Below are 785885 nucleotides of genomic sequence, written 5' to 3'. Positions count from 1 at the left end.
GAGCAGCTAGGTAGCTCGTCGGGCTCATAACCCGAAGGTCGTAGGTTCAAATCCTGCTCCCGCAATAGTTGGCTCGGTAGCTCAGTTGGTAGAGCAATGGATTGAAGCTCCATGTGTCGGCGGTTCGATTCCGTCTCGCGCCATAATTTTATAATCGGAAGGGTAGCGAAGAGGCTAAACGCGGCGGACTGTAAATCCGCTCCTTCGGGTTCGGGGGTTCGAATCCCTCCCCTTCCATAACCTTTACGGGCATAGTTTAAAGGTAGAACTAAGGTCTCCAAAACCTTCAGTGTGGGTTCAATTCCTACTGCCCGTGTTTAAATATGGCGGGTGTGGTGAAGTGGTTAACACACCAGATTGTGGCTCTGGCATGCGTGGGTTCGATCCCCATCACTCGCCTATTTAATATTATTGGGGTATAGCCAAGCGGTAAGGCAAGGGACTTTGACTCCCTCATGCGTTGGTTCGAATCCAGCTACCCCAGTTAAAAACTTGAGCCGGCGTGGCGGAATTGGCAGACGCGCTGGACTCAAAATCCAGTGTCCTCACGGACGTGCCGGTTCGACCCCGGCCGCCGGTATAGCTTAAGTTTAGCGAAGTATTTTACTTCGTTTTTTTGTTTTCTCTTTAGTAATTATTTGCAAGCTAAGGCGGAAAGTTGAATCGTGATTTTGCTTGTAAATTTACACTCAACTAGTGTAAGAGATATGGAAGAATTTCACCATTAAATGGCTTATAAGATCTAGAATGCTAATACGAGGCAGCTTGGTTTGTTCCTTTTATTCTCTGATTGAGTTTTATTTAGGGCTTAAGAATCTAATTGTATAATTAAATATTTTTTGTGAAAAGCAACCTGCTTTTACTGAAAATTCTTGACTCTTTTCTGTTTTGTGGTATAATTAACCAGTAAAGCTTTAACCGGTTAAGAGAAGGAGGGAAGGAATGACTCATTTAGCGCAGAAGATCGATCAATTTTTAAATGAAGTTATTTTGAAAGCAGAAAATCAGCATGAGATTCTGATTGGTTCTTGCACGAGCGATGTGCCTTTAACCAATACGCAGGAGCATATTTTGATGCTTTTGTCTGAGGAATCTTTGACAAATTCTGATTTGGCAAAAAAATTGAATGTGAGTCAAGCTGCTGTGACTAAGGCTGTGAAATCTTTGGTTCGGCAAGAGATGCTGCAAGCTTTTAAAGATAAGAGAGATGCACGGGTTACCTTTTACCGTTTGACTGAGTTAGCTCAGCCGATTGCAAAGGAACACCAGCATCATCACGCACATACTTTGGAGACGTATCAAAAATTGGCAGAGCAGTTTTCCGCTAGTGAACAGGCGACAATTGCGAAGTTTTTGGAAGCCTTAGTGGGAGAGATCGGCAAATGAGATATATCACAGTGGATAATCTTTCCTTTTACTATGACAAGGAGCCTGTGCTGGAGCATATTCATTATTTTCTAGACAGCGGTGAGTTTGTAACTTTGACGGGGGAGAATGGAGCTGCTAAGACGACGCTTGTCAAGGCTAGTTTGGGTATTTTGCAGCCCAAGCATGGGGAAGTGAAGATTTCCAAGACTAATGTGCGAGGCAAGAAACTGCGGATTGCGTATCTACCTCAGCAGATCGCTAGTTTTAATGCTGGTTTTCCTAGTACGGTGTATGAGTTTGTCAAGTCGGGACGTTATCCGCGCAAGGGTTGGTTTCGTCATTTGAATGAGCATGATGAGGAGCATATCAAGGTGAGTCTGGAGTCGGTTGGAATGTGGGAACATCGAGATAAGCGAATTGGTTCTCTCTCTGGCGGGCAAAAGCAGAGGGCTGTGATTGCTCGGATGTTTGCTTCGGATCCGGATATTTTTGTCCTTGATGAGCCGACAACAGGGATGGATGCAGGCAGCAAGGATGAATTTTACAAGCTCATGCACCATAGTGCTCATCAGCATGGGAAAGCTGTCTTGATGATTACACACGATCCGGAAGAAGTTCGTAAATATGCTGACCGCAACATTCATCTGGTCCGTAATCAGGACTCACCTTGGCGCTGTTTCAATGTGCATGAAAGCGACAATGGACAGGAGGTGAGCCATGCTTAATCTATTTTCCTATGATTTTATGCAGCGAGCCTTCTTGGCAGTTATTGCCATGAGCCTCTTCTCACCGATTCTGGGGACCTTCCTGATTTTACGTCGGCAGAGCCTTATGAGTGACACCCTCAGTCACGTTTCACTGGCAGGTGTGGCTTTTGGTTTGGTTCTTGGACTATCACCCACTCTCACAACGGTGCTTGTCGTCATTGTCGCAGCAGTCTTCTTAGAGTACCTGCGGACGATCTATAAGAATTTCATGGAAATCGGTACAGCCATTCTCATGTCAACCGGCTTAGCTATTTCCTTGATTGTTATGAGTAAGGGCAAGAGTTCTAGCTCGATGAGTCTGGACCAGTATCTATTTGGCTCCATTGTGACTATCAGTAGGGAGCAGGTGATTTCTCTCTTTGTCATTGCTGCTGTGGTGCTTGTCTTGACCTTCCTCTTCATTCGCCCCATGTATATTTTGACCTTTGATGAGGATACGGCCTTTGTGGATGGGCTGCCTGTGCGAACCATGTCTATTCTCTTTAATATCGTGACGGGTGTTGCGATTGCCCTCATGATTCCAGCTGCGGGAGCCTTGCTTGTTTCGACCATCATGGTCTTGCCGGCTAGTATTGCTCTACGGATTGGGAAAAATTTCAAGTCGGTCATTTTGCTGGCAAATGCCATCGGCTTCTTTGGTATGATTGCTGGACTTTATATTTCTTACTATGCAGAGACGCCAGCTAGTGCCAGCATTACGATTATTTTCGTCAGCTTGTTCTTGCTGGTCAATCTGGTCAAAAAATTTACGAAATAGGAGCAGAAAATGAAAAAAATTAGCTTACTATTAGCAGGTTTACTGAGTATTTTCTTAGTAGCTTGTTCCAATCAAAAAAATGCAGATGGCAAGCTCAATATTGTCACAACTTTTTATCCGGTTTATGAGTTTACCAAGCAGGTGGCTGGAGATGAGGCCAATGTTGAACTTTTAATCGGGGCTGGTACAGAGCCTCATGATTATGAGCCTTCAGCTAAGGCAGTTGCGACTATTCAGGATGCAGATGCCTTTGTCTATGAAAATGAAAACATGGAGACTTGGGTTCCTGAACTGTTAAAAACTTTGAAAAATAAGGAGGAAACGGTTATTAAAGCAACAGGAGACATGCTCTTGCTGCCTGGTGGTGAAGAGGAAGAAGACCACGACCATGGTGAAGAGGGACATCATCATGCCTATGATCCCCATGTTTGGCTATCTCCGAAGCGGGCTATTAAAATGGTGGAGCACATCCGTGATAGCCTGAGCAAGTCTTATCCTGACAAGAAAGCTGCTTTTGAGAAAAATGCAGCGGCTTATATCAAGAAGCTGGAAGCCTTGGATAAGGAATATGAAGATGGGTTGGCAAATGCCAAGCAAAAAAGCTTTGTCACTCAGCACGCAGCCTTTAACTATCTGGCATTGGACTATGGCTTGAAGCAGGTGCCAATTTCTGGACTTTCACCAGATAGCGAGCCATCCGCTTCACGCTTGGCTGAATTGACTGAGTATATCAAGAAAAATAAAATCAAGTATATCTACTTTGAAGAGAATGCCTCTCAGGCTCTGGCTTCTACTCTGGCTAAGGAAACAGGAGTAGAACTTGATGTCTTGAATCCGCTGGAAAGCTTGACCGAAGAGCAGACCAAGGATGGGGCAGACTATATTTCTATCATGCAGGCCAATCTAAAGGCTCTCAAGAAGACAACTGACCAAGAGGGAGCGGAGATTGCAGCCGAGAAAGAAGAAGACGATAAGACAGTCCAAAACGGCTACTTTGAAGACAGTGCTGTCAAGGATCGGACCTTGTCTGACTATGCTGGCGAGTGGCAGTCTGTTTACCCTTATCTGAAAGACGGTACCTTGGACCAAGTCTTTGACTACAAGGCTAAGCTGACTGGAAAAATGACAGCAGCTGAATACAAGGACTACTATGACAAGGGCTACAAGACAGATGTTTCCAATATCAATATCACAGACAATACTATGGAATTTGTGGTAGATGGAAAATCCAAGAAATATACGTATAAATACGTTGGCAAGCATACTCTGACTTACTCTAAGGGAAATCGTGGAGTTCGCTTTATGTTCGAAGCGACAGACGAGGATGCTGGTGAGTACAAGTATGTTCAGTTTAGCGATCACAACATTGCACCGACCAAGGCAGCTCATTTCCACATCTTCTATGGCGGCGAAAGCCAGGAAGCACTCTTTGACGAGCTGGAAAACTGGCCAACCTACTACCCAAGTAAATTGACTGGTCAAGAAATTGCCCAAGAGATGTTGGCGCATTAATATAAATAAAGTAAGAAGACGGGACCATCCCGCCTTCTTTTTTACATTTTGAAAAGTAGCGATAAAAATACTTGACAAATTACGATTACAAATGTAAACTAATAAAGAGTTAGATTACAAATGTAAATGATAAAGGAGTATTAAATAATGGAACAGCAAAATATTAGCCAAGCAGAATGGCAAGTGATGCGTGTGCTATGGGCTTATCCACATAGTCGCAGTACAGAGATTATAGAGCGGATGGAAGCCGATTTTTCCTGGAAACCGGCAACCATTAAGACCCTTTTGAATCGTCTGAAGACAAAAGAATTTATAGCTATGGAAAAAATCGAGGGCAAGTTTTACTACGATGCTCGGATTTTAGAAGCGGATCATCTGGAAAGTACTTGGCAGGCTCTTTTTGACAATATCTGTAATACTAAACACGGAGACCTTTTGATTTCAATGATTGAGAGAAGTCAGTTCAGTCAAGGGGACTTGGAGCGACTCAGCCAGGTCATTGATAAGAAAAGAGTGTCGGCACCATTGGAAATCAAATGCGACTGCCCGCAAGGTCAGTGTCGTTGTGGGCACAGATAAGGAGATTATGATGGAAAAAAAGAATACAAGCTCTCAGGAATGACCTGTGCATCTTGTGCTATGACAGTTGAGATGGCGGTCAAGGACTTAGAAACGGTCGAGAACGTCAGTGTCAATCTGGCGACAGAACGTCTCAGTTTGCTGCCTAAGGAGGGATTTGACAGTCAGCAAGTGCTGGATGCTGTAGCCGAGGCTGGTTATCAGGCAGAAGAAAAAGGAAAAGACCGACCGTCCCATATAAATGAAGAGGCTGCGATGAAAGCGCAGGAATTGCGAAGGAAAAAGCAAGAATTACTAATTCTTTTGGTTACAGCTCTGCCCTTACTTTATATCTCTATGGGCAGTATGGTCGGTCTTCCTCTGCCCAGCTTCTTGGACCATATGGCGCATCCCTTGGTCTTCGTTCTGTCACAACTTCTTTTGACTCTGCCTGCTGTGTGGATTGGGCGCGGCTTCTATCAGAGAGGATTTCGCAATCTTATCAAGAGGCATCCTAATATGGATAGTTTGATTGCGGTGGGAACCAGCGCAGCATTTTTTTACAGCCTCTACTCGGTCGGTCAGGTTTTTCTAGGCTATCATGCCTTCGTTCATCAGCTCTATTTTGAGTCGGTTGCAGTGATTATTGCCTTGGTTCTTCTGGGTAAATATCTGGAAAGTTCGGCTAAGGGCAGAACGTCTCAGGCAATTCAGTCTCTGCTTGAGCTAGTGCCTAGTCAGGCGACAGTGATTCGCTATGGAGAGGCTGTGACCATTGATACGGAGGATATCCGAGTTGGAGATATTATCCGTATCAAGCCAGGGGAGCGTATGCCGGTGGATGGCCTTGTGACGGAGGGCCAGACCTTTGTAGATGAGTCTATGATGACTGGTGAAAGCATCCCGATTGAAAAGAAGGTCGGCGACACTATCACCAGTGCAACAATTAATCAAAATGGTAGTATTGACTACCAAGCAACTAGGGTGGGTTCGGATACGACCTTAGCTCAGATTGTTAGATTGGTGGAGGAAGCGCAAGGGTCTAAGGCACCGATAGCGGCTTTAGCCGATAAGATTTCGCTTTATTTTGTTCCAATCGTGCTGAGCTTGGCTACTTTATCCGCGATGGGCTGGTATTTTCTGGCTGGTGAGCGTCTTAGCTTTTCTCTGTCAATCTTTATCGCAGTTCTGGTCATTGCCTGCCCTTGTGCGCTGGGATTAGCCACTCCAACAGCCATCATGGTTGGGACTGGTAAAGGGGCTGAAAATGGGATTCTGATTAAGTCTGGACAAGCTTTGGAAGCAGCTTATCAACTGGATACTATTGTTCTTGATAAGACGGGGACGATTACGGTTGGTAAGCCTAGTCTGACAGACCTGCTGTCCTTGGGTGATTTGAATCGCTCTGACTTGTTGCAGCTCATAGCTAGTGCTGAGCAGCATTCTGAGCACCCTTTGGCTCAGGCCATTTTGGCAGCTGCTGAAGGGGAGGAGCTTGACTTACTGCCTGTCAGTCATTTTGAGGCCATAGTTGGACGAGGATTGGCTGCTCAGGTTGAAGGTAAGCAGCTTCTGGTGGGAAATGAGTCTTTGATGAAAGAAAATAACATTGACAGCAGTGCCTTTCAAGAGCAGATGTTAGAGCTTTCCCAAGAAGGAAAGACAGCCATGTTTGTCGCAGTAGATGGACAGCTGGCTGGTATTTTAGGGGTAGCAGATGAAATGAAATCCAGCAGCCTGTCGGCTGTGCAGGAACTTCAGTCTATGGGGCTGGAAGTCATTATGCTGACAGGGGATCGTGAAGAAACAGCGACAGCTATTGCCCAGAAAGCTGGAATCCAAAAAGTCATCGCAGGTGTATTGCCAGATGGTAAGGCCACTGCTATCAAGAAATTACAGGAAGCTGGGAAAAAACTGGCTATGGTAGGAGACGGTATCAATGACGCACCTGCTCTGGTCCAGGCAGATGTAGGAATTGCTATCGGTTCAGGCGCAGATGTAGCTATTGAATCGGCAGATGTAGTGCTCATGCATAGTGATTTGCAGGATGTAGTTAAGGCTATCAAACTCAGCCAGGCGACTATCAGAAATATCAAGGAAAATCTCTTCTGGGCTTTTGCCTACAATACCCTGGGAATCCCAATTGCTATGGGGTTATTGCATCTTTTCGGTGGTCCCTTGCTCAATCCGATGCTGGCTGGTCTAGCCATGAGCTTGAGCTCGGTGTCAGTTGTCGTCAATGCTCTGCGTCTAGGACGCTTTAAAATGAACTAAATATACGGAGGAATGAATCTATGAAACAAACAGTCCAATTAGAAAACTTATCTTGTCAAAATTGTGTCAAACACGTCACCCAGCACTTCCTGTCTATGGAGGGAGTGTCAGATGTGGCGGTAGACCTAGAAAAGCAGACAGCACAAGTCACGACTGCTAAGCCTTATGGTACAGCTGATTATGAAGCAGCTCTGGCAAAGACAATCTACAGGGTTCTGGATGTGGCAGAAGCTGAATGAATAAAGTCAGTAGCTTTGCACCTGACCAGCTGCTAGAATTCTTCTTGTAAAAAGCGATAAAATAATCTATAATGTTACTAATCACATGATTTATCTTACCGTGAGAAAGAGGAGAAAAATGAAGAAAAAAGCTTTACCTTTTTTACTAGCAGGAGCTGCTTTATTAGCTATGACAGCTTGCTCAAAGGGCAGTGCTACGAATCAATCAGAGACGCCTACTAGCAGTACTGGATCGGTAACAAGTTCTGTGGAGCAGGTATCCAGTCAATCAACTGCAGCAGCATCTTCAGAGGCTAGCAGTACTAGCTCAGAGAGTACGAGCACAGAAAAAACTAAGGAAAAGAAAGAAGCGATGGACATTTCAGCACTTGCAAATGGCAATTATGCCAGCGTTAAAGGAACCTGGCAGGATGCTTCTGGCAACCAGCTTGTTTTTGATGACAAGGGCTTGGTTTCAAGTGTTTATGAATTGTATGGAGCTTCTCTGACAGACTATGGCACTGCTGCTGGTGGTGTCTACGGCGGAGAAAGCGGAGGTTTTCTGATTGAGTTTCTTCCTAAGGGAGTTAAGGTCGCAGACAAGGAAAACTTTACAGACAACTCTGATGCTGGCCAAGATAGAATCTGGACAGGGGTTGGCCTGAATAGCTTTGACGAACAAGGCAGCTTCTATTATCGAGTAGATTAAATGAAGCTTGGCTTTTAGTTTTATAGCTTATATATTGATTAGAGCAGAAAAACATCTGCTCTTTTTTCTTTTGTAAAGTAAGAAATTTTACCGACAAAAAAGCCCGCCTAAATTAGGCAGGTTTTATAGCTTTTAGTTGAATTAGGACTCTTTCTGAGAAATTACAAACTGTTCCATAGGCGTTGAAATTACATTCAGGAAGAGCTTGGCGAAATCCTCTGCAGGCATAGGGTCTTCTTTGATGATCCAAATCTCAATGAGGGAATTAATCCATCTAACGACAATTTCAGTAGCCATCTCTTTTGAGATCCCCAATTTTTTAGAGTCAATTTCTAAATTTTGTACGACCCACTGAGTGAAGAAGGTAGATAGATAGTCACTCCAGAAAGGATCGATAGCTGTAGTGTAGAGCACCCTCATCCATTTCCTATGTTCATAGAGGGTAGGAATCATATGCTTGGCAAAGAAGCAGAATGGATTTTCTCCATTTCCTTCTTCGTAGCTTTCATACAGGGGCAAAAACGGAGTCATAATTGTCTGGCGGATGTATTGGATAATGTCTTCAACATTACTAAAATGCTTTTTATAGATAGCCTGGCGCGATAGACCGGCTTGTTTAGCAATCTCTGAAAAAGTAAAATAAGACTTTTCAGGATTTTGCTCTGCCAGCTCAATTAAGGCGTTGACGACTTTGTCTCGAGTATCTTGGGGCATAAGTACCTTCCTTCTTTTTTATTAAGTTCTTGCTGGTATGTCTAAAAGAATAGAGCAGACTCCAACAAAGCAGTTTACCGTTTGTCAACTAAAATGATAACACTTTATAGTGGAAATGTCCAATTATTTTTAAAATTTAATATAAAAAACCAGTCTTCCCTAACAAGGACCGGTTCTGTCATCTCTCTGTTTTTCTTCTAGTTGGTTATGCGATAACAATTTTGTTTGAAGGACCAGCTGGACTATCATAGGCAGCAAAGCTGGTTAGGGGTGAAGATACAAGGTTGAGAAATGTCTTAGAAAACTGCTTGCAAGGAACGGGGTCATCCTGAGTGATCCAATTCTCGATAAGAGAACTAATCCAGCCGGCCAGCAGTTGATTGGCCAGGTCTTCAGGAATACCTAATTTTTGGTGGTCAAGATTTAGATTCTGCTCGATCCAGTCCTTGTAACTGGCAGTAATAAAATCGCTCCACAGGGGATCGACAGAACTAGTATATAATATTTTAATACGTTGGCGTTGCTCATAAATAGCGGGAAGAATCGTTTGAGCCAAAAAGGCGAAAGGATCTAAGCCCGCTTCAGAATTGTTGCTATTCCAGTTGGGAGCAAAAGCTTGCTTCACCATATCTTGGCGAATGTATTCGATAATTTCAGTAGTGTTATTAAAGTGTCGTTTGTAAATGGCCTGTCTTGACAAACCGGCTTCTTTAGCGATTTCTGTAAAGGTAAAACGCAGCCTGTCTGGCTGTTTATCTGCTAATTCAAAAAATGCATCCAAAATCCTATCTCGTGTATTAAGAGCCATAATTTTATCCCTCCTATACCATTTTACTTTTTCTGTCTGAAATAAGCTAGAAAATAGCCCAGAATTTTTACTAAAAAAGTTTACACATTGTTAAATGGAAAAATTTCAGTTATATTTCTGGACATCCTGTCTATTTAAAAATAGACAATCTTATAAAAATTGTACATATATCAAGCCGGTAATTATTTTATTTCAACAAATTAATATGTTAAAATAATAAAAAGAAAATCTTATCAGAAGTCAAATAGAAAGTGTAGTTTAAAAATAACCAAATCTGAAAGATTTATGGGAGATTTGACTGGACTTTTTATTCAGGATTAATGATCAGGATAATAAAATATGTTCAGAGGAGAAAAAAATGAAAAGAACAGAAAAAGTTTTGCGATATTCTATTCGGAAGTCCGTTTTAGGTGTTGGGTCAGTCCTTATTTGTGCTCTGTTTTTGGGTCACAGTTTGGTGGCGGCGGATGAGGAGCAACCAGTGGCAAATGCAGTAGAGAGCCCAGTTGCTGCATCGCCAGTAAATCAGGATTTGACAACGGTTAGGGAGGCTGCTAACACGGAAGTAGGCACATTTCTGGCTGAGAAAGTGACAGATCTTGGGAATAATCCAAATTTGTCAGATGAGGAGCTTGCAGCAGCTAAGGACGAAGTCAATCAAACAGCTGCAAAGGCTCAGAATGAAATTGCCGCAGCTGAGGATAAAGAAAGGATTGATCAAGCTAAAGAAGATGGATTGGCAGACATCAAATCTATCAATCCAGTCGGCAAAGATTTACTTCTAGATGAAATCCAAAATGGGAAAGCAGAGTTTGACAAACTTGTAGATAGTAGCGATTTGCTGCCTGAGGAGCAAAAGAAAAGCTTTCAAGAGTCTGTAAGGAGGAAGGCTGCAGAAGCAGAAGATGCAATTCAGAAATTAGATGTTAATGCAGCAACAGCAGAGCAGGCGGAAGTGATTCAAGAGCAAGCAGTAACCGAGGAAGATAAGTTTTTCAAATTTATAGCAAGTTCAACCGTAGATTTCACTCTAGTAGCTAAGTTAGCTGACTTGGAAGCAAATCCTAATCTTTCAGAAGCAGAAAAGAAAGCAGTTAGAGGCGAGATAGAGCAGGTGGTGGAAGCGGCCAAGAAGGCTATTGAAGGAGCAGATTCTCAGGAAGTTTATGACCAGGCAAAAGAAACGGCTATAGCCCGCTTAGCCAAGATTCACCCTATTGGCAAGGAGCAGTTTTTAAAAGAAATTCAGGAAGAAAAAACAGCTACTATCGAGGCTGTTGAGAAGAGTCAAAGTCTTTCTGCTGAGGAAAAAACAGCTGCTAAAAAGAAAATTGAAGATGCAGCAGCCATAGCTCAAAAAGCAATTGCAGCTTATAATGCTTGGGTTGAAAGTCCTGATGATGCTGAAAAAATTCAAGAACAAGTAGCGGCAGAGAAGCAAGGTTTGCTGAAAGTTACAACTGGACTGAAACTAGATCTTGCTCTGTCTGATAAGCTAGCAGACTTACGGAGTAACCCGAATCTGTCAGAAGCAGAACAGGCTACGGCTAAAGCTGAAGCGGAAGCAACTCTAGCCGATGCGAAAACGGCGCTTGGAAAGGCTGATACCGAAGAGGAACTGGAGAGAATTGAGGCAGCTGGAATCGCTAGTTTGGACACGATTCATCCAGTTGGCAAAGATTTGGTTTTAGATGAGCTTGAAGAAGAAGCTGACAAACAGCTTGAAGCAATTGAACGTCATCAAACACTTTCAGAACTCGATAAAAAGCAAGCTAAAGAAAAGATTCGAGCAGTATTAAAGGCGGTGACAGATACGATTGCTCAGCTAGATGATAGTGTAGACAGTGCAGAAAAAGCAGAAAAGCTGCAGGAACAGATTGCTGCTGAGCAGACAAAAGCTCTTGCAACTCTCGAAGCAATTGTCAATAGTGCTGCTAAAGCTGAGAGGACTTCTTCTATTCCAAGTGATTCACCAAAGAAAGCTACACCAGAATTTAGTGGAGGGGTCAGCGATTCTGAACCAGCAACGGCAACGGCGTCGGAATATGATTTGTCTAGTCATGTGGTTGGAACTCATCCTGACACAGCTCCTCAGTCTTCTGTACAACCGGAATTTAGCGGAGGGGTCAGCGACTCTGAGCCGACAACAGCGATAGCGTCAGAGTATGATTTGTCTAACCATGAAGTTGGAACTCATCCCGATACTGCTCCACAGGCGTCTACACAACCAGAATTCAGTGGAAATGTTAATGATTCAGAAGCAGCAACAGCAACTCGGCCTGAATTTACTGGCGGTGTCAATGCCACTGACGCGGCTGTGGCTGAAGCTTTACCAGCTTACCAAGTGACGACCAGTATTTTATCAACAGTTGATGCTTCCAAATCAGTACAAGAGCAGCCTTCATCAGCTATGATTACCCAGCTAGTTCAGCCTAAAAACAAGGAAAGTAAGAGTGGTGTGTCAGTCTTGCCGCATACGGGGCAAGCTTCTAATGCTCTTCTTACAGTTACAGGAGTTATCAGCATTTTAAGCGCAGCTGGATTGACACTCCGTAGTAGAAAAAAAGAAGAATAAATTTTAAAGAGGCCACTGGGCCTCTTTTTTGATGGAGAAAATTTTTTAAAATTATGCAAACGTTTTACTAAAAGTGCTTGAAAAAGTAAAAAAAAAACGATATAATGGACAATGTGAAAGCGCTTTGCAAACGAGAGCTTAAAAGAAAATATTTTTAATCAAAAGAAGGGGCTTATTATGGTCGAATTAAATCTGAAAAATATCTATAAAAAATATCCCAACAGCGACCACTACTCAGTGGAAGACTTCAATCTAGATATCAAGGACAAGGAATTTATCGTCTTTGTTGGTCCGTCTGGTTGCGGAAAATCAACTACGCTGCGTATGATTGCGGGTCTTGAAGACATCACAGAAGGAACTGCCTCTATTGACGGTACAGTGGTTAATGATGTGGCGCCAAAAGACCGTGACATCGCCATGGTCTTCCAGAACTATGCCCTTTATCCGCATATGACTGTCTACGACAACATGGCCTTTGGTCTTAAGCTGCGCAAGTACAGCAAGGAAGATATTGACAAACGGGTCAAGGAAGCAGCAGAAATCCTAGGCTTGAAGGAATTCTTGCAGCGCAAGCCAGCTGATTTGTCTGGTGGTCAGCGTCAGCGGGTAGCTATGGGACGCGCAATCGTTCGGGATGCAAAGGTTTTCCTTATGGATGAGCCTCTGTCTAACTTGGATGCTAAGCTGCGTGTTTCTATGCGGGCAGAGATTGCTAAAATTCACCGCCGTATCGGTGCAACAACTATTTATGTTACCCACGACCAGACTGAAGCTATGACCTTGGCGGATCGTATCGTTATCATGTCAGCGACCAAGAATCCTGCTGGAACTGGAACGATTGGACGGGTGGAGCAGATTGGTACTCCTCAGGAAGTCTATAACAACCCAGTTAATAAGTTCGTTGCCGGCTTCATCGGCAGCCCAGCTATGAACTTCATCCCAGTTAAGCTTGAAGGGAATGAGATTTTAGCAGAAGGTCTGCGCTTGACAGTTCCAGAAGGAGCTCTCAAGGTTCTGCGGGAGAAAGGTTACGAGGGAAAGGAGCTGATCTTCGGTATTCGTCCAGAGGATGTTAATGCAGAAGCTGCTTTCTTGGAGACTTTCCCGAATTCAGTTGTGCATGCTAAGATTTCTGTTTCTGAATTGCTGGGAGCAGAGTCTCATCTCTACTGTCAAGTGGGTTCTAGTGAGTTTGTAGCGCGTGTGGATTCACGGGATTACCTAGAAACTGGTGCAGGTATTGACTTAGGCTTCGACCTCAATAAAGCGCACTTCTTTGATCCAGAGACAGAGAAGACAGTCTATTAATCAGTTGATAAACAAAGAGAGAGTGGGACAGAAATCGGTAATTCGTTAGAATTCGATTTCGTCGTCCCACCTCCGCACAGTTGAGTAGGGCTGTAAAAGCTGATGAAATCAGCGTAGTAGAGCCCACTCAACCACTGCGTCTTGCTCGACAATCCAAAGACAATTGAGAGGCTAGGACTTTTGTCCCAGCCTCTTTTAAAATGGCTGCTATAACTTCATTTTTTACTGAAAAGTGCTCAGATTTTTGCTTGTTTTAGTTTTCCGACAAGAATCTCAGCTGAAATGGTGGCATGTGTAAGCTGCTCCCAATTGATTAGATTTTTTTCAACATGAAAGAGTAATGGAGTCATCTGCAGCAAGGCAGTTTTCTCTTCAGAATGCAGAGCACGAGTTGATTCTACAGTCTTTCTAGATAGGATCGTAAAGTGTTTCTGGAAGTGCTGGATGATATGTTGGTTAGAATAATCTTTCTTGTCCAGATACTGAGCAGCTTTTTGTCTAATTTCTTTCAGATGATTCTCTGTTGGGATGACTTTAATGATAAGCCCCTCTTTTTTCAATACTCGCTGAAATTCATGATAGTTAGCTGGTGAGAAGATGTCCAGCAAGACATCCATGCTTTGATCCTGAACGGGCAAGTGTGCCAAATCACCTACGAACCATTTTACAGCAAGGCTCTGATCGCTTTTAGCAGCTAACTGGATAGAATCTTTGGATAAATCAAAAGCGTAAATTTCTTTGTTGGGAAATTCTTCCTGAATTTTTCGAGCATAGTAGCCCTCTCCGCAAGCGACGTCTAGAATGATCTGTTCTTCAGGCAGGGTCTGCAGCAGATCCTGCAACTTGTCTAGGATATGCTGGTAAAAGCCGGCTTCCAAGATGACTTGCCTATTTTGAAAACTTGTTTTGTCATAGTCTTTAGCTTGTTTGGCCTGGGGAGCTAGATTGACATAACCGAATTTGGCGATGTCGTAGGAATGGCGATTGGGGCACTTGAGGCTGTTTTCTTCCATAGCTAAGCTTTGCTGGCAGAGTGGACAGGCCAGGGCTGAAGCTTGGGCAAAGCGGGCGAGTTTTGGTTTCATAGGCTCTCTCTTTCTATTGTTTTTATAGAGCTGAATGACTTCTTCTTGGTAAGACATAGAAAAATCCGATTCAGGTAATCGGATTTTTATCTTTAGTAGGTCAGGACAAAGTATTTCTTCTTACCGCGGCGGATAACTGTCAGCTCGCCTTCCAGTTTATCTGAGGCGCTGAGGACATAGTCTAAATCTTGGATGCGTTCACCATTGAGGTAGATAGCACCGTTTTGGACGTCCTCGCGAGCTTGACGTTTTGAGTTGACCACGCCAGCTGTCACAAGCAGTTCTACAATATTGAGGTTATCTTCTGCTTGAGCCTGATAGTTAGGTACACCGCGCAGACCTTGTTTGAGTTCCTTGACGGACAAATTTTTGACATTTCCAGCAAAGAGCTGCTCAGTGATGTTGAGGGCTTCCTGATATGCTTCTTGACCGTGAACCAGACTGACCACTTCGCGAGCTAGGACTTTCTGCGCTAAGCGTTCGTGGGGTGCCGCTTCAAACTGTTGGCGAATCTCTTCAATCTCATCCAAGGACAGGAAGGTAAAAATTTTCAGGAAGCGGATAGCGTCTGCGTCCATGACATTCATCCAGAATTGGTACATTTCGTAAGGGGAAGTCTTGTCAGGATTGAGCCAGACAGCATTACCTTCTGACTTGCCGAATTTTTTGCCAGTAGCGTCGGTAATGAGCGGAACGGTCATCACATGACCAATCTTGTCGGCCTTGCGGCGCAGGAGCTCTGTACCAGCTGTCATATTGCCCCACTGGTCGGAACCACCGATTTGCAGGGTTACGCCGTGGTTTTGATTGAGGACGTAGAAGTCATATCCTTGCATGATCTGGTAGGCGAATTCTGTATAGGAAATCCCTGTCTCAATCCGGCTCTTGACGGAATCTTTACTCATCATGTAGTTGACAGTGAAGTATTTGCCGACGTCACGCAGGAAGTCGATAAAGCTGATGCTGCTAAACCAATCATAATTGTTGACCATTTCAGCCTTATTATCGCCCTTTTCAAAGTCCAGAAAACGAGAAAGCTGATTTTGGATAGATTTCACCCAGCCTTCCACGGTTTCCTTGGTTTGGAGACTGCGCTCTACATCCTTAAAAGATGGATCGCCAATCAATCCAGTCGCTCCTCCGACCAGAGCGTAGGGTTTATGGCCAGCTAGTTGCAGGCGGCGGCTTGTCAGAATGGCTACCAAGTGGCCTAAGTGCAGGCTGTCAGCGGTTGGGTCGTATCCGGTATAATAAGAGACTTGTCCTTCTTCTAAGGCCTTGCGTAAAGCTGCTTCATCAGTGGTTTGGAATACCAAGCCACGTTCTTTTAGCTCATCAAAAATGTGCATCATGTCTCTCCTATTCTAAAAGCCAAGAAATTGGCTTATCTATATTTTAAATTTATGTTACTCTATTGTATCATAAAGCTTTTAAATAGCAATGATTCCTTGAAATAAATCATAGATATTTGGTATAATGGGAGGACAAAAAGGAGAATCAAACTTGGAACAATTAATAGAAAAATTAAAAGAGTTCTGGGGAAAAGCCCAGCAGTTTATCAAAAAAATACATCTTCCAGAATGGGGTAAGAAAACCGTTGGCAGCAAGAATGGCTGGTCTATCGGTGATGTTTTTGCTGTTTTCTTGCGGACTTTTAAACTTCTGATGAATATGGCTTTTGTGTTTATCTTCTTCGGTGCCGTAATCGGTGCCGGGATTGGGATAGGCTATGCAGCTAGTCTTTTCAGTAAGGTGGAAGTGCCCGAGCAGGAAGAGCTAGTCAAGCAAGTGAATAATATCTCTGGTATTTCTAAGCTTACCTATGCCGATGGTAGCTTGATTGCAGAAGTGGACAATGATTTGCTCCGCATCCCAGTTAAGAGTGACGCCATCTCTGAAAATGTTAAAAAAGCCGTTATCGCTACAGAGGATGAGAATTTTGAGACCCACAATGGAGTGGTGCCCAAGGCTGTGCTTCGGGCTACGCTCGGATCTGTTGTCGGAGTTGGCTCGTCCAGCGGGGGGTCAACCATTACCCAGCAGTTAATCAAGCAGCAGGTAGTGGGCGATGCGCCAACCTTCAAGCGGAAAGCGACCGAGATTGTCGATGCGCTGGCTTTGGAGCGCTACATGTCCAAGGATGATATTCTGACGACCTATTTGAACGTTTCGCCTTTCGGGCGTAACAATAAGGGGCAGAATATCGCTGGTGTGGAAGAGGCTGCTCAAGGGATTTTTGGTGTCTCTGCCAAGGATTTGACAGTGCCCCAGTCTGCTTTTATTGCCGGCTTGCCACAGAGTCCGATTGTTTATTCGCCTTATGCAGCGGATGGCAGTCTCAAGAGTGAAGGGGATATGGCTCTGGGCTTGGAACGTGCCAAGGATGTGCTCTATAATATGTATAGGACTGGCCATCTAAGCGAGAAAGAGTACAAGGAGTACAAGGACTACGACTTGACCAAGGATTTCAAGCCTTCTGAAAGCTCGGAAAAATCTTCGCATGGCTACCTTTATTACACAGCTATCGAAGAAGCCCAGCAGACTATGTATGAGTACTTGATCCAGCGGGACAATGTTTCCCAGCAAGAGCTGAAAAACAACGATACTGTCAAGGCCTACAAGGAATTAGCTGCTAAAGAACTAAGCGATGGCGGCTATACTGTCACCACCACGATTAACAAGAACATCCATACCGCTATGCAAAATGCAGTAGCCAACTATGGCGGCGTCTTGGATGACGGAACTGGTGAAGTTGAAGTGGGAAATGTCCTCTTGGATAATAAAACCGGTGCTGTAATTGGCTTTGTCGGAGGCAGAGACTATGCTTCCAATCAGAATAATCACGCCTTTGATACGGAACGGTCACCAGGTTCAACTATTAAGCCAATTTTGGCTTATGGGATTGCTATTGACCAAGGTCTGATGGGCAGCGCCAGCGTTCTTTCTAATTATCCGACTAACTTTTCAAGCGGTGACCCAATTATGCACGTGGACAGCCGTGGTACAGCCATGATGGACCTGCAAGAAGCTCTCAATACTTCTTGGAATATCCCGGCTTATTGGACTTACCGTGGATTACGCGAAAAAGGGGTCAATGTCCGTGGCTATATGGAAAAAATGGGCTATTACATCGATGACTACAGCATTGAGAGTCTCCCGATGGGCGGCGGAATCGAAGTATCTGTAGCTCAGCACACCAATGGTTTCCAAACCTTAGCTAATAATGGGACCTACCAGAAAAAATACATGGTTGAAAAAATTACTGACCGAGATGGCAAGGTGATATACCAGCATAAGGCCAATCCTGTTCAGATTTACAGCCAGCAGCGGCTACGATTATGCAGGAGCTCATGCGGGGAGTGATCAATTCTGGGGCTACTACGACCTACAAATCCAGAATCAGTCAGGTCAACGGAACCTTGGCTGGAGCCGACTGGATTGGTAAGACTGGAACAACCAACAGCAACGGTGATATGTGGCTGATGCTTTCTACTCCAAAGATGACTTTGGGAGGCTGGATTGGTCATGATGATAATAGCTCTATGGCGGCGTTGACTGGTTATAACAATAACGCCTCCTACATGGCCTATATGGTAGATGCCATCTATCAAGCAGATCCAAATGCTTGGGGCGTTGGTGATAAGTTCACTCTTGATCCGAGTGTGATTAAGTCTGATGTACTCAAGTCCACAGGGGAAAAACCAGGTACAGTAACGGTCAACGGCCGTTCTGTTAATCTCAGTGGTCCGACAGTGCCTAGCTATTGGGCTAAAAACGGCGCTCCGACCACGACCTACCGCTTTGGTATCGGGGCATCAGATGCGGATTATCAGAAGGCTTGGTCAGCTATTCTGGGCGGTTCTACCTCCAATTCTAATTCAAGTTCCAATTCCAACAATAACCGGCAGGGGAACTAGCGCATCAAGAACAGTTTTAACTTTTCAGAAAGCGGATGGAATCCTTGCAATTTCTAGCTAAATAAGGTATAATGATAACAATAATTTGTCGTGTGCTTTATTTGAAATATTGTCCAAATAGAAGCTTACAGCAGTTAAATCAAACTTGAATAAGTCAGATTTAGCTGCTCTTTTTGTGCCTATTTTTAGGAAAAAGGAATTATGTAACCATAATTTAATTTTTCTGAAAATTAAACAAAAGGGACTGATTGTGGCTGTTTTGCAGCATTGTAAATGACAGAGGATTTTCCTCTGAAAACATTTCACAGAACTCGCCCTCAAAGCGTTGAGAAAAAGATACCTTTCTTCTCGCTTTATCAAGGGCTCAGTATCTTATCATAAAGGAGTAAAAACTTGGCAGGACATGAAGTTCGATACGGTAAACACCGTACCCGTCGTAGTTTCTCAAGAATTAAGGAAGTTCTTGATTTACCAAATTTGATTGAAATCCAAACGGATTCGTTCCAAGATTTCTTGGATCATGGTCTGAAGGAAGTCTTTGAAGATGTACTTCCTATTTCAAACTTTACCAACACCATGGAATTGGAATTTGTCGGCTATGAAATCCGTGAGCCTAAATATACGCTGGAAGAAGCACGCATTCACGATGCCAGCTATTCAGCGCCAATCTTTGTGACTTTCCGTCTGATTAACAAGGAAACTGGTGAAATCAAGACTCAGGAAGTCTTCTTTGGTGATTTCCCAATCATGACTGAAATGGGAACCTTCATCATCAATGGTGGTGAGCGGATTATCGTATCCCAGTTGGTGCGTTCTCCAGGGGTTTACTTTAACGATAAAGTTGACAAAAATGGAAAAGTTGGCTACGGTTCAACGGTTATTCCTAACCGCGGAGCTTGGTTAGAGTTGGAAACAGACTCAAAAGACATTGCCTACACTCGTATCGACCGGACACGGAAGATTCCATTTACCACGTTGGTGCGTGCGCTTGGTTTCTCAGGTGATGATGAGATCTTGGATATCTTTGGCGATAGCGACTTGGTGCGCAATACTATTGAAAAAGATATCCACAAGAATCCAATGGACTCTCGTACAGATGAAGCCCTGAAAGAAATCTATGAGCGTCTTCGTCCAGGTGAGCCTAAGACGGCTGAAAGCTCTCGCTCTCTCCTTGAGGCGCGTTTCTTTGATCCGCATCGTTATGACTTGGCAGCAGTTGGTCGTTACAAGATCAATAAGAAACTCAGCGTCAAGACACGCTTGCTGAACCAAATCATTGCAGAGCCATTGGTAGATGCTGAAACAGGAGAAATCTTGGTTGAAGCTGGTACAGTTATGACCCGCAGTGTGATTGACAGCATTGCAGAGCAGCTGGACAATGGTTTGAACAAAATCACTTATATTCCAAATGACTCAGCTGTCTTGACAGCTCCTGTTGATTTGCAGAAGTTCAAGGTTGTGGCACCTACTGATCCAGATCGTGTTGTGACCATCATCGGTAACGCAAATCCATCTGACAAGGTTCGGATTGTGACACCAGCTGATATCTTGGCTGAGATGAGCTACTTCCTCAACTTGGCTGAAGGTATCGGGCGTGTAGATGATATTGACCACTTAGGGAACCGTCGTATTCGTGCAGTTGGTGAGCTTTTGGCCAACCAAGTTCGTCTGGGACTTTCTCGGATGGAGCGTAATGTTCGTGAACGGATGAGTGTACAAGACAATGAAGTACTGACTCCACAGCAAATCATTAACATCCGTCCAGTAACTGCAGCTATTAAAGAATTCTTTGGTTCTTCTCAGTTGTCTCAGTTCATGGACCAACACAATCCTCTGTCTGAGCTTTCTCACAAGCGCCGTCTTTCTGCCTTAGGACCTGGTGGTTTGACACGTGACCGTGCTGGCTATGAAGTACGGGACGTGCACTATACTCACTATGGTCGTATGTGTCCGATTGAAACGCCTGAAGGACCAAACATTGGTTTGATCAATAACTTGTCTTCTTATGGACACCTTAACAAATACGGATTTATTCAAACGCCTTACCGTAAGGTAGACCGTGAAGCTGGTGTAGTAACTAACGAAATCGTTTGGCTGACCGCTGATGAGGAAGATGAATTTATCGTAGCGCAGGCCAACTCTAAGCTTAATGAAAAAGGCGGCTTTGCGGAGCCTATCGTTATGGGACGCCACCAAGGTAATAACCAAGAATTCCCATCGGACCAAGTAGATTACATGGATGTATCGCCTAAGCAGGTAGTTGCCGTAGCGACAGCATGTATTCCTTTCTTGGAAAATGACGACTCCAACCGTGCCCTCATGGGTGCCAACATGCAGCGTCAGGCTGTGCCTTTGATTGATCCAAAAGCGCCTTATGTCGGTACTGGTATGGAATACCAAGCTGCCCACGACTCTGGTGCAGCAGTCATTGCCCAGCATGATGGTAAGGTTACCTATGCGGATGCCGACAAGGTTGAAGTCCGCCGCGAAGATGGGTCACTTGATGTTTACCAAATTCAAAAATTCCGCCGTTCTAACTCAGGAACTGCTTACAACCAACGTACCTTGGTGAAAGTTGGCGATGTCGTTGAAAAAGGCGACTTTATCGCTGACGGACCTTCTATGGAAAAGGGAGAAATGGCCCTGGGACAAAACCCAATCGTTGCCTACATGACATGGGAAGGTTACAACTTTGAGGATGCGGTTATCATGAGTGAGCGTCTGGTGAAAGACGATGTCTACACCTCTGTTCACTTGGAAGAATACGAATCAGAAACTCGCGACACCAAGCTTGGCCCTGAAGAAATTACCCGCGAAATTCCAAACGTAGGGGAAGATGCCCTGCGCAATCTGGACGAAATGGGTATTATCCGCATCGGGGCGGAAGTCAAAGAAGGCGACATCCTAGTCGGGAAAGTCACTCCAAAGGGTGAAAAAGACCTTTCTGCTGAAGAGCGTCTGCTTCATGCCATCTTTGGTGACAAATCTCGTGAAGTTCGTGATACCTCTCTGCGTGTGCCACACGGTGCCGATGGTGTCGTTCGTGATGTGAAGATCTTTACCCGTGCTAATGGTGATGAGCTGCAATCTGGCGTTAATATGCTGGTTCGCGTTTACATCGCTCAAAAACGCAAGATCAAGGTCGGAGATAAGATGGCCGGTCGTCACGGAAACAAGGGGGTTGTATCCCGTATCGTTCCTGTGGAAGACATGCCTTACCTGCCAGACGGAACACCAGTTGATATTATGTTGAACCCACTCGGGGTACCATCTCGTATGAACATCGGTCAGGTTATGGAGCTTCACCTTGGTATGGCAGCTCGTAACTTGGGCATCCATATTGCAACACCAGTCTTTGATGGAGCAAGCTCAGAAGACCTCTGGGATACAGTACGCGAAGCTGGTATGGACAGCGATGCCAAGACTATTCTTTATGACGGACGTACCGGTGAGCCGTTTGACAACCGTGTATCTGTCGGTGTCATGTACATGATTAAGCTCCACCACATGGTAGATGACAAACTCCATGCCCGCTCAGTAGGTCCTTACTCAATGGTTACCCAACAGCCGCTCGGAGGTAAAGCTCAATTTGGTGGACAACGTTTTGGTGAGATGGAAGTTTGGGCCTTGGAAGCTTACGGTGCTTCTAACGTTCTGCAAGAAATCTTGACTTACAAGTCAGATGATGTCAACGGACGTTTGAAGGCTTATGAAGCTATTACCAAAGGGAAACCAATTCCAAAACCAGGTGTGCCAGAATCCTTCCGTGTGCTTGTCAAAGAATTGCAATCTCTTGGTCTGGACATGCGAGTTCTCGATGAAGATGACAATGAAGTGGAACTGCGTGACCTAGACGAAGGTGAAGATGATGATGTGATTCACGTTGACGATCTTGAAAAAGCGCGTGAAAAAGCAGCTCAAGAAGCGAAAGCAGCTTTTGAGGCTGAAGGAAAAGAATAAGAATACACACTGATTAGAAAATGAAGAAAGGTAAGAAATAGTGGTTGATGTAAATCGTTTTAAAAGTATGCAAATCACCCTAGCTTCTCCCAATAAGGTCCGTTCATGGTCTTATGGGGAAGTGAAGAAACCTGAAACAATCAATTACCGAACCCTGAAACCAGAACGCGAAGGCCTTTTTGACGAAGTGATCTTCGGTCCAACCAAGGACTGGGAATGTGCCTGTGGTAAGTACAAACGGATTCGTTACAAAGGAATCGTCTGTGACCGCTGTGGTGTTGAAGTAACCCGCGCCAAGGTTCGCCGTGAGCGTATGGGCCATATCGAATTGAAGGCACCTGTTTCACATATTTGGTACTTTAAAGGAATTCCAAGCCGCATGGGGCTCACTTTGGATATGAGCCCACGTGCCCTGGAAGAAGTCATTTATTTTGCGGCTTATGTGGTGATTGATCCAAAGGATACACCGCTAGAGCACAAGTCAATCATGACGGAACGTGAGTATCGTGAACGTTTACGCGAGTACGGTGCAGGCTCATTTGTAGCCAAAATGGGAGCAGAAGCTATTCAAGACCTCTTGAAACAAGTGGACTTGGAAGCTGAAATTGCTGTCCTCAAAGAAGAATTGAAAACTGCTTCAGGTCAAAAACGGATTAAGGCTGTCCGTCGCTTGGATGTATTGGATGCCTTCTACAAGTCTGGCAATAAGCCAGAATGGATGGTCCTCAATATCCTGCCGGTTATTCCGCCAGATTTGCGCCCGATGGTTCAGCTGGATGGTGGTCGTTTTGCGGCTTCTGACCTCAATGATCTCTACCGCCGTGTTATCAACCGGAACAACCGTTTGGCTCGTTTGCTGGAACTCAATGCCCCTGGTATCATCGTTCAAAATGAGAAGCGGATGCTTCAAGAAGCGGTTGATGCTTTGATTGATAATGGTCGTCGTGGCCGTCCAATTACTGGGCCAGGCAGCCGTCCGCTTAAGTCTTTGAGTCACATGCTCAAAGGGAAACAAGGACGTTTCCGTCAAAACTTGCTGGGTAAACGGGTTGACTTCTCAGGTCGTTCCGTTATCGCCGTTGGTCCTACATTGAAAATGTATCAATGTGGGGTGCCGCGTGAAATGGCGATTGAGCTCTTCAAGCCGTTTGTCATGCGGGAAATCGTTGCCCGTGATATTGTGCAGAACGTGAAAGCTGCCAAACGCTTGGTAGAACGTGGAGATGAGCGTATCTGGGATATTCTGGAAGAAGTGATCAAGGAGCACCCAGTGCTTCTTAACCGCGCACCGACCCTTCACCGTTTGGGAATTCAAGCTTTCGAGCCAGTTCTGATTGATGGTAAAGCTCTTCGTTTGCATCCACTGGTCTGTGAAGCCTACAATGCCGACTTTGACGGTGACCAAATGGCTATCCACGTACCATTGTCAGAGGAAGCGCAAGCTGAAGCACGTATCCTCATGCTGGCTGCTGAGCACATCTTGAATCCCAAAGACGGTAAGCCAGTTGTAACACCATCTCAGGATATGGTCTTGGGGAACTACTACTTGACCATGGAAGAGGCTGGCCGCGAAGGCGAAGGCATGATTTTCAAAGATATGGATGAGGCGGTTATGGCTTTCCGCAACGGCTATGTTCACTTGCATACTCGTGTTGGTATCGCAACAGACAGTCTTAATAAGCCTTGGACAGAAGACCAGAAGCATAAGATTTTGATTACTACTGTTGGTAAAATTCTCTTTAACGCGATTATGCCAGAGGAATTGCCTTATCTGCAAGAGCCAACTAATGCTAACTTAACAGAAGGTGTGCCAGCTAAGTACTTATTGGAGTCAGGGCAAGATATCAAGGAAGTTATTGAACAGCTTGAGATCAATGTTCCGTTTAAGAAGAAGAATCTTGGAAATATCATTGCGGAAATCTTTAAACGCTTCCGTACAACAGAAACATCTGCTCTTCTTGACCGCTTGAAGAACTTGGGTTACCATCATTCTACTTTGGCTGGTCTGACAGTGGGTATCGCTGATATTCCAGTTGTTGAAGACAAGGCTGAGATTATTGAAGAATCCCACAAGCGCGTGGACCAAATTACTAAACAATTCCGTCGCGGTATGATTACTGATGACGAACGCTACAATGCAGTTACTGCTGAGTGGCGGGCAGCTCGTGAGAAATTGGAAAAACGTCTGGTTGCCAACCAGGATCCGAAGAACCCTATCGTTATGATGATGGACTCTGGAGCCCGTGGTAATATCTCCAACTTCTCTCAATTGGCTGGTATGCGTGGTCTGATGGCTGCGCCAAATGGACGTATCATGGAATTGCCAATCTTGTCTAACTTCCGTGAAGGTCTGTCCGTTCTGGAAATGTTCTTCTCAACCCACGGTGCTCGTAAGGGTATGACCGATACGGCCCTTAAGACTGCCGATTCAGGTTACCTGACTCGTCGTCTGGTTGACGTTGCCCAAGATGTGATTATCCGTGAAGACGACTGTGGTACAGACCGCGGCTTGCTCATCACTTCTATCACAGAAGGTAAGGAAATGATCGAGTCTCTGGAAGAGCGTCTCAATGGTCGTTACACTAAGAAGACGGTTAAACATCCAGAAACTGGTGCTGTCATTATTGGTCCAAATGAATTGATCACAGAAGACAAGGCGCGCGAGATTGTCAATGCTGGTGTTGAAGAAGTGACGATTCGCTCCGTCTTTACATGTAACACCCGCCACGGTGTCTGCCGTCATTGTTACGGTATTAACTTGGCAACTGGCGATGCAGTTGAAGTCGGTGAAGCAGTCGGAACCATCGCTGCCCAGTCTATCGGGGAGCCTGGTACACAGCTGACCATGCGGACCTTCCACACGGGTGGTGTTGCCTCTAATACCGATATCACGCAAGGTCTTCCTCGTGTCCAAGAAATCTTTGAAGCTCGCAATCCGAAAGGGGAAGCGGTTATCACTGAAGTCAAGGGTGAAGTTACTGCCATCGAAGAAGATGCATCTACTCGTACCAAGAAGGTCTTTGTTACAGGTGCAACTGGAGAAGGTGAATACGTGGTGCCATTTACAGCTCGCATGAAGGTTGAAGTGGGAGACCAAGTCTCTCGCGGTGCTGCCTTGACTGAAGGTTCTATCCAGCCGAAGCACTTGCTGGCTGTCCGCGATGTCTTGTCTGTTGAAACTTATCTGCTTGCTGAAGTACAAAAAGTTTACCGTAGCCAAGGGGTAGAAATCGGCGACAAACACATCGAGGTAATGGTTCGCCAGATGATTCGCAAGGTGCGCGTCATGGATCCAGGAGATACAGATCTTCTCATGGGAACTCTCATGGATATTACAGACTTTACAGATGCTAACCGTGATGTGGTTATCTCAGGCGGAGTGCCTGCGACAGCCCGTCCAGTCCTCATGGGAATCACCAAGGCTTCCCTTGAGACAAATAGCTTCCTGTCTGCAGCTTCCTTCCAGGAAACAACTCGTGTCCTGACAGATGCTGCTATCCGTGGTAAGAAAGACCATCTGCTCGGACTCAAAGAAAATGTTATCATCGGTAAGATTATTCCAGCTGGTACTGGCATGGCTCGCTACCGCAATCTGGAACCTCAGGCTGTCAATGAAGTTGAAATTATCAACGAAGTGACAGAACTGCCAGATGGATTTGAAACTGAAGAAAATATTGTTCTTAAATAAAGAACTTCCCCTCCCGATTTTCGGGAGGGATTTTTTGTTGCAGCCGATAATTTCTTGCCCGCCACTAAATATTATCCTATAATATAATTAGGAGCGGTGCTTTTTAAGCTCCACTTTATGATTGAACGATTATAGAAGAATCACGCAAGATTTCGTGTTTCAGCTTTTTTAGGATAGGAGATGCCACGTCTATTTTTAATCAGAAAGATCAATGGTTTCTTGTGGTATGATAGCGCTAGGTTATACTATTTTAAAATTCCTAAAATAGTAGGAGGGGGAGGTTTGACTTTTTTAAAAAGAGGAGGTTGGTTTTAATGGTAGTGGTCGGAGATTGTAAAGAGCGATAGCTGGAATTTATCTAGCTGTTTCATTCATGAAGGGAGGTTTTTGAAAGATAAAGAATAGAAAACAATTAGATTACAAATAGGATAGTATTTTATTACAATGAATAAAAATTAAAAAATACAGGTAAAAAACACAAAATTCTGCATAAAATATAGATTGAAGCCCATAAATTCTTTCCTTTTTATTTATTATTTTGGGAAAACCGAAAAATCTCAGCAATTTTAAGTTACAGTTAAGTTAAGAAAATTAAAATAATCTTAAATAAGTTACCAATGTGTAAATTACTATTAAGAAAGTATAAAATAATAGTTCATGCTTTGATTATTGAAACGCTTGATGGTAAAATAACTAAGGTTGCTTAAAACAAACATTTTTTAGTAAAAAGTTAATATAACAATGTTGATTTTTGGTGAGGAAAAATGAAGAAAATTAAGGTGATGGTTGTTTTTGGAACTCGTCCAGAAGCAATTAAGATGGCTCCGCTGGTTATTGAACTGAAGGAGCAGGCAGACCTGTTTGAAACAACAACAGTTGTGACTGCTCAGCATCGTCAGATGCTGGATCAGGTGCTTGAAACTTTTAAGATTGAGCCTGATTATGATTTGGACATTATGGGGAAGAATCAAACCCTGACAGATATTACTGTCAAGATCCTGCATAAGCTGGATGATATCTTAAAGGAAAACAAGCCAGATATCATGCTGGTGCACGGTGATACGACAACGACTTTTGCGGCTAGTCTTGCAGCATTTTATAATCAAGTTCGTATCGGCCACGTGGAAGCTGGTTTGCGGACTTGGAATAAATACTCTCCTTTCCCAGAAGAGATGAATCGTCAGATGACCGACTCATTAACGGACTTGTATTTTGCACCAACAGATCAGAGCAAGGCTAACTTGCTCAAGGAAAACCATCCAGCAGAAACAGTTTTTGTGACAGGAAATACAGCTATCGACGCTCTCAAGCTGACAGTCCAAGCTGATTATCAGCACGAAGTGCTTGATTGTATTGATCCAGCTCGCAAGATGATTTTGGTGACGATGCATCGTCGGGAAAATCAAGGCGAGCCGATGAGAAGGGTCTTTCGAACTCTACGGCAGATTGTAGATGCCCATGATGATGTGGAAATTGTCTATCCCGTTCACTTGAGTCCAGCGGTTCAGGAGGCGGCCAGAGAAATTCTGAGTGACAATGAGAAGATTCATCTGATTGAGCCTTTGGATGTGTTGGATTTCCACAATATCGCAGCTAAAAGCTACTTTATCATGTCAGATTCAGGTGGAGTACAGGAAGAAGCGCCTTCCTTAGGTAAGCCTGTACTGGTACTTCGTGATACAACAGAGAGACCAGAAGGAGTTGAAGCCGGCACATTGAAGCTGGTTGGTACAGAAACTCAAGCAGTAGCAGAGGCGATGGAAGCCCTATTGACAGATGAGTCACTCTATCAAGAGATGGCTCAAGCCAGCAATCCATATGGTGACGGTCAGGCTTCGGAGCGGATTGCTCAAGCAATAGCTCACTATTTTAAGCAGACGGCTAGGCCAGAAGAATTTAAGACAGGAGTAAAGAATGTTTAGGAAAAAAGGACTAGAAAAATCATTAGCAGTCTTTGTACTGGCAATTGGACTAATTCTTTTCTACAGCTGGAATTTTGCAGCTAACATATTTTATATCGGAATCGCGCTGATTTTATTAGGTATTTTTAGTGTCTTTGTCCTATCCGATCTCTTGGTGACCTGGGCTATGATTTTAAGTGTAGTTATTGCAACCTTGGTCTTGCTCTTTGATGTAACATATCTGCCGGATAATCAAGTTTTCTTCTTGCTTTCCGTCTTCCCTGTCAGCGCTTGGCTTACCAGCCGAGTGAATTTCTATCTTCATCAGCGCTTGGGATTAGTACAGGATGACAGTGAAGATGCTGCTGAGGCCTATGATGAGCTAGTTAAGAAAGTGCATCTGGAAGAAGTTCCAGCCTTTCAGGCCTTGTTGGTCCATTGGGCACACAATCATCATTTTTATCAAATTCACTCTCGGGAGTACAAGCGGATGCTCAAGAGAATTTTACGACTGATCAACTGGGACTTCCAGAATGTAGAAACGGTTTACTATGTATCTAATGGTAACTTTCTCGTTCTGGTAGAAGATCTGGATCAGGAAGTCAAGGAATATTTCCAAGAGAAAGTGCGTGCCGATTTGACGACAATGCGCTTTGAAAATAAGAAAACTGACCAAGAAATTCAGTTTCAGTCTGGTAGCTTAAAACTGAACGCTCAAAATATTGATAAATTCCATAATTTTGATGACGCTTTAAGCAATCTGGAGCGTCAGCTTGAAACCGACATTATCGTAGAATATTAGGAGGTAAACACATGTCTTTAACTGAAGTATTTTTTATCATCTCTATAGTGCTAAGTATCTTTTTTGCTATTAGTTTTTTTGTCCTCTTCATCTATTATCTGGTTATTTACAATCGGGTTAATAAAAATTTTAGGGCGGTGACTCGTCATGATTAGTCAGCTTATTATGATTATCGCCCTGTTCTCCATCTGGATGTCTCTGGCTTGGGCTTTGGTTATTCTATGCTCTTCCGTGCATTTCTGGATGAAGCGCAGTGACTTCAATGTGGATACCAGTCCCTTGGAGCATTATCCTATGGTTACGGTCGTTGTCCCAGCCCACAATGAAGATGTGGTTATCGCTCAGACGACCAAGGCCATTCTGGACTTGGATTATCCTCATGACCGAGTGGAAGTTCTGCTCTTTGCGGACAATTGCTCGGATGATACCTATCAGGAAATGCTGAAAGTACAGGCTATGCCTGAGTATGCTGGACGCAATGTTACAATTACAGACCGTACAGGTACGGGAGGTAAGGCAGGGGTGCTGAATGATGCCCTGAAGATGGCTAAGGGCGAATATATCTGTGTCTACGATGCGGATGCTATGCCTGAAAAGAATGCCCTCTACTTCCTAGTCAAGAAAGTCTTAGAAGATCCAGAACGTCACGTTGCTTCTTTCGGACGCAATAAGACCCGTAATGCCAACCAGAACTTCCTGACACGCTGTATCAACCAAGAAATCGTTGTAACTCAGCGTGTTTACCACGTAGGTATGTGGCATCTCTTCAAGATTGGACGGATTCCAGGTACAAACTTCTTGATTAACACTGAGTTTGTTAAGAGTATTGGTGGTTGGAAAAACGGTGCCTTGACAGAGGACACGGAAATTTCCTTTAAGATTATGCAGAGCGGCAAGCTAATTGCCTTGGCTTATAACTCTGAGGCTTTCCAGCAAGAACCTGAGACCCTCAAGTCCTACTACTTGCAGCGTAAGCGCTGGGCCAAGGGGAATTACGAGGTGGTTATTGACAACTTCAAGCATCTCTTTAGCGGCGGTAATTGGCGAGTGAAACTGGAAGTATTTAATTATTCTTGTATCTTCTTCTGGTTCAATCTGGCGATTGTCCTATCTAACTTGGTTTTCTTTGCCAATGTAGCGGCGATGATTACCCAGCTCTTTATACCGAATGTGCGGATTCCTTTCGCTTTTGATGCTCAGAATATCTATATCGTCCAGCTGATGCTCTTTAACTGGCTTCTGATGATTTTGCTTTATCTTTTGCAGATCAATATTGCCCTGGCTTCTCAGTTTGGACAGGCGACTACCAAACAGATTTGGCTGGCCCTTGTGTCCTATTTTACTTACTCTCAGCTCTTTATCGTGGTCTCTTTAGATGCAGTAGGATCTGTTATCTTGGACAAGATTTTGAAGCGGAAAGAAACCAAGTGGGTTAAAACAAAACGATTTGCAGGTTAGGAGAAAGTGTGAAAAGAACAAGATTAAGATTTATTTGGTTTGTGATAATTCTGGCTGTCTTGGCTAGTATCCTCTTGTACACCCGTATGGGCAGTACTCCTAATATCAAAAAGAAGATATACAGCCAATGGTCTAAAGAATATGTCGTAACCAAGGACAAATTGTCTTATATCAGGACGACAAACAGTAAGACTGAAGATGTTGTGCTGTCTGAGGCTCAGGGATATGGCATGGTGATTGCTGTGGATGCAGCTAAGCAAGGTGATGCCAGTTCGGCTGATTTTGAAAAGCTCTACCAATATTATCTAGCTCATCGTCTGAAAGATACCCAACTCATGTCTTGGAAACAGACGATTAAGGACGGAAAGAGCAATCATGAAGACGAAAACAATGCTACAGACGGCGATCTCTACATTGCCTATGCTTTGATTCAGGCGGCTAAACAGTGGCCGGACAAGGCTAAAGAATACCAAGAACAGGCTCAGGCTATTCTGAAAGATGTCTTGGCTTATAACTATAATGAAAGCAATGGTGTTTTGACAGTTGGGAACTGGGCAAATGCAGAATCGAAATTTTATAATCTCATGCGGACTTCTGATACATTGCCGCAGCAGTTCCAAGCTTTCTATGAGTTGACCAAAGATAAGCAGTGGCTGACAATCCGAGATAACATGCTCAGCAAACTTGAAGCAATTAGCGCTGATAACAAGACTGGTTTGTTACCAGACTTTATCTGGGTTGACGGTGACAAAGTTCGGGCTGCTGAGCCTGATACAGTAGAATCTGCTAATGATGGTTATTATTCGTATAATGCTTGCCGCCTCCCTTACAACCTGGCTCAAAGCAAGGATGAAAAAAGTCAAAAAATGCTGAAGAAGATGTTGAACTTCTTCCTCAATCAAGAAAAGATTTATACGGGCTACAACCTGAAAGGCAAGGCTCTCAATAGCAATCAGGCTGGCAGCTTTACCGCTCCAGTATTCTATGCGGCTAATAACAATATAGAATTCCGCAAATTAGTACAGCAGAATAAATATCTCTTCATCCAAGGCTTGCCGTCAGATAATTACTATGACGCGGCTGTGACAACGATGGTTGCTTTAGAAACTTTATAATGCAGAAACAAGCAAGATGAAAATTCTGCTTAAGATCATGCAGACAATAGGGTGGGACAAAACGGTGTTTGTCCCACTTTTTTGGAGAAAAACCTTGAGATTTTTTTCACAAACTGTTAAAATAAAATGGAAAACATTCATCATAACATAACAATAGAAAGGATAGCCTATGAAAGCTTATACTTATGTTAAGCCGGGACTTGCCCAGTTTGTAGATGTTGATAAACCTGTCGTACGCAAGCCAACAGACGCTATTGTCCGTATGGTTAAGACTACTATCTGCGGGACTGATCTTCATATTATTAAAGGAGACGTACCTGCTTGCAAGAGCGGTACTATTCTGGGACATGAAGGCATCGGTATTGTTGAAGAAGTTGGTGACAGTGTAACCAATTTCAAGAAGGGCGATAAGGTTCTGATTTCCTGTGTTTGTGCCTGTGGCAAGTGCTACTATTGCAAGAAGGGCATTTACGCCCATTGTGAAGATGAAGGTGGATGGATTTTCGGGCATTTGATTGACGGAACTCAAGCTGAGTATCTGCGTGTGCCCCATGCGGATAATACTCTCTATCATACACCGTCTGATTTATCCGATGAAGCCTTAGTCATGCTGTCAGACATCTTGCCAACAGCTTATGAAATAGGAGTTTTAAAAGGCAAAGTAGAGCCTGGATGTACAGTAGCTATCGTTGGCTCTGGGCCAATTGGTCTCGCGTCTCTGCTGACAGCTCAGTTTTATTCTCCGTCAAAGATTATCATGGTTGACATCGATGAGAATCGTTTAGATACGGCCATGGCCTTTGGGGCAACAGATAAGGTAAATTCAGCGGATGCTGAAAAAGCTGTGCAGGCTATCTTTGACTTGACAGATGGACGTGGAGTTGATGTAGCCATTGAAGCAGTAGGGATTCCAGCCAGTTTTGATCTTTGTCAGAAAGTTATTGCTATTGATGGAACCATTGCTAACTGTGGAGTTCATGGCAAACCTGTCGAGTTTGAGTTAGACCGGCTCTGGATTCGAAATATCAATGTGACGACGGGGCTGGTATCTACCAATACTACTCCACAGCTGTTAAAGGCTCTGGAAAGTCATAAGATTGAGCCAGAAAAGCTAGTGACTCATTACTTTAAGTTGAGTGAAATTGAAGAAGCTTTCAAGGTCTTTGGCCAAGCTGCTGACCATCATGCTATTAAGGTTATTATAGAAAATGACCTCTCCCCAGTCCAATAAAATTCTTAAGTTGTCTTTTGCCTATCCCTTTTAATCTTTGGTTAAAAGGGGTTTTATATTGTTTTCTAATTTTGAGCAAAATAGTTTTGTTATCAAAGGAATTTATATATAATATACGGTACAAAGAGAGGACGAGTATGTATTGCGTAATTGAGATGTACGGGGACTATGAACCGTGGTGGTTCCTGGATGGCTGGGAAGAAGATGTCATTGCAAAGAAGCACTTCGATGATTATTATCAAGCCCTTAAGTATTATAAAAACCGCTGGTTGCAAATGGCAGACCAGTCACCTCTGTATAAGAGCCGCAGTGATTTAATGACTATTTTTTGGGATCCGGAGGATCAGCGCTGGTGCGAGGAGTGCGATGAGAATGTTCAGCAGTATCACTCGCTGTTTTTGCTGGAGAATGACTGCCAGATTCCTAAGAGCAAGTACCGGCCAGGCTATACTAAGCAGAACGGCCTTGAAAAGCACCGAGCTTGCTCAGCTAAACTAAAATCCGCTAAGCCTCTTTAAATCGACAGAATATATTTTGCAAATCTGATAATAGAGCAGCAGAAGAGACCTAACTTCTTAGAAGTTAAGTTTCTTCCGCTGTTTTTTCTTTTTTTGAATTTTTTGCGAATAGTAAGGTGAGGAGGATGTATGGTTCAAGAAATTGCAAAAGAAATGATCAGGCAGGCTCGGCAAGAAGGGGCGCAGGATATTTACCTCATTCCTAAGACTACTTGCTATGAGCTTTATATGAGAATTGGTGATGAACGTCGCTTTATCAAGACTTATGATTTTGAGCTTCTGTCAGCCGTTATCAGCCACTTTAAGTTTGTCGCAGGTATGAATGTTGGAGAGAAGCGCCGCAGTCAACTTGGGTCTTGCGATTATGATTGTGAGGAAGCCAAGGTTTCAATCCGGCTGTCGACAGTTGGTGATTATCGTGGTTTTGAAAGTCTGGTTATCCGGCTCCTGCATGATGAAGACAGGGAGCTGCGCTTTTGGTTTGAGCAATTGCCGGAGCTGCGCAAGAAAATTCAGGCTCGCGGCCTCTATCTATTCTCAGGCCCAGTCGGCAGTGGCAAGACGACCTTGATGTACCATTTGGCTCAGCTTAAATTTTCTGGTCAGCAGGTTATGTCGATTGAAGATCCGGTTGAGATTAAGCAAGAGGCTATGCTGCAGCTGCAGCTGAACGAAACCATTGGCATGACTTATGATAGTCTGATTAAGCTGTCTCTGCGACATCGGCCGGATCTCTTGATTATTGGGGAAATCCGTGATCGAGAGACAGCTAGAGCAGTGGTTCGGGCAAGTTTGACTGGAGCTACGGTCTTTTCAACGATTCATGCTAAGAGTGTTCGAGGTGTCTATGAGCGGCTTTTGGAATTGGGTGTTAGCGAGGATGAGCTAAAAATGGTGCTGCAAGGTGTGTGTTACCAGCGTTTAATTGGGGGAGGAGGTGTCGTTGATTTTGTCAGTCAAAACTATCAAGAGCACGAAGCCGCAGTCTGGAATCAGCAGATTGATCAGCTTTTTGCAGAAGGACATATCAGTGCTGAGCAAAGGCAGACCGAAAAAATTGTCTACGCCTAAGCAGAAAAAGATTATTGAGCTCTTTCATAATCTCTTCAGCAGCGGTTTTCACCTAGCAGAGATTGTAGACTTTCTGAGGCGAAGTGCCTTGCTGGAGGAGGCTTATGTGGCAGAAATGCGGGGAGGCTTGTCAGCTGGTCAGTCTTTTTCAGAGATTGTCAGTCGACTGGGATTTTCCGACAGCGTGGTAACCCAGCTGTCCTTATCCGAGCTGCATGGCAATCTGACTCTAAGTCTGGGCAAAATTGAGGCCTATCTGGAAAATCTATCCAAGGTTAAGAAAAAATTGATAGAGGTAGGAACCTATCCTCTCATGCTGCTGGGCTTTTTGGTCCTTATCATGGTGGGATTGCGCAACTATCTTCTGCCTCAATTGGACAGCCAGAATCTAGCTACTCGGCTGATTAATCACCTGCCTCAGATCTTTTTGTGGAGCAGCCTTGCTTTAGCTGTCTTGGTTTCAGTGGCTCTCTTTTACTATCGAAAGTCATCCAAGATTCGTTTTTTCAGCAAACTAGCAGCTCTGCCTTTTATTGGACATTTGGTACAGGCTTACTTGACCGCTTATTATGCTCGTGAATGGGGAAATATGATTGGTCAGGGCTTGGAACTGAGTCAGATTTTTGCGATTATGCAGGAGCAGCCTTCCCAGCTCTTTCAGGAAATTGGAGCAGATATGGCTGTTGCTTTGCAAGGAGGTCAAGGCTATGCGGACAAGGTGGCAAGCTACCCTTTCTTTAAGAAAGAATTGTCCTTGATGATCGAGTACGGTGAGGTCAAATCCAAGCTAGGTAGTGAGCTGGAAGTCTATGCTGAAAAGACTTGGGAGGAATTTTTCCTACGTATCAACCGAGCCATGAATTTCATTCAGCCCCTAGTATTTATTTTTGTTGCCTTAGTGATTGTTTTACTTTATGCGGCAATGCTCTTGCCCATTTATCAGAATATGGAGGTTCATTTGTAATGAAAAAACTTAATACCTTAAAAGTTCAAGCATTCACCCTTGTGGAAATGCTGATTGTTTTGCTGGTTATCAGCGTGCTCTTGCTGCTCTTTGTGCCTAATCTGACCAAGCAAAAAGATGCTGTTTCAGATACAGGAACGGCAGCGGTGGTCAAGGTGGTAGAAAGCCAGGCGGAGCTCTATGAACTGAAGAATACCAATGAAAAGGCTAGCCTAAGCAAGCTGGTCAGCGCAGGAAATATCAGTCAGAAACAGGCAGATTCTTATAAGGCTTACTATGGAAAACACAGTGGCGAAACTCAAGCGGTTGCCAATTAAGGCTTTTACACTGCTGGAAAGTCTACTCGTTCTTTTTGTTGTTAGTTTTCTACTATTAGGCTTATCTGGCTCGGTGAGGGCTGGGTTCAATCAGGTTCAAGAGCAACTCTTCTTTTTAGAATTTGAGAGACTCTATCAGGAGACGCAGAGGCTGAGCTTAGCCGGGCATGAGAAGCTTTCTCTGGAGATTTCAGGACGGCAGGTTTCCAATGGCTATCAAGAGCTGGATTTTCCGCAAACTTTGCAGGAACATGAGCAGCAGGTCATTCAGTTTGACCGGGCTGGCGGGAACTCATCGCTCAGCAAGATTATTTTTCAGACGGAGGACAGGACAGTTGTTTACCAGCTTTATATGGGCAATGGCAAGTTTAAAAAGACGACATCTTCAAGCTAGCATTCTGCTGGAAGCTCTGGTGGCCATGGCAGTTTTTGCTGCTATTGCCAGTTTGCTTTTGGGACAGATTAGTCAGTCTCGTAAGGAGCAGCGGGTCCTTCTGCAGCAGGAAGAGGTGCTTCGAGTAGCTCGCATGGCTCTGCAGACAGGACAAGAAGAGCTTCATATCAACGGAATTACTGTACGTCAGCTTAAGACAGATAAGCAGCTGCTAGTCTATCACGAAGGGGAGGTAGTCATCCGTGTCCAAAAACCTTAAAGTCAAGGCTTTTACTCTTTTGGAAACCTTGGTTGCCCTGTTAGTCCTTAGTGGTGGAATACTGGTCTTTCAGGCTATGACCCAGCTCTTATCTTCAGAACTGCATCAGCAGGAGAATAATCAACAGCAAGAGTGGCTTTTGTTTGCCGACCAACTGGAGACGGAGCTTTCGCGAAGTCAATTTGATAAGGTTGAAGACAATAAAATCTACATCAGACAAGATGGCAGAGACCTAGCCTTGGGGAAATCCAAGGGAGATGATTTCCGTAAAACAGATAAGAGTGGTCGCGGCTACCAGCCGATGATTTATGGTTTAGAAGCAGCTGACGTGCGTCAGGAGGGTAAGCTTGTCCATCTTCATTTTCGCTTTGAAAAAGGTTTAGAGAGGGAGTTCGTCTATCGTGTGGAAGAAGAAAGTTGAGGCTGGTATTTTACTGTATGCGCTGCTGATGGCCGCTGTCTTTAGCCTGCTCCTGCAGTTTTATCTCAACCGTCAAGTCAGCAGTCAGCGTCTGCAGCTTTTCAACAGGGAAAGGACGGAAGCCTATGCAATGGCAGTTCTGACAAAAGCTGGGGCCAAGGAGGATAGAGGGGAGATGATGTTTGAACAGGGCAAAGCATCCTACAGAAAGCAAGGGAAGAATCTTGAAATCAGCAGTCAGCTCAGCAGCGGTCATTCCTATTCCTTTACTTTTAGTACTTCTAAGAAAGATGAGGATAAAGCAAAGGAAGACAAGAAAGCAACTGACAAAAAGGAGAAAGCGATTTCGGACGAAGCTGGTAAGCCGGACTAATATAACTGTAAAATCTTTGTAATTTTATATATCTTGGAATGGGGCCTTATTTTTGGTATGATAGGATAAACGGAGGATTCCATGAATTTTGAAAAGATAGAACAAGCTTATACTCTGATTCTCGAAAACGTCCAGAATATTCAAAACGCTCTGGCGACCAATTTTTACGATGCTCTGATTGAGCAGAACGGTATTTACCTAGATGGAGATACGGACTTACAAGAAGTTCTGACTAACGATGAAAAAATCCGCGCTCTGCATTTGAACAAGGAAGAGTGGCGGAGAGCCTATCAGTTTATCCTGATGAAGGCTGCCCAGACGGAGCCCATGCAGGTCAACCACCAGTTCACACCTGATACAATTGGTTTTCTGATTACTTTCTTATTGGACCAGCTAGCTCACGGAGAGGAAGCTGATGTATTAGAAATCGGCAGTGGGACTGGGAATTTGGCTGAGACTATTCTCAATCATACCCAGAAGAAAATAGACTACCTAGGTTTGGAGCTAGATGATTTATTAATTGACCTTTCTGCCAGCATTGCAGAGGTTATGAACTCTAAGGCTCACTTCGCTCAGGGGGATGCGGTTCGGCCTCAGGTTCTGAAAGAGAGTGATATCATTATCAGTGATTTACCGGTCGGTTATTATCCGGACGACAGTATCGCCTCCCGCTATGAAGTGGCTAGTCCGGATGAGCACACTTATGCTCATCATCTTCTAATGGAGCAGTCGCTCAAATATCTGAAGCCGGGAGGCTATGCTATATTTCTGGCGCCGAATGACCTCTTGACCAGCGCTCAGGCTCCTCTGCTGAAAAAATGGCTCTTAGCCAAGGCTCAGTTTATTGCGATGATAACCTTGCCAGAGTCTATTTTCTCAAGCAGCAAGCATGCCAAGACTCTATTTGTCCTTAGGAAGCAAGAAGCGAATAACGTTCAGCCTTTTATCTATCCTCTGCGGAATTTGCAGGATCATGATGAGATGTTTAAATTCCGTCAAAGTTTTCAAAACTGGTACAAAGATAGTGAAATTCAAACAAAATTTTGATATAATGATTTTGAAAACGCTTAAAGAGGTGAAGAAATGTCGAAAACAATTTCTATTAATGCAGGAAGCTCAAGCTTAAAATGGCAACTCTATTTGATGCCAGAAGAAAAGGTCTTGGCTAAGGGCTTGCTGGAACGGATTGGTCTCAAGGATTCTATTTCAACAGTGAAGTTTGACGGTCGGTCAGAGAAGCAGGTTATTGATATTGAAGATCACACGCAGGCCGTAAAAATTTTGCTGGATGATTTGAAACGCTTTAATATCATTGAATCTTATGATGAGATTACCGGTGTGGGCCATCGTGTTGTGGCTGGCGGTGAATACTTTAAGGATTCAGCGCTCGTTGATGAAGAAGTGATTCAAAAGGTAGAGGAGTTGTCTCTTCTGGCTCCATTGCATAATCCAGCCAATGCTGCAGGCATCCGTGCTTTTAGAGAAATTTTGCCAGACATCACCAGTGTGGTAGTCTTTGACACCTCTTTCCATACAACTATGCCGGAAAAGGCTTATCGCTATCCGATTCCGACTAAATATTACACTGAAAACAAGGTTCGCAAGTACGGGGCTCATGGTACTAGCCATGAGTATGTAGCCAAGGAAGCTGCGAAAGTTTTGGGACGTCCGATTGAAGAACTCAAGCTTATCACTTGCCATATCGGTAACGGAGCTTCCATCACAGCAGTTGACAAGGGCGTTTCTGTAGATACTTCTATGGGATTCACACCACTTGGCGGTGTCATGATGGGAACGCGTACAGGGGATATTGATCCAGCTATTATTCCTTACTTGATGCAATACACGGATGACTTTAATACTCCAGAAGATATTAGTCGCGTCTTGAACCGTGAATCTGGCTTGCTAGGCGTTTCTGAGAAGTCTAGTGATATGCGCGATATTCATGAAGCGATGCGGGCAGGTGATGCCAAGGCTCAATTAGCTAACGACATTTTTGTAGACCGGATTCAGAAATATATTGGTCAGTATCTTGCTGTCTTAAATGGAGCTGATGCTATCATCTTTACCGCAGGAATCGGTGAAAATTCTGTGACCATTCGTAGATTGGTTGTTGAAGGTATCTCATGGTTTGGCTGTGACGTGGATCCAGAAAAGAATGTGCATGGTGCAGAAGGGGTGATTTCCAGTCCTGATGCCAAGATTAAAGTCTTGGTTATCCCGACTGACGAAGAGTTGGTCATTGCGCGTGATGTTGAGCGTTTCAAAAATCAATAAATTAAGAAAATCCAAAAGCTCAGTTTGACTGGGCTTTTTGTATGCTTTAAGAAAGTATTTTCTTGGTTGTTGGCCTTGAAAACATTGAGCTATTCTATCTCATAGCCACTATCAGTATTAGTTCCCGACCCGTGATATACAAGATGCTTGCAGTTAAGAATTGGCTATACAAAAAGAGAAAATTGAGCTATACTAGGAAGGAAAAGGAGGAAGATATGAAAGCAATTCTAAAAAAATTAGAGTACATCCTACTGACTTTGTTTGTCTTATTTCTCAGCCAGCTACCATTTATATTTATCCGACAGATGACTGCTTCTGAGAAGAGTTTTTCAGCTGAACAGACTATCTTTGTGCTGGTGGTATATCTTTTGATTATCTTTTTTGTTCTGAGAATGGCAAAGCAAGAAGAACTGCTGAGCCTTGACTTTAGCTTCTTCAAATGGTCTTCGTTTGGCTGGTTAGCCGTTTCTAATGTTGTCATGATTGGTGTCAACATGTTGGGAGCAATTATCATGTTGCTGGAAGGTCAAGCTATATCCACTGCCAATCAGGATGCCTTGAATGCTTTATTTCAGCATGTACCCAAAATTTTATTAGTGGTAGGAGCTGTAATTCAGGCCCCTATCTTGGAGGAAGTGGTCTTTCGCGGATTGATTCCTCAGAAGATTTTTACCAAGCATTATGTTTTGGGATTGGTTGTAGGAGTCATTCTTTTTGGTCTTTTTCATAGTCCGACCAACATCGGCAGTTTTGTTATATATGCAGGTATGGGTGCTGTTTTAGCCGCAGTTGCTTATATATTTAAGCGTTTGGAAATGTCTATTTTGGCACACATGCTGAGAAATGGAGTTGCAGTACTCATCATGATACTGACAGGTTTGGTGAACAAGTAGGAAAGCAGAGAATATCTGCTTTTTTTGTCATTTGAGGCACAAATTAGGACATTTGAGGGGATTTCTCCCAGCTTGCTCTTACTTCTTCTATAATGATAAGAGAAGAATGGAGAGAATATGCTGAAATTAGAAAAAATCATTCAATTGTTACTAATGGCTATGTTGACTCAGACGGGACTGCTGCTCATGATCCATCCAATACCTCATCGCTTGGTCTTTAGTCATGCTAATCTGCTTTTTATGGTGGGCTTGCTGGGGTTGCTTTTTTGTTGCGCCTTTTATTTTTCCAGGGAATTGCAGGAAATCAAAGGTTCTCTGCGTCAGTCAAGCAACTATCGACACCTGCTTTTCTTGTATTTTTTGATGATTTTGGTCAATGCTGTGGGGGTTCTTCTGCTGTGTGGCAAGGAGGTACAGTCAGGACAGGCGGTGGAGCAGATGCTGACGGAGAGTTTTCTATCATCTTCTCTTTTGCTTCTGGGGATTGACATCGCCGTTTTATCTCCTGCGGCACCGAAATTTGTTGGTAGGGACTTCCCTCTTCGCTATCGGAAGAGCTGGGGGATTGCACTAGGTTTGCTCTGCTTTTCTCTTGCGAAAAATCCTCAGGAAACTCTGTGTTTTCTCTCCTATCTAGTTTTGGGACTAGTCTTTGCCCATCTCCTCAGGCCTTATTTTCAGCGTTTGGAGCTGTCTATGCTGGCCCATGTTCTCCGAAATATGATTATTCTCAGCCTTTTGCCCTTTTGCTTTTAGAAAGTGTTTTGTCAAATAGAAGAATTATGGTAAAATGGTAAATGAAACAAGGGACTAGATAAGGTCTTCTTGTGAAGTCGAGTGCAGTTCATAGGACTGGATGCTGCATCTGCTGAGAGCTTTGCGGTACACTAGATGAGTGTGCCTTTTTTGTTGAAGAGCAGGGCAGTCGATAGAAATGAGATGAAAGTCAAATGGTGAATCTAAAAGCAATTGCTCCAGATGGCCGAACGGGCCTCTGTGGCATTATCAATGCGACGCCGGATTCCTTTTCAGATGGTGGGCGCTACAATACGGTTGAGACGGCATTGGCTCAGGCTAGAAAGCTGATTGCTGAGGGAGCTCACATGCTGGATATTGGTGGTGAGTCTACTCGGCCAGGCAGTCATTTTGTGGCTATTCAAGAAGAGATAGAGCGGGTGGTGCCAGTCATTGAAGCTATTCGTAGGGAAAGTGATATTGTAATTTCTGTGGACACTTGGAAGTCGGAAGTGGCTGCAGCGGCATTGGCTGCGGGTGCAGATATCATCAACGATATTACTGGTCTCTTGGGCGATGAAAAGATGGCAGAGATAGCTGCGGAATATGGCGCGCCAGTCATTGTCATGTTTAATCCGGTGATGGCTCGTCCTCAACATGCCAGCTCAAGGATTTTCCCAGAATTTGGCTTTGGTTCAGCCTTCACAAAGGAAGAGTTATCTCTTTTTACAGAGCTGCCGATTGCAGAACTAATGTGGAAGTGTTTTGAGAAATCTTTGAAGGTGGCCGAAAATGCTGGTCTTTCGCGTGATAATATCATGCTGGATCCAGGGATTGGTTTCGGTTTAACCAAGCGGGAGAATCTTCTCATTTTGCAGGAGCTGGGTAGTCTCCATCAGGCTGGTTTCCCTATTTTTCTTGGGGTTTCTCGTAAGCGGTTTCTCGTTAGTATCTTAGAAGAAAACGGCTTTGAGGTCAATCCTGAGACTCAGGAAGGCTTTGAAAACCGTGATATAGCTTCAGCCCATCTGACTAGCCTTGCGGCCAGCAGAGGTGTTGAAGTTGTCAGAGTACACGAAGTTGCTAAGCACCGGATGGCTGCTGCCGTTGGCGATGCGATTCGTCTAGCGCAGCAGACAGAAGATCTCAATCTAGGTCAGTATAAGTAAGATGAAAAAACAAGAGTTACCTGATTTAAGCTGGCTGGAAGCCTATCGGACAGCCAGTCCCAATTTTGGTTTGGAGCGGATGGAGCGTTTGCTGGAGCTGCGGGGGAATCCGCATTTGCAGCTACCAGCCATTCATATTGCAGGGACGAATGGCAAGGGCTCAACCATTGCCCATTTGCGCCAACTTTTGGGAGTGCGAGACCTGCGTGTTGGCACCTTTACCTCTCCCTACCTAGTCAACTACAATGAGCAGATTGCCATTAATGGCAATGCGATCTCCGACCAAGACCTTCAGTCCTTGCTGCGTCTTTATCAAGAACTCTTAGCCCAGCATGCGACAGACTCTTGCTTGCAGGGGGTGACTGAGTTTGAGATTGTAACTGCTCTGGCTTATGATTATTTTGTCCAGCAGCAGGTGGATGTGGCTATTATCGAGGTCGGCATGGGTGGGCTTTTGGACAGTACCAATGTCTGTCAGCCCTTGCTGACTGCTATCACGACAGTCGGTCTGGATCATGTGGCCTTGCTGGGTGACAGTCTAGAGGCTATTGCCCAGCAAAAAGCAGGCATTATCAAGCCTGGAGTTCCCCTTGTGACAGGTAGGTTGGAGCTGGAGGCTCTGGCAGTAGTCGAGCAAAAGGCTGCTGAAAAAGATGCTCCGCTCTTTGCTTGGTCTCAAGCTTATCAAGTGGAACATCAAGAGTCAGAGAAGGGGGAGTGCTTTTCCTTTTCGAATGCCTATCGGGCCAAAGATTCGTATCAAACAGCTCTGATGGGCCTGCATCAGGCGGACAATGCTGGATTGGCTCTGCACTTGTGTGACCTATACTGCCAGTTGCAGTCGCTGCCCTTGTTGACAAAAGAAGAGGTTGAGAGGGCCTTGCTTGCTGCTGTATGGCCAGGGCGTTTGGAAAGAATATCGGATCAGCCGCTCATCCTTCTGGATGGAGCCCATAATCCCCATGCCCTGCGGTCGCTAGCTGCGACACTGGATCAGCATTATCAGACGTATAAGAAGCACATTTTATTTGCTTGTATCCAAACCAAAGCCTTGGATGATATGGTGGGGCTGCTACAAAAGATTCCCAAAGCAGATATAAACTTGACAGCCTTTGCTGATCCGCGGAGTTTTTCTAAAGAGAGCATGCAAGCCTTGGCTGAGCAGCAAGGTCTGTCTTACAAAGAATGGTCGGATTATTTAGCAGATTATTTAGCAGTAGAGCATGAGTCAGATGAGCTTTTGCTGATTACGGGCTCTCTATATTTTCTGGCTCAAGTCAGAAAAGTAATCCTTGAAAATAGCAAGTTAGACTTTGCTGAGCGTCCTTCTCAGTCAAGTCAATTATCAAAAAACAAAAATGAACATAGGAGCATATATGGACACGAAGAAAATTGAAGCAGCTGTAGCCCAGATTATTGAGGCGGTTGGAGAAGACGGAAGCCGAGAAGGCTTGCAGGAGACGCCACAGCGCATTGCTAAAATGTACCAGGAAATCTTTGCTGGGCTGGGTGAGACTGCTGAGGAGCATCTGGCCAAGTCTTTTGAAATCATTGACAATAATATGGTGGTGGAGAAGGATATTTTCTTTCATTCCATGTGTGAGCACCACTTCCTGCCATTTTATGGGAAGGTTCATATCGCCTATGTTCCTAATGGTCGGGTAGCAGGCTTGTCCAAGCTGGCCCGAACGGTAGAGGTCTATGCCAAGAAACCGCAGATTCAAGAGCGATTGACCGTAGAGATTGCTGAAGCCTTGATGGACTATCTTGGTGCTCAGGGAGCCTTGGTCTGGGTGGAAGCTGAGCATATGTGTATGAATATGCGCGGAGTCAGAAAGCCTGGCACTGCAACGGTTACAACAGCAGCTCGCGGTGTTTTAGCGACGGACAAGGACCTAAAAAATGAAGCTTACAAGCTGATGGGACATTGATCTTATCAGAGGTGGAGCGTGTCCGGAAAGGTTAGATAGTTTTATCAAGGATGAAATGCAGAAACTTGAATCAGAAAGGATAAGGGAATGGATCAGCTGCGCATAAAGGATTTGGAAGTATATGCTTATCACGGTCTGTTTGGAGCAGAGAAGGAATTAGGCCAGCGTTTTGTGCTGGATCTGATTTTGGACTATGATATGACTCGGGCTGCCAAAACAGGCGACCTGACGGCTTCTATCCACTATGGAGAATTGGCTCAAGATTTGACCCGCTGGTGTCAGGAAAGCAAGGAAGACTTGATTGAGACGCTGGCTTACAAGCTGATTGATCGGATTTTTCTGACTCACCCTTTGGTACAGAAGGTCAGCTTGGAAGTCAAGAAGCCTTGGGCACCAGTGCCTCTGCCTTTAGAGACCTGCTCAGTCAAGCTAGTGCGTCAAAAGCGGAAGGCCTTTATTGCTCTGGGTAGCAATCAAGGCAGCCTAGCTGCCAATCTGGATGTTGCTTTGGAAAAAATGGCAGAGCAAAATATAAGAATTTTGCAGGCATCAAGCCGTATCGAGACAGAGCCTTGGGGTGGCGTTGAGCAGGATCCGTTTCTCAATCAAGTTGTTGAAGTTGAGACTTGGCTCAATCCTGAGGAGTTAATGCAGACGCTCTTGGCCATCGAAGCTGATTTAGGGCGTGTGCGGGAGATCAAATGGGGACCGCGTGTGATTGATCTGGATATCCTTTACATAGGGCAAGAGGAGATATACAGTCCAAATTTGATAGTTCCTCATCCTTATGTGGCTGAGCGGGCTTTTGTCTTGCAATCTCTGGTGGAAATCGCCCCACACTTTGTCGATCCCGTGCAGAAAAAAAGTATCCGCCAGCTCTGGGATGCAGTCGAAAAATGAGATAAGAACTTGTTGTAAGACTTTTTAATGTAAAGGAATTATTTCAAGTTAATTGTAATCATATTGTTAGTGATAAAAGTAAGAAAGAAATTAGTTTTCAGGGTGTATATGACGGACTGCTGAGTTTATCTAAGATAGAAAGTTTCTCTTATGCAGATTGGCAAACGACGGATTCTAAGTATTTTTCAAATTTAGTAGGCTCTAATACAACGTTTTGATATAAAGGGGTGAGACGATGAGATATAGATATTGGATTGGGATGATTGTAACAATTTCTTTCATAGTTCTTGGAGTCGTTTATTTTTATCATCAGCGCTCTTCAGAAAAAGAATCTGAACCCAAAATTATTAAATCAGTAAATGAATTGGATATAAATAAAATCAAAGTGTTAGGGGATGAAAAGAAATATATTCTTTCTGGTGCTGATACAGTGTTAGTTGGAGGGCGGTATCTTTTTGGCAGAAGCTACAAGGAAATAAGATTGAAAGATTCTAAGAGCACAAATACAGAATTTATTAGTTTTTCGTACTATGATTTAGATACTCAAAAAGGCTCTACAGTCAATGTGTTAGAAAAAGTTCGTAAAGAGAATAAAAAAAATGAAGTTATACGTATTGGCCTTCCTACATTTGGAGGACCAGCCTATAAGGACACTATTTATATTGAGGTACTAGAAGCTGGGAAACCCATCTCTGAAGTGGAAAAGCTTTACTATAATCTAGGAAAGGGAGACTATTATAGTCCAACTGATTCAGATAAAATTCCTAGCACAAAAGAATTAGATATTATTTCACTTTCCATGACAAATTTAAGTGATCGTATTTCTGACATAGGTTACTACTATGCAACTGATTATAGAAGTATTACTAGCGCTAGTAATGGGAAACCTGATTCTAACATCAACTTGTTCAGTATGTTTCCTAATATAGAAAAGGGAATAATTAATGGAGATGAAAAGTTATCCATGCGCTATGATCAAATGGGGAATGCCGAGGTCTTCGACACACTTCTTCATTGGTTTGCGCCTAAGGGGCAGGAGACTTTGTCTGGAGTTAAAATCAAAGCTGACTATTCTGTAGATGGTCAAGAACATGAGATTCACTCCTATGATGAATTAAAAAATTACTATAATGGTAAAAGAGGTGAACTAAGTGAGTAAGTCAAGAAAAGAAATTCATATTGAGAAAACTGAAAGTATAGAAAAGAAACTTGTCGCAAGGCAAGTTTCTTTTCTTGTCTGAACTTTCTCTGAACTTGCCCCTATATACTAAAGAAAAATCAAAAGGAGTTCAATATGGAACATATAGTAAAAATAGAAGGAATCTGCAAAAAGCATGGCAGCAAGCAGATTTTAGAAGATATTTCTTTTACAGCTAGAAGCGGGCGGATTACAGCCTTTCTGGGCCCAAATGGTGCAGGGAAAAGTTCGACCTTGAGGATTCTCTTGGGATTAGATCGGGCGACAGCAGGAACGGCGACTTTTGATGGGCAGACCTACCAGTCGATGACTTATCCGCTCAGAACGGTAGGTGCAGCCTTTGACGGCATTGGAGGTCTGCCAAATCGAAAGGTCTATGACCACTTGAGAATTATTGCGGCGAGTAATGCTATTCCCAAGTCTCGGATCGATGAGGTTTTGGAGATGACTGGAATCGCTCATAAGAGGAAGGACCTCTTGTCAAGCCTGTCTCTGGGGGAAGGTCAGCGGTTGGGTTTAGCAGCAGCTTTGCTGGGTGATCCTCAGTTTCTTATATTAGATGAACCGACCAATGGACTGGATCCAAGTGGGATTAAGTGGTTTAGAAAGTTCATCCGTCAGCAGGCTGATTTAGGGAAAACGGTACTTCTATCCTCCCACATCCTGTCAGAGGTGCAAATGGTGACTGATGATGTAGTCTTGATTCATCATGGGCGAATTATTGAGCAGGGACGATTGGAAGAGGTGCTGCAAGATTCAAATAGTCTAGAAGATCTCTTCTTTGATTTGACAGAGGAGGTTTAAGATGAAAGAAACGATGTCTTTATTGCATTCAGAATGGTTGAAAATTCGCTTAACCAAGGCTTTCAAAGTGAGTCTGGCCTTTATGTTGCTATTGGTGCCTGTCGTATCCTGGCTGGAGGGCCGACAGTATTTGTCTATTGGCTTGGATGCTACGCCTGAGACGGTTCCTAATCTGATAAACGCCATTGATCCGCTGGAATATCTAGGTCTCAACGGGGCTTCTATGGCGGTCATGGTTTTGGTCATTTTAGCTGGAATTTTGGGAGCTATGGAATTTCAGTCTCATAGCTTGAGAACCAGTCTCTTGACTTGTAATAACCGCCTGAAGTTGCTTGTGGGGAAACTCATGACCTTTACTTGCTTTTCTCTTGCCACTAGCTTTTTATCAATCTACTTTAGTTATATGGTCATGCATCTCGCTTTAGGAAAGGAAGGACTTGATCCGATTCTGCTCAATCAGGCAGCTTGGAGTTTGATTTTGTGGAAAACCTTATCTCTGACCTTATTGGGAATCCTTTCGTTTTTGTTAGGTTTGTTGGCTCGGACCATGCTAGTACCTCTGCTTTTTCTCGTACCCCAAATCTATAATCTGGGAAACTACCTGGCAGCTCACACGAGTTGGGGAGCTTATCTGCCACAGCCAGCAGGAGAGTTGTTTGCTGCAACGCCAACTTCCCAATATGTCAACAATCCCTTGCAAGGGCTCTTGATACTTGGTGCATGGTTACTAGTCATCGGCGGTATGACCTCTCTGCGCTTTTTGAAGACGGATTTAGGAGGGCGCTACTGATGATCAAAGCTCTGCTTAAAAGTGAATGGATTAAGTTCCGTTCTCACTATCTCGCTCTTGGTGCCGCCTTGGTGGTTCTGGTAGTCGTTCCATTTTTTCTGATGAATCTTGACTACAGTCAGACAGCAGTTGGTCAGACAAAGGCTCTGAGTGAGGCTTTGCATGCCCTCTATCTGGCGCAGCCTGTCATCGTCATCTTTACTTCGCTCTATTTTGCCCAGGAGTTTGTCAAGTCTGGGATGCGAACGAATTTTCTAACCGTATCAAATAGAACGGCTTGGTTGGCTGGGAAATCCTTTTTTCTGGTCTTGCTGCTCTTGGTCCTCTACAGTATCATGATAGGCAGCTGTTTCCTTGTTATGCTGGCTCGTTTTGGCCTAGACTTTAGCTGGTCCTTACTGGGGAAATTTCTCTATTACAGCTCTTTTGGTCTTCTCAGCAATTTTTTTCTGGCTTTTTTAACTGCCGGCCTCGCTTTGTTATTTCAATCTTGGTTGTGCCGGTGTCGGTGCTCTTTCCTCTCTTGATTGGCCTCAGCCGTTTATTGGCAACCTTCATCAAAGAAGCAAAGTACCTGCCCGATCTGGCTACGCTAAATCTTTTTGAGTATGAAGGACTTCAGCATTCAATAGATCTATCAGGGCTAGGAATACAGCTGTTATGGTTAGCTTTGGTTTGGAGCTCTGCTATATTCTTAACCTTGAAACGAGATGTTCGCTAGAGGTATGCTATAATGGAAATCATGAGACAGTATCGTATTTTGGTGGTTGATGACGACCGGAGCATTTTGAAGCTGGTGAAAAACGTCCTAGAGCTCGATGCTTATGATGTGAAGACGCTTGATCGGATAGAAGACATAGAGCTGACGCATTTTGTCGGATATGACTTGATTCTGCTGGATGTGATGATGGAGCCTGTTAATGGTTTTGAGCTGTGTTCCTACATTCGTCCACATCTTTCGTGTCCAATCATCTTTCTGACGGCTAAGGAGTTGGAGGCAGACAAGGTGGAAGGGCTCTTTCGCGGAGCAGATGACTATATTGTCAAGCCTTTTGGAACTAAAGAATTGCTGGCGCGTGTCAGGGCTCATCTTAGGCGGGAGGAAAGACGTGAGGAGCGATATTCTGAAATTGCTTCTTGTCAATTTTATCCAGAGCGCTATGAAGTTGCCTGTTTTGGTAAAGTCTTGAAATTTTCAGAGCGAGAGTTTAAGTTACTGCATTTACTAGCTAGCAATCCCAAGCAGACCTTTTCAGCTGAACGTCTTCATACCTTGCTTTACCCGGAAAGTTCAGAAACACAGCTTCGCTCCATCTCAGAATACGTATATCAGATTCGTCAAAAATGCAAACAAGAAGGGTTGCAAGCAATCGCAACCGTGAGAGGAGTAGGCTATAGATGGCAATTAGAACACGAAATTTCAAAAGCCTAGTCTGGACAACCAGTTTAAAAATCGTCTTTTTCCATGTTTTGATTTTTGTGCTTATAGGCTATGAATTTACGCAAGGAAGTGATTATGCCCTTTTCACCTTATTCTTTTGGGCAGGAAGCTTGCTGCTGATTACTTTTTATCATATTTTGAAATTGCTCCGAAAAATCGACAGGGAAATAAAAATGCTAAAGAGCAAGAAGCTTTTAGAAGAAAATCAAGGCCAGCTTTTTCGGATTGAGGAAATGCTAGAAGTCTATAGCGATTTACGGAGCAGCCACCAAGAAAATGCTCGTCTTCTAGAAAAAGAGCAGCAGCATAATCAGGAGTTGATTTTACAGCTATCAGCGACATCGCACGATTTAAAAACGCCCCTAACTGTGATTAAGGGGAATGCTGAGCTCTTGGAATTGGCGCAGTTGGGCCAGCCACAGGCAGACTATGCTGCTGAGATTTTGCAGGCTAGTCACAAGATGGAAGAATATTGTGGCTCTCTTATTGATTACGCTAAGACTTTTCAGATTGATTCTAATCAGTTCAGTCAGCTTTCCTTAGAGGACTTTTTGGCTTATCTCCAGGACGATTGGGCACTGTTCAGTAAACAGGATAGCTATCGTTTTTATCTCCAAGAATATTGTGATCTTAGTCTGATTTTGTCGATTCATTTGGACTATCTCAAGCGGGCTTTGCTCAATATTTTACTGAATGCGCTTGAACATGCAGACCAGGATCAAAAGGAAGTCAAGCTAAGGGTATCAGTGCAGCAGGACCAGTTGGTTTTTGCTATCTGGAACAACGGCCCTGCATTTTCAGAGGAGATGCTGCTGGGAGCGGAACGGCTCTTTTACCAGAGTGACCAAAGCCGCAATTCAGCTAATCCCCATCATGGTATCGGCTTAGCCTTTTCTAAGCAGGTAGCTCTCTTGCACGGTGGTCGTCTGACCCTGCTCAATCCAGACCAAGGAGGAGCCTGTGTCGAGTTGACTGTAGCTTTAAAAGGCAAATAACAAAGGAAATCAATCAAGATGCTAAAAGAGAGTGGGACAGAAATCGGTAATTCGTTAGAATTCGATTTCGTCGTCCCACCTCCGCACAGTTGAGTAGGGCTGTAAAAGCTGATGAAATCAGCGTAATAGAGCCCACTCAACCACTGCGTCTTGCTCGACAATCCAAAGACAATTGAGAGGCTAGGACTTTTGTCCCAGCCTCTTTTTTGCCGCTTTCTTCTTGACAAAAGATGTAAAGGGAGCTATACTATATCTGAAAAGTAAAGTTAGTTTTACATTACGGGAAGGAGGCAGCCTTGGAAAATCGAATTCAAGAATTGCGAAAAAGAAAAAAGCTCAGCCAGGAGGAGCTGGCTGAGAAGCTAGAGGTCACGAGACAAACGATTATTTCTTTGGAAAAAGGCCGCTACAATGCCTCGCTCCTTTTGGCTCATAAAATTGCATCCTTTTTCAATTTAAGGATTGAAGAAGTTTTTCTCTTTGAGGAGGATGAATCATGAAATGGACTTATTTGTGTAAATGGCTATTGGCTATTTTGGTGGTGGTTGGCTTATATTATCTCCATTTGCAAGCCAATTTTATCCCTAAGGAAATCCTGCCTTTTGTGGGAATATTCCTGATTGTGGTGATGTTAAAAATTTTTCAAGCGTATGAAAAATAGGAGGCTGACATGGAAACATTAACGAAACAAGAATTTCGGAAAAAACTTCAAAGGAAAGTTATGGTGGGGCGTATCTTAATCTTTATCATCTTGGTAGGACTGGCCTGGAGCCATTTTCATTCTCTGGATGATCAGCAGGAAGGAGTCATGGTCGGCATACTGCTGGGGCTTTCTTTACTGACCATTCGGTATAATATGGCCCTAAGACGGGAGGAAAATTTTGAGAAGCTCTACATTCAGGTGACTGATGAGCGCAATCGCATGATTGACGAAAAGACTCGCACTCTGCTTTTTAATATCCTTTTGCTGCTGGCAGCGTGCTTGAGCGTTTTGTCTATGGTTTTCCCAATCATCTTAAGTCTCAATCAGTTTCTGACCGTGACCATTATCCTGGTTTTGGGACTTTACTATCTCTTGCGTTTTCTCCTATCTAAGCGTTATTGATGATTGCAAAGCCGGCAGGGTCTGTGTAGAGCTGCCAATTGACAGCTAGAATGTTAAGACAAAGAAGGGGATTGTTCTCCTTTTTTTGATAAATTGTTTCAGAAAGTTAATCATGTAAGGAGTATTTCACGTATGATTTTTATTCGGTTTCTTATCAAAGATATACCCATTTGCGGCTGATGAAGCAGCCGTCTGTTTCGGCCTCTATCTACAGCCTCAAAGCAGTGCTTTGATTTTTAGCTTGATGCTTTTTATTGAGTCCAATAGATGGATATAAGAAGAAATGATGAGTGAGAATGTTGGTGAAGAATTTTTATTTATATATATGGATCTAGGATAAAAGTACTATTATGAAACAGTATTGTTACATTAGTATCAAAAGAAATGTAATATTTTTGATGTAAAATAACCATGAATTCAATGACAATTCAATGCTCTTGCATAATTTGTAATATGGATATTGTACTATAAAATTCGTACGAGAATTCTCGGGAAAAGTTCGAAAATTAGTGCTAAAATAGCCTTATAAAGATGAAGGAGCGATGGTTGTCTTTTATAAGAGGTAGACTATGAATGACTTTGCATCGTTTAATAAAGCTTTAGAATACATTGATAATCATTTAGATTCTAATATTGAATCATCAGAAATTTATCGAATAACTTCCTATTCGTATGATGTTTTTGCCAGAATTTTTTCGATTATAAGTGGCATTTCTTTAGGAGAATATATTCGGTTTCGAAAGCTGAGTAAAGCAGCTGAGGATCTACAGGAAGGACGGGGGAACATTGCTGAAGTGGCTATGACTTATGGATATAGTTCTCCTGATTCATTTTCCTATGCATTTAAAAAGTTTCATGGGATATCTCCATCTGACGTAAAGTCAGGACAAAGCTTTCATATAGCTCAGCCGTTAAGGTTTTCAGTAACAATTAGTGGAGGAGAGTTCGATGCGAGTATTAAAGAAAAAGAGTCTTTTAAATTAGTGGGAATAAGCCAGAGTTTGAGTCCTGACGAGATGTCAATAGAAGTTTGGCAGAATTTAGGTCAAAAATTACAAGAAAAGATAGGATATATTAAACCCGAAAGCATAGAAATGTATGGTCTTTATTTTCAAACGGAGGAGAATACTGAGATCCAATATATGATTGCTTATCATCTGTCTGACAATGTTATTGAAAAGCAAGCGATTCAAATGGGCCTTACTGTTATTGAGATTCCAGCAATGAAATATGCAGTCCTAGGTTTAGAAGGTGAGGTTCCTGCAAATATTCATAGCGCTTGGAATTATTTGGTTGGTGTATTCTTACCTCAAGAAGGTTATAAATATGCAGATAGTTATGAACTGGAATTATACCATGGAAACAATGTTAAATCTTCTGATTTTTACATTGAATTGTGGGTGCCGATAAAAAAAGTGTGAATGAAGGAGTTTGATGATGGTAAATGCTGTTGAGATTCATAATTTAACAATTTCTTACTCTAATGATAAGATTCTTGATAATATTGATTTATTCTTGGAAAAAGGGAAAGTGTACGGACTTGTAGGGGAAAATGGATCTGGAAAATCTACACTTATTAATTGTATACTGGGTCTGATTCCTTGGGAAAAGGGAGAAATAACAATATTTAACAAACCTGTATATTTTAATAAAACCAGACGATATATTTTCTCAATATGCAGCGCTGTTTTGCAAGATGTATCGCTGCCTAAAAGGCTCACAGTTAAAGAATGTCTACAATTGTTTGCAATATTAGGAAGGGGAAATACAGAAAAGATTGAAGAAGTCATACATCTTCTCCAACTAGATGAACAAGAAGGAGTTGCTTATGATGAACTATCTTTTGGTCAAAAACAAAGAGTTATTATTGGTACTGCTCTCCTGCAAAAATTTGATATTTTATTTTTAGATGAACCGACGAATGGCCTTGATACAGAAACAAGGCATACCCTGTTTTCTGTTATGAGTTCGCTGAGACAAGAAGGAAAAACGATTGTATTCATTTCACATCGAGAGGAGGAAATTTCTGCAGTTTGTGACGATATTCTTTTTATTGGTGATAAAAAAGTGACGGTTAGAAAGGGGAGCTTATCATGAGAAACTTAAAGGCTATGATTGTATGTGAACTTAAAACCTTTATTAGAGAACCGATGGGGGCCACGTTTATTATTGTATTTCCGTTGATTATGTTTATCAGTACGATTGTTTTACAAGGCAAAAGTGTTATACAAAGTACGCTTCCAGGTAATATAGGTATGACGATTGCTGCCGCTGGATTACTGGGAGTTACAATTAATCTAGCCATGAATCGTGAGAATAAAGTATTGAAAAGACTTCAAACAACAGGACTTTCATCTTTAACATTGATTTGTGCAGATTATGTTGTGTTGTGTGTATTTTCCGTTTTAGGGATTTTAGCTCAGCTAATTATAGCTTTGATAATTAATGGTGTATTTTCCACTAATTATACCCTGTTTATTATTGATTTAATTATTTCATCAATTTACTTTTTTGCATTAGCATTCTTTATTGGTTCTTATGTAAAAGAAGTTAAATCTGTTCATGCGATAACGTCTACTTTATTTACTGTGATGCTGATTTTTAGTGGGACTACTTTCCCACTGGATAATATGCCAACTCTAACCAAAGCGATTTCCAGCATTTTACCGTTGACACAGGTAAATTTATTACTCCAAAGTGATTTGATTGGAACAGATTATAAATTTCGTATAGCTTCTTATGTTTATATCTTTATAAGTACCATTGTTTTTTTATCAATCGGGAAAAAGACATTCAAGTGGGGGTAAAATTATATGGAAGTTCAAAAAAATTATTTGAATCAAGGGAATTCTTTGTTTAGATATTTTACCAACGAAGAAGATGCTAAGTCAACATTAGATTTGACTACTTTCTTCTCACCATACGGTCCATTTAAACGAAATTATTCGTATTTTGGTCCGGGTGGAATTTTGCAGATGTATGCTAGTTTCACTGAAAATTATGACGTTGACTATATTTTGAATAAGCTTTTAGGATTATCTGACTTAAACACTGATTTTGATAAGAGTTTAAATGTAGGTGGAAAAGGAATATACTTACATCAAGCATTTATTTCTAGTATTTCTGAAATGGCAGAAAGAATGTTTGGTTCTTTAGCATATCTGGAGGTTAAAGACAGTATAATTTATTCTACTTACAAAGATTTAGTAAAAAGAGGGGAAAACGTAATTAGTCCAGATTCTTTGCAACTTTTTGCCAAAGAACAATATGAATCTAGTGATTTTCAATATGAAGTTTTTACTGAAGATTCATACATTGGGTGGATTGAGGGTGAGCGTCTATTTTCAAAGGAAAAAATATTGGTTCCAGCCCAGCTCATATTGTTATTTTATATGCTTAAGCCTAATGAAACTTGTATAGGATATTCAACTAGTGGCGGATTAGCAAGCAACATAAACTTTGAAGAGACGGTCTATCGTGGAATTACAGAATTAATAGAACGTGATGCGGTAAACTTAAGATGGACATGTAATATCTCTCCTGATCCTATTGTGTTGGATGAAAAGTTATCTAAAGATGAATTTAATAATTATAAAGAAAAATCGGAATTATTGGGAGGAGAGATTAATTATTATCTACATACATTAGATTTTGATGTACCAGTGGTAAGTGCTGTACAGATAAATCCAAATTTTAATCGCTATGCTTTTATTGCAGGAGGAGGTGTGGATGTAGATATTGAAAAAGCTATTTTAAGTGCATTCAAAGAATACGGGCAGTCACTGGAACCAATATTATTCTCACTTATGTCTCCTGATACATCTTATTCGCAAGGGATGCGTAAGATGTTAGAAGTAGATAGAGATGCAGATATTAGTAATATTGATCATTTCTTTAAGATTATGTCATTTTATGGGTATAGAAATAATCTTGAAAAACTAAAAGATTATTTTGGAGGAAGTAATTTTACTAAATTCAGTGATTTACAGAAAAAATATCCAAATAGGGAAAATAAATTGGAATATTTATATAATTTCCTAAATTGTCAAATTAAGTTAGACTTTTCAAGTAACTCAGAAAAACTTGGTATGGTGTTTGATAATTTAAAGATTTCCTAGGAATTCTATTTCTTTTATCAGCGATAGCTGATAAATAATTTTGAGAAATAGCAGTAAAATCCATTTGTTTCGGTAATCCATTTCGTCTTAATAAGCCATTAGAATGTTCATTGAGGCCTCTTTGACCAGGACAGCCTGGATCCGCAAAGAAAATATCAATGTCATGCGCATTCGAAATAGACTTCCAATTAGAAAATTCTTTCCCACAATCAAAAGTTATCGACTTAAAAAGATGGCTGGGAACTTGAGACAACCATTGATTGATGGAAACCTCAATATCACTTGCTTTCCGTCCATTAGTTTTCAGTGTGATGATGGCTTTTGAGAGGCGTTCTACCAAAGTAATAACCGCACTTTTGTGTTTCTCGCCAACAATGGTATCCCCTTCTAGATGACCAAATTCTGTCTTAAAATTAGGATAAATGGCTGCTCTCTCACGTAAATCTCTGCGAAACGCTTGTTTTCCTCGTTTTTCGCTATGACCATTTGGTTTTCTTTTGCCTTTCCAAGGGAGATCCTCTTTCTTTAAAATACCACGGTCTGCTAGTCGATAGAGAGTTCTCATAGAACAAGAAACCCTATCTGGATAAGTTCCTTTAATGACATCAAGGCTCCAATTTTGTTCCAAATGAGTTTGGATAAAATCTTTTTCTGCTTGCGTAAGCCTTGTTTTATTCCTGCCACAGCGTTTCTTATTGATTTTATATCGGTTATAGTAATCATAAGCAGAGTGCCCCTCTTTCAGATAGTTGATGACATTGTAGATGGTCTGTTTTGATCTTCCAAGAGCTTTTAGAATATCTGTAACTTTTATACCTTCTTTGTAGTAAGCCTCTATCATTACAAGCTCGTTTGTGGTAAGATGTGTATAGGTCATTTATGTTAGTTCCTTTCAGACAAATGTGGTGTTTATCTGAGCCTAACATAGATGGCTTTTTCTGTCTAGCTTAATTTTACAAATTGGGTTTATTAAAGAAGAAGGGGATTGACCCAATTTATTTTGATTTTACACCGATGCAGATGAAACATAATAAAATAATTAAAATTTTTATCCCAGAACTATGCCCACCTTATTTGCATTCTAAGCCATTCTATGGGCATAGTAGATACTATGAATTACCAAAAGAAATGGGGTATTCTAATAGAAGATTAACTTTTGAAGAGCTCAATAAAAATCCTGTCCCTTATCCATAAGTTCATCAGCATTTTGTAAATTAATATATAAAATCGGAGGTAAATTATGTTAATTAAAATTTCTGACCGTTCATTCGATAAACTGTCATCAAGAATTGATGATATTAAACCAGCAGCTGGTTGCTGTACTTGTACTTGTTGGTGTAGTATTGTAGCTACAACTGAAAGTGAAAGTAGTGAAATTTAATACACTTTATTGATCCTATTTAATTTTGGTTAATATTTGGGTAAGGGATAGAATTTTTAAATTATATTAATTTATAAAATGCGTTTTTATATTAAAAAGGAGAATTGGACATGAATAATACATTAGATGAAGAAATTTTGGTTAATCCTTATATTAGAGTTATCCCGATTAACTCTAACGAGGTTTTGATTAAACACTCTGGTCAAAGTGGCTATTCTAAATTATTTGAAGATGAAAACAAATCCGGTTTAATGGGGAAAGTTTTTAAATTTTTTAAAAAGCCAGCGACAATCAATAATTTTTTGAGTCTTTATGATATTGAAGAGGCAGATGATGTTATTGGTTTCATTCAAGAGTGTAAGACTGAACATATTATCCTTAAGAAAACAGATGATATTTTAAATTCGTATTATAAGTTACTATTCAATTATAAAATTGATGAATTAGCAGATCTTACCATTGGTATTGTTGGTTTAGGAATTTTAGGCAGTCGTGTACTTAGTATGCTTACAAATTTAGGATTGCAAAACTTTATTCTGATTGATGATAGAGAGGTTCAAAATTCTAAAATAGAGGAAAAATATTTACATTATCGTGAAGTTCCTTTAGGTAAGAAATATGTTAAAATTGCAAAAGATGAGTATTCTAATGTTTTAGAAATTTATGATGCTTTTAGCACAGAATACATTGAAGCATTTGTAAAAGAATCTGATTTTATTATTTATTCACAAGATATGTTGCGCTCTAATCTACTTCATAAATTGAACTCTGCATGTATAGAACACAATCGAGTGTGGTTATTGTCATATATTGATGGAAGTGAATGTTATGCTGGGCCAATTTTTATTCCAGGCTCTACAGCTTGTTTTAATGAGGTTGAAATCCAGTTAGATGCTTCTTATCCTACTTATGCGAGAAACGATTATTCATTATACAGAGAGTATGTAGATGATATTGCTTCAGAGGATATGATTTTAACTCTACCACATTATGCTGATACTCTTTCAGGTATTGTATGTAACGAAGTATTTAAATATTTGAACTCTAGTAATACTTCTTTATCAAACTCAGTTGTTAAAATTGATATGGAAAACATGGAGTTTGACTACATTAATATTTTGAAATATCCTAGATGTCCAGCTTGTAAGAAGAATAGTGGATTTAAAAATATGTTTTTGTGAGAATCTTAGGGGGAAATCATATGGATAAATATGAACAAGAGCTGTTCCCTACAGAGAACAGTAAAGTCCTTAGAGGGAGTTTTGAAAATGACTATATGAGACGCTTATCTAAAATAGATAATATAGCAGAAGTATATCATGAGAACTCAAAGATTTACTATGAAATTAAGAATAAAATTATTAATGGATTAGACGAGATGCACCGGGTTAATATGTGGGCGAAGTCAAAATTTAATGATCCTTTACAAGAAGACTTGATGCAAGAACAGCAAATTATAAAAAACATTAATGATTTAAAATCTGAAAATTCTTCTATAGGTCAACTGTCTAATTTATTTAAAAACTCAAAATTTAAAGAGGTAGACGATGGTATTAATTTCATGGTATATGTAAATGGCAGAGTTTATATATTAAATAGAAATAGTGATTTGTTTATTAAACAAATTAACAGTATCTCAGCTGACGATATAGGTAGTATTTTTTTGACTAAACAATCTGATGCAGTTAACAATATATATATTTTTGTGATTGGAAAACCATGGCGATATATGAGATTTATTGGAGCTAGTGGTTATCGACAATGTTTGCTGGATGCGGGCGAGGCAATCAAAATTTTACAAGACAATTTAAATAATGTTAATATAACGAAAATATTTTACGATGATGCAGTTCATAGCATACTTAATTTAGATGGAATTGAGAATATATGTTTAGGAATCGCATCATATCATTAAGATATTAAATTTAGGGGTAGTATCATGGATATAAATATTGACGGGATGAAAACAACAGAAAGCAATTATGATGTTCAAATTTTAGACTTTATTAATATTGCAAAGCGACATGCTAGTAAGAGGGAACAGAGTCATTTGTCTCTAATTACAAATTATTTAAAATATGATCAAGACGACATTGATGAATCAATTTTTTTGAATCCAGGGTCTGTACATTCTCCTAGTTTGGTAAAAGATTATGGCTTGAATACAAAAATTTACAAACTAGAAAATCGAAGTAATGAAAAGAATGGTGGTATGCCCATTTATGATTTAATGAGAATCCGAGCTTCTAGGCGAGATTATTCATACCAAGAGATCCCTTTTGAGGTTTTAAGTGATATTATCTATTTTTCTTATGGTAAAAGAGGAACTATGAGAGCTTATAATAAGGAGGATTTCAGTCTCAGATATGCTCCATCAGCTGGTGGGCTACAATCAAATGATTTATACGTTGTTGCAAATAGAGTAAAAGGAATTGAGAGAGGATTATATTATTATGATTTTTTGTCTAATTCGTTGATGCTTATTGAAGAAGGATATATGAAGGAGCGCTTAAAAGATTGTTGTGTGAATCAAGAATTTATGAAGGATGCTAGTGCAGTAGTGATTCTTGTCGGTAATGTTGCAAGAATAAAGTGGAAATATGGCAAAAAATCTTATAGATTTGTACATGTTGATACAGGAATTGTATCAGAAAATATACACTTGATGTCTACTGCAAATAAAATACGTTCATGTATGATTGCCGGTTTTGATGATGATAAGATTAATGAATTTCTGAATTTGGATGGTGAAGATGAATTTGTTAGTTTGTTGGTAACTTTAGGAACTGCCCCATGGAATCTTAAGGAGAGTTAATTATGGTTCAAAACGATATCAAAGCATATACAGGTAGTTCCTTCTCATGGAGGATTGTGATTTTATTTGTACTTTTGGGGACTATTCTTTCTCAATTTTTATCGTTTATTGCTATTAAAAGTGGTATTCTATTTACTTCTTTTCTTGAAACTTATCATATAGATCAAGTGAATGCTTTCTTGTCTATTTATTGTATATCCTCTTTTTTATCTGGGATACTAGTTTTACTATATTGTAGATCAAAAAAGATTTCTTTGAAAGAAATAGGCTTACAAGGTAAGATAACATTTCAAATGTGTCTATCAAGCTTGTTTTTTGTAGTAGTGGGAGTGCTATTATATAGTTTTTTTGAAGATGTTCTACATATGCAGATGTATTGGAGTGCCAATCAGTCCTATTCTGTAATTCCTTCATCTGTCACAGATATCATATTATTGGTGTTTTGTACAGGTATATTGGTTCCAATTGGCGAAGATATAGTTTTTAGAGGGCTTCTCTTATCAAAATTAAATTCTAGATATAGTGAAATATCCTCTTTATTTATTGCTTCGTTTATTTTTGCAATTGTTCATCTTCCTTTTTATGGTCCAGGTTTAACATTATATATGTTTTTTTGGACATGTATAAGTTGTACATTATTTTTTAAATATCAAAGTTTATACCCATGTATGTTATTCCATATTTTAAATAATATATTAGCTTATATAATTTTACCATTACTTTTTTGAATTTTATGATAGTACTGTTTACATTTTTAATCCCATTAGTTAATTTCATTTTTAACATTTTTTTGATTAAATTTAATAAAGATAATGATTTTGAATGGTATAATCAGCTGTTTTTCTTTTGTAGTTTGGTGATTTGTATATTACTCTCTTTAAAAATTTTATTAGAAAATAATGTTTCAGCAATATTATATGGGTTCTCATTAATAGTCTTATCAGCAATTTTAGTAATTAGTAAATATAAGTTGTTGCCTAGTTATATACAAAAAAACATAAAAATAATTCTATTTATGCCAATTATTGAGGAAATCATTTTTAGATTCATTCTTATAAGCTATTTAATTAATTATTATGAAGTCAATAAATTATATTCATTGGTTATATCTGCATTAAGTTTTGGTATATTTCATTATTTTGGAGGAATGAAGGAAGTTTTCATAAAATCTATAATTGGAGTCTTCATTGGGGGATTATATTTATTGAGTAATAATTTATTACTGTGTTTAATGTTGCATATGTCTTTTAACTATTGCGTTTTAAAGCGAAATGGAGGGAGGAGCTAATGGAAACAAGTATATTTTGTAAAAAATGTTTGATGGATTAAAAATATATGAAAATGTATGTGTTGTAATAGATGGGAAATTTATAAAGGAGATTAGATATATAGGCGACGAGGATTTTATTGATACCAATTATGCTAAAAAAAATATAATAACGTGTAATTTTCTTATGCCTGGTCTCATTGATGCCCATGTTCATATAACTGGATATAGTGAACGTTTTCTAGGAGTTAATCCATATTTGCCTATTGAAAATTTTTTAAATTTGCTTGTTTCAAGAGGAATTACTTCTGTTAGAGATACAGGAAATAGTGTTGAGGCTATTCAATATGCACGAAAATGGTGTGAAAGAAATTTCAATATTAAAATTTCTTTTTCTGGTCCGATATTGGATTGTTGGCCAATTACTTGGCAGTTCAGTAGACTAATTGATACTGAGGAAGAGGCAAAAGAAAATATAAAATCTTTAAAATCAGAAGGAGTAGACTTTATTAAAGTCTATAAAAATATTGATGAACGGTTATTAAGAAATATTGTAAAAATATCTAATGAAGAAAATCTTTATGTGGCAATTGATAACCCTAATATTACAACTGAAAAGCAACTTAAAGCAGGTGTGAAAACTATTGAACATATATCTAATGTATTAAATGTTGATAATTCTTGTTCAGCAAATCTTTATCAAAAACTTGAAAATGTGACTGATAAGCAGCTGGAAGTTATTATAGAATTATTTAAAAAGAACAAGGCTTATTTATGTCCGACTATCCTAACTGTAAGTAGATTATTGGATCCTGATAGAATGATAAAGGAGCCTAATTTGAAATTTATGAGCACGGTGATGCCTTACCATAAATATTTAGAACAAATGAAATCTAAAGTAGGCTATTTATTTGGAAAGAAATACATGCAGGAATCCTTAAAGCTTGATTTAAATAGTGTTAGCAAGGGAAGGGTCAAAGAAGCGATAAATAAATTAAATTGTATACTTAAAAAAATGAGTGATTCAGGAGTTAAGTTACTTATGGGAACGGATACTCCAAATCCTTCAATTGTACCGGGATTTAGTCTTCATGATGAAATGGTTTATTGGGAAGAAATTGGGATAGATAGAGTTGATATCCTTAAGACTGTAACTTTCTTTAATTCTAATTTGATTAGCGATAATATTGGGAAGATACAGGTGGGCATGAAAGCTGATTTATTGCTTCTCAATCAAAATCCTTTGGACAGTATGGAAAATATCAAGGATATTAAATGTGTAATAGTTGAAGGAAAATTTGTGGATCAAGTTAATTTAAAGGACTTAGATGATGATTAGGGGGAAATTAATTATTAAGCTTATAACCTTAGTTTAACAGACTTGTTCGGAAACCATATATTGAGTCAGTCCACTTTAAGTGGTTGGCACAAAAGCAAGCGACTTCGTCGTTTCATTGCTAAAAGAAAGGCTCTAGGTCTTTTCGTTTACCTCATAAGGTTAGCTGTGTTTGGTTAATAAAATCGCTTGCTCTAAGGAACTAGGAGGAAGATTTATGACTTATAAAACAAGCAATGCTGAAGGTCCGGTGGATTTTATTGATACTCATGATCTGGAGCGTATGGCCCAGAGGGTTATTCCAAAAGCAGCTTTTGGCTATATTGCTAGCGGTGCTGAGGATACATTTACCCTCAGAGAGAATATCCGGGCTTTTAACCACAAGCTAATCGTGCCTCACATCCTGCGCAATGTGGAAAATCCCAGCACCGAAATCGAATTTGACGGGGACAAGCTGTCCTCACCAATTATCATGGCACCGGTTGCAGCCCACAAGTTAGCCAATGAGCAGGGAGAAGTTGCAACAGCCAAAGGAGTACATGAATTTGGTTCCCTCTATACCATCAGCTCTTACTCGACGGTTGACCTGCCTGAGGTGACTGAGGCCTTGCAGGGGACTCCGCATTGGTTCCAATTTTACTTTAGCAAGGATGATGGCATTAACCGCCATATCATGGACCGAGTCAAGGCTCTGGGCTACAAAGCTATCGTCCTGACTGCTGATGCCACTGTCGGTGGCAATCGGGAAGTTGACAAGCGCAATGGCTTTGTCTTTCCCGTTGGCATGCCGATTGTTGAGGAATACCTGCCAGAAGGAGCCGGCAAGACCATGGACTTTGTCTATAATTCAGCCAAGCAAAAACTATCACCTCGCGATGTGGAATTTATTGCAGCCTACTCCGGTCTGCCTGTTTACGTCAAGGGATCGCAATGCCGAGAGGATGTGGAGCGCTCTCTGGATGCTGGGGCATCCGGTATCTGGGTGAGTAACCACGGCGGCCGTCAGATTGATGGCGGACCTGCTACCTTTGACTCCCTGCAAGAAGTGGCTGAAACGGTTGATAAGCGCGTGCCTATTGTCTTTGACTCTGGCGTCCGCCGCGGCCAGCATATCTTTAAGGCTTTGGCTTCCGGAGCTGACTTAGTTGCCATTGGCCGGCCGGTCATCTACGGACTGGCCCTAGGCGGTAGTGTCGGTGTTCGTCAGGTCTTTGAACACCTTAATGACGAGCTCAAAATCGTCATGCAGCTGTCCGGAACCCAGACCATTGAAGATATCAAACACTTCAAACTACGCCATAACCCTTACGGTCCTACCTTTGCAGCGGATCCGCATGAGTTGAAGCTTTACTGAAGTAATTACGACCAGCCTCATTGAACTGGTTTTTATCTATCTTAAGTATAGGAGAGATAGATAACCGTTTTTTTGTTTACGTACAACCATTAAACCTATTCAATATTCCAAAAGAACCCAAGCAAAAATTATTCTGATAAAAAGAAAAGGCGTATCTTAATGATACAAATGAACTTTAATTTAGAGAAAAATAAGACAGTTTCTTGTGTTGCTAGATGTTAAAGAATCCTAAATTGTAGGGCAAAAGAGTCTGTTCAATCGCCAATTGCAATCCTGCTAAAGCCCGAGCAAGCGGATGCTTAATGTCGAACTTTGCATTTAGGACAAAGATTCGAGTTTCAAGAGTTCTTTAGATGGCTAAATTGCAGGATTATTGTGCTCAACAGCGCCTTCCAGGTTCTTACGAAGCGGGCGTACAGATATGAATCCCCTTTGCTTGCATCCAGGCGTTCTTTCATCTCTTTACCTAGGTATCCCAAGTCAGCCAAAACAGTAGAATAAGGAATCATATCCAGCAATTCTTCTGCTGCCTGAATATCATGGATTGAGGCAGGGGTGACCGGATAATCCAAAATATAGCCCGACTCTGTTACTGCCAATATACTTTCAAACCATAGTAGTACATGTTTTTAGAAGCGCAGTAGCCGATGTTGGGCACCTTATTCAAGAAGTTAGCCTGATAATTTCTGCTTGAAACAGCATCAAGGTCAAAACAGAAACATCTGAAACCTTGCATTGTTCTACATTCTTGCGGTGAACCAGCTCATTAGGTGCAACTTTTTGATATAAGTCACGGCAGATTTTACAAAGCCGTGGGCATACTGAGTTGAAGACGATGATTCGGTGTATAATGGAAAGTATCCATCTGGTGTACCTCTCTGCTTTTTTATTCACTTGCAGTGTACACAAAATGGGCTTTTTTGTTAAATAAAATCAACTAACAACAGGGGTGGTATTTATTGGTGTGACATTGCTGTATAAACTTCGACAGCTTATCCACAGACTTAAAAAACTTCCCAATCTGTTGAAGCAAGGCGAGCTAACGGTGTAGCAACGGTTAATGTTCAGTGAAAATCAAAAACAGACTAGGTAACGAGCTACAGGTAGCACGGGCGTACAGCAAAGCGAGTTAACGAAGCATGCTTTTGATTTTCGAAGAGTATAAATTAAATGACTATATAAGCAAGCCCTTGGAATATGTTTCCAGGACTTGTTTTTTTTATTTCCTATACAGCCGGTCATACTGGTAAACGGGGTCCATGGTTACATGGATGCCTAACTTACGCAGGACGTTTTTGTCTTCATCAGTCAGAGTGACGGTGGAGTGGGCCTCGCTGCCCTTGAGATTACCGAGTTGCTGCATGGCATTTGCCGCATCTTGATTTTCCATGGCTGTGATTGCCAGAGCCATCAAGATTTCGTTTGAGTGGAGGCGAGGATTGCGGCTGCCCAGATGATTGATTTTCAGGCCTTGGATTGGCTTGACATACTCAGGCTCAATCAGCTTGGTCTCTTTGGCAATATTGGCTAATTTCTTAATAGCATTAATCAATACAGCTGCCGTAGGACCAAAGAGTTCAGAGGTCTTACCAGTTACGATGTCACCGTTTGGCAATTCCAAGGCCAGAGCTGGCTCACCAGTGCTTTCAGCCTTAGCACGCGCAGCAACTGTTACCTTACGGTCCAGCGGTGTGATACCCAGATCGTTCATCAAGAGTTCGATTTTCTTGACAGCAGATTCAGAAACGCGCTCTGCCTTGAAGTCCAGAATAGTCTGGTAGTAGCGACGGATGATTTCCTGTTGAGATGCCTCGATAGCTGCCTCATTATCTACAATGGCAAAGCCGACCATGTTGACGCCCATATCCGTTGGGGATGCATAAGGTGATTTTCCAAGGATGCGCTCTAGCATACGCTTGAGGACTGGGAAAATTTCAATATCACGGTTGTAGTTGACTGTAGTCTTGCCATAAGTTTGCAGATGGAAAGGATCAATCATGTTGACATCGTCCAAGTCGGCTGTCGCTGCCTCATAAGCTAAATTGACCGGATGGTGCAGGGGCAGATTCCAAACTGGGAAGGTTTCAAACTTGGCATAGCCTGATTTGATGCCATTGATTTGGTCGTGGTACATGTTGGACAAGCAAGTAGCTAACTTCCCAGAACCAGGACCAGGTGCGGTAACAACGACTAGATTACGGCTGGTTTTGATGTAGTCGTTTTTCCCCATACCTTCAGGTGAGATGATATGGTCCATGTCGGTCGGATAGCCCTTGATAGGATAGTGGATGTAGGAGTCGATGCCATTTTTTTCCAACTGGCTGCGGAAGAGGTCAGCTGCCGGCTGGCCAGAATACTGGGTGATAACCACTGAGCCTACATAAATATCCAGCTCGTTAAAGGTATCGATTAGTCGCAACACTTCCTGGTCATAGGAAATGCCCAAATCCCCACGCGCCTTAGAATGCTCAATGTTGTTGGCATTGATAGCAATGACAATCTCTACTTGGTCCTTGAGCTCTTTGAGCAATCTGATTTTATTGTCCGGTTCATAGCCTGGCAGGACGCGGGCAGCATGGAAGTCTTCCAGCATTTTACCGCCGAATTCCATGTAAAGTTTGCCCTCAAATTGATTAATGCGCTCCAAGATATGGTCGCGCTGCAGGTTTAAGTATTTCTCAGAATCAAAAGCAATTTTTTTCATGTATATTTTCACCTCTGCTAAGCATTATAACAAAAAAGAGACATTTTTGGGAGCAAAAGTAGTATTTGAAGATAAATAAAAACAAGCAATCAGAAGAAGAATTTTAAAATAGAACAATAAAAAAACCCAAGGCTTTTCAGCCAAGGTTCTTAATAGAAAAGAAAGGAAAAGTGGGAGTTTTAGAAAGGAAGTTCCTCTTCTTCCAAGACTAGATCAGCTAAATCAGCCCCAGAATTATTTTCACGAATAGCCCGCTGGGCACGACTTTCAAGAAGTTGGAAACCATGACCAAGCACTTCTGTGACATAGTGAGTTACGCCATCTTTCTCATAACGACGGGTCCGTAATTCGCCGTCCAGAGAAATTAAGCTTCCTTTGCTGGCATAACTAGCTAGAGTCTCAGCTGATTTGCCCCAAAGGACGATATTAATGAAGTCTGCTTCGCGCTCACCATTTTGATCCTTGTAACGGCGATTGACCGCAATCGTTGCGCGTGTGACAGATTTTTCATTGCTTGTTTTGTGCAATTCTGGTGTGGCCGTCAAGCGACCGATAATAATGACTTTATTGTACATGTAATTTCCTCCTACTATTACATTCGTAAAAGGAAGAAGAAAATGTTAAATAAATTGAAAAATTTCTTGTAAAGAGTTAATAACGGCATCCGCTTGACTTTGATCAAGTATAGTGACTTGGCGTAAGGCAAGCGTATATAATTCTGCCTGTTTTGCTGCCAGTATGCCTATCGGAGAGTCTTCAATCGCCAAATACTCCCCACCTCCGAGAATTTTTTTAGTAACTAAATAAATTTCAGGATTAGGTTTGCTTTTTTTAAATTCTTCTCCGCTAATAATATAGTCAATATACGGACGAAGGCCAGTTGAGTTGACCATTCGTTCAATCTCTTGTTTGGGAGATGAAGAAGCAATAGCAATTTTTTTATCTCGTTTTTTTAGTTCTTCAAAGACTTCTTTAACATCGGGGTTCAGAATCTTTAGGTAATTGATTGGATTTCCTGTTGATATTTTTTGTATTCATTTTTCAGCCAAGGGGTATTTAAATCATCTGGAATTAGTTTACGCCAAATATTTGTATTAGTCTCACCAATGAAATCCTCAAGTTCTGTATGTTTTGGGGCAATATGATAAGCTTTACAAAAATGAATTCGTCTTTCAAGATAAGCCGGTTCACTATCTATTAGCACGCCATCCATATCAAAAATCACACCATTTATCATAGACTATCTCTTTATTAGTATTCTAATTTCCACATATAACGGCGTTTTGTCAGAGGATGCTCTCTAGCAGTAGCTAATTGCTCTGCATAGACACGGAAAACGGCCGTGATAACAAATGGATTAAAATAGTCTACAACCGTTGATTTAATAACGGAAGACAGGCCATGATCTAAGGCATCAACAGTTGTGACTTTCGCATCAAAACGTTGGAGGAAAGTCAAGGCACGCGCATCAATTGGACGAGTGCTTCCTTCATTCATTAATAAAATAAATGGAACATCTTTATCAACGATTTCAAATGGGCCGTGGAAAAATTCGCCTGAATGGAAAGTGCCTGAATGAATCCACTGCATTTCCATCATCAAACAAATAGATGTAGAATAAGCTACTTCCGTTGTTGCTCCGCTACTCATGACATAGATAACAGGGTCGTCTTTGTACCGATTGGCAAATGTTTGAGCATCTTTTAAAACAGTTGTTGCAGCTTGATTACATAGATCATAGATATGTTTAAAACCTTCTACCATATCATCATAATACTCATACCCTTCAATTTGCTGGAGTAATTCAACCGCAAGTTCAAGGGCGTAGCCTGTTTTTTGCAATTTTGCAGCATAGCTTTCAGAAAAACCGTGAATGATGACATAATCGGCCTCTTTAGTCAAAGGGGAATTCGTTGAGCGTGTTAAACTCACCACATGAGCCCCGTGTTCTTTTGCGACATGATTGGCCTCTACAGTTTCAGGAGTGGTTCCTCCAAGTGATGCGGATATAACAATTGTTTGTGGCCCAAGGTTAGCTGGGGTTGCGTAATTAAATTCATTAGCAGTATAATGACTAATTTGTAGCTTTTTAGCATTTCGTTCTAGAAAATATTTAGCAGGGAACAGGTCTGACTTGGAGGCACCACAGCCTACAAATATAACGGAATGGATATCATGTTTACTTAAAACATCTTGTACAATTTCTTTTGGGTTCATTGAAAAATTCTCCTTTATTTATTGTTTTTAATTTAAGCTAAAATACCTAGAATACTTAACAAAATACCACCAACAATTGAAATGGTCAGCATCCATCCAATACCAACCTTTTTCTTTAACAATCCATACATTAGGAAAGTTAAGGCTAGTGGCAGCATTTGTGGCATAATTCCATCTAAAATATTTTGTAAAACAAATGTTTTACCCGTTGAAATAGGGGTTGTAATACCAATCATACTTGCAATCATTGATCCGATTACCATCAAACCAACAATAGAACAAACATACATGACCTTGTCCATTAATCCTTCCTTATAAAGTTTGGTTAGATATTTCTGCCCCATTTCATAACCAAATTTTCCACCATAGTAGGTCACTAAATAAGATGGAACAAAAGAGATTAACATGGCTAAAATTGGTCCAAGGATACTTCCTTGTTGCGCTAGATTTATTCCCAAACCAAATGCTAAAACCCGAACAGTTCCTTGAAAGAAGGAGTCTCCTACACCAGATAAAGGCCCCATTAAACTCGTTTTCATAGCGTTGATTGTATCAGGATTGAACTCTGCGGGATTCGCAGCGTATTGCTCCTCCATGGACGCAGATAGTCCCAACGCAAATGCACTTGTTTGAGGAGTACAATTATAATAAGCCATATGCCGCTGGTAAGCTTCTTTCTTTCGTTGATCATCTTTAGGGTCTGGATAAAGTCGTTCTAGTGTTGGAGCAATTCCATATAAAAATCCCATATTCATCTGACGCTCGTAATTCCAAGAAGCTTGAATCGCCCAAGAGCGCCAAAAGAATTGTCTAAATTTCTTTTTATTCTCTTTACTAGTTTTTGTCATAATGGACCTCCCTATAAATCATCGCTTATGGTATCAGAAGCAGCAGTTCTTTTAAATTTCAAATCTGCCATAAAGTAAGCGACTAAGCAAGCAAAAAGAGCTACTCCTGTTACTCCTAAACCAGAATAAGCAGTGATTAAGAATCCTAATAGTAAAAATGGCACTAATTTTGTTGTTAACATAGTTTGTAATAATAAAGCAAAACCAAAAGCTGGTAATATCTTAGCGGCTAAACTTAATCCATTGGTTAACCAACTTGGAATTAAAGAAACAATTTGACTTACTACATCTGTTCCAAAGTATACTGCTAGAAAGATAGGCAAGAAATACATGATAGAATATAATAAGGTTCCCCAGACAATATGTATATTTCGAGCCTTTTGATATTCCCCCTTTTCGATTAATCTATCAGCTACGTGTGTCAAATTTGACAAAATTGTTCTCATTAATATTCCTAATAACTGTCCTAATACTGAAATAGGCACAGCAATCGTGAGAGCAGTTTCAGCGTTTGCTTTTGAAAGAATTGAAAAAGCTGTGGCAATAATGGCTGCCATATTCATATCTGGTGGAGCTGCTGCACCAATATTAACTAAACCCAAGGCCATTAACTCAAGCGAAGCTCCAATCATCAAACCCTGACTGACATTGCCTAAGGCTAATCCAACAAAAGTACTAACAATTAAAGGTCTTTCGAAATTTAAACGCCCTAACAAACGAGAATCTAATATACAAAAGACTCCTATCAATCCTAATAATATAGATGTCCCTAACATTTCTGCCTCCTCCTAAATCCTATCATTTAACACTTCCTTTTTAGAAGCCGGAACTTGTTGCATAAATAATTCAATTCCCATGTTTTTTAATTTAATAGAGTCCTCCAATTCTTGGTTATTTAGATAGATGGCTTGACTATATTGTTTTGATCCCTCCTTTTTCGTAATCACACCATAATTAATCTCCGAAATAGCAGAATATTGCTGGCAAAAACTTAAAACGGAACTGGTATTTCCGAAGATCATCATGATATTTTCAGGTAATTGTTCTATTTTAGGCATTTTTCCAACGTTTCTTTAACTGAAAAAATATTTAATTTAGTTCCCGTAGGTTTTGATAAGTTGAGAGATACCTTTTGGAACTCGTCACCGGCAGTAGTATCATCAACGACAATAATACGCTCAATATTTAACTGCTTGCACCATGAAAAGACAACTTGTCCATGCAATAAGCGATGATCGATTCTTACTAATTTAATCATAAGTCATCCTCCTTTATTTGATGATGTAATAGTTCATTAACTAATACGATAGACTTTCTTGCGTCATCTAATGTTTGATACAAATCTAGATGAGAGATTGTTAATAGCTCAATCAGTAAAGGCAAATTCATGCCTGAGTATACTGTTATATCAGGGAATTCATTTAATAAAGATAGAACTTCCGTATTGACACTTCCTCCTAGAATATCAGTTAAAATATAAATCGACTCATTTTCATTAGCGACTAAAATTTTTTGACGAATCAGTTCTTTAACAGAGTCTACTCCATTACAATAAGCTGAGAATGCAAATAAATTCTTTTGCTCCCCCATAATCAGTTCAGCTGTTTGCTTCAGTCCCTCAGCGAACTGTCCGTGGCTGGCTAAAATAATCATATTTCCTCCTTTTCAAATACGTATTATAACGTATTGTTTTAAGTTAAAAGTAATTTCAATATGGTTTACATATCGAATTTATAATAATCTGCAAGATAGTATTGGTGCCCAACATGAATGGGCTTATTATTCTGATCTAATATTACAACATCAAGGAAAAAAAATGGTGTTCCGATTGGTAAGGACATAATATGTGAAATTTCATCATTAGCCAATGCTAATTCTAATGTCCTTGTTCCTGAATGTTCTGGTCGAATTCCTCTTTTTTCTAAAATTTCATAAAGGGAGTCGTTGAGGTTTTCCTCCATCAAAAAATGATAATCTTTATAAGCAAAATAATTATTCTCAAGGAAAATAGGCACACCATCAGCTAATCGCTTTCGACGGATGTAGATGACTTTGTCATTTACTGATACTTCTAGTTTTTTGGCAATTTCTTCAGTAGGGAAAATGATTTTTTTATCTAAAACAACACTGGATGGTGTTAAGCCATTTGTCAAACAGCTTTTAGAGTAACCCATAACATAAGACATTTTCCTTTTAACTGTTTTATGATTAACAAATGTCCCTTTGCCTTGTTGTTTTACCAAATAACCCTCTGCCACTAATTCTTTGATAGCTTTTCTTACAGTCACACGACTAACGCTATATTGTGCTTCTAATTCAGTTTCAGTCGGAATTTTAGTACCTATGGGATACTCTTTGCTGGTAATCTTCTCTTTGATACTATTCTTAATTTGAATATAAAGGGGAATTTGGCTATTTGTAATTGTCATTTCATCTACTCTGTAATACGTTATAATACGTTTTTTCTATATATTACTCTTAAAAAATAAAATTGTCAATAGCTTTTTAGAATTTTTTGATAAAAAAAGGAACTGTTTTTATTAGTTTCTTTCATTTTATTTTTATCCCTGCCAATGTTTTGCTGGATCAAACGCAGTTCCGACAACTTCAGAGTCAGCTAATTCGATAATACCCCGTTTTTGGGGAGCGTTTGGCAGTTGCAACTCACGTGGACTGCACATCATACCAAAACTTTTCTCACCCCGTAGTTCGCCAGGGAAAATAAGGTTTCCCTTAGGCATCATAGCACCAGGGAGAGCAACGATAGTTTTGAGACCTAATCGAGCATTTGGGGCACCAGCTACGATTTGAAGAGTCTTATCTGCTGCGACCTGTACTTGACAGATGTTGAGGTGGTCGCTATCTGGATGAGCAATCATTTCGATGATTTCTCCGACGACAAATTTCGGTTGGAGATCATTGATCAGAGTTTCAGAGAAGCCTTCTTTAGCCAACTCTTGGTTGAGCAGGGCAACCTCTTCGTCATTAAGAAAGATCTGGCCACTTTTTTGGATGTCTACAATATCAGATACTTGGAAAATGTTCCAAGCGACGGTTTCGGCTGTATCTTGTCGGAAAATACGAGCAACATTTCCTTTGCGTTCAACAGAAAGTTTTGCATCTTCGTTGTTGGCAACAATCACCATCAAAACATCGCCAACAAATTCTTTGTTATAAGTAAAAATCATTCTTTTCTCCATTTGATTAGTTTAATGACGCTAAAAAATCATTGATTTCAGACTTGGTTTTTCGATTACGATTGACCAACCGACCTATTTCGTGTCCCTTTTCCAGTACAACCAAACTAGGAATCCCATAGACATCCCAGCGTTTAGCAAGATCGAGATAGGCATCGCGGTCTACTTGGATGAAGGTGAAATTTAGATTTCTTGCCTCAATCTCTGGTAGGGAGGGCTGGATGAAACGACAGTCTCCACACCAGTCTGCTGTGAAAAAGAAGACAGTCCTCCCCTCTGACTGAACGTAAGTTGCCAATTTTTCTATATTTTCAGGAATAATCATCATTCTTCCTCATAAGTTAGCTGGCCGTTTTCGTAGACAAAGGTAAAGTGGCGGTCATCTTCAAGGACTACTCCACCAACCAGTGTATCTTCGCTGGACTCATAGAGTTGCACATAGACCGTAGCAATCTGTCCTTGACTAGCAAAGAAGCTACGGACCAGTTGAATAATCTCTTCTCTCTTTTTGGCTAGCTGTTGTTCTTTGACGACTTTTCGCGCGCCCAAGGCAAGACTTCCTGCTCCAAGAAGAGCAGCTGTTGTTAAAATGATTTTTTTAGCTTTCATGACAATATTTTAACACAAAAAAGAAGGGGGAACAATGGCCAAGATAGAAAAGGAGAAATTGACAGGCGAGAGGACTTGACTGAAAATTTTTTACTTGGATATTTCTCCTGTAGAGAGTTAGGCTTTTGCTACCTATCTTTCCCAAAAAGTGATAAAATAGGGGCAGAAAGAAGGTAAATATGACAGACTTATTTTCAAAAATCAAAGAAGTAACTGAGATTTCTGCAATCTCAGCTCATGAAGGTCCTGTAAGGACTTATTTGCGGGAGAAAATGACTCCGCATGTGGATGAAATGGTGACGGATGGCTTGGGTGGCCTCTTTGGTATCAAACATTCGAATGTAGCAGATGCGCCTCGAGTTTTAGTGGCCTCTCATATGGATGAAGTTGGTTTCTTGGTCAGTGAGATTAAAGCAGACGGTACTTTTCGTGTAGTTGAAATCGGTGGCTGGAATCCTCTTGTGGTCAGCAGTCAGCGCTTCAAATTGTTTACTCGAGAAGGTCGGGAGATTCCAGTGATTTCTGGCTCTGTTCCACCTCACTTCCTACGTGGAGCTGGTGGGACACCAACCCTGCCACAAGTGAGCGATATTGTCTTTGACGGTGGATTTGCCAATAAGGAAGAAGCAGAAAGTTTCGGAATTCGTCCAGGAGATGCTATTGTACCTGATAGCTCAGCGATCTTAACAGCTAATGGTAAAAATGTTATTTCCAAATCTTGGGATAACCGTTACGGCGTTCTCATGGTCAGCGAATTGGCTCAGGCTCTATCAGGTCAAGCTTTAGGTAATGAACTATATGTCGGCGCTAACGTCCAAGAAGAAGTTGGTTTGCGTGGAGCTCACGCCTCAACAACTAAATTTGAGCCTGAATTGTTCTTTGCTGTAGACTGTTCTCCAGCTGGTGATGTATATGGCGGTCAAGGTGCTATTGGTGACGGAACGCTGATTCGTTTCTTCGATCCTGGTCATCTCATGCTACCTAATATGAAAGACTTCCTGCTTACTACGGCTGAAGAAGCTGGTATTAAGTACCAATACTATTGTGCAAAAGGTGGAACAGACGCTGGTGCAGCCCATCTCCAAAACGGTGGTGTTCCATCTACAACTATCGGAGTTTGCGCTCGTTATATCCACTCCCATCAAACACTCTATGCAATGGATGACTTCTTACAAGCTCAGGCATTCTTGCAAGCAATTGTCAAGAAGTTAGATCGTTCAACAGTCGATTTGATTAAAAATTACTAAACTGATAATTGTCTTTTGTGATACTGCAATCAGTAAATAAAACCACTCCGCAGTTACCTGAAGCTCCATGATTCTATTTGGTCATGGGGCTCTTTTAGTGGGGAAGACTAGATTGGAAGTATAGAAAAATTTTGATTTTAGCGATGAAAGGATAGTTGGCTTTTTAGAGCAGATTTTGATTTTTTCTCGCTTTGTAATATAATAATTCTGTATATAAGTGTAGCCTACTAGATAGATTGGGGGTATAAATAGTAGTGAAAACAGAAAAGCAAAGAAGTCATATTCATTTTAAAAATACTTTGTGGCCCCTCTTAGCTCTACTTGTACTGGCTTTATCTTTTGTGTATTTTAAGGGGATTCTTCCGGATCCAAAACAGGTCAAGATTGGGGTGACCTACATGACCATGAACAATGACTTTTACAAGACCTTAAATGCGGAGCTGGAGAAGAAAACCAACCAGCAGGGCAGCCGACTTTACGTTCGGGATCCTGAGCTGGATGAGGGCAAGCAGAGCCAGCAGATCGACTTTTTTGTCCGAGAAAAGGTTGATGTCATTGTTATCAATCCAGTGAAAAGCAATAGTCCAAGTATCATTTCCTCTCTTCAAAAGGCCAAGAAAGCTGGGATTAAAATCATCGTAGTGGATGCGCCTATCAGTCAGGATGTAAAAGTGGATACGACCATTGTGTCTGATAACTACCAAGCAGGCGTCCTGATTGCCCAGGACATGATGAAGCGTCTGCCTTCTGCTAATATTCTCCTTTTAGAGCACCGCAATGCCGTCTCTGCCATGGACCGGATTCAGGGATTTATTGATACGATTGAAAAACAGCCTAGCTACAAGATTATTTCCCAGAAAGAAACACTAGGCCAGACGGAGGAAACTATGCCACAGGTCAAAGGGGCTCTAGACGAAGGTTTGGACTTTAATGTAGTTATGGCACTCAATGATCGAGCAGCCATCGGGGCCTTGGCTGCTATTAAAAATCAAGGTCTTGATAAGAAAATCTCAATCTATGGCGTGGATGGTTCACCAGATATCAAAAACTTTCTGGCTACGACTAGTGATATAGAGGGAACCGTGGCCCAATCTCCCATTCAGATGGGCCGCAAGGTGGCACAGGTAATTGAGCTGATGCAGGAGGGGAAATCCTACGACAGCCAATACCTGATTCCAGTTCATCTGGTTAATAGGGATAATATCAGTCAATACACAGTTACAGGGTGGCAATAATGAGACCTCAAAAAAGTATATTTTACAGCAAAATAGCCCTGATGGTCATCAATCTGGTTGCCATTGTCTATAATGCGTCCATCTATCTCTTTGCGACCAACTATGTAGCGGCTAAGGGCTTCAGTCACTCGCTTTTGGAGCGTTTGGATGCTATTCCCGGCTCTCCCAGCTTGATTTTCTGGGTATCAATTAGCCTCTATGGCAGTTTGCTTTTGGTCATGTACTATCGCGAGCGCCACCCCAATCAGCTGTCCGTCTATGACAAGGCGACCATTATTGAAATCCTGCTCATGCTGGTCATCTTTTCTGTCCTGCATTCGTCCTACAATGGATTGATTCTCTTGGTGTTTGCGGATATTTTCTATGGCTCTAAGGAGTTCAATGCTTCCAAGGACAAGAAGTATTGGTTTTCTTTCATTATTTTGAGCTTTGGCATGCTGCTCTTGTCCAACTATGACCTCATGTCGCTATTTATCAAGCTGCCTTCGCTGGATACTTATATTCGTTTTTACCCAGAGTCCGTTCGGCTTTTACTGCTTTTTGGTAAGAATTTCCTCTATTCTTTAAATATCGTCGTTTTTATGATTTCCTTGCTCTTCTATATCTTGTCGGCTATTACGGAGCGTCATCGGATTGAGGAAGAGCTGCGCATGGCTTCTCAGGCCAATCGCGAGTTGAACTCTTATCTGGCCTTGTCTGAGAAAATAGCAGAAGACCGAGAGCGGAAGCGGATTGCCAGAGAGATTCACGATACATTGGGCCATGCCCTGACAGGAATTTCAGCGGGTATTGATGCGGTCAAGGTCTTGGTTGATATTGATACCAATCGGGCTAAGGAGCAGCTCAATAATGTCTCTGTCGTCGTTCGAGATGGTATCCGTGATGTTCGCGGATCGCTCAATAAGATGCGGCCGGGAGCTCTGGAAAATAACACTTTGAAGGAAGCTCTGATTAAGATTATCCGTGAGTATGAGGCCATCTCTAATTTGGAGATTCATCTCCGCTACGAATGGGATAATATTGACTTGGATATCGCCAAGGAAGACATTGTATTCCGGGTGATTCAGGAGTCTATTACCAACTCTGTCCGCCATGGGCATGCCAAGACTATCTGGATTGAGCTGCTGGAGGAAGAGTCCTATGTAATGACCATTCAGGATGATGGTGTTGGCTTTGATGAACTCCACTATGGCTATGGCCTCAAGCAGATGCAGGAGCGCCTAATGATTATTGGTGGAAGCGTCCGCTTTGAAAATCGGGACGGTTTTTACACGCATATCGAAATCCCAAAAATAGGAGGAAGACATGATTAAGGTTTTAATAGCAGACGATCAGGCCTTGATTCGCGAGTCTCTGCAAATCATTCTGTCTGCCCACGCAGATATTGAGGTAGTCGGGACAGTCGGAGACGGCAAGGAAGTGCTGGAAAAGCTTCATCGGGTACGCCCAGATGTGATTTTGATGGATATTCGCATGCCAGTCATGGACGGTGTTCTCTGTACCAAGGCTGTCAAAGAGCAGTATCCAGATGTTAAGATTATCATTCTGACGACCTTTGATGACGATGAATTTATCTTCTCTGCTCTCAAATACGGTGCGTCTGGTTATATTCTCAAAGGGGTTTCGACAGAAGAGCTTCACGAAGCCATTCAGACAGTCTATCGAGGCGGAGCTATGATCAATCCCAATATTGCCACCAAGGTCTTCAAAATCTTTTCACAGATGGCCCAGTCCAACTTTGCTATCACAGTGACGGAGGAAAATATAGAGGACATGAGCCGGACGGAGTGGAAGATTATCCAGCAGATTGGCTTTGGGATTTCTAATAAAGAAATTGCAGCCAAGCTCTTTCTATCAGAAGGGACAGTCCGAAATTACCTGTCAGGTATCCTAGCCAAGCTCAACTTGCGCGACCGAACCCAGCTGGCTATCTGGGCTGTGCAGACCGGAGTCACCCAGAGAGATTTTAGTAAGGAAAGCGACAAATGAAGTGGAGACTAAGACATTTGGCCCTGCTGGTTGTCCTGATCATATCTGTTGCTCTGGCTTTTGTATTTTGGGCTTCAGCTCAGGAAAAAGTCCTTCGTATAGGTGTCTATGCTGGCTCTAGCTGGGATGTGCCTAACAGCCGCGAAAACAAGGTCTTGGACAGCCTGATTAAAAAATTTGAAAAGACCCATCCACATGTCAAGGTTGTTTATGAAAGCGGTATTCCCAAGGATGATTATGCTGACTGGCTGGCAGAGCAAGTCTTGAAAGGCGAGCAGCCGGATCTCTTTATGGTACCGGAAAACGACTTTAGCATGTTGGCTTCAACTGGCGCGCTTAAATCCTTGGATACCCTCCTAACGGATGATGAACGGACAGCCTTTTATCCGGTGGCTTATGAAGCTGGGCAATATCAGGGAGTCAGCTATGCCCTTCCAGTTGAGAGCAATCCCATCATGATGTGTGTCAATAAAGACCTGCTTGAAAAAGAAGGAATTAGCATTCCTGAGTCAGGTTGGACCTTAGCGGATTTCTATGAGATTTGCAAGAAAGTAACCAAGGATACCAATGGCGATGGTGTGGTGGATCAGTACGGTATTACGGATTACACTTGGCAGCAGGCTCTGGTAGCTTACGGCGGCCATCTTACCGATAAATCCGGTATCAATGTAGACAGCTCAGAGATGCACCAAGCCTTGGCCTTTATGAGCAAGCTAGATATGCTCAGCCAGCACTATAAGGTGACTTCTAATGACTTTGATGAGGGACGGGTGGCCTTCTATCCTATGAGTCTGGCTCAGTATCGGACCTACAAGCCCTACCCTTACCATGTTGCCAAGTATTCTAGCTTTTCTTGGACCTGTATCCCGATGCCAACAGCCAATAGCCAGGTGATGGGAACACAGGTCAAGACCTCGCTCTTTGCCATGTCTTCCAATACCAAGCAAGAGAAGCTGGCTTGGGAATTTATGCTCTTGCTGTCACAGGATAAAGAAAGCCAGCAGGCCTTGTTTGAAAAATCACAGGGGACCTCAGTCTTACCATCTGTGGTGAAAAGTCAACAGGCTAGAGAAATCTTACAGGCAGATGATTTTGGCTTGGATTCCTTGACTTCTGAGAGGTTAGACCACATGATGAATCGCTCTATCATTGACATCAGCCTGGAAGTAGACCGTCATACAATGGACCGGATGGACTATCTGATTCAAAATGCTATGCAGAATCAAGAGATTGACAGTGCCTTGCCGAGCATTCAAAGAGAAATAGAAAGCGGAAAATAATCTGCTTTCTTTTTTATTGCCAATTAAGTCAGAAAAAAGTACAGCTGCCTAGACCAATATGACAAATGTCATATTTTTCCTAACAAATGTCATCTGGGCAAAGTGACATTTGACAATATGAAATCGGTTTCAAAATTTGTAAAATAAAATCATCAATAAATCCTTCGTCATCTAAAGCCTGACTGGGCTAAGAGCTAGAAGGATAAAGGAGGCAGGAAAGATGAAATACCTTGTACTGGTCAGCCATGGGGGACTGGCTGCAGGCGTGCAGAGTTCCTTGAAGATGTTTGCTGGAGACAAGACGGATCAGGTGATTGCGGTTGGTCTTCAGGAAGGCAAGTCAGTTGATGATTTTGCAGTTGATTTTACTCAGGCCTTGGCTGGCTTAAGCGCTGATGACAGTGTTTTAGTTCTGGCTGATATTGTAGGAGGCAGTCCTCTGACGACAGCAGCTAGCGTCTTAGCTGGTATGGGTAAGCTCGACTCAGCAGTTATCTTGGGAGGTTTGAACCTGACCATGGGACTGACTGGCTTGGTTATGAAAGACATCTTGGACGGAAAAGAGCTGGCTCAGGCTATCCTTTCCGAAGCCACAGCTGCTTTGCAGGAATTTGAAGTCGTAAGTGATGCAGCTGACGAAGATGAAGACGATATTTAGTGCTTCCACCATACATTATAAAAGATAAAAGGAGATTTTAAAGATGACAGTATCATTTGTACGGATTGACGACCGCATGATCCACGGTCAAACAGTCACTCGCTGGGCTAAGGAATACCCTTGTGATGGCTTGATTGCAGTTAATAATGCAGCAGCAGGAAACAAGGTTTTGATTCAGGCCTACAAGGGAGCTTCTGATAAGAAGACTTTTGTTTGGACCAAGGAAGCTTTCAAGGAAAAATCAAGCAAGGTCACAGAGTCAGACAGCCGCTATTTCCTCATTACAAAAAATCCTGTGGACATGAAGGAAATCCTAGTGGACCAAGGTTTTGTACCTGGGGATGTTAAGGAAATCATCGTCGGTCCTGCTAATGACCGTCCGGGAGCTATTAAACTTGGGAATAACCAGTCCATCACCCAGGAAGAGGCTGAAGCGATTGAGGCAATCGAAAAAGCTGGCTACAAAGTCAAATTCCAGCTCTTGCCTGATGTTTCAATCGGTTACTGGAGCGATTTCAAGTCTAAATTTGGTTTTTAATTACAATAATGAAAAGGAGAGTCTATTATGACAATTTCTTGGCTGCAAGCCGCTTTACTGGGTCTTTTTGCTAGTTTAGCTTCTATGCCTGGTATGGGTGGTTCTAGTATTGGTAACTACACTCTGGGACGTCCACTGGTCGGAGGTTTGATTAGCGGCTTGATTCTTGGAGATCTAAAAACAGGGATTATGGTTGGGGTAGCCCTTCAGGTCCTCTACATCGCTCTGGTAACACCAGGTGGAACAGTTTCCGCTGACGTGCGGGCGATCTCTTACATTGGGATTCCTCTCGCAATCTTGTTTGTTCACTCTAAAGGAATCACGTCTGAATCTGCTATCGCTGCAGCAGCTGCACCAATCGGAGCAGCAGTTGGTACTATCGGTACAGTTCTCTTCTATGGAACAGCAACTACAAACTTGCTTTGGCAGCACATTGGCTGGAAAGCCGTTGAAAAAGGCGAATTCAAAAAGCTTTACGCTGTTGACTGGGTCTATCCTTGGATTTCCCACTTTGTCTTCTCTTTCCTTCCAACCATGATCATCACGAAGTTTGGTCCGAATATGGTTGAACTGATGAAAACCCACCTGCCAATGGATGGCTTCATCATGAAATCCCTCTTTACAGTCGGAGCTCTTCTCCCATGTGTCGGTATTGCCATTCTCTTGAAACAAATCGTTACCAAGGCTGCTGACTTTATCCCATTCTTTGTGGGCTTCACCTTGGCTAAGTCACTTGGTCTTAATTTGGTTGCCAGTGCAGTTGTTTCATTGATTTTTGCAGTAATTTACTATGAATTGGAAGTAATCAAATCAGCTCGTGTAACCGCGCCGGCTGGTGGGGCTGACTTTGATGACGATGAGGAGGATATCTAGGATGGCTGAAAGAAAGAAAATAACTAAAAAGACTTTAGCGAAATCATTCCACCATTGGTACTATGGTCATTTGACTTGCTTCTCTCAAGAGCACATGCAGACTTTCGGCTACTTGACCTCTATGCTGCCAATCGTGGAAGAACTCTACAAAGACAAAGCAGAGCAGAAAGAAGCTATGCAGACCTATACGGCTTTCTTCAATACAGAACCTCAGCTCGGAGCTTTGGTAGTGGGGATTACAGCTGGTTTGGAAGAAGCGCGTGCCAATGGTGACGCTGTTGATGGAGAAACTATCAATGGTATGCGTGCCGGTCTCATGGGACCTATCGCAGGTATCGGTGACTCTTTAGTAGTTGGAACTTTGATTCCAGTTCTGTTGGGGATTGCCCTTGGCCTCTCGAAAGGCGGAAATCCTATCGGGGCTCTCTTCTACATCCTTGTCTGGAATGTTCTCATTTATGGCGGTATGCGCTTTGCCTATTTCAAAGGCTATGAATTAGGAGACAAGGCGGTAGAATTCCTTGTAGGGCCTAAAGGACAGGCCCTTCGTAAGGCAATCAGTGTCATTGGTGGTATGGTTATCGGGGCAGTTGCTGCAACTTGGGTATCTGTAACGACTTCATTAGAGCTGAAAAATGCTGATGGCGAATCCTTCCTGAAGCTACAAGAAAGAATTGACGGTGTTTATCCAGGTCTCTTAACAGCTGGCTTTATTACCCTTTGCTGGTGGCTGATGGCTAAGAAAAAAATGTCACCAAACCTCGTTATGCTCCTCTTGGTTGTCATTGCTTTGATTGGTGTAGCGCTTGGCATCTTTGACCCTCAACTGAAATATTAATTCGTACACAAGTTTCAGACTGGCAGTAAGTCCGATATGCTGCCAGTCTAGTATCAAGTTGTTTGACTAAAATAAAGAACGGAGAAGATCATGACAGAACAAGAATTGATTCAAGGCTATGAAACAGAAATACACTACCAGAAGCATATGATTGAAAATCTAGGACGCTGGTTCAGTCTCTTCTTTGCCATTGCCAGCATTGGTCTTGTTCTGATTTATCTCTTTCATGAGACAAATCTCCTAGCACTGATTGCAGGAATTGTCCTAGCTCTACTTGGTATCTTAGCCATGCTTTTGTTTGGCTATGGTATCTATAGAGGACGCCTAAATCTGCAAAAAGTGATTGATGATTTTGAAGCAAAACTAAAACTTGCAAGATAGACATCCCCCCCTAAAGACAAGTCTGAGAGGATTTTAGCTCGGACTTGTTTTTTCATTGACTTTAGGAGGCAGTGAAGAAAAAAATAAAATTTTTCTTTCATCTAGCCGGTTTTTTTCTTGACTATTTCTGACCAAGTGATAAAATAATAACTATAGATTAGCACTCGATAGCTTAGAGTGCTAAAAATTCAATCTTTGGAGGAAAGCTATGTTAAAACCATTAGGAGACCGTGTGGTCTTGAAAGTAGAAGAAAAAGAGCAGAAAGTTGGCGGATTTGTCATTGCAGGCAACGGCCAAGCAGCGACTAAGACTGCAGAAGTTGTCGCAGTCGGTCAAGGCATTCGTACTTTGAACGGTGAGCTGGTAGCCCTGAGCGTTAAGGAAGGGGACAAGGTTCTCGTAGAAAATCACGCAGGCGTAGAAGTTAAGGACGGAGATGAAGCTTATCTCTTAGTCAGTGAAGCCAATATTCTAGCAGTTGTCGAGTAAGATTAGAAGAGAGGGATAATAAAATGGCAAAAGATATTAAATTTTCAGCAGATGCAAGAAGCAGTATGGTTCGTGGTGTTGACATCTTAGCAAATACTGTCAAGGTGACTTTGGGTCCTAAAGGCCGCAATGTCGTTTTGGAAAAATCCTTTGGCTCACCCCTCATCACCAATGACGGTGTAACCATTGCCAAGGAAATCGAACTGGAAGACCATTTTGAAAACATGGGCGCTAAGCTGGTTTCAGAAGTTGCTTCAAAGACCAACGATATCGCTGGTGATGGAACAACGACAGCAACTGTTTTGACACAGGCTATCGTCCGCGAGGGGATTAAAAATGTTACAGCTGGAGCTAATCCAATTGGTATCCGTCGCGGGATTGAAGCAGCCGTTGCAACAGCTGTTGAAGCCCTGAGGTCTAACTCAGTACCAGTTTCTAACAAGGAAGCTATTGCTCAGGTTGCTGCCGTATCTTCTCGCAGCGAGAAAGTCGGTGAGTATATCTCTGAAGCCATGGAAAAAGTTGGCAACGACGGTGTCATTACTATTGAAGAGTCCAAAGGGATGGAAACGGAGCTGGATGTAGTTGAAGGAATGCAGTTTGACCGCGGCTACTTGTCTCAGTACATGGTAACCGACAATGAAAAAATGGTAGCCGAACTGGACAATCCTTACATCCTGATTACAGATAAGAAAATCTCTAACATTCAGGAAATCCTGCCATTACTGGAAAACATTTTGAAAACCAACCGTCCGCTCTTGATCGTTGCAGATGATGTGGACGGAGAAGCTCTGCCAACGCTGGTTCTTAACAAGATTCGCGGAACCTTTAATGTCGTAGCTGTCAAGGCACCAGGCTTTGGCGATCGTCGTAAGGCTATGTTGGAAGACATTGCTATCTTGACAGGCGGTACAGTGATTACAGATGACCTTGGTCTAGAGCTCAAAGACGCAACGATTGAAGCGCTTGGACAAGCTTCTAAAGTCACTGTTGATAAGGATAGCACTGTGATTGTGGAAGGCTCCGGCAATCCAGAAGCCATTGCTAACCGTGTGGCTGTTATCAAATCTCAAATTGAAAGCAGCACTTCTGAGTTTGACCGTGAAAAACTGCAAGAGCGCCTAGCTAAATTGTCCGGTGGTGTAGCTGTGATTAAGGTTGGAGCTGCAACCGAAACAGAACTCAAAGAAATGAAACTCCGCATCGAAGATGCCCTTAATGCAACTCGTGCAGCGGTAGAAGAAGGAATCGTATCCGGTGGTGGTACGGCCTATATCAACGTACTGGACGCTGTCGCAGGTCTGGAATTAGCTGGTGATGAAGCGACTGGTCGTAACATCGTTCTCCGCGCCTTGGAAGAGCCTGTTCGTCAAATCGCTTTGAATGCAGGCTTTGAAGGCTCAATCGTCATTGATCGTCTGAAAAACTCTGAAGCTGGTACAGGCTTTAATGCCGCGACTGGTGAATGGGTTAACATGATTGAGGCTGGAATCATTGACCCAGTTAAGGTGACCCGTTCAGCCTTGCAAAATGCCGCTTCTGTTGCCAGTCTTATCTTGACAACCGAAGCAGTAGTGGCTAATCAACCAGAACCAGCTAGCCCAGCTCCAGCTATGGATCCAGGCATGATGGGCGGTATGATGTAGACCACAGTCACAAAACGCTAAATGATAAAAATAGAAAATTGCCCCAGTCTGATGGCGACCGGGGCAATTTTTTGTTAATCTTTCTACATCGGCTAAATACGTTTGAAGGATTTGCTCTTAGCTTTTTAAATTATCTTTATAAATATACTTTAAAATTCCAGCAAAACCCGGAAATAATTGTAGTTTTCATATATAAAAACAGGCAAAAACTTAAATATATTAGAAGAAGTTGACAATTTGTATACTAATTCCGAACTTTGTACAAAAATACGGTCTAATATTTGACTTATATAAAATCCTATGATAGGCTAATATATGTAGTACACCAGAAAAGTAAGCTGGATTTAATCTAATTTCAACATTTTTGGTAAAAAAGTAATATTGGAGGGATTATTTATGAAAAAAATATCTCATACTATTGCACGCTTTTTCTCAGTAGCCTTTGTGCTCCTCTTTAGCCTGTTTTCTAGCAGTCAATCTGCCAGAGCTAACACGGTAGATGATGTTATCACATCAATCAATGTCTACAATCAGAAGGGTGAAGAACTGACTGACGGCCTTTCCCCTTGGGAAAAATTTCAAATTGACGCAAACTTTGCCTTCAATTACGGCAAGGTTCAGCCAGGAGATACTACTACCATTGGACTTCCTGTTGAGTTTGCCTTGGAGGGAGCTGATTTTGAAGTCAAAGATGATGATGGCAATCTCGTAGCTACAGCTGTAGTTGATGCAAACTCTAAGCAGCTTACACTGACTTATACAGACTATGTCTTGACTCGCTCTCGGATTGAAGGAAAGGTTCATCTTTTAGCTCGTGTTGACCATAATGTGGTTCGAGAAAAAGGCTCAATTCCTCTGAAACTTATCGTTGGCAAGAAGATCATTGAGTATGGGAAAATCGACTACAAAGGTCTTCCTGGCCAAGCAACTCCTTATACTTTCGTAAAATACGGCTGGAATAATGCGGATAATATCAAGAGCATTACTTACAGCCTGAATATTAACCAACAAAATCAGGAACTGGATAATGTTGTTATTTCAGATACTCTGGGCTTTAATACCGGAGAAATAGATCTCAACAGCTTCCAAATCCTTAAAGGCTCATGGGTTGTTGACCCAGCTGATAACTCTTACCGACTAAGTCAGCAGCGCGAGGATGTGACAGGAAACTACACGATTAATCTTGCGGCTGACAAGCGCTCCTTTACCATTAACATGGGACATATCGGTGCTAATGAAGGCTTCTATGTCCGCTACCGTGTTAACTTCCCAACAATCCCGGCTGACGGAACTGTCTTCCCGAATGATGCTATCTTGCGAGCAGATAATATTGAAGAGCAAAAATCTTCGGTTGCTGTCCGCTACCAACGTGCAAACGGCTATGCACATGGGGAGGTCTATGGTGTACAGGTGACTAAGAAAGATGAAGCTGGTAAACCTTTGGCAGGTGCTGAATTTACATTGTACGATGAGGACGGTGTAACAATTGTTCAAAAAGCAACTAGCGATGCTAATGGGATTGCTTCTTTCAGCAACTTGATTAAAGAGCATTATCTGATTAAGGAAACCAAGGCACCAGCAGGCTACCAACTGTCAGATGAAGAGATTCAGGTCAATGCCGCTCAGCTCAAGAATTATGGTTCTGGTATTATTTACAAAGACTTTACCAACCGTCAGGCCTTGATTACCGCTTCAGGTACCAAGACTTGGAATGACGACAATGATAAAGATGGCAAACGTCCAGACAAGATTACGGTTCGTCTCTATGCTAACGGTGTTGAAGTCGCTTCTAAGGAGGTCGGCCCAAATGCGCAGGGCGAGTGGAAGTATGACTTTACTGACTTGCCAGCGACCGGCGCAGATGGAAAAGATATTGTCTACTCAGTTACTGAAGACCGTGTTTATGGTTATACATCTACTGTTGATGGTATGAACATTATCAATACACCAGTTCCAGGAGTTCCAAGACCACCGAAACCTGGCTCAGACAATAGCTCTAAGTCTAGCAGCAGCAGTAGTAGTAGTTCTTCTAGCTCAAGTAGCAGCAGCACGACTTATAGCTCAAGCAGCAGTACAGGTGGCACCGTTATTATCAGCGACTCAGACAATGGTAGTGGCGGAGGAAATGCTTCTGATGCTGGAACCAAGAAAGTTCTCCCTAAGACTGGTGAGAATGCTAGCTGGATTATGATTGCGGCTGGAGTAGCTCTGGTAGGCTTGGTAGGCTTCATTGCCTTCCGTGCGAAGAAGAAATAAATTTTGAGAGTGGGACAGAAATCGATAATTCGTTAGAATTCGATTTCGTCGTCCCACCTCCGCACAGTTGAGTAGGGCTGTAAAAGCTGATGAAATCAGCGTAACAGAGTCCACTCAACCACTGCGTCTTGCTTGACAATCCAAAGACAATTGAGGAGGCTGGGACAAAAGTCCGACCTCAAATATAAAAAGCGAACAAAACTAGTTTTTTGGCAATCAGAATTCTAATTTGTTCGCTTTTCGCATTTAATTATAGATTTGAAGGGCTAAATAATTAAGATTTTTAAAAATTGAAATCTTTTTGTCCCAAACTCCTTTTTATCGGCAAAATCTAGACCAACAATAGTTTTTTTAGAAAGTAGGAACAAACAAGCTTTGTTTTACAATCGGTCATTATCTTGTATTCTTTTATTAATCAATACTATGATATTCCGTAATATAGTTGTTTTAAAATAAAAAGCAACTAAGATGTTTCCTAGAACAGATTAGTTGCTCAGAACTACGGGGAAAGCTGCTTGGATATGCAAGCGTGAGGCACATCAAAACTTGATATATATAATCTTTCTTAATTCCTAAACCAAAAAATTTATAAGACATCCTTAGGAATATGCTCGGTGTGTGATCATCTTTATCAAGTTTTCGTCAAACTTATTTTACTTCAGTCTTCTCTCGTAGTTTTTGCTATGCAATGCCCCCTCCTTTCTTGTGTCAAAAGGAAGGGGATTTTTTTGTGTGGAAATGATATAGAGGATTATATGTATGCGTTTTCATTTATCTTCTTTTCTGTTATACTTGTACTAGAAACCTGAGGAAAAGATTCACTCAATTTGAGGAACAATCATTTGGAATAAGGAGATATAAAAAATGTCAGAGGAGCTATTGAAAGAGACTGTTATTGAACTAAGTATTGCGGATAATTGGGAAGAGGCAAAAATGGAGTGGACAAAAGCAGAACTTGTAAAAATTGATGCTGATAGAAAGCAAAGTTGTTTATGCGGTCATAAAAGCCTCAAGAAAGTATTTTCTATTACTAGGAATGATGGCTCTGGGATAGAGCTTTCTCCAATCGGTTCTTCCTGTATTGAAAAGTTTGAAAATGAAGAACTAACTAAAAGTATAAAGAGGGCAGAAAAAACTTATAAATTAAAGAAGAATCTAAAGTTTGAAGATCTTCGTGAAGTGATGGATGAAGAGATGTTGGAAGATTTTTATAGTAGGGGGTATTTTAAAGAGGATAAAGAAAATGAGTTTAATCCATGGAACGATTATATTCTTTTTAAAATGGCTTTAAGCAGAAAAAATGAGGAACGTCAGTTGGCTTATAATAAGATTGAGCGTATCATTTATGTCATAAATGATTATCTTCATCCAGAACTCAATGAAATATTTGATATTGAAAGTTACAAAGAAAAATTGAAACAGTGGAGAGAGGAGGCGAAACAAGAGGAGCGGGAGGCTGAAAAGAGGGATAGAATTGCTAAACAAAAAGAAGAAGAGAGGGATAGAATTGCTAAACAAAAAGAAGAAGAGAGGCTTGCTCGGTTGCGGGAAAAAGAGGAAATTGAACGGCAAAATAAGTTAGAAGAGGAGAGGAAATTAGAGGAGGAGCGGCTCCAAAGAGAAGAGGAGCTAAAACAGCAAAAACGGAAGAACCTTTATGAAAGCTATGAAGAATTAAAAAAATGGCTACAACAACAAGGGAACAGTATAAGAAGCGAATATGAAGAAAAGCTAAGTAATTTAACAGATCTTGCTGAAAAAGTAAAGGTATTAAATGATCTAAAACAAACGCAATTGAAGCAGTTCAAAGAAGAAGCAAAGAAAGATGAAGAGCTGGTATTAGAGGTATTAGAAATGAGAAAAAAGGTAAAGGCTCTATATTCAGTCACTCCCAGAGCTAGGAGATGCTTGGAATATCTAGATGCTAATGTACATACAAATAAAGGACACTTGATCTATATGACAAGGTTTTTAAAAGAGATAGAGGAAGGGAAACTGTGATGTACATTTTAAAATCGAGAAAGATTCAAATAAACAATAAAAGTACAAGCAAAAAAGCCTTTTAAATCAAGGGCTTTTTTCTCTATATTTCTATGCCCCCTGCATGGATTTGTAAGAACTTTTCATATTGAAAATAAACAAAAATGTTGAAATATAGCTGATTTTAGGGAAATACTTTTAGGTGTTTTCAATGTCAGGATTTAAAAATGGGGCAAAAGTGGGGCAAAAACGAATGACTCGTATTTTGTTTGAAAACCTATAATACCTAATGATTATGCTATTCTAGATATATAGTTTTGTTATAAATAAATGTCAGTGCGAGATCAAATTGGAGGATAAAATGGAAAAACAAATTAATGAAAAAAAAGCCTTGGTTCCCAAGGCTTCAGATTGAAGACAAAGTCCTAAGAACAGAAGTTTCTAAGGGCTTTTCTTTTTGTAAAGTCGTATAATAGAGGTAAGAACAGTTGTGAGGTGCTCCCTATGTTTCACAAAGAAAAATCTGATTATAATCGCTGCCAATATGGCTTCTATACGATAGACGAATTGGTCCCAGAAGATCACTTTCTTCGCCAATTGGAAGCGGAGGTTGATTTTGACTTTATCTATGACTTGGTTGAAGAAACCTATAGCCCAGATCAGGGTCGTCCCAGTCTAGATCCCGTCATGTTGGTCAAAATTCCTTTGATTCAATGTTTTTATGGCATTCGCTCCATGCGCCAAACCATTAAAGACATAGAAGTAAACGTAGCTTATCGTTGGTTTCTTGGACTAAGCTTGGATGACAAGGTGCCTCATTTTACCACATATGGAAAGAATTACAGCCGTCGTTTTCAAGATAAAGCACTGATTACTGAGATATTTTCACACGTACTCCATCAAGCTTTATGTGCTGGTTTGATTGATCCTTCTGAGATATTTGTGGATGGAACCCATATTAAAGCGGCAGCCAACAGCCACAAGTATCATAAGGAAATGGTTGCCCAACAAGCTACATTTATGAGTGAGCAATTGGAAGTTGAGATTGATTTAGATAGGAGAAAACACGAAAAAAAGCCCTTAAAGCCCGCAAAAGAAAGCGAGGCTAAGGAAAAGAAAATCTCAAGGACAGATCCTGAGAGTGGTTGGTTCCACAAGGGGGAACACAAGGAAGTCTTTGCCTATTCTGCCCAAGTAGCGTGTGATAAGCATGGTTGGGCCTTGGCTTATACGGTTGAAGCAGGAAATGTTCATGATAGTCAGGCTTTCCCTGCCCTTTTTGCCAAGATTGAGCCTTTTCATCCAACCTATCTCATCGCAGATGCAGGTTATAAAACCCCAAGTATTGCAAAATTTTTGTTAGACAGAGAGATTACCCCTGTCTTCCCTTATACCCGCCCCAAGGGTGTAAAAGGGAACTTAAGGCCCAATGATTTTGTTTATGATTCCTATTATGACTGTTACCTCTGTCCAGAGAACCAAGTGTTAACCTATCGCACGACGACCCGAGCAGGCTACCGTGAGTATAAGAGTGATTCAACAGTATGTGTCGCCTGTCCCCTATTATCTGTTTGTACCCAGAGCCAGAATCAGCAGAAAGTCATCACAAGACATGTATGGAAAGATGCGCTTGAATGTTGTGAAGAGATTCGACACCAAAGAGGGATGAAGGAGCTCTATAAGAAGCGCAAAGAAACCATTGAGCGGCTCTTTGGGACAGCTAAAGAATACCACAACCTCCGTTATACAAGAGAGAAAGGCAAGTCCAAGATGGAAGATAAGGTTGGGCTTACTTTGGCGTGTTTGAATCTCAAAAAACTAGTAAAAATGAGGGTGGGGAAGCCTTTTTATTTTGTTCAAATGACCATTATGCTATCAAAAGATGAAATCAAAAGATGAAATTTTAGCCTGACAAACAGAAAAAGACAAACACTATTTGGAATGTTTGTCTACGGTCTGAAGCCTTGGTTCCCAAGGCTTTTTAATGTTATAAACTCATTAAAATAATCCCCAGTTAGATTTGGAATATTTTTTATTCTGTGTCATATAAAAATAAATAAAATGAATGGCTATAGCTAGAGCTAAAATGGTTGTTATACTCACTACTATTATAGGATTAGAAGCAAAGATTAAAGAGAGAATCAAGGCAGCCAGATAGAGTGTCGCTTGGACACAGTAGTAACTTTTCGAATAGCGAAGATAGTGTTTGTTATGGGGCCCATTTACTAGGACAGCAGCTTGAAAGAGGCCAAATCCGATATAAGAGAAGCTGGTTGCAAAGAGACGATTAGCTTCAGGATTCTGAAGAAAGCCCATCGATACAGTCATCATCATAAGTCCAATGAAAATAGGATAGTGACTGTAAATTAGAAATAGCCCCTTTTGATTAGATTTTTGATCAATAGCATGGTCGAATTGACCAAAATAAAACAAGAACAGAGAAATCATAATAATGAAATAAAGAACCGAATAAATCGAGAAATTCTCGATTGTAAAGAGGTTAGCTAGCTCCGTAATCATCTCTCCAAACGTAATAATGACAAGAAGGGAGATGCGCTCGATTAAATGGGGGAGATTTACCTGGTAATGCTTACCTTTATTAAGCAAGATACTTGGCATAATAAATGTTAGCAGAATACTAGCAAATAAGATATAGACTCTAACGTAAATAGGAAGAAGAGCTGCTAGGTAGACTCCTAAACTTCCTAGACCTGTTATCCATAGAAAACCTTTGATACTTTCCCGATTAACATCATCGGTTGATTTTCTAAAAAATTCAACCAAATATTGAAAAAATAAGGTAAGGGTTAATGTACCAATAGCCCAACAGAGATAATGAAAATATTGTTGCCAATCAGGTCCAATCATATTGGCTATAAAGAGTAAAATTCCCATTTTGATAAACATGATTACTATGTTAAATAAAGAGTTCTTTCCATAGCGATTGGTATAATCGGTTTGAATCATCCAGGAATCGATGAGAACCAAAGTAGCAATGAAAAAATCAAGGAAAGAATTCCAAGTCAAAATACCGTTATGAAGATGGTCAATTAAAGTAGTTACTTTTGAAATTGCAAAAACAAAAACTAAGTCATAAAAAAGTTCTGAAAATTCTACACGTTTATGTTTAATAAGAGTTGTCATCTTAAGACCTTTCTATTTTAGAAGTACAATTTATTATAACAGAAAATGGTAATGAGAGAAAAGGAGATGCTTAAATAACTTTATGTGGCGCGAATTGTAAAAACCTTGGACACATTTACCTCATGTACCAACTTACAGGCGGAGTGTTTGATGATTGGTAATAAAGAATGGGTGTTGAAACATTCAAGTTATTATCATACTGAGAAAGATGGAACAACAAAACGAGTTGAGTTCAATGCAACTAAGCAACCGGAAGAACTGAAGAATAAGATTATACAATAGAAAAAGCGAGCCTAAAACTCGCTTTTTTTATTTAATCTAATAGCTCCTTATTTTCAATTAAGAGTTCTAGTGGAGATTTATCTCTTGCTTCAATAAAACCAGGTTCATATTGGGTATGAAGTGTTCTTTTCTGAGAAGTTGGATCAATATACAACTCTTTTCCATCTTCTGTGTATAGTTGGTTGCCTCTTGTTAGGTAAAGTAAATCCTCTAAGTACTGTCCATCAGTATGTAGGAAATGCTCGATGTATTTAACAGCTTTTAAGATTTCACTTACTTTATCAGAGTATTCATTCGATTCAAGAACACTCTTTTCTAACTCAATCTCTTTACTCGTTCCAAAGAGTTGGGTTGGAGTTGCATTAAAATATTCTGCTATCTTATCCAAATTTGCAAAGGTAGGATAGCTTTTTTGTTTTTCGTAATCAGAGATGGACTGTTTACCGATTCCTAAATCTTCAGCTAGTTGAGTTTGGCTTACTCCTTTTTCTATGCGTAGTCGTGCCAAATTGGGTCCAAAATTTTGAATAATAAAGGTCATGGGAAACTCCTATTTTTATTTTTAACTTATTTTATCACCTATAAACTTACAAATCAAGTTTTTAGTTGACTAATTAAAATATTTTTTATAAAATATATTTATAACTTATAAATAAGTTATAAATAATACAAAATAGCTCGTAAGTTTAGGATTGGTGAGTGGGGAGGAAGTTGAGGACGAGACTATGACTTATGACTATTCGAAGCCTTGGAGCTAGAAATTGTGTGGACAAGGACAAGGGACGAGCCTGACGGGAAGTCAGGCGAAGTCCTGCAGACTGCCGTCCAGACAATTTCTAGCCAAGCAAAAGCTGGCTATTCTAACAGCCAGCAAAAAGGTACACTTAGGGCAACGCCCAAAGAACGACGGAACGAGCAAACGTTGATTTGACGGTGTTTCTGAGGCCTAAAAAATCTAAAAGAAGGGGGGACAATTTTGTTGGTTTCTATACAAGATTTAAGAAGCATTCAAGAACGATGTGATGTGGGAGAATTAGTACAGCGGTTCGATGTCAGTATTGATAGATTAACGGTTATCTGGGATACAGACACTGGTTCCCTAAGACGAATTTTCAAAAATCTGAAACAGGCAATAAGTGCAAAAGTTGACTCATTTGAAATACATGATAACGTACGAGATGATGTCTTTACTTTAGCTAAATATTTTAATGAGTATGATTCAATCAATATTATATTTTTCCAATTAGCCATTTATGGAGGTGAACAATTGATTCGAATTGATTTCAATCCTAATACTTTAAAAGAATTTGATGGAATGAAAGTATGGAGGCAATTAATGTACTTTGCCAGATTGAATTCATTGACGGTACGTTTGTCTCGTTTTGATTTGGCATTTGACATTTTCAACAGGCCTGAGATCGTTAATTTGCAACATATTAAAGGTGGTGTTACCCATAAGGTCTTCTATGGTCGAGGGGGCGAATTAGAGACGAAATATTGGGGTTCTAGCGGTAGTAATGTACAAGTTAGGTTATATGATAAGAATAAAGAAATCATTGCTCACAAGCGAGAAGAGAAGCTAGATTTGGATGTAAATCCGTTTTGGTGGAGACTGGAGTTCCAACTCAGAACCAAAGCGATTGGTGAGGAGATGGTCCAAGATATTATGAATCGACTTGATAATTTCGGATTTTATAAGCTAGAACATATTCGAGTGGATCAAAGAGCATTTACAATTATCTTTCTCAACAATCCTGAACTGTTATCATTGGCTTTTCCAAATTTAAAATCAGACAGCATCAAAAAGAAAAAAACAAGAGTCCGCAAACTATTGAGAGAAGAAACGAACCAATTTGCGGAAGAATTAAAAGAAGTATTAATACAGAATCTCCCTAAATTAAATGCAGAATTACAACTACTTATAGGCGAGTTTCTGAATTTAGAAAATAAATAAGGAGGATAACTATGGATCATAATTTAATTAGTAACAAAGAATTAATTGAAATGGGCTATCGCCCTCATACAGCGAATGATATCATTCATCAGGCAAGAGAATTACTTGTATCACGAGGCTATACATTTTATAATCGCAAACGTTTGATGGTTGTTCCAAAAAGTGTTGTAAATGAGATTCTAGGAACAGAGGTGGCGTAATATGGCAAGTGTTCGTTATCGAAAGCGAGGAGATAGTAATTTATGGACCTATGAAATTCGTAGCGAGGGAAAAACTGTTGCTCATAATAGTGGTTTTAAAACAAAAAAACTTGCAGAGTCAGAAGCTGAACCGATTCTGCAAGAACTTCGTTTAGGGAAAAGAATTTCTAGAGATATTTCTCTTGTAGATCTGTATCAAGAATGGCTTGAACTAAAAATTCTACCGAGTAGTAGATCGGAAGAGACAAAGAAAAAATATCTTCTCCGTAAAAACACAATTGAAAGATTATTTGGAAATAAAAAAGTCACTCAAATTCGTGCGAGTGAATACCAAAGAATTATGAATAAGTATGGACAAACAGTTGGTAGAAATTTTCTTGGTAGATTGAATACTGGGATTCATCAGAGCATCCAAATGGCAATTGCCGACAAAGTTCTAATAGATGATTTTACACAACATGTCGAGTTATTTTCATCCAAAGAACAACAGATGACAGAAGAGAAATATTTACATACAGAAAAGGACTATCTGGATTTACTTTTAGCAGTAAAGAGAAAATTTGATTACCAACGTTCAATTGTTCCTTATATCGTCTATTTTCTATTAAAAACAGGCATGAGGTTTGGAGAGTGAATAGCGTTAACTTGGAATGAAGTTGATTTTGACAGAGGACTGCTAAAAACATATAGGAGGTTTAATACCCTTTCTCATAAATTTGTCCCTCCCAAAAATAAAACGTCTATTCGGATGGTACCGATAGACGAAGAATGTATTAAGATATTTCAATTCCTAAAAATTGAACAAGAGAAAGCTAATAAAGAGCTAGGAATCAAGAATAGGTATAAAATGATTTTTCAGCATTATGGATATATTCACTTGGTACCAGACATTGCAAGTGTCAATAAAGCTTTGAGTGTTCTTTTAAATGAATTAGATATTTATCCAATTATCACGACAAAAGGAGCACGTCATACCTATGGAAGTTACCTCTGGCACAAAGGTTTTGACCTTGGAGTTATTGCAAAAATTCTAGGGCATAGAGATATTTCAATGTTAGTAGAAGTATATGGACACACTTTAGAGGAGAAAATTTTTGAGGAATTTAATCAAATCAGAGATGTCTGGAAAGATTGCTCATAAAAAAATGTGGGGCAAATGATGGGGCAAATCAGTTATAGACAAGCAAAAAAGCCTTGTAAACCAAGGCTTCTTCCTGTTGATTTAGATGCCCCCTGCAGGGATCGAACCTGCGACCCACGGATTAAGAGTCCGCTGCTCTGCCAGCTGAGCTAAGGAGGCAATAGAAAAAGCTGTATTGGTGCCGGACCTTCACGATTTGTATTGAACCCGCGCAATTAAGCAGGTGGGCAACTCGCTCTAACTGAAGCTGCTTCCGCGTGACACGGCTTGCATGCTGTTAGAAGTCTTTTGTTTCCCTAATAATACAAAAAATAGTCGGTCAACACTTAAGTGTGAAGTCGTACACCACAGCGTTTCTATAATTATGATACCATAAATTTTGAAAAATTCAAGAGAAAAATGTGATTTTTTGCAAACGATGTCATCATTTTTTTAAGTCATCAATCTTATCCTTGGTCATTCCAAGGGCTCGCTCGTATTTGCCATTCTCATTAGGAGTGAAATAATTGGCGTCTTTTATCTTGTCGGGCAGATAGTCCTGCTTGACCCAATTGCCAGGATAGGAGTGAGGGTAGAGATAGTCCTGTGCGTTGCCTAATTCCTTGCTGCCGGCATAGTGGCCATCTCGTAAGTGTCGGGGATGGGCAGATTTCCATTCTTTCGTAAGTCAGCTAAGGCCTTGTCCATGGCCAGATAGGCTGAGTTGGACTTGGGAGATAGGGCCAGATCGATAACAATATTGGCAATGAGGATACGGGCTTCAGGAAAACCGATCCGCTGAGCTGCTTCCAGAGCTGTAACGGTATGAACTTGAGCATCTGGATTTGCCAGACCAATATCCTCGTAAGCGATAACGGTCAAGCGTCGAGCTAGGCTAGGAAGATCTCCTGCCTCAACGAGCCGAGCTGCGTAGTGGAGGCTAGCATTGACATCGGAGCCACGGATGGACTTCTGCAGGGCAGAGAGGACATCGTAATGGCCATCCCCGTCCTTATCCATGGTGATGTAGCTCTTTTGCAGGCTGTTTTCCATGACATCAAGCGTGATGTGGCGGATGCCCTTGTCATCTTCTGGAGTAGAGAGTACGGCTAAATCCAGCGAGTTATAGGCAGAGCGCAGGTCTCCGTTGGTAGAGATAGCAATGAAATCCAGAGCCTCATCGTCTAGCTCCACTGGAAAATCAAATCCTCGTTCCTTATCCGTCAAGGCTAGCTGGATGGCTGTCCGGATGTCGTCGTTGCTGAGGGGCTCAAGCTCAAATATCTGAACCCGGCTTCGAATAGCGGGAGTGACAGAAAAGAAAGGATTTTCTGTCGTCGCTCCAATCATGATGACCAGACCGCTTTCTAATAGCGGCAGTAGGAAGTCTTGTTTTGTTTTATCTAAGCGGTGAATCTCATCCAGCAGGAGAACCAGACCGCCGGAAAATTTAGCCTCCTCAGCGATTTCTTGCAGGCGCTTCTTGCTATCTACGGTGGCGTTAAAGGTCCGAAAGGCATATTTAGTTGTGCCGGCAATAGCCGAGGCAATAGAGGTCTTGCCGATGCCGGGTGGTCCGTAGAGAATCATCGAGGACAGGCGGTTGGCTTCAACCATGCGCCGGATGATTTTCCCGGGTCCGACCAGATGTTGCTGGCCGATGATCTGATCAATGTCAGTAGGCCGCATGCTCAGGGCTAGGTTTTCTGGCATAAGATTTCCTTTCTGCAAGTGTTTTTCTTGGATTTTTGTGTTACTATTGTAGATAGTAATATTTTATCACAATGAAAAGAGGAAATCATGGCTAAGTACGGTTTTTTGGAGATATTGGACGAGGAAATGGGGAAGAACTTTCCTTTTGACTATGAGATAAACTGGGACAAGAAGAATCACGCAGTGGAAGTGGACTTTTTACTTGAGGTGCAAAATCCGGGCGGGGTTGAAACTGTTGATGCTGAGGGCAATGCCTCGGCTGAAGATATTTACTTTGAGGAAGCCGTGCTTTTCTATAATCCAATCAAGTCTCGTTTTGAGGCTGAGGACTATCTGGCAGCCCTACCCTATGAGCCTAAAAAAGGGCTGTCACGGGAGTTTCTGGCTTATTTCGTGGATTTCCTAACCCAAACAGCTGAGTCTGGTCTCGATGCACTCATGGACTTTTTAGCAGACCCAGAGGCAGCAGAGTTTGAGCTGGCTTGGAATGCTGAGGCTTTTGAAAATGGCAGAGCGGACTTGGCTGAGACGGACTTTTATCCTTATCCGAGGTATTAGGAGGCGCTTATGGCAAATGCAGAAGGACTAGATTTACTGCACAAACAGATGGAATTTTCTGGCTGCAAGATTGCCTTGATCTGTGCTGACAAGCTGCTGACCATCTTGCGAGATGATATTTCAACCATTCCTTGGCCAAATATGTGGGAGCTGCCGGGCGGTGGCCGCGAGGGTGAGGAGACTCCTTTTGAATGCGTCCAACGAGAGGTTTTTGAAGAGCTAGGTTTGAAGCTTGAAGAAGCGGATATTGTCTGGGCTAAGGAATATCAAGGAATGCTTAATCCAGACAAAACCTCTATTTTTATGGTGGGAACCATCACTCAGGAAGAATTTGCCAGCATCGTTTTTGGTGATGAGGGCCAGACTTATCAGCTGATGGATGTGAGCCAATTTTTAGCAGATGAAAAGGTTGTTCCACAGTTGCAGGACAGGTTGAGAGATTATTTGGAGGTGCGAGCATGATTTATATTGAACGGGCGGGAGCTGAGGATTTAGAGACCATTATTGCCATTCAGCGAGCGAGTTTTAAGGCCGTTTATGAGAAATATCAGGATCAATACGACCCCTATCTGGAGGAGCGAGAGCGGATTCGCTGGAAGCTGGTTGAGCGGCCCAATAGTTTTTATTATTTTGTCAAAGACGACGAGAAGATTCTTGGCTTTATTCGCTTGAATACAAATGACGAACAGACAGCAGGCTGGATTGGAACAGTAGCGATTTTGCCAGAGTACCAGAATAAAGGATATGGTTCTGAGGGGCTTGGTCTGATAGAGGAGAAATTCTCCACCGTTATGCAATGGGATTTGTGCACGGTTTTTCAAGATAAAGGCATGGTAGCTTTTTATGAGAAAAACGGCTATCATCAGACCCATACTGAGCCCGAAAAAGAGGGCATGGATATGGTTTACATGACAAAGACAATGAAATAAACAAAGAAAGGATTGTTCAGTTAAATTTCCAAACTGAACACGCCCTAAAAACTGTGGCAAAAAGATAAAGTTCTCTTAGACGCAAACGTCGTCAGAGAATTTCCTATTTTGGCTTTGTGTTTTACGGGCTTGGTATTTTAATGATGGATACTTGGCAGGAATTAACGATTGAAGTGAAGCGTGAGGCGGAGGAAGCAGCCTCGAATATTCTGATTGAGCTGGGCAGTCAGGGTGTGGCTATTGATGACAGCGCAGATTATCTGGGGCAGGTTGACCAGTATGGTGAGCTTTTTCCAGAAGTTGAGCAGAGCAATCGGGTCCGGATTACTGGCTACTACCCGGATTCGGTGGATATAGAGGCCATTGCAGCCCGGGCCAATAAGCGACTGGCTGAGCTGGATGGCTTCGGCTTGGAGACGGGAGATATTCAGCTGACTCGGCAGGAACTGGCTGAGGAAGACTGGGCGGACAATTGGAAGAAGTACTTTGAGCCAGCTCGTATTACCCATGACTTGACTATTGTGCCGTCATGGACTGAGTATGAGGCGACAGCTGGTGAGAAGATCATCAAGCTGGATCCTGGCATGGCCTTTGGGACAGGTACTCACCCAACGACCAAGATGAGTCTTTTTGCGCTGGAGCAGGTCTTGCGGGGCGGAGAAACAGTGCTGGATGTAGGTACAGGCAGCGGTGTCCTCTCCATTGCCAGCTCTCTCTTGGGAGCCAAGGCCATCTACGCCTATGATTTAGACGAGGTAGCTGTTCGCGTGGCGCAGGAAAATATTGAGCTCAATCCAGGTATGGAGAACATTCATGTAGCGCCAGGCAATCTTCTCCGAGGCGTAGAAATCGAGGCGGATGTTATTGTTGCCAATATCTTGGCCGATATTCTCATCCATCTGACTGAGGATGCCTATCGTCTGGTCAAGGATGAGGGCTATCTGATTATGAGTGGAATTATTTCTGAGAAGTGGGAAATGGTGCGCGAGTCAGCAGAAGCAGCAGGATTTTTCCTGGAAACGCATATGATTCAGGGCGAATGGAATGCCTGTGTCTTTAAGAAAACGCAGGACATTTCAGGAGTGATAGGTGGTTAGATGCAGCAGTATTTTATAAAAGGAAATCCTCAGTCCCCTCTGGTGGTCACGGATAAGGACACGGCCAAACACATGTTTTCAGTCATGCGGCTCAAAGATGGCGAACAAGTCACGCTGGTCTTTGATGATGGCGTGAAACGGCTGGCGCAGGTATTGGACCCCAGCCAGCAGAGCTTGGAAATCTTGGAGGAGCTAGCAGACAATACTGAGCTGCCGGTTCAAGTGACCATTGCTTCGGGTTTTCCCAAGGGGGATAAGTTGGAATTTATCACTCAAAAGGCAACGGAGCTAGGATCCAGTGCTATCTGGGCTTTCCCAGCTGACTGGTCAGTTGCCAAGTGGGATGGCAAAAAGCTGGCTAAAAAGAGTGAAAAGCTGGAGAAAATTGCTCAGGGAGCAGCAGAGCAAAGCAAACGCAATCTGATTCCAGAAGTTCGGCTCTTTGATAAAAAGGCAGCCTTTCTGGCGGCCTTGGCAGACTTTGACCGTATCATCGTGGCCTATGAAGAATCGGCTAAAGAAGGAGAAACTGCAGCTCTAGTTCGGGCTCTGTCAGGCTTGGAATCCGGCTCAAAAGTACTCTTTATCTTTGGACCGGAGGGCGGTCTATCGCCAGAGGAAATAGCAGCCTTTGGCCAAGCAGGGGCTGTCTCCGCTGGTCTGGGTCCACGTATCCTGCGGGCTGAAACAGCTCCCCTTTATGCCTTGACGGCAGTCAGTGTTTTGTTGGAATTGAGCAAGGACAGTCTTTAAAAAGCAAAATCAGCAGCCGTTTTGGCTGCTGATTTTTTAATCATTATTGTCTTTCTCGTTTTTTGAAGGCGAAGATTCCTGCAAGTCCGGTCATGACAAGTCCCAAGAGTCCGAGTGAGGACGTCTTTTCTCCAGTTGCTGGGAGGCTTTCTGCTCCTGCTTGTCTGTGGGACGCTTGCTTGTTTGTACTAGGGTCAAGAGCAGTCAAGACAGGGAAGTCTACTTTGCTATGCTGCAGATTGGCTGCTTCGACTGCGATAGTCGGAGAGCTTGGCTGTTCAATAGGAACCGGTTCAGTTTTCGGTGCGACGTAGACGAACTTGTATTCGCCGAATCCTTCTTGGGCAGATGCCGCTAGATAGATGATGTCTCCGTCAGTACCAATCAAGTTCTTGGCCTTATCAGCTGTCAGGAAGCGCAGGTCCAGTCCCTTGATGGTATCAGCGAAATGCCAGTTCTGATCTGCACTTGGATTGATATTTTTGACAGCCAAGATATAGTTGATGATGGCTTGGCGGTTTTCCAGATTGAGCAGACGGTTGAGGCTGGCTTCTCGAACACCAGGGAAGTTACCGTTAGACCGGTAGTTGTTGGTCACGACGATAAATTCCTGATTGGGGTCAATCTCCTTGCCTTGGTATTTCAGATTACGGACCCGGCTGGCATTTGGGTTTGCCAGTTTGCCTTCGCGGTCGTATTTGTTCGGCTGGGTAATGTCAAACTCATAGGTAACACCGTCGATAACATCAAAGTTATAAGTCCGGTAGTTAGTATTGACCAGATTTTGCGGTTGGCTATTGTTTGGGTCAATGGTATTGAATTGGCCAGCTGACATTTCCAACCATTCTTTGAGCTGGGCACCGTTGACCTTGAGGATTGCTGTGACATTATCGTAGAGATAGAGATCTGCTACGTTCTTGATGGCAATAGGACCAGCTGGAATGTCTGTGTAAGCCGTTGCATCCCCACGAGTTCCTGCCTTGAAAGGCGCTGCTGCAGACAGAATAGGAAGGTTGGCTTCAGGCGTGCCAGCCAGCTCTTGCTTAGCATACCAAAGCTGGGCATTGTTGACGATCTGAACGGATGGATCGTCCTTGACCAGAGCGAAGTAGCTGGTAATGGGTGCAGAGGTGGTCCCGACTTGCTGGCGGACGTAGTTGATAGTACCTTCGTGAGATTCTTTGGCAATGTCAATGACGCGCTGATCTGCTACATTAGACTTGGTATCCACCTTGCGGATGGAGCCCTTGCTGTCAGTGACCTTCCATTTACCGTCGGTGTAAGTCAGCTTGAGGTCAATGACGCCCAGATGGTCGCCGTATTTTCCAGCCATAGTTACTGGAGTGCCGTTGATTTTACCGTTGACACCGTCTACGCCAGGGTATTTTTCATAGAAGCCAGTTCCGTTTCCGCTTGGAAATTCTGCGTGGGAGTGGCCGGTTACAACAGCATCCACACCTGGCAGACTGGCGATTTGATAGCCTTCATTTTCCTCGCCTTTTTCATACTTGTCATCTCCGATACCAGAGTGAGAAAGCACCAAAGTGATGTCTGCACCAGCCTTGCGCATCTCAGGAATAATATCTCTAATAGCCTCGACAGAATCGCGAACGACCACTTTTCCTTCTAGGTTTGCCTTATCCCAGTTGAGGATTTGCGGCGGTACAATCCCAGTCACACCAATCTTGACAGTCGTCAAGCGGCCCTGAGTATCCGTAAAGGTTTTTTCGATGATTTTGTAAGGCTGATAAATGAATTTACCAGTCGCTGGATCCAGCACATTGGCATTGACAAGAGGCATGCCTGCTGTCTCGATTACGCGGTTCAGATAGTCCAGACCGTAGTTGAACTCATGGTTGCCTAGCGTACCAGCTTCAAAGCCCAGAGCTTGCAGGGCAGCGTACATAGGGTGCTGCTCGCCTTTCTCCACAGGATCCACAATGGCCTTGTAAGTTCCAAGCGGCGTTCCTTGGATGGTGTCGCCATTATCTACCAAGAGGACGTTTGGATTTTCTTTCTTGGCCTTTTCAATCAGAACTGCTGTTTTAGCCAGTCCCAAGGTCTCCACTGGCTTGTCCTGATAGTAGTCGTAGTTGACCAAGTTGGTATGGAGGTCGGTCGTTGCCAAGATACGAACATCGACAGTCTGTCCCTCCACTGGCTTAGTATCCTCAGTAACCGCTACATTGCGAGCCATAGCCATCAGAGCATCAGTATTTCCACTGGCATTTTCTGGGGAAATAGCAGAGCTAGGATCCGTGCTCTCTGGTGTCGCAGTAGCTTCGGTAGGACTTGCAGCAGTCGTTGGTTTTGCTTCCGCTGCGCTACTTTCTACTGGAGCAGGATTAGCAGTGACAGCTGGAGTATTCTCATCAGCCTGAACAGCATTTACAGCTGCCGCAAGAGCCGCTGCGCTCAAAATCACAACCGTTTTTTGAAGGGATGATTTGGACATAATATCTCCTTTGTTAAAATGAATTTCAGACTTATATTATACTATATTGAAACGCTTTCATCAAGAGAAGAACATAAATAAAAACTTATAGAATTGACTGGAAGCTTTATAAGTTGAAAATATGAGAATATAAACTAAAACAGAATGCTCTATGATTTACCACTGTTGTATCCGCTTTCGTATTTTGGTATAATAGTGATGAGCTCACTTAGGTAAGCCGGAAAGGAAAATAAAACGGAAAAAATCAGACTGCCTAAGCTGGGAAGCGTATTTGCATTCTTTGCCTGATAAGGAGAGGAGGTTCGCCATGACTATGTCTGCCTTATTTGAGTTGTTTGTCGCCCTTTTAGGTGTGGCATCTACTTGCTACCTTGTCTACGCTTATTATCAATTTATCAAGGAAGAAGTTCATCACTTTCTTCACCACAACCCGCCCGTTTAAGGCGGGTTTTTGCTTTTAGTAAAATAGTTTATATTATATAATGAAACTGACAAAGCTTGAGGAGTGTTTATATGTCAAAGAGAAGAAATAGAATTATGGGGCTTATTGGCCTAAATGTATTGATATTGCTGGGAGTAGGTCTCTATCTAGCTCACAAAAATCAAGAATTTCAGAATGAAATGACAAGAATTGTCCACAGTAAGGAAGTAAAGAAATTGATTGTGGAAGAATTAAAAGCAATTGATCCAAATGCTTTAACGGAGAAAGGGAAAATCCGTTCTTATAAAATAGATGATAGAAGCATTCGTCATAATCCAATGGGAGGCATTATGTTTCATGTTGTCATTAATGATAGTATAAGCATGGTTGGGAAAATGGGAATTCAAAAAGATGGCGGAAGTGGGCAATTAAGTTCAGTTGGTATGAGTGAATCGGCAGGTTTGCAAGCTTTGGTAGGGGAGTGATTGCCAGATAGTCAAGTCGCTTAACTGCTAGGAGCATGAGTCCACGCTAAATAATAACCTTGCCCCATGAGAATGCTCTTCCCTTTTGAAAGTAAATTTGATATGATTTTTATTAAAAGGAGCGGTATCATTTTGAAACAAACGATTTTTAATGCTTCACTAGAAGAAAGCATGAACCTAGTAACGGACAAGTATATCAAAACTTCGCTAGAAGATTTTAATGAAAAAGGTTATGGGAAAAAGATTTTGGGATTTTTTACAGTCTATATTTTAATGTTTTTAATTGTACTACTAGCTTTTACCTTTGATGAGAAAAATGTCACTTTATTTTTTATAAACATATCTTTTATTGAAATAATAATATTTATCCCTGGTTTCTTTGTTATTGCATATTATTTAAATAATGTAAGAAAAATAAAAGAACAGCAAATCTTATCTTATTATTACTTTAACCAGAGTATGTTTTTTATGATCTTGCTCTTTATTATACAATTTATTGTATTCTGCTTAGCAAGTTCGGACATTGTCTCTAGTGATTTTCTATTATCTCTTGTATATGTCGCACTCTATGTGTTATTTATAGTGAAGAGAGTTCACCAATTTAGACAAAAGACATTTGAGGTATTATATGTCCGGCGACAGCATTCTAATCCTCTTGTAAATATTCTTAATCAATTTGTTTCCTTTTCACAAAAATATGCTTGGTTGATTATTATATTGCTATTCTTTTTAAGAATGTTTTTCCCTAGTGAATATATGATTCGTCAAAATAGTTTGCTTAACTCTATGATTGATTTGTTTATACCACTTTTGGGCATCCCATTCTTATTATTTTCAATAGCTTTAGGGACTGACAATTTCCAAGGTTACTATCTTCAAAAATACTTAGAAGATTACCGACAACTATCAGGATACTCTGTTGAAGAATGGTATGGTAAAGATTCTCAGAGATATAAGGAATCGCTAAATCAGGAAGAGTAGCTTCTTCATTTTTTACAGAAAAGCTTTCGCTGGACAGTTTAATATTTTACAACTCCCGCCCGTTTAAGGCGGGTTTTTATATGAACCGTCTTCTAGGTTTTCATATTGGGCTAAAAGTGATAAAATAGTAGGCAGGAATTGGAGAGACGAGATGCCAAAAGAAGTGAATTTGACGGGCGATCAGGTATTGGCCCTTACGAGAAAATATCTGGCTGCGGAGGATGTGGCCTTTATACAGAAAGCTTTGATCTATGCGATTGATTGTCACAGTGGGCAGTTTCGCAGGTCAGGTGAGCCTTATATCGTGCATCCTATTCAGGTGGCAGGGATTTTGGCCACGCTCAAGCTGGACGCAGTAACGGTCGCCTGCGGCTTTCTGCATGATGTGGTCGAGGATACTCGTGCGACGCTGGATGATTTGGAAAGAGAGTTTGGGACTGATGTGCGCGTGATTGTGGATGGGGTTACCAAGCTGGGTAAGGTCAAGTACAAATCCCATGAGGAGCAGCTGGCAGAAAATCACCGTAAGATGCTGATGGCCATGTCAGAGGATATCCGGGTTATTTTGGTTAAGCTGGCAGACCGTCTCCACAATATGCGGACGCTCAAGCACCTGCGCAAGGATAAGCAGGAGCGGATTTCCCGAGAAACAATGGAAATCTACGCCCCCTTGGCTCACCGCCTGGGGATTTCCAGTGTCAAGTGGGAGCTGGAGGATTTATCTTTCCGTTATCTCAATGAAGTGGAGTTTTACAAAATTTCCCACATGATGAAGGAGAAGCGTCGGGAGCGTGAAGCTCTGGTAGAAGAGGTAGTTCAGAAGATTGAGACCTATGCTGGCGAGCGCAATCTGCACGGTAAGATTTATGGCCGGCCCAAGCATATCTACTCGATTTATCGCAAGATGCAGGACAAGAAGAAGCGTTTTGATGAGATTTATGATCTGATTGCTATTCGCTGTATCTTGGATACTCAAAGTGATGTTTATGCCATGCTGGGCTACATTCATGAGCTTTGGCGGCCGATGCCGGGGCGGTTCAAGGATTACATCGCCAACCGCAAGGCCAATGGTTACCAGTCTATCCATACGACCGTTTATGGACCCAAAGGTCCGATTGAGTTTCAGATTCGGACCAAGGAAATGCATGAGGTCGCTGAGTATGGGGTTGCGGCCCACTGGGCTTATAAGAAAGGCGTCAAGGGACAGGTAGACAGCAGAGAATCAGCCATCGGGATGAACTGGATCAAGGAGCTGATGGAGCTTCAGGATCAATCCAATGATGCCAAGGACTTCGTTGACTCGGTCAAGGAGAGCTATCTGGCTGAGGAAATTTACGTTTTCACACCAGATGGGGCAGTGCGCTCTCTGCCTAAGGACTCGGGCCCCATTGACTTTGCCTATGAGATTCATACCAAGGTCGGTGAGAAAGCCACGGGAGCCAAGGTCAATGGCCGCATGGTGCCTCTGACAACCAAGCTTAGGACAGGGGATCAGGTGGAAATCATCACCAATGCTAACTCCTTCGGACCGAGCCGCGATTGGCTTAATATTGTCAAGACCAGCAAGGCCAGAAATAAAATCCGTCAGTTCTTTAAAAATCAAGACAAGGAGCTGTCTATCTCCAAAGGGCGGGAGCTCTTGCAGGATCAATTCCAGGAGCATGGCTATGTAGCCAATAAGTACATGGACAAGAAGCACATGGAAGAAGTGCTGCAGAAGACTAGCTATAAGACTGAGGAAGCGCTTTTTGCGGCGATTGGCTTCGGTGAGATTGGTGCCATTAGCATTTTCAACCGCCTGACAGAAAAAGAGCGCCGTGAGGAAGAACGGGCCAAGGCTAGAGCAGAAGCGGAGGAATTGGTCAAGGGTGGCGAAGTTAAGGTCGAAAACAAAAAAGACACCCTCAAGGTCAAGCACGAAGGCGGTGTGGTTATTCAGGGGGCGTCTGGTCTCCTCATCCGGATTGCTAAGTGCTGTAATCCTGTACCGGGTGATGATATTGTCGGCTATATTACCAAAGGACGAGGTGTAGCCATTCATCGGCAGGACTGCATGAATCTCAAGGCCCAGGAAAATTACGAGCAGCGGCTGATTGATGTGGAATGGGAAGATAACAATACTACCAAAGAGTACACGGCTCACATTGATATTTACGGTCTCAACCGCTCTGGCCTCCTCAACGATGTGTTGCAGGTTCTGTCCAATACCACCAAAAATATTTCAACAGTCAATGCTCAGCCAACCAAGGATATGAAATTTGCTAATATCCACGTTTCTTTTGGCATTGCTAATCTGTCCATGCTGACGACGGTGGTGGATAAGATTAAGAGCGTGCCGGAGGCCTACTCGGTCAAGCGGACTAATGGCTGATCTATTTCGGAAATCATTATCTAGCTATAAGTTACCGTTAAATCAAAGGAAAAGATATGAAAATAGTGATTCAGCGCGTAAAACGTGCTCAGGTCAGCATTGACCAGCGGCTGCACAGCGGTATTGGACAAGGTCTCCTGCTCCTAGTAGGCGTAGGGCCTGACGATAGTCAGGAGGATATGGATTATGCAGTCAGGAAGATTGTCAATATGCGGATTTTTTCTGATGCTGAGGGCAAGATGAACCTGTCTATCAAGGACATTGCTGGAGAGATTTTGTCAATTTCCCAGTTCACTCTGCATGCAGATACCAAAAAGGGTAATAGGCCAGCCTTTGTTAAGGCTGCTCCGCCAGAGATGGCTAGCAATTTTTATGATGCCTTCAATCTTGCCTTGCAGCAGGAGGTGCCGACTCGGACGGGAATTTTTGGGGCAGACATGCAGGTAGAGCTAGTCAATGATGGCCCAGTGACCATTATCTTGGATACGAAGAATCGCTGAGAAGAGAAGAAGCATGAAAAGGAGCTTGAAAAGAGGCTGGGACAAAAGTCCTAGCCTCTCAATTGTCTTTGGATTGTCGAGCAAGACGCAGTAGTTGAGTGGGCTCTACTACGCTGATTTCATCAGCTTTTACAGCCCTACTCAACTATGCGGAGGTGGGACGACGAAATCGAATTCTAACGAATTACCGATTTCTGTCCCGCTCTCTAATTTTTTTAGCTTCTGCAGCAATGAATGTATAGTTTCCGACAAGATTTCTAAAAACTATCAATAATTTCTTGAGGAATGACTTGTTTGATGGTCGTCACTAGCTGATTAATAAGCTTTATCGCTTCAGAGGGCTCAGTGTAAAGCTTTTGAAAATAGTTGTGTACATTTTCTTCAAAATGTTGAGGTAATAGCATGCAGTTGGTTTTTGCAAACTCTAGCATTCTCTTTTCTCCAGGGTGAGTCTGTTCGTTTAAGGCGAAGAGCAAGTCAAAATAGGAAGCAAAAAACTCACTGCTACGGTGATTGATACTGAGCAAGTCCTGACGCTTAAGCGCTTTTTCTATTTGTTTGGAGAAAGCTGGCATGGCTTGATCGAGTAGGAGGAGCTGCTTCTTAATAATATTCTTTTTCAGCTCAGCTGGATAAGGTCGTCTGTACTTGTTCTGAAGTGCCTCATAGCGACCGTTTCGGTCGTAGATGATTTTGCTGTGGAGCAGATTGTGCCACATACAGGTGGTATAGGCATTCTGGGCTTGGTGGTCTAGGACTACAGTCTGCAGGTCCTTATCAAAGCCATCCAGTGTACGGTAAATGAGCTCAATTTCGATCTTGCTCTTCAGCACACAGTCATCCTCTAGTTCCCAAAACTGATTGCCGATTTCCATGTAGGAGCAGTACTTGCTGAGGATATCTCGTCGAGTCGTGGGAGCAATGGAATCTGTCAAGTAGATATAAACATCATAGTCCGAGTCTTTGTCAAAATGCTGTCCAGCACGAGAGCCACCGAGAACAATAGCTTCCACTTGATCTAGCTGGGCAAATTCTTTAAAAAGTTGTTGTGGCATAATTTTTCCTTACTGATTTTTGACATCATTGTAGCAAAATGTAAGCGGGTTGGCAAGAAGGAAAAAAGCTTTTGGCATGGTTCCGAGCCTGTAAGATTGAGACCCCGAGGGGTAGGAAGTGGATGAGCAGGAGCTGGAAGTATTTGACTAAAAAGAAAATTATCTAGGATAGATAGGCTGAAAATTTGACTTTGTGTGATAAAATTTTAGGACTTTTTTCTTTCTTTAACTCATTGTCACTTTTCTATTTTTTAAACTCATCGCCTTATTCTTATCTGCAACTTTTCTTGGATTTTGAGATAAGTTTTTAACGATTTTTTGACATCATTTAGTCCAAAAATGAGAAGCATAGTAGGCAAGTGGAAGTGGCGATAATCCTTGATTTGTTTATGTTTATGATTCCTATCATTCTTTAGAAATATTTTAGAATTACTTTATAAATTCTTGAAGTTTGTCTTGTATAATCATATTAAAGAAAAGAAAGGAGTCTCTTATCATGGACAATCTAGTTCAACAGATGCTGAATGCTCTGATTCAAATTGCTTTGTTTGCTTTTCTTCCTTTTGTTTGGTGGTTGATAAATGCTAGAAGAAAAAGTCCATTTTTAGAATGGCTTGGCTTAAAACCACTAAAAGATGCTGGCAGCCGAAAGATCTGGCTGTGGATTTTGTTGGGTTCGCTATCTTTCTTGCTTCTTTCGTTTTTGCTAGTATATCCTGCTGTAAAAAATCTGGATACAGCGACTTCGAATTTCTCAGGCCTAGGCTTCCAAGCCTTGCCAGCTGTTCTGATTTATGGTATTTTTCAAACTTCTCTGTCGGAAGAACTGCTATTCAGAGGTTTTCTTTTAAAGAGATTGGCTAGTCGCTTATCCTTTGTGGTAGCCAACACCATACAAGCTGCTCTTTTTGGTCTGCTCCATGGCTTAATGTTTATAACAGGGCTCTCTTGGCAGCAAACCCTGCTCATCATTTTGTGTACGGGTGGCATCGCGGCTTATATGGGCTTTGTCAATGAAAAGAAATCTGATGGCTCCATTTTAGCTAGCTGGATTATACATGCTTTAGTAAATGTGATTACGAGTAGTTTATTTGCTTTTATGCTGATTTAATAAATTGAGATTTTTACTGCAAATCAAAAAGTTCCGTTTTTCCTTGAGAATCGGAACTTTAGATTTGATGACAGGTGGGCAAAGAGTTCGGTGTAAGTCAAACAAAGCTGCTTTTACTGATTTGCGGGGCTGTCTAGTTTCATTTGCTCAAAAACATAAAGGAAGAAGTCTTTCGAAACTTCGAAATGTCCGTATCTTATCTGAGAAGCATACTGGCGCCACTGAGGATGCTGTCGGACTTGTTCAATGGGGCAGTCTTTGACAGGTTGGTAGTAGCTGACATCTCGCCGAAATGGAACAAAGCCTTCAAACATCTCTACTTGGTAGGCAGTGTCATCTAGAATCTTGCCAACTGCTGTAAAGGCCTGCAATTTTTCCTGACAGCTCAGCTGATACTTGGGGCTGTAGTAGAGAAGATAGTCCCCCTTTTTCATTCGGTTTAGCGGTGCTTTCTTTCCATGGCAGACTTGGCAAAATCCACCTTCTACACCTCTTAGTACATGTTCTTTTGATACGACACCAATCCAAAATCTAGTCATTTTCTGCCTCCAGTTTGATTAAGAGTTGATTTAATATTTCTGTATTATTTCCTAATTTTCCAAAGAACGCCTGATCAATACCTTCTACTAGAGGAAGGGCTTGGTTGACCTTTTGCAGCCCCGTATCCGTTAGAAGTATGATGTTGGCGCGGCTGTCCTTGGGATGGACTTCCCGCATTATCAACCCTTTATTGACCAAGAGGCGGATGATTTGGGATATGGTCATAACATCCATGTCAGAAAATCGGGCAATATCGGTCTGACTCACCCATTCTTGCTGACGCAGAAGCGCTGCAAGAGTGGTCAGAACGACAAACTGGGGATGGGTCAAATCAATCGTTCTCAGTTTGTTTTTTATCAACCCATGCCACTTGTGGTAGGCACGGATAAAGAGCAGACCAGTTGATTTTTTGTATTCATCCTTGTAGATGGAGTTAAACTGCGATTTTTTCATTAGTTTTCCCTCTAGATATTTTATAAGTATACTTATTATAATCTGCCATCTTATTTTTGTCAATAAAAACCCAGTTTAGACTAAAAAGTCCGAACTGGGTTCTGTTTATAGTTTTTCCACATAAATCTGTTGGGCAATCATAGGATTGATTTGGATTTCTTGGGTTTCTGTCTCAAGAAGATAAGCCTGAGCGAAAGAATCATATTGGATGAAGGTGATAGTTTGGCCGATTTGTAGGTTGTATTTTTCCAAGTATTTGAGCAAGTCAAAGTCGTCGTGTACGCGTTTGATGATATAGTCGCCAGGGCAGAAGCCTCTTCCAGAGTCAGTTGGTTTTCTTCGTCCAGAAGCTCCCCCTTGGCTGGGATGGTGCCTCCGTGAGGACAGACCTTGGGGTACTGGAGCATGGCATCCAGACGCTCAACGAAGCGCTCAGAAACAGTGTGCTCTAGGACTTCGGCTTCTTCATGGATTTCATCAGTCGAGTAGCCGAGATGATTGACCAGAAATACTTCAATCAGCCGGTGCTTACGGTAGAGGTCAGAAACTAGCTTTAGCCCCAAATCAGTCAGCAGGTAGCCGGCTTTTTTATCCTTGACCAGAAGTTCTTCCGCCAGCATTTTTTTCATCATTTCCGTCACAGCCGGAGGTGAAACCTGCATGAGCTGGGCGATTTCTTTATTGGTGATTTTTTTGTGGTGGCTGCCAATCTCATAGATACACTTGAGATAGTCTTCTTTATTTGGGGTCATCTTGCATCCTCGCTGAACTTTCTACCATTAGTATAACAAAAATCTCTGCAAGAATACAGTGTCTAAGCCGTTCTTTGATGTTTAGATTTTCTTCATTCGTTTGTAATCGTTTTGCGATTATTATATAATCAAAGCTTGCAACTTAAAAAATAAAAAGTAAAAATTCTTTAGCTGGTTTGCAGAATATTTGGCTTGTTTTTTACTTTTTTGCAAAAGGAGAATCCTATTATGAAAAAAAGACGAATGATGGCGTCTCGAGCAGAGAAGTTTACTCGTTTTGGCATTCGCAAATGCAGTCTGGGAGCAGTCTCGGTAGCGATTGCGACTGGTCTGGCCTTTCTTGGAAGTGGAGCAGTGCAGGCAGAACAGCTGGCGCCTAGTCAGACAGCTGACAGTGTCGCTGTCAGCCAGGCTGTGGAGGACCAAGCTAGCACAGCTGCAACTCCGACTGTGACAGAAACCAGTCTGTCAAGCATGGATAAGGCTGCACCAGCACCGGAGGCTGTTAGTCCTGACGCTAGTCAGATACCTGCGTCTTCTGATACCAGTGCTCAGTCTACTTCTTCAGATCCTGTAGAAAATGCCCGGCCGAAAAGCGATGTTATAGCTCCGACAGAGAATCAACCTGCTGTAGCTGAGAACTCAGAAAAAAGTGATGCTTCTAATCAGCTGACGCAACCAGCTTCTGCTACAGAGCGCCCCTTGGCAACAGTAGAAGTCAAAAAGCCTCAAGGTAAGATTGCCATTCAGAACAACAATCCGCAGACAGGCGAATTTGATATAGTCGTTTCTGATATTGTTGCCCCAGATGGCCTGAAGGCGGTCTATCTGCCAACATGGTCAGCTGCTAACGACCAAGACGACGTGCAGTGGTACACCGCTGAAAGACGAGCTGATGGAACCTATTTCAAACATGTCAGCTACCGCAATCATAAGAACTCTCTTGGTGAGTATAATGTTCACCTCTATTTTGTGAATGATGCAGGCCAACTGCAGGGTGCAGGCTCAGCTAAGACGGTGGTTACTCGCGCCCAGCCACAAGGCAAGATTACCATTCAGAACAACAATCCACAGACAGGTGAATTTGATATAGTTGTGTCCGATATTGTCGCCCCAGATGGTCTAAAAGCCGTTTACTTGCCGACTTGGTCAGCTGCTAACGACCAGGATGATGTGCAGTGGTACACTGCTGAAAGACGCGCTGATGGGACCTATTTCAAACATGTCAGCTACCGGAACCACAAGAACTCTCTTGGTGAGTATAATGTACACCTCTATTTTGTGAATGATGCAGGCCAGCTGCAGGGTGCAGGTTCAGCTAAGACAGTGGTTACTCGCGCCCAGCCACAGGGAAAAATCACCATTCATAATAACAATCCGCAGACAGGTGAATTTGATATTGTCGTGTCCGACATTGTTACCCCAGATGGTCTGAAGGCGGTCTACCTACCGACTTGGTCCAGCAAGGATGACCAAGACGATGTGCAGTGGTATATCGCTGAGCGCCAAGCTGACGGTACCTATAAAAAGCATGTCCGAGCTCAGGATCATAAGTTTTCAGTAGGTGAGTACAAGGTTCATCTTTACTATCTGAACGAGGATGGCCAGATGCAAGGTGCAGGTGGCGAGAAGTTGATGGTTTCTGTAGCACCTGAAAACATCCGTGCGACTGGAAAAATCAATATCCAAAACAATAATGCTCGAACAGGAACTTTTGATGTGGTTATGACAAATGTCTCCAATCCAGACGGAATTCAAGCAGTCTATCTGCCAACTTGGTCCACAGATAAGGATCAGGATGATGTCAAGTGGTATTTAGCTCAAAAGCAGGCGAATGGCACCTATAAGATCACAGTCCGAGCTAGTGACCATAAGCTTTCTACCGGCGAGTACAAGATTCATCTTTACTATAAGCAGGACAATGGTCAGCTCATCGCTGTTGATGCTACTACGACCCAGGTCCCCAAAGCAGTTTACAATACTCCATATTACTCACAGCGTGATGGTCGCTGGGGCGGCAGGAAGTATGGTCCTTACAGCATGGATGCGACAGGATGCGTGCCGACAACGCTAGCCATGGTTATTTCTGGTATTACTGGTGCAGAAGTGCTTCCAACAACCGTTGCGGATTACCTATATAACTATACCAATGAATTTAATAAAGATGGATTTGGTACCAGCAGCCGTGGTATTGTCCGAGCTGCCCAGCACTGGGATTTGACGACGGAGACCTTGTTTACAGCTTCTGCAGTCAAAGAAGTGCTTTCGCAAGGGCATCATGTCCTAGGTGCCGTTGGTACTAGCATCTTTGCCCATTATCCAGTGACTCATGAGCTGGTTCTCAAAGGCTATGACAATGGAAAAACCTATGTCCGTGACCCTTATAATGCAGCTAACAATGGCTGGTATCCAGTAGACTATCTCTTTGGAGTCAAGAGTGTCGATCCGACGGATAATACAGAAGGATCACCCTTTATTGCCATCAAAGGATAAGAAATTCGTGAATAAGAAGACCGCTCGTTGCTTGACGGGCGGTTTTCTATGTGGGTATAATAGAAAAAAGAAAGGGGGGAGTCATGTATCCTAAAGTGGAGAAAGAGCAGCTCTTTCAGCAATTGCAATCAATCGGTTGGTATCAAACAGCGCTGGAACAAGTTTTTGAAGAGATTGGTGAGCAAGGAAAAACAGTGTCAGAAGAAGGAAATTACCTGCAGGAGGCTCAGCTTTTTGGCAGCCCCTTCTTTCAAAAGCTTTGGCTGGCTGAGGAGGTTCAGAACAGCAGATTAGGAGCTCAGGAGCTGCTGGTTCTGGCTATGAGTCTTGTTAATATGCCTGAGGAGTTGAGCGGAGATAAGAGAGAGACGAATCTTCTACTGGCTCGAATTGCTCCAGACCTAACACCGCATGATTGCTTTTGGAAAATTTTCTCAAAGACCTTGCGCCAGGCTTTTCCGGCAGATGATTTTAGCCAAAAGGATGGCAATCAAAAGCTCAAAAGGCAGCTGCATCAGTTTCGCTATGTCATTTCCTGCCAGCAGGCCCAGTGGGTTCGGGACCATTTCAGAGAGGTGGGGATGACGGATGCGGAGGCCTTGGCGGCTTATTTCAAGGCCTACCCCGGACTTCCCTACAGTTTCAAGGAATCCTCTCGGTTGCACAATAAAGCCTATATTGATAAGATGTCAGAGCAAGCTATCTATCCGGATGGTCAAGCTAGTCAAGCCAATATAAAAATCCTGATTGATTTTCATACAGAGTTTATTCTGGATCAGACAGGCCGTTTTCTCAATATTATCGATCCAGAGGGGGCTAGCCAAAATGGTGTTGTGAATGGCGCCAGCTTTAACTACGGTGAGCGCAATCGTCCGGTCAATCAGGCTTCTCATACCCGCTATGACGTCAAAACACCTGCAGTCTGGGATCCTCGCTTTCGCAGGCTTGCCATTGAAAATGGCGGTCGCAAGTTCAAGTCACCTCAGAATAATCGTGGTCCGCTGGGCTATCGTTCGGCTAAGAGCCCTTATGCTCGAAAGGGGCGGAGTGCTTATAAACAGGTAAAGGCAGAGATTGCTCGATTCAAGAAATTGCTAGATCGACCATCCTTTCTCTTGCGTTGCTGGGCTTGCTTCCGTCAGTTTTGGCAGAAGTTTTTCGCACAAAAAAGAGGCTGGGACAAAAAGATTTTGATTTTAGGAATTCTTTATTATAAATTTTTAAAATCGATAGATTAGACAAAAAAAGCGAACAAGACAGAATTCTGAGTGTCAGATAGCTCGTTTTGTTCGCTTTTTATATTTAAGGCTGGACTTTTGTCCCAGACTCTTTTATCTTTTACAAACTCTTAACTGCGGCGATAGCAGCTTCGAAGTCAGGCTCGGTGTTGATATTGTCAACATATTCAGCGTAGGTCACAGTGTTGTTTTCGTCCAAGACAAGAACTGCGCGGGCCAAAAGGTGCCATTCATTGATGAGGACAGCATAGTCACGGCCGAAAGAATGGTCGAAGTAGTCGGAGAGCATGACAGCATTCTCAATGCCTTCAGCAGCACACCACTTGCCTTGAGCAAAAGGCAAATCAACTGAAACCGTGATAACAACGGTATTATCCAAGTCAGAGAGTTCTTGATTGAAACGGCGAGTCTGAGTCGAGCAGACACCAGTATCGATAGATGGGATGATGCTCAGGACTTTATTTTTGCCAGCAAAATCAGCCAGAGTTTTCTTTGAAAGGTCAGTGGCTATCAGGCTAAAATCGTGGGCGGTGTCGCCGACTTGCAGTTGCTTTCCAGTAAAGGTTACAGGATTTCCGAGAAAAGTTGTCATAAGGAGTCTCCATTCATGTTTGATAGCTTCATTGTACAGCGAATAGTGATTTTTTTCGAATAATTTGACCGGAAATTTGAGCTCTACTCCATCTGAAGCTCCTTCTCCACAAATAAAGAGGTTAGGATTTTATCTTCCTAACCTTTTATCATTATTTGGCCAATCCTTCAGAAATTTTATCCAGATTGTATTTCATCATGCTGTAGTAGCTGTCGCCTTCTTCTCCTTGGTCAGCGATTGAGTCTGTGAAGATTTTAGCGTGGATTGGGATGTTAGTGTCTTTAGAAACAGTCTTCATCGGACGGTCGTCCACACTTGATTCGACAAAGAGAGATGGCACTTTAGTCTTGCGTAGTTTTTCAACTAAGCTTTTGATTTGGTCTGGAGTTCCTTCTTCTTCGGTGTTGATTTCCCAGATGTAGGCAGATGGCACATTGTAGGCTTTAGAGAAGTACTTGAAGCAGCCTTCACTGGTCACAATCATTTTCTTTTCTTCTGGGATATTGTTGAATTTCTCTTTGGCTTCCTTGTCCAAAGCAGTTAGCTTTTCCACATAAGATTTGAGATTTTTCTCGTAAGTGGCCTTATTGTCAGGGTCTTTTTCAATCAAATGTTTGGCAATGTTTTGCGCATAGATAATACCGTTTTCCAAATTTAGCCAAGCATGAGGGTCTTCTTTGCCCTTTTCACTTTGTCCTTCAAGGTAAATGACGTCAACGCCATCGCTGACAGCGTAGTAGTCCTTGTTTTCTTTCTTATTGGCATTTTTGACCAACTTGGTGAACCAAGCATTGCCGCCAGTTTCCAGGTTGATACCATTGTAGAAGATGAGGTCTGCTTGAGAAGTCTTTTTGACATCTTCGGGCAGGGGCTCGTATTCGTGGGGGTCTTTGCCGACTGGTACAATGCTGTGCAGGTCAATCTTATCGCCAGCTATATTCTTCGTGATATCAGCGATAATGGAGTTGGTCGCAACAACCTTGAGCTTGGACGAGTCACTGGACGCCTTCTTCTGACCGGAGCAGGCAAAGAGAGTGCAGACTGCTAGCAAAAGCAGGGATAAAAAACCTAATTTTTTCATGGGATTCCTCCATTGATTTTTATTTTAGTTTAGGTCGGTTTTTAAGTTTTAAATAGCGTTGCTTAGGGGCAATAAAGAAAGAGATGAGAAAGATGAGGGCTGAGGTCAGGACAATGCTGGATCCTGCAGCAACATTAAAACTATAGCCAATAAAGAGTCCCAGCACAGAAGCCAGAGCTCCCAAACCCGAGGACAGCAGAATCATAGTTTTCAGACTGTTGGCATAGAGGTAGGCCGTTGCTGCTGGCGTTATCAAGAGAGCGACAATCAGAATGGTTCCCACGCTCTGCATAGCTGTCACAGAGACCAAGGTCAAGAGAATCATCAGCAGATAGTGGTAGAAGCTGACCGGCATGCCCATTGCTTGAGCCAGCAAGGGGTCAAAGGAAGTAATCAATAGCTGTTTGAAAAAGAGGGTGATGATTAAGAGCACAGCTATTCCGACTCCAATACTAATCCACATATCAATATCCTGCACGGCCAAAATATTCCCAAAGAGAATATGAAAGAGGTCGGTGGAGCTATTGGCTACGCCAATCAGGATCACACCCAGAGCTAGGAAGGAAGAAAAGGTAATCCCAATGGCTGTATCGCTTTTGATAATGGAATTGCCCTTGATGTAGGTGATAATAATCGAGGCCAAAAGTCCGAAGGTGATTGCTCCGATAAAGAAATTAACCCCTAAAATATAGGAGAGAGCCACACCGGGCAGAACCGCATGAGAGATAGCGTCCCCCATGAGCGACATGCCGCGCAGAATGATAAAGCAGCCGACAGCCCCAGCAACAATCCCAATGACGATTGCTGTGATGAGGGCATTTTGCAGAAAGTGAAAGTCCCGCAGCCCTTGGAAAAATTCTAAAATCATTCTAGGCACCTCCATTCATAAAGAGCTGGGAGCCGTAAGTCTTTTTCATATTGTCCTTGGTAAAGCTGGCCTCAGTAGGACCGAAGGCAATTAGCTTACGATTGAGCAAGATAACTTGGTCGAAATAATCAACAACCTTGCTCAAGTCATGATGGACAATCAGGATAATCTTGCCTGCGGCTTTGAGACTGCGCAGTGTAGACATGATAATCTCTTCGCTGACAGAGTCAATACCGACGAAGGGCTCGTCCAAAAAGATACAATCCGCCTCTTGAACCAAGCAGCGAGCAATCAAGACACGCTGGAATTGCCCGCCTGACAGCTGGCTAATCTGACGCTCTGCCAAGTCTTCTAAACCGACAATTTTCAATGCCTCAGCCACCTTGTCCCAATGGGAACTCTTCAGTCCCTGAAAAAGTTTAAGCTGAGGGTAAAGTCCCAAAGAGACACATTCTTTGACCTTGATAGGAAAATGATAATCAATATTGATCTTTTGCTCTACATAGGCAACCCGTTGGAGAGAATTTTGCAGCGGCTTTTGATCCAGCAGAGTCTGGCCTTGGTGGTCAATAATCCCTAGCATGCCCTTGAGCAGGGTGGATTTTCCGGCTCCGTTAGGACCAATAATCCCAGTAATGGTTGGCTCCTTAATGGTTAATGAAAGGGGCTCAAGAGCCAGCGTATCTTGATAGCTGACAGTCAAATCTTTAATCGTAATCATCTCATACACCTCTATAATTTTAATATACATTAAAATAAAAATTAAGTCAAGTTAATTTTTAATAAATCTCTAAAATTAATATAAGAAATGTTTGAAAAAACAAGTAGATTTTGATAAGGTTATATCAAAAGCATGAAAGTGAGAAGAAAATGACACGACTACAAGATGATTTCTATGATGCGGTTAATGGCGAGTGGGCTAAGACGGCGGTCATTCCTGATGATAAGCCAGTGACGGGCGGCTTCATGGATCTGGCAGATGAGATTGAAGATCTTATGCTCGCCACGACCGACAAATGGCTGGCTGGAGATGGAGTGCCAGAAGATGCCATTCTGAAGAACTTTGTTGCTTACCATCGCTTGGCAGCGGATTATGACAAGCGGAAAGCGGCAGGGATTGAGCCTGCGCGTGCTTACATTGATGAAATTCGCAATCTAACATCTTTTGAAGACTATGCTTCTAAGATTGCTGATTTTGAACTGGCTGGTAAGCCGACTTATTTCCCCTTTGGTGTGGCGCCTGACTTTATGGACGCCCGTATCAATGTCCTCTGGGCAGACGGACCGGGAACGATTTTGCCTGATACGACCTACTACGCGGAGGACCATCCGCAGAAGGATGACCTGCTTGAAAAATGGCGCAAGGCTCAGGAAGATTTGCTGGCAAAATTTGACTTTACGGAAGAGGAAATCAAGGATCTTTTGGATAAGGTCTTGGAGCTGGATGCTGTTTTTGCTCAGTATGTTCTGTCTAGTGAAGAAAGCTCCGAGTATGCGAAACTCTACCATCCTTATCATTGGGAAGATTTCAAGGCCTTGGTACCAGAGTTGCCTATGGCGGATATTTTTACCAAGTTGATCGGTCAAGAACCCGACCAAGTCATTGTGCCAGAAGAGCGTTTTTGGCAGGCAGCTAAGGATATTTATACAGCAGCTAACTGGGATAAACTCCATGCTCTGCTGATTCTCTCTGCGGTCCGCAATACAACACCTTACCTAACGGATGACATCCGTGTCTTGGCAGGAGCTTATCATCGTGCTCTATCAGGGACTCCTCAGGCTCAAGACAAGAAAAAAGCAGCCTTTTATCTGGCCCAAGGTCCCTTTAATCAAGCTGTTGGTCTCTGGTATGCCGGTCAGAAGTTCTCGCCAGAAGCTAAGGCTGATGTGGAGCAAAAAGTGGCGACGATGATTGAAGTTTATAAAAATCGCCTGGCCCAGAATGACTGGCTGACACCAGAAACTCGGGACAAGGCTATTGTCAAACTCAATGTCATCAAGCCTTATATTGGCTATCCTGACGAGCTGCCTGAGCGCTATTCCCGCAAGGTCGTGGATGAAAAGCTGACTCTCTTTGAAAATGCTCAGAAGCTGAGCCAGATTGATATTGCTTATAGCTGGAGCAAGTGGAATCAACCAGTGGATTACAAGGAATGGGGAATGCCAGCCCATATGGTCAATGCCTACTATAATCCGCAGAAGAATCTAATCGTCTTTCCAGCGGCTATCCTGCAGGCGCCTTTCTATGACCTGCACCAGTCCTCATCAGCCAATTACGGTGGTATCGGAGCGGTCATCGCCCATGAGATTTCTCATGCTTTCGATACTAACGGAGCTTCCTTTGATGAAAATGGCAGTCTTAATAATTGGTGGACGGAGCACGACTACCAAGCCTTTACCGAACGGACTCAAAAGGTCATTGACCAGTTCGAAGGTCAAGATTCTTATGGTGCTAAGGTCAATGGCAAGCTGACTGTTTCAGAAAATGTGGCAGATCTGGGCGGTATTGCAGCAGCTCTAGAAGCAGCCAAGAAAGAAGCGGATTTCTCTGCTGAGGAATTCTTTACCAACTTTGCCCGCATTTGGCGAATGAAGGGACGCGAAGAGTATATGAAGCTATTGGCAAGCGTTGATGTCCATGCTCCAGCCAAGCTTCGGACCAATGTGCAGCTGCCTAACTTTGACGACTTCTTTACGACCTTTGATGTCCAAGAGGGAGACGGCATGTGGCGGAGTCCAGAAGAGCGAGTAGTCATCTGGTGATGCAGAGATAAGACGCTTATTGAATCTTGCTCAAATCAAAAATAATCGAGTTCATTTCAATAGTCTGCTTTTGTTTGTGAAAGCAGACTATTTTGTTACAGATAAAGCGTTTACATTTATCTAACCTTGTGCTATACTGTAGTTGATAACAAAAAATAAGCAAAATATCCAAATAGAATAGATTTCAAAGTGTTTATTAATGAATAATAAAGAAAAGAGATATTCTTATGGTAAAACGATTCATTAGTTCAAATGCTTCAGAAATTTTAAGTATGACTGCGCCGGAGCTGAAACAGAGCATCAAGGCCAGTGAGGGCCGCGTTATCCTGTCTGAAAACGTAGCTTTTAAAGAATCTTATATCGGTGATGTGACCAATGCAGAGATTGCTCGGTCTTTTGGTGCTGACTTGATTCTGCTGAATGGGATTGATATCTTCCAGCCTTTTGTAGCTGGTCTGGACGCTAAAGAGGATTTTGTTGAGGAGCTGCACCGCTTGGTGGGCCGTCCTATCGGTATCAATCTAGAGCCGGTGGATAGCCAGGCTCAGATGGCGGGAGAACGCCTGATCATCGATGAGGGGCGTCAGGCTAGTTTAGCGACCATTCAGCGAGCAGAAGAGCTGGGCGTTGACTTTATCTGCCTGACGGGTAATCCAGGGACTGGTGTCACCAATCAAGCCATTATTGACACCATTCGAGTAGTCAAGGAGAATTTTTCAGGCCTCCTGATTGCAGGTAAAATGCATGCTTCAGGTGTGGATGAGCCGGTAGCAGACCTAGAAGCAATCGCTCAATTTATCGAAGCAGGTGTTGATATTGTCCTAGCACCGGCAGTTGGCAGTGTGCCTGGCTTTGACGAGCAGGACTTGAAGCAGATTGTCGGACTGGCCCATCAAAAGGGGGCTCTGGTTATGAGCGCTATCGGTACCAGCCAGGAGAGTGCTGATGAGGATATTGTCAAGCAAATGGCTATCCGCAACAAAATCTGCGGTGTAGATATCCAGCATATCGGAGATTCTGGTTACGGCTGTCTGGCCCCGGTTGAAAATATCTTTGCCATGAGTAAGGCTCTCAGAGGGCAGCGCCACACCATTTCCATGATTTCACGTTCGATTAATCGATAGTAAAATGGGACAGACTTTTAGGGGGATAAGCTCCTAGAAGGCCTGTCTCTATTTTTTTATAAAAGAAAGACCGAGATTCTTGTCTCGGCCTTTATAGGTTTCCTTTTTTATCTAAAAATTCATGATAAACACAGAGGCTGACTGCAGAGCGGGCAATGCTGTATTTAGAGTAGGGGATAATGACAATCTCTGCTTGTTTTTGTTTTGGAAAGAGAGGGACTTCCTGCTCTAACTGAGCCAGGACCTGTTCGGCAATCACCGGATAGGAGAATATTTGGCCGTCCAGATAAATCCTTTCGCTATCAATAAGCTGGCAGAGGTTGGAAATGGAAATTGCCAGATAGCGGCAGGCAGTATGAATCAACTCAATGCTACCCAAGTCTCCTAAGCGATAGGCGGTCATCAAACTTGTCAAATCAATATCATTAGCATCCTCTACAAGGGTCTTTAAGAGCGAGGTCTGGGAAGCCCGATACAGGATAGCTGCTTTATCAATCAGAGCGCTCTCGCTGGCATAAACCTGCAGGCAGCCCTGCTTACCGCAAGGACAGCGCTCGCCTTCAGGATTGATGACGGTATGCCCCACCTCCCCGATAAGATAATTATCCTGGCTGTAAATGCTGCCCTTGTACATGTAAGAGCAATGAATACCTCGGGCGACATGATAGACGATAAAATTGCTGTCTGTCGGATGATAGCTAAAGAGGCGTTCAGCCAGTGTCAGGCAGTGGGACTTATTGGCAAAGTAGACAGGGAGGTCAAAAGCCTCTTGAATAGTCCGCAGGTTAATCTGTCCCCAGTGGGGGTTTTTAGAAATGATAAAATCACTCTCAGAGAGATTCACATGCCCCGGCAACCCGAGGGCAATCGCTGAGATGGAGTATTGGCTGTTCTTTTTTAGAAAATCTTGAATCAGCTGGATAATTTCCTGGTCAGACGGGCCGCCTGTCACCTCGACTTGATAAGTCCGAATGCTGCTTTCTGCAATCTCACCGGTATTGTCAGCGATGACGATGGCCAGCTGTTTTTCAGAAATCTCAAAGCCTAGATAGTAGCGGCTACGGGGCGCAATATCTAGCAGGGTTTTCTTGCGGCCTACGCTCTCGTCATTGAGCTCGCCCAGCTCCAGTACCAAGCCTTCCTTGATCAGCTCATTGATGATGCTGCCGGTCGTGGCTGGTGTAATTTGAGTTTCTTTTGAAATATCAATCCGGGAAATCGGTCGTTTGGCATAGAGCCGATCCAGGACAGTTGCCCTTAGCTCGTTTTGTTTTCTAGTTCGTGTCATCTTGTTTCCTCTGCTGCTATACTATCAAAAAAAGCTAGAAATCTCAAATGTAAGCGTTGACATAGTACAGAAAAATAGTTATAATGTTTATAGAATGTTAATAACATAGTGAAAAATATTCTATTTTTGGATTTTTGTTTATATATTAAAAATAAATAACAAGCGTCGTTGCAGGCTAGGTCAGATTCATAAAGGAGGATGCCGATGGAAACAAAACAGATTATGTTAGTCTGTGCAGCTGGGATGAGCACCAGTCTCATGGTCAATAAAATGCAGAAAGCTGCAGAGGAGCGAGGTTTAGCTGCGACGATATTTGCGGTGCCAGTGTCAGAAGCAGAAGACTATCTGAGCGAGAAAAAGGTTGATGTCCTTTTGCTGGGGCCTCAGGTCCGCTATCTACTGGAGGATTTACAGGAAAAACTAGCTTCAAAAGGCATTCCGGTGGATGTTATCCCTATGACGGATTACGGAATGATGAAGGGGGATAAGGTCCTGGATCTGGCAGAGTCGCTCATGAAGTAGGTGCTCCTATGGAAAATAAAGATTCCTTAGAGGTCGCTATGACCCTCATTATGTATGGCGGAGAGGCTAAATCTTGTGCTATCGAAGCCATTGCAGCAGCTAAAAAGCAGGATTTTGACCGAGCTCAGGAGAGGTTGAGTCAGGCTCAGAAGGCCCTGCTGCAAGCCCATCACGCTCAGGCTGAAATGCTGAGCAAGGAGGCACAAGGAGAGAAAACAGAACTTAGTTTATTTATGGTGCATGGGCAGGATCATCTCATGACCAGTATCGCCTTTGTTGATTTGGCAAAGGAGATTGTTGATTTGCATAAAAAATTTGATGAATAGGAGAAATGCAGATGAGTAGTTTGGTTGATAAATGGCAAGCGCGTCTCATGCCTATTGCCAATAAAATCGGCAACCAAAAATTTCTGGTTGCCCTACGGGATTCCTTTATCGGGACCATGCCTGTGATTATGACGGGCTCTTTCGCCCTCATGGTCAACGCCTTTCTATCTGACTTGCCAGGACAGTTCGGCTGGACCTGGATTTCCTCTACCTTCCAGTGGCTGATTGATATTAACTGGCTGGTATTTAAGGGCAGTATCCCTATCGTTACCCTCTTGTTTCTCTTTACCTTCGGGGTCAATATCGCTAAGATTTATAATACTGATAAGGTGTCTGCCGGTCTGGTAGCTGTTGCCTCCTACATCATTACCATTGGTGGCTCTGTTACTAAAACCTTTGAGTTGGCTGGCAAAACACCAGGACTGAGCAAGGCAATTTCAAAACTTCCAGAGCTAAAACTTGACGGCAGTAACCTGTCTGTGACGATTAACAGTGTCATTCCAGGTGACCAGATCAGTGCGCGTGGTTATTTTACTGCCATTCTGATTGGTTTTGTGTCCGTCATTATCTTCTGTAAGGTTATGAATCGTAACTGGACTATCAAGCTTCCGGATTCTGTTCCGCCAGCTATCATGAAGCCGTTCCTGTCTATCATTCCAGCTGCGATTGCCATGTATGTCGTGGGAATTGCGACCTATCTCTTTAATCTGGTGACAGGCGAGCTGTTGATTGACTGGATTTACAAGATTCTTCAGGCGCCGCTTCTCAGCTTGTCTCAAAGCTTCTGGGCTGTGCTGCTCATTGTCTTTCTCAATAAGATTTTTTGGTTCTTTGGACTGCACGGTGGTAATGTGCTGGCGCCAGTTATGGCCAGTCTCTTTGGTGTGACCATGCTGGCCAATCTGGAAGCTTATCAGGCTGGGCATGCGATTCCTTACATGTGGACGGATAATTCTTTTGGTGCTTTTGTCTGGTTTGATGCGATTGGGGTTGCCATTGCCATTCTCTGGCAATCTCGGAACAAGCACTATCGCGAAGTGGCCAAGTTGGGAATTTTCCCAATGGTCTTCAACATCGGTGAGCCGGTCATGTATGGTCTGCCAATCGTTTTGAATCCAATTATGTTTATTCCATATGTCCTGACGCCAATGGTCATGGTGACAGTAGCCTACTTTGCAACCTCTATGGGCTTGGTTGCGCCGGTTACTCAAAACGTTACCTGGGTAATGCCGCCGATTCTCTACGGTTTCTTTGCGACAGCATTCGACTGGCGGGCAATTATTCTTTCGCTTGTTAATATCGCTATTTCGACCGCTATATATTTGCCCTTTGTCAAGATGGCAGATAAACAGGAGGAGCTTGGATAGATGGCAAAATTTGAAATTAAAGAAGAATTTTACCTGGATGGCAAACCTTTTAAGATTTTATCAGGAGCTATTCAGTATTTCCGGCTTCATCCGGACCAGTGGCGAGATACCCTTTACAATCTTAAAGCTTTAGGCTTTAATACGGTAGAAACCTATATTCCTTGGGCGTTGCATGAGCCTCAGGAAGGTCAGTTTCAGGCAGAGGGCATGCTGGATTTTGAAGCGTACTTCAAGTTGGTTGAGGAGATGGGGCTTTATCTCATTGTCCGGCCGACGCCCTACATCTGTGCAGAGTTTGACTTTGGCGGCCTGCCGGCTTGGCTCTTGAGATATCCTTCAATGCGCCTGCGGGTCAATCATCCGCTTTTTTTGGAGAAGGTCAGTCATTTCTATGACTGGCTCTTTCCCAAGCTTCTGCCCTATCAGAGTGATCAAGGCGGACCTATCCTCATGATGCAGGTGGAAAATGAATACGGTTCTTACGCCGAAGACAAGGCCTACATGCGCAGTATTGCGCAGATGATGAAGGTGCGTGGAGTTACGGTTCCCCTCTTTACCTCTGATGGGACATGGATAGAGGCTTTGGAGTCTGGAACCTTGATTGAGGATGATATTTTTGTGACAGGGAATTTTGGCTCCCAGCCCAAGGAAAATACAGACAATCTGCGAGCTTTCATGGAGCGGTACGGCAAGAAATGGCCGCTTATGTGTACGGAGTTCTGGGATGGCTGGTTCAGCCGCTGGAGCGAGGAAATCGTTCGGCGTGAAGCCGAAGATTTGGCTCAGGATGTCAAAGAAATGCTGCAGCTGGGCAGCATGAACCTTTTCCTACTGAGAGGTGGGACCAATTTTGGTTTTATCAGCGGCTGTTCTGCCCGCAAGACCAAGGATTTGCCACAGATTACCTCCTATGACTTTGATGCTCCTATTACTGAGTGGGGGCAGCCGACCGAGAAATACTACGCTGTTCAGCGGGTGACCCACGAGGTCTTTCCAGAGCTTGAGCAGATGGAGCCGATTAGCCGACAGGACAAGGCCTATGGCAGTTTTCCGCTGCTTGGGACTGCAAATCTGCTGGATGTGGCAGCGGATATCACTGAAGAAATTCTGCTGGATTATCCGCAGCCTATGGAGCAGATTGGGCAGAATCATGGCTATATCCTCTACCGTTCCGATATCAAAAATCAATACCATGAGGAAAGGCTCAAGGCCTTGGAGACTCATGACCGCTGTCATTTCTATATCAATCAGGAGCACCTAGCTACCCAGTATCGGGAAGAAATCGGTGATGAGATGCTCTTCTCAGCTGATACCGAGCGGATTCAGATTGATGTGCTGGTGGAAAATATGGGGCGGGTCAACTATGGTTACAAGCTGGGCGCACCCAGTCAATCTAAGGGAGTCAAGGGTGGTATCATGATTAACCACCAGTTCCGCAAGGGCTGGAAGCATTATGCGCTCAAGTTTGACCAGAAAATGCTGGCCAAGCTAGACTGCTACTCAGCTCCACCGGAAAGAGTCAAAGCACCGACCTTCTATCGCTTTGAAGCGAAGTTGGATGATATTGCTGATACCTTCATCGACTGCTCTAAGTATGGTAAGGGCTGTATTTCGGTCAACGGCTTCAACCTTGGCCGCTACTGGAATGAAGGGCCGATTCACTATCTCTATGTGCCGTCTGGCTTGCTTAAGGAAAAGAATGAATTTATCGTCTTTGAAACTGAAAATGTCAAGATTGAAGAGTTGACCTTGCTTGATCATCCGGTCTATAAGAAATGAGGTGTTGCGATGAAATATATGACAGTCGGGAATGAACTGGAAGGAGCCAGCCAGCTGGTTTTGGGCTGCATGCGACTGGCGGAGCATGATCCCAAAGAGGTCGTTTCCGTTCTTGAAACAGCGGTAGAAGTGGGAATTAATTTCTTTGACCACTCAGATGTTTATGCTGGTGGGCAATCTGAAGCCAAGTTTGCGCAGGCTCTTCGCTCGGCTAAGATCCCCCGGGACCGAGTTCTCATCCAGTCCAAGTGCGGACTGCGGGATGTTCACACCAACTACCATTTTGACTTTTCTAAGGATTATATTATTCGTTCGGTTGAAGCCAGCTTGGAGCGTTTGCAGACAGACTATCTGGATGTGCTCCTCCTGCACCGGCCAGATGCTCTTATGGAGCCGGAAGAGGTGGCTGAAGCTTTCTCACAGCTGCACCAAGCTGGGAAGGTCCGCTATTTCGGAGTCAGCAATCAAAATCCTTATCAGATCGAGCTGCTGCAGAAAAGTGTGGAGCAACCCTTGATTGCTAACCAATTGCAGTTTGGTCCTGCCCATACTCCGATGCTGGATGCTGGGCTCAATGCCAATATGCTCAATCCGTTAGCAATCGTTCGGGATGGTAGTGTATTGGACTATTGTCGATTGCATCATATCACGATTCAGCCTTGGTCACCATTTCAGGTCGACTTGAACCAGGGACTTTTTATGGAGCATCCTAAATATGCTCAGCTTACAGAAACTCTGCATGCCTTTGCGTCAGACTATCAAGTTTCCTTTGAAGCCTTAGTTCTCGCTTGGATTTTGCGTCATCCGGCTCAGATGCAGCCGATTGTTGGCTCCATGAATCCGCAGAGAATTCGCTCAATGGTAGCTGCTTTTGATATTGAGCTCTCTCGGGCTGACTGGTATAAGATATACAAGAGCGCAGGGAATCCTCTGCCCTAAGCTTTTTTTGCAGGGAGATTATTTGTTATTCAGAATCAATGAATGCTAAGAGCAGTGAATCAGTCTGCATACTTCATTGATTAACCTCGAATCTGCACCTTATGAAAGGAGAATGATATGAATAATAAGTTTTCTTGGTAAGGGCTAGCAAAATCTGCTTCTGCTGCCAAGTATGGAAGCGGCTTGCTGCTATGTGCTTCCCTCTTGTCCTTAGCAGCTTTGACGTGCGTATCAAGAGTTGAAGCAGAAGATGTTGCGCCTGCCTCTGCCGCAGTAGCCGAAACGCCTACTTCTCCAGCAGCCCAAGCAAGTCCTGAGGCTGAAAATCCAGCTGTGGCTGAACCCCAAGCAGCTCCTGCAAGTCAGGCCGAATCAGCTGCTAGCGAGTTGCCAGCCAGTCAGGTCATGTCCGATGAGCAGAAGCAGCGCGCCATTGCTCAGATGGGGGCCAATCAAGGGGATGTCTGGGTTTGGTCGGAGGAAAATGTCGTTGAAGAAAATGGGGAGCGTCAAAAGCGTGGTCCTAATGGCGGCCCCGGCCAATTTAATGGCGGAGCCGTTGTGTTAGGCGGTCGTCCGACTTATGACCCAGCGGCTGATTGGTACTACCTAGCTTATAAAGGCGAAGGGATGACCGACGAAGAAGCGCAGGCTGTCTTTGACAAGGAACGCGGCAAATGGATGAATGAATTTGATCCTTGGGGTGTTGTGATGGAAATGACGGACAATAAGGCCAGCAATGCTTGGGCAGATGTTCGTAACATGCAGGCTTTCGTCCTTCGGAAGGACTCCAATGTCTGGGAGAAAATTGTGGATCACCCTCAAGGGGTTCAATGGGTTGCTCAGTTCAAGGGGAATATGTCCAGCTACGTAGGAGATGCGCGGCAGGAAGCCTTGGCTGGCGGGGAACAGCTATTGAGGTATTACCTAAGCAGGATAGGGTTGCCCACTGGGGTTCTGATCAGGCTCGTGATATTCCAAATCCTCAAACCATTCGGGCTGTTTTAGTTTCCGTAGAAGCTCGTATTTCTGAAAAATCTGACCCAGATGCCAAGCTTGGTATCCAAGTTGGCGGTGACTGGAAATTTGCTGAAGAAGTGAGTAAGCCGCTCTGGTATCCAGGAGCTGGTTTGGCTGGTATTCAGCGACTGACCAAGGATTGGGCTCGTTACTATTTTGTAAGCCTCACTGGTATTCAAGATGCAGTCGAAGAAAGGGCCATTTCACAAGATGAGTTTATGAAGAGTATCGTGCCGCTGGCCGATATGGAGCAGGCTCCCCAAAATCAAGCCCAGCAGCCAAACCCTGCAAGACCTGATCCAAAGGGGAGCCAGGTGGAAAATCTGACCTACAAAGCAAGCGGCCAGACGGACCCTCAAGCAGCGTCTCAACAGCCAACTCTTGAGCAAGCTTCTTCAAAACAACTGCCTAAGACCGGCAGCCAAAGCAGTCTATTGACCAATCTGCTTGGATTCGGGCTCTTAGGACTGGGTGCTGGCTTCCTTGGCCTGAAGAAAAAATCTTAGGTTTTGCAAGCTAGAGGGAAAAATAATCTACAAAAAAGCAACAGCAGATTCTAGCTGTTGCTTTGTGTTTGATTTAGGTTTTGCACGACAGGCTGTTCAAAATTAGGTACTTGCGCAACCTGCTCGGCAAGCGGACTGCAGACAGGGTCTTGGTATTTTTTAGTAAAGCGGCATCTTGGGAAATTGGAGCAGCCCCAAAATTGCTGACCGGCCCTAGAACCTTTGGATGCTGTACGGAGTACCAATCCATGCTGGCAGCGAGGGCAGATCTTTTCTGCTTCTCTACGCTGTTTATTCTGAGTAATGCTGTTAATATGGCGCTCTTTGATGACCTGCTTTCGCTTGGTCAAGGGCAGGAGCATACGATAGAGGTCGTCAATCTGCTCGGGCGACAGGTAGACTTGACATTGGCAGGCCTGCCGGTCAATTGCCCCTATCACTTGCCAGGTCTGAATAACCTTATGCCTGTCACTGTTTAGATGGATTTCCTTAAGCTGACAGTCATTGCCAAAGACGATATAGGAGTACAGATTGGGCGTGTATTGGTTGAGATAGTAGCTGATCCATTTGAGATGGACTTTATTTTGAATAATGGGATTGAAAAAAGAATGCTTGTAAGATTTTCCGCGTCCTATGGAAAGAACCTGAGTCCAGTATTGCTGATTTTCTGAGCCGAAGATCCAGCCCTTGTAGTTTTTTGACTCAAAAATATAAATCCCAGACGGGTGAATCAGCAGGGCATCAATCTCAGTGGTAGTGCCATCTTCTTTGAAGATGTAGAGATTATACAAAATCTTTTTATAGCCATAGAGCTGGTTCAAGACCTGACCAAGCTGGTACTCTCCCTGTTTTCCCTTGTTGTATTTGAGTTCCCAAGGGGCAGTCTGGGTTTGCTGGAAATAGTCAGGCTCTGGGCTTTGGCTGGACGACCAATCCGAGTCCGTATCTTCCCTGTCTTCAAGTAGCTTATAACTGATAAAAAAGACGATGCCAAAGACAGCCACAAATGCGACGAAAAAGAATCCAAACATTTCCTAATCTCCCTTAAAATCCCTATTTCGAGTATAGCACAAAATAAAGGACGGAAGATTTTTATAAGTGTAAAAACACAGCAATTGAACAATGGATTAAAGTATGTCTAAAAATAAAAAGCTATCCTTTAAAAACTTATTTTCCAAAAACACCTCACAAACCTAAAAAATCATGTATAATAAAAAGACAGGAAAAGAATAGGAGTTATTATGTCTCAGGAATTAATCAGTGTTATCATCCCTGTTTACAATGTTGAGCAGTATTTAGCAGAATGTGTGAACAGCGTCTGTCGTCAGACCTATCAAAATCTGGAAATTATTCTAGTCAATGATGGTTCAACAGATGCTTCTGGCCAGATTTGCCAAGAACTGGCTGACCAGGATGCGAGGATTCGTCTCATTCATCAGGACAATCAAGGCTTGTCCGGTGCCCGCAACACAGGGATTGAGCACTCTAGTGCAGACTATTTGATTTTTGTTGATTCAGATGACTGGCTGCCTGAGCAGCATGTTGCCCGTCTTTATGAAAAGCTGAAAGAGTATGACGCGGACATTGCTATTGGTCACCACTGTAGCTTTCGTGCAGAGGATTCAGCCTTCCTCTACTATTCGACAGAGCATTTTGAAACCCTCTATACGCGAGAAGAGATAATCGAGGAGTACCCTAAACGACGCATAGTAGACGGTGTCTTTCTCTGTGCCTGGGCCAAGCTCTATAAGCGCAAGCTCTTTGATACAGTGCGCTATCCAGTCGGCCGAGTGGCCGAAGATGCCTTCACGACTTATAAGCTGTACCTTCAGTCAGAAAAGATCATCTATCTCAATGAACCGCTCTATTACTATCGCTTGCGGCCAAATAGCATCTCCATGACTTGGAATGAGCAGTGGTTTCGAGACTTGATTGTAGGTTTTGAGGAGCAGCTAGCCATTCTAGGCAAGCTGGGCTATGACCTGAGCTTCTACTACAAGTATTACACCTTCTTGCTCCAGTATTGTCGCGACAGCGCTGCAGCCGTCGGTATGCAATCCAGCTTGGTCTATCAGGAAATTGAAAGTAAACTCAAACTATTTGGAGAATAAATAAAACAAGCTACCTTTCAACCATAGGGCTGAAAGCGTGGCTTGTTTTTTAGTGTTTGAAAAATTAAAGACTAAAAATAACAATTAATGTCATGCTTCAAAAAGACATCTTGGTATTCAAATAAGTCTTCGGGGTGCAAGGCCTTGACATCCTCCATGGCATACTTTCGGCCGAGTAATTTGTATTTGTTTTCGCCAAATTGATGGAAAGGCAGCAGCTGGACTTGATCGACGGATAGTTCATTGAACAAAGTCGCAAACCGCTCTGCATCTTCTAAGGAGTCGTTAAAATCTGGAATGACAGGAATGCGGAGAACAATCGTCTTTTGATGAGAAAAGGCGTAGTGGATATTCTGAACAATCAATTCGTTTTTTACTCCAGTCACCTTGCGGTGGTGGACAGAGTTATAATGCTTCAGGTCGGTATAAATAAAATCAACGTACTGGATGAGATCCACGAATTTTTCGTGTTCTACAAAGGCAGTTGTTTCGATAGCGGTATGAATCCCTTTTTCCTTAGCGGCTTTGAGAATGGCCTTGGCAAATTCAAACTGAGCGAAAATCTCTCCGCCAGATAAGGTCAGCCCGCCGCCAGATTCTTCATAAAAATCTCTGTCCTTTAGGACTTCGTCGATAATCTCCTCGACGCTTCTTTCTTCCCCCATAGTGATGCTTTTTTTGGTAGTAGCATCCAGCATAGGCTCGGGTCTGTGTTGCTGTGATTCTGGATTAGAGCACCAAGGGCAGCGTAGAGGACAGCCCTTGAGGAAAACCGTTGTACGAATCCCTGGTCCATCATGAATACTGAAATGTTGGATGTTGAAAATAATTCCTTTTGTTGTTTCCATACTCAGGCCTCCTTTGGATACAATCATTATAACTTATTTTAGAAAGAAAAACAATTACGAATGAAAGTTATTTTTATTTTATTTTTAAGACGTCTTTTGTTACAATAATAGCAGAGGTGATAGAATGGAACGTTTAGATGAAATTGTTAAATTAGTATCTGAATTTGAACGAATCGATGTCAATACTTTGTCTGACCGCTTAAAAGTGTCCAAAGTAACGATTCGCAAAGACTTGGATAAGCTGGAAACCAAAGGTCTGTTGCGCAGAGAGCATGGCTATGCTGTTTTAAATAGCGGCGATGATCTGAATGTCAGGCTTTCCTTTCATTATGATACCAAGCGCCGGATTGCTCAGGAAGCAGCAAAAATCGTTCAGGATAATGAAACCATTATGATCGAATCAGGCTCGACCTGTGCCTTACTAGCTGAGGAAATCTGCCGAACGAAGAAGAATGTCAAGATTATTACCAATTCTTATTTTATTGCGGATTATATAAAGCAAGCTGATTCTTGTAAAATTATCTTGCTGGGTGGAGAATTTCAGAAAGATTCGCAGGTGACAGTGGGGCCTCTTCTCAAGGAAATGATCCGCTTTTTTCACGTAGAACATGCTTTTGTCGGAACAGATGGCTATGATGAAAATCTAGGCTTTACAGGCAAGGATCTGATGCGGAGTGAGGTTGTGCAGTATATGTCAGAGGCATCTGACCAGATGATTGTCTTGACGGACTCAAGCAAGTTTACCAGAAAAGGAATAGTTAAGAGATTCGGCTTCAAGCAGATTGCCCAAGTGGTGACTGACAAGGCGATTCCTAAAGAGGCTGTTGAGCGCTTGAAAGCTGCCGATATCAAGCTGACTCTGATCTAGCAGAGAAGGAGATAAGATGAAAAATGAAAGAAAAAAACTATTGGCAAAAATTGCTTATCTCTACTATATAGAAGAAAGAAGCCAGTCTGACATTGCGGCTGAGACAGGGATTTATCGCACCACCATCAGTCGAATGCTGGCAGAAGCGAAAAAAGAGGGCATTGTAAAGATTGAGATTGAAGACTTTGATACTCGCTTGTTCCACTTGGAAAACTATGTAAAAGAAAAATACGGGCTCAAGGGAATCGAAATTGTCAGTAATTTAGTGGATGAATCTCCAGCAGACCTAGAAGAAAGGCTGGCTCAAGCTGCTGCAGGTATGCTGCGAGGCCTGATTAAAGACAATGATAAAGTCGGATTTTCTTGGGGAAAGAGCTTGAGTCTTTTGGTAGAGCACTCCAGCAGCAAGCATTTGACAAATGTCCATTTCTTTCCTTTGGCGGGTGGCCCCAGTCATATCCATGCACGTTACCATGTGAACACCCTCATCTATAGCATGGCTGGGAAATATCATGGGGACTGCCGTTTTATAAATTCCACGATTATTCAGGAAGATGAGCAGCTGACAAATGGAATTTTAGCTTCTAAATATTTTGAAGATCTAAAAAGCAGCTGGCAGGAGCTGGATGTGGCTGTGGTTGGTATTGGCGGGCAGGTTGACACGAGAAATCGTCAATGGCTGGACATGCTGACCTCAGAGGATTTTCTTGCACTAGAGAGCCATGCTGCTGTCGGAGAAATCTGCTGCCGCTTCTTTAATAAAAAAGGGGACATAGTCTACCAGCATTTGCAAAATCGAACGATTGCCATCTCTTTGGAAAATTTGAAAAAAGTGCCGCTTAGTCTAGCCTTTGCTTATGGCAGTCAAAAGTCTGCTGCTATATTAGCTGTGTTGCGAGCTGGATATGTCAATCACTTGGTCACAGATGAAGCGACTATTTTGAAAATGCTAGACTTGGACGGAGATAGGAGTTTCTTCACTTCTTGATGGCAGTAGAATCTCAGGTGAAATAAGACTTCCAAAACTAAATTCAGGAATCCTATTTTTTAATAGTGGATTAGCAGCTATGTATGGAGGTGGATTGTTGATTTGAAAAAGATTATGAAACAAAAATTGACTAGTTTAGCCACAGGAGAGTTAGTCGCTGTGCTAGTATTTTGGATGAATTTTTTCCTGCTCAAAAAATGGATTCTTACTACTGGAGCTTTGATTTCTATTTCATTCTCCTTGTTTGTACTCAGTTTTATTCTGATACAGGGCTCTGTTTTCTGGTGGATTTTGATAAAAAGGATTTCCAATCCAGGATTTGCTGAAAGATACACAGGCAAGATTTACAGGATACTAAAGCTCTTAGACCTTATTTTACTGGGTGTGGGAGCCCTGATAATTATTTTAAATTACAGTGAATTTTCCACAGGCATAATATCTTTAGCAATTTGTTTTTTTGCTGTCATCGAGTGGATTAATTATTTTAAATTGCAATTATCCTACAGTCTGAATCCTGCTATTTTATTGAAATACATCTTCCAGAGGAAATTGCGGAAAATTAAAATAGCAAAGGAAATTGAGAAAGCCGTTTAAAAGATAAGTTTCGGTTTCTTAAAATAGCATATATGAGGAAGTAGAAGCGAATAGCTGCTGCTTCTTTTTTTGTGTCGAATCTGCTTATCGTTCGTATCTAATAGAGTGCCTTTGATTCGCAGATGAATACAGCTGTATAGCAGTTGTTTTTTGTGGAGGAGCCTTTTCGTTTGCACAAATGTGCGAAAAAATTTAAATTAGCTATTTTGTTCTATAATGTATTGACGGACTGAGCTAAAGGTGATACATTCTAGTTACAAACAAAAATAAATCACTTTCAAACAAAAGAACAGTTTTTGTTAATCATAAAGATAGGAGCGATTGTAACATATGGAAATGATTGTAGCAGATCAAATTATCATGGGCCTTATCTTAGACGCTGGTGATGCCAAGCAGCATATTTATCAAGCTTTATCACTAGCTAAAGATGGTAAGTTTTCAGAATGCGATGAGCAGATTGAGCTTGCAGATAAGGCGCTGTTAGAGGCCCATAACTTGCAGACCAAGTTCCTAGCTCAGGAAGCTGGAGGAACGAAAACAGAGATCACAGCGCTGTTTGTTCATTCTCAGGATCATTTGATGACCAGCATTACAGAGATTAATCTCATCAAGGAAATCATCGACTTGAGAAGAGAATTACAAGGGAAAAAATAAATCATCAGGAGGATGAAAAGATGGTTAAGATTGGTTTGTTCTGCGCGGCAGGTTTTTCAACAGGAATGTTGGTCAATAACATGAAGATAGCTGCAGCTGAAAAAGGGCTGGAAGCTGAGATTGAAGCCTACTCTCAGGCTAAGCTGGCTGATTATGCAGCGGATCTAGATGTCGCTTTACTGGGCCCTCAGGTAGCCTATACACTAGACAAATCTACAGCTATTTGCGACAGCTGCCATACTCCGATTGCAGTTATTCCGATGGCTGATTACGGTATGCTAGATGGTAAAAAAGTGCTAAACCTCGCTTTGAGTTTGTTGGATAAACATTAAAATCAAGGAGCTTCGTTATGTCTAAAGTGGATACTCAAAAAATCATTGCGCCGATTATGAAGTTTGTCAATATGCGCGGGATTATCGCCTTAAAAGACGGTATGTTGGCAATTTTGCCCCTTACAGTTGTGGGAAGTTTATTCTTGATTGTAGGGCAATTGCCGTTTGAAGGTCTAAATCAAGCCATTGCTGGTGTGTTTGGGGCAGACTGGACAGAACCGTTTATGCAGGTTTATTCAGGGACCTTTGCCATTATGGGGCTGATTTCTTGTTTTTCAATCGGCTATTCTTATGCCAAGAACAGCGGTGTAGAGCCTCTGCCGGCAGGGGTGCTGTCTCTTTCTTCCTTCTTTATCCTTTTGAAATCCTCCTACATACCAGAAAAGGGTGAGGCGATTGGAGATGCAATTGCCAAGGTCTGGTTTGGCGGTCAAGGAATCATTGGAGCCATTCTCATTGGTTTGGCAGTTGGCAGTATCTATACGATTTTCATTCAAAAGCATATTGTTATCAAAATGCCAGAGCAGGTTCCTCAAGCGATTGCCAAGCAGTTTGAAGCCATGATTCCAGCTTTCGTTATTTTCTTGCTGTCAATGCTTGTTTATATTATTGCCAAGATAGCGACTGGTGGCGGTACCTTTATTGAGATGATTTACGATGTCATTCAGGTGCCTCTGCAAGGTCTGACGGGCTCTCTGTATGGAGCTATCGGTATTGCTTTCTTCATTTCTTTCCTGTGGTGGTTCGGCGTCCACGGCCAGTCTGTTGTCAATGGTGTCGTAACAGCCTTGCTGCTGTCAAATCTGGATGCTAATAAGGCCCTGCTTGCTGCAGATAAGCTGTCTGTCAGTCAAGGTGCTCATATTGTGACCCAGCAATTTTTGGATAGCTTCCTTATCTTGTCGGGCTCCGGTATTACTTTCGGAGTGGTCGTAGCCATGCTCTTTGCCGCCAAGTCCAAGCAGTATAAGGCTCTGGGGAAAGTTGCTGCTTTTCCGGCAATCTTTAATGTCAATGAGCCAGTTGTCTTTGGCTTTCCGATTGTGATGAATCCGGTCATGTTCCTGCCCTTTGTTTTGGTTCCGGTTCTGGCTGCTTTGATTGTCTACATGGCGATTGCGGTTGGCTTTATGCAGCCATTCGCAGGTGTGACTTTGCCTTGGAGTACACCGGCTATCATTTCTGGCTTTATGGTTGCTGGCTGGCAAGGGGCAGTCATTCAAATTGTCATCCTAGCCATGTCCGCCTTTGTCTATTTCCCATTTGTGAAGTTTCAGGATAAGATTGCCTACAATAACGAATTGGAAAATGAAGAATAATCTGATTTTGTTGGATGAAAACACAAAAGTTTCTTGGTTCAGATGGCACAAATGTGCAAAAAATCTTTAATTTAGTAATCGCCTATAAATGATTGAATTCTAGAATTTTGCGTGTTACAATAGTTACGAAAGAAATAAATTAAATTTCATAAGAAAGGTCGTAGTCAAATGATCCAAGTAAAAGAAGTAGAAAGAACAACAATAAAAACAGACTATTTTGGCAGCTTAACAGAGCGGATGAATAAGTATCGGGAAGATGTTTTGAATAAAAAGCCCTATATTGACGCAGAGCGCGCTGTCTTAGCTACCAAGGCCTATGATAAGCATAAGGAAAAACCAAATGTGTTGAAACGTGCTTACATGCTCAAAGAGATTTTGGAAAATATGACGCTTTATATCGAAGATGAAACGATGATTGTCGGTAATCAGGCTTCATCTAATAAAGACGCGCCTATTTTCCCAGAGTATACCTTAGAGTTTGTACTCAATGAACTAGATCTTTTTGAGAAGCGGGACGGAGATGTCTTCTACATTACAGAAGAAACCAAAGAGCAGCTCCGCAGTATCGCTCCTTTCTGGGAAAACAATAACCTCCGTGCTCGAGCAGGGGCTCTACTTCCAGAAGAAGTTCAGGTTTATATGGAAACTGGCTTCTTTGGTATGGAAGGAAAGATGAACTCTGGGGACGCCCACTTGGCGGTCAACTATCAAAAACTCTTGGCTTATGGACTGAAAGGCTTTGAAGAAAAAGCTCGTGCAGCTAAGGAAGCTTTGGATTTGACCGATCCGGCTAGTATTGACAAATACCACTTCTATGATTCCATTTTCATCGTTGTGGATGCTGTGAAAGCTTATGCGGAGCGTTTTGTTGCTTTGGCCAATCAGCTGGCTGAAAAAGCAGAGCCTAAGCGCCGTCAGGAGCTCTTAGAAATCGCTAGAATTTGTTCTAAAGTACCGTACGAGCCAGCATCAACCTTTGCTGAAGCTGTTCAGTCTGTTTGGTTTATCCAGTGTATCCTTCAGATTGAGTCCAACGGACACTCGCTCTCTTATGGCCGCTTTGACCAGTACATGTATCCTTATGTCAAGGCAGATTTGGAAGCTGGACGTGAGACAGAGGCTAGCATTGTAGAACGCTTAACCAATCTCTGGATTAAAACGATTACCATTAATAAAGTGCGCAGTCAGGCCCACACATTCTCATCTGCGGGCAGTCCCCTTTATCAAAATGTGACAATCGGTGGCCAAACGAGAGATAAGAGAGATGCAGTCAACCCACTTTCCTACCTTGTCTTGAAATCTGTAGCTCAAACTCATCTTCCTCAGCCGAATCTGACCGTTCGCTATCATGCAGGCCTAGATGCTCGCTTTATGAATGAGTGTATTGAAGTCATGAAGCTAGGTTTCGGTATGCCGGCCTTCAATAATGATGAAATCATCATTCCGTCCTTTATTGCTAAAGGCGTTTTGGAAGAAGATGCATACGACTATAGTGCTATCGGCTGTGTGGAAACTGCTGTGCCTGGTAAATGGGGCTACCGTTGTACAGGCATGAGCTACATGAACTTCCCTAAGGTGCTTCTGATTACTATGAACGATGGAATTGATCCAGCATCTGGCAAGCGCTTTGCACCAAGCTTCGGTCATTTTAAAGATATGAAGAGCTTTGCAGAGCTGCAAACGGCTTGGGACAAGACCTTGCGCCACTTGACCCGCATGAGTGTCATCGTGGAAAATTCTATCGACCTGTCTCTCGAAAGAGAAGTACCGGATATCCTCTGCTCAGCTTTGACAGATGATTGTATCGGGCGTGGTAAGCATTTGAAAGAGGGTGGAGCTGTCTATGACTATATTTCTGGTCTTCAAGTCGGTATTGCCAATCTATCAGACTCATTGGCGGCCGTCAAGAAGCTAGTCTTTGAAGAAGGCAGGCTGACTCCGGCTGAACTCTGGCATGCACTTGAAACAGACTATGCAGATGAGCGTGGTAAAGAAATTCAAGAGATGCTGATTCATGATGCACCAAAATATGGTAATGATGATGATTACGCAGATAAGCTAGTGACAGATGCTTATGATATTTATGTGGATGAAATCGCTAAATATCCAAATACCCGTTATGGCCGTGGTCCAATTGGCGGTATCCGCTACTCTGGAACATCTTCTATTTCAGCCAATGTCGGTCAAGGTCGCGGTACCTTGGCGACACCAGATGGCCGCAATGCCGGAACACCGCTTGCTGAAGGCTGCTCTCCATCCCACAATATGGACAAGAACGGCCCGACCTCTGTATTAAAATCTGTTTCCAAATTGCCGACAGATGAAATCGTAGGAGGCGTTCTGCTCAATCAAAAAGTGAATCCTCAGACCCTGTCTAAGGAAGAAGATAAAGTGAAACTTATTGCCTTGCTTCGTACATTCTTTAACCGTCTGCATGGCTATCATATCCAATACAATGTCGTTTCTCGGGAAACCTTGATTGATGCTCAGAAGCATCCTGAAAAACACCGCGATTTGATTGTTCGCGTTGCAGGCTACTCTGCTTTCTTCAATGTACTTTCCAAGGCGACGCAAGATGATATTATCGGACGTACGGAGCACACGTTGTAAAAGAGGTCCAATTTATGGAATTCATGCTTGATACCTTAAATTTAGAGGAGATAAAAAAATGGTCGGAAGTCCTCCCCTTGGCGGGAGTGACTTCCAATCCGACCATCGCAAAAAAAGAAGGAAGAATAGATTTCTTCGAACGGATTCGCGCCGTTCGGGAAATCATAGGAGAAGGTCCATCTATCCATGTGCAGGTTGTTGCCAAGGATTATGAGGGAATCTTGAAAGATGCTGCTGAAATTCGAAAAAAATGCGGTGATGCTGTCTACATTAAAGTTCCGGTCACACCGGCTGGGCTGGCAGCTATCAAAACTCTCAAAGCAGAAGGCTACAAGATCACAGCGACAGCCATTTATACAACCTTTCAAGGTCTATTAGCTATTGAAGCGGGGGCTGACTATCTTGCTCCTTACTATAACCGCATGGAAAATCTCAATATTGATTCAGATGCTGTAATTAGACAACTGGCTAAGGCGATTGAGCGGGATCATTCCGCCAGCAAAATATTGGCAGCTTCCTTTAAGAATGTTAACCAAATCAATCGTGCTTTTGCTGATGGGGCCCAAGCCATTACAGCAGGACCAGATATCTTTGCAGCAGCTTTTGCCATGCCGTCTATCGCTAAGGCAGTAGATGACTTTGCCGCAGACTGGTCAGCAATTCACAATCAGGAATACATTTAAAAGGCATGTATAATGCTCTATCTATAAAAGGGAAAGAGGTGCTCTATGAAAATTTTTGCAAGTCCGTCTCGTTATATTCAGGGAGAAAATGCTCTGTTTGAAAATGCAAAACAGATTCTTCAGTTAGGCAACCATCCAGTCTTGCTTTGTGATGATGTGGTTTACCAGATTGTTGGGGAAAAATTCAATGACTACCTTACTCGTTATGGCTTTCATGTGCTGCATGTCGCTTTTAACGGAGAAGCTTCTGACGCTGAAATAGATCGGGTCGTTACTTTGGCTGAAAAAGACGGAGCAGACTTAGTTATTGGTCTAGGCGGTGGGAAAACGATTGACAGTGCGAAGGCGATTGCAGACATACTAGGACGCCCTGTGGTCATTGCGCCAACCATTGCCTCTACAGATGCCCCAACTTCAGCACTTTCTGTTATCTATACAGAAGATGGAGCCTTTGAAAAGTATATTTTCTATAGTAAAAACCCTGAACTCGTCTTGGTGGATACGAAAGTAATTGCTGGAGCGCCAAAACGGCTTCTGGCTTCTGGGATTGCAGATGGTTTAGCGACTTGGGTAGAGGCGCGGGCTGTCCAGCAGAAAAATGGCACTACCATGTTGGGACAAAGACAGAGTTTGGCTGGTGTAGCGATTGCGAAGAAGTGTGAAGAAATACTGTTTGCAGATGGCCTGCAGGCTATCGCAGCCTGTGAAGCGAAAGTCGTGACTGCAGCTCTGGAAAATATCATTGAAGCCAATACCCTTCTCAGCGGTGTGGGATTTGAGAGCGGCGGTTTAGCGGCAGCCCATGCTATCCACAACGGCTTTACAGCTCTCACAGGCGATATTCATCACCTGACCCACGGTGAAAAAGTTGCCTATGGAACCTTGACCCAACTCTTCTTAGAAAACCGACCTAAAGAAGAATTGGAAAAATATATTCGCTTCTATCAAAAGATAGGTATGCCAACAACTTTGAAAGAAATGCATTTGGAAAATGCCAGCTATGAAGATTTGCTCAAAGTTGGTCAGCAAGCGACAATTGAGGGCGAAACCATTCATCAGATGCCATTTGAGATTTCAGCTTCTGACATTGCAGGTGCCATCCTAGCAGTCGACCAATATGTCAGGGAATTGGATAAATAAAAGCAAAATATAAAACAAGCCACCTTTCAACCTTAGGGCTGACAATGTGGCTTGTTTTTTTGTGGAGGGCTTCCTTGTCTGATGTGTCTAGCAGTCATGAAATTCCGTCTTTCAAAATCCCTTGAAAATGGTATAATAGAAACAGTACAAAAAATGGAGAAAAGAATGGCTTATTATAATCACAAAGAAATTGAGCCCAAGTGGCAGAAATATTGGGCGGAGCACCATACATTTAAGACAGGTACGGATAAGGACAAGCCCAACTTTTATGCGCTGGACATGTTTCCTTACCCATCAGGAGCGGGGCTCCATGTAGGGCATCCGGAGGGCTACACGGCGACAGATATCCTCAGCCGCTACAAGCGGGCTCAGGGCTATAACGTCCTGCATCCTATGGGCTGGGATGCCTTCGGTCTGCCGGCTGAGCAATACGCCATGGATACAGGCAATGACCCAGCTGACTTTACAGCAGAAAACATCGCCAACTTTAAGCGTCAAATCAACGCTCTTGGCTTTTCCTATGACTGGGACCGGGAGATCAATACAACTGACCCCAACTACTACAAGTGGACCCAGTGGATTTTCACTAAGCTCTACGAAAAAGGCCTGGCTTATGAAGCTGAAGTGCCAGTAAACTGGGTGGAAGAGCTGGGAACGGCTATTGCCAATGAGGAAGTTCTGCCAGATGGCACATCTGAGCGCGGTGGCTATCCAGTTGTCCGCAAGCCTATGCGACAGTGGATGCTGAAAATCACAGCCTATGCAGAACGTTTACTCAATGACTTGGAGGAGCTGGACTGGCCAGAGTCTATCAAGGATATGCAGCGCAATTGGATCGGCAAGTCAACTGGTGCCAATGTAACCTTCAAGATTAAGGACACAGACAAGGACTTCACCGTCTTTACGACTCGTCCGGACACTCTTTTTGGTGCGACCTATGCTGTTTTGGCTCCGGAGCATGCACTTGTCGATGCCATTACAAGTGCAGAACAAGCCCAAGCAGTAGCAGATTACAAACATGCAGCCAGCCTCAAATCTGATCTGGCTCGGACTGATTTGGCTAAGGAGAAGACTGGTGTCTGGACAGGAGCTTATGCCATCAATCCTGTCAATGGCAAGGAAATCCCAATCTGGATTGCCGACTATGTGCTTGCAAGCTACGGAACAGGGGCTATCATGGCCGTTCCTGCGCACGATGAGCGCGACTGGGAGTTTGCTAAGCAGTTTGATTTAGAGATTATTCCGGTTCTAGAGGGTGGCAATGTTGCTGATGCTGCTTACACAGAAGACGGTCCGCATATTAACTCTGGCTTCCTAGATGGCTTAGACAAGGCTGCCGCTATTGACAAGATGGTTTCTTGGCTGGAAGCAGAAGGTGTCGGAAACGAAAAAGTCACCTATCGCCTGCGCGACTGGCTCTTTAGCCGTCAGCGCTACTGGGGTGAGCCAATTCCCATCATTCATTGGGAAGATGGTACTTCAACTGCTGTCCCTGAAAATGAATTGCCGCTAGTCTTGCCTGTAACCAAGGATATCCGTCCTTCTGGTACCGGTGAAAGCCCTCTGGCCAATCTGACTGACTGGCTGGAAGTGACTCGGGAAGATGGTGTCAAAGGACGCCGCGAAACCAACACCATGCCTCAATGGGCTGGTTCTAGCTGGTATTACCTGCGTTACATTGACCCCCACAACAATGAGAAATTAGCAGACGAAGAGCTGCTCAAGGCTTGGCTTCCAGTTGACATTTACATCGGTGGTGCAGAGCACGCTGTGCTTCATCTCCTCTATGCCCGCTTCTGGCACAAATTCCTCTATGATATCGGAGTGGTTCCGACCAAAGAGCCTTTCCAAAAACTCTTTAACCAAGGAATGATTCTGGGGACTAGCTACCGTGACAGCCGTGGTGCTCTTGTGGCGACAGACAAGGTCGAAAAACGCGACGGTTCTTTCTTCAATATCGAAACGGGAGAAGAGCTGGAGCAGGCGCCTGCCAAGATGTCTAAATCTCTGAAGAATGTGGTCAATCCAGACGATGTAGTGGAGCAATATGGTGCTGATACACTGCGTGTCTATGAAATGTTCATGGGGCCACTGGATGCATCCATCGCTTGGAGCGAGGAAGGTCTGGAAGGCAGCCGCAAGTTCTTGGATCGTGTCTACCGTTTGATGACAAGCAAAGAAATCGTTACAGATAACAATGGTGCTCTTGACAAGGTTTATAACGAAACTGTTAAATCTGTCACAGAGCAAATCGAGTCTATGAAATTCAATACAGACATTGCCCAGCTCATGATCTTTGTCAATGCAGCCAACAAGGAAGAAAAACTCTATGTCGAATATGCTAAAGGTTTCATTCAATTGCTTGCGCCTTTTGCACCGCACTTGGCTGAAGAACTCTGGCAGGCAGTAGCTCAAACTGGCAAGAGCATTTCCTACGTAGCTTGGCCAACTTATGATGAAAGCAAGCTGGTTGAGGCAGAGGTCGAAATCGTAGTGCAAATCAAGGGTAAAGTCCGTGCTAAGCTAATCGTAGCTAAGGACCTGAGCCGTGAGGAACTGCAGGAACTCGCCTTGGCAGATGAGAAAATTAAATCTGAAATTGCTGGCAAAGAAGTTGTAAAGGTCATTAGCGTGCCAAATAAATTGGTTAATATTGTGGTGAAATAATTAGTTTGTTACAGCATTATAGTGATTATAAAGAAAGGAGTCGTTTAAAACGGCTCTTTTTTCAATGCCTTTCTTCTCTTAAATAGTAGAACTTTTCTCATTTTTCGATTTTCTCTTGTATTAGCTCTGGATTTTATTTATAATCATTATAAATAAAAAGAAAGAGAAAATTTAAATAGTGGAAGAACATAAAATTGATACGAACTTTAGTGGTCGGTTGAATATATTGCGGGCTGGGGTTTTAGGAGCTAATGACGGCATTATTTCCATAGCAGGTGTGGTTATTGGGGTGGCTAGTGCGACGGACGATGTCTGGATTATCTTTCTGTCTGGTTTGGCGGCAGTCTTTGCGGGTGCCTTTTCTATGGCTGGTGGAGAGTATGTTTCTGTTTCTACTCAAAAGGATACAGAAGAAGCTGCTGTTGCCAGAGAGCGGGAGCTTTTAGAGAAAAATCCAGATATCGCTAGGCAGTCTCTCTATGCTGCCTATGTTCAAAATGGCGAGTGTGAGACTTCTGCCCAGCTCATGACTAATCGGGCTTTTCTCCAGGATCCGTTGGAGGCTTTGGTACAGGAAAAATATGGAATCGAGATTGAGGAGTTCACTAATCCCTGGCATGCTGCCGTATCAAGCTTTTTAGCCTTTGCTGTTGGTGCGCTTTTTCCTATGATTACGATTATCCTGCTTCCAGCTACTATCCGTATCTGGGCAACCGTTCTAATCGTGGCCTTGGCCCTCTTGGGAACAGGTTATACCAGCGCTAGATTAGGCAAAGCACCACTCAAAAATGCTATGATTCGCAACCTCGTGATCGGTCTTTTAACTATGGCGGTCACCTATGCAGTAGGACAGGTGTTTGCAATTTAACAATGGAAAGCATTGAAGTCGGTAGTTTTACTGGCTTTTTGAGTTGTCGAATCTAGAGAAAAAATCCAGCTTTAACTATTGTCTGAATGAGTTTAGCGGCCTTTTTCCTATTCTCTAATTCCAAAGTTCGAGAGAAAGAAGTGTCATGCACTTCTTTTTTGTGAAAATTTTCCTTATATCAAGAAAACTTTTGGAAAATATGATATAATAGTTGCGTATAAAATATGAAAAGGAGTTTTTGTAACATGGCAAAACTTACTGTTAAAGACGTTGATTTAAAAGGTAAAAAAGTCCTCGTTCGTGTAGACTTTAACGTACCATTGAAAGACGGAGTGATTACAAATGACAACCGTATCACTGCCGCTCTTCCAACTATTAAATACATTATTGAGCAAGGCGGTCGTGCAATTCTCTTCTCTCACCTTGGACGTGTCAAAGAAGAAGCAGACAAAGAAGGCAAATCACTTGCTCCACTAGCTGCAGACTTGGCTGCTAAATTGGGTCAAGATGTTGTTTTCCCAGGTGTCACTCGTGGTGCTGAATTGGAAGCAGCTATCAATGCTCTTGAAGATGGACAAGTTCTTTTGGTCGAAAACACTCGTTTTGAAGATGTTGACGGCAAGAAAGAATCTAAAAACAATCCAGAACTTGGTAAATACTGGGCATCTCTTGGAGATGGTATCTTCGTAAATGATGCATTCGGTACAGCTCACCGTGCACACGCATCTAACGTTGGTATCTCAGCAAACGTTGAAAAAGCTGTTGCTGGTTTCCTTCTTGAAAATGAAATTGCCTACATCCAAGAAGCTGTTGAAACTCCAGAACGTCCATTCGTAGCTATTCTTGGTGGTTCAAAAGTATCTGACAAGATCGGTGTTATCGAAAACTTGCTTAAAAAAGCTGATAAAGTCCTTATCGGTGGTGGTATGACTTACACATTCTACAAAGCACAAGGTATCGAAATCGGTAACTCACTTGTAGAAGAAGACAAATTGGATGTTGCGAAAGCTCTTCTTGAAAAAGCAAACGGTAAATTGATCTTGCCAGTTGACTCTAAAGAAGCAAATGCTTTTGCGGACTATACTGAAGTGAAAGATACTGAAGGTGAAGCAGTGGATCCAGGCTTCCTTGGTTTGGACATCGGTCCAAAATCTATCGCTAAATTTGATGAAGCCTTGACTGGTGCGAAAACTGTTGTCTGGAATGGTCCTATGGGTGTGTTTGAAAACCCTGACTTCCAAGCTGGTACAATCGGTGTCATGGACGCTATCGTGAAACAACCTGGCGTAAAATCAATCATTGGTGGTGGTGACTCAGCTGCTGCAGCCATTAACCTTGGCCGTGCAGACAAGTTCTCATGGATTTCTACTGGTGGTGGTGCATCAATGGAACTCCTTGAAGGTAAAGTATTACCAGGACTTGCAGCATTGACTGAGAAATAAGTAGTCGGCTTAGAAACTTTGATTTTGTAGATAATAAGTACAAAATTGTAATAAGGAAAGACTAGCGAAAGCTGGTCTTTTTCTTGTATTCCCATTGTCAAGCTGTAGGGAAAAGGCATACAATAAAAATACGTTTTCCCTTGGATGTCTAAATCTGCATAAAGGTAAATAAAACGAGCATAAAATGCTTGCAAAACTGAGAAAAACTTGTTAGGATTAAGATATATATATTTATTCTGATGCTTAAAGAGGGTCAAAATGAAAAAGAAACTTCCGATTGGTGGTTTCCTTTACTTTTTGATTTTCTGAAGGCATGAGAAAACTGCAGACTGTAAAAGTTAGCAGAGGGAGGAGAAAAATGAAGAAAAAAGAAGTTTTTGGTTTTCGGAAAAACAAGGCTGTTAAAACTTTATGCGGTGCTGTTCTAGGTGCGGCTTTTTTAACGTCAACGATGCAAGTAAGAGCAGATGAAGTGGTATCTGATACCAATAGCCCTGTCAATACTGAAATGGTGGGCACTGGAAATGCAGCGACCAATCTGCCTCAAGCTCAAGGACCAGCCAGTCAGGCATCTAAAGAGAGTCAGGCGCGAGCAGGTCAGGCAGATGGCGGTGTGACAGTGACTGTTCCAACAGCTGCTTTAGATGAAAGCGTCAAAAAGGCTCAAGAAGCTGGACTGACAGTGGTCAAAGACCCAGCTGTTGACAAAGGAGTAGCTCAGACTACTCAAGAAACTGCAGATAAAAAAGCGGAGATTGCAGCAGATTATCAAGCGCAGGTAACCGAGATTGATACCAAGGTCAAGGAGTACAAAGACAAAGTATCAGCCTACGAGGCAGAAGTAGCTCGGATTACAGCAGAAAACAAAGCGACTGCAGACCAATACGCTAAAGATTTGGCTGCCCATCAGGCAGAAGTAGCTCGGATTACAGCAGAAAATGCTCAGCTGAAAGCAGATTATGAAGCAGCACTGAGCAAGTACAAAACTGATTTAGCAGCGGTTCAAAAGACGAATGCGGATAATGCGGCAGCCTATCAAGCAGCTAAAGCGGCCTATGATGCAGAATTAGCTCGTGTTCAAAAACTAAATGCGGAAACAAAGGCTAATTATGATGCGGCTCTGGCGGCTTATGCAAGTGAGCTTGATCGTGTTCAGAAGGCGAATGCGGCGGCTAAGGCACGGTATGAAAAAGCTTTAGCGGATACTCAAGCTGCAAATGCTAAGATTGCTGCTGATAATGAAGCTATTAAACAGAGGAATGCGGCTGCAAAAGCGGCCTACGAGGCAGCACTTGCCCAATATCAAACAGATTTAGCAACTGTCCGAAAGACCAATGCTGATAATGAAGCGGCATATCAAGCGGCTCAGGCGAACTATCAGGCAGAATTGGCCCGTATCCAAAAGGAAAATCAAGATAAAAAAGCTCAATATGAAGCAGATTTAGCAGCTTATGAAGCTAAAAAGAGTCAAATTGAAGCTGAAAATGCAGCAGCTCAAAAAGAATATGAGCAAAAGCTAGCAGAGAACCAAGCCAAGAATGCTACTATAGCAGCTGAAAACGAAGAAATTAAGAAGCGTAATGCCCAAGCCCAAGCAAACTATCAAGCTCAGTTGGCTCAGTATAATGCAGATTTGGCTGTCTATAACACAAAATTAGCCAAGTATCAGCAAGATAAGGCTAAATATGATGCTGAACAGGCCAAGATTAAGGCTGGTCTGGCTCTTGCAGAAACAAAAAAGACTGAAGACGGGCATTTGAGCCGTCCAATTGCGCAAAGCTTGGTGTTTAAATCAGAACCTAATGCTGATCTGTCACTGACTACAACTGGTGAGTTTGTCAGCTATGCTGGCATGGAAGCCGCTGTGAAGAATACTACTGAATTTGCCAATAAACTCTTCCAGCTGGACAACTTCAAAGTAACAGATATTCAAAATGCTAACTATCAGACCAACCAGCAGGAAAGTTTTGGTACGGTTGGCAAGTATGCAGGCTATAGTTCTAACGTAACAAGTGGTAAAGGGCCGACTGAATGGTCTTCTGTTTTGTTGAGTCGCGGACAGTCTGCAACAGCAACCTATACAAATCTTCAGGGAACTTATTATCGAGGGAAAAAAGTTTCTAAAATCGTCTATACTTATACTCTTGATCCAAGTTCCCAATTTAAGCACGATAAGGCTTGGTTAGGTATTTTTAAAGACCCGACCATGGGAGTTTTTGCTTCAGCTTATACAGGGAATCTTGAAGATGCTACCTCTCTCTTTGTGAAGACGGAATTTGTCTTTTATGATGACAAAGGCCAACCTATTAATTTTGACCAGGCCTTGATGTCCGTGGCTTCCCTCAACCGTGAAGCTAACTCTATCGAAATGGCCAAAGATTATACCGGAACTTTCAACAAGATTTCGGGTTCCTCTATTGGTGAAAAGAACGGCCAAATCTATGCGACTGAGTCTGAAAACTTCAAAAAAGGAGTTGGCGGTTCTCGCTTTACCATGTATAAGAATGCTCAGCCGGACTCAGGCTGGGACACTACAGATGCTCCTAACTCATGGTATGGGGCAGGAGCGGTGGAAATTTCTGGTACAACCAACAGCATGACGATTGGAACAATTTCCTCTTCTGAAGTGTTAGGCCAGCCAGAGGCTACTGATCCACGTAGAGCTGACAAACTAGCTCCTAAGAAACCAAATATTTGGTTTGCGATTAATGGTGATGTTCGAGCGAATGATCTGCCAATCATCACAGTAGAAGAACCGGAAGCGCCAGTAGCTCCTACAGCTCCTGCAGTGCCAACTGAAGAAGCGCTTAAGCCTTTGGATCCAGCTCCAACTGCACCAACACCGAAGGCTCTTCCAACTCCTCCGACGGCACCGGCTTATGAAAAAGAGCCAACCCCACCGACGCGTACACCGGAAACACCAGAGCCTAGTAAGCCATCTGAGCCAAGCTATGAAGTAGAAAAAGCTGTCCGGCCAGCAGTGGTAGAACCGACCTATGAAAAGGAGCCAACACCTCCGGCAGCACCGACTTATGAGAAGGAGCCGGAAGCGCCAACACCTACACCAGATACACCAGAGCCTAATAAGCCGGTAGAACCAACTTATAGCCCGCTTCCAACTAGACCAGCGGAACCTGTTTATCAAAAAGAGCCAGCAGCGCCCGTAGCTCCGACTGTGCACTATCATTATGCTCTTTTACAATCTCAGCCGCTGATCAATAAAGAGATTCAAAATGACCAAGGCACCAATATTGACAAGACCTTGGTGGCTAAGCAGTCCGTCGTTCAGTTTGCCTTAAAGACAGAAGACCTTCCAGCTGGACGCAGTGAGACGACTTCTTTTGTCATTGCTGATCCGTTGCCAAGTGGTTATGAATTTGACTTAGAAGCAACAAAAGCTGCTAGCGCAGGTTTTGACGTCAGCTATGATAAGGCTAGTCACACAGTGACATTTAAAGCAACTGCAGCAACGCTAGCTACTTATAACGCTGATACGACCAAAGAAGTTGCTACGCTCTTTCCAACAGTAGTCGGCCGAGTGCTCAACGATGGCGCAACCTATACTAATAATTTCACCCTGACAATCAATGATGCCTATGGTGTCCGCTCAAATGTCGTACGTGTCACCACTCCAGGCAAGCCTGATGATTCAGATAATCCTAGCAATAATTACATCAAGCCAACCAAGGTCAATAAAAATAAGGCAGGATTGGTGATTGATGGTAAGGAAGTCTTGGCTGGTTCGACCAATTACTACGAGCTGACTTGGGATTTGGATCAGTATAAGGGTGACAAGTCATCTAAGAGCACGATTCAAAAAGGTTTCTACTATGTAGATGACTATCCGGAAGAAGCACTTGAACTTCGTCCGGAATTAGTCAAGCTAGTAGATGCGGATGGCAAAGCTGTGGCAGGTGTGACAGTGACCCACTACGAGAGCCTTGAAAAAGCCCCTGCAGCAGTTCGAGAGCTCCTTCAAAAGGCCAATATCACTGTTAAAGGTTCTTTCCAACTCTTTGCAGCAGACGATGCCCAAGCCTTTTATGACCAATATGTCGTAACAGGTAAGTCTTTGACGATAACAAGCCCTATGGCTGTCAAAGAAGGAATGGGCCGCACAGGCGGCAAATTCGAGAATCGGGCTTATCAAATTGACTTTGGAAATGGTTATGCGACAGACGTAGTCGTGAACAATGTTCCTAAAATCAGTCCTGAAAAAGATATTACATTGAGTCTTGATCCAACAAGTTCAGAGAACTTGGATGGTAAGGAACTGACTTTGGGACGGCACTTTAACTACCGTCTCATCGGCGGCTTGATCCCTGCTAACCACTCTGAAGATTTGACAGACTATAGCTTTGTGGATGATTATGATCAACGAGGTGATGAGTACACGGGTGCTTACAAAACCTTTGCCAAAGTAGACATCACGCTCAAAGATGGTCAGGTGATAAAGGCTGGTACAGATTTGACTGAGTATACAGCTGCGAATATTGATCTTGAGAAAGGCTTGATTTCTATTCGTTTCAAGGAAGAATTCTTAGAGACTATTTCTCTGGATTCAGCTTTTCAGGCTGAAACCTATCTACAGATGAAGCGGATTGCTGCGGGTACTTTTGAAAATACCTACATCAATACCGTCAATCGTGTAGTCTATGCTTCAAATACAGTTACAACAGTCACTCCTAAGTCACAGCATCTGCTTGTTTCGGATGTAAACGATCCAAGAAGAGCCAATCCAACTCCAGTGGCTAAAAAGATTCCTGTTTCTCTTCTGCCAGAAACGGGAGCCAAAGATGCAGTCTATCTGCCATATCTAGGTTTAGTAGCCATTATTGGTGCTTTAGGTCTAGGAAAATTGAAAGGTAAAGAAGACTGATAATAGATGAGAGGCTGGGACAAAAGTCCTAGCCTCTCAATTGTCTTTGGATTGTCGAGCAAGACGCAGTGGTTGAGTGGGCTCTACTACGCTGATTTCATCAGCTTTTACAGCCCTACTCAACTGTGCGGAGGTGGGACGACGAAATCGAATTCTAACGAATTACCGATTTCTGTCCCACTCTCTTTTATCTTTAAAAATACTGCTAAATCTCATGTAGCAAAAGTCTAAATCATTTGTAACATGACAAAAACATAACTCTAAAAAAACTGACATGTAAATGAGGTATGATTTTCTTATCAACAAATTATACGGAGAAAAACAGTTATGAAAAAAGCATTTGCTAAAGCAACTCTTGGTTTAACTTCTACAGCTTTTTTGGCGACAATCGGCGCTCAAGCTGCCAATGCAGATTCTTACGTTGTCCAGCAAGGGGACTCTTTTTTTGCCATTGCTAGCGCCAATGGGATGAATCCTTACGAACTGGCTGCCAATAATGGAAAATCAATTTTTGATACGATTAACCCAGGAGACGTGCTGCAAGTAAATGGTACAGCTTTGGCACAGACTTACAATCCATACAGTGCTCCTGCTTATGAAGCGACAAGCGATGCTGCTTTGGTATCTGATACTGAAGATGTTGTCTTAAATACACCAACTGACTATGGCAATTCTTACCCAATCGGTCAATGTACTTGGGGTGTGAAAGAAATGGCTCCTTGGGCCAGCAACTGGTGGGGCAATGCTAATACTTGGGCGATCAATGCTGGTGCTCAGGGTTATGCAACAGGAAATGTCCCAGTAGCAGGGGCTATTGCAGTTTGGGATGGCGGTGAATACGGACATGTTGCTTATGTGACAGATGTGCAAAGCGACAGCTCTATCCAAGTCTTGGAAGCGAACTACAATCACCAAAAGCAGATTAACAACTATCGTGGCTACTTTAACCCGAATGAATTTATGGGTGGAGTTACCTACATTTATCCAAACTAAAGATAATAAAAATGAGGCTGGGACAGATAATGTCTCAGCTTTTAAATAATCAATAGCTCTTGATGCGGTAGCTGATAGGGCTTTTTCTTTGTGCGGGAAAAGTCCTGAGCAGAAAGAGTTTTTTGAGGCGAAATATGTTAAAATGAAGAGAGGGAGGATTTCCTGGAAGGAGACTAATGAGTTATTTCAATAAGTACAAGTTTGATAAATCGAAATTTCGCCTGGGCATGCGTACCTTTAAGACCGGTCTGGCTGTCTTCATCATCCTACTGCTCTTTGGGCTTTTTGGTTGGAAAGGCCTGCAAATCGGTGCTTTGACGGCAGTCTTTAGTCTTCGTGAGGATTTTGATAAGAGTGTCCACTTCGGGACATCGCGAATCTTGGGAAACAGCATCGGTGGTTTTTACGCTCTGCTATTTTTCATCGCCAATAGTGTTTTTAAGGAGCAGTATTGGGTCACCCTTCTTTTGGTGCCGGTCTGTACCATGCTGACAATCATGACCAATGTCGCCATGAACAACAAGGCGGGAGTCATTGGCGGGGTATCTGCCATGCTGATCATTACCCTGTCCATTCGGCCGGAAGATACCATCCTGTATGTCTTTGCTAGAATCTTTGAAACCTTCATGGGAGTCTTTGTTGCGATTCTGGTAAATTCTGATATAGATCGGCTGCGAGCCATCTTTGAAAAGAAAAAATAAAATCCGTGTAAGAAAATCTGACATTATTTCTTGACATAAGATTTATTTCGTCCTATAATAGTGCGTAGAGAGGAATTTGAATGAAGGAAAAAGAGTTTCGCCGAAACATGGCAGTCTTTCCCATCGGCAGTGTTATGAAACTGACGGACCTATCTGCTCGTCAGATCCGTTATTATGAAGACCAGAATCTAATTACCCCTGCTCGGAATGAGGGGAATCGTCGGATGTATTCTTTGAATGATATGGACCGCCTTTTAGAAATTAAGGATTATATTTCAGAAGGTTATAATATCGCTGCGATTAAGAGGAAATATGCTGAGCGTGAAGCCAAGTCCCGCAAGACTATTAGTGACAAAGATGTCCGCCGTGCCCTGCATCATGACATCTTGCAGCAAGGCCGTTTTGCTTCTTCTCTGCCAACCTTTGGTCAGATGCGTCGACCATAGCTATTTTGTTTGAATTACAAGGAGAAATTTAATGTCTATTACAGCAGCTGATATCCGTCGCGAAGTAAAAGAGAAAAATGTTACCTTTATTCGTCTTATGTTCTCTGATATTTTAGGGACTATGAAGAATGTGGAAATTCCTGCCACGGATGAACAGCTTGACAAGGTCTTATCCAATAAAGCCATGTTTGATGGTTCTTCCATTGAAGGTTTTGTCCGTATCAATGAATCAGATATGTATCTTTATCCTGATTTGGATACTTGGACAGTCTTTCCTTGGGGAGATGAAAACGGCAGTGTAGCGGGTCTGATTTGTGATGTTTATACGACTGAGCATGTACCATTTCTAGGGGATCCTCGGAGCAACCTCAAGCGTGCCCTCAAGCATATGGAAGAGCTGGGCTTCAAATCCTTTAACCTCGGACCAGAGCCAGAGTTTTTCCTATTTAAGCTGGATGAAAATGGCGATCCGACGCTGGAAGTAAATGACAAGGGCGGTTATTTTGACTTGGCGCCGACAGATTTGGCAGACAATACTCGTCGGGAAATCGTCAATGTCCTAACTAAGATGGGCTTTGAAGTAGAAGCTAGTCACCATGAGGTAGCAGTCGGCCAGCACGAGATTGACTTTAAGTATGACGAAGTGCTTCGGGCTTGTGACAAGATTCAGATTTTCAAGCTGGTTGTGAAAACTATTGCTCGTAAGCACGGTTTGTATGCAACCTTTATGGCTAAGCCTAAGTTTGGCATTGCAGGATCTGGTATGCACTGTAATATGTCTCTCTTTGATCAAGACGGCAATAATGCCTTCTTCGATCCAGAAGATCCAAAAGGTATGCAACTGTCAGAAACAGCCTACCATTTCTTGGGTGGTCTGATTAACCATGCTTATAACTACACAGCTATCATGAATCCAACGGTCAACTCATACAAACGTTTGGTTCCTGGCTATGAAGCGCCAGTTTATATTGCTTGGGCAGGACGTAATCGTTCACCATTGGTGCGCGTGCCAGCCTCTCGTGGTATGGGGACTCGCTTGGAGCTGCGTTCGGTTGATCCGATGGCCAATCCATATATTGCTATGGCAGTTCTCTTGGAAGTTGGCCTGCATGGTGTTGAGAATAAAATCGAAGCTCCAGCACCAATCGAAGAAAACATCTATATCATGACTCCAGAGGAGCGTAAGGAAGCTGGAATTACAGACCTGCCATCAACTCTTCACAATGCCTTGAAGGCCTTGACAGAAGACGAAGTCGTTAAAGCGGCTCTTGGCGAGCATATCTATACGAGCTTCTTAGAAGCTAAGCGTATCGAGTGGGCTAGCTATGCAACCTTTGTCTCCCAATGGGAAGTGGATAATTATCTGGATTTATACTAAACTTAGAGCAGGAGGATTGGCATATCCCCTGCTTTTTCGTGGAGGAGGAGAAAGATGGAAAAATTTCATGATTTTATTAAGCGGGTTTTCGATGAGCAATATGAAGCCTATTTTGGTCCAGATATGCTTGAAAAACTTGAATCTCAAGATTATTATTTAAGGCGGGAGGAAGATGGCCAGTTAATTGCCTTGCTTCATGCCCAACAGGTGTTGAAAAATATTCATGTCAAGGCTTTGGTGGTGGATAAAGAACATCAGAAAAAAGGTTTGGGAGCTAGTCTGCTGGCAGAATTAGAAGAAAAGGTTGCAGAAGCTGGAGTAACTAGCATTACCTTGTCCACTAAATCTTATCAAGCCAAGGATTTTTACATCAAACAAGGCTATGAAATCTACGCCAGTCTAACAGATGTTCCGCAAAAGGGCATTACCAAATATCATTTTATCAAGCGATTTAAGTGAGCCATTCTCAAATAAATGGAAGCCAATTTGGTTTCTGTTTTTTTGTGCTATAATAATGCTAATGACTGTTAAAAGGAATAAGAAATGAAAAGGCAGAAAACAATAGCTATAGCTTTAGTAACTATAGGAATCATCGGTGGAGCTTTTTTCCTTGGAAATCAGGAGAGCTTAAATAAAATTATAACCAGAAAGCCAGATTTGCAAAAGATAAAGGAAAAGCAGTTGGATGAATTGAAAAAGCATGAGGAAGAAATCAAAGATTTTGTCAAGTCACAAAATCCTAAGATTGAATCTGTTCAGCTGGATTGGAACCAGACAAACTGGGAAGAAGTAGGCAATGGTACTCCGTGGGGAGGAGGAGAAGTGATAAGAATTTTTGGAGGATTTAACCATATCGAAGACTCGAGTTGGAGTATTTTAGTTGATGTAAAAGATGGGAAAGTAGATATTGATTCTATCATGCAAGGTAGTCCGCTACGAGCAGGAGGAGACATTTTTGAGTGATAGCAGTTCAAATCCTTTGATAATTTCTATACAGATCTAACGCGCCTTTTCATGTAATTCGGTGTTATAATATGTAACTTCTATTGTCTAGGAGGAAGAAATTGAGGAAACATAAAATCATTTGGTTGGCATTAATTGCCCTTGTTGTTGGCATAGGAAGTCTACATATGTTAAAACAGAGTAATTTGTTTTCAGATGGCAAAGCTAATTTGCGTTCCACAAAAGATAAACAGCTAGATTATTTAAAGTCGCAAGAGGAAGAGATTAAAAAATTTGTGAAGTCGCAAAATCCTAAAATAGAGTCAGTAGAGATTAATTGGGAGGAAACGCATTGGGAAGAAATTGGCAATGGAACACCGTGGGGTGCTGGAGAAATTGTTAATGTATATGGGAGATTCAATCATATTGAGGATTCTTCTTGGAATGTCACTTTTTTAGTAAAAGATAATGAGGTAGTTCCAAATTCAATATCTTTAGCCAATGATTTATATGTAGGAGGCAGGATTTTTGAGTAATGGTAATTTGAAACCTTTTGATAATTTCTATGTAGATTTGGCAGATTCCTCTAAGTAATCATGCATTACAGCATATGTAATTTCTAAAGGCTAGGAGGAGTAAATGAAAAAACATTTTACAATAATAGCGATAATTGTGGCCGTAATAACTATCGGGGCAAGCATCTATATAATCAATAAGGATGATAGTTTTAATAAAGCTTTCGATAGTAAAGCTGGTTTGCGAATCACAAAAGAAAAGCAGCTGCATTATTTGAAGAAGCATCAAGATGAAATAAAAAATTTTATCAAGTCGCAAAATTCGAAAATTGAATCAGTACAAATTGATTGGGAAGAAACGCAATGGAATCAAGTCGGAAATGGTACTCCCAAAGGCGGGGAGATATTATTGATGTTTATGGAAGGTTCAATAATATTGAAAATTCTGGTTGGCATGTCATGATAGATATACCTGAGGGAGAATTCAATATAGGTGCCATGACATTGGTAAATTATTTAAGTGTTGATGGCGATGAATTTGAGTAATTCTTTCTTTCATTTGAGAGAACAATTAGACATTTTATCTAAAGAAGGGAAACTTATCTCTATTGATCTGGATATGGCAGCTCATATGATTTCAGGTGCCTTGAACGAGTTGTCTCTTTTTCTGGCTGAGAAAGAGGAAGAAGCGGAAGTCAGAGAAGCAGTGAGAAGTCTGTTAAGGGGATTTAGAAATTATGGCGAAAAAGGTTAAAGATTATTATGATTTGGTTTATGCGGAGGATTTGAGCCGTCGCTTGCAAGAAGACACAGATAAATTTGATGCTCAGCATTTTATGTCTCTAGTTGAAAGCGACTTAGAGTCTTTGGAATTTACTCAGCGTCAAGAGCTGCTGGCAAGGAGTATCAAAGAATGCTTGCCGCTTTCTTATGCGGATTCTCTTAAGGTTTTTAAGCAGATACTTGGTCCAGAGTTAGAGGGCGGCTTGGGGATGTTTTCAGAAGGATACTGGTTGTGGCCGATTGGCAAATACGTGGAACTTTACGGAGGTCAGGAATTCGAGTTGAGTGCAGCCTTTAGTAAGGAATTAACCAAGCGATTTACTGGAGAATTTTCCATGCGGCCCTTGCTGGCTAATTATCCTAAAGCTACCATGGATTTACTGCTAGAGTGGAGCCAAGATGAGAATATGCGCGTCCGCAGATTAGCCAGCGAGTGTATGCGTATCCGACTGCCTTGGGCTAAGAAGCAGACTGTGGTTTTAGATTATTTTGATGAATTTACCGCTATTTTAAGGAATCTAAAGGATGACACGGATAAATCAATCCAAAAAAGTGTCGCTAATAATCTGAATGATTTATATAAAGAAGATCCTGAAAAATTTGAGAGGGTGATTGGGACTTGGCAAGAGGAAAAACTGAGTCCGAGTTGCGCTTGGATTATCAAGCATGCTTCACGAACAAAAAATAAAGCAGTAAAATAGAGTTTGGGACAAAAAGATTTCAATTTTTAACAATCTTAATTATTAAGCCCTTCAAATCTATAATTAAATGCGAAAAGAGTCTGGGACAAAAAGATTTCAATTTTTAAAAATCTTAATTATCAAGCCCTTCAAATCTATAATTAAATGCGAAAAGCGAACAAAGCAGAATTCTGATTATCAGAAAACTAGTTTTGTTCGCTTTTTATATTTGAGGTTGGACTTTTGTCCCAGCCTCTATTTTTTAGTTATCTTCGTCTGGTGTAAGCACCATCGGAATGATAATCGGTTCGCGCTCGGTGCTTTCGTAGAGGAAAGGACGCAAGGCGTTGACGATAGCGCCGCTGACAGATTGGACGCTGGCATCTTTATTCTTAAGGGCAATGCGAATGGCATTGAAGAGGATGCGCTGGCTTTGGCGAATGAGGTCGCCTGATTCGCGCATGTAGATAAAGCCACGGCTGAGAATATCTGGACCGGCTAAAATCATCTTGGACTCAAAGTCAACCGTCGCAACAGCCAGGACAACGCCGTCCTCTGATAGGTCTTTACGGTCACGAAGGACAGCAGCTCCGATTTCACCAATGCGGTTCCCATCGACATAAATATCCTGAGCGTTGAAGCTACCGGCAATACGTGCTGAGTCAGCTGTCAGAGCCAGCACATCACCATTGCTCATAATGAAGATATTATCTTTTGGGACTCCAGTATCAACGGCTAGGCCTGCATGGACTTTCTGCATACGGTATTCACCATGGACTGGCATGAAATATTTAGGCTTGATCAAGCGGAGCATGAGTTTCTGCTCTTGTTGGCCACCGTGTCCAGAGGTGTGGATATTGTTAATCTTACCGTGAATCACTTCTACACCGGCCTCGGAAATAATGTTAATCAGCTTGTTAACGCTGGTCGTATTACCAGGGATAGGGCTGGATGAGAAGATGACCGTATCTCCAGGCTGCAACTGAACCTGACGGTGGGTACCATTGGCAATCCGAGACAGGGCTGCCATAGGTTCACCCTGACTTCCGGTACACATAATCAGCACTTCGCCAGCTGGATAGTCCTTGAGTTCATTTGGCTCGATGAAGGTATCTTTGGGAACCTTGATATAGCCCAGCTCAATCCCGTTGACAATAGCCTTTTCCATGGAGCGGCCAAAGACCGCAATCTTACGGCCGGTCTTGACAGCAGCATCTGCTGCCTGCTGTAGCCGGAAGATGTTTGAGGCAAAGGAAGCGAAAATAATCCGTCCATTAATGCCTTCAATGATCTTCATAATAGACTGTCCGACCACTTTTTCGGAATTGGTAAAGGTCGGAACTTCAGCATTGGTCGAGTCAGACAGGAGGCAGAGAACGCCTTCTTCACCCAGAGCTGCCATGCGGTGCAAGTCTGCCGGCTCACCGACTGGTGTAAAGTCAAACTTGAAGTCACCGGTACAGACAATCTTACCCTGCGGCGTATGGATGACAATTCCCAAAGGCTCTGGAATAGAGTGGGTTGTCCGGAAGAAAGTAGCTTTCAGATGCTTGAACTGCAGTTCTGTGTTTTGATTGATTTCATAGAGCTTGGCATCGCGCAAAAGTCCATGCTCTTCTAGCTTGCCGCGAATGAGTGCCAGCGCCAAAGGACCAGCATAGATAGGAACATTGGCTTGCTTGAGCAAGAAAGGAATACCACCGATATGGTCCTCGTGCCCGTGGGTGATGAGGACAGCTTTTACGCGGTCAATATTTTCTACGATATAAGAGTAGTCGGGAATGACATAGTCAATCCCTAACAGGTCGTCTTCTGGGAACTTGATACCGGCATCCACGATGATAACTTCATTTTGGTATTCAATCCCGTAGGTGTTTTTACCGATTTCGCCTAACCCACCAATCGCAAAAACGCCAACTTCTTTGGGTTTTAAGGTATATGCCATGGGTTAGAACTCCGTCAATTCAAAAGTGCCTGACTCTTTTTCGTATTCGAGGTGTTTGTCAGACAAGAGCTCAATAAATTCAATATTGTAAGGGGTATTTTCTTCGACTAACTTACGAGCCTGAATGCGGCCTTCCAATTCATTAGCTGCTTCGATATCTAAATAAAGGGCACGTGTCTTTTCACGGCGCGGACTGCGCTCTTTTGTTTCCTGATAAAAAACTTTGTAAATCATTACATTTCCTTTCATATTTTCATGATTAACCTGCAGAAAACAACAGCTGATTAGCTGTTTTCTTTTATTCAATTTTGAGTAGTAGATTAATCCTGATTCGTTACAATTATAATGATTATAACATAAAATAGGGGAATAGTAAAAGGTGCAAGTCAGAAAAATCTTGAAAGCTTTTTCTGGAATTTCTTGACTTATCTAGGCAGTTTTCTGGCCTGAGTCTATGCTTGTGGCTGCTTTTATAGTATAATAAGAGGCAAACAATCGAGTAAGGAAAAGAATGATGAACATTTTAGCGATGGATACATCCAATAAAGCCTTGTCTTTGGCTCTTTTGCAGGATAAGGAGCTCTTGGGGCAGGTGACGCTCAATATCAAGAAAAATCATAGCATTACCCTTATGCCAGCTATTGATTTTCTGATGAATAGTCTGGATATGAAGCCAAAAGATTTGGATCGTATCGTGGTAGCTCAGGGGCCGGGCAGCTACACAGGTCTGAGAATTGCGGTGGCGACAGCCAAGACCCTGGCTCATACCCTCAAGATTGAGCTGGTCGGTGTGTCTAGTCTGCTGGCTTTAGTACCAGAGCAGGTGGAGGGCTTGGTTATTCCAGTCATGGATGCCCGCCGCAATAATGTCTATGCTGGCTTTTACCAGTCTGGTCAGGCTGTAAGGCCGGAAGCTCATCTGCCTTTGGCAGAGGTTTTGGAAATAGCTGGCGCTGCTAACCAATCAATCACCTTTGTCGGAGAAACGACAGCTTTTACGGAGCAGATTGAAGCGGCTCTTCCTAAGGCTGCCATTCAGCAGACCTTGCCAGACGCGGGAGCTATTGGTCGTCTCGGTTTAGACCTGCCAGCCCAGTCCATTCATGACTTTGTCCCTAACTATCTCAAGCGAGTAGAAGCTGAGGAAAATTGGCTCAAGACCCATCAGGAATCCAGCGATTCTTACATTCAGCGCCTATGATTAAGTTGAGAAAATGGAGCGACAGCTCGGATGTGGACGCGGTACTTCTCGCAGAAGAGCTGGAACAGCTCTTACTTGCAGTCTATGAGGTCAGCCCTTGGACAACTAGCCAAGTGGCAGAGGTTCTGTGTTCGGATGTGAACAGTTGTGCACTAGCAGCAGATGAGAGTCAGCTTGTCGGTTTTTTAGTCTGGCAGGAGACAGACTTTGAAGCAGAAGTCCTGCAGATTGCTGTATTGCCTAGCTATCAGGGGCGGAAAATCGCGACAGCCTTATTTGACTTTTTACCAGCAGACAAAGAAATTTTCCTCGAAGTGAGGGAGTCCAACAAGCCAGCTCTGCTATTTTACAAAAAGAAAAATTTGAAGAAATCGCGCGGCGGAAGGCCTACTATCATGCGCCGGTGGAAGATGCGATTGTCATGAAAAGAGAGATCCATGAAAGATAGATATATTTTAGCTTTTGAGACGTCTTGTGACGAGACTAGTGTGGCGGTTTTGAAGAATGAGACGGAGCTTTTGAGCAATGTCATTGCCAGCCAGATTGAGAGCCACAAGCGTTTTGGCGGAGTGGTGCCTGAAGTGGCCAGCCGTCACCATGTGGAGGTCATTACGGTTTGCATTGAGGAGGCATTGGCAGAAGCAGGGATTACTGAGGAGCAAGTCACAGCTGTGGCCGTCACCTACGGTCCTGGTCTGGTTGGGGCGCTTTTGGTCGGCTTGGCAGCAGCCAAGTCTTTTGCCTGGGCTCATGATATTCCCCTGATTCCGGTTAATCACATGGCTGGGCATTTGATGGCAGCCCAGAGCGTGGAGCCCTTGGAGTTTCCCTTGCTGGCTCTCTTGGTCAGCGGCGGTCATACTGAGCTGGTCTATGTTAGTCAGGCTGGTGACTATAAGATTGTGGGGGAGACCCGTGATGATGCGGTCGGTGAAGCCTATGACAAAGTCGGTCGCGTTATGGGCCTGACCTATCCAGCAGGCCGGGAGATTGATCAGCTGGCTCATGAGGGACAGGATATTTATGATTTTCCGCGGGCCATGATCAAGGAAGACAATCTGGAATTTTCTTTTTCCGGTCTCAAGTCGGCCTTTATCAACCTGCACCACAATGCCCAGCAAAAAGGAGAAGTCTTGTCTAATCAAGACCTGTCAGCAAGCTTTCAGGCAGCGGTCATGGATATTCTCATGGCCAAGACTAAGAAAGCGCTGGAAAAATATCCAGTCAAGACTCTGGTCGTGGCGGGCGGTGTTGCAGCCAATCAAGGCCTGAGAGAACGCTTGGCAGCTGAGATTCAGGATGTGAAGGTGATCATTCCGCCATTGCGCCTTTGCGGTGACAATGCTGGTATGATTGCCTATGCCAGTGTCAGCGAGTGGAACAAGGGGAATTTTGCCAGTTTGGACCTCAATGCCAGGCCGAGTCTGGCTTTTGAAACTATGGAGTAAAGGAGAAGAATGCGCGGACAGACATTTAAACAGGGTGCAAAAGCAGCAGTGCCAACGGCTCTGGGTTATATCGGGATTGGCTTAGCCTGCGGCATCATGGCGGCACCCTATATGAATCCCTTGGAGATGGGGCTGATGAGTATTCTGGTTTATGCGGGCAGTGCTCAGTTTGCCATGATTGGTTTATTTGCTCAGCAGGCGCCGGTCTTGGCCATCGCACTGACTGTTTTTTTAATTAATATCCGGCATCTTTTGCTCTGTCTGCATGCATCAACTCTTTTTCGTAAGTCTAGCTTGATGCAGAATATTGTCATTGGCTCTTTTTTGACGGATGAATCTTATGGAGTCTTGATGGGAGAGCGGGCACATACAGAAGAAATTGCTGCTGCTTGGATGATGGGCAATAATTTCATGAGTTACGCTTCCTGGATTTTGGGTACTGTTTTGGGAACAGCCCTCGGTGCCCTTCTGCCCAATCCTGAGAGCTTTGGCCTGGACTTTGCCTTGGTCGCTATGTTTATCGGCATTTTTTCTTCTCAGTTTACAATTATGCTACGACGGGTCAAGATAAAGAAGCTCTTTTTCGTCTTGGGCGTGGTGGGCCTTGCATACTTGCTTCTGACCATGCTGCTTCAAAATTCGCTGGCGGTACTGTTTGCAACCTTGCTAGGCTGTACAGTGGGGGTAATTTTGGATGATAAGTAAGTATATTTTGCTGGCTATTCTTTTGTCAGCCCTAGTCACTTGGATTCCGCGGGTTTTGCCCTTTATCCTAGTCAAGTACAAGGGGCTTCCGCCCATGGCAGAGCGTTTCCTCAAATACCTGCCAGTTTCCATTATCTTTGCCCTTATCCTGTCTAGTGTCACCAATGCTAAAACAGGTCAGCTGCCGAGTTTTAAATGGCTGGATTTAATGGTCGTTTTTCCGACTAGTTATGTGGCATTTAAGTATAAAAACTTAATTGCAACTGTTGTGTTTGGTGTAGTCTTGGTGGCCTTGCTGCGCTATCTAGCTGGATTTCTTGGCTTGTAAAGAGAGTACAAGACAGATTGAATCGGTCGATTCGGTCTGTTTTTTGCTAAATTCTAAGAATTATCTGAAAATATAATATTTTATGCTATAATGGAACCAATCAAAATCATGGAGGTTCGAAAATGGCAGAAGCAGGTCATAAATTTTTAGCAAAATTAGGAAAGAAACGTCTTCGTCCCGGTGGCAAGCTGGCAACAGACTGGCTGATTGAGCAGGGGCAGTTTTCCAGCGAAAAGAAGGTTCTAGAAGTTGCCTGCAATATGGGAACCACAACGATTGAGCTGGCTAAAACATATGGCTGCCAGATTACTGCAGTTGATTTGGATAAGGCTGCGCTAAATCAGGCGCGGCTTAATGGAGACAAGGCTGGTGTTGGTGAGCTAGTTACATTTGAGCAGGCTAATGCCATGAAGCTGCCTTATGATGACAATTCTTTTGATATCCTTATTAATGAAGCCATGCTGACCATGCAGACGGATAAGGGGAAGGCCAAATGTATGGATGAGTACTACCGGGTGCTGAAGCCAGGCGGAGTGCTCCTTACCCACGACGTCATGCTCAAACAAAGAGATGAGAATGTCCGGGAAGAGCTATCGCGTGCGATTAACGTTAATGTTGGTCCTCTAACCGAAGGCTCTTGGATTCAGCTGGCGCGTTCTCACGCTTTTGATCGTGTAGACACCTTTGTCGGCGAAATGACCTTGATGAGTCTTCGAGGTATGATTTATGACGAAGGACTGGGCGGCACACTGAAAATCTGCTTCAATGCCCTCAAGAAAGAAAACTATAGTCAATTTATGAAGATGTTCAAGATGTTTCAAAAAAATCAGGAAAAACTGGGCTTTATTGCTATGGTTTCTCGTAAATAACTGCTAGCCGCTTTGGAAACTCTAAGGCGGTTTAAAAAAATTCTAAAAAAGCTTGACTCTGACCTTTGGTCAGGCCTTATACTATAGTGGTAAGGAGGTCTATCATGTACCATATCAAAGAAGCTGCGCAGCTTTCGGGAGTTTCTGTCAAAACCCTGCATCATTATGACAAAATCGGACTTTTAGTACCGGACAAATCAGAAAATGGCTATCGGACGTACAGTCAAGCTGATTTGGAGCGGCTGCAGGTCATCCTTTACTATAAGTATCTGGGCTTTTCCTTAGAGAAGATAGCAGAGCTGCTGAGTCAGGACGAACAGGCCTTGTTGCCGCATCTGGTTAGGCAGTTAGAGTATTTGCAGCAGGAAAGAGACCGCCTGGATACCTTGATTTCTACTTTACAAAAAACCATCCAAGAAGAAAAAGGAGAAAGAAAGATGACAATGAAAGAAAAATTCGCAGGCTTTACCTACGAAGATAATCACAAATACCATCAAGAAGCTGTCGAAGAATACGGTCAAGAAGTCATGGCAGAAGCATTGACTCGTCAAAATGGACGGGAAGAAGAAGCTGCCGCAGCCTTCAATCAAGTTTTTCAAAGTCTGGCAGAGAACGTGCAGCAAGGCTTGCCAGTTGAAGCATCAGAAAATCAAGAGCAGGCAGCGAGTCTCTTACAAGCCATTCGCACTTACGGCTTTGACTGCTCGCTGCAAGTCTTTGCTTACATCGGTCAGGGCTATGTCCACAATCCAGAGTTTAAGAAGAACATTGACAAGTTCGGACCAGGCACTGCCCAGTACACAGCAGATGTGATTGCTGCTTACGTCCGGACAAATGCAGAATAAATGAGAGTGGGACAGAAATCGGTAATTCGTTAGAATTCGATTTCGTCGTCCCACCTCCGCACAGTTGAGTAGGGTTGTAAAAACTGATGAAATCAGCGTGTTAGAGCCCACTCAACCACTGCGTCTTGCTCGACAATCCAAAGACAATTGAGAGGCTAGGACTTTTGTCCCACTCTCATTTTTTACTTCAAGTCATAAAGCCAGTCGTCGCCGTCTTTATAGTAAAAGAATTCACTTAAATCGTCTTCTAAAAAAACACGCAGCATATCAGACATGTCCTCAGTTGCAAGTTTCAGACGAGACAGATTTTGCAACTCTTCCCACCAAACCTTTCCTTCATCTGAGGATTGTAGGACACCAGAATAGTGCTTTGTCTTATAGAGCAAGACGACATAACGAAAATCTTTATCATCATACCAATCCTTTATGCCGCATAGTTGAGGCTTGAATATGGTTAATCCAGTTTCTTCTTTTACTTCTCTGATAACTGCATCGGTAAAAGATTCTCCTCGCTCTACATGCCCGCCAGGAAAAGTGATGCCGGGCCAGTCAGACTTCACTCGTTCTTGGACAAGAACTTTTTCTCCGTCATAAATCATGCACATGTTGACGAATTCGACTGTTTCGCGTCTGTTCATCTTGTTCTCCTATTTTGTTAGTAATTTTTCTACTACGTTTAACTTTCTCATGGTCAGATCCACGCCAAAAAGTTTTTCAAGATAGTTGGTATTGAGCTTTTTTCGTTTTGCAGTTCTAGGGAGATAGAGGTAGAGACAGTGATCGCCTAGACAAATTTCTTCCTCGCCATAGTCAGCTTTCAATTTTTCTAGTGGCAGACTTTGGATAAATCCCTGATAAAGAATCACATGTACACGATCATGAAGATAGCCTTCTCTAAACGGGTTTTCGTGAATAATCTTTTCAAAATCGTTCTTATTCTTGATAACCATTTTTAAGTCGGCCCCAATTTTTTCCTTTATCAGAGTATGAACGCGTTCTCGTATTTCTTCTAAATCTGAGTCACTCTCAAGAATGATATTCCCGCTTTGAATATAGGTTCGAACGTGTTGAAACCCAGCTTCTGTTAAAATATCCACCAAATAAGACATTTTAGGGATAGCATTTTTTCCATTAGGAGTAACACCTCTTAGTAAAATAATATGTTCCAAAGGACTTCCTTTCTTATTTGGTACTTATTGGATTTGAGCCTGCCACCCAGCCGGTGCAGAGGGCAGAGGTGATATTGAAGCCGCCCGTATGGGCATTGATGTCTAGGACCTCTCCAGCAAAGTGGAGACCGGGAACGAGCTTGCTTTCCAGAGTTTTAGGATTGATTTCCTTGAGACTAACGCCACCCTTAGTGACAAAGGATTTAGCCAGAGACATTTTGCCAGTGACTGGGATAGGCAGTTCCTTGATTCGTTTGATAAGGGCTTCTTTTTCATTGACATGGACTTGCTTGACTTTTTCAGGAAATGGCTGGGCAAAAAAGTCTGCTAGGCGCTCGGGCAGGAGGATTTTCAGGCAGTTCTTCAGAGACTTTTCTCGGTTTTCCTCTAAGAAATGAGCCAAATCTTCTTCACTCATCTGAGGAAGGATATCTAGATAAATGGTTTCGCCGCCCTTGACAAAGCTAGACAAGCGCAGGGCTGCCGGACCTGACAGACCAAAGTGGGTAAAGAGCAGGTCGTGGGTGATGATATGCTTGCCGTAGCTTAGGGTCACATCGTCCAGCGAAATCCCCTGAAGCGCTTTGTGAGGAAAGTCAGTCAGAAGAGGACTTTCAGCGGCTTCCAGGTCAGTCACCGTGTGCTTAAAGTGTCGGGCGATATCGTGACCGAAGCCTGTCGAGCCTGTTGAAGGGTAGGACTTGCCTCCAGTCGTCACAATCAATTTCTGGCAGGTCCAAGTCTGGTCGCTGGATCTGACAGTGAAAAGATCATCAGTTTTTTTGACAGAGACAATTTCGGTATTGGTGATGACAGTGCCGCCCAGCTCTGCAATTTTCTTTTCCAAAGCTTCGATAATGGTGCGGGACTTGTCTGTCACTGGGAAAACACGGCCGTGGTCCTCAACCTTGAGTTTGACGCCGTTCTCTGTAAAGAAGTTGATGATGTCATGGTTGTCAAACTGAGAAAAGACGCTGTAAAGAAAGCGACCGTTACCGGGAATGCCGGCCATGAGGTCATCTAGATTTCCATTATTGGTCACATTGCAGCGCCCGCCGCCTGTACCAGCTAGTTTCTTTCCCAATCGTTTATTTTTCTCAAGGAGCAAGGTCTTCTGCCCGTAGAAAGAACTGGAAATGGCAGCCATCATGCCAGCCGGTCCTCCACCGATAATGATTGTGTCGAAATGGTTCATTGTTTTTTTCCTTTCGTAGGGAGTGGTTTCTATCAGTTAGTCAGAAATCTTGTGCTTCCTTGGTGAGTAGGATTTGCTATCTTGTAGACGTTCTTGGAAGGCTGTAGCTGAACATCTCTAGGCTTCTCAATTCATTCGATTTTTTCATTTCTTTTACTAGACTAATCTGTCTCATTGTATCATAAAAAAGGGCTAAAAAGATAGGAGCCAGGCTCAAAAAATCTTGTGAAATTTGACAGTTAAGGCTTGATATGATAAGATTTAGGTATCTACAAACTAGAAAAAGTTTTTGAGGAAATTATGGCAATTGAAAAGACAGTCAGCGAGTTAGCCGAGATTCTTGGAGTTAGCCGCCAGGCGATTAACAATCGTGTCAAGGCACTGCCGCCAGAAGATACGGAAAAGAATGAAAAAGGAGTCACGGTGGTGACCCGCAGCGGCTTGATTAAGCTGGAAGAGATTTATAAGAAAACTATTTTTGAAGATGAACCTGTCAGCGAAGATGTGAAGCAACGCGAGCTGATGGAAATCTTGGTAGACGAAAAAAATGCTGAGATTGTGCGGCTTTATGAGCAGCTTAAGGCTAAGGACAGCCAGCTAGCTAAGAAAGATGAGCAGCTACGCATTAAGGATGTCCAGATTGCTGAAAAGGACAAGCAGCTGGACCAGCAGCAGCAGCTAACAGCTAAGGCTATGAATGAGCGTGAAACCTTGCTGTTGGAGTTGGATGAAGCCAAGGAAAAGGTTCAGGAGCAGGAAAGCAAGGGCTTCTGGGCACGTTTATTTGGAAAATAAAAATAAGGTTGGGACATTTGTCTCAGCCTTGTTTTAAATAAGAATCGCTTTTTAGCAAGTTTTGTATTGTTCACAACATAAAGGAGGAAAATGAAATCACAAAGACTGGGACTTTTACGTCTCTATCGCAATCTTGATAAAATTTTGTTGCTCTTTTTCACAGTCTTTATGCTCATGGAGCTGGCCTGGGTGCCTTTCAACTCCTTTGCAGCAGAGACTCTGCTCAAGCAGACAGGCTACCTCTTCTTATCTTATACGAATGCCTTGAAGGTTCTGACTTCAAATGTCTGGGTTGGCTTGGCCTTTCTAGTGCTTTTTGCGGCCAATCTCTTTGTCGCTTATTTTCAGATTGGGCTGATATTTATGGGGCTCCGCAATCTTCTGGACGAGGAAGAAAGAAGCGCCTTTCAGTTTATCAAGAAAAGTTTCAAAGACAGCGGATTGCTGATTCGCTACGCCCGGCCCAGCAAGGTCCTCTTTATTGCACTGTATATGGGCTTTATCTTTCCCTTTCTGCGGCAAATTCTCAAAATATACTACTTGAATAAAATTCTGATTCCAGAATTTATCGTGACCTATCTCAAGACGGCCTTATGGATGAGATTATCAATCTATGCTTTAGGTTTTCTGCTTTTTTTGATAGCTGTCCGCCTGATGTTTGCCCTGCCCAAGCTCTTTTTTGAGCATTTCCGCCTACGAGACGCGATTAGGTATAGTTTGGAGAAGACCAAGGGGCACCTGATTCGCTATACTTGGCAGCTCTTTTGGATACTGGCTAAGAGCTTTCTCTTCTTTCTTTTAAGCAGCATTCTGATTTTAGTGTTGCAGCAGTATGCGGATGGCCAGTCCAATCAGATAGCCTTGACAGCAGCGGTTGTCAATTACTGCCTCATCAAGCTGGCTTATTACTTTATTGTAGCCTACTTTCTGATTAAGTTTGTGGCTTTTCTGACAGACAGTAAGCTGTCTGAATACCGCTACAGGAAAGGCCTGCCTCTCATGCGCTGGTTTATCCTTCTGGTCACCAGCTCTGCCTTTGTCCTTGAAGGCTTTGCCTATCTCAATCTGCCCTTGGAAAACGTCCCTCTAACCATCTCTCACCGTGGAGTTTCGCAGGGAAATGGTGTCCAGAATACGGTTGAGTCGCTAGAGAAAACCGCCCTGCTCAAGCCAGATTATATCGAAATGGATGTACAGGAGACCAAGGACGGACAGTTTGTCATGATGCACGATGCCAATCTAAAAGCCTTGGCTGGCGTTGATGCTAAACCGCAAGAGTTGACTCTGCAAGAGCTGACGGCTTTAGATATTTCGGAAAATGGACACACTGCCAAAATTTCCAGCTTTGATGCTTATCTCAAACGAGCCAATCAAATGGGCCAGCGGCTCTTGATAGAAATCAAGACCAGCAGCTTGGATTCAACAGATATGATGGACCGATTCCTGAGCCAATACGGAGCCAACATCAAGGTTTATGGCCACCAGATTCAGTCATTGGACTATCAGGTTATTGACAAGACAGTCCAGTATGATGAGAGCATACCGACCTTCTTTATCCTGCCCTACAATACTATTTTCCCGCGAACACAGGCTTCCGGCTATACGATGGAGTACTCGACCCTCGATGAAAACTTTGTCGATAAGCTATGGACGACGGATAAGCAGCTCTATGACTGGACCATCAATGATGCAGACAGCATTGGCAAATCCTTCCGTCTGGGTGTTGACGGCATGATTACCGATGATTTAGAGCTGGTTCAGAGCTCTATCAAGGAGCTACAGAATAATCCTGACTATGCTCTGCTTTTGATGAGTAAGGCAGCGGATTTGCTTAATTTTGTGTAGTGGACTAGTGAGGAAACGACTATAAATCAAAAGAGGCTGGGACAAAAGTCCAACCTCAAATATAAAAAGCGAACAAAACTAGTTTTCTGGTAATCAGAATTCTGCTTTGTTCGCTTTTCGCATTTAATTATTTAATTATAGATTTGAAGGGCTTAATAATTAAGATTTTTAAAATTGAAATCTTTTTGTCCCAAACTCTTTTTGCTGGTTCGAGTATCTCTTGACTTATGTTTAGTCAAGAGGTAAGGTTATTTATCTTGCTTAAAAAGGCAATTTGCCTGCGAAAGCGCCCATTTTCTTCTGAGTGGCCTCATCAATTTGAGCCAGCGCGTGATTCAGGGCCTGCGCTGTCATCTCTGACAGAGTTTCCAAATCTTCAGAATCCACAACGGCTGGATTGAAGTCAATGCTGACTACTTTTTTATCGCCAGTCAGTTTAGCAACGACTAAATCTTGGGCTGATTTCCCAGTGAATTCTGTTGCAGCCAGTTCTGCTTGGCCTTTTTCCATTTGCTTTTGAAGCTTTTGTGCTTGCTTCATCATGCTTTGCATGTTCATCATAAGATTTTCTTTCCTTTCTCTAGCAAGGGCTAAGCCCTCGGTAATCTTCACTCTTCAAATTATATCATTTTTTGGAAAAGTGGCAAGAAGCAGAGCCAGAGTTTTTCCATAATGAAAAGCAGGATATGCTCTTATAAGAGGAATGTGTATCGTATTGAGAATTTTTGATGAAACCTAGTTGATGCGAGTCGTGCTCTTTTAATCGCTTGTCTCATCCAAATCTTCGTTCATATTAAAGTTCATGGTCGGCAAATCCAGACTAGATTGCTCCAAATCTACCGTCAGCTGATAGTCGGTCTTATCACGAACGGTATGCTCAAAGTCCGTTGTATAGAGGACGAGGCGCAGTTGGTCGCCTTTTTTCATTTTATAGATGGTTGGTTGCAGTTCAAAGGAAAATTCCAGCCATTGGTCAGGAGCAACTTCTTCAACCGTTAGTAGGTTGGTCCGGTTTTGCAGGTTGATGAAGCCTTTGGTGATGACGCGATGAGGCGTTTCAGTATGGGGGAGTTCAACCAGATTGTCCAGCATATAGTAGCGGCCGTTATCCATGACTCTAGGCTCAATAGGAGTAGGAATCGGTGTGAGGCGTTTAGCTGGTCCGAAGTCCAGCAATTGAGCAGAAATCAGTCCTTTATCAGTGCTGGATTTGAGGCGAAGATTGAGCTGGCTCGCTCCGTTGAGAAAGAGGTCCTTTTCCAAGGTCCAGTCCAGAGTAATCTGGTTGACCTTATCTTCAAAAAGCTCAGTCTTGAAGCTTTGGTAGTTTTTAGCAAAACGATTATAGTCTTCTTCTGGATATTGATTTTGGATAGCTTGGCAGTCTTGGCCTAGTTGGAGATGAAGATTCTGCTCTTGCCCGCCGAAGTCTTCCAAGGTCAGCCAACTTTGAGCTTGGCTGTTGTCCTGCCAAATGACTGCTGGAAGTTCAAAGTCTGATTCATATCCCAGCAGTTTCTTGCACAGCAGAGCATTGATAGACTCGCGGAAGTCGATGGATTGCCAGTTGTTCATGTAAACATGGGCGCCGTTATGGAAGAAGAGATGTTTTTTGATGTGGTGTGGTAAGGCTCGAAGCATATTATAGACATGGAGGGGCTTGACATTCCAGTCTTGAGAGCCATGGGTGAAGACAACTTCGGCCTTGACCTTATCTGCGTGGAGCAGGTAGTTGCGGTCATGCCAAAATTGATTGTAATCCCCAGTTTGCCGGTCTAGGCCTTTGCGCTGCTGCTCTAGGCTTTGCTGATAAGCGTCGTTGTTGCGCAGGTAGTCGCCAGCCCTCAGGTTGCGGGAGTAGGTCAGTTCGGTCAGGGATTCAAAATCCTCTCCTGGATAGCCGCCAGGACTAGTGACAAGTCCGTTTTCGCGGTAGTAATTATACCAAGAAGAAATCCCAGCTTCAGCGATGATGACTTCCAGACCATCTACGCCAGTCGTTGCCAGCCCGTTGGACATGGTACCCAGATAGGAGATACCGGTCGTAGTCACTTTTCCGTTGGACCAAGTAGCCTTGATTTCCCGCTGGCGGGTGTGGTCGGTGAAGGCTCGGCAGCGGCCATTGAGCCAGTCAATAACGTTCTTATAAGCCTCGATCTGCTGATAGTCGCCGCTAGTCATCAGGCCTTCAGAATCTTTGGTCCCACGCCAGACACATAGAGATTGGCAAAGCCGCGGGGCAACAAGTAATCATTGAGCGTGTAGGTGCCGATATGCCCCAGTTTTTCCTCGGCTTCAGAGACTTCTTGGGCAGAATCCGGTGAATCCAGCTGGAGCAATTTGAGCTCAGGATCTTGTACTGTGATTTGATGAGGCTCTTTTTTTACTAAGTCCACATTCATATCATGGAGAGCCTTGTCGCTGGCGGGGTCATTGGTTCCTTGATGATAAGGAGAAGCGGTCATGACAGCAGGGACTTGTCCTTGATAGCGGGGCCGGATAATGCTGACCTTGATGAGGTCCGGACGGCCGTCTCGATCAGTATCCACGCGTGATTCCACATAAACCACCTCACGGATAGCATCATGGCTAGAAAAGGTTGCCAAGCTCTTGCCATTGAAGTAGTGGTGGGTGTTGTCCTCAGGAATCAAACCCTCACTGACTAGCTTATCAACTAAGAGGTTGCCATTTTTTGTCCGAGTGTTGAGCAGCTGGTAGAGATTTTCCAATAAGTCTCCAAATGTAATGGGAAAGCCTGTTTCTTTGCGAAAGGCCTCAACATCTGTAAAATCAATGAAGGGCGAGAAGTCAAGCAGCTGAAAGGCCACAGTGTAAAAGACAGACGCCGTCAGTTCTCTGTCAGACTGGAAAAAGCTCAGCAGGTCGGTTTGGCTGTCAGCAGCCCAGGACTTCAAGGGATAATCTGTATTTTTATAAGTGAAAAAGCTGGTGCGGAGAAAATCTTCAAGATTTTCCTTATCAGAGCGATTGCTGTCATAAAAAAAGCCTAATTCAGCTAATTCTATCAACATATTTTCCCGTTTCGTTCTTGCATAACTATACTGATTAAAACGCATATTCTTCCCTCTTTTTCTTATTTTTATTAAAAATGACCTTTACATTATCCATTATACTTGATAAAATAGACTTTGTCTAAAAAATATTTAAGGAGTAACATTAAATGGATTTCGAATGGGTCGTTAAATACGCCACAGAATTTTTAGGAACAGCTATCCTCATTGTCTTGGGGAACGGAGCTGTTGCCAACGTTGAATTAAAAGGAACTAAGGGACATCAGAGCGGTTGGTTAGTCATCGCTGTCGGTTACGGTATGGGGGTTATGATTCCAGCTTTGATGTTTGGTAATGTGTCTGGTGACCATATCAATCCTGCCTTTACTTTGGGACTTGCTGTCAGCGGATATTTCCCTTGGGAACAGGTTGCGCCATATATTGCAGCGCAGATTTTGGGTGCCATCTTTGGACAAGCCTTGGTCGTTGCGACCCACCGTCCTTACTATCTGAAAACAGAAAATCCTAACAATATCTTAGGTACTTTCTCTACCATCTCTAGTCTAGACCATGGCACGCCTGAATCACGTAAAGCAGCCTTGTTCAATGGTTTTATCAATGAATTTGTTGGTTCTTTTATTCTTTTCTTTGGTGCTCTAGGCTTGACTAAGAACTTCTTTGGAGCAGAATTGTTGAGCAAAGCTGAGGCAACTATCAATTCGCAAGCTGCTCAGATGGCAGCACAAGGGACTTCAGTTCCTAAAGAACAGATTGCTGCTGCAATATCTCAGGCTAAAGATCAAGTTGCACCATTCCAAGTTGGTAGCCTTTCAGTCGCTCACTTGGCAGTTGGTTTCTTGGTAATGGCTTTGGTAACCTCTCTAGGAGGTCCTACTGGACCTGGACTGAACCCAGCTCGTGACCTCGGACCTCGTATCCTCCACTTCATCCTGCCAGAATCTGTTTTGGGCAAACACAAGGGTGATTCAAAATGGTGGTATTCTTGGGTTCCAGTTGTGGCGCCGATTCTAGCAGGTATCACAGCAGTCCTCTTGTTTAAAACAATCTACGGATAAGCACATACAATCAGAGTTGGGGGATTTCCCCAGCTCTTTTTTCGAACGATAGAGGAGGCAAAGATGGAGATGCAAGTGTCAAAATTTCATAAGATCAGTGGCCGTAGAACCTTACTCTTTGGTCTTTTAGCCCTTGTTTTCGGCCTGATTATCATTGTCAACGGCTTCAGTTTTACCCAGCTGGGCTTCGATTTTATTTCGCTTTATCTGACGGTTGTTGGCTTGGTAAATATTGTTCTTCATGTTTTTACGCGCAAGAAAGAAGGGACTGTCTGGCCTAGTCTGCTTCAGATTACAGTCGCTATGGGTATCAGCTGGCTCAACCGAATCAGTGATGTGCCTGTCAATATTGTGATTATCAGTTTGGGTAGCTACCAGCTCTTGACTGCCGGTATTTACGGAGTGACCTATCTCCTTTATCAGCAAAATCATGTCAAGGGCGGCTTGCGCTATCTATTTGATACCGTTCTCTATGGTGGAATTGGGCTGACCAGTATTCTTTCGCCTGCGACTGACGGACACTTGCAGTTTTTGATTTTGGGAATCTATTTGATGATGCTGGGAATGTCCAATATTCGGGATGGCCTCTTTTTTGATAATGACCGGGAAAAACATCGGCTGCGTAGGCAAATTCGTATTAACCTACCGATTATTTTTGCAGCCTTTATTCCGGTAGAAAATCTGGAGCGCTTTAATCGACTGATTCAGGGAGAAGCAGCTTCTGATCGTAAAAATGTTTATAGTATTGTTAAGAATGGAGAGAAAAAGACGGACTTAGAGGTCTTGGTTCATACTTCAAAGACAAGTTTATTAGGAGCCATTGGTCATGTAGATATTTGCTATCAGGGACAAGTGATTTCTTATGGTAGCTATGATGTTTTTTCTGAGCGATGCAAGGGTATGATTGGAGACGGTGTTCTCTTCAAGGTTCCTAAAGACGCCTATATTGAGCTCTGCAAAAAAGAAAGTAAGAAAACACTCTTTGGTTATTCTTTGGCTTTGACGGATAAGGAGAAGGAGTCGGTTGAAAAGCGCTTGGCTGAAATCGATCAGCTGTTGGTGGAATGGGAGCCGCCAGCAGAACTGAAAAATGGTCAGCCAACATACTCCTACAAGTTGAAGCATGAACTAGGAGCGCAGCTATATAAGTTTAAAACCAGTCGTTTCAAGACTTATTTTGTCCTGTCGACCAACTGTTGCCTGCTAGCAGATTCGATTATTGGGCAGGCTGGGACAGATATTCTGGATATTCGCGGGATTATTGCGCCCGGTACCTACCAGTCCTATCTGCAGTACGAGTTTGAGTCCGCTAGAGATTTGGTCATTGCTCAGACTGTTTACCAATAAATCCAAGGCTTTCTTGTTTTAAAAATTGTTTATTTGCGCATAATTTCTTGTCAAAAAGATGAAAATCCATTACAATAAAATGGTTTGGAGGAATTATGAGCGCGAATCATATTATTAGAATTATCCCTGTATTAAAGATAAATAATCGTCATTTAAATCAAGAATTTTTTGTAAATCAGCTGGGCATGAAGGCCCTTTTAGAGGAAGCTGCTTTTCTGTCCTTGGGAGATCAGACCAAGACTGAGAAACTGCAGCTGGAAGAATCACCCAGTATGCGGTCTCGGCGAGTAAAAGGTCCTAAAAAATTAGCCAGAATCGTTGTCAAGGTTGCAGATGCTAAAGAAATCGAGTCTCTATTGGCTCAAAAGCCTGCTTGGACAAAGCTGTATCAAGGAGAGAAAGGCTATGCTTTTGAAGCCCTGTCGCCAGAAGGCGACCTAGTTCTCCTGCATGCAGAAGAGAATAGAGCAAGTCTGCAAGAAGTGGCGGAGGTTCCTGACTTTGAAAAGCAAGAGGACTTCATCGGTCTTAGTCAATTTGAGATAGAGACAGTAGAAATTCGTGTGCCTGATGCCAATGCAGCCCAAGAATTTTACAGCAAGATTGAAAATGCGCTGGATTTCCTGACATTTACAGAAGCAGAGGGTCAAGACTTGCAGACAGACAATGCCCTAACTTGGGACTTGACCATGCTCAAAGCTCAGGTCAATCATTTAGAAACCGCTGTCCTGCGTCCTATCTTTGAAGGACGCGAGGTCTTTGTACCCAAGTCAGATAAATTCCTGCTGAGTCAGGATTCTAGCAAGATTGAATTGTGGTTTGAAGCATGACTCTAGAAAAAATCATCAGTAAAATCCAAGAACAGCTGAAAGACGGCATCTATCCCGGTGCTAGTCTGGCCTTGTATCAAGCTGGCCAGTGGCAGGAATTCTACTTTGGTCTAGCTGATCCGCAAGAAAAAAAGGCAACTCAAGCGGGTTTGGTCTATGACTTGGCTAGCGTCAGCAAGGTGGTCGGAGTTGGCACTCTGGCAGCCTTTTTGTATGAGCAGGGCAAGCTGGAGCTGGATTTGCCCTTGCAGCATTATTATTCGGCCTTTCATCGAGAAGATGTTACCTTGCGTCAGCTTTTGACCCACACATCTGGGCTGGATCCCTTTATTCCCAATCGTGACCAGCTGACAGCTCCTGAGTTGAAAGAAGCACTCAATCATTTGACGGTTCTTGAAGATAAGACCTTCCGCTATACAGATGTGAATTTTCTGCTCTTGGGCTTTATGTTGGAAGAAATCTACGGTCAGTCCTTGAATCAGATTTTTCAAAGTCAAATTTTCCAGCCTTGGGGTTTGGCTGAGACTGGTTTTGGTCCAGTTCCAGGAGCTGTGCCGACCGTTCGCGGTGTCCAGGATGGTCAGGTTCATGACCCTAAGGGACGTGTACTGGGACGACATGCTGGCAGTGCAGGCTTATTTTCCACTCTCAGGGATTTGGAAATATTTCTGGAACATTATCTGCAGGATGACTTTGCGGCCAATCTGACCCAGAATTTTTCTAAAGAGCCGGGTAAAAGGCGCAGTCTAGCCTGGAATCTAGAAGGCAGCTGGCTGGACCACACTGGCTACACGGGAACCTTTATCATGTATAATCGCGAGGAGCAAAAGGCGGCTATTTTTCTGTCCAACCGAACCTATGAAAAAGACGAGCGTGCTCAATGGATCTTAGATCGGAACCAGCTGATGGATCTGATAAGAATAGAACTTTAAAAGACTCCGGCTGCAAGCCCCGGAGTTTTATCATGTCTGCCTATATAAATATCGGTCTCAAGCCCCAGTGATTTCCTCTTAATAAAAATCGCTTTTTTTGCCAAAGTATATTAAAATAAGATAGAGAGAATCTACAGATAAGAGAAGACTATGACAAAAAAAATCGGTGTCGGCAAGGCACACAGTAAAATTATTTTAATGGGAGAGCATTCAGTGGTTTACGGCTATCCGGCCATTTCCCTGCCTCTTAATCGTATCGAAGTGACCTGTCAGGTCTTTCCGTCTGAGCGGGCCTGGACCCTCTACGCTGAGGATACGCTGTCCATGGCTGTTTTTGCCTGTCTAGAACATCTCGGTCGGCAAGGGGCTAAGATTCGCTGTCAGGTGGAGTCCATGGTCCCTGAAAAGAGGGGGATGGGCTCTTCAGCCGCAGTTAGTATTGCGGCTATTCGGGCGGTCTTCGACTACTTTGAGGAAGAATTGGATGACCAAACACTGGAGATTCTAGCCAATCGGGCAGAGATGATTGCCCATATGAATCCCAGCGGGCTTGATGCCAAGACCTGCCTCAGTGATGTAGCTATTAAGTTCATTCGCAACTTTGGTTTCAGTGAAATTGAGCTGGGTCTGGATGCTTTTTTAGTGATTGCAGATACGGGCATTCACGGTCATACCCGCGAAGCCATCCGTGCTGTAGAAAGTCAGGGTCAAAAGGCTCTGCCTTTGCTGCAGGAATTGGGTAATTTAACGAAAATCCTTGAGAAGGCCATTTCTATCAAGGACCTGATGACTATGGGTCAAGCTATGACCAAGGCTCATGAGAAGCTAGCCAAGCTAGGAGTTTCCTGCCAGAAAGCAGATGAGCTGGTAGCGGCAGCTCTTGAAAATGGAGCTTTGGGTGCTAAAATGAGCGGCGGCGGTCTGGGCGGCTGTGTCATTGCTCTTGTAGGAGAAAAAAGTCAGGCGGAGGCCTTAGCCGCCTTATTGAGAGAGAAAGGGGCCATTAATACATGGATCGAAAGCCTGTAAGTGTCAAATCCTATGCCAATATTGCAATTGTCAAATATTGGGGGAAGAAAAATGCAGAAAAGATGATTCCGTCTACCAGCAGTATCTCACTGACACTGGAAAATATGTATACCGAGACCCAGCTGAGTCCTTTGCCGGATACAGCGACTGGAGATGAGTTTTATATTGACGGTCAGCTGCAAAGCCCGGCAGAACATGCCAAAATCAGTAAGATTATTGACCGTTTTCGCTCTCCAGAAGATGGTTTTGTCCGAGTTGATACCAGTAACAATATGCCAACAGCAGCGGGTCTGTCTTCCAGCTCCAGCGGTCTGTCAGCCCTAGTCAAGGCCTGCAATGCCTATTTTCAGACGGGCTATCAGACGGAAGAACTGGCTCAGCTGGCCAAGTTTGCTTCAGGGTCCTCTGCTCGCTCTTTCTTTGGTCCGCTAGCGGCCTGGGATAAGGACAGTGGGGCCATCTATCCAGTCAAGACGGATTTAAAGCTAGCCATGATTATGCTGGTTCTGCACGATGAGAAAAAGCCCATTTCCAGCCGCGACGGTATGGAGCTCTGTGCTAAAACTTCCACGATTTTCCCAGATTGGATTGCCCAGTCTGCCTTGGATTATCAGGCCATGCTAGGCTATTTGCAGGACAATGATTTTGCCAAGGTTGGTCAGCTGACGGAAGAAAATGCGCTTAGGATGCATGCTACAACAGAAAAAGCTTATCCTCCCTTTTCTTATCTGACAGAGGAGTCTTACCAAGCTATGAATGCTGTCAGAAAGCTGCGGGAGCAGGGCGAGCGTTGCTACTTTACCATGGACGCAGGGCCCAATGTCAAGGTGCTCTGCTTGGAGGAAGACCTAGACCATCTGGTGGCTATTTTTGAGAAGGACTACCGGCTTATCGTCTCCAAAACAAAGGACTTGTCAGATGAAAGCTAGTGCAAGAGTCCAAACCTGCGGCAAGCTTTATCTGGCGGGTGAATATGCAGTGCTGACGGCCGGTCAGCCAGCCATTATCAAGGCCATCCCTATCTATATGACGGGAGAAATCCAGACAGCCTCTGCCTATCGCTTGACATCAGATATGTTTGGTCATAGTGCTAACCTAGAGCCAGATCCTGATTATGCCTTGATTCAGGAGACGGTAGCAGTTATGAACGCTTATTTGCTGACCTTAGGCTACCAACTTCAGCCTTTTTCTCTGAAGATTAGCGGCAAGATGGAAAAAGATGGCAAGAAGTTCGGGATTGGCTCCAGCGGTAGTGTTGTTGTTCTAACTCTCAAGGCTATGGCAGCACTTTACGAGCTGGACCTAGAGCTAGAGCTACTCTTTAAGCTGGCTTCCTACGTCCTCCTCAAGTGCGGAGACAATGGCTCCATGGGAGATTTGGCCTGTATTGCTTATGAAGATCTGATTTACTACCGGTCTTTTGATAGAGAGCTGGTCCGCAAGCGTATGGACAAGGTTGATTTACAGCAATTACTAGCAGAGGATTGGGGTTTTGCAATTCGCAGTATTAAGCCTTGCTTAGCCATGGATTTTCTAGTTGGCTGGACCAAGCAGCCGGCGATTTCTAAGGACTTAGTCAATCAGGTCAAGTCAGCTATTTCAGAGTCTTTTTTGACAGGAAGTAGGACGCAGGTTGATGCTTTGGAGAGAGCTTTATTAGCAGGAGAGAAGTTCGCTATTCAGTCTAGTCTGGAAAAGGCTAGCCAGCTCTTAGAAAGGCTCAGCCCAGCTATTTATACAGACAGGCTGAAAGTCTTAAAAGAAGCGGCAGAGGGACTGAACTGTGTGGCTAAGAGCAGTGGTGCCGGTGGTGGCGACTGCGGGATTGCTCTCAGCTTTGATGCCGCATCTAGCAACCAACTGATTCAAGCCTGGCAAGAAGCTGGCATTGAGCTATTATACAGAGAAAGGATGGGCCATGATGAGCCAGAATCGTAAGGACGACCATATCAAATATGCTTTAGAGCAGCGTCCGGGTTATAACAGTTTTGATGAAATGGAACTGGTTCACCGCTCTTTGCCCAAGTACGATTTGGCAGAGATTGACCTATCTACTCACTTTGCTGGCCGTGACTGGGAGTTTCCCTTTTACATCAATGCCATGACTGGCGGCAGTCAAAAGGGCGGTCAAATCAATGAAAAGCTGGCTCAAGTAGCTGAAAGTTGTGGCCTTCTTTTTGTAACTGGCTCTTACAGCGCAGCCTTGAAAAATCCTTCTGATCCTTCCTATCGGGTGGCGGCTGGTCGGCCTAATTTATTGCTGGCTACCAATATCGGCTTGGACAAGCCTTATCAAGCCGCCCAGCAGGCAGTAGCTGATTTGCAACCACTTTTTCTGCAGGTCCATGTCAATCTCATGCAGGAATTGCTGATGCCAGAGGGCGAACGGGAGTTTCGTTCTTGGCGCCAGCACTTGACTGATTATAGTCAGTTGCTGGACCTTCCCCTAATTCTTAAAGAAGTTGGCTTTGGAATGGATCGATCTACTGTCGAAGAAGCGCGCTCCTTGGGAATTCAGACTTTTGATATTTCCGGCCGGGGCGGCACTAGCTTTGCCTATATTGAGAATCAGCGGGGTGGCAATCGTGACTACCTCAATGATTGGGGACAATCTACTCTGCAGAGCCTATTGGCGCTTCAACCATTGCGCGATGAGGTCGAACTCTTGGCTAGTGGAGGTGTCCGCCATCCTTTGGATATAATCAAAGCCTTGGTCTTAGGAGCCAAGGCGGTCGGCCTTTCTCGTACCATGCTAGACTTGGTAGAAAATCACTCAGTGGAAGAGGTTATTGATATTGTAGGAGGCTGGAAATCGGATCTGCGCCTCATCATGTGCGCCCTGTCTTGCCGAAACTTGCAAGAACTAAAGAGTGTTCCCTATTTACTCTACGGTCGGCTAAAAGAAGCTCAGGAACAGATTCAATAAATAGCATAAAGACATACAAGAGTCTGGGACAAAAGTCCAGCCTTAAATATAAAAAGCGAACAAAACTAGTTTTCTGGTAATCAGAATTCTGCTTTGTTCGCTTTTCGCATTTAATTATAGATTTGAAGGGCTTAATAATTAATATTCCTAAATTGTCAAATTAAGTTAGACTTTTCAAGTAACTCAGAAAAACTTGGTATGGTGTTTGATAATTTAAAGATTTCCTAGGAATTCTATTTCTTTTATCAGCGATAGCTGATAAATAATTTTGAGAAATAGCAGTAAAATCCATTTGTTTCGGTAATCCATTTCGTCTTAATAAGCCATTAGAATGTTCATTGAGGCCTCTTTGACCAGGACAGCCTGGATCCGCAAAGAAAATATCAATGTCATGCGCATTCGAAATAGACTTCCAATTAGAAAATTCTTTCCCACAATCAAAAGTTATCGACTTAAAAAGATGGCTGGGAACTTGAGACAACCATTGATTGATGGAAACCTCAATATCACTTGCTTTCCGTCCATTAGTTTTCAGTGTGATGATGGCTTTTGAGAGGCGTTCTACCAAGGTAATAACCGCACTTTTGTGTTTCTCGCCAACAATGGTATCCCCTTCTAGATGACCAAATTCTGTCTTAAAATTAGGATAAATGGCTGCTCTCTCACGTAAATCTCTGCGAAACGCTTGTTTTCCTCGTTTTTCGCTATGACCATTTGGTTTTCTTTTGCCTTTCCAAGGGAGATCCTCTTTCTTTAGAATACCACGGTCTGCTAGTCGATAGAGAGTTCTCATAGAACAAGAAACCCTATCTGGATAAGTTCCTTTAATGACATCAAGGCTCCAATTTTGTTCCAAATGAGTTTGGATAAAATTTTTTTCTGATTGTATAAGCCTTGTTTTATTCCGACCACATCGTTTCTTATTGACTTTATACCGTTCATAGTAGTCATAGGCAGAGTGCCCTTCTTTCAGATAGTTGATGACATTGTAGATGGTCTGTTTTGATCTTCCAAGAGCTTTTATAATATCTGTAACTTTTATACCTTCTTTGTAGTAAGCCTCTATCATTACAAGCTCGTTTGTGGTAAGATGAGTATAGATCATTTATGTTAGTTCCTTTCAGACAAATGTGGTGTTTATCTGAGCCTAACATAGATGGCTTTTTCTGTCTAGCTTAATTTTACAAATTGGGATTTTTAAAAATTGAAATCTTTTTGTCCCAAACTCTACTTGTCCTGTTTTCGTAAGTCAGCTAGTATTTCCTGAGCAGCAGCGAGGTTGAAAGTCTTCTTGGCTGTTAAACGACTGACGACAGCAGTAATTTCTTCGTCTTGGGCTCCAGCCTGCAATGCTAAAGATTTAGCTTGCAATTTCATGTGTCCGGCTTGGATGCCAGTGCTGACCAGGGCTTTGAGAGCAGCGAAGTTTTGTGCCAATCCGACTGAAACGATGAGGGAAGCTAAGTCCTTGGCCTGAGGCTGCCCTAGCAAGTCAAAACTGGCTGCCACTGTGGGATTGAGGCCAATGGACCCTCCCTTAGTCGCAATGGGCATGGGCAGGGTCATCTGACCACGAAGCTGGCGTGTGACTGGGTCTGCCGTCCAAGTAGAGAGGCCGCGGTAGCTTCCTTCTCGGCTGGCATAGGCATGCGCACCGGCTTCCAGAGCCCTCCAGTCATTTCCAGTAGCCAATACCAAAGCATCAATACCATTAAAGATGCCTTTATTGTGGGTAGCTGCTCGGTAAGGGTCGACCTGGGCTAGCTTGCTAGCTAGCTGCATCTTATCGGCAAGTAGCTCCGCTTCAGCCTTATCTCGGCTGAGAAAGCGATAGTCAATGACACAGCGGGCCGTTACCAGGCTATCTGTTGCATAGTTTGATAGGATAGCCATCAGACTCTTACCGCCAGTCAGCTCTTCCAGAGAAAGGGTGAGGGTCTCCAGCATAGTGTTGAGCATATTGGCTCCCATGGCTTCCTGCGTATCCACAGATAGATAGAAAATGAGGAAGTCTTCCTTTTGCTCCAGCCAGAAATCTCTAGCTCCACCACCACGGGCCACAATTGATGGATAGGCTTGGTTGGCCTGTTCCAGCAACTCTTTCTTTTTTTTGAGAACATCTTTGATGGCTTGGTCAACTTTTTCAACCTGATGGAGGGCAATCTGCCCAATCATCTGGCGTTTGTGGACCTTTGTCTCAAATCCGCCTGAACGTTTGATAATCTTAGCGGCAAAGCTAGCCGCTGCTACCACAGATGGCTCTTCTGTCACAAAAGGAACTTGATAGGTCTTACCATCCACCAGAAAGTCTGGCACCAGAGAGTAGGGCAGGGCCAGAGTGGCCAGTACATTTTCACTCATCTGGTTGGCTGTTTCCAAAGGCAAAGTCTGCTGACTGTCTAGCCGCTGCCAATGTTCATCTTGTAAAAGTTCCTTTTCTCTCAACATCTGCAGCCGTTCAGCAGGAGTTTTTTTAGAAAATCCAGTCCAGTTTACTTTCATGATGATTTCTCAACTTTGATATACTTACGCTGGTGCTCTGCAATTTCCGCCAGAGCAAAGCTTTGGTTTTCATAGCCAGAGAAGCTGGCATTGCCTTCCGCATCCAGCTCAGCTTCTTCAAAAAAGATGCGCTCGTAATCCGGGATGGAAAGAGCCTGACGCTGGTCTAATTCCTCTAGGCGTGTCTTGGATAGATGCTTTTCATAGCCCTCTACCAAATTGGCACTAAAGATTTCAGAGACAGCTCCGCTGCCATAGCCGAAAAGGGCAATCCGATCGCCAGCCTTGAGGTTGTCAGAGTTTTCTAAAAGAGATAGGAGGCCTAGGAAGAGGGAGCCTGTATAGATATTTCCAACTTTTTGGCTGTAGAGAATAGAGGCTTCAAAGTTCTCTCTAAGCTGGTCTTGCTGCTCTTGGGGCAGGCTTTTATCCATGATTTTATTGAGGCCTTTAAGGGCCAATTTTGGATAAGGCAGGTGGAAGCAGTAGGCCGCAAAATCTTTGAGAGCCAGCTTGTGGCGTTTTTGGTACTCCGTCCAAGTTGTCTTTAAGCTATCCAGATACTGCTGGGTTGAATAGAGCCCGTTGACATAAGGTGTTGTCGAGTAATTTGGGCGCCAAAAATCCATGACATCGCGGGTCTGAGCTACATTATCATCATTGAAAGCGAGGATACGAGGATTGCTACTAATCAGCATAGAAATAGCTCCCGCTCCCTGCGTTGGCTCTCCCGGTGTGTTAATGCCATACTTGGCAATATCACTAGCTAACACCAAAACTTTGCTGTCTGGATGTTTTTCGATATGGAGCTTGGCATAGTCCAGTGCAGCAGTTGCTCCATAGCAGGCTTCCTTGATTTCAAAGCTGCGGGCAAAGGGCTGGATGCCTAAAAGACCGTGGACAAAAACGGCCGCCGCCTTGCTCTGGTCAATTCCTGATTCAGTAGCCACGATGACCATATCAATCTTTTCTTTGTCCTCTGCTGTCAGAATGGGCTCTGCTGCCGCTGCTCCCAAGGTAACAATATCCTCAGTCAGAGGAGCAATGCTGAGTTCCTTGAGCAAGAGACCCTTGCTAAGCTTTTCTGGGTCAGTATCTCGTGCTATTGCTAAATCATTTAATTTTAAAACATAATTACTGGTTGCAAAACCGATTTTGTCGATTCCGATTGTCATTATAAGACCTCTTTAAATCCTTTTATTCTAGTATATTCCGAAGACTATTTTACCATACTTAGGAATAAAACTCTTACAAAAACATCTAATCACAGTTAAATCAGGCTTAAGATGTATTTTGCCAAAAGAAAAAACAGCAGATGGTCCTACTGTTTGTTTGCTGTGAGTTTGGTTTGACGTTTTTTTAAGTAGTGGTAGAGCTTGAGTACGACGGTGCCGCTGGCCATGCCGATCGAGATGACCAAGGCCAGAATGACCACCAGAGTGGCGTGAATCATAGCCTGGCTGTAGTCACCAGTGACAAGGAAGGCAGTCGTCCGATAGGAAATGTAGCCTGGAACCAGAGGCGCAAGAATGGCCAGGATAAAGACGACTGCAGGCGTTTTGTAGATAATACTGAGGATTTGGCTGACGCAGGAACCAATGATAGCAGCCACAAAGGTTGCTATGATGACGTTAGTCGGTCCTTTGAGCAGGAGATAGAGTAGCCAAATAGCCATTCCCAGCACTCCGCCGGGAATCAGCATACTGCGCTGAACATTTAGAACGATTAAAAAGGTAATGATGGCCAGTAGGCTGGCAACTGCTTGCAGTAAGAAAGTCAAGATTGTCATAGGCTTATTTCATAATAAGGAGGGCGACAGAGGTACCTGCACCGAGAGCAAGAGTGATGAGGAGCGATTCAAAGAGCTTGCTCATCCCAGAGTTGATATGGTTGGTCATGATGTCACGCACAGAGTTGGTCAGAGCAATGCCAGGCACAAAAGGCATGACAGAACCCGCAATAATCAAATCATCTGTGGAGTTAAAACCAGAATAGCGTGTCCAGATATGAGCCAGCAGTCCAAAGACGAAGGCTCCAGCAAAAGCTGTCACAAAAGGGATACGGATATATTTGTCAACATACAAAGAGAAGGCAAAGCCAAAGAAGGTAGCAATGGCAGCCCCCAAAGCATCGTAGAAGTTTCCGCCAAACATGATGGAGAAGAAGGGAGCACTGAGCGTTGCGGCAGCGATTAGCTGCTTGTTGTTATAGGGCAGCTCCTTAACTTTGAGGCGATTCAGCTCATCAAAAGCCTCTTGAAGGCTGATTTCTCCTGTTACCAACTGACGGGAGACCTGATTGACATCGCAGACCTTCTCGATATTGTAGTTGGTCTTGAGATTGCGCTTCATCCGTGAAACATTTGTATTTTCAATCGAAAAGAAAATAGCCACTGGCATTGCTAAGGCATTGCAGTCAATAATCCCTTGCGAATGAGCGATACGAATCATGGTGTCTTCCACCCGATAAGTCTCGGATCCGCTCTGTAGCAGTAGTGTTCCAGCCAGCATGATAACATCTACCGCCAGATTGAAATCTTTGGCTTTTTCCCTGATACCTTTCTCTGTCATTTCCCCAGTCCTTTTCCTAGTATAGCAATAGAACCATTATACCATAAAGACTCGTGAAAAAATCATCAAGTTGGCAGTCACTTGAAGTCTGAAATATAAAAAAGAAGATTGGAGATGTCCAATCTTCTTTCAAATGGTTTGTAAGTCGTTTATTAACTCAAAGCATCGTCCATAGAGAGTACTTCGTGGAAGACACGTTGGGTCAATTCAGTCTTTTGCTCTGGAGTTAAGTACTTAGTATTTACACAGTAACCTGAGATACGAACGATAACATCTTCGCCAGACATAATCTTGTCGTAAACATCCTTCAAGTCCATAACGTTCAAGTTAACGTGCTGACCACCGTTTTCGAAGTAGCCATCCAGGATAGTAACCAAGTTGTCTACTTGTTCGTCGTGAGTCTTACCAAGCGCACGAGGTGAAACTTGAGTTGTCAATGAGATGCCGTCAGCTGCGTAACTGAAGTCCAAGCTAGCAAGTGAGTTCAAGTTTTGCAACCAGCCACCTTTTGCCTTGTTAGATGGGTTCGCACCTGGTGAGAAGAATTCCAATTTAGACAAGTTCACGCTGCCGTCTTCGTTGAGGTAAACTCCTTTGTGGACTGGTGAGTTACCAGTTTGTTTAGAGTAAGCAACGTTAGATGTGATAGTCAGAAGAGACACAGTAGCTTCTGCATTCTTATACAGTTTGTGGCTGCGCAGACGAGTTGTGTAAGCTTCAACCAACCATTCAGCCAATTCGTTTGAGCGAGGATCATCTTCGCCCCAACGTGGGTATTCTCCGATTGTTTCATAGTCGTAGATATAGCCATTTTCGTCGCGGATTGGCTTAACAGTAGCGTACTTGATAGCAGACAAGGTATCAACAGTGTTGGCAAATCCACAGATACCGAATCCCATGTTAGCGCGTTGGTAAGTTGGTAAGAAGGCCATTTGAACAGCTTCGTAGTTGTACTTGTCAGTCATGTAGTGGATGATGTTCAAGGCATCTACATAAGTGTCAGTCAACCAGTCCAGAGATTTTTCAAAGTTCGCTTTAACTGATTCGAAGTCGAGAACTTCGTCACGGATAGGCTCGATGTCAAATACCTTGTAGTCTTTATGAACATCGTCGTAACCGCCATTGAGACCTGTCAGAAGGGCTTTCAGAACGTTTACACGAGCACCGAAGTATTGGATGTTGTGGCGTTGTTCTTCATTTTCAGGATCAAGCGGAGACACACAGCAAGAGATACAGCTCATTTCACCGTAGCCGTCTTTAGCCATTGTTGTTACACCTTCGTATTGGATAGAAGAGTGCTTGTGGCTCATGTGCATACAGTAGCGACGGAATGAGTATGGAAGTTTGTCAGTCCAGAGAACGGTCAAGTTTGGTTCTGGAGAGTTACCAATGTTGTCAAGTGTGTTAAGGAAACGGTAGTCCATCTTTGTAACACGGTGACGGCCATCGTTACCCATACCTGCCATAGAAGTAGTGATGAAGGTTGGGTCACCAGAGTAAAGTTGGTCGTAAGCTTTAGTACGAGCAAACTTCACTGTACGAAGTTTCATAACGAAATCATCAACAAATTCTTGGATTTCTGATTCAGTGTAAGTACCGCGAGCCAAGTCACGTTCTGCGTAGATGTCAAGAACGATAGGCACACGTCCAAGAGAAGTAGCAGCACCGTTGATAACACGGCAGACAGCCATGAAGGCGATGTTAGTCCATTGGATAGCTTCTTTAATGTCAAAGGCAGGACGGCGAACATCTACTCCGTAAAGGTCACCAAGTTTTACAACTTCACCGAGTGCTTGGTATTGCAGGTTGATTTCTTCGCGCAGACGGATTGTTTCTTCGTCAATCTCAGTCAAACCGTTCCAGTCACGAACTTTTTCAGCCATGAGGTAGTCAGCTCCATAAAGAGCAAGACGTGCGTAAACCCCGATGATACGTCCGCGTGAGTAAGCATCTGGGAGACCAGTTACAGTGTGGGCGTGGCGAGCACGGCGGATGTTAGAAGTGTAAGCACGGAAGATACCGTCATTTACTGTAGTAACATATTTAGTAAAGATTTCATGAACAGCAGGATCTGGTTCGTATCCATTTTCTTTCAAAGTAGTTTCAGCCATGCGGATACCGCCTTTTGGCATGAAGTTCAATTTGAAGAGTTCGTCGTTTTGGATACCGTAAATCAGTTCGTTGTCCTTGTCAATGTAACCAGCGTCAATACCAGCGATAGATGCTGGACGAGTGTCCATTGGGAAACGAGTTTCTTCGTAGTGAGCTTTCGTTTCTTCTACGATTTTCTTGATGTGGAGTGAGCGCTCAGTAGGACCTGCCAAAAAGCTTTCATCTCCATCATAAGGTGTGTAGTTAGCTTGAACGAAGCGAGAAACACTTGCTTTCTCTTTCCAGTCTTCACCTTTGAAGCCTTCCCAAGCTTTGTCAAAAATATCTTGAGCTTCAACAACTGTTTTTACAACCATTTGATTTTCCTCTTTATTCTAGCAACAATAAACTGTTACATTTATAAGTAAAGTATACCATACGGTAATCGGTTTCACAAACCATTTTCGACAGAAAGAAAGACTTTCTTTTATAATACAGAAAGTAAAAAGTCGCAGATGTGTACTATAGATTTGAAAAACATAAATCTTTTCAAATATTTTGGAAAAATGGGTAAAAAAGTTATAATAAAAGTAATTAAAATGTCATATAAAAATTACTGCCGAAGAATCTTACTTTTAAAATACTTTTTACAAGAATGAAAAACTGTTTCAGATTTATTTGAGCAAAAAGGACTGACTTTGTGAAAGCCTGTAAGCTGAAATTGATGGCAGGAGAAAGGAGGAGGACATGCTGATTTTTCCACTGATTAACGATACATCTCGGAAGATTATCCACATTGATATGGATGCTTTTTTCGCTTCGGTGGAAGAGCGGGATAATCCTAAGTTAAAGGGGCATCCGGTCATCATCGGCAGCGACCCACGATTGACTGGCGGTCGTGGTGTCGTCTCCACTTGTAATTATGAGGCTAGAAAGTTCGGAGTTCATTCGGCTATGAGCTCTAAGGAAGCTTATGAACGTTGCCCCCAGGGCATCTTTATCTCGGGGAATTACGAAAAATATCAGGCGGTCGGCTTGCAGATCCGAGAGATTTTCAAACGTTATACGGACTTGATTGAGCCCATGAGCATCGACGAGGCTTATCTGGATGTAACGGAAAACAAGCTTGGGATTAAATCTGCAGTCAAAATAGCCAAGCTGATTCAGCACGATATCTGGAATGAACTCCATCTGACAGCTTCGGCAGGCGTTTCTTATAATAAGTTTCTGGCTAAGATTGCTAGCGACTATGAGAAGCCTCATGGTCTGACTGTTATTCTACCCGAAGAGGCAGAGGCCTTTCTGGCGCCAATGGATATCGCTAAGTTTCATGGAGTTGGTAAGAAGAGCGTTGAAAAACTGCATGAAATGGGAGTTTATACTAGTGCAGATCTGCTCAAGATACCGGAAATGACTTTAATTGATAAGTTTGGCCGCTTTGGTTTTGATCTCTACCGGAAAGCGCGTGGTATCAGTAATAGTCCGGTCAAATCCAATCGTATTCGTAAGTCGATCGGGAAGGAGCGCACCTATGCCAAACTGCTCTATAGTGAGGAGGATATCAAGAAAGAGCTGACCCTGCTGGCACAGAAGGTAGAAAATAGCCTGACTAAGCATGATAAGAAAGGACGAACCGTCGTTCTGAAAATCCGCTATGCCGATTTCTCCACCTTGACTAAAAGGAAAAGTTTGGCTCTAGCCACTCAAGACAAGGAGCAAATCGAGCGAACGGCTCATGAGATATACGATAGCTTGGAAGAGCAACCACGAGGCATTCGTCTGCTAGGACTGACAATGACGGGGTTTGAATAAAGATAAAAGCTTGGTTCGTTACCGGGCTTTTTTAGATATAGATTTTAGTATGAGAGAGTTGCTTGTGACTAGCTTCTAAGTTGTCTGATGATTTTCATTGACTAAAAATAATCTTTTTTGAAAAAAATACTGGACAAAGTTTTCTGTGTCTGTTATACTGGGTCTATAAAATAAAAAACCGCCTGGTCGGTTTTTAAAAAGAAAGGAGGAGAAATGAAGAAATCTGTAGTAGAAAAAACAAGCGAGCACATCCTCAAGTTGAATCAGGAGCTGGATCGGCAGCGGGAAGGTCAGAAAGAGTTTTTGCAGCAGCAGGCAGAAAAACGTAAGGTACAGCTGGAAAAGATGACACAGGGTGAGAATGGCATACGCTATTCTAAGTGGGGAGTCAAAGCTGGATATGCTGTCCTTGCTGGTGGCTTGCTGACTTCTGTCTTTAGCCCATGGCGAGGATTGGGTATTATGGCAGTAGGCGGTCTGAGTCTTGCCTCCAATCTCTGGCATATCCGGCGATTGCAAAATCAGGAAAGGAGCAAGTAGCAGAGAAATGGCCTGTCTTAAGCATCAGAGTCAGGACAACTTAGAAACTAAAAGCAGCAGGCAGTTGCTAAACGGTGCTGACATAGCTTTTAGCATTATTTAGTCTATCTTTGCTTTTTATTTTAAGCAAGGACTAAAAGACTATGTTTTCTATTTGGCGCAGATCTTTTTTTTTATAATAAAACAAACCGAATGGTCGGATTTTAAAAATATGCGTTTCAAAACAGGTAATCATCTGAAAGACTGAGAGTAAAGGATGCCTTTGTCCAGTTTTCGGATGACTTTTCGCTATTCTACATTTGATAAGGAGTTATCGTATGAACACACAAACACATGTACGGCCAGAACCCAAGCATATTTGGCCTTACTTAGCTTGGACCTTTGGTATTAGCTGGGGTTCCTGGCTGATTCTGTATATTTTAGCCACCCTGAAGCTGACCAGCGGGTCTGAGCCTTTGGGCTATGCTCTCTTTTTCATCGGTGGCTCCGGACCGACCTTGGGAACTTTTATCAGCCTCAAAATTTCTCATCCTAAGAAGATGCTGGACTTTATTTTTTCTCATGCTAAGGGCTGGTGGATTTATATGCTGGCCTTCTGTCTGGTTCGGGTTTTGACCCTTTTTATCGCCAATCCTGTATTACCGCCGCTCAATGCCGTTCTGATGTTTCCTCTGGGCTGGATCTTTGTCACCTTTTTTGGAGGCGGGAACGAAGAGCTGGGCTGGCGGGGCCTCCTGCAGCCGGCTCTGGAGAAAAAATTCTCCTTCCCTCTGGCAACTGTCATCACGGCTCTGGTCTGGGTGGCCTGGCATCTGCCCCTCTGGCTGATTCCGGGAACGAGTCAAAGTCAGCTTTCTTTGCCCTTCTATCTCTCCTTTGGTATCTTGCTCAGTTTCTGTCTGGCGGCTCTCTACAAGCAGACGGCCTCTGTATTTGCCTGCATGGTCTTTCACGGCTGCATTAACTTTGCTCAGGTGACGATTGTCGGCAGTGCTGCAAATGGCGGAAGGTATCTCAGCTTCCAGGCTGCTAATCTGCTCATGACCGCCCTGCTGGTCGGCTGGTGGTATTGGAAGGGCAACCGGAAAGGAGTTCAGAAAGATGCAGGCTAATAACCTTGGAAATCGCTCTTCTGTCAAAGAAATCGGAGTCTTTCTGCTCTGGACTTTTGGCATTAGCTGGTCTGCCTGGCTGATCTCCACTTTCCTGAGGATTCCCGTTATTTCCCAGCTTCTAAGTATCGCTGGTACTTTTGGCCCGGCTGTGGGGGCCAAAGTTGTTTTAAGAAAATCTTTCAGGGAGCTCTTTTCTTTTATCCGCTTTGCCCGAAAAGGGACCTGGGGCTATCTCTTGATTTTTACAATTCTTTATACCCTTTCTCTGGTCTTTTGGAGCCCGCTCCTGCCTGGTTTTAGCCCCCTCAGGATTGCTCTGCTTTTTCTCATGACGACTTTTCTGACAGGCGGCAATGAAGAGATTGGCTGGCAGGGCTTCCTGCAGCCGACTCTGGAAAAGCTTCTGCCCTTTCCCTTAGCAACTGTAGCAACTGGGTTAATCTGGGCTGTCTGGCATCTGCCCCTCTTCTTTACCCCCGGCAGCAGTCAGGCAGGGACTTCTTTTCTAGTCTTTACTGCCGCCTGCCTGCTCGCCCGTTTCTGGCTGGCAGCTCTTTACAAGGTCAGTCAGTCTGTCCTCTATTGTGTCCTCTTTCATGGGCTCATTAATACCATTGGCGAAGCCATCTTTGTAGGCAAGGGAACGGAAAATCCCCTCTTTTTCCTAGGCTATATCTTGATGGCGGCTTACAGTATCTATCTTTGGTATCAAAGGGATCAGCAAGACAAGGCTTAAAGATATTTTTATGATTTTGTATTTCTCCGGCTTTTTTGGTAGAATAAAGCTATATTAGAAACAAAGGGGAACAGAATGGCGCAGCGAAAAGACAAATCCCAGGCCATGAGAGAAAAAATTTTAAATACAGCAACCCAGCTCTTTATCCAAAAGGGGTCCGAAAAGACCAGTATGCAGGATATTGCTCAGACGGCAGGCATTTCCAAGGGGGCTATCTACCATCATTTCAAGTCAAAAGATGAGATTGTCCTGGCGGTGATGAGGAGTCGGCAGGAGCTGATGGAAGAAGAGATGAAGCAGTGGCTCAAGGCTACGGAAAATCTGACCGGCAGGGAGCAGCTGCAAACCATCCTCAAGTCCAATCTGGAAAGTCAGACAGCCCGGGCCATGGACGGCATTGTGGATGAGTACGAGCAGGATGCAGGTTTTATTTTGACCATGATGCGGGACAATCTGCGGATAGGCGCCCCTCTGGTCAGTGACATTATCAAAAAAGGGATGGCAGATGGCTCCCTTCAGACCCAGTATCCGGAAGAGGCTGCAGAAGTTTTTCTGCTGCTGGTGAATTTTTGGATGCATGAGACCGTTTTTGAAAGTGATCCTGAAAAACTGCCAGAACGTTTCCATTTTCTGCAGTTTATGATGACCTCGGTCGGCATGGATATCTTTACTGACGAGCTCCTGCAGCTTTTTAGCCAGAAAAATAAGGCATAAAAAAAGGCGATAGGACAGAACTAAAAAATTTAATTCTGTCCCAGCCTTTTTATTTATGTGCTGAATATACTGTGGATATCTTCCTCGGTCAGGCCGATTAGGGGGTCGATTTTCAGGAAATTTTCCTTAGTCAGGACATGGTTTTCCACAGGTGCTTTCATTTTATCCACAGGATTGTGGATATTAGTTTCAGCTTGCGGGAGGTCGCCAAAGCGCTCGATTAGATAAGTTTTTCGGGCGGTTCCAGTATTTTTGGCGGCATAGTCAAAGGCTGCTTTTTCCCCAAGTAGGATCAACTTGCTCTTGGCGCGGGTGATAGCGGTGTAGATGAGATTGCGCTGCAGCATTCGATGACTGCTCTTGGTGATGGGCAAGATGACCACCGGAAATTCACTGCCCTGAGACTTGTGAATGCTCATGGCGTAGGCTAGGCGAATCTTGTACCACTCGCTACGCTGATAAACAAGTTCATTGCCATCAAAGTCAATGGTTAGCTCGTCCTGCTTGGAGTCGGTGAACTTAGCAGGCAGTAGGTCGCTGATATAGCCTAAGTCACCGTTGAAGACATTGCTTTCAGCGTCATTGACCAAGTGGATAACCCTATCTCCTTGGCGATACTGACAGTCGGGAGCTTCAAAGGTCAGCTCGTCTTTCTCTACAGGATTGATGAGATTTTGCATAAGATTGTTAATCTGGTCAATGCCGGCTGGCCCCCGATACATAGGTGCCAATACCTGAACATCTTGAGCTGGGATACCGCTGCGAATGGCTGCGCTAGCGATTTTCTCAATCATAGGCGGAATATGCTCATTTCTAGCTTCAAAATATGAGCGATCCGCTTTTTTCTCTGTAAAGTCTGCTGGTAAAATGCCCTTCTGAATCTGGCTGGCCAGTGTGACGATTGTAGACTCTTCGCTCTGCCGATAGATGGTTTCCAGCTTGGTCTGTGGGATAGTCGGTATCTGCAGCAAGTCCGCCAGTACCTGACCTGGACTGACAGAGGGCAGCTGGTCCGCATCTCCGACAATCAAGAGCTTGGTTTGAGAGGAGATATTGCTGAGGAGCTGATTAGCCAGCCAAGTATCCACCATGGAAAATTCATCCACGATGATAAAATCAGCATCCAGATAATCATCCAAATGACTGGTATCATCATCTCCAGTCATTCCCAAATGGCGGTGGATAGTGGCGCTAGGAAGACCAGTCAATTCGTTCATGCGCCGAGCAGCACGTCCAGTGGGAGCCGCCAGCAGAATAGGCAGATCATTGACCTTTCGCAGATCCAAACCGCGAAGCTGGGCGTAGACTGCGATGATACAGTTGATAACGGTCGTTTTTCCAGTGCCCGGTCCGCCGGTTAGGATAAAGACCTTCTGATTGATAGCCTGACGGATGGCTTCTTTTTGGATACTGTCATAGGAGATGCCGGAGTTCTCCTCCACTTGCTGGATAGCCGCAGTAATCTTATCTGGATCGAAAGAATCTTGCTTGCCTTTTTCCAGTAGACGGATCAGATTATTTTTTATTCCTTCTTCAGCAAAGAAGAGGCTGTTTTCAAAGATTTTAGTATCGACATTCTGGACCTTATCTTCCTCAATCAGATGAGCCAGCTCATCAGCGACTAGACTAGGGTCCAGCTCCACTTGGCGTGAACTTTCTAGGAGTTCGATGGTATGCTCCAGTAAATCACGAGCTTCAACATAGGTATCTCCCCGCTCCATAGACTGGGTCAGCAAGGTGTGGACAAGGCCAGCCCGAAAACGCTCAGGGGCATCACTTTGGATGCCCAGTTCTTCTGCCAGATGGTCAGCGATTTTAAAGCCAATCCCCTGAATATCCTCTACCAGCTGATAGGGATATTTTTCGACAATATCCAGCGTTTCTTCCTTGTAGGTATCCTGGATTTGAAAAGCCAGCTTATTGGGAATGCCGTAGGCTGCCAGCTTGGCTAGTACCATCTCTGTCCCGTAGTTGAGTCTGAGCTTGGAGACAAAGGCCTCGCGGTTCTTAGCTGCTAAGCCGTTTATCTGAGTCAGCTTTTCCGGCTCTGCTAAAATCTTGTCAATGGTATCCTCGGTATCTTCTCCGTAGAGTTGGACGATTTTTTGAGCAGTCTTGACCCCGATGCCCTTGAAATGGTCGCTGGAGAAGTATTTTACTAGGCCTTTACTGCTGGGTTTGGCTCGCTCATAGCGAGAAATTTTCAGCTGCTGGCCATATTTGGGGTGCTGGACAAGACTGCCCCAGAAGGTGTAATCTTCGCCTTCCATGACATCTGCCATAGAGCCGGTGACAATGATTTCAAAATCTTCAAAATCCTCGGCATCTGTATCTTCAATATCTAAGAGCAGGATGCGGAAAAAGTTGCTGGGATTTTCAAAAATAATCCGTTCAATCGTTCCTGAAAAGTAAAATTCCATAGTTTATAGGTTCTTCTTTTAAAACGAACTCAGCTGAAGTTCAACTGAGTTCGGTATGCTTAATAGGTCTTAAAGGGCAGCAGCGGCCAGAAGCGGAATTTGGCTTCGCCCTGAATTTGTTCTTTTTGGAAGGTACCGACTTGGCGACTATCCTTGGAAACAATCCGATCGTCACCTAGAAGCAGATATTCATCATCCAGAAGCTTGACGGTGAAGACAGGGCTGCCTTCACTATCAACAGTGAAGGCTTGAGCCTGAGCTGCGAGTTTCCTGAAAAACTCACCATTATCATCATAATCGTCCCCAGTGTAAGTTGATTGGAGCTTGTCTTCTTTAAATTTCTTGATGTAGTCCGTCAGGTAAGGCTCATCTGTTTTTTTACCGTTGATGTAAAGAGTATCATTTTCATACTGAATAGTGTCACCTGGCATACCGATGACCCGCTTGACAATCTCCTTGGTCGTTCCGTCATCGTCTGTCTCAGTAGCGACGACGATATCAAAGCGGTCAATAGACTGATGTTTGAGGACAAGCAGGTATTCCCCATTAGCCAGCGTAGGGTCCATAGAGTGGCCGTCTACCTTTACAGGGGACCAGAGAAAGAGCCGTGACAGGATAATGACAGAGATGAAGAAGAGAAAGAGGCCCCATTCTTTGAGAATGACAACAGCAGTATTTGATTTTTTCATAGGTTACCTTTCTAGAAGTTTTTGTGCTTTTTCAGTATTTTTAAAGTGGAGTTTAGCAGAATGCTGCAGACCGGCCATTCCATAGGATTGAAGAATCTGGCTGGCAACTTTGTCGCTCTTGCTTCCGGCTCCGCTAGGCAGGGTATAGCCTAACTCTTGACTGAGATTTTCTAGATTTTCCAGAAAGAGGTCACGAGCGATAATAGAGCTGACCGCAACAGCTAGAAACTTTCCTTCAGCCTTTTCAATCAGACTTACCGGATTTGGAAAATGATTTTTTTCCTGCTTTAGATATTTATTGTAGTTTTGCTGGCTGGTAAAGGCATCGATGACGATTTTTTCGGGATTGATGCTTTTTTGCAGCAGTAGGTAAATAGCTTGATTGTGCAGGGCTACCTTGACAGAGACGGCGTTGTAGCCAGAAGCGATGACTTCGTTGTACTTCTCTGGCGATAGGAGCAGAGCTTGGTGGGCAATCTTTTCTTTCAAGACAGGTGCCAGTTGGCGAATCTTGCTATCGTTCAAGGTTTTAGAATCACCAACGCCCAGTTTTCTCAGAAAGTCGTGCTGGTCTGGAGTGACGAAAGAAGCTACGACGGCTAGACCTCCAAAGTAGGAGCCGTTTCCGACCTCATCCGTCCCAATGAGGGCAAAATTCTGAGAAGCAAGACTAGAACTGGTCTTGGTCGCTTGATGGCCAAAAAAGCCAGCGTAGTGAGCAGCTTTTGCCCCTTGAAAGAGAACTTTTCCGGAGCTAAAGACACTGACCGTCGCCTGATCCAGCCGAAAGAAATATTGAATATGTGGGTTCTTGCTGGGAGCCAGCTGGCTCTGATATTTCTTAACAAAAGCCTGAATTTCTTGCTGTTTGGGACTGAGGGTGATACTTTCCATACCCCCTATTGTACCATAAAAAGGAAAAGTCGAAAGTCATAAGATTGAAAAACCTACAAAAATTTTGTAGGAGAACACCGCTGTTTACAATGTCAAAAAAGATGAAAAAGAAAGTCCCAGTCTAGTTCCAAGTGTTTTAATAACTGACAAAGGGCTTCTTTTTTGATATAATACAATGAGGTGATTTTATGGCAAATTTGAATCGATATAAATTTACATTTGGAAACAAGACCTTAACTCTAACAACAGAACACGATAATCTCTTTATGGAAGAAGTAGAACGGGTAGCAAAGGAAAAATACAAGGCTATCAAAGAGCAGATGCCTGCGGCAGATGATGAAGTCCTGGCGATTTTGCTGGCGGTCAATAGCCTATCTACCCAGCTCAGTCGCGAGATTGAGTTTGACGACAAGGAAAAAGAACTAGAAGATTTTCGTCACAAAATGCTCAGTGAGCTGAGAGAAAAGTCAGGTAAATAGAGGAGAAATAATGTTTTCTATTGTTATTTTACTAATATTGGCCTGGAGCTTTTATATTGGCTACTCGCGTGGTATTGTTCTGCAGGGCTATTATGCTGCTGCAACTATGGTTTCTATGCTGGTGGCTGGAGCTTTTTATAAGAGCTTGGCTAAGTTTATCAGCCTTTGGGTGCCTTATGCCAGTGCGACTCAGGGCTCTTCGACCTATTTTTTCCCTAGCTCCCAGCTCTTTCAGTTGGACCAGGTTTTTTATGCTGGTTTGGCCTATCTCATTATTTTTACGGCTGTCTACATCCTTGGGCGCTTTTTTGGGATTTTTGCCAATCTGATTCCCTACCCCAATAAGCTGGATACCAAATGGTACAATGTGACCAGCGGAGCCATTGCTGTTTGCATCTCTATTTTTGTTTTGGGAATGTGCCTGACTATTTTAGCGACGGTGCCGATGGAGATGGTTCAGGAGCGACTCAACAGCAGCTTCATGATTCGCTTTATTGTCAAGTATACCCCTATCACATCCAATATCCTCAAAGATCTCTGGGTGAATCAAGTTATCGGATAAAAGACGACTCAGTTGGCCTGCTAGCTGGGTTCTTTTTTACTAGAAAAGAAAATTATGAACACAAAGATTTTAGAAACCTTAGAATTTAGCAAGATTAAAGAACTTTTTGCTCCCTATCTTTTGACCGAGCAGGGGCAGCTGGAGCTGGGCCTGCTTTTGCCGACTAGCAAGAAGGAGACGGTGGCCTCGGCTTTTCTGGAAATGACAGATATGCAGCAGATTTTTGTGCAGCATCCGCACTTTAGTCTGGCCGCGACTCAGGATATTACTGCCTTGACCAAGCGCTTGGAGCTGGAGAGCGACTTGAATATTGAGGAGTTTTTGGCACTCAAGCGCGTCTTGGCTGTGACTCAGGAGCTCAAGTCCTTTTATGAGGACTTGGAAAATGTGCACTTGGAAAAGCTAGACCGTCTGTTTGATAATCTAGCTGTGTTCCCTAAGCTGCAAGGAAGTCTGCAAGCTGTTAATGATGGCGGCTTTATTGAAAGCTTTGCCAGCGAGAGTTTGAGCAGTATCCGCCGAAAAATTCAAGAAAATGAAAACCAGGTGCGGGAAATCCTCCAAGAGATTCTCAAAACCAAGGGAGAGATGCTGGCGGATCAGGTAGTGGCCAGCCGGAATGGCCGCAATGTGCTGCCTGTGAAAAATACCTATCGTAACCGCATTTCTGGTGTGGTTCACGATATTTCAGCCAGCGGCAATACCGTCTATATCGAGCCTAGAGCAGTTGTCAATCTCAACGAAGAAATTGCCAGCAGTCGGGCGGACGAACGTTATGAAATTCAGCGGATTTTGCAGGAATTATCAGACCTCTTCCGTCCCCATGCAGCTGAAATTGCCAACAATGCTTGGATTATCGGACATCTGGACCTGGTGCGTGCCAAGGTCCGCTTCATGCAAGAGACGGGAGCGGTGGTGCCAGACCTGTCGGAGGAGCAGGATATCCAACTGCTCAGTGTCCGTCATCCCCTGATTGAAAATGCAGTGGCTAATGACTTGCATTTTGGGTCAGACTTGACAGAGATTGTCATTACCGGTCCTAATACGGGTGGTAAGACCATCATGCTGAAGACCTTGGGGTTGGCTCAGATCATGGCCCAGTCAGGCCTGCCGATTCTGGCGGACAAGGGGAGCCGCGTCGGGATTTTCAGTCAGATTTTTGCAGACATTGGTGATGAGCAGTCCATTGAGCAAAGCCTGTCGACTTTCTCCAGTCACATGACCAATATCGTCTCTATTTTAGAGCAGGTTGATAGCGAGAGTTTGGTTCTGTTGGATGAGCTGGGAGCCGGGACTGACCCGCAGGAGGGTGCAGCTCTGGCTATTGCTATCTTGGAAGATTTGCGGCTAAGACAGATTAAAACCATGGCGACGACCCACTATCCTGAGCTCAAAGCCTATGGGATTGAGACGGACTGGGTAGAAAATGCCAGCATGGAATTTGATACAGATAGTTTAAGGCCGACCTATCGCTTTATGCAGGGAGTGCCTGGCCGCTCCAATGCTTTTGAAATCGCTCGACGTTTGGGCTTGGCAGAAGTTATCGTCCGTCATGCCCAAGAGCAGACTGACACAGACAGTGATGTCAATCGAATCATTGAGCGCCTAGAGGAGCAGACGCTGGAAAGCCGCAAGCGCTTGGATAATATCCGTGAGGTTGAGCAGGAAAATCTCAAATTTAACCGAGCCCTCAAAAAACTTTACAATGAGTTTAACCGAGAAAAGGAAACCGAGCTCAATAAGGCGCGCTTGGAAGCCCAGGAAATCGTTGATTTGGCTTTGTCAGAGAGTGAGAGCATTCTCAAAAATCTCCATGATAAGTCCAGTCTCAAACCGCATGAGATTATCGAGGCCAAGGCTCAGCTCAAAAAGCTGGCTCCTGAAACGGTTGATTTATCAAAAAATAAGGTGCTCAAGCAGGCCAAGAAAAATCGGGCACCCAAGGTGGGAGATGATATCCTAGTCACCAGCTATGGTCAGCGAGGAACCTTGGTCAAGCAGCTCAAAGACGGCCGTTGGGAAGCTCAGATCGGTCTGATCAAGATGACTCTAGAAGAGCAGGAGTTTAACTTGCTCAAGGCTGAAAAGGAGCAGCAGCCTAAGCGCAAGCAGGTTAATGTGGTCAAGCGGGCCAATACTGCTGGACCCAAAGCTAGACTTGATCTGCGCGGCAAACGCTATGAAGAGGCCATGGAAGAGCTGGATGCCTTTATCGATCAGGCCCTCCTCAATAACATGGCTCAGGTGGATATTATCCACGGTATTGGGACCGGCGTCATCCGTGAAGGGGTGACAAAATACCTCCGCCGCAACAAGCACGTCAAGTCCTTTGGCTATGCCCCGCAAAATGCTGGCGGCAGCGGCGCGACGATTGTGATCTTTAAGTAAGAGGCCATATATGAAAATACAAACCTATGACTCGACTTATGAGAGAAGTTGGGTTTATACAAAAGCTTTGAGTTATCTCTTTTCGCCTTTCTTTGATGATATGAGCCGTAGCAAGGATGAGTTTACTGAAGAGCCTTACCAAGATTCGATTGAGCTCATAGCAGTTGAAGATGATCAGGTTGTAGGGCTCCTAGATATTGGGGTATATACCGAAGAAGCAAGTCGTTCTTATGCATATTATCCAGGAGAAAAGATAGCCTACTTCGCTAATCTGGCTGTCCATCCTGATTTTCAGAATCAAGGGATAGCCGGCCACCTCTTTCAAACTGCTCGAGAGAAACTGCAAGAAAAGAATGTTGAGGCCTTGATCATCTTTACCAGAGACGGAGAACAAGCAAATCACCTCTATCAGAAGTGGGGCGGCAAGCTGATTTGTCAAGATTATTTAGTTGTCGGACGCCCCAAAGATCAAACACCGTTTTCTTTCAGCGTTGATAGGAAGCAGCGGACAATCTGTCTGACAGACAAGTCGGGAAATTCCTTAGGCTATTATCAAAGAGAAGGGCATTATATTGTCTCAAGGGAAGAAGATTTGGAGCATTTTGAGATTGATGAACTGTACAAAGAGCATACCTATGTCTTGAAAATCGAATAAGGCATTGGAAGTTTCAGCGAAGAGATAGCAGCAGGTTCTTTTATGAGGGCCTGCTTTTTGCTATAATGTAAGCAGCATAAAGTGTTTCGGAGGGAAAATAATGAGAATAAAGCATGCATCAGATTCCTGCACGACTATTTTGGTTGGAAAGAAAGCCAGTTACGACGGTTCAACCATTGTAGCTCGTACAGAGGATTCACAAAATGGGGTCTTTACACCCAAGAAATTTGTCGTAGTGGAGCCACAAGATCAGCCCCGCCATTATCAGTCTGTTTTGACCTCTTTTGAGATGGATTTACCGGACAATCCAGTCCGCTATACGGCAGTGCCAGATGCAGTTCCCAAGGATGGGATTTGGGGAGCAGCTGGAATTAACAGCTACAATGTTGCTGTCAGCGCAACGGAAACGATTACGACTAATAGCCGCGTGCTGGGAGCTGATCCTTTGGTAGAGTCAGGTATCAGCGAGGAAGATATCCTTACGCTGGTTCTCCCCTATATCAAGACGGCACGAGAAGGAGTTCTTCGTCTAGGGAAAATCTTAGAAGAATACGGTACTTATGAGTCTAATGGGATTGCTATTTCAGATGTTAATGAGATCTGGTGGCTGGAGACCATTGGCGGCCACCATTGGATGGCGCGGCGCGTGCCAGATGATGCCTACGTGACCAACCCCAATCAGCTGGGCAGTGATTATTTTGAATTTGACAATCCTGATCACTTCCTCTGTCATCCAAATCTCAAAAACTTTATCAAGGAAAACTATCTCAATCTGAATTACTCGGACAAGGGCTTCAATCCCCGCTATGCTTTTGGCAGCCAGAAGGATAAGGACCGTCATTACAATACACCGCGTGCTTGGGACATCCAGCGTTTTCTCAATCCAGAAGTGGAACAAGATCCAAGGAGTTTCTTCATTCCTTGGTGCCGCAAGCCTTATCGCAAGATTACCATTGAAGATGTCAAGTATGTCCTGAGCAGTCACTATCAGGATTCGCCTTATGATCCTTACGGAGCAGAGGGCGACCGCCACAGCAGACGGGCTTTTCGGACCATTGGAATCAATCGAACCAGTCAGACAGCTATCTTGCAGCTGCGCCCTAATCAACCGCAGGCAACGACGGGTATCCAGTGGTTATCTTACGGCTCTATGCCTTACAATACAGCTGTTCCTTTCTTTACTCAAGTCTCGACAACGCCAGACTACTTTGCCAACACAACGGACAAGGTTTCGACAGATTCCTTCTACTGGGCTAATCGCTTGATTGCTGGTCTGGCTGATGCTCATTTTAGCAGTCATGTCGGTGATTTGGATGATTACCAAGAGAAGACGATGGCCTGGGGTCATGAAATGATTGGTCGGGTAGACCAAGCTCTGGCCAAGGGCGAGGATGTGGACTTTGAAGCTGAAAATCAAGCCATGAGCGATAAGGTGCAAGAAGCGACAGACCAGCTCTTGGAGAAAGTTCTCTTGGATGCCAGCAATCTCATGACCAACCATTTCTCACTGAGTGACTAAGGTACTACCCGTAGCAAATATTTTTCTTTCTGATGTTTTTGGTGTAAAATGTTATCAAAAGTAAGCTATTCAAAGGAGAAGATTTATGGTAGCAGCAGTTACAGATGCAACATTCGCAGAAGAAACAAAAGAGGGATTGGTTTTGATTGACTTTTGGGCAACTTGGTGCGGTCCGTGCCGTATGCAGGCACCTATCTTGGAGCAGTTGGCAGGAGAAGTTCATGAGGATGAATTGAAAATCCTTAAAATGGATGTGGATGAAAATCCAAATACTGCCCGTGAATTTGGCATTATGTCCATTCCGACCCTTTTGTTCAAGAAAGATGGTCAAGTCGTTAAGCAAGTCGCAGGTGTTCACACCAAAGACCAGCTCAAGGCAATTATCGCTGAATTAAGCTAAGCAAGAAGCCTGAGGGCTTCTTTTTTGTATCAAAAAACGTTTACATGCTCAAAAATTTTCATAAAATATTGACAAAAGGCGAATGTTCTTTTAGAATAATAGAAAATTAATAATCAACACCGAACGAAGTTTTTCAGAAAGAGGCAGGCACCTCTGACTGTGAAATGGACGGAACTCTGGAGAGACCATGAATGGCACCGAAGGGGCAAGGCGGTATAGAACCGCTCAAACTCTCAGGTAAAAGGACAGAGCGAAGAGGCAGGGATTTCCCTACTCCAGCGCATCCAGAGTACATGTTTTGCATGTGCTCTTTCTTTTTCTCGGTGTGAAAAGGAGCTTATATCATGTTGGAAATATTGAATCGGTTGGATTCTTTGGTTTGGGGACCACCCCTGCTCATTTTGCTGGTTGGTACCGGTATCTATCTCAGTCTGCGTCTGGGCTTGCTGCAGATTTTTCGACTTCCGCGTGCCTTTCGGCTAATTTTTGTATCAGACGAGGAGCATCAGGGCGATGTCTCTAGCTTTGCGGCTCTTTGTACGGCTCTAGCCGCGACTGTGGGAACAGGAAATATCATCGGAGTGGCAACGGCCATTAAAACCGGTGGACCGGGTGCCCTCTTCTGGATGTGGGTAGCTGCTTTCTTTGGGATGGCGACCAAGTATGCCGAAGGCCTATTGGCTATCAAGTACCGGCGCAAGGATGCTCATGGTGCTATGGCGGGCGGTCCCATGCACTATATCTTACTAGGGATGGGCGAGAAGTGGCGCCCGCTGGCTATCTTTTTTGCGATAGCTGGTATCTTGGTGGCTCTTTTGGGGATTGGGACCTTTACGCAGGTCAATTCCATCACAGAGGCCATGCAGAATACCATTCAGCTGCCTCCAGCTGTGACAGCTTCTATCTTGGCTATTTTAGTAGCTCTGGTTATTTTCAGCGGCATCCAGTCTATTGCTCGAGTATCGACCAAGGTTGTGCCCTTTATGGCAGCGATTTATATCTTGGGGACTGTGACTGTCCTAGCGGTCAATCTAGATCGATTACTGCCGACTCTCCAGCTGGTCTTTAGTTCAGCCTTTAGTCAGACAGCAGCTGTCAGTGGCTTTGCCGGTGCGACCATCCAGATGGCCATTCAAAACGGGGTTGCGCGTGGAGTTTTCTCCAATGAATCTGGCTTGGGATCAGCGCCCATTGCAGCGGCGGCAGCTCGGACTAAGGAACCGGTAGAACAGGGCTTGATTTCCATGACCGGAACCTTTATCGATACCTTGATTATCTGTAGTCTGACAGGCTTGACGATTTTAATCACAGGGGTCTGGGATGGCAATCTCAACGGTGTGTCCCTGACTCAGGCAGCCTTTGCGACTGTTTTTGATAATTTTGGTCCAGTTCTGCTTTCAGTCTTTCTAGTTCTGTTTGCCTTTACGACTATCTTGGGTTGGAACTACTATGGTGAGCGCTGTTTTGAATTTCTCTTTGGGGTGCGCTATATCCGCGTTTATCGTCTGATATTTGTCCTTATGATCATTCTCGGTGGCTTTGTGGGTCTAGAGGCGGTCTGGATTATTGCAGATATTGTCAATGCCCTCATGGCCTTGCCAAACTTGATTGCCTTATTAGTTTTGTCTCCTATTGTCATCAGTGAGACGAAGAGATATTTTGCCAAGCATCGAAAGAACTAACTTTCACACATAAAAAAGCCTCTAGCTTTCCGCAATGATGGAAGTCTAGAGGTTTTTTGTCGAAATTAATAGCGTTTTTCTTTTGGCCAGTCGCTCATCTCGGCCACAGCTGTAAAGAGAACGTCAGTAGAAGAGTTGAGGGCTGTCTCGCAAGAGTCCTGAATGACACCGATAACGAAACCGACGCTGACTACCTGCATGGCCAAATCATTGGAAATCCCAAAGAGGCTGCAGGCGACCGGAATGAGCAGAAGCGAACCGCCAGCTACGCCGGAAGCCCCGCAGGCAGAAATTGCCGCTACAATACTGAGAACTAGAGCCGTGCCAAAGTCAACCCTGATACCCAGCGCATTGACAGCAGCCAAGGTCAGGGTATTGATAGTAATAGCAGCCCCTGCCATGTTGATAGTGGCTCCCAGAGGAATAGAGACCGAGTAGGTCTCTGGATTGAGCCCCAGATCCCGACAGAGTTTCATATTGACGGGGATGTTAGCCGCAGAGCTGCGCGTGAAAAAGGCAGTCACGCCACTGACTCGCAGACAGCGCCAGACCAAGGGATAAGGATTTTTCCGCAGCATGATAAAGGTAATCAAAGGATTGATAATCAGAACGACAATCAGCATGCTGGCTATCAAGGCCAACAGCAGGATACCATAGCTTTTTAGAGCCTGGAAACCTTTGCCGGAAATGGTCGTGTAGACCAAGCCTAGAATACCAAGAGGGGCTAGATTGATAATCCACTCGACAATCTTAGAAGTGATATCTGCCAAGGTCTGCAACAGTTCCTTGCTGTGGTGGCTGGCTTCCCGCATGGCAATTCCAAAGATGACAGCCCAGGACAGGATGCCAATGTAGTTAGCGGTGATGAGGGCGTTGACGGGATTGTCCACCAGCTGAAGCAGAAGATTGCTGAGAACTTGTCCGATTCCATCTGGCGGAGAAACTTCTTGGGAGGACGAAGCCAACTCTATGCTAATTGGAAAGAAGAAGTTGACTAGTACTGCGACTAGGGCAGCCGCAAAGGTTCCTAGAAGATAGAGCAAGATGACTCTTTTCATATTGCTCTTTTGCCCTTTTTGCTGCTGCGACAGGGCATTTGCCACCAGAGCGAAGACTAGGAGCGGAGCGATGGCCTTGAGGCCGCCAACGAAGATTTGGCCCAGAAGTCCGATGGCTTGTGCTTGGGGAAAGATGACAGCCAGTAGGACACCAATGCCAATACCGATGGAAATCCGCTTGATTAGATTGGTTTTATTCCAAATGGTGATGAAACGATGGAGCATGTAAGTTCCTCTCTTGTCTTAGATACTTATTTTATTATACGATAGAAAGGGAGTGAAAGCAATGCTAGGTCGAGTTAACCATTCTATGTCCGCGCTGATTGGTCTTTGTGGTATAATGGTAGTAATCTTTTTGGAGGTAGCCTATGTCTAAGATCGGAAATGTCTTTTCCCACTATATCCAGCAGTTTGACTGGAGCAAGATTGCAGATGACCTTTTTTCCAAGCTGGTCTCTTTACTTCTGCTTTTTATCTTATTTTACATCGTTAAGAAAATCCTGCATTTGTCAGTGGCCAAGATCATTGCCCCCTCTCTCAAGCTATCCAAGCAAGATGTAGCCAGACAGAAAACTATCACTCGTCTGATTGAGAATCTGCTTAATTATGTCTTGTATTTTCTCTTGATTTACTGGGGTTTATCCATCTTGGGACTGCCGGTTTCCAGCCTTTTAGCTGGTGCCGGAATTGCTGGGGTGGCGATTGGGATGGGAGCTCAGGGCTTCCTGTCGGATTTGGTCAATGGCTTCTTTATTCTTCTTGAGCGACAGTTAGATGTCGGTGACGATGTCCACCTGACTAACGGTCTTATCAACATCGCTGGAACAGTAATCAGTGTTGGGATTCGGACGACGCAGGTACGGGACGCGGACGGAACGCTGCATTTTGTTCCAAACCGCAATATCTTGGTTGTCAGTAATCTGTCTCGAGGCGATATGCGTGTTCTGATTGACATTCCCATTTATGCCCAGACGGATTTGGACGAGATTTACCATATCATTTCTAAGGTCAATGAAGAAGCAGTGCCAGAACATCCAGAGATTCTCAAGGAACCGAATATTTTGGGGCCGCAGATGGCTTCAAATGGCCAGTTCAACTTCCGTATCAGTATGATAGTGCAGGGAGGTATGCAGATTTCTATTTACCATATCTTCTACCGTCTGTACCATGAGGCGCTTTTACGAGAGGGGATTGAGCTTCCGACGCTTGGACCTCTTTCAAAAGGCAAGTAATTATTGATTAGAAAGGTCCATATGAATCAGCGAATTCAGCAGGAGATTGTCAGTGAGGACAATCTTGTTTACCGTTTAAAACGTCCTCTCCACAAGCAGGGTCTCTTTTGGGCAGCTCTGGTGTCTGGTATTATCATCTTTCTTCTGGCCTTGCTCAGTATAATCCTCGTCATTACTACGATTGGCCTTATGGAGGAAAATGACCATCTCAAGTCCCTCACAGGCTACCATAACTCGCCTTTAGAGACCTATTCCAGCCACGCTTTTGAGAAAACAGTTGAATTTTCCAGCGGACTCAAGGTGACAGTTCATTCGGCAGTGGAAGATAGCAAGAGAGTCATGAGCGATGAGTCAACAGGAGTAGCTGTCGTTGCAACCATCACGGTTGAAAATACTTCTAAAAAGCCCATTTTGGTCAGTCCTTATGACTTTGGACTTTATGACAAGAAGGAAAATGTCTATATTTTGGACGGCTCAACCTTTGACAATACACAAATCGGCACCAATCTGGCGCCAGGCAAGTCTATCCGCTTTGACTTGGTTTTTGATGGGGAAGGCGGCGATGAGGATACCTATACCGTGACCTATGAAAATGCTAAGTGGCAAAAGGAGAAAAGCAAGCTAAAGCAAGAGAAAAAGAAGGAGCAGTAGGGAAAATTATCCTATTACTCTAATACCTTTGCTACTTTCCGCACCCAGATTTGAAAGTGGAGGCAGCAAATGTTATAGATGAAAGAGGATTTGAGACAAAAGTTTCAAATCTTTTTCTTGACTATGACCTTAGAGGAGGGTGTATACTGGTGAAAATTAGAAAAGGAGATTACCATGAAAATCAATATGATTCGTTCAGATAAGGTTTATCAAGAGCTGCTTGAACTTCCATTTGATAAAAGGGAGGGCTGTTTTCGAGCGAAAATACTCGCTCCATTTGCTCCTAAATACCAAACTCAGCACATTCCTTTAAAAGCGAAGTATCCTGGAGGATTTGATGCTCTATTTCTACTTGGCTTTATGAATCAGCTGCCTGGAACTCTGTCGGAAAAGGATAGACCAGCTATCGACTCTCTGAGCTCTGATCAACTCTGGCAAGACTGCCAGGATACCATCAAAAGGAGTATTGGTCTTTTTGAACAGGCTGGCTATGATTTAGAGGTTGAGGATTACCATTTTACTATATTATTGGGCAATCCAGACAAGCCTATGCTACAGCTCAATAAGGGTTACAGCGGAGATGGAGGAATTCCAGGCTACCTCATGCTTAGTCTACTACCAAATGACTATACTTTGCCACGTGTGCAGGCGGCATTAGCCCACGAGTGCAATCACAATGTCCGCTTCCAATTTATCAAATGGAATCAGCAGACGACACTAGCAGACTGGGTAGTTAGTGAAGGATTGGCAGAGTCTTTTGCTGCTGAGCTCTATGGTAAAGAACTCATTGGACCTTGGGTCACTTCAACCAGTCCAGAGCAATTAGAGGAGATTAAGCCCATCATCTCAAGTCAGCTTCAGCTAACGGGGATGGCGGAAATGGCTCCATATCTCTACGGTGATGAAATTGCAGAGATACAGGGTCAGATACCAGTTGGAATGCCTTATGCTGCGGGCTATGCTTATGGCTATCATTTGATACAAGCCTATCTGAAAAAGACTGGCAAGAGCATTATTGAAGCGACAGTAACATCGACAGAAGAGATTTTAGAGGCGACGAAAGACTTTTGGCAATGACACATTTCTGCTTGAAAATCTGCCTGAACCTGATATAATGTAGGTAATTTCTGGAGGTGACTATATGCACTATAAAAGAGTTGAATTGAAAGTTACAAATCAAGGTATCCATGAGCGCAAGATTTTTCAAGGTGTCAAGATTTTCAATCGTAGCAAGCTGTCCAAAGATCAGAAAAGCATTCTAACACAGAAGCTTTACCTGACACCGAAGCAAAACATCGTTTACTATCAGCGAACAGATGTCAATTATGACCAGAACTGGCATCATAATAAGGACTATTACGAACTAGCTTATGACCAGTTGGACAGAGAAACTGTCTTTAAGGTTTGTCAAGATTTTGACGAACTAAGTCCTTTTCTGGAGAATGAGCTGCTGGAGAAGCTAAAAGAAAAGCAGTCAGCAGGCAAGTTTTTTGAAAAATTAGATATATAAAAATCCGACCGCTTTTATAAGCAGTCGGATTTCTTTGAGTTCTAGTTTTATAATCTTTTATAAGTAAATATAGAGCTATTAAGCCAGCAGTATTTTTTTATTTACCAAGATACTGAAATTCGATCCATTTTTATTATGAACATCTAACTTAGTTAGAAGTTGTGGGAACAGTATAGTTGACATCTTTGAAGAATAAGCGTATAATCAAAAAAATGATTGAGTACTCACTCAATACGTGAGGGGTAAAGGAGTTTATAAAATGGTTGTTCAAGCAATACAATATAGTCGTTTCGGTAATGAAGAAGTGTTAAATTTGGTGAATATTAAATCTGATTCTTTAGAAGCGAATCAAGTTAGGGTAGAAGTTCATGCTGTTGGTTTAAATCCTATTGATTATAAGACTTTTGAGGGTGCAAAGCCACTTAGATTTTTATCTTTTATGGCGAAACTAAGGAATCCCAGTCGTTGGTTTGAGTCGAAATCATCTCTTTTTCCAAGAGGTGTTGGTAGGGATTTTGCTGGAGTTATCACAGAAATTGGTGAAGGAGTGAATACGTTTTCAGTAGGGGATAAGGTTTTTGGATCAATGATCAGTGACCCTGGATTGGGGACCAAGAGGGGAACTTTGGCAACAGAAATTTGTGTCAATGTATCGGAAATTGTATTAAAACCAAAGCTGATTGATATGAACCACGCAGCTACTATGGGTGTAGCCTCTCTAACTGTGGGTGGTGCATTTAGAAAGATTGAGTTAAATTCTAAAGATGTTGTAGTTATTTCAGCAGCGACTGGTGGTATTGGAAGTATTGCAGTACAGTATGCAGTTGCTAAGGGTGCAACGGTTATCGGAATTGCAAGTAAGAAGAATTCAGAATATCTGAAGTCCTTAGGTGCCATACCAGTAGCTTACGAAGAGAATATCCAAAATGCTCTTCTATCAGCAACCCCAAAGCCGATTACAAAGTTCTTGGATTGCTATGGAAGTGATTACGTTAAGTTAGCTTTTAGTCTAGGTTTGAAGGGGAGTGAGATCGGAACTCTAGTACCTTCTCCATATGTTATAATAAGAGGAGCTCAGTTCACGGGTCCGAGACACTCTACATATGATGATTTTAAGGCTCTAGCGGAGATGGTCTCAGATGGGAAGGTTCAGCTAAATATTGATCAAGTATATGACTTTTCTCTAAAGTCAGTTAGAGAAGCATATCGTAGTCTGAAATTGGGACACACTCGAGGTAAGAAAGTCGTAAAAGTAAGAGAGGAGCAGGGAGGTGCTAGTGGTGGAAAGTTTAGAACAAAAGTATGCCCAGACATTAGAAAATAGCAATTTGAGTTTAAAACAACGTCAAGTGCTGTTATCAAGTCTAAAGTTATTTTCAGAAATTGGTTTTGAAAACACAACAGCAAGTCTTATCGCCAAGGAAGCTGGAGTTTCAGAAGGGACGGTTTTTAGTTACTTTAAGACCAAGGAAGGCATCTTAGAAGCAATTTTATCGACTTTTCTTGATCAAGTTATTCCAGATGTGATTGCTGATTTTTCTAAGAAGAAATTTACAGCAAACCAAGAGACTTTTTCAGTGTTTTTGAGAAGTATTGTTCGTGATAGACTAGTTTTTATTCAGGAGAATCAAATGCAAGTTAAAATTCTCTTGAGTCGTTCTTTTATTGATAATACTATTTCTAACCAGTTAGGGAATGTTATTGTTCACTCTATCATTAGGCCAATTAGTCCAGTTCTGAATCAGTTTAAAGAAAAGGGCCTCATCAGAAATTGGTCAAACGAAAGAATCGTTCGCTATATTTTAGCTTTGAGTCTTTCTTATGTTCTTCCAATGATGTTGAATGATAATGAGGACCTAGATATAGATGAGATAGTAAATGAAATAGTTGAATGCCTGTCTTTTGCATTAGTAGAAGTAAAATAAATCTTGATTTTAAGCTTACTATTTTAAATAGTGAGCTTTTTTGAAGCCAACATAAAAATCCCCAATCATAATGATTGAGGATTGAGCAAATGAATCTTAGACAATACCTTGGGCAATCATAGCGTTTGCTACGTTTTCGAAAGCAGCAATGTTAGCACCAGCCAGGTAGTTTTTGCCAAGTCTGTAAGTTTCAGCGGTAGTTTTAGCTGTGTTGAGGATGTTGGTCATGATGTTCTTGAGACAGCCAGGGTATACCGACATCTATTCATCTGATAAGAGAGATTTTATCATCCAGATATTCATAGCTGGGTGGCCGGCAGCGTTAGAAATTGGTTGTTGCAGTGATGTAAAACCATAGTGTTGATAGACGGCCACGGCCGTAGCTAGTTCAGTAGTGGTTTCTAGATAAAGCTGTTCATAATCTGCTAGGCGGGCTTCTTGGAATATCTGCTTTATCAGCCGACTGGAATAACCTTTGCCACGACTGTTTTTAGTGACATACAGTTTTTGTAATTCAGCAATTTTATCAGACACAGGTGCAAAGCCACCGCAGCCAACGAGATGACCTTCATCTTCCAGAACAAAGTAAGCTGCCCTCTCTTGATGTTGATAATAGTCGGCCAAATGATCTAGATGAGAATCAAAGTAGACAGTTCCTGGTTTGTCAAGCCCGAATTCTTCTAGACTGGCTCGAATGAGCTGCGCTACAGCTGGATTGTCTCTCACTTCCATTGGCCGTAAGTTCATGATTTGTCCTCCGATAGGATGTATCGACTAGTTAAACAATACCTTGGGCGATCATAGCGTTGGCTACGTTTTCGAAAGCAGCAATGTTAGCACCAGCCAGGTAATCTTTGCCAAGTCCGTAAGTTTCAGCGGTAGTCTTAGCTGTGTTGAAGATGTTTGTCATGATGTCCTTGAGGCGGCCGTCAACTTCTTCGCGAGTCCATGACAGACGAAGACTGTTTTGGCTCATTTCCAGAGCGGATACAGCTACACCACCAGCATTGGCAGCTTTGGCAGGTCCGTAGAAGATACCATTTTCTTTGTAAACAGCGATAGCATCCAGGTCGCTAGGCATGTTGGCACCTTCAGATACACAGATAACACCTTGAGAAACCAAGCGTTTAGCTGCGTCGCCGTTGATTTCGTTTTGAGTCGCACATGGCAGAGCAATATCATAGTTACCAGCGTAAGTCCATACAGAACCTTCATGGTATGTAGCAGTTGGTTTCTCAGCTGCATATTCAGTCAAACGAGCACGGCGTTTTTCTTTAACATCAACCAAAAGATCAAAGTCAATACCATTTTCATCGATGACATAACCGTTTGAGTCAGATACAGAGATAACAGTTGCACCGAGTTCAGTAGCTTTTTGGAGAGCATATTGGGCTACGTTACCAGAACCGGAAATAACCACCTTCTTGCCAGCAAAGCTTTGGCCGTTAGCCTTGAGCATTTCTTCGGTGTAGTAAACCAAGCCGTAACCAGTTGCTTCTGGACGGATCAAGCTGCCGCCAAATCCAAGGGGTTTACCAGTCAAGACACCAGCGTCGAATTGATTGAGGCGTTTGTATTGGCCGTAGAGGTAGCCGATTTCACGTCCGCCGACACCGATATCACCAGCTGGAACGTCAAGAGATGGGCCGATGTGTTTTTGCAATTCAGTCATGAAGCTTTGGCAGAAGCGCATCACTTCAGCATCTGTCTTGCCTTTTGGATTAAAGTCAGATCCACCTTTACCACCACCGATTGGCAGGCCAGTCAAGACGTTTTTAAAGATTTGTTCGAATCCGAGGAATTTCAAGATCCCTTGATTTACAGTCGGGTGGAAACGAAGACCGCCTTTATAAGGGCCAACTGCTGAGTTAAATTGTACGCGGTAACCACGGTTAACTTGTACTTTACCTTCGCGGTCAACCCAAGGAACACGGAAGCTGATAACGCGCTCAGGCTCAGTAATACGCGCTAGGATGTTTTCTTCAATGTATTCTGGGTGTTTTTCAAAAACGGGCTCCAGGGTATTGAGAAACTCTTCAACAGCTTGGAGGAATTCTGCCTCGTGTCCGTTGCGTGCTTTTACGGTCTCGAAAGTGCTTTGGATATATTCTTTAGCAGTTGTCATCTGTCATTCTCCTTTAAATAAAATAGTAAACCATCCTGTCGGAAGCTGCTTGCAGCTTGTATGACGAGGATGTGTTTAAAACTTTAAAACAGACATCTTTTAAATGTCATATTTTATTACATGGAACATTATAGCAGACTTTTTTTCCCTTGTAAAGAAAAAAGTTGAATTTTCTAAAAATTTCCACAATTTGTTTTCTGAAATATTTCAGAAAGAGGGTCAATCGAACTGGATATTTTCCGAACGTTAGTCAGGAATTGCTGGTTTAAAAAACGAAAAAGCGGGTTTTGGTGATATAATAGAGGAAATGAGCTAAAGGCACTCGCCTTCAGAAGAAAAAGGAGCGTTTTACTATGGTTTCGACATCGACACAGATTGCTGGTTTTAATTTTGATAACTGCCTGATGAATGCAGCTGGGGTTGCCTGCATGACAAAAGAGGAACTGGCAGAAGTCAAAGATTCTGCTGCGGGAACCTTTGTGACCAAGACGGCGACGCTGGAATTTCGCCCGGGAAACCCAGAACCGCGCTATCAGGATGTTCCGCTGGGGTCTATCAACTCCATGGGACTGCCCAACAATGGTTTAGACTACTATCTTGACTACCTGCTGGAACTCCAGGAAAGCGAACCAAATCGTACTTTCTTCCTCTCTTTGGTCGGTATGTCGCCAGAAGAAACCCACACCATTCTTCAGAAAGTGCAGGCAAGTGACTTTAAAGGCATTACTGAGCTCAATCTCTCTTGCCCCAATGTCCCTGGCAAGCCACAGATTGCCTATGATTTTGAAGCGACTGAAACGATTTTGTCAGAAGTTTTTGCTTATTTCACCAAGCCGTTGGGCATCAAGCTGCCTCCTTATTTTGACATCGTGCATTTTGACCAGGCTGCGGCGATTTTTAACAACTATCCGCTCAAGTTTGTCAATTGTATAAACTCTATCGGAAACGGTCTTTATATAGAAGATGAGTCAGTGGTCATTCGTCCGAAAAATGGTTTTGGCGGTATCGGAGGACAGTACATCAAACCGATCGCTTTAGCCAATGTCCATGCATTTTACCAACGCCTTAAACCAGAAATCCAAATCATCGGAACAGGAGGTGTCCTGACTGGCCGCGATGCTTTTGAGCATATCCTCTGTGGAGCCAGTATGGTGCAGGTAGGAACAACCCTTCATAAAGAAGGAGTGGCAGCCTTCGAGCGAATCACTGCAGAACTCAAGGCTATTATGGAAGAAAAAGGCTATGAAAGTCTGGAAGATTTCCGAGGAAAATTGAAGTATATTGAGGGGTAATTAAAATACGACTGTCTAAGATTGAAGAAAGCTCCATATTTGAAGACTTTCTTCAATCTTTTTTTAGAGCGATGGAAATATCTGGGAACTACTAACCTCCACATTTTAAATGATATCCTAGAACTGTGCGATACTATAAGTAAAATAAATTGATAAGATAGTGTGAAAGGGAAATTATGATGAATAAAAAATTCTTATGGAGTGTACTCAGTATTCTAGTGCTTATGGGACTGGTTATCATAGGATTTAGTATGCACCAACACCAGAAGAAACAGGAAATGATACGCATTGCGACTAGTAAAGAAGCAAGAAAGATTTATGAAGAACATATGAGAGCGAATGATCCTAATGCTCTAACAAGAGAAGGAGTTATTCAATCTTATGAAATTGATACTGAGACATTAGAATATAATCCGATGGGGGGGCTGATGGTTCGATTGTATTTTAATAACAATAAAGAGTTGGACTTTCATTTTGGATTGATAAAAAATGACAATGGAGAGTATGAAACATATGGCTATACCGTATCACCTAAATTATCAGCTTTGTTAAAGGAAAACGTTAAAAGAGCAAAAAATATGTGAATGATCAAAATCTTCAGACGGCTATGACTGAAGATAACGACAATTCTCTTAATCGTGAAGTAAAAGATCAATATGATAGAAGTGTTGGCACAGTCACTCAAGTTTACGATAATACTGGTCACGCTGTTCTTCCACCTTATTTACGAATTGCTCTAGTTTGGTTAATCAGACTCGTATAATCTTCTACGATAATTTTATTGTAATATAGAGTCATTCCCTATTAAATCATTTTATAGTATAAAGAGGTAAAGGAGGGGATGTAGAAATGAAGAAATTACTATCTATTTTGGGAGTTTTTGGAATTATTATTTTTATGGGCGGCTGTAGTATGAATAAGCAAATGCAAGAAGATAAGCAAAGGGAAGAGATGCTTAAAGTTGTAAGAAGTGAAGAAGTAAAACAATTAATTGAAGAAGGGATAAAGAATTTAGATAGTCAGTATTTAACTGAAACGGGTATTATAAAGTCATATAAAATTGATTATAATTCCGCAGAACTTCATCCAATGGGTGGTATTGTGATTACTACATATATTAACAATAACAAAGATTTGTATATTAAAGATACTATCAATGAAGATTATGCATCAAAAAAATTAGAAATTGGTGGTAGCATTGTATCAAAAAAACTAAGTGATTTACTAAAGGGTGAATAATTATGGTGTATTTTACTGATAGACAAAGACAACATATTTCTAAACAACAATATGTTGACGCTGAAATTGATGGATAAGTCTGGGTTGATGTTGATTGCAACCCAGTTTTTCATATCATTCTGAAGAAAGTTCTAATCAAATCGCTATAATTTCCTTTCCTTTTATGAGAAAATAGACGCAAAGAAATGAGGTGTTTTTATGGCAGAAATTTATCTAGCAGGCGGATGCTTCTGGGGATTGGAAGAGTACTTTTCCCGCATTGAGGGTGTGGAGGAAACGACAGTGGGATATGCCAATGGACAGGTAGAATCAACTAACTACCAGCTGATTCACCAGACGGACCATGCAGAGACGGTTCATCTGGTCTACGATGAAAAGCAGATTAGCCTGCGGGAAATCCTGCTCTATTATTTCCGAGTCATTGATCCTCTGTCGGTCAATAAGCAGGGAAATGATGTAGGACGTCAGTATCGGACGGGCGTTTACTATACCAATCAAGCCGATAAGACAGTCATTGAGCAAGTCTTTGCTGAACAGGAAAAGCAGCTGGGGAGAAAGATTGCTGTTGAGCTAGAGCCTTTGCGTCACTATGTCCTAGCTGAGGATTATCATCAGGATTATCTCAAGAAAAATCCCAGCGGCTACTGCCATATCAATGTCAATGATGCCTATCAGCCCTTGGTCGATCCAGGCCAGTATGAGAAGCCTACAGATGCGGAACTAAAAGAGCAGCTGACGGAAGAACAGTACCAGGTGACACAGCTTAGTGCAACAGAGCGTCCTTTCCATAATAGCTATAATGCCATTTTTGAAGAAGGGATTTATGTAGATGTGACGACTGGAGAGCCCCTCTTTTTTGCTGGTGACAAGTTTGAATCTGGCTGCGGCTGGCCTAGCTTTAGCCGGCCTATCGCCAGAGAAGTTCTGCGATATTATGAAGACAAGAGCCATGGCATGGAGCGGATCGAAGTGCGCAGCCGTTCTGGCAATGCCCATCTGGGGCATGTCTTTACTGACGGCCCAGAATCAGCAGGCGGTCTACGTTACTGTATCAACTCAGCAGCTCTGCGATTTATCCCAAAAGAAAAAATGGAAGCAGAAGGATACGGCTATCTGCTGACCTTCATGCAGTAAAAGGGCATAAAATCAACTCAAATGCTTCAATCAGTCATATAAATTTTTTATCACGGCGATAAATTATTTATATAAGCCAAGTCTCCTTGAACATGGTAAAATGAGAAGTAATCTTATAAAATAGAAGATTTAGAATTTTATCCATTAAAGGAGAAAAAATGATGAATTTGAAAAAAATCTTTTCAGTAGGCCTAGTAGGGCTTGCAGCCTTGGGTTTGGCAGCTTGCGGCGGCTCTTCTAGTAAGGAGAGCAAATCAGAAGACGGAACTGTAACGGTTAAGGTCGGGGTGATGAGCCTGAGTGATACAGAAGAAGCGCGCTGGAACAAGGTTCAAGAGATTCTTGACAAAGAAAATGCAGGCGTTAAATTAGAATATACGCAGTTTACCGACTACTCTCAGCCGAACCAAGCTCTGCTTGACGGTGATGTGGATATCAACGCTTTCCAACATTACAACTTCCTTGAAAACTGGAACAAAGAGAAGGGAGCAGACCTTGTGTCTGTTGCGGATACCTATATCGCTCCTATTCGTCTCTACTCTGGTACAAAGGACGGCAAAAATAAATATACAGATGTGAAAGACATCCCAGAAAATGGTACGATTGCCGTTCCAAATGATGCAACAAATGAGAGCCGCGCTCTTTATCTTCTTGAATCAGCTGGCTTGATCAAGCTTGATGTTAAAGGAAACGAGCTTGCGACTGTTGCCAACATCAAAGAAAACAAGAAGAATCTGACAATTTCTGAGTTGGATGCCTCTCAAACACCAGCTTCTCTGACTTCAGCAGATGCTGCAGTTGTCAATAATACTTTCGTTCGCGAAGCAGGCATTGACTACAAGAAGGCTCTCTTCAAAGAAGAAGCCAATGAAAACTCAAAACAATGGTATAATCTGATTGCAGCGAAAGCAGATTGGAAGAAATCAGACAAGGCTGACGCGATTGAAAAAATTATCAAGGCTTACCACACTGATGAAGTGAAAAAAGTTATCGAAGAATCATCAGATGGTATGGATCAGCCAGTGTGGTAATTTTTACTAGTAGAAAGTCATTGTATTGAATAAATGAAATGATTAAGAAGGGCGGAGATTAGCTTCTCCAGCCCTTTATCTGCTATTATGGTCATTTAGTTTAATCATTATCTGGCTTTGGGTTAGGTCGGTAAAGATTGCGGCTTGTGGTAGCACATTTCCCTAGTCAAGCGACAAGCGGAAAGCAAATTAAAAGGCTATAGTGGCTAAATCTCATATTGGACAAATCAAGGAGTGAATCGGAAATTATGGGCAAAGAAATTATCAAATTGGATCACATTGATGTCGTTTTTAATCAAAAGAAGCAAGACATTAGGGCCGTAGAAGATGTGACCATTCATATTAATCAGGGAGATATTTATGGAATTGTAGGCTATTCTGGTGCCGGCAAGTCTACCCTGGTTCGTGTCATTAACTTGCTGCAGGTGCCGTCTGCTGGCAAGATTACGGTGGATGATACGGTTTTCTATGATCATCATCAGGTTCAGCTTACTGCGGCTGAGCTACGCCAAAAGCGTAAGGATATTGGGATGATTTTCCAGCATTTTAACCTCATGGCTCAGATGACAGCCAAGGAAAATGTTGCCTTTGCGCTCAAGCATTCTCCTTTATCAGCTGCTGAAAAAGACAAGAAAGTTCATACGCTTTTAGACTTGGTAGGCTTAGCGGATCGGGCGGACAATTATCCTGCCCAGCTGTCTGGCGGTCAGAAGCAGCGGGTGGCCATTGCGCGGGCCTTGGCCAATGATCCCAAAATCCTCATCTCGGACGAGTCCACATCCGCTCTGGATCCTAAGACCACCAAGCAGATTCTTGCTCTATTGCAGGATTTGAATCAAAAATTGGGTCTGACAATTGTCCTCATTACCCACGAAATGCAGATTGTCAAGGACATTGCCAACCGGGTAGCAGTCATGCAAAATGGTCGGCTGATTGAGGAAGGCTCAGTTCTGGATATTTTCTCTAATCCCAAGAATGAGCTGACCCAAGATTTCATTACGACCGCAACGGGTATCAATGAGGCTATGATCAAAATCAACCAGCAGAGGATTGTGCAAAACCTGCCGGAAAATTCCATTCTGGCCCATCTGAAATACTCAGGTGTGGTGACGGACACAGCCATTATAAACGACATTTACAAGCAGTATCACATATCGGCCAATATTCTTCACGCTAATATTGAGATTTTAGACCATGTACCAGTCGGAGAAATGGTCGTTATCTTATCTGGAGAGACCAAGCAACTGGCGGCGGTGCAGGAAAGTCTGCGCGAAACAGGAGTAGAGCTGCATGTTCTGAAAGAAGGGAGTAACTAATGCTACAGCTGATTCAACAATTTATGCCCAATGTTTATAGAATGGGCTGGTCTGGGCAGGCTGGCTGGGGAACAGCTATTTACCTGACCCTGTATATGACTATCATTCCTTTCTTTATCGGAGGGATTCTAGGCTTTATCGCTGGTCTCTTGCTCGTCTTGACAGGGCCGAGAGGTATTTTGGAAAATAGACTTGTCTTTTTCGTCCTAGACAAGGTTACCTCAATCTTCCGAGCGATTCCTTTCATCATTCTCTTGGCCCTCATCAATCCTTTTACTCGGATTATTGTAGGAACTGGGATTGGACCGACTGCGGCCTTGGTGCCTCTTTCACTGGCTGTTTTTCCTTTCTTTGCCCGTCAGGTTCAGGTGGTCTTATCCGAACTAGACCGAGGAGTCATTGAAGCAGCGCAGGCTAGTGGAGCAACCTTCTGGGACATTGTCGGTGTTTACTTGCGGGAAGGTCTGCCGGACTTGATTCGTGTGGTGACTGTTACACTGATCTCTTTGGTTGGGGAGACTGCTATGGCTGGAGCGATTGGTGCCGGTGGACTGGGAAATGTTGCCCTGACTTATGGTTATCAGCGTTTCAACCATGATGTGACCATTCTTGCGACGATTCTTATTTTACTGCTTATCTTCTTTATTCAGTTTGTTGGGGATTTCCTGACACGGAAGATTAGTCATAGATAATGACTGACAACTAGGGCCTCAGCCGGGGGCTCTTTTTTTATGCTATAATTTTATAAAAGACTTGCACAATTAGATTAGGCTTGTTATAATAGCTAAAATCTCTTGAAACCAAGTGTTGGGAAAGTGAGGATATGGCGGATGAAAGCTTATACAAATGTCAATCTGGTGACCTGTGACAGCGAATTTCATGTTTACCGGGACGGGCTGCTAGTGATTGAAGACGACCGCATTGCCTACTGTGGTCCCTATGATGAAAAATGGCTAGGGAAATGCAGTGAAACAGTGGATTATGAAGGTGCTTGGATCATGCCAGGGCTGGTCAACTGTCATACTCACTCGGCCATGACCTTGCTGCGCGGGATTCGTGATGACAGCAATCTGCATGAATGGCTGGAGGACTATATCTGGCCAGCAGAAAGTCAATTCACAGCGGATCTAACGACCCAGGCTGTCCAGCTGGCTCTAGCTGAAATGCTGCAGTCAGGAACAACGACTTTTAACGACATGTATAATCCTCAGGGAGTGGATGTTGACCGGATTTATCAGACTATGCGGCAGTCTGGTATGCGCTGCTATTTCTCACCAACCCTCTTTAGCTCAGGGGCGGAAACGGCAGAAGAGACTCTGGCACGTACTCGGACCATTATTGAGAAAATTCTTTCCTATGATGATGAAGATTTTCAGGTTATGGTGGCGCCTCATTCGCCTTATGCCTGTGACGAAGATCTGCTCAAGGCCAGTCTTGAGTTAGCGCGTGAGCTGGATTTGAAGCTTCATATCCATGTGGCAGAGACCCAGGAAGAAAATAAAATCATCTTGGAGCGCTATGGTAAACGGCCTCTGGCTTTCTTAAAAGGCCTAGGCTACTTGGAGCAGCCAGCCATTTTTGCTCACGGGGTTGAGCTGAATCCGTCAGAGATTGCGGATTTAGCGGCTTCACCAGTCAGCATCGCCCACAATCCTATCAGCAACCTCAAGCTGGCTTCCGGTGTAGCTCCGGTGACGGACTTATTAGCCGCTGGGGTGACCGTTGGTCTAGCAACAGACTCTGTCGCTTCCAATAATAATCTGGATATGTTTGAAGAGGGGCGGACAGCTGCCCTCCTTCAGAAGATGCGGGCTGGAGATGCGACTCAGTTTACAATTGAGCAGGCTTTGAAAGCTTTGACTATTGAAGGAGCCAAAGCACTGGGCTTAGAGAAGAAAATCGGCAGTCTGGAGACGGGCAAACAAGCCGATTTCATTGTCATTCAGCCTAAGGGACGACTTCACCTCTTTCCTTTGGAAAATATGTTGTCGCACCTAGTGTACGCAGTCAAAGGCAGTGATGTTCAGGATGTCTACATTGCAGGTCAGCAGGTTGTCCGAGATGGCCAAGTGATGACCGTTGATGTAGGAAGTTTTGGGTAAGAATGAAAGCCGATTTTCAGCTCGTTGATTAGCTCCTAGAATTGAAAAAATAGAAAATGAAGCAGGAGAATGGGAGAGATTGCCGCAATTTGAAGATTGTAGCATGCTTCTCCCTCTCCTGCTTTTTGCTTTTCTTTCCTTTTAGTGATAAAAATAGTACAATATAGTAAAGATTGATGCGCTATTATCAAGCAAGAAAAAGCGGAGAGATGCGATGGATAAAAAAATTCTTTGGGAGAAGATTCAGACTTTTTTTCAGGAACTTTGGAAAAAGATATCGGGTTTTGCTGCGGAGCATACTCTCCTGACAGATGCCTACCAAGCTTGGCGGGATTGGATTAAGAAGTTGCCGCTTCCTCGTCCTAAGTTCTTTCAAAAACAGCTTAGCAATCGGCAGTTTGTCGGAGTGCTTTTGACAGTTGTTGGGCTGTCGGCTGGCTTAATTCTGCTGTCAGAGCATTTACCTGACTTCAGCTTTTCCTTCTCTGCAAAGAAAGAGCAGCAGTCGGATCCCTCTCGGAATCAAACGGTTCGTATCATGGCGACTGGGGATTTGCTTTATCATGACGGCCTTTATCTGAGTGCTCAGAAAGAAGATGGCTCTTACGATTTTTCTGAGAATTTCCACTATGCCAAAGAATGGCTTCGGCAGGGAGACTTGGTCTTAGGGGACTTTGAAGGCACGATTCGGCCGGATTATCCATTGAATGGCTATCCGCTCTTTAATGCTCCGGAAGCCGTAGTTCCAGCAATCAAGGATGCCGGCTATCAGGTGATGGACCTGGCTCATAACCACATTTTAGACTCTGGCTTGGAGGGAGTTTTTACTACAGCTCAGGCTTTTGAAAAAGAGGGAATCACTCCTATCGGTATTTATCCGCATGAAAAACGCAGTCAGGCACCGCTCTTGATAAAGGAAGTCAAAGGCATTAAGATTGCGCTGCTGGCTTACTCCTATGGTTACAACGGTATGGAGGGGCTTCTCAGTCAGGAAGATTATGATGATCGCCTGTCCGATCTGGATGAAGAAAAGATGCGAGCCGAGATTGAACGGGCAGAAAAGGAAGCTGACATCACAGTCGTCATGCCTCAGATGGGGATAGAGTACCAGTTGGAGCCAACAGAGGAGCAGATGACCCTCTACCATAAAATGGTTGACTGGGGAGCAGATATCGTCTTTGGAGGGCATCCGCATGTGGTTCAGCCGGCGGAGATTTTAGAGAAAGACGGCCAGAAGAAGCTGATTATGTATTCTATGGGGAATTTTATTTCCAATCAGCGTATCGAAACCATGGAGGAAATTGAAAATGCTCATTGGACTGAGCGCGGAGTGCTGATGGATGTTACCATTGAAAAGACACCAAAGGGCACGCACATAAAAAGCGCCCAGGCCCATCCCAGCTGGGTCAGCCGAGTTGAAAAGGGCGCTACTTCAGCAGACGGTCTTCCTTTATACACTTATCAGACCTGGATTTTGGACGACTTTGTCGAAGGTGGCAAGTATCGAGACAAACTGGATCAAGAAACCAGAGCACGGATTGATACCGCTTATCAGGAAATGAATTCTCATGTTGGCCTGAACTGGCCGGGGTAATAAATTACTTGAATATGAGTTTAGCCAGATTGGATTTTCCAATCTGGTTTTTGCTGTTTTAAAATCGAGGACTTTGTTATAATTAAAAAGGATTATAGAACTGTTAATGAATGAAACTGACTGCTTTCGAGCTCGTCTATTATTTTGATTTATTTTATTAGAAAGAAAATGAAATGTATCTTGGTTTGTGGCTGCTTTTGTATGTTATACCCATGTTTATCTTGTTTTTGTTGCTAGTGTGCTCCTTGGTCTTGATGATTTTCTGCCTGTTTCTGCGGAGAAATTTCTTCAAGGAAAAGCAAGGGCGCTATTTGTTGCTAGCTATCTTTTGGCTAGGGCTCTTCAATCTTCTGCTGAACTTGCTAGTATAGAAACGATGAGGTCGTAAGGAGAACAATCGAAATGAAATGACAGGGACTGGCTTTATCCTTGTAGGTTAAAACTAAATATTGATTGAAAATTAAAGAAAGGCGAAATATGGATTTTTTTGAACAACTTTTTCTTTTAATGGACTTTTTAATTCACTTTTTACCACTCTTGTTTATCTTTGTTATTTTTATCGTTTCATGGATAGTTTATATCTGTATAAAGAAACCTTTCTACAAAAGCATTTATGGGAAAGTGGTTAGTCTGCTTTTTTTGGGAACTTTGATTTGGAATTTGATTTATTTTGGCGGAGAAGATCGGGGCGGCTCTTACCAATTAGTAAAATTAAAGCCGGGCGAAGCTGTTTATGTAAAGATTAAAAAGCCTAATTTTGAGCTAATACAGGGTTCAGGAGTCAGTGTTTTAAAATTTAAAGATAAAACAGATGGGAAAATTAGAATATACGATTCTTATTTGAGAGAGCAGATAGGTGAAAATGAGTATATCTATGATGCAGAAAAAAAGTCTGTTCACTACTATAATGAAAAGGATGGGGGGATAACAATCCCAAACGAACAGGCTTTATCCGATTTAGGTATTGAGTTTAACGAAAACTATAGCATTGATGTCAACTTTACCCAAAATAGAGCGTTTGTTTTTAGCGTAAGCGATAGTGATCAAGATATCACTGTCCAAAACGAATCAGATAAACCCATATCTTTTTATGTCAAAGCCTATCACAGAGTCTATGGCTCAGAAGGTAGGGATCCGGATTTAGAATAATATATTACAAATCACGTTGCTATTTCTGTCTTTCTTTGAAATCAGCATAAAAAACGAATACCTCAAAGTTCACTTAGCTTAGTAGGTATTCGTTTTTTATTTTCTATTTAGAGCTTCATTTCTTCCGATACTGGCTTGGTGTCATTTGGTAGTATTTTTTAAACTGGCGGTTGAAGTTGGACAGGTTATTAAAGCCAGCTTGGCTGGAGATTTCCAGTACAGAGAGGTTAGAGTGTTGCAGGAGTTCGGCTGCTTTGCGCAGGCGGAATTGAATCAGGTACTCAATGCAGGAAACGCCCAGATGCTTCTTGAAGAAGTTCATGAAATGGGTGGAGCTGTAGCCACAGATGCCAGCCAGTTGGTCAATATTCAGGTCTTCTTGGTAGTGGGCATTGATGTAGTCAATGATGGAGCGAATCTTTTCTTCTTTGCGATATCCTTCTGGTGACAGGTCTTTGGAAATGACATAGCCATTCTCAAAGAGCAGGTAGAAGAGCTGGTTGAGCTGGGCTTTGAGCTGAAACTCGTAGTGAGCTTTGCGGAAATAACCTGTTTCCATAGCTGCTAAGAGGCACTGGCGAATCTCCACATAGGCTCTATCATTGGGCTTGATCACATGAGTCAAGTCCAGCTGACCATTGTAGAGGGGCTGCAGGTAGTTGATGCTGGCTTGGTCCATGGCAGAGTAGCCCATCAAATCCAGATGAAAATTAATGGCGTCCATATAATGGCGCTCGTTGTTGATGGGGTGGATGGAGTGCAGGGCATTGGGGCGAATCAGGATAATATCACCTTTTTCGCTGTTAAAGTAGTCGTCGTCAATATGAAATTGTGCTTTTCCTTCGTGGACATAAATCATTTCAACATCGGTATGCCAGTGGAAAAGAATATCTGGATGACCATTCTCAGTGATGGTGCGGGTCAGAGAATAAGGGGTTCCTTGGTTTTTAAAAACGGTATTTTTATGTAGTTGGCCTAAATCAATCATGGGGACACTCTTTCATAGAATAGTACAATTTATTAAGATAATTGTGTTAGAAAATATGTTTGACAACTATTATAATATAAATATAAAAAAACGAAAGCGAGAAAATGCAAATGGGTAAATTTCCGCAGAATTTCCTCTGGGGCGGTGCAACTGCAGCCAACCAGTATGAAGGCGCCTATAATCTGGATGGAAAAGGCCTGTCTGTTCAGGATGTGACTCCAAAAGGCGGAGTGCCAGCCAAGCCAGGTGATCGCAATCCTTTGATTACTGAGGGGCCGACGCCGGATAATCTCAAGCTGGAAGGGATTGATTTCTATCATCGTTATAAGGAGGACATTGCCCTCTTTGCAGAGATGGGCTTCAAGGTCTATCGGACTTCCATTGCCTGGTCTCGGATTTTCCCAAATGGGGACGAGCTGGAGCCCAATGAAGCTGGTCTGCAATTCTATGACAATCTCTTTGATGAACTAGCCAAATATGGCATTGAGCCGCTGATTACCCTGTCTCACTATGAAACACCCCTGCATTTGGCTCGTCAGTACAATGGTTGGGCCAACCGCGATTTGATTGGCTTCTACGAGCGCTATGTCCGCACGGTCTTTACCCGCTACAAGGATAAGGTCAAGTATTGGCTGACCTTTAATGAAATCAACTCTGTTCTCCATGCGCCCTTTATGAGCGGAGGCATTGCCACGCCAGCTGAAGAACTATCCAAGCAGGACCTCTACCAAGCGGTCCATCATGAGCTAGTGGCTTCTGCCTTGGCAACGAAGATCGGTCATGAGATCAATCCTGACTTTAAGATTGGCTGTATGGTTCTCGCCATGCCGGCTTATCCCATGACACCTAAGCCTGAAGATATGCTGGCAGCTCGGGAATTTGAAAATCAAAATTACCTCTTCTCTGATATCCATGCGCGTGGAAAATATCCAGCCTATATCAATCGTTTCTTCAAGGAGAATGGGATTGAGATTCAGTTTGCGCCGGGCGACAAAGAGCTTTTGGCTGAAAATACTGTAGACTTTATTTCCTTCTCCTACTACATGAGTGTGGTTGCGGCTCATGATCCAGAGAATTATTCTTCCAGCCGAGGCAATCTTTTAGGTGGCATCCTAAATCCTCATTTGGCTAGCTCAGAATGGGGTTGGCAGATTGACCCAATTGGTCTGCGCTTGGTGTTAAATAGCTTTTATGACCGCTATCAGCTGCCTCTATTCATCGTGGAGAATGGTCTCGGTGCCAAGGATGTCTTGGTGGATGGTCCAAATGGCCCAACGGTTGAAGATGACTACCGCATTGATTATCTCAAACAGCACTTGCAGCAGGTAGGAGAAGCGCTGGAAGATGGCGTAGAATTGCTAGGTTACACGACTTGGGGCTGTATTGACCTGGTCTCAGCCAGCACGGCAGAACTCAGCAAGCGCTACGGCTTTATCTACGTTGACCGCAACGATAACGGTAGTGGAACTCTAGCCCGTTACAAGAAAAAATCTTTTGATTGGTACAAAGAAGTCATTGCGACGAATGGAGACAGTCTCTATCAGGATTGAATGACTTAAACAAAATAGAATGGCTCCTTATAAAATAAAGGATGAATCTTTTGATTCATCCCTTTTTTCTATACTTTTATTTCTTCCAGCTTTCGACTTCTTTCTGGTGGTTTTTAATCCACTCTTTGGCTGCAGCTTCTGGTGAGCTGCCTTCGTTAATCTTAAGCATGACTTCTTCCATGTCCTTTTGAGTCCAGTTGAAGTTGTCTAGAACCTTGTTGACTTCTGGTAAGTCCTTGTCTAGATTTTTTCGAGTAATAGTGTGGATAGCTTCCTTGCCGCCCATGGTTCCCTTAGGATCCTTGAGGTATTTGAGATCGTACTTGGAGAACATCCAGTGAGGTGACCAGCCAGTTACGATGATATCTTCTTTATTCTTAATAGCCTGATCCAGAGCAGTGGTCATGGCTCCTGTTGAGGAAGAAGAAAGATTCCAGCCACTGAGATTGCTGTATTCTTGCATAGTCTTCTCAGTCGCAGTCATGATACCAGCGCCGGGCTCAATACCTGTGATGGTTTTCTTGGCTTGGTCTGACAGGTCTTCAATAGAGTCGGCGTCCATATAGCTTGGTACGACTAGCCCTGTCTTAACGCCCTCAAGGTTTGGCCCCAAGTCCACTAGCTTGTCCTTGTACTCCTCATAAAGAGCAGCGTGGGTGGTCGGCAACCAGGCAGAAACCATGGCATCTGCTTCGCCATTAGCAACGGACTTCCACATAACGGCATTGTCCAGCGGTGTGATGGTGACATCGTAGCCCATTTCTTTGAGTGCTTCCGCTACGACATTGGTTGAGGCAACTTCAGAGTCCCATTCGACATAGGCAAGGTTGACCTTTTCTTTTTTGCTTTGCTGGAGCTTGGTCACTTGATTTCCGACAAAGGCTGTCAGGATGACAGCAGCCAGAGCAGACCAGAGCATAATCTTGTTGCGTTTTTCCTTGGCAGTGACCGGTGATTTTTTAGCCAGAGGCTGATTGAGCTTCTGGGTCAGACGGTCAATGATAATGGCCAAGATAACCAGAGATACCCCATTGACAAAGCCGGAACCGATGTCGGCATGCTGCAGGGCAGAGAGGACGCCGCGGCCCAGTCCTGGTGCTCCAATCATAGAGGCAGTAACGACCATAGACAGAGCCAGCATGATGGTCTGATTAACCCCAGCTAGGATGGTATTTTTAGCCAGAGGCAGCTCGACTTTGAAGAGCTTCTGCTTGCCAGTGCCCCCGAAGGAGTCTGACGCTTCGATTAGCTCGGTTGGAATCTGACGAATGGCTAGATTGGTAAAGCGGACAGTCGGTGGCAGGGCAAAGATGACAGAGGCAAAGACCCCAGGCACCATACCAATACCGAAGAAGGCCACGGCTGGTATCAGGTAGACAAAGGCTGGCATGGTCTGCATAAAGTCCAGCAAGGGCTTGATAACGGCTTCGACACGGTTGCTCTTAGCCATCCAAATCCCCAGTGGAATACCAATGATAATGGAAATGGCACTGGAGACGATAACCAAGGTCACAGTGTTCATGAGATTTTCCCAGAGGCCTTGGTTGTAAACAAAGAGCAGGCCTAGGAAGGTGAGTAGGGGCAGCCCCAGCTTACGCTTGGAAATCAAATAGGTAAAGATAGTGATGACTGCGATAAAGAGCAGGGGCGGAATGAAGAGCAGGGTGTCTGTCATTCCATTCATAATGGCATTTCCGATAGCCTGAAGGACCGAGAAAAGTCCGGAGAAGGTATTGGTTACCCAGTTAGTAAAGGCCTCAACCCATTGAGAAACGGGGATTGGCTGTTGTAAAATATTCAAAATGCGAACCTCCCTTATTCTTCAGATTCAGTAGTATTGGCCAAGGCTTCGATGACTCGACCTTTGATAATAACGCCGACTAATTTGTCCTTATCATCTACAACGGCCAGAGGCGCTGGTGAATCGTAAATCAGTGGGAAAATATCAGTAATCAGAGTTTCCTGAGTGACCTTGCGGACGTTCTTATCAATCACTTCAGCCAGTGCTTGATGCTCCTTACGGGCATCGCGGGCGGATTCGGCAGTCAGACTGCCCTTGAGGCGCCGCTTCCTATCCACAGCTAGCAGCATACTGACCTCTTCTTTTTTCATCCGATTGAGAGCAACGGTTGGTCCGTCGATGTCAATGTTGGTGGTCAGTGGCGTTGTCATGATATTCTGGGCGGTCAGGACCTTAGAGCGGTCCACATCCTCAACGAACTCTCGAACGAAGTCGTTGGCTGGGTTGGTCAGGATTTCCTCACCAGTTCCAATCTGCATAATCTGACCGTCAGCCATGATGGCAATGCGGTCACCGATACGCAGGGCCTCATTGAGATCGTGGGTGATAAAGATAATGGTACGCTCATGCTCTGCCTGCAGATCCAGCAGTTCATCCTGCATTTCTCGTCGGATGAGGGGGTCTAGAGCTGAGAAGGCCTCGTCCATGAGCAGAATATCAGGATTGTTGGCTAGGGCTCTAGCCAGGCCGACCCGCTGCTGCATCCCACCGGAGAGCTGATCGGGGTATTGATCCTTGAAGGACAGGAGACCGGCATTGTCCAGAGCTTGTTCAGCTAGGCGCGTGCGCTCCTCTTTATCAACACCTCGGACTTCCAAGCCGAACTCAGTATTTTCTAGAATAGTCCGATGCGGGAAGAGTCCGAAGTTCTGGAAGACCATGTTGAGCTTGTGGCGCCGAACCTCACGCAGCTCCTCTTCGTTCATCTTAGCCACATCTTGGCCGTCGATGTAAATGTCGCCTGATGTCGGGTCAATCAATCGGTTGAGCAGGCGGATAAGGGTTGACTTCCCACTACCGGACAGTCCCATGATGACAAAAATTTCTCCGGTCTGAACCTCAAAGTTTACATCATAAACTCCGACAGTAGCACCGGTTTTTTCTAAAATTTCCGTTTTGCTTTTGGCTTGCTGGACCATTTCCAGTGCCTGCTTTTGCCTTTTACCGAAAATTTTAGTCAAATGTTTTACTTCTAGTTTATTCAACGTATTTCTCCTTTTGCACAAGTGACTACATGTTTATTTTGATAAGTTGTCACTTAAAAGACCATCACAGTATAACATCGTGTGGTCACTTTGTCAAACCCAAAAGGCCGTCAGACCGGCCTTTTTCGGCTATTATAAAAAAGGAGGATGATTTTCTAGAATATTTCTGAAAGTAGCAAAAAGCTTGTCAGACAGCGGATTCGCCTGTCTATTCTGTTTTTTTGGCAAAGAAAAAACAAGCGCTGTTTCACTTGTTTGTTTCAATTTCATTAAAAAATAAATTATGCATCAAACCGACTGATAATTCGTTGCCAACAAAGTAGATGGTATTGCCGGCTTCCAGCTTGGTATAAGGACCAGGCGAGATTAGGAGTTGGTCGCCCTGCTGGACTGCGACAATGGTAGCGCCAGTCGAGTGCCAGATATTGAGTTCATTGATAGATTTTCCTAGGTTGATGGCGTCTTCTGAGAGCTGGAGCTCGTAGGGATTGAAAGGAAAGCGCTGCTGGACATCTTTAGTTCGGCTGAGAAGCTGATTAAGCAACTGGGAAAAGTTGGCAAATTCTTCCTCTTGGCGCTGGATGCTCTGATGGAGCTTGCTTTTGAGGTCCTGCAGAGAGTTGACATCTTTATAGGTCTCGAGAAACTGCTGGGCTTTTTCCTTGGAGGAGATGAAGGCTCCACTGCCATGGCGGACTTCCATGATTTCCAGATCTACCAGCACATTGATAGCCTTGCGGGCTGTCTCAGGGGAGACATTGAAGTTGCTGGCTAGGGTAGAGCGGGCATAGATTTTGCTGCCGATGGGATATTTGCCGTCAACGATTCGCTCGGCAATAGCGACAGCTATCTGCTGGTAGCGTGGGAATGCGACTTCTTTTTTGCTCATAAGGACCTCCAATATTACGACAGGAATATAGCTATGATTATAATATAAAACTGGAGGATTGAAAAGTGCCCTTTGTAAAATCGACCGTCTTATCCGCCTCTTCTTGCCTTTCTTTTTACTTTTTTAAGTAGTATAATATGTCTAAAAGTCAGAGGTTTTCTGGAAGGGGTGAGGACATTTATGTCACAATTTATCTTGGTACTACTGGGCTTTTTGGCGGTACTAGTGCTTGTCATAGCCTCTGCTATTCGGAGAAAGATTCGCTTTAAGAAGCGTTTAACTGCTGCTTGGGGAAGTCGTGAGCGGGTGGATTGCCGGCCAGACAGTGAGTCCAGTCTATATGAGTCTTTTTTGCTAGACGAAGAAGATGGAACCTATGATAGTCTGGTAGACGACCAGACTTGGGGAGATTTGGACTTTTTTGATATTTTTCAGGATATTGATACAGCAGCCCAATCCAGTCTAGGCTCAGAGTACCTTTACAGCAAACTTCGCCTGCTACATTTCGAGGCAGATCAGGACTTTGATGATTTGCAGTCCTATTTGGCCCAGCATCCAGAGGTGCGCATTCAGCTGCAGTTGCTTTTTTCTGAGATTGGCAAGAAAAATCACAATCAAGCCAAAAAACTAATCTATAAACCAGCTCAGGCTAATCACAGGGGAAGTTTTTACCTGTTTTTGGCTTCGATTCCGCTACTTTCTCCTTTCCTCTATTTTATCAATCCTAGTCTGGGATACATAGTTCCTATCATCAGCATGGGCTTTAATATCGTTTACTCCATGGCCACGCGCTGGTCTCTCGAGATGAAGTTGGACAGCATGAGCTATCTGGTACGGATCTTCTATATTGGTAAAAAGATCTCCCGCCTGCCCTTACCCCAGCAAGCTGCCCTGAAAGAAGCGTTGGCTTCTTTCAGCCGAATAAAGCTTTTTGGAGAAGTCTTTCGGCCCCAGTCGGGTGCCTCTGAGCTGGAGATTTTCTATCTCTATATCAACTCCGTCTTGCTGATACCACAGTTGGCTCAGGCCTATATCTCCAATCGTCTGGTCAAGGCCAATCAACAGGCTAGGCAAGTGCTGGAGATTCTAGGTCGCTTAGAGGCGGCGATTGCTGTACTTAACTACAAGGAAATCCTGCCAATTTATGCGAAACCTAGCTTTAAAAGCTCAACTGGGATGAAGGGAAAGGGTCTCTACCACCCACTCTTGGAACGACCTGTCAGCAATGATTTGGACTTTTCTAAGAATATGATGATTAGTGGCGACAATGCTTCTGGAAAATCGACTTACCTGAGAATAGCAGCTATCAATGCTATCTTGGCTCAGGGCTTAGGCTTTGCCTGCGCAGAGAAGATGACCTTGCAGCATGGTCATGTCTTGAGCTCAATGGATGTGACCGATGACATCGGCTCTGGGGATAGCTACTTTATCGCTGAGAGCAGGGCTATTGAGCGCATGATAGATTCCTTGGAAGAAGAGGGCTTGCACTACTTTTTCATCGATGAGCTTTTTAAAGGAACCAATACTGTTGAGCGGATAGGTGCAGGGCTGGCAATCATTGATTGGCTAGCTCAGAACCCCTGCCTTTATATGATTTCGAGCCATGATGTGGAGTTGGTAGCAGCCTCTGGTCAGCTCAATGCTCAATATCATTTTGACAGTCAATATATAGCAGGAGAGATTGTCTTTGACTATAAGATTAAGCAAGGCAGCGCTTTGACCAAGAATGCGGTTAATACACTAGAGAGCCTGAACTATCCAGAAGAGATTACGGATACAGCTAGGGAGATAATCACCGCCTACGAAACCAGTGGTTCTTGGAACTTGCTGGAAAAGAGGCAATCCAAATTGGATGATAAAGATAGAAATGGATAAAAAGATGACTATAAAGATGATAGCGACAGACATGGATGGAACCTTGCTGGACGGACAGGGACAGCTGGATTTGCCGCGTCTGGCTACTATTTTAGATGAGCTGGATAAGAGAGACATTCGCTTTGTGGTGGCTACTGGCAATGAAATTCCACGAATGCGCCTGCTATTGGGAGATTTGGTAGAACGAATGACCTTGGTAGTCGCCAACGGAGCTAGGATTTTTGAAAAGAATCGGCTAAGCATGAGCAGCTTTTGGGAAGCCGGATTGATTAGGGATGCGCTGGATTACTTTGCGGGTCGTGAAAGGGAGCTTCAGCTGGTTGTGACCTCTGAAAGAGGCGGCTTTGTCCAGGAGGGGACAGAGTTTCCCTTGATTGAAAAAGTCATGACTAAGGAAATGGCCCAGCTTTTCTATAAGCGGATGAATTTTGTGCCTAGCCTTCAGAATTATCCCTTTGACAAGGTCTTGAAAATGAGTATGATGGTGGAAGAAGCTGCAGCAGTAGAGCATGCTCGTCTGATTAATCAGCATTTTGCTGGCCGATTGAGCGCGGTTGCCAGTGGTTATGGAGCCATTGACATCCTCCAAGATGGGATGCACAAGGCCTGGGGCTTACAACAGCTGATGGCTAAGTGGCAGATTCAAAGCTCGGAAATCATGGCCTTTGGCGATAGTGAAAATGACATAGAAATGCTTGAATTAGCAGGTATTTCTTACGCCATGGAAAATGGCGATGAGCGGGTCAAAGGGGTGGCAGATTACCTAGCGCCAGCCAATACAGAAGCAGGCGTTCTACAGGTGCTTGAGCAATACTTAGAAGAGGAAAAAGGATAATGGCAGTACAATTACTAGAAGAATGGCTTCTCAAGGAGCAGGCAAAATTGCAGCAAAACTACAGAGAACTCAATCAACTCTCAGTCAAGGAGCCAGACATCATCTTTATCGGAGACTCCATTGTAGAATACTATCCACTCCAGGAACTCTTACAGACGGATAAAAGACTGATCAACCGTGGCATTCGGGGCTATAAGACTGATTTGCTATTAGAAAACTTAGATGCCCATCTCTTTGGGCAGGCACTGGATAAGGTCTTTATCCTGATAGGTACCAACGACATTGGCAAGGAAATGGCTCAGACAGAAACGCTGGCTAATTTGGAAGCCGTTATTCAGGAGATTTCTCGTGATTATCCTCTGGCTCAGATCCAGTTGCTGTCGGTCCTTCCCGTCAATGAAGCTCCAGCCTACAAGAGTACGGTCTATGTCCGCAGCAATGAAAAGATTCAGGCCCTCAATCAAGCCTATCGCCAGCTGGCTAACGCCTACATGAATGTCCAATTTATCGATCTCTACGATGCTTTTCTGAACGAGGAAGGTCAGCTGCGCCCAGACTACACAACTGACGGCCTCCATCTGACCATTGCTGGCTATGGAGCCTTGTCCAAGGTTTTGCAGGAATATTTGTAGTTTCTTCAAAAAAATACAGCTCTGTTTTGCCGGAACAGAGCTTTTTTATTATTGACTTTCAGTCTGTCTCGCTCCGCTAGGTGCGAGACAAATAAACCACCCGCTATGCGGGTGCGCATCGAAGGTTATACCAAAAAAACTCCAAACGCGATACAATAAAGGTGTTCAAGCCCATTGTGAAGCGAAAGGAGAAAAATATGGCGCAAAAGGCACATAGTTTATCACACACAAAGTGGATGTGTAAATATCACATTGTGTTTACACCTAAGTATAGACGAAAAGTTATCTATAATCAATATCGAAACAGTTTGGGTGAAATATTTCACCGATTATGTAGTTATAAAGGTGTTGAAATTATCGAGGGTCACTTAATGCCAGATCATGTCCATATGTTGGTAAGTATTCCACCGAGGATAAGTGTTTCTAGTTTTATGGGGTATTTAAAAGGCAAAAGTGCTCTCATGATGTTTGACAAACACGCCAACCTAAAGTACAAGTTTGGGAACCGACATTTTTGGGCGGAAGGTTATTACGTGAGTACAGTAGGGCTTAATGAAGCCACCATTAAGAAATATATCCAAGAGCAGGAAAAGCATGATATAGCGTTGGATAAATTGAGTGTAAAAGAATATGAGGATCCCTTTAGGGATAGTGGTAAGTGATGCAAACACCTCTTTGAGAGGTTTGTGACGAGTCAAAAGCAATGAGGCTTGAACAAAGTGAAAGCCAGCGTCTTTAGGCGCTGGCTGGTGATGTGGGCTTATAGCCCTGGGACAAACCACCCGTTAGACGGGTGGTTATGATTTTCTTAAACTTACAAAAGTTTTCTGTGAATGATGCTTGATTTCAAAGGGGTTATGAAAATTATTATAAAACACATTGGACTTTGTGAAAAAAATCAGAGCATTGTGTTATGTAATAGTTCTATATCATCTTTGAGCATATTCTTATACAAGAGCGAAAAAACATGATAAATTGATAGAGTAAAGTTTCTTGAAGCGTTTTCATTCACAAATGGAAATATTTTCAACAACTGAAAATTTAATTTATTGAAGGAGAGTTATTCTTATGACTCAAGGAAAAATTACTGCATCTGCAGCAATGCTCAACGTATTGAAAACATGGGGCGTAGATACCATCTACGGTATCCCATCAGGAACACTCAGCTCATTGATGGACGCTTTGGCTGAAGACAAAGATATCCGCTTTTTGCAAGTTCGCCACGAAGAAACTGGTGCTCTTGCAGCGGTGATGCAAGCTAAATTCGGCGGCTCAATCGGGGTTGCAGTTGGTTCAGGTGGTCCAGGTGCGACTCACTTGATTAACGGTGTTTACGATGCAGCTATGGACAACACTCCATTCCTTGCTATCCTTGGTTCTCGTCCAGTCAACGAACTCAACATGGATGCCTTCCAAGAGCTCAACCAAAACCCAATGTACCATGGTATCGCAGTTTACAACAAACGTGTAGCTTACGCTGAGCAATTGCCAAAAGTGATTGACGAAGCTTGCCGTGCTGCAGTATCTAAAAAAGGTCCAGCTGTTGTTGAAATCCCTGTAAACTTCGGTTTCCAAGAAATCGACGAAAACTCATACTACGGTTCAGGTTCTTACGAGCGTTCATTCATCGCTCCTGCTTTGAACGAAGCTGAAATCGACAAAGCTGTTGAAATCTTGAACAAGGCTGAGCGCCCAGTTATCTATGCTGGATTTGGTGGCGTTAAAGCGGGTGAAGTGATTACTGAATTGTCACGTAAAATCAAAGCACCAATCATCACAACTGGTAAAAACTTTGAAGCTTTCGAATGGAACTATGAAGGTTTGACAGGTTCTGCTTACCGTGTTGGTTGGAAACCAGCCAACGAAGTTGTCTTTGAAGCAGACACTGTTCTTTTCCTTGGTTCAAACTTCCCATTTGCTGAAGTATACGAAGCCTTCAAGAATACTGAAAAATTCATCCAAGTGGACATTGACCCTTACAAACTTGGTAAACGCCATGCCCTTGACGCTTCTATCCTTGGTGATGCAGGTCAGGCAGCTAAAGCGATTCTTGATAAGGTAGACGCAGTTGAGTCTACTCCATGGTGGCGTGCAAACGTGAAGAATAACCAAAACTGGCGCGATTACATGAACAAACTCGAAGGTAAAACTGAGGGTGAATTGCAATTGTACCAAGTTTACAATGCAGTTAACAAATACGCTGACCAAGACGCTATCTACTCAATCGACGTAGGTAACACAACTCAAACATCTACTCGTCACCTTCACATGACTCCTAAGAACATGTGGCGTACATCTCCACTCTTTGCGACAATGGGTATCGCCCTTCCTGGTGGTATTGCTGCTAAGAAAGACAACCCAGACCGCCAAGTATGGAACATCATGGGTGACGGAGCATTCAACATGTGCTACCCAGACGTCATTACAAACGTTCAATATGACCTTCCAGTTATCAACCTTGTCTTCTCAAATGCTGAGTACGGCTTTATCAAGAACAAATACGAAGACACAAACAAACACTTGTTTGGTGTAGACTTCACAAACGCTGATTACGCGAAAATCGCTGAAGCTCAAGGCGCTGTTGGATTTACAGTAGACCGCATCGAAGACATCGACGCAGTCGTTGCAGAAGCTGTGAAACTCAACAAAGAAGGCAAGACAGTTGTCATCGATGCCCGCATCACGCAACATCGTCCACTTCCAGTAGAAGTACTTGAACTCGATCCAAAACTTCACTCAGAAGAAGCAATCAAAGCCTTCAAGGAAAAATACGAAGCAGAAGAACTCGTACCATTCCGCCTCTTCTTGGAAGAAGAAGGGTTGCAATCACGCGCAATCAAATAATTCCTCTCGTCGAAAATCAAATTTTAAATTTGTAGACCTCATTCGGAGGTTTACTTCCGACGATTCCATCATTGAAACCTTAATTTTCAATGATGGAATCTAGTGCGGAGCCTAGAAAAAGTCCCAAAGGATTTTTCGTAGTTTGATGAGCAAAGATTTGCCATCAAACTTGGTTACGACTTGTTTATTCTTTGATTTTCTTAGAGCAGAAGTTAAAAAGATTGGAGCAATCCAGTCTTTTTGTGGAGGATAACAAATGAATTTAAATCAATTAGATATTATCGTTTCAAATGTTCCCCAAGTCTGTGCTGACTTGGAGCGTATTTTGGATAAAAAGGCAGACTATGTTGATGACAGTTTTGCACAGTTCACGATTGGCAGTCACTGTCTCATGTTGTCAGAGAATCATTTGATTCCTTTGGGAAATTTTCAGTCAGGAATCATTCTTCACATCGAGGTTGAGGATGTAGACCAGAATTACCAACGATTGAAAGAGCTTGGTTCCGAGATTTTACACGGTCCTGCTGTAACCGATTGGGGAACGGTGTCCCTGCTAGTTAAAGGGCCTGCTGGTCTGGTGATTGATTTTTATCGAATGAAATAGGACGCTTAGTCATTAGAGTTTAAACTTAATTATTCTTAAAACAGAATGTGAGAATATGAACAATTGAAGATCGGAGCCATCCGGTCTTTTTTCGGTAAACCTAATAGTGACTTCTGAGATTGACTATCGTGAGGTAACGGATTAAAACAGTCTCGTGATAGACCGTTTTAAGTATGACGCTGGACATAAGAATCGTCAGAGGAAGGAATAGCGAGATTGTGTCTCCTACGAACAGAAATGTGATAGTAAGGCATGTATAGTAGTAGATAAGGAGATTTGAAATTAGTTTGTACTTGATTGAAAATTATTAAAATATAGAACCTTTCTAATTTTCTGACTTTTGCTTGGATTATCATTTTAATAGGTATATAATGTATTTAAAGAAATCAAAGAATAAAGAGGTGGTAATATGAAATTATCACGATATGTCTTAAGGTATGATACTGAAGATGGTAGTGTATATTTTAATACCAATCAAATTGCAAGAATAATCATTAATAATTGTATGAAGCTATTTTAGATGTGGACTAGAGAGGGGTAAGCAAAAATGTCTATCAAGAAAAACAAAAAGGTTGTAAAAAAAATGAAGTTGTAAGCAATAATTGTAATATTTGTTAAGTTTATATAATAAAAATGGAGAGGAGTGCTAGCCTCTCTCTTTTTCTAGGAGGGCATTATGAATAAAATATTTCACTATCTGGATAAGAAAACGAAGTTTTATACTATCATCGGTGCACTGGCAAATGGAGGTTTAGCTCTTGCTCAACCCTTAGTCGTATCACAAGCATTGTCCTTAAATCAAGGAGAACTGACTTATTCTAAAATCATACAGTTTGCTATTTTTGGCTTTACAGTATACTTCGTCTTGTATAGCTTAATGCTCTTTTGTAATCATACACATAATGTTTTTCGACGTGAAATTCAAATGAATATGAGGGCAGATTTATTTGACAAGCTGATGATAAAAAAAGATTTTAACGAAGATGAAAAAATCACCATGCTCACACAAGATATGGAGTATTTGGGGGATAATTACTTAGAAAAATACGTCAATATCATTTGCTGGAGCTTTGTAGCAATACTAACAGCGATTTATATTATTTCGCAAAATTTGTTACTAGGGAGTATTTTTGTCTTTTTCACTATTTTACGTCCTATTCCTCAGTTCTTGATGAGTAAAAGACTCAAACATACTGGTGATGACATGGCTCAAGGCAGAGTAGAAGTGCATAATCAAGTATCTGATAGTATCCGAGGAGCACATACTCTACTCATGAACCAAGCAATTTCTGAAAATCAGAACAGATTTTGGAAGATTAATCGACATTATCAACTAGCCATTCAAAAATTTTGCTTTACCCATAATATAATTTTCTTTTGCAACGGTTTCATGGTCTTTTTAAGCCAAGTTTTACCACTTGTTTTAGGTTTTTACTTTGCTATGGCTGGGCAGAAAGTGTCAGTGGCAAGTCTTGTTGCCATGTACATCGCAGCAGGTCAGCTAGTGAGCCCTATTCAGACTATTATGTATGATGCTGTAGATATACAAGGGGCAAAAACGACAGCAGATAAGATTTTTGGAGTATTAGAAATTGGAGATGTAAAACAGATAGATAAAAAAGATGCGCAAGAATTGAATGCTCTACACATTAAAAATTTAAGTAAATCCTATGGTGACAGACAACTTTTTACTCATCTAAATTTGGATGTTCAAGCAGGTCAGAAAGTTTTAATCAAAGGACCGAGTGGTTGTGGTAAGTCAACCTTGTTTCGACTCATTACTGGAGAAGAAATAGCAGATGAGGGAGAAATTATCGGCGTTACAACTGTTAATGAATGTACATCAAGTTTTGTATCCAGTATAGGAATTATTAGTCAACATCCATTTCTCTTTAATGATACAGTGCGTTATAATTTGACCTTAGGACAAGAATTTTCTGAGGAAGAGTTGCTTGCTGTTTTGAAACAAGTCAAACTAGATTTTGAATTGACGGGTGGGATGGATTTTATTATCAAAAATAACGGGGAGAATATTTCTGGGGGACAAAGAGTAAGGATTGAATTGGCACGTTTTCTTCTTCGTAGAAAAAATCTGTTATTGGCTGATGAAGTGACCGCAACCCTAGATAAAGAAAACGCCCTCATGGTACATGAACTACTATTTTCTCTTCCTGTTATGATGTTAGAAATTGCCCATCATATTGATGATGAAAGTAGATATCAACAAGTTGTAGATTTAGGAAAATATTGAATCTGGCTTAAAAGTCAGTTTTATCAGAAAATAAAGTAAATATTTCAGCAATAAAACACCCAGTATCAAGATTTTTCAATGCATAGTAATATGCGTTTTTCTGATTATATATACTTTTTCTAACCTCACTCTTCTTTCTTATCACAAGATTGTGATAGTTTACATTTTTATAACAAAATTATTATCCCTTTGCTTGCTTTTAATGAGTGAAAAGGCAACACTTTTCTATACAAAATTTATAAAGTGTTTTTTGTTAAGTGCTGATTCGCTTAGCGATTGGGGTTTGATAGTTAAGACTGCTGTGAATGCGATGATGATTCCACCAGTAAACGTAGTCCTTTGTTTTAAGGGTTAGTTCTTTCAGCGAATGGAAGGTTTCTTGGTTGACAAACTCGAGTTTGAAGGCACGGTAAGTACTCTCAGAAACGGCGTTGTCATAGGGACAAGCTGCTTGACTTAGAGACCGAGCGATGCCAAATGCCTCTAGCATCTCATCAATCAGCTGGTTATCAAACTCCTTACCACGGTCAGAATGGAACAGCTTGACTTTGGTAAGCGCGTAAGGAATGCTTTGAATGGCTTGTTTGACGAGCTCTGCAGTCTTATGCCACCCAACTGACAGACCAATAATTTCACGGTTGAAGAGGTCAATGATCAAACAAACATAAGCCCAACGATTTCCAACACGGACGTAGGTCAAATCTGTTACAATTGCTTCAAGTGGCTTTTCTTGGTCAAATTGTCGAGCCAATAGGTTTGGAATAGGTGCTTCATTTTTCCCTTTAGAATTCGATTTGAAGGCAGCCTTCTGGTAGACGGATACGAGATTCAATCGCTTCATGATGCGACGAATCCGCCGACGAGACAAGATAATCCCTTCGTTTTCCAGACATTTCTTGAGTTTTCTAGCACCATATCTAGACTTGCTCTCACGGAAAATGGTTTTAATCATTTCTTCAAGCTCTGCCTCAGACTTTGGTTCTATGGCTTTGTAGTAATAGCTAGCACGAGGGATGTTCAAGCAACGACACATGGCTGAAATGCAATATTTATCCTTATTAGCAGTGATTACTTCCCTTTTTGTGCCATAATCACTGCCGCTTGCTTTAAGATATCTAATTGCATTTCAAGCTCTTTATTTCGCTTCCTAAGAGCAATGAGCTCACGTTGTTCATCAGTGAGATTATAAAGTAGAAAGCATAAAATAATGAAAGAGGTTTTGAAAACATCTGAATAAAATGAAAGTTTTGAGTTGGGTAGCGACCTTCATGTCTGTTATGGTGTATGTGTCTTACTTCCCACAAATTATGAGCAATCTGGCTGGTCAAAAAGAACCCTTGGTCGCAACCATCAACTGTAGTCTATGGGGTTACTACGGTCTTTTCAAAAAAAGAAAGAGATATTTCCAATGAATGCACCTGGGATTGTTTTTGACCTAGTAAAGGCTATCACAGCTTTGACTTAACATAGATTAAAGAGGAAGGGAATTAGTCATTCCTATTAATACTAGAGTCAACTTTATCTCGTATAATACACCAGAGATAAAGTGAGGTTAGATATTCGTAAAAGTCGTTCTAATAAAATGTGTCCAAAATATTGACAGAATTCCATTGACCTGCTTTGATGTGCCTCCACATGAGCTGAAGAGTATCGGGAACGCCGAACCTCACAGACACCTTAGAGATTGGAATAGTACCAGTTTTCCGTAGGATGCTAGAAGTTTATTTGCTGATTGTTTATTATAATATAAGAAAACACTTGATTTACAAGGAGGCAAAAAGATGACTGAGAAACTAACTTTTCCTGATGGTTTCTTGTGGGGCGGAGCGACAGCTGCCAACCAGTGTGAGGGAGCTTATGATGCAGATGGCCGTGGGTTGGCTAATGTAGATTTGGTGCCGATTGGTGAGGATCGTCTGGCCATCATCACGGGTAAGAAAAAGATGTTTGACTTTGAGGAAGGCTATTTCTACCCAGCCAAGGAAGCTATTGATATGTACCATCGCTTCAAGGAGGACATTGCCCTCTTTGGTGAGATGGGTTTTAAGACCTATCGTCTGTCCATTGCTTGGAGCAGGATTTTTCCTAAGGGGGATGAGCTGGAGCCCAATGAAGCTGGCTTGAAATTTTACGAAGACCTCTTTAAGGAATGCCACAAGTACGGCATCGAGCCCTTGGTGACCATTACTCACTTTGACTGTCCCATGCACTTGATTGAGCAATATGGTGGTTGGCGAAATCGTCTCATGCTGGAATTTTACGAGCGTCTCTGCCGCACTCTCTTTACCCGCTACAAGGGCTTGGTCAGGTACTGGCTGACCTTTAATGAGATTAACATGATTCTCCATGCACCATTTATGGGGGCGGGGCTCTGCTTTGAAGAAGGTGAAAATGAAGAGCAGGTCAAATACCAAGCGGCTCATCATGAGCTGGTCGCGTCAGCCATTGCTACTAAGCTGGCTCATGAGATTGACCCGGAAAATAAGGTTGGCTGTATGCTGGCAGCGGGCCAAAATTATCCTAACACCTGTCATCCACGCGATGTATGGGCTGGTATGGAGGAAGATAGGAAAAACTATTTCTTCATCGACGTGCAGGCGCGTGGCGAATATCCCAACTATGCCAAGAAAGCTTGGGAGCGTGAGGGCATCACTGTTGAAATGACAGAAGAAGACCTGCGGCTTCTCAAGGAGCATACGGTGGACTTCATTTCCTTCTCATACTACTCTAGCCGGGTGGCTTCGGGCGACCCTAAGGTCAACGAGCTGACTGAAGGCAATATCTTTGCTTCTCTCAAGAACCCTTATTTGGAAGCTTCTGAGTGGGGCTGGCAGATTGATCCTCTGGGCCTGCGCATTACGCTTAATACCATCTGGGATCGCTATCAAAAGCCCATGTTTATCGTGGAGAATGGTCTGGGTGCAGTGGATAGTCCGGATGAAAATGGCTATGTGGCTGATGATTACCGGATTGACTACCTGGCAGCCCATGTCAAGGATATGCGGGAAGCCATCAATGAAGACGGCGTAGTTCTGTGGGGCTACACGACCTGGGGCTGTATCGACCTGGTATCAGCCGGTACTGGCGAGATGAAGAAGCGCTACGGCTTTATCTATGTGGATCGGGACAATGAAGGTAAGGGAACACTCAAGCGCTCCAAGAAGAAATCCTTTGACTGGTACAAGGAAGTCATCGCGACTAACGGAGCATCTGTGAAATAGGAAAAAGGCTGAGATATGAATGTCTCAGCCTTTTTCCTTAGCCCTCAAGTGCGAAAGTAATACTTTTAAAAACGATTTTGCAAAAAATTTTAAACATATTGAGCCTCCTTTTTATTGCACATACATTTCTTATTTCTTTCTATTTTAAAGTCCGATTCTCAAATATCCTTCAAGTAATTCTAAAATATTTCTAAAGTTTTTCGAATGGTCCATCTTTTATTGACTTAGCCTCTTATCCTTGCTACACTAGTTTTATCAAGCTATTGGAGAATGATGATGGCCAATCTTTTACTAATTGAAGACAACAATGATATACATGAAATTTTAAAAAATCTCTTTACGAAAGAGCATGTCGTGTTTTCAGCTTATTCTGGGACCGAGGGACTGCGGATTTTTGCGGAAGAAGAGATTCATCTAGTCCTGCTGGATATTATGATGCCGGGCAAAAATGGCGACGAGGTGCTGAGGGAAATTCGCAAGACCAGTCAGGTGCCGGTAGTCATGCTGACAGCTCTGAGCGAAAAGAGTCTCGTGAGCCAGTATCTGCTGGACGGTGCGAATGATTACATTGTCAAGCCTTTTAATCTAGACGAAGTGGTGGCGCGTGTCACTGTCCAACTGCGAGGCAGTCAGCAGTCCCAGTCTAAGCCTGCTGGGGAGACATTGATCAAAAACATTCGCCTTCTGCCAGACACCTTTGAAATTGCTTCTGGGGATCAGTCCATGCGGCTGGGGAAAAAGGAATTTCAGATCTTCCAGGTCTTGCTGGCTCATCCTAAAAAGATTTTTACCAAGGAGGAGCTGTATGATTTGGTCTGGGAGGAGACCTATCTGCCAGGCGATAATACGCTCAATGCCCATCTCAGCAATCTTCGTAAGAAATTAGCCCAGCTGGATAGTTCGACAGACTATATCGAGACCATTTGGGGTCTGGGCGTTCGTCTCAAGGAGGATTAGCTATGTGGTTGATTATAGCCTTCGTGCTCATACTCTTCTTGTCAATCATGCTGGTTCGCTATCATCTGACGATTCGTAGTCTGACCAGCCAGATCCGTGACAAACGTCGTACAGGAAGTCAGGTTCGCTTAACCTTGAGAGATCAATCTCCGAGTCTGATGGCTCTGACTGACGAGGTGGAGCAGCTTTTTCAGGAAATTGATAAGATGTCCTTTGTGACCCAGCAGGAAAAGAAAACCTTGGACATGGCCATCAGCAATATTGCCCATGATATCCGAACGCCACTGACCATTGCTAGTGGCTATACCCAACAGCTACTCAAAGACGCTGATAAGGAGCAAATGGATCAACAGCTGCAAAAGATTGCAGATAATCTAAGTATAGTATCCAGACGCTTGGAGGCTCTGATGGAATACCGTCGCTTGATGGAAGGAGCGATTCGACCGAAGTTGCAACGAGTAGATCTATCCCAGCTGGTCACCCAGCAACTCTTTGCCTACTATGATGCCTTTCAACGCGTAGGGATTGATTTAGATGTGGATTTGTCTGAAAATCTGCTTCTGGAAACGGACAGTGATATCTTTGATCGAATCGTCCAGAACATGCTCAGCAATGTCCTCAAACATGGCCGAGAAACAGCCAGCATCAGTCTGAAAAATGAAGGGCAAAAGGTTATTTTTCAGGTCAAAAATAAGCTTCAGAAGCCTATTTTACATCTGGATAAACTAACCAATCGTTTTTATTCTGAAAACCTCTCCAGCAGTGAGGAATCGTCTGGACTGGGCCTTTATATCACCCAGCAGCTGGTCGAAATCTTAGGTGGTGATTTGACCATTCAAGCAGAGGACGATTGGTTTGAATTGATTGTGGCTTTATAAAAAAGAATCAGCTAGTCAGAAGATTAGCTGATTGTTTGGTTTTAGAGATCTTTTTTCTTGAAAATGAGGAGGCTGTTGCCTAGGAAGAAGACTGCTATGCCAATCGCGACTAAACTAGCTTGCAAAACAACGGCAGGATCCGCAGCCATCTCTATTCCAAATCGTAAGGTTAAATAGCGGAACAATTCTATATGAGGATAGAGCAAGACTGGAAAGGCGAGCAGGGCGCTTCCGACAAAATAGGTAATAAAGACCGCAGCAATAGAATGGCTGATATAAAGGACGAAGGACACGATACCAATCCAAGCGATGGTCACAATGAGCTGGACGAGAATGGTTAGTAAAAATTGGCCAAAGAAACCTGCCGGAGCTGTTCCAATTCCGTTGATAGCGCTAGCGATGATGAAGGATAGCCCTAGCAAGAGGATGAATTGGAAGATGGCGACAACAAAGGAGACCAAAGTTTTAGATAAGAAGAACTCTGTCCGTGAAATACCATGAGCGAGGCTGTTTTTATAAAGCTTACGGGACAAGTCCACACCTAATAAGAGGCAGACGACAATGAGAGTGAAAAATATAACACTGTCAGAATTTCCAGAGAAATGGGCAAGAGCATTGATACCCGTCATTTTTTCTGGTACTTGCTGAGCGACGTTTTGTCCATCTATCTCAATGGATGTTCCAAATCTGCTGGTAACCTTATAGAGGACGCCAATCAGGATATTGGCTAGTAAAACGAACTCGGTAATCCAAAAGCCCTTGGAGTGGAAGAGGCGGTAAAAGTCAGCGCGAATGGTTTGAATCATGATAGACCTCCCTGGTTTTGATCAAGTAAATCTGTAAAGAAATTTTCGAGATTTTGCCGTGCATAGTAGATTTCTTGAATGACTAAGTCAGCTGTGGCTAACTCTTTTACGATATGGTTGATATTGTGTGAGTGGGTAAAGACATGGATTTCATTTTGTGCATTAACCACCTTGATGCGGTAGCCTAATTGGTCTTGGAGCAGCTGGCTGGCTTCCTCCAAATGATCCGTTTTCAAGACGATATAATCTTCGCTTTGCTCTTCAAATTCAGCCTTGGAGATTTCCTTGATCATATGACCTTGGTCAATGATACCAAAGCGCGTAGCGACTAGATAGAGCTCGGATAGGATATGACTAGAAATAACAAAGGTCATGCCCAGCTCTTCATTGAGCTTTTGGACAAGCTGGCGAAATTCCTTGATGCCGACAGGATCTAGTCCGTTGATAGGCTCATCCAGTATCATCAGGTCAGGTCTGGTAAGAAGCGCGATAGCCAGACCCAGCCGTTGTTTCATCCCGAGGGAGAAGTCGCGGAATTTCTTCTTGCCCGTATCTGTCAAGTCCACGTATTCCAAGGTTTCACGGATGACCTTGTCCGCATGGGGAATATGGCGGAGCTTGCAGTAGTAGCTGAGATTTTCATAGGCTGTCAGGTGGTTGTGAGCGACCGGTGTTTCGATGACCGAACCGACCCGTTTGAGGCTCTGCGTCCATTCTTGATAGGTCTGAGAGCCAAAGAGGGAGACATTGCCACTGCTTGCTTCCAAGAGCTGGGTGATGACCTTGATCAGAGTGGTCTTTCCGGCCCCGTTCTTGCCAATCAAACCGTAAATATCTCCTTTTTTTATCGTCAGACTCACATCGGTCAGAGCGTACTGCCGGCCAAATTTCTTGCTGACTTGCTGTAAAACCAAAACATTTTCCATGATCAATTCTCCTTTTCATGATGTTAGGAGAGAAAACTCCTCTTCTTATTAATTAGTATAGCGCCAAACTTTCAAATATTTCTAAAGAATTTCTCAAATATTTCTAAAGTTTTTGATTGATCATTATAAAAGAGTCAGAATTCATGTAGGAGTTTCTCAATTATTTGAGCAAATGTTTCTGGCTCTTGGCTATTCAGAGTATGGCCGCCCTTTTCTATGATGTGAAGCTGAGAACCTTTCAGCAGCTTGTTAAGCTCATAGGCAGCTTTTAGATTGGGCTTGTCTTTGCTACCGCAAACAAGCAGGCTGGGAAGCTTGATTGTTTTAATTTTATCAGTGAGATTTACCTTACGTAGCTCGGTCAAAATCCGCAGCATCTGTTCCTTATCGGCTCCTTGCTTGGAGAAGACGCTTTTGGGAATCAGTTTAAAGACGAGAATCTGCAGTCTGTAGAGAAAATTATCTGCTAAATTGTATTGAGTTCCGGATAAAATCAAGCCCTTTAGATGAGGAAGAGTCTGGTCAGCTAGGTCCAGTGCCAGCAAGCCACCGAGTGACAAACCGACTAAGATGAAAGGCTGTTTTTGGGCCTGAAGGTGCTGGAGGGTTGCTTGTCGAATTTCTTGGTAGCTTTCATTTCCCCTTGGAAAAAGAGCCAGCGACTCCGTTGGGACATCTGTTAGAGCTTCTTGAACTTTCTTCCAAGAACGCTCATCTTGCCCTAGTCCGTGCAGAAAGATAACTTTCATATCAGAGTTCTCCTTTATCAATCTCTAGCTCGTATACCCCCCTGACTGCATTGCAGGCATAGATTTTCTCCGCTTGAGCCAGATCAGCCAGCGTTAAAACTTTTTCAGTAGCTTGCCCCTTATCCAGTAGCTGCTGGCGATAGGTGCCCTTGAGCAGGCCTAGTTCAGCTGGAGGCGTGTAGAGCTTGCCGTCTAGCTCCAGCAGTAGATTTCCGATAGAGGTTTCCAGCAGTTGGCCTTGAGTATTGTAGTAAATCTGTTCTTGCTGCTCCAAGGTCAGATGAGGCCGATGGCTGGTCTTGAAATAGGTAAAAGGCTGGGCTAGATTGGCTGTTTGCTCAACCAGTTTTGCCTTTCTGAAAGTCTCCGTCAGTGGCAGTAGAGGAGCAGTTTCTAGCTCAATACTGCCGTCTTTTTTAAGAGCTATACGCAGCCTGTAATCCTGCCCTTTATCCAGCTGAGCGCAGGTTTCTTCTAGCTCTTGCTTCAGTTTGTCTTGCTCAAAAGGATAGGCGAAGTAGCTAGCTGCTTCTGTCAGTCTTTGCAGGTGTTGGTCTTGCAAGGTCAGCTTCCCATCCGTCATTTTTCCAGTGGAAATCAGGTCAAATCGCGGATTTTTCCGATAGAGGACGGCTGATTTTTGCTGGGTTTCGATGTATTCGGATTTCCACGTGCTGTCCCAAGTGATTCCCCCGCCAACACCATAGACGGCCTTGCCAGCCTGTAGCTGGATGGTGCGGATGGCCACGTTGAAAATCCGTCTCTGGTCTGGCAGGCAAATGCCGACTGTACCGCAGTAGACACCGCGGGCAGCTTTTTCTGTCGCCTTGATGATAGCCATGGTCGAGATTTTAGGCGCACCTGTGATAGATCCGCAAGGAAAGAGTGCCTTGAAAAGTTCTGCTAGTCCGATTCCCTCATGCAGCTGGCTTTTGATGGTAGAGGTCATCTGCCAGACTGTAGAGTATTGTTCGACGCTGCAGAGCCGCTCAATGTGCTCGCTGCCCGTCTGAGAAATACGGTTCATGTCATTGCGCAGCAAATCGACAATCATCATATTTTCTGCTCGGTTTTTGGCATCCTGGGCCAACCATGCAGCCTGCTCTCTATCCTGCTCTAAGGTCAGTCCCCGATTGGTGGTTCCTTTCATAGGACGAGTGGTCAGTTGACCTCGCTGCTCCTCGAAAAAGAGTTCAGGACTGATGGACAAGATGGCAGTCTCGTCATGCTCTACATAGGCATTGTAGGCCGCATTTTGCTCGACAACCAGCCTGTTGTAAATAGCCAAGCTATCCTCAGGATTGAGCTCCGCGCACAGCTGTACCGTGTAGTTGACCTGATAAGTATCGCCTTGGCGGATATGATGGTGAATAGTTTCGATGGCCTTTTCATACTCTTGCTCAGAAGTCAGCCCTCGCCAAGCCGCTGGCATTTCCACTTCCTCATAGGTCAAGGGAATGGCAGCCTGCTCGGCCGTATCGTGGATAGTAAAGTAGAGGAGGTATTCTTTCTGGAGCGGATCCTGATGAACCTGAAACTTTTCCTCAAAGGCTGGAGCTGCTTCATAGCTGACATAACCGACAGCATAGTATCCTTTCTCCTGCCAGCTCTCAATCTCTGTCAAAAGTTCCTTTACTTGGTCAAGACGACGAGTCTTTAGCTCCTTGATGGGATTCGTAAAAATCAGGCGTTGGCCCAACTGCTTAAAATCAATAATCGTTTTCTTGTGCATAAAGCTATTTTATCATAAGATAATTCGAATGAAAACGGATTTATCGGATGAGACAGCCATTCTTTGATAATGGTTGACAGATTAGAAAGTGGCTAGGTATACTATTTGTAAAAAAGAAAGAATGAGATTTATATGAAGTCGAATAAATTGTTATTGGTAAATGGGATTGCGAGTATTATAGCGGGAATTCTGATCATTTATTTGTCTTTACAAAGATCAAGTTTTGAGTTTGTTGATTTGATTCTCAGCTTCATTGAAAATTACATCTGGGGAGTTCTGATTGTGCTAATTAATCTTTTCTTGTTGATGCTTTCCTTAGCTGGTATGTCTCATTATGCTGGGGACTCAAGGGTCAATAAGATGAATCATCAGATGCTGCTTTTTGCATCCATCATGGGATTTATTCCTTTTCTAGCTATCTTTGCAGGCCTTCTATCCATAGGAGCTGGGGTTCTCTATCTTCAAGATTTGCAAAATTTTTAAGATCAATGAAAAAGCTGACTGACCCTTGCTTTCTCCTGCTCGAAAGTCCTCGAAAATTATGATAAAATAAGGAAATGACAAAACCTTAAAAGGAAGCCTTATGAAAAAAATAAATGAATCCTATAAACTCATCGTCTTTGCGGCGCTCGCTATGGCTCTGGTTCTCTATATCGGGAATATCTGGTCTGGCCTGCAGAGTCTGACTTCGGTTTTTTCGCCTATTATACTGGGTGGAGTCCTAGCCTTTATCTTTAATGTCCCGATGAAAAAGCTGGAAGACCTTCTAGAAAAATGCCGAGTCCCTCAGAAGTTGCAGCGCGGTTTGGCCTTGGTTTTAGAGGTGCTGATTTTAGCTCTCATTATGACGGGGATTGTTTCCATCGTCGTACCGACCCTGACCACAGCGGTCAATCAGCTGAGCGCAACAATCGGCAAGGTAGCGCCTCAGGTAGCCAAGTGGCTGCAGCAGTCTGGCTTGCTTTCCTCTAGTCAGTTGCAAGATTTAACCAAGCAACTGCAAAACAGTGACATTGTCAACCGAGCCATCTCTCTTCTGGGCAGTCTGACGGGCAATATCTCTGCTATTTTTGGCAATTTCTTTTCTATCATCATGTCTATTTTTCTCATGTTTGCTTTTTTGAGCAGCAAAGAGCATTTGCAGACAATCACTAGCCGTCTCCTGCAGGTACTGCTTCCTGAGAAGGCTGTGAAACGCCTATCCTATGTCGGTTCTGTCATTGTTGAGACCTATGATAAGTTTCTGATGGGGCAGATGATCGAGGCCGTCATTGTCGGTGTTTTGGTCTTTGTCGCCTACTCTCTGACAGGCCTGCCTTATGCAGCCCTAACAGGGGTTTTGGCCGGAGTGCTCTCTTTTATTCCCTACATTGGTCCCTTCTCAGCTTGTGCTCTGGGAGCTATCTTTATCTTCACTGACAGCCCTTGGAAAGCTCTTCTTTCAATCGCAGTATTTCAGGGAGTGCAGCTGATTGAGGGCAATGTTATCTATCCGCGCGTGGTAGGCCAGTCAGTCGGTCTCCCAACACTCTTTACCCTAGCCGCAGCCTTGATCGGAGGTAATCTCTTCGGTTTGGTCGGTATGATCTTCTTTATTCCGATATTCGCAGTTATCTACCGCTTGGTTAGAGAGTTTGTTGTGGAGAAGGAGGAGAAAAAAGCACTAGTAAAAGAATGAAAAGAAGAGGCTGGGACAAAAGTCCAACCTCAAATATAAAAAGCGAACAAAACTAGTTTTCTGGTAATCAGAATTCTGCTTTGTTCGCTTTTCTCATTTAATTATAGATTTGAAGGGCTTAATAATTAAGATTTTTAAAAATTGAAATCTTTTTGTCCCAAACTCTTTTCTTTTTCCAAGGTCATAACTTCTACCTATAGCAAACAATAATTACAGTCAATGGTGCTTCTAAAATGGGGATTTTGGACTGGTTGACGAGAGGGGTTATAGTTTTAGACTATATCAAACTCTGAAAAATTCCAATTATACAGAGGGGGGATTTTCTGATAAGATAAAATCAAGAAAAATTTTGGAGGACGTTTATGTCAACGACTATCATTGGTTTCCCACGTTTGGGCGAATTCCGCGAATTGAAATTTACAACTGAAAAATACTTTAGACATGAAATCTCAGCAGAAGAGCTTCTGGCTGCGGCCAAAGAGCTGCGCGCTAAGCACTGGAATATTGTTAAGGAAAAGGAGATTTCAGAGATTCCGTCCAATGACTTTTCTCATTATGACAATGTGCTGGATGCGGCTTTTCTCTTTAATGTGGTGCCATCATCTGTGCAAGGCTTGGAGTTGACTGACTTGGAGCGGTATTTTGCCTTGGCTCGTGGCTATCAGGGCGAAAAAGGGGATGTCCGTGCCCTTCCGATGAAGAAATGGTTCAACACAAACTACCACTATATCGTTCCTAAATTTGAAAAAGAAACCCAAGTCAAGCTGGCTGGGCATAAGATTTTTGATGAATTTGCAGAAGCGAAAGAGTTGGGCTTGGTAACCCGTCCAGTTGTGGTTGGTCCATTCACTCTCCTGCAAGTATCTGATTTTGAAGATGGTGTGGCGGCAGCGGACTTTGTAGATGCCCTGGCTGCAGCTTATCAAGAAGTTTTTGCCAAATTAGCAGCACTGGGCGCAGAGCGTATCCAGCTGGATGAACCAAGTCTGGTCAAAGACCTATCAGCAGAAGAAAAAGCTCTCTTCTTGGATCTTTATAAGAAGCTTTTGGCAGACAAGAAAGGCTTGGAAGTCTTGGTTCAAACCTATTTTGGTGACGTTCGTGACATCTATGCAGACCTTGTAGAGTTACCAGTAGATGCGATTGGTCTGGACTTTGTAGAAGGTAAGAAAACTCTTGACCTTGTCAAAGGTGGTTTCCCAGCTGATAAGACACTTTATGCGGGGATTGTCAATGGTAAAAATATCTGGCGCAACAACTATGAAAAGAGCTTGGCAGTGCTTGAGCAAATCCCAGCTGAAAATCTTGTTTTGACAAGCTCATGCTCACTTCTCCATGTGCCATTTACGACTGCTAACGAAGAATTTGAACCAGCAATCTTGAACCACTTTGCCTTTGCGGTGGAAAAATTGGATGAAATCCGTGACTTAGATGCTATCCGAAATGGCGGTGGTGCAGAAGCACTTGCTGCTAACAAAGCTCTCTTTGCAGCAGAGCGTGTTGGGCAAAATGCAGAGCTGGCTGCTCGGATCGCTGGCTTGACGGATGCGGACTATACTCGCCTGCCGGTCTTTGCAGAGCGTGAGGAAATTCAGCACAAGGCGCTCAATCTACCACCATTGCCAACTACGACAATTGGTTCCTTCCCTCAAACTAAGGAAGTTCGTGCCAAACGCTTGGCTTTCCGCAAGGGCGAGCTGTCAGCAGAAGACTATGATAAGTTCTTGGCTGAGCAGATTGATGAATGGATCAAATGGCAAGAAGAAGTTGGCTTTGACGTGCTGGTGCATGGTGAGTTCGAGCGTAATGACATGGTTGAGTACTTCGGTCAAAACCTGTCAGGTTACCTCTTCTCTAAGAATGGTTGGGTACAATCATACGGTATGCGTGGGGTGAAACCACCAATCATCTGGGGGGATGTGACTCGCCTTAACCCAATCACTGTTAAATGGTCTAGCTATGCTCAAAGCCGTACAGACAAACCTGTTAAGGGCATGCTGACTGGACCTGTAACAATCCTTAACTGGTCCTTCCCACGTGAAGACATCTCTATCAAGGATTCTACCCTTCAAATCGCCTTGGCAATCAAGGACGAAGTGCTTGACCTTGAAGCTGCAGGCGTTAAGATTATCCAAATCGACGAGGCTGCTCTTCGTGAGAAATTGCCACTCCGTCGCAGCGACTGGTATGAAGACTACCTTGACTGGGCAATTCCAGCCTTCCGCTTGGTACACTCAACAGTAGCGCCAGATACACAAATCCACACTCACATGTGTTACTCAGAATTTACAGACATCATCCCTGCTATCGACAACATGGATGCGGACGTGATTTCCTTTGAAGCTAGCCGCTCTAACTTGGAAATCCTGGACGAGCTCAAGGCTAAGAACTTCCAGACAGAAGTGGGGCCTGGAGTTTACGATATCCACTCACCGCGCGTGCCAAATGAAGGGGAAATTGACCATACGATCGAAGCTATCTTGGCTAAGGTGCCAAGCAGCAAGGTCTGGATCAACCCTGACTGTGGTCTTAAAACTCGTGGTATCCCAGAAACCAAGGCTAGCTTGGTGCGCTTAGTAGAAGCAGCCAAAGCAGCTAGACAACATTTGCAATAATCCTCCTGGAACTTCAAAAGTTGATCTTGATGGAGGATACCCCAAAAATTGAAGCAGAGCTGACAATCCTGCAGAAGCTGTTCTTCTAGGATTGTCCTCGGCTATCGCTACCATCATTGAAAGGAACTTTTTGTTATATGGTTCGTCGTCACACACCTAGTCTCTCATTTGAAGTATTTCCTCCCAATCCGGCAGTAGGCAATGATAAGATTTTTCAGGCATTGAGAGAGATGCAAGATCTGGCTCCTCACTTTATTAGTGTGACAGCCAGCAATAATAAGTTTGATATTGAGGAGACGACGGTTCGTTTGACGGAGTTCATCGCCAATGATCTCAAGATTCCGACGATTGCTCACCTGCCTGCGGTCTATCTGACCAAGGAAATGGTGTCCAATATCTTGCAGTCTTTGGATCGGGTTGGTGTCCATCAGATTCTGGCTTTGCGAGGGGATATTTTTCCAGATGTAGCGCCTAAGGATGATTTTACCTATGCGACTGACTTGATCGAGTACATCAAGACAGAAGCGCCGCACTTTAACATCATCGGAGCCTGCTATCCAGAGGGCCATCCAGATTCGCCAAATCAGATTTCGGATATTCAAAATCTCAAGAAAAAGGTGGATGCTGGCTGTTCTAGTCTGGTGACCCAGCTTTTCTTTGACAATGAGCGCTTTTATGATTTTCAGGACAAGTGTATTTTAGCGGGTGTTGAAGTGCCCATCCATGCTGGGATTATGCCGATTCTCAATCGCAATCAGGCTCTGCGCTTGCTCAAGACATGTGAGAATATTAAGCTGCCGAGAAAATTCCGGGCTATTCTGGATAAGTACGAACATGACCCAGAGTCTCTGAGAGCAGCTGGTCTGGCTTATGCTGTGGATCAGATTGTTGACTTGGTGACCCAGGACGTGGCGGGCATACACCTTTACACTATGAATAACGCTGCAACAGCCTACCATATCTATAAGGCTACCCATGCTCTCTTTAATCATCACCCATCGGTCCAATCTTTTTAAGATGAATGAAGAAACCACTAATCAGATTCAGTTGCTGTTTAGTGGTTTTTGTTTTATAATAAGGATAAAAGTTTTATCCAAATCTAAGGAGGAGCTGATGGAACATTCGCTGACCTTGGTTAAGTCTATGCAGTTTGGCCAAGAAGATTGTTTTTTTGCCTTCTGTGGTTATTCAAAAACGGAAGCCCATCATAGCTTTGGGCCGGCTGTTCGGGATGTTTATGTCATTCATATCGTATTGGCGGGACAAGGGACTTACTCCGTTGGTAATCAACGCTATGATTTACAGGAAGGGCAGGGCTTTGTGGTGCCACCGGGTCAGTCGGTCTTTTATCAGGCTGATGGAGAAGAGCCATGGTCTTATGTCTGGATGGGACTGGGTGGGCACCTCTTGACTCGTTATCTGCAGGATCTGGGCTTACAGTCAGGCCAATTGTCTTTTGAGCTGACTTCTTTGCAGGAATTTAAGGCCTTGGTTTTTGAAAGTCTGGCCTATGAGGGCAGCGGAATAACAGCTGAACTAGCTTTGCAAAGGCAAGTTTATCGCTTTCTAGAGCTCTTGTCCCAACGTCTTAAGCAGACATCTTTAATTACGGAAAGCCGTCGGGTCAATCCTTATGTCCAGCAGGTCTTGGAACTGCTGAGCAGCCATCTGCCAGAAAGTTTATCTGTACAGGACTTGGCGCAGAAATTGGCGCTGCATCCTTCCTACCTATCTCGGCTTTTCAAGGATGAAGTAGGCAAGGGCATCAAGGAGTACAGTAATGATTTGCGGCTCAATATGGCAGCTGATTTGCTGACGAGCAGCCAGCTTTCGGTGGAAGAGATTGCCAGTAAGACAGGCTTTGCCGGAACACAGAGCTTTTCAAAAGCCTTCAAGAAGGCGCGTGGTCAGTCGCCCTTGAATTTTCGCAAGGCTAGCTCTCATCTGGGACAGGAGTTGTAAAAAGTCACATTTGGATAAATAATACTAGAAAGAAAGGCTTACCAAAAGGGGGAGCCTTTTTTATAATGAAAGGAGAAGCATGATTGCGGACTGCGAAAGGAGAAGGTCATGAATAAGGCGAGTATTTTGTTTAAGGAAGAGTGCAGGCAATTTCATCTGACTAATGGTGAGATTTCTTATATCTTTCGGGTTTCTGAGGATGGTAAACTCTTGCAGCTATACTACGGCGCGGCGGTACCGGAGCGGGATTATTCTTATCTGGTGGAGCTGCAGCATCGGCCCATGACGACCTATCGGAAAGAAGGGGATTTACGCTATTCTTTGGAGCATGTGCGGCAGGAATTTCCAGAATACGGCACGACAGACTTTCGCCATCCCGCTATCTGTCTGCGACAGGGAAATGGCTCGCGCATTACTGACTTTGTCTATGTCAGTCATCAGATGGTAGATGGTAAGCCAGCTTTAGAGGGGCTGCCAGCTACCTATACTGAGACTCAAACGGAGGCGAAGACTCTTATTCTAACCCTGCGAGATGAGTTGACAGAAGTGGAAGTTCAGCTGTTTTATACGATTTTTGCGGATTGGCCGGTTATCGCTCGTTCCAGCAAAGTGATTAATCAAGGCAGGGAAACTTGCTACTTGGAATCCCTAGCTAGTCTGTCGCTGGATCTGCCAGATGCTGACTATGACTGGCTGCAGCTATCAGGAGCATGGGCCCGGGAACGCCATATTAAGGAGCGACCGCTTCAGCAGGGAATTCAGTCCATTGAGTCAACCCGCGGCATTTCCAGTCCCCACCACAATCCCTTTGTAGCTCTTAAACGCTCGGAAACGACTGAGTTTTCAGGTCCAGTGTTAGGAGCGGCCTTGGTGTATTCAGGTAATTTTCTCATTCAGGCTGAGGTGGACACCTATGATGTGACACGACTGCAGCTAGGCATCAATCCTTTCGGTTTTGAGTGGAAGCTGGCTGCGGGCAAGTCCTTTACCAGTCCAGAAGCTCTGCTGGTTTACTCTGAGCAGGGCATCAACGGCATGAGTCAAGTCTTTCATCAGCTCTTTCGTCAGCGTCTAGCCAGAGGCTATTGGCGCGAGCGAGCTCGTCCTATTCTCATCAATAACTGGGAAGCTACCTATTTTGACTTTAGTGAGAATCAGCTGCTGGAACTTGCTGAAAAGGCTCAGGAAGTAGGGGTGGAGCTCTTTGTGCTAGATGACGGCTGGTTTGGTCAGCGGACTAACGATCACGCTGGGCTGGGTGATTGGTTTGTCAATCCAGAAAGGTTGCCGCAGGGGCTAGGCTCTTTAGCAGAGCGAATTCACGGTTTGGGCATGAAGTTTGGCCTTTGGTTTGAGCCGGAAATGGTCAATAAGGACAGCCAACTCTACCGAACTCATCCTGACTGGCTGCTTGCAGTGCCAGATAGACAGCCCCACCATGGTCGGAACCAGTTCGTTTTGGACTATTCTCGGCCGGAAGTAGTGGATGAGATTTTTGAACGTCTGTCGGCGGTTATCGAGGAAGTGCAGCTGGATTATATCAAATGGGATATGAATCGCCCTCTGACAGATGTCTTTTCGGCTGCCTGGCCAGCCGATCAACAAGGAGAGATTTTTCACCGCTATGTCTTGGGTGTTTATGATTTATATGAGCGTTTAATCAGTTGGTATCCAAGCTTGTTATTTGAGGCCTGCTCTTCAGGTGGAGGCCGCTTTGATCCAGGTATGCTCTACTATGCTCCTCAAGCTTGGACCAGCGATGACTCGGATGCCATCGAGCGTTTGAAAATCCAGTATGGAACCAGTCTTCTCTACCCTCTTTCGTCCATGGGAGCCCATGTCTCCATCGTGCCCAATCACCAGACCAATCGTCTGACTCCGTTGAAGACGCGGGGCAATGTAGCCTTTTTCGGTTCCTTTGGCTATGAGCTGGATCTTAATCAGCTAAGCCCAGAAGAATTGGCTGAAGTCAGGGAACAGATAGCTTTTTACAAGCGCCATCGAGAGCTGATTCATAATGGAACTTTTTATCGACTTCAGTCGCCGTTTAAGGGAGATGGGCAGACAGCTTGGATGGTTGTCAGTCAGGATCAGAACATGGCACTTTTAGGCACTTTCAAGGTCCTCAATCAAGTCAATCGCTCTCATCAGCGCTTGCAACTGAAAGGACTGGCTTTGGATAAGGTCTATCGGCTAGAGGGGCGTGCCTATACTGGGGCTGAGCTTATGCGAGTTGGGCTGGTGACCACGGACGCTTCCAGCGGTCAGCTTTTAAAGGATTCTGAGCAAAAGCCGAGCTATGACTTTGATTCCAAACTCTGGCTATTTGAAGCAGAAGATGAGTAGATAAGATGGGAAATAAAAAGATCAGAAGGAACAAGCTGATTAAAAGCTGTCCTTCTTCTTTTTTTCTCTGAGAAAAAAGGATAGTACCATTATCTCTGATAATTCTATAGGAAAAGGCTTTCAAAAAGGTATATAATAGGATAGAGAGTTCGTAAAATAATATTGGCCAAAAGTGAGAGAATTTGTAAAAATGAAGAAAGCATTTGACAGATTGGATTATTAGTAGAAAGCATTCGGCAAATGCGAGGAAGAACATGAGGAAGAGGAAGTTTTATGACGAGAAAAATCATCTTTCTGGATGTGGATGGTACCATCATCGACTATGATAATCATATACCGGAGTCTGCTGTGGTTGCCATTCGCAAGGCACGGGAAAAGGGCCATTTGGTTTATGTCTGCACAGGTCGCAGCAAGGCTGAGATGCCGTCGGAAATTTGGGATATTGGCTTTGATGGTATGATTGGTGGCAACGGCTCCTATGTGGAGCATGAAGGGGAGGTTGTTCTGCACCAGCTGATTCCGCGAGAAATCGCGAAAAGGCTAGTCGACTGGCTTCAAGAGCGGGGGCTAGAGTTTTACCTAGAGAGTAATAACGGTCTCTTTGCAAGCAAAGGCTTCCGCGAAGCAGCGCGACCAGTGCTTCGGACCTACGTCCTTGGAAAAGGTGCTAAACCTGAAGAAGTCGTAAATATGGAGGCAGAGGAAGCTCTTCACGGCCTAGTTTATGGTGGGGAGCTCTATCGGGACGACCTGAACAAAGTCAGCTTTATCCTCAAGAGTTACCAAGACCATCTGGATTCTAAGGCAGCTTTTCCTGAACTCAAGGCAGGTACTTGGGGAGGCAAGGGCGAGCATGCTCTCTTTGGTGACTTGGGCGTCAAAGACATTACCAAGGCGCATGCCATTGAGGTTCTTCTGAAGCATCTTCATGCTGACAGGGCAGATACTCTGGCTTTCGGTGATGCCAAGGTTGATATTCCTATGCTGGACTATTGTCAGGTCGGAGTTGCTATGGGAAATGGCGGAGCGGAAATCAAGGCTATGGCCGATCTGGTGACAGACTCGGTCAGCCAAGACGGTCTCTACAAGGCCTTTGAAAAGTTAGAACTCATCTAAAGGAGATGTGAATGATGGCAAAAACTCTTTATCTGATGCGGCATGGCCAGACGCTTTTCAACCTACGCCACAAGGTACAAGGCTGGTGTGATGCTCCTCTGACCGATTTTGGCATCTATCAGGCCAAGGTGGCAGGGAAATATTTTAAGGATGCCGGAATTACTTTTGACGATGCTTATAGCTCAACTCAAGAGCGGGCTTGTGATACCTTGGAATTGGTAACAGACGGTAAGATTCCTTATAAGCGTGTCAAGGGGCTCAAGGAGTGGAACTTTGGCACCTTTGAAGGGGAAAGCGAAGACCTCAATCCACCCCTGCCTTATAAAGATTTCTTTGTGACCTATGGCGGTGAATCACAGGATCAGGTGCAGGAGCGTATGGCGTCGACCATTCTCCAGCTCATGCAAGAGACGGATGGTCAGTCCGTGCTCATGGTCTCCCATGGCGGAGCTATGGCCAATTTTGCCAGAGCTTGGCAGAAAAACTGGCGTCTGGATGATTTGGGCCACATGACCAACTGCGGGATTTTGAAGTTTACTTTTGAACAGGACCAATTTTACCTAGAAGAAGTGATTGGTCACGATTTTAGTAGCTGGGAGGAGGCATAAATGAAAGATTTATACTTGATGCGGCATGGCCAGACTTTTTTCAACCAAGAAGGTTTGGTGCAGGGAGCTTGTGACTCCCCTCTGACTGAACTGGGGCAGGAACAGGCCCGGCAGGCAGGAGCTTATTTGCAAGAGCGGGGCATTCGTTTTGGCCAGCTCTACTCGTCCACCCAGGAGCGGGCTTCTGATACTCTGGAACTTATTTCTGGCCGGACCGACTATACCCGTCTAAAAGGCATTAAAGAATGGAATTTTGGTCTTTTTGAGGCTCAGCCTGAACGCCTGCAGCCGAAATTTCGACCAGGAGCCACCTCTTTTGAGGACCTCTTCGTCCCTTATGGCGGAGAAGGCGTGGACCAAGTCGGTGAGCGCATGCTGGTCACTCTGACTGAGGTCATGGAGCAGGCAGGAGCAGAGCCGATCTTGGCTGTTAGCCACGGAGGTGCCATGTGGGCCTTCTATCTCAAGATTGCAGCCCAAGCTCTGGATCCCAAGGTGCGCTTTGGTAATTGTGCCATCTGTCATTACAATTATGAGCAGGGACACTTTAAGCTGGTAGAAGTCATTGACCCGCTGACAGGTGATGTGTATGGGTGTGAATGAAAAAGACTGGGACAAAAGTCCAACATCAAATATAAAAAGCAAACAAAACTAGTTTTCTGGTAATCAGAATTCTGCTTTGTTCGCTTTTCGCATTTAATTATAGATTTGAAGGGCTTAATAATTAAGATTTTTAAAAATTGAAATCTTTTTGTCCCAGACTCTTTTTGGTTTATACTTGGCTGTAGGTTTCACGGCGACTTAGTTTTGCGACTTCTTTTTTGCTGGGTATTGGTTGGTTTTGCTCTTCCGCCTTCCACACACTGCGAGTAAAGACCATGGAGAGTAGTGCCAGAGCCGCAAAGGCTGTTCCTACGTACCAGTAAGGCATATCCAATGTCGTGGAGCGACCAGATAGGTTGACGATGCCACGGAAGAGCATGCCGGCTGTCATAATGGCTACAGCTGAGTTCCAGAGGTTGAGGCTGAGCCGAGAGAGGTTAGGGATGACCTTCATAAAGAGCAGGAGTAGGATGCCACCCACTAGAGGAATGGCAAATAGATAGTGCATGTGGCTAGATGTTTCGCCGAAACTGAAGGATTCATAGATTCTGCTGAAAGCAAAGAAGAAAATAGTTAATAGTGCGTAGATAAGGGCTGTTTTTCTAAAACGTTTTTTGCTGGGATTAGTAACCGATGTAGACAATATCACTCACCGACCTTTCTGAGATAGTATTTCCGTTGGTTGTAGGTTTGTTAATGACCTGACCGTTAAAGTAAAGTGTAGAGGAGCCGCCGCCATCAAGGTTGTAGGCGGTCTTGACACCGTAAGATTTCATGATTTCTGCCATCTGGTAGAGGGAAAGTCCCTCGCTTTCTGAGGTGCGTCCGTCTGAAACGATGATGATGTAGTGGTTTTCATCAATGATACCGATAGCTGTCCGTGGATTGGAAGACATGGACTGGCCGACTTCAGAGTTGGTATCAACGACAATCTCACCATTTTCTACAAGAGCTGGGCCGAAGGCCAAGAGATTGACCACACCGTCTTTGACCAGTTGATCGGCAGAGACTTGGTCTTCATAGATAATCTTGAAGGAGCCGTCTTTGTAAATAGCCAAATCACCATTGCTGGAGTCTTCTCGGACGGTATCGCGGTAGACGACGCCATTGCGGATGACATAACCAGTTGTATTGGCTCCGTAGTAGTCGCCGTTAACCGCTAGGATAGCATTGTTGTTGGCAGCTGTTTCCGAGGTTTTGGCAGTGACATTGTTTCCGTAGGTGTTTTGGGCAAAGGCCGTTTTCAGGTATTCTGATGAGCTGACGGTCACGTCAGCGATGTAGACTTGGGTGTTGCTGACGGTCTTTTCAGTCAGTGTGACCGAGATGTTGTCGTCTGAATAGCTGGTATCTGTCACAGTCGCTGTTTCCGCAGCCTTGCTGGCAGCCTCGACATTGGACGACGAACTTGCGCTTGAAACCGTGGAAATGGTCTCTGCGATGACGAAGGTTTTCAGCATGGAGTAGCTGAAAGAAGCTGTCAGAAGTAGCCCGAAAATGGAGGCATAGGCATAGCGTTTCTTTAAAAATTTCATGATGCGGTGTGTGTCCTTTCCTTAAAAATAAATCTCTTTTGCACCATCCAGGAGACGGTAAAGAGTAAGATGCCGACGATGATTTTGACAATTAGAAGATTGAGACCAAAGACAGCATAGAAGAGGCGAATCAGCAGTGTATCTAAGATAAAGAGCACCACAGCTAAGCTGAAATAGCCAGTTCCTGTCTTGAGTATACTGTCGTCATTCTTAAAGACCAGCTTTTTATTGGTCGAGTAATTAAAGATTGAGCTGGTCACGCGGGCAATCCCGTTAGCTAAAAGAATTCTCAGGCTGGTCGGCACGGCAGCTAAAAACAAGAGAGCCAGTGCATAGACGATGTAGTCGACGACGAAACTGCTGAGAGAAGTCAGGGCGAATTTAAAAATATTTTTATAAATCATGAGCCCATCCCGAATTGGTCGGAAGTGGGAGCCTTGATTATCATTGATATAGACCGTCTCAATGGGCACTTCCAAAATGTGATATTCCTTGCTGGTTTCTAAGAGCATGTTCATTTCATACTCATAGCGCTGCCCCTCTACCTTTAGCATAAATGGAATCATGTTGGTCGTAAAGGCTCGTAAGCCTGTCTGAGTATCGGAGACACCCACGCCAGTTTGGGCTTTGAAGAGAGCCCGAGTCAGACTGTTGCCGAAGCGGCTGCGCAGAGGCACCTTGCCAGTAAAGGCGCGTGCTCCCAGAATCAGCTGATTGGGATTTTCAGAAGCCTTGGCCGCTACGCGGAAAATATCCCAGACCTTGTGCTGGCCATCCGCATCTGCTGTTACCACCGTTCCATAGATTTTCAGTGCTTGGATAAAGGTAAAAGCAGTTTTCAGGGCTTGCCCCTTGCCTTGATTGACCTGATGACGGAGCACGGTCGCGTACTGCTCTGCCTGCTCAAAGACTATCTGGCATTTGGAAGAGCTGCCGTCGTCGATAATAATGATATGAAAATCACTCTTATGGTGAATTTTTTTTATCAGCTTAATAAGATTATAATCAGGCTCATAGGCCGGAATCACTAGATAATCCATATCCATACCTCTTTCTTAGATGATTTGTAGAAAGTATACAGACTGCGGCTTAAAACTTCCTGATATAAGTTAGTTTTAAGAAAATGTTAACATTTCTTTAAGGAAAGAGCATGGAAAGAAGAGGATAAAAAAGGCTAGTAGGGAGAGGATTAGAGAGGCTTTGCGAAATGAATTCTAGAGTATGACAAAGGGCTTATGTGGATACTTCTAAAAATAGGTCATTACGATTTTCGCGATCAATTGGTATGTCTTAAATGTAGAATGTTAAGAAAGCATATTCTTGTAATACCAAAGAGAGTGGGACAGAAATCGGGAATTCGTTAGAATTCGATTTCGTCGTCCCACCTCCGCACAGTTGAGTAGGGCTGTAAAAGCTGATGAAATCAGCGTAATAGAGCCCACTCAACCACTGCGTCTTGCTCGACAATCCAAAGACAATTGAGAGGCTAGGACTTTTGTCCCAGCCTCTTTGGGTATTATTCCCCTCCCAATTCTTCTTGGTCAATTTTATAGGCTGTTCGGTAGGCTTGGTAAAAGATAAAGACAGCCAGAGCAGTCATGGCCGGTACGATGATTGGGATATCCGTTTCGATAGCAGTCAGCGGTGAGTTCCAGAAGAAGTGGAGGACGAAGGCTGCTAGGAAGTAGAAGAGGCCAGCTCGGAAGTAGTTTTTCTGAGTATTGGCATAGCGCAGCATGAGTGCCAGACCGAGGGTGGTTAGGGCGGTGTAGAGCCAGTGAGAGGCGACGCCGCCAGTGATACGACCTAGGATACCAGAGATAGTGAAGGAGAAGCCTTCGGGCAGGTCAGAGAGGATATAGGAGAAGTCCTCGCTAATCTGAAAGCCCATGCCAGCCGTAATACCCAGCAGCAAAAAGGATTTGAGCTTCTTGACGGGGACTAGGTAGACAGCGAAGGCAACTGCCAACAGCTTAAGGGGTTCTTCAACCAGCGGAGCTGCGATGGCATTTTCTAGGTCACTGAGCAGCGTGTTGGGGAAGCTGGTGCTGACCCACTCATGGATATAGGTGTTTGCTAGGCCAGAAGTCCAGCCCGAGATGAAAAGGCCACCTAGCAGAGCTACCCCAAGGCTAAGTACAGGCGTCTGCCATTTTTTACCCAGTTGGCGAATCAAGAGCAGGGCAGGGACGATATAGAGCAGGGCCAAGAGGGCTGATAGTCCGATTATCCCATAGGAAGTACCTGACATACTGCCAGTAGTATAGGCTTGTGTCTCGTATTCTAAGCCAATCGCGCTCAGAAGGAGAAAAATGAAAAGAACAATATTTTTCTTCATAAGTAACTTTCTAAAATTTTATTTTCATCCTAGTATAAAAAAAAATCCTAAATAAAACCAATTTAAAAACTGGAAATTAAGGGCTAGTATAATACTTTACTTGCCAAACTGTCTCTTTTTGTTTATATTAGTTTTATAAGGTTTCTTGGAGGCGTTTGCATGTCGAAAAATCTGTTGAGGTTGAAATTGCTGGGAAGTCCGAGTGTCTTTCTCAATCAAGAGGAAGTCTTTTTTCCTTTTGCCAAAATCAATGCTCTGCTTTACTATCTCCACATCAATGGTGCAGTCAATCGGGAGGAGATTGCAGGAATTCTATGGGAAAACAAGGACAATCAGACCGCCAAAAAGAATCTGCGCAACACCATTTATCAAGCTAACAAGCTACTAGGTGGGGAGTGGATTGTCGCTCCCAATCGGACTGTGCTGTCGCTTAATCCCGAGTGTGCGATTCAAAGTGATGTAGAACTTTTTACGGACCATCCGGCAGAGCATCTATCCCTCTATCAGGGGGATTTTCTGCAGGGATTCTATCTCAAGGATAGTGAAGCTTTTGATTATTGGGTGTCTAAGATGCGGACGCGATATGAGCAGCTTTATATCCAAGCCTGTTACCAGCAGTTGGAAGCGGAAAAAGACCAGCTGGATTTGGAAGAGGCTGAGCGGAATTTGCGCCGCTTGATCAGCATTGATGAGTTTGATGAGAAGAACTACCATCTGCTCATGAAGCTCTATCAGGATAATGATCGGCCTGGCAAGGTGATAGAGACCTATTACAAATTGGTCAATATTTTAGATAAGGAACTGGGCATTAGCCCTACGGAACCAATCCAGCAACTATATCATGAGGTGCTTGCCAAGGACCGTAGCGAGCGCAAGACCAAGCAGTTTCTACGCAATACGGATCACTTTTTCGGGCGGGTTGATGAAATCAAGCGTTTGGAATCTTATTTCTCTAAGGTGATAGAGGCTCAGGAGGCGCGTGCTCTGGTTCTAGTCGGTGGTACTGGTATCGGCAAGCGGACAGTGACTCGTCAAGTACTGGCCAACCAGACCAAGTATTTCCAGATTGTCATGGCGGAGTGCTTCAAGGAAGAGATGAAGGCAGAGCTGCAGCCTTGGCGTGGTTTGCTGGACGGCCTGGGGGACTTGGTTATTCAGCACCAGATTCTCTCTATCAGTCAGTGGCAGGTCATTTTGGAGAGTTATTTTCCCATTTTGACAGGCGGTACTTCTAGTCTTCAGTTGGATGCGGACAAGCTGGCTCAGTTTGTGGTGGATATTCTGCAGAAGATTTCTAAGAAAAAAGCTTTGATAATCTTGATTGAGGACTGTCACTGGATGGATAAGTCCAGCGTTGCTGTCTTGGAGCAAGTTATGAATCATTTGACTGGCTATCCTGTGGCCTTTGTGCTGACCAAGCATCTGAGCACCCCTTCTTATTTGGAACATTTTTTCAATCACCTGTTGGTACGCAATAAGCTAGGCTTTATCGAGCTGCAGCCGATGAATTTTAAGGATAGTGCGGCTTACTTGCAAGCCCAGACAGGTCAGCTAACCATATCTGAAGAACTCCTTGAAGATATTTATCGGGTCAGTCAAGGCATCCCTTTCTTCCTGTCGGAATATGCTGAGCAGCTCCTGCGGGGAGAGAAGTTTCATCCGCTGACTCCGGCTATTAAGGCTAAGCTGTCTCTGAAGCTGGATTACCTGAGCAGTCAAGAGGAAGAGTTGGTGGACTATCTGGCTTGTTTTAGGGCTCCTGCGTCGGTTTCGCTCTTAGCTAGGCTATTAGGCCTGCCGATGGAAGAAGTGGTCGAAATCACTGAGGAGTTTGGGCAGAAGCAGCTGTTGATTGAGGAGGAGCAGGCTGAGGAATTAGTCCTGCGATTCAGTCAGGAGCTTTTGAGACTCTACGCCTATGAGCGCTTGTCACTTGCCAAGAAGCGAATGCTGCATCATCAGATTGCCCAAGGCATGGAAGACCAGCTGGGAGACTCTCTCTATCATGCTCAGCTGCTCAATGAAATCGCCTATCACTACAAGATGTCCAAGCAATTGATTAAGTCTCTGGAGTACGAGTTGCATTATCTCGAGGCTACTCTGCAGTTTCATCACGAGCTATTTCCAATTTATTCGCGGGAGTTTGGATTCATTGAAAAGACTGAGGACAATAATCAGTCGGCTGTTTTGGAGCAATTTGATCGCATCCGTCAGGCAATAGAGGAGCTGAAAAGCAAACACCAAAATCAAAGGGATTTCCAGCTCCTGCTTCTTCGTTTCCTCTATCTAGAAGGGCGCTATGCTATCCGGACGGGGAATTACCAGCAGGGAATGGACAATATTCAACAGGTGATTGCTTCGGCCAAGGAGCTGCAGCAGATGGATTTTCTCCTAGAAGGCTATCGGCAGATGATTTATTACTGCATCCAGACGGAGAATATCTCTGAGATGCGCTACTATACGGAGCTGGCTCTGGATGCTTCGGTCCAGGACAATAATCACGAGGCCATTGCTATCAACCTCCGGCTCAAGGGGCTCTATCATCTCATGATTGGGGATGAGGAGCAGGCACTTCATCATCTCTACCAATCTATTGACTGTTTTAGTCTGACAGCTTCTCTTCGTTCCAAGTACTCGATTCAGATTGCGGCGGCTCTAGACTATCTGGCAGAGATTGAGCAGATTCGCGGGAATTTCACGACAGCGCTGGCCCATCAGAAGGAAGCCATTGAGCTGACAGAAAATAAAACAGCGGAGCCTTCGATTTTTGCTTTCTACATCGGCTTGGGTATGACCTATTATCAGCTGAAAGATTATGAGCAGGCGGAGCGGATTTTCCTCAAAGCGAAAACAGCTTTGGAGTCCCTCAGCTTCCCTTGGAAAGAGACTCAACTGGAAGTCTATCTGGCCTTGATTAGCTGTGAAAGGGGAGACTACCAGCCGGTGCTAGCACTCTTGCGAAAGAAGGACGATCTAATCAAACGATATGGGAATCCAAGGGATAAGGGCTTAATTTACTATCTGATTGCAGTTATCAAGCATCGACTGTTGACCGATCGCCTAAAGGATCCTGCTTGTGCTGAGCTTTTGTCCCAAGACTTTGATTCTTACTATGATATAGCTAAAAGTCATCTTAATTTCTACCGAGACCGCCATCAGCTCAAGGAATTAGAAAATTTACGTCAGAACTTGTCTCAGGCATTAAACAAAAAATAAAAGAGTTTGGGACAAAAAGATTTCAATTTTTAAAAACCTAAATTGTCAAATTAAGTTAGACTTTTCAAGTAACTCAGAAAAACTTGGTATGGTGTTTGATAATTTAAAGATTTCCTAGGAATTCTATTTCTTTTATCAGCGATAGCTGATAAATAATTTTGAGAAATAGCAGTAAAATCCATTTGTTTCGGTAATCCATTTCGTCTTAATAAGCCATTAGAATGTTCATTGAGGCCTCTTTGACCAGGACAGCCTGGATCCGCAAAGAAAATATCAATGTCATGCGCATTCGAAATAGACTTCCAATTAGAAAATTCTTTCCCACAATCAAAAGTTATCGACTTAAAGAGATGGCTGGGGACTTGAGACAACCATTGATTGATGGAAACCTCAATATCACTTGCTTTCCGTCCATTAGTTTTCAGTGTGATGATGGCTTTTGAGAGGCGTTCTACCAAAGTAATAACCGCACTTTTGTGTTTCTCGCCAACAATGGTATCCCCTTCTAGATGACCAAATTCTGTCTTAAAATTAGGATAAATGGCTGCTCTCTCACGTAAATCTCTGCGAAACGCTTGTTTTCCTCGTTTTTCGCTATGACCATTTGGTTTTCTTTTGCCTTTCCAAGGGAGATCCTCTTTCTTTAGAATACCACGGTCTGCTAGTCGATAGAGAGTTCTCATAGAACAAGAAATCCTATCTGGATAAGCTCCCTTAATGACATCAAGGCTCCAGCTTAGATTTAAATGAGTTTGGATAAAATCTTTTTCTGCTTGTGTAAGCCTTGTTTTATTCCTGCCACAGCGTTTCTTATTGATTTTATATCGGTTATAGTAATCATAAGCAGAGTGCCCCTCTTTCAGATAGTTGATGACATTGTAGATGGTCTGTTTTGATCTTCCAAGAGCTTTTAGAATATCTGTAACTTTTATACCTTCTTTGTAGTAAGCCTCTATCATTACAAGCTCGTTTGTGGTAAGATGTGTATAGGTCATTTATGTTAGTTCCTTTCAGACAAATGTGGTGTTTATCTGAGCCTAACATAGATGGCTTTTTCTGTCTAGCTTAATTTTACAAATTGGGAAATCTTAATTATTAAGCCCTTCAAATCTATAATTAAATGCGAAAAGCGAACAAAGCAGAATTCTGATTACCAGAAAACTAGTTTTGTTCGCTTTTTATATTTGAGGTTGGACTTTTGTCCCAGACTCTTTTGATGTTTGTAATGAAATTTTTAAATGTCCATCAATCATGTGCTTGCGCCCAGACTTGGGTCAGGTAAAAGACAAAGCTGGCAGCCAGATTAGCCGTATGGTTGTCTATATCGTGAGGCGGAGAGACTTCGACGATGTCAAAGCCGATCAACTTACCTGAGGCAGCGATGTGCTGGAAGACCAAAACAGCTAGATTGGGATCCACACCGAGCGACTGAATGGCACTGACACCAGGAGCAGCACCAGCTGCAAAGCAGTCAATATCAATGGTCAAATAGACCTGCTCCTTGCCGGCTAGAAAGTCATCAACTGCTTTACAGACTTCCTTGTAACCCATTTGGTAAATATCCATTCCAGTCAGAAACTGGATAGCCTTGGATTTTGCCACAAAGTCAAAGAGAAAGAGATTGTTATTGTGCTCCTGAATCCCTAGGATAAGGTAGTTAAAGGCCTGCTTCTGAGCCAGAGTGTCATCAAACATCTGGCGAAAACCGGTACCAGAGTTGGGACCAGTCTGGTCATAGGGACGCAAATCAAAATGGGCGTCCATATTGATGACGGCCAAGTCTTGGTCAGGAGCTAGTGACGACTTAAGTCCCAGATAGTGGCCGTAGGCTGTTTCGTGGCCGCCCCCTAGGACAATAGGCCGGAGATTGAGCTCTCGCAGGCGTTTGACTGCTCGAGCCAAGCTTTGCTGCAGCTGCTCCAGAGAGCGGTTAGGGCCGTCAATATCACCAACATCAAAGACGCGGACGTTTCTGCCCAGATGCCAAGGAAGTTTGGCCAGCTGGGTTCGGATAGCTTGTGGCCCTTCGACAGCCCCCACTCGGCCGTGGTTGATATAAACCCCTTTGTCACTCTTGAAGCCAATCAAGGCAAAGTTGACCCCGTCAAAGGGTCTTAAGTTAGGGGCATTTAAGTCCAAAAACTCAATAACCATCCCCCACTTGGCAGCATATAAATCATCATCCAGTCTCTTATGATAGTAGCTGTTATCTAGCTGATAGTAATCTTCTAACATGATTTTGTCCTTTTCCATAACGATACTTGCGACTTTATTATAAGAGTTTCCACCAAGCCTGTCAATGGCTTTTGGCGGGAAAAGAAGCCCAGCTGAACGAGAGCGGGCTTCTTAGGTTAGCTTTTTTCAGGGGCATCAGCTTTAAAACTGAATGCTCAAGTCTACAGCCTTTTCAACGGCTGCTAGGAATTCTTCGTTTTCAATCAGCTCAGAAGCCTTGTTGAGTTCTTCGTAGATTTCGATGTCTTTATCAAACTCGATAAAGCGGACATGCTGACGGAAGAGGTTGTAGGCCGGCTTGGTTCCTTTACCAAGTTCATGGTTTTCTGGTTTCAGATCCAGAGCTTGGCAGGCTGCCATGATTTCTGTTGCTACGATGCGGCGAGAATTCTTGAGAATTTCAGCTGCCTTGCGTGCTGCAGTAGTTCCCATGCTGACAAAGTCCTCTTGGTTTTCACAAGATGGGATAGAGTCTACGCTGGCTGGATGAGACAGAACCTTGTTCTCAGAAGCAAGTGAAGCACAAGCATACTGGGTAATCATAAAGCCAGAGTTGAGTCCTGGGTGTTTGACCAAGAAGGATGGCAGCTTGCTCAGTTGGCTGTTGACCAGACGTTCCACACGACGCTCGGATACATTACCGATTTCAGAAATAGCGATACCGAGGAAGTCGAATGGCTGAGCCATTGGTTCACCGTGGAAGTTACCGCCTGAGATGACATGACCTTCCTTGGTGATGATAGGGTTGTCTGTAACGGAGTTGATTTCAATCTCAACCTTGGTCTTGACATAAGCGATAGAGTCCTTGCTGGCACCATGAATCTGAGGAATACAACGCAGGGTATATGGGTCTTGGACCCGTTGTTGAGTGGCTACGGTTGTATTTCCACTGCCTTCTAGAAGGTTGCGGATATTGCGGGCTGTAGCTAGCTGTCCGCTCTGAGGTCGAATGGTGTGTAACTCTTCTTCGAAAGGACTGGTAATACCATTGTGGACTTCCATGGAAAGAGCGCCAGCGACATCTGATAATTTAAGCAGCTGGATGGCATCATAGGTAGCCAGAGCTCCGATACCTGTCAGGACAGTCGTACCGTTAATCAGTGCCAGCCCTTCCTTAGCTGCTAGAGCAATTTTCTCGATACCGGCTTTGTCCAAAGCTTCTTGTCCAGAGAGCAGTTCACCTTGATAGTAAGCACGGCCAAGTCCTAGCATAGGCAGAACCATGTGAGCCAGCGGTGCTAAGTCACCAGAGGCACCCAAAGAGCCTTTTTCCGGAATGTAAGGGACAACACCTTTATTGAGCAATTCCAGAAGCTTTTCGACAGTGGACAAGCGGATGCCAGAATAGCCCTTGACCAAGGAATTAATCCGAATTAACATAATCGCGCGGACTGCATCTTCTGGCAGGGGATCGCCGTAGCCTGAGGAGTGCGTACGGATTAGGTTTTCTTGCAGCTGAGTCGTATCTTCTGGTGAGATGCTGACATTGCAGAGAGAGCCAAATCCAGTTGTAACACCATAGACTACCCGCTTTTCACGGACGATGTCATCTACGATTTTACGGGAAGCTTCTACAGCTTTTTTAGCTTCTTCATTGATTTCGCAGGTGGCTCCATGTCGGGCTACTGCGATGACGTCTTCTAAAGTAAGGTGTTCGCCATCCAAATTGATTACATGTGACATAAGATTTATTCTCCTTCTTGTTCAGGAACTTTATTTTTACAAATCAGTACTATATAGATAAAGTATACTGCACTGGCGATAAGGACACCGATAAGGCCGTAAACATAGTTCATTGGATTTTCACCCCAAATCATGACGAGGCTGACTAGAACCGCCAAAATTGGAATTACAGGACCAAATGGAACTCGGAAGACCACTTTCTTATCTGGATATTTCTTTCTTAATACTAGTACAGCTAGAGCAGTTGGGATGTATTGGAAGAAGCGGAAGACCACGCTAAGAGCTGCCAATTCTTCAAATTTACCAGAGAAGAGCAGGACGATGGCCAGGATTCCTGAAATAATAATGGCAACTATAGGGGCATTTTTAGAGTTGGTTTCTGCTATTTTCTTAGGCAGCAAGCCTTCTTCTGCGATGGCCGCCCCAAAACGCGGGACCATGACAGATTCACCGATATTAAGACCAGTGATAGAGATAAGAGCTCCGATAGAAATAATCCAAGCTCCAGCAGGACCGATCATCTCTACAAAGGCATCTTGTACAGAAGCATCTGTTTGCAAGATACGGCTACCCAGCATGGCGATGGTTCCAGCAATGATGAGCATATAGAGTACAGAAACAATACTAATGGAGCCTAAGATAGCCCGAGGTACGTTCTTTTCTGGGTTGCGCATTTCACCAGCAACGATAGACATGGTTTCAAATCCGATAAATCCGTAGAAGATATAAATGGCTGTGCTAGAGATAGCCTTCATGATATCTACGCCAGGTTCTAGCTGAAGAAATGGAGTGAAGTTTCCTTTTGCTATTCCGTCTTTGATAAAGAAAATAGCACATAGACTAAAGGCAATGATCGGAATGAGCTTAGCTACAGTAGCAGTTAGGGTGAATATTTTTGAAGTCTTAAGACCAGAGATATTCATCAAACTGAGTAGGATAATCAGGCTCACACTGAGAATCAGCTCATAAGGTTCAAAGGCTTTAAAAGTAATAACAAAAAGTCTTGCAAATGCTGCTGCCATAGCAGCCCAAGCGATAATGGTTACGACCCAGCCCAGAAAACCTACATTAAAGCCCACAAAGTTTCCAAAGGCCGCTTTGGAATATTGGAAAGCTCCACCGTTTTTATTAAAATAACCAGCAGTTTCTGCCAAGCAGACGGCTAGTAGAATAACGAGGAGGGCTGTTCCAAGCATGACAGCTAGAGAGGCAGGACCAAGTCCTTTATAAATCTTTTGCGGTAGGAGGAAAATCCCTGAACCGATAACGGCGTTGATACCGTAGAGAGTTGCACCGGAAAAGCTAAATTTGGCTTTTTCCTGTTCTTGTTCTTGTGCAGTGAGTTTAGTTGCATCCATAATAATGTTTCTCCTTTAGAGATATGGGATCCTTTCCAAGTAAAGATAGAATGGTGACAAGGCATCATGGTATCTTTACTTAGTAGGGATGTGGGTCAAACCAGCCCATATAGCAAGGGGAGCGCCCTTTGGCTGGTTACTCGAAAACATTATTTGCAGCTCAGTTTCCTGAGTCTCTTTTTCCACTATCAGAAGCTGCTCTGCCTCTAGATTAAGTGCTGGCAGGTCTGTTCCCGTCACCGTCAGATTACTCAAGGCATAGATAAATTGAATTTCGTCATCTCGGCTAAGCTCTTGCTCATTCAAGATGGCAATCATCTGTCCCTGATAATGGTCGCTGTAGATTAAGTTAAAGTCGGTACAAGTCCCCCGACTTGTTATAGAATCACTCCCTTCAAAGACATAGGGAGTAAAGGGAGCTAGAACCGTTTCCTCCTGCCGACTAGCATTGTGGAGATGAAGTGTGTGGTCCAGGCTCATGAGAATGCGGTGAAAGCCGCTGAGGTCAGAAAACTGACTTTCAGCCAACTCCACAGTCGCTGTTGAGAGGCGATAGTCAAAGTCCCGCTTGCCATAGTGGCCAGTTGGCGGGGAAAGATAAAGCTGTTTTGTCTTTCCCCCCGACCAATCGGAAACTTGAAAATCATTTACTTTTAGAAGGGTTATCATTTTTGGTATTTATTAGAACAAACCGCTGATATTGCCGTCTTTGTCAACATCAATCTTTTCGCTGGCTGGCACTTTAGGCAGCCCTGGCATGGTCATGATCGCCCCAGTCAGAGCAACGATGAAGCCTGCACCAGCAGAAACTTTGAGCTGGCTGATAGTCACAACAAAGTCTTTAGGTGCGCCCAGCTTTTTAGCATCATCTGAGAAAGAGTACTGGGTCTTAGCCATACAGATAGGATAGTTGGAGAAGCCCAGTTCTTCCAGTTGTTTGAGCTCACGTTTAGCAGCAGGAGTCAGGCGAACGCCCTTGCCTCCATAGACCTTAGTAACAATTTTGTTGAGCTTGGTCTCAATGGAGTCCTCTTCATTATATACAAATTGGAAGTGATTGTCTCCTTCGGCCAATTCAACGACTTTTTCAGCCAATTCTTTACCGCCAGCTCCGCCATTAGCCCAGACGTCAGAAATCACTACGTCAACTCCGCGTTTTTGGCAGGCGTCATAAACTGCTTGCAGTTCTGCTTCGGTGTCCAGCGGGAATTTATTGATAGCAACGACTGCTGGCAGGCCATAAACATCTTGAATATTTTCCAGATGTTTTTCTAAGTTTGGCAGTCCGTCTACAACAGCTTGGACATTTTCTTCAGCCAAATCACTCTTAGCCACACCACCGTGCATCTTGAGAGCGCGGATAGTAGCAACCAGAACTACAGCCGATGGACGAAGACCAGATGTACGACACTTGATATCAATGAATTTTTCAGCACCGAGGTCAGCACCAAAACCAGCTTCTGTGACTGTATAGTCGGCATACTTGAGAGCTAGCTTGGTAGCTAGGACACTGTTACAGCCATGAGCAATGTTGGCGAAAGGTCCGCCGTGAATCAAGGCTGGTGTGTGTTCCAGAGTTTGAACCAAGTTTGGATGGATGGCGTCTTTGAGGACAGCCGCCATAGCGCCACCAGCTTTTAGATCCTTGGCAGTTACTGGCTTACCGTCAAAGCTGTAGCCAATGATAATCTTTTCCAAACGGTTCTTGAGGTCAGTAATATTTTCTGACAGACAGAGAATAGCCATAACCTCAGAAGCAACTGTGATGTCAAAACCATCTTCACGTGGAACACCGTTGACCTTACCTTGCAAGCCATTTACGATGTGGCGCAGTTGCCGGTCATTCATATCCACTGCCCGCTTCCAAGTGATGCGGCGAGAGTCGATGCCTAAGGCATTGCCATGGTGGATGTGGTTATCGATGAGGGCTGCCAGCAAGTTGTTGGCAACACCGATGGCATGAAAGTCACCAGTGAAGTGGAGGTTGATGTCCTCCATAGGCACAACTTGAGCGTGACCACCGCCAGCAGCTCCGCCCTTGATACCAAAGACAGGTCCGAGTGAAGGCTCCCGCAGAGCGATAACGGCTTTCTTACCGATAGCAGCTAGAGCATCGACCAATCCGACAGAAGTCGTTGTCTTACCTTCTCCAGCTGGTGTCGGGGAAATAGCTGTCACGAGAATCAGTTTGCCGTCTGGCTTGTCTTTTAAGGCTTCCAGTTGGCCGGCACTGATTTTTGCCTTGTGATTTCCATAAAGAGACAGGGCATCTTCAGCAATTCCTAGCTTTTCTGCTACCTCTTTGATGGGCTTCATTTGAACCGAATTCGCAATTTCAATATCTGATAAAACCATATTGTTACCTCTTGAGAAAAGGAAGTCCATTCATGGGAAAAAATAGACTTCTCTTCCGTTTATCTATTAGACAACTTTCAAAATTTCTTGATAAATTTCATCGGCTAGAGCGCAGCCTTTTTGCAGTAGGTCTTCACCCTTGCTGCGGTAGTCTGCGACGAATGCTTCATCCTTGACGCCTGACAAGTTGATGAGGACATTGAGCCAAGCCCCTTGCAGGCCAGCCTTAAGGTTGAGAGCTGCTACTCCCAGGTCGCTGGCAGCATTGGTATTGGATTTACCGACAGCCTTTTGAGTTGTTTGCAGGGCATCCAAGATGTCTTCCATCATGCCATAAGGTGACTTGGTCGCTTCCTTGAGAGCTTGTTGCATCGCTTCCCGACGGGCAGCCTTGTCTTCGTCAGTCTCCTTAGGCATATCAAAGACGGCGGAGACCAGATTAAATGCTTCAGTGTCCTTGTCAATAGCTGCGAGCAGGCTTTCTTGGAGGCGGGCACTTTCTGCGTGCACTTGAGCAATTTCTGCTTCAAATTCTGCGTATTTTTTCTTGCCAAGGGTTAATTCGCAAACCATCTTGGTCAGGGAAATACCGTTCGCTGCGGATAGAGCAGCGGCAGACCCACCTCCTGGTGCAGGAGCATCTGAGCCTAGGACTTGGGCAAATTCTGTCAAGCTTAAATCTACTAATTTCATGGATTTCTGTCCTCCTAGCCCAGCAAATGGTTTTCCAGAACTTGCTTGCCGTAGTCAAAGTCTTCGATTTGCAGATAGTATTCTGCTGCATCAATCAAAGCCTTAGCTGGCGCCAAACCGATGACTTCTGAGCCGAGGATTCCAACTCCGTAGCGTTTGGCTTCAAAGCGAACTGTTTCAAAGACACGATAGAGCGGGAATTTTTCCAGATTGACCATGTTGATGGAAACCTGGGCAATGTTGCGGTCTTCCAGCATAACGCCGATAGCTTTACAGTACTTGTAGCCACCGCTTGATCCACGGATAATTTTGGCAATATTGTTGGCAATTTCCAGATTGTCTGTATCCAAGTTAATGTTGTAGGCGATGAGCGGCATTCTAGCACCAACAGCAGTAACACCTGCAGTTGGGTGAATCTTTCTTTCACCATAGTCAGGCGCCCAGTCAGGTTCCAAGAGTTTTTCAGGCATGCCTTCAAATTGTCCCTTACGAACCTTAGCCAAATTTTTACGCTCTGGACGAGTCGCTGCATCTTCATAGAGGAAGATAGGAATACCGAGCTCACGATTGATTCGCTCAGATACTGTCTTCGCAATTTCTACGCATTCCTCACTTGTGATGTCCTTAATCGGTACAAAAGGCAGGACATCAGTTGCGCCCATACGAGGGTGTTCACCTTGGTGCTTGGTCAAGTCAATGTTTTCAGAAGCGTATTTAACCAAACGGAAGGCAACTTCCTGAATATTTTGATCATCACCGACCAAGGTAAAGACGCTGCGGTTGTGGCTGGCATCAGAAGAGTGGTCCAGAAGTGTTACACCTGGCACGCTCTTAGCTGTTTCCACTAGACCGTTAATGACCGCTTGGTTGCGGCCTTCAGAAAAGTTAGGAATACATTCAACAATTTTTGCCATAAGATATTACCTCGTGATATCAATAATTTTAATTTATAATATGAAATTAATGAAGCAGAACCTCCTCCTGAGCCAGATTGATACCCAGCTCAGGTCGGAAGTTGGGGGACAAGTTTTTTCTATTCGAACAACTTTTTAACAGATTCTTTGACCAAATCTTCGTCAGTTAAGTACGGAATGGTGATGTGGTCTGTTCCTTGGTGGAGACGGTTGTACTCGATAGCTGTCTCGATGGCATGCTCATTGCGAGCCCAGTTACGACGTGCAACTCCGCCGATCGTATCCCAAGCGATAGCAGATTTGATGATTTCATCGATACGTTCGCTGCCGTCCAGTACCAAGCCAAATCCACCGTTGATAGATTTACCGATACCAGTTCCGCCACCGTTGTGGAGAGCTACCAAACTCATACCGCGGGCTGCGTTACCAGCGTAACATTGTACGGCCATGTCACAAGTGACATTAGATCCGTCCTTGATATTAGAAGTTTCACGGAATGGTGAGTCGGTACCAGATACGTCGTGGTGATCACGGCCAATCATGACAGGACCAATCTTGCCTTCGCGGACTAATTCATTGAACTTGAGGGCGATGTTGACACGTCCCATACAGTCTTGGTAGAGAATCCGAGCCTGCGTTCCAACAACCAACTGGTTCTTTTCAGCATCGCGAATCCAGTTATAGTTGTCGCGGTCTTGGTAGCGGCGGTTAGGGTCAATCACTTCCATAGCTGCATGGTCAGTAGCGACTAGGTCTTCGTGCTTACCGCTCAGACATACCCAACGGAAAGGACCATAACCATAGTCAAAGAGCATTGGGCCCATGATATCTTCTACATAAGATGGCCAGATGAAGCCGTCTTTGTCGTCAAAGCCATTCTTAGAAATTTCCTTGATGCCAGAGTCATAGACTGCCTTCATAAAGGCATTACCATAGTCAAAGAAGTAGGTGCCGTTATTAGTCAAGGTCTTGATTGCCTTAAAGTGACGTTCCAAGGTTTGGTCAACCAGCTTAGCAAAACTTTCCTTATCTTCAGCCAAGAGGCGAGTCCGTTCTTCAAAGCTGATTCCAGCTGGACAGTAGCCACCGTCATAGACATTGTGGCAAGAAGTTTGGTCAGACAGCAAATCTACATGGATATTGTTCTCGTTGACATATTCCAAGAGGTCTACGATGTTACCATGATAGGCGATAGAAGTGGATTCGCCAGCTTCCAGAGCTTTCTGTGCTAGCTCGATTGCTTCTTTTGGACTTTCAGCCAATTGGCTAATCCAGCCTTGAGAGTGACGAGTTTCAATACGAGATTGGTCTACTTCTGCCACGATTGCTACAGCTTTAGCAATTTCGGCTGCTTTCCCTTGAGCTCCACTCATGCCGCCCAGACCAGAAGAGATGAAGAGTTTGCTTGTCAGGTCGCCATCATCAGCTACACCTAGTTTCAAACGTCCAGCATTGAGGAGAGTGTTGAAAGTACCATGGACGATACCTTGAGGGCCGATGTACATCCAGCCGCCGGCTGTCATTTGACCATAGTTGGTCACGCCCATTTCTTCTGCAATTTCCCAGTCCTTCATGTTGTCGTACTCACCGACCAAGAGGCCGTTGGTGATGATAACACGAGGAGCTTCTGGTTTGGACTTGAAGAGTCCAAGAGGATGGCCAGATTCTACGACCAAGGTTTGATGGTCGGTCATGATTTCCAAGTATTTCATGATGAGGTTGTACTGCATCCAGTTAGCGCAGACTGATCCTGTTTCACCATAAGTAACCAATTCATAAGGATAAAGAGCGATTTCAAAGCTCAGGTTGTTGTCAATCATGACCTGCATAGCCTTGGCTGCGGTACAGTTCCCTTTATACTCATCAATTGGTTTGCCGTAGATGCGTTCTTTTGGCCGCCAGCGGTAGCCATAAATCCGTCCGCGAGTTTTCAGTTCTTCCAGAAATTCTGGAATCACTTCCTCATGGAATCTCTTTGGAATATAGCGAAGGGCATTTTTAAGAGCAATTTCGGTTTGAGCTTGCGTCAAACGGAAGCCCCGGTCAGGTGCTCGACGGATGCCTTCTTGGAAAACTGTTTTTTCAGGCAGTACATCGTCTAATTTGACGGTCATTGCTGCTGCAATTTCATTTTCGCTAAAGTATGACATGAAAAATCCTCCTTTTAGTCAAGTGTAAAATATCTTTCTCCTACATTCTATAAGACTCCCGTCCATAAAGAGTCAAGAAAATGACAAAAACAGTAAAAAAAGTGGGGCTCCTATCTTTTACAAGCTTTTGACTATAATTTGACGATAGTGTATTATGATGAAAAGCAAATATGTCGGAAAATGAAATGGAGGAACAAGCATGACTGCTGATTTACTATTAACTCACTTTAATCAAGTCTTCTGTCCCAAGGACCTCGGCCATCCCCTTTTTGGCGAGGAGATGAAGGAAGCTCAGGTCTTGGAGGACGGCTACATTGCAGTCAAAGACGGCAAAATCCTAGCAGTTGGCAGTGGAGATCCGGACGCCAGTCTGATTGGAACAGATACTAAGATTCAGTCTTATGAGGGCAAGATTGCTACGCCTGGTTTGATCGACTGCCATACTCACTTGGTCTACGGTGGCAGCCGGGAGCATGAATTTGCCAAGAAATTAGCCGGTGTCCCTTATCTGGAAATTCTTGCCCAAGGCGGCGGTATTCTCAGTACGGTCCGGGCGACGCGAGAAGCTTCTTTTGACACTCTCTATGATAAGTCTAAGAGACTGCTGGACTACATGCTCCTGCATGGGGTGACGACTGTTGAGGCCAAGAGTGGCTATGGTCTGGACTGGGAAACGGAGAAGCGTCAGCTGGATGTCGTTGGAGCTCTGGACCGTGACCACGAGATTGACCTCGTTTCTACCTTTATGGCTGCCCACGCCGTTCCACCAGAATACAAAGGACGCTCTCAGGAATATCTGGAGCTTATCGTTGAGGAAATGCTGCCTCGAGTAAAGGCAGAAAATCTAGCTGAGTTCTGTGATATTTTCTGTGAAAAAGGCGTCTTTACAGCTGACGAGTCACGCTACTTGCTTTCTAAGGCTAAGGAAATGGGCTTCAAGCTTCGAATCCATGCTGATGAAATCGAGTCTATCGGTGGAGTAGATGTCGCAGCTGAGCTAGGGGCAACTAGTGCAGAGCACTTGATGGTGGCGACTGATGAAGGTATTCGCAAGATGGCAGAAGCCAAGGTTATTGGAAATCTCCTGCCGGCAACTACCTTCAGTCTGATGGAAGATACCTATGCACCAGCGCGCAAGATGCTGGAAGCTGGTATGGCCATCACTTTGACTACCGACAGCAATCCAGGCTCTTGTCCAACAGCTAATCTACAGTTCGTCATGCAGCTGGGCTGCTTTATGATGCGACTGACGCCAGTAGAAGTTCTTAACGCTGTAACCATCAATGCGGCCTACTCAGTTAACCGCCAAGATAAGATTGGCAGCTTTAACACGGGCAAGCAGGCTGACATAACCATCCTAGACGCTAAGAATATCGACTATCCACTTTATTTCTTTGCGACCAACCTGACCCATCAGGTTTACAAGGCTGGAAAACTGGTCGTCGATCAAGGTAGAATCGTCTAGCCTCTCTCAAAACGAATCGTATTTTTCGGACTCTCTCTGGTGACAGGGAGAGTTTTCTTTATATCAAAACTTTCCCTTGCCATTCTGCTGGAAGTCTGCTATAATAGTTATTTGTGAGCAAACCTCACTTACCCCTTGCAAAGTCTCGGGGTCATTAGACCAAAAGGAGGAAAAATCAATGGCTAAATACGAAATTCTTTATATTATTCGTCCAAACATTGAAGAAGAAGCTAAAAACGCTTTGGTAGCACGCTTTGACTCTATCTTGACTGACAATGGTGCAACTGTTGTTGAATCAAAAGACTGGGAAAAACGTCGTCTTGCATACGAAATCCAAGATTTCCGTGAAGGACTTTACCACATCGTTAACGTTGAAGCAAACGACGATGTAGCTCTTAAAGAGTTTGACCGTCTTTCAAAAATCAACGCTGACATTCTTCGTCACATGATCGTCAAACTTGACGCTTAAGAAGGTAGACTATGATTAATAACGTTGTACTGGTGGGTCGCATGACCCGTGATGCCGAGCTTCGCTATACTCCGCAGAACCAAGCGGTCGCAACATTTACTCTGGCTGTCAATCGTAACTTTAAAAATCAAAGTGGCGAGCGAGAAGCAGACTTTATCAATGTTGTTATCTGGCGTCAGCAGGCAGAAAATCTTGCAAACTGGGCTAAAAAAGGAGCCCTGATCGGAATTACAGGCCGTATTCAAACGCGTAACTACGAGAATCAGCAAGGCCAGCGTGTCTATGTCACAGAAGTTGTTGCGGACAATTTCCAACTTTTGGAAAGCCGCTCTAATCGTGAAGGTCAGTCATCTGGCGGATACGGTGGGAACAGCTTCGGCGGCAGCTCTGCTCCAAGTTATGGCAGTGCAGACTCGTCTAACCAAGTACCGAACTTTTCTCGTGATGAGAGCCCATTTGGCAATTCTAACCCAATGGATATCTCAGACGACGATCTACCTTTCTAAGGATCGAATCTAACTATAATATAAAGGAGAAAACACATGGCTCAACAACGTCGTGGCGGATTCAAACGCCGTAAAAAAGTTGATTACATCGCAGCGAACAAAATTGAATATGTTGATTACAAAGATACTGAGCTTCTTAGCCGTTTCGTTTCAGAACGTGGGAAAATCCTTCCTCGTCGCGTAACAGGAACTTCAGCTAAAAACCAACGTAAAGTAACAACAGCTATCAAACGCGCTCGCGTAATGGCTTTGATGCCTTTCGTAAATGAAGACTAATTAAATTGACAGCAGGCTCTAGCTTGCTGTTTTTTTTATTTTATCATTGACAAAATGTCAGTGGAGTGCTATACTGACCACTAGGAGGCAGAAATCATGCGTGATGTCAAGGAAGTAGAGGTACGGCGGGCGGAGATTATGTCTGCAGCCTTGCAGCTCTTTGCCCAAAAAGGCTATCTAAAGACAAGAACTCAAGACATTATTGATAAGCTTGGAATTTCTCGAGGTCTGCTCTATTATCATTTTAAGGATAAGGAAGATATTCTCTATTGTTTGATTGAAAAGAACTCTGAGCCCTTGCTGAGAAAGCTCGAAAAAATCAGCTATCAGCCAAATGTCGGAGCCAAGGAAAAAATCAGAGCCTTTATTGAGGCGACTCTTATCCCAGAGGAAAGCAGAACACGGGAAAATCAAGTCTTGCAGGAAACAGTCAATTTAGAAACAAATCGCTATGTTTTGGATCGCTTTTATCATAGACTCTGTGAGCGGATGATTGTTTTCTTTACTCATATCTTGGAGGAAGGTCAGAAATCCGGAGATTTTCATTTGAAATATCCGCATGAGACGGCTTCTTTTCTCATGACTGCCTACGTCTTTGTGTCCAATGATATCAAGATGAGTCAGGAAAAACCAGAGACTTTGCAGGATTATCTCACCAGCTTCCAGGCAATCCTAGAAAGAAGCTTAGGATTAGAAGAATCTATTTTTTAGAATAATCGGCAGTTTTCTGCCTTTTATTTAGAAACAGAACTGACAAAATGTCAGTTCGGAACTTCAATCTCTTAATCTTGATATTTAAAAAATTTTACACCAATACTGACAAGATGTCAGTTTAAATAAAAGGAGAAATTCATGTTAAAAATAGAACATTTAACAAAAGTATATAGCAACGGTAAAAAGGCAGTGGATGATCTTAGTCTGATGGTGGAGCCTGGGGATATTTATGGCTTCATCGGCGCTAATGGAGCAGGTAAGACATCCACCATTAAGTCCATTGTGGGGATTCATGATTTTGATAAAGGAGAGATTTATATCTGTGGGCACTCTATCAGGAAGGAGCCCTTGCTTTGTAAGAAAAGATGGCATTTCTGCCGGATAACCCAGACCTTTATAAAAATCTGACAGCAAGGCAGTTTTTGGACTTTGTAGCAGACATTTATAGAGTCTCTTTGGAAAAAAGGCAAGCGGCTATAAAAAAGTATTCTAAAATGTTTGAGCTGGATACTTCTTTGGATCAGTTGATATCAGCTTATTCGCATGGGATGAAGCAGCGATTGGCGCTAATTGCTGCCCTCTTGCATGATCCAGAACTATTGATTTTAGATGAACCTTTTGTCGGTTTAGATCCGAAAGGCGCATATTATTTTAAGCAGATCATGAGAGAGCTAGCCAGTCAAGGGCATGCGATTTTCTTTTCTACCCATGTTTTAGAGGTTGCGGAAGAACTCTGCAATAAGGTGGCAATTCTGCAAAAGGGACGTTTGGTGGCTAATGGAAGGACCTCTGAAGTTAAGGGGACATCCAGTTTGGAACAAGTATTTATGGAGTTACAGGATGATGACTAATATTCTTCTGCTTTTAAAAGTACAATTATACAGCACATTTTCGCTCAATAATTTAAGGAAAGGACGAGGGTTGGGCAGGTATTTTAAGCTTGGTCTACTTTTTTTGCTTGTTTTGTTATTTTCAGGCTACAACCTTTTAACGGCTTTGAGTTTGGTCAGGTTTGGGCAGGCAAATTTGATTCCAGCCTATATGATTGCCTTGGTTAGTTTTATTATTTTCTTTTTCAGTCTGATGCAGTCAAATGGCATCTTGTTTGACCAAGAGGAACTTGAGAGGCTCATCGTATTGCCGCTCAGTATTAGAGAAATCGTCTATGAGAAATACGCTTTTCTTTATCTTTTGAACAGTGTGTTTGCCATCCTTCTCATGCTGCCAGCAGGCCTCGTTTGGTTTGGCTATGGTGCGTCCTTCTTGGAGTTGCTTCTTTATCTGCTTTTAATGGGATTTATTCCTCTTTTACCTCTCTCTTTAGCCTCTTTACTCGGCTTATGCGTTGCCTACATTGCCTCAAAGGCCCCTCATAAAAATCTAGCTGCCTTTCTTTTTTCTCTCCTCTTGCTTTTGGGGCTGGCAACAGGCAGTATGTGGGCTATGAGAGCCGGAATGTCAGCTGAAAATCTTGGTCTCTTGCTTACCAAGCAGCTGACTTCTCTCTATCCTCCGGCAAGCTTGTTTTTTAATCGTCATCATTTTTGGTGGGCTAGCCTTCTGTTGATACTTATATCTTTTGCGCTGACAGGACTTTTTCTAAGGTATTTAAGTAGAAATTATATAAAAATGAATCAGATGATAACAGATGTGAGGTCAGAAAGAAAAGGCTATAGAAGCTGGCAGAAGTCTCCATTTATGGCCCTTTATAGGAGAGAAATTGCGAATTTTGTGTGTTCCTATCTTTATATGCTCAATAGTGGACTGGGAATCATTTTAATCATCGTTTTAGCCATCTCGCTTTGTTTTATGAGTCCTGATGCCCTCTTTTCTTCGATTGGACTCAGTAATAGCCGAGAGTTTTTACCTCTATTACTGGCTGGATGTCTCAGTATTTCCAATCCTGCAGCTGTCAGTATTTCCTTGGAGGGTGAAGAGATTTGGTTGCTTCAGACGCTCCCAGTATCTATGAGGCAGATAATGATGGCGAAGCTGGCCTTGACGGTGTCTTTACACGTCACGGCCTTGCTGCTGGGCTTGCCTGTTCTGGTTTGGCGTTTCTCGCTAGGAGGCTTGCAAGTAGTGGATTTGGTCCTTATTTCACTGGCTTACTCACTGTTTACAGCTCTTCAGGGACTTGTGGTCAATTTTCATTATCCTAAGTTCATCTGGGACAATGAAATGATTGTTATTAAACAAAGTTTTGCGGCTATCTTGTCTGGAGGAATAGGCATCTTGGTTCTTGTGTTCCCTCTTTGCTTATCCTTGCTATTTAGTATGGACTTGGAGATGTCGCTGCGAATCTCAGCGCTTGGACTTTTGCTTTTGGCAGCCGTCCTTTATAGGCATTTAATAAAACAAGGATATTTTAAGGAGGTTCATGGCTAATGAAAAAGAAAGATTTAGTCGTTTTGTTTCTCTTAGCAGTAATCATATTTTTGCTTATCTGCCTGCTACCAGAGCAGGTTCCCATTCATTTTAACAGCGCAGGAAAGGCGGACCTTGTTGTCAATCGCTTTTGGTTGATTCTCAGTTTGCCCATTCCCTACTCTCTTTATTGGAAATATTTTCGAAGCAAATCAAAAAGAGGTTAGTGAACCTCTTTTTATGTAGATATTAATATCTCGTCGGTCCCATAGTCGCGCTCTTGATGTTGAAGCGTTTTTTGAGATAGAAGCGCAGGGCTAGGGTAATAGCGCCGACAATAGCAACTACGATATTGGACAGGCGGGGATTGAGGAATTCAGGCAGGAGACTAGTCAGGACGATGGACATGCTCCAGAGGAGAATAGCAGCTGCCATAGTGAGGATGGATTTGAGCAGCTTAGGGCGCTGGCTGCGGTCCTTGTCTGGTCCGTAGAAACGGTAGATAAAGTGGTAGAGAGCATAGAAAGAAAGCCCGCCGACGATGCTTCCGAGTACGAGAGTCGTCAGTCCATAGACAGATGGCTGAGAGGAAGCTAGATTGACGATTGAGGTCAGGAGGGTAAAGAAACCAAAGATAAAGAGGACGGAGTCCAGCATCATCCATTTAGGATCGTCATTTTCTTTTGGATGTTCGGCATCATAGCGCTCTTTTGCAGTCAGAGAAGCCGCCCAAGTAGTTGGGGCTCCGTAGAGGCCGCGGGCAGTGATTCCTTTGGTTTGATTTTCCAGGATTTCCGGCAGAATGCCTTCTAAGATAGTCTGGATTTCCTGATCGGATTTGCCGTCTTGTAAGAGCTGGTTAGTCGCGATATGGATAAATTCTTTGTTTTTCTTACTGAGTTTGTCGAGGGATACTTGTGACATAGGTCTTCTTTCTAAAGGTTAAAATAGTTTTTTGTGCATGAGATAGGCCATGACCGAAGCACTCATGGCAAAGGCGATGAACATGATAATCCAGAAGGCATGTGGTTCACCGTTGAGAGGCAGTTCGTTATTTTTGAAGTTCATCCCATAGGCCGAGAAAATCATGGTCGGGATAGACATGACGATGGTCACCAGAGCCAAGGCTTTCATGATATTGTTCTGGTTATTAGAAATGATAGAGGCAAAGGTCTCTGTCATACTGTGGAGGATGTTGCCGTAGATATCAGCCATCTCAATGGCCTGTTGGGTCTCAATCAAGGTGTCTTCCAGCAAGTCCTCGTCTTCTAGGTATTTCTTGATATTGCTGGTAGAGCTGGTCAGCTTCTTAATCACTCGCTCATTTGTCTTAAGAGAGGCCTTGAAATAGACGATGGTCTTTTCCAACTCCATAAGCTCAATCAGTTCTTCATTTCGCGTGGACTTGTGCAGTTGGCTTTCAATCTGCTCACTCTTGCGGTCAATGGAGCGCAGGGCTGTCAGATATAGCTCAGCATTGCGGTAGAGAATCTGAAAGATAAAACGTGACTTCATAAAAGTATAGAAGTTGCGCAAGCGCCGGTGAATGAAGATATCTAGCAGAGGCAATTTCTCCAAACAAGTGGTGATAATCGCTTCTTCTGTGATGATAATACCAAGCGGGATAGTGACGTAGTAAATCTTATTATTCCGCTCCTCAGTGATGGGCACGTCAACGATGATCAGCGTGTACTCATCCTCGATAGTAACCCGGGACATTTCTTCCGCATCGAGGGGGGCTCGCAGGTCAGCGATGTCAATACCAAAGGCGTTGGCGATTTCGATTGATTCACTCTGGGAAGGGTTGACAAGATTAATCCAGGTGCCCGATTCGAGCGAATCAATCTCTTTGAATTCTGTCGTAGTTGATAAAAAGACTTGCTTCATAATCATTTTCCTTTCCAGAGTGTTTTTTGCATACCGTACTATTATACTACAAATTCGGGTTTTTGGGGCAAAAGTTTGCAGAAAAATTTGTTATAATGGAGAGGGTTTATAAGTGAAACGAGGTCAAGATGCAAGATAAAATTGTGATTCATGGAGCGCGAGCTCATAATTTAAAAAATATTGATGTAGAAATTCCGCGGGACAAGTTGGTCGTGGTGACCGGTCTGTCCGGTTCGGGCAAGTCCAGTCTGGCTTTTGACACCCTCTATGCTGAGGGGCAGCGCCGCTATGTGGAGAGTCTGTCGGCCTATGCTCGGCAGTTTTTGGGCAATATGGAAAAGCCGGATGTGGACTCGATTGATGGTCTCAGCCCGGCTATTTCCATCGACCAGAAGACAACCAGCAAAAATCCCCGCTCAACAGTGGGAACTGCAACCGAAATCAATGACTATCTGCGCCTGCTCTATGCTCGTGTTGGAACGCCATACTGTATTAACGGTCATGGAGCTATTACGGCTTCGTCTGTCGAGCAGATTGTTGACAAGGTTTTGGAATTGCCGGAGCGTCAGCGGTTGCAGATTTTAGCGCCGGTCATCCGCAAGAAAAAGGGTCAGCATAAGACCGTTTTTGATAAGATTCAAAAGGACGGTTATGTGCGTGTGCGCGTGGATGGCGATATTTACGATGTGACGGAAGTGCCAGAGCTTTCTAAGAGCAAGCAGCATGATATTGAGGTTGTAGTAGACAGAATTGTCATCAAGGAAGGGGTGCGCAGCCGCCTCTTTGACTCGGTCGAAGCAGCTTTGCGGATTGCTGAGGGGTATGTGGTGATTGACACCATGGACGGCGAGGAGTTGCTCTTTTCTGAGCACTATGCTTGTCCAGTCTGTGGCTTTACAGTCCCAGAACTGGAGCCACGCCTCTTCTCTTTCAATGCGCCTTTTGGCTCCTGTCCGGACTGTGATGGTCTGGGGGTTAAGCTGGAGGTAGATTTAGATGTGGTTGTGCCTGAAGCTGGCAAGACCTTGCGCGAAGGAGCGCTAGCGCCTTGGAATCCCATCTCCTCCAACTACTATCCGCAGATGCTGGAGCAGGCCATGGCAGCCTTTGGTATTGATATGGACAAGCCTTTTGAGGAACTGACTGAGGAAGAAAAACAGCTGATTTTCTTTGGTTCAGATGGTCGGGAGTTCCATTTCCACTATGAAAATGAGTTTGGCGGTGTGCGCGATATTGATATTCCTTTTGAGGGGGTTGTCACTAATATCAACCGTCGCTACCATGAAACCAATAGTGATTTTACTCGGACACAGATGCGGGCTTATATGAATGAGCTTACCTGTGTAGCTTGTCATGGTTATCGACTCAGTCCCCAGGCCTTGTCTGTCAAGGTTGGCGGCGAAGATGGCTTGCACATCGGTGAGATTTCAGACTTGTCCATTGCAGATCATTTGGAACAGTTGGAGAAGTTAAGTCTGACTGACAATGAAGACACGATTGCGCGGCCTATTCTCAAAGAAATTCATGATCGCCTGACCTTCCTTAATAATGTTGGTCTTAATTACCTGACTTTGTCTCGCTCGGCTGGGACTCTATCAGGAGGTGAGAGTCAGCGGATTCGCTTGGCGACTCAGATCGGCTCGAACTTGAGTGGTGTCCTCTATATCCTGGACGAGCCCTCTATTGGCTTGCACCAGCGTGACAATGACCGCCTGATTGCCAGCCTCAAGAAGATGCGCGACCTGGGCAATACCCTCATCGTAGTTGAGCACGATGAGGATACCATGCGGGAGGCGGACTGGCTGATTGATGTGGGACCAGGAGCCGGTGTTTTCGGCGGTGAAATCGTAGCAGCCGGCACTCCTGCGCAAGTAGCCAAGAGCAAGAAATCTATCACAGGCCAATACTTGTCAGGTAAGCGCGAGATTCCAGTACCATTGGAACGCCGCGTAGGCAACGGTCGCTTTATCGAAGTGACTGGTGCTCAGGAAAATAACCTGCAGAACATCACGGCTAGATTCCCCTTGGGCAAATTCATCGCTGTGACCGGAGTTTCTGGATCCGGTAAGTCAACGCTGGTCAATTCTATCCTTAAAAAGGCCATCGCCCAAAAACTCAACCGCAATTCTGCCAAGCCAGGTAAGTTCAAGAAAATCAGCGGCATTGAGCATGTGGATCGACTGATTGATATTGATCAAAGTCCGATTGGCCGGACACCGCGCTCTAATCCGGCTACCTATACTGGAGTCTTTGACGATATTCGCGATCTGTTTGCCAAGACCAATGAAGCCAAGATTCGCGGCTACAAGAAGGGCCGTTTCAGCTTTAATGTCAAAGGCGGTCGCTGTGAGGCCTGCTCGGGTGATGGGATTATCAAGATTGAGATGCACTTCCTGCCTGACGTCTATGTGGCCTGCGAGGTCTGTCACGGCACCCGCTATAATAGCGAGACTCTAGAGGTTCACTATAAGGAAAAGAATATTGCTCAGGTTCTGGACATGACGGTTAATGATGCGGTAGAATTCTTCCAGCACATTCCCAAGATTGCCCGCAAACTCCAGACTATCAAGGATGTGGGACTAGGCTATGTGACTCTAGGGCAGCCAGCCACGACCTTGTCAGGTGGTGAAGCTCAGCGGATGAAGCTGGCCAGCGAACTTCACAAGCGCTCGACTGGTAAGTCTTTCTATATCTTGGATGAGCCGACAACGGGTCTGCATTCCGAAGACATTGCCAAGCTCCTTCATGTGTTATCACGCTTTGTGGACGATGGCAATACAGTACTCGTTATCGAGCACAATCTGGATGTTATCAAGACAGCTGACCATATCATCGACTTAGGACCGGAAGGCGGTGTCGGTGGTGGTACAATCATTGCGACAGGGACACCGGAAGAAGTCGCTGCTAATCCAGCCAGCTATACCGGCCAGTACTTGAAAGGCAAGCTGCACGTGAAATGATTCATCAAATCCCTGTTTGATATTAAAAACAGGGATTTTTCGTGTCGGAGAATGCTCGTTGGATTCTAAGCCCTAGATAAGGTTTGTCAAAAAATGTCCTATTTGACTTGTTTTTTGATATAATAAGCTTAGTTATTTCACGGAGGTGCCTCATGTTATCAAGAGTTGAAAAGTTTGAAGCAGCATTGGCTCAGACAGAATGCGATGCTGTTTTAGTAACCAATCTGAAAAATATTTACTATCTGACTGGTTTCAGCGGGACAGAAGCGACGGTTTTCATCAGCAAAACACGCCGAATTTTCCTGACAGATGCGCGCTATACGCTGATTGCCAAGGGAGTTGTCCAAGGTTTTGATATTGTAGAAACGCGCGACGCGATTGGAGAGATTGTCAAGATTATTGCGGATGACAAGCTGCAAAAAATCGGTTTTGAGGATGAAATTTCCTATGCCTACTTCAAGATGCTGGAAAGTGTCTTCTCAGCCTACCAGCTGCTTCCCATGACAGGCTTTATTGAAAATTTGCGCATGATTAAAGATGAGCAAGAAATCGCGACAATTCGTGAGGCCTGTCAGATTTCGGATCAAGCCTTCCTAGATGTACTGGATTTTATCAAGCCTGGTGAGACGACAGAGCTGGCTGTTATGAACTTTTTAGATGCCCGTATGCGGCAGCTAGGTGCTTCAGGTGCCTCTTTTGACTTCATCATCGCTTCGGGCTACCGCTCTGCTATGCCACATGGCGTGGCTAGTGACAAGGTCATTCAAAAAGGGGAAACCTTGACCATGGACTTTGGCTGCTACTACAATCACTATGTCAGTGATATGACGCGGACTGTTCATGTGGGACATGTGACAGATGAGGAGCGGGAGATTTATGATATTGTTCTGCGTAGCAATCAAGCCCTGATAGAAGCAGCCAAGTCTGGGCTTAGCCGAATTGATTTTGACCGGATTCCGCGCCAGATTATTAACGATGCTGGCTATGGCCCTTACTTTAGCCATGGGATTGGTCACGGTATCGGCCTGGACATCCATGAGGTTCCTTACTTTGGCAAGTCAGAAGAGCTGATTGAGGCGGGCATGGTCCTGACTGATGAGCCGGGTATTTATCTGGATGGCAAATACGGCGTCCGCATCGAAGACGATCTCCTCATCACAGAAACAGGCTGCGAAGTCCTAACTCTTGCGCCGAAAGAGTTGATTGTTATTTGAGAATTATCAGGCTTTATGATAGAATAAGTAGAAATATAATTTTAAAAAGAGGTAATATAGAATGATTGAAGCAAGTAAGCTGAAAGCTGGAATGACCTTCGAAACAGCTGATGGAAAACTCATCCGCGTTTTGGAAGCGAGCCACCACAAACCAGGTAAAGGAAATACGATTATGCGTATGAAGCTGCGCGATGTTCGTACTGGCTCTACCTTTGATACCAGCTACCGTCCAGAAGAAAAATTTGAACAAGCCATTATTGAAACTGTTCCAGCTCAATACTTGTACCAAATGGATGACACTGCTTATTTCATGAATACTGAGACTTACGATCAATATGAAATTCCAGTAGTCAATGTAGAAGAAGAATTGAAATTCATCCTTGAAAACTCTGATGTGAAAATCCAGTTCTACGGAACAGAAGTGATTGGTGTGACTGTACCAACAACAGTTGAATTGGTCGTGACAGATACTCAGCCATCTATCAAGGGAGCTACTGTTACCGGATCTGGTAAGCCCGCTACACTTGAGACAGGTCTTGTTGTCAACGTACCAGACTTCATCGAAGTTGGACAAAAATTAATCATCAACACTGCAGAAGGAACTTACGTTTCTCGCGCATAATATAGAAGAGGTAATAACTATGGCAGCTGAACAATTAGGTGAAATCGTCATTGCGCCACGTGTTTTGGAAAAAATTATTGCTATTGCAACGGCAAAGGTAGAAGGCGTTTATTCCTTCGCAAATAAGAGTATGTCAGACAGTCTTTCTATGCGTTCACTCGGTCGTGGAGTATCGCTCCATACAGATGAGACAGGAGATGTGACTGTAGACATCTACCTGTATTTGGAATACGGTGTCAGCGTTCCGACTGTTGCAGTAGCAATCCAGAAGGCTGTAAAAAGTGCTGTTTTTGATATGGCTGAGGTAGAGCTGTCTGCTGTCAATATCCATGTGGCAGGTATTGTTCCAGAAAAGGCACCGAAGCCAGACTTGAAAGATCTATTTGATGAGGACTTCCTCAATGACTGATATACTGTTGGAATCCAGAAGAGGTCTGCGCCAGCGGGCTTTTCAGGCCCTGATGAGCCTAGAGTATGAAGGGGATCTTGTGGAGGCTTGCAGATTTGCCTATTCGTATGATAAGGACGAAGAGGCAGACAAAGCGGCGGAAGCTGATATTCCAGCCTTCTTGCTCAATCTGGTCTCTGGTGTGATTCAGTCCAAGGATGACTTGGATAAGAAAATTGCCCAGCACCTCAAAAAGGGCTGGACAGTGGATCGTCTGACGCTAGTAGAGAAAAATATCCTGCGTCTGGGGATCTTTGAAATTACAGAGTTTGACACTCCACAGCTGGTAGCAGTCAATGAAGCCATTGAGCTTTCCAAGCAATTCTCTGACGAAAAGTCCAGTAAGTTCATTAATGGGATTTTGAGTCAATTTATCGTTGAATAAAATAAAGGTCGAGACAAGTGTCTTGGCTTTTTTGCTTGTCAAATGTCGTTTGAATCATCAAAATCCACACAGAGAGCATGAAGTATCTGAGTGAAAAAAACTCTTCTTGAAAGCCTTTACAAGTTCAAAAAGAATAGGTATAATAAATACAGAAAACGTTTGCATAGATGTTCTCTATAAGAAATAATAAAGGAGTTTTCTGTTTATGAAAAATAACTATCACCTACAGTCTAGGAAGAGCGAAAAGCGTCATTATTTCGGCATCCGTCGCTTAAAAGTAGGAGTAGCCTCTGTTGTCATTGCCTCAGGATTCCTACTGGGAAATGCCCAATTAGTCCAAGCGGATGAAGCGAGTACAACTACCAGCCCTGCAACAGAAGCAGTCTCTGATGCAAATGCGGCAGCCCTACCTAAGTCAGCAGATGAAGAAAAAGCTGGAGAGGCAGATAGTTCAGGAGCGGGGGCTTCAGAGCAGGCTACTCCAACTGGTGTAGTGGCAGAGCAAGCTCCAGCTAGTGCAGGTTCGGAAGCAGCTGGTCAAGAGGCTGCAAATCCAAGTGAAAAAGACAAGCAAGAACCAGTAGGTCAGCCGCAAGCTTCGGCGAAAGATGCTATTGAAGAAGGCAATATTCGCTTTCATTTCAAAACCTTGCCCTCACAAAATCTAGACAGCTTGGGCCTGTGGACTTGGGATGATGTCGAGACGCCTTCTAGTCAAAAGGGTGGTTGGCCGACTGGAGCAACTAGCTTTGCGACTGCTAAAGAAGACGACTACGGCTATTATCTTGATGTTAAAATGGCTGAGAAAAGAAGCAAAATCAGCCTTCTAATCAATAATACAGCAGGTCAGAATATTACAGGTGATAAGACAGTTGAACTGCTCAGCCCGCAAATGAATGAGGTTTGGTTTGATACAGACTATCAGCCTCATACTTATGAGCCTTTGAAAAAAGGGATGGTTCGAATCAACTACTATCGTACAGATGGCCAGTATGATAAGAAGTCGCTCTGGCTCTGGGGAGATGTCCAAAATCCAAGCAAGAATTGGCCTGACGGAGTGGACTTTGAAAATACTGGGAAATATGGTCGCTATGTAGATGTTCCCTTGAAAGATGCTGCTAAGATGATTGGCTTTTTGCTTCTAGACGAAAGCAAATCAGGAGATGATGTGAAGATTCAAAATCAGGATTATAATTTCGCTAATTTGGAGAAAAACAGCCAAATTTTCTTGCGTGATGCGGATCCGACAGTTTATACCAACCCTTATTTTGTCAATGATATTCGTATGACGGGTGCCCAGCATATAGGCTTGACCGAGATTGAAGCCAGCTTTTCTACCTTAGAAAATGCCAAAAAAGAGGACATTTTAAAGAACTTAAAGATTACGGACAAAGATGGCGGAGAAGTTGCTGTTAAAGATGTGATTCTGGATCCTAAGAATAAAAGTGCCAAATTGATTGGTGATTTTAACCAAGCTCAGTCACCTTATCTTATCAAATACGGCAATGATCAATTCAAAACCAGCATGAACTGGCAGCTGAAGGATAGTCTTTACAAGTATGATGGTGATTTGGGAGCTCGTGTTTCTCAAGCGGGCAAACAAGTGGACCTAACTTTCTGGTCACCGAGTGCGGACCAAGTCGATTTGGTGGTCTATGACAAAGAAGATCAGAATAAGGTTGTTGGTCGCATGGCTATGCAGAAAGGTGAGTCTGGCACATGGATCAGCAGCTTGACGCCTGAGAGCGGTCTAGGAATTTCTGACTATCGTGGTTATTTCTATCATTATGAAATTACTCGTGGCGGCAAAAAGGTTCTTGTGCTGGACCCTTATGCCAAGTCTTTAGCTGCTTGGAACAGTGAAGATGCGGACAAGGGGGATGCCTACAAGATTGCCAAGGCAGCCTTTGTAGATCCAAGTGAATATGGACCGAAAGACCTGACCTATGCTACTATTCCGAACTTCAAGAAGCGGGAAGATGCCTTGATTTATGAGGCGCACGTTCGTGACTTTACCTCTGATCCAGCTATCTCAAAGGATTTGAAATCTCAATTTGGAACTTTCTCAGCTTTCATTGAGAAATTGGATTATTTGAAAGACTTGGGAGTGACCCACGTTCAGCTCCTGCCAGTTCTAAGTTATTACTATGTAAATGAGCTGAAAAATGCTGAGCGCATGGACAAGTACGCCTCCAGCAACAGCAACTATAACTGGGGCTATGATCCGCAAAACTACTTCTCGCTGACAGGTATGTACTCCAGCGCGCCGACAGATCCAGCCAAACGCATTGAGGAATTCAAAAATCTTGTCAACGAAATTCATAAGCGTGGAATGGGCGTTATCCTGGATGTGGTCTATAATCATACGGCTAAGACCTCTATCTTTGAAGATTTGGAGCCCAATTACTACCACTTTATGGATGCGGATGGTACACCGAGATCAAGCTTTGGTGGCGGCCGCTTGGGTACTACTCACTATATGAGCAGACGGGTCTTGGTAGATTCGATCAAGTACCTGACAGAGCAGTACAAGGTAGATGGTTTCCGCTTTGATATGATGGGGGATCACGATGCTGAGTCCATCCAAAAAGCCTTTGAAGAAGCTAAAAAGCTCAATCCAAACCTCATTATGCTGGGTGAGGGCTGGAAGACTTATGTAGGTGATGAAAATAAAGCTGTCCAGCCTGCTGACCAATCTTGGATGAAGTCAACAGACACGGTAGCGGTCTTCTCAGATGATATTCGGAATACCTTGAAATCGGGGTATCCAAATGAGGGAACACCAGCCTTTATCACTGGTGGCAAGCGTAGTGTGGAAAATGTCTTCAAAAACATCAAGGCGCAGCCAACCAATTTTGAGGCAGATAGTCCAGGGGATGTGATCCAATACATCGCAGCCCATGATAATCTGACGCTCTTTGATATCATTGCCCAGTCGATCAAGAAAGATCCGGCAGTGGCAGCCAACTATCAAGAGATTCATCGCCGCCTACGTCTGGGAAATCTGATGATTCTGACTTCGCAAGGGACACCATTTATCCACTCTGGTCAAGAGTACGGCCGGACCAAGCAATTCCGTGATCCCGACTATAAATATCCTGTCTCAGAAGACAAGGTTCCAAACAAAGCGCATTTGTTGACCAATGAGGACGGCACTCCCTTTGACTATCCGTATTTCATTCATGATTCTTATGATTCGAGCGACGCGGTCAACCACTTTGACTGGACCAAGGCGACTGATTCGGAGAAATTCCCTGAAAATGCCAAGAGTCGTGCCTATATGAAAGGCTTGATTGCTCTGCGTAAATCAACGGATGCCTTTACCCGCAGCTCCAAAGATGAAGTGGAGCAAAATGTAACCCTCATTACCCAGCCTGGCAAGGATGGTGTTGAGAAAGAAGATCTGGTCCTTGGCTACCAAGTGGTTGCCTCTAATGGCGATATTTATGCAGTCTTTGTCAATGCAGACACCAAGGAACGACAATTCAACTTTGGTGAAGCTTACAAGCATCTAGCAGGTGCAGAGGTTGTGGCAGATGGCAATACGGCAGGAGTGACGGCCATTGCTGATCCAGCAGGTGTCACCAGAAACAGCAATGGTTTAGCCCTAGCTCCGCTAACAGCGACTATTTTGCGACTTCGAAAAGCGAACCCCGCTCAGGAAGAAAAATCCCAAGATCCAACAGCTCAAGAAGAGCAGCTGTCTGCCTCTTCTGTAGCCAAGGCTCAGCCTCAGGCTTTATCCTTGGATGGGCAAAACAATCAGGATTCAGCAGTAAAAGAAGCGGCTAGCCAAACAGAAAAAGCCTTGCCAAAAACGGGAACAAGCACTTCTCTGCTGGCACTTTTAGGTGGCTTCCTTGCTTTCCTGGCCGGTCTGCTAACCTTTAGAAAGAAAGAGTAATAATTTGATGAATGCCCTGTGAGAAATTTTTAGACTATGGCTAAATAAAGACGACTTCCAATAATGGAGGTCAGCTGAGATTTTTATCTCGGCTTTTTTGGTGTAAGGAATCTAAAAAGAATGCAGATGAAGCTAGGAGTGAAGTAAGACAAAAGGCCGAGAGCCTTAAGGAAGTTAATCCTTCAAAAAAATAGCGGATTATTAGATGCTCAGATAAGGGTTTTTCTTGACAATCATTATGAAAGCGTTATAATTTAATTAGAATAATATTAGGAGGATGTTTTTTTTTATGAAAGCAACGAAAGCTACCGTAACTATTTTTTCTGCATTGGCATCAGTTATTATTCTGACGAGCTGTGCTTCGAAACCAACAGAAAATAAGACAACAGAGAGCAGTACATCGGATAATAAGATTTCGATGACCTATGATCAGCTTCGTTCAAGAGAAAATACCATGTCTACTCTTTGGTATCAAAAGGCGGCTGAAACCAAGGCTTTGTATTTCCAAGGTTATAACGTTGCAACGAATCGTCTGAAAGAATTATTAAAAACACCGACAGAAAAACCTTATTCCATCGTATTAGACTTGGATGAGACTGTACTGGATAACAGCCCCTATCAAGTGAAAAATGTAAAGGATGGCACAGCATTTACACCTGAAAATTGGGATGTTTGGGTCCAAAAGGCGGAGGCTAAAGCCGTTCCAGGAGCAAAAGAATTCCTCCAGTTTGCCAATGAAAATGGTGTACAAATTTACTATATTTCTGACCGTGCGGCTAGTCAGGTAGATGCAACCATTAAGAACCTAGAAAAAGAAGGCATTCCTGTTCAGGGGCGTGACCATTTGATGCTCTTGGAAGAAGGCGTCAATTCAAAAGAAGGACGTCGTCAAAAAGTTCAAGAAACGACAAATCTAGTTATGCTTTTTGGGGATAATTTAGTTGACTTTGCAGACTTCTCTAAAAAGTCTTCCGAAGAGCGTGACAAGAAATTGGACGAACTTCAAGAAGAATTTGGTGAAAAATTCATCATCTTCCCTAATCCAATGTATGGATCATGGGAATCCACAGTTTACAAGGGCGAAAAATTAGACGCCAAAGGCCAAGTTGAAGAACGTGAAAAAGCTTTAGAAAGCTTTGATAAATAGTATGAGAGCTTTTGAAAGATTAGACATAAAAAGAGGCTGGGACAAAAAGATTTTGATTTTAGGAATTCTTTATTATAAATTTTTAAAATCGATAGATTAGACAAAAAAGCGAACAAGACAGAATTCTGAGTGTCAGATAACTCGTTTTGTTCGCTTTTTATATTTAAGGCCGGACTTTTGTTCCAGACTCTTTTTGGGATAAAAATTAGATGCTCTTACCAGGTAAGAGACTGACTGGCAGGAAATAGCCAGTTGTTTGGACTTCTTGGCCAGCAATTTTTTTGAGGAGCAGGTCCACAGAGAGGCAGGCAATATCTTTCAGCGGCTGCTTGATCGTTGCCAGCTGTGGGTAGTAGTTCTCCACAAAGTAGGTGCCGTCATAGCCGATGATTTTCAAATCTTTGGGAATCTGGATGTCTAGCTCCTGAGCGATTTTCATAATTAAGATGGCTGTCAAATCATCTGAAGCAAAAATAGCATCGGGCTTAGTTTGACTCAGGATTTGCTTGATTTCCATTTCCTTTCGGACGGGAGAAAAGTCACTGGATACATTGATAATCGGTGCGTTCGGCAGGACGGAAGCAAAGCCGGCATGGCGCAGGCTGGTCGGTGAGTTGGAATTGTCATTGCCAGTAATCATGATGATGTTTTGCGCTCCAGCCTTGACCAAGGTCTGAGCCGCCAGCACTCCGCCACCAAAGTTGTCTGAGGAAACAACTGGGATATCCGGCGAAAGATTGCGGTCAAAGGCAATGATTGGTGCAGTCACGCGATTGTAGTCCTCGATGCCTAGATTGTGGCTGCCAGAAATGATGCCGTCCACCTGATTAGCTTCCAGCATCTCAAGGTATTCGCGCTCCTTGTCAGAGTCATGCTCACTATTGCAGATGATGGTTTTATAGCCTTGTTTAAAGAGCTCATGCTCCAGCTTGTCAATCAATTCTGCATAAAAGACATTGCTGATATTAGGGAAAATAAGTCCAATTAGCTTGGCTGATTTTCCTTGGAGGCTACGCGCCAGATTGTTGGGCTTGTAGGCCAATTCTCGCATGGCTGCCTCAACCTTCGAAATCGTTTTGTCAGACAAGTAGCCTTTTCTGTTGATGACGCGGGAAACAGTTGTGGGGCTGACTCCTGCAAGTTTTGCTACATCAGTTAGCTTTGCGACCATAATCTAATTCATAGTAAGTACCGGTTGGATTGCCCTTAGTAATAGCAATACCTGTCTGGTCTTCTCTCGGGAAGACACGGCCGGAAAATACTTTCTCTCCTTTATTGATGAAAATTTCAAAAATTGATTTATCGATGAAGATAGAAGCACTCGTTGCTTCTTTGTCAATATTACAGCTTCGGCTGGTTCCAAAGTCCAGGGCGAATGGCTCACCCGCTTGACTGCGGTCAACGGTCACTTGACCTTCCTTAAGATCAAAATTGATGCGTAACCCCTTGCCATCCTTGTCTGCAAAGAGGACGATTTCGTGTTCGGTGTCTGCAGCGAGATTCAGTTCTAGTTCGTAGCTATTCTTGCTTTCTGCCAAAGCAGCGAAAGGCTGTTCTTCTGCTCGCAAATTCTTGATAGCAGGCACTGGGTACTGGTAGAGCTTGCCGTCTTTCAGGGTTAATTCCTTGACGAGGGAGAAGGCCCCTTGATGATCGAAGCGGTCAGATGGGTATTCCACATCAGGCAAGCCTAGCCAGCTGACAGCCAGTGCACGACCGTCAGGTGCATTAAAGGCTTGGGTGGCGTAGCAGTCGAAGCCGTAGTCCAGATTTTGGATAGGGCTAGGATCAATCATAGCAGCTTTGCTTGTGTCAAACGATTGACCTATTTTATACATATTCGGATAAATGTTGTCATAATCCAGTACGTCCTTAGACAAACCTTGAGGGCAATAGAGCAGGACTGGTTGGTCATTGATAAAGACTAGATTAGGACATTCCATCATATAGGCTGTCTTGTCATTGGCGAAGCCTAAATCACCGACGGCTTCCCAGTTGGTATAGTCATTATCGACTGCCTTGTAAAGCTTGACATAGCCTTGCTTGTCTAGGTTTTGCCCACCGACAATGGCATAGAACTGTCCTTTGTAGTTGAAAATCTGCGGATCACGGAAGTGGTCGGTCGCTTCAGCAGGCTGCTCAATCAAGATTTTGTCAATTTTTTCGAGCTTGCCTGATTTATCTAACAAGGCACCAATCTGATAAGGATGGCGCACCCAATTCTCATCACGGACATTGCCAGTGTAGAAGAGAAAGAGCTTGTCGTCAAACTGCATGGCAGAGCCAGAGTAGGCGCCGTGGCTGTCCAGAGGAGTATCTGGCAGCACCCGAAGACCAGTTTCTGTGAAGTGAACTAGGTCATCGCTTTCCATCTGGACCCAGCACTTGAGGCCGTGAGCTGCTCCGAAAGGAAAGTTTTGGTAGAAAACCACCCACTTGCCGTCAAAATAAGAAAAGCCGTTGGGGTCATTGAGCAGACCTGTCTGAGGCTCTACATGGTAGTTAGCCCGCCAAGGAGATTTAGCAATGTTTTCTTTGATCTGCTGTAGCTCTTCCTGCGTCCAGTCTTCATAGCGTTTGTAGCGTTTTTCAGTCGTCCAAGCCAATCTTTTGTCCTCCGAATCATATTATTTCTTATTACTATAGTAAACGTTTTCTGCCGAAAAATCAACATTTAACAGTAAAAAAAAATTTTTTCTGCAAAACGCTTGACATATTTTTGAATCATGGTAAAATAATATTCGTAAAGGTGATAAAATCGCTTTCAAAAAGTTAAAAATATTTATAAGGAGATTTTTGCAAATGAATAATACTGAAATTGCAAAAAAAGTCATCGAAGCCCTTGGCGGACGTGAGAATGTCAACAGTGTGGCTCACTGTGCGACTCGCTTGCGCGTGATGGTAAAAGATGAAGGTAAAATCGATAAAAAGACTGTCGAAAATCTGGAAAAAGTTCAGGGTGCCTTCTTTAACTCAGGCCAGTACCAGATTATCTTTGGTACCGGTACGGTTAATAAAATCTATGACGAAGTTGTAGCCTTAGGATTGCCAACTTCATCAAAAGATGACATGAAAGCAGAAGCTGCCAAGCAAGGAAATTGGTTCCAACGTGCCATCCGTACTTTGGGTGATGTATTTGTACCACTTTTACCTGCTATTGTTGCAACAGGTTTGTTTATGGGTATCCGTGGTGCGATTGCGCAAGACCAAGTACTATCTTTGTTCGGCACAACTGCAGATGCTTTTAAAGCAACAAACTTCTATACCTATACAGTCGTACTAACAGATACAGCTTTTGCATACTTTCCAGCCTTGATTTGTTGGTCAGCCTTCCGTGTTTTCGGTGGTAATCCATTGATTGGTTTGGTTCTAGGATTGATGATGGTTAACTCTGCTTTACCAAATGCTTGGGATGTAGCTTCTGGAGATGCTAAGCCATTAATCTTCTTCGGATTTATTAAAGTTGTCGGTTATCAAAACTCAGTTTTACCAGCGTTTTTCGTTGGTTTGATTGGTGCAAAACTTGAAAAGTGGCTCCATAAGCGTATTCCTGATGTATTAGATTTACTAGTTGTACCATTTTTGACCTTCCTAGTGATGTCTATTTTAGCTTTGTTTGTCATTGGGCCTGTTTTTCACGATATTGAATCATATGTTAAAGTCGCTACAACTTGGTTACTTAGCCTACCATTTGGCTTGGGTGGTTTAGTTCTTGGTGGAGTTCACCAAGTTATTGTTGTGACAGGTGTCCATCATATTTTCAATCTACTTGAGTCTAACTTGGTAACTTCTACAGGAGAAAATCCACTAAATGCTATTATTACGGCAGCTATGACTGCTCAACTTGGAGCAACACTTGCGGTTGGTGTTAAAACGAAGAATCCAAAACTCAAAGCTCTTGCCTTCCCAGCAGCTCTTTCTGCGGGACTTGGCATCACTGAACCTGCTATTTTTGGGGTTAACCTTCGTTATGGGAAACCATTTATCATGGGCCTGCTTGCTGGTGCTGCTGGTGGTTGGTTCGCAAACATTTTAGGTTTAGCTGGAACTAGCTTTGGTATCACCATTATTCCGGGTACTCTTCTTTATCTAAATGGCCAAATTCTTCAATACATTTTGATGGTATTAATAACTACTGGTCTTGGTTTTGGATTGACTTATGCTTTTGGATATAAAGACGAAGAAGAAGTAGCTACTGAAGTAGAGACAGAGCGCTTGGTCGAAGAAGAAAAGACTGGTAATGTGCCAGCACCCCTCCAAGACGAAACGATTATTTCTCCAATTGTTGGTCAGGCAGTGGCTTTGAGCGATGTGAATGATCCTGTTTTCTCTAGCGGAGCGATGGGACAAGGAATTGCCATCAAACCTAGTGAGGGTGTCGTGTATGCACCAGCTGATGCTGAAGTGACGATTGCTTTTGCAACAGGTCACGCTTATGGTTTGAAGACAGCTAATGGTGCTGAAATTTTGATTCACGTCGGAATCGACACAGTGTCTATGGGCGGCGAAGGTTTTGACCAAAAGGTTGCTCAAGGCGACAAGGTCAAAGCTGGTGATGTTCTGGGAACATTTGAAGCTGAGAAAATTGCAGCCGCTGGTCTGGATGATACGACTATGGTCATCGTTACCAACACAGCTGACTACGATTCTGTGACTCCAGTAGCAGAAGGAGCTCTTGCTAAAGGCGACGCAGTTATTGAAGTGAAAGCTTAATGGAATTTAGAAAACGAACAAAAGTTGATTTGTTCGTTTTTTATGTCATAAGTACAGTCTTGTTGAAAAAGCTTTAAAAAGACTATTTTTAGCAAGAAGTCTGCAAGAGATATGCTATAATGAATAGAGTAGAAATCAAATATTAAAAGAGGATTTATAATGACAAAATTGTATGGAAGTTTGGAAGCGGGAGGCACTAAGTTTGTCTGTGCTGTAGGCGATGAGCGGTTTGAAGTTATTGAAAAGACACAGTTTCCAACGACCACGCCTATCGAAACACTAGACAAGACGATCGAGTTCTTTTCTCGTTTCGACAATTTAGCTGGTTTGGCTGTTGGATCTTTCGGGCCGATTGATATTGACCCTAACTCAAAGACTTACGGCTTTATCACGACTACGCCTAAGCTGCATTGGGCTAATGTGGATATTGTCGGCGCTCTGCGCCGGGCCCTCAATGTGCCTATTTACTTTACAACGGATGTCAATAGCTCGGCTTATGGTGAAGTGGTAGCCCGTAACAATGCTGGCGGCCGTATTGAAAATCTGGTCTATTATACGATTGGGACAGGAATCGGTGCGGGTGCTATCCAGCGAGGCGAATTTATAGGGGGGACAGGTCACCCAGAGATGGGGCATTATTATGTAGCTAAGCACCCTATGGATGTAGAGAAAGAGTTCAATGGTGTTTGTCCTTTCCACAATGGCTGTTTGGAAGGATTGGCGGCTGGGCCAAGTTTAGAGGCGCGAACTGGAGTTCGTGGAGAGAATATTAAACTCAATAGTTCCGTCTGGGATATTCAAGCTTACTACATCGCTCAGGCGGCTATTCAGGCGACAGTGACTTTCCGTCCAGATGTCATCGTCTTTGGTGGCGGTGTTATGGCGCAGCAGCACATGCTGGATCGGGTTCGTGAGAAATTCACAGTTCTTCTGAATGGCTATTTGCCAGTTCCCGATGTTCGTGACTATATCGTGACACCGGCTGTAGCTGGAAATGGCTCCGCAACGCTGGGCAACTTTGTACTGGCCAAAGAAGTTAGTGAGCGCCACGCAAAATAAGCTTATAGGGTCTGATTTATCAGGCCCTTCTCTATGAGGAAAAGTAATGGAAAAAGCAATTGTCAAAGATATTTTCTTCCTACAGCAGCCATCAGAGCAGGCTAGTAGAGAAGACCTTTATCTGGCTCAAGACTTGCAGGATACTCTGCAGGCCAATCGAGAAAATTGTATAGGGCTCGCAGCCAATATGATTGGCGTCCGTAAGCGAGTCATTATCTTTCTATATGGCTTGGTGCCGGTAGTCATGTTTAATCCGGTGCTGCGCTCTAAATCAGGGTCTTATCAGACAGAAGAGGGTTGCCTGTCCTTGGTTGGAAGCCGTCCTACCCAACGTTATCAGGAAATCACAATCGATTATCTGGATAAACATTGGCAGCAGCAGACTATGACTTTGAAAGGCCTGCCTGCCCAAATCTGCCAGCATGAATTGGACCATTTGGAAGGAATCTTGATTTAAGGAAATCATTCAGCCTGAGAAGGGCTGAATTTTTTATCGAAAAAATAGTTCTCATAGAAACTTTTTTCTTGACATTTTTCTTCCATGTGTTAAAATAGTTCTCATGAAAACTAATTAGTTCTCACGAGAACCAATCTAGGAAGGAAGTTTTGATGGAAAAGCCTTTATTAGAAATGAAGCGTTTTGGACGAAAGATTCATCTCATAGTGGAAAAACTTGCCAAGGAGCAAGGGATTGAGTCCATGGCTGGGCCGCAGGGACAGGTCTTGCATATTGTCGCCTATCGTATGGAAGAGGGGAAGGACACTCTTATCAAGGATATTGAGCAGGAGTTGGATATTTCCAAATCGGTGGCCTCTAACTTAATGAAAAGGATGGAGAAGAATGGATTTATCCAGCTGGAAACGAGCAAGACAGACAAGCGGGCTAAATATATCCGTCTCACTCCGCAGTCGCAGGAAAGAATGAAAAAAATCCGTGATTTTTTTGATGAAATGGATCGTTCTATTTTGAATGGTGTTTCTGAGCAGGAACTGCTGATTTTTTCTCAAGTCATGGCCAAGTTTTATCAGAATATCGAAAGTTTAGAAAATGGAGGGAAAGATGTTTAAGTTATTTAAACGGCTGACGGCAAGGGAAGTGAGCATGATTGTTCTCAGTGTGCTCTTCACCTTCCTAACAGTATATTTGGAATTAGAAGTTCCGACCTATATTTCGACGATTACAGAGCTATTGCAAACACCGGGGACTGGTTTGGCGGATTTGTGGGAGCCAGGTCTGAAAATGATCGGCCTGTCTTTTGCTAGTTTGCTGTCAGCTGTTGTGGTTGGCTTTTTTGCCGCTCGTGTAGCAGCCAGCTTTACCCAGAGTTTGCGGAGCGATATTTTCAACCGTGTGCTAGACTATTCGCAGACGGAGATTAAGAAATTTTCAATCCCTAGTCTGCTGACTCGGACGACGAATGATATTACCCAGGTACAGACCTTAATTACCATGGGGCTGCAGGTGGTGACCAGGGGACCGATTATGGCGATTTGGGCTATGACTAAGATTATCGGCAAGTCAGAAAGTTGGCTGATGGCGGTTCTCATTGCTGTTATAGTCAATATCCTGATGACAGCAGTTTTGATGACCTTGGCCTTTCCCAAACAGTCAGTTGCGCAGCGTTTGGTCGATAAACTAAACAGCGTCACTAGAGAGAGTCTGACTGGGATTCGCGTGGTCCGGGCTTACAATGCTGAGGATTATCAGGATGAGAAATTTGCGGCAGCCAATGATGAAGTAACCCGGCTCAATCTTTTTATCGGTCGTCTGATGGCTATGATAAATCCAGTTATGATGGGGATTTCCAGCGGTTTGACACTGGCTATTTACTGGATTGGTGCTTATTTGATTCAGGAAGCTGGACTGCAGGAGCGTCTCCCGCTCTTCAGTGATATGGTCGTCTTTATGTCCTATGCTATGCAGATTGTGATTGGGTTCTTGCTCATGGGGGCTCTCTTCATCGTCCTGCCTCGGACCATTGTATCCGCTGGCCGGATTAATGAAGTGCTGGACCTGCATTCTTCTATCACCAGTCCAGAACAGCCTAAGGCAGCAGCGGATAGCAAGGGAGAAGTGGTCTTTCGAGATGTGTCCTTCCGCTATTCCAAGAATTCAGAAGCAGTCATTGAGCATGTTAGCTTTACAGCGCAGGCTGGTGATACCGTGGCCTTTATCGGTTCAACCGGTTCAGGAAAATCCACGCTAGTCAATCTCATTCCTCGTTTCTATGATGTGACTGAAGGAGAGATTCTGGTAGATGGTGTCAATGTTCAGGATTACCAGCTGGAAGACTTGCATAATAAGGTCGGCTACATCCCTCAAAAGGCGGTGCTTTTCTCTGGCGATGTTGAGAGCAATCTGGACTTCGGCCAAAGCAAAGAAAGCCCGCTGGATGAGCAGAAAATGTGGGAGGCTCTTGACCTAGCACAGGCTAAACCCTTTGTCCAAGAGAAGGAAAAGGGGCTGAAAGCAGAAGTGGCTCAAAGCGGGACCAACTTCTCTGGTGGTCAGCGTCAGCGTTTGGCTATTGCCAGAGCATTAGCTCGTAAGCCAGAAATCCTCATCTTTGATGATTCTTTCTCAGCGCTGGACTATAAGACAGACCGTATTTTGCGCAAGGAATTGGCTGAGCGGACGCAGGATATGACCAAACTAATCGTGGCGCAGCGGATTTCTACTATCATGGATGCGGATCAAATCTTGGTCTTGGATGCTGGTAAGGTGGTTGGTCAAGGTACCCACCGAGAGCTTTTGGCCAGCAACGAAGTCTATCAAGAAATTGCCTACTCACAACTATCCAAGGAGGAATTAGAAAATGGAAAATAAGAAGCCTTCATTATTTAGCCAGATACGACCTTATCTCAAAGGCTTCCAGCTTCCTCTTGCTTTGGCATTTGTGGGAGCTGTCTTGTCAAACATTATCACGGTCTATGGGCCAAATAAACTAAAAGAAATTACCAATCTCATCTCTGAAGGTTTGGCTACCAATATTGATTTAAAAGCCGTGTCTCAGATTGCCCTTCTGCTGACCGTGCTCTATGCAGTTGGAGCCCTGCTCAACTACGGGCAGTCTTTTATCATCAGTACGGTTATCCAGTATTTCTCTAAGCGGCTGCGGACGGCCATTGCAGAGAAGATTAACAAGCTGCCGCTGGGCTATTTCGATGGTCATTCTCAGGGGGATACTCTGTCGCGCGTGACTAATGACGTAGATACGGTCGGCCAATCCCTCAATCAGAGTCTGGGAAATGTTATCTCTTCCATCCTGCTCTTGGTGGCTGTGGTTTTGACTATGTTCTTCATGAACTGGATCTTGGCCTTGGTAACCATCTTGGCTACTGTAGTCGGCTTTGTCTTTGTCGGTCTCATCATGGGCAAGTCTCAGGGCTATTTCACCGCCCAGCAAAACGATCTGGCTGCGGTAAACGGTTATGTGGAGGAGATGTACTCCGGCCATAATGTCGTTACCAGCTATAATGCCATTGAGCAGTCAAAGGAGCACTTTGCAGTTCTCAATCACAATCTCTATAACAGTATTTGGAAGTCTCAATTTATCTCTAGCATGATGATGCCGCTCATGTTCTTTACGGGGAATTTTTCTTATGTGCTGGTTATTTTGGTCGGTGCTGCTCTGGCGATTAATGGCTCTATTAGTATCGGAATTATTGTCGCCTTTATGGTTTATGTGCGGACCTTCTCTCAGCCTTTGTCACAGATTGCCCAAGGTATCGCCGTCTTGCAGCAGGCTGGTGCAGCACTGGTTCGTGTCTTTGAATTTCTGGCTGAGCCTGATATGGAAGACGACCAGCATAAAGAGCAGCAGCTTACTGCTGTCAAGGGAAATGTTGCCTTTGAAGAAGTCTTCTTTGGCTACAAGCCAGACCAGACCATCATTCATGATTTCTCAGCCCAGGCCAAAGCCGGACAGAAGATTGCCATTGTCGGCCCAACAGGTGCTGGTAAGACGACTATCGTTAATCTCCTTATGAAGTTCTATGAAATTGATAAAGGACGTATCAGCATTGATGGTATAGATATTAAGGATATGAAACGCTCCGAGGTTCACGATGCTTTTTCAATGGTCTTGCAGGATACCTGGCTCTTTGAGGGGACTATCCGTGAGAACTTGATTTATAATCAGGAGCATGTGACAGATGAAGCGGTTATCGCTGCAGCGAAGGCGGTTGGTGTTCATCACTTTATCATGACTCTGCCGCAAGGTTATGATACAGTGCTGGATGACACAGTCAACTTGTCGGTCGGTCAGAAGCAGCTGCTGACGATCGCTCGTGCTCTGCTGAAAGATGCACCGCTCTTGATCTTGGATGAGGCAACTTCGTCAGTCGATACGCGGACGGAGGAGCTGATTCAAAAGGCTATGGACAAACTCATGGAAGGACGGACTTCCTTTGTCATTGCCCACCGCCTGTCTACTATCCGTAATGCGGATCTTATCTTGGTCATGCGCGATGGAAATATCATCGAGCAGGGTAACCACGATGAACTCATGGATCAGAATGGCTTCTATGCGGACCTCTATAATAGTCAGTTTGTAGAGGAAGATGCAGGTTGATGCTCAAATAAAACATCAGGAATGTTCCTTTTCCTGATGTTTTTTTAGTTTTCTATCACAAGCTTTTCTTCTAGGCCAAGTTTCTCTAGGAAACGGCCTTGCTCTTCTTGGATTTGCGGTGTCGGATTTTTGATGCCCATGACTAGTTCTATCATTTCTGGATGGACTTCCCGCACCAGCTGACTCAGAGCCCAGATAGCTGTAGCGACATGAATCGGATTTTGCCCCTTGTCGATAATTTCCAGTATTTTGGGAATGGCAGAGCGATCATTAGCATTTGCCAGAGCGATAATGGCATTGCGCTGCAGAATGTTTTTCCCCCGCCAGCTGCCGGCCACATGGCCGAATTTCTCCTTAAACTGACCGTTGGAAAGCTCCAAGAAAGGCAGGAGCTCTGGATGAGAGAGTTCAGGGTCAATTTCTGTCGCCAGAGGATTGTCCAAACCTTTATTGTAAGGACAGCAGATTTGGCAGATATCGCAGCCATAGATGACAGTCTTAATCTTCTTACGAAATTCCAAATCCATGACGCCCTTGTCCTGAGTCTGAAAGGACAGACAGCGCTTGGCATTCATGCTGCCATCGCCAATCAAGCAAGAAGTAGGGCAGGCTGTCACACAGCGGTTGCAGTCTCCGCAGCCGTAGTCGACGGGCTGATCAGGCTCGATGTCCAGATTGGTGATTAGCTCTCCCAAAAACATATAGGAGCCAAATTCCTTGGAGATGACCAAGCCGTTCTTGCCGATAAAGCCGATTCCTGCTCTTTGGGCTACGGCGGTATCGACCAAGGCGCCCGTGTCCACCATGCCCTTGTATTCAAAGTCAGCGGTCAGTTCTTCGATTCCCTTGGCCAGCCGGTCCAGCTTGTCCTGCAGGACATAGTGGTAGTCCAGTCCCCAGCTGTTAGGGGTGAATTTCCCCCGCTTGTAGGCCGTTTTCTGAGGCTGCTGCTTGAGCTTGTGGGGGTAGGCGACTGCGATAGAGATAATGGTCTTGGCTGAGGCTAGACTCAGCTTAGGCTTGATCCGCTCCTCAATATTCTTATGCTCAAATCCTGAATTTCGTCCCTCTTCGACAGACAAGCGCAGCGACTTCTCCAGATAGTCAAAATCGTCCGCTGTCGTAAAGCCAATCTTAGAAATCCCAATGTCTTTTGCTAAGTTAATAATTTCTTCTTTGATGTTCATCCTTACTATTATAGCGGAAAAATGCCAACTTGGCGAATGATTGAGAAAGGGTTGCCTCCTATATAGATATACCAATATTTTATAAGACTTCCTAATCCTGTAGCCTATATGATATAATGAAATGTGGAATTTTTTTATAGAAAGTTCCGCAAAGTTTAGGGAATTTTTTTAATAAATGGGAGTTATAATATGAAAAAGAGATATTATGAGTTTTTGAATGTCCTTGTTACGGATTGTAATCCAATCAGAAACTTAGATTTTTATAAGGCTGGTTTAATTGAGTTATTTTTTATCTCACTGGTATCTATCGTTTCGATTTTCTTGCGTGGTGAGATGCATCACCTGAGCATGATGGTCATGAATTTTACTATCGTTCACGCGCTTATCTTGTTCCTGGCCTTTTTACTCTTCCAAAAGTTTTTTGATACCAAAGCCTTGCAGCTCATTCCGACCAGCTCTTACCTATTTCTTCATTTTGAATTGCTTTTTTGGGGTTCCATCTTTTTTGGTGAGAACTACTTAGCATTTTTTATGATTTTTATCATACTCAGCTTGTCTTATCAGCTGATCAATTTGCTCTATCAGATGGTGATCGTTTCAAAATTGAGATATTTTGAACAGAAACAAAAGATCAACATTTTGCAGATTCATGCCATTGTCCTGTGTTGCCTGTCAGCAGGAGTAGCAGTCATCACTCGCCTGTTTATGCTGTCAGGAATCTATATGATTATTGCATTGGTAGGCTTGAGCATCGCATTGACGCCCTTGTATCTATTGGGCTATGCACAAGTTTTCACAGGCTGGAGAAATCAAGTGCCTGAAAAATGGTAGAATTGAAGGGGGATTATCGAAGAGATAACTTCCTCTTTTTTCATTAGGAGGGAAGAAGTAAATGCTAATAATTAGCCACTATAACTGGATTGTTTATTAAGAATGAATTAAAATAGATAATAATTATACTGAGATATTTAGAAGAAACAAAAATATCAATACAGGAGCTGCGAAATGAAGAAAAAATATTACGATTTTTTGAATGTGATTATTATAGATGTCTATATTTCAATTTCTGACTCACTGACAATTGCTTTAATATGAGTTGATAATCTTAATAAAAGTATTGCAGACGTTGGAAAATCCTTTGATTCAGGTATCAAATCGGTTCAGAAAGTGTTTGGGTGGTAATTTGGAATTAAAATTTAAATATTCGAATATAGCGGTGTTCCGTATTGTTAACTTTGAAAATAAACAATATATCTTAGATCCTACTTCTATAAGAGGCAAGTCATATTTTTTTGGACTGCTTCCTAAAGAAGTTACAGTAGATATGAGTGAGTTATCTTCATCCAATGAGAGTTTTAAAATAAAATCTAAGGCACCATTAGGAATTTCTACTATAGCCATCTTGGTTCAGCCACTTGTGGGTATCTCTTATAGACTCATGAAAGAGGCATTTATTGGTTGGGGTATAAGTCAACAACTTTCTTTGAAATTAGGTATCTTTGCTTTCTCTATGATTTTGTCATATCTTATGGCTATCTGTTATGAAAAAGTTGCAATACGAAAGTATAAATCAAGAATCCCTAAAAATAGCAGACGTTATAGGCTCGTTTTTGAACCAAAAGGCAAACGAATAATTGATTGGTATTTCATATTTGTAATTAATATTATTTGTTTAGCTTTTTTTATGGGAACTGATAATGGCTCAGAAGGAGCCTCGTTAGTTATAAATGGCATAATATCTTGGTTCTACTTTGTAATGATGAGAATGCCACAAGTGCCCTCGTATTATAAGACGCTATTATTAAATAAAATTGAAGAGTTGTAATAGCAGTATACAGTAGGGAGAAGAATATATAAAGACGTAGGGAAAGATTTTGATTCAGTAATTGAGTTAATCCAGAAAGTTTTTGGGTGGTAAATGTGAAAATTAATTTTAGAGGATTAGATGTTGCTTATTTTGATGTGTTAGAGATAGGAGGAAAAAAGTATGTTTTAGATTCCAATTCCACGACACCAAAAAATTATTATTGGGGACTTTCCCCTGAAAATCTTGAAGTTGATTTGATAGAACTTGATAGTCATGATAAAAATTTTGATAAAAAAATTAAGATGGGTCCTTCAGGAATGCGTATGGTAGCTATTGTTTTTAGCCTTCTTCTGTATAGAGTAGTAACATCAATTTTTAGATATTATAATATTAGTCATTATCTGTATTTAAAAGTATCTTTATTTCCCATATCTATTTTGGTAGCTTATATTGCCTATCAAAGTATTTTAATGAAATCGAGGAAGGAGATTTCAAGTCGTTTATCGCAGGAAAAGAAGAGGTTTAAAATAGTCTTTCAGAATAATAAGAAAAAAAAGCAATTCCATGCCTATCTATTTCTCATTTTACATGCAATTGCTTTCTCTATTTATATGGGACTAGATGATGGAACAGAAGGTGCAATTCTAGTGTTGAATGGTTTGTTGGCTTATCTATTTATTTGGATTGAATCTGGCGTTATTCCATTGACTTATGCTTATCAAAAGAAATACCTAGAATTTAAAGAACTTAAAAAGGTATAAAGTAACTTATAATAAAATTCAAAAAGTGTTTGGGTGGTGATCATGGAACTAAAATTTAAAGAAACAAATAAAACTTTTCATAAAATTGTGGAAGTAGAGGGCGAAAAATATCTTTTGGATATGACGACCGTTAGTCCTAAAACTTATTTCTGGGGCGCTCTTCCTAATGAAATCACTGCAAAAATGCTAAAGTTAGATAAAAGAGATACGAGTTTTGAGGGGTTGTCTCCAACTATGAGTAAAACGCTTGGTATAGCAATAGGAGTTGTAATAGGTGGAGCTGGTTATAGACTCGTGACTAATTCTTTTATAAGTTATGACATTAGTCATAATTTTCCCTTTAAATTAGGATTATTTGTCCTATTTATCGTTTTAGCTTATGTTATTTTTTGGTTCATTGTTTTAGGGGGGCGTTATAGGGTTTATCAAAAGCTTTCAAATAAAGAATCAAAGTATCAAATAACATTCAAACGCTCAAGGTCACAGCGTCAGTTAAAACTGTACAGACTTCTCCCTTTTGTTTTCGCTGTGTTTTTAGGATGTTTTGGATTTTATACATTCATTGATAATGGAACAGAGGGTTCCATTCTAATCATTAGCTGTCTCTTGTTATTGGGCTTCTTTTCGTTGATTTTAGGTATGTTACCGCTCAGAGAAAGTTACGAAAAGCAAGATATTATTTTTGAAAAAATAGAAAAATTATAAACCGAAAGGTAATAAATGTCTATGTCTTTGAAAGAATTTCGGAAATTAAATGAATTCCTTGATTCATACATTAAATTACTTCAGAAAGTGTTTGTTTGGTTGGTTTAGTTAATGGTGAAGGTGAATATGAAAGATAAAGCAAAGATTACTAGTATAGAAAGAGAAAGATACCATGGTCCTTTGATTACACATGGTGTCAGTTTAGGATACATTAAATTATTTCCATGGATAAATTTACCATTTTGCTCATTTTTCTTTTACTGGGCACTTATAGGTGAAACAGGAAGTCGTCAGGGATGGATTAAAGTTCTATTTTTGACTTGCATCATTCTTAATGTGGTAAGTATGTTATTTGCTTTTTCTAAGTTTCTAATCAATCGATTTAAATTTTTAACCTATATTCTGATTGCTTTGCTTACTTGGAGCGCATTAGTTTGGATCAATTTTATCGGAATGTTGATGTTTGCAATAGTAGGAGATTCAAAAAGTATAGAGGGAATATATCAATCCCCCCTTACTCCATTTTATGTAATATTGATGATGTTCCTTTTTATACTTGCTTGTGGCCTCTATGCTTGGTACTATCTCCCAAAGAATCAAGGAAAAGTCTGGGCTTTTAATCAAGTGAAAAAGGGAGATAGAAAGAAAACATGGTGGAATAATTTTGCCGTAGCTTTTGCGGGGCAACAATCATTCCCTCCCTCCTAACGGGCTATATTCAGATTGCCTTTGGTATTTTAGTGGGAATTTTGTTAACCTTAACGTTGCCAGCTGTTATGGTAGATGCGGTTTATGCAGCTATTTATGTAAAGAAGCATCCGAAAAGTGATGAGTTGATTTGAGTTCTTTTAGTAGCTGATAAAAAGTTGAGGGGTGTACCAAATATACCCAATATAGTTAAACAATGATAAAAAATATACTTTAAAAGGAAAATGAATGAAGAAATATTCTAATTTAGTAAACTTAGGCTGGTATCAGGGTAAGGCCCTTTATTATGATTTAGAGAAGGAACAATTAAAACTATCTAACGTTTTACAAAATACTGAGAAAATTCAGACCTATACCCCTGCCTTTATACTGATAGTTGGTCCATTGTTAAGGATGATAGCAAAGAAACTTGTAGTAGATTCTTTTAACATTCGATTAATAATACTAATTTTAACCATCTTTCTTACTGGGATTATTACTAGAATGGCAATGGTTTCTATGAAAAAGAAAACCACTTTTTCTATAGTAAATTTAGAAGGTTCTGAGGGAAAGGAGTTTATAGAAAAAGCAAAAAAACATTATAAAGTAATTAGAATAACACAATTACTTGGTACCCCATGTGTGGTACTACTTTCCATATTGTATTTAAAAGATGGTGATATGATGATGATGATACTCGGTAGTATTTTAAGTTATGCGCTTATTATGATTCATTATGACTACCAAATGTCTAAACGTAAGAAAATCTTGCAACATTTAGAAGAAAAGTTTGCTAAGAGGCTGGGACAAAAGTCCAACCTCAAATATAAAAAGCGAACAAAACTAGTTTTCTGGTAATCAGAATTCTGCTTTGTTCGCTTTTCGCATTTAATTATAGATTTGAAGGGCTTAATAATTAAGATTTTTAAAAATTGAAATCTTTTTGTCCCAAACTCTTATGACTGTGAAAATAAAGACATTACTTGCGAGAGAGTCCATCAAATTTCTTTTTCAGCATGTCAGTCAGCAAATCGATGATAGTCTAGACTTGTCTCTTTAATTGCCTGAATGTAACCTCTGCTCTTTAAGTTTTTTACAAGTTATTTTTAAGTTTTGTAAAGGAAAACTAGGGTTTAATAAGGATATGCTCAGGAAAGGAATAGATAACTATGAAACAACTATTTTTCTCTCATAATGATAAACAAGAACGCTACGGTCTCAAAAAATCTTCTAAGTGGAAGAGTGCCGGATCTGTCTTACTAGCAACTCTCGCTTTGGGGGCAGCCATCCTAGTCGGAGGACAGACCGTTTCAGCGGATGAAAATACTAACGCTGATGCCGCAGTGACGACCACTTCTGATCCAACTACAGCAAATTCTGACTCTACAGAAACTGATACGGGATCAGCATTAGAGAATGCTAGTGCTGATGCGGTTGCTAGCACTTCAGATAATTCAGCTAGCAAGGATGCAAATAACAATAGTTCAGCTGACTCAGAAACTACAGCTACAGAGACATCAGCAGTTTCCACAGATACGACTGCTAGTACAAGTGAAAATAAAGAGACTACCACCTCTGCTAATACGTCTGCTAGTGATGGAACTATTTCCTTTGATGGGAGTTCAGTCAGCAGCACTGCCAGCGGTGTTATCATAGATGGTACGACTGTAACCATTACTTCTGCGGGGACCTATACTCTGACAGGAAATGGTGTTAACTATACGATTACAGTAGCGGCCAGCGTTACAGATCCAGTAACGCTCAATTTAGATAGCCTAACTCTGACGGATTCGAGCATTAAATCAGAATCTAGTGCAGACCTCACAATAAATGTGGTGTCTGACAGCTCGGTCAGCTCTACTACTGACAATGCAGTAGAGACATCGGGTGCCTTAAGCATTAGCAGTTCTACAGGAAGTAGTCTAGCCCTTGCTAGTAGTGAGCAGAATGCTATTTCTGCTGACAGTTTGACAGTTGACAATGCCACGCTGAATTTGACTTCGGATGCCAAGGATGGGATTCATGTGGCCAAAAGTGTAGTCTTAAACAAAGCCAATCTAACTATTACAGCAGCTGATGACGGCATTCAAGCTGAAGATGAAACGGATGTCAATAGCGGGGATGTGACCATCAAAGATTCTACAGTAACTATTAATGCTTCGGACAAGGGGATAACTGTGACGGATGAGATAGCAGTCAGCGGCTCTTCAACGGTTAATGTCACGGCAGGAGACGAAGGAATTGAGGGCCGCTATATCAATCTGACAGGCGGTTCTGTTACGGTCAATGCTGGAGACGATGGTCTTAATGCGACAGAATGGACAAGTAAGACCAATGCTGATACAAGCAGTTTGGCCAATACAATAGCTGATTTGGAGAACTCGGTGGCTATCAATATTGACGGAGCTAATGTTATCGTCGTAGCAGGTGGTGACGGTATAGACAGTAATGGCAATGTCACTGTCAAGAGCGGCAGTCTTTATGTGACCCAGACCAGTGCTGATAATGCTGCTATCGATTATGATGGGACAGGGATTATTTCTGGTGGAACGGTTTGGGCAATAGGGAATCAAGGAATGGCTCAAGCTTTCACTACAGGATCCAGTCAGTCCTATATTATAGCCAATGTCAGTGGTAATGCTGGAGATACAGTCACGGTGACAGACAGCAGTGGCAATGTTGTTGCCCAGACTGTTGCAGCATCTTCCTTTGGCAATGTAGTCTTCAGTACAGAAGCTTTGGTCGAGGGTGAAAGCTATACAATTACAACTTCTAGTGGTAACTCAGCTACAGCAACTGCTACCGAAGAAGGCAGTAATAAAGAATTTGGAATGGGTGGTCCTATGGGAAATCCAAGTGCTATGGGACAGTTTGCTCCAGGAATGAACTCTACCGATGGTAGCCAGCCAACTCCTCCAAACTGGGATGGTACTGGAACGCCACCAACACCACCTACAGGAATAACAAGATTTTCTCCGACCAATACTGCTGACGGAGTTCAGTTTGCAGTACAAGCTGCTGCAGTTGATACATCTTTAGCTGATACCATTAGTAAGTCGGATTCAGATTCATCAAATGGGGATCCGGAATTCCAAAGTCAAGTCTTATATGACACAAGTTCGCTTCCAGACTTAGAAATAGAAGCAGCTGCAACTCAAACGAGCCAGTCTCTTCAATCTGACCAATCACCGCAAGCTGAGACAGCTAGCAGGGGAACGCAGTTTTCTGTAAAATCCAAGCCCCAAACTCTATCCGCCATAAAGAGTAAATCTTCAGGCAATACAGTTTCTCAAAATGTATCTAACACAGCATCAGAAAAATCTACCAAAACTTCAAGCTTGTCAAGTCTGCCCGATACTGGCGAGAAAGCTCAGTTTGGTCTAACATCTTTGGGCGGCATTGCTATCTTATCAGGAACAGGTCTCTTTATCAAAAAGAAAAAAGAGGACTAGTTTATCCTTGTAACATTCGTATTTGAAAGGACAGAGCAAGACCTCTGCCTTTTCTTTTTTAGCTTAGATATCTTGCTATCTTCCAGTTCTGTAAGCACAGTCTGATAGAGCTTTTTTGCTTTTTTCATTCTTGAAAGATATAGGAAAACATGCTATAATGAAAAGAACATTCTAAAAATCGGAAAGATTATTATATAGTAAGGAAAAAAATGGCAAATATTTTAAAGACTATCATTGAAAATGATAAAGGTGAATTAAGAAAATTAGAAAAAATGGCTGACAAGGTCTTGGCTTATGAAGACGAAATGGCAGCTTTGTCTGATGAAGAACTTCAGGCAAAAACAGAAGAATTCAAGAAACGCTATGCTGATGGCGAAACTTTAGATCAGCTCTTATTTGAAGCTTTTGCGGTTGTCCGTGAAGGAGCTAAGCGAGTGTTGGGCCTTTTCCCTTATAAGGTTCAGGTTATGGGGGAATTGTTCTCCATCATGGTGACGTTCCAGAGATGCGTACCGGTGAAGGAAAAACCTTGACTGCGACGATGCCAGTTTACTTAAATGCCCTTGCAGGCAAAGGTGTGCACGTTGTCACAGTCAATGAATACCTGACTGAGCGTGACGCGACCGAAATGGGTGAACTTTACTCTTGGCTGGGCCTTTCTGTCGGTATCAATCTGGCCGCTAAGTCTCCATCTGAGAAGAAAGAAGCATACGCTTGCGACATTACCTATTCAACCAATGCTGAGATCGGCTTTGACTACCTGCGTGATAACATGGTAGTCCGCGCTGAAAACATGGTGCAGCGTCCACTCAACTATGCCTTGGTCGATGAGGTGGACTCAATCCTGATTGACGAAGCTCGGACACCATTGATTGTATCTGGACCAGTTTCTTCAGATACCAACCAGCTTTATCATATGGCTGACCACTATGTCAAATCTCTGGATAAGGACGACTACATCATTGATGTTCAGTCTAAGACGATTGGTCTGTCTGACTCAGGGATTGACAAGGCAGAAAGCTACTTCAAGCTGGACAATCTCTACGATATTGAAAATGTTGCTCTGACTCACTTTATCGACAATGCTCTGCGAGCTAACTACATCATGCTCCTTGACATTGACTATGTGGTCAGTGAAGATCAGGAAATTCTGATTGTTGATCAGTTTACTGGTCGGACTATGGAAGGCCGCCGTTACTCTGACGGTCTCCACCAAGCGATTGAAGCCAAAGAAGGCGTGCCGATTCAGGAAGAAACAAAGACTTCTGCTTCTATTACTTATCAGAACCTCTTCCGTATGTATAAGAAGCTGTCCGGTATGACAGGTACAGCTAAGACGGAGGAAGAAGAGTTCCGCGAAACATACAACATTCGTGTTATTCCGATTCCAACCAACCGTCCGGTAGCACGTATTGACCATTCTGACCTGCTCTACCCAAGTATTGATTCTAAGTTCAAGGCAGTTGTTCAGGATGTTAAAGAGCGTCATGAAAAAGGCCAGCCAGTTCTGGTCGGTACCGTTGCGGTTGAAACCAGTGATTATATTTCTAAGAAATTGGTAGAAGCTGGGGTTCCTCACGAAGTTCTTAATGCGAAAAACCACTATAAAGAGGCACAAATTATCATGAACGCTGGTCAACGTGGGGCAGTTACTATTGCGACCAATATGGCCGGACGGGGAACCGATATCAAGTTGGGTGAAGGTGTTCGCGAACTGGGCGGTCTCTGCGTGATCGGTACAGAGCGCCATGAAAGCCGCCGGATTGACAATCAGCTGCGCGGACGTTCAGGCCGTCAGGGTGATCCAGGTGAGTCACAGTTCTACCTCTCACTGGAAGATGAGCTTATGCGCCGCTTTGGGTCAGAGCGCATTAAAGCTCTCTTGGATCGAATGAACCTTAGTGACGAAGATTCTGTTATCAAATCTGGCATGCTGACCCGTCAGGTAGAGGCAGCTCAGAAGCGTGTCGAAGGAAATAACTACGATACGCGGAAACAAGTCTTGCAGTATGACGATGTGATGCGTGAGCAACGGGAAATTATCTATGCCGAGCGCCACGATGTCATTACTGCTGACCGTGACCTCAGTCCCGAAATCCAGGCTATGATTAAGCGGACTATCAACCGTATCGTTGATGGCAGCAGCCACTCTGATCAGGATGATAAGATTGAAGCGATTTTAAACTTTGCTAAGTATAACTTGGTTTCAGAAGATTCTATTTCAGATAGCGATTTGGAAGGCAAGTCTGACCAAGAAATCAAAGATTATCTGTTTGAACGTGCGTTGGAAGTCTACGACAGTCAAATTGCTAAGCTGCGAGATGAAGAAGCAGTGCGTGAATTCCAGAAGGTCTTGATTCTGCGCGTAGTGGACAGCAAGTGGACTGATCATATTGATGCCCTTGACCAGCTGCGCAATGCTGTTGGACTGCGTGGTTATGCACAAAATAACCCAGTTGTCGAATACCAAGCAGAGAGTTTCCGTATGTTCAATGACATGATTGGCTCCATCGAGTTTGATGTGACTCGTCTGATGATGAAAGCGCAGATTCATGAGCAAGAGCGTCCGCGGACAGAGCGTGCTATCAGTACGACTGCTACCCGCAATATCTCTGCTAAGGCGCCAAATATGCCTGAGAATGCAGACCTGTCTAACGTAAAGAGAAACGACCCTTGTCCATGTGGCTCTGGCAAGAAGTTCAAGAACTGTCACGGCCGTAGAAAGTAAGCATAAAAGAAGGAGAATAGATGACCTTTAAAGCAACCAGTCAACCCATTGATGTGGCAGAAGTTCGCCAACTTGCTAAGCTAGAAGGCGACATGCTCGCTCGCAAGGAAAAGCGTGACCGAGAGTTAGAAGCAATTCTGCGTGGTCAGGATGACCGCATTCTCTTGGTCATTGGTCCCTGCTCTTCAGATAATGAAGAAGCGGTGCTGGAGTATGCCAAGCGTCTATCTGCTCTCCAAGAAGAAGTAAAAGACCGTATTTTCATGGTCATGCGTGTTTATACTGCCAAGCCTCGGACGAACGGAGATGGCTACAAAGGGCTTATTCACCAGCCTAATGCGACGGCCGCTCCAAGTCTGATTAACGGCATCAAGGCAGTCCGCAATCTGCACTATCGGGTTATTTCCGAGACAGGCATGACGACGGCTGATGAGATGCTCTATCCAGAAAATCTGCCTCTGGTAGATGATTTGATTTCTTACATGGCTGTCGGAGCTCGCTCAGTCGAAGACCAGCAGCACCGCTTTGTTGCCAGTGGAGCAGACCTGCCAACGGGCTTGAAGAATCCAACCTCTGGCAATCTCAATGTCATGTTTAACGGCATCTATGCAGCTCAGAACAAGCAGAGTTTCCTCTTTTCAGGTAAGGAAGTCGAAACATCTGGCAATCCCTTGGCGCATGCCATTTTGCGCGGTGCTCTGAATGAGTACGGTAAGAATATTCCCAATTACTATTATGATAACCTGCTGGACACCATTGCCCAGTATGAAAAAATGGGCTTAGAAAATCCCTTTATCATCATTGACACCAATCATGATAACTCTGGTAAGCAGTATCTGGAGCAGGTTCGTATCGTTCGCCAGACTCTGATTAACCGGGACTGGAATGAAAAGATTAAGGCTACAGTACGTGGCTTTATGATTGAGTCTTATCTGGAAGACGGTCGTCAGGACGAACCAGAAGTCTTTGGCAAGTCCATTACTGATCCTTGTCTGGGCTGGGCCAATACAGAACAGCTGGTTCGTGAAATTTATGATACATTAGGAAAATAGTATGGCATTTATAGAAAAAGGTCAGAAGATTGACATTGAGCAGATTAAGTCCAGAACCAGATTGACTGGTCAGGCCTTGGCTCATAAAAACAAGCGAGACCAAGAACTAGCTGAGATTCTCAGTGGTGAAGACGAGCGTATTCTCTTGGTGATTGGCCCTTGTTCATCGGACAATGAAGAGGCTGTGCTGGAGTATGCCCGCCGTTTGTCAGAGCTGCAGAAGAAGGTCGCGGATAAGATTTTTATCGTAATGCGGGTCTATACTGCTAAGCCGCGGACCAATGGGGATGGCTATAAGGGCTTAGTTCACCAGCCGGATACTTCTAAAGCACCTAGCCTTATCAATGGTTTGCAGGCAGTTCGTCAGCTGCACTACCGCGTCATTACAGAGACTGGTCTGACGACGGCTGATGAGATGCTCTATCCGTCCAATCTTGTGCTGGTAGATGACTTGGTTAGCTATCATGCTGTGGGTGCCCGCTCAGTTGAAGATCAGGAGCACCGTTTTGTGGCGTCAGGTATTGACGCTCCGGTCGGCATGAAAAATCCAACTTCTGGCAATCTGGGTGTTATGTTTAACGCTGTCTATGCGGCACAAAATAAGCAGACTTTCCTTTTTCATGGTCAGGAAGTAGAAACCTCTGGGAATTCTTTGGCTCACGTTATTCTGCGTGGGGCTACCAATGAATATGGTAAAAATATTCCAAATTTCTACTATGAGAATATGCTGGATGCCATTTCCTACTATGAAAAGATGGGCTTGGAGAATCCTTTCATCGTCATTGATACCAATCACGATAACTCAGGCAAGCAGTATCTGGAACAGATTAGGATTGTGCGTCAGACCTTGCTTAATCGGGATTGGAACGAAAAGATTAAGAGATCGGTTCGTGGTTTTATGATTGAGTCTTATCTGGAAGACGGTCGGCAAAATGAGCCGGAAGTCTTTGGTAAATCCATCACCGACCCTTGCCTGGGCTGGGACAATACTGTTCAGCTCATTGAAGAAATTTACAACACTTTAGATAAATAAGGAAAATTGAAAGGGACAGTCTTGACCTGTAAAGAGGACTAACTGTCGGGTGAAGATGAACTCAGCTGGCGGCCCAGCTGAGTTTTGTCGCCTTTCCAGAGAATGATATGATAAAAGGACACGGAATTGACATAGAAGAGTTGACTGCCATTGAGCGAGCCTATCTGAAAAATGCCCACTTTGCAAAGAAGGTGCTGACCGAGGCGGAGCTTTCTCGTTTTGAGGAGTTATCCGGCAAGCGGAAAATCGAATTTCTGGCTGGCCGTTGGGCTGCCAAGGAGGCTTTTTCTAAAGCTTGGGGAACCGGTATCGGTAAACTCAGGTTTCAGGACTTGGAGATTTTAAATGATCGCCAGGGAGCGCCTTATTTCAGCCGGTCACCTTTTACTGGGAAGGTTTGGATTTCGCTCAGCCACGCTGCTGGCTTAGTTACAGCCAGCGTAATTTTGGAGGAAAATGATGAAAGCTAGTCTGCATAGACCCAGCAAGGCAGTGATTGATTTAGCTGCCATTGCTTTTAATATTAGACAACTGAGTGCCCATCTGCCTCAGACGACAGAGAAGTGGGCTGTCGTCAAGGCCAATGCTTATGGTCACGGATCTATTGAGGTTTCTAAGCACATTGAGCCACTCGTAGATGGATTTTGTGTGTCTAATATTGATGAAGCCTTGGAGCTTCGCTCAGCTGGCATTAGCAAAAAAATTCTGGTGTTAGGAGTATCAGATCCGGCTGCGCTTCCGCTGGCTAGAAAGGGAAAGGTGTCTCTGACCGTAGCCAGTCTGGAGTGGTTGGATTTAGCTTTAGCTGCGGAAAAAGACTTAACAGGATTGAATTTTCATATCAAGATTGACTCTGGTATGGGGCGGATTGGTTTTCGAGATAGTCAGGAATCTCAGGAGGCAATCCATCGCTTGCAGGCTGCTGGGGCTGTCGCGGAGGGAATTTTTACCCACTTTGCAACAGCAGATGAAGCGGAGCCCCATAAGTTTGAAGCCCAGCTGACTCGTTTTCATCAGATCTTATCTGAGCTGGACAGTGTGCCTCCTCTCGTTCACGCTAGTAATTCCGCCACCTCTCTCTGGCACAGCGAGACCGTTCTAAATGCCGTCCGGCTAGGTGACATCATCTATGGTCTCAACCCTAGCGGAACTGTTTTAGAACTTCCTTATGAATTCAAGCCGGCCTTATCTCTGGTCTCAGAATTGGTACATATCAAGGAAGTTGAGGCTGGAGCAGATATTGGCTATGGAGCCACCTACACCAGCGAGTCTCAAGAGTGGATTGGTACCATTCCTTTGGGCTATGCGGATGGCTGGACACGGGATATGCAGGGCTTTGATGTCTTGATTGATGGTCAGCGTTGCCCGCTTGTTGGCCGCGTTTCCATGGACCAGATTACAGTGCGCCTGCCTCAGGCTTATCCCCTTGGCACGCCGGTTGTGTTGATTGGAAATAGCGGAGCAGAGACCATTACGGCGACAGATGTGGCAGAAAAGCGTGGCACCATTAACTATGAGGTGGTTTGTTTGATTAGCGACCGTGTACCGAGGGTCTATAAAGACTAAGAAGACTAATGCAGGGCACAGCTTGAAGTATTTGATAATGTTCTAGCTTGGCCCCCTATCTGCTATATTAGCACCGCAGCAGTATCAGAACTGAAGGAGGAATTATGAATTTACACCAACCTTTGACGGTTCTGCCTGGTGTGGGACCGAAATCAGCAGAAAAATTTACCAAGCTAGGTCTAGAGACCTTGCAGGATTTACTGCTTTATTTTCCTTTTCGTTATGAGGATTTTAAGAGCAAGAATGTCTTGGACTTGGAGGATGGAGAAAAGGCAGTTATTTCTGGTCAGGTCGTGACCCCAGCCAATGTCCAGTATTATGGCTACAAACGCAATCGCCTGCGCTTCACCATCAAGCAAGGGGAAGTCGCTCTGGCAGTTAATTTCTTTAACCGGCCTTATCTAGCGGACAAGATTGAAGTGGGGGCTAATATAGCCGTCTTTGGAAAGTGGGACAAAGCCAAGGCCAGTCTGACTGGAATGAAACTGCTGGCTCAGGTAGAGGACGACTTGCAGCCTGTCTATCGGCTGGCTCAGGGAATTAGTCAGGCCAGTTTGGTCAAGCTGATTAAGACTGCCTTTGACCAAGGATTGGACTTGCTCTTAGAGGAAAATCTACCCCAGTCTCTGTTGGAACGCTACCAGCTAGTGAGCAGAGTGGAGGCTGTGCGGGCCATGCATTTTCCAAAGGACTTTGCGGATTACAAGCAGGCTCTTCGGCGGGTTAAATTTGAAGAACTTTTTTATTTCCAGATGCAGCTGCAGGTCTTGAAGAGAGAAACCAAGGCTGTCAGCAATGGATTGAAGATTGATTGGCAGTCGGGTGCTGTGGCCGTGAAAAAGAAGAGCTTACCTTTTGAGCTGACTTCGGCTCAGGAGCGCAGTCTGACAGAGATTTTGCAGGATTTGCGGTCGCCTGGGCACATGAATCGCCTGCTGCAGGGCGATGTGGGAAGCGGAAAGACAGTGGTCGCTGGTCTGGCTATGTATGCTGTTTATACAGCAGGCTTTCAATCAGCTCTGATGGTTCCAACAGAAATTTTGGCTGAGCAGCATTTTGACAGCCTAGCTCAGCTATTTCCAGAATTGAAGCTAGCCCTACTTACTGGGGAATGAAAGCAGCTGAACGCCGGGAAACCTTGGCAGTGATTGAAAAGGGTCAGGTGGACATGATTGTCGGAACCCATGCCTTGATTCAGGAAGGAGTCCGTTACCATGCATTGGGCTTGGTCATCATTGACGAGCAGCATCGCTTTGGGGTGGAGCAACGCCGGATTTTACGGGAAAAGGGAGACAATCCTGATGTTCTCATGATGACGGCGACGCCTATTCCCAGAACCCTTGCTATTACAGCTTTTGGTGATATGGATGTGTCCATTATTGACCAGATGCCGGCGGGACGCAAACCTATCATCACTCGCTGGGTCAAGCATGAGCAGTTGGAAGTCGTCCTCGACTGGCTGAAAAAAGAGCTCCACAAGGGCGCTCAGGTCTACTTTATTTCTCCCTTGATTGAGGAATCTGAGGCGTTGGATCTTAAGAATGCCATTGCCTTAGAAGAAGAACTGACAGCCTATTTTGGTCGTCAGGCCCAAGTGGTTCTGCTTCATGGCAAGATGAAGAGCGAGGAAAAAGAGGCGATTATGCAGGACTTCAAGGAAGGACGGACTGATATTCTGGTCTCTACCACGGTCATTGAGGTCGGAGTCAACGTCCCCAATGCTACGGTGATGATCATCATGGATGCGGACCGCTTTGGACTCAGCCAGCTTCATCAGCTGAGAGGTCGTGTCGGCCGAGGGAACAAGCAGTCTTATGCCGTCCTTGTTGCCAATCCTAAGACGGAGTCGGGCAAGCGCCGCATGAAAATCATGACTGAGACGACCGATGGTTTCCTGCTGGCTGAGGAGGATCTGAAAATGCGAGGCTCTGGAGAAATCTTTGGCACTCGGCAGTCTGGTATTCCTGAGTTTCAAGTGGCAGACATCGTAGAAGATTATCCGATTTTAGAAGAAGCCAGAAAGGTTGCCAGCCAGATTACAGCTGATCCGAACTGGCGGACAGATCCTAGTTGGCGCTTGATTGCTCTTCATTTGGACAAGCGAGATTACCTAGATTAAGAGTTCTTTGGATTAAGTTTCCTGCAAGTTATTTATAAGTAGGCTTTAAGGTTGAGGGATTATACTATTGTCAAATCAAAGAAAGAGGTAGGACCAATGACAATATAAACATCCCTTAAAATCCCGTAACCAAAGCTTGAAGACTAGAAGACCTACGAGGTATGAGCCACTCAAAGAATAAGAATAATTTAGAATTTTTTCATCATAAATTTCCTAACAAATCACAAGCTTCACTCGATCGGTGAAGTTTTTTTGTATTTAATTGAAAATACTTGTTCATTTCAAATAGTAGATAAGGATTGCTGTCGGACTTCTTTGACTATAAGCTTTCCCTAAGAAATCTATAAGAGATTCTTAAGTTTAGGGCTGTATCCTTATATCCAAGTAAGAACAAAAAGATTAACTGCCAAACTTGAGGTCAAACGCCCCAAGAGTTTCGTTTTTGCTCTTAAAGAATGAATGATAAGCGAGGTAAAAGCTATGAAAGTTGCAATCAAAGTCCACTATCCCAAGACATTTAAGCCAGCTCAGAAAATGGAGGTGACTTATGGTAAATGATTATATTTTTGAAATTCTAGAATCTCTGTTTGAGGTTATCTTCTAAGTCCAGCGATTCAATGAAGTTTTTCCAGTGTTAGAATATGAAAGAGTCAAAAAAGAGGCTGGGACAAAAGTCCTAGCCTCTCAATTGTCTTTGGATTGTCGAGCAAGACGCAGTGGTTGAGTGGGCTCTATTACGCTGATTTCATCAGCTTTTACAGCCCTACTCAACTGTGCGGAGGTGGGACGACGAAATCGAATTCTAACGAATTACCGATTTCTGTCCCACTCTCTTTTTGATTTAAAGAAAATAAATAGGGACTTTTTCTCTCAGCCTTCCATATAATCTCGGAGTTCTTGGCCTTTTAGTCCAGCATTCAGGGCGATGAGCAGTTTGATTCTGGCCTTTTGGGCATTGAGCTCTTTGACAAAGAAGATACCAGCCTGGTGCAGCTGAACGCCGCCTCCTTCATAAGCATAGACTGGCTCAGCGATCCCGTTAAAGCAGCGAGAGACCAGAGCGATTGGCAGTCCGGCTGCTATCATATCAGCCAGCTTGTCAGCTACTTCCTTGGGGAGGTTGCCAGCACCGAATGCCTCTATGATGAGGCCGTCTATCTTGTCTAAATCCAGCATGTCCAGAAGCTCTGTCTTCATACCAGCATAAGCTGGAATGATGGGCACCAGACCAGAGATGCTGTTTAAGTCAAAGCGGACCCGAGGTTCCGCTGTCTTAAAATAGAGAATTTCCTGCTTCATAATCAAGCCAAGTGGTCCGTGAGTCGGTGTCTGGAAGGTGCTGACATTGGTCGTGTGGGTTTTGGTTACATACTTGGCAGCATGTGCCTCGTCATTCATAACGACAAGCACGCCTTTATCACTGGCTTTTTCATCACTAGCCACCCGCAGGGCTGTCAGGTAGTTATAGACTCCGTCGCTCCCCAGCTCATTGGAACTGCGCATAGCTCCGGTCAGAACTACTGGAATCTTCGGCAGCTGCATAGTATCCAGAAAGTAAGCCGTCTCTTCTAAAGTGTCCGTCCCATGAGTAATAACTACTCCGTCAAATTGGTCAGCACTGGCTTTGATTTTTTGGTAAAGTTTGAGCATGTGCTGGGGCGTGATATGAGGACTGGGAATATTAAAAAAGTCAATGACTTCCGTCTCAATCCCCTTTAGCGGAACTGTCACATGGTTCATAGGGTTATCAGCATTGGTAACGACAGCCCCAGAGCCGTCAGCCTGCATGGAAATGGTTCCTCCTGTGTGCAGGACCAAGATTTTCTTTGTCATAAATCCTTTTTCTCCTTGTAGTCATGATGCAGATTCAAAAACTTACATTCTGTTTTCATAGAGTTTTCAATCCTGTTGCATAGATATTACTCCAGCTTTTCTTTTCTGCAATTCATGTGATTGTATGTCATTTTTGTGTTATAATTTATTGTATCATAAAAGGAAAGAATGAGAAAATCAATGGAAGTAAAGGCCGTCTTTTTTGATATTGATGGGACACTGGTCAATGACAGTCGAACGGTTTTGAAATCTACAGAAAAGGCTATTCAGAGTTTAAAGGAGCAAGGAATATTGGTTGGTTTGGCAACAGGCCGTGGTCCTTTCTTTGTCAAACCTTTTATGGAGCAATTGGACTTAGACTTTGCTGTGACCTACAATGGCCAGTATATTTTTTCAAGAGACAGGGTAATTTCTGCCAGTCCTATTGACAAGCAGAGTTTGCGGGATTTAATCGCCTATGCTAAGAAGCATCGGAAAGAAATTTCCTTGGGGACGGCTGAGGCTATGCTGGGCTCCAAGATTATGTCCTTCGGCATGAGCCCGTTCTCCCAGTGGACTAGCCGCTTCATCCCTAAGCGAATGGCGCGAACAGTCAGTCATGGATTTAATAAGGTCATCAGCAAGGCCCTGCCCCAGCATGAAAAGGATCTCCTGCAGCTGATTCAGGAGCCGATTTATCAAGCTTTGATTTTGGCCAGTCCAGAAGAAAGCCGTAAGATTGAAGCAGACTTTCCTGACTTGAAATTTACCCGCAGCAGCCCCTATGCGGTCGATATTATCAATAAAGACACGTCTAAGCTAGAAGGGATTCGCCGAGTTGGCAAGGAATATGGCTTTGACATTCATCAGGTCATGGCCTTCGGCGACTCTGACAATGACTTGGAAATGCTATCGGGAGTTGGACTGTCCATTGCTATGGGAAATGGAACTAGCTCGGTCAAGGAAGTGGCCAAGCACACAACCACCAGCAATAGTCAGGATGGGATTCACAAGGCTCTGGAGCATTTTGGTATCCTAGCGAGGGAAAAGGTCTTTACCAGCAGCGACCATCACTTTAATAAGGTTAAAGAGTTCCATAGTGTCATGGATGAAAGTACTCAGGAAGAGCCTATTGCCTGGACGCCTCAGGACGCTCGCTATCGGGCAGGCTTCAAACTGGAAGAGCTGGTCGAGTTTCTGCGAGCGGCTAGTAAGTCAGAGGAAGACTTTGACAGCTCTATAGCCTATCTCCATCAGGCGCTGGATCAGGCTGCCGATAAGGTTCGCTCCAAGAGTCAGGCTGAGGTTTCTCTGGTCGGTCAGGTAGATGCCTTGATTGATACTCTTTACTTTACTTATGGCAGTTTTGTCCTGATGGGAGTGGATCCAGAGCAGCTGTTCGATATTGTCCATCGGGCTAATATGGGCAAAATTTTCCCAGACGGGAAGGCTCACTTCGACCCCGTCACCCATAAAATCCTCAAACCAGATGACTGGGAAGAAAAATACGCTCCCGAAGGAGCTATCAAAGAAGAACTGGAACGACAGATTCAAGCTTACCAGCGTAGCATCGAGCAGAAAGAAGAAAACAAAGAATAAATACTTCAAGAGCAGACTATTTCTTGGAAATTTTTTGCTCTTTTTTTATTTTATGGTACAATAAGAAAAAAATGTAGAGGAGAGGACGGATGGATCAATACCAAGTTAAGAGCGACCTATCAACAGCAGCCCGTCATGCAACAGCAATCGGGGATGCAAATTTCCTGCAGATGATGGCTATTACTCGAGATTCGCAGACAACTGTTGCTGGAAATTCTAATGCAAATGCAGGGATTTCACATGTTGAAAGCTTACAAGGGCAGCTCGGGGCACACATTACAAGTATTATTCAGAATGTTCATAGTGTAGCAGCAGAGTTTGAGGATAAGGATGCTATGATTCGTCAAAGTCTGACTACTAACTATTTACCGCCTAAAAAGGAACCGACAGTCACTAAAAAAGATTTAGGTCTGAATACCTTGACTGCTTTGGAGGAATAATCAATGCAGGAAGATAAGCGATGGGCTGACTTGTTGGCCAAGGAGCGGAGACTTGCTGATCATGAATGGGAACTCTATCAAAAGTTGGGGCAGGCAAAAGCTCAAGAAGAAGATGTATTATGTCAGTTGGATTCTATGGGGACGTGGTTTCATGATCTGTCTTATGATTTCGAAGGAAGCCGATATTACAGTAAGATAGCCGATTGTCAGCTAGATTTTTCTCATCAAAGCAGACAACTAAAGATTGATATAGAGGATCAGATACAAAAACTGCGGAAAGAACATCAAAATGCAGAAAATCAGCTAGAGGAAGTATACCAAGAGAAGCGTGTCTTAGCTGTCGAGGAGTAAAGATGAGTATTGATATGTATTTAGAAGCTGCTCGAACGCAGGCAGAAAGCCTTGGGCGAGCGGTTGAACAATGTTTGGGGCAGAATCTCAAATTAATAAGCGTTTTATCAGCTTTTCATAATGAGGATGAACTAACAGGTAAAGCCTATGATTCTGCCAAAAATCATGTTGTTGGAACTGTTATCCCGATTGTTCAGGGAGTCATTCTCTATCAGGAAGCGATAGCCTTAGCTTGTCAAAATTTTGTTAGTAACTACACAGCAGAAGTAGATGGTAAGAGCTGGCGCCAATCAGAACTGGAAGAGAAAATTCGTTTTGCGGAACAGCAACTGGCAGAGTTGGAACGCAAATCTCAACTCTATTCAAATAATAAGGGTATGTCTATTGTGGACTTCAGCGCTTCCATCGCTGTAGCAGAAAGTGCTAAGCAAGTCTTCCAAGAAATTTTGGATAATTTGCTTGCCTTCAATGATAGTTCACCAACTATCTTCGCGGAGGCTGAGTCTTACTTGGCAGCCGCATCTACGGGGCTATCTCAGGCAGGTCAGAGCTGGGATGCGTCGACTCAGACTTATCTCCCTCCTCGCCGAGATGCTGATCTCAGCTGGAAAGCTACCATCAATTCTGGATGGACTAAGCGGCAGGAGATGATTGAGGAAGTGAAGAGGCAAAATGCCAAGAAGACAGAGTTTGATAGAATCGCAGAGATGGATTATGATGATTTGCTTCATAATTATTCTGAAATTATTTCAGCAAAAGAGAGTGGCGATTTAAACAGTCCACTCTATAAGCCAAATAAGACTCAATATAGGCTTAGACTTGAAAAAGCTGTTGTTAAGAGGTACGAAGAAGTAAAAGACTTACCTCGGAAAAACAATGTTAGTAAGTATACTTTGCAGAAAGTGGATCCCTTTTTCAAAGCAAAGATTGACCGAATGAACCAGAAGGAGCTGGAAGAATATTATCCTGGATTAAAATTTAGTCCTATAGCTCCGATTCTAGATCATAACTATTATTCATCCGAAACAGATGAGGCGAATGATATATATCTGGCTGCTCGCTATCAAGAATTGGATAGCCAAAATCCTATCAGTAAACATGATCCCAACTTTGAGCAAAAACGTTTTGAGTATATCGCTGAAACGGGACTTGATCCAGCCACAGGTAAAGAGGCTGATAAGGAACTCCTGAATTATGCCACAAACTATGCCAAGTATGCACCGAGTATAAAAGCGGGTTATGACTTCCTCATGGTAGGGACAGCAGCTTGGAGTACTCGGGCTTATAATAAGGATATACAAACACAAAGGGCTGATGCCCAGATTAATGAGTATTATCAGATTAAGGATGCGGTGAGGACTCAGAACGCGGGGAGTCAGTCGGTGGTTGGCCCTCAACTTCCATCAAAGAATTGGACTCCGGAATTGCCAGAAATTACCCCTGTTTATGGTCCCAATATAGTTTCTGAGGGCTGGAGACCTAAAATGCCAATATTGACTGAAGGAAACACTGACATCCCGAAACCAACTTTCAAACCAAGTATGGAAATTCCTGTTAATGAAAGAGGTTATACTAAATCAAGTTTAAAACTTGGTAGAGAAGTTCATAAAGAGTATAAAGCTTCAGAAATAAATGGAAGTACTCGGAGGAAAGAATTTGTACTACCAAGTGGGAGGAGAGTTGACTTTATTGATTTTGAAAACCAGACTGTTTATGAATTGAAGCCAAATAATCCTAAACAGATTAAATTAGGCGTGAAGCAACTTCAAGGATATATTGAGGAAATAAATGCTGAATTCGGAGGAAATTGGAAGGGTGTCTTAGATACTTACTAATAAAGAGGTAAATTATGAACAAAACAGAATTTAAAAAGATTGTTGGTGAAACTTTGAAATCACAAGGTTTTGCTTATGAAAATAAATATTATACATTTGAAAATACTGATTTAAAGGTATTTATTGGCTTTCAAAAATCTAACTTTGAGAACTCTTTCTATATCAATTACGGCTTTTTGATCAAAGGTATTTATGATGGGAAATTACCTCTATATAAACAGGGTTTGGAAGACTTTGGTGGTAGATTTGTTTATCAGGACCTAGATAGCTATAATCTAGAGAAGATAACCTCAGAAAGTTTAGTGGCTTCTATTAATAGTAATATCAAAATGTTGATTCAGCCTGCCTTTGATGATGGACTAGCAAACTATTTTGAGTTGTACCCTCACTTCAAGTTTCTTTGTAAAAAACGTGTGAAAGAATATCTGGGCTTCTAATTTTTAATGAATAATACAGAATTCAAAAAAATTGTTGGCGAAACTTTGAAATCACAAGGTTTTGCTTATGAAAATAAATATTATACATTTGAGAATGCTGATTTAAAGGTATTTATTGGCTTTCAAAAATCTAACTTTGAGAACTCTTTCTATATCAATTACGGCTTTTTTATAAAAAAGCTTCATGAAAAATTAGAGAGGTTAAGTCACGGTTTTGGAGATTTTAGAGGTCGCTTTGTTTACAATGATAACGACAAAATGATTGGAGATTACAAATTATCTGATTTGACGAAGGAAAGTCTTTCAGAGAGTATTTTAGAGAATACAGAGAAGTTTATTAAACTAGCCTTTGAGAGAGGGATTGATGACTATTTGGAAATGTATCCTCACTTAAAACGAAGACTTCCTTTGACAGTAAAGGAATATTTAGATTCCACCTACAAATGAACAAAGCAGAATTCAACAAGATTGTTGGAGAAACTTTGAAATCACAAGATTTTGCTTATGAAAATAAATGGAAGAAAAAATGGACAGAGGGGAAGATATTTTTCCCGTAATCTTAGAAGATTGAACTAGTATAAAGAAATTGGGGTAAGAGTGATTTCCTTGCCCTTTTCGCATCATAAATTTGTTAAGCAAACACGATCCTAACTTCGAGCAAAAACGTTTTGACTATATCGCTGAAACGGGCCTTGATCCAGTCACAGGCAAAAAGGCTGATGAGGAACTCCTGAATTATGCCACAAACTATACCAAGTATGCACCGAGTATAAAAGCGGGTTATGACTTCCTAATGGTAGGGGCAGCAGCTTGGAGTACTCGGGCTTATAATAAGGATTTACAAACACAAAGGGCTGACACCCAGATTAATAAGTATTATCAGATTAAGGATGCGGTGAGGAATAATGTTGTAAAAGATATCCCTATAAAAATCGGGATGCCAGATAACGCTAATTATGCCCAAAAGACATATAGCAATTCATTTAGTGAAATGGGCAGAGAAAAATATTCTGAGTTGGCTGGGGAACCAATTAACACAATTGATGATTTAGTTGATTCTATAAATACTAAAAAAATATCAATAAGCGAGTTACCGGTTGAATATATCGAAAGGGATGGACATACCTTGATATTGAATACCAGAACTTCTCAAGCACTAACCCAAGCAGGTATCCCAAGGAGTGAATGGTTTACAATTAATAGAACAGGAAATTCTTTATATGAATCTTTACTTGATGGGCAATTAAAGCGTAATAAACTAACTTCTGAAGGTATATCAGAAGTTAGACCTAGCACACGAAAAGGAGATTAAAATGAATATCACAGAAAAATATATCTTACCAATGTTTTCTTCAAATTTAGTAAATGATCCAATTATTGAAATCAAAGGTATGCAAGTTTCTATTACAATATCAGGTTATGATGACGATGAGAATTTAAGCGAAGTTAAATTTAAATTCTATTCGGTAATTGAGTTTACTAAAACTTCCCCTGTTTTTGGAATTATTAATGGTTCTTATGATACACTCGTAGAGGTGCAAAGTTCTGAAAGATTGATTGAGTTAGAAACAATTAATAATCATGAATACTCATTTTGGTCCCCTAAGCACTATGCTCTTTATTTGGATGGATATGGATTTTTCCAAATATTTGCTAAAAAATTTGAGGTAGAGAGACTTGTTTGATTATCAAAAACTGAGCAGAGAAATTTCATATATTTTAAGACATAATCCTCAAAAATACAATTTAACGTTGGATAAAGAGGGGTGGGCAGACATTAATGATTTATTACAAAAATTAAATGCTAGATCTGAATGGAATGGTCTTTCTAAGAAAGACTTAGAGAAAATGATTGCTTCTTCTGATAAAAAAAGACATGAAATTCAGTCTGACAAGATTCGAGCCTTTTATGGTCATTCACTAAAAGAAAAGGTACAAAAAAATCCTTGCCAGCCACCTAATGTTTTATATCATGGAACTGTTGAAAAATTTGTAGATTCTATTCTCGAAAAAGGACTGATTACAAAGGAACGACAGTATGTACATCTATCTACAACTCCTGAAACAGCTAAAAAGGTTGCCTTAAGACGAGATAAAAAGGCAATTATTTTAAAAATTGATGCACATAAGGCCTGGGATTCAGGAATAAAATTTTATCTTGGAAACGAAGATATTTGGCTTTCAGAACCTATTGCTAGTAAATTTATATCTGTTTTAGAATAAATATTGAGATTAGGACATACTATTTCAATAAAAAGGGAAAATGTATGTGCATCTAGCCATACTTAATAATGAGAGGGATTTATTAATAATATAATTACACAGCTTGTGTCTGTTCAGGTTCTGTAATTATTCAATTAAACTTTTAAGGAATTCCTAAATCTTAAGCTGCACCAATCTTTTGGCGATGGATTAGCAAACTATTTTGAGTTACACCCTCATTTTAAGTTTCTTTGCAAAAACATGTGAAAGAATATCTGGGGTTCTAATTTTTAATGAATAATACAGAATTCAAAAAAATTGTTGGCGAAACTTTGAAATCACAAGGTTTTGCTTATGAAAATAAATGGAAGATAAAATGAACAGAGGGAAAGATATTTTTCCCGTGGTCTTAGAAGATTAATCAAGTATAAAGAATTTAGGGTAGGATGGTTTCCTTGCCCTTTTCGTATCATAGATTTGTTAAGCAACACAGTCCTAATTTCCTCGTGGTAGGGACAGCAGCTTGGAGTACTCGGGCTTATAATAAGGATATACAAACACAAAGGGCTGATGCCCAGATAAATGAGCATTATCATATTAAGGATGCGGTGAGGAATTCGAGTGTGGGGAGTCGGCCGATTGTCGGTCCTCAACTCCCATCAAAGAATTGGACACTAGAATTGCCGAAAGTTGAAACTAAGACAATCGTGGGAAGTCAGTCGATGGTGTCGGAGATTAATACAGGAGGGAATACTGATGCTCCTGCTATAAACACTGGAGGCGTAGAAGTTTCCAATAATTTGAACTTTAATTTGAATGATATAGATAGCTTTGATAACGCGAATATTAAAAGTGTTGAGGCTTTTTTAGACAATGAACTTCAAGGTTATAGGAAAGCGCCTTTGAAAAGGGGCGATGGAGTGAGATATTATGATGGTAAAGGAAATTCATGGCAATTAAATTATGGATATGAGAATGCGACAGATTATATACATGGAAAGCCATATTTGAAGACTACCTATAATGGGGAAATTGTTAGAATTCCATTACAAAAATAAAGGAAATTAAGATGGATAAAATAGATTTAATTGAATTACTACAATCATTTTTAGAAGAAGATGCAATAGTGAGTAGAATATTTTCATACTTTTGCCTACAAAAAAATTATAATATTGCTTTATTGGATAATATTATCTCAATTGGATTGAGAGAGAATATACTTATTATTATTAATTCTAGCGATGAGGACATTGAATACGACCGTATTGAATGGAAAAAAGATAATACTTATCAGGAAGTGATTTTTAGAAATCCAGAAAAATATGTTCCAGTTTTGTTTTCAGACGCTATTTTAATTCCTGAGCCTTTCTCGCAATTTTTAAAGTCTTGCTAAGTGAATTGTATAAAAGCGGGTTATGACTTCCTAATAGTAGGGACAGCAGCTTGGAGTACTCGGGCTTATAATAAGGATATACAAACACAAAGGGCTGATGCCCAGATTAATGAGTATTATCAGATTAAGGATGCGGTGAACAGGGTCAATGCAAATCCATCTGTGAATCAAAATGCATCATTTAGTAAATTAAATACAGAAATTTAGACTATTGATTTACAAGATGGAACTTGGCAAAAAGGAAATTCGGAACGTGGATTTTACATTGATGAAAATTTGAATGGAGGAAATAATGTGGGCAAAAATTATCCGGTAATAGATCGCTATGACCCCGTTACAGAAACAGCTACTAGCGTTAAAAGCCGAGATTTAAATGCTAAGACTTATCAAAACGGATCCAAACTTAAGAGCGTTGTCAAACAAGACATAAACAAATTAAAAGATTTTGAATTAGTTAATTGGAAAGGGATAGAATTGGAGGGCGAAACAATTACAAAAAGAAATTTGGATATAGTCGTTCCGAATACAAAATTAAGTCAAAGTCAGATAGATGGATTAAATGAAGCTATAGCATACGGGAAAGAGAATGGTGTTACAGTAAATATTTATGTTGGAGGAAAATAATGCAAAAAGTAGTAACCTTATATTTTAAACAAGAATTTGGTCTAATTGCCAGCGTTCGAACCATTAACAAAGTTAATAACTTACCAACCCAGTTAGATCCAGTTAGAATTGTTCGAGGAAAAGTAACTAAACTAGACTATAAAAAGCTCATTTTGGAAGGTTTTAAATTAGCTGAGAAATTTCCATATATTGAAAGACATCAGGAATATCGTTTTTGGGAAGTAGATGGAATTAAATCATATAAAACTTTTAATAAGCAGTTTTCTTGTATCAGAATTAGAGAAAAAGATGGTGTATGTTTGGTTCAGAAACTGAAGCGTATTGCTGATGGTGGCTACGGATTGGATAAAGGGTATGATTTTGAGTTTTCTATTTCTGATTTAGAAGCTAATATTCCCCATATTCAGCAACTTCTGACAGATTATGATGTTGACAGAAGCGAGAAACTTAATTTTAAATCGTTGGAGGATAATCTAATTTCCTACCAAGAATTACCTGACGGTTATGAAGATTTTGGAGATGGACATACAGATGCTTATCAAATGTACGCGGACAGTGAGAATTCTAAAAACATACTTGCTTTCATGATAGATAATGGCTATGATTCTTTTGAGTCCAAAGATATAGAATCCAAATTTATCCAGTTTTGGGGCCGCTTGAAGCTTATGAATATACATTTGTGGATGATGAGCAACTTTATGCTAGGGTATATGCTTTAAGTACTCAATATGAAATTTATTCTTATATTTTCAAAGATGGTGACTCTTATTTGGAAATTCAATATCAATTGGACCGCATTCATACTTCCACAGAGCAGAGAAAAAAGATTCAAGCAGATTTTGAAGAATTAATCCAGTCAGTAAAGGTTGAGAAAACCTAGTAGAAGAAGTAGTAGTGTATCCAAAAGTTAGAGTTGGCTGCTCTCTATTATTTTAATATAATATATTATATTGCCTGACAAACAAGACCTCAACTAAAAAAACGTTTTTACTATATCGCTGAAACGGGCCTTGATCTAGTCACAGGCAAAGAGGCTGATGAGGAACTCCTGAATTATGCCACAAACTATACCAAGTATGCACCGAGTATAAAAGCGGGTTATGACTTCCTAATGGTAGGAACAGCAGCTTGGAGTACTCGGGCTTATAATAAGGATATACAAACACAAAGGGCTGATGCCCAGATTAATGAGTATTATCAGATTAAGGATGCGGTGAGGAATCAGCCGGTGGTGCCAGCTGCTGAAGTGAATACTGGAATTCCTAAATTAAATTACTCTAGTTTACCTGATAATGCACAAAATTCTTACAATGAGTATACAAAGGTGGGTTGGGAAGGTAATTTTAAAGGTCAGACAGAAGGAACAGCAGCAGGGAAAAAATTCAGAAATGCTGATAATGTTTTGCCGGCTACTGATCAGCACAACACTCCAATCACTTATAAAGAATTTGATGTCAATAATAAACTCCCATCCCAAGGAAGAGATGGTGAGAGGTTTGTAAGGGGAAGTGATGGCAGTGTCTATTACACGGAAGACCATTATAAAACATTTAAAAAAATAGAATAGAGGTTTGAAATCGTGAAAAACAAAATTCATTACATTACAAAGCTTGAATTGAAAGACCTATTGCCTTTCAGCGGCTTTGTAGCAATTTTTGATGGGAAGCAGATCCAAAACAAAGAAGAGCTATTCCGTTTTCTTGAAAAAACTGCCGGCCTTCCTGATGCGAATAATTGGTCATCTATTACAGATTGGCTGACAGACTTATCATGGTTAAAAGCTGAAGAATACACTTTTATTTTTGAAAATTATGATGGTTTCTTAAACGATGACTTATCTTCTAAAGACTTATTTTTAGAAATTTTGGAAGAAGATGTTCTTCCTTGGTGGGAAAGTGATGTTGAAAAACATGTTGTTGGCGGTAAGGTCAAGAGTTTTCAAGTTTACATAGTGGAAAATTAAAAAATGGGAAACATTTTTATGGAGTTGCCTTAAGGTAACAAATTTGATGATTCATATAGCGGTATATTCATGTCAGAGACGGAGAGGGCTAATCGCAGCTATGTAATTGACCGTTACTTTCTGATGGACAGTCAGAAATTGCTTAGCTGGCGTAATCCTAATTACATGGTTAAGTTCAATCATTACATTCTTGAAGAAGGGATCAATCCGATTACATTTGAGCCAGCAACGGCACGGAAAGCCGGAGGAAAGCCAATATTTTAAAAATTTGAGTGAATTTGAAGAAAAAGCTAAATTGGGCGAAAATCTACTATCAGAAGTTAAGGATTTTATAGAGTGAAAAGATATCTCGCATAAACAAAAAACTAGAGCAGTCACTGAACTGCTCTAGTTTTTATAAAGTCTTTTCTGGGTCTCTGACCACCAGCAAGTCAACCTTGGCGTGGCGCAGGATATATTCAGATGAAGAACCGACTAGCAGCCGTTCAAAGGCATTGAGGCCGGTAGCACCGACCATGATCAGATCTACCTTGTGCTCTTCTGGGATATCTGTAGCCAAGAGAGTCTTGGGATTGCCCATCTCAATGACAATGTCAACATACTTGATACCGGATTTTTGAGCCTTTTCTTTTAGCTCTGCTGTCAGTTTTTTGGCATCTTCCTGCAAGTCCTCATAGACATCTGCATCAAAGGTTGAGACACTTTGCAAAGCCCGGGTATCAATGACGTGGGTGATGGTGAGACGAGAGCCGTTTCGGAGCGCCACGTTAACGCCCTTTTCAAAGGCTAGTTCGGATTCATGAGAACCATCCACAGCAACCATAATGTTTTCATATTTCTGAGTCATAGAGCTACCTCCTCTAAAATGGTCGGCAAAGGACGTCGCATCATTCACAGAATGATTGGGCTGACCAAAAATCAATCAGTCCATAACGTCCGAGTGATTTGCAACTATTTTCTTGTTTCTATTGTAACCCTTTTCAGAAAAAAAGTAAAGATAAAATGGAAATGCTGTCAGAAAATTGCAAGCTGAGAAAGAATCCGTTACTTTGAGGAATTAGAAGAATGGCGCTTTGTATCCTATAATTCTCTTTTTAATTACATGGAAAGCGAGTTTATTTTTTGTTGTCAATCGCTTTTTCTGGTGGTATAATGATAACATTCTGATGAATAGAGGAAAAATAAGAATGAAAGAATTTGACAAGTCCAGCAAGCTGGAACATGTTGCCTATGATATTCGCGGTCCGGTTTTGGATGAAGCTATGCGCATGCGGGCCAATGGCGAAAAGATTCTCCGCCTCAATACAGGGAATCCGGCAGAATTTGGTTTTACCGCTCCGGATGAGGTCATTCATGATTTGATTATGAATGCGCGTGACAGTGAAGGTTACTCTGACTCCAAGGGAATTTTTTCAGCCCGCAAGGCTATCATGCAGTACTGCCAGCTTAAGAATTTCCCTAATGTAGATATTGATGACATTTATCTGGGAAATGGCGTCAGCGAGCTGATTGTCATGTCCATGCAGGGATTGCTGGATGACGGAGATGAGGTGCTGGTGCCAATGCCAGACTACCCACTCTGGACGGCTGCAGTCAGTCTGGCTGGTGGGAATGCTGTTCACTATGTCTGTGATGAGCAGGCAGAATGGTATCCAGATATTGACGATATCAAGTCAAAAATCACATCTAATACCAAGGCTATCATTATCATCAACCCTAACAATCCAACGGGAGCACTTTATCCTAAGGAACTGCTGCTGGAAATTGTGGAAATTGCTCGCCAGAACAATCTCATTATCTTTGCGGATGAAATCTATGACCGCCTGGTGATGGACGGCAATCTCCACACCTCTGTAGCTAGTCTAGCACCCGACCTTTTCTGTGTCAGCATGAATGGTCTTTCTAAGTCGCACCGTATTGCAGGCTTCCGGGTTGGCTGGATGGTGCTATCTGGGCCTAAGCATCATGTTAAGGGCTATATTGAAGGGTTGAACATGCTCTCCAACATGCGCCTGTGCTCCAATGTCTTGGCTCAACAGGTCGTTCAAACGTCACTTGGCGGTCATCAATCTGTGGATGAACTGCTCTTGCCAGGTGGCCGTATCTATGAGCAGCGTAATTTCATCTATCAGGCTATTCAGGATATCCCGGGGCTATCAGCTGTAAAACCTAAAGCAGGTCTCTATATTTTCCCGAAAATTGACCGGAACATGTATCGCATCGACGATGATGAGCAGTTTGTGCTCAATTTCCTCAAGCAGGAGAAAGTCCTTCTCGTCCATGGACGAGGCTTTAACTGGCAGGAACCAAATCATTTCCGAATCGTTTATCTGCCTCGAGTAGATGAACTAGCTCAAATCCAAGAAAAAATGACGCGCTTCTTGCGCCAATATCGCCGTTAATAAGCGGATGTTGCAAAAAGGCTGGAAAATATTCCGGTCTTTTTCTTATGCCTCTTACATATTTTTTAGTTTAATAGCTGTCTTTGAATTGCAAAAATAAAAAAATTAAGATGCTCTGGAAATCGAATTTCAGGTCGATTGGTAAAAATTATAGGCGGATTTACCGACATTTTTTAGGATTTTGTCCAACATTTTTTATGTATCTGTCCAAAAATGCTTAAAAAAATGTGTTAGCGTCTTCCTTCCAGAAGACAAACATGGTAGAATGTGTTTGTCAATGTTTTTAACAATGATGAAAAAGTGGAGGAGATTATATTGACAATGAAAAAGACACTTAGTGCTTTTTCTGTCAGTGCAGCGGCATTGTCTTTGGTGCTCGCAGAAGGAGTTCAGGCTGATCAATTAGTTGATAATCAGTCTTATTCTGATGCGCCCGTTAGTCAAAGCCAACCACAGGCAGAAAACACACAGAAGGATGAATCTGTTTCGAAAGAACAGGTAGACGCTGCTCAGGCTCTTGTACAAGAAGCCGACAGCAATGTTGCACAAGGGAAAGCTGATTTGGCTCAAGCTCAGGCAAATACTGCAGCAGCTCAAAGTCAGGTCGAGCAAGCACAAGCTGAAGCGAACCGGGCACAGGAGGCAGCTGATAAAGCTGGTCCGGAAGCTATTGAAACAGCTAAGCAAGAAGAGAGCAATCAAAAAGCTCAAGTGGACAGCAACAAGTCAGAATTGGCTAAAGCTGACCAAGCAACCAAGACGGCTGAAGCTGAGCGCGATGCTCAGGCAGCCAAGACTAAAGAAGCTCAAGAGCAAGCGAAAACTCAAGAAGGACGCCTTGCTAAAGCTCAAAATGACGTGAAGGAAGCTCAGGCTAACCTAAGCGGTGAAGCTACAGCTAAGGCAGAAAAGAATGTGAAAGCAGCCCAAGATAAGGTGGCGGCTGACCAGTCTGCTGTTGAAACAGCTCAAGCAAAAGTAGCTACAGCTCGTCAGACTGACAGTCAGAAGCAGGCTGAAGTTACAAAAGCTCAGACCAACCAGACTCAGGCTAAGACGGCTCGTGATGCTTCTCAGAAGAACTTGCAGGATAAAACTGCTGCAGCTGAGAAGACCCAGTCAGACTTGAATCAAGCTCAACAGGCTTTAAAAAAGGCTCAAGCTGGAACGATTACTACTGAAGCTTCTAGCAATAAAAACCGTGTGTCAATGACTCCGGAATACATTGCAGCCTTGAGAGAGCTAATTGCACCGAATTTATCAGAGCAAAAAACTAATGAGATTCAAAAGAGACTGGCTGCACTTAATGCCAGTGCTAAGGCTCTCAACCGTTATGTAGCTGATCCTACAGATAGCAAAGCTTTGATTGATACCAACAATATTCCAAAGAATGTTCGTCAGGAACTTTCACAGTTTGCTTCAGAACTCATCAACCAGCTGCGTGCTCAGATGGGAACAGGCGAAGTAGTTGTGACACCATCTTCAATTGATTTCGCTGATAAAGTGGCAACAGAATACCGCAAAGACAACTGGAACTGGGATTTGATGGAGGAATACCATCACGATGCTAGAGGAATTAACCGCGTAGCGCGTGAATATGGTTTGATGACCACAAGTGCTGAGCAGGAGAGTAAAGGTCTCCAGTACTATGAAAACGCTTATATCTGGCGAGAAAATGCTAGTCAAATGAGTGTAGCTGAAATGAAGAGACGAATCTATGATTCCGTTGTTGAATTCATGTTCAATGGCTATGAATGGCTGCATGCTACATCAATCTCTGGTCTCAATACTGGTCGCCAGAAAAACTATCTGGGAGTTGATTTCTCAATGGAAGGCGACATCACTATGGCTCATTTCACCATGGTGTCAGAAGATCAAGTCAAGTATGCTAGCAAAAAGAACTTCAATGCCAGCCCGATTACAGGAAAAGCTCCAACAGCAAAAGTAGATCCGCAGGAAGTAGCTAAGGCTCAAACTGCCTATGATGCTGCTTTCAAGGCCAATCAACTGGCTCTGGCATCTAAGGGAGTTGCCCAGTCTACTTATAATCGGAGAGCTGCAGCTTTAGAGCAGACCAACCAGCAACTGGCTCAGGCGCAAGCTCAAGCAGGTGAGTCAGCAACTGCTCAGGCTCAAGCAGCTCTTGCAGCAGCTCAAGAGAAGTTGGCAGCTGATCAAGCAGCTTTGGCAGCAGCACAAGCGGCTCTGCAAAACTCAAACTTGGATGACAAGACTAAAGCGGAAAAATTAACTCAGGCCCAAGAAGCTCTGACTGCTGTTCAAGCAACAGTTGCCGCAGCACAGCAAGCTCTAAAAACTGAATCAGATAAGTTGGCTCAGCTAGAAGCAACTTTGAATGCAGCAAAAGAAAGAAAGACTAGCCTTGAAAAAGCTCTTACAGATGCTGAAGCAGCCTTGCAAACAGCTAAAGAGTCATTGTCAAATCTTGAAAATGCAGAAGAAAACTTGGAACAAGCTAAAAGCAAGCTAGCCGCAGCACAGTCTGCTTACCAAGCGGCTCTTACAGCTCAAACAGATCAAGAAGCAAAAGTAGCAGTTTTAACTGCAGTTCAAGCACAAGCTAAGGCGACATACGACTTGCTAGCTCAAACTTATGCAGAACAAAATAAGGAAGAAGATATTCGCTATTACCAATCTGTTTTGGCTCATACAGAGGAGCGCTTCGCTCGCTCATCGCATACTGGACAAGCCGTAGCTTCCCAGCATACAGCTCTTGGAACGACTGGAACTGCTGGAACGACTGGAACTGTTGGAAGTGCTAGCCCTGTAAACCATAAACAGGCGGCTGCTTCAGGTCATGTCTTACCTAAGACAGGAGAAAACTCTTCTTGGCTTCTTCTGGCAGGCCAAATGCTTCTGCTCATGGCTATGAAATTATTCTACAAGAAACGTTCTCTTGATTAGAAAGAACAAAATCAATCAAAAACAGTCAAAAATTTGACTGTTTTTTGTTTAATATGGCTTGATATATCAAGTCATATACTTGAAAAATTCTTTATTTTATCGAATTGTATGTAATTGTTTTTCAATAAAAAATTTTCAGATAATTATTGAAATTTCACTGCTTTTATGTTACAATTAAGCTAATAAATATGAGGTAAAAACATGGCCAATTTACTAGAAAAAACACGAAAAATTACGTCTATTTTGAAGCGCTCGGAGGAGCAGATGCAGGAAGAACTGCCCTACAATGCTATTACGCGTCAGTTGGCTGATATTATCCACTGCAATGCCTGCATTATCAACAGCAAGGGCCGTCTTCTAGGCTATTTCATGCGCTATAAGACCAATAATGACCGTGTGGAAGCTTTTTTCCAGGATAAGAATTTCCCAGAGGAATACGTTCACGAAGCCAATCTGGTCTATGAAACAGAGGCTAATCTCCCAGTTGCACATGATTTGACGATTTTCCCAGTGGAGACCAAGGATGAGTTTCCGGACGGGCTGACTACCATTGCACCCATTCATGTGTCAGGGATTCGTCTGGGCTCACTGATTATCTGGCGGAATGACAAGGAATTTGCGGACGATGATCTGATTTTGATTGAGATTGCCAGCACAGTGGTTGGTATCCAGCTGCTTAACTTCCAGAGGGAAGAGGATGAGAAAAATATCCGCCGCCGGACAGCAGTGACCATGGCAGTCAATACCCTGTCTTACTCAGAACTGAGGGCTGTTTCAGCTATTTTGGGCGAGCTCAATGGCAATGAAGGCCAGCTGACAGCGTCTGTCATCGCTGATCGCATTGGGATTACCCGTTCAGTGATTGTCAATGCCTTGCGTAAGCTGGAAAGTGCTGGGATTATTGAAAGCCGTTCGCTGGGGATGAAAGGAACTTATCTGAAAGTGCTGATTCCGGATGTCTTTGATGAAATTAAAAAGAGGGACTACTAATGCCAAAAGCACTGATTTCCATTGATTATACAGTTGATTTTGTCGCAGATGAGGGCAAGTTGACAGCAGGAGCGCCAGCTCAGGCAATTTCTGAAGCCATTGCTCAAGTGACGGAGGCAGCTTTTGACCGAGGAGATTATATCTTCTTTGCTATTGATGCCCATGATGAGAATGATGCCTTTCACCCTGAAAGCAAGCTGTTTCCGCCTCATAATATCAAAGGGACTAGCGGTCGCAATCTTTATGGCCCTTTGGCTGATTTTTATGAGAATCATCAAGCAGACTCGCGGGTATTTTGGATGGATAAGCGTCATTATTCTGCTTTTTCCGGCACGGATTTAGATATCCGTCTGCGGGAAAGAAAGGTAGATACGGTCATTTTGACAGGAGTCTTGACGGATATTTGCGTCTTGCATACAGCGATTGATGCCTATAATCTTGGTTATCAGATTCAGGTGGTAGAGCCCGCAGTGGCTTCTCTGTCAGAGGAAAATCACAAATTTGCCTTAAACCACTTGCAAAATGTTCTGGGTTCGACTATAATAGATACAATTTAAGAGTAAATGAGAAACAGAGTAGGCTTGCTGACTTGTACAGAGAGTGCTGATAGCTGAGACCAGCACCAAGAAAGCAAAAACCGAAGAACATGTTTCGTAATCTTTTGTGTGATCAAGCACAAACGTCGCTCACGTTACGAGCTCAGAGGCTGCCTTTTAGGGCAGCGAATAACAGTGGTACCACGGCTTTCGTCTGTTTTAGAGACGGAAGCTTTTTATTTTGCGGTAGGTCAGGTGAAGACGATGAGGGAATGTTGCTAATATCCTGAACAACAGGGCGGAGCTACAAATTGATTTGAGAGGGAAAGAACATGAAAGAAATTTTTATCGGAAACTATGGTTTAGAGCAGGTCGGACAGATTATGACAGCACAAGGTTGGGTGGCAAATATCCGCAATCATGGTAAGCTGGCCTTTATTGAATTGCGGGACCGCGAAGGCTTGCTTCAGGTCTTCGTCGGCGGTGAGATTGAAGATTTTGCTAAACTGGAAGACATTGGCAAAGAGGATGTCATTGCAGTGACAGGGCAAGTAGTTCAGCGAGAAGAACGCTTTGTCAACAAGGCTATTAAGTCCGGTCAAGTTGAGTTGAGGGCTGAAAAGATTGAGCTTATTGCTAGCAGCAAGGCCCTGCCTTTTGAGCTGGATCAGCATGCCCATACAGGAGAAGACCTGCGTCAGAAATATCGCTATCTAGACTTGCGCCGTGAGAAGATGACACATAACCTCAAACTACGTCACCAGATCACCTCAACCATTCGGGAATATTTAAACGGTTTGGACTTTTTGGAAGTGGAGACGCCATATCTGACCAAGTCGACACCTGAAGGGGCTAGGGATTTTCTGGTGCCTAGTCGGGTCTTTAAAAATCAGTTCTACGCCTTGCCGCAGAGCCCACAGATGCTCAAGCAGTTGCTTATGGGAGCTGGCCTTGAGCGCTATTATCAGATTGTTCGTTGTTTCCGTGACGAAGACTTGCGAGGCGATCGTCAGCCAGAGTTTACCCAGGTGGACTTAGAGCTGAGTTTTGCCAGCGAGGAAGAAATCCGAGATCTGGTTGAAGCTATGCTCAAGGCTGTTGTCAAGAAAACTCATGGTTTAGAGCTGACGGAAGCTTTTCCGACTATCAGCTATGAAGAGGCTATGAGTCGATTTGGTTCTGATAAGCCAGACACTCGCTTTGGTTTAGAGCTAAAGAGTTTGACAGATTTGTGTCAGTCCAATGATTCGCTTCTCATCAAGAAAGCTCTGGATAACCAAGAGGAAGTGATGGGAATCTGTGTGCCAGATGCGGCTAGTGCTTTTAGCAAGAAACAGCTGAGTCACTACTATCAGGAAATGAAGGAATTTGGCTGCAGTCGTTTTGCCAGTCTAAAGGTTGAAAATGGCCAGTTAGTTGGTGATTTGGCTAGTACCTTTGAGGCTGAAAGTCAGGATTTGCAGGTACGTTTTGAGGCCAAGGATGGAGACCTCATCCTGCTAGTCATGGCTAAGAAGCGCCGGGCTCAGGAAGCTTTGGGACATTTGCGTATAGAAGTCGCAAAAGCTTTGGATTTGATTGACCCGAGTCTGCTTCATTTCCTTTGGGTTGTGGATTGGCCGCTGCTGGAATGGAATGAAGACCAAAACCGCTATCAAGCCATGCACCATCCTTTCACACAGGGAATCTTTGAAGATGGACAAGAGCCAGACCAATTCCGCAGCCACGCTTACGACATCGTCTTAAACGGCTATGAGATTGGCGGAGGGAGTCTGCGGATTCATGATCGGAAGGCTCAGGAAGCGATGTTTGAACTGTTGGGCATGAGCCGAGAAGATTATGAGCGGGACTTTGGTTTCTTCCTAGAAGCCTTAGAATACGGCTTCCCACCGCACGGCGGCTTGGCTCTAGGCTTAGATCGCTTGGTTATGATTTTAGCTGGGGAAGAAAATATCCGCCAAGTCATCGCTTTTCCGAAAAATGGTACTGGCTTTGATCCTATGCTGGAAAGCCCAAGTTTGGTGGACCAAAGACAGCTCAAAGAACTGCATTTGGAATTGAAGAATTAGCCTGAAATATGGTAAAATGAAATGATGCGAATTCCTGAAGAATGGCAGGAAGAAGCTGAAGAAAAGAGCTAGTGGATGGCAAATAAATCAGCGTCCCTGGCTTGTCAAAGTAAAGGTGAGCTGAAGCTTGGAAATAAAGATGTCATCTAGAAATTCTTATTTCCAGTCGCTAAAGCTCACATATCTTATGAAAGGAATCAGAGATGAAGATTACTCAAGAAGAAGTAAGTCACGTAGCTAAGCTGTCAAAACTGGCTTTCTCACCAGAAGAAACTGCTGAGTTTGCGACGACCTTAACCAAGATTGTCGACATGGTCGAATTGCTCAATGAAGTGGACACGGAGGGTGTGCCTTTCACTTCTAATGTAGCTGCCAATATCAACTATATGCGAAAAGATGTGGCTCAGCCAGGCTGGAGCCGGGAAGAGCTTTTCCAAAATGTACCTGAAAAAGAGCGGGGCTACATCAAAGTGCCTGCCATCCTAGATGACGGAGGAGATGCCTAATGACTTTTAATCACAAGACCATTGAAGAACTGCACGACTTGCTGGTCAAGAAAGAAATTTCTGCGGTAGAGTTAACTCAGGCAACTTTGGCAGACATCAAAGAACGTGAAGGAGCTGTGGACAGCTTCATTACTGTCAGTGAAGAGGAAGCTTTGGCTCAGGCCGCGGCTCTGGATGCTAAGGGCATTGACGCCGATAATCTTATGAGTGGGATTCCGCTGGCGGTTAAGGACAATATCTCAACCAAGGGAATCTTGACGACAGCTGCCTCTAAAATCCTCTACAACTACAAGCCTATTTTCGATGCGACCAGCGTGGAGAAGCTTTATGGTGAGGACATGATTATCGTCGGGAAGACCAACATGGACGAGTTTGCCATGGGTGGATCCAGTGAAAACTCTTACTTTAAGACGACTAAGAATGCTTGGGACAGCAGCAAGGTTCCAGGTGGATCATCTGGTGGATCAGCGACAGCTGTTGCCTCTGGTCAGGTTCGTCTGTCACTGGGGTCAGATACGGGTGGTTCTATTCGTCAGCCGGCTTCCTTTAACGGTGTAGTCGGCCTCAAGCCAACCTACGGACGGGTTTCTCGTTTTGGTCTCATTGCTTTTGGATCTTCTTTAGACCAGATTGGGCCTTTCTCTCAAACGGTTAAGGAAAATGCACAGCTTCTGAATGTTATTTCTGGTAATGATCCTAAGGATTCTACATCATCACAAGAGGCAGTGCCAGACTTTACCAGCAAGATTGGCCAAGACATCAAGGGCATGAAGATTGCCCTGCCTAAGGAATACATGGGTGAGGGAATTGACAGCAAGGTCAAGGAAACGATTCTGGCAGCAGCGAAGCACTTGGAAAGTCTAGGAGCTATCGTTGAAGAAGTTAGTCTGCCTCACAGCAAGTACGGCGTGGCTGTTTACTATATCATTGCTTCTTCTGAAGCTAGCTCTAACCTGCAGCGTTTTGATGGTATTCGCTATGGCTACCGTGCAGAAGGAATTGAAAATCTAGAAGATGTCTATGTCAAATCTCGCAGCGAAGGCTTTGGTGAAGAAGTGAAACGCCGCATCATGCTTGGAACTTTCAGTCTGTCATCTGGTTACTATGATGCTTACTTCAAGAAAGCTGGTCAGGTTCGGACTCTGATTATGCAAGATTTTGCTAAGGTTTTTGAAAAATATGATTTGATCTTAGGTCCAACTGCACCGACTGTTGCTTATGACTTAGGCAGTCAAAACCAGGATCCAGTGGCCATGTATCTGGCTGACCTTTTGACCATTCCAGTTAATCTGGCTGGTCTGCCGGGCATTTCAATCCCAGCTGGCTTTGCAGATGGTCTTCCAGTCGGCTTGCAGCTGATCGGTAACCACTTTGATGAAGCGACCATCTATCAGGCAGCCGCAGCATTTGAAGCGACGACTGACTACCACAAACAGCAGCCAGTTATCTTTGGAGGTGAAAAATAATGAACTTTGAAACAGTTATCGGACTGGAAGTCCATGTTGAATTGAAGACCAATTCAAAAATTTTCTCACCGGCTCCAGCTCACTTTGGTGAAGATCCAAATGCCAACACCAATATCATCGATTGGTCCTTCCCAGGTGTGCTGCCTGTTATGAATAAAGGTGTTATTGACTATGGTATCAAAGCTGCTCTGGCTTTGAACATGGATATTCACCAGAAGATGCACTTTGACCGCAAGAATTACTTCTATCCGGACAATCCCAAAGCCTATCAAATTTCTCAGTTTGATGAGCCGATTGGCTACAATGGCTGGATTGAGATTGAGCTAGAAGATGGCACGACCAAGAAAATCCGTATCGAGCGGGCCCACTTGGAAGAAGATGCCGGAAAGAATACCCACGGCAGCGATGGCTACTCTTATGTGGATCTCAACCGCCAAGGGGTGCCATTGATTGAGATTGTATCGGAAGCAGATATGCGCAGTCCAGAAGAAGCTTATGCCTATCTGACTGCTCTCAAGGAAATCATCCAGTACACGGGTATTTCGGATGTCAAGATGGAAGAGGGCTCCATGCGGGTCGATGCCAATATTTCCATCCGTCCTTACGGACAGGAAGAGTTTGGTACTAAGACTGAGCTGAAAAACCTTAACTCCTTCAACTTTGTCCGTAAGGGTCTGGCATTTGAGGAAAAACGCCAAGCAGAAATCCTACGTAGCGGTGGTCAAATCCGTCAGGAAACCCGTCGTTATGATGAAGCGACTGGCGAAACCCTGCTCATGCGGGTTAAGGAAGGTTCAGCGGACTACCGTTACTTCCCAGAGCCTGATCTGCCAATCTTTGAGATTGAAGATACTTGGATTGAGCAAGTTCGCAGCAGCTTGCCAGCCTTTCCAAAAGAACGCCGTGCCAAGTATGTGGGCGACTACGGTCTGTCTGACTACGATGCCAAGCAGCTGACAGCGACGAAGGCTGTGTCAGACTTCTTTGAAGCAGCTCTTGCAGCAGGCGGTGACGCTAAGGCTGTCTCTAACTGGCTCCAAGGAGAAGTGGCTCAATATCTCAATGCCGAAGGAAAGACCATCTCTGAGATTGAGCTGACACCTGAGAACCTGACTGAGATGATTGCTCTGATTGCAGACGGAACGATTTCCTCTAAGATTGCTAAGAAGGTCTTTGTCCATCTAGCTAAAAATGGTGGTTCTGCCAAGGAATATGTGCAGAAAGCAGGTCTGATTCAAATCTCAGACCCTGCCCAACTTCTGCCAATTATCCAAGAAGTATTTGCCAACAACGAAAAAGCGATCAATGACTATAAGGGGGCAATAAGAATGCGGCCAAGTCACTAATTGGTCAGCTTATGAAGGCCACTAAGGGTCAAGCCAACCCACAAGTAGCACAAAAACTGCTCAATGAAGAGTTGGAGAAATTGTAGAAATAAGTAGAAAACCAGTCAAGAGGCTGGTTTTTGTTGTGGAGAAATCTAAAAAAATCAACTGTATAAAACGTTGACCAAGTGACAACTTTGGATTATAATTAAGGAGGAAACACAAATAAAATTGTTTTTAAGGGAGGTAGATTATGGAAGGAAAAATTTTGTTGAAGGATATCTTTCAATTTGATGACTTGTTGGCTAGACCAGAGTTTAAAGGGCGTCGGATAAAGCTACGCTTTAATAAAAATTGGGGAGATTATAATTTTGTAGTAGATTATATTAATCAATCTGATGATTTTCTGCCTTGGATTTTGAGTGATGGTAGCGAGAAGAAAAGTAGAAATAGAAATGACGATATTCAATTTCAGTTTATTGAAGTAGAATATCATAAATGGCTTTTTGTTGGTGCTTATCTTATAAAGGAAAAAGATAGTCAAGTAAAGAAAGTGGCTTATGGCAACCGTGATGTGAAATATGCTCTAGCGGAAAGAATTGAAGATTACGATAAATATATAGAAAAATTAGTTGTCGACCATACAAATACAGGGCAATCTTGGTTTTATGTTGACCGTAGGCGTACTGATTTTGTTGAAGTTGCTGAGATAGCGAATCGTTCTTATTTTGAAAAAACAATAGATTTTCCCGGTTATGAAAATTTGTCTATGACTTACGAAAAGTTGAAGACACATTGGAATAATAGAACTTGGAGAGAGCATCTTTCAACTGTTTATGGCGTTTATCTTATTACTGATACAAAAACAGGAAAACTTTATGTAGGCTCTGCTTATGGGGAAAATGGAGTTTATGGACGTTGGTCAGCTTACTTGAACGATGGATATGATAGATTAGAGCTGGAAGATAATAAATATCCCAATAAGAGATTGAAAGAGATTGTGGATAAAAAAGGAATCGATTATATAAAAAAACATTTTCAGTATTCTATTTTAGAAATATTTTCTAAGAATGAATTGGGAAAACAAAAAGCGCTTAATCGTGAAAAGTATTGGAAAAAGGTGCTACAGTCAAGAGAATTTGGCTATAATGCGAATTAGGATAAAAATAAAACGGGGGATAATATGGAAGATTGGGAAAAGAAAAGACTGATTGATGAATCAAATAGTAAAATTGATGAGCATAACCGACTAATAGATGAAGGGAATAAAGCAAAAGAAGAACATTATCGTAAAATAGAGGCTCAGTATGAAGAACTTTTACGTTTAGAAGAAAAGAGAATAATAGAAGTAGCAGACAGAGAGCAAGAAAAAGAATACAAAGATAAAATTCTAGAATTAAAAAAGCGATGGGCTGAATCGAATGATACTAGTCAACAACAGCGGTATCAAATTTTAATTGCCGAAGCTGAGCAGGAATATAATGATTATTTAGAAGATAAAGAAAGAATAAGACAAATTGAAGAAGAGAAGAGACAGCAATTCTTAAAACAATATGAACAAAAACTTCAGAGAATTGAAAAAGAAAAGCAACAAACAGTTAAAATAGAACGCAGAAAAAGTTTCATTAAGCGAGTTATCATAGGAAGTGTTTTTCTTATATTTCTTGTAATAGCCTTAACTGCTTGGATGTCAAATAAATTAAGTAGCAAGAGTGTACGTGATCAAACTTCATCGATTAGTTCTAATGCTAGTTCTTCATCAAAGAAGGATTCAAAAATAGACAAGACAAAAAATAATAGTGCTGCAAGTGAAGCTAATCAAAAAACATTTACTATGGAGAACTATGTTGGTCAAGCAAAATCAGCAGTGGTTGAGGATCTGAAAACGAATCATAAGATTTCTGGGAAATTGATTAAAATTGTTGAGGAGGAGTCGAACGAGTACGAGACTGGTCAGGTGATTCGCCAGTCTCCGACTGCTGGTTCTACTTATGATTTGACTTCTAATCGTCAGATTGTGCTGACAGTAGCGAAAGAAGTGTCTAGTGTGGCCATGCCTGACTTTGGCAGCATGCAGTACACCTACGCTAATGCACGTTCTTACTTGATTCAAATGGGAATTTCATCGTCTCGAATTGAGCGAGTTGTTGACCGTTCGGTCACTTCGACTCAGGCAGACTTGGTAACTTCCCAGTCACCAGCGGCAGGTCAGACAATTGACCTCAAGTCTAATGAAAAAATCACTCTTTACGTGACAGAAGCAACGACACCATCGTCAACAAGCTCGTCATCATCTTCTAGCGGCTTTAAAAACAGTTCATCATCTGATGATGAAAACCATTCTAGTAGCTCTAGTTCTTCTGAGCATTGATTATAAATATCAGTTAACGAATGGAATTGTTAATTTGTAATATGCATGCTATTGATATTTTGCTGTTTTATAATTCCCCTATTTGTAGTCTCAAGTTTTCTATGTTAAAATAATTAAAAAACAAAGGAGTCTTTTATGTCGGAAATCAAAGTGAAACGCGGGACAGGTTTTGTAGGGATTATTGGAAAGTTTCCAATCTTTATCAATGATCAGAAAGTTGGCGCAATTAAGAATGGTGACGAGGCTATTTTTCCTATTGAGGGAGAAGAAGCTGTTGTTCGTGTAGGAGCAGCTCCTATGAAAACCAAGCCAGTGACAGTTAAAGCAGGGCAAACCTTGCTGATTGAAACAAATTTTACTAATTTTTCTATTTGTTTGGGAACTTTAGTAGTTGCTTTTCTATTTGGTGGATTACTTCGTGCGATTCTCTTGATTCTTTATATTGTTTTAATGTTCCTTCTTCCTTTCTACTCTGCTAGAATTGTAGAATAAGTCTATGACCAGCTGATGCTGGTTTTTTGTATGTTATTTTTTGAAAAAGTAGCTAATCTTTTGACAAGATTTCTGAAAGGGTTTACAATAAAACTAACAAATTATAAAGCGAGGTATGTTTATGGCAAAAATGAATGCTGCACGTTGGTATGGCGCTAAAGATGTTCGTATTGAAGAAGTGGATGTACCGGAAGTCAAACCGCATCAGGTTAAAATTGCGGTCAAGTTCACAGGAATCTGTGGAACTGACTTGCATGAATACTTGGACGGACCGATTTTTATTCCGACAGAAACAGAGCATATCTACTCTGGGCAGAAAGCGCCTGTAACCTTGGGACATGAGTTTGCTGGGGAGATTGTTGAGGTCGGCAGTGCTGTGACACGGGTCAAAGTTGGCGACCGGGTGACAGTTGAGCCCATTTTGGCTAAACATAATCTTGTCGGTGATTACAATCTGGACCCCAATCTAAACTTTGTCGGTCTGGCGGCAGACGGTGGTTTTGCCAAGTACTGTGTTTTGGATGGAGACATTGTTCACAAAGTTCCAGACAGTCTTAGCTATGAGCAGGCAGCCTTGACAGAACCTGCTGCTGTGGCAGTTTACGCGGTCCGTCAGTCAGCTCTTAAGACGGGCGATACTGCGGTGGTCTTCGGTTTGGGACCAATTGGACTCTTGATTGTAGAGGCTTTGCGAGCGGCAGGCGCTTCTAAGATTTATGGTGTTGAGTTATCTCCGGAACGTCAAGCCAAGGCTGAGGAGCTTGGGGCCATCATTGTGCGTCCAGAAGAAGGCGAAGACGTGGTAGCTGCTATTCATCGTTTAACTGGTGGCGGGGCAGATGTGTCTTATGAAGTGACCGGGGTGCCGGTTGTGCTGAGGCAGGCTTTGGCTGCTGTTCACAAGGCTGGAGAATGTATGGTGGTTTCTATCTGGGAACGAGAAGCTAGCATTAATCCAAATGAATTTGCTATTCAAGAAAAATCACTCAAGGGCATTATCGCCTATCGGCATATATTTCCTAAGGTGCTGGAGCTGATGGAGCAGGGCTACTTCTCTGCGGATAAGCTTGTGACCAAGAAGATTAAGCTGGAGGATATTGTACAAGAAGGATTTATTGAGCTGACTCAGGACAAGGCGCAGATCAAGATTTTGGTATCGCCGGAATAAATCTTTGCTTAACCATGAGATGAAAATCAGTCAAAACTGGCTGATTTTTCTTTATGCTTTGTGCTATAATAAGCAAAGATATAGAAAAGGGTTTAGGATGTCAAAAGTTTTGAAAGGAACAATTTACACATTAGCTGCTGGAATTGCTTGGGGATTTTCTGGTACTAGCGGCCAATATCTGCTAGGGCATGGTTTTTCTGCGTTAGCGCTGACCAATCTCCGCTTGCTGCTTTCAGGCCTTGCCTTGATGGGTGTGGCCTATTTGGCAAATCGGGACCATTTTCGGAATCTCTTAAAAGATAAGTCTTCCTTGTTTTCTATTTTTATTTTTGCCCTCTTTGCCATATTTCTCAACCAATTTGCCTACTTGGAGGCCATTCGAGAAACCAATGCAGGTACAGCGACGGTCTTGCAATACCTCTGCCCAATAGGGATTTTGGCCTATGTCTGTATCAAGGATCGGGTTGCGCCTACAGTATCGGAGCTTTGTTCTATGCTGTTAGCGATTGGAGGCACCTTTTTGATTGCGACCCACGGTCAGCTGAATCAGTTAGCCATTACTCCTAAAGGTTTATTGGTTGGTCTTTTTTCAGCTTTTACACATGGGCTTTACATCTTGCTCTCTATTGACTTGATTAAGAATGGGGCAGTATACTGGTGATTGGCATTGGAATGACCATGGCAGGGCTTCTCTTACTTCCCATTAGCGGTCTAGCTCAGCACCAGTGGGATCTCAGTCCTAATATTCTGTTAGCCTTGGTGGGAATCGTAGTAGTTGGGACCATCTTTTCCTGCACGGTCTTTTTAAAGGGTACTTCCCTGATAGGCCCTGTCAAATCCAGTCTTCTAGCTTCCGCTGAGCCTATTTCAGCGGTCTTCTTTGCCTTTTTTCTGATGAATGAGCGTTTTTATGTCCTTGATCTGGTAGGGATTGCTATGATTTTAATAGCTGTTTCGCTCATTTCCCTTAAAGATTTATGGCTGCAAAAGAAGAAAAAGTCTTGCAACCTCTCCTAGTTGAACCATTATATATGGGAGACAAAAAGGATAAATAAAAAAGGAGTTGAGTTGATCCAACTTCTTTTTATTTGGAGGCCATTTTCCAGAAAAAATCAATGATATAGGTCAGTCCGTAGGTATAGATGACGAGAGTTATGGGTTTGCAGAGAAGGATAATCAGCATGTACTTTTTGAAAGTCATCTTAGTCAAGGCGGCCAGCATGCAGAGAAAGTCGGCTGGACTGATGGGCCAAATCATCATGAAGATAAAGAAGCGCTCAAAGCGATTCCCCTTATCCAGCCAGCCGATATATTTATCATAGGTGCGCTTGCTGACGACAGACTGGACAAAAGCCGGACCATAGGTGCGCGCCAGATAAAATATCAGGGCGCAGCCAATGACAATGCCGATATAGTTATAAATGGTGCCGACGATATGGCCGTAGATGAAAACACCAGCGACTGAGGTCAGGGCGCCAGGGATAATGGGCACGACCGTCTGTAGAATCTGCAGCAAGATAAAGAGAGGTGGACCCCAGATGCCTGCCTGCTGGATGAAGGCTGAGAGAGTTTCCTTGGATTGGAGGACGCCAGCGAAATAGGCCCAAAGACAAAAGGCCACCGTTCCTAGAGCGCCAATAGTGGACGACCAGTTGATAATCTTTTGCAAAAGAGGGGAAACAGCCTGCATCTGCCTGTTTTTTTCTGTCATACAATCCTCCAGGACATTTATACTATCACCACTATAATATCATTTTTTGTCCTTTTTGTAACCTTTGAGACTGAAGGTGCCAAAAAGCCCATTTTATGCTATAATAATGAGAATACGAATTTTTGGAGAGAGATGTGGCGATTGAAGATTATATGCCGGACTTTGTGGTCGAGGCAGTTTACGATTTGACAGTAGAGAGTTTGAAAAGACAGGGGATCAAAGCGGTTTTGGTGGATTTGGATAACACCTTGATTGCTTGGAATAATCCTGACGGAACCCCAGAGATGAAGAAGTGGCTCCATGATTTGCGGGATGCTGGCATTCGGATTATCGTGGTGTCCAATAACAATCAAAAACGGGTCAAGCGGGCCGTTGAAAAGTTTGAAATTGACTATGTCTACGGGGCTATGAAACCCTTCACTTGGGGAATTGACCGAGCGCTCAAGCTTTTTCATTTTAAAAAAAATGAAGTGGTCATGGTAGGCGACCAGCTTATGACGGATATTCGGGCAGCTCATCGGGCCGGGATTCGTTCCATTTTGGTCAAACCGCTGGTTGAACACGACTCTATCAAGACCCAAATCAATCGGGCGCGTGAACGCCGTGTGCTCAAAAAAATAACTGAAAAATACGGCCCAATTCAATACAAAAAAGGAATTTAAGCATGGAAGAACTTCTCTGTATCGGCTGCGGAGCCACTATTCAGACAGAAGATAAGGGTAAGCTAGGCTACACGCCCCAATCAGCTCTAGAAAAAGGCTTGGAGACAGGTGAACTCTATTGTCAGCGCTGTTTCCGCCTGCGCCATTATAATGAAATCAGCGATGTCCAGCTGACGGATGATGACTTTCTGCGGCTTCTGCATGAGGTTGGAGATAGCGACGCCTTGGTCGTCAATGTTGTCGATATTTTTGACTTTAATGGCTCGGTCATTCCTGGTCTGCCTCGCTTTGTCGCAGGAAATGATGTTCTCTTGGTCGGGAATAAAAAAGATATTTTGCCTAAATCGGTCAAGGACAGCAAGGTGACCCAATGGCTGACGGAGCGGGCTCACGAAGAAGGCCTACGTCCAGTTGATGTGGTCTTGACTTCTGCTCAGAACAAGCAGGCCATCAAGGACTTGATTGACAAGATTGAGCATTGCCGTAAGGGACGTGATGTTTATGTGGTCGGCGTGACCAATGTGGGCAAGTCCACTTTGATTAACGCCATTATTCAGGAAATCACGGGTGATAAGGATATTATTACGACTTCGCGTTTCCCGGGTACAACTCTGGACAAAATCGAGATTCCTTTAGCAGACGGCAGTCATATCTATGATACACCGGGCATTATCCATCGTCACCAGATGGCTCACTATCTTTCTGCTAAGAATCTCAAATACATCAGTCCTAAAAAGGAAATCAAACCCAAAACCTACCAGCTTAATCCAGAGCAAACCCTCTTTTTGGGTGGTTTAGGCCGTTTCGACTTTGTGGCAGGTGACAAGCAGGGCTTCACGGCTTATTTTGACAATGAGCTCAAGCTCCACCGGACTAAGTTGCAAGGTGCCAGCGGCTTTTATGACAAGCATGTTGGCAGTCTCTTGGTGCCGCCAGTTGGTAAGGAAAAGGAAGAATTTCCAGCCTTGGTCAAGCATGAATTTACTATCAAGGACAAGACAGATATCGTCTTCTCTGGTCTGGGTTGGATTCGCGTCAGTGGTCCTGCTCGAGTAGCTGGCTGGGCGCCAGAGGGTGTGGCGGTTGTCACTCGGAAAGCTATTATATAATACTCAAGACACCAAGGGGAATAAATCTCCTTAAAATAAGGAAGGAAAAGGCTATGAACAGTAGGGGAAAAGCAGGTCCCAACTGGCTCAAGCCTTATAGAAGAACATGACACTAACATCAAAACAACGCGCCTTTCTCAACAGTCAGGCACATAGTCTCAAACCTATCATTCAGATAGGGAAAAATGGGCTCAACGACCAAATCAAAACCAGCGTCCGTCAGGCACTGGATGCGCGAGAGCTGATCAAGGTTACGCTCTTGCAGAATACAGATGAGAATATCCATGAAGTTGCTGAGATTTTGGAAGAAGAAATCGGAGTGGATACGGTGCAGAAGATTGGCCGGATCTTGATTCTCTACAAGCAGTCCAGCAAGAAGGAAAATCGTAAACTCTCTGTCAAAGTCAAGCAAATTTAAGGAAAAATTTCTGTGGAGATGTCAGCCTATGGCTATTGAATTACTGACCCCCTTTACCAAGGTGGAATTAGAACCAGAAGTTAAAGATAAAAAACGCAAGCAGATTGGCATTTTAGGTGGGAATTTCAACCCTGTCCACCATGCTCATTTGGTCGTGGCGGATCAGGTCCGCCAACAGTTAGGCTTGGATCAGGTCCTGCTCATGCCAGAGTACGAGCCGCCGCATGTGGATAAGAAAGAGACCATCGATGAACAGCATCGGCTGAAAATGCTGGAGCTGGCTATCGAGGGCATTGCAGGATTAGGGATTGAGCCTATTGAGTTAGAACGCAAGGGAATCAGTTACAGCTACGACACCATGAAGCTGCTGACAGAGCAACATCCAGATACGGACTATTACTTTATCATCGGTGCGGATATGGTGGACTATCTGCCCAAGTGGTACCGCATTGATGAGCTGGTTGAGCTGGTTCAGTTTGTCGGTGTTCAGCGGCCGCGCTACAAGGCTGGGACTTCTTACTCTGTCATCTGGGTGGATGTACCGCTTATGGATATTTCCTCCAGTATGGTGCGGGATTTTCTGGCTCAGGGACGGACTCCTAATTTCCTGCTACCTCAGCCAGTCTTAGACTATATTGAGAAAGAAGGGCTTTATCTATGACCTATGAAAGCTATATCAGTATGGGCCGTGAGGCCTTGCTGGCTAAGATGGAAACCGTTATGTCAGAGAAGCGCCTGCGGCATTGTCTAGGTGTGGAAAAGGCTGCCCGTGAATTAGCGGAGCGCTTCGGTCTTGATGTCGAAAAAGCGGGTCTAGCAGGACTCCTGCACGACTATGCTAAAAAGGTCTCGGATGAGGATTTCCTATCCTTGATTGACAAATACCAGCTGGATCCTGACCTGAAAAACTGGGGCAATAATGTCTGGCATGGCATGGTGGGCATTTACAAGATTCAGGAAGACTTAGGCATCGAAGATGCCGAGATTCTGCGAGCTATCGAGATTCATACAGTGGGTAGTGGCACCATGTCTGAGCTAGACAAGGTCGTCTATGTGGCCGATTACATTGAGCATAACCGAGACTTTCCGGGAGTAGACAAGGCTAGAGACTTGGCTCAGCGGTCGCTCAATCTAGCTGTGGCTTATGAAACAGCAAGGACAGTGGAGCATTTGGCTCACAAAGGAATCCCTATCTACCCGCAGACCTTGGAGACCTACAATGCCTTTGTAGGGTATTTGAAGGAAATAGAAGAAAATTAAAGAGGAACTATGAAAGAACAAGAATTATTGGAACTGGTCGTGAAGGCGGCCGATGAAAAGCGTGCAGAAGATATTGTGGCTTTGGACTTGCAAGGTCTGACTACTGTGACAGACTACTTTGTCATCGTCAGCTCTATGAACAGCCGTCAGCTAGATGCAGTCGCTGAAAATATCTGTGAGAAAGCTGCTGCGGCAGGTGTTTCTGCTGGCCATGTTGAGGGAGACGCAGCTGGTGGTTGGGTTCTCTTGGACCTGGGTGGTGTAGTCGTCCATGTCTTTTCTGAGGAAATGCGGGCGCATTACAATCTGGAAAAACTCTGGCACGAAGCAACTGGTGTGGACGTTGCAGCCTTATTGGAAGAAAAAAACAAGTGATTTTTTGCCCTTGGACAGAAAGTAGAATTCGGCTCAGTCAGCCTGCTGGCTGGGCTATTTTTGAAAGGAAAAGTATGGCAACTTATGAAACCTTCGCGTCGGTTTACGATGCGATTATGGATGATTCTTTGTATGAGAAATGGACGGATTTCAGCCTGCGGCATTTTCCCAAGGATAAGAAAAAGCTGCTGGAGCTGGCCTGTGGAACAGGCATTCAGTCTATTTATTTTAAGCAGGCTGGTTTTGATGTGACGGGGTTGGACCTGAGTCAGGAAATGCTGGATTTGGCAGAGAAGCGCAGCAGAGAGGCCGGTTTTGACATTCCCTTTATACAAGGTAATATGCTGGATTTGAGTTGCGTCGGTCAGTTTGATTTGGTGACTTGTTATTCGGACTCGATTTGCTATATGGAGGATGAAGTTGATGTCGGTCAGGTTTTCACTCAAGTCTACCAGCATCTAAATGAGGGCGGTCGCTTTATCTTTGATGTGCACTCAATTTACCAGATTGATGAGGTTTTTCCAGGCTATTCTTATCATGAAAATGCTGAAACTTTTGCCATGGTGTGGGATTCTTATGCGGACGAACCGCCTCATTCTATCGTGCATGAGTTGACCTTCTTTGTCCAAGATGAGGATGGGCGTTTCACGCGCCATGATGAGGTGCATGAGGAGCGGACCTATGAGATTCTGACCTATGATATCTTGCTGGAGCAGGCTGGCTTTAAGAATGTCAAGGTCTACGCGGACTTTGAGGACAAGGAGCCAACTGACAAGAGCGCTCGCTGGTTCTTTGTGGCGGAGAAATGAGATGACAGTTACCGGTATTATCGCAGAGTTTAATCCTTTTCATAATGGGCACAAATATCTGCTGGAGCAGGCTTCTGGTCTGAAAATCATTGCTATGAGCGGTAATTTTGTTCAGCGAGGGGAGCCGGCTATCGTGGATAAGTGGACTCGGGCACAGATGGCTTTGGAAGCTGGAGCCGATCTGGTCCTTGAGCTGCCTTTCTTGGTCAGCGTTCAGGCGGCAGATTTTTTCGCTAAGGGAGCAGTAGACCTCTTAGAGAGACTGGGTATCGAACAGCTGACTTTTGGGACCGAGGAAGTGTTGGACTATGAGAGCATTTCGAGGGTCTATGGTCAAAAGGCAGAGCAGATGGAGGCTTATCTGGCTGGCCTGCCTGATTCCCTATCCTATCCCCAGAAGACTCAGGCCATGTGGCAGGAATTTGCAGGGCTCAATTTTTCAGGCTCTACTCCCAATCATATCTTGGGCTTGGCTTATGCCAAGGCTGTGGCGGGAAAGGATATCAAGCTGTGTCCCATTCAACGTCAGGGGGCTGGCTATCATTCCTTGTCAGCTAATCAGGAATTTGCCTCAGCGACAGCCCTTCGTCAGAATCTGGATCAGCCAGACTTTCTCAAAAAATTCACCCCAGCTCATCACTTGCTTGAAATTGCCCCCAAGGTGACCTGGTCGGACCTTTTTCCTTATCTCCGTTACCAGATAGTGACCTGTCCGGATTTGACGGACTTTTATCAGGTCAATCAGGAGTTGGCCGTTAGGATTAGAGAGGCCTTGAAAAGCAGTGAGACTATAGAAGAGCTGGTCGAGCAGGTGGCGACCAAGCGCTATACCAAGGCTCGGGTTCGGCGTCTGCTGACCTATATCCTGGTCGGAGCTAGACAAGAAGAGCTTCCATCAGCAATCCATATCTTGGGTTTCTCCGAGCAGGGACGCCAGCATCTGGCCAGATTCAAGGGAAAAGTGGAACTGGTCAGCCGTATCGGCAAGGTGCCATGGGACAGTGTGACCCAGCAGGCTGATAAGATCTATCAGCTAGGCAATCCTGCACTTAAGGAACAGAACTTTGGACGGGTTCCGATTATGAAAGACAAGCAAGGCTGAATCTTCAGTCTTTTTGCTTTATTTGTGATAGTACAGAAAAAATGGTATAATAAATGAATAAACTTGTTTTCACTAAGGAGCATGATTTGCTTTTTAGTGGCTTGACTGTAGGTATGAAAGCTAATATTCGGTCAATAAAACTTTGCTGAGCTTGATTGAATGATTATCTTTCATATCCATGTCTCAAAGGAGGAAGACTCATGAAAATTCAAAAGATTACCTTTATGGCCCTTACAGCTTTACTGACGCTTAGTTTAGGGGCTTGTAGCTTGATTGGGCAGAAGCATTCTCAAAAGAATCAGGGTGTGACTGAGAATAGTTCCCGTGAGAGCCAAAAGAATACTTCTTCTGACGATATTGAAGAACTCTTGGAGAAAGCAGAAACTGCGAATGAAGATCTAACTTCAATGAAAATGAAGGTAAAACTATCTATCACTGTAGATGGTTCCAATAAAACTCAAACGATGAGCGGAGACCTTCTCTATGATAAAAGCACTGATGAATTGGCCAAGGGACATTTAGTAATAGATGGAAAAGAGAGCGGCCAGGAGAGTTATCAAGAAGCGATTATGCCGGGCGGACAGGATAAACTTTTGTATACTCGTTCTTCTAAAAATGGAACATGGTCTAAGCAAGAAATGGGAAGCGGGGCAGATTATTATGTTCAGCCCGATTATTTCAAACTCATGGATGGCTTTTATCAAATGGCTGATGATGTCACTGTAAAGGAAAGCGGTGATGAATATGTCTTTAAATTAAGCAGTAAAAATGCTGATTTGCTAGGGCTTTTTGGTGAAGAATTCAAACTAGAGCTGTCAGGTGTTACTCAGGCAGATATGGATAAGAAGTTAGAGGTACGCTTGGATAAAAAGACCTTATTCTTAAAAGACTTTAAGCTAGGTTTATCTTATAAAGGTGAAAAAGGTAGTATGGATGTTCAAACAGATACTCATTATTCTGACTGGAACACTATAGATGAAGATGAGTTTAAGGCGCCTCAGTAAAGCATTGACAGAATAGCTTCTAAACTATTAGCTGAGAAAGAAAGGAAAAGTCATGCCTTTATTGTTTGCTTTTCGCTACCGTAGAGGACTCTATTTGACCATAGTAATCTTGGCATCTGTCTTCTTAGTATCAGGCATCATTTTCGGTGCTTTAGCTTGCCTGCTCTTGTTTTCAATTGATAAAGCTATGCCTGGAGCAGGAATTATTTCATTCGGTTTGCCTTCTTTTCTTACCTTTCTGTTAGTCTGTCTACTTGAAATTTTTATAATAATCCATGCGGGACGCAAGCTGAGTAAAAAGTGCTTTGTTCTTGCGGGAACAGAATGGGGCTTGACCGTGCGAGGAGCTTTTTTGAAAGAGCATAGCTTTGCTTGGAATCAGCTGGAAAGTGTCTTTTACCGGCCGGCTTGGGGAAGAACTTCTGATGGGCAGGCTTCTTTTCGACTGGGAGTCAAGTACTATCGGAGAGACTACCTATATGTCAAGCCTTATCATGGCAAGTCGGTTCGAGTAGATGTCACTTTTTTAGATGGCAGAATAGAGGATGTTTTTGCCTGCTTAAGCAGGTGCAAACCGGATTTGACTATTGTGAAAAATTATCAGTAATATTTTTGATGGATTTCGGTAAAGGTCCGCTATGACAGACCTGCCGGATTCGGGAAATAGAATTTATCGTCCAGTTGCTCTTTGAGCGACTGGATTTTTTATGGAATTGAAAACTGAAATCAATTTTGTCTCGATTTCAGCCCAGCAGAAGTTGAAGAATACAACCAGAATCTTCTAGAAGCTATCATTTTTTCTTAGTGATTTTTCTGATTCCCTGTGTTATAATAAGAAAGATTAAAAATGTAATTTATCAAAAGGAGAATCTCCAATGGGACGTAAATGGGCCAATATTGTGGCAAAGAAAACGGCCAAAGATGGCGCGAACTCAAAAGTATATGCTAAGTTTGGTGTGGAAATCTATGTAGCTGCTAAAAAGGGTGATCCAGATCCAGAGTCTAACACAGCTTTGAAATTCGTTATCGACCGAGCTAAGCAGGCTCAAGTGCCGAAGCATGTCATTGACAAGGCCATTGATAAGGCAAAAGGAAACACTGACGAAACCTTTACTGAAGGCCGCTATGAAGGATTTGGGCCAAGCGGTTCTATGCTGATTGTCGATACACTGACTTCAAATGTCAATCGGACTGCAGCCAATGTCCGTGCTGCTTTTGGTAAAAATGGCGGTAATATGGGAGCTAGTGGCTCAGTTGCCTATTTGTTTGATAATAAAGGCGTGATTGTCTTTGCGGGTGACGACGCTGACAGCGTCTTTGAGCAGCTGCTGGAAGCGGATGTGGATGTTGATGATGTTGAAGCAGAAGAAGGAAGCATCACTGTCTATACAGCGCCAACCGACCTTCACAAGGCCATCGTGGCTCTGCGTGAATCTGGTATTCAGGAATTCCAAGTAACTGAGCTTGAAATGATTCCTCAGTCTGAAGTAGAGTTGACCGGTGAAGACCTCGAAACCTTTGAAAAACTATATAGCGTTTTAGAAGATGACGAAGATGTCCAAAAAATCTATACGAATGTAGATGGATTCTAAAGAAACTTGACCTGTAGTTGGAGCTACAGGTTTTTCTGTAATGAGAAATATCAAACTGTATTTACCAGTGCAGCTAAGTATGGTAAAGTACAAAAGTCATAGTATTAACTTATTAAAGAGATGAGCTTGACGGCCTGTGCTTTGCTCCAAACCCCAGAACGAGATTATCAGTTGAAATTTGTAAAGACAGATGGCAAGTGGGTCTTGGAGCATGATTTTTCTTATGAATCTATTGTCATCTCTTTTGAAGGTGATATATCATAATTCTAAAATTGGAGAGCTAATGATTGATGATTGGCTCTCTATTTTTGTTTCCGCGTTCAGCTTTGTGCTATACTGGATGGTAGATAGGTGTATTCGAGTAAAGGAGTCTGCCATGAAAAAATTTTATGATAAACTAATGCGAACGCGACATTATCTTCATCAGCATCCAGAGCTGTCTGGGCAGGAATTTGAAACGACAGCTTTTCTAAAAGGCTATTTAGAAGATTTGGAGATTAGGATTTTAGAAACCGGTCTGAAAACTGGCCTAGTTGCCGAGATTGGCTCTGGCAGGCCGGTTATTGCCCTGAGAGCAGATATCGATGCTCTGCCCATTTTGGAGCGGACAGGTCTGCCCTATGCCAGTCAGAAATCAGGCGTCATGCACGCTTGCGGCCATGATTTTCATCAGACCAGCCTTTTGGGGGCAGCGGAGCTGCTCAAGGCTATGGAAAGTGATTTGAGAGGGACAGTTCGTCTGATCTTCCAGCCGGCTGAGGAAACTTCTCAGGGAGCCAGCCAGGTTCTTGCTACTGGCCTATTGGACGATGTGTCTGCTATTATCGGCTTTCACAATATGCCTCAGCTTAAGCCGGGACAGCTGGCACTTAAAGCGGGAGCCATGATGGCTGGAGTTGAGAAGTTCAAGGTGGAGGTAGAAGGAGTCAGCAGCCATGCGGCTAGACCAGATTTGGGTGTTGATACAGTATTGACCTTAACCAGTATGATTCAAAACCTGCAGGCTCTAGTGGCCCGCACAGTGTCTCCTTTTGAAGCGGCTGTCTTGTCTGTAACTCATATAGAAGCGGGGGCAACTTGGAATGTACTGCCGCAGTCGGGCTTTTTTGAAGGAACGATTCGCAGCTTCAATCCGACCTTGCAGCAGCGTCTCAAGGAAGACTTTATCCGAATTGTAGAGAATACAGCTGAGAATTTTGGAGCTCAGGTCAGGATTTCTTGGGACCATACTCCGCCAGTGACCTATAATGACCCCGAATTGGCTGAGCTGCTTTATGAGCACTCACAGAATCTGGCAGAGGTCCTGCCTGCCAGCCCATCCTCGGCTGGAGAAGATTTTGCCTTTTATCAGGAGAAGCTTCCAGGCGTCTTTGCCTTTATCGGCTCAAATGGTGCGGAAAATGCTCCTGATCTCCATCATGACAGCATGGTTATTGACGACGAAGCCTTCAAAATTTCCGTTCCTTACTATGTCGAAAGTGCCCTCTTTCTCCTGCAGCACTACAGGCAGAAAGTCTAGTAAATGACTGCCTCAGAGCTGATAAAGAAAAGCTATCACCTCCATAAAAAATATATAATGGTCAAGCTTCTTCTTATTTGATATGATAAAGAAAGACTTTTTAGGAGGAATTCGAAATATGAACCTGAAGAAAACCTTGAAATACTTCTCTCTGGCAGCCGTCAGTGTCTTGGCCCTTGGTGCTTTGGTGGCTTGCTCATCATCAAGTGAGAAGAAAACAGAGAAAACAAAGGTAGAAGTCGGAACAGTGGGAACGACCAAACCATTTTCATACGAGGATAAAGACGGCAATCTGACTGGCTATGAGATCGAAGTCCTTCGTGCTATCTTTAAGGACTCAGACAAGTATGAAGTCAATTTCAATAAGACCAAGTGGGCATCTATTTTCTCAGGTCTGGACAGCGACCGCTACCAGATCGGTGCTAATAATATCAGCTATTCTGAAGAACGGGCTGACAAATATCTCTATGCTAGTCCCTATGCGAAAAATCCAACAGTTTTAGTTGTCCGTAAGGGTGAGGGAATCAAATCGCTGGATGACATTGGCGGCAAGTCTACTGAGGTTGTTCAGGGGACTTCAACAGCTCAGCAGCTAGAGGACTACAACAAGGAACATAGCGATAATCCGACAAAAATCAATTATACGGATGGAACCATTCAGCAAATCTTGGCCAATCTGAATGACGGCCGTACGGACTATAAGATTTTTGAGCGCATAACTGTAGACTCTATTATCAAAGATCAAGGCTTGGATAATCTGGAAGTGATTGAACTTCCAAGCGACCAGCAGCCTTATGTTTATCCGATTATTGCAAGCGGTCAGGAAGACTTGCAAAAATTTGTCAACAAGCGAATCAAAGAACTCTATGAGGATGGTACGCTTGAAAAACTATCACAAGAATTCTTTGGCGGCTCTTACCTGCCAGATGCAAAAGACATCAAGTAAGAAATCCCATCAAGTTCGGTCTGCATTTGGCCGACTAGACTTTGATACAAGAAATACGATAAGGGCGGGGAAGCTTATTTCCCCAGCCCTTTATCTGCTGTTAATAGGAGTAACGCATGCCTTTCTCAACTGAGACTGAACAAATCAAGAAATTTGAAAACGACGAGGTAGCCCAGCACTATTTTGAAGTGCTGCGGACCTTGATCTCTAAAAAATCAATCTTTGCCCAGCAGGTTGGCCTGCAGGAAGTAGCCAACTATTTGGGAGAGATTTTTACAGCTGCTGGAGCCAAGGTCATGATTGACGACAGCTATACTGCTCCCTTTATTTTGGCGGAGTTTCTTTCTTCAAATCCTGCTGCTAAGACCATTATTTTCTACAACCACTACGATACAGTGCCAGCAGATGATGATCAGCCCTGGACCAATAATCCTTTTACATTGTCAGTTCATTACGGAGTTATGTATGGGCGAGGAGTGGATGATGACAAGGGACACATTACCGCTCGTCTGACAGCCGTTCGCAAGTATATTCGAGAGCACGGTGATTTGCCAGTCAATATCATCTTTATGATGGAAGGGGCAGAAGAGTCCGCTTCGACAGACTTAGATAAATATCTGGCCAAGCATCGCAAACGCCTGCGAGGAGCAGATTTGCTGGTCTGGGAGCAAGGCAGCCGCAACAATCTAGGGCAGCTAGAAATCTCGGGCGGTAACAAGGGGATTGTTACCTTTGATATGACAGTCAAAAGTGCAGATGTAGATATTCATTCCAGCTTCGGTGGCGTTATCAATTCAGCTTCTTGGTATTTGCTCAATGCTCTATCTAGCTTGCGCAGTCCAGACGGCCGCATCTTAGTTGAAGGAATCTATGAGCAAGTTCAAGAGCCTAATGAGCGGGAACTAGCCTTGATTGAGGAATATGCCCTGCGGACTCCTGCAGAACTGAGTCAGGTCTATGGCTTAAAATTACCGGTTTTGCTGGACGAACGTAAGGAATTTCTCCGTCGCTTTTACTTTGAACCTTCGCTGAATATTGAAGGCTTCGGATCAGGCTATCAAGGCCAAGGGGTTAAAACCATTTTACCTTCAGATGCCCAGGCTAAGATGGAGGTTCGTCTGGTGCCAGGTCTGGAGCCACAAGATGTTTTGGACAAGATTCGTCAGCAACTAGATAAAAATGGCTATCCAGCGGTTGAGCTGACCTATACCTTAGGAGAGATGAGTTATCGCAGCGACATGAGTGCGCCTTCCATTCTCAATCTTATTGAGCTGGCTAAAGATTACTACCAAGAGGGCATCTCTGTTCTGCCGACCTCAGCTGGAACTGGTCCGATGCACACGGTCTATGAAGCCTTGGAGGTTCCTATGGCGGCTTTCGGACTTGGAAATGCCAACAGCCGAGACCATGGCGGAGATGAGAATGTGAAAATTGCTGATTATTATACGCATATTGAGCTCATTCAGGAGTTGATTGGCAGTTACAGTAAAGCTGACTAGCGGGAAAGGAAGTCTTATGCTATACTCTATAAGAAAAGACAAACTGAAGCAGGCTGGCTTCTTTTACCTCTTTTATTTCCTAGCCATGATCTTAGGCGTCTTGGTTGGGCTTCTATTTGACCGCTCAGGCAATATGTTTTACGCTCCAGCTTTTACAGCTTTCTTTGGTGGAGTTCTGTTTATCTTCTATACTGAGAAAATAAAGACCTTCGGTCTAATCAGCGGCTTAGGCTGTCTGCTAGGTCTCTTCTTTCTGCTTAGTCGACATGGCTTTGGAGCCTTTCTACCAGGTTTGATTTGCGGTGTTTTAGCGGATCTTATAGCTCGGTCAGGCGGCTATCAAAAGACTGTTAGAAGCTTGCTGTCTTTTATGGTTTTCAGCTTTAGCACAGCGGGGCCTATTTTCCTAATGTGGCTGGCGCCCAAGCAGTATGAAGCTAGTCTTCTTGCCAGAGGAAAGACTCAGGCTTACATCGAGCAAGTCATGCTTAAGCCGGAACCCAGCTTAGTCCTCTGGTTTGTAGCCAGCATTTTACTGGGGGCTTTACTAGGCGCCCTATTAGGAAGAAAAATCCTTAAAGTTAGACATTCCAAGTCAGCTTCAGTCTAACTATCATTGTAAATATAAGTAAGGAGAAAATATGAACAATTTACTCGTACTCCAGTCGGACTTTGGTCTGGTAGATGGAGCTGTGTCAGCCATGATCGGAGTGGCGCTAGAAGAGTCTCCCACTCTGAAAATTCACCATCTGACTCACGATATCACCCCTTACAATATCTTTGAGGGAAGCTATCGTCTCTTTCAGACAGTTAATTACTGGCCGGCAGGAACGACCTTTGTGTCAGTAGTGGATCCGGGTGTGGGCTCCAAGCGTAAGAGTGTGGTAGCCAAGACTAAAAAAGGTCAGTACATCGTTACGCCTGATAACGGCACCCTGTCTTTCATCAAGAAGCATGTCGGCATTGAGGCCATTCGGGAAATTTCTGAAGTGGAAAACCGTCGTAAGAATACTGAACATTCCTATACTTTCCATGGTCGTGATGTCTATGCCTATACGGGTGCTAAGCTAGCCAGCGGTCACATCAGCTTTGAAGAGGTTGGACCAGAGCTTAAAGTTGAAGACATTGTCGAAATTCAGGTAGTCGAAACTACGATTGCGGATAATTATGTCAGCGGAGCTATTGATATTCTGGATGTCCGCTTCGGCTCTCTTTGGACCTCTATCACCCGCGAAGAATTCTGCACCTTAAAACCAGAATTTGGCGACCGCTTCGAGGTTACCATCTACAACAATGACATGCTGGTTTATCAAAACCAAGTAACCTATGGCAAGTCCTTTGCGGATGTCCGCATCGGTCAGCCTATCCTCTATATCAACTCCCTCTATCGGGTCGGCTTAGCGATTAACCAAGGTTCCTTTGCTAAGGCCTACAATGTTGGTGTCGGTGCCCAATGGCATATTGAAATCAAGAGAATTGAAAATTAAGGAAGAAGAACATGAAAAATAATACAATCAGAAACGTAGTCGCAACAGGAATTGGAGCAGCCCTATTCGTAGTCCTCGGAATGATCAATATTCCAACGCCTGTACCCAATACCAGCATCCAGCTCCAATACCCTCTGCAAGCTCTTTTTAGCGTCATCTTTGGACCAATCGTCGGTTTCCTTATGGGCTTCATTGGCCACGCCATTAAAGACGCTATGAGCGGTGGCGGACTCTGGTGGTTCTGGATTGCTGGCAGCGGAGTCTTCGGTCTATTAGTTGGCTTCTTTAGAAAATTCTTCCAAGTGGAAGAAGGAAAATTTGAAGTCAAGGACATTATCCGCTTTAACTTGATTCAGATTGGAGCCAATGCAATCGCTTGGCTAATAGGCCCGATTGGTGACGTGATTGTGTCTGGTGAGCCGGTCAATAAGGTTATTGCTCAAAGTATTGTAGCAATTCTGGTGAATTCTGCGACAGTAGCTGTCATCGGAACTGTCTTGCTGACTGCTTACGCTCGCACCCGCACCCGCGCAGGAAGCCTCAAAAAAGATTAATCATAGTAGTTTCTATCAAAGAATAGCTGCCTATACGACTGGGCGGCTTTTTTGCTAGTGGTGAATCATACAGTTGTCCATCAGGAACTGGACAATTTAAACAATTTACGACTTCTTGCAGATTTGCGCACGATTATTGATATTTATGATTTTAAAGCTGAAATCATTGCAGCTAGTATTCGTAATTCAGCACATGTTGAAGCTGTTGCAAAACTTGGTGTTCACATTGCGACCATTCCGGATAATTTATTTGAAAAAATGACGCAGCATCCACTGACTACCGATGGAATAGCCCAATTTATGAAGGATTGGGAAGCGTTTAAACAATAAGTTTTAGGGTAGGTATGGGAAATAGAAGTCTCTGCCTCTGACTATATTTTAAGCAGGCCATAGCGACTTAGAAGACTTTGACTCTTTGTCAACAGATCTAGGTTGCGGATAAGATTTGGAGAAGATCAAACTGGTCTTCTCTTTTTGATGTTTAAATCTGTGGAAATTACTTCTGAAATAATGTAAAAAATAAAAGATAAAATGTAAATTATATATTGCATTATTTAAAATATATTGTATAATAGACTTATAATGATGAAAGGAGCGATAGCATGAATAGGAAAATAAATCATCTGCTTATTCCTCTTGCTTGGCTAGTATTAGCTGTTGTGTTTATAATTCTAGGGATAATTCAGAAAAATCAAATGTTGCTTATTTTTGGTTTTGCTGATATCACTTTTGCTTGTGCTTTCTATGTTATATTCGGGCAAAGAAAGACGATAAGGACGATGGCCATGGCAAAAAATCTTAGACTAAAAATGGCACGAGCTGAGCATGATATGACCCAAGGGGACTTGGCAGATGCTATCGGAGTGACCCGCCAGACCATTGGCTTGATTGAGGCAGGTAAGTACAATCCCAGCCTCAGCTTATGCTTAGCGATTTGCAAATGTCTCAATAAGACTCTGGATCAGTTGTTTTGGGAAGAATAGGAAGAAAGTGAGAAAGAAAATGAAAGACAAACCACAAAAAGTCTATACAGACGAGCGGACTCTACAACTTGAGCGAAAATTAGGAAATGAAGTTGCTTTTTTTGCGATTATTTTGCTCGTTATTTCTATTTTTATCAAAATCATGATTTGGCATGTGCCAGTAGAAGGCTACTTACCAGAAATTCTAGTTATTTTGGGTATGGAAATGTATGCTGGAATTCGTAGCTGGCAATTGGGACTTGATATCAGACGCTACAAGCCATCTATCGGGCTTAAGAGTTTCAGAAGTCGTTTGGCTAACGGAGCTAACCTAGCGATTGTAATTATGGCTGTTCTGATGTGGAGTGGAAATTCAGCTCTTCGACTATTTTTTCAACATTACCCAATTTTGCAATTTATTTTTATTTTAGCTTTGATAACCGCCTTTTCCAGTATGATTGATAAGGCAGTCAACCATTTTTATCAAAAGAGGCAGGCACTATTAGATCAAGAACTAGAAAATGATGAGAATTAGCATCAATGAATCTTCAACTTATAAATAAGAAAGCGAGAAAGAGAATGAAGAAGCAACCTGTTATAAAAGATGAACGAACAGAGAAATTGGACGGTAAAGTTGCGGGAGAACTAGTGCTAGGAATGTTCCTCTTCTTAGCTATCTCTGTATTTTGCAAAGCCTATGTCTTCCATCTGAGCTTGCTGGCCTATCTGCCAGAAGGTATTCTGCTTACCCTAGTAGGTCTATATGCCTTGCTTCGTCGCGTAAGCTTAGGTATTGATGTTGGTGATATGGTGAGAGAGGAAAAATGGGCAGAGCGTTTTGGCGGTGGCATTGTCTTTGTTCTCATTGTTATTGGCATTGATTTCTTTGGTCAGCGAGAAAATCTGGCTGGCATGTTGAGCATTTTGTATCTGCTCAAGTTGGCTCTTGCAATGGTACTGTTTATGCTTGGAAGCCTGAACATGGACAAAATCAGTCTTTACCTAAACGGCAAAGGTCAGGCAAAGCTCGATCAGGAATTGGAGGACGAAGAATGACTTGGTGGAAACGATTGATCTGGGTTGGCTGCGCTTTTTTAGCCTTAGCCTTGTATATGCTCCCTATGCTGTTTCAGCAGCTAGCAATAACTTATCAATTTCCCAAACAATGGACTATTGGTCTTGGGCTTTCGATGATTTTTCTAGTTTTGCTGGTCTTTGTCGTGGTAGCAAAGAAAACTGGAATCTTATCCCAGTCTGGAAAAATCTTTCAAAAAGGAGACGGGAAGCGAATTGCTCTAGGTCTCTTAGGCATGTTGCTCACATCTGTCCTTGGGAGGGTATTACTCCGTTGGCTACATGGAGAAGTGACAACGGCTAATCAGGCATCTTTGATGGAGGAGTTCCGAAGGGGAAATGCGATGTTGTTGGCCATCATGCTTGGTGTTTTAGCGCCTATCGCAGAAGAAATTATTTTCCGTGGTATCATCCCTCTAAAAATCTTTAAAGGCTATGAAAGCTGGGGCTATATCATAGGCGGACTGCTCTTTGCGCTTTTTCATGGCCCAACCAATATCATGTCTTTTGTGATTTATGGTGGTGCCTCTGTGATTTTGACCTTGCTGGCTTATCGAACTCGGCGCTTGGAAGTCAGTATCGCAGTTCACATGATAAATAACGGACTTCCTGCCATTCTTATGTTGTTAATCCCTATTTTGGGAGTAGAAGTATAGGAGCTTGAAATGAAAATTAAACTTATTAAACGTCAGATCTTGGACGAGCGGGAAGAGCAGCTTGTCAACAAGGCCGGTATGGAAGCTTTTAGTTTCTTCTTGTACAGTAGTTTAGCCTTATATGCTGGTTCCGTAGTTATGAATGCTGGAGCCATTCACTATCAACCTTTTTTGGTTTTGATTATCATTGCTTCTCTTTATTTCATATGTCGAGCTCAGCATCTGGGAGCTAATTATTACAATAGTTTCAGTCTGACTATCTGGGGCGTTCTAGTTTCGACAGGCTTTCTGACTTTCTTGATTGCTTGCCAGAATTTCCAACTGAATCACGCTATTTATCATAATAGTGTTTTTCACCCCATGTTTCTATTTGTTATTTTAATTACTTTTATCATTCACTTTCCCTTTATGCTGCTGGTCAATATTTTCTTGGAGTATATAAACAAATGGCAGAAAAAGCGCTTTGAGAAGTATTTGGATCAATTGGAAGAAGAGCGATAACTTGTCCTTTTCATTTAAACTTTCCAGCTCTGCTATTTTTCAAACAAATTTTTTGCCCAGCTTTTCTTCTCGGGTTATAATAAATAGATGAATTAAAAAATTCAGAAAATTTTATAGAGAAAAGAGAGTTGAAATCTTATGGCAAAAGATATTCGCGTCCTACTTTACTACAAATATGTTCCGATTGAGAATGCTGAGAAATTTGCAGCTGATCATCTGGCCTTCTGTAAATCTATCGGTCTTAAAGGCCGTATCTTGGTAGCAGATGAGGGAATCAATGGAACGGTTTCTGGTGATTATGAAACCACTCAAAAATACATGGATTATGTGCACAGCCTTCCGGGCATGGAAGACCTTTGGTTCAAGATTGACGAAGAAAACGAACAAGCTTTCAAGAAAATGTTTGTTCGCTACAAGAAAGAAATCGTGCACTTGGGCTTGGAAGACAATGATTTTGATAATGACATCAACCCGCTGGAGACGACAGGAGCTTACTTGTCACCTAAGGAATTTAAGGAAGCGCTCTTGGACGAAGACACTGTTGTCCTAGATACTCGTAACGACTATGAGTACGATTTGGGTCACTTCCGTGGGGCCATTCGTCCAGACATCCGTAACTTCCGCGAATTGCCGCAATGGGTCCGTGATAACAAAGAGAAGTTCATGGACAAGCGCGTGGTTGTTTACTGTACCGGTGGTGTTCGTTGTGAGAAATTCTCAGGCTGGATGGTGCGTGAAGGCTACAAGGATGTCGGCCAGCTTCATGGCGGTATCGCGACTTACGGCAAGGATCCAGAAGTTCAAGGTGAGCTTTGGGACGGCAAGATGTATGTCTTTGATGAGCGTATCTCCGTTGATATCAACCATGTTGATCCAGTCGTGATTGGGAAAGACTGGTTTGACGGGACTCCTTGCGAGCGCTATGTCAACTGTGGCAATCCAGAGTGTAACCGCCGCATCTTGACTTCAGAAGAAAATGAAGACAAGTACCTCCGTGGCTGTTCTCACGAATGCCGCATTCATCCTCGCAACCGCTATGTGGCTGAAAACGACCTGAGTCAAGCAGAAGTGGTGGAGCGTTTGGCTGCGATTGGAGAAAGCTTGGAAACACTAGTGGCTCAGTAATTTAATCGTGAAGAGTTTGGGACAAAAAGATTTCAATTTTTAAAAATCTTAATTATTAAGCCCTTCAAATCTATAATTAAATGCGAAAAGCGAACAAAGCAGAATTCTGATTACCAGAAAACTCGTTTTGTTCGCTTTTTATATTTGAGGTTGGACTTTTGTCCCAGACTCATTTATTTACAGGTAAAAGGCTTGTTGGACAGAGATTTGGAAAAGCAGACTATTTCCTCATGTTCTTGGGACATCTCGCGGAGTATCACTTACTTTCTGGTTTTCTTTCTGCGGTTTTGATTTTTTGTCCTTTCTTTTTGATATGATATAATGAGCTTAAATAAATGGGAAAGGAGCAAGTCTATGTCTAAAGCTATTATGGAAGAAGTGGCAGCCTATCTGCGTCAGCATGCAGATGAAGAGCTGAGTCTGACTGATTTGGCTCAGTATTTCCATTATAGTCCTTCCCATCTATCCAGAACTTTCAAGAAAAAGATGGGCTTTTCTATCAAGCAATATATGGAAGCTCTTAAGATGGAAAAGGGGATTCAGGAAATTGTGGAAGGACGGCAAAATGTGACCGAGACCTCTATGGAAGCTGGTTATGATAGTCTAGGCAGTTTTTCCAATACTTTTAAGCGACATACTGGACTTTCACCCAAAAAATATTATCAGGAATCAACCAAAGCTTATGATTTTATGGTAAAACAGCTGGATGAGAAGGGAGCTTTGTTGCATCAGGATCCCGACTGTAAAAGTGACAATCGGTTGACTGTGGCGCTATCTTATCCTGAGGGGTATGAACCACGCATTAGCTGTGTCGGGCTTTTTAAGACCCGCATACCCAAAGAAGAGCCGGTTATCGGAGTAGCACTGAGTCAGGAGAGACGGTTTACTTTTGAAAATGTACCGGATGGTCACTACTATCTTTTGGCCTGTGAATTGCTGGAGGATTTACGCCTAACTAAAAACTATGTCTTGAAACACAACTTTCGCTGAGGCAGCGATGAACCTCTCACTTTTTCAGGCGATAGCATCTATCAAGAGGAAATCAGCATGCGCAGGCCCTTGCCCAGTGATCCACCTATTACAGTTAATCTTCCAGTTTTAATCATGCGTTCCCTAGCCAAACAAGCGCAATTGAGAATAAGAAAATTTTTATCCTAATTGATAAACTGATACTAGAGATCTATTCTCAGATATAAAAAATTGGAGGAACAATAATGAAATTAGACGTGTTTTTAAGTTTTAATGGTCAGGCCGAAGAAGCTTTTCGTTTTTATGCGGACCTTTTTCAGACAGAGATAAAGGGACTTGTTAGAGCTAGTGATATGATGGATCCAGCTAACCTTCCTGCAGAAAAACGAGATAAGGTTGCCTGGATTGCCTTAGATACGGAAAACTTAACCCTGAATGGTGAGGAGATGTAGGCATTTTTAACAACCTATCTATTCCTAGCAATCATCAGCCCAATCAATGGTTGGTTCTGAGCCCAGACAGTAGAGAAGAAGCCGATGAGCTTTTTGCCAAGCTTGCTGAAGGTGGACAAATTCTCTATCCTTTAGAGGAACAAGCTTTCGCAGAGTTTTATGGCCGCTTGATTGACCGTTTTGGTATCGGCTGGGATGTGATGAAATGAGGTAGAAGGATGGCTTATAGTGAATCCTTAGCCCAGCAAGTCCGTGCCATTTTAGCTACTGAACTTCCTCCTCATGTTTTTGAAGAAGAGGTAGAAGAGAAGAAGATGTTTGGTGGTTTGGCTTTTATGGTCCGAGGTAAGATGACCGTTACTGTGAGTTCGAGAAGTCAAGAGCTTGTCATGGTACGCATCGGTAAGGAAATGGAAAAGCAGGTCCTGCCCAAAAATGGTGCTAGTGTGACGTTAATGAAGGGCAGGCTTTATCATGGCTATATTGATTTAGATGCCGAAGGACAAAAAGAACTGTCTTACTGGATCAAGCTAGCCTTGTCCTACAATCAGGAGATGACGCAGCAGGATAAAAAGTAAGAAGAGCTCAGAATGAGTTTGGCACATTTAGAAACCAGGCCCAGTTTGTCCCTTGTTCTTTTATGAAGTTCAGATATCTTGTGACAACCTGTATTAATGAAGTTTTCAGCCGGAACGTCTCTTCATGGATACAGGTTTTTTCGTCTTTTCCTTCCAAAAATGTTATACTAATACCAGAGTCCGTTTTGCGAATGGAGTTTATCCCTAAAAGCCTTGGAAAAAAGCGAGTTTGTACCAGTATTGAGTGTTGATTTTGCATTTTCTCGCTTTCAGAAAGGCTTTTGTCGTTAGAAAGGAGCATGGTATGAGTATTTCTTTTTACATTCAGAATCGAAAGGGCTTGTTTAGCTATAAGGCGGTCGAAACACCCTTGTCTTTGGTTTCCTTGGTAGAAGGGCTTGAGGTTGTAGGCCTCGAGGGCGATAAGGCTTATCAATCCTTGGGACAGGTCGGAACTTTTCTGGCTGTCTATTGGGAAGGGGCAGGCCGAGGGTTTGAAGTTTATTATCTGCCAGACCGAGAAACCTATCAGATCCGCGTCTTGACACCATCGACTGTGGGTGACTGGAAAGGGGCCATTCTCTTTATGAGTCGTTTGGCTCAAAAGATGAAGCAGGATATTGTCGATGAATACGGCACCACTTATACTGCTGACGGGATTTTTAATATTGATTTTGAAGCGGATATTCTCTATGGCCTGAACGATGCCAGAGTGGCAGCTGCGCCTATGCATGTTTTCGAAGGCTATGCTCATGATTTGTACATGTCGCAGGAAAAGCTTCTGGAACTATTCAAGGCTGAAGATCCTGTGGAGGAGTTTGGCAGGCAGATGGCTGAGATGCAGCAGGTTCAGAGTCAATTTTCTACTCCTAAGTATTATAAGGATCAGGGTGGGAAATACCTGGGTTCTTATGTTCTGGCAGAAGGAGTGGATACAGTCCTTCCTACTCAGCCCATGCCCAAGGGCTACCTGGTTAAAGAGATGATTGAGAGCGGTGCTAGTCAAGACATGGAATGGCATCTCCATATCCTGATAGAGGATGCCAGCAGTCCGCAGGGCTATAAATATCTGACAACAAAGGATTTAAAAGATTTTTTGGAGAAGATTCCAGACACTCACCGCACTTATCTGGATTCCAGTCAGATTCGGATTCAGCCACTCAATCGGCTGGAACTGGAAGCTATTTTGGCTCAACTTCCCGATGGAGAACCGAAGTTTTAGCGCTAGGAAAATTTACTTTTTGAATCTTAACAGAGCTGCCAAAAGGCGGCTTTTTTAGGTCTGTCAGCAGTTCTCACAATTTTGTGACTCTTTTCTTTTTGATAACATTATTGAAAATATCTTGAAAATTTCAAAAAGAAGCTATAGAATAGAGGTCAGTTTTATAAAAAGGAGAACGAAATGAAAGAAAAACACATGCTAATCTTGGGCTGGGTGGCCACTTTTATGTCTGTTATGATGTATGTTTCCTATATCCCACAGATTATGAATAATCTAGCTGGCAACAAGGGTGACTTTATCCAGCCTTCAGTAGCTGCTCTAAACTGTACTCTCTGGGTCATTTATGGTCTATTTAAAGAGAAGCGGGACATTCCTTTGGCAGCGGCTAATATGCCGGGTATTGTATTTGGCTTGATTACTGCTGCAACAGCCCTTATGTAAGATGAGATTGGGATTTATGCCCAGTCTTTTTTGTTGGAAAATCATTGGACAAAGTATTCACCTCATTTGTAGCTATAGAGTCTGCCTATGGCTTTGGCTATGTAGAAAATATGCAGGCAGCGTTCAGCAGACCGCCTTTTTATGATACAATGGTAAGATGAAGTCAGCAGAGAACTGCTGCCTGTTTCATCAGGAAGAAAGGGATAAGAAAGCAAGCCTATGATACTTGAAGAATTTGACCAAAGTCGCAAGGCCATCATCAACCCAAAAGACTTGAATGAATCCATAGAGGGTTTTCCAGAGACGGCTGTTTCCTGTTTTGCCAGAGAGACTTTTGCGCGGATGCTAGCGGATTTTGAGCATGAACTGATTACGACGACCAGCATGGCTAATATTGAAATTCCTATCTATCGTATTTTCGCGGATGGACGGGAACTGGCTCTCTTCAATGCACCGGTTGGAGCTTCGGCCTGTGTGGCTATTCTGGAAGACCTGATTGCTTTTGGCATGAAGAAGCTGGTGCTTTTCGGTACTTGCGGTATCTTGGATGAGGAGATTAAGGAAACGTCTGTCATTATCCCGACGGAGGCCCTGCGTGATGAGGGGACTAGCTATCACTACCAGCCAGCTAGCCGTGAGCAGGAAGTCAATCTTGGCTTGAAAGATTTTTTGACGGCTTTTCTGGATGAGCGCGGGATTTCCCATAGCAAGGGCAAGGTCTGGACGACAGACGGCATTTACCGTGAGACACCAGCTAAACTCCGTCAGAGAAAGGCTGAGGGAGCTATCTGTGTGGATATGGAATGCTCAGCTGTAGCGGCCTTAGCAGCTTTTCGAGAGATAATCGTCTGCCAGTTCTTTTATGCAGCCGACCACTTGTCTGAGGAAGCTTGGGATATGCGCAACTTAGCCAATCATGCAGACTTAGACGAAAAAGATAAGATTGCCAATCTCGCGATTCAAATCGCTCTGGCACTATAGAGAAATAAGATGAAAAAACCAATTATCCAATTTGAAGACTTTAGCTTTCAATATCAGGCCCAGTCTGAGCCGACCCTGAAGCAGATCAATCTGACTATTTACGAGGGGAGAAGGTTCTGATTGTCGGGCCGTCTGGCTCTGGGAAGTCAACGCTGGGCCAGTGCCTTAATGGAATTATACCTAACATTTATAAAGGAGAGGCCAGCGGTCAGCTCTTGATTAAGGGGCAGCCAGCCTTTGAATCCAGCATTTATGATAAGTCCAATCTTGTCAGCACGGTCTTGCAGGACACGGATGGCCAGTTTATCGGGCTTAGCGTAGCAGAAGATCTGGCCTTTGCGTTGGAAAATGACGTGATGGAGCTGTCGCTTATGCGCGAAAAAGTTAAAACCTGGTCAGAGAAGCTGGATTTAGCTGAGCTTTTACAGCATCGGCCCCAGGATCTATCAGGTGGTCAAAAGCAGCGCGTCAGTCTGGCTGGGGTTTTGATTGACGAGAGTCCTATTCTGCTTTTTGACGAGCCCTTGGCCAATCTGGATCCCAAGTCGGGTCAGGATACCATTGATTTGATTGACCAGCTTCATCGGGAGACGGAAACGACGACTCTGATTATCGAGCATCGCTTGGAAGATGTTCTTTACAGACCGGTAGACAGACTAGTGCTTGTCAATGACGGACGCATTCTCTTTGACGGACAGCCGGATGACCTGCTCAGGACCCAGCTGCTAGCTGAAAATGGCATCCGCGAACCGCTCTACATTACCACTCTACGCCAGTTGGGTGTTGATGTGGAAAATACTGAAAGATTGTCCCGTTTGGATCAGCTACAGCTGGCAGATGTGACCTTTGAGGGCAGAGACTGGTCTGACTCTGATAAAGAGCCTCAGGAGCCCTTATTGGAACTAGAACATGTTTCCTTTGCTTACCAGAGCAGCGGCAAGCCTATTTTGCAGGATATCAGCCTGAAGATTTTCAAGGGTGAGCGGATAGCCATCGTTGGTAAAAATGGAGCTGGTAAGTCAACTCTGGCCAAGGCTCTCTGTCAGTTTATTGAGACTGAAGGAAGCTATAGCTGGAAAGGTCAGAACATCAAAGGAGACTCTATCAAGGAGCGAGCTGAGCGGATTGGCTATGTCCTGCAGAATCCCAATCAGATGATTTCGGCAGCCATGATTTTTGATGAAGTGGCTCTAGGTTTGCGCTTGCGCGGACTGGCAGAAGCGGAAATCGAAGAGCGGGTCCATGCGGCTCTCAAGACCTGTGGCCTTTATGAATTTCGTAGTTGGCCGATTTCGGCCCTGTCTTTCGGCCAGAAGAAGCGGGTGACTATTGCGTCTATCTTGGTGCTGAATCCGGAGATTATCCTCTTGGATGAACCGACAGCTGGTCAGGACCAGCGCCATTATACCGAGATGATGGACTTTCTAGACGAGCTCAATCAGCAGGGACATACGATTATCATGATTACGCACGATATGCAGCTGATGCTGGATTACTCAGATCGGGCAGTGGTTGTGGTGGATGGTCAGATTTTAGCCGATAAGGCGCCTGCTCAGGTGCTGACAGATCAAGAGTTGATTACGGCGGCTCATCTAAAGGAAACGTCTATCTTTGCTCTGGCTGAGAAGATTGGTGCCGACCCTCTGGCTTTGACCGAGTTTTATATGCGAAAAAAGGAGGATAAGCATGCTTAATCAGCGAAAATTAATCGGCTACCATGCAGGCGAGACGTTTCTTCATGGTCTGTCCGGTGCCAGCAAGATGCTGTTCTTCGTTCTGGTATCAGTAGCAGCCATGATCAGCTTTGATACTCGCTTTTTGCTGGTGCTAGCCCTGCTGTCCCTCTGCCTCTTTCGGCTGTCCCACATCCGCATCCGAGACATTTCATTTGTTTTAGTCTTTGCGGCATCCTTTGCTGCTCTTAACTTAGTGATGGTCTATCTTTTCGCGCCTCAGTATGGTGTCGATATCTACGGAGCCAAAGATGTCCTCTGGACTGGCTGGGGAGCTTATAATCTAACAGCTCAGGAGCTGTTCTACCTCTTTAATCTCCTGCTCAAGTATGTTTCGGCCATACCTCTGGCAGTGATTTTCCTCATGACAACCCATCCCAGTCAGTTTGCTTCCAGCCTACATCAGCTTGGTATTTCCTATAAAATTGCTTACGCGGTCAGTCTGACGCTTCGCTATATTCCAGATTTGCAGGAAGAGTTCTTCCTGATTCGAATGTCCCAGGAAGCGCGTGGGCAGGAATTATCCAAGAAAGCCAAACTGACTCAGCGCGTGAAAGGAAATCTGCAGATTATCATTCCGTTGATTTTCAGCTCGCTAGAGCGCATCAATACCATTGCCACGGCCATGGAGCTGCGCCGTTTCGGAAAAAATAAAAAACGGACCTGGTATACCTATCAGGCTCTAAGCAGACGAGATATGCTGGTGCTGACACTGGCAGTCGCTTTTCTATTGCTTTGCTTTGCTCTCTTCGCAGTTAATAACGGCCGCTTTTACAATCCGTGGAGGTAGGAAAGGGGAATAAGAAAGTATGAAAATAAAGAGAATTAAAGACCAATATGTCCGACAGATTCAAATTGTTTTGATTATTTATTTGGTTTGCTGTATTCTGCGGATTGCAGACTACATGATTTTGAGGACGGATCAGACATTCTGGGGAGAATCTTTTGTCCACAAACTCCTAGGGCTTGTACTACTGGTCCCAGCTTTGCGTTTTTACGGCCTGAATTTCAAACAAATTGGCTTGGGGACAAAAAACTTGTTCCGTCGAGTTAGTCTAGGTCTAGTCTGGGGGAGTTTATTTTTTGCTTTAGCTTATCTGATAGAAATCGCTGTGTTGCTGAGTCAAGGAAATTTTCTGGGGCTTGATTTCTATGTGTCTGCTTATTCGGTCAACGGCAATATCGGCCAGCAAAGGGGCCTTCTTTTTCTATTGATCTGTCTGGCAGGCAATCTCATCAATGTCCTCATGGAAGAAGGAATCTTTCGTGGACTCTTTCAAAAAGTTTTTGAAAGAAAATACAGCTTTATAAAAGCAGCTCTTTTTTCGAGTCTCCTTTTTGGTTTCTGGCATATCATGGCACCCTTCAGAAGTTTGCTTGATGGGGAAATGAGCTTGACAGGCTTCTGTATTAATAGTTTGATTTTAGTTCTCACTAGTTTTCTGATTGGTCTTCAGTTTGCTCTTATGGCTAAGATGACGGGAAGTCTCTATATGGGTATGGCTGTTCAGTTTGTTAATAACACGGTGGTTAATCTGCTTCATGTCCTATCAAAAAACGGAACGGATCAGCTACTTAGTCTTCGAATTACCGTGGCTCAGACCTTGTCATTTTTAGTGCTTTTAATCTACTATCAAACACGAAAGCGGTCGCGTAACGAAGTTCTTTAGTACATCGGATTTTTTTCAACTAATCTAAACGAGGCATTTAAAAGAGGCTGGGACAAAAAGATTTCAATTTTTAAAAATCTTAATTATTAAGCCCTTCAAATCTATAATTAAATACGAAAAGCGAACAAAGCAGAATTCTGATTACCAGAAAACTAGTTTTGTTCGCTTTTTATATTTGAGGTTGGACTTTTGTCCCAGACTCTTGCTTTTTATAATGGTCTTTTGTTTGGCATGCCTGCTTTGCGGGGGTATTTATTGGGGGTTTCTTTCTTCTTTTCCACCACTGTGATAAAGCGAGGGTCACCGTTTGGTAGGGCATAGCTGAGGTTGTCTTGGAACTTGCTAAAGAGCAGGTTCAGGGCATTTTTGGCTTCATATAGTTCCTCGGGGGCATTGGACGCCTTGAGGGCCAGAAGCTTGCCACCAACCTTGAGGTAGGGAATAGTCAGCTCAGACAGAACCTGCATCCGAGCGACTGCACGAGCAGTGACCAGGTCAAATTGAGCCCGAAAGGCCTTGTCCTGAGCAAGGTCTTCTGCGCGGCCGTGGTAGAAGTGAACCTTGTCCAGCTCCAGCTCCTCTGCCAGCAGTTTGAGGAAATTGATTCGTTTGTTGAGGGAGTCAATGATGGTCACATCCAGCTGAGGACAGATGATTTTCATAGGGAGGCTAGGAAAGCCGGCACCAGCTCCGATGTCCAGCAGCTTAAGCTCTTGATTATCAATCAGGCCTTGCAAAACGGGTGCAATTGAATCATAGAAATGTTTGAGATAGACTTCATTTTTCTCGGTGATAGCTGTCAGATTGATTTTTTCATTCCATTCGACCAAGAGTTCAAAATAACGCTCAAACTGGTCTTTCTGGCGGTCGGTCAGCTCGATTCCCTGCTGGGCTAAGAGCTGGTAAAATTCTTGCGGTGTCATAGTTTCATCCTTGTTTGTCAGTATTCATCCTATTATATCATAAAAAGGAGACCCCGGCATTCTGCCAAAGGGCTTCTTTTTTCATATGCCAATCTGATTGAGCTCCGCCAAGAGCAGCTGACGTCGCTCATCTTGATGGGCAGCTGGGTCAAAGAGAACTTCTTTTTTGATCTTGCCATCTAAAATGAGCAGTACCTTGTCGGCATAGGTAGCCACGCTGGCATCGTGGGTTACCAGAAGGATACTTGCACCCTGCTGGTGGAAGTGCTGCATGAGCTCCATAGCCTGACGGCCGGCTTGAGAGTTGAGCGCCCCAGTAGGTTCGTCAGCAAAAATGATTCGAGGCTGGTTCATGAGAGCCCGGCAGATGCCGGCTCGCTGGAGTTGGCCGCCCGATACCTGATGGATAGTGCGGTGAGCAATGTCCTTAATCCCGGTCAGAGCCATTAAGTCCTTGGCTCGCTCATAGGCTGCCTTTCGCTCGCTGCCTTTCTTACCGATAATACTCGGTAGGCAGATATTGTCTAGGATATTGAGATTTTTCAGGAAGGTTGCCTGCTGGAAGACAAAGCCGAAAGCCTCTCTTCGAAGACGGTCCAAGTCCTTGTCTTTCATAGCCAGCAAGTCCTGTTCCTCGTAAAGAATCTGTCCTTGATCAGGTTTGTCAATAGTGGACAGAAGATTGAGAAGAGTGGATTTCCCGCAGCCAGAAGGTCCCATGATGGCGATGAATTGGCCGCTTCCAATCTCCAGCGACAAATCACGGAGAATGGGCTCCTGATTTTCCTGATAGCTTTTGCTGAGGTTATGTGCTTCTAATAACATAGTCTTCTCCTCGGATGCAAAATAAATGCTAAGCGCTCGGAAGCTATCTGCTTAAGGTCAATGTTCCTTGAGATAACGTCCAATTTCTAGATTGTTCAGCGCTCGGAGACTTATGTGTGCTGCTGTGAGTCCACTAAGAAGCAGAGCCAGCGGTGTCCATAGAAAAGTAAAGGACTTATTGATGATGAGCTGGAGCTTGCTGATACCGAAGCTGCTGAGTAGCAAACTGCAAACTTCTTGCCCCAGACTAAGGAGCAGCAGGTTGGCTATTGCCAGAGCCAGCATCAAGATAAAGCAGATAGCTAGCAGGTAGTGACTCCTGAGTCGTTCACTGCCAAATCCCAGCATCCGATAAAGTGCCAAATCGGATTGGTCCTTGGTGAAAATCATATAGACAAAGAGAGTCATAAGGATGAAGATGATGGCCAGTCCTGTCCAGAAAACGCTGGTCTGAATCAGGCGGAGCATGGCTAGAGTGTCATCAAAAGTCTGATGGAAAAAGTCTTCTACATCGGTTAATTTATAGTTGGAATATCGTTTCTTCCACTCGTTGATTTTTTTAGCTTTGTTGCTAGGATTTTTAAGTCGGATGGTCGTCAGACTATTGAGCGTTTGGGCTTGCTTTGTCACAAAGACAGCCTTGGCGGTCTTGCCACCGTAGGTCAGGTCTGAGTAGATACCGACTATTTTTAGTTTTCTTGCTTGACCGTCTACCGTCAAGGTCAAGCTGTCTCCTACTTTTAGCTTGAGCTCTTCTGCCTGCAGCTTGGAGAGGGCAATTTCATGCTCGTTTTTAGGATAGCGGCCTTGGCTGTATTTGACTGGAAATCCTGCATGGTTTTCCAGAGTTACCCGCAACTGCTGGGTTTGACCTTGCTGGTCTTGATAGGAGAAATTCTGGCTTTGGTACTGATTAATCTCTGCGATATCCTTGTCTGCTTGCAGTTCTTTCAGAAGCTGGGCTGTCTTGATATTGATATCATCAGTCTGAGAAATATCAACCAACACATCTGCCTGACCAGCTCCTAGATACTGGATGAAGTTTTTGTCCATCACAGTGCTATAGAGACTGGCTGGCAGCAGGATAAGCAGGCTAATCAGACTGACAATGAACAATATAGTCAAATAGAGTTTTTTATGATTTAGAATCGTTTTCAGAGCGAAATAGGCTCTGTCTAAAAAGGGAATAGGCGGTAAGCCCATTTTGGGAGTAGAACGAGTCTCGGTCAGACTGTTGGAAGAAGCTAATCTTAAAGCTTGGCCGGGCGTCATTTTCTTAAAGGAGCTGAGAGGCCGGGCAGTCAGCCAGAAGACTAAGAGACAGAGCAACAGAGCCACTAGCATTTCCAAAAGATAGCTATAGAAGGGCGTCGGGCTTTGCCCCATAGACAATACCATCTGTTTTTTAAAAGGAGCACTCAGAAGAAAGGACAGTCCCCATCCTATGATGGTTGCCAGAGCCAGACAGAAATAATACTTGGTCAGGTAGACCCTGCTGATAAAGCTTTGGGGCAGTCAGTCCCATCACCTTCATAAGGGCAATCTGCTGCAGTTCTTCTTGAATCTTGGTCAAGAGGGCAAAGCGCATGCAGAGAAAGGTGATACCAATAATGGCCACAACCAGCAGTCCCATGACCAGGATGACTAGAGCATCATTGAAGCCATCGATTATTTTGATGGTCGGATAGGTAATCATAGGCGGTCCATTGGACTCAAGCTCTGCATTTTTATAGGCTTGCTCAATGGTTGAGATCTGGCTAAACTTATGTACTCGAAAAGCAATCAGCTTCTCATTAGATGCAAATGCTTCTTTTTTCAGAGTCTGCAAATCAGCCTGCGAGATGAGGAAGCGCTTGGAGGAGACCAGACCAGCATTCATCTGGGCATCTCGGATAAAGCCCTGGACAGTTAGCTGCAGTTTGCCGACCCTTATTTGGTCACCGATTTTGATTTTTCCGCTGTTGTAGTAGTAGAGCGGGATATATAGTTGCCCCGGCCGAGGCTGGGCTGGCTGGTTATTCTGATCTAGCAGAAAGTCAAAGTTTTGGTTCTGACTGGAAAAGCCATTATCCTGCGAGCTGTCCTGAAGCGAGTCTTTCTCATTGATGTGGATGGCTGATCCTTCTACATTGACAAAGTCTGTCAGCTGCCAAGAGGCAATTTCTGGATGCTGCTGGACAAAGTTTTGCAGTCGTTCTCGGTTAATGCTTCCGCTGTGCATTTGTAAGAGATGAGGGCTTTTGGCTGTTTCTACAAAGCGCTCAATCGAGTTGCTAAGACTGACGGTCAAGCGCGTGGCTGCAAAGCTTAGGGTCAGCGTCAGAAGCAGGAAAAGCCCGATGACCAGCATACTGACTTTGTTTTCTTTTAAATCATTTTTTATCAAGCGTTGAAATATATTCCAGCTCCTTTACTGAACGTGCTCGGGAGAGCAGGTAAGCACCGATGCTGATAGAGATACCGGATAGGATAAAGAGCAGACCGTATCCTCTGCCTCCGCCAACACCGATGATTTTTCCGACAGAATTTGCCAGCCAGCCAAAGTAAGTCAGTGAGGGCTTGAAAAGAGTATCCGCGACCCAACCCATGCCAGCATAAGCTAGCACATAGCCCAGCTGAGAAATAATCCCAATGGTTCCCCAGACCTTGCCCTGATCCGCTTTATTGATATTGATGCGGACCAGATAGTCAATGGCAGTATTGGCAAAAGGCAGAGCAGCAAAGAGGAGAAAGCCAAAGCTGCAAATCCAGATGAAGTTTTCCTTCATGCCCAGCCCAAGCATGAAGAGTCCCAGTAGAAATAGAGATAGGCAGAGCATACGATGGAAGTGTTTTTTGATAGCAAATATCCCCAGAACCAAGCCTCCAATCAGCATACCACTGCTAGAGATGGTCATCACCCAGCCGGTTGTTTTGGCGTCTGAGAAAGCCAGCACCAAGGGAGAAAGCAGGATTTGGACTGTTCCCAAAAAGAAGGAAAAGCCTGTTCCAGCTAGGACTAAAATCCAGATGCCTTTTTTTCCATAGACGATTTGAAAACCTTTAAGGAAATCAGCCCAGAAACGACTATCACTGCTATAAACTTGCGAATGAATGGCTCTACGAGCGAGCAAGGTGCAGGCTACTGTCACGAAAATAGTTGAAAAGTCCAGCAACAGAATCGTGCTGATATGTCCACTCGCTAAAATCATTCCAGCCAAGGCTGGTGAAATCAGATAGCGGGCAATGCCATTAATCTGGGACAAACCAGTTGCTTTTGATAACTGGTCCTCAGGCAGCAAGTCGGAAATCGTAGCTCGAAAGGCCGGATTGACCAAGGCTGAAAAGAGTGAGCTAATGGCAGCTCCGATACAGATAAAAATCAAAGCAGGATTCTTCAGACTAAAGTAAATCCAGAGAACTCCTAAGCCTGACAGGCCATCTCCCAGAGCCATCAGCAATCTTCGGTCATAGCGATCTGCTAGAATTCCAGCCAGAGGGGTGACCAAAAGACCGGGCAGGAAAGCACAAAGAGTAACAAAAGAAGAAACAGAAACCAAACCGGTCAGCTGGAAGATATAAACTCCTAAAGCGAAAGAAGTCATACCAGAGCCGATTTCTGAAATGAGGCTTCCTATCCAAATCAATAAAAAGAGTCTAAAGCCTGATTGTTTCATAGTTGCCTCCTAATCTTGTGACGTCAAGTAAGTGTAAATAGTGAATCTAGTGCTTATTTTTTTAGCTGCTTTGAGTCTGAATCAAGTCTAGAAAGGGATTGAAGTAGCCTTGCCGGCTGTGAAAAAGAGTTTCTAAAAGATAGAGAAAAGCTTGCAGTTTTTGCTGCTGTTTTTCTGGGGGTAGAGCCTGAAAACTGCTGCCAAAAGCTTGTAGTGAATAAGTAAGAATCATTTCCAGGCTTTCGTAGGGATAGTCGGTCTTCATGTCTCCAGCGGCGATGCCGTCTTGGATGATGGGGAGTAAAATTTGAGGTGCCCGTTCAAGAAGAATTTGATTGGTTTTTTCGTGCAGGAGCGCATTTTGTGGCTGATTGAGATGCAGCAGCACTTCCTCTCCCTCTTGGTGATTGAGATTCAGTGCAGCCATGCTGCCAGCCAAGCGCTCCAGAACAGTCAGTTCACGATTATCAGCAAAGGCTTGGGAAGCTGTAAATGCTCTTTCAATGGTTCGCTCAATGATGGCATCCATTATCTCTTCCTTAGAAGAAAAGTAATAGTAGAGAGTACCACGGGCGATTTGAGTCGCTTCTAAAATCTGGGAGATAGAGGTCTGGTCAAAGCCTTGCTCCATAAAAAGCTCCTGAGCGGTATCTAAGATAAAGTCTTTTTTATTGGCCATGTTTGTATCCTTTTCGGTAGTAAAATTTTATTCGACCGACAGTCGGTATATTCTTTCCTTTATCATACATCTTTTCTAAATCCATGTCAAGAATAAAGACAGTTCTACTATTTTTTGATATAATAAGTCTAATCAAAATTGAAGGAGTATATCATGACTTTTATTATTGTTCTTATTATTGTCGCGGTTTTAGCATTCTTTGTCGTTGGTGCGTACAATACCTTAGTTAAAAGCCGCATGCAGACTCAGGAAGCTTGGAGCCAGATTGATGTGCAGCTCAAACGCCGTAATGACCTGATTCCTAACCTCTTGGAAACGGTCAAAGGCTATGGCAAGTACGAGCAGGCAACCTTGGAAAAGGTAACACAACTGCGCAACCAGGTAGCTTCAGCTGCTTCACCTGCCGAAGCCATGCAAGCCAGTGACGCCCTTTCTCGTCAGATTTCTGGAATCTTTGCAGTAGCTGAAAGCTATCCAGATCTGAAAGCTAACACCAACTACCTGAAGTTGCAGGAAGAGCTGACCAATACAGAAAATAAAATTGCTTATTCTCGTCAGCTTTATAATTCAGTAACTAGCAACTACAATGTCAAGCTGGAAACTTTCCCAAGCAATATTGTTGCAGGAATGTTTGGCTTTAAAGCTGCAGACTTCCTCAAGACACCAGAAGAAGAAAAGGCTGTACCAAAAGTTGACTTTGGCAGCACTGGACTAGGTGACTAAGATGCTATTTGATCAAATTGCCAGCAATAAAAGGAGGACTTGGCTCCTCCTTATCGCTTTTTTCGGCCTCTTAGCTCTTGTTGGAGCAGCTATAGGCTATCTCTGGCTGCGGTCTGCTGTAGGTGGTGTCTTGCTAGCCTTGATTATCGGAGCTATTTATGCCGGAGTGATGATTTTCCAGTCTACAGAGGTTGTCATGGCTATGAATGGAGCCCGTGAGGTCTCTGAGCAGGAAGCGCCTGAGCTTTATCATATCGTACAAGATATGGCCATGGTCGCTCAGATTCCTATGCCTCGGGTCTATATCGTAGAGGATCCTTCTCCCAATGCTTTTGCGACCGGTTCTAAGCCTGAAAATGCAGCTGTGGCAGCAACGACAGGTATCTTGCAAATCATGAATCGTGAGGAGCTTGAGGGAGTGATTGGCCATGAAGTCAGTCATATTCGCAATTACGATATCCGAATTTCAACGATTGCTGTGGCTTTGGCCAGTGCTATTACCATGTTGTCTAGCCTGGCTGGCCGGATGATGTGGTTTGGTGGTGGACGGCGCAGTAGTAATGATCGAGATAATGATAGTGGTTTGGGAATTATTCTCCTTATCGTATCATTGATTGCTATCGTTTTAGCTCCTCTGGCAGCTACCTTGGTGCAGTTGGCCATTTCTCGTCAGCGGGAGTTTCTGGCTGATGCTTCCAGTGTAGAGCTGACCCGCAATCCGCAAGGGATGATCAACGCCCTGCTCAAGCTGGATCGCAGTGAGCCTATGGAGCATCATGTTGATGATGCAAGCGCAGCTCTCTATATCAGCGACCCTAAGAAAGAAGGTGGACTGAAGAAACTCTTCTATACACACCCTCCTATCTCAGAGCGGGTGGAGCGCTTGAGACAGATGTAAAAACTGGGAAAATTCTCAGTTTTTTTATTGTTTATGCTATAATGATAGATGAATAATATAGTAATTAGGAAATGTAATGAAAAAACTAAAAGCCTCTAAAGATTTATTTACAATTTTTTATATTGTTAATTGGATTCTGTCTATAATAATAGCCCCTTTGGGTGGCTATGCAGTAATAGTTCTACTGCTATCTACTATAGAATTTCTGAGTTCAGGCAAGACAAGCATATTAATGCAGTTTATGATATTTAGTATGATTTTTAAGTTTGTTGTTCTGATCTATCTGTTTATTTATCTGATTTTGAGCTTTCGTTCGCTGATTCAGAGTATAAAGACAAGCAAGGATTCGCTTTATCTGGCTCCAATCAGTTTAATTCTGACTCTCTTACTTCAGCTATTTCCATTCATCTCTGCTTTGAAAGATACGCGAACCATAGAACCTTATCGCTGGTTGATTGAGGTTGTGCCACTATGCTCGATTTTGCCTTTCCTCAGCTATCTTTACGGTCGGTATGGACTCAAAGGACAAAGAAAGAAGGCACTGCTCTGGGCAGGGCATGTGGTTAATGGCGTGCTAACTTTGCTCATGATTGTAGCTTTTTTTCAGCCTGTCATTCCCCAACTAACACGAACAGAGCGGGTTCTGAGCAGTTTGGAGCAGGAATATAAAAAGCGTGGTATGGATGCCAAGGTGGAGACTGTACCAAGTGGTTATGGGGAAGATGATTCGAATAATCCAGACTTTAATGATATATACCCAATCGGGAAATTTAAAGTAACTATTGGCAAGCATTCTTTCTATGAAGAAGTTCGAGTCAATAAGGCGGGAAGCATTGAAGAAGCTGCGTTTATTGATCCGAAAACAACACCTTCTCCCATTCTGCGAGTTATTCTCCAAAAGGAAAATAGTCAAGAAAATCTAATCAAAACGAAAGAAAATGTAGAAAAAAGTCTAGATAATATAGATGAGAGTGTTAATATCATTCCTCATTATGGGAATACAGAGGTTTCTGTAGAGTACATAACTAATCCTAAGCGCTCAAAACCCAAGAGCTTTGAGGAAAAAGATTTCAAGTTAAATTCTCTCTTTGATCTTACTGATGAGAAATTGCTAGAAAAAGAAGATGTTTGGATCAGTATTAGAATTGAGCTGAATCTGAAGCAAAGACTCTTTGATTCAGATTCAGGAGAAAAATTCTTCCATGATATGGACTATTCCCTCTTTCAGACAGGAAACTATGTCTTTGAGATAGAAGAGAGAGACAAGGATAATGTTACTAGCAAAAAGCAATTTTTTGCTAAAGTTAAGGACGGAAAGTTAGTCCAGTTAAATAAGAACGACAGTGACCAAGACTTGACTGAAGGGTCAGTATCGTTGTTAGAATACTCTTATCGTGGTAGTATAGGCTATTCCATAGACGAAGGGTATGACCACATGGCTGATTGGCCTAATTGATACGGAAGGGAATAGAAGAGGGGGAATTTTATGATTCTATTCCCTCTTTTTTTTAGTCAAATCTATTTTAGTTCATTAGGTGGATTCATTTTCCTTCCTTTAAGTCATGTCTAAAAGGATGTTCTCTCAGATTGTGTTACAATTTTATTTCAAGTTTCTAGAAAAACTTAGATAATCCAATTTTATTTTTGTATTAGTTAAAGACTTAGATTAGAAAAAGTCAGTGTTTTCAAGTTGTCAGGTTGAGCCCTTCTTGCTTTCTTATAAAATAAGCATTTTCTTGAAAACCAGAAAAATTTCAGAAAAAGTCACTATATTGAGTTGTTCTATCAGTCAAATTAATCTATTTGTATTATTTGGAAACACAAAGTAATTTTTCTGTAATAAAAAAGAAATATATTACGAGTATATTAAACTTAGTAGGAATTTTTTATTGCATATATGAAACCGGGGGTTCGGTATGTTGAAAACATTTGGAAAAATTTTCAAAGTCATTAGAGAATCAAAAAACATGTCCCTTAAAGAAGCGGCAGCCGGAGATATTTCAGTGGCTCAGCTGTCTCGTTTTGAGCGGGGAGTCAGTGGCATCACGCTTGATTCTTTCTATTGCTGCTTGAAGAATATGGCTGTTTCTCTAGACGAGTTCCAGTATGTTTATCATAACTACATTGAGGCAGATGATGCGCTCTTCTCAAAAAAAGTAGCTGATGCTTATCAGGAAAACAATGTTGTCAAGCTCCAAAGTATTTTAGCTAGTTCGGAAGCCTTGGTTGAAAAATTTCCTGAGAAAAAGAATTACAGGCTCAATACGATTGTCGTCAGAGCAGTTCTGTCTTCCTGCAATCCAGATTTTCAGATTAGCAAGAAAGATATAGAATTTCTGACCGATCACCTTTTTTCAGTCGAGGAGTGGGGACGCTACGAGCTTTGGCTCTTTACTAATAGTGTGGATCTCTTGACCTTGGAAACACTGGAAACCTTTGCCAGCGAGATGATCAATCGGACCCAGTTTTATAATGACCTACCGGAGAATCGCCGGCGTATTATCAAGATGCTGCTCAATGTTATCAGCGTTTGTATAGAGGGAAATCATCTACAGATTGCTATGAAGTTCCTCAATTATATTGACCATTCAAAAATCCCTGAAACAGATCTCTATGATCGGATGCTGATTAAGTATCATAAGGCGCTTTATTCCTATAAGGTTGGGAATAGCCATGCTCTGAGTGATATTGAGCAATGCCTATCTCTTTTGGAATTTTTAGATTCCTTCGGTGTTGCTCAGAAGCTCAAAGCCCAGTTTGAAAGAATTTGCCTTTCGCAGTTGCAGATGTGCAAATAAAATAGGCCCTCCTCTGAAAAAGGATAAAATAAAGGTAAAACTTTATACCAAATTCAGAAGGAGGTTTTATGATGGAGAAAAAAATTCATTATAAGATGCATAAAGTTAAGAAGAATTGGGTAGCCATCGGTGTGACTACCTTAGCACTTATTGTAGCACCAAAAGTACTTGGTCTAGAAGCAGGTCTTGTCCATGCCGATGATGTTAAGCAGGTGGCAGTTCAAGAGTCAACTACAGTCCAGACTGGTAGCCCGGATCAAGCTGCCCAAGCACAAGCTAGCTCAGCTTCTCAACTAGAAGCAGAAAAAGCAACTTCTGCAGACAAGGGGACTGATGCTGCTGTAGCTAGTGAAAAGACTGCTGAGAGTGCAGGAAATACAGAGGCAGCTGCTAAAACTGATACTCAAGAGCCAGCTAAGCCGGCAGTAGCAGAAGCAGCAGCTACAGAAAAGGCAGCCGTTGTTGAAGAAGCAAAAGCAGCTAACACAGCATCAGAAACTGCTAAAACGGAAGCAGCTAATCAGGATAGACAAGCAAGTCCAGCAACTGTTCAAAAGCAGGCTGTTGACAAACAAGCAAAAAAGACTGTTTCAGACAAGATTGTTGCAAATCCAAAAGTTGCAAAGAAAGACCGTTTACCAGAACCTGCTCAAAGACAGGGAGCAATAGCTGAAAAAATGGTGGCTGCTCAAGCTCAAGATGCGCCTGTGAATACTGAGCATGATGATGATGTGTTGGCTCACATCAAGACCATTGATGGCAAGAAATACTATGTTCAGGACGACGGTACAGTTAAAAAGAATTTTGCAGTTGAACTCAATGGAAAAATTCTTTATTTCGATGCAGAGACCGGAGCATTGATTGATTCAGCTGAGTATCAATTCCAGCAAGGTACTAGCAGCCTCAACAATGAATTTACCAGAATGAATGCCTTCCATGGTACAACGGATAAGGACATCGAAACAGTAGATGGCTATTTGACAGCAGATAGCTGGTACCGTCCAAAAGCTATCCTCAAGGATGGAAAAACATGGACAGCATCAACAGAAACAGACCTACGTCCCCTTTTAATGGCTTGGTGGCCTGATAAGCAAACGCAGGTTAGCTATCTCAACTATATGAACCAGCAAGGCCTGGGAGCAGGAGCTTTTGAAAACAAAGTGGAACAAGCTATCCTGACAGGTGCTTCTCAGCAGGTTCAGCGCAAAATTGAAGAAAGAATCGGTAAAGAAGGCGATACTAAATGGCTGAGAACACTGATGGGCGCATTTGTCAAAACTCAGCCAAACTGGAACATCAAGACGGAGTCTGAAACAACCGGTACTAATAAGGATCACTTGCAAGGCGGAGCTCTGCTTTATACTAATAGTGAGAAGACTTCTCATGCTAATTCTAAGTACCGCATCCTGAACCGCACACCAACCAACCAAACTGGTACACCTAAGTACTTCATTGACAAGTCAACCGGTGGTTATGAGTTCCTGCTAGCTAACGACTTTGACAACTCTAATCCAGCTGTTCAGGCTGAGCAACTCAACTGGCTGCACTTTATGATGAACTTCGGAAGCATCGTAGCCAATGATCCGACTGCTAACTTTGACGGGGTTCGTGTCGATGCGGTAGACAACGTCAATGCGGACTTGCTCCAAATTGCCTCTGACTACTTCAAGTCTCGCTACAAGGTTGGAGAAAGTGAAGAGCAGGCTATTAAGCACCTGTCTATTTTAGAAGCTTGGTCTGACAACGACCCTGACTATAATAAAGACACCAAGGGTGCTCAATTAGCGATTGACAACAAACTTCGTCTGTCCTTGCTTTATTCCTTCATGCGTAAGCTTTCTGTCCGTAGCGGAGTAGAGCCAACGATTACTAATAGTCTGAATGACCGTTCTACTGAAAAGAAAAATGGCGAGCGGATGGCCAACTATATCTTTGTTCGGGCTCATGACAGTGAAGTGCAAACCGTTATTGCCGACATCATTCGGGAAAATATCAATCCAAATACTGATGGTTTGACCTTTACCATGGATGAGCTCAAGCAAGCCTTCAAGATCTACAACGAAGATATGCGCAAGGCGGACAAGAAGTATACGCAGTTCAATATCCCAACTGCTCATGCTCTCATGCTCTCCAATAAAGACTCTGTCACTCGGGTCTACTATGGTGATCTCTATACAGATGACGGCCAATATATGGAGAAGAAATCTCCTTACTATGACGCTATCGATGCCTTGTTACGGGCTCGTATTAAGTATGTAGCTGGCGGTCAGGACATGAAAGTCACCTATATGGGTGTGCCTCGTGAGGCGGATAAATGGTCTTACAATGGAATTTTGACTTCTGTTCGTTATGGTACTGGTGCCAACGAAGCAACGGATGAAGGAACAGAAGAGACCCGTACCCAAGGGATGGCAGTTATTGCTTCTAATAACCCGAATCTCAAGCTGAACGAGTGGGATAAACTGCAAGTCAATATGGGAGCAGCCCATAAGAATCAATACTACCGTCCTGTACTCTTGACGACTAAAGATGGCATTTCCCGCTATCTAACTGACGAAGAAGTGCCGCAATCGCTCTGGAAGAAGACAGATGCCAATGGTATTTTGACCTTTGATATGAATGATATCGCAGGCTACAGCAATGTCCAAGTTTCTGGTTATCTGGCTGTTTGGGTACCAGTTGGTGCTAAGGCAGATCAGGATGCACGTGTAACAGCCAGCAAGAAGAAAAATGCCAGCGGTCAGGTTTACGAATCTAGCGCAGCCCTTGATTCTCAGCTGATTTACGAAGGTTTCTCTAACTTCCAAGACTTTGCAACCCGTGATGACCAGTATACTAATAAAGTCATTGCTAAAAATGTCAACCTCTTCAAGGAATGGGGAGTGACTTCGTTTGAGCTGCCACCTCAGTATGTATCTAGCCAAGACGGTACTTTCCTAGACTCTATCATCCAGAATGGTTATGCCTTTGAAGACCGCTATGATATGGCAATGAGCAAGAACAATAAATATGGTTCTTTAAATGACTTGCTCAATGCTCTCCGTGCTCTTCATAGTGTCAATATCCAAGCCATTGCAGACTGGGTTCCAGACCAAATCTACAATCTGCCAGGCAAGGAAGTAGTAACAGCAACTCGTGTCAATAACTACGGAACCTACCGTGAAGGCGCAGAAATCAAGGAAAAACTTTACGTTGCCAATACTAGAACGAATGGTACAGACTATCAAGGCAAGTATGGTGGAGCCTTCTTGGATGAACTCAAAGCTAAATACCCGGAAATCTTTGAACGAGTACAAATTTCCAACGGTCAAAAGATGACGACTGATGAGAAGATTACCAAGTGGTCAGCCAAATACTTCAACGGTACCAATATCTTGGGTCGTGGTGCTTACTATGTTCTTAAAGACTGGGCTAGCAACGAATATCTCAACAACAAGAATGGTGAGATGGTACTGCCTAAGCAACTGGTCAATAAGAAAGCTTATACAGGATTTGTCAAAGATACTACTGGGTTCAAGTACTATTCAACTAGTGGCTATCAAGCTAGAAATTCCTTTATCCAAGATGAAAATGGAAATTGGTATTACTTCGATAACCGCGGCTATCTGGTGACAGGCGCGCAAGAAATTGATGGCAAGCAAGTTTATTTCCTCAAGAATGGTATTCAGCTGCGAGACTCTCTCCGTGAAGATGAAAATGGCAATCAGTACTACTACGATAAGACTGGTGCTAAAATCGTTAATCGCTACTACACTACTGATGGCCAAAACTGGCGTTACTTTGATGCCAAGGGTGTCATGGCTAGAGGTTTGGTAACTCTGGGTGGCAATCAGCAATTCTTCGACCAAAACGGCTACCAAGTCAAGGGCAAGATTGCGCGTGCCAAGGATGGTAAACTTCGTTACTTTGACAAGGATTCAGGTAACGCTGCTGCTAATCGCTTTGCCCAAGGAGATAATCCAAGTGACTGGTACTATTTCGGAGCAGATGGTGTTGCTGTAACAGGTCTTCAAAAACTTGGCCAGCAAACACTTTACTTCGACCAAGATGGTAAGCAAGTCAAGGGTCAAGTCGTGACACTTGCAGACAAGAGTATCCGTTACTTTGATGCCAACTCAGGTGAAATGGCTGTCAACAAGTTTGTCGAAGGTGCCAAGAATGTATGGTATTACTTCGATCAGGCTGGTACGGCTGTGACTGGTCTACAAACCATCAACAAGCAAGTGCTTTACTTTGACCAAGATGGCAAGCAAGTCAAGGGTCAAGTCGTAACTCTGGCTGATAAAACGATCCGTTACTTCGATGCTAATTCAGGAGAAATGGCAGTCGGCAAGTTTGCAGAAGGTGCCAAGAATGAATGGTATTACTTCGATCAGGCTGGTAAAGCAGTAACAGGTCTGCAGCAGGTCGGCCAACAGACCCTCTATTTCGACCAAGACGGCAAGCAAGTCAAAGGCAAGGTTGTCTATGTCAATGGTGCTAACCGTTACTTTGATCCGAAATCAGGTGAAATGGCACGCAATAAATGGATTCAGCTAGAAGATGGAAGTTGGATGTACTTCGACCGCAATGGTAGAGGCAGACGCTTCGGCTGGAACTAATAGCAATAGAATAGACTAAATGAAACTTAATCTTTAGCTTTCTAATACACAAAAACGATAACTCTTTATTTGGAAGTTATCGTTTTTTGCTGTCTTCTGGGAGAATAAATTTAGAAACAAGAATCTATCATCTTTCATTAACATCTTTCTTTTTCTCAATAGATAAGAGCAGAGCAATCACACCTATAAAGCTGAAGATGAGCCAGCTAGCATTCATATTCCAGAGGGCTAGACTGCTGAAGACCATAGTACCAAAGGGAACAGAGAAAGAAAAGAGCAGACTCAGAAAGCTGGAAGTCTGAGCGAGAACATCGGAAGACAACTTGCTCAGTAAGAGAGTATTAATTTTGGGGTTTATTTTGCCAGAGATATAAGCTAGTAAAAATCCAAAAGCAATGCCAACGAAAACAGGCAGATGCAAGAAGTTGCTGACAGCAAGCAGAATCATGGTAAGAGCAGCCCAGATGATGAGCTGATTAAGCGCTAGGCGGCTAAAGTAATCGTGGGGAGTCAGGCTAGCGATGACCATGGCTAGGACAAGAGCTGTCTGAAGAACCAAGAGCGACTGGCTATAGGACAGCTGGAAGATAGGATTGTCCAGCAAGTAGAGATTATAAAGAGCTATAAGAGAACCTGCCATAGCGTTGACGACTAGGATTTGAGCCAGCAGTTTGAGAAAACTGTTAGAACCTTTCTGTTCGAAGATGAGTTTGGACGATGTGTACATTTTCTTCAACTCTTCCTTCAGAGGAGCTTTTTTCTCAGAAATTACGACGGGGTCATGGGTCAATCGGCGGCGGACTAGATAGAGGATGGTGGAGGATAGGAGAAAGGTCAAGGCGTTAACCAAAGCAACTAGGAAAAAGTCTTGCTGGCTGACGGTTAAGAGCCAAACTCCCAAAGCTTGTCCGGCCAGGCTGCAAAGAAAGCTGATAAGCTGGGTAAAAGAGAAAGCTTCCATAAGGTCTTTCTCTGGAACATTCTTTTTTAAAATCGGCATTTGGAGACCGCTGCGATAGTCGCTGATAATATCTGAAAGAATATTCATCAAGCAGACGGCTGAAAAGGCTAGATAGGAGCTGGAGCGAGTCATGAAGGCAACAAGGACAAAGAGCAGGGCCTGAAGATAACCAAAATGAATCAGCCAACGAGCCTTATGAACGGTCTTGTCAGCTTTGATACCAGCAAAGATAGTAAAGAATGTCGGAACCAGGACGATAAAATTAGCCACAGCAATAGCAAACTTGGGATTGGGCATGCTGGAAGCAAATACCACAAAAACGATATTGAAAATAGAAGCTCCTAAGGTATTGAAGATTCGGGAAAGGCTGAGTGAGGCATAGACCCCATTTTTAAAGAATAATTTCATCGTAGACTCCTTTTCTAAACGACAAGAGTGTATAAAAGCTGATTGGGCACATCTGTAATCTAGCTTTTTTTCTCTTTCTGATGGCCATTATAGACCGTTTAAAGCCAAAAACAAGGGCTTTTCGGCAACTGGTTAGGTTTCATAAGCAAGTGGTATAATTCTGAAAGTGACTTGCGCTAGCTCTTTCTGTTTTTAGTATAAAATAGAAAATCTAAGCCACAGGAAATGTTGCATATATTCAACGATTTTTGAGTGCAATTGTTAAAATGAGTAAGTTGGAGTGTATTTTGCATCAAAAAACTCCACTTTCCAACTCAACATCGCTGAGTTCAAAAATGGAGATTTGTATTATTTACTATATTTTTGAAAAGCAGTATCAAGAGCTTCTTGATAATAGTCAGCACTATGCTGACAGTTCAAGATTCGGAAAATGTCGACAGCTTGCTTCATTTGAGTGAGTCCCTCTTCTGTTTGCCCTTTCAAACAGATCAACTCTCCCTGAGCAAAGAGATAGACAATTCGGAAGTAAGTCTCATTTTCTTCGTAAAAGTGTCGCTCAATGACTTGTTGGAAATAGTCTGCCTGGGTGATATTTTCCTGACTAATGGCTAGCAAATATCCATTAAGAAAGGTAGTGTGCAGGGTGTTGCGATTGTTGGCAAACAAGGCTGCGAAATCCTTTCTTGAGAGGATTTCTTTGGTGTATTGGGAAAACAAATCTAGAGATAAAACCGGAGTGCAGACAGAGAAGAGATGGAGCTCGTAGCGCCCCCAAATATCAACTGAAAAGAGGTAATCATGCAGGAAATCAAGCTCTTCTGGTCGGGCTTTTTCAGACTCTTTGAGGGCACAGAGATAGGCCTTTACAATCAGGCGCTCAACCCAATCGCTAGCGCTTTTACTTTTTCGCGTGATTTTTTCTTTTTCCAGATAAAGTTCTTCTAAGAGGTTAAGCTGATTGGCTTGAAGTAGATCTTGAATTTGGCTTAAGAGTTCCTTGTGAGAATGATGATCCTGGATGCCAGCTGCAATGGTAAATTCTTCCGTTTCCGTGTGGATGGCCCTGAGAGCGCTAAAAAGTTTCTGTGCCGACAGTTCGCTCTGCCCATTTTCAAAGCGAGAGAGCATCGATTTTGAAAATTCTCCGCCAGTCGCCTCGGATAAAGAGATGTGCCTTGCCTCGCGAAAAAAATCTAAAAACCTGTCCTAGATGTTCCATTGTCTTCCCTCCTTGTAATTTATTATAACAAAATAATTTTCAATAACAGCGGAGCGCCCAAACATGATATAATAAAAGAAAAAACAAAGAGGAACTTATGTTGCATATTCAAGAAATTCGAAAGAATCCAGAAGGTTTAGCCTTTGAGAAAAAGCTGGACTTGGCAGAGGAGTTAAAAGAACGCAATCCTGAGATTTTAGATGTTCAGGATATTGTAGCCAAAGGAAAGGTTCAATATGAAGATGGCCTTTATTTTCTAGATTATGACCTGTCTTATACCATCACTCTGATGTCCAGTCGTAGCATGGAGCCAGTGGAACTCAAGGAGTCTTATCTAGTCAACGAAATTTTCATGGAAGAAGGACAGACCGCATCGCAGGATATGATTGATCAGGACTTGGTGCTGCCGATTGAAAATGGTGAAATAAATGTAGCCGAGAGTGTGGCTGACAATATCCTGATGAATATCCCGCTGAAAATCCTAACAGCTGAGGAAGAAGCTGGCCAAGGATTTCTGTCAGGCCAAGACTGGCAAGTTATGACGGAAGAGGAATTTGCCGCTGCTCAAGAAGCTCAAAAAGAGAAGAACAATCCTTTCGCCGGTTTGCAAGGACTGTTTGATGAATAATTCTTGTAAAATTTTGAAATCGACAAAAAATAAAAGAAAAGACAAATTGCTATGACTTGCACCCCAAAAGTTAGACAGAAAATCTAACTTTTGGGGTGTTTTTAATATGAAATTAGGTTATACAAATAAACTAGGTATATAACCTAAAAAGAATGGCGTTTCTCGAGTTCAAATATAGCTGGCTCAAATCTTTAATATTATTCCCTAGCTTAAAGCAAGAAAGAATTGAGAAGATTCTAGTAGATGGCTAACTCCATACAATAAGCTCCCAGACTTAGTTTGGAAGCTTATTGATTTATATCTTCTGTTTGGCCTTGATAGTGGTAAATGCAGAGGCGGTTTGCTTGATCTGGACGGCTGACGGTAAAGTGGAAGTAATGGTCCTTCTTGTCCAAACTTTTGGTCTTGGAAAGTTTGAAATAAGTGACTCGGCGGCTGGCCATGTGGAGTAGGATGTCATCTTCCATGACCATCAGAGGCTGGGGAAGATTGGAAAATTGATAAAAATCCTCTTGAAATTGATAGTAATTCTGGGAAAAATAATCAAATTGAAGTTCCTCATGTAGATTCTGAGCAGTCATCTGCGCCTCCTGAAGCTTGTATCGAAAGAATCTGATGGATAGCAAGGACTTTGTAATGGCCACCTTTCTGCAGGAGGACCTGTTTGCTGTCCAGATGAAAGACAGTAACAACAACATCGGTCAGCTTGCCCTGATTGAGAAAGGTGATTCTGATGGGAACTTGCTGACTATAGGCTTGGCTGAGCAGGTGGAATTTCTCCTGCCTGTCAAGCTGAGTTAACTGGCTCATATCTAGTTCTTTTTTGGCCAGAGCAGTGCTGTGCTCAGAGAGAAAAAAGCCAGACCACTTAGCCATGCCACGATCCTGAAAGTCACGAGCTGACTGATAGGGGAGATAGGAGCGATCGGTCATGATAAGCCCTCCAACCCTCCAGCAGAATGGCCTCCGGTTAGCTTGCTTCGAGCAATGGCACGGGAGGAATCCAGCAAGGCTGATCCCTTAAGCAAAGAGGCAAAGCCGAAGCGATCTCTGATGTAGTCAATCGTCAGCTGGAGCTCTTCTTCTTTTTGAATTTGCAGGGGGTCATCAAAGAGAGAAATCAGACCATATCCTTGATCGACAAAGTCACTGTAAAAAACGCCAATCTGTCGGATAGCCCCGCCCTGATATTTAGAACGAAAAAGCTGAACTACGATTTGAGCCAGTCGATCACTGTTATTGGTAGGTTCAATTTTTTTCTGTGTATGAATGGAAGGCAGGCGCTCCTGCTTGGAATAGCGGGCATAGATGGACACACGCTGGCATTTCTTGCCGGTCCGCCTGAGTCGGATGGCGACCTGCTCCGCCATTTCCCGGAAAACGAGCTCAATCTCTGCCTGTTGTCTATAATCTCGGGGAAGAATTTGCGAATTTCCCAGGCCATGTGACTTGACCTGATAAGGCTTGTGAACATTGCTTTCATCAATGCCATGAGCGTGAAACCAAAGCTGCAGACCCATGACCCCCATTTCTTTTTTGAGAATGTCGGGATTAAAATGGGCCAAATCATAAATGGAATGGATGTCTAGCTTCTTAAGACGAGTGGCTGTTCGGTGGCCGATGCCCCAAAAATCAGTCATTGTTGGGATAGTCCAGACCTTACTTGGAACATCCTCATAGGACCAGTTGACCCGCATCTTTTTTGTGTGTTTTGCTTCAATGTCCAAGGCCAACTTGGCGAGAAGAGGATTGGCGTTGCTCAGACCGATAGAGGCATAAATCCCAGTCTTCTTCCAGATCGCCTGTTGAATGCGGGCAGCAAGCAGGTCTAGTTTGGTCCTGCGGTCCAGCGTCTGATCGGGAATGAAGTAGTTGATAGAGCTTGTCAAATCTAGGAAGCCCTCATCGATTGAGTAGGGGAAAATGTCATCGGGAGCTGCGAAATCCTGGAAAATCTTTTGGATTTCCATATTTTTCTGGATGTAGTAATTCATCCGAGGTGGGACCAATAAGGTCTTTTGAGCAGCGTCTTCGATAAAGCGCACATAATCTGCTGTAATAGGCAGTCCCAGCTTGCGGGCAGCAACATAGTTGAACTTACGGGTGTGGACATCAAAAGGAAGATTATAGCTTCGGCTGACATTTTGGCTACCGAAATTCTTTTTAAAGAGAGGGGTGGCAGCTAGTATCAGTCCGGCAGAGTTTTCAATTCGACTCATGACACAGAGCGAGGTTTTCAAAGGGTCAAGGCCGAGGGCAATGCATTCACAAGAGGCGTAAAAACTTTTCATATCCACAAAAGCAATGTCTGAATGGGGCTCGCGTGAATAATCAAATAGGGCCATAACTTACACCTCAATCGGCAGAAAATGTCCGACTACGATACCAACAATGCTAGGCTGATCTTCATAGGGAGCAAAGAGATCCTCGTAGTCAGGGTTGATAGACTCTAGGCGTAGACCTTCAGCTTCTCGGTAGACTTTTTTGATATAGGTCTTGCCATTCCACATGAGAGCATAGACCGCCCCATCGTAGTCGAATCCTGTCTGTTTCATAAGGGCAACAGAGCCATTGGGATACTTGGGCTCCATAGAATCCCCAGAGACCCAGGATGCAAAGTCATGCTGGATATCTTGATCAAAGTAGACAGTTTCGTAGTCTGTTTCATTGTCATAGTAACTGTGACCGCGACCTGCAGCCAGCTCAACAGATAGAACCTTATAGGCTGTAAGAGAGCTAACCTTGTGCTGTCTCTCTAGGAGCCGACTAGCGAGCTGGTCTACTTCTTTTTTATGTGGTGGAGTTAGTAAAGGGTAGGTGTAGAGCGCACTGGTCTCATCCACAAAGTAGTTCTCCTGGACCTTGAGACAGGTGGCCAACCTCCTGAGATTTTTGGCGTGGGGTTCTGCTAGACCATTTTCCCAAGCAGAGTAAGTCTTTCGAGAAATGTCCAGCTCTTGGTAAATGGAAGACTGAGTCAAATTAAGCTCCAGCCGGCGTTTTTTTAATTTTTCATGCGAAAACATATTACACCTCCTACGTAACGTTTTAAAAGTTACACATAGTATACCAGATGAAATTGAGAAAAGCAAGTGCTTTATTGAGTATTTTCATTCCGAGTAAGAGTGTGGTAAACTGTAGGGAGGAATCTAACCTGGAGATAGCGAGATGTTTCCTATAGCAGCAAAAACGACCATGACAGAAGAAGCATACCGCCGTTTCGCTTGGACCAACTTTTGGTATAAAAAGACAGGGCTCTTGCCTCTGATTAATAGTGAAGTAGCTTTATTAGCAGTGGGATTGGCATGTCTATTTTAAGTATAATCTTAGTGTTAACATGACTGTCAACAAGTTTAAACAAGATGAACAGCCTGTCATTGAGACTGAAAATCTTGAAACAGATATAAATTAAAAGACAAATCGCTGTTTGGGATTTGTCTTTTTACATGTAAATAGCTGCTATTAATGTGTAGATAAAATTGAGATTTATTCTTCAGAGTCTTGTCTGAAGTGTTGGCCTTGAAGTCCTTGATAATCATAACCTTCAGGAATTTCAACTTTTTCGCTTGGGAAACAATTTAGCATAATTAAAAGAAACCAGCCGATAAAGGGAATAAGTGGCAAGAAAATACAAATCCAGTGTTTACCAGCATCACGTAAGCGACGAACTTGAAGAGCAATGGATGGTAGAAACAGTACTAGGCCGAAAATGATGTAAAATCCACCAAAGGATGAAAGAGCTTGCAGCGCTTCTGAACTGTTGTTATTTGCTACTGCACTAAAATATGAAAAGTTAAAAGGTAATAGAATAATATTATGAATGAGAACAACCCACCAGTAATCTGAACGCGTTGAGCGACCAGAAAAGTTTAGGTAGTTCTGCCAGAAATTTTTATAAGCTTGAATCATAACGATCTCCTTAATATTTTATACATCTTATAATATACTATATCGTGAAAAAATAAGCAATTCTTTCATTGTTTTTTCATTACGATTTAAGATAGCTTTATTCCTTTGAGTATTTTCATTCCGAGCAAAAATGTGGTAAACTGTAGGAAAGAATCTAACCTGGAGGTAGCGAGATGTTTCCTATGACAGCAAAGACGATCATGACAGAAGAAGCTTACCGCCGTTTCGCTTGGACCAACTTTTGGTATAAAAAGAATGGCATCTTCTCACTGATTCTCCCTGGGATAGTGGTGCTGATATGCAGTGCAATCTGTTTTTTTATCGGAGAACCTTTGGCAGGCGTAGCTTTTCTTGTTATTGTGGCTGTACTTCCTTTTCTTTACTACCTGTCTATGAATCGACATATTAAAAAGTTTTATAGAGGCAACCCTCTCTGGCATGATATAGAGCAGGAGTTTAGCTTCTATGAGACAGACTTTCGTGTCGTTAATCGGAATAACAATGCCAGATTTGACTATCAAGATATTGTGGCGATTATAGACAAGCCAGAAACTTTTTATATCATGGTTGGCCGGTCAATGGGACTGATCTTGGATAAGGTAGACTGTCAGCCTGAATTAATTGATTTTTTACTAAAATTAAAAGAAAACAGAAGTTTCTAATCTTGAGCCACTTCTGTTTTTTGTCTGTCAAGTTTTCAAAAAATTGGCCTCTTGTGCGATGTGTGTTATAATGTTTTTTATGAGAGTTGTGGCAGGTAAATACGGGGGCAGGCCCCTCAAGACTTTGGACGGCAAGACGACCAGGCCTACGACCGATAAGGTCAAGGGGGCGATTTTTAATATGATTGGTCCCTATTTTGATGGCGGTCGGGTGCTGGATCTTTATGCTGGGAGCGGGAGTTTGGCCATTGAAGCTATTTCGCGAGGTATGGAGACAGCTGTCTTAGTCGAAAAGGATCGCAGAGCTCAGGCTATTATTTCAGAAAATATTCAGATGACTAAGGAGTCCACACGTTTTGATTTGCTCAAGATGGAGTCTGGCCGAGCCTTGGAAATGTTGACGGGGGCTTTTGACTTAGTTCTCTTGGATCCGCCTTATGCCAAGGAGCAGATTGTGGAGAATCTTGAAAAGTTGGAGGAGCGTCAGCTCTTGAGTCAAGATGTTCTGGTAGTCTGTGAGACAGACAAGGACGTTGAATTGCCAGAAGAAATTGCAGGGCTGGGCATTTGGAAGCAGAAGATATATGGAATTTCAAAGGTGACGGTATATGTCAGATAAGATAGGATTATTCACAGGGTCTTTTGACCCGATGACCACAGGGCATGTCGACCTGATTGAGCGAGCTAGTAAGCTTTTTGATAAGCTTTATGTAGGGATTTTCTATAACCGAGAAAAGTCTGGTTTTTTCACAATTGAAGCCAGAGAGCGCATGGTCAAAGAAGCTCTGCAGCATTTGGATAATGTTGAGGTTATTACTTCTCAGAATGAACTAGCAGTGACAGTGGCCAGAAGGCTGGGAGCCAAGGCTTTTGTACGCGGTCTCCGAAATAGTCAAGATCTAGACTATGAAGCCAATATGAACTTTTTCAATCAGGAATTGGCAGGAGAGCTGGAGACGATTTTCTTGCTCAGCAAGCCAGTCTATCAGCATATCAGTTCATCACGTATGCGTGAGCTGATTGCTTTTCAACAGGATATCGCAGCCTATGTGCCCCAAAGTGTAATCAAAGAATTAGAAAGAATCAACAATGAAAAGAATTAAGAAGTTTATATTGCCGACGGTCATTGGCGTCACTATTGTCTTTTTTATAGCAGCACTTTGCGTTCGTCTGCCTTATTATATAGAAGTTCCTGGTGGTGCCGAGGATGTTCGTCAGGTCTTGCTGGTTGATAATAAGGCTGACAAGGAAGCGGGCTCCTATAACTTTGTGACGGTCGGAGTAGAGCAGGCAACCTTTGCTCATCTGGTCTATGCTTGGCTGACTCCTTTTACAGATATTTATTCCGCCAAGGATATGACAGGTGGCTCCACGGACGATGAGTTTAATCGGATCAACCAATTTTACATGGAAACATCGCAAAATATGGCCAAATATCAGGGGTTGACGACGGCTGGTAAAGAGATTAAAATGGACTATTTGGGGGTTTATGTCCTGCAGGTAGCTGATAACTCAACCTTCAAAGGAGTTCTCAATATTGCTGATACGGTAACTGGTGTCAATGACAAGACATTTGAAAGCTCTGAGGAGCTGGTCAAGTATGTCAACTCGCAGAAGCTTGGGGATAAGGTCAAGGTAACTTTCCAAGAAGATGGTCAGGAGAAATCGGCAACCGGAAAGATTATTAAGCTAGAGAATGGTAAGAACGGGATTGGGATTAGTCTGATAGACCGGACGGAAGTCAGCAGTAATATTCCGATTACATTTTCAACTGAGGGTATCGGCGGTCCTAGTGCTGGTCTTATGTTCAGTCTGGCCATTTATACCCAGTTAGCTGATCCGACTCTTCGTGACGGCCGCGATATTGCAGGAACCGGCAGCATCAACAGAGAAGGTGAAGTTGGCGAAATCGGCGGAATCGATAAGAAAGTCGTTTCAGCAGCCCAAAGCGGAGCAGATATCTTCTTTGCGCCGAACAATGAACTTACAGAGGAAGAGAAGAAGCTTTCGCCTAATGGGAAAAATAACTACCAAACGGCTCTGGAGACAGCCAAGAAGATTAAAACGGATATGAAAATTGTTCCAGTTAAAACGCTGCAGGATGCCATTGACTATCTGAAAAAGAACAAGTAAGGAGGCTGGGCAAAAAGTCCAGACTTTTGAGTCTAAATTAGAAAAAACAGATGACGCAGTGGTTGATTGGCATCTTCCTTCGCTTTTTAAGCTCCAAAGATGACCTAATCAACTGTAGGGGGGTGGGAAGACGAACTTTTTTAACTTGATTGAAGTTCTTTCCCACTCCCTTTTCTTGTGAAACAGACAAAATCAGCTGGTCTTCTCTGCTTTAAATCGTCTGACTTTTTTCAGAAAGATATTTTTGATGAAAAGTCCGCGAAATACTGGCTGATTTATGATAAAATAAAGTGTTGTAGATAAACTATCCAAGATCGTTAAAGGAAGAGTATGCGTAAAGATATTTCACCTGAATTGTATAATTATAATAAATTCCCAGGACCAGAATTTAAACAGATTGACAGCAAGATTGTTGCAGAAAAATTCGAGTTTGAATTGATTGAGAACTATAAGGAAGGCTTTGACTTGACGGCCTTTCATCAGCGCTTTTCAGAAATTCTCACCAAGTTTGACTATATTGTCGGTGACTGGGGCAATGAGCAGCTGCGCCTGCGTGGTTTTTACAAGGACGAGCGGGCTAATGAAAGCGATGAGAAGATTAGCCGCTTAGAAGACTATTTGCTGGAGTACTGCAGCTACGGCTGTGCTTATTTTGTCTTGGAAAATCCAAATCCCCAGCGCGCTTCCTTTGATAAGAAATCGCATGGCAAGAAAGAGTCAGAAGGTCGGTCGAAACGTTCTCGCAACAGCCGTTCAGGCGGTGACCGCAATCGCAGAAGCGAGCGAGATCGAGACAGTCGTTCTAAAAGGGATAATAAGCGCTCTCGCAACAATTCCCAGCAAGATAGGCAGAAAAAGCAAAAAGACAGCAATCGCCATTTTGTGATTCGCCAGAATAAAGGAGAAAAATGAAACCATCTATTTATAGCTTAACGCGTCAGGAAATGATTGAATGGGCGGAAGCTCAGGGAGAAAAGAAATTCCGTGCTGCCCAGATTTGGGAGTGGCTCTATCGCAAGCGGGTCCAGTCTTTTGAGGAAATGACCAATCTATCCAAAGACTTAATTGCTAGGCTAAATGATCACTTTGTCGTCAATCCGCTTAAACAGCGCATTGTTCAGGAGTCAGCTGATGGTACGGTCAAGTACCTCTTTGAGCTGCCGGATGGCATGCTGATTGAGACGGTACTCATGCGCCAGCACTATGGACTTTCAGTCTGTGTGACCACCCAAGTTGGCTGCAATATCGGCTGTACCTTCTGTGCTTCCGGCTTAATTAAAAAGCAACGCGACCTCAATAACGGTGAGATTGTTGCTCAGATTATGCTGGTTCAGAAGTATTTTGACGAGCGTGGTCAGGATGAGCGGGTCAGCCACATCGTGGTTATGGGAATCGGTGAGCCTTTTGACAATTATGACAATGTGCTCAAGTTTGTTCGGACGGTCAATGATGACAAAGGTTTGGCTATCGGTGCCCGCCATATCACGGTTTCAACTTCAGGGCTGGCTCATAAGATTCGTGACTTTGCCAATGAAGGTGTGCAGGTCAATCTAGCTGTATCCCTGCATGCCCCAAATAATGATCTGCGGACCAGCATCATGCGGATTAACCGGTCCTTCCCTATCGAAAAGCTTTTTGCAGCTATTGAATACTACATTGAGACGACCAACCGCCGGGTGACCTTTGAGTACATCATGCTCAATGAAGTCAATGACGGGTTAGAGCAGGCCAAGGAGCTGGCTGAGCTGCTCAAGAACATTAAGAAGCTGTCTTATGTCAATCTCATTCCTTACAACCCAGTTAGCGAGCACGACCAATACAGCCGCAGTCCCAAAGAGCGTGTCATGGCCTTCTACGATACCCTCAAGAAAAACGGAGTCAACTGCGTGGTTCGTCAGGAACATGGAACGGATATTGATGCAGCCTGCGGTCAGCTACGTTCTAATACTATGAAGCGTGATCGTGAGAAAGCATTGATAGAAAATGTTCAGCCTTAAGAACTACCTGACTTCTGACGGTGAGTTGACTGCTAAGGGGCGAAAATTGCTGGTGGGAGGAAGCTGGCTCTATTTCTTGATGCTTTGCATTTTGTGCTTTATTCCTCAAGTTCCAGAGCCGGGAATGGAGACGCCGGGAATCCAGTACTTTGGCCGAATAGTGGTTTTGTTAATCCCTTTTAATTCCTTTGTCAATATTGGTGAGATTACTTCTTGGATCCAGCTGATCAAGGTCTTTATCCAAAATCTAGCCAATATCTTCTTGCTATCACCCTTAATTTTTCAATTGCTTTGGCTCTTTCCGAAATTGCGGAAGACCAAGAAGGTTGTATGGCTGAGCTTTGGGATGAGTCTGTCTATCGAAGTGACTCAGATTCTGCTGGACCTTCTTATCAATGCTAATCGAGTTTTTGAGATTGATGATCTCTGGACCAATACTTTGGGTGGCTATCTGGCTTGGCGGGCATTTCAGCTTGGTCAGAAAATCTGGAAAAATCGTCAAGACGACGCTTCCAAAAGAGATTAGCGAGAGAAAGGTTCGGATTTAGGAGAAAAATTAAATTTTTTCTTGACAAGAAAAAGGGAAAGGCCTATAATAAAATAAATCATCAGAAAAGTAATAATTTTTTCTGCTTTCAGGGAGCCTGTGGTTGGTGGAAACAGGCAGTAGAAGGTTATGAAGTGGGCTGATGGAAAAAATGAATTTGAAGCAATAAAAATTCGGTGAGCACACCTTATAGTGCAGCTTGTTGTTAGACAAGACAGAGATATGGAAGCAGTCTATACTTTGCTCCATAATTGAGGTGGCACCGCGATTTTACGCCCTCACACAGAGTTTTTTCTGTGTGTGGGCTTTTGTTTTGCTTGAAAATAAAGAAATGAGGAAATTAAGATGGCAGAAACTAAAGGATATTTTGGACAATTTGGCGGCTCCTTTGTACCGGAGCCTATCCAGGCCATGCTGGACGAATTGGAAGCGACTTTTGAGAAGTATAAGGATGACCCAGAATTTTTAAATGAATACCGACATTATTTGGAGGATTATTCAGGACGGGAAACTCCACTCTACTTTGCAGAAAGTCTGACCCAGCATCTGGGCGGAGCTAAGATTTATCTGAAGCGGGAAGATCTCAATCATCTAGGCTCGCATAAGCTCAATAATGTTTTGGGGCAGATTCTTCTAGCTAAGCGCATGGGCAAGACCCGAGTCATCGCTGAAACTGGAGCTGGTCAGCATGGTGTGGCAACTGCGGCAGCCTCAGCTAAGTTTGGTATGAAGTGCGATGTCTACATGGGTGCAGAGGATGTAGAGCGCCAGCGCCTCAATGTCTTCCGCATGGAAATGATGGGGGCGACCGTTCACGCTGTGGAAACAGGAACCAAAACCCTCAAAGATGCTGTAGATGCAGCCTTCGGAGCTTGGATGAGCGATTTGGAAGCCTTCTATGTTTTGGGGTCGGCTGTCGGACCTCACCCCTATCCGACCATTGTTCATGAATTCCAAAAGGTGATCAGTGAAGAATCTCGTCGGCAGATTTTGGACAAGGAAGGCCGCTTGCCGGACTATGTTATTGCCTGCGTAGGTGGTGGTTCCAATGCTATCGGCGCCTTCTCCCAGTATGTGGCGGATGAAGAAGTCAAGCTGGTTGGTGTTGAAGCAGCTGGGCGAGGACTTGATACAGACCAGCATGCAGCGACTATGACCAAGGGAAGTGTCGGAGTAGTGGACGGTATGAAGACCTACGCTGTCTTTGCAGAAGATGGTCAGGTGGCACCGGTTTACTCCATTTCAGCAGGCTTAGACTATCCTGGAGTTGGTCCCGAACATGCTTTCTTTAAAGATTCTGGTCGAGTAGAATACGTGGCAGCGACAGATGATGAAGCTGTGGATGCCTTGCTTCTCTTGACACAAAAGGAAGGGATTTTGCCAGCAATCGAAAGTTCTCATGCCATTGCTGAAGCTATCAAGCGAGCTCCGCAATTGTCATCTGACCAAATCATCATTATCAACGTATCTGGTCGCGGAGACAAGGATGTGGCAGCCATTGCCGACTATCTAGAAAAACGAAAATAAAATACCCAGCAGAAGAGTAGTAACATCCCTCCTTTCAGAGAGTCTGTGGTTGCTGTAAACAGGCAGGAGAAGTTATGAAATGGGCTGCTGGAAACAAAGTTTTGTCCTTTAGTTGAACTTTTATTACTTTATTAGCCTACTTTGCTGTAAACCAGTATGCTGCTTTCTACTAAAAGGGATCTAAATGACTGTAAATAAGTAAATGAGATGTGGAGCCTGAAAACTCCATAACTGAGGTGGCACCGCGATGACACGCCCTCACAGGATGAACTGTGCGGGCGTTTTTCTGTAGTTTTGGGCAAGTTGTGACAGTGGACAGGTGCTACCTGCTCTTGTGAAATGCAGTCATGGCTAGCAGTTTGTTCTTCCTTAAACGCGTCCGATTTAAATAGAAAGAAAAAATATGCAAAAGATTTTACCAGCTGATATTTTATCGCCGATTCTAGCTTACATGCGGATTCAGGGCGACCACAAGGTGATTTTGGAGAGTATTCCAAGAGATAGCGAAACAGCTCGTTTCTCTATCCTAGCCTATAATCCAGTCTTTGAAGTTCGCTATGAAAATGGGGAGCTGACAAAGAACGGACAAGTGATAGAGGCGGATCCCTTGGATTATCTTCATGACTTAACAGTAAGAAAAGATTATCATTCAGATTTGCCTTTTGGTGGTGGAGCCATCGGTTTTGTCGGTTACGATATGATTTCCCTCTATGAGGAGATTGGCCAGATTCCAGTTGATGTGATTGGAACGCCCGATATGCACTTTTTCGTCTATGAGAGTTACATGGTTTTTGACCATAAAAAAGACAAGGTCTATATCGTTGAGGAGGCACTCTACAGTGATAGAAGCGAAACTGAATTGGCTACAAGTCTGGAGCGTATCATGGCTGAGCTGGCGCAGCCTGCGGCAGATGAATTTTCACCACTGGAACTGTCCAGTTTGAACTTCCAGAGTCATATCCAGCAGACGACTTTTGAAAAAATGGTGGAAGAAGCGCGCAGCTTGATTCGGCAGGGAGATATGTTCCAATGTGTGCTTAGTCAGCGTTTTTCGGCAGAATATTCTGGTAGGCCGCTGGATTACTATCGCAATCTGCGTGTGACCAACCCTTCCAACTATCTCTTCTTTTATGACTTCGGGGATTATCAGATTATCGGAGCCAGCCCGGAAAGTCTGGTCTCTGTCAAGCAAGGTCAGGTTACGACCAATCCTATTGCTGGAACCAGACCGCGTGGGAAAGATGAGAGAGAGGATAAAGCTTTGGCGAAGGAGTTGCTGGCTGACGAGAAGGAAGTGGCGGAACACCGTATGTTAGTTGATTTGGGGCGTAATGATATCGGTAAAATTGCTCAGAATAACAGCGTGGAAGTCACGAAGTACATGGAAGTAGAGTATTTCCGTTATGTCATGCATCTGACCAGTGTGGTCCGTGGTCAGCTTTTGCCTCAACTGACAGCTATGGATGCGCTCAAGTCAACCCTGCCGGCTGGTACCGTCTCGGGCGCACCTAAGATTCGGGCCATGAAGCGCATTTATGAGTTGGAGCAGGAAAAGCGTGGCATTTATGCGGGGGCTATTGGCTATCTGTCTGCGACAGGCGATATGGATGTTGCCATTGCTATCCGAACCATGATTTTGAAAAATGGCAGAGCCTACGTCCAAGCAGGAGCGGGTATTGTTTATGACTCGATCCCTGCCAATGAATACCAAGAAACCATCAACAAGGCTAAATCAATGACCAAGATAGGAGAGATGCAATGATTTTATTAATTGATAATTATGATTCTTTTACTTACAATCTAGCCCAGTATATTGGAAATTTTGCAGAAGTTAAGGTCTTGCGAAATGATGATGCAGGTCTTTATCAAGCGGCAGAAGAAGCTGATGCTTTGGTTCTGTCTCCGGGGCCAGGCTGGCCAGCAGATGCAGGACGGATGGAAGAACTTATCCGCGATTTTGCTGGTAAGAAGCCGATTTTGGGGATTTGCTTGGGACATCAAGCCATTGCAGAAGTATTTGGCGGAAAGCTAGGATTGGCTCCCAAAGTCATGCACGGCAAGCAAAGTATTCTGCGCTTTGAGGGGAAATCTCCTATCTATGAGGGGTTAGAGGATGGGCAGCCGGTCATGCGCTATCATTCGATTTTGATTGAGGAGATGCCAGAGGACTTTGAAGTGACGGCTCGGGCGGCTGATGACAACTCGATCATGGCTATCCAGCACAAGAGTCTGCTCATTTATGGTTTTCAGTATCATCCTGAAAGTATTGGAACGCCGGACGGCTTGTCGTCTATCAAGAACTTCATCGACTTAGTAAAGTAAAGGAGCGTGTATGAAAGAGATTATTGCAAAACTAGCTGATTTTAAGGATTTAAGCAGCGCTGAGATGACAGATGTGATTGAGCGTATTGTCACCGGACGGGTGACAGAGTCTCAAATTGTAGCTTTCTTACTGGGGCTCAAGATGAAAGGGGAAACGATTGAGGAACGAACTGCTTTGGCTCAGGTAATGCGAGGCCACGCTAAGCAGATTCCGACCACTATTCGCACTGCCATGGACAATTGCGGTACGGGCGGGGACAAGTCTTTCAGCTTCAATGTTTCGACTACAGCAGCTTTTGTACTAGCAGGTGGCGGAATTAAGATGGCCAAGCACGGCAATCGATCCATTTCTTCTAAGTCAGGATCAGCTGATGTGTTAGAAGCTCTGGGGATTAATCTAGACTTGGACGCTGCTAGCTTGGGCAAGATTTTTGAGCAGACAGGCATCGTCTTTCTCTTTGCAAAGAATATGCACCCAGCCATGAAATACATCATGCCAGCACGTCTTAGCCTAGGTATTCCTACTATCATGAATCTAACTGGCCCGCTTATTCATCCCATGAGTCTAGAAACTCAGCTTTTAGGAACCAGCCGGCCGGATATGTTAGAGAGCACGGCAGAAGTCTTGAAAAATATGGGGCGTAAGCGTGCAGTGGTCGTGTCGGGTCCAGATGGTCTGGACGAGGCTGGTCTTCATGGCCGTACCCAATATGCTCTGCTCTCAGATGGACAAATCAGCCTGCGCAGTTTTCTGCCATCAGATATTGGCATGGAAGAGATAAGTCTTGAAGCGATTCGTGGGGGTAATGCCAAGGAAAATGCAGAAATTCTGCTATCTGTTCTTCAAAATCAAGCTAGTCCCTATCTAGAAACGACAGTTCTGAATGCGGGATTGGGCTTCTATGCTAATGGGAAAACAGACAGTATAGAAGAAGGAATAGCTTTGGCTCGCCAAGTGATTGCCAGCGGCGCAGCCTATGAAAAACTCAAGCAACTACAGGAGTATCAAAAATGAGCAAAGAATTTCTCCCGACCATTCTAAAGCAAAAAGAGCAGGAAGTGGCGGCCATGTCCTATGAAGAACTGCAACCTTTGCGCTCGACCTATTCCCTCTATGAATATCTCAAAAGTCATCCTCAAGAGCTGCAGCTGATTGCTGAGGTCAAAAAAGCCAGCCCCAGTCTGGGAGATATTAATCTCGGTGTGGATATTGTGGAGCAGGCTCGAACTTATGAACGATGCGGTGCAGCCATGATTTCGGTTCTGACAGATGAAATTTTCTTCAAAGGACATCTGGATTACCTGAGAGAGATTTCCAGTCAAGTGACCATTCCAACCCTCAATAAGGACTTTATCATTGATGAAAAGCAGATTGTTCGCGCCCGCAATGCCGGAGCGACAGTTATTCTTCTGATTGTGGCTGCCTTGCCCGAAAAGCGGCTGCAGGAGCTCTATGATTTTGCGACGGGTCTAGGCTTGGAAGTTCTGGTCGAAACCCATAATCTGGCGGAGCTGGAAATTGCCCATGGAATAGGAGCTCGGATTATCGGTGTTAATAACCGCAATTTAGTTACTTTTGAGACAGATATCAATACCAGTCTCCAGCTGTCTGCCCATTTCAAAGATGACAGGGTTTATGTATCTGAGTCCGCTATTTTCAGCAAGGAAGATGCGGAGCTAGTAGCTCCTTATTTCCATGCGGTTTTAGTCGGAACAGCCCTGATGCAGGCTAAGGATGTGGCAGAAAAAATCAAGGAGCTGAAAATTGACAAAGGTTAAGATTTGCGGCTTATCAACGGCCAGCGCTGTGGAAACTGCATGCAAGGCTGGTGCGGATTACATTGGCTTTGTCTTTGCTGAGAGCCGTCGGAGGGTCAGTTTGGAGCAAGCTCAGAAGCTAGCTGCCTTGGTGCCGCCTTCTGTCCGAAAGGTAGGAGTTTTTGTCTCTCCGCGCTTGGCAGAGCTGCAGGAAGCTATTTCAGTGGCAAATCTGGATTTGGTGCAGATTCATGGCGATTTTGATGAAGAACTTCTGACTCAGGTTGGCCGGCCGGTTATTCGAGCTTATCAGGTCAAGGGTGAGTTAAAGGGAGTCAGCCAACAAGCGGACTATCTGCTATTTGATGCACCTCTTGCTGGTAGTGGTCAGACCTTTGACTGGCAAGCTTTTGACAAGAATCAAATCCACCAGCCCTTCTTTATCGCCGGTGGTTTGAATGCAGGAAATGTCCGAGAAGCGATTCAGCACTTCGCTCCTTACGCAGTTGATGTCTCAAGCGGGGTCGAGACTGACGGACAGAAGGACTTAGAAAAGATAAAAGAATTTATAGAAAGAGTGAAAGATGGCATATAATCAACCCAATCAAGAAGGATTTTATGGTGAGTTTGGCGGACGCTTTGTTCCAGAAACGCTGATGACAGCAGTTTTGGAGCTGGATAAAGCTTACCGTGAGAGTAAAAAAGACCCAGCCTTTCAGGCTGAGCTGGACGAGTTGCTGAAGCAGTATGTAGGGCGAGAAAATCCTCTCTATTTTGCTAAAAATCTGACAGCCTATGCTGGTGGTGCTAAGATTTATCTGAAGCGGGAAGACCTCAACCATACTGGGGCTCATAAAATCAATAATGCCCTAGGCCAGGTCTTATTAGCCAAGCGAATGGGCAAGAAGAAAATTATTGCAGAGACTGGTGCAGGTCAGCACGGAGTGGCCACCGCCACAGCTGCGGCCCTTTTCAACATGGACTGTACTATCTATATGGGCGAAGAAGATGTCAAGCGCCAAGCCCTTAATGTCTTTCGGATGGAACTTTTAGGAGCCAAGGTAGAGTCTGTGACCGATGGCTCTAGAGTCCTCAAGGATGCAGTCAATGCTGCCTTGCGAGCTTGGGTGGCTCAGGTGGATGATACTCACTATATCATGGGTTCAGCCTTGGGACCTCATCCCTTCCCAGAAATCGTCCGCGACTATCAGAGCGTGATTGGGCGTGAGGCTAAGCGCCAGTTTGCTGAGCAAAATGCAGGTGCCTTGCCAGATGCTTTAGTAGCCTGCGTTGGCGGTGGTTCCAATGCTATTGGGCTCTTTTATCCCTTTGTAGATGATAGTACGGTGGCTATGTATGGAACAGAAGCAGCTGGGCGGGGCGTGGATACAGATGAACACGCTGCGACCTTAACCAAGGGCCGGCCGGGTGTTTTGCACGGTGCCTTGATGGATGTCTTGCAGGATGAGCAAGGACAGATTCTGGAAGCTTTCTCTATCTCTGCTGGGCTGGACTATCCTGGCATCGGTCCCGAACATTCTCATTTTAATGCTATTCAGCGCGCCACTTATGTGCCAGTAACGGATGAAGAAGCCTTGGAAGCCTTCCAGCTCCTGTCTCGTATCGAAGGGATTATCCCTGCTCTAGAGTCTAGCCATGCTATTGCTTACGCAGTTAAGCTGGCTAAGGAGTTGGGACCAGATAAATCAATGATTGTCTGCCTATCCGGCCGTGGTGATAAGGATGTCGTTCAGGTAAAGGAACGCTTGGAAAGTGAAACGGCTCAAAAAGGAGGTGCCCATGACTAAAACACTCACTCAGCATTTAGAAACCATCCAAAAAGCAGGCAAGGGAATTTTCCTTCCTTATATCATGGCTGGTGATCACGAGAAAGGTTTGGCAGGATTAGCAGAAACTATCTCATTTTTGGAAAACTTGGGCGTGTCAGCCATTGAAATCGGTCTGCCATTTTCAGACCCTGTTGCAGATGGGCCAGTTATTGAAGAAGCTGGTCTGAGGAGCCTGGGTCATCAGACTTCGGCCAAGTCTTTAGTCGCAAGCTTGCAGAATTTGGACACTCAGCTGCCTCTCATCATCATGACCTACTTCAATCCTATTTTCCAATACGGTCTCAAAAATTTTGTCAAGGATTTGGCTACGACACCGGTTAAAGGATTGATTATTCCGGATCTGCCCTACGAGCATAGGAACTTTATCTTGCCTTTGCTGGAAGATTCAGATATCGCTCTTATTCCTTTAGTGAGTCTGACGACTGGCCTAGAACGTCAGCAGGAGCTGATTAAGGAGGCAGAAGGTTTTATCTACGCTGTAGCCATCAACGGTGTGACGGGTAAGAGCGGAAGCTACCGCAATGATTTGGACCAGCATTTGAGCAAGCTTCGTGATATTGCAGAGATTCCAGTACTGACGGGCTTTGGCGTTTCGACTTTAGAGGATGTTGACCGCTTCAATCAAGTCTCAGATGGAGTCATTGTCGGATCCAAGATTGTAAAAGCTCTTCATGAAAAGGACGCCAGTATAGCAGCCTTTATCCAAGAAGCAGCAGCTTATAAGAAATAAGCACCACGACACCAAACAAAAGACAGGGGACAAATGCCAGCCTGTCTTTTCTCTTTTTAAAGCAGAAGCAGGCGAGGCCGGAGAAGCTAGCGATTTGGATAAGAATGAGAATCTCTGTCAGGCTGAAAATAGCTGAGCAGGAAGCGAGAAATAGAAAGTCGCCAGCTCCAATACGAAGATTATAAAAGAAGGCTAGAAGTCCTAGGGTTAAAAAGAAGAGCATGAGAGGATTGACACTTGCTGTCATCATCAGTGAAAGCTGAAAAAACAGCCAGACCATCAGGGGATATTGCTGCTCTCTTTGATCGTAGATGGCTAGGGTCAAGCCCATGGTGAGTAGTAGGAGTTGACTGATGGAAATCGTGCCAAGTGAGGTTGCCAGAAAAAGACCTCCCAAGACACATTCAAAAAATAAATAGCGTAAGGGAATCTTGTCTCCACAGAAGCGGCAACGAAGAAGATTTAAGATTTGGGAAAAAATAGGAATCAAATCACGCGGTGCCAATCTTTTCCCGCAGGCATTGCAATGGCTAGCGGGAGCGATGATAGAATGCTCTGGGAAGCGGTCGATAACCAAGCCTAAGAATGAGGCAAAGACAGTTCCAAGGAGAAAAAAGTATAGATGAATCATACTTGTTTATTCGTAATTTTAAACAGAAAAATTCTGAAATTTTGCAACTTTTCTAATAAAGTCTTTTTTTGAATCTTTTGCCTTGACTTTCTTATTTAGAAGCATTATAATTAAACCATAATCTAAAAAGATTAGAATCATTATAAATAAAACGAGGTAAATACAATGACACAAGTAAAAAATGGTGCAGCAACTGACGTAGCAACTTTCAGCAATCAAAAGGCTTTGCCAAAGACTAAGGCTATTCTTAATCAAGTAGTGGCAGACCTTTATACAGCTCATATCGCTCTTCACCAAGTTCACTGGTATATGCGTGGTGCAGGCTTCATGGTTTGGCATCCAAAAATGGATGAATACATGGAAACTTTGGATACAACCTTGGATGAAGTTAGCGAGCGCTTGATTACACTAGGAGGCAAGCCTTATTCTACCTTGACTGAGTTTATCCAACACAGCAAGATTGAAGAAAAAGCTGGTGAATTCAGCAAGGATGTAGAAGAAAGTCTGGCGCGTGTGATTGAGATTTTCCGCTACCTGACAGGTCTTTACCAAGAAGCGCTGGATGTAACAGACGAAGAAGGGGACGATGTAACCAATGATATCTTTGTCGGTGCCAAGGGAGACCTTGAAAAGACTATCTGGATGCTGACAGCTGAAATTGGTCAAGCACCAGGTTTATAAAAAATGATACATGCCAAGCAGAAAGGAAATAGGCTTTCCTTTCTGCTTTTTTCATCTTGAAAAGCGCTGGAAAATCTGATAAAATATAGCTCATGAAAACCCTGTATGATGTTCAGCAATTTCTTAAAAGTTTCGGAATCATTATCTATATGGGCAAACGCCTTTACGATATTGAAATGATGAAAATCGAGCTGAAAAGGATTTACGACGCCGATCTAATGGATAAGCTAGCTTATTTTGAGGCAGAGGCTGTCTTGCGCCGAGAACATCGATTAGAGTTAGAATATTTAGAAAAGAAAAAGGAGACTTGAGATGACAATTTGGATTTTGTGGGCGGTACTTTTGGGAATACTTGGCTGGATGGGCTTTAATTATCTGCGCCTTCGTCAGGCAGCAAAAATCGTGGACAATGGAGAATTTGAAGACTTGATTCGCCAAGGTCAGTTGGTTGATCTGCGGGATCCATCTGATTTTCACCGGAAGCATATCTTAGGTGCTCGCAATATTCCATCTCAGCAGCTGAAGGATAGTGTCGGTGCACTTCGTAAGGACAAGGCTGTTCTCCTCTATGAAAATAGTCGCGGTCAGCGCGTAACCAATGCGGCTCTGTATCTGAAAAAACAAGGATTTAAAGAAATCTATATTCTTTCTTATGGGTTGGATTCTTGGAATGGCAAGGTGAAGGCTAGTTAACATAAATCAAAAATTTGTCGCATTATATATACAAAGCTGGTTTCTTGTGTTATAATAAATTAATATTAATTTTAAGGAGTTTTTAAAACATGCAAGAAAAGAAAAAATCCTCTCTTGTTTTAGGTATCCTATCTATCATCTTTGGTTTTTTCATTCCATTGGTAGGTCTTATTTTAGGTATTATCGGTTTGGTGTTGGCTAATTCACATCAAAAAGAGTCTAAATTAGACTATAAAACAGAAAAAATTCTGGGTATCGTAGGGATTGTAATTTCCGTAATTGTTTGGATTCTAAATGTCATGGTACTTATGAACGGAGTAGGATAGTAACAAAAAGCTTTATTTTTTAAAGCTTTTTTGTTTTACCAACTTTTCTCCAAATATTTTTTAATAATCGCTAATTCTTCTAGGTTTAAAGGACGGTAATCACCTGTTGCTAGGTCTGGATCTAATGTAAAATCCCCAAACTGAATCCGCTTGAGATAAATGACCTTGACACCAACTGCCAGAAACATCTTTTTGATCTGGTGGAATTTCCCCTCGGAAATCTTGACGGTAGCACAGCTCAGATTAGAGCTACTAGAGAGGATAGAGAGCTGGGCAGGTTGGCAGGTGGTGCCGTCTAAAAAGCGAATGCCTTCTTGAAAGGAAGATTTGTCCTTAGGAGTTAAAGGTCCATTGACTTCTACATAGTAAGTTTTTTCGACATGATATTGAGGGTGCAGTAGCTGAAATCCCAAAGGACCATTGTCGGTAATCAGAAGAAGCCCTTCGGTATCTCTATCCAGGCGTCCGATAGAGTAAAGATTTTCTTTCTCTACCTCCTTGTCCAGTAAATCCAGGACAGTCAATTTTTCAGCGTCGCGATTGGCAGTGACTGCACCTGCGGGTTTATTCAGCATGTAGTAACGGTGGGCAGGACCACTGACCTGTTTTCCTTGAAAAGTAATCTGCTGCAGGCCGGTATCAACGTTTTGGCTGAGTTTGCAGGCGGGCTTACCATCCACTAAAATCTGTTTTTGTAAAAGGCTTTGTTTCATCTTTTTTCGGCTGATATGATTGGTAGCCAGCAGTTGGTCGAGGCGCATCTGTTTTCCTTGTTTTTTTCTAAATCATATCATAAATTTTCAGGATGGGAAATGCAAATCCTCATGGAGCTCCCATATTTTTCAATGAAAACATTTACACTTATCAAAGCCGTGTTTTTTGCCTGCGTCTGTGGTATAATTGTTCAGTTAGAAATAAAATTTAAAAATTCAGAGGAAATCATGACAAAATTAAGAGAAGATATTCGCAATATCGCCATTATCGCTCACGTTGACCACGGGAAAACAACCTTGGTTGATGAGTTGCTGAAGCAATCTCATACACTAGATGAGCGTAAAGAATTGCAAGAGCGGGCAATGGACTCAAACGATATTGAAAAGGAGCGCGGTATCACCATCTTGGCTAAAAATACAGCCGTGGCTTACGAAGGTACTCGTATCAATATCATGGATACACCAGGGCACGCGGACTTCGGTGGTGAAGTAGAGCGGATTATGAAGATGGTGGACGGGGTTGTTCTGGTTGTGGACGCCTACGAAGGAACTATGCCTCAGACTCGCTTTGTATTGAAAAAAGCCTTGGAGCAAGACCTTGTTCCTATCGTAGTTGTGAACAAAATCGACAAGCCGTCTGCTCGTCCAGCAGAAGTAGTGGATGAAGTATTGGAACTCTTTATTGAGCTTGGAGCGGATGATGACCAGCTGGACTTCCCAGTGGTTTATGCTTCCGCTATCAATGGAACCTCATCAATGTCTGACGATCCAGCTGATCAAGAGCACACCATGGCACCGATTTTTGATACCATCATTGACCATATCCCAGCACCAGTCGATAATTCTGACGAACCTTTCCAATTCCAAGTGTCACTCTTGGACTACAATGACTTCGTTGGCCGTATCGGTATCGGCCGTGTCTTCCGTGGTACTGTTAAAGTTGGTGACCAAGTAACCCTTTCTAAGCTTGATGGTACAACTAAAAACTTCCGTGTTACAAAACTTTTTGGTTTCTTTGGCTTGGAGCGTCGTGAAATCAACGAAGCAAAAGCAGGTGACTTGATTGCTGTTTCAGGTATGGAAGATATCTTTGTCGGTGAGACCATTACACCGACAGATGCTGTTGAAGCTCTGCCAATTCTGCATATTGATGAGCCAACTCTGCAGATGACCTTCTTGGTTAACAACTCACCTTTTGCTGGTCGCGAAGGGAAATGGGTGACTTCTCGTAAGGTTGAAGAACGCCTGCAGGCTGAACTGCAAACAGATGTATCTCTACGTGTTGAACCAACTGATTCACCAGACAAGTGGATTGTTTCAGGTCGTGGTGAATTGCACTTGTCAATCCTGATTGAAACAATGCGTCGTGAAGGGTATGAGCTGCAAGTATCTCGTCCAGAAGTTATCGTGAAAGAAATCGACGGTGTCAAATGTGAGCCATTTGAGCGCGTCCAAATCGATACACCTGAAGAATATCAAGGCTCGGTCATCCAAAGCCTTTCTGAACGCAAGGGTGAAATGCTGGATATGGTGGCTACAGGAAATGGTCAGACTCGTTTGGTCTTCTTGGTTCCTGCTCGTGGTTTGATTGGTTACTCAACTGAGTTCTTATCCATGACCCGCGGTTACGGGATTATGAACCATACCTTTGATCAATACCTACCACTTATTCCAGGTGAAATCGGTGGCCGCCACCGCGGTGCCTTGGTATCTATCGATGCTGGTAAGGCAACGACCTACTCTATCATGTCTATCGAAGAGCGCGGAACCATCTTTGTCAACCCAGGCACTGAGGTATACGAAGGAATGATTATTGGTGAAAACTCTCGTGAAAATGACTTGACTGTTAATATCACCAAAGCCAAGCAGATGACCAACGTTCGTTCTGCTACCAAGGACCAGACAGCAGTCATCAAGACACCGCGCATTTTGACCTTGGAAGAATCTTTGGAATTCTTGAATGACGATGAGTACATGGAAGTAACGCCCGAATCTATTCGTCTGCGTAAGCAAATTTTGAACAAACAAGAACGCGAAAAAGCCAATAAAAAGAAAAAATCAGCTGCAGCTGAATAAGTAAAAAGGAAAGGAGCAGCAAGATGGTTTACCTTATCATTGGAATTTTAATCCTCTTTTTCTACATTTTTGCTGTTCCATCCAGTATTAAAGGGACTGTTAATGCTGTGACCATGGTTTTACTGATTGTGGCCTTGATTATCTTATTTGCCTTAGGCATTTTTCAGATTTTCCAATTGCCAGCTGAATATTTTGTAGGATTTGGCCTATCCGTAGTGGCCGTCTTAGCTTTGCGGGATATCAATCGCCTCAAGCCGCCTAAGAAATCAAAAAAGAATTTTGATGAAGAATAAAAAAGAGCAAGAGCTTAGAAAGTCGGATAGACGTTTTGAGCTTTTGCTCTTTTTCTTTACAAAAATAATAGCCTTGTGTTACAAAATATTTCAAATAGATGAAAACATATCATTTTTTTCAAAACTTGCTTACAGTCGAAAATAAAAGACTCCTATGACTTTTTTATTTCCACAAAAAAAGGTAAAATAGAATGAAGTATGAATGGAAGAGGTTGCTTATGAAAAATATAGCAAATTTTGCCAATAAAAAGGTCTTGGTTCTGGGATTGGCCAAGTCGGGTGAGTCAGCTGCTCGCCTTTTAGATAAATTAGGAGCCATCGTGACAGTTAACGATGGCAAACCTTTCGAGGAAAATCCTGCTGCCCAATCTTTGCTCGAAGAAGGAATCAAAGTGGTGACAGGAGGTCATCCCTTGGAGTTGTTGGACGAAGATTTTGAACTGATGGTGAAAAATCCAGGTATTCCTTATGACAATGCCATGGTCGTAAGAGCTCTTGAGAAGAAGATTCCAGTTATAACTGAAGTCGAGTTGGCTTTTCTGATTTCAGAAGCGCCGATTATTGGTATTACGGGTTCAAATGGTAAGACGACGACCACAACCATGATTGCACAAGTCTTGACAGCTGGTGGTCAAAATGGTCTATTGTCCGGTAATATCGGCTTTCCTGCCAGTCAGGTAGCCCAAACAGCCAGCAGCAAGGATACACTGGTTATGGAACTGTCTTCCTTCCAGTTGATGGGGATTGAGGCTTTTCATCCGCAAATCGCTGTTATCACTAATCTCATGCCAACACATTTGGATTATCACGGCTCTGTTGAGGAATATGCAGCTGCCAAGTGGAATATCCAGAAAAATATGACATCTGATGATTATCTGGTTTTGAATTTCAATCAAGACTGGGCCAAGGAAATGGCTAGCCAGACTCAGGCTACTGTTGCGCCTTTTTCAACGACTGAAAAGGTGGATGGTGCCTATTTAGAGGGTGATGTCTTGACCTTCCGTGGAGAAGTGATTATGCAGGCGGCTGAAATCGGCGTTCCTGGCAGTCACAATATTGAAAACGCTCTGGCTACGATTGCAGTAGCCAAGCTGCGTGGTATTGATAATCAGACGATTAAAGAAGTCTTGTCAGCTTTTGGGGTGTTAAGCACCGCCTCCAGTATGTGGGGCAGGTAAATGAGGTTGCCTTTTACAATGACAGCAAGTCTACCAATATCTTGGCAACCCAGAAAGCCCTATCTGGTTTTGACAATAGCAAGGTGATTCTGATTGCAGGTGGCTTGGACCGTGGCAATGAATTTGACGAATTAGTGCCTGACCTCAAAGGACTCAAGAAGATGGTAATCTTAGGGCAATCGGCAGCGCGTGTAAAGAGAGCAGCCGATCAGGCTGGTGTTTCTTATCTAGATGCGACTGATGTCCGAGATGCTGCTCATAAGGCCTTTGATCAAGCGAAGCCAGGAGACATTGTCTTGCTTAGTCCTGCCAATGCCAGCTGGGATATGTATAGTAATTTTGAAGTCCGTGGCGATGAGTTTCTCGCTGCATTTGAAGAATTAAAAGGTTAAGATGAAAAAGATTGTATTTACAGGCGGAGGAACGGTTGGGCATGTAACCCTCAACCTTCTCCTGATTCCAAAATTTGTCAAAGAAGGCTGGCAGGTCCACTATATTGGCGATAAGCATGGTATTGAGTATCAGGAAATCCAAAAGTCAGGATTGGACGTGACCTTCCATTCGGTAGCTACGGGTAAGCTTCGCCGCTACTTTTCATGGCAGAATCTGCTGGATGGCTTTAAGGTCGTCTGGGGCATTTTCCAGTCGCTGGGCATTATGCTCAAGGTACGGCCGCAGGCTCTCTTTTCTAAGGGAGGCTTTGTATCTGTTCCGCCAGTGATTGCAGCGCGTCTATCAGGAGTGCCCGTCTATGTTCATGAGTCGGATCTATCCATTGGCTTGGCCAATAAAATAGCCTATAAGTGTGCGACCAAGATGTATGCGACCTTTGAGCAAAGTTCCAGTCTGACCAAGATTGAGCATGTCGGAGCTGTGACCAAGGTCGGTAACCAAGAGTCAGTCGCACCGCAGGAACTAGAAGAAATCCGTCAGTGTTTTGATAAAGAACTGCCCACCCTGCTTTTTGTCGGAGGTTCTGCAGGTGCTAAGGTCTTTAATGACTTTGTCAGCCAGAATCAAGCTGCGCTGACCGAACGCTACAACGTTATCAATCTGACAGGCGATGCAAGTTTAGATGTTTTGTCTGAACGTCTCTTTCGCAGAGCCTATGTGACCGACCTCTACCAGCCTTTGATGGACTTGGCAGATGTAGTGGTGACACGCGGCGGTTCCAATACAATCTTTGAGCTCTTGGCCATGGCTAAGCTGCATATTATCGTTCCTCTGGGACGCGAAGCCAGCCGCGGCGATCAGATTGAAAATGCGGATTATTTTGTGAAAAAGGGATATGCTAAGCAATTGGCAGAGGAACAGCTGGATATGAGCCATTTACAAACAGCCCTTGATGACCTTTTGGCTAATCAAGCTTCTTATCATCAAGCTATGCAAAATTCTCAGGAAATCAAGTCTGTAGATGAATTTTATGCTTTATTGAAGGCGGATATTGACAAAGGAAAGAAATGAGCAAGAAAAACCACGATGAGCCAAAGGAAGAGGTAAGTGAGCACCTCTCTGAATGGCAGAAACGAAACAAAGAATATCTTGAAAAGAAGGCTCAGGAAGAAGCCAGCAAACAAAAGGAGCTGGAAGGAGAGGAAGCAAAAGAAGCTGAAGCTGAGGACTCAATCGAAGGCGGAGAAATAGCTGAAGAGACGGAAGAAGATGACTCATCTTATGAAGAGGAAGAAACAGAATATTTGGGAAATGACTCATCTGAAGCTGAGCTAGAGACCGAATTGAGCGAGAAAGAGCGCAAAAAACTGGAGAAACTTCAGAAAAAGGCAGAAAAAGAAGCTTCTAAGATTCGTATCCCGAGGATTCATATTTATCGGGCGCTGCCGGTTTTGCTGGGCAGTGGCTTGATTTTTCTCCTGTCAGTTTATTTTTTGACGCCACTGGCGACCATGAAAACAATCGAATTTTCAGGGAACCAAATGGTCAGTCAGGAAGACCTGCTCAAAAGCAGTAAGATTGATGAGAGGGACTATACTTTAACAACCTTTATCAATGGCGGCTATCATATCCGCAATATGAAAGCGTCTAGTCCTTGGATTAACAATCTGGAGATGACTTATCAGTTTCCGATTACTTTTCAGGTAAAGGTCAAGGAGTACGAAGTTCTGGCCTATCTGCATGAGGGAGGCCAATACTATCCTATTCTGACAAATGGGGAGATTATTTCGGAACCGACTGCTGCAGATTCTTTGCCAGAAACCCATATTTCGATAGAGTTTTCAGATAAAAAATTGATTAAGGAATTTGCCCTTCAAATTGAAAAGGTACCGGCTTCGATTAAGAAAAATATTAAGACAGTTCAGCTGACTCCAAGCAATGTGACACCGGACTTGGTTACGCTGACCATGCATGATGGCAATAAAATTTTGGTACCAATTTCGCATATTGCCAAAAAACTGCCATATTACAAGGGAATCCAATCACAGCTGGAAGAGGGTGTACCTAGTGTTGTAGATATGGAAGCAGGAATTTTTAGTTATGTTGAAGGAGCTCAAAACGAGTCGTCTTCTTCTGACGAAGAAAAGCAAGAAACAGAAGAGGAACCGACGGGACAGCAAACAGAGCAAGCGGCTGAGCAGCTGACAGAAAGTCAGGAATAAGAACCTGCAGAGCCGCAAAATTCGACAGAAAACCCGGCAAATAACGAAAATCGCTAAATTATATGTAGAAAAACTGCACATTTTCATTTTCTTTATGTTATAATAAAGCTTGGGTAACTCTAATTTTTAGCGTTATTAGTATAGACCGGAAACATGGAAGATAGAGAGGACTGGTGTAATGGCTAGAGACGGCTTTTTTACTGGATTAGATATAGGAACTAGCTCAATTAAAGTGTTGGTGGCAGAGCACATCAACGATGAAATAAATGTTATTGGAGTCAGCAATGCGAAAAGTGCTGGCGTTAAAGATGGAATTATTGTTGATATTGAGGCTGCAGCTGCTGCTATTAAGACAGCTATTTCTCAAGCAGAAGAAAAAGCAGGCATTTCAATTGGTTTAGTTAATGTCGGACTTCCGGCTAATCTCTTACAGATTGAGCCTACTCAGGGTATGATTCCTGTGACTAGTGATTCTAAGGAAATCACAGATACAGATGTAGAGAATGTTGTTAGATCTGCTCTGACGAAGAGTATGACTCCTGACCGCGAAGTGATTACTTTCATCCCAGAAGAGTTTGTAGTGGATGGTTTCCAAGGGATTCGTGATCCACGCGGTATGATGGGGATTCGCTTAGAGATGCGTGGTCTTCTCTACACTGGACCACGGACTATTCTCCACAACCTCCGCAAGACAGTGGAGCGCGCGGGAGTTCAGCTTGAGAACGTTATTATCTCCCCATTAGCTATAACTAAGTCAATCTTGAATGAAGGGGAACGTGAGTTTGGTGCAAGTGTTATTGATATGGGCGGCGGCCAAACTACAGTAGCTTCTGTTAGAGGTCAAGAACTTCAATATACGAATATATACCAAGAAGGCGGCGACTATGTAACCAAGGATATTTCTAAGGTTTTGAAGACTTCGCAAAAGTTAGCTGAAAGTCTCAAGTTTAACTATGGTTCTGCTTATGTTCCTGAAGCTGGGACAGAGTCCTTCCAAGTAGAAGTGATTGGCGAGATTGAGCCGGTTGAAGTAACTGAAAAGTATCTGGCTGAGATTATTTCTGCTCGTATCCAACATATTTTTGAGCAAATCAAACGCGATTTGGATAGAAGGCATCTTCTCGAGTTGCCAGGCGGCATTGTGATTATCGGTGGAGCAGCAATTCTTCCAGGAGTAGTTGAACTGGCTCAGGAAGTATTTGGCGTGAATGTCAAGCTTTATGTGCCAAATCAAATCGGCATTCGCAATCCAGCCTTTGCACATGTTATCAGCCTGTCAGAGTATGCTGGAAACTTAACAGATGTGGATATGCTGGCTCAGGTCGCTGTTCATGGTGATGAGCAACTGCGCCATCGACCTGTATCATTTGACCGTCCTGCTCAGTCAGTACCACACTTTGAACCTCAACTAGCTGATGAAATTCCTGAGGAGCCGGTCCAAGAAGTTCCAGTTGCCAGTGCTGATGTGCCAAACCAAGAACCAAAACCCGGTATTACAGATCGGATGCGCAACCTAATTGGCAAAATGTTTGATTAAGGAGAATACAGAGAATATGACATTTTCATTTGACGCTGCTGCTGCACAAGGCGCAGTAATTAAAGTTATTGGTGTCGGTGGAGGTGGCGGTAATGCCATCAACCGAATGATTGATGAAGGTGTTGCTGGTGTTGAATTCATCGCAGCAAATACAGATGTTCAAGCTCTTAGCAGTGCCAAAGCTGAAACAGTTATTCAGCTCGGTCCTAAGCTGACTCGCGGACTTGGTGCCGGAGGTCAGCCTGAAGTTGGCCGCAAGGCTGCTGAAGAAAGCGAAGAAGTCCTGACTGAAGCTCTGCAAGGAGCAGATATGGTCTTCATCACTGCTGGTATGGGTGGTGGATCTGGGACAGGTGCTGCTCCAGTAATTGCTCGTATCGCAAAGAATGTTGGTGCTCTGACTGTTGCTGTAGTTACACGTCCTTTCGGTTTTGAAGGAAGCAAGCGTGGAACTTTTGCAGTAGAAGGAATCAACGAACTTCGCGAGCATGTAGACACACTCTTGATTATCTCAAATAACAACTTGCTTGAAATTGTAGATAAGAAGACTCCACTTCTTGAAGCACTTAGTGAAGCAGATAATGTTCTTCGCCAAGGTGTCCAAGGGATTACCGACTTGATTACCAGCCCAGGACTGATTAACCTTGACTTTGCCGACGTGAAAACAGTTATGGCAGACAAGGGTAATGCTTTGATGGGAATTGGTGTTGGTAGCGGTGAAGAACGCGTTATCGAAGCTGCTCGCAAAGCTATTTACTCACCTCTTTTGGAAACAACCATTGATGGCGCAGAGGACGTAATTGTCAACGTTACTGGTGGCCTAGATATGACCTTGATTGAAGCTGAAGAAGCTTCAGAAATTGTCAACCAAGCAGCAGGTCATGGTGTGAACATCTGGCTCGGTACTGCTATTGACGAGTCCATGAAGGATGAAATCCGCGTGACTGTTGTGGCTACCGGTGTACGTCAGGACAAGGTTGAAAAGGTCAGCGGTATTCGTCAGACACAGCAGCCTACTGGCCCAAGCCGTCCGCAGCAAGTTGAGCCAAATCGCGAAGTTCGCTCAGGACAGTTTGACCGAAACTTTGATATGACCGAAACAGTTGATATTCCTACTCCAAGCCGTCAAAGAACGGATACACCTAAAGGTTCAGCCTTTGGTGATTGGGATCTTCGCCGTGAAGCGATTGTTCGTCAGGCAGAACCAAGTTCTTCAGCCCGCGTGGAGCGCTATGCAGAAACTAATGAAGATGATGATGAGTTGGAAACACCTCCATTCTTCAGAAATCGTTAATCTAAATCATGAATTTGCAGAATAATAAAGAGTTGGTCTTTCAGTCCGTCGCTCAGGCGGCGGAGCAAGCCAGCGTTTGAAAGATTCAGTAAATATCATTGCGGTTACCAAATATGTTGACTGTGAAACAACTCAGGAGCTTGTCCGTACAGGTATTCAGCATATCGGAGAAAATCGGGTAGATAAATTTCTAGAAAAATACCGTGCTCTGAAAGATGAGAATCTGACCTGGCACCTGATCGGCAGTTTGCAGAGGAGAAAAGTCAAGGATGTGATTAACTATGTTGATTACTTTCATGCCTTAGATTCTGTGAAATTGGCCAAGGAGATTGACAAACGAGCCCAACATGTGATTAAATGTTTCCTGCAGGTGAATATTTCTAAAGAAGAAAGCAAGCATGGCTTTTTGGTTGAAGATTTAGAAATTGTCCTTCCTGAGCTTGAAAGATTAGAAAACATTCAAATTGTGGGATTGATGACTATGGCTCCGTTTGAAGCTAGTCATGAGGAGCTGAATCAAATTTTTGAAAAGGCTCAGCAACTGCAAAAAGAATTAAAAAAGAAACAGTTAACAAATATGCCCTTTTCTGAGTTAAGCATGGGAATGAGCCGTGATTATCCAGAAGCAATTGCCCATGGCTCGACCTATGTCAGAATTGGTACAGCATTTTTTAAATAGGAAAGAAATATGTCATTAAAAGATAGATTTGATAAATTTATAGATTATTTTACAGAAGATGGAGATGAGACTGAGCTTCAGGAGCAGACGGTTAGTAGACCAGCAGCACCTGTCAAACAGAAGCCTGAGTTGGTTCAGCCTAAGCCAGTCAGAGAGAGTAAGCCAGCTCCTCGTCCGGCTGCTGCGGCCAAGCCACAGCCCAAACCGCAGCCCCAGCAGAAATCTTCGACAGAGAATATTACCAGACTGCATGCCCGTCAGCAGGAATTGGCTCAGCACCGTGCAAATGCGGATGAGAAGATTACGATTGATGTTCGTTATCCGAGGAGATATGAGGAAGCGACTGAAATTGTTGACCTGCTTTTGGCCAATGAAAGCATCCTGATTGACTTCCAGTATATGACTGAGGTACAGGCTCGACGTTGTTTAGACTACCTAGACGGTGCTCGTTATGTTTTGGCTGGAAATTTGAAAAAAGTTGCAAGCACTATGTATTTGCTGACTCCGATTAATGTAGTGGTAAATGTGGAAGATATCCGCCTGCCAAACGATGTTGAAATCAGCGAATTCGACTTTGATATGAAGCGCAGTAGGTAAGAGATATGTTATATTTTGTAATTCGTGCCATCTCTAATCTTGTCGACCTTTATAGCATTGCCTTGATTGTCTATGCACTTCTATCTTGGTTTCCAGGAGCCTATCAAACCAAATTCGGAGAGTTTCTAACACGAATTGTAGAACCGTATTTAAAACTTTTCCGCCGTCTTCCCTTGCAGTTTGCAGGGCTGGATTTTACCGTTTGGGTTGCAATTCTGGCTTTAAACCTTTTAAATCGTGTAGTCTTTTATTTAATAAGCATCTTACTAATGTTATTATGATGAAAGATTTATATCAACACTTTTCGCATGAGGATCGAGAGTGTATTGATAGGAGTTTGGAACTGCTTCAGCGGGTTCAAGATACCTACGCGTTTGAAACAACGTCTTTTCTGAATCCCCATCAGGTTTCGATTCTGAAGAATATTGGCAAGCAATATGATGTGCAAGTCTTTGCTAGTTCGGATTATTTTCCCAGTGAACTGGCAAGAGTTCTTGTGGCGCCTTCTTATTACCAACTGAATATGGATGATTTTGAATTGAGCTTGCTGGAAATTTCCTATGCAAGCAAATTTTATAAAATCAGTCATTCGCAGATTTTGGGCACTCTTCTCAATCGATTAGGGATTGAAAGACGGATTTTTGGTGATATCCTTGTGGTGGGGGACCGTGCTCAGCTCTTTGTAGATAAAAGACTGGCCCAGTATTTTATAGACCATGTCACTAAAATAGCAAAGATGCCTGTTAGACTAAAGGAAGTTTCCTTTGCAGAACAGCTGAAAGAGCAGAAGCAAGCTGTTACCAGAGAAATTTTAGCATCTAGTCTTCGCTTGGATAAGTTGGTAGCCAGCACTTTTAAGTTATCGAGGAGTCAGGCTGCTCAGCTGATTTCTGGCAAGCATGTGAAAATGAACTACGCTGTTAATGACAATCCCAGCCAGCAAGTTGGGCTTGAAGACTTGATAAGCGTTAGACGATTTGGAAGATTTAAGGTTTTAAGAGAAAATGGCCTTTCCAAGAATGGAAAACATAAGTTAACCGTTGAATTATTAGCTAGTAAATGAGGAGGAACTATGACACTTACAGCATTAGAAATTAAAGATAAATCCTTTGGAACCAAGTTTAGAGGCTATGATGTTGAAGAGGTAGATGAATTCCTTGACATCGTTGTCCGTGACTATGAGGACTTGGTTCGCGAAAACCACGAAAAAGAAGCAAAAATTCGCAATCTGGAAGAACGTCTGACATATTTTGATGAGATGAAAGACTCTCTCAGCCAGTCTGTTTTGATTGCTCAAGATACGGCTGAGCGCGTTAAAGTTGCTGCCAACGAGCGGTCTACGAATATTGTCCGTCAGGCAGAGCAGGATGCGCAGCATTTGTTGGATGGAGCTAAGTACAAGGCTGATGAGATTTTACGTCAGGCAGCTGATAATGCTAAGAAAGTAGCCATTGAAACAGAAGAACTGAAAAACAAAACACGTGTCTTCCATCAACGTTTGAAATCAACCATTGAGAGCCAACTCAGCATTGTGGATTCATCTGAGTGGGAAGAAATCCTGCGTCCGACAGCTACTTATCTGCAGACCAGTGATGAAGCTTTCAAGGAAGTTGTATCTGAGGTCCTGGGAGAAGAAGCAGTTGTTCGTGAGGAAGAAGTGGATGTGACTCGTCAATTTTCTCCAGAAGAAATGGCTGAGCTGCAAGAGCGCATTGAAGCTGCTAATCGTGAATTAGCTGCGACCCAAGCCTTTTCTCCGCTTAGTGATGAAGATATAGAAGCTCACGCAGCTGAGGAAAACTCAGAAGCTGACCATCACGATGATGATACAAATGGGGAACAAAAAGTTCCTGTAAATATTTTATAATTTTAAAGAAGATAAGATTGTAAAAACACAGACCAAGCAAAATACTTTCAGCGAGCAGATGATGGTGAGAGATCTGCAGTCCATCTTGCTTGGGCTATCATTTTACAGAACTTTCGTCTGAAATCAGTAGGATGAGACGGCAGTCCACGTTACGGATAAAGAGGGGCAAGAGGAGCGCCATGCTATTGTCTTGCCTAAAAAAAGGTGGTACCGCGAATTTTCGTCCTTTTTGGAGAAGATTGCGGTTTTTAATTTGTATTTTTAAAAATAAAGAGGAATAGAATGAAACTGAAAGAAACACTCAATCTTGGGAAAACTGCTTTTCCTATGCGGGCCGGTCTACCAAATAAGGAACCACTCTGGCAGAAAGAATGGGATGAAGCTAAGCTGTATCAACGTCGTCAGGAACTGAATGAAGACAAGCCGCACTTTATCCTGCATGATGGCCCTCCCTATGCTAACGGGAATATTCACGTCGGGCATGCCATGAATAAGATTTCCAAAGATATCATTGTTCGCTCAAAGTCTATGGCTGGCTACTATGCGCCCTACATTCCAGGATGGGATACGCATGGTCTTCCGATTGAGCAGGTCTTGGCAAAGCAAGGCATTAAGCGCAAAGAGCTAGACTTGGTAGACTACCTCAATATGTGTCGGGACTATGCTCTCAGCCAAGTCGAAAAGCAAAAAGAAGACTTCAAGCGTTTGGGTGTTTCTGGTGATTGGGAAAATCCTTATGTAACCTTGACACCAGATTATGAAGCCGCTCAGATCCGCGTCTTTGGTGAAATGGCTAAGAAAGGATACATTTACCGTGGTGCTAAGCCCGTTTACTGGTCTTGGTCTTCTGAGTCAGCTTTGGCTGAAGCGGAAATTGAATACCATGATTTGGTTTCCACCTCTCTCTACTATGCTAACCGTGTCAAAGATGGCAAAGGGGTCTTGGACACAGATACTTACATTGTCGTATGGACAACAACTCCATTTACCATTACAGCCTCTCGCGGTTTGACTGTAGGAGCAGATATTGACTACGTTTTGGTTCAGCCTGCGGGTGAAAGTCGCAAGTTTATTGTAGCGTCTGAATTGTTGAATAGTTTGTCTGAGAAATTTGGCTGGGCTGATGTTCAAGTTTTGGATACCTACCGTGGTCAAGAATTGAACCACATCGTGACAGTTCACCCATGGGATACTGCTGTAGATGAGTTGGTCATTTTGGGTGACCACGTTACGACTGACTCTGGTACTGGTATTGTCCATACTGCGCCTGGTTTTGGTGAGGATGACTACCATGTCGGTGTAGCCAATGGACTGGAAGTTGCTGTGACAGTCAATGAGCGCGGTATCATGATGGAAAATGCTGGTCCTGACTTTGAAGGCCAGTTCTATGATAAGGTTGTGCCAACAGTTATTGAAAAACTTGGTGACTTGCTCCTTGCTCAGGAAGAAATTTCTCACTCTTATCCATTTGACTGGCGTACTAAGAAGCCAATCATCTGGCGGGCAGTACCACAGTGGTTTGCATCTGTTTCTAAATTCCGTCAAGAAATCTTAGATGAAATTGACAAGGTTAAATTCCATTCTGAATGGGGGAAAGTACGCCTCTACAATATGATTCGTGACCGTGGTGACTGGGTTATCTCTCGTCAGCGGGCTTGGGGAGTTCCACTTCCAATCTTCTATGCCGAAGACGGAACACCAATCATGACAGCAGAAACCATCGAACACGTGGCTCAGCTTTTTGAGGAGCACGGCTCTATCGTCTGGTGGAAGCGTGAAGCAAAAGACCTCTTACCAGAAGGATTTACTCATCCAGGTTCTCCAAACGGCGAATTTACCAAGGAAACGGACATCATGGACGTTTGGTTTGACTCAGGTTCATCATGGAATGGGGTAGTGGTCAACCGTCCGGAATTGACTTACCCGGCTGATCTTTATCTAGAAGGTTCAGACCAATACCGTGGTTGGTTTAACTCTTCACTCATCACATCGGTTGCCAACCATGGTGTGGCCCCTTACAAACAAATCTTGTCACAAGGCTTTGCCTTAGATGGTAAGGGTGAAAAGATGTCTAAATCCCTTGGAAATACCATTGCTCCAAGTGACGTGGAAAAACAATTCGGTGCGGAAATCTTGCGTCTCTGGGTAACCAGTGTAGACTCTAGCAACGACGTTCGTATCTCTATGGATATCTTGAGCCAAGTTTCTGAAACCTATCGTAAGATTCGGAATACCTTGCGTTTCTTGATTGCCAATACCTCTGACTTTAATCCAGCTGAGGATGCCGTAGCTTACGAAGAACTTCGCTCCGTTGATAAATACATGACTATCCGCTTCAATCAATTAGTAGAGACTATTCGCAAGGCTTATGTGGACTTTGAGTTTCTGACTATTTATAAAGCGATTGTCAACTTTGTGACCGTTGACTTGTCCGCTTTCTATCTGGACTTTGCCAAAGATGTCGTCTATATCGAAGCAGCTAAATCATTGGAACGTCGTCAAATGCAGACTGTTTTCTATGACATTTTGGTCAAGATTACCAAGCTGTTGACGCCGATTCTGCCACACACAGCAGAAGAAATTTGGTCTTACCTAGAGCATGAAGAGGAAGAATTTGTTCAATTATCTGAATTGCCTGAAGCTCAGACTTTCCCAAATCAAGAAGAAATTTTGGACACTTGGTCTGCCTTTATGGACTTCCGCAGTCAAGCTCAGAAAGCCTTGGAAGAAGCCCGCAATGAGAAGGTTATCGGGAAATCGCTGGAAGCACATCTGACTGTCTATCCGAATGAAGTCATCAAGACCTTGCTGGAAGCGGTCAACAGCGATGTGGCTCAGCTTCTCATTGTTTCTCAATTGACGATTGTTGATGGTCCTGCTCCAGAAGGCGCTCTAGTCTTTGAAGATGTAGCTTTTGTCGTAGAGCATGCGCAGGGGCAAGTCTGTGATCGATGCCGCCGCATTGATACAACAGTTAAAGAGCGCAGTTATCAAGCCCTTGTCTGTGACCACTGTGCAGAAATTTTAGAAGAAAATTTCGCTCAAGCTGTCTCAGAAGGCTTTGAGAGCAAGTAAATTTGGCTCTTTGTCAACTGTAGTTGGTAGAAAGTTTAAATCCGAGAGAGGACCAAATTGGTTCTCTCTTTTTGTATGTTCAAAGCGAGGAGGATTTTAGTTCTAAAGTTCTTAAAATTGCGAAAGCCGAAGGCCGCTCGTTTGATATCCTTGATGAGCTTGTTGGTAGCCTCGAGCTTGGCGTTGGAATAGTCGAACTGGAGTGCATTTGTGATGTAAGGTTTGAGTTTTAGGAAGCTCTCAAAAACTCTTTTGAAGGTCGAATTGACAAGATTCATGTTGTCTTCGATGATTTCAAAAAATTCTGTAGTACGTTTCTCTTGGAAATGGAAGAGCAAGAGCTGGTAGAGATCGTAGTAATAACGGAGTTCTTCTGAGAATTGAAGTGTCTTGTCCACGATTTCCTTAGGCTTTAGGGTCTGCCTAAAGGTCTTGGAATAAAAGCGATGACGAGACAGTTTTCTGCTTTCTCTCTGAAATAGTCGCCAGTGGTTTTTCAGCGCACGATAAGGCAGAGATTTCTTGTCAAAGGTCTTCATGATAGCGATTCGAGTGGTCATCATGGCTTTGCCAAGATGTTGGACGATGTGAAACCTATCCAACACAATTCTGGCCTTAGGAAATAGTTGCTTGATGATTGGAATGTAAGTGCCAGACATGTCCACGGTCACGACTTTGACCTGTTCTCTGACCTTTCTCGGGTAGCGGTAGAAATAATTTTTGATGGTATTCTGGCGATTGTTTTCGAGGAGGGCGATGATTTTCCTGGTCTCGAAATCCTGTGCAATGAAGGCTAATTTGCCTTTGTTCCTAGAAAATTCATCCCAGGAGATGACCTCGGGAAGTTTGGTGTAATCCTCTTTGAAAGTGAACTGAGCCAGCTTTCTCTGGACGGTTGAGACGGAGATGTGGAGGGTTCTGGCAATATCGGTATTGGCTCGATTTTCGGTCAAGAGCTGGGTGAGCTTCTTCCAGACCAGGTGTGAAATCTGGTGGTTCTTGTCTACGATGGGTGTCTCAGCTACGGTCACCCGATGACAAGATTTACACTGAAATCGCCGCTTCTTGAGACGGAGCAGAGTTGGAAACCCTTGTGCATCCAAGAGTGGGATTTTAGAGGACCTCTGAAAACCGTACTTAATCATCTTACCGCCGCAGTGAGGGCAGGAAGGAGCTGCATAATCCAGTCTAGCCCGAATTTCAAGATGGGTCTGGTGCTGCAAGATGAAGGTAATTTTGATATTTAAGTCTTTCATTCCCAGCAATTCTGTGGTATTCTTGATGTGTTCCATATGAGTCTTTCTAATGAGTTGTTTGCGCTTTTCATTATAGGTCGTATGGGACTTTTTGTATACATTCAAAAAGCCCTATAACCTCTGTGTCGGATTTACCAACTACAGATATTATAGAGCCGTAAATTTCCAAAATAAAAAATGGCTTTGCCCTTTAGTGGTAAGCCATTTTTTAGATAGACAGATTGATTTGAAAATTTGTTAATTTGTTAAATTAAAACTAAATTAGAAAAAAGAAACAGTTGCATTTGCAACTGTTTTCTGTTATACTACTTATAACTTAGGAGAGTCTATTTTAGCTAGAATATTTTGGAGCTGAAAGAGTTCAGAGGAAGTCAGTTGCTGCAGAGCCTGACTGGTGTAGGTATTTTCAAAGCCAATCAGTTGGTCATAGAGTTTGAGAGCCTGATTGCTAGGATAGAGCTCTTTGAACTTTTTATTTTGAACTTTGGTCTTTTTGATAATCAAGCCCCTATCTTCCAGCTTTCGTAACGAGCGGCTGAGCGTAGTTTTATCAATCTGCACCATTTCTGCCAGTTGTGATTGGCTGAGACCTTCATTCTCGACGATGCGAATGAGCAGTAGAAACAAATTATTGTCTAGGCCGTAGTTACTGGCTTTCTGATTCATTTGCATCATGGCCTGTCTAGAAATAAAGCCCATTTGTCGGAAAAGTTGACGGTAATCCATAGGAACTCCTTGATAGTTGCATTTGCACTTATTATACATTAAAAAGTTAGAGGAAACAAGTATGTGGTCTAGGAAAAAATTAACAGAGTTGAACCCGATAGAATTTTATCAAATCTTAAAATTGCGCATTGACACCTTTGTGGTAGAGCAGGGGCGCGTTTATCATGAACTGGATGAGAAGGACCTAGAAGCAGTGCACGTTTACCATGCTAATGAAAAAGGGGAAATTGATGCTTATGCTCGGGTCTTTGAAGAGGGAGAGCATTTAGTCTTTGGTCGAGTAGTCACAGCCCGGTCTGTACGAGGACAGGGATTGGGAGGACAGCTTATCAGAGAAATCTTGCAATTATGTGCTGAAAAGTGGCCAGGAAAGGAAATTGAAATAGAGGCTCAGGAGCAGGTGGCTGCTCTCTATGAAAAGTATGGCTTCAAGGCGGTTGGTCAACCCTTTATTTTTGAATCGACGCCTCACATTACCATGATCTATAAAGAATAAAAAAACTAAGGCGATGACCTTAGTTTTTACTGTTTAACAGGAATGGAAATTTCGATTAGATTATTAGCGTAAATCGTTCGGATAGCAGCTCTATCAATAGCATTTGCATCAATTTTTCTCTTCAAGAAAAATTCTCTAATTTTTTCGATTTCCTGTTCGCGTACAGCACGGTGCATGTTTGAAATCAAAATTTCATAGTGAAGAGGAGCTTGTGTAAAAACAACATCGCTGTTTCCAGCAGAATAAACTTCGACTAATATCGCATCGGTGCTTTCCAATTGGCTTTTGACAAGGTCAGCATGACTGTTTGTTGTATTAATAAGCTTCATACGATTTCCTCCTGTTTTATACCTGCTATTATTATAACATGTTTGCTATAAATTGTGAATGATTTCTTTAAGCTTTAAGCGCATTTTTCCAGGCTTGGATACCCCATTTATGGCTGCCGCGTTTGAGTATTTCAATAGCTTCATCGACTGGGAACCAGGCAAGCTGATTGAAATCTTCCAGCGGTTTTTGGACTTCTTGGAAAGAGGTGACCTCATACAGGTAGGCTGGGTTGTAAAAATAGGTGTCGCGATGGCGGGAGTAAAAATATTCATCAGCTTGTCCAAGATAGCGTCCAAGCTGGGCTGTGAATCCAAGTTCTTCCATAAGCTCGCGTTCAAGGGCAGTCTGATGGTTTTTCCCCCCTTCAATCTCTCCACCGGGCAGAAACCAAGCCCCATTAGGCGCCTGGACCAAAATAATCTTTTCTTTCTTTTCATCTGGGATAACGGCATAGACTCCGTAGCGGGTCACATATTCTACATTTGCTTCCTTTTCACCAAAGGTTGGATTTGTCATTCTAATATCCTCAATCTCTAGTCAGTTTACTATCTATCATAATGGACTAAGGACCAGCTGTCAAGAATTTACTCAATTTATTGAACAGAAAAAGAATGATAGTCCTTGAAATAAATCCCCTTCAAATAATAAATTCCTTCCTCCGACCGTTTTAAAAAAACTCTTCTTTATGGGAATGGTAAAACATTTATAGAAGAAATTGTTATAATAGTAGCGAGGTGGTTTTATGACAGAAAGCAGACTTTTTAAAATCTTATATCTTCTTTTAGAGCAAGGCCGCACAACAGCTCCCGAATTAGCCTCACTATTTGAAGTATCCATCCGGACCATCTATCGAGATGTGGATAAGCTGAGTTTGGCAGGAATCCCCATCTATTGCAGCCCAGGCAAGGGCGGGGGTATTTTTCTGATGAAGGATTTTGTCTTAGACAAGGCCTTGTTTTCAGAGTCTGAGAGGGATGAGCTATTAGCTGCTCTTCAAGGCTTCCAGATTTTAACAGATGGCGAGCAAGTAGAGACCTTGGCTAAGCTGCAGTCTTTGTTTCAAGTTCAGGCGACTTCTTGGCTAGAGGTGGATTTCACTGACTGGCGCAAGAAAGCAGATCAGAAAGAACTGTTTGATACCATTAAGCAGGCGATCTTGCAAAGAAGAGTCTTGTCATTTTCTTACTTGAATGGGCGTGGAGAAAGAGAGCAGCGCAAGATAGAGGTGCTGAAGTTAGTATTTAAAAGCCAAAACTGGTATGTTGCTGGCTTTTGTCGTTTAAGACAAGCCCCGCGCTTTTTTAAACTCAACAGAATGAGAGACTGTCAGATGTTAGAGGAACGATTTAAGCAGAGAGTCTTGGATGAGAGATTTAGTCCTGAAGAGCGGCTAAGATATACTGTAAAAGTCTTCTTGAAATTTGACAGGAAGCATGCCTTTCGAGTGTACGAGGAGTTTTCAGAAGCAGAGATAGAGGAGACTGATGGGAGCCTTTATGTCCAAACGCATTTGCCGAGTCACGATAGTCTTTATACCTACTTGCTATCCTTTTTGGATGGAGTTGAAATCATGGAGCCGCCTCGTTTACGGGAAGAATTCAAAGAAAAGTTAAAAGCCATTGCCGATATTTATAAAAGCTGACAGAGGTTGTCAGCTTTTCTTTGCTATACTGTTTGTAGTAAAGAAAGGAGGGCTCTCTCATGAAATATGAATGGAGAAAAGCCAATCGAGAAATATATCAAATCAAGTCTGAACCCTGTCTCATAGATGTTCCTGCCCAGTCTTTTATCATGATTGACGGCAAGGGCAATCCTAATGCTGCTGACTTTTCGGAACGAGTTGGTGCTCTGTACAGCTTAGCCTATGTTATCAAGATGAACTACAAAAAGACAGCGGCCGAGCAAGAATTTACTGATTTTACAGTCTATCCCTTGGAAGGACTTTGGCAGCAAGAGCAAGTAGGAGAACTCATTAAAGAAGAATTGATCTATACTATTATGATTGGGCAGCCGGACTTTGTCACTGGAGAGATGGTGAAAAAGGCTCTGGAACAAGTTCGTGTCAAAAAGCCTAATCCTCTCTATGACGAGATTCGCTTTGAAGAAATGTCGGAAGGAGCGTGTGTCACCGTGTTGCACCTAGGACCTTTTGACGAAGAACCTCAATCCTTCGCTAAAATGGATACCTTTTGCCAGAATTACCAGCTGACACGGATTTCAAACTCTCATAGGGAAATCTATCTCAATAATCTGAATCGGACAGAGCCTAGCAAGCTGAAAACAATTCTGCGCTACAAGGTTCAGAAAGATCAATAAAGAAATAGAGCAGAAAACTAACTGTTTTCTGCTCTATTTTGTCGACATTTATTTTTCTTCTTGTGATGAATTAACCGACTCTGCGCTTTCGGTTTTCTTGGCTGACTTGATGAGAATCTTACCATTGCTGGTCATGATAGCTTTAAGATCTTTTTCGCTTGGATTTTCCAGATAGAAGTCAGTAATAGCATCTTCGATATGGTCCTGAATGGTACGGCGCAGTGGGCGAGCCCCCATTTTAGGATCGTAGCCCAGGTCAACCAATTTTTCCTTGACCTTCTCCGTAACATCTAGATGAATGTCGTTGGTTGCCAAACGTTGATTGACATCGTCTAGCATCAGGTTGACGATTTGCAGCAGATTGTCCTTGCTAAGCGCCTGGAATTCGATAATGCCGTCAAAGCGGTTCATAAACTCAGGACTGAAGAAGTTGCCCAATTCACCCAAAACGGAATTGGTGCGGCCTTCACGCGCTGCTCCAAAGCCAACGCTGGCTTCAGCTTTGCCAGTTCCGGCATTGGATGTCATGATGATAATGGTGTCCTTGAAGCTGACAGTCCGTCCTTGGCCATCAGTCAGGCGGCCATCATCTAGAACCTGCAGGAACATGTGCATAACATCGGGATGGGCTTTTTCCACCTCATCCAGCAGAATGAGTGAGTATGGATTGCGGCGGACGCGCTCAGTCAATTGACCAGCTTCATCATAACCAACATAGCCCGGAGGGGCACCGACCAGCTTGGCCACGCTGTGTTTCTCCATGTATTCACTCATATCAAAGCGAATCATGCTGTCAGCCGAGCCAAAGAGCTCAATGGCTAGTTGCTTAGACAGCTCAGTCTTACCGACACCAGTAGGTCCGACAAAGAGGAAGCTGCCGATTGGGCGATTAGGACTTCCTAGTCCAACTCGGTTGCGGCGGATGGCCTTGGCAATCTTATCCACAGCATCGTCTTGACCGATGACATGAGCTTTTAGGTCGCTGGCGAGATTAACTAGTTGAGACTGCTCCTTTTCTTTGAGGTCGCCAACTGGGATATTGGTCTTTTGCTCGACGATGTGCTCAATCGTTTTCTCGCTGATAATCGGAGTATCCTTATCCAGTACACTTGTCTGCTGGAGTTCCTTGTACTTGGCAATCTGGTCACGGAAGTAAGCCGCCTTCTCGAAGTCTTCGTCGCGGGTTGCCTTAGCCTTGAGATTTTCGGCCTCAATCAGACGTTGGTCAATGACCTTGGGATCAACGAAGTTGAGGGTCAGATTCATCTTAGAACCAGCCTCATCCAAGAGGTCAATAGCCTTGTCTGGCAGGAAGCGATCTTGGATGTAGCGGTTGGAGAGAAGGGCAGCCGCTTCGATGGCCGCATCTGTGTACTTGACGTGATGGTAGTCCTCGTATTTTTTCTGAATCCCTTTGAGGATAGTAATGGTTTCTTCAACAGTCGGCTCGTCTACCTTAACTGGCTGCATACGACGCTCAAGTGCAGCATCCTTCTCGATGATACGGTATTCATTGAGGGTGGTTGCTCCGACCATCTGGAGCTCACCGCGAGCCAGAGCTGGTTTGAGAATGTTCCCAGCGTCCATGTTGCCATCGCCAGCAGAGCCTGCTCCGACAATTTCATGGATTTCATCAATGAAGAGAATGACATCCTGACGAGAACGAATCTCATCAATGAGCTTCTGCATTCTCTCCTCAAATTGGCCACGGATACCAGTTCCCTGTACTAAGCTGACAACGTCTAGGCGGATAACTTCCTTGCCTTGGAGTTTATGAGGCACATCACCATCAACAATTTTCTGGGCCAAGCCTTCCACCACGGCTGTTTTTCCGACTCCTGGCTCTCCTATGAGAACAGGATTGTTTTTGGTGCGGCGGTTGAGGATTTCAATGACACGGACGATTTCTTCATCACGGCCAATAACAGGATCAATCTCGCCTCGGCGAGCCAACTCAGTCACGTTGATACCAAACTCTTCCAGCAGGCCTTTTGGCTTTTGCGGACTTGGCTGAGGCTGACCACCCTTGCTAGGATTGGAGCCGTAGCCGCCACCGCCTCCATAGGCTCCGCCAGATTGGGTAGGAGGAGTAGTTGGTTCCTGAGGCTGTTGAAAATTGCTGAGGCTGTTAAAGAAGTCATCGATAGGATCTGTTCCGTGATTGTTGGTATTAGCAATTCCGCCGAACAAGGAATGTTCAGGGTCTGTTTTCATGATTTGGTAGCAGTTTTGGCACAAATCCACCTGCTGTTTATGGCCATTTACGTTGGTATAAAGGTGAATTGTGGATTCATTGATTTTACAATTTTGGCAAAGCATGCAGATACCTCTTTTCTTTTAGTGTGCAAGCTATTTATAGAAATAATTAAAGGTCAAAAATAGTCAAAGTTTTATAGTTTCATTATATCAGTATTCTCGAACTTTGCAAGAATTTACTACAAAATCCTCCCTTAGACCGAGCAGAATGAAAACAAATTCTTGAAAAATTACAAAAAATGGGCTTTTAGTGGTATTTCAGTCGCTATTTATGGTAAAATAAGAGGGAACTAAGTAAATAGGAGAAACAAAATGGAATCACATTTAGTTAGAATTATCAACCGCTTAGAAGCTATGGCTAAGGATGGCGGAAATTTGAAACGTAATTTTGAGCGTGAAGGAGTGGTTGTAGCAGAAGTAGCTTACAGTTACGACGAAGAAAACGGCTCTGTCTTCACCTTGCGTGACGTTGCAGCGCGTGAGACCTATACTTTCGACAGCATCGATTTGATTGCAATGGAAATTTATGAATTACTCTACTAAAAAGCACTTTGCTGCTTTTTATTTTTACCCTTTTTATCTTATTTTGAAAAAGATTTAGTAGGGCTGAAAATTTTACCACTAGGTGCTAATGAATCCTCGTCTTATAACCTTGTATAAGAAAAAGTTATAGGCTGGACACAGATTTTTTTGGTATAATGAAAAAGATAATGAAAAAGAAATGAGAATGACATGGCGCAGATTATTGATGGTAGAGGTTTGGCAGAGAAGCTTCAGAAAAAATTAGCCGAAAAAACGGCTCGCCTCAAAGAAAAGACAGGTCAGGTACCGGGCTTGGTAGTGATTGTGGTGGGAAATAATCCAGCCAGTCAAATCTACGTGCGTAATAAAGAGCGCTCTGCCTTGGCTGCTGGCTTTCGGAGTAAGATAGAACGTCTGCCAGAAGAGACCAGCCAAGAAGAGCTCTTGAGCTTGATTGAAATTTATAATCAAAATCCTGATTGGCATGGCATTTTAGTCCAGTTGCCCTTGCCTGAGCATATTGATGATGAAGCTGTGCTGCTGGCCATTGATCCAGACAAGGATGTTGATGGCTTTCATCCGCTTAACATGGGCAAGCTATGGAGCGGCCATCCAGTTATGATTCCAGCTACTCCTGCAGGCATTATGGCAATGTTCCATGAATATGGTGTTGAACTAGAAGGCAAGCGAGCGGTCGTCATCGGGCGGAGTAATATTGTTGGTAAGCCCATGGCTCAGCTCCTTTTAGCTAAGAATGCGACAGTGACCCTAACGCATTCGCGGACCCACAATCTAGCTAAGACTGCTAAGCGGGCAGATATTTTAGTGGTGGCTATCGGTCGTGGATATTTTGTGACCAAGGACTTTGTCAAGGAAGGCGCTGTTGTCATTGATGTCGGTATGAACCGAGATGAAAATGGCAAGCTGATTGGCGATGTTAAGTTTGATGAAGTTGCTGAAATTGCTAGTCTGATTACCCCTGTACCTGGAGGTGTTGGGCCTATGACCATTACCATGCTGATGGAGCAGACCTACCAGGCCTTTAAACGGAGTCTTGAATCATGAAATTTGTTTTTGATTTGGATGGGACCTTGTCCTTTGATTATATGACGATTGATGAGGAGATTAAGCAGGTTCTGCTAACGGCTCCTCAGTTTGGGCATGAAGTTCTGTTTGCTTCGGCGCGTTCTTATCGAGATTGTCTAGGACTATTGGGGCCGGAACTGAGCCAGCAGATAGTGATTGGCCTGAACGGCGGAGTAGCTTATCAGAAGAGACAGCTGATATTTGAGCGTCAGCTTCATCAGTCAAGTTATCAAGCCATTCTAGACATTTGTTTGACCTATAATTTACCTTTTTTCGTTGATAATACTTTTGACTACAGCGGCCAGATTTTAGAAAAAATCCCTTTTATTGCCAGTGTAGATCCTCTCAAGCGGGCAAGACGGCTGGAACTGACTGAACTCCAGCATCCTATTAAGCTTGTTATTTACATGGGGAATCATGAGCAGCTCTTAGACGATTTACAGGCTCGTTTTGCAAACTTGCCCAATCTGAGTCTAGACTATCATGAACATGAGAAATGTTTTTATATCAATCCGGCTGAAACCAATAAAGCTTCAACTGTAAAGGAACTTTGCGGATCAGATTATGTGGCTTTTGGTAATGATCAAAATGATATCCAGCTCTTTAAGAATTCTCTCTACGCTGTGCAGGTTGGGGATTTCTCAGGCTTGAGCGATTATGCGGATGAGCAGGTCGCCTTTCAGGAAAATTTACCCAAGGCAGTCGCAGCAAGAATCTTACAAAAATTTGCAGATTTCCGAAGAAAATAACTTTCTTGCGATACGAGGCACCTGTTTAGGTGCCTTTTAGTGTATAATGAAGATAGGTTTGGTCATGTTGAGACAAGTGCAGGATGAAGTTGTTCTAGGAGAATATCATGTCAAAAAATGCTGAAAATTTTTTAAAAAAAGTCATTAGGGAACGTCCCTTGGATAGTCACAAGGGCGATTACGGCCGTCTCTTATTGATTGGGGGGACCTATCCTTATGGGGGCGCCATTATCATGGCTGCTTTAGCAGCAGTCAATAGCGGAGCCGGTCTGGTGACTGTTGCTACAGATAGAGAAAATATCGCCCCTCTGCACAGTCATTTACCGGAGGCCATGGCCTTTGACATAGAGGAGCAAGACCGATTGACAGAGCAGCTGGCTAAATCGGATCTAGTCTTGATTGGTCCTGGCTTGGCGGAGAATCAACTAGGTCTAGATATCCTACAAAAGGTAATCCAGACTGTGTCAGAACAACAGATACTTATCATGGATGGCGGTGCCATTTCACTCTTTAGCAAGGCAGCTTTGCCATTTCCAAAAGCCCAAACAGTTTTTACGCCTCACCAGAAGGAGTGGGAAGGCTTATCGGGTTTGAGCTTGTCAGATCAGGCAGCGGCAGCCAATCAGGCGGCGGTCAATCAGTTGCCACTGGGCAGTATTGTCGTGCAGAAAAAGCATGGGACGACCATTTATCAAAGTGGGCAAGAACAGGTCTTTGAGCTGACAGTAGGCGGACCTTATCAGGCAACTGGCGGCATGGGGGATACGCTGGCAGGTATGATTGCCGCTTTTGCGGGTCAGTTCAAGTCAAGCAGTCTCTTTGAGCGAGTGGCGGCTGCAACCCTTCTTCACTCCCTTATCGCTGATGAATTGAGTCATGAAGCTTATGTCGTCCTGCCAACGGCAATCAGCAGGGTCATTCCAAAGTGGATGAAGGAGATGAGTCAGTAGACTTTTTCTTGGGTTTTAAGTCAGCTGGGTTTCTTTTGTGGAAGCCCAGTTTTTTTCTTGCTTTTCAGGGTATTTTTAGACTTTGTAATCGGTTTTTTATGCAGTTTTTTGTTATAATAAAAGTTACGGAAAAACTAGAAAAGAAAGGGAAAGGACATGCCAGAGTATTTGTCGGTTTCGACCTTGACCAAGTATCTGAAGATGAAGTTTGAGCGGGATCCTTATTTGGAGCGGGTCTATCTGACTGGCCAGGTGTCCAATTTCCGCCGGCGCCCCAATCATCAGTATTTCTCATTGAAAGATGAAAAGGCCGTCATTCAGGTTACGATTTGGTCTGGTGTCTACCAGAAGTTGGGTTTTGAGCTGGAAGAAGGCATGAAAATCAATGTCATTGGCCGGGTGCAGCTCTATGAGCCGAGCGGTTCTTATTCTATCATCGTTGAAAAAGCGGAGCCAGATGGTATCGGTGCCTTGGCTATCCAGTTTGAACAGCTCAAGAAAAAACTGGGAGAAGAAGGGCTTTTTCAAGATAAATTCAAGCAAGCCTTGCCCCAGTTTCCTAAGAAAATCGGTGTTGTAACCAGTCTCAGCGGAGCGGTCATCCGGGATATTATCACGACGGTCAGCCGTCGCTTTCCGGGAGTGGAGATTGTCCTTTATCCGACAAAAGTGCAGGGAGATGGGGCTGCAGCTCAGATTGCTGACCACATCAGACTGGCCAATGAGCGGTCGGATTTGGATGTGCTGATTATTGGTCGAGGTGGCGGTTCTATCGAAGATCTCTGGGCTTTCAACGAAGAGGAAACAGTTCGGGCTATTTTTGAGTCTCGGATTCCTGTTATTTCTAGTGTCGGCCATGAGACAGATACGACTTTGGCGGACTTTGTGGCAGATCGCAGGGCTGCGACTCCTACGGCTGCAGCTGAGTTAGCAACACCAGTCACCAAGCTGGATCTTCTGGGACATTTGCAGCAGCAGGAAAACCGCATGTCACGAGCGATTTCCAATCGCCTGAGCTATTATCGAGAGCGACTGAATAAACTGACCCAGTCGGTTATCTTCCGGCAGCCAGAGCGGCTCTATGATGGTCATCTGCAGAAATTAGACCAGCTCAACCTGCGACTCAAGCAAAAAATTCGCGAATATTATAGTGAAGAGCAACAGCGGGTCAAAATCTTGCAGCATCGTTTGGAGGCATTGAATCCGCTCAGTCGTGTTCAGCGTCTTCAGGAGCAGACTGCCCAGCTGGAGCGCTTGCTGCGCAGCAACATGGCGGTCATTTATGATAACAAGGTGGCTCAAGTCAGGAGATTATCCGAGGCCTTGCTTATGCTGGATACCAGTCGAATCGTGGCGCGTGGCTATGCTATTGTCCAAAAGAATCAAAAGGTTGTCGAGTCAAGTGCAGGTATTGAAGAAAAAGATGAACTGACCCTGTTTATGCGGGATGGGCAGTTGGAAGTAGAGGTAAAACATGTCCAAAGAAAAGAAATTTGAAGAAAACTTAGCAGACTTGGAAGTCATTGTCCAAAAGCTGGAAAATGGTGATGTAGCGCTAGAAGAGGCGATTGCGGAATTCCAAAAAGGGATGAAGCTTTCAAAGGAGCTCCAGGCTAGTCTGGACAAGGCAGAAAAGACCTTAGTTAAGGTCATGCAGGCAGACGGCACAGAAACGGAAATGGAATGACAAGAAACGAGAAACTGGAAAAAATCGGTCTGACGATTGAAGATTTTTATAAATCTCAGCAAGTGTCGCCGGATTTATCAGAAGTTATTTTGTACTCTGTGCAGGCTGGCGGCAAGCGGATTCGACCCTTACTGCTATTAGAGTTGATTCAAGCTTTTGGCCTAGAGCTGACTGAGGCCCATTATCAGGTCGCAGCGGCTCTTGAGATGATTCACACTGGCAGCCTTATCCATGATGATTTGCCGGCTATGGATGATGACGACTATCGTCGCGGCCGCTTGACTAGCCATAAGAAGTTTGGAGAGGATATGGCTATTTTGGCGGGTGACTCTCTCTTTTTAGACCCCTATGGACTATTGGCAAAGGCTGAGCTGCCTAGTCAGGTCAAGGTGGAATTGATTTCTGAGTTGTCTCTGGCAGCAGGGAGCTTTGGTATGGTCGCAGGACAAGTTCTGGACATGCAAGGCGAAGGACAAGCAATTAGTTTAGAAGATTTAAAAAACATCCATGCCAATAAGACTGGAAAACTTCTAACGTATCCCTTTGTCGCAGCTGGTTTGATTGCTGAGGTCGAGAAGTCTGTTCAAGACAAGCTTCGTAGGATTGGAGAGCTCTTGGGGCTGGCCTTTCAAGTGCGGGATGATATTTTGGATGTGACAGCTAGTTTTGAAGAGCTGGGTAAAACCCCGCAGAAAGATTTAGCTGCGGCCAAGTCGACTTATCCAGCCTTTCTGGGTCTAGATGGAGCTAAGAACTTTTTCAATCAGACTCTTGATGAAGCTGTGGACATTCTGATAGACTTGGAAGAAAAGACAGAGTTTTCAGGCGGAGAAATTCAAAAGATAATAGAAAGTTTGAGATTGAATGGCTAAGGAAAGAGTAGATGTGCTGGCTTACAGACAAGGGCTCTTTGAGACCAGAGAGCAGGCTAAGCGTGGCGTCATGGCTGGGCTGGTTATTGCTGCGGTCAATGGCCAGCGCTTTGACAAGCCTGGTGAAAAGATTGACACAGGAACAGAGCTGCGCTTAAAAGGTGAGAAACTCAGATATGTCAGCCGAGGCGGGCTCAAGCTAGAAAAGGCTTTGCAAGTCTTTGATATTTCGGTCACTGACCGAGTGACCTTGGATATCGGAGCTTCGACCGGCGGTTTTACAGATGTCATGCTGCAGCACGGTGCTAAGCTGGTCTATGCAGTGGATGTGGGGACCAATCAGCTGGCCTGGAAGCTCAGACAGGACGAGCGGGTCATCAGCATGGAGCAGTTTAATTTTCGCTATGCCCAAAGGACTGACTTTGAGCAGGAGCCTAGCTTTGCCAGTATTGACGTCAGCTTTATATCGCTGAGTTTGATTTTGCCAGCTCTGCATGAGATTTTGGCTCGGGATGGCCAAGTGATCGCCTTGATCAAGCCTCAGTTTGAAGCAGGCCGCGAGCAGATTGGGAAAAAAGGGATTGTCAAGGATAAAAAGGTCCATTTGGCAGTTCTGGAAAAGGTGACAGCATTTATGATGGAGGCTGGCTTTTCTGTCAGGGGACTGGATTTTTCTCCCATTCAGGGAGGTCAGGGCAATGTAGAATTTCTGGCCTATTTAGAAAAGAGTACAGAACCGCAGGCTCTTGATTCAGTAATGATGACAGCTGTCGTAGAGGCTGCACACAAGGAATTTAAGGATGAATAAGAAGGATAGATTAGAAAAGATTAGACGCTTTGTCAGTGACTATGACATTGGCACACAGGAGGAAATTGTAGAACATCTCAGGGAGTCTGGGATTACAGCGACCCAGGCTACGGTCTCTAGGGATATCAAGGAACTGGGCATTGTCAAGATACCGCTCAAGGATAACACTTATATCTACGAGCTGCCTAAGACCATGACTAGCAGTCTGGGCTTGGCTGAAAATAATATCCTGTCCTGTCAGGTTTTGGGAAACATGATCAATCTCAGTCTGGTACCGGGGAGCACAGCACTGGTCAAGCGTCATCTTAGAAATGAATTTGCTGAGGATATTTTCAGTATCTTGGCAGACAACGACAGTATTTTGATGGTTATGATGACAGAGGAAGCAGCTGCAAGGATTGCAACCATCATTCACCATTGGTAGGAAAGCCTATGTTATTAGAAATTTCGATTAAAAATTTTGCCATTATTGAGGAGATTTCCCTTAATTTTGAACAAGGTATGACGGTTTTGACCGGGGAAACCGGAGCCGGCAAGTCTATTATTATTGATGCGATGAACATGATGCTGGGCAGCCGTGCTACGACGGATGTTATTCGTCATGGGGCACCCAAAGCTGAGATAGAGGGACTTTTTTCGCTGGAAAATAGCAGAGCTTTGCGAGAGATTTTTGAGGAGCAAGGCTGGGAGCTGACCGATGAGCTGATTATCCGTCGGGAAATTCTGCAAAACGGCCGCAGTGTTAGCCGTATCAATGGCCAGATGGTTAATCTGTCTGTTCTAAAGGCTGTCGGCCAGCACTTGGTGGATATCCATGGTCAGCATGATCAGGAAGAGCTGATGAGACCCCAGCTTCATATCGCCATGCTAGATGAGTTTGGCTCAGCAGACTTTTTGCATCTCAAAGGCCGCTATCAGGAAACCTTTGACCACTATCGAAGCCTGCGCAAGCAAGTCCTGACTTTGCAGAAAAATCAGCAGGAGCATAAGGCCAGAATTGAGATGCTGGAGTTTCAGATGGCGGAGATTGAGAGTGCAGCCCTCAAAAGTGGTGAAGATACTGCCCTGCATCAGGAGCAGGATCGCTTGCTCAACCACAAGCTCATTGCCGATACGCTGACCAACGCCTATACCATGCTAGATAATGAAGATTTTTCCAGTCTGACCAATGTCCGCTCAGCTATGAATGACCTTGAGTCTATCGAGGATTACGATCCAGCCTACAAGGAGCTTTCAGGCAGCTTGTCAGAGACATATTATGTCTTAGAAGATGTCAGCAAGCGCCTAGAGGACATTTTAGATGGACTGGATTTTGACGGAGATCGGCTGCTACAGGTGGAGGGTCGTCTGGATTTGATTAATAGCATCACGCGTAAATACGGCGGCCAAGTAGATGATGTGCTGGATTACTTTGCTCAGATTTCCAAAGAATACAGCCTTTTAACTGGAAGTAACTTGTCCTCAGAGGATATGGACCGAGAGCTGAAGGCCTTGGAAAGAGAGCTGGTAGAGCTGGCCCAGGAGCTGAGTCAGGCTCGTCACGGCCTAGCAGCCAAGCTGGAAGCGGAAATCAAGCAAGAGCTGCAACACCTCTACATGGAAAAGGCGCGCTTTAAAGTGCAGTTCAGTAAGGGCAAGTTCAACCGTGAAGGCAATGAACAAGTAGAGTTTTACATCTCAGCCAATCCGGGTGAGGATTTCAAACCTCTGGTAAAGGTTGCGTCTGGCGGGGAACTTTCCCGTCTCATGTTGGCTATCAAGTCTGCCTTTTCTCGTAAGGAAGGCAAGACCAGCATTGTCTTTGACGAAGTGGATACGGGCGTTTCTGGCCGAGTGGCCCAGGCTATTGCTCAGAAGATTCACAAGATTGGCTCTAACGGGCAAGTCTTGGCTATTTCCCATCTACCTCAGGTCATTGCGATTGCCGATTATCAGTTCTTTATTGAGAAGATTTCGGATGAGAATTCGACCGTCTCAACGGTTCGGCTTCTGACGGCTGACGAGCGTGTTCAGGAAGTCGCTAAGATGCTGGCTGGCGAAGATGTGACGGAGGCTGCTTTGACTCAGGCCAGAGAGTTATTAAAAAAATAAACAAGCGAGGCTGAGACACTAGTGTTTCGGTCTCCTTTAGGAGGTGGCGCGTATGACAGAATATTTTGCAATCGGTGATGTCCATGGCAAGGCTGGTATGCTAGATGAGCTGCTCCAGCACTGGGATGGTCGCAGTCAACTAGTCTTTCTAGGCGACTTGATAGATCGTGGTGAGGACAGCCGAGCAGTTTTGGAGCGGGTCAAGGACCTAGTGGACCAAGAAGGAGCTGTTTGTCTGTCTGGCAATCATGAGTATATGTTTCTGACCTGGCTGGACAATCCTGAAAAGTCTTATGACCACTACCGACGTAATGGCGGAGATACGACGATCAATTCGCTTTTAGGCCGACCTCTCAGTGCTCCTGTAGATGGAGTAGCAGACGCGGAACGTGTCAAGACGGAGGCGGCCGATTTAGTAGATTTTATTCGTCAGATGCCTTTCCTATTGGAGACAGAGCGGTACATTTTTGTCCATGCTGGCCTAGATTTGGAGTTGAAAGACTGGCGAGAGACCAGTGATTATCAAAAAGTTTGGATTCGCGCGCCTTTTCACGAAGGCAGCAATCAGACTGGCAAAACGATTGTCTTTGGCCATACACCAACATTTTACCTCTTGCATAAGGCACCGGGAACTGATCAGCTATGGATGACTGAGGATGGCAAGATTGGCATGGATGGCGGAGCTGTTTATGGCGGAGTCCTCCACGGAGTTCTCTTTGGTCATGATGGCATCATCATAGATCGGTATGCCATAAAAAATGCTGGTTTGGTAGCTGAAGACTGAAAAAGGGTCTGAGACAAAATAATTCTCAGCCACAAAAAAGCTAGAGATTTCCCATTGCGGAACTCTAGCTTTTAATGTTGAACCGTTCTCTTATTGTATTTAAGGAGGTTATTAGCCATGAGCACTAATCCCATGTCAATTTTCACTTGACGCTTGCCTCTCAGGTTACATCTCTTGTAACCCAAACAAGCCTTTATCTGACCAAAGACAGGTTCCACACCAATTTTTCGTCCAGAGAAAATCCCTTGTGAATATGCAAATAGAAGAGTAGCTAAAAGCATTTTAGGGTGATAAGACGGGCGACCGAAGGCATGATAGAAGGCATGGAAGTGACTGTCATCTACTGCATTGACATCCTTTTCGATGGTGAAAACGATGTGGTCTTGAGGCAAGAAAGAACTAATTTCAAGTGGTAAAGTTGTTTGATTTGTGTTATAGTGAATATGCATGGGATAGCCTTTCTAAATGGTTTATTAGTCAATTCTATTTTACCAAGACTATCGCAACAATGTAAAAAGCAACAGCAAATCCGTTGCTTTTTTTGTAGCAAAGAGACTATTGTCCCAGGTTCTTTTTTCTTCTTAGAAAAAGAAAACTGGAATTTTGTCCGTTCTTTATCTTAGAAAGGATATCAAAATCTTTTAAACTGATGGATTTCTGTACATTTGCTTTTTTTTTTTGAAACTGTTATAATGGAGACAGATTATTTAAAAGGAGATGACAATGACAATGAAAATTATCAATATTATCGTCGGTATTTTTTACCTTGCTTTTGGTCTTTTTTTGTGGAACTATCCCTTGAAAACACTTGCGACTTTCTCGCTAGTCTTTGGCTTGATGCAGCTGTCAGGTGCTATTGCAGTGCTGATTTATAGCTTTTGGAAAAAGCTCAACCCAATTCCTTGGGGAAATATCTTGGTTTCTCTAGCTATCGGACTTGGCTTCTTTTTCATCCCCTTCTTCTCGCTAACTGTCATTTTGTGGCTCTTTATCTTTAGTTTTTTGACAATGTCAGCTATTTATCTACAAGTTTTGTTGAAAAACAGAAATCAAAAATGGTACATGGTAGAGGTAGCTCTAGCTATATTGGGTATCATCTTCTCATTTGTCATGTTGTTCAATCCAATAGTAGGATTTGCTACTATGGCCAAGGTATTGGCTTTTGGTGTCATCACTAATGGCTTGTCTTATATCTTTGCGCCAAGCGAAAAATAACTCATGCAAGGCTAGAACGAAAGTGGCACTGCACCCTTATAATGGGACACAAGAAAAACACATTTATGAGGCCAGTTTTCTGTAATCTATAGGAGACTGGTCATTTAATTTCTGTTGAATTCTAGTTTCATTATAAAATATGATGTAAGATTAACAATATCTGTTATACTATCTTTGGTTAGGTTTCTCCAATTATGGAGATAGAAGGTTTCGGACTTGAGAACAGAATGGAACCATTCGATACAGGCATTATCTGCTGGCGTTCCTTTACGGGACATGGAGCGGGTGATGCCTTTTTCAGTACAAGCCTGATGGTATGTTTTGAGGTGTAGACAGATCCCTGATCACTGTGTAAGAGTGCCCCTTGAGGCAGGTCGAGTTGATGAAGCATGTCAAGCACAAAGTCCGTATCCTAGCAATCTGAGATGGTATAAGCCATAATTTCACGATTATAGAGATCCATAATCGAAGATAGATAAAGTCTACAGTTGCCAAAGGAGAGGTAGGTGATGTCCGTTACGAGCTTCTCCATAGGCTTGTCTGCCTGAAAATCACGATCCAACTTATTGTCTGTTATATAGTAAGGCTTCCCTAATTTGGGTCCTTTCTTGGGACGACCCTGATCTGGGCTATAGGTTTCTTCAACCAAGTCATAGATAAAGTCGAAATCAACCTCTGATTCCGATTGGCGAAGAAAGTGATCTTCTGGGACCAATTCGTCTATCGTATAGAAGCCATATTGGCAACGATTATAATCAGGTTTTTCTTTGTGAAACATAGCTAGCACCTCACAACTGTTCTCGCCTCTATTATACGACTTTACACAAAGAAAAGCCCTTAGAAACTGCTGTTCTTACGACTTTGACTTCAATCTGAGATTGGGAAAATCCAATATTTTTTTGCTGAGATTCTCTTTGAAAACCAGCTTTTTCCTAAAATTTTCCCCAATAAAGCTAAAAAAGCTGCATGTAAACACTTTTTCATCTAATTTTAAAGAAGCGCAAAAAGATTAAAAACCTAAAACAAGCAGATTAAATTTAGGAAACGCTTGGTCTGAGCTGTGATTTTAGCGAATATTCCCCCACAAAACCATAAAAATTTGGTATAATGTAGTGTAATAATAAGTTAAAATTTAGATACAGAGTAGGAAATCTATGACAAAAATAAAAATCGTAACAGACTCATCTGTAACCATTGAACCAGAGGTTGCTAAGGAATTAGACATTACAATTGTGCCTCTCTCTGTTATGGTGGACGGGGTGGTCTATTCGGATGCAGACCTAGAGGAAGGTGAGTTTCTTCGTCTCATGCAGTCTAGTCGCAATCTGCCTAAAACCAGCCAGCCGCCTGTCGGAGTCTTTGCTGATGTTTTTGAGCAATTGGCTGAGGATGGAGCGCAGATTATCTCCATTCACATGTCTCACGCCTTGTCAGGGACTGTCGAAGCAGCTCGTCAGGGAGCGACTTTGGCTAATGCTGATGTGACGGTTGTTGACAGCTCTTTTACTGATCAGGCTATGAAATTCCAAGTCACTGAAGCGGCTAAACTGGCCAAGGAAGGAGCTAGCGTGGAGGAAATTCTAGCCAAAATAGAGGAAGTGAAAGAAAAGACAGAGCTCTATATCGGTCTCTCTACCTTAGAAAATCTGGTTAAAGGAGGCCGTATTGGCCGAGTTTCCGGTCTGATTAGCTCCTTGCTTAATATCCGGGTTATCATGCAAATGAAGGACCATCAGCTGGAGCCCATTGTCAAGGGTAGGGGCGCTAAGACCTTTAAAAAATGGTTGGATGATTTGACAGCAAGTCTGCAAAATAAGCAAGTGGCTGAGATTGGAATTTCCTATGCTGGCGGTCCAGAATTGGCCCAGGAAATGAAGGAAAGTTTACAGCCGTATGTCAAGAAACCTATTTCAATGCTGGAAACAGGGTCCATTATTCAGACACATACAGGGGAAAATGCTTGGGCTGTGTTGATTCGTTACGAATAAAACCATAATAATTTAGAAAATAGCGGCTTAGTACTTGACCTGAAAGCTATTTTTAGATATGATAATATTTGTTAGGGTTATCAACCCAGAAAAAATTTGGAGGATTTGTTAAATGGCTAACAAACAAGATTTGATCGCAAAAGTAGCAGAAGCTACAGAATTGACTAAAAAAGATTCAGCAGCAGCAGTTGATGCTGTATTCGCAGCTGTAACTGAGTACCTTTCAAAAGGTGAAAAAGTTCAACTTATCGGTTTTGGTAACTTTGAAGTTCGTGAGCGTGCAGCACGTAAAGGTCGCAACCCACAAACTGGTAAAGAAATCAAAATCGCGGCTTCTAAAGTACCAGCTTTCAAAGCAGGTAAAGCACTTAAAGACGCTGTAAAATAATTTTGGTTAATAAAGCCTGACACACTTGCCTTTGGCGAGTATGTCAGGTTTTTCTTTTTGCTCTCAGTTCTTGAACTTAATAAAAGATTTAGTGGCTTCGAGAAAGTTGATTGATGAACTTTCTTGGAGTTTTTATTTTGCAAAGAAGTGAAGGAAATTGTCTCTAATCAAAAGAGAATGATAAAGGACAAACATTTTTAAAGACTTAAAATAAAAAGTTGAAAATTTTAGCAAAAGCACTTTTAAATCATAGGTCTTTATGATAAAATGAAGGGAACATTTCTTTTTGCGTAATGATTGCGAGATCATTGAAAAAGTTTAGGAGGTAAGAAATGAAATGGAAACTACATCGGGGCTCACTGCGCCCTGTTAATCCTTTTGGCAGCAAATTTCGCTTGCTGATGGGATTATTTGTTGTGCTTTTTTCAATCTTTTTGCTCCCCATTCAGACATTGTCTGCCTTGGAGGAGATTAAGAATGCAACGGATATTTCTACTCTGGATATCCATAAGTTCAATTTGAATATCAATAATGTCAGTGTCTTATCTAAGTCATCGGCTGTTGATCAATTTCATTTGTCCAATCCGCATTATGAATATCTGAGTGGCGGAGCTTATGCTAAAGAGATGGAGAATTTCACTCTCAAAGTGGATAAGAGCAAGAAGCAGGATCAAGTATTTGATAATCCTCTGTCTTTAAAATTTACCAATGTTGGAACTGTTCACGGTAAGCAAGTGGATGCTTATCTGAATTTCAATAAGGTAACCTTACACTACCTCAATACTGCTCAGGCAGAGTCAGAGATGAATAGTGCTCAAAAGCAAACGGTAGAATTTTTCTCTATTTCGGAATTATGGGAAAATAATGCTTTTGAAATTGGGAATGTTCCCTATGTAGATGCAGCTCATGACTACATTATGAATAAGGCTTTTTGGCTTGATGCGGATGTAACAGCAGAGTTGCGTTATGCAGATGGTTCCGAGACAGATTTGAAGTTGGTTATGAAGCCAACAGACATCGATGCAATTGATGCCAACAACTTGAAGGAAACCTTCTATGTTAAAGATTATCAAAATGATGTTAATCTTCGTTTGATGAATAATGCCAATGTCTTAAGACAGGAAGACCAAGGAGAACGAACTGCTTGGGTAGCAACTCAGATTACAAGCGGTAGCTATTCTGAGAACAATATTTCTGGTTTAGCGCTTCGGTCAAATAGTAATAAGATGAATTTTGGTTATTCATCAACAGAGGTTTGCTCGGCAGTCTTTGGTCTTTATATTGAAAAAGTTGATCCCAAGCCAGTCTTAGAAGTGGATCCAGTTAAGATTCCAGCTAAGGAAGGTCAAGAGGTGACTTATAAGGGAACCTTCAAGATTCCAGTTCCTGGTAAGGATATTTTGGCTACCCCGACTACTATTGAGATGACTGAAACCTTTGATGAGCGACTGGATTACAAGGAGCTCAAGGTTGAGGCTGGCGGCAATGTCTTGCAGGAAGGTCGTGATTACACGATTGAAAAGAAAGGCCAGACCGTTACGGTCAAGATGACACCGGAGTATGTAAAAGCAAATTCTTCTCAAGATATAGTCATTACCTACAAGACTGCAACCAATCAAAAGGTAGCAGAAAAGGGTGCTGCAACGGTTGAAAATACAGTGACCTTGAAAGTAGATAATCTTTCAGCACCATCTAATCAAGTTACTACTGACTTGCTCTATGAAAAGAAACACGAATTTGTCAGTGGCACTGCTGGTAAGGAACTCCCGCAGGAAATCAAAGACCTAATACCAGAAACAGAAAAGAATCTGGAGAATGGTACAAAGGTAACTCCAACACAGCCGGTGAAGACAGAAGTGAAAACGACCGACGGTACCTGGACCTTTAAGTCATACGATAAGAACGAAGAGACGATCAATGGATCAGATGTGAAGTTTGTCGGCACTTGGGACTTCACCCCAAATCCAACTTATAAGGCTACTCACGAGTTCGTTAGTGGAACAGCAGGTAAAGAACTGCCACAAGCAGTGAAAGATTTACTTCCATCCGACAAGCCTAATTTAGCTGATGGTACCAAAGCCACTTCAACACAGCCAGCGAAGACGGAAGTGCAGACCGCAGACGGTACTTGGACTTTTAAATCTTATGACAAGACAGAAGAGACGATCAACGGAGCAGATGTGAAGTTTGTCGGCACTTGGGACTTCACCCCAAATCCAACTTACAAGGCTACTCACGAGTTCATTAGCGGTACAGCAGGTAAGGAACTTCCACAAGAAGTGAAGGATTTACTTCCATCCGACAAGCCTGACTTGGCAGACGGTACGAAAGCCACTCCAACGCAACCAGTCAAGACGGAAGTGAAGACCGCGGATGGCACTTGGACCTTTAAGTCTTACGACAAGAACGAAGAGACCATTAACGGAGCGGATGCGCACTTTGTCGGCACATGGGATTTTACCCCAGCGCCAACTTATAAAGCGACACATGAATTTGTCAGCAGCACAGCTGGTAAAGACCTTCCACAAGCAGTGAAGGATTTACTCCCAAGCGACAAGTCTGACTTGGCAGACGGTACGAAAGCTACTCCAACGCAGCCAGCGAAGACAGAAGTGAAGACCGCGGATGGCACTTGGACCTTTAAGTCTTACGACAAGAACGAAGAGACCATTAACGGAGCGGATGCAAAATTTGTCGGTACTTGGAATTTTGTAGCAACACCTACCCCAGCACCAACTTATAAAGCGACACATGAGTTCGTCAGTGGTACAGCAGGTAAAGAACTACCACAAGAAGTGAAATCCTTGCTTCCAAGCGATAAATCTGATTTAGCCGACGGTACGAAAGCCACTCCAACGCAACCAGTGAAGACAGAAGTTGAAACATCTGATGGCAGCTGGAGTTTCCAATCATATGACAAGAACGAAGCAACCATTAATGGTGCAGACGCTACATTTGTTGGAACTTGGACGTTTGTGGCGAAGCCTAGTCCAGTACCAACTTACAAATCTACACATGAATTTGTCAGCGGTACAGCAGGTAAGGAACTGCCACAAGAAGTGAAAGATTTGCTTCCAACTGATAAATCTGATTTAGTCGACGGTACGAAAGCCACTCCAACGCAGCCAGCGAAGACAGAAGTGAAGACCGCTGATGGCACTTGGACCTTTAAGTCTTACGACAAGACGGAAGAGACCATTAACGGAGCGGATGCAAAATTTGTCGGTACTTGGAATTTTGTAGCAACACCTACCCCAGCACCAACATATAAAGCAACGCATGAATTTGTCAGTGGCACCGCTGGTAAAGAACTGCCACAAGAAGTGAAATCTTTGCTTCCAAACGATAAATCTGATTTAGCCGACGGTACGAAAACCACTCCAACGCAACCAGTTAAGACAGAAGTTGAAACATCTGATGGCAGCTGGAGCTTCCAGTCATATGACAAGAACGAAGCAACCATTAATGGTGCAGACGCTAAATTTGTTGGCACTTGGACATTTGTGGCGAAGCCTAGCCCAGCACCAACTTACAAGGCTGTGCATGAGTTCATTAGCGGTACAGCAGGTAAAGAACTGCCACAAGAAGTGAAATCCTTGCTTCCAAGCGATAAATCTGATTTGGCCGACGGTACGAAAGCCACTCCAACGCAACCAGTGAAGACAGAAGTTGAAACATCTGATGGCAGCTGGAGCTTTCAGTCATATGATAAGAACGAAGCAACGATCAACGGAGCAGACGCAAAATTTGTCGGTACATGGACGTTTGTGGCAAAACCTAGTCCGGCACCAACCTACAAAACTACACATGAATTTGTCAGTGGAACTGTTGGTAAGGAATTGCCCCAAGAAGTGAAATCCTTGCTTCCAAGCGACCAAGCAAACTTGTTAGATGGCACTAAAGCCACTTCAACACAGCCAGCGAAGACGGAAGTGCAGACCGCAGACGGTACTTGGACCTTTAAGTCTTACGACAAGACGGAAGAGACCATTAACGGAGCGGATGCAAAATTTGTTGGCACTTGGACTTTTGCAGCTGACTCAACGACGCTTACTGGCACTGTGATCTGGATTGACAATGATAACGGTGCAGGTCGCCGACCACAGAGTGTCCTTGTTCATTTACTTGCAGATGGACAGGATACAGGCATCAGCGTAACTGTTGATGAGGCGATGGGCTGGAAATATAGCTTTGAAAACCTGCCTCGCTTCAAGGATGGAAAAGAAATCGTCTATAGTGTCCGCGAGGACGAAGTGGAAGGCTACAGCAATCAAGCTGAAGGTATGAATGTAACCAATCGCTTGCTTGTAGATGCTCAAGTTAAAGAGATTGGCAAGAAACGAATTCTGCCTAAGACCGGCCAAGATGCATCTATCTGGATGCTGATTCTTGGATTCTTGACTCTTGGAGGAGCAGTTAGCTTGACCAAACGTCAGCGTGACTAAGATTAAGCTACAGTAAAAAGCTTTGAAAATCAAGAATATATGAAAAGTCTGTTGTCTCAACTTTTGTTGGGAATAGCAGGCTTTTTATTTTTGGCAGGAAAATCAAGGCACTGATAGAATTAAAAAATTTTAGGCCTTATTTACAATCATTCTTAATAGCCAAGTAAGCCTAGTCATGGTATAATGGTAATGACTTAGATGAGAGGCTATAACGGAGTAAATAATGAAACAAGAACATCAGCATGACTTTGACCAAGTAATTGGCCATTTGCGCGCCAAGGGCGTGCGTATTACAGAAACACGGAAAGCGGTAATTGACTATATTATCCAAAGTCACGACCATCCTAGCGCTGAAATGATATATCAGGACTTGAAGCCCAATTTTCCTAATATGAGTCTGGCAACAGTCTATAATAATCTCAAGGTTCTGATTGATGAGGGTTTTGTCGCTGAGCTCAAGGTTCGCAATGATACGACGACCTACTTTGACTTTATGGGTCATCAGCATCTCAATGTCATCTGTGAAAAATGCGGCCGTATTGCTGATATGGAGCTGGAACTTCCTGATGTGAAGCATGAGGCTGAAGTGCAGACTGGCTACCACATCACCCAAAGCCAGACGACTGTCTATGGCCTATGCCCCCAATGCCAGCAAGAGGCGGTGTGACTGAGAGGATGATTAGGAGCTTTTTGGAGCCTAAAGACGAACAAAGATGTGACTCGCTTTGCAAATTCAATCTGTAACGTTAAAGCAGTACTTTGATCTATCGGCTATTGCGTTAAGATTCTTTTTCAAATAAAAAGTAAGGCTAGAACTTATGTCTCTTAGACTTTTTCTATGCGTTTTAGCAAGGCATGTTCGCAGAACATCATCCGATCTTAGAGATAGGATGCCCAATCAGTCACGGTACTTAGCAAAATCAGATATTTTAAGGATAACCCCTTATATACTTATGCTATTATTTTACAGGCGAATTCTCTTTTGATATAATGAAAGCAGAATAAAGCCTTGTGCAAAGAGATTCAAAGAGTTCTGAAAGATTTACAATATAGGTAAATTCATCATAAGTCTGTAGTATTGAAATCTTTAAGGGGTATTACTTTGTGGGTAGGTTAGATTTTTAGGAGGTCTTATGTTTTGGAGAAGAGATTGGGAGGAAGAGATATCAGGAAGCAGAGAATCACCTTTTTTGGAATGCCGTCATCTTCTCTTTGAAGAGGAAGCTGGCTATCCCATTTGTCCTTCTTGCGGCAAGCTAATAAAGGAAAATCTTCCTCAAAACAGTGTGGATCGCTCACGTCTTTATCTGATTTATCAAAAGGTGAAGCGAGTATGGAGTGTCAAAATTGGAATTGCTTCGACACTGCTCATTATCATTCTATCTTATTGGTTGCCACAGGTTATAGGTGGCTGGTTTCTATGGACAGGGGACTATGGATTTAGTAGATTTATTCCTTCTAGTTCTCATAATCCTACCTTATTTAGTGTGACACTTTTTGGCTACATTCCCTTATTTATCCTTTTTGTAGCAAGAGAGCGTGTTAAGCGATTTTTTACCTTCTCTTTGAGGATTGAGCATTTTCATAACATTCTTTATTCTTGGCCAGTTCAGCTTACTCTCTTTATCTTTTTAATCATCTTATTAAGTACTTATATGCCTAAGTTTTACGAAATGGAAGGAGAATCGTTGATTGTCAAGCAAATTCAGCTAACTCCCGCCCAGCAGACTAAGGGAGTAGAGCTCTTTGTCTTTGTCAATATGCTTTGTAACTGGATAGTAGCAGGCTTGTTGGCCATTCATCAACTGATAGACAGGAGACGGACTTGGTGGCTCAAGGAAGCCAACGAGGTTTATCTATCTGGCGGGTGTTGATATGAAAAGAAATTTCGATTTTTAGGAGGTCTTATGTTCTGGTGGAGAAAGAAATGGCTGGATGAGTTGTCAGACAGTGATGAATCGCCTCTTTTGGAATGCCGTCATCTTCTCTTTGAAGAGGAAGCTGGCTATCCTATCTGTCCTTCTTGTGGCGGACTCATAAAAGAGAATTTTCCTACGAAAGGCGCGGACAAAGCACGTCTGCACCTGATATGGGAGAAGATGCAGCGAGTATGGAGTGTAAGATTTGGAAGGGAATTTTCAGCAGCTTTGTTTGTGATACCAGCTATTTTTCTTCCAGAATTTTTAAGCCATTGGATTTTAACCACTGGAGATTACGGCTTTTCTAGCTTTTTCATTGCTAGCCGTCATACGCCTACAATGATTAGCTTCACTTATGAAGGCTATATTCCTTTATTCATCTTTTTTATGGGCAAAGAACGCTTTAAACGTTTCTCTACTTTTTCTTTAGGATTTGAGCGTTTTCATAAAATCCTTTATTCTTGGCCTGTTCGGCTTGTTACTTTTATCGCTGTTATTTGCTTCATTAATATTATTATGCCAAAGATTTATGAGGTCGAAGGAGATGTCTTTATAGGTAAACATAGCCAGCTAACTCCCGCCCAGCATGCTAAAGGTGTAGAGCTTTTCATCTTTGTCAATATGCTCTCCATCTGGATTGTATCTGGCTCACTGCTTATTTATCAGTTGGTAGACAGGCGGCGGACTTGGTGGCTTAAGGAAGCTAATGAGACTTATCTGTCTGGCGGATGCTAAGGCAAAGGGTTCTGCCCGGAAATACAAAAGCGCTTTCTTGCTGAAAAAGGTCTGATTTGACGAAATAGGCTAGCTTTTTAGGCGAAAATTTTGTAAAATAGAATAGATAAACGGGGACTGCCTCGGAAAATAAAAGGAGAATCCATCTAATGGTAAAATTAGTTTTTGCTCGCCACGGTGAGTCTGAATGGAACAAAGCTAACCTTTTCACTGGTTGGGCTGATGTTGACTTGTCTGAAAAAGGTACACAGCAAGCAATTGACGCTGGTAAACTGATTAAAGAAGCTGGTATCGAGTTTGACCAAGCTTACACTTCAGTTTTGAAGCGCGCGATTAAGACAACTAACCTTGCTTTGGAAGCGGCTGACCAGCTTTGGGTACCAGTTGAAAAATCATGGCGTTTGAACGAGCGTCACTATGGCGGCCTGACTGGTAAAAACAAGGCAGAAGCAGCTGAGCAATTTGGTGATGAGCAAGTGCATATCTGGCGTCGTTCATACGATGTATTGCCTCCAAACATGGATCGCAATGATGAGCACTCAGCACACACTGACCGTCGTTATGCTTCACTTGACGACTCAGTTATTCCAGATGCTGAAAACTTGAAAGTTACGCTTGAGCGTGCCCTTCCATTCTGGGAAGACAAGATTGCTCCAGCTTTGAAAGATGGCAAGAATGTCTTTGTAGGTGCACATGGTAACTCTATTCGTGCCCTTGTGAAGCACATCAAACAATTGTCTGACGATGAAATCATGGATGTGGAAATTCCAAACTTCCCACCATTGGTATTCGAATTTGACGAAAAATTGAATGTAGTAAAAGAATACTACCTTGGAAAATAAGCTTAAAGGAATCTGAGATTATTCTCAGGTTCTTTGCTTTTCCAGAGAGGAAAAATAAGGCTTGCTGGAAGCCTAGCCAGCAAGTCTTTTAGGTTCTGAGGTTTGGCAGACTTCCTCTTAACTCGTCCACATTTTCAGATTTTCTATCAGTTTTGAAACATTCATCGAGCTGGATTTATGGTAAAATAAAGGTCAGAACTTTTACTAGAATGAGAGAGAAGATGGCAAGGAAGAAGAGAAAATTTGACAGTCATTCCATCACCAGAAGGCTTTATCTGCTATTTGGAATCGTGATGTTTTTGTTTTTAGCCTTGATTGCCCGTCTGGGCTATATGCAGGTGGTCAATCAGGACTTTTATACGGATAAGTTGGCCAAGGCCAGCAAGACCAAGATTACCACTAGCTCAGTGCGTGGGCAGATTTATGATGCTACCGGCAAGCCCTTGGTGGAAAATACGACCAAGCAGGTGGTGACCTATACACGGGATAACCGGCTGACAGCTGGAGAGATTCGAGCGACAGCTCAAAAGCTCCTGACCTATGTCAGTGTCAGCGATACAGAGGTGACAGATCGCCAAAAGGTGGATTATTATTTGGCGGACAGCGCAGTCTATCAGGAAGTAGTGGAAAAGCTGCCCAAGGACAAGAAATTTGATACAGACGGCAACCGCTTGCCTGAGTCCAAAATCTATAAGGCGGCAGCTGAAAGCATTGACCCTAAACAGCTGGGCTATACGGATGAGGAAAAGAAGGCCATCGTTCTCTTTAGCCAGATGAATGCAATTTCCAACTTTGCGACGGGGACCATCCAGACAGATCCGCTGACAACAGAGCAGGTGGCTGTATTGGCTTCCAGCAGCAAGGAGCTGCCGGGTATCAGTGTCTCAACGGGCTGGGACCGCAAGGTCTTGGATACCTCACTGGCCTCTATCGTTGGAAATATCTCGACAGAAAAGACTGGACTTCCGGCTGAGGAAGTGGATGATTACTTGAAAAAAGGCTACTCCCTCAATGACCGAGTGGGGACCTCCTATTTGGAAAAGCAGTATGAGTCAGTCCTGCAAGGCAAGCGAGCTGAGAAGGAGATCCATCTGGACAAAAATGGTAATATGGAGAGCGTGGAAAATATCTCTGACGGCAGCAAGGGAGACAATCTCAAGCTGACGGTGGACTTGAACTTCCAGCAGGGAGTGGAGGACATTCTCAAAAATGCCTTTAATGCAGAGTTGGCTAGTGGCAATGCGACTTACTCTGAGGGGGTCTATGCCGTAGCTATGGATCCCAATACCGGTGCTGTTTTAGCCATGGCAGGCATCCGGCACGACCTGGAAACAGGAGAAAGCTCGGTCGATGCTCTGGGGACCATGACCAATGTCTTTGTTCCGGGATCTGTGGTCAAGGCTGCAACATTGACCTCAGGCTGGGAGAATAATGCTATTAGCGGCAACCAAGTCCTGACAGACCAGCCCATTAGCTTTGGCGGTACGGACAGCATCACGTCTTGGTTTACCCAGTATGGTTCGCGTGCCATCACAGCTCAAGAGGCTTTGGAATACTCTTCCAATACCTATATGGTGCAGGTAGCGCTGAAGATGATGGGGACGCCTTACTCAGCGGATATGAAGCTGAATTTTGATGAGCTGGATCCGTCCATGAAAAAGCTGCGCTCGACTTTTGCAGAGTATGGTCTGGGCACTTCGACAGGGATTGACCTGCCAAATGAGTCCACAGGTTATCTTCCTGACAAGTTTACCTTTGCCAACTATCTGACCAATTCGTTCGGTCAGTTTGACAACTATACAACGCTTCAGCTGGCCCAGTATGCCTCAACAGTAGCTAATAACGGCAAGCGTGTGGCTCCACATATCGTTGAAGGCATTTACGGCAACAGTGACCAAGGAGGACTCGGTGATTTGGTGCAGAAAATTGACACCAAGGAGCTGAACCAGGTCAATATCTCTGACGAGGATATGAGCATTATCAAGCAAGGCTTCTATCAAGTGGTTCATGGCAGCAGTGGCTTTACGACTGGCCGGACTATTTCTCAGGGAGAGAGCGTGCCAATCAGTGCCAAGACTGGTACGGCTGAGACCTTTGTGGACAAGGGCAAGAAAGAAGCCATCAATACCAATGTCGTGTCCTATGCACCGAGTGAGAAGCCGCAGATTGCGGTGGCGGTAGTGTTCCCCCACAACACGGACCTGTCCTCTACTGTCAGCCACAGTATCACTCGCGATATAATCAATCTTTACAATCAACAACACCCTATGAATTAGTGCTCAATGAAAATCATCAGCAAACGGAGAAAGCTAATGCAGTCAGTGCTCAAGTAGAGCAATCTGGTTTGAGGAGATTTTTTGAGAATAGAGAAAGGATTTTATGCTTTACCCAACCCCTATCGCCAAGCTGATTGACAGTTTTTCCAAGCTGCCTGGCATTGGCATCAAAACAGCCACTCGTCTGGCTTTTTACACCATTGGCATGAGTGATGACGATGTTAATGAATTTGCCAAGAATCTGCTGGCTGCTAAGCGTGAGCTGAGCTACTGCTCTGTCTGCGGCAACTTAACGGACGAAGACCCTTGTGCAATCTGCCAAGACCAGTCGCGCGATCAATCGACTATTTTGATCGTTGAAGACAGCCGAGATGTGTCAGCCATGGAAAATATTCAGGAATACCACGGACTTTATCATGTCTTGCATGGCTTGATTTCGCCTATGAATGGCGTTGGACCGGATGATATCAATCTCAAAAGCCTGATTACTCGTCTGATGGATAGCGAGGTAACGGAGGTCATTGTCGCAACCAATGCGACAGCGGATGGCGAAGCGACTTCCATGTATATTTCACGTGTCTTGAAACCCGCTGGGATTAAGGTGACTCGCCTAGCGCGTGGTTTAGCAGTTGGCTCCGACATTGAGTATGCGGACGAGGTTACGCTGATTCGCGCCATCGAAAATCGGACAGAATTATAAACATCAAGGATTTTTCTGGCTCTAGCTGGCTGGAAGAGTCCTTTTTTCTGTTCAAAAATGCTGGGAATTGTGATATACTAAAACGGACTGATACAGAAGCTCCTGCTTAGAAGAATCGACTAGCTAGGTAGGTGTAAAACCAAGCTTTTTAGGTTGTTTTATTTCGAGCTGGCAGCTTTTGTAAATCGTACTATTTTTAGAAAATGATAGGAAAAATCATGGTAAAACAAAGATTGATTTTATTGTATGGCGGACGCAGTGCAGAGCGGGAAGTTTCGGTTTTATCAGCTGAGAGCGTCATGCGGGCTGTCAATTATGATAGGTTTTCGGTGAAGACTTACTTCATCACCAAGGACGGAGATTTTATCCAAACTCAGGAATTTGAAGCAAAGCCAGCTGCTGACGAGAAGCTGATGACCAATGCCACAGTGGATATGTCTCGGAAGATTAAGCCTAGCGACATTTACGAAGATGGAGCAGTGGTCTTTCCGGTCCTGCATGGTCCCATGGGCGAAGATGGCTCTATCCAAGGTTTCCTAGAAGTGCTCAAAATGCCTTATGTCGGCTGTAATATTTTATCTTCTAGCTTAGCCATGGATAAAATCACGACTAAGCGAGTGCTGGAATCGGCAGGCATTGCCCAAGTGCCTTATGTAGCGCTAGTTGATGGTGAGGATCTAGAGCAAAAAATCCAGGAAATCGAGGAGAAATTGACCTATCCAGTCTTCACCAAACCTTCTAATATGGGCTCCAGTGTCGGCATTTCTAAATCGGAGAACCAAGCAGAACTGCGTGCTTCTCTGGACCTGGCCTTCAAATACGACAGCCGGGTACTGGTTGAGCAAGGAGTGACAGCTCGCGAGATTGAGGTTGGGCTTCTGGGCAATGTGGATGTCAAGAGTACCCTGCCTGGAGAAGTGGTCAAGGACGTTGCTTTCTATGACTACGAAGCCAAATACATTGATAATAAGATTACCATGGATATTCCGGCTAAGATTCCAGAAGAAGTGGTGAGCTTGATGCGTCAAAATGCAGAGGCCGCTTTCCGAGCTCTGGGCGGTCTGGGACTGTCCCGCTGTGATTTCTTCTATGCAGAAGATGGTCAGGTCTTCCTTAATGAGCTTAATACCATGCCAGGTTTTACCCAGTGGTCCATGTATCCATTACTCTGGGAAAATATGGGGCTGGCCTATCCTGACTTGATTGAGGAACTAGTTGGCCTAGCTGAAGAGGCATTTGCCAAGAGAGAGGCGCATCTTCTCTAAAATATGATATAATAGAGGGGCTGAAAATTTTCGGTCCTTTCTTTTTGCGAGCAAACCGAAAAACGAGGAAGAAGTATGAAATTAGATTTATATGAAATTGCAGAAGTCCTGTCTGCGAAAAATGATGTGACTCAGTTTGAAAATATCTCTCTTAGAAATGCTGAGTTTGACAGCCGCTTGATTGAGTCGGGTGACCTTTTTGTGCCGCTTAAGGGGGCGCGTGATGGCCATGACTTTATCGCGACAGCTTTTGCTCAGGGAGCAGCCGCAACCTTATCTGAGCGACCAGTGACAGAAGGGGCTTATATCTTGGTCGACGATGTCCTGACGGCCTTCCAGCGCTTGGCCCAGTATTATCTGGAAAAAATGCAGGTGGATGTGCTGGAGGTGACAGGTTCCAACGGCAAAACGACAACTAAGGACATGCTAGCTCAGCTACTAGCAACCAGCTACAAGACCTATAAGACCCAGGGCAATTACAACAATGAAATCGGTCTGCCCTACACGGTTCTTCACATGCCTGAGGACACAGAGAAACTTGTCTTAGAAATGGGGCAAGATCACTTGGGAGACATCCATCTCCTGTCTGAACTTGCCAAACCTAAGACAGGCATTGTAACTCTGGTCGGAGAAGCCCATCTGGAATTTTTTGGCAGCCGAGCTGAGATTGCCCAAGGCAAGATGCAGATTGCGGACGGTTTGAGAAAAGATGGTCTCTTGATTGTTCCGGCAGATAAGATTGTCAATGAATTTCTGCCAGCAGACTGCAAAATTGTTCGCTTTGGTCCTGATGCGGATATCTTCCTGACGTATCTGGAAGAGCGCAAGGACAGCTTGAGCTTTGAATGCAACTTTTTAGAGCGGAGGATTGACCTGCCTGTGACCGGTAAGTACAATGCGACCAATGCCATGATTGCAGCCTATGCGGCTCTGCAGGAGGGTGTATCTGAGGCGGCAATTGCTCAAGCCTTTTCTGAGCTGGAACTGACCCGCAATCGAACGGAGTGGAAGAAAGCTGGTAATGGCGCAGATATTTTATCGGATGTCTACAATGCCAACCCAACAGCCATGCGCTTGATTCTTGAGACTTTCTCGACCATTCCGGCCAATTCAGGCGGACGGAAATTGGCGGTGCTGGCGGATATGAAAGAGCTGGGAGCAGACTCTAAGTCCATGCACGGCTCGATGATTACCAGCCTCAATCCAGAAATTGTGACCGACCTTTTCCTCTATGGACAGGACATGGAAGCCCTCTATGACTATGCCAAGGAGATTTATCCGCCTGGCAAGGTTCATTACTTTATCAAAAATGACGAGAAAGACCAGTTTGAACAACTGACTAAAGCTGTCAGAGAGAGTCTGACTCCTACTGACCAAATTCTTCTCAAAGGCAGCAATTCCATGAATCTGGCTAAGCTGGTAGAGGACTTGGAGGGGGATTATAAGCAACAACAGGCAAACTCAGCCTTGTTCAAACCTTATACTAGAATGGGAGCCTAGGAGATGGGAATAAGAGATGGGAATAAGAGATGGGAATAAGAGATATGTTTACAACCTATAAAACCGAACCGCCTCAACTGGGACTTTGGTATTTTGTTCTTTTGGGCTTGGTCTTTGCGATTATCTGGCTTTCCTATCACTACTACAATCGGAAACCTTACCAACGGCTATTTGTCGGGATGCAAGCTTGCCAGCTGATAGGCCTCTACTCTTGGTATATGCTGACTGCTGCCTCGCTGTCTGAGAGTCTGCCCTTTTATCATTGCAGAATGGCTATGTTTGCCTTGATGTTTCTGCCTAATCGCTCAGTGTATAAATTCTATTTTGCACTTTTGGGGATTTTTGGCTCGATTGTAGCCTTTATTTATCCGATTTTTGATCCTTATCCTTTTCCCCATATCACTATTTTGTCCTTTATCATCGGCCATCTAGCGCTCTTGGGAAATTGTTTGATTTATCTTTTCAGATATTATCATACTTTCTCTATGAGCTGGCAGCGAGTGGTGTGGACGACCTTTATGATCAATGCTTTTTTGCTTGTTATCAATATGTTGACAAAGGGTTCTTATGGATTTCTCACAGATCCGCCGCTTGTTGGCAATCACGGACTCCTGCTTAATTATCTGCTTGTCTCAATCGTCTTAAGTGCAGCAGTTTGCTTGGTTTCTGACATTTTTAAGAGCGTGGAGAAGACTAAGGAAGTTAAACTGATTTAAAAAGTAAATAGGAATATGAAATATTAAGAATTTACTTTTTACAAAACTGATAAAAAATTGGAAAACTTTTAAAAATTTTGATACTATTTAGATATACTTATAATATTTGGGGTGATAAGATGTCTTCTTTTCCTTTTTTTAGCAAACGTATTTCTGATAGATCTCAAGACAGTCAAACTAATTTATTTTTAAGTCACAACTCTAAAGATAAAAAATATGGAGATATATTACGAGAATTGTTGATTGGAATAGGTTTAAGAAATGATAAGTTAATTTATACTTCGAATGAAAATAATGGTGTTCCATTTGGTAAAAATATCTATAATTACTTACAAGAGCGCCTTAATGATAAAACAATTGTACTATTTTTACTCTCATCAGAATACTTTTCTAGTGTAGTTTGCTTGAATGAGTTGGGGGCAACGTGGGTAAAAAAACATGAATACTATAATTTTTATATCCCGGGTTTTAATTTAAAAGATAATAATTTTTTAAACAGTTGTATAGATAATAATTCCATAGGCATCTTTTTAAATGGAGACAGTCAATGTCGAGTAGGCTTGGAAAGATTTATAGATTCTATTATTCATAATTTTGAATTAAATTGTGATGATTATAGACTAAATAAAGAGCTTGATGAAGCTTGCAAAAAATTTCGAAATATTTCTGTTTTAAAAAAAGCATTTACAACAAAAATTGTAGAAGTTGATCAAAAAAGAAACTACACATTTTGTAGATTGGATGCTTTATTGCCGACTGAGGAAGATTTTCATGAAGGTGAATCCCACTGGCTTCAACTTAGTCGTGAATATAATAAAGATATTATAGAAAAGGTGGAGAAAGGAAAGTCAATAACTTTTGTTCCAAATAAAATAACAAATTTTTATGAGGAAGCCTATGGTGAAAAGAATTTCAGAAACATTTATGCAGATTTAGATGGAATTGAAATTTTTTAGAGGGAGCAGTTCTGATGGAAAATAAAGTTTGTTTTGTTGTAATGGGATTTGGAAAAAAAACATACCTTAAAACGAATGAACTAATTGATTTGGATGAAATTTATAATGAAGTTATTAAACCATTATTTGAGAAAGAATTTCCGAATTATAAAGTAATTAGAGCAGATGATATTGCTGGTTCGACAATCATTGATGTTAGTATGTATGAACTACTTTTGCATGCTGATTTGGTAATTGCCGACTTGACAACTTATAATATAAATGCTGCTTATGAATTGGGTGTTCGCCATGCTGCGAAGCCTTTCTCCACTGTGATGATGATTCAAGAAGATCATGATATTCCATTTGATTTGAACCATTCTCGTATCTGTAGATACAAAAAATTTGGTGAAAAAATTTCGAAATCTGAATCAGATGAAATAATGAGTAAGCTCAAAGAATATATTAAAGAATCGGAAAAACAGCAAACGGATAGCCCTCTATATACCTATATTCCAAAAGTAAAACCCCTTCAATACGATAACAACTGTTATTGTAAATTAATTTCTGATGCAGAAAACTATTCGGATACGATTGGAGAATTGTTACAAAAAGCGAAAGACTTTAAAAAGAAGGGAAACTTTATAGAATCAAAAAAATGTTGGAAAAAATTGGTTGAAAAATCACCGAGAGAAGATTATTTTATTCAGCAATTGGCTCTCACTACTTATAAATCTAAACTACCCAATGAGACAAGCGCTTTAATGGAGGCATTACAGACTATTCAGCAATTGCCATTAAAGAAGACTCTTGATACTGAAACATTGGGCATAGCTGGGGCTATATATAAGAGATTGTATAAAATAAATAAAAATCCAGATTATTTAGAAGATGCGATAATGTTTTATAGAAAAGGATACATAGTTAAACAAGATTATTACAATGGGGAGAACTATGCTAATTGTTTACTATTGCAACTTTTACATATTAATGATAAGAAACAGATAAAATATAATCAATTTGAAGCTGAAAAGGTTTATAGAGAACTTATAGACTTTGTTAGTGAAAAAGAGGATGAGGATGACTATTGGAAATATGCAACTTTAGCAGTTATTTATTATTACTTTGATAATTTCGAACATTACAACAAGAATAAAAAACTCTTTAGTAAAAGAAGTGATAAATGGGAAGAAAAAACATTTCAAGAAACTATACAAGATATTAAATGTGTAAAAGAGAGATTCAACCTAACTGGAAATAACAGCATTTTATAAATGTTGTTATCTATGATTGAATGTCTATATAAGACATGATTTATTTAGATTAAAAAGAAATATGAAAGAATTTTTAACTACGACAAAAACGGTGGCACCGCCTATCTCGATTTTATGGTATGCTGTGATGATTGCTCTGGTCTTGCTGTCTATTTGGAGCTCGCTCAAATACCATGATAATCCGCGTTTTGTCAAGGCTTTTAAGTGGATTCAGATTGCCCAGCTGCTGATACTTTATAGCTGGTATTTTGGTTTTCGGATTCCCTTTTCCAATAGTCTGCCCTTCTATCATTGCCGCCTGGCTATGTTTGCGGTGGTCTTTCTGCCAGACAAATGGCGCAGCAAGCAGTATTTTGCTCTATTAGGAGCCAGCGGAGCGGTCTTTGCCTTGGGCTACCCAGTCTTTGATCCCTATGATTTCCCGCATATTACCAGCTTTTCTTTCCTGATTGGCCACTATGCCCTTTTGGTTAATTCCTTGATTTATCTGATGAATCACTACGACAAGACCTTGCTCAAGAAATACGTGATTGTAGCTTACACCTTTGGACTCAATCTTTTCCTAGTCGGTGTTAACCAAGTGACAGGAGGAAATTACGGTCTGCTAAAAAGTCCGCCTTTCATCCCTGATGCCCCCCTATGGATAAAGTACCTCCTTGTGTCAGTCATCCTTTCTCTGGCTCTGGTTCTCTTTGATATCTTGTTTAAGAAACGGTGGAAAAAGCAGTTAAGTCTGGTCCGCAGTTAATTTATCTCAAGTTTACAGCTCCTGTCAAGTTAATGTGGCAGGATTTTTTTAAATTAGAAAGCTTAATTATGACTTGCTTTGCTTCTAGTGACAAATGGACGGTTTGTCTATCAACTCTTTAAGCTGGTTCAACTAGACGCTTCTGTTGGCGGAATGAAATATCCCAAATTTTGGTCTTTCTTAAGGCTGGCAGACAAAGGGGAGAAGGTTTGCTCCTCTATCTTTTGAAAACGGAATAAGGTCATGTTTTCCATGACAGCTGAAGAGAAAGAAGAGTTGGAAACCAGAAAAAAACGTCTGCTCTATTTACTGGGTTTAACCTTCATCTTTGCAATTTCCTCTTTAGAAGTGTCATTGTCAGATTATAAGAGAAATTTTATTGACATAGTAGAATAGAATCGCTCAAAAGGGCGATTTTTATCTTCTTTAGATAATTGAAAAAAAGCGCTAAATCCGCTATAATAGGTAGGTTGAAAGGATTGAAATACTCCGATGTAAAATAAAAAACAAATACTAAGATTCACCATTATCCTAAATAAAAGAAAGAGAAGAAGATGACTTTACAAGAAGAAATTAAGAAACGCCGGACCTTTGCCATTATCTCCCACCCGGACGCTGGGAAAACGACCATCACGGAGCAGTTGCTCTACTTCGGGGGCGAGATTCGTGAGGCTGGGACAGTCAAGGGGAAAAAGACGGGTAATTTTGCCAAGTCTGACTGGATGGATATTGAGAAGCAGCGGGGGATTTCCGTGACTTCCTCTGTCATGCAGTTTGACTACGATGGCAAGCGAGTCAATATTCTGGATACACCGGGACACGAGGACTTCTCAGAAGATACTTATCGGACCTTGATGGCGGTGGATGCTGCGGTCATGGTTATTGACTCGGCCAAGGGTATTGAGGCCCAGACCAAGAAATTGTTTGAGGTTGTCAAGCATCGGAATATTCCAGTCTTCACTTTTATGAACAAGCTGGACCGTGACGGTCGCGAGCCCTTGGATTTGCTGGAAGAACTGGAAGAGATTTTGGGCATTGCTAGCTACCCAATGAATTGGCCGATTGGCATGGGGAAGAGTTTTGAAGGTCTTTATGACCTCTACAATGAGCGTCTGGAACTTTATAAGGGTGAGGAGCGCTTTGCGACTCTGGCAGAAGGCGACCAACTGTTTGCTTCAAATCCTTTCTATGAGCAGGTTAAGGAAGACATTGAGCTCTTGAGCGAAGCTGGGAATGAATTCTCGGAAGAAGCGATTTTGGAGGGCAAGCTGACACCTGTTTTCTTTGGCTCAGCCCTGACCAACTTTGGCGTCCAGACTTTCCTGGAAACCTTCCTTAAGTTTGCTCCAGAACCGCATGGCCACAAGAAGACAGATGGCGAGGTAGTCGAGCCACTCAGCCCAGACTTTTCAGGCTTTGTCTTTAAAATTCAGGCCAATATGGACCCGCGCCACCGCGACCGTATCGCTTTTGTCCGTATCGTTTCTGGCGAGTTCGAGCGCGGTATGAGTGTCAATCTGCCTCGCACTGGCAAGTCTGCCAAGCTATCCAATGTCACTCAGTTTATGGCCGAAAGTCGGGAGAATGTGACCAATGCTGTAGCTGGTGATATTATCGGGGTTTATGATACGGGGACTTATCAGGTCGGTGACACCTTGACTGTAGGCAAGAATAAGTTTGAATTTGAGCCCCTGCCAACCTTTACTCCAGAGATTTTTATGAAGGTTTCAGCCAAGAATGTCATGAAGCAAAAATCCTTCCATAAGGGGATTGAGCAGCTGGTACAAGAGGGAGCCATCCAGCTTTATACCAACTACCAGACGGGCGAGTACATGCTGGGCGCTGTCGGTCAGCTCCAGTTTGAGGTCTTCAAGCACCGCATGGAAAATGAATACAATGCTGAAGTAGTTATGAATCCTATGGGCAAAAAGACTGTCCGTTGGATTTCACCAGATGACCTGGATGAGCGTATGTCTTCTAGCCGTAACATCCTGGCCAAAGACCGCTTTGACCATCCTGTCTTCCTCTTTGAAAACGACTTTGCCCTGCGCTGGTTCGAGGACAAGTATCCCGATGTTAAATTGGAAGAGAAGATGTAACTCAGTACCAACAATTGGAATTAAAATTCCTAATTGTTGGACGCTAGCCACTATTGTACGGATTAGCTAACTGCCTTACTAACTCATCGGCGAAAAAATAATCGTTTTCGCCTCTTCGTGTTGTAGTGGACGGGATTGTTATGGTTGTCTAACAAACTAGAGTTACTAAGGCCGAGTTCTGTTGGAGCCTTGCTAGCCGCTTGACTAATCTCATCAGGCGAGGTAGTTAATTTAATTGGTTTTGTGCTTCGACATTGCATATTTACTTGCAGGAAGAGTTTATGAAGTTGGGTGCTAGTTTATTAGAGAATCATTCTACCTCATAGAAAGGAGTTCCATGTTTCTGGAAAGAAAATTAAAAGATCAGTCTGTCTGGATCAACATTGACTCAGATAATTTCAAAAGAAATGCCCGGATTTATCAGGATTATGAAATTGACCAGGAGACCATCGAGTATGCACTCGATAAGAACGAGCGGGCTCACATGGACTACAATCGTGAGAATGGAACAGTTGTCTTTATCTACAATGTCCTTGATCTAGCGACAGATAAGGAACATTATGAGACGATTCCCATGACCTTTGTGGTGCAGCAGGGGCGGCTCATTACTATCAGCAACCAAGACAACGCCTATGTTGTGGACATGATGAAAGCCTATACTGAGCATCATGAGCCGGTATCGGTCTATAAGTTTCTTTTTGCTAGTCTGGAGTTGGTCTCCAATTCTTACTATCCCATCGTTGAGCGGATGGACAAGCGCAAGGATGAGATTAATGCTCTCCTGCGTCAGACAACTACCAAAAAGCATCTTTTTGCTCTGTCGGACTTAGAGACATCTATGGTCTATCTGCTTGCTGCTGCCAAGCAGAATCACATGCTCCTAGAGCATATCAAAAGCCACGGCATTTACCGCCGTTTTGATGAGTTAGAAACCGAGCAGTTTGAGGATGCCATGATTGAGGCTCGTCAGCTCGTCTCCATGACCGATCTGATTGCTCAAGTTCTCAGCCAGCTCTCTGGCTCCTACAATAACATTCTGAACAATAATCTGAATGACAATTTGACGGTCTTGACCATTATTTCGGTCCTTCTGGCAGTACTTGCAGTTATCACTGGTTTCTTTGGTATGAATGTTCCTCTGCCTTTGTCTAATGATAAAAATGCCTGGATTTATATTGTTGTTATTAGTCTAATCATCTGGGGACTCTTGACCAAGCTTCTTAAATGGTTGGCCAATAAGAAGTGAACATTTGAAATTATTTTTACTATAGCAAGCACCGAGAATGGTGCTTGTTTTTTCGTGCTTGGGAAAAATAATTATTAGTACAGTTTGACTGTATTTAAAAACTGTTCTTGTATGTTATAAAATATAACATAAAAATTATAATTTTTATTGCATAAAATTTCATAATAAAGTATAATATAAAACAATTTAAAATAAGTGAGGGGCAGAAATATGGCAGAATACCTAAGCGATTTAAATTATAAAGGCAAAATATACCAATACACAGACCTGGGGAAAGCCTCAGCTATACTAGGAGGGAATATAGAAGAACTTCCTTATTCTATTCGCATATTATTAGAAAGTGTCCTTCGTAAGGAAGATGGGATTGACGTAACAAAAGATAACATTAGGTCTTTGATGCATTATCAAGCTAAATCGCCAAGTGGTGAAGTTCCTTTTAAACCTAGCAGAGTCATTCTCCAGGATTTTACGGGTGTTCCTGTTGTGGTGGATTTGGCTAGTATGCGCGATGCTATTGTCGGGCAGGGAGGTCAGGCCGATCAGATTAATCCAGAGATTCCGGTTGATTTAGTTATTGACCACAGTGTTCAAGTGGATTTTTATGGCTGTGACACAGCTCTGGAAGCCAATATGAACCAAGAGTTTGTCCGCAACAATGAGCGCTACGAATTTCTCAAGTGGGCAGAAAAATCATTCGATAATTATCGTGCGGTTCCCCCTGCTACTGGGATTATCCATCAGGTCAATATCGAGTTTCTCAGTGATGTCATCATTGAAAAGGATGGCCAACTCTATCCGGATAGCATGTTTGGAACGGACAGTCATACGACCATGATCAATGGTATCGGTGTTCTGGGCTGGGGAGTTGGCGGGATTGAGGCCGAGGCTGCCATGCTGGGTGAGGCTTCTTATTTCCCTGTTCCTGAGGTGATTGGTGTTCGTCTCTTGGGCAAGCTACCTAAGATTGCGACAGCGACAGATTTGGCTTTAAAGGTCACGCAAATCTTGCGGCAGGAAAATGTCGTTGGTAAATTTGTCGAGTTCTTTGGGCCTGGTTTGTCTAATCTAAGTCTAGCTGACCGGGCAACGGTGGCTAATATGGCTCCGGAATACGGAGCTACCTGTGGCTATTTTCCGATAGATGAGGAAACGCTCAATTATATGCGCCTAACCAATCGATCAGAAGATCATATCGAGCTGACTCGTCTCTATGCTCAAAAAAATCACCTCTTCTATGACGAAAAGGTTGAGCCGAACTATACCAAGGTAGTCGAAATTGATTTGTCCAGCATTGTGCCGAATATCTCAGGGCCCAAGCGGCCCCAGGATTTGATTGAATTAACAGCTGCTAAAGAAGAATTTCAAGCTAGTCTAGTCAGAGAAGCGGGGGTCCGAGGCTTTGGTTTAGATGAGAGCGAGCTAGAGAGGTCTGCAGTGGTCCAATTTTCTGACCATGAGGAGACGATTAAGACCGGTCATGTGGCTATCGCTGCTATTACTAGCTGTACCAATACATCTAATCCCTATGTCCTGATGGCGGCGGGGCTTTTGGCCAAGAAAGCAGTAGAAAAAGGCTTACGTGTTTCAAAGACTGTCAAGACTTCTTTGGCTCCGGGCAGCAAGGTGGTCACAGGCTATCTTAAGAAGAGTGGTCTTCAGACTTATCTGGATCAGCTTGGTTTCAATCTTGTCGGCTATGGCTGCACCACTTGTATTGGAAATTCAGGCGATCTCCGACCGGAAGTGGCTCAGGCGATTACGGATACTGACTTGCTGGCTAGTGCTGTTCTTTCAGGAAATCGGAATTTTGAAGGACGGATCAATCCACTGGTCAAGGCTAATTTCCTAGCTAGTCCTCCCTTGGTAGTTGCCTATGCTTTGGCTGGAAATACCAATATTGATCTGACTAGTGAACCCTTGGGTTATGATCAAAAGGGGCAGCCTGTTTATTTGATGGATTTGATGCCGGAGCACGACTTGGTTGCAGACTATGTTCAAACATATGTGACGCGCCAGCTTTTTGAAAAAGAATATGCCCATGTGTTTGACGACAATGAAAAATGGAATCAGATTCCGACAGCCTCTTCTCAAAATTATCAGTGGAATCAGGCTTCGACCTATATTCAAAATCCACCTTACTTTGATGGCTTGGCTGATGATTTAGCCATTCAGCCACTGAAAAATCTTGCAGTGCTGGCAAAATTTGGGGATACGGTGACGACAGACCATATCTCCCCAGCAGGAAATATTGCCAGAAACAGCCCAGCAGCTTCCTATTTAATGGAGCATGGAGTGGATTACCAAGAGTTTAATTCTTATGGCAGCCGTCGGGGCAATCATGAGGTCATGATGCGGGGGACTTTTGCCAATATCCGGATAAAAAATGAATTGGCGGATGGGAAAATTGGTGGTTACACAGATTATAAAGGAGAGTTGCTATCCATTTATGAGGCAGCCATGCGCTACAAAGAGGAGCAAATTGGCACCATTGTCTTAGCTGGCAAAGACTATGGTATGGGATCCAGCCGTGATTGGGCAGCTAAGGGGCTAATCTTTTGGGTGTCAAGGTGGTGTTGGCAGAGAGTTTTGAGCGTATCCACCGGTCAAATCTGGTCATGATGGGGATTCTTCCTCTCCAGTATCTAGATGGAGAAAATGCGGCTAGTCTTGGTTTGACAGGCAAGGAGACTTTCGATATTAATCTGCCACAGGATCCGCAAGTTGGTCAGCTAGTTGATGTGGTAGCTCGAAAGGGTGTTGAAGAAATAGCTTTTCAAGCTCGGCTGCGTTTTGATGCAGAGGCGGATATCCGTTACTATGAAAACGGAGGAATTTTGCCCATGGTCGTTAGAAAGAAATTAGAGGAGGTGTGAGCATGAGTCAGACGGACGGTTTGAAAGATACCATAGCCTGTGATACCAGGATTAGCCAGATTGTGGATGATTCCCTATCTTATGCAGGCTACAATATTTCTGAATTGGTAGAGCACCATGCGAGTTTTGAAGAGGTGATTTATCTGCTGTGGCATTTGCATTTGCCGACTCAGATTGAGCTCAAGCATTTTGAAGAAGATTTGCGAGCTAATTATGCCATTAGCGATGCGGTGGAGCAGTGCATTCTTATCCAGTCCCGCAAGCATCTTCATCCTATGAGTGTCTTGCGCTCAACGGTCAGTCTTTTGGGTGTTTATAATGTTCATGCTGAGGAAGCGTCTCTAGAAGCGACCTATGAGCAGAGTATCCAGCTTATGGCAAAGATGCCGACTATTATTGCGGCTTTTGCCAGACTGAGGTCGGGTCAGACTCCGATAGAGCCGCGGGAGGATTTAGGTTTTGCGGCCAATTTCCTCTATATGCTCAAAGGGAAAGAGGCTAGTGAGCTTGAAGTCAAAGCTTTTAACTGTGCCTTGGTGCTCCATGCCGATCATGAACTCAATGCTTCAACCTTTGCTGCTCGAGTCTGCGCCTCAACTCTGACCGATATTTATTCCTGCGTGACAGCAGCTGTTGGAGCGCTCAAGGGCTCGCTTCATGGCGGCGCTAATGAATGTGTCTTTGATATGCTGAAAGAGATCAGAGAGGAAGGGGATTGTCAGGCCTATCTAGACCGCAAGCTGGCCTCTCACGAGAAGATTATGGGCTTTGGTCATCGGGTTTACAAGACACAGGATCCACGTGAAAAATACTTGCGCCAAATGGCCAAGGATTTGACACAGGGAACTAAGGATGAGGTCTGGTATCAGCTTTCAGAGGAAATTGAAGCCTATATGAAGCATACCAAGCATCTGATACCGAATGTCGATTTTTATTCGGCTACTGTTTACCATGTGCTGGGCATTGACAGCAGTATCTACACCCTGATTTTTGCTATGAGTCGGGTGGCTGGTTGGATTGCCCATATTCAGGAACAGCGCAAGAACAATAAGCTGATTCGGCCACGTTCTAACTATATTGGTGCTCAAGGTTTGGAGTATCTTCCAATTGGAAGGAGATAAAATGGCAGATAAGATTTTGTTTGAGAAAGGGCGGTTGCAGGTGCCAGATGCTCCTATTATTCCTTACATCCAAGGAGACGGGGTTGGGGTTGATATCTGGGAAAAGGCCCAGCTGATCTTTGATAAGGCAGTGGAAAAGGCTTATGGTGGGCAGAGAAAGGTTGTTTGGAAGGAAGTTTTGGCTGGGAAAAAGCAGCAGATCTGACGGGTTACTGGCTACCGGATGAAACGTTGGCAACGATTAAGAGCCATCTGGTAGCTATTAAGGGCCCGCTAGAAACCCGGTCGGAGAAGGGATTCGTTCCTTGAATGTGGCCCTGAGACAAGGATTGGACCTCTATGCCTGCCTGCGGCCGGTTCGTTATTTCAAGGGAGTTCCAAGCCCGCTCAAGCAGCCGGAGAAGACCGATATCACGATTTTTCGGGAAAATACAGAAGACATCTATGCAGGGATTGAGTGGGAGAGTGGAACGGCTGCAGTCAAAAAAGTTATCGATTTCCTGCAGAAGGATATGCAGGTCGACAAGATTCGCTTTCCAGAAAGCTCTGCTATTGGGATTAAGCCTATCTCTAAGAAAGGAAGCGAGCGGCTGATACGGGCGGCTATTGACTATGCACTAACCAAAGGACTGAGCCGGGTAACTCTGGTCCACAAGGGCAATATCCAGAAATTTACAGAGGGCGGTTTTCGGAAATGGGGCTATGAACTAGCTCAAAGAGAGTATACGGATGAGTTGGCTTCTGGAAAACTAATCATCCAGGATGTTATTGCTGATAATTTTTTGCAGCAGATTTTGCTTTTTCCAGAGAAATTTGATGTTGTCGCCTTGACCAATCTAAATGGTGACTATGCCAGTGATGCCTTGGCTGCTCAGGTGGGTGGGATTGGTATTGCGCCAGGGGCCAATATCAATTACGAGACTGGTCATGCTATTTTTGAAGCAACTCATGGAACGGCGCCAGATATAGCAGGTCAAAATAGGGCTAATCCTTGTTCTCTTCTCTTATCAGGGGCCATGCTCTTTGATTACATTTGTTGGTCGGAGGTCTCTCATCTCCTGACTAAGGCTATTGAGAAGGCTCTCTTTGAGCAAAAAGTGACAGGCGATTTTGCCAGTCAGCTGGAAGGAGTAACAGCTTTGACCACTAGTCAATTTGCTGAGGAGCTGCTAGCCAATATAGAAAAATGTCCATAGTGAAGAAAAAAGTGATGAAGAATCTGCTTATTTAGACAGTCTCTTCATCACTTTTTTGTCTTTTTCGATATTCCAGTCCCCAGCCGATGATCCAGCAGAAGACTAGCAGATAATTTTCAATCCAGCCCAGAAAGTTTGCTTGATTGGCCTTTTCCAGATAGCCTAGCAGATGGTTGGTTCCAAAGCCCAGCCCGCCCAGAATCAGTGCTAGCAAAGTCATACGCAGGTAGAACCAATCATACTTCATGTTGGCGGCAATGACTAAAGGCAGGATAGCCAGATTCCAGAAACCAATTTCCCGCTGCCAGTAGGGAGCTAGACCATAGATGGACTCATTGCCCAAGAGCTGGGGCCGGAAAATCTGGATCATAGCCGCGCCCAGCATAGCTAAGATCAGTAAAATGAAAGCCACTCGTAAAAATTTATTCATACCTGTCTCCTTTCTTCTTTGTAGATTATAATGTTTTTGAAAGTGATTTTCAAGTTTTCATTTTTTACAAAAAGAAAGCTCTAATAAAATATTTTACAGGCAAGTCCTATCTTTTTAGGTACTTTTGTGGTATACTAGATTAGTTGCAGAAATACAGTTTTTCTATTCAGTGGGAACTAGCGACCGAGTCGGCGCTTTTTTAGTGCCTAGACTTGAGAGCCCATATTTATGAAGAGAAGAGCGAATACTCTCAGAAAATCGTGATTTAGCAAGCGAAAACTGCTTGGTATGTTTCGATAGTTGAGTATCAAAAGCCTTATAAGGTGGCTTCGCACCGCCTTTAGAAAGAAGAAGAACATTGAAATTTAATGAATTACATTTATCTGCTGAATTACTAGCAGAGATTGAAAAAGCTGGCTTTGTAGAAGCAAGTCCTATTCAAGAGCAGACAATTCCACTTGCTATGGCAGGTAAGGATGTCATTGGTCAGGCCCAGACAGGGACAGGAAAGACAGCAGCCTTTGGCTTTCCAACTCTGGAGAAGATTGATACAGATAATCCTGCTGTGCAGGCTTTGATTATCGCTCCGACCCGTGAATTGGCTGTGCAGAGTCAGGAAGAGCTTTTCCGTTTTGGCCGCAGTAAGGGTGTCAAAGTGCGTTCTGTCTACGGTGGCTCTAGCATCGAAAAGCAAATCAAGGCCCTCAAATCAGGTGCTCATATCGTCGTAGGAACACCTGGACGTCTTTTGGATTTGATTAAACGCAAGGCGCTTAAGCTGAATCAGATTGAAACCTTAATCTTGGACGAAGCGGATGAAATGCTTAACATGGGCTTTTTGGAAGATATTGAGTCTATCATTTCCCGTGTGCCAGAAGAACGTCAGACCTTGCTCTTTTCAGCGACCATGCCGGATGCTATCAAGCGTATCGGTGTCAAGTTCATGAAGGAGCCTGAGCATGTCAAGATTGCTGCTAAAGAGTTGACGACGGAGCTGGTAGATCAGTATTATATCCGTGTCAAAGAAAATGAAAAATTTGATACCATGACCCGCCTGATGGACGTGGAGCAGCCTGAGCTGTCAATCGTCTTTGGTCGGACCAAGCGCCGGGTGGATGAGCTGACTCGTGGCCTGAAAATACGCGGTTTCCGAGCAGAGGGTATCCATGGTGATTTGGACCAAGGCAAGCGCCTCCGAGTCCTGCGCGACTTTAAAAACGGTAATCTGGATGTCTTGGTGGCGACAGATGTGGCCGCGCGTGGTTTGGACATTTCTGGTGTGACCCACGTCTACAACTATGATATTCCGCAAGATCCAGAAAGCTATGTTCACCGGATTGGTCGGACTGGTCGTGCTGGTAAGTCAGGTCAGTCTATCACTTTCGTAGCGCCAAATGAAATGGGCTATCTGCAGATTATCGAAAATCTGACCAAGAAGCGTATGAAAGGCCTTAAGCCAGCGACTGCAGAGGAAGCTTTCCAAGCTAAGAAAAAAGTTGCCCTTAAGAAGATTGAACGCGATTTTGCGGATGAAAGTATCCGTTCTAACTTTGAGAAATTTGGCAAGGATGCCCGCAAGCTGGCAGCAGAATTCAGCCCAGAAGAGCTGGCTATGTATATCCTCAGCTTGACGGTGCAGGATCCAGATGCCCTTCCTGAAGTAGAAATTGCCCGTGAAAAACCATTGCCATTTAAACCGTCTGGCGGAGGCTTTGGCGGAAAAGGCAAGGGCAGTCGTGGCGGAAATAATAACCGTCGCAGCAATGACAATCGCCGTGACCGAGGCGGCCGTCGCGATCAATTTAAGAAAGGTCGCAAAGACGAGCGTTTTGACAAAGAAAATCGCTACCGCAAGGACCACAAGAAGCCACGCAACACTTCTAGCGAAAAGAAAACCGGCTTTGTTATCCGCAATAAAGGCGATAAATAAACAGAAAGAGAGTAGGACAGAAATCGGTAATTCGTTAGAATTCGATTTCGTCGTCCCACCTCCGCACAGTTGAGTAGGGCTGTAAAAGCTGATGAAATCAGCGTAGTAGAGCCCACTCAACCACTGCGTCTTGCTCGACAATCCAAAGACAATTGAGAGGCTGGGACAAAAGTCCGACCTCAAATATAAAAAGCGAACAAAACTAGTTTTCTGGCAATCAGAATTCTAATTTGTTCGCTTTTCGCATTTAATTATAGATTTGAAGGGCTAAATAATTAAGATTTTTAAAAATTGAAATCTTTTTGTCCCAAACTCCTTTTTTATTGAGGAGAATCTCGATATCTCTCATGATTTGTTTGAAAAAAGCACAATGAAAACGCATAATCAAACAATATTCTATTTTTTTGAAAAAAAGTATACATTTTTTTGTTTATATGAGAAAATTGTAGTATAATGAAGTAAGAAAGGGTACATGGACATTAAGGTGATTTGAAGTGTCTAAGGAACCTGACAAGAAAAATAGACTTTGTGAGAAGTCTCTAGACATCAACCACAAGGAGGATTGTACATGAAGGAAAGTCGTCATAAGGTGATTTTGCAAGAGCTGGACCAGATGGGAGTTGTGTCCGTTAAAAATCTGAAAGAATTGCTGAATGTAACAGATATGACCATTCGGCGAGATTTGATTGATCTTGAGAAGCAAGGACTTTTGATTCGGGTGCATGGTGGAGCTCATAAAAAAGTGAAAGATAGCTTGAATGAAGCTTCGCATTCTGAAAAAACGATGTTAAATATCGAGGAAAAGAAGCTGATTGCTAAAAAATGTGCGGATCTGATTGCTGAAGGGGACACTGTTTTTATCGGATCAGGTACCACAACAGATTTTATAGGTGATTATTTAGAGGGGAAAAATATCAGTATTGTGACCAACTCTCTCCCTATTTTCGAAAAAATGAAGGACTATCCAAATTTTGATTTGATTTTGATTGGAGGGCGCTATCGGGTCAAGACCCAGACTTTTGTCGGGCAGTTTGCCAATAAACTTCTGCAAGAAATTAAGGTGTCCAAGGCCTTTATTGGAGTGAACGGAATTGACGGTCACAATGTGACGACTGCCAATGAAGAAGAAGGAAATGGGAATGCCATCATTCTTAACAATGCAATTGAAAAATATATCGTGGCGGATAACAGCAAATTTGATAGCTATTCTTTCTATAGTTTCTACCGTTTAGACAATATTGATGCAATTGTGACGGATGAGCATATTTCTCCGAAGGTGAGAGCTAAATATAGTTCTTACACCAATGTTCTTTGATTTGATACTTTTTGTAAAAATCAATCTAAGAGTCTAAAAGCTGCGAATTTCGTAGCTTTTTTGTCTGGGATACGCAATCCTTCCAATCATTTTACTTAAAAGCTCTTATGCAACATTTAAGATTTTATAATTTCATTTTCGAATTATTCTATCCGTTGTTCTATGTAGAATTGTTAAATAGTCTATCTGCATGCAAACATCTAACTATAAAAATCATTCGTCAAATAAACAAAAAACAACAAAACAAACTATTGACAGCGCTATCACATAATGATATAATTAATTAACGAACAAAAAGAAACAAAAAAGGAGAAGTGATGAAATGGCGCTTGCCCAATTATTTGATGAAAAATTGATATTTTGTTTACATGCTGATAATCAGGAAGATCTCTTTCATCAAGTAGCTGATTTATTAGAAGAAAGAGAAGTCGTAACTTCTTCTTATCGAAAGGCCTTACTTGAAAGAGAAAAGTCATTTCCGACCGGTTTGGATATGGAATTTTTAGGCAAAGATTTGCCGAATGTTGCCATACCTCACACGGACATCGCGCATAACTTGACTGAAAATGTGGTGGTTGTCAAGCTGGATCAGCCTGTAACCTTCCACAATATGATTTCTCCTACGCAAGCCGTTGAGGTTTCTCTCTTGTTCTTTATTATTAACCATTCTAGCTCGAGCCAAACAAACATTTTGGCACAGCTGATGGACTTTTTCACAAGTGAAGGCAATTTAGCTGAGCTAGCTAAATGCGGCACTGAAGAAGAGTTGTTTCACTATATTTCAACTGTCATCAAATAAATTAAATGGAGGTTTTACCATGATTAAAATTTTAGCTGCCTGTGGAGCTGGTGTAAATTCCAGCCATCAGATTAAAAGTGCCTTAGAGGAAGAGTTGTCAAACCGTGGTTACGATGTTCATTGTGATGCAGTTATGGTCAAGGATGTCAATGAAGATTTAATTCAAGGATACGACATCTTTACACCAATTGCAGCAACAGATCTAGGTTTTACGCCAGAGATTCCTGTCATTGAAGCAGGACCGATTCTCTTTCGTATTCCAGCTATGAGCGCTCCGGTGTATGACAATATTGAAGCAGCCATTAAAGAGCATGGTCTAAGTTAGGTTATAAAAGGTTAAACCAGGAGGTTTTGTTATGAATGCTATTATTGATATAGCGAATAAGTTCTTCGATCCCATTATCAAGATGGGCGGCCCGATAGTCATGCTGATTATCTTGACTGTTTTGGCTCTGTTATTTGGTGTAAAATTTTCCAAAGCTTTGGAGGGTGGTATTAAGCTAGCCATCGCTTTGACGGGTATCGGAGCCATCATCGGTATGCTGAATGGAGCTTTCTCAGCTTCACTAGCAAAATTCGTTGAGAACACTGGGATTCAGCTTAACATCACAGATGTGGGCTGGGCTCCTCTTGCGACCATTACTTGGGGTTCTCCATGGACATTGTATTTCTTGCTTATCATGCTGATTGTCAATGTCGTGATGCTGGTTATGAAGAAAACAGACACACTAGACGTTGATATCTTCGATATTTGGCACTTGTCCATCACTGGACTTTTGATTAAGTGGTATGCAGATAACAACCATGTCAGTCCAGCTGTGTCACTGCTGATTGCGACAGCAGCAGTTGTCTTGGTCGGTGTTTTGAAAATCATCAACTCAGACTTGATGAAGCCTACCTTTGATGATCTTTTGAATGCACCAAGTTCATCTCCGATGACATCTACTCACATGAACTATATGATGAATCCTGTCATTATGGTCTTGGATAAGATTTTTGATAAATTCTTCCCATGGCTAGACAAATATGACTTTGATGCCGCAGCTTTGAATAAGAAAATTGGTTTCTGGGGTTCTAAGTTCTTTATCGGTTTCCTTCTCGGTGTGGTCATTGGTATCATGGGAACACCTCAGCCAGTAGCCGGTGCAGAAGATGCGAATACCTGGCAATTAGTCATTAAAGGCTGGTTGACTCTCGGTTTAACCGCAGGTGTCTGCTTGGAACTCTTCTCATTGATTGGTTCATGGTTCATTGCAGCTGTAGAACCACTTTCACAAGGTATTACAAATGTAGCAACCAAACGTTTGCAAGGACGTAAATTCAATATCGGTTTGGACTGGCCGTTTATCGCTGGTCGTGCAGAAATCTGGGCCTGCGCTAACGTACTTGCCCCAATCATGTTGATTGAAGCAGTTCTTCTTTCCAAAGTCGGAAATGGTATCTTGCCACTAGCTGGTATCATTGCTATGGGTGTAACACCAGCCCTTCTGGTGGTTACTCGTGGTAAGCTCTTGCGTATGATTGTCTTTGGAAGTCTTTTGTTACCGCTCTTCTTGCTATCAGGAACTTTGATTGCTCCATTTGCAACAGAGCTTGCTAAAGGTGTTGGTGCCTTCCCAGAAGGAGTTAGCCAATCTCAATTGATTACCCACTCTACATTGGAAGGTCCAATTGAAAAACTACTTGGCTGGACTATTGGTAACACTACGACTGGTGATATCAAAGCAATCATCGGTGCAGTTATCTTCTTAGGTGCTTATGTAGGAATCTTTGCTTGGTACAGAAAACAAATGATCAAACGTAATGAAGCTTACGCTGCAAAGGAAAAATAAAAGCTTGTGGTTAGAATGATATATAAAGTAAGCCATAAAAACAAATAGTGAAACGAAGAAAACTAGGCTGATATAGATAAAGTCTAGTTTTCTTGTTGTAGAACAGATTAAATAGTACTAATTAACTAATTTACATATTTAAATTCAACATATCAGCTATTTAAAATAAAAAAATTCACAAATCTTTGTTTATATGCTGGAACTGTTGTATAATAAGGTGAAGGTGAGTCTGTAAGAAATTCAGGAGCAAAAGGAGAATGTAAAATGAAAGAAAGTAGACATAGAATCATTCTGCAAGAACTGGATCAAACAGGTGTGGTTGCTGTTAAAAACCTCAAAGAAATGTTGGGCGTCACGGATATGACCATCCGTCGGGATTTGATTGATTTGGAGAAGCAGGGCATGCTGACCCGAGTGCATGGCTGAGCCCATAAGAAGGTAAAAAATGCTCTCAACGAGATTTCCCACTCAGAAAAGCAAATGCTGAATGTTGAGTAGAAAAAGCAGATTGCCCGTAAATGTGCAGATTTGATTGCTGACGGGGATACGGTCTTTATTGGGTCAGGCACCACAACGGATTTTATTGGAGACTATTTGGATGGCAAAAATATCAGCATTGTCACCAATTCACTGCCAATTTTTGAAAAGTTAAAAGAAAGAGCCAATTTAGATTTAATTCTAATTGGTGGACGCTATCGGGCCAAGACTCAAACCTTTGTCGGTCAGTTTGCCAATAATCTTTTGAAAGAAATCAAGGTTTCTAAGGCCTTTATAGGGGCGAATGGCATTGACGGTCATAATGTTACGACCAGCAATGAAGAGGAAGGCAACGGAGATGCGATTATCCTTAACAATGCCATCAGCAAATACATTGTAGCCGATAACAGCAAGTTTGACAGCTATTCTTTCTATTCTTTTTACCGGCTGGACAATCTCAGTGCAGTTGTGACGGACGACAATATCGCTCCGAAAGTCAAGGAAAAATACAGCACCTATGTTGAAATTTTGTGATGTCTGACCGGTGAGAGAAACCTGGTTCAAATGAATAATTTATAGAGGCTGTGACTGGGATTTTGTCTAGAAATTCTAGTCGCAGCTTTTTTATATCTTGGTCGATTTTTGTAAACAACAGTCTTGACTTTGCTGCGGAATTCCTTATATAATAAAATGTATTATTAAATTTTAGGAGGTCTTATGACAATCAATATAGTGATTTTTGTGGCTGTGTCGCTTTTTCGTTTGGTGTTTTTGAGGAAATCCTCTCAGAATGAGCAGGATATTCTGGCTAAGGGTGGCATGGAGTACGGGGTGAAAAACTCAAATATCATGAAGTACCTGCACATGCTTTTTTATGCGGTTTGCTTTCTGGAATTGCTGCTGAAAAAGCCAGCTTTTGACTTGGTGAGTCTATTGGGAGCTGTGTTGTTGCTCTTTTCTATGTTTATGCTCTACCTTGTTGCCAAGCTCTTGGGACCAGTTTGGACCATCAAGCTCATGCTGGTTAAGGATCATAAGTTTGTTGACCACTGGCTCTTTCGCAATGTCAAACATCCTAATTATTTCCTGAATGTTGTACCAGAATTGGTGGGCTTGGCCCTGCTCAGTCATGCTTACTTTGCTCTTTTCATCCTCTTCCCGCTCTACTGTATCACCCTCTATGTCCGTATCAAGGAAGAAGAGCAGTTGCTCAAGGAAGTTATCATTCCAAATGGGATTGCTGGCGAATAAAGTTAATAAAACGCATATCGACTGCAAAAGAAAGGCTAGGACGTTTATATCCTAGCCTTTTCTTTCATTAATTTTCGTATTTCATCAGCCATTTGCTGGGGTTGGCTCGCTTCAAAAAGTAAACTATTTGCTTCAGGCTGGTGGGCAGTTTGGCTGAAAGCCAAAACAGGCTTCCCCTTACTGAGAGCTCTTTGGACAATCTGGTCGACCTCTCCCCAGTGATTGATATCCAAGTAAATATCCGCCCTATTGAGCAAATCCTCAATAAAGTCATCCTGGTGGATATTGGTGTAGAGGTTGATATTGGGATAGTCTTTAAAGCTGGCTAAGTAAGGAGAAATATTTGTCTTAGCAGCAATGTGAAATTCCAAGTCTGGCAGATTTTCTGCTAAATAGGCCAATTGTTCCAAGGTATCAGAAGCTGTGAGCGTAAAGGCATGGAAATTGCCCTGTGGACGCTCCTTAATGATAAGCTCTTCCTTGCTCATAGCGATAGAGTTGCTGGGAATATCCTGGAAAATCAAGCTGTTGGCTCCAATGATGACATTATCACCAATGGTCACACCTTTGAGAATCACAGTATTGGCCCCAATCCAGCAGTTAGCTCCAATCTTGACTGGCGCAATAGTAAAATCAATCTTCTCAATGTGATAATTAGAATACTGATGGTTATGGTCAAAAATCCGGACTCCATCGCCAAACATAGTGTCTTTCCCGATTTCGATAGAGTGCTGACAGCGGACAGTGCAGTGATCGTTAAAGAAAACCCGGTTTCCTAGCTTGAGTTCTGCGTCACTGGCTACACTGAGGCTGGTAAAAGATTGGAAGACGACATCTTGACCGATATCAAGCTGGCTGTCTGGGGAAATTTCGATATGATGAAAGTCGCCTTTGAACTGAATTTCAGGCATTTTGAGTCCTTTCTTTGATGTAAGCCAGTTTGGCTTGTCTAGTTTTCTTTTTAAAGAGGGCTTCAGCCGACATGGCAGCCGGCTTGCTCGGGTGTTCTTCTTGGTAAAGTAAGGTAACTGGCAGCCGAGCGCGGGTGTACTTGGCTCCTTTGCCAGCTTGATGTTTTTTGAGTCGGGCTTGGACATCCGTTGTGTAGCCCGTGTAGAGGGAGCCATCCCCGCATTCAAGCACGTACATATAGGCTTTATTTTCCATAGTAAATCTCGTGAATCTCTGGAGTGTAGCTGCCGTCCTGATTGTGAATAAAGAGAGGGGGTAGGATTTTTAGACCGTCGCGGGAACCATCTTTAATAGCTTCGATAAGAAGCATATTGGCGTCTTTACCCAACTTTGGATAGACAAACTGGATGCGCTTGGGAGCCAGGTTGTGGGCTTGCATGGTATCTAAAATATCTAAAAAGCGTTCTGGTCGATGAACCATAGCCAACCGACCATTGGATTTGAGGACTCGCTGGGCAATCTTGCAAATCTCTTCCAGATTGGTTGAAATTTCATGGCGGGCTAAAAGGTAGTGCTGGCTTTCATTGAGATTGGATTGCTTATCCACTTTGAAATATGGGGGATTGCAGAGAATCATGTCAACCTTGCTGCCGGTGATATAGCGTCCTAGGTTTTTCAGATCGTCCTGAATGACCTGCATTTGCTGAGTCAAATCATTGAGCTCAATGGAGCGCTCGGCCATGTCTGCCAGACGTTCCTGAATCTCGACTGCCAAAATCTGAGCCTTGGTGCGAGTGCTTGCAAAAAGTCCGACAGCGCCATTTCCAGCACAGAGATCGACAATCAATCCCCGCTGAGGTAGCTTAGGAAAGCGGGAAAGCAGCACGCTGTCTACCGAATAGCTGAAGACCTCACTATTTTGAATAATCTTGACATCCGTTGAAAAGAGCTGGTTGACGCGCTCTCCGTCTTTTAGTTTTGCTTCGTTCATAAGTCAATTATAGCATGATTTAGCAAGGATTCCAAAGGGATATGGGAAGTTTTTGCACAATCAAAGAAGAGTCTGGGACAAAAGTCCAGCCTTAAATATAAAAAGCGAACAAAACTAGTTTTCTGGTAATCAGAATTCTGCTTTGTTCGCTTTTCGCATTTAATTATAGATTTGAAGGGCTTAATAATTAAGATTTTTAAAAATTGAAATCTTTTTGTCCCAAACTCTTCCATGAGCTTTAATGATAATTCTTTTTTAGCTAGCCCTTAATCAAATCTGTATTTCTGCTTGATGGTGCAGACAACGAAGATAATTCCGAAAATGACCATGAGAATCAGATAGACAGGCAAAGTTGCGGCTGTTAGCGTCGCAATTTCCAAAAGATGCTGCAGGACAAAGGCTGATAGATAGAAGCCAAAGACAGAGAAGATAATAAGCAGGCTGCGCCAAAGGTTGAGTGGCAGACAGGCCCGAATGACTAACAGGAAGCTGATGCTGCCTAGCAAGTAATAGGTCAGGGTGGTCATTTCTATGTCGCTCCAGCCATGGCTGCTGCCCCAGATACGGACAAATAGCACGCTAAAGATAATCATGAGGGAGTTTGGCAGGGCGAGCTGCAGGGAGCGTTTGAGGAAATGCTTTTCAACCGGCTTGATATTGCGCTCAAACGTGAGGACAAAGGGTGGGAAACCTTCGACAAACTGGTCAATCAAGGTGATTTGAATCGGAATGAATGGGAAAATCAAGAGGTATTCAGATTTTCCGAGCAGGATACTGGCGATACAGATGATAGCCAGGATAAAGGAGTATATGGTCTTGATGAAGAAAATCGGAGCAATCCGGCTGATATTGTTAACGACCCGGCGGCCTTCAAAAAGAATCTCAGGGACATCGTTAAAGTCGGAGTTAAGAAGAACCAAGTTGGCAATTTGCCGAGTTGCGGGGTCGCCCTCCGCCATGACGATGGAGCAGTCTGCTTCGCGCAAGGCTAAAATATCATTAACACCATCTCCCGTCATGGCTGTTGTCCGACCGGCGGCCTTAAGAGTCTGAATCAGCAGCTTCTTCTGATGAGGAGAAACACGGCCGAAGATGGCTGTTTCTTCTGCTTGCTCAACCAGTTCTTGATCGCTGATTTTAGAGCAGTCGATGTAGCTGTCGTAGTTGGTAAATCCAGCCTGGCTCGCGATATGCGAAACGGTCACAGGATTGTCACCAGAGATGATTTTCAGATCAATATCCTGAGAGCGCAGGTAGTCCAGCGTCTCAGCCGCTCCCTCACGAATAGGATCAGTGATTTCCAGAACAGCTAAAGCGGTCATATCTTCAGGCAGTTGGATACTGTGTTTATCTAGCACTTGGTCGCTGTGAGCCAGCACCAAAACCCGCGATCCGCGTTTTTGAGCCTCTCCTACCGCTGCAGGATTGCTGTCCAGCAGCATTTCGGGCGCTCCCAGAAAGATGGTTCCGACACTTGATAAATGCATAGAGCCCCATTTTCGGTCACTAGAAAATGGGATGACATTGTCGCTAATATAGGTGTGCTCCAGGTGGCCGTATCCCTTGCGGATAGCCTGGGCAGTTGGGTTATTATCCTCACTGGTTTGGATGTAGGCTGCTAAGATTTGACCGACGGTCTCATCAGAAAACTTATCTGACAGACTATGCAAAGCTTCAACAGTCATCTTACCTTGGGTAATTGTCCCGGTCTTGTCCAGACAGAGAGTATCCACACGAGCCAAGGTCTCAACAGAATACATTTCCTGGACAAGAACCTTACGCATACCTAGCTTAATGACAGCTGTCAGGAGTGACGTGACTGTCAGGAGGGCGATTCCCTTTGGCAGCATGCCCAAGAGGGCTGTCGAGCTGGTAATGACAGAGTTTTTGACAGGCAGTCCCTTTATCATCAGGGCTTCAAAGAAGAGAGCCAGTCCGAAAGGAATGATAATTTTTCCGGTAAAGCGGGAAATTTTCGCAAGATTGTATAGAATGCGCGAGTTAATAGGTTTGAGAGTTTTAGCCTCAGTCATGAGCTTGTTGGCATAGTTGTCTGCGCCGACATGATGCACCTCAGCATAGATCTGCCCACTGGCCAGAAAGCTACCAGACAGTAGCTCGGCGCCTTCTTCCTTGAGCACCAAGTCACTCTCCCCTGTCAGCATGGCTTCATTGGCCTCGGCAACACCCTCTACCACACGGGCATCACTGGGAATTTGCTCGCCGGCTGACAGCTTGATTAGGTCACCCAGAACAATTTCTTCTGGCTGAATCTTGACTTCCTGGCCATCGCGGATGACTGTGACCAGCTCTCGGCTGACCAGATTGAGCTTGTCAATCATGTGCTTGGCTCGCAGCTCTGTAATAATACCAGTGACGGCATTAAAGCTGATGACTGCGAAGAAGACCAGATTGCTCCAGGCTTGGACAGAGACCAAGGCTAGAGCAATAACAAAGTTAAGGACATTAAAAAGGGTGAAAACATTCCGCTTAACGATTTGCCAGTTACTGGTGCTGGTGTCACTTGTAAAATCGTTGGTCAAGCCCTGCGAAATCTTTTCATCTACTTGGGTTTGGTTTAAACCGATTAATTCTTTCTTGTTCATGAGATTAATGATACCATTTTTTTAGGGAAATGGCTATCAGAATCCGCTGTTACAGGCAAAGTTTGGAAAAACATTGCAGACTATAAAGGGATAGGGTATAATGGGGAAGGATGTAATAAATTTCAAGTAAAATTTTAGTTTGAAATAAGGAGAGTTTATGTTTTATACTTATTTGCGAGGTTTAGTGATTTTTATCCTGTGGACCTTGAACGGCAATGCGCATTACCACAATAAAGAAAAGATTCCTTCAAAAGATGAAAATTATATCTTGGTTGCCCCTCACCGGACATGGTGGGATCCAGTTTACATGGCTTTTGCGACCAAACCCAAGCAGTTCATTTTCATGGCCAAGAAACAGCTCTTTGAAAATCGGGTGTTCGGCTGGTGGATTCGCATGTGTGGTGCCTTTCCCATTGACCGGGAAAATCCTGGTCCGTCAGCTATCAAGTACCCTGTCAATATGCTGAAAAAGAGTAATCGTTCCCTGATTATGTTCCCAAGCGGCAGCCGCCATTCTACGGATGTCAAGGGAGGAGTGGCAGTGATTGCTAAGATGGCTAAGGTCCGTATCATGCCAGTAGTCTACGCTGGTCCCATGAGTCTCAAAGGCTTGGCAGCTGGAGAGCGCGTGGACATGAATTTTGGTAATCCAATTGATATTTCAGACATTAAGAAGATGAATGATGAGGGAGTTGAGGAAGTGGCTCGCCGTGTTCATGCTGAGTTTGACCGTCTGGATGCTGAAGTAGCCCCTTACCAAACACAAAAGAAAGGCAATATTTTCTTGCGGATTTTACGTGCCTTTGTCTTTATTCCTGCTATTTTGATTGGAATTTTGACCATCATTTTTAGCTTCTTTGCTAGCTTTGTCTGGGATCCAGATAAGCATAGAAAATAAGATACTAATCAGCTAGTTGAGCAATCTTGCTTGGGAGCTGATTTTTTTATGCGAGTGGGATATAATGTTGGTATGTTTTATAAGGAGGATGCCATGTCTCTTGCATTTTTATCTTTTGTAACCTTATCACTGTTTATGCTGCACGAGTTTGATGAGATTATCCTGATTCGACCTTGGATTACTCAGAATCAAGATCATCAAGACTATCAAAAGGAGATGTTCATTGCTAGGAGAGGAAGTTATCTTTCTGCTGAAAGTATTGCTCTGATGATTGCAGAGGAATTTCTGCTGGCTTTTATCCTTTTGCTGCTTGCGATTCTATTTCGTATTCCCGAGCTAGTTTTGGCTATTGGCTTCTGTCATACCCTCCATCTGTTGGGGCATATTATGCAAGTGTTTCGCTTTCGTCGCTGGGTACCAGGCGGCTTCACAGCTTTGACGACGTTTCCTATGCTCATCTTAGTCTTGGTCTTTTATCTGAGTCAGCAGTCGGTTTCTTGGCTGCTGCTTCTGATTTCAAGTGCGTTTATAATGGTTTTCCTTTTGGCAAACTTGGCTTTTTTACATAGCAGAGCTCAAAAGATAGAAGCTTGGATATACAGGATAAGCAAAGCAAATTGATATTACAGCTCCTATTTTGTCAACGGCCTTTCTATCTACGACTACTTGCAAAATAAAGATTTTAAAATATGACAAGCTGAAAATATTCTCGGTTTGTCATTTTTTTGAATGTTTTACGAATAAAAAGACAAAGGAGAAAAATATGCTTGAAGAAATCATTGAAAAGCTGAAAGAATACAAGCTCTTTGTTGGTCTAGCAGTAGTTGGCGCTGTGCTAGGTGGTTTTTTCCTCATCAAAGGAAATCATCAACCGCAAAATCAGGTAACCGCCTTAAGTCAGGAAGTAACTTCCTCATCCAGCTCAGCTGATGAAGAGAGTAAAAAAGTTCTTTCTAAGGCCAAGGCGGACGAAGAGGAAAGCGAGCAGGTCACTGTGGATATAAAGGGAGCAGTCAAGAATCCTGGTGTCTATGAGCTAAGAGCAGGAGCGAGAGTCCATGAAGCCATCCAAAAAGCTGGCGGATTGACAGCAGACGCTGAGGCTAAATCCATCAATCAGGCACAAAAATTAACGGATGAAGCAGTAATCTACGTGGCAAAGATTGGTGAAGAAGGCGCCGATGTCACACAGACTGGCCAGCATCAAGCAAGCGCTTCTGATTCTGCTGGTGCCAGTGGTGGAAAGTCAGACAAGGTCAATCTAAATACGGCTACAGAGGCTGAACTGCAGACTATTTCAGGCATCGGACAGAAGCGGGCTTCTGACATCATCGCCTACCGCGAAAGCAACGGCCGCTTCAAGTCAGTAGATGATCTGAAAAAAGTGTCAGGTATTGGAGATAAGACCTTAGAAAAACTGAAAGAATATGTCACAGTGGATTAAAAAGTTACCTCTCGCCCCTATCTATCTGGCTTTCATCCTTGTATTGGCCTATTTTGCAGTCTATTCTGGTAGTTCCTTGGCTTATTTTGGGCTGGGTGTCCTTCTGCTTTGTCTCTTTTTGACCTATCCTCTCAAGAAAAGTCTAGCTGCTTTGGCATTCCTGTCCCTTTTTGTCCTCTTTTTCTTGCTTCATCGGGGAATGGCAGAGCAGGCCTTTAGGCAGGAACCTCCTTCAGCTAGCTCGGTTCAAGTTTTGCCGGATACGATCAAAGTCAATGGAGATTCCCTATCCTTTCGAGGGCGAACGGACGGTCGGCTTTATCAAGTCTTCTACAAGATCAAATCAGCCAGTGAAAAGGAAGCTTTTCAGCAACTGACAGATTTGGTCGTCCTTGATATAGAAGCAGAGTTTGAACAGGCCCAGCAGCAACGAAATTTTTCGGGCTTTGACTATCAGGCTTATTTAAAAAGTCAGGGGATTTACCGTACCTTAAAAATCGATAAGATTCAGTCACTAAGACCAATTTCCAGCCTTAATCCACTCGATTGGCTGTCTGTCTGGCGCAGAAAAGCGCTGGTTTACACTAGAAATAATTTTCCTAGTCCAATGAGTCATTACATGACTGGACTCTTATTTGGTGACTTGGATACAGAGTTTGCAGAAATGAGTGACCTCTATTCTAGCTTGGGTATCATCCATTTGTTTGCCTTGTCTGGTATGCAGGTAGGTTTCTTTTTGGATGGTTTTCGCAGAATTCTTCTAAGGTTGGGGATGAAGAGGGAGACAGTAAACACCTTGCAGCTGCCTTTTTCATTTATCTATGCTGGACTGACGGGCTTTTCTGTTTCTGTCGTCAGAAGCTTAGTTCAGAAGTTATTGGCCCAGCAAGGCCTGACCAGAATGGATAATTTTGCTCTGACACTGATGCTTCTCTTTATCATCATGCCCAATTTTCTTCTGACAGCTGGCGGTGTCTTGTCCTGCGCTTATGCTTTTTTGATTTCTATGATGGATTTTGAGGAGTTGTCGCCGTTTCGGAAGCTTTTAGCGGAAAGTCTGACTATTTCATTGGGGATTTTGCCTATACTAATCTACTATTTTTCTGAATTTCAGCCCTGGTCCGTGATTTTAACTTTTCTATTTTCACTACTCTTTGACCTGCTGATGCTGCCAGGGTTAACCCTCATTTTTATTTTGTCACCAATGATAAAAATCACTCAAGTCAATTTTTTCTTTCAGATACTTGAAGATGTGATTCGTTGGGTAGCTGATTTTGCTCCGCGTCCTTTGATTTTTGGGAAGCCCAACCTCTGGTTACTGGTCTCTCTGCTTTTGGTTTTGGCTTTAATCTATGACTTTCGGAGAAAGAAAAGCTGGCTTTTGTCTCTTAGTTTGCTTGCTCTTCTCTTATTTTTTCTAACAAAGCATCCGCTGCAAAATGAGATTACAGTGGTGGATATTGGTCAAGGTGATAGCATTTTTCTCAGGGACTGGCAGGGCAGGACGATTTTGATTGACGTAGGAGGACGAGTTGAGCTAGGAAAGAAAGAGAAGTGGCAAGAACGACAGACTTCATCCAATGCAGAAAAGACCTTGATTCCCTATCTCAAAAGCCGAGGGGTTGGTAGTCTGGATGTATTGATTCTGACTCATACCGATACCGACCACATGGGCGATATGCTGGAGGTAGCTAAGCATTTTTCTATCAAGGAAGTCTATGTTTCCAAAGGAAGTTTGACTCAGCCTGATTTTGTTCAAAAGCTGGAGCAGATAGAAACTTCTGTCCATGTCGTAAAAGTTGGAGATGAGATTCCGGTATTTGACTCGGCTTTGCAGGTTCTCTATCCTAGTGGGACAGGCGACGGTGGAAATGATGATTCGATTGTACTCTACGGGGAGTTCTTTCAGACAAAATTTTTGTTTACAGGTGATTTGGAGGAGCAGGGCGAAACTGAGCTGATGCAGCGATTTCCTCGGCTGACTGCAGATGTCTTAAAAGCAGGTCACCATGGTTCCAAAGGCTCTTCCAGTCCAGAGTTTTTAGAGCAAATTCAGCCGAAACTGGCCTTGATATCAGCTGGCCAGAATAATCGTTATCGACATCCGCATCAGGAAACTTTGCAGCGTTTTGAAAAGCTTCATACAACCATCTATCGAACTGACCAGCAGGGGGCCATTCGTTTGATTGGTTGGAATTCCTGGAGGATTGAAACAGTTCACTGATAGCCGCGCTAAAGATACCAACTCATACTTTGTAGACTGCTTAGCTTCAGTCAGGAAGTCATATTGATTTATTTATGCATTTGTGATAAGATAATGGGTATAAAAAAATTATAGAGGAGAATTCTATGTTTGCTGCATATAAAAAATTCTGGACACATTATGCTGATTTTTCAGGTCGTTCTACCCGGTCTGACTACTGGTGGGTAGCTTTGTGTCATGCTATGATTTGCGCGCCACTATCTATCATATTTTTTGTATCTATTATGGGAAGTGCTTATTCTGCAGTTCAAGATGCAAATTATGGATACGAGCCTGATCCATCGCCCTATCTAGCTGGAGCAGGATTTGGTGTCATTTTCTTGTTTATCATGCTAATTTATGGACTGGCTGTCCTTGTGCCTAATTTGGCAATCACTGTTCGCCGTCTGCGAGATGCGGGCTATCATTGGGCTTTCCTATTTCTGGGTATTGGTCCGTCGATTGCCATGATTATTCCAGGTCTAAATATCATTGCAGCTCTTGTATCTTTTCCATGTAGTGTTGCTTTGATTGTTTTGCTTTGCCAAGGTTCTAAGCCTGAGTTGGCTAACAATTCATACGGTCAGCAATTTGGCCAGCAAAACTTCCAAGGTCAGCAGTTTGGCCAACAGCCTTACAATCAAGGTTTGAACTATGAAAAACAACCACAGCAAGGTGGTTTCCAAGGTCAGCAGTTTGGCCAACAGCCACAGCAAGGTGGTTTCCAAGGACAACAGTTTGGCCAACAGCCACAGCAAGGTGGTTTCCAAGGACAACAGTTTGGTCAACAACCACAGCAACCTGTCCAAAACCAACCATTTGGCCAACAGCCGCAACAAGGTGGTTTCCAAGGACAGCAGTTTGGTCAACAGCCACAAGAACCTGTCCAAAACCAGTCATTCGGTCAACAACCACAACAACCAGTTCAAAATCAACAGTTTGGCCAACAGCCACAGCAAGGCGGTTTCCAAGGTCAACAGTTTGGTCAGTCACAACAACCTGTCCAAAACCAACCATTTGGCCAACAACCACAGCAAGGTGGCTTCCAAGAACAGCAGTTTGGTCAACAGCCACAACAACCTTTTTCTGATCAAAGTCAAGCGGTGGAGCAAACAGAACCAGTTCAAAATCCATTTACTGCTGAAACATCTGAGCAGTCAACACCTCAAGATTTTGGAACTCAAGCACCTGTTGAGGATAATCCTTTTGTTTCACCAATTCAAGAGGAGCAACCTGCTGCATCAGCTGAAAACAGTGTAGAAGATGCAACTGAAAACCAAGAATAAACAAAGAAAGAGTTGGAATTTTTCCAGCTCTTTTTGCTCTGTCGCTCGCAGAAAAGTTTTAACAGAATGAGGCATTGATTGCTTTTCATAACAAAGAAAAATGAAGCCACTAACAGTTTATATTTATATAGCGGATATACTCAAAAATTAGATTTTGTTTGCAAAGAAAATAGCAGACTTTCCGACTCTTTTTTGTTACAATCAATACATGAAAAAAATTGACAAGAAATATAAAGCAAGGGAGACTTTCGGTGTTAGTTATTGAGGAAATTAAAAAAATCACACCAAGCAATCTTCCTGCTTTGACCATTTTGACTGGGGATGACTTGGGGCAGTTTGAGTTGTTGAAGGAGCAGTTTCTCCGCCAGATTCAGTTTCAACCGGGCGATTTGAACACTGCTATTTTCGATATGAAAGAAGCAAACTATCAGGATGTGGAGTTGGACTTGGTCAGTCTGCCTTTTTTTACGGATGAAAAAATCGTGATTTTGGATCATTTTGCTGATTTGACAATAGCCAAGAAGCGCTATCTGACTAATGAAGAACTCAAATCTTTCGAAAGTTATCTGGAAAATCCAGCAGATACGACTCGTCTGGTTATCTTTGCAGAAGGCAAATTGGATAGCAAGCGCCGTCTGGTCAAACTGCTGAAACGGGATGGGAGAATTTTTGAGGCTGAAGAACTCAAGGAAGCAGATCTAAGGGCTTATTTCAGCAAGGAAGCGCAGGCAGAAGGTTTACAATTTGCTCCGACAGCTTTCGAGCAATTGCTGCTGAAATCAGGTTTTCAGTTTAGTGAAGTCAGTAAAAATTTAGCCTTTCTGAAAAGATATAAAGAGTCCGGTCAGATTGGTTTAGAAGACATTGCCGAGACCATTCCCAAGACTCTTCAGGACAATATTTTTGACCTGACCCAGCTGATTTTGCAGCAGAAGATTGACGAAGCCAGAAGTTTGGTACGAGATTTGACTCTTCAAGGTGAGGATGAAATCAAGCTTATTGCCATTATGCTGGGGCAGTTTCGTATCTTTACGCAGGTTAAGGTTTTAGCGGAAAATGGCAGAGCTGAGAGTCAGATTGTGTCTGATTTGTCCGACTATCTAGGCCGCAAGGTCAATCCTTATCAAGTCAAGTTTGCCTTAAAGGATGCTCGCTCACTGAGTTTAGCCTTTCTTAAAAAGACTATGGCCTGTCTAATCGAAACAGATTACCAAATTAAATCGGGGCTGTATGATAAAGATTACCTGTTTGATTTGGCTCTGCTCAAGATTGCGACGGGTGAGCTACAAGCAAAATAGTTGAAAAATTCTAATGATTGCGTTATCATTTTTATAATCATATAGAAAAAGAGGTCTATCAAATGGCAATTATCTTACCTGATCTTCCTTACGCTTACGATGCTTTGGAGCCCTACATTGATGAAGAAACAATGCACTTGCATCATGATAAGCACCACAATACCTATGTAACGAATGTTAATGCTGCGCTTGAAAAGTATCCTGAAATCGGTGAAGACTTGGAAAAATTATTGGCTGATGTGGAGTCTATCCCAGCTGATATCCGCCAGGCAGTCATCAACAACGGTGGTGGTCATCTTAACCACGCTCTTTTCTGGGAATTGATGACACCAGCAGAAACATCACCATCTGCAGAATTGGCAGCAGATATTGAAGCTACTTTTGGATCATTTGAAGACTTTAAAGCGGCTTTCACTGCAGCGGCTACAACTCGTTTTGGTTCTGGCTGGGCTTGGTTGGTTGTCAATAAAGAAGGCAAGTTGGAAGTGACCTCAACTGCCAATCAGGATACTCCTATTTCAGAAGGTAAAACTCCAATCTTGGGACTGGATGTTTGGGAACATGCTTACTATGTGAAATACCGCAATCTTCGTCCGAATTACATTCAAGCTTTCTTCTCAGTTATTAACTGGAAAAAGGTTGACCAACTTTACGCAGCTGCGAAATAAACAGGCAGTTTCAATATATAAAAAGGTGAATCGATTAAAGATTTGCCTTTTTTAATGCTTAAAATACCTTTTTTCTGGATTTCACTTGTTATTTTCCTCATAATTTTTTATAATACAAATGCTAGGAGAAATGTTTTGAGTAAAAAAATTGTAACTATTATCGTAGCTGTAGTTTCTTGTATTTGTCTGCTGGGCTTCATCGTCCTTTTTATAACCGAACGAAATAAGGCCATTGAAAAGAAAGCACAAGAGGCTGCCCAACTTGCAAAGTCTGGCGAGCAAGAACAGGAGGAGGAGAAAGTCAAGCCTGATTCCAAACCAGTTGAAGAAAAGCCCAAGCCAGTTGAAAAAAGTCCAGAGGAGAAGCAGAAGGTCATGGAGGCGGACGGTCCGACTATGGATGCTTTGGGGCTTCGATTTGACTATGCAAATTTGGATTTGACTCAGGTCATTCAGGCTTATATGACCGAAATGGGAATTGAACCCTCCCAGATTGCATTTTCATATAAGGATTTGACGACCGGTAAGACCTTTGCCATGAATGATACCCAGCCTATGACTGCGGGATCGACCTACAAGCTCCCTCTCAATATGCTGGTAGTAGATGAGGTTGCTGCCGGCAAACTTTCTATGGACGAGCGGTTTGATATTACCAATACAAACTATGAATATAAGGGCGAGCATGATAACTATGTCGGTGCTTTCAACGGTGCTATGAGCATATCAGATATGCAGGAATACTCCTTGGTTTATTCTGAAAATACTCCAGCCTATGCTTTAGCAGAGCGTCTGGGCGGTATGGAAAAGGCCTATGATATGTTTAGTCGCTACGGTCAGTCCAAGGCTGATATTAAGACGATCAGCCGTGAGAATAATAAGACCACGACGGACTACTATATTCAGGTCCTTGAGTATTTGTCTAAAAATCAGGAAAAATACAAGGATATTCTTTATTATATAGGCGAATCCTTTCCAGGTGAATACTATAAGCGCTATCTGCGTGACATTACCATCTATCAAAAGCCTGGTTACGTTCGTGAGGCGCTCAATGTGGATGCATTAGTCATGGAAGAGAAGCCCTATATTATAGCTCTCTATACGGCTTATTTAGGCGGCAGCACCGAGGCCAGTGATGAGATCAGCGGTGTCGGAATTGAGCAAGTTGGTCAGTTAGCCTACGTCATCAATGAATGGCACCGGGTTAATATGAACTAATCTAATAGAAATCACAAATCAATACGCTTTAGATGAAAATCTGGGCGTATTTTTTATTGCAGTAGAGCTTGATGATTTTTAGATTGAAAGTTATTTAGAAAAAAATCGAAATAGATTTGACAAAAATTGGTAGAAGATGTATAATCTATTTAGAAAAAAACCTAAACAGTTCAGGAGAAAATTTCATGCTTTCTATTCATATTATCATTGCTATGCTGCTGATTTTAGGGGCAGTCCTTGTTCCTTTGGTTTATTTTAAAAAGACCAAGCACATTTCTCTATTAGTCTTTCTTTTAGGGGGGGTTGGTTTTTATTTATCGAGTCAAGTTCTAGAAAATATTTTGCATCGTATCGTTTTACAGCCTCAGGCTGATGGAACTATCGCTTTGCAGACGGAAAATCCTTGGCTATATGTTCTTTATGCTATTGCTGCGGCAGCTATTTTTGAAGAAACAGCCCGCTGGGTCATCTTTTACTGGCTGCAAAAGAAGCGTCCACTGACCTTTGGGGATGCTGTGGCCTATGGCTTAGGTCATGGTGCTATTGAGGCTCTGTTTATTGGTATTGTCAGCCTCTTAAACTTTTGGGTTATAGCTCAAGTAGTAACTCAGGGGAATGCTCAGACGTTGGCTCAAATTCCTCAAGCAATTATTGACAATGTCCGTTCCATGAACGCTGGCAGCATCTATCTTTTGGCTTTTGAACGGATTTTGGCTATTCTCATTCAAATCCTTCTGACCTTCTGGGTTTGGAAGGCGGTCAAGGAGAAGGCTCCAGTGTATTTTATAGCTGCTCTGGGACTTCACGCCCTGATTGACTTAGCGCCTGCTCTGGCTCAGGTAGGCTTTCTTCCGCCACTGGCTGTTGAGGCTTTGCTCTTAGTAGAAGTAGTGGCACTAGTCTTTCTGACCAAGAAAATTTTGAAAGTTTACCTGAAAGAAAGGTTCAATCATGGGGATCAGTCAAACGCTTAAAGCCCTAGCTGACCCAGTTCGGAGGGGAATCCTGGAAATGCTCAAGCATGGTCCGAAGTCAGCAGGGGAAATTGCTCAAGCTTTTGAGCTGACTCCTGCGACGGTATCCTACCACCTCTCTCAGCTAAAGAAAGCCGGTCTGCTCATAGAAGAAAAGCAGAAGAACTTTATATATTACAGCTTAGATGTCACTGTTTTTGAAGAAATTCTTGTCTGGTTTCAATCTCTTGGAGGAGGAAACGAAAATGAAAAAAAATAGTTTACAAGAATTAGGATGGGCACTTGGCGTCATGCTCTTGCCAGTTTTATATGCTATCTGGGTCTATCAAAAATTACCAGAAAACCTAGCTATTCACTTTGACTTATCTGGAAAAGGCGATTTCTTTTTACCTAAGCTTCTAATAGTATCTGCTTTTCCAATTGTCATGATGCTACTAGAAGTTATGATTTATTGGACAACCATTGCCAAAGATATCTTGAATAGAACCTTTAAGCACCTTATTCGATGGATATTTCCTTTTACCTTTATTTCGCTATATCTAGCTACTATTTATCGGGGCTTAAATGAGAGTTTTGATGTGCGTAAAATAGCAACTATGCTAGTTGCTTTGGTTATCATAATTGTAGGCAATTACTTGCCCAAAAAAGTACAAGCTGACAGAAATTCCATGAATAGAAAATGGGCACACCTCTTTGTTTTGTTAGGATTTCTTACTTTTATAGTCAGCATTTTCTATTTGTAAGCGGATTTATGCTATAATGGTATCAAGTATCAAATAAAAGGGTTATCATGATTACCAAGGAGCATTATCAATATATCCGGCAGCACCCTGCCTTTATCAATCTGCCAGTGGAGCTTTTCGATAAATTGGCTGTAGAGATTCAGTATCGCAAGATTCCAAAAGGGCAAATTATCTTTTTTGCAGGAGACCGACGAGAACGTCTTTTCCTCTTGTTTCAAGGCTATGTGCGGATTGAGCAATATGATTCGACGGACACATTTTCATATATGGATTATGTCAAGAAAAACAGTGTTTTCCCCTATGGAGGTATGTTTTTTGATGAGTGCTATCATTACACAGCCAGCGCTGTCACCAATGTCGAATATTTCTCCATTCCTATTGATTTGTTTGAAGACTATTCTAAGAAGAGTGTGGATCAGCTTTTGTTTATTACCAAGCGGCTATCGCAAATCTTGGAATTTCAGGAATTGAGATTGCGCAATGTCGTGGCCGCCAGTGCCAGTGAGCGTGTTATCCAGTCTCTATCGCTGCTCTGCATGGATTTGTGCAAGGAGGGAGACAGTCTGCCCTTTCCTATCAGTATGAAAGAGTTGGCAAAACTAGGAGCCACAACTCGGGAAACGGTCAATCAAGTTCTGAAAAAGCTCTTGGATGAAGGTCAGATTGAATACGAGCATAAAAAATTAACTTTTATGGATAAAGAATATTTTATGAAATACCTTGCTGGAAGCTAATCTATTTTGATTGGCTTCTTTTTTGTCAAACAAATTCAAAATATTCTAATATTAACCATGTACTGATTTTATTTTAAAAAATAAATATTCACAAAAATAATATAATGCATAAAATATTCAAAGAAAACGCTTTAAAGAAGAATATTATAAAAATAGAAATAGAAAAAAGCAAAGGATTTGACATTTGCAATGTAGGCTTTTTCTTGAAAGCGGTAGCATTAAATGCTAGAATAGTACATGTAAACGGGCTTAGAAAAACCTAAACCGCAAAGAAAAAGGAGGATAGTAGATGTCTACACATCCAATTCGTGTTTTCTCAGAAATTGGAAAACTGAAAAAAGTTATGTTGCACCGTCCTGGCAAGGAGTTGGAAAACTTGCAGCCAGACTATTTGGAACGTCTTCTCTTTGATGATATTCCTTTCTTGGAAGATGCACAAAAAGAACATGACAACTTTGCTCAAGCGCTTCGCAATGAAGGAGTTGAGGTGCTCTATCTTGAGCAGCTGGCTGCTGAGTCACTGACTTCTCCAGAAATCCGCGAGCAATTCATCGAAGAATATCTGGAAGAAGCCAATATTCGTGGCCGTGAAACCAAGAAGGCTATTCGCGAACTGCTCCGTGGTATCAAAGATAACCGTGAGTTGGTTGAAAAAACGATGGCAGGGGTTCAAAAAGTTGAATTGCCAGAAATTCCTGAAGAAGCAAAAGGCTTGACGGACTTGGTGGAATCTGATTATCCATTCGCTATTGATCCAATGCCAAACCTTTACTTCACACGTGACCCATTTGCTACAATTGGTAATGCTGTATCGCTCAACCACATGTATGCAGACACTCGTAATCGTGAAACTCTTTATGGTAAATACATCTTCAAACATCACCCAGTATACGGTGGAAATGTTGAACTTGTTTACAACCGTGAAGAAGATACACGTATCGAAGGTGGGGACGAGTTGGTTCTTTCAAAAGATGTGCTGGCAGTTGGGATTTCACAACGTACAGACGCAGCTTCTATCGAAAAACTCTTGGTCAATATCTTCAAGAAAAATGTTGGCTTCAAGAAAGTTTTGGCTTTTGAATTTGCCAACAACCGTAAGTTCATGCACTTGGACACTGTCTTCACTATGGTTGACTATGACAAGTTCACGATTCACCCAGAAATCGAAGGCGATCTTCGCGTTTACTCCGTAACTTATGTTGATGACAAACTTAAGATTGTTGAAGAAAAAGGTGATTTAGCAGAAATCTTGGCAGAAAACCTTGGTGTGGAAAAAGTTCACCTGATTCGCTGTGGTGGTGGCAATATCGTAGCTGCTGCGCGTGAGCAGTGGAACGATGGTTCTAACACCTTGACTATTGCACCTGGTGTGGTAGTGGTGTATGATCGTAACACCGTTACTAACAAGATTTTGGAAGAATACGGCTTGCGTTTGATTAAGATCCGCGGAAGTGAATTGGTTCGCGGTCGTGGTGGACCACGCTGCATGTCTATGCCGTTTGAACGTGAAGAAATTTAAGCATACAAGTGCTAACAAATACATAAAGAATAGAAAGAGGAAATAATAGAATGACACATTCAGTATTCCAAGGACGTAGCTTCTTAGCAGAAAAAGACTTTAGCCGTGCTGAGTTAGAATACCTTATCGGTCTTTCAGCTCACTTGAAAGATTTGAAAAAACGCAATATTCAACACCACTATCTTGCTGGTAAGAATATCGCTCTCTTGTTTGAAAAAACATCTACTCGTACTCGTGCAGCTTTTACAACAGCAGCTATCGACCTGGGAGCACATCCAGAATACCTTGGTGCTAACGATATCCAGCTTGGCAAGAAAGAATCTACAGAAGATACTGCTAAAGTTTTGGGCCGTATGTTTGACGGGATTGAATTCCGCGGCTTTAGCCAACGCATGGTAGAAGAATTGGCAGAATTCTCAGGTGTTCCAGTATGGAATGGTTTGACTGACGAATGGCACCCAACTCAAATGTTGGCTGACTACTTGACAGTTCAAGAAAACTTTGGCCGTCTGGAAGGCTTGACATTGGTATACTGTGGTGATGGACGTAACAACGTTGCCAACAGCTTGCTGGTAACAGGGGCTATCCTTGGCGTCAACGTTCACATCTTCTCACCAAAAGAACTCTTCCCAGAAAAAGAAATCGTTGAATTAGCAGAAGGCTTTGCTAAAGAAAGCGGCGCTCGTGTACTGATTACAGAAGATGCTGACGAAGCAGTTAAAGGCGCTGATGTTCTTTACACAGACGTTTGGGTATCTATGGGTGAAGAAGACAAGTTTGCAGAACGCGTTGCCCTCCTCAAACCTTACCAAGTTAACATGGAACTGGTTAAGAAAGCTGACAATGAAGATCTTATCTTCCTGCACTGCTTACCTGCATTCCACGATACAAATACTGTTTACGGTAAAGATGTCGCTGAAAAATTCGGCGTAGAAGAAATGGAAGTAACAGACGAAGTCTTCCGCAGCAAATATGCTCGTCATTTCGACCAAGCAGAAAACCGTATGCACACTATCAAAGCGGTTATGGCTGCAACTCTTGGAAACCTCTACATTCCAAAAGTATAATCTTACATAAGAAACCGTCTACCAACAGCTATGAGGGCTGCGACTAATAGCTTTAGTCCGGCCCTCTTTTATATGATAAGGAATGCTTATTTCCTTATTGAAAATTTGAAAATCTACTAAAATAAATTGGAAGCGCATTCTTTGGAGTGCATTAAAGGAGAATTAAATGGCAAATCGTAAAATCGTTGTAGCCTTGGGAGGAAACGCCATCCTTTCATCTGACCCATCAGCGAAAGCACAGCAGGAAGCCTTGGTGGAAACTGCTAAACACTTGGTGAAATTGATTAAAAACGGGGATGACCTTATTATCACCCATGGGAATGGTCCGCAAGTAGGAAACTTGCTGCTGCAACACTTGGCTGCAGATTCTGAAAAGAATCCTGCCTTCCCACTAGACTCTCTTGTGGCTATGACAGAAGGCAGCATTGGCTTCTGGCTGCAAAATGCTCTGCAAAATGCTCTCTTGGATGAAGGTATTGAAAAGAATGTCGCTTCTGTTGTGACGCAAGTAGTGGTGGATAAGAACGATCCAGCCTTTGTCAACCTCAGCAAGCCAATCGGTCCATTCTACTCAGAAGAAGAAGCAAAAGCGGAAGCTGAAAAGAGCGGAGCGACTTTCAAAGAGGATGCTGGCCGCGGTTGGCGTAAGGTTGTTGCTTCACCAAAACCAGTGGATATCAAGGAAATTGAAACCATTCGTACCCTTTTGAATCAAGGTCAAGTAGTAGTAGCTGCGGGTGGCGGCGGAATTCCTGTCGTCAAGGAAGACAATGGTCATCTTACTGGTGTTGAAGCCGTTATTGACAAGGACTTTGCTTCTCAGCGCTTGGCAGAGTTGGTTGATGCAGACCTCTTCATCGTCTTGACTGGCGTGGACTATGTCTTTGTCAACTACAATAAACCAGACCAAGCAAAACTGGAACATGTGAATGTTGCTCAGTTGGAAGAATACATCAAGCAAGAGCAATTTGCACCAGGCAGCATGCTTCCAAAAGTAGAAGCAGCTATCGCCTTTGTCAATGGCCGTCCAGAAGGCAAAGCTGTTATCACATCTCTGGAAAATCTGGGTGCTCTGATTGAGTCTGAGAGCGGCACAATTATTGAAAAAGGCTAGGAATAGAACTAGCTGAAAAGCGATAGCAAGTAATCTCTATTGCTGATGGAAATCTTTTCTTGAAAATCATTTATAATTTTCAAAAACACTGGTTTTTTGGATGTTAATATGGTAAAATATAAACAAAGTAAGCGTTTTCTTGTTTACTCATGCAGGGAAATGCAGGTTCGTAACCTCGTTAAAAAATTTTTAGGAGGAAAAACAAATGAGTGAAAAAACAAAAAAAGGGTTTAAGATGCCTTCATCTTACACCGTATTGTTGATAATCATTGCCATTATGGCAGTGCTGACTTGGATTATCCCGGCTGGGGCTTTTATAGATGGTGTGTATCAAAAACAAGCGCAAAATCCACAAGGAATTTGGGATGTCCTGATGGCACCGATTCGTGCTATGCTAGGCACGCATCCTGAGGAAGGCTCCTTGATCAAGGAGACAAGTGCAGCGATTGATGTTGCCTTCTTCATTCTCATGGTTGGTGGTTTCCTTGGTGTTGTAAATGAAACTGGCGCTTTGGATGTGGGAATTGCCTCTATCGTTAAGAAGTACAAGGGTCGCGAAAAGATGCTGATTGTGGTCTTGATGCCTCTCTTTGCTCTTGGTGGTACTACCTATGGTATGGGTGAGGAAACCATGGCCTTCTATCCGCTTTTGGTGCCGGTGATGATGGCGGTTGGTTTTGACAGCCTGACTGGGGTGGCTATTATCCTGCTTGGTTCGCAAATCGGATGTTTGGCTTCTACGCTAAATCCATTTGCAACAGGTATCGCTTCAGCAACTGCTGGTGTCGGAACTGGTGAGGGGATTGTCCTTCGTCTTATCTTCTTGTTTGTCCTGACAGCTCTCAGTACTTGGTTTGTTTATCGCTATGCGGATAAGATTCAAAAGGATCCGACCAAGTCACTGGTTTACAGTACTCGCGAAGAAGACTTAAAACACTTCAACGTTGAAACTTCTTCATCTGTTGAGTCAACACTGAGCAAAAAGCAAAGAATTATTTTAGTATTGTTCATTTTGACATTTGTCCTTATGGTATTGAGTTTCATTCCTTGGACAGATCTCGGTATTACTATCTTTAAGGACTTCAATACTTGGCTGACTGGTCTTCCAGTTCTTGGTAAGATTGTTGGTTCATCTACTTCCGCACTTGGTACTTGGTACTTCCCAGAAGGAGCGATGCTCTTTGCCTTCATGGGAATCCTGATTGGTGTTGTGTATGGTCTGAAAGAAGACAAGATTATCTCTGCCTTTATGAACGGTGCAGCTGATCTGCTTAGCGTAGCCCTAATCGTAGCAATCGCCCGTGGTATCCAAGTTATCATGAATGATGGTATGATTACAGACACTATCCTCAATTGGGGTAAACAAGGACTCAGCGGTCTATCATCACAAGTATTTATCGTCTTGACTTACATTTTCTACCTGCCAATGTCCTTCCTTATCCCATCATCATCTGGTCTAGCCAGTGCAACTATGGGAATCATGGCTCCGATGGGAGAATTTGTCAATGTCAAGGCTAGCTTGATCATCACAGCTTATCAGTCTGCTTCAGGTGTGCTGAATCTGGTTGCACCAACTTCTGGTATTGTGATGGGAGCTTTGGCACTCGGACGTATCAATATCGGTACTTGGTGGAAATTTATCGGCAAGCTGATCGTAGCTATCATTGCTATCAGTATTGGTCTCTTACTCCTAGGAACTTTCTTACCGTTCCTATAAGCTAGAAGCTGAGGTGATTCCATGAAAAATTTTATAACGGAAGAAGTTAAAGAAGATTTTCTTGAATCTTTGAAAACAATCGTTTCTTATCCTTCAGTACTAAATGAAGGTCAAAATGGAACACCTTTTGGACAAGCTATCCAAGATGTCCTAGAAAAAACTTTAGAAATCTGTCAAGGGCTAGGTTTTACAACCTACCTTGACCCTAAAGGTTATTACGGATATGCAGAAATCGGTCATGGAGCTCAGCTCCTGGCCGTTCTCTGTCATTTGGATGTTGTTCCATCAGGTGATGAGTCGGACTGGCAGACGCCGCCCTTTGAAGCTACTGTCAAGGATGGCTGGATTTTCGGCCGTGGGGTTCAGGACGATAAGGGACCTTCTATGGCCGCTCTTTATGCTGCAAAAGCATTGCTGGATAGCGGAGTGGAATTTAAAAAGCGAGTTCGTTTTATTTTTGGTACAGATGAGGAGACGCTTTGGCGCTGTATGGGTAGGTATAACCAACTAGAAGAGCAGGCTACGCTTGGCTTTGCGCCGGACTCTTCCTTCCCTTTGACCTATGCTGAGAAGGGGCTTCTGCAGCTCAAGCTGGAAGGGCCGGGCTCTGATACTTTAGAGCTCGAAGCTGGGCAAGCTTTTAATGTCGTTCCTGCCAAGGCTTCCTATTCAGGCAGCCTACTAGAGTCAGTCGTTGCTGGCTTGGAAGATTTAGGCTATGAATATGAGCGAACGGCAGAAGCAGTAACGGTTATCGGCTTGCCCAAGCACGCCAAGGATGCCGCCCAAGGAATCAACGCCATTATTCGCCTAGCCAAGGTCTTGCAGCCCTTGGATTCGCATCCGGCTCTCGCCTTTCTGGCTCAGGCGGTTGGTGAAGATGCAACAGGCAGCCATCTCTTTGGGCCTGTGTCTGACGAACCGTCGGGCTTTCTTTCCTTTAATGTTGCTGGTCTGACTTTAAGCTCTGACCGCTCTGAGATTCGGATTGACATGCGAATTCCGGTTTTGGCAGACAAGGACAAGCTAGTTGAAAAGCTGGCAGAGATAGCCAGTCAATACGAGCTGACCTATCAGGAGTTTGACTACTTGGCTCCGCTCTACGTACCTTTGGACAGCGAGTTGGTCAGCACCCTGATGGAAATTTATCAGGAGAAAACAGGAGACGACAGTCCAGCTATGTCTTCTGGCGGAGCGACCTTTGCTCGTACTATGCCTAACTGTGTTGCCTTCGGCGCTCTCTTTCCGGGGGCTGATCAGACAGAGCATCAGGTCAATGAACGATTCCGCCTAGCTGATCTGTATCGGGCCATGGATATTTACGCAGAAGCCATTTACCGTTTGGCTACAACACCTTAAATGCTGACTTTTTAAAACCATCTTCAAATCATATTTGTGCTGCCTTGCTCTGGTCAAGTATGGCTTGCTGATTTCCTAATGGGTTTCATTGAGGCAAAAATCGTAAATAGAAAAAGCTGAGGCAATTTCGTCTCAGCTTTTATTTACTAAAGAAAAATGGTGGGGTGAATTCTTTGAGCTTCTCAAAGCAGTCAAGGGCACCTTGGTTATCCTCGCAGATAATCAGACAGACGTCATCACCGCAGACAGTAGCTACAATCTGTGGCAGCTCTAGAGCGTCTAAGATTGCACCGAAAGACTGGGCCAGACCAGGCAGGGTTTTCATGACGACTTGGTTTTTAACTGGCCGCAGCATGACCAAAGCATCCTCCATATAGAAACGAAGGCGTTTTTCCCAACGGGATGGTGCGATGCTATTGATGATATAGTAGGAAGTATCGTTCTCACTGACCTTGACCAGATTGAGTGCTTTCATATCTCGTGAAAGAGTGGACTGGGTTACAATGACGCCGTTTGCTTCCAGATGCTCCTGAAGTTCTTGCTGGGTATGGATTTTTTTCTCCATGATTAAGGAGCGGATGAGACGGTGTCTGCTTTCAATTTTATTCATAAATTTTCACCTATAGTTATTTGATAAACATAGCATCACCAAAGCTGAAGAAGCGATAGCGCTCAGTAATGGCATGCTCATAAGCTTCAAGCGTTAAGGAACGTCCGGCAAAGGCAGAGACTAACATGACCAGAGTTGACTTGGGCAGGTGGAAGTTGGTTGAAAAAGCATCAACGACCTTCCAATCGTATCCTGGCTTGATAAAAATATTGGTCCAGCCAGAGTCAGCCTGAATCTTCCCCTGAAATTTATTGCCAATTGTCTCCAGAGTTCGGATAGATGTGGTACCGACTGCAATAACACGGCCGCCCTTAGCCTTGACCTGACGGAGTGTCTGGGCAGCTTCTTCGGACAGACTGTAAAATTCGGAGTGCATCTCGTGATCATCTAAGCTGTCCACAGAAACCGGTCGGAAAGTTCCCAGTCCGACATGAAGAGTGAGGTAGACCAGCTTGACTCCCTTGGCAGCAATCTGCTCCAATAGCTCTTCTGTAAAATGAAGTCCAGCAGTTGGCGCAGCGGCAGAGCCGTTTTCTTTAGCATAGACAGTCTGGTAGCGTTCGCGGTCTGCCAGTTTTTCGTGAATATAAGGCGGAAGCGGCATTTCTCCCAAACTTTCCAAGACCTCTAGGAAAATCCCTTCGTAGTCAAAGCGCACGATTCGACCACCATGGTCAAGCTCATCTACCACAGTAGCAGTTAAGCGGCCATCTCCAAAGGAAATTTGAGCACCTACTCTGAGGCGCTTGGCTGGCTTAGCTAGCACTTCCCAGTCATCTCCCTGAGTATTTTTAAGCAGTAGCAGCTCGACATGGCCTCCTGTCTCAGGTTTGATACCATAAAGGCGGGCAGGCAGGACACGGGTATTATTCATAACTAGGGCATCGCCGGGCTGGAGCTGATCAATAATCTGGTCAAAGTGCTGGTCGGAGAAGATCCCCGTTTCTTTATCAACCACAAGCAAGCGGGAAGCATCCCTTTTCTCCAAAGGCGTCTGTGCAATCAGCTCTTCGGGCAAGTCAAAATCAAAATCAGCGGTATTCATCGTATCTCCTTATATTGTTTTCATCAGCCAGAGTAGGTAGGCGGCTAGTAGGAAGGGACTAGCTGTAAGCAAGCCTCCCAAAATCAAGCTCAGCATCTGCCAGCCTCGCTGTTTTTTCAAGAGGAAGCTCAGGCTGCAGAGTAAGACTCCGACAAAAAATAAAATCAATAAAACAATCAGTAAAAACATGTCTCTATTATAACACGATTTGCTGCAAAAGAAAGCGAGTACGACTAGAAAGTATGTCTATTTTGCAGACTTTTTCTTGACAAAAATTGGTCTATACCATATAATAGAATTAAGAAAAGATGTGGAGGTGGAAAATGAAAATTATTCAAGTGGAAAACCAAGTAGAAGGTGGCAAAGTGGCTCTCGAACTGCTCAAGGAAAAGCTAGCTCAGGGGGCAAAAACTTTGGGCTTGGCTACAGGCAGCAGCCCAGAAGAATTTTACAAGCAGATTGTTGAGAGCGACCTTGATTTTTCAGAAATAATCAGTGTCAATCTGGATGAATATGTCGGTTTGCAGGCGGACGATCCTCAATCTTATCGCTATTTCATGAACCAGCACCTCTTTAACCAAAAGCCTTTTAAAGCAAGCTTCCTGCCTAATGGCGCAGCGAAAGATTTAGAAGCAGAAGTGGTGCGGTACAATCAGCTTCTTGCAGAGCATCCGGCTGATTTGCAGATTTTGGGAATTGGTACGAATGGTCATATCGGTTTTAATGAGCCGGGGACTAGTTTCGACAGCCAGACTCACTTAGTGGATCTGACACCGTCCACCATTCAGTCCAATGCTCGATTCTTCGACAAGATGGAAGATGTTCCGACTCAGGCTATTTCCATGGGGATTGGCAACATTCTCAATGCCAAGTCCATTATTCTCTTTGCTTACGGTTCTGCTAAGGCCAAGGCTATAGCAGGGACTGTTGAGGGTGAGGTGACAGAGGAGCTGCCAGGCAGTGCTCTCCAGAAGCATCCAGATGTTGTGATTATCGCTGATAAGGAAGCGCTTAGCTTGTTAAAACACTAAGATTTTGAAATTCTAGTTATAAAGCGGACTTTGCCAGATAAAAGTCTCTTAATTTCCTATCTATTTTTTAGGTAGGATTTTTAGATTTATGGTTGACTTTGCGTAAAATATGATATACTAGATAGGTATAATTGTTCTTTGGAGGATCCTGTGAAGAAAAAGCTTTTGTTATTGGGAATTGCGTTCCTGACCTCGTTAGCGCCACTAGCTGCTAGGGCTGATGAATTGGTGGATATGGCTAAAAAGATGTATCCGCATGATAATGTTCAGGCGATTAATCGTCCCAAGTCTTCTCTCGTTATTGACGGCAGTACAGGCGATGTTGTATGGGAGGATAATGTTGATGAGGTGCGTGACCCAGCCAGTATGAGTAAGCTCATGACGCTTTACTTGGTCTTTGAAGCGATTAAGGAAGGAAAAATCAGCGAAAAGACGGTCATTACAGCTACACCTCAGGATCAGGCCATCGCTAATATTTATGAAATTTCTAATAATAAGATTGTCGCAGGTGTAGACTATACCGTAGCTGAGCTGATTACTATGACAATCGTGCCTTCATCCAATGCGACAACTGTCATGCTGGCCAATTATCTATCGGATAATGATCCAGATGCTTTCTTGGATCGGATGAATGCCAAGGCTCAAGAGCTGGGTATGACCAATACCAAGTGGTTCAATGCCAGCGGTGCAGCAGCAATTTCTTTCAAGGGATATTACAATCCTCAGAATTACGATAATACTCTCAGCAACCAGACAACAGCCCGTGATTTGGCGATTCTGGCTTATAACTTTGTCAATTACCATCCTGAAATTCTAAACTATACTAATAAAGCCAAGGTTACCGTTAAAGCTGGAACTCCTTACGAGGAAACCTTTGACACCTATAATTATTCCCTTCCAGGTGCTAAATACGCACTCAAGGGAGTAGATGGTATGAAGACGGGTTCTAGCCCTAACGGTGCTTTCAACTATATCGCGACCATTAAGCGTGGCGATCAGCGCATGATTGCTGTGATTATGGGAGTTGGCGACTGGTCTGACCAAGACGGTGAGTATTACCGCCATCCTTTTGGTAATGCTTTGATTGAGAAGGCTTATGCGGACTACGAGTACAAAAAGCTCCTCTCCAAAGGTGAGCAGGAAATCGATGGCCAGAAGTATAAGTTACCTGAGGATTTCTACGCTACTGTTAAAAAAGGAAGCAAGCCTAAAGTAAAGGTTGAAAACAATGTTCTCAAGGCTGAAAATGGCCTGAAGACCTTGTCTAGCAAAATTTCCGATGAAATGAAAGTTGAGAAAGTTGAGAATCCAGTTGCTCAGGCCATTGAAAACGTAACTGGCAGCAAATCAGAAAGCAAGCCTTGGTATGGCGTGTTCTTCAGCGATAAGATGTTGATTCTGCTGCCTGTTGGCATCCTGTTAATCATTCTATACTTTGAATACCGCAGTCGTCAAAAACGCAAGGCTGCAAAGCAGGAGCGTCGCAGAAATACAGATGTTGAATAAAGGGAATGTCCTCTATCACATACGAACGGAATGAATTTCCAAGCTAAAACTCAGTGATTTTGCTGAGTTTTCTTTCTGTCTTAAGGAGATTTTGATGCGAAAAAAGTTTCACAACAGCTATCTGGCTCATTTTTTACTTTTTAATTTTTTCTTTCTAGCCTACTCTCTTTTTTCGACCCTGATATCAGTCTATATGCAGGACTTAGGCTATTCTAATGCCCAAGTATCTCTAGTAGTGTCGTCTTCCTTTTTTGCGTCCATGTTGGCTCAGCCGATTTTTGGAGTTCTCAGCGACGCTTTGGGCATTAAAAAGATCTTCCTCTTTAGTTTTTTAGCCATGATGGTTGGGGCTGTATTTTTCATGAAAGCGACTCAGCTTTGGCAACTGTTGGTCTGGTATAGTCTGGTCCTCATGTTGATCAACGGGGTCAATCCAGTCATGGATGTTCTGGCAGCTCAAAGTCCTTATACTTATGGCAAGATTCGGATTTGGGGGACTATTGGCTATGCCTTAGGATCTCAGCTGGCAGGACTAATCTATCAAAGAGTCGCACCGCAGGCTATTTTCCCAGTCTTTATTGTCATGATGCTTATCAGCAGTCTAGGACTTCTGGGAATCCACCCCAAGCACGACCGAGCAGCCATAGATAAAAAAGACATCCACAAGCAGACAGGTCTGGGGAAACTCTTGACCAATAAAACCTATCTCTTTTACCTGCTTCTGGTCGCCCTCTACTCTGGGGTGGGGAATACTGGTCATACCTATATCCCGGCCATGCTTCAAAATAGTGGCCTAGAGGTAGATATGGCTTCGACTGTTGTTGCCGTATCAGTTCTGGTTGAAGCGCCTTTTATCTTTTATTCCTATCTCTTTATGGACAAGATTTCGATGAAGAAGCTTCTTTATATCTGTCTGGGAATCATTTTTCTCCAGTACAGCGTTTATGCTTTGGACCTAGGTTTGATTTCGAAAATCGGGATGACTCTTTTATCCAAGCACGTGACTGGCATGGTTTTGATTATGGTGACCTTGAAAATCGTAGCCAGTCTGGTTGATGAAAAATACCTGGTTACAGCCATTGCTCTGGTCCAGACAGCCCGTAGTTTGGGCACCATTCTCATTCAAAATCTGGCCGGCCATTTTCTGGACAGTTGGGGTTACGAAGGAATGAACTTCTTTCTAGCAGCAGTCATCTGTCTAGTCTGTCTGCTGGCCTTCTTTCTGAAATTGCCAGAACGAAAAGGAAATCAATTATTTGGATAATGAAAAACGAGTCGGAGAGGTGTTCTCTCGACTCGTTTTTTGATGGTGTAGATAGTGAAAATCATTAATAAAAGATGAGCTCATTTCAAGACTATTTTTGAGTTCAATAAGGTCATGCTGACAAGAATTGAAGTGATTTTGGAGAAAGATTAGAAGCCAGCAGAAGCGACTTTCATGCTTTCTGGCACAGTAATAATAACTTGTTCAGGTTTGAGTTGGTATTCGTTTTGTAGCCATAGCCGCAAGTCACGGTCTGAAAGTTTTGAAAATCCCTTGTAATAATCAGCTTCTGGGATATATTCCCACTTGCCCGTCTTGAGAAAGTTTGGATTATCCATCAGCTGGGGTTTGCTATCTAGATGTTGAAAATGAATCAGAGTATAGATGAATTTTCCCCGAGCAAGAATATTGGCTCGCAGAAAAATCCCAAGTCGAAAGAAGCCATACCAGATGGCCGGAACCAAGATAACCAATCCTAAAAAACTGGCAAGAAAAATCAACATTGACATGCTAAAAACTCCTTTCTTTATCTGGCTTATTGGATTATTATACGCTTATTTGTAAGCGTTGTCAACGAAAAGAACAGAGCTCTAAAAAGAAAGTTAAGGAGAAGAATTTCCGCTTCGCTGCGGAAATTCTCGCTATTCAAAAAAGCGCTTTCTTGGCTTATAATTGTAGTACCAAATATCAGGAGGAAATGCAGCATGTCAACATTTAAAGATGGATTTCTCTGGGGTGGAGCTGTTGCAGCCCACCAATTAGAAGGTGGATGGAAAGAAGGTGGGAAGGGGATCAGCGTGGCTGATGTTATGACTGCAGCTCGCCATGGAGTTCCTCGGGAAATCACACCGGGCGTCCTAGAAGGCAAGTACTATCCTAACCATGAGGCTATTGATTTTTATCATCGTTACAAGGGCGATATTGCTCTTTTTGCGGAGATGGGCTTCAAGTGTTTCCGGACTTCTATTGCTTGGACGCGGATTTTCCCTAAAGGGGATGAAACGGAGCCTAATGAAGCCGGTCTGCAATTTTATGACGACCTTTTTGATGAATGCCTCAAGTATGGTATTGAGCCTGTTATCACTTTGTCTCACTTTGAAATGCCTTATCATCTGGTAACCGAGTACGGAGGTTGGAAAAACCGTCAGGTGATTGACTTCTTTGTCCGTTTTGCAGAAGTTGTTTTTGAGCGTTATAAGGATAAAGTCAAATACTGGATGACTTTCAATGAAATCAATAACCAAGCAAATTATCAGGAGGATTTTGCTCCCTTCACTAACTCTGGGATTGTCTATAAAGAAGGCGATGATCGCGAAGCAATCATGTATCAGGCTGCCCACTATGAGTTAGTGGCTTCGGCACGAGCAGTTAAGGTTGGTCACGGAATCAATCCTGACTTCCAAATCGGTTGTATGATTGCCATGTGCCCTATTTATCCAGCTACCTGTAATCCGAAGGATATTCTCATGGCTATGAAAGCTATGCAGAAGCGTTATTACTTTACAGATGTGCATGTCTTTGGTCGATATCCTGAGCATATTCTTAAATACTGGGAAAGAAAGGGTATCAAGGTGGACTTTAGCGAGCAGGATCAGGAAGACTTGCTGGCGGGCACTGTTGACTATATTGGATTTAGCTACTACATGTCCTTTGCTATTGACTCCCATCGAGAAAATAACCCTTACTTCGACTATATAGAGACTGAAGATTTGGTTAAAAATAATTTCGTCGAGGCTTCTGAATGGGAATGGCAGATTGACCCAGAAGGCCTGCGCTATGCTCTCAATTGGTTTACCGATCATTATCATCTACCGCTTTTCATTGTGGAAAATGGCTTTGGAGCTATTGACCAGGTGGAAGAGGACGGTATGGTTCATGATGATTACCGGATTGACTATCTGGGTGCTCATATTCGCGAGATGAAAAAAGCCGTAGTAGAAGATGGTGTGGATCTCATGGGCTACACGCCTTGGGGCTGTATTGATCTAGTATCAGCAGGTACGGGTGAAATGCGCAAACGCTATGGATTTATCTATGTCGACAAGGATGACGATGGCAAGGGAACGTATGAACGTTCACAGAAGAAGTCCTTTAACTGGTATAAGGAAGTCATTGCATCAAATGGGGCTAGTCTATAGTTGAGTATAGGAAAACTAAAAAATACAGAGGAGGAGATAGCAAGTTTGCTGCTTTCCGCCTCTTTTTTTGGAAAAATTAGGAGAGAAACATGATTGGAAGTATTGCAGCAGTTTTAACAACATTCGCTTTTTTGCCCCAGGTCATTAAGGTCATCAAAACTAAAGATACCGAATCCATAGCGCTTGGTATGTATCTCATGCAAGTAGTTGGTATTGGTCTTTGGTTGGTGCATGGATTAGCCATTCAAGATTTGCCTTTAATTTCGGCCAACAGTATATCACTGATATTATCAGCCACTATTTTAGCATATAAGATAAAATATAAGTAAAGCTATTTAGGAACTACTTCCGTTTCAATACGGAAAAAAACAAGATGGAGTTTGACAGCGTTTTCATTTATAATTAAAGTGTCAATAAAATTATTTTATAAGGAGAAACTCTTATGGCTAAAGCATTGATTATCTGCGCAGCAGGCATGTCATCTTCACTTATGGCGAAGAAAACGACAGAATTTTTTAAAAGCAAGGGCGATGATATCGAAGTGGATGCAATCAGCGCGACAGAAGGCGGTAAGGCCATAGCGGCAGCTGAATTTGATCTCTATCTCATCAGTCCGCAGACCAAAATGTACTATAAGCAGTTTGAAGAAGCGGCTGCCAAGGTTGGCAAGCCCATCGCCCAAATTCCCCCTCAGGCCTATATTCCTATCCCAATGGGTATTGAAAAAATGGCCAACTTGATTAAGGAAAATATGTGATAGTATAATAAGGGTAGTAACTTATCATTGACGGAAGGAGGAAGAAGTGTGTTGCATCAAAAGGAAAAACACATTCTTCAGTATTTGATGGACAATAGGGACCAATTCATCGCTAGTAAGGAATTGGCTGCCCACTTATCTTGTTCGGACCGTACAGTAAGAAGCTACCTTAAGAATTTGATGGCTATGACGTCTGAGCAGACTGGCTGGACCATCACGGCCAAACAGGGCTATGGTTACCAGTTGAAAATCAGTGATAGAGAAGCCTATCAGGAATTTCTCAAAGCTGAGGTTTTGATGGAAGCTGCCCAGACTAATTTGGAAGGCATTGAAGATCGCTACAATTATATCTTGAACAAGCTCTTGTTTGAGCAAGAAGAAGTTTATTTTGATGATTTAGTCAGCGAACTCTTTGTCAGTCGCTCGACCCTATCTTCGGATTTCAAGAAGATTCGGCAGGATTTGGCCAAGTACGATTTGCAAATTGAAAGCAAGGCAAAGAGAGGTGTCTATGTCAAAGGTAGCGAGCGTAATATCCGCCGCTTTATTATGGATTATTTTTTCCATGATAATTTCTTTTATGTCTTGCATAACTATATCGCTATCGAGATTTCTGGGCGGCCAATCAGCCTGGAAGAATTGACTATTATCGTGTTGGACGAATGCCGTGAAGGCCAGCTGAGAGTGTCGGACTTTGTTATTCAAAATCTGGTCATCCATATCGCGCTGTCCCTTAAGCGCATCGGTGAAGGTTTTCAAATTAGCCAGCTGGACGGCTGCAATCTAAAAGACTATAGTGCAGAAAGTCGGATTGCGCAGCGAATTTTGGATCGGATTCATCTGGCAACAGGTTTAGAATTTCCCAAAGAAGAGGTGGATTATATCACCCTGCATTTGATTTCCAAGGCTGGTTTGAAGCTGGACAAGCAGGAAAAAGGGGACATAGTAGAGCAGTTGCGTGCTCAACTTTCAAGAGCACTGGAAGAAGAGGAAGGTCTTCGTGATTATGCCTTTCAGTCCGACTTTCAGTTGGTGGAAGGTCTGGTCACCCATCTCTCTACCTTGCTTATCCGCCTGAAAAATCATGTCAGAATGGATAATCCCTTGTTAGCAGATATTCAGCAGCAATATGCACCTGTGCTGGCTATGACACGGGATCTTCTGGCGGGCATGCCCTTGTTTGGTGACGAGGAGTTGCCAGATGATGAGGTTGCTTATGTTGCTCTGCATTTTATGGCAGCTATGGAGCGACATAAGGAGAAGCAGAAGTTCAACATTCTCGTCATCTGTGCAACTGGTTATGGTTCAGCTCAGATGCTGAAAAATAGGATTGACCACGAGTTGGGAAATCTTGTTCACATCGTAGATGTGATTGGTTACTATGAGCTCAATGATGAACGTCTCAAAAATATCGACTTTATCATCTCTTCAATCGACTTGTCCAATCTGGTCTTTACACTGCCCGTCTTTACGGTTAGTATTTTCCTCAAACCCGAGGAAATTAAGGAAATCAAGCAGAAGATGGCAAATTTGAAGTCTAAGAAAGGCTGTCGGATGGATATTAAGATCTCCGAGGAAGTGTCAGACTTGGAAGCAGTCTTTGACGATTATTTCTCGCCGGAGTGCTTTATAGTATTGGATCAAGCTGATAAGGAAGAAGCTTTGACTGAGCTTTTGGAGAGAATGGCAGTTGGTGAAGATGGAGAATTCCCAGCTCAGATGCGCAGCTTGATGGAGCAGCGCGAGCGCATGAGTTCCGTTGTCTTTTCGGATACTATCGCTGTCCCTCACCCTATAAAGCCTTGCGCCAAGAAGCACAGGATTGGCTTGACAATCGTCCAGTCAGGCCTGAACTGGTCTGAGGATTATCCTGAAATTAGTTTGATTTTTTTAGCTTCGCCATCCATCTATGACAATGAAGGGATGGACAGGTTGACTTCTAAAATTGTTGATTTGCTGGAAGAGCCAGACCTGCAACAGCAGATACGGGCTTGCCAGACCTTTGAAGAATTTAAACAAATATTCTTAAGTATCAAATAAAAATCTGAGCAGTTTTTTCTGAGATAAACTGCTGAGACTAGCAAGATTTCAAGAAAGGAATGAATCTATGAACCAAGAAGAGTTGCAAGTTGCCGCTTTTGAAATTATTCTTCACAGTGGGACAGCCCGCACCATTGTTCATGAAGCCTTTGCTGATATGCGTGAAGGTCGCTATGATGCAGCAGCAGAAAAGCTGGAAACCTCCAATGAATCCCTGCTAGAAGCTCATCATGCCCAGACTAAGCTCTTGCAGGACTATGCTAGCGGAATTGAAATTAGGATTGAAATCATCATGGTGCATGCTCAGGATCATCTCATGACGACCATGACCCTGCGCGAAGTTGCACTTGAAATGCTCAACCTCTACCGTAAGGTAGAAGAGACCAACAGCTAGGAGAAGAAGATGACGGATAAGGAAAAACAAGAATTAGAAGCAAGGAGGAAAGAATCAGCTTTAAAAACCATGTACTATACTCGGTACTTTTCCGTTCGGTATGCGACAGCTGCTTTCTTTTTTGTCAATCTTTACTGGACCTTGATGCTCTATCTTTCAAATGCCAGGTTGGCTATGATGCTACCGATAGCAGTTGCTCTCTTTGCAGCACTAGCTATGTGGGAGCAGACGCGAATGTACACTATAAATCAAAGAGAGGCAAAATTAACTAAACTTTTTTATGGCATCTCTCTTTCACTAAATGTGCTGCTTATTTTGCTGGTTCTTTTGAATCAATTTTCATTGCTATACCCTTTCTTTACAGCCAGCTCAGCAACGCAAGTCTTTTTAATTATGATTCTTTTAATTGGCATCCTTTTAAACTTTTTAATGCTTGTTAAATTGAATCGTATTAGTCACAGGGCTGATAAACAGTACCAACGCATTCAAAAGTACATGGCTAGTCTTCAGTAGTAAGAAAAAATACTAAGTCTATCAATATCAGAGGAGAAATGTAATGGATAAAATGTTTGCATTTTTAGAAAAATATCTTATGGGACCTATGGGTAAGGTTTCGACCTGGCGTCCTGTTCGTGCTATTGTGGCTGCTGGGATGGCCAGTATTCCCTTTACCATTGTTGGATCAGCCTTCTTAGTTCTAAGTGTTATTCCGCAAGCCTTTAATATACAATTTATAATTGATTTATGGGCCAATTCTTTTGATAAAATTCAAGCCTTATACTTGTTAGCCTATAAGTGTACAATGGGGATTTTGTCTCTCTACTTTGCAGTAGTAATCGGTTATGAATATACAAAGATATATGTCGAAGAGGAAGGTTTGAATCTCAATCCTCTCAATGGTGGACTTTTGGCAGTATTTGCTTATTTCTTAACCATACCAGAATTAGCTTTTTCTAAAGGCGCTATTTCAGCGGTGACTGGCGAGTCAACAATTAATGGATGGACTGTTGGTGGAGATAGTCTGACTCGCCTTTCTACATCAGGTATGTTTACAGCTATTTTGATGTCTATTTTGGCTGTGCAGCTTTACAAGCTTTGTGTGAAAAAGAACTGGGTTATAAAAATGCCTGAAGCTGTTCCAGAAGGGGTTTCTCGTTCGTTTACAGCATTGATTCCTGGTTTTGTGATTGCATTTGTGGTACTTTTCATAAACGGTATCTTTATTATGTTTGGTACTGATATTTATAAAGTCATTGCGGTTCCTTTTGCTTTTGTAACTCATATTACAAATACTTGGTTTGGCATTGTTATCATTTACCTTTTAGTGCACGCACTTTGGATTGTTGGTATCCATGGTGCCACCATTGTAATGGGACTGGTAAATCCAATACTTCTGGCTAACATAGCGCAAAATGTTGACGGAAAATTCTTTGCTTACGCTGGTGAATTTACGAACTCCTATGTAACTATTGGTGGTTCTGGGGCAACTTTACTTCTATGTATTTATATTGCTTTCCGCGCTAAATCAGAGCAGCTTCGTATGCTTGGGAAAGCATCAATGGGACCTGCCATCTTTAACATAAATGAGCCAATTATCTTTGGTCTTCCAATTGTTTATAATCCGATCTTAGCGATTCCATTTATTTTAGCACCAGTTGTATCGGCCTCTATTGGCTACTGGGCTGTTCAACTTGGTATTGCTGGTAAAGCTATTGTCCAAACACCATGGCCAACTCCTGTTGGTTTAGGAGCCTATGTAGGTTCAGGCGGAAGTTTAGGAGCATTTATCGTTGCAATCATCTGTGCTGTAGCAGCTTTCGTCATCTGGTATCCATTCATTCGGATGTACGACAATAAGCTTCATAAGGAAGAGATGGAAATGGCTGCAGAGTCAGCTATTAGCTAATGTCATCTTATCAATTACAAAGAGAAATCTCCTTTGAGGTTTCTCTTTTCTTTTGCGAATATTTTAGTAAATGAGAGAAACTTTAGAGGGGGCTGGGATATGTTTGTGGCGCGAAATCATAAGGGGCTTTTGTGTAATGCTCTGGAGGATAAGATTGAGAAGGGGGCTGATTTCGTCTGCCCAGCTTGTTCAGGGGCAGTCCGTTTTAAAAAAGGTAAGGTTATGCAGCCGCACTTTGCGCATATTTCGCTAGAAGAGTGTCGTTTTTATAGGGAAAATGAGAGTGCTGAGCACCTGAACCTTAAAGCAGAGCTTTTTCGCTGGGCTGTCCAGACAGAAGAAGTTGAGGTGGAGGCTTTTTTGCCTGTACTGCAGCAGATTGCTGATCTACTGGTTGATGAAAAACTGGCGCTTGAAGTCCAGTGCAGTCCCCTAAGTATAGAACGGCTGCAGGAACGGACGCTTTCTTACCGCCAGCATGGCTATCAGGTTCTCTGGCTTTTGGGGAGAAAACTTTGGCTCAAGGATTCCCTAACCCGTCTGCAGAAAGATTTTCTCTATTTTAGTAAAAATATGGGCTTTCATCTCTGGGAGCTGGATCAAGAAAAGCAAGTTCTGCGTCTCAAATACCTGATTCACGAAGATCTGCATGGAAAAGTCCAGCACAAGACCAAGAACTTTCCCTTTGGTCACGGCCGGCTTTTGGATATTTTGCGTTTGCCCTTTCAAAAGCAGGAGATGAACAGCTTTCTAGCCCAGCAAGATCCGCACATCTGCAATTATATCCGTCGTCAGCTTTATTACCAGCAGCCTAGATGGATGCAGCTGCAGGCCCAGCTCTATCAGGCTGGCGATAATCTCCTGACTAAGTCAGCAGAGGATTTCTATCCACAGGTTCGGCCAATACAAGCTGCCTCTTTCTGTCAGATAACTACTGACCTGAGTGACTATTACCAGCAGTTTGAGAATTATTACGCCAATCTCCAGCAAAAAAATCTGCAAATTGTTTATTCACCAGCTTTTTATGAGATGATAAGAGAAAATTGCTAAGTATCGTTAGTTTCCCATTGATGAAGCCATAAACTTTTAGTTATCCTTTCAGTTTTAGAATATTTGAGAATCCTGTATAATATAATAAAGTAATAAGTTAGATAGTTAAAAATTCTAAATCGTGCTAATTCAGCTAGCTTTAGCAAAGATGAGAAATGAAAGGAGCCACTATGAAAAAAATTTTTGTAATCTTTCTGAGTATCATCACGCTCAGTTCAGCTATGCTTTTAGGAGGTTGCAGTATGCTAAACAGTCGGTCAGAAAAAGAAGAAATGCTTCAGATTGCAGAGAGTAAAAAGATGAAGAGAGCCTTGGAAGATTTTCTTAAGGAATTAGATCCCAAAGCTTTGACAGCAGAAGGGAAGATTAAATCCTATGAAATTCAAAAGGATAAGTTAAATTATAACCCAATGGGAGGGATAATGATTCAAATGTTTATTAACGGAGATAAGAATATAAGTTTAAGTGTAACAGTAGTAGAAGATTCAACTACTGGTAACTTTGAAATTGCCACAAATTCAAGAAGTCGGAAACTTAGTGATCTATTGGCGAAATAGAATACATAGGCTCCGTTTCCCAAATTTACAACAATATACAAGATGATGGAGAACGATTTTTTGTCTTTTCATCTCTTTATCCGTAGTGGCGCTATCACAACGTTAAATAAATAGTATAAAAATGATAATATCAAACATTAATCTAAATCCATTTTCCCATTTTTGTTTAGGCATCTCGCTTTAGCAAATATGAGAAGCGAAAGGAGCCACCATGAAGAAAATTTTTGTAATCTTTTTGAGTATCATCACGCTCAGTTCATCTATGTTTTTAGGAGGTTGCAGTATGCTAAACAGTCGGTCGGAAAAAGAAGAAATGATTCAAATTGCAGAAAGTAAAAAGATGAAGAGTGTTATTGAGGAAGGGCTGAAAAAGATTGACCCTCAAGCATTAACACCTGAAGGGAAAATTAAAAGTTATGAAATTAATAAAAAGTCACTAACTCAGAACCCAATGGGAGGATTAATGTTTGATTTAATCATTAATGGTGACGAGGAAGTAACACTAGGATATGTCATTACAGAGGACGAAAATGGGAAATTTCACAGAGATGGGACTGTGTGGTCACCGAAGCTTATAGAACTAATGGATGAAGAAAATGTAAATAGCAATGAAGAATAAGACTTTTTCTTCATAACTTCCTAGCAATGATTGCGCTATGATAAAGCATTTTATATTTATGAATCTTTGATGATTCCGCTTTCATATTCTTTGGGAAAATAGTATAATAATCAAATAAAACATTAATCTAAATCTAGTTTCCCATTTTTGCTAAGGATCCAGCTTTAGCAAAGATGAGAAGTGAAAGGAGTCATCATGAAGAAAATAGTTATTATTTTTCTGAGTATCATTACGCTCAGTTCTGCTATGTTTTTAGGAGGGTGCAGTATGCTAAATAGTCGGTCAGAAAAAGAAGAAATGATCCAGATTGCGGAGAGTAAAAAATCTAAGAGATTGATTAAGCAAATGTTAAAGAAGAAAGATCCTGGAGCATTGACAGAAAAGGGAATAATCAAAAAATATACAATAGACGAAAGAAGTCTTGAGTATAATCCCATGGGAGGTTTAATTGTTGAGCTTATAATCAACGATGATCCTGACTTGACAATTACAACAACATTAACGGAAGATTCTAATGGACAGATGGAGTATTCTGGATACGTAATTTCTGGTGAACTCGCAAAGAAATTGAGAGGAGAATAATATGACATACGATGAATCATTTAGTGATAAACAGAAAGTAAAAATTGCCTTACAAGAATATGAGATAAAACGTGTTAATCAAGAAATTGAACTAAGTGACGAAACCTATGTTGGAACTATCTCCCAAATTTACGACAATGTACATGACAATGAAGAACAAGCTTTTATCTTTACGAACTTCTAACAATGATTACGCTTTCATATTCTTTAGGAAAATAGTATAATAATTAATATAAGACGTTAATCTAAAACTGCCTTCTCATTTTCGTTAAGGTATCAGCTTTAGCAAAGATGAGAAATGAAAGGAGCCACTATGAAGAAAATTTTTGTAATATTTCTGAGTATCATCACGCTCAGTTCAGCTATGTTTTTAGGAGGTTGCAGTATGATAAATAGTCAGTCAGAAAAAGAAGAAATGATTCAGATTGCGGAGGGGAAGAAAGCGCAGAGGGCAATAGAAGAATTACTGAGACAGGAAGATTCTAAAGCATTGACTGAGGAGGGCATTATAAAAGAATATTCAATAAATAAAGATAAATTAGAGTATAATCCTATGGGGGGGTTAATCGTTGAACTTATAATCAATGGTGATCCAGAATTAACTATTAAAACAACATTGATGGAAGAATCTGAAGAGAAATTAGAACACACAGGTTATGTAATCTCTGGTGAACTCGCAAAGAAATTGAGGGGAGAATGACATGACGTATGATAAAGCATTTAGTGATAAGAAAAAAGTTGATATTGCATTGCAAGAATATGAAATTGAGAAAGTAAATCAAGAGGTCAAACTTAAAGATGGAGGCTACATCGGCACAGTCTCCCAAATTTACGACAATGTACATGGCAATGAAGAACAAGTATATGTGCTAACGAATAAAGAGAGTGGCCTAACCGAAACTGAAATCAAAGACTCTAATGGGAGCTTGCGTGCCGCTGTCCCCTACTCCGCTTCGGATGCTGAGCGTGCTCAGGTGCAGGATGTGACAGTCATGATGCAGGGCTCTCAGACCAAGACGCACACTCCTAAGTTGCTCCACGATACTGTTACGGATTGGCTGCCAACAGACTTTGTGACGGCGTCTCACCGTCTAGGACCTGCAGGTGCAGTAAAATATGCTACCCCTTTTGTTTATCGTCATTCAAAAAATATTATTACTCAAAAAAGTCGAGAAGAACTAGATAAGGCAGATCGAGACGTAAGTAATAACATAGGAAATGTAGTAGGAATCTTTAATAAAGATGCTGGTCAAGCTGTGAAGCAGAGTCTTAATTCTCTCAATAAAAATCCCTTCAATGAGCTGAGGAAGAATGTTATATCAAATGTTACAGGTGTTTATGGCGGAACTTTAACGACAGGAATTGCTGCACCGAATATTATGTTAGCTGCTAGTTATCTCAAAAAGACACAAAAGTTTCCTCCGGCTCAGTTTAAGGATGCGGCTAAGCATCTTAAGGAAACCATTCGTAAGTACCCTAATGCCAAGATTGATCTTTACGGACACTCTTTGGGTTCTATGGATATCCAGTATGCTCTATCCACCCTGACAGAGGAGGAGATGCGCCATATTGGCACAGTCCACATCTACAATGGCCCTAATATCTATCCTCTCTTGCCCAAGGAACAGCAGGCACGACTGGATAGCGCTAAGTATAAGATTTTTAATCATATCGACCATAAGGACATCGTCAGCTTAGGCTACAGCTTATCTGGCAGTGAAAACGCTGCTGGTATTGTACATCATATTGCGACTGTCGAAAAAGAAATCGGCGATCAGCATATGATGGAGGGCTATATCTACGATAAAAATAAAAACTTTGTGCTTATGGATGGGACAGGTAAGACGACTATCAAGGATACCATCAAAGCAAATATGATCCCTTACCAGAATATGAAGAAGTATCTGTCTAAGGGTGGATTTAGCAGTAATGAAAAGATTTATCTGGACAGTGTTCAAGCCCAGGCAACTGTTCAAAGTTTAGTAAATGTGACCAAACTAGGCTATGACACTTTGAAGCAGGCTAGAGATCAGGTTGTTAGCGAAGCAGAAAAGCTAGCAGAGCAGTTGGGAAAAGTTCCTCAGGGCTTCAGTCTTAGTCCAGATGAGGTGACTGCAGCCTATCAGGCTGGAGGTGCAGATTATCAATCATTGGTCGGATCTTTACAAGAGCACTTTGAAAGTCGATTGTCTAAATTTCAAATGCCTCTAATTATCTTTGAAGTTTTGCAAGGTCAGATTGAAGCTGGCATTGAGCAGCTGCTGGCTAAAGATCAGGCGTTAGCAGGAGATTTTGAACAATGGAACCAAATCAATCAATGAAGCAGGATATAGCTAAAAAAGAAAAAGAGATGGAGGAACTATACTCAGAACTTCAGCGGGAACGTTTGAAGATTGATAAAGAACGAGATATCATCCTATCTAAGAAAAAAGCATTTTCCGACATGCTACAAGAAGAGTATGAAATGGCGACTGCTATTTTACGGAAACAAGAAAGGGACACTAGTATCGAATGGCAGGCTCTAAATCAGTATATAGAATCCTATGATATATTGGCGGAAGAGGCTAGCAGCGAGGAACTGAAAAATCTTGATCTAAAAGATGAGAAAGTTTTGGAAACATTCTCTAAGCAGAGACGCCGTTTAGTATGGGAAATTGAAGATAGCTATTGTCGTCTTCGTGATTCTAAATAAATCTGCTGTTTAGAGTAGAGGAAAGGAAAAAGTCTATGTTTATATCAGAAATAGCTTCAGCACCAGTGAAAAGTTACTTTTCACCATCTAAAACAGCTGATTTGGCAGAAATTAGGAAAGCAATAGAAAAGCAAATTATAACAAATGTTCTAGCTCCTCTTTTGTTAGCTCAAAAAAGCAGTCTTCAAAGCAATTATGATACTCTTTTTACCGATGTCGCAAAGACTGTTCAGGAGAGCGTGAAAGTAGCTGCAGATCAGATAGATAGCTCGATGAAAGGGCAATTTTCTAAAAAAGTTGTAAGCGTTATAGACAACAGCAGTACGAAATTTGAAGAAATTTAGCAATGAACTCTTTGGAATCTAATTTTTGTTTGGTCAGGAATTAGAATCAAAGAGTTTTTTTAAAACTAAGTCAGTCTGCATAGCTACTAAGAGATTTTGGTACTTGAGTTTTATAAAAAGTGGAATTTTGTGATAGAATAGGGGAGTCGGAGGATTTTTTTATGGCAAAACAAAGAAATGAAATTGAAGAAAAATATACTTGGGATTTGAGCACCATTTTCCCAACAGATGAAGCCTTTGAAGTTGAGCTGGCGCAGGTTTCAGAAGAAGTGAAGAAAGCAGCTAGTCTGGCTGGACATTTGCTAGATTCAGCAGACAGTCTTTTGACAACGACAGAAATCCAGTTAGACTTGATGCGTCGTATTGAAAAGCTTTATTCTTATGCTCACATGAAGAATGACCAGGATACACGTGTGGCCAAGTACCAAGAGTATCAGGCTAAAGGCATGACTCTTTACAGTGATTTTGGTCAAAGCTTTGCCTTCTACGAGCCCGAATTTATGGCGATTACAGAAGAACAATACCAAGCTTTCTTAGCTGAGCAGCCAGCCCTGCAGCTGTATCAGCATTATTTTGACAAGCTTTTGAAAAAGAAGGCTCACATCCTGACACAGCGTGAAGAAGAACTATTGGCTGGTGCTGGTGAAATCTTTGGGGCAGCGGGCGAAACCTTTGCTATCTTGGATAATGCAGATATTGTCTTTCCGATGGTGCATGATGAAGATGGAAATGAAGTTCAGCTCAGCCACGGTAACTATATTACTTTGGTCGAGTCTAAAAATCGAGAAGTCCGTAAGGAAGCTTACGAGGCTCTCTACAGCGTATACGAGCAGTATCAGCATACCTATGCCAAGACTCTGCAGACCAATGTCAAGGTTCACAACTACAATGCGAAAGCCCGCAAGTTTTCATCTGCCCGTGAAGCAGCCTTGTCAGCGGACTTTATTCCAGAAAGTGTCTATGACAGCCTAGTTTCAGCTGTCAATAAGCATTTGCCTCTCTTGCAGCGTTATATCGCTTTGCGAGCGAAGATTTTAGGCATTTCTGACTTGAAGATGTATGATATGTACACTCCTTTGTCAGAGACAGACTACAAGTTCACTTATGAGGAAGCCTTGGCTAAGTCTGAGGAAGTTCTGGCTATTCTGGGTGAGGATTATTTGAGCCGAGTCAAGACAGCTTTTTCAGAGCGCTGGATTGATGTTCATGAAAATCAAGGCAAGCGCTCAGGGGCATACTCAGGCGGTTCTTACGATACCAATGCCTTTATGTTGCTCAACTGGCAGGACACACTGGACAATCTCTTTACCTTGGTGCACGAGACAGGCCACAGTATGCACTCAAGTTATACTCGTGAGACCCAGCCTTATGTCTATGGAGACTACTCTATCTTCTTGGCTGAGATTGCTTCAACGACCAATGAAAATATCCTGACAGAGAAGCTCTTGGAAGAAGTAGAAGACGACGCCACTCGCTTTGCTATCCTCAATCACTTCTTGGATGGCTTCCGAGGTACAGTCTTCCGTCAAACCCAGTTTGCTGAGTTTGAGCACGCTATCCACAAGGCTGACCAAGAAGGTCAAGTTTTGACCAGCGAGTTTCTCAATGACCTCTATGCTGACTTGAACGAGAAATATTACGGTCTGAAAAAGGAAGACAACCCGCAGATTCAGTACGAATGGGCTCGGATTCCGCATTTCTACTATGATTACTATGTTTTCCAATATTCGACAGGATTTTCAGCGGCTTCTGTCTTGGCTGAAAAGATTGTCCATGGCAGTCAGGAAGACAAGGACAAGTATTTGGACTATCTGAAAGCTGGGAACTCTGACTATCCACTCAATGTCATCAAGAAAGCAGGTGTGGATATGGAAAAAGAAGACTACCTAAATGCTGCTTTTGCTGTCTTTGAGCGTCGTCTGGATGAATTTGAAGCCTTGGTAGAAAAGTTGGGACTGGCATAAGATGGTCGAGACTTATAATCAAAACTCTAATCCCAATATGCGTCGGCCAGTGGTCAAAGAAGAAATTGTAGACTTTATGAGGCAGCGTCTCCAGCCGGTCACTGGTGGACTCAAGGAACTAGAGGATTTTGCCAGAGCTGAAAATGTGCCCGTGATTCCCCATGAGACAGTGGCATATTTCCGCTTGCTTCTTGAAAGTCTGCAGCCAGAGAAGATTTTAGAAATTGGGACCGCTATTGGTTTTTCGGCCCTTTTGACGGCTGAGCATGCTCCTCAGGCTCAGATTACGACCATTGACCGCAATCCAGAGATGATTGAGTTGGCCAAGGCTAATTTTGCCAAATATGACAGCCGTCAGCAGATCACTCTGCTGGAAGGCGATGCGGTGGATTTGCTTGAGACATTAGAGGATTCCTACGACCTTGTCTTTATGGACTCTGCCAAGTCCAAGTATGTGGTCTTTCTGCCTCAGGTCCTCAAGCACCTCAATCCTGGCGGTCTGGTCCTCATTGATGATGTCTTTCAAGGCGGCGATGTTGCCAAGCCTTTTGAGGAAATTAAGCGTGGCCAACGGGCTATTTACCGAGGGTTGCATAGTCTTTTTGACGCAACTTTGGATAGTTCAGATTTGACTTCCAGTCTGCTTCCCTTGGGAGATGGGCTGCTTATGATTAGAAAAAAATGACATCTCTGATTTTTTCCTAATTTCCAAAAATTTTTAGTAAAATTTAAGATATCAATTCAAATTTGTGCTACAATAGAAAACATGAACTTTTAAGAATAAGGAGTCAATATAAAATGAAGAAAAAAATATTTGCAGGAGCTGTGACACTCTTGTCAGTCGCTGTATTAGCAGCATGTTCTAACTCAGAAGGCAAGGACATCGTGACCATGAAAGGAGATACGATTACTGTCAATGAATTTTACGAGCAAGTGAGAAATAATGTTGCAGCTCAGCAGGTCTTGCTGCAGATGACCATCAAAAACATCTTTGAAGAACAATACGGCAAATACGTCAAAGACAAGGACGTCAAGGAAGCTTTTGAAAAGTCTAAAACTGCTTACGGTACAGCTTTTGCCCAAGTCTTGGCTCAAAACGGATTGACCGAAGATACCTACAAGGAGCAAATCCGCACCAATATGCTGGTAGAGTATGCCGTTAAGAAGGCTGCTGAAAAAGAGCTGACTGACGAAAACTACAAGGCTGCCTTTGAAAACTACACGCCAGAAGTAACAGCTCAAATCATCAAGGTTGACAGCGAAGAGAAAGGTAAGGAAGTTCTTGAAAAAGTTAAAGCTGAAGGAGCAGACTTCAGTCAAATCGCTAAAGAGAACTCTACCGATGCTGCCACTAAGGAAAAAGGCGGAGAAATCAAGTTTGACTCTGGCTCTACTGATGTTCCAGATGCTGTCAAAAAAGCTGCCTTTGCTTTGGAAGAAAATGGCATTTCAGACCTTGTTACTGTGCAAGATTCACAGTACTCAGCAAGCTACTATATTGTTAAGCTGGTCAAGAAGTCAGAGAAATCTTCTAACTGGAAAGACTACAAAGATAGGCTGAAAGAGATTATCATTGCGCAAAAAGAAAAAGATACTAGCTTTATCCAAAGCGTTGTAGCTAAAGAGCTGAAAGATGCCAACATCAAGGTTAAGGACAGTGCTTTCCAATCTGTCTTTGCTCAGTATATTGAAACGACAGGCTCTTCAACTTCTTCATCAAGTGATGCCAGCAGCTCAAAGACTTCTGAGTCCAGCTCAGCAGCCGAAAGCAGTTCAGAAGAAGCTTCTTCATCAGCCGCAGAATAAGGTTGACGAAAAGACAATAAGCAAGTATAATAAGACTGGTGAGAATTGATTTTTCAAGTTCTTAGTTCAGAGAATTGGCGGTGCTGCGAGCCATCTGAGACGGAGAATCATGCTACTCATCTTGCCAAATAGAATACGAAATGAGAATGACAAGTTCATTGAATGAAGGTGGTACCGCGGTTTTTCGCCCTTCGGACAAGGAACTTGTCTTTTATGTTGACTGCGGAGGTAACATAATGAAAACCTATCTTGTCAAACAGAAATTTCGCTTAGGCGGCGAACGCTTTGATATCAAGGACGATCGAGGAAATGTGGATTACCAAGTGGAAGGCTCTTTCTTCCAGATTCCTAAAACCTTTACTATCTATGATAGTCAGGGCCAAATCGTCAGTCAGATTACCAAGACCCTTCTAACCTTCCTGCCCCAGTTTGAAATCAAACTCAGCAGCGGGCATAGCTTTTATATCCGTCAGAAATTCACTATTTTGCGTGATAAGTATAAATTTGATAATTTGGGGCTACGAGTTGAAGGTAATATCTGGGATTTAAACTTTCGTCTGCTGGATGACAGCAATCAAGTCGTTGCAGAGATTACCAAGGAGCTTTTCCATCTGACCTCTACTTATCAGGTTCATATTTATGAGGAGTCTTATTCAGATTTGGTGATATCCCTCTGTGTCGCTATTGATTATGTCGAAATGCTGGAAAGTTCGTCCTCATAATGCAATTATTTTAGAAAAAATTTAAGGAGAAAAATAAATGAAACAAATGTCAAGTGCTCAGGTTCGTCAAATGTGGCTGGATTTTTGGGCAACTAAAGGTCATGCAGTAGAACCATCAGTCAGCTTGGTGCCGGTCAACGATCCAACTTTGCTCTGGATTAACTCTGGTGTTGCGACCCTCAAGAAATACTTTGATGGAACCATCATTCCAGAAAATCCTCGGATTACCAATGCTCAAAAAGCCATTCGGACCAACGATATTGAAAATGTCGGAAAAACTGCCCGCCACCATACCATGTTTGAAATGCTGGGCAATTTCTCTATTGGCGATTATTTCCGTGATGAAGCGATTGAGTGGGCTTACGAGCTTTTGACTAGTCCTGAATGGTTTGATTTTCCCAAAGACAAGCTTTACATGACCTACTATCCAGATGACAAGGACTCTTACAACCGCTGGATTGCTATGGGCGTTGAGCCTAGTCATTTGATTCCGATTGAAGATAATTTCTGGGAAATCGGTGCGGGGCCTTCTGGACCAGATACAGAGATTTTCTTTGACAGAGGTGAGGCTTTTGATCCAGAAAATATCGGAGTGCGCCTCTTAGAAGAAGATATTGAGAACGACCGTTATATCGAAATCTGGAATATCGTCTTGTCACAATTCAACGCTGACCCTGCTGTACCGCGTAGCGAGTACAAGGAATTGCCACATAAGAACATTGATACGGGCGCTGGTTTGGAGCGTTTGGTCGCTGTTATCCAAGGGGCTAAGACCAACTTCGAGACCGACCTCTTCATGCCAATCATTCGTGAAGTAGAGAAACTGTCCGGCAAGGTCTATGACCAAGATGGCGACAATATGAGTTTCAAGGTTATCGCAGACCATATCCGCTCGCTCTCCTTTGCCATTGGTGATGGGGCTCTTCCTGGAAATGAAGGCCGCGGCTATGTCCTTCGTCGTTTGCTTCGTCGTGCTTCAATGCATGGCCAAAAGCTGGGTATCAATGAGCCTTTCCTTTACAAGCTTGTACCAACTGTGGGCAAGATTATGGAAAGCTACTATCCAGAAGTCCTTGAAAAGAAAGACTTTATCGAAAAGATTATCAAGAGTGAGGAAGAATCTTTTGCTCGTACTCTGCACTCTGGTCAACATTTTGCCCAAGGCATCGTAGCAGATCTGAAAGAAAAAGGTCAGGCAATCATCTCTGGTCAAGATGCCTTCAAACTCTACGATACTTACGGTTTCCCACTGGAGTTGACTGAGGAAATCGCTGAAGAAGCAGGCATGACTGTAGACCGTGCTGGCTTTGAAGCAGCTATGAAAGAGCAGCAGGACCGGGCGCGTGCGTCTGTCGTCAAGGGTGGCTCAATGGGCATGCAAAATGAAACCCTGCAGGCCATCACAGTAGAGAGTGTCTTTAACTACGAAAAAGAAGAGCTGACAGCTGAACTCCTTGCTATCGTAGCGGATGATGCAGCAGTGGAGTCTGTTGAGACAGGGACAGCTGCCCTCATCTTTGCAGAAACACCATTCTACGCTGAAATGGGTGGTCAGGTGGCCGACCACGGTCAAATCTTTGATGCAGCAGGCAATCTGGTAGCGCAAGTAAGGGACGTGCAAAAGGCACCAAATGGTCAACCACTACATACTGTCGAGGTCTTGGCTCCTCTGACTCTCGGTCAAAGCTATAAACTGGAAATTGATCACAGCCGCCGCCATCGTGTGATGAAAAACCATACGGCGACTCACCTCTTGCATGCAGCTTTGCATAATGTTCTTGGTAATCATGCAACCCAAGCTGGCTCTCTGAACGAAGTAGAATTCCTGCGCTTTGACTTTACGCATTTCCAAGCAGTGATAGCAGAAGAGCTGCGCGCTATTGAGCAAGAAGTCAATGAGAAAATCTGGGAAGCTCTTGCCATTGAGACAGTAGAGACTGATATTGACACGGCTAAGGAAATGGGTGCCATGGCGCTCTTTGGCGAAAAATATGGTAAAGAAGTTCGCGTCGTAACCATTGGCGACTACTCTGTCGAGCTTTGCGGAGGAACCCACGTAGGCAACACTTCTGAAATCGGTATTTTCAAGATTGTCAAGGAAGAAGGTATCGGATCTGGAACTCGCCGTATCTTGGCAGTCACCAGCAAGGAAGCTTTTGAAGCCTACCGTGAGGAAGAAGAGGCGCTTAAGGCTATTGCAGCGACTCTCAAGGCACCGCAAATCAAGGAAGTGCCTCACAAGGTAGAAGCACTGCAAGAGCAGCTGCGTCAACTCCAAAAAGAGAACGCAGAGCTCAAGGAAAAAGCAGCAGCAGCGGCCTCTGGTGAAGTCTTCAAGAATGTTCAAGAGGCAAATGGACATAGCTTTATCGCTAGTCAGGTCTCTGTGTCTGATGCAGGTGCCCTACGTACCTTTGCGGACACGTGGAAGCAGAAGGACTATTCAGATGTTCTTGTACTGGTCGCAGCAATTGGTGATAAGGTCAATGTTCTTGCAGCCAGCAAGACCAAGGACATCCATGCTGGTAATCTGATTAAGGAATTGGCACCGATTGTAGATGGTCGAGGCGGCGGTAAGCCAGACATGGCTATGGCTGGCGGCAGCAAGCAATCCGCTATTCCAGACTTGCTAGCAGCAGTTGCTGAGAAGTTGTAATATTAGATAAAAGATAGATGAAAAGGTCTGCTCTTTGGGCGGATCTTTTTCTGTGCTCTCAGCTCTTTTACTTCTCTATATGATAAGCAAATAAGCCGCTTTAAGGCAAGAAATCATAAATTGTTTTAGAATAAATAATGATATTTTCAAAAATATTGCATAAAAATACAGAAAATACTTGACAAAGGAAAGAGATACGAGTAAAATAAAACGCATATTTATACGGAGGTGTTTTAAAAATATGCGAATTTCGATTGTGGGAATTACTGGTTACTCAGGAATGGAACTCCTCCGTATTTTACTGCAGCATCCGCAGGCGGAAGTCGTTTCCCTTCATGCCAGCCAAGATATGGAGGCTTCTGTGTCAGAGCTTTATCCTCATTTGAAAGGGATTTGCGACCTGAAAATAGAAGCTTTTGACAGTCAGGAAATTATGCGACGAGCAGATCTTGTTTTCTTTGCAACATCAAGCGGAGTGGCTAAAGATTTGTCCAAAGATTTTGTAGAAGCAGGATTTCCAGTCATTGACCTATCTGGTGATCATCGTTTGCCAGGGAATATTTATAAAAAATGGTATCGGAAAGTGCCTGCTGAAGACCATGTTCAAAAAGAGTTTATTTATGGACTGTCTGAGTTTACAGATGTCAGAGGGAAGCGATTTATTGCCAATCCCGGCTGCTATGCAACGGCTACAGAGTTGGCCTTGATTCCCTTGCTGCAGGCTCAGGCTATTGAGCTGGACTCCATTATTGTCGATGCCAAGAGTGGCTTGACAGGGGCGGGGAAAAATCCAGCTGCATCCAGTCATTTTGTCCATGTGCATGACAATTATGTGACTTACAAGCTGAATCAGCATCAGCATATTCCTGAGATTGTGCAGCAGTTACAGCGTTTTGATGAGGGATTGCAGCAGATTCAGTTTTCAACATCCCTTATTCCGCTCAATCGTGGCATCGTAGCGACGGTTTACAGCAAGTTGAAGGAACCTTTGACTAGGGAAGAACTAATTTCTATTTACCAAGAATGCTATCAGGACAAGCCTTTTGTCCGTATTCAAGCATCTTTGCCGAATTTGCACCAGGTTGTCGGTACTAATTATACAGATATTGGTTTCGACTATAATCCTGTGACGAATATTTTAACTGTAGTGGCCGTGCTGGATAATCTGATTAAGGGGGCTGCTGGTCAGGCAGTTCAGAATATGAATCTGATGCTGGGCTTCCCTGAAACAGATGGCCTGCTCAGTCAACCGTCCTATGTCTAGATGAGAAAGGGTTAGATATGAAAACTATTGATGGAACGATTGCCAGTCCGCTAGGCTTTTCGGCTGACGGTTTACACGCTGGCTTTAAGAAAAAGAAGTTGGATTTTGGCTGGATTGTCTCAGAAGTACCAGCCAGTGTGGCAGGAGTCTATACGACCAATAAGGTCATTGCTGCTCCGCTTCTAGTGACCAAAGCATCAATCCAAAAGAGTCAGAAATTGCAGGCAATAGTAGTTAATTCTGGTATTGCCAATTCCTGTACAGGTCAGCAGGGACTGGACGCCGCCTATGAGATGCAGCGATTGACTGCTCAAAAGCTGAAGATTGAGCCCGACTTGGTAGGTCTGGCTTCTACAGGAGTCATCGGCGAGCAGCTTCCAATGAATGCTCTTAAAAATGGTCTGTCAAAGATTCTAGTGAGTGGTAAGGCAGAAGATTTTGCTGAAGCTATCTTGACAACAGATACTTGCACCAAAACCTGTGTGGTCACAGAAGAGTTTGGCTCAGACCTGGTGACAATGGCGGGAGTAGCTAAGGGATCGGGCATGATTCATCCGAATATGGCAACTATGCTGGCCTTTATAACCTGTGACGCTAATATTTCCAGTGCTACCTTGCAAGCGGCTCTCAGTCAGCATGTGGAGACGACTTTCAACCAAATCACGGTGGATGGGGATACATCGACCAATGACATGGTGCTAGTCATGGCTAACGGCTGCCGGCAAAATGAAGAAATTCTGCCAGATACGGAAGAATTTGAAAAGTTTTCCAAGATGCTCCGCTATCTTATGACTGACTTGGCTAAGAAAATTGCCAAGGATGGCGAGGGAGCGACCAAGCTGATTGAAGTCAATGTTCGGCATGCCAAGGATGAACAGAGTGGCCGTATGATTGCCAAGAGTGTCGTTGGCTCTAGCTTGGTCAAAACAGCTATTTTTGGTCAAGATCCCAATTGGGGCCGAATCTTAGCAGCTATCGGCTATGCGGGAGCAGATGTCTCGGTTGATGACATTGATATTTGGATTGAGGGGATTCCAGTTATGCAGGCTTCTAGTCCTGTGGCTTTTGACCCCGAGGAGACTAGTGATGCCATGGCTGGGGAGCTGCTGACCTTGACGATTGACCTACACGATGGGGACGCTGAAGCTCAGGCCTGGGGCTGCGATTTGTCCTATGATTATGTGAAAATCAATGCCCTCTATAGAACCTAAGGAGAAATGTAATGAAAGATGTGATTGTTATAAAAATTGGCGGCGTTGCTGCGCAAAAGCTGTCTACTAAGTTTATCAAGCAAATGCAAGTGTGGATAGCAGCTGGTAAGAAAATCGTGGTCGTTCACGGGGGCGGTCTGGTCATTAACCAACTTATGAAAGAGCGCCAGCTGCCTACTCGCAAGGTTAAGGGGTTACGGGTGACAGCTAAGTCTGACTTGCCCATTATTGAGCAGGCCTTGCTAGGTCAAGTCGGCCGGACTCTGACACAAGAACTGAACGATTCAGATATTGAAAGCCTTCAGCTGGTTTCACATTTGGGGAAGACAGTTTCGGCAGATTTTATTGATAAAGACCTCTATGGCTATGTCGGTCAGGTGAAGGCGATTCAAACTGCCTATCTAGAGCAGCTGCTGGCTGCGGACATGGTCCCGGTGCTGGCTTCGCTGGGGGAAAATGATGCTGGTGAGCTCTTAAATATCAATGCAGACTATCTAGCTGCGGCAGTTGCCAGCAGCTTGCAGGCAGAGAAGCTGATCCTGATGACAGATATAGAAGGGGTTCTGGAGGACAAAAAAGTCCTGCCCCAGATTCTGACTAGTCAGGTTTCCAAGAAGATTCAAACAGGTGTCATCAAGGGTGGCATGATTCCTAAGATCGAAAGTGCTGTTCAGACTGTACTTTCCGGTGTCGGTCAGGTTCTGATTGGTGACAATCTTTTGACGGGCACCTTGATAGCAGAGGGATAACGATGACTTATTTATTTGAAAACTACAAGCGGGCGCCTATTGAGTTTGTTAAAGCAGAGGGCTCCTATCTGATTGACAGTGAGGGAAAGGCTTATTTGGACTTTTCATCGGGGATTGGCGTAACCAATCTTGGCTTTCATCCGCAGGTCCAGCAGGCATTGATCCAGCAAGCAGGACGCATCTGGCACAGTCCCAATCTCTATCTTAGCTCTCTGCAAGAGCAGGTGGCTCAGGAACTGGCAGGTTCTTATGATTATTTGGCATTTTTCTGCAATAGCGGAGCAGAAGCTAATGAAGCTGCTATTAAGCTAGCCCGCAAAGCTACTGGCAAGCAAGGCATTATCACTTTTCAGCAATCCTTTCACGGTCGGACCTTTGGCGCTATGGCCGCAACAGGACAGGATAAGATCAAGGAAGGATTTGGTGATGGGGTTCCTCATTTCAGCTATGCGGTTTACAATGATCTGGCCAGCGTAGAAGACTTGGTCAATCAGGATACGGCAGCTGTCATGCTGGAATTGGTCCAAGGAGAATCAGGAGTTCGTCCAGCAGAAGCAGCCTTTGTCAAAGACTTGGCAGATTTTTGCCAACGAGAGGGGATTTTACTGATTGTTGATGAGGTACAGACAGGTATGGGGCGCACGGGTCAGCTTTATTCCTTTGAGCATTATGGGATTATACCGGATATTGTGACACTGGCTAAGGGTTTAGCCAATGGCCTGCCCGCTGGTGCTCTATTAGGAAAATCCAGCTTGGCTCCTGCTCTTGGACCTGGCAGTCATGGCTCTACCTTTGGTGGCAATAAATTAGCCATGGCGGCTGCCTTGGAGACCTTGTATATCATGAAAGAGGCGGGCTTTCTAGAAGAAGTCAGGTCTAAAAGTGCCATCTTGATGGAGCAGCTGCAGCTTGCTTTTCAGGATCATCCAAAGATTTCTGCTGTTCGCGGTCTGGGCATGATGATTGGGATTGAAACAAGCGCCAGTCTGTCAAGGCTTGTTGAAGCTGCCCGCCAGAAGGGCTTAATTATCCTGACAGCTGGAGAGAATGTTATCCGTCTCCTGCCACCTTTGACTATCAGCAGGGAGGAAATTCAGCAGGGGATTGCTGTTTTAAAAGAAATATTTTCTCAAGTAGATGAATAAAGGAAAAGAGAGTGGGACAGAAATCGGTAATTCGTTAGAATTCGATTTCGTCGTCCCACCTCCGCACAGTTGAGTAGGGCTGTAAAAGCTGATGAAATCAGCGTAGTAGAGCCCACTCAACCACTGCGTCTTGCTCGACAATCCAAAGACAATTGAGAGGCTAGGACTTTTGTCCCAGCCTCTTATTTGTCTATGATAATAGCAAATTTGACAATGATTATTATTTTTTGACAAATATACTTGTCAAAAAGAAAAGAATCTGTTACAATACTTTTGAACAGGAAATGGAGGGACGCTTATGAATGCATTCTTATGGTTCTTGCTTCCGATGACTTTTATGGTTTTTATCTTTGGGATTGATTCTTCCAATAAGCTAATGCGGATGCAGGAACGGATAAAGTCTTTAGAAAGAAAAAGAAAGGGGAACAAAACAAAGTCACAATTTTTAAAAGAAATGATTGGAAAGAAGCCGACAATTATGAGCGAGTCAATTGGAACCAATAACTGGCTGGTAAACTGGCTGGTAGTGGATGTGGATGAAGAATGGGTCAAGCTGAGCATGACAGATAAAAAAGGTCAGACCAAGACCAAGCTGATTCGTATTGAAGACATTCGGTCTATTGAATTGCTGGAGAATTGAGAGGAAATTTCATGAAATTAAAGAATCGTCTCAAGGAGTTGCGAGCACGAGATGGCCTCAATCAGACAGAGTTAGCAAGGAGAGCAGAAGTATCCAGACAGACTATCAGTCTCTTGGAACGAGGCGAGTACACTCCCTCTATCATCATTGCGTTGAAAATTGCTCATATTTTTGGAGAAACTGTCGAGAACGTTTTTAGAATTGAGGAAGAATGAAACAACTTAGAAATAATAGTCAACTTTTACTTTTATCTTTGTTTATTGTTTATGTCTTTTCTTATGTTTTAAAAGATGCTGGGCTACTTCAAATAGAATTGCCCCTGAGGTTAGAATGGACAGTTGTATTTTATCTGACTCTAGCAGTCACACTAGATAAATGGATAAGTCATAAAAGAAAAGCTAGCTTTAAGTCGAGTATAAACTCTAGATCGAGCAATAGGAAAGGAAAATCATGACAACGAAAAAAAGAATAATAAGGAATGTAATTTTCTTAATTCTAGCCATAATCATTGGAGGAGTGATTGGTTTCTTTGCTGGACGCATTGAACACATATCTTGGCCAAGTTTTTTGAATGTAGGACTACTACAAAATATAGGACGTGTATGCTTAACCATCCTCTATCCTTTTACTTTTTATTTTATATACCAAGCAAATAAATATCATCAATCTATGGAGAAAGAAGAGGATGAAGATAAGGAGTATGAACTTTATCGTCAAACCTTTAAAACGTTAGAATCTGTGACAATCTTATATAATGTCACCTCTGCTTTGACTTTATTTACCTTATTTGTTGGTGTAAACTATGTTTTTCCATTATTAGAAGCTGGTGCGGTGTTTTGGATTAATCTATATGATGGAGTTATTCTTCTAGCCCTTGTAATTGCCCAAATAGTATTGCTCAAGACGACACAGAAAATCCGAAAATATAAACTATCGATAGCACCTACTGTTGAGGAAATAAAAGAATTTGCCCTCTCTTATGATGAGTCAGAGCTGCAAGCCAATTATGAACAGTGCTATCTTATTCTCTTCAATGTAAATCAGAGACTTCTGCCAGCCCTCTATGTTATTTTAGGGATAGTGGGAACTTTCACACCCCTTAATGTCGTTTCCGGCTTTGTCGTCTTGCTGGTGATTCATATCTATATCAATCTCATGTATTATCCAATGGTAAGAAAATATTTCAAATAAGCTTATTTCCCGATGAAAGGCAGAAATTATGAAACTACTGAAAGAACTTGATTTTATCCATAATAAAAAGGTCAATCTGGCTCTGAATATAACGGCAGTATTGCTGATCTTCCCTTTTCTAGCCCTCTTTACCTGGATTGCTATTCTAATGTATGGCAAGGGCAGCGAAGTTTTTCATTTCTTTGACTTATTCTACCTCCTTGTTCTAATGATCATCCATGAGCTGATCCACGGCTTCTTCTTTAAGGTACTGGGGGATGAAAATACCAAGGTTAAGTATGGTTTTAAGAGTGGCATGGCTTATGCGACCAGTCCAGGCAGCCTTTACAGTCGGAAAAGAATGCTGGTCATTATTCTGGCACCTTTCTTTCTGATTAGCCTAGTCCTGACCTTGATCTATGCCTTGCATATTTTGCCCGCCACTTCTTATATCGTCCTTGCTAGCTTTCACGCAGCTGGCTGTGTAGGAGATTTTTTCCTCGCTGCGGCTATTATTCGGCAGAAGGGGGATATCGCTATTGAGGACACAGAAGTCGGTATCAATATCTATCAAAAGGAGAATCTATAATGAACAACTTTAAAGCAATTGCCTTAGGAATCGTAAAATGGCTAGGTTTAATCCTTCTCAATATCCTTATAAACGCTACCCCGATGCTCTTCTTGATGTATGGGAAAAATGTGCCCATGTATGTAGAGATACTATTGGTAGCAATGTATCTGATTTTAGTTTTCTTGATTTTCCGTAGTTTATGGCGGCATTATCAGAAGCATGTGCCAGAAGAAAAGAAGCAGTTCAGACTGTCTGGCAAGGATATCGGTTTTGCTTTTCTATTCTTTTTCCTTGCGAGAGTGGCTGCTATTGTCGGTGTTTATCTCAATCTCATCCTGAGCGGCAATTCCCAGACTAGTAATGACAGCGCCATACAAGGGCTGGGGGGAATGATGTCTTCGCAGTATATCTTTTTTGCCTTGCTCTTTGTTGCAACGATTGCCTTTATCGCTCCTATCATGGAAGAACTAATTTTCCGCGGTTTTGGAACTGCCTTCTTTTTCAAAAATAATCAAAAAGTTTTGGCTGCCATTGTGACTTCTGTGGTCTTCACTCTGCCTCATATCACGCAATTGTCCGAGTTCCCGCCCTATTTTGCCATTGGTTTGATTCTGTATATATCCTATGCTCGTCGGGGGAATATAAAAGATTCCATGTTGGTTCATATCCTGAACAATCTCCCCATGGCTATAATGCTGCTGCTAGCTATGTTTAAGTAAATCAATCTATAAGGAATCACTATGAAATTAAAAACTTTCTTTACTAATTTTGGCCTTTATATTCTTGTCCTCTTGACCTATTTCTATATTTTTTCGACTATAGTTGTTTTCACTATAGGTTCTCTGACAGGGGGATTTTCTCAACTATTGATTTTGCCGATTTTTGTCATACTTGCAAGTCTCTATTCTTTTGCCATGTGGAAATGGTACCAGAAAGATTTGAAACTGGAAATCAAAAATACCAAGCTGACCAGCTCTGTCTGGCTTCCCAGCGTCCTCTTGCTTGCTTTTATTATCTTCCAGCAGCTCGTTCCTATTGAATCTTCTGCCAATCAGAATGCTGCTGTAGAGTTGATTCAGCAGCAGCCAGCCTTTGCCTTTCTATACATGGTAATCTTTGCTCCTATTCTTGAGGAGTTGCTGACACGAGGATTTTTGGCTAAGTTTCTCTTTCCCGACCAAAACAGCTTGGCGAAAATCCTGCTCTATTTAACTGTATCTGCCAGCTTTTTCTCTCTTTTGCACATGCCGGGCAATCTAGTCCAGTTTCTGGTTTACTTCATCTTGGGAGCCATCTTTGGCTTAGGCTATCTAGCTAAGAAGGATCTGCGCTACTCAATGGGCTTACATCTGGCAAATAATCTCATTGCCTTTGTTCTCATTGCCTTCTTTTAATAGAAAAACGAAATATAAGACAACACTTCTAAAGTTAGGCAGAAAAGTCTAACAGCAGAAGTGTTTTTCTGTGTAATGGAGTTTAAATACTAAACTGCTTTTCTGGTCTTTCGAAAGCCAGCAGTTTCAAATTCTTGTGAAAGTGTTTTCCAGATGGTATAATGAGCTATCAAATGAAAAGAGGTTTCCTTATGTCTAAAGTCCTATTAATTGTCAACCCCAGTTCGGGGGGCGAAAAAGCCAAGTCCTATGAAGACTTGGCAAGGGAAAAGTTGGCAGAATGTTTCGATGAGGTAGTGGTCAAGCATACTGAAAAAGGCGGAGACGCAGCAGCTTTTGCTAAGCAAGCAGCAGAAGACCATTATGATAGCGTCTTTGTTATGGGCGGCGATGGAACAGTCAATGAAGGAATCAGCGGCCTGGCTGAACTAGACTATCGTCCGACCTTTGGCTTCTTTCCACTTGGTACGGTCAATGACTTGGCGCGTGCTCTCGGCATTCCCCTAGACGCTGAAGAAGCCATTCAGAATCTCGATATCAACAAAGTCAAGCCACTTGATATCGGCAAGATTAATGACCAGTACTTTATGAATGTGGTTGCCATTGGAACTATTCCAGAGTCGATCAACAATGTAGATTCTGAAGACAAGACCAAGTGGGGTAAGTTTGCCTACTTTATCTCTGGTTTCAAGCAGTTGATGGATACTAGTTTTTACGAATTTCACTTGAAGATTGATGGAGAAGAGCGCACGATAAAGAGCAGCACACTCTTGATTGGCTCTACCAACTCAATCGGAGGTTTCGAGAGCATTCTCCCTGAAGCCACTGTCAATGACGGCTTGCTCCATCTCTTGTATCTTAAGGATAAAAATCTCTTGGACACCTTGGTTTCTGTACCGGATTTGATTTCGGGCAATGGTGAAGAAAGTGATAATATCGAGTATCTGACCTTTAAGGAAATCACAGTTGAGTTGGCTGACGATAAGGCAGAGCTCAGCGTCAACGTTGACGGAGATGAGGGTGACCAACTGCCAGTGACGATTCGTGTCTTGCCATCTCACTTGAATGTGTATTGCTAGTTTTTTGTGTTTAGGCTTAAAAAAAAGAATATGGTAGAAGGACTCCAAACTTTTAAGTTTGGGGTCCTTTAATACTTGTAATATACTAATTTTTAGATTTACATGCTTTTCTCAAGTGATGGCGGACGTCAGCGACCTCCTGCAGAGTTCCATGACTAACTATTGAGCCTAAGGTCTCAATAGCTCCGCTCTACCTAACTGTTGCATCAGTTAGGTAGATTTCATCACTGAGAAAAGGAAGTAATCTTTTTGGAATTTTATTAGTAAAATCTTTCCAGTTATGCTATAATAAATCTAGAATAACATGATAACATAAATAAAAGTTTCCTGATTTATTTGGGAGGGGAATTGACGATGCAAGGAAAAGAATTTGGACAGCATTTGAAACAGCTTCGATTAAATAGGGGCTGGACCAAGGAGCAATTGTGTGGTGATGAGTCAAAGCTTTCTATACGGCAGTTAACCCGTTTGGAGTCAGGCATTTCCCAGCCTACTCTCTCTACTTTAGAATATCTGGCTTTCTGTCTAGAGGTCGATTTGACAACTTTGACAGGAAGTAAAAAAGAAGATGTAGCTCTACCTACTGACTATCAGCGCTTGAAGTATAAGCTGATTCGGACGACCACTTATGGCAATACCGAAGCTTTGTTCGAATTGGAGCATATCATAGATGAAATTTTTGAAGTTTATTATGATGATTTGCCAGAAGCTGAGCAGAATGTAATGGATATCTTGCAATCAAAGATTTATACTTATACTTCTGAGAAATTCCATAAGTATGGAATGACTCTCTTTGCCCAGCATTTGGACGATTTGCAGAGTAAAAAGCATTATGACGTGAATGATTTACTCTACATCCAGCTCTATCAGATCTATGTGGGAGATGAAGAGGAGATTCGGTCAGCTAAGTTTGATAAGGAATTATATGCAAGAATCGCTCAGCGATTACTGCAGTCAGTTGACTATATTCCAAATGAATATCTCTTTCTCATGCGAGATGCTCTACTGACAATCCCAGGTATTGAGTGCGAGCGAAAAGAGTTCATTTATACAAAAGATACACTCAACAAACTTAATATAATCATGGAATTGACAGAGGACTATCAAAAGAAACCGCTGATAAGAATGTTAGAGGGAGAATATGAGCTTTTCGTACACAAGGACGAGAAAAAGGCTCAACAATACTACGAAGAGGGACTGACGTTGGCAAGATTGTTAGGTCATACTTTTCTATCTAAAAAAATGGCTGAGGAGTGGAATAAAGAACTTCGGCTCTATCATCAAGACTAGCAGGACATCTATGTCCTGTTTTTTATTTGTAATTGAGTCTATAATTGAAACATGGAAAAAGTTAAATAGGAAAGGAGAGAATCACATGTTTAGGATTTCTTATTATCTCGCCATGATTTGGTTTTGGCTTTAGGAAATTAAATGTTGTCATGCACAAAGATTAATAAAGGGAGCAAATAAAATGAAAAATCAATTTTTTAACAAGCAGGTTCAACGCTTTTCTATTCGTAAATATTCTCTAGGAGCAGTTTCAGTGCTTCTAGGAACATTATTATTTGCAGGGACTCAAACAGTTGCTGCTGATCAAGTAATTTCTCCAACTGGTACTGATTCAGTAGTTTCTACAGTACCTTCTGACATAGCAGTGGACACAAATCAGAGTGTTTCAGAAAAGTCAAATGCAACAGTAAGTTCTGATATTGAATCGGAAACAAAAAATGCTGTAAATAACAATTTAGTTAGTATTGAAAATGGAGTAACTTCTAAAGTTCCTGAACCACTAGAAACTGAAAATAAATCGACAAATGCAAATGATATTTCAATCAGCACTGAGCCTGTTTCTGATCAAACTTCAACAGTTAATGAAAAACAGAAAACTGTAGAAGTAAATCCAGTTATAGATGATCCTACTAATCCTAAACATTTAGTAACACGTGGCTATGCCGCTTCGAATGTAGATAAGCCAGCCACCTCAATTGTTAATGATGTCAGCCGCCGGCGTGCGAATAAAGAAGAAACAACAACTCTCAAAACAACTGTTGGTAAAGTTGCAAACGGGACTGGACATACGACTTTACTGGCTACAGGGAATGGTTCAATCGCTCGAGGCGATGACTATCCAGTAAGGTTTAAAAATCTCCCTGATTATGCTGCGGACGATTGGGGACTTATTGTTAAAAATTGTACTTCATTTACTGCTTATAGATTAAGTTCAGTTAATGGTTTTAACATTCCTCGTGCGTACGGAAATGGCGGTGAATGGGGATATCGAGCAAGAAGAGAAGGATATAGGGTAGATAATCATCCAGCTCTTGGCTCAGTCGCTTGGATTGATGATGGAAGTTACGGACATGTAGCATGGGTGTCCAATGTATTGGGAAATAATGTAGAAATTGAAGAATATAACTATGCTTGGAGTAAAAGTTATAATCGCAGAGTAGTTGCTGCAAGTTCAATGTCAGGCTTTATACATTTTAAAGATATCATTGGAGGTACATCTACACCGATTTCCCAGCCTTCTGATAATCAAGGAATTTCTGCCAGTGGAGTATATCATTTCACTCAAAGAGCCTCCATTAAAGCTGAGCCTAAGATGTCTAGTCCTGAATTAGCTTATTATGATGCAGGACAAACTGTTACATATGATCGCAAATTGGAAGCAGATGGCCATCAATGGATTAGCTATCTCTCCTTTGCTGGAAATCGTAGATATATTGCCATTGGAGTAACAAAGCCAAAGGCTCCTTTAAAGGGAACCTTGACTATCCAAAATAATAATGCTCAGACAGGGACTTTTGATGTCATTGTATCTGATGTCTCTAGCCCGTATGGTGTGAAAGAAGTAAAATTACCAACTTGGTCAAGTGAAAATGGACAAGATGATATTGTTTGGTACACTGCTGCTAAACAGCCTAATGGAACATATAAAATAACTGTCAATGCAAATAAACATAAAGGTTCTACAGGAGAGTATAATATCCATCTATATTATGTTCAAAATAATGGGGAAATGGTTGGAGCTGGGGGAACGAAGACTACCGTTTCTATTAAGAAGCCTGAAGGAAAAATTACTATTCAAAATAATAATCCAAAAACAGGAACCTTTGATGTAGTTATATCTAACATTTCCAATCTTGGTGGTGTAAAAGAAGTAAAAGTACCTACATGGTCTAGTGCGAATGATCAAGATGATATTATTTGGTATACTCCTAAAAGACAATCAGATGGCACTTACAAATTGACAATAAAAGCTAGCGATCATAAATATTCCACTGGAAAATATAATGTGCATTTATACTATGTTCAAAATAATGGCCAAATGATTTGTGTAACAGGAACGACGACAGAAGTCTCCTTGGATAAGGAATTAATCCAGCCGACAGGAACTATTACTATTCGGAATAATACTTCAAAGACAGGCACCTTTGATATTATTGTGTCTAATGTTTCTAATCCTGGTGGTGTAAAAGAAGTAAAGGTACCTACATGGTCTGCTGTCAATGACCAAGATGACGTGGTTTGGTACACTGCTAGCAAGCAACCAGATGGGACCTACAAACAGACTGTTAAAGTGAGTGATCATAAAAATTCCATTGGGAAATACAATATTCATCTTTACTACGTTCAGGATGATGGAAAACTTGTAGGTGCAGGCTCTGCTACTACGGAAGTCTCATTACCAGCTATATCTATTCCATCAAAAGGGAATTACATTTTTCAAGGCTATGCTTCTATTCGGTCTGAAGCTAAAATATCAAGTCCAGAACTAGCAAACTTTGACAAAGGTAGCACAGTCTTTTATGATCAAACTTTTATTGCAGATGGTCATCAGTGGATTAGCTATGTTGGGTATAGTGGTAGCCGTCGTTATGTAGCAATAAATTAATTTTATAATATTTCAATATGATTATTGATTTTATTAATTCAAAATGTTACAATAAGATTACAAAAAGGTATTAATTCATGAGGAGGCCTCTTTTATGAAAAACGCAAAATTAATGCTTCTTGCGACTGCGCTCACTTCTTCCATTGTCTTGCTTGGTGCTTGCGGTAAACAGCAGGACAAGCAAACATCTCAAAGCAGCAGCACTAGTCAAACAGTTCAAACTTCTAAATCGGATGTCAAATCTGAAGTGAAGGTTGCTCAATCAGCTAGACAAGATGAAACTGATGTAGCATCGGCATCTTCTGAAGCTCAGTCTAAAAACGAGATAAAGTCTGATACAGAAGCTCCAGCCACTCCAGCTGCAGGTATCGATGTCAATGCTTTGGCGGCAGGAGATTTTTCTACGGTGGCTGGTACTTGGCAAAATGATTTGGGGGATGCGATAGTATTGAATAATCAGGGGGTTGTTTCTCATACTCTGAATGGAAAAGAATCCAGCGATTATACTTTACTAAAAGGTCAAGTAAGCGATGGTAGTTATGTATCTACTCTTGCTTATACTGCTGGTAGCAGTAGCGCAACCTTTTTAGTAATTCCAGAAGGAGCTGTTTTGCCTGATACTGGAAACGAGAATCCTAAAGCACAGATTCGAGTTGGACAAGATGCTATCACTGCTTCCCAGCATCCGTATTATCGCGTATCTAATTAGTGACTGCATAGGTGGGGTTAGGGATGGTGTTCCCAGCTCCACCTTTATTTGGATAAAAAAACATGAAGGGAGGAAAAAATGGCCACTTTAATGATGAAAAAAATAGCTGAGGACTTAAATAAGATTAGAGTATTGGATGAAAATGGAGCTTTGGTGGCTTACTATGCCCTTCTGCCGGCTGACTTTTCTGGTGGTGACAGCAAGCTTTATCTTGAAAATCCAACGAGTCAAAGGCGGATGTATAGAATTTATCAAAATATGAAGCCCTTTTTATTTCCTATTGTCCCAGCTCATGACTGTACCGTGATTTATCTAACATCTGAGGTTGGAGTTGAGATTACAGTCGCAGAACATCTGGAAGAATATATCTACGATAGTCAATAGATTAATAGTCAATCAAAGACGAGGCTGGGACAAAAGTCCAACCTCAAATATAAAAAGCGAACAAAACTAGTTTTCTGGTAATCAGAATTCTGCTTTGTTCGCTTTTCGCATTTAATTATAGATTTGAAGGGCTTAATAATTAAGATTTTTAAAAATTGAAATCTTTTTGTCCCAAACTCTTTTTGTCTTATAAACCGTAATTATAGTCGTCATCCTGCATGGCTTCAACTTCGCCAGCAGGTAGCCGTTACCCACTTGGGAGAAGAAGTCATGGTTGGAAGTACCGGTTGAGATACCGTTCATGACGATAGGATTGACATCGTCCGCTGAGTCTGGGAAGAGCGGATCTTGCCCTAGATTCATCAGAGCCTTGTTGGCATTGTAGCGCAGGAAGGTCTTGACCTCTTCGGTCCAGCCGACTGTGTCATAGAGGCTTTCGGTGTAGCCTTCTTCATTTTCATAGAGGGTGTAGAGCAGGTCGTACATCCATTCTTTGAGTTTTTCTTGCTCGTCTTCTGGCAGCTCGTTAAAGGCTAGCTGGAACTTATAGCCGATATAGGTTCCGTGGACAGACTCGTCACGGATGATGAGCTTGATAATCTCAGCGACGTTAGCCAGTTTGTTATTACCAAGATAGTAGAGCGGAGTAAAGAAACCAGAGTAGAAGAGGAAGGTTTCTAAGAAAACGCTGGCTATTTTCTTTTCCAGAGCTGTACCATTCAGGTAAATTTCGTTGATAATCTCAGCTTTCTTTTGCAGGTATGGATTGGTGTTGGTCCAGGCAAAGATTTCATCAATTTCTGACTTGGTGTTGAGTGTAGAAAAGATAGAAGAGTAAGACTTGGCGTGAACGGACTCCATAAATTGGATGTTGTTGAAGACAGCTTCTTCGTGAGCTGTGCGGACATCCTTGCGCAGGGCATCCACACCAGACTCAGACTGGAGGGTATCTAGCAGGGTCAGGCCACCGAAGACCTTGCCGACCAGGTCTTTTTCCTTGTGGGATAGCTTTCTCCAGTCATCCAGGTCATTGGATAGGGGAATCCGCGTATCCAGCCAGAATTGCTCAGTCAGTTTTTCCCAGGTGGACTTATCGATGACATCTTCGATAGCATTCCAGTTAATGGCTTTGTAGTAAGTCGTCATTTTTATTTCTCGATTCTATAAAAGGTTTTATACTAAGATTGAGGACAATTTTTACTAGTAAAATACAACTAGCGTAATACAATGATAGTGTAGAGTATATATCAAAAAAGCTAATTTTCAATTGCGGAGTTAGAGTGCTGGTAACATTATCAGTCAATATAAAGAATACTCCTAAAAAGATAAGAAAGGATAATGTTAGTGTGCTACTATTGAAAAGAAGTTTCATTAAATCCCAAAAATTTTTTTCAATATAATTTTCTTCTGAAAAGAAGTATCTAGGAGCTAAGTGAAGGACCCCTTCCAAAATTAAAATTAAAATGAGGAAAATAACAAGTGATTTTTCAGTAAATAGATTGTTTAATTGGATATAATATTCTTTAATTATTGTCAAAGAAGGTCCGTAATTTTTATAATGAATTATTCTCGAAACTAGAAAAGACGTAAAAATATAAGGCATAAAAAATATTTATATATATTTGCGTGTATATTATTTAAGTTAGTTTTTAGTGTATGAGAACAAACCGAAGTTAGGATAAAAATAGGAGCTAAAATTAGTAGTAAAATAACGATAAAAACTATTAAAATAAAATATAAAAATTTACCTATTTTTTTAGAGTTTTTATATTGTTTTATGAAAAAAATACACGTTTCTTTTATTTCAGAAAGTATGTTCCTAAATTCCTTGAAAACAGAGGCATAAGGAATGATGAATAATGTATAAATAATTATTATTGATATTGGATTCATTAGATGACACAGCTTTCACAATGGTTGGCACCTACTTCGCCCCCATCATCAGTGAAGGTGCGGACGTAATAGATGGACTTGATACCCTTGTTGAAGGCGTAGTTACGCAGGATAGAAAGGTCGCGGGTTGTTTGCTTGCTTTCTTTTTTCCATTCGTAGAGGCCTTTAGGAATATCGCTGCGCATAAAGAGAGTCAGGGAAAGACCTTGGTCCACGTGCTCAGTTGCGGCTGCATAGACATCGATCACCTTGCGCATGTCCATGTCATAGGCACTGGTGTAGTAAGGAATAGTCTCAGTTGACAGACCAGCAGCAGGATAGTAGATCTTACCGATTTTCTTTTCTTGACGTTCTTCGATCCGCTGGGTAATTGGATGGATTGAAGCAGAAACGTCATTGATGTAGCTGATAGAGCCATTTGGCGCAACGGCTAGGCGGTTTTGGTGGTAGAGGCCATCAGCCTTGACCTTGTCGCGCAACTCTGCCCAATCTTCTGCAGATGGGATAAAGATGCCTGCGAAGAGTTCTTTGACACGGTCAGACTTAGGTACAAATTCACCCGTCAGGTATTTGTCAAAGTACGTGCCATTAGCATAATCAGATTTTTCAAAGTTATGGAAGGTCACGCCACGCTCGCGAGCGATATTGTTAGACTCGACCAAGGTCCAGTAGTTCATAAGCATAAAGTAGATGCTGGTGAACTCTACGGCCTCCGCTGATCCATAGTCAATCAACTGCTGAGCCAAGTAGCTGTGCAGTCCCATAGCTCCCAGACCAAAGGTATGCGCCAGACTGTTACCATTGTCGATAGAAGGCACAGCTGTGATGTGCGAGCTGTCTGTGACAAAGGTCAGGGCGCGTGTCATAGTCCGGATGGATTTTCCAAAGTCAGGTGAAGTCATCATGTTGACAACGTTAGTAGAGCCTAAGTTACATGATACATCTGTTCCCAAGTGGAGATACTCTTGCGCATCATTCAAAAGGCTAGGCTCTTGCACCTGCAGGATTTCAGAGCAAAGGTTACTCATGACGATTTTACCATCGATTGGATTTGAACGGTTGGCGGTATCAATGTTTACGACATAAGGATAGCCGGATTCTTGTTGGAGTTTGGAAATTTCTGTTTCCAAATCCCGAGCCTTAATCTTGGTCTTAGTGATATTTGGATTAGCGACCAACTCATCGTATTTTTCAGTGATGTCAAGGTAGGCAAATGGCACTCCGTACTCGCGTTCAACAGAATATGGGCTGAAGAGGTACATTTCTTCATTTTTGCGCGCTAATTCGTAGAACTTATCCGGAATGACAACACCAAGTGAGAGGGTTTTAACCCGAACTTTTTCGTCAGCATTTTCTTTCTTAGTAGAAAGGAAGGCGATGATATCTGGGTGGAAGACGTTGAGGTAGACAACCCCAGCCCCTTGACGTTGCCCCAGCTGGTTAGAGTAAGAGAAGCTGTCCTCAAAGAGTTTCATAACAGGCACAACGCCAGACGCAGCTCCTTCATAACCCTTGATAGGTGCTCCAGCTTCCCGCAGATTGCTGAGGGAAATACCGACCCCGCCTCCGATACGAGACAATTGCAGGGCAGAGTTGATGGAGCGGCCGATTGAGTTCATATCATCTGTTACTTGGATGAGGAAGCAGGACACCAATTCGCCCCGACGAGCCCGACCAGCGTTAAGAAAGCTTGGTGTAGCTGGCTGGTAGCGCTGGTGGATAATTTCATTAGCAATATCCTTGGCAATGGCTTCATCTCCGTTGGCAAAGTAGAGGGCGTTGAAGAGTACCCTATCTTCCATGCTTTCCAGATAGTATTCACCATCATTGGTCTTCAATGCATACTGGTTGTAGAACTTATAAGCAGCCATGAAAGATTTAAACTTGAAATCTTGAGCATGAATAAAAGCAGTCAGCTCCTCGATGTATTCAGGAGAGTAGAGCTGGATAAATTCCTTTTCCAAATAGTTTTCTTCTATTAAATATTCAATCTTTTCTGTAATAGAAGAAAATTGCTTGGTGTTCGGCTCAACATTTTCCTTAAAGAAAGCCTCCAGAGCTTCTTTGTCCTTATGGAGCATAATCTGTCCGTTAATCGGACGGTTGATTTCGTTGTTGAGTCGGAAGTATGTCACATCCTCTAAATGTTTGAGTCCCATGTTTTCCCTTTTCTATATAAATAAGATAATTAGCTAGCGGAAAAAGTTCCACCTTACAAAAGAAACGGCTCCTATGAGCATAGGAGCTGCAGTTTGCCCTGATAATATGTCTTTTAGTTTATCTCCCGATCAAGGCGCGCTGCCCTCAAAATAAACTACATTAAGACAGTTTTTTCAATTTACCAGGTTGGAAACCAGAAAATGCCTCAGTTGCTGTCTGAATCACAGGAGCAGCATTGAAACCAAGATCTTTGACATGGTCAATAAATTCTGGCTGCTCGTCCAAATTGATTTCGCGGTATTCTACATGATTAGTATCTAAAAAGCGCTTGGTCATTTTGCACTGAACGCAGTTGTTTTTTGAGTAAATAGTTACCATTAAAGATTCCTCTAAACTTTCTTTTTTTCTTTAAAATAAATACGAACCTAGTATATCTAAAAGCAAATAGAATGTCAATAGTTTTGAACTAAATATTGTGTGATATTTTGTTATAGGATAGATTACAATACAATATATAGTGTTTATATAAAGAATGAAAAGAAGTGAAAAATTGCAGAAAGGGAGCAAAATGCTGATGCGGCAATGCTTAAACAAGTCTTAAAACTTTAGACAAATGACTGGTAGCTTTTCCTCCAAAAACGAAAATCCAATATCTTGTGTTACAGAATTTAGGGAATCACTAGGAGGAGTGGAGGGAGAATTTTATATTCTTGTTTTATGGAAATTAACTACTATAAAAATAAGAAATTTATGACTGAAAACTGGCTGGAAGAAATTTTTGAATAAAAGCTGAAAGATGGGGGCTTTAGCTTTGAAATTCCACCTTCAATATAATAAGGAGTGCTTTCATTTCCTAAGAAATATTTTGTAAGCGGGCAATAAAATTCTTGAAAAAGATTTCAAAAGGTGATATAATATCAACTTGTAAGGGTTATCACAATAACTCAAAAAGAATTATTTAAAAGGAGAGTCTAACTATGGCTTCTAAAGATTTCCACATTGTAGCAGAAACAGGTATTCACGCACGTCCAGCAACTTTGTTGGTTCAAACTGCTAGCAAATTCGCTTCAGATATCACGCTTGAATACAAAGGTAAATCAGTAAATCTGAAATCAATTATGGGTGTTATGAGTCTTGGTGTAGGTCAAGGTGCAGACGTAGTTATCTCAGCTGAAGGTGCAGATGCAGACGATGCTATCGCTGCAATCTCTGAAACAATGGAAAAAGAAGGATTGGCTTAATATGACAGAAATGCTTAAAGGAATTGCAGCATCTGACGGTGTTGCCGTTGCTAAGGCATATCTATTAGTTCAACCGGATTTATCATTTGAGACTGTTTCAGTCGAAGATACGAATGCAGAAGAGGCTCGTTTGGATGCAGCTCTTGAAGCTTCACAGAACGAGCTTTCTGTTATCCGTGAGAAAGCAGTAGATAGCCTTGGTGAGGAAGCCGCTCAGGTATTTGACGCTCACTTAATGGTACTGGCTGACCCTGAAATGGTTGGGCAAATCAAAGAAACAATCCGTGCGAAAAAGACCAATGCAGAAGCTGGTCTGAAAGAAGTAACGGACATGTTTATCACTCTCTTTGAAAATATGGACGACAATCCATATATGCAAGAGCGTGCGGCAGATATCCGCGACGTGACCAAACGTGTTCTTGCTAACCTTTTGGGCAAGAAATTGCCAAACCCAGCGTCTATCAATGAAGAATCAGTTGTGATTGCTCATGACTTGACTCCTTCTGATACGGCACAGCTGGATAAGAAATTCGTTAAAGCTTTTGTAACCAATATCGGCGGCCGGACAAGCCACTCTGCTATCATGGCGCGTACGCTTGAAATCGCAGCAGTATTGGGAACTAATAACATTACTGAGCTTGTAAAAGACGGCGATGTGATTGCAGCTAACGGTATCACTGGTGAAGTGATTATCAACCCAACTGAAGATCAAATCGCAGCATTCAAAGCAGCTGGTGAGGCCTATGCTAAGCAAAAAGCTGAATGGGAATTGCTTAAAGACGCTCAGACTGTGACTGCAGATGGCAAGCACTTCGAATTGGCTGCCAATATCGGTACGCCGAAAGACGTTGAAGGTGTCAATGCTAACGGTGCAGAAGCAGTTGGTCTTTATCGGACTGAGTTCCTTTATATGGATTCTCAAGACTTCCCAACAGAAGATGAACAGTATGAAGCATACAAGGCTGTGCTTGAAGGCATGAATGGAAAACCAGTGGTTGTTCGTACAATGGACATCGGTGGAGATAAGGAGCTTCCTTACTTCGATATGCCACATGAAATGAATCCATTCCTTGGTTTCCGTGCTTTGCGTATCTCTATCTCTGAAACTGGCGATGCTATGTTCCGTACACAAATCCGCGCTCTCTTGCGTGCTTCTGTACATGGACAATTGCGCATCATGTTCCCAATGGTAGCTCTTCTGACAGAATTCCGTAAAGCTAAAGCGGTTTATGACGAAGAAAAAGCTAAATTGCAGGCTGAAGGTGTTGCAGTAGCGGATAATATCCAAGTGGGTATCATGATTGAAATTCCAGCAGCAGCTATGCTGGCGGATCAATTTGCCAAGGAAGTAGATTTCTTCTCAATTGGTACCAACGACTTGATCCAGTACACTATGGCAGCTGACCGGATGAATGAGCAAGTCTCTTACCTCTATCAACCTTACAACCCATCTATCCTTCGCTTGATCAACAATGTTATCAAGGCAGCTCATGCTGAAGGCAAGTGGGCAGGTATGTGTGGAGAAATGGCCGGCGACCAAACAGCGGTGCCATTGCTCGTAGGTATGGGCTTGGATGAATTCTCTATGAGCGCGACTTCTGTCCTTCGGACTCGTAGCCTCATGAAGAAGCTGGATACGAAGAAGATGCAAGAACTGGCTCAGCGTGCACTGACTGAATGCGCAACGATGGAAGAAGTTCTTGAACTTGAAAAAGAGTATCTGGACTTCGATTAATCTGAAAAATTAAGATTAGATCAGGAAAGATTTCCTGGTCTTTTTTGTTGTGGCCTCATAGTAAGAGGGAGCAAAAAGTGGAAACAGAAGAAAAAAATAGCAAATAAGCAAGTAGAATATGAACGAACTAAGATTATCTATTTAATTTGTGAAAAAATTCCTTAAATTTACGGATTTTAGTTGAAATTTTCAGAAAATTTGGTAAAATAATATTTAATAAAATTTTGGAGGGGACACGTGACACAATATAAAAACTATATAAATGGAGAGTGGAAAGTTTCTGAAAATGAAATTACCATCTCATCTCCTATCAACAATGAAACTTTAGGAACAGTTCCTGCCATGACTCAGGCAGAGGTAGACTATGCTATGGCGAGCGCTCGTGCAGCTTTGCCAGCTTGGAGAGCTCTTTCAGCAGTTGAACGTGCAGCTTATTTGCACAAGGTTGCGGATATTTTGGAGCGTGATCAGGAGAAGATTGGCGAAATCCTTGCTAAAGAAGTTGCCAAGGGGATTAAAGCGGCAGTCGGAGAGGTAGTCCGGACAGCAGACTTGATTCGCTACGCAGCTGAAGAGGGGATTCGTATCCACGGTCAGGTGATGGAAGGTGGTGGCTTTGAAGCTGCCAGCAAGAAAAAACTAGCTGTGGTCCGCCGTGAGCCTGTGGGGGTTGTCTTGGCTATTGCGCCATTCAACTATCCAGTTAATCTGTCAGCTTCGAAAATTGCTCCTGCCCTTATCGGCGGAAATGTCGTGATGTTTAAGCCACCTACTCAAGGTTCAATCTCTGGTTTGCTCTTGGCTCAGGCTTTTGCTGAGGCAGGTCTGCCTGCTGGTGTTTTCAATACCATCACAGGCCGCGGTTCAGAAATCGGAGACTACATCATTGAGCATAAGGAGGTAAACTACATTAACTTTACTGGCTCCACTCCAATCGGTGAACGCATCGGCAAGCTAGCTGGTATGCGTCCAATTATGCTTGAATTGGGTGGTAAGGATGCTGCAGTCGTGCTAGAAGATGCTGACTTGGAGCATGCAGCTAAGCAGATTGTTGGTGGGGCATACAGTTATTCCGGCCAGCGCTGTACGGCTATTAAACGTGTCATTGTTATGGAGAGCGTAGCAGATAAATTAGCGTCGCTGATTAAGGCAGAGGTAGAGAAACTGACGGTTGGTGATCCCTTTGATAATGCGGATATCACACCAGTCATTGATCATGCATCAGCAGATTTCATCTGGGGCTTGATTGAAGATGCTCAAGAAAAAGGAGCATCAGCCTTGACAGAAATCAAACGTGAAGCAAATCTCATCTGGCCTGCCTTGTTTGACCATGTGACACTGGATATGAAATTAGCTTGGGAAGAGCCATTTGGTCCTGTTCTTCCGATTATTCGTGTAACTTCCGTTGAAGAGGCTATCCAGATCTGTAACCAGTCAGAATTTGGTCTTCAATCTTCAGTCTTTACAAATGATTTCCCGAAAGCATTTGAAATCGCTGAAAAACTGGAAGTGGGTACTGTACACATCAATAATAAGACCCAGCGTGGTCCAGATAACTTCCCATTCCTTGGTCTTAAGGGATCTGGAGCCGGAGTTCAAGGGATTCGTTACAGTATCGAAGCCATGACACAAGTGAAATCCATCGTGTTTGATGTGAAATAATGAGAAAGGCGGCTTTGTGCGGCCTTTTTTCTTACCTTGATGAACTTGTAAATTTAACAAGATTATCGAACTATTTGAAAAAGAACCAAATATTTATGATTTTAACTGCTTATTATTATAAAATGTAAATTTACATATTGGTCTATATCTTTATGAAAATTTTCATCCTCCGCTTGTCTTGGATAGCTCCTATATTTAGCGAAAAAGGAATGAAAAGATATTGATAGGCACAAAATGCGGTAGTTTCTATCTTATTTATTCCTAATTTCGGCTAATGTTCGGTTCTGGTAATTTTCCGTAAGGATATTTGAAATTTACTTGAAAAAGAGATAAAAATAATGTAGAATAGTATTATAGAAAACGCTTACAAATAGAAAGGTGATTGCATGGATAAAAATGAAGCATTAAGAACCTTTACAACAGGTGAAAACTTTCATTTACAGCATTATCTAGGGGCGCATCAGGATGAAGTGGACGGCAAGTCTGGCTACTCTTTCCGCGTTTGGGCGCCTAATGCTCAGAGTGTTCATTTGATTGGAGATTTCACCAATTGGTATGAAGAGCAGATCCCTATGGTCCGAAATGAAGCGGGCGTTTGGGAAGTCTTCACAGAGCTACCTAAGGAAGGAGATATTTACAAGTACAATATCAAGCGCAGCAGTGGTCAGGAAATTTTGAAAATTGATCCGCTGGCTATCTATCTGGAAGAGCGTCCAGGCACGGGAGCAGTTATTCGTACTATTCCTGAGAAGAAGTGGAAAGACGGTCTTTGGTTGGCACGCCGGAAGCGCTGGGGCTTCTTCTCTCGGCCAGTCAATATCTATGAAGTTCATGCCGGCTCGTGGAAACGCAATGAAGACGGCAGTCCTTATAGCTTTGCCCAGTTAAAAGAAGACTTGATTCCTTATCTGGTAGAGATGAACTACACGCATGTGGAATTCATGCCGCTTATGGCTCATCCGCTAGGACTTAGCTGGGGCTATCAGCTTATGGGCTACTTTGCCTTTGAGCATACCTATGGCACACCTGAGGAATTTCAGGACTTTGTCGAAGAATGCCACTTAAACAATATCGGTGTCATTGTGGACTGGGTGCCAGGTCATTTCACTATTAATGATGATGCTCTGGCCTACTATGATGGGACACCGACTTTCGAGTATCAGGATCACGACCGGGCTCATAACTATGGCTGGGGTGCTCTCAACTTTGATTTGGGCAAGAATCAGGTTCAGTCTTTCTTGATTTCCAGCATTAAATTCTGGATTGATTTTTATCATCTGGATGGGATTCGGGTTGATGCTGTCAGCAATATGCTTTATCTAGACTATGACAGCGGTCCATGGCAGCCAAATAAAGATGGCGGCAACCGCAACTATGAAGGCTATTACTTCCTGCAGCGCCTCAATACGGTGATTAAGCTAGCCCATCCTGATGTCATGATGATTGCAGAGGAAAGCTCCTCAGAGACCAAGATTACTGGTATGAGAGAGCTGGGTGGCCTTGGATTTGACTACAAGTGGAATATGGGCTGGATGAATGATATCCTTCGCTTCTACGAGGAAGATCCGATTTATCGTAAGTACGATTTTAATCTGGTGACCTTTAGCTTTATGTACGCTTTCTCTGAAAACTTTCTCCTACCATTCTCTCACGATGAAGTGGTTCACGGTAAGAAGAGTCTCATGCACAAGATGTGGGGTGACCGTTACAATCAATTTGCAGGGCTCCGCAACTTGCTGACCTATCAGATCTGTCATCCGGGCAAGAAACTGCTCTTTATGGGTTCAGAATTTGGTCAGTTCCTAGAATGGAAGTCAGAAGAGCAGCTAGAATGGTCTAATCTGGACGATCAGATGAACAAGAAAATGCAGGGCTTTACTGCTGCACTCAATGCCTTCTATAAAGACAATCGTCCGCTTTGGGAAATTGATCTGAGCTATGATGGCATCGAAATTATAGATGCAGATAATACTGATCAAAGTGTCCTCTCCTTTATCCGTAAGACGGAAAAAGGAGATATGTTAGTTTGTGTATTCAATATGGCGCCGGTAGAGCGGAAGAACTTTACCATTGGTGTTCCAGTGGAAGCCATTTATGAAGAAGTATGGAACACTGAATTAGAAGAATGGGGAGGTGTTTGGAAGGAACATAACGAAACAGTTCAGTCTCAAGAAGGACTTTGGAAAGATTATCCACAGACCTTGACCTTTACGCTGCCAGCTCTTGGAGCCAGCATCTGGAAGATCAAGCGTCGGATTGCTCGCAAAAATGTTAAAAAAGATTCCACAAAGGAGTAGTAGTCTATGAAGAATGAAATGCTAGCTTTGATTCTTGCCGGCGGGCAAGGAACTCGTCTTGGAAAGCTCACACAGAGTATCGCAAAACCAGCGGTACAGTTTGGCGGTCGCTATCGTATTATTGACTTCGCCTTGTCTAACTGTGCCAACTCTGGTATTCATAATGTCGGTGTCATTACTCAATACCAACCACTAGCTCTGAACAGTCATATCGGAAATGGCTCTAGCTGGGGGCTCGATGGTATTAACTCAGGCGTGTCCATTCTTCAGCCTTATTCTGCGAGCGAAGGAAATCGTTGGTTTGAAGGTACTAGCCATGCGATTTATCAAAATATTGACTATATCGACAGCATCAATCCTGAATATGTCCTGATTTTGTCTGGGGACCATATCTACAAGATGGACTATGATGACATGCTTCAGTCTCACAAGGACAACAATGCCAGCTTGACAGTAGCCGTTCTGGATGTGCCTCTCAAAGAAGCCAGCCGTTTTGGTATCATGAATACAGATGCTAATAATCGGATTGTTGAATTTGAAGAAAAACCTGAAAATCCTAAATCAACCAAGGCTTCGATGGGGATTTATATCTTTGACTGGCAGCGTCTGCGCAATATGCTGGTAGCTGCTGAAAAGAGCAATGTGGATATGTCTGACTTTGGTAAGAATGTTATCCCTAACTACCTTGAATCTGGCGAAAGCGTTTATGCTTATGATTTTGAAGGCTATTGGAAAGACGTTGGTACAGTAGAGTCTCTCTGGGAAGCCAACATGGAATACATTAGCCCAGAAAATGCTCTGGACAGCCGCAATCGTCGCTGGAAGATTTATTCTCGCAACTTGATTTCTCCGCCAAACTTCATCAGTGAAAATTCCCATGTAGAAGATTCGCTGGTCGTTGATGGATGTTTTGTTGAAGGTACAGTGAAACACTCTATCCTTTCTACTGGTGCTCAGGTTAAAAAGGGCGCAGTCATTGAAGACTCTGTCATCATGAGTGGAGCTGTTATTGGCAAAGACGCTAAGATTAAGCGGGCCATTATCGGCGAAGGTGCTATCATCTCTGATGGTGTAGAGATTGATGGTACAGAGGAAGTATATGTTGTCGGATACAACGAGAAAGTGGGGGTACCAAAAGATGAAGATTGATAAATACTCAGCAATTTTAGGAAACACAGTCGGCTTCCATGATATGTCAACTTTGACAGATCATCGTCCAGTAGCCAGCTTGCCATTCGGTGGGAAATACCGCTTGATTGACTTCCCGCTTTCAAGTCTTGCCAATGCTGGTATCCGCAGTGTCTTTGGTATCTTCCAGCAGGACAATATCAGCTCTGTCTTTGACCATATTCGTTCTGGTCGTGAGTGGGGGCTGTCTACCTTGCTCAGCCACTATTACTTGGGAATCTACAATACCCGTGTAGAAAGCTCTACAGTCGGTGAGGAATACTATAAGCAGCTTTTGACCTACCTCAAACGTTCTGGTTCCAACCAAACGGTCGCTCTTAACTGCGATGTCTTGGTTAATATTGACCTCAATCAAGTTTTCCATTTGCACAATACAACAGAACAGCCAATCACAGTTGTCTACAAGAAATTGCATAAGGAAAATATTTCGGATGTGAATGCTGTCCTAGATATTGACGAAACGGACCATGTCAGAGGGCATAAACTCTTTGATGGACGAGAAGATGCCGAGCTCTTCAATATGTCTACAGACATCTTTGTGGTAGATACTCCATGGCTGATTGAAAAACTGGAAGAAGAAGCTAAGAAAGAGCATCCGCAAAAACTGCGCTATGTCCTGCGTGATTTAGCAACTCAGGAAGGGGCATTTGCCTACGAATATACAGGCTATCTGGCGAATATCTATTCTGTAGAGACCTACTACCAATCCAACATCGATATGCTTGAAAGCCAGAAATTCTACTCTCTTTTCAGTCCTAACCAAAAGATTTACACCAAGGTTAAGAATGAAGAGCCAACTTACTATTCTGAGTCTTCGAAAGTCGCTCGCTCCCAATTTGCGTCAGGAAGCATTGTAGAAGGTGAAGTCATCAATTCTGTGATTTCGCGGAATACCAAGATTAAGACTGGAAGCAGTGTTAAATCCAGTGTTCTCTTCCCTCGAGTGAAAGTTGGAGAAAATGCAACTGTTGAGTACGCGATTGTGGACAAGGGTGTTGAAATTGCCGAAGGAGTGGTGATTCGCGGAACAGCAGAAGACCCAATCGTAGTCAAGAAGGGCCAAAAAGTTACAGAGGACATGATTCGATGAAGATTTTATTTGCAGCAGCAGAAGGAGCCCCATTTTCTAAGACAGGTGGTTTGGGAGACGTTATCGGCGCTCTCCCCAAATCACTGGTCAAGGCTGGCCATGAAGTTGGTGTCATTCTGCCTTACTATGACATGACCCATGCCAAATTTGGCGACCAAGTGGAAGACCTTTTCTACTTTGAAGTCAGTGTTGGCTGGCGCCGTCAGTATGTTGGGGTCAAGCGACTGGTCTTGAACGGTGTGTCCTTCTATTTTATTGACAATCAGCATTATTTCTTCCGTGGCCATGTTTACGGGGATTTTGATGATGGTGAGCGTTTTGCTTACTTCCAGTTAGCAGCTGTAGAGCTGATGGAGCGGATTGATTTCATTCCGGATGTTCTGCATGTTCACGATTATCATACAGCTATGATTCCTTTCTTGGTTAAGGAAAAATACCATTGGATTCAAGCATATCAGAATATCAAGACTGTCTTGACCATCCATAATCTGGAGTTCCAAGGTCAATTCCCTGACAGTATGCTTTGGGAACTATTTGGAGTAGGTTATGAGCGCTATGCAGATGGAACCCTGCGTTGGAATGACTGTCTCAACTGGATGAAAGCTGGTATTCTCTATGCGGACCGAGTGACGACTGTATCACCAAGCTATGCAGGTGAAATCCGGACACCAGAATTTGGCTGTAATTTGGATCAAATCCTGCGGATGGAGTCCGGTAAGCTGGTCGGAATTGTCAACGGTATTGATACGGATATCTATAATCCAGAAACGGATCCGCTCTTAGCTCATCACTTTGACAAATCTGACTTATCTGGTAAACTAGAAAATAAGCGGGCTTTGCAAGAGCGAGTTGGTCTACCTGTGCGTGATGATGTACCCGTTGTTGGGATTGTTTCCCGCCTGACGCGTCAGAAAGGCTTTGACTTGGTAGTGGAAGAGCTGCACAATCTCCTGCAGGAAGATGTGCAGATTATCCTCTTGGGAACAGGGGATCCAGCTTTTGAACAGGCTTTTGCTTGGTTTGGTCATGCCTATCCTGATAAGCTTTCAGCCAACATCCTCTTTGATGTGACCTTGGCTCAGGAGATTTACGCTGCCAGCGATATTTTCCTCATGCCAAGCCGCTTCGAGCCTTGTGGCCTGTCACAAATGATGGCTATGCGCTATGGAACCTTGCCTTTGGTGCATGAAGTGGGCGGTCTGCGTGATACCGTAGAGCCTTACAATGCCTATACAGGAAAGGGAACTGGCTTTAGCTTTAATAACTTTTCTGGCTACTGGCTGACTTGGACCTTCAAGGAGGCACTCAAGCTTTATGCCGAAGACAAGGAAGCTTGGAAATCTCTGCAAGAGCAGGCCATGGAGAGAGACTTCTCTTGGGATACAGCTAGCCAAGCTTACAGTGATTTATATCAATCACTGCTGTAACATTTACTTTGGAATCAGTATAAGAAAATCCTCTCTTGCCCGATGGACAAGGGAGGATTTCCGTGAGAATTACATTTTTATATATTATCATACTGTATTGGAGCCCTGTTTTCAGCTTGTGGCTGAAGCGAGTGCTTCCTATCTTGATTGAAAAAAAGTATTCCTGCGTTTAAAAACTGTTTCCCGCTATCAAGAAAGGGAGATAACCACCCACCATGGAACTGACAAAAGAACGTTTTATTCGAGATTTTAAGGATATTCTACATGAAAGACAGCTGATTAAGGTTGCTGATGCGACTTCAGTGGAGCTTTTTCAGGCTTTGGCCAGCACTGTCCGCAAATATATCACTCCTCTATGGCTGGAGCGCCGCAATCAGCTGATTGAGCAGCAGCAAAAGACAGCTTATTACTTTTCTATCGAGTTCTTACCAGGACGTATGCTGGAAACCAATCTGCTCAACTTGGGTATCCTCGATACCGTCAAGGAAGGCTTTGCTGATTTGGGCGTTGACTTTGAGGATGTGAAGAATGCTGAGTATGACATGGCCTTGGGGAATGGCGGTCTGGGCCGCTTGGCAGCAGCTTTCATGGACTCGCTGGCAACAACTGGCTATCCTGGCTTTGGAAATGGGATTCGCTATCGCTATGGACTCTTTAAGCAACGCATCGTAGATGGCTATCAGGTAGAAATTCCTGATGCTTGGTTTGGCAGTCTGGGCAATGTCTGGGAAACACGTAAGGACCATGATATTGTTGATGTTAAAATCTTCGGAAATGTTTCCCTCCATGCCAATGAAAAGGGTCGGATTGTGCCTCTTTATGAGAATTCCAAAATCCTGCGGGCCGTTCCTTACGATGTGCCACAGATTGGCTTTGGCAATGACAATGTCAACAATCTCCGGCTTTGGGATGTTGAAATTCCAGAGGAGCATGAACTGGACTATCCGACCATTGAGGCGCGCCGCCGGGTACAGGATATCACTGCCATTCTCTATCCAGACGACTCTAGCTACGAAGGGAAAGAGCTGCGCTTGATCCAGGAATACTTCATGACCAGTGCAGGTCTGCAGACCATTATCAAATCCTACCTCAAGCAAGGTCGCCCGCTCAAGGATATTCATGAAAAGGTCTCTGTCCACATCAACGATACCCACCCAGCGGTTGCACCTGCTGAGTTTATGCGTCTCTTGATGGATGAGTACGATTTGGAATGGGCAGATGCTTGGAATGCTACAGTTAAAACCATGAGCTATACTAACCACACCATTCTGTCTGAAGCTTTAGAAAAATGGGATGCAGAGCTCTTTAAGAATGTCCTGCCGCGGGTTTATCAGATTATCCTAGAGATTGACAATCGCTATGTAGCAGAAATGGCTGGGCGTGGCCTTGATCCGCAAGTCATCGAAAACACTCGGGTTGTCAAGGACAATCAAATCCACATGGCCCACTTGGCTATCATCGGTGGCCATTCAATCAATGGTGTTGCTAAACTTCACACCGAATTGCTCAAAGAAGACACCTTGCGTGATTTCTATAGCATTTACCCAGAGAAGTTTAACAACAAGACCAACGGGATTATCCAGCGCCGCTGGCTGCAAATTGCGGACCAGCCTCTGTCAGCTGAGATTGATAAGCTGATTGGTCAGGGCTGGAGAAGTGATATCCATGAGCTGCGCAAGCTCTTGGAATTCAAGGATTATCAGCAAGTGCTGGGTGATTTCTATCGAGTGAAGCAAGAAGCCAAGGCTCGTCTGGCTGACTTCATCAAGGAATCAACAGGAGTAGAAGTCTCTACAGAAGCCATCTTTGATGTCCAGGTGAAACGCCTCCATGCCTACAAGCGTCAGCTGCTCAACCTTCTTCATATCATCAAGCTTTACTGGGACCTCAAGGACAATCCAGACAAGGATATGGTACCACGCGTCTTTATTTTCGGTGCCAAGGCTGCTCCAGGCTACCACTTTGCCAAGTCGGTTATCAAGCTGATTAATGAAGTAGCCAATCTAGTCAACAAGGATGAAAGTCTGCAAGGAAAACTTAAGGTTGTTTTCCTAGAAAACTACCGGGTCAGCCTGGCTGAGCTCATCATTCCAGCGGCAGATGTATCTGAGCAGATTTCTCTGGCTTCTAAGGAAGCTTCTGGTACTTCCAACATGAAGTTCATGATGACAGGTGCCATTACCCTAGCCACTCTGGACGGAGCCAATATCGAAATCAAGGACGAGGTCGGTGACGACAACATTGTCATCTTCGGGATGGACAAGGACCAAGTTTACGAGCACTATGCCCGCCATGATTATTACTCACGCGGTGTCTATGAGAGCAATCCAGACATTCGCCGAGTGGTCGATACCTTTGTCAACGGAACTATTCCAAACGTCCGTGAAGAAGGATCTGAAATCTACGAAGCCCTCATCACCCACAATGATGAATACTTCCTCTTGGAAGACTTCCATGCCTATGTAGAAGCTCAAGAGAAGATTGATGATCTCTATCGTGACAAAGAAAAATGGGCCCGCATGAGCTTGATTAATATCGCTACATCCGACAAGTTTACCTCAGATGATACCATTGAGCAATATGCCAAGGAAATCTGGAACTTAGAGAAATAAAAGGCTTCAGATGAAATGAAAATAAGAGATTGGGGCTTGGCTCTCAGTCTCTTTTGCTATCCATCTATCATCTTGTTGCAAAATATGCTATAGTAGAGAAAGTATGAGAGTCCAACTTTTAGAAAAGCAGGGTAAGCAAGCATGAAAGACTACACAATTTTTTATCAACAATTAACAGCTCCCTTTCGCAGTCGCCCTCAGTGGCTGAAAGGGCTGGTTTACTTCAATAGGGGAATGACCCTGTTCATACCTATTGTTTATGGTCTCGTTCTAATCAGTGCTTTTCTGACGGAAGGCTGGAAAGGGCTGCTTACTTTTTTCTTCCTGCCAGCTATCGGATTTGGTCTGTTGTCAGCTATTCGTAAACAGCTGAATCAAGCACGCCCTTACGAAAAATGGCCAATTCAGCCCTTGTTGGCCAAGGATACATCAGGCAAGTCCATGCCCAGCCGCCATGTCTTTTCGGCGACAGTGATTTCCATGTGCCTACTCTACTTTTTCTGGTTGCCGGGGCTTATTTGCCTCTTGCTTTCGGCAGGGCTGGCCTTAGTGCGCGTGATTGGCGGAGTGCACTATCCAAAGGATGTGCTGGTCGGCTATCTTTGCGGCATTTTCTGGGGAGCTTTACTCTTTTTATTATAAAGGACCTGTTTTCGCCAGAGAGTAGACAAAGAACCTCCAGCTATATTATAATAGAAGCAGCAACAACCATTTCGATACCAAGGGTTATTCCTTGCTGGATGTGAAAAATATTTAAGGAGAATACTATGTCAGAACCATTATTTCTACAGTCTGTGATGCAGGAGAAGATTTGGGGCGGCACCAAGCTGCGCGATGTCTTTGGCTATGAGATTCCTAGCGACCATGTTGGCGAGTACTGGGCTATCTCGGCTCACCCTAATGGTGTGTCAACTGTTAGGAACGGTCGCTTTGCTGGTCAGAAGCTAGATGCGCTCTATGCTGAGCACCGTGAGCTCTTTGGCAATCGCTCAGAGCCAGTCTTTCCGCTTTTGACCAAGATTTTAGATGCCAATGACTGGCTCAGTGTTCAGGTCCATCCTGATGATGCCTATGGACTGGAGCACGAAGGGGAGCTTGGTAAGACTGAATGCTGGTATGTCATTGCTGCAGACGAAGGAGCAGAGATTATTTATGGCCACAATGCCAAGAGCAAGGAAGAGCTGCGCCAGCAGATTGAGAGCAAGGACTGGGACCGTCTCCTGACTAAAATTCCAGTAAAAGCTGGCGATTTCTTCTATGTGCCAAGTGGCACCATGCATGCCATTGGATCAGGGATCCTGATTTTAGAAACTCAGCAGTCCAGTGACACGACTTACCGTGTCTATGACTTTGATCGCAAGGACGATGCTGGCAATCTTCGTGAGCTGCATTTAGAGCAGTCTATTGATGTTTTGACTATTGGTGAGCCAGCTAATAGCCGTCCTGTTACCATTCAGGCAGATAGTTTGACTTCTACTCTTTTGGTGGCCAATGACTTCTTTGCTGTTTACAAGTGGGATATCGCCGGTTCAGTCAATTTTAAAAAGACAGCAGACTATAGCTTGGTCAGTGTCTTGGAAGGTGTTGGTGAGCTAGAAGTTGATGGAGCTGTCTACCCGCTCGAAAAAGGGGAGCATTTCATCCTGCCTAGCAATGTCACAGAATGGACCTTGTCTGGAGATTTGCAGCTGATTGTCAGCCATCCATAATCGTAGAAAAATCAAGAGCAAATAATCACTTTGCTCTTTTTTCTTTTAAAAATATAGAAAATAAGTAAAATTCTAGACAGTTTCTTCTTATTTATATAGCAGAATAGTTTGTATGTTGATAGTTATTCAATTGCTTTCAGTAAAAAATTTTATATAACAAAAGAAAAAAACAAAAAACGCTTACAAGTGTGTAAAAGATTGACTATTCGATATTTTAGGAGTAAACTAAGGAAGTAATTTAAAAATATTAAGGAGAAGTCATCATGAATTTAACATATTTAGGACTTTGTTTTGCCTGCTTTGGCGTATCAATTGCTGAAGGTTTGATTATGAGTAATTTATTTAAGGCAGCGTCTCGTCAGCCAGAAATGATCGGTCAATTGAGAAGCCTCCTAATCTTGGGAATTGCCTTTGTCGAAGGTACTTTCTTTGTAACGCTGGCTATGGCCTTTGTTATCAAATAAGAAAGGATTCTCTTTAGAAAAGGGGGTGTCATCTGTTGGAAGAAAGTATCAATCCAACTATCAATGTCGGTCCTGTGACCTTTGATTTGACCCTGCTGGCCATGACTCTGCTGACGGTGTTTGTAACTTTTGGACTTGTTTATTGGGCAAGTCGAAAGATGACGATTAAGCCGTCAAGAAAGCAGAATGCTTTGGAATATATCTATGATTTTGTCATTGATTTTACCAAGGGAAACGTTGGCGAGCATTATATGAAGAATTACTCGCTTTTTCTATTCTCCCTCTTTCTTTTCGTGGCTGTGGCGAATAACTTGGGATTGATGGCTAAGGTTCAGACAACCAATGGTTTCAATCTCTGGACATCGCCGACAGCCAATCTCGCTTTTGACCTAGCCTTCTCTCTTTTAGTGACGATTTTCTGTCATGTGGAAGGAGTCCGACGTCAAGGGATAAAAGGATATCTAAAAGGTTTTGTGACTCCAGGTATCATGACACCCATGAATATCTTGGAAGAATTTACCAATTTTGCTTCGCTAGCCTTGCGGATTTATGGGAATATTTTTGCAGGTGAAGTATTGGCTGGTTTGCTCTTGACTTGGGCACATCAAGCAGCGTATTGGTATCCAATTGCCTTTATTATGAACATGGTTTGGACTGGTTTTTCCATCTTCATTTCCTGTATCCAAGCCTATGTTTTTACCATGCTAACATCTATGTATCTTGGTAAAAAGATTAATGGTGAGGTAGAATAAAAAGAAAGGATAGATAAGATGAACATAACCGTAGGTGAAATTATTGGCAACTTTATCTTGATTGCCGGCTCCTTTCTTCTTTTAGTATTTCTCATTAAGAAGTTTGCCTGGGGCAATATTATTGGGATTTTAGATCAGCGTGCTCAAAAGATTTCAGATGATATTGATGGTGCAGAAGCTGCTCGTAAGAAGGCAGAAGACTTGGCGCAAAAGCGCGAGGAAGCTCTGGCAGGAAGTCGTGCGGAAGCAGTTGCTATTGTTGAGACAGCTAAGGAGACAGCTGAGAAGAACAAGGCTGGAATCCTAGCTAATGCAGCAGAAGAAGCAGGACGTCTGAAGGTTAAAGCGAATCAGGAAATTGCCCAAAACAAGGCAGAGGCTATGAGTAGCATCAAAGGAGAAGTGGCTGACTTGACAGTGACTTTGGCTAGTAAGATTTTGAGCCAGGAGCTGGATAAGGAAGCTCAAAGCGAGCTCATTGACCGCTATATCAAACAGTTAGGAGATGCCTGATGGATAAGAAGCAATATGCAATCATTGAGAAATATGCTTTGCCTTTTGTTCAGACGGTCTTTGAAAAAGGTCAGCAAGAAGATGTTTTTGAAAAACTGAGTCAGATTAAGGCTGTTTTCGCGGAGACCGGCCTTGCTGACTTTTTGTCACATATCGGCGTCAGTGACCATGAGAAAGAGAAGAGCCTGCGCCTCTTTCAAAACTCAGGTTCGCAATTGCTTGATAACCTGATTGAAATCATCATTCTCAATCATCGCGAGGACCTCTTTTATGAGATTGTGCTGGAGAGTCAGCACCAGCTTGAAAAGATCAGCAATGAATTTGAGGTGACGCTGCACTCTGTTCAGCCTTTGACAGCCAGTCAAAAGGAGAAGATTCGGCCGATTATTGAGCAGAAGATGGGTCTAAAGGTCCGCTCGCTCAAGGAAGAATTGGACAGCAGCTTGATTGGCGGCTTTGTCATCTCTGCCAATAACAAAACAATTGATGCAAGCATAAAACGTCAATTGCAAGTCGTTAAAGAAAAATTGAAATAGAAAGTGGTGTGAATTTTGGCGATTAACGCACAAGAAATCAGCGCTTTAATTAAGCAACAAATTGAAAATTTCCAGCCAAATTTTGACGTCACAGAAACAGGGGTCGTCACTTATATTGGTGATGGAATTGCGCGTGCTCATGGACTGGATAAGGCTATGAGCGGAGAGCTCTTAATCTTTGAAAATGGCTCTTATGGTATGGCGCAAAATTTAGAGTCAACCGATGTTGGGATTATCATCTTGGGAGACTTTACAGACATTCGTGAGGGAGATACCATTCGCCGGACTGGCAAAATTATGGAAGTTCCTGTGGGAGAGGCCTTGATTGGGCGGGTTGTTGATCCGCTGGGTCGTCCTGTTGATGGACTTGGTGACATTGTCACGGATAAGACACGCCCGGTTGAAACACCAGCTCCGGGTGTCATGCAGCGTAAGTCAGTATCTGAGCCTTTGCAGACAGGTCTCAAGGCAATTGATGCCTTGGTTCCGATTGGCCGTGGGCAACGGGAGCTGATTATTGGGGACCGTCAGACTGGGAAGACGACCATTGCCATTGATGCCATCCTGAACCAGAAAGGTCAGGATATGATTTGTATCTATGTGGCGATTGGTCAGAAGGAATCTACAGTCCGTACACAGGTAGAAACGCTCCGTCAGTATGGTGCTTTGGACTATACGATTGTCGTGACAGCCTCTGCTTCACAGCCGTCGCCTTTGCTTTTCTTGGCGCCTTATGCTGGTGTAGCGATGGCAGAAGAGTTTATGTACAATGGCAAGCATGTTTTGATTGTCTATGATGACTTGTCCAAGCAGGCTGTGGCTTATCGTGAATTGTCCCTCCTGCTCCGTCGTCCGCCAGGCCGTGAGGCCTTTCCTGGAGATGTTTTCTATCTTCATAGCCGTCTCTTGGAGCGTTCAGCCAAGGTTTCTGATGAGTTGGGCGGTGGTTCGATTACAGCTCTGCCATTTATTGAAACGCAGGCAGGAGACATTTCGGCCTATATCGCGACCAATGTGATTTCAATCACTGACGGACAAATTTTCCTCAGCGACAGCTTGTTCAATGCTGGGGTACGTCCGGCCATTGATGCAGGTTCTTCTGTATCACGGGTTGGGGGCTCTGCCCAAATCAAGGCTATGAAGAAAGTAGCTGGAACCTTGCGTATCGACCTGGCTTCTTATCGGGAGCTTGAGGCCTTCACTAAGTTTGGTAGTGATTTGGATGCGGCAACGCAGGCCAAGCTCAATCGTGGCCGCAGGACTGTTGAAGTCTTGAAACAGCCGATTCATGAGCCGCTACCAGTTGAAAAGCAGGTAGTGATTCTCTATGCTTTGACCCATGGTTTCTTAGACAGTGTGCCAGTAGACGATATTCTGCGCTTTGAGTCAGAATTATTCGCCTACTTTGATGCACATCAAGAAAGCATTTATGAAACCATTCGGACAACGAAAGACCTTCCAAGTGAGGAAGTCTTGGATGCTGCCATTACTGAGTTTATTGATCAGTCTAGCTTCAAATAAGAATCGAGGTGTCAGATGGCAGTTTCATTAAATGATATTAAAAATAAAATTGCATCCACGAAAAACACCAGTCAAATCACCAATGCCATGCAGATGGTTTCTGCTGCAAAGCTGGGAAAATCTGAGGAAGCAGCTAAGAACTTTCAGGTCTATGCCCAGAAAGTGCGTAAGTTAGTTACGGATATGCTGCATGGCCACGAGGCAGAAAATGCCCGTCATCACTCAATGTTAATCAGTCGGCCAGTCAAGAAATCAGCCTATATTGTCATTACTTCTGACCGCGGGTTGGTTGGCGGCTACAATGCGACCATTCTCAAGGCTTTGATGGAGCTGAAAGCTGAGTACCATCCGACTGGAGAGGACTTTGAAGTCATCTGTATCGGAAGTGTCGGTGCTGATTTCTTCCGAGCTCGGGGCATTCAGCCGGTTTATGAACTGCGTGGTCTAGCAGATCAGCCTAGCTTTGATGAGGTTCGTAAAATCATTAGCAAGACCATTGAAATGTATCAGAATGAGCTCTTTGATGAGCTCTATGTCTGCTATAACCACCATGTCAACAGTCTGACCAGTCAGATGCGGGTGGAGCAGATGCTGCCAATCATTGACTTGGACCCCAATGAAGCTGATGAAGATTATACTCTGAATCTGGAACTGGAATCCAGTCGGGATTCTATCTTGGATCAACTGTTGCCCCAGTTTGCAGAGAGCATGATTTACGGTGCCATTATTGATGCCAAAACAGCTGAGAATGCTGCCGGTATGACTGCTATGCAGACAGCGACAGACAATGCTAAAAAGGTCATCAGTGATTTGACTATTCAGTACAACCGCGCTCGGCAGGCTGCCATTACGCAGGAAATTACTGAAATCGTGGCGGGTGCAAGTGCCCTGGAATAAGGCCACAAATGAATTAGAAATTAAACGAGGGAAAAAACATGAGCTCAGGCAAAATTGCTCAGGTTATCGGGCCGGTCGTAGACGTTGCGTTTGCTGCCGGAGACAAACTACCTGAGATAAATAATGCACTTGTAGTCTATAAAAATGATGAGAAAAAATCAAAAATCGTCCTTGAAGTAGCTCTTGAGCTTGGTGACGGTGTAGTGCGGACCATTGCCATGGAGTCGACCGATGGTTTGACGCGTGGTTTGGAGGTCTTGGATACTGGTCGTCCGATTTCTGTGCCGGTCGGCAAGGAAACTCTTGGCCGGGTGTTCAATGTCCTAGGAGACACTATTGACTTGGATGCGCCTTTTGCAGAGGATGCAGAGCGCCAGCCGATTCATAAGAAGGCACCGACCTTTGATGAACTATCGACTTCATCAGAAATCCTGGAAACAGGGATCAAGGTTATCGACCTGCTAGCTCCTTATCTGAAAGGTGGGAAAGTCGGTCTCTTTGGTGGTGCCGGAGTTGGGAAGACAGTCCTGATTCAGGAATTGATTCATAACATTGCCCAAGAGCACGGTGGGATTTCTGTCTTCACAGGTGTTGGTGAACGGACGCGTGAAGGGAACGATCTCTACTGGGAAATGAAAGAATCTGGCGTTATCGAAAAGACGGCTATGGTCTTCGGTCAGATGAATGAACCGCCAGGAGCTCGGATGCGGGTTGCTCTTACCGGACTGACCATCGCGGAATATTTCCGTGATGTGGAAGGTCAGGACGTGCTGCTCTTTATTGACAACATCTTCCGCTTTACGCAGGCTGGTTCGGAAGTATCGGCCCTCTTGGGCCGTATGCCTTCTGCCGTTGGTTACCAGCCAACACTTGCGACAGAAATGGGGCAACTTCAAGAGCGGATTACCTCAACCAAGAAAGGTTCCGTTACTTCAATCCAGGCCATCTACGTGCCAGCGGATGACTATACTGACCCAGCGCCAGCGACAGCTTTTGCTCACTTGGACTCTACGACCAACCTAGAACGGAAATTGGTTCAGCTGGGGATTTATCCAGCCGTGGATCCATTGGCTTCCAGCTCGCGTGCCCTTTCTCCTGAGATTGTCGGAGAAGAGCACTATGCAGTGGCTGCAGAGGTTAAGAGGGTTCTGCAACGTTATCATGAATTGCAGGATATCATTGCTATCCTTGGTATGGATGAGTTGTCAGATGATGAGAAGACTTTGGTTGCACGTGCGCGACGGATTCAGTTCTTCCTATCACAGAACTTCAATGTGGCAGAGCAGTTTACCGGCCAGCCAGGTTCTTATGTACCAGTAGCTGAAACGGTTCGTGGCTTCAAGGAAATCCTTGATGGCAAGCACGATAAGCTGCCAGAAGATGCCTTCCGTGGTGTAGGCTCCATCGAGGATGTATTGGCCAAGGCTGAGAAAATGGGATTCTAAGAGGTGAATGATGGCTCAAATGACAGTACAAATCGTGACACCGGATGGTCTTATTTATGATCACCATGCTGCATTTGTTTCCGTAAAGACCATTGATGGTGAGCTGGGGATTCTGCCCCGCCATATCAATACCATCGCTGTTTTAGAAGTGGATCAGGTTAAGGTGCGCCGGGTTGATGATGACAAGCATATCGACTGGATTGCGGTCAACGGCGGAATCATTGAAATTGCAGACAATGTCATTACCATTGTGGCGGACTCAGCTGAGCGTGCGCGTGATATCGACATTAGTCGGGCTGAGCGGGCTAAGCGTCGGGCTGAGCAAGAAATCGAAGAAGCCCATGATAAGCACTTGATTGACCAAGAACGCCGGGCTAAGATTGCCCTGCAGCGGGCAATCAACCGAATCAATGTTGGAACAAGAATCTAAGAAGCTATTCTTGCCTGGATTGATGGAAGTCATCTTTCATCTGACGAGACTTGGTTTCATGAATACAAACTGAATACGCAAAACTGAGGCAGGAATGTCTCAGTTTTCTTTTCCAAAGAAAGAGGGCAGGACTGTTTAGTTCGTCTCTGACTGGAGTCTTGTGGTATAATAAAAGTTATGGTAGAAGTTATTTTTAAATTATGCAGTCATTTGCTCTTTATTTTCTTTGCTTTTCATCTGCTGTCAACGGTTGTTGAGTGGGAGAGATTTTTCAAGGTTAATGCCGATAATGCGATGAAGATTCGCTTTTTGATTCTCTTGTTTAGCATTGCCTTGGGCTATTTAGTCAGCCTTTTCTTCATTGGTATTTACGATATGAGCCGGGCGATTTTTAACGGTACTTTATAAGGTCATATTTTTGATTTTATGGTATGATAGTATGGATGATTTTAAAAATTTAGAGTAAGGAATCGGTATGGAAAAAATTATTATTCAAGGTGGAGATAATCGCTTGGTCGGAAAGGTCAAGATTGAAGGAGCAAAAAATGCGGTGCTGCCTCTTTTAGCAGCGACAGTATTGGCCAGCGAGGGCCAGTCTGTTTTGAAAAATGTTCCGGTCTTGTCTGATGTCTTTACCATGAACAATGTGGTCCGCGGTTTAAACACTCAGGTGGATTTTAATCAGGAAGAAAATACAGTTGTTGTGGACGCCACTCAACCTCTGTCAGAGGAGGCGCCATATAAATACGTCAGCAAAATGCGGGCGTCTATCGTTGTTTTGGGGCCAGTTCTGGCTCGTAATGGTCATGCTAAGGTTTCCATGCCAGGCGGCTGTACGATCGGCAGTCGGCCTATTGACTTGCACTTGAAGGGCTTAGAAGCCATGGGAGCTCAGATTACCCAGACAGCGGGTTATATCGAAGCGAAGGCAGATCGGCTCAAGGGGCCTACATTTACATGGACTTTCCCAGTGTGGGAGCAACGCAAAACATCATGATGGCTGCAACGCTGGCTCAAGGCACAACAGTGATTGAAAATGCTGCTCGGGAGCCTGAAATTGTTGACCTAGCTCTCTTTTTAAATAAAATGGGAGCCAAGGTCAGAGGGGCAGGTACCGAAACTTTGACCATTGTTGGAGTGGATCAGCTGCGCGGGGCCAAGCATAATGTGGTTCAAGATCGTATCGAAGCAGGAACTTTTATGGTTGCTGCAGCTATGACCAGCGGTGATTTGCTGATTGAGGATGCCATTTGGGAGCACAACCGTCCCCTGCTTTCCAAAATGCAGGAAATGGGAGTGGAAGTGACAGAGGAAGATGAAGGGATTCGGATTCGTTCCGATGTTTCGAAGCTGAGACCCGTTTCGGTCAAGACTCTTCCTTATCCGGGCTTCCCTACCGACATGCAGGCTCAGTTTACGGCGCTGATGGCTATGGCCAAGGGCGAGTCTACGATGATTGAGACTGTCTTTGAGAATCGCTTCCAGCATCTGGAGGAAATGCGTCGGATGGGGCTGCACTCTGATATCATGCGTGACACAGCTCGCATCTGGGGTGGTGGCAGTCTTCAGGGAGCTGAAGTCATGTCAACAGACCTTCGGGCCAGTGCGACTTTGATTTTGATGGGCTTGATTGCTGAAGGCGAGACTAAGGTCAGCAAGCTGGTACACTTAGACCGAGGCTACTATAAATTCCATGAGAAATTGGCAGCCTTGGGAGCCAAAGTGAAGCGTGTAAAGGAAGAAGACGATGAGTGAAAATCTTAAATATTTAGGCCGGCAGATTGGCCTTGTTTTACTGGTTCTTTTGGTAGCTGTGATTCTCTTTTTCGTGGCTTTGATGATTGGTTATAATGTTATCGGAAACGGTAAGGGCTCTATCTGGTCACCAGAAACCTGGCAAGAATTAATCGGGAAGTTTACTGGAAACTAGCTCCTAGTTGAAAAGACTGGCTGAAATGAATCCAGTTTGCTAAGTTGAAAGAAAGAAGATGAAAAGAAAGACTAGTCAGAAAAGGAATTCTAAGAGGCTGCAAGGCTGGGCTGGGCTGACTCTGGCCTTGATTTTAGCTCTGGCTGGCTATTTCTGGGGACAGGATGGTCAGCAGCCACTTCAGAGTCCAAATTCAGAAATCAGGGTTGGGCAAGTCCAAGATCAGGGCACTCCTAGTCGGGAACTGGCTGAGAGCGTTCTGACGGATGCTGTCCGAGCTCAGCTCAAAGGCAGCATTGAATGGAACGGAGCTGGTGCCTTTATCGTGAATGGGAATAAGACGGACTTGGATGCGGGGATTTCTAGTAAACCCTATGCTGACAATAAGACCAAGCTTGTACAAGGGCAAACCCTTCCGACAGTGGCGAATGCCTTTTTATCCAAGTCTACCCGCCAGTACAAAAAACGGGAAGAAACTGGAAATGCCAACACCTCATGGGTACCGGCAGGCTGGCATCAACTCAAGAACCTCCCTGGTGAGTACAATCATGCTGTGGACCGAGGACATCTCTTGGCCTATTCGCTGATCGGTGGTTTGAAGGGCTTTGATGCCTCTACCAGCAATCCTGCCAATATCGCCGTGCAGACGGCTTGGTCCAACCAAGCCAATGAAACGGATTCGACAGGGCAGAATTACTATGAGACAAAGATCCGGAAGGCTTTGGATAAGAACAAGCGGGTGCGCTACCGGGTAACCTTGATTTATGCCACGGAGACAGATTTAGTGCCGGTTGGGTCACATTTAGAGGCCAAGTCCAGCGATGGCAGTCTGGAATTTAATGTCTTTATCCCGAATGTGCAAAAAGGGATTCGCCTGGACTATAATAGTGGCAGGGTCAGTCTGGACACGGGTTCTTAATTTTATACTCAAAAATGGATTTGCAAAGAGTATTCAATAGTATGAAAAGAAATGGTTGCAGATTTGTAGTCATTTTCTTTTATACTAATAGATAAGAAGAAGACGGACTTTTCAGTCTTCTTTAAGAAAGCGGTGGTAAAATCAACGTTCTCTTACAATCTAGTAAAGGAGGTTGCGATGGGACTTATTTTTAAAAGCATCCGGTTCCTCATGCGTCTGATTTGGCGCGTGGTTTGGGGACTTGCCTGGTCCTTTGTCCTGAGCTTTATGGTTATTGTCGGAATTTTCTATTTTACCACTTCGACAGAACCGGGTACAGAGGGACTGACGCAGGCTGTTCAGACTGCTGTTGGCAGAGTGGATCAATTTTTAAATCACCAAGGCATTTCCACGGGGCTTCACAGCAGTGAGGAGACGCAAACAGATCAGCTGACAGATGAGCATGCAACAACAGGGGCTCGTTGGGATCAGCCAAGCGCCACGATTTATATCGATACAAATAATGAAACCTTCCGTTCAGCCTATAGGGAGGCCATTGATTCTTGGAATCAAACAGGTGCCTTCACCTTTCAAATCATCAATGATAAAGACAAGGCGGACATTGTTGCGACGGAGATGAACGATGGCAACATCAGTGCAGCTGGTGAAGCTGAGTCGCAGACCAATCTCCTAACCAAGCGGTTTACCCATGTCACGGTTCGCCTTAATAGTTACTACCTGCTGGACAGTCGCTATGCCTATTCTCATGAGCGGATTGTCAATACAGCAGCGCACGAATTGGGCCATGCTATCGGATTAGACCATAATGAGGAGGAATCAGTGATGCAGTCAGCAGGCTCATTTTACAGTATCCAGCCGACAGATATCCAGGCTGTAAAAGACTTGTATCAATCGTAAGCCTATGTTAAAATCTATTTTTTACTTGATTCGACACTTTCCAGAGCAAGTTTTTCTCTTTGTTTTTAACTCAGGAATCTTTGTCTGGCTATGGAAAAGCGGCAATGAGATTGCCAACCAGCTAGGAGTGACAGCGGCTTGGGAAAATCATGTTCCGGCGCCCATTCAGGTCTTTTTCGGCCAGAATATTGAAGCAGTTCAGGGATTTTTTCACAATTCCGCCTTTATGTGGCTAGTCGGGTCTATGATTATCCTTCTGGTTATTCGTCTGATTAAGGGAATGATTAAATTTGTTGTCTTTGCGGTTCTGATTCTGCTGGGAATTTATCTGATTTTGCAGAATCAATCTATTCTCAATAGTTTTATGTAGAGGCTGGGACAAAAGTCCTAGCCTCTCAATTGTCTTTGGATTGTCGAGCAAGACGCAGTGGTTGAGTGGGCTCTACTACGCTGATTTCATCAGCTTTTACAGCCCTACTCAACTGTGCGGAGGTGGGACGACGAAATCGAATTCTAACGAATTACCGATTTCTGTCCCACTCTCTTTTTCTTTTGGGGAGCTGAGTTCGCTTTCTCTTGAATTCTGATAGCTGTGCTTCTGGAAATCTGCTATAATGGTCTTATGATTATTTTACAAGCAAGCAAGATCGAGCGCTCTTTTGCAGGGGAGCTTCTTTTTGACAATATTAACCTGCAAGTGAATGAGGGAGACCGGATTGCTCTCGTCGGTAAAAATGGAGCTGGGAAATCAACCCTGCTCAAGATTTTGGTGGGCGAGGAAGAGTCTACTTCTGGTCAGATCAATAAAAAACGAGATCTTTCCCTGTCCTATCTGGCACAGGACAGCCGCTTTGAGTCGGAGAATACTATCTACGACGAGATGCTGCAGGTCTTTGATAGTCTGCGTCAGCAAGAGAAGCGCTTGCGACAGATGGAGCTGCAAATGGGAGAATTGTCTGGGGAAGACCTGACGGCTATCATGACTCAGTACGATCAGCTGTCAGAGAACTTTCGCCAGAAGGGTGGTTTTACCTACGAGGCCGATATTCGAGCGATTTTGAATGGTTTCAAGTTTGACCAGTCCATGTGGCAGATGAAGATTTCTGAGCTTTCAGGCGGGCAGAATACTCGTCTTGCTTTGGCTAGGATGCTTTTGGAAAAGCCAGAATTGCTGGTCCTGGATGAGCCGACCAACCATTTGGATATCGAGACCATTGCCTGGCTGGAGACTTACTTGATTAACTACAGCGGTGCCCTGATTATCGTCAGCCACGACCGCTATTTCCTAGACAAGGTTGCGACCATCACGCTGGATTTGACCAAGCATTCCTTGGACCGCTATGTGGGCAATTACACAAGCTTTGTGGTCCAAAAGGAGCAGAAGCTGGCCACTGAAGCCAAGAACTATGAAAAGCAGCAGAAAGAAATTGCTGCGCTGGAGGACTTTGTCAATCGTAATCTAGTTCGGGCCTCCACTACCAAGCGGGCTCAGTCTCGCCGAAAGCAGCTGGAAAAGATGGCGCGTTTGGACAGACCAGAGACCGGCAGTCGATCGGCTAATATGACCTTCAAAGCCGATAAGGTTTCAGGCAATGTTGTGCTGACCTTGGAAGATGCAGCTATTGGCTTCGGACAGGAAGTCCTGTCGGAGCCGATTAACCTAGATATTCGCAAGTTTAATGCGGTAGCTATTGTCGGACCAAATGGGATTGGAAAGACGACCTTGATTAAATCACTAATCGGGCAAGTGCCCTTCATCAGAGGCAAGGAGCAGCTGGGAGCTAACGTGGAAGTGGGCTACTATGACCAGACCCAGAGCAAACTGACTGCCAGCAATACAGTACTTGACGAGCTATGGAATGACTTCAAGATGACGCCAGAGGTCGAAATTCGCAATCGCTTAGGCGCTTTCCTCTTCTCGGGAGACGATGTCAAGAAGTCTGTTGGCATGCTGTCGGGAGGAGAGCGGGCGCGGCTGCTTCTAGCCAAGCTGTCTATGGAAAACAACAACTTCCTCATCCTAGACGAGCCGACCAACCACCTGGATATTGACAGCAAGGAAGTCCTGGAAAATGCCCTGATTGACTTTGACGGCACTCTGCTCTTTGTCAGCCATGACCGTTACTTTATCAATCGCGTGGCCACCCAGATCATCGAGCTATCTGAGACAGGCTCCACCCTGTATCTGGGTGATTATGACTACTATCTAGAGAAAAAGGCAGAGCAGGAAGCCTTGCGAGAGGAGACGGAGCAGGCCAGTCCTGACAAGCCAGCACCTGCCAATGACTATCAGCTTCAAAAGGAAACCAGAAAGAACAGCGCCGACTTGCCCGTCGCCTAGAACAACTGGAAGCGCAAATTGAGGACTTGGATAGCCAGATTAGTCAGCTTCAGGAAGCCATGCAGGCAACCAATGACGCTGGCGCACTCATGGAGAGCCAGCAGCAAATCGACCAGCTGACCGCTGTCCAAGAAAAAGCCATGCTAGAATGGGAAGAACTGGCGGAGAAGGTGTAGGATACTGCCCTCAGCTCAAAAGATTTCGTCTTACATACGGAAACATTCCTTTCAAAGCCAAAACAACCCGTCCGATTTTCGGAAAATCTCTTTCAGAGCTGAATTGCCTTGTCCGATTTTCGGACGAGCTCTTTCAAGAGTGAAAGCCGAACTTTATTTTTTCTGCCGAGAAGTTTCAGGCTTGAATCTTCTTATCAGAAAATCATTCCCGAACATTCAGGCAAAACAGCCAAGTTTGAGCTGAAATATTTGAAAAGTTAGCTGTCTGTTCACCAGCTTAGTAGAAGGAGTTGCCCATGTCATCAGAAAACGATTGGTTATGCGGCAGATCAAAGGAGCGGCCAATATGATTGGTTCGGCCCTGCATCTGCAGGTTCAGGACTTGGACCTGGGCCAGTTTGAGGACGAGGAGGGCCGGCAGGTCGATGGCGTCCGCTATTTTCAGGAATTGCTGGAAAGCGAGCGCTTTGCGGAGGCCATTGACTTTGTCCAGGACCAGATGAAACGGCTGCCCTTTCCTCAATATGAGATGTTGGTCGATCATTTCCTGCTCTATCTGGCCCGCTTGGATGAACCGGTCAAGGAACGTCACGGCTTTGATGAGGCTTATTTGCAGGAGCTAGAAAAACAACTGAAAGAGTTTAAGTGGTGAGCATATGGACAATTTAGGACCTGTTTTTCGGGATTTTCGGCTGAATGGCCACTACTCCCTAAAGGAAGCGGCAGGAGAGGTTTGTTCGACCTCTCAGCTATCGCGTTTTGAGCTGGGCGAGTCGGATATGACCTTATCAAAATTTTTGGACCTGCTGGATAATATTCACGTGACCTTTGAAAATTTTATGGATAAGGCTCGGAATTTCCAGTTGAACGATCATATAGCCATGATGAGCCAGATTATTCCCCTCTATTATTCAAAGGATATTGAGGGATTTCAAAAACTGCAGGCAAAGCAGTTGGAAAAGGCCAAAGAGGACAGCAGTCCGCTTTATTATGAGCTGAATTGGATCCTGCTGCAGGGGTTGATCTGCCAGCGGGATAGCCGTTTTAGCATGGAGCAGGCAGATTTGGACAAGGTGGCTGATTATCTTTTTCAGGTAGAGGACTGGACCATGTATGAGCTGATTCTTTTTGGTAATCTTTACACTTTTTATGAAGTTGACTATGTCTATCGTATGGCAAAAGAAGTGTTGAAAAATAAATGTCTTTTCATGCAAATTGGTAGACAAAGAAATTTAGTGAGGCTTTTACTACTCAATTTTTGGTTACATTGTTTGGAACACGGTGATTTGAATAAGGCTACTTATTTTGAGGATCAAGTTAAAATATTTTTGGAAGATCCAACGGCTATTTATGAAAAGACTATTTTCGTATACATAAAGGGATTTAAACTTTATATAGAAGGGGATAAACAAGTAGGTATAAACAAAATGTGTGATGCTATTCAGGTTTTTGAAGTTGTTGGAGCAGCTCAACAAGTAGAATACTATAAGGAGCATTTTAATAAATTTGTAAGAAGAACTTGAATCCCTTATACGGGAAAAAAAACATTTTTAGAGGAATTATGCTAAAATAATTAAATCTTTTAAATAAAAGGGATTTAACATGAATAAATTTGCTATTGGACTTATTGTGCGCGCAGCAATCAATAAAATCGGTAATATGCTTTATGATTATGGTAACAGTATTTGGATAGCTTCGCTTAGCACTATTGGGCAGACTATTTTAGGGATTTATCAGATATCAGACTTAGTAACTTCTATTGTATTTAACCCTATTGGAGGGGCTATTGTTGATCGCTTTTCGCGTAGGAAAGTCCTGATGGCAACAGATCTTATTTGTACAGTTTTTTGTTTGGGAACTTCCTTTATTTCAAATGATCAATGGATGGTAGGGGCATTGATTGTTGTAAATGTCATTCAAGCAGTAGCTTTTGCTTTTTCAAGACCTGCGAATAAATCCTACATCACAGAAATAGTGGATAAGAAAGACATCGTAGCCTATAATTCCTATCTGGAGTTAATACTGCAGGTTATCAGTGTTTCAGCGCCTGTGCTATCCTTTATTGTAATGCGTTTTACTAATTTAAGAGTAACACTAATGTTAGATGCTCTCAGTTTTTTTCTGTCATTTATTGTAGTTTATTTTCTGCCGAATCATGAACCATCGACTGTTCAGAAAGAAAGACTAACTATGAGGACAGTCTTACATGATATAGTGGATGGTTTTGTTTATATTCGTAAGCAGAAAGAGATTTTTTTTCTATTACTATTAGCCTCGACTGTTAATTTTTTCTTTGCGGCTCTTAATTATCTATTACCTTTTACTGATAAGCTATTTGGACAAAATGGTGCATATGCTACAATTCTTAGCTTGGGAGCTATAGGCTCCATTGTTGGTGCTATAATAGCTACTAGAGTGACTGCTAGTACAGATCGTTTGCTTTTCTCCCTATTGTTAACGGGTTTTGGGGTAGCAGTGATAGGTAACCAATTTTTTTTACCTCTACCTAATTGGATAGCATACTTCGGTAATTTTATTTGTGAGCTTTTTATGACAATATTTAATATTCATTTTTTTAGTCAGGTTCAGACTAAAGTCGCTCAACAATATTTGGGACGAGTTTTTTCTACAATTTATACATTATCTATTCTTCTTATGCCTATTGCTACCTTCTTCATGACTTTATTTCCTAGTATTAATTTTTCTTCATTTCTTTTGATTGGTTTAGGTATTGTGATTATTTCGCTCTTATTTTTCACCTTGTTTCAGCGAATAGAAAGATAACGGTTGGTTTTAGAACAAGTACATTAGTCTGAAACTAAAAGGTTTCAGCTAAGAGAAAAGACAATTTCTTATTTTAATGATTTCGCTGACTTGATAGGAAAATATTTAATGAGATAATACAGAATTGTAGATTAAAATTAATGTCTGTGAAAATAAATGAACTTCCTACAATCAGCAGCAATGTTTGTGAGTTGTATTTTTAGCTAATTTTTAAAGGAGTGCTGTATGTCTATTTTAAAAATGTTTAATGATAATTTTAAAAAAAATCCGTTAAAGGATGTACTAATTTCTAAGAGTCGTCGTTTCACTTTTAAAGATATTAATCTTTTATCAAATTATTTAGCAAAGAGTTTGTTGAATTTAACTGATAAAGAGATTGTACCATTTTATATAGAAGAAGTTATATATGTTTTGCCAATTGTTTTAGGAATAATCAAAGCAGGTAAAATTCCTCTTCCAATAACAAACAGTTTATCTATCAATAAATCATTGGATCGTATTATGGATGTAGATTTTGATACTGTAATATCTGATAAAAATCAAGATTATTATTTGAAAGATGTAGATTTTCTTATATTGCCAGAAAATGATGATGAGTATATTGATGATGATAATTTTACTATTAATTTAGAAAATAAGATATCATATATCATATGTACCTCTGGTACAACTGGTACACCTAAAAAAGTGTTTTTAACCGAAGACAATATTAGTTGGCTATTGAATGAATTTTATAATATTGTAGATTTTACATCAGAATCAAAATTTTTATTCACAACTCCCTATACTTTTGATGTCTCGTTAACGGAAATTTTAGCTCCAGTATTTACTGGTGGGACATTGGTTTGTTTTGAAGCTGATATTAACAGTATTATTAATATCTCGAAAATTTTAAATGATGAGAAAATTTCTCATTTATCATTGTCCCCGTCGTTTGCAGAGACAATTATTGATACTAATGAATCAACTATTTTTGATAATCTTCAAGTCCTCTGTTTAGCCGGAGAAGTGTTTCCTGGTACATTAGCTAATAAATTAAGACCTACTATTTCTAAGGGATGTAGGGTATTTAATTTTTATGGGCCATCAGAAACAACAATATACACTACTTATTATGAATTAAAAAATAAGCAATATAATGTTGTTCCAATTGGGAAACCTATCCCAGGTGCAACGATAAGAGTAGTACCAAATAGAAGTGATTTAAAAAATCAACAAGGTGAATTATGGATTGGTGGTCAGGGAGTAACGGACGGTTATTTATTACAGCCTGATTTGAATTCAAAGAAATTCACAAAAATAAACGGCGAAAGATATTATCATACAGGGGATTATGTGTATTTTCAAGGTGAAAATTTAGTTTTTAGTTCTCGTATAGATAATCAAGTACAGGTGAATGGAATAAGAGTAGAACTGGATGAAATAAAGTCTCTTGTTGATAAAGTAACTTCTGTAGATTCTTCCAGAGTTGTATTTTATAAGAAAAAAATATATATTTTTTATGTGGCACAAAATGAAGAAAAAGATAGAATTTTAAAGAATTTACCTAGCTATCTGAACCCCATTGTAGTTAAGGTTGACAAATTCTATTTAACTCAAAATAGAAAACTAGATGTAACTAAAATGTTAGATAAATATTATTACAATGAGAGATTTTTAGACGAAGATGTGATTAGAAAGTCAATTCTAGAAATTTTATCTCAATTTGGATGTGTAGAGGTTTTGGATTTAGATTCCCTAGAGTCGGTAAAATTCTATTTAGAAATTGAGGATACGTTTAATATTAAGGTGAGAGAATCAGACATATATAAGTTGAAGAGTATAGAAACCACGATAGAATATGTGAAAGATAAAATGAAAGGAAATCCTGACAATAAGCATACTAATAATATCAATTCTGATAATAGAGACTTAGTGAATATTGAATATAATTTATCTGATTCGTATCTTCTAAAGTATGCTGATGGAATAGTAGATGCTACTCCAACCCAATATCGTTTGTACAATAACAAACAATTCCGAACGGTTTATTTTGACATAAGCTTAAAAAGTATTGATTGTGAAGAATTATTGAGGATAAAATCTTTATTAAAAATTTTGAGTGATAAAATTGATATTTTTAGAATGATAATAAAAAAAGTTGATAGTGGAATAGAATTCAGATTGATAGAAAAAGAAAGATACATTCCAAATATCTTTATACTGAATAGATTTCCAAACAATCTTATATTGCAAGAAATATTAGATTCAAAGACATGCATCCCCATTCCAATAATTGCTGTATCAACTTATGATAAAATAGTACGTTTTTATTTTCCTTATCATTCAATTGATTCCTCATCTCTGAACATGCTTGAAAATATTATTTATCAAGCTTATGAACATAAGAATAATATTAGCTCGGTTAAAGAAAGTTCACTGTATAAGTTTGATCAATATAAAAAGAGTTTCCTATATACAGAATTACCATCAGATGTATTAAATAAACTCCCAGCAGTGAAAGATAATCTTAATTTCTCAGTTTTAAAACAGGGATTACAAATTTTTGAATTGCCAGTAAATATGGATGATTCAAAAGATGATGTATATTTATATACAGTCTATGCTCTTTGTAGGTGCATATTATTAGATTATAATATTTTAAGTATATCCGGCGGTTTATCGTATGATTTCAGGCAATTCATAAATTTTGATGCTGAAAGTTTGATAGGAGATATACATAAAAAAATCCCTTTTGAAGTTAAATTGAATGAAAACTATCAAGATTTTAAGTTAAATTTCCAAAACCAATTAAATCTATATGGTCAAGGTATAGATTTTAGTGAGATGGCTTTACGAAGGGGAGATTCGGTAGGACAACTGATAAAAAATCGGATTAACAATTTATCTCTTTCAATAAATTATATTGGTGAGGCTTTGAAAATTGATGACTTGGTAAAACAAATATTGGCTAATAAGTTTGAAAAAAATTTCATAAATATTTTTTCCCATAAAGGAAAAACTTATTCGGTAATTTGTTCAAGCATATTTAAAAATAATAGCTATGAAATAGAAAGAAATAATGAAAAAATAGTTGCAACAGTTTCTAATGAAATTTTGTAAAAAAGGAAGGATGTGGATGTAGATGGGAATTTATCAAACTATCGTTGAAGGATATCAATTAAATAATTTTCAAGAACGAAATAGCTTGAATAGTATTTTAGTTCAGCTTAATGAAAAAAAAGAAAAAGAACTAATTAACAGAAAAAATTTCGTGGGACATTTTACAGCATCGGCATTTGTAGTTTCTAGGAAAAATCATAAAATACTGATGGTACATCATAAAGTGTTGAAAAAATATCTTCAACCTGGAGGACATATTGAGGAAGAAGATTTAAATCCATTGTTGACTGCAAGAAGGGAGTTGTTTGAGGAAACAGGGCTAACATCTGAAGTGTTAGATTATAAGAGGGCAGAACCATTAGATGATATGATACCATTTAATATCTCTATTCATAAAATCCCTGAAAATAAGCATAAAAGAGAGAAAGCTCATTATCATTATGATTTACAATATCTATTTTTTAGTGAAAATGAAATGGAAGTAACAATAGATAAAAATGAATCTAATTTATATGAGTGGGTTGAATGGGAGAGCTTCAAAAATATGCCAGGGTATAAAAATATTGCTAAAAAAATTGAAAATTTAGAATTAAGCTCTCAAGAACGATTTTTATCAAAGATTGTGTCAAAAAATATATTTGCAGATATTTCGTGTGTAGCAATACAACATATTATTCCAAGCAGTATTCCTTTTATAAAAACCTTGAAAAAAATATTTGGTTCAAGGTTGCTAATATGTGCAAAGCCAAATTCAATTAATCAAAAAGTATGGAAAGAACTAGAAGAATCTGATATTAAGTTAAAGGTTGCCTCTCGGAATGATGATTTTGATGAAAAATTTTGCAATATTAGTGGTAAAACAATTTTAATAGATATTGGTGGTTATTTCGCGAATATTTCACAAAAAAATAATCTTCCTATTGTATGTATAGTTGAGGACACAGAGAATGGTATTCAAAAATATAACAAAGTAATTAATGATGTTAAATATCCAGTTTTTTCAGTAGCAAGAAATCCATTGAAAAAGAATGAAGATTATCTAGTAGGGGCGGATATTGTATTTGGAGCAGACTATATACTTCATCAAAAAAACTTATTAATTCAATATATGAAAGTTGCTTGTATTGGATATGGTAGGATAGGTTATGGAATCTGTACAAAATTACGTGAGCTTGGTATAAAACCGATAGTGATTGAGAAAAATAGCATTCGTGCTATTCAAGCTATTAGAGATGGTTGTGATGTATTGCTTGAAAAAGATTTTTCAAATATTGATTTAATATTTTGTGCAACAGGTTCAAAAAGTTTAGATATATTGGATTTCCGAGCTGTAAAAGACGGTAGTTATATTGTATCAGCGACATCTAGTGATGATGAATTTAATTTAAATTATCTTAGTGAAGAATATAAAAAGTTATTGGAAAGCAGTTCTATTACGAAATATGAGAGCGATGATAACTATTTTTATATTTTGAATCAAGGTATACCTACTAATTTTGCAGTAGATTCCGCTCTGGGCAATTATATTTTGCTCATTCATGCCGCTATTTTAGCAACTATTCAAGAGTTTATACAATTTAATAAAAGTATAAATTTGCATCATGTAAATGTACTTAGCGAGAATAGTAATCAGAAAATCGCAGCTGCTTGGTTAAAAGAATTTACTAATTAAATTTTCGCGCCTAATATATAGTATAGAAAAAGCTGAGACAAAAATCGGCTCTTTGTCAACTGTAGTTGGTAGAAAGTTTAAATCCGAGAGAGGACCAAATTGGTTCTCTCTTTTTGTATGTTCAAAGCGAGGAGGATTTTAGTTCTAAAGTTCTTAAAATTGCGAAAGCCGAAGGCCGCTCGTTTGATATCCTTGATGAGCTTGTTGGTAGCCTCGAGCTTGGCGTTGGAATAGTCGAACTGGAGTGCATTTGTGATGTAAGGTTTGAGTTTTAGGAAGCTCTCAAAAACTCTTTTGAAGGTCGAATTGACAAGATTCATGTTGTCTTCGATGATTTCAAAAAATTCTGTAGTACGTTTCTCTTGGAAATGGAAGAGCAAGAGCTGGTAGAGATCGTAGTAATAACGGAGTTCTTCTGAGAATTGAAGTGTCTTGTCCACGATTTCCTTAGGCTTTAGGGTCTGCCTAAAGGTCTTGGAATAAAAGCGATGACGAGACAGTTTTCTGCTTTCTCTCTGAAATAGTCGCCAGTGGTTTTTCAGCGCACGATAAGGCAGAGATTTCTTGTCAAAGGTCTTCATGATAGCGATTCGAGTGGTCATCATGGCTTTGCCAAGATGTTGGACGATGTGAAACCTATCCAACACAATTCTGGCCTTAGGAAATAGTTGCTTGATGATTGGAATGTAAGTGCCAGACATGTCCACGGTCACGACTTTGACCTGTTCTCTGACCTTTCTCGGGTAGCGGTAGAAATAATTTTTGATGGTATTCTGGCGATTGTTTTCGAGGAGGGCGATGATTTTCCTGGTCTCGAAATCCTGTGCAATGAAGGCTAATTTGCCTTTGTTCCTAGAAAATTCATCCCAGGAGATGACCTCGGGAAGTTTGGTGTAATCCTCTTTGAAAGTGAACTGAGCCAGCTTTCTCTGGACGGTTGAGACGGAGATGTGGAGGGTTCTGGCAATATCGGTATTGGCTCGATTTTCGGTCAAGAGCTGGGTGAGCTTCTTCCAGACCAGGTGTGAAATCTGGTGGTTCTTGTCTACGATGGGTGTCTCAGCTACGGTCACCCGATGACAAGATTTACACTGAAATCGCCGCTTCTTGAGACGGAGCAGAGTTGGAAACCCTTGTGCATCCAAGAGTGGGATTTTAGAGGACCTCTGAAAACCGTACTTAATCATCTTACCGCCGCAGTGAGGGCAGGAAGGAGCTGCATAATCCAGTCTAGCCCGAATTTCAAGATGGGTCTGGTGCTGCAAGATGAAGGTAATTTTGATATTTAAGTCTTTCATTCCCAGCAATTCTGTGGTATTCTTGATGTGTTCCATATGAGTCTTTCTAATGAGTTGTTTGCGCTTTTCATTATAGGTCGTATGGGACTTTTTGTATACATTCAAAAAGCCCTATAACCTCTGTGTCGGATTTACCAACTACAGATATTATAGAGCCCAAAAATCTCAGCTTTTCTCTTGGTACAACAGGTGGCCAGATGGCAGGAGGCATTTTCGTCAAAAAGGGTGTTGAAGAAGGTCAGACCAGACTGGGAGATGGGGCTTTGGTCTGGGACGAGAGCAACTTCCCCCAGATACTGGGCTCCGTCATCTTGCGCAATCACTTCTTTGAGCAACTGCCGGCCCTTGTCTGCATGAATCTCGATGATCTGTCCGTCTTTAAAGGTCAGCTTCATGCCTTCAATCATCTGCCCCATGTAGCTGAGGGGCTTGGTGCTGGTCACATAGCCGTCTACACGGCGAAAATCAGGTGCCGAATAGATCTCCTCGGTCGGCATATTGGCGATGCAGTAGTCTCCCTTTTCGGTCGCGCCTCCGACAAAATCCCAGCGGTGATTCTGAGGCATGCTGAGGGTCAGGTCCGTTCCTGGTGCCCGATAATGCAGGGCAGCAAACTAGGCTTGGTTGAGGAGTTGGGCTTTGGTTGTTAATTTCTCCCTGTGGGCAAGCCAGGAGGCTGTTGGATCTTCCTCGTAAACCTTGCATGCCTTGAAAATCTGATCCCAAAGCAGGTCTTTTGCTTCTGTCGCATCCTTGGCCTTGGGAAATACCTTCTCAGCCCAGGCTTGGCCGGCTGCAGCGTCCAGCAGATTTTCTTGGACTGGGCGGCGGCCATCAAATGCTGAGAGCTCTTGGCAGTTGCCTGAACAAATTTTGCCAGTCGATCTGCTGGGATTGAGAGCGTCAGGATTGGAGGACAGGATATGGAGATAGCTGACCTTTTGCTGCAAGAAGTAGTCCATTTCGGCCAGCTTGTAGTTTGGCACACTTTCCAAACGCTCTATCCAAGTGTGCAGGAGCTGCTGGTGCTGGACTGCTTCATCCGTCCATTGGACGATGATTTCCTGGGCGCCCAGGGCATAGGCTTCTTTGACAATCAAGCGGGCCAATTCAGCCTGTTCGACATCAATATTTAGGAGGACGGTTTGGCCCGGCTGGACATTGATGCCATTGGCCACCAAAATCTTGGCGTATCTTGCTAGGTTTTCTTGAAAATTTGTTAGAGCCATTTGTCATTTCCTTTCTTGGAGGGCAGAGCTATTTTTTAAATTTTTTCCATTCATTCTTAGACCACCCACCATTGATAGAGGGACCAGTAGAGGATATTGGCTACGGTAGCCAAGGCGGATAGGCTGGTCATAACGGTCAGAATCTTGCCACTGCGGCTGAGCTGGGACTTGGCCTTGGTCAAAAGTGGATAGATGACACAGCCTGCCAATAGCAGACCCAGTCCCGCAAAAACCATATAGCGCCAAGGTTGCATGATACCAGTCTTGCTGACAGTCATAACAGTAAAGATGAGATAAGAATTGAATCCAACGGCGAGAATAGTAAGCGAGGTCAGATAATTCCAGATTTTTAAATCTACTGGAGCCTTGGCAGGTGTCTTTCTGATCAAACGAATCAGGTCTGCCACTCCGCTGATGACAAGACTGATAAGAGCATAGACCAGCCCGACAAAGAATAAGGCGTACATGGCATAGTCTTTGTAGATCACAATGTCCGCAATCTTGTAGCTATCTCCGTAGGCATTTGTGATAGTCTCTTGGTTATTCGCATGGCTAAGAACTGCATATCCTTGAGTGAGGAGAGGATTGTCTGCGTCTTTAGGGGCGTAGCTGGTGTATAAAAATCCTCTGGTAATGGATATCGGCCCAGTCTCAAAGTAGCGGGCTTTGCGGTAAAAGCCAGGCTGAAAATTTTTAAAGGCTGTTTTGTCAGTCTTTTTCTTGTCTCCGAAAATCAGCTGGGGCATCTCGCTATTATAGATTTGCTCTTGGGATTGATTGGTCATGACGGCATAACCAATGCCGTTTTTCAAGTCAAGCAGGATATTGGAGGAGAAGGCATCGGTATTCCCTCCATGGCCTACAAGGGTCGTGCCGTACTCTTGGACCCAGAAGCCATGCATGTTGAGCGGGATATCCGTGCCAGGATAGGTGGAGCTAGCTGTGTAAAGAGTTGTCCATGTTTCCTTCCGCTTAAATAGCTTGTCCTGACTCAGAAGGGCTTGAGCAAATTTTTGGAAATCTGCCATAGTACCGGCGGCCTGACCTGCTGGATAGATGTCCATGTAGAAGTTGGATGCTCCAAGAGACTGTCCTTCTGCACTGTAGCCTTTGTCTTCCTTCCGCTTTTCGCGCACATAATCATTATATGTAAAGCCTGGTAGGATAGCCGTCTTATTCATGTCCAGTGGCTGGAAAATATGCTTATGGACATAGTCTGAGAAGCTCTGACCGGAAACCTGCTCCACGATATAAGCGGTCAAGGCCATGCTGTAGTTTGAATAGGCGGTCTTTGTGCCAGGTTCAAAGATTTGGGCAGGCTGCTTAGTTGCTAGGAATTCTTCCATGCTGATGTTATGGTAGTTCATGGCCGCACCAGACTCTTCAAAGCCAGCTTGATGATTCATCAGATCCAGCATGGAAATAGGCTTGTCGTAGCGAAGAGTCTTGAGAAAGTCCTTTGGCAGATAGGTTTTTATGTCAGTTTCTAGGTCTATCTTGCCCTCTTCCCAGAGTTGCATGACTGAGATCCAAACAGTCAACTTGGTCACAGAACCCCATTCAAAGACGCTTTTGTCATCCACTTTGATGCCTTCTTCTTTGTCCGTATATCCAAAGTTGGCATGGTAAATCGTACCGTTCTTGTCAAAGACTGCCGTTGTCATACCGGCTGTTGTTTTTTCATGCTCCTTGACAAAGTCTTGGATTTTCTGCCCAATTTGGCTGCGCTCTATGCCTGATGGCAGCTTTTGTGATTCATCAGCTAATGCAGTGACAGGTTGGAAAATTATCAGGCTGAGAATAGCCAGAAGCCATAAAAACATTCGTTTTGTCATCATATTCATACTCCTTTTTGACATGTTTCAGATTTAGCTATTGCAGCAATAGATCAAAAGGCCGAGGACTAGGATGATTAAAATAATTAGGAGTTTTGATTTTTTCATAAAAATTCCTTTCTGTTCTACGTAGATAATAATTGGTCATTTTCTAATACTCAATGAAATTCAAAGAGTAAACAGGGAAGCTAGCTGTAGGCAATACTGAAGTACAGAAATTTGGTGTTGATCTAGTTAGAATTTAGTGTAAACTATTGGAAAACCCACCACTGATAGAGAGACCAATATAGAATATTAGCTATCATAGCTAGGGCAGATAGGCTAGTCAGAACTGTCAGACAGACATGACCTCGATTGAGTTTCTCTGATGATTTTTTGAAAATGGACAGCAGAACAGCAAGGGTCAGTAGGAGTCCTAAGATAGCAAAGACCATATAGCGCCAAGAGCTAACGCCGCTAAAATCATTTTTTAAAACTGCTTGGAAAACCAATAGGAGTTGAAGTGGAACAGCCATGATGCCTAGAGAAGTCAGGTAGTTCCAAACCTTCCAAGAGCTAGGCAGAGTTTTTTTCTGCTTGTGCCAAATTAGATGACTAATGTCTCTAAAAATACTACATAAGAGATTTCCTAGAGCAAAAAAGCTAGCAAGGAGTCCTAAGCCTGTGACGGCATAGTCTGTAAAGAGCTCGGAATCAGAAATCTTCTTAAAGTCAGAGGAAGTCAAGGATAGCGTAGTTTGCCTATTGCTATCGTTAATAGTCCAAAATTCATCTTTTAACAAGTCTTCATTCGGACTATTCAGTCGATCAATAAATGGAGGTACGATTTTAGCTATAGACAAGGGACAACTATTAAAAATTCTGAAGGAAAGATAATATCCAGGACTGAATCGTTCCTTAGTAACTTTGCTAGCTGTTTTTCGCTGTCCAAATACTAATTCCAGCATATAGAGGTTATAGCGTTCTTCGATGGATTGATTGGTCATGACAATCATGCCAACTCCTGACTCAAGGTCCAACAAAAGATTGCTAGAAAATCCGAACGTATGTCCTCCTTGACCTAAAACAGAAACATTATACTTGCTTACCCAGAAGCCGTGAGCATTGCGTACTATATCTGAGCCTGGATATGTCGAAGTAGCAGTATAAAGTGTCGTCCAAGTCTCTGGACGATGGAAAAGGTTCTCCTTTTTGAGAAGTGTTTGAGCAAACTTTTGTAAATCCTCTAGCGTTCCCGTAGCTCTGCCAGAGGAGTAGAGTCCAAGTTCAGAATTAGCGCTTCCCAAGAGCTTGCCTTCGCTATCATATCCCTTTGCTTCCTTGCGTTTAGCCTGTACAAAAGCATTGTCAGATAAATCTGGTAAAATGGCTGTCTTGTTCATCTTTAGAGGTTCAAAAATATGCTCGTGAACGTAATCGGAGAAACTCTGACCAGAAATCCGCTCTACGATATAAGAGGCCAAGCCTGTCCCGTAATTTGAGTTAGCTGTGACCGTACCTGGCTCGAAAGATTGGATCGGCTGGTAAACAGTCAAAATTTCTTCTATATTCTTGTCGCCATGTAAGTAATTGGGAATCGTATCAAAGCCAGCCTGATGGTTCATGAGGTCTAACATGCTGATAGGCTTTTCATAGCGAAGATTGCGTAGAAAACTTTCTGGCAGATAGGTGCGGATATCTTCTTCGAGGTCAATCTTGCCCTCCTCCCAGAGCTGCATAACAGAGACCCAAATGGTCAGTTTGGTCACAGAGCCCCATTCAAAGACGCTTTCATCGTCTGCCGGAATCCCCTTTTTCTTGTCCATATAGCCGAAGCTGCCTTGGTAGATAGTTCCATTGGTATCAAAGACCACTGCTGCCATACCAGCAGTGGTCTTTTCGTGCTCCTTGACAAAGTCTTGGATTTTCTGGCTGATTTGGTCGCGACTGATACCAGATGGTAGCTTTGTTTCCTCCTCGGCTAGCGCTCTAGCTGGGTAGATAAGGCTGAGAGTTAAGAAAGTTAGTATAAAGCATAGGGTCAATTTTTTCATTATGAGATACTCCTTTTCTATCAATCTTTAGCAACAGAAGCAGCAGACTAGGAACGATCGCCCAGCGTCTTCTACAGAAGAAAGTCCCTTCAAGCAAGGAAAATTTTGTGAAGAACTGATCCGGTTTGTCGGAACTATTGTATTCCCTTCGAAAAACAACTTAAAGTCACATCACCGCTGTCTTGCTGTACTCTGGTACTATCTGTGCTTGTTCTTTAGTTTGCATTGAGTATTAAAATCTCCTCAGTTATGTCTTCGTTGAAAACGAAGTCAAAATACGATATACTAGGAGCAAATTGTCACTAAGATTATAACCAAGCCAGCAGCCAAGTTCAAGGGAAAACGGCCTTTAGCCTACAAGAGATACTTTTTGGCTGCTTCTGTATACCATTCAAGGAGGACAAGATGGACGGCAAGCAATTGCAGGTGCTGGAAACGAAAGAAATGCTGAAACAGGGACTCTTAACCTTGCTGCAAAGTCAGGATTTCTCAGAAATCTCAGTCACAGATATTATAGAGGTTTCGCAGACTTCCCGACGGACCTTTTATCGCCATTTTCGCAATAAAAGCGCTTTATTGGACTATTACCTTCAGGAGCTGATGAAGGAGTATTTTCGTGTAGAAGAGGATATGCTGAACAAGCCAAACCAGTATGAAGCCTATCTTTATCTTTTTCGTTTTTGGTACAGCAAGCGTCAGGAGCTGAGAGGACTGGTTAAGAGTCAGCTTTTTTCCTCCTTTATTTCTGCATGGAATGCTCATTCCCCAGCAGTGCTTGAGCCTTTCTTTAAGGAGCAGATGGATATGCAGCTTTTTAGGATACACTTTCTCATCGGAGGCTACAGTAATGCTATTTGGAACTGGCTGCAAGAGGAAGAGCCAGAGCAGCCAGAAGTCATTACAGACTATTTTTTCAAGATTGTAGGCTATTTCACCTGTGATAAAGATGATTCTACAAGCAAGAAGGAGTAATGGATAAGGCGAAAAAAGATGGTCTGAAGGTTTATTGGTTATAATGGGAAGCAGCGATTTCTATTGTTCAAAAAGCAAAAAAACTAGGCTGGAATAATTTCCAACCTAGTTTTCTGTATGGGAATTTTTAAGTGCTTCTTTGGTTTTCTTAAGCTCTTTTTTCAGCGAGAAGTTTTTTAACATGCTGATGAGAAAGGTCGTGACAGAGCCTAGGAGCACTGAGACCAAAATCAATATGATTAAGGGAAGTTTGAAGCTAAATAGGATAAAGCTAACATTGACGCTCTGCATATTGGCCAAGGAAATACTGGCAACCAATAGAATGGTAATTAAAAGCAGGATATAGTGTAATTTTTCTTTCAAAGTGATTCTCCTGTTTATCTATTTAAACTCAGCCTTGCTTTTGATATCTCCGTATTCTTCTGGGATTTCTTGGGCAAGGATATCTTCATAAGCAGCCAGTTTAATATCAGAGCCATACTTGTTTTTCAGAGCAGTGGTCACCAGACGGTAGGCCAAGTTGGCATTGCGGGACAAGATGGGGCCGTGAAAGTAGGAGCCAAAGACATTCTTATAGTGGACGCCTTCATTGCCGTCTTCTTGGTTGTTGCCATTTCCATAGACGACTTTGCCCAGAGGTTTTTCATCCTCAGAGAGGAAAGTCCGTCCTTGGTGATTTTCAAAACCGTAGTAGGTCTCGTCAAATTCTTCGTTATGAATCTTGATGTCGCCGATATAGCGGTTTTTGGTCTGGTTGAGGGTATAGTGGCCCATGATGCCCAGGCCTTCGATTCGTCGGCCAGAAGCTTCGATATAGTATTGTCCTAAGAGTTGGAAGCCACCGCAGATAGCTAGTACAACACCATTTTCATTGATAAAGCTTTCCAAAGCTTCTTTTTTAGCTGGCAGGTCACGAGCCACGATCGTTTGCTCATAGTCTTGACCTCCGCCAAAGAAGACGATGTCGTAGCTGTCCTTGTCAAAGTCATCTTCTAGAGAGACGATATTGACTTCAACTCTAGCGCCTAGCTTTTCAGCCACATACTTGAGCATGAGAACATTGCCGTTGTCGCCGTAGGTATTCATGAGATTGCCATAGAGGTGGGCAATCTTTACATCATAGCGATAGTCCTGGTTTTCAGGAGAAGTGAGGGATCTGTAAACCATTAGTTCATCTCCTTTCTGACCACTTGTCGTTCTGCCAGTAGCTCGCGGAATTCCAGCATAGCAGTATAAGTTGCTAAGATATAGGCATGCTTGGTTTCTTGCTGTTCAATGGCCTTAAATACTGCTTCTAAATCTTTGACTTCAGTAATTTGATCTGCTGGATAGCCGGTTACCCGCAGTCGACGAGCAATCTCAGAGTGGCGCACACCGCCTGCAATGACATGAGGAATCTCCATCTCTAAAATCTTCTCAAAATCAGCATCCCAGATCCAGCTGGTATCAATGCCGTCCGCATAGTTGGCATTGAGCAGGACGGACAAACTAAAGTCAAAGGGTGCAAGTCCAATCATATCTAAAGCTTGGGTCGCCCCAACAGGATTTTTAATCAAAACTAAGGTACATTCCTTATCGCCGATTTTGAAAGTTTCCTGACGGCCAAAGACAGCTCGGCTCTTGTCAAAGCCAGCCTTGATAGTAGCCGGCTCGACACCAAAGAACTGAGCTACTGACACTGCTGCTAGAGCGTTATAGATATTGTAGAGACCGCCGATATTGATTTGATAGTCTTGTCCATCAATGGTAAAGGCAGAGCGGTTATGCTCAAGTGTTTTGAGAGCGGTCAGGCTGTAATCCAGTTTAGGCCGCTTGAAGCCGCAGTCCTCACAGATATAAGCCCCCAGATTGGCATAGGTGTTGAGCTCATACTTGAGGATATGCTCGCACTTAGGACAGAGGATGCCTTCTGTATTATAGTGAGCCAGCTGAGCCTGGCCTTTTTCGGTATCAAATCCATAGTAGCGAACAGGATTCTTCAGGCTGACTGAGTTAAAGAGGGGGCTGTCACCATTCATCAGTACAGTTGCTTCAGGCACTTTAGCTGCAGCATCCAGAATCATCTGGTAGGTCGTGTAGATCTCACCATAGCGGTCCATCTGGTCGCGGAAAATATTGGTAAAGACGAAGAGACTAGGCTTGATATAATCACAAATCCGAGATAGGCTGGCTTCATCTATTTCCAGCACAGCGATATGTTTGCCAGATTTGCTTTTTTTAGCAGTCAGGAAGGTTGTCGTAATCCCCGTAATCATGTTGGCACCGCTGGGATTGGTCACCACTTCTCCAAAGGCTTCCTTGAGAATACCCACTGTCAGAGCTGTAGTCAGAGTTTTACCATTGGTTCCGGTAATAACCACGACCTCATAGTTCTTTGCTAGGTTCTGTAAAATGTTTTTATCAAATGTCAGGGCAACTTTCCCCGGCAGGGTCGATCCACGCCCCATTTTGCTGAGAACAAAGTGGGAGGACTTGCCTGCCAAGAGGCCCAATGCTGTATTTATCTTCATAAGAAATATTTTATCATAAAAAAGTAAAGAAGGTTACAGAAAAATATTGACAAACGTGATATAATGGGTTGGTAAGTCTTTATGCATTAAGACCCACTGTAAAATAAAAAGAGAGAAGTTAATTGAGTGAACTCTAATTACAAGATAAAATCAGGCTGTACTAGATTTAATAAGTTCGATTTGTTGCTATAGCTGTTTGATTTTGCTTGTAGAGGAGTAGGAAGTCTAAGTATGAATTTTCAACAACTAACCAATCTCCAATATTGGGCCAGTTTGTTTTCTGACCCTTGGAGGATTGTAATTAATATTATTGACGTCGCTATCGTCGCATGGATTCTATATTATCTAATCAAGGCCATTGCTGGTACGAAGATTATGATTCTGGTCCGCGGGGTGCTCTTCTTTATCTTGGCACAGTTTTTTGCTAATATCATCGGCTTGACCACCATTTCTTGGTTGATTAATCAGGTCATCACTTACGGGGTCATTGCGGCCGTGGTGATTTTCTCGCCTGAGATTCGGGCAGGATTGGAAAAGCTGGGCCGTGCAACGGATATTTTTTCTGCGACGCCCATCAGTAACGAAGAAAAAATGGTTCAGGCCTTTGTCAAGTCTGTTGCCTATATGAGTCCGCGGAAAATCGGGGCTTTGGTGGCCATTCAGGGAACCCGCACCTTGCAGGAGTACATTGCAACAGGGATTCCTTTGGATGCAGATGTGTCCGGAGAGCTGCTAATCAACATTTTTATCCCCAATACGCCATTGCATGATGGAGCTGTCATCATAAAAGACAATAAGATTGCAGCTTCCTGTGCCTACCTGCCTCTGACAGAAAGCAGCGGCATCTCTAAGGAGTTTGGGACCCGGCACCGCGCAGCTATTGGCCTGTCTGAAGTATCAGATGCTTTTACTTTTGTCGTTTCAGAAGAAACAGGTGGGATTTCCACTACTCACAATGGAATTTTCAAGCATGATTTGACTTTGGATGAGTTTGAGACTGAGCTGAGAAAGGTCTTCTTATCAGAGCAGGACAAGACAGCAGGTTTGAAAAAACGCTTCATGGGAGGATGGAAGAAATGAAAAAACGTAAAAAAATTCTTTATATCATCTCTTCGTTTTTCTTTGCCCTAGTGCTTTTTGTTTATGCAACCTCTAGCAGTTATCAAAACAATACTGGAGTTCGACAGGTCACATCTGAAACTTATACCAATACGGTTTCCAATGTGCCGATTGACATCAAATATGACAGCGAGAATTACTTTATCAGCGGCTTTACTTCTGAAGTTTCCGTTGCCCTGACAGGCTCCAACCGTGTCAATCTAGCCAGTGAAATGCAGGAAAGTACTCGGAAGTTTCGAGTTGTAGCTGATCTTTCTGAGGCTACAGAGGGAACAGTGGAAATTCCTCTAAAGGTTGAAAACCTGCCAAGCGGTCTGACTGCTACAGTCACTCCCCAGAAGATTTCTGTTAAGATTGGTAAAAAGGCTAGCAAGAAGGTTGAGGTCCGATACCTCATTACAGACAGTCAGGTGGCTGAAAATGTGTCTATCAGTGGTGTGACCTTGGAAAACAAGGAAGCTACAGTAACCAGTGACGAGGAGACCCTGTCTAAGATTGAATATGTCGTAGCTATTCTACCGACCAATGTCATTATCACTGGCAACTACAGCGGGACTGCGCCGTTGCAGGCTGTTGATGGACAGGGGAATGTCATGCCAAGCGTGGTGACACCATTTGAAACGACTATGCGTGTCAACACTAAAACAGCAGACAACTCTGGCTCGTCCTCCTCTAACAGCAGCTCAAATTCGAGCTCATCAAATAAAAACTAAATAAAATTTTGAAAATAAACTTGGATTAAAGCGGTCTGCCTTGCTTGCAGCCAAAACCTTTACATTCAGGTCTTATGAAAGGAAACTATTTATAATGGGTAAATACTTTGGAACCGATGGTGTTCGCGGAGAAGCAAATGTGGAATTAACGCCAGAATTGGCCTTTAAACTCGGCCGCTTTGGTGGTTATGTTCTGAGCCAGTACGAAAGTGAAGTTCCTCGGGTCTTTGTTGGCCGTGATACTCGAATTTCAGGAGAAATGCTGGAAAGCGCCTTGGTTGCAGGACTTTTGTCCGTTGGGATTCATGTTTATAAGCTAGGTGTCATTGCAACGCCTGGTGTGGCTTATCTGGTTAAGTCAGAGAAAGCCAGCGCGGGAGTCATGATTTCTGCCAGCCACAATCCAGCTTTGGATAATGGTATCAAATTCTTTGGTGGTGACGGCTATAAGCTGGATGATGAGCGTGAGTTGGAAATTGAAGCTTTGTTGGACGCAGCAGAAGATACCTTGCCACGTCCAAGTGCAGAAGGATTGGGTGATTTGGTGGATTATCCAGAAGGGTTGCGCAAGTATCAACAATACTTGGTTTCAACTGGCTTGGAACTAGAAGGAATGCATGTAGCCTTAGATACGGCCAACGGTGCAGCTTCTACCAGTGCCCGTCAGATTTTTGCAGACCTCGGTGCGCAGCTGACCATTATCGGAGAAAATCCAGACGGTCTCAATATCAATCTGAATGTTGGCTCTACGCATCCAGAAGCTTTGCAGGAAGTTGTTCGTGAGTCTGGTGCAGCGATTGGTCTGGCCTTTGATGGAGATAGCGACCGCTTGATTGCAGTGGATGAAAATGGTGAGCTGGTAGATGGTGACAAGATTATGTACATCATCGGTAAGTACCTGTCTGAGAAAGGTGAGCTGGCGCAGAATACCATTGTTACGACCGTCATGTCAAACCTCGGCTTCCATAAGGCTTTGGATCGCGAAGGTATTCAAAAGGCTGTGACAGCAGTTGGGGACCGCTATGTAGTAGAGGAAATGCGCAAGAATGGCTATAATCTTGGTGGCGAGCAGTCTGGACATGTGATCATCATGAACTACAATACGACAGGTGATGGCCAGCTCTCAGCTGTGCAATTGACCAAGGTCATGCAGGAAACAGGTAAGAAACTATCTGAATTGGCCGCTGAAGTAACCATCTATCCGCAGAAACTGGTCAATATTCGTGTGGAAAACAGCATGAAAGATAAGGCGATGGAAGTCCCAGCTATCAAGACGGTGATTGAGAGAATGGAAGCCGAAATGGCTGGCAATGGCCGGATTTTGGTTCGTCCGAGTGGAACTGAGCCTCTGCTGAGGGTCATGGCTGAAGCACCAACTGACGAAGAAGTAAATTATTATGTAGATACCATTGCCAATGTTGTTCGAGATGAAATTGGAATAGACAAATAAATGTAAAGAAACTGAGACACAATGTCTTGGTTTTTTTACATTTGTGTGAATATTTAAACACTTTGATACAAAATGTTGATAAATTGCAATACTCTTGGTATAATAAGCTATGAAAGGAGCATAAAATGAAAGATAAGAAGACGATCATTCTTAAAATTTTAATCTTGTTAACGGCTATTGTTACAGGTTTAGGTTTTGCTGCTCGAACTCAGGCTTCTGAAGTAACAGATTATACCCAGCAAACCAGCATTACCAAAGATGGTGTGCCATTGACAAATGACTCAACGGTTATGACTAATGAAACTTTGTCTGTAACAACTAGTTTCACATTTCCGTCATCTCAAACTATCGCTGAAGGGGACACCCTCACTTTCTCACTGCCACAGGAATTAACCCTGATTACTCCCTTAAACTTCCAAGTATCTGATGTTGACAATCACAAGGGAGAAGTAGTCGGAAAAGCCCAAGCGAATCCAGCAACTCAAACGGTTACGGTAACTTTCAGTAATTACTTTACTAACTATACCGAACAAAAAGAAATGTCCCTGACTTTTAATGTACGAGTTAATAACGACAAGGTGCAAAATTCAGGGCCGATTTCCTTCAAATTTGGCCAGACAGATTTTTCTTTCCAATACGAAAAGGTAGAAGGAACTGCTGGTGAATATGAAATGAAATATGGTTACCAAGACAGTAGCGATCCAAAGATTGTCAAATGGCGCATTATTCTGAATGCAAGACAGGACATGCTTCGCAACATGGTGATTTCAGACAACTTTGGCGATGGTCTGACATTGGTACCAGGTACACTGCGCGCAGTTCGTTATGCTCCTGTAGAAGGCGGTATCCGCAATGAAGCGCACTTGCTGACTCTGCCTGTTTTGGATAACTTCACTAACAAGGCGGTTCTTTCGCAAAATGCTAATGGTGATGTCAATGGCTTTACCATCAACTTTGGTGATAACTACAACTGGCCAATGTACATCGAGTACTCTACTCGCGTACCAGATGGTGTTCAAGTAGGCGATGTGGTTAACAACACCTTGTCTTGGACAGCAAAAGGCTTCCCAGAGCGCAGCATTACTAAGTCAGTCCGTTTGGAAGACGGTTCTGGTAAAGGAAGCGGGTTGTTGGCAAAAGACGTAATGATTAAAGCTCAGAAAAAGCTTGTTAACAAAGAATTAGAAAAGGGACAGTTTACCTTTGGTCTCTTTGATGAAAACGGTGATTTGCTTCAAACTGTTACCAATGAAGCAGACGGATCTATTAACTTCAAGGCCTTGAACTATAGTGCTGCTGGTACTTATCGCTACAGCATCAAGGAAATCCCAGGAAATGATCCTAACTACGTCTATGATGACAAGGAAGCACAGCTGACAGTTACTGTAAAAGATGTTAATGGTGAGCTTTTGGGCTCTGTCAATTATGACTTGGATCCAGTCTTTACAAATACCTATAGAGGTAACGATCCAGGCAAGGCAGTTCAGCCACCTAACCCTGACAACAACAACCCGAATAACAATCCAAACAATGATCCGAACAATAACCCAAATAATAATCCAAACAACAACCCGAATACAAACCCAAACAATGGTAACACTACTCCAAATAACGGTTCCAACGATCCAAAGGGTGGAACTGATAATACAGAGAAGGGAAACAACAATTCAAACAATGCTACCAATGTTCCGGGTGCTGTAGGAGGCACTAAGAAAGTCCTACCTAAGACTGGTCAAGAGCCGACACTTTGGCTGTCACTTGCAGGTTTGGCAATCTTAGTTGGCTTTGGAAGCTATGTCTTTCTTCAAAAGAAGACTAGATAAGATTCAAAGAGGCTGGGACAAAAGTCCGACCTCAAATATAAAAAGCGAACAAAACTAGTTTTCTGGCAATCAGAATTCTAATTTGTTCGCTTTTCGCATTTAATTATAGATTTGAAGGGCTTAATGATTAAGATTTTTAAAAATTGAAATCTTTTTGTTCCAGACTCTTTTTACATGCTTTTCCATTTGAAAAAACGGGGAAATCGTGTTAGAATAGACCTAGTAATTTTTAAAGGATAGGGGTATTATCGTGGCTTTTGGTGACAACGGACAACGCAAAAAAACAGGATTTGAAAAATTGACGATGCTGGTCGTGATTATCATGCTCATCGTGACAGTTGGAGCAATCTTTGCTTCTGCTCTCAGCGCAATCTTTTAATCCAAACGCTTCAGGGCGTTTTTTTAGACTAGAAAAAGAGAATAAAATAAAATGAGTATGTTTTTAGATACAGCTAAGATTCAGGTCAAGGCTGGTAATGGTGGTGATGGCATGGTGGCCTTTCGCCGTGAAAAATATGTTTCTAATGGCGGTCCTTGGGGCGGTGATGGCGGTCGTGGCGGTAATGTTGTTTTTGTCGTAGACGAAGGTCTGCGTACCCTGATGGATTTTCGCTACAATCGCCATTTCAAAGCTCAGTCTGGTGAAAAGGGCATGACCAAGGGCATGCATGGCCGTGGCGCTGAGGACTTGATTGTTCGAGTGCCGCAGGGGACGACGGTTCGTGATGCTGAGACTGGCAAGGTGCTGACGGACTTGGTAGAAAATGGTCAAGAATTTATCGTAGCGCGTGGTGGCCGAGGCGGTCGTGGAAATATCCGCTTTGCGACGCCTAAAAATCCTGCTCCAGAGATTTCTGAGAATGGAGAACCTGGTCAAGAGCGTGAGCTTCTGCTGGAGCTCAAGGTCCTAGCAGACGTTGGTCTGGTCGGCTTTCCTTCTGTCGGGAAATCCACTTTGCTCAGTGTTATCACAGCAGCTAAGCCAAAGATTGGTGCCTATCATTTCACGACCATCGTGCCAAATTTAGGCATGGTTCGTACTCATTCTGGAGAGTCCTTTGCAGTAGCAGATCTACCAGGTTTGATCGAAGGGGCCAGCCAAGGGGTTGGACTGGGAACCCAGTTTCTCCGTCATATTGAGCGGACACGGGTTATCCTGCATGTCATCGATATGTCAGCAAGTGAGGGACGTGACCCTTATGAGGACTATCTAGCTATCAATAAAGAGTTGGAATCCTACAACCTTCGTCTCATGGAGCGTCCGCAGATTATCGTCGCTAACAAGATGGACATGCCTGATAGTGCTGAAAATCTCAAGATATTCAAAGAGAAATTAGCGGCTAATTATGATGAGTTTGCGGAATTACCGCAAATCTTCCCGATTTCCAGTCTGACCAAGCAGGGACTTGCGACGCTCTTAGATGCGACCGCAGAATTATTGGATAAAACGCCAGAGTTCTTGCTCTATGATGAGTCTGAAATGGAAGAAGAAGCTTACTATGGCTTTGACGAAGAAGCACCAGCCTTTGAAATTTCTCGTGATGATGATGCGACTTGGGTGCTGTCAGGTGACAAGCTTGAGAAGCTCTTTAATATGACCAACTTTGACCGTGATGAGGCAGTCATGAAATTTGCCCGTCAGCTGCGTGGTATGGGCGTTGATGAAGCGCTTCGTGCTCGCGGAGCCAAGGATGGGGATCTAGTTCGCATCGGTAAATTCGAGTTTGAATTCGTTGACTAAGGAGGCTTGCAATGGGTGATAAACCAATATCCTTCCGCGATGAAAATGGAAATTTTGTCTCTGCAGCCGACGTCTGGAATGCAGAAAAGCTAGAAGAGCTCTTTAATAAACTCAATCCCAAGCGTAAGCTGCGTCTGGAAAGAGAAGCATTAGCGAAAGAGGAAGAGGAATAAGATTTTATTTTGAGAATCATAAACGCTGGGAAAGATTTCTCAGCGTTTTTAAATCTTAAAAAGTGGGTTCTGATAGGTAAGAAGATTTCCTTTTAGCTTCTAAGGCCCCATCAATGAAAAAATGGAAAAAGGCAAGGCTTATCAATCTGTCGTGGCCATTGCTTGCTATTTTATGGTATAATGAAAAAAATAAGTAGGAGAAGTGATAATTATGGCAAAAACAATTCATACAGATAAAGCACCAGCAGCGATTGGACCTTATGTCCAAGGAAAAATTGTCGGCAATCTTTTGTTTGCGAGTGGGCAGATTCCCTTGTCTCCTGAAACAGGAGAAATCGTTGGGACGACTATTGAAGAGCAGACCCAGCAAGTACTGAAAAATGTTTCAGCTATTTTAGAAGCTGCAGGAACAGACTTTGACCACGTAGTCAAGGCTACTTGCTTCTTGAGCGACATCAATGATTTTGTGGCTTTTAATGAGGTTTACAAGACTGCTTTTACAGAAGCATTTCCAGCTCGCTCGGCAGTCGAAGTGGCTCGCCTGCCTAAAGATGTGAAAATTGAGATTGAGGTTATTGCCGAGATTCTCTAAAAAAGAGCAGGGGAAAACAGCTCTTTGACGGATTCTATCTGATGAAAGGATTATAATGTCTGAGAAGAAAATTCAGCTTGTCATTGTGACTGGAATGAGCGGGGCGGGGAAAACCGTAGCCATCCAGTCCTTTGAAGACTTAGGTTATTTTACCATTGATAATATGCCGCCAACTTTGGTGCCGAAGTTCCTGCAGCTGGTCGAAGGGACCACGGACAATGATAAATTAGCTCTGGTTGTCGATATGCGCAGCCGTTCCTTCTTTTTGCAAATCCAGAATGTTTTGGATGATTTAGAGCAAAATGAGAACATCGATTTCAAGATTCTTTTCCTAGATGCGGCGGATAAGGAGCTAGTGGCTCGTTATAAGGAAACGCGTCGCAGTCATCCGCTGGCAGCTGATGGTCGGATTTTAGATGGGATTAAACTGGAGCGCGAACTCTTAGCCCCTCTGAAGAATCTCAGCCAAAATGTTGTAGACACAACTGATTTGACACCACGGGAGCTGAGAAAGACTATCTCTGAGCAATTTTCAAATCAGGACGAGATGCACAGTTTCCGTATTGAGGTCATGAGTTTTGGTTTCAAATACGGTCTGCCTTTGGATGCAGACTTGGTCTTTGATGTGCGCTTTCTGCCTAATCCCTACTATAAACCTGAGCTGCGCAATCAGACAGGTTTGGATAAGGATGTCTTTGATTATGTCATGAACCATGCCGAGTCAGAAGAATTTTACCAGCACCTGCTAGGCTTGATTGAGCCAATCTTGCCGGGCTATCAGAAGGAAGGAAAGTCTATCCTGACGATTGCTGTGGGCTGTACGGGTGGTCAGCACCGCAGTGTAGCCTTTGCTCAGCGCTTAGCAGATGATTTGGCTAAAAATTGGCCGGTTAATGCCAGCCACCGCGACAAAAACCGTCGGAAAGAAACGGTGAACCGCTCATGAGAAAGCCACGAATTACAGTCATCGGCGGTGGAACAGGAATTTCAGTGATTTTAGACAGCCTGCGTAAAAAGGACGTAGAGATTACAGCTATTGTCACAGTGGCTGATGATGGTGGCAGTTCTGGTGAGCTGCGGAAAAACATCCATCAGCTGACTCCGCCGGGTGATTTGCGAAATGTCTTAGTAGCCATGTCCGACATGCCAAAATTCTATGAGAAGGTCTTTCAGTATCGCTTTGCGGAAGGAGACGGAGTTCTAGCGGGGCATCCCTTGGGCAATCTGATTATTGCCGGTATTTCCGAAATGCAGGGCTCAACCTATAATGCCATGCAGCTTTTGACTAAGTTTTTCCATACGACTGGTAAAATCTACCCTTCCAGCGACAATCCGCTGACCCTGCACGCTGTTTTTATGGATGGGACAGAAGTTGTCGGTGAAAGCAATCTGACCAGCAAGAGCGGGATGATTGAGCGGGTCTATGTGACCAATACCTATGATGACAAGAAGCCTGCTGCCAGTAAAAAGGTGGTTGAAAGCATCCTAGAGAGTGATATGGTGGTTCTGGGACCTGGTTCACTATTTACCTCAATCTTGCCTAATCTCGTTATTGAGGAAATTGGTCAAGCTCTTCTAGATACCAAGGCAGAAGTGGCCTATGTCTGCAATATCATGACCCAACGCGGCGAAACAGAGCATTTTTCAGACAGCGATCACGTCCAGGTTCTGCACCGTCATTTAGGCAGGAAGTTTGTAGATACAGTCTTGGTCAATATCGAACCTGTCCCTCATGAGTACATGGACAGTAACCAGTTTGACGAATATCTGGTACAGGTGGAGCATGATTTTCAAGGGTTGCAAGAGCAAGTTCCGCGGGTTATTTCTTCGAATTTTCTGCGTTTGGAAAATGGCGGAGCGTTCCATGATGGTGAGCTGGTCGTTGACGAATTGATGCAGATTATACAGGTGCGCAAATGAGTTTTACAGTAAAAGTAAAAGAAGAACTGCTGAGTCTGACAAACAGAGATAAAAATGAGCTGTCAGCCATGATCAAGATGTCTGGCAGTCTGGGCTTGGCCAGCAGTGGTTTGACCTTGTCTGTCACAACAGAAAATGCCAAGATTGCTCGCCATCTCTATGAGTTGCTGTCGGACCTCTATCAGGTCAAGTCAGAAATCCGCCACCATCAGAAGACCAATCTGCGCAAGAATCGCGTTTATACAGTATTTCTGGATCAGAGAGTAGAAGAAATCCTTTCTGATCTGCACTTGGCTGACTCCTTTTTTGGTATCGAGGCAGGGATTGACCAGGCCATTTTGTCAGATGACGAAGCCAGTCGGGCCTACCTCCGGGGAGCCTTTCTCTCAAATGGCAGCATGCGGGAGCCAGATTCAGGCAAGTATCAGCTGGAAATCCTGTCCGTTTATCTGGATCATGCTGAGGATTTGGCTGCCTTGATGCGGCGTTTTCTGCTGGATGCCAAGACCATCGAGCGCAAGAAGGGGGCTGTTACTTATCTGCAGCGGGCTGAGGATATCATGGATTTTCTCATTGTCATCGGCGCTATGGAAGCCATGGCTGAGTTTGAGTCTCTTAAGCTCATGCGAGAAGCGCGCAATGACCTCAATCGCGCTAATAATGCGGAGACAGCTAACATCGCCCGTACGGTCACAGCCAGTATGAAAACCATCAACAATATTGCCAAAATCAGCGACAATATCGGCATTGAAAGTCTACCTGTAGACCTGCAGGAGGTAGCCCAGCTTCGTATCCAACATCCGGACTACTCCATCCAGCAGCTAGCTGATAGTCTGAGCCGGCCACTGACTAAGAGCGGTGTTAATCATCGCTTGAGAAAAATCAATAAAATCGCAGATGAATTATAAAAGCTGCTGAGCTTGAGCTCGGCAGCTGTTTTTTATAGGCTTGTAGAATGTTTGGGTTGGACTTTTTGCTCAGGATAGATATGGCTAATGGCATTGTTGACAGCAGTAGGTGCCTCACCTAGCCCAGTTGCAATCAGGTCAATCTTCCCCTCGTAGCTGCAGCAGTCTCCAGCTGCATAGATACCCGGCACGGAAGTTTCTTGCTTGCTGTTGACCAAAATCTTGTGACGGTTGAGCTCCAAACCCCAATCTTTGAGATTGCCGACAGAGGATTTAAAACCGTAGTTGACAAAGAGATGATCCAGAGGCAGAAGCTGACTTTCCTCTCCCTTGACTTGGCTGATTTCCAAATGGGTAATCTGGCCATTTTCGCCGACCAATCGACTGGGTACAAATGGTGTCTTAATCTCAACACTAGAAGCCTTGAGTTCTTCCACACTATGCTCCAAAGCCCGGAAGTTGTCCCGACGGTGAACCAGGCTGGTTTCTGCAATCTTTTCAAAAGCTAGTGCCCAGTCAACAGCCGAGTCACCGCCGCCCAGAACAACAACCTTTTTGCCAGCGTACTGACTGATGTTTGACACATGATAGTGGAGGTTATTGTAGCTTTCAGCATCGTCTAGCTCTAAAGCTCTCGGTTTGAAAGCACCACCTCCCATGGCGATGATAATGGTTTTGGTCTGATGCTGGGCTTTAGAAGTTGTGATGGTGAAGCCATCATCAGATTTAACGATATCCAGCACTGTTTCGTTGAGGCAAATCTCAGTCTGGAAAGTTTCCAGCTGCTCAATCAGACGCTGAGTCAACTCTTCGCCACTTAGATTGGTAAAGCCTGGTACATCCAGAATCTTCTTCTCTGGATAGAGAATGGCCGGCTGACCGCCCAGCTGAGGCAGGGAATCAATGATTTTAACCTTGGCTTGGCGCAAATGAGCATAAAAAGCTGCGAATAGGCCAACTGGGCCGCCGCCGACAATCGTAATATCATACAGTTCAGACATAATCTTCCTCAATCTTTTTAAAATAAACTAGCATTATTGTACCACAAAAAGGGATTGAAATGTAAGCAAATGTTTTGAAGCCATCTTAAAAGCCCTGATGGGGCTTAAAATTAGATAGCAAATAAATCATTGAGGTTTTCAGCCAGCGTTGGGTGGGTGAAGATTTGCTTGCTCAAGTAGGTGTAAGGAATCTTATTATCCATGGCTACAGTCAGGATATTGATAATTTCCTGAGCCCCTGCTGAGAAGATAGTCGCTCCGACGATTTCCTTGGTTTCAGTATTGACAACAGCCTTGAAGGCACCGCGTAAGTCAGCATTGACATGTCCGCGAGGCATTGCTGCGACTGGAATCTCCTTAACTGCAATCGGCAGTCCTTGCTCTTGGGCTTCCTTTTCAGTCAATCCGATTTGAGCCAAAGGCGGTGTGATGAACATGCTGGTAGGGACGTTTTTACGGTCTTCCAGTGTGTAGCTGCCGTCGCCAGCCAGATAGCTATAAAGGATACGGAAGTCATCCAGTGAGATATAAGTGAACTGCAGACCGCCATTGACATCGCCCGCTGCAAAAACGCCGGGTACAGATGTTTCCAGATGCTTGTTGACCTTGATAGCTCCGCGCTCTGTCAGTTCAATGTCAGTGTTTTCCAACTGCAGTGGCTCAACATTCGGCTTGCGGCCAGTAGCATAGAGCAGGGCATCAAAGCGGAATTCTCCATTCTCAGTCACAACGACAACTTCAGCACCATCATTTTTAATCTGCTTGGTTTGTACATTTTGCAGGAGCTGGATTCCGTCTTCTTCCATGTACTGCTTAGCTAGGGCAGCGATCGAAGGCTCTACTCGAGGGAGAAAGACAGGAGCAGCATCCAGCACAGTCACCTGACTGCCCATTTTGTTGTAGAGTCCGGCAAATTCTAGGCCGATGTTACCGCCACCCAGAATTCCTAAGCGTTTAGGAAGTTCCTTCAGATTTTGAATGCCAGTTGAGTCATAGACATGTTCGGTTTCAGTCAGTCCTGGAATTGGCAGGACATTGGAAACAGCACCAGTATTGATGACAATAGTTTCAGCAGTCAGTTCCTCTTTTTCATCGCCAGCTGTGATTTCGATGACTTTATTGGAAAGGAAATGAGCTTCCGCATCGATGATGTCGACTCCAGCGCCACTGATTGCTGCATAGTTCTTCCCGTTGAGACGGCTGGTTACAGCATTCTTTTCAGCCATGACTTGGTCGAAAGCTAGGCCTTTTTCAGCTGCGACAAGGAGGGTCTTGGTTGGAATGCAGGCGATATTGATACAGGTCCCCCCGTACATAGCCTTGCTTCGCTCAATCAAAGCAACTTTTTTTCCTTGGGCCGCCATTTTGGCTGCCAATGTTTTACCGGCCTTACCAAAGCCGATGACAATTAAATCATAGGTTAACATAATTTACCTCCATTTTTCAAAAAGATTGTATCACATCTAGTCAGAAATTGCTGATTTCTGCTACGCTTTTTTTCTTCAGTATTTTTAGTCACACTTTTTATACAAATTGTCCATTTTTGAGCAAGATTTTCGCAGTTCCAGTCAGTTTGTGTTATACTGATTTTCGTTATTTATTTTAGGAGAGCGAAATGTCTATTATTACATTGATTTTGGCAAGCTTGGTTGCCTTGGAATTTTTCTATATCCTGTACTTGGAGACCATTGCGACGACTTCTGCAGCGACAGCTCGGGTTTTCGGTATGTCGAAAGAGGAGTTGGAGCAGCAGTCGGTCAGTACACTTTTCAAAAACCAAGGAGTTTACAACGGATTGATAGCTGTTTTAGTGCTGATTGCGGCCTTTGTACAGCCTAGTCCGGTTTGGCTGGGAATTTTTATGGTTTACATCATCTTGGTGGCAGCATACGGTGCCATGACCAGTGACCCCAAAATCCTGCTCAAGCAGGGAGGGCTGGCTATGCTGACCCTACTTAGTTTATTTTTCTAAATAGAGTGAGGAAAATTGATTTCCCACTCTTTTTTTATATAATGATTGACTTTTTTGTTAGACAAGTGTAGAATAAAGATAGAAATAGCATTATTTAGAAAGCGCGTGGGAACGATGAAAAGATCTATTAAACGTTTGCCAGATGGGGAATTTACTATTTTAAAAGTAATTTGGCAGCTGCCTACCCCGACGACCTCTGCCCGTATCATGGAAAAACTGGGACCAGACAATCATTGGAAACCTCAGACACTTTTGACGGTTTTGGCTCGCTTGACTGAAAAGGGCTTTTTAGAAAGTGTCCGCAAGGGACGTGAAAGGCAGTATACAGCCTTGATTTCAGAAGATGAGTATCTGGAAGTTGAGGCTTCGGATTTCTTGAAGCGTCACAGCGGCCGTTCTATGGGCGGGTTTGTCAAAACACTCTTTTCTTCTAACTCCTTTTCGGAAAATGAATTGGATGAGCTGCGCAGTCTGCTCAACCAAGGAAAGTAGGATGGAGGGATAAGCATGAAACAGTTCCTTCTTTCTTTTCTTCTGACCAGTTTATCGACATCTATTTTGGCGCTTTTGCTTAGTCTGCTTTTTACGGCCTTTAAGACTAAGATTTCGGTCAGAGTGAAGTATTTTATTTGGTTTCTGATATTGCTGAGCTTTCTGTTTCCATTCCGTCCTCAGTTTGGCACAGGCTTGATTCGGCTGAATACAGGGCCGGCAGTCCAGGCGGTAGCCAATGTCACCCAGACAGGTGGAACTCAAGAAGCTTCTCAGGTAGCTGAAAAAGCTAGCCAGTCAAATCTCTGGGACTTTTTCCTAGGTCTGCCTTGGTTTGAAATACTCTTTGTCGTCTGGTTGCTTGGCTTTGCCTTTAACTTGGGCAGATACGCTTATTCCTACATTCGCTTCAGAAAGATGCTGAAACGCTGGGGCACTGAGTTTCAGGACGAAGAGGCGATGGCCTTGCTACAGGCTGTTCAGCAGGAGATGGGGGTTAAGGGTCGGATTCGTCTGCTCCACTATCCTATGTCCCAAAGTCCTATGCTGCTAGGTTTCAGAGATATTTTAATCGTGCTGCCAGAGTTGGACTACACAGACGAAGAGCTGCAGCTGATTTTCAAGCATGAGCTGACCCACTACAAACACCGAGATGTTTTAATCAATCTCTTGGGAATTTTTGCCAAGAGTCTGCACTGGTTTAATCCGGTTGTCCGCTTTGCCTGCCGGGAAATGCAGGAAGCAGGAGAGATGTACTGTGACCATGATGTTCTAAGCAGCAAAGATACGGAGTATCGTACTTTCTACGGTGAAACGATTTTGACCATGATAGACCGCAGTAAGAAGACCCCAATTGCTCTGACGACTTGTTTTTACTCTGACAAGTTTAATCTCAAGCGGCGGATTGTCGGCATTATGGATGACCGCCTGCCTAAAAAGTTTCTATCTGCTGCCTTTGTAGTAGCAGTTCCTCTCCTTTTGCTCTTGGCTAGTTCAGTCTTTGCTCTTGAAAATTCGATTGCGCAAGAAAGCAGATCAGTGGCTGCTCAAAAACAGTCTCAAGGCCTCAGTCAGCGTCAGGCTCTAGGAGTGGTCTTGAAAGAACTGTCGCTTTCTGAAAAGGATATTAAGGACCTCCAGATTGCGCGTGAGAAAGATACTTACAAGATTCGCTTCTCTCACGGACAAACGTCCCATGAAACAATTGTCAATGCTAAGGATGGAAAACTGGTCAAATCCAAGCAGCATACCATTGTCGAAAAGACGGTAACGGTCGAAAAAGAAGTCAGCCCATCCTCCTCGGCTGCATCAACTCCAGCTGACAACAGTGCTATTGCAGGCGCAGGAAATACGGGAGCAGCGGGCTCTACCGGAGCGAATACTGGAGCTAGTACAGCGACAGTTCAAACTCCGTCTCAGAACAGTTCCTCTCATACGACAGACACGGATGATCCAGATGATGATGACAATGACCAGGATGACAATTAAATAAAAGATTCTACCGGTTTAAGTTTCATAAAAGCTTAGACTGGTAGAATTTTATTATCTTCTCAGAAGGAGGATTTTGAAATCTTCCAAGAGCAGTAGGTCATTAGTTTACCTTTTATTAGGTCGGTTTAGCTTAAATCTGATAGCTTTCTTCCTAATCTTAAAAATAAACTAAAGATTATTCATCTTTTTTCTTGACATTTATAAACGACAAGTGTAGAATATACTTATAAACTACATTTGTAGAATGTTTTTGAAAATACTGCTTGGAAAGGAGAAGAAAACAAACTTCATCCAGACGCTTGTAGGATGCAGAGCGGAAGCTCTATTTCTTATAAAAGAACAAACTACATTTGTAGAATTAAAGGAGAATCCAAATGAAACAAAAGCAAATCCAAACAAACTTCCAACGAATCGAAACTAAGTATATTCTTGACCGAGCAATGCTAGCTCGTCTTGAAGCTGATATGAGACCTCACCTCACCGCAGATGATTATGCGACATCAACCATTTCCAATGTGTATTTTGATAATGATGAGTTCCAGATGATTCAGGATTCCATTGCTAGAAAAGGCGGTCGCGAAAAGATGCGGATGCGCACTTATGCTGAGCAGCCGAATGATGATAGTCAAGTTTTCTTGGAAATCAAGAAGAAACGCGATGAAGTAGGCTTCAAATACCGTTTGGTTTCTAATCCTCTCTCTGTGACTAACTATATTGTGAATGGTGTGGCAGACCATACTATTTCTGATGATCGGGTCAAGGCAGAAGTAGAACAGTTACAGGAGCGCTATCTAGACTTGAAGCCTAAAATGGTGATTAGCTATGACCGCTACTCTATGAGAGGCTTGGAAGATAAAAAGGTACGTGTGACAGTTGATTCCAACATCCGCTACCGAGATTATGATGTAGATTTAGCTTCAGGTCGCTATGGACTGCCCTTGCTGGAAGATGACAAGGTGATTATGGAAATCAAGGTTCCTGGTCAATATCCTCAGTGGCTGGCTGATATTCTCAATAAATATGGACTAGAAGACCAGTCTTTCTCAAAATACGGCAATGCCTACCTGAAAAATAAAGAAAGGCTGACTCAAATAGTCAAGGCCTAAGGGGGTAGTCTATGCTCGATCAGTTATTTAACAGCATTTACTCTTCCACGGAGGTCAAGATTAATCCTTTAGCATTGATTTTTTCACTAGCTACCAGTGTGGTTTTGGGAATTATCTTGGCCAAGGTCTATAAGCGCCAGACAATCTATACCAAGGAGTTTGTCATTACCCTCTCCCTTTTACCAGCTATTATTTCCATTATCATCTTCTTGGTTAATGGAAATCTGGGTACCAGTGTCGCCGTAGCAGGGACTTTCAGTTTGATTCGTTTCCGGTCGGCCGCTGGTGGCTCCAAGGAGCTCCTAGCCATCTTTATGGCGACGGCTATTGGGATTACAACAGGGATGGGATTTGAAGCATTGGCAATTTTCTTTACTCTAGCTATTTCAGGCATCTGGATGCTCTTTGAAAAGATGAGCTTTACTTCAGTCAGTCAGACTAGGCGTTATGTTCAGGTTCAGGTTCCAGCTGATTTTGACTACGAAGTACTCTTTGATGCTATCTTTGAAACGGCTTGTAAATCAGCCGAACTGATCTCTCTCAAGTCGGCTGAAAAGAAGTCTATCAAGCTGGACTATGTTGTTGACTTGAATCCAGACGTAAATGATAGAGATCTCATTCAGCAGTTTATGCGTTACGATAAGGTTCAGGACATTTCCCTATCCAAATCCGCTAAGAAGCGTAAAACATTATAAAGCACTAAAGATCAGCTGCAATATGCCAGCTGGTCTTTTTTTGTCTAGGTAGAAGAAGGAATTCATCTTACTTACAGAAAAATACTTGACACTCTTTTCTATATGTGGTATGATTATATAGATTTTGGACTTGAAGGGAGTGAAAAGAATGTCAAAAACAGTAGTACGCAAGAATGAATCACTTGATGATGCACTTCGTCGTTTCAAACGTGCGGTTACTAAAGCTGGTACTCTTCAAGAAACACGCAAACGTGAATTCTATGAAAAACCTTCTGTAAAACGCAAACGCAAATCAGAAGCAGCTCGTAAACGTAAAAAATTCTAATTGAACAAAAAAGCAGACTCCGGTCTGTTTTTTGTTTTGGCTCTTTGGAGAGAAGAGGATGACTATGAGCAATAAGGCAAGAAAAAAACACTGATTTTCATCAGTGACAGAACGTAGACAAACCCTATCGGTAATTAAAAAATTCCCTTATCAAGGTTAGTTATCATATAGTGAAAACTCTTAGGAATGCTGTTCTAATGCTAATTTTAAGAGTTTTTAATTTTCTCTAGTAAAAGAAAAAGATTGAAGAAAATCGTCCAAAATGGACTTTTTCTTCAATCTGACACTGATTTTCATCAGTGAATTCTCTTTATTTTTTCTCAGCCAACAAAGCTTTGATTTCTTGCAGGACTTCCAATTCAGTTGGAGCTGGTTCTTCTTCAACAACTTCTTCTTGTTTTTTACCCAAGCTTTGAGCTTTTTCTGCAGCTTTTACTATGAAGAAAAGAACAGTTCCGATTACAAGGAAGTTGATGACAGCGCTAAGGAAGCTACCATAAGCAACACCATTCCAAGATAATTCAGCAATCTTATCTACACCAGCAGCACTTAAGGCTGGGTTCAAAATAAGTGGTGTGATAATGTCATTTACCAATGAAGTAACAATTGCACCGAAAGCAGCACCGATAATAACAGCAACAGCTAGGTCAACTACATTCCCGCGCAGCAAGAATTCTTTAAGATCCTTTAACATTCTTTCTTTCCTTTCAAGAATTTATTAATGAGATTATATTATAGCTTATTTATATGACATCTACAAGATATTTGCTTGTCAAATATTTTACATTTGCTTCATTTTGTTATAAAATATAGAATGATATTCTATGATAAATTGGAGGTATTGTCTCTTGATTGATAAAGAAATCATTTCTGAAATTAAAAACAGCGTCAATATCGTCGATGTCATAGGAGAAACAGTGGCCTTGACTAAGGCTGGGCGGAATTTTCTGGGACTCTGTCCCTTTCATGGCGAAAAGACGCCCTCTTTTAACGTTGTAGAGGACAAGCAGTTTTATCACTGTTTTGGCTGCGGCAAGTCGGGCGATGTCTTCAAATTCATTGAGGATTATCGAGGCGTTTCCTTTATGGATGCTGTGCAGATTGTAGCAGAACGGGCAGGGATTCCTTTGGCTGTGGAGACGGCGGGAAATGACCGACCGAGACAAAGCCATCCGCATCAGGCGCTCTACGATATCCATACCGAGGCAGCGAAGTTTTATCATGCGGTCCTGATGACGACCAAGATGGGAGAGGAAGCGCGGGCTTATCTCTACCAGCGGGGACTGACAGATGATGTTCTTAAGCATTTTCAAATCGGGCTGGCTCCTAATGAGGGGAATTATCTTCATAAGAGTATGGCTGGCAAGTTTGATGAGAATACCATCATGAACTCAGGTCTCTTTAATCTGGCAGAGAATAATTTGGTCTATGATGCCTTTCAAAACCGAATTATGTTTCCCCTGACCAATGACAGCGGGCAGGTTGTGGCCTTTTCCGGACGGATTTGGCAGGCAGTGGCTACTGATGGCCATCAGGCCAAGTACAAAAACAGCCGCAGCACCGCTATTTTCAATAAAAGCTACGAGCTTTATCATCTGGATAAGGCCAAGCCGGTTATCAAGAAGAGCCATGAGGTCTATCTGATGGAAGGTTTCATGGATGTGATTGCGGCTTATCGGGCCGGAATTGAAAATGCGGTTGCCTCGATGGGGACAGCTCTGACGCCTGAGCATGTCCAGCACCTGAGTAAGTATTGCAAGAAGATAGTCCTGTCTTACGATGGAGATAGGGCAGGGCAGGCAGCGACTGCTAAGGCTTTGGATGAGTTGAGAGATATGACGGTGGAAATTGTTCGGATTCCGGATAATTTGGACCCCGATGAATTTCTCGCTAAAAATTCTGAGGAAGATTTGCAGCATTTGCTGAGAAAAACGCGAATAAGTAATGTGGAGTTTCTGCTGCATCATCTGAAACCAGATAATATTGAAAATCTGCAGGCTCAGATTGAGTTTGTAGAGAAGATGGCACCGATTATTGCCAAGACCAAGTCCATCACAGCTCAGAACTCCTATATTTACATGCTGGCTGAGCTGCTGCCGGACTTTGATTATCAGCAGGTGGAGCAGACAGTGAATAACAGCCGACTGGCTGAGCGCTCTAGTCGCAGTCAGGAGGCGCCGATTCAGCAGTCTCAACCAGTCGTCATGCAGTTTTCGCCCTCAAATCGGCTGAGTCGGCTGATGAGGGCGGAAAATCATATCTTCCACCGCATGGTGCATCATCCTTTGATTTTGAACCAATACAGGCTGAGAGAAGACTTTGCCTTTGACTCGGAAGAATTGCAGGCCTTGTATGAGATTTTGCTGGCAAATGGTGAGGTGACACCGCTGGATTTGTCCCAGCTGCCAGATCATGTCCAGCAGGCTTGGTACCGGGTCTTGGAAGAAGACTTGCCGGATGAGGTTTTGGAAGATGAGTTGAAAGAAGTGGAAGAAACCAGAGAGCGGGAGATTTTGCGCAAGCATAATCAGTTTATTAGTAAGAAGATTCGAGAAGCCTCTCACAGCGGAGATACGGATACAGCCCTGTCCGAGCTGGAGCGCTTGATTGAGCAAAAAAGAAGAATGGAGTAGGAATGGCTACAAAACAAAAAGAAGTAACAACATTAGACGTTCAAATTGCAGAATTTATCCGCAACCACAAGCAGACAGGTGTTGCGACAGATGATGAGATCAATGACCAACTGGTCATTCCCTTCACTTTGGACGCTGATGGGATTGAGGATTTGCTGCAGCGCATTCAGGATGCTGGTATCTCAATTACAGATAAGGAAGGAAATCCCAGCGCTCGTGTCTTAAATAACGAAGAGGAAGAAGCGGAGCTGACGGATGAAGAGCTCTTGGGCAGCAATTCAGCTAAGGTTAATGACCCAGTCCGCATGTATCTGAAAGAAATCGGGGTTGTGCCGCTTCTCAGCAATGAAGAAGAGCAGGAGCTGGCTATTTTGATAGAGCAAGGAGACTTGGAAGCCAAGCAGCGTCTGGCTGAGGCCAATCTTCGTCTGGTTGTTTCCATTGCCAAGCGCTATGTCGGCCGTGGTATGCAGTTTCTTGACTTGATCCAAGAAGGAAATATGGGGCTGATGAAGGCCGTTGATAAGTTCGACTACACCAAAGGATTTAAGTTTTCAACTTATGCGACTTGGTGGATTCGTCAGGCCATTACCCGTGCGATTGCTGACCAAGCTCGGACTATTCGGATTCCGGTCCACATGGTGGAAACTATTAACAAGTTGGTCCGTGAGCAACGCAATCTCTTGCAGGAATTGGGTCAAGACCCAACACCAGAGCAAATCGCTGAGCGCATGGATATGACGCCAGACAAGGTTCGTGAGATTCTCAAGATTGCCCAAGAGCCAGTTTCCTTGGAGACACCTATCGGTGAAGAAGATGACAGTCATCTGGGAGACTTTATCGAAGATGAAGTAATTGAAAATCCAGTCGACTACACAACCCGTGTTGTTCTTCGCGAGCAGCTGGATGAGGTTTTGGATACGCTGACAGACCGCGAGGAAAACGTCTTGCGTCTGCGCTTTGGTCTGGACGATGGAAAAATGCGGACACTGGAAGATGTCGGCAAGGTCTTCAATGTCACCCGCGAGCGGATTCGCCAGATTGAAGCCAAAGCCCTGCGTAAACTTCGCCATCCAAGCCGCAGCAAACCACTCAGAGACTTTATCGAAGATTAAGAATTGAAGAGCGCAACGAGGGGCAGAGCAGGAAGTGTCAAGTCGGCAATCCTAGCTGAAAAACAAAGCCTCCTCAAGCAACTTGAAATTTCTGCTATATCTATAAGGAGGATATTGCATGTCAGAACAAAAATACAGCCCTGAAGAAGTTGAAAAGATTAAAACACGTATTCTAGAGAGCTTGGAGCAGGTCATTGACCCAGAGCTAGGAATTGATATTGTCAATCTAGGCTTGATCTATGAAATCCGTTTTGACGAGACCAATGGGGAAACAGAAATCGATATGACCCTGACAACCATGGGATGCCCTCTGGCGGATCTTCTGACTGACCAGATCTATGATGCTATGTCAGATGTTCCAGAGGTTACCAAGACGGATGTTAAGTTGGTTTGGTACCCAGCTTGGACTGTGGAAAAGATGAGCCGTTATGCTCGAATTGCTTTGGGGATTCGCTAAGAACTGATAGTAAGCACTGGCCTGCTGCGTGCAGGCTTTTGCTTTTTTTAGCAGATTCTGTTATAATGTTCTATTGTCTTGGGGTCGTTACGGATTCGACAGGCATTATGAGGCACATTTTGCAACCCATCTAGCGGATGTAAAACGCCAGTTAAATATAACTGCAAAAAATAACAATTCTTACGCTGTAGCTGCCTAAAAACCAGCCAGCGTGACCCGATTCGGATTGCTTGTGTCTGATGACAGGTCTTATTATGAGCAAGCTACGGCAAAATCTGGTCTAGGGATTTTGCAAGAGATTGATAGACTCGCTTGACTTGGGCTTGAGCTATGTGTCAAAGTTAAGTTAAATCAATACATAGCCTATGGTTGTAGACAAATGTGTTAGCAGATGTTTGGACGTGGGTTCGACTCCCACCGGCTCCATTATTTTAAAGCCTTTCTAAAGCGTTGAGAAATCAGCGTTTTTTGCTTTTACGTTCTTCAGGGAATCTTGATTTCTGTCTGAAAAAGTAATACAATGATGTTAGTGATGACAAAGGAAATATTTGTATTTCTAGTTGGTCGATTTCATAAGTATTAAGGGAAGTTGGATATGAGTTTTTTTAAGAATCTTTTTGGTAAAAAGCAGGAGCAGGAGAAAGAAAAGGTGCAAGAGGCAGTGCTGGAGGTTCCTGCTGAGGATCCTTTTCCGAGTGAGTGGGGATCTTTCTCGACCTATATTGATGACAAGCTAGCTAGTATCCGTTTGAATCTAGCCTTGGCTGATGAGGCACCCTATCCTCTCTATGCCTATGCTATGAGGCTCAAGATATCGCTCCTCCAGTATGATGGGGAGACGGGTTTTCCATCTAGTGAAGAGTTTAAGGAGCTGAATGTGATTGAGGATCGGCTTTCTGAGGCTTTGGGCCAGGTCGGTGGTATTCATGTTGGTGTGATTACCACAGATGGAAATATTGAGTTTTACTACTATCTGCAAGATAAGAAAAGCCATCTGGATCCGATTGCAAACGTGATGCTCGACTTTCCAGACCGCCGCTATGACTCGGCGACCTTGGAAGATGAGGAGTGGGATCAGTACTTTGACTTTCTCTATCCTAATGAATACGAGTATCAGACCATTCTCAACCAGCGGGTCTGGTACCAGCTGGAGCAAGACGGCGATGACCATAGTCAGGAGCGCGAGATTGACCATTGGGCCTATTTTGCGTCTGAGGAAGACCGAGATGGTTTTCTAAAGGAAGTCGAAGAGTTGGGCTATAGCCTCGTATCTGCTGAAAAGATAGAAGATGCGGACAAACCTTATCAGCTGCATGTGATTCGTATGGATACGACGGAAATCTTTGATTTGAACCAGAATGTTTGGACTTTGGTCGAATTTGTGAAAAAATTTAACGGAAACTATGGCGGTTGGGGCTGTAATGTGGTATAATGGTTAAAGTTTTGGGAAAGCTGGGCTTTCTCTTTTGTGGAAGATTACTCAAGAGGCTTAAGAGGCTGTGTTGGAAACGCAGTAGGCGTGTAAAAGCGTGCGTGGGTTCGAATCCCATGTCTTCCGTTATAAGATGCAAGAAACGCTGTTTGGCGTTTTTTCTATTGCAAAAGGTTATGGAATATGGAAGAAAGGTGATTCTTTTTGAATATGAATATCTTTGGAAATGATTGAAAACAATTTCAGCAAAAAAATAAGTATTTTATTGTTCATTTTATTTAATAGTGTGGTAAAATGAGAGTAATAGAGTTTTAAAAGGATATAAATTAAAGGGAGAGTTATGTTTTTTAAGCGTCAAAAAGGTAAGTACCACGAAGTAGAGCGCGTGACTCGTTTTAAGCTGATTAAATCGGGCAAGCATTGGCTGCGTGCTGCGACATCACAGTTCGGCCTTTTTAGATCAATGAGAGGGGGAGGCCTTTCATCGATCGAGCTCAAGGTAACGGAAGAACAAGTTACCGATAAGAAGAGCGGCATAGACTTTTTGAGGGGCATTGTCGCCACGGGGGCTGTGCTGGGCGGAGCTATTGTAACAAACACAATCGTCCATGCGGAAGAAGATCAGGCTCTGGAAAAAGTCATTGACACGACAGACGTTTTAGCGACACGTGGTGAAACAGTTTTAGGAGAAGAAAGCAGTGCTGCTGAGGCAGCGACCGCAACGGCAAGCTCACATACTGAGTCAGAGTCTGTATCAGATACCTCCTCAGCCAGTGCCAGTGCTTCTGTCAGTGCATCCATCTCTGCCAGCATCTCAGCTTCAGAGTCAATGTCACAGTCTAGCTCTGCCTCTGTCAGTGCCAGCACATCTCAGTCAGTCTCAGAATCCTTAAGTGTTTCTGAGTCTCTTTCAGTGTCTTCAAGTACATCTGATTCAGTGAGTGCAAGCACTAGCGCGTCTGCTAGTGCATCAGAGTCAGTCTCAGCTAGTCAGACATCTACCACCTCTACATCAGAGAGTGCTAAATCCGAAAGCGGTCAGCAGTCAACAGAAGCTTCTAGCCAGACAGGGCGGAGAAGAACGCGTCGTGATGTAGCGAATGCTGTTGATACAGAAGCTCCCCAAGTGAAATCTGGGGATTATGTAGTATACCGTGGTGAATCCTTTGAATTTTATGTAGAAACCACTGATAATAGCGGTCAAGTTAATAGAGTTGTCATCCGAAATGTTGAAGGTGGTGCTAATAGTACTTTCCTTTCTCCTAATTGGGTAAAATATTCAACAGAGAATCTTGGTCAGCCTGGTAATGCTACTGTACAAAATCCTCTACTAACTAGAATGTTTGGTGAGGTTCCTACAGATACAGTTATTGGTTTTTATACTCGTTATATAGTTGCGTGGGACCCTTCAGGAAATGCCACTCCAATGGTAGATAATGCTAATCGGAATGGACTCGAAAGATTTATCCTTACTGTTAAAAGTCAAAATGAAAAGTACGATCCTGCTGATCCGTCTATAACTTATGTAAATGACGTTTCTAGATTATCTACAACTGAGAGAAATGCTGTAGCTGCCGCGGTAAGAGCAGCAAATCCTGAGATACCAGCTGCTGCTAGAATTACCGTCTCTCCAGATGGAACGGTTACCATTACTTATCCAGACTCATCTACAGATACTATCCCTGCGAATAGAGTAGTAAAAGATCTTGCATCAAGTCGTTCAGCTTTAACATCAGCTTCGACATCCGCATCGACGAGTGCTTCTGTGTCGGCAAGTACTTCAGCGTCAACGAGTGCGTCAGTATCCGCAAGTACGTCAGCTTCAGCTAGTGCTTCAGTATCTGCAAGTACGTCTGCGTCGACAAGTGCTTCAGTAAGTGCAAGCACCTCAGCTTCAACGAGTGCGTCAGTGTCTGCCAGCACGTCCGCGTCCACAAGTGCGTCAGTAAGCGCAAGTACGTCCGCGTCGACGAGTGCGTCGGTAAGCGCAAGTACCTCCGCGTCTACTAGTGCGTCAGTATCCGCAAGCACGTCCGCCTCAACTAGTGCATCCGTATCAGCCAGCACGTCGGCGTCGACCAGCGCGTCAGTATCTGCAAGCACTTCGGCTTCAACAAGCGCATCCGTAAGTGCAAGTACGTCGGCTTCAACGAGCGCGTCGGTAAGTGCAAGTACGTCCGCGTCGACTAGCGCATCCGTATCAGCCAGCACGTCAGCTTCAACAAGTGCGTCAGTTTCAGCAAGTACGTCTGCATCGACTAGCGCATCCGTATCTGCAAGTACATCGGCTTCAACGAGCGCGTCTGTGTCAGCAAGCACGTCAGCTTCAACGAGTGCGTCAGTATCCGCAAGCACATCTGCCTCAACGAGCGCATCTGTATCAGCCAGCACGTCCGCGTCGACTAGTGCGTCAGTAAGCGCAAGTACCTCAGCCTCAACCAGTGCATCGGTAAGTGCAAGTACGTCTGCCTCAACCAGTGCATCTGTAAGCGCAAGTACGTCTGCATCGACTAGCGCATCCGTATCTGCAAGTACCTCGGCTTCAATGAGTGCATCTGTATCAGCCAGCACGTCAGCGTCGACTAGCGCATCTACAAGTGCAAGTACCTCGGCTTCAACGAGTGCATCGGTAAGTGCAAGTACGTCAGCCTCAACGAGTGCGTCTGTTTCCGCAAGTACGTCCGCATCAACGAGTGCGTCAGTATCCGCAAGCACATCCGCATCGACTAGCGCATCAGTATCCGCAAGTACGTCTGCCTCAACGAGTGCGTCTGTCTCAGCCAGCACGTCAGCGTCGACTAGCGCATCAGTGAGCGCAAGCACGTCCGCATCGACGAGCGCTTCAGTATCAGCCAGCACGTCAGCGTCGACTAGTGCCTCTGTCTCAGCAAGCACGTCCGCCTCAACGAGCGCGTCAGTATCCGCAAGCACGTCCGCCTCAACGAGCGCATCAGTAAGTGCAAGCACCTCAGCTTCAACGAGTGCATCCGTAAGTGCAAGCACCTCAGCATCGACGAGTGCGTCAGTAAGCGCAAGTACATCCGCATCGACGAGTGCATCCGTAAGTGCAAGTACGTCCGCGTCCACCAGCGCATCAGTATCCGCAAGCACGTCCGCGTCTACGAGTGCGTCAGTAAGCGCAAGTACCTCAGCCTCAACCAGTGCATCAGTATCTGCGAGCGAATCCGCCTCAACCAGTGCGTCCGTATCTGCAAGTACGTCCGCGTCCACAAGTGCGTCGGTAAGTGCAAGTACCTCAGCATCGACGAGTGCGTCCGTATCTGCAAGTACGTCGGCATCGACCAGCGCTTCAGTATCCGCAAGTACATCGGCCTCAACGAGTGCATCTGTATCAGCCAGCACGTCTGCGTCCACCAGTGCGTCTGTGTCAGCAAGCACGTCCGCGTCCACAAGTGCGTCAGTAAGTGCAAGCACGTCTGCGTCAACGAGTGCATCAGTAAGTGCAAGCACGTCCGCGTCGACGAGCGCTTCAGTATCAGCCAGCACGTCAGCTTCAACGAGTGCGTCAATATCAGCCAGCACGTCGGCTTCAACGAGTGCATCAGTATCCGCAAGCGAATCCGCCTCAACGAGTGCATCTGTATCAGCCAGCACGTCCGCGTCGACTAGCGCATCAGTATCCGCAAGCACGTCTGCATCGACGAGTGCGTCTGTCTCTGCAAGTACCTCAGCATCGACGAGTGCGTCCGTAAGCGCAAGTACGTCAGCATCAACGAGCGCGTCAGTAAGTGCAAGTACCTCAGCGTCTACTAGTGCGTCTGTGTCAGCAAGCACGTCAGCATCGACGAGTGCGTCGGTAAGTGCAAGTACGTCTGCTTCAACGAGCGCGTCGGTAAGTGCAAGTACGTCCGCGTCCACAAGTGCGTCAGTAAGCGCAAGTACGTCCGCGTCGACGAGTGCGTCGGTAAGCGCAAGTACCTCCGCGTCTACTAGTGCGTCAGTATCCGCAAGCACGTCCGCCTCAACTAGTGCATCCGTAAGTGCAAGTACGTCTGCATCGACGAGTGCGTCAGTTTCTGCAAGTACGTCTGCCTCAACCAGCGCGTCAGTGTCAGCAAGCACGTCCGCTTCCACAAGTGCATCAGTTTCAGCAAGTACGTCGGCTTCAACGAGCGCGTCTGTAAGTGCAAGTACGTCCGCGTCCACAAGTGCATCTGTTTCTGCAAGTACCTCCGCGTCCACCAGCGCGTCAGTATCCGCAAGTACGTCTGCTTCAACGAGTGCGTCCGTAAGTGCAAGCACATCTGCTTCAACGAGCGCGTCCGTAAGTGCAAGTACATCGGCTTCAACGAGCGCGTCAGTATCTGCAAGCACTTCGGCTTCAACAAGCGCATCCGTAAGTGCAAGTACGTCGGCTTCAACGAGCGCGTCGGTAAGTGCAAGTACGTCCGCGTCGACGAGCGCTTCAGTATCAGCCAGCACGTCAGCTTCAACGAGTGCGTCCGTATCTGCCAGCACGTCAGCTTCCACGAGCGCATCGGTAAGTGCAAGTACATCGGCTTCAACGAGCGCGTCGGTAAGTGCAAGTACATCGGCTTCAACGAGCGCGTCAGTATCTGCAAGCACTTCGGCTTCAACAAGCGCATCCGTAAGTGCAAGTACGTCGGCTTCAACGAGCGCGTCGGTAAGTGCAAGTACGTCCGCGTCGACGAGCGCTTCAGTATCAGCCAGCACGTCAGCTTCAACGAGTGCGTCCGTATCTGCCAGCACGTCAGCTTCCACGAGCGCATCGGTAAGTGCAAGTACATCGGCTTCAACGAGCGCGTCGGTAAGTGCAAGTACATCGGCTTCAACGAGTGCATCTGTATCTGCAAGTACGTCTGCATCGACCAGCGCATCCGTAAGTGCAAGTACGTCTGCCTCAACGAGTGCGTCCGTAAGTGCGAGCGAGTCAGCTTCAACGAGTGCCTCTGTCTCAGCAAGCACGTCGGCCTCAACAAGTGCATCCGTAAGTGCAAGCACGTCGGCCTCAACAAGTGCGTCCGTAAGTGCAAGTACGTCTGCTTCAACGAGCGCGTCAGTGTCTGCCAGCACGTCAGCGTCGACGAGTGCATCCGTATCAGCAAGCACGTCCGCCTCAACGAGCGCGTCAGTATCTGCCAGCACATCGGCGTCTACCAGCGCGTCAGTATCTGCCAGCACGTCCGCATCGACGAGTGCCTCAGTATCAGCAAGTACCTCAGCCTCAACGAGTGCCTCTGTATCTGCAAGTACGTCTGCTTCAACGAGTGCATCAGTTTCAGCAAGCACCTCGGCGTCTACTAGTGCGTCAGTGTCAGCCAGCACGTCCGCATCGACGAGTGCCTCAGTATCAGCAAGTACCTCCGCCTCAACGAGTGCGTCTGTAAGCGCAAGTGCGTCGGCCTCAACGAGTGCGTCAGTAAGTGCAAGTACATCTGCCTCAACGAGTGCATCATTAAGTGCAAGTACCTCAGCTTCAACGAGTGCATCTGTCTCAGCAAGTACATCCGCCTCAACGAGTGCGTCAGTAAGTGCAAGTACATCTGCCTCAACGAGTGCATCATTAAGTGCAAGTACATCAGCCTCAACGAGCGCATCCGTAAGTGCAAGTACCTCCGCCTCAACGAGCGCATCCGTAAGTGCAAGTGAATCCGCGTCCACAAGTGCATCAGTATCTGCAAGTACATCCGCCTCAACAAGTGCGTCAGTTTCAGCAAGTATCTCAGCTTCAACGAGTGCGTCAGTAAGCGCAAGTACGTCAGCCTCAACGAGTGCATCAGTTTCCGCAAGTACGTCAGCTTCAACGAGTGCATCAGTAAGTGCAAGTACCTCAGCATCGACGAGTGCCTCTGTATCAGCAAGTACGTCAGCCTCAACCAGCGCGTCCGTAAGTGCAAGCACGTCCGCATCGACGAGTGCGTCTGTGTCAGCAAGTACGTCTGCTTCAACGAGTGCGTCTGTAAGTGCAAGCACCTCAGCATCAACGAGTGCATCCGTAAGCGCCAGCACGTCAGCGTTGACTAGTGCCTCTGTCTCAGCAAGCACGTCTGCATCAACCAGCGCATCTGTAAGTGCAAGTACGTCAGCCTCAACGAGTGCGTCAGTATCCGCAAGCACATCCGCGTCGACGAGTGCGTCAGTGTCTGCCAGCACGTCAGCGTCGACGAGTGCATCCGTATCAGCAAGCACGTCCGCCTCAACGAGCGCGTCAGTATCTGCCAGCACATCGGCGTCTACCAGCGCGTCAGTATCTGCCAGCACGTCCGCTTCAACGAGTGCGTCTGTAAGTGCAAGTACCTCAGCGTCTACAAGTGCGTCAATTTCAGCAAGCACCTCCGCTTCGACGAGTGCATCCGTAAGTGCAAGCACATCAGCATCGACCAGTGCGTCCGTAAGTGCAAGTACCTCAGCTTCCACGAGCGCGTCAGTGTCCGCAAGCACGTCCGCATCCACAAGCGCGTCCGTAAGTGCAAGTACATCCGCCTCAACGAGCGCATCCGTAAGTGCAAGTGAATCCGCGTCCACGAGCGCATCTGTATCTGCAAGTACGTCTGCCTCAACCAGCGCATCTGTATCCGCAAGCACGTCCGCCTCAACAAGTGCATCTGTATCAGCAAGTACGTCCGCCTCAACAAGCGCATCAGTTTCCGCAAGCACTTCAGCGTCGACGAGTGCGTCTGTAAGCGCAAGTACTTCAGCATCGACAAGTGCGTCAGTTTCCGCAAGCACTTCAGCGTCTACGAGTGCGTCAGTGAGTGCAAGTACTTCAGCCTCCACGAGTGCGTCCGTAAGCGCAAGTACCTCAGCATCAACGAGTGCATCAGTAAGTGCAAGTACCTCAGCATCGACGAGTGCCTCTGTATCAGCAAGTACGTCAGCCTCAACCAGCGCGTCCGTAAGTGCAAGCACGTCCGCATCGACGAGTGCGTCTGTGTCAGCAAGTACGTCTGCTTCAACGAGTGCGTCTGTAAGTGCAAGCACCTCAGCATCAACGAGTGCATCCGTAAGTGCCAGCACATCCGCGTCGACTAGTGCATCTGTATCTGCAAGCACGTCGGCCTCAACGAGTGCGTCGGTAAGTGCAAGTGAATCAGCGTCCACAAGTGCATCGGTAAGTGCAAGCGAGTCCGCTTCAACCAGTGCATCAGTAAGTGCAAGTGAATCAGCTTCAACGAGTGCATCCGTATCTGCAAGTACGTCGGCGTCCACGAGCGCATCCGTAAGTGCAAGTACGTCTGCATCGACGAGTGCATCTGTTTCTGCAAGTACGTCAGCATCGACGAGTGCGTCAGTGAGTGCAAGCACCTCAGCGTCCACGAGCGCATCTGTATCTGCAAGTACGTCTGCCTCAACCAGCGCATCTGTATCCGCAAGCACGTCCGCCTCAACGAGTGCGTCAGTAAGTGCAAGTACGTCTGCGTCCACGAGTGCATCTGTTTCTGCAAGTACGTCAGCATCGACGAGTGCGTCAGTGAGTGCAAGCACCTCAGCGTCCACGAGCGCTTCAGTATCTGCAAGTACGTCCGCGTCCACGAGCGCGTCAGTAAGCGCAAGCACCTCGGCTTCAACGAGCGCATCCGTATCTGCAAGCACGTCTGCGTCAACCAGCGCATCTGTAAGTGCAAGTGAATCAGCGTCGACAAGTGCGTCAGTATCTGCAAGTACGTCAGCTTCGATGAGTGCCTCTGTATCCGCCAGCACGTCCGCATCTACAAGTGCAAGTACCTCAGCCTCAACGAGTGCGTCTGTGTCAGCAAGCACGTCCGCGTCGACTAGCGCGTCAGTAAGTGCGAGCGAATCGGCTTCGACAAGTGCGTCAGTAAGTGCAAGCACGTCCGCCTCAACCAGCGCATCAGTAAGTGCCAGCACGTCCGCATCGACGAGTGCCTCAGTATCAGCGAGCACGTCCGCATCGACAAGTGCGTCCGTATCTGCAAGTACATCAGCCTCAACGAGCGCATCCGTAAGTGCAAGTACCTCAGCCTCAACGAGCGCATCCGTAAGTGCAAGTGAATCCGCGTCCACAAGTGCATCAGTATCTGCAAGCACGTCCGCCTCGACGAGTGCATCGGTAAGTGCAAGTACGTCCGCTTCAACCAGTGCCTCTGTATCCGCAAGTACCTCAGCGTCGACGAGTGCGTCAGTATCCGCAAGTACGTTGGCATCAACGAGCGCATCTGTAAGTGCAAGTACCTCAGCATCGACGAGTGCGTCAGTATCTGCAAGTACGTCGGCATCGACCAGCGCGTCAGTATCCGCAAGTACGTCCGCATCGACTAGCGCATCAGTAAGTGCAAGTACCTCAGCATCAACGAGTGCATCAGTAAGTGCAAGTACCTCAGCATCGACGAGTGCCTCTGTATCAGCAAGTACGTCAGCCTCAACCAGCGCGTCCGTAAGTGCAAGCACGTCCGCATCGACGAGTGCGTCTGTGTCAGCAAGTACGTCTGCTTCAACGAGTGCGTCTGTAAGTGCAAGCACCTCAGCATCAACGAGTGCATCCGTAAGTGCCAGCACATCCGCGTCGACTAGTGCATCTGTATCTGCAAGCACGTCGGCCTCAACGAGTGCGTCGGTAAGTGCAAGTACCTCAGCCTCAACGAGCGCATCTGTTTCTGCAAGTACGTCTGCCTCAACGAGTGCGTCTGTAAGCGCAAGTACTTCTGCATCAATCAGCGAATCCAATTCAGTGCAGGCGTCTGCCTTAGCGATGGCAAGTGTATCTGCTTCACTAAGTGCGTCCGTAAGTGCAAGCACATCCGCATCGACGAGTGCATCAGTAAGTGCAAGCACGTCGGCTAGTCTGTCTGGTTCAGAAAGTGCTTCTATCAGTGATTCGCAGTCAATCAGCGAGTCAATGTCACTGTCAGCAGCAGTCAGTCTCAGCGAGCTTGCCCGTGTCAGCCAGTCTGTATCGGAAAGCTTGTCTACTAGCCTGTCAGCTAGTCAGAGCATATCTGAAAGTCTGTCAGCTTCAGCAAGACAGTCTGAGTTGGATATGATTTCCAGAGGTCGTTTGCCTCAGACAGGGGAAACGGAGAGCAAGGCTTCCATCCTGGCTCTGGGCATAGGAGCCTTGGGCTTGGCCTTCAAGCGACGTAAAAAGAAAAGCGACTCCGAGGAGTAGCAGTAAATAGAGCCGATTTGTTTATCTTATAGTCAGCCAAAAGCTCACTCAGTTAGTGAGTTATGGAAGTGATGAATAGCGCAAACCATGAAGGAAATCATGTCATGATTTCTAGCCCTTGCTTGCTAAAATATCATCTGAAAGACTGGTGAAAATAAACGAACAGGCAATAGAAACAGGAAGTTTTGACAACTTCCTGTTTTTTTGACAATTTAGTAGAAAAAAGTCTTCTTTATTGTGCAGGAAAGTCCCTGAGAATATAGATTTTTTGGACAATATTTTATATAATATCAAGTATAGAAATGATGTTTTAGAGTTTATGAAATGAAAGAGTAAGGGAAGAAATGAAAACGATTGTTTTGGTTGGGGATCAGGCCTATCAGGAGCAAGTTTCGACTACAATTAAGTCGATTTTATATTACAATAAAAATGTAAAAATCTATGTTTTCAATCAGGGATTGAGTGACGAGTGGTTCCGTGATTTTAATGAGCTGGCTGAGCAACTGGACAGTGAATTAGTTAATATCAGCTTGGACCAAGTGACTATCAGTCCAGAGTGGCTGACGCAGGACCATATCAGCTCAGCTAACTATGCTCGCTATTTCATTCCGCAGTTTGTAGCAGAGGAGCGGGTCCTTTATCTGGATAGTGACCTAGTAGTTAATAGAGATTTGCAGCCTTTATTTGGTATTTCTCTAGAGGGCAAGCTTGTGGCTGCGGTTGGAGATGCTGGAGGTTATGGCTTTAATGCTGGCGTTCTGCTAATTGATAATCGAGCATGGAAAGAAAGGCAGCTGCAGGAGACCTTTATCAAGGAAACAGACCGCATCATGGACTTGGTCCAGTCTGGTCAGATGGAGGATTTTAACGGCGATCAGACGGTTTTAAATCATGTGCTGGCTCAGGACTGGCTGCCCCTGGATAAGATTTACAATCTGCAGGTAGGCCATGATTTGGTGGCCTTTTACAGCGGCTGGAATGGTCATTTTGAGCTGGATCAGGAACCTCTGATTATCCACTATACGACCTTTCGCAAGCCCTGGAACTCGGAAGTTAGCTATCGCTACCGTCAGCTTTGGTGGGACTTTCAGGCCTTGAGTCTGGAGGAGATTTTAGCCTATCATCGGGGAGAGTTTGAGATGCCGGACCGTTGGGAGAAGGCCGCTCTCAACTGCATGCTCCTGACAGATGTGCAAGAGCTAGAGCAGATTGAGTTTTTAGCCCAGTCCCTGCCTAGGGTTCATTTTCACATCGCCTGCTACACAGAGATGGGAGCTTATCTGCAATCTTTGAATCAGTATGAGAACATCCATCTCTATCCGCAGGTTATTCATGCAGTGCTGGATGAGCTCATTGATAAGTGCCAGGTCTATTTGGATATTCACCATGGGAGCGAGCACTATGAACTGAGCCGTCGTTTCAAGGCACTTGACAAGCCAGTTCTGGCTTTTGACAATACTAAGAAAAATGAAAACGAAGAGCTGGTCTATCCGCATGAAAATCCACAGGAGATGGTGGAAAAGCTGCGCAGTCTGATGAAAAAAGAGAAGCCGCAAGCCTTTCGCGCTGTGGTGCTGGCGGCTAATGCTGCCTATAGTGAGCAGGTCTTAACCACCATTAAGTCCATCGTCTGCCACAATCGCTTTATCAAGTTTTATGTCATCAACAGTGACTTTCCGACAGAGTGGTTTGTCAGCATGCAAAAGAGACTGGCTAAGCTAGACTGCCAGATTGTCAATGCTCGGGTGGATGGCAGTCATATTAGTCAATATAAGACTAATATCCATTATTCAGTTTTTTTGAGATATTTTACGGCTACTTTTGTACAGGAAGATCAAGCTCTTTATTTGGATTGCGATATTGTAGTTACACGTGACTTATCAGAAATTTTTGCAGTTGATTTGGGTTCCTATCCGCTTGGAGCGGTAAGAGATCTGGGTGGCGAAGTTTACTTTGGCGAGCAGATTTTTAACTCAGGTGTTTTGCTGATCAATGTAGACTATTGGCGTGAAAATGATGTAGCAGGTCAATTGATTGAGATGACTGATAACTTACATGATAAAGTTACTCAGGATGACCAAAGCATTCTCAATATGCTCTTTGAGAACCACTGGCTGGAGCTGCCTTTTGCTTATAACTGCATTACGTTGCACACGACCTTTTCGGACTATGAGCCAGAAAAAGGTCTCTATCCGCCTGTCATCCACTATCTGACCGAGCGCAAGCCTTGGAAAGAGTACACCCAGTCCATCTATCGTGAGGTCTGGTGGTTCTATCAGGGACTGGATTGGTCGGATATGCAGGAGCCAGTCGGAGCCCTGACTCAAAAAATGGTGGAAGGTGAAGAGGGCTCAAGTCTGTCCTGCCTAGTCTACACCTATTCTTGTGACCTGCTGCATATCGACTATCTGATTCAATCCCTGCCTGCCTGTCATTTCTACATCGCAGCACCGGTAGTGGTAGCAGAGCCGATCACGCGTCTGCTCCAGTATCCTAATGTCAGCGTCAGCTCAGATATTGCTGGGATTCCGGCTCTCTTGGAGTCGCTGGAAGCCAAGTCTCAGCTGCTGCTAGATATCAATGCCGGTGATGAGGTAGGGGATATCATTGCTCGCTTTAAGTCTGCTGGTAAGCCAGTCTTTGCCTTTGACAGTACAGCCCATGGTCAGCAGGGGCAGGAAGTCTTTCCAACCGATAATCCTGAAGCCATGGTGCAGGCTATTGAGAAGCTGGGCTTAGCCGAGCCTGAAGAGCGGCAGATTTCTGTACTCTCTATCGACCAATCACTGGATTATCTCTTGGAGAAGGGGGCTTCAGTGGTTCGCTTTGGGGATGGGAGATGGATTTGATTGCAGGTCGTGGTATCGTTTATCAGGAATACGATCCAGAGCTGTCAGCACGCTTGAGAGAGATCATGTCTATGGAGAGCGATGAGCGTTTGATGGTCTGTCTGTCCGATGTCTTTAAAGGGCTGGAGCGCTATTCCATCGATGCTCAGAATTTTTGGAAAGTTCACTTGTATTATCACTTAGCAGATTATCAAGAGATTTGCCGGGCGCCTTGGTATGGCTCAACCTTTATTTCCCGTCCTTATATCGACTTGGAAGATAAGACACCGTCTGCGGGCTATTTTGCAAAGCTCAAGCAGCTATGGCAAGACAAGGACCTCTTGATCGTAGAGGGCTTGACTTCTCGCTCTGGTGTGGGCAATGACCTCTTTGACGGAGCTAGGTCCATCAAGCGGATTATTTGTCCTTCGCGCAATGCCTACAGCAAGCTGGAGGCTATCAAGCAGGCTGTCCGAGAGCATGCGGGTAATCGTCTGATTTTGACCATGCTAGGTCCAACGGCCAAGGTCTTGGTCTATGATCTGGTGCAGGAAGGTTATCGGGCGCTGGATATTGGGCATATTGACTCGGAGTATGAGTGGTTCCAGATGGGGGCTACGCACAAGGTCAAGCTGTCGCACAAGCATACGGCTGAGCACAACTTTGATCAGGATATTGAGTTTAGGGATGACCAAGCTTACGACAGTCAGATTGTTGCCAATCTGGCTCAGGAATGAAGATTAGAAAAAGAATATGAAAGTTAATATTACCAACCTATACGGTATGTCTGGCCAGAGTACGGCCTTGATTGCCCAGAATGATGTGACCAAGCTAGCCAAGCAGCTGGGCTTCAATGAACTGAGTTTTTATTTTTATGATATTTACAGCGACAGCCAGTCGGAGCTCAGTCGTCGTCTGGACGGTATCATGGCTAGTGTGGGCTATGGCGATGTGGTTATCTATCAGTCGCCGACCTGGAATGGCCGGGAGTTTGATCAGGCCTTTATCAGCAAGTTGAAGATTTTGCAGGCCAAGCTGGTTACCTTTATCCATGATGTGCCGCCGCTGATGTTCCCGTCAAACTACTATCTGATGCCGGAGTATATCGACATGTACAATCAGTCAGATGCGGTCATCGTGCCTTCTGAGCAGATGCGGGACAAGCTTCTGGCAGAAGGGCTGACTGTGGACAAGATTTTGGTCCAGAGCATGTGGGATCATCCCTATGATCTGCCCCTGCACCAGCCTCAGTTTGCGCCTAAGCTGTATTTCGCAGGAAGTGTGGAGCGTTTTCCGCATCTGATTAATTGGTCTTATGCAACGCCGCTGGAGATTTTTTCGCCTGAGGAAGAGTCAAATCCAGAGGCCAATGTCAGCTATCGCGGCTGGGTCAGCCGGCCGGAGCTGCTCTTGGAGCTGTCCAAGGGGGGTCTGGGTCTGGTCTGGGGTGTTGAGGAAAATCCAGCAGACGAGCCAGAATACTATGGTCTCAATATCTCTCATAAGTCTGCCACCTATCTGGCAGCTGGGATTCCGGTCATCGTCCCTTCTTACCTGTCCAATGCAGAGCTGATCCGCGAGCGCGGTCTTGGCTTTGTCGTAGACAGTTTGGAAGAGGCCAGTCGGATTGTTGAAAATCTGACTGTCGAGGAGTATCAGGCTATGGTCGAGCGGGTTAGAAAGTTCTCTTTCCTGCTCAAGGAAGGTTATTTTAGCAAGAAAGTCTTAGTAGATGCGGTCATGGAAGTCTTATCTTAGAGGCTTTCTAAGCATCGTCATGAGGAGTCAGTGTGAAGTCATTTTTTAAAGCGGTCGTTATCAAGAAGTTTCTGTGGACCTTATTTTTCTTATTTATCTATGTCTTGGGAACCAAGCTGACCCTGCCCTTCATCGATATGAGCAAGGCTGCTGCTATGGACGGAACCTCTACGACCTTGAACTATGCGACAGCCCTGATGGGGGAAATCTACGCAGTATGTCGCTCTTTTCGGTCGGCCTGTCTCCTTGGATGTCCTCTATGCTGATCTGGCAGATGTTTGCTGTTTCTAAGAGGATGGGTCTGAGTAAGCTCCCTCTGGAAGTGCAGGAAAGGCGGCGGATGCTGCTGACCTTGGTCATTGCCTTGATTCAATCCGTGGCGCTGGTCCTAAACCTGCCTCTGCAGGAGACAGGTGGGGTGGACATGGCTACGATTATCGTCTTAGATACCTTGGTCTTGATGGCTGGGACTTACTTTCTCATTTGGCTGACAGATTTGAATGCTGCTATGGGACTTGGCGGCTCCATCATGATTGTCATGGCCAGCATGATTGCCTACATTCCGCAGGATATTTGGAACTCCATTCAGGAGCTGAAGATTTCTTCTCTTTGGCTGGCCTTGATGCTGGTTTTCAGCCTAGTCTTTCTCTATCTGGCTGTTACAGTCGAGCGGTCCAAGTACCGAATTCCAGTCAATAAGATCAATATCCATAACCGTTTCAAAAAATACTCTTATCTGGATATTCGTCTAAACCCTGCCGGCGGGATGCCGATTATGTTTGCAATGACCTTGGTCAGCATTCCCCAGTATTTCCTTTTGATTATCCACTTTCTTCAGCCGGACAATCAGCTGATTGAGCAGTGGATAGAAGCGCTGTCTATGGGAAGTCCTGCTTGGTTTATCCTCTATCTGCTGACTATTTTCATCCTAGCACTGGCCTTCGCCTTTATCAATATCAGTGGTGACCAGATTGCTGAGCGGATGCAAAAGAGTGGAGAGTATATTGAAAATGTTTATCCGGGAGGAGCAACCCGTCGGTATATCAATGGTTTGGTGACTTATTTTGCTATTGTGGGTGCTCTCTATCTTATCCTGATTTCTGGCCTGCCTATGATGGTGGTGCTTCTGGATATTCGCTATTTGCGTCTTAGTATGATTCCGGGGATTTTTATGATTTTTATCGGAATGGTCTTTTCTATTAAGGACGAGGTGGAAGCCTTGACGCTGAATGACCGTTATCGTTCATTGTTGTAGGAGAAACTATGTATTACTTTATTCCTTCGTGGAGTGGCAGTGGGGATCGGGTTTGGCACCGGGATATTATCCCTTGGTACCGCTCCATGCAGCGGCTGGAGTTTGATGATACCATTCATCAGATTCGGATTTTTCAAAGTGAAAATCTGCCAGTCCAGCTGCTTTTACCAGCCTATATGCCGCATGCCCGCTACCTCTTGCATCGGCAGGATATTTTTGAGACGGATTATTACTCGGTCTTTGACGAGATTCAGGGGATTGACTCTAAGGATATGCAGGTCTTGCAAATCAAGGATCTGGACTGGGAGCCAGACTGCGAGTTTGTCTATACGCCCTTTCTAATCATGGTCCGCAGGCAGGGACAGCTCTATGCCCATGTCGAGTTTGGAGTAGAAGGCTTTATCAGCTTCATCAAGTTTTTCAAGGATGACCAGCTGGAGAAGTTTTATATCTTTGATGATCGGGGCTTTGTCTCTAGTATCACCTATTATGAAGAGGGGCAGCCCCTTTATCAGGACTACCTACAGCCGGATGGCGATTGGCGGATTCGTGAGCATCTGAAGCCTGACGACTGCCGGGTAGAGGTCAATCCTGCTTACTTACTAGACTTTGATAAGCTGGAGTATGAGCGGATGCCTGACTTGATCTTGGAGAAATTGGGCCACTATATCGAGCGCAATGCAGGAGCGGACAGCCGTTTCGTTCTGGCAACGCATCCCTTATACACTCAAGCCATTTTGCGCTTGTTGCCCAAGAATGTTCAAATCATTCTCAGCTTTTTCCACGAGCGCAATCAGACAGTTGATTGGCCAGCTTTAGAAGCAGATTTGCAGCAGGCAGATTTAGTCTTGACTGATCGCATGGATTTCAAGAAGGCTATTCAGCGTTACCTGCCTGGACAGGCTCAGAAGGTGCATTACCTGTCGCCTTTTGATACCCGTTTGCAGCTGGGCAAGAGCCAACGCCGTCGCGAATCCAAGATTTTTTATCAGATTAATCTGGAAGAAGGGCTTAATGACTATGCCATCTTCAAGGTTCTCCACTATGTGGCCAAGCATCCGGATACGGAGCTGACTATCGGTGTTTACAATGCCTGGCAGGAAGGAATCCAAAAGGTGGAGAACAAGGTGCAGGAGGTTATTGATGAATATCTGAATCAATATGAATTTGTCAAGAACTACCGACGCAGTGAGCAGGCTGAGAATGCACTGCTGGAAAATCAGGAGCAGGACCTTCGTTTCACCATTAAGAATATCACGGACGAGCTTAGCTTGATTCAGGAGCTAGACGATACGCGGTTAATCATTGACCTGAGCGAGCAGCCCAATCTCTATACGCAGATTGCTGGGATTTCTGCCGGGATTCCGCAGATCAATCTGGTGGGCTCGGACTATGTGACCCATCTGCAAAATGGCTATATCTTGGATTCTATCTCTGATGTTCCGACTGCTGCAGACTATTACTTAGAAGGTTTGAAAAATTGGAACCAAGCCCTGATTTATTCCATTGAAAAAATCCATCATAATACTGGTCTGGAGCTGATTGGCCGGTGGGAACAGTGGCTCAAGGAGGCTGAGAATGCAAAATAAGCTGAAAATCTTACAGATTGGCTCAAGCGACTGGAGCAAGGAGCTTGCTATTCCGGACAATATGGCCTGGTATTATTTCTTTCCTAACTCCAATCTAGCTATCAAAAAGGTCATGGAGATGGATAAGATTGGCAAGTTTGATGCGATTCTGGTGGACGATTTGCGTCGGATCCCAGATTTGTTTATGATTGAGACCAAGATTATCCCTTATACAGTTTTCTATGATCAGGAACAGGAAACCCAGGAAGCGGATATTGAGTACTTTCTCAAGCGTCACTGTGCTCAGCCAGCAGATATGAGCGATCGAGCTGACCTGGTCCGCAAGCTGTCCAAGGCTCTCTTTTCCGGTCAGTATGGCGATAAGATGACACCGCTTGATATGGTGGTCAGCCCTGGATTTCGGGGCAAGATTTGCTACAATGGCTATGAAAATCTAGAGCTGGAAGGTGACTTTGGTCAGGACTTTCAGCCAATCCTGTCTTGGAAATACAATATTATTGCCAACAAGTTCAATCCAGTTGAACTCTGGCTTGAATATGAAAAGTCAGGCAGCTGTGAGCTGCGGCTGCGGCTCTATAATATCCAGGAAGGCTCGACTGCGGACATCGCTCGTGAGATTATTTTCACAGAAGAGGATATGCGGGAATCCATGGTTCTGGACAATGACTTTACTTCTTATCTGGGCGTCAGTCTGGAGGCTAAGGGAGAAGGGCGGATTCAGGTCGGTGCTCTGCATCAGCGTCTGACCCGCTATGAGTTTGGCAAGTATGTTCTGGGTGGGAAGATTTTTCGTGATAGCCACCGTCAGGAGATTAATTACTTCTTTTATCCGGGAGATTTGAAGCCGCCTTTGGCTGTTTATTTCTCTGGTTACCGTCGGGCGGAAGGCTTTGAGGGCTTCGGAATGATGCGCAGTTTGGGCTGTCCTTTTCTCTTGTTTTCAGATCCGCGCGTGGATGGCGGTATGTTTTATCTGGGCAGCCAGGAGCTGGAGAGCAGTATCCATAAGATTATCCAAGAGCATCTGGACTTTCTGGGTTTTACCGAGCGGGATTTGATTCTATCAGGCATGTCAATGGGGACCTACGGTGCTGTCTATTATGGTTCGGAGTTTCGTCCGCGAGCTATCGTTTTGTCCAAGCCCTTGGGAAATCTAGGAACTATTGCCCAACGTGGTCGTTTACGCCTGCCCAAGGTCTTTCCGACGGCGTTAGATGTCCTTCACCGTCACACGGGTGGCAAAGATAAGGAGCATGTAGAGGAGTTGAATCAACGCTACTGGCGTAAGTTTGAGAAGGCTGATTTCAGTCGGACGACCTTTGGTATCGCCTATATGAAAGAAGAGGACTATGATCCGACGGCCTATGAGGATCTGGTGGCAGCTCTTCATCTGACTGAGGCCAAGCTGATTAGCAGAGGTGTCCCTGGACGCCATAATGATGACTTAGCTGTGTCTGTGTCTTGGTTTATGAATTACTATCGAATGATATTGGAAAAGGAATTTGGGAGAAAGAAATGAAGATTCAAAAAAGAAAGGGCATATACTGGGGAGAGCTGAGAGGGGTTTCGGCAGCTGGTAAAATGACTGACTTTACTTATCTCTATGGCACTACCCTTATTATTCATTCCCCTTCACATATATTTTTTGAAAATAAACTGATGGCCTCCGGCCAGACCATCCATGAATGGTCTTCCAAATGGAACTATCAGCGAGACCGGCAGGTGCCTGCTCTCCCCTTGCTCAAAAAGGGAGCTCGCTATTGCCTGTCTAGAGATATGACCACCTATCCTGAATCCAGCGTCTTTCTGAAAATCATCTTCTTTGACCGCTATGAGAAAGAAATCAGCAATCAAGTGGAGCGCTCGGAGAGTATGATTTTTACCTACCCAAAGGAAGCCTATAGCTATAAGGTTCAGCTGCTGAGTGCAGGAGTTGAGTCCTTAGAGTTTCATTGCTTAAACATTGACCAAATCATAGAGGAGTCTGATGATTAAAAATCATTTTCAAATTCAGCGCTTAAAGAAAATCTTAGCTAAAGTCAAGAGCTTTGAGTCAGAAATGGCTGGCCTGTCAGACGCTGATCTTCGAAAGAAAACACAGGAATTTAAAGAGAGATTGGCCTCAGGTGAGACTTTAGACGACTTGCTGCCGGAGGCTTATGCTGTGGTACGGGAAGCGGACAAGCGGGTGCTGGGTATGTTCCCCTACGATGTGCAGGTCATGGGAGCCATTGTTCTTCATGAAGGCAATGTCGCTGAGATGGCTACGGGAGAGGGAAAGACTCTGACGGCTACCATGCCGCTCTATCTCAATGCCCTGTCTGGACAAGGAGCTATGCTGGTGACTACCAATACATATCTGGCTCTGCGGGACGCTCAGGAAATGGGGCAGGTCTATCGTTTTCTGGGGCTGACTATTGAGGCAGCGGTGGTAGCTGATGAGACTGAAAATTTGACGCCCAAGCAGAAGCGGCTGATTTACCAGGCGGATATTGTCTATACGACCAATAGTGCCTTGGGCTTTGACTATCTGATTGAAAATCTAGCTGAGAATAAGGATAGCCAATATCTTAGTCCTTTCAACTATGTCATCATAGACGAGATTGACTCTATCCTCTTGGACAGCGCTCAGGTGCCTTTGGTTATCTCTGGTGCGCCTCGGGTTCAGTCAAACTTCTATGGTATCATGGATACCTTCATTACAACTTTGAAAGAAGACGAGGATTACCACTACGATGACGAGAAGAATGAAGTCTGGCTGACATCGAAAGGTATTCTGGCGGCAGAGTCTTTTCTGGACTTGGAGCATCTTTTCTCCAAGGAAAATCAAGAGTTAGTCCGCCACCTCAATCTAGCCTTGCGAGCCCACAAGCTCTACAAGAAAGACAAGGACTACGTTGTCCGTCAGGGTGAGAAAGAAGCTGAAGTCGTACTTTTGGACCGCTCAACTGGCCGTCTGCTGGAAATGACCCGGCTTCAGGGAGGCCAGCACCAAGCCATTGAGGCCAAGGAGCATGTCAAGCTTACAGAGGAAACGCGAGCCATGGCTTCCATTACCTATCAGAACCTCTTCCGGCTCTTCCGGAAAATCTCTGGTATGACCGGAACCGGCAAGGTGGTGGAGAGCGAATTTATGGAGACTTACTCCATGTCTGTCATCAAGATCCCGACCAACCAGCCAGTTATTCGGCAGGATTTGCCAGACCAGCTTTACCAGACCCTGCCAGAAAAAGTCTTTGCTTCATTGGACGAGGTCAAGCACTACCATGCCCAAGGCAATCCTCTCCTAATCTTTACTGGCTCAGTGGAGATGTCAGAGATTTACTCTTCTCTACTACTGAGAGAAGGCATCGCCCACAACCTGCTCAATGCCAACAATGCGGCGCGTGAGGCGCAGATCATCGCTGAGTCTGGGCAGAAAGGTGCGGTGACGGTGGCTACATCCATGGCCGGCCGCGGTACGGATATAAAGCTGGGACCAGGTGTCGCAGATTTGGGCGGTCTCGTGGTGATTGGTACTGAGCGGATGGAGAACCAGCGGATTGACCTACAGATTCGTGGCCGTTCAGGCCGCCAAGGTGATCCAGGGATTAGTAAGTTCTTCATCTCGCTGGAGGATGACCTGCTCAGGAAATGGGGACCAGACTGGCTCAAGAAGTTCTACAAGGACTACTCTACTGAAGAGGTTGAGCAGCATCCAGTTCAGCTGGGACAGCGTCGTTTCAGACACTTGGTGGCTAAGGCTCAGAGGGCAAGCGAAAGCAGCGCCAAGATGTCCCGTCGGATGACGCTGGAATATGCCCAGTGTATGAAGATTCAGCGGGAGATTACCTATGCTGAGCGCAATCGCCTGATTCAAGCTGAGGAGCGGATTGATGAAGAAATCAGCCGTGTCCTCCGTCAGGTCATTCATCAGGCGGCCTATGACCAGTCCTATGAGACACGGGCTGACCTCTATCGCTTTATTTTAGACCATTTCAGCTATCATGCTGAGCGTATTCCTTATGATTTCGATATTTATTCGCCGGAGAAAATTGCAGAGCTCTTGCAGGATATTGCCGAGCAGGAATTGCAGGCAAAGAAAGCCTATCTCAAGTCTGACAAGCTCTTTACCCATTTTCAGCGGGTGTCCGTTCTCAAGGCTATTGATGAGAACTGGGTCGAGCAGGTGGACTATCTGCAGCAGCTCAAGACAGCCTTGAGCGGTCAGCATTTCTCTATGAAAAATCCTCTGGTAGAATACTACCAAGAGGCTTACGATGGCTTTGAATATATGAAGGAGCGCATGAAGCAGCAGATTGTCAAGAATCTTTTGATGAGTGAATTGGCACTCAACCCTAAAGGAGAAGTCATCATGTACTTCCCGTAAGACGAGGAGAATATGACAGTATATAACATCAACTTAGGCATCGGCTGGGCCAGCAGCGGTGTAGAATACGCCCAAGCTTATCGGGCCCAGCTTCTGCGCAGGATCCAGCAGCCGGCTAAGTTTATCTTTATGGATATGATTTTAGCAGATAATATCCAGCATCTAACGGAAAATATCGGTTTTCTGGATGAGGAAGTTATCTGGCTTTATAATTACTTTACGGATATCAAGATTGCACCGACGACGGTGACGCTGGACCAGGTGCTGGCTCAAGTATCCGGTCAGCCGGAGCGCTCGGAGAGAGAGGGCAAGATTGTCCGCTATTTCTATCCGCAGGATGACCAGTTTATCACTTGCTATCTGCGGCAGGAAGACCAGGACTTTGTGGAGCATGTGGAGTATGTCTCGCGGGGGAGATTGATCCGCAAGGATTATTTCTCCTATGTCCGCTATGCCAGTGAATACTTCGCCCCCCACAATGACGCTGCAACTCTCTACCAGCGCCGTTTTTACCATGAAGATGGCAGTGTGGCCTATGACATGCTGATAGAGGATGGTCAGGAAGAGCTCTATCGCTTTCCAGATCGGATTTTCTATTCCAAGGCTGAGCTGGTTCGTTATTTTCTTCAGTGTTTGCAGCTGCAGTCAGATGATGTGGTCATCTTGGATAGGGAGACAGGGATTGGTCAGGTCGTCTTTGAAGAGAGTCAGAAGGCTAAGCTGGGAGTAGTGGTCCATGCTGAGCATTTCAGTGAAAATGCCAGCAGTGATGACTACATTCTCTGGAACAATTTCTATGACTACCAGTTTACCAATGCTGACAAGGTGGACTTTTTCATCGTGGCAACAGAGGCTCAGAAAACGATTCTAGAGAAGCAGTTCCAGCATTACTCGGACAAGCAGCCCAAGATTGTTACCATACCGGTGGGGAGTCTCGACCAGTTGACTTATCCCAAAGAGCCTCGCAAGCCTTTCTCCATGATTACAGCTTCGCGTCTCGCTACGGAAAAGCATATCGATTGGCTAGTAGCAGCGACTGTCCAAGCCCATGCCCAGCTGCCTGAGCTGACTCTTGATATTTACGGTAAGGGAGGCGAAGAGGAAAAGCTGCGCCGCAGGATTGAAGAAGCAGGAGCGCAGGACTACATTCGACTCAAAGGGCATGCAGATCTGAGTCAGGTTTATGCAGGCTATGAGCTTTATCTGACGGCTTCAACCAGCGAAGGCTTTGGTTTGACTCTCATGGAAGCAGTTGGATCAGGTCTGCCTCTCATCGGCTTTGATGTCCGCTATGGCAATCAGACTTTTATCGATGATGGTAAAAATGGCTATCTGCTGCCGGTCAGTTCCAATCAGGTCGAGGACCAGATTATTGCTGCTTTTGTGGAGAAAATAGTAGCTCTATTTAGCCAAGGACGCCAGCAGGAGATGAGTCAACACTCTTATCGAGTGGCCGAGAATTATTTGACCAACCGGGTTGAAGCGGCTTGGTCCCAGCTTTTAAAGGAGGTCAGAGATGATTCAGCTCTTTGATTATTACAATCAGGAAACCCAGGATCTGCATGATTCCCTCCTTGCAGCTGGCTATGACTGTCCGACCATTGTCATTGAGGCCAATGGCTTTCTGCCGGACGACATGATCTCCCCCTATACTTACTTTCTGGGGATAAAGAGGGAGTAGACCATCCGATCTTTTTCAATCAAGTGCTAGTGCCGCCTTTCTGGGAAATCACAGGAGACCACCAGTCGGCGCGTGTCAGTGACATGGGAGAAGAAAGAGCACGGATTCACTATGCTAATCAGGCTAAGGGGCGCCTGGTCAAACAGGTGGACTGGCTGGATAAAAAAGGCCAGCTGCGACTGAGTGAGCGCTATAATAAGCAAGGCCGCTGCTTTGCCAAAACAGCTTATAAATCTGCTCAGGAAGCCTTCAACACGACCTACTACAGCACTGATGGCCAGGAGCGTATCGTGGAAAATCATGCCACCGGTGACATCATCCTGACTCTGGACCAAGAGCCCTTGCGAATTTTTAAAAGCCGAGTGGATTTTATCCGTTTCTTCTTGGAACGGCTAGACTTTGACTTGGATCACATTCTCTTTAATTCGCTGGCCTATTCTTTCCTAGTTTCTCACAGCTTGACGGGTCGAGTTGGACAGGACATTCTCTTTTGGCAGGAGCCGCTTCATGACGAGCTGCCCGGCAATATGCAGTTGATTCTGGAAAATAGTCAGCTGCGGGCGCAGACCATTGTCATTCCAGATTTAGCAACTTATGAAAAGGCCAAGAGTTTGGCTGCAGCTGACCAGCAGCAGAAGTTCCTGCATCTGGGCTATCATTATGACTTCAAGCGGGACAACTTCCTACGAAAAGATGCCTTAATTCTGACTCATTCGGATCAGATTGAAGGCTTAGAGACCTTGGTTCAGGCCTTGCCGCAGGTGGTCTTTCGCATTGCTGCCCTTACGGAAATGTCGCCTAAGCTCTTGTCTATGCTGTCCTACAAGAATGTCGTTCTTTATCAAAATGCCAGTCTCAAGCAGATTGAGCAGCTCTACTTGGAATCAGACATCTATCTGGATATCAATCACGGAGGTCAGGTCCTGCAGGCAGTACGTAAGGCTTTTGAGAACAATCTCTTGATCCTAGGCTTTGAGCAGACCCTGCATGACATACACTACATTGCCCGAGAGCATATTTTTGATAGCAGCCAGCCAGCTCAACTGGCATCAACTTTGGAAGAAGCCTTATCTAGTGTTGAGCAGATGCGGTCAGCCTTGCAAGCACAAGGCCGACATGCTAACGATGTGCCCGTCAGTCTCTATCAGGAGACTCTCCAAAGCGTACTAGGAGGTCAGCATGGCTAAAAGAGATTTATTTCATAAGGATATTGAGGGGCGGTTAGATGAGCTTAAGCATGGCAAGCCCAAGAAAGAAAAGGCCAGCTTGGGTGAAAATCTCAACAAGGCCTTTGTCATCGCCTTGGGCTTGATGATCTTGATTGGCTTGATTTTTACATTGATTGGAGTCTTGAAGAACTAAAATGCAAACAATATTGATTACACTTACCATTGTAGCAGCCCTTGTCTTGATTTTGCTGGTAAGTCTTCTTCCTAGAGAGAGCCAGCAATTTTACAGAGACACCAATACATCAATCGGCAAGTCAGGCTACTGGGAAACTCACTTCGCAAAGAAAATCCTAGTTCTTTTGGCAAGTCTTGCCCTGATTGTGCTTATGATTTTCTTTATGATTCAATCCATCTAGTATCTGTTTAGGACGCTACTCAGACGACTGCTAAAAAGAAAGACCCTCTATTGCAGACAATGGAGGGAATTTTTATAAGCTGATTTTATATGTAAAGGTTTTAATTTCTGAAATCACCTTGATATTTTTCTGAAAAGGAGTAAACTGGATATACAAGTGATGGAGGTTTGGTATGAAATTATACGTTCAGTTGATGATTATTTTTATGATTTCCCTCGTTGGAGAAGGGATTTCAAGTGTTTTACACCTGCCTGTTCCGGGCAGTATCATTGGTTTGGTCTTGCTGTTTTTGGCTCTGCAGTTCAAGCTCCTGCGCCTGCGTCATATCAGCATGGTTGGCAATTTTCTCTTGGCAAATATGACCATCCTTTTTCTGCCTCCTGCAGTTGGTATCATGGATAAATTTCAGGTCATCGCGCCTTATCTGCTGCCGATTATTTTGATTGTTTTAGGAGCGATTGTGCTCAATGTTTGCGTGATTGCAGTTGTGGTGCAGCTGATTAAGACTCGTTTTGAAGGAGATTATGAGGAAGGAGACGCTAGCAATGTCTGATTTATGGAGCAACCCTCTCTTTGGCCTTGCCTTGTCTATCTTGGCCTATCTGTTCGGTCTATTGATTTTTCGGAGATTTCCTCATCCCTTGACAACTCCTTTGCTGATTGCAGCAGTTTTGGTCATTGCTTTTTTAAAATTAAGCGGTATTTCCTACAAGGATTACTATGTCGGCGGCTCCTATTTAAACAACCTAATTGTGCCATCTACGGTTGCTTTGGGGATTCCGCTTTACAAGACTTTTCATTTGATGAAGCACCATGCGCGCAGTATTTTGATTGGGACCTTTGCAGCGGTTGTAGTCAATACTAGCTTTACTGCTCTGTTGGCTAAGTTTTTCGGCATGGATTTCTTTCTAGCTGTATCTCTTTTTCCGAAATCTGTCACAACGGCCATGGCTGTCGGAATCACAGACAAGCTGCAAGGGCTTGCTACAGTGACATTAGTGGTGGTGGTTGCGACGGGAATTCTGACCAGTGTCTTGGGGCCAACGCTCCTTAAGCTCTTAAAAATCACAGATCCAGTAGCTATCGGTCTAGCTTTAGGGGGAACAGGCCATGCGGTAGGAACGGGAACCGCCTTTAAATACGGCCAGGTCGCAGGAGCTATGGCAGGACTTGCGATTGGCGTGACTGGGCTCATGTACGTTCTGGTCAGCCCCATCGTGGCAGCCATTATTCTGAAGTAAAAATAAACGAGGTTGAAACAAAATGTTTCAATCTCGTTTTGCTTATTGAAGATTGAGCTTCTTTTTCACGATGAAATAGATGGTAAAATAGAAACCAAAAACTTTCACGAGTTCAAAGACAATTTGGATAATCAGAGAGAGGTCTAGCATCATTTCAAAGTCCATAGCGGAGTAACTATAATTGTATAAACCAAATAGTCCATATGGGTCAAAGGAACTAGGTAAGAAGATTGACAGGACCGCCAGAACACTCCAAATCAAAAATCCGAAAAGCACAGCCATCATAATCCGATTCTTCTTAAATAGCTGTCCGACTGAGATTGCTAGATAAAAGAAGAGGATACCAGAAAGGATTTGGAGGAGATTAAGGAAGCCATATTTGACAACCCAAAGCCACAAATTTGGTATTTCACCAATATATTTAAAAATCTCATTAAATGAATAGCCGGTAATAGGGAGGGCAATGCCAAAAATGACAAGGCTGCTAATAAACATGGTCAGCATACACAAGAGGGTCCAAACAAAGGCGGAAAGAAGCTTAGACAGAAGAATCTGATGTGGTGTAACCGGCAAGGTCCAAGTCAGGTAGCCTTCTCGCCCAAAAACATTTTTATAAAACCGACGGATAATAATGATAGTATTGGACAAAAAGACAGCGCAGGATGCAGAAAAAAGCAAGAGGAAGAGCAGGTATAATGTGACGATAACACCACTAGTAGCCATTGGGTAGTCACTATAGCGCTCCATGACCTCAGGTCTCAAGCTACTGCCAGCCACGAATCCCATCAAGATAGAGAGAGACAGAAGAATGGCAAAAGTGATACAGTACCATTTGTAATTAGACTTAAAATCGTATTTAAACAGTTTTCCAAACATATAATGAAGACCTCCTAATAAAAGCGAAACTGGCTGCGGAAGAGATTATCAATGGATTGATTGTACTGTTGACGCAGCTGATTAGCATTTTCATGCAAAAGAATCTGACCTTGGTTAATCAGGATGACTTCATCCAAGATTGGCTCGATATCCGCAATCAAGTGGGTGGAAATGATGACAGAAGACTGAGGCGTGCGATTTTGGATAATGGTCTGCAGGATATAGTCACGAGCAGCTGGATCGACACCACCGATAGGCTCGTCTAGGATATACAGTTCCGCATGGCGGCTCATGACCAAAATGAGCTGCATTTTTTCCTTGTTTCCTTTTGATAGACTTCCGATGCGGACTTGGGGATCGATATGAAGATCCTTTAGAAGCTGCATGGCTTTCGCGCTGTCAAAATTATCATAAAAATCTTGGAAATATTTTACAGCCTCAATCACTTTAGAGCTGTCGCTTAGATAAGTCGTATCTGGAAGATAGGAAACGATTCTTTTGGTCTCAGGTGAAGGTTCCACGCCTTTGAGATAAATATGGCCAGAGGTGGGCTGCAAGAGACCATTGATAAGCTTGATAATAGTTGTCTTGCCGCTGCCATTAGGACCTAGAAGTCCGATGATTCTGCCAGGCTGGATGTTTAAGCTCACATCATAGAGGGCGGGTGCGTCGCCATAATTTTTATGGACATGGTCAAGATAGACCAGAGGATACTGATTCATACATGTCTCCTTTATTTTCTTCAATTTATAATTATTATACCTTTTCCTTAGGAAAATGGCAAAGAAAGCCGGAAAGGGTGAATGGAATCTTTATGTTCGGTCAAACTCCTATTTCCCTCATTCAGTGAATTGCGGTATAATAGTTATAAGAAGAAGCAAAGCATGTTCAAGGAGAAAAATGTGGTGATACAACTTGATACCAAGACTGTTTACAGTTTTATGGATAGCTTGATCCCGATAAAGAAATATGTGCAAAAAGCCAAGGACTTAGGATACAGTCATCTGGGCATGATGGATGTGGACAATCTCTATGGGGCTTATCATTTCTTAGAGGAAGCCGAATCTGCGGGACTGCAGCCGCTTTTAGGCTTGGAGCTGAGACTAATCAAGGCAGAGCAGGAGCTTCATCTCCGTCTGCTGGCCTTAGACAGTCAGGGCTATCGCAATCTGATGAAAGTCTCGACTCTCAAGATGATGGGACAAAAGAATTGGGAGGATTTCCAGCATCTCTTCAAGGGATTGGCTGTGATTGTTCCTGCTTTTGACGGAGTAGCAGATCTGGATTTGGGTTTGGATTTTTATGTTGGAGTTTTTCCAGAAACGCCCCAGCAGGAGTTTGGTCGGCCAACCCTGCCCCTGCATACCGTCCGATATTTTGATAGGGGAGATTTGGAAACCTTGCAGATGCTCCGGGCTATTCGAGAAAATGCCAGTCTGCGGGAGATTGGCAGCCTCCCCAATCATGAGTTGCTAATGACTCCAGCTGCTCTGGCAGCAGCTTTTAAGGAAACTTTCCCAGAGAGTCTGGCTAATCTTGAGAAGCTAGTCCGTGATGTTCACTATGATATCAATAGGGAGCTGAAACTGCCCCGCTTTAATCGGGAGCGACCAGCCGTGGAAGAGTTGCGGGAGCGCTCCGAAGCTGGCTTGAAAAAACGTGGTTTAACAAGTAAACTTTATCAGGAGCGGCTGGATCAGGAGCTGGATGTCATTCATCAGATGGGTTTTGATGATTATTTCCTTATTGTCTGGGATTTGCTGCGCTTTGGTCGCAGTCAGGGCTATTATATGGGCATGGGCCGAGGATCTGCTGTTGGCAGTCTGGTGGCATATGCCTTGGAGATTACTGGGATTGACCCAGTCAAGAATAACCTGCTCTTTGAGCGCTTTCTAAATCTAGAGCGCTATACCATGCCCGATATTGATATCGATATTCCAGATGTTTACCGGCCGGAGTTTATCCGCTATGTTCGCGACCGCTATGGCAGTATGCATGCGGCTCAGATTGTGACCTACTCGACCTTTGGAGCCAAGCAGGCCATTCGTGATGTCTTCAAGCGCTTCGGTCTGCCAGAGTATGAGCTAACCAATATCACCAAGAAAATCCGCTTTGGCGATAGTCTGACCTCTGCTTATGAGAAAAATATGGCCTTTCGTCAGATTATCAATAGTAAGCTGGAATATCAAAAGGCCTTTGATATTGCTAAAAAAATCGAAGGTCATCCCCGTCAGACTTCTATCCACGCAGCCGGCGTTGTGATGAGTGACAATGACCTGACAGACCAGATACCGCTCAAATACGGTGAGGACATGTATATCACCCAATATGATGCCCACGGTGTGGAGAGCAACGGTCTGCTTAAGATGGACTTTCTGGGCTTGCGCAATCTGACCTTTGTCCAGCGGATGAAAGAAGCAACCCTGAAAAATATGAGGTAGATATTGAGATTGCAGAGATTGACTTGGAGGATGCAGAAACTCTGAAACTCTTTGCAGCTGGACAGACCAAGGGGATTTTCCAGTTTGAGCAGCCGGGGGCTATCAGCCTGCTCAAGCGGGTTCAGCCAGTTTGCTTTGAGGAAGTAGTGGCCACAACTTCTCTCAATCGTCCTGGAGCCAGTGATTACATCGACAATTTTGTCAAGAGAAAGCATGGAATGGAGCAAGTGGAGTTGATTGATGACAGTTTGTCTGATATTCTAGCTCCGACTTACGGTATCATGCTCTACCAAGAGCAGGTCATGCAGGTGGCCCAGCGCTTTGGTGGCTTTAGTCTGGGGAAAGCCGATATTTTGAGGCGGGCCATGGGTAAGAAAAGTGCTGCTGAAATGCACCGCATGCAGGAGGACTTTGTTGCAGGTGCTCTCAAGCTAGGGCATTCGGAATCCAAAGCCAAGGAAGTCTTTGCTATTATGGAGAAGTTTGCTGGCTATGGCTTTAACCGCAGCCACGCCTATGCCTACTCAGCTTTGGCCTTTCAGTTGGCTTACTTCAAGGCTCATTATCCAGATGTTTTCTTTGATGTCATGCTCAATTATTCTAGCAGTGACTATATCACCGATGCCCTGAGTTTTGACTTTGAAACAGCACCCCTCAGTATCAACAATATCCCCTACCATGATAAGTTTCAGGATAAGAAGATTTTTTTGGGCCTGAAAAATATCAAAGGCTTGCCTAGGGATTTGGCTTACTGGATTATCGAAGAGCGACAAAATGCCGCCTTTACTGGGGTGGAAGACTTTATTCTGCGCCTGCCTCAGAATTACCATAAGATTCCGTTGCTGACTCCTCTGATCCAGCTGGGGCTCTTTGACAGTTTTGAGAAAAATCGCCAAAAAATTCTAGCCAATCTGCCTAATCTATTTGTATTTGCGGATGAGCTGGGCAGCCTCTTTGCCGATACGACTTATTCTTGGACAGAGGCTCAGGATTTTAGCGATGCTGAAAAGTTTGAGCTGGAACAGAGTATAATCGGTGTGGGGCTTAGCGATCACCCCTTGGTTAAACTGGCCAAAGAAGCGGACCAGCCCTTTAGCTGGATTAGTGATTTGACAGAAAATAGCAGAGCTAGGATTTTAGGTGAAGTCCAGACTATCAAGACTATCCGGACTAAAAAGGGCGAGAATATGGCCTTCTTGCAGGTTTCAGATACCAAGAAAAAACTGGATGTTACCCTCTTTCCTGATACTTATCGCCGGCTAGGTGAGCGCATTAAGGAGAAGGGGATTTACTACTTGAGCGGCAAGGTGCAGGAGCGGGATGGTCGTTTACAGTTGGTCTTGGCAGATATAGAAGAAGCCACTACAGAACGCTTCTGGATAAAACTTGCTGGACATGAGCATGATCGGAAAATATCTCATGTTTTGCAGAAATACCCCGGCAATATTCCGGTTGTCCTGCGCTATGAAGATGAGAAGCGAACCATGTCTGCACCTCATTTTCGAGTGGAGAAATCGGAGCAGCTGCAAGAGGAATTGAAGAATTATACTATGAAAACGATTTTTCGTTAAAAAATATGGAAAATAAGAGAATTTTCATGATGATTGTGGTATAATCTATAAGAATGTTAAAAAGAAAAAGGAGCAAAAAGCGAAATGAAACGTATTGCTGTTTTGACTAGTGGTGGTGATGCCCCTGGTATGAATGCTGCCATCCGTGCAGTTGTTCGTAAAGCAATTTCCGAAGGAATGGAAGTCTACGGGATTTATGATGGTTACGCTGGAATGGTAGCTGGCGAGATTTACCCACTTGATGCGACATCAGTTGGTGACATTATTTCTCGCGGTGGAACCTTCCTTCACTCTGCTCGTTACCCTGAGTTTGCCCAAGTTGAAGGGCAGCTGAAAGGGATTGAGCAGCTTAAAAAACATGGAATTGAAGGTGTCGTTGTTATCGGTGGAGATGGATCTTACCACGGTGCTATGCGCTTGACAGAGCATGGCTTCCCAGCTGTCGGTGTTCCAGGAACCATTGACAATGATATCGTCGGAACAGACTTCACTATCGGTTTTGATACAGCTGTTACTACAGCTATGGATGCGATTGACAAGATTCGGGATACCTCATCCAGTCACCGCCGTACTTTCGTTATCGAAGTAATGGGACGTAATGCAGGTGATATTGCTCTCTGGGCAGGTATTGCATCTGGTGCGGACGAAATTATCGTTCCTGAAGAAGGTTTCAAGATCGAAGAAGTTGTTGAAAGCATTAAGAGTGGCTATGCCAAGGGTAAGAAGCACAACATCATCGTCTTGGCTGAGGGTGTCATGTCAGCGGATGAATTTGCTGAAAAGCTGAAAGAAGCTGGTGATATGAGCGATTTGCGTGTCACAGAGCTCGGACATATCCAGCGTGGAGGCTCACCGACTGCGCGTGACCGTGTTCTTGCATCTCGTATGGGAGCACATGCTGTTAAACTGCTTAAAGAAGGTATCGGCGGAGTTGCTGTTGGAATCCGCAATGAGCAGATGGTTGAAAGCCCAATCCTGGGAACTGCTGAAGAAGGAGCACTCTTTAGCTTGACTGCTGAAGGTAAGATTGTCGTCAATAACCCGCACAAGGCTGATCTGGGCTTGGCTGAATTGAACCGCAGCATTACTATTTAATTATTATTTGTTATTCAGGCCAAGAGGCCAAATAGAAGAAGGAGTTTCATACAATCATGAATAAACGTGTAAAAATCGTTGCAACATTAGGTCCTGCGGTAGAAATCCGCGGTGGTAAAAAATTCGGTGATGACGGATATTGGGGAGAAAAGCTGGATGTTGAAGCATCAGCTCAAAACATTGCTAAGCTGATTGAAGCTGGCGCAAACACATTCCGTTTCAACTTCTCACACGGTGACCATGCTGAGCAAGGAGAGCGCATGGCAACTGTTAAGCGTGCAGAAGAAATTGCCGGCCAAAAAGTTGGTTTCCTTCTTGATACAAAAGGACCAGAAATTCGTACAGAATTGTTCGAAGGCGATGCAAAAGAGTATTCATACAAGACTGGTGAAAAAATCCGTGTTGCTACTAAGCAAGGTATCAAATCTACTCGTGAAGTAATTGCTTTGAACGTTGCTGGCGGATTGGACATCTACGATGATGTTGAAGTTGGTCGTCAAGTATTGGTTGACGATGGTAAACTTGGTCTTCGTGTTGTCGCAAAAGACGATGCTACTCGTGAATTTGAAGTAGAAGTTGAAAACGACGGCATCATTGCTAAGCAAAAAGGTGTGAACATCCCTAACACTAAGATTCCTTTCCCAGCACTTGCTGAGCGTGACAATGACGATATCCGCTTTGGTCTTGAGCAAGGAATTAACTTCATCGCGATTTCATTTGTACGTACTGCAAAAGACGTCAACGAAGTTCGTGCAATCTGTGAAGAAACTGGTAATGGCCATGTTCAATTGTTCGCGAAAATCGAAAACCAACAAGGTATCGATAACTTGGACGAAATCATTGAAGCTGCTGACGGTATCATGATTGCCCGTGGTGATATGGGTATCGAAGTACCATTCGAAATGGTTCCAGTTTACCAAAAGATGATCATCACTAAGGTAAATGCAGCTGGTAAAGTGGTTATCACAGCAACTAACATGCTTGAAACCATGACAGAAAAACCACGTGCAACTCGTTCAGAAGTATCAGACGTATTTAACGCTGTTATTGACGGAACTGACGCAACTATGCTTTCAGGTGAGTCTGCAAATGGTAAATACCCACTTGAGTCAGTAACAACAATGGCTACTATCGATAAGAATGCTCAAACCCTTCTTAACGAATATGGCCGTTTGACAACTGATAACTTTGAGCGTAACTCTAAGACTGAAGTTATGGCTTCAGCAGTGAAAGATGCTACAAACTCAATGGATATCAAGTTGGTAGTTACCCTTACTAAGACAGGTCACACAGCCCGCTTGATTTCTAAATACCGTCCAAATGCTGATATCTTGGCTATCACTTTTGACGAATTGACTCAACGCGGTCTTATGCTGAACTGGGGTGTAATTCCAGTGACTACAAACACTCCATCTAACACAGATGATATGTTTGACATCGCTGAAAAGATTGCGGTTGAGCAAGGCTTGGTTGAATCTGGTGATGATATCGTTATCGTTGCTGGTGTGCCGCTTGGTGAAGCAGTTCGTACCAACACAATGCGTATCCGTACAGTACGTTAATCTAAGATAATAAAAAAGAACCGTTGATTGAAAAATCACCGGTTTTTTTCTTGTCTATGTGATGACCGTTATCTTGCATGAGAAGAAGGACACGTTAGCGTTTTGATTTTTGAAATAAGATTGTCCCTTTGTCTATTTTGTCTAAAAATGATATAATGGTATAAAAGAGATGGGAGAGACGAATGTTAAAGAGAGATTTATTAAGAAATATCATTATTTTTTCAGTACTGGCAGCTATCATTATAGGGCTGAGAGTTTTTATTTACACACCTTATCGGGTGACTGATCAAGACAGCAATGCTTACTTGGCAAAGAATGACTTGGTCTTGGCGACGAGAAAGCAAGACATCAAGCGTGGAGACTTTGTTCTCTATGAAGTGGACGGCAAAGACTATGTCGGCCGGGTCATTGCCCAGGAAAAAGATCAGGTAACCTATATGGATGATCTCCTTTATCTGAACGGCCAGGTCATGTCGGAAGAATACATTGAGAAAATGCGCGAGAAATATTTGGCTTCAGCAGGAAGTTCTGGTTACTACACTCATGATTTCTCTATTATGGATTTAAAAGACTCAAAGTCTGATAAAATTACTAAAGATTTTTATCTGATTCTTAATGACCGACGTGAAAATACCAAGGACAGCCGAGAATTTGGACTTATAAAAGCTAGTCAAATCAAGGGAGTGGTGGAGTTCCGACTCTCACCGCTTAATGAATTTGGTTTTATTAAGAATAAGTAAATAGAAGTCTATTTTTATAACCAAGGCAGGGCAAGCCTTGGTTATTTTCTTTGAAAATCAGCTTTAAAGTTACAAGTAAACACAAAGATACTTGTCCTGATGTGGTATACTAATATCAAAAGACCGCAAAAAGGAGATTGCTTTTGAAGTCAAGAAAGAAGAAATTATTATTGTTTGCTATACTGGCTCTAAGTTTTTTGACAGCATGCAGCAGTATAGTAAATAGAGATGGTGAAAAAATATGGATGTCAGATACTGAAATGTCGGAGCTTCGTAAGAAAGAGGAAAAGATTGCACTTTATATCATTAATCATTATGAAGATGTTCAAAAAATTGAATTTGATGAATTTTCCAAGGGAAATTTATGGAAAGGGGATTCCGTTAGTCTCATAGTAAATGACACCAGTTATATCCCACATGTTTCTTTGGACTCAAAAGATGAAAACTATAATATAAATAATAACTCTCACACTGATTCGACAGAATTGACTTTTCGTCTGAAAAAGAAAGAGAAGGTCACAAATTTTAAAGATGCGGGTGAGACGGATGTTATTTACTCTGGACAAAATGCTTGGCTGACGACTGAGGAAAAAGTAAAGGTGCGCAATCAGGAAGAGGGGCTGGCTTTATTTTTACTGAATCACTATGAAAATGTTGAAAAAATTGAATTTACAAAGATTTCAAGAAAGCCTTTTGGACAGGCAAGATATGCTGCTTTACTTGTTAATGATAAGATAAAGATTTATACCGACCTAGATGATAGCTATCAAGATTATCATTTATTTGAGAATCCTGAAAAAGCCGGCCTGAAAGCTAAAGAGAATCCAACAAATTTGCAAAGTCTAGATAGCATTACTGTTATCTATTATACGGGGAAATGAATGATGTGTTGCAAAGAAAAAGCCAGACTGACTTAATTATCAGACTGGTTTTTTCGTGTCTCTTGGTGAAAGATGTTTTGCCATACTTCGTGGCGGCGCCAGAGGCTGGTATGGATAACACCGTCCATTTCATAGCGGATGAGCTTGGTTTTCTGGCTGACAGAGAGCAGTTCAAAGTTTTTGATAGGTGTTTTTGAGGCTCTTTCTTCCTGAAATTCAGCCTTGTTCAGCTGTCGGCCATCTTGGGAAATATAGAGAAATTCTGCTGACAGAAGCGAATCCAGTTGGCTGCCTTGCTCCACGAGCTGTTCACGCATGAGCAAGTTTGGATAAAGATTGTCCAATCTCTCATCTTCAGGAATGGGAGCGGGCTCGATATGAATGTCAATGTCAAAGACCCCAAAGCGCTTCATCAACATATCCTCAACCTGGTCCGCAATCTCATGGCTTTCAAAAACAGATAAATCCGGGTTCATTTCCAAGATAATATCCAAGTAGATATTACTGCCATAGGTCCGGCCGCGTTGTGACTTAACCTGAGTAATTTTAGGAATTTCCAGGATAGCTTGCTTATAGTCTTGGAGCAGGCTTTCATCAAATCCGTCGGACAGGCTGAAGGAAGATTCCATAAAGATATCATAGGCCGTCTTGAGAATGAAGAAGGTAATGACAATGGCTGCCAGCTTATCAACGATTGGGAAATTAAAGGCGCTGGCAATGATAGCAACTGAAGTGCCGATAGAAGTGACAGCGTCTGACAGGTTGTCCTTGGCTGCAGCATCCAGAGCTTTGGAGTGAGTTTTTTTAGCCAGAGTTTTATTGTAAAAATAAACACCCAACATAATGATTGCCGAGATGATTCCGACCACGGCACCAACTGGGGCAATCTTAGTCTCTTGATTGGAGATGCTCTTCTGAATGGTCTCTATCAAGACATCAAATCCAACGAAAAACATGATGAAAGATGTGATGAGACTGGCCAGATCTTCTATCTTCAAGTGGCCGAAGCGATGGTCACGGTCGGCTGGTTTTCTAGCCATACGCAGGCCAATTAAAACGGCGATATTAGCCACGATATCAGATACATTGTTGAAGCCATCGGCCGTCAGACTGGAGGACTGGAAGGTCGAGCCTGCGATAATCTTGACCGCGGAGAGAATCAGATAGGTAGCGATGGAAAGGATGGCTCCTCTCTCCGCTAGCTTCAGATTGTTACTAGGATTTTTCATGACAGCCTTTCTTTCTAATAGGGCAGCAGAACGGAAAAGAGACTTGAGAAGAAATGTCATCTCTGGACAGACGTTCTAAGTCTCATATGGGCTTATTATAGCAAAAATAGGCCTGCTTTTCAATTTGCGTCGGGCTTAGGCTTGCTTAAATGACTTGCTAAAAATCTAATCTAAAATCAAAAATTCCTCTTCTTTCTGGTTTAGCTTCATCAGGATTTTTGTTATAATAGTTGCATTGACTTTGAAAGAGGAAGAAACATGCATCCTTTATTAAACGGTATGAATGACCGTCAGGCTGAGGCGGTTCAGATAACAGAAGGGCCTTTACTGATAATGGCGGGAGCTGGTTCGGGTAAGACCCGTGTCCTGACCCACCGTATTGCCTATTTGATTGATGAGAAGATGGTCAATCCTTGGAATATCCTTGCCATTACCTTTACCAATAAGGCAGCGCGGGAGATGAGAGAAAGGGCTGAAAAACTTAAAACGGAGACCCAAGATTGCTTAATCGCTACCTTCCACTCCATGTGTGTGCGCATTCTGCGACGAGAAGCAGACCATATTGGCTACAATCGCAACTTCACCATCGTTGATCCAGGTGAACAGCGAACCCTGATGAAACGGATTCTTAAAAATCTCAATCTGGACCCTAAAAAGTGGAATGAGCGCGCCATTCTGGGAACTATTTCCAATGCCAAGAACGATTTGATTGATGAGGTGGCCTATGCAAATCTAGCTGGTGATATGTATACAGAGATTGTGGCTAAGTGCTACACGGCCTATCAAAAGGAATTGCGCCAGTCTGAGGCCATGGACTTTGACGACTTAATCATGCTGACCCTGAGGCTTTTTGACCAAAATCCTGACGTCCTGACCTACTACCAGCAACGTTACCAGTACATCCATGTGGACGAGTATCAGGATACCAACCATGCCCAGTACCAGCTGGTCAAGCTCTTGGCTTCACGCTTTAAGAATATCTGCGTGGTCGGAGACGCTGACCAGTCTATCTATGGCTGGCGGGGAGCCGACATGCAGAATATCCTGGACTTTGAAAAGGATTATCCAGAAGCTAAGGTAGTTCTATTAGAGGAAAATTATCGCTCTACCAAGACCATTCTTCAGGCGGCTAATGAAGTCATCCGAAACAACCGCAACCGTCGTCCTAAAAATCTCTGGACTCAAAACGAAGACGGTGAGGAAATTGTCTACTATCGGGCTAATGACGAGCAGGACGAGGCTTTCTTTGTCGCCCGAACCATTGATCAGCTGACCCGAGAAGGATACAGTCATAAGGAATTTGCAGTCCTTTACCGGACCAATGCCCAGTCACGGACGGTGGAGGAAGCCCTGCTCAAGTCCAATATTCCCTACACCATGGTCGGGGGCACCAAGTTCTACAGCCGCAAGGAAATCCGTGATGTCATTTCTTACCTCAATCTCATCGCCAATCCTAGCGATAATATCAGCTATGAGCGCGTAGTCAATGAGCCCAAGCGTGGTGTCGGTCCAGGAACGGTGGAGAAGATTCGGGATTTTGCGGCCAGCCAGGAAATCTCTCTACTGGATGCGTCGACTAATATCCTGCTGTCGCCGGTCAAGGGCAAGGCGGCTCAGGCGGTCTATGATTTTGCCAATATGCTTCTGGATTTGCGGGAGCGCTTGGATAATTATACAGTGACGGAGCTGGTAGAGGCTGTATTGGAAAAGACAGGCTATGCTACAGCCTTGGCTGCCCAGGCAACCTTAGAAAGCCAAGCACGGATTGAAAATATCGAAGAATTCCTGTCTGTAACCAAGAACTTTGACGAAAGTCCAGATAATCCTGCTGATGAGTCTGGTCTTGATAAGCTCAGCCGTTTTCTCAATGACTTAGCCTTGATAGCGGACACAGATGACGGAGATACGGAGAGTTCTGAAGTGACTCTGATGACCCTCCACGCGGCCAAGGGATTGGAATTTCCGGTTGTCTTTCTGGTTGGTATGGAGGAAAATGTCTTCCCTCTAAGTCGGGTATCTGAAGATGAGGATGAGCTAGAAGAAGAGCGGCGTCTGGCCTATGTCGGTATCACTCGAGCAGAGAAGATTCTCTATCTGACTAATGCCAATTCCCGTATGCTTTATGGTAAAACCAATTTTAATCAACCTACCCGCTTCTTGAGAGAAATCAGCTCAGACTTGCTAGACTATCAGGGACTGGCTCGGCCGGCAAACAGCTCTTTTAAGGTTAGTTATACCAATAGCGATACTAGCAAATTCGGTCAGGGCATGAGTCTGGCTCAAGCCCTGCAGGAGCGGAAGCGTCAGGCGGCTCCTAGTTCGATTTCTACAGGCAGTCTGCCTTTTGGCAAGAGCAGCGAGTCATCTAAGCCGGAAGTTGCTTGGGCTATCGGTGATATTGCCCACCATACGAAATGGGGCGATGGGACAGTTCTGGCAGTCTCTGGCAGCGGAAATAGTCAAGAGCTTAAGATTAATTTCCCAGAAGTCGGTCTGAAGAAAGTGCTGGCCAGCATAGCACCGATTGAGAAAAAATCATGATGAGACAGTCGATTGAAGCCTGGATTTATCATCCAGAGGAACGAGAAATCTTGCTCCTGAAAGTTGAGGATGAGAAAGTTTTCTTTTGGCAGCCCATTACTGGTGGGATTGAGAGTGGTGACAGTCCAGAAGAAGCCTGCCTTCGTGAAATAAAAGAGGAGACCGGCTTGCTCTTAGCTTGTTCAAGTCTGACGGGTCTTGGAGATTTTATGGTAAAGATTGATGAAAATCTGACCATCCACAAGAATCTTTTTCTAGTTCTGACTGAACAGAAGGAAATCCAGCTTTCAGATGAGCATGTAGGAGCTCAGTGGGTAGCTTTAGACAAAGTTTCGTCGCAGTTGTACTGGCCCAGCAATCAGGCGACTTTTGAGATTATAACCGAGAAGCTATAAGATATAACTTCTCTTTATTTCTTTTGATAAGGAAATTCTATTAGTCAAGCGGGGCTTTTAGTGGTAGACTTATCACATAACTATAGTGAGGTGACCTTATGACACGTGAATTTAAATTTGAAACCCTGCAGCTTCATGCCGGACAAACAGTGGACCCGACAACTAAGTCGCGGGCTCTGCCTATTTACCAGACAACTTCCTATGTGTTTGATGATACTCAGGAGGGAGAAGATCTTTTTGCCCTACGCAAACCGGGAAATATCTACACTCGGATTACCAATCCGACCCTGTCTGCTTTTGAGGAGCGGATTGCGGCTTTGGAGGGCGGAGTCGGAGCTCTAGCAACAGCTTCTGGTATGGCGGCCCTTACCTATACTATTTTAGCCCTGGCGCATGCTGGCGACCATGTAGTGGCAGCCTCCACCATCTACGGCGGCACCTTTAATCTGCTCAAGGAAACCCTGCCTCGCTATGGCATTACCACGACTTTTGTTGATATTGAAAATCTGGCTGAAGTAGAAGCAGCTATTCAGGATAATACAAAGTTGGTTCTGATTGAAAGTTTGGGCAATCCTTTGATTAATATTCCTGACTTTGACGCTTTAGCAGAGCTGGTTCATGCTCATAAAATTCCGCTGATTTCCGACAATACCTTTGCAACACCTTATCTGATCAATGTCTTTTCTCATGGAGTAGACATAGCGGTGCATTCTGCGACCAAGTTTATTGGTGGTCACGGAACCAGCATCGGAGGTGTGATTGTGGACAGCGGTCGTTTCGACTGGGAAGCTTCTGGCAAGTTTCCGCAGTTTGTTGATCCGGATCCAAGTTATCATGATATCAGTTATACGCGCGATGTCGGAGCAGCAGCCTTTGTTACTGCTGTCCGGACCCAACTCTTGCGCGATACGGGCGCAGCCATGTCCCCCTTCAATGCCTTTCTCTTCTTGCAGGGGTTGGAAACTCTTTCTTTGCGTGTAGAGCGCCATGTGTCCAATGCCGAGAAGATTGTAGATTTCCTAGCAGAGCATCCTAAGGTTGAGCAGGTCAATTATCCCAAGCTTACTGATAGTCCTTATCATGCTTTGGCAGAAAAATATTTCCCTAAAGGCGTGGGCTCAATTTTCACCTTTAATGTCAATGGTGGGGAGAAAGAAGCTCGTAAGGTTATTGACAGTTTAGAGATTTTCTCTGACTTGGCCAATGTAGCAGATGCTAAGTCTCTGGTTGTCCATCCGGCTACGACGACTCATGGTCAGATGTCTCCAGAGGCTCAGCTGGCAGCAGGCATTACACCAAATCAAATCCGTCTTTCTATCGGTTTGGAAAATGTGGATGACTTGATTGAGGATTTGAGGATTGCCTTGGAATCTATCTAATTTTCAAGGTCTATAGACTAAGCAAATAAGAATAAAACTAGGTTTTCGCCTAGTTTTTTGTTATAATAGGATGTAATATATAAAAATAGTAGGAGATTAAAATGACAATTTCGGTGATTGTTCCATGTTTCAATGAAGAAGAGTCTATTCCTTTGTTTCATGAAGCCATGGAAGCGGTGAAATATCAAATCCGTGACCAGTTTGAATATATTTTTGTCAATGACGGGTCGACAGACCGGACCTTGGCTGTTCTACGTGAGCTCAGCAGTCGTTGTCCTGATGTGCACTATCTGTCCTTTTCTCGTAATTTCGGAAAAGAAGCAGCGCTCTATGCTGGGCTCCAAGAGGCAAGCGGGGATTTGGTGACGGTCATGGATGTGGACTTGCAGGATCCGCCCGAGCTTCTGATTGAGATGAAAGCTATGTTGGACATGAATCCAGAACTGGACTGTGTGGGGACCCGTCGCACTACTCGAGAGGGAGAGCCACCTATCCGGAGCTTTTTTGCCAATCTGTTTTATAAACTGATTAATAAGATTAGTCAGGTAGAGATGGTGGATGGTGCGCGTGACTTCCGACTGATGCGCCGTCAGATGGTAGAGGCCATTCTGGATGTTTCAGAATACAATCGCTTCTCCAAGGGGATTTTTGCCTGGGTTGGCTTTAATACCGAGTACTTGGAATACAAAAATGTCGAACGAGTGGCAGGTAAGACCTCTTGGAATTTCTGGTCCCTTTTTAACTATTCTTTGGAAGGCATTGTCAATTTCTCTGATGCGCCGCTCAACATCGCCTTTTTAGGAGGTATCCTGTCTTGGATTTTAGCCTTCATCCTGATGGGAGTAATTATTATCCGTACCTTGGTTTTTGGTGACCCGACATCGGGCTGGCCATCCCTCATGACTGTCATTCTCCTTATCGGTGGTTTTCAGCTACTGACCATCGGTATCCTAGGCAAATACATTGGCAAAATCTTTATGGAAACCAAGCATCGGCCGATTTATGTGATTAAGGAGAAGAGTAAATGATTTTCCGAAAACGTTTTTCTGATTTTAAAAACTATCTTCTTTTAAATAAATCGTCTGCCCTGCTTATTTTTATTATTTATTCAGTGGTCAATATTAATGTCGGTTTAGCTGAGTATCCCTTTATTGATGACATTGGAAGACAATTACAAGGTTATTCAGGATTCTCTGAACACTATTCAAGATATTTAAGTGAATATTCTGCTCGTTTGATACAGGGGGAGATCATTTGACAGATCTAGGATTAACTCCTCATATTCTGTCAGCATGTTTTTTATCTCTGGCTAGCTTAATCTTATTATTTGTCTTATATCCCGATAAAAAGATTTCTTTTATAACAGCATGTGTTTCAACTATTATAGGGATTAATCCATGGTTTTTAGAGCCATTAAGTTTTAGGTTTGACAATCCTTTTATGACTTTAAGTATATTAGTTTCAATTATCCCATTTATTTTTTGGGATAATAAAAAAATATTTGGAATCATGTCAGTTGTTGGTATATTCTTAATGTGCAATTCTTACCAAGCTTCTTCGGGAGTCTATATTCTGGTAACATTGACTCTAATATTTTTAGAATTACTAGAAGGCAAACTTTTTAAAGAAGAAATTCCTAAAATTTTCATCTCAATCGTGTCATATGTAATTGGTTTGGTTTTATATCGTATACAAATTTTTATAAAGCCTCCTGTTTTTGCTGACCAAGCTGATATTCCAAAAGGATTAGGGATGATTAAAATAATTGGGGTGAATGCTACAGGATATTTGAAGAATATATTTTTTCAAAGTTCAACTATCTGGGTTTTATTAACTATACTTGCTGTATTTCTCTTAACTATCAGTGTGATTCGTTTATCCAGAACAAAAATCCTTTTAAACTTTATTTACATGCTGATTTGGCTAAGTTTAGGAAGTGTACTTAGCTATGGAACATATTTGATTTTATCTAACCCTTATTACCTGATGAGACCAAGATATGAATATGGGTATGGAATTTTTCTAACTATTCTCTTAATCGTTAGCTTAGAGTGCGTTGAAAAGAGCAAAATTCTACGTAGAGGGAAGTCTCTCGTATCAGGATTATTATTTTTTTATTTCTTATCTTTCTCTTTTACTTTTGTCAGCAGTTTAAAACAACAAAATGAAATGTTCAAAGCACAGAGCATAATACTAGCTTCCTCTCTAAACAAGTACATTACACCCGAAAAAACAGTTATTAATGTGAATCGCTTTCTTTCGGATTCTCCAGTATTTAACAATACAGCTTCTGTTTATCCAATGTTAAAAAGTTTGATTATGCCAAATACGAATGTTTCTTGGGATATGACATTGAGATTTAATAGCATAACGAACTTAAACGTAGATTTCAAATTAATCGATATTGCTAATATAGATTTTAGTAGTGAAAATTATACATTACTTGAAGAAACAAAGTTATATAATATTTATCTTGAAAATAATGAATTATTTGTTATCATGAAGTAGAATATTTCTAAGAGAGAAATAAGGAAAAAATTCATTTTAATATGATTATGCATTGTTAAAGTTTATACTGTCAATTTGAAATGATGCTGAGTTTTCTGATTATCACTTGCATAATATTGAATCATTTATATATGGAGTGTAAAAAGTAAGAGATTTTATTTTCTAAAAATGACTAGAGGTATGATTCAACCAAGCAGATTTTTTCTGCTTTTTTTGTTATAATAAACTCATTGAATGTTTATGATGTGAAAGGAAAGACAAATGATTTTAATTACAGGTGCGAATGGACAGCTGGGTACAGAGCTTCGCTATCTTTTGGATGAGCGCAATGAGGAGTATGTGGCTGTTGATGTGGCTGAAATGGATATTACCAATGCCCAAATGGTGGACAAGGTCTTTGCGGAGGTCAAGCCAAGCTTGGTCTATCACTGCGCAGCCTATACCGCTGTTGATGCGGCTGAGGACGAAGGAAAAGAGCTGGACTATGCCATCAATGTGACCGGGACTGAAAATGTGGCAAAAGCTGCAGAAGCACACGGAGCAACCTTAGTCTACATCTCAACAGACTATGTCTTTGATGGTCAAAAGTCTGTCGGTGAGGAGTGGGAAGTAGATGACCGGCCGGATCCGCAGACTGAGTATGGCCGTACCAAGCGCATGGGCGAGGAGCTGGTTGAGAAATATTCTAGTCGTTTCTATATTATCCGTACTGCCTGGGTCTTTGGTAACTACGGTAAAAACTTTGTCTTTACCATGCAAAATCTTGCCAAGACGCACAAAACTCTGACTGTAGTCAATGACCAACATGGCCGTCCGACTTGGACTCGTACGCTGGCTGAGTTTATGACCTATCTGGCTGAAAATCAAAAGGAATTTGGTTATTACCATCTGTCTAATGACGCTGCAGAGGACACGACATGGTATGACTTTGCAGTGGAAATTCTCAAAGATACGGATGTGGAAGTCCAGCCAGTTGATTCCAGCAAATTCCCGGCCAAGGCTAAGCGGCCTTTCAACTCCACTATGAGCCTGGCTAAGGCCAAGGCTACAGGTTTTGTCATTCCGACTTGGCAGGATGCTTTGAAAGAGTTTTACAAGCAAGAGAAGAAACAGTGATTCTCTTTGAAGTTGATAACAGCGACAGAACTTAGTCTCAGACTAGGTTCTGTTTTTTCTTCTGGCAGACTCAAGAAGTGATTTTCAGGCGCGTACTTTGGTGGAGAAAGAGCTGACTTGAAGATACGGGTGGAAAATGAGAATGAGAAAAATTTTCCACAGATCTTATCCCCTTAAAATAAAGATGTTTCAATTTAATGAAATTCTGTGGATAACCTTTATTATTTCATGCAACTGTGTTACAATATTACTATAAATAAAATAGAAGAGGTGTGTGAATATGTCACGTAAACCATTTATTGCTGGTAACTGGAAAATGAACAAAAATCCTGAAGAAGCAAAGGCTTTTGTAGAAGCGGTTGCTTCTAAGCTTCCTTCTTCAGATTTAGTAGAAGCTGGTATCGCTGCTCCAGCACTTGATTTGACGACTGTTTTGGCAGCAGCTAAAGGAAGCAATCTTAAAGTTGCAGCCCAAAACGCTTACTTTGAAGATGCAGGTGCCTTCACTGGTGAAAACAGCCCTAAAGTTCTTGCAGAAGTTGGAGTTGACTACATCGTTATCGGTCACTCAGAACGCCGCGATTATTTCCATGAAACAGACCAAGACATCAACAAAAAAGCGCACGCTATCTTCCGCAATGGTCTGGTGCCAATCATCTGCTGTGGTGAATCGCTTGAAACTTACGAAGCTGGTAAAGCAGTAGAATTCGTTGGTGCTCAAGTATCAGCTGCTTTGAAAGACTTGACAGCTGAGCAAGTTGCATCATTGGTTATCGCTTATGAGCCAATCTGGGCTATTGGTACTGGTAAGTCAGCAACTCAAGACGACGCTCAAAAGATGTGTAAAGCAGTTCGTGATGTTGTCGCAGCTGACTTTGGTCAAGAAGTAGCAGACAAGGTTCGCGTTCAGTACGGTGGTTCTGTAAAACCTGAAAATGTTGCGTCTTACATGGCTTGTCCTGATGTTGACGGTGCTCTTGTTGGTGGTGCATCACTTGAAGCTGAAAGCTTCTTGGCATTGCTTGATTTTGTAAAATAAAAAATGTTGAAAAAAGACTTGTCCTCCCAAAGGTGACAAGTTTTTTAAAAGTTGGAGAGAAAAGTTGAAATCGAAAGAATTGGTTTATTTAGCGAGTACGGCTATTTTGTTGGCAGCGACTGCCAATGTTGCAAAAGCCGAGGAACATACAATCGCTGAGTCAGAAATTTTAAAAACAGAAAGGTCTGTTAGTTCCCAGAATCAGATAGTAAATGCTGCTGCATCACAAACGGCTAATCAGCCGACTGTAGCATTGGCAACTGCTGAACAGTCGGTTCAAGCAGTTAAGCAAGAGGAGCAAGTAACGAATGCTGTAGGAACAGCTGTTGAGTCTGGAGGAGCAGCTCAATCAGCTCCTGTAGAAACTCAGGTAGCTTCTGCTAAGCCAGAAGGGCAAACTCAGTCAGACGCAACTCCTTCTAATCAGAATGAAACTGCAGCTGATCAGTCAGCAAAAGCAAGCTCTTCTGTTGCAGATTCTGCTACTGCCTCAGAGCCAAAGGCCAGTCCTGCAGTAGCATCAGCACCAAAAGCTAGTAATGCTGGAAAAACTGTATTTTATAATGCTGGGTCAAAGTCTCAGGCAGCCCGCGGGAATTCCCAAGCAGAGATTAAAGGTACTTCCTTTGTAGATGTCAGCAGCCACAATGGCCATATCAGCGTAGACGACTATCGTAAATTAGCCCAGCAAGGGGTTGGCGGTGTCGTTGTCAAACTGACAGAAGGAACCCATTACACCAATCCATTTGCCGAGTCTCAAGTGAGAAACGCTCAGGGAGCTGGTTTACAAGTATCGACCTATGCCTTCTCGCACTATACTAACGATGAAGAAGCGAGAGCCGAAGCTCGTTATTACGCTGCCTTTGCTAATAGACTAGGTCTTCCTAAAAACACAGTCATGGTCAATGACATGGAAGATTCTAAAATGCAAAATGGGATTAACCAGCATACCCAGGCTTGGGCGGATGAGATGCGCAGACTGGGTTATTCTAACCTGATGTATTATACTAGCGCTAGCTGGCTGGATCAAAATAATCTTCGCAGCAAGGGACCGGTTAATACATCGCAATTTGGCTATAGCAACTTCTGGGTGGCTCAGTATCCGTCTTCTAATTTAAATCTTGATGGAGCTAAATCTCTCAAATACAATAGTGGCGCTGGAGCATGGCAGTTTACAGCCCAGGCTCAGCTGTTAGCTGGCAAGCATGTATTTGACCATAGCGTTGATTACACTGGGAGATTTACCCAGCAGTCTGCTCTTGCTAAGCAGCCTTTAAAGGGTAACATCAGTATTCAGAATAAGAATAATGTCAACGGCAGCTTTGATATTGTGATTTCAAACGTTTCCGCTCCTTATGGAGTGTCTGTTGTTAGTGTTCCAGTGTGGTCTGAAGCTAATGGTCAAGACGATATTATCTGGTACACAGCCACTCAGCAGGCCAATGGGACCTATAAAGTTTCTGTTGATTCTAGCAGACATAAGGATTCAGTTGGCAAGTACAATGTCCATCTCTATTATGTCCGCAACGACGGTCAATTAGTCGGTGTTGGCGGTACTACAACTAATGTATCTGTCATCAAGCCACAGGGTAAAATCAGCATTCAGAATCGTAACAGCGAAACGGGTGATTTCGATATTGTGGTTTCAGGTATCTCATCCCCTGGTGGTCTTAAAACTGTCTCTCTGCCGACTTGGTCAGAGGCCAATGGCCAAGATGACATTAAGTGGTATGAAGCAGAGCGTCAGGCTGATGGTACCTATCGTAAGCGGGTGCGCATCAGCGATCACAATCATGTGCAGGGCGAGTACAATGTGCATCTCTACTATGTTCAAAATGACGGCCGCTTGGTTGGTGTAAGCGGCACTAAAACGACCGTTTCTCTTGGCAAACCTAAGGGCACCATCAGTATTCAAAATCGAAACAAAGAAACTGGCGATTTTGATATCGTGGTTTCAGGTATCTCATCCCCTGGTGGTCTTAAAACTGTCTCTCTGCCAACATGGTCAGAGGCCAATGGCCAAGATGACATCAAATGGTACACAGCAGAACGTCAGGCTGATGGTACCTACCGGAAACGAGTCCGCCTGAGCGATCACAAGATGGTTGAGGGTGAGTATAATATCCATCTCTACTATGTTCAGAATGATGGTCAACTTGTTGGTGTCACAGGAACTAAAACGACCATTTCCTTAGATAAGCCAAAGCCACAAGGCAAGATTAGCATTCAGAATCGCAACAGCGAAACGGGTGATTTTGATATTGTGGTGTCAGGAATCGTCTCTCCAGGCGGTCTCAAGAGCGTATCATTGCCAACATGGTCAGAGGCCAATGGCCAAGACGACATTAAGTGGTATGACGCAGAGCGTCAAGCTGACGGTACTTATCGTAAACGAGTTCGCCTGAGCGATCATAACAACGTTCAGGGCGAATACAATATCCATCTCTACTATGTGCAAAATGATGGCAAGTTAGTTGGAGCTGGTGGTATCAAGACTAAGGTTTCTATCAGTCAACCGCAAGGTAAAATCAGTATTCAGAATCGTAACAGCGAAACGGGTGATTTTGATATTGTGGTGTCAGGAATCGTCTCTCCAGGCGGTCTCAAGAGCGTATCCCTGCCAACCTGGTCAGAGGCCAATGGCCAAGATGACATCAAGTGGTATGACGCAGAGCGTCAAGCTGACGGTACTTATCGTAAACGAGTTCGCCTGAGCGACCATAACAATGTCCAAGGTGAGTACAATATCCATCTCTACTATGTGCAAAATGATGGTAAGTTAGTTGGAGCTGGTGGTATCAAGACTAAGGTTTCTATCAGTCAACCGCAAGGTAAAATCAGCATTCAAAATCGCAACAGCGAAACAGGCGATTTTGACATTGTCGTTTCAGGAATCGTCTCTCCAGGCGGTCTCAAGAGCGTATCCCTGCCAACTTGGTCAGAGGCCAATGGCCAAGATGACATTAAGTGGTATGACGCAGAGCGTCAAGCTGACGGCACTTATCGTAAACATGTATATGCGCGTGACCATAACAACGTTCAGGGCGAATACAATATCCATCTCTACTATGTGCAAAATGATGGCAAGCTGGTTGGGGCGGGCGGCATCAAGACCAATGTGTCAATCAGTAAGCCGCAGGGTAAAATCAGTTTTCAAAATAAAAATAACGATACTGGAGAGTTTGATATTGTAGTATCAGGCATTGTGGCACCAGAAGGTCTCAAGACAGTTTACCTGCCGACTTGGTCAGAAGCGAATGGCCAAGATGATGTCCAATGGTACACAGCGGATCGTCAGGCTGATGGTACTTATCGTAAGCATGTATATGCGCGTGACCATAAGAATAATGCAGGCGAGTACAATGTTCACTTGTACTACTTAAATAATCAAAATCAGCTGCAGGGAGCTGGTGGAGAAAAGACCTCTATCTCCGTGAACCGTCCTCAGGCAGCTACCAATCAGCGAGACCGCGTACTTGCGGCGGCAGCTGCTATGGTAGGTGTCAAGGGAGGCAGTGCTGAGCATCAGCGCTTGGTCAACGATTATAACAGTGTCAGACCGCTGCCGGTTGGCTATGCTGTAAAAAATACAGATGACTGGTGTGACATTTTCACGACGGTTATTTTCCAAAGAGAGGGCTTGAGCGATCTTATCGGCCGCGAGTGTGGTGTAGAGCGTCATATTAATATTTTCAAGAGATTAGGCATTTGGAATGAAGATGGCAATTCGACACCTAGTGCAGGTGATATCATCACCTTTAACTGGGACAAAGATACCCAGCAAAACGATGGCTGGGCTGATCATATCGGTATTGTCGAAAAAGTCGAAAATGGCATCATTCACACGATTGAAGGTAACAGTAACAACGAAGTTAAACGCAATACTTACCGCATCGGTCATGGAAATATCCGTGGTTTTGCATCACCTCGTTATAAATAGACACACAAAAAAACCAAGGGAAAACTTGGTTTTTTTAACGTCTTAGAATTTTCTTTATGAGCTGAAGCAGCTTAAACTTGAGAGGGTTAGGATAATAACGGAAAGTCCCCATTTTTCGGACGATGAAGCCGTTGAAGTTCTGTTTGAAGCGCAGAACGCCGTCAGAACCGTCGAAAATTCCCATAATACCGAGGAAATTATAAAATGGAATGTCTCTCTTGATACTTTCGGTCATAACGTATTCCTGCAGCAGGGCTGGAGCGTAGAATTTATTAAACTCAGGATAGGAGCCGCTGAAGAGGTAGGTTGTTTCCTGAGGGGTGTAGATAAAGAGGCTAGCAGCTAGGACCTGGTCTTGGTCGCCGTACTTGTCAATCAGCTCTTGAGCCTCTGCTTTGCGGGTTTCAAAGCTATCAAACTGGCTGGAAAGCTCTCGCAGCTGATTTTGCTTCTTTTCAGATTGAGGATTGTTTTCCAAGTCAGCCTGCAGTTTCTGAATTTTCTGGCCCAGTTTCTCTTGATCCTTTTGTAAGTTTTGAAGATAGTCCTTGAAGTTAAGGCTGGCTACCATAAAATCCGCCTGCTGACCAAAGCTATCATAAAAATCTTGATAGTAGTCTAGTGGTTTGTCATCATATTCACGTCGGTCAGAAGTGGCAGCTGTGATGTCTTTGAAAATGCTGAGTTGGTCTCGTTCCAGTCTTTTTAGCTTGATACCAAAGGTATTCGCCTTTTTGACGGTCGCCTTGCCATTTTTACTGAAGGACTTGAGCAAATCTTTCTCAGTCAGACCGGCTAAATCTTTGACATAATGCCAATCAGGCTCCCCGCCTGGATAGCCCGTCTGTAGGCCGTCAAAGTCAAAGCCCAAATCCGTTAGTTGCTGGATAAGCTTGACTTTTTCATCAGATGTAGGTTGGCCATTGCTGTCAAAGGTCTGATAAGTCTCGTAGGGCTTGATGATGAGCTCCAGGGCGCCTTCTTTTTTGGCATAGGCTTGCAAAGCTTGATAGAAGGGAGTCAGATATAGTGCATCGGTAGCTACAGGACCGCAGTTGATTTCCATATGGAGGCCGCCAGTCATAGGCATACTGTAGAGGACAGCAGATACCACTACCTGTCCCTGCGGGTCGGTGTAGCCAACATACTGGGTACTGAAGCCACGCTTGCTCAGCAGCTCTGCCATTTCCACGGTCTGCATAAAAGAGCGTTGGGAGCTAGCTGAGGTATGCTGGATGAATTCTTCTTGGCTGAGAAGTTTAAAGGTCATAGGCTTCCTTTCTTTTAATGCTTGCTGCGCAGTTTCTTTCTGACAGTGTAGGCCAGATTGGAGAGGTGGTAAAGAGGATTAGTTGGCAGGTTAAACTCACCAGCAAATTCCTCAATGGTCGGATTGAACTTGGATTTAAAGCTGTAGAGACCGCCCTTGAGGTCGTTTTCGATTCCGCCCATATTTTGCCAATCTGCTCCGCGCTCAAAAGCATGTTTGGCCGTTTCGTACCAAGTGATGATGGCTGGCTGATAACGACGGTATTCCTCGTCCATTCCGGCATAGATATTTTCAGAGGTCTTGCCGTATTCTAAGACCAGTGTGCCAGACAGGGGAACGACAGCAGCACCTTGGCTGATTTTGTCCTGTAGGAAGTCAATCTCTTCTTGGAGGCGTTTCTGTTCTTGCTGGTTATTCTCAATCTTGCCGGGCTTGGTTTTCTCGGTAAATTTCTCTGCTTCTTTAAGTGTCTTGGTAAGCTGAGTCTGCAAGTCTTCCAAGCGTGCCTTTAAATCAATGCTGGACAAGGTGATGTAGGAGTGGTCAGGATAAGTATCCAAGAGTTTTTGGTAATAGTCTTTGCCGCGTAGGTGGATGTTTTTTCTATTTTCCGTTTTCTTCATCAGGGCTGAAAAGTCATCCAGTAATTCTGCTCCGCCAAATTGGATTTGAATACCTTTGTTACGGGCTGTACGAATAGCCTGCCGAGTACTCTTAGAAAGCAGATCCTCGCTGAAATCTTCTTTATGAATATTGGCCTGCAAGCGAGGCTGGATGGTTTCGTCCAGAGACTCAGTCCGCCCGACCCAGACAGCTCCTGCTTGCTGCAGTTCTTGAATCAGCTCAACAGTCTCTGCTTTGTCTTGCAATTCACCGCCCATCTTGCTTTCTGCCAAAAAGAGACTAGGATCAAACTTGACAAAGAGCGCTTTTTTCTCCTTGGCAAATTTCTTGAGCGACGCCAAAACAAAGGTCAGCAGCTCCTTGTCACTATAGTCCATGATGGGACCGCGCGGGATATAAAGCATGGTCATCCCCAAGGGCAGTGGTTTGATCAATACACTGGCTGCAGCAACCAAGTGGTCGTCTTTATAGAAGCCCAAGCGCTCATTGGCCCAGTTATCCTTAATCTGAGCCCAAGCTGAGCTCTGCAGAAGATTGGCCTGCGGATGAGCCGTGACAAAATCGTCGTGTTCCTGAGCTGAAATTCCAATTTTGTAACTAAACATTATTTTAAAACCCACTCTCTAATAGCGTGTGCTACGCCGGATTCGTCGTTCGATTTGGTGATATATTTGGCGATTTTCTTGAGTTCTTCCTTGCCATTTTCCATGACAACAGGAGAACCAACGGCTTCCAGCATGGCGCGGTCATTTTCTTCATCGCCGATAGCCATGGTCTGCTCCTTGCTCAAGCCCAGTTTTTCAGCCAGATGCAGAACAGCAGCCCCTTTATTAACAGTCTTTTTGACAATTTCCAGATAGAAAGGAGCTGACTTAACTAATGTATATTTTTCGGCTAATTCTGGTGGCAGCTTAGAAATGGCCGCATCCAAAATTTCCGGCTCATCAATATACATGCACTTAACGATTTCTTTATTGACCATTTCTTCAGGTGTGCGGTAGAAGATGGGCATGCTGACCAGATTGGACTCGTAAACAGTGTACTTGCCGATGTTGCGATTGGCTGTATAAATGCCGTCCTTGGTGATGGCATGCATGTGGACACCTAATTTTCGTCCGAGCAGTTCGATATCCAAATAGTCGTCATAAGTCAGTGTTTCTTTGATTAATTCTTGACCTGTAAGAGTATCCTGCACCAGTCCGCCGTTGAAGGTAACGACATAGTTGTCTGGCTGATTAAGCTCTAGCTCCTCGAGAAGCTTTTGAACACCCGCAATAGGACGGCCGGTTGCAATGACGATTTTGACGCCAGCAGCCTTGGCATCCTGAACAGCGCTGAAGACTTCAGGAGTGATTTCTTTTTGGTTGTTTAAAAGGGTGCCGTCAATGTCAACGGCAACTAATTTGATAGACATATTATTCTCCGTAGGTAAATTGGTCGTTTTTTATATAATGCATAAAGGTCTGGTTCTTCTCGCTGAAAAGTCCGGTCTCTGCCAGCATTTCCTTGGGGAAGTAGAAGCGATTATCGCCTTGTCTAGTCCCGGCTAGCGAATCAACGATAGGTGACAGGCTGGATAGTTCTGCTAAGCTGCCATCTTTTTGCAGGATCTCAATCTGGGTCCGAGGTTTTTCAACGTCAGGCCGGTAGAAATCATAAGGCAAATCAAAATTACGATGGATAGCAGTATAGTAATCAGGGTCAAAACCAACCTGTCCAACTAGGTCTCGCATGATATCCAAATGCGCTTCGTTTTCCTGAGAGAAGACGATGGACTTAAAGACCTTGCGGTTGATAAAACGCTGAGCCAAGTCAGATAAAATCTTGTCTGGACTAGTCATCCAAACTTGGAAATAGGTATTCATAACACCATCATCCAAGGCCAGATAATCCTGCAGGGTCACTCTGTTTTCAAAGAATGGAATGAGATTTGGCGATGACAGCGCAAAATAATCCTTCTGAGCTGGATAGAGAAACTTGGCCCGCTTGAGCAGATTTTGCAGCAGAACTTCCATAGCTCGGCTGGCCGGGTGGAAATAGACCTGCATGTACATCTGGTAGCGGCTGACTACGTAGTCTTCTACCGCATGCATGCCGTTGCGCTTGAAGGCGATGCCGTTTTCTACAGGACAAATCACTCGTAAAATTCTAGTCAAGTCAAATTGCCCATAGGAAGCGCCAGTAAAGAAGGAATCTCGCAAGAGATAATCCATCCGGTCCACATCAATCTGGCTGGAAATCAGCTGGACCACCTGCTTATTGGGATAGGTATGGTTGATGACGCTAGCTACCTTTTCTGGGAAATCCGGCGAAACCTGCACCAGGGCCTGATGAATATCTGTCTCTGGACTGGTGATGATTTGCCGCGTAATGTCCTCGTGATTGGTATCAAAGAGGCGCTCGAAAGTGTGTGAATAAGCTCCGTGTCCCAAGTCATGCAGGAGAGCGGCTGTCATGGTCAGCAGGCTTTCATGGCTATCCCAGTTGGCTTGGTATTTTTCATTAAAAATCTTAGTGATGCGTCGGGCAATCTCATAAGCTCCCAGACAATGCGAAAAACGGCTGTGTTCCCCGCCGTGGAAAGTATAGCCGGAAGTACCCAGCTGTTTGATGCGGCGTAGCCGTTGAAATTCTTTGGTATTGATTAAATCATAAATAACCTGATGGTCCACATGAACATAATTGTGAACCGGGTCCCGAAATACTTTTTCAATCATGTTACCATTATACCACAAATCATAGTAGGAAAAAAATCAAAGCTGCGACTGAAAGAAGAGCAATTTTGTCATTTTTTTGATAGAATAGGGAAAGAAAAAGAGAAACGAGATAAAGATGCAAATCAGAATAAAAAATCACATCCAGCTGGACGGGCATACCGAGTTAATTGATCAAATCTACGATACGGACTGGACGCAAAAGGGAGACTATCATTATCTGCTATACAAGAATGAGGAAGGAGAGAAAGTAGTTCTGAAGTTTCACGATAAAGAGTTGGTTATGACCCGCTTTTCTGAGCCTAAGTCCATCATGCGTTTTATCAGTCAAGGTCAGGCGCTGGTTGGCATCTATACACCTGTGGGCGTGCAGAAGTTTGTGACAGATACTCCTTTCTATAAGGTTGATTTTACTAATCAAGTTCTGCAACTTCATTATCAGCTAAAAACTATTGATGGAGAGCAGATTTTTGCCAGCTATGAGATGGAGATTAGCTGGGGCTAGCTGCTATTCTCCGAGAAAACTCTTGAAAATCTTGATGTTTCCCCTTGCAAATGCTTGAAAAATTGGTATAATAGTTTCTAACTCAAGGGAGTAGCTAACGGAATAACCGTTACAAGGTCGTCAATACGAAAGAAATTTCCGGCCTTGTATGAAATAGCGAGACTTGTTAATAAACAGGTCTCTTTTTTGTTTCTGACTTTTTGGATGTGACTGATGTGGCTCAAGATGATGAGTCGTAGTGGTCAGAAAAGTTCAGAAATAAAAGAGGCCAAGAGGAGGAATACATTGTCAAAAGAACAAAAGCGCCAAGCTTTTTACACCCAGAGTCCTGAGGAAATTTTCAAAACTTTGGACGCTTCAGAGCAAGGTTTGTCTAGTCAAGAAGCAGCCAAGCGTTTAGCTGATTATGGCCGCAATGAACTGGATGAAGGGGAGAAAAAATCTCTCTTAATGAAGTTTTTGGAGCAGTTCAAGGATTTGATGATTATCATCTTGTTGGTAGCAGCTGTCTTGTCTGTTGTCACATCAGGTGGTGAAGACATTGCAGATGCTTTAATCATCTTAGCTGTAGTAATCATCAATGCCATCTTCGGTGTCTATCAGGAAGGCAAGGCTGAAGAAGCGATTGCAGCTCTCAAATCTATGTCCAGCCCAGCTGCGCGTGTTCTACGTGATGGCCATGTCACAGAAGTAGATTCTAAGGACTTGGTACCTGGTGATATCGTTAGACTGGAAGCCGGTGACGTTGTCCCAGCAGATATGCGGCTTTTGGAAGCTAATTCACTGAAAATCGAAGAAGCAGCTCTGACAGGTGAGTCTGTGCCAGTTGAGAAAGACTTGACTGTTGAGGTGGCTGCAGATGCTGGTATCGGCGACCGTGTCAATATGGCCTTCCAAAACTCAAATGTGACCTATGGTCGTGGGGTTGGATTGGTTGTCAATACAGGGATGTATACGGAAGTCGGCCATATCGCAGGTATGCTGCAGGATGCGGATGAAACGGACACACCTCTTAAGCAAAACCTTAATAGCCTGTCTAAAATTCTGACTTATGCTATCTTGGTGATCGCTGCGGTGACCTTTGTAGTTGGTGTCTTCATTCAAGGGAAAAATCCACTGGATGAGCTGATGACCTCTGTAGCCTTGGCAGTTGCCGCTATTCCAGAAGGTCTGCCTGCTATCGTTACCATCGTGTTGGCTTTGGGAACTCAGGTTTTGGCTAAGCGGAATTCGATTGTCCGTAAGCTTCCAGCTGTTGAGACTTTGGGATCAACTGAGATTATCGCTTCAGATAAGACCGGTACCCTGACCATGAATAAGATGACGGTCGAAAAAGTCTTTTACGACGGAGTCCTGAATGAAGCTGGACAAGATATTGAACTTGGACTGGAGCTGCCGCTCTTACGTTCAGTTGTCTTAGCCAATGATACCAAGATTGACCAGGAAGGGAAGCTAATTGGTGACCCAACAGAAACAGCCTTTATCCAGTATGCTCTGGACAAGGGCTATGATGTGAAGGCCTTTTTAGAGAAATATCCTCGTGTAGCTGAGCTTCCCTTTGATTCAGATCGTAAGCTCATGTCTACTATCCATCCATTGCCAGATGGGAAATTCCTTGTGGCAGTAAAGGGAGCGCCAGATCAACTCTTGAAACGCTGTGTTGCCCATGATAAGGCTGGAGATGTTGCAGCGATTGATGATGCTACTTCACAGCTGATTAAGTCGAACAACTCAGACATGGCTCACCAAGCTCTTCGTGTGCTGGCTGGTGCCTACAAGATTATTGATGCAGTTCCGACTGACCTGACATCTGAAAATCTAGAAAATGATTTAATCTTTACTGGTTTAATCGGTATGATTGACCCAGAACGTGCAGAAGCTGCAGAAGCCGTTCGTGTAGCCAAGGAAGCAGGTATTCGTCCGATTATGATTACCGGTGACCATCAGGATACAGCAGAAGCTATCGCTAAACGTTTGGGTATCATCGAAGAAGGAGATACTGAAGACCATGTCCTGACTGGCGCAGAGCTCAATGAGCTTTCTGATGCAGAATTCGAAAAGGTTGTTGGCCAATACTCTGTCTATGCCCGGGTTTCTCCTGAGCATAAGGTACGGATTGTCAAAGCTTGGCAAAACCAAGGTAAGGTCGTAGCCATGACAGGTGATGGTGTCAATGACGCACCAGCTCTGAAGACAGCTGATATCGGTATCGGTATGGGCATTACCGGTACAGAAGTATCTAAGGGTGCCTCTGACATGATTCTGGCAGATGATAACTTTGCGACAATCATTGTAGCCGTTGAAGAAGGACGTAAGGTCTTCTCTAATATTCAAAAGACCATCCAGTATCTCCTTTCAGCTAATACAGCTGAGGTACTGACTATTTTCTTGGCAACCCTCTTTGGCTGGGATGTGCTGCAGCCAGTTCATCTGCTTTGGATTAACCTAGTAACGGATACCTTCCCTGCCATCGCTCTGGGAGTTGAGCCTGCTGAGCCAGGTGTCATGAGTCATAAACCTCGTGGCCGTAAGTCTAGCTTCTTCTCAGGTGGAGTGATGAGCTCTATCATCTATCAGGGTGTCCTGCAAGGGGCTTTGGTTCTGGCGGTTTATGGTTATGCTATCTCTAATCCCGTTCATGCCGGTGATATCAAAGCTATCCATGCGGACGCTCTGACAATGGCCTTTGCAACGCTTGGCCTCATCCAGCTCTTCCATGCTTATAATGTAAAATCTGTTTACCAGTCTGTCTTTACAGTTGGTCCATTCAAGTCTAAGACCTTTAACTGGTCTATTCTGGTTTCTTTCATCCTATTGATTTCGACTATTGTAATTGATCCACTGGAAAAGATTTTCCATGTGACCAAGCTGGACTTGTCACAATGGACAGTTGTTCTGATTGGTAGCTTTGCCATGATTGTCATTGTTGAAATTGTTAAGTTCATCCAACGTAAATTAGGTATGGACAAGAATGCTATTTAAGAGCAAAAAGTCATCTGCGGATGGCTTTTTTGCGTACAAGGCGATATAATCAAATTCAAAGAAAGCAACTCGAAAGGACGGTGAAAGTATGTATCAAAATTTACGAAAGAAGTTGGAAGAGGCTTCTCCTTTATATTATGAGGAAGAAATCTTATGGTTACTGGATCATATTGGTCATCCAGAAGCGACAATCCGTGATGAGTTAGTCTTTTCGTCCTTAGCAAAGGGACTTCAAGCTGACCTGTTTTCAGCTGAACAGTTTCGTTTCTTGGCTCAAGAAGCAGTCAAAAGACAAGGACTTTTTTACAAGAGTGATAAAAATGGTCAAGCCACCTTAACACGTTCCTTCACGGCTTTACTTTATGCCAATCTCTTAAACTGTGATGGTAATCCAAACTCTTCGTATTATCAGGCTTTATCAGTGCAAGGAAGAAAATATTTACTAGATAAGGGGCTAACCTACTTGTCAGTAGAAAGAGACACAAGGGGTTACTCCAGGAAATACGGTTGGGTACATGCCTTTGCTCATGGAGCAGACTTATTGACAGAAGTGGCTTGTCATCCGGACTTTCCCTCCAGTAGGATGCCAGAGGTTTTAGAGGTCATTCATCAAGTTTTTAAAAGAGTTTTAGTCCGTTTCGGAAATGATGAGGATTGGCGCTTAGCCCAGGTGCTCTATCAAGCTGTCTTAAAGGAAAAACTGTCGCAGCGTGAACTTAGACTATGGCTTCAATCACAGAGTTTTCCATTGGAAAGCAACCAAGACTTCATTGCTTTTTCCAATTTTCGCTCCTGCTTATTAGAAGTCTATGTGCAGTTGGACAGCAAAAAACAGCTTTCAGATGAGCTGAGAGCTGCAATTCAACATTTCCATTACTGAACTTCAATTACTGTTAAAGCATCTCGCAGTTCAGCTGCCAGATGTTTTTTCTTATAGTCTCGAAATTCGGCTAAATCTTTAACAGCATTATAACGCTTGTGCAGGCGGTACATCTGGGGAATCTTATACTGAGGAAAGTCATTAAAAAAGTTCCGAGTCAGTTCCCATTCGCGGATGTAGCCCAGAGGACGCATATGGTAGCGGACACCTTCGATAACACGGCTTTGATGGCGGTGATGAAGATGGCCGAAAACAACCTCTTTCACCTTGTATTTGACAAAGAGCTGATGAAAAGCTTGGCTTCCTAGGAAGGCGTTGAAGCGCTGGAAATAGGGATGGTCGTATAGAAAGTCTTGATGGGGGACAAAATGCAGAGCAACAATAATGGGGCCATCTAAAGTCGCCAGTAGTTTTTCTAACTCTTGCAGCGTCTGAGCTGTAATGCTAGGGTCGTCGAGTTGACGCTCCAATCTACGGTCAAACCAGAAATTGGTCTTGGTTCTCAGATGTTCTTCCTTGCTTTTTTCTGGAACAAAGCTGTAGTCATACCAGCCAGAAAAGCTGACGAGCTTGGTCTGGCCGAACTGTTGGACCTGAAAATCATAGTTTGAAATTTCTTGCTCAGAAAGTCCCAGCATATCGTGATTTCCTAAATTAAAAGATATAGGAAGGTCTTGCTTTAAGTCTTCAATAAAGGGCAAACTGATCTTGGTCAGGTCGTTGGATAAATCTCCAGCAATGTGTAGGTGGTCAATCCCTTCCTCTTTTAAAAGCTGGCGAAGAGCTTGATGCTCAAAATCCCCAAACTGATTGGAGTCCAGATGGAGGTCGCTCATAAATCCGATTCTTGTCATGGTTTTAGTCTAGCATATTTTTCAAAACTTGAAAATGCTTAAGCACCTATGGATAGTCTCCTTTTTTATCAGAACACTTCATAAATTTTCGTAATTTTGTATTTCGTTTATTCATGGACGAAGTCTAGGAAGGCTTGAAATAATTCTTCCAACCCCATGTCATTATATTACTTTTCTAACAATTAGGTGACAAGGAGTCGCTTGTCTTGCCTAGCTAGGGAAAATCCGATAAAATGTAAGCTGCTGAATATGAGATTAGGCAAACTGTTTAATTTATGTTATAATTAAACGATATGTGAAAAGAGGTATTTATGGACATTTCAGAAATTCGTCAAAGGATTGACGCAAATCGTGAAAAATTAGCTTCTTTCAGGGGGTCTCTTTGACTTAGAAGGTCTGGAAGAAGAAATTGCCATCTTAGAAAATAAGATGACAGAACCCGACTTTTGGGATGACAACATTGCAGCCCAGAAGACATCTCAAGAGCTGAATGAACTCAAGCAAACCTATGAAAATTTCCATCAGATGACCGAGCTTTTTGATGAATCGGAAATCTTGCTTGATTTTCTGGCTGAAGATGAGTCGGTTCAGGGAGAGTTGGAAGAAAAGCTGGCTGAACTCGAGAAAATGATGACCAGCTATGAAATGACCCTGCTCCTATCTGAGCCTTATGACAATAACAATGCTATCCTTGAAATTCACCCGGGCTCTGGTGGTACAGAGGCTCAGGATTGGGGAGATATGCTGCTGCGTATGTATACACGCTTTGGCAATGCCAAGGGCTTCAAAGTAGAGGTCTTAGACTATCAAGCGGGAGATGAAGCGGGAATTAAGTCGGTAACTCTTTCATTTGAAGGGCCGCACGCTTATGGTCTGCTCAAGTCAGAAATGGGAGTCCACCGGTTGGTCCGGATTTCGCCATTTGACTCAGCTAAACGTCGCCATACTTCCTTTACCTCAGTAGAGGTCATGCCAGAGCTGGATGATACCATTGAGGTGGAAATTCGCGATGACGATATTAAGATGGACACTTTCCGCTCGGGAGGAGCCGGCGGGCAGAACGTCAATAAAGTTTCTACTGGTGTGCGGCTGACCCATATTCCTACGGGAATTGTGGTTCAGTCTACGGTTGACCGGACCCAGTATGGAAACCGCGATCGGGCGATGAAGATGCTGCAGGCCAAGCTTTACCAGCTAGAGCAAGAGAAACAAGCAGCCGAAGTCGATTCACTCAAGGGAGATAAGAAGGAGATTTCCTGGGGCAGCCAAATCCGCTCCTATGTCTTTACGCCTTATACCATGGTCAAAGACCATCGTACCAGTTATGAAGTAGCTCAGGTGGACAAGGTGATGGACGGAGATTTGGATGGTTTCATCGACGCTTATTTGAAATGGCGTTTGAACTAGGAAATGCAAGAGATTAGAATTAGATTGAAAGGAAATTTCAATAGATGTCAATAATTGAAATGAAAGATGTTGTCAAGAAGTATGGCAACGGGACCACTGCCCTGCGTAGTGTGTCTATTAATGTAGAACCTGGGGAGTTTGCCTATATTGTAGGCCCTTCAGGAGCAGGAAAGTCAACCTTTATTCGTTTGCTTTACCGGGAGATAAAGCTGGATAAGGGAAGTCTGAAAGTAGCTGATTTTGACTTAGCTAAGATTAAGAAGCGCGATGTTCCAATGCTGCGCCGTCAGGTTGGAGTAGTCTTCCAAGACTATAAACTTCTTCCTAAAAAGACGGTGTATGAGAATATTGCCTACGCCATGGAAGTTATTGGTGAGCGCCGCCGCAATATTAAAAAGCGGGTTATGGAAGTGCTGGATCTGGTTGGTCTGAAGCACAAGGTCCGCTCATTCCCTAATGAGCTTTCCGGTGGTGAGCAGCAGCGGATTGCCATTGCGCGTGCTATTGCTAACAACCCTAAAGTTCTGATTGCGGATGAGCCGACAGGAAACTTGGACCCAGATAATTCTTGGGAGATTATGAACCTGCTGGAGCGGATTAACCTTCAGGGAACGACTGTCCTGATGGCAACCCACAACAGCCAGATTGTAAATACTCTGCGTCACCGCGTTATTGCTATTGAAAATGGCCGTGTGGTACGTGATGAAGCGGAAGGAGAATACGGATACGATGATTAGAAGATTTTTTCGTCATTTGATTGAGTCGCTTAAGAGTCTTACGCGGAATGGTTGGATGACTGTAGCGGCTGTCAGCTCGGTTATGATTACCTTGAGTTTAGTAGCTGTCTTTGCTTCAGTAATTTTAAATACAGCTAAGCTGGCAAATGATGTTTCCAATAATGTCCGCGTCATGGTTTACATGCGTAAGGATGTTGCCGACAATAGCGAAACGATTGTAAAAGAAGGCCAAACAGTTCAGAATGAGGACTACCACAAGGTCTATGATGCTCTGACTTCTATGAAAAATGTAGATAAGGTTACTTTTTCTAGTAAGGAAGAACAATATGAGCAGCTGACAGAAACCATGGGTAGCGAGTGGAAAATTTTTGACGGTGATGCCAATCCACTTTACGATGCTTATATTGTTGAGACCAAGGCGCCTAAGTATGTAGAATCTGTTACAAAAGATGCTCGTAAGATTGATGGTGTTTCAGAGGTTCAAAATGGTGGTACCAACACTAAAAAGCTCTTTGCGCTTTCTAATTTTATCCAAACGTGGGGCTTGATTGGAGCAGGGCTTTTGATTTTTGTCGCTATCCTTCTCATCTCTAATACCATTCGGATTACCATTATTTCCCGCAGTCGCGAGATTCAAATCATGCGCTTGGTTGGTGCCAAGAATAGCTATATCCGTGGACCTTTCTTGTTTGAAGGGGCATGGATTGGCTTGCTAGGGGCAACAATTCCGTCAGTGGCAGTGTATTTTATATACAAAATAGCCTTCCAGACTATGAATAAGAGCCTAGTCGGTCAAGGGCTTTCTATGATTGATCCGAAACTCTTTAGTCCGATTATGATAGCAATACTTTTCGTATTGGGCATTCTTATCGGATCGTTGGGATCTGCACTCTCTATGAGACGCTTCTTGAAGATTTAATAGTACATAAAAAGAGAGTGGGACAGAAATCGGGAATTCGTTAGAATTCGATTTCGTCGTCCCACCTCCGCACAGTTGAGTAGGGCTGTAAAAGCTGATGAAATCAGCGTAGTAGAGCCCACTCAACCACTGCGTCTTGCTCGACAATCCAAAGACAATTGAGAGGCTAGGACTTTTGTCCCAGCCTCTTTGTTATAGATAACTATAGGTAATTGCTTAAATGGCTACTGAGCTAAAAATGGATTAAAGATTTTTTCATGTGAAATAGTGGTATCATTACCATGACCGGGATAAACAGCGTAGTCTTTGGGGAGAACCAAAAGATTCTCTCGAATGGACGTCAGCAATTGTTCCATGTTTCCTGTCGGCAGATCCGTTCGTCCAACGCTTTCCCGAAAGAGGGCATCGCCCGTCAAAACAAGGCGGTCATCAGGAAAGACTAGAGAGACACCTCCGATGGAGTGGCCAGGTGTTGCAAGCACATAGAAATGAAAGCCTCCAAGGTCATAGTCTGTCTCGTAGGAGAAAAACTCCTCTGCTGGTCGACAGATGATATCATCCATATCGTCATGGCGCGCCAGACCAGATAGGTTATCTGTCGGTGTGTAAAGCCAGCTACTTTCACTCTCGGCCACATAGACAGATGGGGCAGCATAGTGCTCTCGGACCTTTTCTAAGCTCATAATATGGTCATAATGGGTGTGAGTTAGGAGAATAGCAATAACAGGCTTGGCGAGTTCCTCCAGCTTGCGCTCAATCTTTTTCCAGTCACTGCCAGGATCGACGACTAGGAGACCTTGATTGTTCTCTAAGATATAGGTGTTTTCAAACGCAACAAGGTTGATAATTTTATGAATCTTCATCTGATTTCCTCGCAAAATGTATTCTGCTATTGAGTGTAACAGAAAAGCGGTTTTTTTGCACAGAATTGCTTTCTAGGCTAGAGCTGAAAATTTTCAGATGTCTCAGAAAGGCTTTTATGATATAATCATAGCAGTATGACACAAAATGATTATAAGTATGCCGTTGTGGACTTGGAGGCTACAGGAACGGGCAGCAGTGCAAAGATTATCCAGATTGGCATTGTTCTGATTGAGAATGGAATTATTACCAAGACTTATGAAACAGATGTCAATCCTCATGAGGAACTGGATGAGCATATCAAAGAGCTGACAGGTTTGGATGATGAGCGGCTTGGGCGAGCTCCTGAGTTTTCTCAGGTAGCAGCGGAGGTATATGAGCTGATTCAGGATGCGATTTTTGTCGCTCATAATGTCAAGTTTGATGCAAATCTACTAGCAGAGGCTCTGTTTTGGGAAGGGTTTGACTTGCTGACACCGCGTGTGGACACGGTAGAGTTGGCTCAGGTCTTTTACCCGACCTTTGATAAATATTCCTTGGGCAATCTCTGTAATTTGCTGGATATTTCTTTAGAAAACGCCCACACTGCTCTGGCAGATGCTCAAGCAACGGCTCAGCTTTTTTTAAAAATACAAGACAAAATCAAGAGCCTGCCCAAGGCCTTGGTTGAGAAAATGCTAACTTTGGCGGACAGCATTATCTATGAGTCGCGTCTGGCGATTGAGGAAGTTTATCAGACGATGCCGGATCAGCAAGATAAGGAACTGCAATCCTGCCATGGTATTTTCCTGCGACGTCCCCAAAAGCTGACTTCGGAAAAGAAACTGTCGCAGGATTTCCTGACCAATCTATACCTGCTGGGCTTGGAAGAGCGGCCTGAACAGCTCAAATTTGCTCGTTTTATGGAGGAAGCTCTGGATCAGCAGGAGCCTAGTTTTTTAGAGGCGCAGACAGGCTTAGGTAAGACCTTTGGCTATTTGCTGCCCATTCTATCTAGAGGTCAAGAAAAAGTACTAGTGACGGTTCCGACTAAGATCCTGCAGGACCAGCTACTGAAAAAGGAAGGACGATTGTTGGAGGAAGTTTTTGGAATTTCCTTTCACAGTCTTAAGAGTCCGGAGAATTATCTCAAGCTGGACCATTTCTATCAGACATTGGATAGGGAATATGACAACCGTTTGGTTAATCGTTGCAAGCTGCAACTCTTGGTCTGGCTGACAGAAACCAAAACAGGTGATTTGAACGAAATCGGACAGGCTCATCGCTTCTCAAGCTACTTTAATGAAATCCGTCATGATGGCAAGCTAAGCAAACATTCTCTTTTTTATGAGGAAGATTTTTGGCGGCTGGGACAGGTCAAGTCAGCCACCAGTCGAGTCGTGATTACCAATCATGCTTACCTGCTGACGCGTTTAGAGGATGACCAATCTTTGCTGGACAATCGCATTCTGGTAGTTGATGAAGCTCAGAAGATGTTTTTTGCCTTGGAAAGCTTCTCTCAGGCCAGTATAAATCTAACTAAAACCCTGCAGCAGATAAATCATCTCCTTCAGGAAGAAGGGGAACTTCTGCAGCAACGGCTTTTGCAAAGCATTCAGTTTGAGCTGGCTGATGCCGCAGAGAAGCATCGCAAGAAAACATCTGAGCTAAGTCAGGAAAAGATTGCTCGGCTGCTTCAGGATGTGTCTGAGTTAAAGATGAGTGCACTGCCTGAGCTGCAGCACTTGTTCAGTGGCAAATACCAGTATTATTGGTTGGTTGATGAAGATTTGACAGACCATCGCTTGATGACGCTGCATGCAGGCCGTTCAGAATTGCTGCATTTCACTGACTTTTTACCCGAAAGGGCCAAGGTTGTCTTGGTTTCGTCCACTCTGGAAATCAGCTCTAAGGTTAATCTGTCACAGTTACTAGGCTTTGAAAGTTATCACTTTTACAAGCTGAAAAGCAAGAAGAAGCCACTGCAGAAGCTCTTTTTAGATGAGAGTTTTCCAGCAGTAGTGGATTTGTCAACTGAGGATTTTGCTCGAGAGATTGTTGCGTGTCTGCAAGAAGTGGCGGAACTCGGTCTGCCTATCGTCGTTCTCTTCACCTCTAAAGACCTGCTTTTGACTGTTTCGGACTTGCTGGCTCTGCCGCATTTGGCCCAATATAAAAATGGCGATGCTGGCAATATCAAGCGGCGTTTTGATAGAGGAGAGGCAGGTATCCTTTTGGGCTCTGGCAGCTTCTGGGAGGGGGCGGATTTTGCTGAGCAAGACCAGATTATTCAGCTGATCACTCGGATTCCATTTGACAATCCCAAGGATTTCTTTGTACAGAAGATTAACAGCCGCCTGAAAGCGGAAGGTAAGAATGCCTTTTATGATTATCAACTGCCTCTTGCAATCTTACGGCTTAAGCAGGCTATTGGCCGGACCCGGCGAAATGAACATCAGAAGTCAGCTGTTATTCTTTTGGACAACAGAATCTCTAGTAAACGCTATGGCAAGCAGATTCAGCATCATCTGTCACAATTAGCTTCTTTGGACATTCTGCCAGAGGCAGCCATTATGCAGGAATTACAAGACTTTTTTGACTGAAACTTTCTAAAATCAGCTGAGTTTTATGGCTCTTTGTCAACTGTAGTTGGTAGAAAGTTTAAATCCGAGAGAGGACCAAATTGGTTCTCTCTTTTTGTATGTTCAAAGCGAGGAGGATTTTAGTTCTAAAGTTCTTAAAATTGCGAAAGCCGAAGGCCGCTCGTTTGATATCCTTGATGAGCTTGTTGGTAGCCTCGAGCTTGGCGTTGGAATAGTCGAACTGGAGTGCATTTGTGATGTAAGGTTTGAGTTTTAGGAAGCTCTCAAAAACTCTTTTGAAGGTCGAATTGACAAGATTCATGTTGTCTTCGATGATTTCAAAAAATTCTGTAGTACGTTTCTCTTGGAAATGGAAGAGCAAGAGCTGGTAGAGATCGTAGTAATAACGGAGTTCTTCTGAGAATTGAAGTGTCTTGTCCACGATTTCCTTAGGCTTTAGGGTCTGCCTAAAGGTCTTGGAATAAAAGCGATGACGAGACAGTTTTCTGCTTTCTCTCTGAAATAGTCGCCAGTGGTTTTTCAGCGCACGATAAGGCAGAGATTTCTTGTCAAAGGTCTTCATGATAGCGATTCGAGTGGTCATCATGGCTTTGCCAAGATGTTGGACGATGTGAAACCTATCCAACACAATTCTGGCCTTAGGAAATAGTTGCTTGATGATTGGAATGTAAGTGCCAGACATGTCCACGGTCACGACTTTGACCTGTTCTCTGACCTTTCTCGGGTAGCGGTAGAAATAATTTTTGATGGTATTCTGGCGATTGTTTTCGAGGAGGGCGATGATTTTCCTGGTCTCGAAATCCTGTGCAATGAAGGCTAATTTGCCTTTGTTCCTAGAAAATTCATCCCAGGAGATGACCTCGGGAAGTTTGGTGTAATCCTCTTTGAAAGTGAACTGAGCCAGCTTTCTCTGGACGGTTGAGACGGAGATGTGGAGGGTTCTGGCAATATCGGTATTGGCTCGATTTTCGGTCAAGAGCTGGGTGAGCTTCTTCCAGACCAGGTGTGAAATCTGGTGGTTCTTGTCTACGATGGGTGTCTCAGCTACGGTCACCCGATGACAAGATTTACACTGAAATCGCCGCTTCTTGAGACGGAGCAGAGTTGGAAACCCTTGTGCATCCAAGAGTGGGATTTTAGAGGACCTCTGAAAACCGTACTTAATCATCTTACCGCCGCAGTGAGGGCAGGAAGGAGCTGCATAATCCAGTCTAGCCCGAATTTCAAGATGGGTCTGGTGCTGCAAGATGAAGGTAATTTTGATATTTAAGTCTTTCATTCCCAGCAATTCTGTGGTATTCTTGATGTGTTCCATATGAGTCTTTCTAATGAGTTGTTTGCGCTTTTCATTATAGGTCGTATGGGACTTTTTGTATACATTCAAAAAGCCCTATAACCTCTGTGTCGGATTTACCAACTACAGATATTATAGAGCCAGTTTTATCGGCTGATTTTTTAGGTTCATTCAGATTTTTGGGACAAAATTTGTTATAATGAGAGGCGTAGGAAAGAAGGGGTGTTCGTGAAAAAATATTTACCAGGAATTCTGTTGTCCTTTGGCATAGCGGCTGTTTCTATCTTTTTAGGCGGTTTGCTTCCCTTGATAGGCTCTAGTGTTTTGGCTATTGTCTTTGGGATTGTTTTGAATAACAGCATGAAGCTGCCGGCTATGTTTCAGGAAGGACTTAGCTATTCAGGAAAGAAATTGTTGCAGTATTCCATTATCTTTTTGGGATTTTCTATGTCCATTAGTCAGGTTTCTGAGACGGGGCTTTCTTCTCTTCGTATCAGTCTTATCACCATTCTGATAGCCTTTCTGGCGGCCTATCTGGCTGGCCGTTTCTTTAAAATGAACCGCGTCTTGACTATTTTAATCGGTTTTGGGACAGCCATCTGCGGTGGCTCTGCCATTGCGGCTGCTTCACCAATCTTGGAAGCTGATGAAGAGGAAATCGCCCTGTCCATCTCCACTATTTTCTTTTTCAATATCTTAGCAGTATTCATTTTCCCTTTTTTAGGGCATTTGCTGCAGATGTCGGACGCCTTTTTCGGGACTTGGGCTGGAACAGCCATCAATGATACTTCGTCAGTAGTGGCAGCAGGCTTTACATATAGCCCGTCAGCTGGCGACTTGGCGACCATTGTCAAGCTGAGCCGGGCCCTGATGATTGTACCGGCCTGCCTGATTTTCGCAGCTTATCGCTATATCAAGTCTAAGAAGTCGTCACAAAAGACAAACTTGAAACAGATTTTTCCTTGGTTTATAGCTTGGTTTGTCCTAGCTTCACTTATTAGCAGTCTTGGATTTCTGCCGGCTGCTGTCATCCCATATACAAAATTCATTTCTCAGTGGCTGATGGCTATGGCCTTGGCAGCTATTGGCGCAAAGGTTTCCTTTAAGCAGTTTAAGCAAGCAGGAGCAGCGCCTTTGCTGACTGGTGCCTTCACTTGGTTTTGCGTAGCTGTTTCAAGCTTGATTATCCAGTATTTTTTCTAAAAAGGAGGGACTATGCCCTATCAAAGATGGACGTTTGAGTCTCGGATTGATTATAGTTTAATTTTGCCCGTTTTGATGTTGCTCTCAATCGGTGTTGTGGCTATTTACATTGCAGTTAGTCATGATTATCCTGACAATGCTTGGCCCATGGTTGGTCAGCAGATTGCCTGGATTGCAGTGGGCTTCCTGCTCAGCTTTATCCTCATGTTCTTTAACACCAAGTTTCTCTGGAAAATTACGCCTTATCTCTATGTTTTTGGTCTTGGCCTCATGGTTTTGCCTCTGATTTTTTACAGCCAATCCCTGGTAGCCTCCACTGGTGCCAAAAACTGGATTGCTATTCGTGGTGTGACCCTCTTTCAGCCCTCAGAGTTCATGAAGATTTCATATATTCTCATGCTGTCGCGGCTGGTGGTTCATTTTTTCCAGCAACACAAGCAAGATGAGCGAACCTTGACTTTAGACTTTTTTCTGATTCTGAAGCTTGGGCTCTACACTGTGCCTGTTCTGGTTCTGTTAACCCTTCAGAGTGATTTGGGGACAGCTCTGGTTTTTGTTGCTATATACGGCGGTATCGTGCTACTGTCAGGTGTTTCTTGGAAGATTATCCTGCCGGTCTTTCTGACGGGAGTCCTGCTATTGGGAGGATTTCTCTTTATCTTTATTTCCGATGGCGGCCGTGCTTTTCTGCATAATCTAGGCATGCCAACCTACCAAATCAATCGGATTTTGGCTTGGCTTCATCCCTTTGACTACGCTCAGACGACCACTTTCCAGCAAGCACAGGGACAAATCGCTGTCGGAAGCGGTGGTCTGACAGGCCAAGGCTTTAATGTTTCGAATCTCTTGGTTCCTGTTCGGGAAAGCGATATGATTTTCACCGTCATTGCAGAAGATTTTGGTTTCTTAGGCTCGACCTTGGTTATCATGCTCTATTTACTGCTGATTTATCGCATGCTCAAGATTACGATTAAATCCAACAACCAGTTTTATACTTATATCTCAACTGGCTTTATCATGATGCTGCTCTTCCATATCTTTGAAAATATTGGAGCGGTGACAGGAATTCTGCCTCTGACAGGGATTCCGCTGCCCTTTATCTCACAGGGTGGCTCTTCCATTATCAGTAATCTTATCGGAGTCGGTCTCCTGCTGTCCGTCTCTTATCAGAACAGCCTGACGGATGAAAAGAAGGGGCGAATTCCTGCAGTCCGAAAAAAAGTCGTACTGAAGAAATTAAAATAAATAGATAGCAAGTTTTTGACTCACAAATCAGATACGATTTTGTGATTGGCTCATCTCAGAAAGGATATTTTCATGAAAAAAGCAGCTTTACTCTTAGCTCCCGGCTTTGAAGAAATCGAGGCACTGACAGTTGTGGATGTCTTGCGCCGTGCAGGTCTTGTCTGTGATATGATTGGTTTTGATGAATCAGTGACTGGGTCTCATGCCATCACTGTTCAAGCGGATCAGGTCTGGAAGGGGCGGCTGGATGACTACGATATGGTCATCTTGCCAGGAGGGATGCCAGGATCGGCTAATCTCCGTGATGATGACCGCCTGATGCAGCTTTTGCAGGACTTTCAGCAGGCGGACAAATTCATCGCTGCCATTTGTGCTGCTCCTATTGCTCTTGACCGTGCAGGTATCTTGACTGGTAAGTATTTCACTTGCTATGATGGTGCGCAAGACAATATTAAAAATGGAACTTACCGTAAAGAAACAGTTCTTGTTGATGGGAAGCTGATTACTAGCCGTGGTCCATCGACTGCCTTGGCTTTCGCCTATGAGCTGGTTCGTCAGCTGGGAGGGGACGCCGAGCAGTTGGCTGATGCTATGCTTTATACAGATGTATTTGGAAAATAAAGAAGATGCTGGGACTCAAAATATGTCCCAGCTTTTTTGAACCCTAATTTACATTTGCTCTCCTCTATATGGAACGGGTTTAGGGATGTTGGAAAGGACGAAATCAGCAGCCATTTTTAAATTTTAGATTCTTTGAGATATTTTGTTTAGAAAAAGGCTTGAAAAAAGTCGGAAAAGTGCTGGATTCGGGCAAATATTAGCCCCTTTTTCATGAAAATTATGGTATAATGAAAGGTATGAATTATCAAGATTACATCTGGGATTTAGGTGGAACACTCTTGGATAATTATGAAACTTCGACAGCAGCTTTTGTTCAAACCTTGAAAGAGTTTGGTATGCAAGCTGGTCACGACGAAGTTTATAAGGCCCTCAAGGTGTCTACAGACTATGCTGTTCAGCAGTTTGCTCCCCAAGAAAAAGACTTTTTAAAGTTTTATAAGGCCAATGAAGCAGAAGAGTTGACTCACCCTGTCTTATTTGACGGCGCGGCAGAGCTGCTTAGGCGGATTGTGGCCAAGGGTGGTCGGAATTTTCTGGTCTCCCACCGGGACAACCAAGTTCTGGAAATCTTGGAAAAGACTGCCATTTCATTAGTATTTACAGAAGTGGTGACAGCTGCAAATGGTTTTCCAAGGAAACCCTCACCAGACTCCATGCTCTATCTAAAAGACAAGTATCAGATTTCCTCTGGCTTGGTCATTGGTGACCGTCCACTGGATATTGAAGCAGGGCAGGCAGCTGGCTTTGATACCTATCTCTTTGATAATATGCAGCTTCTTGAAGAATTTATAGATATTGATTAGAAAAGGAACACTATGACAGAAGAAAAGCAACAAGATATACAGGCCCAAGAATATGATGCCAGTCAGATTCAGGTCTTAGAAGGCCTAGAAGCCGTTCGTATGCGTCCAGGGATGTATATCGGTTCGACCTCCAAGGAAGGTCTGCACCATTTAGTATGGGAAATTGTTGATAACTCAATTGATGAGGCGCTGGCTGGTTTTGCCAGTCACATTCAAGTCTTTATCGAAAAAGACAATTCCATCACAGTAGTGGATAACGGTCGGGGAATTCCTGTTGATATTCAGGAGAAAACAGGCCGTCCGGCCGTGGAAACCGTCTTTACCGTGCTCCATGCCGGAGGAAAATTCGGCGGTGGCGGATACAAGGTATCGGGAGGTCTGCACGGTGTGGGATCTTCCGTTGTAAATGCCCTGTCCACTCAGCTGGATGTCCGTGTTTATAAAAACGGCCAGATTCATTACCAAGAATACAGTCGCGGTCAAGTAGTCGCTGATCTAGAAATCATCGGTGAGACAGATCGTACTGGTACGACAGTTCACTTTACACCGGATCCAGAGATTTTCACTGAAACAGTAGAATTTGACTTTGAAAAGCTCAATAAGCGGGTGCAAGAACTGGCCTTCCTCAATCGTGGTCTCAGAATTTCCATCACTGATAAGCGGGATGGAATGGAGCAGGCCAAAGATTACCACTATGAGGGTGGGATTGCCAGCTATGTCCAATACATCAATGAAAACAAGGATGTAATCTTTGAAACGCCGATTTATACTGATGGCGAAATGGACGATATTACGGTTGAAGTAGCTATGCAGTATACGACTGGCTACCACGAAACAGTCATGAGCTTTGCCAATAACATCCACACCCACGAGGGTGGAACGCATGAGCAAGGTTTCCGGACTGCCTTGACAAGGGTTATCAATGACTATGCCAAGAAAAATAAGCTTCTCAAAGAAAATGAGGACAATCTGACTGGGGAAGATGTGCGTGAGGGCTTGACAGCGGTCATCTCTGTCAAGCACCCCAACCCTCAGTTTGAAGGTCAGACCAAGACCAAGCTGGGCAATAGCGAAGTGGTCAAGATTACCAATCGACTTTTTAGCGAAGCTTTCTCAGATTTTCTTTTGGAAAATCCTGCGGTAGCTCGAAAAATTGTTGAGAAGGGAATTTTGGCTTCTAAGGCTAGAATTGCTGCCAAGCGAGCTCGTGAAGTAACCCGCAAAAAGTCTGGCTTGGAAATCTCCAATCTGCCAGGTAAATTGGCTGACTGCTCGTCCAACGACCCTCAGGAAACGGAACTCTTCATCGTGGAGGGGGACTCTGCGGGTGGTTCAGCTAAGTCCGGTCGTAATCGTGAATTTCAGGCTATTCTGCCAATTCGCGGTAAGATTCTCAACGTTGAAAAAGCCAGCATGGATAAGATATTGGCCAATGAAGAAATCCGCAGTCTCTTTACTGCTATGGGAACTGGCTTTGGAGCTGACTTTGATGTCAGCAAGGCCCGCTACCAAAAATTAGTCATTATGACCGATGCCGATGTAGACGGTGCTCACATTCGGACCCTGCTCTTGACTTTGATTTACCGTTATATGAAGCCGGTTCTGGAAGCTGGATTTGTCTATATCGCTCAGCCACCAATCTATGGTGTCAAGGTCGGAAGTGAAGTCAAAGAATATATCCAGCCAGGTGCTAATCAGGAAGAAGAGCTTCAAGCTGCTTTGGCTCGTTACAGTGAAGGTCGCTCCAAGCCAACCATTCAACGCTATAAAGGGCTCGGAGAGATGGATGACCATCAGCTGTGGGAGACAACTATGAATCCTGAACATCGCTTGATGGCGCGGGTTTCAGTGGATGATGCAGCGGAAGCTGATAAGATTTTTGACATGTTGATGGGTGACCGAGTTGAACCTCGTCGTGAATTTATCGAAGAAAATGCTGTATACAGTACGCTCGACGTCTAAAAAAATCAGAAAAATCAACCATTATGGGCAAAAATATGATATAATCATTATGTTTGCTTTATAGTAACAATGTGAAGGAGTTCTATATGTCTATTGGACTAGTTATTCTCGTTGCTGTGGTAGCTCTGCTTTTGGTTGTCGGCTATGGTACTGCAGTTCTGATGAGAAAGAGAAATGAAGCTTTACTTCAAAATTTGGAGGAGAGAAAAGAAGCACTCTATAATCTCCCTGTGAATGATGAAGTTGAAGAAGTAAAAAATATGCATTTGATTGGGCAGAGTCAGGTAGCCTTCCGTGAATGGAATCAAAAATGGGTAGACTTGTCCTTAAATTCATTTGCTGATATCGAAAATAATCTATTTGAAGCAGAAGGTTACAATAATTCTTTCCGTTTCATTAAAGCCAAGCATGCCATCGGCAATATTGAGAGTCAGATCGACTTGATTGACGAAGATATCAAGATGATTCGTGCAGCCTTGGAAGATCTTAAAGAGCAAGAGTCTAAGAATAGTGGCCGTGTGCTCCATGCCTTGGATTTGTTTGAAAAACTGCAAACCCAGGTGGCGGAGAATGCAGACTCGTATGGGCAAGCCTTAGCTGAGATTGAAAAACAGCTGGAAAATATCCAGTCAGAGTTTTCTCAGTTTGTGACCCTTAATTCTTCAGGAGACCCGGTTGAAGCAGCTGAGATCTTGGATAAGGCAGAGGATCATATTCTTGCTCTGACACATATCGTTGAGAAAGTTCCTGCCATTGTCGAAGAGTTGACTGTGAAATTGCCAGACCAGTTGGAAGACTTAGAATCTGGTCACCGTAAGCTCTTGGAATCTGGTTATCACTTTATCGAAACAGATATAGAGTCACGCTTCCAGCAGCTCCATGCAAGCCTCAAACGCAACGAAGCCAATATTTCAGCCCTAGAGCTGGATAATGCTGAGTATGAAAATGAGCAAGCGCAAGAAGAGATTAACGCTCTCTATGAAATCTTCACTCGGGAAATTGAAGCCCACAAAGTAGTGGAGAAGTTGATTAAAAACTTACCAAGTTATCTGGCTCATACAAAGGAAAACAACCAGCAACTCCAAAAAGAGATAGAACGTTTATCTCAAACCTTCCTTCTCTCTGATACGGAAACTTCTCATGTCAAGGAGTTGCAGGCTGAGCTTTCTGCCCAGGAAGATGTGGTGTTGAGCGCGGTAGAAGATTCTTCTGAAACCAAGCAAGCTTATTCAGTGGTTCAGGAAGAGTTGGAAGCTATTCAAGAGCGTTTGAAAGAAATCGAAGATGAGCAGATTTCTCTTGGCGAAGCACTTGCAGAGATTGAAAAAGATGATGCCAATGCTCGTCAGAAAGTCAATATCTATGCTAACAAATTGCATACCATTAAGAGATATATGGAAAAACGCAATTTGCCAGGTATTCCAGATTCTTTCTTAGAAATTTTCTTCTCAACCAGCAATAATATTGAAGAGTTGGTTAAGGAATTGGAAGCTACACGAGTCAATATCGAATCAGTTAACCGTTGGCTTGAAATTCTAGGAAATGATATGGAGCAATTGGAAGAAGAAACCTATCGTATCGTCCAAGATGCTACCTTGACTGAGCAGCTGCTGCAGTATTCAAACCGCTATCGTTCCTTTGACGATAATGTACAAGCAGCCTTCAACAAGTCCTTGTATGTCTTTGAACATGACTACGACTATGCTCAATCCTTGGAAATCATTTCAAAAGCTTTGGATCTTGTCGAGCCAGGTGTGACCGAGCGTTTTGTGACATCCTACGAAAAAACACGCGAGAATATTCGTTTTTAAGAGAAGTTCCTTCGGGAGCTTCTATTTTTTTGTTTCAATAAAAAGCTCTTATGTTATAATAGAGGGAAGATTAAAGCAGAAAGTCTATCAAAAAATGAAGAAAATTAAAAAATATATGACTCTCATTTTTCTTGGAGGTGTAGCAGTTTTATCGATAGCATTGATAAATGGCTGGCGTCTGGATGATTACACTGTCCCAAAAAACAGAACAAGAGAACAGTATGATTTTGAAGGCACTTTTGAACCAATGTTTAAGTTTTTAGAACAAGAAAATATAGACTTGACAGGAATCAAAAGCTATTCTGTTTCAGTTAGTATTGGTGATCGAGAGAAACAAAAAGAAAGTTATGAAGTTTTTTAAATTCTAAAAATAATCTTGTGGATGGAAGTTATACTATTCGTAAAGATGAAAATACACAGGAGGTTCATGTCAGTTATGAAAATTCTCAGTTGCTGTATTCAGATAGTATTAACCCTAAGTTTGATAAGGAAATCTTTAACTTAAGTATTAAACGAGAGTATTTTGAAGCATTGGAAGTAAAAGAAGTTTTTAGAAGTTCGGAAACATCCTTAAGTAATATTATTTATAAAACTGATGATAACTCGGAACTTTTTAATGAGCTAGTCAAAAAGTATAATTTTTCTAAAAATGCAAAATGCTTCGTATCTATCACACATTCGAGTGGCAATGCTTATAATATTGCCATTGTATTAGAAGATGATAACAAAAGCATTCAAATTGATAAATATATTTCAATAATGAAAGGGGAGGCGAATGAATTAGATTGAAAAAAGCAATCGTCAAGTTGAAATGTCAGCTGTCTTATCTGATACTGTATATAAATACGAGAGAGAATATACTTTTGGTGGTAGAAGAACATAAAAAAGAGTGAATATAGTGGATGTTGCTGGTAGAGATGTCAATAGAAAAGGAGTCTAGAGATGAAAACAGTTAAAGGTCTCTTAGTCATGGATGTAGACAGTACCTTAATCATGGAAGAGGGGATTGACCTGTTAGGAGAGGAGGCGGGTGTAGGAGCTCAGGTTGCAGCTATTACCGAGCGTGCCATGCGAGGAGAGTTGGACTTTGAAGCTGCCTTACGCGAGCGTGTTGCACTTTTAAAAGGCCTGCCAGAGGATATTTTTGCTCAAATTGCTGAAAGGATCCACTTTACTCCGGGAGCTGAGGACTTGGTCAAGGAGCTGCATAAACGTGGTTATAAAGTAGGCTTGGTGTCAGGTGGTTTTCATGAAACGGTGGACAGACTGGCTGAGCAGCTTGGAATTGACTATGTCAAGGCAAATCGTTTGGAAATCCAGCAGGGCTTTTTAACAGGCCAAGTCTTAGGAGAGATTGTCACTAAGGATACCAAGCTTGCCATGCTAAAAGCATGGGCAGCTGAAAATAAGTTGGAATTAAATCAAACAATTGCTATGGGAGATGGCGCCAATGATCTGCCTATGATTCAGGCGGCAGGGATAGGAATTGCCTTTATGGCCAAGCCAATCGTGCGCGAGCAGGCTCCTTACCAGATTCAAGAATGCAATCTCTATCGGGTCATTGATCTTTTAGACAATAGAAAAGAGTAGGAGAGAAGCATGCATATTCTTATTGCACCGGATTCATTCAAGGAAAGTTTGTCAGCTCCTCAGGTTGCTCAAGCTCTGCAGATGGGCTTTTCTCAGGCCTTGCCAGATGCCAGCTTTGACTTGCTGCCAGTCGGTGACGGGGGCGAGGGGACCATGGCCGCGCTGACAGCAACCTTGGGCTGGGCTGAATTTTACCACACTGTGACTGGGCCCTTCGGTCAGCCAGTAAAAATGCCCTACGCCAGAAACGGTCAGCAAGCGCTTTTTGAAATGGCTGACTTGGTAGGACTTGCCTCTATTCCTCAGGAAAAACGAAATCCCTTGGCCATAGAAACCAAAGGATTAGGAGAATTGATTTTGCACCTGGCTGAAGACGGTGTCAGAAAGATTTTAGTTGGTGTTGGAGGTTCGGCCAGCAACGACGGTGGGATTGGACTTGCAGCTGGCCTGGGCTATGAATTTTTCGATGCGCATAATCATAGACTGCGCCCCATTGGATCGTCTTTGGGAAAGGTCGCTCGAATTTCAGCTGAGCAGGTTCCGGCTTTCTTGAAGGAAGTTGAGATTGAGATTTTGACGGACGTAGACAATCCTCTCTGCGGAGAGAGGGGTGCGACCTTTGTTTTCGGAGGTCAGAAAGGCCTAGCTCCCTTATTATTCTCTCAAGTGGATCAAGCCATGGCAGATTTCTATCAGTTGGTTGATCCTCAGGTGATTGATATGGATGGAGCTGGGGCCGGAGGCGGAATGGCTGCAGGACTGGTTGCTTTTGCCGGAGGAAAAATCGTTTCGGGTATTGAAACCTGTCTAGATTTACTGGATTTTGATGAAAGAGTTAAAAAGGCGGACTTGGTCGTAGTTGGCGAAGGACGAATGGACCGTCAATCTTTGGCGGGCAAGGCACCAGTCGGGGTCGCAAGACGAACGCCAGAAGGTATCCCTGTGCTGGCGATTTGCGGTAGCCTAGCTGATGATTTACCAGATTTTCCAGTTGAGAATATCCTGGCAGCTTTTCCGGTTATTGCGCGAGCAGATAGGTTGGATAGGATTCTAGAGCAGGCGGAGCAAAATTTGATTCGCACAGCAAGAAATATTGGCAATGTACTAAAAATGAAAAAAAGCGGTTAGTCCGCCTTTTTTAGTAGGTATTCAATTTCTTTAACTATCATGCCCTTTTCAAAGAAGAAGATGTCACAAGACAGGTCACCAAAGTCATTTTCTAAAATGGTCACAATCCGATTCTGGTCAGGACTAAGCAGATAATAAGTGCAACGAAACTGGACGGGGTTGTCATGATAGACTTTTTGAATTTTAGTCAGGTAGTCAGCTTTACCTTTGATGATTTCGGTTGTGTCGCCCTGTAATTCCCAGCTTACATGATCAGAAAGAAAGGTCTGATAGGTTTGCCAATCGCGCTGATTTTCAGCTTCAAAAAAGGCAAAAAGTTTTTCTAAATTTGTCATCTTACTCAAACCATTTTTTCCAGAGGGAGCGCTTTTCTTTTGCTGTTTTTTCTGCTGGCTGAAGGAGGCCAGCAAACTGTTGGTACATATCCTTCTCATTCATCTGAACAAGATGGTCGCTATGGACAATCAGGCCAAAAGGAGAGGACTGGTAATCGCTAGAGACGATAGTGGCTTCACAGCCTAACTCCTTAGCAGTTTTTAGATAAAAGATTTGATTGCCAGACTCGACTTCTGGGGAAATTTTGACAAATACAGGTTGGCAGTTTTTCATGATACTGCTGAGCATTTCCTTGAAATGACTGCGAATGAGAGAGCTGTTAGCTTGCTCAATAGAGCAGGAAGCCAGCACTCGTTCTTCGAAAGTCCCTAAAAACCTACGCTGTTCATCAGGGTTGAGCTTGACTCCGCCCTGAGATTTTTCCATGATTACTTTATTAATATCAGTCATAATAAAATTGTACCATAAAAGGAGAAATTCTAAAAGGTTGAATCTTCGTTCTGATTCGCCGGAAAAACATTTATATAGTAAATTTGGAATCGTTTTCTTGTGCAAAATTTCTCAAATTTGCTTAGATTCTCTATTTTTCCTTGAAAAAAAAGCGTTTTTGAGGTATCATAGACTAGTAAATAATTTTAAATAATAAGGAGAGTAAGAAATGTCAATTATTACTGATGTTTACGCTCGCGAAGTCCTAGACTCACGCGGTAACCCAACACTTGAAGTAGAAGTTTATACTGAATCAGGTGCTTTCGGACGTGGTATGGTTCCTTCAGGAGCTTCTACAGGTGAGCACGAAGCAGTTGAACTTCGTGATGGCGACAAATCTCGTTACGGTGGTCTTGGTACACAAAAAGCAGTTGATAATGTAAACAAGGTTATCGCTGAAGCTATCATCGGTTACGATGTTCGTGACCAACAAGCCATCGACCGTGCAATGATCGCTTTGGACGGTACTCCTAACAAAGGTAAATTGGGTGCGAACGCAATCCTTGGTGTGTCTATCGCTGTAGCTCGTGCTGCTGCTGACTACCTTGAAGTGCCACTTTACAGCTACCTTGGCGGATTTAACACTAAAGTTCTTCCAACTCCAATGATGAACATCATCAACGGTGGATCTCACTCAGATGCTCCAATCGCATTCCAAGAGTTCATGATCTTGCCAGTTGGTGCTCCAACATTCAAAGAAGCTCTTCGTTACGGTGCTGAAATCTTCCACGCTCTTAAGAAAATCCTTAAATCTCGTGGTTTGGAAACTGCCGTTGGTGACGAAGGTGGATTCGCTCCTCGTTTTGAAGGAACTGAAGATGGTGTAGAAACTATCATCGCTGCTATCGAAGCTGCTGGTTATGTTCCAGGTAAAGATGTATTTATCGGATTTGACTGTGCATCATCAGAATTCTACGATAAAGAACGTAAAGTATACGACTACACTAAATTTGAAGGTGAAGGCGCTGCTGTTCGTACATCTGCAGAACAAATCGACTACCTTGAAGAGTTGGTTAACAAATACCCAATCATCACTATCGAAGATGGTATGGATGAAAATGACTGGGATGGTTGGAAAGCTCTTACTGAACGTCTTGGTAAGAAAGTACAACTTGTTGGTGACGACTTCTTCGTAACAAACACTGACTACCTTGCACGTGGTATCAAAGAAGGTGCTGCTAACTCAATCCTTATCAAAGTTAACCAAATCGGTACTCTTACTGAAACTTTTGAAGCGATTGAAATGGCTAAAGAAGCTGGTTACACTGCAGTTGTATCACACCGTTCAGGTGAAACCGAAGATTCAACAATCGCTGACATCGCAGTTGCAACTAACGCAGGTCAAATCAAGACTGGTTCACTTTCACGTACAGACCGTATTGCTAAATACAACCAATTGCTTCGTATCGAGGATCAACTTGGCGAAGTTGCTCAATACAAAGGTCTTCAAGCTTTCTATAACTTGAAAAAATAATCTAATAAGATATAAGAGGAGCTAGGACTAAGTCCTAGCTTTTTTGATGTGTAAAGATATAACAATGGATATTTTTTGATTTAGGATTCCCCCTAATTGATGAGAGGGAGATTTATCATCTTTTCCTAGAAATTTCCTAGAAGTAGTGTGTAGGGCTGGTCATGCTCTTTCCCTTGAAAAATTAGAGGACAAGATGACAGTTTTTATTTTGGAAAATATAATCAAGGGATTCCTGCGTTTCCTTGTGACTACATGGTTGAAAAAGTGAGTGATTTACTAAAGATTTTATAGCTTTCTTGTATCAAAATCAGTCTTTTATGGTATACTAGCAAAGTGGAAGGAGGAGCACAATGGAAGAATTATTAAATCAGGTCTTACTATCAAAGGATAGAGAAGTTTTCAATCAGATATTTGACGATTACTACCCCATTGATATTGCTCTTTCTTTGGAAGCCTTGGAGGATGAGGAAGGGAATCTCCTCAAAACCTTTACGGAAATGGCTAGTGATGATCAATTGGTAGAGATTTTAAAAGAAGCCGAGCCGGAGTTGCAACGACAGATTATCCAATCGATTTCTTTCAAACGTACCAGCACTCTTTTTCATCTTATGCCAGATGATGATGTGGTAGATATTTTGGGTTACTTGAGTGTGGACTTGCGTAAGCAATACTTAAGTATGATGAAAAATACCAGTCAAGAGAATTTGAAAGCTATGTTGGCTTACGATCCTCAGACAGCTGGTGGTCTGATGACGACAGAATTCATTACCTTAAATGAAAATCTGACCGTTTCAGCAACTCTCAATAAATTAAGGGAGATTTCGCCTAATACGGAAGTTATTGATACCTTATTTATTAGAAATGTACATCATTCGCTAGTTGGCTGGATTGATATCCGTGATTTGTTTATTCATGATGCGGAGATGAAACTCAGCGAATTTATGAACACTCAGTTAGTGACTGTGACGCCAGAGGTTGACCAAGAGGAAGTGGCACAGCTTTCTGCCAAATATAATTTATCTGTTGTACCGGTCGTCAATCATCGGCAGGTATTGCTAGGAATCATCACAATTGACGATATCGTCGATGTTTTGCAAGAAGAGTATCAAGAAGATATCTTGCGGATGGGTGGTGTCCAAGAAAGTGAAGAAATTGGAGGACCTTTCAAAGAATCACTCAAGAAACGCTTACCTTGGTTGATGATTAACTTAGTGACAGCCTTTCTAGCTTCTGCGACAGTAGCACTTTTTGATGATACGATTTCAAAAGTTGTAGCATTAGCAGCGATTAGTCCTATTATCACGGGAATGGGCGGAAATTCTGCCTCTCAGACACTTGCTTTGGTTATTCAGGGAATTGCCTTGGGGAAACTGGATCTGAAAGAAGATCGGAATTTAGTGCTCAAAGAAATCGTGCTAGCTTTGGTTAATGGTTTCTTTACTGGCTTGATTGCAGCGATTGTCATGTTTGTCTTCTATCAAAATTTCTATCTGTCTGTTATTGTGGTATTGGCTATGATGATCAATCTAGCATGTGGTGCTCTATTTGGTTACTTTGTACCGCTGATTATCAAGACACTGCATCAGGATCCAGCTCTAGCTTCGACCATTTTCATTACAACAGCAACAGATGTGTTAGGTTATCTAGCTTTTCTAGGCTTAGCACAAATTTTCTTGCCATTGATCATATAAAAAATGATACACAAAAAGAGTTTGGGACAAAAAGATTTCAATTTTTAAAAATCTTAATTATTAAGCCCTTCAAATCTATAATTGAATGCGAAAAGCGAACAAAGCAGAATTCTGATTACCAGAAAACTAGTTTTGTTCGCTTTTTATATTTAAGGCTGGACTTTTGTCCCAGACTCTTTTGTTATGTTTACTTAGAACAAACCTTTAATTTTATCAATGGTACCTCTGGCCATTTCATTTCCAGCTACTATTTTTTTAGCTTGCTCAGGTATTCACCGAGTTTGTCTTTGTTTTCTTCGATAAACTTTTTAGCGACATCAAAGTCTTTCTTTTTAATCACTTCTTTTGCTTGGTTAAATAAATCTACTGGATTCATAGTTGTTGCTCCTTAGTAATCTTTTATACTATTTAATCAAATTTCTAATAGAAAGACAAGAATTCTGCTTATTTAAAGGTCACACAAACAGCTTCGGGAACGTAGAAATCGTGGGAGATTTCTGTCAATTTTCCACTCTCTGCATCGCGTTTGAAGATGGTTGCATTGTCAGAGTCTTGATGGACAGCAATGATATGGTTTTGATCCGGTGTGATGTTGAAATCACGCGGATTTTGGCCATTAGTAGGTGCAATCTGGATTAAGGCCAAGCTGCCGTCAGCTAAGATTTTGTAAACGGCAAGAGAGTTATGGCCGCGGTTGGAACCGTAAAGAAACTTGCCATCAGCAGACAGACGGATAGCAGCTGTTCCGTTTGCACCTTCAAAGTCCTCTGGTAAGGTGGAGATAGTTTGCAGGTGTTCAAAATGGCCGACTCCATCGTAAATCAGGACTTCAATAGTAGAATTAAGCTCACAGATCAAATAGGCGATTTTGTAATGATTGTGGAAAACGATATGGCGGGCACCAGCTCCAGCGGCACACTTGTAGGTGTTCAGAGGAGCGATCTTTCCATCTTCAGTAACATCATAGGTGATGACTTCATCAGTTCCCAAGTCGCAGGTGATTAGGTATTGATCTGGTGTAAGGTCTGCGTAGTGGACATGGGCAGAGGCTTGGTTGGCGTGTGGTCCTTGACCTTGATGGGTAGCTGAGTCAGCAAGGTCAAGTCTGCCATCAGCTAGGCGTTTGTATACCAAGACTTGCCCCTTATGATAATTGGCTCCGTAAACCAAGTCACGATCCTCGTCGACTGCCACATAGCAAAGCGGAGCCCCTTCTTCAACGACATGGTTGAGGAGCTGACCTGCCTGGTCAAAGACTGCAATCCCCCCCTGTCCGTCCTTTGCTCCGACAGAATAGAGATGTCCAGCCTTATCAAAGGCTAGGTAGGTTGGACTGGGCTCTTCAGCAACCAAGGTTAAGTTTTCTAGTGTTTCCTTGTTAGAATTAAAATCTGCCTTGTAAATTCCCTTGGAATCTCTGCGAGTATAAGTTCCAAAGTAAACCGTTTGTGTCATTCCATTACCTCGTATGTATTTAGATTGCTTGCTACTATTATATCATAAAAGCAGATGATAGGTCTTAGAGCGGAGGATTTGCCTGATTTTCAAAAGAATAGTATTGGTTTTGAAAAAACAGATAAAAAACAGATAGTGGGTAGGAAGGGGATAGATGGCTTTGTTAGAATAGAATTGTTCAAAAAAACAATTACTGTCAGGAAGCAACAAACTTCCTGCTTGCTAAACAAAGGAGAAATCAAATGAACGTTAAAAAAATTGCTATGCTCGTTGCTCTTATCGGAATGTCAGGATTCTTTTTAGCCGCATGCGGAAATAAAGAAGCAGATAACTCAGAAATTAAGGATGGAAAACAAGTGGACTTCCAGAAAGATGCTGTTGATAAGAAGACCAAGACAGTCGATGGCAAAGAAGTGACAGAATACACAATGCCGGATGGAAATGTTATCCAAATCCCAGCAGATGGTGAGGAAATTCCAGAAGATGGATCAGGATCTAGCTCAGAAGCTGAATAAAGATTAAAGCATGTAGGTTGGAGGCAATATGTTTCGAAGAAAAAAAATGAATCGTAAGACCATTCTATTGGGCAGCACGGTCATTCTCGCTTGTGCTGGGCTGGGAGGCTATCTGTATTTTAGACAGATCAATCAACAACAGGCCATGAAAATGGTAGATAAGACGATTGATTCGCTGACAGTCCAAGAAGCTGTCAACAACAGTAAAAAAACAAGCCTGGTTTTATCTGGGGAAGTAGTTGCCAACAATAGCAGTAAGGTCAAGATTGACCCTTCTAAGGGGGAAGTCAAGGAAGTATTTGTCAAAAATGGCGATACCGTTACACAGGGGCAGCCGCTCTTTTCCTATGTGACAGAGCAGCAGTTGACAGCCCAGTCGGCTCAATATGATGCCCAGTCCAAGGCTAATGGCATCACAGCCGCTCAAAACAGCGCTGCGATTAAATGGGAAACCTATAATCGCAAGTTGGCCAATCTCAATGCTCTCAAGGACAAATACAATTCCAGTCAGGATGAGTCGCTGCTGGAGCAGATTAAGTCTGCTGAAGACGAGCTGGCTCAGGCGCTGAGCGATGCTAAGACTGCGGATAATGAAGTAACGACAGCTCAGATTGAGGCTGAAAAGGCTCAGGTGACAGCTCAGACAGAATCAGACCGGATGAAGTATGATACTGTGACTGCAGATACAGCAGGAACGATTACTTCTATGAATGAAGATTTACCCAATCAATCCAAGGCCAAAAAGGAAGAAGAAAACTTTATTGAGATTATGGACAAGTCCAAAACTCTGGTCAAAGGGACTGTCAGTGAATTTGACCGTGAGAAGCTGAGTGTTGGCCAGAAAGTGGAAGTGGTGGATCGCAAGGATCCTAAGAAACGCTGGAGTGGTACAGTAACTCAGGTCGGCAGCCTGACAGCAGAAAATACTTCCAATAATAATGGTGGGAATAAGCAACAGGAAAATCCCAACCAAGGTAAGTATCCTTATACTGTTGAGCTGGATCAAGGTGGTGAAATGCCACTGGTGGGCTCCCATTCCTATGTCAACATCGTGGAGAATGCTCCCGAGGCAGGAAAGGTAGTCGTCAATAAAGCTTATACTTTCAGTAAAAATGGCAAGACCTATGTCTGGAAGGTAGAGGGTAAGACTCTGAAAATGCATGAAGTCAAGACCAAGAAAGTGTCTGACCGTTTGGTAGAGATTACAGAAGGTTTGACTATGCAGGATACCATTTCAACCCCGAGAGCAGGTATGGAAGAAGGGATGGAGGTAGGACAGCATGTTAAAGCTTAAGGATATCCACAAATCTTATCAGCAGGGCAGTCAGGAATTTCCAATTTTAAAAGGAATTGATCTGCATGTGAAAGAGGGGGATTTTCTAGCTATCATGGGACCGTCTGGATCTGGTAAGTCCACTCTGATGAACATTATCGGCTGTCTGGATAAGGCAAGTTCAGGGACTTATCATATTGAAGGGACCGATGTGTCTGAGCTGTCCGACAATCAGCTGTCCGATCTACGCAATCAGAAGATTGGCTTTGTTTTTCAAAATTTCAACCTCATGCCCAAGCTGACGGCCTGTCAAAATGTAGAACTGCCTCTGACTTACATGAAAATTCCTAAAAAAGAGAGACGGGAACGGGCTCTAGAAATGCTGCGCTTGGTCGGACTGGAAGAAAGAAGCGATTTCAAGCCTATGGAGCTGTCTGGTGGTCAAAAGCAGCGGGTAGCCATTGCGCGAGCCTTGGTAACCAATCCCAGCTTCATCCTTGGTGACGAACCAACGGGGGCCCTGGATACCAAGACCAGTGTGCAGATTATGGACCTCTTTAAGCAGTTTAATGATGAGGGTAAGACCATTGTCATCATTACCCATGAGCCGGAAGTAGCCCAACTCTGCAAGCAGACGGTTATCCTGCGGGACGGTAATATAGAGAGCAAAGCGATAGGATAGAAAGGAAGCTGTATGGAAGATATTTTTGTAGCTCTGAATTCAATCTTGTCGCATAAAATGCGCTCTATGCTGACCATGTTGGGGATTATCATCGGGATAGGCGCTATCATCGCTATCTTTTCTATCATTGAGGGAAATACGGAAAATACCAAGCGTCAGCTCATCGGCGGCAACAATAACACAATCAAGGTCGTCTATGACAAGAAAAGCGCCATCGATCCAACCATTCCAGAGAAATCTCAAGCTCAGAAACCTTCTTATATTCCCTTTATGGGAGAGGATGTATTAAGCAAGATTAAGGAAATCTCCGGGGTCAAGAATGCTCTGCTGACCTATGGTACAGATGAGAAGATTTACTACCTGAGCCAAAAGTCATCTGGGAAGATTCAGGCTGTTTCGCAAACAGCTGCTGACATCAAGCAGCAACGTCTGCTAGAAGGTGAAGGATTTGACTCAGAAGCCTTTAAAAATCAAGAGCAGGTGACCTATCTGGAAAAGTCGCTTTATGATAGTCTTTTTCCAAAGGGTGATGGCATCGGCAAATATGTTGAAGTCTTGGGCAATCCCTTTAAGGTTATTGGCGTATTTGAGTCAACTGAGCAGAGTGGCTTAACAGCAGGTGCGGAAAAGGTAGCCTATATTCCCCTGCAGCAGTGGCATCGGATTTTTGATACCATTAATGTCAGTCCTGAAGTGACTGTCCAAACCCACAAGGCCGATGATTTGAAGAAGGTTGCCAAGAAGGTCAGTGATTATCTCAATGAGCAAATGCCACCGTCGGACTATATGTTTGGTGTGCTCAACCTGCAGGAATTTGAACGGCAACTGGACAATCTCAACAAGTCTAACTTCGTCTTGCTAGCAGGTATTGCCAGCATCTCCCTCCTAGTAGGAGGTATCGGTGTTATGAATATCATGCTGGTTTCAGTGACAGAGCGGACTCGTGAAATCGGAATTAAAAAGGCTCTGGGGGCTAGACGGAAGATCATTCTCAAGCAGTTCCTGATTGAGGCAGTCATCCTGACCCTGATGGGAGGAATTATTGGCGTGGTGGCTGGTATCGCCTCGGGCTTTGCCATCACCCAGTCTCTAGCCTATCCGTATATTCTATCCCTCTTTTCTGTCTTTGTAAGTTTGCTCTTTTGTTGTATAATAGGAGTAGTATTTGGGCTACTGCCAGCTGTGAAAGCATCCAAGCTGGATCCGATCGAAGCCCTGCGATTTGAATAGGTAAAGGAGAAAAATCTAAGTATGCACAAGATTCTAGTGGTGGAAGATGATACGACGATTAATCAAGTGATTTGCGAGTTTTTAAAGGAAAGTCAGTATGAGGTGAGGCCAGTATTTGACGGAGGCGATGCTTTGCAGGCTTTTGAAGAAGAACCCTTTGATCTGGTCATCTTAGATATGATGCTGCCAACCAAGAGCGGTCTGGAAGTGCTGAAGGAAATTCGCAAGACTTCTCAGATTCCGGTCATGATTTTGACCGCTCTGGATGACGAGTATACCCAGCTGGTCAGCTTTAACCACCTCATCAGTGATTATGTAACCAAGCCTTTTTCACCGCTAATCTTGGTCAAACGGATTGAGAATATTCTGCGCAGAAATACTGTTGCTTCAGAGATTGCTGTTGGAGATTTGACGGTTTCGATTGATGACTGCACGGTTTACTGGCAGGGCGAGAAAATGCCTCTGACCAAGAAAGAATATGAAATCTTGCAGACTCTGGCTAAGAGGAAGGGCCACCTGGTGACCCGTGATCAGCTGATGAATACCATTTGGGGCTACAGCGAGCTGGATAGCCGGGTACTGGATAATCATATCAAGAATATCCGTAAAAAGATTCCGGGTGTGCCGCTGAAAACCATTACGGGTATGGGCTATCAGCTTGGAGGAGAAGACAAGTGAAAATTGTCAAAAAGAACTTTCTCTTGACCTCGTCCATCATTTTCGTGGTGGTGACTATCGTTCTAGCCAGTCTTTACTTTGCCATGCCGGTGTATTATCAGCAGGTTAAGAGCGGAGAAGCCAAGCGGGAGTTTGACCAAGTTTCCAAGCAAGTCAAGGGAAAGTCAAGTCAGCAAATTGGCGAGCTCTTGAGTGATTATAGTAAAAAGAGCAATCTGATTTGGTTTACCTTGCTGGCGAAAGACAATACGATTCTCTATCCCTCACTCGAAGCTGGCGATGAAAGTTCTCTGCAGCTGACCATCGTTCCAACGATTGCCAACAGCGACTATGAGAGCAAGAGTTTATCAGAAAGTTTTCGGACTTCAGATGGTAAAGAAGTTGTCCTGAGAGGCGAATATTCCTTACAGCCGGTTTCTGATGCTAGTCGGATTTTGCTCAATCTCTATCCATTTGTCTTGCTTGTATCTCTGAGTCTGGGTGGTCTGGCAGCTTATCTCTACAGCCGGACTTCCAGTCAGCGGATCAAAGCCATCTCTAAGAGCACCCGTCAAATGACGAGTCTGGCTCCAGATGTGACCTGTCAGGTCAAGGGGCGTGATGAGATTGCTGAACTGGCCCAAGATATCAATCATCTCTATGCTAATCTACTGACCAGTATTGAGGCTCTGCGCCTAGAAAATGAAAAGGTAGCAGAAAGCGAGCGGGAAAAGGCTGAGTTTTTGCGGATGACATCGCATGAGCTCAAGACCCCCATTACCAGCATGATGGGGATGGTTGATGGCATGATTTATGGAGTAGGAGAGTTCAAGGATCGAGACAAGTACTTGCAGAAGTGCCGAGAAATCCTAGAGGAGCAGTCGGAGTTAGTCCAGTCTATCTTAGCCATTTCTAAACTGGAGATGAAGACTGAAACCGAACAAGAAGTCTTTTCACTCAAGCAGGTCTTGGAGGAAAATCTGAGCACCTATCGAGTTTTAGCAGATGTCAGACACTATCATTTTCAGGTTGAGCTCGCAGAAGCCAAGGTCAAGGGTAACCGCACCTATCTTCTCAAGGCTATCAAAAATCTTCTAGATAATGCCTTTCATTATACAGTAGAAGGTGGACAGATTCTACTTAGGCTGGAAGAGCGTAAGCTAGTCATCGAAAATGAAGCAGAACGAGTCTTAAACAAAGACCAAATCCAGCAGATTTTTCAGCCTTTCTACCGACCAGACTACAGCCGCAATCGCAAGGATGGTGGGACTGGTCTGGGACTCTTTATCGTTCAGCAAATTTTGGATAAGCATGGTCTGCGTTACCAGTTTGAAGCCGTTGATGGGCGGAAGATGCGCTTTAGCATTTCTCTGCCGACTGTTGAAAAATAGTCTTGCATTCTAGCCGGTCCTGCAGGAGCCGAAGAGAGAAGTCAGAAGCTGTATTTTGCGAAAAATACAAGTCTTCTGGCTCCTCTCTTTTTTGCTTTTCCCTATAGCTGAGCTGAGAATTTTTCTCTGAAAAATGTTACAATGAAATGACGAGATAAAGGAGGAGAATATGGAGCACAAAGAAAAAGATTTTAGCCTATCCTGGTTTTTTAAATGGTTTTTGGATAACAAGGCCATTACAGTATTTCTAGTGACCCTTTTGATGGGACTGAATATTTTTATACTTAGTAAAATCAGTTTTATTTTTAACCCAGTCATTGAATTTTTGGGAGTAATCATGCTGCCGGTTATTTTAGCTGGCCTGCTTTATTATCTGTTAAATCCCATTGTCGACTGGATGGAAAAGCACAAGATTAATCGACTGGTTGCTATTACCATAGTCTTTGTTTTAATTGCTTTTTTGATTATCTGGGGCTTGGCTGTGGCCATTCCTAGCTTGCAGCATCAGGTCATGGCCTTCGTCAGAAATGTTCCAGCTTATCTGAAGCAAGCTGACAAGTTCATCGACGATGTTGTGACCAAGCATATTTCGGAAGATTTTAGGCCGCAGATTGAAGAATACACTAGCAATCTGTCTAGCCAGATTACCGATTGGGCCAGCAATTTTTCATCGCGGGCAGTTAGTTGGGCGGGGAACTTAATCAGTACAACTTCGCAGATTATCGTGGCTATTATCATCATGCCGTTTATCCTTTTTTACCTGCTGAGAGACGGGAAAAATCTGAAAGGCTATGTGACCCAGTTTCTGCCGACTAAATTCCGCGCTTCCTTTGGTCAAGTGATGACGGATATCAACAGCCAGCTGGCTAACTATGTGCGAGGTCAGGTGACGGTTGCTATCATTGTAGCTCTGATGTTTATTGTTTTCTTCAAGATTATTGGCCTGCGCTATGGAGTCACTCTTGGAGTAATTGCCGGCGTTCTCAATCTGGTACCTTATCTGGGCAGCTTTTTGGCTATGCTTCCGGCTCTGGCAATCGGTTTGATTGCTGGCGGTCCAGTGATGCTGGCTAAGGTCATTGTCGTTTTCATCATTGAGCAGACTATCGAGGGGCGTTTTGTTTCTCCTCTGGTCTTGGGCAGTCAGCTCAGCATTCATCCGATTACGATTTTATTCGTATTATTGACTTCTGGTACCATGTTTGGCATTTGGGGCGTTTTCCTGGGAATTCCTGCCTATGCTTCAGCCAAGGTAGCTATTGCAGCCATCTTTAAGTGGTATCAGAAAGTAAGTGGCCTTTACGAAGCCGATTTTGAACAAGAAGGAGAAATCAGTGAGCAAGAGTGAGCAAATGTTGGCAGCTTTACAGGAGCAGGACCTAGCTCTGGCTGACCGCTATTTCGAGCAAGCCCTGACTACAGACAGCGAAGAAGAATTATTGGATTTGGCCGATTACCTAGAGAGTATCGGCTTTTTCCCTCAGGCCAAGCGTATTTTTGAAAAGTTGGCTCCTGACTATCCAGCTTCTTATATCAGTCTGGCAGCTATTGCCAGTGACGATGGGGACTTGGAGCAGGCTTTTGCCTATCTGGAGGAGATTCAGCCAGGTAGTGACTGGTATGTTGCTGCTCTCTTGGCTAAGGCTGACCTCTATCAGCTAGAGGGGCTTCCTGATGTGGCTCGTGAAAAACTGGCTCAGGCAGCGACGCTGACTGATGAGCCTTTGGTAACCTTTGGTCTGGCTGAGATAGATTTGGAGCTGGGGGATTTTTCTCAGGCGATTAGGGAATATGCTCAGCTAGACAATCGTACAATCTTTGAGCAGACAGGTGTCTCGACCTATCAGCGGATTGGGGTCTGCTATGCCAGTCTTGGAAAATTTGCAGCGGCTATTGAGTTTTTGGAGAAAGCAGTTGAGCTGGAGTATGACGATGCTGCGGTTTATGAGCTGGCAACTATATTAGCGGACCAGGAAGAATATCAGAAGGCCAATCTTTATTTCAAGCAACTGGATACGCTGTCGCCGGATTTTGAAGGCTACGAATATGGCTATGCCCTATCTCTTCATGCGGAGCATCGGACGGATGAAGCCTTGACTCTTGCCCAGCAGGGCTTGGCTAAGAATCCTTTTGAGACTCGGCTCTTACTTTTAGCCTCGCAGCTTTCTTATGAACTTCATGATGAGGAAGCGGCTGAACATTATCTCTTGCAAGCTCAGCAAGATGCGGATGATTTGGAAGAGATTGCCTTGCGACTGACGACTCTTTATTTGGAGCAAGAGCGCTATGAGGAGATTTTAGAATTTGCAGAGCAGGAAATTGACAATGCCTTGACCCGCTGGAATCTGGCGCGTGCTTATCAGGCTTTGGAAAATCTGGAAAAAGCAGAGGAACTCTATAATCAACTGGCTCATGAACTGCAAAACAATCCAGAGTTTCTGGAGCAGTATGTTTATTTCTTACGTGAACTAGGCCGATTCGAAGAAGCTAAAAGGGCTGCAGCTTCTTACCTGATATTGGTACCTGATGATGCTAGTATGCAGGAGCTTTATGAAAGCTTATAGGAGCTCAAGAAGCAATCGCTCAGCCCTTTCCCGCGATTTATGGTATAATGATTGGCGGTAGAAATTCAGTAAGCACATGTAATAAGGATGAATTAAGCTTAGCTGGATAGGCAATAATATTTTTAGGAAGAGAAAGATTAAGGAAAAAGAATGGCAGAACCAATCAAATTATTTCAATATAATACTTTGGGAGCTTTGATGGCTGGTCTTTACGATGGCAGTATGACTGTTGGGGAGCTGCTTCAGTATGGAGATTTGGGTTTGGGAACGCTGGACTCTATTGATGGCGAGCTCATTATTCTCGATGGCAAGGCTTATCAGGCAAAGGGATCTGGAGAAGTGCCAGAAGTGGTTGAGGTGTCACCGGATATGACAGTACCTTATGCGGCAGTGGTTCCTCACCAAGCAGAGGTCATTTTCCGTCAGCGCTTTGAGATGGATGACAAGGAGCTGGAAAAGCGGATTGAGTCTTACTATGATGGGGAAAATCTTTTCCGCTCTATCAAGATTCATGGTGATTTCGCCCGCATGCATGTTCGGATGATTCCCAAGTCTACAACGGAGCGGAAGTTTGCAGAAGTAGCGGTCAATCAGCCTGAGTACTGTAAGGAAAATATCACTGGAACCATCGTTGGTATCTGGACGCCTGAGATTTTCCAAGGGGTCAGTCTGGCAGGCTATCATTTGCATTTTGTATCGGATGATCTGTCTTTTGGCGGTCATGTCATGGACTTTGTTATCAAGGAAGGTGTCGTCGAGTTGGGCGCTGTAGATCAGCTGGATCAGCGTTTTCCAGTTCAGGATCGCAAGTATCTCTTTGCTAAGTTTAATATGGATGAGATGAAAAAGGATATTGAACAGTCGGAATAATATAGAAGGGGTGAGCATTGTTTGCTGCCTCTTTTTTTGATATAATTGGAAAAAGAACAGAGGAGAAGAAAAGCTATGATTTATTTGGTAAACGCCAGCCCAAATAGGAATTGCAATAGTTTTAAGCTGGGGCACTTTTTTCTGCGAGATAGAGATTATGAGGCTCTTCAATTAGTGGACTACCATATTGAGCAATATGGCCAGTCAGCAGAAAACGATCAGTTTTTTCAAGTCTATGAGCAGCTGAGCCAAGCCGATGTACTGGTGTTTACCAGTCCTATTTATTGGTGGTCTTTTTCGGGTCTGCTAAAAACTCTGTTAGACCGAGTAGCTGATGTGCATGAGCCGCAGGAAGCACTCAAGGGCAAAAAGGTGTTCCTGCTCTTGCAAGGTTCTCAGCCCAGCAAAGAAATTGAAATGTTGGACTACGTAATGAGCCGCTTTTGCCAGAACTGCGGACTCAAATACGAGGGGCTGGCAGTAACTACTCATGAACTGAAAGAAATCGACGGTTGGGAATTAACGTCCCTGAAAGAAAAATTAGATAAGGTTTTATCTGAAGGTTAAAAGTAAGAAGATTCGTTTGCGGATCTTCTTTATTTTGCTCTAAAAATGGAGTCTTTTTTTCAGGTGTCTATTTTTGGACACTATACCCCTCAACCACGGTCATATCCATAGCTAACTAAATATAAATGGTGTATAATACCTATTGCTATTAAATATTAATATAGGAGATTCTATGGGAAAAGAATTATTTAACCCCCATTTAAACAAATTTTCGATTCGAAAATTAAATGTTGGAGTTTGCTCGGTATTATTATCTACCGTTTTCCTTTTAGGTACTGCGGCTACAGTCAATGCAGATGAAACTGCCAGCGGATCTGTAGATGATAATATCTCACTGCCAGAAAAGCCGACGGAGTCAGCTGTCAGTCAGCCTGCTCTTGAGAATACAGCAACATCTGCTGTTTCTGAAACAGGTAATTTAGAAGCAAGTGCGGAACAAAATCAGCTGGTAAGCCCAGCTGCAGCTCCAGAGCAAGCGACAGCTGAAAAGCCACAAGAAGCTAATCAGACAGCTGAGACCTCTAATGAAGCAAGACCTACTGAAGCTAGTCGGACGCGCTCTTATTCAGTACAATATACGCCAAAACCAAGTTCTGCGGCTATGCCTAGGTCTGATCGTAATGGTCAGCCAATGGAGACAGGAACATCATTCCGTACTACCAGTCCTGCTGGCCAAGCGAGCTCTGCTATACAAGATGCAACAGCTAATCCTACAGTTTCTAAACCAACACTGGAAGAATCTGTAAGAAAACGCTCTGATGAGTTGATGAAGCAGGTGAATTGGCTAGATTTTGGTGATACTAAATCACTGAGAAATCTAGATAAAGATGGCTCCTTTAAAGTTGGAACGGTATATGAAAAAGAGATTTCGCCGGGCTATGTGGTCAAACTGACCGTGACGGAATTGAAACCTTTCTATGCGACAGAGATCTATCGTGATCGAGTAAAGGGAACTGAGTACGAAAGTAGTTATGATCCCAATGCAAAAAATACTTGGCTTCAATATAACAATAGTAATAATTATGCTTATCAGTATTGGTATGGTGATGATTACCGTCCTAAAATTACTGGTGCTGCTCAGAATCAATACTCAGCTATTAAGTCAGAGGGAATTGATACCAAAGGGCGTAAAACCCAACTGCAGGTTCCTAAAGATGAAGCCAACTATGGCGTGAAGTTCAAAGTTGAAGCTAGATATCGTGGGAAGCCAGTTAAAGCAACAGTTGTCATGGCTGATGGAGAAGAGGCTAATCCGGGTGAGTATGCTATCTTTACAACCAATGGTAAGGGTTGGGAACATTTGGCTGAGTGGAAGCGTACAGTTACAGACGCAAATGGTGTGACGACTGAGATTACAGAAACCTATAAGCCAATGAAGCCTACCACAGAAGGCCAATTTATTGGAGATGACGGTACTGGAGTTCATTGGCAGGCCTATGTCAGTCCTGATCAAAAGACTGGCGGACTGGGAAGTCAAGTATTTGGACCTAATCTTTCTAGAAATAATACAATTCCACTTGTGATGACTCGTGGTGCTTCAGAAGTTGGTATTTATATAGCTTCTTCTGGTCAACAGGCTGCGATGATTGGTTTCATGGCAATCGATGAAGGTGATGCACCGGATTCCTATGGAAAAGCTATCCATGCTATTTCAAGATACAATGCAGAAACTGGCGGTCAAAATCCACAGCCATTCTTGGGGCGAGTGGAGGCTGATATTGATACCTCGTCTGGTAATAACTGGAAACATGATGATGATACAGACTTGGCCGATGAAGGTATTAATCAGCTCTTGTCTGATGATTTAGTCGGGAAAACCAATGGTCTTTTTCCAGTAAACCGTCTGCACGACGGAGATTATTCTCTCCGCATCCATGCTTCGGCTAACGGATACGAAAAAGCCTATGTCCGCGCCTGGATTGACTTCAATAATAATGGTGTCTTTGACGAAGATGAAGCCAGTGAATTTACCGAAGTAACAACTGCGGGAGATTATACTGTCAACTTTAAGAAGAACCCAGCCATGATCAATCCTGAACTTAGCAAGCTGGGAATGCGAGTTCGTATTGCCTTGAACAAGGGAGATATTGAAAAGCCTACTGGAACTGCATTTAGTGGTGAGGTGGAAGACTTAGAAGTTGAACTGACTTACCCACCAAAAGGCGAGAAGAAGGAAAGTACTGGAATCCGTGATCAGAGACAGACAGCCACTCTTCATTTCACTCCACAGGGGATTGCTCAAAATACTGAAAACAAGAAAGTAGCGATTGACACAACTAAAGCTCCGATTGTATTAGATGCGAGAGGAAAGGTTCTGACTGCAGATGCAGAAGGCTGGTACAACACTGCTGAAGGCCGTTATAAAGTAACAGCCAACGGTGCTGATGTAGATGTGGTATATGAGCCTAAGGCTGGCTTTATCGGCACAGCTCAGGGGATTAACATCCGTCGTTTTGATACTAACGGGGCAAGTACTGATTGGATTGCTAAAAATCAGGCTGAACCAGTCATCAATGACCAGCTCAACACCATGGATGGACGTTATGTACCAACCGTGCTGAATGTTCCTAAGTATGAAACAACAGATGCTCAAGGACTAACGCAAGAAAAGACGCCTGTCTTTAATGATGGTGATGCTGGCAAAACTCCTGCAAGTCCAAGTACAGCAAATCCTGTAAAATTTGTGAAAGCAGATGGAATGACTACAGATGATACTAGAGTTCCAGCTTTATCAAATGGTCAGGAAGTTGGTCGTTTTGAAGTCGAGCCTTCAACAGGTAAGATTATTTTCAAACCAAACAAAAACTTTGTTGGTACTGTTGACCCTGTGTCTGTTCAAATGATTGATGGCAAAGGTATTCCGCATCAAGCTGTTTATCAGCCAAATGTGACTCCTGTTAGACCATCTGCTCAAGGTGCTAGCAGTGAGGGCATTCAAGGTGCAGTTCAGACAGGACAGCTGACCTTCAATCCAGGCAATAATCGTGTGCCTATTGATAGCAAGAAGTTGCCAACCTTTGATAATGGCAGCCAGACTAAAACAGTTGCTGGTGTTGGGACTTATCAGGTGGATAATCAAGGCCTAGTAACCTTCACTCCACTACCGACTTATACTGGACGTCCAGCGGCTGAGACTGTCAAGCGAGTAGATGTTAATGGAACAGAAGTAACAGCTACCTATCAGGCTGATGTAAAAGCAGCAGCACCAAGTGCGACGAATGTTGAAACCAGTGGCATACAAGGCCAAGTTCAGCGAGGGAAAGTCAGCTTTACAGAAGGTTCTGCGCAAGTCAATGGTCAAACACAAACTGTGGCCTTTCCAGCTGGCTCAACTCCGCTCTTCGACAATGGTTCGACTGTTAAAGAAGTGCCTACTGTTGGTAAATTTGAAGTGGATGAGGATGGAAATGTAACCTTTACTCCAGAGAAACAATTTAAAGGCCTTACGCCAGATATCGGGATTACTCGTACAGATACGAATGGCAGCACAGCTACAGCTATCTACAAGGCGACAGTCACTGCTGTAACTCCAACAGGGACAAACATCACCAGCACTGGTAAACAAGGCCGTCCACAGACAGGTAAGCCAAACTTTGTCAGTGGCAACCCAGATGTACCGATGGATAATGATACTCCAGCGACTTTCGATGATGGAAGCAAGCGCAAGGTGGTTCCAAATGTCGGTATCTTTGAAGTAGCACCAGATGGATCTGTCACTTTCACACCTGACAAGCAATTTGTTGCTACACCAGACCCAGTAACAGTTAAGCGTGTAGATAAGAATGGCACTCCTGTGACGGCTAAGTACACGCCTACTGTTGAGAAAGTGACCCCAAGAGCAACAGGCGCTCAGACAAAAGGCCCTCAAGGTCAAGTTCAAAAAGGCAAGGTTACTTTTGAACCAGGAAGTCCTCAGGTTGGTTTCCCAGAGAACAGCACGCCAGTCTTTGATACCGGCACGAATGTGAAAGAAATTGCCAAAATCGGTAAGTTCGAAGTGGACGGAGAGGGTAATGTCACCTTTACTCCAGTCAAAATCTTTGTAGGCAAAACTCCAGAAGTCGAACTCAGCCGTGCAGATGTCAACGGTACAGTAGCTAAGGCAAATATCGGGCGACTGTGACCGCTGTGACTCCGACAGGAACTGGAGATCAGACAGAAGGTCCGCAAGGCCAAGTTCAAAAAGGCCGTGTAACTTTTAAAGCTGGCGATCCAAAAGTAGGATTCCCAGCCAATAGCACGCCAGTCTTTGACACGGGTACGAATGTCAAAGAAATTGCCAAAGTCGGTAAGTTTGAAGTAGATGCGGAGGGCAATGTCACCTTCACCCCAGACAAGCGCTTTGTAGGTGAAACGCCAGAAATTAGCATTTCTCGCAAAGATGCAAATGGTATTGCAGCAAAAGTCACTTATATCGCGACAGTTACATCAGTAACTCCAACAGGAACTAATGTGACTAGCACAGGCCCTCAAGGTCTTCCGCAAACGGGTACCCCAAGTTTCCAAGGTGGTGATCCACTGGTTCCGATTGATGAAGCAGTCGAGCCAACTTTCGCAGATGGCAGTAAGAAAAAGACTATTCCAGGCCAGGGAACTTACACCATCACTCCAGATGGCGCAGTGACCTTCACTCCTGAGAAGCAATTTGTAGGCAACCCAGATCCAATCACTGTAAAACGCGTCGATAAGAACGGCACTCCAGTGACTGCGACTTATAGTCCAGAATTTACGAAAGTAACTCCGACAGGTACTGGTACCAAGACAGAAGGTCTTCAAGGCCAAGTTCAAGAAGGTCAAGTTACCTTCACGCCTGGTCATGATTCAGTTCCATTCCCGACTGGTTCGACTCCACTATTTGACAATGGTTCTTCTGTCAAAGAAGTACCGAATGTTGGTAAGTTCGAAGTGGATGCCAATGGCAAGGTGACTTTCACACCGGATAAGCAGTTTAAGGGAACTACTCCTGAGCTGACATTGATTCGAGCAGATGTGAATGGCACTCCTGTTACCGTCAAATACCAAGCAGTAGTGAAAGAAGTGGTTCCAACGGGAACAAATATTACCAGCACTGGTGAGCAAGGCCGCCCACAAACAGGCAAGCCAAACTTCGTAAGCGGCACTCCGGGAGTACCACTGGATAATGACACTCCGGCTACTTTCGACGACGGAAGCAAGCGCAAGGTTGTTCCAAATGTCGGTATCTTTGAAGTGGCACCAGACGGTTCTGTCACCTTTACCCCAGATAAGCAATATGTTGGCACACCAGATCCAGTTGTTGTTAAGCGAGTGGACAAAAATGGCACTCCAGTGACAGCCAATTACACGCCAACGGTTGAAAAAGTGACTCCAAGAGCGACAGGTGCTCAGACAGAAGGGCTTCAAGGCCAAGTTCAAAAAGGCAAGGTTACTTTTGAAGCAGGAAGTCCGCAAGTCGGCTTCCCAACCGACAGCACACCTGTCTTTGATACCGGCACGAATGTCAAAGAAATTGCCAAAGTTGGTAAGTTCGAGGTTGATGCAGAGGGGAATGTTACCTTCATACCAGTCAAAACGTTTGTCGGTAAGACAACAGAAGTTGAACTTAGCCGTACAGATATCAACGGTACAGCAGCAAAAGCCAACTACCAAGCGACTGTGATTGCTGTTACCCCGACAGGTACGGGTGACAAGACAGAAGGATTACAAGGTCAGGTTCAAAAAGGTCATGTCACCTTCACGCCAGGCCATGAATTAGTTCCATTCCCAGCAGGTTCGACTCCGCTCTTTGGTAACGGAAAAAATATTAAAGAAGTACCAAATATCGGTAAGTTCGAAGTGGATGTAGATGGCATTGTGACCTTCACTCCAGACAAACAGTTCAAGGGTGAAACACCAGAACTAGGAATTATTCGTGTGGATGCCAACGGCACTCCTGTTACAGTTAAGTACCAAGCGGTAGTGAAAGAAGTAACTCCGACAGGTACCACCGTTACGAGCACCGGTCCACAAGGTATCCCGCAAACAGGCACTCCAACCTTCAAAGCTGCGGATCCACTGGTTCCAATTGATGAGACTGTTGAGCCAACCTTTGCAGATGGAAGCAAGAAGAAGACCATTCCAGGTCAGGGAACTTATACCATTACTCCAGATGGTGCAGTGACCTTCACACCAGAGAAGCAATTCGTAGGCAAGCCAGATCCAATCTCTGTGAAACGAGTAGATAAGAACGGTACACCAGTGACAGCGACCTACAGTCCAGAATTTATGAAAGTAACTCCGACTGGTACTGGCTCCAAGACAGAAGGTCTGCAAGGCCAAGTTCAAGAAGGCCAAGTCACCTTCACGCCTGGTCATGATTCAATTCCATTCCCAGCAGGTTCAACCCCACTTTTTGATAATGGTTCTGCAGTTAAAGAAGTACCAAATATTGGTAAGTTCGAAGTGGATGCAGATGGCAAGGTAACCTTTACTCCAGATAAACAGTTCAAAGGTGAAACACCAGAACTGGGATTAATTCGTTTAGACGCTAACGGAACTCCTGTTATTGTCAAATATCAAGCAATAGTGAAAGCAGTAGTCCCAACTAGTAAAGATGCGACATCTACGAATATCAAGGGTCATGTTCAAACCGGCAAACCTGTCTTCGAAGCAGGTGATCCATTGGTGCCAATTGATGAGACGATTGCACCAATCTTCGAAGATGGAAGTAAGGAAAAGACCATTCCAGGTCAGGGAACCTATACTATCGCACCAGACGGTACAGTCACTTTCACTCCAGAAGCAGATTTCCTTGGTCAGGGTACTGGTGTGACCCTTGTCCGTCGTGATAAGAATGGTACCTCAGTGACGGCTCGCTATATTCCGACTGTGGTTGCACCATCAACCAGTCAGGACAGTGTATCTAGTGGACGCAAGGGCCAAGCTCAAACGGGCATGCCAACCTTTGAAGGGGCGATTGATCAGGCAGTAGCACCGACCTTTGCGGATGGCAGCACCGAAATGGTTGTTCCAGGCCAAGGTACCTACACGATTGCGCCAGATGGCACTGTGACCTTTGTACCGGAAACGGGCTTTGTCGGTCAAGCTGACGGCGTGACAGTGATTCGAAAAGACCGTAATGGTCAGACGATTTCAGCAGTTTACGTTCCGACTGTGACAGAAGATCCTGTTCAGCCAGAGCGGACGATTACACCTGCACCACCGTCTCTTTCCAAGAGCGAGAGTGCAATAGCTCTTCCTAAGACTGGTACAGAAGAAACCTCATACTTAGCTGCAAGCTTACTTGCGGGAGTGTCAGGTTTGGGACTGATTGTATTAGAGAAGAGAAAGAAAAAGTCTGAAGACTAAGGCAAGATTGAAGAAATTTCCTTCTTGAACAAGAGGAATTTCACGAGAACGCAAAAAAGAGGTAGAACGTAAGTTTTACCTCTTTATTAGTATCACATAATTAGCGTGATAGCGAGAAACAGAATGTTTCCGTTTACTAATGCCTGTCTCGCTGCCAAGAATGACCTATTTTCAAAAAAGACAAGTCTACATCTTCATGCTTTTAATTTTCTCTTCATCTGGTGTGACGCGCAGGGTTTTCTGGCCTGTATAGGTTACAAATCCTGGTTTGCCACCGGTTGGTTTGTTGAGCTTTCTAGTCTCAATCATGTCCACTTGAACCAGATTTGAGAGTCTGGCTTTGGAGAAGTAGGCTGCTAGCTCGGCAGCGTCAGTCTTGACTTCATCGCTGGGCTGAAGATTGCCTGTGATGACCACATGACTGCCTGGAATATCCTTGGCGTGAAACCAAAGCTCGTCTTTCTTAGCTATCTTAAACGTCAGCTCGTCATTTTGTAGATTGTTGCGGCCAACCAGGATAATGGTTTGGCCATCAGTTGCCAGATATTTCTCCGGTTTCTGCCTTTTCTGGATTTTCTCTCTCTGGCGTCGGCGGATAAAGCCAGTCTGGATGAGTTCCTCCCGAATTTCCGCGATTTCAGTCAGGCTGGCCTGAGCAAGGGCTGTTTCCACACTCTCTAGGTAGAGAATCGTAGTCCGTGTCTCCTCAATCAGGCTGGTCAGGTGTTTGACAGCTTCCTTGAGCTTCTGGTAGCGTTTAAAATAGCGCTGAGCATTTTGGTTGGGCGTCAGAGCCTTATCAAGGGCAATGACAATCTTCTCACCCGAGTAGTAATTGTCTAGCTCTACCTGATTTTGGTCGTTAGGTACCTGATGGAGAAAGGTGGTCAAGAGTTCCCCTTTTTGGCGAAATTCTTCTGCATTCTCCGTTGCTAGTAGCTCTTCCTCTTGCTTGCCCAGTTTTTTTCGGTTCTTTTCCAACTCATTTTCTACTCGGCGGATGAGCTCGCTGGCCTGCTGGTTGACCCGATCGCGCTCTGCTTTGTCCTTATAGAAAGTGTCTAAAAGCTCGGATAGCGTGGATATTTGGTCCTTACTGTCGGAAAATAGCAGAGCAGAGAAAGATTTTTCGGTCAGGCTTGGCTGAGTCGGACTGGCAAAGAAGGCTCGGAAAGTTTTGAGCTTGTCAGTTGTCAGACGGCCACTGAGTTCAGTAGCCGTATCCCGACCCAATCCCTGAAAAATTTGCTGCAGGCGTTTGGGCTCTATGTTCTCAGTATGTAGGATTTCAAAGAGCTTTTCATCGCCTACAGTGAAAGGGTTGAGACTGCCAGTCTGAGGCGGTGCGACATAAGTTGAGCCCGGCAGGATGGTTCGATAGCTATTTTGCGAAAATCCGACGTGTTTAATGGCTTCAATAATCTTACCGCTAGCCTTGTCCAAGAGAATGATATTGCTGTGCTTGCCCATGATTTCGATGACCAGAGTCACAGCCACGCTATCGCCAATTTCGTTCTTATTGGAGACGCTGATTTCTAAAATTCGGTCATTCTCCACTTGCTGGATTGCTTCAATGACAGCGCCCTGCAGGTATTTGCGCATCACCATGATAAAGGTGTTGGGAACAGCTGGATTTTCAAACGTGGTATCTGTCAGCTGGACGCGCCCAAAGACCGGGTGGGCTGATAGGAGCAGCTTGTGGCTTTGGCGGTTGCTGCGAATCTGTAAAACCAGCTCCTGTTCAAAGGGCTGATTAATCTTCTGAATGCGGCCACCCAGCAATTCGCGGCGGAGCTCCTCTGTCATGTGGTGTAAAAAAAATCCGTCGAAAGACATCTATATTCTCTCTTTCATAGAAATAACTTCTATCATTATATCATATCACAGAAAATAGACCAGAAAGTTGATGAATATTTCTTGAAAGGGATCTAGATATTAAAAGAAATAATCATAATGTACCCTAATTATTTTTTGAACAGTTTTACAGCAATGTGATAATGTAAAGGAATGGAAAAAGAGGAGATTGTGGTATAATGTATATTATTCATAAATAACTTGAAAGCAAGGTATATTATTTGATTTGTACGAGATGTGATGATTTCAAAAAAATTTTAGCAGTGGAAGAGTACATTGTAAGAAGTGCTCCAGAAAAAGGAAATTTTCTTGAAGAACTTTTTGATGAATTTTCTGTAAACCAAGAAGTAGAAAGTATATGCCAAAATTGTAGCAATAAAATATCGAAAAGTGAATCTTACTTTGATGATGATGAGTTAATGGAAAGATTGCATCATTTTATTGGAGAGCAACTAACATCTAAAATTGAAGGTTGTCAGTTTTGTTCTCAACCATCAGAAATATTTACCAGTATGCGACATGGTGGATTCTTTGATGAAGAGGATGATGTTGAGGGTATGATTGATGATTTAGATACCTCAATTGAAGTAGGACAATTTATCTATGATCAATTTGATTTAGATTCCATTGATGAAATTGTTAAATCTATGTACTGTCCAGTGTGTGGCTTTGGTTCTGGACCTAATTATGATGAAAAAATAGACTATGGTTTTTTTGATGAGTTTTCGGAAATTTACACAAAAGAATCTTTAGACGAATTTGATGAAAGGTTTTATGGAGAAATTGAAGAAATAGAGAAAGAAGTCAGCTTATTGGCAAACGAATTAACAATGGAAGAGTTAGTTGACTTGAAGGATGAATATATACAAAATAAACTTTATGTTTCTCAAAATAAAGCTTTTTTAAGACTTGAAGAAGTTATTAAGTCATTGTATGAAAAGGGAGGTTACTACCCTTTAGCTTCTGGAAGAACAATTTTTAGAACACGAACTATGGCTCTTGGGTATCAAATTAGCGAATTACCGTCAGATGACAATTTATGGGAGCCTCCATATGGGGTATCGGGGCATGGAAGGTATAATGATATTGGAGTGAGTGTTCTATATTGTGCTAATAACTTAGATGTTCTTCAAGAAGAAGTTCCTTTAGATCAAGGGAAGGAATATGTATATGCTAAATTTATTCTTAGTAAAACTTTAAAAATGTTTCCAATAAATTTTGTTTTTAAGAGAGGGAAAGATAAACAGAGTGATTTTGATGGACTTATTTCTCAGCCATCAAAATCGGATTCAAAGTCATTTAGGATAGAATATATTATGAGCAATATTGTTGCAGCAATCTGTTCAGAAATAGGATATAACGGAATAGCGTATAAATCTACTAAGTGTCCGGAATCTATAAATTATGCTTTTCTTAGATTTGAGAAAAAAATAGAACTTACGATGGTTGAAGTATTTAAATAAAATAGCTTTAATAGAGAACAGTTGGAGATGATTTTATTTTTATTCTAAAAAATGAAGATGATTCTTTGAATATCAGAATAATTAACAATGTATTATGTAATTGGATTTTAATCTTGACATTTTCGTCAGGATACTTTAAAATAGTGTTGATTAGAAAGTAATTTATGACTGTCTTTTAGAGAGCCTGTAGTTGGTGCAAGCAGGCGATGGGCATGAACGAAATTGGGCTAATTGATAAAATGAATTTGAAACAATAAGAATTCGGTAGGCACACCTTACAGTGCAGCTTGTTTGATGACAAGACAGAGATATGGGGAATATTAGCTATTTTCCATAATTGAGGTGGCACCGCGATTTACGCCCTCACACAGAGTACCTGTGTGAGGTTTTTTGTTGCTTATTATAAAAAAACAAGGAGATAACCTATGTTTAAACGATGGCGTCCCTAGGGATTAAACAGAAAAAATATAAAACATAGAAATGGAGGAAGAACATGAAAAATAAACGATTAATGACTATCTTAGGCCTTCTGGCCGTTTTGGCAATTGGTGGGATTGTCTATTCCAGCTTGAACAGCAAAGGCAACACCACTAAGACTAGTGGTGACAGTCAGACAGTCAAGGTCGGTGTGCTGCAGTATGTCAGTCACCCTTCGCTGGATTTGATTTACAAGGGGATTCAGGATGGTTTGGCTGAGGAAGGCTATAAGGGAGACAATATTAAGATTGACTTTATGAATGCTGAGGGCGATCAGAGCAAGGTCTCTACTATGAGCAAGCAGTTGGTTTCCAATGACAATGATGTGCTGATTGGTATTGCGACTCCGTCTGCACAAGGACTGGCTGCAGCTACTAAGGACAAGCCTATCGTTATGGGAGCTGTAACTGATCCAGTCGGAGCAAATTTGGTGAAAAATCTGGACAAACCAGGCGGCAACATCACAGGTGTCTCTGACCACAATCCGGCCAAGCAACAGCTAGAGTTGATTAAAAAATTGACCCCAGATGTTAAGACTATCGGTGCGCTCTACTCTAGCAGTGAAGACAACTCCAAAGCTCAGGTAGAAGAGTTCAAAAAACTAGCTGAAGAGGCGGGCTACAAGGTAGAGGAATACTCTGTTCCTTCGACCAATGAAATTGCATCAACCATGAACGTCATGACTAGCAAGGTTGATGCTATCTGGATTCCAATTGATAATACCGTTGCGTCAGCTTTTGCGACAGTTGTGTCCAGCAATAAAGAAGCTAAGAAGCCGATTTATCCAAGTGCGACGGCCATGGTAGAAGAAGGTGGTCTTGCCTCTGTCGTTGTAGACCAGTATGACCTAGGTGTTGCGACTGGTAAAATGGCAGCGAAAATCCTTAAAGGTGCTAAACCTGCTGACACTGCAGTAGATATTTTCGATACAGGTAAATCTGTTATCAATACCAAAAATGTTAAAGAACTTGGCATTACTGTACCAGAAGATGTCCTCAAAGAAGCAGGTCAGGTTATTAAATAGAAAGAAAGGGAGTCTGTTGTTTAACAGGCTTCTTTTTCTCGATAGTCTCTTCTTGTAAAACCTTTCTCGCAGTTGTATAATAGAATTGGCTCAAGTGAATGGGAAGAGCAAATGAAGTGCAGTTTGCTCCAGTCGATTTTACGAAGAGATAGAAGCGGAAAGGAAGTTAGTCAAGAAAGAATGGAAGAAGATATTCAAAAAAACCGCTATATGGGATCGGTCAAGGTTGGCCCCAAGGGGCAGATTGTCATTCCCAAAGAAGTGAGAGATATGTTTGAAATTCAACCTGGGGATGCTCTGGTCCTCTTTGCAGATGCCCAGCAAGGTATTGCCATCCAGCGTTACGAGCTCTATGAAGAACTATTTAATCAGACCTTCAATGGAGACAAAAATTCAAAAAGTGATTTATAAAATAGGAATCTGCTCAAGCAGATTTTTTCTTTTGCTTTTATTTGCTACTACTAATGAATAGGCGTATAATAAGTATAAGAAGTTATACAAATTATACCAAACTCTTTTGAGATTGAGTTAAAATAGCTTAGTTTTTAGCTAAATGAGTAAGTTGTGACTAGCTTTAGATGTCAAAGTCATATCTTTACATAACATTTCGTTTTTTAGTTCCTCATATCTGATGAAAGGAGATGTCCTTATGTATGCAGTTGAGATGCAGGATTTGACCAAGCAATACGGCTCAAAAACGGTTGTTGATGGTTTGAATCTAAAAATTGAAGAGGGTGAATTCTTTGCCATGCTGGGCTCTAATGGTGCGGGGAAGACAACAACGATTAAGATGCTGTCCTGTCTAGTTGAACCGACAGCAGGAGATGCCCTAATGCTTGGCTATAGCATTCGCAAGGAGGAAGGTGCTGTCAAGGAAATAATTAATGTTTCACCTCAGGAAACAGCTGTTGCTCCCAAGCTGACAGTCAAGGAAAATCTGGAGATGATTGCTCGTCTATATGGATTTTCTAAGGAAGAAGCGGTGCAAAAGACAGAGCATCTGATGGAGACATTTGACCTGACGGATAGGCAGCATGATCGAGCCAAGTCCTTGTCAGGTGGCTGGCAGCGCAAGCTCAGTATTGCAATGGCTCTAATCAGTCAGCCCAAGATTCTGTTTCTGGATGAACCGACCTTGGGGCTGGATGTACGGGCTAGAAGGGAGTTATGGAAGAATATTGAGCAACTAAAGGGAAAAGTTACAGTGATTCTGACCACCCATTATCTAGAAGAAGCTGAGGCTTTGGCCGACCGACTTTGCATTATGGATAAGGGAGTGGTGCAGATTTTGGGAACAGCAGAGGAAATTATCCAAGCTTCCGGTAAGAAGGATTTTGAAGAGGCCTTTTTGTCCTATACGGAAGGAGGGGAATTAGCATGAGAGCCTTCATTTTTGCAAAGCGCAATTTCAAAGAAATCATGCGTGATTATGTCAGCAGTCTGATGGGAATTGGTTTTCCTGTCTTTCTGATTATCGCCCTGTCCCTTATGAAACAGAGCCTCAAAGGGATGCCAGCTATCTTTTCCATTGAAAATTTTGCTCCTAGTATGATGGTATTTGGTGCTTCTTGGCTAACTATTTTTGTTGGCAGTTTAATGGCCACGGATCGCAACAGTTCTTTTCTCATGCGTCTCCTATCTACACCGCTTAGAAGTGTGGATTATATCTTAGGATATTCGATTCCAGTTCTGCCTCTGGCTCTTTTACAGGGCATAGCTAGTTTTGCAACTGCAATGATTTTTGGCTTATCCTTAAATCTGGGAACTTTTTATGTCCTCTTGGTTTTGATCCCAGTAGCTCTGTTCTTTATTTCCTTAGGCTTGCTTTTAGGCTCAGCTTTCTCTAGCAGTAATGCAGTCAGTGGTTTTGGAACTATTCTTGTCAATGCCACGGTTTTTCTCAGTGGAGCAGTGCTTCCGATTGAGATGATAGGAGGTGGCTTTGAAGCATTTTGCAATGCCTTGCCATTTGTCCATGCAGCAAAGGCTGTTCAGTTGGCATTGGCTCAAGATTTGAATTCGATTTTGCCTCATCTGTTTTGGGTTCTGATCTATGCTTTCCTATTCTTTATCCCTTCTGTCTGGATTTTCAAAAAGAGGATGAAAGGCTAAGGCTTCCATTCAAGCGTGAAAATCAGCCGGATTAGCTTGCGAAATGTTTAGAAATCTGTTAGAATGAAATATAACTAAATAGCAATCCGCAAGACTAGTAACCTAGGGGAAGTTTAACAGGGAGGGGAGCCATCGACTGAAAGCTCTCTAGATGAAAGCTAGGCGAATTCACTTGCTCTAGGATTGATAAGTGAGGTCTGGCTTGCCAGATAAAAAACGGATGGTACCGCGTGTCAACGCTCCGCTTATGGAGATTGACGCGCTTTTTATTTTGGAGGGAAAATGACGAAAACGATTGAAGAACAACTGAAAAGCCTGCGTGAAGAGACTCTAGCTTCTCTCAAGCAGCTCAAGGCTGAGAATCAAAAGGAACTGCAGGACTTGCGTGTAGCAGTCTTGGGTAAGAAGGGTTCGCTGACTGAAGTCCTGAAAGGAATGAAGGATATCTCAGCTGAAATGCGGCCGATTATCGGAAAGCACGTCAATGAAGCGCGTGATATCCTGACAGCAGCCTTTGAGAAGGCTGCTCAAGAGATGGAAGAGCAATTAGTAGCTCTGAAACTGGCTGAGGAATCCTTAGATGTGACCCTGCCAGGCCGTCAAATTCCGGTTGGGAACCGTCATATTCTTAGCCAAACTAGTGAAGAAATTGAAGATATCTTCATCGGGATGGGCTATCAGGTCGTGGACGGCTTTGAAGTGGAAAAGGACTATTACAACTTTGAGCGGATGAATCTGCCTAAGGACCACCCAGCACGGGATATGCAGGACACTTTCTACATTACAGAGGAGATTCTGCTCAGAACCCACACCAGTCCGGTACAGGCGCGAGCTATGGACGCTCATGACTTTTCTAAAGGGCCACTCAAGATGATCTCACCAGGACGTGTCTTCCGTCGGGATACTGATGATGCGACTCACTCCCACCAGTTCCATCAGATTGAAGGCTTGGTAGTTGGAGAAAATATTTCCATGGCAAACCTGCAAGGAACGCTGCAGCTGATCGTCCAGAAGATGTTTGGCGAAGATCGCAGTATCCGTCTGCGTCCGTCTTACTTCCCATTCACAGAGCCGTCTGTTGAAGTGGATGTTTCCTGCTTTAAGTGTGGCGGTGCCGGCTGTAATGTCTGCAAGAAGACTGGCTGGATTGAGATTATGGGAGCTGGTATGGTGCATCCGCGCGTGTTGGAAATGAGCGGCATTGATGCAGAGAAATACTCTGGATTTGCCTTTGGTCTTGGCCAAGAGCGGGTAGCTATGCTCCGCTACGGCATCAACGACATTCGTGGATTCTACCAAGGAGATATTCGTTTTTCTCAGCAGTTTTAAGTAGAAACCTATATTCATAGATACAGCTTTTCTGAGAAAGGAGTGCAGTATGCTAGTCAGAGTCAAGAAAGAAGAAGCGAGCATCCTGCGAGAGTTGGAAGTCGCAACCTATCAAGAAACCTTTGGTCCATTTATCAAGGAAGCTGATATGGCTCATTATTTTGACAATGAGCTGTCGCTTGCAACTATCGAAAAGGAACTGGCAGACCCTGAGTCAGAGACCTATTTTGTTGTCAAAGACGGTGAAATTGCTGGTTTTCTCAAGTTTAACTGGGGACAGGCTCAAACAGAGCAAGAACTGCCACAAGCCTTTGAGGTTCAGCGAATCTATGTCTTGAAAGCCTATCATGGTCAAGGCTTGGGCAAGGAGATGTTTGAATTTGCCTTGGAAGAAGCCGAGAAACGAGGCTTTGACTGGGTCTGGCTGGGCGTCTGGGAAAGAATTTTAGAGCTCAAGATTTTTACTTCAAATACGGCTTTGAAAAATTCAGCCAGCACGACTATGTCACTGGTGAGACAGTAGACACAGACTGGCTGCTGCGCAAGAAATTGAAATAAATAAGAAAATTTAAAGAGAGGAAATGATACGACCTAAAAGCTTAAAATTTAGATGATTTGTTTCTGAAATCAGGATTTCAGACAAATCCCTAAAATTTGGTCGCTTTTACCAATTGCCTTGGCAATTAGCCGGTCTTAATATCTTAAATATGCTAGTAAGTTATAAGTGGTTAAAAGAGTTAGTAGACATTGATGTTGCGAGCACTGAGCTGGCTGAGAAAATGTCAACGACAGGAATTGAGGTGGAAGGTGTGACATCACCAGCCGCTGGCCTGTCAAAAATTGTCGTTGGTGAGGTGGTATCGTGTGAGGATGTTCCTGATACCCACCTGCATGTTTGTCAAGTCAATGTCGGAGAAGAGGAGAACCGTCAGATTGTCTGCGGTGCTCCAAATATTCGCGCAGGCATCAAGGTCATGGTGGCTCTGCCGGGTGCTCGCATTGCCGACAATTATAAGATTAAAAAAGGGAAAATCCGTGGCTTGGAGTCACTGGGCATGATCTGCTCTCTGGGTGAGCTGGGTATTTCTGATTCTGTTGTGCCAAAGGAATTTGCGGATGGCATTCAAATCCTGCCTGAAGAAGCAGTGCCAGGTGAGGAAGTCTTCTCTTATCTGGACTTGGACGATGAGATTATCGAGCTTTCTATCACCCCAAACCGGGCAGATGCTCTGTCTATGCGTGGGGTGGCTCATGAAGTGGCTGCAATCTATGACAAATCAGTACATTCCAAAGATTTTCCGCTGGTGGAAAATGAGAAGCAGGCAGCTGACAGTCTTTCAGTAGCCCTTGAGACAGAGAAAGCCCCTTATTACGCAGCTCGTATCTTGGAAAATGTCACCATTGCACCAAGTCCTCAGTGGTTGCAAAATCTCCTCATGAACGAAGGAATCCGTCCGATTAACAATGTAGTGGACGTGACCAACTACATCCTGCTCTACTTTGGTCAGCCTATGCATGCTTTTGATTTGGATACTTTTGAGGGTGACCAGATTGTCGTGCGGGAAGCGCGTGCTGGTGAAAAACTGGTGACACTGGACGGCGAAGAGCGCGAGCTGGAAGTTAGCGACCTAGTCATTACTGTGGCAGATAAGCCAGTGGCTTTGGCTGGTGTCATGGGCGGAGCAGCGACTGAAATCTCTGGCCAGTCCACTCGTGTTGTTCTGGAGGCGGCTGTTTTTGATGGTAAATCAATCCGCAAGACCAGCGGTCGACTTAACCTTCGTTCTGAATCATCTTCCCGCTTTGAAAAAGGCATCAATGTAGCAACTGTCAATGAAGCTTTGGACGCGGCAGCAAGTATGATTGCGGACTTGGCAGGTGCAACTGTTCAGGCTGGGATCGTATCCGCTGGTAGCTTAGACACTAGTGATGTAGAAGTAGTGTCTAGTCTCGCGGATGTCAACCGTGTGCTGGGAACAGACTTGCTTTATACAGATATTGTGGATGTCTTCCGCAGACTTGGCTTTGGCTTGTCAGGAAATGCTGAACAGTTCACTGTCAGTGTCCCTCGCCGTCGTTGGGATATTTCAATTGAAGCGGACCTCTATGAAGAAATTGCCCGCATTTACGGCTATGACAAATTACCAGCTAGCCTGCCAAAAGATGACGGGACTGCTGGTGAATTGACTGCAACGCAGCAACTGCGCCGTCAAGTACGGACCTTAGCAGAAGGAGCTGGGCTGACAGAAATCATCACCTATGCGCTGACGACGCCAGAAAAAGCGGTTGAGTTTACTCTCAATCCTAGCAACTTGACTGAGCTCATGTGGCCCATGACAGTGGAGCGCTCCGTTCTTCGTCAGAACATGGTTTCTGGCATTTTGGACTCCCTAGCCTACAATGTAGCTCGTAAAAATAAGAATCTAGCTCTCTATGAGATTGGAAAAGTCTTTGAGCAGACCGGTAATCCTAAGGAAGAACTGCCAAATGAAATCAATAGCTTTGCCTTTGCTTTGACAGGTCTGGTTAATGAAAAAAACTTCCAGACCAAGCCAGTAGCAGTTGATTTCTTCTATGCTAAGGGTGTAGTGGAAGCACTCTTTGCTAAGTTGGGCTTGACAGCTGAATACGCGGCTAGCAACCAGATTAAGAGTTTGCATCCTGGTCGGACTGCTTTAATCTCTATCAATGGCCAGCCTGTCGGCTTTGTCGGCCAAGTCCATCCTGCGACAGCCAAGGCTTACGATATTCCTGAAACTTATGTGGCTGAGCTCAATCTGTCTGCTATCGAAGAGCAGCTCCAGCCAGCACAGCCATTTACAGAAATCACTAAATTCCCAGCTGTCAGCCGGGATGTGGCCCTCTTGCTCAAAGCAGAAATCACTCACCAAGAGGTTCTTGATGCAATACAAGCAGCTGGTGTTAAGCGCTTGACAGATATTAAGCTCTTTGATATCTTCTCTGGGGACAAGCTGGGTGTCGGCCTTAAATCCATGGCCTACAGCCTGACTTTCCAAAATCCAGAAGCTAGCCTGACTGACGAAGAAGTGGCTAAATACATGGAAAAAATCCAAAAATCTCTGACCGAAAAACTTGGTGCAGAAGTTCGCTAATGAACTATTCCCCAGTCATGTGATTGGGGATTTTGATTAGTACTCTTCGAACTCCTATTCAAATCATTGTTGATTTACAGTTTCGCTTGGCTTTCTATCTGGGCAAGCTAATTACTAGGATGCGAGCAAAGATGTAGACGAAACGAGAAGAATTCGAAATTGAAAATCAGTAGGGAAAGTAATCATGGAAAATTCAAACCAAATCTCCCAATGTCAGACTCTTTGGGCTAGAAATAAATATCTGGTTCTCAGTCATTCCAGTAAGATCTATCTGGATATCCGCCAATATCTAAAAAGTGACTCGGTGGAAGCAGCACATGTTCAAGACTTGATTGATCAGGCGATAGCCCTGCCTGAAAATCGCGGTCAGGTCAGCAATGCCTTTCAGCATGTTTGGGGCTATTTTAAGAAAAAAGCCAGTACGACTGAAAAAGAAGATTTTATGTATCTTTTGCTTCGTTACCAATCCGGCCAGGCTGAGCAAAAAGACTTGGTAAGAGCTGTAAAGGACCTGCTAGTCAAGTATCCCAATCCTTATCTGCAGCAGTCGACTTTGTTATTTGGGGATGAAGCATGAGGAACTGAAATTAAGGGGAGAAATTGTTACTTTAGTAGCTTTGAGGCTAATGCTAGCTATTATCAAAGAGATCCAATGCAGCCCCAAATTGACTTTAAAAGCATAGAAAAAAGCGGTCGCACCGCTTTTTTTGCTTATTATCCCCAGAATTTTTGGGCGATTGCTTGGCCTTGTTTGATTTTTGCCCATTGTTGCTCAATGGTGAGTTCGTTTCCAGAGTCACAAGAGGCGAAGCCACATTGGTGGGAGAGTAGGAGACGCTCTTTCGGTAGAACGGTTGCTGCTTTCTCGAGCAGGTCTAGGACACGCTTTTCGTCATCCAAGCCCGTCGTCTTACTGGAGAGCAGTCCTAAAACGACTTCCGCATTCTTGTCCTTCAAAGCTGCTAGAGCTGATACATCACCAGCTACATCGCTGTCCCACTCTAGGAAGTAGCGATCATAGTGTTGGTCGCGCAGGAATTTTTCCGCGATAGCTTCGTAGGTACCCTCAGCAGCAGAGCGGCTTTCGTAGTTGCCACGGCAGTTGTGGGTCCAGACAGTCAGTCCTAGCTCATGAGCGTAGTCTACGACTTCGTTATTAATAGCGACAAACTCGTCTGCCAGGTCAGCCAGACTGGCATTGCCCTCTGTATAGAAGCTAGCAGGGTTGGACTCGTCAAAGAGTTCCCAGAGGCAGTCGTCAAACTGGATAATCTGTCCGCCAGCAGCCTTATAGTCGTCCAAAAATTCCTTATAAGCTTGAATCAAGCCTTTTTTCAAGTCTTCATTGGTCTCATAAACTTGTCCTGGTCCAGCCAAGCGGTCAAAGACGGCTAACTCAGTATAAGCATGGGCAGGTCCCCAGACAGTCAGCTTGGTATCTTCACCAGCAGCCTCTTCCTTGACAAGCTTATAAATCTCAATGAAGTGATGATTTTTACCAGAGAGTGGTGCTGTGATGCGGATACCAATATCTTTCCGAGTCTCATATTGCCCGCCGTCGTGGTCCTTGAAGGTATAGCCGTGGTCAGCAATGTAGCGCTCGATTCCCTTAAGTCCCCAGACAAAGTCCAGATGCCACATAGACTTGGAGTATTCCCCATCCGTCAGGATGTCAATTCCCTTAGACTTTTGCTCAGCAACAATCTCCTTGATGTCAGCAGTCTCCGTCTCATGGTAGCCTGGAAAGCTGTCGTAGAAGGGGTATTGAATATCATCGCGGTGCTCAATTTCTGTTTTATACTGGCGCAGATTTTCTGGGCGCAGAAGTGAACCAACCAGTTGAAATTTTGATTTTGTCATAAGATTTCTCACTTTCATTAGGGATTATGATCCATTGTATCGAAAATTTCTCAGCAAATAAAATAGTTAATTCTGCTGGTAGGGTATAGCCCAAAACTATTGCTAGCGCTTCCTGAAATTGTTCTCTCAAATCAAAGTATCTTCTCCATCACAGTTTCCTGAGCCTGAAGCCCTAATCGCTCATAGAAACGCAGGGCTCCGACATTGTCGTTCCAAACATTGAGAGTCAGATTATAGCAGCCGATTTTCCGAGCATAGTCTTCCGCAAAGCGGTAAAGCTGCTCGCCAACCTTTTGCCCTCTGGCTTTCTCATCTACACATAAATCCTCAATAAAAAGTGTCTTGATGGGATTGAGTACCGGACTGACAGGCTGCTTGATGGAGCAGAAGAGATGGCCCAGGACGTCTCCAGTTTCATTCTCAAAGACGAAAATAGGGGTGGACTCTTGTCCCAGAATCTTCTCTAGCTCTTCATTGCTAAACTTACTGCCTTTGGCCTTGAAAATATCCGGCCGAGCTTGATGATGGACAAGCAGGATTTGCTGGAGGAGTTCTTGTAGTGCAGGAATATCGCTGACTTGAGCTTTTCTGATTGGCATAATTTTCTCCATTCATCTTTTATAGAAACATTATACGACAGGGAACTATTTTGTCAAGAGAGCTCGGAAAGACTAACAGAACAAGTAGCGTCTGAATAGCAAAGGTCAGTCAGAGTGAATGATTTCGGAAAGGTGTATTTCCTTATAATAAAAACCATTTTTCTTGACAGATGGAACAGACAAGTGTAGAATATAAGTATAAACTACAAATGTAGGAAAAAGGAGAAAAAAATATGGCTATTACAAAAAAAGCCTTTATCGGAATTCTATCTCTGACAGCAGCAGTCCTATTAGCTGCTTGCTCAGGCAATACTAGTTCATCACAATCTACGCAGAATCAGTCTTCGTCATCATCAGCTGCCTCTTCTTCTAATCAGTCTTCGTCATCATCAGCTGCAGGGCAGGCTACTAATCTAGACGGGCGCTACCAAGCAACCGACCATGATGGTGACCAGCATGTCCTGGAAATCAATGGTACGACTGGTACTTGGACTGAGACTGAGGTTGATGGCAGTAAGGAAACCAGGCAGGTACAAGTAGATAGTGCTAATCAAAGTCTGACAGTTGGCGATGATGTCAAAAGTTACCGCCAAAATGGCAATCAGCTGATTGTGGACGAATTGGACGATGATCCAGACACTCTGACCTTTACCAAGCAGTAAAGCGCTTCTCAATCTGGTCTGAACAACAGGAGGAGCAGTGAGGAAATCAAACTAGAGGCTGGGACAAAAGTCCTAGCCTCTCAATTGTCTTTGGATTGTCGAGCAAGACGCAGTGGTTGAGTGGGCTCTACTACGCTGATTTCATCAGCTTTTACAGCCCTACTCAACTGTGCGGAGGTGGGACGACGAAATCGAATTCTAACGAATTACCGATTTCTGTCCCACTCTCTTTTTTATAAGAATTTTATCTTAAATGATGTCAAAAATTTGACTTGAAGGGTACTCTAAGTTGTATAATAGTTACTATAAAGATATCAAAGGAGAAGAAACGATGAAATTGGCAGTTTATACAAAAGCTGGTCAAGTTGGACTGACTGAGATTGATCGTCCGCAAATCATTGAGGCAGATGATGCCATTATTCGGATTGTTCGGACCTGTGTCTGTGGCTCTGACCTATGGCGCTACCGCAGTCCAGATATTGAAGCAGGCCATCAAAATAGTGGGCATGAAGCGATTGGAATTGTCGAAGAAATTGGAGATGCAGTGACAACTGTAAAACCTGGCGATTTTGTTATTGCGCCATTTACTCATGGATGCGGGCAATGTGATGCCTGCCGAGCAGGATTTGATGGCACCTGTGATTCTCATATTGGTAACAACTGGTCAGACGGGGTACAAGCAGAATATATGCGCTTCGAATTTGCTAACTGGGCTCTTATCAAAATTCCGGGTCAGCCTTCTGATTATACGGAAGGAATGCTCAAATCACTCTTGACACTGGCTGATGTCATGCCAACTGGTTATCATGCTGCACGAGTGGCAGATGTTAAGCCTGGTGATAAGGTGGTCGTGATTGGTGACGGAGCTGTTGGACAATGCGCTGTTATTGCGGCTAAAATGCGTGGTGCTTCCCAAATCGTTCTCATGAGCCGTCATGAAGATCGACAAAAGATGGCTTTAGAGTCAGGTGCGACAGCTGTTGTTGCAGAACGCGGCGAAGAAGGAATTGCCAAAGTACGTGAGATTCTAGGTGGCGGGGCAGATGCAGCTTTGGAATGTGTTGGAACAGAAGCAGCTGTTGATCAAGCTCTGGGAGTCCTTCACAACGGTGGTCGCTTAGGCTTTGTCGGTGTGCCTCACTATAATAACCGAGCTCTTGGTTCTACCTTTGCTCAAAATATTACAGTGGCAGGCGGTGCGGCCTCTGTCACGACTTACGACAAGCAAATCTTGCTCAAGGCAGTTCTTGATGGTGATATTAATCCAGGCAAGGTCTTTACAAGTGAGTACAGACTGGATGATATTGACCAAGCTTATAGGGACATGGATGAACGCAAGACTATTAAGTCCATGATTGTCTTTGATTAGGTGTAGATGAAAAACAGCCTTGCTGCGGTCTCTTTAAGATGGCAGTGGGCTGTTTTTGCATAGCTTGATAGTTCTTTTCATGAAAGGAAATTCATTCTTTTTGCTCTTTGCACCAAGTTATCCATCTTGACCATTCGGCGGCCAGATGGAGCTGGTGTTCTTTGATAAGTCTGTCTGGACAAAGGCTGGGAAATTCGACGCAGAATCGGGCTTCTAGGCCTTTTTCTGTGTCGCGAAACTGATGGCGAATTCCACCGATATTGCAACCATTCACTAGACTGGCGGCACCGACAGTTTGGAAGGGATAAGACGCATCACGAGGCTCCTCTATCTCAGCTTCGCCACCAAGGTCGAGAAAAAACTGTGTTGGCAGTGGACTGTTTCCTGCAGTCTCAATGACTTCAAGTTTGCTGCCGTGGGGCTGCAAGGCATAATGGTCTGGGCAGGCACCAAGGTTGACGCTTTTATGAGCATCTGTTTTTTCTAGCTTTTTACTGAAAGAAGCAGCAGTCAGTCCACTTGCAAAAATCGTGATGATAGCTCTTTTTCTAGGTTTCTTGGACCATTTGGCCGCCCATTTCATCAAATATTGGCTCCATTTGAGTTTAGTTCCGATTTGCTGGATTAGCTCTTCGTATGTCAGCTTCATTTTTGCTTCCAGTAGGGCTTGGTCTAAAATCTCCTTGTTGTCAGTATTAGGCAGCTGTAGATTAAGTATCTTAGCTGCTTTATGGATTCTCTTCTTCCGCCATTGCTCAATTCTTTCTTGACTGACTTCTTTTTGATTGATAATAATCTTCATTATTTAATCCTCTTGTTCTTGTCTTCTACTTATATTTATTATATAGTGGGAGCTGGATAGCATACAAGCATCAATTTTAGAGAGACTGTTGCATTTTGAGGTGAATGGCATGTATGAGAAAAAAATAAGAAAGACAGAGAAGCAGATAGAGACTAGCTTGCTGCAGCTGATGAAAGAGCAGACTTTTGAGACTATCAGTATTCGTCAGCTTATTGATTTGGCAGAGGTGAATCGCAGTACTTTTTATCGGCATTATCTGGATAAATATGATTTGCTGGAGAAGATAGAAGACCGCTTGCTAGGTGATTTGGAGGTCTATTATCAAGAGGCTCTAGAATCTGCCTGCTTGTTCAAGTTAGAAAAGGATTTTAAAGTGGAAGACTATATCCATGAGAAACAAAACCTTTTTCATTTTTTTGAGCCTTACTTGGAAGACTTGGCCATTCTTTTGGGTCCAAATGGCAGTCCAACTAGTTCGCGGCGGTTGCAGGAAGCTCTGAGGGAGATTTTCTCGCAGAGTATTTCCTTGGCTGATCCACATTTAGAGGAGATAGAAGCGGATTTGCTCCTGAATCATCAAGCCGCGTCCTTTATGGGAACTCTGACTTACTGGCTGGCTCATCCTTGTTATCAGGTTCAGCAAATGAGTGATTTTCATACTAGAGTGACCGCTGTTGGTTTAGCAGGTTTTGTCAGAGAGCATATGCAGGGGGATTGACAGGATAGTTTTTCCAGTTTGTTTCTTTATGGTATAATAGTCTCGAATATCTCAAAGGAGGACAGCCTTGTTTTTAGCTTTTAAAGAGATTGTCTACAGCCGCGGACGCTATCGTTTAGTGGTTGCTGTGGTCTTTCTCATTACCTATATGGTTTTCTTTTTATCTAGTCTTTCCGTCGGTTTGGCTAGGCTCAATCGCTTGGCTTTGGACCAATGGCAGGCTGAGTCGATTGTTTTGTCGGAGTACGCCAATAAGAATCTAATAGCTTCGACTCTCAAGGAAGAGGAATACAGCCGCCTGCTTCAAGGGGACTCAATCGCTGCTTTGGGACAAACGTCAGCAGTGGCCAATTATGAAGATGGAACTGATAAACTCAATGCTCAGGTTTTTGGTCTCTCTTGGGATAGTTTTCTAGCGCCTGACATTATTGAGGGACGTCCTGCTGAGAATGCTTATGAAGTTATTGCGGATAAGCGTCTCCAGCAAAAAGGTGTGAAGCTAGGCGACCAACTCCAGCTCAATGGCAGTGAGCGCCTCTATCAGGTTGTTGGCTTCACAGAGGATAATAGCTTCTTTACGCAACCTGTAATTTTTATGGCTCTAGATGATTTCAGGGAATTAAAGTACGGCTCTAGTCAGGTTAAGAATATCAGTGCACTTGTGGTCAAGGATAGTCAGAAGATTGAAGAAGCTGGCCTGAGTCAGCTCTCTATGAGTGATTTTATAGAAAATATCCCTGGCTATCAGCCTCAGGTACTGACTTTTTCCTTTATGATTGGGGCCATGGTTCTGATTACATTTTTGGTATTGGGCATTTTCATGTACATCATTACCATCCAAAAGACCCATCTTTACGGTATTATGCGCGCCCAAGGAATTGCCAGTGGGAAGATTATTGCTTCTATTTTTTGGCAGATTTTCATCCTGTCCACTCTGGGAATCAGCTTAGCTGTCTTGGCTCTCTTGGGAACTCAGCTAGTCTTGCCGGCTTCTATGCCTTTTTACAGTGACTGGAGAGCCTATGCTGGATTGATTGTCCTGATTGTTTTTATGTCACTTGCTGGCGGCCTCTTGTCCATTCATCGGGTTCTGAAAATTGACCCTATCACAGCAATCGGAGGTGAGTAAATGTCAATCATAGAACTAAAAGGGGTTACAAAAGAATATGGCCAGGGTCATACGCTGGTCCAAGCCCTGAAACCAACTGATTTCCAACTTGAAGCGGGGCAGTTTGTAGCTATTATTGGGCCGTCAGGCTCGGGTAAAACAACCTTTCTGACCTTGCTTGGCCATTTGCAAACTCCCTCAAAAGGACAGATTTTCCTGCATGGGAAAGATACCTCCCAGCTCAAGGAAAAGGAACGGGCAGCTCTACGCTTCAATGATTTCGGCTTCATTTTGCAGGCTTCCAATCTCATTCCTTTTTTGAAAATCGAAGACCAGTTCCAGCTGATTGACCGCTTATCTAAAAAGGAAAGAACGGATCTAGACAGTCTGATTGAGTTGCTGGATCTAAAAGGAACACTCAAGCAGTATCCCAAAGAATTGTCTGGTGGGGAACGGCAGAGAGCTGCTATCGCTAGAGCGCTTTACAATAGCCCAGATATTATCTTGGCTGATGAGCCGACAGCTAGTCTGGATACAGAGCGGGCCAAGCGCGTGGTCCATTTGCTCAAAGAGGTGACCCAGAAATTCCATAAGAGCGTGGTCATGATTACCCATGATACCCGCCTGCTGGACGAGGTTGACAAGGTTTATGAGATGCAAGACGGAGTGCTGACTCAAGTTCGATAAAGCGTTAGAATGGTTTATGCAATCAAACAGAGAAAAAAAGGAGAGGACTATGATTCATTATAAAACAAATCCTCAGCTGGATTTTGCGGCAGTGCTAGACCTCTATGATTCGGTTAATTGGAGCAATTACACTAATCGACCTCAGCAGTTAGAGCAAGCCTTCCATCAGTCCTTGTTTGTGATGGCGGCCTATGACGATGAGGAGTTGGTTGGTTTGATTCGAGCAGTCGGGGATGGACTTACCATTGTCTTCATTCAGGATTTGTTGGTGTATCCACACTACCAGCGTCAAGGGATTGGTCGAAGCCTTCTTCAGGAGACTCTGGAAAGTTTTAAAGATGTTTACCAAATCCAGCTGGCGACGGAGCAGTCAGATAAAAATCTAGCGTTTTATCAAGAGCTCGGCTTTCGCCGACAGGAAGATTTCGATTGTACAGGCATGATTTATGCACCTAATAAAAAGTAAAATTATAGAGAGAGTGGGACAGAAATCGGTAATTCGTTAGAATTCGATTTCGTCGTCCCACCTCCGCACAGTTGAGTAGGACTGTAAAAGCTGATGAAATCAGCGTAGTAGAGCCCACTCAACCACTGCGTCTTGCTCGACAATCCAAAGACAATTGAGAGGCTAGGACTTTTGTCCCAGCCTCTTTTGTCATGTTTACAAGGGGATAAGGTATAGAACTAGATTGATGAAAATATTTCTCGGTCTCTTTTGTTTTTCCTTGACAGTTAAATTGTCAGAATTTATAATAAAAGAAGAAAGGTGATAACGGTGTTATCGAATTAAAATCATGAAAAAAGAAACAGATGAGTTAAACGAAAAAATCTTGGAAAGCGCAAGGAGTGAGTTCTTGGCTTATGGCTATCAGGATGCTTCACTGCGGAGAATTTGTCGCGCTGCTGGCTTGACGACTGGGGCACTTTATAAGCGCTATGAGAGTAAGGACAGTCTCTTTACTGCTCTGCTTGAGCCTACTCTGACAGCCTTAGACCAGTATGGACAAGAGCAGAAGCGACGTGACTATGCTTTCCTAGAAGAGGGACACCTGTCTGATATGTGGGGGCATCGCTTAGAGGATCTCCAGTCCCTGATGCGGATTCTCTATGAGCATAAGGATATTATGCAGCTCTTGCTCTTTAAATCTCAGGGTTCTTCGCAAGCGGACTTCAGGATGCGTCTGCCTCATTTGGCTGCAGACGAGACTTATCGCTATTTGGATCTGGCTTACAAAGAGGGGAAAATCAATTATCTGGTCAAACACGAGTTTCTGCGATCGTGCATGACAGCTTATTACACAGCTGTATTTGAGCCCTTGGCTCAAGACTGGCCCCAAGAGCAGGCGCTGGAATTTTGCCATTCCATCATGGACTTGTTTGACTGGGGAGGTTTGCTAGGTTTTTGATAGAAAGAAGGAAATTCTATGAAGAAAAAATCTGTTCTTGCTTGGATCTGGGACTTTGTTTCCCTTCATAAGATGTATTTTGTGCTCAGTCTGATCTTTGCTTTTGCCTCTGTGATTTCAGGATTTCTGCCTTATTTCTTTATTGGTGGAATGATTAATCAGCTCTTGGCTGGCAATAAAAACTGGGATTTCTACCTGCAGCAGTCAGCTTGGGCAGGTCTGGCCTGGATTGGCTACTGGGGATTCCACGGCATTTCCACCATGCTGTCGCATACGGCTACTTTTAAGATTCTAGCGGAAATGCGGCACCGCCTGACAGATAAGCTAGCTAGGCTGCCTTTAGGTACAGTGCTTAGTCAGTCATCAGGCAGTTATAAAAACATTATCGTTGAGCGGGTGGATGCGACCGAAACGACCTTGGCTCACCTGATTCCAGAGTTTACTGCTGGGATTTTTGGTCCGATTATTGTTCTCATTGCCATGCTGGTTATCGATTGGCGACTGACCTTGCTGTCTCTCCTGACTATTCCCATCGTGGCGCTGGCCTATATGCGGATGGTTGCCAATAGCGAAGCAGACTATCAAAATACTCTGGTTAAGACCAAAAAAACTCAATGATACAGCGGTGGAATACATCAACGGGATTGAGGTTATCAAGGTTTTTGGCAAGGAAAAATTTTCTTACGATAAGTTTGTGACTGCTGCTAGAGAAGGAGCAGACTGCTTTATTGAGTGGATGCGCAAGTTCAATCTGGAGATGGGCATTGTGACTGCTTTTCTGCCATCAGGCTTGCTCTTTCTGCTGCCGGCTGGCTGTTATTTCTATCTGCAAGGTAGCTTGACTGCCAGCAATTTCATTCTGATGATTATTCTTTCGCTCAGTCTTCTGACTCCTCTGATTTTAGTGGCTAGTTACATGGACGATTTACGGAAAATCGGGACTATTTTTGGCCAAGTGATTGATATTTTGGAAAAGCCTGATTTGAAAAGGCCTCAGGAGCTGAGAGAACTTCCAAAAGGAAGGGATCTGGTCATGACGGATGTCAGCTTTGGCTATACAGATGAAGAGGAAGTACTGCATGGTATTTCGCTAGATATAAAGGCTGGCAGCATCAATGCTTTAGTTGGGCCATCAGGCTCAGGTAAGTCTACAATTGCCAAGCTTCTAGCTTCTTTCTGGGATGTCACTTCTGGTCAGATTACCTATGGTGGCTTGGACATTCGCCAGCTTCCGCTAGACTATTACAGTCGGCAGATTGCTTACGTGACCCAAGATAACTATCTCTTTGATGAGACTATTATGGAAAATATCCGGATGGGAAATCCAGCAGCTTCTGACGAAGAGGTTATCGAAATTGCCCATCGCTGTGGCTGTTATGACTTTATCATGAACTTAGAAGACGGCTTTGAAACTCAAGTAGGCTCTGGCGGCGGTCATCTATCTGGCGGGGAGCGTCAGCGGATTGCCATCGCCCGTGCCATGCTTAAGGATGCGCCGATTCTTATTTTGGATGAAGCGACTGCTTATACAGATCCGGAAAATGAAGCACGGATTCAGTCCAGTCTAGCTCGTCTGATTGAGGGACGAACCTTGATTGTCATTGCCCACAGGCTGTCTACGATTATGAGTGCAGACCAGATAGTTCTGGTCAATGATGGTCGAATTGAAGCTAGGGGCCGGCATGAAGAGTTACTGGCAGCTAGTCCGCTTTATTCTTCCATGTGGCAGGCCCATATTGCTACCAGGGATAGTGGTGAGTTGGAAGGAGGGCTGACTCATGCTTAATATACTGAAGAAATTCTTTGATTTCTGTACGGCAGAGGACCGTAGGAAATTTTATCAATCCATTTTTCTGGGCATCATCAAGTCCTTTATCATCGCTCTGCGTATCCCAGCAATCGGCCTAGTTGTTATGGGACTGATTGAGAAGAATCTCTCTATGCGAACCTTCTGGCTGGCTCTGGGAATCATGCTGGTATCCACTGTGCTAAACGTCTGGATTACCCTGAAAATTACCATGCTACAGACGGAAGCGGGCTATCATACCTGTGCTCAGAAGCGGATTGAAATTGCCGAGCACATGCGCTATCTGCCCATGGGTTACTTTAATCAAAATAGCTTAGGCAAGATTACCAGTGTTACGACCAATACGCTGGAAGGGCTGTCTGATGTAGCTACCAGAGTGGTTATGATGACTGTGCAGGGCTTTCTGACGACTGGTCTCATCACCGCTTTGGTCTTTCTCTATGACTGGCGGGTTGGACTGGTTCTCTTGGTGGGTCTCGTCCTCTTTCTCCTGCCAAATACTCTCATGCGTTGGCAAGTTGGCAAGGTTTCTGATGACAAGTATCAGGCAGATACGGACCTGGTAGCCGTTGTTTTGGAGTATAGCCAAGGGATTGCTGAAGTTAAGAACTATAATCTGGTCAACCGTTCTGCCAAGAAGCTGTCCAAGGCTATTGAAGGCAAGAGTCAGCTAGATACCAAAATGACACTCGTGACCTCACCTTACATTGCCCTCCAGGGCATAGTGACCAAGCTGACCGGTCTCTTTATGGGGCTTTTCTCTATCTACTTTTATCTCAATGGCAGTATGGAGCTGTTGGTAACCATTATGATGATTGTCAGTGGTTTTATGATTTATGAAAATCTAGACGGCGTTGGGTCTTTCTCTTCTCTACTGCGCATTGTTGATTTGTCGGTTGATATGGTCAATCAAGTCTTAGCTATCCAGCCGATGGACATCAGCGGTCAGGATATTGAGCCTAAGAGCAGCCGGATTGAGCTGAGAGACGTTAGCTTCTCTTATGGAAATAAGAAAATCATTGACCAGGTTTCCCTCACCATTCCCGAAAAAACAACAACTGCCTTGGTCGGACCTTCTGGGTCAGGCAAAACAACGCTCTGCAACCTCATCGCCCGCTTCTGGGATGTGGACCAGGGAAGTATCAGTTTGGATGGGCATGATGTTAGAGATTACAGCTATGACAGCCTGATTCGCAATTTCAGCTTTGTCTTCCAAAGTGTCTATCTCTTTGAGGATACCATTGCTAATAACATCCGTTTTGGCAAGCCGGAGGCCAGTCAGGAAGAAGTAATAGAGGCTGCCAAGAAAGCAGCCTGTCATGACTTTATCCTCTCGCTGCCTGATGGTTATAACACCAAGATTGGTGAAGGAGGTGCCAGTCTTTCTGGAGGTGAGCGTCAGCGCATTTCCATCGCTCGGGCCATTATTAAGGATGCGCCTATTATCATTCTGGATGAAGCAACAGCCAATGTTGACCCCGAAAACGAAGAAGCTCTCATGCAGGCCATTCAGGCTCTGACTCGCGATAAGACCATTATCATGATTGCCCACCGGCTCAAGACGGTTGAGCATGCAGACCAGATTTTGGTGCTGGATCAAGGCCGTATTGTCGAGCAAGGCAAACACCGAGACTTACTAGCCAAACAAGGTATCTATAGTAAGTTTATCCAAGAAAGAAAAACAGCCGCCAGCTGGCGGATTTAGATGGGGAATTAACAGTTGATACAGCGAGCTTCTGTAGCTTGCTGTTTTTCATTTATTGGCAGGAATGGTATAATAGTGGATAGTCATAAGAAGTTGATTAGTGAATTGCGGAGAAGATGAAGAAGACGAGTGCTAATGCTAAATGATGACATTTTAATCTATTAGCACGGAAAAGAACAAAGTTTTAAATTTTAAATGAAGAGGTACGCCATGAATGAAATCAAATGCCCCAACTGCGGGGAAGTTTTTACAGTTAATGAGAGCCAGTACAGTGAGCTTTTGTCTCAGGTTCGAACTGCAGAGTTTGACAAGGAAATTCATGCTCGGATTGAGCAGGAGCTGGCTTTAGCAGAGCAAAAATCCCAGAATGTCCAACAAGCTCTCCTATCGCAGAAAGAACAGGAAATTAGCAATCTTCAAAGTCAAATTGCTCAGTTTGAGACCCAGCAGGAATTGGCAAAGAAAAAGGCGGAGCAGGCAGCTAGTCTTCAATTGCAAGAAAAAGACAAGGAAGTTCAGCAATTGGAAAGTCAGCTGACAACTCTGCGCTTGGAGCATGAGAACGAACTGCAAAAGACCTTGTCTGCGCTGGAAAAAGAGCGAGACGAGGTTAAGAATCAGCTAGTTTTGCAAGAAAAGGAAGCAGCGCTAGCTCAGACCTCTCTCAAAGAGCGCTATGAGGTAGAGCTGCGTCAGAAAGATGAGACCATAGAGTTCTACAAGGATTTCAAAGCCAAGCAGTCCACTAAGATGATTGGTGAGAGTTTGGAACAGCACTGCGAGTACGAGTTTAACAAGAACCGTATGGCTATGTTTCCACGAGCCGAGTTTGGCAAGGACAATGATGCCAGAACCGGCAGCAAGGGTGACTACATTTACCGTGAGGTGGATGAAAATGGTGTAGAAATCCTCTCCATCATGTTTGAGATGAAAAATGAAGGTGATGAGACAGCTACCAAGAAGAAAAACGAGCATTTCTTCAAAGAACTGGATAAGGACCGGCGGGAGAAAGGCTGCGAGTATGCTATTCTGGTGACACTTCTGGAGGCTGACAGCGAGCTCTACAATTCGGGTATTGTCGATGTGTCCTATGCCTATGAGAAGATGTATGTTATCCGGCCTCAGTTCTTCTTGCCCATGATTACCCTCCTGCGTAATGCTGCGCTTAACTCGCTCAAGTACAAGCAGGAACTGGCCTTGGTGCGGGAGCAGAATATTGATATTACGCATTTTGAGGAAGATTTGGATGCCTTTAAAGTAGCTTTCGCCAAGAACTATCAGTCTGCTTCGACCAACTTTGGCAAGGCCATCGAGGAGATTGACAAGGCCATCCGCCGTATGGAAGAAATCAAGAAGTTCCTGACGACCTCTGAAAACCAGCTGCGATTGGCAAACAATAAACTGGACGACGTCTCCGTCAAGAAACTGACGCGCAAAAATCCTACTATGAAAGCTAAGTTTGAAGCGCTAAAGGGAGAGTGAGAAAGAAATGGGAAATGAAATATTAGTTCAGAATACTGACGAAGTAGATGAGGTACAAAGTTTAAATTACGATGAGTTAGAAGAACTGCTAGAGCAACAATTTAAGATGGAATTTTCTAATCTTGAAAAGTTACAAATAGAATTTAAAGAGATTGGTTCACCCGATAAGTTAAGCGATGTTATTTTAGATGAAATTTGGAGTCAATTTGGGAATCAAATTGGCTTAGATATGACAAGTGATACCCTTCTCCAGCAGTATAATGATAAGCATCCTGAAGGTTATACAAAAGATATTGGTGACAGAATTGTAAAAGACAAAAGATATCTCGATGCAAATAAATCCATGAAAAAAAACCAAAAATCAGGAAATCTGAGGGATGAATACACTGGAAAAACATTAAAAAGAAATGAAAAAGCAAATCTCGATCATGTAATTCCAAGGAAGCAAGTCTATGAGAATGTTTGGAGAAAAATTGCTAATTTAGAAACTGCAGATTTAGCGAATAAAAAGGAAAATTTGGCTCCCACTAATGAATCTCTTAATAAAAGTAAAGGAGCAAAATCCAACAGTGAGTATATAAAAATAGAGAATTTAGAGAAGAGAAACTCATAGAACAAGTTAAAAAAGATAATGAAAAAATTGATAGGAAAAATATCTCAAATGCAGAAAAGAAAAATTTAAAATCTGTAAACAATAAAAGATTAAACGATAAATTAGCTGCTGATTCACAGAAGATGCTTAAGGTTGAGAAAAAAGCAAAGAAAGCAATCAATAGAGATATAGCAAAAAAAGTACCTGTAAAAATGGCAAATAAGGCAGGTAAAGATGCTGTTAAAGCAATGTTTGTTGCAGCTTTATTTGGGATGCTGAAAGAAATTATGAATGCTTTGGTTCGTTTTTTCAAATCTAAAAAACGTTCGTTTGATATATTCTTATCAGAAATGAAAAATGCACTTCATTCTTTCTTTGATAAGATTAAAGATTTTATTAAACTAGGTGTAGATAGTTTTGTTGGAAGCATCGTCGGAGAAATTATTGGTGTAATTAACCAGAAACTAAAAAAACTTCCAAACTTGATTAAACAAATATTTGGTTCAATAAGAGAAAGTATCTCTTATCTATCAAATTCTGAAAATCAGACACATTCCACAGCAATTAAGGTAGCTCACATTTCAAAAATTATTACTTCTGGTTTAGTTGCTGTAGGTGCAATGTTTTTAGGAGAATATTTTGAACAGTTCTTAAATAAGATACCAGGTATGACTTTTGAAATAAAACTTCTAGGAACAATTGCTAATATTTTAGGGATGTTCCTAGCAAGTTTACTAACTGGAATCTTGGGTGCCATAATCATTAACGGACTTGATGGATTTATTTCAAGGAAACTACAAGAAGAAAACAAAAAGCAACAAGCTGATAAGAAGAACGAATTACTAAGATTTCAGGATGTTCAAATTTTTGTTGCCGAGCAAAATGTTGCAGTTAAGCGAAATGATATCTTCAGTAAGATGGCTAAGAATCATCAAAAACTAAGAGAACTGCTTGGTAATGTTCAAGAGGAGTTTTCTAATTCCAAGACTGATTCCACACAGCGATTATTAGATAACGAAATATATTTTGATGATAAGCAAAGTGAACTTGAAGAAATGCAAAATGCATTAAATGATTTATTATAGGAGAAAATTATGTCAGAAGAATTAGAGATTCAAGTTTTAGCAAATTCTGAAAGATTTAATGAAAAAAAACAAGAGCTAAAAGCCTTTAGTGAAGAGATTCCAGAACAATCAGATTTACCAACTGTCCCACAAGACGATCCTATGCTAGGATTTATTGGTATGGAATATGATGTTAAAGGTAAGGATTTAAACGCTCTCACTGATGCCGTTCAAAATAGAATGATTGAACAAAACAAGCATATAAAAAAGATTATTCAGGAATTTAATACAATATATGAAACATTCCAAATATTGGATGATGAGTATATTCAAAGTATTTCAAATTCTTTGATTGCAGCCAAAGAGGCAAATAATAAAGCTATACAGGGATTGCGCGAGATAGAAGAATATCAAACTGGTAATAAAAAACTATTAGATGATGTTTTTAAACAGAATAAAGATTTAATTGATATATTGAAGAAACATCATAAAAAGCTAGAAGAGTTAGAACAACTTGAAGATAAGCAAGGTGAAATTCAAATTGAAATTGAAAATTTAAAAGATAACCTAAAAACATTGGTGAAATTAGAAAGACTAGAAAATAGTTTTAACGATTTGCATTTACAAGTTGAAGAAACACAAAATGGTCTTAAAAACGACGTAGATAAGATGAATGTTCGATTAATAGAGGAAGGCAAAAATCTTACTTTAACCGTCGAGAAATTTCAAACTGAATTAGAGGAAAAACAAAATGAGATTATTTTCCTTAGAAAAGGATTCTATATCTTAGGAATCTTATTCGCTCTAATAGTAGTATTTCTGTTATTTAAAGGAATGTAGATGATTAGTGAAACATATTTAAAAATGTTAAAATCAGAAGTGAAGAAAATTGATGATTTAACAAATAGTACTTATGAATTAGAAGTAATTCTTCAAGATATAGTTGATAATGCTAAAAATGCTGAGTTAGAGTTTATAAAACGATTAGGAAACTTAACAAGTAAAGAAACATTCTCTAAAATCAAAGATAAGCAAACTGGCATTTTGGAATTATTGTATAAATATCTTGGTTCTAGAGTTATTGATATAAATTATTTGATTTTGAAAGAAACAAATAATAAATCATTTGAAGCATTAGCTAATGATTTAAAATCATTAATAGGTTTAGAAAATGTGAAGAAAGAGATTGAAGATCTAGTCGCATTTAATAAAGTTCAACAAAGTAGAGAAAAAATCGGTCTTAAAAGAACAAATAGAACTATGCATATGGCATTTTTAGGCAATCCAGGTACCGGTAAAACTACAGTTGCCAGAATCGTCGGGAATATGTATCGTTCTTTAGGAATATTAAGTAAAGGTCACTTTATAGAGGCGAGTAGAACAGACTTGATAGCAGAATATCAAGGTCAGACAGCCTCTAAAGTTAAAAGATTGATACAAAAAGCAAAGGTGGTGTATTGTTTATAGATGAAGCATACAGTATTACAGAGAATGATAAAAGTGATAGTTACGGTCGAGAGTGTTTAACTGAGTTAACTAAAGCATTGGAAGACTATCGTGATGATTTGGTGGTTATTGTTGCGGGATATGATGAATTGATGAAGAAATTTTTTGAATCTAATCCTGGCTTAAAATCAAGATTTAATTATTTTATTACGTTTGAAGATTATACTGTGGACCAAATGTTTGATATTTTTCTTTCATATTGCAAAAATGAAGAGTACACTTTGCGTGATTCTGCAAAAGAAAAATTAAAAAAATATTTAGAACTACATACTAACAATCTTGAAAATAAAAATGCAAATGGACGATTTGTAAGAAATGTATTTGACAGGATAATTATGAACCAAGCAAGAAGATTGGCTAAATTAAATTCTGATACAAAGGAGAATTATGTTACAATCCTTGAAGAAGACATTTTTTGAATGAAATTAGAAAGCGACACATGAACGGAATTATCAACTTAAAAAAAGAAGCGGGCATGACCTCGCATGATGCGGTATTTAAGCTGCGCAAGATCTTAAAAACAAAGAAAATCGGTCATGGGGGCACCTTGGATCCAGATGTGGTAGGGGTGCTTCCCATTGCTGTGGGCAAGGCAACGCGCTTAGTCGAGTTCATGCAGGAGGAAGGCAAGGTCTACGAGGGGGAAATCACACTGGGCTACTCAACAACGACAGAGGATGCCAGCGGAGACATCCTAGAGCGGACGCCAGTGACGGAACTTTTAGAAGAAGCTCTCATTGATGAAGCGATGGAGTCCATGACCGGTGAGATTCGTCAGTTTCCGCCCATGTACTCTGCAGTCAAGGTAAATGGCCGCAAGCTTTATGAGTATGCAAGAGCGGGTCAAGAAGTGGAGCGGCCAGAGCGGCAGGTGACCATCTATAGTTTCGAGCGCACCAGTCCGATTGCCTATGAAGATGAACAAGCCCGCTTTCGCTTTCGAGTGAAGTGTAGCAAGGGGACCTATGTCCGAACTCTGTCTGTTGATTTGGGAGCCAAGCTTGGCTTTGCCAGTCACATGTCCCAGCTGACACGGACTTCCTCAGCAGGTATGAGCTTAGATGATGCCTTGACCTTGGATGAAATAGCGGAGCGAGTAGCAAGGGAGGATTTCTCCTTTCTCCAACCACTCGAATTGGGAATCGGAGATTTACTGAAGGTTGAGCTTTCTGACGAGCAGGTTGAGGACGTGAGGAACGGCCGTTTTATCAGCTTGATGTCAGAAGAAGCTGAGCTAGCTGGCTTTTATAAGGAGAAGTTAGTAGCTATTTTGGAAAAGCGTGAAGCAGTTTACAAGCCTCGTAAGGTCTTCCTTTAATATCCGCAGTAGAATTGTCAAAAGATTGTTACTCTTTTGTAATATGAAATGTGCGCTTGCATGTTATAATAATTTCATTAAACCTCACAAAAGGACAGCAACTGCACAACTGCTGTCCTTTTGTTTTGCTTTTTTCAGGTTTTGACAAACGCCCTGACTAGAGCAGTAAAATTTTTTTGAATGTTTTGCAGTTTAGCGCGGAAGGGATATTGTAAAAATAGCAAATGCGTAGTAAAATAGAGGAATGATGATAACCAAGAGAATTATAGATGAAAAAGGGATTGATCAGACAGAAGATACGGTCCTTGTTCTAGGCTATTTTGATGGGCTGCATAAGGGCCATCAGGCACTCTTTGAGAAGGCACGAGAGATTGCTGTAGAGCAAGGCCTAAAGATTGCAGTGATGACCTTCCTGGAGTCGCCTAAGCTAGCCTTTGTCCGCTATCAGCCTGAACTCATGCTGCATCTGGCTAGTCCTGAAGACCGGATGGCGCAGCTGGAAAATCTAGGTGTTGACTATCTTTACCTGATTGATTTTACTAGCCATTTTGCGGGGAATACAGCCCGAGACTTTTTTGAGAAATACGTGTCTCGTTTACGCGCCAAGGCTGTGGTAGCCGGCTTTGACTATCATTTTGGCTCAGACCGCAAAGAGTCACATGAGCTGAGAGATTATTTTAATGGTAAGATTGTTATCGTTCCTTCGGTTAATCTGGATAATCAGAAGATTTCTTCTAGCCGAATTCGGGAGACGATTGCCGTCGGAGATATGCTGAAAACTCAAGAATTACTGGGTTATCCTCTGTCCACTCGTGGTATTGTGGTTCATGGCAATGCCAGAGGACGGACGATTGGTTATCCAACAGCCAATCTAGCTCCCTTGGATAGAGTCCTTCTTCCAGGAGATGGCGTTTATGTCGCGGACGTTGAGCACAATGGTCAGCGCTATCGCGGTATGGCTAGTGTTGGGAAAAATGTAACTTTTGATGGTGATGAGCTTCGTTTTGAGGTTAATATCTTTGATTTTTCTCAGGATATCTATGGCGATACCATTCGGATTTTCTGGCTGGATAAGATTCGCGAGATGGTTAAGTTTGATGGTATTGACAGCTTGATTGCTCAGCTGCAGAGCGATGAACAGATCGCTAGAAGTTGGACTGCTTATCGAAATAGTTGAAAAATTTATATTTTCATGACATTCGGCAGTAATTTTCAAAAAAATATAGTCAAGCCAAATAAAATTTAGTATAATAGAGGTAGTTATTATACAGAATTAGAAGAGAAACGCATGATTACATTATTTTTATCGCCGAGTTGTACTTCTTGCCGCAAGGCGCGTGCTTGGCTGCTAAATCATGAAGTGCCCTTTCAGGAACATAATATCATGACGAGCCCTCTGTCAGCTCCCGAATTGCAACACATTCTTTCTCTGACAGAGAACGGTACAGACGACATTATTTCAACTCGCTCAAAAATTTTTCAGAAATTAGATTTGGATGTGGAGGATTTGTCCATTTCAACCTTGATTCAGTTGATTGAGGAAAATCCCAGTCTTTTGCGACGCCCAATTATTTTAGATGGCAAACGGATGCAAATCGGCTTTAACGAGGATGAAATTCGTGCTTTCTTGCCTCGGAGTTATCGTAAGGAAGAGTTAAGATCCGCAACTATGCGGGCAGATATTCAGTAAAGATGAACAAAAATTATAGTTACCCACTAGATTTATCGTGGAGCACTGAAGAGCTTGCTTCGGTGCTCTCTTTTTTTAATGATGTAGAAGCAGCTTATGAACAGAAAGTCCAAGCGGAAAAGCTCTTGAAGTCCTATGCGGCTTTCAAGCAAGTTGTTCCTAGCAAAGGCCAAGAGAAGCGAATCGACCGTGAGTTCGAAAACGTAAGCGGTTATTCGCTTTATCGTGCTGTTCAAGAGGCAAAAAGTAAAGGTAAAGGAAGCATTTCTCTTGGAAAATAAATTTCATTTTGCTAAAGAAATCATCTACCAAGCTGGTGCTTTTTTGAGGGAACATCTCTATGATGATTTAGATGTGAGTCAAAAGACCAGTGCCACTGACTTAGTCACCCAGATGGACCGGAAGGTTCAGGATGATTTGGTGGCTAAGATTCTAGCCCGCTATCCCCAGGATGCTATTTTAGCGGAGGAAAATGGACTCCGACATAATATTACTGATGGCAATGTCTGGGTGATAGATCCGATCGATGGGACCACTAATTTTATCACTCAGAAGGCTGATTTTGCAGTCATGATTGCCTATTTTGAAAAGGGCCTTGGTCGTTTTGGCTTGATCTATGATGTGACCAGAGACCAGCTCTATCACGGTGGTGGAGACTTTGATGTCTATTGTAACGACCGGAAACTTCCTGCTTTTGAGGACCGGCCTTTTCAAGATTTTCTTATGGCTTCCAATACCGGTATGCTGCAAGCCAATGATTGGGGCTTGGCAGACTTGGCTCGGGAGTGTTTAGGGGTTCGGGTTTATGGCAGTGCTGGGATTAGCTTTAGCAAGGTGCTGTCTGGTGGCCTCTTGGCTTATTTTTCCTACAACTGGCCTTGGGATTATGCGGCGGCTTCGATTATGGCGGAAAAGCTAGGTTTTATCGTCCAGACCTTGGATGGCAGTCGGCTAAATTTCCAGACTCAGCAGCCTGTCATGATGGCACCTAAGTGCAAACTATCAGCTCTGAAGCCTTATTTAGAAAAGGGGAAGCAGTAGATGGACTTTCCTAAAGGTTTTAAAGAAAAATATGAGCAGATTTTAGGCGCAGAAGCAGCAGAATTTTTTGCGACCTTTGACGAGGAGCCAATTTCGGCCTTTCGTACTAATCCTTTAAAAGAAGGCCAGCAGAATTTCTCAGATGCCATTCCTCAGACAGACTGGGGCTTTTATGGCAAGGTGTCTGGCAAGTCTGCTGAGCATGTGACTGGTCTGGTTTATTCGCAGGAGCCAGCAGCTCAAATGGTAGCTCAGATAGCAGCGCCATCTAAGGGAATGAAAGTCTTAGATTTGGCGGCAGCACCAGGTGGCAAGTCAACTCATCTTTTATCTTTTTTAGATAATACAGGCCTGCTGGTCTCCAATGAAATCAATAGCAAACGCTCTAAAATCTTAGTGGAGAACATTGAGCGCTTTGGTGCTAGAAATGTGCTTGTTACAAATGAATCAGCTGAGCGGTTGGCTCAGGTTTTTGAAGGTTATTTTGATTTGATTGTGCTAGATGCCCCTTGTTCGGGCGAGGGCATGTTTCGCAAGCAACTGGATGCTACCCAGTATTGGACGCCGGATTATCCAGCCCAATGCGCCCAGCTCCAGCGAGAGATTTTAACAGCCGCTATGAGCATGCTTGCCAAGGACGGACGCCTGGTTTATTCGACCTGTACTTGGGCTCCTGAAGAAAATGAAGACGTCGTTGCTTGGTTACTGGAAGAATTTCCACTTGAACTCATTGATATTCCTAAGATAAACGGGATGACTGAAGGAATTGGCTTTCCTGAGACAGCTCGGATGTATCCGCATCGCTTTAAAGGTGAAGGTCAGTTTACAGCTCACTTTCGCTTTACTGGTGAGAATAGTAGCAAGAAGATCAAATCAGGTAAGAATCGTTTGACGAGCGAGCAAAGAAAACTCTGGCAGGATTTCGAGAGCAAGCATCTAAAAACGGTCTTGACTGGAGAACTGCAGACCTTTGGGGACAATCTTTACTTGTTGCCAGCTGGCCTGCCAGATTTGTCTAAGTTGAAGATTGCTCGTAACGGCTTGCATCTTGGTACGTTTAAGAAGAATCGTTTTGAGCCTAGCTTTGCCCTAGGCTTGGCTATGAAGCCCAGCGAGGTTCTGAATCGAGTTGAAATCAATAATCAGGACTTCAAGAAATATACTGCAGGCGAGACGATTGAACTGGCAGAAACGCAGCCAAACGGCTGGTACCAACTGGTCCTTGGCGGTAACGGTCTGGGCTTTGCAAAAGTCACTGGAAAAACCCTGAAAAATTATTTTCCAAAAGGCCTGAGATTTAAATAAAATATTAGGAAAAACTGCTATTATATGATATAGTTGAAGATGTGAATGTATTTAGAAAATAAACTTCTTTCTGCCTTTGATAGAAAGCAATTCTGAAGCCACTTCCCATCCTCGTAATTTTATTGAAGGAGAAATCTTTTGAACAAATTGAAAAAATTTGCTTTAGCACTGACAGCTTTGGGCTTAGGTCTCAGCTTATCAGCTTGCTCATCTTGGATTGACCGTGGTGAATCCATCACTGCCGTTGGATCGACCGCCCTTCAGCCTTTGGTTGAAGCAGCAGCCGATGAATTTGGCTCTAACAACATTGGTAAAACAGTCAATGTACAGGGTGGAGGTTCTGGTACGGGCCTTTCACAAGTTCAATCAGGCGCAGTTGAGATTGGAAATAGTGATGTCTTTGCTGAGGAAAAAGAAGGAATTGATGCATCGAGCCTTGTTGACCATCAAGTTGCAGTAGCTGGCCTCGCGGTTATTGTAAATGAAGAGGTCACTGTTGATAACCTAACAACCGAAGAACTGCGTAAGATTTTCACAGGCGAAATCACAAACTGGAAGGAACTGGGCGGTGAGGATCTAGAGATTTCGATTATCAACCGTGCGGCCAGTTCGGGTTCTCGAGCAACCTTTGACAGTGTCATCATGGATGGGGAAGAGCCTGTCCAGAGCCAGGAACAGGACTCAAATGGTATGGTGAAATCCATTGTTGCTCAAACACCAGGTGCCATTTCCTATCTGGCATTTGCTTATGTGGATGATTCTATCAAGACCATTAAATTGAATGGTTTTGAGGCAAATACTGAAAATGTTACGACAAATGACTGGCCGATTTGGTCTTATGAACACATGTATACCAAGGGTGAACCAACAGGCCTTACAAAAGAATTTTTGGAATACATGCTGTCAGACGATGTTCAAAAAGGTATTGTTACCAGCATGGGCTATATCTCAATCAATGATATGAAAGTCAGTAAGGACGCTGATGGGAATGTCACAGCAATAGAAGGAGATTCAAAATGAAAAATGAGGAATTAACCAAAAAGTTGTTATCGCCTTCTAAGAATTCTCGCTTGGAGAAGTTTGGCCGCTATCTGACTTTTGCTTGTCTGTCACTGATTGTGGTGATTGTGGCTATGATTCTAATCTTCATTGCTCAGAAAGGTCTATCTACTTTCTTTGTCAACGGCGTTAATGTTTTTGATTTTCTTTTTGGTGGTGTCTGGAATCCTTCTGGTAAGGAATTTGGTGCCCTGCCAATGATTTTAGGCTCTTTTATCGTTACCATTCTATCAGCCCTGATAGCAACTCCCTTTGCGATTGGTGCAGCTGTCTTTATGACAGAGGTTTCTCCAAAAGGAGCGAAGATACTGCAACCGGCGATTGAACTTTTAGTTGGTATTCCGTCTGTTGTTTATGGATTTATCGGTCTGCAAATCGTGGTGCCTTTTGTCCGTACAGTTTTTGGCGGTACTGGTTTTGGGATTTTATCTGGTATTTTTGTACTCTTTGTCATGATTTTGCCGACAGTAACCTTTATGACGACGGACAGTCTGCGTGCTGTGCCACGTCACTACCGTGAAGCCAGTCTGGCTATGGGGGCAACGCGCTGGCAAACAATCTGGCGCGTGATTCTCAATGCAGCTCGGCCAGGAATATTTACAGCTATTATCTTTGGTATGGCTCGTGCCTTTGGTGAGGCTCTGGCAATTCAGATGGTCGTTGGTAACTCAGCGGTGATTCCAACCTCTTTGACGACACCAGCAGCTACACTGACCTCTGTCTTGACCATGGGAATCGGAAATACCGTTATGGGAACAGTGGATAATAACGTTCTCTGGTCTCTGGCTCTGGTGCTCTTGATAATGAGCTTAGCCTTTAACAGTGTGATTAAACTAATTACAAAAGAAAGAGGTAAGAAAAACTATGCACGCTAAGAAATTAGATAAATTGGCGACTGGTGTTCTCTACACAATAGCGAGTATCATTGTTGCCATCCTTGCCTCTCTTATCCTCTATATCTTAGTTAGAGGATTACCGCATATTTCCTGGTCTTTCTTGACAGGGAGATCCTCTTCTTACCAAGCTGGCGGTGGTATTGGGATTCAGCTATACAATTCCTTCTTCCTGCTTGTAATTACTCTGATTATCTCTGTGCCTCTTTCTATGGGGGCTGGAGTCTATCTGTCAGAGTATGCTAAGAAAGGACCAGTGACCAACTTTGTCCGTACCTGTATTGAAATTCTGTCTTCACTGCCTTCGGTAGTAGTAGGGCTCTTTGGTTTTTTGATTTTTGTTGTTCAGTTTGAGTATGGCTTCTCAATCATTTCGGGTGCCTTGGCTCTGACAGTCTTTAATCTGCCTCAGATGACGCGGAACGTCGAAGATAGTCTTCGCCATGTCCACCACACCCAGCGTGAAGCTGGTTTGGCCTTGGGAATTTCCCGCTGGGAAACGGTCCTGCATGTGATCATCCCAGAAGCTTTACCTAGTATTGTGACAGGAATTGTACTGGCTTCCGGTCGTATCTTTGGTGAAGCAGCGGCCTTGATTTTTACAGCTGGTCAGTCGGCTCCGGCTCTGGACTGGTCAAACTGGAATATTTTCAGTGTTACCAGCCCTATCTCTATCTTCCGTCAGGCTGAGACCTTGGCTGTCCATATCTGGAAGGTCAACAGCGAGGGAACAATTCCTGATGGAACGGCTGTTTCTGCAGGTTCAGCAGCGGTTCTCCTGATCTTCATTTTGATTTTCAATCTGGGAGCCCGCAAACTGGGCAGCTATCTGCATAAAAAATTAACCTCTGCTTAAAGGAGAAGAAATGACAGAATATAATTGGAATGAAAAACATATCATTACTTTTCCTGAAGAAAAGGTAGCCCTGTCGACCAAGGATTTGCATGTTTACTACGGTAAAAAGGAATCCATCAAGGGCATTGATATGCAGTTTGAAAAAAACAAAATCACTGCTTTGATTGGCCCCTCTGGCTCAGGTAAATCAACCTATCTCCGCAGTCTCAACCGCATGAACGATACCATTGATATTGCCAATGTGACAGGAGAGATTCTCTACGAGGGGATAGATGTTAACCGCCCTGAAATCAATGTTTATGAAATGCGCAAGCATATCGGCATGGTTTTCCAACGGCCAAATCCTTTTGCCAAGTCTATCTATCGAAATATCACTTTTGCCCATGAACGGGCTGGTGTCAGAGATAGAAAGGTGTTGGATGAGATTGTGGAGACTTCGCTCAAGCAAGCAGCTCTTTGGGACCAGGTCAAAGATGACTTGCACAAGTCTGCCCTGACTCTCTCTGGCGGTCAGCAGCAGCGGCTCTGCATTGCCCGTGCTATCTCGGTCAAGCCAAACATTCTGCTCATGGATGAGCCAGCGTCAGCCTTGGATCCGATTGCGACCATGCAGCTGGAAGAAACCATGTTCGAACTTAAGAATAACTATACCATTATCATTGTCACCCACAATATGCAGCAGGCTGCCCGTGCTAGTGACTACACTGGATTCTTCTATCTGGGCGACTTGATTGAGTATGATAAGACGGCTAATATTTTCCAAAATGCCAAGCTTCAGTCTACTAATGACTATGTTTCAGGCCACTTTGGTTAAGCTGCCGTCCGTATCATCACGATTCAACAAGCTTAGTCTTTGGTTGAATGTAAAATAAAATGAAGGAAAAACGTATGACAGAACCTATTTTACAAGTCAAGGACTTGTCGGTTTATTATAATAAAAAGAAAGCCCTTAATAGCGTTTCACTTGATTTCATGCCAAATGAGATTACGGCTTTGATTGGACCGTCAGGCTCAGGTAAGTCAACCTTGCTCAAGGCCATCAACCGAATGGGGGACCTGAATCCAGAAGTAACGACTACAGGAACGGTCATTTATAACGGTCACAATATCTATAGTCCGAGGACAGATACGGTAGAGCTTCGCAAGGAAATCGGAATGGTCTTCCAGCAGCCTAATCCCTTTCCTATGACCATTTATGAAAATGTGGTTTATGGACTTCGGATTAATGGCATCAAGGACAAGGCTGTTTTGGACGAAGCAGTTGAGCGCTCCCTAATTGGTGCTTCTATCTGGGATGAGGTCAAGGACCGTCTGCATGATTCTGCAATTGGTCTTTCCGGTGGTCAGCAGCAACGGGTCTGTGTGGCCCGCGTGCTAGCTACTAGCCCTAAAATCATTCTCTTGGACGAGCCAACTTCAGCCTTGGACCCAATCTCAGCAGGGAAAATCGAGGAAACCCTCTACAGCTTGAAAGACAAATACACCATGCTTTTGGTCACTCGCTCCATGCAGCAGGCTTCTCGGATTTCTGAGAAGACCGGCTTCTTCCTTGGCGGAGACCTGATTGAATTTAATGAAACCAAAAAGATGTTCCTCAATCCGGCCCACAAAGAGACCGAAGACTATATTACTGGTAAATTCGGATAACAGAAAGGAATCTTATGCTTAGAGTACAATTTGAAGAAGATTTAGAAAAACTTCATAATCAATTCTATGCGATGGGAAATGAAGTCCTATCGCAGATTAATCGGACGGTGCGTGCCTTTGTCACACATGACCGTGAACTGGCTCGTCAGGTCATTGAAGACGATGCTAAAGTCAATGAATACGAGGTCAAACTGGAGAAAAAATCTCTGGAAATCATCGCCTTGCAGCAACCTGTGTCTCAGGATTTGCGGACCGTTATCACCGTGCTGAAAGCCAGCAGTGACTTGGAACGCATGGGCGACCACGCCGTATCTATCGCCAAAGCTGCTGTTCGGATGAAGGGAGAAGTCCGCATCGAGTCCGTAGAGGATGCTATCAGCAAGATGGGGCGTGATGTTAAGAACTTCGTCGAAGAAACCCTAAACGTCTATCTCAATGGAAATGTAGACCAAGCTTATGCCGTAGCAGCGCTAGATGAGAAAATTAACCAATACTTTGATGATATTCGCGATCTTGCTACAGAGGAAATCAAACAAAATCCAGAACTGATTGTGACTGGCCGTGACTACTTCCAAGTTATTTCTTATCTAGAACGAATCGGCGACTATGCCAAGAATATCTGTGAATGGGTTGTTTACTTTGAAACAGGTAAAATTATTGAGTTGTGATGAACAAAGAGGTACGGTTTATTTCGTATCTTTTTTGTATACTCATGAAGAGGCTCAAGTATCCAGTTTTTCATTGGAACTTGACTCCGGCTATGTTACACTATAAGAATATGAAGGATGTAATATATTTTTATAGTGAAGTATTTAGGTGGAAATAATGAAGAAAAAAATTTTTACGACACTTGCCCTTATTCTTGTCTTGATATCTGGTGGGATCTTCGTCTATAATAAACTGACAAAACCTAACCTTAGCCCCAAAACAGCCAAACTCTATCAGCATGGCTTTCGACTATTAGAAGAACAATATGGAACCTATTTCAAAGAACACTATAAAGGTATTGAAAAGATTGAGTTTTCCCCAATCTACATTACTGAGGAAGGGTCAACTTTCTCAAATGCCTATGTACGTCCGACGATTTATGATAAATATGGGAACAAAGCAACATTAGGAACAACAATAGAGAACTACACACCTAATAGCTATGGTTTGGGTACTCATATCTTTCTTGATTTTGATGTTTCAGGAAATGATGTTATAGAATTAATGGACTCAGAAGGTAATGAGATTGATGTTTCAAATGCAAAACATTTGCCAGACGAAGCAAAGCTCACGAAGGCTAGAAGTACAGATGAAAATATTTCTTTATTGGTTGAAGACAGTCAATTAAAAGATGTTGTGAAAGATGAAAAAGGAAGCCCAGAAACTCAGATTATTTATAATGTTAAACTAAGTAAAGAGGAAGAATGATGTGGCTTTGCCTGATCAAGAGGTTCAAAGATTATAGTTTGGTCTTAAGAAAAACGTAAAGAATGAAAGCGAAGTTATTTATAGGGTTTGAAATAGAACTTTTTTATGTAAAAGATTTAAGATATCATAAACAGATAATTAAAAGCGCTTTTATAAAGAAATGAATGAGACCAGAAATAATGGTATGACTAGAAATATTGTGATATACTATAATTAAAAAATAAAAGCGTTTTTATAAAGGTGTGAGGTAAGTAAATAATGAAGAAAAAAAAAATTGCGATCATTGCCGTTCTTATAGTTTTAATTTCAGGAGGAGTATATTGTATGACAAAGTGGATTGAACACCAAAACTCTCCATATAATGTTAGTGACGTTTTAGATGATAAAGGAGTGAAACTTTACAAACGAGGATTTCGTTTGTTGGAAGAACAACTGGCGACTTACATCAAAGAACACTATTCAGGAGTTAGTAAAATTGAGTTTTCACCTATACTAGTTCGAGGAGGTGACGGACGATATATGTTTCATGCCAATATTGTTCCTATAGTTTATGATGAATATGGAGGTAAGGCGTATTTAGGTAAAAAAATTGGAAATCAAACATTTGCTCATTATGATGATTTTAGTAGTATTAGACTCGATTTTAATGGCTGGGATGAAGAAATCATTGAAATAAGAGTTGGTAGTGAATTTATTGATATATCTGATAGTAAATATTTACCTGAAAATGCAAAACTTAATTCTGTTAAAGAAATTGATGAAAATATTGAAGCGCTTGTCAATGCTGGTCACCTAAAAGATGTGGTAAAAAGTGAAAAAGGTAGTCAAAAAGCGGAAATTCTCTATAATACAGAAATTAGGAAAGGAGATCATTTGGAATGGCGTTGACAGATGAAAAAATGCAAGAGCTACAAGTCAATGTGCTTGATATAATAAAAGAAAGCGATGCTGGAAAAGACTATACAATCCCCAGAACTAATCATAAGTATAGGTTAATCAACGAAATCAATGAAACCACCCAAGCTATTGCTGTTGCGCCTCTTGATAAGGAAGGTAACCCAGATTACACTCAAACTACTATTGTCGTTGCTGGAACTCAAGATCCTGATGGAGATATTAATAATCATGTTTTAGAATCTGGATTCAATGCAGTAACAGCAAGAGTTCAATTAACAGAACAGACAAAGGACGTTCGGGAGTTTTATAATCAATCATTATCTAAGGCTAAAAAAATGGCTGGAACAGGACAGGAAGTTGATATTAGTAATATGTCTGGATTTAGTCAATCAGGACCAGCTGTTGCTAAAGTAGCTGCGGAAATGAAAGTCCAGAAGATTACAAATTTCATGGACTGGGGTGCATGGGCTGCATTGTACAAAAATTCAGCTGATTATAAGGCGATTAGTAATGAAGAATTAGCATATCTTAATAATCACTTGCATTCATATAGTGATCAAGGTAAAGATTTAACAAGTTGGGGTGGCCACAGAGGGGTTATTCCGTATGGAAAAGTATTTACTGTCGAGGGTAAACATCATAATGCCGGTTTACCCAAGATTAATGGAAATAGTCCAGATTTTGAGTGGTATGAAAAAAATGGTCTTTTTTGTTCAGGAATGACGAAGAGCCAAGTTGAAAAAATTGTTGACAAAAGATTAAGCAAATCTAGTATTGATAATGCTTATAAAACAATGGCTAGGCCAGAATTGATTAGACGATATGAATTAGAATACGGACCTTTTGCTCCTGAGCCTTCTAAGCAGGATTTAATCGCCATAAATAGACAACGCATTGATAAGTTGCATGCTTCTTTAAGAACTAGCTCTGGCGACAAAAAAATTAGTTTAAGAGAGGAACTCGTTCGTACAAGTGCGCAAACGGCTCAGCTTCAAGCTGAAGTATATGAGCAAGAAATTAAAGATAAGATAAAAAGTGCTAAATCTAGTGTTGAAAATCATATCAAAGAACTGAGAGATGCAGCTTATACCCTAGCCCACAATCTTTCTGCTGATGAGATAGAGGGCTTATTATCTGAGTTGAGCATGTCAATTGCTTGGAATGACGGAACAGAAGCATCTACCCTTGCCTCAGCAAGCTCTTATAAAAATACTATGACTAATATTGCAGGGAACTTAAACAAAGCTGCAGATAGGATAGTAGAAATCGATCAACAAGGTGCCCAGATTTTCGAGAAAAGTTAGGAGGAAGAGCATGATTGAACCAAATACAGAAGATCGAGCTGAAGCCGAACGTATAAAAAAAGAATATTTAAAGATTCAGGAACGTATTGCAATTCGTGGCTTGATTTCATCTAAAAGAGCCATTTTTCTTGAGGAGAGTCAAGCTTTGCAAAGCTGGCTGGATAATCAAGCTGAGACTATGAAGTCTTTTGCGTCTTCTCAAGTGCCTGAGGACTTATCTGGGGCTTTCTCTGGTGGGGCGGCAGATTCAGTCAAAGAGGTGCTAGGCGCTGTTCCAAAGCCTGATTTGGTCAGCCCTATCCTATAGGAGGAAGTATGGATATTCAGAAAAAAATTAAGCGCCTTGATGACGAGCATATAGCTTTTCGAAAGAAAGCCAGCGAGTATGAATGGGATTACCAGGACATGAGACGAGAGGCTAAAAATGTTTCAGAGCAAATGAGCGAATGGATATTATCTTTTTGTCGCAATAGTCCTGATACCGTCCCCTCATATGAATTAAGCCAAATAGAGGAAAACAGGGAAATTTTTGAGAGAAAGATTCGGCGTTATGAAGAACGGCTAAACAAAACTTATCACGAAGAAAATCGAATCTATAACAAAAAATTAGAGGAACTTGAGAAAGAAAAGAAGAACCCTTGATCTTTCTTCTATTATCATAAACCAAATGGACAGCTTTTCCTGTCTTTTTGTTTGCATTTATTCTGCACTGAAATCCTTTAAATATGATACAATAATAACAGATTATAAGCGGACAAGTATGGCAGAGTAATCTTGCCATGTTGTTCGCTAGATGAGGAGAAGCTTATGCAAGCAGTTAAACATTTTATTGAAACTTTTGTTCCTGAGCACTATGATCTCTTTTTGGATCTGAATCGTGCCGACAAGACTTTTTCAGGCAAGGTGACCATTACTGGGGAAGCTAAGACGAGTAAGATTTCCCTGCATCAAAAAGATTTGACGGTTGAAGCTGTAGAGGTGGCTGGCCAAGCTCGCCCTTTCACTCTTGATAAGGACAATGAAGCTCTTTATATTGAGCTGGAAGCAACTGGGTCTGTAGTGGTGACCATAAATTATACTGGTAAGATTACGGACAATATGACAGGGATTTACCCATCTTACTACACGGTTGATGGTGTGAAAAAAGAGATTATTTCTACGCAGTTTGAGAGCCATTTTGCACGCGAAGCCTTTCCGAGTGTGGATGAGCCAGAGGCTAAGGCAACTTTTGATTTGGCTTTGAAATTTGACCAAGCAGAGGGTGAATTGGCCCTGTCTAATATGCCGGAAATTGATGTTGAAAACCGCAAAGCGACTGGTGTTTGGAAGTTTGAAACCACTCCACGTATGTCTTCCTATCTCTTGGCTTTTGCTGCAGGTGATATGCAAGGAATTACTGCTAAAACCAAGAATGGAACTTTGGTAGGAGTTTATGCGACCAAGGCCCACCCAGAGAGCAATCTAGAGTTTGCTTTAGACATTGCGGTTCGCTGTATTGAATTTTACGAAGAATATTATGGAGTCAAGTATCCTATTCCTCAGTCACTTCACGTGGCTTTGCCAGACTTTTCTGCGGGGGCTATGGAAAACTGGGGCTTGGTAACCTATCGGGAAATCTATTTGCTGGTGGATGAAAATTCAACAGCTCTGAGCCGTCAGACAGTTGCCTTGGTTGTTGCACACGAACTAGCCCACCAATGGTTCGGAAATCTAGTGACCATGAAGTGGTGGGACGACCTTTGGCTCAATGAAAGCTTTGCCAATATGATGGAGTATGTCTCAGTTGATGCGATTGAGCCTAGCTGGAAGATTTTTGAAGATTTCCAGACCAGCGGAGCTCCTTATGCCCTCAAGCGTGACGCGACAGATGGCGTCCAGTCAGTCCATGTAGAGGTCAAGCACCCTGATGAAATTAATACTCTTTTTGATGGGGCAATCGTCTATGCCAAGGGCAGCCGTCTCATGCACATGCTGCGCCGTTGGCTGGGAGACAATGCCTTTCGTAAGGGGCTAGGCGCCTATTTTGAGAAGCATCAATATGGCAATACCATCGGTCGTGATCTTTGGGATGCTCTTTCTCAAGCTTCTGGCCGTGATGTAGCTGCCTTTATGGATGCTTGGCTGGAGCAGCCGGGTTATCCAGTTGTCACTGCTAAGGTCGAAAATGACTGCTTGATTTTGACCCAGAAGCAGTTCTTCATTGGGGAGCACGAGGACAAGGGGCGCCTCTGGCCAGTACCGCTCAACAGCAACTGGCAAGGACTTCCTGATACTCTGACGACAGAAAGACTGGAAATTCCTAATTATGCAGCCTTGGTAGCGCAAAATGAAGGAGCCCTGCGTCTCAATACAGAAAACACGGCCCACTATATTACAGATTATCAAGGTGAGTTGCTAGATGCTCTTCTGAATAATCTCAGCTCTTTGGACAATATCAGTAAACTGCAAATCGTGCAGGAGCGTCGACTTTTGGCAGAGTCAGGTATGATTTCCTATGCGGACCTGCTGCCAGTCATCAGTAAGCTGGCAAACGAAACTTCTTATATGGTGGTTTCAGCTGTTTCCCAAGTACTAGAAGGGTTGAATCGCTTTGTGGATGAAGGCAGTCAGACAGAAGAAGATTACAAAGCCCTGTTGAAAGTTCTCAGTCAAAGTAATTTCGACCGTCTTGGTTTTGAAAAACAGGAAGGCGAAAGTGATGAGGATGAGATGGTTCGTCAGCTGATTGTGGGTAATATGATTAAGGCGGACGATGAGACAGCTAGAGCTCAAGCTAGCCAGATTTTTGACCGCTATCGTGATAATTTGGAAAAACTCCCTGCCGCTATTCGCCTGCAGGTATTGATCAACCAAATCAAGCATCATGAAAGCAAGGAGCTGACTAAGCTTTATCTGGACCTATATGTCGCTTCAAATGACGGAAGCTTTAAAAATGCTCTTTCTACAGCCCTTTCTTATACGAAGAACAAGGAAACCTTGGATGAACTGTTAGCGACTTGGAAGGATAAATTTACTGTGAAACCGCAGGATTTGTCAGCTTGGTATGCCCGCTTCCTCAGCCGTGATTTTACTCAAGAAGCAGTATGGACTTGGGCGCGTGAGAATTGGGACTGGATCAAGGCAGCGCTAGGTGGCGATATGAGCTTTGATAGCTTTGTCATTAGCCCAGCAGTAATCTTCAAGACAGAAGAGAGATTGGCAGAGTACAAAGCCTTCTTTGAGCCACAGTTGGATGATATGGCGATTAGCCGAAACATCAGCATGGGAATCAAGGAAATCGCTGCGCGTGTTGAACTGGTGAAACGCGAGAAAGAAGCAGTGGAAAAAGCGATTCGAGCTGCGATTTAATGGATTTGATTATAATGACTAGAACAGCCTGAGATAGTAGCCTATCTCAGGTTTTTTGTGTTATAAAATTTTGAAAATAAAAGTTCAATTTATTGCATTATATGAATTACAATAAAGAGCTTTATTTCCAATTTCTCGCATTTTTAGTCTTTTTTAAGAAAAAATTCAGTCCTGTTTAAGTAAAAATCTATATGATAATGCTATTCTAGTGAAAGGATGTGTATGGGATGACTTGTAAGCTGCATTAGCTTCTTGCTTGAAAGAATGAGTCAGAAAAATTAAAAAAGAAAGAAGGTAATAGATTAAATGGATATGGAAAAAATGATTGTTGTAGAAAAAAGTACCAAATGGTGGCTGACGGTTGCAACGGGTGGTGCTCTAGCAGTTGGACTTTTGGGCGGTTATGGTCTTGCGACAGCTATTCACGTTACAAACAGTCAGCAATCAGCTATTCAACAGCCCGCTACTGTGTCTGGAGCACCGGAGCAGGGACAAAATGGTCAGGATGCAGGAAATAGCATGCCTCCGCAACCAGGTCAGAATGGTCAAAACGGCGGACCGGGTAATGGCATGCCGCCACAGGATGGTGGTTCAGGACAAAACGGTCAAGACCAAGGAATGCCGCCTCAAGACAGTCAGCAGTCGGGCAAGGACAAGAGCAAGAATTCTTCTGCTCAGCAAAATGACAACGGGGAGAAAAATAAGAAAAAGTCTTCAACGAACACAAATGAACAATCGGACAAGAACAATAATAAGTCGACAAAAGAAAATAAAACGTCGCAGTCGTAGAAAAAATTACTGATTTTGACCCAAGTCATGATATAATAAGAATAACAAATAAAACAAAAACCAAAAGACATAATTCTTGGGAAGTTTTATTGGAGGAAAGAAAGATGATTAAAATTCTATTAGTAGAAGATGACCTTGGACTGTCAAACTCAGTTTTTGATTTTTTAGATGATTTTGCAGATGTGATGCAGGTTTTTGATGGCGAAGAAGGCCTTTATGAAGCAGAGAGCGGTGTTTATGACCTCATCTTGCTGGATCTCATGTTGCCTGAGAAGGATGGTTTCCAAATGCTTAAGGAACTCCGGGCAAAAGGAGTCACAACCCCTGTTCTGATCACGACAGCTAAGGAAAGCTTGGATGACAAAGGACATGGCTTTGAGCTCGGCGCTGATGACTATCTGACAAAACCTTTCTATTTGGAAGAACTGAAAATGCGGATTCAGGCGCTCTTGAAACGTGCAGGTAAATTCAACGAGAATGCTCTTTCTTATGGTGATGTGACGGTCAATCTATCCACAAATTCAACATTGAAAGACGGTAAAGACGTAGAGTTGCTTGGTAAAGAATTCGACCTCTTGGTTTATTTCTTGCAAAATCAAAATGTAATCCTGCCTAAGACCCAAATCTTTGACCGTCTGTGGGGCTTTGACAGTGATACCACTGTTTCCGTTGTTGAAGTGTACGTTTCCAAGATTCGTAAAAAACTGAAAGGAACGGCATTTGCGAAAAACCTACATACTCTTCGTAGTGTCGGCTACATTTTAAAAGATGCTGAATAAAATCAAGAAGACCTTTTATGCGGATGATTTCTCTTATTTCATTCGCTATTTTGGGTTGTTTACATTAATCTTCTCAGCCATGACCTTGATTATTATTCAGGTTATGCGTTCCAGCCTTTATACGTCAGTTGATGAAAATCTGAAAAACCTGAGTAATAATCCTAGTTCGGTAGCAGATTTGGCCTATCGGACGACAGGTCAGCAGTCTGATCCTAGCAATAAGGTCAACACTAAAAGTCCTAAAAGTAGTAAAGAGCCAGATGGCGATCCAAACGAAGAGTCTAAGTCTGACAATCTGACGACGCCAAATGTTAGTTCTAACACTTTCGCCCTGCTTTTGGATGATAATTATAAAAATATTTCCACTAGCAAGAGCGATGGCTTTCTGGACTTTAATTCCTTGGACTTTAACAAGTCCTATCTGAATCAGATTAAGGAAATTGTAATTGGCAACAGCTTTGGCCAGACAGAAAGCTATCGGGCTTATCTCTTTGATATTGACCCCAATAATGAATATCCAGATATTAAGTACGCTGTGGTCATGACTAGCATCAGCCAGCTGGAGCAAACTAGCGGCAAGCATGAGCAGTTGATTGTCATGGTTATGGTCAGCTTTGGGGTATTTCCCTGATTGCCAGTATTTATCTGGCTCGGATGAGTGTTAAGCCCTTGCTGGAAAGTATCCAGAAGCAGAAGGCTTTCGTGGAAAATGCCAGTCATGAACTGCGGACACCTTTGGCTGTTTTGCAGAGCCGCTTAGAAACGCTCTTTCGTAAGCCTGAAGCAACAATTATGCAGAGCAGTGAAAATATCGCTTCTAGCTTGGATGAAGTACGCAATATGCGTTTGCTGACGACCAATCTTCTCAATCTGGCTCGTCGTGATGATGGTATCAAGCCCCAATATGGTGAAGTCGAACCGGAATTTTTTGATACGACCTTTGCTAATTACTGCATTATCGCAAGGGAGAATAAAAAAACTTTTCATTCGGAAAATATGATCAAGCACCCTATTGTGACAGATCAAATTTTGCTCAAGCAGCTGATGACCATCCTGTTTGACAATGCTATCAAGTACACAGATGATGACGGCGAAATCAGTGTCACGGCTGCTTCAAGCGATCGTTATCTCATCTTTCGGGTAGCAGATAATGGACCTGGTATCAGCAACGAAGATAAGAAGAAGATTTTTGATCGCTTTTATCGGGTTGACAAGGCTCGGACCCGTCAGAAAGGTGGCTTTGGTCTGGGGCTTTCTCTGGCCAAGCAGATTGTCGATGCTTTCAAGGGCACTATTTATGCCAAGGACAACAAACCAAAAGGTACGGTCTTTGAAGTTAAACTGCTACTGAAGGAAACGAAAAAGCGCTCTGTTAAATAGCAGGAAAGCTCGCTTTTCGTCAACCATTTTTTGAACAACAATTCTTAGCAGGCCTTAATGGCTTGCTTTTTATCTGCTTTCATTTACTTTTTTAAAAATTTAATATAAGTTTTGCCCAAAATAGGGTATAATAATAGACAAGAAAGAATGAGGTGAAATTATGGCATCAAAAATGTTACATACTTGTTTGCGTGTGGAGAATTTGGAAGCGTCTATTGCTTTTTATGCAGAGGCTTTTGGTTTTAAGGAGCTTCGTCGCAAGGATTTTCCAGATTATCAGTTTACTATCGTTTATCTAGGTTTGGAAGGCGATGATTATGAGCTGGAACTGACCTATAACTATGACCATGGTCCTTATGTGATTGGGGATGGCTTTGCTCATGTGGCACTTAGCACGCCAGACTTGGAAGGTCTGCACGCTGAGCACAAGGCCAAAGGCTATGAAGTGACAGATCCAAAAGGTCTTCCTGGCAACCCGCCTAATTATTATTTTGTAAAAGATCCTGATGGCTACAAGGTGGAAGTCATTCGTGAGAAGAGTCTTTAACATCTAGCTGCAGTTAATTTTGCAAGATAAATGATGATTTTTATTCATTTAGGATAGGTGTATGAAAAGACAAAATAACAAGAAACACGGTAAGAAAACACTCATCGTTCTCAGCTTGCTAGCTTTAGCTTTTGTTGCTGCTCTATTTCTGGGTGCTGTAAAAATTTACGCAATTTTCCAAGAAAAGGAACTGCAAGAGAAGGTTAGTGTGCTGATTGCCCAAGAAGAGACCTTGCACGCTGAAAATACTGAAAAGCAGAGCAAGATGATTGGCAGCCACTATGTAGAGGCCTTCTATCCTCTGCTAGATGGTCAGGTCGTGGCAAGCGTCAAGGAGCAGATGGACGCAGATAGCCAGACGATTAAGGATAATCAGAAGAAGGGCGATAAGATTGAGGAATTGACCTTCTACTATGCCGAGGAAAACGAAACGAGCCTGAAGGATGTCAAAGAAGTACTGGTGCATCGCAAGGACTATCATGTCAAAGAGATGAAGATCAGTAAAGGAGAGGAGCGGGAAATTGCTGACAGCTATCTCGGTGCAGACGGCAGCCCTTTCACTCTGGATATGCTCTTTCAGGATCCTGATGCAGCTAAGGAAATCTTCATCAACGAAATATCCAGCCAGCTGACCTTTAGGCAGACCGATGAAGCGTTACAGACAGAAATTCTCAACAGCCTTAATGGAATGGAGTTGGGTCAGTGGTCCTTCCGCTATGAGTACAGCCATTTTTCTATTAAGCTGAGTAAGGAAGTGCAAGGCTTAACCAGCATTGACGTTCCTTTATCTAGCTTTTATGACCAGATTAATGCGGACTATCTGACCGGCGATGACTTGGCAGCTTATCAGAGTTTTGAGGCTAAGAAGCATGTGAAGATGGTTGCTCTGACCTTTGATGACGGTCCAGATCCTAAGACAACACCGCAGGCTCTGGATATCCTCAAGAAATATGGTGCCAAGGCGACTTTCTTTATGGTTGGGCAAAACATTGCTGGCAATGAAGCGATTGTCAAGCGCGTGCACAATGAAGGTCATCAGATTGGGATTCATACATGGGACCATCCAGTCTTAACTAAACTTCCTCTGGAGACAGCCCAAAAAGAAATCCTTGATACCAGACCGCTATTAACAATGTCATAGGCATCAAGCCAACGATTACGCGGCCTCCTTATGGAGCTATTAATGCTACAATCCAAAATTCGGTTGACCAGTCCTTTATCATGTGGAATGTAGACAGTCTAGACTGGAAGACACGCAATACTAAAGCCATTATGCAAGAGATTGCCAAAACCCAACCAGGCTCGATTATTCTCATGCATGATATTCACCAGACCAGTATTGATGCTCTGCCAAGTGTCCTCGAGTATCTGAAGAGTAACGGCTATACTCTGGTGACGGTTGATGAGCTGTTGGAAGGTCAGCTAGAGCCCCATCGTATTTATTACGGCAGAGACTAAGACGGTCCTTGGGTTTAGCTTTTTGAAATTCTTGTTGGTAATAAGTAAAAACAGCTTTGGAAACATTAGATTTCCAAAGCTGTTTAGTTTAACTCGTTACATAAAGTTCTTGATTTTTTAATACAATTTCACGAACGGAGGCGTATTTTTTCAATGTTTTCAACTCTTCTGGATGGCTGATGAGAGTGATAACATAGCCTTCCTTGCCCATGCGGCCGGTTCGGCCAGAGCGATGGGTATAGGTTTCTAAATCGCGCGGAAGTTCATAGTTGACGACGCACTCTAGAGAATCAATATCAATGCCGCGAGCAACCAAGTCAGTAGCCAGCAAGAGAGTAATCTGGTGTTCTTTGAACTTGTCCAGAATCACCTTGCGGAACTTAACATTGACATCGCTGGCTAGAGAAACCGCGTTGGCTTCACGATACTGGAGTTTTTCCTCGGCGCTACCTAGGTCTGATAGAGCGTTGAAAAAGACCAGTCCACGGAAATCTTCAACATTGGATAACTTACGGAGCAAGTCCACCTTATCACGTTTTTCAACTTGCATGTAAAAGTGCTGAATATTGTCCAAAACTTGGTTGTCAATACTGATTTCTAGAGTGTTTTCAGCAATCTTATTGTGGTCGAACTTAGCGGTGGCGCTCATATATACCAGCTGGTGGTCACGAGGCGCATAGTGGGTGATTTTATCTACAAAGTGATACTGAGAATCGCTGAGCAGCTGATCAAATTCATCTAAAATGATGGTTTCGACATTCATCATCTTGATTTTTTTGAGCTTGGCCAATTCGAAAATCCGCCCAGGTGTTCCGATGATAATCTCTGGACCTTTCTTAAGGCGCTCAATCTGTCGCTTCTGGCTGGAGCCGGAGAGCAGGAGCTGGGCTGTCAGCCCTAAAGGCTCCGCCCAAGTCTTGCAGACCTCAAAAATTTGTCCAGCCAGCTCAGTATTAGGAGCTAAAATCAAGAGTTGCTGGGCTTTTCTAGGTGTCAGTTTGAGCAGACTGGGAAAGAGATAGGCCAGAGTTTTGCCAGTACCAGTCGGACTGATTCCCAGCACCGTATCACCTGCAGAAATAGGCTCAAATATCTTCTCCTGAATAGCTGTCAAATCTTCAAAGCCTAGTTGAGCCAGCTGATTTTGCCAGCTCAGGGGAAATTGTTCCTTAATCATCATCAACCTCAAATCTAATGCCAGCGTCCTTGCGCATGGCAAATAAGCTTTCATGAACAGCCGCTGCCGCATCCAACCATTTCTCATAAGCCGCATCCTGTCCGCCCTTGAGCACTCGCGCGAAAGCCTGAGCTTCCTCCAGCATGGTATGGGAAGCACGCTTGATAGGCAGCAGCTCCTCTTGACCGTCCAGACTTTGGAAAATAGCAGAGCTGATAAATTCAATTCCGTCTAAAGTCAGAGTTCCTTGATCGGTGTAAATCTCTGCTGGCAGATTGCTGTTTATATTTTTACCTGCCTGAATCTGAACTTGAAAGTCTGGATAGATGAGACAGCCGGCTCCATTTAAATCAATCGTATTGGCTAGCTGCTGGGCGCTGTAGCGAGCGAAGCGAGGATGGCCGAAAAGTCTGATAGCCGCATAGACTGGATAGACACCCAGATCCATCAAAGCGCCGCCAGAAAACTTAGCTGAGAAAACATTGGGCTGCTCTCCCGCAAGCAGAGCTTGCATTTTAGAAGAATACTTGGCGTAGGTAAAGTTAGCTCCTAAGACAGTCTTGTCCTTGAGGAAATCACTAATCGTATCAAAGGCCTGCTCATGATAGTTGCGGGCAGCTTCAAAGAGATAGACTTGGTGCTCGTCAGCCAGCTTGACCAATTCCCGCCATTCTTTGGGACGAGAAACCGCTGGCTTTTCGACAATGACGTGTTTACGAGCCAGAATAGCTACCTTGGCATGCTTGAAATGCAGGCTGTTGGGACTGGCGATATAAACAACATCGATATCAGACGACAGAAAGTCCAGCATGTCAGTAAAGATGGCTGTATTTTCATAGTTTTGTACAAAGCACTCAGCAGAAGCCAGAGTCCGAGAGTAGACAGCTGCCAGCTGATAGTCGCCTGTTGAGTGAGCGGCCTTGATGAACTCATTAGAAATAGAACCTGTTCCGATGATTCCAAGTTTGAACATAAAAACCTCCTTTTTTTTATTTTTAAGCATGTACTTTTTTTATTTTAGCTCTTTCATTATAACATGAATTGCGGTAAAATAGATAAGATAACAAGAGATGGAGCTTATAATGCAAAATAGACCTATTATTATTGGTGTAACTGGTGGTTCCGGAGGCGGAAAGACCAGTGTTTCTCGAGCAATTTTGGCGAATTTTCCCAATGAAAATATTGCCATGATTGAGCATGACTCCTACTATAAGGATCAGACGCATCTAACTTTTGAAGAGCGGGTTAAGACCAACTATGACCATCCTTTTGCCTTTGATACGGACCTGATGATTGAGCAAATCAAGGAGCTTTTGGCTGGTCGGCCAGTGGATATTCCCACTTATGACTATACGGAGCATACCCGCAGCAAAAAGACCTATCGTCAGGATCCTCAGGATGTGTTCATCGTTGAGGGGATTTTTGTTTTAGAGGATCAACGCCTGCGGGATTTGATGGATATTAAGATCTTTGTAGATACTGATGATGATGTGCGGATTATCCGCCGGATTAAGCGGGATATGGAAGAGCGCGGCCGCAGTTTAGATAGTGTTATTGAGCAGTATTTGGGTGTCGTTAAGCCTATGTACCATCAGTTTATCGAGCCGACCAAGCGTTATGCGGATGTCATCATTCCAGAGGGAGCTTCTAACAAGGTGGCTATTGACCTGATTACGACCAAGATTGAAAAAATCCTTAAGGAAGCCAGAGAGGGCTAGCATACGTAGCTTTCTGCTCTGTCATTTGAGGAAATTAATAGTTGTCAATCTGGCGAATCGCAGTAGCTGCAAGATTTTTGAAATGTAATCTAGCAAAGGGCAGTGGACGGACTCAATCTTTGATTTTCGGAGTCTGGTCACTCCTTATTTTCTAGGTGATTTATGAAACAATTTGTAAAAAGAGACTTTCACTCTCGTTCAAAATTTTTTGCCTGTCTCTTAACCTTTTGTGCAGGATTTATCGATGCTTATACTTTCATTGAGAGGGGAGGAACCTTGGTGGCAGGTCAGACGGGAAACGTCGTTTTTCTTTCGGTTGAGCTCATCAATCAGGAGACAAGAGGAATCGAAGTGAAATTGGCAACTATGTTGGCTTTTATGCTGGGGATTTTTCTGATGACTGTTTTTCAGCATCATTTTGAGCATTCTTGGCGCAGGCTATCCAGTATATTTCCCTTGATTTTGACAACAACTGTTGCTGGATTTTTGCCAGCAAATGTGCCCCATCTCTATATCGTGCCACCACTGGCTTTCTGTATGGGCGTGGTGGCGACTGCCTTTGGCGAGGTGGATGGCATTGTCTATAACAACTCTTTTATGACGGGGAATATCAAGAAAACTATGGTAGCTTTGGTAACTATACTCGAAACAAGCACAGGAAAGATTTGAAAGAAGGCCTTTTCTTTGTGGGGCTACTAACAAGCTTTATTTTCGGAGCCATTATCTCTACCTATCTGATTCAGTTTTACCTCTTGAAGACCATCTGGTTGGTTTCCCTAATTCTAACAGCCTTTCTCCTTTTCCGAGGTGTTCAGTATATGAGGAGATGAAGTGACTTAATAATTAATTATCCAACTAACAGTTAGGTGTTTTTCTTTTGATTGCTTCAGTATTGTTCAATAAAGGTAAGATGAGATTCTGTCAGCCCATCCATGCTATAATAATGTCAGTAGTTGAAAGGACGATTTGAGATGAAGACTATCAAAAGTACGTTACTTGTAGTATCAATAATACTTGTATTTACAGGTGCATTTATAATAGTTCAAAATAAAAATTTGTTTACACATGGAACTAAGCAGGAGAAAAAGAAAGAGCAAGATCCACATGAAAAACAGCTAGCTTATCTTAAAAAGCATGAAGAAGAGTTGGCTGACTTTGTTAAAGCTTTAAACTCTAAAGTTGAAAGTGTTCAATTTGATTGGGACAGTACGAAAGTCGAAGATATAGGGAACGGCACCCCACAAGGCGGCGGATATATTTTAACTTTGGACGGTAGAATAAATAATAACAAAGACACTGAATTTACATTAGGAATCCCCTTAAACCACGATTTAAATGAACTTCCTGAGGAGCTGGTTATTTATGAAATGCAGCCGTTAAGAGTTTTACGAGATGGAGGTTGGTTCTTGTATGAGTAACAGTAATTTAAAAACTTTTGATAATTTTTATGCAATTTAGCGCGGTCGGTCATTTTCTCATATTTACAAGGAGGCCAAATGATGAAAAAAAATAGATTAGCTATCCTTGCGATAGCGACTGCTTTAGTCATAGGAGGAACAATTATGACAGTTCAAAACAAAAGTTTATTCACTGATGTAATTTTCGATTTAAGAAGTCCAAGAGAGAAACAACTTGCTTATTTGAAGGAAAATAAAAAAGAAATAGAAGATTTTGTGAAGTCTTTAAATCCTAAAGTGGAATCTGTTCAAATTTCTTGGGAAGAAACACGTTGGAAGAAATAGGAAATGGTACACCTCAGGGTGGAGGCAATGTCATTCGAGTTTTTGGTGGCTTTAATCATATTAAAGATTCAAGTTGGAGTGTTTTAGTCTACATAAAAAATGGAAATAATAATGAAGAAGATTTTATTGAAGGAATTGGAAGTGGGAGTCCGCTTCGTGTAGGAGGAAGAGGATTTGACGAAAAGTAATTTAAAAAATTTTGACAATTTTTATGCTGATTTAGCGCAGCCGGCTAATTTCATTTTTGACGGAATACTTTTCAAAAGTATTTTTAATGCATTCATGATATAATAATGGTAACTTCTCTTCACAAGGAGGCCAAATGGTAAAAAAAGGCAAAATAGCTACTCTATCAATTGTAGCGATAAGCGCTACTCTAGTTATTGGAGGAACAATTATGACACTTCAAAATAAAAATTTGTTTACACATGGAACGAAGCAGGAGAAAAAGAAAGAGCAAGATCCACGTGAAAAACAGCTGGCTTATCTTAAAAAACATAAGAAGGATATTGAGCAGTATGTTAAGTCTTTGAATCCTAAGATAGAAACAGTTCAAATTGATTGGGAACAAACACAATGGGATCAGATAGGAAATGGAACCCCTCAAGGTGGAGGTGATATTGTTCAGGTTTATGGAAGCTTTAATAATATAGCAAAATCAAGCTGGAGTGTTATTATTAGGATTGAAGATGGAAAAATTCTAATTAATTCTATTGGAATTGGTAGTCCTTTACGTATTGGGGGTGAACTTTTGAGTAATAGTAATTTAAAAACATTTGATAATTTTTATGCAGATTTAGCGCAGTCAGCCAATTTCAAATTTAACGAGAATACTTTTCAAAAGTATTTTTTTATTGTATTCATGATATAATAATAGTAACTTATTATTATGCACAAGGAGGCTAGAAGATGAAACAAAAACAAATAGCGATTCTATCTGTGGCAGCAGTAATAGCTTCTCTGGTCATAGGAGGGACAATTATGACAGTTCAAAATAAAAATTGTTTACAGACGGAAGCAAGCAGGAGAAAAAGAAAGAGCAAGACCCACATGAAAAACAGCTGGCTTACCTCAAAAGACATGAAGAAGAGTTGGCCGACTTTGTTAAATCTTTAAACTCTAAAGTTGAAAGTGTTCAATTTGATTGGGAGAGTATGAAAGTCGAAGATATTGGGAATGGCACTCCTCAAGGTGGAGGATATATTCTGACTTTAGATGGCGGAATAAATAATAATAAAGACACTGAATTTACATTGGGAATTCCTTTAAACCACAATTCAAATGAAGTTCCTGAGAAGCTGGTTATTTATGAAATGCAGCCGATAAGAATTTTACGAGATGGAGGCTGGTTCTTATATGAGTAATAGTAATTTAAAAAACTTTGATAATTTATATGCAGATTTAGCGCAGTCAGCCAATTTCTAATTTGATGAGAATACTTTTCAAAAGTATTTTTTTAATGCATTCATGATATAATAATAGTAACTTCTATTCACAAGGAGGACAAATGGTGAAAAAAGGCAAAATAGCTACTCTATCAATCGTAGTGCTAACCGCTACTCTAGTTATTGGAGGAACAATTATGACACTTCAAAATAAAAATTTGTTTACACATGGAACTAAGCAGGAGAAAAAGAAAGAGCAAGACCCACATGAAAAACAGTTAGTTTATCTTAAAAAGCATGAAGAAGAGATTAAGGAGTTTGTGAAATCTCAAAATTCAAAGATAAAATCGGTTCAGATTGATTGGAATCAAACGCGCTGGGAAGATGTTGGAAATGGAATCCCACAAGGCGGAGGAGAAGTTGTGAGTATATTTGGTGAATTTAATAATTTAAAAGATTCAGACTGGAATGTTCTAATAGAGATCAAAGATGGAAAAGTTGATTTAGAAAGCATGGGTATCAGCAATGGTATAAGATTAGGAGGTGAGCTTTTTTGAGTAACAGCAATTTAAAAAACTTTGATAATCTCTATGCAGATTTAGCACAGTTTGTAAATTTCATATTTTACGGAATACTTTTCAAAATTATTTTTAATGCATTCATGATATAATAATAGTAATTTCTCTTTACTTTGGAGGATAAATAATGAAAAAAAATAGATTAGCTATTCTTGCGATAGCAACCACTCTAGTCATAGGAGGGACGATTATGACAGTTCAAAACAAAAGTTTATTCACAGATGAGACTTTCGATTTGAGAAGTCCAAAAGAGAAACAGCTAGCTTATTTAAAAAAGCATGAAGAAGAAATGGCTGAATTTGTTAAATCCAGAAATCCTAAAGTTAAAAGTGTTCAGTTTGACTGGGGTAGTTTGACAATTGAGGATATAGGTAACGGAACTCCTCAAGGTGGGGGGAATATACTAACTTTAAGCGGAAGAATTAATAATATTGAAGATTCTGAATTTACTCTGGGTTTCCCGCTAGAACATAATAGAAACAGTATTCCTGATATTAAGAGAATTTCTGAAATGCAACCGATAAGAGTCTTGAAAGGCAATGTATGGGATATTTATGAGTAACAGTAATTTAAAGAGTTTTGATAATCTTTATGCAGATTTGGCGCAGTTTGTAAATTTCATATTTTACAGAATACTTTTCAAAAGTATTTTTTTAATGCATTCATGATATAATAATAGTAACTTCTCTTCAAAAGGAGGACAAATAATGAAAAAAAGCAAAATAGCTATTCTATCAATCGTAGCGCTAACTGCTACACTAGTCATAGGAGGGACGATTATGTCAGTTCAAAATAAAAGTTTGTTCACAGATGATATTTTTGGTTTTCAGAGTCCAAGAGAAAAACAGTTGACTTACTTAAAAAAAACACGAAAAAGACTTAGCAGATTTTGTGAAATCTTTAAGTCCTAAAGTTAAAAGTGTTCAGTTTGATTGGGACAGTATGAAAGTTGAAGACATAGGGAATGGCACTCCACAAGGAGGTGGTTATATGCTAACACTTAGGGGAAAGGTGAATAATAATGATAAAACAAAATTTATGATTGGTCTTTCTTTGGATAATGATGCCAATAGTATACCAAAAGAATTGGGAATCTATGAAATGCAACCTATAAGAATTTATCGGGATGGAGGTTGGTATTACTATGACGAAAAGTAATTTAAAAAATTTTGATAATTTTTATGCTGATTTAGCTCAATCCGCTTATACAGGTCGTCCAAGTAATTTTCCCCCAGATAACAATTCAAAAGATTATCAGCTTTTTGATTTCTCACAAGATGCCAAATTTTATAATAAGGATACAGAAGAGTGGGAAGTTACTCCTGGAGGTAAAAAACTTTAATCAGGATGACAAGATTAATGGTAAGGTCTACTTGCAGCCAGATCCTGATTTGCATACTGTAGAAGAGACGATGGATCTCCAAGTTCCCAATCCTAATGGTGGCTATCATAAAGAAACAAATATCGTCAATCGTTATCAAAAAGGGCTTTTAACCGATGAAAAAGCAGGTTTTAATGCCTACTATTTAACAGATACTCCAACCTTGGGTAAAGATACGAAACAAACTTATTTGGCCATCCGAGGAAGCGACGGCATGAGATTGGCTAATTGGAACGATTGGGTTGATAACGATGCCCAGTTTGCACTTAATCATATTCATATTCCACAAGCAAAGTTGGCCACAAAAGGAATGAAAGCTAAAATCGCAGAGATGAATGAAAAAGCTCCAGATGCCAAGATGGACATTGTTGCTCACTCGCTTGGGACCATGGTATCTGTTCAAGGAATAGCTGGATTAAATGCCCAAGAGCTACAGAAAGTCGGGAAAGTCGTCCTCTTCGATGGTCCAGATACTACTAAAAGCCTTTTGAAAATGGGGTTAACTCAAGATCAAATCAAAACTTTAGGTGAAAAAATTGAATATTATGTCAATCCTTTTGACATGGTTAGCATGCTTAATCGAGAATATACAATTGCCCATTTACCTGAAGACGGTGACCAATATCATGTAAGAGGTGAAGGTGGACCTGTTGGTAAAGTTAATATCGTTGTTCCTTTGCATTATACTCAGAGTTTTGATTCAGAAAGTGCCCATGATTTTGGTGTCTTTCAGGGGGACGGCAAAGGTTCATTCTTGACCGCTTCGGATGATTTTCATCCTGAACTGCTGAGAGCGGGAGAAAAGCTAGCTCGTCTAATTGCCAAAACATTGGATGCTCTCCGAAAACTAGGAGTTAATGAAGAAACTGCTTCAAATATATTCAATTCTCTTATGAAAGGAGATCTTCCTGATAGGGCTGTTTTGGGTTATGCCTTCTATCATCAATTTGAGACAGAATACAAGGAGATTATTAGGGTTGCCCGCTTAGAATCAATGACTTGGGACCGTGAAGCCATTCCTCGCTATCAGGAACAGTTGGGAAATGGTAATCTTACAGGAGGAGATAGAATTTTGATTCGTGCTCGCCTCCTTCAGACAGCAGCTCAGCTGGCTATCTTTGAAATGGAAGATAAAGTTAAGCATGTCCAAACCTTATTGTCGGATGCCAAGGAATTTGTTCAAAATACAGTAAAGGATACGAGTGAAGAGGCAATGGGAATGGTGACTTATCTGAGTGGCACAGAGGTAATGAGTTTACTAGCTGATTTTAATGTTTCTAGTTTTTGGGATGATTCGATTGAAACAAATACAAATACATCCGCACAAGGCTTCCTGACAGAGATTGAACAGTTAGGAACGACTTTAGTCAGAGCTAGTGGAGATTTTGCAGCAGTCGATACTCAGCAAGCTGAGGATTTCAATAATCTCTTAGCAGATGTGAAAGGATCATGGAGGGTTATTGAAAATGCTTATACTAAATGAGGATTCGCTCGTAACTAAAGCGGAGTTAGAGAGACAGTTTAAAGAAAAGATGAAAGAGCAGGAGCGGCAGGCTATTAAGGCTTTGATAGCGGGAAAAGAGCAGCTTATTCTTGCTAAAGGAGTGGAGTTAGCAACTCAGCTACAGGCGGCGGCTGCGGATATGAAAAATTATGCATCTACTAACTACGTTAATAACATTAGGGGTGGATTTGAAGGTAAGGCAGCGCAAGCAGCTGAAACTCATCTAACTCAGACGATGCAGACACCTTCTTTGAATAGTCCGATCAAAGGATAGGAGTTGGGGCAATGCTGGATAAAAAGAAGCGTAAGGAACTAGAAGAAGAACATGCTCTAAAATTGCGTGAGATTGAGCGAGTAGAGACAGAGTTAGATGCTTACTACTATAAGTTTGATAGAGAGACGAACAAACTTTTGGAGGCGATTTCTTATGCATGTAGAGAGATTCCTTTGACAGAGGCTCAACCTTATATTTTTCAAATAGAGGATAATCTGGATCAATACCATCAGCAATACAAAAAGCGTATAGACGATGTTCTAGAAGCTCGCTATCAGGAGAACAGACGCTTTCAGAATAAGCTGGATGAAGTGAGTAAATAAACTATGTTACGATTGTTGAAAAAATAGAAGAAGCAGAACTTACCTTGCTTCTTTTGCTTTCTTTTATTTTTGCTAATCACCTCTAAAAATAATCCAGCATATTAAAAATTTTCAGAAAATATCGACTTTTTCTTGACAGGCCTATGATACTGTGCTAAAATACTAAACAATAAGAAACCATCTCAGAAAAGGAGTTAGTCAAACATGAAGTCAACCCAATCTTCAAACTTTGCTTTGTTGTTGCGTTACTCGGGCTAGTGCAAAAGCATTAGTCCTGTTTGGCTTACCAAGCGGGAGTAAATCAACATCTCGCTTGTTCCTCAAGTGAGATGTTTTTTATTTCACCTGTCTTACCTCAAGCTCCGATGGGTAAGAAATGGATTCTAAAGGAGCGATGGGAGTGGGAGTATATCTTGATTTTTCTGAAATCAATTTATCTCATACCGTCTCAGTCATTGAACACGACCTAGAAGTTTGGGAAGAGTTTTTCCTATGGCTATTAACAGGGTCTTTGTATCTTAGAAAAGGAGTTGTCTATGACACGCAAAGTTGAGTTTTTTGATACCAGCCTCCGGGATGGTGAGCAGACACCAGGAGTGAATTTCTCTATCAAGGAGAAGGTGGCTATTGCCAAGCAGTTAGAGAAGTGGGGTATTTCAGTCATTGAAGCTGGTTTTCCTGCTGCTAGCCCAGATTCATTTGCGGCGGTGCAGGAGATTGCTAAAGTCATCACTAAAGCTTCCGTCACTGGTCTGGCGCGTTCGGTTAAATCAGACATTGATGCCTGCTACGAGGCGCTCAAGGATGCTAAGCATCCACAGATTCATGTCTTCATTGCGACCAGTCCTATTCACAGAGAGTTCAAGCTGAAAAAGTCCAAGGA

680 protein-coding genes, 9 tRNA genes, 1 other RNA gene, 86 pseudogenes and 1 riboswitch (2 of these 777 cut by a window edge) are annotated in these 785885 nt (G+C 43.3%); of the genes and pseudogenes, 613 read left to right on the top strand and 163 right to left on the bottom strand.

From position 1 onward, the window contains the following. The 16 genes and pseudogenes from FFV08_11115 to FFV08_11040 all read left to right on the top strand — a co-directional run. Positions 1 to 65 (top strand) — tRNA-Met (locus tag FFV08_11115) (it extends 9 nt beyond the left edge of the window). Between the two features lie 5 nt (positions 66 to 70). Continuing rightward, positions 71 to 143 (top strand) — tRNA-Phe (locus FFV08_11110). A 13-nt stretch (positions 144 to 156) separates the two neighbouring features. Next, positions 157 to 237 (top strand) — tRNA-Tyr (locus FFV08_11105). An 8-nt stretch (positions 238 to 245) separates the two neighbouring features. Next, positions 246 to 316, top strand: a tRNA-Trp gene (locus FFV08_11100). 10 nt (positions 317 to 326) lie between these two features. Beyond that, a tRNA-His gene (locus tag FFV08_11095) sits at positions 327 to 399 on the top strand. 13 nt (positions 400 to 412) lie between these two features. Continuing rightward, positions 413 to 484: transfer RNA gene (locus tag FFV08_11090), tRNA-Gln, on the top strand. A 12-nt stretch (positions 485 to 496) separates the two neighbouring features. Then, a tRNA-Leu gene (locus tag FFV08_11085) sits at positions 497 to 580 on the top strand. 362 nt (positions 581 to 942) lie between these two features. Further along, positions 943 to 1386, top strand: a complete 444-nt coding sequence (locus FFV08_11080; GenBank protein QLB53081.1) for a MarR family transcriptional regulator — start codon at positions 943 to 945, stop codon at positions 1384 to 1386. After that, positions 1383 to 2093, top strand: a complete 711-nt coding sequence (locus FFV08_11075) for a metal ABC transporter ATP-binding protein (GenBank protein QLB53080.1) — start codon at positions 1383 to 1385, stop codon at positions 2091 to 2093. The genes FFV08_11080 and FFV08_11075 overlap by 4 nt, the downstream gene beginning before the upstream one ends. Continuing rightward, positions 2086 to 2892: a metal ABC transporter permease gene (locus FFV08_11070; protein ID QLB53079.1), complete on the top strand. Its 807-nt coding sequence runs from the start codon at positions 2086 to 2088 to the stop codon at positions 2890 to 2892. The genes FFV08_11075 and FFV08_11070 overlap by 8 nt, the downstream gene beginning before the upstream one ends. A 9-nt stretch (positions 2893 to 2901) precedes the next feature. Then, positions 2902 to 4404: a zinc ABC transporter substrate-binding protein AdcA gene (locus FFV08_11065; protein ID QLB53078.1), complete on the top strand. Its 1503-nt coding sequence runs from the start codon at positions 2902 to 2904 to the stop codon at positions 4402 to 4404. 147 nt (positions 4405 to 4551) lie between these two features. Further along, the gene (locus tag FFV08_11060; protein QLB53077.1) at positions 4552 to 4983 is read left to right on the top strand and encodes a CopY/TcrY family copper transport repressor; all 432 of its coding nucleotides are present in this window, start codon (positions 4552 to 4554) and stop codon (positions 4981 to 4983) included. A 39-nt stretch (positions 4984 to 5022) separates the two neighbouring features. After that, complete coding sequence (locus FFV08_11055; GenBank protein QLB53076.1) at positions 5023 to 7236, top strand: copper-translocating P-type ATPase; 2214 nt, start codon at positions 5023 to 5025, stop codon at positions 7234 to 7236. Positions 7237 to 7256: 20 nt separating this feature from the next. Beyond that, positions 7257 to 7475 (top strand): heavy-metal-associated domain-containing protein, encoded by a 219-nt coding sequence (locus FFV08_11050; GenBank protein QLB53075.1) that lies wholly within the window; start codon positions 7257 to 7259, stop codon positions 7473 to 7475. Positions 7476 to 7593: 118 nt separating this feature from the next. After that, a pseudogene (locus FFV08_11045) lies at positions 7594 to 7772 on the top strand (hypothetical protein). Positions 7773 to 7827: 55 nt separating this feature from the next. Beyond that, entirely contained in the window at positions 7828 to 8163 is a 336-nt protein-coding gene (locus FFV08_11040) for a hypothetical protein (protein ID QLB53074.1), read from the top strand. Between the two features lie 141 nt (positions 8164 to 8304). Here FFV08_11040 and FFV08_11035 read toward each other — a convergent pair whose 3' ends face one another. Both FFV08_11035 and FFV08_11030 read right to left on the bottom strand, forming a co-directional pair. Next, entirely contained in the window at positions 8305 to 8877 is a 573-nt protein-coding gene (locus tag FFV08_11035) for a TetR/AcrR family transcriptional regulator (protein QLB53073.1), read from the bottom strand. A gap of 205 nt (positions 8878 to 9082) precedes the next feature. Beyond that, positions 9083 to 9685: a TetR/AcrR family transcriptional regulator gene (locus FFV08_11030; GenBank protein ID QLB53072.1), complete on the bottom strand. Its 603-nt coding sequence runs from the start codon at positions 9683 to 9685 to the stop codon at positions 9083 to 9085. Positions 9686 to 10043: 358 nt separating this feature from the next. Here FFV08_11030 and FFV08_11025 point away from each other — a divergent pair, with 358 nt between their 5' ends. From FFV08_11025 to FFV08_11015, 3 genes and pseudogenes are all read left to right on the top strand, one after another. Next, positions 10044 to 12260 (top strand): DUF1542 domain-containing protein, encoded by a 2217-nt coding sequence (locus FFV08_11025; GenBank protein QLB53071.1) that lies wholly within the window; start codon positions 10044 to 10046, stop codon positions 12258 to 12260. A 177-nt stretch (positions 12261 to 12437) separates the two neighbouring features. Continuing rightward, positions 12438 to 13568 carry a sn-glycerol-3-phosphate ABC transporter ATP-binding protein UgpC gene (gene ugpC / locus FFV08_11020; GenBank protein ID QLB53070.1) on the top strand — a complete coding sequence of 377 codons (1131 nt, stop codon included), beginning with the start codon at positions 12438 to 12440 and terminating at the stop codon, positions 13566 to 13568. A 12-nt stretch (positions 13569 to 13580) separates the two neighbouring features. Continuing rightward, positions 13581 to 13652, top strand: a pseudogene (locus tag FFV08_11015) (NUDIX hydrolase). 152 nt (positions 13653 to 13804) lie between these two features. Here FFV08_11015 and FFV08_11010 read toward each other — a convergent pair. Continuing rightward, positions 13805 to 14653: a methyltransferase domain-containing protein gene (locus FFV08_11010; GenBank protein ID QLB53069.1), complete on the bottom strand. Its 849-nt coding sequence runs from the start codon at positions 14651 to 14653 to the stop codon at positions 13805 to 13807. A gap of 92 nt (positions 14654 to 14745) precedes the next feature. Then, on the bottom strand, positions 14746 to 16002 hold the full coding sequence (locus FFV08_11005) for a tyrosine--tRNA ligase (GenBank protein ID QLB53305.1): 1257 nt from the start codon (positions 16000 to 16002) through the stop codon (positions 14746 to 14748). Positions 16003 to 16156: 154 nt separating this feature from the next. Here FFV08_11005 and FFV08_11000 point away from each other — a divergent pair. The 39 genes and pseudogenes from FFV08_11000 (at position 16157) to FFV08_10810 (ending at position 55398) form a co-directional block, all read left to right on the top strand. Beyond that, positions 16157 to 18570 (top strand): annotated as a pseudogene (locus FFV08_11000) (penicillin-binding protein). Positions 18571 to 18963: 393 nt separating this feature from the next. Beyond that, positions 18964 to 22530 carry a DNA-directed RNA polymerase subunit beta gene (gene rpoB, locus FFV08_10995; GenBank protein QLB53068.1) on the top strand — a complete coding sequence of 1189 codons (3567 nt, stop codon included), beginning with the start codon at positions 18964 to 18966 and terminating at the stop codon, positions 22528 to 22530. A 40-nt stretch (positions 22531 to 22570) separates the two neighbouring features. Beyond that, on the top strand, positions 22571 to 26218 hold the full coding sequence (gene rpoC / locus FFV08_10990) for a DNA-directed RNA polymerase subunit beta' (GenBank protein ID QLB53067.1): 3648 nt from the start codon (positions 22571 to 22573) through the stop codon (positions 26216 to 26218). Positions 26219 to 26982: 764 nt separating this feature from the next. Beyond that, positions 26983 to 28140: a UDP-N-acetylglucosamine 2-epimerase (non-hydrolyzing) gene (locus tag FFV08_10985; protein QLB53066.1), complete on the top strand. Its 1158-nt coding sequence runs from the start codon at positions 26983 to 26985 to the stop codon at positions 28138 to 28140. Next, positions 28133 to 28921 (top strand): hypothetical protein, encoded by a 789-nt coding sequence (locus tag FFV08_10980; GenBank protein QLB53065.1) that lies wholly within the window; start codon positions 28133 to 28135, stop codon positions 28919 to 28921. Before FFV08_10985 ends, FFV08_10980 begins: the two co-directional genes overlap by 8 nt. Positions 28922 to 28932: 11 nt before the next feature. Continuing rightward, complete coding sequence (locus FFV08_10975) at positions 28933 to 29076, top strand: hypothetical protein (protein QLB53064.1); 144 nt, start codon at positions 28933 to 28935, stop codon at positions 29074 to 29076. Further along, positions 29069 to 30379 carry a glycosyltransferase gene (locus tag FFV08_10970; GenBank protein QLB53063.1) on the top strand — a complete coding sequence of 437 codons (1311 nt, stop codon included), beginning with the start codon at positions 29069 to 29071 and terminating at the stop codon, positions 30377 to 30379. The genes FFV08_10975 and FFV08_10970 overlap by 8 nt, the downstream gene beginning before the upstream one ends. Before the next feature lie 86 nt (positions 30380 to 30465). Next, on the top strand, positions 30466 to 31494 hold the full coding sequence (locus FFV08_10965) for an endoglucanase (protein QLB53304.1): 1029 nt from the start codon (positions 30466 to 30468) through the stop codon (positions 31492 to 31494). 169 nt (positions 31495 to 31663) lie between these two features. Further along, positions 31664 to 32725: a zinc-dependent alcohol dehydrogenase family protein gene (locus tag FFV08_10960; protein QLB53062.1), complete on the top strand. Its 1062-nt coding sequence runs from the start codon at positions 31664 to 31666 to the stop codon at positions 32723 to 32725. 137 nt (positions 32726 to 32862) lie between these two features. After that, entirely contained in the window at positions 32863 to 33243 is a 381-nt protein-coding gene (locus FFV08_10955; protein QLB53061.1) for a DUF1033 family protein, read from the top strand. Positions 33244 to 33372: 129 nt separating this feature from the next. Then, the gene (locus FFV08_10950) at positions 33373 to 34314 is read left to right on the top strand and encodes a type II/IV secretion system protein (GenBank protein QLB53060.1); all 942 of its coding nucleotides are present in this window, start codon (positions 33373 to 33375) and stop codon (positions 34312 to 34314) included. Continuing rightward, positions 34274 to 35278, top strand: coding sequence for a type II secretion system F family protein (locus tag FFV08_10945; GenBank protein QLB53059.1), 1005 nt, complete (start codon positions 34274 to 34276; stop codon positions 35276 to 35278). The genes FFV08_10950 and FFV08_10945 overlap by 41 nt, the downstream gene beginning before the upstream one ends. Further along, positions 35278 to 35595 (top strand): prepilin-type N-terminal cleavage/methylation domain-containing protein, encoded by a 318-nt coding sequence (locus FFV08_10940; GenBank protein QLB53058.1) that lies wholly within the window; start codon positions 35278 to 35280, stop codon positions 35593 to 35595. The genes FFV08_10945 and FFV08_10940 overlap by 1 nt, the downstream gene beginning before the upstream one ends. Then, positions 35567 to 35989: a type II secretion system protein gene (locus FFV08_10935; GenBank protein QLB53303.1), complete on the top strand. Its 423-nt coding sequence runs from the start codon at positions 35567 to 35569 to the stop codon at positions 35987 to 35989. The genes FFV08_10940 and FFV08_10935 overlap by 29 nt, the downstream gene beginning before the upstream one ends. Then, positions 35955 to 36248, top strand: coding sequence for a hypothetical protein (locus tag FFV08_10930; GenBank protein QLB53057.1), 294 nt, complete (start codon positions 35955 to 35957; stop codon positions 36246 to 36248). The genes FFV08_10935 and FFV08_10930 overlap by 35 nt, the downstream gene beginning before the upstream one ends. Next, positions 36232 to 36669 carry a competence protein ComGF gene (locus FFV08_10925; GenBank protein QLB53056.1) on the top strand — a complete coding sequence of 146 codons (438 nt, stop codon included), beginning with the start codon at positions 36232 to 36234 and terminating at the stop codon, positions 36667 to 36669. Before FFV08_10930 ends, FFV08_10925 begins: the two co-directional genes overlap by 17 nt. Further along, complete coding sequence (locus FFV08_10920) at positions 36650 to 37042, top strand: competence protein ComGG (GenBank protein ID QLB53055.1); 393 nt, start codon at positions 36650 to 36652, stop codon at positions 37040 to 37042. The genes FFV08_10925 and FFV08_10920 overlap by 20 nt, the downstream gene beginning before the upstream one ends. 81 nt (positions 37043 to 37123) lie before the next feature. After that, positions 37124 to 38089, top strand: coding sequence for a class I SAM-dependent methyltransferase (locus FFV08_10915; GenBank protein QLB53054.1), 966 nt, complete (start codon positions 37124 to 37126; stop codon positions 38087 to 38089). Between the two features lie 36 nt (positions 38090 to 38125). Next, positions 38126 to 39319, top strand: coding sequence for an acetate kinase (locus FFV08_10910; protein QLB53053.1), 1194 nt, complete (start codon positions 38126 to 38128; stop codon positions 39317 to 39319). Positions 39320 to 39534: 215 nt separating this feature from the next. Beyond that, a complete protein-coding gene (locus tag FFV08_10905) occupies positions 39535 to 40212 on the top strand; it encodes a CPBP family intramembrane metalloprotease (GenBank protein QLB53052.1) in 678 nt (225 codons plus the stop codon). 117 nt (positions 40213 to 40329) lie between these two features. Next, on the top strand, positions 40330 to 40968 hold the full coding sequence (locus FFV08_10900; GenBank protein ID QLB53051.1) for a CAAX protease family protein: 639 nt from the start codon (positions 40330 to 40332) through the stop codon (positions 40966 to 40968). A gap of 194 nt (positions 40969 to 41162) precedes the next feature. Beyond that, positions 41163 to 42116, top strand: coding sequence for a dihydropteroate synthase (folP, locus tag FFV08_10895; protein ID QLB53050.1), 954 nt, complete (start codon positions 41163 to 41165; stop codon positions 42114 to 42116). 1 nt (position 42117) lies between these two features. After that, entirely contained in the window at positions 42118 to 43512 is a 1395-nt protein-coding gene (locus FFV08_10890; protein QLB53049.1) for a bifunctional folylpolyglutamate synthase/dihydrofolate synthase, read from the top strand. Beyond that, a complete protein-coding gene (gene folE, locus FFV08_10885) occupies positions 43493 to 44047 on the top strand; it encodes a GTP cyclohydrolase I FolE (GenBank protein QLB53048.1) in 555 nt (184 codons plus the stop codon). The genes FFV08_10890 and folE overlap by 20 nt, the downstream gene beginning before the upstream one ends. Positions 44048 to 44134: 87 nt before the next feature. Continuing rightward, a complete protein-coding gene (folK, locus tag FFV08_10880) occupies positions 44135 to 44947 on the top strand; it encodes a 2-amino-4-hydroxy-6-hydroxymethyldihydropteridine diphosphokinase (protein QLB53047.1) in 813 nt (270 codons plus the stop codon). Between the two features lie 235 nt (positions 44948 to 45182). Continuing rightward, a complete protein-coding gene (locus FFV08_10875; GenBank protein QLB53046.1) occupies positions 45183 to 46106 on the top strand; it encodes a hypothetical protein in 924 nt (307 codons plus the stop codon). Positions 46107 to 46241: 135 nt separating this feature from the next. Continuing rightward, positions 46242 to 46949: an ATP-binding cassette domain-containing protein gene (locus FFV08_10870; protein ID QLB53045.1), complete on the top strand. Its 708-nt coding sequence runs from the start codon at positions 46242 to 46244 to the stop codon at positions 46947 to 46949. Position 46950: 1 nt separating this feature from the next. Next, positions 46951 to 47739 carry a lantibiotic ABC transporter permease gene (locus FFV08_10865; protein ID QLB53044.1) on the top strand — a complete coding sequence of 263 codons (789 nt, stop codon included), beginning with the start codon at positions 46951 to 46953 and terminating at the stop codon, positions 47737 to 47739. After that, positions 47739 to 48460: pseudogene (locus FFV08_10860) on the top strand (lantibiotic ABC transporter permease). Before FFV08_10865 ends, FFV08_10860 begins: the two are co-directional and overlap by 1 nt. Before the next feature lie 12 nt (positions 48461 to 48472). Next, the gene (locus tag FFV08_10855) at positions 48473 to 49171 is read left to right on the top strand and encodes a response regulator transcription factor (protein ID QLB53043.1); all 699 of its coding nucleotides are present in this window, start codon (positions 48473 to 48475) and stop codon (positions 49169 to 49171) included. Further along, positions 49138 to 50175 (top strand): HAMP domain-containing histidine kinase, encoded by a 1038-nt coding sequence (locus FFV08_10850; protein ID QLB53042.1) that lies wholly within the window; start codon positions 49138 to 49140, stop codon positions 50173 to 50175. The genes FFV08_10855 and FFV08_10850 overlap by 34 nt, the downstream gene beginning before the upstream one ends. Positions 50176 to 50199: 24 nt before the next feature. After that, positions 50200 to 50268: pseudogene (locus tag FFV08_10845) on the top strand (NUDIX hydrolase). Between the two features lie 203 nt (positions 50269 to 50471). Then, the gene (locus tag FFV08_10840; GenBank protein ID QLB53041.1) at positions 50472 to 50675 is read left to right on the top strand and encodes a helix-turn-helix transcriptional regulator; all 204 of its coding nucleotides are present in this window, start codon (positions 50472 to 50474) and stop codon (positions 50673 to 50675) included. Further along, the gene (locus tag FFV08_10835; protein QLB53040.1) at positions 50672 to 50836 is read left to right on the top strand and encodes a hypothetical protein; all 165 of its coding nucleotides are present in this window, start codon (positions 50672 to 50674) and stop codon (positions 50834 to 50836) included. Before FFV08_10840 ends, FFV08_10835 begins: the two co-directional genes overlap by 4 nt. Positions 50837 to 50845: 9 nt before the next feature. Further along, a complete protein-coding gene (locus FFV08_10830; GenBank protein ID QLB53039.1) occupies positions 50846 to 51280 on the top strand; it encodes a hypothetical protein in 435 nt (144 codons plus the stop codon). A gap of 569 nt (positions 51281 to 51849) precedes the next feature. Continuing rightward, positions 51850 to 52701 (top strand): AraC family transcriptional regulator, encoded by an 852-nt coding sequence (locus tag FFV08_10825; GenBank protein ID QLB53038.1) that lies wholly within the window; start codon positions 51850 to 51852, stop codon positions 52699 to 52701. A 13-nt stretch (positions 52702 to 52714) separates the two neighbouring features. Then, positions 52715 to 53377: an ABC transporter ATP-binding protein gene (locus tag FFV08_10820; protein QLB53037.1), complete on the top strand. Its 663-nt coding sequence runs from the start codon at positions 52715 to 52717 to the stop codon at positions 53375 to 53377. After that, entirely contained in the window at positions 53374 to 54087 is a 714-nt protein-coding gene (locus tag FFV08_10815; protein QLB53036.1) for an ABC transporter permease, read from the top strand. Before FFV08_10820 ends, FFV08_10815 begins: the two co-directional genes overlap by 4 nt. A gap of 6 nt (positions 54088 to 54093) precedes the next feature. Next, positions 54094 to 55398 carry a hypothetical protein gene (locus FFV08_10810; GenBank protein QLB53035.1) on the top strand — a complete coding sequence of 435 codons (1305 nt, stop codon included), beginning with the start codon at positions 54094 to 54096 and terminating at the stop codon, positions 55396 to 55398. On the opposite strand, the gene FFV08_10805 is transcribed toward FFV08_10810, so the two are convergent. Continuing rightward, positions 55331 to 56275, bottom strand: coding sequence for an IS30 family transposase (locus FFV08_10805; protein ID QLB53034.1), 945 nt, complete (start codon positions 56273 to 56275; stop codon positions 55331 to 55333). The two genes, FFV08_10810 and FFV08_10805, sit on opposite strands and share 68 nt — an antisense overlap. Continuing rightward, positions 56250 to 56371 (bottom strand): annotated as a pseudogene (locus FFV08_10800) (TIGR00730 family Rossman fold protein). The gene FFV08_10805 and the pseudogene FFV08_10800 overlap by 26 nt, the downstream one beginning before the upstream one ends. Before the next feature lie 518 nt (positions 56372 to 56889). On the opposite strand from FFV08_10800, the gene FFV08_10795 reads away from it, so the two are divergent. The 7 genes from FFV08_10795 (at position 56890) to lctO (ending at position 63551) form a co-directional block, all read left to right on the top strand. Next, positions 56890 to 57960: a TOMM precursor leader peptide-binding protein gene (locus FFV08_10795; protein ID QLB53033.1), complete on the top strand. Its 1071-nt coding sequence runs from the start codon at positions 56890 to 56892 to the stop codon at positions 57958 to 57960. Between the two features lie 20 nt (positions 57961 to 57980). Then, on the top strand, positions 57981 to 58694 hold the full coding sequence (locus tag FFV08_10790) for a hypothetical protein (protein ID QLB53032.1): 714 nt from the start codon (positions 57981 to 57983) through the stop codon (positions 58692 to 58694). A gap of 24 nt (positions 58695 to 58718) precedes the next feature. Then, positions 58719 to 59594 carry a SagB/ThcOx family dehydrogenase gene (locus FFV08_10785; protein QLB53031.1) on the top strand — a complete coding sequence of 292 codons (876 nt, stop codon included), beginning with the start codon at positions 58719 to 58721 and terminating at the stop codon, positions 59592 to 59594. A gap of 2 nt (positions 59595 to 59596) precedes the next feature. Next, the gene (locus FFV08_10780) at positions 59597 to 60322 is read left to right on the top strand and encodes a CPBP family intramembrane metalloprotease (GenBank protein ID QLB53030.1); all 726 of its coding nucleotides are present in this window, start codon (positions 59597 to 59599) and stop codon (positions 60320 to 60322) included. 5 nt (positions 60323 to 60327) lie between these two features. Then, positions 60328 to 60882 (top strand): CPBP family intramembrane metalloprotease, encoded by a 555-nt coding sequence (locus FFV08_10775; GenBank protein ID QLB53029.1) that lies wholly within the window; start codon positions 60328 to 60330, stop codon positions 60880 to 60882. 25 nt (positions 60883 to 60907) lie between these two features. Then, positions 60908 to 62200, top strand: coding sequence for a hypothetical protein (locus FFV08_10770; protein QLB53028.1), 1293 nt, complete (start codon positions 60908 to 60910; stop codon positions 62198 to 62200). A 214-nt stretch (positions 62201 to 62414) separates the two neighbouring features. Continuing rightward, complete coding sequence (gene lctO / locus FFV08_10765; protein QLB53027.1) at positions 62415 to 63551, top strand: L-lactate oxidase; 1137 nt, start codon at positions 62415 to 62417, stop codon at positions 63549 to 63551. Positions 63552 to 63762: 211 nt separating this feature from the next. Here lctO and FFV08_10760 read toward each other — a convergent pair. From FFV08_10760 to FFV08_10700, 13 genes and pseudogenes are all read right to left on the bottom strand, one after another. Next, a pseudogene (locus FFV08_10760) lies at positions 63763 to 64416 on the bottom strand (transposase). A gap of 354 nt (positions 64417 to 64770) precedes the next feature. Continuing rightward, positions 64771 to 66255 carry a DUF1846 domain-containing protein gene (locus FFV08_10755; GenBank protein QLB53026.1) on the bottom strand — a complete coding sequence of 495 codons (1485 nt, stop codon included), beginning with the start codon at positions 66253 to 66255 and terminating at the stop codon, positions 64771 to 64773. Between the two features lie 179 nt (positions 66256 to 66434). Further along, the gene (locus FFV08_10750) at positions 66435 to 66830 is read right to left on the bottom strand and encodes a single-stranded DNA-binding protein (GenBank protein ID QLB53025.1); all 396 of its coding nucleotides are present in this window, start codon (positions 66828 to 66830) and stop codon (positions 66435 to 66437) included. 45 nt (positions 66831 to 66875) lie between these two features. Then, positions 66876 to 67492: pseudogene (locus FFV08_10745) on the bottom strand (HAD family phosphatase). Positions 67493 to 67506: 14 nt separating this feature from the next. Further along, positions 67507 to 68472, bottom strand: a complete 966-nt coding sequence (locus tag FFV08_10740; protein ID QLB53024.1) for an SIS domain-containing protein — start codon at positions 68470 to 68472, stop codon at positions 67507 to 67509. A 32-nt stretch (positions 68473 to 68504) separates the two neighbouring features. Then, positions 68505 to 69320 (bottom strand): PTS system mannose/fructose/sorbose family transporter subunit IID, encoded by an 816-nt coding sequence (locus FFV08_10735; GenBank protein ID QLB53023.1) that lies wholly within the window; start codon positions 69318 to 69320, stop codon positions 68505 to 68507. A gap of 11 nt (positions 69321 to 69331) precedes the next feature. Continuing rightward, positions 69332 to 70096: a PTS sugar transporter subunit IIC gene (locus tag FFV08_10730; GenBank protein QLB53022.1), complete on the bottom strand. Its 765-nt coding sequence runs from the start codon at positions 70094 to 70096 to the stop codon at positions 69332 to 69334. Positions 70097 to 70108: 12 nt separating this feature from the next. After that, a pseudogene (locus FFV08_10725) lies at positions 70109 to 70578 on the bottom strand (PTS sugar transporter subunit IIB). Further along, positions 70575 to 70973 carry a PTS sugar transporter subunit IIA gene (locus tag FFV08_10720; protein ID QLB53021.1) on the bottom strand — a complete coding sequence of 133 codons (399 nt, stop codon included), beginning with the start codon at positions 70971 to 70973 and terminating at the stop codon, positions 70575 to 70577. Before FFV08_10720 ends, FFV08_10725 begins: the two are co-directional and overlap by 4 nt. A 65-nt stretch (positions 70974 to 71038) precedes the next feature. Further along, complete coding sequence (locus FFV08_10715; GenBank protein ID QLB53020.1) at positions 71039 to 71749, bottom strand: GntR family transcriptional regulator; 711 nt, start codon at positions 71747 to 71749, stop codon at positions 71039 to 71041. Between the two features lie 132 nt (positions 71750 to 71881). Next, positions 71882 to 72508 carry a DUF4479 domain-containing protein gene (locus FFV08_10710; protein QLB53019.1) on the bottom strand — a complete coding sequence of 209 codons (627 nt, stop codon included), beginning with the start codon at positions 72506 to 72508 and terminating at the stop codon, positions 71882 to 71884. A gap of 16 nt (positions 72509 to 72524) precedes the next feature. After that, a complete protein-coding gene (locus tag FFV08_10705; protein QLB53302.1) occupies positions 72525 to 72842 on the bottom strand; it encodes a thioredoxin family protein in 318 nt (105 codons plus the stop codon). After that, on the bottom strand, positions 72842 to 73126 hold the full coding sequence (locus FFV08_10700; protein QLB53018.1) for a DUF4651 domain-containing protein: 285 nt from the start codon (positions 73124 to 73126) through the stop codon (positions 72842 to 72844). Before FFV08_10700 ends, FFV08_10705 begins: the two co-directional genes overlap by 1 nt. Positions 73127 to 73305: 179 nt before the next feature. Here FFV08_10700 and pepA point away from each other — a divergent pair, with 179 nt between their 5' ends. The 16 genes and pseudogenes from pepA (at position 73306) to FFV08_10620 (ending at position 90436) form a co-directional block, all read left to right on the top strand. Next, positions 73306 to 74373 (top strand): glutamyl aminopeptidase, encoded by a 1068-nt coding sequence (gene pepA / locus FFV08_10695; GenBank protein ID QLB53017.1) that lies wholly within the window; start codon positions 73306 to 73308, stop codon positions 74371 to 74373. 248 nt (positions 74374 to 74621) lie between these two features. Beyond that, a complete protein-coding gene (locus FFV08_10690) occupies positions 74622 to 75608 on the top strand; it encodes a sugar ABC transporter substrate-binding protein (GenBank protein ID QLB53016.1) in 987 nt (328 codons plus the stop codon). Continuing rightward, positions 75608 to 76921, top strand: coding sequence for a sensor histidine kinase (locus FFV08_10685; GenBank protein ID QLB53015.1), 1314 nt, complete (start codon positions 75608 to 75610; stop codon positions 76919 to 76921). Before FFV08_10690 ends, FFV08_10685 begins: the two co-directional genes overlap by 1 nt. Beyond that, complete coding sequence (locus FFV08_10680; GenBank protein QLB53014.1) at positions 76914 to 77597, top strand: response regulator transcription factor; 684 nt, start codon at positions 76914 to 76916, stop codon at positions 77595 to 77597. Before FFV08_10685 ends, FFV08_10680 begins: the two co-directional genes overlap by 8 nt. Beyond that, complete coding sequence (locus tag FFV08_10675) at positions 77594 to 78877, top strand: sugar ABC transporter substrate-binding protein (GenBank protein ID QLB53013.1); 1284 nt, start codon at positions 77594 to 77596, stop codon at positions 78875 to 78877. Before FFV08_10680 ends, FFV08_10675 begins: the two co-directional genes overlap by 4 nt. A gap of 220 nt (positions 78878 to 79097) precedes the next feature. Next, the gene (locus tag FFV08_10670; protein QLB53012.1) at positions 79098 to 79535 is read left to right on the top strand and encodes a PTS fructose transporter subunit IIA; all 438 of its coding nucleotides are present in this window, start codon (positions 79098 to 79100) and stop codon (positions 79533 to 79535) included. Between the two features lie 43 nt (positions 79536 to 79578). Continuing rightward, the gene (locus tag FFV08_10665) at positions 79579 to 80073 is read left to right on the top strand and encodes a PTS sugar transporter subunit IIB (protein ID QLB53011.1); all 495 of its coding nucleotides are present in this window, start codon (positions 79579 to 79581) and stop codon (positions 80071 to 80073) included. Positions 80074 to 80100: 27 nt separating this feature from the next. Beyond that, positions 80101 to 80946, top strand: a complete 846-nt coding sequence (locus tag FFV08_10660; GenBank protein ID QLB53010.1) for a PTS sugar transporter subunit IIC — start codon at positions 80101 to 80103, stop codon at positions 80944 to 80946. 1 nt (position 80947) lies between these two features. After that, positions 80948 to 81784: a PTS system mannose/fructose/sorbose family transporter subunit IID gene (locus FFV08_10655; GenBank protein QLB53009.1), complete on the top strand. Its 837-nt coding sequence runs from the start codon at positions 80948 to 80950 to the stop codon at positions 81782 to 81784. A gap of 90 nt (positions 81785 to 81874) precedes the next feature. Next, a complete protein-coding gene (locus tag FFV08_10650) occupies positions 81875 to 82165 on the top strand; it encodes a DUF202 domain-containing protein (protein QLB53008.1) in 291 nt (96 codons plus the stop codon). 208 nt (positions 82166 to 82373) lie between these two features. Further along, positions 82374 to 82655, top strand: a complete 282-nt coding sequence (locus tag FFV08_10645) for a co-chaperone GroES (protein ID QLB53007.1) — start codon at positions 82374 to 82376, stop codon at positions 82653 to 82655. A 23-nt stretch (positions 82656 to 82678) separates the two neighbouring features. Continuing rightward, positions 82679 to 84301 (top strand): chaperonin GroEL, encoded by a 1623-nt coding sequence (groL, locus tag FFV08_10640; GenBank protein ID QLB53006.1) that lies wholly within the window; start codon positions 82679 to 82681, stop codon positions 84299 to 84301. A gap of 396 nt (positions 84302 to 84697) precedes the next feature. Further along, the gene (locus FFV08_10635; protein ID QLB53005.1) at positions 84698 to 86557 is read left to right on the top strand and encodes a Cna B-type domain-containing protein; all 1860 of its coding nucleotides are present in this window, start codon (positions 84698 to 84700) and stop codon (positions 86555 to 86557) included. A 5-nt stretch (positions 86558 to 86562) separates the two neighbouring features. Further along, a pseudogene (locus FFV08_10630) lies at positions 86563 to 86628 on the top strand (NUDIX hydrolase). A gap of 793 nt (positions 86629 to 87421) precedes the next feature. Then, positions 87422 to 88558 carry a hypothetical protein gene (locus tag FFV08_10625; GenBank protein ID QLB53004.1) on the top strand — a complete coding sequence of 379 codons (1137 nt, stop codon included), beginning with the start codon at positions 87422 to 87424 and terminating at the stop codon, positions 88556 to 88558. Between the two features lie 483 nt (positions 88559 to 89041). After that, a complete protein-coding gene (locus tag FFV08_10620) occupies positions 89042 to 90436 on the top strand; it encodes an IS1182 family transposase (protein QLB53003.1) in 1395 nt (464 codons plus the stop codon). A 99-nt stretch (positions 90437 to 90535) separates the two neighbouring features. Here FFV08_10620 and FFV08_10615 read toward each other — a convergent pair whose 3' ends face one another. Next, positions 90536 to 91681: a low temperature requirement protein A gene (locus FFV08_10615; GenBank protein QLB53002.1), complete on the bottom strand. Its 1146-nt coding sequence runs from the start codon at positions 91679 to 91681 to the stop codon at positions 90536 to 90538. Positions 91682 to 91994: 313 nt separating this feature from the next. Continuing rightward, positions 91995 to 92504, bottom strand: a complete 510-nt coding sequence (locus FFV08_10610) for a helix-turn-helix transcriptional regulator (GenBank protein ID QLB53001.1) — start codon at positions 92502 to 92504, stop codon at positions 91995 to 91997. Positions 92505 to 92711: 207 nt separating this feature from the next. On the opposite strand from FFV08_10610, the gene FFV08_10605 reads away from it, so the two are divergent. The 4 genes and pseudogenes from FFV08_10605 (at position 92712) to FFV08_10590 (ending at position 95258) form a co-directional block, all read left to right on the top strand. Continuing rightward, a complete protein-coding gene (locus FFV08_10605; protein QLB53000.1) occupies positions 92712 to 92894 on the top strand; it encodes a hypothetical protein in 183 nt (60 codons plus the stop codon). Between the two features lie 45 nt (positions 92895 to 92939). Further along, positions 92940 to 93917: a replication initiation factor domain-containing protein gene (locus tag FFV08_10600; protein ID QLB52999.1), complete on the top strand. Its 978-nt coding sequence runs from the start codon at positions 92940 to 92942 to the stop codon at positions 93915 to 93917. Between the two features lie 11 nt (positions 93918 to 93928). After that, positions 93929 to 94117 carry a DUF3173 domain-containing protein gene (locus tag FFV08_10595; protein QLB52998.1) on the top strand — a complete coding sequence of 63 codons (189 nt, stop codon included), beginning with the start codon at positions 93929 to 93931 and terminating at the stop codon, positions 94115 to 94117. 1 nt (position 94118) lies between these two features. Then, positions 94119 to 95258, top strand: a pseudogene (locus tag FFV08_10590) (site-specific integrase). Positions 95259 to 95344: 86 nt separating this feature from the next. Here FFV08_10590 and FFV08_10585 read toward each other — a convergent pair. Together FFV08_10585 and FFV08_10580 are read right to left on the bottom strand one after the other, a co-directional pair. Further along, a tRNA-Lys gene (locus tag FFV08_10585) sits at positions 95345 to 95417 on the bottom strand. Positions 95418 to 95682: 265 nt separating this feature from the next. Next, positions 95683 to 96950, bottom strand: a pseudogene (locus FFV08_10580) (replication-associated recombination protein A). An 87-nt stretch (positions 96951 to 97037) separates the two neighbouring features. Here FFV08_10580 and FFV08_10575 point away from each other — a divergent pair. The 5 genes from FFV08_10575 (at position 97038) to FFV08_10555 (ending at position 100287) form a co-directional block, all read left to right on the top strand. Then, positions 97038 to 97508: a DUF3013 family protein gene (locus tag FFV08_10575; GenBank protein ID QLB52997.1), complete on the top strand. Its 471-nt coding sequence runs from the start codon at positions 97038 to 97040 to the stop codon at positions 97506 to 97508. 9 nt (positions 97509 to 97517) lie between these two features. Beyond that, complete coding sequence (locus tag FFV08_10570; protein ID QLB52996.1) at positions 97518 to 97970, top strand: NUDIX domain-containing protein; 453 nt, start codon at positions 97518 to 97520, stop codon at positions 97968 to 97970. Beyond that, complete coding sequence (locus tag FFV08_10565; protein ID QLB52995.1) at positions 97967 to 98437, top strand: GNAT family N-acetyltransferase; 471 nt, start codon at positions 97967 to 97969, stop codon at positions 98435 to 98437. The genes FFV08_10570 and FFV08_10565 overlap by 4 nt, the downstream gene beginning before the upstream one ends. 140 nt (positions 98438 to 98577) lie before the next feature. Further along, complete coding sequence (locus tag FFV08_10560; protein QLB52994.1) at positions 98578 to 99534, top strand: 50S ribosomal protein L11 methyltransferase; 957 nt, start codon at positions 98578 to 98580, stop codon at positions 99532 to 99534. Then, complete coding sequence (locus FFV08_10555; GenBank protein ID QLB52993.1) at positions 99535 to 100287, top strand: 16S rRNA (uracil(1498)-N(3))-methyltransferase; 753 nt, start codon at positions 99535 to 99537, stop codon at positions 100285 to 100287. 43 nt (positions 100288 to 100330) lie between these two features. Here FFV08_10555 and FFV08_10550 read toward each other — a convergent pair whose 3' ends face one another. Then, complete coding sequence (locus tag FFV08_10550) at positions 100331 to 102742, bottom strand: bifunctional 2',3'-cyclic-nucleotide 2'-phosphodiesterase/3'-nucleotidase (protein ID QLB52992.1); 2412 nt, start codon at positions 102740 to 102742, stop codon at positions 100331 to 100333. A gap of 513 nt (positions 102743 to 103255) precedes the next feature. Here FFV08_10550 and FFV08_10545 point away from each other — a divergent pair. The 4 genes from FFV08_10545 to FFV08_10530 all read left to right on the top strand — a co-directional run bounded on the left by FFV08_10545 (position 103256) and on the right by FFV08_10530 (position 107500). Beyond that, positions 103256 to 103648: a DUF1310 family protein gene (locus FFV08_10545; protein QLB52991.1), complete on the top strand. Its 393-nt coding sequence runs from the start codon at positions 103256 to 103258 to the stop codon at positions 103646 to 103648. A gap of 132 nt (positions 103649 to 103780) precedes the next feature. Then, a complete protein-coding gene (locus tag FFV08_10540) occupies positions 103781 to 104629 on the top strand; it encodes a hypothetical protein (protein ID QLB52990.1) in 849 nt (282 codons plus the stop codon). Positions 104630 to 104780: 151 nt separating this feature from the next. Then, positions 104781 to 107000, top strand: a complete 2220-nt coding sequence (locus tag FFV08_10535; protein QLB52989.1) for a bifunctional (p)ppGpp synthetase/guanosine-3',5'-bis(diphosphate) 3'-pyrophosphohydrolase — start codon at positions 104781 to 104783, stop codon at positions 106998 to 107000. 56 nt (positions 107001 to 107056) lie between these two features. Continuing rightward, complete coding sequence (locus tag FFV08_10530; GenBank protein ID QLB52988.1) at positions 107057 to 107500, top strand: D-tyrosyl-tRNA(Tyr) deacylase; 444 nt, start codon at positions 107057 to 107059, stop codon at positions 107498 to 107500. A gap of 141 nt (positions 107501 to 107641) precedes the next feature. Here the strand turns inward: FFV08_10530 and FFV08_10525 are convergent. The 3 genes and pseudogenes from FFV08_10525 to FFV08_10515 all read right to left on the bottom strand — a co-directional run bounded on the left by FFV08_10525 (position 107642) and on the right by FFV08_10515 (position 108905). Further along, positions 107642 to 107719: pseudogene (locus tag FFV08_10525) on the bottom strand (NUDIX hydrolase). A 38-nt stretch (positions 107720 to 107757) separates the two neighbouring features. Beyond that, complete coding sequence (locus FFV08_10520) at positions 107758 to 108555, bottom strand: DUF4037 domain-containing protein (GenBank protein QLB52987.1); 798 nt, start codon at positions 108553 to 108555, stop codon at positions 107758 to 107760. A 163-nt stretch (positions 108556 to 108718) separates the two neighbouring features. Then, positions 108719 to 108905: pseudogene (locus tag FFV08_10515) on the bottom strand (hypothetical protein). Between the two features lie 146 nt (positions 108906 to 109051). Here FFV08_10515 and FFV08_10510 point away from each other — a divergent pair. Beyond that, positions 109052 to 109666 carry a CPBP family intramembrane metalloprotease gene (locus FFV08_10510; protein ID QLB52986.1) on the top strand — a complete coding sequence of 205 codons (615 nt, stop codon included), beginning with the start codon at positions 109052 to 109054 and terminating at the stop codon, positions 109664 to 109666. A gap of 113 nt (positions 109667 to 109779) precedes the next feature. Here FFV08_10510 and FFV08_10505 read toward each other — a convergent pair whose 3' ends face one another. From FFV08_10505 to FFV08_10495, 3 genes and pseudogenes are all read right to left on the bottom strand, one after another. Beyond that, the gene (locus FFV08_10505; GenBank protein QLB52985.1) at positions 109780 to 110205 is read right to left on the bottom strand and encodes an EVE domain-containing protein; all 426 of its coding nucleotides are present in this window, start codon (positions 110203 to 110205) and stop codon (positions 109780 to 109782) included. After that, a complete protein-coding gene (locus tag FFV08_10500) occupies positions 110198 to 110659 on the bottom strand; it encodes a MarR family transcriptional regulator (protein ID QLB52984.1) in 462 nt (153 codons plus the stop codon). The genes FFV08_10505 and FFV08_10500 overlap by 8 nt, the downstream gene beginning before the upstream one ends. Before the next feature lie 105 nt (positions 110660 to 110764). Beyond that, positions 110765 to 111411: pseudogene (locus FFV08_10495) on the bottom strand (metal-dependent transcriptional regulator). Positions 111412 to 111639: 228 nt separating this feature from the next. Between FFV08_10495 and FFV08_10490 the strand changes: the two are divergent. After that, positions 111640 to 113904, top strand: coding sequence for a YSIRK-type signal peptide-containing protein (locus tag FFV08_10490; protein QLB52983.1), 2265 nt, complete (start codon positions 111640 to 111642; stop codon positions 113902 to 113904). A gap of 83 nt (positions 113905 to 113987) precedes the next feature. Next, positions 113988 to 115142 (top strand): DUF3114 domain-containing protein, encoded by a 1155-nt coding sequence (locus FFV08_10485; GenBank protein ID QLB52982.1) that lies wholly within the window; start codon positions 113988 to 113990, stop codon positions 115140 to 115142. A 100-nt stretch (positions 115143 to 115242) separates the two neighbouring features. On the opposite strand, the gene FFV08_10480 is transcribed toward FFV08_10485, so the two are convergent. The 4 genes from FFV08_10480 to FFV08_10465 form a co-directional block, all read right to left on the bottom strand. Further along, entirely contained in the window at positions 115243 to 115734 is a 492-nt protein-coding gene (locus tag FFV08_10480) for a thiol peroxidase (GenBank protein QLB52981.1), read from the bottom strand. A gap of 151 nt (positions 115735 to 115885) precedes the next feature. Then, positions 115886 to 116815 carry a metal ABC transporter substrate-binding lipoprotein/adhesin SsaB gene (gene ssaB, locus FFV08_10475; GenBank protein QLB52980.1) on the bottom strand — a complete coding sequence of 310 codons (930 nt, stop codon included), beginning with the start codon at positions 116813 to 116815 and terminating at the stop codon, positions 115886 to 115888. 19 nt (positions 116816 to 116834) lie between these two features. Next, positions 116835 to 117698: a metal ABC transporter permease gene (locus FFV08_10470; GenBank protein ID QLB52979.1), complete on the bottom strand. Its 864-nt coding sequence runs from the start codon at positions 117696 to 117698 to the stop codon at positions 116835 to 116837. After that, complete coding sequence (locus FFV08_10465) at positions 117685 to 118434, bottom strand: metal ABC transporter ATP-binding protein (protein QLB52978.1); 750 nt, start codon at positions 118432 to 118434, stop codon at positions 117685 to 117687. The genes FFV08_10470 and FFV08_10465 overlap by 14 nt, the downstream gene beginning before the upstream one ends. Before the next feature lie 119 nt (positions 118435 to 118553). Here FFV08_10465 and FFV08_10460 point away from each other — a divergent pair, with 119 nt between their 5' ends. Then, on the top strand, positions 118554 to 120446 hold the full coding sequence (locus FFV08_10460) for an endopeptidase (GenBank protein ID QLB52977.1): 1893 nt from the start codon (positions 118554 to 118556) through the stop codon (positions 120444 to 120446). A gap of 227 nt (positions 120447 to 120673) precedes the next feature. Next, positions 120674 to 121570, top strand: a complete 897-nt coding sequence (locus tag FFV08_10455) for a haloacid dehalogenase-like hydrolase (protein ID QLB52976.1) — start codon at positions 120674 to 120676, stop codon at positions 121568 to 121570. Between the two features lie 91 nt (positions 121571 to 121661). Here FFV08_10455 and FFV08_10450 read toward each other — a convergent pair whose 3' ends face one another. After that, positions 121662 to 122858, bottom strand: coding sequence for an ROK family transcriptional regulator (locus FFV08_10450; protein ID QLB52975.1), 1197 nt, complete (start codon positions 122856 to 122858; stop codon positions 121662 to 121664). 204 nt (positions 122859 to 123062) lie between these two features. Between FFV08_10450 and FFV08_10445 the strand changes: the two genes are divergently transcribed. The 6 genes and pseudogenes from FFV08_10445 (at position 123063) to FFV08_10420 (ending at position 129317) form a co-directional block, all read left to right on the top strand. Then, a complete protein-coding gene (locus tag FFV08_10445) occupies positions 123063 to 123380 on the top strand; it encodes a PTS sugar transporter subunit IIB (protein ID QLB52974.1) in 318 nt (105 codons plus the stop codon). 8 nt (positions 123381 to 123388) lie between these two features. After that, on the top strand, positions 123389 to 123706 hold the full coding sequence (locus tag FFV08_10440) for a PTS lactose/cellobiose transporter subunit IIA (protein QLB52973.1): 318 nt from the start codon (positions 123389 to 123391) through the stop codon (positions 123704 to 123706). A 5-nt stretch (positions 123707 to 123711) separates the two neighbouring features. Then, positions 123712 to 125073, top strand: a complete 1362-nt coding sequence (locus tag FFV08_10435) for a PTS sugar transporter subunit IIC (GenBank protein ID QLB52972.1) — start codon at positions 123712 to 123714, stop codon at positions 125071 to 125073. Further along, positions 125074 to 126852, top strand: coding sequence for a beta-galactosidase (locus FFV08_10430; GenBank protein ID QLB52971.1), 1779 nt, complete (start codon positions 125074 to 125076; stop codon positions 126850 to 126852). It abuts the gene before it with no gap. Positions 126853 to 126861: 9 nt separating this feature from the next. Beyond that, complete coding sequence (locus FFV08_10425) at positions 126862 to 127791, top strand: aldo/keto reductase family oxidoreductase (GenBank protein QLB52970.1); 930 nt, start codon at positions 126862 to 126864, stop codon at positions 127789 to 127791. Positions 127792 to 127908: 117 nt separating this feature from the next. Next, a pseudogene (locus tag FFV08_10420) lies at positions 127909 to 129317 on the top strand (LPXTG cell wall anchor domain-containing protein). Between the two features lie 50 nt (positions 129318 to 129367). Here FFV08_10420 and FFV08_10415 read toward each other — a convergent pair. Then, on the bottom strand, positions 129368 to 130348 hold the full coding sequence (locus FFV08_10415; protein ID QLB52969.1) for a topoisomerase: 981 nt from the start codon (positions 130346 to 130348) through the stop codon (positions 129368 to 129370). Between the two features lie 210 nt (positions 130349 to 130558). On the opposite strand from FFV08_10415, the gene FFV08_10410 reads away from it, so the two are divergent. Continuing rightward, positions 130559 to 131428, top strand: coding sequence for a glycosyltransferase family 2 protein (locus FFV08_10410; GenBank protein ID QLB52968.1), 870 nt, complete (start codon positions 130559 to 130561; stop codon positions 131426 to 131428). Positions 131429 to 131499: 71 nt separating this feature from the next. On the opposite strand, the gene FFV08_10405 is transcribed toward FFV08_10410, so the two are convergent. Beyond that, on the bottom strand, positions 131500 to 132303 hold the full coding sequence (locus tag FFV08_10405; protein QLB52967.1) for a glycyl-radical enzyme activating protein: 804 nt from the start codon (positions 132301 to 132303) through the stop codon (positions 131500 to 131502). Positions 132304 to 132400: 97 nt separating this feature from the next. Between FFV08_10405 and FFV08_10400 the strand changes: the two genes are divergently transcribed. The 13 genes from FFV08_10400 (at position 132401) to FFV08_10340 (ending at position 151320) form a co-directional block, all read left to right on the top strand. Next, positions 132401 to 133144, top strand: coding sequence for a DeoR/GlpR transcriptional regulator (locus FFV08_10400; protein QLB52966.1), 744 nt, complete (start codon positions 132401 to 132403; stop codon positions 133142 to 133144). A 16-nt stretch (positions 133145 to 133160) separates the two neighbouring features. Continuing rightward, positions 133161 to 134132, top strand: coding sequence for a sugar-binding transcriptional regulator (locus FFV08_10395; GenBank protein ID QLB52965.1), 972 nt, complete (start codon positions 133161 to 133163; stop codon positions 134130 to 134132). A 114-nt stretch (positions 134133 to 134246) separates the two neighbouring features. Next, a complete protein-coding gene (locus FFV08_10390; GenBank protein QLB53301.1) occupies positions 134247 to 134726 on the top strand; it encodes a hypothetical protein in 480 nt (159 codons plus the stop codon). A gap of 330 nt (positions 134727 to 135056) precedes the next feature. Further along, positions 135057 to 135380, top strand: coding sequence for a PTS lactose/cellobiose transporter subunit IIA (locus FFV08_10385; protein QLB52964.1), 324 nt, complete (start codon positions 135057 to 135059; stop codon positions 135378 to 135380). A gap of 20 nt (positions 135381 to 135400) precedes the next feature. After that, positions 135401 to 135712, top strand: a complete 312-nt coding sequence (locus FFV08_10380; GenBank protein QLB52963.1) for a PTS sugar transporter subunit IIB — start codon at positions 135401 to 135403, stop codon at positions 135710 to 135712. 17 nt (positions 135713 to 135729) lie between these two features. Next, positions 135730 to 137031: a PTS sugar transporter subunit IIC gene (locus FFV08_10375; protein ID QLB52962.1), complete on the top strand. Its 1302-nt coding sequence runs from the start codon at positions 135730 to 135732 to the stop codon at positions 137029 to 137031. A gap of 168 nt (positions 137032 to 137199) precedes the next feature. Continuing rightward, complete coding sequence (locus FFV08_10370) at positions 137200 to 139641, top strand: glycyl radical protein (protein ID QLB52961.1); 2442 nt, start codon at positions 137200 to 137202, stop codon at positions 139639 to 139641. Between the two features lie 14 nt (positions 139642 to 139655). Next, complete coding sequence (locus tag FFV08_10365) at positions 139656 to 140324, top strand: fructose-6-phosphate aldolase (GenBank protein QLB52960.1); 669 nt, start codon at positions 139656 to 139658, stop codon at positions 140322 to 140324. Between the two features lie 45 nt (positions 140325 to 140369). Next, entirely contained in the window at positions 140370 to 141464 is a 1095-nt protein-coding gene (locus tag FFV08_10360; GenBank protein ID QLB52959.1) for a glycerol dehydrogenase, read from the top strand. A gap of 165 nt (positions 141465 to 141629) precedes the next feature. After that, positions 141630 to 144131, top strand: a complete 2502-nt coding sequence (locus FFV08_10355) for a leucine--tRNA ligase (protein ID QLB52958.1) — start codon at positions 141630 to 141632, stop codon at positions 144129 to 144131. 178 nt (positions 144132 to 144309) lie between these two features. Beyond that, a complete protein-coding gene (locus FFV08_10350) occupies positions 144310 to 144999 on the top strand; it encodes a VIT family protein (protein ID QLB52957.1) in 690 nt (229 codons plus the stop codon). A 245-nt stretch (positions 145000 to 145244) separates the two neighbouring features. Beyond that, the gene (locus FFV08_10345) at positions 145245 to 146441 is read left to right on the top strand and encodes a phosphoglycerate kinase (GenBank protein ID QLB52956.1); all 1197 of its coding nucleotides are present in this window, start codon (positions 145245 to 145247) and stop codon (positions 146439 to 146441) included. Between the two features lie 358 nt (positions 146442 to 146799). Continuing rightward, entirely contained in the window at positions 146800 to 151320 is a 4521-nt protein-coding gene (locus FFV08_10340) for an antigen I/II family LPXTG-anchored adhesin (protein ID QLB52955.1), read from the top strand. 119 nt (positions 151321 to 151439) lie between these two features. On the opposite strand, the pseudogene FFV08_10335 reads toward FFV08_10340, so the two are convergent. Next, positions 151440 to 151508 (bottom strand): annotated as a pseudogene (locus tag FFV08_10335) (NUDIX hydrolase). 139 nt (positions 151509 to 151647) lie between these two features. Between FFV08_10335 and FFV08_10330 the strand changes: the two are divergent. From FFV08_10330 to FFV08_10285, 10 genes and pseudogenes are all read left to right on the top strand, one after another. Continuing rightward, on the top strand, positions 151648 to 152313 hold the full coding sequence (locus FFV08_10330) for a CHAP domain-containing protein (protein QLB52954.1): 666 nt from the start codon (positions 151648 to 151650) through the stop codon (positions 152311 to 152313). Positions 152314 to 152489: 176 nt separating this feature from the next. Further along, positions 152490 to 153014, top strand: coding sequence for an aromatic acid exporter family protein (locus tag FFV08_10325; GenBank protein QLB52953.1), 525 nt, complete (start codon positions 152490 to 152492; stop codon positions 153012 to 153014). Positions 153015 to 153094: 80 nt separating this feature from the next. Continuing rightward, entirely contained in the window at positions 153095 to 153460 is a 366-nt protein-coding gene (locus FFV08_10320; GenBank protein ID QLB52952.1) for a MerR family transcriptional regulator, read from the top strand. A gap of 31 nt (positions 153461 to 153491) precedes the next feature. After that, the gene (gene glnA, locus FFV08_10315) at positions 153492 to 154838 is read left to right on the top strand and encodes a type I glutamate--ammonia ligase (protein ID QLB52951.1); all 1347 of its coding nucleotides are present in this window, start codon (positions 153492 to 153494) and stop codon (positions 154836 to 154838) included. 54 nt (positions 154839 to 154892) lie between these two features. Continuing rightward, on the top strand, positions 154893 to 155297 hold the full coding sequence (locus FFV08_10310; protein ID QLB52950.1) for a GNAT family N-acetyltransferase: 405 nt from the start codon (positions 154893 to 154895) through the stop codon (positions 155295 to 155297). Between the two features lie 84 nt (positions 155298 to 155381). Beyond that, a complete protein-coding gene (locus FFV08_10305) occupies positions 155382 to 155801 on the top strand; it encodes a hypothetical protein (GenBank protein ID QLB52949.1) in 420 nt (139 codons plus the stop codon). 101 nt (positions 155802 to 155902) lie between these two features. Beyond that, positions 155903 to 156316, top strand: coding sequence for a hypothetical protein (locus FFV08_10300; GenBank protein ID QLB52948.1), 414 nt, complete (start codon positions 155903 to 155905; stop codon positions 156314 to 156316). Between the two features lie 103 nt (positions 156317 to 156419). After that, positions 156420 to 156841 (top strand): annotated as a pseudogene (locus tag FFV08_10295) (hypothetical protein). Continuing rightward, a pseudogene (locus FFV08_10290) lies at positions 156837 to 157049 on the top strand (TetR/AcrR family transcriptional regulator). Before FFV08_10295 ends, FFV08_10290 begins: the two co-directional pseudogenes overlap by 5 nt. After that, the gene (locus FFV08_10285) at positions 157033 to 157779 is read left to right on the top strand and encodes a DNA alkylation repair protein (protein QLB52947.1); all 747 of its coding nucleotides are present in this window, start codon (positions 157033 to 157035) and stop codon (positions 157777 to 157779) included. The pseudogene FFV08_10290 and the gene FFV08_10285 overlap by 17 nt, the downstream one beginning before the upstream one ends. 241 nt (positions 157780 to 158020) lie before the next feature. Here FFV08_10285 and FFV08_10280 read toward each other — a convergent pair whose 3' ends face one another. After that, on the bottom strand, positions 158021 to 159703 hold the full coding sequence (locus FFV08_10280) for a ribonuclease J (GenBank protein ID QLB52946.1): 1683 nt from the start codon (positions 159701 to 159703) through the stop codon (positions 158021 to 158023). Positions 159704 to 159706: 3 nt separating this feature from the next. Beyond that, the gene (locus tag FFV08_10275) at positions 159707 to 159937 is read right to left on the bottom strand and encodes a DUF1447 family protein (protein ID QLB52945.1); all 231 of its coding nucleotides are present in this window, start codon (positions 159935 to 159937) and stop codon (positions 159707 to 159709) included. A gap of 280 nt (positions 159938 to 160217) precedes the next feature. Between FFV08_10275 and tsaB the strand changes: the two genes are divergently transcribed. From tsaB to FFV08_10235, 8 genes and pseudogenes are all read left to right on the top strand, one after another. Beyond that, the gene (tsaB, locus tag FFV08_10270; protein QLB53300.1) at positions 160218 to 160904 is read left to right on the top strand and encodes a tRNA (adenosine(37)-N6)-threonylcarbamoyltransferase complex dimerization subunit type 1 TsaB; all 687 of its coding nucleotides are present in this window, start codon (positions 160218 to 160220) and stop codon (positions 160902 to 160904) included. Then, positions 160901 to 161352 (top strand): annotated as a pseudogene (gene rimI / locus FFV08_10265) (ribosomal-protein-alanine N-acetyltransferase). Before tsaB ends, rimI begins: the two are co-directional and overlap by 4 nt. Further along, complete coding sequence (gene tsaD / locus FFV08_10260; GenBank protein ID QLB52944.1) at positions 161342 to 162352, top strand: tRNA (adenosine(37)-N6)-threonylcarbamoyltransferase complex transferase subunit TsaD; 1011 nt, start codon at positions 161342 to 161344, stop codon at positions 162350 to 162352. Before rimI ends, tsaD begins: the two are co-directional and overlap by 11 nt. A gap of 9 nt (positions 162353 to 162361) precedes the next feature. After that, entirely contained in the window at positions 162362 to 163057 is a 696-nt protein-coding gene (locus FFV08_10255) for an AzlC family ABC transporter permease (GenBank protein QLB52943.1), read from the top strand. After that, positions 163047 to 163385 carry an AzlD domain-containing protein gene (locus tag FFV08_10250; protein QLB52942.1) on the top strand — a complete coding sequence of 113 codons (339 nt, stop codon included), beginning with the start codon at positions 163047 to 163049 and terminating at the stop codon, positions 163383 to 163385. The genes FFV08_10255 and FFV08_10250 overlap by 11 nt, the downstream gene beginning before the upstream one ends. 122 nt (positions 163386 to 163507) lie before the next feature. Further along, the gene (locus FFV08_10245; GenBank protein ID QLB52941.1) at positions 163508 to 164254 is read left to right on the top strand and encodes a class I SAM-dependent methyltransferase; all 747 of its coding nucleotides are present in this window, start codon (positions 163508 to 163510) and stop codon (positions 164252 to 164254) included. A gap of 104 nt (positions 164255 to 164358) precedes the next feature. Then, positions 164359 to 165099, top strand: coding sequence for a MerR family transcriptional regulator (locus FFV08_10240; GenBank protein QLB52940.1), 741 nt, complete (start codon positions 164359 to 164361; stop codon positions 165097 to 165099). 2 nt (positions 165100 to 165101) lie between these two features. Further along, a pseudogene (locus FFV08_10235) lies at positions 165102 to 165167 on the top strand (NUDIX hydrolase). 114 nt (positions 165168 to 165281) lie between these two features. Here FFV08_10235 and FFV08_10230 read toward each other — a convergent pair. The 3 genes from FFV08_10230 to FFV08_10220 are packed head-to-tail and all read right to left on the bottom strand — an operon-like array spanning position 165282 to position 167463. Then, positions 165282 to 165737, bottom strand: a complete 456-nt coding sequence (locus FFV08_10230; GenBank protein ID QLB52939.1) for an 8-oxo-dGTP diphosphatase — start codon at positions 165735 to 165737, stop codon at positions 165282 to 165284. A gap of 9 nt (positions 165738 to 165746) precedes the next feature. Continuing rightward, positions 165747 to 166268 (bottom strand): DUF1697 domain-containing protein, encoded by a 522-nt coding sequence (locus tag FFV08_10225; GenBank protein QLB52938.1) that lies wholly within the window; start codon positions 166266 to 166268, stop codon positions 165747 to 165749. A 13-nt stretch (positions 166269 to 166281) separates the two neighbouring features. Continuing rightward, positions 166282 to 167463, bottom strand: a complete 1182-nt coding sequence (locus FFV08_10220) for an NAD(P)/FAD-dependent oxidoreductase (protein ID QLB52937.1) — start codon at positions 167461 to 167463, stop codon at positions 166282 to 166284. A 300-nt stretch (positions 167464 to 167763) separates the two neighbouring features. Between FFV08_10220 and FFV08_10215 the strand changes: the two genes are divergently transcribed. Beyond that, a complete protein-coding gene (locus tag FFV08_10215; protein ID QLB52936.1) occupies positions 167764 to 168258 on the top strand; it encodes a DUF536 domain-containing protein in 495 nt (164 codons plus the stop codon). Positions 168259 to 168348: 90 nt separating this feature from the next. After that, the gene (locus FFV08_10210) at positions 168349 to 170103 is read left to right on the top strand and encodes a glycerophosphodiester phosphodiesterase (protein ID QLB52935.1); all 1755 of its coding nucleotides are present in this window, start codon (positions 168349 to 168351) and stop codon (positions 170101 to 170103) included. Positions 170104 to 170364: 261 nt separating this feature from the next. On the opposite strand, the gene FFV08_10205 is transcribed toward FFV08_10210, so the two are convergent. Then, positions 170365 to 170664: a YbaB/EbfC family nucleoid-associated protein gene (locus FFV08_10205; GenBank protein QLB52934.1), complete on the bottom strand. Its 300-nt coding sequence runs from the start codon at positions 170662 to 170664 to the stop codon at positions 170365 to 170367. A gap of 198 nt (positions 170665 to 170862) precedes the next feature. Next, positions 170863 to 173180 (bottom strand): annotated as a pseudogene (locus tag FFV08_10200) (Xaa-Pro dipeptidyl-peptidase). Between the two features lie 104 nt (positions 173181 to 173284). On the opposite strand from FFV08_10200, the gene FFV08_10195 reads away from it, so the two are divergent. The 8 genes from FFV08_10195 to FFV08_10160 all read left to right on the top strand — a co-directional run bounded on the left by FFV08_10195 (position 173285) and on the right by FFV08_10160 (position 181254). After that, entirely contained in the window at positions 173285 to 174190 is a 906-nt protein-coding gene (locus FFV08_10195) for an aquaporin family protein (GenBank protein QLB52933.1), read from the top strand. 63 nt (positions 174191 to 174253) lie between these two features. Continuing rightward, on the top strand, positions 174254 to 175537 hold the full coding sequence (locus FFV08_10190) for a DUF308 domain-containing protein (protein ID QLB52932.1): 1284 nt from the start codon (positions 174254 to 174256) through the stop codon (positions 175535 to 175537). Positions 175538 to 175632: 95 nt separating this feature from the next. Continuing rightward, positions 175633 to 176367 carry a proteinase gene (locus tag FFV08_10185; GenBank protein QLB52931.1) on the top strand — a complete coding sequence of 245 codons (735 nt, stop codon included), beginning with the start codon at positions 175633 to 175635 and terminating at the stop codon, positions 176365 to 176367. Continuing rightward, on the top strand, positions 176364 to 177299 hold the full coding sequence (locus tag FFV08_10180; GenBank protein QLB52930.1) for a beta-lactamase family protein: 936 nt from the start codon (positions 176364 to 176366) through the stop codon (positions 177297 to 177299). Before FFV08_10185 ends, FFV08_10180 begins: the two co-directional genes overlap by 4 nt. Before the next feature lie 150 nt (positions 177300 to 177449). Then, complete coding sequence (mvk, locus tag FFV08_10175; protein QLB52929.1) at positions 177450 to 178328, top strand: mevalonate kinase; 879 nt, start codon at positions 177450 to 177452, stop codon at positions 178326 to 178328. Beyond that, positions 178310 to 179257: a diphosphomevalonate decarboxylase gene (mvaD, locus tag FFV08_10170; GenBank protein ID QLB52928.1), complete on the top strand. Its 948-nt coding sequence runs from the start codon at positions 178310 to 178312 to the stop codon at positions 179255 to 179257. Before mvk ends, mvaD begins: the two co-directional genes overlap by 19 nt. Beyond that, positions 179247 to 180266 carry a phosphomevalonate kinase gene (locus FFV08_10165; protein ID QLB52927.1) on the top strand — a complete coding sequence of 340 codons (1020 nt, stop codon included), beginning with the start codon at positions 179247 to 179249 and terminating at the stop codon, positions 180264 to 180266. Before mvaD ends, FFV08_10165 begins: the two co-directional genes overlap by 11 nt. Further along, positions 180247 to 181254 (top strand): type 2 isopentenyl-diphosphate Delta-isomerase, encoded by a 1008-nt coding sequence (locus FFV08_10160; GenBank protein QLB52926.1) that lies wholly within the window; start codon positions 180247 to 180249, stop codon positions 181252 to 181254. Before FFV08_10165 ends, FFV08_10160 begins: the two co-directional genes overlap by 20 nt. A gap of 160 nt (positions 181255 to 181414) precedes the next feature. On the opposite strand, the gene FFV08_10155 is transcribed toward FFV08_10160, so the two are convergent. The 6 genes from FFV08_10155 to pflB form a co-directional block, all read right to left on the bottom strand. Continuing rightward, entirely contained in the window at positions 181415 to 182359 is a 945-nt protein-coding gene (locus FFV08_10155) for an IS30 family transposase (GenBank protein ID QLB52925.1), read from the bottom strand. Between the two features lie 122 nt (positions 182360 to 182481). Beyond that, entirely contained in the window at positions 182482 to 183756 is a 1275-nt protein-coding gene (locus FFV08_10150) for a hydroxymethylglutaryl-CoA reductase, degradative (GenBank protein QLB52924.1), read from the bottom strand. Then, positions 183753 to 184931 carry a hydroxymethylglutaryl-CoA synthase gene (locus FFV08_10145; GenBank protein ID QLB52923.1) on the bottom strand — a complete coding sequence of 393 codons (1179 nt, stop codon included), beginning with the start codon at positions 184929 to 184931 and terminating at the stop codon, positions 183753 to 183755. The genes FFV08_10150 and FFV08_10145 overlap by 4 nt, the downstream gene beginning before the upstream one ends. A gap of 146 nt (positions 184932 to 185077) precedes the next feature. Further along, positions 185078 to 185545 (bottom strand): threonine/serine exporter family protein, encoded by a 468-nt coding sequence (locus tag FFV08_10140; protein QLB52922.1) that lies wholly within the window; start codon positions 185543 to 185545, stop codon positions 185078 to 185080. Positions 185546 to 185549: 4 nt separating this feature from the next. Continuing rightward, positions 185550 to 186326 carry a threonine/serine exporter family protein gene (locus FFV08_10135; GenBank protein ID QLB52921.1) on the bottom strand — a complete coding sequence of 259 codons (777 nt, stop codon included), beginning with the start codon at positions 186324 to 186326 and terminating at the stop codon, positions 185550 to 185552. A gap of 152 nt (positions 186327 to 186478) precedes the next feature. Then, positions 186479 to 188794 carry a formate C-acetyltransferase gene (gene pflB / locus FFV08_10130; GenBank protein QLB52920.1) on the bottom strand — a complete coding sequence of 772 codons (2316 nt, stop codon included), beginning with the start codon at positions 188792 to 188794 and terminating at the stop codon, positions 186479 to 186481. Between the two features lie 370 nt (positions 188795 to 189164). On the opposite strand from pflB, the gene dinB reads away from it, so the two are divergent. The 5 genes from dinB to FFV08_10105 all read left to right on the top strand — a co-directional run bounded on the left by dinB (position 189165) and on the right by FFV08_10105 (position 193334). Beyond that, entirely contained in the window at positions 189165 to 190229 is a 1065-nt protein-coding gene (dinB, locus tag FFV08_10125; protein QLB52919.1) for a DNA polymerase IV, read from the top strand. Between the two features lie 213 nt (positions 190230 to 190442). Next, positions 190443 to 190769: a hypothetical protein gene (locus FFV08_10120; GenBank protein QLB52918.1), complete on the top strand. Its 327-nt coding sequence runs from the start codon at positions 190443 to 190445 to the stop codon at positions 190767 to 190769. Positions 190770 to 191086: 317 nt separating this feature from the next. After that, a complete protein-coding gene (locus FFV08_10115) occupies positions 191087 to 191881 on the top strand; it encodes a CPBP family intramembrane metalloprotease (GenBank protein QLB52917.1) in 795 nt (264 codons plus the stop codon). Further along, on the top strand, positions 191871 to 192620 hold the full coding sequence (locus tag FFV08_10110) for a CPBP family intramembrane metalloprotease (protein ID QLB52916.1): 750 nt from the start codon (positions 191871 to 191873) through the stop codon (positions 192618 to 192620). The genes FFV08_10115 and FFV08_10110 overlap by 11 nt, the downstream gene beginning before the upstream one ends. 75 nt (positions 192621 to 192695) lie before the next feature. Beyond that, positions 192696 to 193334: a TetR/AcrR family transcriptional regulator gene (locus FFV08_10105; GenBank protein QLB52915.1), complete on the top strand. Its 639-nt coding sequence runs from the start codon at positions 192696 to 192698 to the stop codon at positions 193332 to 193334. A gap of 53 nt (positions 193335 to 193387) precedes the next feature. On the opposite strand, the gene FFV08_10100 is transcribed toward FFV08_10105, so the two are convergent. From FFV08_10100 to FFV08_10090, 3 genes are read right to left on the bottom strand one after another with little or no spacing between them, the layout of a single operon-like run. After that, a complete protein-coding gene (locus FFV08_10100) occupies positions 193388 to 195754 on the bottom strand; it encodes an ATP-dependent RecD-like DNA helicase (protein ID QLB52914.1) in 2367 nt (788 codons plus the stop codon). A 59-nt stretch (positions 195755 to 195813) separates the two neighbouring features. Next, positions 195814 to 196443, bottom strand: coding sequence for a signal peptidase I (gene lepB, locus FFV08_10095; protein ID QLB52913.1), 630 nt, complete (start codon positions 196441 to 196443; stop codon positions 195814 to 195816). A gap of 3 nt (positions 196444 to 196446) precedes the next feature. After that, entirely contained in the window at positions 196447 to 197337 is an 891-nt protein-coding gene (locus FFV08_10090) for a ribonuclease HIII (GenBank protein ID QLB52912.1), read from the bottom strand. Positions 197338 to 197525: 188 nt separating this feature from the next. Here FFV08_10090 and FFV08_10085 point away from each other — a divergent pair, with 188 nt between their 5' ends. The 7 genes from FFV08_10085 to FFV08_10055 all read left to right on the top strand — a co-directional run bounded on the left by FFV08_10085 (position 197526) and on the right by FFV08_10055 (position 205022). Then, the gene (locus FFV08_10085; protein QLB52911.1) at positions 197526 to 197816 is read left to right on the top strand and encodes a hypothetical protein; all 291 of its coding nucleotides are present in this window, start codon (positions 197526 to 197528) and stop codon (positions 197814 to 197816) included. Between the two features lie 10 nt (positions 197817 to 197826). Continuing rightward, a complete protein-coding gene (locus FFV08_10080; protein ID QLB52910.1) occupies positions 197827 to 198378 on the top strand; it encodes a CvpA family protein in 552 nt (183 codons plus the stop codon). 54 nt (positions 198379 to 198432) lie between these two features. Continuing rightward, positions 198433 to 200766, top strand: a complete 2334-nt coding sequence (locus FFV08_10075) for an endonuclease MutS2 (protein QLB52909.1) — start codon at positions 198433 to 198435, stop codon at positions 200764 to 200766. 10 nt (positions 200767 to 200776) lie between these two features. After that, on the top strand, positions 200777 to 201421 hold the full coding sequence (locus FFV08_10070) for a GNAT family N-acetyltransferase (protein QLB52908.1): 645 nt from the start codon (positions 200777 to 200779) through the stop codon (positions 201419 to 201421). Positions 201422 to 201521: 100 nt separating this feature from the next. Next, entirely contained in the window at positions 201522 to 202940 is a 1419-nt protein-coding gene (locus FFV08_10065) for a C69 family dipeptidase (GenBank protein ID QLB52907.1), read from the top strand. An 85-nt stretch (positions 202941 to 203025) separates the two neighbouring features. Continuing rightward, a complete protein-coding gene (gene trxA, locus FFV08_10060) occupies positions 203026 to 203340 on the top strand; it encodes a thioredoxin (GenBank protein QLB52906.1) in 315 nt (104 codons plus the stop codon). Between the two features lie 166 nt (positions 203341 to 203506). Next, positions 203507 to 203599: riboswitch (glycine riboswitch) on the top strand. A gap of 85 nt (positions 203600 to 203684) precedes the next feature. Then, positions 203685 to 205022 (top strand): sodium:alanine symporter family protein, encoded by a 1338-nt coding sequence (locus tag FFV08_10055; protein QLB52905.1) that lies wholly within the window; start codon positions 203685 to 203687, stop codon positions 205020 to 205022. A gap of 65 nt (positions 205023 to 205087) precedes the next feature. Here the strand turns inward: FFV08_10055 and sstT are convergent, their stop codons facing one another. Continuing rightward, positions 205088 to 206305 carry a serine/threonine transporter SstT gene (gene sstT, locus FFV08_10050; GenBank protein QLB52904.1) on the bottom strand — a complete coding sequence of 406 codons (1218 nt, stop codon included), beginning with the start codon at positions 206303 to 206305 and terminating at the stop codon, positions 205088 to 205090. A 143-nt stretch (positions 206306 to 206448) separates the two neighbouring features. Between sstT and FFV08_10045 the strand changes: the two genes are divergently transcribed. From FFV08_10045 to FFV08_10020, 6 genes are all read left to right on the top strand, one after another. After that, on the top strand, positions 206449 to 207312 hold the full coding sequence (locus tag FFV08_10045) for a mechanosensitive ion channel family protein (protein ID QLB52903.1): 864 nt from the start codon (positions 206449 to 206451) through the stop codon (positions 207310 to 207312). A 21-nt stretch (positions 207313 to 207333) separates the two neighbouring features. After that, positions 207334 to 207963, top strand: a complete 630-nt coding sequence (locus FFV08_10040; protein ID QLB52902.1) for a DUF4352 domain-containing protein — start codon at positions 207334 to 207336, stop codon at positions 207961 to 207963. Between the two features lie 174 nt (positions 207964 to 208137). Further along, entirely contained in the window at positions 208138 to 209040 is a 903-nt protein-coding gene (locus FFV08_10035; GenBank protein QLB52901.1) for a Zn-dependent protease, read from the top strand. A gap of 64 nt (positions 209041 to 209104) precedes the next feature. Then, a complete protein-coding gene (locus tag FFV08_10030) occupies positions 209105 to 209473 on the top strand; it encodes an EXLDI protein (protein QLB52900.1) in 369 nt (122 codons plus the stop codon). A gap of 259 nt (positions 209474 to 209732) precedes the next feature. Beyond that, entirely contained in the window at positions 209733 to 210797 is a 1065-nt protein-coding gene (locus FFV08_10025; protein QLB52899.1) for an NADP-dependent oxidoreductase, read from the top strand. Then, positions 210754 to 211398: a TetR/AcrR family transcriptional regulator gene (locus tag FFV08_10020; protein QLB52898.1), complete on the top strand. Its 645-nt coding sequence runs from the start codon at positions 210754 to 210756 to the stop codon at positions 211396 to 211398. Before FFV08_10025 ends, FFV08_10020 begins: the two co-directional genes overlap by 44 nt. A gap of 96 nt (positions 211399 to 211494) precedes the next feature. On the opposite strand, the gene FFV08_10015 is transcribed toward FFV08_10020, so the two are convergent. From FFV08_10015 to FFV08_10005, 3 genes are read right to left on the bottom strand one after another with little or no spacing between them, the layout of a single operon-like run. Further along, on the bottom strand, positions 211495 to 211659 hold the full coding sequence (locus tag FFV08_10015) for an NADP oxidoreductase (GenBank protein ID QLB52897.1): 165 nt from the start codon (positions 211657 to 211659) through the stop codon (positions 211495 to 211497). Then, entirely contained in the window at positions 211660 to 212145 is a 486-nt protein-coding gene (locus FFV08_10010; GenBank protein QLB52896.1) for a GNAT family N-acetyltransferase, read from the bottom strand. A gap of 31 nt (positions 212146 to 212176) precedes the next feature. Continuing rightward, complete coding sequence (locus FFV08_10005; protein ID QLB52895.1) at positions 212177 to 213523, bottom strand: NADP-specific glutamate dehydrogenase; 1347 nt, start codon at positions 213521 to 213523, stop codon at positions 212177 to 212179. A gap of 353 nt (positions 213524 to 213876) precedes the next feature. Between FFV08_10005 and FFV08_10000 the strand changes: the two genes are divergently transcribed. From FFV08_10000 to FFV08_09945, 12 genes are all read left to right on the top strand, one after another. Then, positions 213877 to 214815 (top strand): dihydroorotate oxidase, encoded by a 939-nt coding sequence (locus FFV08_10000; GenBank protein ID QLB52894.1) that lies wholly within the window; start codon positions 213877 to 213879, stop codon positions 214813 to 214815. 179 nt (positions 214816 to 214994) lie between these two features. After that, the gene (locus FFV08_09995; protein QLB53299.1) at positions 214995 to 215399 is read left to right on the top strand and encodes a DUF1310 family protein; all 405 of its coding nucleotides are present in this window, start codon (positions 214995 to 214997) and stop codon (positions 215397 to 215399) included. Beyond that, entirely contained in the window at positions 215396 to 215578 is a 183-nt protein-coding gene (locus tag FFV08_09990) for a hypothetical protein (GenBank protein ID QLB52893.1), read from the top strand. Before FFV08_09995 ends, FFV08_09990 begins: the two co-directional genes overlap by 4 nt. 86 nt (positions 215579 to 215664) lie before the next feature. Continuing rightward, a complete protein-coding gene (locus FFV08_09985) occupies positions 215665 to 216054 on the top strand; it encodes a DUF1310 family protein (protein QLB52892.1) in 390 nt (129 codons plus the stop codon). Between the two features lie 198 nt (positions 216055 to 216252). Continuing rightward, on the top strand, positions 216253 to 217188 hold the full coding sequence (gene msrB, locus FFV08_09980) for a peptide-methionine (R)-S-oxide reductase MsrB (protein QLB52891.1): 936 nt from the start codon (positions 216253 to 216255) through the stop codon (positions 217186 to 217188). Between the two features lie 158 nt (positions 217189 to 217346). Then, the gene (locus FFV08_09975) at positions 217347 to 218219 is read left to right on the top strand and encodes a MetQ/NlpA family ABC transporter substrate-binding protein (protein ID QLB52890.1); all 873 of its coding nucleotides are present in this window, start codon (positions 217347 to 217349) and stop codon (positions 218217 to 218219) included. 248 nt (positions 218220 to 218467) lie between these two features. Next, entirely contained in the window at positions 218468 to 219535 is a 1068-nt protein-coding gene (locus tag FFV08_09970) for a methionine ABC transporter ATP-binding protein (protein QLB52889.1), read from the top strand. Beyond that, entirely contained in the window at positions 219535 to 220227 is a 693-nt protein-coding gene (locus FFV08_09965) for an ABC transporter permease (protein ID QLB52888.1), read from the top strand. Before FFV08_09970 ends, FFV08_09965 begins: the two co-directional genes overlap by 1 nt. Positions 220228 to 220365: 138 nt before the next feature. Further along, entirely contained in the window at positions 220366 to 221637 is a 1272-nt protein-coding gene (locus FFV08_09960; protein ID QLB52887.1) for a TRZ/ATZ family protein, read from the top strand. A gap of 214 nt (positions 221638 to 221851) precedes the next feature. Further along, positions 221852 to 223231: a CapA family protein gene (locus tag FFV08_09955; GenBank protein QLB52886.1), complete on the top strand. Its 1380-nt coding sequence runs from the start codon at positions 221852 to 221854 to the stop codon at positions 223229 to 223231. A 187-nt stretch (positions 223232 to 223418) separates the two neighbouring features. After that, the gene (locus tag FFV08_09950) at positions 223419 to 223619 is read left to right on the top strand and encodes a RhtB family transporter (protein QLB52885.1); all 201 of its coding nucleotides are present in this window, start codon (positions 223419 to 223421) and stop codon (positions 223617 to 223619) included. Positions 223620 to 223708: 89 nt separating this feature from the next. Continuing rightward, on the top strand, positions 223709 to 224380 hold the full coding sequence (locus tag FFV08_09945) for a hypothetical protein (protein QLB52884.1): 672 nt from the start codon (positions 223709 to 223711) through the stop codon (positions 224378 to 224380). A 115-nt stretch (positions 224381 to 224495) separates the two neighbouring features. On the opposite strand, the gene FFV08_09940 is transcribed toward FFV08_09945, so the two are convergent. Beyond that, positions 224496 to 225368 carry an AraC family transcriptional regulator gene (locus FFV08_09940; protein ID QLB52883.1) on the bottom strand — a complete coding sequence of 291 codons (873 nt, stop codon included), beginning with the start codon at positions 225366 to 225368 and terminating at the stop codon, positions 224496 to 224498. 110 nt (positions 225369 to 225478) lie between these two features. On the opposite strand from FFV08_09940, the gene FFV08_09935 reads away from it, so the two are divergent. Next, positions 225479 to 226918, top strand: a complete 1440-nt coding sequence (locus FFV08_09935) for a glycoside hydrolase family 1 protein (GenBank protein QLB52882.1) — start codon at positions 225479 to 225481, stop codon at positions 226916 to 226918. A gap of 76 nt (positions 226919 to 226994) precedes the next feature. Here the strand turns inward: FFV08_09935 and FFV08_09930 are convergent, their stop codons facing one another. From FFV08_09930 to FFV08_09915, 4 genes and pseudogenes are all read right to left on the bottom strand, one after another. Then, a complete protein-coding gene (locus FFV08_09930; protein QLB52881.1) occupies positions 226995 to 228719 on the bottom strand; it encodes an ABC transporter permease subunit in 1725 nt (574 codons plus the stop codon). A 14-nt stretch (positions 228720 to 228733) separates the two neighbouring features. Continuing rightward, the gene (locus FFV08_09925) at positions 228734 to 229924 is read right to left on the bottom strand and encodes a glycine betaine/L-proline ABC transporter ATP-binding protein (GenBank protein ID QLB52880.1); all 1191 of its coding nucleotides are present in this window, start codon (positions 229922 to 229924) and stop codon (positions 228734 to 228736) included. Positions 229925 to 230009: 85 nt separating this feature from the next. After that, positions 230010 to 230194, bottom strand: a pseudogene (locus FFV08_09920) (hypothetical protein). Then, entirely contained in the window at positions 230172 to 230813 is a 642-nt protein-coding gene (locus tag FFV08_09915; GenBank protein ID QLB52879.1) for a GntR family transcriptional regulator, read from the bottom strand. Before FFV08_09915 ends, FFV08_09920 begins: the two are co-directional and overlap by 23 nt. Before the next feature lie 180 nt (positions 230814 to 230993). Between FFV08_09915 and FFV08_09910 the strand changes: the two genes are divergently transcribed. The 4 genes from FFV08_09910 (at position 230994) to tnpA (ending at position 234817) form a co-directional block, all read left to right on the top strand. Beyond that, a complete protein-coding gene (locus FFV08_09910; GenBank protein ID QLB52878.1) occupies positions 230994 to 232688 on the top strand; it encodes a hypothetical protein in 1695 nt (564 codons plus the stop codon). Between the two features lie 4 nt (positions 232689 to 232692). Then, positions 232693 to 233523: an HAD family hydrolase gene (locus tag FFV08_09905; GenBank protein QLB53298.1), complete on the top strand. Its 831-nt coding sequence runs from the start codon at positions 232693 to 232695 to the stop codon at positions 233521 to 233523. Next, on the top strand, positions 233523 to 234155 hold the full coding sequence (locus tag FFV08_09900) for a 1-alkyl-2-acetylglycerophosphocholine esterase (GenBank protein ID QLB52877.1): 633 nt from the start codon (positions 233523 to 233525) through the stop codon (positions 234153 to 234155). Before FFV08_09905 ends, FFV08_09900 begins: the two co-directional genes overlap by 1 nt. Positions 234156 to 234352: 197 nt before the next feature. Further along, positions 234353 to 234817, top strand: coding sequence for an IS200/IS605 family transposase (gene tnpA / locus FFV08_09895; GenBank protein QLB52876.1), 465 nt, complete (start codon positions 234353 to 234355; stop codon positions 234815 to 234817). Between the two features lie 15 nt (positions 234818 to 234832). Here the strand turns inward: tnpA and FFV08_09890 are convergent. Continuing rightward, a pseudogene (locus tag FFV08_09890) lies at positions 234833 to 234937 on the bottom strand (PTS cellbiose transporter subunit IIC). 286 nt (positions 234938 to 235223) lie between these two features. Between FFV08_09890 and spxB the strand changes: the two are divergent. From spxB to FFV08_09875, 3 genes are all read left to right on the top strand, one after another. Next, entirely contained in the window at positions 235224 to 236999 is a 1776-nt protein-coding gene (spxB, locus tag FFV08_09885) for a pyruvate oxidase (protein QLB52875.1), read from the top strand. Positions 237000 to 237255: 256 nt separating this feature from the next. Then, positions 237256 to 237603, top strand: a complete 348-nt coding sequence (locus FFV08_09880) for a VOC family protein (protein ID QLB52874.1) — start codon at positions 237256 to 237258, stop codon at positions 237601 to 237603. 676 nt (positions 237604 to 238279) lie between these two features. After that, positions 238280 to 239854, top strand: a complete 1575-nt coding sequence (locus FFV08_09875; protein QLB52873.1) for an ABC transporter ATP-binding protein — start codon at positions 238280 to 238282, stop codon at positions 239852 to 239854. 253 nt (positions 239855 to 240107) lie between these two features. Here FFV08_09875 and FFV08_09870 read toward each other — a convergent pair. Beyond that, a pseudogene (locus tag FFV08_09870) lies at positions 240108 to 241039 on the bottom strand (IS3 family transposase). A 53-nt stretch (positions 241040 to 241092) separates the two neighbouring features. On the opposite strand from FFV08_09870, the pseudogene FFV08_09865 reads away from it, so the two are divergent. The 4 genes and pseudogenes from FFV08_09865 to FFV08_09850 all read left to right on the top strand — a co-directional run bounded on the left by FFV08_09865 (position 241093) and on the right by FFV08_09850 (position 244910). Further along, positions 241093 to 241319: pseudogene (locus FFV08_09865) on the top strand (hypothetical protein). Between the two features lie 316 nt (positions 241320 to 241635). Then, positions 241636 to 243075, top strand: a complete 1440-nt coding sequence (gene ascB / locus FFV08_09860; GenBank protein ID QLB52872.1) for a 6-phospho-beta-glucosidase — start codon at positions 241636 to 241638, stop codon at positions 243073 to 243075. Positions 243076 to 243351: 276 nt separating this feature from the next. Next, positions 243352 to 244032, top strand: a complete 681-nt coding sequence (locus FFV08_09855) for a response regulator transcription factor (GenBank protein ID QLB53297.1) — start codon at positions 243352 to 243354, stop codon at positions 244030 to 244032. Between the two features lie 2 nt (positions 244033 to 244034). After that, on the top strand, positions 244035 to 244910 hold the full coding sequence (locus FFV08_09850; protein QLB52871.1) for a HAMP domain-containing histidine kinase: 876 nt from the start codon (positions 244035 to 244037) through the stop codon (positions 244908 to 244910). A gap of 41 nt (positions 244911 to 244951) precedes the next feature. Here the strand turns inward: FFV08_09850 and FFV08_09845 are convergent, their stop codons facing one another. The 4 genes from FFV08_09845 to pabB all read right to left on the bottom strand — a co-directional run bounded on the left by FFV08_09845 (position 244952) and on the right by pabB (position 249123). Further along, on the bottom strand, positions 244952 to 245716 hold the full coding sequence (locus FFV08_09845; GenBank protein ID QLB52870.1) for a lantibiotic ABC transporter permease: 765 nt from the start codon (positions 245714 to 245716) through the stop codon (positions 244952 to 244954). Continuing rightward, positions 245713 to 246642 (bottom strand): ATP-binding cassette domain-containing protein, encoded by a 930-nt coding sequence (locus FFV08_09840; GenBank protein QLB52869.1) that lies wholly within the window; start codon positions 246640 to 246642, stop codon positions 245713 to 245715. The genes FFV08_09845 and FFV08_09840 overlap by 4 nt, the downstream gene beginning before the upstream one ends. A 134-nt stretch (positions 246643 to 246776) precedes the next feature. Continuing rightward, complete coding sequence (locus FFV08_09835; protein ID QLB52868.1) at positions 246777 to 247391, bottom strand: alpha/beta fold hydrolase; 615 nt, start codon at positions 247389 to 247391, stop codon at positions 246777 to 246779. 1 nt (position 247392) lies between these two features. Continuing rightward, positions 247393 to 249123 carry an aminodeoxychorismate synthase component I gene (gene pabB, locus FFV08_09830; protein ID QLB52867.1) on the bottom strand — a complete coding sequence of 577 codons (1731 nt, stop codon included), beginning with the start codon at positions 249121 to 249123 and terminating at the stop codon, positions 247393 to 247395. 132 nt (positions 249124 to 249255) lie between these two features. On the opposite strand from pabB, the gene FFV08_09825 reads away from it, so the two are divergent. The 9 genes from FFV08_09825 to FFV08_09785 all read left to right on the top strand — a co-directional run bounded on the left by FFV08_09825 (position 249256) and on the right by FFV08_09785 (position 260051). Next, positions 249256 to 249606: an insulin activator factor gene (locus FFV08_09825; GenBank protein QLB52866.1), complete on the top strand. Its 351-nt coding sequence runs from the start codon at positions 249256 to 249258 to the stop codon at positions 249604 to 249606. A 100-nt stretch (positions 249607 to 249706) separates the two neighbouring features. Then, a complete protein-coding gene (locus FFV08_09820; GenBank protein QLB52865.1) occupies positions 249707 to 250801 on the top strand; it encodes an AI-2E family transporter in 1095 nt (364 codons plus the stop codon). A gap of 362 nt (positions 250802 to 251163) precedes the next feature. Next, positions 251164 to 253416 (top strand): 5-methyltetrahydropteroyltriglutamate--homocysteine S-methyltransferase, encoded by a 2253-nt coding sequence (metE, locus tag FFV08_09815; GenBank protein QLB52864.1) that lies wholly within the window; start codon positions 251164 to 251166, stop codon positions 253414 to 253416. Positions 253417 to 253553: 137 nt separating this feature from the next. After that, positions 253554 to 254432, top strand: coding sequence for a methylenetetrahydrofolate reductase [NAD(P)H] (gene metF / locus FFV08_09810; protein QLB52863.1), 879 nt, complete (start codon positions 253554 to 253556; stop codon positions 254430 to 254432). Positions 254433 to 254529: 97 nt separating this feature from the next. Further along, complete coding sequence (locus FFV08_09805) at positions 254530 to 255378, top strand: AraC family transcriptional regulator (GenBank protein QLB52862.1); 849 nt, start codon at positions 254530 to 254532, stop codon at positions 255376 to 255378. Between the two features lie 108 nt (positions 255379 to 255486). After that, positions 255487 to 257724: an alpha-galactosidase gene (locus FFV08_09800; GenBank protein QLB52861.1), complete on the top strand. Its 2238-nt coding sequence runs from the start codon at positions 255487 to 255489 to the stop codon at positions 257722 to 257724. A gap of 273 nt (positions 257725 to 257997) precedes the next feature. Beyond that, a complete protein-coding gene (locus tag FFV08_09795; protein ID QLB52860.1) occupies positions 257998 to 258840 on the top strand; it encodes a Cof-type HAD-IIB family hydrolase in 843 nt (280 codons plus the stop codon). Between the two features lie 11 nt (positions 258841 to 258851). Further along, the gene (locus FFV08_09790) at positions 258852 to 259448 is read left to right on the top strand and encodes a histidine phosphatase family protein (protein ID QLB52859.1); all 597 of its coding nucleotides are present in this window, start codon (positions 258852 to 258854) and stop codon (positions 259446 to 259448) included. After that, complete coding sequence (locus FFV08_09785) at positions 259449 to 260051, top strand: histidine phosphatase family protein (protein ID QLB52858.1); 603 nt, start codon at positions 259449 to 259451, stop codon at positions 260049 to 260051. Positions 260052 to 260220: 169 nt separating this feature from the next. On the opposite strand, the gene FFV08_09780 is transcribed toward FFV08_09785, so the two are convergent. Genes FFV08_09780 through FFV08_09770 form a run of 3 tightly spaced genes read right to left on the bottom strand, consistent with a single transcriptional unit; the run spans position 260221 to position 262632 of the window. Then, entirely contained in the window at positions 260221 to 260700 is a 480-nt protein-coding gene (locus tag FFV08_09780) for a hypothetical protein (protein ID QLB52857.1), read from the bottom strand. Then, a complete protein-coding gene (locus FFV08_09775) occupies positions 260675 to 261586 on the bottom strand; it encodes a phosphodiester glycosidase family protein (GenBank protein QLB52856.1) in 912 nt (303 codons plus the stop codon). The genes FFV08_09780 and FFV08_09775 overlap by 26 nt, the downstream gene beginning before the upstream one ends. After that, positions 261583 to 262632, bottom strand: a complete 1050-nt coding sequence (locus FFV08_09770; protein QLB52855.1) for a glycosyltransferase — start codon at positions 262630 to 262632, stop codon at positions 261583 to 261585. Before FFV08_09770 ends, FFV08_09775 begins: the two co-directional genes overlap by 4 nt. A gap of 264 nt (positions 262633 to 262896) precedes the next feature. Between FFV08_09770 and FFV08_09765 the strand changes: the two are divergent. Then, positions 262897 to 262985, top strand: a pseudogene (locus FFV08_09765) (NUDIX hydrolase). Between the two features lie 117 nt (positions 262986 to 263102). Here FFV08_09765 and FFV08_09760 read toward each other — a convergent pair. Continuing rightward, on the bottom strand, positions 263103 to 263924 hold the full coding sequence (locus FFV08_09760) for a PrsW family intramembrane metalloprotease (protein ID QLB52854.1): 822 nt from the start codon (positions 263922 to 263924) through the stop codon (positions 263103 to 263105). A 159-nt stretch (positions 263925 to 264083) separates the two neighbouring features. Between FFV08_09760 and FFV08_09755 the strand changes: the two genes are divergently transcribed. After that, positions 264084 to 267140 carry a tetratricopeptide repeat protein gene (locus FFV08_09755; protein QLB52853.1) on the top strand — a complete coding sequence of 1019 codons (3057 nt, stop codon included), beginning with the start codon at positions 264084 to 264086 and terminating at the stop codon, positions 267138 to 267140. A gap of 50 nt (positions 267141 to 267190) precedes the next feature. Here the strand turns inward: FFV08_09755 and FFV08_09750 are convergent, their stop codons facing one another. From FFV08_09750 to FFV08_09710, 9 genes are all read right to left on the bottom strand, one after another. Then, positions 267191 to 268135, bottom strand: a complete 945-nt coding sequence (locus FFV08_09750; protein ID QLB52852.1) for an IS30 family transposase — start codon at positions 268133 to 268135, stop codon at positions 267191 to 267193. 250 nt (positions 268136 to 268385) lie between these two features. Further along, positions 268386 to 269375, bottom strand: coding sequence for a formimidoylglutamase (gene hutG, locus FFV08_09745; protein QLB52851.1), 990 nt, complete (start codon positions 269373 to 269375; stop codon positions 268386 to 268388). A 141-nt stretch (positions 269376 to 269516) separates the two neighbouring features. Then, on the bottom strand, positions 269517 to 271058 hold the full coding sequence (gene hutH / locus FFV08_09740) for a histidine ammonia-lyase (protein QLB52850.1): 1542 nt from the start codon (positions 271056 to 271058) through the stop codon (positions 269517 to 269519). A gap of 5 nt (positions 271059 to 271063) precedes the next feature. Then, the gene (locus FFV08_09735) at positions 271064 to 272416 is read right to left on the bottom strand and encodes an amino acid permease (GenBank protein QLB52849.1); all 1353 of its coding nucleotides are present in this window, start codon (positions 272414 to 272416) and stop codon (positions 271064 to 271066) included. A gap of 75 nt (positions 272417 to 272491) precedes the next feature. Then, a complete protein-coding gene (locus FFV08_09730) occupies positions 272492 to 273085 on the bottom strand; it encodes a hypothetical protein (GenBank protein ID QLB52848.1) in 594 nt (197 codons plus the stop codon). A gap of 12 nt (positions 273086 to 273097) precedes the next feature. Continuing rightward, the gene (locus FFV08_09725; protein ID QLB52847.1) at positions 273098 to 274771 is read right to left on the bottom strand and encodes a formate--tetrahydrofolate ligase; all 1674 of its coding nucleotides are present in this window, start codon (positions 274769 to 274771) and stop codon (positions 273098 to 273100) included. 66 nt (positions 274772 to 274837) lie between these two features. Next, a complete protein-coding gene (locus FFV08_09720) occupies positions 274838 to 275464 on the bottom strand; it encodes a sugar ABC transporter substrate-binding protein (protein QLB52846.1) in 627 nt (208 codons plus the stop codon). A 14-nt stretch (positions 275465 to 275478) separates the two neighbouring features. After that, on the bottom strand, positions 275479 to 276378 hold the full coding sequence (gene ftcD / locus FFV08_09715; protein QLB52845.1) for a glutamate formimidoyltransferase: 900 nt from the start codon (positions 276376 to 276378) through the stop codon (positions 275479 to 275481). Positions 276379 to 276497: 119 nt separating this feature from the next. Continuing rightward, complete coding sequence (locus tag FFV08_09710; protein QLB52844.1) at positions 276498 to 278528, bottom strand: urocanate hydratase; 2031 nt, start codon at positions 278526 to 278528, stop codon at positions 276498 to 276500. 199 nt (positions 278529 to 278727) lie between these two features. Here FFV08_09710 and FFV08_09705 point away from each other — a divergent pair, with 199 nt between their 5' ends. The 8 genes and pseudogenes from FFV08_09705 (at position 278728) to FFV08_09670 (ending at position 284552) form a co-directional block, all read left to right on the top strand. Further along, complete coding sequence (locus FFV08_09705) at positions 278728 to 279993, top strand: imidazolonepropionase (protein ID QLB52843.1); 1266 nt, start codon at positions 278728 to 278730, stop codon at positions 279991 to 279993. Between the two features lie 178 nt (positions 279994 to 280171). Beyond that, the gene (locus tag FFV08_09700; protein ID QLB52842.1) at positions 280172 to 280462 is read left to right on the top strand and encodes a 30S ribosomal protein S6; all 291 of its coding nucleotides are present in this window, start codon (positions 280172 to 280174) and stop codon (positions 280460 to 280462) included. Positions 280463 to 280473: 11 nt separating this feature from the next. After that, positions 280474 to 280968: a single-stranded DNA-binding protein gene (locus FFV08_09695; GenBank protein ID QLB52841.1), complete on the top strand. Its 495-nt coding sequence runs from the start codon at positions 280474 to 280476 to the stop codon at positions 280966 to 280968. Positions 280969 to 281004: 36 nt separating this feature from the next. Continuing rightward, on the top strand, positions 281005 to 281244 hold the full coding sequence (rpsR, locus tag FFV08_09690) for a 30S ribosomal protein S18 (protein QLB52840.1): 240 nt from the start codon (positions 281005 to 281007) through the stop codon (positions 281242 to 281244). Between the two features lie 96 nt (positions 281245 to 281340). Next, positions 281341 to 281955: a TetR/AcrR family transcriptional regulator gene (locus FFV08_09685; GenBank protein ID QLB52839.1), complete on the top strand. Its 615-nt coding sequence runs from the start codon at positions 281341 to 281343 to the stop codon at positions 281953 to 281955. Positions 281956 to 282096: 141 nt separating this feature from the next. Beyond that, positions 282097 to 282809 (top strand): annotated as a pseudogene (locus FFV08_09680) (ABC transporter ATP-binding protein). Beyond that, entirely contained in the window at positions 282736 to 284346 is a 1611-nt protein-coding gene (locus FFV08_09675) for an ABC transporter permease (protein ID QLB52838.1), read from the top strand. The pseudogene FFV08_09680 and the gene FFV08_09675 overlap by 74 nt, the downstream one beginning before the upstream one ends. Next, complete coding sequence (locus tag FFV08_09670; protein ID QLB52837.1) at positions 284346 to 284552, top strand: DUF1648 domain-containing protein; 207 nt, start codon at positions 284346 to 284348, stop codon at positions 284550 to 284552. Before FFV08_09675 ends, FFV08_09670 begins: the two co-directional genes overlap by 1 nt. 22 nt (positions 284553 to 284574) lie before the next feature. Here FFV08_09670 and FFV08_09665 read toward each other — a convergent pair whose 3' ends face one another. After that, entirely contained in the window at positions 284575 to 285249 is a 675-nt protein-coding gene (locus FFV08_09665; GenBank protein ID QLB52836.1) for a DUF1129 family protein, read from the bottom strand. Between the two features lie 18 nt (positions 285250 to 285267). After that, positions 285268 to 286212 (bottom strand): magnesium transporter CorA family protein, encoded by a 945-nt coding sequence (locus tag FFV08_09660; GenBank protein ID QLB52835.1) that lies wholly within the window; start codon positions 286210 to 286212, stop codon positions 285268 to 285270. A 128-nt stretch (positions 286213 to 286340) separates the two neighbouring features. Between FFV08_09660 and uvrA the strand changes: the two genes are divergently transcribed. The 7 genes from uvrA (at position 286341) to FFV08_09625 (ending at position 296892) form a co-directional block, all read left to right on the top strand. Then, positions 286341 to 289172 carry an excinuclease ABC subunit UvrA gene (uvrA, locus tag FFV08_09655; GenBank protein QLB52834.1) on the top strand — a complete coding sequence of 944 codons (2832 nt, stop codon included), beginning with the start codon at positions 286341 to 286343 and terminating at the stop codon, positions 289170 to 289172. Positions 289173 to 289324: 152 nt separating this feature from the next. Continuing rightward, on the top strand, positions 289325 to 290386 hold the full coding sequence (locus tag FFV08_09650; GenBank protein ID QLB52833.1) for an aminopeptidase P family protein: 1062 nt from the start codon (positions 289325 to 289327) through the stop codon (positions 290384 to 290386). Between the two features lie 61 nt (positions 290387 to 290447). Continuing rightward, positions 290448 to 291008 (top strand): elongation factor P, encoded by a 561-nt coding sequence (gene efp, locus FFV08_09645; GenBank protein ID QLB52832.1) that lies wholly within the window; start codon positions 290448 to 290450, stop codon positions 291006 to 291008. Between the two features lie 19 nt (positions 291009 to 291027). After that, on the top strand, positions 291028 to 291417 hold the full coding sequence (locus tag FFV08_09640; GenBank protein ID QLB52831.1) for an Asp23/Gls24 family envelope stress response protein: 390 nt from the start codon (positions 291028 to 291030) through the stop codon (positions 291415 to 291417). Next, complete coding sequence (gene nusB / locus FFV08_09635; protein QLB52830.1) at positions 291395 to 291841, top strand: transcription antitermination factor NusB; 447 nt, start codon at positions 291395 to 291397, stop codon at positions 291839 to 291841. The genes FFV08_09640 and nusB overlap by 23 nt, the downstream gene beginning before the upstream one ends. Before the next feature lie 205 nt (positions 291842 to 292046). Then, positions 292047 to 295745: a pullulanase gene (locus tag FFV08_09630; protein ID QLB52829.1), complete on the top strand. Its 3699-nt coding sequence runs from the start codon at positions 292047 to 292049 to the stop codon at positions 295743 to 295745. Between the two features lie 289 nt (positions 295746 to 296034). Further along, on the top strand, positions 296035 to 296892 hold the full coding sequence (locus tag FFV08_09625) for a 5'-nucleotidase, lipoprotein e(P4) family (GenBank protein QLB52828.1): 858 nt from the start codon (positions 296035 to 296037) through the stop codon (positions 296890 to 296892). Between the two features lie 205 nt (positions 296893 to 297097). Here the strand turns inward: FFV08_09625 and FFV08_09620 are convergent, their stop codons facing one another. Both FFV08_09620 and FFV08_09615 read right to left on the bottom strand, forming a co-directional pair. After that, positions 297098 to 298063 carry a LacI family transcriptional regulator gene (locus FFV08_09620; protein QLB52827.1) on the bottom strand — a complete coding sequence of 322 codons (966 nt, stop codon included), beginning with the start codon at positions 298061 to 298063 and terminating at the stop codon, positions 297098 to 297100. Further along, on the bottom strand, positions 298044 to 299498 hold the full coding sequence (locus tag FFV08_09615) for a sucrose-6-phosphate hydrolase (GenBank protein QLB52826.1): 1455 nt from the start codon (positions 299496 to 299498) through the stop codon (positions 298044 to 298046). The genes FFV08_09620 and FFV08_09615 overlap by 20 nt, the downstream gene beginning before the upstream one ends. A 50-nt stretch (positions 299499 to 299548) precedes the next feature. On the opposite strand from FFV08_09615, the pseudogene FFV08_09610 reads away from it, so the two are divergent. The 7 genes and pseudogenes from FFV08_09610 to FFV08_09580 all read left to right on the top strand — a co-directional run bounded on the left by FFV08_09610 (position 299549) and on the right by FFV08_09580 (position 307238). Further along, positions 299549 to 299702 (top strand): annotated as a pseudogene (locus tag FFV08_09610) (accessory regulator T protein). Further along, positions 299695 to 301605 (top strand): PTS beta-glucoside transporter subunit IIBCA, encoded by a 1911-nt coding sequence (locus tag FFV08_09605; GenBank protein QLB52825.1) that lies wholly within the window; start codon positions 299695 to 299697, stop codon positions 301603 to 301605. Before FFV08_09610 ends, FFV08_09605 begins: the two are co-directional and overlap by 8 nt. Positions 301606 to 301764: 159 nt before the next feature. Continuing rightward, positions 301765 to 302664 carry an ROK family protein gene (locus FFV08_09600; protein QLB52824.1) on the top strand — a complete coding sequence of 300 codons (900 nt, stop codon included), beginning with the start codon at positions 301765 to 301767 and terminating at the stop codon, positions 302662 to 302664. Positions 302665 to 302710: 46 nt separating this feature from the next. Beyond that, on the top strand, positions 302711 to 303121 hold the full coding sequence (locus FFV08_09595) for a peptide deformylase (protein QLB52823.1): 411 nt from the start codon (positions 302711 to 302713) through the stop codon (positions 303119 to 303121). Between the two features lie 152 nt (positions 303122 to 303273). Continuing rightward, positions 303274 to 303732, top strand: a complete 459-nt coding sequence (locus tag FFV08_09590) for a winged helix DNA-binding protein (GenBank protein ID QLB52822.1) — start codon at positions 303274 to 303276, stop codon at positions 303730 to 303732. Continuing rightward, the gene (locus FFV08_09585) at positions 303725 to 305491 is read left to right on the top strand and encodes an ABC transporter ATP-binding protein (protein QLB52821.1); all 1767 of its coding nucleotides are present in this window, start codon (positions 303725 to 303727) and stop codon (positions 305489 to 305491) included. Before FFV08_09590 ends, FFV08_09585 begins: the two co-directional genes overlap by 8 nt. Then, the gene (locus FFV08_09580; protein QLB52820.1) at positions 305481 to 307238 is read left to right on the top strand and encodes an ABC transporter ATP-binding protein; all 1758 of its coding nucleotides are present in this window, start codon (positions 305481 to 305483) and stop codon (positions 307236 to 307238) included. The genes FFV08_09585 and FFV08_09580 overlap by 11 nt, the downstream gene beginning before the upstream one ends. A gap of 44 nt (positions 307239 to 307282) precedes the next feature. Here the strand turns inward: FFV08_09580 and queG are convergent, their stop codons facing one another. Further along, positions 307283 to 308425, bottom strand: a complete 1143-nt coding sequence (gene queG / locus FFV08_09575) for a tRNA epoxyqueuosine(34) reductase QueG (GenBank protein QLB52819.1) — start codon at positions 308423 to 308425, stop codon at positions 307283 to 307285. A 189-nt stretch (positions 308426 to 308614) separates the two neighbouring features. Between queG and FFV08_09570 the strand changes: the two genes are divergently transcribed. The 7 genes and pseudogenes from FFV08_09570 (at position 308615) to FFV08_09540 (ending at position 315837) form a co-directional block, all read left to right on the top strand. Next, positions 308615 to 309256: a lantibiotic ABC transporter permease gene (locus FFV08_09570; GenBank protein QLB52818.1), complete on the top strand. Its 642-nt coding sequence runs from the start codon at positions 308615 to 308617 to the stop codon at positions 309254 to 309256. Between the two features lie 352 nt (positions 309257 to 309608). After that, positions 309609 to 310250 (top strand): hypothetical protein, encoded by a 642-nt coding sequence (locus tag FFV08_09565; protein QLB52817.1) that lies wholly within the window; start codon positions 309609 to 309611, stop codon positions 310248 to 310250. A gap of 86 nt (positions 310251 to 310336) precedes the next feature. Continuing rightward, positions 310337 to 310993 (top strand): hypothetical protein, encoded by a 657-nt coding sequence (locus tag FFV08_09560; GenBank protein ID QLB52816.1) that lies wholly within the window; start codon positions 310337 to 310339, stop codon positions 310991 to 310993. A 33-nt stretch (positions 310994 to 311026) separates the two neighbouring features. Further along, a complete protein-coding gene (locus tag FFV08_09555) occupies positions 311027 to 311698 on the top strand; it encodes a DUF443 family protein (protein QLB52815.1) in 672 nt (223 codons plus the stop codon). Positions 311699 to 311809: 111 nt separating this feature from the next. Next, positions 311810 to 312540 (top strand): annotated as a pseudogene (locus tag FFV08_09550) (hypothetical protein). A 94-nt stretch (positions 312541 to 312634) separates the two neighbouring features. Then, positions 312635 to 313243: a hypothetical protein gene (locus FFV08_09545; GenBank protein QLB52814.1), complete on the top strand. Its 609-nt coding sequence runs from the start codon at positions 312635 to 312637 to the stop codon at positions 313241 to 313243. A 311-nt stretch (positions 313244 to 313554) separates the two neighbouring features. After that, positions 313555 to 315837: a carbohydrate-binding domain-containing protein gene (locus tag FFV08_09540; GenBank protein QLB52813.1), complete on the top strand. Its 2283-nt coding sequence runs from the start codon at positions 313555 to 313557 to the stop codon at positions 315835 to 315837. On the opposite strand, the pseudogene FFV08_09535 reads toward FFV08_09540, so the two are convergent. Then, positions 315796 to 315965 (bottom strand): annotated as a pseudogene (locus tag FFV08_09535) (riboflavin deaminase). The gene FFV08_09540 and the pseudogene FFV08_09535 sit on opposite strands and share 42 nt — an antisense overlap. Before the next feature lie 81 nt (positions 315966 to 316046). Between FFV08_09535 and secA the strand changes: the two are divergent. The 6 genes and pseudogenes from secA (at position 316047) to recG (ending at position 324335) form a co-directional block, all read left to right on the top strand. Beyond that, positions 316047 to 318565 (top strand): annotated as a pseudogene (secA, locus tag FFV08_09530) (preprotein translocase subunit SecA). A gap of 20 nt (positions 318566 to 318585) precedes the next feature. After that, on the top strand, positions 318586 to 319617 hold the full coding sequence (locus tag FFV08_09525) for a 3-deoxy-7-phosphoheptulonate synthase (GenBank protein QLB52812.1): 1032 nt from the start codon (positions 318586 to 318588) through the stop codon (positions 319615 to 319617). Between the two features lies 1 nt (position 319618). Further along, the gene (locus tag FFV08_09520) at positions 319619 to 320650 is read left to right on the top strand and encodes a 3-deoxy-7-phosphoheptulonate synthase (protein ID QLB52811.1); all 1032 of its coding nucleotides are present in this window, start codon (positions 319619 to 319621) and stop codon (positions 320648 to 320650) included. Positions 320651 to 320757: 107 nt separating this feature from the next. After that, the gene (locus FFV08_09515; protein ID QLB52810.1) at positions 320758 to 321120 is read left to right on the top strand and encodes a holo-ACP synthase; all 363 of its coding nucleotides are present in this window, start codon (positions 320758 to 320760) and stop codon (positions 321118 to 321120) included. Further along, positions 321107 to 322216 carry an alanine racemase gene (locus FFV08_09510; GenBank protein QLB52809.1) on the top strand — a complete coding sequence of 370 codons (1110 nt, stop codon included), beginning with the start codon at positions 321107 to 321109 and terminating at the stop codon, positions 322214 to 322216. The genes FFV08_09515 and FFV08_09510 overlap by 14 nt, the downstream gene beginning before the upstream one ends. A gap of 104 nt (positions 322217 to 322320) precedes the next feature. Continuing rightward, a pseudogene (gene recG, locus FFV08_09505) lies at positions 322321 to 324335 on the top strand (ATP-dependent DNA helicase RecG). A gap of 870 nt (positions 324336 to 325205) precedes the next feature. Here recG and FFV08_09500 read toward each other — a convergent pair. After that, positions 325206 to 326168 (bottom strand): asparaginase, encoded by a 963-nt coding sequence (locus tag FFV08_09500; protein QLB52808.1) that lies wholly within the window; start codon positions 326166 to 326168, stop codon positions 325206 to 325208. A gap of 180 nt (positions 326169 to 326348) precedes the next feature. On the opposite strand from FFV08_09500, the gene FFV08_09495 reads away from it, so the two are divergent. The 17 genes and pseudogenes from FFV08_09495 to FFV08_09415 all read left to right on the top strand — a co-directional run bounded on the left by FFV08_09495 (position 326349) and on the right by FFV08_09415 (position 337255). Next, the gene (locus FFV08_09495) at positions 326349 to 327746 is read left to right on the top strand and encodes a Cof-type HAD-IIB family hydrolase (protein QLB53296.1); all 1398 of its coding nucleotides are present in this window, start codon (positions 326349 to 326351) and stop codon (positions 327744 to 327746) included. 89 nt (positions 327747 to 327835) lie between these two features. Beyond that, positions 327836 to 328186 (top strand): TIGR04197 family type VII secretion effector, encoded by a 351-nt coding sequence (locus FFV08_09490; protein QLB52807.1) that lies wholly within the window; start codon positions 327836 to 327838, stop codon positions 328184 to 328186. 3 nt (positions 328187 to 328189) lie between these two features. Beyond that, complete coding sequence (locus tag FFV08_09485; protein ID QLB52806.1) at positions 328190 to 328537, top strand: hypothetical protein; 348 nt, start codon at positions 328190 to 328192, stop codon at positions 328535 to 328537. 2 nt (positions 328538 to 328539) lie between these two features. After that, the gene (locus FFV08_09480; protein QLB52805.1) at positions 328540 to 330372 is read left to right on the top strand and encodes a hypothetical protein; all 1833 of its coding nucleotides are present in this window, start codon (positions 328540 to 328542) and stop codon (positions 330370 to 330372) included. A 14-nt stretch (positions 330373 to 330386) separates the two neighbouring features. Then, positions 330387 to 330809 (top strand): DUF4304 domain-containing protein, encoded by a 423-nt coding sequence (locus FFV08_09475; protein QLB52804.1) that lies wholly within the window; start codon positions 330387 to 330389, stop codon positions 330807 to 330809. Positions 330810 to 330815: 6 nt separating this feature from the next. Continuing rightward, positions 330816 to 331256 carry a DUF4304 domain-containing protein gene (locus FFV08_09470; protein ID QLB52803.1) on the top strand — a complete coding sequence of 147 codons (441 nt, stop codon included), beginning with the start codon at positions 330816 to 330818 and terminating at the stop codon, positions 331254 to 331256. Positions 331257 to 331437: 181 nt separating this feature from the next. Next, positions 331438 to 332121 (top strand): hypothetical protein, encoded by a 684-nt coding sequence (locus FFV08_09465; protein ID QLB52802.1) that lies wholly within the window; start codon positions 331438 to 331440, stop codon positions 332119 to 332121. A gap of 1 nt (position 332122) precedes the next feature. Further along, positions 332123 to 332494 carry a hypothetical protein gene (locus tag FFV08_09460; protein ID QLB52801.1) on the top strand — a complete coding sequence of 124 codons (372 nt, stop codon included), beginning with the start codon at positions 332123 to 332125 and terminating at the stop codon, positions 332492 to 332494. Then, a complete protein-coding gene (locus tag FFV08_09455) occupies positions 332487 to 333032 on the top strand; it encodes an RNA 2'-phosphotransferase (protein ID QLB52800.1) in 546 nt (181 codons plus the stop codon). Before FFV08_09460 ends, FFV08_09455 begins: the two co-directional genes overlap by 8 nt. A gap of 587 nt (positions 333033 to 333619) precedes the next feature. Continuing rightward, positions 333620 to 334069, top strand: a pseudogene (locus FFV08_09450) (hypothetical protein). Between the two features lie 11 nt (positions 334070 to 334080). Beyond that, positions 334081 to 334404 carry a hypothetical protein gene (locus tag FFV08_09445; protein ID QLB52799.1) on the top strand — a complete coding sequence of 108 codons (324 nt, stop codon included), beginning with the start codon at positions 334081 to 334083 and terminating at the stop codon, positions 334402 to 334404. Then, the gene (locus tag FFV08_09440; protein ID QLB52798.1) at positions 334405 to 334611 is read left to right on the top strand and encodes a hypothetical protein; all 207 of its coding nucleotides are present in this window, start codon (positions 334405 to 334407) and stop codon (positions 334609 to 334611) included. A gap of 87 nt (positions 334612 to 334698) precedes the next feature. Continuing rightward, positions 334699 to 335028: a hypothetical protein gene (locus FFV08_09435; protein ID QLB52797.1), complete on the top strand. Its 330-nt coding sequence runs from the start codon at positions 334699 to 334701 to the stop codon at positions 335026 to 335028. Continuing rightward, positions 335028 to 335747, top strand: coding sequence for a hypothetical protein (locus FFV08_09430; protein QLB52796.1), 720 nt, complete (start codon positions 335028 to 335030; stop codon positions 335745 to 335747). Before FFV08_09435 ends, FFV08_09430 begins: the two co-directional genes overlap by 1 nt. Positions 335748 to 336139: 392 nt before the next feature. Continuing rightward, positions 336140 to 336595: a hypothetical protein gene (locus FFV08_09425; GenBank protein ID QLB52795.1), complete on the top strand. Its 456-nt coding sequence runs from the start codon at positions 336140 to 336142 to the stop codon at positions 336593 to 336595. A gap of 12 nt (positions 336596 to 336607) precedes the next feature. Further along, positions 336608 to 336991 carry a barstar family protein gene (locus FFV08_09420; protein QLB52794.1) on the top strand — a complete coding sequence of 128 codons (384 nt, stop codon included), beginning with the start codon at positions 336608 to 336610 and terminating at the stop codon, positions 336989 to 336991. Between the two features lie 69 nt (positions 336992 to 337060). Then, complete coding sequence (locus tag FFV08_09415) at positions 337061 to 337255, top strand: hypothetical protein (protein ID QLB52793.1); 195 nt, start codon at positions 337061 to 337063, stop codon at positions 337253 to 337255. A 130-nt stretch (positions 337256 to 337385) separates the two neighbouring features. On the opposite strand, the gene FFV08_09410 is transcribed toward FFV08_09415, so the two are convergent. Beyond that, positions 337386 to 337838: a universal stress protein gene (locus FFV08_09410; GenBank protein QLB52792.1), complete on the bottom strand. Its 453-nt coding sequence runs from the start codon at positions 337836 to 337838 to the stop codon at positions 337386 to 337388. 51 nt (positions 337839 to 337889) lie between these two features. Here FFV08_09410 and FFV08_09405 point away from each other — a divergent pair. From FFV08_09405 to FFV08_09345, 13 genes and pseudogenes are all read left to right on the top strand, one after another. Further along, positions 337890 to 338158 (top strand): annotated as a pseudogene (locus FFV08_09405) (hypothetical protein). A gap of 20 nt (positions 338159 to 338178) precedes the next feature. Next, positions 338179 to 339393, top strand: coding sequence for a pyridoxal phosphate-dependent aminotransferase (locus FFV08_09400; GenBank protein QLB52791.1), 1215 nt, complete (start codon positions 338179 to 338181; stop codon positions 339391 to 339393). Between the two features lie 321 nt (positions 339394 to 339714). Beyond that, positions 339715 to 342318: an SEC10/PgrA surface exclusion domain-containing protein gene (locus tag FFV08_09395; GenBank protein ID QLB52790.1), complete on the top strand. Its 2604-nt coding sequence runs from the start codon at positions 339715 to 339717 to the stop codon at positions 342316 to 342318. Positions 342319 to 342519: 201 nt separating this feature from the next. Beyond that, positions 342520 to 343308, top strand: a complete 789-nt coding sequence (gene codY / locus FFV08_09390; protein QLB52789.1) for a GTP-sensing pleiotropic transcriptional regulator CodY — start codon at positions 342520 to 342522, stop codon at positions 343306 to 343308. Further along, positions 343308 to 343865, top strand: a complete 558-nt coding sequence (locus tag FFV08_09385) for a cysteine hydrolase (GenBank protein ID QLB52788.1) — start codon at positions 343308 to 343310, stop codon at positions 343863 to 343865. Before codY ends, FFV08_09385 begins: the two co-directional genes overlap by 1 nt. A 311-nt stretch (positions 343866 to 344176) precedes the next feature. Beyond that, complete coding sequence (gene aspS, locus FFV08_09380) at positions 344177 to 345913, top strand: aspartate--tRNA ligase (protein QLB52787.1); 1737 nt, start codon at positions 344177 to 344179, stop codon at positions 345911 to 345913. A gap of 203 nt (positions 345914 to 346116) precedes the next feature. Beyond that, the gene (gene gatC / locus FFV08_09375) at positions 346117 to 346419 is read left to right on the top strand and encodes an Asp-tRNA(Asn)/Glu-tRNA(Gln) amidotransferase subunit GatC (GenBank protein ID QLB52786.1); all 303 of its coding nucleotides are present in this window, start codon (positions 346117 to 346119) and stop codon (positions 346417 to 346419) included. Next, positions 346419 to 347885, top strand: coding sequence for an Asp-tRNA(Asn)/Glu-tRNA(Gln) amidotransferase subunit GatA (gatA, locus tag FFV08_09370; protein QLB52785.1), 1467 nt, complete (start codon positions 346419 to 346421; stop codon positions 347883 to 347885). The genes gatC and gatA overlap by 1 nt, the downstream gene beginning before the upstream one ends. Then, positions 347885 to 349317, top strand: a pseudogene (gene gatB, locus FFV08_09365) (Asp-tRNA(Asn)/Glu-tRNA(Gln) amidotransferase subunit GatB). The gene gatA and the pseudogene gatB overlap by 1 nt, the downstream one beginning before the upstream one ends. A 146-nt stretch (positions 349318 to 349463) precedes the next feature. Continuing rightward, positions 349464 to 350369: a GIY-YIG nuclease family protein gene (locus FFV08_09360; protein QLB52784.1), complete on the top strand. Its 906-nt coding sequence runs from the start codon at positions 349464 to 349466 to the stop codon at positions 350367 to 350369. Positions 350370 to 350393: 24 nt separating this feature from the next. Further along, positions 350394 to 351581 (top strand): PASTA domain-containing protein, encoded by a 1188-nt coding sequence (locus FFV08_09355; protein QLB52783.1) that lies wholly within the window; start codon positions 350394 to 350396, stop codon positions 351579 to 351581. 135 nt (positions 351582 to 351716) lie between these two features. Beyond that, positions 351717 to 352073 carry a hypothetical protein gene (locus FFV08_09350; GenBank protein ID QLB52782.1) on the top strand — a complete coding sequence of 119 codons (357 nt, stop codon included), beginning with the start codon at positions 351717 to 351719 and terminating at the stop codon, positions 352071 to 352073. A 121-nt stretch (positions 352074 to 352194) separates the two neighbouring features. After that, a complete protein-coding gene (locus tag FFV08_09345; GenBank protein ID QLB52781.1) occupies positions 352195 to 353241 on the top strand; it encodes a 2,3-butanediol dehydrogenase in 1047 nt (348 codons plus the stop codon). On the opposite strand, the pseudogene FFV08_09340 reads toward FFV08_09345, so the two are convergent. Continuing rightward, a pseudogene (locus FFV08_09340) lies at positions 353199 to 353402 on the bottom strand (hypothetical protein). The gene FFV08_09345 and the pseudogene FFV08_09340 overlap by 43 nt on opposite strands. Between FFV08_09340 and FFV08_09335 the strand changes: the two are divergent. Next, positions 353339 to 354258 (top strand): annotated as a pseudogene (locus tag FFV08_09335) (EamA family transporter). The pseudogenes FFV08_09340 and FFV08_09335 overlap by 64 nt on opposite strands. Before the next feature lie 67 nt (positions 354259 to 354325). On the opposite strand, the gene FFV08_09330 reads toward FFV08_09335, so the two are convergent. Beyond that, positions 354326 to 354952, bottom strand: coding sequence for a TVP38/TMEM64 family protein (locus tag FFV08_09330; GenBank protein QLB52780.1), 627 nt, complete (start codon positions 354950 to 354952; stop codon positions 354326 to 354328). 152 nt (positions 354953 to 355104) lie between these two features. Here FFV08_09330 and FFV08_09325 point away from each other — a divergent pair, with 152 nt between their 5' ends. The 9 genes from FFV08_09325 (at position 355105) to FFV08_09285 (ending at position 361691) form a co-directional block, all read left to right on the top strand. Continuing rightward, complete coding sequence (locus FFV08_09325; GenBank protein QLB53295.1) at positions 355105 to 355614, top strand: YqeG family HAD IIIA-type phosphatase; 510 nt, start codon at positions 355105 to 355107, stop codon at positions 355612 to 355614. Between the two features lie 2 nt (positions 355615 to 355616). After that, positions 355617 to 356723 (top strand): ribosome biogenesis GTPase YqeH, encoded by a 1107-nt coding sequence (yqeH, locus tag FFV08_09320; protein ID QLB52779.1) that lies wholly within the window; start codon positions 355617 to 355619, stop codon positions 356721 to 356723. Positions 356724 to 356829: 106 nt separating this feature from the next. Next, complete coding sequence (gene yhbY / locus FFV08_09315) at positions 356830 to 357141, top strand: ribosome assembly RNA-binding protein YhbY (protein ID QLB52778.1); 312 nt, start codon at positions 356830 to 356832, stop codon at positions 357139 to 357141. Positions 357142 to 357169: 28 nt separating this feature from the next. Then, the gene (locus FFV08_09310; protein QLB52777.1) at positions 357170 to 357802 is read left to right on the top strand and encodes a nicotinate-nucleotide adenylyltransferase; all 633 of its coding nucleotides are present in this window, start codon (positions 357170 to 357172) and stop codon (positions 357800 to 357802) included. Then, complete coding sequence (locus FFV08_09305) at positions 357799 to 358401, top strand: HD domain-containing protein (protein ID QLB52776.1); 603 nt, start codon at positions 357799 to 357801, stop codon at positions 358399 to 358401. Before FFV08_09310 ends, FFV08_09305 begins: the two co-directional genes overlap by 4 nt. A gap of 9 nt (positions 358402 to 358410) precedes the next feature. Next, complete coding sequence (gene rsfS, locus FFV08_09300) at positions 358411 to 358776, top strand: ribosome silencing factor (GenBank protein QLB52775.1); 366 nt, start codon at positions 358411 to 358413, stop codon at positions 358774 to 358776. A gap of 74 nt (positions 358777 to 358850) precedes the next feature. Then, positions 358851 to 359585 (top strand): class I SAM-dependent methyltransferase, encoded by a 735-nt coding sequence (locus FFV08_09295; GenBank protein QLB52774.1) that lies wholly within the window; start codon positions 358851 to 358853, stop codon positions 359583 to 359585. A gap of 1 nt (position 359586) precedes the next feature. Further along, entirely contained in the window at positions 359587 to 360687 is a 1101-nt protein-coding gene (locus FFV08_09290; GenBank protein QLB52773.1) for a nucleotidyltransferase, read from the top strand. A gap of 200 nt (positions 360688 to 360887) precedes the next feature. After that, on the top strand, positions 360888 to 361691 hold the full coding sequence (locus tag FFV08_09285; protein ID QLB52772.1) for a hypothetical protein: 804 nt from the start codon (positions 360888 to 360890) through the stop codon (positions 361689 to 361691). A 90-nt stretch (positions 361692 to 361781) separates the two neighbouring features. On the opposite strand, the gene FFV08_09280 is transcribed toward FFV08_09285, so the two are convergent. Continuing rightward, positions 361782 to 361979 carry a hypothetical protein gene (locus FFV08_09280; protein ID QLB52771.1) on the bottom strand — a complete coding sequence of 66 codons (198 nt, stop codon included), beginning with the start codon at positions 361977 to 361979 and terminating at the stop codon, positions 361782 to 361784. A 49-nt stretch (positions 361980 to 362028) separates the two neighbouring features. On the opposite strand from FFV08_09280, the gene FFV08_09275 reads away from it, so the two are divergent. The 20 genes and pseudogenes from FFV08_09275 (at position 362029) to FFV08_09180 (ending at position 375605) form a co-directional block, all read left to right on the top strand. Then, positions 362029 to 362298, top strand: coding sequence for a hypothetical protein (locus FFV08_09275; GenBank protein QLB52770.1), 270 nt, complete (start codon positions 362029 to 362031; stop codon positions 362296 to 362298). Positions 362299 to 362566: 268 nt separating this feature from the next. Further along, on the top strand, positions 362567 to 363283 hold the full coding sequence (locus FFV08_09270; protein ID QLB52769.1) for a YebC/PmpR family DNA-binding transcriptional regulator: 717 nt from the start codon (positions 362567 to 362569) through the stop codon (positions 363281 to 363283). A gap of 141 nt (positions 363284 to 363424) precedes the next feature. Further along, positions 363425 to 363547: pseudogene (locus FFV08_09265) on the top strand (DUF4352 domain-containing protein). 112 nt (positions 363548 to 363659) lie between these two features. Beyond that, on the top strand, positions 363660 to 364802 hold the full coding sequence (locus tag FFV08_09260) for an amidohydrolase (GenBank protein ID QLB52768.1): 1143 nt from the start codon (positions 363660 to 363662) through the stop codon (positions 364800 to 364802). Positions 364803 to 364920: 118 nt separating this feature from the next. Further along, positions 364921 to 365748: an amino acid ABC transporter substrate-binding protein gene (locus FFV08_09255; GenBank protein QLB52767.1), complete on the top strand. Its 828-nt coding sequence runs from the start codon at positions 364921 to 364923 to the stop codon at positions 365746 to 365748. Between the two features lie 116 nt (positions 365749 to 365864). Then, a complete protein-coding gene (locus tag FFV08_09250) occupies positions 365865 to 367247 on the top strand; it encodes a M20/M25/M40 family metallo-hydrolase (GenBank protein ID QLB52766.1) in 1383 nt (460 codons plus the stop codon). Positions 367248 to 367263: 16 nt separating this feature from the next. Further along, complete coding sequence (locus tag FFV08_09245; GenBank protein QLB52765.1) at positions 367264 to 367857, top strand: MptD family putative ECF transporter S component; 594 nt, start codon at positions 367264 to 367266, stop codon at positions 367855 to 367857. 31 nt (positions 367858 to 367888) lie between these two features. Further along, positions 367889 to 368734 (top strand): DNA-directed RNA polymerase subunit delta, encoded by an 846-nt coding sequence (locus FFV08_09240; GenBank protein QLB52764.1) that lies wholly within the window; start codon positions 367889 to 367891, stop codon positions 368732 to 368734. A gap of 11 nt (positions 368735 to 368745) precedes the next feature. Beyond that, positions 368746 to 369288 carry an ECF-type riboflavin transporter substrate-binding protein gene (locus tag FFV08_09235; protein ID QLB52763.1) on the top strand — a complete coding sequence of 181 codons (543 nt, stop codon included), beginning with the start codon at positions 368746 to 368748 and terminating at the stop codon, positions 369286 to 369288. Between the two features lie 108 nt (positions 369289 to 369396). Then, positions 369397 to 369618 (top strand): annotated as a pseudogene (locus tag FFV08_09230) (fructose-6-phosphate aldolase). A 272-nt stretch (positions 369619 to 369890) separates the two neighbouring features. Then, positions 369891 to 370090, top strand: a pseudogene (locus FFV08_09225) (hypothetical protein). Then, positions 370074 to 370271 carry a helix-turn-helix transcriptional regulator gene (locus FFV08_09220; protein ID QLB52762.1) on the top strand — a complete coding sequence of 66 codons (198 nt, stop codon included), beginning with the start codon at positions 370074 to 370076 and terminating at the stop codon, positions 370269 to 370271. The pseudogene FFV08_09225 and the gene FFV08_09220 overlap by 17 nt, the downstream one beginning before the upstream one ends. 19 nt (positions 370272 to 370290) lie before the next feature. Next, a complete protein-coding gene (locus FFV08_09215) occupies positions 370291 to 370785 on the top strand; it encodes a hypothetical protein (protein QLB52761.1) in 495 nt (164 codons plus the stop codon). Between the two features lie 44 nt (positions 370786 to 370829). Next, a complete protein-coding gene (locus tag FFV08_09210; GenBank protein ID QLB52760.1) occupies positions 370830 to 371306 on the top strand; it encodes a hypothetical protein in 477 nt (158 codons plus the stop codon). After that, positions 371303 to 371980: a CPBP family intramembrane metalloprotease gene (locus FFV08_09205; protein ID QLB52759.1), complete on the top strand. Its 678-nt coding sequence runs from the start codon at positions 371303 to 371305 to the stop codon at positions 371978 to 371980. Before FFV08_09210 ends, FFV08_09205 begins: the two co-directional genes overlap by 4 nt. Before the next feature lie 9 nt (positions 371981 to 371989). Further along, positions 371990 to 372481, top strand: a complete 492-nt coding sequence (locus FFV08_09200) for a hypothetical protein (protein QLB52758.1) — start codon at positions 371990 to 371992, stop codon at positions 372479 to 372481. A gap of 138 nt (positions 372482 to 372619) precedes the next feature. After that, complete coding sequence (locus FFV08_09195) at positions 372620 to 373606, top strand: rhodanese-related sulfurtransferase (protein ID QLB52757.1); 987 nt, start codon at positions 372620 to 372622, stop codon at positions 373604 to 373606. Between the two features lie 354 nt (positions 373607 to 373960). Next, positions 373961 to 374764: pseudogene (locus FFV08_09190) on the top strand (helix-turn-helix transcriptional regulator). 56 nt (positions 374765 to 374820) lie between these two features. After that, a pseudogene (locus FFV08_09185) lies at positions 374821 to 375236 on the top strand (VOC family protein). Positions 375237 to 375245: 9 nt separating this feature from the next. After that, a complete protein-coding gene (locus FFV08_09180) occupies positions 375246 to 375605 on the top strand; it encodes a TfoX/Sxy family protein (GenBank protein ID QLB52756.1) in 360 nt (119 codons plus the stop codon). A 7-nt stretch (positions 375606 to 375612) separates the two neighbouring features. Here the strand turns inward: FFV08_09180 and FFV08_09175 are convergent, their stop codons facing one another. Further along, on the bottom strand, positions 375613 to 375906 hold the full coding sequence (locus FFV08_09175) for a hypothetical protein (GenBank protein ID QLB52755.1): 294 nt from the start codon (positions 375904 to 375906) through the stop codon (positions 375613 to 375615). 3 nt (positions 375907 to 375909) lie between these two features. Here FFV08_09175 and FFV08_09170 point away from each other — a divergent pair, with 3 nt between their 5' ends. The 6 genes and pseudogenes from FFV08_09170 (at position 375910) to FFV08_09145 (ending at position 381652) form a co-directional block, all read left to right on the top strand. After that, a complete protein-coding gene (locus FFV08_09170; GenBank protein ID QLB52754.1) occupies positions 375910 to 376827 on the top strand; it encodes a DUF4299 family protein in 918 nt (305 codons plus the stop codon). Between the two features lie 180 nt (positions 376828 to 377007). Further along, complete coding sequence (locus FFV08_09165) at positions 377008 to 377268, top strand: hypothetical protein (protein QLB52753.1); 261 nt, start codon at positions 377008 to 377010, stop codon at positions 377266 to 377268. 219 nt (positions 377269 to 377487) lie between these two features. Further along, complete coding sequence (locus FFV08_09160; GenBank protein QLB52752.1) at positions 377488 to 378249, top strand: phosphorylase; 762 nt, start codon at positions 377488 to 377490, stop codon at positions 378247 to 378249. A gap of 9 nt (positions 378250 to 378258) precedes the next feature. Continuing rightward, positions 378259 to 379943 (top strand): annotated as a pseudogene (locus FFV08_09155) (ABC transporter ATP-binding protein). Beyond that, positions 379936 to 380772: an energy-coupling factor transporter transmembrane protein EcfT gene (locus FFV08_09150; protein ID QLB52751.1), complete on the top strand. Its 837-nt coding sequence runs from the start codon at positions 379936 to 379938 to the stop codon at positions 380770 to 380772. Before FFV08_09155 ends, FFV08_09150 begins: the two are co-directional and overlap by 8 nt. A 19-nt stretch (positions 380773 to 380791) precedes the next feature. Next, positions 380792 to 381652 (top strand): CPBP family intramembrane metalloprotease, encoded by an 861-nt coding sequence (locus FFV08_09145; GenBank protein QLB52750.1) that lies wholly within the window; start codon positions 380792 to 380794, stop codon positions 381650 to 381652. A gap of 209 nt (positions 381653 to 381861) precedes the next feature. Here the strand turns inward: FFV08_09145 and rsmG are convergent, their stop codons facing one another. The 5 genes and pseudogenes from rsmG to FFV08_09120 form a co-directional block, all read right to left on the bottom strand. Further along, positions 381862 to 382575, bottom strand: coding sequence for a 16S rRNA (guanine(527)-N(7))-methyltransferase RsmG (rsmG, locus tag FFV08_09140; GenBank protein ID QLB52749.1), 714 nt, complete (start codon positions 382573 to 382575; stop codon positions 381862 to 381864). Positions 382576 to 382656: 81 nt separating this feature from the next. After that, positions 382657 to 383400, bottom strand: coding sequence for an ABC transporter ATP-binding protein (locus FFV08_09135; protein QLB52748.1), 744 nt, complete (start codon positions 383398 to 383400; stop codon positions 382657 to 382659). Positions 383401 to 383457: 57 nt separating this feature from the next. Next, positions 383458 to 385798: pseudogene (locus FFV08_09130) on the bottom strand (FtsX-like permease family protein). Then, positions 385773 to 387056 (bottom strand): MFS transporter, encoded by a 1284-nt coding sequence (locus FFV08_09125; GenBank protein ID QLB52747.1) that lies wholly within the window; start codon positions 387054 to 387056, stop codon positions 385773 to 385775. Before FFV08_09125 ends, FFV08_09130 begins: the two are co-directional and overlap by 26 nt. Positions 387057 to 387117: 61 nt before the next feature. Continuing rightward, positions 387118 to 387735 (bottom strand): TetR/AcrR family transcriptional regulator, encoded by a 618-nt coding sequence (locus FFV08_09120; GenBank protein QLB52746.1) that lies wholly within the window; start codon positions 387733 to 387735, stop codon positions 387118 to 387120. Positions 387736 to 387888: 153 nt separating this feature from the next. On the opposite strand from FFV08_09120, the gene FFV08_09115 reads away from it, so the two are divergent. The 5 genes from FFV08_09115 (at position 387889) to FFV08_09095 (ending at position 396755) form a co-directional block, all read left to right on the top strand. Beyond that, positions 387889 to 388458, top strand: coding sequence for a LemA family protein (locus FFV08_09115; protein ID QLB52745.1), 570 nt, complete (start codon positions 387889 to 387891; stop codon positions 388456 to 388458). Position 388459: 1 nt separating this feature from the next. After that, on the top strand, positions 388460 to 389356 hold the full coding sequence (gene htpX, locus FFV08_09110; GenBank protein ID QLB52744.1) for a zinc metalloprotease HtpX: 897 nt from the start codon (positions 388460 to 388462) through the stop codon (positions 389354 to 389356). A gap of 76 nt (positions 389357 to 389432) precedes the next feature. Further along, the gene (locus FFV08_09105; protein ID QLB52743.1) at positions 389433 to 390812 is read left to right on the top strand and encodes an ABC transporter permease; all 1380 of its coding nucleotides are present in this window, start codon (positions 389433 to 389435) and stop codon (positions 390810 to 390812) included. Between the two features lie 460 nt (positions 390813 to 391272). Next, the gene (locus tag FFV08_09100) at positions 391273 to 392154 is read left to right on the top strand and encodes an XRE family transcriptional regulator (protein ID QLB52742.1); all 882 of its coding nucleotides are present in this window, start codon (positions 391273 to 391275) and stop codon (positions 392152 to 392154) included. 68 nt (positions 392155 to 392222) lie between these two features. After that, positions 392223 to 396755 (top strand): glucosyltransferase, encoded by a 4533-nt coding sequence (locus FFV08_09095; GenBank protein QLB52741.1) that lies wholly within the window; start codon positions 392223 to 392225, stop codon positions 396753 to 396755. Between the two features lie 127 nt (positions 396756 to 396882). On the opposite strand, the gene FFV08_09090 is transcribed toward FFV08_09095, so the two are convergent. Together FFV08_09090 and FFV08_09085 are read right to left on the bottom strand one after the other, a co-directional pair. Continuing rightward, positions 396883 to 398124, bottom strand: coding sequence for an MFS transporter (locus FFV08_09090; GenBank protein QLB52740.1), 1242 nt, complete (start codon positions 398122 to 398124; stop codon positions 396883 to 396885). A 348-nt stretch (positions 398125 to 398472) separates the two neighbouring features. Continuing rightward, positions 398473 to 399343 (bottom strand): annotated as a pseudogene (locus FFV08_09085) (XRE family transcriptional regulator). A gap of 97 nt (positions 399344 to 399440) precedes the next feature. On the opposite strand from FFV08_09085, the gene FFV08_09080 reads away from it, so the two are divergent. Further along, positions 399441 to 399971, top strand: a complete 531-nt coding sequence (locus FFV08_09080; protein QLB52739.1) for a DUF177 domain-containing protein — start codon at positions 399441 to 399443, stop codon at positions 399969 to 399971. 287 nt (positions 399972 to 400258) lie between these two features. Here the strand turns inward: FFV08_09080 and FFV08_09075 are convergent, their stop codons facing one another. Genes FFV08_09075 through FFV08_09060 form a run of 4 tightly spaced genes read right to left on the bottom strand, consistent with a single transcriptional unit; the run spans position 400259 to position 402997 of the window. Further along, positions 400259 to 400552 (bottom strand): hypothetical protein, encoded by a 294-nt coding sequence (locus tag FFV08_09075; protein QLB52738.1) that lies wholly within the window; start codon positions 400550 to 400552, stop codon positions 400259 to 400261. Further along, positions 400530 to 400904, bottom strand: coding sequence for a hypothetical protein (locus tag FFV08_09070; protein ID QLB52737.1), 375 nt, complete (start codon positions 400902 to 400904; stop codon positions 400530 to 400532). The genes FFV08_09075 and FFV08_09070 overlap by 23 nt, the downstream gene beginning before the upstream one ends. Then, a complete protein-coding gene (locus tag FFV08_09065) occupies positions 400901 to 402316 on the bottom strand; it encodes a Y-family DNA polymerase (GenBank protein ID QLB52736.1) in 1416 nt (471 codons plus the stop codon). The genes FFV08_09070 and FFV08_09065 overlap by 4 nt, the downstream gene beginning before the upstream one ends. A gap of 3 nt (positions 402317 to 402319) precedes the next feature. Further along, positions 402320 to 402997, bottom strand: coding sequence for a helix-turn-helix transcriptional regulator (locus tag FFV08_09060; protein QLB52735.1), 678 nt, complete (start codon positions 402995 to 402997; stop codon positions 402320 to 402322). A 142-nt stretch (positions 402998 to 403139) separates the two neighbouring features. Here FFV08_09060 and FFV08_09055 point away from each other — a divergent pair. Beyond that, a pseudogene (locus FFV08_09055) lies at positions 403140 to 403286 on the top strand (YcxB family protein). Positions 403287 to 403457: 171 nt separating this feature from the next. Here the strand turns inward: FFV08_09055 and FFV08_09050 are convergent. Beyond that, on the bottom strand, positions 403458 to 403880 hold the full coding sequence (locus FFV08_09050) for a DUF805 domain-containing protein (protein ID QLB52734.1): 423 nt from the start codon (positions 403878 to 403880) through the stop codon (positions 403458 to 403460). A 173-nt stretch (positions 403881 to 404053) separates the two neighbouring features. Between FFV08_09050 and FFV08_09045 the strand changes: the two genes are divergently transcribed. The 15 genes from FFV08_09045 to FFV08_08975 all read left to right on the top strand — a co-directional run bounded on the left by FFV08_09045 (position 404054) and on the right by FFV08_08975 (position 417406). Next, the gene (locus FFV08_09045; protein QLB52733.1) at positions 404054 to 404542 is read left to right on the top strand and encodes a YcxB family protein; all 489 of its coding nucleotides are present in this window, start codon (positions 404054 to 404056) and stop codon (positions 404540 to 404542) included. 79 nt (positions 404543 to 404621) lie between these two features. Then, positions 404622 to 405161 carry a 16S rRNA (guanine(966)-N(2))-methyltransferase RsmD gene (rsmD, locus tag FFV08_09040; protein ID QLB53294.1) on the top strand — a complete coding sequence of 180 codons (540 nt, stop codon included), beginning with the start codon at positions 404622 to 404624 and terminating at the stop codon, positions 405159 to 405161. Next, on the top strand, positions 405151 to 405645 hold the full coding sequence (gene coaD, locus FFV08_09035; protein ID QLB52732.1) for a pantetheine-phosphate adenylyltransferase: 495 nt from the start codon (positions 405151 to 405153) through the stop codon (positions 405643 to 405645). The genes rsmD and coaD overlap by 11 nt, the downstream gene beginning before the upstream one ends. Next, entirely contained in the window at positions 405632 to 406675 is a 1044-nt protein-coding gene (locus tag FFV08_09030) for a PDZ domain-containing protein (protein ID QLB52731.1), read from the top strand. The genes coaD and FFV08_09030 overlap by 14 nt, the downstream gene beginning before the upstream one ends. A gap of 330 nt (positions 406676 to 407005) precedes the next feature. Beyond that, positions 407006 to 407587, top strand: a complete 582-nt coding sequence (locus tag FFV08_09025) for a DUF1027 domain-containing protein (protein ID QLB52730.1) — start codon at positions 407006 to 407008, stop codon at positions 407585 to 407587. Beyond that, a complete protein-coding gene (gene rlmN, locus FFV08_09020; protein QLB52729.1) occupies positions 407584 to 408672 on the top strand; it encodes a 23S rRNA (adenine(2503)-C(2))-methyltransferase RlmN in 1089 nt (362 codons plus the stop codon). The genes FFV08_09025 and rlmN overlap by 4 nt, the downstream gene beginning before the upstream one ends. Then, the gene (locus FFV08_09015) at positions 408659 to 409198 is read left to right on the top strand and encodes a VanZ family protein (GenBank protein ID QLB52728.1); all 540 of its coding nucleotides are present in this window, start codon (positions 408659 to 408661) and stop codon (positions 409196 to 409198) included. Before rlmN ends, FFV08_09015 begins: the two co-directional genes overlap by 14 nt. Positions 409199 to 409564: 366 nt before the next feature. After that, positions 409565 to 410746 (top strand): tryptophan synthase subunit beta, encoded by a 1182-nt coding sequence (gene trpB, locus FFV08_09010; GenBank protein ID QLB52727.1) that lies wholly within the window; start codon positions 409565 to 409567, stop codon positions 410744 to 410746. A gap of 403 nt (positions 410747 to 411149) precedes the next feature. Further along, positions 411150 to 412508 carry an anthranilate synthase component I gene (trpE, locus tag FFV08_09005; GenBank protein QLB52726.1) on the top strand — a complete coding sequence of 453 codons (1359 nt, stop codon included), beginning with the start codon at positions 411150 to 411152 and terminating at the stop codon, positions 412506 to 412508. Beyond that, positions 412505 to 413068, top strand: coding sequence for an aminodeoxychorismate/anthranilate synthase component II (locus FFV08_09000; protein ID QLB52725.1), 564 nt, complete (start codon positions 412505 to 412507; stop codon positions 413066 to 413068). Before trpE ends, FFV08_09000 begins: the two co-directional genes overlap by 4 nt. Before the next feature lie 10 nt (positions 413069 to 413078). Next, on the top strand, positions 413079 to 414083 hold the full coding sequence (trpD, locus tag FFV08_08995) for an anthranilate phosphoribosyltransferase (protein QLB52724.1): 1005 nt from the start codon (positions 413079 to 413081) through the stop codon (positions 414081 to 414083). Further along, a complete protein-coding gene (trpC, locus tag FFV08_08990) occupies positions 414080 to 414847 on the top strand; it encodes an indole-3-glycerol phosphate synthase TrpC (GenBank protein ID QLB52723.1) in 768 nt (255 codons plus the stop codon). Before trpD ends, trpC begins: the two co-directional genes overlap by 4 nt. After that, the gene (locus tag FFV08_08985) at positions 414834 to 415421 is read left to right on the top strand and encodes a phosphoribosylanthranilate isomerase (GenBank protein ID QLB52722.1); all 588 of its coding nucleotides are present in this window, start codon (positions 414834 to 414836) and stop codon (positions 415419 to 415421) included. Before trpC ends, FFV08_08985 begins: the two co-directional genes overlap by 14 nt. Beyond that, a complete protein-coding gene (gene trpB / locus FFV08_08980) occupies positions 415411 to 416634 on the top strand; it encodes a tryptophan synthase subunit beta (protein ID QLB52721.1) in 1224 nt (407 codons plus the stop codon). Before FFV08_08985 ends, trpB (FFV08_08980) begins: the two co-directional genes overlap by 11 nt. Then, a complete protein-coding gene (locus FFV08_08975; GenBank protein ID QLB52720.1) occupies positions 416627 to 417406 on the top strand; it encodes a tryptophan synthase subunit alpha in 780 nt (259 codons plus the stop codon). The genes trpB (FFV08_08980) and FFV08_08975 overlap by 8 nt, the downstream gene beginning before the upstream one ends. On the opposite strand, the gene FFV08_08970 is transcribed toward FFV08_08975, so the two are convergent. Continuing rightward, the gene (locus FFV08_08970; protein ID QLB52719.1) at positions 417375 to 418037 is read right to left on the bottom strand and encodes a prepilin peptidase; all 663 of its coding nucleotides are present in this window, start codon (positions 418035 to 418037) and stop codon (positions 417375 to 417377) included. The genes FFV08_08975 and FFV08_08970 overlap by 32 nt on opposite strands. 18 nt (positions 418038 to 418055) lie before the next feature. Further along, a complete protein-coding gene (locus FFV08_08965; GenBank protein QLB52718.1) occupies positions 418056 to 418178 on the bottom strand; it encodes a hypothetical protein in 123 nt (40 codons plus the stop codon). 24 nt (positions 418179 to 418202) lie between these two features. Here FFV08_08965 and FFV08_08960 point away from each other — a divergent pair, with 24 nt between their 5' ends. From FFV08_08960 to FFV08_08945, 4 genes are all read left to right on the top strand, one after another. Continuing rightward, positions 418203 to 418718: a DNA starvation/stationary phase protection protein gene (locus FFV08_08960; protein QLB52717.1), complete on the top strand. Its 516-nt coding sequence runs from the start codon at positions 418203 to 418205 to the stop codon at positions 418716 to 418718. Positions 418719 to 418810: 92 nt separating this feature from the next. Then, positions 418811 to 419029, top strand: a complete 219-nt coding sequence (locus tag FFV08_08955; GenBank protein QLB52716.1) for a DUF910 family protein — start codon at positions 418811 to 418813, stop codon at positions 419027 to 419029. A gap of 1 nt (position 419030) precedes the next feature. Further along, complete coding sequence (locus tag FFV08_08950) at positions 419031 to 419411, top strand: rhodanese-like domain-containing protein (protein ID QLB52715.1); 381 nt, start codon at positions 419031 to 419033, stop codon at positions 419409 to 419411. A gap of 89 nt (positions 419412 to 419500) precedes the next feature. Continuing rightward, complete coding sequence (locus FFV08_08945) at positions 419501 to 419737, top strand: DUF4190 domain-containing protein (protein ID QLB52714.1); 237 nt, start codon at positions 419501 to 419503, stop codon at positions 419735 to 419737. Positions 419738 to 419772: 35 nt separating this feature from the next. On the opposite strand, the gene FFV08_08940 is transcribed toward FFV08_08945, so the two are convergent. Continuing rightward, complete coding sequence (locus FFV08_08940; GenBank protein ID QLB52713.1) at positions 419773 to 420498, bottom strand: rRNA pseudouridine synthase; 726 nt, start codon at positions 420496 to 420498, stop codon at positions 419773 to 419775. A 180-nt stretch (positions 420499 to 420678) separates the two neighbouring features. Here FFV08_08940 and typA point away from each other — a divergent pair, with 180 nt between their 5' ends. The 13 genes and pseudogenes from typA (at position 420679) to FFV08_08875 (ending at position 435661) form a co-directional block, all read left to right on the top strand. Further along, positions 420679 to 422526, top strand: a complete 1848-nt coding sequence (gene typA / locus FFV08_08935) for a translational GTPase TypA (protein QLB52712.1) — start codon at positions 420679 to 420681, stop codon at positions 422524 to 422526. Between the two features lie 23 nt (positions 422527 to 422549). Next, on the top strand, positions 422550 to 422819 hold the full coding sequence (locus FFV08_08930) for a DUF3165 family protein (protein QLB52711.1): 270 nt from the start codon (positions 422550 to 422552) through the stop codon (positions 422817 to 422819). 218 nt (positions 422820 to 423037) lie between these two features. Continuing rightward, positions 423038 to 424389: pseudogene (locus FFV08_08925) on the top strand (UDP-N-acetylmuramoyl-L-alanine--D-glutamate ligase). 1 nt (position 424390) lies between these two features. Beyond that, positions 424391 to 425461, top strand: a complete 1071-nt coding sequence (locus tag FFV08_08920) for a UDP-N-acetylglucosamine--N-acetylmuramyl-(pentapeptide) pyrophosphoryl-undecaprenol N-acetylglucosamine transferase (GenBank protein QLB52710.1) — start codon at positions 424391 to 424393, stop codon at positions 425459 to 425461. Then, a complete protein-coding gene (locus FFV08_08915; protein ID QLB52709.1) occupies positions 425458 to 426612 on the top strand; it encodes an FtsQ-type POTRA domain-containing protein in 1155 nt (384 codons plus the stop codon). Before FFV08_08920 ends, FFV08_08915 begins: the two co-directional genes overlap by 4 nt. Before the next feature lie 178 nt (positions 426613 to 426790). Continuing rightward, on the top strand, positions 426791 to 428149 hold the full coding sequence (gene ftsA / locus FFV08_08910; GenBank protein ID QLB52708.1) for a cell division protein FtsA: 1359 nt from the start codon (positions 426791 to 426793) through the stop codon (positions 428147 to 428149). Between the two features lie 16 nt (positions 428150 to 428165). Then, positions 428166 to 429443, top strand: coding sequence for a cell division protein FtsZ (gene ftsZ / locus FFV08_08905; protein QLB52707.1), 1278 nt, complete (start codon positions 428166 to 428168; stop codon positions 429441 to 429443). A gap of 8 nt (positions 429444 to 429451) precedes the next feature. After that, positions 429452 to 430122: pseudogene (locus FFV08_08900) on the top strand (YggS family pyridoxal phosphate-dependent enzyme). Positions 430123 to 430131: 9 nt separating this feature from the next. Further along, the gene (locus tag FFV08_08895) at positions 430132 to 430719 is read left to right on the top strand and encodes a cell division protein SepF (protein QLB52706.1); all 588 of its coding nucleotides are present in this window, start codon (positions 430132 to 430134) and stop codon (positions 430717 to 430719) included. Positions 430720 to 430724: 5 nt separating this feature from the next. Continuing rightward, the gene (locus FFV08_08890) at positions 430725 to 431000 is read left to right on the top strand and encodes a YggT family protein (GenBank protein QLB52705.1); all 276 of its coding nucleotides are present in this window, start codon (positions 430725 to 430727) and stop codon (positions 430998 to 431000) included. Next, a complete protein-coding gene (locus FFV08_08885; GenBank protein QLB52704.1) occupies positions 430997 to 431782 on the top strand; it encodes an RNA-binding protein in 786 nt (261 codons plus the stop codon). The genes FFV08_08890 and FFV08_08885 overlap by 4 nt, the downstream gene beginning before the upstream one ends. A gap of 9 nt (positions 431783 to 431791) precedes the next feature. Then, the gene (locus FFV08_08880) at positions 431792 to 432586 is read left to right on the top strand and encodes a DivIVA domain-containing protein (GenBank protein QLB52703.1); all 795 of its coding nucleotides are present in this window, start codon (positions 431792 to 431794) and stop codon (positions 432584 to 432586) included. Between the two features lie 282 nt (positions 432587 to 432868). Further along, positions 432869 to 435661 carry an isoleucine--tRNA ligase gene (locus FFV08_08875; protein QLB52702.1) on the top strand — a complete coding sequence of 931 codons (2793 nt, stop codon included), beginning with the start codon at positions 432869 to 432871 and terminating at the stop codon, positions 435659 to 435661. A gap of 35 nt (positions 435662 to 435696) precedes the next feature. Here the strand turns inward: FFV08_08875 and FFV08_08870 are convergent, their stop codons facing one another. Then, complete coding sequence (locus FFV08_08870; GenBank protein ID QLB53293.1) at positions 435697 to 436953, bottom strand: ISL3 family transposase; 1257 nt, start codon at positions 436951 to 436953, stop codon at positions 435697 to 435699. 273 nt (positions 436954 to 437226) lie between these two features. Next, a complete protein-coding gene (locus tag FFV08_08865) occupies positions 437227 to 437682 on the bottom strand; it encodes a MarR family transcriptional regulator (protein ID QLB52701.1) in 456 nt (151 codons plus the stop codon). Between the two features lie 22 nt (positions 437683 to 437704). Here FFV08_08865 and FFV08_08860 point away from each other — a divergent pair, with 22 nt between their 5' ends. After that, positions 437705 to 438139, top strand: coding sequence for a GNAT family N-acetyltransferase (locus FFV08_08860; protein QLB52700.1), 435 nt, complete (start codon positions 437705 to 437707; stop codon positions 438137 to 438139). 26 nt (positions 438140 to 438165) lie between these two features. On the opposite strand, the gene FFV08_08855 is transcribed toward FFV08_08860, so the two are convergent. The 3 genes and pseudogenes from FFV08_08855 to FFV08_08845 all read right to left on the bottom strand — a co-directional run bounded on the left by FFV08_08855 (position 438166) and on the right by FFV08_08845 (position 439172). Further along, positions 438166 to 438468: a DUF1827 family protein gene (locus FFV08_08855; protein QLB52699.1), complete on the bottom strand. Its 303-nt coding sequence runs from the start codon at positions 438466 to 438468 to the stop codon at positions 438166 to 438168. Between the two features lie 67 nt (positions 438469 to 438535). Continuing rightward, positions 438536 to 438985, bottom strand: coding sequence for an NUDIX hydrolase (locus FFV08_08850; protein QLB52698.1), 450 nt, complete (start codon positions 438983 to 438985; stop codon positions 438536 to 438538). A gap of 77 nt (positions 438986 to 439062) precedes the next feature. Continuing rightward, a pseudogene (locus tag FFV08_08845) lies at positions 439063 to 439172 on the bottom strand (hypothetical protein). 39 nt (positions 439173 to 439211) lie between these two features. Between FFV08_08845 and FFV08_08840 the strand changes: the two are divergent. Next, positions 439212 to 440111, top strand: coding sequence for a YafY family transcriptional regulator (locus tag FFV08_08840; protein ID QLB52697.1), 900 nt, complete (start codon positions 439212 to 439214; stop codon positions 440109 to 440111). 59 nt (positions 440112 to 440170) lie between these two features. Continuing rightward, a complete protein-coding gene (locus FFV08_08835) occupies positions 440171 to 440785 on the top strand; it encodes a small molecule-binding protein (protein ID QLB52696.1) in 615 nt (204 codons plus the stop codon). 48 nt (positions 440786 to 440833) lie between these two features. Here the strand turns inward: FFV08_08835 and FFV08_08830 are convergent, their stop codons facing one another. Further along, a complete protein-coding gene (locus FFV08_08830) occupies positions 440834 to 443104 on the bottom strand; it encodes an AAA family ATPase (protein ID QLB52695.1) in 2271 nt (756 codons plus the stop codon). A 249-nt stretch (positions 443105 to 443353) separates the two neighbouring features. On the opposite strand from FFV08_08830, the gene FFV08_08825 reads away from it, so the two are divergent. The 12 genes from FFV08_08825 to FFV08_08770 all read left to right on the top strand — a co-directional run bounded on the left by FFV08_08825 (position 443354) and on the right by FFV08_08770 (position 452590). Then, positions 443354 to 443584 carry a DUF1797 family protein gene (locus FFV08_08825; GenBank protein QLB52694.1) on the top strand — a complete coding sequence of 77 codons (231 nt, stop codon included), beginning with the start codon at positions 443354 to 443356 and terminating at the stop codon, positions 443582 to 443584. Positions 443585 to 443773: 189 nt separating this feature from the next. Continuing rightward, positions 443774 to 444628, top strand: coding sequence for a bifunctional methylenetetrahydrofolate dehydrogenase/methenyltetrahydrofolate cyclohydrolase (locus FFV08_08820; protein ID QLB52693.1), 855 nt, complete (start codon positions 443774 to 443776; stop codon positions 444626 to 444628). After that, a complete protein-coding gene (locus FFV08_08815) occupies positions 444625 to 445398 on the top strand; it encodes an HAD family hydrolase (protein QLB52692.1) in 774 nt (257 codons plus the stop codon). Before FFV08_08820 ends, FFV08_08815 begins: the two co-directional genes overlap by 4 nt. A gap of 107 nt (positions 445399 to 445505) precedes the next feature. Then, complete coding sequence (locus FFV08_08810) at positions 445506 to 446348, top strand: NAD(P)H-hydrate dehydratase (GenBank protein ID QLB52691.1); 843 nt, start codon at positions 445506 to 445508, stop codon at positions 446346 to 446348. Further along, positions 446324 to 446560, top strand: coding sequence for an initiator RepB protein (locus FFV08_08805; protein ID QLB52690.1), 237 nt, complete (start codon positions 446324 to 446326; stop codon positions 446558 to 446560). The genes FFV08_08810 and FFV08_08805 overlap by 25 nt, the downstream gene beginning before the upstream one ends. After that, entirely contained in the window at positions 446505 to 447845 is a 1341-nt protein-coding gene (locus FFV08_08800; GenBank protein ID QLB52689.1) for an exodeoxyribonuclease VII large subunit, read from the top strand. Before FFV08_08805 ends, FFV08_08800 begins: the two co-directional genes overlap by 56 nt. Further along, positions 447823 to 448035 carry an exodeoxyribonuclease VII small subunit gene (locus tag FFV08_08795; protein QLB52688.1) on the top strand — a complete coding sequence of 71 codons (213 nt, stop codon included), beginning with the start codon at positions 447823 to 447825 and terminating at the stop codon, positions 448033 to 448035. Before FFV08_08800 ends, FFV08_08795 begins: the two co-directional genes overlap by 23 nt. Continuing rightward, positions 448032 to 448907 carry a polyprenyl synthetase family protein gene (locus FFV08_08790; GenBank protein QLB52687.1) on the top strand — a complete coding sequence of 292 codons (876 nt, stop codon included), beginning with the start codon at positions 448032 to 448034 and terminating at the stop codon, positions 448905 to 448907. Before FFV08_08795 ends, FFV08_08790 begins: the two co-directional genes overlap by 4 nt. Next, positions 448900 to 449715: a TlyA family RNA methyltransferase gene (locus tag FFV08_08785; protein QLB52686.1), complete on the top strand. Its 816-nt coding sequence runs from the start codon at positions 448900 to 448902 to the stop codon at positions 449713 to 449715. Before FFV08_08790 ends, FFV08_08785 begins: the two co-directional genes overlap by 8 nt. Then, positions 449708 to 450139: an arginine repressor gene (locus tag FFV08_08780; protein QLB52685.1), complete on the top strand. Its 432-nt coding sequence runs from the start codon at positions 449708 to 449710 to the stop codon at positions 450137 to 450139. The genes FFV08_08785 and FFV08_08780 overlap by 8 nt, the downstream gene beginning before the upstream one ends. Positions 450140 to 450147: 8 nt before the next feature. After that, complete coding sequence (gene recN, locus FFV08_08775; GenBank protein QLB52684.1) at positions 450148 to 451806, top strand: DNA repair protein RecN; 1659 nt, start codon at positions 450148 to 450150, stop codon at positions 451804 to 451806. A gap of 52 nt (positions 451807 to 451858) precedes the next feature. After that, a complete protein-coding gene (locus FFV08_08770; protein ID QLB52683.1) occupies positions 451859 to 452590 on the top strand; it encodes a serine/threonine protein phosphatase in 732 nt (243 codons plus the stop codon). A gap of 71 nt (positions 452591 to 452661) precedes the next feature. Here the strand turns inward: FFV08_08770 and FFV08_08765 are convergent, their stop codons facing one another. Continuing rightward, entirely contained in the window at positions 452662 to 453039 is a 378-nt protein-coding gene (locus FFV08_08765) for a transposase (protein QLB52682.1), read from the bottom strand. A 280-nt stretch (positions 453040 to 453319) separates the two neighbouring features. On the opposite strand from FFV08_08765, the gene FFV08_08760 reads away from it, so the two are divergent. Beyond that, the gene (locus FFV08_08760) at positions 453320 to 453805 is read left to right on the top strand and encodes a hypothetical protein (GenBank protein ID QLB53292.1); all 486 of its coding nucleotides are present in this window, start codon (positions 453320 to 453322) and stop codon (positions 453803 to 453805) included. 610 nt (positions 453806 to 454415) lie between these two features. Here the strand turns inward: FFV08_08760 and FFV08_08755 are convergent. Further along, positions 454416 to 454583: pseudogene (locus FFV08_08755) on the bottom strand (IS5/IS1182 family transposase). Between the two features lie 376 nt (positions 454584 to 454959). On the opposite strand from FFV08_08755, the gene FFV08_08750 reads away from it, so the two are divergent. The 16 genes from FFV08_08750 (at position 454960) to FFV08_08675 (ending at position 475635) form a co-directional block, all read left to right on the top strand. Continuing rightward, positions 454960 to 455793, top strand: coding sequence for a DegV family protein (locus tag FFV08_08750; protein QLB52681.1), 834 nt, complete (start codon positions 454960 to 454962; stop codon positions 455791 to 455793). Positions 455794 to 455905: 112 nt separating this feature from the next. Next, on the top strand, positions 455906 to 456181 hold the full coding sequence (locus FFV08_08745) for an HU family DNA-binding protein (GenBank protein ID QLB52680.1): 276 nt from the start codon (positions 455906 to 455908) through the stop codon (positions 456179 to 456181). Positions 456182 to 456513: 332 nt separating this feature from the next. After that, the gene (locus FFV08_08740) at positions 456514 to 460626 is read left to right on the top strand and encodes a Cna B-type domain-containing protein (protein ID QLB52679.1); all 4113 of its coding nucleotides are present in this window, start codon (positions 456514 to 456516) and stop codon (positions 460624 to 460626) included. A 223-nt stretch (positions 460627 to 460849) separates the two neighbouring features. Further along, complete coding sequence (locus tag FFV08_08735; GenBank protein ID QLB52678.1) at positions 460850 to 461293, top strand: transcriptional repressor; 444 nt, start codon at positions 460850 to 460852, stop codon at positions 461291 to 461293. Positions 461294 to 461759: 466 nt separating this feature from the next. Then, positions 461760 to 462500: a hypothetical protein gene (locus FFV08_08730; protein ID QLB52677.1), complete on the top strand. Its 741-nt coding sequence runs from the start codon at positions 461760 to 461762 to the stop codon at positions 462498 to 462500. Positions 462501 to 462533: 33 nt separating this feature from the next. Beyond that, positions 462534 to 463280, top strand: coding sequence for a hypothetical protein (locus FFV08_08725; GenBank protein QLB52676.1), 747 nt, complete (start codon positions 462534 to 462536; stop codon positions 463278 to 463280). A gap of 149 nt (positions 463281 to 463429) precedes the next feature. Then, the gene (locus tag FFV08_08720) at positions 463430 to 464122 is read left to right on the top strand and encodes a phosphoglycerate mutase (GenBank protein ID QLB52675.1); all 693 of its coding nucleotides are present in this window, start codon (positions 463430 to 463432) and stop codon (positions 464120 to 464122) included. A gap of 209 nt (positions 464123 to 464331) precedes the next feature. Continuing rightward, entirely contained in the window at positions 464332 to 466398 is a 2067-nt protein-coding gene (locus tag FFV08_08715) for a penicillin-binding protein 2 (GenBank protein QLB52674.1), read from the top strand. A gap of 103 nt (positions 466399 to 466501) precedes the next feature. Continuing rightward, positions 466502 to 467098: a recombination protein RecR gene (gene recR, locus FFV08_08710; GenBank protein ID QLB52673.1), complete on the top strand. Its 597-nt coding sequence runs from the start codon at positions 466502 to 466504 to the stop codon at positions 467096 to 467098. 203 nt (positions 467099 to 467301) lie between these two features. Beyond that, entirely contained in the window at positions 467302 to 468363 is a 1062-nt protein-coding gene (locus FFV08_08705; protein ID QLB52672.1) for a D-alanine--D-alanine ligase, read from the top strand. Positions 468364 to 468438: 75 nt separating this feature from the next. Beyond that, complete coding sequence (locus FFV08_08700; protein ID QLB52671.1) at positions 468439 to 469863, top strand: UDP-N-acetylmuramoyl-tripeptide--D-alanyl-D-alanine ligase; 1425 nt, start codon at positions 468439 to 468441, stop codon at positions 469861 to 469863. 29 nt (positions 469864 to 469892) lie between these two features. After that, on the top strand, positions 469893 to 470579 hold the full coding sequence (locus tag FFV08_08695; protein ID QLB52670.1) for a TIGR02206 family membrane protein: 687 nt from the start codon (positions 469893 to 469895) through the stop codon (positions 470577 to 470579). A gap of 119 nt (positions 470580 to 470698) precedes the next feature. After that, a complete protein-coding gene (locus FFV08_08690) occupies positions 470699 to 471535 on the top strand; it encodes a hypothetical protein (protein QLB52669.1) in 837 nt (278 codons plus the stop codon). Positions 471536 to 471546: 11 nt separating this feature from the next. Continuing rightward, a complete protein-coding gene (locus tag FFV08_08685; GenBank protein QLB52668.1) occupies positions 471547 to 472788 on the top strand; it encodes a DUF4071 domain-containing protein in 1242 nt (413 codons plus the stop codon). Positions 472789 to 472849: 61 nt separating this feature from the next. Continuing rightward, on the top strand, positions 472850 to 473536 hold the full coding sequence (locus FFV08_08680; protein ID QLB52667.1) for a TIGR02206 family membrane protein: 687 nt from the start codon (positions 472850 to 472852) through the stop codon (positions 473534 to 473536). A 554-nt stretch (positions 473537 to 474090) separates the two neighbouring features. Continuing rightward, on the top strand, positions 474091 to 475635 hold the full coding sequence (locus FFV08_08675; GenBank protein QLB52666.1) for a peptide chain release factor 3: 1545 nt from the start codon (positions 474091 to 474093) through the stop codon (positions 475633 to 475635). Positions 475636 to 475718: 83 nt separating this feature from the next. Here the strand turns inward: FFV08_08675 and FFV08_08670 are convergent, their stop codons facing one another. Then, on the bottom strand, positions 475719 to 475895 hold the full coding sequence (locus FFV08_08670) for a dehydrogenase (protein QLB52665.1): 177 nt from the start codon (positions 475893 to 475895) through the stop codon (positions 475719 to 475721). A 77-nt stretch (positions 475896 to 475972) separates the two neighbouring features. On the opposite strand from FFV08_08670, the gene FFV08_08665 reads away from it, so the two are divergent. The 4 genes and pseudogenes from FFV08_08665 to FFV08_08650 all read left to right on the top strand — a co-directional run bounded on the left by FFV08_08665 (position 475973) and on the right by FFV08_08650 (position 482071). Further along, a complete protein-coding gene (locus tag FFV08_08665) occupies positions 475973 to 476881 on the top strand; it encodes a magnesium transporter CorA family protein (GenBank protein QLB52664.1) in 909 nt (302 codons plus the stop codon). A 210-nt stretch (positions 476882 to 477091) separates the two neighbouring features. Continuing rightward, positions 477092 to 479754, top strand: a pseudogene (gene acnA / locus FFV08_08660) (aconitate hydratase AcnA). A 2-nt stretch (positions 479755 to 479756) separates the two neighbouring features. Further along, positions 479757 to 480875: a citrate synthase gene (locus FFV08_08655; protein ID QLB52663.1), complete on the top strand. Its 1119-nt coding sequence runs from the start codon at positions 479757 to 479759 to the stop codon at positions 480873 to 480875. A 1-nt stretch (position 480876) separates the two neighbouring features. Then, positions 480877 to 482071 (top strand): annotated as a pseudogene (locus FFV08_08650) (NADP-dependent isocitrate dehydrogenase). 31 nt (positions 482072 to 482102) lie between these two features. On the opposite strand, the gene FFV08_08645 reads toward FFV08_08650, so the two are convergent. After that, on the bottom strand, positions 482103 to 482501 hold the full coding sequence (locus FFV08_08645; protein QLB52662.1) for a hypothetical protein: 399 nt from the start codon (positions 482499 to 482501) through the stop codon (positions 482103 to 482105). 30 nt (positions 482502 to 482531) lie between these two features. Here FFV08_08645 and FFV08_08640 point away from each other — a divergent pair. The 9 genes and pseudogenes from FFV08_08640 (at position 482532) to FFV08_08600 (ending at position 490105) form a co-directional block, all read left to right on the top strand. After that, positions 482532 to 482733, top strand: a pseudogene (locus tag FFV08_08640) (hypothetical protein). 126 nt (positions 482734 to 482859) lie between these two features. Then, positions 482860 to 484431 (top strand): DEAD/DEAH box helicase, encoded by a 1572-nt coding sequence (locus tag FFV08_08635; GenBank protein ID QLB52661.1) that lies wholly within the window; start codon positions 482860 to 482862, stop codon positions 484429 to 484431. After that, positions 484403 to 484504, top strand: a pseudogene (locus FFV08_08630) (NUDIX hydrolase). The gene FFV08_08635 and the pseudogene FFV08_08630 overlap by 29 nt, the downstream one beginning before the upstream one ends. A gap of 495 nt (positions 484505 to 484999) precedes the next feature. After that, positions 485000 to 485746, top strand: coding sequence for a DeoR/GlpR transcriptional regulator (locus FFV08_08625; protein ID QLB52660.1), 747 nt, complete (start codon positions 485000 to 485002; stop codon positions 485744 to 485746). Positions 485747 to 486068: 322 nt separating this feature from the next. Beyond that, the gene (locus FFV08_08620; protein ID QLB52659.1) at positions 486069 to 486545 is read left to right on the top strand and encodes a PTS sugar transporter subunit IIA; all 477 of its coding nucleotides are present in this window, start codon (positions 486069 to 486071) and stop codon (positions 486543 to 486545) included. 19 nt (positions 486546 to 486564) lie between these two features. Beyond that, entirely contained in the window at positions 486565 to 486870 is a 306-nt protein-coding gene (locus FFV08_08615) for a PTS sugar transporter subunit IIB (GenBank protein QLB52658.1), read from the top strand. A gap of 31 nt (positions 486871 to 486901) precedes the next feature. Continuing rightward, complete coding sequence (locus FFV08_08610) at positions 486902 to 488377, top strand: PTS galactitol transporter subunit IIC (GenBank protein ID QLB52657.1); 1476 nt, start codon at positions 486902 to 486904, stop codon at positions 488375 to 488377. 264 nt (positions 488378 to 488641) lie between these two features. Continuing rightward, positions 488642 to 489388, top strand: a pseudogene (locus tag FFV08_08605) (DeoR/GlpR transcriptional regulator). 183 nt (positions 489389 to 489571) lie between these two features. Further along, the gene (locus FFV08_08600) at positions 489572 to 490105 is read left to right on the top strand and encodes a hypothetical protein (GenBank protein ID QLB52656.1); all 534 of its coding nucleotides are present in this window, start codon (positions 489572 to 489574) and stop codon (positions 490103 to 490105) included. A gap of 44 nt (positions 490106 to 490149) precedes the next feature. On the opposite strand, the gene FFV08_08595 is transcribed toward FFV08_08600, so the two are convergent. From FFV08_08595 to FFV08_08580, 4 genes are all read right to left on the bottom strand, one after another. Then, the gene (locus FFV08_08595) at positions 490150 to 491016 is read right to left on the bottom strand and encodes an exopolysaccharide biosynthesis protein (GenBank protein QLB52655.1); all 867 of its coding nucleotides are present in this window, start codon (positions 491014 to 491016) and stop codon (positions 490150 to 490152) included. Then, entirely contained in the window at positions 491009 to 491272 is a 264-nt protein-coding gene (locus tag FFV08_08590; protein ID QLB52654.1) for a GIY-YIG nuclease family protein, read from the bottom strand. Before FFV08_08590 ends, FFV08_08595 begins: the two co-directional genes overlap by 8 nt. Next, positions 491262 to 492008: a tRNA1(Val) (adenine(37)-N6)-methyltransferase gene (locus FFV08_08585; protein QLB52653.1), complete on the bottom strand. Its 747-nt coding sequence runs from the start codon at positions 492006 to 492008 to the stop codon at positions 491262 to 491264. Before FFV08_08585 ends, FFV08_08590 begins: the two co-directional genes overlap by 11 nt. Positions 492009 to 492274: 266 nt before the next feature. Then, positions 492275 to 494614 (bottom strand): HAD family hydrolase, encoded by a 2340-nt coding sequence (locus FFV08_08580; protein QLB52652.1) that lies wholly within the window; start codon positions 494612 to 494614, stop codon positions 492275 to 492277. Between the two features lie 157 nt (positions 494615 to 494771). Between FFV08_08580 and FFV08_08575 the strand changes: the two genes are divergently transcribed. The 17 genes from FFV08_08575 (at position 494772) to FFV08_08495 (ending at position 512892) form a co-directional block, all read left to right on the top strand. Continuing rightward, positions 494772 to 495512, top strand: a complete 741-nt coding sequence (locus FFV08_08575; GenBank protein QLB52651.1) for a 1-acyl-sn-glycerol-3-phosphate acyltransferase — start codon at positions 494772 to 494774, stop codon at positions 495510 to 495512. A gap of 93 nt (positions 495513 to 495605) precedes the next feature. Beyond that, positions 495606 to 496133, top strand: coding sequence for an HXXEE domain-containing protein (locus FFV08_08570; protein QLB52650.1), 528 nt, complete (start codon positions 495606 to 495608; stop codon positions 496131 to 496133). 142 nt (positions 496134 to 496275) lie between these two features. After that, positions 496276 to 496956: a ComEA family DNA-binding protein gene (locus FFV08_08565; protein ID QLB52649.1), complete on the top strand. Its 681-nt coding sequence runs from the start codon at positions 496276 to 496278 to the stop codon at positions 496954 to 496956. Next, positions 496940 to 499180: a DNA internalization-related competence protein ComEC/Rec2 gene (locus FFV08_08560; GenBank protein ID QLB52648.1), complete on the top strand. Its 2241-nt coding sequence runs from the start codon at positions 496940 to 496942 to the stop codon at positions 499178 to 499180. Before FFV08_08565 ends, FFV08_08560 begins: the two co-directional genes overlap by 17 nt. Positions 499181 to 499305: 125 nt before the next feature. After that, positions 499306 to 500484: a DUF805 domain-containing protein gene (locus tag FFV08_08555; GenBank protein QLB52647.1), complete on the top strand. Its 1179-nt coding sequence runs from the start codon at positions 499306 to 499308 to the stop codon at positions 500482 to 500484. A gap of 251 nt (positions 500485 to 500735) precedes the next feature. Then, on the top strand, positions 500736 to 501782 hold the full coding sequence (locus FFV08_08550) for a DNA polymerase III subunit delta (protein QLB52646.1): 1047 nt from the start codon (positions 500736 to 500738) through the stop codon (positions 501780 to 501782). Positions 501783 to 501844: 62 nt separating this feature from the next. Then, positions 501845 to 502450 carry a superoxide dismutase gene (locus tag FFV08_08545; GenBank protein ID QLB52645.1) on the top strand — a complete coding sequence of 202 codons (606 nt, stop codon included), beginning with the start codon at positions 501845 to 501847 and terminating at the stop codon, positions 502448 to 502450. Positions 502451 to 502504: 54 nt separating this feature from the next. Next, entirely contained in the window at positions 502505 to 503665 is a 1161-nt protein-coding gene (locus FFV08_08540; protein ID QLB52644.1) for a serine hydrolase, read from the top strand. 185 nt (positions 503666 to 503850) lie between these two features. Beyond that, complete coding sequence (locus FFV08_08535) at positions 503851 to 504639, top strand: YhfC family intramembrane metalloprotease (protein QLB52643.1); 789 nt, start codon at positions 503851 to 503853, stop codon at positions 504637 to 504639. Continuing rightward, a complete protein-coding gene (locus tag FFV08_08530; protein QLB52642.1) occupies positions 504617 to 504898 on the top strand; it encodes a winged helix-turn-helix transcriptional regulator in 282 nt (93 codons plus the stop codon). The genes FFV08_08535 and FFV08_08530 overlap by 23 nt, the downstream gene beginning before the upstream one ends. Continuing rightward, entirely contained in the window at positions 504885 to 505382 is a 498-nt protein-coding gene (locus FFV08_08525; protein QLB52641.1) for a DUF1648 domain-containing protein, read from the top strand. Before FFV08_08530 ends, FFV08_08525 begins: the two co-directional genes overlap by 14 nt. 47 nt (positions 505383 to 505429) lie before the next feature. After that, positions 505430 to 506116, top strand: a complete 687-nt coding sequence (locus FFV08_08520; protein ID QLB52640.1) for a Crp/Fnr family transcriptional regulator — start codon at positions 505430 to 505432, stop codon at positions 506114 to 506116. 289 nt (positions 506117 to 506405) lie between these two features. Beyond that, a complete protein-coding gene (gene arcA, locus FFV08_08515) occupies positions 506406 to 507635 on the top strand; it encodes an arginine deiminase (protein ID QLB52639.1) in 1230 nt (409 codons plus the stop codon). 50 nt (positions 507636 to 507685) lie between these two features. Continuing rightward, positions 507686 to 508702 carry an ornithine carbamoyltransferase gene (gene argF, locus FFV08_08510; GenBank protein QLB52638.1) on the top strand — a complete coding sequence of 339 codons (1017 nt, stop codon included), beginning with the start codon at positions 507686 to 507688 and terminating at the stop codon, positions 508700 to 508702. 166 nt (positions 508703 to 508868) lie between these two features. Then, positions 508869 to 509816, top strand: a complete 948-nt coding sequence (gene arcC, locus FFV08_08505; protein ID QLB52637.1) for a carbamate kinase — start codon at positions 508869 to 508871, stop codon at positions 509814 to 509816. Positions 509817 to 510021: 205 nt separating this feature from the next. Beyond that, positions 510022 to 511533: a YfcC family protein gene (locus FFV08_08500; protein QLB52636.1), complete on the top strand. Its 1512-nt coding sequence runs from the start codon at positions 510022 to 510024 to the stop codon at positions 511531 to 511533. 21 nt (positions 511534 to 511554) lie between these two features. Beyond that, positions 511555 to 512892: a Sapep family Mn(2+)-dependent dipeptidase gene (locus FFV08_08495; GenBank protein ID QLB52635.1), complete on the top strand. Its 1338-nt coding sequence runs from the start codon at positions 511555 to 511557 to the stop codon at positions 512890 to 512892. Between the two features lie 139 nt (positions 512893 to 513031). Here the strand turns inward: FFV08_08495 and FFV08_08490 are convergent, their stop codons facing one another. The 3 genes from FFV08_08490 to FFV08_08480 are packed head-to-tail and all read right to left on the bottom strand — an operon-like array spanning position 513032 to position 514736. Beyond that, positions 513032 to 513502 (bottom strand): arginine repressor, encoded by a 471-nt coding sequence (locus tag FFV08_08490; protein QLB52634.1) that lies wholly within the window; start codon positions 513500 to 513502, stop codon positions 513032 to 513034. A gap of 16 nt (positions 513503 to 513518) precedes the next feature. Beyond that, the gene (queA, locus tag FFV08_08485) at positions 513519 to 514547 is read right to left on the bottom strand and encodes a tRNA preQ1(34) S-adenosylmethionine ribosyltransferase-isomerase QueA (GenBank protein QLB52633.1); all 1029 of its coding nucleotides are present in this window, start codon (positions 514545 to 514547) and stop codon (positions 513519 to 513521) included. Between the two features lie 9 nt (positions 514548 to 514556). Further along, positions 514557 to 514736: a hypothetical protein gene (locus FFV08_08480; protein ID QLB52632.1), complete on the bottom strand. Its 180-nt coding sequence runs from the start codon at positions 514734 to 514736 to the stop codon at positions 514557 to 514559. Between the two features lie 134 nt (positions 514737 to 514870). Here FFV08_08480 and nagB point away from each other — a divergent pair, with 134 nt between their 5' ends. From nagB to FFV08_08465, 3 genes are all read left to right on the top strand, one after another. Beyond that, positions 514871 to 515578 (top strand): glucosamine-6-phosphate deaminase, encoded by a 708-nt coding sequence (gene nagB, locus FFV08_08475; protein QLB52631.1) that lies wholly within the window; start codon positions 514871 to 514873, stop codon positions 515576 to 515578. Positions 515579 to 515728: 150 nt separating this feature from the next. Further along, the gene (locus FFV08_08470) at positions 515729 to 517084 is read left to right on the top strand and encodes a D-alanyl-D-alanine carboxypeptidase (protein ID QLB52630.1); all 1356 of its coding nucleotides are present in this window, start codon (positions 515729 to 515731) and stop codon (positions 517082 to 517084) included. Positions 517085 to 517178: 94 nt separating this feature from the next. Beyond that, on the top strand, positions 517179 to 518348 hold the full coding sequence (locus FFV08_08465; GenBank protein ID QLB52629.1) for an MFS transporter: 1170 nt from the start codon (positions 517179 to 517181) through the stop codon (positions 518346 to 518348). Positions 518349 to 518497: 149 nt separating this feature from the next. On the opposite strand, the gene FFV08_08460 is transcribed toward FFV08_08465, so the two are convergent. After that, positions 518498 to 518857: a hypothetical protein gene (locus FFV08_08460; protein QLB52628.1), complete on the bottom strand. Its 360-nt coding sequence runs from the start codon at positions 518855 to 518857 to the stop codon at positions 518498 to 518500. 195 nt (positions 518858 to 519052) lie between these two features. Between FFV08_08460 and FFV08_08455 the strand changes: the two genes are divergently transcribed. The 32 genes and pseudogenes from FFV08_08455 to FFV08_08300 all read left to right on the top strand — a co-directional run bounded on the left by FFV08_08455 (position 519053) and on the right by FFV08_08300 (position 546719). Next, positions 519053 to 520486, top strand: a complete 1434-nt coding sequence (locus FFV08_08455) for a 6-phospho-beta-glucosidase (protein QLB52627.1) — start codon at positions 519053 to 519055, stop codon at positions 520484 to 520486. An 89-nt stretch (positions 520487 to 520575) separates the two neighbouring features. Continuing rightward, positions 520576 to 520815, top strand: a complete 240-nt coding sequence (locus FFV08_08450; protein QLB52626.1) for a hypothetical protein — start codon at positions 520576 to 520578, stop codon at positions 520813 to 520815. A 113-nt stretch (positions 520816 to 520928) separates the two neighbouring features. Then, positions 520929 to 521243 carry a PTS cellobiose transporter subunit IIB gene (locus FFV08_08445; protein QLB52625.1) on the top strand — a complete coding sequence of 105 codons (315 nt, stop codon included), beginning with the start codon at positions 520929 to 520931 and terminating at the stop codon, positions 521241 to 521243. A 48-nt stretch (positions 521244 to 521291) separates the two neighbouring features. After that, complete coding sequence (locus FFV08_08440) at positions 521292 to 523283, top strand: PRD domain-containing protein (protein ID QLB52624.1); 1992 nt, start codon at positions 521292 to 521294, stop codon at positions 523281 to 523283. Positions 523284 to 523350: 67 nt separating this feature from the next. Further along, on the top strand, positions 523351 to 523677 hold the full coding sequence (locus FFV08_08435; GenBank protein ID QLB52623.1) for a PTS cellobiose transporter subunit IIA: 327 nt from the start codon (positions 523351 to 523353) through the stop codon (positions 523675 to 523677). 9 nt (positions 523678 to 523686) lie between these two features. Then, complete coding sequence (locus tag FFV08_08430; GenBank protein QLB52622.1) at positions 523687 to 524190, top strand: hypothetical protein; 504 nt, start codon at positions 523687 to 523689, stop codon at positions 524188 to 524190. A 43-nt stretch (positions 524191 to 524233) separates the two neighbouring features. Next, positions 524234 to 525583, top strand: coding sequence for a PTS cellobiose transporter subunit IIC (gene celB, locus FFV08_08425; GenBank protein ID QLB52621.1), 1350 nt, complete (start codon positions 524234 to 524236; stop codon positions 525581 to 525583). Between the two features lie 99 nt (positions 525584 to 525682). Then, positions 525683 to 526633 carry a competence protein CoiA gene (locus FFV08_08420; GenBank protein QLB52620.1) on the top strand — a complete coding sequence of 317 codons (951 nt, stop codon included), beginning with the start codon at positions 525683 to 525685 and terminating at the stop codon, positions 526631 to 526633. Between the two features lie 170 nt (positions 526634 to 526803). Further along, a complete protein-coding gene (locus FFV08_08415; protein ID QLB52619.1) occupies positions 526804 to 527190 on the top strand; it encodes a DUF1310 family protein in 387 nt (128 codons plus the stop codon). 211 nt (positions 527191 to 527401) lie between these two features. Then, the gene (locus FFV08_08410) at positions 527402 to 527809 is read left to right on the top strand and encodes a DUF1310 family protein (protein ID QLB52618.1); all 408 of its coding nucleotides are present in this window, start codon (positions 527402 to 527404) and stop codon (positions 527807 to 527809) included. A gap of 195 nt (positions 527810 to 528004) precedes the next feature. Next, positions 528005 to 528391 (top strand): DUF1310 family protein, encoded by a 387-nt coding sequence (locus FFV08_08405; GenBank protein ID QLB52617.1) that lies wholly within the window; start codon positions 528005 to 528007, stop codon positions 528389 to 528391. 1 nt (position 528392) lies between these two features. Next, positions 528393 to 528575, top strand: coding sequence for a hypothetical protein (locus tag FFV08_08400; GenBank protein ID QLB52616.1), 183 nt, complete (start codon positions 528393 to 528395; stop codon positions 528573 to 528575). Positions 528576 to 528704: 129 nt separating this feature from the next. Next, entirely contained in the window at positions 528705 to 529091 is a 387-nt protein-coding gene (locus tag FFV08_08395; GenBank protein QLB52615.1) for a DUF1310 family protein, read from the top strand. Position 529092: 1 nt separating this feature from the next. Continuing rightward, on the top strand, positions 529093 to 530712 hold the full coding sequence (locus FFV08_08390) for a hypothetical protein (GenBank protein QLB52614.1): 1620 nt from the start codon (positions 529093 to 529095) through the stop codon (positions 530710 to 530712). Then, positions 530709 to 531083, top strand: a complete 375-nt coding sequence (locus FFV08_08385) for a hypothetical protein (protein ID QLB53291.1) — start codon at positions 530709 to 530711, stop codon at positions 531081 to 531083. The genes FFV08_08390 and FFV08_08385 overlap by 4 nt, the downstream gene beginning before the upstream one ends. Positions 531084 to 531118: 35 nt before the next feature. Beyond that, positions 531119 to 531427: a hypothetical protein gene (locus FFV08_08380; GenBank protein ID QLB52613.1), complete on the top strand. Its 309-nt coding sequence runs from the start codon at positions 531119 to 531121 to the stop codon at positions 531425 to 531427. A 161-nt stretch (positions 531428 to 531588) separates the two neighbouring features. Continuing rightward, complete coding sequence (pepF, locus tag FFV08_08375; protein QLB52612.1) at positions 531589 to 533391, top strand: oligoendopeptidase F; 1803 nt, start codon at positions 531589 to 531591, stop codon at positions 533389 to 533391. 1 nt (position 533392) lies between these two features. Further along, positions 533393 to 534076, top strand: a complete 684-nt coding sequence (locus FFV08_08370; GenBank protein ID QLB52611.1) for an O-methyltransferase — start codon at positions 533393 to 533395, stop codon at positions 534074 to 534076. A 113-nt stretch (positions 534077 to 534189) separates the two neighbouring features. Continuing rightward, positions 534190 to 535197: a peptidylprolyl isomerase PrsA gene (gene prsA / locus FFV08_08365; protein ID QLB52610.1), complete on the top strand. Its 1008-nt coding sequence runs from the start codon at positions 534190 to 534192 to the stop codon at positions 535195 to 535197. A 236-nt stretch (positions 535198 to 535433) separates the two neighbouring features. Continuing rightward, positions 535434 to 535919, top strand: a complete 486-nt coding sequence (locus FFV08_08360; GenBank protein QLB52609.1) for a UDP-N-acetylenolpyruvoylglucosamine reductase — start codon at positions 535434 to 535436, stop codon at positions 535917 to 535919. Between the two features lie 37 nt (positions 535920 to 535956). Beyond that, positions 535957 to 538575, top strand: coding sequence for an alanine--tRNA ligase (gene alaS / locus FFV08_08355; protein ID QLB52608.1), 2619 nt, complete (start codon positions 535957 to 535959; stop codon positions 538573 to 538575). 241 nt (positions 538576 to 538816) lie between these two features. Continuing rightward, the gene (locus FFV08_08350) at positions 538817 to 539839 is read left to right on the top strand and encodes an N-acetyl-gamma-glutamyl-phosphate reductase (GenBank protein QLB52607.1); all 1023 of its coding nucleotides are present in this window, start codon (positions 538817 to 538819) and stop codon (positions 539837 to 539839) included. Between the two features lie 17 nt (positions 539840 to 539856). Further along, positions 539857 to 541050 carry a bifunctional glutamate N-acetyltransferase/amino-acid acetyltransferase ArgJ gene (gene argJ / locus FFV08_08345; protein ID QLB52606.1) on the top strand — a complete coding sequence of 398 codons (1194 nt, stop codon included), beginning with the start codon at positions 539857 to 539859 and terminating at the stop codon, positions 541048 to 541050. Positions 541051 to 541061: 11 nt separating this feature from the next. Beyond that, positions 541062 to 541799 carry an acetylglutamate kinase gene (argB, locus tag FFV08_08340; protein ID QLB52605.1) on the top strand — a complete coding sequence of 246 codons (738 nt, stop codon included), beginning with the start codon at positions 541062 to 541064 and terminating at the stop codon, positions 541797 to 541799. Between the two features lie 2 nt (positions 541800 to 541801). After that, entirely contained in the window at positions 541802 to 542944 is a 1143-nt protein-coding gene (locus FFV08_08335; GenBank protein ID QLB52604.1) for an acetylornithine transaminase, read from the top strand. A 4-nt stretch (positions 542945 to 542948) separates the two neighbouring features. Beyond that, a pseudogene (locus FFV08_08330) lies at positions 542949 to 543017 on the top strand (NUDIX hydrolase). A gap of 225 nt (positions 543018 to 543242) precedes the next feature. Further along, the gene (locus FFV08_08325) at positions 543243 to 543584 is read left to right on the top strand and encodes a hypothetical protein (protein ID QLB52603.1); all 342 of its coding nucleotides are present in this window, start codon (positions 543243 to 543245) and stop codon (positions 543582 to 543584) included. An 11-nt stretch (positions 543585 to 543595) separates the two neighbouring features. Then, complete coding sequence (locus FFV08_08320) at positions 543596 to 543799, top strand: helix-turn-helix transcriptional regulator (GenBank protein ID QLB52602.1); 204 nt, start codon at positions 543596 to 543598, stop codon at positions 543797 to 543799. Between the two features lie 235 nt (positions 543800 to 544034). Next, positions 544035 to 544775 carry a DUF3169 family protein gene (locus FFV08_08315; protein QLB52601.1) on the top strand — a complete coding sequence of 247 codons (741 nt, stop codon included), beginning with the start codon at positions 544035 to 544037 and terminating at the stop codon, positions 544773 to 544775. 28 nt (positions 544776 to 544803) lie between these two features. Next, positions 544804 to 545343 carry a DUF3267 domain-containing protein gene (locus tag FFV08_08310; GenBank protein ID QLB52600.1) on the top strand — a complete coding sequence of 180 codons (540 nt, stop codon included), beginning with the start codon at positions 544804 to 544806 and terminating at the stop codon, positions 545341 to 545343. Next, positions 545343 to 546044, top strand: a complete 702-nt coding sequence (locus FFV08_08305) for a CPBP family intramembrane metalloprotease (protein QLB52599.1) — start codon at positions 545343 to 545345, stop codon at positions 546042 to 546044. The genes FFV08_08310 and FFV08_08305 overlap by 1 nt, the downstream gene beginning before the upstream one ends. A gap of 21 nt (positions 546045 to 546065) precedes the next feature. Beyond that, entirely contained in the window at positions 546066 to 546719 is a 654-nt protein-coding gene (locus FFV08_08300; protein ID QLB52598.1) for a CPBP family intramembrane metalloprotease, read from the top strand. Here FFV08_08300 and FFV08_08295 read toward each other — a convergent pair. Next, positions 546716 to 546892, bottom strand: a pseudogene (locus FFV08_08295) (ArsR family transcriptional regulator). The gene FFV08_08300 and the pseudogene FFV08_08295 overlap by 4 nt on opposite strands. An 18-nt stretch (positions 546893 to 546910) precedes the next feature. On the opposite strand from FFV08_08295, the gene FFV08_08290 reads away from it, so the two are divergent. The 5 genes from FFV08_08290 (at position 546911) to FFV08_08270 (ending at position 552786) form a co-directional block, all read left to right on the top strand. Then, complete coding sequence (locus FFV08_08290) at positions 546911 to 547798, top strand: diacylglycerol kinase family lipid kinase (protein QLB52597.1); 888 nt, start codon at positions 546911 to 546913, stop codon at positions 547796 to 547798. Between the two features lie 354 nt (positions 547799 to 548152). Continuing rightward, positions 548153 to 549088 (top strand): transcriptional regulator, encoded by a 936-nt coding sequence (locus tag FFV08_08285; protein QLB52596.1) that lies wholly within the window; start codon positions 548153 to 548155, stop codon positions 549086 to 549088. A 181-nt stretch (positions 549089 to 549269) separates the two neighbouring features. Then, positions 549270 to 551693 carry a YSIRK-type signal peptide-containing protein gene (locus FFV08_08280; protein QLB52595.1) on the top strand — a complete coding sequence of 808 codons (2424 nt, stop codon included), beginning with the start codon at positions 549270 to 549272 and terminating at the stop codon, positions 551691 to 551693. Between the two features lie 94 nt (positions 551694 to 551787). Further along, complete coding sequence (locus FFV08_08275) at positions 551788 to 552402, top strand: hypothetical protein (protein ID QLB52594.1); 615 nt, start codon at positions 551788 to 551790, stop codon at positions 552400 to 552402. A gap of 78 nt (positions 552403 to 552480) precedes the next feature. After that, on the top strand, positions 552481 to 552786 hold the full coding sequence (locus tag FFV08_08270) for a hypothetical protein (protein QLB52593.1): 306 nt from the start codon (positions 552481 to 552483) through the stop codon (positions 552784 to 552786). Positions 552787 to 552973: 187 nt separating this feature from the next. Here FFV08_08270 and nrdF read toward each other — a convergent pair. The 3 genes and pseudogenes from nrdF to nrdH all read right to left on the bottom strand — a co-directional run bounded on the left by nrdF (position 552974) and on the right by nrdH (position 557217). Further along, a pseudogene (gene nrdF, locus FFV08_08265) lies at positions 552974 to 553932 on the bottom strand (class 1b ribonucleoside-diphosphate reductase subunit beta). Between the two features lie 746 nt (positions 553933 to 554678). Then, on the bottom strand, positions 554679 to 556838 hold the full coding sequence (gene nrdE, locus FFV08_08260; GenBank protein QLB52592.1) for a class 1b ribonucleoside-diphosphate reductase subunit alpha: 2160 nt from the start codon (positions 556836 to 556838) through the stop codon (positions 554679 to 554681). Between the two features lie 160 nt (positions 556839 to 556998). Then, positions 556999 to 557217 (bottom strand): glutaredoxin-like protein NrdH, encoded by a 219-nt coding sequence (gene nrdH, locus FFV08_08255; GenBank protein ID QLB52591.1) that lies wholly within the window; start codon positions 557215 to 557217, stop codon positions 556999 to 557001. Positions 557218 to 557816: 599 nt separating this feature from the next. Here nrdH and FFV08_08250 point away from each other — a divergent pair. From FFV08_08250 to FFV08_08135, 24 genes and pseudogenes are all read left to right on the top strand, one after another. Further along, positions 557817 to 558080, top strand: coding sequence for a phosphocarrier protein HPr (locus FFV08_08250; protein ID QLB52590.1), 264 nt, complete (start codon positions 557817 to 557819; stop codon positions 558078 to 558080). 1 nt (position 558081) lies between these two features. Then, positions 558082 to 559815, top strand: a complete 1734-nt coding sequence (gene ptsP, locus FFV08_08245) for a phosphoenolpyruvate--protein phosphotransferase (protein QLB52589.1) — start codon at positions 558082 to 558084, stop codon at positions 559813 to 559815. 237 nt (positions 559816 to 560052) lie between these two features. Then, positions 560053 to 561477, top strand: coding sequence for an NADP-dependent glyceraldehyde-3-phosphate dehydrogenase (locus tag FFV08_08240; GenBank protein QLB52588.1), 1425 nt, complete (start codon positions 560053 to 560055; stop codon positions 561475 to 561477). 386 nt (positions 561478 to 561863) lie between these two features. Next, the gene (gene glgB, locus FFV08_08235) at positions 561864 to 563774 is read left to right on the top strand and encodes a 1,4-alpha-glucan branching protein GlgB (protein QLB52587.1); all 1911 of its coding nucleotides are present in this window, start codon (positions 561864 to 561866) and stop codon (positions 563772 to 563774) included. Between the two features lie 6 nt (positions 563775 to 563780). Beyond that, a complete protein-coding gene (locus FFV08_08230) occupies positions 563781 to 564923 on the top strand; it encodes a glucose-1-phosphate adenylyltransferase (protein ID QLB52586.1) in 1143 nt (380 codons plus the stop codon). Further along, positions 564913 to 566052 carry a glucose-1-phosphate adenylyltransferase subunit GlgD gene (gene glgD / locus FFV08_08225; protein QLB52585.1) on the top strand — a complete coding sequence of 380 codons (1140 nt, stop codon included), beginning with the start codon at positions 564913 to 564915 and terminating at the stop codon, positions 566050 to 566052. The genes FFV08_08230 and glgD overlap by 11 nt, the downstream gene beginning before the upstream one ends. Continuing rightward, positions 566049 to 567479, top strand: coding sequence for a glycogen synthase GlgA (gene glgA / locus FFV08_08220; protein ID QLB52584.1), 1431 nt, complete (start codon positions 566049 to 566051; stop codon positions 567477 to 567479). Before glgD ends, glgA begins: the two co-directional genes overlap by 4 nt. Positions 567480 to 567694: 215 nt before the next feature. Beyond that, a complete protein-coding gene (locus tag FFV08_08215) occupies positions 567695 to 570091 on the top strand; it encodes a glycogen/starch/alpha-glucan phosphorylase (protein ID QLB52583.1) in 2397 nt (798 codons plus the stop codon). 141 nt (positions 570092 to 570232) lie between these two features. Then, positions 570233 to 570733, top strand: a complete 501-nt coding sequence (locus tag FFV08_08210; GenBank protein QLB52582.1) for a phosphatase PAP2 family protein — start codon at positions 570233 to 570235, stop codon at positions 570731 to 570733. A 125-nt stretch (positions 570734 to 570858) separates the two neighbouring features. Next, positions 570859 to 571800, top strand: a complete 942-nt coding sequence (gene manA, locus FFV08_08205) for a mannose-6-phosphate isomerase, class I (protein QLB52581.1) — start codon at positions 570859 to 570861, stop codon at positions 571798 to 571800. 263 nt (positions 571801 to 572063) lie between these two features. Then, positions 572064 to 572264 (top strand): F0F1 ATP synthase subunit C, encoded by a 201-nt coding sequence (locus FFV08_08200; protein QLB52580.1) that lies wholly within the window; start codon positions 572064 to 572066, stop codon positions 572262 to 572264. A 35-nt stretch (positions 572265 to 572299) separates the two neighbouring features. Continuing rightward, positions 572300 to 573016, top strand: coding sequence for a F0F1 ATP synthase subunit A (gene atpB, locus FFV08_08195; protein QLB52579.1), 717 nt, complete (start codon positions 572300 to 572302; stop codon positions 573014 to 573016). 18 nt (positions 573017 to 573034) lie between these two features. After that, entirely contained in the window at positions 573035 to 573529 is a 495-nt protein-coding gene (atpF, locus tag FFV08_08190) for a F0F1 ATP synthase subunit B (GenBank protein ID QLB52578.1), read from the top strand. Further along, complete coding sequence (locus tag FFV08_08185) at positions 573529 to 574065, top strand: F0F1 ATP synthase subunit delta (protein QLB52577.1); 537 nt, start codon at positions 573529 to 573531, stop codon at positions 574063 to 574065. The genes atpF and FFV08_08185 overlap by 1 nt, the downstream gene beginning before the upstream one ends. 15 nt (positions 574066 to 574080) lie before the next feature. Beyond that, entirely contained in the window at positions 574081 to 575586 is a 1506-nt protein-coding gene (locus FFV08_08180; GenBank protein QLB52576.1) for a F0F1 ATP synthase subunit alpha, read from the top strand. Positions 575587 to 575601: 15 nt separating this feature from the next. After that, a complete protein-coding gene (locus FFV08_08175) occupies positions 575602 to 576483 on the top strand; it encodes a F0F1 ATP synthase subunit gamma (GenBank protein ID QLB52575.1) in 882 nt (293 codons plus the stop codon). A gap of 38 nt (positions 576484 to 576521) precedes the next feature. Next, positions 576522 to 577928, top strand: a complete 1407-nt coding sequence (gene atpD / locus FFV08_08170) for a F0F1 ATP synthase subunit beta (protein QLB52574.1) — start codon at positions 576522 to 576524, stop codon at positions 577926 to 577928. 7 nt (positions 577929 to 577935) lie between these two features. Then, positions 577936 to 578358, top strand: coding sequence for a F0F1 ATP synthase subunit epsilon (locus FFV08_08165; protein QLB52573.1), 423 nt, complete (start codon positions 577936 to 577938; stop codon positions 578356 to 578358). A 177-nt stretch (positions 578359 to 578535) separates the two neighbouring features. Further along, entirely contained in the window at positions 578536 to 578766 is a 231-nt protein-coding gene (locus tag FFV08_08160; GenBank protein ID QLB52572.1) for a DUF1146 domain-containing protein, read from the top strand. A 67-nt stretch (positions 578767 to 578833) separates the two neighbouring features. Beyond that, positions 578834 to 580113, top strand: a pseudogene (murA, locus tag FFV08_08155) (UDP-N-acetylglucosamine 1-carboxyvinyltransferase). Continuing rightward, positions 580106 to 580288: a DNA-directed RNA polymerase subunit beta gene (locus FFV08_08150; GenBank protein QLB52571.1), complete on the top strand. Its 183-nt coding sequence runs from the start codon at positions 580106 to 580108 to the stop codon at positions 580286 to 580288. Before murA ends, FFV08_08150 begins: the two are co-directional and overlap by 8 nt. A 58-nt stretch (positions 580289 to 580346) precedes the next feature. Then, positions 580347 to 581207, top strand: a complete 861-nt coding sequence (locus tag FFV08_08145; GenBank protein ID QLB52570.1) for a DNA/RNA non-specific endonuclease — start codon at positions 580347 to 580349, stop codon at positions 581205 to 581207. Between the two features lie 177 nt (positions 581208 to 581384). Then, entirely contained in the window at positions 581385 to 582104 is a 720-nt protein-coding gene (locus tag FFV08_08140; protein ID QLB52569.1) for a matrixin family metalloprotease, read from the top strand. A gap of 4 nt (positions 582105 to 582108) precedes the next feature. Next, entirely contained in the window at positions 582109 to 582474 is a 366-nt protein-coding gene (locus tag FFV08_08135) for a hypothetical protein (protein ID QLB52568.1), read from the top strand. A gap of 108 nt (positions 582475 to 582582) precedes the next feature. Here FFV08_08135 and FFV08_08130 read toward each other — a convergent pair. Then, positions 582583 to 582654: pseudogene (locus FFV08_08130) on the bottom strand (NUDIX hydrolase). 72 nt (positions 582655 to 582726) lie between these two features. Here FFV08_08130 and FFV08_08125 point away from each other — a divergent pair. From FFV08_08125 to FFV08_08100, 6 genes and pseudogenes are all read left to right on the top strand, one after another. Further along, positions 582727 to 584621, top strand: a pseudogene (locus FFV08_08125) (ABC-F family ATP-binding cassette domain-containing protein). Between the two features lie 296 nt (positions 584622 to 584917). Then, positions 584918 to 585273, top strand: a pseudogene (locus FFV08_08120) (hypothetical protein). A gap of 4 nt (positions 585274 to 585277) precedes the next feature. Beyond that, positions 585278 to 586144, top strand: coding sequence for a MutR family transcriptional regulator (locus FFV08_08115; protein ID QLB52567.1), 867 nt, complete (start codon positions 585278 to 585280; stop codon positions 586142 to 586144). A 79-nt stretch (positions 586145 to 586223) separates the two neighbouring features. After that, positions 586224 to 587405 (top strand): MFS transporter, encoded by a 1182-nt coding sequence (locus FFV08_08110; protein QLB52566.1) that lies wholly within the window; start codon positions 586224 to 586226, stop codon positions 587403 to 587405. A 225-nt stretch (positions 587406 to 587630) separates the two neighbouring features. Next, positions 587631 to 590507 (top strand): peptide synthetase, encoded by a 2877-nt coding sequence (locus FFV08_08105; protein ID QLB52565.1) that lies wholly within the window; start codon positions 587631 to 587633, stop codon positions 590505 to 590507. 22 nt (positions 590508 to 590529) lie between these two features. After that, on the top strand, positions 590530 to 592179 hold the full coding sequence (locus tag FFV08_08100; protein ID QLB52564.1) for an NUDIX domain-containing protein: 1650 nt from the start codon (positions 590530 to 590532) through the stop codon (positions 592177 to 592179). A gap of 77 nt (positions 592180 to 592256) precedes the next feature. Here the strand turns inward: FFV08_08100 and FFV08_08095 are convergent, their stop codons facing one another. The 4 genes and pseudogenes from FFV08_08095 to FFV08_08080 form a co-directional block, all read right to left on the bottom strand. Continuing rightward, complete coding sequence (locus FFV08_08095; GenBank protein ID QLB53290.1) at positions 592257 to 593513, bottom strand: ISL3 family transposase; 1257 nt, start codon at positions 593511 to 593513, stop codon at positions 592257 to 592259. Between the two features lie 95 nt (positions 593514 to 593608). Continuing rightward, positions 593609 to 594706 (bottom strand): annotated as a pseudogene (locus tag FFV08_08090) (aminopeptidase). A 56-nt stretch (positions 594707 to 594762) separates the two neighbouring features. Further along, complete coding sequence (locus FFV08_08085; GenBank protein QLB52563.1) at positions 594763 to 596550, bottom strand: methicillin resistance protein FmtA; 1788 nt, start codon at positions 596548 to 596550, stop codon at positions 594763 to 594765. Positions 596551 to 596792: 242 nt separating this feature from the next. Beyond that, positions 596793 to 598574, bottom strand: a complete 1782-nt coding sequence (locus FFV08_08080) for a beta-lactamase family protein (GenBank protein ID QLB52562.1) — start codon at positions 598572 to 598574, stop codon at positions 596793 to 596795. A gap of 405 nt (positions 598575 to 598979) precedes the next feature. Here FFV08_08080 and FFV08_08075 point away from each other — a divergent pair, with 405 nt between their 5' ends. Then, positions 598980 to 599546, top strand: a complete 567-nt coding sequence (locus FFV08_08075; protein ID QLB52561.1) for a TetR/AcrR family transcriptional regulator — start codon at positions 598980 to 598982, stop codon at positions 599544 to 599546. Positions 599547 to 599651: 105 nt separating this feature from the next. Here FFV08_08075 and FFV08_08070 read toward each other — a convergent pair whose 3' ends face one another. From FFV08_08070 to FFV08_08060, 3 genes are read right to left on the bottom strand one after another with little or no spacing between them, the layout of a single operon-like run. Then, on the bottom strand, positions 599652 to 599909 hold the full coding sequence (locus FFV08_08070) for a LapA family protein (GenBank protein QLB52560.1): 258 nt from the start codon (positions 599907 to 599909) through the stop codon (positions 599652 to 599654). An 18-nt stretch (positions 599910 to 599927) separates the two neighbouring features. After that, a complete protein-coding gene (locus FFV08_08065; GenBank protein QLB52559.1) occupies positions 599928 to 600713 on the bottom strand; it encodes a glutamine amidotransferase in 786 nt (261 codons plus the stop codon). Further along, positions 600713 to 602056, bottom strand: a complete 1344-nt coding sequence (locus FFV08_08060; protein ID QLB52558.1) for a Mur ligase family protein — start codon at positions 602054 to 602056, stop codon at positions 600713 to 600715. Before FFV08_08060 ends, FFV08_08065 begins: the two co-directional genes overlap by 1 nt. A gap of 231 nt (positions 602057 to 602287) precedes the next feature. On the opposite strand from FFV08_08060, the gene FFV08_08055 reads away from it, so the two are divergent. The 11 genes from FFV08_08055 (at position 602288) to whiA (ending at position 612495) form a co-directional block, all read left to right on the top strand. Further along, positions 602288 to 603136: a TIGR00159 family protein gene (locus FFV08_08055; GenBank protein ID QLB52557.1), complete on the top strand. Its 849-nt coding sequence runs from the start codon at positions 602288 to 602290 to the stop codon at positions 603134 to 603136. Next, positions 603133 to 603888, top strand: coding sequence for a hypothetical protein (locus FFV08_08050; protein ID QLB52556.1), 756 nt, complete (start codon positions 603133 to 603135; stop codon positions 603886 to 603888). The genes FFV08_08055 and FFV08_08050 overlap by 4 nt, the downstream gene beginning before the upstream one ends. Positions 603889 to 603982: 94 nt before the next feature. Next, positions 603983 to 605338: a phosphoglucosamine mutase gene (locus FFV08_08045; GenBank protein ID QLB52555.1), complete on the top strand. Its 1356-nt coding sequence runs from the start codon at positions 603983 to 603985 to the stop codon at positions 605336 to 605338. Positions 605339 to 605463: 125 nt separating this feature from the next. Further along, the gene (locus FFV08_08040; GenBank protein QLB52554.1) at positions 605464 to 607161 is read left to right on the top strand and encodes an LPXTG cell wall anchor domain-containing protein; all 1698 of its coding nucleotides are present in this window, start codon (positions 605464 to 605466) and stop codon (positions 607159 to 607161) included. Between the two features lie 250 nt (positions 607162 to 607411). Next, positions 607412 to 607540, top strand: a complete 129-nt coding sequence (locus FFV08_08035) for a DUF4044 domain-containing protein (GenBank protein QLB52553.1) — start codon at positions 607412 to 607414, stop codon at positions 607538 to 607540. A gap of 51 nt (positions 607541 to 607591) precedes the next feature. Then, complete coding sequence (gene obgE, locus FFV08_08030) at positions 607592 to 608902, top strand: GTPase ObgE (protein QLB52552.1); 1311 nt, start codon at positions 607592 to 607594, stop codon at positions 608900 to 608902. An 11-nt stretch (positions 608903 to 608913) separates the two neighbouring features. Continuing rightward, positions 608914 to 609075, top strand: coding sequence for a hypothetical protein (locus FFV08_08025; protein ID QLB52551.1), 162 nt, complete (start codon positions 608914 to 608916; stop codon positions 609073 to 609075). Positions 609076 to 609286: 211 nt separating this feature from the next. After that, positions 609287 to 609667, top strand: a complete 381-nt coding sequence (locus FFV08_08020; protein QLB52550.1) for a RidA family protein — start codon at positions 609287 to 609289, stop codon at positions 609665 to 609667. 55 nt (positions 609668 to 609722) lie between these two features. Further along, on the top strand, positions 609723 to 610613 hold the full coding sequence (rapZ, locus tag FFV08_08015) for an RNase adapter RapZ (protein ID QLB52549.1): 891 nt from the start codon (positions 609723 to 609725) through the stop codon (positions 610611 to 610613). Next, the gene (locus FFV08_08010) at positions 610610 to 611587 is read left to right on the top strand and encodes a YvcK family protein (GenBank protein QLB52548.1); all 978 of its coding nucleotides are present in this window, start codon (positions 610610 to 610612) and stop codon (positions 611585 to 611587) included. Before rapZ ends, FFV08_08010 begins: the two co-directional genes overlap by 4 nt. Further along, positions 611584 to 612495 carry a DNA-binding protein WhiA gene (gene whiA / locus FFV08_08005; protein ID QLB52547.1) on the top strand — a complete coding sequence of 304 codons (912 nt, stop codon included), beginning with the start codon at positions 611584 to 611586 and terminating at the stop codon, positions 612493 to 612495. Before FFV08_08010 ends, whiA begins: the two co-directional genes overlap by 4 nt. A gap of 32 nt (positions 612496 to 612527) precedes the next feature. Here the strand turns inward: whiA and FFV08_08000 are convergent, their stop codons facing one another. Further along, the gene (locus tag FFV08_08000; protein QLB52546.1) at positions 612528 to 613496 is read right to left on the bottom strand and encodes an NAD(P)/FAD-dependent oxidoreductase; all 969 of its coding nucleotides are present in this window, start codon (positions 613494 to 613496) and stop codon (positions 612528 to 612530) included. 110 nt (positions 613497 to 613606) lie between these two features. Then, positions 613607 to 614923 carry an FAD-containing oxidoreductase gene (locus FFV08_07995; protein ID QLB52545.1) on the bottom strand — a complete coding sequence of 439 codons (1317 nt, stop codon included), beginning with the start codon at positions 614921 to 614923 and terminating at the stop codon, positions 613607 to 613609. 188 nt (positions 614924 to 615111) lie between these two features. On the opposite strand from FFV08_07995, the gene FFV08_07990 reads away from it, so the two are divergent. From FFV08_07990 to FFV08_07965, 6 genes are all read left to right on the top strand, one after another. After that, entirely contained in the window at positions 615112 to 615468 is a 357-nt protein-coding gene (locus FFV08_07990; GenBank protein ID QLB52544.1) for a DUF1304 family protein, read from the top strand. Positions 615469 to 615582: 114 nt separating this feature from the next. Then, a complete protein-coding gene (locus tag FFV08_07985) occupies positions 615583 to 615960 on the top strand; it encodes a BlaI/MecI/CopY family transcriptional regulator (GenBank protein ID QLB52543.1) in 378 nt (125 codons plus the stop codon). Between the two features lie 15 nt (positions 615961 to 615975). Continuing rightward, the gene (locus FFV08_07980) at positions 615976 to 617448 is read left to right on the top strand and encodes a M56 family metallopeptidase (protein ID QLB52542.1); all 1473 of its coding nucleotides are present in this window, start codon (positions 615976 to 615978) and stop codon (positions 617446 to 617448) included. A gap of 377 nt (positions 617449 to 617825) precedes the next feature. Further along, positions 617826 to 618557 carry a polyphosphate polymerase domain-containing protein gene (locus tag FFV08_07975; protein ID QLB52541.1) on the top strand — a complete coding sequence of 244 codons (732 nt, stop codon included), beginning with the start codon at positions 617826 to 617828 and terminating at the stop codon, positions 618555 to 618557. Positions 618558 to 618568: 11 nt separating this feature from the next. After that, the gene (locus tag FFV08_07970; GenBank protein ID QLB52540.1) at positions 618569 to 619252 is read left to right on the top strand and encodes a DUF4956 domain-containing protein; all 684 of its coding nucleotides are present in this window, start codon (positions 618569 to 618571) and stop codon (positions 619250 to 619252) included. A 148-nt stretch (positions 619253 to 619400) separates the two neighbouring features. Next, complete coding sequence (locus tag FFV08_07965) at positions 619401 to 619577, top strand: 30S ribosomal protein S21 (GenBank protein ID QLB52539.1); 177 nt, start codon at positions 619401 to 619403, stop codon at positions 619575 to 619577. A 310-nt stretch (positions 619578 to 619887) separates the two neighbouring features. On the opposite strand, the gene mscL is transcribed toward FFV08_07965, so the two are convergent. Next, positions 619888 to 620271, bottom strand: a complete 384-nt coding sequence (gene mscL / locus FFV08_07960) for a large conductance mechanosensitive channel protein MscL (GenBank protein ID QLB52538.1) — start codon at positions 620269 to 620271, stop codon at positions 619888 to 619890. Positions 620272 to 620401: 130 nt separating this feature from the next. Here mscL and dnaG point away from each other — a divergent pair, with 130 nt between their 5' ends. From dnaG to FFV08_07860, 20 genes and pseudogenes are all read left to right on the top strand, one after another. Further along, complete coding sequence (gene dnaG, locus FFV08_07955) at positions 620402 to 622210, top strand: DNA primase (GenBank protein ID QLB52537.1); 1809 nt, start codon at positions 620402 to 620404, stop codon at positions 622208 to 622210. 2 nt (positions 622211 to 622212) lie between these two features. Beyond that, on the top strand, positions 622213 to 623325 hold the full coding sequence (gene rpoD / locus FFV08_07950; GenBank protein ID QLB52536.1) for an RNA polymerase sigma factor RpoD: 1113 nt from the start codon (positions 622213 to 622215) through the stop codon (positions 623323 to 623325). 118 nt (positions 623326 to 623443) lie between these two features. Further along, on the top strand, positions 623444 to 623782 hold the full coding sequence (locus FFV08_07945; protein QLB52535.1) for a metal-sulfur cluster assembly factor: 339 nt from the start codon (positions 623444 to 623446) through the stop codon (positions 623780 to 623782). Between the two features lie 80 nt (positions 623783 to 623862). Further along, positions 623863 to 624211: a transfer-messenger RNA gene (ssrA, locus tag FFV08_07940) on the top strand. A 166-nt stretch (positions 624212 to 624377) separates the two neighbouring features. Beyond that, the gene (locus FFV08_07935; GenBank protein ID QLB52534.1) at positions 624378 to 625214 is read left to right on the top strand and encodes a DUF695 domain-containing protein; all 837 of its coding nucleotides are present in this window, start codon (positions 624378 to 624380) and stop codon (positions 625212 to 625214) included. Between the two features lie 38 nt (positions 625215 to 625252). Further along, positions 625253 to 625340: transfer RNA gene (locus tag FFV08_07930), tRNA-Ser, on the top strand. 214 nt (positions 625341 to 625554) lie between these two features. Further along, entirely contained in the window at positions 625555 to 634323 is an 8769-nt protein-coding gene (locus tag FFV08_07925; protein ID QLB53289.1) for an accessory Sec-dependent serine-rich glycoprotein adhesin, read from the top strand. A gap of 344 nt (positions 634324 to 634667) precedes the next feature. Continuing rightward, positions 634668 to 637888: pseudogene (locus FFV08_07920) on the top strand (SP_1767 family glycosyltransferase). A gap of 16 nt (positions 637889 to 637904) precedes the next feature. Continuing rightward, a complete protein-coding gene (locus FFV08_07915; protein ID QLB52533.1) occupies positions 637905 to 638909 on the top strand; it encodes a sugar transferase in 1005 nt (334 codons plus the stop codon). Between the two features lie 32 nt (positions 638910 to 638941). Next, positions 638942 to 640164: pseudogene (locus FFV08_07910) on the top strand (accessory Sec system protein translocase subunit SecY2). A gap of 8 nt (positions 640165 to 640172) precedes the next feature. Continuing rightward, positions 640173 to 641753 (top strand): accessory Sec system protein Asp1, encoded by a 1581-nt coding sequence (gene asp1 / locus FFV08_07905; GenBank protein ID QLB52532.1) that lies wholly within the window; start codon positions 640173 to 640175, stop codon positions 641751 to 641753. Continuing rightward, positions 641743 to 643272, top strand: a complete 1530-nt coding sequence (gene asp2, locus FFV08_07900; GenBank protein QLB52531.1) for an accessory Sec system protein Asp2 — start codon at positions 641743 to 641745, stop codon at positions 643270 to 643272. The genes asp1 and asp2 overlap by 11 nt, the downstream gene beginning before the upstream one ends. Further along, positions 643269 to 643748: an accessory Sec system protein Asp3 gene (gene asp3, locus FFV08_07895; protein ID QLB52530.1), complete on the top strand. Its 480-nt coding sequence runs from the start codon at positions 643269 to 643271 to the stop codon at positions 643746 to 643748. The genes asp2 and asp3 overlap by 4 nt, the downstream gene beginning before the upstream one ends. Further along, complete coding sequence (gene secA2 / locus FFV08_07890; GenBank protein ID QLB52529.1) at positions 643741 to 646122, top strand: accessory Sec system translocase SecA2; 2382 nt, start codon at positions 643741 to 643743, stop codon at positions 646120 to 646122. Before asp3 ends, secA2 begins: the two co-directional genes overlap by 8 nt. Before the next feature lie 12 nt (positions 646123 to 646134). Further along, positions 646135 to 647655 (top strand): accessory Sec system glycosyltransferase GtfA, encoded by a 1521-nt coding sequence (gtfA, locus tag FFV08_07885; GenBank protein QLB52528.1) that lies wholly within the window; start codon positions 646135 to 646137, stop codon positions 647653 to 647655. Further along, positions 647639 to 648990: pseudogene (gene gtfB, locus FFV08_07880) on the top strand (accessory Sec system glycosylation chaperone GtfB). Before gtfA ends, gtfB begins: the two are co-directional and overlap by 17 nt. Then, entirely contained in the window at positions 648983 to 649165 is a 183-nt protein-coding gene (locus FFV08_07875; protein QLB52527.1) for an Accessory secretory protein Asp4, read from the top strand. Before gtfB ends, FFV08_07875 begins: the two are co-directional and overlap by 8 nt. Position 649166: 1 nt before the next feature. After that, positions 649167 to 649388 (top strand): accessory secretory protein Asp5, encoded by a 222-nt coding sequence (locus tag FFV08_07870; GenBank protein ID QLB52526.1) that lies wholly within the window; start codon positions 649167 to 649169, stop codon positions 649386 to 649388. A 172-nt stretch (positions 649389 to 649560) separates the two neighbouring features. After that, on the top strand, positions 649561 to 649941 hold the full coding sequence (locus tag FFV08_07865) for a CidA/LrgA family protein (GenBank protein QLB52525.1): 381 nt from the start codon (positions 649561 to 649563) through the stop codon (positions 649939 to 649941). Next, positions 649934 to 650629, top strand: coding sequence for an LrgB family protein (locus FFV08_07860; GenBank protein QLB52524.1), 696 nt, complete (start codon positions 649934 to 649936; stop codon positions 650627 to 650629). Before FFV08_07865 ends, FFV08_07860 begins: the two co-directional genes overlap by 8 nt. A 42-nt stretch (positions 650630 to 650671) precedes the next feature. On the opposite strand, the gene FFV08_07855 is transcribed toward FFV08_07860, so the two are convergent. Together FFV08_07855 and FFV08_07850 are read right to left on the bottom strand one after the other, a co-directional pair. Continuing rightward, positions 650672 to 651505, bottom strand: a complete 834-nt coding sequence (locus FFV08_07855; protein QLB52523.1) for a lantibiotic ABC transporter permease — start codon at positions 651503 to 651505, stop codon at positions 650672 to 650674. A gap of 14 nt (positions 651506 to 651519) precedes the next feature. Next, positions 651520 to 652227, bottom strand: a complete 708-nt coding sequence (locus tag FFV08_07850) for an ABC transporter ATP-binding protein (GenBank protein ID QLB52522.1) — start codon at positions 652225 to 652227, stop codon at positions 651520 to 651522. A gap of 81 nt (positions 652228 to 652308) precedes the next feature. Here FFV08_07850 and FFV08_07845 point away from each other — a divergent pair. The 5 genes and pseudogenes from FFV08_07845 to FFV08_07825 all read left to right on the top strand — a co-directional run bounded on the left by FFV08_07845 (position 652309) and on the right by FFV08_07825 (position 659795). After that, a pseudogene (locus FFV08_07845) lies at positions 652309 to 655517 on the top strand (DNA polymerase III subunit alpha). A gap of 84 nt (positions 655518 to 655601) precedes the next feature. Further along, positions 655602 to 656612, top strand: coding sequence for a 6-phosphofructokinase (gene pfkA / locus FFV08_07840; protein ID QLB52521.1), 1011 nt, complete (start codon positions 655602 to 655604; stop codon positions 656610 to 656612). 56 nt (positions 656613 to 656668) lie between these two features. Next, positions 656669 to 658174 carry a pyruvate kinase gene (pyk, locus tag FFV08_07835; protein QLB52520.1) on the top strand — a complete coding sequence of 502 codons (1506 nt, stop codon included), beginning with the start codon at positions 656669 to 656671 and terminating at the stop codon, positions 658172 to 658174. A gap of 182 nt (positions 658175 to 658356) precedes the next feature. Next, entirely contained in the window at positions 658357 to 658914 is a 558-nt protein-coding gene (gene lepB / locus FFV08_07830; GenBank protein QLB52519.1) for a signal peptidase I, read from the top strand. Between the two features lie 137 nt (positions 658915 to 659051). Beyond that, a complete protein-coding gene (locus FFV08_07825; protein ID QLB52518.1) occupies positions 659052 to 659795 on the top strand; it encodes a hydrolase in 744 nt (247 codons plus the stop codon). Between the two features lie 32 nt (positions 659796 to 659827). Here the strand turns inward: FFV08_07825 and FFV08_07820 are convergent, their stop codons facing one another. After that, positions 659828 to 661084: a cation transporter gene (locus FFV08_07820; GenBank protein ID QLB52517.1), complete on the bottom strand. Its 1257-nt coding sequence runs from the start codon at positions 661082 to 661084 to the stop codon at positions 659828 to 659830. Positions 661085 to 661282: 198 nt separating this feature from the next. Here FFV08_07820 and pcrA point away from each other — a divergent pair, with 198 nt between their 5' ends. From pcrA to FFV08_07780, 8 genes and pseudogenes are all read left to right on the top strand, one after another. Beyond that, a complete protein-coding gene (gene pcrA, locus FFV08_07815) occupies positions 661283 to 663565 on the top strand; it encodes a DNA helicase PcrA (protein QLB52516.1) in 2283 nt (760 codons plus the stop codon). Beyond that, positions 663562 to 663960: an NUDIX domain-containing protein gene (locus tag FFV08_07810; protein ID QLB52515.1), complete on the top strand. Its 399-nt coding sequence runs from the start codon at positions 663562 to 663564 to the stop codon at positions 663958 to 663960. Before pcrA ends, FFV08_07810 begins: the two co-directional genes overlap by 4 nt. Before the next feature lie 98 nt (positions 663961 to 664058). Next, positions 664059 to 665339 carry an O-acetylhomoserine aminocarboxypropyltransferase/cysteine synthase gene (locus FFV08_07805; protein QLB52514.1) on the top strand — a complete coding sequence of 427 codons (1281 nt, stop codon included), beginning with the start codon at positions 664059 to 664061 and terminating at the stop codon, positions 665337 to 665339. Between the two features lie 101 nt (positions 665340 to 665440). Beyond that, on the top strand, positions 665441 to 666367 hold the full coding sequence (locus tag FFV08_07800) for a glycosyltransferase family 2 protein (GenBank protein QLB52513.1): 927 nt from the start codon (positions 665441 to 665443) through the stop codon (positions 666365 to 666367). Beyond that, a pseudogene (locus FFV08_07795) lies at positions 666364 to 667847 on the top strand (hypothetical protein). Before FFV08_07800 ends, FFV08_07795 begins: the two are co-directional and overlap by 4 nt. 261 nt (positions 667848 to 668108) lie before the next feature. Continuing rightward, positions 668109 to 668963, top strand: a complete 855-nt coding sequence (gene rfbD, locus FFV08_07790) for a dTDP-4-dehydrorhamnose reductase (protein ID QLB52512.1) — start codon at positions 668109 to 668111, stop codon at positions 668961 to 668963. A 280-nt stretch (positions 668964 to 669243) separates the two neighbouring features. After that, positions 669244 to 670002: a triose-phosphate isomerase gene (locus FFV08_07785; GenBank protein QLB52511.1), complete on the top strand. Its 759-nt coding sequence runs from the start codon at positions 669244 to 669246 to the stop codon at positions 670000 to 670002. 205 nt (positions 670003 to 670207) lie between these two features. Then, entirely contained in the window at positions 670208 to 673942 is a 3735-nt protein-coding gene (locus FFV08_07780) for a CHAP domain-containing protein (protein ID QLB53288.1), read from the top strand. A gap of 34 nt (positions 673943 to 673976) precedes the next feature. Here the strand turns inward: FFV08_07780 and FFV08_07775 are convergent, their stop codons facing one another. The 4 genes from FFV08_07775 to FFV08_07760 are packed head-to-tail and all read right to left on the bottom strand — an operon-like array spanning position 673977 to position 678553. Then, positions 673977 to 675212, bottom strand: coding sequence for an aminoacyltransferase (locus FFV08_07775; GenBank protein QLB52510.1), 1236 nt, complete (start codon positions 675210 to 675212; stop codon positions 673977 to 673979). Positions 675213 to 675226: 14 nt separating this feature from the next. Continuing rightward, positions 675227 to 676456, bottom strand: coding sequence for an aminoacyltransferase (locus FFV08_07770; protein ID QLB52509.1), 1230 nt, complete (start codon positions 676454 to 676456; stop codon positions 675227 to 675229). After that, positions 676441 to 677250 carry a sugar-phosphatase gene (locus FFV08_07765; protein ID QLB52508.1) on the bottom strand — a complete coding sequence of 270 codons (810 nt, stop codon included), beginning with the start codon at positions 677248 to 677250 and terminating at the stop codon, positions 676441 to 676443. Before FFV08_07765 ends, FFV08_07770 begins: the two co-directional genes overlap by 16 nt. Position 677251: 1 nt before the next feature. After that, complete coding sequence (locus FFV08_07760) at positions 677252 to 678553, bottom strand: HD domain-containing protein (protein ID QLB52507.1); 1302 nt, start codon at positions 678551 to 678553, stop codon at positions 677252 to 677254. Here FFV08_07760 and FFV08_07755 point away from each other — a divergent pair. The 4 genes from FFV08_07755 to FFV08_07740 all read left to right on the top strand — a co-directional run bounded on the left by FFV08_07755 (position 678509) and on the right by FFV08_07740 (position 682917). Then, positions 678509 to 678724 (top strand): hypothetical protein, encoded by a 216-nt coding sequence (locus tag FFV08_07755; GenBank protein ID QLB52506.1) that lies wholly within the window; start codon positions 678509 to 678511, stop codon positions 678722 to 678724. The two genes, FFV08_07760 and FFV08_07755, sit on opposite strands and share 45 nt — an antisense overlap. Next, a complete protein-coding gene (locus tag FFV08_07750; GenBank protein ID QLB52505.1) occupies positions 678663 to 679055 on the top strand; it encodes a DUF1934 domain-containing protein in 393 nt (130 codons plus the stop codon). Before FFV08_07755 ends, FFV08_07750 begins: the two co-directional genes overlap by 62 nt. A gap of 213 nt (positions 679056 to 679268) precedes the next feature. Continuing rightward, on the top strand, positions 679269 to 682037 hold the full coding sequence (locus FFV08_07745) for a cation-translocating P-type ATPase (GenBank protein ID QLB52504.1): 2769 nt from the start codon (positions 679269 to 679271) through the stop codon (positions 682035 to 682037). Between the two features lie 88 nt (positions 682038 to 682125). Beyond that, entirely contained in the window at positions 682126 to 682917 is a 792-nt protein-coding gene (locus tag FFV08_07740; GenBank protein ID QLB52503.1) for a DUF2785 domain-containing protein, read from the top strand. Here the strand turns inward: FFV08_07740 and FFV08_07735 are convergent. Then, a complete protein-coding gene (locus tag FFV08_07735) occupies positions 682911 to 683771 on the bottom strand; it encodes a phosphoesterase (GenBank protein QLB52502.1) in 861 nt (286 codons plus the stop codon). The two genes, FFV08_07740 and FFV08_07735, sit on opposite strands and share 7 nt — an antisense overlap. Positions 683772 to 684082: 311 nt before the next feature. Between FFV08_07735 and FFV08_07730 the strand changes: the two genes are divergently transcribed. The 4 genes and pseudogenes from FFV08_07730 to FFV08_07715 all read left to right on the top strand — a co-directional run bounded on the left by FFV08_07730 (position 684083) and on the right by FFV08_07715 (position 686913). Further along, positions 684083 to 685178, top strand: a protein-coding gene (locus FFV08_07730; protein QLB52501.1) for a peptide chain release factor 2 whose coding sequence is annotated in 2 segments (ribosomal slippage) — positions 684083 to 684154 and positions 684156 to 685178 — 1095 coding nt in all. Because the reading frame shifts where the segments join, the coding sequence is not laid out codon by codon here. A 44-nt stretch (positions 685179 to 685222) separates the two neighbouring features. Further along, entirely contained in the window at positions 685223 to 685915 is a 693-nt protein-coding gene (ftsE, locus tag FFV08_07725) for a cell division ATP-binding protein FtsE (protein QLB52500.1), read from the top strand. Next, on the top strand, positions 685908 to 686834 hold the full coding sequence (locus FFV08_07720) for an ABC transporter permease (GenBank protein QLB52499.1): 927 nt from the start codon (positions 685908 to 685910) through the stop codon (positions 686832 to 686834). The genes ftsE and FFV08_07720 overlap by 8 nt, the downstream gene beginning before the upstream one ends. After that, positions 686813 to 686913 (top strand): annotated as a pseudogene (locus FFV08_07715) (NUDIX hydrolase). The gene FFV08_07720 and the pseudogene FFV08_07715 overlap by 22 nt, the downstream one beginning before the upstream one ends. Before the next feature lie 145 nt (positions 686914 to 687058). Here the strand turns inward: FFV08_07715 and FFV08_07710 are convergent. Then, positions 687059 to 687697: an MBL fold metallo-hydrolase gene (locus tag FFV08_07710; GenBank protein ID QLB52498.1), complete on the bottom strand. Its 639-nt coding sequence runs from the start codon at positions 687695 to 687697 to the stop codon at positions 687059 to 687061. Positions 687698 to 687832: 135 nt separating this feature from the next. Between FFV08_07710 and FFV08_07705 the strand changes: the two genes are divergently transcribed. After that, a complete protein-coding gene (locus tag FFV08_07705) occupies positions 687833 to 690277 on the top strand; it encodes a bifunctional DnaQ family exonuclease/ATP-dependent helicase (protein ID QLB52497.1) in 2445 nt (814 codons plus the stop codon). Between the two features lie 58 nt (positions 690278 to 690335). Here the strand turns inward: FFV08_07705 and FFV08_07700 are convergent, their stop codons facing one another. After that, positions 690336 to 691592 carry an ISL3 family transposase gene (locus FFV08_07700; GenBank protein ID QLB52496.1) on the bottom strand — a complete coding sequence of 419 codons (1257 nt, stop codon included), beginning with the start codon at positions 691590 to 691592 and terminating at the stop codon, positions 690336 to 690338. Positions 691593 to 691793: 201 nt separating this feature from the next. Between FFV08_07700 and FFV08_07695 the strand changes: the two genes are divergently transcribed. From FFV08_07695 to FFV08_07655, 9 genes and pseudogenes are all read left to right on the top strand, one after another. Beyond that, on the top strand, positions 691794 to 692774 hold the full coding sequence (locus FFV08_07695; GenBank protein ID QLB52495.1) for a YeiH family putative sulfate export transporter: 981 nt from the start codon (positions 691794 to 691796) through the stop codon (positions 692772 to 692774). A gap of 12 nt (positions 692775 to 692786) precedes the next feature. Then, positions 692787 to 694019 (top strand): FtsW/RodA/SpoVE family cell cycle protein, encoded by a 1233-nt coding sequence (locus FFV08_07690; GenBank protein ID QLB52494.1) that lies wholly within the window; start codon positions 692787 to 692789, stop codon positions 694017 to 694019. Between the two features lie 72 nt (positions 694020 to 694091). Further along, the gene (locus tag FFV08_07685; GenBank protein ID QLB52493.1) at positions 694092 to 694640 is read left to right on the top strand and encodes a DJ-1 family protein; all 549 of its coding nucleotides are present in this window, start codon (positions 694092 to 694094) and stop codon (positions 694638 to 694640) included. 227 nt (positions 694641 to 694867) lie between these two features. Next, positions 694868 to 695443, top strand: coding sequence for an HAD family hydrolase (locus FFV08_07680; protein QLB52492.1), 576 nt, complete (start codon positions 694868 to 694870; stop codon positions 695441 to 695443). A gap of 12 nt (positions 695444 to 695455) precedes the next feature. Beyond that, positions 695456 to 697405, top strand: a complete 1950-nt coding sequence (gene gyrB / locus FFV08_07675) for a DNA topoisomerase (ATP-hydrolyzing) subunit B (GenBank protein QLB52491.1) — start codon at positions 695456 to 695458, stop codon at positions 697403 to 697405. An 86-nt stretch (positions 697406 to 697491) separates the two neighbouring features. Next, positions 697492 to 699216 carry a septation ring formation regulator EzrA gene (ezrA, locus tag FFV08_07670; GenBank protein ID QLB52490.1) on the top strand — a complete coding sequence of 575 codons (1725 nt, stop codon included), beginning with the start codon at positions 697492 to 697494 and terminating at the stop codon, positions 699214 to 699216. A gap of 94 nt (positions 699217 to 699310) precedes the next feature. Then, positions 699311 to 700005: pseudogene (locus FFV08_07665) on the top strand (hypothetical protein). A gap of 153 nt (positions 700006 to 700158) precedes the next feature. After that, the gene (gene serB, locus FFV08_07660) at positions 700159 to 700806 is read left to right on the top strand and encodes a phosphoserine phosphatase SerB (protein ID QLB52489.1); all 648 of its coding nucleotides are present in this window, start codon (positions 700159 to 700161) and stop codon (positions 700804 to 700806) included. A gap of 9 nt (positions 700807 to 700815) precedes the next feature. Further along, positions 700816 to 701934 carry a glycerate kinase gene (locus FFV08_07655; protein ID QLB52488.1) on the top strand — a complete coding sequence of 373 codons (1119 nt, stop codon included), beginning with the start codon at positions 700816 to 700818 and terminating at the stop codon, positions 701932 to 701934. Here the strand turns inward: FFV08_07655 and FFV08_07650 are convergent. Together FFV08_07650 and FFV08_07645 are read right to left on the bottom strand one after the other, a co-directional pair. Then, complete coding sequence (locus tag FFV08_07650) at positions 701931 to 702269, bottom strand: nuclear transport factor 2 family protein (protein QLB52487.1); 339 nt, start codon at positions 702267 to 702269, stop codon at positions 701931 to 701933. The genes FFV08_07655 and FFV08_07650 overlap by 4 nt on opposite strands. A gap of 1 nt (position 702270) precedes the next feature. Continuing rightward, on the bottom strand, positions 702271 to 702720 hold the full coding sequence (locus FFV08_07645) for a DUF1694 domain-containing protein (protein ID QLB52486.1): 450 nt from the start codon (positions 702718 to 702720) through the stop codon (positions 702271 to 702273). A gap of 208 nt (positions 702721 to 702928) precedes the next feature. Here FFV08_07645 and FFV08_07640 point away from each other — a divergent pair, with 208 nt between their 5' ends. Together FFV08_07640 and mgtE are read left to right on the top strand one after the other, a co-directional pair. Further along, positions 702929 to 704233, top strand: coding sequence for a phosphopyruvate hydratase (locus tag FFV08_07640; GenBank protein QLB52485.1), 1305 nt, complete (start codon positions 702929 to 702931; stop codon positions 704231 to 704233). 350 nt (positions 704234 to 704583) lie between these two features. Continuing rightward, entirely contained in the window at positions 704584 to 705924 is a 1341-nt protein-coding gene (gene mgtE, locus FFV08_07635; protein QLB52484.1) for a magnesium transporter, read from the top strand. A gap of 191 nt (positions 705925 to 706115) precedes the next feature. On the opposite strand, the pseudogene FFV08_07630 reads toward mgtE, so the two are convergent. Both FFV08_07630 and FFV08_07625 read right to left on the bottom strand, forming a co-directional pair. After that, positions 706116 to 706300: pseudogene (locus tag FFV08_07630) on the bottom strand (hypothetical protein). Positions 706301 to 706368: 68 nt separating this feature from the next. Further along, positions 706369 to 707379, bottom strand: coding sequence for a lactonase family protein (locus tag FFV08_07625; protein ID QLB52483.1), 1011 nt, complete (start codon positions 707377 to 707379; stop codon positions 706369 to 706371). 54 nt (positions 707380 to 707433) lie between these two features. Between FFV08_07625 and FFV08_07620 the strand changes: the two genes are divergently transcribed. The 12 genes and pseudogenes from FFV08_07620 (at position 707434) to FFV08_07565 (ending at position 724454) form a co-directional block, all read left to right on the top strand. Continuing rightward, entirely contained in the window at positions 707434 to 707625 is a 192-nt protein-coding gene (locus FFV08_07620; protein QLB52482.1) for a preprotein translocase, read from the top strand. Beyond that, a complete protein-coding gene (locus tag FFV08_07615; GenBank protein QLB52481.1) occupies positions 707622 to 707894 on the top strand; it encodes a hypothetical protein in 273 nt (90 codons plus the stop codon). The genes FFV08_07620 and FFV08_07615 overlap by 4 nt, the downstream gene beginning before the upstream one ends. 28 nt (positions 707895 to 707922) lie before the next feature. Beyond that, positions 707923 to 709188, top strand: a complete 1266-nt coding sequence (locus FFV08_07610) for an efflux RND transporter periplasmic adaptor subunit (GenBank protein ID QLB52480.1) — start codon at positions 707923 to 707925, stop codon at positions 709186 to 709188. Next, positions 709175 to 709849 (top strand): ABC transporter ATP-binding protein, encoded by a 675-nt coding sequence (locus FFV08_07605; protein ID QLB52479.1) that lies wholly within the window; start codon positions 709175 to 709177, stop codon positions 709847 to 709849. Before FFV08_07610 ends, FFV08_07605 begins: the two co-directional genes overlap by 14 nt. A 12-nt stretch (positions 709850 to 709861) precedes the next feature. Beyond that, positions 709862 to 711079 carry an FtsX-like permease family protein gene (locus tag FFV08_07600; protein ID QLB52478.1) on the top strand — a complete coding sequence of 406 codons (1218 nt, stop codon included), beginning with the start codon at positions 709862 to 709864 and terminating at the stop codon, positions 711077 to 711079. Positions 711080 to 711100: 21 nt separating this feature from the next. Further along, positions 711101 to 711757: a response regulator transcription factor gene (locus FFV08_07595; protein QLB52477.1), complete on the top strand. Its 657-nt coding sequence runs from the start codon at positions 711101 to 711103 to the stop codon at positions 711755 to 711757. Next, positions 711754 to 713127, top strand: coding sequence for a HAMP domain-containing histidine kinase (locus FFV08_07590; protein ID QLB52476.1), 1374 nt, complete (start codon positions 711754 to 711756; stop codon positions 713125 to 713127). Before FFV08_07595 ends, FFV08_07590 begins: the two co-directional genes overlap by 4 nt. Positions 713128 to 713296: 169 nt before the next feature. Beyond that, positions 713297 to 714475 (top strand): AI-2E family transporter, encoded by a 1179-nt coding sequence (locus tag FFV08_07585; protein QLB52475.1) that lies wholly within the window; start codon positions 713297 to 713299, stop codon positions 714473 to 714475. Then, a complete protein-coding gene (locus FFV08_07580) occupies positions 714462 to 715691 on the top strand; it encodes a tetratricopeptide repeat protein (GenBank protein QLB52474.1) in 1230 nt (409 codons plus the stop codon). The genes FFV08_07585 and FFV08_07580 overlap by 14 nt, the downstream gene beginning before the upstream one ends. A gap of 150 nt (positions 715692 to 715841) precedes the next feature. Continuing rightward, complete coding sequence (gene budA / locus FFV08_07575) at positions 715842 to 716561, top strand: acetolactate decarboxylase (GenBank protein ID QLB52473.1); 720 nt, start codon at positions 715842 to 715844, stop codon at positions 716559 to 716561. Positions 716562 to 716636: 75 nt separating this feature from the next. After that, positions 716637 to 717128, top strand: a complete 492-nt coding sequence (locus FFV08_07570) for an NAD(P)H-dependent oxidoreductase (GenBank protein ID QLB52472.1) — start codon at positions 716637 to 716639, stop codon at positions 717126 to 717128. A 172-nt stretch (positions 717129 to 717300) separates the two neighbouring features. Then, a pseudogene (locus tag FFV08_07565) lies at positions 717301 to 724454 on the top strand (YSIRK-type signal peptide-containing protein). A 186-nt stretch (positions 724455 to 724640) separates the two neighbouring features. Here FFV08_07565 and FFV08_07560 read toward each other — a convergent pair. Next, on the bottom strand, positions 724641 to 726290 hold the full coding sequence (locus FFV08_07560) for a fibronectin/fibrinogen-binding protein (GenBank protein QLB52471.1): 1650 nt from the start codon (positions 726288 to 726290) through the stop codon (positions 724641 to 724643). 281 nt (positions 726291 to 726571) lie between these two features. Between FFV08_07560 and FFV08_07555 the strand changes: the two genes are divergently transcribed. The 9 genes and pseudogenes from FFV08_07555 (at position 726572) to FFV08_07515 (ending at position 736403) form a co-directional block, all read left to right on the top strand. After that, positions 726572 to 727771: a hypothetical protein gene (locus FFV08_07555; protein QLB53287.1), complete on the top strand. Its 1200-nt coding sequence runs from the start codon at positions 726572 to 726574 to the stop codon at positions 727769 to 727771. Positions 727772 to 728264: 493 nt separating this feature from the next. Next, on the top strand, positions 728265 to 729272 hold the full coding sequence (locus tag FFV08_07550; protein ID QLB52470.1) for an ABC transporter substrate-binding protein: 1008 nt from the start codon (positions 728265 to 728267) through the stop codon (positions 729270 to 729272). 111 nt (positions 729273 to 729383) lie between these two features. Next, positions 729384 to 729683, top strand: coding sequence for an AbrB/MazE/SpoVT family DNA-binding domain-containing protein (locus FFV08_07545; protein ID QLB52469.1), 300 nt, complete (start codon positions 729384 to 729386; stop codon positions 729681 to 729683). 238 nt (positions 729684 to 729921) lie between these two features. Continuing rightward, complete coding sequence (locus tag FFV08_07540; GenBank protein ID QLB52468.1) at positions 729922 to 730653, top strand: ABC transporter ATP-binding protein; 732 nt, start codon at positions 729922 to 729924, stop codon at positions 730651 to 730653. Next, complete coding sequence (locus FFV08_07535) at positions 730644 to 731384, top strand: ABC transporter permease (GenBank protein ID QLB52467.1); 741 nt, start codon at positions 730644 to 730646, stop codon at positions 731382 to 731384. The genes FFV08_07540 and FFV08_07535 overlap by 10 nt, the downstream gene beginning before the upstream one ends. Positions 731385 to 731666: 282 nt before the next feature. Further along, on the top strand, positions 731667 to 732713 hold the full coding sequence (pheS, locus tag FFV08_07530; protein ID QLB52466.1) for a phenylalanine--tRNA ligase subunit alpha: 1047 nt from the start codon (positions 731667 to 731669) through the stop codon (positions 732711 to 732713). Positions 732714 to 732762: 49 nt separating this feature from the next. Then, positions 732763 to 733271: pseudogene (locus FFV08_07525) on the top strand (GNAT family N-acetyltransferase). A gap of 149 nt (positions 733272 to 733420) precedes the next feature. After that, positions 733421 to 735826 (top strand): phenylalanine--tRNA ligase subunit beta, encoded by a 2406-nt coding sequence (locus FFV08_07520; protein QLB52465.1) that lies wholly within the window; start codon positions 733421 to 733423, stop codon positions 735824 to 735826. Between the two features lie 184 nt (positions 735827 to 736010). Continuing rightward, the gene (locus tag FFV08_07515; GenBank protein ID QLB52464.1) at positions 736011 to 736403 is read left to right on the top strand and encodes a DUF1722 domain-containing protein; all 393 of its coding nucleotides are present in this window, start codon (positions 736011 to 736013) and stop codon (positions 736401 to 736403) included. A gap of 137 nt (positions 736404 to 736540) precedes the next feature. Here FFV08_07515 and FFV08_07510 read toward each other — a convergent pair whose 3' ends face one another. Together FFV08_07510 and FFV08_07505 are read right to left on the bottom strand one after the other, a co-directional pair. Next, positions 736541 to 737704 carry a cobalamin-independent methionine synthase II family protein gene (locus tag FFV08_07510; protein ID QLB52463.1) on the bottom strand — a complete coding sequence of 388 codons (1164 nt, stop codon included), beginning with the start codon at positions 737702 to 737704 and terminating at the stop codon, positions 736541 to 736543. A 113-nt stretch (positions 737705 to 737817) separates the two neighbouring features. Then, positions 737818 to 738285: a GNAT family N-acetyltransferase gene (locus tag FFV08_07505; protein ID QLB52462.1), complete on the bottom strand. Its 468-nt coding sequence runs from the start codon at positions 738283 to 738285 to the stop codon at positions 737818 to 737820. A 233-nt stretch (positions 738286 to 738518) separates the two neighbouring features. Between FFV08_07505 and FFV08_07500 the strand changes: the two genes are divergently transcribed. After that, complete coding sequence (locus tag FFV08_07500) at positions 738519 to 738947, top strand: hypothetical protein (GenBank protein QLB52461.1); 429 nt, start codon at positions 738519 to 738521, stop codon at positions 738945 to 738947. Positions 738948 to 739110: 163 nt separating this feature from the next. Here the strand turns inward: FFV08_07500 and FFV08_07495 are convergent. After that, positions 739111 to 739182, bottom strand: a pseudogene (locus tag FFV08_07495) (NUDIX hydrolase). 96 nt (positions 739183 to 739278) lie between these two features. Here FFV08_07495 and FFV08_07490 point away from each other — a divergent pair. Then, entirely contained in the window at positions 739279 to 740316 is a 1038-nt protein-coding gene (locus FFV08_07490; protein QLB52460.1) for a zinc-binding dehydrogenase, read from the top strand. 91 nt (positions 740317 to 740407) lie between these two features. On the opposite strand, the gene FFV08_07485 is transcribed toward FFV08_07490, so the two are convergent. Beyond that, the gene (locus FFV08_07485) at positions 740408 to 741118 is read right to left on the bottom strand and encodes a hypothetical protein (protein QLB52459.1); all 711 of its coding nucleotides are present in this window, start codon (positions 741116 to 741118) and stop codon (positions 740408 to 740410) included. Between the two features lie 109 nt (positions 741119 to 741227). Between FFV08_07485 and FFV08_07480 the strand changes: the two genes are divergently transcribed. The 34 genes and pseudogenes from FFV08_07480 (at position 741228) to FFV08_07315 (ending at position 774920) form a co-directional block, all read left to right on the top strand. Further along, entirely contained in the window at positions 741228 to 741836 is a 609-nt protein-coding gene (locus FFV08_07480; GenBank protein ID QLB52458.1) for a TetR/AcrR family transcriptional regulator, read from the top strand. A gap of 118 nt (positions 741837 to 741954) precedes the next feature. Further along, the gene (locus FFV08_07475; protein QLB53286.1) at positions 741955 to 742965 is read left to right on the top strand and encodes an ABC transporter permease; all 1011 of its coding nucleotides are present in this window, start codon (positions 741955 to 741957) and stop codon (positions 742963 to 742965) included. Then, positions 742966 to 743631, top strand: coding sequence for an ABC transporter ATP-binding protein (locus FFV08_07470; GenBank protein QLB52457.1), 666 nt, complete (start codon positions 742966 to 742968; stop codon positions 743629 to 743631). A gap of 49 nt (positions 743632 to 743680) precedes the next feature. Continuing rightward, positions 743681 to 744097: a GNAT family N-acetyltransferase gene (locus FFV08_07465; protein ID QLB52456.1), complete on the top strand. Its 417-nt coding sequence runs from the start codon at positions 743681 to 743683 to the stop codon at positions 744095 to 744097. Between the two features lie 328 nt (positions 744098 to 744425). Beyond that, positions 744426 to 745037, top strand: a complete 612-nt coding sequence (locus tag FFV08_07460; GenBank protein ID QLB52455.1) for a TetR/AcrR family transcriptional regulator — start codon at positions 744426 to 744428, stop codon at positions 745035 to 745037. A gap of 18 nt (positions 745038 to 745055) precedes the next feature. Next, a pseudogene (locus tag FFV08_07455) lies at positions 745056 to 746823 on the top strand (ABC transporter ATP-binding protein). Then, positions 746816 to 748549 (top strand): ABC transporter ATP-binding protein, encoded by a 1734-nt coding sequence (locus FFV08_07450; protein QLB52454.1) that lies wholly within the window; start codon positions 746816 to 746818, stop codon positions 748547 to 748549. The pseudogene FFV08_07455 and the gene FFV08_07450 overlap by 8 nt, the downstream one beginning before the upstream one ends. 210 nt (positions 748550 to 748759) lie before the next feature. Continuing rightward, on the top strand, positions 748760 to 750031 hold the full coding sequence (locus FFV08_07445; GenBank protein QLB52453.1) for a DUF2130 domain-containing protein: 1272 nt from the start codon (positions 748760 to 748762) through the stop codon (positions 750029 to 750031). A 7-nt stretch (positions 750032 to 750038) separates the two neighbouring features. Further along, positions 750039 to 751708 (top strand): annotated as a pseudogene (locus tag FFV08_07440) (hypothetical protein). A gap of 9 nt (positions 751709 to 751717) precedes the next feature. Next, positions 751718 to 752527 carry a hypothetical protein gene (locus FFV08_07435; GenBank protein QLB52452.1) on the top strand — a complete coding sequence of 270 codons (810 nt, stop codon included), beginning with the start codon at positions 751718 to 751720 and terminating at the stop codon, positions 752525 to 752527. Then, a pseudogene (locus FFV08_07430) lies at positions 752528 to 753612 on the top strand (AAA family ATPase). 20 nt (positions 753613 to 753632) lie between these two features. Beyond that, a complete protein-coding gene (truB, locus tag FFV08_07425; protein ID QLB53285.1) occupies positions 753633 to 754511 on the top strand; it encodes a tRNA pseudouridine(55) synthase TruB in 879 nt (292 codons plus the stop codon). A 244-nt stretch (positions 754512 to 754755) separates the two neighbouring features. After that, positions 754756 to 755688 carry a bifunctional riboflavin kinase/FAD synthetase gene (locus FFV08_07420; GenBank protein QLB52451.1) on the top strand — a complete coding sequence of 311 codons (933 nt, stop codon included), beginning with the start codon at positions 754756 to 754758 and terminating at the stop codon, positions 755686 to 755688. A gap of 111 nt (positions 755689 to 755799) precedes the next feature. Beyond that, the gene (locus FFV08_07415) at positions 755800 to 756201 is read left to right on the top strand and encodes a Spx/MgsR family RNA polymerase-binding regulatory protein (protein ID QLB52450.1); all 402 of its coding nucleotides are present in this window, start codon (positions 755800 to 755802) and stop codon (positions 756199 to 756201) included. Positions 756202 to 756203: 2 nt separating this feature from the next. Next, positions 756204 to 756482 carry a UPF0223 family protein gene (locus FFV08_07410; GenBank protein ID QLB52449.1) on the top strand — a complete coding sequence of 93 codons (279 nt, stop codon included), beginning with the start codon at positions 756204 to 756206 and terminating at the stop codon, positions 756480 to 756482. After that, the gene (locus FFV08_07405; protein QLB52448.1) at positions 756427 to 757242 is read left to right on the top strand and encodes an inositol monophosphatase family protein; all 816 of its coding nucleotides are present in this window, start codon (positions 756427 to 756429) and stop codon (positions 757240 to 757242) included. The genes FFV08_07410 and FFV08_07405 overlap by 56 nt, the downstream gene beginning before the upstream one ends. After that, a complete protein-coding gene (locus tag FFV08_07400) occupies positions 757243 to 758547 on the top strand; it encodes an RNA methyltransferase (protein ID QLB52447.1) in 1305 nt (434 codons plus the stop codon). Positions 758548 to 758685: 138 nt separating this feature from the next. Beyond that, a complete protein-coding gene (pstS, locus tag FFV08_07395; protein ID QLB52446.1) occupies positions 758686 to 759567 on the top strand; it encodes a phosphate ABC transporter substrate-binding protein PstS family protein in 882 nt (293 codons plus the stop codon). Further along, positions 759564 to 760481, top strand: coding sequence for a phosphate ABC transporter permease subunit PstC (gene pstC, locus FFV08_07390; protein QLB52445.1), 918 nt, complete (start codon positions 759564 to 759566; stop codon positions 760479 to 760481). The genes pstS and pstC overlap by 4 nt, the downstream gene beginning before the upstream one ends. Continuing rightward, positions 760471 to 761355 carry a phosphate ABC transporter permease PstA gene (pstA, locus tag FFV08_07385; GenBank protein ID QLB52444.1) on the top strand — a complete coding sequence of 295 codons (885 nt, stop codon included), beginning with the start codon at positions 760471 to 760473 and terminating at the stop codon, positions 761353 to 761355. The genes pstC and pstA overlap by 11 nt, the downstream gene beginning before the upstream one ends. 10 nt (positions 761356 to 761365) lie before the next feature. After that, positions 761366 to 762169: a phosphate ABC transporter ATP-binding protein gene (gene pstB, locus FFV08_07380; GenBank protein ID QLB52443.1), complete on the top strand. Its 804-nt coding sequence runs from the start codon at positions 761366 to 761368 to the stop codon at positions 762167 to 762169. Between the two features lie 74 nt (positions 762170 to 762243). Further along, a complete protein-coding gene (pstB, locus tag FFV08_07375) occupies positions 762244 to 763002 on the top strand; it encodes a phosphate ABC transporter ATP-binding protein (GenBank protein QLB52442.1) in 759 nt (252 codons plus the stop codon). 14 nt (positions 763003 to 763016) lie between these two features. Then, positions 763017 to 763670: a phosphate signaling complex protein PhoU gene (phoU, locus tag FFV08_07370; protein QLB52441.1), complete on the top strand. Its 654-nt coding sequence runs from the start codon at positions 763017 to 763019 to the stop codon at positions 763668 to 763670. 157 nt (positions 763671 to 763827) lie between these two features. After that, positions 763828 to 764418, top strand: a complete 591-nt coding sequence (locus FFV08_07365) for a hypothetical protein (GenBank protein QLB52440.1) — start codon at positions 763828 to 763830, stop codon at positions 764416 to 764418. A gap of 258 nt (positions 764419 to 764676) precedes the next feature. After that, a complete protein-coding gene (locus tag FFV08_07360; GenBank protein QLB52439.1) occupies positions 764677 to 765306 on the top strand; it encodes a hypothetical protein in 630 nt (209 codons plus the stop codon). After that, the gene (locus FFV08_07355) at positions 765297 to 766619 is read left to right on the top strand and encodes a hypothetical protein (protein ID QLB52438.1); all 1323 of its coding nucleotides are present in this window, start codon (positions 765297 to 765299) and stop codon (positions 766617 to 766619) included. The genes FFV08_07360 and FFV08_07355 overlap by 10 nt, the downstream gene beginning before the upstream one ends. 10 nt (positions 766620 to 766629) lie before the next feature. After that, positions 766630 to 766926 (top strand): hypothetical protein, encoded by a 297-nt coding sequence (locus FFV08_07350; protein QLB52437.1) that lies wholly within the window; start codon positions 766630 to 766632, stop codon positions 766924 to 766926. 8 nt (positions 766927 to 766934) lie between these two features. Then, on the top strand, positions 766935 to 767261 hold the full coding sequence (locus FFV08_07345) for a hypothetical protein (GenBank protein ID QLB52436.1): 327 nt from the start codon (positions 766935 to 766937) through the stop codon (positions 767259 to 767261). Between the two features lie 165 nt (positions 767262 to 767426). Continuing rightward, a complete protein-coding gene (locus FFV08_07340) occupies positions 767427 to 769967 on the top strand; it encodes a M1 family metallopeptidase (GenBank protein QLB52435.1) in 2541 nt (846 codons plus the stop codon). 306 nt (positions 769968 to 770273) lie between these two features. Continuing rightward, positions 770274 to 770756 (top strand): hypothetical protein, encoded by a 483-nt coding sequence (locus FFV08_07335; GenBank protein QLB52434.1) that lies wholly within the window; start codon positions 770274 to 770276, stop codon positions 770754 to 770756. A gap of 104 nt (positions 770757 to 770860) precedes the next feature. Further along, a complete protein-coding gene (locus FFV08_07330) occupies positions 770861 to 771535 on the top strand; it encodes a response regulator transcription factor (GenBank protein QLB52433.1) in 675 nt (224 codons plus the stop codon). Continuing rightward, positions 771525 to 772915, top strand: a pseudogene (locus FFV08_07325) (HAMP domain-containing histidine kinase). The gene FFV08_07330 and the pseudogene FFV08_07325 overlap by 11 nt, the downstream one beginning before the upstream one ends. Positions 772916 to 773075: 160 nt before the next feature. Continuing rightward, positions 773076 to 773462 (top strand): lactoylglutathione lyase, encoded by a 387-nt coding sequence (locus tag FFV08_07320; GenBank protein QLB52432.1) that lies wholly within the window; start codon positions 773076 to 773078, stop codon positions 773460 to 773462. Positions 773463 to 773523: 61 nt separating this feature from the next. Continuing rightward, a pseudogene (locus FFV08_07315) lies at positions 773524 to 774920 on the top strand (peptidoglycan-N-acetylglucosamine deacetylase). Positions 774921 to 775008: 88 nt separating this feature from the next. On the opposite strand, the gene FFV08_07310 reads toward FFV08_07315, so the two are convergent. Together FFV08_07310 and FFV08_07305 are read right to left on the bottom strand one after the other, a co-directional pair. Next, the gene (locus tag FFV08_07310; protein ID QLB53284.1) at positions 775009 to 776169 is read right to left on the bottom strand and encodes a DEAD/DEAH box helicase; all 1161 of its coding nucleotides are present in this window, start codon (positions 776167 to 776169) and stop codon (positions 775009 to 775011) included. Beyond that, on the bottom strand, positions 776090 to 777100 hold the full coding sequence (locus FFV08_07305) for a Gfo/Idh/MocA family oxidoreductase (GenBank protein ID QLB52431.1): 1011 nt from the start codon (positions 777098 to 777100) through the stop codon (positions 776090 to 776092). The genes FFV08_07310 and FFV08_07305 overlap by 80 nt, the downstream gene beginning before the upstream one ends. 67 nt (positions 777101 to 777167) lie before the next feature. Between FFV08_07305 and FFV08_07300 the strand changes: the two genes are divergently transcribed. The 13 genes and pseudogenes from FFV08_07300 to FFV08_07240 form a co-directional block, all read left to right on the top strand. Further along, positions 777168 to 777815 carry a uridine kinase gene (locus tag FFV08_07300; protein QLB52430.1) on the top strand — a complete coding sequence of 216 codons (648 nt, stop codon included), beginning with the start codon at positions 777168 to 777170 and terminating at the stop codon, positions 777813 to 777815. A gap of 162 nt (positions 777816 to 777977) precedes the next feature. Next, positions 777978 to 778645: pseudogene (locus FFV08_07295) on the top strand (DUF1275 domain-containing protein). 141 nt (positions 778646 to 778786) lie between these two features. Beyond that, positions 778787 to 779233: a hypothetical protein gene (locus FFV08_07290; GenBank protein QLB52429.1), complete on the top strand. Its 447-nt coding sequence runs from the start codon at positions 778787 to 778789 to the stop codon at positions 779231 to 779233. Between the two features lie 81 nt (positions 779234 to 779314). Next, positions 779315 to 779745: pseudogene (locus FFV08_07285) on the top strand (hypothetical protein). Between the two features lie 134 nt (positions 779746 to 779879). Next, positions 779880 to 780308, top strand: a pseudogene (locus tag FFV08_07280) (hypothetical protein). Between the two features lie 158 nt (positions 780309 to 780466). Further along, positions 780467 to 780921, top strand: a pseudogene (locus tag FFV08_07275) (hypothetical protein). Positions 780922 to 781064: 143 nt separating this feature from the next. After that, positions 781065 to 781499 carry a hypothetical protein gene (locus FFV08_07270; GenBank protein QLB52428.1) on the top strand — a complete coding sequence of 145 codons (435 nt, stop codon included), beginning with the start codon at positions 781065 to 781067 and terminating at the stop codon, positions 781497 to 781499. 145 nt (positions 781500 to 781644) lie between these two features. Next, positions 781645 to 782082, top strand: coding sequence for a hypothetical protein (locus tag FFV08_07265; protein ID QLB52427.1), 438 nt, complete (start codon positions 781645 to 781647; stop codon positions 782080 to 782082). A 145-nt stretch (positions 782083 to 782227) separates the two neighbouring features. Further along, positions 782228 to 782678, top strand: a pseudogene (locus tag FFV08_07260) (hypothetical protein). Continuing rightward, positions 782665 to 784384: pseudogene (locus tag FFV08_07255) on the top strand (cutinase family protein). The pseudogenes FFV08_07260 and FFV08_07255 overlap by 14 nt, the downstream one beginning before the upstream one ends. Next, positions 784368 to 784679: a hypothetical protein gene (locus FFV08_07250; GenBank protein QLB52426.1), complete on the top strand. Its 312-nt coding sequence runs from the start codon at positions 784368 to 784370 to the stop codon at positions 784677 to 784679. Before FFV08_07255 ends, FFV08_07250 begins: the two are co-directional and overlap by 17 nt. Before the next feature lie 11 nt (positions 784680 to 784690). Then, positions 784691 to 785002 carry a hypothetical protein gene (locus FFV08_07245; protein QLB52425.1) on the top strand — a complete coding sequence of 104 codons (312 nt, stop codon included), beginning with the start codon at positions 784691 to 784693 and terminating at the stop codon, positions 785000 to 785002. A gap of 536 nt (positions 785003 to 785538) precedes the next feature. Beyond that, positions 785539 to 785885 carry the beginning of a 2-isopropylmalate synthase gene (locus FFV08_07240; GenBank protein ID QLB52424.1) on the top strand. 1222 nt of this gene lie beyond the right edge of the window, so only the first 347 of its 1569 coding nucleotides appear in the window; the start codon lies at positions 785539 to 785541; the stop codon falls past the right edge of the window.

The organism is Streptococcus sanguinis (assembly GCA_013378335.1).
GTDB classification, from domain to species: domain Bacteria; phylum Bacillota; class Bacilli; order Lactobacillales; family Streptococcaceae; genus Streptococcus; species Streptococcus sanguinis_I.
This window is presented reverse-complemented; position numbering and strand designations above follow the sequence as displayed.

Coding starts and splice junctions, on each gene's coding strand:
- FFV08_07250 (QLB52426.1), top strand. CDS start 784,368: ATGCTTATACTAAATGAGGATTCGCTCGTAACTAAAGCGGAGTTAGAG.
- FFV08_08860 (QLB52700.1), top strand. CDS start 437,705: ATGTGGTCTAGGAAAAAATTAACAGAGTTGAACCCGATAGAATTTTAT.
- celB (QLB52621.1), top strand. CDS start 524,234: ATGGATAAAATGTTTGCATTTTTAGAAAAATATCTTATGGGACCTATG.
- FFV08_08025 (QLB52551.1), top strand. CDS start 608,914: ATGGGTGATAAACCAATATCCTTCCGCGATGAAAATGGAAATTTTGTC.
- FFV08_10115 (QLB52917.1), top strand. CDS start 191,087: ATGAACACACAAACACATGTACGGCCAGAACCCAAGCATATTTGGCCT.
- FFV08_07470 (QLB52457.1), top strand. CDS start 742,966: ATGTCAATCATAGAACTAAAAGGGGTTACAAAAGAATATGGCCAGGGT.
- FFV08_11075 (QLB53080.1), top strand. CDS start 1,383: ATGAGATATATCACAGTGGATAATCTTTCCTTTTACTATGACAAGGAG.
- FFV08_10055 (QLB52905.1), top strand. CDS start 203,685: ATGTTGGAAATATTGAATCGGTTGGATTCTTTGGTTTGGGGACCACCC.
- hutG (QLB52851.1), bottom strand. CDS start 269,375: ATGTTAGAAGATTACTATCAGCTAGATAACAGCTACTATCATAAGAGA.
- FFV08_10980 (QLB53065.1), top strand. CDS start 28,133: ATGTTTAGGAAAAAAGGACTAGAAAAATCATTAGCAGTCTTTGTACTG.
- FFV08_09570 (QLB52818.1), top strand. CDS start 308,615: ATGAAAAAGAGATATTATGAGTTTTTGAATGTCCTTGTTACGGATTGT.
- FFV08_07500 (QLB52461.1), top strand. CDS start 738,519: ATGGCTATTACAAAAAAAGCCTTTATCGGAATTCTATCTCTGACAGCA.
- FFV08_08655 (QLB52663.1), top strand. CDS start 479,757: ATGAGTCAGACGGACGGTTTGAAAGATACCATAGCCTGTGATACCAGG.
- FFV08_10405 (QLB52967.1), bottom strand. CDS start 132,303: ATGATTGTATCCAAAGGAGGCCTGAGTATGGAAACAACAAAAGGAATT.
- FFV08_07990 (QLB52544.1), top strand. CDS start 615,112: ATGTCTATTATTACATTGATTTTGGCAAGCTTGGTTGCCTTGGAATTT.
- FFV08_08250 (QLB52590.1), top strand. CDS start 557,817: ATGGCTTCTAAAGATTTCCACATTGTAGCAGAAACAGGTATTCACGCA.
- FFV08_10705 (QLB53302.1), bottom strand. CDS start 72,842: ATGATTATTCCTGAAAATATAGAAAAATTGGCAACTTACGTTCAGTCA.
- FFV08_07450 (QLB52454.1), top strand. CDS start 746,816: ATGCTTAATATACTGAAGAAATTCTTTGATTTCTGTACGGCAGAGGAC.
- FFV08_09060 (QLB52735.1), bottom strand. CDS start 402,997: ATGTTTTCGCATGAAAAATTAAAAAAACGCCGGCTGGAGCTTAATTTG.
- FFV08_10890 (QLB53049.1), top strand. CDS start 42,118: ATGAAAAAACAAGAGTTACCTGATTTAAGCTGGCTGGAAGCCTATCGG.
- recN (QLB52684.1), top strand. CDS start 450,148: ATGTTATTAGAAATTTCGATTAAAAATTTTGCCATTATTGAGGAGATT.
- FFV08_08575 (QLB52651.1), top strand. CDS start 494,772: ATGTTTTATACTTATTTGCGAGGTTTAGTGATTTTTATCCTGTGGACC.
- FFV08_11040 (QLB53074.1), top strand. CDS start 7,828: ATGGACATTTCAGCACTTGCAAATGGCAATTATGCCAGCGTTAAAGGA.
- FFV08_07965 (QLB52539.1), top strand. CDS start 619,401: ATGTCAAAAACAGTAGTACGCAAGAATGAATCACTTGATGATGCACTT.
- FFV08_09490 (QLB52807.1), top strand. CDS start 327,836: ATGGATCAATACCAAGTTAAGAGCGACCTATCAACAGCAGCCCGTCAT.
- FFV08_08115 (QLB52567.1), top strand. CDS start 585,278: ATGGACAATTTAGGACCTGTTTTTCGGGATTTTCGGCTGAATGGCCAC.
- FFV08_08740 (QLB52679.1), top strand. CDS start 456,514: ATGAAATGGAAACTACATCGGGGCTCACTGCGCCCTGTTAATCCTTTT.
- FFV08_08850 (QLB52698.1), bottom strand. CDS start 438,985: ATGACAAATCCAACCTTTGGTGAAAAGGAAGCAAATGTAGAATATGTG.
- FFV08_10960 (QLB53062.1), top strand. CDS start 31,664: ATGAAAGCTTATACTTATGTTAAGCCGGGACTTGCCCAGTTTGTAGAT.
- FFV08_10030 (QLB52900.1), top strand. CDS start 209,105: ATGCACTATAAAAGAGTTGAATTGAAAGTTACAAATCAAGGTATCCAT.
- FFV08_09755 (QLB52853.1), top strand. CDS start 264,084: ATGTCGAAAAATCTGTTGAGGTTGAAATTGCTGGGAAGTCCGAGTGTC.
- FFV08_08285 (QLB52596.1), top strand. CDS start 548,153: ATGCAAGGAAAAGAATTTGGACAGCATTTGAAACAGCTTCGATTAAAT.
- FFV08_10660 (QLB53010.1), top strand. CDS start 80,101: ATGACAATTTCTTGGCTGCAAGCCGCTTTACTGGGTCTTTTTGCTAGT.
- FFV08_07520 (QLB52465.1), top strand. CDS start 733,421: ATGCTAGTAAGTTATAAGTGGTTAAAAGAGTTAGTAGACATTGATGTT.
- rpoD (QLB52536.1), top strand. CDS start 622,213: ATGGCTACAAAACAAAAAGAAGTAACAACATTAGACGTTCAAATTGCA.
- FFV08_10250 (QLB52942.1), top strand. CDS start 163,047: ATGATAAGTAAGTATATTTTGCTGGCTATTCTTTTGTCAGCCCTAGTC.
- FFV08_09160 (QLB52752.1), top strand. CDS start 377,488: ATGATACTTGAAGAATTTGACCAAAGTCGCAAGGCCATCATCAACCCA.
- FFV08_08665 (QLB52664.1), top strand. CDS start 475,973: ATGTTTCTGGAAAGAAAATTAAAAGATCAGTCTGTCTGGATCAACATT.
- FFV08_10595 (QLB52998.1), top strand. CDS start 93,929: ATGGATCATAATTTAATTAGTAACAAAGAATTAATTGAAATGGGCTAT.
- asp2 (QLB52531.1), top strand. CDS start 641,743: ATGCAAAATAAGCTGAAAATCTTACAGATTGGCTCAAGCGACTGGAGC.
- glnA (QLB52951.1), top strand. CDS start 153,492: ATGTCTATTACAGCAGCTGATATCCGTCGCGAAGTAAAAGAGAAAAAT.
- FFV08_07985 (QLB52543.1), top strand. CDS start 615,583: ATGAAAAGATCTATTAAACGTTTGCCAGATGGGGAATTTACTATTTTA.
- lepB (QLB52519.1), top strand. CDS start 658,357: ATGTTAAAGAGAGATTTATTAAGAAATATCATTATTTTTTCAGTACTG.
- FFV08_09620 (QLB52827.1), bottom strand. CDS start 298,063: ATGGTCGCAAAGCTAACTGATGTAGCAAAACTTGCAGGAGTCAGCCCC.
- FFV08_09720 (QLB52846.1), bottom strand. CDS start 275,464: ATGAAATTAGTAGATTTAAGCTTGACAGAATTTGCCCAAGTCCTAGGC.
- FFV08_07510 (QLB52463.1), bottom strand. CDS start 737,704: ATGAAAGTGAGAAATCTTATGACAAAATCAAAATTTCAACTGGTTGGT.
- FFV08_09100 (QLB52742.1), top strand. CDS start 391,273: ATGTTGAAAACATTTGGAAAAATTTTCAAAGTCATTAGAGAATCAAAA.
- FFV08_09650 (QLB52833.1), top strand. CDS start 289,325: ATGTTATCAAGAGTTGAAAAGTTTGAAGCAGCATTGGCTCAGACAGAA.
- FFV08_09105 (QLB52743.1), top strand. CDS start 389,433: ATGAAAAAACTAAAAGCCTCTAAAGATTTATTTACAATTTTTTATATT.
- FFV08_09285 (QLB52772.1), top strand. CDS start 360,888: ATGAAAATTCAAAAGATTACCTTTATGGCCCTTACAGCTTTACTGACG.
- FFV08_10790 (QLB53032.1), top strand. CDS start 57,981: ATGGATAAATATGAACAAGAGCTGTTCCCTACAGAGAACAGTAAAGTC.
- FFV08_10220 (QLB52937.1), bottom strand. CDS start 167,463: ATGAACCATTTCGACACAATCATTATCGGTGGAGGACCGGCTGGCATG.
- FFV08_09240 (QLB52764.1), top strand. CDS start 367,889: ATGAACAATTTACTCGTACTCCAGTCGGACTTTGGTCTGGTAGATGGA.
- FFV08_08815 (QLB52692.1), top strand. CDS start 444,625: ATGAAATTTGTTTTTGATTTGGATGGGACCTTGTCCTTTGATTATATG.
- queA (QLB52633.1), bottom strand. CDS start 514,547: ATGAATACCGCTGATTTTGATTTTGACTTGCCCGAAGAGCTGATTGCA.
- FFV08_09205 (QLB52759.1), top strand. CDS start 371,303: ATGACTTGGTGGAAACGATTGATCTGGGTTGGCTGCGCTTTTTTAGCC.
- FFV08_07705 (QLB52497.1), top strand. CDS start 687,833: ATGACACAAAATGATTATAAGTATGCCGTTGTGGACTTGGAGGCTACA.
- whiA (QLB52547.1), top strand. CDS start 611,584: ATGAGTTTTACAGTAAAAGTAAAAGAAGAACTGCTGAGTCTGACAAAC.
- FFV08_07460 (QLB52455.1), top strand. CDS start 744,426: ATGAAAAAAGAAACAGATGAGTTAAACGAAAAAATCTTGGAAAGCGCA.
- gatC (QLB52786.1), top strand. CDS start 346,117: ATGAAGATTACTCAAGAAGAAGTAAGTCACGTAGCTAAGCTGTCAAAA.
- FFV08_07870 (QLB52526.1), top strand. CDS start 649,167: ATGCAAACAATATTGATTACACTTACCATTGTAGCAGCCCTTGTCTTG.
- FFV08_08825 (QLB52694.1), top strand. CDS start 443,354: ATGGAATCACATTTAGTTAGAATTATCAACCGCTTAGAAGCTATGGCT.
- tnpA (QLB52876.1), top strand. CDS start 234,353: ATGGCGCAAAAGGCACATAGTTTATCACACACAAAGTGGATGTGTAAA.
- FFV08_09175 (QLB52755.1), bottom strand. CDS start 375,906: ATGCTCCTTTCTAACGACAAAAGCCTTTCTGAAAGCGAGAAAATGCAA.
- rsmD (QLB53294.1), top strand. CDS start 404,622: ATGAGAGTTGTGGCAGGTAAATACGGGGGCAGGCCCCTCAAGACTTTG.
- FFV08_10810 (QLB53035.1), top strand. CDS start 54,094: ATGGAAGTTCAAAAAAATTATTTGAATCAAGGGAATTCTTTGTTTAGA.
- asp3 (QLB52530.1), top strand. CDS start 643,269: ATGAAGATTCAAAAAAGAAAGGGCATATACTGGGGAGAGCTGAGAGGG.
- mvk (QLB52929.1), top strand. CDS start 177,450: ATGACAAAAAAAATCGGTGTCGGCAAGGCACACAGTAAAATTATTTTA.
- FFV08_08820 (QLB52693.1), top strand. CDS start 443,774: ATGGCGCAGATTATTGATGGTAGAGGTTTGGCAGAGAAGCTTCAGAAA.
- FFV08_10785 (QLB53031.1), top strand. CDS start 58,719: ATGGATATAAATATTGACGGGATGAAAACAACAGAAAGCAATTATGAT.
- FFV08_08855 (QLB52699.1), bottom strand. CDS start 438,468: ATGAAGCTTATTAATACAACAAACAGTCATGCTGACCTTGTCAAAAGC.
- FFV08_09600 (QLB52824.1), top strand. CDS start 301,765: ATGACAAAATTGTATGGAAGTTTGGAAGCGGGAGGCACTAAGTTTGTC.
- FFV08_08970 (QLB52719.1), bottom strand. CDS start 418,037: ATGATTCATCTATACTTTTTTCTCCTTGGAACTGTCTTTGCCTCATTC.
- FFV08_08100 (QLB52564.1), top strand. CDS start 590,530: ATGGGAATTTATCAAACTATCGTTGAAGGATATCAATTAAATAATTTT.
- FFV08_08720 (QLB52675.1), top strand. CDS start 463,430: ATGGTAAAATTAGTTTTTGCTCGCCACGGTGAGTCTGAATGGAACAAA.
- rlmN (QLB52729.1), top strand. CDS start 407,584: ATGAAACCATCTATTTATAGCTTAACGCGTCAGGAAATGATTGAATGG.
- FFV08_07620 (QLB52482.1), top strand. CDS start 707,434: ATGATAGGTCTTAGAGCGGAGGATTTGCCTGATTTTCAAAAGAATAGT.
- FFV08_08350 (QLB52607.1), top strand. CDS start 538,817: ATGCGAATTTCGATTGTGGGAATTACTGGTTACTCAGGAATGGAACTC.
- ascB (QLB52872.1), top strand. CDS start 241,636: ATGACTGAGAAACTAACTTTTCCTGATGGTTTCTTGTGGGGCGGAGCG.
- FFV08_09665 (QLB52836.1), bottom strand. CDS start 285,249: ATGTCACAAGTATCCCTCGACAAACTCAGTAAGAAAAACAAAGAATTT.
- pstC (QLB52445.1), top strand. CDS start 759,564: ATGAAAAATGAGGAATTAACCAAAAAGTTGTTATCGCCTTCTAAGAAT.
- FFV08_10015 (QLB52897.1), bottom strand. CDS start 211,659: ATGTCGGTATACCCTGGCTGTCTCAAGAACATCATGACCAACATCCTC.
- FFV08_07400 (QLB52447.1), top strand. CDS start 757,243: ATGGACTTTCCTAAAGGTTTTAAAGAAAAATATGAGCAGATTTTAGGC.
- FFV08_08965 (QLB52718.1), bottom strand. CDS start 418,178: ATGATTCTAATCTTTTTAGATTATGGTTTAATTATAATGCTTCTAAAT.
- FFV08_07505 (QLB52462.1), bottom strand. CDS start 738,285: ATGCCAATCAGAAAAGCTCAAGTCAGCGATATTCCTGCACTACAAGAA.
- FFV08_10255 (QLB52943.1), top strand. CDS start 162,362: ATGCGCGGACAGACATTTAAACAGGGTGCAAAAGCAGCAGTGCCAACG.
- mgtE (QLB52484.1), top strand. CDS start 704,584: ATGGAAGAATTATTAAATCAGGTCTTACTATCAAAGGATAGAGAAGTT.
- FFV08_10070 (QLB52908.1), top strand. CDS start 200,777: ATGAAAATACAAACCTATGACTCGACTTATGAGAGAAGTTGGGTTTAT.
- FFV08_08875 (QLB52702.1), top strand. CDS start 432,869: ATGAAACTGAAAGAAACACTCAATCTTGGGAAAACTGCTTTTCCTATG.
- FFV08_10025 (QLB52899.1), top strand. CDS start 209,733: ATGGTTGTTCAAGCAATACAATATAGTCGTTTCGGTAATGAAGAAGTG.
- FFV08_10000 (QLB52894.1), top strand. CDS start 213,877: ATGGTTTCGACATCGACACAGATTGCTGGTTTTAATTTTGATAACTGC.
- FFV08_10770 (QLB53028.1), top strand. CDS start 60,908: ATGTTTGATGGATTAAAAATATATGAAAATGTATGTGTTGTAATAGAT.
- FFV08_08595 (QLB52655.1), bottom strand. CDS start 491,016: ATGCCTGAAATTCAGTTCAAAGGCGACTTTCATCATATCGAAATTTCC.
- trpB (QLB52721.1), top strand. CDS start 415,411: ATGGCATATAATCAACCCAATCAAGAAGGATTTTATGGTGAGTTTGGC.
- FFV08_10555 (QLB52993.1), top strand. CDS start 99,535: ATGCAGCAGTATTTTATAAAAGGAAATCCTCAGTCCCCTCTGGTGGTC.
- ftsZ (QLB52707.1), top strand. CDS start 428,166: ATGACATTTTCATTTGACGCTGCTGCTGCACAAGGCGCAGTAATTAAA.
- FFV08_09250 (QLB52766.1), top strand. CDS start 365,865: ATGCCTTTCTCAACTGAGACTGAACAAATCAAGAAATTTGAAAACGAC.
- prsA (QLB52610.1), top strand. CDS start 534,190: ATGAAGAAAAAAATATTTGCAGGAGCTGTGACACTCTTGTCAGTCGCT.
- FFV08_10145 (QLB52923.1), bottom strand. CDS start 184,931: ATGACAATCGGAATCGACAAAATCGGTTTTGCAACCAGTAATTATGTT.
- FFV08_08780 (QLB52685.1), top strand. CDS start 449,708: ATGAATAAGAAGGATAGATTAGAAAAGATTAGACGCTTTGTCAGTGAC.
- FFV08_08680 (QLB52667.1), top strand. CDS start 472,850: ATGAAAGAATTTTTAACTACGACAAAAACGGTGGCACCGCCTATCTCG.
- FFV08_08110 (QLB52566.1), top strand. CDS start 586,224: ATGAATAAATTTGCTATTGGACTTATTGTGCGCGCAGCAATCAATAAA.
- FFV08_09180 (QLB52756.1), top strand. CDS start 375,246: ATGGCTTATAGTGAATCCTTAGCCCAGCAAGTCCGTGCCATTTTAGCT.
- FFV08_08880 (QLB52703.1), top strand. CDS start 431,792: ATGACACTTACAGCATTAGAAATTAAAGATAAATCCTTTGGAACCAAG.
- FFV08_10280 (QLB52946.1), bottom strand. CDS start 159,703: ATGGCATATACCTTAAAACCCAAAGAAGTTGGCGTTTTTGCGATTGGT.
- FFV08_10780 (QLB53030.1), top strand. CDS start 59,597: ATGGTTCAAAACGATATCAAAGCATATACAGGTAGTTCCTTCTCATGG.
- FFV08_08520 (QLB52640.1), top strand. CDS start 505,430: ATGATTACCAAGGAGCATTATCAATATATCCGGCAGCACCCTGCCTTT.
- FFV08_09485 (QLB52806.1), top strand. CDS start 328,190: ATGCAGGAAGATAAGCGATGGGCTGACTTGTTGGCCAAGGAGCGGAGA.
- FFV08_08370 (QLB52611.1), top strand. CDS start 533,393: ATGGTCGAGACTTATAATCAAAACTCTAATCCCAATATGCGTCGGCCA.
- FFV08_09070 (QLB52737.1), bottom strand. CDS start 400,904: ATGACCGATCGCTCCTATCTCCCCTATCAGTCAGCTCGTGACTTTCAG.
- FFV08_09725 (QLB52847.1), bottom strand. CDS start 274,771: ATGGTTTTATCAGATATTGAAATTGCGAATTCGGTTCAAATGAAGCCC.
- FFV08_10245 (QLB52941.1), top strand. CDS start 163,508: ATGGCAGAAGCAGGTCATAAATTTTTAGCAAAATTAGGAAAGAAACGT.
- FFV08_08185 (QLB52577.1), top strand. CDS start 573,529: ATGGATAAGAAGCAATATGCAATCATTGAGAAATATGCTTTGCCTTTT.
- FFV08_07515 (QLB52464.1), top strand. CDS start 736,011: ATGGAAAATTCAAACCAAATCTCCCAATGTCAGACTCTTTGGGCTAGA.
- FFV08_09760 (QLB52854.1), bottom strand. CDS start 263,924: ATGAAGAAAAATATTGTTCTTTTCATTTTTCTCCTTCTGAGCGCGATT.
- FFV08_11030 (QLB53072.1), bottom strand. CDS start 9,685: ATGGCTCTTAATACACGAGATAGGATTTTGGATGCATTTTTTGAATTA.
- FFV08_10930 (QLB53057.1), top strand. CDS start 35,955: ATGGCAAGTTTAAAAAGACGACATCTTCAAGCTAGCATTCTGCTGGAA.
- FFV08_09470 (QLB52803.1), top strand. CDS start 330,816: ATGAATAATACAGAATTCAAAAAAATTGTTGGCGAAACTTTGAAATCA.
- FFV08_08865 (QLB52701.1), bottom strand. CDS start 437,682: ATGTATAATAAGTGCAAATGCAACTATCAAGGAGTTCCTATGGATTAC.
- FFV08_08145 (QLB52570.1), top strand. CDS start 580,347: ATGAAAAGAAAGACTAGTCAGAAAAGGAATTCTAAGAGGCTGCAAGGC.
- FFV08_09605 (QLB52825.1), top strand. CDS start 299,695: ATGAATAATACTGAAATTGCAAAAAAAGTCATCGAAGCCCTTGGCGGA.
- FFV08_09520 (QLB52811.1), top strand. CDS start 319,619: ATGGCATTTATAGAAAAAGGTCAGAAGATTGACATTGAGCAGATTAAG.
- FFV08_09125 (QLB52747.1), bottom strand. CDS start 387,056: ATGAAACAATCAGGCTTTAGACTCTTTTTATTGATTTGGATAGGAAGC.
- FFV08_07245 (QLB52425.1), top strand. CDS start 784,691: ATGCTGGATAAAAAGAAGCGTAAGGAACTAGAAGAAGAACATGCTCTA.
- trpC (QLB52723.1), top strand. CDS start 414,080: ATGAGCAAAGAATTTCTCCCGACCATTCTAAAGCAAAAAGAGCAGGAA.
- FFV08_07595 (QLB52477.1), top strand. CDS start 711,101: ATGCACAAGATTCTAGTGGTGGAAGATGATACGACGATTAATCAAGTG.
- FFV08_07655 (QLB52488.1), top strand. CDS start 700,816: ATGCATATTCTTATTGCACCGGATTCATTCAAGGAAAGTTTGTCAGCT.
- tsaD (QLB52944.1), top strand. CDS start 161,342: ATGAAAGATAGATATATTTTAGCTTTTGAGACGTCTTGTGACGAGACT.
- FFV08_10215 (QLB52936.1), top strand. CDS start 167,764: ATGGCAATTGAAAAGACAGTCAGCGAGTTAGCCGAGATTCTTGGAGTT.
- FFV08_08715 (QLB52674.1), top strand. CDS start 464,332: ATGAGAGAGAAGATGGCAAGGAAGAAGAGAAAATTTGACAGTCATTCC.
- folK (QLB53047.1), top strand. CDS start 44,135: ATGGATCAGCTGCGCATAAAGGATTTGGAAGTATATGCTTATCACGGT.
- FFV08_09090 (QLB52740.1), bottom strand. CDS start 398,124: ATGAAATTATTCTTTAAAAATGGGGTCTATGCCTCACTCAGCCTTTCC.
- FFV08_08495 (QLB52635.1), top strand. CDS start 511,555: ATGAAAAATTTTATAACGGAAGAAGTTAAAGAAGATTTTCTTGAATCT.
- FFV08_10560 (QLB52994.1), top strand. CDS start 98,578: ATGATGGATACTTGGCAGGAATTAACGATTGAAGTGAAGCGTGAGGCG.
- FFV08_08545 (QLB52645.1), top strand. CDS start 501,845: ATGGCAATTATCTTACCTGATCTTCCTTACGCTTACGATGCTTTGGAG.
- FFV08_08455 (QLB52627.1), top strand. CDS start 519,053: ATGTCAACATTTAAAGATGGATTTCTCTGGGGTGGAGCTGTTGCAGCC.
- asp1 (QLB52532.1), top strand. CDS start 640,173: ATGTATTACTTTATTCCTTCGTGGAGTGGCAGTGGGGATCGGGTTTGG.
- FFV08_10310 (QLB52950.1), top strand. CDS start 154,893: ATGGAAAAATTTCATGATTTTATTAAGCGGGTTTTCGATGAGCAATAT.
- FFV08_11035 (QLB53073.1), bottom strand. CDS start 8,877: ATGCCCCAAGATACTCGAGACAAAGTCGTCAACGCCTTAATTGAGCTG.
- FFV08_09050 (QLB52734.1), bottom strand. CDS start 403,880: ATGATTCAAGCTTATAAAAATTTCTGGCAGAACTACCTAAACTTTTCT.
- FFV08_07350 (QLB52437.1), top strand. CDS start 766,630: ATGATTGAACCAAATACAGAAGATCGAGCTGAAGCCGAACGTATAAAA.
- FFV08_08580 (QLB52652.1), bottom strand. CDS start 494,614: ATGAACAAGAAAGAATTAATCGGTTTAAACCAAACCCAAGTAGATGAA.
- FFV08_07485 (QLB52459.1), bottom strand. CDS start 741,118: ATGAAGATTATTATCAATCAAAAAGAAGTCAGTCAAGAAAGAATTGAG.
- FFV08_10010 (QLB52896.1), bottom strand. CDS start 212,145: ATGAACTTACGGCCAATGGAAGTGAGAGACAATCCAGCTGTAGCGCAG.
- FFV08_11010 (QLB53069.1), bottom strand. CDS start 14,653: ATGAAACCAAAACTCGCCCGCTTTGCCCAAGCTTCAGCCCTGGCCTGT.
- FFV08_10240 (QLB52940.1), top strand. CDS start 164,359: ATGTACCATATCAAAGAAGCTGCGCAGCTTTCGGGAGTTTCTGTCAAA.
- FFV08_08700 (QLB52671.1), top strand. CDS start 468,439: ATGAAATTAGATTTATATGAAATTGCAGAAGTCCTGTCTGCGAAAAAT.
- aspS (QLB52787.1), top strand. CDS start 344,177: ATGAAAGAAATTTTTATCGGAAACTATGGTTTAGAGCAGGTCGGACAG.
- FFV08_08410 (QLB52618.1), top strand. CDS start 527,402: ATGAAGAAAATTTTTGTAATCTTTTTGAGTATCATCACGCTCAGTTCA.
- FFV08_10090 (QLB52912.1), bottom strand. CDS start 197,337: ATGGAAAGTATCACCCTCAGTCCCAAACAGCAAGAAATTCAGGCTTTT.
- FFV08_08870 (QLB53293.1), bottom strand. CDS start 436,953: ATGGAACACATCAAGAATACCACAGAATTGCTGGGAATGAAAGACTTA.
- FFV08_08310 (QLB52600.1), top strand. CDS start 544,804: ATGAAACTACTGAAAGAACTTGATTTTATCCATAATAAAAAGGTCAAT.
- glgA (QLB52584.1), top strand. CDS start 566,049: ATGAAGATTTTATTTGCAGCAGCAGAAGGAGCCCCATTTTCTAAGACA.
- FFV08_07645 (QLB52486.1), bottom strand. CDS start 702,720: ATGACTGATATTAATAAAGTAATCATGGAAAAATCTCAGGGCGGAGTC.
- FFV08_08770 (QLB52683.1), top strand. CDS start 451,859: ATGACAGAATATTTTGCAATCGGTGATGTCCATGGCAAGGCTGGTATG.
- queG (QLB52819.1), bottom strand. CDS start 308,425: ATGAACATCAAAGAAGAAATTATTAACTTAGCAAAAGACATTGGGATT.
- FFV08_08020 (QLB52550.1), top strand. CDS start 609,287: ATGGCAAAAACAATTCATACAGATAAAGCACCAGCAGCGATTGGACCT.
- FFV08_08380 (QLB52613.1), top strand. CDS start 531,119: ATGTTTATATCAGAAATAGCTTCAGCACCAGTGAAAAGTTACTTTTCA.
- FFV08_08430 (QLB52622.1), top strand. CDS start 523,687: ATGACGGATAAGGAAAAACAAGAATTAGAAGCAAGGAGGAAAGAATCA.
- FFV08_10720 (QLB53021.1), bottom strand. CDS start 70,973: ATGATTATTTTAGCCAGCCACGGACAGTTCGCTGAGGGACTGAAGCAA.
- FFV08_08065 (QLB52559.1), bottom strand. CDS start 600,713: ATGGTTTACAGATCCCTCACTTCTCCTGAAAACCAGGACTATCGCTAT.
- FFV08_08750 (QLB52681.1), top strand. CDS start 454,960: ATGACAAAAATAAAAATCGTAACAGACTCATCTGTAACCATTGAACCA.
- FFV08_07600 (QLB52478.1), top strand. CDS start 709,862: ATGGAAGATATTTTTGTAGCTCTGAATTCAATCTTGTCGCATAAAATG.
- FFV08_10345 (QLB52956.1), top strand. CDS start 145,245: ATGGCAAAACTTACTGTTAAAGACGTTGATTTAAAAGGTAAAAAAGTC.
- yqeH (QLB52779.1), top strand. CDS start 355,617: ATGGAAGAACTTCTCTGTATCGGCTGCGGAGCCACTATTCAGACAGAA.
- gatA (QLB52785.1), top strand. CDS start 346,419: ATGACTTTTAATCACAAGACCATTGAAGAACTGCACGACTTGCTGGTC.
- FFV08_08480 (QLB52632.1), bottom strand. CDS start 514,736: ATGTTTTTACTGATTGTTTTATTGATTTTATTTTTTGTCGGAGTCTTA.
- FFV08_08300 (QLB52598.1), top strand. CDS start 546,066: ATGAAATTAAAAACTTTCTTTACTAATTTTGGCCTTTATATTCTTGTC.
- FFV08_10195 (QLB52933.1), top strand. CDS start 173,285: ATGGATTTCGAATGGGTCGTTAAATACGCCACAGAATTTTTAGGAACA.
- FFV08_08050 (QLB52556.1), top strand. CDS start 603,133: ATGAAAAAACGTAAAAAAATTCTTTATATCATCTCTTCGTTTTTCTTT.
- FFV08_10735 (QLB53023.1), bottom strand. CDS start 69,320: ATGACAAAAACTAGTAAAGAGAATAAAAAGAAATTTAGACAATTCTTT.
- FFV08_10545 (QLB52991.1), top strand. CDS start 103,256: ATGTCAAAGAGAAGAAATAGAATTATGGGGCTTATTGGCCTAAATGTA.
- FFV08_09695 (QLB52841.1), top strand. CDS start 280,474: ATGATTAATAACGTTGTACTGGTGGGTCGCATGACCCGTGATGCCGAG.
- rsmG (QLB52749.1), bottom strand. CDS start 382,575: ATGACACCGCAAGAATTTTACCAGCTCTTAGCCCAGCAGGGAATCGAG.
- FFV08_10185 (QLB52931.1), top strand. CDS start 175,633: ATGAGCGCGAATCATATTATTAGAATTATCCCTGTATTAAAGATAAAT.
- FFV08_10480 (QLB52981.1), bottom strand. CDS start 115,734: ATGACAACTTTTCTCGGAAATCCTGTAACCTTTACTGGAAAGCAACTG.
- FFV08_09200 (QLB52758.1), top strand. CDS start 371,990: ATGAAAATTAAACTTATTAAACGTCAGATCTTGGACGAGCGGGAAGAG.
- FFV08_08975 (QLB52720.1), top strand. CDS start 416,627: ATGACTAAAACACTCACTCAGCATTTAGAAACCATCCAAAAAGCAGGC.
- FFV08_10305 (QLB52949.1), top strand. CDS start 155,382: ATGAAAAGGCAGAAAACAATAGCTATAGCTTTAGTAACTATAGGAATC.
- FFV08_08945 (QLB52714.1), top strand. CDS start 419,501: ATGCAAGAAAAGAAAAAATCCTCTCTTGTTTTAGGTATCCTATCTATC.
- FFV08_07445 (QLB52453.1), top strand. CDS start 748,760: ATGAATGAAATCAAATGCCCCAACTGCGGGGAAGTTTTTACAGTTAAT.
- FFV08_10360 (QLB52959.1), top strand. CDS start 140,370: ATGAAAATTTTTGCAAGTCCGTCTCGTTATATTCAGGGAGAAAATGCT.
- FFV08_08725 (QLB52676.1), top strand. CDS start 462,534: ATGTTCTGGTGGAGAAAGAAATGGCTGGATGAGTTGTCAGACAGTGAT.
- FFV08_08675 (QLB52666.1), top strand. CDS start 474,091: ATGACTTTACAAGAAGAAATTAAGAAACGCCGGACCTTTGCCATTATC.
- FFV08_11070 (QLB53079.1), top strand. CDS start 2,086: ATGCTTAATCTATTTTCCTATGATTTTATGCAGCGAGCCTTCTTGGCA.
- FFV08_10110 (QLB52916.1), top strand. CDS start 191,871: ATGCAGGCTAATAACCTTGGAAATCGCTCTTCTGTCAAAGAAATCGGA.
- FFV08_08385 (QLB53291.1), top strand. CDS start 530,709: ATGAAGCAGGATATAGCTAAAAAAGAAAAAGAGATGGAGGAACTATAC.
- FFV08_10320 (QLB52952.1), top strand. CDS start 153,095: ATGAAGGAAAAAGAGTTTCGCCGAAACATGGCAGTCTTTCCCATCGGC.
- FFV08_10450 (QLB52975.1), bottom strand. CDS start 122,858: ATGACACGAACTAGAAAACAAAACGAGCTAAGGGCAACTGTCCTGGAT.
- FFV08_08210 (QLB52582.1), top strand. CDS start 570,233: ATGAAAGACTACACAATTTTTTATCAACAATTAACAGCTCCCTTTCGC.
- FFV08_10340 (QLB52955.1), top strand. CDS start 146,800: ATGAAGAAAAAAGAAGTTTTTGGTTTTCGGAAAAACAAGGCTGTTAAA.
- FFV08_09445 (QLB52799.1), top strand. CDS start 334,081: ATGGATAAAATAGATTTAATTGAATTACTACAATCATTTTTAGAAGAA.
- dinB (QLB52919.1), top strand. CDS start 189,165: ATGCTGATTTTTCCACTGATTAACGATACATCTCGGAAGATTATCCAC.
- FFV08_07615 (QLB52481.1), top strand. CDS start 707,622: ATGAACGTTAAAAAAATTGCTATGCTCGTTGCTCTTATCGGAATGTCA.
- FFV08_08290 (QLB52597.1), top strand. CDS start 546,911: ATGTCTAAAGTCCTATTAATTGTCAACCCCAGTTCGGGGGGCGAAAAA.
- FFV08_10530 (QLB52988.1), top strand. CDS start 107,057: ATGAAAATAGTGATTCAGCGCGTAAAACGTGCTCAGGTCAGCATTGAC.
- FFV08_08275 (QLB52594.1), top strand. CDS start 551,788: ATGAAAAACGCAAAATTAATGCTTCTTGCGACTGCGCTCACTTCTTCC.
- FFV08_10825 (QLB53038.1), top strand. CDS start 51,850: ATGAATGACTTTGCATCGTTTAATAAAGCTTTAGAATACATTGATAAT.
- FFV08_07785 (QLB52511.1), top strand. CDS start 669,244: ATGTCACGTAAACCATTTATTGCTGGTAACTGGAAAATGAACAAAAAT.
- ezrA (QLB52490.1), top strand. CDS start 697,492: ATGTCTATTGGACTAGTTATTCTCGTTGCTGTGGTAGCTCTGCTTTTG.
- FFV08_09150 (QLB52751.1), top strand. CDS start 379,936: ATGCTTAATCAGCGAAAATTAATCGGCTACCATGCAGGCGAGACGTTT.
- FFV08_07360 (QLB52439.1), top strand. CDS start 764,677: ATGAAGAAAAAAAAAATTGCGATCATTGCCGTTCTTATAGTTTTAATT.
- FFV08_10400 (QLB52966.1), top strand. CDS start 132,401: ATGGAACGTTTAGATGAAATTGTTAAATTAGTATCTGAATTTGAACGA.
- FFV08_08445 (QLB52625.1), top strand. CDS start 520,929: ATGGCTAAAGCATTGATTATCTGCGCAGCAGGCATGTCATCTTCACTT.
- FFV08_09045 (QLB52733.1), top strand. CDS start 404,054: ATGTTTCCTATGACAGCAAAGACGATCATGACAGAAGAAGCTTACCGC.
- FFV08_09235 (QLB52763.1), top strand. CDS start 368,746: ATGAAAAATAATACAATCAGAAACGTAGTCGCAACAGGAATTGGAGCA.
- FFV08_09075 (QLB52738.1), bottom strand. CDS start 400,552: ATGACTGCTCAGAATCTACATGAGGAACTTCAATTTGATTATTTTTCC.
- FFV08_08105 (QLB52565.1), top strand. CDS start 587,631: ATGTCTATTTTAAAAATGTTTAATGATAATTTTAAAAAAAATCCGTTA.
- FFV08_09845 (QLB52870.1), bottom strand. CDS start 245,716: ATGATTCAAACCATTCGCGCTGACTTTTACCGCCTCTTCCACTCCAAG.
- FFV08_10155 (QLB52925.1), bottom strand. CDS start 182,359: ATGATCTATACTCATCTTACCACAAACGAGCTTGTAATGATAGAGGCT.
- FFV08_08320 (QLB52602.1), top strand. CDS start 543,596: ATGAAATTAAAGAATCGTCTCAAGGAGTTGCGAGCACGAGATGGCCTC.
- FFV08_09350 (QLB52782.1), top strand. CDS start 351,717: ATGTCGGAAATCAAAGTGAAACGCGGGACAGGTTTTGTAGGGATTATT.
- FFV08_07320 (QLB52432.1), top strand. CDS start 773,076: ATGGCATCAAAAATGTTACATACTTGTTTGCGTGTGGAGAATTTGGAA.
- FFV08_09415 (QLB52793.1), top strand. CDS start 337,061: ATGTCAGAGACGGAGAGGGCTAATCGCAGCTATGTAATTGACCGTTAC.
- FFV08_10275 (QLB52945.1), bottom strand. CDS start 159,937: ATGATTTACAAAGTTTTTTATCAGGAAACAAAAGAGCGCAGTCCGCGC.
- FFV08_08075 (QLB52561.1), top strand. CDS start 598,980: ATGGACGGCAAGCAATTGCAGGTGCTGGAAACGAAAGAAATGCTGAAA.
- FFV08_07550 (QLB52470.1), top strand. CDS start 728,265: ATGAAAAATAAACGATTAATGACTATCTTAGGCCTTCTGGCCGTTTTG.
- FFV08_10045 (QLB52903.1), top strand. CDS start 206,449: ATGTCTAAGATCGGAAATGTCTTTTCCCACTATATCCAGCAGTTTGAC.
- FFV08_08915 (QLB52709.1), top strand. CDS start 425,458: ATGAGCAAGAAAAACCACGATGAGCCAAAGGAAGAGGTAAGTGAGCAC.
- mscL (QLB52538.1), bottom strand. CDS start 620,271: ATGTTAAAGGATCTTAAAGAATTCTTGCTGCGCGGGAATGTAGTTGAC.
- FFV08_10870 (QLB53045.1), top strand. CDS start 46,242: ATGGAACATATAGTAAAAATAGAAGGAATCTGCAAAAAGCATGGCAGC.
- FFV08_10455 (QLB52976.1), top strand. CDS start 120,674: ATGGTAAAACGATTCATTAGTTCAAATGCTTCAGAAATTTTAAGTATG.
- pepF (QLB52612.1), top strand. CDS start 531,589: ATGGCAAAACAAAGAAATGAAATTGAAGAAAAATATACTTGGGATTTG.
- FFV08_09580 (QLB52820.1), top strand. CDS start 305,481: ATGGAAAATAAGAAGCCTTCATTATTTAGCCAGATACGACCTTATCTC.
- FFV08_10855 (QLB53043.1), top strand. CDS start 48,473: ATGGAAATCATGAGACAGTATCGTATTTTGGTGGTTGATGACGACCGG.
- FFV08_09295 (QLB52774.1), top strand. CDS start 358,851: ATGGCAACTTATGAAACCTTCGCGTCGGTTTACGATGCGATTATGGAT.
- FFV08_09165 (QLB52753.1), top strand. CDS start 377,008: ATGAAAGAAAAACACATGCTAATCTTGGGCTGGGTGGCCACTTTTATG.
- FFV08_08670 (QLB52665.1), bottom strand. CDS start 475,895: ATGCAATGTCGAAGCACAAAACCAATTAAATTAACTACCTCGCCTGAT.
- FFV08_09095 (QLB52741.1), top strand. CDS start 392,223: ATGATGGAGAAAAAAATTCATTATAAGATGCATAAAGTTAAGAAGAAT.
- FFV08_10470 (QLB52979.1), bottom strand. CDS start 117,698: ATGGAGGTGCCTAGAATGATTTTAGAATTTTTCCAAGGGCTGCGGGAC.
- pyk (QLB52520.1), top strand. CDS start 656,669: ATGAATAAACGTGTAAAAATCGTTGCAACATTAGGTCCTGCGGTAGAA.
- FFV08_08590 (QLB52654.1), bottom strand. CDS start 491,272: ATGGAAAATAAAGCCTATATGTACGTGCTTGAATGCGGGGATGGCTCC.
- FFV08_09460 (QLB52801.1), top strand. CDS start 332,123: ATGAATATCACAGAAAAATATATCTTACCAATGTTTTCTTCAAATTTA.
- FFV08_10285 (QLB52947.1), top strand. CDS start 157,033: ATGGCGAAAAAGGTTAAAGATTATTATGATTTGGTTTATGCGGAGGAT.
- FFV08_11055 (QLB53076.1), top strand. CDS start 5,023: ATGACCTGTGCATCTTGTGCTATGACAGTTGAGATGGCGGTCAAGGAC.
- FFV08_09025 (QLB52730.1), top strand. CDS start 407,006: ATGCGTAAAGATATTTCACCTGAATTGTATAATTATAATAAATTCCCA.
- FFV08_10685 (QLB53015.1), top strand. CDS start 75,608: ATGAGACCTCAAAAAAGTATATTTTACAGCAAAATAGCCCTGATGGTC.
- FFV08_10355 (QLB52958.1), top strand. CDS start 141,630: ATGGCTTATTATAATCACAAAGAAATTGAGCCCAAGTGGCAGAAATAT.
- FFV08_08810 (QLB52691.1), top strand. CDS start 445,506: ATGTCAAAAAATGCTGAAAATTTTTTAAAAAAAGTCATTAGGGAACGT.
- FFV08_08415 (QLB52619.1), top strand. CDS start 526,804: ATGAAAAAAATTTTTGTAATCTTTCTGAGTATCATCACGCTCAGTTCA.
- FFV08_08535 (QLB52643.1), top strand. CDS start 503,851: ATGCTTTCTATTCATATTATCATTGCTATGCTGCTGATTTTAGGGGCA.
- budA (QLB52473.1), top strand. CDS start 715,842: ATGGCAGAACCAATCAAATTATTTCAATATAATACTTTGGGAGCTTTG.
- FFV08_09525 (QLB52812.1), top strand. CDS start 318,586: ATGACCTTTAAAGCAACCAGTCAACCCATTGATGTGGCAGAAGTTCGC.
- FFV08_10210 (QLB52935.1), top strand. CDS start 168,349: ATGAAATCACAAAGACTGGGACTTTTACGTCTCTATCGCAATCTTGAT.
- FFV08_10635 (QLB53005.1), top strand. CDS start 84,698: ATGAAAAAAATATCTCATACTATTGCACGCTTTTTCTCAGTAGCCTTT.
- FFV08_08840 (QLB52697.1), top strand. CDS start 439,212: ATGACAGAAAGCAGACTTTTTAAAATCTTATATCTTCTTTTAGAGCAA.
- FFV08_08150 (QLB52571.1), top strand. CDS start 580,106: ATGAGTGAAAATCTTAAATATTTAGGCCGGCAGATTGGCCTTGTTTTA.
- FFV08_08790 (QLB52687.1), top strand. CDS start 448,032: ATGACAAGAAACGAGAAACTGGAAAAAATCGGTCTGACGATTGAAGAT.
- sstT (QLB52904.1), bottom strand. CDS start 206,305: ATGCTCCATCGTTTCATCACCATTTGGAATAAAACCAATCTAATCAAG.
- nagB (QLB52631.1), top strand. CDS start 514,871: ATGAAAATTATTCAAGTGGAAAACCAAGTAGAAGGTGGCAAAGTGGCT.
- FFV08_10975 (QLB53064.1), top strand. CDS start 28,933: ATGTCTTTAACTGAAGTATTTTTTATCATCTCTATAGTGCTAAGTATC.
- truB (QLB53285.1), top strand. CDS start 753,633: ATGAACGGAATTATCAACTTAAAAAAAGAAGCGGGCATGACCTCGCAT.
- FFV08_08280 (QLB52595.1), top strand. CDS start 549,270: ATGAAAAATCAATTTTTTAACAAGCAGGTTCAACGCTTTTCTATTCGT.
- FFV08_08610 (QLB52657.1), top strand. CDS start 486,902: ATGAATGCTATTATTGATATAGCGAATAAGTTCTTCGATCCCATTATC.
- FFV08_10375 (QLB52962.1), top strand. CDS start 135,730: ATGTCTAAAGTGGATACTCAAAAAATCATTGCGCCGATTATGAAGTTT.
- FFV08_08045 (QLB52555.1), top strand. CDS start 603,983: ATGGGTAAATACTTTGGAACCGATGGTGTTCGCGGAGAAGCAAATGTG.
- groL (QLB53006.1), top strand. CDS start 82,679: ATGGCAAAAGATATTAAATTTTCAGCAGATGCAAGAAGCAGTATGGTT.
- FFV08_08200 (QLB52580.1), top strand. CDS start 572,064: ATGAATTTAACATATTTAGGACTTTGTTTTGCCTGCTTTGGCGTATCA.
- FFV08_08560 (QLB52648.1), top strand. CDS start 496,940: ATGTCACAGTGGATTAAAAAGTTACCTCTCGCCCCTATCTATCTGGCT.
- FFV08_10435 (QLB52972.1), top strand. CDS start 123,712: ATGCAGATGAGTAGTTTGGTTGATAAATGGCAAGCGCGTCTCATGCCT.
- FFV08_08040 (QLB52554.1), top strand. CDS start 605,464: ATGAAAGATAAGAAGACGATCATTCTTAAAATTTTAATCTTGTTAACG.
- FFV08_07585 (QLB52475.1), top strand. CDS start 713,297: ATGGAGCACAAAGAAAAAGATTTTAGCCTATCCTGGTTTTTTAAATGG.
- FFV08_07415 (QLB52450.1), top strand. CDS start 755,800: ATGATTACATTATTTTTATCGCCGAGTTGTACTTCTTGCCGCAAGGCG.
- FFV08_08095 (QLB53290.1), bottom strand. CDS start 593,513: ATGGAACACATCAAGAATACCACAGAATTGCTGGGAATGAAAGACTTA.
- FFV08_09330 (QLB52780.1), bottom strand. CDS start 354,952: ATGACAGAAAAAAACAGGCAGATGCAGGCTGTTTCCCCTCTTTTGCAA.
- FFV08_07865 (QLB52525.1), top strand. CDS start 649,561: ATGAAATTATACGTTCAGTTGATGATTATTTTTATGATTTCCCTCGTT.
- FFV08_10670 (QLB53012.1), top strand. CDS start 79,098: ATGAAATACCTTGTACTGGTCAGCCATGGGGGACTGGCTGCAGGCGTG.
- FFV08_08405 (QLB52617.1), top strand. CDS start 528,005: ATGAAGAAAATAGTTATTATTTTTCTGAGTATCATTACGCTCAGTTCT.
- FFV08_09345 (QLB52781.1), top strand. CDS start 352,195: ATGGCAAAAATGAATGCTGCACGTTGGTATGGCGCTAAAGATGTTCGT.
- FFV08_07355 (QLB52438.1), top strand. CDS start 765,297: ATGGCGTTGACAGATGAAAAAATGCAAGAGCTACAAGTCAATGTGCTT.
- FFV08_07685 (QLB52493.1), top strand. CDS start 694,092: ATGAAAAAAGCAGCTTTACTCTTAGCTCCCGGCTTTGAAGAAATCGAG.
- FFV08_07720 (QLB52499.1), top strand. CDS start 685,908: ATGATTAGAAGATTTTTTCGTCATTTGATTGAGTCGCTTAAGAGTCTT.
- FFV08_09945 (QLB52884.1), top strand. CDS start 223,709: ATGGATTTTTTTGAACAACTTTTTCTTTTAATGGACTTTTTAATTCAC.
- FFV08_07560 (QLB52471.1), bottom strand. CDS start 726,290: ATGTCTTTCGACGGATTTTTTTTACACCACATGACAGAGGAGCTCCGC.
- pheS (QLB52466.1), top strand. CDS start 731,667: ATGACGAAAACGATTGAAGAACAACTGAAAAGCCTGCGTGAAGAGACT.
- FFV08_10905 (QLB53052.1), top strand. CDS start 39,535: ATGAAAGCAATTCTAAAAAAATTAGAGTACATCCTACTGACTTTGTTT.
- FFV08_09475 (QLB52804.1), top strand. CDS start 330,387: ATGAACAAAACAGAATTTAAAAAGATTGTTGGTGAAACTTTGAAATCA.
- msrB (QLB52891.1), top strand. CDS start 216,253: ATGGCAGAAATTTATCTAGCAGGCGGATGCTTCTGGGGATTGGAAGAG.
- FFV08_09500 (QLB52808.1), bottom strand. CDS start 326,168: ATGACAAAGAAAATCTTGGTCCTGCACACAGGAGGAACCATTTCCATG.
- FFV08_09835 (QLB52868.1), bottom strand. CDS start 247,391: ATGAAAGTTATCTTTCTGCACGGACTAGGGCAAGATGAGCGTTCTTGG.
- FFV08_08600 (QLB52656.1), top strand. CDS start 489,572: ATGACAATCAATATAGTGATTTTTGTGGCTGTGTCGCTTTTTCGTTTG.
- FFV08_07800 (QLB52513.1), top strand. CDS start 665,441: ATGACAATTTCGGTGATTGTTCCATGTTTCAATGAAGAAGAGTCTATT.
- FFV08_10645 (QLB53007.1), top strand. CDS start 82,374: ATGTTAAAACCATTAGGAGACCGTGTGGTCTTGAAAGTAGAAGAAAAA.
- FFV08_10100 (QLB52914.1), bottom strand. CDS start 195,754: ATGGAATTTTACTTTTCAGGAACGATTGAACGGATTATTTTTGAAAAT.
- FFV08_09135 (QLB52748.1), bottom strand. CDS start 383,400: ATGTTATTAGAAGCACATAACCTCAGCAAAAGCTATCAGGAAAATCAG.
- FFV08_09255 (QLB52767.1), top strand. CDS start 364,921: ATGAACCTGAAGAAAACCTTGAAATACTTCTCTCTGGCAGCCGTCAGT.
- FFV08_08055 (QLB52557.1), top strand. CDS start 602,288: ATGAATTTTCAACAACTAACCAATCTCCAATATTGGGCCAGTTTGTTT.
- phoU (QLB52441.1), top strand. CDS start 763,017: ATGCTTAGAGTACAATTTGAAGAAGATTTAGAAAAACTTCATAATCAA.
- trpD (QLB52724.1), top strand. CDS start 413,079: ATGAAAGAGATTATTGCAAAACTAGCTGATTTTAAGGATTTAAGCAGC.
- ugpC (QLB53070.1), top strand. CDS start 12,438: ATGGTCGAATTAAATCTGAAAAATATCTATAAAAAATATCCCAACAGC.
- FFV08_09480 (QLB52805.1), top strand. CDS start 328,540: ATGAGTATTGATATGTATTTAGAAGCTGCTCGAACGCAGGCAGAAAGC.
- FFV08_07970 (QLB52540.1), top strand. CDS start 618,569: ATGCTCGATCAGTTATTTAACAGCATTTACTCTTCCACGGAGGTCAAG.
- FFV08_08540 (QLB52644.1), top strand. CDS start 502,505: ATGCTTAAAATACCTTTTTTCTGGATTTCACTTGTTATTTTCCTCATA.
- FFV08_08500 (QLB52636.1), top strand. CDS start 510,022: ATGAGTGAAAAAACAAAAAAAGGGTTTAAGATGCCTTCATCTTACACC.
- FFV08_08735 (QLB52678.1), top strand. CDS start 460,850: ATGAAACAAGAACATCAGCATGACTTTGACCAAGTAATTGGCCATTTG.
- FFV08_09800 (QLB52861.1), top strand. CDS start 255,487: ATGAATAAGGCGAGTATTTTGTTTAAGGAAGAGTGCAGGCAATTTCAT.
- FFV08_09805 (QLB52862.1), top strand. CDS start 254,530: ATGGAACATTCGCTGACCTTGGTTAAGTCTATGCAGTTTGGCCAAGAA.
- FFV08_10465 (QLB52978.1), bottom strand. CDS start 118,434: ATGTATATTAAAATTATAGAGGTGTATGAGATGATTACGATTAAAGAT.
- FFV08_10460 (QLB52977.1), top strand. CDS start 118,554: ATGACACGACTACAAGATGATTTCTATGATGCGGTTAATGGCGAGTGG.
- FFV08_10395 (QLB52965.1), top strand. CDS start 133,161: ATGAAAAATGAAAGAAAAAAACTATTGGCAAAAATTGCTTATCTCTAC.
- FFV08_09210 (QLB52760.1), top strand. CDS start 370,830: ATGAAGAAGCAACCTGTTATAAAAGATGAACGAACAGAGAAATTGGAC.
- FFV08_09850 (QLB52871.1), top strand. CDS start 244,035: ATGTGGTTGATTATAGCCTTCGTGCTCATACTCTTCTTGTCAATCATG.
- tsaB (QLB53300.1), top strand. CDS start 160,218: ATGAACATTTTAGCGATGGATACATCCAATAAAGCCTTGTCTTTGGCT.
- FFV08_09260 (QLB52768.1), top strand. CDS start 363,660: ATGAAAAAATTTTATGATAAACTAATGCGAACGCGACATTATCTTCAT.
- FFV08_08175 (QLB52575.1), top strand. CDS start 575,602: ATGGCAGTTTCATTAAATGATATTAAAAATAAAATTGCATCCACGAAA.
- FFV08_10520 (QLB52987.1), bottom strand. CDS start 108,555: ATGCCACAACAACTTTTTAAAGAATTTGCCCAGCTAGATCAAGTGGAA.
- FFV08_08000 (QLB52546.1), bottom strand. CDS start 613,496: ATGTCTGAACTGTATGATATTACGATTGTCGGCGGCGGCCCAGTTGGC.
- pstA (QLB52444.1), top strand. CDS start 760,471: ATGCACGCTAAGAAATTAGATAAATTGGCGACTGGTGTTCTCTACACA.
- FFV08_09820 (QLB52865.1), top strand. CDS start 249,707: ATGAAAAAAATAAATGAATCCTATAAACTCATCGTCTTTGCGGCGCTC.
- rsfS (QLB52775.1), top strand. CDS start 358,411: ATGAAAGAACAAGAATTATTGGAACTGGTCGTGAAGGCGGCCGATGAA.
- FFV08_10680 (QLB53014.1), top strand. CDS start 76,914: ATGATTAAGGTTTTAATAGCAGACGATCAGGCCTTGATTCGCGAGTCT.
- FFV08_11080 (QLB53081.1), top strand. CDS start 943: ATGACTCATTTAGCGCAGAAGATCGATCAATTTTTAAATGAAGTTATT.
- FFV08_10165 (QLB52927.1), top strand. CDS start 179,247: ATGAAAGCTAGTGCAAGAGTCCAAACCTGCGGCAAGCTTTATCTGGCG.
- FFV08_09940 (QLB52883.1), bottom strand. CDS start 225,368: ATGATTGATTTAGGCCAACTACATAAAAATACCGTTTTTAAAAACCAA.
- FFV08_08400 (QLB52616.1), top strand. CDS start 528,393: ATGACATACGATGAATCATTTAGTGATAAACAGAAAGTAAAAATTGCC.
- FFV08_08955 (QLB52716.1), top strand. CDS start 418,811: ATGAAAACCCTGTATGATGTTCAGCAATTTCTTAAAAGTTTCGGAATC.
- FFV08_10820 (QLB53037.1), top strand. CDS start 52,715: ATGATGGTAAATGCTGTTGAGATTCATAATTTAACAATTTCTTACTCT.
- FFV08_08785 (QLB52686.1), top strand. CDS start 448,900: ATGGCTAAGGAAAGAGTAGATGTGCTGGCTTACAGACAAGGGCTCTTT.
- FFV08_09540 (QLB52813.1), top strand. CDS start 313,555: ATGAAACAACTATTTTTCTCTCATAATGATAAACAAGAACGCTACGGT.
- FFV08_07740 (QLB52503.1), top strand. CDS start 682,126: ATGTATCAAAATTTACGAAAGAAGTTGGAAGAGGCTTCTCCTTTATAT.
- FFV08_09030 (QLB52731.1), top strand. CDS start 405,632: ATGAAAAGAATTAAGAAGTTTATATTGCCGACGGTCATTGGCGTCACT.
- FFV08_08135 (QLB52568.1), top strand. CDS start 582,109: ATGTTAAAATCTATTTTTTACTTGATTCGACACTTTCCAGAGCAAGTT.
- FFV08_10675 (QLB53013.1), top strand. CDS start 77,594: ATGAAGTGGAGACTAAGACATTTGGCCCTGCTGGTTGTCCTGATCATA.
- FFV08_09630 (QLB52829.1), top strand. CDS start 292,047: ATGAAAAATAACTATCACCTACAGTCTAGGAAGAGCGAAAAGCGTCAT.
- FFV08_09305 (QLB52776.1), top strand. CDS start 357,799: ATGACCTATGAAAGCTATATCAGTATGGGCCGTGAGGCCTTGCTGGCT.
- FFV08_10035 (QLB52901.1), top strand. CDS start 208,138: ATGAAAATCAATATGATTCGTTCAGATAAGGTTTATCAAGAGCTGCTT.
- FFV08_08745 (QLB52680.1), top strand. CDS start 455,906: ATGGCTAACAAACAAGATTTGATCGCAAAAGTAGCAGAAGCTACAGAA.
- FFV08_09515 (QLB52810.1), top strand. CDS start 320,758: ATGATAAAAGGACACGGAATTGACATAGAAGAGTTGACTGCCATTGAG.
- FFV08_10325 (QLB52953.1), top strand. CDS start 152,490: ATGAGTTATTTCAATAAGTACAAGTTTGATAAATCGAAATTTCGCCTG.
- FFV08_08890 (QLB52705.1), top strand. CDS start 430,725: ATGTTATATTTTGTAATTCGTGCCATCTCTAATCTTGTCGACCTTTAT.
- FFV08_09785 (QLB52858.1), top strand. CDS start 259,449: ATGAAAGATTTATACTTGATGCGGCATGGCCAGACTTTTTTCAACCAA.
- FFV08_09325 (QLB53295.1), top strand. CDS start 355,105: ATGCCGGACTTTGTGGTCGAGGCAGTTTACGATTTGACAGTAGAGAGT.
- FFV08_10965 (QLB53304.1), top strand. CDS start 30,466: ATGGGCAGTACTCCTAATATCAAAAAGAAGATATACAGCCAATGGTCT.
- FFV08_08620 (QLB52659.1), top strand. CDS start 486,069: ATGGCGCTTGCCCAATTATTTGATGAAAAATTGATATTTTGTTTACAT.
- FFV08_09900 (QLB52877.1), top strand. CDS start 233,523: ATGGCAGTACAATTACTAGAAGAATGGCTTCTCAAGGAGCAGGCAAAA.
- FFV08_07760 (QLB52507.1), bottom strand. CDS start 678,553: ATGATTGAAAAAGTATTTCGGGACCCGGTTCACAATTATGTTCATGTG.
- nrdE (QLB52592.1), bottom strand. CDS start 556,838: ATGGGACTCAAACATTTAGAGGATGTGACATACTTCCGACTCAACAAC.
- FFV08_08140 (QLB52569.1), top strand. CDS start 581,385: ATGGGACTTATTTTTAAAAGCATCCGGTTCCTCATGCGTCTGATTTGG.
- FFV08_09710 (QLB52844.1), bottom strand. CDS start 278,528: ATGTCATACTTTAGCGAAAATGAAATTGCAGCAGCAATGACCGTCAAA.
- FFV08_09215 (QLB52761.1), top strand. CDS start 370,291: ATGAAAGACAAACCACAAAAAGTCTATACAGACGAGCGGACTCTACAA.
- FFV08_10085 (QLB52911.1), top strand. CDS start 197,526: ATGGCAAATTTGAATCGATATAAATTTACATTTGGAAACAAGACCTTA.
- FFV08_09855 (QLB53297.1), top strand. CDS start 243,352: ATGGCCAATCTTTTACTAATTGAAGACAACAATGATATACATGAAATT.
- FFV08_07875 (QLB52527.1), top strand. CDS start 648,983: ATGGCTAAAAGAGATTTATTTCATAAGGATATTGAGGGGCGGTTAGAT.
- FFV08_10830 (QLB53039.1), top strand. CDS start 50,846: ATGGAAACATTAACGAAACAAGAATTTCGGAAAAAACTTCAAAGGAAA.
- yhbY (QLB52778.1), top strand. CDS start 356,830: ATGACACTAACATCAAAACAACGCGCCTTTCTCAACAGTCAGGCACAT.
- rpsR (QLB52840.1), top strand. CDS start 281,005: ATGGCTCAACAACGTCGTGGCGGATTCAAACGCCGTAAAAAAGTTGAT.
- FFV08_10425 (QLB52970.1), top strand. CDS start 126,862: ATGAAATATATGACAGTCGGGAATGAACTGGAAGGAGCCAGCCAGCTG.
- FFV08_09120 (QLB52746.1), bottom strand. CDS start 387,735: ATGGCCAATAAAAAAGACTTTATCTTAGATACCGCTCAGGAGCTTTTT.
- FFV08_09670 (QLB52837.1), top strand. CDS start 284,346: ATGAAAAAGAAAGATTTAGTCGTTTTGTTTCTCTTAGCAGTAATCATA.
- FFV08_08830 (QLB52695.1), bottom strand. CDS start 443,104: ATGCTTTGCCAAAATTGTAAAATCAATGAATCCACAATTCACCTTTAT.
- FFV08_07745 (QLB52504.1), top strand. CDS start 679,269: ATGTGGCTCAAGATGATGAGTCGTAGTGGTCAGAAAAGTTCAGAAATA.
- ssaB (QLB52980.1), bottom strand. CDS start 116,815: ATGAAAAAATTAGGTTTTTTATCCCTGCTTTTGCTAGCAGTCTGCACT.
- lctO (QLB53027.1), top strand. CDS start 62,415: ATGACTTATAAAACAAGCAATGCTGAAGGTCCGGTGGATTTTATTGAT.
- FFV08_10665 (QLB53011.1), top strand. CDS start 79,579: ATGACAGTATCATTTGTACGGATTGACGACCGCATGATCCACGGTCAA.
- FFV08_09625 (QLB52828.1), top strand. CDS start 296,035: ATGAAAGCAACGAAAGCTACCGTAACTATTTTTTCTGCATTGGCATCA.
- FFV08_08940 (QLB52713.1), bottom strand. CDS start 420,498: ATGCGCCTCGACCAACTGCTGGCTACCAATCATATCAGCCGAAAAAAG.
- htpX (QLB52744.1), top strand. CDS start 388,460: ATGCTATTTGATCAAATTGCCAGCAATAAAAGGAGGACTTGGCTCCTC.
- FFV08_09080 (QLB52739.1), top strand. CDS start 399,441: ATGTTGCATATTCAAGAAATTCGAAAGAATCCAGAAGGTTTAGCCTTT.
- FFV08_10065 (QLB52907.1), top strand. CDS start 201,522: ATGAGAATAAAGCATGCATCAGATTCCTGCACGACTATTTTGGTTGGA.
- ftcD (QLB52845.1), bottom strand. CDS start 276,378: ATGGCAAAAATTGTTGAATGTATTCCTAACTTTTCTGAAGGCCGCAAC.
- FFV08_10835 (QLB53040.1), top strand. CDS start 50,672: ATGAAATGGACTTATTTGTGTAAATGGCTATTGGCTATTTTGGTGGTG.
- FFV08_10005 (QLB52895.1), bottom strand. CDS start 213,523: ATGACAACTGCTAAAGAATATATCCAAAGCACTTTCGAGACCGTAAAA.
- FFV08_07820 (QLB52517.1), bottom strand. CDS start 661,084: ATGACATTTCTTCTCAAGTCTCTTTTCCGTTCTGCTGCCCTATTAGAA.
- FFV08_07860 (QLB52524.1), top strand. CDS start 649,934: ATGTCTGATTTATGGAGCAACCCTCTCTTTGGCCTTGCCTTGTCTATC.
- FFV08_10850 (QLB53042.1), top strand. CDS start 49,138: ATGGCAATTAGAACACGAAATTTCAAAAGCCTAGTCTGGACAACCAGT.
- dnaG (QLB52537.1), top strand. CDS start 620,402: ATGATAAATTGGAGGTATTGTCTCTTGATTGATAAAGAAATCATTTCT.
- FFV08_10105 (QLB52915.1), top strand. CDS start 192,696: ATGGCGCAGCGAAAAGACAAATCCCAGGCCATGAGAGAAAAAATTTTA.
- FFV08_10535 (QLB52989.1), top strand. CDS start 104,781: ATGCCAAAAGAAGTGAATTTGACGGGCGATCAGGTATTGGCCCTTACG.
- FFV08_07735 (QLB52502.1), bottom strand. CDS start 683,771: ATGACAAGAATCGGATTTATGAGCGACCTCCATCTGGACTCCAATCAG.
- FFV08_07310 (QLB53284.1), bottom strand. CDS start 776,169: ATGCGGCAGCGGCTGTTCATGAAAGCTTATTTGCCATGCGCAAGGACG.
- FFV08_10120 (QLB52918.1), top strand. CDS start 190,443: ATGAAGAAATCTGTAGTAGAAAAAACAAGCGAGCACATCCTCAAGTTG.
- FFV08_10190 (QLB52932.1), top strand. CDS start 174,254: ATGGAGATGCAAGTGTCAAAATTTCATAAGATCAGTGGCCGTAGAACC.
- FFV08_10565 (QLB52995.1), top strand. CDS start 97,967: ATGATTTATATTGAACGGGCGGGAGCTGAGGATTTAGAGACCATTATT.
- FFV08_07540 (QLB52468.1), top strand. CDS start 729,922: ATGTATGCAGTTGAGATGCAGGATTTGACCAAGCAATACGGCTCAAAA.
- FFV08_09840 (QLB52869.1), bottom strand. CDS start 246,642: ATGGAAAATGTTTTGGTTTTACAGCAAGTCAGCAAGAAATTTGGCCGG.
- FFV08_09775 (QLB52856.1), bottom strand. CDS start 261,586: ATGAAATTTTTAAAGAAACGCTATGCCTATGCCTCCATTTTCGGGCTA.
- FFV08_11060 (QLB53077.1), top strand. CDS start 4,552: ATGGAACAGCAAAATATTAGCCAAGCAGAATGGCAAGTGATGCGTGTG.
- FFV08_08835 (QLB52696.1), top strand. CDS start 440,171: ATGAAATATGAATGGAGAAAAGCCAATCGAGAAATATATCAAATCAAG.
- FFV08_09595 (QLB52823.1), top strand. CDS start 302,711: ATGGAAAAAGCAATTGTCAAAGATATTTTCTTCCTACAGCAGCCATCA.
- FFV08_09825 (QLB52866.1), top strand. CDS start 249,256: ATGAAGTCGAATAAATTGTTATTGGTAAATGGGATTGCGAGTATTATA.
- FFV08_09970 (QLB52889.1), top strand. CDS start 218,468: ATGGGCAAAGAAATTATCAAATTGGATCACATTGATGTCGTTTTTAAT.
- FFV08_08460 (QLB52628.1), bottom strand. CDS start 518,857: ATGTCAATGTTGATTTTTCTTGCCAGTTTTTTAGGATTGGTTATCTTG.
- FFV08_10490 (QLB52983.1), top strand. CDS start 111,640: ATGAAAAAAAGACGAATGATGGCGTCTCGAGCAGAGAAGTTTACTCGT.
- FFV08_07410 (QLB52449.1), top strand. CDS start 756,204: ATGAACAAAAATTATAGTTACCCACTAGATTTATCGTGGAGCACTGAA.
- FFV08_08570 (QLB52650.1), top strand. CDS start 495,606: ATGTCTCTTGCATTTTTATCTTTTGTAACCTTATCACTGTTTATGCTG.
- FFV08_11065 (QLB53078.1), top strand. CDS start 2,902: ATGAAAAAAATTAGCTTACTATTAGCAGGTTTACTGAGTATTTTCTTA.
- FFV08_09770 (QLB52855.1), bottom strand. CDS start 262,632: ATGGATATGGATTATCTAGTGATTCCGGCCTATGAGCCTGATTATAAT.
- FFV08_10140 (QLB52922.1), bottom strand. CDS start 185,545: ATGACAATCTTGACTTTCTTACTGCAAGCAGTTGCCAGCCTACTGGCC.
- FFV08_10795 (QLB53033.1), top strand. CDS start 56,890: ATGAATAATACATTAGATGAAGAAATTTTGGTTAATCCTTATATTAGA.
- FFV08_10615 (QLB53002.1), bottom strand. CDS start 91,681: ATGACAACTCTTATTAAACATAAACGTGTAGAATTTTCAGAACTTTTT.
- FFV08_09430 (QLB52796.1), top strand. CDS start 335,028: ATGCAAAAAGTAGTAACCTTATATTTTAAACAAGAATTTGGTCTAATT.
- FFV08_10160 (QLB52926.1), top strand. CDS start 180,247: ATGATGAGCCAGAATCGTAAGGACGACCATATCAAATATGCTTTAGAG.
- FFV08_07775 (QLB52510.1), bottom strand. CDS start 675,212: ATGACCTTTAAACTTCTCAGCCAAGAAGAATTCATCCAGCATACCTCA.
- FFV08_08930 (QLB52711.1), top strand. CDS start 422,550: ATGGTTTACCTTATCATTGGAATTTTAATCCTCTTTTTCTACATTTTT.
- rapZ (QLB52549.1), top strand. CDS start 609,723: ATGTCTGAGAAGAAAATTCAGCTTGTCATTGTGACTGGAATGAGCGGG.
- argB (QLB52605.1), top strand. CDS start 541,062: ATGAAAGATGTGATTGTTATAAAAATTGGCGGCGTTGCTGCGCAAAAG.
- FFV08_10040 (QLB52902.1), top strand. CDS start 207,334: ATGAATCAGCGAATTCAGCAGGAGATTGTCAGTGAGGACAATCTTGTT.
- FFV08_08565 (QLB52649.1), top strand. CDS start 496,276: ATGCTTGAAGAAATCATTGAAAAGCTGAAAGAATACAAGCTCTTTGTT.
- FFV08_09735 (QLB52849.1), bottom strand. CDS start 272,416: ATGGATGCAACTAAACTCACTGCACAAGAACAAGAACAGGAAAAAGCC.
- FFV08_10485 (QLB52982.1), top strand. CDS start 113,988: ATGTATCCTAAAGTGGAGAAAGAGCAGCTCTTTCAGCAATTGCAATCA.
- FFV08_08730 (QLB52677.1), top strand. CDS start 461,760: ATGTTTTGGAGAAGAGATTGGGAGGAAGAGATATCAGGAAGCAGAGAA.
- FFV08_09245 (QLB52765.1), top strand. CDS start 367,264: ATGCTATACTCTATAAGAAAAGACAAACTGAAGCAGGCTGGCTTCTTT.
- FFV08_10620 (QLB53003.1), top strand. CDS start 89,042: ATGTTTCACAAAGAAAAATCTGATTATAATCGCTGCCAATATGGCTTC.
- FFV08_09995 (QLB53299.1), top strand. CDS start 214,995: ATGAATAAAAAATTCTTATGGAGTGTACTCAGTATTCTAGTGCTTATG.
- pflB (QLB52920.1), bottom strand. CDS start 188,794: ATGGTTGTAAAAACAGTTGTTGAAGCTCAAGATATTTTTGACAAAGCT.
- FFV08_09905 (QLB53298.1), top strand. CDS start 232,693: ATGACTATAAAGATGATAGCGACAGACATGGATGGAACCTTGCTGGAC.
- FFV08_07545 (QLB52469.1), top strand. CDS start 729,384: ATGAAGTGCAGTTTGCTCCAGTCGATTTTACGAAGAGATAGAAGCGGA.
- FFV08_08645 (QLB52662.1), bottom strand. CDS start 482,501: ATGAATAAATTTTTACGAGTGGCTTTCATTTTACTGATCTTAGCTATG.
- metF (QLB52863.1), top strand. CDS start 253,554: ATGGTTCGTCGTCACACACCTAGTCTCTCATTTGAAGTATTTCCTCCC.
- FFV08_10385 (QLB52964.1), top strand. CDS start 135,057: ATGGAAATGATTGTAGCAGATCAAATTATCATGGGCCTTATCTTAGAC.
- FFV08_10150 (QLB52924.1), bottom strand. CDS start 183,756: ATGAAAGTAAACTGGACTGGATTTTCTAAAAAAACTCCTGCTGAACGG.
- hutH (QLB52850.1), bottom strand. CDS start 271,058: ATGTCACATGTAATCAATTTGGATGGCGAACACCTTACTTTAGAAGAC.
- FFV08_08525 (QLB52641.1), top strand. CDS start 504,885: ATGAAAAAAAATAGTTTACAAGAATTAGGATGGGCACTTGGCGTCATG.
- FFV08_10715 (QLB53020.1), bottom strand. CDS start 71,749: ATGACAATTACAAATAGCCAAATTCCCCTTTATATTCAAATTAAGAAT.
- folP (QLB53050.1), top strand. CDS start 41,163: ATGGTGAATCTAAAAGCAATTGCTCCAGATGGCCGAACGGGCCTCTGT.
- FFV08_07365 (QLB52440.1), top strand. CDS start 763,828: ATGAAGAAAAAAATTTTTACGACACTTGCCCTTATTCTTGTCTTGATA.
- FFV08_10750 (QLB53025.1), bottom strand. CDS start 66,830: ATGTACAATAAAGTCATTATTATCGGTCGCTTGACGGCCACACCAGAA.
- FFV08_08950 (QLB52715.1), top strand. CDS start 419,031: ATGACAATTTGGATTTTGTGGGCGGTACTTTTGGGAATACTTGGCTGG.
- FFV08_10550 (QLB52992.1), bottom strand. CDS start 102,742: ATGTCCAAATCATCCCTTCAAAAAACGGTTGTGATTTTGAGCGCAGCG.
- FFV08_09960 (QLB52887.1), top strand. CDS start 220,366: ATGAAAGCTTATACAAATGTCAATCTGGTGACCTGTGACAGCGAATTT.
- FFV08_10205 (QLB52934.1), bottom strand. CDS start 170,664: ATGATGAACATGCAAAGCATGATGAAGCAAGCACAAAAGCTTCAAAAG.
- FFV08_10950 (QLB53060.1), top strand. CDS start 33,373: ATGGTTCAAGAAATTGCAAAAGAAATGATCAGGCAGGCTCGGCAAGAA.
- FFV08_08760 (QLB53292.1), top strand. CDS start 453,320: ATGAAAATTATCAATATTATCGTCGGTATTTTTTACCTTGCTTTTGGT.
- pepA (QLB53017.1), top strand. CDS start 73,306: ATGACAGACTTATTTTCAAAAATCAAAGAAGTAACTGAGATTTCTGCA.
- FFV08_09220 (QLB52762.1), top strand. CDS start 370,074: ATGGCAAAAAATCTTAGACTAAAAATGGCACGAGCTGAGCATGATATG.
- FFV08_08490 (QLB52634.1), bottom strand. CDS start 513,502: ATGAATAAAATTGAAAGCAGACACCGTCTCATCCGCTCCTTAATCATG.
- coaD (QLB52732.1), top strand. CDS start 405,151: ATGTCAGATAAGATAGGATTATTCACAGGGTCTTTTGACCCGATGACC.
- nrdH (QLB52591.1), bottom strand. CDS start 557,217: ATGGTAACTATTTACTCAAAAAACAACTGCGTTCAGTGCAAAATGACC.
- FFV08_08395 (QLB52615.1), top strand. CDS start 528,705: ATGAAGAAAATTTTTGTAATATTTCTGAGTATCATCACGCTCAGTTCA.
- FFV08_08920 (QLB52710.1), top strand. CDS start 424,391: ATGAAAAAGATTGTATTTACAGGCGGAGGAACGGTTGGGCATGTAACC.
- FFV08_08690 (QLB52669.1), top strand. CDS start 470,699: ATGTCTTCTTTTCCTTTTTTTAGCAAACGTATTTCTGATAGATCTCAA.
- FFV08_07640 (QLB52485.1), top strand. CDS start 702,929: ATGTCAATTATTACTGATGTTTACGCTCGCGAAGTCCTAGACTCACGC.
- FFV08_10370 (QLB52961.1), top strand. CDS start 137,200: ATGATCCAAGTAAAAGAAGTAGAAAGAACAACAATAAAAACAGACTAT.
- FFV08_08555 (QLB52647.1), top strand. CDS start 499,306: ATGTTTGCTGCATATAAAAAATTCTGGACACATTATGCTGATTTTTCA.
- FFV08_11050 (QLB53075.1), top strand. CDS start 7,257: ATGAAACAAACAGTCCAATTAGAAAACTTATCTTGTCAAAATTGTGTC.
- FFV08_08335 (QLB52604.1), top strand. CDS start 541,802: ATGACTTATTTATTTGAAAACTACAAGCGGGCGCCTATTGAGTTTGTT.
- FFV08_07480 (QLB52458.1), top strand. CDS start 741,228: ATGTATGAGAAAAAAATAAGAAAGACAGAGAAGCAGATAGAGACTAGC.
- efp (QLB52832.1), top strand. CDS start 290,448: ATGATTGAAGCAAGTAAGCTGAAAGCTGGAATGACCTTCGAAACAGCT.
- FFV08_07605 (QLB52479.1), top strand. CDS start 709,175: ATGTTAAAGCTTAAGGATATCCACAAATCTTATCAGCAGGGCAGTCAG.
- FFV08_09115 (QLB52745.1), top strand. CDS start 387,889: ATGACTTTTATTATTGTTCTTATTATTGTCGCGGTTTTAGCATTCTTT.
- FFV08_10710 (QLB53019.1), bottom strand. CDS start 72,508: ATGATTTTTACTTATAACAAAGAATTTGTTGGCGATGTTTTGATGGTG.
- FFV08_08960 (QLB52717.1), top strand. CDS start 418,203: ATGACACAAGTAAAAAATGGTGCAGCAACTGACGTAGCAACTTTCAGC.
- FFV08_08615 (QLB52658.1), top strand. CDS start 486,565: ATGATTAAAATTTTAGCTGCCTGTGGAGCTGGTGTAAATTCCAGCCAT.
- FFV08_10815 (QLB53036.1), top strand. CDS start 53,374: ATGAGAAACTTAAAGGCTATGATTGTATGTGAACTTAAAACCTTTATT.
- FFV08_07650 (QLB52487.1), bottom strand. CDS start 702,269: ATGACAAATTTAGAAAAACTTTTTGCCTTTTTTGAAGCTGAAAATCAG.
- FFV08_07610 (QLB52480.1), top strand. CDS start 707,923: ATGTTTCGAAGAAAAAAAATGAATCGTAAGACCATTCTATTGGGCAGC.
- FFV08_09975 (QLB52890.1), top strand. CDS start 217,347: ATGATGAATTTGAAAAAAATCTTTTCAGTAGGCCTAGTAGGGCTTGCA.
- spxB (QLB52875.1), top strand. CDS start 235,224: ATGACTCAAGGAAAAATTACTGCATCTGCAGCAATGCTCAACGTATTG.
- FFV08_09270 (QLB52769.1), top strand. CDS start 362,567: ATGGGACGTAAATGGGCCAATATTGTGGCAAAGAAAACGGCCAAAGAT.
- FFV08_09915 (QLB52879.1), bottom strand. CDS start 230,813: ATGAGCAAAAAAGAAGTCGCATTCCCACGCTACCAGCAGATAGCTGTC.
- FFV08_09425 (QLB52795.1), top strand. CDS start 336,140: ATGGTAGGAACAGCAGCTTGGAGTACTCGGGCTTATAATAAGGATATA.
- FFV08_10985 (QLB53066.1), top strand. CDS start 26,983: ATGAAGAAAATTAAGGTGATGGTTGTTTTTGGAACTCGTCCAGAAGCA.
- FFV08_09660 (QLB52835.1), bottom strand. CDS start 286,212: ATGAAGCAAGTCTTTTTATCAACTACGACAGAATTCAAAGAGATTGAT.
- FFV08_11005 (QLB53305.1), bottom strand. CDS start 16,002: ATGCACATTTTTGATGAGCTAAAAGAACGTGGCTTGGTATTCCAAACC.
- FFV08_09310 (QLB52777.1), top strand. CDS start 357,170: ATGGCTATTGAATTACTGACCCCCTTTACCAAGGTGGAATTAGAACCA.
- FFV08_10505 (QLB52985.1), bottom strand. CDS start 110,205: ATGACTAGATTTTGGATTGGTGTCGTATCAAAAGAACATGTACTAAGA.
- FFV08_08625 (QLB52660.1), top strand. CDS start 485,000: ATGAAGGAAAGTCGTCATAAGGTGATTTTGCAAGAGCTGGACCAGATG.
- FFV08_10970 (QLB53063.1), top strand. CDS start 29,069: ATGATTAGTCAGCTTATTATGATTATCGCCCTGTTCTCCATCTGGATG.
- alaS (QLB52608.1), top strand. CDS start 535,957: ATGAAACAAATGTCAAGTGCTCAGGTTCGTCAAATGTGGCTGGATTTT.
- FFV08_09795 (QLB52860.1), top strand. CDS start 257,998: ATGACGAGAAAAATCATCTTTCTGGATGTGGATGGTACCATCATCGAC.
- FFV08_07855 (QLB52523.1), bottom strand. CDS start 651,505: ATGTTTGGAAAACTGTTTAAATACGATTTTAAGTCTAATTACAAATGG.
- FFV08_08215 (QLB52583.1), top strand. CDS start 567,695: ATGGAACTGACAAAAGAACGTTTTATTCGAGATTTTAAGGATATTCTA.
- FFV08_10510 (QLB52986.1), top strand. CDS start 109,052: ATGGACAATCTAGTTCAACAGATGCTGAATGCTCTGATTCAAATTGCT.
- trpB (QLB52727.1), top strand. CDS start 409,565: ATGGCAGAAACTAAAGGATATTTTGGACAATTTGGCGGCTCCTTTGTA.
- FFV08_08895 (QLB52706.1), top strand. CDS start 430,132: ATGTCATTAAAAGATAGATTTGATAAATTTATAGATTATTTTACAGAA.
- FFV08_09000 (QLB52725.1), top strand. CDS start 412,505: ATGATTTTATTAATTGATAATTATGATTCTTTTACTTACAATCTAGCC.
- FFV08_08010 (QLB52548.1), top strand. CDS start 610,610: ATGAGAAAGCCACGAATTACAGTCATCGGCGGTGGAACAGGAATTTCA.
- FFV08_09400 (QLB52791.1), top strand. CDS start 338,179: ATGAAAGAATTTGACAAGTCCAGCAAGCTGGAACATGTTGCCTATGAT.
- FFV08_08305 (QLB52599.1), top strand. CDS start 545,343: ATGAACAACTTTAAAGCAATTGCCTTAGGAATCGTAAAATGGCTAGGT.
- FFV08_07710 (QLB52498.1), bottom strand. CDS start 687,697: ATGAAGATTCATAAAATTATCAACCTTGTTGCGTTTGAAAACACCTAT.
- FFV08_07300 (QLB52430.1), top strand. CDS start 777,168: ATGGAGCTTATAATGCAAAATAGACCTATTATTATTGGTGTAACTGGT.
- ptsP (QLB52589.1), top strand. CDS start 558,082: ATGACAGAAATGCTTAAAGGAATTGCAGCATCTGACGGTGTTGCCGTT.
- FFV08_09065 (QLB52736.1), bottom strand. CDS start 402,316: ATGGCCCTATTTGATTATTCACGCGAGCCCCATTCAGACATTGCTTTT.
- FFV08_09495 (QLB53296.1), top strand. CDS start 326,349: ATGGAAGTAAAGGCCGTCTTTTTTGATATTGATGGGACACTGGTCAAT.
- arcA (QLB52639.1), top strand. CDS start 506,406: ATGTCTACACATCCAATTCGTGTTTTCTCAGAAATTGGAAAACTGAAA.
- FFV08_10730 (QLB53022.1), bottom strand. CDS start 70,096: ATGTTAGGGACATCTATATTATTAGGATTGATAGGAGTCTTTTGTATA.
- trxA (QLB52906.1), top strand. CDS start 203,026: ATGGTAGCAGCAGTTACAGATGCAACATTCGCAGAAGAAACAAAAGAG.
- FFV08_07995 (QLB52545.1), bottom strand. CDS start 614,923: ATGTTAACCTATGATTTAATTGTCATCGGCTTTGGTAAGGCCGGTAAA.
- FFV08_08315 (QLB52601.1), top strand. CDS start 544,035: ATGACAACGAAAAAAAGAATAATAAGGAATGTAATTTTCTTAATTCTA.
- FFV08_10380 (QLB52963.1), top strand. CDS start 135,401: ATGGTTAAGATTGGTTTGTTCTGCGCGGCAGGTTTTTCAACAGGAATG.
- pcrA (QLB52516.1), top strand. CDS start 661,283: ATGCATCCTTTATTAAACGGTATGAATGACCGTCAGGCTGAGGCGGTT.
- FFV08_09985 (QLB52892.1), top strand. CDS start 215,665: ATGAAGAAATTACTATCTATTTTGGGAGTTTTTGGAATTATTATTTTT.
- FFV08_09290 (QLB52773.1), top strand. CDS start 359,587: ATGACAGTTACCGGTATTATCGCAGAGTTTAATCCTTTTCATAATGGG.
- FFV08_08705 (QLB52672.1), top strand. CDS start 467,302: ATGATAGGAAAAATCATGGTAAAACAAAGATTGATTTTATTGTATGGC.
- FFV08_07925 (QLB53289.1), top strand. CDS start 625,555: ATGTTTTTTAAGCGTCAAAAAGGTAAGTACCACGAAGTAGAGCGCGTG.
- FFV08_07330 (QLB52433.1), top strand. CDS start 770,861: ATGATTAAAATTCTATTAGTAGAAGATGACCTTGGACTGTCAAACTCA.
- FFV08_07690 (QLB52494.1), top strand. CDS start 692,787: ATGCCCTATCAAAGATGGACGTTTGAGTCTCGGATTGATTATAGTTTA.
- arcC (QLB52637.1), top strand. CDS start 508,869: ATGGCAAATCGTAAAATCGTTGTAGCCTTGGGAGGAAACGCCATCCTT.
- trpE (QLB52726.1), top strand. CDS start 411,150: ATGCAAAAGATTTTACCAGCTGATATTTTATCGCCGATTCTAGCTTAC.
- FFV08_10500 (QLB52984.1), bottom strand. CDS start 110,659: ATGAAAAAATCGCAGTTTAACTCCATCTACAAGGATGAATACAAAAAA.
- glgB (QLB52587.1), top strand. CDS start 561,864: ATGGATAAAAATGAAGCATTAAGAACCTTTACAACAGGTGAAAACTTT.
- FFV08_09790 (QLB52859.1), top strand. CDS start 258,852: ATGATGGCAAAAACTCTTTATCTGATGCGGCATGGCCAGACGCTTTTC.
- FFV08_09360 (QLB52784.1), top strand. CDS start 349,464: ATGGAAGGAAAAATTTTGTTGAAGGATATCTTTCAATTTGATGACTTG.
- FFV08_10135 (QLB52921.1), bottom strand. CDS start 186,326: ATGACAGAGAAAGGTATCAGGGAAAAAGCCAAAGATTTCAATCTGGCG.
- FFV08_10410 (QLB52968.1), top strand. CDS start 130,559: ATGTCTCAGGAATTAATCAGTGTTATCATCCCTGTTTACAATGTTGAG.
- FFV08_10080 (QLB52910.1), top strand. CDS start 197,827: ATGTTTTCTATTGTTATTTTACTAATATTGGCCTGGAGCTTTTATATT.
- FFV08_11025 (QLB53071.1), top strand. CDS start 10,044: ATGAAAAGAACAGAAAAAGTTTTGCGATATTCTATTCGGAAGTCCGTT.
- FFV08_10415 (QLB52969.1), bottom strand. CDS start 130,348: ATGTTTGGATTCTTTTTCGTCGCATTTGTGGCTGTCTTTGGCATCGTC.
- FFV08_10700 (QLB53018.1), bottom strand. CDS start 73,126: ATGAAAGCTAAAAAAATCATTTTAACAACAGCTGCTCTTCTTGGAGCA.
- FFV08_09910 (QLB52878.1), top strand. CDS start 230,994: ATGTCACAATTTATCTTGGTACTACTGGGCTTTTTGGCGGTACTAGTG.
- FFV08_09875 (QLB52873.1), top strand. CDS start 238,280: ATGAATAAAATATTTCACTATCTGGATAAGAAAACGAAGTTTTATACT.
- FFV08_08765 (QLB52682.1), bottom strand. CDS start 453,039: ATGCATATTCACTATAACACAAATCAAACAACTTTACCACTTGAAATT.
- FFV08_10955 (QLB53061.1), top strand. CDS start 32,863: ATGTATTGCGTAATTGAGATGTACGGGGACTATGAACCGTGGTGGTTC.
- FFV08_10915 (QLB53054.1), top strand. CDS start 37,124: ATGAATTTTGAAAAGATAGAACAAGCTTATACTCTGATTCTCGAAAAC.
- FFV08_08465 (QLB52629.1), top strand. CDS start 517,179: ATGCGAAAAAAGTTTCACAACAGCTATCTGGCTCATTTTTTACTTTTT.
- FFV08_10865 (QLB53044.1), top strand. CDS start 46,951: ATGAAAGAAACGATGTCTTTATTGCATTCAGAATGGTTGAAAATTCGC.
- FFV08_08270 (QLB52593.1), top strand. CDS start 552,481: ATGGCCACTTTAATGATGAAAAAAATAGCTGAGGACTTAAATAAGATT.
- FFV08_07290 (QLB52429.1), top strand. CDS start 778,787: ATGAAGACTATCAAAAGTACGTTACTTGTAGTATCAATAATACTTGTA.
- uvrA (QLB52834.1), top strand. CDS start 286,341: ATGCAAGATAAAATTGTGATTCATGGAGCGCGAGCTCATAATTTAAAA.
- FFV08_10440 (QLB52973.1), top strand. CDS start 123,389: ATGGAAAATAAAGATTCCTTAGAGGTCGCTATGACCCTCATTATGTAT.
- FFV08_09395 (QLB52790.1), top strand. CDS start 339,715: ATGAAAAAGACACTTAGTGCTTTTTCTGTCAGTGCAGCGGCATTGTCT.
- FFV08_09355 (QLB52783.1), top strand. CDS start 350,394: ATGGAAGATTGGGAAAAGAAAAGACTGATTGATGAATCAAATAGTAAA.
- argJ (QLB52606.1), top strand. CDS start 539,857: ATGAAAACTATTGATGGAACGATTGCCAGTCCGCTAGGCTTTTCGGCT.
- FFV08_09640 (QLB52831.1), top strand. CDS start 291,028: ATGGCAGCTGAACAATTAGGTGAAATCGTCATTGCGCCACGTGTTTTG.
- FFV08_08450 (QLB52626.1), top strand. CDS start 520,576: ATGATTGGAAGTATTGCAGCAGTTTTAACAACATTCGCTTTTTTGCCC.
- pfkA (QLB52521.1), top strand. CDS start 655,602: ATGAAACGTATTGCTGTTTTGACTAGTGGTGGTGATGCCCCTGGTATG.
- FFV08_07805 (QLB52514.1), top strand. CDS start 664,059: ATGACACGTGAATTTAAATTTGAAACCCTGCAGCTTCATGCCGGACAA.
- FFV08_08230 (QLB52586.1), top strand. CDS start 563,781: ATGAAGAATGAAATGCTAGCTTTGATTCTTGCCGGCGGGCAAGGAACT.
- FFV08_09935 (QLB52882.1), top strand. CDS start 225,479: ATGGGTAAATTTCCGCAGAATTTCCTCTGGGGCGGTGCAACTGCAGCC.
- FFV08_09510 (QLB52809.1), top strand. CDS start 321,107: ATGATGAAAGCTAGTCTGCATAGACCCAGCAAGGCAGTGATTGATTTA.
- FFV08_09880 (QLB52874.1), top strand. CDS start 237,256: ATGAATTTAAATCAATTAGATATTATCGTTTCAAATGTTCCCCAAGTC.
- FFV08_10755 (QLB53026.1), bottom strand. CDS start 66,255: ATGAAAAAAATTGCTTTTGATTCTGAGAAATACTTAAACCTGCAGCGC.
- FFV08_07755 (QLB52506.1), top strand. CDS start 678,509: ATGAACATAATTGTGAACCGGGTCCCGAAATACTTTTTCAATCATGTT.
- FFV08_08530 (QLB52642.1), top strand. CDS start 504,617: ATGGGGATCAGTCAAACGCTTAAAGCCCTAGCTGACCCAGTTCGGAGG.
- FFV08_07335 (QLB52434.1), top strand. CDS start 770,274: ATGGATATGGAAAAAATGATTGTTGTAGAAAAAAGTACCAAATGGTGG.
- FFV08_09590 (QLB52822.1), top strand. CDS start 303,274: ATGGAAAAGCCTTTATTAGAAATGAAGCGTTTTGGACGAAAGATTCAT.
- FFV08_07765 (QLB52508.1), bottom strand. CDS start 677,250: ATGTCTATCAAATTAGTTGCCGTTGACATTGACGGCACCCTTTTAAAC.
- ftsE (QLB52500.1), top strand. CDS start 685,223: ATGTCAATAATTGAAATGAAAGATGTTGTCAAGAAGTATGGCAACGGG.
- FFV08_09015 (QLB52728.1), top strand. CDS start 408,659: ATGTTCAGCCTTAAGAACTACCTGACTTCTGACGGTGAGTTGACTGCT.
- pstB (QLB52442.1), top strand. CDS start 762,244: ATGACAGAACCTATTTTACAAGTCAAGGACTTGTCGGTTTATTATAAT.
- codY (QLB52789.1), top strand. CDS start 342,520: ATGGCCAATTTACTAGAAAAAACACGAAAAATTACGTCTATTTTGAAG.
- FFV08_09410 (QLB52792.1), bottom strand. CDS start 337,838: ATGACTCAGAAATATGAAAACATTATGGTTGCTGTGGATGGTTCTCAT.
- FFV08_08325 (QLB52603.1), top strand. CDS start 543,243: ATGAATGCATTCTTATGGTTCTTGCTTCCGATGACTTTTATGGTTTTT.
- FFV08_10075 (QLB52909.1), top strand. CDS start 198,433: ATGAACACAAAGATTTTAGAAACCTTAGAATTTAGCAAGATTAAAGAA.
- FFV08_09965 (QLB52888.1), top strand. CDS start 219,535: ATGCTACAGCTGATTCAACAATTTATGCCCAATGTTTATAGAATGGGC.
- FFV08_07810 (QLB52515.1), top strand. CDS start 663,562: ATGATGAGACAGTCGATTGAAGCCTGGATTTATCATCCAGAGGAACGA.
- FFV08_09585 (QLB52821.1), top strand. CDS start 303,725: ATGTTTAAGTTATTTAAACGGCTGACGGCAAGGGAAGTGAGCATGATT.
- gtfA (QLB52528.1), top strand. CDS start 646,135: ATGACAGTATATAACATCAACTTAGGCATCGGCTGGGCCAGCAGCGGT.
- atpD (QLB52574.1), top strand. CDS start 576,522: ATGAGCTCAGGCAAAATTGCTCAGGTTATCGGGCCGGTCGTAGACGTT.
- metE (QLB52864.1), top strand. CDS start 251,164: ATGTCAACGACTATCATTGGTTTCCCACGTTTGGGCGAATTCCGCGAA.
- FFV08_09145 (QLB52750.1), top strand. CDS start 380,792: ATGAAAATAAAGAGAATTAAAGACCAATATGTCCGACAGATTCAAATT.
- FFV08_10390 (QLB53301.1), top strand. CDS start 134,247: ATGAAACAAAAATTGACTAGTTTAGCCACAGGAGAGTTAGTCGCTGTG.
- obgE (QLB52552.1), top strand. CDS start 607,592: ATGAGTATGTTTTTAGATACAGCTAAGATTCAGGTCAAGGCTGGTAAT.
- FFV08_08085 (QLB52563.1), bottom strand. CDS start 596,550: ATGAATATGATGACAAAACGAATGTTTTTATGGCTTCTGGCTATTCTC.
- FFV08_10775 (QLB53029.1), top strand. CDS start 60,328: ATGATAGTACTGTTTACATTTTTAATCCCATTAGTTAATTTCATTTTT.
- FFV08_10430 (QLB52971.1), top strand. CDS start 125,074: ATGGCAAAATTTGAAATTAAAGAAGAATTTTACCTGGATGGCAAACCT.
- FFV08_10940 (QLB53058.1), top strand. CDS start 35,278: ATGAAAAAACTTAATACCTTAAAAGTTCAAGCATTCACCCTTGTGGAA.
- FFV08_09700 (QLB52842.1), top strand. CDS start 280,172: ATGGCTAAATACGAAATTCTTTATATTATTCGTCCAAACATTGAAGAA.
- FFV08_09195 (QLB52757.1), top strand. CDS start 372,620: ATGGCAAAAGATATTCGCGTCCTACTTTACTACAAATATGTTCCGATT.
- mvaD (QLB52928.1), top strand. CDS start 178,310: ATGGATCGAAAGCCTGTAAGTGTCAAATCCTATGCCAATATTGCAATT.
- FFV08_10910 (QLB53053.1), top strand. CDS start 38,126: ATGTCGAAAACAATTTCTATTAATGCAGGAAGCTCAAGCTTAAAATGG.
- FFV08_10610 (QLB53001.1), bottom strand. CDS start 92,504: ATGACCTTTATTATTCAAAATTTTGGACCCAATTTGGCACGACTACGC.
- FFV08_09385 (QLB52788.1), top strand. CDS start 343,308: ATGCCAAAAGCACTGATTTCCATTGATTATACAGTTGATTTTGTCGCA.
- FFV08_10180 (QLB52930.1), top strand. CDS start 176,364: ATGACTCTAGAAAAAATCATCAGTAAAATCCAAGAACAGCTGAAAGAC.
- recR (QLB52673.1), top strand. CDS start 466,502: ATGCTTTACCCAACCCCTATCGCCAAGCTGATTGACAGTTTTTCCAAG.
- FFV08_10230 (QLB52939.1), bottom strand. CDS start 165,737: ATGAACAGACGCGAAACAGTCGAATTCGTCAACATGTGCATGATTTAT.
- nusB (QLB52830.1), top strand. CDS start 291,395: ATGAGGACTTCCTCAATGACTGATATACTGTTGGAATCCAGAAGAGGT.
- lepB (QLB52913.1), bottom strand. CDS start 196,443: ATGAAAAAATCAAATACTGCTGTTGTCATTCTCAAAGAATGGGGCCTC.
- FFV08_07420 (QLB52451.1), top strand. CDS start 754,756: ATGATGATAACCAAGAGAATTATAGATGAAAAAGGGATTGATCAGACA.
- FFV08_07625 (QLB52483.1), bottom strand. CDS start 707,379: ATGACACAAACGGTTTACTTTGGAACTTATACTCGCAGAGATTCCAAG.
- FFV08_07305 (QLB52431.1), bottom strand. CDS start 777,100: ATGCTTAAAAATAAAAAAAAGGAGGTTTTTATGTTCAAACTTGGAATC.
- manA (QLB52581.1), top strand. CDS start 570,859: ATGTCAGAACCATTATTTCTACAGTCTGTGATGCAGGAGAAGATTTGG.
- pstB (QLB52443.1), top strand. CDS start 761,366: ATGACAGAATATAATTGGAATGAAAAACATATCATTACTTTTCCTGAA.
- FFV08_07945 (QLB52535.1), top strand. CDS start 623,444: ATGTCAGAACAAAAATACAGCCCTGAAGAAGTTGAAAAGATTAAAACA.
- FFV08_08885 (QLB52704.1), top strand. CDS start 430,997: ATGATGAAAGATTTATATCAACACTTTTCGCATGAGGATCGAGAGTGT.
- FFV08_10655 (QLB53009.1), top strand. CDS start 80,948: ATGGCTGAAAGAAAGAAAATAACTAAAAAGACTTTAGCGAAATCATTC.
- ftsA (QLB52708.1), top strand. CDS start 426,791: ATGGCTAGAGACGGCTTTTTTACTGGATTAGATATAGGAACTAGCTCA.
- FFV08_08060 (QLB52558.1), bottom strand. CDS start 602,056: ATGAAGATAAATACAGCATTGGGCCTCTTGGCAGGCAAGTCCTCCCAC.
- FFV08_08585 (QLB52653.1), bottom strand. CDS start 492,008: ATGAACGAAGCAAAACTAAAAGACGGAGAGCGCGTCAACCAGCTCTTT.
- FFV08_10625 (QLB53004.1), top strand. CDS start 87,422: ATGTCAGAGGAGCTATTGAAAGAGACTGTTATTGAACTAAGTATTGCG.
- FFV08_10575 (QLB52997.1), top strand. CDS start 97,038: ATGGCTAAGTACGGTTTTTTGGAGATATTGGACGAGGAAATGGGGAAG.
- FFV08_10365 (QLB52960.1), top strand. CDS start 139,656: ATGGAATTCATGCTTGATACCTTAAATTTAGAGGAGATAAAAAAATGG.
- FFV08_09675 (QLB52838.1), top strand. CDS start 282,736: ATGGAAGGACCTCTGAAGTTAAGGGGACATCCAGTTTGGAACAAGTAT.
- typA (QLB52712.1), top strand. CDS start 420,679: ATGACAAAATTAAGAGAAGATATTCGCAATATCGCCATTATCGCTCAC.
- FFV08_10740 (QLB53024.1), bottom strand. CDS start 68,472: ATGAACCCAAAAGAAATTGTACAAGATGTTTTAAGTAAACATGATATC.
- FFV08_07490 (QLB52460.1), top strand. CDS start 739,279: ATGAAATTGGCAGTTTATACAAAAGCTGGTCAAGTTGGACTGACTGAG.
- FFV08_07980 (QLB52542.1), top strand. CDS start 615,976: ATGAAACAGTTCCTTCTTTCTTTTCTTCTGACCAGTTTATCGACATCT.
- FFV08_08800 (QLB52689.1), top strand. CDS start 446,505: ATGCCAGAGTATTTGTCGGTTTCGACCTTGACCAAGTATCTGAAGATG.
- FFV08_08160 (QLB52572.1), top strand. CDS start 578,536: ATGGTAGAAGTTATTTTTAAATTATGCAGTCATTTGCTCTTTATTTTC.
- serB (QLB52489.1), top strand. CDS start 700,159: ATGAAAACAGTTAAAGGTCTCTTAGTCATGGATGTAGACAGTACCTTA.
- argF (QLB52638.1), top strand. CDS start 507,686: ATGACACATTCAGTATTCCAAGGACGTAGCTTCTTAGCAGAAAAAGAC.
- FFV08_08080 (QLB52562.1), bottom strand. CDS start 598,574: ATGAAAAAATTGACCCTATGCTTTATACTAACTTTCTTAACTCTCAGC.
- FFV08_07975 (QLB52541.1), top strand. CDS start 617,826: ATGAAACAAAAGCAAATCCAAACAAACTTCCAACGAATCGAAACTAAG.
- rfbD (QLB52512.1), top strand. CDS start 668,109: ATGATTTTAATTACAGGTGCGAATGGACAGCTGGGTACAGAGCTTCGC.
- FFV08_09545 (QLB52814.1), top strand. CDS start 312,635: ATGAAGAAATATTCTAATTTAGTAAACTTAGGCTGGTATCAGGGTAAG.
- FFV08_10330 (QLB52954.1), top strand. CDS start 151,648: ATGAAAAAAGCATTTGCTAAAGCAACTCTTGGTTTAACTTCTACAGCT.
- FFV08_08165 (QLB52573.1), top strand. CDS start 577,936: ATGATGGCTCAAATGACAGTACAAATCGTGACACCGGATGGTCTTATT.
- atpF (QLB52578.1), top strand. CDS start 573,035: ATGAACATAACCGTAGGTGAAATTATTGGCAACTTTATCTTGATTGCC.
- FFV08_08420 (QLB52620.1), top strand. CDS start 525,683: ATGTTTGTGGCGCGAAATCATAAGGGGCTTTTGTGTAATGCTCTGGAG.
- FFV08_09170 (QLB52754.1), top strand. CDS start 375,910: ATGAGTATTTCTTTTTACATTCAGAATCGAAAGGGCTTGTTTAGCTAT.
- FFV08_10875 (QLB53046.1), top strand. CDS start 45,183: ATGAGATATAGATATTGGATTGGGATGATTGTAACAATTTCTTTCATA.
- FFV08_10570 (QLB52996.1), top strand. CDS start 97,518: ATGGCAAATGCAGAAGGACTAGATTTACTGCACAAACAGATGGAATTT.
- FFV08_07935 (QLB52534.1), top strand. CDS start 624,378: ATGAGTTTTTTTAAGAATCTTTTTGGTAAAAAGCAGGAGCAGGAGAAA.
- FFV08_09685 (QLB52839.1), top strand. CDS start 281,341: ATGCGTGATGTCAAGGAAGTAGAGGTACGGCGGGCGGAGATTATGTCT.
- FFV08_10650 (QLB53008.1), top strand. CDS start 81,875: ATGACAGAACAAGAATTGATTCAAGGCTATGAAACAGAAATACACTAC.
- FFV08_07700 (QLB52496.1), bottom strand. CDS start 691,592: ATGGAACACATCAAGAATACCACAGAATTGCTGGGAATGAAAGACTTA.
- FFV08_08390 (QLB52614.1), top strand. CDS start 529,093: ATGACGTATGATAAAGCATTTAGTGATAAGAAAAAAGTTGATATTGCA.
- pabB (QLB52867.1), bottom strand. CDS start 249,123: ATGCACAAGAAAACGATTATTGATTTTAAGCAGTTGGGCCAACGCCTG.
- folE (QLB53048.1), top strand. CDS start 43,493: ATGGACACGAAGAAAATTGAAGCAGCTGTAGCCCAGATTATTGAGGCG.
- FFV08_09705 (QLB52843.1), top strand. CDS start 278,728: ATGACTGCTGATTTACTATTAACTCACTTTAATCAAGTCTTCTGTCCC.
- FFV08_09730 (QLB52848.1), bottom strand. CDS start 273,085: ATGATAACCCTTCTAAAAGTAAATGATTTTCAAGTTTCCGATTGGTCG.
- FFV08_08435 (QLB52623.1), top strand. CDS start 523,351: ATGAACCAAGAAGAGTTGCAAGTTGCCGCTTTTGAAATTATTCTTCAC.
- FFV08_07680 (QLB52492.1), top strand. CDS start 694,868: ATGAAAGGTATGAATTATCAAGATTACATCTGGGATTTAGGTGGAACA.
- FFV08_07850 (QLB52522.1), bottom strand. CDS start 652,227: ATGAATCAGTATCCTCTGGTCTATCTTGACCATGTCCATAAAAATTAT.
- FFV08_07570 (QLB52472.1), top strand. CDS start 716,637: ATGATTTATTTGGTAAACGCCAGCCCAAATAGGAATTGCAATAGTTTT.
- FFV08_08695 (QLB52670.1), top strand. CDS start 469,893: ATGGGAATAAGAGATATGTTTACAACCTATAAAACCGAACCGCCTCAA.
- FFV08_07345 (QLB52436.1), top strand. CDS start 766,935: ATGGATATTCAGAAAAAAATTAAGCGCCTTGATGACGAGCATATAGCT.
- FFV08_08795 (QLB52688.1), top strand. CDS start 447,823: ATGTCCAAAGAAAAGAAATTTGAAGAAAACTTAGCAGACTTGGAAGTC.
- FFV08_10805 (QLB53034.1), bottom strand. CDS start 56,275: ATGACCTATACACATCTTACCACAAACGAGCTTGTAATGATAGAGGCT.
- glgD (QLB52585.1), top strand. CDS start 564,913: ATGAAGATTGATAAATACTCAGCAATTTTAGGAAACACAGTCGGCTTC.
- FFV08_07465 (QLB52456.1), top strand. CDS start 743,681: ATGATTCATTATAAAACAAATCCTCAGCTGGATTTTGCGGCAGTGCTA.
- FFV08_08360 (QLB52609.1), top strand. CDS start 535,434: ATGAAAACCTATCTTGTCAAACAGAAATTTCGCTTAGGCGGCGAACGC.
- FFV08_10445 (QLB52974.1), top strand. CDS start 123,063: ATGGAAACAAAACAGATTATGTTAGTCTGTGCAGCTGGGATGAGCACC.
- secA2 (QLB52529.1), top strand. CDS start 643,741: ATGATTAAAAATCATTTTCAAATTCAGCGCTTAAAGAAAATCTTAGCT.
- FFV08_07915 (QLB52533.1), top strand. CDS start 637,905: ATGAAAGTTAATATTACCAACCTATACGGTATGTCTGGCCAGAGTACG.
- FFV08_07340 (QLB52435.1), top strand. CDS start 767,427: ATGCAAGCAGTTAAACATTTTATTGAAACTTTTGTTCCTGAGCACTAT.
- gyrB (QLB52491.1), top strand. CDS start 695,456: ATGACAGAAGAAAAGCAACAAGATATACAGGCCCAAGAATATGATGCC.
- FFV08_10900 (QLB53051.1), top strand. CDS start 40,330: ATGCTGAAATTAGAAAAAATCATTCAATTGTTACTAATGGCTATGTTG.
- FFV08_09750 (QLB52852.1), bottom strand. CDS start 268,135: ATGACCTATACACATCTTACCACAAACGAGCTTGTAATGATAGAGGCT.
- FFV08_07435 (QLB52452.1), top strand. CDS start 751,718: ATGTCAGAAGAATTAGAGATTCAAGTTTTAGCAAATTCTGAAAGATTT.
- FFV08_09955 (QLB52886.1), top strand. CDS start 221,852: ATGGATAAAAAAATTCTTTGGGAGAAGATTCAGACTTTTTTTCAGGAA.
- FFV08_07270 (QLB52428.1), top strand. CDS start 781,065: ATGGTGAAAAAAGGCAAAATAGCTACTCTATCAATCGTAGTGCTAACC.